Below are 922,746 nucleotides of genomic sequence, written 5' to 3'. Positions count from 1 at the left end.
CTCACCCGAATAGTAGTCAAATCCTCGCCCTGCTCCCATTGTTCATAAATATATTGAATTTGATCAGTGGGAATATGAGCCGGCACCCAAAGAGACTGACTAGTCTCATCTTCAGTAATCCGGTGCGGTATCTCTTTCTGCCACAGAAACTCAGCAAAGCCAGAGAGATCTTTAGACAAAGGCACATCAAAAACTTTAATCATTTAGCTCTTCTTGAATAAAATGCTATTTGGTCTTGGTTAACACTTCGGTGCGAACATCTACCCATACAAACTTATCGGCACTGAGTGTTTTTTCATAATCGTATCGGTAGGCAACAAGCTTGCCATATTTAACAGCACTGTAATCAATACAGGCGATATTGTTAGTGAGCGGAAGAGGGTCGCCTTCACACCAATAATGACCAATAAATAAAGGTTTCTCGGTTGATGCATAATGATATAAATCTTGGCGATTACGATCGGTAAGAGGCATTCGCGCTACATGCTCAGGTAACGGATCAGGCTGAAATACCACATCACTGTAGCGTTGAGGATTATTTGCCCAGAACTTCGTCCTAAAATAGCGCCGCTTAAATCCATCCCGACTCACCATGACCTCGCCATTGGGCAACTTAAGGTGAGTTCCGCGTAACAAGCGATCCATTAAGACCCACTCAAAAGTGTCTGGTTCCGCAGATCGGTATAGGAAAGCGTCATCGATTTGATTCCCTCCCATCATTCCTTTGAACTCATCAATCAGCTCTTGATGCCAGCAGGCATGGATAACCCTAAAGGTTTCCATCTCTAAAAAAAGCGGCATAGCCTTTATCCAGGCCATAAAATCCGCTTTGTCCGCTGGATAAGGGTCAAGTTGTTGCAGCGATTCCTGCAAAATACGTCGATGCCGAGGATTATGTTCGCGCAGAAAAGTGCCTGAACCATCAGGCTTAGGCGTACAGTAGCACAGCAAATTATATTCATGATTGCCCATAACAATTTGGGCATGACCCGCATCCACCATATCCTTCACGATATAAAGCGCTTCTCGGATATGAGGTCCACGGTCGACAATATCGCCGATAAAGATTACTTGGCGCTTAGGATGACAATACACGCCATCCTTTTTACTGTAGCCCAAACGAGCCAACAGCATGCGAAGGCTCAAACCACAGCCATGCACATCACCTATTAGATCGTATCCTTCATATCGGCGTGCTGTCATGCTAATTACCCCACTTAGTACCCCAACCTAACTTTTCACGGCAGGTTCGGTAAAAGTCGTAATCCAGCGGGTGCAACAGTTTCAGTTTATGCGGTTTTTTGTGGATAGTAATAACATCGCCCGGCGCAAGGCTTATACTAATTTGGCCATCACACGATACGGTAGGGTAAGTTTCGTTCTCTTCACTTATAACCAGCTTCAGCTCGCTGTTACCGTCAACAACAATGGGTCTACTTGATAAGGTATGTGGAAACATAGGAACAAGTACGAGCGCATCCAGCTTAGGATGCATGATTGGGCCACCACCCGATAACGCATAGGCCGTGGAGCCTGTCGGCGTTGAGACAATCAGACCATCTGATTTTTGCGTATAAACAAATTGACCTTCAATGTATAGCTCAAACTGGATCATACGCGTTGCTTTACCCGGGTGAAGCACGCAGTCATTTAACGCGGTTCCCTCGCCTATAGGCTCGCCGGCGCGCTTAACAATCATATCTAATAAAAAGCGAGTCTCTACCGTGTACTTACCTTCTAGCACCTCGGCTACTTTTTCTTCAATTTCATTAGGTGATATATCGGTTAGGAACCCTAAGTTTCCTCGGTTAACCCCTAAAACAGGGACATGGCATTGCGCTAACGAACGCGCAGCGCCCAACAAGCTGCCGTCCCCTCCCACCACAATAACAAGATCACATATTTCACCCATCATTTTTTGCTTGCATACTTGCTGACCATGGCCGGGCATTAAATCAGCGATGCGCTCATCAAGAATGACATGCAAGTCACGATCTTGAAGAAACCGTATAAGATGCCTCATGGTGTCGATGACGGGCTTACTGCCTAAGCGGCCAATCAAGCCGATATTTCGAAAGTGGTCCATTTATACGCCTATTCTCTTGATATACCTACCTACTCACATGATCCTAGTGTTCACAAAAGATTTCAAGCACTTACGTGATTGATCTGCGCCCCTGCAAACCGCCCGTATGTACAAGCGCAATACGAGAACCCTCGGGGTAGTCGTCATTTTCAACCTTTTCCATAAAGCGCCTAAACAGCTTGGCGGTATAAACCGGATCGAGGAACAACGAAAAATCGTCCTCCAGCTGTTTCATAACCGCTATATGCTCTGCATTCATTTTTCCGTAACCACCATAGTGGCCGAACAGATCCAACTCCCACTTCGATGCCGTTTGCTCATGACCTGAGGCTAATAGCAACGCGCTAACATCATCATGCAAAAAACCAGCCCCTTTTAACACAGGAATGCCCTGCACAACCGTTTTGGCCGCCGTACTAACCAAGCCAGCTAAAGTACCTCCGGTACCACACGCGCACACTACATAATCCAAAGCGGGTTCAACGGTATTAATTTGCTGCATTAACTCGCCTACCCCCTTTACCGCTAACGCACTACTCCCACCTTCAGGCAATATAAAACCATCACCTACTAATGATGGAAGCGCATTGAGCCAAGCGGGTTCTGCACGCAGCCGGTAAGTTTCTCTATTGACAAAATGCAAGCGCATCCCCCACGCCTTCGCGTCAATTAGCATGGGATTATCAACGGGCTCCCCCCTCACCACTCCAACTGAATGCAAACCTAAACAATGGCAAGCATAAGCCAGTGCATGTAAATGATTAGAATACGCACCGCCAAAACTAATAATACAGCTAGCCCCCTGCTCGATAGCAGCTTTTAAGTTGTACTTTAACTTAAACCACTTGTTACCACTGATTTGTGGATGCACCTGATCAACACGCACAACACAAACGCTAAGCCGCTTTTTTAAAAACAAAGCATGCTCCAATCTTTCCACATTCAATGGTAGATCGGTTTCTTCATATAAACGGCGGTAAGCATCGAGCGGCTCGCTCGGCAAAACATTAAAAGTAGGATTTGTCATAGCACGCAACTGAAAAACAAATAAAACACCTGAACATAGGCATTAATTGACAATAAGGGAAGCTATTTAACAATACAGAGAAAATAATAGATAAGATTTGGTAACGCATTATGGTGGGCGTGGAGAGGTTCGAACTCCCGACATTCGCCTTGTAAGGGCGACGCTCTCCCAGCTGAGCTACACGCCCGCTAACAAGTGCCTTTTGTTTAGACTGAACCAACAAGCATTTAGCTGACTCAGTTACCGCTTACCAGAACATTGCTGTTTTAGTAAGTGGCGGAATGGACGGGACTCGAACCCGCGACCCCCTGCGTGACAGGCAGGTATTCTAACCAACTGAACTACCACTCCGTTTTTCGTTTTGGGACACGTCCCTGAACGAGGTGCGCATTTTAAATACTTTCGTAACGATGTCAAACATTTGCGCTAAATATTTTGCATTTTTTAACTATCGATTAACAACTTCCTATTTAATAACCAAAGCTGCTGAAACTTTGATCAGATAGCGACTAAAAATAAAAATAGAGCTAAATCAAACAGCTGTTCTCTGCGCATTCCAAAACCCTTAACCTCGCTTACAGCCAAACCCTGCTAATCGTACAAACTTTAATATTTGTAGTATGTGCGTTGGCTCGTTAGAGTGGCCTAGCATCACGAACAACGATAATTTCAAGATTTAGGATATGGTAGGCATGACGGTTTCCAATACCCAACAGCAACTGGATCGCATAATGACGCTTTGGCTTGCACACCACAAAGACAACCTCCCAACAGTTCGTTACGACACTGCATGGCCATCACCTTGCTACGTAAACCAAAGCGCTACACAAGACAGTGAAACCCGCTGGCAGCCCGCACGACAAACAGAGCCAACCGATATGTTTGAACGTTTATCCGCTGCTTTGGAAGTGGACATACACCCAACCATCGTTGATCTATATACGCGCTACTGGTCAGATCCTCTTGCTTTGAAGGCTCCAGACGGAAGCCTTTCCCTCTTGCAAGTGTGGAACACGGACGACTTAGAACGCTTACGCGCCAATCTTATAGGTCATGCCATGGCTAAGGCTCAACAAAAACGCACGCTATCTCTATTTTTTGCGCTAACCGAACCCGATGACGGCATGTTGACTGTCAATAATGATGACGGCACGGTATGGCTTGAATATCCGGGCAAAAAACCAGTCAGACAAATCGCCGAAAGCCTTCCTGAGTTTTTAGGGACATTAACACCAGCTACCTAAAGCACTTGATCACAGCAATCAGCATAGCCGCACTGCTATCCAACAGTGAAAGAAAGCATGCGGCTAATATGGCACATAGGCCGGCCTGATTCCTGATGCCATTGATTAAACGCTTGCTGCACAATCAGTAAATCGCGTTTGGCTGTCGGTTTGCGATCCACGATACCTTGCGCTTTTAATGCTCCAACAACATCATCTGTTAGTACAAATGTGTCTTTACCTGCCATTCGCAAAAAATACGGGCCCGAATTACCACCTAATTGCTTGCCCTCTTTTTTGAGCACATCCCACAGGCCGACAATGTTTTCGACCGGCCAGTTCGCTAACCACTGAGCAAAGCTGCCGTGTTTTTCAGCCATTTCACAGATAAAAAAAGCATTAGCACGAGCGGCTTTTACTTTTCCCCAATGACGAATGATTTGATCATTCTGCATAAGCCCTTCTAATTGTTCATCACTCATCAACGCCACTTTTTCGGGATCAAAGCCCCAAAATGCTTTTTCAAAGGCCGGCCATTTCGCATCTACAACAGAGTGCTTCAAGCCCGCCCTGAAAATGCGCCTAGACATTAATGAAAAAAGTAGACTATCCGGTACTTGCGATAATTCGGCATCCGGCAGAAAATCAGGCATCAATGAGTCGAGCGCCTTTCCTTTTTGATGCAACGCATGCTCGTAAAGCCAAAGGTAAGATTTCAAAATGACTCCTTAATTAGAAAAAAGTCATTAAGGCGACTTTATTCGGATAATCTATAGACCCCTTTTGCACTTATTTAGTGCCAAGAAATCACACATAAGTCTATGATCCTAGCGTTTTTATGGTGTTCTTTTCAAATACGAAAAAGCGTATGATGTTTAACCTTTTTACAATTTCTACTTCGCCCGCCTGTATAAAGATGGAAATAGTGGGCTCAGGGAACTAACACAATGTCTGTTATCCGCAAATCAAACAAACTAATCAATGTCTGTTATGACATCCGAGGTCCAGTACTTCAGGAATCCAAGCGACTCGAAGAGGAAGGTAATCGCATCCTCAAACTTAACATTGGCAACCCTGCCCCATGGGGATTTGAAGCGCCAGAAGAGATCGTTCAGGATGTGATTCGCAACCTTCCCGCCTCACAAGGCTATTGCGACTCTAAAGGTTTGTTTGCCGCGCGCAAAGCCATAATGCAAGAGACGCAGCGTTGTAACATCCCTAATGTAACCGTTGAAGACATCTACATTGGGAACGGCGTATCTGAGCTTATTGTGATGGCTATGCAAGGCCTTTTAAACGATACCGACGAAATGCTAATCCCTGCTCCGGACTATCCGTTATGGACGGCTGCCGTCAGTTTGGCGGGCGGCACACCTGTTCACTATGTTTGTGATGAATCAGCCGATTGGGCGCCGGACATAGAAGACATGCGCCGCAAAATCACACCCCATACAAAAGGGATTGTGGTTATTAACCCTAATAACCCAACTGGTGCGGTGTACCCAAAAGCAGTATTAGAGCAGATTATTGAGTTAGCCCGCGAACACAACTTAATTATATTTGCTGATGAAATTTACGATAAAATTCTGTACGACGAAGCACAACATATCTCGCTTGCCTCTCTAGCTGACGATGTATTATTTTTAACCTTCAACGGCCTATCTAAAACTTATCGTGCTGCCGGTTTCCGAGCAGGCTGGGTGATTGTTAGCGGACCAAAGCATCGCGCCAAAGATTACATCGAGGGGCTCGACATGCTGAGCAACATGCGCCTATGCGCCAATGTACCAGCTCAACACGCTATACAAACAGCACTAGGCGGTTACCAGAGCATCAAAGAGCTGATCGTTCCTGAAGGTCGCTTATACGAGCAGCGCACCAAGGCGTGGGAAATGCTAAATGCTATACCTGGCGTATCCTGCGTAAAGCCCAAAGGCGCTCTTTATTTGTTCCCTCGTCTCGACCCGGATGTCTACCCTATTAAAAATGACGAGAAGTTTGCGCTTGACTTGCTTCTTCAGCAAAAAGTACTCGTAGTGCAAGGCAGCGGCTTTAACATGCCTGATACTCAGCACTTTCGAATTGTTTTCCTTCCACGACAAGACGACTTGGAAGACGCTGTTAATAGGATTGCCACCTTCTTAAAGACCTATGAACAATAAATAGCAACATTGCTGTGCTACACATATTAAGCGGCGTGAATAATGTCGCTTTTATATTGCCTGCTCGCAAGACTTTTCGTTATTGTTAAGGGAGATGTTAGTTAGCCACATCAACCAACATATAATAAGTCCAGAGGCGCTCCACACACTATAAGGATGGGATCAGTATGTTTATTAAAATTAAAAAAAATTGCGGTATTTATATGGAACACAACGGTCTAGATAGGCAGCACCTAGTTCCGGTGACCTCAAATTTTTTGCTCAACTTAAACCATGCTGCCGAAGTTTCTTTTTACACCATTAAAGAAACTAAAAAGCGCTACGACCTAGAAGATCACGAATTTACCCTTCCGCCTTTCACTCGCGTTATTCACCTTCAGATGTCTTACGCCTACGCCAACTTAAAAGAAAATATCAAAGGCAACAAAGGCCAGCTAAAAGAACGTTGCTACTATAAGCTCTTCTTCTTGCCTGAAGAAATGGGCCAATATGGTGAGCTACGCGAAAAAATTGAATCATATGTGCTAAACCTATAAATAACGCCGCTACACCCAAAAGATACCGTTCCTTAAATTAGGCTCTTCGGAGCCTTTTTTACATAATGCCAAGCTCATATCCTTGCTCATAGTTCTTGCCGCACGCACTCTGAACGGCTATCAAATAACGGCAACAATATTGCTAAATCTCAATCCTGCTCTACGCTTGATATAGTCATTCCTCGGCGGAGAGAGAGCATGGAAATTAAAGAGCTACTAAACCAAACCAATAAACTGCCTAACGTACCCGAAGTGGTTCGTGAACTGATTCAAGCACTGAACAACCCAAACGTTGACTACGACCAGATTGCTCAAAAAGTCAGTGAAGACCAAACCTTATCTTTAAAAATTCTCCGCTTAGTTAATTCTGCTCATTTTGGTCTATCCAGAAAAGTGTCTTCCATTGATGAAGCAACCGTTATGCTTGGTATGGGGCAACTTAAAACCCTTGTCATTGCATCCGGCTTCGCTGGCTCTGTTAAAGACGTCGATGGCATTGATATTAAATCTTTCTGGGCAGAGTCGTTCCGTGTTGCGACTTTAGCGCGATGGTTTGCAGACCACACAAAACAAGTGGAGTCTGACATCGCCTTTACGACAGGTATTATCCATAATATTGGGCGATTATTATTGCACTTGGCCCAGCCCAACCGTGCTAAAGCTATCCAAACACTGATTGATGAGCAAAAAGTCAGCCGCACAAAAGCTGAACTCGAACGTCTAGGCTTTACATCACAGGATGCCGGGCAAGCATTACTTGATATGTGGAAATTTCCACCCGATTTAGGCATTGCTGTAAAAAACTACAAAGCTCCTCTTGTGAGTGAGTCCCCTCAGCCTCTTAGCGCAGTTCTACACTTGGCAAGCTACATGAACGACTGCATCAGAGAATCCAGAAACCTAGAAGACGTCCAAGAGCATTTTCCACGCGACATAGCTGCTCTGGCTGGCATAAACTCAGACATTATTGACTCATTAGCTGACGCCATGAAACTTGAGTCAGGTTTAGATGGTTTAGCCGCTTAGCTGCGTCATACATAACGCGTAAAAAGCAATGGATACAAAAAAAGGAGCGTAAGGCTCCTTTAGGTAAAATAATGCAGATCTACATTAGCGCTCTTAAAGCAAACAGCTTTTAAGGCCTAACAGCAGATCATCAACATCGGACATTGCCCGGTGCTCACGAGATGACTCTTTAGATGCTCGCTGATACTTGTCTAATTGCTCAACCGACAACAACGACTCAATACCATCTAGCTGAAACTTCGGCTTAATCATCGCGGCGTCAAAGAGACGACGCATCCAAAAGTAATCAAACTCAAATGCATCACTATAGACTGTGCAGCCGGCTAATTGAGTATTTAAACGCGCACAAGCCACTCTCACATCAATGCCTTGGTTTAATAGATCCTGATAGGCTATGCCATGAACCTGAGCTGCTGACTCATCCCAATCATTCCAGTTATAACCCGTTTCTGGATTAATCAGAAAGCAATCAAAGGATGTTTCATCAAAACGTTTCCATGCAATTTCTATTGGATATGAACGACTTCCTAAGCCACTTGCCTCAATATCCAAGCAAATAATAGACTCCGGCGGGACTACTTTTTTGTGTCTCACTAATTCTGTACCTAACCTAATGCAGCCTCACAAAACGGTTATTATGTGGCTTACTCGTACTTCTACAAGCAGTAAACTTACTACTTCACCTTTACTGATTGATGACCGATTCAGCAGCACAAGGTACAACTGAGCAATGACTTCAACGGGGAAAATTATAGCATAATATTTGCCACCGAATTAAAAACCTAGCCTTAAGCCGCTGCGGTTAACGTAAGATTAATTAACGCAATGCATTCTTGTTTAATAACTGACCAATAACTTGAAACTATTACTCTGAGCCCACATCTAAGGCACATAACTCACAGTTAGGAAGCACAACCTATGCGCATTATCCTTTTTCTTTTAACCAACCTAGCCGTAATAGCGGTTGCTAGTGTTACCCTCAGCCTATTAGGCGTTGGTAGCTACCTTGATCAGAATGGACTCAACTTAAGCAGTCTGCTTATATTCTGTGCTGTGTTTGGCTTTGTCGGATCATTTATATCCCTGTTCTTGTCTAAAACCATGGCCAAAATGTCCACGGGCACCCAAATCATTAAAAAAGCCTCAACCCCACAAGAGCAATGGTTACTGGATACCGTGGCTGAATTGGCTGACAAAGCGGGCATCGGCATGCCCGATGTCGGTATTTTTAATGCACAACAAGCTAACGCTTTTGCTACTGGATGGAACAAAAACAGTGCCCTAGTAGCCGTCAGTACTGGGTTACTCCAACGTTTCCGCCCAGAAGAAGCCAGAGCCGTTATGGCTCATGAAATCGGTCACGTTGCTAATGGTGACATGGTTACGCTGACATTAATTCAAGGCGTGGTAAACACTTTTGTCATGTTCTTTGCACGAATTGTAGGCTACTTTGTTGACTCATTACTTCGCCGCGGTGATAACCAAGGTGGGGTAGGATTCGGTTTCTACATAGCAACCTTTGTGGCAGAAATTGTGTTTGGTCTGGTTGCATCTATGATTGTTGCTTGGTTTTCACGCCGTCGTGAGTTCAGGGCAGACGAAGCCGGCGCAGACTTCGCCAGCAAACAAGGGATGATAGGCGCTTTACAGCGCTTGAAAGCTGAATATGAGATTCCTGACCAACTTCCATCACAGCTTAACGCCTTTGGTATCAATGGTCATTTTAAAACAGGCCTAGCTGAACTGATGTCCAGCCACCCTCCCCTAGATGATCGAATCGCCGCCCTGCAAGCCAGATAGCAACCCGCGCTAGAGCAAGTAGCCCCACACAAAGGCTACTTGCTCAAACTGATCCATACATCCCCCTCTCCCCAGTAGTCACTTCACAAATCGAACAACCAACAACCAACAACCAACAACCAACAACCAACAACATGAATTAAAATCAATTTTAATTAAATTTAAAACATTTTTATTCATGTTTATTAGCCTGTATAAATAAACCCTCTGTTATAGCACTTTACTAACTTCGTAGCGGTGTGTTGCTAACCATGAGCAATGGCTAACACGAAATTGGGGCTACCAAGCCAATCAGCACATAACAGAGACTGTCTCGAAAGAGCAAGGAATGAACACAAGCTATACAGCAAATTTAGGGGGCAGATATCATGTACACAGACTTTACTTTCACAATTAAAAGCACCGCTTTCGATGAGAACTACCGTCCGTCCAACAACACACGGATCACGACCAACTTTGCAAACTTGGCGAGAGGCGAGCGTCGCCAAGAAAATTTGTGCAACACCCTAAGAATGATCAACAACCGCTTTAATGCTTTAGCCCATTGGGACAACCCCAACGCGGATCGCTATTCCGTTCGTTTAGAAATAGTTTCTGTGAACATGGATATTGAAGGTAACGGCCAAACCTTCCCCACTATAGAAGTGTTGAAAACAAACATAGTTGACCATAAAACAAATGAATATATTGAAGGCATTGTAGGAAACAATTTTTCTTCATATGTCCGAGATTATGATTTTAGCGTCTTACTTCAAGATCATAATCGAGATCAACCTAAATTTAGCATCCCAGAGAACTTTGGTGATCTGCACGGAAAAATCTTCAAATATTTCGTAAATTCAGAAACTTACCAACAAAACTTTAAAAAACCACCTGTCATTTGTCTTAGCGTATCTGATAGCAAAATCTATTACCGAAACGAGAACCAACACCCCGTATTGGGTTTTGAGTATCAACCTAACGAATCATCGTTAACCGAGCAGTATTTTAAAAAAATGGGTTTGCAGGTGCGCTACTTCATGCCTCCAAACAGCGTTGCTCCATTGGCCTTCTATTTTGTTGGCGATCTACTTAACAATTACACGAATCTAGAGCTCATTAGCACTATTAGCACGATGGAAACATTCCAGAAAATTTACCGTCCCGAAATTTACAATGCGAATGCCATAGCGGGTCAATGCTACCAACCTAAGCTGAAAAATCAGGACCATTCGGTTACACAAATAATTTATGACCGCAGTGAGCGCAGCCTACTAGCCAATGAACAAGGTAAATTTGCTGAAGAGCACTTTATTAAGCCGTATAAGGCCGTGCTTGAACAATGGTCGGCCGCTTTCACTTAATTATGAATTCACCTACAAGACTCACTCGACAACAAGTCTTGATATACCCAATAACGCATTGAAATATAAGACATTAACAACCATGAAAACATTATTACCTACATCAACAGCAGGCAGCTTACCGAAACCGTCTTGGTTAGCAGAACCGGAAACATTATGGTCACCTTGGAAATTAGAAAACGACGAACTCATTACAGGCAAACAAGATGCCTTGCGCCTCTCAGTACAAGATCAACATAAAGCCGGCATCGACATCATCAGTGACGGTGAGCAAACACGCCAGCATTTTGTCACCACTTTTATAGAACACCTCAGTGGTGTTGATTTTGAAAACCGTAAGACCGTCAAGATCCGCAACCGTTATGAGGCTAGTGTACCCACAGTTGTAGGAGCGGTAACCCGAGAACAAGCGGTTTTTGTTGAGGACGCAAAATTCCTGCGCCAACAAACTAAGCAACCCATTAAATGGGCTTTACCAGGCCCGATGACCATGATTGATACGCTGTATGACAGCCACTACAAAAGCCGAGAAAAGTTAGCCTGGGAGTTCGCTAAAATTCTTAATCAAGAAGCTAAAGAGTTAGAAGCCGCGGGTGTTGACATTATCCAGTTTGATGAACCGGCATTTAATGTGTTCTTTGACGAAGTGAATGATTGGGGCGTAGCCGCTTTAGAGAGAGCAATTGAAGGCCTAAAGTGCCAGACTGCTGTGCATATCTGCTATGGCTACGGCATCAAAGCGAACACTGATTGGAAAAAAACATTAGGATCAGAATGGCGTCAGTACGAAGAAATATTCCCTAAACTTCAAACATCAAATATCGACCTTATCTCATTAGAATGCCAAAATTCTCATGTCCCAATGGATCTAATTGAACTCATTCGAGGTAAAAAAGTAATGGTGGGGGCTATTGATGTAGCCACTCATACTATCGAGACACCCGAAGAGGTCGCAGCTACCCTTCGAAAAGCGCTTAAATTTGTTGATGCTGACAAGCTTTACCCATCCACCAATTGCGGTATGGCTCCACTGCCCCATCAAGTAGCAAGAGGCAAAATGAATGCCTTAGCCGCAGGCGCAGACATACTTCGTAAAGAGCTTTTGCGCTGAAAATAGCTATATTTAACGCCGCATCTTACTTATTAAAACGAGCTATATCACTCAGGCTTAATTAACGTACTGACTCAGCTATTTTACGGGTGACACCTATCCAAACGCAGCCAACGAAAAAGAGATGAAACTGCGCATCCTAGGTGTCATTCGTTGGTCCCGATAATACAATAGCGATACGTGGCGCTCGCCTAATTGCCAATCTGGGAACAGCTCTACCAAAGTCCCCTCTTTTATAGCAGCAGCCAGTAAAATCTTAGGCTGTACAACAACCCCTAAACCAGCCAAGGCCGATGTTAGCAAAGCATGTCCACTGTTTACTTTGATTGGGCAGTTAGGCATGACCTTTACCAGCTCTTCTCCTTTAGATAGCGTCAAAACCGAACCCGCCGCAGGAGTAAAAGAAACCATGTCATGGGCCGATAAATCGACAGGGTGAGCCGGCTGACCTTTAACCGACAAATAGCAAGGTGCCGCACAAATAGCCATTGTGTAAGGCATGAGCTTGCGCGCAATAAGGCGACTATCTGGCGGGACACCGATACGAAATGCAAAATCAAACCCTTCATCCACCAGATCAACATTACGATCTGTCAGCACAATATCCAAATCCACCAGCGGAGATTCCTCTCGGTAGCGTGCCAATGCAGGCATTAATACCGTTGCCCCAAACGTTGATGGCGCCGTGACTCTTAATTTACCTAACGCCTCACTCTGCTGCGCTTCCGCTTCTAGGTCTGTTATCGCTATGCGGTCCAAAATATCTTTACACTGCTCAAAATAATTCGCACCGAAATCAGTCAAACTTTGCCGACGGGTTGTTCTGTTCAGTAGACGCGTTTTCATGCGCACTTCCAAAGCGGCTATATGCTGACCGACCATCGCTGAAGAAATGCCTAACTGCGCGGCTGCCGCACTCATCGAGCCCTTTTCTACCGTCGCAACAAACACCTGCATTGAACGAAAAAGATCCATTATAAACTACCGCTTTATAATCAATGAAGTTATAGAGGTATTATCAACAAATAATCATCAATTTACAATCGTCATTGCTATAACGAATCGAGGAAAACATCATGATGGCGTCACGCTTTGATCACAAAACAATTCTTATAACAGGTGCAGGAACGGGCATGGGGCGAGCCACTGCCTTACGCTTAGCCAGGGAAGGAGCACAACTTGTTCTCGTCGGTCGACGATTGAAACCTCTGACAGAACTGGTTACAGATATCGAACAATTAGGGGGTACGGCCATAGCATTAACTTGTGATATAACGCAAGAAACCGAAGTACAGGAAGCAGTAAGCCAAGCAGTGAATCACTTTGGAAAGCTTGACGGCGTTTTTGCCAATGCAGGTATATTAGGCGAGTTCAAACCCTTACAAGAAACTGACGTAGCTGATATCAGCGCGCTCGTCGCTACCAACCTCAAGGGCACATTTCTTACGATAAAGCATTGTTTGAGCGCTTTAGACCAAGGCGGCTCTATTCTTATCAATGCATCATGGACCGCTAACGCCGTAATGCCAGGTACGGGGGCTTATGCAGGTACCAAAGGAGCATTACTTTCGATGATGCGAACCCTAGCCGTTGAGCAAGGCCAGCACGGTATTAGGGTGAATGCGATTAACCCCGGAATCATCCTAACGCCTATGGCGGACGAAGTACTCAATACCGACCTTTCAGCCAAACTCAAAGCTCAAACGCCATTAGGGAGAAATGGCACTCCCGATGACGTGTCAGGTACTGTTGCTTGGATTTTATCTGAAGATGCCCCATTCATAACCGGACAGGAAATCACTATTGACGGAGGCTATACCATTGGCGGCATTAGACTGTAACGCTGTTTAGATGACAAATGCTTAGCTAGTATCACAAAAAACGACCCGAATAGGGTCGTTTTTAAGAGACTTACACCGCTACGATTTAACCGGCTCACGCATGGTTACAAACTCTTCAGCGGACGTTGGGTGTATACCTATGGTTGAATCAAACACCGCTTTGGTTGCACCCGCTTTGAGTGCGACAGCCATGCCTTGAATTATCTCCCCTGCATCCGCACCCGCCATATGAATTCCCAATACTTTGTCTGTCTTTTTATCAACAATCATTTTCATTAAGGTACGTTCGGGATTATCAGCTAAAGTATTTTTCATCGCCCGGAAATCGCTGCGGTAGATATCAACATCAAAACCACGTTCTCGTGCTTGCTCTTCGGTAATACCAACAGTACCGATATTCGGCTGGCAAAATACGGCCGTCGGGATTAAGTCGTAGTCCACCGCGGGATTACCTGCTTCGTAAAGATGACGGACTAAAGCCATACCTTCAGCTAAGGCTACCGGTGTTAATTGCACTTTATCCGTTACGTCACCTAACGCGTAAATTGAAGGAACGCTCGTTTGAAAGCTGTCATTAACAATGATGGCACCGTTGTTTTGCTGCTTAACCTCTACGTTTTCTAAACCTAAATCCACAACATGAGGTACTCGGCCAGTAGCATATAATACGCAATCAGCGATTTGCTCGGAGCCATCGGAGTAGTTCAGTTTGAGCTCTCCACTATCGAGTTTAGTAATTTCCTTTACGGTAATACCATAGCGGAACTCGATACCTTTTTTAGCCATTTCTTCAGCGGCAAATCGGCGTATGTCATCGTCAAAGCCACGTAAAATCATATCACCGCGGTTAACTACCGTAGCACTCGCTCCTAACCCTTGGAAAATCCCTGCAAACTCAACAGCAATATAACCGCCACCCACTACCACCGCACGCTTAGGGAACGTTTCAAGATAAAACACTTCGTTAGAACTAATAACATGTTCTTTACCCGGAAACTCGGGAATGAAAGGCCAGCCCCCTGTGGCTAATAAAATGCGTTCAGCCGTATACTGTTTACCGCCCACCTCTACCGTATGCTCATCAACTAAACGGCCCCTACCATCAATAAGATCGCAGCCAGAATTAACCAACATGTTTCTATATATACCGTTTAAGCGCTCTATCTCACTGTTTTTCCGATCACGCAGGGTAGCCCAATCAAAATTAGGCGTACCAACTGACCAACCGTAGCCAGCGGCATCGTGAAAGTCTTCGGCATATTTGGAGGCATAGACAAACAGTTTTTTGGGAACACAACCCACGTTCACGCAGGTACCGCCGAGATAGCGGTCTTCAGTGATTGCTACTTTGACCCCTTTTGCGGCGGCCATACGAGCGGTTCTAACGCCACCAGACCCTGCGCCAATAACAAACAGGTCATAATCATATGCAGACACGCGCTACTCCTTCACTTATTGATCGATAAATACATATAAAGGTACTCTAGCTCGCTTCCAGCTACCAATCAAAGATAACTAACAACCTGATAGTTAAATCAAATCGCCCAGAGCGGCCAACTTCCCGTCGCCATGTTATGATGCACAAAATTTGACTAACAGTAAGACACTCATCCCATGAAAGTAATCTCGTTTAACGTTAATGGCATCCGCGCCAGACCCCACCAAATAGAACAACTCATCGCTACCCATCAGCCTGATATTATTGGTTTACAAGAAACCAAGGTAGACGACCCTCAATTCCCTGTAAGCAGCATTACAGATTTGGGATATCACGTTGAGTTCTTTGGCCAAAAAAGCCACTACGGCGTGTGCCTCATCACCAAAAAGCCACTAATCAGTGTACAAAAGGGCTTTTTGACAGATACCGAGGATGATCAGAAACGCATGATTATCGGCCAATATGAAAGTGATCAAGGCAACCTGGTTACTGTGCTAAACGGCTATTTTCCGCAAGGTGAAAATATAAACCACGAAATCAAATTCCCTGCAAAGAAGCGTTTCTACGAGGATTTACAAGACCACCTCACCACTCATTTATCCAATGATAAACATGTGATTGTCATGGGAGACTTCAACATATCTCCAACCGATTTAGATATCGGCATTGGCGAGGTTAATCGTAAGAGGTGGTTGAAAACCGGCAAGTCGAGCTTCCAGCCTATTGAGCGTGAGTGGTTTGCCCGCCTGTTAAGCTGGGGACTGGAAGATAGCTACCGTAAAATTCACCCAGACCGCGCTGACCGCTTTAGCTGGTTTGATTACCGATCGCGTATGTTTGAGCTAGAACCTAAACGTGGACTACGTATCGATACGCTATTGGTTACGCCTTCGTTACTAGCGGCATGTACAGATGCCGACATAGACTATGATATACGAGCAATGGAAAAACCGTCCGATCATGCACCCGTGTGGGCAGAGTTCGATATTTAATGTAAAAAGCAGAGGCCCACATTAAACAGACTTAACGGGCCTCTGTGTAGACCTACCCGTTACTTATCATTAATTAATAATAAATCGGCATCCACCGAATCCATAATTCGTTCTACAGAGCTACCAATTAACAGTCGATCCGTTATTCCCCGTGACACAGACCCCATCACAATCACATCAATTAACGCTGATTGACAAAGATCTTCAATCTCTTCATGAAACTCTCCTTGCTCCAAATGGGGAATGGCATCATGCAATGCTTGAGCTTCGAATAACTCGGCTAGAGCCTCTTTGTGCTGCTGGGTAATACCTTCTTGTAACTTTTGAAAATTCAGGGTCACGTGTTCATTAAAAATAGTGGCTTGAGGAATTGTCGTAAACGCATGCAGCACGTGTTGCTCAGCAACGAGCGCTTGGCTAATTTTTTTAAAAACCTCGATAATTTTTAACTCAAGTAACTCTGAACGGCTACCTGGATGGAACGGGTCGATCGCCGCAAGAATACGTGGATGGCTGCCCCAAGCTGACTCTTTAATCACTAACAAGGGTTGCTCTACTTCCGCCACCAATTTCCACTGACCTTGATTGAGTACGTAACTTCCTTTGTGCAAATTAAAAGGTGCCACAATCAAATCAGGCGAGAAATGATTAGCTTTAGCTGTGATCGTTGCCGCGTAATCTTTGTGCCAATCCACATCATATCCAACAGAAACACCTCGGGACAGCAGCACTTGTGATATTTCAACTAGTTGTTTCTCAAGCCCCTTTACATAGCCTTGAATCGCTTGTTTTTCTGCTTCACGATCAAAACGATAAGCATTATGAAGCGACCCACTATAGCCAACCGCGTACAACTCAACTAATGCATCTAGCTGAAGTGATAATGTGGTAACTTTATTGAGATAGTAATCGGGAAATACACCATCAATCCATTGCGTTGGATCGATCAAAACTAGTAATTTTCTCATGAGTTATCTCCCTAGCATTCGCCATTCTCTGCATGCGCTTTACCGCATTCACCGTGTTAGTCGTCTGACCGATAAATTATCTTTTTATAATAATTAGATTATCCGCGTCGTGAATGAGTTCATTGCGTATTCATGACCTAGATCTATATTTGTACAGTCTAAATTAAGCTATTTGTTATAGGCTTAAATGTTAGGAATAATTGAGTACATATTGGCGTTTTTGTACAATCAACGTCATACTTTTGGTCAAGTCTTATGAGCGCTGATTCGCTCTTACTAATAACAATATTCACTAATTATGGAGTCTACATTGGCTACAACTGAACTTGACTCAACCCCAGAAGCTCTCTCATTAATGAAAAGCAACGCGGCGCAAGCGGCCAAACTCATGAAAGCCCTTGGCAACGAAAGCCGGTTATTGATCTTATGCCATCTCGATAATAAAGAACTATCGGTTACCGAACTTAACAACCAAGTCGACTTAAGCCAATCAGCCCTATCTCAACATTTAGCCATTCTTCGCAATGATGGCCTAGTACAGACACGGCGAGAGTCGCAAACCATTTACTATTCGCTAGCAGGTGACAAGGCAAAGCGTATTATCCATACACTGCACGAAATGTTTTGCCCTAACTTGTAACCTTTATTATTCACGAGAACCGTAAACATATGAGTGTTTAGAGTGACTCACCATCCGCGAACACTCGTGCATTCTTATTAGCTATTGATGTAAACGCGTTATCTGCCACTCTTCTGTTGGTTCATTTAGCATCATCCTCATTTCTACGACTTCATCTTCGGCATTAAAAACATTGGTAAAACCAAGCTTGGCAGCTAAACCTTGCATTCCTTTATTGGCTGGCAATGTAGAGCCTTCAAGCAAAAGCGTGCCTCGCTCTTTACAGTACTTGATGACTTTAGACATTAGGATTCTCCCTAACCCCTCCCCTTGCAGGTCATCACGTATAACCACTGAAAACTCACTTCGGATATTATCGGCATCGGTCACCGCCCTAACAACTCCCAAGGTTTCGGGGCCTTTTCCATCTAAACGAGGAGCCGAAACAATAAATGCCATTTCACGGTCGTAATCTATTTGAGTCCAAGTAGCTAATTCTTGGTGTGTAGGTATACCGCGGCTATAAAAATAGCGCATGCGGATAGATTCGGGGCTGAGCTGGTTGTAAAAAAGGAGATGCTCAGGCTCATCTTCTGCCCGTATAGGTCTAACAACAGCAGGTCTTCCTGAGCGTTTAAGGGTAATTGGTTCTTCTAAATTACCGGGGTAAGGCGATATAGATAAGCGTGAAGGCTCTCCCAGCGACACGGATGCATCAACCGCCAATATTCCGAGCTTGTTGAGTAGCAGTGGGTTAATTTCTAAGCATTTTAATTCGGGAAGATCGACGACCATTTCTGACAGTTTGATAATCAATTCACATAACTGCTCTACATCACGCTCAGGTTGATAACTGCGCTCATTGATAATGCGGTAAACGCGTGAGCTTTTAACGAGCTCCAGCGCTAGAGACATATTCATTGGAGGCAACATAACATGTCGATCAGCTAGCACATCGACCGCATAGCCGCCTGCACCAAATACAATCAACGGCCCATAGGTTGGGTCTCGTGTTATGCCCACATTGATTTGTAAAGATTGAAAGCCTCGTTTCATCTGTTGCACACAAAAGCCAAACAGCTCACTTTCGCTAAAGCGCTCACTCATACGGTACGCAAGCTTAGTGGTGGCATGCCTTACCTCACTGATGGAGTAAATATCTTGCGCGAGGTCATGCCATCGCTGTCGGCTGTTTTCGTCGTAATTAAATGGATAAACATTTTCAACGTGCAGTGCTTTAACCGCGACAGAGCCTCCTAATTCACGCGCCAGCGCTATAACGCCATTGATATCATCAGCGTAGTAGCTATTCTGTACCGGTATATCGTACAGTTCTAATAAAGCACACACTTCGGAGTGGGTTAAGAAATCTCTATTTTGCGCCTTAGCATTCTCCAACAAACCAACGGCTTTTTGATGATTTTGAGAGTTTTGCTCAACATAAGTAGGTGGTGTTTGGCGCATAGTAACTTGGTTACGGTGATAATCAACCATGTGCATAAAAGCATCAATGGCTTCTTCAGGCGTAATAAATGTTGCTACATTAACCGAATTACAATGGTTACGAGCTGCAATAGCGGTAGCTCGCCCCATCCAGCAAGTTAAAATATTACGCATGGATTTACGAGCGACCTTTACCACTTCCTGCGCTGTTTCCAAACTAGGCGCTAGACGTGTGGGTGCATGAATACATAGCACCGAATCGACTGATGCATCTTTTACTAAAATAGCGATTACTGCAGCAAAGCGCTCAGGGGTTGCATCCGTGTTTATGTCGAGTGGGTTTTTGCCATTCCATTCATAAGGGAGCAATGCATTTAATTTAGTGACCGTGTCCTCAGATAATGGCGCAAGCAACCCTCCCCGCTTTAATAAACGGTCTGTGGCTAATGCATTTGGCCCCATGCCGTTGCAGACAATCGCTAACCGCTCCCCTCGTAATGGTTTCATACGCGTCAGGGTTTCAAGCGCGTGAAATAACTCATCCGAAGTTTCTACCCGTACAGCGCCCGCTCGGCGCAAGGCCGCATCATAAATTCGATCTTCATCGGGAATACCTGGGGCTAAAGGGGGTTTATTAGCCTCTTCAAAAATAATATCGGACTTCAAAACGAGCACGAGTTTATTTCTTGAAGCCGCACGCAAAGCCGACAAAAAGCGACGAGCCGAACCAGAAATACGATCTAACTGCAAAAGAATGGCATGGGTATATGGGTCTTTAGAGACATAATCAATGACAGCAGGAAGATCTACATCCACCCCATGACCCAATGTCATAAAGTGTGAAAAGCCAATTTCTTGCCCATTAGCCCAATCTATCATTGCCGTACCTAGCAACCCCGACTGACCTATGTAAGCAACCTTACCTTTTTGGATATTAACGTGAGAGTAGCTGGCGTTCATTTTTGAACCAGGAACCAAAAGCCCCATACACTCGGGCCCCAAGATACGTATTCCATAAGGTTTTGCGGCTTCTTTAACGTCCTCACCCAAATTCGATACGCGCGGATTACCCGATATTGATAACCCCCCGGTAAGTACCATAGCCGCTTTAACACGATGACTACCCAATTGGCGGACGATATCGGCCACAGATTCTGGCGGAGCACAAATAATAGCCAGATCTGGCATTTCAGGAAGATCAGTTAAGGCGCGATAGCAACGCACACCAAATACAGACTGATACTCCTCAGGGTTAATAGCGAACAACCCTCCGGGAAAACCACTGTCGAGAAGATTCTGCAAGACTATACCACCCATACTTCCTTTACGTTCTGAAGCGCCAAAAACAGCAATTGAACGGGGTTGGAAAAAGCGCTTTAGGTACTTAGTACTCACATTTAATCTCCCGAGGGTGAGCTAACAGTATAAATGATGGGTCGATTTTTTCCGTAATAGAAGCATAAGCGGATGGCAGATTTATCACCACGCTTTTTATACAAAATAACGGACAGCTTGGCATAAACAGGCTAAAGACTGCTAACCAGCACCCACATCAATAGTTACGAATCCCATTGTTTAATACAACATCAGCCTGAACATAAAACACCACTTACTTGATTTACATTCAAAAAAAATCACCTAATAAAGGATTTTTTTTCAATTTACAGCAACTGTTCACATCGCTAAAAATTGACACATATTTGCTACGTTACTACCTAACTTCCATTGACTAAACGGGGGACTATTATGGCTGGAAAACAACACAATGATGACTACCTAGACGATGCGGACATCCTAGACGGTGATGATGACATCGATCTTGGCTTTATTAGCTCTCAAAAAAACACTCGGCGCGGTGTGAGAAAAAACATAGAGGAAATGCTAGAAGCACGCGAGCTTCGAAGAAGTATGCAAGACATATTTGATGATGATTTTTAATCTATTGTTTTTAATATATAAATTTGAAATTTCAGTCACAAATCTGTCATGCGATACCTGACCAACAAACACGCTCGTTACCGATTACGAATATCGCAGAAAACGAGATTCTTAATAAAAAAATTTAATTTTTCATAAACAAAAGAAACACACTATATTCGCCAATAAGCACTACAAAGTAATGCTTACCAACGTATTTATTGAGCCGAGCCTACTAAACCGATTAGGCCGGATTAAAGCATGTATTAATATTGAGAAGTGTTTTAAATGACTACTAAGATTCGTGTTGAAAAGCTATCCAGCGACGATATTGATGACTGGAGCGACTTCTACTCCGATGATGAAGAATCAAGCAAGGGTAGAAAAAGGATAGGGTTCAACGGTAAGAAGCGCCGCCTAATTGAAGACACTCTCGAAGAGCGACGCCTGATGAGCCAAATTAGTGACGATCTTGAACAACTGGATTATTAAAAACCTAAACGCTTTCCTTATACGCTAATTAGACTATCATTAATAAGGTATCGTACTGTATGTAGTAGGCGATACACTTAAAACGGCCGCTTTGGTTACTGTTCTCTCCAACGAGGCTCCAGAGCGGCCGTTCATCCTACACCTGTCATGTTTTAGGCCTATGCTCAACGCTACGGCTGCCCAGTTAGAAAACCTCATCGACCTGTTATCCATCAAACCGCCTTATGTTATAGTGCCTCAATTACATACATGATAGGTATACACTGATGGCTATTTCCCTGCAAGATCAACTACTAAAGGCAGGACTGGCGTCTAAAAAACAAGCCAACAAAGTTAAGGCTGAGAAGCGTAAGTCCAAAAAGCAAACATCAACACCAGAAACACCTGCGCTCACTCAAGCCGAGCTACAGGCCGCACGCGAAGCTAAAAAATTACGAGATCAACAACTTAATTTAGATCGAGAAGTCGAACGAGCAAAAAGGGCTGCCGAAGCCGAAGCAACCCAAATCATTCAACAATTCGAGATTAAGCGTAACCCTGATGCGGAGATCCGCTACAACTATACGTATGGATCTAAAATCAAAAGCATTTACGTTACACAAGAACAACAAACAATGCTCTCTAAAGGTACTTTAGCGCTTGCCGTACCCGAAGAAGACAACGTTTTTATCGTCCCTCCTGACGCCGCCGAAAAAATAGCAGCGCGCAAACCTGAGTGGATTATTCAAGCTAAAAAAGAAGAAGTAGACGAAGACGACCCGTACGCGGCCTACCAAATACCTGATGACCTAATGTGGTAACGTCACGGTTAATAACATTATTTAAGACTCACATAGTGGTGAGTCTTAAATAGCCCAATCAGGCTTCTCTTTGAGAGAACGTAAGTGAGACTGCATTTGCTCACAATTTAATGGCTTAGTGAAAAAATATCCTTGGCCGATGTCACAATCGTATACCCTTAGCAATGCTAGTTGGTCTTCATCTTCTATACCCTCCGCCACCACTTTTAGGCCCAATTTGTGCGCCATCGTAATAACCGTATGGGTTAAGGTCGCATCACTTTTGTTCTCGACCATGTCCATGACAAAGCATCGATCAATTTTCAACGTAGAGACAGGGAATCGGGTTAAATAACTAAGCGAACTATACCCTGTGCCAAAATCATCGATTGATAAAGAGACACCTAACTCTAACAATCCATTAAGAACCGGCTGCACTTCGTCCAAGCGTTGTGCAAGCATTGACTCTGTAATCTCCAGTTCAAGACATTTGGGATTAACGCCCGTTTCTTCCAATACATTTTGAACAGTTTGGATTAAATCCGAATGTGTTAATTGCTTCATTGACACATTAACCGCCATTGTTAACGGGTGATCAGCGTCTTCTTGAAACTTTTTCAGGTCTTCACACGCTTGGTACAGCGCGAATTCACCTAGGCTATCAATGACACCTATTTCTTCTGCTGCTGTAATAAATTCCTCGGGAGAAACAAACCCAAGTTTTGGGCTATTCCAACGCATTAAGGCTTCAAATCCATAGACTTCTCTATTGCTTATACGATTTTTCGTTTGATAAGCCATGAAGAGCTCTTCATTAACCAACGCCTGACGAACTTCACTTTCCAGTTCAACTTTACGCTTATTACGCTCATCAAGCTCGGTATTGAAAAAGCTGTAACAGCGACGCCCTAAATTTTTAGATTCATATAGAGCGATATCCGCATATTTAAGCAACCCTCCCACATCACCGCTGTCTTCTGGATAACGCGAAATCCCAATACTCACGGACACGAACAAACGCTTACCTTCTAATTTTACCGGTTCTTTTAAGATTTCCATGATGCGTTCGGCTTGCTCTTTGACATCACTTTCATCGGTAAATCGAATGTAAATAAGAAACTCATCCCCACTCATGTGACAGGCTGTCGCGCGCGACATAACGGCTTTTTGTAAACGCATGGCAACCATTTGCAACATTTGATCACCCAGCATGTGACCAAAGGTATCATTCACCTGCTTAAAGTTATCAACGTCCATATAGAGTACGGCTACTTTTTCTTCGTTCTTCCAGGCTTCTTTTAGCTGATCTTCTAATAAATCATTAGTTCTACGCCGATTGGGCAGACCCGTTAAGGCATCGAAATTTGCCTGTTTATATAAGCGCACTTCTGTTCGTTTTCGTTCGGATATATCTTGAGCAACAATGGCATAGTTGGTCAGTGAGCCATCATTATCAGTAATTCCACTGACCGAAAACGAGAACCATTGTTTTGGCTCTTTAGCTAAACGCTCCCCATACCAACTATCGCCATGATCTAAACTGTGCTTTATGGATTCAAGATCTCGGTTTAATAACCGGTACGGATATACATCCAATAATGCCTTGCCTACCTCTAAGCGACTCCCGACGCCCTGCTTATCGGTCTGGCGTTTGTTATCATATTCAACCATCCAATTCGCATCGGTTACCACCACACTACTGGGGCTTTGCTCCATCGCCTGCGAGAGCTTAAGAACGTTTCGCTCAGCCGTGTCTTTTTCTGTTTCTGATAAAGCGGCACGCTTTAGCACTACACGAAAAATAAAAAAGCCAGCCACAATAAAGATAAGCACAGCCATGGCTACATACTGCATTCGCTCAAACCAGCGGGCTTTTATCTCCGACATATCAACACCACTCACAATATAGAGCTGATATTCAGGCAGATAGCGCGAAGCAATATCTACTTCCTCATTTTGAAACGTTACCGAGGTCGGATTAAGAATGGTTTCTTGTGATAATGAGTCTGTGGATTTTAAGGCGCTAACAAACTCGGGATCGACATAAGTATCTATATAGCCTTCCCAGAAATTGGCCGACTCGGGGTAAGCCGCATATACACGCCCATCGGGTCCAACTATCAGCGAACGCCGTTGCAGGCCATCTTCATCTGATACTTGCCACATTTCACTGTTATCTAAAAGACGATAGGCAGCAACAACATACCCAGTCACTTTCCCTTGAGAATTATAGACCGTTGACTTAATTGGCAGTACGCTTTCGCCAATAAAAGAGGGACGAAAAGGCAGCCCTATCATTTTGTCATTAACAAATAAGGGCTTCCATTCATCAGCTTTTAGGTCGCCTGTTGTTACTTTGGGTTGATAATTTTCATCCAGTACTGCCATGACTCGCATCTGAGGAGTGGCTTTCAAAATATCCTCTAAGCGTTGCTGTCCAGCATCATAGCTTAAAGAGCTGGCAACAGAATCTAATACACTTTTCTGACGGCTTAAAAACTCACTAATTGCGGATGAAAGACCAATGTTATGAGGGATTAATGAATTATTAGCCTGACTTTTAACCGTATTCCAGGTCACTATGCCAAAAATAACCAGAGCCAATAACATTAAAAAAACCAACAGCCCGTATACGAGCTTGTACCATTTCACGGTATTAGTTTGCACGTTTGGCATGTCATCCCTTAAAAAATAAAAGTCCAGAGCCGTATTCTAACACTTGTTTAAATAGCCTCACATAGGACAAGTGTTCAGTCTGCTCTAGTTTCTGCTGCAATCATTTACTGAGATAAGTATAGTGCGTTTTTTATTGAGAGGTATGAAGTGAATACGCGAAATACAAAAGCTGATTTAATACTACTATTGGTCGCGGCTATATGGGGGTTTGCCTTTGTTGCTCAACGAGTAGGCATGGATTATTTGGGGCCATTTGGCTTTAATGCTGCTCGTTTCTTATTAGGCGCGCTATCTCTAGCGCCCCTGTTGTGGCTTATAAAAAACTCAAGCGCTTCGGCAAATACTGGCTTTTTGTTAAAAGCGGGAGTGGTGACAGGTCTACTTCTATTCAGTGGTGCATCATTACAACAAGTAGGGCTGATCCACACAACTGCAGGTAATGCAGGATTCATTACAGGGCTTTACATTATATTCGTCCCTATTATCGGTTTGTTTTTTATGCAGAAAAACGGGGCCAACACTTGGTTAGGCGCTGTGCTTGCCGTTATAGGGTTATATTTTTTAAGTGTTAATGAAGGATTCTCCATTAACCAAGGGGATATCTACGAACTTGTAGGCGCTGTATTTTGGGCCTTACACGTCATTGCTATTGGCTATGTAGCACCAAAGGTCGACAACCTTCGCCTAGCAATTATCCAATTTGTTATCTGTGGTTTACTGTGTTTATTGGTCGCCATTTCTATCGAACGAGCCTCTTTGACCCTCGATAATTTAACCTTAAGCTGGCTACCCATAGCCTATGCAGGCGTTATGTCAGTTGGGGTTGCCTACACCTTACAGATTGTCGCACAAAAAAACGCGTCACCTTCTCATGCGGCTATTATCATGAGTTTAGAGGCTTTATTTGCAGCTATTGGCGGATGGCTGCTTTTAGATGAGCAACTTGATTCAAGAGCGACCTTCGGCTGCTCTTTGATGCTGGCAGGCATGATCATCGCGCAAGTTCGCTTTAAACGACGCGCCAAAACTCAGACTGGATGCCCTACACAGCGGTAATCGACCACTGTCACACTACTGACTGGCTGCTTAGCAGACGGAAAGATAACGAGCTGCATGCGTGCAGCTCCTTCCCCATGTTTTAATGGCGTACGAATATTACCAGACTCTTGTACAGGCAATGCCTCTCCGTCTTTAACGTTATATAACATTTCTGATTCGCACAAAACGGACACAGCTTCTGCATCTTGTGGCCCTGCAATTGAAATATCAATATCAAGTAGACAAGTAGCAATCACTTCCTTCTCTGCATCTTCCTGACACTCCATGTGCGCATAAGAGGCATGCGCCGTCACTGGTGTATTTTCCTGCCTAACTGCCGCATCCGGCTTAATAAAATCAGCATGCATCCAGCCTTCAATCTTTCTTCCATCAGGGTGCACAAAAAAGATATTAGCCCAATCCCCTTCCTTTTTGATCAGTAGAACCTGCTCATTTTTGTGGGCTTGAGCAATCGCTTTATTTTGGGTACCTGGTCCTGTTCTCACATTGATGGGTTCATCAATAACCGTATAGTATTCCAAAGCATGAACGCAGCTCCCTGCTAACAACAAGCTAGCGCATATAAGTCTAATTATTAAGCGCATAAAATCCCCGATAAAAAAGTAAGACAACATCATTTTTTCTTTTATAAACGAATAATAACCATACTATACAGCCAGAGCCACTATACCCCCGCATTAATGTAGAAAAACAAAGGCTATTAGTGCGACAATTAACCGCATTGTCATACCAACGGAACGGTATAAAATAAAAAAGGAGTTAAAGATGCCAAACAAATCACCAGAGATGCATAGTCGAAGGGGAAGAAGAGTCAGCCGCCGTTATAAAAAGCGCCAACGCATACGCATAATCGTTATTACTCTCCTAATTCTATTTATTGGGGGGTTAGTGTCTTTAATAAGCGTATTGAAGAAAACCGAATCATCTTCTGTATTTCACTTGGACCACGAGTGTGTTTTAGGTGAAGACACATGTGTAGCAATATCAGGCGAACAAAAAGTAACGCTTTCTACCAATGAGAAACCCGAATCGTTAAAAGTAATTACCTTTACAACAACGTTAACTAATATCCACGCTGATCATATTGTTTTGGACTTGCAAGGTAAAAAAATGTTTATGGGCATCAACCAAATTGATATGAAAAAAGTAAATGACAATACTTGGAGCGGCTCAATCGAAATGGCCGTTTGCACAACAGGATCAATGACATGGTTGGCGTCATTATTAATCCATGACGAAAGCCTCGCTTACCCAACCCGAGCAGAATTTGAATTTGTAGCCCAATAACTAATGAAAAACAATGCGCTAACCCCTTTACGGGGACTCATCATTTTTACTTTTTTGATACTCATTGGTTTAGGAGTATTTCTTTTCTTAAAGCCAACAAGCTTACCGAAAGCCATTCAACTAGGAGGGGACTTTACATTGCAATCGGCAGACGGCCCCGTTTCATTGAGTGATTACCGAGGTAAGGTCGTGGCCATGTACATTGGCTACTCAGCTTGCCCTGATGTATGCCCAACAGCATTAGCGATTATGCGCCAAGCCTTTGTTTCTTTACCACCCGAACAACAACCGTTTGTAGCTGGATTATTTGTTAGCGTTGACCCCGAACGTGATACCCCAGAAAAGCTAAAAACCTACACACAATTTTTTCATCCTGCGCTTACGGGAGTCACAGGCACCAAAAGTGAAATCGATGAGGTAGTTGCATTATATGGTGCATTTTACCGCCGCATTGAAATGGAAGACTCGGCGATGGGTTACGCGGTTGATCATTCATCACGGATTTACTTAATAGGTCCGCAAGGTAAATTACGTAATACCATTTCACATAACGCCTCACCAATTGAGCTCATAGAAGCCTTACAAGCTCTACTGCCTTCATCATAATAAAGAGATTGATCTGCATGAGAAAATTACTTATCGCTGCTTTGCTATGCCAAAGCACTTTCGCCCTAGCAGATATCGTTGTTAGTGAGCCATACGCACGAGCCGTGCCTCATGGCCAACTCAATAGCGCTGCATTCATGACTCTTAAAAACTCAGGTAACAAAGCTGTTGATCTCATCTCAGCCAGCAGTCCGGCCGCCGAGCACGTAGAGCTACATACCCACTCTAATGTAGACGGTGTTATGCAAATGCGACAGATAGATAAAGTAACGATTGAGGCCAATCACACAACAATATTAAAACCTGGCGGGCACCACGTCATGTTGATAGGCCTACAACAAGAACTGAATGAAGGGGATAGCATCCCTATGACGTTTACGTTTTCAGATGGCACCACTCAAGAAAAACAACTACCCATAAAATTCGTAATGCCCATGAACATGGATCATTCAAAGCATACTGAGCAATCAACAGAGCATAAGCACACGCATTAAGACGCTCTCACGCTCTGCCTCAAATAGCCCCTATGTGAAAAGCATCTAAAACTATAGGGGCTTTCGGATCTCCGGTACCATAAAACGCCACTAACGCTTCACGAAATGACTGTGCCCTCTTCGACAGGCCATGCTCAGCATAATCAACAACTTGATGATAAACTGCTTCCTTGAATGAGCTATTATCCGTTGCCTCACCATTAAGGTTATCTGCACTAATATAAAACCGATAACCCGCAGCCTGTGACAATATCCACTCGATTGCTTGTGGTTTAACCTCTACTTGCTCAAACGCTTTCTGTTCATCCTCGTTACGACCATCAGGGCGATACCAGTACCCAAAATCTTCCTTTAAGCGACGCTGCGGGCCAGCAATAAGCCAATGAGAAATCTCGTGTAAAGCGCTACTAAAATAGCCATGCGCAAAAATGATTTGGTGGTAACTACACAACTCTGATGCCGGTAGGTAAACCGGCTCATCAGCGCCCTTTACTAGCCGCGTGTTGTAATCAGCAAAACAATCATTAAACAACATTATCAAGTCTTGATAAGCGTGGCGTTTTTGACTCATAAATAAATAGTATTCATTGCTTGCAGTGACTGTTATTTGTTTACTTTATTGAAAATTTTGCCATGTATTCTCGCGCAACCACCAAGTCTGACCGGTTTTTTGATCAATGCGAGCTGCCACATACCCCTTAATATCTTTATCAGCCCGATGAACTTGAACCTCATATAACGAAGGCAAAATATCTGTTGATTCTTCTAACAAGTTCCAACGATTTTGATCCGCTAACCAGGTTTCACCGGAAAATCGATCATACCGAATGAGCACCCACTGCCCTTTGGCAGTATAGCCTGACACTAGCTCATAACTGGACTGTGTTTGTGCTAGTAAATTATTTAGCTGCGCTGTTAATTGTTCAACATTTTGAGGCGAAAGCGATGGCCCAACATTGGCAGAAGCAGCATTAGAAGCCCCATTAGAGGGAACTGTTTGGTTATTCAACATTTCTAAACGAGCTAACAGTATTTGCGCGTTACGCCTAAGTTCGGCCGTATCTGCTTTTATTTGAATCACTTGTTCCTGCAGTGTTAGCAATTGGCCTGATAAATAATTAATTTGATCACCGCCACTTACAGCTGGCTCTCTTTGGGGTGGGTCTGAGCGCTTATCTGCAGAAGTTGCTGGAGAATTGGTTTGGGCATCCTCTGATGCTGGCTCAACAGGCGGTTGGCCATCTTGCATAGGAACAGTTTCACATCCTGCTAGTAACATTAAGAAGAATACCGCAGAAACTGCTTTGATTTGTGCGTTCAACTTATAACACCTCAGCCAAAAAAATAGATACGCTAAAATAATGGCTAGAGTATATCAAACATAATTATCAGCAAGGCAACTGAATCAAATAGGCAATCAGCTTAGGCGCTAGACTCACCTTCAATGAGCATTTCATGGACACGCCAAGCTGAAAGCAGCATAGAACACAAACTACCGTACAAACTCACTAGCACCTTAGCTGAGGATAAGTCTCTATCTGCCGAATCGATCTTCCCGCTAATTAAATGTGTTCTATCTGCACGAAAGTTTTCAATCGCACTCAGCGTTTCTTCGCAACCGGCTACAAGCTCTTTAATAACGTGAAAATATTTCTTACCGGGAGACAACATTAAAGAGCGCTCCGTAAGACCAACCAAAGCTTTTAAATTATGCTGCATTGGATCCGGCACAACTTTTACGTTGCGGAGTAACTGATAGCAAAGCTGTTCAACCATTAAACGCATTTGTTCTACGGCCACTTCTGGCTTTTGCTCTAATGAAACAATAGCCTTATTCCAGGTGTCGTGTAACAAGGCTTCTGTTAATACTTGATGAGAACGGGCCACTTGCTCGCTGGTTTGAGTGTCTTTTTCAAGGCTTTCTAAAAAGTCACTAAACTGGTCAATAATGAAGGTCTTTCTGTCTTCGAGTGAGCCACAACTATACTTCAAGCTTTGCCACAAACTCGCAAGATCAGCATGCTCAATTACAAGCGCGGGCACTTTTTCAGACACATCGGCAAGCCCCATAAAAAAGTGACGCAATTTATGGTAATCCGATTCATTAACCTGACGGCCTGTTACATGAGCAATCAATAGATTTCTCATGTAAGTCGCCCTATGTAACAACTTGTTGTCGACTTCGCTCATATTCCCTCATGAGTCTGTGTAAACGAACTTGTAAACTAAGAAGCTACTTATCTTGTAGTACTAACAGAGACTATAACGAATAGTTGTCAGCAATACGAGTCAGTTACTATTTAGCTACACTTTTTCTGCTTACCTTATGTAATCAACTATAGGTGATTATTCCAAGTATACAAATCACGAACCTAACTAATGCAAGATTCGTATTTTTACATAGACAAGATATCTATACGATCAGACATCAACCCATCACCGATAGGATTAATTGACGCTATACCAGGTGTATTAGACTCTTTACTTAACCCTTTGAAATCAAACAAATTGGTATCTGCTAAATGAGAGGGAACCACATTTTGTAGAGACCTAAACATTGTCTCGATTCTGCCCGGATGAGTCTTATCCCATGACTGAAGCATTTCTTTAATAATTTGGCGTTGAAGATTGTCCTGAGAACCACATAAGTTACAAGGGATAATAGGAAACTCTTTTAGTTCCGCATAGACCTCAAGATCTTTTTCTCGGGCATAAGCCAAGGGACGAATAACCATATTTTTACCGTCATCCGAAACCAACTTAGGCGGCATCGTTTTAAGCTTGCCTCCATAGAACATATTCAAAAAAAGCGTTTCTAAAATGTCATCTCGATGGTGTCCCAACGCAATTTTCGTAGCACCTATCTCTTCAGCAAAGCCATAAAGCGTTCCACGCCGAAGGCGTGAGCATAAACCACACGTTGTTTTACCTTCTGGAACAACACTTTTGACTATCGAATAGGTATCGCGTTCAACTATATGGAAAGGCACGCCCAGTGATTCTAGATAGGCAGGCAAAATATGCTCAGGGAAGCCTGGCTGCTTTTGATCAAGGTTAACAGCAACAAGCTCAAAGGAAATTGGCGCACTTTTTTGAAGGTTCATTAATATGTCTAACATAGCGTAAGAATCCTTACCGCCAGATAGGCACACCATAACCTTATCGCCTTCTTCAATCATATTGAAGTCAGCTATCGCCTGTCCCATTTCGCGGCGCAGCCGCTTTTGTAGCTTATTAAGCCGCGTCTTGATCTTTTTCTCAGCCAAAACACTTTCGTCTTCTATATCTATCATCACACTACTATCAGTTATCAGTAAAAACTAAAAACGCATTATAACGAAGGCTTGAACGCTATCCTAATACTTTGCAATAAACAAAGCCCCATAAAAATGGGGCCTTGTGTAGCTCAACTTATAAGAGCATTAGTCAACAATTAACTGATTATTGCTCAACAATTGTTGAATAATATCAGCATCTGTTTGCACGCCTGCTCCTAAATCAGTTGTGCTTTGCAAAGTAATGATTTGGTCGGCATTTGACCCATCTGCGTTAATCCCGCCGTCTGATTTAATATATACAACGGTATCTGCGCCTGACTCAGCAAAGTGCAAATATTGATCCAAGGTATCTGTTGTTTCACCCTGTAACAAATCACTCAAATCAAGAACATCTCGTTCATCGCCTGGATTTTGGTATACCGCGAAATCGGTGATCGTATCGGAAGAGCCAGGAGCCCCCCAAATAAAGATATCATCACCAGCATCACCGGATAATAGATCAGATCCTGGGCCTCCAGTTATACGATCATCACCGTCTCCACCGTGAATTTCGTCGTTCCCGTTACCGCCTTTCAATCGATCATTACCACTATTACCAAAGATAATATCGTTTCCATCGCGACCAATGATTAAATCAGGTCCATCATTAGAGCCGTTTAATGTCTCAGAACCCGTTGTGCCGATAAGCACATTCATTCGTTCTACATCAACCTCAACGTATGATGAGCTTGTATCACCATCCATATCAGAAAGAACAAAGTCCATACGCTCAATGATCGACTCGGAAACACTATCCGGAGCGGTGTAGTTATAGTCACCGTCATCCATATCGACGGTAAAGATACCACCTGCAGAAGTGTTAATAGTGATTACATTCTCAGTTGCATCAAACGAGCTGTTGTTAGCTCCTCCCGATACACTAATTGTACTCGTAGCGATATCAAGGGTGTAAGTCACGCCTTCAACCGTTACAGACCTCACATAGCCTCCATCGGCACCTAGACTTTCTGAAAGCAGAGCCCCTTCAACCAACTTACCGCTAATTGGACTAATAACTGTACCAGCCAACACGTCATCGAGTTCATCAAACGAAGATACAATCGTACCACCAAGGTTTACAGAAGCTTGGCCATCGTAGGCAATAGGGTCGAGATAAGAAACATCATTGATCCCCTCACCCATACCAATTGCAAACGACTTAACTTGGTTAGTATTTAAGAAGTTTGTCCAAGTAGCCTCCTCATTAGCTGAAATACCCGTATCATTACCGTTCTGGTTGTAACCAGTACCGTTTCGGTTACCCGTCAGTGACGAGTTATTACCTGCACCAAACGTAGGTAAACCATCCGAGAAGAAATACGAAATATTCTGCGCTTCCGTTATTTTACCGTTACTGTCGAACGCATTAATTGCATCACCCAACGCCTCATCATAGTTTGTACCACCAGTAGCGCCAGCAGCACGTATAGCCTCAAGCTGAGCGATAGCCGTATCGATATCTTCCCACGAATTACCGTAAGCACTTGCGTTAGAAGAGAAAGTAACGAGTCGGACAGAAACGTCACCAAACTCATCGTAGCGTTGCAACAAAGTAATAATAGAGTCAATTGCGCTCTCAAGACGCGTTTGACCATCAATACCACTATCAAAATCCATGGACCCTGAAGTATCCAAGATAATCATCAAGTTGGTATCAATCATAGCCAGCTCATCTGTTTGGGCCACAACTTGTTCAGGACCATCATCTTCAACAGTAATACGTAACGTACCATTACCTGTTAATGAACCATCTGAGGCAGAAACACCAAAATCGATCCCAAAGCTATCTTCACCACTGGTATCAGGATGATCTAGCGCTTTAAGAAGATTGAACTGGTAGTTTCCAGAGTCATCGATAGAGATAGTCGCTACTGTCTCTCCGTTTGCGGTGGCTGTCAGGTTTTGAGTACCTGAACCTGACCAAGTAACTGTTTCACCACCGGAAGTTAAAGTAGACGTAGGTGCCGTTAACGTAACTCCAGAGATATTGTCGCCTTCTATATCAACAATATTGACAGTACCATTTACAGACGCGCTATCAGTTGTATCCACTGAGCCGGAAGCCGCATCGCTATCTGGCGAACCATCAATTAAGCCTTCTTCACTAACGTTACCTTCTGTAAAGTCTATGATTGGTGCGTCATTTATAGCGAGTACAGACACCACTACAGTCGCTGTATCACGATTACCGTCTTGATCAACGATGGTGTAGGTGAAGGTATCCGAACCGTTATAATTCGCATCTGGCGTATAGGTAATAGTTCCGTCAGGATTAACAACAATTGAGCCATTATCTGGGTTAGTTGTTGATTCAATCGTGAATGTTTGCCCCTCAGGGTCTACATCATTGCCAAGTACAGAGATAGTGACAGGCGTGTCTTCATTTGTGCTAGCCGTATCATCGGTCGCATCAACAGAACCGTCGGTAATTACTGTATTCGCTGCGGATTGAGGCCCAACTTCTGCACGTTCAAACAGACCTGCAGAGTCTACAACATCAGTAATGGTTGCGATTAGAGGCTCATCGGCTTCAACAATATCATCAAATGAAGCATCAACAGTAAACTCGGTTTGGCTACCTCCTGTAATAGAAACAGAAGCAGGCAAATTACTCGTATCAGCACCAGAAGCCGCTGCACCGGACCAATCCAGGTCAACAGAAACCGTGTCACCAGCAGGTACAATTACAGGGTTGCCTTCACTATCAACCAACGTCACAGTATAGGTAAGTTGAGCACCTTCAGACACTGAGCTTTGATCTACAGCTATGTTAGCGTAAACAGTATCCTCAGCAGTTGCTGTAGTGTCGTCCAGAATCATACCGACACCTACCCCATCAGCGGTCGTCGCATTGCTTGGGTTGCTCAACACCATGTCCAGTGTCTCGCTGCCTTCGGCTAGGTAGTCGTCCGTCACCGGTACCGTGATCGTTTGCGTCGTCTCTCCCGGCGCGAACGTTAATGTGCCTGTGACCGCGGTGTAGTCTAAGCCCGCTGTCGCGGTGCCGTCTTGGCTCGCGTAGTCCACGGTAACCGGTGCATCGCTTGGGTTACTCAAGGTAACGGTGAACGTCATCGTGCCGGCTGACTCGTCCACTGTCGGGGCATCATTGATGCTGATCTCAACCGTGTCGTTGTCTTCGATCGTCGTCGTGACGCTGTCGTTATTCGAGACGCGTACGTCTTCTAGACCGCCATCGGTGATCGTGTCGATGCTGACTGTGAAGTCTTCATCTCCTTCGGCGATATTGTCATTCACGGTGTCGATCGTGAACGTCGCTTCGGTCTCGCCCGCGAGGATCGTGACGCTACCCACGGCAACGTAGTCGTTGCCATCCGCATCGGTGGTGGTGTAGTTGAACGTGACCGTGACATCGTCTACCGGTGCTTGGGAGATGCTGACCGTGTAGTCGGTGGTGGTCTCGCCTTCGATGACGGTACCAGGGCCGAACAGGCTGATGTACGCCGTGTCCGCATCCGGATCCGTCGGGACGCTTTCTTCGGTGATCGTGGTGGTGACGCTGTTCTCGGTCTCTGAGGCACGTACGTCTTCTAGTCCACCGTTGCTGATGGTGTCGATGCTCACGGTGTAGTCTTCGTCACCTTCGGCGATGTTGTCGTCGATCGTGTCGATGCTGAACGTGGTGCTGGTTGTGCCAGCCGCGATCACAACATCCGCGACTTGTACGTAGTCGTTGCCGTCGGCATCGGTCGTCGTGTAGCTGAACGTGACCGTGACGTCGTCTACCGGTGCTTGGGAGATCTCTACGGTGTAGTTCGTTGTGGTCTCGCCTTCAACCACGGTGCCAGGTCCGGTGAGGCTGACGATTGCGGTGTCGGCATCCGGGTCCGTTGGCGCGGCTTCGTCGGTAATAATCGTGCTGACTTGGCTCACGCCAACCACGGTGTTCTCGAAGCTGCCTCCGGTGGTGTCAGTGATGCTGACGGTGTAGCTCTCGCTACCTTCGGCCAGGTTGTCGTCACTGGTCTGTACGTCGAACGTGGTGCTTTGTGTGCCGGCCGCAATGGTCACGGTCGTGAACACAGGCACGTAGTCGCCGTCATCGGTGGTGACGTGGCCCGTTTGGACGGTCACTTCGATGTCGGTTAATGGTACGCGATCCACGCTGACGGTATAGGTCGCTGCGTCGCCTTCCACTACGCTTGGGTCGCCACTGATGCTGATCGTGGCGGTGTCTTCGGCCGTTGGGCTGGCTTCGTCACTGATGGTGGTGGTGACGCTGCTTTGTGCAGGATTCACCGCCACCGCTTCGAACCCGCCAAGGCTTGGGTTGCTGATGCTGACGATGAAGTCTTCGTCTCCTTCGGCGTAGGCGTCATCCACGGTGTCAACGCTGAAGCTGACCTCGGTGGTGTTCGCCGCGATGGTGACTTGTGTGGTGCCTTCAACAATGTCGCCGGTCTCAGCACTGGTGTAGCTGTAGCTGATGTCGACGGTCATGTCTTGTGTCGGTGCTTCGTTGACGCTGACCGTGTAGGTGGCTGGCGCTTCGCCTTCGTCTACCGCGGTGTCGCCTGTGATGCTCACCAGTACCGTGTCTTCTGCACCCGGTGCCGCTTCGTCGGTAATGGTTCCGACGCCGGTGCCGTCCGCAATGACGGCATTGCTTGGGTTGCTCAGTACCATGTCGAACGTCTCGCTGCCTTCGGCTAGCGTGTCATCGGTGATTGGTACGGTGATGGTCTGGGAGGTCTCGCCCGGTGCGAACGTGAGTGTGCCGCTCACGCCGGTGTAGTCGGCGCCTTCGGTTGCTGGGTTCGCACTGGTGTTGTCGGCGCTGGCGTAATCAACGCTCACCGGATCAACACTTGGCGTGCTGAGGGTGACGGTGAACGTCATCGTGCCGGCGTCTTCATCCACGCTCATGTCATTGATGGTGAGGCTTGGGGTGCCTTCGTCGTCAATGATGGTGGTGGTGACCGGTGTGGTGTCCACGCTGAGGTCTTCGAAGTTACCTCCGGTGCTGCCGGTGATGGCTACCGTGTAGTCTTCGTTGCCTTCAGCCAGGTTGTCTTGGTTGTTGTCGACGGTGAAGGTCGCTGTGCTGGCGCCGGCAAGGATGGTTACTTGCTGGGTCGTTGGCACAAGGTCGCCGTCATCGGTGGTGGTGTGACCGGTGATGACGTCCACAACCATCTCGGTCTCAGCGGGGTTGCTGAGCGTGAGTGTGTAGGTCGCTTCGCCACCTTCGGCAACGGTGCTGTCACCGGCTAAGGTCAAGGTGGTCACGTCGCTGTCGTCTACAACGGTGGTGGTCGCTGTGTCCGTGGTGTCTAGGTTCTCGTAGTTGCCACCGCTGGTGCTGTCCACGCTGAACTCAACGGGGGTGTCGGCATCGGTGTAGACGTCGTCGCCCGCGGGGAAGGTCACTTCACCGGTGGTCTGACCCACAGGGATGATGATCTCTTCGCCGTTGTTGAGAGTGATCACTAATGGCGTGTCTTCTGGGGCGTTATCTACGGTCGCTGTGACGGTGATGTCGCCGCCTTCTTCTACGCTTGGCGTGCTGTCCAGTGTCACGGTGGTGGTGTCGTTGTCATCCACCACGGTCGTTGTCGCTGTGTCTGTGGTGTCGAGCGCTTCGTAGCCACCGCCGGTGGTGCTGTCGATGCTGAACTCAACCGGGGTATCCGGGTCGGTATAGGCATCGTCGTCCGCTGGGAAGGTCACTTCGCCTGTCGTTTGGCCCACAGGGATGGTGATGGTCTCACCGTTGTCTAGCGTGATGACCAGCGGCGTGTCGACCGGTGGGTTATCCACGGTCGCTGTGACGGTGATGTCACCGCCTTCTTCTACGCTAGGGGTGCTCTGAAGGGTGACAGTAGTTACATCATTGTCATCTACGATTATTGTAGTCGAAGTATCAGTAGTATCAATACTTTCATAACCACCACCGGTAGTGCTATCAACACTGAATTCGACTGGGGTATCAGGGTCAGCGTAAACATCGTCTGCTACAGGGAAAGTCACAGAACCTGTAGTTTCACCAACAGGAATCGTGATTTCTTCACCATTATCTAGCGTAATTACTAATGGTGTATCAATCGGTGGATTATCAACGGTGGCTGTAACCGTAATATCACCGCCTTCTTCAACACTTGGAGTACTTTCCAGGGTAACAGTAGTCGGATCATTATCATCAACAACTGTAGTTACTGCGGTATCGGAGGTATCAAGATTTTCATAACCACCTCCGACAGCACTACCGACACCAAATTCAACAGGAGTGTCTGCGTCTGCATAAACATTATCATCAGCAGGGAATGTAATTGATCCTACAGTTTCGCCAACCGGAATGATTATTTCTTCACCATTATCTAGGGTGATTACTAACGGTGTATCTATTGGTGGATTATCGACCGTTGCTGTTACTGTAATATCGCCGCCTTCTTCAACATTTGGCGTACTTTCTAAGGTAACAGTAGTCGTTGTGAGGTCTGCCGGGTCATTAGCATCAACAATTGATGTTGTAACAGTAGCCGCAGCTGAGTCTACAACAACAGCTTCAAAGCCGCCCGAAGTCGGATTACTGATGCTAACAGTAAAGTCCTCTACCCCTTCGGAATAAGCATCATTGACGGCATCTACAGAAAAAGAAACCTCAGTTGATCCAGCAGGAATTGTGACTTGGGTTACACCTTCAACAATATCACCGCTGTCTGCACTAACAAAGCTGTAGAGGATATCAACAACTAGATCTTCAACAGGAGCCTCATCTATAGTTACCGTATAGCTGGCTGTATCGCCTTCAGCAACACTGGTATCACCCGTAATACTTAACGTAACGGTATCTTCTACTCCCGGCGTTGGCTCATCGAGTATGGTACCGACGCCTTCACCATCAGCAATCTCTGCATTACCGGAAGTAATATCTGTTATGTCTAAAAGGAAGGTTTCCGGCTGCTCTGCTAAGTTATCATCCGTAATCGGTACCGAAATAACAACAGAGGTCTCGCCTGCGGGAATAACGGCTGTACCTGAGACTGGCGTATAATCGGCTCCATCTACAGCACTAGCATTATTGTTGGTGGTATATGTGAAAACAACGTCCGAATCAGCAGCAACATTTATGCTAACTGTAAATGCCAATGCACCTAGGTCTTCGTTAACGGTTACGTCATTAACGGATAGCTGTGGAATTGCAGCTGATTCACTCGAAACTTCTCCACCTGGCTCACGAATTATGTCATTCGTCTCTCGTTCAACACCAATGGTTTCGTAACCGGCTTCTGGGTCTTCTTCAAGCGCTGTCCGAGTCAATATTTCAAAACGAACGCCGTCATCGCCTTGCCCACCGGCGCCAGGAGCACCCGCGGCTGTTTCTTCAGCTACTTGAGTAGGGTCTTCACCAGCCAAGATGGCTTGTTGGATAGCATCAACTGCTGCAAGGTCTTCATCAGCTACTGCATCTTCTACAGGGTAGTCAGCAGCTTCAGTATAGGTTTCAGCTGAGATTAACCAGCTTTGCCCACCGCCTAGTACAACTTCTTGACCGTTAGCCATGTATATTTCAACAGACGCATCAGGTGAAGTTCTGATCAGCTCATCTGCAAAAACCTCATCACCAAGCGCAAGCAAACGCTCCGACCCATCAGATTTTATTGCATAAACCAAACCAGAAATAAAAGTAACCGTACCGACAGCAGAAGCCATGCTATTTCCTCATAAACTTTTTAGACCATTACAGCCCAAAATACAGGGATGCAATAGACAATAAAATTGTACCGAGGGTCAGTATAGTTAAAGTTTTAGGCTGAGCAGGATCAAAGCCTAAAAAATCATAGAGAAAGACAACAAAAGATACCTACAAATATCGATGTATTACTGGGACTACGACATACAAGATAATTTCAAAGACTTTTAGCACTTTTTAATCGTTTAAGCCGACTGTAAACCGCCAACATTGCAGAGTGTGACTTAAAGCACTGAACGTTATCATCGATAACATGAAGATCCTCAAAGACTCTAAGGCCTGCCAGCATCGCTTGGCAACGCGAAAAAACAGCTTCGCCGTATACATCAATGAATATCATTTTCACTTCAGCAAGCTGGATTTCATGCTGTTCATTCAGCGCCAGAAGCTGGCTCAAGCACCTAAATAATTTAATACTATTACGATTAGATAAACGCTTAATCGAGTGACAGGCTTTTGCTGCCATGACTAAGCGCCCGAGCTTCAAGCAAATCAAACACTTCAATTCAGCTACACTAAGCTCATTAAAATAGCTTTCTTTGTCAGGAAAAACACCTAATAACGCAGCCACATTGTCAGCTTCACCAAACGCCCCGTCTTCTATCAAATTTAAAAGGCTAGATAACTCTCCATCAGAGGCAGCGTTTAAATCAAACACAACAGAGCGCAACTCAACCATCGCACTATCATTGCTAACAACTAGCCGATCCACTGGATAAACATCAGACATACCTGGGACAATCACTCGGCATACATACAAACCCAAATATTCGTAATCAGCTATATAGATATCCATATCTACACGATGAATCAGATGACACAGATGCTCAAATTCGGCCTCACTATCACCATCCACGTTCCATTCAGTAAACGCATAATCTGAATCAGTAGATAGAAGATCCCATGAGATAACACCATTTGAGTAAAAACTATGCGCTTCTAAATTCCCCTGATCGGCAACTTTTTGTAGATCAAAAACAGGCTCCGGAAATGCTTTATCTGGGTCTAAGGTAACACGCTGCATGACTTTCGAAGCCACCCTCAACAGTGCGATCTCAAATTTAGGATGAGCACCAAAGGCAGCAAAACAGCCACCATCTTCCGGATCAAAAATTGTCATACCGACTAATGGAAACTTACCTCCCAACGACGCATCGAGCACATACACAATATAACCCAGCTCACGCAGAAGATTTATTATTGCCACGGCATCCGGATACCGTTCTACAACAACCGGCGGAATCCTAGGCAAGCTTATCCCAGAAGATAGAATCGTATTTTTAATATGGCGTTCAAAGATTTCCGATAAAGCATGTACTCGCGCTTCAAATTTATTATTGCCAGCAGCGGAGCCATTACCCACATATAACGTATCGATAATTTTGACTGGAAACCACACCTCTCGTGCTGTTTTTTGATGCACAAAAGGAAGCCCACACACTCCTCGACTTACATCATCAGAGTTAAAGTCTAATAACATATGAGCTTTGAGGTTATCGTCCATATTGTAGTGACTGAGCGTAGCCTCATCTAACAAACCTGCCGGGATGTTGTCCGAATCAACGGAAAACCAACGCTCATTGGGATAATAAATGAAGGAAGAGTCCGCACCCTGCTTGCCTAGATAGCTCTTGGCAAAAAAATAGTTACAGCCTAAATGCTCAATAAACGCACCTAGCGCACTCGCTAATGCCGCTTGTTTCGTGATACCTCTACCTTTAACTGACAAGCCCTTACAAGACACATCTCTCAGCCGCACGGACCACACGTAAGGAGCAGGGTTAAGCCAATCAAATTGCTCAACCACGAAGCCATTATCTACTAATAACTGCGACATTCTTTTAATAGATACTTCTAAAGATACATCTTTACCTAATACACGCGACATGTTGTAACTCTATAAAATTGAACGCACTCTTCATTTCATCAACACCCAATGAAGTACTTTCTGACAGACCGCACCCTGCAAACACCACTAAGCGCTGAACTGGACAATACACATTGCAACATAACTTGCTTCTAAATATAAGGACTACCATCCGCCTACTTAAGGTTATTAAAAATAAAGAGTTTTTTCTGAATCTTTTTGAAAAATAAGCTTGACGACTGACGGCCTCATCACTAATATACGCGCCCATCAGGTTGAGCAACCATTCCTCGATAGCTCAGTTGGTAGAGCAGTAGACTGTTAATCTATTGGTCGCTGGTTCGAGTCCAGCTCGAGGAGCCAAACCTGATATGTGTCGGAGCATAGCGCAGCCTGGTAGCGCATCTGCTTTGGGAGCAGAGGGTCGCAGGTTCGAATCCTGCTGCTCCGACCATTAAAAACATAGGCAACAAAATTTATAATATCCTTATTATAAATCCCAACGTGTCGGAGCATAGCGCAGCCTGGTAGCGCATCTGCTTTGGGAGCAGAGGGTCGCAGGTTCGAATCCTGCTGCTCCGACCATTCTTATTTTTCTATCCCTCCAATTTTATTTCATACAAAAGCCAAATCTATTTTTTGATTTTATACTCGCTTTGCACCTGTTAAAGTAGGTCTCCTATAAGGGTTTACATTTACTGAGGTGTCAGTTTGCCCCTCTTAAAAAAGCACTTTTGTCCAAAGGAATGGCAAGTGACTAAGCGGTTCATCATTTTATTTACCATCTTTGCATGCTGCTTTGTTGCACAGCTGTCGCATGGAGCAAACCAAGAGGTTTCATTACAACTACGATGGAGCCATCAAGCACAGTTTATCGGCTATTATGTTGCCAAAGAAAAAGGCTTTTACGAATCCCTCAACCTTGATGTCACTATAAAAGCTGGAGGCCATGGAATAATACCCTGGCAAGAGATAAAAGCAGGAAGGTCTGACTTTGCAGTCGACAACAGCAATGCATTTACAGCTTACATCGAAGGCGAACCCATCATTAGCCTTGCTGCCATATTCCAACACTCACCAAGCATCTTCCTTTCTAAAAGTAGCTCGGGTATCAGACAACCCCGAGATCTAGTAGGCAAAAAGGTCATGGCATTTCCTGGCAGCCAAGACCCCGAACTCATATTACTACTATTAAAACAAGGTATTGCACTTGAAGATGTCAACCTTATTGCCACTAGCGCCGATTTAAACGACCTTATAACTGATAAAGTAGATGCATTTAGCGCTTACATTTCAAATGAGCCCTACTATCTTCAAAAACTGAACATTAACTTTAACATCATTAGCCCCAAACAATACGGCATAGACTTCTACAGTGATGTCCTTATAACCAATCCTACCTTAGCTCAACAATCGCCAGAATTAGTCGACCGCTTTATTTCAGCCAGCCTAGAGGGCTGGCGCTATGCTCTCAACCACCCTGAAGAAGCTATCAATATTTTATATGACAAATACAACACTCAAAAAGAAATAGGACATTTAAGATACGAACTAAATTTAGCCAGAGAGCTAATCATGCCTGACCTATTTGATATTGGTCACATGAACCCTAAGCGCTGGGAAATAATGCAAGACACCCTGCTTCAGTACAAACTGGTAAAGCAAAGCAGACCTGTTGAGGACTTCATTTACAACAGCAAAGAGTCCATTACATGGAGTAACTGGCTACCAATTATATATCCGCTTGTGGCCTTGGTTTTGGCTTTAACCATTCTCAGCTTCTACCTTATTTCCTTAAATCGAAAGCTGAAGAAAGAGATCCGCAACCGAATTTATACAGAAACCCAGCTAAAACACCTTGCTAACCACGACCCTTTAACAGGATTAGCAAACCGCTCAGCATTAACCAACAAACTTGACACACTGGTTAAGCTTGCTCGTCGCAACAAAGAAACACCCGCTCTTCTGTATATAGACCTGGATGGCTTCAAGGAAATTAACGACACACACGGTCACTCATCTGGTGACCAAGTCCTTATTAGATTTGCTAAGCGCACACGTATGATACTGAGAGAAAGTGACATTTTTGCCAGACTGGGTGGTGATGAGTTTGTCATACTCTTGTCCTCTTCTGACCGCGCTGGAGCACACCACTTAGCACGCAAAATACTACTGAACTTCAAAACCCCATTTAAACTGCTTTCTGGTGATTACTACATCAGCGCTAGTATAGGCATTGCCATTTATGATCAATACGATGAAGCGGCCGATCAATTTCTTATTCGTGCTGACCACGCCATGTATCATATTAAGCGAAGCGGAAAATCAGGCATTAGCATCGCCCCTGCTCACAAACGAAAAAGGCCGTTAAAAAATGTCGTATAGTCTCTTTTAAAACAGTTTATTTCCAATAAGAAACAAATTGCAATTTCGTTTATCATCTACATTTACGCCCTTTAATTTCCCGCACCTTCGGGCGAGATGTATATTTTAGCGAAAAGGCATACGGATGACCGACGACCTAGACAACCTCACTCCCCCTGAAAACACTAACCCAGCCTTTGAAGTAACAAAAACTTACGGCCACGATAAATCAGTTGAACCACTGCAACTAGGGAAACGCGTAAGACAAATTCGCCTCAGCCAAAATTTAACACTCGAAGAAGCAAGCAAACTGACAGGACTCGCACGTTCAACCTTATCAAAGATAGAGAACGAGCAGATATCCCCTACCTTTAGCGCAGTGAGCAAACTGGTTAAAGGGCTAGGGATAGACATGCCTCAGCTTTTTACCCAACCCCAAAGCGCAAGCGGTGCTACTGGACGCCGAGACATCACCAAAGCAGGCGAAGGCAAACCGCACCCAACCACAACCTATGAACATGAGCTTTTAGCCAACAAGCTCAGTACAAAAAAAATGCTACCTTACAAAACAACGGTAAGAGCCAGAAACTTTTCGGAATTTGGTGATTGGGTGCGACACGAAGGAGAAGAGCTGTTGTATGTCATCGAGGGAGATATCATATTTTACACTGAATTTTATGAGCCTATTCAGCTAACCACTGGCGATAGTGCTTATTATGATTGTGAAATGGGCCACGCTGTTATATCAACAAGCCCAAAGGATGCTGTAATCCTATGGGTAACAGCTTAGGGCACCTCACTGCAAAGCATCTATTGCCCTGCTCTACGGAGCCTGCTACATTAAACGTTCATCAAGAGTAGGGCTGACGCCCTCACCAACCTGCCTACCCGGGCAAGGTGGTAACCCACAAAGATGCGGCCTTACAGGCAACAATACGGGGAATATAGCGTCAGCTCTTGGTTATCTAATAATCCGGAGCACACCATGTTTGAAGCACATTTTTGCACAGCAGCGGAAGAAACATTAACACACCCCAATCCGCCCAGCCTTAAATCAACCCCCGCTCTACCTAAAAACCAAGACCAACAACGGTTATTTAAACGTGCTGTACAGCACCCAAGATACAATTGCTCTGTATGGATATGGAATGCTTTTGGCAAAAAAAGTGACTACTCGAACACGAGCAAATTGCACGAGTTCATTCACCTTGAATATAAAAAACATAACAATGAAACAGGCTCAATTTTTGTAGAATCAAGCACCCCCTTACTCTCAAGCGATGCAATGATAGAACAGCTACTAAGCACTACCATCACCGACATTTCTCCCCAAAAGAGTGACGAATGGCTCCATAGTCTACAAAACGAGGGGATTTAACCTGTACTAAAAGCGCTTGGTATCTTATACTGTAGCGCTATTCATATTTATCCCATCCAGGTTGATTTATTCAACCACGATTTACAGGTTTATTAGATGTCATCAGACAACCTGCCCGCTTTTTCAGAACTGGGCCTGGCTGCTCCTTTGTTACAATCATTACAAGAGATCGGCTACGAAACACCTTCCCCAATACAGGCGGCAAGCATTCCGCATCTGTTGGAAGGTAAAGACTTACTCGGACAAGCCCAAACGGGTACCGGTAAGACAGCAGCGTTTGCACTTCCTTTACTGTCGCGCATCGACACTAAGAAAAAAGTGCCTCAATTGCTTGTTTTAGCCCCAACACGTGAGCTTGCAATTCAAGTAGCCGAAGCATTCCAGACATATGCTCGCCATATGCCTGATTTCCATGTACTACCTATTTACGGTGGTTCCGCATACGATGGACAACTACGCCAATTACGTCGTGGTGTTCAAGTAGTCGTCGGCACACCTGGCCGCGTAATGGATCATATCCGTCGCGGATCTTTAGTACTAAACGACCTACAAGCCCTTGTCTTAGATGAAGCCGATGAAATGCTTCGCATGGGCTTTATAGACGATGTCGATTGGATACTCGAGCATACGCCATCTACACGACAAATCGCACTGTTTTCAGCGACGATGCCTCAAGCGATTCGTCGCTTAGCACTTCAGCACTTAAAATCGCCTGAAGAAATTAAAATCGCAAGCAAAACAGCTACTGCTACAACAATCACGCAGAAATACTGGCGTGTAAGTGGCCTGCATAAGCTAGATGCCCTAACCCGCATCTTAGAAATGCAGCAGTTTGACGCGATGCTGATTTTTGTTCGTACAAAATCAGCAACCGTTGAATTATCAGAAAAATTGACTGCACGTGGCTATTCGTGCGAAGCACTTAATGGCGACGTTACTCAGCAGTTACGAGAGCGAACCGTTGAGCGTCTGCGCCAAGGTAAGTTAGACATTGTTGTAGCGACTGATGTTGTAGCCCGCGGCTTAGATGTAGAGCGTATCAGCCACGTACTGAACTACGATATTCCTTACGATACTGAATCATATGTCCACCGTATTGGGCGTACAGGACGTGCGGGGCGCGAAGGCGAAGCAATCCTATTTGTTTCACCACGCGAGCAACGTATGCTACGCATGATCGAGCAAGCAACTCGTCAAAAAATCGAGCCGATGGAATTACCGTCTACAGCTGATATCAACACCAAACGTGTTGACCGCTTTAAGCAGCAAATCAGTGATACCCTAGACAGCCAAGATCTATCGCAATATGTCGATTTATTGACCAAGTATCAAACAGAGCATGACACGGATCCGCTGTTTATTGCTGCTGCCTTAGCTTCTCTTTTGCAAGGCAAGACACCGCTACTTTTAAGCGAGCGTGAACTGCGTGGCCCTAAAGGCTTTGAAGACCGCCCTCCTCGTGAACGCGGTGAGCGAAAAGAGCGTCGTCCTAAACGTTCTAGCGGCTCTGATGAAAACATGCAGCGCTACTGCCTATCGGTTGGTCGTGAGCATGGCGTTAAGCCTGGCAACATTGTTGGCGCTATCGCCAATGAAGCCGATATCGAAAGCAAATTTATTGGCCATATTGATATCCGTGATAAAGCAACATTTGTTGATTTACCGTCAGGCTTACCGAAAGAGACGATTGAGGTCCTTAAACGAACAGTAGTTTGTGGCCAGCGACTCAACGCAAAATCAGTTGATGGTGCCGGTACGGAATCAGGCTCTAAGCCAAGCCGTTCCAAAGAAGGCCGAGACAGACCACGCAAACCGCGCAAGCCTCGCGCTGCTGAATAATTAAGTATTTAATCAATAAAATACTCCATTAAAAAAGGCTGCACATGCAGCCTTTTTTACTATTTCATAGCTTACACCACGCCGGATTAGTAAGTGATCCGAGTTGTGCCTCCACGTTGCAATAAGCGTATTTGGTCACCCACTCTAAAAAACTGCTGATTTTCAACTTCTTGTACAACAGAAATTTCTTGGCCATCCGCCATTCGTAGCGTCACTTCTTGACCTTGTTTACGTGTAGCACTCTCTTCTAGCTTTGAACCTAGCACACCACCAGCAACCGCACCTAACACAGCCGCAATACTGCTTCCTTTACCACCACCCACTGAACTGCCTGCTAGCGCTCCGACAATAGTTCCGGCACCGCCGCCCACGATCCCATCTTGCCGCCCTTCGATAACCACCGGCGTCACCGAGGTTACCGTGCCATAACGTACTTGCTGAACTTGGCGCGCATCTTTCTGGCTATAAGTTGTTCCTGTTAAACTTGGGCTTGCGCAGCCAGTTAACAATACCGACGCGACAACAACAGCACCTAGTACTTTATGTTTTACCATGACTATCCCTCTTTCAAAAACTTTGCCTTAGCTGACAATATGCCATGTAGTATATGACATAAACTGAACAGAAAAATTCGATTTAACTTGCGAGTGAGCCATATAGGCGAGCATAAAGGCCATTCTGCTCAAGAAGCGCGTCGTGATGCCCTTCTTCAGCTATCAGCCCATCCTCAAACACATAGACTCGATCCGCTTGCTTTACAGCACTTAGTCGATGCGCAATTATAATTGTTGTTCGCCCATCTAAGAATCGCTCTAAAGCAAGATGTACCGCATGCTCAGTCTCTGTATCTAAAGCTGAAGTTGCCTCATCTAACACAACGACTTTTGGGTTTGATAACACCATACGGGCGATAGCTAATCGTTGGCGCTGCCCTCCCGACAAACGAATTCCCTGCCTGCCTACTTTCGCATCCAACCCATTCTCTAGCTCACTAACAAAACCACTTAGCTGAGCCACCTCTAGCGCCGCCCATAATGCTGGTTCTGTAAAATCTTGCCCCATACACAGATTTGTTCTGACAGTCCCATTGAATAAAGCCGGATGCTGCAAGACAGTAGCAACATTCGCCCTAACAACTGACAAACCGATCTGACTAACAGGCACACCATTAAATTTAACCTCTCCTTCTTGCGCGCTGTACAACCCTAACAAAACTTGAACCAAAGTGGACTTACCACCACCGCTCACACCGACTAAAGCCACCTTCTGCCCAGCCTCAACATGCAAACTAATCCCCTTGAGCACTTCATTGTCTGCATTATAACGAAAATGAATATTATCAAGCGTCACACTAACACTCTTACGCCCAGCAAAAGGGTCTTCCAACATTGGATAATGCGGCTCTTGCTTCAGGTCTATTAGACGATTTAATCGCACCAATGCCGCTTTTGCTCCATAAAAAGCGTACTGCATATTCAGCACTTCTTGGACAGGCCCCATCATGAACCAAAGGTAGCCAAAGACAGCCATCATTTCGCCAATCGACAGATTAGAGAAGACGACCATGAGCATTGTAATCGCTCTAAAAATATCGAATCCGATCAAAAAAACCAAAAAGCTAAAACGTCCTGCTGCTTCACTACGCCACTCAAATGCAGAAGACTGATCCCTTACACCACGCGCCAGCCGCGTAAGCTGACCAAGATAATACTCCTCTCGATTAGCTGAACGCACTTGCTGAATAGCATCTAATGTTTCGGTAAGCGCCCCTTGAAAAACCTCATAAGCTTTATTTTCTCGTTTCTTTAATTCTTTAACTCGCTTGCCAATCACGGTTGTGAAATAAATAACAATGGGGTTAAGAAACATGATGAACAACGCCAGCTGCCAATGCATCCAAAACAGGATTACCGCTGTGCCCACAATTGATAAGCTAGCTACCAACAACCGACTAACTGAGGTCCCTACAAAACGGTCTACCGTATCCAAGTCCGTTACAAAGTGTGAACTGATAGCGCCACTGCCCAACGTTTCGTATTCCACCATCGCAACCTTGCCTAATCTGGCGAGCAATAGTGAGCGCATTTTGTAAATAACGTCTTTGGAGATTAACGTGAACTGTCGTGACTGCCATACATTTAAAACCAAAGCCATGGCACGTAGAACAATTGTACACATCAAAATAGCAACGATATAAAGCACCGGGCCGTGCCAATCTAAAGGAAATAATGAGTTTAAGAATTGAACCATCTTACCTGGTTGTTCAAGAAGAACCTCATCAACCAATAAAGGCATTAGCAATGGCAAAGGTACCGAAGCGCACGCAGCTAAAATAGCCACCACGTTTGCCACTACGAGCGACTTTTTATGAGTGAAGGCAATCTGAGTAATGTATGACCAATCAAACTGAAACAAACGTATATCCACGATTCAAAAAAACAGAACACACAGCATACTGCGAGCGGACGACAAACCAAACAAAAACACCCGCAAAAGCGGGTGTTTTTGTATAATTGACTCGATGAATAGTCATTTATGGATTAGCGGCTCTCGCTATGCCTTCTCACTTAGCATTGCGTAAAGCTTATCCTTCAAACGAAGCCTTCTTAGTTTCAATTCCTCTTCCATTTTAGAAGACCCAGGTTTTACCTCTGCCTCCATTAACTCTACTTCTTTTGTAACTTCATGGTACTCGTCAAAAAGCTTTAAAAAGTGCGCATCTGTCATTTTAAGCGCACGAATTTGATCTCGGTACTCTGGCAATTCGTGCACCAAATCATGGTGTTCAATACCCATATTTACATTCCTTATCATTGTAAAAAAAGCAGATGCTGTTAGTATCCGCCTCTAGTGAAAAAAGAACATTGACACCTATCAACAAACGCCGCTCACCCTACTAAGGGCTTCAATCAACTTACCAGTACGTAAAAACTAGCTCCCCAGAAACCCCAGGGTTAGATTAAGCGCTTATCTGCACTTTTTTTATCCGATACCCTCGACCTAAACGGCTACACAAGGTAGCTTATATCTCCCTGATAAAAACACGTATAAAGAGTACCTTCCATGGATAATTTGACCCTAGAGCCTATCAACGCAGTTGCTGGCGAAGTTCAAATCCCAGGTTCAAAGAGCCTGTCGAATCGAATCTTGCTTTTAGCCGCACTTGCACAAGGCACAACACGTATCACTAACTTATTAGACAGTGATGATGTTCGTCATATGCTTACCGCATTAAACGAAATGGGTGTGGAATATTCATTATCGGATGATAAACAGACTTGTACATTAATAGGCTTAGCAGGATCACTGGGCACAGCCAGTAAAGCTCTTTTCTTAGGCAACGCAGGCACTGCTATGCGCCCTTTATGTGCGGCCTTATGCCTTGGCAATGATGTTTACGAGCTAACAGGCGAGCCACGAATGTATGAGCGCCCCATTGGCGATCTAGTGGATGCCTTACGTCAGCTTGGCGCTGATATTACCTATCTAGGTGATGACGGATATCCACCTTTGCGTATCCGCTCGCAAGGCTTGCGCGGTGGAGAGGTCAGCATCAAAGGCAATATCTCTAGTCAATTCTTAACCGCTTTACTGATGGCTGCTCCATTGGCTAGCGATGATCTGACCATTAAAGTAGATGGTGAGCTTGTATCCAAGCCGTATATTGATATTACCCTACATACCATGAAGCTTTTTGGTGTGAATGTGCAAAATGACAACTACCAGAAATTCGTTATTAAATCAGGACAGACATACCAGTCACCCGGCGAAATCATGGTAGAAGGCGATGCGTCGTCGGCTTCATACTTCCTTGCCGCTGGCGCTATTAAAGGTGGTACTGTTCGTGTTTATGGCGTGGGATCTGATAGCGTTCAGGGCGACAAACGTTTTGCTGAAGTCTTAGAAGCAATGGGGGCTCAAGTAACCTACGGGCCCACCTATATTGAGGTAACGGGAACAGGTGACTTAAAGGCCGTTGATATGGACATGAATCATATCCCAGATGCTGCCATGACAATCGCGACTACCGCTTTATTTGCAGAGGGTACTACTGCCATTCGGAATATATATAACTGGCGAGTCAAAGAGACCGATCGCCTTTCGGCCATGGCTACTGAGCTACGTAAAGTCGGTGCTAGCGTAGTAGAAGGAGAAGACTTTATCGAAGTAACTCCACCAGCCAAGTTGACTCATGCCGCCATCGACACATATGACGACCACCGTATGGCTATGTGTTTTTCGCTAGTTGCGTTGAGCGATACTCCCGTCACTATCAATGATCCAGGATGCACTCGTAAGACTTTCCCAGAGTACTTCGAACTTTTTAAAAGCATTTGCCAATAAAACGATACCGCTCGCTGCTCACGGGCAGCGAGCTTTTACCATCACCCTCATACAATCAGCCACTGATTGAGCACAAACCCGCCTCCCAGTAAAAGCACAAACAAAGAACCGGCCAGCAACATGGATGCGGCCCCTGCTTGGCGTATAGCCGCTAAACGTGTCTGATAGCCTAAGGCAGCCATAGCGATTGTTAACATAAACTGGCTAGCTAAATGGGCTGTTTCGCGAGTCACGGCCACAAAATTTTCTATCTTTTGGGTTGATACAAACAACTGACTAACGTTATCTAAGCCACTATTGATAACAACAGCAACCACAAAACCAAGTACAAACCACGGGAAATTAATCGAGCCACGCTCTCTATCGCCTCGTAAGCGCAATAAGCAAACGCTTAAGATAACGATAAAAGGCGCCAAGAGCATCACACGGATTAACTTAACAACAACAGCATATTGCAAAGCACTACCACCAATACTCTCCCCAGCTGCAACTGCTTGCGCGACTTCATGCACCGTACTACCTATGAACACACCAAATTGTTGCTCAGTCATTCCCGTTAAAGGAAAAATAAACGGATAACTAAACATCGCTACCGTACCAAATAGGACAACAGTCGCTACCGCCATAGAAACATGCTGTTGCCTTGGCTTAAGAATAGACTCTGTCGCCAAGATCGCCGCTGCTCCACAAATAGCACTGCCTGCCGAAGTCAAAATCGCAAGATCTACTGGCAACTTAAACAGGTGAACCCCAAGCCAAATACCCACTAACAGCACACACGTCACTACTAGCATATCAAGTACTAGCGCCTGCCAGCCCACAGCAAGCAACTGCTGAAGTGTCAACGAAAAACCAAACAAAATGATCCCAGCTCTAAGCAGGCGTTGTTGGCAAAAGCGAACCCATTGCAACTCACTACCTTCTGGCAGACGACCAACACAGTGCCCCGCTATCATGCCTAGCACAATAGCCAACGGTAAAGCGCTCACTCCCATTTCAGAGATCGAATCAACATGTGCAAAACAGATCGCAGAAACAGCGATAATGGGCAACAACACAACAGCAGAAAAAACAGGTAAGCGTTTGATCACAATCCAAAGCCGGTGCAAAAGCCCATGCCCACCTGCTATAAATTGATCGAAATTATTATTCATTATTAAGGCACCCATGCACGCGCTACGTTTATGGGCGCCATACTGATGGAAGCCTTATCAGATGTAAAACAGATTAATTAAGATAGCATTATCGACTAAACCGATTAACACTATTGACTCTCTTTTGAACCCCCACGGCATTGAGGCGAAGGCATCACAAAACCGTTTTTATCAGCCCATTCCTTTTGAGTATACAAAAGCATAGATAGCGCATGGATTGGGTTTTGCATTTCATTGGCTAGCACTTTGTAGAGTAACTGGTGGCGCTGTACCAAGCGTTTATCAGCAAAATCATCCGATACCAACAACACCTTAAAATGACTGTCAGTAGCTGGGCCTGAGTGCATGTGGCTTTCATTTTCTATAATCAGCTCAGCTACAGCCAGGTTAGCCCGTAGCTTGTCTTCTATAATTTGAGCAACGCTCATATTAGCTCACCTATTGCTAGTAATATTATGATTTATTTGGACTTTCTACGTTCTTCATCAGCTAAATCTGCATCTCGTTGCTCGCGCGCCAAGGCTAAAAAATGCTTATGAATACGCCGTGTCGCTAACCATACACCACCGACAACAACGGGTACAGCGGCCCCCAAAACGAGGTGTTTATTAAAGCTCAACCCACTATCGTATAACGCATCAATTATCAGTTTGATTAACCCGATAGAGTAATAGCTAATAGCCGCGACTGATAACCCCTCAACGGTATGCTGCATCATCAACTGGATTTTAGAACGACGATCCATCGATGAAAGCAATTCTTGATTTTGCTCTTGTATCGACAGCTCAATGCGCGTTCGCATCATGTCGGAAACCCTATCAATGCGCCTCGACATATCTTCTAAGCGCTGACCTACCGAATCACAAGTTCGTATTGCTGGCGACAAACGACGCGTCATAAACTCTGTCATGGTCAAATGACCCGACACCTCATCCTCTCTTAGCTCTGCTAAACGCTTAAGAACAAGCTCATGGTAAGCTTGTGAAGCTGCAAAACGAAAGGTTGTTTTAGCTCGATAGTCTTCCACTTTACTGGCTATGCGCGTTAAGTCTTTGAGTATGTCCGACTCATCCTCACCACTTTCCGAGGATAAACGCTGTGTTAGCTCAGCAATTTGGGTATCCATAATGCGCAACTGAGGAGAGTACTCCCGTGCGGTTGGTAAGCCGATTAAAGCCATTAAGCGATAGGTCTCGATCTCCATGAGCCGCTGCGTTAAACGCCCTAATTGACTATCACTCATACGCTTATTACAGATGAGCATTCGACCAAATCCATCACTATGCAAGCGAAACGTCGTCCAGATACGCGCATCCCCTTGTTGAGGGCTACTACCAATTAAACGCATACCTTCAAAAAAACGGCGCACCTTAGGGAGCATGTAATCGCCATCTTCTGAAGAGTCCTTAACGGATACATGCACTGCCGAGATTACCTTGCCGGGTAGCTTATCTAGCCAACCATTAGGTAACGAACTAATGCCCGTTACAGCAAATGGATCATCGTTATTTTCAACCGCTAAATTAACAAAGGTAAAAGCGATAAACTCTAAATGCTTCTCTAAACGAATTCTGAAATCACCAAAGTCCCATTGAACGCACATTTCATCTCGTTCGGGCGGCTGTTGACCTAACAGCTCAAATAAACGGCGCAAATGATTAAATTGCTCCCGCTTTTCTGCTTCATCACAAATTAGCGCGATATGTGTCAAACGCGCCGGGCTGGGTATAACTTGGAAAGGACGCGAGTGCATCTCTTCATATAAATCATCTCTATGCGGATGAAACGACATACCTGTTGACACTGACTCCACAACCCTCTCCCCGACCAACAACTTTTGATAAACAATCAGTCTAATTTAGCGACTAATAACGGCTCTGAAGAAAGATCAAACGCCATCACCTGGTGGCTGATTTCAAACCACTCTTTAAATACTGCTAAGCTTCTTTGCGATGGCCAGTAATCACCAAACTCGTCCCAAGCAGCAAGTTCGTTGCGCCATAGATTATCCCACTCGTCGACCAATACTTGAGCAAAATCTGACTCGTGCTCGGCCTCAGTCATGAGATAAATATTCCCTTCGCGTCTTAGCTCTTCTAATGAAGTGGGTTGATTTAACTCATCGCCTTCCGGTAATGAAGCTATCCAACGCGCAAAGGGCTCCTTTGCCAATAAAGTAATAGCTGAACGATTAAGCAGTTTCATGATGCGTCTTTCACCTGTTCAATTTATACTGACCTTTCAGCCAATAAGTAATAATGATGCATATTCCTGTTTTAAATCAATTAGAAACACGTACTGATTGGGTCTCCTTCTTTAGGAGGGAGCGGTCGTACGCCTACGTACAACAACCTCTGTGTTTAATTGATTTACAAAGCACTTACCTACAACTCACTTTACTAGACAACGAGCAATTGGATGGCAGAAGCGCAATCAAATATAGCCTCGGCTCACGTCGCTCGGTAGAGCCTGCATGGCGATTAATAAAATCATGCAATTGGCAGCTATCCGTCTTAGTAGCTGGGCTGAATACGTTAGGCTTTGACTCCAACGTGCGTGACAACAGCTTTCTGCAACGACATACCGACTTAACGGTAAGAAAGTTTTTTGCCAAAGATAAGCAAATTATTGCACCTAGCTTAATTGGGCAAATTACTCCCACTACCCACATACCATCTGAATGGAATATATCTAGCGTTAAGAGTCTTTTAAGCCACCAACAATACAAGGACTGTATTTATCTCCCTGCTCCAAAGCAACCCGCTCCGATGAAAGCCATACTCTTGCGCTTAATTGACTCCCCGAAGTCTTGGACTGTACAAACCAGCCACGATGGGAGCCTACTGCTTTTTTACCGAAATAAAGGCATTGTTCAACTGACTCCGGATATAAAAAAGCCGGTGGCACGCTTACGCACAACCGGCTAATTTCATAAAACGATTTTAGAAACCGTAATGAGTTAAACGTCTGCTAAGAGCTCCTCAGATAAACCAGCCTCTTCCATTAGCTTACGCGGGTTATCGGAATTAAGTAGTTCCTTGCCCTTAGGAGTCGGAAATTCAACATCGATATCAACGATACGCCCATCTCGACAAACGTTGATGATGGTATCCATGCAAGACGATAACAAAGAATACTTTTCATCGGGTGCCGCAATGATAGTTTGCAGCCCTAAATCAGTCATAAAGCCGAGCGATGTTTGCGTGTTCTCTGAATCTAGCTTGTTAAAGGCCTCATCAAACACCGCCAAACTCATACCGCCTACCGGATTACCGTTAGGGCCTTCTTTTAGTCGGTAAGCCGCGCCCATTGCTGCTGCCATTGCAACATAGAAAGGGACTTGGTGCTCACCACCTGAACCGGTTTTGATACGCTGAGTGAGTGTTGTTTTCCGATTACCGTTAAGATCTTTAACCACAAGCTCAAAGTTATAAAAGTTTCGATAGTCCTGTAGCAGACTGCTCTCACCTTCATCTTTTAACACATCGTGTATTTTAGCTAAGGCATCATGATGCGGACGATCACCATCATGTTGAATGTCAAAAAGCGTTCCAACATTCGCTTGATCTAAACGTGTATAAGCCTCAACCAGCTCTAAAATATCTTTTAGCTCAGGGTTAGGAGACATCTCGAAGCTGTACATTTCCTTATGGAAAGGACGGTTCTTTAAGTGATTGTTTAACTCACGAATCAGATCTTTAATTTTATTGATTTGATCATTTAGGTGCGCAACAAAGTCCGACCGGAAAGCGGTTTCTGCCTCTAAGCGAGCACGCTCAGCTTTTTCGGTGTACTCTGCCAGCTCGGAATCTTTCAACGACTGCAGTGTTTCATCCACATACTGCTCTAGCTCTTCATGAGTTGAGTCTGGGCCTATTTTGTCTAAGCCCTGATGGCTTCTACCGCCGCCATGGAAACGAGCCTTGTAATTTGCAACCGCATCACGCACAGAATATTTCTTTTTCTCGTGCAAGCTTAATTCGGACTGTGCTTTTTTAGCGGCCTCAAAAATAATACGTTCTAGCTCACCAGCGCAGCTTTCATCTAAATAATCACGCTTTTCCTGTGCTGACTGCGGATCAAAGTCACGATTTGCCTCACACACATTACGTGCTTCTGAATGCTCTGTTAGTTCTTCGTCTAAAACTTCTAACGCCGCTGTGTCTTTTATCATACTCGTGCGGATACGCTGTAACTTATCCATGAGCACTTTGTTTTTGTCATTAGCGGCTTTTTGCTCTTCAACGAGTTCCGCTATGCGACGCTGGATACCTGAATCGTCGTGATTGCGCAGGTCAGTAATTGCCTGACGGTAACCTTCAATCTCATTACTGATTTGGTTACGGGAGTTCACCAGATCAAATACGTTTTCTGTCGCTCCAGCCAAGCTTGTGGTTAAGTTGATGAGGTTATCACGCAGTTTTTCCAACGCCTCATGGCGTTTACCCAGCTTGGTAAACTCTTCAATCATCTCATCAACTTGCTTACCTTGCGATGCCAGCTGATCGCCACGACGACGAATGCCCATAATAGGCGAAAGTTCGTTGATAGAGGTCGTGGAACCCTCGGTTTGCAGCATGCAGTCATATGTTAAAGCACGTTCCTCACGCAGTAGCTCGTTTTCCGTTTCAACGGCCATAACGCCGCCTAGCGCACGGTTCATGTAAGCCTGAGCATCATCATTATCCGTATCAATAAATTGAGCTAGCGAGCGCGGCTTACTACGGTTTAACCAATCGCGGGACTTGGTCGTATTGATTATACGACACCCTTTTAGATGACGACCTTTACGACGATAAAGCGTGATCGCTTCTTTAACATGGGCAGGATCGACAATCAGAGCTTCTCGGCGAGCCCCTAAAAATGACTCAATAGCAATACGCCACTTATCGTCATTGATATCGACCAGTTCACAAATAGGTGTCGACTCTATTCCATACTCAGACAGCAAATTCATCAATTCGCGCGTGTTGTGACGCACTGGCGCTCGGCCTTGCTTTAATTGCTCAACAGCACCTTTTTGATTCTGAATTGACGTGCGTAGCTCATTCATCCGGATAACGGATTCTTCAAACTTACGGCCAATATCTCGTCTTACCGAATCAACATTGTCCTTCAATTCGGCAAGCGCATTATCCACCTCTACCGGCTCTGCAGGCCATACATCGGCCATCATGTCTTCACCAGTTCGCCACAATTGCACGCAACGCTCAACTAATGGACGAAACGATTCAGGTAATAAATCTTGATAATGCGCAAACCCGACCGTATTACGGAACAAACTATAAACGTTCTGTATTTTATCTTTTACAACGCCTTCTTCATGTAAACGAGCGGCAATATTATTCTCAAGCGCTTTGATTTGGTGAGCATCATCAGAGTTATTTAATTGAGCACGCGCATCAGCAAGGCGCTGCATTACACCGCTGAGTTCAGCGGCATGCTCTTCCATTTCTTTTTGGACTTCTAACTCTTTTTCTTGGTTCGATTCTAAACGTTCTTGAGCATCTTCTTTTTTGAGATCTGCGTTTTCAAAGCGAGTCTCGTGTACCACCCATTCATACTCAACAGCGTTTTTTACGTTACGCTGAATACCTTTACACTGCTCAGAAACCTTTTCTAACTCCGTAATACGATTAAACACCTCAAGTGTTTTTTGCTCCATCGCACGGTATTCATCCAGTGACTTCCGGAAAGCGCCAACATGAACGATGTTTTCATCCAATACGAACTCACGAATAAATTTCGTCGGGCTATCGATCGGTACAAAACGCAATGCGTTCTTAAAGTTTTTAATAAACTTTTCATCATCATTAGGCATTTGCGGGTCATGGCTAAGCGCAGTGGTTACTTCACGAACAAACTTACTGGCACGTTTTTCCAACACCATATCAGGGCATTGTTTAAGAAGCTGATCTCGCACCTTGTTCCACGGCTTAGGCAATCGACCATCACCCTCGCGCACCGAGAAATCATCTAACGTTACTGAAAAGTTAGGCAATATAAAGCGACCTAAAATTTCTTCATCGGGTGATGCTGTGGACGCGCTAATCGCTATCCCAATACACGTTTCTTGTGCTGTCTCCGTATCAAAGAAGCTTAGCGCCATGTAGGTAATAGAATCATCACGAGCAGTTGCTTTTTTACCACCGTCATCCAAAAAACCAAGGCAGTAAGTACGTAAAGAACGCTCACTTTTTTGGCCGGCTGAGGCGTTGAAACTTAAATTACGTTTGTGGCCGCCCATCAGTATGGTTTGTATAGCATCCAATAATGATGATTTACCCGAACCATTAGGCCCGACAATAGCCACATTACCTTTAATAGGAACCTCTACCGCCCCCAAAACATACCAGTTAACTAGAACAATACGATTAAGCTGTTTCATCAGCAGCCTCCTCCGCTTCTGTTAGGGCATCGCGGCTGTTTTCTGTATCGCAAAGCGCTTCTAACTGACCGATGTAATCTTCAATTACCACTTGGCGGATTGTGGGTAAAATACTAAATGGCACGTTTTTGGGATCCGTTTCGTTAATTTTCCCGCGCTCGATAATACCGTGACGATTAAAGAGGGACATGATCTCTTTCATGCGGGTTTCGTTCGGGAGTTCTTTACCGGTCAGGTTCTCATACAGAGAAAGTAACTCATTGGTATTGGTGTAAGCCCGACCGCTTTCAACTTCAAAGCTCTCTAATTTTGCTTCATATTGCTGTCGCATACATAACATCAATAAAGACTCATCAAGACGCAGCTTTACATTGCGTTCCTCACCTTGAGGCAGAATACCCATATAAGCTTCATCGGGCTGATAGATAAATGACCACCCAATCGCCTCAAATAAGTTACGAAAATAATCAATATGTGCGGCTATTAAAAAATAACTGTCACGATGTGAAGAACGGTCCGCATGCAGAAACTGGTTAGTTAACAGCAAGTTGGCCGCTCGCGAAAAATCAGCTGCGTCATTTTGCTCACTGCGGCTGACTATTTTTTGCAGATCACCAAGCATTACGGTTTCCTTTGAATAACTTTATTAATAGTAAAATCGCGACACTCCACCACATCGGCAACATGAGTGTAGTTTTCGGCAAACTCAATTTTGAACATATCTGCTGTCTTCTTAGCCTTTTTGCCAAGCGATGCAAGGTGACGTATGTAGCTAAAGCATATGTAATCTTCGATGGTGTCAATCGAAAACTCTTCGGCTTTAATTGAGTCTTTATCCGATAAGTGACGCTCTAGATAGGCATCGATGCGCTCCACTTTAACTTCGCGGCGCTCTTTGAAAGCTTTAAATAACTCGCGCAATTCAACCACTTTAGGATCAATCTGCTGCTGCCTAATCACCGTTGGTTCTGCCACAATGCGCCTTCTGATAGGCGAGCGTATGCTTGAAGGGTTAATAAACCCGACCTCTTCAATAGTATCAATAACAGGCAACTCATCACGTTTGGCTAACTCGGCAATCACTCGTGATAAGCGTGAGGCCATGCCTGGTGTGGTTTTATCCATGTATCTAACAGTATCAGCCACACGTTTTTCCAATCGATAACGAAAATCATCAATGGAGTCTAAGCGTTTATCTACTGAGTCAAAGATACGAATGATACGGTTGATGTGCGTATGGACCATGGCCTCTGCATCATCGTAACTCGCTTCAAACTGTTCTTGATAGTGGCGAGTAAGCTTATCAACTTTAACAGTGTCGAACTGTAAATCGCGCAAGAGCGATAAAATCTGACGACGGAAACGAAACGGATTATTTTTCGTTTTCAGCGTTTTATAGTCAGACACCAAAATATGCTCAACAAAACGCTCGAAGAAGCCTCGCACTATCTCTTGCGGACTTTGCGAATTAGAAAGGCTAATTTTTAGTTCTCGCAATCCCAACATCATATCGGTCAGATGCGCACTAAAGTCTGAAGCGGTTTGCGCGGCTTCCGATAATGTAATTCCTCGGCCTGCGGGGTCGTTGACAGCCGCTTCAAGTGAGCTCAATACGTTCAGTACCGCACCGCCATAAGAGCGTTTTTCTAAATTAGCGATCGAAACTAACGAGCGCAGCAAAAAGCTGATAGACGGCGACATCAGTACATAAGTGCGATAAATACGCTGCTCTTCTTCGATCCAGCCACAATCGACTAAACGACGATAAATGCGGTTCGTGTATTCCGCGGTGGAACGCGGCGCCTCACCATCATCGTTGTCGTCATCTGTCTCTGGTTCCCAACGACGGACTCCTAAGCGCACTACCGCATCTTCGATCGAAGAACGTACAAGGTCTTTGGGAATAAAGGGATCGACTAGATCTTCGTCGAAAAACAAATCAGCCAACTCAAGCAAAACAGCTTGATATATATGGCGGTTTTGACCGGAGAGCGGTACAAAAAGATCATCAGGAAGCTTGTTAAAAAGCATTCAAAGTCCAATTAGATGTCAGCTAGCCCAGCAATTGATAAAGGCTGGGTTGTAATAAGTCCAGCGGGTGATTCTAGCTCAGCTAGCGCTGACAAAAAAGGCCTTCTCTACTCAGAGCCTAGAATGCTTCAAACTATCTCCTCACATACCTATTGCAAAGACTGACGGACACGTATTTATCATTAGGTTGTGTGCTTGCATAGTAGAAATTGATTTGGCGCATTATTTTCAACGCCTGCAGCTAGCCACACGTCTTAAACAGCCCCTTATTATTCAATTAAACCCTGTGATTTAGCTGCTAACCCTACTGAAATCGAACGCTTTTTTACTTATTCTCTGTTTTATCACGTGAGTTTTGGCGTTTATACTTAGCCAATAAACTTTACTTGGCAAATTTTGTATATGTCGTACACTGATACCGCACTCAATAACAATAAAAAGGAATGATCATGCCTTTCACTAGTGAGATAAACGACGAACTCAATATATTAGCTCGGTTTAACCTAGAGACCACTCAGGAAGGAATCAAAATCCACTCCTCGGCAGCACCTAATGTTATTGCGGCTACCAAGCGGCTTCATGAAAAATCATTAGTCACTCAGCCTGATGGTGGTTATTTGACTGAACTAGGACGCCACGCAGCTGAACATGCACAGCAATTGTTAACGATTGTTAAAGCCTAAAGACAAACTGAACGCTCCCAGATGGCTATAACCAACCTTGTAGCCACTGGGTGCTATCCTTGAGTGAATTCCAATCAATTGCATCAGCTCGCTTAGTCATTACGGCTTCTATTACGCATTCCTCAACACATCCTTCTTCGTCAAACGTAATCTTGGACACGAGAAAGTGTTTTTCTTTATTTATGGGCCGAACTGCGGTCCACTTACTTAGATAAAGTTTTTTAGGGTTTATCGTATTCACTTAACGCTTCCATTATAGTCATTAATTGATCAATCGAAGACGCTCCTACCTTGGACACACAAGTAGCCCCCGCCTGCTCGAACATATGTGCTTGAACTAACCCAACAAGATCCTCAAGGGTGTACTTTTCTTCGAGCTTTACTAACTCGATACCTTTTTCGCTTTTCTCGGGTTGATACAAACAACCATCAGTATCAATAATACGATCACCTTCGTCAAAATGAGGCGACTGTAAGTCATTATCAGACATCCACTCACTTTGGTTAGCAATAAAAACAAGCTCATTGTCACCAACATAGCTCAATAACGCGGGCCAACGCATTAGGCTCCTCCTTAAAGATTTCAATTAGCTAAAGGTAATACTCTGCGCTAAATAAATCGCCCACTTTGCTCATACGGTTTAACATCAATAAAAGATGTAAATTACTCATTAATAGGGAATTAATTTTCATCCGAGTAGACAAAACAAACGTAAAGGTGTCTAGTAATACAATATTAGTCTATTACAATTTAAATTCTCAAACCGCTACGCTCAAGGAGAAGGCTATGACCGTACAACGTCCGGAAAGTACTGCTGCTCATCAGATTCCACAGGAGGCGTTCGATTGGTACGACCAATACGCACACGGCGACATTGATAGACGCACATTTTTAACTCGATTAGCGGCTATTGGCTTAACAGCGGCAGCGGTCGCGGGTGGCCTTATTCCCAATTACGCGTTGGCTGAACAGGTGTCGTTTAACGACCCAGACATCACCGCATCTTACGCAACCTACCCGTCACCAGACGGTTTTGGTGAAGGCCGGGGGTACTTAGTTGTACCTAAAAACATGACCGAAAAAACCCCTGCTGTGCTTGTTGTCCACGAAAACCGAGGTTTAAACCCGTATATCGAAGATGTTGCACGTCGATTAGCAAAAGCTGGTTACATTGCCTTTGCTCCAGATATTTTATACTCGCTCGGCGGTTACCCCGGCAATGATGATGAAGGTCGAGAAATGCAAAAGTCTCTTGATCCTGTGAAGGTTGAAATAGACTTTATCAACGCCGCCAAATTCCTAAAAGCTCATGAATTAACGAATGATAAACTCGGCGTAGTAGGTTTTTGCTTTGGTGGTTACATCAGTAACATGTTAGCGGCTCGAGCTCCTGAGATCATAGATGCAGCAGTCCCATTTTATGGCACCCCCGCTAAAGCAGAGCTTATTAAAAATATCAAAGCTCCACTCATGCTCCAATTTGCCGCTCTTGATAAGCGCGTCAATGGCACATGGCCTGATTATGAGAAAGAACTGAAGGCTATCGGCGCCGATTACCAAGCCTTTGTATATGAAGACGTAAACCATGGTTTCCACAACGATTCTACAGCTCGCTACAATGAGCCTGCTGCCGAGTTAGCATGGGAACGCACACTTGCTTTCTTTAAGGAACACTTATCATAGTTACTAAAAGCGCTAATATTTAGCCATCACGCAGCCCCAAACAAAGGGGCTGCCACTAACTAAAAGTCTTCTCGGTGAGTTATAACTCAACGAGGAAGCGAGCACTCAAATACGTTTTAACAATTCCGCTTTTTTACTGGAAAACTCATCATCTGTGAGTACGCCTGCTTCACGCAACTTGCCTAATTTTTCGATATGACCCAGCACCTCGTCTAAAGAACCAGAGCTATGGCTTAAACTATCAGAGCCTTGCGGAGCTTGTGCAAAGTTCTGTTGAGAAGCGCTCTGATAGGATTGCTGAACATTATCCGCCTGATTATAACCATTAGATTGGCTTTGCGACTGGCCCACGGAAGCGGCACTGTTAGCGGCAGGTACGGCGAAGTTAGTTTGCTGAGCCTGGGGCAAACCCGGACCAGAAATAACGGGCAAACTAGAAACCGACAATGTTCCATACTGGCTACTAAAAGTAAGGGAGGCGTCCCCGCCTTGCTGCTGGCTTACGCCTCCGATTTGGTGATCTAACGTATCGTACACCGTCACATTTCCAAACAGCATGACCGCTAAACGCCCAGGAAATACGGCATACTTAATATCATTTTGCGCACCACTACTAAACGGAACGCCTAAATCTTGAGGCCACCACTGATTACTACCCGGAGTACCCGCTGGGATAACTGGAAAAACTTGGGTACTGGCCAATGCATTGGATAAATCGTTGCACAAATTATCAACGGTATTTTTAAGGCCATAATTAAACATATCACCCACCATTGTCATACCACCACGCATCCACTGACCGCCGCCACCGAGTTCGGGACAGTTAAATTGCGCCATACTGCCACCACCATTACTAACAGCAATTAACATATGAACAATTGCATCGTGGCTTAGGTTATAACGCTGAGACATAGTGGTGACCAGATGTTGGCCTTCGGGTGTTAAGTTTTGCATGATGCATCCTCTGCGTTAGTGGGCAAACCGTAAACGATTGTATATCAGGTGTCACTTATACAGGATTTTGATGCTAATTGTTGAGTTAACCACTCACTAAGCGCTTTCTATTTTTCGTGCCAAGAGCCTCGTCTAAAGAGAACTATTTTTACACAAAACAGCTTTCTTTATTAAAACAGCACGTTATAGAGCAACCATACTCAAAAGGACAATTATAAGGAATGGAAAGCCTGCAAAAATCAGTTCGGCGTTACGAAAATAAATAAAAAAAAGCCGACCTAGGTCAGCTTTTTACTGTATTCATTTACCGGCAAACTCTCGTCTTTCAAGGACGATGACTATTAGTCCTGAGAAGTAGACTCGATTTTATGGATACTCAAATCAGCGCCGTTATATTCCTCTTCTTCGCTGAGACGCAGACCAGAAATTGCCTTAATCATTCCATATACAACAGCAGCACCAACAACCGCAACCAAAACGCCGGCTAAGCTACCAATCAGCTGCGACATAAAACTAACACCGCCTAAACCGCCTAAAGCTTCTGAGCCAAAAATACCAGCCGCAATACCACCCCAGACGCCACACAAACCGTGTAATGGCCATACACCCAGCACATCATCAACTTTCCATTTATTCTGCTGCAGAGTAAAAACCCATACAAACAGGACACCTGCTACAGAACCTACAACGAGCGACCCCATTGGGTGCATTACGTCAGAGCCAGCACACACGGCGACTAAACCAGCGAGTGGACCGTTATGAATAAAGCCTGGGTCATTCTTGCCAACCAGTAGCGCAGCGATAATGCCGCCCACCATGGCCATCAATGAGTTAACGGCAACCAATCCTGAAATACCGTCTAAGGTTTGCGCCGACATAACGTTAAAGCCAAACCAACCTATGCAAAGAATCCACGCACCCAACGCCAAAAAAGGAATATTAGATGGAGGAAATGCAACCACTCGATTATCGCGATAACGTCCTGAACGTGCGCCCAGCATGAGAACAGCCACGAGAGCAATCCAGCCTCCAACACCATGAACGACTACGGAGCCTGCAAAATCATGAAAGCCAGCACCAAAAGTATCTTCCAACCAAGTTTGAAAACCGAAATTTCCATTCCAAATTACCCCTTCAAAAAACGGGTATACAAACGCAACAACTAGACTAGACGCGATAAGCATGGGCCAAAACTTAGCTCGTTCGGCTATTCCACCAGACACAATGGCAGGGATCGCCGCCGCAAATGTCATCAAAAAGAAAAACTTAACCAGGTCATATCCGTTATTCGCGGCTAACGCTTCTGCGTCTTGAAAAAAAGTGATTCCGTACGCAACCCAATAGCCAATGAAGAAATAAGCCACGGCAGAAAAACCAAAGTCCGTCATAATTTTAACTAACGCATTAACTTGGTTTTTATGGCGAACAGTACCCACTTCTAAAAAGGCAAAGCCAGCATGCATAGCGAACACCATAATGGCGCCCATCAGGATAAAGAGCGTATTAGCGCTCTGCATTAATGTCTCGACTGCACTATTAACAGTTTCCACAAGTGTCTCCTACAAAGGTTGCAATTTATAATATTGCACTCTATCGGTGCAATTTCAGCGTACGGACGCTATAAAAGTGCACTGAATCTCTAGATACTCATTTTTGTTGTTGTCGCCATGCTTCATCATTTCATTCAGAAAGCACGTAAACAACTGAAAAACAGGAAGTATTTATAAAATCAGGCACTCTAAAGCATGCGCCGTATCATTCGGCGCACCCAATACTGCACTAAATTAATGCACGAAACGTACCAAAAGAAAGCATTGCACCATTATTGACGCCAGCGAATTTCGAAACAGCTGTGTATTTTTGCATTGCGCTTAAAGTCAGGATCGATGGTCTGCGCTGTAATATCGTTAATATCAAACGCACCCAACATTTCGTAATCCAGTTTAAACTTCCGAAAGTTATTAGAGAAAATTAGAACACCATCCTGCCGCAACAAACGCATCGCTAACCGAATCAGCTCAACATGATCTCTTTGAACATCCAAAACATCGCTCATACGTTTTGAATTTGAAAACGTGGGGGGATCCATAAAAATCAGGTCATAAGCCGGCTTACGTTGTTTTTTAAGCCATACAATACAATCAGATTGAATAAAGTGATGAGCTTTGTCAGCAAAGCCATTAATCGCCATGTTCTTCATCGCCCACTGCAGATAAGTGGCTGACATATCAACACTTGTCGTGCTTTTTGCCCCGCCAACCCCGGCATGGACACTGGCAGTAGCGGTATAGCAAAACAGATTAAGAAAGTCTTTACCTGCTGCATTTTGTTGAATTTGGTGACGTACGGGGCGGTGATCCAAGAATAAACCAGTATCTAAATAATCATGCAGGTTAACTCTAAACTTACAGCCATGCTCAGCTATCTGAAAAAAACGACGACCAGTGCCCTGTTTCTCATATTGCTGAGTGCCCGTTTGACGCTTGCGTTGCTTTAAAACAACACGCAAAGGATCAACGCCTAATGCTTCAGGTATAGCCGCCAATACATCTTTAAGACGATCAAAAGCTTTTATTTTATCTATCGACTTAGGCGCTGCGTACTCTTGTACATGAACCCAGTCTTTGTAAACATCAACCGCCACAGCAAATTCGGGAATGTCCGCATCGTATAAACGATACCCCTGAATATCATTTTGCTTACGCCACTTATTCAAATTTTTCAGGTTTTTTCTGAGACGATTCGCAAACATTTGAGCTGTTTCGCTTAAAGCAACGTCACCTGCCTGCTCGCTAGGCTGCCCTTCTTTGGCAATCCGATTCGCATATAAAGTGTATAAAAATAAGCGACTATCGATTGGCCCATTATTTAAACGATAGGTTTTATCCGTTTTTAGGCCCACGGCCTCACAAAGCTCAGGGTTACCCGTAAAAATACCCGCTTTCCAACCACCAAATTCTTGTTTTAAGGTATCGCCCAGATCACGATACAAAAACATAAGCTCTGAACTTTCACCCAGACGCTCACCATAGGGTGGGTTAGTAATGAACAACCCATTCTCTTCACATGGGCGCACCATTCGTTGAACTTGCGCTTCGTGTACTTTGATTAAATGATCAACACCTGCACGTTCAGCATTCGACAGTGTTACATCAAGCATACGCTCATCTTCATCGGCGCCATAAACCTTTACCTTAAAGGTCGTCAAACCATTAATGCGGCGCTGCTCTGCTTCTTCTTTTAGGTTTTCCCATAAAGCGGCATCATGCTGCTTCCAATGCTCAAACCCAAAACGATCGCGTAAAATGCCAGGAGCAATATCTGCAGCCATCCAAGCACCTTCGATGAGCAAAGTGCCTGAGCCACACATAGGATCAAACAACACAGGGCTGTCATCACTAAGCGCAGGCCAACCCGCTCTTGTTAACAATGCCGCCGCAAGGTTTTCTTTTAACGGTGCTGCTCCTGCCTGTGTACGATAGCCACGTCGGTGCAAACTTTCACCAGAGAGATCAATCGATACATTGAGTTTACCGCCATAAATATGGGCATGTATGCGCAGATCGGGGTTCTCGCGATCAACGCCCGGACGCTCCCCTGTTATTTCTCGTAGCTGGTCGACAATTGCATCTTTCACTTTGAGCGCACCAAAGTGAGTATGATTAATTGACTGCGTTTTCCCCGTGAAAGAAATTGCCAACGACATGCTCGCATCTAAATGATCGCTCCAATGGACTCGCTGGATAGCGCTGTATAAGTCATCGGCGGTCTCAACGTTGGTTTCAAGAATCGGTAACAAAACCCGATTCGCAAGACGAGACCATAAACACGCTCGGTAGGCCTGCGCTAACTCCCCTTCAAATGCGACACCCGTCGGCATCAATTTTACTGACTCAGCCCCTAACGCTGCTAACTCGTCAGCCAGAAGAGATTCGATGCCTTTAGGGCAAGTCGCTATAAATTTCATATTTTTCCTAAAAAGTTATTTTTACAACTTCTTAAATATCAGCAAGTTGCAGTTTCATTCAATTGTTACGGTTTTTTGATGATTTTTTTTCAAATGTATTACAGCGTTTCAATATGAATTTTAACTCGCTGAATACGCACCTTTTTTGCAAGTGCTAACAATCAAAAACCCTAAATTCCATAGCGATTATTAATCGCACTTTGTTCGTGAATTAGATATCAATATAGGCCTGTGTTGCGAAAAATACCGTATGCATACAGACACTGTGTGAATATTTAGTCTCAGATATTCATGTTCTCAATCATAACGTAAACGTATGAGAGGTTTCTTTATATGAAGAGACAGAAAAGAGATAAGACATCAACTCTGTTTAACCGCGGTTTTCAGGCTGGTATTAACGGTAAATCACGAGACTCTTGCCCAGTGCAAGTCACAGAGCTACGAAGTCATTGGATGAGTGGCTGGCGTGAAGGTAGAGACGCCCACTGGAGCGGCATGGATGGAGTTTCGGCAATTCAAGCTCACCCAGGACTGCATTAACAACACATTCCCTTCAAAAACAGGCTCCTCTACAAAGGAGCCTTTTTTGCAAACCAAACCACAACCCTTAGTGCCGTTTTTCTCCCCAAACACTCATCACTGACGACGCTTCAACGCCTCAATCGCTCTTACAGATTCTTTAACCAACGCTGGGCCTTTATAAATAAAACCAGAATAAATCTGCACTAAGCTTGCGCCTGCTTCGATTTTCTCAGCAGCGTCGAACCCTTCCGTAATACCCCCGACACCAATAATAGGTAAAGCACCATTAAGCTCATAAGCCAATGTTCTGATCACTTTAGTCGATTTATTACGCACAGGTTCACCGCTTAAGCCCCCCGACTCACCTTGCAAGACTGAGTCTTCAACGCCTTCTCTGGACAAGGTGGTATTGGTTGCTATAACACCGTCCATCTCGTACGTTTTGAGTGAATCAGCAACCATGACGATTTCCTCTTCGGTCATGTCAGGTGCGATTTTTACCGCAATGGGGACATATCTATCATGCAAAAGCGCTTGACGAGCTTGCTCATTTTTTAACGATTCAAGCAAGGTATTTAACGAATCACCAAACTGTAATGAGCGTAGCCCCGGCGTATTGGGTGATGACACGTTTACCGTGATATAACTCGCACGTGAGTACACTTTTCGTAAACAGTACAAGTAATCATCATTAGCTTTATCATTTGGCGTGTCTTTATTCTTGCCAATATTGATCCCTAGAATGCCCTTGTAACGAGCACGATCAACATTGGCAAGTAGCGCGTCCACACCGTGGTTATTGAACCCCATGCGATTAATAATCGCGTTATGCTCAGGAATACGAAATAAACGAGGCTTAGGATTACCCACTTGTGGTCTGGGTGTTACAGTCCCTATTTCTACAAACCCAAAACCCAACGCTGCCAAACCATCAATCGCGGTGCCATTTTTATCCAAACCAGCCGCTAAACCTACAGGATTAGGAAAGCGAATCCCCATCACTTCGACAGGCATATCCAGCTTTTCAGCGCCAAGCAACGAAGGTACTCCCAACGATGCCGCTAAATTCATACCGCCCAACGCTAGATTATGAGAACGCTCCGCATCCATGCTAAACATGAGAGATTTTGCCAGTGAATAGAACATATCAAGACCGTTTCTGAATAAAGACTCGCTATTATAACGGCGCGACCTTGGTTTTACATCCTACTATGAGCTCCGTTCAATAGATTTAAACTTTCCATTTTGACTAAAATTGATACGAAAACGGCCATGTATGCCCTCATGCAACAAGAAGGGCTTTAAAATAGAGGCAGGAAACTGCACACGACGACCATCACTGGCATGTGTATGCACCATGACACCAGGGATTTGGTACTGCTTTATGTAGTCCTGAGGGGAAATATGTAATGTTACGAGTATTGAATTCATCATTTTTAACAACTTAAGCGCGTCATCTATATCGAGTTATAGCAAAACCTCATTGATATCGTATACCCCTTACTTAATAATGCAGAATGATTTTGCTTTGTTATTAAGGATCTAACCTAGGGATGCGCGCATTTTTTACGGTTGTTAGCACCACGCTAAGCTTACTTTTACTGGTAGCCCCAACGCTCAGCATTGCCGAGGTTAATGCTTATCTTAATCGATATACTATCAACCAAACAGATACAGTGCGGTTAACGATAGAAGCCACACAGCCAGGCCAAGCACAGCGCCCAGACTTATCCTTGTTAACAGCTGACTTTTCACTGCTTGGCAGCAAAAAAATGACGATTTCTAGTTTGCAAAATGGAAGCAGACAAGCAACAACGCGATGGCAGGTATTAATGCGACCGCGCCGCAGTGGTGACTTAACCGTACCAGCCATTCAAATTAATGGGGAACGTTCCTTTCCGATGACGCTGAGCGTATTAAGCGCCGCCAATAACGCCCCACGCGTATCCCCCAACTATGATCCTAACTACAGCCCAAACCGGTCGAGCAGCTCCCAAGCCAACCAAGCTCCAGGCGGACTTGACGTTACATCCGACCTCAATGCTATTCGCATTACGACCGAAATAGACCACACAGAAGCATACGAAGGTAGCCAACTACTTTACTCATCAACACTAAGGCATCGTTCGCCGTTAGATGACCAAGCGGTATTCTCGGATCCTTTTTTGAATCAAGCACTTATTTTGCCAATGGGCGACGAAGTTGTCTCCAATGTATTTATACAAGGCGTAGCCTACACTGAACGCAAACAAACCTATGTTGTTTTTCCTAACGAGCCAGGGAGTTTCATAATAGAGCCACCATTGTTTGCTGGAACACTAGCAAACGGGCAGTATGTTGAAGTACTCGGAGATGCTATTGAGCTATCAATTCTGCCACGTGCTAACGATAACTCGGCAGGCTACTGGCTCCCAGCATCCAAACTAACCATTCAAGACGCATTTGACCAACCCGAACAGCTCATCGCGGGCAACTCAATAACACGAACCATTACCCTGATAGCGCAAGGCCTGCCCGCTTCAAGGCTGCCTCCTATGATGCCTCTAACGAATGAACTCGCCGATATTGAACTGGTTAATACAGACCTGAGGGAGTCGTTCAATGAAGATGGGTTGGTCGGTCAACGCGTTGAAACTGTCAAAATAACGTTCAAAGAGCGTGGCGAAGTAACGCTGCCACCCATAGACATCCATTGGTGGGATATAGAAACCGACCGCGCTCAAGTAGCATCATTACCTCCCATTCAGATGCGTATAGAAGGCGCTAATAGCGCCCAGCAGCAACCACCTGCCGACCAAGAGAACACTAAACCAGACCTAGCGGAAAACTCAAATACGACCCAAAGCGCTGAGCAATACTCCAATGGAACACCACCCAACGTTATTGCTTTGATCTCGCTTTTAGCACTAATTAGCATCATTTCATCACTGGGGTGGCTCTACACGGGCAATAGACTACGCAAATTGCGTAATAGACAGGCGATAGATCGAGCAGCCAAAACCGAAAAACAAAGAATTAAACGCGATAAACAGCTCATCGCTGATGAAAAATTGGCCTATTCAGCGCTTCAAAAAGCCTGCACCCTTAATAAACCCGAATTAGCGCAAGCGCGCTTAATTGAATGGGCAGCGTTATTTTGGCCTGAATCCCATCTTTATAATGGGCGAGATGTGAGTGTAGCGGCTAAAAACAAGACATTGGAATTCTTGATTATTGATTTAGAGCAGCATGTCTACAATAACGCCGAAGATCCGTGGCAAGGCGACTTGTTAATACAAACTGTCGACAGCATACGCGAACGTCTAACACGCCGGTAACTTAGCTATCCTACAATCTAAGTAGCAGATGTTAAGGCAGACTGTAAATCAGGGAATTTAAATACATACCCTGCTTCTACTAAAGCCGTTGGGTATACGTGTTGTCCTGATAAGAGTAGCTCGCTTGATTCTCCCATAGCCCATTTCAACAGTGAAGCGGGAACTCGAAAGAAAGCCGGTCTGCGTAGAGTACTAGCCAGTGTTCGTGTAAATGTTGAATTAGTAACCGCCTCAGGAGATGTGGCATTAAATGCCCCTGACAACTGATCATGTTCGAGTAAAAAACGAATAATATTGACTTCGTCTTCTAAGTGCACCCAAGACATCCATTGCGCCCCATTCCCAATAGGTCCGCCAAGACCCAACTTAAAAGCAGGCAGCATTTTAGACAATGCACCACCGCCCTTACCGAAAACCACACCGGTGCGAACACAACATACCCGAGCCCCCAAATCTTTCTCAGCAACCATTGCGGCATCTTCCCATTGCTGGCAAAGGCTATGTTGGAAGCCCTCTTCTACTGGACCATTCTCTGATAAGGGAGCATTTCCCTCTTGGGGACCGTAATAGCCAATAGCGGAACCACTGACAAAAACTTCTGGCCTCTGGCCTGCTTCATAAAGACGCTGTATGAGCTCCTGAGTGAAATCTATACGGCTGTTTTTAATCTCCAATTTTCGGCTATCAGTCCAGCGTTTATCAGCTATAGGGGCGCCTGCAAGATTAATCACAGCATCTATTTTAACGCTACTCAACAAGCTCACATCCGACAGACTAATCGCATTGACGCGACTGCCAAATTGCAACATCGCACGCTCAGCATCTCGGCTTACCAACATCACCTCATGACCGTCAGCAAGTAAAGATTCAGTTAACCGACAGCCTATGAAGCCTGTACCACCAGTAATTAAATAGTGCATGTTGTCGCCTCTTAAGATGCAGGTATTTTAGTTATATATACGGTATCCTTACGGCCTCAGATCATATTAGATTTAGGATAACCGATGTTTACAGGAATCGTGCAGGGGCAAGCAGAAGTTATAGCGCTAGAACGTCGCGACCAATTCATGAAGCTACGTGTAGCCTTACCTGCAGGTCATACCAACAACCTTCAAACCGGTGCCAGCATAGCTATTAATGGTACTTGTTTAACCGTGACCAGCTTTGACGAATCATCTGTCCAGTTTGATTTAATTCAAGAAACACTCAATGTGACCAACCTTGGCGAACTCAAAGTAACGAGTGTTGTCAATTTTGAAAGAGCGGCCAAGTTTGGAGATGAAATTGGCGGCCATCTGCTATCAGGTCACATCAGTGCAACAGCACAGATTTGCGAGATCAAACAAACAGACGATAACTGCATTATATGGTTTGAAATTGACGAGGCGCTCACCCCTTACATTCTTACAAAAGGCTTTGTAGCACTCAATGGCTGCAGCTTGACGATAGGAGCAGTGGAAGGAAACCGTTTCAACGTGTATTTAATACCTGAAACCTTGAGCATTACCACTTTCGGACAAGCCAACGTAGGTGACCGCATCAACATAGAAGTGGACCCACAAACTCAAGCAATTGTAGACACCGTTAATCGGTACCTAGAAACCCATTCTCCTGTGAAGTGATTATTTTTCTTTATGCTAAGCCTAACTTACATACAACAGAGCATTTTCTTTTTTAGACAACATCTAGGCACTATCGCCAAAATCCAATTGCCTTTTTTGATTGCAATTAACGGGTTAGCACAGTGGTTTGATATATACAGCGACGATGAGCAAATTGCTCAGCAATTTGCCGTACTATCCATTTTAAATCTGACCATTCTCCCGTTGTACTGGTCAGCGACTATTGTCTACATGCAGTCAGTTTTAGAAGACCGCCCTCTATCGGCATTCCAATCTCTAGTAGTGGGCATGTCTCGCTGGAGAACGTTACTGCTTACTTTTCTGTTAACAGGATGCGCCGTATTTGGCGGGCTTATGTTTTTAATTGTGCCCGGGATTTTCATCGGAGTGCGTTTGGCGTTTGCTGACTACATTTGCGTTGTTGAAAAAAAATCTGCTTTGCAAAGTCTTAAGCAAAGCTGGCAAGACACCGATGATTATTTTTGGCCACTTCTCCAAGGACTCGCCATTTTATACATTGCAATTGAGCTGATAAATTACCCAGTGGTGAGCTTTTTCCAATCCATGGAAGACCGTCAGTTCATTGTTGAACTGCCTATATTGGCTTCCCTAGATCTACTTAGCGCTCTAATTACCGTTTTTGCTTTTCGCATGTATTGCGTTATGCGAGACGAAATACGGCCGGCCAAACCAATAGCAAGATCCACTGCGCAGGCTGACAATTATTCTGAGCACAACAATACTACCCCGAATAGTAAATCAACAGATAAACCAGACAACTCGATAGATTCAGACAGTTCAGACGGCGGCGGTGATGATTGATGAAAGCTATCTTACAAAAGCAAAGAACCGACTACATCAACCCAGTAGATAGCCAGCTCTAAGCTGGCTTGATTAGCGTTTTACGAAAACACATTTACATTCTATGTCGCGCTTGAGAGGTACACGATGCCTGCTGTTCAACCCGCTGCAAATACTTTACCGACAAAAGTTATTTTATTAGACCCCAATGGTGAGTTCTCCAATTGGTCACAGCGCCTCAAGCTCGCAGGCTGTCAGTGGGATGTTTTTTCGATAGATGACTACGAGACACTCATCAATCAACTAACAACGGCTAACTACGATGCGATTTTTTTAGCCTACGACCTGAAAACATCCCGCAAAGCCGAACTACTGCGTAGAGCTAAACAACAAAGCCCAAGAACCCTGCGCTTTCAATTAGGACTCAAAGCAGAATCCAGCGATGAGAAAAATGTTCGACAAGAGCTACTTCACCGCACTTTTGACATGCCCGTCAACTTTCCACATATACAAAAATCGGTTGAGCATCTCTTAAAAGTACGGCGATTATTATTCAGAGCGCCTCTTCAAAAAATCATCCAGCAACGAGGCCAAATACAACACCCCAACTATATTAAAGGGCTTTTTGAAGCGGTGGCTGTCATTGGTGATAGTCAAGATCATATGGCTTATGTTCTTGAAAGCGACGAGGCCTTAAGTGCCCAAATCATTAAGTGGGTAAACACACCCTATTTTGGAGAGCACGCCGCCGTCTTCGGCGTCTCGGACCTCACCAACAAAATTAACTTACGACGCTTGCGTGGCTTAATCATTTTGGCCAACCTATATCGCACCTACCCTGCTCACACCAATTGGACACTTTTTTCATTTGAACGACTGATACATCGTTCATTGCTCGTGGCACAGCTAGCTTATGACATAGCCAAGGATGCAAAGCTCGATAACACATACTGCGAACAGAGCTATTTGGCAGGCTTACTACACGATACAGGTATCATGGTGCTGGCCTCTTTATTTCCTACTAAGTATCGAGACATGCTTAGAAGCATGGAGAAACACACTCAGGCTCTGCACAACGCCGAAAAAGCGGCATTCGGTATGTTTCACGGTGAAATAGCTGCTGCAATAATCATGCATTGGTATGTACCACCGCGTGTCACAGAAGCGATCTTATTTCACTCTTTACCCATGCTTTCAGACGATAAACGCTTTACCCCTTTAACAGCTGTACATATTGCCGATACGCTTTTGCCTTCCGTTTGGAAATCTGGCGAGAGCGAAATGCGCAGCCAACTATCACAACCATACCTAACGCGCACCGAACAACATGCTCATCTTCACCGCTGGAAACTACTAGCGACCCATTATCGCTCTTATTTGCGCCAACAACCCACTAGCTAGTCAGTTGTTCGATGATATGACGCCCGATAGGAATAGCAGAGGTTGCTGCCGGAGAGGGAGCATTACACACAAATAAACAGCGCTGCGTTTTAATAAAATGAAAATCGTCCATCAAACGACCATCTTCCGACACAGCTTGCGCTCGAATTCCAGCAGGGTAAGGCGTTAAATCAGCCATGGTCAATGACGGGCAATATTTTTGCACCATCGATAAATATCCCGGTTTATAAAGGCTATTTTTCATTTCATTCAGACTGGCTTTAAAGTGCTGACGCACAACCCGACGTAATCCGGCATAACGTAACATCTCCCAGGTGTCTGATAAGCTAATGTCTGATTTTTTGTAGCCTTCACGCTTAAAGGCGAGCACAGCATTAGGACCGACAGTGACCGTTCCATCGATCATTCTCGTAAGATGCACCCCCAAAAATGGCAAATCAGGATCAGGGATGGGATAAATCAAATGATTAACAATGGTATTATGCTGAGGCGGCAGTAAAAAATACTCCCCACGGAACGGAATAACCTTAAAGTCTGGCGTTATACCTAACATACGCACTAAACGATCAGCCATCAAACCACCACAGGCAATCAGCTGATCGGCGACAAAACAGCTGCCCTCTTGTGTCGTAACAGTAATACTTGGCCCTGTTTCTTCAAGCTTAACCACTTCTTTGTTGAATTCGACCTGCCCACCGGCCTCCTCAACCTTTTCTAACATACGCTGAGTAATTTGTGTGTAGCTTACAATACCCGTTGAAGGGACAAAAATTGCTCCCTCACCTTCAATATTAGGCTCTCGCTCATTCAACGCTTGTTTATCTAAGACCTCTATTGGTAAGGCATTCTGGGCACATCGGTCAATTAAACCTTGCATACGCTCAAGCTCCAGCGCATTAGTGGCTACCAATAACTTCCCGCAGGTATCGTAAGGTATTGATTCTGCATCACAAAAATCGCGAGTGGCTTGATTACCTTCTTTACAAAATTTTGCTTTAAGACTACCAGGCTTATAATAAACTCCCGCATGGATTACACCCGAGTTATGTCCTGTTTGATGCTTTGCCGGGCCGGCTTCTTTTTCTAGAACTAAAACAGTGCAGTCAGGATCCCTCTCCTGCAACTGCATTGCAGTCGAAGCCCCTAAAATACCGCCGCCAATCACTATAAAATCATACTTGGGCTGCATATTGTTCCCCTTTTCAACTCATCTTATCAACTGTAGCCAGAGCAAAAAAATGGCCACCTGTAACGGGTGGCCAAAATAGTTTTCATCGACTCATTCTACACATAATTTATACGATGCTTTAGGCAACAGCCGCCTGCGATTCAATGTTACGTCGCGAATACATAAACAACACAACAAAGGCAACCAGCCCAGCAACATTCAGCCAAAGCGGCGCATGCGGCCACAATAAAGCTAGAGCCAAAGCGCCAGATACAATACGCAGCACTATGTTCAATGGCCCTTCTAAATAGCCTTCCATAAAGCCAACAAATGCATACATACCCACTAAAGCGAATATAAATATAGTAAACACCTCTAATGGGCTGCCGCCAATAAAGTTGGTATAGGCAAAGAGTACAGGGACTACGTATAAGCCTTTAGCTATCTTCCATGCCATAAAGCCAGTTTTCATTGGCGGAGTCTTGGCAATAGCCGCTGCCGCAAACGCCGTCAGACAAACTGGCGGCGTCACATTAGAGTCCTGAGATAACCAAAATATAATCATGTGAGCTGATAACAAGATCATAGATAGCGCCACAGGATCCAATGCTTGTTGCAAAAGCTGACCTTTAAAATCGCTAGGTACTAGCGCCAGTAACGCTTTAGCATCGACCTCGGACATAGGGGCCGCCAACAAAGGAATTTTGTCTGGATCTACCAACATGAAGATCATTTTAGCCGCTTCTGGCAAGCCACCACTCATCATTAATTCAACCAACTGATTTTCAGCAATCAAATTATACAAAGCAGGAGCAGACAAAGTAGCTAACACAATATAAGCCGCGGTAACGGGTAACCCCATACCTAAAACTAACGACGCCAGCGCTACCAAGATCAACGTGATAAGCAAACTACCACCAGCCCATTCAGTTACCATCAACGAGAACGTATTACCAATACCCGTCATGGAAACCACGTTAACAACCAAACCTACGGCAATCAACAAAATAGCAGTGGTTGCCATATTACGAGAGCCTTGAGCTAACGCATCAAAGATTTCACGCAAGCCCATTGGGTTCTTAGAAATCCAAGAAGATACGATGACCGAAATAATGGAGATGCCTGCCGCATAGGTAGGCGTAAAACCATAAATTAATAGTGCTACCAGCACTGCCAAAGGCAACAGAAAATGCCACCCTTCTTTAAATACCTCTTTGATAGGTCGGCTATCTAACTCAACAGCTTGCGCATGGCTTCGCATTGCCTCGACACGTACATAAAAGCCAACCGACATGAAATACAGTAAAGCGGGTAATGCCGCGATAGCAATGATGTCCACATAGGGGATTTGGGTATAAGAAGCCATGATAAACGCACCTGCACCCATGACTGGCGGCATGAGCTGTCCACCAGTGGAAGCAGCGGCTTCAACACCAGCGGCAAAACGTGCAGGAAATCCAGCACGCTGCATTAAAGGAATCGTGATTACACCCGTAGAAACCGTATTAGCAACCGATGAACCTGAAACCGACCCCATTAAACCGGAACCTAATACCGCTACAAAACCCGGACCACCTACAAAACGACCGGCGGCACAACGTGACAGCTCGATAATAAAATCGCCGGCGCCAGACTTCACTAAAAAGGCACCAAACAAAATGAACATGAACACGAACACGTAAGACCATGAAATACGGGCTATTTGCCCAAACATGCCTTCCGATGTGAAGTAGCTTCGATAAAGAACGGTTTCTAAACTCAACCCCGAAAAACCAAACATTCCTCCGATATACTGCCCCCACCAAAACACATAAGTTAAGGCAACTAGAATCAATGTTGGGATAAACCACCCAGTGGTTCGTCTAGCAAGTTCCAGAGCAACCGCAATGGCTAAAATTGAAAATACCCAGTCCGTAGCGGAAAACTTCACACCGCGAGCATAAAGCGCGTCCTCAAAAAAGATGAGATACACAGCACAGGCAACCGCTATTAACCCAACAACAATATCGAGCGTTAGCACCGTGCGACTCTTAACTCCATCACCTTTCATCATGGGGTACATCAGCGAGCACATAAGAGCGAAGCCTGCAAAATGGATGACCGAGACCCACAACTCAGACAAAGTGCCAAGTGTATTGAAATAAATATGCGCCAGCGCAAAAAGCACACCGACCCAATAAAGGAAACGGCCAATACCGCCTGTTTCTGGACGCTGCGTTAGCTCAAGGCTTTTAAGCTTCTCCGCTGTATCGTCATGTGTAAGCTCTGGGGACTGAGACATAAGAACTACCCGAAATCTAAAAAATCGTTAGGAAAAGAGAAATGGATACTCCACCTAGGCATAGGTAGAGTATCTATGGGTCTAGGCTTATTTAGCGATTAGACGATCAGGGATCGTAAGACCTGCTTCTTTGTAGTAACGTGCCGCTCCAGGATGAAGCGGAACAGGTAGGCCAGCAATTGCTTTTTCTAAAGACATGGCCTTAGTGGCTTTATGAATACCATTTAGGAAAGGTAGGTTTTCATAAATCGTTTTAGTCAACAAATACACATCTTCTTCAGAGACATCATCGTTAACCGCCAAAAAGTTTGGCTGCGCCATAGTATTGATGTCTTTGGTTTGACCAGGGTAGGTATTCGCTGGAATTAGATAACGCGTCCACAACTCATAATGGCCATTAGCACGAGCGATTTGCTCATCAGTAAAATCAAGCACAGTCACATCACTGCCTAAAGCAGCATAAGCTCGTGTGATTGCTGAAGTGGGTACGCCCGAAGGGATATTCATTCCATCGATCGTACCGTTTTGCAAAGCATCAGCAGAAGAGCCATATCCCATATAAGCTAGATTGAAGCTATCGGCATCAATTCCTAGGTTGCTTAAAATAGTACGCCCAGAGCCTTCTGTTCCTGAGTTTTTGCTACCGATAGAAAACTTATTACCTTTCATACCGGTAAGGTCATCGATCGTGCCTGTTTTTACGTAATCAGTTTTAACAGCAAATTGTTCTACGTTTTGCCATAGCATTGAAACAGAGCGCAAATTCTTTTGTGGGCCAGACTGTTCAAGTTTGCCTTCACCTTCCCAAGCCCAAGCACCGTACAAGCCTTGTAGAATGGAGAATTGTGCTTCATTTTCACCCATCAACTTCACGTTTTCGCCAGACCCTGCCGAGTTGATAGCCGAAATAGAAATACCATTTGTGGGTTCAAGTTTAACTTTCGCTAACGTCGCTAACGCAACACCAACTGGATAATAGGTTCCACCTGTAGAAGCGGTTGCCAGAATGTACGAGCGTTTATCAGCAGCCTGAGCAATACCAGACAAGCCACCTAGCGTGCTGACGGCTACTGCAACAGAAAGAGTTTTTAGCAACGTACGTTTGCTGATTGTCATGTTGTCACCTTTTTTGTGATTGTTGTAAGGAAAACAGGAAACAGTCTATACAATGCACTTATCAGACCAGTCTATAAAATTTATTTATAAAACAATAGCTTATTAAAAAACCTCAGTTTAAGAATTATAAAATAAGCAATAAACGGCCGATTAAAACCTTACAATAAGCAAAAAACAGCCGATTAATGCTCAACCCATCCTACGTTATACAGTAATACTCTCCCTTGATGCCTATTTTTATGAGACCTTAGTCGTAAGCGCATGGTCGATATCTTGTCTTAATTTAGCTAAAAAACTGTCGCATGAATCCTGCAAACTATCGATCGGCTATTTTTTGCCTATATCAACGATCGCCTTACCCTTTGGTAAAGTCTGTGCGGCTCAAGCCATAACGAATCATTTTCTGATTCAAGGTTCGTCTAGGGAGGTCCAGTTCCTCCATGACTAACTTTATATTGCCTTTGTGGCGTGCCAACACTTCCCGAATCACATTAGACTCGAAACTGGCAACTTGCACAGATAAAGGCAAAAGCTTTGATGCACTCGCCCGCCCTATCGCTGAGTTATTCATGGGATCAGCAGCCGATAAAATAGCGGAAACCGAGCTATCTCCATCGACGGCAAACCGGATTGCTATATTTTTTAGTTCACGAACGTTACCAGGCCATTGATAACGCGATAAGGCCTGAAGGTCATGCTCAGACAACACGCGAGGCTTTGAGCCTTCTTCTGTGTTTTCTTTTGTAGCAATGCGCAGGTAGTGATTGAACAATAAAGGTACATCTTCCATGCGCTCTCTTAAGGGAGGGATATGCAACTGCGATACATTTAATCGGTAAAATAAATCTTCTCGGAAATGCTCATCTTCTCTCAAATCGACCTTTGCCGCGGCAATGACTCTTAAATCAATTTGCAATGGCTGGTTTGAACCTAATCGTTCAATCACTCCCTCTTGAAGAGCGCGCAATAAACGTATTTGCAAAAGAGCAGGCATGCTTTCAATTTCATCTAGGAATAGCGTCCCTTTGTCGGCGTATTCGAATTTACCGATACGTCGTTTAGATGCACTGGTAAATGCACCGGCCTCATGCCCAAACAACTCACTCTCAATCAGCGATTCAGGAATGGCTCCACAATTAATAGGTACAAAATTCTGTGATTTACGACGGCTATATTGATGTAAAGACTGAGCAATAAGCTCTTTACCTGTCCCTGTTTCACCATAAACAATGACGTTGGTATCCAAATCAGCCAGTTTCAATACATCGCGGCGCAGACGTTGAATTGCCGGAGAGATGCCTATAATTGTTGCATCCAGCCCTGACTGCTTCGCCAGAACCGATTGAAGCTTAGAGTTTTCTAAAATTAAACGTCGCTTTTCGCACGCACGATGGACTGTTTCTACTAGGCGCTCGGGGACGAATGGCTTTTCAATAAAATCATACGCCCCCTCTCTCATCGCCTTAATAGCCATGTCTACATCACCGTGTGCAGTCAGCAGAATAACAGGCAAGCCAGGTACTTTGCTTAACGCCGCCGATAACAGTTCCAAGCCATCCATACCAGGCATACGAACATCAGTTATCAAAACACCTTCTGTTTGAACATCCAGATGCGCCAGTGCAGATTCAGCATCTGCAAAACTATCTACAGCAAAACCCGAGAACGATAGCCATTGCTCGGTTGACTGCCGTACCATCGGCTCATCATCAACAAGAATGACATGACCACGCTGTTCCAATATGCCTCCTTAATCTGCCAAAGGCAGAGTGACTAATACTCCAAGACCGCCTTCGGAGTTATTCCGGGCGCTGATCTTTCCACCAAGGTCGCGAAGAATATTATCGACAATTGAAAGCCCCAACCCTAAACCACTTCCCATGGATTTAGTGGTGTAGAAAGGCTCAAATAAGTGCGCCAAAGCCTCTTCGCTCACTCCGTCGCCATTGTCACTAATCAATATGTGTGCCCACTTTAACTCAGTGCTAACCGTAACTGTTAACACAGACGGGTGATCTTGAGCGACCTCTTCTAATGCATCACATGCATTACCGATAAGATTGACCAATACTTGTTCTAAGCGAACTTGATCTCCCTTTACCCGTATTGAGGTTTCAGGTATCTGGATGACAGACCTAATCTCATTGGCTTTCATTTGCGCGCTAAACATCGTTAAAACAGAAGGTATTACGCTCTGTAAATCGACTGCGCCTGTAACCTCTACTTTCTTGTAGGCGAAGGTTTTTAATTGCCCGGTAAGACTGGCCATTCTATCGACCAATTGATTTAGCCGCTGCAAGTTATCGTTAAACATGTCCGGGTGCTCTCTTATCTGACGCAACATAGCCAAATAATTACGCATCGCTGTTAACGGCTGATTTAGCTCATGAACGATGGCTGTCGACATCCTACCCATCGCGGCCATCTTTTCGGCTTGCAATAACTCAGCCTGCGCATTTTTAAGCGCTAATGTTCGCTCAGACACTTTCTGTTCAAGTGATTCGTTTGCTTCTTGTAAAGCATGTTCAAGACGCTTACGCCGAGTAATATCGATGATGGTGACTAAATACGTCGTCTCAGGAGCCGTAGACATCATCCGGATTGAAAACATCATTGGAAAACGCGAACCATCAGAACGCTGCCCCACTACCTCATAACCCGTTATGGGCGAGAACTCACGCCTTTTCAACACATCCAACATGCGCTTAAGTGGCGAAAACTGATCAATGTCGGCAAAAAGAATCGTTAGCGGTGATCTCTCGATTAGGCTCTGTGACACACCAAATTGCTGCATAACCATAGAGTTAATCGATAATATTTTCCCAGCAGAATCAACAGTAATCAGCCCTACTTGAGCCGTGTTAATGATACGCCGTTGTCGCTGCTCACTTTCACGTTGCGCATTAACGGTCTCACGCTGTGAACGACGTTTTAGCTGAGCCTCTCGCAAATATAAAAACAATAAAGCAAGCACCATACAAACGCCTGCAATGGATAACGCGACATAAGCACTGCGCAGGTTGGCACTTTGAATGGGCGACAAAACACCCACTTGCCATTGAAGATCATCTAATTTGACAGCCTGAACCAGCCAGTACTCCCCTTTGTGCTTACCCAAAGTGATTTCGCGGCCATCCAGTAATAACTCAACATGACCGGGCGCTAACGGCCAAATATGTTCTTGATCAAAAGAAGGGCTCGTTAGAAGCAAACTATCATTGGCGTCGGCCACATAAAATAGTGATTCATTCGATAACTGCTCACGTAACGTGGCGATATTAAGCCTGAGCACAGCAACGCCTATTAACTTTTGACTTTGATAAATAGGTGCCGATAAATAATAAGCTGGTCTCATAGTCGATTTATCAATGACAAAGTAAGGCCCTTGTTCGCCAGAGAGCGCCTCTCGATAAAAAGCAGCATCCCTATAACGATCACGAGGTAGCGAAGTATTTTCTCGCCAGTTGCTATAAGCGACTATATCGCCTTGTTCATCCAATATTAGCAACGCTGCCGACCCTGCTACTAGGTTCGTTTGCTCTAACAACCGACTCACACGCACTTGGTTATCGGCATCAGGAACTAGCAACAGCTGCTTAACATCTCTATTTTGAGACAATAGAAAAGGAAGGTATCGATATTGGTCGATGGCTACACGCAACGAGCGAATGGTTTCCAATAGCCGCTCTGATCCCGCTTTATGCAAGTTCGCCAATTCATAATTGCGCATTGTTGTAAAACCTTGCCACGACAAAAAAGCAACGAATAAAACAGCAATGCCACCTAAAAACAGATCATGCTTTCGCTTCACAAGCATCCCTTACTATTACAACTAAGCCCTGTGATTGCAGGATATCAACATGCAAAAACGAGCCATATAATGTGTTATCCGCAACGCAGCACTGTGCCATAATAGCGAACTATTTGAACGACCATATGGATTAAGAACAATCATGACAACTAATATCATTGCTTACCAAGGCTATCCGGGCGCATATTCCCACCTCTCTTGCCGACATGTACACCCTGAAATGGATGCGCTGGCTTGCGGGAGCTTTGCTGATGCAATGTTTATGGTCGAACGTGGTGAAGCCGATCTCGCTATGATCCCACTAGAAAACTCAACGGCAGGGCGTGTAGAAGAAATCTATCGGCTTATGCCAAAAACACAACTCCATATCATCAATGAGCATTTTGAACCGGTCAACCATTGCTTACTCGTCAAACCGGGGACTCTAGCAACGGATTTAAAAACAATAGCTTCACACCCCCAAGCATTGGCGCAATGCGATGGACACATCAAAGAGATGGGGCTAAGGCAAATTGCACACTTAGATACCGCTGGTTCTGCTGAAGAGCTGTCTCACCGAACAGACCATACCCATGCGGCCATAGCCTCCAGCTTAGCCGCCGAACTGTATGGACTTGAAGTATTAAAAGACAACTTTCAAGATAAAGAAGGGAACACTACCCGCTTTATAATCCTAGCTCGTGACAGTCACATGCCTAAATTAGAGCCCGGAATTACATTCATGACTACTGTGATGTTTACCGTACGAAATATGCCAGCTGCACTGTATAAAGCACTAGGGGGCTTTGCCACAAATGGCATCAATATGGTGAAACTGGAGAGCTATATGGCTTCTGATACAATGCAAGCCACTAGTTTCCATTTGGATATTGTAGGCCACCCTCACCAACAATCCATGAAATACGCGCTCCAAGAATTGGACTTTTTTGCTAAAGACGTAAGAGTCATAGGCACTTATCCAGCAAATCCATTTAGGTTTAAGCGCGATGCAAACTTGTTTTCTTAACAAAAGATTAATTGCACTGCAAAATATAAAAATCAAACATTTTTAACGAATAAATACATATACAACAATGACTTAATATATATAGTACTAAAGTACAATTGTGCAGCGCACAATAAAATCCAATAGTGAGTACTGATAGTATTCGTGTTGTGCCTCTTCACGAAGTTTTTTCTATCACATCCCTACTTTTCAACTCTTAGTACTTTGAGTTGTCTTTTTTCCACCCCTGCCATGCAGGGGTTTTTTTATTCCTACTATTTTTTGTCATCTCAGCCAGCTAGGATTCATCTTAGCTATGGAATGATCTCCACAGCTCAGGCGTTCGCCTGAACAACCATTTAATTAAGGGGTTATACAATGGGATTGTTTGATTTCGCATCTAATCTAGGTAAAAAGCTTTTCGGTAATGACGAAGATCCAGCAGAAAAAATCCAAGAACACATCGAGGCTGACAACCCCGGGGTTGATGCATTGAGCATTACAGTCGAAAACGGTGTTGCTAGCGTATCAGGCTCTGCCAAAGACCAAGCAGCTTACGAAAAGGCAATCTTAATGGCCGGAAACGTCGAAGGGATTACCGAAGTCAATGCTGACGCACTGGCATTTACAGGACCAGAAATCAAAGTTGAGTACTACACTATTCAATCAGGCGACTCTTTATGGAAGATAGCTCAACAGCATTTGGGGAACGGTAACCTCTACACTAAAATTTTCGAAGAAAACAAAGAAGTTATCAAAGATCCAGACCTAATCTACCCAGGCCAAAAGATCCGAATTCCGTTAGAAGGCTAGCCCAAAAAAGATGGCAGTTAGCGATAACGTTACACTGCCATCTAAAAAGTGTATTTTTTTAAAAAAAATTCCCATAAAGGCTTGATCTAAAAAAGGAAGGTGATTAATATACGCCCCACTTAAGGCAGTGCCGGTATAGCTCAGCTGGTAGAGCAACTGACTTGTAATCAGTAGGTCCCGAGTTCGACTCTTGGTGCCGGCACCACTTAAGTATCCTTCCTAGTTACGCCGCTAAAATACAGATTAAGATTTCTCTTCTAGCTTATTTAAAAACTTTTCAATTAGCTACGTCGCTTTAAGCATTCAAAGCTAATTTGTTACAACACACAACACTGACTGATGATAAAAAGCAGCCTTGTGAAGCCTTAGCACTTTCTTGAATTACTTTATCTAGCTATTTCCTCGCGTTACACTCAAAGTAACTCATTAGGGAATAACCACATGCACACGCCATCCGACATAGTTTTAGAAAAGAATCCCCCCACTCTTCCCAAAAAGAACGCTGAACATTCCGTCTTAGATGACAAAGCCGATTACAAGAAACAACTTAAAAAATGGCAAACCCGCTTGCTGCATGTTCAACAAGCTTACTACCACCAAAAGCGCCGATGCATCATTGTTATGGAGGGCTGGGATGCTGCGGGTAAAGGTGGCGCTATTAGACGTGTTACAGAAAAACTCGACCCTCGAGGCTTTGAAGTCTACCCTATTGCAGCACCAACCAAAGAAGAACAAGGTAAACATTATCTATATCGCTTTCAAACCAAGCTACCTGCCCCAGGCGAAATCGCTATATTCGATCGCTCATGGTATGGACGCGTACTTGTAGAGCGTATTGAGAAGTTTGCAACCAAGGCGCAATGGCAGCGTGCCTACCAAGAAATAAATGAGTTCGAACGATTACTCGTGGATGATAACGCCCGCATCATCAAAATCTTTTTACATATCACGCCTGATGAACAACATAGACGATTCACTGAACGACTCGAAAATCCAGTTAAACGCTGGAAGCTAACACCGGAAGATATTCGCAACCGCCAACGCTGGGGTGATTACGAAAAAGCAACATTGGATATGTTTAACCACACATCTACCAAAGCAGCGCCTTGGAATGTCGTAGCGGCCAACCATAAATGGTACACCCGAGTGGAGGTTTTAAAAACTATCGTTAAAGCCATGGAAAAGGATGTTGATCTCACTCCTCCGGCGGTTGACCCTGAAGTATTAGAACTGGCAAGAGCTCACTTAGTCTGACCAAGCCATGCTTGCAGAGTATTAGGTTGTTAGCACCTAATACTCTAACTCCTTAAACTTGCTCAAATAACAAAAAAGAGCTCATCTTTATGGGGCAATGGTATAACTGCGACGTAAGTCTCCGTATGTACGGATCCAATAACCGTTGTCCTGTATTTCCTGAGGTAAGGTCTTAGCCACTGCTTTACTAGTTCGGTTGTTGGGGTAATCACCGTAGAGCAATATATAACGCCACTGACCATCCTGTAACGCATGAATATAGTAGGCCTTATCTTGCAAACTATATTTATTAATAAACTTTAATATGCCGTCTACACTGCCCGCTTGCACCAATTGAATTGAATAGCGCATATCTGGCTGCTGATTCACCCATTCACTGCCACGCCGCTGCGCACTATCGCTCGTGACTAGATCTCTATTACCCGTTGCAGGCGATGCAAGATCTTCGACCTCTGCACTCTTAACAGACCCTACCGATGTTTGCTTCTTACTAGGCGCTTTTGGCGATGACGCCTGAGCAACCTCTACCGACTCTTTAACCGAGCTAGACTCCATTGCTTCCAATTCTTGGCTTGCAGCCTCAACCAACTGATCGGCTAGCTGACTTTCATCAACCGATTCAACACTTGTCTCATTAGGCTGTATGGCAACGACGGACTCCTCAGCTAGCGGTTCAAGCTCCTTATCGGAGCCTGATTCAGTTATTTCTACACGCTCGGCTTCTTGGGAGGTATTTCGTAGTTTTAAGGAGGGCAGGTACTCTAACAGCCCTTGCAAAACGGTGGTCTTTTGCTCTTCAGGTGGAATAATGACCACGTCTTCTTCATTAGCATGAATCACAGGGACGGCAGTTTGAGCAACAACGGCATCTGAGACTTGATTTTCTGACGAGGGTAAAGATTCTTGTTTGAGACGAATACGTGTGAGTAGCTCTTTACTCTTTTCAAACCCAGCTTCTGAACCTAACGCTGATAGCTCTTGGGCTTTTTCATAACTTTGGGGAACGCCAATACCGTAATAGTAAAGCTCTGCCAAACGATGATTTGCGTATAAATTACCGCCTTCAGCTGCCCGACTAAACAATTTAGCGCTACTGAGCGCATCGCTGTCTACTAGCAGGATACCTAAAGCCAACTCCGCATCATGATTACCTTGCGAGGCAGAGCGATTTAACCAAAGCATACCTTTTTTAAGATCTTTTTTAGTGCCCTCGCCTTCTAAAAGCATTAGACCAACTTTTAACTGCGCAGCAGAGTCATTCTGCAGGGCGGAATTACAATACCACTGATAAGCTTTCACAGGGTCCTTAGGGAAGCCATGCTGTCCGGTTTCTGCAGCCTGCCCTTTTCGAAAGCTCTCACTGGCTGAAGACTCATCAAATGGCGCCATTGCATTATTAGGTCGACAGGATAAATCTGCTTCGCCTTGGGAAACCGAGGTATAACTAAGACCCGCAAACACGAGTACAGAGCCCAACACAAAATAACGAGGCAAAAAAGTAGACCGCACGTAGCTCATTCCATGTCAAAAAAATACAGAAAAAAGTAAATCAAAGGTGAACACATAGTACCTAAGTATCTGAGTTTATAACATAAAGCCAACCTTTCAAGTAGACTTTTAAAAACAATCACTCAAAACATGCTCCCATAAAAATAGTCAATGCAAGGTATTTACACCATTACACACAAGTCCATTAGGTATTTAATGACCGAGTTCGCCCCTTCCAACTCAACAATAAATCAAAGAACCGCTTCCATGTTCGCTTACGTCGCTCTGTTAAAAAGCCCAATGCAAATACAGTGATTATTACGAGCCCTATCACTGTTAAATAAAAGCGCGATGAGTCTGGGTTCCCATTAATCACGGCGCCATAAAACTGCAAGAGCGGTTGATGCGAGAGATACAATATAAAAGTAAAGCCCGATACATAACGTATACACTGACTCACCGCTTGCGGCATATGAGGACACAGCCCAGAAAGACGGCGAAACGCAATAAAATTAATAGCAATGATGGGAACTAGCAGGTAATCACTCAAAAAATATTTGGAGAAAGTAAGCTGCTCATAGAGATAGTCCCCTCCCCATGCTTTTAATAAATCGGCCAGAGCATATTGCACTCCATACTCATGGAAACCATAAAAAGCGACAAAACTCATCAACCACAAAACACATGCTTTAAATACACTTAGGTTGTATGTTATCTGCCATTTATAAATAGCGACACCTACTAACCATAATGGAAAGAGCAATAAAATTTTTGGCCCTAGAAGAAGCGCTATACTCACGATAGCAACCCAACGTTTCCAACCTCTCATGAATATATAAGCCGCATAAATAACGTAATACCAAACCTCATAACATAATGACCAGTATGGGACGTTAGAAAAACTCATAATGGAAACGAACCAAACTTCGTTCAAAAACAAAAGGCTTGAAAAAATGCGTACATACCACAGATCATGTGTTGTTTTATCCTCATAGAACACAGGATTTATAGACTCGCCCCAGACATCCAAAAGCGGCGTCATTAACAACACTGGAATAGCTACCGAGTAAATACGAGATAACCTATTCACTGCATAACTTTTGGCATCAGCCTCTTTGACATCACTCACGTACGCAATAACAAAGCCAGAGAGCACAAAAAAGATAATAACAGCAGAATGGCCGTAACCACCCAAAGGCACTTGATCAGTAATTAATTCACGCCAGTTAGAGTGATATAACAGCACTAGCACCGCCGCCAAAAACCGAACTACATCCAAATAAAGTGAAAAGGTTTGATTTGGCATATCACCGTTCCATGATGAGTAACAAGACTAACAGAACTTAATCAGCGTTATTTGTTTTGATACAACGAAAAAGACAACTCAATTTGATCTAACATCCACTCGATTTCTGACAACCGTAACGACTGATGACAGGGAAACTGAATAACATGTTCGGACAACTCAACACTATTAGCGCAAACTTCAGAGGTAATTGCTGGGTCAAGCAATTCACCAAATCGCCAAATCGGTACACCCGCCATTTTCATGTGATGGAAAACCTCAGGTAGGTTTTCTACATAGAGAGGGTAAACTAAAGGAACAGTCCCTTCGGGCAGCACTTTATAAAAAGGCCTAGCTCCGGGCAGCTTACGTAAACGGGCATCAATAATCGCATAATGACTTTGCCTTGCTGCAATTATTTGCTCAAAGTTTGCGTATTCAATAACCTTTTTAGACGCGCTCGACATCACCTTATGAATCCATTGGCTTTCTAAACCGAAGCCCCCCTCTGATGACGAAGGGGGTGCAAACTGCTGTTTACGATTTGGACTCATTAACCGTTTAGCACTCTTCCATAATACTTCTTTGCCCAATATTGCTAAATTAGCAGCGCGCCCCAAGAGACCGAAGCGTTTATAACCAATCGCTTTTTCCGTGATATTAAAAAAGCTTTGTAACTGGAATGACTTAGCATGTGGCTTCAACGAGATATTAGACAAATCTCTGCTAGCTGACGCCAACACACCGCCATCAAAGTTTGGAAAAAACTTCATGCTGCTAGCAATCGCATAATCTCCAACGGCACCTGCAGGCGAACCATTTCGACGACCAAAAAAAGCATGCGCACAATCTTCAACCAACACCAAGCCATGAAGATCGCACATCGCACGAATAGGTGCTAAATCTTGGAGTACGCCAAAATAATGTGTCACTAACACCGCTTTGGTTTTTGCTGAAAGCTTACTTTCCAAATCGGCCAGATCCACTTGAGCGTCAGGCAATATCCGATAGAAAATAGGGCTCGCCTGACGCCAATGAACCGGGGAAATCATAGACTCACAATGGAAAGCTGGAACCAACACTTCGTCACCCGCAACAACTCCAGCATCTTCAAGCGCTATAGCAATGGCCGCCCGACCACTGGTCACCAAGCGCTTGTTAGGCACTGACAAAATAGAATCTACCTGCCGAGTAGCACTATCTCGACTAAAAGCCTTCTCACTTAAAATAGGAGATAACGGTATCTTGGGATAGGGGTATTGAGCAAAACCATTTCGAAGCTCAACAGACACTCCGCCATCAAGGACTGATGACTGATTTTGTTCGGACAAGGTACTCATACAATTACTTCCTTCCATGTCAGATCCAGTACTACGGTGGAAAAGCACTGACCAGCCTCCGCTGATTTTAATACATCTTACCACTGTCCATTTGAAGATTGGATAAAAAAAGCAACACGAAAAGCAGTAGAAACTGGAAGGAAAAAACATGAGGGAAAGAATCAGCTTTTGCCAACGACAAAAGCTGATCAGAAACTATCACATACTGGGCAGTTCACCCAATAGGATTACAAACCAGCAAACACTAGCCAATCGGAAGAAACAACACGAAAGTCCAACGCCATTGTCACGCTGAGTGCCGTAATCGTAATGATAGAGAACACAAATACTTGCCGCGCCCAACCATTAATATCGATCCCTGTACGGTAGCCTCGCAAAGCCATGGCCAACCACCACAAGCTAGTAGCCAGAGCCACCACCATAAACCCGATACCAACATACCCGGTTAACGGAAGCAAAGCGGCAACAATAGCAAAGGCAGCGATGTGAAGTACGATATGACGCTTCGCTTTAGACAAGCCCTCTGCTACGGGCAACACAGGAATATTCGCCGCTTCGTAGTCTTTATAGCGAAAAATGGCAATGGCATACGAATGCGGCATCTGCCAAATACAAAACATCACTAATAAGATAGCGGCCCCTGTATCAAATTGACCTGCCGCAGCACAGTACCCCACAACCGGAGGTACAGCTCCTGACAAGCTGCCAACAAACGTGCCATAGACTGACTTACGCTTGAAATATAAGGTATACAAGCCAACATAAACTACATAACCAAAAGCACCAAAAAACAGAGCCACAGGGTTAGTAAAGTAAGCTAACAAACCAAAACCAACAATGCCGAGCACAATACCGTGAGCAAATGCAGCCTTACCTGACATTTCCCCTGTTACTGTTACACGATTGCGAGTGCGCTGCATTTTTGCATCAATATCTCTATCAATGTAGTTGTTAATGGCACAACCAGAAGCAACCACTAATGATAAACCTATCACTGTCGCTAGCATCAACATCCAATCTATCTCGCCACGGGAGGCTAAAAAGAAGCCCCCCGCAACAGAGATAAGGTTGCCCATAATGATGCCCGGCTTTGTTACCTGAAGATAACGCTTAAACATCCTTACAGACCTCCTTAGATGCGGCTTTTAACGTTCCGCAAGTGTTCACGCTGCTATCTCAGTTGTGCATCATCATCGCGTTGGAAGCATAGATAATCCAAATGGACAACCCTACAACCATCACAATAATTAATGCAGCAAACAAAAAGGAATAAGCATCTAACTTACCCTGTTCAGAACCAAAATTCAGATGAAGGAAATACTTCAAGTGAACCACAATCTGAACAACAGCTAAAATCACAATCACAACAATTGTTGTTAGCTTGTCAAAGGTGCCAGTCATCACCATCCAGAATGGAATACCCGTCAAAATAACGGATAAGATAAATCCTGTGATATACGACTTAACACTACCGTGAGAGTGCGCGTCAGAAGAATGATCGCTCATTTATACCGCCCCCATCAGATAAACTACGGTGAAAACACAGATCCAAACTACGTCTAAGAAGTGCCAGAACAAGCTCAAGCAGCTAAGACGCGTAATAGAACGGTTTGTTAAACCAGTTTTTGCAACTTCGATCATCATGATAAACATCCAGATCAAACCAGCAGTAACGTGTAAGCCGTGAGTACCTACCAAGGTAAAGAAGGCTGACAAGAAGGCACTGCTGCCTGGACCGTGACCATTAACAATCAAATGATGGAATTCATAGATTTCCATCGCAATGAAGATAGCGCCCAATGCAAACGTAACTAGCAACCAAGACAAGGTGCCTTTACGGTTTTTCTTGAATGCACAAATCATTGCAAAGCCGTAAGTGATACTTGAAATAAGTAGCGCCGCCGTCTCAGCAAGAACAAAGTCCAACTCAAAGATGTCTTTACCGGAAACACCACCCGCTGTGTTCATAAAGAGCACAGCATAGGTAGCGAAAATAGATGCGAACAACAAGCAGTCCGTCATCAAATAGATCCAGAAACCAAATACAGTGTTTCCACCCGTATCGTGGTGTTCTTCATGCGCTCCAGCAGCGTGAGCGTCGTGCGTATTCATATGTGTAGTGCTCATGATTACCCCTTAGCCGCGTTGTCTAGAAACTCATTTTCAACACGAGCAACCTCGTCTGGCTGTACGTAGTAATCCACATCTTTGGTGTATGCACGCATAACGAAAGCTACAAAAGAGCCCACTAAGCCTGCGATAGCTAACCACCAAATATGCCAAATCATCGCAAAACCGAAAGCGGTAATAAAGCCACCAATCACAATGCCTGCCATAGTATTTTTAGGCATATGAATCGGTGCATATATCGCTTTTCGCTGATACGCCTCACCTTTTTCTTTCATATCTGTAAAGGCATCAATGTCAGAAACTTTTGGAAGCTCAGCAAAGTTATAGAACTGCGGAGGAGAAGCTGTTGACCACTCTAAAGTGTGACCATTCCAAGGGTCGCCCGTTTTATCGAGGTTTTGCTCACGATCACGGAAGCTCACGTACAACTGCACAAATTGTGCAACGATGCCCACAAGGATGATGGCAGCACCACCAGCAGCGATATACAACCAAATGTTCCAATCCGGGTTATCCGTATGGTTCAGACGACGCGTCATACCCAAGAATCCGAGTACGTACAACGGCATGAACGCCATAAAGAAACCAACCAACCAGCACCAGAAAGACACTCGACCTAACTTCTCATTCAAATGGAAGCCCATAGCTTTCGGGAACCAGAACGCGAAACCAGCCAAATAGCCAAATACAGCGCCACCGATAATGGTGTTATGAAAGTGAGCAATCAAGAACAAGCTGTTATGCAGAACGTAGTCGGCGCCTGGCACTGCTAGAAGCACCCCAGTCATACCGCCCACAGTGAAAGTCACCATGAAACCAAGCGTCCACAATACGGGTACAGTGATGCGCAAACGACCACGGTACATAGTAAACAACCAGTTAAATAACTTAACGCCCGTTGGTACAGCAATGATCATTGTCATTATGCCGAAGAAAGCATTCACGTTTGCGCTGGACCCCATCGTAAAGAAGTGGTGCAACCAAACAATGAAACCAAGAACAGCGATAGAAGCCGTTGCCCATACCATGGACTTGTAACCGAACAAGCGCTTACCTGTAAAGGTAGAGATAATTTCAGAGAAAATACCAAACGCTGGTAATACAAGAATGTATACCTCAGGGTGACCCCATGCCCAGAACAAGTTGATGTACATCATAGAGTTACCACCCGCATCATTCGTGAAGAAGTGGAAATCTAGATAACGATCAAGCGTCAGCATAGCCAACACAGCGGTTAGAATAGGGAAAGAAGCAGCGATCAAAATATTGGCCCACGTACAGGTCCACGTAAAGATCGGCATATCCATTAGCTTCATACCAGGAGCACGCATTTTAAAAACAGTTACCAAGAAGTTAACTGCCGTTAATGTTGTCCCTATACCCGATATCTGAAGCGCCCAGATGTAGTAGTCGACACCAACTCCGGGACTAAACTCCAACCCGGCCAGAGGCGGATAAGCAACCCAGCCTGTTTTAGCAAACTCACCCAAACCGAGTGAAATATTAACCAAAACCGCACCCGAAACCGCAAGCCAAAAACTTAGGTTATTCAAGAACGGGAAAGCAACATCACGAGCACCAATCTGCAATGGCAGCACGATGTTCATAAGACCAATCATGAATGGCATTGCCATAAAGATGATCATAATGACGCCGTGAGCAGTAAAGATCTGGTCATAGTGATGTGGCGGCAAGTAGCCTGGGTCGCCATTGGTTGCTAGCGCCAATTGCGTACGCATCATAATCGCATCTGCGAAGCCGCGAATCAGCATGACAAAAGCAAGCACGATATACATGATACCCAAGCGCTTATGGTCAACAGACGTTAACCAATCGCGCCATAGAACGCCGAGCAAGTTGTTACGAATAACTAGGTACGCGATCACAATACCAACAATACCCACTACAATCAGTGTAGTGATTACAATTGGATCGTGTGGAATCGCATCCATAGAGATTTTGCCTAGAAAAGACATTATTTATCAGCCTCCGTATGCGCTTCTTGAGTGTTATGCGTACCATGACTCACACCTTCAGAGTCATTGAACAGCTCAATCTGACCGTGATCTTTCATGAACTTCATAACGTTGTCGTTGAAAATACCCGGCTTAACTGTGCCGAAATACTCAACAGGGTGATATTCAGTTGGCTTAGCCAGTTCGTCATAGCTTTCTTGCGTTAACGACTTACCAGATGCCCTAACTTTCTCAACCCAAGCATCGAAGTCCGCTTCAGTTGGTGTAGCAATGGCATCAAACTTCATACCAGTAAAGCCAGCACCACTGTAGTTGGCAGAAATTCCGTCAAACGTGCCCGGCTCGTTAGCAATCAAGTGCAACTTGGTCACCATGCCAGCCATTGAGTAAATTTGACTACCCAACTGAGGAATGAAGAACGAGTTCATCGTGCCTTCAGAAGAAATCTTGAACTCAACCGGAACGTTAGCTGGGAAAGCCAACTCATTCACTGTCGCAATGCCCTGCTCTGGATAAATGAACAACCATTTCCAGTTCATAGACAGCACTTCTACTGTGATGTGATCTTTTTCATGATCTAGCGGCTTATAGGGGTCTAACGCATGCGTTGACTTCCATGTAATAACACCAAGAATGATGACAATTACAATAGGAACACCCCAACAAACAGCCTCGATCTTAGTAGAGTGAGACCATTTTGGTTCATAGATTTCATCACGCCCTTCGCGGTATTTCCAAGCGAAATACAACGTCAAAACGATCACAGGAATAACAACAAGCAACATAAGAAGCGTAGCAACAATAATTAATTGCTTCTCTTCTATGCCCACTTGTCCTTTAGGATCAAGAACACCACCCTGACACCCAGCAAGTAGACTTACTGTTATGATGGCCAAAGTAATTTTACTTAGGATACGAGTTAACAAAGATTCATCCTCTAACCCTGAGGTTTACATCACTACCAGTTCATAAAGAACAGTAGCCCGAATACCGGAAGACCGGCAGATTTTGACACACACACACTCATCACTTCACACAGCACTAGAAAGAGCCGTGATTAAGCAAATCGTCCGTGTTATGCCGAAATAGGGGGAGCGCGACATCCGTGAGCAGCCTGAACTACATCTTTAACTTCAGGCACAGTGGCTGCTGGAAGCAGCTCAACGAAAGACACGAGAAAATAAGGGTTAGGCTCGTCGTCAGGTAGTACAAACCAACGACGAAGCAAAAAGATATTGAGAATAAACGCGGATAAGCACAAGGCGTAGAACGAAACCTCATCACTTAAGAGTAAAACCAAACCTGTAGGCTCGTACAAAACACCACACAGGTATAGCATGTAATATGCAGCTAGCAATAACAGTGTAAACATACAGACATAACGCATCCTTGTTACCAATGACTTGGATAACATCCTTTCAAATAACTGTTCTTTGCAGGGCAATGTTTCTGAAAGTAGTTTCAATTGCGTGTCCGGTCGTTAGATAAATTGGTCAATATCTATCCAAAAAGTACTGATCTAAATCAAGCAGAGTACATTTTGGCTAATTTTACTACAGAATTGGCATGACGCAAGCTTACTGGGTTTAAAAGCGACAATGAAAGCCAAAACTGCACCCTTTGCATGCAATTATTTAAGATGGTTACTCGATTTTCACCCCTTGCTCGGAATTATTTTTAAAAAGGCAAAAAAAAAGCAAATCCGAAGATTTGCTTTCTATGCTTTAAGCAGCGTCTACAAAGCAGACCTGCTAATCATATCACTAATTATAGTGCTACGATGTTCTCAGCTTGCGGGCCTTTTTGACCAGTAGTAACAGTGAACTGTACTTTTTGGCCTTCAGCAAGAGTTTTGAAACCGTTGCTTACGATAGCGCTGAAGTGAGCGAAAACGTCTGGACCAGATTCTTGCTCGATAAAGCCAAAACCTTTAGATTCGTTGAACCACTTAACAGTGCCAGTAACAGTATTAGACATTTTAAAATCCTGATAAAAAATAATTTATGGGCGCCCCCTATGAGGCGGGTCAGCCAAAAAAATATAGACTAAGACTTAGAAACTACAGGACGTGGAACCAAAAGAATCGACGTAATGGAGATTTTAAACTACAGGCTTACTTTCTAGCTGCGATCATTCTATCCTACACACAGACGATGTCAACTAATAATTTTCTACATAGACATCCTTGTTAAGTGATTGTTAAAAAAAAGGCTTTCATTAAACACGGAACATCCCTTCCCCCCCTCTTGTCGTATAGATACTATATAGAGAATGTATTGAGGAACTAAAACGTCATGTTGACATGGTTAGATATCAAACGCTTTACAAAACAAGGCAACCCGACTGCTGATCGCTGCGTAACTAAAACCGATGAGCAGTGGCAAGCAGAGTTATCGCCAGAAGCCTACCGAGTCACCCGACAACAAGGCACTGAAGCCGCTTTTAGTTCCGGTATGTGCAACCTATTTGAACCGGGGCTTTACGCCTGCATTTGCTGTGACACTTTACTGTTTGACTCCAATGAGAAGTTCGACTCAGGCACCGGATGGCCTTCTTTTGTACAACCCTATACACCTAATGCCGTCGCTTATCACGGTGACAACTCATTTGGCATGCAGCGCGTTGAAACCACTTGTAATACCTGCGGTGCACATTTAGGCCACGTTTTCCCTGATGGCCCAGCTCCAAGCGGCCTGCGCTACTGTATAAATGCTGTCGCTTTGAAAAAAGTAGAAGCCACAACAGAGAAAGCCACATTCGGCGGAGGCTGCTTCTGGTGTACTGAAGCCATGTTTCAAAACTTAGCTGGCGTTATCAGCATAAAAAGCGGTTATAGCGGCGGACAAGTTAAAAACCCAACTTACCGTGAAGTCTGCAGTGGTTTAACAGGCCATGCCGAAGTTATACAAGTGGAGTTTGATAACACGATTATTTCATACTCAGACTTACTTAAGCTTCACCTGAGCAGCCATGACCCCACGACCCTCAACCAACAAGGCGCGGATAAAGGCACTCAGTACCGTAGCATCATACTTACTCACAACGACGAGCAAGAAAAATCAGCTACGCAGGTTGTCGCCCAAATGCAGCCCCTATTTGGCAACAATATTGTTACCGAAATAGCACCATTTGAAGCGTTCTACACAGCTGAAGAAGAGCACCAAAACTATTACCTCAACAATAGTGATGCAGGCTACTGTCAAGTTGTCATTGAGCCCAAGGTTGTTAAGTTCAAAGCCGCTCATCAAGATAAACTGCAAAAGAAATAATTCTAAATGCGCCCATCGGGGCGCAGCACTGCCTCTTCACCCCGCCGCTCAATAGCAACGGCTAGTGCAGCGAATCACTGATATATTCTCGCTGATATAAGTGCATGTTTAAGTGCGATTTAACAAAGTCGTTGTGAGCTGACTCGTCACATAATGTCTTAAAATACTTAGAATCACTCAGTGTGGCGGGCTTTTCTTCTAGCAATAATTCTTGTGTGTATAAAATGACTTGATCCGACTCTTCTTCACGATCCATGTGATGCAAAATGTTAGAAGCGTAAATGGCGGATAGGCTCATTAAGTTCAATATTAAGGGGGCATCAGGGTTACGTTTAATTAGCATTGTAGCCAGATCAAACGCACCTCCAACAAAAGGGAGCGCGTTTTTCCACTCCTTATTTTGATAAGGCGTTTCAGAGCCTTGCATCCAATGAAACCAATAGTTAATCAAATCCTGATCACCCAAGTTTTCATACTTCTTTCGATGTTGCTGACAGATAAAAGCCATAACATTCTCCCTGTCGGCTAACTGGCTATAACCAGCGGCCTTGCTTGCGTTGGGTGCGGAATAACATCCACCACCGTGTTATAAATCCTGCTCAATAATGCTGGTTGCAATACCTCTTGTGGCCGCCCTTTTGCCTGTACGCTAGCTTGATCCATAAAGACCAATTCATCGGCATAGCTGGCCGCCAAATTCAGGTCATGCAATACCGCTAGCACCCCCACCCCTTGATGTGTCAGCTCTTTAACTTGACGAAGAACCTGGTGCTGATGACACAGATCTAACGCGGAAGTAGGCTCATCCAACAAAAAGTAGCGAGGGCCTAGCCCCGTGTCCTCCCACACTTGCGCTAATACACGCGCCAAGTGCACACGCTGCTTCTCACCACCGGATAAAGAGGGATAGGCTTGATTAGCCAAATGCGTTAAATCAACACGCTCTAACACGTCGGATACAACCGTCATATTATGCGGCGTACTCGTCAAATGAGGTAAGCGTCCCATCAGCACGACTTCTTCAACGGAAAACGGAAAGTTAAGAGAAGATTGCTGTGGTAGCACACCCAAAACACGGGCACGCTGGGCGCTATTCCAATGATGATACCGTTCTCGGTTTAGTGACAGCTCGCCAGAAAAGCCAGTATATTCACCTGCCAGTACCTTGAGCAGAGTCGACTTCCCTGCCCCGTTAGGCCCCATTAGCGCTATCATTTTTCCGGGCTGCACATCAATCGACACATCAGACAGTAAACGTTTAGTACCTACCATGAGGTTGATACGAGTAGCCGACAGTTTCATAAAGCATTCCTTATCTGGCCGCGGCCAGATCTGTTATAGCGCGCCATGTTGGCCTCGATAAATAATCAAACCAATAAAGAAAGGCCCACCGATAATGGCAGTAACCAAACCGATAGGGATTTCAGCTGGGGCTAAAAATGTACGCGCGATCATATCCGCGACCAACAGAAATAGCGCTCCAGCTAGTGCACTGGCGGGCAGTAAATAACGATGATCAGGTCCCAATGTCATGCGAACTAAATGCGGAATCACAAGGCCTACAAATCCGATCATGCCAGATACCGCGACTGCCACTCCAACGGCCATCGCGCTGAGTGAAATCAAATGAAAGCGGACAGACTGAACATCAACCCCCAAATGGCCAGCCTCAGCCTCACCTAATAACATAGCGTTTAAACGCGAGGAGTAGCGCATCATCAACAGACAAGCAGGTACTATTAAACTAGCGGCAGCCATGACAACGCCCCACGTTGATCCACCTAAGCTTCCCATTTGCCAGAAAGTGAGCGTACGTAATTGAGTATCATCAGCAAAATAAGTAATAACCCCAACGCCCGACATTGTAATAATACCAATCGCAATCCCCGCTAGAAGCAAGGTTGATATAGACATACCCAATGACGAAGTGGCTATACGTGCTACTAACAAGGTCACAACTAAACTACCGATAAATGCAGCAAACAATAACGCATAGCTTTGTAACCAAGGGGGTAAATAAGCAATAAAAGACTGGCCAAAAACAACGACAGCGACCGCAGCTAATGCCGCGCCACCTGAAACACCAATCAATGCAGGATCGGCCAAGGGATTACGAAAGACACCTTGTATAGTGGCGCCACTGACGGCAAGAGCTGAACCCACTAACAGCCCTAACACCGCCCGCGGCAAACGAATAGATTCGATAACTTGAGCCGTGGTTAACGACGGTGTGTTATCGAACCCTAAATATGAAAGCAACAAGGACACAACATCAGCAAAAGGAATAGAAAGGGCACCCGTCGCCAAGGACATAACAAATGCAAAGACTAAACCAATGGCTAAAACTATAATCCAGCACTGACTCTTCCAAGCACGTCCCTTAGCCAACGAAACACCGGTGGAGATTGATGCCTTCTGATAGCTAGTCATCTGCCAGCCCACTCTTTGCGGACACTAAAGCCTGACCGGAATATAACGCCTTATTCAACGAATCTATAGCTAAGCCAGTTCTCGGACCTAACCCCAGCAGCATCATGCCACCCATTGTAATTAAGCGCTGATCGCTAGCCGCTGGCGTTTGATTAAAACCCGGCTTTAAAAATAAAGTATCTGACGTAACCTGAGGGTTGCGACCTTCCATCATCAACACCACATCTGGTGCCATCTCGACTAAAGCTTCAGCAGAAATAGGTTTAAACCCGTCAAAGCCGGACGCTGCATTTACCCCACCGGCTAGGTTAATCATTAAATGAGCAACCGTTTCGGAGCCTGCCACCATAGGGCTACGATCACTAAAACTCAGCACAAATAATACTTTAGCCGGCTTTTCCGGCAGAGGGCGGTTCATTGCCAACTCTATTTGCGTTAAAACTTGGGCCCACAGCGCTTTACCTTGATCTGGAATACCAAGCTGCTCAGAAACACCCAAGATTTTTTCTTTTACACTGGCCAGCTCAGGAGCAGCGCTGTAGTTTTGCAGCTTAATACCGGCTTGTTTCAACTGATCAATAACAATCGCTGGCCCGCTATCGTCAGTCGTCAAGACCATGTCCGGCATTAAAGACATAACCCCTTCCACAGACAAAGCTCGTTTATAGCCTATTTGAGGAAGCTCTTTAGCTTCGCGCGGATAAGTAGATGTGGTATCGACCCCGACCAAGTGTGATCCATAACCCAGTGCATAAACAATTTCAGTCAACGATCCATCTGTTGAAACTAAGCGCTGCGGCACTTCAGGCTCACTTGATTGAAGGCCTGAATCATCCGCCAAAGCGGACGTTCCAATCAGGTGCAAACACACAAGAAAAGTGGCTAAATATCGATTAAGCATACAAACCATTACATGCCACCGTTACTTAATGCACTTTCAGCAAGCCGACGCCATTGCGGATTTTCAGCCATACCTTCTTGGCGCACTCCAAAAAACTGAACAAGCAATATCCCCGCTTTGTCATAAAACTCCAGCGAGGTCACCACTCCATCGCGCGTCGGTTTACGCACCAACCACCCCGAAACAAGCTCGGTTGTTAACAAGTGCAAATTGAACTCGCTATCCAATACATTAAGCCACAGGCCTATTCGCTTAATATTGTTCACAACACCGCTGTGGATTTGAATATTTCCATCGTTACCCACAAAACACATAATAGGGGTTTGTTGTCTAGCCGCTTGCACAAGTACTTTTTCTAAAGACTCAGGTTTGAAAGGAACCGCATACAACTCACCCACTAGCCGCAGTGACTGCTCTCGCGCTACTTCATGCTTGCGCAACAATCGCATAAACTGATGCACATCTGTTAATGCACTCCAGTCTTCCTGCAGCTGACCAACATCAACTTGATCATCAGGTGTAGGAGGCTCAGCTGGTAACTTACACGCGAGCGCGATAGGTGTATTTTGTTGCTCTGATTTAAAGCCTTGGATGATATCGAAATAAGCTTGGGTATTACTTTCTGGTTGCAGGTAGATCTTTTGAATAGCCTCGCCATAACGATCAAAAAACTGAAGGCTATAGCGATAAACACCTTTCACTAATTCACAAACGGCATAGCCACAATGCCATTGCGATAAAATGATACGCAAATCAATTTTGCGATCATTACTGATGACCAGCCCCATCGACCCTTTAATGGAAACGTTATCGTATATACCTTTACGCTCATGCACCGCGCCGCTATTGCGGGTTAATGACATGATGTAGCCCAGCTCAGGCAACGTATAAATCAAATCGGAGAACGCTTGATTCAAGCGTATACGGCCAACGCCACATGAGTGCTCTATTAACTCAGCTTCTGACACCGATAACCGTTCAGCGATGTCACGTCTTCGCAAACCGGGCTCTGATTGCACAAGCGCTTTATAGGATTCACTGATTACTGAACTGATTTCAGCCTCAGCCTGAAAGATAGCTACTGGCATACCCATGACTCACCCTCTCCAAATACGATGCAAAAGTGGCATTCAATCTAACAACGAGATGTTCACATTAAGCAAAACCACTTATTAATGAGAACTATACTCATTTGCATTATCATTGCAATATTATTTCACCGTAAACCATGCCTCTTTTACATCGCTAACTCCTGATGCAAAGCCACTCATAAAATAAATAATCAAATAATTTATTGATAATGATATTGATTCGTATTTAGAATAGCATCGCATTCACTAGGAGCTGTATGATGATTGTTGCGAAACCTTTACCACCCTATTCACTATGGGTTGCTACGCTGACGGCAGGTATTTTCTGCCTACCCAGCTATGCAGCAGAAAACGAGACACCCAAAGCTAATGCCACATTCCTCGATCAATTAATAATTAATGCAAGTCCTGTTAGCCAAACGAACCAACAGAGCGACAGTGCTATTACCAGCTTGTCCTATGACCAATTAGCAACAGAAAACGCGACTTCTGTCAGCGATATCTTTCGATACACCCCTTCAGTCTCAGTTAGCGGAGGCGCACAAGGTGATGGCTTAATTACTATACGAGGCATAAGTGGCAACCGAGTCTTGATTGCCGTAGACGGGGTAAAACAAGCCAAGAACTTATCTTGGAGTTCGCTGAATTCCAGCCGTAACCTCATCGACATCAACGCGCTTAAACAAGTTGAGGTTATCTCTGGCCCCGCATCAGCTTCATTCGGTAGCGATGCGCTGGGCGGTTTGGTGTACTACACAACAAAAGATCCAAGCGATTTTTTAGATAATCCAAGTAATACCGCAAATCAAAGCACTGCGGGTCAGTACCGTGTTATCTATAACGGGGCAAACAAAGGTCTGAGCAACTCAATAAGTTTAGCGGGCAGAAACGACAGCCTTGAAGGCATGCTGATTTATACATACGAAGACGCCAGCGAAAAACAAACACCAGTTGACGATTCTGCTCAAGGTAGTGCACGCCGATCTACAGACCCCAAAGACACCCAAAACGAGAGTGTACTCGCTAAACTGAAGTATCAACTGGATGAGCATCAAGCTGTAAAGATATCAGCGGAGCACTTAAGCTCAGATGATGATACCCAAGTACTTAGCTCAAACAGCCAAGATGAACAATTTTTAGATATTGAGCGCCGCCAGCGTTTATCAGCCGAGTATACCAATGATAAAGCCACTCGCTTCTATGATGAGCTGACCGTGACAGTTGATTGGCAGAAAACAACAAACGACCAAACACAGAAATTTTACAATGCCGGCGCACCGTATTTTGGCGACTACGTTTACGATGCGGATTATGACGAAACAACACGAGACTTAAAGCTAAGCCTGCAAAAAGATCTCGATTTTTCAACCACTGCGCACCAAGTCAGCTACGGCCTAAGTTATGAGCAAACCTTATTTGAGCAACAGCGTACAAGCAGCTTGTCAGGCACTAACCGCTCCATGCCCCGAGCAGAAAGTAAACTCGCTGGGATATGGGCTCAGGATTTAATTGAATGGTATGACTCAGGCCTTAGAGTTACGCCGGGTATTCGTTATGATGCCTACACTGTCGACGCACAACCTGATGCAGCCTATCTGGCAAGCAACCCAGTAGAGTTAGATCCTGGTACAAATACCGACCAAAAAATCAGCCTAAAGCTCGGGGTTAACTACCCGATAACTGACGCTGTTACAGTGTTTGGACAGTTTGCCCAAGGCTTCAAAACACCAGACATGGACCAACTGTTTGCCAATTACGGACGAACAGGAGCCTATCAATTTATTGCCAACTCAAATTTAAAACCGGAAAGCAGCAACAGTCTCGAATTTGGTTTTCGTTATAACCATGCAGGCATTTCTGGCGAAGTAGTCGCCTTCTACAATGACTACAAAAACTTCATCGACGAAACAATTGACTACAGCAACCCCAGTTATCCTTACGGTATTTACCAACAAACCAACTTGAAAGGTGCGGTCATCAAAGGGGTTGAATTTAAAACTCAATGGGATCTGGGCATGACACAGCAAGCTTTGCGCGGCCTATCCCTAAATGCATCACTAGCTTATGCAACGGGCACTTACGATGAATCAGGAGAAAGCCAACCAATCGATTCCGTATCACCGTTAAGCGGCGTACTTGGCTTACATTATGATCACCCAAATCAACAATGGGGTAGCTCCGTAATTGTAACAGCGGCTAAAGGAAAATCTGCAAACGATGTCAGCGACTCTGCGACATTTAGGCCAGCGGGATATGGCGTGATTGATCTTGCAGGCTATTACCAATGGACGCCATCGTTGCGTATGGATGCGGGAGTTTACAACCTCAGCGACAAAACTTACTGGCAGTGGGACACCGCTCGCGATCATACACAAAGCACAAGCGGCCTAGAGCGATTTGCCGAGTCAGGACGGCATCTGCGACTTGGGCTTACCTATAACTTTTAAACCTAAGGAGGATTAGCACACACATTAAATTTCCCCTCGCTAGCGACCTAAGTGCGCGTAAGGGTTGATCTGTATGCTCCCCCGCTATGGATCAATCATTACAACCATCTAGGCCGCTAGCTACCTAAAGAAAGCCTCTATTTTGCGCCACCAGCCAGCTTTACTGCATCAGGGTGCGCCCTAAGCAACGACATAGCAATAATTCCCACCACCGGGCCTGGAACCAGCAATAAAAACGCCCATTGCCATCCACCTATCCATTCAACAAAAATAGGAATCCAAGAAATAGCTAACACCGTTAGTGCAAAGCCTATTCCTAATTGAAGGGCCAAAGCAGTTCCGACAAAGTGATGATCTGCTAGCTCAGTAACCGCCGCCGAAAATTGAGCACTATCACCTATAATGGTGACTCCCCACATAATGGCGATGACGGCTAAAAGCCAAGCCGGACCATCAAAGAAAAAACCAATAGCGAATGCGCACACCCCGGAAGCAAACATCATCCCGATCGTAGTTAAACAACGACCAAATTTATCCGATAGCACGCCTCCCAATACACAGCCAATGCTACCTGCCGCGACAATCACAAAACAAAACATGGAGGTAGACCCAAAAGGCACAACAGTTAGCTGAGAGGCAGCTGCATTAGTAAAGGCCAAAATCCATGCCCACATAGCATACAATTCCCACATATGACCAAAATAACCAAGGTTGACCAACAACAGGGGCTTTGACGTAAACACCTGTAAACACTGCCGCGGATTAAATACCGCACGGCCAAAAGCATTAGGCCCTTCTTTGACCACGGTTATGAACAGCAGCGCTCCTACAAGCGTTGCCACAGAAGACCCTGCCACAACCCAATGCCACTCAATATCATCAATTAGCGCCCTGAATAAATGAGGCGCAGACGAGCCAATGGTTAAAGCACCAATGAGAAACCCCAAAGCTAACCCTCGTCCTTTTGTAAACCATGTGGACATAATCTTTAATGCCGCAGGGTATACCCCTGCCAAAAAAACGCCCGTCAGAAAACGCAAACCTACCGCTAACTCTATTGAAGGCTCTAATAGCAACAAGCCGTTCGCAACCGCTGCTCCTAATGCGGAAAAAGCCATCAGCTTTGGTAAACGGATAATATCGGGCAGGTTAACCAAGGATGACGCGATCGCTCCTACAACAAACCCTATTTGCACACCGTTCGTTAACCACGCCGCTTGCCCAGCCGATAACTCCCACGCTTTGATAAGCTCCGGAACAACGGCTGTAGCCGAGAACCATGTTGTGAGTACACATACAACACCGATACAAATAACAAATAAGGCAGACCAGCGATTCATATTTTGTAATGCCATTACGTCAAGCTCTGTTTATTTTTGATAATCAACCTAACACCATTTCCCCGGGTACAACACCCTTCTAAAGCGTTAGTTTTACGCAATACATAGATGCTACTTAACAACTGAGCATCCACAAAAAAGCCCACTATTTGTGGGCTTTTTTTAAAGAGAACCTGAATAGCTTCAGGTTTATTTATTGCCAGCTTGCTGTGCTAATTGATGCGCCAAAAACTCTTCATACGTTCCTTGGAAATCATTTAGCTTTTGGTCTTTAATCTCAATAACACGCGTTGCCAATGACGATACAAATTCACGGTCATGGCTGACAAAAATGAGCGTGCCAGGGTAATTTTCCAATGCAAGGTTCAATGCTTCAATCGCCTCCATATCCAAATGGTTAGTCGGCTCATCCATCACCAGAACGTTAGGATCAGACATCATCAACTTACCAAATAATAAGCGGTTCTTTTCACCACCGGAGCAAACTTTCACCTTCTTGTTGAAGTCATCAGCAGAAAATAAAAGCCGACCTAATGTTGCACGCACAATCTGGTCATCGTGGTTTGGTTTGCGCCATAGGCTCATCCAATCAAACAAAGTCAGATCGCAGTCAAAATCTTCTGTGCTATCTTGAGGACAATACCCAATGGTCGCATTTTCAGCCCACTTTATATCCCCTTGCTGAGCTTCTAACTCACCAATCAAACAACGCAATAAGGTAGTTTTACCTGCACCGTTCTCACCAATAATGGCCAAACGAGAACCCGCCTCCAGCAGCAACTCGCCTCCCTTAAATAACAAGCCTTCCTCGTAACCGTGGCCTACATTTTCTAATGTTAACGCTTGGCGAAAAAGCTTCTTATCTTGGTTAAAACGAATGTACGGGTTTACACGGCTAGACGGCTTTACTTCATCCAGCTTAATTTTTTCTAGCTGCTTAGCTCGAGATGTCGCCTGTTTCGCCTTAGAGGCGTTTGCAGAGAAACGACTAACAAACTGTTGTAAATCAGCAATTTGTGCACTTTTTTTCGCATTTTCTGAATGTAAACGCTCACGTGCCTGTGTCGATGCCATCATAAAGTCATCATAAGTACCGGGGTAAACACGTAGCTCACCATAGTCGATATCCGCCATGTGTGTACAAACAGCATTCAAAAAGTGACGGTCATGCGAAATGATAACCATGGTACTTTTACGCTCGTTGAGAACACCTTCCAGCCAACGAATCGTATTAATGTCCAAGTTGTTGGTCGGCTCATCAAGCAACAAAATATCAGGATCAGAAAACAGAGCCTGCGCCAATAAGACACGTAACTTCCAACCCGGAGCGACCTCGCTCATCGGCCCAAAGTGCAAGTCTTGCTCGATACCCGCACCTATTAAAATCTCTTGAGCGCGGCTCTCTGCGCTGTAACCATCCATTTCAGCAAACAGCACTTCAAGTTCAGCGACTTTCATGCCGTCATCTTCTGACATATCCGGTAAGGAATAAATACGATCGCGCTCTTGCTTTACTTCCCAAAGCTCTTTATGGCCCATAATCACCGTATCAACCACGCTGTATTCTTCAAACGCGAACTGATCTTGATGCAATTTACCTAGGCGCTCGTTAGGAGTTAACGACACATTTCCAGAGGTGGGAGTTAACGAACCATCCAAAATTTTCATAAAGGTGGACTTACCGCACCCATTCGCACCAATCAAACCATAACGGTTACCGTTACCAAATTTGACGGAAATATTTTCGAACAATGGCTTAGCGCCAAATTGCATGGTGATGTTAGCGGTAGAAATCACAATTTAGGTCCTGGAGTTTCGTTGACGAGGCAATTCAATACGAGAAAAAGCGGATGCGTACTATATAGCATTTGCACCCGTATTCATAAGGCTATCTACTCAACTCATACGGCAATCCTGTTTACCCAAACAGGTTATTAGACCTAAATGACTATCTTGTTACTTAAATGCAAGCGAGGAGAATTGCTTCAAGCTCATCAGGCGATAATTTTATCGGGTTTGTTTTCATACTATTACCCCCAGAAGCCGCCACGATAGAGGCAAAATCCTGCTCAGTAATGCTGAAGGATGATAACGAAGGCAACTGTGCCTCACATTGCCATTGGTACATCAAGGCTACCAATTCATGTGTGCCACCACAGCCTAGCAACTCTGCTACCTTGTGATACCGACACAGCGCTACATTATCTAAATCTCTCGCTTGCATCGCCGCTAAATTAACCGCAGTCGTGTCAGCCAGCAAAATACCGCAAGCTTCTCCGTGAGGTATAGAAAAATAAGCACCCAAGGGCGAAGCTATACCATGAACAGCTCCTAAACCCGTTTGCGCCAAACACAACCCCGATATCATCGCCGCATATGCGATACCAGCGTAATCGTTAACGGGTTGGACCTGGCTAGGATCAAAGGCAGCAACAAAATGTGTTAAACCGCTTTCGACTAACGCCAATGTCATTGGATTAGCCTTAGGCGATGTGTAGGATTCAATCAATTGGGTTAGCGCATCCATCGCATTAGCCACCATTACGGACCGCGGGCATGAATGAAGCAGCTCAGGATCAACAATAGCAACTTTAGCCAGTAATTGATCATCACGGAAAGATTTTTTAAAGCCTCCAGCTCCATGCTGGGTGATGACCGCATTTTTTGTTAACTCACTCCCTGTTCCTGCGGTAGTTGGAACCGCAATAAAAGGTAAAGACGGCCCAGTATAAGCGCGTTCCACCCCTACACCTTCCAAAAAATCCCGAACAGCAAATGGTTCAGGTAGCCCCAGCAAACCTGCGATGGCTTTAGCGGCATCCAATGCACTCCCTCCGCCTAAACCCACGACCACATCTACTTGTCCAGAAAACTGCGTTACGGCTTGATCAACCTGATCTGGCGTTGGCTCGCCAGCAATAGCATAGGTCTTATAGGTTATACCGGCATGTGTTAACTCTTCGATCAAGGTCGACCATTGTGGAGTTTTCCGAAAAGAAGAAGCCCCTGTGACTAATAACGGCCTTTTCCCCCAACGGATGATGTGAGAAACCAACTGAGAAAACACCCCATTACCAAAGCAGATTTGTGGCAATTGGGTCATATTAAAAGGTGAAATTAATGATTGATTGTACGACTGTGCTAAGGTTTTCATACGGAGTATCTCAACCCAAAAACAAGATAAAAAAACAACAGGCCTTTAATGCAAAAAGACCCCTAACGCTTACGCGAAGGGGCCAAAAGCAACATGCTACAACGTCTTCCTTGCTGTTACTGCTGCCAGCTTTTCAGTAACTCTTCATAAGCCACGGTTTTACCTTGCGGCTTTTCATTAGCTAGCTTAGGTTTAGGCGCTCCTGGCTGATCAAACCAGTACTGCGCATCGCGCTCTGGATTTAACTTAGGACCGCACTCACCTTGAACATTAGCGCGCTCTAAACGCTGCATCACTTTATCCTGAGCACCCGCTAAACCATCCAATGCTTCTTGGGCTGTTTTTTCACCTGAAGCCGCTTCAGAAACGTATTTCCACCACAGCTGAGCTAGCTTAGGATAGTCAGGTACGTTAGTGCCTGTCGGACTCCACTGCGTACGCGCTGGACTGCGATAGAACTCAACCAAACCACCCAACATAGGAGCCGCTTTAGTCATAGCTTCTGATTGAATGTCAGATTCACGAATAGGCGTTAAACCGACAAGTGTCTTCTTCAATGAAACCGTTTTAGCGACTGTAAACTGAGCATAAAGCCATGCAGCCAAGCGTTGTTTCTCTGGCGTAGAAGTCATAAACGTCCAAGCGCCCGTATCCTGATAGCCCAGCTTCATACCTTCTTGCCAATAAGGTCCTTTAGGTGAAGGAGCCATGCGCCATTTTGGTGTGCCATCTTCATTAACAACCGGCAACCCTTTTGTGGTCATGCTAGCCGTAAAGGCGGTGTACCAGAAAATTTGCTGTGCAATAGCGCCTTGTGCTGGCACAGGGCCTGCCTCAGAGAACGTCATACCTTGCGCTTCTGGTGGCGCGTAATCACGCATCCAATCCACATATTTTTCAGTAGCATAAACCGCTGCTGGGCCGTTAGTTGCTCCGCCGCGTGTTACGCTTGAGCCTACAGGGCGACAGCCTTCAACTCGGATACCCCACTCATCGACTGGCAAGCCGTTTGGAATCCCTTTGTCACCTGCCCCTGCCATAGAGAACCATGCATCAGTAAAACGCCAGCCCAATGACGGATCTTTCTTACCATAATCCATGTGGCCGTAGACGGTTTCACCATCAATCGTTTTTACATGCTTGGAAAAGAATTCTGCGATGTCTTCATAAGCAGACCAGTTAACGGGTACACCCAAATCATAGCCGTAAATTTCTTTAAATTGCTTTTTAAGATCGTCACGTGCGAACCAGTCAGCACGGAACCAATATAGGTTAGCAAACTGCTGCGTTGGTAATTGATAGACTTTACCGTCGGGCCCGGTGGTAAAGCTCAGACCTATAAAGTCTTCAAGATCTAAAGTTGGCAAGGTGTAATCTTTGCCATCGCCTTCGATCATGTCGGAAATAGGCACAACTTTGCCGTAACGGAAATGTGTACCGATCAAGTCTGAGTCATTGATATACGCATCATAAATATTACGACCCGACTGCATTTGCGTTTGCAACTTTTCGACCACATCGCCTTCTTGAATCAAGTCATGATTGACCTTAATCCCTGTGATCTCTTCAAATGCTTTGGCGAGCACTTTGGCTTCATACTCATGTGTAGCTATGGTTTCGGATGCGACATTAATGGTCATGCCGCGGAACGGCTTGGCCGCTTCAGTAAACCACTTCATTTCCTCTAGCTGAGCTGCTTTATCCAGCGTCGATTCAGCAAACTCATCAGCGACCCATTTGTTAGCCGCATCTAGGTATTGATCAGCATACGCTTGGATGCTCATCCCTAATCCCGCTGCAGCAACGGCAACGCTCATCAGTAACACTTTTGGTAATTTATTATTTTTTTTCATCTTAACCTCTCGGAAGTGAGTGATGTTTAAAAGTAGAGCTTCTCCACAAACCCTACTTTTATTCGTTTTCAACTTTCATTCATTCAATGAGCGCATCGGTGAAAAGAAAATCGAAAGCAGTAAATCGAATAATCAGGAACGAAATTAATTCGTTTTAGAACATATTTCAACCCTGATTTGTTCGATTTCGAAATTATTTGAGTATTTCTCGCGCCAAACTGAACTAAGTTATACCAATTACCTAGATCAACCCCAGCGCATAACAATAGCCAGCCACACTACCGAGATAGTAAGCGGTATCCACAAAGTCATATCAGATACAGCTAACACCCCTAAATGAATGTAAGCAGATGTTAATAAACCAATGAATAATCGATCACCTCGCGTGGTAGCAATAGGCAAAAAGCCACGGCGTTCAACACAAGGATTGCGAACTTCATACACGGTCATACCCACTAGGATTAACGCTATGGTCGAGAAAAAGATTGCGACCACAGGGGTCCATGCCATCCAACTAAACATATGATGTCTCCTTAAACTCGGCCCAGTGCAAAGCCTTTAGCCACATGGTTACGGACAAACCAGATAACAAGCAGCCCAGGAATAATAGTTAACGTACCAGCCGCTGCTAAAACGCCCCAATCAATACCAGTAGCACCGACGGTACGTGTCATGATGGCACCAATCGGCTTAGCATCGACAGACGTCAACGTGCGCGCCAGCAATAGCTCAACCCACGAAAACATAAAAGCAAAGAAAGCCGTTACGCCAATGCCCGAACTGATCATAGGAATAAAAATACGACCAAAGAAACGAGGAAAACTGTAGCCATCGATATAAGCTGTTTCATCAATTTCACGCGGTACGCCCGACATAAAACCTTCCAAAATCCATACAGCCAAAGGTACGTTGAACAAACAGTGCGCCAACGCAACGGCGATATGTGTATCGAACAGCCCTACAGATGAGTAGAGCTGGAAGAAAGGCAGCAAAAAAACAGCAGGCGGTGCCATACGGTTAGTTAATAACCAAAAAAACAAATGCTTATCACCAACAAACTTATAACGGCTAAATGCATAAGCTGCAGGTAATGCAACCAGCAACGTCAGCACTACGTTCATAAATACATAAGCCATTGAGTTCAAATAGCCGTTGTACCAAGTTGGGTCGGTAAAGATCACGTGATAATTAGCCAACGTGAAGTTCTCGGGCCAGAAAGTCAGCCCTCCTAATATTTCTTCGTTGGTTTTAAAGGACATATTGATCAACCAATAGATTGGGACCAACACAAATAAAATATACAGCGCCATACCCATGGACTTGCGTTTTGAATTCATCATTTCATCCACCTCACTTCGCTTTATCCATGTGGCTAATCGTTGTAAAGAACAACCAAGACACCAGTAATACAATCAAGAAGTAAACCAAAGAGAACGCCGCCGCAGGCCCTAAATCAAACTGGCCAATCGCCATTTTGGTTAGAGTTTGGCTAAGAAAAGTCGTTGAGTTACCTGGTCCGCCGCCCGTTAATACAAAAGGCTCGGTGTAGATCATAAAGCTGTCCATAAAGCGCAGCAGAATCCCAATCACCAACACACTTTTTAGGCGTGGCAACTGGATATAGCGAAAAACGGCCCATTTTGATGCTCGATCGATTTCAGCCGCTTGGTAAAAAGCATCAGGTATTGCCCGCAAACCCGAGTAACACAACAAAGCAACCAACGGTGTCCAATGCCACACATCCATTAACAGCACCGTTGCCCATGCATCACCCGTGTTAGCGGAGTAATTGTAATCGATGCCCATGCCATTGAGCGCTGCACCAAATAGACCGATATCAGCACGTCCGAAAACCTGCCAAATAGTGCCAACAACATTCCACGGAATTAACAAAGGAATCGCGACCAGTATCAGGCACAACGAAGCCATTTTCCCTTTGGTTGGCATCACAAGTGCGACACAAATGCCTAGTGGAATTTCAATGGCAAGGACGGCAAATGAATAAATAAATTGCCGAATTAGCGAGTCATGCAGATCTTCATTACGCAGCACTTCTCTAAACCATTCAGCGCCAACAAAGTACGCTGTATTTTGATCAAAAATATCTTGAACCGAATAGTTCACTACCGTCATTAACGGGATAACTGCCGAAAATGCAACCAGCACAAACACCGGCAACACTAGAAACCACGCTTTATTATTTTCTGTTTTATTCATAGCGCATCCTCCTCTAAAAGGAATTCGTCGACATACACCTTCAACCACTGCTGAGGAAAGCTGACATAAGCCTTACCGTTAGGGATGGGCTGATCTTCGTCTAAACGCGCTTTAATTTCTTGGCCGCCCAAACGCATCGTTAAGATTTTGTAAGTCCCCAAGTCTTCACATGCGGTCACATCGCACTGCAAGGCTTCTTCTGATGCCTCATCCCACACGTGAACAAACTCAGGTCGAATACCTACCTTGATATTGTCGGATGGGTGATCAGATAAAAAGCGGGTCAATGTATCGCTTAAAGGAAGATGGATGCCATCGAAAGACACACCGCCATCAGCACGGTCCACTTCGATAAGGTTCATACCCGGGCTACCAATAAAGAAGCCAACAAAAGTATGGTTGGGTGATTCAAATAGCTCACGCGGTGTACCAAACTGTACAATTTGTCCACCATACATCACCGCTATTTTATCGGCAAAAGTCGAGGCTTCTAATTGATCATGCGTGACGTAAACCATGGTCAAATTAAACTGCTCATGAATTTGCTTAAGCTTACGGCGCAACTTCCATTTGAGGTGTGGATCAATAACCGTTAGCGGCTCATCAAATAAAATAGCCGAAACATCATCACGAACTAGACCGCGTCCCATTGATATTTTTTGTTTTTCATCAGCGGTGAGGTTCTTCGCCTTATTTTTTAGCAGGGGTGTTAACTCAAGGATGTCTGCCACTTCACTGACTTTGGCCTTAATTTTCGCTTCTGGCATTTTGGCGTTGCGTAACGGGAACGCCAAATTATCGTAAACGCTCATTGAGTCGTAGATAACCGGAAACTGAAAAACCTGTGCAATGTTTCGTTCTTTGGGTGATAGCTCATTAACACGAACACCATCAAACAAGATATCGCCATCTGAGGGTTGCAAAAGCCCAGAGATAATATTCAGCAAGGTGCTTTTGCCACAGCCAGAAGGCCCTAACAGCGCATAAGCCCCGCCTTGATGCCAGATATGATCCATTTCTCGAATGGCATAATCAGCAGGAGACTGCGGTGAGGCACTATAACTATGCGCCAATGACTTTAAATGTATTTCTGCCATGATTTACCCCTTAAGAACCTGAGCTTGTACCGGTGCTTGGATTAGCAAGCCGTCCAAACCAAACACAAACAATTTATGTGTAGGCAGGTACACCTTAATCGGCGTATCAGTGCGATATTCATGCACACCAGACAATTGCAGGACCAAGCTAAAATGATCATTACGCACATGCATAAAGGTTTCGGAGCCACTGATCTCAGCCAGCTCTACCTGCATCGACAATTCCAAGTCATCATCGTTATGCGGAACTAAACCGATATGGCTAGGGCGAATACCAAACTGATAATCGCCGCGCGGCAAATCGCGTAAGTCTTGGTTTAAAGGGAAATGAGCATATTGATCGAACGTCACCTCAGTATCGGTAACCGTTCCACGCATCAAATTGATAGGTGGTTCACTGAACAGTTCAGCGGCTTCTACGTTAACTGGGTTACGGTAAACCTGATTCACAGGGCCAGACTGCAAAACACGCCCTTCGTGTAGGAGTGTTGTCACCCCTCCTAAGGCCAATGCTTCGTTAGCTTCGGTTGAGGCATACACGGCTATTGAGCGGCGCTCTTTAAATAACTCGCGCAGCTCGGCTCGCAGCTCCTCTCGTAACTTATAATCAAGATTGACGAGCGGCTCATCGAAGAGAATCAAGCTGGCGTCTTTAACCAACGCTCTCGCCATGGCAGTACGCTGTTGTTGCCCGCCAGATAACTCAAGCGGACGACGCTTTAAGAATGGCTCTATTTGCAGCATCGCGGCCGTTTCCTGAACACGGCGTTTAATTTCCGAATCAGGCATGCGCGCTAAACGCAAAGGCGAAGCTATATTCTCGTAAACCGTTAAGCTAGGGTAGTTAATAAACTGCTGATACACCATTGATACATTGCGCTGTTGAATCGGCAGATGCGTTACATCTTCACCGTTCATGAGCACTCGGCCTTCGTTAGGTTTATCCAACCCAGCCATTAACCGCATCAAGGAGGTCTTACCGGCTAGCGTTCGGCCTAGTAATACATTGAATGAGCCCGGTTCCAAAGTGAGGTCGATATCCGTGAGATAAGGCACGCCATCAACCACACGGGTCACACTTTCAAGAGTCAGTGACATGTGGTGTCCTTGTTCTTTTTATTATTTGCTAAATTAACCAGTGAGTGAACTGCTCAGCACACCAGAAAATTCGTTTTCGAAAAAAAACAAAGCTAAAACCATGCCAAATGTTTCACTCAGGTTAAAACCCTACCAACTAATATTAAAAAACAACACGTTAGATACAATCCAAACACACGATAACGAACAAAAACAAACACAAAACGAAAAGCAACTGTTCAAAAAGTGTTGACATCAACAGTGTTCACATCAACAATTGAACACTTAGAGCCTAAGTTGTGATTAATATTGAACACTATGGCTCTGCTCCCCTGACTAAGAATGATAATAAAATAGATGAGCTGCTCATGCGTAACGACGATTTAGTAGACGATCATACCGCTACCATTCAAGCTTCGTGGCAGCGCTGCGAAGAATACGGATTAAGCCACCAATCCAGCCCACACCTTGAGCGCCTACCTGAAGCAGACTATCGAAACCTACAATGGATGTACGGCGATCTAGTCAAAACAACAGCAACAGAAGTACTGCCGTACTACGAGAACATTTTATCCAATAGTAAATGCATGGTGATGCTGGCAGACGCAAAAGGACAAGTCCTTCAAAGCTGGGGAGATTCTCGTTTTGTCACCCCGCAACAAAAACCTTTTTTTCGCGAGGGCGTGAGCTGGCAAGAGCGAACCAATGGCACGAATGCAATAGGTACCGTATTAGCCTCTGGTCAACCAGTACAAGTATTGCGGGATGAGCATTACCTAAAAGCCAACCGCTTCATGATAGGCTCGGCTGCTCCTATTTATGATGCCAATCATGATCTATTGGGTGTTTTAGATGTATCCAGCGATGCTTATCTCCCCCAAGCACACACCCTTGGTATGGTTCGTTTAATGTCTCAATCTGTCGAAAACAGGCTTATTTTTAAAAAATTTGCAGATGAGCACTTCTTAATCACCTTCAACACCAATATCGATACGCTTGATAGCCAATGGTCAGGCCTATTAGTCGTCAACGAGGACGGCATGATCATATCGGCCAACCGACGCGCAGAACTGCTATTAAGCTTTGAGCTGAGCATGATCAACATCAGCGATGTATTTGATACGCGCTTTTTTGATATGAAGCACCAACCCGACAATCTACCAATGCGACTGCGCACGCAACATGGCTACCAAATGCAAGCGATTATACGCAAACCCACACAAGCGATTGTTGATGCGGTCGATTTTCGCAACACGCCAACTAAAAACACAGCCCCTACGCACTCCCCTACTGTTTCGCTTAATCGGATAAGCTTTGGTGATCCGCGAGTCGACAAATGCGTGCAACAAGCCTCGCGTTTAATAGAGAAAGATATTCCTATCCTTATCCACGGCGAAACGGGGGTGGGTAAAGAGGTATTTGTAAAAGCCTTACATGAACACAGTTCGCGCCACCAACATTCATTGGTGGCCGTTAACTGCGCGGCTATCCCAAGCGAGCTGGTTGAGTCAGAACTCTTCGGATATGTTAAGGGGGCTTTCACTGGTGCTAATCAGAAAGGCGCGATTGGGCTGATTAGAAAAGCCCACAAAGGCACTCTCTTTTTAGATGAAATAGGTGAGATGCCAACTAAGGCTCAGGCCCGGTTACTACGCGTGCTTCAAGAGCGCAAAGTAACCCCCTTGGGCTCAACCGAGTCCTTCCCTATTGATATCCGGTTAATATCAGCCACTAACCGAAGTCTAAAGGATGAGGTACAACAAAATAACTTTAGGCAGGATCTATACTACCGAGTGAGCGGGCTAAACTTGGAACTACCGCCCTTGCGTGAGCGTCTCGATAAGCGGCAGCTCATCCAAGAAATATATAAGATGGAAGCATCACCAGAACAAACGCACCCGCTTTCGGAACAACTTTTACATTTATTTGAACAGCACCCATGGCCTGGCAACATTCGTCAGTTGGTCAGTGTTATCCAAATAGCATTAGCTATGGCTGATAGCGATCCAATAAATAGCAGCCACCTACCCGATGACTTTTTTAACGATCTCGAAAACTCACCATTAGTGATGGCACAAGCAGCTGATACAGTGGCCAGCTTACAACACGGCCACCCAGCAATATCTCCTGATTCCCAAACAGCCCATTCAGATATTAAAACTACGGATACGCTAAGTGATGACATACAAGCCCAAACACTGAGCATGTTTGAATATTATGAAGGCAACGTCTCAAAAACAGCTAAAGCGCTTAATATAAGCCGTAATACGCTCTATAAACGCTTAAAAGTAGCGGGTATACGTTAACCCGCTACCGTTGAGACAATTAGCCGCTAATGCGGCTGAGAAACACAGCTTTAGCTTTGCACTTTATCAATTGCTTTAACCCAGCCGGCATACAAACCATCACGCTTTTCTTTGGTCATTACCGGCTCAAAGCGATGTTCACAGCGCCATCGACTCGCCAAATCGTCTAATGAAGAAAATACGCCAGCCTTGAGGCCAGCCAGATAAGCCGCACCAAGCGCTGTTGTTTCAATAATTTCAGGGCGATCGACCGTCGCTCCGAGTACATCAGCTAGAAATTGCAGCACCCAATTATTCGCGACCATACCGCCATCAACTCGTAACGCTATTGGACGCTCTCCATCTTCTTCCATTGCTTTTTGTAAATCTTTAGTTTGATAACAAACAGCCTGAAGACCCGCAGTCACAATCTCTTTAATCCCGGTATCTCTGGTTAAACCAAAAATAGCGCCGCGCGCATTCGGGTCCCAATGCGGAGCACCCAGCCCTGTAAAGGCAGGCACGAGATAGACGCCGTGGTCTACATCCGTCTGCACCGCCAGCGGTTCAGCATCTTTTGCGTTTTCAATTAGCTGTAAACCGTCACGTAACCACTGGATGGTAGCGCCGGCAATAAAAATACTGCCTTCCAGTGCATAAGTTGGCTTGCCGTTAATCCGGTAAGCGACCGTGGTTAACAAGCGGTGTTCCGAGCGCAGCGGCTTATCACCCGTATTCAACATTAGGAAGCACCCCGTACCATAGGTGCTTTTTGCCATACCAGGCTTGAAGCAGGTTTGACCGACCATTGCTGCTTGCTGGTCCCCTGCCACCCCATAAACAGGAATGGGCTTACCTAAAATATCAGCATCCAAGGAGCCAAAATCATCCGATGAATCCAGCACTTCGGGCAACATACTGGCAGGTATATCAAACAAAGATAACAGCTCTTCATCCCATGATTGGCTATGGATATTAAACAAGAGGGTTCGTGAAGCGTTAGTAGCATCCGTCAAGTGAGAGCGCCCACCTGTTAAGTTCCACAACAGAAAAGTATCAACCGTTCCAAATACCAACTCACCCTTTTCTGCTCGCTCACGTACGCCGGGCACTTCATTAAGAATCCAGCGCAACTTGGTTGCCGAAAAATACGGATCAATTAACAACCCCGTTTTATCGGCTATCATGTCGGCGTAGCCCGCCTCGTTTAAGGATTCACAATAAGCCGCGGTGCGTCGGTCTTGCCATACTATAGCGTTGTAAACTGGCTCTCCGGTCTTACGATCCCAGACCAGTGTCGTTTCACGCTGGTTTGTTATTCCGATGGAACCAATATCAGCCACATCAACATTATTGTCCTGAATAACATGTCGGCATGTCTGAAGTACCGAGCTCCAAATATCACCGGGCTCATGCTCGATCCATGCATCCTTCGGGAAATGCTGTGTAAACTCTTGCTGACTGGTGGCGTGTATACTTCCATCATTATTAAACAGAATAGCGCGCGAGCTTGTTGTGCCCTGATCAATTGCCAGAATGTACTGATTCATGAGGTGATCCTGAGAGTAATTGTTCTTTTTTGTTCGTATTTTTACTTTTTCGAAAAAAAAAGCAACTCCTTTATAACGATTATTTTGTTTTTATCCCTACACACCACTCCATTAGCGACTTATAATTAGTTATATAATTCTATTAATTTATTCCCAATTATTAATAGTTTACTTGTGCCGTCACACGGTGAATTAACACATATCAGTATGGCGCAAACTCCATTTAAAAATAATTGCTAAACACCCGCATTAAAACAAGAGATCAACGAATGACTCAAAAAAGGCGCCAAGACCAGATCTTTGAAATGATCCAACAAAAAGGGTTTGTCACTATTGATGAGCTAGTTGAGCATTTCCAAGTTACGCCACAAACCATTCGTCGTGATCTGAATCAACTTGCCGAATCCGACAAGATTAAACGCCATCATGGTGGCGCAGGCATAGAATCCAGTACGGTCAACACCGCGTACCAAACCCGCAAAATCATGAACTTGGAAGCAAAGCAAAAGATAGCAACGGCTATTGCCAAGCAAATCCCTGACGGCTCCTCTTTGTTTATTAACATCGGCACTACAACGGAAACCGTTGCACAAGCGCTTTTGCATCACAAAAATTTGCAAATTGTGACTAACAACTTGCACGTGGCAACCATTTTGTCGGTTAAAGAAGACTTCAAAATTATTATTGCTGCAGGCGAGGTTCGCCATCGTGACGGTGGCATCATTGGTGAAGCAACGGTAGATTTTATGAACCAATTCCAAATGGACTTCGGGATTATTGGTATTAGCGGTATCGATGAAGATGGTTCCCTGCTCGATTTTGATTACCGAGAAGTTCGAGTTGCACAAATGATCATTAACAACTCTCGCCAAGTTTTGCTTGGAGCAGACAGCGATAAGTTTGGCCGCAGCGCGATGGTCCGCTTAGGGAATATTACTCAGATGGATCATGTCTTCACCGAAAAACCCCCAAGCCAAGATATGTGCCGACTCCTAAAAGAGCATAACGTAGTTTTACATACCAGCTAACCAACAAAACGCTCTTCACAGTTCACTCTGCCGCTCTGCCACGCTGCATCTTTTACAATCCCTTCGAAAGCGAACCAAAACCCCAGTAAAAATTCGTAATCGTTGTAAATATATTCCAAAATACGTCTTTTAATGTTCGTTTATGGTTGATTTATTTCACTTTCGAATCCATTATTGATTCATTCTAACTGGGTACATTGCTAAATCTCACTTTGCATAACCTAATAATAACGACGTAATAGAGGACTCCACATGGCAGAACATCAAATGACATACGATCTAGTTGTGATCGGTGGAGGCGTTAACGGCGCCGGGATTGCGATGGATGCCAGTGGTCGTGGTTTACAAGTGATGCTGTGCGAAATGAACGACCTAGCCTCTGCCACTTCCTCTAACAGCAGCAAATTGATCCATGGTGGCTTACGCTACTTGGAGCACTACGAATTTAGATTAGTTAAAGAAGCACTCGCCGAACGAGAGTCCTTGCTCAACAACGCGCCACACATCATGTGGCCCTTACGCTTTCGTCTTCCTCACCGCCCCCATCTGCGCCCTGCATGGATGATACGTATTGGCCTATTCTTATACGATAACCTTGCTAAACGTGAACGCTTAGCTGGTTCGCGCTCTATAAAATTTGATGCCAGTAGCCCTATGCAATCTTCCATTACCAAAGGGTTTGAGTACTCAGATGGTTGGGTTGATGATGCACGCTTGGTAGTGCTGTGTGCTCAAGCGGCTCACGCTAATGGAGCTGACGTAAAAACAAATACACAATGCCTACGAGCCAAACGCGTTGGCGCATTGTGGGAGTTAACACTCAAAGATAAGCGCACGGGTGTCGAACAAACGGTCATGAGCAAAGCATTAATAAATGCAACGGGGCCGTGGGCCAGCCACTTTTTTGAAGAGGCGATACAGGTTAAAGCACCCAAACAGATTCGCTTAGTCAAAGGCAGCCATATTATTGTGCCGAAGATACATGATGAGCCTGAAGCTTATATTCTTCAAAATGAAGATAACCGTATCGTTTTTGTGATTCCTTATGAAGATGAATTCTCACTCATTGGAACTACAGACGTCGATTATAAAGGCGATCCGTCGGCAGTAAAAATTTCCCAAGACGAAGTTAATTACTTATGTTCAGTGGTTAATGATCACTTTAAACATACCATTCAACCAGATGACATAGTGTGGGCCTACTCTGGGGTACGACCATTGATGGACGACGAACGCGGCGAAGCTCAGAAAGCCTCTCGCGACTATTCATTCGAGCTCGACGCCCCTGCGCAACAAGCTCCATTACTCTCCATTTTTGGAGGCAAGATCACCACATACCGGAAATTGGCCGAAGCAGCTACGAATGCTATCGAGCCATTTTTCCCAAATAGCACGGGAGCTTGGACAAAAACAGCGAAGTTACCAGGCGGAGATTTTGAATCCACCGAGAACCTAGCAAAAACCATTACTGAACAGTACCCTTGGTTGCCGGCAGCTTTAGTAAATCGTTTCGTACGTACCTATGGCACAGCTTGCTACAGCTTTTTAGAGGGGTGCCAGTCTATCAGCGATTTAGGTCAACATTTTGGTGCTTCGTTGTACCAGAAAGAAGTGGACTATTTAATGGCTCATGAATGGGCTTTTAGTGAAGAAGATGTCTTATGGCGACGTACAAAAATGGGCTTACGCTTATCTGAAGAAGAAAAAAGTACTCTCACTTCGTACATCAAGAGCACACAACCTGCGTCTCCTCCACCGACAATAGATGCTGACCCAGCCAGTATAGAAGTACCTGAAGCAATTCAGGTTTAATAGAGCTCAGATACTGAGCTAGCCGAACAGTGTACTTATTCGGTTAGCTCAACAAGTACTTTAATAGCAGAGGGGTGATGTTGCGCAGCGGCTTTACGAAGCCACTGAACCCCTGCCGCTTTATCTTTTACAACCCCTGTCCCCGTCAATGACATTACCGCAATTGCGTATTGTGCATCGGCACTGCCCCCTTCGGCTGCTTGGGCGAATAGCGTAGCCGCCTGATTGAGATCTTTCTTGACACCAATACCAGCCTCGTACAACCAAGCCAATTCAGCTTTAGCGTCAATATTACCTAATTCAGCTAAGGTGATTAATTGATTTGCCGCCTCTACATCCTTGCCTTCGGCTAATAAAACACGCACCTCAACCATATCATCATTTACATTATCCAAACGCCCTAGCATGCGCGCTGCATCTTTGTCACCACGTAAGGCCGCTATTGATAACCAATGGTTAGCCAACGCCTTATCGCTAGCTATGCGTTTATCATGGAGGTAAATTGCTCCTAACTGGTAGGCAGCAGCACGACTACCCGCCTGCGCGGCAGCTTCGTAATATTGAATAGCTTGCGTTAGGGATGCTTCTACCCCTTTGCCCTCATCGTACAAAATACCTAAGTTAAACAACGCTTCTGGGCGTGCATTTCCTTGAATGTTCTGCCACATCATTTTGGCCATTTCATAATTGGCCATCTTGAACTCAGCGTACGCTTTAAAGAGTTGAATAGAGGGCTTTTCAGACATAAACCCATCGGGCAACTCGCTGTCTGCCTGAGACCACCCCACGGATGGAAGCAGCAGTGACAGCCAGGTAACCCAAACAGCACAATAACGCAGCCAAAAACGCATAATTCCATCCTACGGTTTTTTATTTGAGTAAATCACAAAGCAACAAGTAAACAATGGCACTTTGGTACTCTTGCGGCTAACACAGCTAAATGGGCAAGCGCGAGCCTACTAGATTACGAAGTTCTAGGTAACGCATTATTGTATGCTGATAATAATAGCATCCACTGATCTTCTCTTAATGGATAAGCAAAGTGGTAGCCCTGGGCATACTGACAATCAATCGATATCAAGCTATCAACCTGATCTTGGGTCTCAACGCCTTCAGCTACAACACTTAAACCCAGCTCTTCAGCCAATGTCATGACCGATTTAACAATCGCCAAATCACGGTCCGAAGTAACTATATCCAATATAAAGCTGCGATCTAGCTTTATTGTATCTGCCGGTAAATTTTTAAGTGATGCCAGTGAAGAATATCCCGTACCAAAATCATCAATTGATACACGATAGCCCCGTTTACGTAAATCTTTGATGGTCGCCGCACTCAAATCAAAACGGCTCATCATGTCTCGTTCTGTAATTTCTAGTACTAACTGAGTGGCTGAGCAATCGTACATAGCGATCACATCATCCAATTGCTTACCCAGCCCTGGTTCAAAAAACTTCCGACCGGAGAAGTTCACCGAGAAAGATATACCGTCTAAATTAAAGCCTTGTGACTTCCATTCAGAAACTAGCGCAGCCACTTGTTTAAATACCCAATCATCAATATCTAAGATCAACCCTGTTTGCTCTGCAACATCCAAAAATGCATCCGGTGAAAGCTGACCTAGTTCCGGATGGTTCCAGCGAATAAGGGCTTCAGCCCCAATAATAGTAGGGGCAACAATGTCAAATTGAGGCTGAAACAGAAGCTCAAACTCATCGTTCTCCAACGCCCTTCTGATCCCTGCACTTTTATAAATTAGATCATGTGCTTCATGCGTCATTGCGTCCGTGTAAACACAAAACTGATCTCGGCCTTGTCTTTTTGCGTAATACATCGCGGTGTCAGCATTACGTACTAAAGTTTCAACATTATCCCCATGCTCAGGGTACTGGCACACACCTATGCTACTTGTCACATAGATAGGCTCACCTTCAAGCGTAAACGCTTTTCGTAACGCTCTATTGATTGCCTCCGCAAACACGCTAACAGCTTTAATGCTCTGGACATTCGGGAACAGCACCATGAACTCATCGCCACCTAAACGAGCCACATGCCCATTTGCACCGATAACGTCTAATAGCCTATCTGATACTTCTTTGAGTAGCTGGTCACCAGCACCATGCCCTAAAGAATCATTGATGTTCTTAAATTGGTCGACGTCTAAATACAATAAGGTAAATGGTTTACCCTGCTTTCGAGAATGAGCAATCACCGAGTCCAATTGCTGGTTTATGTATAACCGGTTCGCCATCCCAGTTAAGGGGTCATGATGAGCTAAATAATTGAAGTTTTTCTTTTCGTTATTTAATTGACGATAAATTTCTTCTAAACGACTCGCCATTTGGTTGAACGCTTTCTCGATTGTGTTCCATTCGTCTGTTCGATTCAGCGATATCCGTTGGTTAAACTCACTAGACTCCAGCTGATAAAAGCCATCAATCAGGGCATCCAAGGGACGCCGTATGTGGCGTTTTACCATTAAGCTGATAAAAACCACTCCAAATATAACGGCAACCAGAGCGGTTACCAACACCACAAACCGAAGGTCCCCAATATCTTGTTCTAAACGCTCTTTTAGGCTGAGCGCGCTTTCTTGCACTTGGTATTCGGTTGTTTCCACAAAGCTAAGAAGTTGGTTTTGCGAATCAAGCAACGACTCCATCACAATCCATCGTTGATCTAAATTCGCTCGTAATTTACGTAATACGGCGGTGTATTTTGCCAATGCTCGCGAAAGCTGCCTTTTATCTTGTGCGATAGCTTCGTTAGTGGCTTCTAAGTTTGCTAGATGTAACCGGAAAATATCTAGCTCTTTAAGCACTTCTAAAATAACAACTTTTTCTGTTTCGGGCGTAATGCGACTGCGTATAGCCCCTACCATCTTACCTACTTCGAGATAGCTTTCCCGGAGCATGTTCATTAAATCGATATGATCCGTAATGTAAGTGTATTTCTTGTCCAGTAATTGATCGATCTTATCTTCGGCCACTAATAAATCTAGTTGATCTATTTGCTCTCCTAGCCCAACATCAATGTGCCCTAACTCTTGCAGAATACGATTTAGCGTCAGTGAATTACCTAAAAATCGGTGAAAGTCTTCAATAAACAGGTCCATGTGCTTTTTAAAGTCATCATTTGTTGATAAGCCGCGCATCAGCTGCAGCTGCTCATCAATATTGAATCCCTCCTCTGTCAGAATAGACTCATTGTATAAAAACGTTTGCTCTAGTAATTGAACACGTGTCGATAGTTCAAATATTTGACGGCTCACTACCGAGTTTGTGGTCAAAGAAGAAACGTGTTCACTCGACTCTGTTTCTAAAATGGACTCTACGGAATACAAAGCACTGATAACAATACCAAAACCTACCCCTGTTATGGCCATCAGCATAAAGACTGTTATAGCTAAACGTGCACCAAGCGTTAACACAGCTTTTTTCATCGTCTACTTTTTCCACATATCTAAATAAGACTCTCGATACTCATTGGGAGGGTCATAAATGCCCGCACTATTTACTACCTGATCGATATTTGCGTCTGTCACCAAGTGAACCGCTGCCGAATACCCGCTGGGCTTTTGGAGGAGAAAAGCACGATTAAACTCATCTACAATTTGCCAACCATGCAGAAGAAGTGGCTCTGCCACGGTTGCACCTTGATACACGCCTTCACGTATACGCTGAAAAGCAGCTGAGCTACCATCACCCGCTGATAGGCTAATAGGCGCTGTACCATGGTCAAACTTTTCGGATTCAATGGAAGGAATTGCAAAATCGATATACAGATCATTAATCGTCAAAAAATGGGTAATGTCTTTGTGCTCTTTAAGTAAACGCCCAACAACTTGTGGCATTTGCTCCGCAGTTTTATCCAGCGGTACATGTTCGATACTAATCAACTCACAATGCAGACACTCTCTGATAACTTCCGCCATCCTGTCTGATTTTGATAACGCAATAGTATAATTGGGGTCTGTAAATATAACGACACGGGCATAACCATTAGCCTCTACCACCGATAACAGTGCCGCTATTTCTGCTACTTCCCTAATATCCGTTGTAATATTCGTAAACACGCCCAGCTCTTCGTCTCCCTTGGCATCAGGCAGTGCGTGCCAACCGATCACTGTTATCCCCAGTTCTTTCGCAGCCTGGAGTATCTTTGAATGGCGTTTGGCATCAATCCCGCCTAACACAATACCATCAGGCAAAAAGCCAATTGCTTTACGAATAGCAGCGCCTTGACGCGTCTCGGAGCCCGCTCCATCCAGAAAACGTAAATTCCAGTCTAAATGCCCGATGGCTTCGGACACCCCTTTTGCCACTCCATTGACACCGCCATTGCGTAAGTCGGAAGCGATAAAAATGATATTTTTTCCCAAGCCAGCAGCTGGCCCTTTGGTAGGGCCGCGCCATTGAGACTCAACCTCGATGGCTTCAGCAACACGGGCTTGCGCCTCATTTAAGAAGGCGGCTTGTACCGAAAGCGGTAAAACAGCCAAAAACAAAGCCAAATACAGACAAAGTTGGTAGATTAACGATTTGAACCATTTATTAACTGAAGTTTTGATGAGCAGCACCGACAACATAGGTATAAACGCATTAGATTTGGAGATGCGGCTTTTCATAGGCTGCACCTCAATTTTTTATACTCGCCGTCCCTGCGACTAACCTAAGTATAGGCAACTTTTACGATGATTTTTTTTAGGATGTTTATTTTATGGCTGGGAATGCTAATAACTATTCCCTTATCTTCCGCTTCCCTAGCTGATACTACTTTACCGGGAGCTGATGATAGGGATTATTGGCTACCTCAGCAAGTTAACGCACCGGGTATTTTATCGGCCTTTCAAAAAACCGTTAGTAGTAAAAGTGATCCTTACATGGGGGTCAATAAACCCGTCAATATCGCTCTTATTTACCCCAGTGCCGATGTCTCAGATTTTTGGACACGCAACTATTTGGCGCTAACTCGTCGACTATCAGAACTTAATATTCCCCATACGACTCAAGAATTCTCATCAAAGCAGATAGAGCATGCATTACAGTCCAACCACACCGATACTGTGCTCTCAAAATCAGATGAATTTGACTATGTTATATTCGGCCCATCCGAGCTAGAAGTTCAATCCGAAAATATACAACGTTTATCCTCAAGCCCTGATTTCAAAACCTTTATTTGGGCATTCCATACCCCTAAAAAAAAGTGGCAACATACACCTAAAGCTTGGTTCGACTTTTCTAGTTCAATTGGCGCTCAAGCCCTATGCGACTTTTTAATTGACCACTTAGGGGAAGACATCATGTTTGCCATGAATAGAGGTATCCCCGGAATTACGGATGATCAACGATCTCAAGAGTTTAGTGACTGTGTGGAAGAAAACGGCTACTGGTTAAATATCTATGAACATTTCGGACAGTACCAAGAAAAAGGCGGTGCCGACGGCGCGGCATTAATCCTCAAAAACTTCCCTGAGGCAGATGTGCTTCACAACGCTAATACGGCAATGGCAATGGGTGCTGTCAATACACTAGAAGAAGCAAACAGTATCGATCGGCTATTCGTTACTGGCTGGGGAGGTACAGCAAAAGAGCTACAAAAGGTTAAAGAAGGTAGCCTTAATGCTACCCCAATGCGTATGGGAGATGACGTAGGTGTTGCTACTGCCGAAGCGATAAAATATATTTTAGAAGAGCGCGATAACGAGCTACCAACAGTGTATCTTGGACGGATAACAGTGATTAGTCGTTCAATGAGTGACGAAGAGATAAACCAGTTAGCCGATGAAGCTTTTCGCTACTCGGGCATACCTGTTATTCCTTGAACACTTATCAATGATGGACACAAAAAAGCTAGGGTAAACCTAGCTTTTAACGACCAATACAGCTGATTACTACTCGTAATAATTACAGTTTTATCAAGTGCTCAATCTTTTTAAGTAGCTTTGGTCCCATACCTTTTAACGCCAATAACTCGTCAATTTTTTTATGCGGGCGAGTTTGAAAAATCAGCTTTGCTACTTTAACGGGCAAACCTTTAATACCTTCAAGTTCACTTAACGATGCTTTGTTAATGGATACTTTTTTAGCGATAGCCTTGCCTGACGGGTTTACTTTGCTAGCACGCTTACCCGATTTAGCCGCTTTTTTCGGTGGAGCACTCTCTGCATCACATTCGTGATTTAGTGGACTATCTTTAACAACCTGACTAGGTGCTAAAGAGTCTAAACGGTTTTGGTTGTTAGCAGAGTGATCAACATGACCAAAATCAACCGAAATAACATTATCGCTAGTACTACGTGAAACAACAGGCTTAGCCTCAACACAAAATAGGTTCTCGTAATTCACATAATCACGCGTGATGAACTGACTGCCGTCCCATTCCCGAACCATCAGGGTAATATACCACTGGCCTGGCGTCGGAGAAGTGAAAGGTAAATTAAAGCATAAATTAGGTAAGTAACACTGACCAGAAAGTGGCGCAAGGCTTGTATAAGCCAGCAACTCACCACCAAAACCACCACCGAGATATTGGGTAGGCAACGCCCACAATTCTAGCATCAAGCTGCCACTTATATTATCAGCGGAGCGATTGCTCAAAAGCTGTTCGATTGAGAGAGTAACTCGATCTTCCTGTATGCAATAACCGCTCCCTTGGATAGAGAAATCACTCACAGGCGATTCAGTATTGCATAAATGGGACACGTTCATAGGAAAAATCCTTTTATATTAATTAAGCGGTGGGGATTCTAACGTGATCAACCATAAAAAAATATTGCAATATATTAATAGTAAAACGCCCTAAAATAGCGCATTTTCTGCTTTCTTCTACAAACTCCGCATTAGCACTAGCATACCAGCTGAGACTAAAATGACTTAACACAGTGAATTCAGATACTTAAGATCAAGATTAGCCCCACCGCTGTCTATAAGCGTTAAACAAATATACGGCGCAATATGAAGTTTGCTAATGCCTTAACATGGTGCACTTAATGTGACCGCTTATACAGCCAAGGTTAACGACCTACTCACGATACACCAATAAGAACAGCCAACCATTTCACTTGTCTGCATAGCGAGCAATGGAAAAACGTTTAAAAACAAAAAGATTAATATACTAAAAAAGTATAAATAAAAGGCAAAAAAATACCGGGTATAAAAATACCCGGCAAGGAGCTCTATCGGAAAGGTAAAACTTACTTTCAATAACTAAGACCCAGTTACGAATAATAAGTTCACGACAAAGCGTAATTTAATGTAATTTCAGCATCTAATAATTTTGATATTGGGCAACCTGTTTTAGCTTTCTCTGCTATTTTAGAAAACTCTGTTTCAGAAATGCCTTCAATAGATGCTTTTAAGGTTAAGCTAGACTGACTGACCTTAAAACCTTCGCCCTCTTTATCTAAAGAAATAGCGCATTCTGTCTCTAGTTCGCCTTCTTTATAACCTGCCGACTCCAGAGCAAAAGACAGAGCCATGGTAAAACATGACGCATGAGCCGCTGCTATCAACTCTTCGGGATTTGTCCCGGCTTTGCCTTCAAAACGCGTGTTAAAGCCATATGGTTGATCACTTAACACACCGGATTCAGTGGATACATACCCTTTACCCTCTTTACCGAGTGACTGATAACGAGCACTACTTTTCTTGATAATAGACATAAACTCTCCTTAGCAATGTGCTAATAAAAGAAAACATAGGGATACATAACTTAGAAACACCTTATGTTTTCTTCAATACATGTGCTTCATGTAGGCCACTGTAGTTAACTTAAGTTCATTCTAATTGACAAGGCGGGATTAAAAGTCCCGCACAGGGATTTAATACTACGGTTGTATTATATAATTTGACACATGAAATTATTATCAGCCAAAAATCCTCAAAGATAATATTCACATGGTCGTCAGTATTACTACCCGTATAAACAGTTATAGCTTAGGTAATAATAATGTAGATTTTTGATCACACCCCTTAATAATTAACTCTGCTAAATATTGAGTTGCCTCTCCTGTTTTATCAATATCGGCATGATATAACTGAAAGTCCATAGAACGCTTAGCCCCAACTAACAGAGGAAGCGGCTTTAAGCTGCCATTTTCAAGGTATGTACTAATCGCTGATAAGGGTAACCAAGCATAACCTAGACCTTGCACTACCCATGCAACAGAAGTGTGTAAATTGGAAGCAGTCCATCGCTCCTGTGCTCCCAACCAGCCAACGTTAATGGAGCGCTTTGAAGATGAATCGCGCACAACTATTTGCCGGTAGGGTTCTAAATCACTTTCTGTTAATACCGTTGAGTGGTGTAACGGATGGTCAGGACGAGCAACCGCAATAAAGTCTATATTCATTAAGAACTCTCCTAAACGACCTGATAGGCTGCAAGGTGTAATCCCTAAATCAGCCTTGCCATCGCTAATAAGCTCTTCAGTGCCTGATAAAACGGTTTCATGTAACTCAACTCGGGTTACCGGATAGCGTTGCGAAAAAGCCGTGAGTACTTGGCTAAGTATCCTCTCTGGAAAAGCTTGATCAATTGCAATGACAACCTCTGTCTCCAACCCGACACTTAAATTATCTGCTAGCGCTTCTAAGTTCTGGACGCTTTCTAAAATACGCTCGGCTCGGCGCAACAACACACTTCCCGTCCCCGTTAAATGAGCCTTACGCCCCTTTACTTCCAATAAAGGAACACCCAGCAGACTTTCCATTTTATGAATAGCATGATTGATGCTGGAAGGGCTTTTGTGAATAGCCGATGCCGCTTGAGCAAAACCTCCGTGCTCAACAACTGCACGCAACATACGCCATTGTTCAAGAGTTACTTTAGCCACAGCACTTACTTCCTATTTTTTCGAAAAGTTTATCATATTTAATTCGCTTTTTTAGAAACAAAACTTGATTTATCGTTACGGCATCTCACAAACTTACTTGATAAGGAATACATGATGGACACGGCAATTATTCGTAAGGTTTTATTTTCTGACGCGGGCTTTGCACCATTAGCTCTAAGAGTTCCGTTAGGGATCATTTTTATGGTTCACGGAGCCCAAAAGTTATTTGGCTGGTTTGGGGGTTATGGTTTAGAGGGTACCGGGCAGTGGATGGCTTCTCAGGGCATAGAACCTGGAGTACTTATGGCAGGCCTTGCAGGTTCCGGTGAGTTCTTTGGTGGCTTATTTATTTTAATCGGTTTACTTACTCGACCAGCAGCTTTAGTGCTTGCCTTCACCATGCTAATCGCCATTGTTAGCGTTCATTTAAGTAATGGATTGCTATTAACTAACAATGGATATGAATACGCATTAGCGCTGCTCGCAGGTTCTATTTCATTATTGATCAGTGGAGCTGGTCGGGTATCTGTAGATTCGTTAATCACTCAAAAATCATAGGAAGGTTAATAGTATGATCTCTGTTCTTAAAAGTGACGAGCGTGGGCAGGCCGATTTCGGGTGGTTAAATTCGCGCCATACCTTTTCATTTGGCTCTTATTACAACCCGGAACAAATGGGTCTATCTCATTTGCGCGTTATTAATGATGATCATGTCAAACCCGGTTATGGCTTTGATACTCATGGCCATCAAGATATGGAGATCATCAGTTACGTTCTTGAGGGAAGAATTAAACATAAGGATACATTGGGTCATACCGAGTACTTAAGCGCCGGTGAAGTACAAGTTATGAGTGCAGGAACAGGTATAAAGCATAGCGAGTATAATGCCTCTGCTAGCGAGGCATTACACTTTTTGCAAATATGGGTCATTCCTCGCCAGTCGGGCTTAACTCCTAGCTATCAACAAAAAGATTTTTCAGCGTTTAACGGCCTGAGCTTATTAGTGTCACCGGATGGAAGAAACGGTTCACTGAGCATCTCTCAAGATGTTGAGATTTACCGTTTGCAAGCAACAGATGCCCCGATCGCAAAGGTCTTAGATACAGCGACCATTGGTTATATCCACGTTGCCACGGGTGATGTTTTAATCAATGGTGAACGCTATTCAGCAGGTGACGGCATAACTTTAACCGATGAGAATAAAGTACAGATGCAAGCATCAGACAATAGTGAAGCGCTACTTTTTATTCTGCCAACAATCGCTTAATCTCTAACCCTTTAAAAAAGTACACACCGATCTAGTCTCAACATGTGTACTTTTTTGCCCTTCTCACTCCATTAACCTTTGGTCATCCTCGTAATAAAAGTAATCAGGCCGAGTTTTCCTGCATTAAATGCACAGCTAGCTAGTCAGGAGAACAGAGATAAGGCAGACTAGTGCCTCATTAAAATCAGTATGCTATTTCGGAGTTTCTTTACCGATGACACAGGCGTTTTTAATCGCCCTGATGCCCGTTTTCATCATAACCGCACTTGGCATCGTACTTGGTCGTAAAACCTCATACCTAGACAACCCAGCGCTGAGCCAATTGGTTACTAATGTAGGCTTACCCTGCTTACTACTAAGTTCTGTTCTAAAAATGAACATGAATGCAGGGGGAATGATGACGTTAATGGCTGCAACAGCTTGCGCCCTCAGTGTTTTAGCATTAATTACGTTTGTTATTTTACGTTTAGCTAGATTACCTGTGCGTTACTACATTTCGGCACTGGTTAACCCTAATGCGGGTAATCTTGGTATCCCCGTTGTATTTGCATTGGCAGGCGAACAAGGGCTTGCTGCCGCTGTTGTTATTTCTTCCGTTGTACAAATTAGTCATTTCACTCTGGGTGTCGGGGCAATGTCAGGGAACTATCAACCCAAACAGTTGCTGCGCAACATGCCCGTCCTTTCGCTAGTCGTAGGCTTATTGATTCTACTTGTCGGCCTTCCTATACCCACGTTTGCGTTGGATACCCTATCGATGCTGGGCAACGTTACGGTCCCCATCATGTTGCTACTATTAGGCAAAACCGTATCTAGCTTATCACTGGGTGATAAAAGCCACTGGACTCGCTTAATTAGCCTAGCTGTCTACAGGCCATTAATTGGTACTCTAGTCGCCTTAGGTATTATAGAAATTTTTCCGTTAGCGCCTGCTCAAGCTTTGGCCTTATTACTCCAGAGTGCTATGCCTGTAGCAGTTATAAGCTACATATTAACCACTAAGTACAACGGCCCTAAAGAAGACATAGCATCCTTAATTGTTCTTTCCACGCCCGTTTCTCTGGTCATGGTTACACTACTGTGGTTATTGGTTAATTAACCAACGCTCATTAGCCCACGCCGCTTGCTCGGTTTCGCTAAGAAAGCTCCAACATAAAATACGAGTTTGCTTATTACCCTGTTGCATATTAATGATACGGCTTTGGGCAACACCCATCTTGTTTAATAAAGGCTTGAGTAGGCTTAAGCTCTCTTGCTTGGAGACCAAACTTGTAAACCAAAGGCATTGATGCGAAAAATCGCGGCTTTCTTGCATCATCCTTGTGATAAACGCAACTTCGCCGCCAGGACACCACAATTCTGCGCCTTGGCCACCAAAATTAAGCATCGCTGAAGAAGAATTATCAGAAGTGTTAACAGAGGAGTGCATAGGCGACTTTTTAGCTGAGTTTTTTGCTAAATTTTTTATTTTCCGTTCAGACCCTTCTGTTGCCTCCTCAATGGATCGGTGAAACGGAGGATTACAGAGTGTCACATCAAAGCGCTCATTGGGCGCAACCACCCCTTTAAAAATCGATTGGCTATCGGATTGTAAACGACAACGTATATGAGATTTAAGCGTTGCGTTCATTTGCGCTATTGTATTCGCGGTGTTGACAGCAACCGCATTGACATCAGAGCCTACAAATTTCCAGCCATATAAACGCGCCCCAAGAATAGGATAAATACAGTTTGCTCCCATCCCTATATCCAAGGCCGATACACGTTTGCCTCTTGGGATACACTCCTCTGAGGGAAGCGCCCCTTTTAACGAAAGCGATAATAGATCAGCAATGTAATGAATATAATCAGCGCGCCCTGGAATAGGAGGACATAAATAACCCTCGGGTAGGTCCCAAAAATCAACTTGATAGTGTAATTTGAGCAGTGCCTGATTTAATAACTTAACCGCACGGGGATCCGAGAAGTTAATCGATAAGTCGCCAAACTTGTTTTCTGTAACCACAGAACTAAGCTCTGGCGATGCTACAATCAGCTCGGGAAAATCATAACGTGAATTATGGATATTTCGCTGATGCAGACCTTTCCCTTGTGATGAGGGTGAACGAGAGACTGTTTTGCGGGATTTGGGTTTCATGAGGTCACTGCTAATAAGGAAATAATAATCTCATTATACAGCATGATAGAGACGTATGAGCGAGGAAGTGCCCCTCGCCCATCGTGTTTACTAGACTTGCTCGCCCCTTATAAATGCCCCGGATTTTGCAAGTGTCTATCTTCTTGAGCCGGTGGGGTATATTGGTACACCCATGTTTCGGTCAACGGTTGACCGTTAGACTCTAGATATAAACGCAAGTTAATAGGTGTTGTGTCATTGTCGACCGGAACCAGATCGAACATGGCTCGATAGCCACCAATGTACTCTTGAACACGTGCAGAGGTTAACTCGACCCTACCCGCGGATGTTGTGATAACCGGAGTAACTTCACTGTCTTTGCTTAGCATGCTTAAGCTTCCACCTTTGAAGTCAACGACAAATCGCTTACTAAAATACGTTCTCTTTTGACCAACAACACCACCAATACCTGTAAAAGTATCTACAGCTTTTGCGTATTTAGTTTCTTTAGCTGGCTTGCCGCTCCAATGTAAATTGTAGCTAAATAAAAGTTCTTGCCCAGCTTTGACCTCTGTTTCTGGGTTCCAAAAAGCCACAATATTATCAAATGTCTCGTCCAGTGTAGGTATCTCAACTAATTGGACAGAACCTTTTCCCCAGTCTCCAATAGGCTCAACCCACACACTAGGGCGCTTGTTATAAAACACACCGTCGTCTTGATAATGATCAAAATTACGATCGCGCTGAATCAAACCAAAGCCTTTTACATTGTTATCAGCATAGGCATTGAAAGCTAGGTTTTTGGGGTTAACTAAAGGCCTCCAGATCCATTCGCCTTGGCCAGTTAATATCGAGAGCCCATCAGAATCGTGGATTTCGGGGCGCCAATCCCAACCCGCCGCTCTATCATTTTCGCCTACCATATACATACTCGTTAAAGGCGCTACGCCTAAACGCTCAATAGACTTACGAGAGTATAAAGCCGAATCCACACGCATGTGTAATGAGGGCCCTGGCTGTATTTCAAAACGATATGCGCCAGTAATACTTGGGGAGTCTAACAAGGCATACACAACTGCTACATCATTATTACTACTCGGCTTTTCTAACCAAAAATGCGTAAACGTAGGAAACTCTTCAGGCCGGTTTAGTGCCGTATCAATAGCCAAACCACGTGCTGACAAACCATATTGCATTTCTTCGCCAACCGCGCGGAAATAACTCGCACCCAAAAAGGCCACAACATCACGTGTCCAGTCACTGTGAAACTGCATTCTAAAGCCGGCAAAACCAAGGTCTTTGTCGAACTCGCCGCCTTTAACACCCGACTTACCATAATCAAACAGATTTTTACTGTACTTGATCTCGTGAGCCACTTTATCAGCATCAAGCTCGTATATATGAATAGGCGTCTTAAAAAACAGCCCTAAATGAAATAGCTCCGCTCTAAACAGGCTTTTCTTATCTCTTTTCCATAACGCTTTGTCATGGTTATATCTTAATTGCTGGTAATCATCCCAGCTTAGGTTGTTAAGCGATTTCGGAATATTACCTTCATTACTTTTATACGGCATTAATGACTTTACACGCGCCATTTCTTTTAGGCGGCTTAAGTCAAAAGGAGCTTCTTCTGCCTTAGCTGCCATCACAGAAGATACTTGTAACAGGCTCAATAAAATAACAACTGCACGAATGGGGCGTATAGCTTTTAACGGTAGTATATGCATATTTAGTCCTTTAATAGTAAAGCGTAAAATTTAACAAGGCATCTAACAGTTACGGGTAAAGCCTACTTTCCCAGTAGCAGATGGTCCTTTATAGGCGTGAAACTTGTTGCAGCATTAATCAGCGAAGCGGCTGTGAACTGCGGCACACCAAAAATCTCGACCCGCTTGCGTAATACGGTACGCACTTTGTCCGCTAACAGATCAAAATCACCGTCTCCTGTCACCAAGACAAGCGTATCGGCATGCGGGGCATACTCCATTGCATCTAGCGTAATCCCCACGTCCCAATCTCCCTTGGCCGACCCGTCCGCTCGCTGTATGTAGGGTTTAAGACGTACCTCAAAGCCTATAGCCCGCAGAATATTTTGAAACTGACGCTGCTTTTCATCGCCTTTGTCCACTGCGTAAGCAATCGCTTTAACGACTGTTCGGTCAAAGGTTACGCATGCCCAAAACTCGTTATAATCGAAGTTGGCTTGGTAAGCCTGCCGAGTGGTGTAATACACATTTTGCACATCAACTAATATAACCACTTTCTCAACAGGCTTAGTCATAGCGTCTTTTCCTTTGGTTTAGGTGGAATGCAGGGGCGAGAGAGGAACCAGCGTAGAACGTGATTGAGTATCAGCGTCTGGTTGGTAGCTTTTTATGACGTCCCAAAGCTCACTTCCCTGCCATTGATGATTGATTTGCGAAGCACTAGCGGTAGAAGTTGACTGACTATAAGCCTGGCGCTGCAACTCGGCAATGGCTATTTTAAGCTCGGGGGAAACTCTACGCATTAACTGATTAAGATTGCGGCAATCGGGCCATACCTGCTGTCCCCATGCAATTAACGCATGGCGTGTGGCTCCAACATCATTAGCTAAACAAGCATCCTTAATAGCTCGCTTTGATGCGTCTGTATGTCCAGTATGGGCGCTTGATGAAGTCGTCGAACGAGTCAAACTTTCATTTGCCAGCTGCTGACGAGGAAAGAGCCGGATACACAAAACGGTCACCAAACTCCCCAACACGCCTGCAATCACGGCAAGCCACCAATAATCCACCCATGAAGACGGCGGATTAGGCGATTGTTCAACTAGCACCGCACTGGAGTCAGTGCTTTTTGGCTCAGTGGGTTGTGTGCCTTCAGTCTCAGGTAATAGCGTAGGCTGTGTACTATTGTTCTGTTGGAGCACTGACTGGGTAATTGTATTACCTTTGGCTACCGTCATTTTGCGGGCCGCCAAGCTAGCGACCTCTTCGGTATCACTATTCACATTCCACCAAGGTATTTGCAACGCGGGTAATTCCAACGTTCCTTCTTGGGATGGAATCAAAGTCACTTCCACTGACATGGTTGATGAAAGTTTGCCATCAGTAAATGTCTGCTCTAACTGAGGGGTCCCTGCATACTGCTTTAGGCCAGTAGCATCAGGTAAAACCAGCGAAGAGAGCTGATTACTCGTAAGGCCATTCGCTGTCAGCGTGATAGTTCGGGTAACAGGCTCGCCGACCCTAAACTCATCACTACTCCAACTTTCTTCTAGCACCACTGAGCTTGAGGGTAACCAAGTAGCGCCGGTGAAGTCAGCAGGAATCCCTGCTACGTCCAATTCATAGCTATCTGCCGAAAGTTGAAAACGTCGTAAGTTACTAGGATCAATGTAACGGCTGTTAAATGTGCGATTAGTGGTGCCTTGCGCGGGTATTTGCCCAATTAATGAAGCGCCTTCAATTGAAAGCACTCCACTTTGTTCGGGTGTAATTAACCATGACTGTTCAACCACCGTCACAACTTGACCGTCAACGTATTTTTGAGATTTGGTTTGATCCCCTAAAGCCTCAATAAGAGCCTTGCCTTGAGTAACCTTAGGCTGCTCAATAGAGCCATTATAAACCTGCTGGCCTAACAGTAAGCTCGCGGTATAAATAATGGGTTGCTGAACCCGAGGAGTTTGGGTGGATAAGCGGGCATCCAGCTCAATACCGCCCTCAGAAGCTGCAGGCAAATCAACTTTAGACACTCTAATCGCATGCGGTGCTGTTGTATCGCCATCGACCGTCAATGCAGGTACTGTTACATCACCCGATTGTTTAGGTAGCAGGACTAAAATGAGCTCACTAGTGCGCTGATAATCACCATTAATAATGGTAATACCGGATTGTTGGCCGCGTTGAAGAATATCAAACTTACCTTCAAGGGGAGATAGATCAACACTATCCGCATCTTTGCCTGCTAGATCAATCGTTAACCGTATTGACTCCCCTTGGTTAATAACGGTTTGACTCACCTGGCTTTTCACCGTTGCGAATGCACTAACACTTGATAAGCACAACAGCACAGCCAAGCAAATGCCTTTACGCATTACCATGTTTTACCCCCTGTCTCTTTTGGCTCGTCTTGACGGTACTGATATAAAAACTTACGACGCCATAAACCAGCAGGATCATCCACTATGCGATTGATCAACTGTTGACGAGCTTGTTCGGATTCATCAATTGGCTGAGTATCAGACAAAGCGGCTGCATGAGACTCATCCTGTGTTCCCTGCTCTGCTTTATCCACTTGTTCCTTTAGGTATTCTGAAGCTTGTTGCTGCTGCTGAGCTAACGCTTGTTCGGACTGCTCTGAAGCGGGCTGCGGTTCAGCCGGTTCTTGTTCGCCTGAGGCACCTTCAGCTTCCTCCCCCGCTTTCGAGTTTTTGGACGTTTGAGGGGGTTGCTGATCAGAATTTCCGGAAGCCTGAGTCGACGAAGATGATGCCTCCCCCGATTGCTCATCGCTTTGCTGTTCTTGAGAATCGGACGCTTGATCTGAATTTTGTTGCTCTGAGGCTGAGTTAGACGGCTCTTGGTTTTGCTGGCCTGCCTCGCCTTGCTGATTTTGTCCGCTAGAGTCTTGTTGCTGGTCTTGTTGCTGCTCCTGCTGCTGCTTTTGCTGTTCTTTTAACTTTTCGAGTTGCTCCTTGTTGTAGGCTGCATCCTCAAAATTTGGCAGTAATGCTAGTGCGTTATTGTAAGCATCAATAGCAGAATCAACATCGCCCATTTTAGCCAGTATATTACCCCGGTTATACCAGTCAGTTGCCGTTTCAGGTTGAGTTAAGCTGTTTAGAGCTGCTTCATAATTGCTGGATTCGTATTCAGCGACCTGCTTCCAGCGCGGGTCTAAGAACTGTTGAGCCGCGGCTTCTTTATCGCCTTGTTTATAGGCCGCTTGCGCCTGCTGATCGGGAGTCTGCCATAAATCCTGCCATACGCCAGCATGCACAGGCGACACATGGGTCGCCATTAAGCTGATAAATACTGCCGGTAGCAGTATATTGAGAAAACCACGACGGAATAAAGGCAATAGAAACGGTAAAGCCAACAAGGCAAACCAGGGGCCCTCTGCAATCCAAATATCGACTTTTCCGGCATCCTTTTGATTCAGTTCTGTTGCGGCTTGTCGCTCTGCCTCGAAACGACTAACCAACTGGGTAATATCCGAATCGTTGGCAACCAATTGATAGGCACTTCCCCCTCCTAACGCGGCGGCTTCTCGCATGGCAGACACGTCTGTGCGCGCAACAATAACCTGCCCGGAATTATCCCTCATTGGCCCAGCCTGAGTAGGGATTGGCGCTCCTTGCTGGGTGCCTACCGCTAAAATGGATAACGTCCTGCCTTGCTGAGCTACACTCGTGGCTTGAGCCGCTACCTGCGCCGGATCAACTTCGTCGCTCACTAACAGAATATTGCCTTGCTGTATGCCAGCCTGTGTCAGCATATCATTCGCTTTTCGAATGGCTATATCCGCGCGATTGCCCGGTGCAGGCATGATACTCGGCTCCATCACGGGTAGTTGAGCCAAAATGGTATTGGTATCCTGAGTCAAGGGCGTAACGGCAAAAGCATCACCTGCATATACCAGCAAGGCTATCTGACTATCAGGCAAGCGCTGAATTAAATCCTCAATTTTAAAACGAGCACGTTGCAAACGGGTGGGTTTTAAATCCGTGGCAAGCATCGAAGCTGATAAATCCAACGCGATAACAACGGCTCCACCCTGTTTAAAAGCAGGCACAGGCTGTTTCTTCCATACTGGCTGAGCCGCGGCGACAGCCAATAACGCACTTACAATCAGCGTGGTTACTGGTAATGCAACCTTGGTTATCCCCTGTTTGGAAGATGATATTTGATCGCCTTGCGATAGCAAAATAGGTAACAGCTCAGGATCACATACTTGCGACCAATGGTCCTTCCCTTCATGAGAGCGTTTCCACAAATAACCCATCCCAAGCAATAGTGGAAATAGCAATAACCATAGCGGCTGCTGAAAGTGAAATGATGCAAAGAGGCTATTCGAGAACATACTTAACTCCACTGACGGCCTAAGCCTTGCGTCTTTGTAATATGCTAACCAAACACAAAGCCAAAATGCCGCCTAATAACGGCCACTGGTATAAAGAAATAATGGGGCGATAATAATCTGAGCCTTGATCCACAGGCTCTAACTTATCTAGCTCGGCATATATCTCAGATAATTGCTGCAGATCCGTAGCGCGGAAGTATCGACCGCCAGTTTTTTCAGCAATATTTTTAAGCGCCGCCTCATCAATTTCAGGGGAGCCTCCCCGCCCTAAGAACCGCCTTAATAAATCTACTTGGCTGCTGTCTCGGCCAATACCAATGGTATAAACAGTCACATCTTCGGCAGCAGCCAATTCTGCCGCTTTATTAGGCGATAGCACGCCGGCTGTTGTCGTTCCGTCGGTTAACAACACCAACACTCGCTGCTGGCTCTTGCCTTCTTTAAAACGCTTCACCGCTAACCCGATCGCATCACCAATTGCAGTTCGTTGTCCTGCTAAGCCGATTTGCGCTTCATTTAACAATTGTTTAACTGTTTTTAAATCACGTGTTAACGGTGCTTGAAGATATGCTTGCTCGCCAAATAGAATCAAACCGACTCGATCCCCTTCACGTCGTTCAACAAAATCGCCTGCTACCACTTTAGTTGCAACCAACCGGTTGATTAATTGCCCGCCTAATTGAAAGTCTTGCTCTTGCATACTCTCGGATAAATCTATGGCGAGCATCATATCGCGCCCCTCTAGTTGTTGAGGTACGGGCTCTCCTAACCATTGAGGACGCGCTGCCGCCGCTAAGAGTAAAAACCAGGCAAGATACGCTAATAAAATGAGGCCCAAACGACGGCTTTGATAAGCACTGCTAGATACACCCTCTACTGCATGACCAATCGCGCGAATAAAAGGCACTTTCATGCCTCTTTGCCTATCAGAGTTAAGCGGGCTTAAAAGCTGCCTTATCACCCAAGGCAAAGGCACGAGCACAAACAACCACGGCCAAGCAAACTCAAACATCTTTATTTCCCAGCATTGTTATTGTTAACCATCGCTATTTCCAAACACCATCATTAGCTTTTACCTTGGCTTGACGTATCCACTGACGACAAAACGTTATTAAGCTTGGGATATCCGCGTTAAATGAATCAAGCGCCTGATAAGGCCCTAAGACGAGCGGTTGAACTGTTTCATCCTTTGCATTTTTACTGTGCTGCTTTAAGAACTGTATCCAATCTTCTCCCGATAGACGGGCTATATCAGCCTGTGGGTACAAAGAAAGCGCTGTTCGTTTGAGCAACACATTGCACTCGACTACGGCTTGTTGTTGATCCAAGGGGGTTTGCTTGCTGGTCTGATAGCGACGGTCTATTTGCGCTAATACACGCAACGCATAGCGCCTTGGGCTAGTTCGGTAATGACGGAACCGCCAAACTCCCAACCCCACAGTAATAATGATGAGCAACAACAATAGCCACCAGCCGTAGGCTAATGGCCACCAGCTAATTGGCTCAGGAAGATGTATGTTGCGCAACTGAAGCTGACTAGTATCCATTTATCGCCCCTCTTTTGCTGTAGGCGAGGCAAACAAAGGATGTTGATGCGTTTGCCAATGCGCAAATTCAACCCCTCGTAAATGGTGCACATAATCTAAACGCTGTACCCGCTCTTCAAACTGATTCACGTAACGGGCTTGTTGTTTTGCATTAGGATTAACTGTTATCTCTTGGCCTTCACCCAAGAAGCGGTAGGGCTTACCTTCAGGTAAACGCTGCTCTAACGGATCTGAAATGAGAACTAACTTTAACTCACACCGCTGAGCTAGACGCATTAAATGCTGTTGCGCCGCTTCATCTACATCATGAAAGTCACTAAATAAGTAAACTAAAGTTCCGCTTGGTAAGTAACTTTCTGCCTGAGCCAGTGCGCTTGAAAGGGAAGTCAATGAGTGTGAGGTGGGACGTTGACTACTCGCTTCTGCCAACGCCGACACCATTCGCATCACTTGTTGCCTATTGTTACTAGGCTTAAAGATGGTGCTTTGTTCTGTCCCTAATAGTTGGCCACCAATGCGATCACCATTGGCCAAAGTTGTCCACATGACCATGGTTGCTGCATAACAAGCTAAGACCGATTTAAAATGGCCTTGCGTAGCAAAATACATGGGCGAACGCAGATCAACGAGCACAAATACAGGCCTTTCGCGCTCTTCGCGATATAACTTGGTATGTGCTTCTCCGGTCCTCGCCATCAAGCGCCAGTCTAAATGACGTATATCGTCTCCAGGCTGGTACTCACGTACATCGTCAAATTCCATACCACGACCGCGAATATGACTCAAATGATGCCCTTCTCGAATAGCCATACGCTCACGGCTATGCCCACGAGCAGGAGGCCAGTATCGCAAATTAATCAGCTCATCCAACGAGACAACATGTCGCTTATGCGGTACTGGTCGAGGTGTTTTATCACCAACAAACATATCTCACCTTCTGCAAAAGCGCTTTTTAAGGAACGACGACTCGCTCGATGAGTTGAGCAATTAATTGATCTTTATCTAAGCCATTGGCCTCGGCAATATAACTAATACCAATACGATGACGTAGCACGCTGGGCGCCATTTCTTGAATATCATCTGGCGTTACAAAGTCTCGACCATTGAGCCACGCTTTGGCACGGACCGCCCTATCGAGTGCGATGGTCGCACGCGGACTGGCACCAAAGGTTAGGGTATCTTTTAAATCATCGCCATATAGCTCAGGGGAACGTGTCGCCATGACTAACTCTATTAGATAGTTCTCTAGCCCTTCCGACAAATATACCGACATAACTCCCTGCTTAGCCGCCATCATCGTGGCTTCATCAACAGGAGTAAAAGGCTCACTGGTGGCTTGCTCTACATGCTCATTGCGTACTAATCGCAAAATGGCTTTTTCATCATCAAACGCAGGGTAATCGACACGAATGTGTAACATAAAGCGATCGAGCTGTGCTTCGGGTAGCGGATAAGTACCCTCTTGCTCTAACGGATTTTGTGTCGCCATTACCATGAAGGATCGTGCTAACGGGTAAGTTTTACCTGCCACGGTTACTTGGTGTTCGGCCATGGCTTCGAGCAATGCCGACTGCACTTTGGCAGGAGCTCGGTTGATCTCATCTGCAAGCAGCATATTGCAAAACAACGGGCCTTGGCGAAATTCAAATTCACCACGTTGCGTATTAAAAATTTCAGTTCCGGTGATGTCACTCGGCAACAAATCGGGTGTAAATTGTGCGCGCTTAAAATCACCTTCTAATAAATCACTTAATGCATGTATTGTTCGAGTTTTTGCCAGGCCTGGTGGACCTTCTAACAGGACATGCCCATCGGTTAATAAACCAATCAACAAATGCTCAATTAAACTCTCTTGACCGATAACCTTAGTTTTTAATGCCTCAAATAGTGATACAAGCCGATCCTGAGGTGAACCAAGGGGTCCGACATCTGCTGTCATTTTATACTCCATGCAATCTTGCTGAGTGATTGAACACGTAAAAACGCTTAATGAGTGTCCAAACCAACCACTTAATTGTTAGATAAAAACACCTAAGTCGTTGTTCTGTGACGCTCTATAGATTGCTGCTTTTTTAAAAAATTCAATGCTTACTCATAATTATTAAAAGCCTCACTTCTCTACTCACTTGCCTAAAGCCTTATACATTCTTGCAAACGTTGCTAATTTCTCAGCAAATGTAGCGACAAGGAATGCTTATTGCTGTTATTTATAGTGGACCTAAAAAGAAACAAAATACTTGCCGTATCAAAAAATTTGTCAAGGATGCTATTTATGGACTTTATAATTAACACTCTCAATACGCTCTTTTGGGGCTATATTCTAATTTATGGTTTACTCGCCGTGGGTCTCTTTTTCACCGTCAGGCTTGCCTTTATTCAATTCCGCCACTTACCCGAATTTATTCGCACCATACTTCAACCCTCCAGTAGTGATAGAGGCGGCATATCTCCGTTTCAGGCACTTTGTACTAGTTTAGCCTCGCGCGTAGGCACAGGTAATTTAGCAGGCGTTGCAGTCGCCATCGCTCTGGGTGGGCCTGGTGCTATTTTTTGGATGTGGATAGTCGCCTTAGTCGGAATGGCCACCGCTTATGCCGAAAGTACCTTGGCGCAGTTATTTAAAACCCGAGATGAGGATGGTCAGCTTCGCGGCGGGCCAGCCTTCTATATTGCTAAAGGTCTTAACGCACCCTGGGCAGGGTCTTTGTTCTCTGTTGCTCTCATTATTGCCTTCGGTTTAGTGTTCAACGCCGTCCAAGCTAACTCGATTGCGGGTGCTATGGAAGGGGCTTTTGGTGCGCCTAAAATGGGTGTGGGCATTGTCGTTGCACTATTAGCGGGCGTCGTTATCTTTGGCGGAATCCAAAAAGTTGCCAAAGTATCAGCGGTTATCGTCCCCATCATGGCTGGCCTTTATCTGCTGCTCGCCATCTATGTGGTTATTATGAATATTACAGAAGTACCCGGTGTTCTTGCTTTAATCGTAAAAAGCGCCTTTGGCTTTGAAGAAGCTGTCGGCGGCGTGGCCGGGGCTATGTTAAACGGCATTAAACGTGGTTTGTTCTCCAACGAAGCCGGTATGGGTTCTGCACCGAACATTGCAGCCGTTGCCGTACCAAACCCACACCACCCATCATCACAAGGCATGGTACAAGGGCTAGGTGTATTCATTGATACCATCGTTATTTGTACAGCAACCGCTGTAATGATTTTACTATCAGGTGTCATGGAGGGCGGCACAGAGTTATCCGGTGTACCCTTAACGCAAGCGGCATTGGGTGAACATATAGGAGCGGCCGGTATTTATTTTATAGCCATTGCCATCTTCTTCTTTGCCTTTACCTCAATAATCGGTAATTACACCTATGCCGAAAATGCGATGGTGTTTTTAAAAGGGGGTCACGTAGGCATAGCCGCATTGAGGATCTGTGCATTACTTATGGTTGTCTGGGGCGCTTATGAAAGCGTTGCCACTGTATTTAATTTTGCGGATGCCGCGATGGGCTTAATGGCGACTATTAACCTAATCGCTATCTGCTTACTGTCTGGGTTAGTGGTTAAACTCACCAAGGACTACTTCGAACAGCGTAAAAGCAGTAGCTCACCTGTCTTCGATTCTAATGACTATCCTGAAATGAAAGGCAAGATAGATGAAAGCATTTGGGATGAGCATAAACCTAAATAACCGTTAATATCCCTTAAATAGTAGAGCGCAATGGGCAAACCAAAGCGCTCTTTTTTACCAACTACTATCTATGCTAAGTATTACCTATGCAAAGTATTACCTATGCAAAGTATTTAGCATGAAAACGAACATGCTCTTCAATAAAGCTCGCAATAAAATAATAGCTATGATCATAGCCTTCATGACGGCGCAATTGTAACGGATAACCGCTTTCATGTGCCGACCTGACTAGGGCTTCCGGTTTAAGCTGACTTTCTAAAAAGTCATCTGCCTCGCCTTGATCAACAAGCGCTGGTACATGCTCGGTTGCCTTGCGCATCAATTCACTAGCATCATACTCACGCCAAGCCTCTTGGTTTTTTCCAAGATAGGCAGCAAATGCTTTCTGCCCCCAAGGGCAATCAACAGGATTAGTGATCGGGCTAAATGCCGACACTGACGTATAGCGTTGCGGATTACGCAGCGCTATGGTTAAAGCGCCGTGGCCTCCCATTGAATGCCCAGCAATTGCACGCTGATCAGTCACAGGAAAGTGTGCTTCTATTAACGCAGGGAGTTCATCAACAATGTAGTCATACATCTGATAGTGTCGCTGCCAAGGTTGTTCAGTTGCATTCACATAAAAGCCCGCTCCTTTACCTAGGTCATACCCGTCATCATCGGCGACCGCCTCTCCTCGGGGGCTAGTATCTGGTGCGACGATAACCACGCCTAACTCAGCAGCGATACGCTGAGCTCCAGCCTTTTGCATGAAGTTTTCATCAGTACAAGTTAGGCCCGAAAGCCAATAAATGACCGGTACTCGATGTACTGTACTTGCTTGAGGTGGCAAATATATAGCAAAACGCATTGTACAGTTGAGTACGGCTGATTGATGCGAATATTGCTTATGCCAACCACCAAAGCTTTTATTACAGCTTAGATTTTCAATTGTCATAACCTTGTCTCCTAACCACTTACTCAGTAAGTGGTTTTATGGATTCTGATAGCGCTCGCTTAGTAATGGATAACCGTGCGGATGCTTTTACCTTCGTGCATTAAGTCAAAGGCTTCATTGATACCCTCTAGAGCCATGGTATGCGTAATAAAATCGTCTAGCTTAAATTCACCCGCCAGATAGCGTTCTACATAATCCGGTAATTCGGAACGACCTTTAACTCCACCAAAGGCGGTACCACGCCAAACACGACCTGTTACCAACTGGAATGGACGTGTCGAGATTTCTTGACCAGCACCGGCTACACCAATGATGACCGACTCGCCCCACCCTTTATGGCAGCACTCTAATGCTGAGCGCATTACATTCACGTTACCAATACATTCAAATGAGAAATCCACACCACCATCTGTCAATTCAACAATGACTTCCTGAATCGGTTTGTCATACTCTTTCGGGTTGATGCAATCAGTGGCGCCTAGCTTGCGGGCTAAATCAAACTTACTCTCATTAATATCGATCGCTATAATACGACTCGCTTTTGCCATGGCAGCACCGATAACCGCCGACAAACCAATTCCGCCTAACCCAAATACAGCAACCGTATCGCCTTCTTTAACTTTAGCGGTGTTCATAACCGCTCCCATGCCCGTTGTTACACCACAACCGAGCAAGCAAATTTCCTCTAAAGGTGCCGTTTTATTCACCTTAGCCAGCGAAATTTCAGGTAAAACCGTGTACTCAGAGAACGTAGAACATCCCATGTAGTGGTATACGGGTTTACCATCGACCGAGAAACGAGTAGTCCCGTCAGGCATCAAGCCTTTACCTTGCGTTTCGCGGATTTTTTGACACAAGTTAGTTTTACCCGAGGTACAGAATTTACACTCACCGCATTCAGGCGTGTACAGCGGAATAACATGGTCGCCAACAGCAACACTGGTTACGCCTTCACCCACTGATTCCACAATACCACCGCCTTCGTGGCCTAAAATCGCAGGGAAGATACCTTCTGGATCTTCTCCAGATAAAGTAAACGCATCAGTGTGACAAACACCCGTGGCTACGATACGAACACGTACCTCACCTTTTTGTGGTGGCATCACCTCTACATTCTCAATGGAAAGTGGCTCTTTTGGCCCCCAAGCTACAGCCGCTTTACACGTAATTACTCCGTTCGTCATGCTCACACCTCATTTACAACACTGTTATTAGATAGATGACTTCAATAGAACCATTGTAGTTGTTTCTGTGATGCTTATAATCAGCCAAATAACAATTCACCTTTACGAGATAGTAATAATGAACCCATGGGAAGGAGTATCTGAGTTCGCAGCCGTAGTTGAATCGGGTTCCTTTACCGCCGCTGCATATCAACTGGGAATATCAACAGCGCAAGTCAGCCGCCAAGTGAGCGCCCTCGAAAGCCGGTTATCCAGCAAGCTCCTTTACCGAACTACTCGTAAAGTCACGGTGACAGAAGCAGGACAAATCTATTATCAACATTGCCGTCCTGTTTTAGATGGACTTAAAGAAGCAGAGCAAGCGCTTAATAGCCTGCAAAGCTCCCCGCGAGGACGCCTCAAAATCACTGCACCGGGGACCTACGGCGAAAGTAAAATCGCACCACTGATCAATGACTTTTTAACACTTCATCCTGATTTACAAATAGAGTGTGTTTTTACTAACCAACGAATTGATTTGGTTGAAGGTGGCTATGATTTAGCTATCCGCGTAGGCCATTTAGCAGATTCAAGCATGATGGCCACTCGGATCACTTCGCGTCACTTGCATGTGTGTGCAACACCTAGTTACCTAAAACGTTATGGTGAACCACATTCGCTTTCTGAACTTAAACATCATAATTGCTTACAAGGTACGCTGGATTACTGGCGCTTTGAAGTTAACGCCAAAGAACAAACTATACGCATATCAGGCAACTTACGTTGTAATAGTGGGCAATCATTATTAGACGCGGCACTTAAAAGTATAGGTTTAGTACAACTGCCAGACTATTACCTGCAGGCCGCCATTAACAATAAACAGCTGATTCCTTTGTTGCAGAATTACGAACCCAAGGACGAGGGAGTTTGGGCGTTATATCCCCATAATAGACACTTATCACCTAAAGTAAGGATGCTAGTGGATTACTTAAAAGAAAAACTATGAAAGCGAGCCTCAGATTAGGCTTATAGAAACTGATCTAACTTAAGCGGGCGAACTTTACCCATCCAGATTGCCGCATCACGGTGCTCTTGAAGCGCATTACCGGTCAGTGGATGAATAAACAGAACGAGCGCTTTACGATTGAGTGCAAGCCACCCCATTACCTCCCCCATCATTGCAGTAGGAATCGTTAACTGGCAACTCCAATCAGGATGCGGCCCAACCGGTTTTTGGTGCATGCGTCCCATTTTAATAGCTGGAAATAACGCTACAGCCGATTCACAAAGTTGTTTGGCAAGAGGCATCGATTCAGCATCGTAATAAACATGGGCATGGTAATAATGAATACTAGTCATGCTACAACCTTCATGTAATGAATACGTTAATTTTTAGAAAGCTCAGCAGGGTCCTTAGGGTCAGATGAAGGAGTATCACTGTAGGCATAACCGTTCTTCCCTTCTCTTTTAACGCCATACATAGCCCTGTCTGCTTGGTCGAGAAGTGACTCAAAGCTACTTCCATTATCAGGGTAAAAAGACACCCCTAAGCTCGCACTGATGTTAATAACTTGGTCATCAATTGCTAGCGGGCGAGAAGCATTCGTTATTACTTTTGAAGCAACCTCCGTCACATCTTCTTTGTCTTTAAGACCTTCCACCATAATCAAGAACTCGTCTCCGCCAATTCGACAAACGGTATCGGCCGCTCTAACACTGCTTGCTATACGGCGCGCAATCTCAATTAATAGTTTGTCGCCATAACTGTGTCCATGGTTATCATTTACCGATTTAAAACCATCTAGATCAACAAACATCAACGCAATTTTAGTGTGATTTCGCTTCGCCAAAGCCAGTGCATGTTGCCAACGGTCTAAACACAAACTTTTTAGAGACAACCCCGTTAAACTATCATGCATGGCCAAATGGCGTATTTTAGCTTCCGCTTCTTTTAATTCAGTAATGTTCTCTTTAATAGCAATGTAATGTGTGGTTTCACCGTTACGTTGTTTAACAGGTGATATGGAAGCTATTTCCCAATACAACTCTCCATTTTTCTTGCGATTATAGAACTCACCGCGCCACGTTTTCCCGGCTTTTAGTTCGCGCCATAATTGCTCGTACACTTCTGGCTTTGTTTGATCTGACTGAATAATAGAAGGCGTTTGGCCAAGCACTTCATCAACCGAATAACCGGTCAATTGCTCAAAAGCTCGATTTACATATTCGATCTTACCGGCTGCGTCAGTAATAATTATTGATGAGGCGGCCTGTTTAGCCCCTTGAGATAGAATGCGATATTGGCTTTGCAATGCGTCATGCGACATTAAACTAAACCCTAGAGCACTGCCTCCTAATACAAATATCCCCATCAGTATCGTCCAGGCATGAATACCCGACGTTTCCATAAAGGGTAAATCGCTTTGACCGGACAGCGCCAAGTAAATGCGAACAGACGAGCTTAAAGCAAAACCAAAATAAACAAGAGCAACCATTCTTGCAGACCATTGCCATTGAGGTTTAGCCGGTACTAGTAGATTAAAAACAATAGACAGACTGAATGTGAAGTAGACCGTCGAAATACCTAACACCCGAGCTGAGACATTGGGATCAACGTACGTAAAATACAGAAAGTAGATCACAAAAAAGACTGGCAAAGCCCACTCAATATGAGCATACATAGGCCTGCGGGTAAACACCCTCACGCCTTTGAGTACGTACAAAGACGTGAGGGCAAATAGAAGATTACCTAGCACAATAGAAATTAAATCAGGTACAACTCCGCGCAAGGACACGAGGATGCCAGCCAAAAATGAGCACCCAATACCAAACGCAATATAACCCATACCATTTTTATAAGGTTGGGACTTCCAAAGTGCTAGTAGTGTTATTGTCGCACTGAAACCGACAATCGCCAGTATGGCATGTAACGTTCTTATATCGAGTTCAGGCATAGGCTCATATTAGAGAAAACAAACTGGGATCAAGGTTAATACTCTAATGAGCCCCAGCGTTTTTACTGTTCGAAAAAATACGCACCGATCAAAGAGCTAAATTAGTCTGAAATTGATGAGTACACTTATACGCCATCACATAATTACTGGCATCATTATGTTTTGAACATACCTGATTATGTATCATCAATCGATGGCGTTACTAATGTAAACGCCAGAAAATAACCTTAAGTATAACGATCGATCAAATTCGCTGAACAACAAAATACAGCATTCAGTACATAAAAGTACTTATCCATCAGTTAGGACTCAACAGGCATTACTTCATAACTAAAAAGTAACCACACCTCGCCCTATAGATTTAATTGGACCGGTAGGTAGCCCCGTAGGTGATCCTGTTTCCTCTTCAAGCGTGAGTTCAAACAACTGATTTTCAGTTAAAGGTGGTAGCTGGTCGATTGCAATTTTTAATGACTCACCTTTTTTAACTAATCCAAGAGAAATTGGCGCATCCCAGCCTTCCGCTTTCGTCCAAAACTGCAACGCTTTACCTTTAGGTATTTCGATCGCTCCTAATGGCACCAATTGCATCTCATCTGTTTGATTAGTTTGAATCACCCAGCCTGGTGTTTTGTCTTCTGGCGTCACCAATACGGCAATATAAGAAGGATCAGCAACGCTTGGGGCCGACGTTTGCCACTGCAGACCAATAACAAGCGCCAACAAGAGACAAGCCGCTGAACAGCTTCGCCAAATAGTCAGGCTATTCCAAAAATCTCTCATACCACCCATTGACTTGGCTGTAGTCGCTTTGGCGGCCAGCGCGTCTTGTGCATCCAAACTACGCTCTATTCTCGCGGCCAAAAACGGTGAAGCTGGTATAGGCTCTAACTGATCCGTAATCGATAAAAAATGTTCTTGCCACTGATGCACGGCACGCTGTAATTCAGGTTGACGTGCCATTTGTTCTTCAAAGTCATGGCGCTCCTGAAGACTAAGCGTGCCTAAAACATACTGCCCCGCTAAGGAATCATCTGTGTCAGGGAGGTCGCCTTTGCCAGAATGCGGATGTTGTTTCATTGTAAACACTCCTTCAAAGCATTAAGGCTACGTTTAATCCAAGACTTAACGGTACCTAGTGGTTTATTGAGCAAGGTTGCGATCTCATCTTGTGTGTAACCATCTACATAGGCATGCAAAATACAGAGCTTTGGCTCAGGTGCTAAATGATCTATGCAAGTGTACAGCGCCGCTTGGGTACGGCAGTCAGCCGCCAACTCAGAAAACTCATCAATATGCTCTGCTGCTAAAGAATTGTTATCACACAGATCTAGAAGAAAATCAGGTTCAGCTAACACCTGACGCTGACTGTACTTAAGAGCATTTAACGCTAGGTTTCGGGCTAGTGTGTAAATCCAACCACGCGCAGAACCAAGCTCCTTGCTGTAACTTGCGGCATTATTCCAAATTTTTATAAATGCATCATGCACGATGTCTTCAGCTAAAGAGCGGTTTTGTAAAATCCGCATAACAACAGCGAGCAGCCGTGGTGATTCTTGTTCATAGAGCTGCACTAAAGCGCGTCGGTTACCTGACGCGCAGCTAATTAGCGCACCTTCATAATCAAAATCCATTGGTGAGGTCACGCTGAGCGCTCCGTAATTAAAAAGCCCAGTGTACAAAACTGGGCTTTTTAAGTCATTAAAGACATAGGCTTACAGAGCGCATTCTATAAACCTAAGCCATTTATAACGATTCTAGATTATTTAGCTTTCCAGAACAGGTAGTCCCCCGAATAGTTAACGACAACCTTGTGACCAATCAAATCAGTTGTACAACCTGATTCAGGAGCAGCACCGCCGTTTAAATTGATACGCTGAACATAAGTAACACCTTCTAAAGCACCTGGGCGTTCGGACTTATTCGCTTGAACTAATTGCATAGGAATACTGCCCTTAGCAGACGGTGACACGGCTAACTGGGTGCCTGTTATCGATGAGCCATCCACGGACTCCCACGTTGCTGGTGGTCCAAAATAAGACACTAGTTGATTGCCTTTTTTATCGCTCAAGATAGCGCGAGGGCCTGCAAATGCCCATTTAGCTTTTTCGGCATTATCTGCATCAGTTTTACATTCCCATGTAATATTACCTTCAGCCTTGGTGTACATAGCTACCATGTTACCTGCGGGAACTTGCACTTCTTTAGGTAGTTTGTCCTGAGAGAAACTTCCGGCATGAGACTGCATAGCAACCGCTACAAGCACGGAGGCTACTGAAATTTGAAGGCCTTTAACACTCAATTGCTTATTCATTGTTGTTTCCCTATTTGATTAAATTTTCAATTCAAAACAGTCAATGTCTTACTGTTAATAGGTACAACAATTGAGCGATACGTTTGGATGCAAAAAAAATAAATTATTTTTTCAGCGATGATCTTCTGGTCAGGAAAACGACTTTTTGTTACCAATAATGATGCATTAAATACCGTTAAGCAGCATTGTTGTTTTTTGTCTTTTACCCTTCGATACGATTACGTCCATTTTCTTTAGCTTTATACAGCATGGCGTCTGCCCGACTGATCAACTCACTTTCACATTTGCCTGTTTCAGGCCTCATTTCAGCGATACCAATACTGGCAGTAAGGTAGTTGCCCGATGAGAGATTCGGGTCCAAATCGTTCAATGCAGTGACTTGCAGCAAAAGCCTATCTGCGATGAGTTTAATTTGCTCTAGAGTGGTGTCACCACAGACCAAGGCAAACTCTTCCCCTCCATAACGCGCACAAATATCGCCGGGGCGATTTGCGACAGCTTTAAGCACCTTAGCCACATCGATTAGACACTTATCACCGAACTGGTGGCCAAACTTATCATTAAGCACTTTAAAGTTATCTAGGTCGATTATGGCGAGGCTAATAGGCTGACTAAGCCGGTGACACCGCCGCCATTCTTCATGCAAAAACTCATCAAAAACTCGACGATTAGCAATACTGGTCAACCCATCTAAATTAGCCAGATTCTTAACCGCCTCCTCAGCCAACTTTCTTTCAGTAATGTTTTGGTGGGAAATAACAAAGAAGCTTTCTTGGTTTACTTCAAACGGTGTGACACGCATCATAAACCATCGCTTCTCTTGGGGACTATGGCATGGGTACTCGAAATAGAAAATGGCATCCTCTTTGGCTATCACACGACGTATGCCTTCCCCTGCTTTGAGTCCAAAGTCATCTCCCATCTGTGCAGCCGCGTCACAGACCTCAATATAATTGACTCCATCCCAGCTATCATTAATGTCACAATCATTATTTTTACCAAACGCTGTCCAACTACGATTAGCAAATCTGATATTCCCTGCTTTATCGATAACTACGATATGCTCTGTGACCGAGTCCAGAATCATATTTAAAAATTCGCTCGAAAGCTCCATCTCATCTTCGCTTTTAGTAGTAATAATTGTTAGTAACAGCCGTCTCTTCAAAAAAGCAGTATAAAGCACTAAACCCAAGACATCTCGCAGGTGCTGCCTACAAGAAGGTCTCAAGGGTCTTCACATAACCTATAACTAAAAACAGTGTCGCACAAAAAAATAAACACAAAAATTCTGAACTATACTTTCAAATAAGATACATACAAAGAGTAGTTAATGCTCTAAAACGCACACTGGCACTGCTGCCACAGTGAGAGATAAAACCTAAATAGATAAGGATTGACCATGAAAAACTCAAAATCGACGCTAGCCCTAGCACTTGGTACAGCCGTTGCTATTTCTTCTGCGGTATCAGTTCCTGCTCACGCTGAAGGTAAAGAAAAATGTTATGGCGTAGCATTGGCAGGTCAAAATGATTGCGCTGCGGGCCCTGGAACGTCTTGCGCTGGCACCTCTAAAACTGACTACCAAGCTAACGCATGGAAACTTGTTCCTGAAGGCACTTGCGTTGAAATGGAATCAAAAACATCACCGACAGGGTTTGGTCAACTAAAAGCATTCTAAGAAACATATATGTCTCTTATTCAAGTCCCATCAACGCTCTGGCAAAACGAGAATCCCCCTTCTTCCCGTTTTGTGGAGCGTTTTTTATCGTTAACGGGCATTAGCCTTAAGCCAGCTTACTACCAAGCCATATTGGATACTCGACCATCGGTTGGTTTTTTTGAAATACATGCCGAAAACTACCTAAGCAAAGGTGGACCAGCACTTCATTACTTAAGACAGATTCGCGAACACTACCCTATAACCGTGCATGGCGTGGGATTATCAATAGGCGGAGAATCCCCAATCAACACGGCACACTTGGAAAGAATCTCACATTTAATTAATGAAATTGAGCCACCCGTTTTCTCAGAACATCTGGCATGGTCCTCCCACGACAATACGTTTTTAAATGACCTGCTCCCTGTAGCCTACGATGAACTAACGCTAAGAAGAGTGTGCGAGCACATTGATCAGATTCAATCTTTATTAAAACGCCGTGTACTCATCGAAAATCCGTCGACTTATTTTGAATTTAATCGTAGCGAAATGAGCGAAACCGATTTTTTACGAGAAATGAGCCACCGCACAGGCTGCGGACTTTTATTAGACGTTAATAATGTTGAGGTTTCTTGCTTCAACCACCAACAAGACCCCTATGAGTACTTAAATTCATTCCCTACCGATAAAGTAGGCCAGATACATTTAGCGGGGCACTCAAGCGACGAAAACGCCATTGTACCGTTAAAAATAGACAGTCATGATCAGCCCGTCTCACCCGATGTTTGGTCTCTTTATCAGCACACCTTAACTTTAGTGGGCGATTGCCCCACGCTCATTGAAAGAGACGGTAACATCCCCCCTCTAGCGACGTTACTAGAAGAAGCAAACCAAGCAAATAGTTTACGGCAGCCAATACAATCGACGGAGACGAGCCGTGAACTCATTGTTTAAAACCTCACTGCTGACAAGTGATGCTCGGTTCCTCACAGAGATTAAAGCGCCATCAGAACCTGAAAAAGACACAAGATTTAATGTATATCGCAATAATGTGATCGTCTCGTTAATCGATGCATTGGAAGATATATTTCCTGTAACGCTATCGGTGGTAGGTGAAGATTTTTTTCGCGCTGTTGCCCGTCTTTATGTAGTAGATAACCCACCAACGTCACCCGTTATTAGTGAATATGGCGGCGGGTTTTCTGATTTTGTTCGCCGTTTCGAGCCAGCCAACCGCTTACCATACTTAGCAGACCTTTTAGCACTTGAGCACTCAATGCTTGTGCTCACTCACAACGAAGAATTTAGCACCTTGGATCAAGAAGCCGTTGCCCAAGTATTTTCCAACACCCAAGACCCTGACGCTTTGCAGCTATCTATTCCGCCCACATCGCAAATTTTAGCCTCTCCGTTTGCGATTGGCTCCTTATACCTAGCGCACGTAAACAAAGAGACGTCATTACTGCATCGGCTAGATATCAACCAAAACGAATATTTACTGCTAGTAAAATCTCACCTCTATGCACAGCTTCATGTTATTCAAGAAGAGGAGGCAGTGTTCATTAAAAATTTAATGCACCAAAAAAAATTAGAAGCCGCTATTCCACCATCAGAGACTTTCGATTTAGCGCAGACACTCGCCAAATTAATTGAGTGGAAAATCATAACCCACATCAAATAGCACGACTTCGACCGACAGTAATAACAATGAAAAACAGCCAAGGGGCACAATAGAGGAAGTAACCATGTTGACTTTTATCAATGAGAAAAGCGAAGAAATATTCCGAAAAATACCCGAGTCGCTTATTCTATTTATCTCACGCTTTGCTATTGCGGCTGTTTTTTGGAAATCCGGACAAACAAAAATTGAGGGGTTTTCTCTTGATATTATTGCGATGAAAGCGCAACTCGGTTGGCCCAAATTGGCTGAAACGACCGGCTTTCTGTTTGAGTATGAATACAACTTGCCTCTTATTCCACCTATGCTCGCTGCTATGCTCGCAACGATAGCTGAGCACCTATTACCCATTCTTATTCTCAGCGGTCTTTTTACTCGCCTTGCTGCATTTGGCATCGTTGTGATGACACTAGTCATCCAGATCTTTGTTTATCCAGACGCTTATCCAACCCATGCAACTTGGTTGGCTGTTGCAATGCTACTGATGTATAGAGGCGCTGGCGTTTTCTCGGTTGATCATTGGTTAGCTAAACGCTAACCAATGCCATAAAACATTTACTGTGGAAGTGTAAATGTAGATGTTGCTTGTTTCGTTTGCTCCGCCGCTCCAGTTAAAGCGTCCGTAAGTGATGTTAAACGCAATGAGGTTTGATTGTTATTAACGCTCACTTCAACAATTTTGGTTATTCGAAGCGCTATATCATTCGCTTCTAAAGACTGTTGCTGTGCAAGGCCTGATAGGCCATCCAAACTTTTAAGCGACTCTTGTGAGTCCTTTTCAAGGCGCGTTAACGGTTCCACTACGTTTTCTATTTGTGTCACACCATGGCGCATACGTTCTTGTCCTTGTTCCATTTCGTCGGAAACCTGAACCGATAAATTAGTCATGGATGTAATGACCGCATCAATAGATTCGGTGACTTCAGCCGTATTTCTTGCAAGGTTTCTGACCTCATCCGCAACCACGGCAAAACCCCGACCGCTTTCGCCTGCACGCGCCGCCTCAATAGATGCGTTTAGTGCTAACAAATTAGTCTGATCGGCAATATTTCGTATATTGTTAACAAACTCAAGCACGGTTGTAGCGCTTTCTTTTAACTTAGCTACCGACAAAGACGTTTCTTCAACGTAAGTCGCTATCTCTGTGATATCTGTTGCCGCTGCATTAATAATTTCTTTGCCGTGCTTAGCTAGGTCATGCGCGGCTTCTGCTTGATTACGCGAAACAGTGACATGTTCCGCCATATTAGTAACACCACTGGATAACTCTTTTACCGAGCTCTGTATCTCATTCGCCATAAACTCTTGTTTTTCAGAGCCTTGTTGAACACCACTCACACTGCTACGGATATTCCCAACAGCATCAACAACTGTCCGTGCGCTCAAATCAATTTTCTCGATAACGCCCGCCAAACTCATACGCATACTTTGTAAGCTGGCAACTAACTGCCCTATTTCACCTTTTGGCTTAATCTCAATATTCTGTGACAAATCACCTTTTGCCATACGGTCTAGGAAATCAGCAACTCGGCTCAACGGATTAACAATACTACGTGTAATTAACAACGCCATAGCGGCACCAATGAGTAGAGCCAAGATCCCCACCCCAGTAATCATCCAAATTGCTACTTCTGAATCTGATAAAACCTGCTGCTGGCGATCCTGCATCATACCTCGCTCGCTACCAGCAAGGGCTTTGGTTTGATTTAAAAAAGTTTGTAGTTCATTACGTGTCGGCCCCGCCATTTGTTTTTTTGCATCGTCTAACTCGCCAAACTCCAATGCTTCAACTGTCGATTGCAGAGCTGCCTGATAAACACCACGCTGAGCCTTTAACGCCTCAACAGCCACTTTATTTTTTTCTGAGGTAACTAAACCCGCCATTGTTTCTAACGAAACATCCATATTGCGATTACGCTCATCTATCTCTTTATAAATCGCTACTCGCGCTTCCCGCTCTTCTAGAACAAACAGCAACAACAACCGGCTAGCAAGGCTTTCTGCATTTACATTGAGTTCACCAGTTAGCTCAACCAAAGCCGCATTTTCATCGACAATGCCTCGAATATTGTCCGAGAGCGACTGAAAACGTACCGCCGAAAGCGCAATTACAACCAGCAAAAACACTAGTAAAACGAAATAACTTGCCGTCAAGCGACCTCGAATTGTTCCAAAATCCAGCATTAGCTATCCCCTAAATCACGTAGTAGATGACGCTCAAGTTAACGGCAAGAGTCGCGTTTTTTAAAACTCTGATAATGGGTTAACGGCTTAAACGTAGCAGGACTTTAGGATCTTATGGGTACAAAGAGGATAAACAGAATGAGCAAAACTGATCAAAAAATTAGATTTTGCTATGGGTATTAACTGAGAAGGAATTTTGGTAGGACTAAGCAGATTCGAACTGCTGACCTCTACCATGTCAAGGTAGCGCTCTAACCAACTGAGCTATAGTCCTAAAAGGTGTGCGTATTATAAAGATGTTAACGGCCGGTGCAAGTGTCCAAAGCGACTTTTTTCACTTTATATCATATTGTTTTCAATCGCGTATTTTGCAAGCCCTGCCGCCGTCTGAATGTTGAGCTTTTGTTTGATATTTTGGCGGTGGGTCTCCACGGTGCGGACGGAGATATCTAAACGTCTGGCTATTTCTTTATTAGAATCTCCCTCGGCTAAATGCTTAAGCACCGTCTTTTCTCGCTTGGTCAACTCTTGCCTTTGGATATCTGTATGTCGGCCATGCTCAAACTGTTTCATTAACGTTTCGGATGCTTTTGAGCTGAAATACGTTCCGCCTTGGTTAACAATTTCAATAGCCGTGACTAGCTCTTCAGAGGGTACATCTTTTAATACGTAGCCTGCAGCCCCTGACTGAATTAGTTGTAGAATGTATTCGCGATTTTCGTGCATTGACAATATCAGTACGCGATAATCAGGAAAGCGACGTTTTAATTCTCGTGTTGCCTCTAAGCCGTTCATCACGGGCATGGTCACATCCATCAGCACCACATCCGGTGTAAGTGCTTCTGCTAACTCTAACGCTTCTAATCCATTATTCGCTTGGCCGACTACTTCGATTCCTGCCACATTAGAAAGGCATGCATTGATTCCTTCTAATACAAGTGGGTGATCATCAACTAGCAATACACGAATCATCGGTTTTCCTGTTTTTATTAAGATAAGGGTAGTTTAACGCGTAATTGAGTACCGCGCCCTATTTCAGATGTAATAGCAAACTCACCACTAAGCAGTTCGATACGATCATGCATATTTCGGATACCAATTCCGGCCTGCTGACTGGCTTTAGTAATATCAAAGCCATCCCCATTGTCTGATAGTTTGAGCACAATCTGGCTTCCATGAAGTGATGTTTTTAATCTCACTTCATCCGCTCCCGAATGCTTTTCTACATTACATAAGGCTTCCTGAATAACTCGGTACAGCGTAATTTCGATATCATCCGGTAAACGCTCAACAGGGAGCCCTAGCTCAGCTTCAACGGTTATACCGGTTCTGGCCTCATATTCATCGAGCAAGCTTTTTAGTGCAGATTTGAGCCCTAAATCATCTAATAAACTAGGGCGTAGGTCATGAGAAAGGCGTCTTACTTCCTTGATGGCTTGGTTTAATACCTCCATGCCTTTTGATAGATCCTGGGAAGCGGTTAGATCTCCTTTCTTTATTTTATTGGCTGCCAGTTCAATTCTAAACTTCACTGAAACAATTAACTGATTAATTCCATCGTGGAGTTCTCGAGCAAAACGCCGGCGCTGACTCACTTGAAACTGGACGGATTTATGCGCCAATTGACGCAAACGGCCGTCTGCTAATCGCCCTTCATGTAAGTTTATGGCCACCCCAATAGCGATGATAATGACAGCCGATGCGGCAGTTAGCACAACAACCGTAAAAAAGCTGTTACGAATATTAATTGTTACTTGTTGGCGTACTCGCGATATTTCTTTAGCGATGTCATCAACATATAAACCCGTACCTAGAATCCATCCCCATTTCGGTAGCTCAACAACATAACCTAGCTTATCTTCCTCATCGCCTAACGAGGGCTTTCTCCAAGTATAGCGATGATAACCGCCACCTTGTTTTGCCACGTTAAGTAAAGACGCAATGACCAGGTCTCCGGCGCCATCTCGTAAAGTAAGAAGCGGCTGTCCAACTAGTTCCGGTTGAGCGGGATGGACTAGATTAACGCCTTCGCCATCGTAAACAAAAAAGTAGCCGTCTTCGCCAAAAGTTAAGGAGTGAAGTATACGCTTTACCTCTGACTGTGCCGCCTCTTGAGTCAACGATTCATCATTAATTACTTGGCTAATAGCTGTTAACCCCAGCTCCACATAGTTTTTTAATTCGTTTCGCTTGGATGTCAGCAAATTTTGTTCAAACGTTTGTATTTCAAGCTCAGATAAGGTTTGAGCCTGATTTACATTAATCAAAGTGATGGTAGCCGTGACTAACAGCAAAGGAAGTAGCGCAAGCGTTAGAATTTTTAGTTTTAAAGACATGTTTACTGGGCAACTTTTGTTTTAAACAAAGCCTATCCTGCACGACAAAAGCAGCGGTTTCTAGCTAAAACTTACGCCATCAGTACTACTTAGTACTTAAAAATACGTACTTTTACTGATTTTTGGCGCTTTTTACAGTCAGGTTCGGTTAAGCAAGGCTGGCCTTCAATATGTTTAAAAGTTGAGCGACATGCGTAATAATTATTGTGCAACGCAAAAAATCAATTATGATGCTTATAAGAGACAAACAGAGATTTTAGTTCTAATATGAAATCATTAGTCGGTACCACAGTAGGTAATCTTTGATGACCTTTGATGTAGACCAAGGGTATATCCGCCACCCAACTGATATACCCGCCAAAATTGCGCTCTGCTCTGATTATGGTGTAAGCCGCAATACTTGTAGCGAATCAGGCGTGGTTGGTATAAGCATCGTTACCCATGAATTCTTCTCCATCGACACAGCTCTTGATATTACTATATCCATTAGTGACCCAGCTTTCACGGCCTCAGGGCATGTCGCTTGGTGTATTCCTGACCGTAACGGCCACTATCGCACAGGCATTGTTTTTGATGACCCCGAAACAGCCTACGGTGTGAGAATGATCGAACAAATTTGTTATATTGAGCAATATCGCCAACAAATTCAAAAGCAAGAAGGCCGCACATTAAGTCAAGCCGATGCCGCTGAAGAATGGATTAGTCGTTTTGCTAAAGACTTCCCCAGCTTCAGCTTGACGACACCAGCTGTTTAACGAGAAGCGGACGCTGCATCGTAAACTTACATTGCAGCGTGCTTTAGTTTCTCAAGTTCGTCACGATAATGCCCTGCTAACTCAAACTCTAAGTTTTTAGCCGCCTCATACATCTTGTCTTCGAGCTGACTCATCGCCTTAACTAACTCTTTTGGTGAGAGCGCGGATGCATCGACACTATAGTCAGCGGCCTGATCAGCCACTTTTTTCGCTGTTCGTGCGGCTTTACGCCCCGGAATAGTAGTAGCACCTTCCATAATGTCAGCCACAGACTTAATAATGCCTTTAGGCGTAATGCCATGTTCTTCATTGTAGGCTGTTTGTTTTTTACGTCGGCGATCGGTTTCTTCAATGGCTCGCGACATAGACCCCGTAATTCGGTCTGCATAAAGTACAGCACGGCCATTAACGTTACGTGCTGCCCGTCCGATCGTTTGTATTAGAGCAGTATCAGAACGAAGAAAACCTTCTTTATCAGCATCTAATATGGCAACTAGGCCAACCTCAGGCATATCAATACCTTCCCTTAGAAGGTTAATACCCACTAAGACATCAAACACGCCAATACGTAAGTCCCTAATAATTTCTACCCGTTCAACCGTATCAATATCAGAGTGCAAATAACGTACTTTTACGCCGTGTTCTGCGAGATACTCGGATAAATCTTCAGCCATCCGCTTAGTCAACACAGTAGCAATAATTCGCTGATCTAGCTTGGTGACTAGGTTAATTTCAGATAGCAAATCATCAACTTGTGTACTTGCTGGGCGAACTTCTACTATGGGGTCAACTAACCCTGTAGGCCTAACAACCTGCTCAGCTATTTGCTGAGCATTCGCCGCTTCATATTTACTCGGTGTAGCCGAAACAAAAATCATCTGCGGTGCCAATTGCTCCCATTCTTCAAAACGCAATGGGCGGTTATCTAATGCAGACGGTAACCGAAAGCCGTATTCAACCAGCGTTTCTTTACGAGAACGGTCACCTTTATACATGGCGCCTAACTGCGGAACCGTTACATGCGACTCATCAATAACGACCAAAGCATTATCTGGTAAATAGTCAAACAAGGTTGGCGGTGCAGCGCCTGGATCACGCCCCGATAGGTAACGAGAGTAGTTCTCTATCCCTGAGCAATAGCCAAGCTCCATAATCATTTCCATGTCATACATGGTGCGCTGTTCAAGGCGCTGCAGTTCTACCAACTTATTAGCTTCACGCAATTGGACTAAGCGCTCATGCAGCTCTTCTTTTATTTTGTCTACAGCGCCTAGCAGTACATCACGCGGGGTAACATAATGAGTCTTAGGGTAAATGGTCGCGCGCGGCACTTTACGTAGAACTTCTCCGGTCAACGGATCAAAGTAACTCAGTTGTTCGACTTCATCGTCAAACAGCTCGATTCGAACCGCTTCTCGCTCTGACTCGGCCGGAAACACATCAATCACATCACCACGCACACGGTATGTTCCTCGGTGCAGCTCAATATCATTTCGTGTGTATTGCAGCTCTGCCAAACGCCTCAGGATTTGTCGCTGATCGGCCTTATCGCCGCGATCTAAATGCAACATCATTGAAAGGTAAGACTGTGGATCACCTAACCCGTAGATAGACGAAACCGTTGCCACAATAATGGCATCGTCGCGTTCTAGTAGAGCCTTTGTAGCGGAAAGACGCATTTGTTCAATATGCTCATTGACCGAGGCGTCTTTATCAATAAAGGTATCCGAAGAAGGGACATAGGCCTCAGGTTGGTAGTAATCGTAATAAGATACAAAATACTCCACTGCATTATCAGGAAAGAACTCTTTAAACTCACCATATAACTGAGCAGCCAATGTTTTGTTATGTGCTAACACTATGGTTGGACGCTGCACTTCGGCAATTACGTTCGCTATCGTGAATGTTTTCCCTGAGCCGGTAACTCCTAACAAGGTTTGTGCTGCTAAACCCGCATTGAGTCCATCGACAAGCGTTTTAATAGCAGTAGGTTGATCCCCTGAAGGGGCGAACGGAGAATTGACGCGAAAACGTGATTTCATAGTGTACTTATATCTCTCTTTCTGACCAACAACAAACGCAATCCCCTAGTATAACCTGCCATTAGCAGCGAGTCCTGCCTACTCAGACAAGGACATGTATAGAGATCCCATGAAAAATAGGAAAATTACGTGATTTTATTTCGTTTTTTACTAACTTTTAACCTAATAGCATTCAGTGTGTCATACGAATCCGATATACTTTGGTTGCTAAAAAATAGCGTCTCTCAGCTTATATAATTTCATAGAGGACTATGAATTGGACGTTCTACTTTCAGACCGCGTAAACAGTATCAAACCCTCCCCTACTCTTGCCGTGACTAATCGCGCTGCCGAACTGCGTGCCGAGGGTAAGGATATTATTGGCTTAGGTGCAGGCGAGCCTGACTTTGACACACCTGATCACATTAAAAATGCAGCTATTGAAGCCCTTAATAACGGTTTTACTAAGTACACAGCTGTTGACGGTACACCGGGTCTGAAAAAAGCCATTATTAATAAATTTCAGAACGAGAACGGCCTAAGCTACCAAGCTAACCAAATTTTGGTTTCTTGCGGGGGCAAACAAAGCTTTTTCAATTTATCACTGGCCCTGTTAAATGAAGGCGACGAAGTCATTATTCCTGCCCCTTACTGGGTGTCTTACCCCGACATGGTGCTAGTGGCTGACGGCAAACCCGTCATTATCACCACTACGCAAGAGCAGCGCTTCAAAATTACACCTGAGCAATTAGAAGAGGCTATTACACCTCGCACTCGATTAGTTGTCTTAAACAGCCCATCGAACCCAACTGGCGTTGCTTACTCGCTAAGTGAGCTAAAAGCCTTGGGTGAAGTGTTAGCTAAATACCCCGATGTCTTAATCGCTACTGATGATATGTACGAACATATCCGCTTTAACGATGAGCCGTTTGTAAATATTTTAAATGCATGCCCAAACCTTTATGACCGCACTATCGTATTAAACGGCGTATCTAAAGCTTTTTCTATGACAGGTTGGCGTATTGGATATGCGGCAGGGCCGGCCAAACTTATTGGCGCGATGAAGAAGATTCAATCGCAAAGCACATCAAACCCGACTTCAATCTCTCAAGTTGCATCTCAGGCAGCTTTAGAAGGCGGAAACGATTGTGTAAAAGACATGGTTATTGCGTTTAAAGAGCGTCACAATTACGTTGTAGCAGCCCTTAACGAGATCAAGGGGGTTGAATGTATCCCCGCTGATGGCACCTTTTATGCTTTCCCTAGTTTTCAACACGTTATTGATAACGATGACCGTTTCAATAACGACATTGAGCTGGCCGAATTCTTGTTAGGCGAAGCCGGAGTTGCTCTAGTACCGGGATCCGCATTTGGCGCTGCAGGTAATATGCGATTATCCTTTGCTACCAGCATGGATGTACTTAAAGATGCTATTGCACGCATTAAAAAAGCACTAGAAAGCTAAGCTATGTTTAGCAATATCAAAGCCGAGCAATATGTTCGGCTTTTTTATTTCTTAGATGGCTTTTTACACCGTATCTTCAATTATGCCTATCAATTAAAACATACCCTAATCGCAACAAATTGCTGCAAATATAAGGCCTTAACAGGGCCTGCAAACATGGTATGCTAACAGCCATTCGATTTTGCATAACAACGACGGATGTGACGCTAATCTATTACAAAATAGGCACTGCGCACTCGGTTAAAGGATTCCACTTATGAAACCTGTCGCTGCTCTACTTCGTTACGCCGCTGCGAGCTGTTTACTTGGCACCTCACTATCAAGCTCCGCTGCCGCGCTAGAAGAAATATATCAGAAAGCGTTATACAACGACGCTCAACTAAAAGTTGCCGAAGCCACACTACGCTCCAACCAAGAAATACTCCCTCAGGCCAAAGCAGCACTACTACCAAGCATTAACGGCACGGCAGATACAACTTATTACAATACGTCCGTTATTAACTATAACAACCATGGCTATTCGGTTAGCTTGGTTCAGCCCGTCTTTTCGGCGGCAAAATGGTTTGCCTTCAAGCGCGGCCAAATCCTCGATAAGCAAGCGGCCCTAAGTTTTGATCTTGCACAGCAAAACTTAATTTTACGAGTGGTTAATGGATACCTCACCGTACTCAACGCCAAGAGCAATTTAGAAACAGCTCAAGCACAAGAAAGAGCCATCAAACGTCGATTGGATCAGGTCAATGCACAGTTTGAAGTGGGACTTATTGCCATTACCGATGTGCAAGAAGCCAAAGCCTCTTATGATGCGGCTCGGGTCAGCCTAATTGAATCTAAAGGCGCTCTTGATAACAGTTTTGAAGCACTTGAGCGCATTATTGGCGAACAGGTTACCGATATTGACGAGCTAAGCGAAGATTACCCTATCCAGCAGCCGGAGCCAGCAACACCCGAAGAATGGGTTGATGCAGCACTTGAAAACAATATTGGTTTACAGGTAGCTAGTTTCGGCATCGACGCTAGCCGCCGAGCCGCACAAGCTGCCAAATCTGGTCACCTTCCTACTCTTGATTTCAATGCCACTTATGATCGCGACAATGGCTCCAGCACTCGAGTAGGCTGGGTAGATGGCTGGGTAACTTCAAAAGTGGTTGGCCTGTCATTAAGCGTACCTCTTTTCCAAGGTGGAGCTATCCAATCACAAACGCGCCAGGCCTATGCTGAACTGGATGTCGCACATCACAGTTTTGAAGACACTTACCGCGATGTAAAACAATCTACCCGTAGTTTGCTGCGCGATATTGAAACCAGTGTTTTGAGTGTTTCAGCACGCCGCCAAAGCATCATATCCAGCCAAGCCTCATTAGATGCAACCAGCGAAGGTTTTAATGTAGGGACTCGAAACGTTGTCGATGTTTTAACAGCCGAACAAGCGCTTTATGCCGCTAAACGTGATTATGCAGCGGCCCGTTTTGGCTATATAGCTAACTTGTTTGCATTGAAACAACAAATAGGTAGTCTGAGCCCTGCCGATATCAAAGGGCTAGACGAGTGGTTAATTACTCAACCAGAATAAGGCGACAGCTCACAATCCAGCTGATCACCACACATAATAAAAAACCGGCATATCAAGCCGGTTTTTTATTGTCTAAGAGAACACCTCAATGAATAACGGGGTTGTCCTCTTCCCCCTCAGGAACAATCATATGCCCTGTGCTGTCATGCGCTAAACACCCTCTTTCTTCTGCCAGCGTCAATAATTGCTCAAGCAGGATACTGGTTAGGTGACCACTGATAATAATCCCAGCAGGCGGATCCCCCGCAAACATTTCATCATTTTTTAGCTCATCGGGGCGCAAACCTAAAAGCAATGGGTTTTCTTCAATCAAGGGAGCTATATCGTCAGGAGCAAAAATAGCGTAGTTACCGGATACCTGTAATGCAAGCGTATATGCATCATGAGCCTCGTTGTCCAATAGCTGGATATATTCTTGCTCTGCTGCTTGAAAAATCTGGTTTAGACGACTCTTTTTACGGCTACTAACATTTTCAATTGCGGTAGACGACCGACTGTAATCCTCGGTTATCGGGAATACAACATTGAGGTCTCCCAGATCACTAACGATCCGGCCTTGATCATCGATCTCTAACCAGCCTTGCTCGAATGCAACCCCCAGCAACCCCTCAAAAGCTGCCTCTACAATGTTGCTGCAAATAATAATACCGACAGAAGGATTATCTTGCTCTTTTGGATCAGTGATAAGCTCACCCGCACGAGCGGCCAGCAGAGTTGGATCCTGAGAAATGATCTTAGCCAGCAAATCACTTCCTAAATACAGCTTCTCATGGCAAAGGGATTCAGCCGTAGCATACGCATCCTTACCCTCACTTAGGCCAAGATTGCTCATACGCTGCAGATATTCAGTTTCTAAGCCCTGCAGGATTTCTGATAAAATCTGGCTCATATTAATACATTTCCAAAGCAAGTAATTCTAATCAAGGCAATAGCGACCCGCGTGCTATTCGATTATAGATAGCATGGTCGCGTACGTAAGTTAAGCTTTTTTCTTAAGACTTATATGGATGTAACCCCTGAGAACTCAAGGGTGTAATGAAATATTTTATTGCACTGTCTAGGCACAGACCAACAATTGAGTGATGGGCCATCATTGATCTTAGTGAATCATAATGCCGATTGCAGGTACGCCCGATTTTAAACGATCAAACGAATCACGTAACTCAGCCAATGGCTTCAACCCATAATCAATTGGGTCTACCGGCAAATTGAGCCAATCCAGCGCCCAAACCCGTGTCATAAGTTCATACTCACCGATTAGCGCGTCTAAAAAAATCATCACAGCTTCGACGCGCGGATCCATATCTAACATAGACGGCGGTTCTTGCATGTAAATAGCCAAATGCAGCTTATTATCAATACTGTTCAAAGAGTACCAATAATCCCGCAATTCGCATACTTCATCAGCCACGTTAATAAAGTTTGGTATTGGGTCGTAGCGATGGTTGAATGCTTTGAAGCGAATTCCTGATAAAGCAGGCGCCGCCCCCACCAACGATAATACAGCGTGAATAGATTCTGGATAGCCATCACATCCAAAGATCATTTCAATCGGCCCTTCATCTTCATCTCGTTCAAAATGAAAAGTAAGGTTTTGATCAATTTTTTGCAGCGTGTCACGATACTCAGTTAACAGTGCATCTGCATCAAATTGGTTTTCATCTCGGCTATGCAAAAGCTGATCAATTGTCAGCTCCACCTGCGCCCAGAAATCCAGAATTTGTTGTTGGTTTGTTTGCATCATCTTAAGTACGAGGAACCACTACACCAGTTTGACCTTGGTACTTACCTTTACGGTCACGATACGATGTTTCGCAGACTTGGGCAGCACCTAAAAATAGCATTTGAGCCACGCCTTCATTAGCGTATATTTTTGCAGGTAGCGGTGTAGTGTTCGAAAACTCTAAAGTCACATGCCCTTCCCACTCTGGCTCTAATGGAGTCACGTTCACGATGATACCGCAACGCGCATAGGTGCTTTTACCTAAACAAATAGTTAACACATCACGGGGGATTTTAAAGTATTCAACTGTACGCGCCAAAGCAAAAGAGTTAGGCGGAATAATACATACATCCGATTTGATATCGACAAAGCTGCCTTCATCAAAATCTTTTGGGTCCACAATTGATGAGTTTATATTGGTAAAGATTTTAAATTCGTCAGCACAGCGAACATCATAACCATAACTTGATGTACCGTAAGAAACGATAGGTCCGTTAGCCGTATGGCGGACTTGGTTCGCCTCAAACGGAGAAATCATTTCGTGTTCTTCCGCCATTTGGCGAATCCAGCTGTCTGACTTAATACCCATAAACCTGTTCCGATACCCAAAAAAATTAAAAGCCGCTAATTGTAACTTTTTTCGTAAAAAAAAGCCGCATATATCATCGATATTAATGCGGCTTTTCTTATAACGAGGGCGCTTTACAGCACAAACGCTCAGTTTTGTTGGCTAATCATCACAAACTTCTATAAAAGGAACGGATGAAGGCTCAGCGTCGAGCTTCTCCAATTGCTTTACAACCTGCTGTGCAATCGCTTTATATCGCTGTGCTATCTCCGATTCTGGCTCAGCGAAGACAGTTGGTTTACCGTTATCAGCCTGTTCTCGTATTTGTAACGTTAACGGCAAACTGCCCAAAAGTTCCGTATCGTAGCCTTGAGCAATTTTCTCACCCCCGCCCGCACCAAAAATATGCTCTTCATGGCCGCACTGGCTACACACATGAGTACTCATATTTTCGATGACTCCTAAAACAGGAATATCAACTTTACGGAACATTTCGATCCCTTTTTTGGCATCAAGCAAAGCGATATCTTGCGGTGTCGTAACGATAACCGCCCCATCTACAGCCACTTTTTGCGCCAAGGTTAATTGTATGTCACCAGTACCAGGTGGCATATCAATAACTAGATAATCTAAATCATCCCATTGCGTCTGAGTGGCTAGCTGCTGCAAAGCACCACTGGCCATAGGGCCACGCCATACCATAGGTGTATTTTCATCAATCAATAAGCTGATGGACATCGCCTGCAAACCAAGCACCACAACTGGTTTCATACCATTCTCGCCCACAGGTTCTGGGCGAATACCGGCCGGAATACCCAGCATCATGCCTTGACTAGGACCGTAGATGTCAGCGTCTAATACTCCGACACGCGCACCACCTGCGGCTAACGCAAGCGCTAAATTAGCAGTGGTAGTTGATTTACCAACTCCCCCTTTACCCGATGCCACAGCAATAACTTTTTTAACACCAGGAAGACCATTTGATTTTGCAGCAGCCGGCATACTTATCTCCACGTTGTTTACCATCGCTGTTAAGCCATGGCATTAAAACCAAGTAATTTAGTCAGCTATTATGACAGTGAATCTAACTCATGACTAGCCAAGTGCTCAAGCACAACCGCTAAAGCATCAGTCAACTGCATGAGAGCGCCATCTTTTTAGCAGCCCCGAAGTCTGTTTTACCGCTTCCTAACACAGGAACTGACTCCACAAAATAAATACTGCTAGGAATCATTAACCCCGGCATTCCTGAATCGACCATCCGTTTGCGCGCCTCTGAGCTATCACCCTCTCCTTCGATAAGCAACACGACCTTTTCACCTTTCTTACTGTCCGGTAAGTTAACGGCAACCATCGGCGTTTCGGGCAAGGCTAGAGCCTTCTTGGCACGCGCCTCAATATCGGACAAGCCAACCATCTCACCACCTAATTTGGCAAAACGACTATAACGGTCGACGATAGTCAGGAAGCCATCTTCGTCTAACCACCCCTTGTCGCCACTTTTGTACCAACGGACACCATCACGCAGCACAATCACATCCTGAGTTTTCTCAGGGTTATTTAAATAGCCCTTCATGATTTGTGTACCACCAATCAGAATCAGCCCCGCCTCTCCGGTAGGAAGTGTCTCCAGAGTATCAGGATCAACCACCCGAAACATGGAGCCTGGCAACGCCATTCCGATAGTGCCTGCTTTATTACCTTTTTGAAGCCGCCACCATTGCGTATCTAAATAATCAGGTAAATTAACACCAGCCACCGGTGTGGTTTCCGTACAACCATAACCTTCTACAATTTCTGTCTTAAAACGCAGCTCAAATTGCTCCCTAACTTCGGGTTGCAATTTTTCAGCGCCAGATACGGTAATACGTAAACTACGGAACATCTCGGGTAGTAATTTTTTATTACGAGAGTACAAACGGAAGAAAGTTGACGTTCCAAACAAGAGCGTCGCTCGATAACGTGCTACGCCTTTACCAACGGCCACAGCATCGGTGGGGTCGGGTTGACACACCATAGGAACACCAGAAATTAATGGCATATAACAAGTAGCCGTCAATCCAAATGCATGGAAAAGAGGCAGAGATGCCATAACCACATCATCATCTGTCATATTCAGCACATCTGCAATTTGCTTCGCATTAGCCATAATATTGCGATGGCTAAGCATCACGCCTTTGGGCAACCCCTCACTCCCAGATGAGAAGAGAATCGCGGCAGTATCATCCAACGCTTTTGAACGACAATATAAAAGACTAATCAAGCTTGCTGGCAATAGCTTGACCAAGGCTAACATTCGCAAGCGGCTAGCGGCAGTGAATGTATCGCGAACATCTTCTAAATAAACAACTTCACAACCATCTAGCCATTCTCCTATGGCAAACCCTTTTGTTTTGAGGCGTGCCATAAACAATTTTGAAGTGATTACGGTGTTAATCTCAGCCTGTTCTATCGCTGCACCGACCGCTTCCTCTGAGGCGGTATAATTTAGATTAACAATCGTTTTGCCTGCCATTAATCCGGCCATATTGGCTATGGCACCGCCCGAGCTTGTCGGTACAAGAACGCCGATATTTTGTCCCTTAAGTCGCTTTATGTGCTTTCTAAACAGCAGTACTGCCGTTAGCAATCGACTATGGCTTAATGGCTGCCCTTCAACATCCGTGATTGCCCAAGCAGCGGGGGCCGCCTTCATAGTTTGAACAAAGGCTTTATCTATACAAGGCAAAGTATCTGTATATGTTTGCCATGCACTAATCGACAACTCAAATACCTTTTGCTTCACTTGAGCCGCCGTTGAATCTGCATTCATCGCTTCGCCGTATGCAACGATTACATCTCGCTTCATCCCGCCTTTAGAGGTCTCTTGAAGCTTACTACCCGATCGAGAAAAACGACTACCCCAAAGTCCGCGAAGATAAAAAGGCACAATAACCGCATTACTGTCCTTAGCAGCTATTTCAAATCCGCGCTTAAACTCCCCCAATTGCCCAGTGTGACTTATAGCACCTTCAGGAAACAGGCAGACTACGGCGCCTTCTTTTAGCAGCTGGTTAACATCTTCGAGTGCTTTACGGCTATGCCCGCCCGAAATAGGAATTACCTTATACGCATTAAGAAACCACTTTAGGTACCAACGTTCGTAAATTGATCGCTCCATCACAAAGTGAATATGACGAGGGCAAGCCATTTGAATCATTGCCCAATCCAACCAACTAATATGATTTCCCAAAAGCAGCATGCCCTGCCCTTCAGCTGCTAAATTATGGAAGCCCAACACTTTGAGGTTATATTTACGACGAATGATTGTAGACACGAGCAAGCGGATCAGCGCTTCAGGCAACTGCTTAACCGCATGAAATGCACCTAACGTAGCCACGCCCGCAAGAAGATATAAGAGCCATCCAGCTCCTAACGCCATGACCGACGCGACAACTGTCACCATGAGACCGGCTATCATGGCAATATTTTGAATAAAATTATTACCCGCCAATACTGTGCTCAACTGTTTTTCTGGAGCATGAAACTGAATTAATGCGTTTAAAGGGATAATCATTAGCGCCCCACTAACGCCAATTAAAAAGAACATCCCTGCTGAAAAAATCATTGATGTAGCCGATGGGAGCAACCACAACCCCAGCGCAACGCCCAACGCACCTAGTGGAATAAGCCCGGTATTAATATGCTGGTGAGATAACCGACCTGCGATCGCCGAGCCGATCATAATACCAATCCCAGCCAGCGCCATTGCCCCTTGAATAATAAACGTATTGGTTTCACCCAGATTCTGCTCAGCATACGTCGGAAAAACCGCCAGCATGATTTGGCTAATTGTCCAAAACACAGCCAGGCCAAATACTGACTCTATTACCCGCCGACGGCCCCACAGTGCCTTCATATTTGCACGCAACAAACGTCCACGAGTATAGCCCGACCAATCAAATGCAACATGCGGACTCTCGGGGACATGATTCGGCAAACGTTGCGCCATAACGGCCTCGAACACGGCGAATGCAATCAAAAACCATCCCAAAGGCGCAATCTGAGTCAGTATTTGGTCAGGGGGAAGCCCCAAGGAGCCACTCGCTAAACGTCCTTCAAACATCAATGAAAACACTACGATACCTGACAGGATCGCCACCATCGTTACCGACTGGATCCAACCGTTACCCTCGCTCAAGCGATCAGCACCCAATAGATCACGAATAAAGCCATACTTGGCAGGCGAATATACCGCGCTCTGTAGTGCTAGCAAAAAAGTCAGCGCAAACGACAGTTCAAACCAACCTTGGTAATAGCTCAGGGTAATCAGTGAAGTAATAACAACAGCACTGCGCGCCGCCCAACGCATGACAGTCGGTTTAGAAAAACGCGTAGATATGAAACCTGAAGGAGACAACATCAATATAAAAGGCAATAAAATCAGCGCATTAACGACAGCTGTCAAAATAATCTGCTGATCACCATCAAACGACTTAAACAATGTATTTTGTATGATGATTTTATGGCCCAAATCAACAAATGCATTTAAAAATGCAACCATCAAAAACGCCAAAAACCCAGGGATTTTTAAAAGTGTTAACACGCTGGTTTCTCCTTACACCAACCCTCTAAAAAAGAGGAAATTAAGCAATCTAGCATCGCGATTTCTGCGCCATCGATCGATAAAAATAACTTTCGGTTAACGGCTAATGTGGTAATACCATGGACTCCGCTCCATAACGTCTTAGCGGCGAGCGCAACTTCTTTGGGTGTTTTGTTTTTATTCAAATGCATCAAAGGACGTTCAATTTGCGCAAATAAATCCTCAATTTGTGCTGTCAACTTAACAGGTAACGCATCGCAGGTAGAGGATTTATGTTCAAACAACAATGACCAAGAGCTTGTATGCCGTATGGCAAACTCGTAGTAACACAGCGCATACGCGTGCAATTGCTCTTGGGCCGCACAAGGTTGTTCAGACTCAACCAATTGCTGCAAGAGTACCGACAAAGTGCGACTGTTGAGCTCCCAGCATAACTCATCAATGCTCGCAAACAGTTGATATAGAGAGCCAGCTGAATAGCCAATGGACGCAGCCACTTTTCTAGCAGACAAGCCCGACAAGCCTTCTTTTGCTACCAGCGCTTCAGCCGCATTGAGAGCCAGTTCCCTTAGCTCCTCTTTAGTGTGATCATTTCTTCTAGCCATTCACCAGCCTACCCAATTAAACAGTGTTCAAAATATAATTGAACACTGTTTAATTATCAAGCTATAGCGTATAAAGAAAAAGTGAACCTATAAATTTATTTACGAACGAGATAAACGCCGCACTCTAAATGGTGTGTATAGGGGAACTGATCGAATACCGCAAAGCGTTCAACTCGGTGGGTCTGCGTAATGGACTGCAAATTTTCATACAAGGTCTCGGGGTTACAACTGATATAGACGATATTATCGTACAGTTTCACTTGCTTGATAGTTTCAACATCGAGCCCCGACCGAGGAGGATCAACCAACACAGTGCTAAACTCACATTGATTCAAATCTAAACCGGCAACTTTACGGGTTTCTTTTTTACCTTGCAGTACCGCGGTTAGATCTTCCGAAGGCATACGAAGTACATTAAGGTTATCGATGTTATTGCGTGCTATGTTTTCTTCAGCGGCTCGCACAGAGGTTTTAGAGATTTCGCAAGCGACAACACGTCGAAAGTTTTGCGCCAACGGCAAAGTAAAATTACCACTTCCGCAATAGAACTCAACCAAGTCACCAGAGGCATGCTGAGTCACATCTAGCGCCCACTCAATCATCTTTTGGCAGACAATGCCGTTAGGCTGAGTGAAGCTGTTTTCTACTTGTTTATAATGATACTCACGGCCATTAATCACTAACGTTTCCATCACAAAATCGCGCTCGACGATCAGCTTCTTTTTACGCGACCGACCGACGATATCGATACCAAAACGTTCGCGAAGAGGCTCAATGGCAGCCTTCCACGCATCATCGATAGGACGATGATAAAGCAAGCTAACCAGCAGCTCACCCGATAGAGTACTTAAAAAATCAATTTGAAAAAGCTTAAAACGAATGGCCGGATCCGCTTTTATGACGGCTATTAGTTCGAACATCATGTCATGGATGCGCGGCGAAACCATTGTGCACTCATCTAAGCGAATCGGATTTTTATTATCACCGGGTTCAAACATAACATAATAGAGGTCATCGCCATCATGCCACACACGAAACTCAGCGCGTAAGCGATAGTGAGTCTTGGGAGATTCGAAGACCTCAACCGAAGGCACATCGAACGCTGAAAACTGCGCCTGCACACCAGCCACTTTAGTCGCTAAAAGATTGTCATATTGAGACGGCTGAATATCAGGAAGTGCCATCGAGAACCCCAAATGTAAAGATTAAAATAAAAAATGCCCAAGGGCGGGCATTCTATCAGGGCAACAAGCAAGTGCAACGACAATAGCGCTCGCTATACTCCATCCATACGATCACGGTATTCACCCGCCATCATTTCCCAATAATTAAGTTCACCTTTTAGCCCCAATCGCTCAAGATATTTAATAGATATCTGACTGGTAACACGACAGTCAATTACGGTTCCTACCGGAGGCAACAGGGAGTCAGCTATGTGCACTGCGGTCAGCGGTTGAAACTCATTAGACGGACAGCTGTTAGGAAAATGATGAAACAACACGGCTTCGACAACTTTTGGCGGCAAATTCCACAACCCAAGCAGATAAGCCCCTGCTTCTGCGTGAGACACACCTAGATCTAGTTTCTCAAGTGCATATAAAGGTTGCTTTAACTCAGCGGCCTTTTCCATCACTGATCTGTATTTTTCAGGATCATTAGATGCCAATACAATCATCCCAAAATCATGTAGCAGCCCTGCCAAAAAAGCGAGCCCTTGAATATGACGATCCGCTTTAACCGCACGGCATATATTCTGCGCAAAACGCGCCACAGTTAGCGAACGAGTTTGAATTTGTGCGAACGAAAAACTACTCCAACTACCATCTTGAGGGAAGGCTTCGAATAAATGATGAGACAACGCCAAATCGCGGATTTGCCTCACACCTAGAATCGTTACAGCTTCGTTTAATCGGTAAATATGTCGTTCTAAACCAAAAAAAGCCGAATTCACTAACTGAAGTACTTTTGCCGACATAACGGCATCACGCTGGATAATGCCCGCTATCTCTTTTGCACTGGAGTTTCCATTAATCAAAGCTTGATTAAGCTCTTGATATACATCGGGTAAGGAAGGAAGACGTTTTACACGACCAATCACTTCACGAATTTCTTTTTTATTGATCATCGCACTTGTTTTAAGTGCTTGTTCTACAGCTTGTGAGATTTCAATTTCACCACAACCTTCTTGTAGCGATGAATGCGCCACTTCGGCAACGCGAGCGGCCAAAACAGGTGAAAGATGACCAGAAACGACAATACGGATAGTCTCCGGTCGGATTCGAATGATATCAGTTAGCGCATTCAACGTACGATCCGGGCTTTCTGATAACCCAACAATTAATACATCAAAATGTTCACTCTCGATCCTTTTAGTAAGCTCATCGATCGATGAAACACGCGACACAAACCAGCTGTTTAAATCAGCGACTAAATTTATCTCATCATTATCAATCGATGCGGAGTTACACACTAAAATGCTTTTTTCTAACGTAATCCGCATGTTACCAGCCTCCATCCCGGAGCCCCCTTAGCAAAATATAAACAGGCAAACACTATTAGTTCTAGACGAGGATGTACAAAATTTCCACTAAATTCATATATTATGTTCATAAAAATCAACGAAAACCGTAAACTACAGTTCTTTGCATCCAATCACGCTAATCATTGTTGGAAACCATGTCAGATACGCAGCGAAAAATCCTTGTTACAAGCGCCCTCCCATACGCCAATGGACCTATCCATTTAGGCCACTTAGTCGAGTATATTCAAACCGACATATGGGTCCGCTTCCAAAAGCAACGCGGTCATCAATGCACTTATGTTTGTGCTGATGATGCTCACGGCACACCAATAATGCTCAAAGCTGATCAAATGGGTATCAACCCGCAAGCACTCATTGATCAAGTCAGCCAAGAGCACCAACGAGACTTTGCTGGCTTTATGGTTGGGTTTGACAACTATTACTCAACACATTCAGATGAGAACCGTGAGTTCTCCTCTCTCATTTATACCCGCCTGCGGGATAAAGGCCATATTGCGCGTAAAACAATTACCCAAGCCTATGATCCTGAAAAAGAGATGTTTCTACCTGATCGTTTTGTGAAAGGCGAGTGCCCTAAATGTGGTGCTGCTGATCAATATGGCGACTCATGTGAAAAATGTGGGGCAACGTACAGCCCAGTAGAACTCAAAAACGCTTACTCGGCTGTGTCTGGCGCAAAACCAATCGAAAAGGAATCTGAGCATTACTTTTTCAAATTAGGAGATTTTGAAGCGTTCCTTCGTGATTGGGTCGACAATCATGTGCAAGAACAAATGATCCACAAACTCAACGAATGGTTTGAGTCTGGTCTTCAAAACTGGGATATATCGCGCGATGCACCCTACTGGGGCTTTGAGATTCCAGATGCACCAGGTAAATATTTTTACGTATGGCTAGATGCCCCAATAGGTTACATGGCTAGTTTCAAAAACTGGTGCGTAAAAAATGATGTCGACTTTGACGAGTATTGGAATGCCGACTCAACCACCGAGTTGTATCACTTTATCGGTAAAGACATTGCCTACTTCCACACTTTATTCTGGCCAGCCCTGCTTGAGGGATCTGGTTTTAGAAAGCCAAACGGTGTTTTTTGCCATGGCTTCTTAACGGTAGATGGGCAAAAAATGTCTAAGTCTCGTGGTACTTTTATCATGGCCGAGACGTACCTAAACCATTTACGCCCAGAGTACCTTCGTTATTACTTTGCAGCCAAACTAGGTTCTGGTATCGATGACATCGACCTAAATCTCGAAGATTTTCGTATGCGCGTCAATGCTGACTTAGTCAACAAAGTCGTCAACATAGCATCACGCTGCGCAGGCTTTATCCGTAAGCTTTCCGGCGGACAATTATCTAGCCAATTACCCGATAATAACCTGTATGCAGAAGCTGTAGCTGCGGGTGATAAAATAGCCCAAGCTTACGAAAGCCGTGAGTATAGCCGCGCAATGCGTGAAATTATGGCAATCGCAGACAAAGCCAACCAATATATCGATGGTGCAGAGCCTTGGGTACTTGCTAAACAAGCAGGTCAAGAACAAGCCGTACAAGATTGCTGCTCATTAGGGATCAATCTTTTCCGGGTGATTTGTACTTATCTAACACCTGTACTTCCTCAAATTTCTGAAGAGGTAAAAGCATTCCTCAATGTTGAAGATATGCAATGGGACAGCATTCAAACGCCTTTATTGGATCACACAATCAATAAATTTAAACCGCTCATGCAGCGCGTTGAAGCTGACACTGTCGCAAAAATGACAGAAGAAAGTCGCGAGACGTTAGCCGCTACCGCCAGCCCTGCGGCCACTCAACAAGACTCCGAACTGTCAAAAGAACCGGTCGCAGATACGATTACGTTTGACGAGTTTGCCAAAGTGGATTTACGAATTGCTAAAATCGTAAAAGCTGAGCATGTCGAAGGGGCCAAAAAGCTTTTACAGCTTACATTAGACATTGGTGGCGAAACTCGTAATGTATTTGCTGGCATTAAATCAGCATATGCACCTGAACAACTGGAAGGCAAGCTAACAGTGATGGTAGCCAATTTGGCTCCACGCAAAATGAAGTTTGGCATGTCCGAAGGCATGGTACTCGCTGCCGGTCCTGGCGGGAGCGACTTATGGATTTTAGAGCCGCATGAGGGCGCTCAACCTGGCATGCGCATCAAATAGCCAGCAAACAAAACTACAAAAAGGTCCTTAAGGGGCCTTTTTTGTTATCTGTACCAAAGTCGCTGTTTTATTTGACTAAATCAACGCACCTGCTAATGTGTAATTATGGTGCAGGCGCACCAAAGTGAAACATTAGTACCATAAGCTAACAGTCACGACCAAAAGATAATAAGGGTTTACCCCTACGTAGTTTATCCATTGAAAACTATGTTTATTTTTGGAAACTTAGTTAGCAGAAACGCTCGGTAACTTAGTCCGCTGATTTACACGACGTTTAATAAAAAATATAACAATAACAAAAAGTAGGTATGACCCTTGCATTGTTCCATCCCGAAGGTTGCTACTAAAAGCAACAACTTAAAATCCAGAAGAAAAATATCCCTGATCCCAGGAGGATTTATCCAATGTTGAAAAAAACCATAATCACTACTGCAATTATCTCTGCCGGTTTCGCAGGCACCGCAATGGCTGATGGCACATTCGATGCTGTTAAAGAACGTGGTGTTGTGCAGTGTGGTGTAAGCACAGGTTTACCTGGTTTCTCGGTAGCCGATGATAAAGGTGTTTGGACAGGACTGGATGTAGATGTCTGTCGCGCCGTTGCTGCTGCAACTCTAGGTGACGCATCAAAAGTTAAATACATTCCATTAACCGCTAAAGAGCGTTTCACCGCCTTACAATCAGGTGAGATCGATATCCTTTCTCGTAACACTACATGGACTCAGACACGCGATACTACATTGGGTCTTAACTTTGCTGGCGTAAACTACTACGACGGCCAAGGCTTCATGGTTTCTAAAAACCTGGGTGTAAGCAGCGCTAAAGAGCTAGACGGTGCGGCCGTATGTATCCAAGCGGGTACAACAACTGAGCTTAACCTAGCTGATTATTTCCGTATGCTTGGCATGAGCTACTCACCAGTTGTATTTGACACTTCAGACCAAACAGTTAAAGGTTTTGAATCCGGCCGTTGTGATGTCCTAACATCAGACCAATCTCAACTCTACGCTTTACGCATCAAGTTAGAGAACCCTTCAGATGCAATGGTACTGCCTGAAGTTATTTCTAAAGAGCCACTAGGCCCTGTTGTTCGTCAAGGCGACGATACTTGGTTCAACATTGTGAAGTGGTCTTATAATGCGATGGTAAACGCTGAAGAGCTAGGTCTTACTTCCGCTAACATCGACAAGATGAAAACATCTGATAACCCTAACATTGGACGCTTTGTTGGTAACGACGGCCCTAAAGGTAGCGGCATGGACTTACCAGACGATTGGGCATACCAAATCGTTAAACAAGTGGGCAACTACGGTGAGTCTTTCGACCGCAACGTAGGTGAAGGTTCAGCGCTTAAAATCAGCCGTGGTCTAAACGCACTATGGTCTGAAGGTGGTCTTCAATTCGCTCCACCTATGCGTTAATCATTGTCAGACAGACATGGGCTTGAGGCTCATGTCTTTTTCTCAATGCGTTTCAGGCAGGGAGTTAACTCAACCCCCTGCTTCTTCTTGGAGAGTTAAATGTCGGCATCTGATCGATTAACCTCAGAGACTACCGCAGCATCTGGTCATTTTTGGAATGACCCAGGCAAACGAGCAATTATCTTTCAGTTGCTACTGATCGCCGGACTTGCGGGTATTCTCTACACTATTATCAACAATACTTTAACCAATTTAGACCAACGGGGTATAACGACTGGTTTTGCTTTCTTAAACAACCAAGCTGGCTTCGGTATTTTACAAACACTAATTCCATACACAGAAGCTGATACATACGGCCGCACTTTTATAGTTGGCTTACTCAATACGATATTGGTGTCGGTTTTAGGTATTATCGCCGCTACCATCCTTGGCTTTTTTATCGGCGTTGGCCGCTTGTCCAACAACTGGCTTATCAACAAAATTTGTAGCATCTACGTAGAAATTTTCCGTAATATCCCGTTATTACTGCAAATTTTCTTCTGGTATTTTGCTGTTCTTCGTACATTACCCAGCCCTCGTCAAAGCTACGAGTTTATGGGCGGTTTCCTTAACGTACGAGGCCTGTATCTACCGAAACTAGTAGGCTCAGATGGCTCAGGTATAGTATGGCTATCACTTGCATTTGGTATTATCGCTACATTAGTTATCCGCTCATGGGCTACTAAACGCCGTGAAGAAACCGGACAAGGCTTCCCCGTTTGGCAAACAGCTATCGGCTTAATCCTTGTTTTACCCACACTCACCTTCTTTGCAATGGGCCAGCCTTTTACGGTCGACTACCCTACTCTGAAAGGTTTTAACTTCCGTGGCGGCATGACGCTAATACCAGAGCTAATAGCACTTTGGTTTGCTCTCACCATTTATACTGCTTCGTTTATTGCGGAAATCGTTCGTGGTGGTATTTTGTCTGTACCCAATGGTCAATTAGAAGCCGCCAGCGCGTTGGGTTTACCCCGCGGCAGAACATTACGATTCATCATTTTGCCACAGGCCCTACGAGTCATTATCCCTCCATTAACTAGCCAGTACTTGAATTTAACTAAAAACTCATCACTGGCTACGGCTATCGGTTATCCAGATCTTGTTTCTGTTTTTGCAGGCACAACTCTCAACCAAACAGGCCAAGCTATTGAAGTCATCTTCATGACTATGGCGGTTTACTTATTACTGAGTATTCTCACCTCAATATTCATGAACTGGTACAACACGCGCAAAGCGCTGGTTGAGCGATAGGAGGCTGACGATATGAAATACGAATTACAAGAAGCTCAACCTGCTCCTAATACATCTACTGGTTTAGTTGGCTGGCTTAAAACTAACCTGTTTAACAGCCCAATAAATAGCATAGCGACCATCGTTTTAAGCTATTTTATTATTAGCTTTCTAATACCAACGATTGATTGGGCATTTATTAAAGCAGATTGGATAGGCACAAGTCGCGAAGCCTGCACGAGCGGCGGCGCATGTTGGGTATTTATTACCAACCGTTTAGACCAATTCATGTATGGTTTCTACCCAGAAGAGCACTACTGGCGCATCAACCTTACTTTTATCATTTTTGCAGCCTGCATTGCTTGGCTACTTATTGATAAAACGCCTTACAAAGGTTTAGTGGCTATATTTACTCTTTTCATTTTCCCTGTGATTGCTTTCTTTCTTCTATATGGTGGATCTTTTGGCCTAGAAGTCGTTGAAACACACAAATGGGGAGGGTTAAGCCTTACATTGATACTCGCAATAATAGGTATCGTTGCCGCACTTCCTTTCGGCGTAATACTTGCGCTGGGACGTCGCTCTGAAATGCCTATCGTTAAATCATTTTGTGTTGTGTTTATCGAATTCTGGCGAGGAGTACCGCTTATTACCGTGCTATTTATGGCGTCGGTAATGCTACCTCTGTTTGTTCCTGAAGATATCAGCTTCGACAAACTACTACGCGCTTTGATTGGTATTGTATTGTTCCAATCTGCTTACATGGCCGAAGTAGTACGTGGTGGTTTACAAGCTATCCCTAAAGGGCAATATGAAGCGGCGGATGCGCTGGGTTTAGGCTATTGGAAAAAGATGATTTTTATCATCCTCCCACAAGCTTTAAAGCTCATGATTCCGGGCATCGTAAATACTTTTATTGCCTTATTCAAAGACACCAGTCTTGTTTTGATCATCGGTTTGTTCGATCTCCTCGCCATTGTGCAAGCAGCATTGAATGATCCAGATTGGTTAGGTTACTCGACTGAAGGTTATATTTTTGTAGCGCTGGTTTTCTGGGTGTTCTGTTTCAGTATGTCTCGTTATAGCCAGAACCTAGAAAAACGCCTACAAACAGGCCACAACACACGCTGATCGTGGTGGAGAGAAATATGAGTACTCAAGCAAAAGACGCTGAAAAATTAATGATCCAACTGCGTGATGTCAACAAATGGTATGGCGACTTCCACGTACTAAAAAATATCAATTTAAATGTGAAACGCGGCGAACGTATCGTTATTTGTGGGCCATCCGGCTCAGGAAAATCTACGATGATTCGTAGTATTAACCGTCTAGAAGAACATCAAAAAGGCGATATAATCGTCAATGATGTCACCTTAACTAACGACTTAAAAAACATCGAAACCATTCGTAAAGATGTTGGCATGGTGTTTCAGCACTTCAACCTTTTCCCTCACCTAACCGTATTGGAAAATTGTTGTTTAGCGCCGATTTGGGTTAAAAAAGTGCCGCGTGCAGAAGCAGAAGCAACAGCGATGCAGTTCCTTGAGCGTGTTAAGATCCCTGAACAAGCTAAAAAATACCCTGGCCAATTATCCGGTGGGCAACAACAGCGGGTCGCTATCGCACGTTCATTATGTATGAACCCTGATGTAATGCTATTTGATGAGCCAACATCGGCACTCGACCCCGAAATGATTAAAGAAGTACTCGACGTTATGGTTGAGTTAGCTGAAGAAGGCATGACTATGCTGTGCGTTACCCATGAGATGGGGTTTGCTAAAACAGTAGCCGACCGAGTTATCTTTATGGATGCTGGTCAAATCATCGAAGAAAACGAGCCTCATGAGTTCTTCAACAACCCACAGCACGAGCGTACTCAATTGTTCTTGAGCCAAATTTTGGAACATTAATCTCGCTCAATCGCTATTCAAAAAGCGGCCATTAGGTCGCTTTTTTTATGTTAGCGCTTTGCCTTCAGATGACTCATGCTTGTAAGCATGGTAAAACACCCCACACATTTCACCTGTAAACTATTGAAGTAATGGGACATAACACAATGACTGTATCGGATTTCATAGCTAAATTAAGCACCCCTTCAAGTGTCGACTTCGAAGACACGATGACCATCATCAATGAGCATTATAATTATCAACCTACCGCTTTTAGTAATGGTACAGGTGATAGCAAAGTAACTAACGACGCCGGTCAAAATGAAGGCTCTTGTAAAATCTTTGCCTTTGCACAGTTAAATGAGCTATCCCAAGAAGCGACTCTTTTGTGTTTTGGTCGCTTTTATCAGGACGTGCTCAATACGCCGCAAGGCACAGATCACAGTAATATTCGAAATTTCATCAAGGACGGCTGGGCAGGTATAAAATTTGAAGGGACTGCATTATCGGTTAAATAACTCCGCCGGTTAAAGCAAGCGCGAGGTATAACTATACTCGCGCTTTACCCTGTTAGCGAATACAGTCCGCCATAAAAATCAGCTCAAAGCCAGAGACTAAACTACGCTAATGGCTATCAAATACGACTTCAAACTCATGTTGACCAACACGCTCGTTCATCAATTTTGCGCGTAATTCTGGCATACGCGCTTGAGCAATATCTTTTGCTAACAGCTTAAGATCAGAACTGATATGCGCTCTGTAAAACGATTGTAATGAGGCAAGATTTCTCCAAGCTGGCGGCATGTGGTCTATCCGATTAACCATGCCTCCAACTGCATCATCTACCATATATTTGATGATACCGATCCCACTCAAGATAAGACGAGACAAACACATAGGGCAGGGTTCTAGAGAAACAACTAATTTCAGTTCATCTGGCTCATATTTTGAGCGATAAGACGCTTCATATAGGTCCAGCAATTTCATTTCGGCATGGCCAGAGGAGCAAAACCCATCAGAAAAAACGGCATTTTGAGAAAAAATCAACGGGGCTCCGTCAGGGTCCAACAAAATAGCACCTACCCCATAATCACCATTTTTTAGCGCCGAAAAAGCCAACTGGCAGCATTGAAGCCCTACAGCATCATCTCTGAACTCAGGGTCAGGTTTGTAGGCAGAAAGGCGCTCTTCGATGTGTGAAAAATCCATATTACTTCCTTGTTTTGCCTATGCCAGGCTTACCAGAGCGACAGCTGTTGCTGCAAATCCGTGCTCTGCTTAGTTAACCGGTACCCAATGCCCAATAAACGCACAGGTTTTTGTGAACGATGCCAAGCCTGAACTAATAAAGGCGAAAATAAGGCCTCGTCTTCATAGGTGACTTGTTGTTCGATGGTGGTTTGCGTGAAGTCATGAAACTTTACCTTAACAAAACACCCTGCCACGGCAGCTTCAGAGCGATATTTGCTGTAGCGCTGCTGTAGTTCACCGCATAATAGGGGTATTTTGGCACAACATTCGTCCAAGGTCATCAAATCCTCAGCAAAGGTGTGCTCAACGCTAATGGATTTTCGCTCTCGTTCATTTGTTACCGGCCTATGATCAATGCCTCGGCTTAAATGATATAGACGCTCACCGAATTGCCCAAAATGCTCTCTTAGCTCATGAAGTGGTATTCCTTTTACATCATCGCAAGTAAATATGGACATAGCGTGTAAGCGCTCAGCTGTCTTCTTTCCCACGCCATGCAATTTATTGACCGGTAAAGTAGCTAAAAACGCCTCCACATCATTAGGGGCTATTACACATAAACCATTAGGCTTATTCCAATCACTGGCTATTTTTGCCAGAAACTTATTGGGGGCGACTCCGGCTGAAATTGTGATGCCTGTTTTTTCAGCGACTTGGGCCCGCAACCATTGCGCAATTCGAGTCCCGCTACCCGAGAACAAATTACAAGCTGATACATCCAAATAAGCTTCATCCAACGACAAAGGCTCTATAAGATCGGTCACTTCTTGATAAATAGACATAATTTGGGCTGATACTTCCCGGTACTTAGCCATATGCCCGGGGATCACTTTTAGATCAGGACACAATCGCAAAGCCGTCTTTGTTGGCATTGCAGAGCGCACACCAAACCCTCGAGCGATATAGTTACACGTTGCTATAACGCCACGGCGATCGGAATGCCCCCCTACCGCTAAAGGGATATCCCGGTAATCTGGATTATCGCGCATCTCAACCGCTGCAAAAAAACAGTCACAATCGCAATGAATTATCTTTCTCATCAAGCCCACCAACCACTGGATATAAAAACAGTACCATTAAGTAAATAGTTTCTCAATCGCCGACTAGGCGTCACCTAACTGTCATCTTTATGTCAGCACATCGTCATATACTTGCCATAATCTTCTCGACCATGTTGTTAAGCTACAGGGTCCTCCGATGATCAATGTTGAACAGGTGCTCACATCTAAGTTTCCTTCTTTTACGAATAAACCGGCGCCTTTACGTAACTCCACGCTTTTTTGCTTACGCAAATTGATTCATGAAGACGAAATCAATCGTTTTCTACGCGAACACGAGGAAAAAACAGGGTTTGAATTTGTTGATTGCGTTCTTGATTACTTTAACTTTGGATACACGCTCAGCAATAAGGATCGACTCAACATCCCATCAACCGGACGCGTTGTCATCGTTGCAAACCACCCTCTTGGAGCCTTAGATGGTTTAGCTTTATTAAAAATGGTGGGAGAAGTCAGGCGTGATGTACGTATTGTTGCTAACGATGTATTAAGCCATTTTGATCAGCTCAACTCATTGTTTTTACCAGTCGACAACCTCGGTAAAAGCACTATGAAGCGAGACATTGCTCGTATAGTCAACTCACTACGAAACGAAGAAGCTATCATAGTCTTCCCCGCTGGCGAAGTATCGCGAGCAGGAGTAACAGGCATTAAAGACGGCAAATGGAATAGTGGCTTTTTACGCTTTGCTAAAAAGGCCAACGCACCCATTCTGCCTGTTTACGTGGGTGGCAAAAACTCTCCCTTGTTTTATGGTATTTCCTATCTAAACAAATCAATGTCAGCACTACTGCTGGCTCATGAAATGTTTAACAAACAATCGGTAACTCTACCTATCAGAATCGGCGAGCCTATTCCCAGCAGCCAAATAGATAGCATTCCTCTTTCATTTAACGAGAAAGCCAAGTTACTGCGCAAGCATTTATACCGAATCGCAAAGCGCAAAAGTCCGCTATTCGTTACAGAAAAAACGATCGCACATCCGCAAGACAGGCAAGCGCTAAAACAAGAGCTAAAATCCGCCGAGCTCTTAGGCGAAACATCCGATGGGAAAAAGATCTTTCTTTTTGACCATCAACCCGATTCAGCTGTCATGCAAGAAATAGGGCGTTTACGTGAAGTCTCATTTCGCTGCGTTGGTGAAGGTACCGGACGTAATAAGGACCTTGATAAATATGATCACTATTATCGCCACCTTATCTTATGGGATGAAGATGACTTAGAAATAGCAGGGGCTTACCGTCTAGCCGAAGCTCACAAGCTTGTCTTTGATAAAAGCAGCCCACTCTATAGCGCTAGCCTATTTCAATACTCTGATGCCATGCTCCCCTATTACGAGCAAGGGATAGAATTAGGAAGAAGCTTTGTTCAGCCTAAGTATTGGGGGAAACGTAGCCTAGAGTACTTATGGTACGGTATCGGCGCTTATCTCAAGAAAAACCCCGATGTTCGATACATGTTCGGCCCTGTTAGCCTTAGCAATAGTTACCCTAAGTCGGCTAAAGATTTACTAGTCTGGTTTTATCAACATTATTTTGATGATACCGAGCTACTGGCTAAAGCTAATTCCCCCTACCGAATCAGCGCAGAGGTAGCCGATAATATCTTCACATTGTTTGATGGTAATGATTATAAAGCTGACTTCAAACGCTTACGTGAGCAACTTGATTATTTGGGTGCTTCCGTCCCCACATTGTTTAAGCAGTATAGCGAACTGTGTGAAACCGGCGGCGTGCGTTTTTTAGACTTTGGAGTAGACGCCAGCTTTAATTACTGTGTCGATGGGTTAGTCTTGGTAGATATGCACTATTTAAAACCAAAAAAACGAGCTAAGTACATGCAAGAGAATCGCACACCAAAAACCAGCAGTCTTGAGTTATTACAAGCATCCTCTGAGTAATCCAGCAGAGAGCACTTACAAGCCAATTACCATTTACCCAACCAGCGCCCTTGTGACAGACACACGGGCGCTTTCTTTCGACTGCTTAGCGCGTTACTCTTAATCCTTCCTATGATTTAGAAAACGACTATGACCCCATTTGTAATTGTTATTTTATGCGCTCTTCTGATTTACAGCCTGTTTTGGCTAAAGCGCCAACCGGCAGCACAACGACCAAGAGCCACGTTAAAACTACTGTTTATCATTGCGGTGGTTCTCATCGTTATATTAACGATAACGGGCCGACTTCATTGGTTTGGAGCCGCCTTATTAACGGCTCTTATTTTTGTTAAAAAATATAGCTTTCTTCTTTTACGTGTTTTTCCATTTTTACGCACTCTATTGCGAGGAAAAACAAAGAAAACAGCTCAACAGCCCAATAATGGAAGCCTTTCTCGTCAAGAAGCGCTTGATATCTTAGGCGTACCTGAAGAGGCAAGCCACGCAGAGATTATTGCTGCGCATAAGCGCTTAATGCAAAAACTTCACCCAGACCAAGGCGGAAGTAATTTTTTAGCCAGTCAGATAAACCAAGCACGAGATACACTGCTTAAGGAATAACGTTACTCAGATCGTTCCAGCGCTAATGAGGCATTACCAAAGATCTCACTATAGCCATACGGCACAAGAGCCCCTTTAGCGCTACGCTGCATAACAAGTATTGTTTGTTGAGCTAGCCCATTAACAGAGACGAAGTTCAACTCTAAACGGCCACTTTTATTCAACTGCCAATTACCTTCTAAAATACTCAAAGGTTGTCCATTGCGGTAATCAACCAATAGTTTTGCTTGATGACCCGCTAATAAGTCCAACACAACAAATGATTCATCAGGAGCTAGGTCATTACTGTAACGCCCCGGAAGCGACCTACTCATTAAGTCTCCCTCGCGCGCGCAGCCTTTGAGCACTTTACCATCGAGGTTAACTTCAGCTACCAAGGGATACCACGCCCCTACCGCATCACGACAAGTTTGGCGCCTAAACTGCATTTCGAGATCATGAGTGCGTCCTTTAATACCTGTAATACTCGACTGCCAAGTAAAAGGTAAGCTGGGAGATTCTGAAATAGGGAAGGTCATTGATCGCAATTCATGAATAATTTCGACTCGTATATGATCGCCAAAGACATCGGCAACCCACACTGGATTCACACCGCCTGCCCGGTACTCTACATTTCGTAAATCAGTATTGCAGGCTTTACTCCCACCACCAGCTAGGTTGACACCGTATAGATTCCACGCCAGATCGACCTGCTGATAGGCCCAAAGCTCCATATAAACTGGCAAACGACTTGTAGGGGATTGTTCATTGTATCGTCGCGATAATAAGCCAGATGTATCAACTAATTGTCGTTTAGTTTGGCTAAAACAGGGCGTGATTGTAAAACCATCATCATCTTTTATAACAGCGCCACGTATAAACTCGTAAGGCTTGTCACTATCCACACTTGGCTTGATAGGAGAACAAGCAGACAAAAAGAACAAAGGTAGTAATAAGTAAAACGGGCCGGATAAATTACGCTTCATTGTTGACGAAACCCAAGGTTTGTATCATAAATAAAATAAACTATAAGAATAATACAGGTAAAGCCATGTCAAGGCCCTCTGAATTTGATAGGCAAGAAGTACTCGATAAAGCCATGCATGTTTTCTGGAGCACAGGTTATTCTGCCACTTCAATTAACCGGCTTGTTGATGCGACTGAGCTTCAGCCTGGCTCGCTATACGGTGCCTTCAAAAGTAAGAAAGGACTGTTTTTAGAAGTCATTGATGTTTATGCGAATCGAAGCTTAGCACGAATCAGATCCTGCCTAACGACCTCTCCAAATGCAATCGATGGAATCGAACAGCTATTCCTTAAAATAGCGGAAGAAATGAAGCACGACAACACAGGCAAAGGCTGCCTTATGGTGAATACCTTACTAGAGCTTGCTCATCGCAATGACGAAATAGTCAAAAAAGTTATCGCCTACTTAAGCCTAATAGAAAGCCTTATCAAAGATGCGCTTTTACAAGCAAGACAAAACGGTGAAATAGACAAGCGTGCGAATTGCACCGGCCTTGCCAAGACGCTGGTCGCAAGTATCTGGGGGTTACGCGTAATGAGCGCGACTAATCCCTCATCTGAAACTTATGACGCTACCGTTCAAAACTTTATGAAGATGATTCCTAGAATCTAGCTTGTCTCTTTTTTGATACACCACAAGCCCTTGATTTGTAAGGACTAGACTCTAGCAACACCACCTATGTATCCATATAGATACACTATTAAACACGCACAACAGCTTCCCTCAAAAACAAAAAACATAAACCACTGATTTATAATACATTTTCAAATAATGGAACGCTTTTTGATACACTCTTTTGTAGTATCGGAAGGAGAATAAATAATGCGCTTTATCACAGTAGCGTTGAGCACGGTTTTGGTTAGCAATATTTGTCTGTCAAACGCAATGATGGCGAATGCTTCTACACAAAAAGACCAAGATGGTACTCATAAAGTACAGGCTCAAAAAAAGCACTTACTGAAAAAATTAGACAGAAATAATGATCAGCGCCTTAGCTTTATTGAAGCCATGGAGGATCTAAATTTCGCAGAAAACTTTCTTGAACTCGACCTAAATAAGGATGGATATATAAGCAGCCAAGAACTCAACGCACCTCAATCAATGATAACCGGCCAACTGAAACACCTACTCGGTAGCACGGCGCTAATACAGCTCTGATTGAAGGCAGACCTACCTTTTCCTTGCGAGCCTCACGGCTCGCTTAACCTATGAGGAGAAACACTGCATAATTCATTTATTTCCTGAAAGAAGTCTAACAATGTCCTTTAATGCATTTTGGCAACCTCGGTCCCTCAAACGATTAGTGATGATTGCGTTTATACTTATCATCACCCCCATTGGCTTTATGCTCTATAAAACCAGTGACGTTCTCGAAGCTCAACTGCAACTTAGCTACCTTCAAACCCAGAACGCTATTGAGATGAGCCAACAAGGTAGTCTCTTAGAACGCAGTGCAGAAGACATAGTGCGCTCGGCCAACCAATATCAAATTGTGCAATCAGATACATTAAGAGAAAGGCTTAATGAACAAATAAACGCGTTTCGGAATTTACTAGCAGTTCAAACTTTTTTAACTGAAAAAAACACGACGCTGGTTAAATTTACTCAAATTTTAAACAATATAGAAAACAACCCAGCCTCGGAGTTTATTAATGATTTACCATTAATGAGCCGCGAATTGGCTGAACTCAACGTAAAGGAGATGGGAGTTCGTTTCTCAGAACTTCAGGAAAACGCCAAACTAACTCGCAACGCACTGTGGATCCAAACTGGTCTGTTAATATTCGCCACCCTCATTTTGATGCTGCTACTATCGACAATTATTTCTAAACCAATAGCCGGACTCATCACTCGAATTAAAGCCATTGGACGTCGTGAACCGCTACCCAACACTCCTCTAAAAGGCCCAGCTGAAATCATGCAGCTTGATGAACAACTGCAATGGCTAGACACACACTTAACGGAGCTTGAAGCGGCCAAAGGTCAATTCATACAACACATATCTCACGAGCTAAAAACACCACTGACCACAATCAGAGAAGGTGCCGATTTACTTGAAGAGCAAGTCCCTGGCCCACTTAACAATAGACAAACACACGTAGTGTCTCTAATAAGAAACAGTAGCTTAAACCTTCAATCATTAATTGAACAACTGTTAGACTATAACCAGCTCCAACAGTCTTACACTCTGAAAAAAGATAAAGTAAATATACAAAAGCTGGTGATGTCTTCACTCTCTTCTTTACAATTATTAATAGCCGAAAAAGATCTCACGGTTACCGTGCCCGAAAGCGCCCCCATAATTGAAGTTGATCGATCAATGTTGCAAAGAGTAGTAAACAATTTGATTTCAAATGCGGTATATTATACTGACAAGAATGGCCAGATCAGTATTGGAACCAAAACCATTAAAGACAATCTGATTATTGATGTGAGTAATTCAGGACAACCTATCCCTGAAGATGACACTCAGCGTATTTTTGAGCCATTCTTTCAAGGCAGTAAACGTCGAACAGGGTCCATGAAAGGGACCGGTATCGGTTTAAGCATTGCAAAGGAAGCGGCAAGTGCGATGAGTGGAGATTTAACCCTCATCGAGAACTCAAAAGGATGTATTGTTTTCCGATTAAGGATTCCATTGGAACCTGTATGATGTTAATAAAATATAGTCTAGCTTTTACTAGCTTGGCACTGTTTACGGGATGCGCAACGCTTTCTGATCCCGCAAAAGAACCTGTCGAACAAGCTCAACAAGCTGGGTGCTTTGTAAAAGAAAACGATTTACATGTTTTCCTCGACGATGAACACACGTTTATCCTAGCTGATAAACAACAAAAAAAAGCACTTATTGAAGCCTTTAAACATGACACTGCGCGCCAAGCAAACTTGCTAAGTAGTGAAATAAGTAATAAAACGGCACTAAGGTCAGCATTGGGGTTATTTAAACAACTCCCCTTACTGCCAAGTAAAACATGCTATGCAGATAGGTATCTTTATCTGAGGTTCAGACAGACTCAGGCAAACTTACGACAGCTCGAATCCAAGGATGTAGTAAATGCAAGATATGCAGAGGCAAAAAAGACAATTGCCAAACTGCAGGAACAAATCGACGCACTTACTGAGATTGAGCAAGCAATAACACGTCAACGTGAGGAACATTAAGGAATGACGCAACTCACACGCATTCTATTGGTAGATGATGATGATAGTATTCTATCGCTTCTCTCCATGCGGCTCGAAGCTTCTGGTTATAAGGTAATTACTGCCAGAAGTGGTGAAGAAGCTCTACGTACACTGCCAACAAACCCTGTTGACTTGATCATAACTGATCTTTTAATGGATGAAATGGACGGTATGACGCTGTTCAAATACGTTCAGCAAAAATGGCCAGCAGTCCCTGTTATTATTATTACAGCTCACGGCTCTATTCCAGAAGCGGTATCAGCTACTCAACAAGGTATTTTTGGCTTCTTGACCAAACCAATTGATAAAGTTCAATTACTGGACACGGTTAAAGCGGCATTAGTATCAGCTGAGCGACGTCGAGACACGCGCTGGCGTGATGGTATTATCACTAAAAGCCCATCTATGATTCAGTTGCTAGACCAAGCCCACCGTGTTGCCGAGTCTGATATTAGCGTACTCATCACAGGGCCTAGCGGCACGGGCAAAGAGCTGCTCGCTCGCGCCATACATATGGCTAGCCCCCGAGCAAACCAGCGCTTTGTGGCTTTAAATTGCGCGGCAGTACCTGAGCACTTATTAGAAAGCGAATTATTTGGCCACAGTAAAGGGGCATTCACGGGTGCCGTTTCTGAGCACGCGGGTCTAATTAAAGCGGCTGAGGGTGGCACGCTATTTCTCGATGAAATAGGCGATATGCCCATTCAGTTACAGGTTAAGCTGCTTCGTGTTTTACAAGAACGTGTTATCCGCCCTGTTGGCGCAGTGAATGATATACCCGTTAATGTTCGGGTTATCTCAGCGACTCACCGTAACCTTGAACAAGCTATGCAGTCTAAAGAGTTTCGTGAGGACCTCTTCTATCGCTTAAATGTGGTTAACCTTGTTTTACCACCACTGCATGACAGACCTGAAGACATACCTGTATTAGCAAGACACTTTTTAGCGATTGCGGCTAAGAAGCATAACCGTAAAGTGCGGAATATTTCTCCTGGTGCTTTACACCTCTTGGCTCAAAAAGCATGGCCGGGGAACGTTCGCCAACTGGAAAACGTTATTGAAAAAGTGGTTGCTCTCGCTTCGAGTCCGGTTATTTCTGAAGGCTTGGTTAAAAATGCCACATCGAACCAGGAAGATGTTATTCCATCGTTTAACGATGCTAGGGCTGAATTTGAGAAGAAATATTTGATTCAAGTGTTACAAGTTACGGAAGGAAATGTAACGCACGCGGCTCGTATAGCTCAGCGTAATCGCACGGATTTTTACAAGCTACTCAACAAGCATGGCATTGAAGCGGCTGAATATAAAACGCGAAGAAAAACGGCGTTAACCAGCTCTGCAGTAAAACGAAAAGCCGGATAAATCCCGTAACGAATCAGCTTGAGCTAATCGCTTAGCGGACAAACTTTATGTCCGCTGAGCGATCTAAAATGAGCATAAATGCTTAACTTTCAACTATCGACCTATATCGGCAAACTTAGCCGATGTCAGCGCGTGCAAATCTCTAGGAGATAGTTCTATCTCTAAACCTCTGCGGCCTGCGCTAACATAAATTGTTTCAAACAAATTTGATGAGCTATCAATAATGGTTGGTAGTCTCTTTTTTTGCCCGAGAGGACTGATCCCCCCCACAAGATACCCGCTAGACCTTTGAGCGGCAGCAGGGTCAGCCATTTCTACTTTTTTACACCCTAGCGCCGAAGCCATAGACTTTAAATGCAACTGCCCTGCGACAGGGACCACAGCAACGGCTAACTTTTTCTGGTCGCCCTCCATGGCAACCAACAACGTTTTAAAAACCTGCTTTACATCCGCTCCCAACGCTGAGGCCGCTTCCTCGCCATAAGATTCGACTGCTGGGTTATGGTGGTATTCGTGTACTGTAAAGTGGATACCGGCTTTTTTGGCGATATTGATAGCGGGGGTCATGCCTTTTCCTTTTACTGCTCTCGCAACGGCGTCAATAAACTTTCTAGTCCGTTAACTTTTATTTCGTATAAAGTACGAAGAAGGATTCCTAACTCACCGGAAGGGAAACCTTTTCTCTCAAACCAACACAAGTAAGGCTCAGGAAGATCGACCAACACCCTACCGGCATATTTTCCAAAGGGCATCTTCATAGTCGCTAATTTTTTTAGAATAGCAGCATCGGGAGCAAGCCGTTCCATGTGATCAGTCACCTTTAGTAAACGTACTATTTAAATTGGCTCGTATTAAAACACAAGCTTAGCCAACCAAGCAGCCGCTTGTCGTAAGTTTTTAATAAGCATCTTTTGCCCTGTTAAGGATATGCGTTTTATAACCGCTGCTTCTGTTTCTTGTTGCAACACCCTTAGGTCAAGTAACCCTTTATACAATTTAACCGATTCGTCGTCATCAGTGCTTATCGTCAAGAAATGAGGGTTATTCTTAGAAAGCTGCTCTAGTAACCGATGCAAAACAAATGCGGTAGCTTCATAAGACCGAAAGTGCTCAGCAAAGCCTATAATCAACGCCTGCTCAAAATCTGCTTTACTGATATCCCACACGCCGTCTGCACCAGCGTCTGCCTTATCAGAGCTAATCATTTGAAAAAGCTCTGGATCCATACTGGCTAACCAATCTTGGCGTTGAAAAGCCAACTGAGCATAAAAGTAAGACCGCCACCCTTCATAGTCGCTAAACACAGTCGGCGAAAGAGGCTCGGCAACCAATAGAGAAAAACTTCCTGTCACTGGATCTGCTTGCAGCCCAACTCTTATAGGCCGCAAATTATTCCGCTCCCAAAACCTTAATAGCTGGGGCGTGGCTGAAAACGCTGCTCCCAACAGATCTATCGAGTGCAAGCGCGCATACTCTTTAATGGACTGAATTAACTGACTCGCATGTCCGGAACGACGTTTACTAACGCGTGTAGCGATGCGAATGATACGCAGCACTTTTAATGTGCCGGCCTCTTTAAAGCCCACTTGCGACACTAATAATTGAGGGATTAAATGCCCCCGAGGCCTTCGGCGACCTTGCCAAATATCGGTTACCAAGGAGGCTGGCAACGGACCTTCTTCTGCAACTAAACACGCGGCGACCACCTCGTCACCATGGTAAGTTATCCAGATGTGTAAATTCGGGCTATCAAGCAAAATCCTTAAATCGCCCGGTGTGGTGCGGTAGTGAGCTTCGGTAAGCAAGCGGAACAAGGAATCTAGTATGGGTGGATTCGCTACTAACCAATCTGCCGACACTTTGACACAAGCCTCAGTAGGATGATCATGACTCGGTCTAACAGAACCCGCTAATTCAGCGGCTCTATTAGCCTCCAAAGATAAGTCATCTTTATGATCGGACTTACTGTCCATTAATAAAAGCCGATTAAAAAAAGGCTCTAATCCGTCAAAAGGAGACCAACGTATGGGCTGGCTTAACTGATAAAAATGTAAGGCCTGCCCTTGGCTCTCTTGAATACAGGCTAACTGAGAAACAAAGCGTAAAAGGAAGCCTTGTCCATTTCCTTCATAGCCTTGGGTCGTCGTAGAAAAAATGATGTGTGTAAAATACTGAGCTAAGTGTTGCAGCAAATGCACAGGCACCGCTGCCGCCTCATCAATCACCAATAGCGCTTCGGGCTCAATGCTGCCTTGATTACAACGTTTGACCAGATCCGTTGGCAAGTGAAATTGAAAGCGCTTATTTTCCCGTGCTAACTCGGCGAACTGGTATACGCTGATCAAAGCTTTTTCATTTGGGGCGCTAATATAAACAGGAAGATTTTTTTGTTTACACCATTCATCTACAACCATGCCAATAGCGGCCGATTTACCACGACCTCGCGCGGCCGTAAGTACAACTGCACACGGTCCGTCCAGCAATGCTTGGGTAGCAGACTTAACAAATTTGTCTTGCTCCGCACATTGCCCCGCCTTTGTACCAGGTTCGCTTTCCTGGCTGGGCGTGTTTAAGAACAGCGAAGGCTTGCTAAGTCCATGTACTTGGTCATGCCGAGTAACGACTGGGTTATCCATTAACGCCAGGGCAAAGCGCTCGAGAAAATGATTAGCCACATCCTTCTCAGTGTATGGATAGACGGTTAAGCGTTGTTTTTCTGGATCCTCAAAGAACAATGAGCACGAGGGCGGCTCACTTAAAATAATTAATACACCGCCCCCCGCAATCAAACCACTTATTTGCCCCAAAGCATCAGGATTAACACCAGAGACGCAATCATATATTACACAGCTAAACTCCTGACCTAGCAAGCGCTCAGCTCGTTGCGGGCTTACGATGACAACTGACGAATTAAACGTATCAGGCTCATCCGGCCTAAGTGCCTCTACCAGACGGTCAGACACTACAGCCAAATACTTATTAGGAATTTGTCTAGCAATCAAAGCAGCCGATGCTAACGTCCACTGAGCCTCGCCAGTGAGCCATAAGCAAGCACGAACATTCCCACGAAGGGCATGCTCGCGCAGTCTTGTATAGGTTGTGAGTATGCTCGTTGTCACCTTAAGAAATCGTCAGAGATCATCATGCAAAACAGAAGGATCGATTGGCTGCTCTATTAAGGACATTATCGCTTCTTTGTTTTGACGGCGATTGCTCTCAATTAGCCGCTGGAGCTTGGCGAGGACATGCTGGTCATTTAGTTCGGCGCTTGGCTGGAAAGTGCAAACAGATACTTTGGTACTCACCGTAATATTGGCCCGAGTTAATTCACCATGACAACGTTCGCAAAACGCTAAGACGCGCTCGTTTGTAGATGGCAATAATAAAATAAATGTTGTGTCGTCCAAGCGGTATACGATATCGCCGGGCCTATGCAGCAATTGCTTAAGCACCATAGATACCAGCTTTACATCACGCTCAGGCGGCTCGCTCTCGGTCAGTGTAACCCCAATGATCGATAACGGCGAATACTCACGGATGGCACGCCTACACTCGGTTTGTAATTGGAGCGTTAATGCATCTTTCCCAGCCAAACGGGTAACAGGATCTTTAGATAAGTCTGCTTCCAGCAGGCTATACCGCTCTTTAAGATAATGTTTTACTTTATTGTGGACATGCCAAATAAGAAGAATGGAAACAAGCCCTAGCAGCACTATTAGTCCAAAGGTTACTGGCCGATCAAAAGGCTCCAAAATGCTCAACACTACGATGCTAGCAACTAAAAAACTCAGCGAAACCGTCCAACACCAGCAACAGATACTTTTTATATGAGGTGAGTACAACAGAACCTCCACAAACCATACAATCTTTTAGTCAGTATACGCAGAGAATCACGAAATTACATGGCTCTCAGTATGTATTTAACTAACCTACTGCCCCCAGCGAGCATGAGATTGGTTTAAATAGGCCAGCTCATCTTCCGTGGACTCTCGTTCTAGTGCTTGATTTCGATGCGGGAAACGTCCAAATCGCTTAATAACATCGCGATGTTGAACTGCAAAATCTAGAACGTTTTCAAACATTCCACGTCTATCAACAGGGATTTGTGCTGTCAACTCAGCCATACAAGAAACGCTCAAGTCTTGAGCGGGTAATGATTCGGCATGTTCTAGTGGCATGTAAAGAAATAAACGTTCGGTAAACTCAAGCGCTTGATCGTAGCCCAATTGAATTGACTCTTGAGTGATCGCCAAAGCCTGAGCATCACCACTAAACGCAGTACCTGAACCTCGATAAATATTACGGGTGAACTGATCCAGCAATAATATTAACGCCAGACGGCCACGCGGAGTCTCTTTCCAAGAATCCAAAGTTCCTTGCAGCGCCTGACGAACACGATTAGCAAAAAGCTCCGTTATCTGCTGATCGATTTCCTGCGAGCCGCCCCACCATAATGTATTCTTATCGGCAACGGGAAAGCCTTCTTTCAAATCACCAAACCAGAACTGCAGTACTTCATCAATTTGCTCTCGCATATTGATAACCCTATCTTAATCTTATTTATCGACGTCTTGAATGCTTTTCAAGGTTGGCCTGGCGGGCGCTTTCGCTTTTCTTAAGCAAGATATAAACGGCTCCGGTGCCCCCATGCTGAGGCATGCAGGAATGAAAACAAAGCACATAATCCAATTGCGGCAACCAATTACATAAATAGCTTTTTAACTTATTGCCTATGGTACTCGCATGCTTACCTTTACCGTGATTAATAAGCACAGTTCGTATCCCCAGCCGCATTGATTCGTTAAGAAAGGACACTAGCTCTTCTCTAGCCTGTGCGGGAGTTTTGTTCATTAGATCAAGCCTAGCGTCAAGCTGATACTTACCTAATCGTAAATTACGGTAAACCCCTTGTTGCACCCCTTCGCGACACCACTCGATAGGGTCTAAAGGATGCAGCCAATCAATTGGGTCTGTAGTTAACCCTTGATCACTCCCTTGCGTTGCCGACTTGCGGCGTAGATCAAATAAGTCCGCATCTGTTTTGGCCTTAGCCAATTGATGTCTAATTTTAGGTTTTAACGGCGTTACACCTTCATGCTGCATCGCCTCAAAAAAAGCACTCTGATCTTGCCCCATCAGTAATCACCTCTTCAACCTGACAAATAAGACAGTGCCAAAAAAAGAGCCTTTTAATAGCACTATTTACCTTCACTATTCCCCATTCTAACGCTTTATTCAACCAGCAAAGTCCATTAGAGTCTTATCAATAGATCAAAAATCCTAATAAAGGGGAGCAAGCATGTTGCGATGGTTAGCCATTTTCCTAGTGGTCATTATTATTGCTCTGGCCTACTTTCGTGTAGACGTGCTCAATGTACCTTTCATTCAACAAGCCATCCTTTCGTTGGACCACAGCCTGTTAAACCCTAATGAAGATGCACCAAATACCGTTGAACCAGTAACGCCAGACACAGATCAATTCAACAATTATCAAACCGGTGCGCAAGAGCAGTCCTCTTTAGAGCAGGCCCAAGCACAAAAAGCCCGCGAATATTTAGACACATTAGTACTCCCCGCCACACAACCAATCGACGCCCTCAATGCAAAGCATTTTGTTACCGCTGACCAGCTCATTAATTTACCTAATATTGATCAGCAAAAAGCTCTGCTAATCCCTGTCAACCCTATTACACATGATATGGCATCAAGTGTAGAAACAACTCTGACAACTGAGTCGCCAATTAATAACCTGACCATTACACATGACGCAGCCGCACAAACATTTGCTGTCAATCCCGTTCGCTTTCAGCCCAATGTTGCTGACAATGATTCAACCACACATAACCAAAACATTCGTAAACTCACCGCTCCTATCGCGGTAGGCCAAACAATCCAACTACGCGAGTTACTCGACAACACTGACAGCAACATCAAAAGAATTTTTTACATACACGCAGTAAGCCCTGAGGACGAGCAGGGCCTTTGGGGAATTATGCAAGGAGGCTTAACAGAAACGTTTGCTAAAGGGTTTAAATTACCGCAGATTAAGCAAGAAATAAGTGCCACTATCCCACAAGAAGCCGACGAGGTGCTGAGTACTAAACACAGCTCATACCTTGGAAAACTGTTGCATGAAAAAGTAAACACCACCTATATTTACAACTATGAGCAAGGCTTGGTTGGCCAGAATCCAAATCTCATTAAGCCGGGGCAGCAACTCATTATTGTTACTTTTACCGAAGACGAGCTTCTCGAAATCTACCACCAATTTAGCCACCGTTAGCTGACAATAAGGACCTCCACATGATCGACTTATACACTTGGGGCACGCCCAATGGCCGAAAGGTATCCATCATGTTAGAAGCCGTAAAAGAAAACTATCAAGTGCACTCAGTTGACATCACAGCTGACGAACAATTCGCTCCCGACTTTCTTGCCATTAGCCCCAACAATAAAATCCCCGCCATTGTGGATCAAAATCCTCTTACGGGAAGTCCTATTGCTCTGTTTGAGTCCGGTGCGATACTTATTTACTTGGCAGAAAAACACGATATGTTTTTACCCACTGATATAACCAAGCGTATGGACGTTTTGCAATGGTTAATGTGGCAGATGGGTGGTTTTGGACCTTTCTTAGGGCAGGCTCATCACTTCAATCGATTTGCAACTCAAAGCGTGCCTTATGCCAAGCAACGCTACAACAACGAAGCTAAACGCCTGTGGGGAGTGTTAAACACGCAGTTAGCTGAACATGAATTTGTCGCAGGCGAAATCAGTATCGCTGACTTCGCCATTTATCCATGGGCTATGCGTCACGAATGGCAGTTAATTGATCTTACTGAGTTTCCCCATGTCTTACGCTGGACCAAAAAGCTCCAAACAATACCGGCTGTTAATAAGGGGATGCTGGTGCCTTGCGACTAATCATTATTATCAACAGCACCTAACACAAACTCGCAACCTGCACTTTCAATAATCAATTGCTCTTGGCCATCAACCAGCCGGGTACTTGCCCGTTCTATTAACTCATAAAACACAGGACGGCTAATCAGCGCCTCCATCCCATAACGCACAAGCACTAATGGTGAGGGCTCTGAAGTGATAGGGTCAAGCCTTAAACGTATGGGATGTGCTTGATCTAATGTGACAAGATCACCCGTTAGCGTCGTGAACTGAATGGCACTATTTCCTTCAGAATCAATCACATCGGACATTTGCGTTACGTGAAACGGGGTATCCTCTACTTGTATACCCATTTTTTCTACAGGCGTTTTTAAATAATAACGCCCATCCTCGAGCCAGAGAACACGGGCAAATAAGTTAACCATAGCAGGCCGGGTAATAGGGCTTTGTTGATACAACCACTCGCCATTACGTTTAATAAGCAAATCTATATCTCCGCAAAAATCGGGGTTCCACTGGTCAACAGGTGCTCCATGAGGAGAACTGGCTGGGGCCGTAAGCTGCTCTTTAATCACGTCTAGGTTTACGCTTTTTTTGTTATTCATTACCTGCCTACTTCGTTACTATGAAGTAACATCATGCTGCTTTATTAAGGAAACTCAACTTAACTCCTAAAGATTTCATATCAAACTTCAATCACATGAATAGACTTCACTGTTAGAATAGCAACCAATTACCCCAAATTGATCAAGAAGTTAGATTATGAGCTCGTTACTAGAAACACGTTTTGCTGACCACAACCGCGGTGTCTACTTCGTAGGTACCACCCCTCCTCGGAGTAATACGTCAGTTGAGCGCGTAGATGAAATTGCTGATAAGTTACTAGAACGGCTCTCGGCGTTAGATATTGATGGCTTAATTGTATACGACATTCAAGATGAGAGTAGCCGGATTGATAAGCCGCGCCCATTTCCTTATATGGAAACACATGATCCTCGCGAATACTCAAAACTTATTCGCGAAAAATCAGGCCACCCAGTAATTACCTACAAAAGCGTTTCTCAACGAGACAAGGCCGATTTTAATCAATGGTTGAACGAAGCTTGGGATCAGTACGGTATTCGTGACATTGTTATGGTTGGCTCGCCCTCTTCCACTGGCCAGGTGAAACTTTCACTGAACGATGCATACAGCACGTTAAAAGAAAGCCCACTCGACTTTAACCTTGGAGGCGTAACAATAGCTGAACGTCATGCAAACAAAGGCGACGAACACCACCGCCTCATGACCAAGAGTGAGCAAGGTTGCGATTTTTTTGTCACTCAAGCGGTATATAACGCTCAAGCCACTATCGACCTCCTTTCACGATATGCCGTTGAATGCCGTGACAAGCAGATTGAGCCTAAGCGAATTGTATTAACGTTTACGCCTTGCGGTAGTTTAAAAACACTTGAGTTTATGGAATGGCTGGGTATTTCAGTACCAGAAGCGACCAAAATACGGATCATGAATGCTCATAGCCCTTTATCGGAATCTATCAAAATATGCCGCAACAGCTTAGAGCAAATTGTTGAAGCCTGCTTACCATTGGGTGTTCCATTAGGCCTAAATATCGAAAGCTTAACCAACCGCAAAGACGAGATTGATGCGTCTATTCGATTATTCAAACTTTTGAAAGCAACACTCGATCTTAAATTAGCTGAGCGTGAGGCCGCTGCCAGTTTTTAGATCTAGCTAGAGCTGTTTTTGATATTTGCTACTTTTTAGCAGAGGTATCGTTTAACTCTGATACCTCTGTTATTGATTTCTTAAGTTGGTGGTATTTTTTGGGGTTCCAAATAATAACTTGCCGAGCCTTGTCCAATTCGTATTCAACATTCATTAAAAAGTCCATCCCCAATAATCCATCAAACCCACCGCCTACATTCTTATTCTGCATCACATAAGCGTTTAAATTACGCGCTTTATACGGGCCTATTTTAATACTATCGAACGCTATGGTACTTAACTTAATAATGCCACCACCCGCCACACGGGCATAGCCTGCTTCCTGCTTTTTCGGTTCTAACTTCTCTAGGGCATCATGATGAAAAACCGTACCGCTAGCCCCTGTATCCATCAGCATTGTCACTTGAGCAGAGTAGCCATGATATGTCACAGTCACCGGAACCAGCACTTGGTTGTTAGCAATTTTAACTGGAGTTTCCATTTGCTCTAGCGCCCTTAACATTCGACGCTCATCTCTGTTTTTCTTTAGTAATGAGCCTGCAGAACGATTTTTATCAGAAAACTGCGACACATTACTCACTGCATCCGTAGGTACCTGCTCGACTATTTGATCACGATAAGCTTGAGGGACTTGACTCAAACTGCCTACATAAACTTTTTTACCATTTGCATCAGTATATTTATAAATACCCGCTTGGCTTTTCCCTAGCATCATCAAAATAACCACGGCTACAATGCAGAAAAACATAGCAACCCAGCGTAATTGACGACATTGTTTACAGTCCCTTTTACTCAATCTACTAGCCTCCTGCCAGTTTTACAGTAAATCCCTGTGTTTCTAACAGCCCTTTAATTTTCTCCCGATGATCACCTTGGATTTCTATAACGCCATCCTTGAGTGACCCGCCAGTACCACATTGCTGTTTTAGCTGCTTAGTTAATTTTTTTAACTGAGCCTCTGCCACGGGCACCCCAGTAATAGTGGTAACCCCTTTCCCTTTTCGGCCTGACGTTTCTCGGCGGATACGTACAATTCCATCTAAACTTGCCAGGCGCTGGTCATCCGCCAAATCTTGGCACTGGCATTCGCTCTTTGGTTGACGACAATCTGAACAGGTATCTCCGCCCTCAGTTGAGTAAACCAGACGACTTAATTGATCTTGTAACGATGGCATAAAAATTCACACTACTTTTAGTCGGTTATTAATCTTACGAAGATGAGGATAAGCCACCAATCTGACGACCAAGATAGGCGGCGTAGTTATCCGTCATACCACTTATAAAATCCAAAGCACGCATATAGGCATGATACAACGACCAATCGGGTTCGGGGGCATGAATGCCCATCAAACTTATGATTTTTTCACTTCGGTAACTTAAATTATCGGTCCCACCTTGTTGGTACTGCTCAAAAACAGCATGACAAAATGCATCCAACAAAACGCCCAATGAACTGTATGCCCCCACCTCAAGCTCCGTTTTACGCGTGTCTGGAAATACTCGTGTCTTCGCTAGATGCTTAGCCGCTTGCAGGCCATCTTTAACATGCACAGCGCCATCAGCGAGTAACTCCCCTTGATACTTACCTTCCATGATCTCATCGTAATGCTTAACAAACGCCTGCAAAGCAGAATCGAGCATGCTTTCCATCGCTTTGCCCCGCAACGCCGAGATCTTACGGCGCGCCGATGCCGCACTATTGAAAATATCATCATCAAAAGACTGGTCACCACATAGCTGCAGCAGGATTGGTTTAACCGTTTCAAAGCTCAGAATATTAAGCTCTATGGCATCTTCCAGATCGAGAACGGCATAACAAATATCATCTGCCGCCTCCATTAAATAAGCGAGTGGGTGCCTAGACCACCAATGCTCACCCAAGGGCACTAAGCCCAATGCGTCACCCAACTTATCCAACATCGGGATCTCTGTTAGATAGGCGCTAAATTTCCCTTTTTTAGTCGCTCGCTCCGCAGTCCATGGGTATTTTAACAATGTACCTAACGTGGGGTACGTCAGGCGCAGCCCTCCGTCATAAAGGTGGTTCTCGATACAGGTGACTACCCTAAAACCTTGAGCATTACCTTCAAACGTTTCTAAATCTAGGCGCTCAAAAGCTGACAGCGGCTTTAAAAAATCTGCTTGCCCAGCTCGTTTAAACCAATCACGAATCGCATATTCACCCGCATGACCAAAGGGAGGATTCCCAATATCATGAGCCAAGCATGCAGATTGGACGATCATACCGATATCATCAGGCGTAGCCCACTCAGGCAATTGATCACTTAGCCATTCGCCAACACGAATTCCTAAACTGCGACCAACACTGCCAACTTCTATCGAATGGGTAAGGCGTGTATGTATATGATCATTCAATGCTAGTGGGTGGACTTGTGTTTTACGACCAAGCCGTCTAAACGCACTGGAAAAAACAATTCGATCATGGTCTTTATGGAAATGACTGCGCCCCGCTTCTGAATACTCTTGGTGCTCATGCCCATAGCGCTGTGTGGTCAAAAGTTTAGCCCACTGCATTCTCATAAAAAATCCTTAATTCAGACGACAAGTCAGCCTGAAAGAGTCGCATAAAAAAGCCGGCGCATGCAACTACAAGCGCCGGCTTTACTTAGATTAATCCACCAACAGGCCTTACACTTTAAAGTGCCCTACCAATGATTGGAGTCGTTTCTCTAAACGGCTCATTTCATTGGTTGTCGCTTCGAGATTATCCGCATTTTTCGCTGAGTGCTCCGCAATATCCGCTATCTGTTGAACACTACTGCTGATTTCGTCGGCTACAGCTGTTTGCTCCTCAGCTGCACTGGCTATTTGCATGTTCATGTTGTTAATCGTGCTTACTGACGCGGTAATGACCCCCAGTGATTCACTTGCTTTAGCAGCACGCTCCACCGTCGTCTCTCCTTGGCTGCGGCTAGTTTCCATCACACTGACCGCTTCACGGGCGCCTGTTAGCAAACGCTCGATCATCATTTGGATTTCCTGCGTACTTTCTTGTGTGCGGTTTGCTAAAGTACGCACTTCATCCGCAACAACTGAAAAGCCTCGCCCATATTCGCCTGCTCGCGCAGCTTCAATAGCAGCGTTTAATGCTAACAGGTTTGTCTGGTCGGCTATTTCTTTAATAACGTTAACGACAGAGCCTATTTTGTCGGCATCATCATCCAAACGTGAGATAACTTCTGAAGATCGATTTACATCTTGGTACAACTGCTGCAATGCACTTATCGTCGCTTCAACTTCTTTTTGACCGTCGCTTGTCGCATGATCAGCCTGATCTGCTGCTGACGCCGCCCCTCCGGCATTAGACGCCACTTCTTGTGCGGTAGCAGCCATTTCATGCACTGCCGCCGCCGTTTGCGTCGTTTCGTGACGCTGACGCTGCACATCAGCGTTAGTTTTTTTCACTACCTGATTCATCTGTTCGGTAGATCGCGACAATTCCTGAATGCTTTTTTTCAGGTCCACGACCAAATGCTGAATTTTGTCGGCAAAGTTATTAAAGCCTGTAGCCACTAACCCTACTTCATCACCAGTGGAAACGGTTAATCGACGGGTTAAGTCTCCCTCGCCAGCACTAATATCTGCTAAAGCCTCAGCAACATCACGCAGTGGACGAGTAATTTTAGAAGACATCCACAAAGCAATTAAAACAAACACAACTAATAATAAGGCCCCTAAAGCCGCAATGATTAACATGGTGTTTTGAATATCAGCATTGACTTTTTTCTGTGTAACCGCCAATTTATCTTCGATGTCGTCTATATAAAAGCCTGTGCCAATCATCCACTTAAATTCGTCTATTGAATCTGCGTAACTGAGCTTTGCTACGTCCATTTCTTTTGAAGGCTTAGCCCATTTATAATTAACATAGCCTCCTCCTGATTTGGCGGCGCTTATCAGTTCTTTAATAATTGGTACGCCATCAGGGTCCTTCAGATCAATTAAGTTTTTACCTTCTAACGTCTGCTTTGGCCCATTAACAACATTTACACCGTCATAACTATATACAAAGATATAGCCATCGTTTGCTTCCCCGTATCTCATCGTCCTGAGTATATCTGCAGCTTGCTTTCTAGCTTCGGCATCACCGATTTCACGGGCATTATCCAAAATAGGCTGGACGGTTGAGACAGCTAATTCAATAAATCCTTTGAGCGACTCTTCTTTTAAGGCTATGAGCTCAGCGTTTATGGTGGAAATTTCTTTTTCACCTAACTCGGCAAGTTTCGCTTGCACTACCAGCATCACAGCGACAATTGAAACAACTAACGGGATAATCGTTAGTAACAGCATCTTTTGCTTGAGTTTTATCGAATGCATTCTTGGGTCCCTAGGTAATCGTCAATTACAAGTCATTGTTTTTGTTATCCATGTATTATCGGCGTAAGGTAATCAATCTAAAGAACCCTTTAATCTCAATCTTCCATATCTACCCCTTTTACTTGCTTAATATTCAAGTATAAGTCGCCGCTAAGTGCTGTTCGTCATCAAATTAATTGATTATGATCGCATCACTTATCATGGGTACGCTTTACAGTGTAGTCTAAAAAAAAAATTAAACTTGGCCCAAGTCTGGCCATAGCGAAAAGGATGATTATATGCAGCTATCGAAAGCTCCATTTTATCAATTGATCAAAAACACCGCGGTAGCAGCAGCTTTCATGGCGGCCTCAAGCTTGGCGCTTGCTGAACAGCACGTCATGATGAAAACGAGCCAAGGCGACATCACAATCGAACTTTTTGAAGAAGAAGCGCCGCTTACCGTTCATAACTTTTTGAACTACGTAAAGGATGGCTTTTACAGCGGCACACAGTTCCATCGTGTTATCAGCGGCTTTATGATCCAAGGTGGTGGTTTTACGGTTGATATGGAACGAAAACAAACGAAAGCGCCAGTAAAAAATGAGTCTACCAATGGTGTAAGTAACAAGCGTGGAACTATTGCAATGGCACGGACGCGTGACCCAGATAGTGCTACAGCGCAGTTTTTTATCAATGTCGTTGATAATTTAAATTTGGACGCGATGGGGCCACGCCCAGGCTATACAGTTTTCGGACGTGTAGTGGAAGGTATGGAGGTTGTTGACAAGATTGCAGCAACTAAAACAACGACAAAATCATCGTACAGAGATGTTCCAGTCAAGCCAATTATCATCGAGTCGCTTGAGATAACCAGTGAATAATCAGTAAGTTTGATGAAATGACTGGATGTTGATACTCAGCAATTCAGTCATTCCAACGTAGATAAGAGAATAACGTTAGGCCCCCCAAACGCTTAGTTTCTCACGGTCTAACGATAAATCTGCTTCCCTAAAGCGCTTGGTTGTACCCAAATATATAAAGCCAACAATATGCTCATGGGATTGCAATCCAAGTCCAGCCTTCACAGTGGGATCAAAAGCCATTTCACCCGTGCGCCACATTGCACCCAGCCCCATAGCATACGCGGCTTGTATTACACTTTGTGCAGCACAACCTGCCGTTATTATTTGCTCAACTTCCGGGACTTTGGGATGCTCTTGTGTCACAGCAATTGCCACTAAAATCGTCGGCGCTCTTAGAGGCATTTTTTGTAATTTAACCACTTTCTCATCATCGATCATCGCATTAGCGGCTTTTCCTGCTTTAACGTACAAATCACCGAGAGCATGGCGAGCTTCTCCCTCAACCAACATAAACCTCCATGGCTTCAATTCGCCATGATCTGGAGCACGTTGAGCAGCCAACAACATTGAGTCAAGCTGCTCTGCATTTGGGCCGGGCTCCATAAGCACAGGGGCTGATACACGCTTATGAAGTAACTCTAAAGCATCCATAATATTTCCTTTTTACTGTTACTGCCGATTTAAACGAATATTAGATGGTACATCGGCTTCGGAACTACGATAGGGGTTAATATCTAAACCACCTCTTCTAACATAACGCGCATAAACGGTTAAAGCCGAAGGCTGGCATTGCTCCCAAATATCCATAAAAATATTTTCTACACACTGCTCATGAAAATCACCATGCTCGCGGTAAGAAATAAGGTATTTGAGTAAGCCCTCATGCTCTATTTTTGTACCTGTGTACGCTATCTGAATACTTGCCCAGTCGGGCTGCCCAGTTACTGGGCAATTAGACTTCAATAAGTGACTATAAAGTGTCTCGCTTACTTGGCCCGTTCCTTTTGATAGCAACTCGGCATTTGGCTCATAGTGCTCAACAGTAATGTCGAGATCATCCAAGCACTCGCCTGTGAAGGACGTCGGCTGAACAAACGTATCTGGGTGGAACAGCTCAACTTTTACTGCACCGCCCGCGGCCGAGGATAAGTCTAATTCCATCGCGTCAATGACGGCTTTCTCATCTTTAAAACGGCTCAAATTGAATGAGTTGAGGTAAAGCTTAAACGACTTTGATTCAATAATGTGCGAGGACTTCGCAGGAATCGTAAATACAGCAATCCGTGCAATTGGCTTACCTTTTAGGTTGAGCCAAGAGATTTCATAACCGTTCCAGAAATCAACGCCTTGGAATGGAAGTTCATGCCTATCAATTCCTCGTTTTTGCCAATTAAGGTCGCGCTCAATTGGAAATAAAACGGATGGATCATATTGATTGATATAAGCTGTTTCACTGCCTAACGGCGATGCTTCAAGTACCTGCTCTTCATTCATTAGCTGCGGATTCCTCTACCACTATTTAACAAACGTAATGCGACGAAAAAAAGCACAACATTAAATAGCACTATCATACTAAAGGCAAAACCTACATGGATATCACTCGTACCTAAAATTCCGTAACGAAACGTATTTACCATGTACAAAATAGGATTAAGCTGGGACACGCCCTGCCAAAAATCCGGTAACAATTGAATCGAATAAAATACGCCCCCTAAATACGTTAGCGGCGTTAGAATAAATGTAGGGATAATGGAAATATCATCAAACGAGTTTGCAAACACGGCATTAATGAAACCTCCCAAGGAAAACAACACAGCCGTTAGTGCAACGGTTCCAATAGTAATCCATACATTATGAATCTGCAGGTGAGTAAAAAATAACGATAACAAAGTCACTATAAAGCCTACAGCAAGCCCCCTAGCAACGCCTCCCACCACATAGCCAGACAAAATAACCCAGTTCGGCATCGGCGACACTAACATTTCTTCTATGTTTCGTTGAAACTTTGTACTGAAGAATGAGGACACAACATTACCGTAACTATTGGTAATAACGGACATCATAATAAGCCCAGGCACAATAAACTCCATGTAGTTGAAGCCATCCATTTCACCTATTCGCTCACCAATGAGGTTACCAAAAATTATAAAGTACAATGTCATGGTAATAGCGGGTGGCAATAACGTCTGTGCCCATATACGTGTAAAGCGACGAATTTCTTTAGATACGATGGTATAGAACGCCACCCATAATTCAACGACACTCATGCTGGCTCCTGTCCTAAATTCTTCTCGACCATAGAAACAAATAATTCCTCTAAACGATTAGATTGATTTCGCATACTAGACACCTCTATCCCTTCAGACGCAAGCTGGGTAAATAACGATGTCAAACCTGCACCTTTGGTGACTTCGACTACCAAAGTATGCGCATCCGACAAACTCAGTTTATAACCATCAACTTGTGGGGCCTTTTCTAGGTCAGCGGTCAAATCTAAGATAAACGTCTCTTTATTTAGCTGTTGTAATAGCGACTTCATGGATGTGTTGTGAACAATAGTGCCATGATCAATGATCGCTATGTTACGACACAAACTCTCTGCTTCTTCCAGATAATGTGTCGTTAAAATAATCGTCGTTCCAGAAGCATTGAGCTCTTGTAAAAAGCCCCACATAGAACGTCTTAACTCAATATCAACGCCGGCTGTCGGCTCATCAAGAATAAGTAACTTAGGCTCATGCACCAATGCACGCGCAATCATCAGGCGTCGCTTCATACCACCAGAAAGCATACGGGCACGATCATTACGTTTATCCCACAAACCTAGCTGTCGCAGATATTTTTCAGCACGCTGAGCTGCCAGTTTAGGAGGTATACCGTAATACCCAGCTTGGGTTTGAACGATATCACCTACTTTTTCAAACATATTAAAATTAAACTCTTGGGGCACTACACCTAAGCTTCGTTTAGCAGCCGCCAAGTCTGTTTCTATATCATGGCCAAAAATAGATACTGAACCGCTCGTTTTGTTAACTAATGAGGATACAATGCTCAACGTTGTAGACTTTCCAGCCCCATTAGGTCCAAGCAATGCAAAGAAGTCTCCTTGCTTTACATCCAGAGTAATACCCTTAAGCGCTTCAAATTGATTGCCATAAGTTTTACGCAAGTCTCTGATTGAGAGTGCGGTAGTCATAAAGTGCTCACCTATATTCAATATCGTTATCTTTATGCGGTTTGTATTCTATCAGTTAAACTAAGACTTTAGAGCGAACAACAGAGTTATCCGTGATGAGTAACAGCTACGTTTCATTCCATATCGATTTATTAAAGCAAACTTACAACCACGTCATCCAATTCATGCCCTTTGCAAGCCAAGAGTTAGGCGAGGACGAGCGATCATTTCTTGAGCAGTTCACCGCTCTGATCGAAGCGATCGAGCAACAATCTGAAGACGTCTTAGAGCAAGGTCAAGCCTTGCTGACGCGATGGATTCGTAACTATCCTGAGCTAGTGCCTATCATCCCACGCGATCTGCTGTGGTACTTTGGAGGGGACTGTCTTCACTACATGCCTGATGAAGAAATTGATAAGTTCCAGCTACTGGACGAGAAACGCTACCTAGCAGAATCCGAAGGTAAAGACTTCGAATATGCTCGAGAGCGTGCTGTTATTTTAGAGTTGGCTCATTAATTAAGATTTAGGCCACTCAAGCATTTCAACATTCTCGATAAAGCCGATGAACTCTGACTCTCTCATCGGCGAAGCATAATAACGGCCAACGCCAAATGCGCAGCCGCCATTCAATAACCTGGCGGTCTGGTCGGCGGTTTGAATACCATGTGCAATACAGTCGATTTGTAGCTCTTTGCTAATGCGCACCACGCTTTTTATCAAGGCTTTATTCTCTTCATCCGAATCAAGCATGGCATGTATTGGGAGCTTAATATAATCATGGGGCAATGTATGAGCGAGGTATAAAGCAGGTCTGACTTTGTCATTCGTGTTAATAGCTACCTGCACTCCTAAGTCTTTCAAGCGTTGCATTAAATCTTCAGAACCCGCTTCAGCTCTTAAAACATCATCGCTTTGAAACTCAATGACAACGAGCCCCATTAATGTTTTATACTGGACGAGTGCTGTTTGAATTTGCTCAAACAACTCATTCACCTGACTACTACGCACTCTGACGGGCAAAAACAATTGCAACGCTCGATGATGATCAAAACGCCACTCACTAAAATGTGACAGAGACTCATTAATCAGGAACTCATTCATACGCGAATGATTGCTCGTGTCCTCATAGAATGTGCGAAGCCGCTCGTCACCAGAGGGCGTTGCTTCCTTCCAGCAAAGTCCAGCTGTTGCTCCTAACACCCGCCCATTGCGCATATCAATAACGGGCTGATAACTGACATCGAGCAACCCCCTTTGAAGCACACTGGTCAACGTTTCCAATTCGGGAGTTTGTAACCGCTCTTCCACACCCGGTGAAAAGACTAAATAATGATTTTTTGATGATTGCCGGGATAGAAACATGGCTGATTCTGCTGCGTTCACAAAACCCGCAACATCATCAGCATGGTCAGGGAAATAGCTTACCCCAATGTTAATCGCCAGATAGATAGTTTCCTCATTAACAAGGAACGGTTCTTTGAATGCCTGTATAAGTTTTTGAGCGACAAGATCAGCATTCTTATGATCCTTCATTCCTCGTAATACAATCATATAAAGATCATCACTAAATCGCGCCAACATGTCATCATCGCGCAAACAACTATGGATACGTGATGTTACTCCATTCAACAACGTTTCTTGGTCGACATGGTTATATTGTTTTTGCAGCTTTTCGAAATCATCAATATCCAGACACAGCATGGCCAAAATGCGTCCATCTTGAACCACTTTATCCATTGCCTGAGGTAACTTATCTAAAAACATATCTCGGTTTTCTAGTGCACTGACCGGATCCGTAAACGCCAGCCATGCTAAGCGCTCTTCCGCTTTTTTCTTATCCGTAACATCGATCGCTAACGACACTACTATTGAAACATCATGGCTTGTATCAATGGCGGTATTAATCCATGTCAAGTAATGCAAAGAACCATGTTCGTCATGCGATTTTGTATCAAATCGTGACATCCGCTGCAGCCCCATATATAAACGCTGCAAGCTGTCCTCTGCTTGTCGGCTTAGGGGGTCATCTGAAAATAAAGAGGAAAAAGCTAGTTCTTTATCGTTAATACGGCTGCCAAAAATAGATTCAGCGCACGCATTACCGGATAGGATCATGCCATCCATATTTTGAATAAGCAGGATACTTTTTGACGTATCAAATAACGCTGAGATAAGTTCACGTTCGAGGTTTAGCGCATGGAGCGCTTTTTCGAGACGATCGTCCAGCACTCGTTCTTCACTGGATAATTGACTCACTTGTAGTTTCAAATCAGCTAAGCTGGCCGTTGCCAAATTAAACTCATCGGCAAACATCTCATTTTGCTCACCTTGATAAACGCCTGAACCTACCTCCTGAATAGCTAACGCACGCTGACGCACCCTAACCGACAAAACATACGCAACAATGGAAAGCCCAAGAAAACTAATAAGTAAGGAAACACCTAAAATACGGCGATAGGTTTCCAGTGCATCAAAGCGCTCAGTCGCATCGGCAATTAACACCCAGATAGAATCATCCGAATCAAAGCGCCCAGGAGAGGTTAAAAAAACCTCATACTTCTGATCAAAAGCCTCTAACTGATAAAGCTCATCAAAGTGAAAGTCCGGTTCTTTCTCACTTAAGGCATTGAGCACCTGTAGGTTTCTATTACGCTGAGTTAATTGAGAAAAGTCCATCGACCAAGCCGATACATCTTGCCAATTATCCTGACTAAACTTTGCGACGCCAATATCTACGCCCGTCAGCTGTTTAAAATCCACCACCATGTCATGAATTGCTCGCCCAACAACTAGCACACCAGACACGTGGCCTTCATTAAGCAAGGGAATAGCTAACTGACGACGGCATAACTTAACACACTGTAACTGGCGCACTGGATACTCATACTGAAGAGCCGACCCGACAAGGTTATCTAATTTGTAATCCACATCCCCCCAACGGAACAGCATCTTTCCTTGAGTGGAGTATAAAGCCGCATTCTCAAGCATCCCCATGGATTCAAAATAGGGAAAGCGACGATCCATCATCTTTTGAACTAACGATAGATGGCTGCTACCAGGCTCTTGATCAACGACCAGCGCTATTGTTTGAGCAAGCTCCAATTGTTTTAAATAGGACGTCGTCAATGAGCCATCTAAAGCTTTTAGATTACGTGTATTGAGTTCATGGCGTGCTGATTCATACTGAGAGACTAAGGAGTAGTCTGCATACCAAAAGATACTAATATGTGTAATGAGCAGCGACACGAGTAAAGGAAGCAATATTTTCCATCGTACACTGACAAAGAAAGGCCTCATGCCGCTCTTAGCTCCATTCTAAATGATTAAAAACGATACGCGGCCTGCACTAACAGCATATTCCAAGAACTGTGTTTACGGAGCTTATTGGAGTTTTCTTGTTCAGGCACTCGCGCTGTACCTCTAATGTGATGCCACTCGGCTCTTAGCAGTATAGACGAAGTGGCCTGCCAACCCACCCCTAAGGTTAAATCCTTAGACCAATAGTTTGAGGCAGGCACCCCAAACTTCTTTTCATGCTTCTTACCACTTCGATCGTGCGCATCTCTATAAGCCAAATCATAACGCATCAGCAGATCAACATTATGCGTTGGCCTATAAACCCCTTGAACATAAAAAGCTTCAAATGTTTGCTTAGGCTCTACCGCAAAAAAGCCGCCGAGATCCTCATAGTCAATATAATGCTTAAAAAACTCTGATGTTACTGAAAAGCGCTCCCAGTTATATTCAGCACTGATCGCAAAAAACTTCACATCAATATCACCTCTTTCCAAGCCTAACTCTTGAGAGCTGCCCGGAAAGTACGTCAGCCCAAAAGAACCAAGCGTAACTCCAACTCTCCACGCATCTCGAGCCTCCACAAGTCGCAAGTTAGCTATGAGAAGATATCCATCATCCAATTTTCCTGAAAGGTTACGTCTAAAGAAAACAAACTCTGAAACCTGATCTTTACGTGGTTTGGAAGCTAAAAAAGAATATTCAAAGCGATCCGTCTCAAGTTGTTCACTCCCATAAAACTCCACACCCAGAGCCGATAATTGGAAATCTCTGGTTTCCTCATAGTACATCGACTGGGGCAAAAGAATGGAATTACGTGTGAAAGGAACCTCACGCGTATTATTATAAAAACCGTTGGCTAATTTCAGTTTACCAAGCCGAATTCCAAAGCTAGAAGCCGGTGTACTTAACAAACTATAGTCTGCACTCAAGTAGTCAATTTGAGGGGTGTCATCTGTCATATTACCGAGCTTACGAGCGATGACCTGGCCTCCCAAGCGCAATTGGTTTGTAGGCCGCCACAGCCCATAAACAGCAGCTTCACGAAAGTCCGTTGAAAGGCCGTTTTTACTGCCCTCAATAAAGTTATAGTTATCGGTGTAAACCAAACCCTGGGATATAAAGCCACCCCATGTTAAGTTCTCTTCTTCAGCATTGACTAGGGCTGAATATAGAAGCGAAAAGCTTAAAATTGTATTAATTAATTTCAACAATTTTTACCCCTTCCAGTAACGGAATTGATTCATCATTAACGTAACCAATACCGCCTTTCGTACTTCTAACTCGAGAGACCATATCTTCGATATTTGATACTTTTCTTGGAGGATACCCAGTTCCGCTGAATACAGCCCGATCCCATGTCATCCTCAATTGATACGGAAACATTTCTAACTTTTGTTTAACAAAACTTTTATGGACGGGAGATTGATCTGATAAAACAAATACTCGGATAGGAACACCATTTACCCATCGCAAACTTCGCATCGAGAATATGGAACGTAGTTCATTTGCAGACAAATGATCAATGGGTACATCAGGGTGAACAATAATCGTATCAGCGCGAACAGCTAGAGCACTTAATAGCAAGCTCAGTACGAGAGGAAAAGTAAGAATACGTGACACAGAGATTTAGTACCTAGCCGAAATTTCCATAAGGAAACAATATTATATAGCAATAGGGAACTAAATCCAGAAACAAGAAAAGATGGCGTCCCATAGGGGGTTCGAACCCCTGTTACCGCCGTGAAAGGGCGGTGTCCTAGACCACTAGACGAATGGGACTAATGTAGTTAAAGCTTGGTAACTTTAACTAGCTGCCCTAAGGCAGTAAATATTGGAGCGGGAAACGAGATTCGAACTCGCGACCCCGACCTTGGCAAGGTCGTGCTCTACCAACTGAGCTATTCCCGCTCATAATTATCTGCACAGTGGCTTGATAATTAATGGCGTCCCATAGGGGGTTCGAACCCCTGTTACCGCCGTGAAAGGGCGGTGTCCTAGACCACTAGACGAATGGGACGCATATGCCTCGTTGAGGAGGCGCAAATAATAGATATATCACCCATTCATGTCAACCACTTATGTTAATTTTGTCGTTGAAAAATAACTCGATCATGACTGCGATATTGGCCGAACGTAATGTCTGCTTCTGGCGCGTCCAACACGCCATCACCATCACGATCCCATAAGAGGAACGGAAAACGGGTCATATCAATTTGCATGTTTATTGTTCCGGAAAAAGATTCACCAGGTGCCGACATTTTGATGTCCGCATCTCCCGCTTCCACCCTAAAGTCACTACCAGCATATCCATAGGTGAAAGAGGTTTTATCATCAGCAATCAACGTGCCTTCAACATCGCTCAAGACAACTTCAGACTCAAACCAAGCAGAGCAACTATCCAGCTCATTGACAACAAATTGCTGACCATCAAAATACTGCACTACCCAAGGCACAGCCAAGGACTCCGTCTCAGGACCGTAAGCATTCTCCAACCACAAACGGCCATAGCGCATTGATAACGCATTAACTGCTCCTAACCTAAAGCCTTGGCAAGACTCTTCCAACCAGTCATTATCGCCGTCACTATCCTGTTTATAACAAACCAAATCCGCATCGGTTAAATCAGCTGCCGACAAAACGATGTCAAAGCTTCCCGCAAAAGGCGCCTCAGTAGCACCTTTTACATACCGCACTTGATCGCCCAACAAGGCTAAAACGGCCTCACCTGAAAAATCAGCTTGGGTTTCCTGCCAATCGCCACCGCTCCCTAAGACTGACTCAAGTGAAGCATTGACTGCTGTACTTTGGTCTTCAAAAGTTCGCTCAGATACGCTATCGCTTAAACGCCATAAATCAGCACCATAATTATAAGTTATAGCTCCCGTGTAACTGCGAGGCTGCACAGTAAATTCTGGCGCTACTTGAAAAGACAGCCAATCATCTAGGTAATTAAAGCCACCAGATGGACAGTAAGCACTCATTTCAGGTGTATTAGCCGAAACAGCTAAAAAAGCGGGAACAAAGCGACCTACGTATACACTCTGTGTCGGAATTTGATGACCAAAATAATCGTCATCCCTCGCTGCTACGGATAAAACTCCTACCTCATCATAAGTTGTGCTAAAAGCAGCGGCTCCGTTGGAAAAAGCAGAGGAGACATCTAGATCGGAAGATACATCTTCCACATCGATAGAACCTGACGCTAATGCGAGTACACCGCTAACAGCCCCCTCAGCCATAAGAGGCGATTCTAATTGAGCCGACAGCATGGCCGAACTGGGCTGATAATTTGGCGTAGGCGTACCATCTGCACACTGAGCAATAATGGAGAGATTGAAAGGGCGCGCCGCTTGCCACACAGCTCCTGAACTTAGATCTGCATTATGCAAAGCCCCTCCGTCAGTGTCGCTAGCGGCAACCTGCAGCTGCGCCGGATAGGTAACCCATTGATCTCCACCTATCAGCGTATTAACACTTGTTTGGAATGATACAGCTAATGAAAGCTGGCCAGCATCAGCATAAGCTGCTGAAAACTCCGCTTCTCCGTTAGCGTCAAAGCTTAAAGTCACGGGAGTATTCACGCCTTCAGACACAGAGTATTCAACCCCTAAGGCACTAATCATGACAGGAGCGCTACCTGAGGACGGCATACTATACTGGCTGCTAAAGCTGACTTGCTGTGTACCTGAGATCGCTGCCGCACAACTAGCGCTTGAATCAGACTTTTTAACAGCGCGCAGCCTTACGGTAGCACTCGACAAGCAGGAAGCCGTATCAGGAATATCAAAAACAAACCCAGATTCAGAAACGGTCAGGTTCAGGTCTTCAGGATCACTTTCATCCCTTAAATCAGTAGATTCACCATCGGTAACATTAAAGTTAACGATTTCGGTATCTGATGATAAGTCCGGGTAAGCAAAACTCAACACTACCTCCGATTCCCCATTATCAGGAAATGTATACGTTACCTCCCCTGCACTCGAACTGCCTAACACACCACTACCACTAGTAACGCCCAGCCACTCTCCTTTCCCTGTCGAGGTTGAGACAGTAATTGTTCGTCCACCAGCACTTACGAGAGAGTGGGAGCTATCATGCGCTTGAATACGGATATCAGTTGCCATACAGCTGACTAAATTTTCTGCATGGCTAACCCTGTAATGGTCAACTTGATTAGGCTCGACACAGTTACACGCCCTTAAGCCACCATCATAGTTTCTGCCGGCATTTTCATTATTATAGATGTCACGCAATTCAAACTCGGTCAGAGCGACATCAAAGATTTTCACCTCATCGATATCCCCATCAAAAAAACGATCACTCAACCCCTGATCTTGCCCAATTTGAAGGTCATTATTGTTATTCACTAATGGCCCAGCAAAAGTAGCCCTGCCTGCCTCTTGGCCATCAATAAAAATTCGTTGAAGCCCATCAGCATGTACAATTGACACCTGATGCCATTGGTTGAGTGACAGCTGGATCGTGGACGTCACAGTCCCATTCTGGCCGGCTTGGTTGTACCACCACCAAAATACTTGCAGGTTGGAATTAACATGGAATTCGTAATTATTATCTTTAGATAGAATCGTCTTCAAACTACTAGGTACTGATTTTATGCGCACCCAGGTTGTCACTGTTAACTCATCGGAAATATCAACCAAGCTATTATCCGGTAAAGTGACATAATCATCCTCGCTATCAAACTGAGCTAGACCACAAATTTTTCCGTCTATGGTTGACAGCACCCCATTAACAGCAAATGCATCTAAGGAATTTGGACCACTATCAATAACATCCTGACTATTTGACCAATTACAACTATCAAACCGGTAGTTCAATACGGTAGGTGGCAAATCACAACGACGACTTGAACCGTCATAATTGAGTCCACCTTGCTGATTAGCAAAAATCTGCGCCACTTGTCTTCCCGTCAACGCCGATGAAAAGAGAAGCGGCTCATCAATATACCCTTCCCAATCCTGAGTCGAGCTAAAGCCTCCTTGCAAAGAGTCCTGCTCTTGCCCAATAACAACACCGCCGGTAGATGCCGCAAGAGGCGCATTGGCCACACTGACGCAATCGAAGCGCTCCCCATCAAAGTAGAGGCACATTTCACCGCCGCTTCTCACCAGAGCAAAGTGATGCCACTGATTATCAGCAAAGTTTAAAGGGCCGCTAAAGTTATATTGGTTCTCATGAAAATAAACGCGGGTGAAGTTATCGCTATCAAAAAAAAGCAAGAACTCATTTTGGTTACCATTTCCATAAACAGAAATCAGCGCCTGATTACCAAGGTGTTGAGATTTTCCCCAAACGGAATACGTAAAATCATTCAACCCATCAAATGCCTGAGCATCCAAACTAATATAGTCAGTTACAGGCGCTGCAGTAAAATCAGCTGCACGACAGACAACACCCTCTTCAAGGGAGTCCATAGCAATATTCGATTTACCATCAAAGCCATTACCGCTGTAGTCAGTAACTTCGGAATCAACACCCAGCCATCGCTCTTTATCTAAATGCCAGTCGCCTTGCGCCAAAGGAAGATCAGGAACAGGACAGGTTCGCACACTGCCCTCCCAATTAAGCCCTGACTGATAATTCTGATAGATGCCATCTGCTTCTGCAGAGCTAACAACGCTGCGAAAGATGAGTAACTCATCAATATAGCCTTCCCAATCACTATTAGAAGACAGGCCTGCGCCCACAGATGTTTGTCGCTGGCCTAAGATCAAACCACCGTTATCAATTGATACCTGCCCCGTTTGACCTAAGCTAGCACAACCGATTAAGGCACCGTCGATATATAAACAATATTGATCCGTTCCACCGCTCTGCTGGCTCGCATTACGTGTCCATATATAGTGATGCCAAGCATCATCATTAGGAAAGTAATTATTAAGCTGAATAGTGTAACCATTGACTATAAATTGGTAACGCCAAACATCGCTAACCTGCACAAACCTTATAATGACCTCTTCATCTGAGCCACCCGCCGCACCTGATAAAACAGTCTGCGTTTGAGTCGAGGTCACAGAACTTGGCAGCTTCCCCCAATAAGCAATAGAAAAGTCGGTGGCTCCGTTAAGAGCGTTTCGGTTCAAGGAAATATAATCACTGCTGCTATTTGCGGTTAAGTCCACCGCCCCGCACAATACTCCTATAGCGGTGCTGTATAAAATACCGTTTGACTGCCCGTGATTGTCAGAACCACTAGAATCAACAACCTCATTTGCCTGCCCCGTCCAATCAAACTCATCAAGGCGCCAATCAGCCTCAATGACTGTAGCCGCATTAACCATGACGGAAAAACAACTTAAAAAGACAAACAACAGCCGTACTAACATGCTTATTCCTAAGTAAAAAGCTACAACAGAGCTCTAGATATCGACCAACAAGGCAATTACTGAATAAGATTAGTATAGGAGAGAATTAAATGAACACGTGGAGCGGGAAACGAGATTCGAACTCGCGACCCCGACCTTGGCAAGGTCGTGCTCTACCAACTGAGCTATTCCCGCAAAGATTAACCAACAGAAAGTTAGCTAAATAAGTGGCGTCCCATAGGGGGTTCGAACCCCTGTTACCGCCGTGAAAGGGCGGTGTCCTAGACCACTAGACGAATGGGACTAATTTAATTAAAGCTTGGTAACTTTAACTAACTGCCCTAAGGCAGTAAATATTGGAGCGGGAAACGAGATTCGAACTCGCGACCCCGACCTTGGCAAGGTCGTGCTCTACCAACTGAGCTATTCCCGCTCATAATTATCAGCACAGTGGCTTGATAATTAATGGCGTCCCATAGGGGGTTCGAACCCCTGTTACCGCCGTGAAAGGGCGGTGTCCTAGACCACTAGACGAATGGGACGCATCTCACATTTCGAAGCATTGCCTCAAATGCGGGGCGTATATTATTCTGCTTACTCAGTAGCGTCAACTGTTTTTATTATTTTATTTAGTATTAAAATCAAATACTTTGTTTTGGGGAGCTAGCGCCTATGTTTACAGCGACTTTTTACTCAACCATGCGCTGCGCAAACTAGAAACACGCTATCGATACGTCCAGTTGATATTTACGATTAAACCGTTCTTTACGTCAATTAGCCATTTCCGACCATCAAACCGGTAAATCATGCGCGTGACTGAACAGGTTCTCCCAGAACCACAGCGAGCCTTCGTTTTATACTTCGTTTTTGGCTTACCCAAGGACTCGTAAAGTTTAGAAAGGTCATCCCCTGAAGCCAATAGTTGACCATCCGGTAGTCGCAGTGCATAAACCGAACTGGCATAAAAACAGACACCAATAACAATCCATTGAAATAGCCGCATCCTTGCTTCCTCATTAGAAAAAGCTAAACACTACTAAAAATAACATGAATGAAAGCTTAGGATCGGGTTAACGATTTAACCGCTAGCCCCTTGATTAACAAGGTAGATTAACCGTCATTGTTACGCCATTATCCGATTCAATGGTTAAGATAGCGCCTATAAAATCACAACGTTCTTCAATTCCTAGTAAGCCAAAGCCCCGATGGCCAGTTGGATCCACATCTAAGTCAGGGACAAAGCCTTGCCCATTATCTTTGATGCATAAAACCACCTCATCTTGTGTTTGTAACAATGAGATGGAAAGCTCAGTCGCTAAAGCATGCTTAAGCACATTCGTTAACGCCTCTTGGACAATACGATAGAGATGAATATCCGCCCCCGAAGGGGTTATCACATCTTCTAGATCGAGAGATACAGTAACGCCTGATTGCTCTAAGCTTTTCAACGTGGGAATTTGCTGAATCGATTGGCACAACCCCATGTGATCAAGTTCGGTTGGCCGCAGCGCCATGATACGATCGTAAACAGTTGCATACATAGCAGCCACTAGGTCTTTAATGTTTTTAGTATTTTTGAGTGCTGGGCTGCTCATCGATATTTGATGCTCTAGCAAGGTCGTTTCGACTCGAACAGCAGTAAGTAATTGGCCGAGCTCATCATGTAACTCTTGCGCTAAGTGGTTACGCTCTTGTTCTTGATTATTAATAAGCTGGTGCAAAATTACGCGCTTATCCCCTAATGCTTTTTCCAATTTTTGATTAGCAGCCTTTAGCTCCATTCGTCGGGTCGATAATTCGGCTGCTATCTCATCAACCTGCCCCCCCATTCGGTTAAATTCATCAATGCGACCTGGACTCCACCTATCAGTAGCAGCTCCTGTCATTAAGTGTCTGATATACATCACTAGCTTTTGCAGTTGTTTATCCAAAGAGGATGATAGCAATGCGGCCACAAGCGCACTGATAACTAATCCTGCTAAGCACCCCCCCACCAGTAACACCAGCAGCCGACTGGCCAATGAATAAATTCGCGTGTCTGCAGACTGCAGGCGCAATTGCAGATGCTCACCAAAACCTTTAATGGGTAACTGTAGGCTTTCTTCTAATACATGATTTAAGCCTAGTAACCGCAAACCAAAATTAGCGCCTTCAACGGGCTTTTCAAAAACGTGATCTGTTAGTGTTACCCCATCAACCAGTAACCTAGCCCGGTCAATAACCGCCTGCGTTCTATGCACCAATTGATTTAAAAATAACTTGTTGTTTGATAGCTTGATACCACCAACCAACCTTCCAACAACCTTTTGATCGGCGTTGGTTATCAAATAATCTTTAATCAATAGCCATTCGGAACCGTTATTCAATAAATTCCATTCTTGGCGCGTAGCATCATTGTATTTGCTATATAACTGTTTGCAGTTGGTAGGCCCGATATCCAGCAACGGATTTTTCAACAAAAAGCACTGGCCTTCTTGCAAAAGATAAACGAGAGCAAAAGCATATCGATGCTGTCGTTTACCTCTATTCTCGCCTAATACAATTTCATCGAGCTCTGGGCGCGTCTTGTTTAACAGATTAGGTTCAAGTGCCAGATCTACAGACAACATGTGGAGATCTTGATCAATGAGGCGTAACTGTATATCAAACTCATGCTGGACTGCTTCTGCACTGCGCGCGAGTGATTCTCTAGCCGCTTCTTTTAGGATTTGGGATGTTGTGTAATAAGCATTAAGAGAAAACAGTAAAAGAAAGCCGGAGATAACCACCAGAAACAACAAGAACGTCAATGTTCTAAAGCGAAAAGTCATTGCATCATGGCCCTGAGTAGATAAATGCTTTTGATATAAGAGTTCTTAGTATTTCTGGAGTTGAATTGTTGTGCAATACCGAGAAATCGCCAGAGAACACCAACGGAACTTCTTTCTTCTGACGATCCAGAGAGATAGCTTCGGCTATAGCCACACCATTTTGGTCATTCATCCTCATCAATAAAACGTCTAAATCTCCTCTTTCAAACGCTTCTATTTCGGCTAACCCTCCTCCCCAACCATTGATGACAATGTCTTCACGCCCTAATTCATGTAAAGCATCCACTGCTCCTAAAGCCACATCGGTGGTACACGCATAAATATATTTAATTTCGGGGTACTCCGTTATAAGAGCGAGTGCCTGAGCTTTTGCCATTTCTCGGCTAGCGTTAGTAAAGTAACTTGCCTTTAAATCATGATAGCCACTTACAGCACGCTCAAAAGTCAAACCACGTTGGTCACTTACCACTCCTTTGTTCCATAAGAGCAAACCATAGGGCGTACCTTTAGGGAAGCGAACTTTAAAGTAATCCGCCAGCTCCAAAGCACCTTGAGCATGATCAAAACCCACATATAAAAACGGCTGAAAATCAAACCACTCCTCCACAGGCTTGGTTAAATTTTGAACTATTATTTTAGGCTTATCCTGTTCTAACAACAGCTCTACGATGCGTTGTTGTTGCAGTGAGTTAATTGTCAAAATTAGATAATCAGGCTCCTTAGATAAAACGGACTTTATCTGCCTTACCTGCAAATCTACACCTTCCGCTGGAGCCGAAAAACGAACATCCAGATGATAATCCAACTCAATGGCATCTAACCGCCCCGTCAAAGAGCGAATGCTGCGCTGCCAATAATCAGACGACTGAAAACCCGGATACACAACCGCAATTTTAACGGACGAGCTCTGTTTAAACTGGACAGGGTGCGCGTCATCAGTGACTAATTGTTTAAAGTCATCAGCATTAACAGCCAAGACATTCGGGTTAATAACAACCAGTAATATCCAGCCTAATATAAAAGAGAAGAGCCGATGATGAGCCGACTGCCACTGCTTTCTTAACATTCAAGCACCATTTTTCGAAGCTCCTTATTGATAGAGATGCCGACAGTTACTGCTGAAAAAAGCCAACACGACTATTAACGCACTTATCATTGATTGACGGATTGTTCATTTAGTCACTACTCAATAAGAATGAGTTGATCAATAAGGCTAGGATCAGAAAATTGAAGTTGCGCTAACTTTTCTGCCAGGCCTCCAGAGCGACGTGCTTCCTCAAAAATTTTAGCAAGTAATAGTAACGACGGTACTTGATGACGCTCAAGGTCAACTAATTTTAAGCTACCTTGCTGGGCAACAGCGCTCACCACTTGACTGTCAAACCCCCACAGGGCTAACCAAAAAGCACCCGGAGCGGCTGCATCCCCATATGAAAAGTCAAATGCTGAGCTTAAATCCATATCATCTTGCTCAACTTGAGCAATGACTAGATCACCAATGTTATGCAACAAACCGGCAAGGTAACATTTATCAAGCGAGCCACGAGAGGCATCAAGGTCGGTTCCCAATTTAGAGGCCCAATAAGCGACATCCATCGCTCTTGATAACGCCAAACTACGCTGAAAATGGGAGGTTTTAGGAAGATTAACAAACACACCTACAACAATGACCAAATAATACATACGGTCAAGCCCCAGCCGCACTACCGCCTCATGAGCGTCAGTCACGGTATGCCCTAAAGCCAACGTCGTTGCGTTAGCAGCATGCAAAACTTTTCCCAGAAGAACTTGATCGCGTTTAACCGCTCTAACTATCGAGCTAATATCGACATCTTTAGCACGTAAAAGACGCATTAATCGTAAATAAGGCTCTGGTAGGACGGGCAGATGACGAAGTTGGCAAAGCTGGATGCGCAACTCTTTCTCTAAGTTAAGTTGTTGCAACATTCGTACACGCGGCAGCAACGCTAGCAAGGCGATGGTTAGGTCGTCTTCCGGTAAACTAAAATGGACTAATCCCGCGTCATTTAAATGCAGCACATCCACTTCTTTACATACCAAGGCTCTAACTGCCGTAGGGTAGCGATTCGATATTTCAGTAAACAGTTGTGTTTGCTCAGCTTCTTGGTCTGTACTGTCAAACACTAAAACCAAATCAAAATCTAATTGAACAAGAGTGGAATCACGCCAACAGGCTATCTCATCAAAATTTAAATTGTGCCCTTGACCCAGCACTTCCCAATTCAACGAATAGCCACTGTTGTCTATCAGGCTTCCTTTATGATTCGACAGCACCTGAATTGATAGCTTTTGCATATCAAGGCCTATTAGTTTAATTACTAAGATTATCGGCCAGAGCTACATTTTTTATAGCACTGTGTTAAGGAGCTACAAAAGAACGAACAACACACTCAACCAACAGTATTCACTATAGACCTATAAAGACGCAGTGCCCACCAATCGAAAATTAGTCTCCCAATGACAATGCGCCTACCGCGCCTGAACGCAAGGCTGATTTTATAATCAGTGGTGGATTAGCTTATTTAATCAACTTTTACGCCTTATCTTTAAGACACCGTCAGCAAACAAAGCTTTGCTACAAAGGCACTAACCATGTAGTCGCCTAACCAACGGGGAAGTTTAGGAGGGAATATACATGATGGCTTACACCGACCTATGAGGGTCAAAGTTAGGTCCATACAAGAAGCATGAGTCTTACATAGAGCTTGGCAAAGAGCACATAATGGATTGAGGTGTTCAGTATTGCTGGCAAGGTCATCACTAAGCACATCAGTGAGTGGTAGTTACTTATATTAGCTACTTATTAGTTACTAATTCCTGGCTACTGACTGCTTGGGAAGCCAAACGTATAAACGCGTTTGCCTCTCCATAGCGATTATAGTCATCAATGCGCTGCACCACTTCAAAAAACACGCCATGGACAGTTTGCGTATAAAAATGGAAAAATTCACCATCCTCATTGCGATCGTACAACACATGATTAGCTTTCATCTGATCTAGCAACCCAATATCTAAGGCAAAACGAGCGTCTAAATCTCTATAATAGTTCTCTGGAATAGGCAGCAAGTGAGTTGCTCCTACATGCTCAGCAGCGGCAAAAATATCCTCGCAACTGAAAGCTATTTGCTGGACCCCCGACCCCTTAGAATGCTGTAAAAAACGTTGAGCAGATGCATTTCTAGCCTCTGTCATATTGATGGGGATACGCACTCGATTATCCGAGCTTACGGCAACACGACTGACAACTAACCCGTAAATATCAGGCAAATCGGTACTCGCCTCAATATCAAAATCAAATAAAGATTTATAAAAGAAAGCCGCAGAAAGGAAATCTGTATTAGAGACCGTCTGCCCCACATGATCGATGCGCTTAAGTCCAACGGCTGACGCCTCGACATCAGCTACAGGTTCAAAGTCGATATCAAAAAAACGAATACCGGCCCGGCGCTCAACAAAATAAACAAGGCTGTCATCAATTCCTCGGATAGCAGGTATATTTAGCTCGCCGGGGCCAGACTGCCCTTCAAATCGAGGGCAGCGATAAAAGTCAGCCCGCTTTAACATGCCCTTTAAATCATCTGTGGTAAACGCCAGAGCGCATACGGACACACCGTGCTTTTGATAATGCTGATGCGCTAAACTTTGCGGCTCTCGATTAAGTACAAGATTGATATCCCCCTGGCGCATCAAGCTAACATTCTTGGAACGATGCTTATGCGTTTCGGTAAAGCCCAAAGCCGAAAGCATAGCGATTAACTGTTCCCCACTATTGCCTTCCACAGAAAATTCAATAAATTCAACATCTGTAATAGCGGGCACCGCAGGCGCTACCTGCTCTACTTTAGGGGCGGTCTGCTCTTCCAACCAAAGCAATGAGCGCATACCATCTATTGCTTTCTCCAAAGGGGAAGAAGAACGAAACTCATCATTAAAAATTTCATGAGACAAATAATCATCAAAGCCTTTATCTCGTAACGTTTGCACAAGCTCGACAACCGGCAAGTCACCTTGACCGGGAAAGCAACGAAAGTGACGGCTGTAACTAAGTACATCCATTTGTAAACTGGGTGCATCAGCCACTTGTACCAGCGCTATCTTTTCTATCGGAATTTCGTCACGTAATAGATCTAGCGTATTGCCACGTGCAAACATATGGAAAGGATCAATAATGATCCCTACATTACTGTGATCAGCACGCTTAACGATATCCCACGCATCGCAGTAGTCAGCTACATATCGTCCCCAAGCCAGCGCTTCATAGCCAATGATGAAACCTTCTTTTTTGGCCAACTCGCCTAACTCTCTCAAATCAGCCGCCGCCCGCTGCTTATCGTCTATCACGTGAGGAGAAACGTTACTGCAGATCAATAATCGCTGAGTACCCAACTCGTGCATCAATTCGAACTTTTTCTGAGCACGATAAAAATTCTGTGTACGGTAAGGCTCTGGCATCGCTTCAAAATCACGAAACGGTTGCAGCGCTATGATCTCTAGGTCTAGGTCATTAGCCATCCTACGTACATCTGCCGCAGAACCGGCGAATTGGGTTAAATCATTCTCGAAGATTTCAACGCCATCAAAGCCGGCTGCGGAGGCAGCTTCAAGCTTTTGCTGCAATGTTCCAGAAAGGGTTACGGTAGCAATAGATTTTTTCATAACGTGACTTACCCAGAGAATCGAGCTGTAAACCCAGCAACGACGGATTCTTATTCAATATTACTACCCACATTAGCGACTACTTAAACGGTGTGGAAATGAAATAAAGATAGTTTATTATTCTTTTTTTGATATAAATAATATGAATTAAATGGAATCAACTACATAAATAAGCATAATATCAATATATTTAAAAGTACCCTATATTTTAAACATACTCAGAAACTGCATAACGCATTTTAAATTTACCTACCCCCAACCAGGACATAAGTGATGCTTGAGAACCGAATTAAGTACAGGCACTTACAATGCTTTTTAGAAGTTACACGCCAAGGCAGCGTTGGCAGAGCGGCTGATGTTCTTGCTCTAACGCAACCTGCTGTATCCAAAAAGCTAAAAGAGCTTGAGGAAATGCTCGGTGTTCGATTGCTTGAGCGCAATAAGAAAGGAGTAGAGCTAACACAATTTGGAGAGGTTTTTCTCAAGTATGCAGGGGCTAGCGTTGCCGCATTACGTGAAGGGACCGACAGTATTGCTCAAGCGCAGCAAAAAGGGAAAACAACACTTAGTGTGGGTGTACTTCCTACCGTTGCCACCTCTATTTTACCCAATGCTGTACAGCGTTTTCGCGAAAGCGGTATTGATGCAACGCTCAATCTTGTCTCGGGGCCCAATTCATTATTAGTAAGCCAATTGCGCGTAGGTGAACTGGATCTAGTAGTAGGACGCCTAGCTGAACCAGAACAAATGTCAGGCCTATCTTTTCAGCACCTGTACTCTGAACGCGTAACGTTTGTGGTTCGCCCAGGCCATCCTTTGCTTAGCAAACCAATGTTAGACGTAAAAGACGTTAGCCAGTACACCGTCATTTACCCACCTAAAGCCTCACTGATTGCTCCTGCCGTTGAACGCTTTTTATTAGCTCAAGGCTTTGGCGCACTACCCGACCGCATCGAAACTATCTCAGACTCATTCGGTAAAGAGTACATCCGCCAAACTGATGCTATTTGGGTTATTTCGCGCGGCGTAGTGGCACGTGAAATCAAAGACAACATATTTATTGAGTTGCCTTTAGATACAAAAGAAACCTTAGGCCCAGTCGGACTAACGACACGTGCCGACACTATCCCGACCCCTGTAATGCAAATGTTTATGAATGCAGTGCGCGATACGGCAGAGGCAAATCCAGTTAACTAACACGCAGCAAAAAGCGATAGAAAACGTTTACATATCGAAAACGATATAAAAATACAACAAAAGCTCATTTTACATAACATAAAAAGTTGTCAAAAGTATGGGGATCAACTAGCCAAAAACTAACAATAAGGCTGATACCTATGCAAACCCTGTCAAATAACGGAGACGTCCTACACTACCAATTGGACGGTCCCTCACATTTGCCACTTATCGTCTTTTCAAACTCATTGGGTACTGACATGCGCGTCTGGGACCCTTTGCTGCCTTACTTGAAAGACCAATACCGTTTTTTGCGCTATGACAAACGTGGACATGGCTTATCGTCTTGTAACAACTTGCCCGACACCATTGACGATCATATTAGCGATTTAATCGCTCTATTAGACTCTTTACATATCAGCCAAACCATTCTGTGCGGATTATCTGTAGGAGGACTTATCGCGCAGGGAGTAGCGGCTAAACGTCCGGAGCTGGTGAAACACCTTATTCTCTGTGATACCGCTCACAAAATTGGCCCGGCAGAAACCTGGGATGCCCGCATGGAAACAGTCACTCAACATGGAATAGGCCATATTGCTGATGCAGTGATGGAACGCTGGTTTGCCAGTAATTTCCGTACCGAGCAAGAAGCGGAAGTAGTTTTGTGGAAAAACATGCTGGCGCGCACTCCCGTAGAAGGCTACACCGCCACCTGTAAAGCCATTCGTAATGCAGATTTAACGCAAAGCAGTTCGCAATTAACACAACCTACACTGTGTATTGTGGGTGATGAAGATGGTGCAACACCACCCGAATTAGTGCGTTCAACAGCCGAACTCATTCCTGGTGCGCAGTTTGAAATCATTAAAAATGCAGGCCACCTGCCTTGTGTTGAGCAACCAGACGCTTTAGCTAAACTCATTCAAGGCTTTCTTCGTAATGTAAGTGAACCACTGACACGCTTCGATGCAGGTATGAAGGTACGCCGCTCGGTCCTTGGCGATGCTCATGTCGACCGTGCAGAAAGCAATAAAACAACATTCGACGAACCCTTTCAAACTTTCATAACAGAAGGCGCTTGGGGTTCCGTATGGAGCCGCCCGTTTCTCAGCAAACGGGATCGCAGTCTGATTACGATTGCACTATTAGCAGCGCTAGGTCATGACGAAGAGCTGGCAATGCACGTTAGAGCAACACAAAACACTGGCGCAACCCTCGATGAAGTACGCGAAACTTTATTACACCTTGGTGTATATGCGGGTGTTCCAGCATCAAACATCGCCATTCGTGTGGCAAAACAAGCCTACGCAGAGATAGGTATTTCCATTGATGGGGACAAGAACTCATGAGTAAAGTGACACCTAGAGACTGGGATAGCCATGCGGCTTATATTAGTCCTGAATACAAATCCTCCATTTTACGTGGTGTATCAAAAAGCTTAGTTGAAATTGATCCGGAGCTATCGGAGCTAACAGGCCCCGCCTATGGTGCAGAAGTGATTGGCGAGCTTGATCACGACTTAACAAAGAATGGGCAAGTCAACGGCGAGCCTATTGGCGAACGTATCGTCGTGACCGGCCGCGTATTGGATGAGAACGGCAATCCTGTTGCCAACACTCTGGTCGAAGTGTGGCAAGCCAATGCAGGTGGACGTTATATCCATAAGCAAGATCAGCACGATGCACCGCTGGACCCTAACTTTTTAGGCTCTGGCCGCTGTTTGACTGACGCTGAGGGTCGATACAAGTTTTATACCATCAAGCCCGGCGCTTATCCTTGGGGCAACCACGCTAATGCGTGGCGCCCTAATCATATTCACTTCTCATTATTTGGTGGCAGCATCGCTTCACGCCTAGTCACGCAAATGTACTTTCCTGGCGATCCGCTGCTAGACCTTGACCCTATTTATCAATCGGTTCCCGCGGGTGCGCGTGAACGTATGATTAGCGAATTTTCTATCGATGTTACCGAAGAAGGTTTCGCACTAGGTTATATTTTTGACATCGTTCTACGTGGTGTTTCAGCAACGCCGATGGAGGCTTAATTATGTCTATGAAACAAACGCCTTCACAAACCGTTGGCCCTTACTTCGCCTATGGCTTAACTGCGCAGCAATATCACTATAACCATACTCAAGTTGCAGATGCCGTCATGGTAACGGATACAACTGAGGGTGAGCGCATCCGTATCAAAGGGCGAGTGTTCGACGGCCAAGGCCAAGTGGTCAATGACGCAATGATTGAACTCTGGCAAGCGAACGCCGCTGGTCGATTTAATCATCCTAATGATGGACGCCAAGACCGTAAACTTGATCCAGCTTTCTCTGGGTTTGGTCGCTGCGGTACAGGTATGACAGCCGATCACCACTTTGCGTTTGAAACCATTAAACCTGGGTCATCAGAAGCAGGTAAAGCACCTTATATCAGCGTGATCGTGTTTATGCGCGGCTTGCCTAACCATGCTTATACACGCGTTTACTTTAGCGATGAAGCTGCCGCTAATGCGAGCGATTCCACGCTAAATAAAGTTGAGGAAAGTCGTCGCCCTACGCTAATCGCACAACGTCACGAGACGGCGACAGGCATTGAATATCACTTCGATATTCATATGCAGGGCGATCAAGAAACTGTGTTCTTCAACTTCTGAGGATTAAACATGTCATCTCCCTGCATCATTAGCGTAGCTATTACGGGGTCTCTGCCTCAAAAGCAGAATAACCCAGCCGTTCCTATCACGCCGGCAGAACAAATTGAGTCAACGCACGAAGCTTACGAAGCAGGCGCGACCTTAGTGCACCTGCATGTCAGAAACGACGACGGAACGACGAGCTCAGACCCAGAACGTTTTGCTTTAGTGCAAGAAGGCATACGCAAACACTGCCCAGGAATGATCACTCAATTTTCTACGGGTGGCCGAAGTGGCTCTGGTGCAGAACGTGGTGGCATGTTACATCTCAAACCTGATATGGCTTCGCTTGCGACAGGTTCTGTCAACTTTGGGTCGATTGTTTATGCAAACTCTCCGCAGCTGATCGATGATCTTGCGCAACGTATGCTTGATAACGATATTAAACCAGAGATTGAAGCCTTTGATCTGTCGATGATTTTTAATACAGCCAAACTGGTAGAACGAGGCCTGCTCAAATCGCCTGTACACCTGCAGTTTGTGACCTCTATCCCAAACGCAATCCCAGCCGATCGCGAAGTACTAGAGTTCATGATCAAACAATTTAAGCGTGTATGCCCAGACGGCACATGGACGGCAGCAGGTATTGGAAAGTACCAGCTCATTCTAAACCAGTGGGCGCTTGAACTCGGTGGACATGTACGTACAGGTTTAGAAGATAACATCCGCTTCGACAAAGACAACCTCGCTAAAAGCAACGCACAATTAGTAGAGCGCTTAGCGGGTATGGTCGTTGATTATGGACGTACAGTGGCTACCCCGGCGCAAGCTCGCCAAATTTTGGGGCTAAAGCCCGTATAACGCTCCTTTGAAAAGCAATCGGCGAGCCTAGTATCTTGATAATCTGGCCGTCGTTTTGTGTCTGCTCTTATATAATTGAGGAACCCTTGCCATGGCAAAGTTTGTCTCCCTTAAAGAAGCAATCGCAGAAAACGTCTTTGACGGTGATGTGATCGCAATGGAAGGCTTTACCCATCTAATCCCTCATGCCGCCGCGCATGAAGTCATCCGTCAGAATAAAAAAGATCTTACTTTGATCCGCATGACTCCAGACCTCATCTATGATCAATTGATCGGTATGGGCTGCGCCAAAAAAATCATCTTCTCCTGGGGTGGAAACCCAGGTGTCGGCTCACTTCGTCGTTTGCGTGATGCTTATGAAAAAAGCTGGCCGCACAAACTTGAGATCGAAGAACATAGCCATGCAGCCATGGCAAATGCTTATGAAGCCGGTGCTGCAGGTTTACCGTGTGCTATTTTCCGTGGTTACCTTGGCGCGCAATTAGAAGAAGTAAACCCTAACATCAAACGCGTAGAGTGCCCGTTCACAGGTGAAAAACTGGCAGCTATTCCCTCTATCCAGCCAGATGTCGCTATCATCCACGCCCAAAAAGCTAACAAGAATGGTGATGTGTTAATTGAAGGTATTGTAGGGGTTCAAAAAGAAGCCATTCTCGCCGCCAAACGCGCCATAGTAACCGTTGAAGAGATAGTCGATGACTTTGACGACATCCACATTAATGCCTGCGTCCTACCTAGCTGGACGGTAAAGTCTATTGCCGTCGTCCAAGGCGGCGCTCATCCTTCCTATGCGATGGGCTATTACGACCGAGATAATGCTTTCTATAAAAACTGGGACCCTATCGCCTCTGATAGAGATGCATTCCTGGCGTGGATGAAAGAGAACGTATTAGAAGTAGGTCCCGAGATTTTTGCGCAACGTGTTGCCGATAAGAAAAAGGAGAAGTGAGATGAGTTACACTCCGACAGAAATGATGACCATTGCAGCAGCCCGCGCTATCCGAAATGACGACGTCTGCTTCGTGGGTATTGGCATGCCTTCAGCTGCCTGTAACCTAGCACGCTTAACACATGCACCCGGCGTCACGTTAATCTACGAATCAGGCACCATTGGTACAAAACCTGATGTATTACCACTATCTATCGGTGATGGTGAGCTATGCGACACTTCGGTAACGACCGTGTCTGTTCCAGAAATGTTCCGCTACTGGCTACAAGGTGGACGAATCTCAGTTGGCTTCCTAGGTGCTGCTCAACTGGATAAATTTGGCAACATCAACACCACTGTTGTTGGTGGAGACTACCACAACCCTAAGGTTCGCCTGCCTGGTGGCGGTGGAGCGCCTGAGATCGCTACTTCATGCGGTGAAATATTTATTGTCATGAAACAAACCAACCGTGGTTTTGTTGAAAACATCGACTTTATTACATCGCTTGGTCACGGCAAAACAGGCAAAGAGCGAGAAGAGCTCGGCGTTAAGACAAAAGGCCCTAGCCGATTAACAACGGATCTTTGTATTTTCGAAACAGACCCGGCCACTAAAGAGTTCATAGTGACGTCTATCCACCCCGGCGTAACACGTGAGCAAATCCAAGAGAATACAGGCTGGGCTGTTCGTTTTGCTGACCAAGTAATCGAAACACCGGAGCCCACTGCGATTGAACTTGACGCTCTACGCGCACTAAATGAACGTACGGCTAAAGCACACGCCGGAAAATAACCGAGATATCATGATGACCGTAGCTTACATATGCGACTATATTCGCACGCCGTTTGGACGATTTGGCGGCACACTCTCTACAGTGCGTCCTGACGATTTAGGCGCCATTCCGCTCAAAGCTTTGTTAGAGCGTAACCCAGAACTGGACCCAGCGGCTATTGATGATGTGATCTTTGGTTGCGCTAATCAGGCAGGCGAAGACAACCGAAATGTTGCCCGTATGTCTTCATTATTAGCGGGATACCCTAATAGCGTTACCGGTACTACCGTTAACCGCTTATGTGGTTCTGGGATGGACGCTATTATCATGGCCTCCCGCGCAATCAAAGCCGGTGAAGCCGAAGTCATTATTGCAGGCGGCACCGAAAGTATGACTCGCGCACCTTTTGTTATGCCAAAAGCGACGTCAGCATTTTCGCGAAACAATGAAGTTCATGACACTACCATTGGCTGGCGCTTTATCAACCCTAAGATGAAGGCCGAATACGGCGTTGATTCAATGCCCGAAACAGGTGAAAACGTCGCTGAACAATTCAACATTAGCCGCGCCGACCAAGACGCCTTTGCGCTGGAATCGCAACAACGTGCAGCGAAAGCACAAGCCGCCGGTATTTTTGCACAAGAGATTGTCCCGGTTACGATACCTCAACGCAAAAAAGATCCCATCATTTTTGCAGAAGATGAGCACCCTCGCCCGCAAACTACCGCTGATGCCTTAGCTAAACTCGGCACTCCGTTTCGTGAAGGAGGCAGTGTTACGGCAGGCAACGCGTCGGGCGTGAATGATGGCGCCGCTGCATTAATTATTGCTTCTGAAGCAGCCGTTAAAAAGTACGGCCTCACACCTATTGCGAAAGTGCTAGGCGGTGCAACAGCAGGCGTTGAGCCTCGCATTATGGGCTTTGGCCCTGCCCCAGCGGCACAAAAGCTATGCAAACAGCTTAATATGGATATTAACCAGTTTGATGTCATCGAGCTAAACGAAGCATTTGCTTCCCAAGCGCTCGCAACATTGCGCGACCTAGGCCTGCCAGATAATGCAGCGCACGTTAACCCTAACGGCGGCGCTATCGCGATCGGTCACCCACTAGGGGCTTCGGGAGCACGCATTACAGGAACGGCAGCTCTAGAGTTGAAACGTACAGGCAAAAAATACGCCTTAGCAGCCATGTGTATTGGTGTCGGCCAAGGTATCGCTATCGCAATTGAAGCGGTTTAACACTCCGCTTTATTATTGTCTGGCTCCATAGCGCTAACGCTGCTGTCCTCATTGTTGAGGTATAGTAAGCATTAGCGCACTTTTTGTTTCTGATACGCTGTATTGCTACTGACAAGGTCTATTCATGATTCAAGTAACCCCTTTTGATTCGGCACTATTTAACCCTCTACTCTCCGATAACGAAGCCGGTTATTATTTAAACGATCAGGCTTTCATCAAGGCAATGCTATCCGTAGAGTCTGCTCTGGCCATAGCGCAAGCTAAAGCCGGCCTAATCCCAACAGAAGCCGCGATAGCCATTACAAATGTTGCTGAAAACTTAGAGATCTCTCCAGCTACATTAGCTCAGGGCACGGCTTCGGCTGGAGTTCCTGTTCCGGCTTTAGTAGCTGCTATCAAGGCCCAGCTTCCATCGGAACAGGCGAAATGGGTTCATTTTGGCGCGACTAGCCAAGACATCGTTGACACAGCGCTCATCTTAACGATCCGATCTCTACTCGATATTATCGAACAGCGCATCAAACATTCTCTTAGACATTTGCGAGATTTAGCGCAGACACATGAAAATACGCTCATTGCCGGCCGTACTCGCACACAACAAGCGGTCCCCATGAGTTTTGGCTTCAAAGTAGCTGAATGGGCTAATCCTCTGCTGCGCCAGCTCGCGCGGTTGGATGAAATGAGGCCTCGTATCCTCAAAACACAATTAGGCGGGGCCGTTGGGACCCTAGCTGCTATGGGTGAAAAAGCGGATGAGGTCGGTTTGCATTTTGCAGATACACTGACACTTGAGCGCGGTGATAATTGGCATACACAACGTGATTCACTAGTAGAATGCTCTTCGTGGTTGAGTGTAACTACGGGGCTACTTGGCAAAATGGCACAAGATTGGCTTTGGCTCTCATCCACTGAATGCGGCGAAATCCGTTTTACAAACGGTGGCGGCTCTTCAACCATGCCGCAAAAGTGCAACCCTGTTAATGCCGAAGTCATGGTTGCCATGATGCGTTTAAATGCAGGTTGGTGCGGACAAATGCATCAGGCCATGCTGCATGAACATGAACGCAGTGGCAGTCAGTGGACACAAGAGTGGTTCATCCTCCCTCAACAGCTGCTAGCAACAGTGGTAGCCGCTCGTCATAGTATCGACGCGCTGGACCACATTGTTATTAATAGAGAGCAAATGTTACACAACCTCGGCGCTTTCAATGGTGTCATTTATGCCGAAGCCGCAACATTTGAGCTCGCCAAGACGATGGGAAGGGATAAAGCATCCGAATTAGTAAAAGCAGCAAGCAAGACGGCTATAACCGGGACCGAACATTTATTTACATTGATTGCACAAGAAAGTGGTCAACAGCTCGATGTAGAAACAATGCAAGCGGCGCTGCTTAAAGCAGGCGCAACGACACCTTGGCTAGCTCGCATAATAGGCAGCATAAACCAAATATGCCCGTAGACTTCTACACGATACAGGGAGAATAACGTGTTAGAGATTTTTGCTACAACAGCACCCATTTTCTGTTTAATCATACTCGGTTATGTTGCGGTTAAAACAAGACTAATGCCCACGGATGCATTACCGGGACTGGGCCGTTTTGTCATGTACTTTACGCTGCCCGCATTGATATTTGATACCTTGGTCCATATGGATTTTGCGGATGTGATTGAACCCCGCTTTTTACTTGCTTATGGCATAGGCTCGCTGTTGTCTTTTTCGATTGGACTATTGATCGCTAAAAAACTGTTGAACAACAACCTAACAGGAAGCGGTATTAAAGCATTGGGCATGTCGATGAGTAACAGTGCATTTTTTGGTCTTCCTGTTCTTATTTTAGTGTTTGATGATCCACCTACAGTGGCATTTACTATGGCCTTAATCATTGAGAATATGCTGCTATTTCCTGTGGCTTTAATGACTATTGAGTACGCAAATGGCAAAGGGGAAAACCAATCTCTTTTACAAATTTGGAAATCAGTTATTAAACGTGTTACTCGCAACCCATTAATCATTGCTATCGTTGCAGGTTTTATCGGGTCGGCACTACAAATTCGCTTCCCCGCTCCTGTTAATGAAAGCCTACATATGTTGTCTGCCGCCTCAGCAACAACAGCCCTATTCGTTATTGGAGGCTCCCTAGTTGGCTCCACCATAAAAGGGAATATGGTAGAAATTAGTACTGTTATCGTCGGTAAATTATTAATGCACCCGTTATGCGTCGCGCTCGCGGTGCTTTGCATTCCAGGCCTCAGCCCTGAACTACGCTTAGCCGCTATTTTATTGGCAGCCATGCCTATGATGAGCATATACCCCATTATAGGTGGGAATTACGGGTACCGAAGTATATGCGCCAGTATTCTCATGGGGGCAACAATGGTGTCCTTCATATCGATAGCCGCCATATTAGGCATCTTACTTTGAATACCCCGCCAATAAACATGGGCTACACTGTGGCTTTAGGTGTTTGACTACCTCGACTAATATGGAGGGACAGCAAGGATTTGGCCCCCTCTATATCATCATCCAAGAGCCGCTGAACCAATTCTTGATGCTCAGCCATAACCTCTTTCCCGCGAAACGGGCGCTGGCTTAACGCTAATACTTGATAACGCATATACAGCTCAATAACAGAGGCATGATAACGAATTAATTGTTTTGATCCGCAATTAGAGACAATGGCTGTATGAAAATCTCTATCAGCCTTCTCCCAAGCAGTTACATGCTGCGCCTCATCTTCCATCATCAACTTTTCAGCACAACTTAAGCGAAAGTGGGCGCTAATAAGCCGAGATTTCCAATCGATCAATGTATCTCTACGTTCGAACGACTTTTCTAGCCCTAGCATTTCCAAGGTGCCGCGTAGCTCTATTAACTCCTCTAAATCCGCAATAGAGACGGGGATAACACGAAAACCCTTTTGGTCTTCAAATGACACAAAACCTTCAGCCACCAAGCGCATCAAGGTTTCTCTTAGTGTATTTACACTAACGTTATATGTTTCTTTAAGCTGATTTAGCTTGAGTTTTTGTTCTGGCTTTAAGCGTCCGGTGACAATATCATTTCGTAGTTTTTCGTAAACCGCTTGCCCAACTAACTTACGATCCAATGCATTATTCATTCATTTTCCGACATTCTACATAAACTATTCTACATTCCTTTTAGCAATTCTAACAAGTTTAGTTAAGGTATCCTTTAACAATTTAGATAGATTACCTGTACTTTTCACCCATAAAAAAAGCCTATCCAATAATGGATAGGCTCAGGGAGCATTGATAGCCCAGGAAAAGATAACTATCTAATAAATTGGCTCTTCACATTAAACTTCTCTTTAAAGCGCGCTAGGACCGAAGGGGCGTCCACGGATTGTCCGGTGAAAATAGTAAATGCGTCTAAGCCTTGATATAAAAACAAGTCAAAACCAGAGACAATCGTCATCTGCTTTTGATGAGCAACCTGTAAGAATTCGGTATCCACGGGTGTGTAGACCGCATCAAAAGCCCAAGATTGTGGTCCAAACAAGCTTTGCTCAAGAGGGTTACCTGGCGTTTTGTAGTGCCCAATTGGCGTACAATTTACCAGACCATCGGCATCCATAGCCGCATCACCAATGTCATTTTTGGTAACAAAGCGGGCCTTCAAACCAGCCGCACACATAGATTCAGATAATGACCGAGCACTCTCTTCATGCACATCGTAAATCATCACTTGTGTAGCACCAACGTCAAATAAGGCAAACGCTATTGCCCTGCCAACACCGCCAGCGCCAATCAATAACACGTTACCTGCCGGCTGCTCACCTAAGCGGCTTTTGAAGCCGCGAATAAAACCAGAGTAGTCGGTATTCGCTGCGCTAACCGTCTCGCCGATAAAGGACAGTGTATTTGTGGAACCAACACGTTTTACCGCCTCGTTGGTATTAGTCGCGTGATTAATCGCAATTTGCTTATAAGGAAAAGTTACATTGCATCCGGTGTAGCCTTCTTCACACAGCCGATTCAATGTGAAAGCAAACGCTTCGGGAGATTTATCAGCTGGCTCATGTAAATCATACATTACCGGTATGTTGTGCAACTCACCTAACAACGTATGTAACAAAGGCGCGCTTGATTTTTGAATCGATTGACCGATAAGGCCTAACTTTATCATTTCTTATTCTCCACAATACTGCTCACTGCGAATGCTAATCGAGATTTGCCATCTAATCCCACGCTAGCACAAAGCTAAGGTGCAACCACGAATGATCACATCGCAGCGATCATAATTACCTCCACCGCGGCAAGTCAACATATATGATATAAAACAAAATATAGGATACTTTTAGGTTTTATCAGGGATACATTATCTAATTTCGCGTCGAGAACATATCAAAAAATCTATTTGTTATTAATTATCAATTACTTATGTAAAAAATATCTGATTGAAAAGAGAAAAAATCTAACTAAATAAAAACATTTATCCTGTTTAAAAACACTTTTATATTACAATAACAGTATACTAAAACGACAAAATCTCATTTTTCATATCGATAGCAATCACTCAAAGTTCACCTACTACTCAATAGTCGTTTAGCTCAAAACCCAATAATTTTAGGTATTAATTGCTTAATGAGAAGATTTGATCGTAATAATGCATAAAAAATGTCAATTTAACGGGTTAATATATAGGTTATTTTTAATAACAAACTATAAAATTAGCCGTATACTTATCGGCTCTTAGCCGACTCAGGGCAATTTCAGGCGTAACACCCTCGCTTGAAATAACTATAAACATAAAAAACAGAAGACTTCTTAGAAGTCGCCTTTGGAGATGTAACATGAAATTAACCGTAAAAAACGTAACTCTCACCTTGGCTTCAGTGGCTGCTGCAGTCTCCTTTTCTGCTCAAGCTGCAGAGGTAACCCTGACACTAGGCCATGTAGATCCACAAGAGTGGACGACATCTAAAAAAGGGGCTGCTTCTAAAGTCTTTAAAGAACTTGTTGAGGCTGAATCGGGTGGACGTATTGAGGTAGATATTTACCCGGCAAGTCAATTAGGCGGCGAAACAGACTTAGTACAGTCGGCTCAAGAAGGCACATTAAGTATGACAATGGTGTCTGGCGCATTTGCTAAAGTTTGCCAAGAAGCGTCCGTTCTAGAAATCCCCTACCTGTTTCCTTCAGCGCCTGTTGCTTGGGAAGTGCTGGACGGCGAATTTGGCAAGGCACTTTCTGAAAACTGCTTAGCAAAAACCGGGTTACGTACTTTAGCGTACGGTGAAACTGGTTTTCGAAACTTTACAAACTCTAAGCGCCCAATAGCCGAACCTAAAGATTTAGAAGGCTTAAAAATCCGTGTAATGACACTGCCGTTATACGTGGAAATGGTTAAAGCAATGGGTGGTGAACCGACTCCTATCGCTTGGCCTGAAGTACCTTCTGCGTTGACAACCGGCGTGGTCGACGGCCAAGAGAACCCTATCAGTGTTATCTATGGTAACAAGTTCTACGAATTTCAAAACCATTTAACATTAGATGGACACGTCTACGGGACGGATTTCCTATTAATTAATGAAGACGTATTTGCCGGGCTTAACGACGCTGACCGCGCTATTGTAGAGCGAGCAGCAAAAGTAGCAGGGCTTGTAGGCCGTGCAATTCAACAAATCAACTCGGCAGAAGGTTTATCTCAACTGGCGTCTAACGGTATGACAATCACCACACCAACAACTGCCCAACTTGAGCTTTTTCGTGAAGCCGCCCAACCTGCTGTTTTAGAATGGCTCAAAGGTCAAATTGGTGATACTTGGGTAGATAAGGCCCAAGCAGCTGTCGCGTCTGTTACGAAGTAACCCTGGTAAAACAATGCTGGGAGTGACCTTTTGCTTCCAGCATTTTTTCAAGCCATGCCCTTGAGATATTGTCCTATGAAGCCCTTCTATAAAAAAGCCCTGTCCTGGCTGACAGGCACCTCTTTGTTAATTGTGTTTTCTGTTGTTTTAGCAAGTAGTCTGAGCCGTTACCTACTCAACTCACCAATCCAATGGAGCGAAGAAATCGCTAAATACGCCATGATATATGGCACCATGTTTGGCACTATTTTATGTTACCTAGAAGGGATGCATATAAAATTCAGCTTCCTCGAAGACGCTGTCTCACCCAAAATCCGCAACATCCTTCATGTCATATCTGACATTGTCGTCTTAGTGTCTGGCATTATTTTAGCGTGGTCTGGCTACCTTTTTATGATGAAGCGAGGTGCTATAACCGCCCCAGGCTCTGGAATTCCAATGTATTACTTTCAAGTAGCAATGGTGATTGGTGGTGTAGGTTTAACGATCGCGGCACTTATTAAGCTATCTGAGCTTGTCCTATCACCTTCGATACAGAGCGAGTAATGTCATGTTAGGTTTTGGTATTCTTATTGTCTTGATGGTTATTGGCAGCCCCATTGCTTTTGCTATTCTCCTGGCCGTGTTTGGACACGTATCACAAACTCCTTTTTCGTTCGGCCTAGTTAGCCAACGTATTTTTTCAGGCATAGATTCATTTGCGATTCTTGCTATCCCCCTTTTTGTCCTTGCTGGCGAGTTAATGAACGAAAGCGGTATTACCGACCGTATTATTAAGTTTGCCAATGCACTGGTTGGCCACACTAAAGCCGGCTTAGCACAGGTTAATATATGGGCCTCTGTTATTTTTGCAGGCTTATCTGGTTCAGCGGTCGCTGACACATCAGCACTGGGACGTATATTCATTCCAACCATGGAAAAAGAAGGTTATCCGCGCGATTTCGCAGCCGCACTAACGGCCGCTTCATCGGTAATAGGCCCGATGATTCCTCCTAGCATACCCGTTATTATTTACGCACTTATCACCAGCGGAGTATCGGTGCCTGCACTTTTTTTAGCCGGTGTCGCTCCGGGCCTATTTTTAGCTATTGGCTTATCAATTTATGTGCGTATCTATGCAGGACACTACGCTCCTTTACGCCCCAAACTTTCAGCCAAAGAACGCTTTAGTGCATTTGTTAATGCATGGATCCCCTTATTTATGCCGATATTTATTGTGGGATCTATTTTAACGGGAATTGTTACGCCAACAGAAGCCGCTGCTCTTGCCGCAGGATATGCACTGATAGCGGGCATATTTATCCTTAAAACCCTTAATTTATCTCGTCTACCCCATATCTTCGTGCGCGCTATGCGAGATTCATCAGTTATTTTAATTATTATTGCCGTAGTGGCTGCCGCTAACTGGATGCTTACATTTTCTCGGGTGCCACAAACCATTAGCAGCTATGTATTAGGTGAGGTTACTAACCCTTGGGTATTTTTGCTCATGGTGAATCTTATTCTTTTAGTCGTAGGCCTCTTTTTAGAAGGGATTGCGGCCATGCTTATTCTGCTCCCTATTATCCACCCAATCGCCATGAGTTTAGGCATCGACCCCACTCACTTTGGCATTGTTGTCATCTTTAATTTGATGATTGGACTGGTAACGCCGCCAATGGGAATTTGTCTATTTGTTTCGAATTCCATTGCAAACGTAGGTATGGGCGCAATTTCACGCAGAATCATGCCGCTATTCCTAGTAGAATTAGGCGTACTTCTTCTTATTACGTTTGTGCCGCAAACAGTTACCTTTATACCAAGACTGTTTGGTTATTAAACGAGTACCCAAAGGATTTTGTGATGAGCAATGTTATATATGTATTGAATGGGCCTAATCTCAACTTGCTAGGGAAGCGCCAGCCGGAAATTTATGGCTATGAAACACTAGCAGACGTTCAGGCAAAGCTTGAGACTAAAGCAGCTCAATCAGGCTTCACTGTTGACTTTTTTCAAAGCAATCACGAAGGAGCTATCATCGATAAAATCCATGAAGCTCGCGACAAGGCAAACGGCATCATTATCAACCCTGCCGCTTTTACACATACTTCTGTTGCTATTTTAGATGCACTCAATGCTTTTGAAAGCCCCGTAGTTGAAGTTCATATTTCAAATGTTCACAAACGCGAAAGCTTTCGACATCACTCTTATGTGTCACTCAGAGCAGATGGCGTTATCGCAGGTTTAGGCACTTTTGGTTATGTAGCCGCATTAGATTACTTTATTAACTTAAGCTAACCTCTACATTTCTTGTTTTCTAAGGCGCTCTTATGAGCGCCTTTTTATTGCTCGCACTCATCGGGAAACGCTGAAGTTTCGTATCAACCAATGCAAGGGGAGTAAAATTATGCAAATTAAAGAGTTAAAACATTTAGCACATCAACCAGGTACAGAAGTGTCGTTTATTGAACCCGCCTGCGGTGCAATGGTAATCAAAGTCAACTATATACTGGGTGAAACCCCTTCTAGTGCTTTATTGAAAACAAAACAGGGAGAAGTTATAACCCTAAAGAACCTAGCCCAAGGTTACGATTTACTCAGAGCTGTAGGCTTACATAAAGCAACATTAGAGCAAACGATTCCTCACTCCGAACTCTGCATACCCGACACCGCTAAGCAATGGACTTCAAATACAGACTCTCGCTCAGCTGCTATCCAATTGAGATTTTAGCACGCTAAATTTCAGATTGACCTTGCAATAAGACAGCAAGAACTTCCATTAATGATCCGCCTTACTATTTGAGAATACGATGACAAAACAGATTGCTATAGTAGGTGCAGGCCTATCAGGATGCATTCTCGCCAACGAACTAAACAAAGCTGGCTTTCAAGTAACCGTATATGAAAAAAGCCGGGGTACCGGAGGACGCTTATCCAGTGCTCGCGTCGGCGAAGACAGTGTAGACATCGGTCTACCCTATTTTGAAAACATTTCAGAACCCTTTGATACATGGTTACGAGACCTACCCTGTATTGTGCCATGGCCTACTTGCGTACAATCTATTGAGCAAAATATATCTACACAAAATTACTGGGTAGCATCACCTCGGTTTTCAGCCTTAACTCGCACACTTTTATCTAACGTAACCTTGATGACTCGTTGCCGAATTAGCCACGTGTGGCCGGATAACTTAGGAGTTATCCTGCGAGATGAAAATGGGGATTGCCTTGATCGGTTTGATGCAGCAGTCATCACGACTCCGGCTCCGCAAGCCGTGCCATTGCTTGAGTCCATCCCACGTTTTGCACACAAAGCAGAAGCCATCCAGCCTTCTGCAAATTGGATTTTAATCATCGGGCTATCTGTTCATTCAGAGGTAACCCCTGATATTCTATTGAGTTCTGGGCCTATCAAGCGGGCCGTTCGCGACTCAGCAAAGCCCGGCCGACACTCCAAAGAATACAAAGAAGTCTGGGTTGTAGAAGCATCAGATGAATGGAGCCGCTCCCATATCGATACAGATGCAGACTCTGTATCCGAGCATCTACTCCAAGCCTTTGAGCATATGCTAGATCAAAAACTAACCGTCGCTTACACGCGATCTCATCGCTGGCTTTACGCAAAACACCATACACTGCAAACAAGTAATCCAACCGAAACTCAACAAGTTAGTTACTTATGGAGTGAGCATGATAAAATTGCTGTTTGCGGCGACTGGATATTGGCAGGGGAAGCAAACTTGCCTCCTGCAGAAGCAGCTTGGCAAAGCGCTACCCAATTAGCACGTCTACTGATCGAGGAATTGAAGGGTTCGTAAAAGTCTCGACCCTACCCGCAACCGGTTTCGTATGGAATCAAAATATGTCCAAAGAGTCATATATCATCCAGATGACGATAACCATCGTATATATAGAAAATGAAACAAACATCGACAGCAGGACATTTACACATGCTAAGCCCTGAAGCCAGACTCGTTCAGAAACGGTTACAAGAAGCGGGACTTGAAACCCCATTGGTAGAAACCCCAATGGATAACAACCAAAAATACGAACGTATTAAAGGGCTGATGACAGAAGTACTCAGTACTCTAGGCTTAGACTTAAATGATGATAGCTTAACCGAGACCCCTCACCGCATAGCTAAAATGTACGTTAACGAAATTTTCTCGGGGCTGGATTACAGTAATTTTCCGTCAATTGCTTTAATCGAGAATAAAATGCGCGTAGAAGAGATGGTGAAAGTCAAAGACATTAGCCTAACGAGTGCGTGCGAGCATCATTTCGTCACTATTGATGGGCTAGCAAATGTTGCCTATATCCCCAAAGATACAATCATTGGACTTTCTAAAATTAACCGGATTGTTCGCTTTTTTGCTCAGCGACCGCAAGTTCAAGAGCGTCTCAATCAACAAATATTAATTGCTCTTCAAGCCTTGCTCGGCACTGATGATGTAGCCGTGAGCATACAAGCAACCCACTATTGCGTTAAGTCACGCGGTGTAATGGATACAAGTTCATCTACCGGAACACTCGCGGTAGGCGGAAAATTTAAAACGAACGAAAGAATGCGTGCCGAGTTTTTACGGGTATAACTTAATTAAACCAAGGCTTAGCTATCAGGCAGTCCTTGGTTTACTATCAGTAGTCGTTTTATATCATTAGCGCTAACAGGCTTACTAAAATAGTAGCCTTGTACCTCTTCGCATTTATTCTCGTTCAAAAACGCTAGCTGATCAGCTGACTCAACCCCTTCCGCCGTCACACTCAGTCCCAAGCTATGCGCGACGGCTATAATGGCTTGAGTGACCGAAGCATCTTCAGTGTTAGTGGTAACATGTGTAATGAACGAGCGATCTATTTTAAGGCGATCAATTGGGAAACGCTTTAGGTAACTTAAGCTTGAGTACCCTGTGCCAAAGTCATCAATGGCTAAGCAAACCCCAAGATCCTTAAGACGATGCAATGTGTCAACAGAACCCTCGACATCATCCATCAGCATATTTTCCGTGATTTCCAGCTCTAAATAACGCACGGGCAACCCCGTTTTTAGCAATGTTGACTGGACTACCGATTCGAGGTTTTGACGCGCAAATTGCCTAACGGATAAGTTCACAGCCATTCTTACCGGTGGAAGCGCTTCATCACGCCATACCTGAGCTTGCTGACAGGCTTCGAACAAAACCCACTCGCCGATTGGGGTAATTAGCCCCGTCTCTTCTGCGACAGGTATAAACTCAACAGGAGAAACCGCTCCTAATAATGGCGAGTCCCAGCGTAATAACGCCTCCACACCAATTATTTTTCCGCTGTGTAATGATATTTGAGGCTGATACACCAGATACAATTCTTTGTTATCAATTGCATGCCTAAGGTGTGCTTCTATCTGTAAGCGCCTTTTGGACACAATGTTCATTGAGTGCGCGAACATTTCGTAGCTATTTTTCCCACCATGCTTTACGTGGTACATGGCAGCATCCACGTTTTTCAGAAGGCTTTCAACTTCAGTACCATCTTGTGGGAATAGCGCTATACCAATACTGGGAGTAATTACCAGCTCGTGCCCTGCCAAGCTAACCCGCCTACCTATATTATCTAAGATACGGTCCGCGATAACTTTGGCCTCGCTGGCATCTTTTACATGCGGGATTAAAATGGTGAACTCATCGCCCCCAAAACGCGATATGAGATGTGCTTCACTATTGCTCTCGCCATTATCATTACGATCATTAGCACGGGCACTTTTAGTTAACCGCTTAGCGACAACCTTCAGTAACAAATCACCCACTCCGTGACCAAACGTGTCGTTAATGCGCTTAAAGTTATCTAAATCTAAAAACAGCACAGCACCGGTATGATTAAACTTCTGAGCTCTTTTGATTGCACGATCCACCGCTGAACTAAATACCGAGCGGTTATGCAGCCCCGTCAGCGCATCATAGCTGGCTAGCTCCAAAATTTTATCTTGAGCCTGTCGTAGCTCAGTCACATCTAGAACAGCTCCGGATAACAAAACCAACTCACCATCTTCATCAAATTCTGCCTCTATCTGATGTTTCACAATACGATGGTCATCATTAACAATAATACGATGATGGATTGAATCAGCAGCATTTGGCTTACCATTCACAATACGGTTAAACCAGTAACGTACTTTAAAATGATCGATCTCGGGGATGCTTTCAAAAAAAGCGGTTAGGCTTGGCTGGATCTTACCCCTTTTGGAATTGAGCAACTCAAATAGATGATCAGACCAATACAACTCATTTGAAGTTACATCCCATTCCCAGTTACCAAGTTTCGCAATACGTTGCGCATTTGCTAAACGTCGCTCACTTTTTTTCAACTCGTTTAGCTCTTCACCAACCACACTTGCTCGGATCATGTAGCGTAAACGCTGGCCTAACACTTTCCAGTTAAATGGCTTGGTTACAAAATCAGTTGCGCCAGCATCATAAGCCCTATTAACAGACGACATATCGTTAAAGCCTGTCGCCATCAATATCGGTACGCGTTTACCAAATGGTAATTGACGAATTTGTCGGCACACCTCATAGCCGTTCAGCTCTGGCATCTCAATATCTAGAATCACAATGTCCGGATGCACTTCTTGAAAGCGCTCTAATGCATTCAACCCATCAGTTGCTTCATATACCTTAAAGCCATCGAGAGTAAGCGCTTGTTGGGCTAGGATGCGCGCGGTTATATCGTCGTCAACAACCAGTACTTTGCTCGGTTTTATTAATACTTCTGTCATGATTTCCCACTACTTCCAACCGAACTTTCAGATAAATTAGATAAAGCTTTTCTCACTCGCTCTAGTTCAACTTCAAGCGGATTTATTAGAGCCTTTACATCATCTAGGTTAACGCTACTTAAACTCTCAACCTGCTGGCTTAATTCGGCTAAATGAGTCGCACCCAAGTTGTAACAGCTCGACTTCAACGTATGAGCCGCCATACGTAAAGTATCTTCATCCTTGTCATTAAATGCTGATTGAATTTGCGACAGGTTATCGGCTGATTTCATTAAAAACGCTGTAATAATTCGTCTTAAAAACAACCCGTCTTCGTCCATTTGTTGTAATTGCGCGATTATTTCAGGATCCAACACATAGGAATCTACAGTCTCGGCAGGCACAACACCCTCTTCAAGTGAGGACGGATGTCCCTTAGCCGGCGGCAAGTACACAACAGAACTGGTCTCTTCTTTGACGAGGTACTCATTCAGTACAGCTATCAGCGCCTGTTTTTTATAAGGTTTAGCTAGATAGTTTGTCATTCCTGCGTCGAAGCAGCGTTCTCTATCATCTTTAAACGCATTCGCCGTTAACGCAACGATAGGTGTTGGCTGAGCACCGGGAGATAATGACTTTTCCATTTGTCGAATGGCTGCCGTTGCTTTATATCCGTCCATTTTCGGCATTTGGCAATCCATCAAAATTAAGTCATAACGATGGCGTTTAAACTTATCGAGTGCCTCCATCCCGTCTGCAGCGACATCAACCGTTAATCCACTACCCGCTGCTGACAAAATTTGAAGAGCATATGCCTGATTAACTTCGTTATCTTCTACCAGCAACAGACGCCCGTGAACATCCGGCATCACTATTGGTTCGTTACTCGCAGAGATAAACTGCCCTGGTCTGCGATCTTGGTAGTGAAGACCTTTATCAAATGACAAGGTAAACCAAAATGTAGTCCCCTCACCTTCATAGCTCGAAAAGCCAATACTGCCGTCCATCATATCAATCAACTGTTTACAGATGGCTAACCCTAACCCGGTACCTCCAAAGTTACGAGTTGTTGAACTATCCGCTTGGACAAATGGTTCAAATATACGAGTCCTTTGCTCTGGTGAAATACCCACCCCCGTATCAGAAACTATTATTTTAACAGTCAGTTTATTATCCGTTTCCTCAAGCACTTCGAGATAAATAGATACTTCACCTTCAGAGGTAAACTTTAACGCGTTGCTAATTAAATTTGTTAACAACTGACGTACTCTAACCTCATCGCCTTGAACTGCTCCCCTAAAATGGTCTGGAAGGTAATAAAATAAACCAATCCCTTTTTGTTCGGCTTGGGGCGCAAACAAATTTACTTGGCTTTGAATAATATCATTCAGGTTGAAAGCAGCCTTCTCTAAAAGAAGACTACCGGCCTCAATCTTAGAGAAGTCGAGAATGTCGTTAATAATCTGCAGCAAGCTCTCACTAGAGGAACGAATCATGTGTAAGAAACGACGCTGATGAGCATTTAAATCTGTTTCTAGTACTAAATCTGTCATGCCCAACACACCATTCATCGGTGTGCGAATTTCATGACTCATCGTAGCCAAAAATTCACTCTTAGCTTTATTGGCTTGCTCAGCTACATTTTTTTCCTGATCGGCCTGCTCAATACGTTCTCGTATCTCTTCTTCTAAGAAAATAAATGACTCGGCCAATCGCCCGACTTCGTCTTGATACCGAGTCGCTAAACCTTTGATACTGTCCTCTATATCTGGAGATTTAGCGAAGTTACGAGATGGGAGAGCTTTCGCATGTGCAGTCAAAATGGATAGCGGATTAACCAACTTAGAGATTAAAAAGAAAGCAGCAAACAAACTCAGCAAGAAAACAGAGCCAATAATAAGGCTTTGCCTTCCAACTAAATCACGACCTGGCCCTGCAATTTCAGCAACGGGAACAACAACCGCTAAGTACCAATCAAATGCTTTAAAGTAAGAGATAAAGACCTGTACTTCACGACCACCCGTAAACGAGCCTTCATAACTAATAAACGAAGCGCTTTGTTTATGCCCTTCTATAATACGATCTAACAGTGGGGACTGCTGCCAATCTAACTGACCAGTATTCACATCGGGTAATAGCGGAAGATCAGGAGGAGCGATGAGTACCTCTTTAGAACCGTTGAATAGAAACGCAAAGCCAGATGCAGCAACCTTAATTTGCTGAAGACTTTGGCTAAGATCATCAATGATTTCATCCATTTTTTGTTGGCTTTGCACCTCGATATCATCGAAATTCACCAACACACCGATTGTCCATGACCACCCTTCTACAGGTAAAAAGAACGCTAAATAGTTCTTCTTTTCTTCCCCTTCGCTACTAGACCATTCGAATATGCTAGAGGCACCGTCTTTAGGTAAGTTACTAGGACGCATAACTTTTGAAAGCTCTAAACCTTTAAGATCTTTAATTTGGCCTAAAGACCCTCCCTCAATGATTGGGTTATTAGCCGCTAAAACATTACCTTGCGAATCTGCTATAAATAAATACTTCTTATCTATAGCCATAGAGCGAATCCAGTTAATCAAAGAATCAAGAATAACTTCTTGATCGCCTTCGTTACGATTATTTAAACCTGCATATGAATTAACAACTGACTGAACCAGAAATAAAGTATTTCGCATTTCTGATTTTAACTCACCAAGCAAACCAACCTTCTCATTAATAATACGATCATAGCTAGCACTGATGTGTAACTGAGCCAAGCCTAGCACATTACGAGCAGAGGACTGTTCTGCCACAAGCATGGCGTTACCAACATCCCGGTGAGTAAAATACATAATAGCACTCGACGTAACGAGCATTATTATAGCAATCAAAGCAACGAATTTAGACTTTATACTTGTAAACACTATTTATTCCTGATTCTCTATACGCCAATATAATTTATCAGCGGCAGCCAACAAATACGCATTCAAGTGAAAACCTATCAACTCAGCCGTTTTCATATTCAAATATATATCGGGGTGATCATTAAAAACCTGATTAATCTCTCCTGGCTTTTTCCCTTTCAATATTTCAATAGCAACATTTGCTAGAAAACGCCCCTCCTTTATCAATCCGTAAGATCGAGAAGCACTTAACATATAGCCGAATTTAACTTCATCCTGTCCATACTGAGAAAATGCAGGAATTTTATATTTATTCGCAATAGCAATGATTTTTTCATGAGTTTTTAGATCTAAACCTCCTTGCTCTGTAACATAAAAGCTATCTACTTTATCAGCTAAATAATTAAAACAGCTTACTATAGACTCAGAAGCAGCTTCCTCGCTAGGAATATCGCTTTTTGTATAGCAGGGTATGACTGTAAAGCCTTTATCTTTGGCAATAGAGTAAATGGTATCGACTGCAGCATAACTCCGACCTACTTTAGTATTTTCGTAAGCTATACCTAATCTCTTAAAACCAATTAAATTATGAAATATCCTAACTTGATTTAAATACCGATCAGGACTTATAAAAACATGTACATGATCAAATCCCGAATCATCTTGTTGTTTTATAATGCCAGCACTAATTGGGTCACTGGAAGACATCACCATAATAGGGGTGCTATGCTCCTCATTTGCTAAATCTAAACCTGCCCATGATCCTAATGCAAAAACAAGATCGATATCCGATTTTTTATTTAGCCTATTAAGGAAAACTTGACGCTGGTTAACACGCTGCTCTTGGCTCCATCCAGAAGAATAAAAAGCATCTGCCACAAACTCTATTTGATCACTATCGGTATTCTCTGATAGCCATTGCCATAAAAGCTTTGCATCACCACTTTGAAAATCAGGTATCTCCATACCTTTACTAATCGTGAAAACACCTAGGTCATGAAAAGATACAGCGATGGATCTTAGTGTTTTATAGTAATCGATATAGTCTCCACCTTGATAATATGCAACTCTTTTCTTTTGCTCATTATCAGCAGCCTGAGACTGAACAGAAAAACCTACAGAAACAAATGAAAATATAATAAAAAAAGCGGTTCTCACTATTGAAAGCCTCATTTTATTACCTACTACCTTCAATAGTATGAAAAATTTCATCTGCCAAGCCTAGCAGTATTAACGGGGGGTTGAACCCAATAATTTCAGCTGATTTTATATTAACAGCCATTCTAGGTGGTTCTTCGAAAAGCTGCGAAATTTCCCGTGGAGACTCTCCACTTATAACGCGTTTTATTACGTCGGCCTGAAAATCTCCAACATATTTAAAACCCGCTTGTGATAAGCTTAACAGCATTCCCTTTTTAACCTCGTCCACACCTGACTGAGAAAATGTAGGAATTTTATTTTTATTTACTATTTCAACTAAAGTAGGAAGTGTTTCTCTATTAACACCTCCTTGGACGGTCACATAAATCGCATCAGTTTTCTTAGATAGTTCATTAAAACAGTCAATCACACTCATATTAGCTTTATTTGAGTCGCTAATATCACTTAGAGTAAAGCAAGGAATAACATCGAAGTTTAATTGTTCGGCTTTTTGAAGGACAATATCTAATGCGGCATAACTTCGGCCTTCTACTGTATCTTCGTATGCTATCCCCAAACGTTTAAATCCTATAACTTCATGAAATAATGTAATTTGTCGCTGATATCTCTCTGGATCAATTGTCGCATGCACATGGTCATATCCGGAATCTTCTATAGATCTCACTATATTCGAGCTTATAGGATCACTCGCAGACATTACTATTGTTGGTATATTATGTTGATTGTTAGCGAAAGACTGCCCAGCCCAGGTACCCATTGCTATAAGCAGGTCTACCTCTTTATTAATCAATAATTCGGTAGCTTCAACCTGATACTTCTCTCGCTTTTTTTCATCCCAATCTGCACTAAAATAAAAGTCTTTAGAAAAGGTAATCATGCTATTAGATAAGTTTTCAGCGAGCCAAGTCCAAAGCTCAGCTGTTTGCTCACCAGAGAATGCAGGTATTCTCTTCTGTTCCAGCAAACCATCATTCATCATTGCTGTAACCGTTTCAGTAAGAATTTTCTTATAATCTGAATAAGGACCTCCTTCGAAATATCCTAAGACCCATGGCTTATTAATTTTTTGTTTTTTATCTATAAGCTGTTCAGCAAACACATTAACCGACAAGAAAACAGCTAAAAAAATTATTAACTTTTTAAAAGATAACATTGCACCACCATAAATTAGCAATTTCTTTCCGTGCTTGAATATAATCCTGTTATGACTAAATCATTTCTTAAATTTTTAAAAAGCTGTTCTGCTATATCATCTCTAAACTGAGGTAAGAAGCTATTAGGCAAAACATCTTCTAGTGTTTCATGTAAGGATCCCATGTGCGCATCCTTTACTGAAACGTTATTCATCCAATTAGTATCTATTCCGCCATCATTAATGAGCTCAACAGGCCCAGTCGGATATAAACCAAAATTGTTTGTTGCTAAAACAGGCTGCATCCCTGAAAGATAACCATCTACTTTCGAGGGTATGGCGACAGAGTCGTTACAATTTTGAAACACAACCTCTACAGCTCTCTTCATTTTAGGTAGATAATCAGCTTGATAATAACCACCCAGCGCCGTAACACCTCTCGCCAATGTAATAACTAAGAAAGAAGTAAAAACAGATGGAATCAACCTCTCGTTTTGAATAGCCTCAGCTATGGCACTAACTGTTAACTCAATATCCCAACGCTCCCCTGAGTCTGAGCGCCCCGAGAGAATGCACTTACCATCCTCTTCAACCGGTAATAAGGGAATTCTACGTTTCCGCTCATCGACTCCCCAAAACATAAAGGTACCAGACTGTTTAAAATGGCCTTCACTTGTCATAGTCAAACGTTTAGATAATTCAGCTATATTCCAGCAAGACTTTTCTTGGTCTAAGGCATGCTCTAAAGCAATCCTATGAGGCTCAGAAAAAAGCAGTCGTACGAGCAAGCTCTCTGTGTTCTCAAGATCTAAACAAACTAATCTAGACGCAATTTTCTCGAGTTCAAGATAAACAAGATTTGTTTTTTCTCTGGTCCTCTTTATAATTTTCGACCATAAAATAGAGTTCACTTGCGTAGCTTGCTGCGAATAGCTATCGCTACCAGTAGAAACTGAATATGCATCTATTACCAAGTCTGCTATCTCTGCTGGTTTCGAGATACTTGACTCCTTACCTATTCGTTTAGTGAACTGTAACAACATATCCCCCGAAATCGATCGGACTGCAGATACTGTCTCACGTCGGTATTTATTGGAATATATTGGAGCTTTAAAAGGGACTTTTTGATTTAAGGAGATTGAAGGAGGATAGAGAAGCACCCCTCTAGGGTACGTTAGGTTATCTAAGGGCACATTCCCACAAGCAAACACTGGGACTGTTTTGGCTTGTTTACCATTAATTTTCCGCAAACTAAAAATCAATGTACCTTGTACTGATTGGGCAAAGTAATCGACCCCGTGGTGGTTAGCCGTTAGTACAACAGGGTTAGCTAAAAGCTCAGACGCCGCTTCCCTAGCGACTTCTTCACCTAATAATGGCTTGGCATAATTGTAGACAACTTCTGCTAAATCATCACGCGGTTGAAAGCTAGTAGCAGAAAATACATTTTGAGTTTCTAGATACTGAGCAATTGTTTTATCGCCATGATCACGAAGTGTACGATCAACAGTAGGTAAAGCCTCCCGAATACGTTGAAGATAACTTTCCAACGAATGTGAGCAAGCCAACTCCCCTGAAGTAGATTTTTTTTCTGACTCTAATGTATTGCTGTCAGCCAAGGTCATGGTGGCCTCGACTCGCTGAAGCCACTCCGAGCCCTCTCACAGTTTTTTTGTACAATATGCTGGTATACATTACCAATAGCGACTTAAGCAACAAAGCTAACCTCATGCCAACAAACACTGAGTGCCGGCCTTGGCTAAAGATTTAGCGTGTCCTTGCGCTAATTTTTTCGTAACACCAAGCGTTGAAGCTTCCTTATTCGCCACATGTTGTTTATCCGCTTGCCGCATTAAAGACCGTTTCATGTGGTAAACCCCTTCAAACAATAATATAGGGTTTGACTGAATACGCCAGCCTGATTCTAACTCTTGTACTTTTATCACCGCCTCATCATCATGCCAACGGCAACGATGAGGAAGCACTGTGATCACTTTTTCCTCAGGAGAAAAGAGTTGCTGAACAGTAAAGGCAGCAGCCATAGCCCCCGTACCACACGCCAGTGTTTCCCGGTATATGCCTCGTTCAAAACAACGGTTTTCGATAATCTTTTGGGACTTGATACGAGTAAAATTAACACTAATACCGTATGGAAAAAAAGAATGATAGGCACGATTAATGGCATGACCTATTGCATGAACCAGCTGAGATCCTGGATCATTTTCGAGGTCCCCTATGCGTGTATTGTTTTTGAAAATAGCCGATGCTATCGCTGGATCTTCAAAGCACACATCCGGGAAAATCACCAAATGTGGCTCCCCGGTAAAGCTTAAATAGCAGACGAAAGACAAAGTTGCATTTTCACCGAGCAAACTACATCCATTAATGTCCAGCTCTGAAACGCGAAACGACTCAATCACTGACACTTCATTTTGAGTAAAACCTGGAGTGACTAACACAGGAGGCAATTTACGCGGGAAGCCCATTTCTGCCCAGCTGTGAGCGGTATCGGATTGGGTTCCAATTGAAATGAGCTTAGGGGTTAAAAACGGAACTTCTGTGATAATAGGGACTTGCGATAAACCATATTGCTGATAAAGATACTGAGCAATACACATTAAACCATTACCGCAACATAACGCCTCTTGGCCGTCAGGCTCGAACATTCTAAAAATGTAAGTTTCACTAGAAAGATCGGGAGGAAGACGCCAATAACGGCGGTAATCATTGATATCTGATAATGTTTGGGACGTTGCTTTTTGCAACACTAGTAGGTTATCGCAGCCTACCCCAAAGCTCATATTCGTGGCTTGATAAGCAAACTCGGACATCGCCGCTTCACTTAGCCAAGCCGTCTCTGTCATGTCAACAACGACAAAGTTATTTCCACAAGATGAGTATTTAGTAAACGGGATCTTGGTCATGACCCGATCACCTTTAGCCTTCTCTCCCCAAAGTGCGGGTTACACAATTTAAGCACAAACCTACACCCCTTTTTAACAAGCATATGAGTCAACGCCATTTTTGAGGCGAAAATCGGTGGTAATATTGCGCAAAAATTCACATCGGCATCCATCAGTTTGGTTATACAGAGGCTTAAAGCCCAGTAACGTCAACAAGCTTTCTGGCTTTTATAGTGCCGACTATCGTAGCGGCCTAAATTGCATCACCTAGATTAAAACAAGCGTTTGAAGCGCACAACAACAAAATATATACATTCAAAAAGTTTGTAAACAAAAAAACTTACATATCAATAATGTATACTTTAATTCTACCTCCTAAACTACTAAATAAACCAACCCGAAAGTACTAGAAGCACTACAAATTAGTACAGAAGAACCTTCAGCAATCCTAAGCACTAAAAGTAGTAAAGAGAAGCATTTACATATAGATCGGCAGCTTTTGCAAACTATTAAGGAGAAATTTGTTTTGCGTCCCACGCGAAAAGGTTACCACTGTCCTCTAATGTGAGACCGTCAATCACCTGAAGTAATGACTCAGCAGCGTTATGGGGCAAAAACAGTTGATCTGGTTTGACCTGTTTTTGAAAAGGTTTTGATAGCGGTGTGTCTACCGTCCCGGGATGCAGCCCAACGACAATAGCTTGCGGGTGTGTCCGCTGGCATTCAATAGCTAAAGATTTCAACATCATATTTAATGCCGTTTTGCTGGCTCGGTAGCTATACCAGCCTCCTAGGCGATTATCAGATATGCTTGAAACACGCGCGGACAAAGCACTAAACACAGATTTTTGGTTTCTTCTCAGTAGAGGAAGAAAATGTTTAGCAACCAACATCGGTCCCAATGTATTCGACATGAAAACAGCTTGAAACGACTCTGCTGTTAAGGATTTGATACTTTTCTCTGGAGCTAAGTTTTGTGCATGCAATAGCCCAGTTGCTACGATAACAATATCTACTAATTTACCATCTAACCGTTGAGCCGCAGCGGCAACAGATTGCTCATTCGTAATATCAATGCCAATGTCCGTTATCTGCGAACATTGTTTAAGATCTTCAGATATTGGGGAACGAGAGAACGTATAGACATGGCCAACTCGTGGAGTCTCAAGTAATGCCCTAACCATAGCATTACCAATCCCACCGGTTGCGCCCACAACGACGACGTTTAGGTTTTCCCTAAAGTTTTCCAACATGTGAATCCTCTGCACCGCTTTATGTAAAACAATGGTCCTACAGATTATAAGGATTAATCAGACTCACAAATTCATTTGCCGCTGAGTTTTAAGGAATATACTTCGCACATCTACTTGGGTGTCTAAACGTGCCGCCATCAAGTAAAGGCCAGCCATCTTACGATGCAGAAATAACACATCTGGCGGTGGCGTGTGCCATGCGTCAGGGTCTTTACTAATGCTCATTCCTAACTCGTGTATCCGCAAAGCAATGTTGGAGGATCCAAAGCTATACATCCCTTCACATCGCAAAGGCTCAACCGCTAGCATAAAGATAGCCAAAATAATCGGTTTGTTGGCGACAGCGGCGCTGGTATTGAAAAACCCCAGTTTTCCAAGCGCCGCAGCCAGTTGTTCCTCGTCTTCTTCAACAGCCGCTTCGATCGCACTCCAATAATCACGTACAAAGTCTGGTGTATAGGAGCGTACAGCACCAAAATCTAAAAGAACCAACTTTTGCGTGTCTGGCTGATACAAGTAATTCGCCAAATTAGGATCCGTCTGTACCAAGCCAAAATCAAATAGCTCGGTAAAAAACAAATCGAATATCAGCTCCATTATTTGATGTCGTTGGGGGGCATTGGTAAGCGACTGCTCTAATGGTTCACCAGACTCAAAAGACATCGCTAGAATGTCACGTGATGATTGATCCGGATAGTATAACGGTGTGATTAGCTCATCTCGTCTAGGGTAACTTTCTAATTTGTGCCTAACACTTTCTAAATGCTCACCCTCCACCCAATAGTCTGACTCGGCTTTTAGCTGTTCTTTTGCCTCTGTTATGAGCGGTTCTATATCTAATGATTTTGGGATAAACCCACTAATACGCAGCAACATAACTACATTAGCAATATCACTATCAATGCTTTCGCGCACGCCTGGGTACTGGATTTTTAACGCTATGTGACGCCCGTCTTGGCAAACAGCTGAATGCACCTGACCTATAGATGCCGCGGCAATCGGCTTAAACGAAAATTGAGTAAAACGAGACTGCCAATCTGCCCCCCAGTTTTTCTCTAATACAGAAATTAACTGAGTGGCTGGCATGACTTCCCCGTCTGACCGCAAACGGTCAAATACAGCTGATAGCTCGGGCGGAAGCATCGTTCCTGCGTCCATAGATATCAACTGCCCTACTTTCATAGCAGCACCACGCATAGTGGCTAATTTATCCGCTACTTTCTTCACATTATTGGGAGTTAATAGCAATTCATTAATGCGAGGGCGGTGTCCTTGAGCCACTTTTTTACTGCCTTCTACTGCTATATTTCCGGCTAAGCGGCTCGCTAACCCTCCTAGACTCACCAAACGAGAAAAACGGCTTGAGGGTACTTTTTTTCCCGAACGAGTACGAGATACGGGATGCTTGTCACTGTGTGAAGATTGCATTATTGCGCCGGTAAATGTTGTTCAATTAAAGTAACGATACGGGTATCCTCGGGTTTAATATGGCTTTTAAAGCTGGCTATCACCTCACCACTGGGCGAGATGAGGTATTTATGGAAATTCCAGCCTGGATACTCTCCCGTTTTTTGAGCAAGCCATTCATAAATAGGCGAGGCTTCATTCTGTGTAACACGAACTTTTTCAAACATAGGAAAGTTAACACCATAAGTAAGCCGACAAAAATTCTGTATTTGCTGCTCAGTCCCCGGCTCTTGTCCGGCAAAATCATTAGAAGGGAAGCCCAATACAACCAGTCCTTTCTCTTTATACGTAGAATATAAAGCCTCTAAACCATCATATTGGGGTGTAAATGCGCATTTGCTAGCGGTGTTAACAACCAATACAAGTTTACCTTGGTATGCATCACATAAATGAACCTTGCGGTCCTCACCAAGTGCTTTGTATGTAAAGTCTAACGCTTCTGAGCATTCTGCGGTTTTCGATATCGGGAGATCTTGTGACCATGAAACCGAGGGGGAAAAGGCCATAAAAGCCATGGTTACAAACATTACTTGCCTGACCTTAGTGTGGGCAGACAAGATAATAGGCTCAGAAACGCTCGACCCAAGCGAGATCTCGATGAAAGACATAGTTTTACTCCACGGTGTTCTAAATATGTTTACGCCTCAGGTTCATTTCTAGATCCAATGCCGTTTAAAAAGCGTACTGAATTAAATAAAACGAGTGGATACTTCTACCTTTGACAACACTACATGGTTTTCCAAAAAAAATGGTGCTGCTTGACTGTGAGACTACCGGCGGAAAAGCCACCGTAGATCGCATTACCGAGATAGCATTAATAGTCATTACCGACGGCGTTATTACCGAACGTTGGGAACAACTTATCAACCCCGGAATCTCGATTCCACCCTGGATAACCAAGCTAACAGGCATTTCTAACTCGATGCTGGCAGGTAAGCCCTCTTTCGAGACCATTGCTGACGAGTTAATAGATAAACTTGAAGGTAAAGTATTAGTGGCTCACAACGCGCGTTTTGATTACGGCTTCTTAAAAAACGAGTTCAAGCGAGTGGGGATCGAGTATACAACTAAGCCCTTGTGCTCTGTTAAGTTGAGCCGCCGTCTCAACCCGCAATTTAAGCGTCATGGTTTAGATGCCATTATCGAACGCTTATCAATTCCAATGTCTGCACGCCACCGAGCAATGGGAGATACAGAAGCGATTCTTCATCTATTCCAACACTTTAGCCAAACCTGTGAACCTGAAGAGATTGAGGCAATTTGCAAAAGCCTGAGAGCAAACAGTAGCCTACCAAGCCATCTACCGGCCGGTGAAATACAAAAACTGCCTTGCCGACCAGGAGTTTACCGATTTTACAGTGAGAACGGCCAATTACTATACGTCGGTAAATCGATTTCGATTAGAGACCGTGTTTTAAATCATTTTAGTAGTGATCACAGCAACGCCAAAGACCTAAAAATAAGCCAGCTGATTACTCATATTGACTATACCGAGACACCAACCGACTTTGGTGCTCAATTGCTTGAAAACACAGAAATAAAAACGCTGATGCCAGCTTATAACCGCCGCCAAACCAAAACGCGCAAGCTCTATCAACTTGAAAAAACAACAGATATCTCGGGTTACTTACAACTGCAGATAGTACTTGCAGATACCAGCAACGTAAGCGAAATAACCCAACGCTTTGGTTTATTCCGTAGCAAGAAAAAAGCGGAAAGCACTCTAAGATACCTAGCGGAAGCCAACCAGCTGTGCCATCGGCTCAGTGGGTTAGAAAAAAAAGCATCAGGAGCCTGCTTTGCACATCAAATTCGCCGATGCAAAGGGGCCTGCGTACACCAAGAGTCTGCTGAACATTACAATTTACGCGTTGATATGTCTCTTAGTTCAATCAAGAACCTGATGTGGCCTTGGGCGTCAGCCATTTTAGTGACAGAGCCTGCAGCGCCCAAACATGACAAAAACACAGCGTCAGACTCAGCCACCACTCATTACCACCTTATTGATCAATGGATTTATCTAGGCAGAGTTGAGGACGAATCAACTATGCACAATCGGCTTAATGCTACACCAACAAACACGTCCCATTTTGATCTAGATGCATACCTCATTCTGATCCGATTTTTATTGAACCCCGAGCTAATCAAGCAACATCAGTTGCAAATTACACCCTTGACACACCAGCTTGAAGAAAGAGGCTAATATGGCAGACCCGTTATCTCCCATCACCGGCAACATCCGTACTCTGCACATAGTGCTTGGTGATCAACTTAATGAGGATAGCTCCCTCTGGGATGGTTTCGACCCATCGCAAGATGCCGCCTTAATGGCCGAAGTTATTGAAGAATCCCTACCCTCAACGACGCAACAAGATAACGGGCTTGCCATATCGTCTAAGCAACGCACTCTCCTCTTTTTCAGTGCGATGCGTCATTTTGCACAACAGATGACCCAAAACAACATTCCCCTCATTTACTGGGATATACCGCATACAATCGTTTCCTTAAGCGATGCGTTACAGCAAACCTGTGAACATTGCTCCCCCACTAACATAAAAGCAGTACTACCCGGGGACTATCGCGTTTATAACGCACTCAATAGCTGGGCTAAACAAGAAAGTCGCTCAATTGAATGGTTAGAAGATACGCATTTTTTAGCCCAAAAGGGAGAATTTAAACAATGGATGAGCAAACGAAAAAAACCAATCATGGAATATTGGTATCGCCACCTTCGACAACGTAAACACCTATTAATGGACAACAAAAAACCAGAAGGAGGCCAATGGAACTTTGATGCTGACAACCGCAAAAGCTTTGGTAAAGCCGGCCCCAGCAACCTCCCTACCCCTCCTACATTCTCACCAGACCCGATCACCTTACAAGCCCAAAAAGACATTGAGAAACACCTTTCAGAGCTCCCAGGTACGCTAGAAGATTTTAATTGGCCAGTGACCCGCTCGCAGGCGCTTGAGGCATTAGACAGCTTTATCAACACACGTTTAGCAAGCTTTGGGGATCACCAAGACGCTATGTGGACGAATGAACAAACTCTTTTTCACTCTTTACTATCTAGCAGCCTTAACTTAAAGCTGATTAATCCACAAGAAGTCGTAGAAGCGGCACTTGTCCACTACCAGGCAGGACATGCGCCGATTAATGCCGTTGAAGGCTTTATTCGTCAGATTGTTGGCTGGCGGGAGTATGTCAGAGGCTTATACTGGTATCACCGTGCCGATTGGTTAACCTGGAATGCGTTAGAGGCGAACCAACCGCTCCCTGACTTTTATTGGACAGGTAAAACACACATGCATTGCATGAATCAATCCATAACACAGGTCTTGCAGACAGGGTACGGGCATCATATACAAAGGCTGATGGTAACCGGGCTTTTTTCACTGCTCTACGGGGTAAATCCTAAGGCTATCCACCAATGGTATCTTGGTTTTTTTGTAGATGCGATAGCCTGGGTAGAAGTCCCAAACACCCTAGGTATGAGTCAGTATGCTGATGGCGGCATTGTAGGCTCAAAGCCCTATATCGCCAGCGGCAACTACATTAATAAAATGTCCAATTATTGCAAACACTGCCGTTATAACCCCAAGAAATCTTCTGGGGATGACGCATGCCCTTTCACAACTTTATACTGGAATTTTGTCGACAAGCACCAAGAACGTCTCTCTAAAAACCCCAGACTCGCTATGCAAGTGAAGAACTGGAGCAATAAAGCCCCTAATGAACAACAGGCCATCAAAGAGCAGACTCTGTGGCTAGTAAACCATATTCAAGACATATAAAGGACGTCAACTATGCCAATGAAAGACACCTGTTTATCTATAGTTCGGTACCTAAGTTTAGCTAATTACAACACCGCCAAAATACAAAAGCCTAAAATGCTTGCTAGTTTACTCGCTATCGCAGGCTTGGTTACCGGCTGTACCGGAGTACCCGAAGGAGTAACACCTGTACAGCCATTTGCGGTCGAGCGCTACTTAGGCCATTGGTACGAAATTAAGCGCCTAGATCACTCTTTTGAAGAAGGTTTAACAGACGTCTCGGCCACCTACTCCCTTAGAGACGATGGCGGAATCAAAGTGGTAAACCGAGGATATGATTCGGAAAAAGCTGAATGGAAAGAGGCTATTGGCAAGGCCTATTTTTTAAAAGACCAAAACACCGGCAGCTTGAAAGTGTCGTTTTTTGGCCCTTTCTATGGTGGTTATCACATCGCTAAATTAGATGCTGACTATCAAATGGCGTTAGTGGTTGGGCCAAACACTGACTATGCATGGTTGCTTTCTAGAAGCGAGCAACCCTCACTCGTTCAATGCGACCAATTCATGCAAGTGGCACGTAACTTAGGTATTTCTGATGATCAGTGGATTACCGTAAGGGACTGCCAGTAACGTACAGGCTGACAAAGTACTAACTGGAACTCGGCCATTCGCAAAAACAGCCCATTGCTAAATTAGTTGGCTGTTTGAATGGCTTATTGGCCAAAAGATCATCTAACACCAAGCCAACAAAGTCTCCAGCCGCCGTTGAGCACACCGCTTCTGGGCTATAAGGACCTATATAATTCACCTCTCCCCCTGTAATAACAATCGCACTAGGACTCGCGGCAGGTGCCTCATTTTCGCGGGCTAAGCGCACGGTTTGGTCGCCAAATAGTCGATTAGCTTGCCTCAATGAAGGTACGTCTGCCGCTCTGATCAAAAAATTAACGCCCTGAGCGCTGTACCTTTCAATGAGATCTCTTACATGAGGGGTATTAAAGCGCGTGCACGGACAGCTGATATCAAAGTAATGGATAACAGTAGTCCCGTCAGACTTCACGCCGCGCGATAAGGCATTGTGTGAGTAAATTCGGCTATCAAACACGGCCTCTTGTGTTGAGTCTACTTGACGGTTAATTCTAAATTCAAACCACCAAAAAGTGAGACCGATAATGATCAACCAACACAAAACGCCTGCCCAGATAACCGAGTATTTATACTGCTTTAACATGTTAACCATATATAGGATGACAAATAAAATGGGGAGGATAACAAAGAATGCTTACACAAACATAGCGATCAAAAACTTAATTACAGCCGCTGATTAAGATAAGACTCAAAGTCACCGGCGGGCAAAGGTACGCTGTACAAGTAGCCTTGTAGATAGTCACACCCCATACTTTCTAATAACTCTTGGACCTGCTTATCTTCTATACCTTCGGCTACCGTTTCTAAACCCAAATCGTGTGCCATTTGAATAATCATTTTAACGAGAATGCGGCTACTACGGTCTTCAAGGAGCTTACTAATAAAACTCTGATCGATCTTTAACAGCTCAAATGGATACTGGCATAAATAATTTAATGAAGCATAACCACTGCCAAAATCATCAATAGCTATTCTCACCCCCAACGCCTTTAGCTCTTGCATTTTTTCTTCTACGTAACTGTCATCATTTAATAACAAGCGCTCAGTTACCTCTAGCTTTAACGCATTGGGGGGTAATTGAGCAATCGCTAAAGCATTTTTGACTACCTTAATAAAATCTCGGTTCTCTACTTGCAATGGCGAGATATTAACACTCATATAAAAGCCTTTAGATGCTAAAGGCAGCCATTTAGCCGCTTGGATACAAGCCCGTTGTAAAATCGACTCCCCTAACTGGCAAATTGCATGCAACCGCTCTGCTTCAAAAATAAATTCTGTAGGCGGTATCACGCCTAACACAGGGCTATCCCAACGTGCGAGCGCCTCACAAGCAATTAATTGGTTACTTCCTGCTTTAAGAATCGGTTGAAAATAGACCTCTAATTCCTCTGCACATTTCCCACTTCGGATATGAGCTGCAATGTAAAGCCGCCGCACAGACTCTTGTTTCATCGCTGGCTCGTAAAAATAAAAACGGTTATCAGAGCGTGCCTCTTTAGCCTTGTATAGGGCAGACATAGCGTGTTGGAGTAGATCTTCACTGGTTATCCCATCATTGGGGGAAATAGCAACGCCACCGTAATGATCAATGTGTACTGGCTCATCGTGAATATAAAGCGGGGCATTAAACGCTTCGTTTAGTCGGTCTAAAAATTCGAGAACCAAACGAGCATGTGCACTTCTTAGTTCAAAAGCACATAAAAAGTCACTCTCCCCTGAGCGCATTAACAACGTAGCCGGCGGTGCTTTGTGAGCTATAATTTCAGAGATTTGCAGCAACATAAGATCGGCATACTGCAACCCAAACGTCTCTTGCACCGCTTTATAAGCATTTGTACTCACGATGAATACGGCTAAATGTGCATTGTGATCGACACTCGTGTCTAACCTAGTTTGCAACATGTCTAACCCCACGGCCAAACTTGGCAAGCCAGTAAGAGCATCCTTTTCTACAAGCTCCTGTTGACGCACATAAGCATTCTTTAGCTCAGTAACATCCCGTATCGACAAGATATATTGCTGTTCATCATCGTAGGTATTCAGATAGCTAACACAGCGCAGATTAAACCAACACGGCGGGCTGTCAGGTGGTAACAAAAATAACTCTTTATGCCACGCATGATTCTCACCCATGAGGGCATTTACCAAAGAGCGAGTGCTCAGTTGAGTATCAATTGAATCTAGCACTTCATCAATAACGTACATATCCGTCAAAGACGCGGGCAAACGGATTGTTAATTTATCAAGCAGCCCCTCAAACTGATGGTTATAAAATCGGATAACACCGTATTCGTTGAAGATAATAACCGCGGTTTCGCCTTCGCTAGCCGCGTGATAGACACGCTCGCGCTCAGCTTTAGTAATACGCAGTTCTGTTACACCCTGCTCTATTCTAATACGCATGCTTTCGAGCGACTGACAAATATCGTCCAGTTCATCGACAGGGAGATCAGGGTCTCGTCCTAAAGTGAAGCGCTCACTCAAGCGCTCCATTGTAATACCCGACGCCGTATTGCGTAGTCGACGTAAATAGCGAAACAGCATTTTATCCATCAAGTATAAAATGATGAGCGAAACGCATAATGTTTTAAATGCATTGAGCAACAGCAGAATAACGGCATCACGGCCGATGTTTTCATATATAGAATGGCGATCTACCTGAATGATGAGCTCCCCCACAGTGCTAGTTTCATCACCCTGTTGGTAGGAAAGCTGATATCGCTGGAGCGTTTGAAAAGGGCCGTCTGACTTTTCACCGACTCCAATCGATTCAAAATCAGGTGAATTAATGACTAAATAATTCACAAAGGGTAATTGAGCAATAGCGTTTAAATTGAGAACAACAAGCGGTTTATCGACGCGCCATACGGCATCAACAATGGAGGGTAAAAAAGTAGACTCCGCATCTCGCAAACGTACATCCAATGTTTGCATATCTTCACGGAATTTACCGTAAAGATGAAAGCCCGTTATCACAGCTGCAAATACTGAACTGGCCAGCACTATAGAAATCAGGATTCGCAAGGTCAACGGGTTTCTATTACGGAAACCTACCAATGTGGTTAACATGGGTATTCCGACATATAGTTGTTCACTCCTTGAACTTTGTAGTCTAGATGAGTTTACTAACTAAGCAAGTTACCCTATAGGCTAACACGCGCCAAAAGTGAGGCCTAATCACCTACGAAACAGATAATGCTGTTTTCAAATCTACACTGGGTGATGTCTCGCTTAATAGCAAATGGCTTTCTATGGTATGCATGTGTACGTCATTTAACTGCAAAGCCAACGATTCATCACCCGCTAAAATAGCGTGCGCTAACGCTTGATGCTCCTCCAGCGTACATTGAACATCGGGTGTCCCTTGATACAAAGCGATGATCAATGAAGTACGTTTGATCAGGCCGTCTAACAGCTCTCCTAAAACCGTATTGCCTGCTATTTCTGCTAAGAGTATGTGAAAACGCCCTGACTCACGGATCATTTGTTGACGATCCTTCGCATCAATGGCGAGTTTTTCCTTTTCTATTTGCTTAAGTAAGCGGTTCTTATTTCTGGCACTTAAGTTTCGCGTAGCTAAACTAACAATCGCTCGCTCTAGTACCGTTCGGGTTTCAAAGATATCCCGTGCCTCTTTGATCGAAGGCTGAGCCACAATCGCCCCCCTATTGGCTAAAATCGATACCACTTTTGTTTCTGCTGCTAGGCGTTGTAGCGCTGCTCGCACATGGTTGCGATTAGCTTGTAAAGCCTCTACTAATTTGGATTCCACTAACCGTGTCCCTGGTGGCAATCGATGATCAACAATAGCTTGGCTAATACTGGTCATGATCCTTTCAATTTCCGCTTGCGCTTTGGTACTCATAATCCATCCTCAACAATTGCTAACAATATAGAAAAAATATTGACCCATAGCAAAACAATCATTGATCCCCTAAAAGGGTTAGAAATAAATAAGTTTTTGCTCTAATTCTGCCCACTTCGCTCTAAATAAGTGCGTATTGAGCTAAACCACGTTACCTGCTCCGTTTGTTTTACATTTATAAAAACACTTCACCTCAAAAATAATATCTATTCAAAACATAGGTTTAGATAAACAGCGTTCACAGTTGGCACACCCGCTGCAATATTAAACAGACAAAATTGTTAGCAATTTACAGGTATTGAGATGAAAAAAGGTACGGTCGAACTCATCAGTGTCGTCAAACGATACGGCGACAGCGAGGCAGTGAAGAAGATCAACCTCAAAATAGACGGAGGTTCTTATTGCTGCTTACTCGGCCCTAGTGGTTGTGGGAAAAGCACGACCTTACGCATGATAGCCGGTCATGAAACAGCTACCGAAGGAGATATACTGCTCAATAACCGAAATGTTACCGACTTGCCACCAAGGCAGCGCGGCACGGCATTAATGTTCCAAAATTACGCACTTTTCCCTCATTTAAATAGCCTAGATAATGTGGCGTTCAGCCTAAAAATAGCCGGCGTGAGCGCAGGAGAGCGAAAAGCTCGTGCACTGGACATGCTCAAGCTGGTTAACATGGACCAATTTGCAGAGGCGTTTCCAGACCAATTATCAGGCGGACAACAACAACGAGTTGCCTTAGCGAGAGCCTTAATTAACCAACCGGAAGTCATTCTGCTCGATGAACCGCTCTCTGCACTTGATCCTTTTTTACGCACTAAGATGCGCACTGAGCTTAAACGCATCCAACAGCAGTTAGGCATCACTTTTATTCATGTCACCCACTCCCAAGAAGAAGCCTTCGCCCTAGCTGATCAAGTGGTAGTCATGAACCAAGGGTTCATCGAGCAAGTGGACAGTCCGCAAGGGATATTCCGCACTCCTCGTACCGCTTTTGTGGCTCAATTTATTGGCGGGCATAACATCATAGAGGGTGATTTAGCCCCTGATCAAAAAGCATTGGTAGTGAAAGATCGAGCTTTCCCGATCCCTGACACTTTCTCACAAGAAAACCTTTCAGGTATTTCTTTGCGTTGTGACCAAATTTCTATCTCTACGGCACCTACAGCCACCAGCTTGCCAGACCCATTAACAATAGATTTTGTCGAATACCAAGGCAGTTACGTTCATGTTCGAGGCGCTTTTCAAGACGGATTAGCGTTATCGGTTTACCAATCGGATCATGATTGGCTCGATAAGCCTGTTAAAGAAGGTGATGCCGTATACGTCACTTGGAGTATCGATGCACTTAATCCATTAGCTTCTATCGCCCCATGATAGTGCGCTAATGCAGCCTAGAGAAAATACAACAGCGTTATTAATATCAACAATGTAGCGACACCGTCGCTTACAAGGAGCCTTCTAAATGAGCAATGATCTTAAGCAGGACAACCCATCTAATGAAATGGAAACTTCGGAGCAGAAAGGGTTAAGCCGACGTAGTTTTATTAAAGCAGCTGGAGCAATTAGCGGCGTTGCTGTTGGGTCTGGGGCCATTACTGGTTTCCCGATGATTTGGGCTCAAAATATAAAAGATATCACGCTGCGCCAGTTTGGTACGGGCGTATCAAATTTAAATGCCATTTCCGAAAAAGCGAAAGAAGACTTGGGCATCAACTTGCAATTAACAGCACTGGACTCTGATGCTGTTGCTCAACGCGCCGTTACCCAACCTAACTCTTGGGACATTGCGGATATTGAGTACTGGATCTGTAAAAAAGTCTATCCGTCGGGCGTAATGCAACCGATGGACACTTCAAGGTTAAGCAACTTCGATAAGATTTCTCCACTGTTCATTGACGGTAAGCTAACTCCTGAATCCACGATTGCACAAGGCACAGCGCCACATACAGTAGGGTTTGTCGAAGGCAAAGACTCCACCACATTTGCCTCATCAGCAACAAATTGGATGACACTCATACCCACTATCTACAATGCCGATACCCTAGGCATTCGCCCAGACCTTGTTGGCCGCCCGATAACTAACTGGCGCGACATCATGGACCCTGCGTTTAAAGGCAAAACATCGCTCTTAAATATCCCATCCATTGGAATTATGGATGCCGCCATGATCTGTGAATCCATGGGTGAGATTAAGTATGGCGATAAAGGCAACATGACCCGCGATGAAATCGATCAGACCATCGAAATCCTTAAGCAAGCCAAAGCCAACGGTCAGTTCCGCGCCTTCTGGAAGAGCTTTGATGAATCGGTCAACTTAATGTCATCCGGTGAAGTGGTCATTCAGTCCATGTGGTCACCGGCAGTCACGGCCGTAAGATCTAAAGGCATCCCTTGTAAATATCAGCCGTTGGAAGAAGGTTACCGTGCTTGGGGCGGTGGTATTGGTCTCGCTAAACACTTATCAGGCATAGAGCTAGATGCCGCTTATGAGTACATTGATTGGTACTTATCAGGCTGGGTAGGTGCGTACTTGAACCGTCAAGGCTACTACAGCGCGGCTCCTGCTACCTCACAAAAATACATGACAGAAAACGAATGGGGATTCTGGATTGAGGGTAAAGAGGCCCAAAGTGACATTTTAAGCCCCGATGGCAAAGTTCTCGAAAAAGCAGGGGCCGTGCGCGATGGTGGCTCTTACACCGAACGTATGGGGGCCGTTGCTTGCTGGAACTCTGTCATGGACGAAAACAAGTACATGGTGCGCAAATGGAATGAGTTTATTGCCTCGTAAGGGTATGAGGTAACCACTCAAGTCAGCACAGCCGTTCTTGCTGTGCTGACCTTCCTTGTAAAACCGCAATACGGTCACTGGAGCTACCTTATGGGTTCACCTACAAAGCTGTCTGGTTTTTCTTTAAACCCCAGCTATTTACAAATCACACCGCTTAGTTTGGTGATTTTATTCTTCTTACTATTCCCAGTAATTACCATCATTATTGTGAGTTTTTGGGATTACAACGCGTATCAGTTACTGCCTGATTTTATTTTCGAAAACTATGAATTTTTACTCACATCTAGCGTGACCCTAAAGGCATATTTGAATACGTTTTATTATGCATTTATGACATGGATCATCGCCTTAGTGCTGGGCTTTACGGTTGCTTATTATCTCGCTTTTTATATTAAAAACCCGTTATTGCAGAGCATATTGTTTATTGTTTGCACGGTCCCCTTTCTTACATCCAATATCATACGAATGATTTCTTGGATCCCATTACTAGGCCGCAACGGATTAGTAAACAGTGGATTGCAAGGCGCCGGCATTACCAACGAACCCTTAGAGTGGCTGCTGTATAGTGATTTTTCTGTCATCTTAGCATTTGTACATCTGTATACGCTGTTTATGGTTGTACCTATATTTAATGCCATGATGCGAATCGACCGCAACCTAGTCGAAGCCTCTATTGATGCTGGCGCTTCGATGATGCAAACCATTTTTCACGTCATCATCCCATTGTGTAAATCGGGTATCGCAATTGGATCTATATTCATCATCACACTAGTGATGGGTGACTTTATAACCGTGCGATTAATGAGCGGCGGTCTAAGCGCTTCTGTGGGAGTACTGATCTACAACGAAATATCCTTGCTGCAATACCCTGCGGCTGCAGCGGGTGCCGTCATTCTTTTAATTACGGTGCTAATTATGCTGAGCATTTTGTTCCGCTTTATTAACATTAAGCAGGAGCTATAACATGCGCATCTCTAACCGAAAGCCTGGTTTTTTTCCATTAACGATTATCTTTTGTTTGTTTATCGTATTTCTTTACGGCCCTACCCTGACCATCGCGATTCTTTCATTTCAAGGACCTGATGGCGGATTAACCTTCCCGTTAAACGGATTGTCTTTGCATTGGTTTAGGGCTCTTTTTGAAAAACAGCAAGTTGGTGATTTTGGTGGCTCCTTGATGCGCTCATTATTACTCGGCTTTGCCGTCATGATTTGCACCGTGCTCTTTTCCCTATTAGCGGGCCTTGCTTATCGCCGCGCCTTCAAAGGCTCTACCGTATTATTTTACCTGACGCTGGTTAGTTTAATTTTGCCGTCGATTTTGATCAGCTTAGGGATCGGGATTATGTTTGATCGCTTAGGTCTCTCACCACACTGGTACTCATCCGCTTTTGGCGCACACCTTACCTGGTCTTTACCTTTTGGTTTACTCATTATGTTCGCTGTATTTAATCGTTTTAATAAAGCGTATGAAGCTGCAGCTGTTGATATGGGTGCTACAGCATGGCAAACCTTTAGGCTGGTTGTCCTGCCCCTGATACTCCCAAGCTTAATTGGCGTAGGTCTGTTTGGTTTCACCCTTTCTTATGATGAATTCGCCAGAACCATCATGACGGCAGGAAGTTTTAACACCCTACCGCTGGAAATCTATGGTATGACCACTAATGTCACTACGCCGGTTCTCTATGCATTAGGCACATTCACCACCGTTTTCTCATTCATCTTAATAGTGTTGACGCTTGTGATTATCACCGCCATCAAACGCCGTCAAAAAAAACCACTCCCCTCTTCAGAGGCTCACGTATGAAAATTTTGGTAATTAACCCTAATGACAGTAACGACATGCGCCTACTGATTGAACAAAGTTGCCGAGAAGTCGCCGGCCAAAGTACAGACATTACAGTGGTATGCGCGGGTGCCGGAGTCGCCAGCGTTGAAGGCTATTATGATGGAGCAATAGCGCAAGTTGGTGTACTCGAACAAATACAGCTCGGTGAGAAAGAAGGTTTCGATGCATACCTCATTGCATGCGCCGACGATACAGGCCTTTACGCCGCGCGGGAGATAGCTAAAGGACCTGTGATAGGCATTGGCGAAGCCGCCATGCATTATGCCAGCATGCTAGGTTATGGGTTTGCTATCCTAACCGCGCAGGCAAAATCTATTGCGGTTCTCGCAAACAATGCCAGTGCTTATGGACTTAGCCAACACTGTAGGGGCATTTTTGCTGCGTGTATGCCGGTATTGGCCTTAGAAGACTTAACATCAGACGAGAGAGAACGTCTAGTGGCCCGAGCGCAAGCTATTATCGAACAGAGCAACGCCGAAGTTCTTGTGCTTGGATGTGCGGGCTTAACACAACAACAAACGTATTTTAGCCAACAATTAGGTGTCCCTGTCATTGACGGTGTTAGAGCCGGTATATCCACACTGGAAGGGATGGTTAAAAACAAGCTAGTCACCAGTAAACGCAACACTTACTTACGTTAGCCCTAAAAAAACCACGCACATTAAGCATGCGTTAGGCATACAGCTGTTACGCATGCTTTCCAAAATCGTCTACGCTTTAATCAACATTAGAACTGATACCAAAGACCAACAACAAATCTAAAGCAATCGGCATCTCGGACGATAACCCTTTCCATGATTATTGAACAACTCTCACACTACTTTTCCAACGACTACGACCCTAGTTTTATTTTACCTGGGTCCTATAATTATTGGCTCGTTGCTCTATCGGTATTGATAGCCACATTCACATCAACCATGTCACTGCATTTAGTGGCTATATCTATCAATAATAATAGCCACGTGTACCAAAAAATCGCCATATTAACGAGCGGCGTCGCAATGGGCTGTGGCATTTGGGCAATGCACTTCATCGGGATGATTGCTTATCATTTACCGACCGCAATCTATTATGACCCTTACATTACCCTGCTTTCTTTATTGCCAGGCATTATTGCATGCTGTGTGGCCCTTTACTTAACGGCGCGAAAAGAGATTTCAACGCAAACCCTAATAGCTGGCGGTATTATTTTAGGATCAGGTATTGGCATTATGCATTACACGGGAATGCAAGCGATGCAAATGGGGCCGATGATGCGTTACGATCCTGCTTGGTTCTTAGCATCCATTGTCATCGCAGTCCTTTTAGCAATCACCGCTTTGCTTACCCAATTCAAGCTTCGTAAATATCTCAGAAACAGACCCGCTCGAGTTATTACCAGCGGATGCATTTTAGGCGCTGCAATCTCCTGCATGCACTACGTTGGGATGAACTCAGCTATTTTTATTGGTGAAGACTCTTATCAAATAGACACCGATAATACAGAGACATTAACCTTCATTGGCATCGCCACCGCTCTTGTGACGATTGCCGTGATCATGTTTGTTGCGGCAACTAACTGGCTGATCCGTTATCGTCAGTTATTAGGTGAAGTCAGTGAAAACGAAAGCAGATTAAAAGCAATTCTAGAAACAGCCGTTGATGGCATTATTACCATCAATGATTCAGGTATCGTGCAAGACTTCAACCCAGCAGCTGAAAGAATTTTTGGTTGGAAGCTCTCTGCTATTCTCGGCAAGCCTGTCAAGGTGCTCCTACCTACGTCAGAGCAGAAACATAACGGCGTATCCTTACTTCAATGCAAGAATGATCGAAAAACCAGCTTAATCGGTTCCGAAACAGAACTCATGGCCCAACATATCAGTGGAGCCTTGATCCCTATCAAGTTAAGTGTTGGAGAAATCACGCTAAATGATGGCTCCCAACGCTATGTGGGTTTTGTAACTGACATATCACATCGTCACCAGATTGAAAAAGAGCTACGTCAAAACGAAGCGCAACTCAGCTCGCTGATGAACAACATGCCTGGAGTCGCTTTTCGCTGTTCGCTTGATGAAAACTGGTCGATGCTTTTTGTCAACGAGGCAGTTGAAGTATTAACAGGCTGGCCTGTTAGTGCATTCATCAATGGAGAAATACATTTTTCAGACATCATTCATCCTGATGACATGAACCTAGCTATTGCAGCCGTAGCCTCTCCGCAAATAGAGCGTACCTATACAGTCGAATACCGCATCCGCCATCGAAAGGGACACATTCTATGGCTCTTAGACCGCGGTACAATTCATATGGATGAGTCGGGCGAGCCCGAATGGATCGACGGTCTTCTATTCGATATTAGCGAACGTCGTCAAATGGAAGAAATATTACGCGAAGCCAAAATAAAAGCAGAAGCGGCAGCCGAGGCCAAGGCCTCCTTTATGGCTAACATGAGCCATGAAATTCGCACTCCTATGAACGCTATTATAGGCTTTAGCGATATATTATCTGATACCCCGCTACAAATCGAACAAAGCAAATACCTCAATAGTATCAGCAGCGCGGCCAAATCTTTATTGCACCTACTCAACGACATTCTTGATAGCGCCAAGCTTGAAAAAGGCAAACTCGATTTAGAAGAAACGGATTTTTCACTATATGAGCTGGTAGATATCGTTATTTCTACGCTGTGGATACAAGCCAGAAGTAAAAAGCTCGCACTGAATTTTCATATTGAAAAAGAAGTGAAAACTTATTACCGAGGGGCCCTGATAGAATCAGACAGGTACTCATGAACTTAATTGGGAATGCACTAAAATTTACTGATGAAGGCAGTGTAGACTTAAACATATATTTAAGCCCCAATGGTGAAGTGTGTTTTGATATAACAGATACAGGTATCGGCATATCCCAAGATCGTATCGACGCTATTTTTGATCCATTTACACAAGCAGACGCCTCCATGAGTCGTCGCTTTGGCGGAACAGGATTAGGCACAACCATTAGTAAGCAGCTAGTTGAACTAATGGGCGGCAAGATTTATGCTGAAAGCTCGGTAGGCAAAGGAAGTACCTTTAGCTTTGCATTACCGCTTGCCTCTGGAAAAGTAACCGACACCAAACAGGTACTTTCTGCATACAACTTACCCCCTCTTCACATCCTAGCGGCTGATGACATCCCTCAAAACATAGAGCTACTAACCATTATTATGACGCGCCAAGGCCATACAGTGACCTCGGTATCTGATGGTTTAGAAGCAGTAGAGGCCGTAAAAAAAGGGAAATTTGATGTTGTCCTTATGGATGTGCAAATGCCTAACATGGATGGTTTAACAGCCTCGATGAGCATCCGAGCGTATGAGAAAGCGCATGAAGCCGATCCTATTCCAATTATTGCCTTAACAGCCAGCGTGTTAAATGAAGATAAAATAGCGGCCTACGAGGCCGGCATGACTGGATTCGCAACCAAGCCCATTAATATCGATCTACTCAATGCAGAGATCGCACGTGTTACTGGTCTGTACTTAACTCCACCTTCGACACCAGCCCCCCCTCCTACCGACAAGCAAGCGGCCATACAGCATGACAAAGGCTTAAGTCTCTGGGGTGATATATCGCTGTATACTCAGGAGTTAACCAAATTTGCAAAGCAGAATGAAGACCACCTTAAAAAGACAGAACAGTTAATTGAGGAAGCTGACTTTGATGCTCTAAAACACCATACACACGCCCTCAAAGGAGTATCAGGCAACCTTGCGCTACCTTTTATATCGAGCCGCTTTGCTGAATTAGAATCAGCAGCTCAGCAAACTGATATTGAAGCCGCCCAATTGATGCTACCTACTATCAAACATGAGTTCGCACGTTTTAAAGCCGAATTAATTCAATTATGTGATTCTATCGAAACCGATATTAAAGCCTCCAAGGAAGATGCTGACATAGCCGAATTTACTCCCTCCCTTTCTAGCTTGCTGAAACATGCTGAAAGCGGAGAAATTAACGATCAACTCATAGAAAAGTTCTTACTAAAAGCGCCGTCAAAGTACATGAATAGCGCTAAAAATATAGCAAGTGCCTTCGCAGACTTTGAGTTCGATGACGCCTTAGAGATGCTTAAAGACTTATCTATTCAAATAGACAACGATGATAGTGAGCACTCTGTCGTTCAAATAAAGAGCGAGGGCCTTTGAATGACACTTATGAAAACACTACTTCCCAGAATCTTAATTGTCGACGATGAGCCAACTAACCTAAAAGTCCTCAAGAATGTATTACAAGATCTTTACCGGTTATCATTCGCCAAGAATGGTGAAGATGCATTAATGCTCGTCAAAAAAGATCGTCCCAATCTTATACTAATGGATGTGATGATGCCCGGCATGACAGGCTTTGAGGTCTGTGAGCGATTAAAAGCAGACCCTGAAACGGCTGATATACCTTTGATTTTCGTTACCGCCTTACAAAACGAAATCGATGAAGAGAAGGGTTTTACGGTAGGCGGTGTGGATTACATTTCTAAACCGATTACACCAGCCATTGTCAAAGCTCGTATCAAAACTCACTTATCGCTGGTAAAAGCCGATAAGCTGAAAAAGACCCATGTAGAATTAATTCAACGTCTAGGTCGCGCAGCCGAATATAAAGATAACGAAACTGGTATGCACGTACTACGTATGAGTCGTTATTCTCACGTGCTAGCAAAGGCCGCGGGTTTATCAGATGACGAGGCCGACGACCTTCTACAAGCAGCTCCAATGCACGATATTGGCAAAATAGGTATCCCTGACGATATATTGCTCAAGCCTTCAAAGCTATCGCCCGATGAATTTGCCCACATGCAACGCCATACGCACATTGGTGCCGAAATCCTGGGCGATTCCGAATCCGGCTTAATACAGTTAGCACATACGGTAGCCATGACTCACCACGAAAAATGGGACGGCTCTGGTTACCCAAATGGCTTAAAAGGTGAGAATATCCCCCTAGCTGGGCGCATAGTAGCGATTGCCGATGTATTTGACGCGCTAACAAGCAAACGCCCCTACAAAGAAGCTTGGACAGTCGAAAAAACTCTCAATGTGATCAAAAAAGACAGTGGTACACATTTTGATCCAAACCTTGTAGAGCTGCTCGAAGCAAATCTTGATGAAATCTTGCGTATCAAAGAAGAACTATCTGACGAAAACGTCACCGGAGCGCATTACCAAACACTATGGTAGGCCTGCGCGATACTCTTATTAATAAAAAGTTGGTATTAATAAAAAGCTGACTTCTATTCACCATTTCTGTAAACAAAAGCCAGCTTGAGCACTTCGATTTTTTAGTACCTCCCCCGCGCTAATAAACCAAACCAAGCGCCAGGACAGGGAATGCGATAAGTAAAATTAACCGAACAATATCCGATAAAACGAATGGGAAAACACCTTTAAATATTTGCGCAATAGGCACGTTGGGCGCAACGCTTTTTATCACAAAGACGTTCATCCCCACTGGCGGTGTTATAAGCCCTAACTCCACAGTAATAACCGCGACAATGCCAAACCATATAGGATCGAACCCAGCATCCAACACCACAGGCATGACTACCGGAACCGTTAGCAACAACATTGCTATACTGTCCATTACACAGCCGAGCAGAATAAACAACACCAACACAGCGAACAAAACCGCATAAGGTGTTAGCTGCCATTCCACAACCAACTCGGTTAAATAAAAGGATACTCGCGATACCGATAGAAAATAACCGAAAACCTCTGCTCCCATTATCATAAAGAAGATCATGGCAGATAATGCAAGGGTCTCACCTACCGCCGACATAAAGCCCTTCCAACGCATGCCACGAAATAGCGCAATAAGTAGCGTGGCAAATGCGCCGATAGCCGCCGCTTCAGTGGGCGTAAATAAGCCTGTGTAGATACCCCCTATGATAATTGCAAACACACCCATAAAAGGAACAAAACCTTTTAAGCCTACGATTTTTTCACGCAGCGTAGTCGGTGTACCAGGCTGTGCTAACGATGGGTAGAAATGCACCAACAACCCAATCGTCACGCAATAGAGCACTAAACCAAGAATACCCGGTATGAGTCCAGCGATGAACATATCACCTACTGATTGCTCCGTAATAAGTGCATACAATAATAGAGCAATACTGGGGGGGATCATGATGCCTAAAGTACCACCTGCAGCCAAGGTTCCCGTCGCTAAAGAATCGGCATAACCATGCTTACGCATCTCAGGCAGTGCCACTCGTGACATACTGGCAGCCGTTGCTACGGACGAACCCGAAATAGCCGAAAAAGTACCGCACGCGGATACAGCAGCCAACGCCATACCACCGCGCCAACCGCCAAATAACGAACGAGCGGCATTAAATAACTCACTCGACATATTGGCATGAGAAGCCAATACCCCCATTAATAAAAACATAGGGATGGGACTAAAGCTGTAATTGCTTAACGTTTCAAAAGGACCTGCTTCCAGAATCGCGACGGCCGGCTCAAACGCGACAATACTACCAAAACCAATCACCCCCGTTGCCGCCATGGCTAGCGCGATAGGCGCGCGCAGCGCAATCATAATCAGCATCCCGATTAAACATAACAACCCAATCAAAGGAGCACTCATCTATTAGCCTCCTTTAAAGGGCCGACCCACTGCGCCAAGCCACTAACAACGCCACGTAACGCCAACACCGCTAGAGCAAACGAGGCAACCCAATAAATAGGCGACATAGGCATTAAAAGATCCTGCGTCAGCTCTCCGCTCATCTCTGCTTCCTCACCGGCCAGTGCAAAACGCCAACACAATAATCCGCCAAAAATACCAAAGCACAACGTATAGAAACCATCGGTCCAACGCTGCGTCCGGTCTGACCACCCCTGAGTGAACAAATCCACTACAATCTGCCCTTTATCAACAGCGTATGGAAACGCACAGAGCATCGAAAACAGTAAAGAGTATTTAACTAACTCAATTCCACCCACAAACGTAATATCAACATTTCCATCTGTAGCAGCAAACAGCCCACGGCTAACAACATCAAAGACTACGCTTAACATCATCACCACCAGCAGAAAGCCACTGATCCAATAAAGAACCAGGGCTAAGCCATCTACCGCTTTTATTAGCCATTTCATCATCCGGCCTCATTCATAGCGGTTAAACGTATTTATAAACAAGTTTTAGAAAGTTCCATGGCACGGTCATACACTTTGCGTGCAGGCATACCCTTATCTTCTAAAGCTCCTAAATAGTTATTGGTGGCTGTTTCAAGAACCGGTTTCCAAGCGGGATTATTCACCCCACCATCCAATGTGATGATAGAGTGCCCAGCTTTGACTGCCTCCTCACGACCTAACGTATCGAGATCATCAAAGACAAGCGCTTGTTTTTGAGCCCAATCCATACCTGAATGCGTATCGACTACCGCCTTCAAATCATCAGGCATCGAGTTGTAGATGTCCTTGTTCATCGTTACGACAAAAGACAAGGTATATAACCCAAGTTCGGTGTGATAAGTCGCTAATTCATTTAAGCGAAAACTTTTCATTGCTTCCCACGGCATAGCAACCCCATCAATAACACCCCTTTGTAAAGACGGGTACGTATTAGGCGCTGGCATTCCAACAGGCTGAGCCCCTAAGCCCTCTAGCATTTCTGCAACAACAGTGGTGGGACGGCGAACTTTTAACCCAGCTAAGTCTGCAGGAGTTTCAATCGCCTTGTCTTTGGTATGAATATCACCCGGGCCATGCGTGAATAAAAAAAGTACATGCGTATCGTCGTATTCTTTACTGATGAGCGATTCGTCATACAGTGATTGAATTACACAACTTCCTTGTGCAGCACTACTCGCTACACCAGGTAGTTCGACCACTTGCGTTAATGGAAAGCGATTGGCACTGTATCCTTGTACGGTGGCGGTTATGTCCGCGATACGATTTTTAACAGCATCATAACTTTTTGGAGCCTTTGCTAAGGTCTGCGCAGGGTAGAATTCAACACTAATTCGACCATCCGATGCTTTTTCGAGCGACTCAGCCCACGTTTCAAAGCCTGTATGCACACCTGAGCTAGAAGGCCAAAAATGGGCAAATTTGAGATTATAGTCCGCTGCAAAAACTGATGATGTCAGTGAGCCAACCGTCAACAAGGTCGCGGTTGCGAACATTGAAAACTTATTCATTGAATGATTACCTTCTATTATTGTTTTTGTATTTCTTTAAGTTGCCGCGCACTCTTTAAGGTGAGCTAACAACTGTGCATCCTTATCATCCACTATAAAAGGCTAACTCCCTTTCACAAAAATGAAATTAGCCCTGATTTACATATCATTTTTGATATATAAATACACCTTTCCCCCCCTTTATAACTTATATAATCATCAAAATTTTAAAGGCGCTTCCTTCGCGCGCAGTTCTACCCCACTAACGCCCACTCAAAGGTCACTCAACCTGCTCATAAGGAAGCCCAACATAATTTTCAGCTATACAGGCTAAGCCTGCATCAGAGTCTGTGTAGTAAGCCAGTTCTGCTTGTTGCATTTTTTGTGCAAATTCGCCGTCGTCAAAGCGATGAAGCAAGCCTGTCATCCACCACGAAAATCGTTCAGCTTTCCAAATACGGCGTAAACAAATATCCGAATAGCGCTCTAACCACTCAGGCTGGTCATCCACATACGCCTTTTTAAGTACGCGGTATAGCGTACTGACATCACTTGCTGCCAAATTTAACCCTTTAGCGCCTGTTGGCGGAACAATATGTGCGGCATCACCCACCAAAAACAAACGCCCAAACTTCATGGGTTCAGCCACAAAGCTACGTAACGGCGCTATACTTTTTTCAATGGATGGGCCTGTGATCAACTTATCCGCCACGTCGCTTGGTAAGCGTAATTTCAGCTCATCCCAGAAACGCTCATCCGACCATTCACTTAAATCATCATCTAAGCCGCACTGAACATAATAACGACTTAATTTCTCACTTCGCTGACTGCATAAGGCGAAACCTCGCTCATGGTTTGCATAAATTAGCTCATGTGAGACTGGTGGCGTTTCAGACAGAATGCCGAGCCATCCAAATGGATAAACACGCTCGAAGATATTGATCTCCTCTGGAGATACCGATTGGCGGGATACGCCATGAAAACCATCGCAGCCTGCTATGTAGTCGCACTCCAAATGATGATCGATACCTTCATGTGTAAAAGTTACGCTAGGGGTACTTCCCTTAAAATCATGTAATACTGCATCATCAGATTCATAGTAGGTAATTAAACCAGCAGCCTCCCGCGCCGCCATCAAATCCCGTGTCACTTCGGTTTGGCCATATACCATAACCGTCTTTCCTGCTGCGTAACGCTTTAAATCCACACGTTTGCGTTGCCCATTAAATGCCAGCTCAAAGCCATCATGTACATGACCTTCAGCCATCATCCGATCAGCAGCCCCGGCCTCGTGAAGCAAATCCACTAAGCCTTGCTCCAATACCCCAGCACGAATACGCTCTAATACATAAGCTTTGGATTTACGTTCGATAATGACATTGTCGATTCCGGATCGATGTAATAGTTGCCCGAGCAATAAGCCTGACGGACCGGAACCAATAATTGCGACTTGCGTTTTCATGTTTCACCCCTTTTATTATTAGCTACACAAGCCCTGAACCTCACGCTTGCCAATTCACTAGGCAACATGCCCATTGAGGTTTTGTTTTTAATGGTTGTGCAGAAGAGGCTATCTTGATGGGATTTTTTTCTTAAAAAAATTCACATTTCTTGCAAATAATTGTACTTTTAATGAACCAGCACATTTAAAGCGCACTATAAAAACAAAAAATTACTGCCTAAATGCTGGTAAAAACCCTAAAAAACATAAAAATAACACTAAAAACCACTCTCACTACAAATCGACTTATCTGTAGAAAGATGTGATTTTTTAAAGGGGATAATAATAAAAATGGATACTAAAACTGATTTCTCAAAAATTCCGCACTTCTCACTTTACGGAGAAGAACTTGCCATTGACGATCCTTCTTTCATCCACATCGAAAACATAGCGCATCGCAGCCAAGACAACGGCTGGTACATACGGCCTCACCGTCATGGAAAAATGTTTCAGATGATAGTGATCTTAAATGGAAAAACGGACCTTCGCTTAGACGAACAAAAAATAACGATTAACAAGCCTTCCGTCATCACGATACCTACAGGATGCGTGCACGGCTTCCGCTTTGCCCCTAATACAGAGGGCATTGTTTTAACGCTTGCTGATAGCGTTTTAAATACCCCGCAATTTGAGCACCTTAACCAAACATTTGGAGTACTCTTATCGCATCCACAAGTACTAAAAATAGACACAGAGAATGGCTTTTTAGAGCAAATCATGTGGTTACTCGAGCAGATCAAATGGGAGTTACAAAACCCTAATATGGGACGCGCACTGATGTGTGAATGGCATGCAATGAGCTTGTTATTAATTGTTCGCCGAATCCATGACATTTTGGGCTCGGAAACTAGAGAAGAAAGCTTACGCAGCCAACAAATCAGTCATCTAAAACAACTGATTGAGCAAAACTTTCGCAGTCAATGGAATGTTCAAGAATATGCCGACGCTATTGGCATCACCACAACCACGCTAAATCGCATCACGTTACAGCACCTCAATAAAACGGTAAAAACTTTATTGCTAGAACGTACAATGCTCGAAGCCAAGCGCCGACTTATCTACACACGAAGTAACCTTGACCAAATAGCTTATGATTTAGGCTTTAAAGACCCCGCCTACTTCTCTCGATTTTTTAAGCGAGAGACAGGGCTAACACCGGGACAAATGCGCAAAGAAATGAGCCATGATGACAGCCCATTACTCACCACATGAAAAAGTGATATGTCTAACCAGTAACGCGGCAAAGCAAAGCGCAAAAATTGACCTGTAAAATTCACCAATTTTTCCTTTGCCTTTGCCCCATGGTGAAATAAAATGCGCCCTCAATAGTGTATGCTGACATAGACATCAGCGTTAACGTGGGAGATTTAAGACATTGGCACCAACACCCAACGGTAAAATTAAGCTTCAAGGCTTTAATAACCTAACTAAAAGCCTTAGCTTTTGTATTTATGACGTCTGTTATGCAAACACGCCAAAACAGAAAGAAGAGTACATTGAGTACATCGACGAGCGTTACAATGCTGACCGATTGACCGAAATTTTATCGGAAGTATGCGAAATTATTGGTGCAAACATTTTAAATGTAGCCCGCCAAGACTACGAACCTCAAGGGGCAAGTGTCACCATTCTAGTATCCGAAGAGCCTATTAAAGACTCTGATCGCGTCGACAAAACAGAAAAGCCAGGTCCTTTACCTGATGCGGTAGTTGCACATCTGGATAAAAGCCATATTTGCGTACATACCTACCCTGAGAGCCACCCCGATGATGGCATCTGTACTTTCCGTGCCGATATAGAGGTGTCCACTTGTGGAGTTATTTCTCCGCTTAAAGCGTTGAACTACCTGATCCACAAACTGGAATCAGATATTGTGACGATCGATTATCGAGTACGTGGATTTACGCGCGATGTAGATGGTGTGAAACACTACATAGACCACAAAATCAACTCGATTCAAAATTTCATGGGCCAAGATATTCATGACAGTTACCAAATGGTAGATGTGAACGTTTATCAAGAAAACATCTTCCACACTAAAATGATGCTGGATACTCCCGATCTTGACCAATACTTGTTCGGCACATCTAAGAAAGACCTCACAGAACAAGAAATTGATGAAATTTCAGAGCGTCTATTCAAAGAAATGAACGAGATTTTTTACGGCCGAAACATGCCTGATATGAAAAATTAAGCAGCTTAACAAAACGCTTAAATCTGCTTCACAAAAACCAGCTTCATTGCTGGTTTTTTTATGCTTTTAAATCCATCGTATTAAACAGGTACCATCAATAGATAATGTGCAAATGTTACATTAGTGGTATAGTTTGTACCAAATAAACGTTACTCACTGAGGTGATCGATGAGTGCTGTTAGCCAAACACAACCTGATCCAAGCTACGTACTGGCCAAAGCCCTGCTAAATGCAGGCGAGCAACTACAGCTATCCCAAGCAGAATTAGCCGCTGTGGTGGGCTTACACAGAACGGGCATTAGCCGCCTAAAAAAATCAATGCAATTGGACCCCAATAGCAAAACAGGCGAGCTGGCGCTATTGCTCATTCGAGTTGCAAGAGCACTCTATGCATTATCTGGTGGCGACTCTACGTGGACGCAACATTTTATGCGCAACCCCAATACCATGACAGCGGGCATTCCCGCTGAGCAAGTCCAATCCGTACAAGGACTTAGCCGGGTCTTACAATATGTAGATGCCATTCGAGGAAAGATCTAGTGATTTGGGACGCATGCGAAGGAACGCAACACATACAACCGATACAAGGCACTTTATACCGTTTGGTTGAAAGCCAAGAACAAATAGCCACCCAAAGCTTGGTCGACACACTAGACGAACAAGCGGTGCTAGAACAGCTCCTAGAAGCCACAAAACCAGCCTACCCCCATACTAACCATGAACTTCATTATCTATTAAAAACCCCTTTCCGCTACCCGCCTTTACAATGGGGATCACGATTTGGAAGAGTCTATGAACCCAGTTTATTTTATGGAGGATGCTCAATAACCAGCACGCTCAGCGAATCAGCGTACTACCGATTCGTCTTCATCCACACCATACAAGGTAAGCCACCGGAAAGCCCCCTGCGGACATCACACACACTTTTTAGCGTGGAGTACAGCACAGTACACGGGGTGAAATTACATCAAGATCCTTTTGACCAACACTCTTCATTATTGACACACCCCAGTGACTACCGAGCAACCCAACAACTAGGAAGTGACATGCGAGAGGCCCGCGTTAAAGCTTTTGAATACTTATCAGCAAGATCTTCAGACGCTGCTCATTGTGTCGCACTGTATGACCCCTCTCCTTTTGTATCTAACCAGCCAGACATGCAAGAATCCTGGTTATGCGAAACACGACCAGATTATGTACTCCTTAAAGCGGTAGGCACCATTCCTTTACGCTTTTCATTCAACGATTTCGCGATTAACGGCCAGTTGCCCTTGCCCGCTTAACGCCATGAGACCTCAAATTCTATTCAAAATCAGGGATATGCGGCTGAACCACTGGCATCTTAGCCTCTGCCCAAGCATCGTACCCTCCCGCTATTGATTGCACATGCACGTACCCCATTTGATGCAACGCCACAGCCGACAGCGCCGCACGACCACTTGTTTTGCAATACACAACAATATGTAAATTACGATCCGCTAGATGAGGCTCGCCGGTCATTTTAAACTCTAGCAGCCCTCTTGGAATATTAATCGCGCCAGCTAAATGGCCAGCGGCATACTCATCCGCTTCTCTTACATCAATTAAAACATCCGCTGTTTCAATCGCTTGGCTAGCATCTTGAATACTAATTTCTTGGATACTTGATTTGGCTTGTGCCACAAGATCATGTGCAGTTTTCATTACCATCCCCTTATTCAATCTTCCTCCAATGGCTATAAAACCAAGGGAGGCTTGCAATTAATAAAATATACATTAGCATATATTAATATGATTTAAGCATATATCAAAAAGAAATATAGGAAGGTGTACATATGCAACCGCAAGTAACCTCATTTTTCGATGAGCCGACCAATACTTACAGCTATGTCGTTAAAGATCCGCACAGCTCACATTGCGCTGTTATTGATTCTGTTCTGAATTTTGATTATGCAAGTGGCCACACAACGACAGAGTCTGCTGATGAGATCATTCGCTTTATTGATGAACACAGCCTTACAGTCGATTGGATTTTAGAAACACACGTACACGCTGACCACTTATCCGCCGCTCCTTACCTACACCTTAAGTTAGGCGCTAAAACAGGAATCGGTGCGCACATCAAAACAGTACAACAAACTTTTGGTCAGATATTTAATGCAGAGACAACCTTCTCTCGTGATGGGAGTCAATTTGATCAGTTGTTCATAGACGGCGACCTCATACAGATTGGACACCTGAAAGGCAAAGCAATTCATACACCCGGCCACACACCCGCATGTATGACATATGTCTTTGGCAATGCGGGTTTTGTTGGAGACACGCTATTTATGCCAGACTACGGCACAGCACGCTGTGATTTTCCTGGAGGCGATGCAAGCACCTTATATCACTCAATTCAGAAAGTGTTTGCTCTGCCAGATGAGACACGCTTATTTATGTGTCATGACTATAAAGCCAAAGGGCGTGACCATTTTGCTAATGAAACAACCGTAGCCGACGAGCGGTTGCACAATATCCATGTTGGTAACCAAATATCAGAGCAGGCATTTGTCAAAATGCGCACTGAACGAGATGCCACCTTAGGTATGCCCAAACTTATCATCCCTTCTGTGCAAATCAACATGCGTGCAGGTCATTTACCTCCCGCTGAAGATAACGGGCAAATTTACCTTAAAGTCCCGATCAACCTGTTATAACCGAGGCTCGCGCAGCTTATTTCATCGTAGCGACATTACCAGTGCATCAGCGCTGTACATAATAAAAACGGTCAGGAGATGTTCATGCAAATCAATCAACTAAGTCCTTTCATCAGCGTTAGCCCTCAATTAACTCCCAATGACATTGGAGTTGCGGCATCAAGGGGCTTCAAGTCAATCATATGCAATCGACCCGACCAAGAAAGCCAAGACCAACCCTCGACAACTGACTTAAAAGAAGCGGCAGAACGCTTAGGATTAAACTGGTACTACCAACCTGTTGTTTCAGGAAAAATTACAGACGCCAATATAGCCGACTTCACCGCTATTATGGATAAAGCTCAGGGGCCGGTTTTAGCTTTTTGCCGAACAGGAACACGTAGTTCTACACTTTGGGCCTTATCTCAAGCTCCTCGTTTAAGCCCGGAGGCTATTCTTACAACGACTAAAGCGGCAGGCTACGACCTTAGTGCTCAGCATGAACGTCTTAATGCTCTTAACCAATCAGCGACAAAACAATTCCACTCCCCCACAGCCACCCATAAAGCGAATCATGATGTTGTCATCATTGGCGGCGGCGCCGCAGGACAGGCCGTTGCTGCCAGCTTACTGAAACGTAAACCTAGCCTTACCATTGCTATTGTGGAACCGAATAACGAACATTATTACCAACCGGGTTGGACGCTCGTGGGAGGCGGCGTGTTTGAGCGCAGTGAAACATCACGCGCTATGAAAGACATTATGCCCGATTCGGTACATTGGTATCACGCTGCAGCCGCCTCATTCACGCCTGAACATCACAGTATTACCTTAGAAAATGGCGAGTCAATTAGCTATAGAGCACTGATAGTCGCCCCAGGTCTTATACTCGACTGGGACGCCATTCCCGGCCTAAAAGATAGCCTAGGGAAGTACGGTGTCACATCAAACTACCGAATAGATCTGGCCCCATATACATGGGAACTTGTACAAAGCACACAACAAGGCACAGCTATTTTTACTCAACCACCCATGCCCATTAAATGCGCAGGTGCACCACAAAAAGCCATGTATTTATCGTGCGATCATTGGAAGCGCACGGGCAGACTCGACAACATAAAAGTTGAGTTTTGTACCGCCGGTGCCGCTCTGTTTGGTGTAGCTGATTACGTACCAGCGCTTATGGAATATATTACGGAATATGGCGTTGAGCTGGCCTTCCAAACAACATTAGTTAGCGTAGACGGCCCTACAAAAACCGCACGTTTCTCTGTCATTGATAGCGAGGGTAATTCAACAGAAATTGAGAAACAATTTGACATGCTACATGTATGCCCTCCTCAGCGGGCCCCTCAATTTGTTGCGCAAAGCCAATTATCAGATGACGCAGGTTGGCTCAACCTAAACTCAGAAACATTACAACATAAGCACTACGGTAATATTTTTGGCCTCGGAGACTGCAGCAATACTCCAAATGCCAAAACAGCGGCTGCTGTCAGAAAACAAGCCCCCGTCGTAGCCGAAAACGTGCTGATGGTACTCCAAGGTGAAGTCCCCAGAGCCATTTACGATGGTTACGGATCCTGCCCACTAACCGTTGAGCGTGGAAAAATTGTACTCGCTGAGTTTGGTTATGGAGGCAAACTACAGCCTACTTTCCCCTCTTGGTTAGTAAAAGGCACCCAGCCAAGCCGGCTATCTTGGTTTCTTAAGGAGAAAATGCTGCCGTGGATTTATTGGAATGGCATGCTTAAGGGCCATGAATGGCTCGCTAGACCAACAATACTGCCTCATAGACCTTCGGATCATGAAGCAGCACAAGCCTGTAACTTTGACCAGAAACAGTAAACACCAGACTCGCCGTAGCTAAGGATATATCTATGCTCAAGCGTTACTTACCTATTTTTGATTGGATAGGTAACTACAATCAGCGCACACTCACTAGCGACTTAATCGCAGCGCTCATTGTCACTATTATGCTAATCCCACAATCATTAGCTTATGCTTTGTTGGCGGGGTTGCCACCGGAGGTGGGTCTTTATGCCAGCATATTACCGTTAGTTGCTTACGCTATTTTTGGTACTAGCCGCACATTGTCAGTAGGCCCAGTGGCTGTTGTCTCATTGATGACGGCTGCAGCTGTCGGCAATCTAGCGTTACAGGGCAGTGATGAGTATATAGCCGCCGCTATTATTTTAGCGTTTATGTCCGGCCTTATCCTGCTCATCATGGGCTTTTTAAAATTAGGCATGCTTGCCAACTTTTTAAGCCACCCTGTTATCTCGGGGTTTATTACGGCCTCTGGGTTAATTATTGCCGCCAGCCAACTTAAACATATCTTGGGAATTAAAGCGGACGGTAGTAACCTGTGGGACCTCATCATTTCGCTTTTTAGTCAACTACCATCCACTAATATTCCCACACTGGTTATTGGGTGCTTTGCAACAGGCTTTCTATTTTGGTCAAGGAAAAACCTAAAAAGCTATTTACTTAATAAAGGTATTGGCCATGCGCTAGCTGAAATACTGGCTAAAGCCGGTCCTGTGTTAGCCATTGCACTCACCACATTAGCTGCATGGGGGCTAGATTTACAACAACATGGTGTCCAGCTTGTTGGTGCTATACCACCAGGCCTTCCTAGCCTTACTTTACCTCAATTTGATTACAATATTTGGCAAGAGCTTTTAGTGTCAGCCGTCTTAATCAGCATTGTCGGCTTTGTAGAATCCGTGTCAGTGGCACAAACATTAGCAGCAAAACGGCGTCAACGAATCAGCCCTAATCAAGAGCTGATTGGCCTTGGAGCCTCAAACATCGCGGCTTCCATCTCTGGCGGCTTTCCTGTCACAGGCGGCTTCTCGCGTTCTGTGGTTAACTTCGATGCAGGAGCGGAAACACCTGCCGCCGGTGCGTTTACAGCAATAGGTATCGGATTGGCAGCATTAACTCTCACCCCTTTGTTGTTCTTTTTGCCTAAGGCAACACTGGCTGCAACCATTATTGTGGCTGTTTTATCGTTAGTGGATATGGGGGCATTAAAACGGACATGGAATTTTTCACGCAGTGATTTTTTTGCCATGCTCGCTACTATTTTACTGACCCTAGCTGAAGGCGTAGAACTAGGCATTATCGCTGGAGTAGGCTTATCGATTTTGTTGCATTTATACCGCACTAGTAAACCACACAGCGCAATTGTTGGTCGTGTTCCAGGAACAGAACATTTTCGCAACATCGATCGCCATCATGTAGAGACCGACAACCACATACTGACCCTAAGAGTTGATGAAAGCCTCTACTTTGCCAATGCACGTTATCTTGAAGACCGCGTATATGACTTGGTCATGTCCAATCCCAATATTGAGCACCTGATACTCATGTGCCCAGCGGTTAACTTTATTGACGCATCCGCTTTAGAAAGCCTAGAAGCCATTAATCATCGCTTAAACGATAGTGGTGTCACACTGAACTTATCAGAAGTGAAAGGCCCTATTATGGACCGCTTACGTCGCACGCATTTTGTTGACGAACTCACAGGTCACATTTTTCTAAGCCAATATGAAGCATGGAATACACTTCGCAGTGAGCGGGTTGCGCGTTCAGTGGGTGATTTGTAAACCACCTATGATTAAAGCCAAATATCGCCGATCGGTGTTTCAGGAGACAAGTGATAAGCAACCTCTGCTTGAAATAGTTCCGCAGTGGCTAAAGCATCAGTAAGCGCATGATGCGAAGGGTAATTAGGCAAACCGTATCGCATACGGCTATCCCCTAAGCGAATAGACTCTGGTTTTATACCAAGCTTTTGTTTGATTCGTGCCCACATAGAAGAGCGGCATAATGAGGCTTCTATAGCCATCGTATCAACAACAGGAAAAACAACGCCTTCATTAATACGCTGCTCCAATGCTCTATATAGAAATGGCCTTTCTATGTAGCGATAATGAACCACAAGCACACGCCCCGCCATTACCTTTAACAATGGCTCAATCACATTTTCAAAGTCTTCTGCTTCGTCCAAATCCCGATGAGTAATACCATGGAACACAACAGAATCTGCATTTAATGGCGCGATAGGCTTCACCAACCAATGTTTGCTCTGGCTATAGTGAATACGCTCTAACGTAAACGGCACAACGCCTATGCTCACAATTTCATCTCGGCTCGCGTCAAGCCCCGTGGTCTCAAAATCCATCGCTAAAAAAGGCACTCGGCTTAAAGGCGTATCAGCAGCTGGCACACTGCTTTGATAATACGCTTTTAGAAAAGCGCTGCTGGCCTGCTTTGCGCCTCGCTCAAAATTCAACAGCCAATCGACGCTGCCATCAGACAATGGGGTTTTTATCGGTGTACTATTGGACATTAAAATCGCCGATTAGGTGGGTATTTTATAACGATGAATTTTTGTGCGTTAGCAACTATCTGAAAAGCATCCTTCAGGTTTCTTCGCTCAAAAGGGCTTATTTGTTCGGGTTCGATATTGTTATCAGGCACCCGATCCGCCTCTAAATCTAGCGCCTGATGCCGTATCCGCACCATCGAAATAAACTCCAATGCATCACGTAAATCGGGCCCACGCCCCGGCGGTAAAATATTGGCCGCGATAATATCGTCCAGACGCTCAAACGAGTTTTGTGCTGTTGACCCCACCGCTAGCGCATAGACACGAATAAGATCTGACAAGGGTGCCGTGCCACGTCGTTTTAAATTTATCGTATTCCTATGCTCACCATCTTTCTCAACCACGAAATCCTTAAAAAAGCCTAATGGTGGTTTACGATTAATCGCATTGCGCGTTAGACAGGCTAAAAAGTGCGGACTGGCTTGGGCCTTTTTAGCAATCAAGGCGGTAAGCTCATCAGCCCACTCTGTTTGCCCCCAAACGCCGTCTAGATCGAAAAATATCGAGCTATTCAATAACGACTCAGGTGTCGGCTGCTCAATCCATTCAGTGAAATATCCCCTCCAAACCGACAAAGGCTGCCGCCAACGGGTATTGGTTGCCATAATATTGCCAGTGCAATAACTGTAGCCACATTCGGCCAAACCATCACAAACAAAACGCGCCAGCTTTAAAAAATATTCGCCATGCAGCTCAGCATTATAAGAATCATCCAAAATGAGCGCATTATCTTGATCTGTTAGGACTAACTGCTCATCTCGTGCCATTGAGCCTAACGCCAAAAAACAATACGGGATGGGAGGCTCACCTAGTTGCTCTTGCGCCAAGGCTAACAAGCGTTGTTTTATGCTACGTCCAATAACCGACATAGCACTACCTATCATATGTGAATTAGCATCTTCATTTACCATGCGTGTAAAACTTGCATGGATATCCGGAATCAATGCGCTAATTTCTTCTACGCTTTGCGCATCAAAAATACTACTAACCACAAACAAGCTATTATGAGATTCATAACGAATAATATCCGATATCCCAATGACTCCAACAGGCTTCCCAAGGTGTAGTACAGGCAAATGGTGCACGTTATGAGTCAGCATGGTTAACATGGCTTCAAAAACAAAATGGCTGGAATCAATCGTAATAGGGGCAGGTGTCATGATATGGCGCACTAAAGTCGTGTAATCTAACCCTTGGGCAATCACCCGAGTCCGTAAGTCCCTGTCGGTCATAATCCCAATCATTGATACCGAATCCTGCGCGTCGGCCACCAATAGACAAGAAATATCTTCTTCGCTCATTAAGCAGGCTGCTTCTTTAACCGTGGCCGATTCACTAATCAGTACCGGTTCACGAGTAATGAGCTTATTGACCGGTGATGTCATCAGCTCATTAGCATCTTGGCGTCGGGTTACAGTGTGGCTAAGTCGCTTATTATTCTCTAATTCGACAAAATCAGAGAAACGCTCATATCGATCAAATAACTCAATAAAAAGTGCATAAGGAATGAAATAGATTAACGTGTCATCCAGCGCTTTAGCCGGAAACCTAACTGGGCTTTTAGTCAGTACGCTTTGTTGCCCAAACATACCGCCTTCACCTAAACGGTTAAACAACTCACCGTTACGTAAGTAGATCTCAACTGCACCACTTCGGACTATGTGGATGTCACTATTCGTTTGGCCAACCTCTAAAATCGTTGCCCCAGCTCTAAAATAAGATACATCTATTTCAGTGGCTACCTTGGATAACTCCTCTTCCGGTAACCAACGAAAAGGAACATGATCTTTCAAAAAAGTCAGTATTTCGAGCTGTTCGACTTCCATAATCTATATTCCATGAGAAAGTTGAGTATAAAAAGACGGCAATTTTTAAAACAATAAAAAAGCCGATAGCTCATTATAAGCTATCGGCTCTAGAGGTCTGTGATCTATTAACGAAACTTAAGCGCGCGGCTCCGACGCTAACCCTTTAAGAACCGATGCACAAGCAACTAACAGAACAATCGTGAATGGCAATCCTGTTGACACAGCCATCGCCTGTAAAGCAACCAAACCACCACCGAGTATTAAAGCGATGGCAACTAAGCCCTCAAAAGTACACCAGAAGACACGTTGAGGTTTTGGCGAATCTACTTTACCACCAGCCGCAATCGCATCAATAACCAACGAGCCTGAATCAGATGAAGTGACAAAGAAGACGATAACCAAAATAATCGCAATAAACGATGTAATCTGAGACAGCGGTAATGCATCCAGCATAGTGAACAATTGAATCGGCAAGCTCGCGTTTTGTACCGCGGTATAGCCATCATTAACCACTTGGCTAATGGCTGTTCCGCCAAAGGCTGTCATCCATAAAACACATGCGGCCGATGGGATAAGCAGCACCGACACCATGAACTCACGAACAGTACGACCACGAGAAACACGCGCGATAAACATACCAACAAAAGGTGACCAAGAAATCCACCACGCCCAATAAAACGCTGTCCAACCTTGTGAGAAGTTGGCATCTTCACGCCCAAACGGCATCGCTAAACCAGGTAAGTTCTGGACGTAGGCAGCAAGGTTAGCCACGAAGCCCGTCAAGATAGCGACAGTAGGCCCTACAATAATGACAAACAACAGAAGCAACGCAGCCAGAGTCATATTAATCTCGGAAAGGCGCTTAACCCCTGCATCTAACCCAGCTAACACTGAGACTAGTGCTATTGCCGTAATGCCAATTACTAGCAAGACCTGCGTAGTTGTACCGGTTGGCACTCCAAACAAATAATTGAGCCCGGCTCCTGCTTGTGACGCCCCTAAACCTAGCGAGGTCGCCAAACCAAACAAGGTCGCAAACACAGCTAAGATATCGATGATATGACCAGGCCAGCCCCAAACACGCTCACCTAAGATAGGATAAAAAACCGAACGCATCGTTAGCGGAAGGCCTTTATTAAACGAAAAGATAGCTAATCCCAGCGCCAAAACAGCGTAAATTGCCCACGGGTGTAAACCCCAGTGGAAAATAGTTGCCGCCATACCCAGACGCTCAGCGGCGGCGGCATCACCCGCCGCACCCCCTAAAGGTGCCCAGTCAGTTCGCACACCATCAACGACGGTTGTACCGCCCAATGAACTGCCAAAATGCGACAACGGCTCTGATACCCCATAGAACATCAAGCCAATGCCCATTCCTGCTGCAAACAGCATAGAAAACCACCCGAGATAACCATAATCTGGTTTAGCCTCAGTCCCACCAATACGTACTTTGCCCATAGGCGATACGATAAGGAATAAGCAGACCAGAACAAAAATGTTACCGGATAATAAGAAGAACCAATCTAAATTCGTGGTTATCCAACTGCGCATGTCTCCAAATACTGGAGCGACACTATTTTGAAAAGCTAGGGTCAAAATAACAAATGCAACAATTGCTAACCCTGAAATCAAAAATACGCGGTTGTGAATATCAAGGCCGAACGGCCCTATGTTAAGTGCGACATTGTCCTGACCTACTTGGTAATCGGTATCAATCGGATTAACCAAGCCGTCGGGAGTCATAATATCGCTCTGACTATCGATAGGATCTAATTTCGAATCAGGCATTAAAAAGAAAATCTCCAGAGTATTTAACAACAAGTACTCACATTTGAAACTCCTAGCCACCACTCACGGCCAAGTAACAAGTTTCAAATATCAGCAAATTCCTTTGTACTCTAACAATTATCTGACCTAAAGATCAAATTCCTCACACAAGAACAGCCCCTTGCACAGATAGCTTGATCAGGTTTTAATGCTGCTTAGTTATTTGATTTGGAACGGCAAATGGACGTGATATCCGAAAAAATTCGTGATAATTATGAACAACTCACACCGCAAGAAAAAAAGCTGGCTGATTTTTTATTATCCCACCCCGATAACTTGCCGCTATTTAACAGTACCGACCTCGCAAGCACGTGTGAAATTTCGAAAGCTACCATTAGTCGCTTATTTAAGCGTTTAGGCTACAGTTCGTTTAAAGAAGCTCGCCACGTAGCTCAAAAAGAGAGACACCAGGGCACACCATTTTTTAACTCTCAATCATCGGGAGCATTGCACAACCAACACTTTGAGCAAGAAATCAAAAATTTACAGTATCTACAAAACACACTCACGAATGAAACGGTCGATAGAGCAGCAGAGCACATTGCCAATGCGAAAAATGTAGTCGTCATTGGTTTTCGCAACAGCTACCCCATCGCTGTTCATTGTCGTCAGCAACTGGTGCAAATTCGCTCAAATGTGAGCTTAGCGCCTGTCAGCGGCCAAACAATTGGGGAGGAGCTAGCTAATTTATCCCCCGATGATTTAGTCATTCTGATTGGTTTCAGGCGCCGGCCTACACTCATACAACCTCTGATAGCACAACTCAAAACGCTATCAATACCCACCCTCTTGATCTCAGACTTTTCTTTGCGACAACAAGCGAAGCAAGTTGATGTTTGGATAGAGTGCCCCCTAGAAAGCGCCTCTTCCTTTAACAGCTACAGTGCCGCTATGAGCTTAATAGCGTTACTCGCTAACAAAACTCTGGATTTTTGTGCTGACGACGCTCAATTGCACATAGATAAAGTTACCGCCTTCTATAAAGCCCTAGAAGAAGTCGATTTTTCATAACATCCTTTTTTAGGGGCCTCGCTATCAGGCCTTAGGCTGATCGCACCAAAACAGTGCAAACTCACAATACACTTCCGAAATATCCCTGAATTGATGCAGTTTTTTTCCTTCATTCACTTATTCCCACATTCTTCTCATATCCTCATACATACCAAAAAACGTAGATCCTTGTTTTATATATATAAAAAATATTTTTCTAAACTATCACTGCTTACCAAATAAAGTTGGCCCTTTAGTTGCAAAAGACAAATAAAAAGTAACAAAAGTAACAAAAGTAACAAAAGTAACAAACAGTTCATCCAACCACCGTGAATTTTTAGAATATTTGGAATTAGAGGGAATACCATATGAAACGCTTCACAAAGTCTGCATTAAAAGTTGTAGGCGTGGCCTGCCTAACGTTAGCTAGCACTCTCACTGTTGCCAGCCAATTAGAAACCGTACAAGAACGTGGAACTCTCAAAGTAGCCGTCCCACAAGATTTCCCTCCTTTTGGTTCAGTAGGTCCTGATTTACAACCCGTTGGATACGACATTGATACAGCCAAATACCTAGCCAACGAAATGGATCTGAAACTTGAGCTTGTGCCCGTAACCAGTGCAAACCGTATTCCCTACTTACAAACTCGCAAAGTAGACCTAGTGATTTCCAGCATGGGCAAAAATCCAGAACGAGAAAAAGCAATCGATTTCTCAATGGCTTATGCACCTTTCTTTCTTGGTGTGTTTGGTACTGAATCAGCTACGGTAAGTTCACCAGCCGACCTCTCCGGCAAGGTGGTTGGCGTAACGCGAGGCTCAGTTGAAGACTTAGAACTCAGTAAACTAGCACCCGAAGATGCAACTATTCGACGCTTCGAAGATAACAACACCACTATTTCTGCCTACCTTTCTGGACAAGTCGATTTAATTGCCACTGGTAACTTAGTAGTTGCCAAGATTGCAGAAAATGCTGGCGATCGTAAACCCGTTAGCAAGTTCATGATTAAAGACTCACCTTGTTACATAGGTGTCCACAAAGGCGATGATGCCCTTCTAGCAAAAGTGAACAGCCTTATATCTAAAGGTTTAAGTGACGGTTCTTTAGACAAGCTATCCATGACGTGGTTAAAAGCTGAACTACCTGCTGAATTGAAAGCACAGTAAGTCCATTGTCACCCAAAACACAGCAGGAAGACTTATGGACTACACCTTTAATTTTGCTGAATTACTTAACTATAAGAGCGAAATGCTAGAAGGCTTGGTCACCACTATACTCCTTACCGTGTTTACTACTGTTCTCGGCTGCCTGTTAGGCACGCTGGGAGCAGCAGCTCGCGCGGGCAAAACTACTTGGCTAAGCCGTGTAGTAGGCTTATATGTTGAACTAGTCAGAAACACGCCGTTTATCGTACAACTATTTTTTATTTTTTTTGGTTTACCCTCTTTGGGTATCAAGCTTTCAGCGATGGAAGCGGGTTTATTGGCAATGGTTATTAATTTAGGGGCCTACAGCACCGAAATTATCCGTGCCGGTATAGAAGCCACACCAAAAGGGTTAGTAGAAGCAGCTAAAACGCTTGGGCTTACACGTGTACAGATCTTTACACGCGTTGTGTTGCCACCTGCCATTGCTCGTATATATCCAGCACTAACCAGCCAATGCATCATCGTGATGCTCGGATCAGCTGTACTATCGCAAATATCCGTAGAAGAACTCACCTTCGCTGCCAACTTTATCCAATCCCGCAACTTTTTAAGCTTTGAAACTTATTTCGTCGTTACTTTACTGTATTTAGTTATTGCCATTGGTATGCGTCAAATATTTAAGTTGATTGGCTATGTGGCATTCCCTAACTTGAGGGCCCGCTAATGTATCAATTTACTGATTGGGACATCCTTCGTAACCTGCTACTCGCGGCACGTTGGACTGTCGTTTTATCGTTGATCGCCTTTGTTGGCGGCTCAATTGTTGGTTTAATACTAACTTTTATACAAACGAGTGGTAACAAGGTAGCGCAACGGCTTATACGTATTTATGTTGAGCTATTTCAAGGAACCCCTTTATTAATGCAGTTATTTTTGGTGTTTTTTGGACTGTCCTTGTTTGGCTTTGATGTATCTGAGTGGACCGCCGCTTCATTCGCTTTAATACTCTTTAGCAGTGCCTTCTTATTTGAGATTTGGCGTGGGTGTATCGAATCGATCCCGAAAGGCCAGTGGGAAGCTTCACGCTGCTTAGGTCTTAGTTATTATGAAATTATGCGTCATATAATATTGCCCCAAGCCTTACGCGTTTCTATCCCACCTACAGTAGGCTTTTCAGTACAAATTGTTAAAGGCACCGCACTGGCTTCGATTATTGGATTTGTAGAGCTGACCAAAGCTGGAACCATGCTCAATAACGCAACCTTCGAACCTTTCAAAGTCTTTGGCATGGTTGCACTTATTTACTTTTTACTCTGCTACCCATTATCTGTCGCAAGCCGCAAGTTGGAGAACAAATTAAATGTCGCTCGTTAATATCGAAAACATCCACAAATACTATGGCGATAACCATGTACTTAAAGGCGTCGACCTAACCATTGCTGCGGGTGAAGTTGTTTCAATTATAGGACGCAGCGGCTCAGGCAAAAGCACCTTACTGCGCTGCATAAATGGTTTGGAGTCATACTCCGAAGGCAATATCATTCTGGATCAAATGGAAGTTAGCACAGACGACTTCCAAGTCCGCAAGCTTAGCAAAAGCGTGGGGATGGTATTTCAGAACTTTAACCTCTTTCCTCATTTGACTGTGGGACAAAATATCGAATTAGCGCCTAAACTCGTCCGTAAAACATCAGCACAAGACGCAGAAGCGACATCCAAAGAGGTGTTGGAAAAGGTTGGTCTAGGCGACAAATATAACAGTTATCCTAGTGAACTATCCGGAGGGCAGCAACAGCGTGTTGCTATTGCTCGATCACTGGCCATGAAACCAAAAGTACTGCTGTGCGATGAGATCACCTCAGCGCTAGATCCGGAGCTTGTGGGAGATGTTCTTAAGGTGCTAGAACAATTGGCTAGTGAAGGTATGACACTCGTACTGGTAACGCATGAGATGAATTTTGCTCGTGATGTGGGAGACCGCGTTGTTTTCATGCATCAAGGGAAAGTGTGGGAAACGGGCGATGCCAAAGAAGTCTTTGCCAACCCCCAAACCCCCGAATTACAAAGCTTTATTAATGCAGTACTTTAACGTCAAAAATAGACTGGCTGATTAGTCATGAGCCAGTCTAGCGATGTTACTTAAAGACTAGATTGAAGGTGACCGGAACTACCGAGCTTATTGAAGGCAACCCAGCGAGTGTCTGAAGCTTTTCCACACCTTCGCCTAAATCAAAAGTTTTCGCATCAATAATAACGGGGCTTAACGAAGTCACTAACAGCTGATCATTAGCTAATTTGGTGACTTGTACTTGTGCATCAACATCGGCGACTACGCCATGTAAAGACAGGGTGAGCTTAAGTGCTTCCTGATAAGTCTCGCCCTTCTGTAATTCAACTGCTCGGCTTACATCAACGGCTCCACGCACCTTAGCATCCGCAAAGCTTTCTGTATCAAAAAACTCTGTTTGCATTCGCTCATTACGAATAGAAACGCCCGTCTCTACACTATTTAGATCGATAGTCAGAGAAACAGCGCCACTGTCTGTGATAGAACCTTCTAGGGTCTTAAAATAATTAACTTCGCCTGTACTATTGGCTTTGATGGATACGTAATCGATCCGCGATTCTTCCCCTACTAGCGTCCAATCGGCGAACGCTGCGGGGGATAGAGTCAACAATATCCATGTTACTAATGAAATTTTTTTCATGAGACTTCTCCATAAGTTACGTTTTTCATAGCGAAAAAGGCATCACGAATCAGTCATGACAAAATTAGTAAAACGATTTAAAAACACAACTGCTAAATTCGACGTCATCAGCCCTGCAACTGCTGACCGACAAAGGCTCACAAAGTTCTATTTAGTCTGATGGTCGACCGACAGAAAAAGGCATTAGGCGTCTCATGGTTAACTAATACGACGTGCCTTAAAAGTACGCCCTTTAATTTTACCGTGTTTGAGCAGATCCATTGCTTCTTTAATGACTGTTAACCTAACCGCCACATAAGTGCGCTGAGGCTTGACTTGTATTTTACCAATATCATCAGAGGTAATGGTTTTATCAGCCGTTAATGCCCCCACAATATCTCCTGGACGCACCTTATCTTTTTTGCCACCGGAAACTTCAACTGTACATAGCTCTGGGAAACGGACATCGTTTTGCGATAAACGAGCAGCACTCGCATTGATCGCTTCATCATCTAAGTTTAGATATTCCTTTAAACGATCAAAACGGAACGATTCTTTTTGGCTAAACAAGGTGCATGCCGTACCGGTTGCTCCAGCGCGACCTGTTCGCCCTACACGGTGGACATGCACCTCAGGTTCAAAAGCAATTTGCTCATTAATAACCAAATCAACCGAGTCGATATCCAAACCACGAGCCGCTACGTCAGTCGCCACTAAAACGTTTACCGAGCCATTAGCAAACATTGCTAAAGTAACATCACGATCTCGCTGCTCTAAATCACCATGTAAGGATTTAACACGATAACGTTGAGACTGTAAGGACTGATACACTGCTTCGACTTCACGCTTTGTATTACAGAAAATGACCGCAGCAGCCGGTTGGTAATGACGTAACAAACGATCAACCATTTCCAGGCGCTCATCTTCATCGGCTACTTGATAAAAATGCTGTTCGATGGAGTACTCATCATGTTGCGACTCGACCTTCACCATAACGGGGTCATGCATCACTTTTTCAGCTAACTTCGCAATTTCTTTAGGGAAAGTTGCACTAAATAGTAAGCGTTGGTTAGCCGCAGGGATGGCCTCTAAAACCGCATCAATCTGCGGCTCAAACCCCATATCCAGCATACGATCCGCTTCATCAAGTACTAATGTTTTACATTGACCTAAATCCAGCGATTCGCGCACTAAGTGATCAGCTATGCGGCCTGGTGTGCCGACAATGATATGGGCTGTATTCTCTAATGATATGAGTTGGCCTTTAATTGGAACACCGCCACACAGCGTAACGATTCGCGTGTTATTGATCAAACGTGCCATTTTTCGCAGCGCGTCAGCCACTTGATCTGCAAGCTCACGCGTTGGGCATAAGATCAACGCTTGGATCGCTCGGCTATCGCTATCTATAGCATTCAATAGGCCTAATCCAAACGCTGCCGTTTTACCCGATCCTGTTTTTGCTTGCGCAATTAAATCTTGGCCCGCTAAAATTTTTGGTAAGCTTTGTGACTGGATAGGAGTCATTGAGTCATAGCCCAAAGACGCGAGGTTATCGATCAATTCGTCACGTAAACCGACGGCCGTAAAAGTAGATTCAGTCAAAAGAGCACCTTGCAAAAAAATTAGCAGTTAAAGTGCGTCTATTGTAGACGTTTTGTTGCGTAAAGGCTGCTTATTCCCATTGTGCATGCTTATCATCGATCTCAAAATCAATTTCCCGACCGTCAGCACATAATTGCGCTATGCGAGTGGGTACACCTTCTTTATCTAGGGTAACCAATCCGATACCCGCCGCATTCAACAAACGCTCGCCTAACTTCGCATTATCGGGTTTTCGGGGAGACACGCGCATACCACGACGCTTTGTAAACCAGTTAAGTGGCGACCAAGGCGCATACAACCAACGATTTAAACGATCAAATACATCCAGCAGCTTGGGAGGAAACTCGTTCCGAAGCCCGCTACTGGTAATCTGCCAAATGGATGGGCTGTTTTTACGTCCCCGTAACTCGATGTCATAAACAAACGAATAATGTACATCACCCGACAAAATAACGAAGTGCTGAGGTGTCCGTGGGTGCCTAAATAAATTCATCAAACCATGAGCGGCACCGTTATGAGCCATCCAGTTTTCAGCATCCACCATTAACGGATAACCCGCCCATGTAAACACCCGCTGAATTGACTCTATCAATTTCACACCAAACACTGGCGCCGGCGACACCATGACAACCGCTTTCTTATCCAATAAGCTATATTGCAAATCAGTAATGGATTCCCAATCCATTAACCCTGATGGTCGATCGATATTTTTCTCGGAACGCCACCGATGTGTCCGAGTATCTAATACGAGCAATACAGGGTCAGTATCCCAATGGAAATGCCAGTGATCAAACGCTAATAATTGAGTTATAAACGCATCGTGCTGCTTTGTTCCAGGTGCTGCTAGCGTAGTGGATAAATGCGCTAATAACCCGTCATCAAACTGATCAGGTGCGTTCCCCCACCCTTGGCACAAAAGGTAGGCAATCAAGGCATTACCGATAACACGTCGGGATAACGGGTGTTCATAAGCAGACTTTTCCCAACCCGCTGTCAAATTCCAATCATCGGTAACATCGTGGTCATCAAATATCATCGCACTGGGCACATGTGCCATTACTCGCCGCACATGAATCAAATCAGCTTTAAAGCTATTGATCGCCGTTTGCTCTCGCGCGTACCGCTCAATATCCAATTGCTCATTAATAGAGCTAGGCCGCTCAAGCGTGATATCCACCCAGCACTCAGGCGACCATACCAATAAATACATAGCCAGCATTTCAGATAATGACATCAAGTGATTATTTGCATTGCTAGAGGTAAATACCGGCTTTCTTGCACCACCAAAAAACTGCTTGCGTAACTCTCCACCTTGCTCTGTTTTTGGTAAGAGGGAATCTCGTTTGTAGTAATGTGGCTGCTCATGCCACAGCGCTTTACTATCCGATAAATCTGTACCTTCTAAAGTTTCATCAGGCAACTTCAAACGATCAATCAATTGGTGAATGGCAACCAACATTGGACCTGCGACATCATCGGCATAGACTTGGTCACCCGACATCATTAACAAAGCGGGCCAACGTTCAATGAACTCGTGCTCATTCATGCTGCCCTTTTGGCCCATGATGGTGGCTAGGTGCTTATCTGCTCGGACGAGACCGTCTCCGCTGTCCTTTTTATCTTCCGATTCAGCGGGCAGCAAGTGAGGCTTACGGCAAGACCCATGGAGTAAAGTACTTAGGTGGGATTTGATAATAAAACCCGGTAATGACTGTCCGCCATAGCAAATATCACTTGCCCACTCGACCACGCTAATAGGGGTACTATCTGAAGTTGTTTTTAAAGCGAGGTCATACCCTATCCATACATCGTGAGGTAGTGGCTTTGCTTGCGAAAACACGACGCAGTGAAAATACAGCAGCTCGCCCGCTTTAAAAACTTTATGTCTGGTGAGTGCCTCAGAATGATTAACCGGCGCTTCGCCTTCAGGGAATAAACGTAGCGAGAGTGATACAGGCCGAGAAGTCGCCAACCAAAAAGTGACCGCCTTTGAGGTTAATTGCCGCAACACAGGCCCAACGAGGACAAGAGGAGTATCGGTAGAAGATTTCATTACATTCATAATGGTGTGACAGCATTTCCTGCTTTCATATCCATAAAAGCGAGCTAAAACAGCCTGCTATGCGGATGGACTCGATTCATAGATTTTAACTCCCGGTAATTCAACAAAATGAACCCACTTGAGTGGTTTTGATAAAAAATACCCTTGAGCTAAATCACATCCCTTTTCTCTGAGCAGGGCTAGCTGGTCTTGTGTTTCCACCCCTTCCGCGACTGTTTCGTATTGGTAAGAATTGGCAATGGACAAAATAGCATCAACCATGACAGCATGCTTACAACCCGCATGAAGTTCATTGATAAAGCTTCTATCAATTTTTAGTTGATCCACAGGGTAATGGTATAACTGATTAAATGCTGTATACCCCGTTCCAAAATCATCAAGGGCTAACCTAAAGCCCAATGCTCTGATGCGTTGTAGAACATCAATATTGCTTGCATCAATATCAACTAAACGTGTTTCAGTGATTTCCAACTCAATACAAGCCGGTGAAACGGCGTATTGCTGAGCTAGCTTTGCTAACACATCGGGGAAGTGAATATCATTCATTTCTTCGGCGGAGATATTAACGGAGATTCTAAAGTCAGGATTAGACTCGCAAAGACCACTCGACTGAAGAATACGAAAAACCTCTTCAATAACCCACAAATCAATCTCTTTAATCATCCCAAACTCTTCCGCAACCGAGATGAATTGATCGGGACCAATCCCCTCCATAGAGGGATCAATACAGCGCAAAAGCACCTCTGCCCCAGCCACTTCTAATGATTCAATATGGTAGATGGGCATATACATCAAAGTAAAAGCATGTGTATTAAGTGCATACCGTAACGTCGTCGAAATCTTACGCTTTAGCATGATTTTCTCTTGCACTTGCCGGTCAAAAAACTTGTACTGGTTTTTACCCGACTGCTTTGCAAAATACATTGCAGCATCACCCTGTTCTAACAAATCACTGAAAGTAATAGGTTTATTGGCTAAGGCAGACTGTGTAACCCCTAAACTAGCATTCAAATCACAGATCAAGCGATTACCTGTTTTAATAGGCTCGGCAATTTCCTCTAAAATTTTTGCCGACAAATCAGGAACTAAAGGTGCTTTACAATTAAGCAATAAAAGTACAAATTCATCGCCTGAAATACGACCGATGGCTGAATCACTGCAATCTTTATTTTTTTGACAATCATTAACAAGGTGAGTTATTCGTTTGCAAGTTTCAATTAAAACTGAATCCCCTGCGAGATGCCCATATGAGTCATTAATACGTTTAAAGTTATCTAAGTCTAAATAAATTAACGTTACAACATCGTCACTGGTTTTTTCTTTTTTAATCTGTGAAAAGTATTCCCCTAACCCTCGCCGGTTTAATAGCTGAGTGAGTGAGTCTTGATTGGAAACTTGCTTTAGTACTTCGTTTCGGCTGATATATACAAGGCGCTGACGATTTAAAAGATAAACAGAGACTATCAGCCATGAAATAAATAACCACCAAATCAAACTAAACTCATCAATACTACGGCCTTTAAACTCCATAGAGTGCAGAGTGATTCGATACTCACCTACTTTTGGTAACGGGAACTCATGAGACGTTAGCTCAATGACTGACACATTAGTTAGATCAACTTGAGAATGCTCATAATCCACATTGAGTAAATCAGTCCACCAAGTCTCTACTTGAAAGTAACGCGTGGGAATTTGGATTGTTTCCCGGCTGTGACCGGCTTCAAATCGAACAGCATTGTACTTTAACGATAGATCATCATCAGGCTTGGAGAGTTCATGATCAAAGTTTTTCAAGAAGACTCTGATTTTGGTATCTTGCGACGGTGAAAAATAACTAACGCTTAGCTCAAGTTCATCGTAACGACTTAAGTCCAAACCATCGCTTAAGTCCTCGGATAGATAAATAGATAACCCACAAAAGCGATCCCCTTCTAAACTTTTTACGTTACAGAAAACGCTAACGGAACCACCCTGCTTAAATATCACATACTCACTATTTTCGTCATCATAGGCTTCTGTTACATAATGATGCTTTGGATCTAGCACATCTAAATACGTGTTGAATAAGCCTGCGTGGAAGCCGCCAATACTGGCAAAGGTGATAACAAGTAAAGTTATAGGGATGACGTAATTAATATTCTTATAAAGTATAGCAATCATAAATGGCTTCGGTGAGTACAGACATCCATGCATGCTAACCATGAGGAAGTTTTATAAATATAGTATAAAAATAGTTATTGATAAACATTAACAGACTATAAAAGATCCTACCTCTGGTTATTCGAACTTACGATTAATGGCGCATCAATAGTGTGCCTAAAACGGAAAAGTACTGATAGAAAGCCTGATTGATACGAATACGCTGCTCGGCAGCTGGGTATAAACCGGCTTTTGCTTCAGGTGACTGTTTAGTCCCTTTAACAAGAAAATGATTGGTAACATTAGCGTCTTGAACATAGGCTTCAAATGCACGCGCGCAGAGCTCTTCCGGCTGGCTGTAATATAATTGCCCAAGTTGTTTATCCATAGACGCCGAGGCTACAAAAAGATCGCTAGGGCCATCGCCCTGCTCGTCTAACAAAATGGCCTTAAAACAAGCGATTAGATAATCATTTAATGGATGTGCAACCGGCGTAGCGTCACTTAGCCATGCGTTGGAAGCAAACATCGAGGTGGGGGCATCTGCAAATGCCTTATCGACTAAGTAGTGATCTAATGCGTGAAACCATTCATGTGCAATACTGCCCGGCCCTGCATTTTTAGCAAGCGCAAAACTTCGGTTTGCAGCATCATAATGTGCCGCAACGCCCGGCCGACCACCCGTACCATACATTAAAGATAGCGTGCCGCGCAGTGAAATAAGGGTTTCTGGCGCCTCAAGAATCAACATGAGATCGGCCAAGGCATCATAAAACAAGCCCGCAGCATTCTCTTGCTCTGCAACGCTTACCCATTTTCCAATTTTGATAGATTTAAAATCAAAACAATTTCGTATGTCTGCAAAAGAGACAGAACGCCCCTCCCGATAATCAGGGCCGTTTCGAAAAAATGTACGAGCCATGGTAGACAAAACAAATCCCCAATTGAAAAACACGGCTTTGACTATAGCCGACCCATTTATGAGATACGCGCATGCCCTGTTTTAGTCTCATTGCACGCTTAAGATTGAGGCACGTATTAGCACTCAGTAGGTAGGTGAGTTTATGCAAACGAACGATCAGAAAAACAAAAGCAGCAACTAAGATACGTTTAGTTGCTGCATTAGAGGACACACTACCTGTTGATGTTAACTGTCTTGCTCGTTATTAATACGATCAATGATGTCAGCGTATTGATCAGAAAAATCAGAGAAGGTGTCTTGTTGATGGCTGCAACAACGGATGCGTCCAGTTTTAATATCGTAAATCCATCCATGAATTTCGATTTTAGCGTTCGCTAATTTGGCCGCCACAGCTGGATGCGTACGCAAATGTTGCACTTGCTGCAATACATTCTCAGCAATCGCTTCATTAAGGTATTTATGATCCAAACTGCAATCACCTGGAATATCATTGCGCTCTCGCACGATCTCCATTGCCGAACGACAATGTCCCAACCACTCCTTAACGTGGGGCAAACCTTTCAGCGCATCCATATCCAGTGCACCTTTTATAGCACCGCAATCAGTATGGCCGCAGACGATAATATGACGCACACCTAAAACAGCCACTGCGTATTCTATAGAGGCCGTCATTCCCCCAGTCTCATTACTGTGCGGCGGAATAATATTTCCTGCATTTCGGCAGATAAATAAATCACCTGGATCCGAGCCGGTTAGCAAGTTAGGGTCGATACGCGAATCAGAACAAGTAATAAACAACACGTCTGGGCTTTGGCCATCGGCCAAAGTTCCAAACAGGTCCTTTCGCTCTGGGTAAATGTGTTCATGGAAATGCAAAACGCCACGAATAATTTGATCCATTTACTCACTCTCATCAATTTGTAGGTTAGCTGATAGATTATCAGACTGATTAATCTTTAGTATGATACCAATAGGCTATCGTGTTCCAAAGCAGCTTATTACAATTCCTTATAAAAACGGCCTTGGTCAAGTATAATCAGCACATACGCAAGCTGATTTACACTATTAAAACTACCGTTAGTTAACAATTTCGACTAAAACTTCCCCTGGAGTGACTCGATCCCCTTTCACCACATAGACAGCAGCTACCGTACCGGCTAAATTAGCATGAATCTCGGTTTCCATTTTCATCGCCTCAGTAATTAAAACCGCTTGACCGGCTTTAACGACTTGCCCTTCTTCCACCAGCACATCGACGATATTACCTGGCATTGTCGCTGTTACGTGCCCAGGTTGGGTAGCGCGTTTACGGCCACTAGATGCTTCAGCAACATACTCATTGAGCGATTCAAATGTCACTTCTTCCGGCATACCATCCAATGAGAGGTAAATTTTGCGTTTACCGGCCCCAGAATCACCTACACCCGTTATCGCTACCTCGTAGGACTCGCCGTGTACATCAATACGAAACTCAGTTGCCGTAGCCTCAGACATGCGAGATTTCGTTTTTTGATCAGCCGGTAACAGAGCTTCTGGTGTCAAGGATCCCTCCGCGCGCTGCTGTAAAAACTCACGCCCAAGATCAGGAAACATGGCAAAGGTCAGCACATCTTCTTCACTTAACGCTAGCGAACCAATCTCTTCACGTAGCTTGTTAAGTTCAGGTGATAATAAATCAGCTGGCCGACCTTCATTAACAGGCTCATTCCCGATTGCTTTTTTAAGCACTTGCGTATTCACAGCAGCAGGAGCTTGGCCGTAGCCGCCTTGCAAGTAGCGTTTAACTTCGTTGGTAATTGTTTTGTAACGCTGACCTGCCAATACGTTGTATACCGCTTGCGTACCAACAATTTGAGAGGTAGGTGTCACTAACGGTGGGAAGCCAAGGTCCTCACGCACACGAGGAATTTCATCAAAGACATCGCGAATACGATCCAGTGCATTTTGCTCTTTGAGTTGGTTCGCTAAATTCGACATCATGCCACCCGGTACTTGGTTGATCTGTACCGATACATCTTCGCGCGTAAACTCACTCTCAAACTGGTGGTACTTTTTACGCACTTCACGAAAGTAATCGGCGATCTCGGATAACAACCCCAAATCTAATCCCGTATCAAAAGGGCTATCCTTGAGTGCGGCAACTTGTGATTCTGTTGCAGGATGACTAGTCCCCGATGCAAACGATGAAATAGCCGTATCAATGCGATCTGCTCCGGCTTCAATCGCCTTCATTTGACACAAGGGCGCCAAACCAGACGTAGAATGGCTATGGATCACTAACGGTAAATCCACTGCTGCTTTAATCGCTTTCACTAAATCATAGGTGGCAAATGGTGTTAGCAAACCCGCCATATCTTTGATTGCGATCGAATCCGCACCCATCGCCTGCATCGCCTTGGCTTGCTCAACAAATAATACGGGGGTATGCACAGGGCTGGTTGTGTAACAGATAACACCTTGCGCATGCTTTCCAGCTTTTTTTACCGCCTTCATGGCTTGCTCAATATTTCGCAGATCGTTGAGTGCATCAAACACACGAAAAACATCAATCCCATTGTCAGCTGCTTTTTGCACAAACGCATCGACCACGTCATCAGCATAGTGGCGGTAACCTAATAGGTTTTGTCCTCGCAGTAACATTTGTAGGCGTGTATTAGGCAACGCTTTACGCAACTGGCGTAGACGCTCCCAAGGGTCCTCTTTTAGAAACCGAACACAGGCATCAAATGTTGCACCGCCCCACACTTCCAATGACCAATAACCAACTTGATCTAACTTTTCGCAGATAGGCAACATGTCTTCTGTGCGCATGCGCGTAGCAATTAATGATTGATGCGCATCGCGTAAAACAACATCAGTAACTTCAATACGTTTTGGCTGCTGCTCGTAAGTAACGTGTTCCATAGTAGATTCCTTCTGTGTTTTACCAGCCCGCATGTGCTGCAATAGCCGCCGCTATTGCCAAAGCAACTTCGCTTGGGTGTCTTTTTTCAGAATAATTTAATAATTCAGGGTGTGTCGGAACAAAGCTGGTATCAAATTCCGCCCCGATAAAGTCAGGGTGATTCAAGATTTGCTGATAATACGAAGCGGTCGTTTTAATACCATGCAAACGCATATCATCTAATGCGCGTTGTCCCCGAGCGATCACCTCTTCCCACGTCAGTGCCCAAACCACCAGCTTCAAGCACATGGAATCGTAATACGGTGGAATCTCGTATCCCGTGTAAATAGCGGTATCGACACGAACCCCCGGGCCTCCTGGTGCGTAATAATGGCTAATGCGGCCAAAGCTAGGTAAGAAGTCATTTTTAGGATCTTCGGCGTTGATACGAAACTGCAACGCAAACCCGCGCAACTGAATATCATCTTGTCGATAACTCAACGGCAAACCTGCAGCTATACGCAACTGTTCACGCACAATATCAACACCGGTTATTTGCTCGGTAATCGTATGTTCAACTTGCACACGGGTATTCATTTCCATGAAGTAGACTTCGTTACCGGTCAGCAAAAACTCCACGGTTCCAGCATTCTCATAACCAACGGCTTGTGCCGCCTTTACCGCGAGATTACCAATGTACTGGCGTTGCTCCGGCGTTATTTGCGGGCTGGGAGCAATTTCGATCAATTTTTGGTTACGGCGCTGTATAGAACAATCCCGCTCGAATAAATGCACCACATTACCCTGGCTATCTGCCAATATTTGTACTTCGATGTGGCGCGGGTTAACGATGCACTTCTCCATGAAGACTTCGGCTGAGCCAAACGCTTTAGTGGCTTCAGAGATAACACGCGGGTATTGGGTTTTAAGCTCCTCGGGCGTGTCACACCGACGAATACCACGACCACCGCCGCCCGATGTGGCTTTCACCATAACGGGATAACCTATTTCATTCGCCAGCGATAACGCCTCGTCAATATTTGCCAAATTCCCTTCAGAGCCCGGCGTAATAGGCACTCCTGCAGCACGCATACTATCTCTGGCTTGGGTTTTGTCTCCCATACGGTGAATAACTGACGACGCGGGCCCGACAAAGGTGATTCCTTTTTCTTCACACAGCCTTGCAAACTCTTGGTTTTCAGAAAGGAAGCCGTAACCCGGATGGATCGCATCACACCCTGTTTCGATGGCTAGATTAACAATACGCAACGGATCGAGATAACCCGCTAATGGATCTTCACCTAACGAATAAGACTCATCCGCTCGTTTAACATGCAATGCATAACGATCCGGCTCGGTATAAATAGCAACAGACCGGATACGCATTTCTGCGCATGCCCGAATAATACGGACTGCAATCTCTCCTCGATTGGCAATGAGTACTTTTTTTAACATGACCGTTCCTCTATGAAGGTTCAGCCACCACACTAATTCACAACCATACCAAAGCTAAAATTGATTTTTCTTAGCTTATCTATAAGGTATTAGTTATAGATAGAATTTTAACCATAAGAATTAATCCCATGCCTTTAACATCGCCTATCACAATCCCCAAGCTAGCCAGCCGATTAACCTTTCGCCAGCTACATATCTTCCATGCGGTGTATTTACTGAAAAGTTACAGTAAAGCCGGCAATGAATTAGGCCTCACGCAACCCGCTGTAAGCAGCCAAATACGCCAACTCGAAGAGGCCATTGGCATGCCCGTTTTTGAATACATTGGACGCCGTTTATTTTGCACCGCTGCAGGCGAAGCCTTAGCCAAAAGTACTAGTCTAATTTTTACTGAGATAGGCAAACTACAAAGTGACTTGGCCGAATTAGAAGGCGTAGTCGCAGGTGAGCTAAGATTAGTAGCCGTCAATACTGCGCAATATGTTGTACCCTATTTACTGCGCGCTTTTTTAAACCTTTACCCACAAGTCAAAGTATCCGTGCGCGTTGTAAATCGCGCCGCCGCTATCCAGCGATTAGAAGACAACAGTGACGACCTCGTCATCATGGGGATGGTACCCAGCGAGCGCCCGTATACATCCCTTCCCTTTTTAGATAATGAGTTGGTACCCGTCGTTCCTACAGACCACCCTTTCTTATCGACCCCCGCTTTTTCAACACAGGAGTTTTTAGATAGCCAATTATTAATACGCGAAAGCGGTTCAGGCAGCCGCTTGGCATTAGAAACACACTGCCGAAATCACCATCTTCACATTACTAACTACATGGAGTTAGGCTCTAACGATGCACTCAAACATGCCGTTATAGCGGGTTTAGGCGTCGCTGTTTTACCTAAAGTAAGCATATTGCCCGAGCTTAAATTAGGGCTAATGCACATCATCGACTTACCCGACTTCCCACTTAAACGCTCATGGTGCGTAGTCTACCCGCAAGCTAAACACCCAACCCCAGCAATGCGCGCTTTTATCGAGTATATCCAGCAAAATATTCGACAGTTTGAGCATACCTTTTTGCGCCAGAATCAAGGGCTTTAGCGACTTTTACCCCTTAATTTTGAGCCAATTCCGTTTTTTATTGCTATCTACTCTATGTTCATAATTGAAATAATTAGTGAATTCTACCGTGCTAGCATCAAGCTAAGGAATTAAGTAGCAAACAGTTAAAACGGACGCGAGGCATAATGATGAGCCAGAACTTTCTTAGTACCTTAACCGGATCTTTTGCCCAACCCGCCATGGAAAACCCAACCGGTGTTGTAATGGAGGCTGCCTTCAAACATCACCAACTTAACTGGCGATACATCAATTGTGAAGTAGCACCCGCCTCACTAAAAGAAGCCGCTGCAGGCGCTAAAGCTATGCAGTGGCGCGGATTTAACTGCTCGATACCGCATAAGATAAATATCATTGAGCACCTTGATGGTTTAGGGCAGTCCGCTAAGATCATTGGCGCTGTAAATACAGTGATTAACAATAATGGAAAGCTCATTGGCGAAAACACAGACGGCCGTGGTTTTGTTGAGTCTATTAAAGACACCATCGACCCCGCTGATAAACACATAGTGCTATTTGGTGCCGGCGGTGCAGCCCGTGCTGTGGCGGTAGAACTTGCATTGGCAGGCGCCAAGCAACTCACTATCGTTAACCGTAGCATCGAAAAAGCGCAAGGCCTGTGCGACTTAATCGAACAACACACATCAGCTGCGGCAAGCCCTGTTGCTTGGGAAAATACTTACTCAATACCAAGCACTACTCACTTGGTGATCAATGCAACCTCTATTGGCTTATACCCCGACGTTGACGCTACCCTTGATATCGATACCACCAGCATCACATCTAATATGGTCGTTGCCGATGGCATCTTTAACCCTCCCCAAACCCAGCTCATCCAATCTGCCAACGCTAACGGCTGCAAAACTGTTCCCGGCATTGGGATGCTCGTTCAACAAGGGGCTATTGCATTTGAATATTGGACCGGCATTAAGCCAAATATTGAGGTAATGGAAAAGGCGCTACGAGAAGCGCTGGAAATTGCTGAATAAGTACACCTAACCCACAAGCCGTTTTGTAACAAAGTTGATGAGCAAAAATTACACATCTTTTGGTAAACAAATCTCCAGCTTTTTCATGCGTCTGTAAACCGTCGGTCGTGAAACGCCTAACTGTTTCGCCACTGCTGAAATATTCCAGCGGTGGTGACGCAGCAAAGCCAATAAATCGTTCTGCTGCACGGCGGCGCTCTCAAGCTGACAATGACTATTGATAACAGCAGACTGCTCCGGATTAGTATGAATCACTTGCCCAACTGAAGATAACGGTATAATAGCAGAGCGTGATCGATGCTGAGTGCATTCATCCGGTAGATGATGAACAGTTATCTCCCCTGTTTCACATACGGCTTCAGCAAAAGTAAGCGTATTAACTAACTGTCTGATATTACCTGGCCATGAATAAGCCAGCAGCGCACTCATGGCATCAGCGCGCAGCCTAACAGCAGGGTTGATGCGCTCTAACAGCAACTTAATAAGGTACTGCTTATCAGCGCGTGCTTTTAAAGTAGGTAATTTTAATGTTGCGCCATTCAAGCGGTAGTACAAATCTTCTCTGAATTGCCCATCAGCAATGAGCTGAGTGAGATTACAGTGCGTAGCCGCCAATACGCGAATATCAATATCAACCGGCTGCGACGCCCCCAGCGGTAATACCTGCCCTTCCGCCAACACCCGCAACAAACGGCTTTGCAGGTGCAGCGGCATATCGCCTATTTCATCCAAAAAGAGTGTGCCGCCATTGGCTTCTTGGATGAGACCTTTTGCACCTTTTGCCCGTCCACCTGTAAAGGTTCCTGGGGCATACCCAAAAAGCTCACTTTCGATTAACGATTCGGGAATGGCAGCACAATTGACAGCCATAAAGGGACTATCGGCTCGATGGCTTGTGCCATGTATGGCTTTTGCCAGTACTTCTTTACCCGTACCTGTTTCACCCAAAATGAGCAAACTAACATCGCGATGTCTTAATCGTTTAGCCAAACTAATCGTCTGGCGCATCGCGGGGTCATCGGCGCACAGCCTATCTAGCGCTGATACAGACTCCTCTTGAGAGCTAATGACTTGCGACACATCTAATTGGCTGGATGATTTTTTCCTTGGTTCTATCAAAACGCCGTATAGCATTTGTTGAGTGCCGGCTACACGAAACGCCCGCACTCCGTCTTTGCTTTCGTACGTGATAGACAATATGTCTCGCCACTGGCATTCCAATAAATCCGGTAATGTAATCGCTTCTTTTGAAATGGGCTGATATTGGGTTAACAAAGCACGTCCCGCCGTGTTGGCTGCGAGAATAACCCCTTGCTCGTCGAGCGCAAACAGCAGCTGCCCATTAACTTGGACAAGCTCACGTGACTGATCACATTTAAAAACCAAGCTATGGCGATAACGCCGCAAGAAATACGCATCTTCAATTAGGCGAGCGTGCAACTGAATTAGGTGTAATGCAAAATTTTGGCTTTCGGGGGTGCGTGAGGAGTGCAATGATGAAATATCCAGCACAGCGAGCAATTGTCCCGATGGATCTTTTATCGGTGCGGCCGTGCAGGTAAGGCTAATGTGCGAGCTATCGAAGTGATCGACTCGGTGACACGTTAATGCTTGCCCTTCTTTTATACAGGTGCCAACAGCCGATGTCCCTGCGTATTGCTCGCTCCAATCAGCGCCTAGATACAAACCAGCTTTATGCAACCGGTCGTCATGCTTGTCACCCAAAAACTGCACCATAATCCCACGGTGGTCACTCAGTAACAGCACATAGCCTAGACTGGCTATTTGCGAATACAGCTGCTCAACGCCTGCACGTGCAACATTTAAAAACTCATCCACGGAGTCTTGGTGCTCACGCAATGTTTGATGCGTGACTATGCGTGCAGGACGCGGCCTGCTGGGATCTAACCCGTACTCACTTAAGCATCGCTGCCACGAGCGACCAATCAACTCATGCGTTGGAGAATAGCTTTTGTTCGCCGCCTGATACCCACCATAACTAAGTACCGTATCGATATGACGACGCTGACTTGCGTTATTCATGCGTAATCCTTTATCCGTGGCTGTTATTTTTATTTCACGGTTATTTCGAGTCTACCCCTGAAAAGGGCCGCTTTCTATACTTCTTTCTGAGGTGCTATTTAGGTTACTTTTTTGGTCGCTCATATCATCGATTATCAACCAACGTGTTGCTTTACCTCCTCTTGCGCAAGGTTTACAGCTGTAACAGGTGCCTGCTTTTCACGTTACAGGTGTAAAATGACGGTGTTACAGGTGTAATGCAGAAGTCCGTACCCACTTAAATAACATCCACTCTCGCCTTTATATTTTCTTACATAAAATCAGCCACTTATAAAATAAACAGCGTTTGCGGGCCATACTGGCATGCATGCTGCTCTATCTCCTTTATCAACGCAGTACCAGGTAGAACTCACCTGTAAGGAAGACGTTGGTGTTAACGCAGTAACAAAAAAAATAATCTGCACTGGAGATACTTATGACGCATTCAACCTTAACCGCGACTCATAAACCCACACTAGCCGCCGTTGCTTGGCTGGAGGGTTTAGCGGCCACACTCAGCTCAGATACGCCAACCGATGCCGTTAACTTATTCGAGGAAAACGGCTATTGGCGCGACTTAATCGCTTTCACATGGAATATAAAAACACTCGAAGGTAGAGAAGCCATCAGCGATATGATTGCCGCAACCATGAAAGATGCGGCGCCAAGCAACTGGCAAGTCGAAGAAGACGCGACTGAAACCGATGGTGTTATAGAGGCTTGGATTACATTTGAAACATCAGTTGCTCGTGGCCGCGCTTATTTACGATTACGTGACGGGCTAGCATGGACCTTTCTCACGACCATGACTGAGCTAAAAGACTTCCCAGAAAAACGCAACAAGCTACGTCCTAAAGGCGCAGAGCACGGCGCTAATAAAAACCGCCAAACTTGGCTAGAAAAACGTCAACACGAAGAAGCAAATTTGGGCTACACCGAACAACCCTATTGCTTAATTATAGGTGGCGGCCAAGGAGGGATCGGCTTAGGTGCACGCCTTCGTCAATTAGAAGTGCCCACTATTGTTATCGACGCGCTCCCCAAACCCGGTGATACATGGCGCAACCGTTATAAATCACTCTCGCTGCATGATCCTATCTGGTATGACCACATGCCATATATCCCATTTCCTGAAAACTGGCCGGTCTTCACACCTAAAGATAAAGTTGGCGACTGGCTAGAAATGTACACCAAGGTAATGGAGATTAATTACTGGGGTTCTACACGTTGCACGCATGCAAAATACGATGAGGACAAGCAAGAATGGACAGTAGAGGTTGATCGTGACGGTGAAAAACTCACGCTACACCCGAAGCAACTAGTACTGGCAACAGGAATGTCAGGCATCCCGAATATACCAGACATTCCTGGCATGGATACCTTTGAAGGAGAGCAACATCACTCTAGCAAACACCCAGGAGGAGAAGCCTATAAAGGCAAAAAATGTGTTGTATTGGGTGGCAATAACTCGGCACACGATATTTGCTGCGCTCTTTGGGAAAACGATGCTGATGTCACCATGATTCAGCGTTCATCCACACACATCATCAAGTCCGATTCCCTAATGGAGCTCGTGTTAGGTGGGTTATATTCCGAAGAAGCGGTCGAAAATGGCATGACCACTTACAAAGCAGACCTCACCTTTGCCTCTGTACCCTTCCAAATTATGCCGCAGTTTCATATTCCAGCTTATGAAGCTGTTGCAAAACAGGATGCTGAATTTTACCAACGCCTCGAAGACGCCGGGTTCCTACTCGACTTTGGTGAAGATGGCTCGGGGCTGTTCATGAAGTACCTACGCCGTGGCTCGGGCTATTACATTGATGTAGGGGCGTCCGACTTAGTTGCAGAAGGAGAGATCAAACTCAAATCTGGGGTTTCGATCGCCGAAATAAAGCCTAAGTCGGTTGTGCTGACCGACGGCACCGAGCTAGAAGCCGATTTAATCGTGTACGCCACAGGCTTTGGCTCGATGAATGGTTGGGCCGCTAAAATCATCTCTCAAGAAGTGGCCGACAAAGTGGGTAAATGCTGGGGCTTAGGCTCCGATACGGCTAAAGACCCTGGCCCTTGGGAAGGCGAGTTACGCAATATGTGGAAGCCAACACAACAAGAGGCGTTGTGGTTCCATGGCGGAAATTTACATCAATCTCGCCATTACTCTCAGTATCTATCCTTGCAATTAAAAGCACGTATGGAAGGTATCAAGACACCGGTATACGGGTTACAAGAAGTTCACCACCTTAGCTAGTCCCAGTGGCACCTTGGCAGCGGAAACCGCTGCCCTTTTTGTCATTTTTGTCATTTTTGTCATTTTTGGAGCACATCAGAAGTACATGTTAAGCCCAAAATCGAACACCACTGGCTTTCGTTGATGTGCGCTACTCAACGTAAACAAGGTCTCGGACCTTAGGAGCAAACAATGAAAGGTATTCAAGGTAAAATCGCATTGGTAACGGGCGCCGCTAACGGTATCGGTGCGGCCATTACCCGTCGTCTCTATGCCGAAGGTGCAAATATCGCCCTTATCGATTGGAGCGGCGAACAGCTTGAACAAACGGTTAAAGAATTTGATGCAGATCGAGTCATGTCAATGGTTATTGATGTCTCTGACCCCGTTCAGGTTGAAACGATGATTACGGAGGTCATTAATCGTTTTGGCCGCCTGGATATTCTAGCGAACAATGCTGGTATTCATATCCCTGGAACCGTATTAGAAACCACAGTAGAAGATTGGAAAAAAGTCTCGGGAGTCGATATCGACGGCGTTGTTTACTGTGCCAAATTTGCACTTCCAGAGTTAATCAAAACTAAAGGCTGCATCATTAACACCGCATCAGTTTCTGGCCTTGGAGGTGACTGGGGCGCTGCATTTTACTGTGCAGCCAAAGGTGCCGTTGTTAACTTAACCCGAGCAATGGCACTCGACCACGGTTTAGATGGTGTCCGCATCAACGCAGTGTGCCCCAGCTTAGTAAAAACTAATATGACGAACGGCTGGGACCAAAGCATCCGCGATAAATTTAACGAGCGCATTGCACTAGGGCGTGCAGCCGAACCCGATGAGGTAGCTTCTGTTGTTGCTTTCCTGGCAAGCGATGATGCGTCTTTCCTAACCGGTGTTAACTTACCGATAGACGGAGGAGCTACCGCCTCAGATGGTCAACCAAAGGTGGCCTAGTTTTTTAAGGCATTAAGCTTCAACAAGGTTAGGTGTACAAAGCGCCTAACCTTGTTTTAAGTAAACGACCTCGACACCAGCGGCTAAAAGGCGGCTATGCAAAGCGGCTTCAGGAGCTTTATCGGTAATAACACAATGATAATCACTCATTTGCCCCCATACGCAGCGTGATTCTGTATCAAATTTAGCGCTATCAATGACCAAAATACGATAAGCACAATGGCTGATCAGCGCTTCACGCGCCATGACTTCATCATCATTGTAATCATATAACCGACCTTGCCGATCAACCGAACCCACCGAAACGACACCCACCTCGGCTCGGTAGCGTTGAAAAAAGCGCATGGCATCACCACCGATCACATCCTGATCACGCTTACGAACATGTCCTCCCGCTATGGTTAATTCACAATCGCTGCTTGCACACAAATGCCGCGCGGCGTGCAAGTTAGAGGTCATTATTTGCAAGCCTTTATGCTCCATCAAGGCGCGTGAAACTTCAGCAACGGTTGAGCCACTGCCTAGAAAAACAGATTGATAATCAGTGATTTTTGCTGCGCATAACTCAGCAATGTGTCGTTTTCCCGAAACATTACGAATCTGACGTTGGTCATAACTAATGTTTTCACGATGCGGAAACGGTATGACTTCGCCATGACTACGCAACACCAGCCCCTGCTCTGCTAAAGCGCGAATATCTGCCCGTATAGTTTGCACCGAAACTTTAAATTCATCAGCCAGGCTTTGTATTGTTTGCCTTCCATGCAGATTCACCCACTGGACAATTTCATAATGGCGTTTACTCATGTTAAAGCATTCCTTTTTAGCGCCTGCCAACCCAAAAAACAGCAAACGAAAGCTAAATACCATCAAACGAAAGTTTTTCGTCATCTTACTGTCAACTTGTGAAGTTAATATTTCACAAGCTCTTAAACAGGAATGAAAACCATGACTTTTAAAAACGCTTTCGCTTTATGTGCCGCTTTATCGGTTTCTCCTTTAATCGCTAACGCACAAGAAACATTAACCCTCTACACAAGCCAGCCCAATACAGATGCTCAGCAAACGGTTGATGCGTTTGAAAAAGCTAATCCTGATATTGATGTTGAATGGGTACGTGACGGTACGACCAAGTTGATGACCAAACTGCGCGCAGAACTCGCTAGCGGTGTGGTTAAACCTGACGTGCTGTTAATCGCTGATAGCGTCACCATGGAATCACTCGCGGCTGATAACTATTTATATGCTTATCAAAGCCCCGCCCGTGAAGCTTACGCGGATAGTCTTTATCATCCCGAAGGCTATTACTATGGCACTAAGATCATCACAACAGGCATTGTTCGTCATAAGCGCGCTCCCGAAACGCCAAAAAGCTGGGCTGATCTCACCAAGCCTGAGTATAAAGGCCAACTCGTTATGCCTAGCCCACTGTATTCAGGTGCCGCATTGATACACCTTGCCACACTCACGGATGCCCCAGAGTTAGGCTGGAACTATTATGAGCAACTTCAAGCAAACGGCGCGATGGCTCAAGGCGGTAATGGCGGTGTCCTTAAAGCCGTTACTTCAGGCAGCAAACCATACGGCATGATCGTGGACTTTTTGGCTATCCGTGAGGCAGCCAAAGGCTCACCTATTGAATTCACCTTCCCTACAGAAGGCGTCAGCATGGTCACTGAGCCAGTTGCCATTATGGAAGGTTCAAAGAATAAAGCAGCAGCGCAACGTTTTGTGGACTTTTTATTATCTAAGGATGGCCAAGCTTTAGTCCTAGAACAAGGTTACTTACCCGCGCGTGAAGATGCCGGAGTGCCTGCCGGCTTTCCTCAACGGGACGCTATTAAATTATTACCTTTTGATGCCGCTGGCACACTCAAATCGACCGATGAAAACAAAAGCCGCTTCAGCGACATCTTTGGTGGATAAGTGCTAATGCTTACGGCGTCTTCGGATAACCAGCTCCGCTGGTTATCCATTACCTTATTCGGTTTGGTGGTTGCTCTTAGCTTATTACCTTGCTTACGTTTACTCAGCGAAGCGTTAAGCCATTGGGATCGAGGCTTAGACGCACCTCTTCTGAGCATATTGCAAAACCCGCGTACCTGGGTTGCCTTACAAAACAGCTTGTATACGTCCGGTCTAGGAACCCTTATTTCAGTTGTTCTGGGCAGTGGTTTTGCCTTTGTTTTGACTCTGACTAATATCCGTTATCGCGCGTTATGGATCTTCTGCTTTATGTTACCCATGATGATCCCTCCTCAAGTGACCGCTTTAAGTTGGCTCCAACTCTTCGGCCCTGCCAGCCCTATTTTAAATACATTAGGCATTGCTCCGGCTTTAGGTAGCCCGCAGCCTATGTATTCAGCTGAAGGGATCGCACTGTTATTAGGTATTCAGCATGCTCCCTTGGTTTTCTTAGCGCTGCGGTCTCAGCTCATTTGTCTACCTAAAGACCTGATCGAAGCGGCTCAATTATCCGGAGCGTCTCAATGGCGGCTGTGGATTGATATGATTGTCCCCCTTTCACGCAATGCTATCTTTGCTGGTGCTGCTATCGCTTTTGTCTCGGCTTTAGGCAATTTTGGTATACCGGCCATGCTAGGTATTCCTGCCGGATACAGTGTATTACCCACTCTGATTTATCAGCAGATGGCCGGTTTTGGCAATGATGTACTCAGTGAAGTGGCCAGCTTATCGATGCTGATCGCCTTCTTAGTATTAATAGGGATGCTACTTCAACAGTGGATACAACAGCGCAGTAGTTATTCGCTCATAGGACATAGTGCCCAGCCTGCATCGTTTCGTTTGGGCAAATGGCGCATCCCTACACAAATTTTATTATGTGCTGTGCTGTGTCTAATTTTAATTGCGCCGTTAGTGGCGCTCGTGATTAGCTCGGTGGTGCCGGCGCTAGGCGTCCCGTTGACGGCCGATACCTTCACTTTTGCGGCTTATAACGAAATGGTGAACAACCAAGGCTCCACAGCAAGGGCCTTTACAAATAGCTTGTTACTCGCATCCTTAGCCGCCCTATTATTAATGATTATCACGCTTCCACTGGGTTATCGATTAATGCGGCTTTCATTAAAAGCACGAGCGGTGCTCGCAAGTTTAATTGAAGTCCCTTACGCTATACCCGGTATCGTACTGGCCATCGCATTTATTTTACTTTTTTCTCGCCCCATCCCCATTATTAACGTAACGCTTTATGGAACGTTGACGCTCATTTTTTTAGCCTACTTGTCGTGTTTTTTAAGTGTGTGTTTAAAACCCGTAATGAGCGCGCTGTCACAATTAGATCCAGCGTTAGAAGAAGCCGCTCAGATTGCTGGCGCTACACCTATTCAGCGGCTTATCAATATTGTGCTCCCGCTCATTTCTCCTGCGGTATTTGCTGGCGGCTTGCTGGTGTTTTTAATTGCCGTGAACGAGCTGACAGTATCTGCTCTGCTATGGAGTGCTGGCAACGAAACCTTAGGTGTTCTCATTTTTAATTTGGACGAAAGTGGCGATAGTATTTTAGCGTCAGCCATTTCTGTTCTTGTCGTTGTATTGGTAGCCAGCTTAATGGCCTTACTCAGCCTACTTGCCCCGCGCTTACCCAAAGGAGTTATCCCTTGGCACTGCTAACACTTAATCAAATCAACAAATCATTTAATGGTCAAAACGCAGTTTCAGATTTAAATTTATCGATTGAGCCTGGGGCTTTTGTTGCACTTTTAGGCCCAAGCGGTTGCGGTAAATCCACCACACTGCGCATGCTAGCTGGCTTCGAGAAGGTGAGCAGCGGCAGCATATTTCATGGAGACCGCTGCTTATCCAATGCAACAACGCATGTAGCGCCAGAAAGTCGCGATTTTGGGATGGTTTTCCAATCCTACGCGCTTTGGCCACACATGAGCGTTATGGAAAACATCGCCTACCCGCTGACTATTAAACGAGTAGACCGAGCGACTAAGCAAAAACGTATTCAAGAAGCGTTAGCAATAGTGCAACTTGAACCCTATGCGGATAGATCCCCCGCCGAACTGAGTGGAGGGCAACGCCAACGAGTAGCTTTGGCACGTAGCTTAGTGACCGAGCCAGAAGTCATCTTGCTGGATGAACCTTTGGCAAACTTGGATCGTCACTTACGCGCCACCATGGAAGAAACATTTCGTACTTTTCATAAGCGTACTGGGGCTACCATGGTCTACGTAACGCATGATCAATCGGAGGCTATGTCGCTCGCTGATCAAATAGCGGTGCTAAAAAATGGGCAACTTATCCAGTGGGCATCGCCGCAATCTCTTTATCAGCAACCCAGAACAGCATGGCTGGCCGATTTTATTGGACGTGGTTCTGTCATTAGAATGCAACCTAGCGGCGAGGTACAACCAGGAAGAAAAGTTGAGCAATCACTGATCCACCAGCAGTTGGTTCTTCCGCACACCCCGTCGCAAGGCGTAGATGTGCTCATTCGCCCGCAGTCGGTTTGTCTGCATCCGAGTCTGGGGATCTCAGCTAAGGTAACTCAATGCATTTATCGCGGCGGCCATTTTGACGTAGAGCTCTCTTTACCCAGCGGCCAAACGCTCCTTGCCTACCATGATACGCCGCTAGCCGTGGGTGAAACGCTTTTCGCTACCGTTCAAGAGGGATGGTCACTGGAGCCCGATCATGCCTAATATCACCCACGCCACAGTATCAGTGTTGAGTGGGTACGGTAAAAAAGCACCGGCAGCCATCTTACTGGAGTATGGATCAAAGCGTATTTTGCTAGATGCAGGTGGCGGCCTGCAATCTGGTGACGAAATGGGCTGGACGTTCCCGCAAGGACTAGACGCAATCATAATAAGCCATGACCACGTTGATCATGCCCGCGGATTAGAGCAACTAGATTATCCCGTCCCCGTGTATGCGACTGCCCCGGTCTTAGCCTTATTGCCCAACCATTTATCCTTGCACACACTGCCTATCAAGGGGGATGTCACTATTGAGGGCATACCATTTACTGTTGGGCAAGCAGGACATTCTTTGGGGGGGATCTGGATACATGCCGATATAGGTGGTGGTATTTTCTACAGTGGTGATTATTCTCTCGAGTCTAGCTTATTCGCATTTGACCCGCCGCCACCAGCCGCACTCGCACTGATTGATGCCTCATACGGTTTATATGACGAACCATTAGCCCACACTAAAGACGCTTTACTGAGTTTGCTCGAAAGGCCTGAACCCGTTTTACTTCCCGTACCACCTACCGGGCGCGCCTTAGAAATAGCAAATTGGTTGTGGGAACAAGGACGAGATGACTGGAGTTTAGGGCCCGATTGCCTCACTCCCGAACAAGCGCTGGCTTTGCCTCATGGTTGTCTTAAAGCTGAAGTGTTAGCAAGTTTGCAGGCTATGCCGCACTCCTCATACCAACCTAACGCCCATATTATCATCAGTGGTGACCCTGACGGTTTAGGGGGTGAAGTAGCTCGCCTACTAACAGAAGAGCCAGACAGAACCGTTATCTACACCGGATACTTACCCCGCAAAGCCAAGCTTGACGTTAGCGCAGGTAAAGCTCACTCACTTCGCTGGAATGTACACCCCAGAAAGCAAGACTTGAAATGGATGGTCGATCACTTGCAATGCACACAATGCTTACCACTATTTCATCCCATTAATAACATTCAAGAGTGGGCCTCGTGCATTGGGCCAAGCTTAATCACACAAACACACCTAAGGATTTGCGCATGACCATAATACGCCGCCCTTTTGTGTTCATGCGTCACGGCGAAACACCGCTGAACGCCGCCGGGTTAATGGGAGGTATTACCGATAGTCCTCTTAGTGAACGCGGCATTGAACAAGCAAAAGCAGCGCAAGCTCGTTTAGACAAAACGTGGAGCGTAGTTGCGATTAGTGGGCTGCAACGCACACGAATAACAGCGCTTCATGCCGTGCCCCAATATGAGCCCATTGTATTGCTGGGGCTCAATGAGAGAAATTGGGGAGATTTAGAGCAGCAGCCCATTGCACAGCAAACACCTTATGAAGTCACACCGCCCAATGGAGAGCCTTGGGCAGACTTTCAAGCAAGGGTTATTGATGCCATTAATCAGTTGCTGACACACTATGATACGCCCTTAATTATCGCGCACTCTGGAGTCAATCGCGTGCTAAATAATGTCATATTGGGTAGCCCGTATGGCCCTCGTATCAATAATGCCGAACCTACACTTTTCACCCCTAGCCAAGATAATGATTGGCTAATTACGCCCTATTAAGGAGCTATTTAATGATTCATGAAGCTGTCATCGTGGATGTCGATGGTACTCTTGCCGAGTTTAACCCCAGTGAAGTACACCAGTGGGTTCTGGGAGTAGAAAAAGATTGGGATCCTTTCTTTAAGCACATGCGCAACGCACCAGCCATCACCAATGTACTTAAGCTTGTCAAACTGCTTAAAGCACAAGGCCAGCACATTGTCATCTGTAGTGGCCGACCAGACTCACATCGCGAAGCAACGGTAGAATGGCTAAAGCAACAGGATGTCCCTTTTGATGCAGTCTACTTACGTCCCAATAACACAGATCATTTAGCTGACGAAGTCGTCAAGGATCAACTGCTCAAAGCCATGCACAATGATGGTTACCAACCTTGGCTCGTATTAGATGACAGAACCGCTGTTGTTGATCACTGGCGCGCCATGGGCCTTACCTGCCTGCAATGCGCTCCCGGTGATTTTTAATAAAACCTGACCAAAGCCCCCTTATAACGACTGCCGAAAGCGTGAAATATCTGTTTTCGGCGGCGCTCCAAATAAACGACTATATTCGCGGCTAAACTGAGATGGGCTTTCGTAGCCGACTTTGTAACTTGCCGTGGATGCCTCTATTCCATCGTAGAGCATAATCCGCCGCGCCTCGTTAAGCCGCAGTTGTTTTTGAAACTGCAAAGGGGTCATGGACGTCACCGCTTTAAAGCCCTGATATAAAGCAGACTCGCTCATATGCACCAGCTCCGCTAACTCTTTAATGCGGAGCGGCTCATTGAAACGCTGACGCAATTGATCAATCACTTTGACAATGCGGTGAGTTTGGCTATCTAGCAAAGCAAAATCACGCAATTGGCTGCCCACCTCACTCATTAGCAAGCGGTATAAAATTTCTCGTTTGAGTAATGGCAACATGATTGGAATGTCTTTGGGCTCATCCATTAAACTGAGCAAACGATAAAAAGCAGACACCATCGAATAGTCCATGTCTCCTATATTGATACCGCGTGCTTGGTCAGCCCCCACGGGCAGCTTATCCCCAAGTTCAATCACTAAATCAGAGAGTGTCTTAATATCTATATTAAAAGCCATGCCTAAATAAGGCTGATCCGAGGAGGCCTTAATCACACGCCCGCTAGCCGGCAAGGTGACCGGTACCAACAAATACTGCATCGGCTGATAGCGAATCATTTGGGAGCCTACGCTAATCTGCTTTTCACCTTGCAGCAAAAAACACACTATCGGCTCATAAACACCGGGAGTTTTTGCCGTAGGCCCATCAGATCGAAAGATACGCACGCCAAGCGCGTCATTTTCTTCTGTATGAGTAGCAGGCAGTTTGATTTTGAGCTGGGCAACCATCTGCTGACGAAGTATCTCGATACGTTGGGCCTCAGAATAGAGGTGAGATGGATCTTCTGTGTACATGATGCCCCCGCGTTTAATCTCACTCCAGTATAGCCAGCGAGACGCGTCGCTGACTAATTAATCGAGGGAAACATGGAGGATTAGGCAATCATGCTGGAGTTTAAGGCAGACGCATAATTGGCTTATCAACTGATTAGCCCTATTTTTAGGTATGGTAAAGTACTCACACCCTAACTATTTGGCTCAATTAGCTGAGGGCGTGATAGGAGGCATCGCCGACATGGCGAGATCGGCAACCTCGCTTAACTCTTGAGGTGTTGCTCCATTATTAGCCTGAATCGCCATGCCCTGTATGATCGTGCCTAAATAACGCGCTAATGCGGGAACATTAGTTGTAGCAGGAATATCGCCCTCTTCCTGAGCTCGTTGCAACCGCTCACATACTCGCTGCTCGCCTTCTCTTCTGCGTTCTAAAAGGGCTTCTTTGACAGCACTGGCTGTTTCGCTACAAGACAGCGCCCCTTGAACAATGACACACCCTTGTGGATGACTACTATCAGCAAAGCTTGCGGCCGCGCCGTATAACATTTTTTTAACAAACTCGTGAGCTGTCGGCTCTTCAAGAGCTGGCTCAAAAAAAGCACAGGGGCGATTCTCGTATAATTCTATCGCCTGTAAAAATAGCTGATCTTTATTGCCAAAGGTGGAATACATACTCGGTTTATTTATGCCCATGGCTTCCGTTAGATCAGCCAACGAAGTTCCGTCATAACCTTTACGCCAAAAAACTTCTAAGGCCTTTTCAAGAGCGACTTCTTTATCAAAAGCACGCGGTCTACCGACCGAAGCTGCACAACGTGATTCCGACATAACTTTCTCCTAGTGACGATTTCTTATTGTATCGCAAGCCAAACCTACTCTACTAATATATCGGATTAAGAACGAATGCCTCGCTGGTCATATCAGCAATACAGGATTAGGCAAGGATTGGTCAGCTTTTGGCATTCAATCCCTCTGCGCTAAGACATACACTGTTTCTACAAGCTAAGCATCTACTGACATGATCTGACATTCCTAACTGTTAGTCTTCCCAATACACAGAGAGTTCAGTCAACGAGCTGTGTAGCTCTGCTTATAAACTTCAAAAATAATCTATTAATCATACAGTTACTTACTTCGTTGCAATCACGACATAGACTGTTCGAAAAATAACATACCAATCAGTACAAAATTAATTGCACCAAGTAGGATAAGCACATTATATTCTTACCAGTCGGTACAAAACTAGCCGTCGCGTCAAGAAAACTACGCTTTTCTGCTACCGCGACACTTAGTTAACCGTTTTAACGCTTTGTAAAATTGCAAGACTCAGGAGAGCAACACCATGAGCACGCCAAAATTGATTCGAAACTTTACCCTAGGCACTATCGCCGTCATGGTGCTTGCCGCATGCGGAGGAACAGAAACAACGGCACCCAGCGCGCCACCACCGCCTCCCGAAATAACCGTAGCAACTGTAATCCATGAGCGTATTACGGAGTGGGATGAATTCACAGGTCGCTTACAAGCTCCGCAAACGGTCAGCTTGGTTCCTCGTGTCTCTGGATACATCGAAAAAGTACTGTTCCAAGAAGGCGCATTAGTGAAAAAAGGCGACGTGCTATTTTTAATAGACTCCCAACCCTTTGATACCGAAGTTAAGCGATTAAAGGCCGACTTAATCAACGCAAAAGCAGCTGCCCAGTTAGCGAGCCACGATTATGACCGTGCTAAAAAATTAGGTAAACAACGTGCGATCTCTAACGAAGCTGTCGATAATAGACGCGCGCAACAACAACAAACCGCCGCACAAGTCGCCTCAGTGCAAGCAGCATTAACCCGCGCTCAATTAGACGTACAGTACACTAAAGTCACGGCGCCAATTGATGGACGAGTGTCCTATGCCATGGTGACAGAGGGCAACTTTGTTAACGCAGGACAAAGCGAGCTAACCAGCGTCGTATCCACCGATACTATGTACGCTTATTTTGATTTAGATGAGCAAACATACTTAAAGTACGACCGCTTAGCCAGTGCAGGAAAGCGAGTCGATGCTCGTGACACAAACGCTGATAACCCTGTCTATATGGGGCTGGCCAACGATACCGGCTACCCACACATTGGACACATCGACTTTGTTGATAATCGCATTAACCAACAAACGGGCACTATTCGTATCCGTGCCCGTTTTACTAATCAAGATAACAGCCTCATTCCTGGTTTATTTGCCCGCGTAAAGCTCATTGGCAGTGATACCTACGAAGGTATTCTGATCGATAACAAAGCAATCGGCACAGACTTAAACAACAAGTTTGTTCTCGTAGTAAATACCGAAAACACATTGGAATACCGCCCTGTTACGCTAGGCGAAACAATCAACGGCTTACGCATCGTGACTCAGGGATTAGCGCCTGAGGATGTCATTGTAGTAAATGGTTTGCAACGCGTGCGCCCAGCTATGCAAATCAAGCCTAACCCAGTTGCGATGGCTAGCGATGAAACCCTCGCCGCCTTACACGCCGAACAACAAACCCTGGACAAAGCGAGTGCGGCACTTAGCAGTGCAGCAAGCGTCACTGACAACCGCGGTTGAGCACTAAACGATTAGTACATCGTTTTTTTAATAGGCTTAAGGTTCAGTAAGGAGCCACTATGTTATCCCAGTTTTTTATCAAGCGCCCGATATTTGCCGCCGTGCTGTCACTGCTGTTTTTCATCGGTGGTGCTATTTCTGTGTGGCAATTGCCCATCACCGAATATCCAGAAGTTGTTCCGCCTACGGTTGTCGTTACCGCCAACTATCCAGGCGCAAATCCCAAAGTTATTGCTGAAACCGTCGCATCGCCACTGGAACAGGAGATCAATGGCGTTGAAGATATGTTGTACATGTCTTCACAAGCAACCTCTGATGGACGCATGACGCTCACCATCACGTTCGCGATCGGCACCGATGTCGACTTAGCACAAACCCAAGTGCAAAGCCGCGTCGAACGCGCTAAACCTCGTTTACCTCAAGAGGTTCAGCGCTTAGGTGTGGTGACTGAAAAGTCATCACCCGACCTAACAATGGTGGTGCATCTCACCTCACCCGATAACCGCTACGACATGCTCTACTTGTCTAACTATGCCTCGCTCAATGTAAAGGATGAACTAGCACGTATCGAAGGCGTAGGTGCAGTCCGTTTATTTGGTGCTGGTGAGTACAGCATGCGAGTGTGGCTAGATCCAAATAAGGTGGCGGCATTAGGTTTGTCTCCTTCAGAAGTGGTTGCCGCTATTCGAGAGCAAAACCAACAAGCCGCTGCCGGTAGCTTAGGCTCACAACCCAGTGGTGATGCTGACTTCCAACTTCTGATTAACGTGAAAGGACGGTTAGCTAAAATTGAAGAGTTCGAAGACATTATTGTAAATGTCGGTGCTCAAGGTCAGGTCACTCGTTTAAAAGATATTGCCCGTGTTGAGTTAGGCTCGTCCACCTATGCGCTGCGCTCATTATTGGATAACAAAGAAGCCGTTGCTATTCCAATCTTTCAAGCATCCGGCTCTAACGCTATTCAAATCTCGGATGATGTGCGCGCTAAAATGGCGGAGCTGTCCCAGACCTTCCCACAAGGCTTGAGCTACGACATTGTTTACGATCCAACCGTTTTCGTACGCGGTTCAATTGAAGCCGTAGTCAAAACCCTACTCGAAGCCATCATACTGGTTGTTATCGTTGTCGTTCTCTTCCTGCAGACATGGCGCGCATCAATCATCCCGTTAGTTGCTGTACCTGTATCTTTGGTCGGCACCTTTGCGTTTATGCACTTACTTGGGTTCTCTCTAAACGCCCTATCCTTATTCGGCTTAGTACTCGCGATTGGTATCGTGGTGGATGATGCCATCGTAGTCGTTGAGAACGTAGAGCGGAACATTGAAGAAGGTTTAACGCCTATCGCCGCCACCCAAAAAGCAATGAAAGAGGTCACAGGGCCAATCGTTGCGACAACCTTAGTATTGGCAGCCGTTTTTATTCCAACTGCTTTCATGTCAGGTTTAACGGGTCAGTTTTATAAACAATTTGCGTTGACCATTACTATCTCTACGTTCATTTCTGCTATCAATTCACTCACGCTTAGCCCTGCCTTGTCTGCCTTGTTATTGAAGGGACAACACGAGAAAAAAGATTGGCTAACACGCGCAATGGACACCTTATTTGGTGCTTGGTTGTTCAAGCCGTTTAACTTATTTTTTACTAAATTATCACACGGCTACGGCTGGATGATTAAAAAGGTTATTCGTTTTGGCGCCGTCGTTGCCTTGCTTTACATCGGGCTAGTTAGCTTGACCGGTTATCAGTTCAATACCACCCCAACAGGTTATGTGCCGGGTCAAGATAAACAGTACCTAATTGCCTTTGCTCAATTACCTGATGCAGCCTCATTGGATCGCACCGATGCAGTCATCAAAGAAATGTCGCGCATTGCTTTAGAGCACCCCGGCATTTCACATTCTGTTGCCTTCCCCGGCTTAAGCATTAACGGCTTTACAAATAGCCCTAACAGCGGTGTCGTCTTCACTGCGTTAACTGATTTTGATGAACGAACCGACCCATCAATGTCTGCACAAGCCATTGCCGGAGCACTTAATCAAAAGTTTGCGGGCATAGAAGATGCGTTTATTGCCATTTTCCCGCCACCCCCGGTCATGGGTTTGGGCACCATTGGCGGATTTCGCCTACAGATACAAGACCGGGCAAATTACGGCTATAACGAGTTGTACAAGGTCACTATGCAAGTCATGCAAAAAGCATGGGCTACCCCTGAACTGACCGGCGTATTCTCAAGCTATCAAGTTAACGTGCCACAACTTGACTTGGATATTGACCGTACTAAGGCTAAACAGCAGTCCGTCTCATTAAACGAACTATTTGAAACCCTGCAAGCTTATATGGGCTCTGTGTATGTCAATGACTTCAACCAATTTGGGCGTACCTACCAGGTTAATGTGCAAGCGGATGAGCAATTTAGGCAAACTCCTGAGCAGATTAACCAATTAAAAGTTCGTAACCAAAATGGCGAGATGATCCCACTGGGTTCATTCATCAATGTCACTAACACCGCAGGCCCGGACCGAGTGATGCACTATAACGGCTTTACCACTGCCGAGCTCAACGGTGGCCCAGCTCCCGGCTTTAGTAGCGGTGAAGCACAGGCAGCTATTGAAAAGATCCTTGCTGAAACCTTACCTAACGGTATGACATACGAATGGACAGAGCTCACGTACCAACAAATTTTGGCAGGTAATGCAGGTATGCTTATCTACCCATTAGTGATCTTGCTCGTATTTATGGTCTTGGCGGCTCAGTACGAAAGCTTGAGCTTACCTATGGCAATCATCTTAATTATCCCAATGACGTTGCTTTCAGCTCTGACAGGCGTACTTATATACGGCGGTGATAACAATATCTTTACTCAGATAGGGCTAGTGGTGCTCGTCGGCTTGGCAACCAAAAACGCCATACTCATTGTTGAATTTGCACGAGAGCTACAAGACCACGGCATGAATAGGCTAGATGCTATTTTAGAAGCCGGACGCTTACGCTTGCGTCCCATTCTGATGACCTCTATCGCTTTCATCATGGGCGTTGTTCCGATGGTTTACTCAAGCGGGGCTGGCTCAGAAATGCGCCAAGCCATGGGTGTCGCGGTGTTTTCAGGCATGATTGGTGTCACTATCTTCGGCCTTATTTTAACGCCTCTGTTCTACTACGCTCTAGCAAAACGCGACCCCAAACCTGTCGCTGCCCACAACACAGACCATAAGGCAGGAGTTTAAGCCATGAGAGCACCTTTAAAAGCAGCGGTTCTCGCCTTAGTCATCGGTACACTGACGGCTTGTGCCGTCGGACCGGACTACAAAATGCCTGAGCAAGTCAAACAGGTGCCGTTTAATAGCCCTTACCAACAGGCTGGCGCGGCACTAAACTGGTGGCAAGCATTTAATGACCCCGTACTGAATCAGCTTATCGAGAAAGCGCTGGTTGAAAACCGTACTATCACCCAAGCGCGTGCTAACGTAGACCGCGCATATGCTGTTTTTCGTGATGCAGATAACAACCGCTTACCAAACGGCACGTTAGATTCTGGCTACCAAGCTTACGAAAACAGCACCTTAGACCCAAGTGATGACGACATCATTAGCCGAGGTTACCAAAGCGGTGCAAGTTTAACGTGGGATGTCGATTTATTTGGCAAAATCCGTCGCGCAAGTGAGGCAGCACAAGCAAACGCACAGCAAGCCGATATTTTGTGGCACGACGCACAACTGCAAATCATCAGCCAAGTGGCTGCGAGTTATGGAGACTACCGTGGTGCGCAACTGCGTTTGCAAGTCGCACAAGAAAACGTCAATAACCTTGAACAAAGTCGCGCTATTGTGCTGGCAAGGTTAAACGCTGGTATGGCCTCCGAGCTGGAACTCGCCCGAATGGATGCCCAGTTATATGAAGTCAAAGCCAGTGTACCCGCCTACCAAAGCCAATTGGCCACCGCCGATGCGGCACTATCATCTCTATTGGCAGCAACGCCAGGAGAGCTAGCAGACAGTGTGCTATCACAAGGGGATGTTAGCAATTTACCGCAGCTATCAAAGCCGGTTGCTATCGTAAAGGGTGAAAATTATTTGCGTTATCGGGCCGATGTTGCCAGCAGCGAACGCGCATTGGCCGCCAGTACCGCACAAATTGGCGTGGCGACCGCCGATTTGTATCCCAACCTTTCGATAAGCGGTTTTTTAGGTTTTTTATCTAGCCCAGGCTTTGCAGTCAACAGCGACTCGCAAAGTTGGTCTGTAGCACCAACTCTTAGTTGGCAAGTTGCTGATTGGGGCTCAGTGAGGGCACGAATCAACTCGGCAAAAGCAAGCTCTCAAATGGCGTTAGCCGACTTTGAGCAAAGCGTATTCTCTGCACTCAATGACATGTCGCTATCGCTAAAAAGCTACAACCTGAGCCGCCAACAAGAACTCACAACGGAGCAACAGCGAGCGGCTAGCCAAAAAGCTGTACACATAGCACGGCAGCGCTATAACGCAGGTAGCGGCGAATTTCTTGATTTACTGGATGCCGAACGCGAACTCTTACGTAGCCGCGATCAACAAGCGCAGCTAGAAAAACAAACTTTTACACGGCTAGTAAATATCTATAAAGCCTTTGGAGGAGGTATTTCAGTTTTATAACGTTCGACGTAATCATACGAGCCGCCAAGCAATACTGCTCTATTTAGGCTCGTATGAACGCGTAGTGTGAACTTACTTCGCCAAAATAGCTCGAATGACTTAATGTAGATGCAAACACCAAACTTTTACTCTCATTCATCGGTAGGCGAAAGCTATGAATAAAATGAAAACGCTGCTAGGCAGTGCAATAGGGTCTCTCATATTAACAAGCGCGCTCTCTAGCCAAGCCGCTACGCAAACCATGATTGTGGCTGGTGGTTGCTTTTGGTGCGTTGAATCTGATTTCGAGAAAATAGATGGGGTTATTGACGTTGTATCCGGATACACTGGCGGCCATCAAGAAAATCCCACCTACAAACAAGTGTCATCAGGAAAAACAGGACATTATGAAGCAGTAGAAATTACGTTCGATGATGAAAAGGTATCACTCGAAACATTAGCCAATTACTACTGGAAAACGATCGACCCAACCGACGATAAAGGACAATTTTGTGATAAAGGTACACCTTACCTCACAGCTATGTTCTATCAAAACGACGAGCAAAAAGCGGTCTTTGAAGCATCCTTAAAAAACGTGGAACAAACCAAACCTTTTGACGCGACTATTGTCACGCCCATCATAGCCGCCAGCACTTTTTACCTAGCAGAAGATTACCACCAAAGCTACTACACCAAGAACCCAATCCGTTACAATTACTACCGCTCAAGTTGCGGCCGTGATAGCCGGATAGAAGAACTGTGGGGCGAAGTGGTTACCAAAAAGCACTAAAAGCTTAGCAGCTCTGAGATGAACTTCAGAGCTGCCATATTGATACCAGCAGCAATCTGTACGGTGATTACTGATATGCACCCGCTGAGTAGGTCAACTCATAGCTATGGCTATAAATTTCGATGATATTGCCAAATGGATCTTCCATGTACACCATGCGGTAAGGCTTTTCTCCAGGAAAGTACTCACGTACCGGCATACGCTGCTTACCACCTGCTTCAACGATCTTTGCTGCAAGGCCTTCTACATCAGGATCTTGTACACAAAAGTGGAAAACACTGCTTTTCCAATATTCAAAATTATTTTCTGGCTTTTGCGCATTTTTAAATTCAAAAATTTCGACACCTATACGATCGCCAGTCGATAAATGAGCGATACGAAAACGGTCCCAACCGGCACCAAAAACATCGGTACACATAACGCCAATAGGGCTGTCATCTTCAGATATAGTTGTCGGCTCCATAATGATGTACCAGCCCATCACTTGAGTATAAAACTCGACAGCTTTATCTAAATCGGTGACCGACAAGCCTATATGCGAAAAACTACGTGGGTAAGTCATAACTGCTCTCCTAAAAAACTTTCTACGAAAAAACCAGTGAGTGCACTGAATTAACTTCAGTATAAAGAACCCTAGGTATAAAATTTAGCGCATGTAACTAATCACTCTGATAAGATATTGTTATGACAAACCCACAATGGTTACGATCTTTTTCGGTTTTGGCTGAGCTAGGCAATTTTACTCGTACAGCTGAACACTTAGATATTACCCAAGCCGCCGTGAGCCAACATATTCGCCGCTTGGAAGATGAGCTTGGGCCTTTGTTAATTCGAAGACCAAGGAGCGTTGAGCTAACACCGGCCGGACTCTCTCTATTAGCCTACTGCAATGAAGTAAAGCAGGCTGACAAGCGCTTAAAACTCAACTTGTCAGGTGCAGATAAAACGGCCGGCGAAATTAGCCTGATAACCCCCGGTAGTGTTGGCTTAGCGCTTTACCCTGCTTTACTGGATTTGCAAACCAACCACCCTAACTTATCTATTCGTCATCGTTTTGCGCCTGACCCAGAAGTGCTTCAAAGCGTATTAGCCAATCAATATGAACTGGGATTAGTCACACTCAAGCCGGATGATGCCCGCATCACAGCAGACTATTTTGGCGAAGAGCCTTTAGAGTTAGTTATTCCGGCCGGTCATACAATTAAAGATTGGGAAGACTTGCAGTCATTGGGCTTTATCAATCACCCCGATGGTAAGGCAATGGCTGACCGCCTATTGAGCCGCCTATTTGCTGGCCAAGGCCATATTAACGACATCCCTATCCATGGATTTATTAACCAAATTAGCCTTATTTTAGAACCTGTATCCAGAGGATTAGGCTTCACCGTTATACCTCGTCATGCACGTCAAGCCTTTGCCAAACAGGATCAAATACACGTACTGGAATGGGGTGAAGCGGTTGTTGAAACACTCTGGTTAATTCATCGAGCAGAATGGCCGCTATCAAAGCGCGCTGCATTTGCCGTAGAGGTGCTCAAAGGGCATATCGGCGATTGATTGATCATGCGCACAGTGGCTGAACACTTCAGCCACGTACTAAGCATCAGTTTTTTATCGAGTTAATTTGATCCTTCCACATTTGTTCAATCCCGCATACGGATGTTGCACCGAAACAAGCAGTTTTAGAGCCAGTTCTTTCCGCCCAAAGCTGATCACCAAAATCGTAGTGCCACCACTCGCTAGCTAGGTTAGTAAAACCTGCCTCCTGCATGATGCTAAATAATACTCTCCTGTTATTTCGCGCTTGAATAAGTGAAGAATCGTCGTCCAAAGCGGCCTCTTCTAGTGCGAAGGTCCAAGAATAATCACTTGCTTCATCAAAGCTCGTCCCCATATCCAAAAACCGACCATTCGTATCGCACAAGGTAACATCAACCGCTCCCCCGGTTAGGTGTGGGCTAGGGGTTGATGGGTTGTCACTGGGCGGCGAAACTAAAGTTCTTGCTTTGGACAACAGCTTATCCAACGACATTTCTGGGTTTGCTTTCTTCAGTAAATTTACCAACGTATCAAATAAGTACTGTTGCACCGAGAACGGTCTCCACCCGTCTAGAACAACAAGCGATAAATCGCTAGGCAACAAGTCCGCTGCCATGTGTAAACGATCAAGTACCGAATCACGCACAAAGCACTCCGGTAAAGCATACGTAACACGAAGCTTATAATAAGCAGGATACATTTTTAATTTAGACGACAAACTAACCGGCTGCAGAGGCTCGTTATTATCAATAATGCTAATTTTGCTAAGCAGCTCCCAATCGGGCAAATCTTGCTTAGGTATAGGTGGATAATTTGTGTATTTCATATGCGCTTACTTAAATAAGTTAGGTAAAAACAAAGTAAATGAAGGGAAAAATATTAGTATTACCAACACAGATAACGCGAGACCAACAAATGGCCAAATAGATTTAAACATTTCACTTAATTCTATTTTACTAACCGCTGCTGCGACATATACGCATGCACCCATTGGTGGGGTTATTAAAGCAATTGTGATGTTCATCGTAATAATAATGCCCAGGTGCACAGGATCAACACCCGCATGCAGGGCTACAGGAGCAAAAACAGGCGTAAGCAACATAAGTGCTGAAACCTCTTCCATTAACATTCCTGTAATAAAAGTAATAAGGCTAATAAATAGCAATATCGCAACTGAATTATCTATGAAAGGATCCAACATACTAGCAAATTCGTTGGGCACTTGAGCATATGCTAGCTGCCAACTGACTACAGAAGAAGCTCCTATAATAACGAAAATAGCACACGTAAGAACGGCCGTTTCTTTTACCGCTTTATAGGCTCCTTTTAGCGATAAATTTCCACTCAGAAGGCCAACAAAAAGACTATAAATAACAATCAGAACACCCGACTCCGTTGGTGTAACAAATCCAAAAACAATACTGGCTACAATAATAATCGGCGCGAGTAATGCAGGTATTGCAACAACCATTGCTTTAAAGACGCTCTTAATCGTCGGCTTTCCAGCTGATACAGCAATATTTGCTTTACGAGCATAACAATAATTAATGATCAAAAAAGCGACACCCAACAACAAACCAGGGATAACACCGGCTAGAAATAAATCCCCTACCGATGTATTCGTTATTGATGAATACAAAATCATGAAAATACTAGGAGGTATAATAGGGCCTATTAGAGAGCTACCAGCGGTTAAACCCGCTGCATAAGATGCCGAATAGCCATCTTTTTTCATAGCAGGTACTAGCAAAGACCCCAGTGCAGAAGTGTCCGCCACTGCCGAGCCATTCACACCTGCAAAAAAGACACTCGATACAACGTTAACATAGCCAAGACCGCCTCTTAGATGACCCACAAGCGATTTTGCAAAGTCAATTAATTTAGGAGTTAAACCTGCGGCATTCATTAAATTACCCGATAAGATAAATAATGGAATAGCCATTAAGGAGAATGAGTTTATCCCGCCAAAAAACTGTTGAGGCAGCATACGAAACATCATACTGGGATCAATAAATAAAAAACCAGCAACAGACGTAATTAATAAACTTATAAAAAGAGGCAACCCTAATAAAACATTAACAACGAAAACAATTAGCATAGCAGTTAACATGTTTCATCCTCATAAAAAGGTCCGCGAAAAAGCGCGACCAAAAACAATGTACCAAAGCCAATTGGAAGTGCTAGAAGAGGTATCATTTTACTTACGCCCAAGCCTAATGTACTAAATCGATTAAGGGATATTGAATAGTGATAACTGCCATAAAAAAATAAAAGACTAACTAATAAAACAACAACCCATCTGTAAATTCTAATAATTAAATTAATCTTAGTTGGTAAGTATTGATCTAAAATAGTAACACGCATGTGAGAATCGACTATGTAGACATAACTCATAGTTAACATAACAGTTCCGATAATCATAAAACGGGCTAATTCATCAGACCATATAGGTGCGCCATTTAATAAGTAGCGCGATATAACACCATAAAGTAAAACTGTAATATTTAATGAAAGTGCTATACAAGATAAAAAGTGGAAATAACGGGCAACACGTGCAGTAATTTTTCTATTCATTTTTTTTACCGTCAACCAAGCGCTTGTTAAAGCGCTTGGTACCCATCTATCAATTACAATAAAGCGGGATTACTTAACATCATCCAGAGCTAAATCAATCCATTTTTGATCAATGTCTTGCTCGGACAACCACTCAAGATAAGACGGTAAGCCAATGTCCTTGAACTGAGCTAACTCCTCTGCGGTTGGCTGATAAACTTCCATACCATTTTTAGCAAGGTAATCAATGCGAGTATCAACTTGTTTCTCTACTGATTCTCGATTGATCAGAGTTGCCTCACGAACGGCCTCTTCAAGCACCGCACGCTCCTCATCTGAAAGACTTTTAATTAGCTCATCATTAGCGACCAAAAACTGATCGGAATACTGAATATTCGCCAACGTTAGGTATTTTTGAACCTCGTTTAAACTTCCCAATATGATGTACATTGGAGGGTTCATTTGACCATCAGCTACACCTGTTTTTAGAGCCATATACACTTCTGTCCATGGAATAGGCGTGCCTGATGCCCCAAAAGATTCGTACAAGGCTACTTGGCTTGGATCCATTGCTCTAAAACGAAGGCCTTCAAAATCACTTGGCGAATGAATAGGACGTTTGTTATTAGTAAAAGCTAAGAAACCTCCCTCTTCGACAACAGCCATCAAGTGTGTGCCAGTTCTTTTTAAGAACTCATCCTGTGCCGCTTTCCAGTATTCGCCTTCATCAAAAAACTTATGGGCAGCAGCAAAGTCGCTGAACAAGAATGGGGTTGCACTTGCGTAAATTTCAGGGAAAAGTGGTGACACACCAGCAAATGAAGCAACATTCAAACTAGGCGTGCTCATTACCTGCTCCATTCGCTCCTCTTCTTCACCCAGCATACTGTTAGGGTAAAGTTTGATTTCTAGTTCACCGTTAGTTTTTTCTTCCACTAATTTTTTAACATTGCTGGCAAACAGGTGTACGGCATTTTTTTCGATATCAGCGGCGCCGTTATAGCTCAAGTTAATCGTTTGAGCTAAGGCAGAACCTGCACTCATTGATATACAAACAGTCAGTAAAGTTTTACATCCTAATGTTTTGATCTTGTCTAACATATATTGCTCCACTTGTTTTAGTAATAATTAGTTCTCATACGAGAGTAATCGTTGCATTGTTGACAGTTCAATATACTAAGTGTTGTTTTATAAACAACACTGTCACTTCACATCGATTTTTAAGAAACGTGTTGAACTTAACAAATGGTTAAAAAGCTCCTGAGCCGCGGGGGTAAGCTGCCTACCTTTCTGGCTTAAAACACGAACTTTTGCCCTTGATAAGACCGGATGAGTGGTTTCAACAATTGAGATTAGACCGGCATCCACTTCTGACTTAACCGTTAACCTGGGCATAAAACTAATGCCCGAACCTGAAACAACAAAATTTTTTAAAACAGCGACGGAGTTAGTCTTTAAGCGTGGTGAGAGAACAAATCCTCCCTCCTCCTCTGCAAGGCTCACTAGCCTTCCCATGCCCGTAGAATGGTCTATTAAGGCCAAGGAATGATGGATAACTTCTCTTACATCAATAGGTCGGTTTAGCTGAGTCAACGGATGGTTAGCCGGCGCAATAATATCTAGCGGATGGAGTGTTTCAAGCAAGCACTCTAGTCCGGGATGGCTTTGTGAAGCATATGTCACGGCAAAATCGATTCTATCGTCTTCTAAGAGCTGTATAGCCTCTTTCGCACCCGCCATATCAACACCCAATTGGATGCCTGGGTACTTAACGAGAAAGCTTTGCAAGGATGAAGAAATTAAGTCCGTAATAAAACCTTCACCAATTGCAATTTTTACCTCTCCCGATCGTAATTCAGTCAAATCTTTAATGTTAGAAATCGTCTGGGACTCGAAAGCTTGGACTTTTCTGAAATAGGTTATGAGCTCACGGCCTGAAGAGGTAATGTGACTTGCGTTACCTTTGCGAACCAAAATTTTAGTTTCTAGTGAATCCTCTAAAGCCGATATAGATCTACTCACTGCCGAGGGATCAACATTCAATTTAAGAGCAGCTTTCCTTAATGAACCATATCGATCAATGGCATTAATAAACTCTAGAGCCCTCATGTTTAGATGTTTCATGATTTTCTCATACTCTATGACTCATATTGATTGACGAGAAACGTAACTTTGCAACCAGCTTTGGATGTAACTGCTTAATTGCAAGCAATTAACAAGCCATTACTATCACAAAATGGACTTGACCAGAAAGAGGAATGAAACAGGAAAAAGTAGGAGGACTGTTCAGTAAATAGATATAGCCCGCCTGTAGAGTGACAGGCTATCGCTTTTGAAAACAACCGACATTTGCAGTTTTGTTAACTTAGCAACCACTCCCGTATCATGCTCTGGCTAGGTATAGAACCTGAGTGCATCAGCTGCTCATCAATCACTACAGCAGGTGTACTCATTACACCATAACTCATAATCACTTCTGGGCTTGTCTCTTTAGCTATTTCGACCGAGACATTAGAGCTGTCTGCCACTGTTTGAATAATCTCTGCTGTTTTAATGCATTTAGCACAACCCGTTCCTAATATTTTGATCTGTTTCATACACACTCCAATGACCTGCCTACACAAGATAAAAAAGGTTTAGCATCCAGCCCATCACCGAAAAGGAAACAAGCAGCAAAAAGAAAATAATGATTAAGAGCTTCCAAGTCATGACTTGCTTTAACAAGATAAATTCTGGAAAACTCGCAGCTACCGTACTCATACAAAACGCGAGCGTTGTCCCAATAGGCAAACCTTTTGTAATTAGACTTTCCATCACAGGAATAACACCTGTAGCATTTGAATAAAGTGGAACCCCAGCTAACACGGCTATTGGAACAGACCACCATTCCCCATGCCCCAAATTAGCCTCAAACCATGCATCCGGTACAAACCCATGTAATGCAGCTCCTAGTCCAACACCGATAAATACCCATATCCAAACACGCTTTATAATGTCCAGTAACTCTTGCTTAGCAAACATATGGCGTGCTTCAAAGGTGAGACGTTTTTCATTGGCCGCATTACCACTAAAGTCTTTCGGGTTTTGGTAAGCTTTAAGCGCAAACGACTGAAGCAATCGTTCTGCATGAATTAAGTCTAGAAATAGCCCCCCAATAACTCCCACGGCTAAACCAACTAATACATACGTCAGCGTGATTTTCCATCCAACTAAACTCACTAATAACAACACAGCCACTTCGTTAATTAACGGTGATGTCAGGAGGAAAGCCATGGTTATTCCCACAGGAATCCCCGCGGATGTAAAACCAAGAAAAACAGGAATACTCGAACAGGAACAAAACGGTGTAATGGCACCAAACAAAGCCCCCATACTGTATCCGACAGTACGGTGCTTCTTAGCTAAATAGTCCCTCACCTTTTCAATGTTAAGGGAAGCACGCAGCAGTGCTATGCAGTAGATCATTATGATCAGTAGGAAAAATATCTTGGTGGTATCTTCAATGAAAAAATGAACAGACTGGCCTAACTTAGAATCCGGCAGAAGCCCTAATAATGAATACGCCACCCAATTAGCTAGCTCAGTGAAGATTGCTAACATTCACATTCCCTTAAAACCAAATTCTTAAGATAGAAAGCAGTGATGGCATGCTGCCTGCCATCTTTTACATTCTGGTCGCTAATGGCACTTGCCTCACCGCGTAGTAACGACTTTACTCTCGCAAAAACTTTTCACCAATGACGTAAATCATAGAAGCACCCATGATTTTCATTTGAAAAATAAAATCTATAAATTGTCGAGGTATGGGAAAAATGAGTAAACTAAATTGATACCATAAAAGAAAAGCCTGTAACGTGTGGCTTAACGGGCTATATAAGATTGGATTATAAATATTGGTCGGAACGGCAGGATTTGAACCTGCGACCACTTCACCCCCAGCGAAGTGCGCTACCAGACTGCGCTACGCCCCGACATATGACAAACAGATGACGCTGCTTATCGAAGAGGCGGTAATAGTAACCAAAGCGATTGAATCTGTGAAGGTTTTTTATAAAAAACAGTTAAGTAAATATCGTAAAACTAAACAAGGGGACTAACTTTGCGGGCAATAAAAAAAGCGCTATCCCGAAGGCTAACGCTTTTTAAGTGTAACTAGAATGGACTCTAGTTCAGTTATTGTCTGTCTCAACAGCTCTTTATAACAGATATTTTCGTCGCCGCTTTGCTGGCTCTTAAACCACTGCTTTGCACCGCTTGTTGTGTAACCTTGCTCATGAAGCAGGCTCTTAATTTGGCGGATTAACAGAATATCCTGCTGTTGATAATAACGTCGGTTATTACGTTTAACGGGCTTGATCTGATCAAACTCTTGCTCCCAATAACGCAGCACATGTGCTTTCACATCACATAAAGCCGCTACCTCACCGATAGTAAAGTAACGTTTGCTGGGTATTGCAGGAAGATCAGGCTGACTCGGACCTGCTGTCTGCATAGTCGTCTACACGGTCCTTTAATTTTTGTCCTGGACGAAATGTCACAACGCGCCGTGCGGTAATAGGCACTTCTTCACCAGTTTTAGGGTTTCGGCCCGGGCGCTGGCGTTTATCGCGCAGGTCAAAGTTTCCGAAACCAGAAAGTTTGACCTGTTCGTTAGACGCGAGGCTCTCACGAATTTCATCAAAGAAGGATTCAACCATATCCTTGGCTTCTCGTTTGTTAAGACCTAACTCTTCGTACAAACGTTCTGCCATGTCTGCCTTAGTCAAAGAACTCATGAACACCACCTTTGCTAATCTCTTAACGTTGCTCCTGCATGTGAGCTCAACGCATCCAGTACATCTTTAACCGCCGCATTGATCTCGTCTTCATTAAGAGTGCGCGAAGGATGTTGCCAGGTCAAGCCCAAAGCAATACTTTTTCTACCAACTTCAATACCTTGGCCCTGGTAAACATCAAAAAGGATGACTTGTTTTAAGTATTCACCCCCATTTTTCTGCGCCACATCACGAATCATCTCGTAAGGCGTTTTTTCATCTACGATCAGAGCTAGATCCCGACGTGACTCAGGAAACTTAGATAACTCCGCAAAGCGAGGTAACTTACCTTCTTTAATGACATCAAGACGTAACTCAAACAAATAAACAGGGCCCGTTAAGTCTAATTTTTTTACCAACGCGGGATGTAAAGCACCGATAAAGCCAACCGTTTCTCCTGCTCGTTCTATACGGGCTGACTGGCCAGGATGCAACGCAACATGCTGGTCAGCTACAAATGTGTACTGATCACCAGCGCCACCTAAGTTGAGGATAGTTTCTACATCGCCTTTAATATCATAAAAGTCTACTGGGTCTGATTTTCCCATCCAGCTTTCAGGATGTCGGTTGCCCGATAATAACCCTGATAAAACATTTTCTTGGACTAAATCCTCCCCAACAGGCAAGAATCGCTGACCTGATTCGAACAAACGAACACGGCTTTGCTGTCTGTTTTGGTTATATTGCAATGCTTTAACCAAACCAGGCCAAATAGAAGTACGCATAACAGCCATTTCAGCTGAAATAGGATTAGCCAATGCAAGTGCTTCGTACTGATCATCAAAAAGTTGCTGAAGGCCTGTTTCGATAAAGCTGTAAGTGATGGCTTCTTGATAACCTAATGCAACTAAACTACGACGAATACTGTGCATCGACACCTGGGTTTCATCATCAGGCACAAACGATAATGCGGCCGTTGGCATTTTAACAGGAAGGTTGTTGTAGCCGTAAACACGTGCAAGTTCTTCAATCAGGTCAACCTCAATGCTGATATCAAAACGGTATGATGGAATAGCAACTTGCCATTGTCCTTCACCATCCACGGTAATATCCATACCTAAACGCGTTAGAATCTCTTCAATTTCAGCGCTAGGCATATCAAAAGCTAGCATTTGATTAACTTTAGAGTGGCGTAGCGTTACTGTGCGTGCACTTGGCAGATGCTCTTCACTAATGGCTTGTGTAACCGGCCCAACTTCACCACCACAAATGTCAACTAACAATGCCGTAGCACGCTCAATTGCTTCATGTTGTAATTGCCAATCAACACCACGCTCATAACGGTGAGACGCATCAGTATGCAGACCATAAGCACGCGCGCGACCCGCAATAGCAATTTGATCGAAAAAAGCGCACTCAAGGAAAATATCTTTTGATTCTGTAGTGACACCCGTCGCCTCACCACCAAAGATACCCGCCATTGCAACCGGCCCCGTGTTATCAGCAATGATCAGAGTATCGTCATTCAGTGCCACTTCGTTACCGTCTAATAACGTGAGTTTTTCACCTGACTTTGGTAAACGAACCACAATACCACCGCTCAACTTAGCTAAGTCAAACGCATGCAAAGGCTGTCCCAGCTCGATAAGCACATAGTTTGTGACATCAACCACAGGATCAATTGAACGGATACCCGCACGGCGTAATTTTTCTACCATCCACAAAGGTGATTGGGCTGTGACATCAACATTACGTATAACGCGTCCTAAATAACGCGGGCACGCTTGCGGCGCTTCTAGCACGACAGGGAAGGTATCATCGATAGTCGCAGGAACCGGTTTTACTGAAACAAACTCAACTGGAGCTTTATTCAACACACCTACTTCGCGCGCCAAGCCTTTTATGCTTAAACAATCACCGCGGTTGGGCGTTAAATCAACATCGATAATTTGATCATCTAAATTCAAGTAATCACGAAGATTGGTGCCAACAGGCGCATCGGCTGCCAGCTCCATAATTCCACCGTGATCTTCTGACAAACCCAGCTCATCTTCAGCACACAACATACCGTGTGATTCAACCTGACGTAACTTGGCTTTCTTAATTTTGAACGGCCCATCCGGAGACGGTAAAACAGCCCCCACTTTCGCAAAGCCCGTTTTTAAACCAGCGCGAGCATTAGGAGCACCACAAACCACCTGAAAGGTCTCCGTGCCATCGCTCACCTGGCAAACCTGGAGTTTGTCTGCATTTGGGTGCTGTTCGGCGCTTAGAATTTCACCGACCACAACGTTACTAAAATCTTTAGCTACGGGCGCAACCTCATCGACTTCAAGGCCGGCCATTGTAATTTGATCCACCAGCGCTTGTGTGCTGATTGATGGATTAACGAGCTCGCGTAACCACTTTTCACTGAATTTCATGCTGCTTTCCTGAGAATTCTTAGCTATCTACTGTGTGTACTTTCGTGCGACTGACTTATGAAAATTGCTGCAAGAATCGCAGATCATTTTCAAAGAATAAGCGCAGATCATTCACGCCGTAGCGCAGCATTGCCAAACGCTCGACACCCATACCAAAGGCAAAACCCGTATACTCTTCCGGATCAATACCTGACATTTCAAATACTTTTGGATGCACCATTCCGCAACCCAATACTTCTAACCATTTGCCATCACCACGGTCGATATCGACTTCTATTGATGGCTCTGTAAATGGAAAATACGATGGACGGAATCGCACTTTGACGTCTTCTTCAAAAAATTCACGCAAAAACTGCTCTAGCGTACCTTTAAGGTCTGCGAATGAGATATTTTTGTCGATGAGTAAGCCTTCAACTTGGTGAAACATCGGCGAATGCGTTTGATCATAGTCACAACGATAAACACGACCAGGGCAAATGATACGAATCGGCGGCTGCTGTGTTTCCATTGTCCTTACTTGAACGCCTGACGTGTGGGTACGCAATAGCGTGTTGGCATTAAAGTAAAAAGTATCATGCATCGCACGCGCAGGGTGGTGCGATGGAATATTGAGTGCTTCGAAGTTATGGTAATCGTCTTCGATTTCGGGGCCTTCAGCTACTTGATAACCAATGTTCGCAAAAAAAGCTTCGATACGCTCTAGAGTTTGCGTGACCGGGTGCAAGCCACCCACGGGCTGGCCGCGGCCGGGCAAAGACACATCAACAGTCTCTGCACTGAGCTTCTTAGCGAGTTCGGCTGTTTCAAGGGCTTGTTTACGTGCAGTTAGTTGTTCACTAACTTGCTGGATCGCCTCGTTGATTTTGGCACCCGCTATTGGACGCTCTTCGGGTGTCAATTTACCCAAGCCTTTACGTAATGCCGTTAGCGGCCCTTTTTTACCTAGGTACTCAACACGTACTAAGTCAAGTTCTTGTAGCGTATTAGCCGATGCTACAGCGGCAGCGGCCTGCTCCAAGATGTTTTGCATATCGTCCATTTCCGGCTCCAATCAATTGGGAGGAATATGTTAGTAATCAGTTACTCTGCTCAGCTAGCTAACCTTATCTTTACGGCGTTAAACAACAGAGCTCAGCACAGTAGCCGATATAAAAACAGGGGAAGAGTTCGCACCCTTCCCCTGTGAATTCTTAAGCGTTGCAACCTCTAAAAATAGAGGTGGGTGCAATTAAGCTAAAGCAGCTTTCGCTTTTTCGACAACTGCAGTAAATGCAGCTTGTTCGTATACAGCTAGGTCAGCCAATACTTTACGGTCGATTTCGATGTTAGCTTTTTTCAAGCCAGCAATGAAACGGCTGTAAGATACACCATTGATACGTGCAGCAGCGTTGATACGTGCAATCCACAATGCGCGGAATTGACGCTTACGCTGACGACGGTCACGGTACGCATATTGACCAGCTTTGATAACTGCTTGTTTAGCTACACGGAATACACGGCTACGAGCACCGTAGTAACCTTTAGCTTGCTTTAAAATCTTCTTGTGACGGCGACGAGCCTGAACACCACGTTTTACACGAGCCATTCTTATACCTTCCTATTACTTAATTCTGTATGTAAAAATGCGACTTAGATGTAAGGCAACATGCGACGGATCAGTGCTTTATCAGCAGCATGAACCTGAAGCATAGGACGCAGTTGACGCTTACGCTTAGTGCTTTTCTTGGTCAGAATGTGGCTTTTGAAGGCTTGCTTGTGCTTAAAACCGTTAGCAGTTTTTTTAAAGCGTTTTGCCGCACCTCGGCAAGATTTAATCTTAGGCATTACAAAAATCTCCACGCATTCGTTAATTTTTTTGAATTCGATAAAACAGCAAAACCCGTAACTAGCTGACGCCGTTACGGGTTTAACAGAAGAACGAATTACTTTTTCTTCTTCGGAGCAATAACCATGATCATTTGACGGCCTTCCATTTTAGCGCGCTGCTCAACAGAGCCGTATTCCTCGAGATCAGCTTCGATCCGATTCATCAACTGCATGCCAAGCTCTTGGTGAGCCATCTCACGACCGCGGAAACGTAAAGTCACCTTGGCTTTGTCTCCTGCTTCAAGGAAACGCATCAGGTTGCGTAGTTTTACCTGATAATCCCCTTCATCCGTACCTGGACGGAATTTCATTTCCTTAACCTGGATCTGATGCTGTTTTTTCTTAGCTTCAGCGTCCTGTTTCTTTTTCTCGTACTGGAACTTACCGTAATCCATCAATTTACATACGATAGGATCCGAATCCGAGATCTGTACCAGGTCAAGTTCAGCCTCTTGAGCCATGTCAAGAGCCTGGTTAAGCGATACGACACCAACCTGCCCACCGTCTGCATCAATAAGACGTAACTCATGGGCTTTGATATTTTCATTAATGGGTACACGATTGTCGCGACGTGCACCTCTTTTATTATCGCGCTTGATTGCTATATCTCCTAATTATTAGTCGTCACGACCCTTACGTTCCACATCTTTTGATAGGAATTCAGAAAAGGCTTCAATAGTCATTGTACCTAGATCTTCACCTGAACGGGTACGAACAGCAACACAGCCATTCTCTACTTCTTTATCACCCACTACCAAGAGGAAAGGAACCTTCTGAAGAGTACGCTCGCGGATTTTAAAGCCGATCTTCTCGTTTCTCAAGTCCGAAACGGCTCTAAAGCCATTATTTTGCAATGTTTTTACCACATTCGTGCAATATTCGGCCTGATTGTCAGTAATATTCATCACAACGGCTTGTGTTGGAGCCAACCATGCTGGCAATGCACCCGCATAATGTTCGATCAAAATACCGATGAATCGTTCAAAAGATCCCAAAATTGCACGGTGTAACATAACCGGTGTTTCACGATCGCCATGTTCATTTACAAATTGAGCTTCTAAACGACCTGGCATCGAGAAATCAACTTGAATCGTGCCACACTGCCACACACGACCTAAGCAATCTTTCAGAGAGAATTCGATCTTAGGTCCGTAGAAAGCACCTTCGCCTGGCAGCTCTTCCCAGTCTAACCCGGCTGCATCTAATGCATCGGCCAATGCTTTCTCAGCTTTATCCCACACTTCATCAGAACCCACACGCTGTTCTGGACGCGTTGATAGTTTATAAATGACATCGGTAAAACCAAAGTCATGATAAACCTCATGTAGAAATTCAATAAAACTTGCCACTTCCGGCTGGATTGCATCTTCAGCACAGAAAATATGCGCATCATCCTGCACAAAGCCACGCACACGCATAATACCGTGTAAAGCACCGGAAGGTTCATTACGGTGGCATGAGCCAAACTCTGCCAAGCGCAACGGTAAATCACGGTACGAGCGCAAGCCTTGGTTAAACACCTGAATATGGCACGGGCAATTCATGGGTTTAACAGCGAAATCTTTGTTCTCTGAGTGTGTGGTAAACATCTGCTCAGCAAACTTATCCCAATGACCGGATTTTTCCCACAGAGTTCGTTCAACAACTTGCGGTGTTTTAATCTCTTGATAGCCATTTACGCGTTGCTTAACACGCATGTACTGCTCGATCTGTTGGTACAAGGTCCAGCCATTGGGGTGCCAAAACACCATGCCCGGTGCTTCTTCTTGAAGATGGAAGAGGTTCAGTTGCTTACCTAACTTACGGTGGTCACGTTTTTCAGCTTCTTCCAAACGGTGCAGGTATTCTTTGAGTTGCTTCTTATCGCTCCACGCGGTGCCGTAAATACGCTGCAACATTTCGTTTTTAGAATCGCCACGCCAGTATGCACCAGCCACTTTCATTAACTTAAACGCTTTAATGTGGCCAGTCGAAGGAACATGAGGCCCGCGACACAGATCAATGAAGTCACCTTGCGAGTAGAAAGACAAATCTTGCTCTGCAGGAATGCTGCTTAGAATCTCTACTTTGTAGCTTTCACCCATTTTCTCAAATAAAGCCACAGCTTCATCACGGTTCATTACAGAACGAGAAACAGGTAAGTTTTGTTTTGAGAGCTCAAGCATTTTCTTCTCGATCTTTTCCAGATCTTCAGAAGTAAACGGGCGCTCATATGCAAAATCGTAATAAAATCCATTTTCAATCACTGGCCCGATGGTTACTTGCGCTCCTGGAAATAAGGCTTGAACAGCCATGGCCATTAAATGGGCACAGGAATGACGAATCACATCAACCCCTTCATCATCACGTGCGGTAATGATAGCGAGGTCTGTGTCGTTTTCGATAGTAAAGCTGGTATCAACCAATTCCCCGTTAACTTTACCGGCTAAGGCAGCTTTTGCTAAGCCTGCTCCGATGTCCGCGGCGACATCAAAAACAGAAACGGGGTTGGCAAACTCACGCTTGCTTCCATCAGGGAGGGTAATGACTGGCATTGCTAATTCCTTTCTGTAATCACGAGCCCCTACGACAGGCCTGTGATCTATTAAATGATCTCACATACACACCAAGTATGTGGCAGCCGGATATTCTAACGAATGCAAAAGCGATGACCAAGGCATGATGACAAAAGATTGGCGTTTTTAATGGAATTGTCATTACACGCCATAAAAAGCACATTAAAAGACGTCACTGGGCTCTAATAAGCGCCTCGTGTATAAAATGTGATCGCGTGCTAATACGCGCGCCTTATTTGCTTGACGCTGAATGATTGCTTGGTAGATAGAGTCATGCTGTCGACTTATGCCATCTGGATAGTGACCATGCTGCTTCAGAGCCCGATCCAGCACACCGTAAATTGCATTAAAATAGCGGTTATAGAACAGCTGGCTAAAGGCCGTGACTAACAAGTGATGGCAAGATTCAGCAATCAGCATATGAAATTGCAGGTCTGCTTTGGCTTTAGCTAGCGTGGTTTGCCCCTCTTTGCGTTGTTTCATCTTTTCAAACTCGAGGGTTATTGCATCCATTTGTTCTGGCGTTGCGCGCAACGCAGCGTAATAGGCCGCTTCGCCCTCTAGTATGGCCCGCACCTCTAAAACATGAAGCTGCAATGTATGCGGATCGCCACCTAAATCCAAAGGCAAATCTAAATGAGCTGCCAGTAGGTTGTTACAGCGACTTCGCTCACCGTGCTGTGTATCGATAAAGCCTCGATGCGTTAATTGAGAAGTGACTTCACGAACACTGGATCTCGATAGCCCTGTTTGCTGAACCAGTTGCCTCTCAGATGGCATTACTTGGCCGGGTACGATGTCACCACTCACAATCGCAGCCAATAAATCGTGATACAAACTCTGTTTCGACTGGTTTTTCATGTTTGCCCAAGGCTCGTCATTTGGTCAGACCAGTTTAGCCTGTAATATTTCAATTATTCAACACGTCGCCTACTCTACCTACATCACGATTATAAATATAAAAACACCTGACAACCGAGCCGAAGGTACCTAATGAACACACTCGACAAACCCGCCCAAGTAGGTCTTTTTGTGACCTGCTTGGTTGATATGTTTCGCCCGTCTGTTGGTTTTGCCACGATAAAGTTACTTGAAGCCGCAGGCTGCCAAGTGAGTGTTCCCGACGCTCAGACATGTTGCGGCCAGCCTGCTTTCAACTCTGGCGACCGCTCAACCACACAAGATATTGCCAAGCGAACCATCGAAGCCTTCGACGGTTTTGAGTACGTTGTAGGCCCTTCAGGCTCTTGCATTGGCATGCTGCATCACTACGCAGAGCTGTTTGATGAAAAAGATCCATGGAAAGCCCGCGCTGAATCGCTCAAAGCTCGCGCCTATGAGGTCACTACATTTCTGACTGAGGTTATGCCACTAAAACTGGCTGACCTAAGCCTTCCTATACAGGCGACTTACCATGACTCTTGTGCTGGCTTACGTGAACTAGGCATAAAACAGCAGCCACGAGAATTACTAGCCCAAGTGGCTGGTTTAACACTCAACGAGATGACTGAGTCCGAAACCTGTTGTGGATTTGGTGGTACCTTCTGTGTGAAATACCCCGATATATCTAATCGCATGGTCAGTAATAAAACAGAACACATCGTGGCTAGCCAAGCTACTCTTTTACTCGGAGGCGACATGGGCTGTTTGCTCAATATGGCCGGTAAGCTAAAGCGCGAAGGCCACGCTATAGAGGTAAGGCACGTCATCGAAGTACTAGCGGGCATGACTGATGCACCCGCCATCGGTGAAGCACATTACGACCTTGGTCAACCAGCGCAAGGGGTGCAGCATGCAAATTAATAGCCCTCACTTTAAAGAAAGCGCCAAAATCGCCCTACACGATGTTGGCCTTCAAAAAGCACTAGGAAACCTTAAAGCTGGCTTTCCTACCAAACGTGCAGCAGCCGTTGCTCGACTACCAGAATTTGATCAGTTGCGTGATGAAGCTGCAGCTCTCAAAAACCACATTATTGAAAACTTGGATATATACCTAGAAGAGTTTGAAGCAAATGTTTTAAAAAATGGTGGTCATGTTCATTGGTGCAGAACAGCCGACGACGCATGTAAGACCGTATTAGATATTTGTAAAGAAGTAGACGCCAAAACGGTTACCAAGGGTAAATCCATGGTAACAGAAGAAATCAACCTGAATGATTTCTTAGAAAAAAATGGCATTGAGCCGGTCGAAACCGACTTAGGCGAGTATATTTTGCAGCTACGAGGTGACCACCCTAGCCACATTATCGCTCCCGCAATCCACCTCAATCTAGAAGATGTGTCGGATATTTTTCACGAAAAACATAAACGCCCCAAATCCGATGACCCTGCTGTGCTTATGCAGGAAGCGAGAGAAATGCTTCGCAAAAAATTCGTCGCGGCCGATGTTGGCATTACTGGCGCTAACTTTTGTGTCGCTGAAACAGGCTCCACTCTCATTGTAACCAACGAAGGCAATGGGGATTTAACACAAACGCTTCCTAAAACGCACATTGTCGTTACCTCTATTGAAAAGGTTGTCCCAACGTTAGAAGACATGACACTTTTTTTACGCCTACTTGCTCGCTCCGCAACCGGACAAGAATTTTCCGTATACAACACGCTATCAACAGGCCCTAAGCGAGCAGAAGATCAAGATGGCCCCGAGAACTTCCATGTTGTTTTGGTAGATAATGGTCGCAGCGACATGGTGGGCGGCGAGCTTCAAGATATGCTTCGCTGCATTCGTTGCTCAGCCTGTATGAATCATTGCCCTGTTTACGGCGCGGTAGGTGGTCATAGCTATGGCTGGGTCTATCCTGGTCCAATGGGATCCGTACTTACCCCGCAAATGATCGGCATTGAACAAGCAGGGTTATTACCTAATGCCTCTACTTTTTGTGGAAAGTGCGAATCAGTGTGCCCCGTCCGCATTCCACTACCTAAGCTAATGAGACACTGGCGCGAGAATGAGTTCAGTAAGCATCTAAGCCCCAAAGCTGTTCGCTGGGGATTAGGAGGTTGGGCTTTTTTTGCTAAACGTCCTCGCTTGTACCGATGGTTGTCCCGCGCGGCTAACAAGTCAATGCGATTACTAGGAAGGCAAAACGGAAAAATATCTAAACTACCCATGGCCTCAGGCTGGACACAGTTTAGGGATATGCCTGCTCCTGCTAACCGCACCTTCATGGACCTGTACAAGACACAAAAAGCCTCGGAGAAGTCATCATGAGCAAAGCTGAAATTTTGGGGAGCATACGTCGAGGGCTAAAACGTGGAGAACCAACTCACACTCAGCGAGCTGCAGTTGCGGCCAGGCTCACACCCCACGGACATAATCTAATACCTAAAAGAGCCCTCTTACCGCATCAGGAGCAGGTCTCGTTATTTACTGCGATGGCAATTGAAGCCGCTGCCGAAATTGTTGAGCTAGAAAGCGAGGCATCAATTGTAGAAGCAGTGAAGCCTTGGCTAAAAGAACAACATATTGACACGTTAACCATAGCTAGCGACGCTCAATTAGATACATTAGATTGGGAGGGCTCACAGTTACAGGTGCAGACAGGAACAGCACACGTCGGTGATGCAGCTAGTTTAACCGTTGCTTTTGCTGGCATTGCTGAAACCGGGACCCTGATGCTGCATTCGAGTAAAGAAAGCCCAACCACACTCAACTTTTTACCCGACAATCATATTGTGGTTCTCCACAAAAGGAATATTGTGGGCCCATATGAAGAGGCGTGGAAAAAACTCCGGGAGGCAACTAAAAGTATTATGCCGCGCACGGTCAACCTTATTACAGGACCATCCAGAAGTGCTGATATTGAGCAACGCTTACAGATGGGCGCGCACGGGCCCAAAAGGCTGCTCATTCTCTTAGTGAGTGATTCGAAGTAATCAACAAAAAGCAGCCCAATGGGCTGCTTTCTCTTGATAAGTGCACTAACTGGCTTTTTTAGCGGCGCCTTCGATTGCTTGACCACCTTTTTGGATATCTTTACCCATACCTTCTACCGTGCTGCATCCGTATAACGATACAACAAAAACACTGGCGACAATCGCGGTAAGTACTTTTCTCATCTGATATCTCACTTATATATAAATCAACATCTTTTATTGGTTGTTAATAATAACTACGCCTGACTGAGCAAAGCACTCAGTTCATCAACGCTTTCAGCCCATGCACCATCAAGGTCACGACTTTCTTTTAAAAACTGAGCCTGCCCCTCAGTCCAGTACTCAGCCTCTTCAATCTTTTGACCATCCGATAACGTATGGCTTTTGATAAAAGACTCCATATCTTCAGGTTTATCACTTAACCCTAATTGCAAAAATAAATTTGGTAAAGTGTGTAAGTTGGTATCCATATCGTGCCTCCATTCTGGATTGGTTCTAGCATATTAATGGCTTTACGTTGGTATAGACATGTTAGATGTTAAAAAATTCATTTACGGACCGGTTTGCCGAAAATACCAACAAGCACGCTGCCAACGTCGACAGCGCTGAGTCTACATTGCATACTATTAACTAGAATATCTTACGCACCCAAGCAATTCACCGAGAGTTTTGTGAGCCAACCTATTTATCAGCGCCCAACCACCTATGCAGAAGCGACTATAGACGTTAAAAAAAGCCGTTTCATAGCACAAGCCTATCCCATAAAAACACAAGCCGAGGCCAAATCTATTATCGCGGACCTAAAGGAAAAGACCCCTAACGCCAATCATCACTGTAGCGCTTTTATTGCGGGTTCACCTTATGTCAGTGGGGGGTACGGTTTTAGTGATGACGGAGAGCCATCCGGCACAGCAGGTAGGCCGATGTATTCTGTAATAGCAGGTGCAGGTATTGGGGAAATATGTGTCGTTGTAACGCGCTTTTTTGGCGGTACTAAACTTGGCACTGGGGGCTTAGTCCGCGCCTACTCCGCGAGCGTACGTGAGCTGCTCGATCAGTTAACTTTAGAAACAGTTAAACCTTTACTAAAGGTGCAACTCTCTTTTGCCTACTCACACTCTGCGCAAGTGGACTCTATACTTCACAGCTCGTCAGCACACATTATCGAACAAACCTTTCTGGAAATGGTTAGCCTAATTATTGAGGTTGAAGCCGCGGAAAAAGATAACCTACTCCTTAGGCTACAAGATGCCTGCAAAGGTCAACTAACAATCCATAAAGATAGCTAGTAGAAATTTACCAATCCATCTCAAAGTACTATGCGAACTGGGCCATTATGCTAAAATTTTTTTTCACTCCATCGCGCGCCGCCCTCTTATTAGTATTAATAGCATCTGCTTTTTTAGTAATTAACCCTCCGGGTATGCTTTCGGGCTTACAGCTTTACACATTAATTATTCTACTCATCACTTTGACATTGTGGGCTACCAGCGCATTACCCGAATTTCAAACCAGCTTATTATTTTTTCTATCGGCTATTCTTTTTGAGGTAGCCACTCCCACTGAAATATTTTCTGGCTTCGCATCCGGCGCACTTTGGCTTATTTTTGCGGGTATGGTTATCGGTATGGCCATTACTAACAGTGGCATGAGCGACCGAATAGCAGGATATTTAGGACACCACCTGGAACGAAGCTACCCTTGGCTCATAGGGGGGTTGATGCTTACATGCACCTTACTCGGTTTTGTAATGCCATCATCTATAGGCCGCCTAGTCATGATGATACCTATCGGTATGGCATTAGCAGATCGCTGCGGCTTCCATACTGGTTCGAAGGGTCGAACAGGTGTCGTTATGGCTGTCACGTTTGGCTGCCATTTACCTACCTTCAGCATTCTCCCCTCCAATATCCCAAACATGGTTATGATTGGCTCAGCGGAAACCATTTATGGGTTACATTTTAGTTACACGGATTATCTACTACTGCATTTTCCTATTCTTGGCGCTATTAAAGCCATCATCATTGCTTTACTCATCATTAAATTATTACCAGCCGAACCTAAGAGAGCAGCGGCGATTAACGACCTTCACCAAGATCCGAGCTTACGCGCTAAGCAGCGCAAGCTGAGTATTGTTCTCTTAACCGCATTGGCTTTTTGGTTAACCGATAGCTGGCACGGCATTAATCCCGCTTGGGTAGGCTTGGCGGCGGCTTGCTTTTTATTACTCCCCAAAGTGGGCATGGTGGACCAAACGACTTTTAATAAGCAAATCAACTTTTCAATGCTAATTTTTATTGCTGGCGTGCTAGGGCTAGGCGCTATGGTCAACAGCTCAGGGCTAGGGAAACTATTAGCCATGACTATGGAGCATGTCTTGCCGCTAAACCCTGGGGCAGACGCCGTTAACTTTATATCATTGACTGCCATGTCGTTTTTTACGGGCATGTTTTCGACGCTTCCGGGTGTGCCAGCAGTATTAACCCCCATTGCTGCTGATTTGGCCAACCAAACAGGCATGACAGTACAAGCCGTGATTATGACGCAAGTCGTTGGCTTCTCGACCATACTTTTCCCCTATCAATCAGGGCCTCTGATTGTAGGTATGCAGCTCGCACGTGAACCTATTATGAGCTTACTCAGGATTACCGTTCCCCTTACGCTAATTACATGGGCCATACTCATCCCCTTGGACTATTTATGGTGGCAAGCCTTATCTATGTTTACTCAGTGAATAAGTTCCTAGGAATAATTCCTATTTTTCATTGGGTTAACTGACAAACGTTTCCATTCTGCTACAATCGCGACCTCAACAACTTAACGACTGAATGGAGTCAGTTTTATGAGCGAATCAATCGCCACACAATCCGCCACTCGTCCTTTTGAATTTAAAGGCGCAGGTGGCGAATTCTTTAAGATATGGATCGTTAACGTTCTGCTTTCTGTAATTACTCTGGGTATCTACTCCGCGTGGGCTAAAGTCCGCACGAATCGTTATTTTTACGGTAATACCTTCTTTGATGGGTCAAGCTTTGAATACCACGCAACAGGCTGGCAAATCTTCAAAGGACGCATCATTGCAGCTATCGCCTTTGCGATTTACATTATTATTAATCAGTTCTTCCCTTTTGTGGGTATCGGGTTAACGTTAATTCTAGTGCTGGCCTCTCCGTGGATTATTTGGAGCAGCTACCGCTTCCATGCACGTATGGCAAGCTACCGCCAAGTACGTTTCTCTTTTGATGGAGGCCTAGGGACAGTCTATAAATACATCCTACTCCTCCCCTTCTTACCCGCCGTTGCATTGGGCTTAATTATCGGTGTCGCATGGTTAATTAATGGTACTGTGGGCGGTATGGTTGCGATGTTCTTAGGGCCTGTAGCAATCATTAGTATTTATGCTATGGGGCCATATATTCAAGCACTTATGTATCGCTACCATGTTAACAACCTCCATTACGGCCAAGGCAATTTCAGCGCTAACATCCGTATTGGCGTGTTTTTTAAAACGTATTTGGTAATCTTGGGCGTCTTCCTTTTATTTGCCGCAATCTTTGGAGCTATTGGTTTTGCATCAGGATTAGGCGCTTTATTCTCACTACAAAATGGATCGAGTTCTGGCTTGGACTCCAATTTGTTTAATATCGCATTTTTGGGTGGGTATTTATTGGTATTCGCATTTAGCTTTTGGGCTCGCTCTTACATGGAAGCCCGCATTAACAACCATGTGTTTAATGAACTAAAGCTTGATAACGCGTTAAACCTACATTCCAACCTAAAAGTGAAGTCTTTATTTTGGATACACTTAACCAACCTGTTTTTGGTAATTTTCACTATTGGTTTGGCGATACCTTTCATAAAAGTTCGCTTAGCCAAATATCGCGCTAATTCGACCTCTGGCACATTAACTCAAGACCTAGAACACTATGTAAGCTTGCAACAACAAAAGCAGTCAGCGCTAGGTGAAGAGCTAGGTGGAACCTTTGATATCCAAGGCGATTTAGGACTTAGTTTGTGATTTCAGGCTATCACTATGCCGCTAATCAGTCAGCCCGTTCTCGGGCTGACATTCATATCAGAGGCAGTCAATTTACCCTAGAACGCGATGATGGCCATAGCCTTCGTGGCGAAATTCGCGACTTACAAATCAGCAGTCGTGTGGGTAATACCACACGCCGTATTTCCTTCCCCGATGGCACATTACTCGAAACCAATGATAATCACGCCATCGACCAATGGATTTCTCAAACAGGTCAAAAAAATAACTTATGGCTTCATAAATTAGAAAGTAACTTATCATTAATTATTTTCTCAGCCATATTTGTGGTGGTATTGACGCTGGCTTTTTTAAAATGGGGAATCCCGAGCATTAGCCATCAAGTTGCACATGCGTTACCAGCCGAGCTTAATATAGAGATCGGCGAACACAGCATCGATGTTCTAGACTCGCTACTGTTTACTCCATCCGAGTTACCTCAAGCCCAACAGGCCACCATTCGCGAAGAGATAGAAGAAAAAATAATTAGCCGCATGTCCACCGACATCCCCATCAAACTGCATTTCAGGTCGATGGAAAACAGCCACAAGCCAATTGCCAATGCATTTGCCCTCCCCTCTGGCGATATTTTTATTACAGACGAGCTGGTGAAACGGCTAGATCAACCGAATGAATTAAACAGTGTAGTTTTGCATGAAATAGGCCATGTGGAACATCGTCATGGCCTTCAACAGATCATCCGCTCATCAACCATTACTCTACTTACCGTATTTATCGTTGGCGGTGATTTATCGTTCGGGCAAGACCTTATTGTCGCCTTCCCTACCTTTTTAACGCAGCAAAGCTACTCAAGAAAAGCGGAAACCGAAGCCGACAACTTTGCACTATCACACCTGTCTGATTTAGGTTTAAATCCAGATGTATTCGCTGATGCGCTAGAAAAGATCATTCCCGAGAGCAAAGAAGACAGCTCTACGGAGCATTCATTTCTTTCGACACACCCCGATACTCAAAAACGGATAGAAGCCGCACGAGGATATAAACAGTAAACGGCTACTCCCTATGTGGAGTGCCGCATGATAATATCCCCGAATACCTAGCTTAAGGATAGAGCGATGGCAAACGGATCAATTGCAACCAAAACAGCTGACTATACACTAGTCAGCATGGCGCCTGATGTCTGCTGGACGAAAGTCGGCAAAAGCTGGCGACCTATTCCCTATAACATCACCCACACCATGGATAATAGTGAAAATGTTAGCCCCAATGTGTTCGCGGGTGGCAAAGAAGCGTTTATGCATGGCGAAAGCTTTATTACCGGAGTAACCGGCGATGAGCCAGGCCGCAGGGGTGGCATTGTTACCGGCACCCTCACTGAAATAAGCTTTGGCTTAGAAAAAAGTGGATCCGTTTATGTCAACGGAAAGCCCTCAGTTCGCACCGGCGACCAAGTGTGGATGAACCAAACAACACCCGCAGCTAAACAAAGCAAAGTTGGTCCTGATAAACCCACAAGCTGGGTTAAAGTTGTTGCGACTTATGATGATCCTTGGAAAACGCCCATACACGAAGCGCCCTTGATCTTAAGCATTAATGGTCAATGCGTTGCACCCATGAGCACCCTATCAGGTGGGACAGGACATAATACAACCGTCTCCTCCCAAGCCATGGCGATCCAAACACAAGAAGAACCGGGAACACTGGTACAAGTAGGCGTGGATCCCGGCTCTGTGCAGGTTGTGGGTGATACAATACCCGGCCTAGAAGATGTCAACCGGGAGTTGCGGTTTTCACTTGAAAGCAGTCTAGATACCACTTATCGGCGTGTTTTAACGTCGATGCAAGAATTCCAAGCCCAATGGGATGAATACGGAATTTTTTCGACTGCGATAAGCTATAAAGATGGAGCACTCGCAGGTTCCGAGCTTTGGTTCGACCATTTAGCCGACACCAAAAAGCTGATTACAGAAACAGACTGGCAAGGGTTGTCTGAAACCGCTTACGAAAAAGTCACAGCAGGCCTCGAAACGGCAGTTGGCAGTATTGAGGACAGCCATAAGAAAGCTGCCAACTGGCTGATAGAAGGAGCGCAACAAGAAAAACCTTGGGCATGGTTTGGCAATCAAATAACCGATGCATCGGAATACGCTTGGAACGCTTACACCAATACAGTCGAAGATGTAGCTGATGACATTGCTGATCTTTTCAAGGAGACGAAGGAAGATCTAGAAAGCATTGCTGATATCTCCCTCAAACTGTTTGAGCATCGTGATGATATTTTTCTTTTTTTCCAAAACATATCGAGTGCCAACACATCCGATATTGCCAACTTTATCGACACCGTTATCGCCGATATAGATCCCGAGTTAGCCCGATCTATTAAAGAAGACACCGATAGTTACGGTGTGTTTTTAGAACTGATCAATGATGACGCCGGTCGTATATTTTTATCGTATTTAGGCCTAATTATTGGTGCTGTGCCTCCCAATTTCTACGCTTTCTTATACGGCGCTGCCGCCGCTTATATCATTTTAGAAGTCTTGTTCTGCATTCTACTGGCCTTCATCTCAGGAGGCCTAGCCGTAGCCGCCCGTTTTGCAGCCATCATAGCCCGTATAGCAGTCATGGGCATGAAAGTTACCGCCGTCAATAAACGGATAGCCAACGGAGCACGAGCGGTAAGCGCTTACATAGACAGTTTAAAGGTAATAGAATCATCACTTAAACAGCTAAAGGCTATTGGAGCGAATACACGAAGAATTAAGCTAAAAGGGCAAAAGGCAAGTGGCTCGGCCGGTGAAACGCTGGTGATTGAGAGGAAGGTTGTTGCAAACAAGGTTAGGTATGTGGATATGCCTAAAGATTTGGCAGTAGACCCTAAAGGAGTATATGGTTATCTTCCTACTAAAGACTCACAATTTCATTCTGGTAAATGGCCAGTTGATTGGACTAACGCGGATCAGGTAGCAAAAGCGAGGACTACGAGACTCGATTACCATGTTGGATTAAATAAGAAGCAGCAATTTATTGATACCTTAAGAAGAGATGGTATTGGTGATGACAATATTGCAAAGCAGATAGTTGAAATGAGGAACCAAGAGAGACTTTCTCATTACAAAACCCCAGAAGCGTTGGAAGCCGTTTATCAGCGGAATCTAACAAAGTATGGAAATAAATCCGGTCCAACGTATGAATCTCAGCTTTCTAAATATGGATCTTCTTCTGAAGTAATCAATGCAGCTTTAAGGTCAAATAATACGATGGATATACTAACTGGGATTTCGAAACCAAAAAGGTAATTTATGATTTTATCTAAACCATTTGATAGGGGTGAGTTGATAGATTTTGATAGCCCAACTTGCGCCATCAAACCTGTTGTAAATACAAGTGAAAAACCGAAAGGAAACTTTCACCAATTAGGACAGCGAAAAGTAGCAATATTTAGAGACGGTAATCAATTGATATTGCAGATTGGAGAGAAAAAGTGGAACTTATCGTCTCAAGATGTCGTTCTTAGGTACTCTCATAATTTTTCAAAGAAAGTGACAGTTTTTGAAGTTGAGTTGGATGGGGAAAATTTCTCAATTGAATATGACGCATGGTGGGCTGATATTCCGAGCTTTGAACCTGTCGAACCAGAAATGGATGAAGATGAGGATTTTATGGGGTATATTTATGCTGTGTGGATGAATAAAACGCTGCAAAACAACTTAATTTCTAGTTGGAGCTGACTTAGCTCTAACTAAGGATACTACGAATAAATAATATCCCCTTAAAATCGAAAACATTAACTTTTTGATGTGTATCAAGATAGCTTATCTACATAGCATTGATTTGGGTCTTGATCGCACCTTCCTTAGAGAAAACTCACATATATTAAAATTATAAGTTTCTTACAATGAAATACTACGTACCCTTCCGAACACCCAGAAGTGATATACCTTCTATTACTTCACATAAAAACTCTGAAAATTTTGAGATAAGCGAAGTTGGGGATAAAAATAACCCCATTTTTATAGAAGAGGCATATAAAAAATCAAACAACAACTTTTCATCCCCTCCAGATTTAATGATATTTGACAACTTTATATTTTCTAACTCGAAACTAAAAGATCATTTATGCAGTAAAAAATACAACATAAAATATCAAGAGTCTATTTTTATAGACAACTCAAAAAAATACCATGAAGACTATTGGGCTATAGTTCCAACTGATATTATTGATATTATAGACACTAAAAGTTCGATCATGGAACTTACATTCGAATTAGACTCTAACAATCCACTTTATAACGACTATTTATTCGAATCTATAATAGTATATAAAAAAAAGACCAAAGGAATAAAACCTATATTTATTGAGCCTTACACTAAAGAAATAGTTATAGAGGAAAGCATCTTAGAATTTATAAAAGAAAACAAATTAACTGGCTTAAGCTTTATCGATATTACCAAATTTCAGCCTCATAAGATTTTTAAGAAAAATAACGATATAATTAACATATAGAACTTAATTTCGATATTTTTAACAAAAAAATCTAGCTTATGGCATATTACACCCCCTTTAATGATTTATCCAGAAATTACCCATACTTATCGACCCATTCATTATCTGAACGCCTAGATGAAGGAGATATCGGCAAATCTAAAGATCCATTTTTTTCGAAGACCCATATAATAAAGGAAATAATAAATTCGATATGCCTCCTGATGTAATGACAGACAACGAAGTCATTGTTTTTTTCGGAAATATTTTTTGAGTTTTTAAAATAAAACACTAACGATATTAAATTCCAAGAAGCTGTTTTTATTGACAATAACAATAAATATCATGAAGAGTACTGGGTTATAAAGCCGACAATTTATACAAGCGTGATTGATTTAAACGGCTCTAAATATGAGCTTTTATCTGAGCTAGACCCAAACAATCCTCTAGTTAACACCTATGATTTTGAAAAAATTAAAATCAGAGGAGATTTAGACCCTACATCTCTTCCGCTAATATTTATAGACCCTTATCTAATTGAGTTAATTATAAAAGATAAATTTTTTAACTTTATTAAAGACGAGCAATTAAAAGGGTTTAGCTTTTTGGAGCTATCTAAATTTGAAATTCATAAAATGTTTGAAAAAAATGAAGACATTATCAATTTATAGAATAAGGCTTTTTAATATTGGCAATATTTTCCTGATTAAAAGTAAACATTTCTGTTCCAAGTGAGGTTACTGGTCATAAAAGTATATAGGTAATGTCCTAGAGACCACTTAAGTAATTATACGGCGCCGCCGCTTATATCATTTTAGAAGTTTTGTTCTGCATTCTACTGGCCTTCATCTCAGGAGGCCTAGCCGTAGCCGCCCGTTTTGCAGCCATCATAGCCCGCATAGCAGTCATGGGCATGAAAGTTACCGCCGTCAATAAACGGATAGCCAGCGGAGCACGAGCGGTAAGCGCTTACATAGACAGTTTAAAGGTAATAGAATCATCACTTAAGCAGCTGAAGGCTATTGGAGCGAATACACGAAGAATTAAGCTAAAAGGGCAAAAAGCAAGTAGCTCGACCGGCGAAACGCTGGTGATTGAGAGGAAGGTTGTTCCAAACAAGATCAACATGCGTAGTGCTGATGATTTGATGGGCGTTGAACCAGCGTCACCTGAACTGATATCAGCAGTTTCGAAAAAGCGTGATGTTGTTATTGCCCAGCCAGGCTCTGAAGAACTTCGAATGTTAAATTACTTCGAGGCTGAAGCATCCGTAGGCGGTGCTAATAACACCCACATTCTATTACGTGAGAATCCAAGTAAAGCAGCTTTGTTTGAAGAGTTCTTACATGGGACTCAATCGAAGCTAGGCGTCACTGATCGTTTAGGTACCAGCGGTCTGGGAAGTGCGGAGACGCATGTCAAAGACTTTATGATCAGGCATCAAAAAATGCTGGGATTAGGTGACGAAGACATTCAGATATTGCAGATACTCAGAGACAAGGGGCTGTAATAATGGAGATACAAATGAAAATACGAGAAAAGTTTGAATTGCCAGGAGGCATCACAATCTTGGCATGCGCAGGCTACGATCCGAAGTGTAACGTGATTGGTAAAACATTTAGTTTGGTCCTTGGCGAAGAGGTTAGACAAACATTGACAATCTCTGGCGAAAGGAAAATGGCTAATCAGATGTCCAATCTTGATCAAAGGGCGTTTGAGACAAGCGATGTTGTTTCGTTATCACAGGAAGAAGCTCGAAGTGGGGAGTGGCAGCTGATAGGTGCGTAAGATCAAGCCCGGTGGGCTGCCGGGCTTAAAGTTGTTCCAAACAGTAATGCAGTTGATGATGTCGCGCGAGTTACGCCTGGGTCTATAGGAGCACGTCCCATACCGGAAAACCCTGAGCTTCTAGAAATGTGGACTGACTCAATGAAGCTTCTTAGTTCCGCAACTACGAAAGGTGGCGATAAATGGCTCTTCAACGTTCCTAGGGAAGATGCGTATAAGCTCTCAGTCATGAAATACTTTTCCTTCATGGCTAACAAACGATAATATAATGTTTAGAGAAAACTCACATATATTAAAATTATAAGTTTCTTACAATGAAATACTACGTACCATTTCGTACACTCAGAAGTGACATACCTTCTATTACTTTACATAGAAACTCTGAAAATTTTGATACCGAAGATACAGGAAAAACATCTAATGATGCTTTTTTTGAGGACGCTTATAAAAAACAAAAGATAAATTCTCCACACCACCAGGAGCAATGATATTTGATAAATCGTTAATAGTCATCCAAGAAGCCAAAGATTTTTTCAAGAACAATGTATCTATACAACCTGCAACTTTTATAGATAACGATAATAAATACCACGAAAACTATTGGCTGATAAAACCATCCACTTATTATAGCGCCATAAACCTTGACAAGTCTGATCACGAGATAACTTTTATTCTAGATTCCAATGAACCTTTATTTAACACGTATGAATTTGAAAAAATAGTGACCTTCAAAGAAACAAAGAATCTCCCTTCAATATTTATAGATACTTATCTAAAACTATTGGTAATAGATGAGTCAGTTTTAGAAGAATTCAAAAAACAAAAAATATCCGGATTGAGTTTTCTAAATATTGAAGCATTTAAATTCAGCAAAATGTTCCAAGAGAACGATGACATCATAAACATATAGAACATTACATACCTTTTCAAACATTGGGCAGAGCCCCTCAACTCTAAAAAACGACAGATTATAATTGATTTATAAAAGCAGATAGCATTCCAATAGGCTACATAATTTCATATAAAAACTGAAATATTAAAAATTCAATATACGTTTATTAAGTCCCGTCCCTCCATGTCAAATACTCTTAATGAAAGTGTCACATGTCATCAGTAGTATTTTGCGCTTTGCTAAATCACCAAGGACACACCATGAAATTTCCAGGTATTGCTGGGCTTTGTTCGGTTCTTATATTAAGTGGCTGCGGAGAAGGCTCTTCCAGCGACCAAGATTCAAGCTCTAACTCTTCGCAAACGGTTTTATCATCAAGCGTATCCATTGAAAACAGCTATGAAGATATTGCCGATGCTGCGGTCTGGGAACATCCGACAGATGTAACACGCAATCGTTTAATCGTTGCACTGGAAGGAGATGGTCTTGCCGTTTTTAACTCCGAAGGCAAACAGGTTTGGCATAACGAGGGGTTTGAAGCCATAGGTGCCGACATAAGATACGGCCTTAGTGATAACCAAGGCGCTAGCATTGATTTAGTAGCTGTAGCTTTGCCAGACGAAGCAGCCCTAGCCTTTTTTAGTGTGAGTGATGATGATCAGCCTTTAGACCAAGTCGGGTATTGGACACTACCAATCGAACCTGCGGGTGTTTGTTTGTATAAAAACCTAACCACAGGAAATATCACTGCAACCGCATTTGACGAATCTGGTGAAGTTCTACAATACAAACTAGCTTATGATGGCATAAATCTGGTTAGTGCAGTTACCGATACTCAGGGCGCGCCTCTTGCTGTGCGAAGTCTATCAGTGGGTGGTGAGCTTAGCGCCTGTGCAGTAGATGATGTGGCAGGAACTCTCTTTATTGCAGAACAAAATTTAGGAATCTGGGCTTATGGTGCAGATCCAGAAAACGTCAAGGAGCGCGCATTAGTTGACGGTATTAGTCCTTTAGGTGCTCTCCAAGAAATCGAAGGCATTGACCTAACTCACGATACCAATGGAGATGGTATTTTATACGTAGGTGATGAGGGTGCAGGTTTATTAGCTTACCGCTTATCCGATTATTCACTCTTAGTACAGACAGAGGTTAATGGATTCATAGAAATTAAAAGTTTGGCAGCTTCTTCTGATTCCCTTTGGCTAGCCAACACCGAATTAGATGCACCTGTTTATGAAAGATTAAATCAAACAGATGTCATTGCCTTAATTCAACAAGGAGGGGCTTATAATAGTAACCAAGTTGACCCTCGTGATTTAGATGTAGAGGGAGTACAACTCGTCATAGCCAGAGATGAAACCACAGAAGTTGATGATGACGGCGATGCGGCTGATGACCCCGCATTCTGGCTAAACGAAGACTCACCTTCTGACAGCCTAATTATTGCCACCAATAAACAAGGCGGGTTAATGGCCTACACTCTCTCAGGTGATGAGGTTCAGTACCTGGAGGGCGGCGAACCGAATAACATAGACATTCGCCAAGGACTTATTAAACCAGATAGCTCTCTCATTTCATTAGCCGCCGCTTCTAATCGAGAGTTAAATACACTTTCATTTTATAGCATACAGTCTGCGTCGAATAACCAAACGCCTATACAGCCCCTCCCCGCCCAAGGAAGTCACGTACACGCCGAAGCAGACGAGTTACTATCGTCGGTAGATGAAGTCTATGGTTTATGTATGTATCAAGCGGAAGACGGGACGCCTTACGTATTTGTTAATGGTAAAGATGGAACCATTGAACAATGGCGACTAACCCTGACCAATGACGGTGTTGAAGGGGCTGTTGTGCGCACTCTCAGCGTTGATAGCCAACCCGAAGGCTGTGTGGCTGATGATGAGGCGGGCATCCTCTATGTTGGTGAAGAAGACGTTGCTATTTGGTCTTTCGATGCGCACGAGACAGGGCCCACAGACGCGACTCAAATTGCTGCTATTGACGGTATAAATTTGGTTGCTGACGTCGAAGGCTTAACGTTATTTAACAACGGTACTCAAAAATACCTAATCGCTTCTAGCCAAGGTAACAATACCTATGTTGTTTATGACGTTCTCAACAATCACACTTTATTAGGTACATTCGCCATTGTTGGTGATGATAACATTGGTGTAGATGGCGCATCCGATACTGATGGCATTCATGTTGTTTCTGCTAATTTAGGCAGTGATTATCCTGAGGGAATGATGATAGCTCAGGACTGGTACAACATTGACGCCGAATACCAAACAGAAAACCAAAACTTCAAGATGGTCAGCTGGAAGGATATACGCGAATCGCTAGAGCTTCCGTAAAATCCGAAAATGACTCATAAAAAAGGGGCTAATATACAGCCCCTTTTTTATACTTCAAATGTCACGTTATATAACCAACTACTACTCTCGATACCTTGAAAACGTTACAAACGTATACGCTATCAATGTGGTGTGAGGCCTCTATTCTATGCTGTATTTAATGACTTACTTGCCAGTTTACTCAGTGCGGAGCCCGCATTCATGGCGCTCATTAGCCCAGCCATACCGAATTTACCGTTATCTATCTGTTGGGCGATATGTGCAGCCGTTGAAGCCGCTTTAAGAACAGGTATTACTTTTTCAAAATGAGGAATCTTTGCCGTTTGTTCGTCCAGTTGCTGCTTTAGTACTTCTAGGGCATTTATATCATTAGCCAATATCGATTCTTGTTGGGCTGTATTAGAAATACCACCCATTGCCTCTGTCTGGTTAACCTTTTGCTGACGCACACTTATCATTGAGGTTTCAACTGCAAGTACTTGAGCCATATGAGCTATAACTGCGGGGCTGGGAGTAGCTTCTTTAGCACTTTCTTGCATAATATCTAAAGCAGCCTCCATGACGTTACTGGCGCCAGAGCTACCTGGTAGATATTGTGATAACAAGGCTGCTGCACTCAACGATGAAATGTCGCTTAGGGTAGACTCATTAAAAACCGCCCCACTCATCGCTGGAGGGATCACAGGAATAATCATACCAACCGTATTTGCTAGAGAGCCTGCACTTCCATACTTGTTAGGATGAATTTGACCCGACTTAGGTTTAGCTATGCTCATATAGAGTTTTCTCGCTTGGATAAACGCACTTTAAATTCCAGTGAGTTAATACCGGATATAACATTGACTCTGTGAACAGTAATAAGCTTCAGGTTCTGCATATCAATAGCCAGTGTATCTAAATGCATCTTTTGTTTAAGCACCGGACCTTCATCCAAATATACGTCACAAACAAACTGGTCCGTAGGTAAACTAAAACGAATATGCGGGACTTCCGGGTGCAGGTTAACCAAGTTGACAACTTCACCACCAACAGGATAGTCAATCTGCTGATCTGCAGGAGTGCAGTTCCAGAAAGCATAATCATGATCAATCGGTAATTTTGGCCAACGATGATGCTTCCAGTCGTCATTATAACTTCCCGCTAAATCAACACGTGGTTCCCATGTCTTCATCATAGGGGTTAGGCTTACGGCTGGGTATTCAGCCTGTCCTGTATAAGCCTGCTCGTACAGCTCTATTTGCGGAGCTGGATATGATGTGGGCTTGGCATAAGATAGCCAGTCTTTATCAGCAAAACCTTTACCAACTGAATTTTCAGGGGCTACTTCATGAATAGCAAATTCGCCCTCAGCGTTGGGCTTTTCGGGCCACCGGTTTTCTCCGCCCAATGCATTTGAGTAGTTAAGCTCTACCACTTTTACCGCTTGTGGTTCCGTTAACTGATAGGCACCATCTTTTAAAATAAACTTTCTCGGCCCTGTAACATTAACAATTTTTTTCCAGTCCCCAACAGCTACGGCCACTGGCCATCGCGCTAAAGCTTGATTTTCAGGGGCATAAGCAATGGCGTTCATCAGAAAAACATCACATTTAGGCTTGAATGCACAGTAATCACTTTCGTAAATTAAGGGGGTTTCGCCGGGTTCGCCTTCAAATTGATCTGATGTTGCTAACGCGGTTAACTCAGTATGTGGTTCTAATTGCCCAAATTCGTTGGTCTGTGTCATGTCATACGTTGCTTTAAGTACTACAACATGAAACACATTGTCGTCAGGGTCAACCGTTTGAAAATATTGTGTGGGATAAGGTGTCTGATTCTCTACGTCAGGCACCTTAGCTTTCGGTAATGGACTGGATATAACTGTATCAGGGCGATTCATGGAGTATTCACTTAGTTAATATCTACTCGTTTACCTTCAATTTGAACGTGTTTTTCACCCGTGATACTGAGTTTTACACCGTTAATAAAGATATTGCCTTCGCTGTCTAATTTAATAAGTGACTTGCCACAAGCAATCTCGATTGTTTCACCAACGTTGATCTTCAAGCTTTTGCCTACGTTTAACGTATCGGATTCGCCGATCGTACTCGTCCGTGCAACACCGACTGTATTCTCTTGAGCCGCCCCAATCGTATTGGTCTCATTCACACCCACCGTGTGCACACGTACCATGCCCACCGTTTTAATCTCGGCAATTCCCGTTGTGTGCATACGATTGTTACGGATGAGAATTTTCTCGTTGTTGTCGACTGTCTCGGTACGGTCGTGATGTACAAACACCGTTTCGTCGTGATCGATCTCTTTTACGCGGTCATGACCCACCCAGTGCGATTCGTCGTTCTCTACCTCAATTCGCTGGTCTTTTTCGGCGTGCAGCCAGACCTCTTCTTCGCCTTTTTTATCATCAAAGCGCAACGCATTGGCATTACTGGCCGTGCCGCCTTTGGTGGATCGCGTGAGTGTTCCGCTTTGGGTTTTGTTCGCCGGTAATTCGTACGGTGGCATTTGTTCAGCGTTGTACACGCGGCCGGTTATAATCGGACGATCTGGGTCTCCATCCATAAAGTCAACGATGACTTCTTGACCAATGCGCGGTAGGTAGATGTTACCCCAGTTTTTACCCGCCCAACTGTGGGTGACACGCACCCAGCAGGAGCTGTTTTCGTTGTAAGCGCCGTAGCGGTCCCATGGAAACTGGACTTTTACACGACCGTATTCGTCTGTGTAGATTTCTTCGCCTTCAGGACCTACAACAATCGCATTTTGTGGGCCTTGCATTCGCGGCCAACCGGTGGTTTGTGGGGGACGGTAAATAGTTTCTGATGAGATGCAGCGGAATTCGTTACTGTATTCTTTGTCTTGTTCGTCATTGCTGGTGTAGGAGTAGTCTTGAGCTTTGTGGCTAACGCTTAATAAGACATACTCGCCCAATTCTTCGGGGGCATCGTCGTGGCGTTCAAGTACAAAAGTGTGACCGGCAGAGAAGCTGCGGCAGCCACCTTCCCCTGTAATCACATCGTGAGCAGCCTCATCAGCTTCAACACGTAGGCGTGTTAGCTGGTCACCGTGAGTTTTATCTTCATAGCGGCCGGGGTAGATAAAGTGTTCATATTTTCCAACGCCCGGTACGACCATGTCAGCGGCCGCCGAGGTTTGTAGTCGATTACTCGGCTTTTTGAAGTCGTAGTCTCGTTTGGCGTAGCGCCCTGTCATGAACTGGAAGCTGTGATACCAGTTATGAATCGTGTGTTGGGTCAGTGAACCGGCAGCATAGGTAATAGATTGCTCGTCTGATTCGTCATAGCCACCAATGTGGTCACTGATAATCAGCGTGTGTTTACCTGCTTCGTGAGCGAAGTAGTAGTACAGCCCTTCTTCTTCAAAGAGGCGAGAGATAAAGTTGAAGTCGCTTTCTTTGTACTGGACGCAGTAATCGCGTGCAGGATGCTGGCCCACTAAGCGGAATTGGAAGTCGGTAAAGCCGTTTTCTTCAAAGATGGCCGTGGCAATTTCTTGAATGTTTTTAAACTGAAATATTTTGCAGTCGCTGGTTTGCGTTAAGAACCATAACCAAGGAACAACAACGGCCGAATAGCCGCGTAAGTCTTGGAGCTGACGTCCTTCTTGTCGGAAGCTTTTGATGTAGCCATTAATATAACGATAACTATCGGGTAAAAAGAGCGCAGACTCGTCGGTAGCGGCTATTTTTAGCGTAACGTTCTGCCCGACTATCTCAGCGGGGGTGATATCTTTGCGTAATGAATACGCTTCTATTTCAATGCCAAAAAGCGCTGATACAGATTCTTCACCTGCTAGACGAGTTAGCAAAAAAACATCGTCACCGAGTGGGGTATCAATTGCCAACAAACGGCTTTGCTGCTTAAAGTCAGCCATACACTTCCCTGTACATCACAATAATAGAAATAGACTACACACCCATATTTTAGACTTTACTACATCAATAAGCCCCTAACGACACCTTACATACCTGTACAACGTAAACTGCCACTCACAGTATTCCAGTGGCCGTCATTGTTCTCTACATTAAACTCAAAACCATAACTCCATGGCGACTCATCATCGACCACCTCAAAGCTAATAGCGATACGGATATGAGCCGATTCAGGATGGCTGGTTACCTTGATACGTGATTCGTCGAATTGAGCCAAAACAGATAAATAATAACCTAAGATATCTCGAACTGTTTCGCTGCTTACATCACTAACTGATTGGCAAGAGCTGATTGTGCTAAACGGCTGATCACCTTGCTGCATCAACAGAGCAAACGCCTCAGCATGGGTTGGTAACGAAACCGCCTTATGCGACGCTTCATCATTATGAGCCAGCGCCATTTGTGCGCTCAGCATCAAAATAACTGCCCCCATAAAACGACTAATTGATGAACGTTCCATAAAAGACAGCATAACCTGCTCCTTGATAATGATTAGCAAACTGAGCTGGCGTTTGCTTAACGACTTCGTCTTTAGAGTTAGAGTAATGGTAGATATAACCATCAGCGAAAATACCAATATGCTTACGAGGTACGTTCGACATAGTTTTGCGAGCAAGATCAACGTTGCTACGTTTCGTTACAAAAGCGAGACAAGCGCTAAGGCACGGACCTTTATCACTCCACAAGCCAACTTTAGGGCATCGAGAGAAAACTTCTTGCACTCGAATTGTGGCACCTTCACCTGACGATTGCGTCTGATTACCGCATTGATAACCAAACTCATACCCTAAAACATGAGACACAAAATGCGCACAATGGTTAAGGTTATCAGCGACTAAGTTTTGGTCGCAGTGGCTTGAAATATGGTCACCTAATAATGCTTCTAGCTCTTCCTTGCTAATCATTTTGACATCCTTTGGTAAAAATAGAGCGCAATAACCTGAGCCATTGCGCTTTGTAAAACGTTACAGACGAACACCTGTAGCGATGTCATAACCAGCAGGCACGCTACCTTCTGGTTGATGCTGCTCGTTCCATGTTGTGTATTTCATCTCTACTTTAGTAAAGTTAAGAGAAATGGCTTCAACAGGACGGTCACCGTTACTCATCACACTATAACCACTGATTAGCGTATTAGTCAGTGTGTACTCCATGTAAGTTTCGATACCTGAAGAGCTGGTTTGAGCCATATGAATTTTTGCTGTTTTACCTTGGCCAACGCAAGATTCAGCAAAGAATAGTGGAGAAGTCTTATCCATTTTAGTCGTTAGCGTGATCTCACCAACAACCGGCGTCGTTGATTCACGATCTTTACCCTGACCAGGTTTAGTGGTCAAGCTACGAGTCACGTTCCATTCCATTGAGTCACACTCGACCCAATTCTCGTGGCCCGCTGCCGTCACATCACCATCAATGCCATCGATTTTTAAATAAATTGCCATGAGTTTGCAGTTCCTTTTTTTGACAAATTTATGATGCAGAGAAAGCCCCTACACTTAATAATCCTTTAATTAGGCAAATTACAGCTAAGCTCAATTAAAGGGTGTTCTCCAGTTAAAACCTACTACCCTATTCGGGCTTCTCTTAGAAAAACACGCATAAAAAAGGAAGTCAGCGCTATTCACAGCAAGATACCGTGATACTCATGGAAGACATCCTTTTCTCACCTTTATTGGGTGGCAAATACCTTTATTTAACTATCTAACAACAAATAATTGGAATGACTATGTATTTACTTTTCAGTAAATAATTGAGGGATCAAAGCCCCTTCTTCACCACAGTCATTACCTGAAATACAAAAACCACTGTTGTACAAATATTTATCGAACCACTTAATTTCATTGCGAGCAAACTGGTGGTTTTTGTTAGCCGATTCATTAATGTGGCTAATAAAGTATGCGCCTGTAGCAGATAAGAACATACGACCACGCTCAAACTCGAACTGACCCGGCTGATTAGCTAACTCACAACTGGTCCACCAATTGATGCGAGTTTCACCGTTTTGTTCCCTGATTTTACCGGAGTCTACCGTAGAACTTGTACATTTGGATTGCAGTTGTGTTTCGATAACTGTGTTTAAAAATTCGCGCGGTTTGGATGTTCCTAAAGCTTGCAAAGACTCTGGATAATACTCAGACGGGTACGTTTGTAAACGCAGAATACGCTCCTTAGAAGAAGCTTCAGCAGCAGGAGCAAAAATAACGCTCCCTCCTTGCAGTGCAGGGTTAACTTGATGCTGAACTACCGCATAATCGTCAGGTAAAGCAAATCGAAAATTCTGACTGCCCGCGCTTTTTTCGGCCGCATAAGCACCACTAGCCAATGTGCTAGAAACTACTAACGCCATCACAAACGTACGACTATTTTTCATGTGCTGCATCCTGCTCATCTGTAGAAAGGTTAAAACTAAATTCGCTATTGTCATCCACATCAATATGAACCGAAGCCAACGCGTGACTATCACCCATGGACTCTAAGATTCGCATTGATATTTCAGGTAATAAACTACGATTAATAATATGGATTGCATTACGAGCCCCAGTATCGACCTCTTTACAACGAGCGACGATGGTATCTACAACAGCATCGCTGTATGTAAATTCGGCACTGTATTGATCAAGTAAGCGCTGTCCGACTCGTGCCAATTGTAAACGCACTATTCCTGTCATCACCTCGTCATGCAACGGCATGAAAGGCACTAAACGAGTACGCCCTAAGAAAGCTGGCTTGAAATAAGTTAAAAGCTCATCTTTAACAAGGGATTCTAATTGATCCGGTAACGGAGCTGTGTCGGGATCGGAGCATACGCGCGAGATGGTTTCGGTGCCAGCATTGGTCGTCATGATGATCAGAGTATTACGGAAATCAATATCTCGCCCCTCTCCATCTTTCATCGCGCCTTTGTCAAACACCTGATAAAACACATCTTGAACACCCGGGTGCGCTTTTTCCATTTCATCTAACAAAATAACGCTGTAAGGCTTACGGCGAACAGCTTCTGTTAAAACCCCACCTTCTCCATACCCAACATAGCCAGGAGGAGATCCCATCAATAAAGAAACCTTATGCTCTTCTTTAAATTCAGACATATTAATAACGGTCATATTCTGCTCACCGCCATATAACAAGTCAGCTAAAGCCAGCGCTGTCTCGGTTTTACCCACACCGCTGCTACCGCAAAACATGAACACGCCGATGGGTTGTTTAGGATCTTTTAATTTAGCACTGGATATACGAACGCTTTGGCTTACTGCATCTAGCGCATGGTCTTGACCAATAATTCGCTTTTTAAGCTCGCTTTGCACGTTAAGTACTTTTTGTACTTCTCCGGACATCATTCGTCCTGCGGGGATGCCCGTCCAAGAGGAAATCACTTCAGCAACCACTTGTGCATCCACGTGAGGGCGAATTAACGGAGCTTCGCCTTGGATATCTTTCAGACGAGCTAATGCCTCGTCTAGTTGTTCGCGCGTAGCATCATCTTGATTGCCATGACTAATCGCTGTACGCAGCTCAAGCACGAGCTCTACAGCTTGTTTTTCTTGCTCCCAACGGCTTTCTATATCGGCGCGTTCATTACTCAAAAGCACTAACTTTTCAGTGAGTGTTTCGATTTCTTGACTGTCACCACCGTATAATGCGACCTCGCGCTCAGCGCTGCTTAATTGCTTCTGATACTGATCTTCCAAGGCTTGCAAATCATCTAATGCAGCGGGCGTGTTACGTAACTCTAAATTAACCCTAGAACATGCGGTATCAAGCACAGAGACACATACATCCGGTAGCTGACGGCCTGAGATGTAGCGTTTTGACAGTAAAACAGAGTCACGAATCGCTTCATCTAATATCAGCACTTGGTGGTGCTTCTCAAAGGCAGGCTGCAGAGTGCGTAGCATGCGCATAGCTTGTTCTGGTTCTGGTTCTTCTACCTTTACCACTTGGAAACGGCGTGTGAGCGCGGCGTCTTTCTCAAAATACTTTTTATACTCAGCCCACGTGGTTGCAGCAATCGTGCGTAATTCACCGCGCGCCAATGCTGGCTTTAAGATATTAGCCGCGTCTCCCTGGCCACCCGAATTGCCAGCGCCAATCAGCGTATGCGCTTCATCAATAAATAAAATAATAGGCTTAGGAGACTGCTTTACTTCATCAATGACTGACTTCAATCGATTTTCAAACTCACCTCGAACACCAGCGCCAGCTTGCAGCAAGGTCAAATCGAGTATATGAATATCAACTTCTTTAAGAGAGTCCGGTACTTCCGCATTTACAATTCGTTGAGCTAGCCCTTCAACCACGGCCGTTTTACCAACACCCGCTTCACCCGTCAAAATAGGGTTGTTTTGACGGCGGCGGCATAGAATATCAATCAGTTGCCGAATTTCGGATTCACGACCCACAACAGGGTCAAGATCACCTGCTCGCGCACGAGCTGTTAAATCAAGAGTATAAGCCTCCAGCGCTTGCTTACTAGCCGGAGCAGGCGCCATCAACGCGTCATCATCTTCATTATCAGAAGGGGCTGCCACCTGAGTTACTTGCTCAAGCTTAATCAGGTTAGGGCCATTACGCACATAGTCGGCATCGTCAAAATGACTAAACGCCTTTAAACGAGACGTAATTTGCAAGTTCATCGCCTCATCTTTAAATAAGGCTACCATGACAGCAATACCAACTACTTCATTCTCACCGTATTCTAAACTGGATAACAGCCATGCCTTACGGATGAGTTCGACAACGTTGGGAGAAAAAGAAGGGGCGCTCGTGTGACCTTTTTCAAATGATTCAAAGCGGATAAGAATATCGCCTTCGAGCTGATCAGTATTTACGCCGTATTTTTTCAATGATGACCGAACCCCAGTACGCTCCTCTTGCAGAAGGGCTAGCACTAGATGCTCGATTTCTATAGCGTAGTGGCGCTGAGTTACCGCCAAAGAAGCGGCCTTTTCGAATGCAGCAAGACTGGTTGCTGATAACTTACCAATGAGCGCGCGAGTATTCATTTAACATCCCCTGTTTTTCTGATTACGACAGTCCTGTCTTCAGATTCTTCTATCTCTGTTTCTGGTAACGTTTCTTCCTCAAAATCAGGATCTGACTCAAGAATAAACGTCTCCATTTGTTCAGCCAATTCATTGAATTGACGTTTTGCATACCCTATCTCATCGATTCTATCGACATGGAGACGCGTATAATAGTTCCCTACATACAAGCTTTGCAACGCCTGCCCTAATTGACTAAATTGGCGCGTAAAGAATCGGCATAAATAATACACAATCGCTGTAATCATAATGCAGGCTATTAAGATAAAGAGCCCCAGTGCCCAAGCTGTTCGAGTCCAAACATCAGCGACTGAGTTAGCCGAAAGCCCCATGACTACTGCACCAATTTCTTTACCGTTGAACAAAATGGGCGAGGTTAAATGGTAAATGCGATTGCCATGTTCATCACGTTTAAGCTGGAAGATATTAACATTTTGCGCTTGCTCAACTCGAACCAAATCTAAAGGAGGACGGTAAACCTTCCCCATCATATCTGGCTGCTTGCTCGCTTTAATTAACCCTTCATGGTCTGTCACATACAAATATTCAATTTCATCATTGTTCGATAACCGCTCGACGGTAATCCCCAACGCTAGGTCGTCGCCCAATAGCAAGGCCTCATCAACTTGCTCTTTTGTTTGTTGCACTAGCATTCGACCATAGCTGCCCAATACTTCCGACAAGCTGGTCGATAAATCATTTAAAGTGAAAGCCAACAAGGCTACTAACAAGGTACTTAATGCAGTTGCCACAATGGCGGTATAACGCCAGGTCGATGTGATTTTTTCAGACCATTTTGGGTCTTTAGTCGACAATTCGACGCTAACAGCATTGAGTTGTTTGACTAACTCACCAGCACTGCTGTATCGGAACGTTGGCTTTTTATGCAATAAACGGCGAATAACCTTTTTGATCGCGTGCGGGCACTTAGAAGCGGTTAGATCCACTTCCGATTTTTGAATGAGATCGACCAAGTTACGAATGCTGGACGCCTCAAATGGCAATGTACCGAAAACCAATTGGTAAAAAACCACACCCATTGAATAAAGATCACTTCGGCTATCTGGCACACCACCAGCGAGTTGCTCTGGCGACATGTAAAAAGGTGTACCGACAATTGTCTGTGTTTGGTCAAGCTCTGTTTGCTCATGCAAATAAGCCACACCAAAATCAGTCAGACGCACGCGGCCATTCGTTTCAATAAGAATATTACTGGGCTTAATATCGCGATGGATAATGCCTTTACTGTGCGCATACTCTAAGGCTGACGCCAATTGCGTCATAATATCTGTGACTTTATCCAAAGAGATATCAGTTTGCTCTTTCATCCAATCATCAAGGCTTTGACAATCCACAAACTCCATCACTATAAAAGGAACTTCGTCGACGGACCCAACATCAAAAATTTGAACAATATTATGATGGTTAAGCTTACCTGAGACATGTACTTCGTTGAGAAAAAAGCTGAGGCGCTCTTTATCTTCCGAGAACTCGGGTTTTAGCACTTTGATGGCAAGCGTTCGTTGTAGCACAGGATCATAAGCCTTATAAACCTGTGACATGGCGCCTTCGCCAATCATTTCCTTTAATTCGTATCGTCCAAGTTGATTCATTATTCCTTCCTGTTACCGATTTACTTCGTAGATAGCATCAGCAACGTTTTGATGATTCGATGCAGCACTTAGCCACAAGCCTTCGCCCAATCGGAGTGAGTCCTGCAAGGTTGTATCATTAGCGAGAATAAAAGGTGGCTTTTCGACACCTTTAAGCACCACTTGTAAGTCAATCAAATAATCTTGACCCACATAGAGGTTAATAAGCTCTTTGAGAATGAGGAACTTTGGCTGACCCGGTTGCAAACTTTTAAAGTCAGCAAGCGAGACTGGCGCGGTTTGTATCCGTATACTACACGACCCTTCAAACACAGAGCTGCCAATAACAAAATCTTTCCCTAGCGTGGCATTCTTACATCCAATTGTATTTCTTTGTTCTGGTTCTAGATCAAACCAACGCCCATAAAACTGTTGCAGTGTCACCTGACACCCCAACACTCGACTGATAATTTTACTCAAACCAGCCGCATTACGAGGACGTTTACTATAATACCCTGAAAAATAGAGCGCCAGTGATTCTGTATCCGTTTTGATACTTTTTTCTTTATCACCTTCTGCCAGCCCTACATAGGCTTTTAGCATCGCCTTTGCCGGGTCAACTTGACGATTTACCGTTGCTCTTGTCAGGTGCTCTTGCATGATGGGCAGACGGTTTTTTTGCCAAGCCCGATACAAAAAACTGACTGAACGTGCATTAAAGCCATCTAATAATGTTTTTAGTGCGGTATCTTTTTGTCGAGCCCTACTACTTAGTAATTCAGTGTAATGAATTGGCATGACGCCCGATGGGCCCGTTAATCCAAAACACGCAATATGCAGCTTACTCTGAGTAAACTCACCATGATCAACCCGATCAATTTTTGTGCAAGCACTGCCCGGGAAAGCGGCTGACTGGATAACAGCAAAGTCAGCAAACTCTTTCTTTAGTGGTAAATCATGACCAATGGCTCCTGCGGCTACCCCTTTGCTTTTGCGTGCTGTTAATTCTAAATGCCTAAGCAACTGAAAAAACTGCATATCGGGTAACGCACTAGTTGTCATTGCGTGAGAGACCGTACTCATAGCAGTGATTGATCCCCTGCCCGCGCTGGCCAACATTTTAACTCGTGGTCTTTATCTCCCAACACCACTGACAACTGAACAAACGAATTGATATGTGTATACAACCCTAAAAACCGCTCAATAACGCTAGCAAATAAAAATGGGCTGCTGCCGGCAAATTTAGTTTTATCCAACGTTATTTCAACTTTGCTACCACGACAGAAAAATGGCATACCTCGATCATCAGCGATGCGTAATGTGGCTGGTGATACATCGGTGATTGCCACAGCATCTACTACGCTACTGCTTTCTTGATGACGCGTCACATTATAGAGAGACAATATTTTGCGCAGTGCAGCGGTCCCCTGATTACCTTGCGTCAACGAGATATAATTTAGATTCAGGTGAGATAGCAACTGCCAATAAATATCATCATCTAAACGAGGTCTAATCACATCCGTAAAAGGAATTTCTGTCCTAATACGATCCACAGCAGACGCCCCGGAACTCAGTATCAACTTCGGCTGGCTGTGCGTCTGAGACAGACGCTTAGGCAAACTACCGTTAAAACACCGTAATTGAGTTAAGACAACGGCTTCGCCTTGCTCTTTAAGAATAGGATCTATATTGATTAAGGATAGATGAGATTGGCTGCGGGTATTACCAAACTCAATTTCCTCTCGACGAGAGTGCCAACGAGCCTCAGTCGTCTCTGACGGAGGTATATCAGCTATTCCAAAAAACGGCGTCACGACTTCTATCTTGTCTTGATCCGTTGTAATCGATACGCCTTCTACACTGTAGATTTCCACTTTGTCTGGATTTCGCGCGTCAGCCACCAGAGGATATTCATAATCTTTATGCGTTAGCCTAGTAGGCTCTGAAAACTGATCATATAAATTAATAATAGGCGTAGCATTTAAGACAAAGTTTTTGGCCTCAACCGTAGCCTCTATATCCGGCACACTCTTATTAAAGTAAAAAAACAGTTCCATTTGCTGACCTTCAATGGCTAGCTTTACTGACTCACTGATTTTTAAATCGAAGAACAAAAATTTTTCAGGATAAGCAAAGTATTCTGTCAGCAATCTATAACCTATAAACGACTGTTCGGGATAAGGTAGTATCCCCTCATCCTCATTAAAGCCCACTTGAAACAGCACGTCTTCTGGGTTTAAAAAAATCGCTTTGGGATCATGATCATTCTTAGCGACTGCGATGGTCACTGTGTGGTTATGAATAAGCTCATAAAGAGCAAAACTGTAGTGGCGGTTACCTTTAATGTAAAAGCGCAACGTCTCAAAATCGATTTTTTCGAATACAGCATCGCTATTTATTGTTGATAAACGTAGTCGCAATACCGATTCAAGGTCAGTAACTTGCTGAGGGTTAGGCGCTTGAGCTGGATAGCTCTGCAATACGGCTTTATCAACCTTAGCAGGTAAAACATCTGTTGGATAAACAGTCTTAAATCGACAGGCAAAATGCTCATCCACATCAGCTTCAATAACAGAACCTTGCTTGACTCTCGCCCGAGAGGTGAGGTCCTTTTCAGGCTCAAAACTTACAATCGAATAGCTCGGTAAAGGCCGCAAATAATGCGGATACATAACATCCAGCACGCTTTGGCACAGCTGAGGAAAGTCATCTTCTATCTTTTTACGAATCCGTGCGTTTAAGAAGGCTACCCCTTGAATGATCCTTTCGACATGCGGGTCTCGCGCAAGGTCATCATTAACCTGAAGTCTGGCAGCTATTTTAGGATATTCATCGGCAAACGCTTCACCGCGACGTTTTAAGTAATTCAGCTCACGCTGATAATAATCGACTAATGACTGTTTCATCGCACTTCAGACTGAAAGTTAAACTGTTTGCGGGCAGGCTCAAATGAGGCACTGATAATTACCGGCTCCGCATCGGTATAAACGCGTAGCTTTGCTTCAATTCTAAACCCAAGACGGTTTGGGTCGTCCTGCTTATCCAACAACGCAACACGGATATCACTCAAACGAGGCTCATTTGTACGAATCGCATCGAGAATTTTTCGTCGCAGCGCTTCCCGACCACTGAGGGCAGCTATGTTGATATGCGCAAAATCAGTGACCCCATACGTTAATAAAAGCTCACCGGCTTCTAACAATTCAGCACTATTTAAGCGACTTCGGTTGTTCAGTAAGTTTTCTAGGTCGCGCATTACCGACTCTTTGTAGGCGCGATAGCGTGCCGCAGGGTTATCATACCGATCCGATTGTTTATCCGGTTCATAGTCCAATACCTGCTGCATAAAGGACGATTGAAAATGCTCAGTATCAACCATACGGCCCACCTGTTTTATGACAGTTCAAGAGCTGTGAGTGTACCGATCTGCAATAGCGGAACGAGTTGATCACCCACTAACAAACACTTTTGACCTGAACCAGAAACCAGCCCGGTCTCATCATTTGCAAGCCAATCAGTTGTCCTTCCCATGCACGCAGCAACATCATCACGTGAAGTATTAGCATAGATAGCGGGGACATAAGCCTGTAATGGAGGCGTCTCCTCTGTATCTCCTTTACGTTTTATAACGGCTCGGCGATACATCAGATCCATTGGTTTTTCGTAGGGATGGAACTCGATAGATGCGATATTTTTCCAAGCGACCCAGGCATACCCTTTGCGTGCAGAAAACACTTCTAGGCCAAATGCGGTTAAATCATCAGGCTCTGCAAGCTCGCCACGAATCTCATCATCTTGTAGCTGACACAAAACAGGTAACAGAGGACGCTGGCCAGTTATAGCTTCAGCCTTCTCTGGCGTTAACGAACCGTTTTGAGCATTAGTTACCAACGCATACGCGTCTGATAGTAAATCGATCTCATCATCAAATAATGCAGGCACTTCACTACTGGCTTTCTTATAGAAAGCATGGCGCTGAATTTCACAATCAATCATTTCACCGATGACTTTTAACGTCATATAAGAAGGCAGGTCATCCTTCTTTTGAAACTCTAAAAACTCTAGCTGCTTTTTAGCTTTATCGAGCTCCCCCGCAAAAAGATACAACTGCAGTAACAGCCCTCTCCCTTCACCATTTTCTGGATTATCTCTAACAAATGCTTTGGAATGCACAAGCGCTGCCTGTAAATCGCCTGCTTTATATAACTCACCAATACCTTTGATATCCATATCTACCCTGTCACCCTGTTTGATACGACTTCAGCGCTGAACTGAATCGATGTTTCTATAGATTCCAATTGAAAGTGCGGCTTTAAATGCGCCACACAAGTGTAAGACCCACTGCCTCCCGCTTGCTCTCTGACACTAACACGCGCCTCACGCAACGGGTATTGAGCCAACAGAACGTCACTTGCCTCATCCGTTGACATCACATAATTCATAATCCAAGTTTGTAGGAACTGACGACATTCCTCAGTGGTCGAGAATGCCCCCACTTGGTCTCTTACAATAACTTTCATATAGTGCGCAAACCGCGAAGTACAAAGCACATACTGCAACATAGAAGAGTAACGAGCATTTACGCGTGCTTGTGCCGTGTTGTAATAAAGTGGGCTTTGGATCGACGATGCACTATAGAACAAACCACTAGCGCTATTGACTGAGTAACAAACAGGAATAAACCCATGATCCGATAACGAGCGCTCTAACGCATCAGGGATCATAACCTCAGCCGCGATATGAGACTGGCCATCAATGTCAGAATCGTGGGATATAAACCCCGGCACCACGCCTCCACCAAAATAGCGTTTACCGGTAATTTCAGCTAGCCATCCTGTATTCGAAAAACAACGAGCCATCACAGCGCCCAGTGCAAAAATAGCCCCCACTTTCAGATAATCGCTGCGTTTTTTTATCCCTTCACGATAGACAAAGCCATCGTTTCTAAACCGGCTGGGTCTATAAGTTTTACGCAAATATAAATAGGGTAACGTTAATCCAATAAAGCGAGCGTCTTCTGTCTGGCGCAGGGCTTTCCATCGAATAAATGACTCTTGCTGATAGGTTCGATCCAAATCGAGCTGGGAGTGCATTGACGAGAAATCATCTAAGTCGAGTAACGATGGGTCTGCATTAAAAATAAAAGGGGCAAAACTTGCAGCAGCAACGGCGGCAAGCCCAGAAAGAACGCTCAGATCATCTCTACCAGAGCGCTTAGGTGTCAGACCAATTGCATAGTTGCAGAGCATGGCACCAAAAGGCTCACCACCCGCCATACCAAACTCTCGACTATACACTTTGTGGAATATTTCGCTGTGATCAATCTCGATCGCACGGGTAATGTCTCGCGCTAATTCATCCCAAGTAACATCCAATAGTTTAACTTTAACTTGCTGAGCAAATGATGTCTGCTCTAACAAATACTGGCACCCCATCCATGTGGATTCTAGAGCTTGAAACTGAGGGTGATGGAGTATCGCATCTACTTGCTGTTCAAGTAGCTGGTCTATGCGAGCAATTTCACGGTTAAGTAAGCTGAGGACTGTGAGGCGAGGATGCTGCGTGCGCAGTGAATCTGCACCGAAATAATCGACGAGATCATGTATCCAAACACATTCGTTCAGGTTTGCATCCGACCCTAAAGGGTGATCAAGCAGTTCCATTAATACCTAATACATCCATGTTGACCAACACCAGAAAATTACAGTAGGCAACAACATGCCTACTGTAATACTACAACCTGATCGACCTACTTACCGAGTTGTGGGATACGAGCAACCATTCGCATAGATGCACTCAACTCTTCCATTTGCAGCCATGGACGCATCCAAGCAACCACATTGTACGAACCAGGACGGCCCGGCACTTCAGTTACCTGAACTTTACCAGCACGCAGCGGATATTTTGCTTTCATATCTGGACCCGAATCCGGGTTGTCATTGACATAGTTGAGCAACCAACGGTTTAGCCACTGCTCTACATCATCAGCTTCCATAAATGAGCCAATTTTGTCGCGTCCCATCACTTTCAAGAAATGCGTAAAGCGAGAGGTAGCCATAATGTAAGGCAAACGAGCCGAGATAGCCGCATTGGCCGTAGCTTCGGGTGTGCCATATTTAGTAGGCTTTTGAGTAGATTGGCCGCCAAAGAACACAGCATAGTCAGTGTTTTTATAATGGCATAATGGCAAGAAGCCCATTTTAGATAGCTCAGCTTCTCGGCGATCGGTAATGCCGATTTCAGTTGGGCACTTAAGGTCCATGTCGCCATCATCACTCGTAAACACGTGTGTAGGTAAGCTATCAACGCGACCACCGCCTTCAGCGCCACGAATAGCCGTACACCATCCTGTGCTAGCAAAGGACTCAGTTAAACGAGCACCCATTACATACGCAGCATTCATCCAACAATAGTTATCATGATCAGCCGCACGGGATACGCCATTCTCGTCAATAGGCGCCTCTTCGTAGCCGAAATCATCGATTGGGCTAGTTTGAGAACCATATGGCAAGCGCGCTAGTGCTCGTGGCATTGTCAAGCTTACAAAACGTGAATCTTCAGAGTCACGGAAACCGCGCCATTTAGAATACTCTTTAGAGTCGAAGATCTTCTCAAGATCTTTAGGACGCGATAGTTCTGTCCAGCTCTCTAGACCAAATAACTCAGGGCCTGACGCCGCGATGAATGGGCAAAATGCAGCCGCCGATACGTTAGACATTTTTGAAAGCAGCTCGATGTCATCCGCATGATTAGAGAATTCGTAATCACCTACAATGGCACCAAAAGGCTCACCACCCGGCGTACCGAATTCTTCTTCATACAACTTCTTGAACATTTCGCTTTGATCAAACTCAACCGCTCTATCTAAATCTTTAAATAGATCTTTTTTGTTGAGGTTGAGCACTTTTAACTTTAATGAAGAGCTTGTTGCACTGTTATCAACAAGGTATTTCAAGCCGCGCCATGAACCCTCAAGCTTTAAGAACTCCGGTGCATGCATGACTTCTGCTAGCTGAGTGGATAACTTAGCGTCAAGCATCGCAATCGCTTTATTGATAGTTTTTGCAATGTTGCGGTCCCAAACAACCGTTCCGTCCATTGCTTCATCAACCAGTGTTTTAAGCAAATCTTTAGCCACGTCGCTTTCAGTTTGCTTTGTGGCAGTGATTACTTGGTCCAGCAAGCCGCCAGTTTCTTCAAGAAGCGTGGTTGCATTTTGCTGAGTAGCTGTAGTTGTATCAGTCATCCTTGTCACCTTACTCAGTTTCGCCTGCCTTCAGCTCTTTCGACAATGATTGCATGTCGTCCGTGCTCTGTAATACTTTTTCCAAAAGAGTTTCTAACTCTTCGGAGCGGTCTGCTTTCGTTAGCAAGTCACGTAGTTTATTACGTGTTTCCATTAAATTTTTTAACGGTTCGATTTGCTCAACAACACGACCTGGCTCAAAATCTTCCATCGACTTAAATTCAAGGTCGACTGACATAGAGCTATTGCCATCCTGCAGCGTATTATCAACTTTGTAACGAAGGCCCGGCGCCATTTTTGCCATGACTTCATTTAGGTTGTCACTCTCAATTTGAATGAACTTACGATCTTTCAAACTTTTAAGTGCATTGGCCGGATTATTACCGGTGAAATCACCCATAATACCCATGACAAATGGAAGCTCTTTATGTACAACAGCACCTTCGGTTTCAACATCATAAGTAATGTGAACACGTGGTTTTCTGACTCGTTCGAGCTTCTTATGAATGCTTTCGGTACCCATAAGTATTCCCCTTTATTTCCCTATTAAGTGCGTTCGATTCTAACTAATTAGAATCTTTTGATAATCCAATTAAGCGGAAGAACTGATGTCTAGTTGTGTCATCGTCGAGTAGTTCATCCATTAACTCTGCCAATCCCATTCTTCCCCAACGCTCAACACGCTCCATCTGATAAGACAAAGGCGAGTGTGGTTCGGTATCCCTGAAAAAGGCACTAAGCCTCGACACCATAATCAGCGCTTCCTCGCGAGAGGATGGGTAGTACGCTTCAGGTCGGAATTGTACTACGGTATTCTGAGCCGATTTAGATGAGCGTACTTCAGGTTTATCGCTATCGTCTTCAGGCTCAGACGCCTCTTCCTCAGCCGGCTTTGGATCCTCTAAAATAGAAGTATCAATGCGGGCAATCGCTGCCAGCGCATCCCAAGCTGTAGAAAGAACGTTTTTAATCGCCGATGTCGGCGGAGAATCATAGCCACATTGATCCTGTAAAAAGTCATCAATAGAGGCAAAATTTTGTTTGCATGCGTCGATGGCACGTGCCGTCGTTTTGATCTGGGCACTGTCGGTGCCTTGCATTAATTGCTGAAGTTGATCGATTGTTTTAATGCCATCATCGATTTTGCGCTGACGCTTACTATCATCTGTCAGCTGTGCTAAATCACATGCTTTTATGTAATCCCAGCCACTAATCATTTCTCCAGCAGGTGTAGTAATGACAGAAGCCATACGAATAGGCATGACCAAGGTGCCTTCTCCATTATCGCCATTTAGGCCAGTTAACGGAAATAAGGTAGCACTGATCCCCTCTTCATCAGGAAGCGGATAAATCCCCCCCCAATACTCTCGCAGGGTTTGATCGATAACATCGAAAACTTCAGCAAGGCCCACAAAGCCGTCAACCCGAATAGTCGCTTCGGCGAGCCATGCCAGTACTTCAACATCTTTACTTTGCGTTGCCAAAATATCGACACAGGCGGTTTGGACTTGCTTCCATTCTGACCCCAGAGCGTACAGGTCCTCAAGCGATAGCGCACGCCGCTCTTGTGCACGTATAGCGTTGCGTAAGTCGCGCAACTCATAGAAGGCATCGGCGTATTCGGGGTGATTCCGAATATCAAACCCTGCTTTCACATCTGCATTGATGGGTGTTAGTGCTGCTGAAAAATCCATTTACTGCCTTTTATATCCTTGTTGCACAAAGGGCGTGTCAACGTTAGTGAACAGAGCCCCTGTGTACATTATTCAATATTGCTTAATTTATCGAGCAATTTTTGACAACGCGCTTTATAAATTCCTGCTTGCCCATGTGTAGGATCAGCAGCCAATACTTTATTAAATTCAGCAATGGCCAAATTTAGCTTTTGCTCTTGGTAGTACTTTAAGCCCTTAGCGTAAGGCTTAGAGACTAAACTGTCCGTTAATCGATTCAGCACCGCATTCCCTTGCGCCGAACGATCTGGCACTTGTTTAAGTAAACGATAGGCACGAATCTGTTGGCCTGCAGCGTTCGCCGCTAAGGCCTGCTGCTCTAATGGGTTACCTTGAGGTACTTCTTCTACAGCTTCGGGTTCAGATGGCACATTAGTTTCACTCTCTACTGCTGGAGCACTCACTTCTGCTACCTCTTCGACAGCGCTAACGTCAGTTTCTAGTTCAGCTGCACTATCATCAACCACCCGCTCAGCCGCTTCTTGGTTCTGAGCAGAGGTCTCTTCACTTTGTTGATCACCCTCGGTTTCCACTGGCGCTGCTAATGTATCTTCCAAGCCTTGCTCAATGTCTTGGGCAACTTTGGCCTCATCCAGAGACGGCGCCTCAGCTTCCACAGTGACATCCGGCTTGCTTAGCGGCTCTATCGGTGTAGCAACAGTCGTCGGTGTGATTGCTACGGATGGCTCATTTTCTATTGGCTCCACCACCGGCTGAGCTACAGTAGGAGCTGACGGTTTAGGTGCGGCTGGTTTAACAACTTTACGTGGTTTTCTAACGACCGGTTTTGGCGCCTTATCAGGGCGAGGCAAACTGATAACCGCTCCAGCTAATAGCGTGCTATCACTTAGGTTGTTGTAACGCATGATAAATGGGTAGTAATTTGAACTACCGTAGATTTTACGAGATAAACCTTTAATGGTGTCACGCTTTTTAACAGTATAGTTGGCCACATCGCTGTTCTGATTAAAGTTTTTTGCTTGCGCAAAAACCGATGGCTCATTAACCAACTGGCTCATCAGTAGAGCCGCGGTCTTATTATCGGGATCTAAGTACAATGCTCGACTCAAATTCAAACGAGCATCAGCGTAGTCTGCAGACGAGAGTATTACTGATTCGGCGCGTCGCAAATAAGTGTTTCTACTACCTTTTGTAACAGGGTTAAGGTAATGCACGCCTACTTGATCTAGACCCATGTATTCAGGAAAGCTATCTTTGAGCAAGTCATCGTCATTGACGATACCCACTCGGCTCAGGCCGCCAACAGATCGATCGTCAACTTGCTGCTGCACAGCACATCCTTGGAGAAGAACAAACACAGAGACCATACTGGTTAGTATTACGCGTTTCATCGATTACATCCTGTCCACAATTAAAGCGGTAACGTTATCGTTCGCCTGGCGAGCTAGCGCCATGTTAATTAAGTTTGCTACAGCACGCTGTTTGTCTTCGCTGTAGTAAATAGCTTTGCCTAAGTCTAATTGCTCAATGACATTTGATAGTCCGTCACTGCACAACAAAAACCTATCTCCTGGTTCTAGTTCTAAATAAATCGTGTCTAAATTCAGCTCTCGGCTAACCCCTAAAGCCCGAGTTAACATATGGCTAGCGGGATGAGTTTTTTCTGACGATAAATCTTCAATCAGACCTCGACTGACCAGCTCCTCAAACTGTGTATGATCTCGCGTGACCATTTCAAAAGCCGTTTCACGCATACGGTATAAACGCGAATCGCCCACCCATACGACAGCACCTCGGTCTCCTCTCACTAACAACGCTACTACTGTTGTACCAATGAGATCCTCACCATAAAAGCTGTCAGACATATCACATAACGCTTGGTTCGCTTCTTGGAGGATTGATATGGTCTCAATTAACAGCTCATCAAGTGACTGAGGCTCCTTTTGTTGCAAGCTTTCTAAACTCTGCGTGACTAAATGGCTCGCTATACCACCTTCTTTGTGGCCTCCCATACCATCAGCAACACACCATACTCCAGAGTGATCCAAAACAGCTAAACTATCTTGGTTTTCCTCTCGCACAGAGCCCACGTCCGTTTGGCCGTAGCCATTCCAGTTTTTATCTGCCATTGACTTCCATTTACTCCGATACGCTACCGACTAACATAAACTGGTAGTCATTCGCGTCGGGCATCTGACTAAAGCTACATAACGGTTTGACGTGGCCATTGATATCCATCATTGACCACCACAAAGTAACATCGCCCAATTGAACGATCATTTTATCTAATTGTTCTTCTACATTTATGACCGACTTAGGGGTTTCTATTGGCAACATTAATTGCTCACCCACTTCAAAATCGACAGTAAACTCATCTAACAACACTTGTAAATCATAAACTGTGAGGCGTTTCTGCAATGCTTGAATACCGGCATTCTCTAGCACTTCCAAAAGTGTTGTTGCTTCCCGAAACAACCATTCTGTTCGCCTTTTCTCAGTATCGAGCTTAAACAGTAAGAAAATAGGAAAGTAACGCCCAACAGAATCAACACTAGGCAACATGATACCCGTAACAGCCCCCTTACGGTGCTCTGTAACCGGCAAATAAAATCGCCAAATAGGAGAGACCAAGTACGCCGTAAGCCAGTCACTATCACTCATGACCTCTTTGCTTTTGAAGATGACTGTTTGCATCCAGTCATACAGCTCTGCTGTTAACTCAGAATCAACATTCACACTCACAAAATCAGCGTGTGATGGCAATTTTCCGTATATCCCGATTGCTAGCCCAGCCATCACTGACACCTCACTTGCCGAAGTTCCGCCATTTGGAATGGGTTGTAAACACTGCCAGCACGCAACTCTAACGAGACGGTAAACTCATTCTTGAGTCTAAATGTTAGTTTGTAGCGTTCCCGGTCCATGCGCTCCACTTTGGCTTGATCAAACAGTCTAAACAGCGCCCAATCGCCTTGCTCTGTAATCGATTCTTGGCCAGCGCTGGTCACAATAACTAAGCGTGCTAAACCACGATCAGCGTTACGAGCCTGATCAGGCCAGCGGAAACGTTTTCCACTTTGCGGGCCATGGGCATATGTCATCTGCTGCCCATTTACAAACAAGCTCATCCGCAATATGGACTTATCCATATTAATAGGGCGTAACTCAAAGCTGATAGCTGGGTCAGGTGATCCTGTTCGATAGAAAGTATCCCGGATGACACGCCCTATCTCTAATTGACGCAAGACTGATTCAGAAAAACCTAAGCTAACACCATTATTCTCATTCCAACGCCATGGTCGGCGAGAGGTATCGATATAATCAACAACGACATCATCAAAATATCGCTCTAAAATACCACCAGGACCAAAGTACGCTGAGACATCATCGAGTGTCGCCTCTCGGCTACTGCGTTTATTAAACGGGTAACGATTAGCCAACATATTGGTACAATGACGCGCCACTTCGTTATCCCACTCACGCTGCATATACCCTTTAGCATCTTGTGCTGTTTGTAATTTAGCGCGATCCGAAATTTTATCGAGCAGTGTCGATAAAGGCTTAGGTTGTCGAGCAGCCTCTACATCCATTTCACGAAGGACAGCCGCCGACCCAAGCGGGTCAGAAGCGTTTTCGAAAGCCACTTTTCCGGTATTTGCTGCGCCATCAATAGCACTCATATAGACATAGAGCTCGTCCAGCATTTTAATGGTTTCTTCAATAGGCGGAGCGTGCTCATCATCGCCTTCGGTTAGCTTATTCAGCTCTGCAAAGTACTCGATTACTGGGTTCGAACGCACCTGTACTTGCTCTTCAATTTTCTCATCAAGCGCTGGTGTTTCCGTATCACCTGCTACATTCTCAAGCGCCCCCAAAAGCGAAAACGCATCAGATGAAGTGTTAGTGCTAATCGATTTAAGCAAAGGGATAATAGGAGAGTTAGGCCGTGATAGCTCTTTAAGAATGGCCAGTGTTTCACGCGGATTTGTCATAGGCGCAAAATCTAAAGACTCCAAGTAGCTTTTCCAAGTACTCAAGTAATCATCCAAATACATAGACTCAACCTGAGTTTGCAATAGCTCACCATTCAAACCAACAGACTCCAGTCCGTACTCATCACCCATGACCCATTCATCGGTCAGGTAACGTTCAATCATTTCATCACGATCAACAATGAAGTAATGCTGGTAGCCTGCTTTTGTAAAGAACCCGTCAATTTCGCTGGTGATAGGCTGTCCATTTTTAAACTGGAACAAGTACGCCGCTTCGCTGCCAATAGCATCAACCATACGATAAGGTGATAACTCTTTGTTTAACATCCCTTCTTCTTTTAAGCGGAAGTAGAAACGACGGGCTGGGGGTAAAGTGCTCAACAAAGTTCGAACACTAGCGACCAACTCATCGTTGGGCTGCAAAGGCGTTTCTTTGGGTAAGTATTCTAATAAAGCATCAAGATGTGCTTGTAAGTTTTCGTATTCATTTTTACGAATATCACGAGGAAGCACACGCTTCCAATCGTCCAGCACCCAACTTTTCACTGACGCTGGCTCCAAATGCGCAGGGTCACTGAGCATCAAATAAACGCGTAAGGTGTCGTAAAGGTACTCTGCATCATTACGCTTTTCATATAAGGCCGATTCTATTTGCACCAACAAACGCGGCAAGAAAGTTTTATACAATAAACGACCATAAGCATCGCTGGCTTCTTGACCTAACTTATCGCCTTGATATAAACCGAAATGGCGCCAGCTTTTGCCTCCTTCTTGGATGTCATCGTAGCCTGTCGGCAACGCACGCACTGTATTAAGTGCATCCACCGGTACCAAAACATCTTTCTCATAACGGCTAATATCTGCAATAACCGCTTCTGCTTCGACTGTTTTAGCCTGCACCTCATCAACTAGTGACTTATTCTCTAGGTAGCTGTATATCCATAATCCCGAAAGTGCTACCGCTGCCGAAAAAACAAGACCGTAAGCCAATGAGTGCAGCACAAACAGACGACGTTCGTGCTTAATATTGATACCTGCTAAACCGGACTCGCGAAAAATAACTTTAGTGAACAGGTTATGTAAGAAATACCCCTTCCCTTTACCTGATCGCTGTGTCGAGCCATCTGTACGCAACCCAAATCGCGAACCAAGTGCATTAACAACACGATCCAAGGTCGTACCATCTTGCGTGCCGCTGGTGAAGTAAACACCTCGTAACAACGGTTGCGTCTCGAAGCGCGTAGGTTTGAAGATTTCCTGTAAAAATGTGGCTATTGGATCTTGCAGCAAACCTAGAGTACGCGGGAAAACGTAGATCAAATCCCGACGGTTAATATCAGATTCCATTTGCAAACGATCAGCTTCACGTGACTGAACGCGTTCTTGTAGAGTGCGAAACTCCATTAAAAACTGCGGGACAACATCTTGCTCTTCACTATCGTCATCATAAGGATAAGTAAAGCCCCAGACTTGCTCTCGCTCTTCGCGGCCTAAGTCATCAAAATACTCAGTAAAGCCGGGCAACAAATCAAACTTAGTAATCGTAATATAAACCGGAAAACGTATCTGAAATGTCTCTTGGAACTCTTGTATACGCTGCTTAATAAACTTGGCATGAGTGATTAAGTCCGACTCTTGCATTTTGAGCAAGCTATCGACTGGGAACGTAATAATCAGCCCGTTAATAGGTTTACGACTACGAAACTTTTTAAGCAAGCCTAAAAAGCCTTTCCACTCAACTTCATCTAACTCATTTTGATTATTTTGCGTGGTATAACGGCCCGCCGTATCGAGCAGCACAGACTCATCTGTAAACCACCAATCGCAGTTACGTGTACCACCTACGCCTTTAACAGACGCCCCCACTGAGTCCATGAGCGGAAAATGTAAGTCGGAATTAAGTAAGGCCGTTGTTTTACCTGAACCGGATGGACCGATAATGACATACCATGGCAGCACATAAAGGTAATTCCCTTTGCCGCCTTCTTTTGTTTTTACTTTTTTAAGCAGGCTCAAAGCCTCCTCAAATTTGTGACCTAATTCAGAGACCTCTTGCTTACCTAGCTCTTCTTTTGGCGTTTTATCCGTTGCCGACATTTCGGTGGCAAGCTGTTCATTTTTCTTTTTGGCCATCAAATGTGTACGTAATTTATACACCAGTGCCATAGCAAACATGCTGCCAATCATCATGCCCCGAGTCATGGCCGAGCCAAAGGGGTCCGAACCTCCCATCGTTACTGCCGGTAATACAAACCAAATCAATACGGCAATAATTATAAGGGCTGCAAATCCCAAAACCGTTTTCAACTTCCCTGCGATAGACGTTAGCAGACGCATTATTCGTTCCCTCCATTCGTGCGCCAAACAACATTTGATAACAATACAATCTCTACACGTCTGTTCTTGGAACGTCCTTGTGCGGTTGAATTATCGGCGATAGGGCTAGTGTCCGCCTTGCCCTCTGCATCATAACGCTCAAATTCTTGTGTGTTATTCGCTAACAACTTTGTGACTTCTTCTGCACGGGCTAACGATAAATGCCAGTTAGATGGGAATTTAAGCGTGTTGATAGGCTGACTGTCAGAGTGTCCTTCAACCAAAACCTTGCCATTCACCTCATAAAGCGCCAAGGAGACACGGCGCAATAAAGGCTTATAATCGCCATTGATAGCGGCCTGTCCCGACTGGAAGAGGCGGTCACCCTGAATAATGATTCGTACCTGACCATCGCGCTCTTCTACTGCGAGCAAGTTTTGATCAATTTCTGGTTTCAGGAAGATCCGTAATTTTTGCAGTGCCGACAAATCAACCACTTTAGGGCGGTCAAAAGATGTTTCAGCCTCACTACCCAGTGTTGCTAATGCTTGGTAAGGAGGGTTTGATATTTGGTTAAGTTGATATAATAAATAGAAAAATATGATTGATAGAGCCCCTGCTAATACGGAAGCAAAAACCCATAACGGCATAAAGCGACGCAAATTGCGGTTTGCAACGGTTACGCCCTGCCAATGCGGCGATAACTGTCGTGCAGGCTCCCCACGCTGTGTACGTATCGTGCGATATAAACGTGCCCGCACCTCAGCCAAACGCCCCACCCTATCAGCTTCGACAGCATAACGACCTTCAAAACCGAGTGTTAGGCATACATACATCAACTCCAACAAATCGATATTGGTTGAAGGATCTTTTTCAAGGTTTTCGAGCATTACGAAAAAGTTTTCGCCGCCCCACGTTTCTTTATGAAAATGGCTGAGTAAACTGCGCGTTTGCCAATCACTTTGTCCACCCCAAGGGGTATTGAGCACAACTTCATCTAGCACAGAACAGAGGATATAACGTCCTATCATAACCGTCCGAGAATCAATGCCCGACTTGCGCGCAACGGCTTCGTATTGCTCGATTTCCTCGACCATTTGCTGACGCAACAACCCCGCACTTGGGTTGGAATGAGACTTTTTAATTGTGGGAATCAGTGAAAGCAGCTTGAACGCTGCATTTTCTAAGCGATTAAACCCTGAACTGATGAACTTATCAGCATCATCAAACAAGGTGCTCCAATTACCACTATCGCTAAACGTTTGGGCAGGTGCTACATCTGCTGTTGCTGGTCTTCCTCCCGGCGTCGGGATTATAACCGTGCGATCACCTTTAAAATCCATTTTTCATTACATCCATGTTTGCTAGTAAGGCGCTATTTAATAGCCCATAACTCTAATTTAACACCGGGAAATTGATTACCAATATGCAACGCCAATCCTTTAGAGGCATGTATCACATTCCACCATTGCCCTTGCGTATCCAACTCAAAATAGACAGCACCCGAATAATAGGGAACTTGCCTTGGAGCAACAGGTAGAGGCTCAATTCTTACGCCTGGCAACTGTCTGTTAACTAAGTTATTAATCTGCTCAATTGGCCCCACTTTAGCCTGCACCGGAAACAAGCGACGTAAATCTTCACGAGGCATATCCGCTCTAACCGACAGCACAAAATTAGTCGCCGCTATTTCTGTTTCAGGAATAAACCCTACTCTAATCCCAAAGCCTTTTTCGCTCAGCTCGATTCGAACCGCGCTCTGATCCAGCATTGTACTGAGTGGCTGCTGTAATAGTTGCTCTAGTGCCGTAAAGGTAGCTTCTAAATCTAGATGCTGATAAACCGGCATCTCAGCTACTTTTTTATCGGGATGTGTAAATGTAGCCAACTCACCTGCGAACTGAATTAATGTTTGATAAACAGTTTGCGGATGTAGTTGATCACTGACTAGATAATGCGCCAACACTGGCTCGTATCGATTTAACAATTGAAGTAGTAGAAAGTCGGCCATTTCGGCAGAGCCACCACCGGACGTTGACTTAATACGTTCAGCTAATGCTTCGCTTCGCATATGGGTCAAGCCATGGATTTCTTTCAAACTACGGCCAAGCCCTTCTACCGCAAGGAAATCAAGCGCTGGCGGAATAAACCCTTCGTCCAGAATCACCGAACGATTTTTAATCAGCTTAACTCGCGCGATAGGTATTGCCGAATATTGCTGATGATACTGCTGCTGCGATAGCACGGATAATTTTTTCCCTGCAACCTCCACATCAGCCAAGCTCCGACTACCCATGACGACGTCAGAAACTTCGATATTATCAATACGAAAGCGTGCATTGGCATCAGGTGCTGCTTGTCTATCCATCTCTTTTGCGCCGGCTCGCCATAACGGCAACCCTAGATAAATCAATCCCCCCTCATCCTCAACACTGAGCGATATGGGTTCGGGGACATCATCCTCTGCTGGTACATTAATAGGAGTACCGTCAGGTAAAATAGCGCGGCAACGCCTTATGACTATATTACCCAACCGTAAAGCCGACTCATCAATATCAAGCTCTGATATTCCCCAACCATAGCTGGTTAATTGAGCATTGAGCGATGAGACCATTCCTTCAACATAGCGATCCTGCTGCTGAAAATGCTGAGGGCGTATAAACATCCCCTCAAGCCATGCGACCTTTTTATGCCAACTCATTGCCTTACTCCTGATCGGTCAGCAGTATGCGGCTTGTCAACGCTAAAGCCCGCAATGTCATTACCTTTTGCGAACTAATCATTCTTTTCAAAAAGCCGCGCGAGTCACGTACCTGGATCACATCTTTCCAGACTGCATTATCAATATCCTGATAAGCCGCAATGATCGCTATATATTGCGCGTCAGGCTTAAGGTCAGTTTTAAGCTCTTCTAATTGGCTAGGGCTCATCAAGAAAATGCGCGTATCTAATAATGTCGACTGTAAAGGCTCTTCATTATAAAGCGTGAAAAAATCAGCCTGATCAAACTCCGACAATGAATTCAACTGATACAAACGGATCTCTATTGGTGAAGGCACACCGTTACTATCAGGGTTAACATCATGCGCGGCTTCTATAACCATTTCGAGCTTGATATTAGTTTCTTCGTCTTCAGAAAAAGGGTTCATGGATGAGCACCCTGATAATAAAGCGACACATAGAATCAGACTAGCAACATGCCGTAGTACCATCATTTATCCAAACTCCTTAACTGATCTTCATAAGCTTTACCAAACTCGGCGGAAAACAGGTCTTGAAATTGATCTTCCATCATGGCGCAGATATCATCATAAAAATCGACATACTCAAGCCAATAATCCACGCGCTGCCGCCCCAAAATACCCTTTTGATGACGCGGGCGACGATCAAATTTACGTTGCAAATCTTCCGGATTAAAGCGCTCTAACAAGTGAGCAAAAGCGGCTTGAATACCGGACATCATCGCCAACTGGTGTGCCTGAATATCTTTAAAGCCCTCATCTACCGCTCGTGGCGCTGACATGTAAGCAGCCGAATCAGCTAGCATCATAATTTTTAATGCTTCTGTTCCCGATGGCGAAAATTTCAGAGGGTTATTATCTACTGGGCGAATCATAGTTTGCTGCAGACGAAATTCACTTTTAACCAAACTACGCGTCGCTAAGGTCTCTACTACTCCCTGAGAATAGTTCTTAATCATAGCGCCCATTTCTTGAGCAAGCTGTGATTTATCTTTGCCTTCCAGCAAAGCAACAGGGATACCCGCCGCTTCTAAAAACTCGTCAAAGAGATCCGATTGACCTACCTCACCCGTCGAAGGTGTCTTATTTGTCTCTAGCGGCTCATGGAGTGGCGCCTGATGATGAGTCACTGTCTCAAATTGAGTTTGTGCAAGCGTCACCTCAGGCTCAGGGCGAACCGCAAATGCGGAGCCATCCTTCTCCTCGAAGGTCGATTTAACCGGCGCATTTTTTGGTTCTTTATTCAGCAGCGCAGCCAACTCGTTTTCGGCGTCTTGCTGCTCTTTATCAAGCACTGGCGCTGGATCTGGTTTAGGAGGCGCTGCAGGCTTTTCATTTAACAAAGCTAATGCAGCATCAATAATTGAATCAGCTGCAGGCTCAACCGCATCAACAACAGCCTGTTTAGTAGCGGGTGGCTCTGCGCTTTCAACAGGAGTACTTAAGGACGCTTTTTCTGTTGACGGCTTGCGTGGCGTGGAAGTAGAAGTAGAAGTAGAAGTAGAAGTAGAAGTAGAAGTAGAAGTAGAAGCAGCATTGATCAACCCTTCAAACTCCTCATCAACAGAAGGTGCAGGCACATCCACTGCCAACTTAGCAGGTGCAGGGCTTGAAGTACTTACCGCTGGTTTTTCTACCGGCTCAACAGGCGCTCTATCGCTAGCAGGCGGCTGACCTAACAAATCCAACCAGTTATCAGGAATAGATGGAGCAGGCTCTTTGTCGGTATCGGCCTGTGGCGCATCATTTAACAACGCATCACGGTTAGCAGTTTGAGGTCGCACTGAAGGCTGTTTGGCTTCTGGTGGCTTGAACTGCTCCCGCTCGGGAGAAACCGGGGCCATTAACTCACTGACACTTGGTGTTTCAGAAGACAACTGGTTACTTTTAGGAGCGAGTAGTTCATCAATTTCGCTAATAGCGATCTCTCGCTCACCTTGGACTGCCACCTGATCCATAATTTCAGAGAACTCAGGTGTCGTCTCACTAGTATCGTTAGGTGTTAGCAGCTCCTCTATGTCGGTTTGAGAAGCAGCACCATCAAAGGGCGAACGCAAGTCCACTCTGATTTTAAACTCGCCGATCGTCAACATATCGGCATTTTTTAGAATAACCGTCCGACCACGTCCTACAGGATCTTCGTCATCATTAACGAAAACACCATTCGTACTGATGTCGGTTAGATGGTACTCGTCATTTTTTTTATGAATAACACAGTGCTTGCTGGAGATATGAAGGCGAGCATCGGGTAGAACCCACGTATTGTCCGCAGACCTTCCAATAGAAAAAATGTCTGAATTAACATCAACTTGATAGACATCACCAAGTAACTGGCGCTGCCCACTGGTAACTGTGAGTCTTAAGTCCATTTAAACAACATCCTGTGTCAGTAAAACATCCATCATCTGATGGCCGACAATAGTAGAACAACCAGCTATAAATTTAAAGCAAATAGATAAGCTTTGTCTGCTATAGATAACAAAAAAAGCTACACTGGATTCCCCACTATCTGAGTGTGAGCATTCTCGCATAAGCCATTTGAAATAGTAACGAGCGTACTAATAAATTGGCTGTATCTGTGATAGCGTTCAGTTCGAAAGGTTCAGGCTAAAAAAACGATCTAATCGTCATCTCTATATCAACAAAGCCGGTTATAAGGACAGCACATGCCCGCATTGGAAACAGGGATCCCGCTATGGCAGCTAATCAAACACGCTACTCAATGGCTTACCAATCTAAATAGAGCCAATAATAAGCGCAAACTGGAGTCTATCTCTGCTTTACGAGAAGTTGTTTTAGCAGCAAGGGCTACTTCAGTCTATGTTCAGCACATTAATAACGCGGGCATAAGGAGCCATCAAACTGAGGCTCAATTAACGGAGCGATGGACCCAACTAGGGTACACTCTTGAAGACTTAGGCATTCACAAACTAGCTAAGCGCTGTCATGTTTCAGGCACATTTTGGTACAACCCAACCCAAGCCGACCAAGATTTTTTAGAAAAAGCGGATATCGGCTTACAACGTATGCAAACCTTGGCCAATAGCATGCTACAAACACTCAAGTGATGCGTGCCACCACCTGAGTGCCGCCCACCTTTACGCTACTTTTCGGCGGTCGTTTTCAACATTCCTAAAGCATGGGTCACATTACCCTGCTCTTGCTGGCCAAACCACGCAAGCTGCTCGTGAAGATCAACCACTTTACCCACGATGATCAGGGCAGGTGCCTCTAGCTTCGCATCGGCCTGTTTATCAACGATATCTTCTAGGGTTCCCGTCAATACACGCTGATCGGCCGCCGTCCCTTTAGACACAATAGCAATCGGCGTGGCAGACGGCTTACCATGATCCAGCAAACCTTGAACCAAAACAGGCAAGGTATGGAGCCCCATATAAAACACCACCGTTTGATTAGGGTGCACTAGCTCCGCATACTCTAAGGCCTGCTGGCGATTCTTAAGCTGACCGGTTACAAATTTAACTGACTGCGCGTAGCCTCGGTGCGTTAACGGAATACCAGCATACGTGGAGCAAGCACTTGCAGCGGTAATGCCCGGCACCACCTGAAAAGGGATACCATGTGCTTTCAACTCTTCCAGCTCTTCGCCACCACGACCAAAAATAAAAGGGTCTCCACCTTTCAGGCGAACAACACGTTTTCCTTTTTTAGCATGCTCAACCAACAGCTGATTAATACCTTCCTGTGGGACAGCATGGTTATCTCGACGCTTACCAACATACACCAAGTCTGCGTCACGACGACAAAGATCCAACACTTCTTTGGACACAAGGTTGTCATAAAAGACGACATCTGCTTGCTGCATCAAGCGCAACGCTTTAAACGTAAGCAACTCAGGATCACCGGGACCAGCCCCTACCAGGTAGACCTCTCCACTTCTATGCCCCGTATCGCCTTGCTCTATAGCCGTTTTCAGCTGTGCTTCCGCCTCTTCATTGCGCCCAGAAAACACCTTTTCCGCGATCTGACCTTCTAACACATTTTCCCAGAAGCGACGACGATCATTCAACGATGTAAAGCGTGCCTTCACTTGGCTTCTAAATCGGGCAGCCAAACCACCCAAGCGACTGTACCCTGAAGGGATTAGCGTTTCTAAACGCGCCCGAAGCAGCCTTGCCAATACAGGTGATTCGCCGCCAGAAGTAATACCAATAACGATAGGGGAACGGTCCACAATAGCGGGGAATATGAACGTGCATAACGCAGGCGTATCCACAACGTTAACGGGGACATTCTTATCGAGTGCATCAAAATGAATCCGCTCATGCAGCGCGTTATCATCGGTTGCAGCTATTACCAAACACTTACTATCAAGCAATGACGGGTGATACTCACCGATAATGATTTGATCATCAGGGTCACGCAGCATAAGCCTTAGCTCATCAACAACCGCATGAGAAACAACCGTTAACGACACGCCAGCCCGTTTTAGCAAACGCGCTTTGCGCAAAGCGACATCGCCACCACCAACTAATAGCGCCTGACGACCTTTAAGATTAAAGAAGAGAGGTAAAAAATCCACAATGAACCCTCAATGACTGAACGAGCCAACAAAACCTTAATGGCTCAGGCAATGATCACTTCAGGCCCATTCAGTGGAAATTAGCGAGTAAAGTTACAGCTGAGTGTGCAATCCACACTCGCGATTTTCAACCGCTTTTGTAGGGTCAAAGTAATCATGCTCGTTTGGCAGATTATGCTGTTCAAGATACGCCTCAAGATCAGCATCTGTCCAATTGAATAATGGAGCCACCTTAATTATGCCGTCTTTGCTGGCAGAAACAATTTCAAGTGACTGGCGAAACTCGGTCTGATCTTTACGAATCGCGTTTAGCCACAAATCCGGCTTCAACTCGGCCAAAGCACGCTGAAAAGGCTCAAGCTTAACTTGACGAGTAAACTCATCATGTAACTCATCACCTACATCAGGAATACCTTTCATCAACACATTACGGCGCGCCGATGTTTGCTGAGGAATGTATGTTTCTACATTCAAGTTTAAGTCTTGAATTACTTTTTCAGCAAAGCGATAGGTAGCTGATGTATTGTAACCCGAATCAACCCATAACACTTTAATATCAGGCTTTGCTTGAACAGCCATATGCAGTATGACGGATTCGTAAGGTCGAAAATTCGTAGTTACTAACGGGTTCTCAGAGTTTTCTATTGCCCAGGCAATAATTTCTTGAGGCGTTTTACCCTCAAGCGCCGCATTAGCAGCCGCTAAATCAATACTCATTACATTTCACTCCTTTCTCCTGCACGTATTTGGCAGGAGAATCTCACCTTATTAGGCTTAACGACGGAAAATAGGACGCGGATCTGCAGCTGTACCTTGATAGTTCACCGTAATTTCAGTGAACGCTTTAAGCGTGTCATCACTAAACGCCTCATCACTAATATCAAAAGCGTTAAAGCCACAGTTTTCCATGTACTCTAGGCGGTCTCGACCAACATCACCTACAGCCCGCACCTCTCCTTTAAAGCCTGCGCGCACAACCTTACGCGCAATACTGAAACCACGACCATCACGAAAAGCAGGGAAATCAATTGCCACCAATGACAGCTCAGACAAACAAGCAATAAGCGCCTGCAAATCATCATCACCATTGACGACCACAGCCACTTTTCCCTCACGCGCCAGTAACTGTGTTTTATTCTCTAGGTAATAGGCAAAAGGAACGACAATATCACCTACCGGTAAGTCCGCATTCGCCTCGATAGCATCCGCAGAGACAAACTGCCATGTATCATTTTCAGCAACCGCTCGATTAATTAACAGGGGCATAAACTCTCTCCTTAAACGGTGCAATACCTAAGCGCTGAACAGTGTCAGCAAACGACTCTTCTTCAGTGCGGTTTTCAACATAGACCGACAAAACAGTTTGCAGGGTTTTAGCAACATCATCCGCGGCAACCGCCTTACCCAGCACCTTACCTAGACGTGCATCGGCTTTAGATGAGCCACCCAGCGTAATTTGATACCAATCTTCGCCTTTCTTATCCACACCCAAAATACCAATATCAGCGACATGATGGTGACCACATGCATTGATACAGCCAGACATATTGAGTCGTATATCACCCAGATCATACAAATGATCCAAATCATCGAAACACTGGTTGATCTGCTCTGCAATATTAATGGTTTTAGCGTTTGCCAAAGCACAGAAATCAAAGCCTGGACAGCAAATCATATCGGTTAACGTACCGACGTTGGCACGCGCCAACTCATTAGCCTCTAACACCTTCCATAACGCGTATAGATCGGATTTTTTAACTTCACCCAAAACGAGGTTTTGATGATGCGTAGAGCGAATCTCACCCATGCTGTATTGGTCAGCCAAATCAGCCACCAAATCCATTTGCGCATCAGTAATATCGCCCGGTGCTTTCAACAGCGGCTTAAGAGACACAACCACTGCACGATAGCCATCCACTTTGTGTGCTACCGTATTGCGCTCATACCAAGCATTAAAGGCTTTATCATCTGCTAATTGCTGCGCCAAGCTGGTGTCATTAGCCGCAGAAAGATCATAATCCAGCGGTTTGAAGAATGATTTAGCACGCTCAATTTCAGCCTCAGTCAATGTCAACTGACCATCCTTACCAAAGGATTGCCATTCTGCTTCGACTAACTCAGAAAATGCTTCAACACCCATCGCATCTACTAAAATTTTGATACGCGCTTTGTATTTGTTATCACGACGCCCATTGAGGTTATAAACACGTAAAATAGCATCCAGATAAGATAACAAATGCTGTTTTGGCAGAAAGCTGCGTACTACCTTACCAATAAACGGCGTACGGCCTAAACCACCACCAACCAGCACTTCAAAACCAACCTCACCTTCATCATTCCGCACAATATGTAGACCTATATCGTGCACTTGAGAAGCGGCACGATCTTCAGGACCACCTGTTACTGCTATTTTAAATTTACGTGGTAAATAAGCGAATTCCGGATGCAATGTTGACCACTGGCGAATAATCTCGCAATACGGGCGCGGATCTTCAATCTCGTTCGCATTAATACCTGCATACTCATCCGTTGTAGTGTTACGGATGCAGTTACCAGAAGTCTGAATAGCGTGCATCTGCACTTCAGCCAATTCAGCCAAAATATCAGGTACATCTTCCAGCTTAGGCCAGTTATATTGAATGTTAGTTCGGGTGGTGAAGTGACCATAACCCTTATCATACTTACGGGCAATATGAGCCAATTTACGCATCTGAGTAGAAGACATCAGACCGTACGGCACTGCCACGCGCAACATTGGCGCATAACGCTGAATGTATAAACCATTCATTAATCGTAGCGCTAAAAAATCATCCTCTGGCAGCTCACCGGCCAAAAAACGTCGTGTCTGATCTCGGAACTGCTCGACTCGTTCCTGAACCAGCGTCTGATCGACTTCATTATACTGATACATGTTTCACCCATTTGGCAGTTAACTGCCCACTTTGATTCTTAATTAATGTCTAAAATTTCTAATTATGATCAGCCTGCCAAGACAAAGCGCAAGCCGATAGCAAACAACACAGATCCCATAATAGGCTGCATTACCTTAGGCGACAGCTTTGCACCTAGGTAACTGCCGACAAACACGCCCGGCAAAGAACCTATTAACAAATACCCCAGCAACGCCAAATCCACACTACCCATAGTGTAATGGCCAGCTCCCGCCACACCCGTCAAAATAACAGCGTGAAATAAGTCGGTACCAACGATAGTTGGCATGCTCATCCTTGGGTACAAGGTAATCAACAGCGCCGTTCCCAGCGCACCTGCACCGACGGAAGATAATGTGACCAAGCACCCCAGCACAAGACCCATAACAAAAGTTACATAAGGTCTTATTTTTCGTGCGCTAGATACCCATGGTTTACTCTCTTGCTGCAGCGCAAACTCACGAATGCGGTTACGCCCAAAAACAGCAATAGACGTTAGGATTAATGAAAAACCTAACGTCAGATTCATCAAATGCTCGATTTGCGATAAATCAGCAAACCCTTTTAGATAATTAAGGGTCAGCAGACTGCCGGGAATACTACCCAACAACAGTAAAATCACAACCCGCCATGCAATTAATTGTTTACGCGCATACGCAAAAACCCCACCACTTTTGGTCACAGACGCGTATATAAGGTCCGTACTCACGGCAACAACCGGAGGTATGCCAAATATCACAATCAAAATAGGGGTCATTAATGCCCCACCGCCGATACCTGTAAGTCCGACAACAAAGCCAACTAGCAGCCCAGCAAAGCTATAAGCAAATTCCATAAACGTCAGATACCAGTATCATTGTGCAGATAAATTTCTATGCGACATAATACCAGTAATTTATATAACCTAAAATAATAGTTTTTTATTTTCTTATACCAAAAGGCGATATAAGAGACATTACCTCACCAAACCTAAGCGTTTGCTCTAAGCACACCGCCTTATATTCCATTTAGAAATAACAAGATTGCTATTTATTCCTTTTATTAGATAAGCGTCTTTGCAATAATGCGCCCCATTCTAGAGGAGCTGCACCCACAACCTTCAGCTTCGACTAACCTATTTTAAAGTTAAATGAGTAGGCACATACTGATGACATCTTTACCAGAACACCGTCTGACCCACTTAAAACAGCTGGAATCAGAAAGTATCCAAATTATTCGCGAAGTAGCCGCTGAGTTTGACAACCCAGTTATGCTTTACTCTGTCGGTAAAGACTCAGCTGTTATGCTGCACCTTGCTCGCAAGGCCTTTTTCCCTGGCAAGCCTCCCTTCCCTCTACTGCATGTGGATACCACATGGAAGTTTAAGGAAATGATCAGTTTCCGTGACAAAATGGCCGAAGAAGTAGGCATGGACTTGATCGTCCACATCAATCAAGAAGGTGTAGATATGGGCGTAGGCCCATTTACTCATGGGTCATCTAAGCACACCGACATCATGAAAACGCAGGCACTCAAGCAAGCACTCAACAAATATAAATTTGATGCCGCTTTTGGTGGTGCCCGTCGTGACGAGGAAAAATCACGAGCTAAAGAGCGCGTGTTTTCTTTCCGCGATAAGAACCATCGCTGGGACCCAAAAAATCAGCGCCCTGAGCTATGGAACATCTTCAACACACGTGTTGACCAAGGCGAAAGCATTCGTGTCTTCCCACTATCCAACTGGACAGAGCTAGATATTTGGCAATACATCTACCTAGAGAGCATTCCGATTGTTCCTCTTTACTACTCAGACATCCGTCCTGTGGTTGAGCGCGATGGCATGCTCATTATGGTCGACGACGAGCGCATGCCTTTGCAAGAAGGCGAAAAACCCATGATGAAAAATGTGCGTTTCCGTACGTTAGGCTGCTACCCATTAACTGGGGCTGTTGAATCTGACGCAGCAACATTGCCTGAGATCATTCAAGAAATGCTATTAACGACCACATCGGAACGCCAAGGCCGCGCCATTGACCACGATTCATCTGGATCAATGGAGAAAAAGAAAATGGAAGGTTACTTCTAGGCACAACAATATCCCGCTTCAATAACGCAAGCCAACGCGTTAGAGGCAGGATAAATGCCTAGCGCAGTACAAAGCCTGTATTGCATCCATTTTTAGGAACGAATTTGTAGAGAGTAAAACTCATGAGCCACCAGTCTGATCTTATTTCAAGCGACATCAAAGAGTATTTAAACCAGCACGAAAACAAAGAGCTACTGCGCTTTTTGACATGCGGCAGCGTAGATGACGGCAAATCCACACTTATTGGTCGTCTTTTACATGACTCAAAAATGATTTATGAAGACCAGCTCGCGGCAATCCAAAGTGATAACGCTCGTGTAGGTAACGCTGGCGAAGAACTAGACCTCGCATTGCTAGTTGATGGCTTACAAGCCGAACGCGAGCAAGGAATCACAATTGATGTCGCGTATCGGTATTTTTCGACAGACAAACGCAAATTTATCATTGCGGACACCCCAGGGCACGAACAATACACGCGCAACATGGCTACCGGTGCTTCGACATGCGATCTAGCCATCATCCTGATTGATGCTCGCTATGGTGTACAAACGCAAACTAAACGCCACAGCTTTATCGTATCGCTATTAGGTATCAAGCACACGATTATTGCTGTCAACAAAATGGACCTCGTTGAGTTTAGCGAAGATCGATTCGAGCAAATCAAAGCAGACTACCTCGCTTTCTCTAATCAGCTGGATTTGCCGGATATTCAATTTGTTCCGATGTCAGCATTAAAAGGCGATAACGTTGTTAACGCCTCTGAAAAAATGGCTTGGTACGATGGCCAGCCATTAATGAAGTTGTTAGAGACGGTGCCGGTTATCAATGATCAGAACTTTGATGAATTACGCTTCCCCGTTCAATATGTTAACCGCCCAAACCTGGATTTCCGCGGCTATTGCGGCACGTTAACATCGGGTGTTGTTCGCCCCGGTGATGAAATTACCGTTATGCCTTCTGGCAAAACCTCACGCGTAAAATCGATTGTTACTTTTGACGGCGAAATCCCTGAAGCCTTCCCTCCTATGGCTATTACATTAACGCTAGAAGATGAGATCGACATCTCGCGCGGTGATGTCCTCGTCAATAGTGCTCAGGTCCCACGTACCACTAATCGTTTCGATGCTTCACTGGTATGGATGTCTGAAAACTCATTGGTTCAAGGCAAACAGTACGATATCAAATTGTTAACTAGTCGCGTTGCTGGCTCAATTACTGCTATACGCCATAAAATTGATGTTAACACCTTGGAAACGTCATCAACCGCCACCTTAGGTCTTAATGAGATTGGCCGTTGTGAGCTAACACTAGAGCGCTCAATCATCGCTGACAACTACAAATCGTTCCGTGGCACTGGCTCTTTTATTGTCGTAGACCGTCTAACAAACGAAACAGTAGCAGCTGGCATGATGATTGAAGCCGATCAGCAAGCCGACCTCAACTTATTTGAGAGTTCACAAGTCTCAGCAAAAGATCGCGCAGGCCGTTTTGGCCAGAAGGCCGCTATTGTCAAAGTTGAAGGTCCTTATGCGAGCAGCCTGATCTATTCGCTTGAAAAAGCTCTGTTTGATCAAGGCCGTGTTGCCTCAGCGCTGGTTAGCACCGAGATTACAGCTGAGCTAGCCGATAAAGTTGATGCCGTTGCCCAACTCCTAAAACAACAGGGCATCATTGTGTTAACCGATACCGGCACTAGCAACACTGATTTGCTGTTAACAGCCAATAATGAGCTAGATTCAGATCAACTCAAGCAAGCAGTAGCCTCGTTGCGGGAGCAAGATCTGGTATAATTGCGTTAATTCAGCGACGGGCTGCTCGAAAAAGACTTTTTTAGCATTACCTGTCGCCGTTACCACATGGTAAACGTTGGTAACGTTAACGCATACCAGCAAGGTACTCATTAACCTTTCCGACGGTCTTTAGCCGTCGGAAAACGTTTTGAAGCAGACAATATGACCGATTTCCTTCTGATTCTCGTCAGCACAGTATTAGTGAATAACTTCGTTCTAGTGCAGTTCCTAGGGCTATGTCCGTTTATGGGCGTTTCTAATAAACTAGAAACCGCCATGGGCATGTCATTAGCGACCACGTTCGTACTGACACTGTCATCTGTCTGTAGCTACCTTGCGTATACATACTTATTACAACCTTTCGATTTAGGCTACTTAAGAACCATTTCATTTATATTGGTTATAGCCGTCGTTGTGCAGTTTACCGAGATGGTGGTTAAGAAAACGAGCCCTCTTCTCTATAAGGTGCTAGGCATTTTCTTACCCCTTATCACAACTAACTGTGCCGTGCTGGGTGTAGCACTATTGAACATAAAAAAGCAAAACGGCTTTATGGAGTCTATCTTTTACGGATTTGGCGCCGCCGTTGGCTTCTCGTTAGCGCTTATCTTGTTTTCCGCTATCCGTGAGCGTATTGCTGTTGCCGATGTTCCTACACCGTTTCGTGGAGCTGCCATAGGCATGGTAACCGCAGGTTTAATGTCACTAGCATTTATGGGCTTTACCGGCCTCGTCTCGTTTTAGTAGGTGTCAATAATGAGTGCCGTATTAATTGCCATATTGGTCTTGCTGGGTTTAGCCGTCGTGTTTGGCTTAATTCTCGGTTATGCCGCCGTTCAATTTAAGGTAGAAGGTAACCCTATCGTTGATCAAATTGACGATATATTGCCACAAACACAGTGCGGGCAGTGTGGCTACCCTGGATGCCGTCCGTATGCCGAGGCCATTTCTAATGGCGACGCTATCAACAAGTGTCCTCCCGGAGGCCAAAGCACCATCGATGCATTAGCAGACCTATTAGACGTTGAAGCAGTACCTTTGGATTCCGAGCACGGCGAAGAGCAAATCAAAAAAATAGCCTACATTCGTGAAGACGAGTGCATCGGCTGTACCAAGTGTATTCAAGCCTGCCCTGTCGATGCCATCGTTGGCGCAGCAAAACAAATGCACACCGTAATAACCTCAGAATGCACAGGCTGTGATCTATGCGTAGAACCCTGCCCTGTTGATTGTATTGATATGTTACCTATCCCAACCACGTTAAACACATGGAAATGGGAGCAGCCCGTGCCGGGCGTTGCATTAATTGCAACCGACTCAGGCCGAGGAAGTGAGCAGCGAGGCGCAGCATAATGGGCAAAATATTCGCCTTTCATGGTGGTATCCATCCACCCGAAAACAAAAAGCAATCAACACGTTCGCCCATACGGCCAGCCCCCGTACCAGCGCAATTAACGGTTCCTTTGCAACAGCACATTGGTGCACCGGCAAAACCGTGCGTTCAACCAGGGCACCATGTACTCAAAGGCCAGGTCATTGCTCTTGCGCAGGGCAAAATTAGTACCTCAGTCCATGCTCCTTCGTCCGGCACCGTAATCGAAATTGCGCCTAAGCCTGTACCCCATGTATCTGGTTTAAGCGCCCCTTGTATTGTTATAGAAACCGATGGCAAAGACACATGGATTGACCATACCGGTTTACCCGATTATACCCAGCTTAAACAGAATGAGCTTATCGACTATATCCGGCACCATGGCATTTCCGGTATGGGCGGCGCTGGCTTCCCTACAGATATCAAGCTACATCTTGGCGATGACCACATAGTTAACACGTTAGTGATCAATGCCGCTGAGTGCGAACCCTACATCACAGCTGACGATATGCTGTTGCGTGAGCGTGCAGAACAAGTTATTGGCGGTATAGAGATCATTAATTATCTGCTACGCCCCAGCCATATTTTGATCGGTATTGAAGATAACAAATCACATGCCATACGTGTTTTAGAGGAAGCGGTACGGGGTAGTTCTCTTAACATCGATATTGTTGTCGTGCCAACAAAGTACCCTTCAGGCGGCGAAAAACAACTCATTAAATTATTAACAGGTGTGGAAGTCCCTAGCGGCAAAATTCCCGCCGATGTAGGCATCGTATGTCAAAACGTGGGCACCGCTGCTGCAATTCATCAAGCGGTTACACAGGGCATACCTTTAATTTCACGTATTGTGACCGTAACTGGCGATGCCGTTAGAAAACCACAAAATCTAGAGGCTTTAATTGGAACGCCTTTCAAAACGCTGCTCACAGCTGCCGACTTGCAAGAAAATAAGCTAAGTCGCTTAGTTATGGGTGGGCCAATGATGGGATTCACTATTGAAGACGATCAGATCCCAGTAATTAAAACCTCAAACTGCATCATCGCCGCCACGTTAGATGAAATGCCGCCCGCCCCACCCGCACTAGCGTGCATACGCTGCGGTTTATGCGAGCAGGTCTGCCCTGCGGAGCTATTGCCACAACAATTACATTGGTTTGCTAAAAGCCGTGAACTTGAAAAAGCAAAACATCACAACCTATTTGATTGCATTGAGTGTGGCGCGTGCTCCTATGTTTGCCCGAGCAATATTCCGTTGGTGCAATACTACCGTTATGCTAAAAACGAAATTCGAGAAGAAGAAGCAGAACAACGCAAAGCTGAGCAAGCTCGCCAGCGCTTTGAAGCTCGTCAGGCACGCTTAGAGCAAGAGAAGATCGACAAAGAAAATCGCCGCCGCGAGCGAGCAGAGCAAGCTGCGAAAGCCCAAAAAGCAAAACAAGCGCCCCCTGCCAGCGAGTCTACACCTAAAGCAACAGCGCCTGGCGATGAACTCAAGAAACTAAAAACAGCGGCCGCCATTGCTAGAACAAAGCTAAAGAAAGCACAAACTGCGCTAGAAAAAGCTAAAGCCGAAGGGATGGATGATCTTTCAGAGCTGACGGAACAGCACCAATTGGCCGAAAAAGCAGCCAATGAAGCCCAGCAAGCATTTGAGCAAGCCGAAAAGTCCGCGGCTACCGCCGCTCCATCTGGGCCTGATCTCAAGCAGCTAAAAACGCAGGCTGCAGTGGCTCGTACAAAGCTCAAAAAAGCACAGCAAGCACTCAAAAACGCAGAAGAAAAAGGGCAAGACGGTATTGAATCTCTGCGCACTACCGTTCAAGAGCTTGAGGCAAAGGCAGCCGCAGCCCAGCAGGCGTTCGACGACGCCGAACAAAGCAACGAGGCTAGCCATACTGCGCCGGGAGAAAACCCTAAACTCAACGGTTTAAAAGAAGACGCCGAAAAAGCCAAGGCGACACTCGATAAGGCCGAAAAAGCATTAGCTGCAGCGATAGAATCAGGCAGCCCTGCGGCCGAAAAAATGAAAGCAGGTGTCGAAAAATTATCAGCTAAATACCAAGCCGCCCAATCAGCTTATGAAGCGGAAGCTAAAAGTACGACACCCACAACTGCCCCCGCCAAGAAAGAAGAGGCCCAGCTTGACGCAAAGACACTGAAACAGAATGTGTCGATTATGCGTACCAAGCTCAAAAAAGCCGAAAAGGCATTAGGGGAAGCCGATGCAGGTTCTGACACCGCTGTCGAATTAAAAGCCGAAATTGACCGGCTCACCTCGCTGCATAACGAAGCAAAGCTTGCTCTAGAGACTGTCGAGGCTAAACAGCAGGCTGATGCCGCGAAACAAGGTATCGACCTCAAGCAATTGAAAGTCGATGCAGCAATGGCTAGAGCGGCTGTCACAAAAGCTGAACGAGCCATCAAAAAACAGCAAGAGACAGAACCTGAAGCAGAACTGACTAGTTTAAAAGAGTCGCTTGTAGCCGCGCAAAACCATGCCGAACAATTAAACAAAACTTTAAGCCAATTTGAGTAGGAAACATTATCGCTATGGCGCTAATTCGAGTGACATCACCGCACGTTCATAAACCAGCAGGCACCTCTGAGGTCATGCGTCTGGTTATTCTGGCAACCGTGCCCGGAATTTGTGCGATGACCTTTTTCTTCGGCTGGGGCACTCTTATCAATTTAGTCTTAGCTTGCAGTCTGGCTTTAATGTTTGAAGCTATTTGCATTAAAGCCCGCCACCGCCCGATCTCCTTCTATTTGAAAGATAACAGCGCTTTGGTTACAGCGGTGCTTTTGGCATTATCCCTCCCTCCATTTGCTCCTTGGTGGCTCACTACGGTTGCCGTATTTGTAGCCATAGTTATCGCCAAGCAGCTTTACGGTGGAATAGGACAAAACCCGTTTAACCCAGCGATGATCGCTTATGCATTAGTACTCATTTCTTTCCCTATCGAAATGACACGCTGGACTGGTCCTTTTGTCATGCAAGCGGCAGAAGGCTGGCAAGTACTCAGCTTTACAGACACGCTCAATGTTATTTTTGGAGGATGGCAAACGGCTGCGGACGCTTTCACTTCAGCAACGCCACTAGACGAGATGCGTCACCGAGCAGGCATGACAACAACCGAAATTTGGCGCAGCTCCAGCGTGCTCGCCAACATCGGTGCATGGCATGCGGTTAGCGCCGCTTATCTCATGGGTGGTATTTTCTTACTGTATAAAAAAATATTTACATGGCACACGCCCGCCTCTCTTATATTAACCCTAGCAGCGGTCTCGTTGCTCTTTTACATCATTTCACCGGATAACTATACCGATCCAATTTTTCACATTAGCGTAGGCGCGACAATCTTCGGTGCTTTCTTCATCGCTACAGATCCCGTTTCTGCGGCAACGAGCAACATTGGCAAAATTTGGTATGGCGCAGGTATTGGCTTATTAATTTATATTATCCGCACGTGGGGGAACTACCCAGATGCGGTTGCGTTTAGTGTACTTATTATGAACTTAGCCGCTCCTTTTATTGACCAATACACCCAACCACGCACATATGGTCATAAGTCAGCTAATCGCGGCATGAAGGAGTAGGTCATGGAGCTTATAGCCTCATTACGTAAAAACACCTTGGGCATCTCTATTTTTGCCATTGTTACAGCTGGGCTGATAGCCGTAACACAAGTACTGACAAAAGATACGATTACCGAAAACCGTCGCCAAGAAGAAGCGAGTGCGCTTTATCAAATTATTCCTCAAGCGAACATTGATAATGATCTTCTGAGCAGCAAAATTCACATACCAGCACCCGAGCTAGGTTATGACAATGCGGGAGTTTACCAAGCCCTGAAAGACGGGAAAGTAACCGCTGTCATTTTACCGGTGATCGCTCCTGATGGTTACTCCGGTAACATTAGTCTCATCGTAGGCGTTAATGCAGACGCGTCCGTTGCGGGTGTTCGAGTACTTGCACATCAAGAAACACCAGGATTGGGTGATAAAATTGATTTAAAAAAATCACCTTGGATCTTAAGCTTCAACGGCAAACAATTTACTGGCGCTATTGATTCTGAATGGGCTGTCAAAAAAGACGGTGGACAGTTTGATCAATTTACCGGTGCCACTATCACTCCGCGCGCTGTTGTCAGTGCCGTAGGCCGTGCCCTACAATTTTTTGAATTAAACCGTGACGAGCTTCTGGCACCAACGACAGGCTCAACAGCCACCCAAGCCCCACGTGAGGATGCATCATGAGTATCGATTATCGAAAAATCACAACGGATGGCCTATGGACAAATAACCCCGCGCTTGTTCAGTTATTGGGGTTATGCCCATTATTAGCGGTTACCGCATCCGTCGTAAATGCGCTTAGCTTGGGGTTGGCCAGCACACTGGTGTTAACAGGTTCCAACCTAACAGTTTCTATATTCCGAAAGTTTGTTCCAGATGCAGTACGTTTACCTGTGTTTGTGATGATCATTGCGGCTTTTGTAACGGTCATCGAGCTATTAATGCAAGCCGTTACCTATGAGCTTTATCTTATTCTTGGCATTTTTATCCCACTCATTGTTACCAATTGCGTCATCATGGGTCGCGCCGATGCATTTGCTTCAAAAAATCCGGTCCAAGCTTCTGCACTTGATGGGTTCATGATGGGGCTTGGTTTTACTCTGGTACTTATCGTATTAGGCGGCTTAAGAGAAGCTCTAGGATCAGGCACTCTTTTTGCTAATATGCAGCTATTGTTTGGACCTGTGGCGCAAAACTGGGAAATTACGCTAATAGAGGATTACAAAGGCTTTTTGTTTGCTATATTACCTCCTGGGGCATTTGTTGGTTTAGGACTGTTGATCGCTGTTAAAAACATTATTGACGCACGCGCTAAGCAACAGGCTGCGAAAAGTAAGCCCGAAAAAGAACCCAGCGAAAGCCGCCGAGTTAGAGTTACAGGACAAATCAGCTAGTACACATTCAAAGCAAACCTCTGTTTTCTTTGAATGTACTTTTCCTGTAATTTCAAAGAGAGTAAAACAGCATGATTAAGGAACGCTTTTGAATACGCCTATTCCTGTCGTTATTTGTGATGACTCCTCCCTCGCCAGAAAACATATGGCGAGGTCGCTACAAGGCTGGAATGTTGATATAACCTTTGCATCAAACGGTTTAGAAGCGCTTGAGGCGATACAAAACGGCTTAGGGCACCTTGTATTTTTAGACTTGAATATGCCCATCATGGATGGTTATCAGGTCCTAGAGCGCATTCAACGAGACGATCTCCCCACGCTTGTACTCGTGGTTTCAGGCGACATACAACCCGACGCAACCAAGCGCGTAAAGTCACTAGGGGCCTTAGATTTCATCAAGAAGCCAATCAACGAGCAAATCGTTAGTGACATTCTGCATCAGTATGGCCTTTTACAAGAGCTAAGCCCTAATTCAGAACAACCCAAACGCCATAACCCCATAGATACTACGATTGATTTACAAAGCTATTATCAAGAAATCGCTAACGTTGCTATGGGGCGAGCAGGCGACCGACTAGCTAGATTACTGGGAGTCTTCATCCACCTCCCAATCCCCCGGGTCCGCTTAATCAGCATTAATGAACTTGCGATGACTTTGCAAACACATATCCAACGCGAGGCCAGTGCAACCGTCAGCCAAGGCTTTGTTGGATCGGGGATAGCCGGAGAAGCGCTGCTACTTTTCACCGAAACAAGCATCAAGGATATGGCAACATTGATGCGATACGACGATGCACTCACACCCGAGGCCGAGCGAGAAATACTCATTGATCTTGCCAACGTGCTCAGCGGCGCCTTCATAAATAGTCTAGCATTACAGTTAGACGTAAATTTTAGTCAAGGCCCCCCCTCCATCATCGGGTTGCATGGTAACTTACCAGAAATGGATACCCAGCAAAAAAACTGGGAAAAGACCTTATCTATTGAAATAGGATATCGGATTGGAGAGAAAACCATCAGTTGCGATCTATTATTGCTCTTTACTGAAGACTCTTTAACCACTATGAATAACCGAGCCAAATTTTTCGAGACCTTATGAGCACAGAAGATCAAAGCGTTACCGAGTTACATCAGCAACTCAGCTTACTCCAAAACCTTGATGTCGGCGTTCTCATTTTAGATAGGGAATATCGCATTAGGCTATGGAACGAGTTTATGGAAAACCATTCAGGTCTTTTGTATAACGATGTGAACAAAAAGAACGTTTTCGAACGCTTTCCCGAGCTCCCAGTGCAATGGTTTAAGCATAAAGTCGACTCGGTATTTTTATTAAAGAACCGATCCTTTATCACATGGGAACAGCGCCCGTACTTATTCAAATTTAAAAGTTACCGCCCTATCACCGGCCTTGCGCCCACCATGTACCAAAATGCCACTCTGTTACCCTTACCCTCTCCAACGGGTCGTATCGAGCAAATAGCTATCCTTATCTATGATGTTACTGATACAGCGTTAAGCCGCCAAGAGCTTGAGTCGGCGAACCATCAACTACGAACCCTCAGCGAAACTGACCAGCTCACAGGCTTGTACAACCGAGGCTTCTGGGAAAACCGGCTCAAAGACGAGTTCTCTCGTTACGCTCGCAGCTTGTCTAGCTCAGCATTAATCATGTTAGATATTGATTACTTTAAAAAAGTAAACGACCAATACGGCCACTTAGCCGGTGATGCCGTTCTAAAAAACCTAGCCCACATTCTACGTGAAGCCACACGGACAACCGACTACGTGGGGCGCTACGGAGGAGAAGAGTTTGCACTGCTTTTAATCGGTACAACCGCTCGCAAGGCACAAAGCGTCGTTGAACGCATCCAAGAGCTCATAGCCGCGGCACGTGTATCGGTTGATGATTATACCATTACTTATACCGTGAGCATGGGGCTCACCGAAGTACACCCCATATTCCAAACTCACGAGCAGTGGATAAAAATGGCCGATCAAGCCTTGTACCTGTCCAAAGAGAATGGGCGTAACCAAATGACCCTATTAGTTCCTGACAGCTAACCAACCGACCAAAACGCTTCTTTTTTATGAATAAAACCAAACGATTTGAAATTTTTAGTCGCTGGCAAGCAGAGAATCCTCATCCCAAGACAGAACTTGAATACACGACCCCTTTCGAGCTGCTAATTGCTGTTATTTTATCTGCCCAAGCTACAGACGTCAGTGTTAACAAGGCCACCCGCAAGTTATACCCAATAGCCAATACGCCCGAAACCATTTATGCCTTGGGGGTAGATGGATTAAAAAGCTATATAAAAACCATTGGCTTGTTTAACAGCAAAGCAGACAATGTCATCAAGGCCTGCAAAATGCTTATTGAGCTTCACAACTCAACGGTACCGGATAACCGTGAGGCGCTAGAAGCGCTCCCTGGGGTCGGTCGTAAAACGGCTAACGTTGTGCTTAATACAGCCTTTGGGCAACCAACCATGGCTGTTGATACCCATATATTCCGCGTCGCTAATCGAACCAAAATAGCCCCCGGAAAAAATGTTCTTGAAGTTGAAAAGCAGCTATTAAAGTTTATCCCTAAGCCTTTCTTGATTGATGCCCATCACTGGATGATTCTACATGGCCGCTACGTATGCACAGCACGCAAACCCAAATGCGGCAGTTGCATCATTGAAGATTTATGCGAACTTAAAGAAAAAACAGAGCCATCAGGCTAAAAAAAAGCGTTTATTACAGCTTGTACACTTTTCCCCAATATCTGTGGATAACTTTGTTTATATCTTTTTAGTAGATTGCTATAAGCCCCGTATTTACTGGCTCGTCAGCAAATTGCTCGATTTTCAACCAACACAAATAAACACTTTAAAATCAACAGCTTATATTAAGCAATAGAATTTTTAATAAAAAAAATCTTGTTTTTTCTTACCTAGGTGTTCTACAAAATTAGTATGTGGATTATCTATAAAAAAGAGATAAATTTGCTAGATTAATGCTTGAATTATTCATAGATATCGCGTTGCAGTGGATATTTTGAGCGCTGATCATTCTTCTGTAGATAACTTTTACAAAGTCAGAAGGACATAAAACCACAGTGGTGACATTAAGAGCCGCCAGATACTATATAAGGCAGCTCATTAATCTTACTAGGAAGGGTTAGCAAACTAACCAGCTTGCTATAGAGACGGCTAACGCTATTGAGAGTGTTAATCCTCTGGTAGCTCTATTTCAATATGTGTTTTTGGGACACAACAGCACGTCAAAATCTCGTCGTCATTAAGATCAACCAGACTCTCTTGAACGTACTCAACTTCGCCGTCAATCAGACGCACCTTACAGCAGCCACAATATCCGCCACGACAGCTGTAAGGAGCCGGAATCTCTTGAGCCTCTAATGAATCAAGCACCGTAGGCTCATATTGATAGTAAAACGTATGAAAATGATTAACTTTAATACGTGGAATCGACATACCTGTCACCTAGAAATCGAAGTCGTCAAAATCACCATCGTCAACTTCGTTGTCAATTTGCCCCACTAAATATGAACTGATTTCAGATTCTTGAGGAGCGACCTGAACATTATCACTGACCAACCAAGCATTCATCCAAGGCAATGGATTTTGCTTAGCAGGGAACATTTCAGAAAAGCCTAATGCCTTCATGCGGACATTAGTTATGTACTCAACATAATCGCTTAAGATTTGAGCATTCAGGCCAATAATAGATCCTTCACTAAACAAGTATTGAGCCCAATCCTTCTCTTGCTGAGCCGCCTCAGCAAATATAGCCAACGCATCCTCCCGGCACTCTTGAGCAATCGACTTGAATTCAGGATCATCATTACCCGATGCCAGTAAATTCAACATGTGCTGCGTACCCGTTAAATGCAAAGCTTCGTCACGGGCAATCAATTTAATGATTTTGGCATTACCTTCCATGATAGCTCGCTCAGCAAACGCAAAAGAGCACGCAAAACTTACATAAAAGCGGATTGCTTCCAATACATTGACAGAGACCAACGTCAGGTACAGCTTCTTCTTAAGATTGCGCATCGAAACATCATAAACGCGCCCCTTAAACGTATGCACCCCTTCGCCATGGATCGAGAACACCGTATTAAGCTCAATCAACTCATCATAAAGACGGGTTACAGAATCGGCACGCTTAACGATTTCTTCGTTCGTAACGATCTTATCGAAAACCTCAGAAGGCTCCGTAATTATATTACGGATAATATGCGTGTATGAGCGGCTGTGAATGGTTTCACTAAACGCCCATGTTTCAAACCATGTTTCTAACTCAGGAAGGGAAACAATGGGTAAAAACGCAACATTGGGTGAGCGACCTTGTACCGAATCGAGCAAAGTTTGGTATTTCAAATTACTCAAAAATATATGCTTTTCGTGCTCCGGCATATTCATAAAGTCCTTACGGTCTTTACTTAAATCAACCTCTTCCGGACGCCAGAAAAATGAAAGCTGCTTTTCGATTAACTTTTCGAAAATAGGATATTTTTGCTTATCGTAACGTGCCACGTTAACACTTCTGCCAAAAAACATAGGCTCTAGGGTGGCATCATGACTGGATGGATTAAATGTAGAATAGGACATAGTTATCTATACAGCGTAAGAAAGACTTAAAAGGGGAAGCAACCAGCAAGCATAATAATCACTTACTGGCGCTCATGAATACTAGCTTACAATTTGCAGGCGCCGCCTTCACAGCCACCGTCGTCTTGCTCGTCTTTCGCACCATCTCGGGTGTTATGGTAATACAGTGTTTTAAGGCCGTATTTGTAGGCTGTCAGCAAGTCTTTTAATAGCTGCTTCATAGGCACTTTATCACCCGGGAACACAGTTGGATCATAATTCGTGTTAGCTGAAATCGACTGGTCAACAAACTTCTGCATAATCCCTACCAACTGAAGATAGCCTTCATTAGATGGGATTGACCAGAGTAATTCATAGTCATCTTTAAGCGCCGAATATTCGGGAACTACTTGCTTCATAATCCCATCTTTACTCGCCTTAACCGATACAAAACCACGAGGCGGCTCAATACCATTGGTTGAGTTTGTAATCTGAGATGACGTTTCGCATGGCATGAGTGCAGTTAGGGTACTGTTACGTAAACCAAACTCACGAATGTCTTCACGCAATGTTTCCCAGAAGTAGTGTAATGGCTCATCACAGAACTCATCGATTTCACGCTTGTAGGTATCAATAGGCAAAATGCCTTTAGCATAGGTTGTTTCATTAAAGAGCGGGCATGGCCCCTTCTCTTTAGCCAACTCATTAGAAGCTTTAAGCAAGAAGTACTGAATCGCTTCAAAAGTACGGTGCACAAGACCATTCGCCGAACTATCCGAATAGCGCACACCATTTTTAGCAAGGTAATAGGCAAAGTTAGTCACACCCACACCCAGCGTCCGGCGATTTTCCGTCGCATTGAACGCAGCAGGAATCGGATAATCTTGGTAATCCAATAAATTATCTAAAGCACGAACAATCAGATCGGATAAGTTTTCCAGCTCATCTAAGTTTTCTAACGCTCCCAAGTTGAATGCTGAAAGCGTACAGAGGGCAATCTCACCATTTGGATCATTCACATCGTCCATGGCCTTAGTAGGCAACGCAATCTCAAGGCACAAGTTGGATTGTTTAACGGGTGCCACAAGCGGATCAAATGGGCTATGCGTATTACAGTGGTCTACGTTCTGAATGTAGATACGGCCAGTCGAAGCGCGCTCTGAGGCCAATAAACCAAATAACTCGACGGCTTTTATTGTGCGTTTACGGATATTTTCGTCTTGCTCGTATTGAACATATAAACGCTCGAACTCATCCTGATCAGCAAAGAACGCATCATACAGCCCAGGCACTTCATGCGGGCTAAACAACGTAATATTTCCACCTTTAATTAGGCGCTGATACATCAGTTTGTTGAGTTGAACCCCGTAATCTAGATGGCGAACTCGGTTTTCTTCAACTCCACGGTTATTCTTTAATACAAGTAAAGACTCAACCTCTAAATGCCACAGTGGATAGAACAAGGTTGCAGCGCCACCACGCACACCGCCTTGTGAGCACGATTTAACAGCCGTTTGGAAGTGCTTATAGAAAGGTATACAACCCGTGTGGAATGCCTCACCGTTGCGTATAGGGCTACCGATGGCACGAATGCGACCAGCGTTAATACCAATACCAGCACGTTGCGATACGTATTTAACGATCGAACTCGCCGTCGCATTGATCGAATCCAGGCTATCACCACACTCAATCAGTACACATGAGCTAAATTGACGTGTTGGAGTACGCACCCCCGCCATGATAGGCGTAGGTAACGAAAGCTTGAATAGAGAGGTCGCATCATAAAAACGCTTAACATAATCCAAACGCGTTTCTTTTGGGTAAGAAGCAAATAAGCACGCAGACACCAGCATATAAAGGATCTGCGGGCTTTCATAAATTTCGCCTGTGACACGGTTCTGAACCAGATATTTACCTTCCAGTTGCTTAACCGCTGCATAGCTAAAGTTCATATCACGTGTGTGATCAAGGTAGCTATTAAGCTCGTCAAATTCTTCGCGCGTGTAGTCTTCAATCAGATGCTTATCGTAACGACCAGCTTCGACCATCGCTGCTACATGATCAAACAAATGTGGGGGCTCGTAGCTACCGAATGCTCGCTTACGAAGATGAAAAATAGCTAAGCGAGCGGCAAGGTATTGATAGTCGGGCGCGGTTTCAGAAATCAAATCAGCCGCTGACTTGATTAGGGTTTCATGGATGTCTGATGTGGTAATGCCTTCGTAGAACTGTATGTGCGATTTGAGTTCAACTTCTGATGGTGCAACCTGGTCTAATCCTTCAGCGGCCCAAATAACAACTCGATGAATCTTTTCGAGGTCTATCGGCTCTTGTCGTCCATCACGTTTAGTAACCATCAAATTCTGCTGCATACCGAAGCCATTCCCCACAAAAGATAAATACGGATGAAAGTGAAATTTTTTCTTGATTTTTAATAAAGATCTCGGCTGGTATTAATGAAATATTAAGCCGAAGTAACACTAGTGTCTTAACTACGTCATAAACACTAGATATTGTACAACCAGAAAAAACAGGCACTAAATATAGAGAAAAATGCCTTTATTTCAACTCTTGATTTTAGTGAAAATCTATGCCGATTTACGCCTGAATCCAGCCAATATCAAGCCAACCCTAGCTCTCATGGGGATAGCGACCGCATGACAAAAAGATTAAGAAATTTTTTCAACTCGCAAGAATATAAGGGTCTTAAATTTCATGTGAAAAAAAAGAGAAAAAAGCCCATAAAAGCATTTACATAACCTCCTTTTATCTCTATTATTCGCCCCCTCTTCTGGTGGGGTTCCCGAGTGGCCAAAGGGATCAGACTGTAAATCTGACGCGCAAGCTTCGATGGTTCGAATCCATCTCCCACCACCATTTTTTCTAAGCCAAGCTCGTTACTTTTGCTTATTAGCTAAAAATGGCTACCACCAACCCCTTCTTTTTATTAACCGAGCCCCAGAGCTTTTAATCACTCTTAGGTGCTGGTATGTGCCCACCAGGTCGGTAATAGCGCATAGCGGCTTGCTTACGATAATCAGATGGTGTCATTCCCTTTAGGCTAACAAAACGACGATTAAAATTGGCGATGTTGTTGAATCCCACTTGGAAACAAATATCCGTAATCGACTCAGTTGTTCCTACTAAACGCTCGCAGGCGCGGTTGATTCTTAAGTTATTAACAAACTCAATAAACCGTATCCCGGTACTGCGTTTGAAAAACTTAGAAAAATAAGTCGGCTTCATTCCTACCTCGCTCGCTACATCTTCTAAGGTAAGCCCCGCTTGGTAATGCTGCATGATGTAATTTACCGCAACGTTTACCCGATCAATTGCTGACTCGTCCAGCAAAGGGTCAAACGATGTTGACGATAATAAGCGATAGTCTTTTTCACGCGAAAGCCGCTCCAGAATATTAAAAAAGAGCACCAGTCGACTAAAACCACTGGTCTGAGAAGCCTGACGAAACAAGGGCTCAACCTCTAGGGCTACACTTTGCTCAAACATGACTCCCACACTGGCCTTTTTTAACAAGTCATCAATCATGCTCATTTCAGGCATGATTGCCTTACATTGCTGAATAAAATCTCCAGAGAACTGCAGCAACATATCCCTCAAAGGCGCGGGTTCATCTTCATCTAACCGGCTAATCCAATTATGCGGCAAGTGAGGCCCTGTCAGAACTAAATGCATCGGACTAAAATTGCCAATGTAATCGCCTATAAACATTTTACCTGACGTTGCCACAATCAAATGCAGCTCATATTCTTTATGACAGTGCCAACGAATTAAAGGCGAGTCAGCCCCATGTTGCAGGTAGCGAACCGATCCCGAATAATGCGGGTCTGAAAGCTCAAGTTCTAACTTGAAAGAGGTATCTAAAGGCGTATCGTTACGCGGTGCCATCACTTACCTCCGGCTTCAGGATAATGCGCTGCCACTGCTAATAAGTAAGCTTGATAGGCCTGTTCATAAGCCTGTACAGCATCCAGTTGTGGCTCTGCCATCAACGCGTCATTCATTACGACTAGATCAGAGCACAACTCGCCCAAAGAGACATCTTGGCCTTGCTCATGTAGATCACACCACACAGCTTGAATAGCTCCCCCTAATGCCGCCGCCTCGCTGCTGACAGGGCAAACAACACGGGTATTCATCACGTCAGCGACTAACTGCCGCCAGACTGGGCTTTTCGCTCCACCACCAATCAAGCAGATTGTTTCACTTCGCACACCCGATTCTCTTAAACGGTCTAAACCGTAACGTAAAGTGAATGTTGTACCTTCCACTACTGCCCGACATAAGTGGCCTGGTGTCATGTTTTGCATGTTTAAACCGAGCAGACTGCCCGTAGCATCAGGTAGGGCTGGTACTCGCTCCCCGTTAAGAAAAGGCAACATGGTTAACCCCTCTGCTCCGATTGGCGTATCAGCAATTAACTGATTGAACGCCTCTAAGTCCAGACCTAACGTTTCACGCATTTTATTAGCAGCACTGGTTAAGTTCATTGTGCATATGAGAGGTAACCAACCATTGCTAGATGAACAAAAAGAAGCGACATCCGGATGCAAGCGGGAGGGAGCCGTCGACGAGTACGCATAGATGGTCCCCGAGGTGCCAAGGCTCATGGTAACCATGCCATCCTCAATATTAGCGGTGCCAATTGCCCCCATCATATTATCGCCCCCACCACTGGACACGATTACGTTATCAGATAACCCCAATGCTTGAGCAAGCTCTTTACGCACCCGCCCAATGGACTGCTGCCCTGAAAGGATAGGCGGTAGTGCATCTGCCAATTGTCCATCGGGGCTTATCAGAGATAATACGTCCGTATTCCATTGACGGGTGCGTACATCAAAGTAACCCGTACCCGATGCGTCACCGCATTCGGTAGCCATCTGTCCGGTTAGCCAGTAATTAATATAATCATGCGGTAGTAAAATATGAGCTATGTTTGCAAAATTTTCTGGCTCGTTCTTTTTTAGCCAGAGCAATTTTGAAAGGGTATAACCGGTTGCTAAGACCAACCCTAATTGCTCAATGGAACCTGATTCTCCTCCCAACATAGCGAGCAGCTCAGCATTTTCAGGAGCAGTTTGGGTATCACACCACAATTTAGCCGGGCGAATAACCTGCCCTTCACGATCAAGAACGACCAAGCCATGCTGCTGTCCCGAGACTCCAATTCCACGGATGCAGCGTGTATAAATACCCGCTTGTTCAACGGCAGCGTGATACGCTAGGGCAAAGGCGTCCGTCCACCAATGTGGTGATTGCTCTCGACAGCCATTTGATTCACTGACCAAAGCATGAGGAGCGTAGCCTTCACCACGCACCTTTTGCTGCTTAGTATCTAGAATGACGACCTTAGTACCTTGCGTACCGCAATCAACACCAACATACATTAAAGCGCCCTCTTATGATTATTCTTGAGCGTCACACCCACTTCATTATCCCAAACGGTTTAAGATTAAGGCTTCTAGTTTTCCTTGGTCTTTTTCAAAACCTCGAATACCTTCAGCTAACTTTTCTGTTGCCATCGCATCTGCATTAAGCGCGTGACGGAAAGCCGGTTCAGTTAAAGCATCCACCTCGACAGGTGATGCATCAGTAGCCACTAGAGAGGCGTTTAGCGATCCTTCTGTTGACGCTAATTCTTCTAGCAGTGCTGGGCTAATGGTTAGCCGATCACAACCGGCTAAGGCAATAATTTCACCGGCATTACGGAAGCTTGCTCCCATAACAACCGTTGGGTAGCCCTGCTGACGAAAGTAGTTAAAAATACGTGTGACAGATTCCACACCTGGCTCTTCTGAGGGTGCATAGTTAGCGTCAGGATTTTCCTTACGGAACCAATCTAAGATACGGCCTACAAATGGGGAGATAAGGTAAACCCCCGCTTCTGCGCAGGCTTGAGCTTGGGCAAAACTAAAGATTAGCGTCAAGTTGCACTGAATCCCTTCTTTTTCAAGAATTTCAGCCGCACGAATACCTTCCCACGTTGCCGCTAACTTAATCAGAATACGCGACCGACTAACCCCTGCCTGCTCATAAAGAGCAACCAACTTACGGGCTTTAGCTAAACTAGCCGTTTGGTCAAAAGATAAACGAGCATCCACTTCTGTTGAAACTCGACCAGGTACATGCTCAAGAATTGCCACACCCATAGCGACAATTAGACGGTCGCTAATTTCTTCTAAAGCTGCATCTTTAGTTAAATGTAAAGCGTTCACTTCAGTAACAATGTCATTCAGTAAGCCATCGTAGCTACCAGACTCTGCCGCTTTTAAAATTAACGAAGGGTTTGTCGTTGCGTCTTCAGGCTTAAATCGTTGAATCGCCTCTAGATCTCCAGTGTCAGCAACAACAGTACTTAGTGATTTAAGCTGTTCTAGTAAATTCATGCGCACTCCAAAACTAATTAAATTCGATAAGGTTTCCCTACCTGCCTATCTTACCTGCAAACGCGCACGGGTCACCCTTAACGACGACTAAACGGCCAAATAAAACCATCAACTTTCAGTATTTCTAGTGATTCCAGCAATGAGTTACAGCAAGCATCCGCAATCGCGAACTTTTCTGGCGTGGGGTGGTTTTTTTCAGGTACGGCAACGACGGCCATACTGGCTGCTTTACCGGCAATCACACCGTTGACAGAGTCTTCCCAGACCATGCAACGCTCAACAGGCATTGATAAACGTTGAGCGCATAACTCAAATACCGCGGGATGCGGTTTAGATGCGTTCACCTCAGTCCCTGAAGTGAACATGTGCACAGGTAAATGGTGCCGAGACACTACCGCCTCGATAAAATGCAGAGGCGAAGAAGACGCAATAGCCAATGGAATATTTTGTTCATTAAACCAATGTAAAATGGCTTCAGCCCCAGGCAGCAGAGCCGCTGTCGTAATCATTTGCCCCATACGGTCTAATAAACCGGACAGCAGATCCTCTATTACAATGCCTGCATCAGTAAAACGTTTTGCCATACCCTCACAAAAAGCGAGCGTGCTGCGACCTTGAAATGGCATTAGATCGGCCTTTACGAGATCAATACCATAGAGGTCTTTCATAATTTGAGCCTCAACCGACATCCACACCGGCTCGGAATCAATTAAAAGACCGTCCATATCAAAAATTGCAGCTAACATCGAATCAGAGGTATGGCTCATTAAACGCTCCACGTTTTTTACAGGTTGAGTACCTGTTTTAGCGTTGCATGCACACCTTGACTCTGCAAGCGTTCCAGTTGGCACGTGAACGCTTCAACAAACGCTGTACTTTTAGGGATGTCAGAACCAAAGACATCTTCCAAAGCGAGTATGTTTTCAACTAAGGCGCTCTTATCCGCAACGGCCAACTTCAATACTTCTGACTGAGGATCTACGATAGGGTAATGGTTACCTTTCTCATCAACCCCATTCAAGTAATGAGCCCACGCAGCCACTATTAATGCGGTACGATCTAATGGCGCCCCAGCTTGAATCTGTCCACGTAGAGTAGTCAGTACAAATTTGGGTAATTTTGCCGCTCCATCAGAGCAAATACGTGCTAACTGGTCACAAATGGCACGGTTAGAAAAACGTTTAATTAATGTGTCTTTGTATTCGGTGAGGTCGATACCCGGCACATCCGCCAGTAAAGGCGTGACATCAAGATCCATATACTGACGAACATAAGCACAAAGCAGTTCATCTTCCATGGTTTCATGAGCAAACTCATAACCCAATAGAGCACCCAAATAGGTCATAGCCAAATGGCTGCCATTAAGAAGCCCTATTTTCATCTCTTCGTATGGCGTTACGTCAGATGTAAATTGAACACCAACTGTTTCCCACTCAGGGCGACCATTACAGAACTTATCTTCTACAACCCATTGCAAAAAAGGCTCAGCTACAACAGGCCATGCATCTTCAATACCAGTCTCATCAAGCAACTGCTGCTTATGAGCATCACTTGTCATCGGTGTAATACGATCTACCATCGCGTTCGGGAATGTTACATTCTCAGCAATCCAGTCATGTAAATCACTGTCTCGTAACGCCGAAAAGCTTAACAACGCTTTGCGCACAACATCACCATTGTGCGGCAAGTTATCACATGACATAACGGTAAACGGCGCGACACCAGCATCACGACGACGTGCCAACGCCTCTGTCATCAAACCAAATACGGTATTAGGCGTAGCGGGATGCTGGAGGTCATGCAACACATCGGGATGCGATGCTTTAAACTGGCCAGTACTATCATCAGTAAAATAGCCACCTTCCGTTACTGTTAGCGAAACAATACGTGTGCTTGGAGACGACAGTGTTGCCAATAGTTCTTCTCGATCATCTTGCACAACTAAGAAGTTGGTAATGACACCTACTGTTTGGATGTCTGTATTCTCACCGTCACCTAACTCGTACAGCGTATATAAGTAGTCCTGAGCAGCCAAAGCATCGCGCATACTACGATCAGCTTCTCGCACACCAGCACCACAAATACGCCATGTTTGCGCCTTACCCAGATTAAGTAACATTTCTGTATAAATGGCCTGGTGAGCGCGATGAAAACCGCCCACACCAAAGTGCACGATACCCGCTGAAGTGGCAGCACGGTCATACGCAGGCTTAATAATAGAGTTAGGCAATTGAGCTAATGCCGCTTGTGTTATTTTCATTTTTTACGCACCTCGTGCTCATTTGGGGGTTTGAACACCGCAAATGGCTTCGAACATAGATCACGGGTCAAACTGGATTAGCCGTACGGCTAATCCGCTGTTTCTTTAAGCCTTTGCAAGGCGCGGCAGTGCTTTACCTTGAGCATCAAATAGGTGGCTATGCTGCAAATCAAAACTAAGACCTACCATTTTTCCGTACCGGCCTTCGAAATCTCCCGGTGCTCGTACAGTCAAAGGTTCGCCACTGTCAGTTTCTACATAACAGTACGTATCTGCTCCCAGGTGCTCGGATACCGTTAAGCGGCCTTGATAAGCGCTTTCTTCGGGCTCGGTTACCGTGATGTGCTCAGGACGAACACCCAACGTAATAACCTCACCCGCTTGCAACGTGCCACCATCAACTGGGACTAAGAACTGACTACCACCGCTCACTGTGATTTCGACACCGGCTTCATTCACTGATACCACTACACCCTCTAAGAACCCCATTTTTGGGGTACCTATGAAGCCCGCCACAAACTTATTAACGGGGTGGTGATAAAGCTCAAGAGGACTACCGACTTGTTCGATATGGCCACCGTTAAGAACAACCACTTTATCTGCCAGCGTCATCGCTTCGACTTGATCGTGCGTTACATAAATCATGGTGGCATTTAAATCTTGATGCAGACGCGCAAGTTCTAAACGCATTTGCACACGTAAAGCTGCATCTAAGTTCGATAATGGCTCGTCAAAGAGGAAGATTTTAGGGTGACGCACAATAGCTCGACCAATCGCTACACGTTGACGCTGACCGCCAGACAAGGCTTTCGGCTTACGATCTAACAAGTGATCGAGTTCTAAAATTTTGGCCGCATCGGATACTTTAGCGTCCACTTCGGCCTTATCAATACCAGCCAAATCCAATGCAAACGACATGTTTTTACGGACTGTCATGTGTGGATATAGGGCATACGTCTGGAATACCATGGCTAAATCACGCTTAGCCGGTGCTGTATCAGTGATCTCTACATCATCGAGCTCAATCTTACCGCTGGTTACCTCTTCCAACCCCGCAATGAGACGCAATAATGTCGATTTACCGCAGCCAGATGGGCCTACAAAAACAACAAACTCATGGTCGTTTATTTCTAGATCAATGCCTTTAATAATATCGACATTATCAAAGCTCTTTTTTAGATTTGTTATTTTAAGATCAGACATGAGAAACCTCGTTCCTTACTGAGGCGGTCAATCAACCACCTCATCAATATTCAGCTAAAGCCGGCGTTTAATTTCGCCGCACTTACATATAACGTTTATTTAACCGCACCAAATGACAAGCCACGTACCAACTGTTTCTGGCTCAGCCATCCAAAGATCAGGATAGGCGCACAAGCGAGCGTAGAGACCGCTGATAACTTAGCCCAAAATAGACCCTCTGGACTTGAGTACGAGGCAACTAAGGCGGTTAATGGGGCGGCTGTAGACGCTGTTAGGTTAAGAGACCAAAACGCTTCATTCCAACTCAAGATAAGGGCCAGCAGGACTGTAGACGCTAATCCACCTTTTGATATAGGAAGCAAGACTCGGACAATTTCCTGTATGGGTGTTGCACCATCTAAGCGCGCTGCTTCTAAAATATCTTTTGGAATTTCTTTGAAGTAGGTATAAATCATCCACACCATGATCGGTAAGTTAATCAGTGTGTAAATAATAATGAGGCCGGTACGCGTATCTAATAAGCCAAAGTCTTTGAACAACAAATAAATTGGCACTAGCACGCCCACTGGCGGCAACATTTTTGTTGATAGCATCCACAATAACGTCGACTTTGTTCGTTTTGTCTCAAAAAAGGCCATGGAATACGCCGCTGGAACCGCGAGCAGCATTCCAATAAAAGTAGAACCAAAAGAGACAACCACTGAGTTCCACGCATAAGTTAAATAACTACTGCGGCTATTGATCTCAATATAGTTTTCTAACGTCGGCATAAAGAACAGCTGTGGTGGAGAGGAGAAGGCCTCAATCTCCGTTTTGAAGCTCGTCAAAATCATCCAAAAAATAGGGAAGAAAATGATCAGCGCAACCAACCAACCTAATGTGCCTAATAGAACCGTACGTAATTGACGGGCTTGTTTAAGTGTTAACATGTTTAGTCTCCCCGCCTTATTGCTTATCAGTTAAGTTTTTGCCAATGATGCGAATCAAAATAAACGCGGCAATATTGGCAATAATGACAGCTACTAGGCCACCGGCAGACGCCATACCCACATCAAATTGCAACAAGGCTTGGGTGTAAATTAAGAAAGCCAAGTTTGTCGTTGCATAACCAGGGCCACCGCCTGTTGTAGTGAAGATCTCGGCAAAGACTGATAGCAGGAAGATCGTTTCAATCATCACAACAACAGCAATTGGACGCATTAAATGCGGCAAGGTGATATGCCAGAAAATAGCCAGCGGTCCGGCACCATCCAAGCGTGCTGCATCCTTTTGTTCTTGATCCAGTGACTGCATAGCAGTCATCAATAACAAGACGGCAAATGGAACCCATTGCCACGACACAATCATTATGATGGCGCCCATGGGGTACTCCGCAAACCAGTCAATAGGCTGGGCTCCAAAGAACCGCCAGACGGCAGCAAACACTCCAGAAACCGGGTGTAGCAGTAGGTTCTTCCATACCAACGCACTCACGGTAGGCATAATAAAGAAAGGTGATATCAACAGGACTCGAACAATGCCGCGTCCCCAAAAATCATTATCTACTAGCACAGCAATGAGTACGCCAAATATCACACTAATCGCTAGCACTGACAAAACCAGATACAAGGTATTGAATGCCCCTGCTGCAAAGCCTTCGTCAGTCAAAAAGTAGTAGTAGTTTTCTAACCCAACGAATGGCTCATCGCCTGGGTAAAGTAAGTTATAACGGATTAGCGAGAAGTAAATCGTCATGGCCAATGGAACAATCATCCATACCAGCAAGACCAGTACCGAAGGCGATACCATCGCTAAGCTGATCCGGCTTTTTTGACGATTTTGGCTTTTTACAGACGAAGCAGACCCTTCTGCACCTGTCGCTTTATCGACTTGCAGGTTTGAAATACTCATAGCATGTGCTCTTAAGATTCTTATTGTGTCAGTGAAGTCAGGTAAGTGATCTACCCAACCTCACTGCAAAACGCTTTGTGCTTATTGACTATTACTTGTAATAGCCAGCACGCTTCATTTGACGATCAGTGGTCGATTGAGCGCTTTTCAACGCCTCATCAACTGACATTTGCCCTGCTAATGCACCAGCAAACACTTTACCAACTTGCGTACCTATCGCCTGGAATTCAGGGATTGCAGCAAATTGAACACCAATGTACGGCTTAGGCTTGAGCGTTGAATTGACCGCGTCCGCCTTGTTCATTGATTCTAAAGTCATGGCAGCAAAACTAGCGGCTTCCATGTAATCTTTATTTTCGTAGGTTGAATGACGCGTGCCCGGCGGGATACTAGCGATGCCATATTTTTCGGCAACTAAGTCGCTATACTCTTTTGATGTAGCCCATGTCATAAATGACTTTGCAGCCTCTTTTGCATCTGAGCTTACTGGCGCAGCCAAAGCCCATGACCACAACCAACCCGCACCGCGTTCTGTAACTTGCTTAGGCGCCAACGCAAAACCTACATTATCTGCAATATTACTTTGCGCTTTATCTGTTACAAATGATCCCGCTACGGTGGCATCGATCCACATAGCGCACTTGCCAGAGTTAAATAACGCTAAGTTTTCATTAAAGCCATTAGAAGATGCACCTGGAGGGCCATAATTGCCTAGCAGATCCACATAGAAGCTCAATGTGCTTTTCCAATCAGCACCGTCAAATTCTGGTTTCCATTCTTCATTAAACCAGCGAGCACCAAACGCATTAGACATTGTTGAGATAAGGGCCATGTTCTCGCCCCAACCCGCTTTACCGCGCAGACAGATGCCGTATTGTTCTTGATCTGGTTTGTGCAGCGTTTTAGCGAAGGTCATCATTTGATCCCAGCTAGGACGCTCAGGCATTTCCAAACCGGCTTTCTCAAACAAATCTGTACGATAGTACGTCATTGAACTTTCAGCATAGAAAGGTAATGCAAACAATTTTCCATCAGCGGTTAAGCCGTCTTTTACAGACGTGAAAATATCATCTACATCGTATTCAGCAGGTAGCTCTCCAACAGGCTCCAACCAACCTTTGGCTCCCCAGATTGGCGCTTCATACATACCAATTGTCATCACATCAAACTGACCACCACCTGTGGCAATATCCGTTGTGAGGCGTTGACGCAAGACGTTTTCTTCGAGTACTACCCACTCCAGCTTGATATCTGGATATTTAGCTTCAAACGCAGGCGATAACTCTTGCATACGAATCATGTCACCGTTATTTACAGTACCAATTGTTACTGTAGTGGCAGCAAAAGAAGATGCAGAAGCCATAGCGATAGCCGAGGCCATAAGGGTAGGAACCATATAGTTTTTCATTAGTAGTCTCTCCATTACTGGCAACTAAGCCAGTGGATTTTTATATTTTTTGTAACTCCTACGAAGCGCTCATATAAACACTTCAGAAGTGAGAGCAAGCCCATTACACTCCTCAAACCAAATAGAAACAAATCCAAAATTTACCTATCAAAGATACTTTTTTGCACTATAAAGCAAAGGAAATATGAGAGGAAATACATGACTACTACAAAATAACATTAAAAAACAACAAGTTATCAAAAAACCCTGTTTTTCCCGCCTCTATAGAATGTATAGATCTAAAACTTCTATTTCGCAATTATTTCGTATCTATCCACTTCCGACCACACTAGACCTTTTCAAGACAACCTTCTACTAGGCAATGAAATACGACAGCGAATCACCTATAATCTTTTAGCATTTCGGTAGCGCTAGCTCACCGTTTTTCACAAAAGCAATTAAATAAAATACGAGAGTTTACATGCGCTTAGCTGACTGGGAAGGTTTGATGCTCAATATCGGCATTTTTGTTTTTGCCGCTTTTGTTTTTTTTATTATTTACGACTTAGCTAAACGATCCAATGCAGGAAAATTCGGAACTATTATTTTGTTTTTAGCGCTAGGCTTAGGTTTGGCTGCCTTCGTTATAAAAACCATTATTGTTGAACTGATGGGTATTTAGACGTAAAAGCTCTAACAAATCATATCGCCAAGGAACCAATTAGATGACGATTAGCACTTGGGTTACGTTAGCTATTTCCATTCTAGTCTTACTTTATGCCATTTCTATTTATAATCACCTCATTCACTTACGCCATAACGTGGCTCAAGCTTGGTCAAACATCGACGTGTTAATGAAGCAGCGACATGATGAAATACCTAAATTAGTCGACATATGTCGCGAACACATGCGCTATGAACAAGAAACTTTACTCAAAATAACACGTGCTCGCGCCCGCGTGAGTGATGCAGCGAACGCAGAAAATATGGTGGCTTTGGGGGCGGCGGAAACAGCCTTACGAGGAGGTTTAGATGAGCTATTTGCTGTAGTAGAAAACTATCCTGATCTAAAAGCCAACGAGTCCTTCCAACACCTTGAAAGTCGTATCACTGGCCTAGAAAGCAGCATTGCCGACCGCCGTGAGTTCTATAATGCATGCGTCAACATTTATAACATTCGCGTAGACCAGTTTCCGGACGTTATCATTTCCAAGGCTTTTAGCTTCAAGCATAAAGAGTTGTTGGTATTTAGTGACTTGGAAACCGCGGATGTAAATATCCACCAGCTATTCAAACGCTCATAAGATGATCTGGCTAACGCTCCTATTATTATTTAGCTTAGTTGCCACAACGTGGATAGGCTTTCGTTTTTTAAACTACTATCGTTTAATTACCGGAACACCAACCTCCCTAATACGCTCAGCCCATCAAGGGTATGTCGAAGTAATCGGCCACATCCACGACGGTGAAGGAGACATTTTACGAGCCCCGCTCTCCAATATGGAATGTGTCTGGTACCGTTTTAAAGTAGAAGATCTACACGAAAAGAAAACGGGGCCGGTAAACTCTGGCGAATCGCAGCAGTGGTTCCAAGTTTCTGATTCCAGCGGGACATGCTTAGTTGATCCAAACGGGGCAAGAGTAAAACCAGACTATACCCGCACTTGGCATGGCAACACCTTAAACCCCAGAGACGAAACCTACCACCACACCAATACGACAAGCCGAAGTCTGCTGACTAAAGAATTATCTGGGCCGCGTTACCGTTACACTGAAAGCTTGTTAATGCGACACGAAAAAGTCTATTTACTCGGACAGTTTCGCAGCGTAGGTGGTGGTCGGCATGTAGAATCCGTAAAAGATCTGACAAAAGAAGTTATCACCGAGTGGAAAGCGAATTATACCGCTTTGCTCGAGCGCTTTGATGAAAACGGCGATAATAAAATCGACATGACGGAATGGGATGCTGTTCAAAAAGCAGCAGCAGTAGAAGCCAATGAGCGTCGGCGCTCTCAAATAAACAGCCCTTCAATGCACGTCATGATCGCCCCAAACACCCCAGCTCAACCTTATTTGATATCTACCCTAAACGAAGAAACCTTAGCGCGCCGTTACGGCCTTTACTCACTCGGCTGCCTCGTGGCCATTACAGCGGAGATTTACGGTTTATTGTACCTCTGGTATTAACCGGTCTTCTGGCAGCGGTTTCGTACTCCACATCTCATCTGATTCGCGTATACTTTGCGCTTTAATCAACGAGCAAGTAATCCTGCTTACTCGTTGATCATTAGCTTTCGTTAAGCGTAACCGACAGAGATTTAAATGATGGAACAGAAAACAATTCAGGTAGGCGCGTTAGAAGTCTCTAACGACAAACCCATGGTGCTGCTAGGTGGCATGAACGTTTTAGAGTCGCGTGATTTGGCTATGAAAATTGCCGAAACTTACGTAGAAGTCACCACTAAACTGAATATTCCTTACGTTTTTAAAGCCTCTTTCGACAAAGCTAATCGCTCATCTCTTACGTCTTATCGTGGACCAGGCTTAGACGAAGGCTTGCGAATACTGGAAGAAATCAAAAATACGTTTAACGTGCCTTTAATTACCGACGTCCATGAGCCCTTCCAAGCGGCACCAGCTGCTGAAATATGCGATATCATCCAACTTCCTGCTTTTTTGTCGCGCCAAACAGACCTTGTTGACGCTATGGCGAAAACAAAAGCGGTTATTAATATTAAAAAGGCTCAATTCCTAGCTCCCCACGAGATGAAGCATATCCTCCATAAGTGCGAAGAAGCCGGTAACAGCAATCTAATCCTATGCGAACGCGGTACAAGCTTTGGCTACAATAATCTGGTGGTAGATATGCTTGGCTTTAGCGTAATGAAAGAGTTTGGCTACCCTATTGTCTTTGATGCTACACACGCACTTCAATTACCCGGTGGACGTTCAGATTCAGCGGGTGGTCGCCGAGCCATGGCCGCCCAATTGGCCCGTGCAGGTATTTCACAAGGGATAGCAGGGTTATTCTTAGAGGCCCACCCAAACCCTGCCGAAGCAAAATGCGACGGTCCATGTGCACTGCCACTCGACAAACTTGAGCCATACCTAGCCCAAATGAAAGCAGTGGATGAGCTTGTAAAAAGCTTCGCACCACTACAAACAGACTAACTCGCTGTATTTATTAAAGAGTGGGTAAAGATCTCAAGTAGAGTATTGCCCGATCTTGTCTATTATTAGTGATATTGTATATGACTAGTTTCAATGGATAGGTTCGGGTAATGCCATCACAACCAAACACGCTGTATCAATCACTTAGCAAAGATCAAATTTTAGGCCCTGAGCATCGCCGTTTTAAGCTAGACACCCTGCTAGGGAAGCACTTATTAGGACAGCTTTGGTCTGCCACAGACCTTTCTCATGCTAATGCTCCCGTTGCGGTGGTGGTAATTAGCCCAGAATTAATGGCCGACAAAGGCTTTCAAGAAGCCTTAAAAAAACAAGTCATTATTGCACGTAAGTTAACCCATCCTCATTTACTAAAAACCCTTGGCTTTTTTGTACACCGTGCCGGGCTGCTACTGTTAGCCACCGAGCCTGTTGATGGGCTTACCCTTCAAGGGATGATCGAAAAGAAACACATCAAAAAACTTAAACCCAGTCAACAACGCGGATTATTGATGCAAGTCGCTGCTAGCATCGATCATTATCACGAAAAAACTCGTCTACCGTATGGGTCATTAGCGCCCGATCAAATTTTTATCAATCGCCAAGGCGGAGTTAAGGTATGGCCGCTTTCCAACAAAGTGCTGCTTGAGGCGTCTAATTCCGCGTTAACTGGCGACTACATCGCCTACCAGTCTGAAGAAAACTTCCACCCTAATCTATTACCAATCAACAGTGACACCTATGCTGTAGCGACGATTGCGTATACGGTCTTGAGCGGAAAAAGCCCATTTACCCAAGCACAAGGGCCTGATTCACGACTTTCCGCTTCTTGGAAGGCACCGCAAGGCCTTGAGCCCCCTCAATGGGACGCCCTACTAACAGGGTTAGACAACGATAGCGTACAACGCCCTGAGTCATCCGCAGAATTGATTTCCGCTATTTTTGCCGAAGCTGACAAACCGGAACAGCCGGAAGCAGCCAGTGATGATCCCGAACCAAACGAACCACCCTTGGTTAATACAAAAGCGACCTCTAAACAAACCAATGATAATACGCCCAAAAAGTCCAGAAGCGTCTTGCCTAGTTTTCGCTTTCACTGGATAAAAGGAGCCGGTTTGTTTACAGCGGGTCTTCTCCTTGGATTATCGTTAAGCCTTTGGTTTTTTCTGCAACAGCAACAACTTAATCAGCAAATCAATGCGTGGAAGGAGCAAGCGTTTGCTTTGAAAGAAAGTGCACAAGCCAATGCATTAGTTAACGAAAACTTACAACAGCAGTTAAACCAACTTCAGGAGAAGCCTACACCGCTTGATACTGCCCAGCCCCCTAAAGCCCGTGATGCTGCAGAAGCTGATGCCAACTTTGCGCACTTCCAAGACCAATTAAGCACAGGCGTTTACGGGCCAGAAATGGTTAGCTTACCGGCCGGACGGTTCTTTATGGGAGACCAACATGGTCTGGGTGATGACAATGAACGCCCCGTCATTGAAGTGGTTATAGACAAACCTTTCGCTCTAGCTAGACACGAAGTCACCTTTGCTGAGTATGACCGTTTCGCCACAGCCACCAACCGTACTATGCCGGATGATAATGGCTGGGGCCGCGACAATCAGCCGGTGGTTAATGTCTCATGGCTTGACGCAACAGCCTATGCAGCCTGGCTTTCTAAGGAAACAGGGCAAAATTATCGGCTCCCCAGCGAAGCAGAATGGGAGTACGCAGCCCGCGCGGGAACTAATACAGCCTATTGGTGGGGCGATGAACTTTACCCCAATCGCGCAGTCTGTGATGGATGTGGGACGCAATGGGATGCCCAACAACCTGCACCCGTTGGCTCTTTACCAGCAAATCCATGGGGGTTACTGGACATGAATGGCAACGTAGATGAATGGGTGCAAGATTGCTACCTAGAAAATTATCAAAACTACCCAAAAGATGGTTCAGCCTACAGTGAACCTCGCTGCGCCTACCGGAGTATGCGCGGTGGCTCATGGTTTGATATTGACCGCGTTGTTCGATCAGCTAGCCGTTACCGCCATCCAGCAGACACGTCACGCAATGCATGGGGGTTTCGTGTCGCACTAGATTTGTAGGTTTACATTAGGATTGATTAGGCCACGGCGCCTTTACACTGTTAAGAAAGGATGACTTTTATGCGTTTCACCTCATTTAGCGGAGCACTGTTTCTGTCGTGCTTACCGGTATTTACACAAGCAGCTACTCACCTGAGCGCTGACCAACAAACGCAACTCGATGTCACTTTATACACCGACAACCTAGGGCTGGTTCAAGAGACTCGCTCCCGCCCTGCTTTACCCGCTAATCAGTCGGTCTACCTCGAAGACATCAGCCAGCAAATGCAAACAGAGACACTACGTTTAAACAAGGTGGGCCGCATCAAAGAGCAAACGCTCAACCAAGCCGTACTGAATTTAACCACTTTATTAGATAACGCTATTGGTAATAATATTATTTTAGCCAGGCGCGGCGCAGACGGACAAGAGTTACAGCAAACCGTTCGTTTATTAAGCGCGCAAGGTAATACCTTAATGATAGAACATAACGGGCGCATTGAGACTATTACACGGGGAGATGAATGGCGCATTATATTCCCTGATATGCCTGATAACCTTGTGCTCAAACCCAGTCTTCAATTCACTACTGCAGGTGCACCTAAAGCTGGCGAAGCCGACATTAGCTACTTAACGGCGGGCCTGAGCTGGCAAATGGATTATGTGATGACACTTAATACCGCCAGAGACGCCATGCAATTACAAGGGATGGCATCGTTACAAAATATGACAGGTACCGATTTTAAAAACGCGCGTATCAAATTACTTGCGGGTAACGTAAATCAAGTACAAGGCAATGGGCGCATGTATGCCAAAGAGGCCATGATGCGAGCGACCATGGACGCACCGATGGCTTCAGCCATATCTGAACAGCAATCGTTAAGCGATTACCAACTCTATACATTAGAGTCGCCTGTAAACCTACTGGATCAACAACGTACGCAAGTGCCTTTTATATCCCAAGAGGATGTAAGCGTAGAGCCCGTTTTAACTTATCGCTTTAGAATTGGAGCCAACCCAGAGCAACAAACAACAACACTCAAGCCCAACTCAGTTATTCGGTTTTACAACAACCAACATCACGGAATCGGCAAACCATTGCCAGCGGGAAATGCGCGTTTTTTCATACCAGATAATGACGGACAGCTCCAATACGTAGGTGCCGCTCACTTACAACAAACGGCTATTGGCGATCGAGTCGAACTGCCGATGGGACAAGCCTTTGACCAATCAATTGTGCGCAAACAAACCGACATTCAAGAAGCCTTCGATGGAACCGTAGTCGCACATGAGCTTTTACTACGCAACAATGCGAAAGAAAGCCGCGTTTTCGAAATCAGTACCGACTTTTATCAACCTTGGTCCATAGTGAGCAGCACCATAGACCCAACTGAAAAAACCGGCGGGAATGCTGTATGGCGAGTAACCGTACCCGGCAATGCCGAAACTACGCTCAATATGCGTATTCGATTGCGTACGGAAAAGAAGCAATAGACAAGCTCACGCAAAGATTATGCTTTCTGCCCTTGCCAGTAAAGATATTGGGCAGTATCAACTGGCTGCGATAACTCTCCGTGCTGATAGATCGTAGCCAGCCTTGATATAGCTAAACCATGGCCTTGCTCTGCAGCTAGCCTATAAAAAGCCAAGGCCTTAGTGGGTGAAGGCATGAAATAATTCTCAAACCCGGATTCATAAACCCGTCCCATTTGATACTGAGCCTTACTGTCTCCTGCAGTGGCTGCGCGCTCTAAATATATCCCACCTTGTATTCGGTTTTGCTGACCATCCCCTTTATAAAACAACAGGTGTCCGTAAAGGGAGAGAGCCCGAGTATTTCCATTATCAGCCGCCACACGAAAAACCTTCATAGTAAAGTTATGAACAGCTTTAGAACGACGAGCAAAAGGAGATCTAAAGAGGAAGTAACCCAAATAAAAGATAGCCGGAGCTATAAGCTTTAGGACCAGACGCATAACTTTGCCCAACGCATAATTAAGATAAATCTAATATATCAAACATTAAACCACCAAACTACATTAGGCGCGACTAGACAGTGCAGAATGATTTGGCTTGTTAGGCCAGCTGGTTAGTAATTCGGTAAATGCCTCAGCGCTAATTGGCTTAGAAAAAAGAAAGCCTTGAAACTCATCACACGACTTTTCCAACAAAAAAGACGCTTGTTCTTGCAGTTCAATTCCCTCGGCCACTACTCTTAAATTTAGCGACTGCGCCATTGCTATAATGGCTGTCGCTAATGATTTATCTTCATCATTCGTGGTTAAATCTCGAATAAAGGCGCGATCAACTTTCAGCGTATCAAGTGGGAAGCTGCGTAAGTAACTTAACGATGAATAGCCTGTACCAAAATCATCAACAGCGATACGTAACCCCATCTCTTTTAAAACCATTAGTGTGGCTTGCGTTTGGGAGACGTCTTCCATGATGGAGGTTTCTGTTAGTTCGACTTCTAATGTGCTCGGCTGGATACCTGCATTTTGTATAACGTCCCGCACTTCTTGCGCTAGACGAACATCGCGAAACTGTACAGCACTCAAATTGACAGACATAACAAATTCGTGATGCCCCATGTCTTGCCATATTTTTAACTGTTTACACGCCTCCCTAAATACCCAAGCACCAATATTATGAATCAACCCCATTTCTTCGAGTAAAGGAATAAACTCAACCGGAGAAACGAGCCCTAGCGTCGGATGCTGCCAACGCAGTAGAGCCTCAGCCCCTACAATAATGTTTTTAGCCGCATGGATTCTCGGCTGATAGTGTAAATACAGCTGATTTTCTTCCAACGCCTTTTGAAGGCCACCTTCTAGTAAAACCCGACGCTCTGACGATTGACTCATTCCCGAATGATAGCAATGTGCCGAGTTTCGTCCTTGACGCTTAGCGTGGCGTAACGCCGTTTCAGCATTACGGACAAGAGTATCTGTATCTTCGACACGATCAGATACATGGGCATAACCAATACATCCCGTTAGCGACACTTCATGACCATTAGCCGATATTGGTTCTACGAGGGTCGCTAACAAGGCTACGGGTATTTCGCCTGACTGATCTGATGAACGCTTAGCATGAACAGCCACACCATAAATATCACTGCCCCAGCGGCAAATTTCCGTACCGACATATTTATCGCTTTTCGAGAAGGTTCCCAAGCAGTGTTTTAAACGACTAGCAACTTCAATTAAGACATGATCACCGGCGGTATGACCAAAGATATCGTTTATTCGCCCAAACCGGTTTATATCCAGCAACACCAGTGTTACCACGCCCCCTAAACCTTGATATAAGCGGATCATGCCGTCTAAAGAGCGTGCAAACGATTCTCTGTTTTGAAGATGCGTTTTCCGATCAAAGTGGGATAAAAAACTAATTCGCTCTTCTGCGTTAACGCGCTCGGTCACATCTTGCACAGTTCCATGAATAGCAATCGCCTCCCCTTGCAGGTCACACTCCAAGCTCGATTGCACGTGCATAGTGCGCTTTCCTTGCTGACAGACCAAAATGTGCATGAAAAAGTCGGTAGGAAAACTGGTGGGTAACGTCTGGGCTAAAGAGATAACTTGACGCAAGTGCTCTCGATCTTTAGAAACGACGGCATCCAAAATACGATCGACTGAATCAATCTGGGTACTCGGGGATTTAATTATTTCTTGCAGCTGTTGCGACAGCGTTAACACCTTTCGCTTTAAATCCCAGTGCCAATACCCCAACTTAGCAATGTCTTGCGCCTTGGCCAATCGAGCCTCACTATCAGACAGCTCCTTAATAGCAGTGGTTGCACGCAGCATAAACTTCAAACGCTGTTTGAGTAATGTCCAGTTCACAGGCTTGGCAATAAAATCCGTTGCCCCTACTCTATATGCCTCTTCTATAGAGCTATTGCCTTCAAGTCCCGTCATCATCAAAATAGGTAAGTTTTTACAAGACTCGAATTCACGAATACGCTTACATGCCTCAAAGCCATTCATGGTAGGCATATCAACGTCTAATACAATGAGATCAGCTTCGTACTCAACAAGAAGCTCTAATAGGCGATGGCCGTTTTCGGCTGTAACTACCTCATAACCTTCTTTGCGAAGATGAGCCGCAGCTACCATACGCAAAGTAGGGTCATCATCTGCCAATAGCACTGTTTGCGCTTTTTTATAGACTTCCAATTAAAGCTCCTTACATCCACTCTGGCAGGCTGACTAACCCCACAAGCTCTTCGTTAGCCTGCCGACACGCGTTAGCAAGCAATACGATCTCATCGTCAACTGCATCGACATTTCCTCGTTGGCACCTTAATTCGATAGATCGCGATAATTGCGTTACTTCACTTAAACCTAAATTGCCGCTACTCGATTTCAAGCTGTGAGCCAAACGGCGTATTTCTTCAAAGTCTTGCTGCTTTGCAGCCTGCTTGAGATTGGCCAAAATCTCATCCGCATTTTTAATATAAATATCTATCAAACCCCGAATCAATGGCTGCCCATCTTCATCATAAAGCTGCTTTAAGTGCTCTAAATGAGCATAGTCAATAATTTGTGTTGGCTCGCTGCTGTATTGATCACTTTCTTGCTCAAGATCACTGAATGCAGAACGTCCTTCACTCAACCAACGAGTTAGCGTCTTATGTATACCCGCTCGGCTAAATGGCTTGCTTAAGTAGTCATCCATTCCATTGCTTAAGTACAGCTCTCTATCACCGTCCATTGCGTTTGCGGTAACAGCAACAATTGGCGTGTAAGCCTGCTGCCCGGCTATTTCAGCTTCGCGAATTTCAGCTGTAGCAGAAATCCCGTCTAAAATTGGCATTTCGATATCCATCAAAATGATATCAAAGCGATCATTCCTCCACCTTTCAACAGCTTCCCTACCATTGTTCGCAATCACAAATTCACAACCGATAGAACGCAATAAGCCTGAAGCAACTTGTTGGTTGACCAAGTTATCTTCAACCAAAAGAACACGGCCATTTAAGTGTTCATGGTCAGTTTCATCAAGGTTATTAGCATCACCTGTGGGCTGAGTGCCCCCAAAAGAAAGAGAGTCAGGAGCTAACATTCCTGACAAGGTATCCAATAAAACAGAGGGGCGCACTGAGTCAGAATGTTTGAAAATTACCTTTGCATTACTGGGTAAACAGCTATAACTCTGCTCGGGAGTACTCACCAATAAATAGGCAGGTTCGTTCAGGTTCGCTCGCCGTTTCACCGATTGCATTAAAGAGATACTTTCTCGTGCTATACCTTCCCGATCGATGATCATCACATCGAATGATTTACCCCGTTCGGAAGCCATTTGTAGCTTCTGCTCTGCCATATGGACTGAAGCCGCTATATCGACATACACATCCCAACAGTGAAGTTGCTCTTTTAGCTGTTGCGCAAAGGTACTGTCCAATGACACAAGCAGCATTCGATAACCGCCGAGTAAAGTCGCGCCATCATGCCCTTGCTGAATATCCGACTGTTCTACCGGTAGCTCAAACCAAAAAGTAGCGCCATCCCCGGGAACGCTCTGCACACCAATACGCCCAGACATGCTCTCCACTAACTGTTTACAGATAGCCAAGCCTAGCCCGGTTCCTCCATATTTACGGGTAATGGATGAGTCGGCTTGCGAAAAAGACTCAAAAATACGCTCTTGAGCTTCAGGAGAAATACCCGGCCCACTGTCAATGACATCAATTCGAATAAACGGTGAATCGTCTGAGAAGAAGCTACGTACTTTGATGACTATAGAGCCGTCCTGAGTAAACTTAATCGCATTACCCACCAAATTCATGAGCACTTGGCGGATACGAGTAGAGTCTCCTTTTAAGTGCCCACTAAACTTAGGGTCGTATTCGGTGTGAAGCTTAATCTGCTTATTATGTGCAGACTCGCCAAGCAGCTCGAGAACATGGTCTATCTGCTCGTACATATCTAAACGAACCGATTCCAGCTTAAGCTGCCCGGCTTCAAATTTAGAGTAATCTAATATGTCGTTAATAATACTTAATAACGATGCGCCTGAGCTATGAATCGTTTGGGCGTAACGTAACTGCTCTTCATTCAGCGGTGTGCTCATTATCAGCTCAGCCATGCCGAGCACCCCGTTCATAGGTGTACGAATCTCATGACTCATTGTCGCTAAAAAGCGTGACTTTGCGTGGTTGGCCTGCTCTGCAACATCCCTAGCGTGTTTTAGCTCGGCGTCTCGGTTTTGAATTTGAGCCAACATGTTGTTAAAGCCTTCAACGAGCTGACCAAGCTCGTCTTTTGAACGGTAACGCACACGGCTGCTGTAATCGCTAGACTTAGCTACCTCGCTCATCGTGTTTACCATTTTATCAAGCGGCTTAATAATAAAGCGCTGCAGCCTTAACGAGATAAAATAGCCGACTAATAACACGAGGAATAAAATACCTACACCGTATAACACCCAGCGCCGAATACTCTCTTGGTAGTTCTCTAAACTCACCGCAACCCCGAGCATACCTATCAAGCGTTTCTCAACCATGACTGGCTGCTCAATGATTAAGTAATTATCAATAAAGTCGTAGCTCCAATCGGTGCTCTGAACAGACATAAAGTTTTCGAATTGAGTTTTATCTTGAGGTGAGAGTAAATCACCGTATCCCGCAAAGAAGGCGCCTTCTACATTTTGCAGCACGGCATACTCAACATTAGGGTTGGCATTGAGTGTGTTAAGGATTTCTGTTGCCGTTAAGCTATCATCAAAAATCACCGCCGCTGATACGTTCGCGCTAACGGCTTTCGTAAGCGTATGAAGCGACTCAACCAGTTGATCTCGACTGGTCAGCCAAAAATTCACAATAAATATAGAATAAGACAGCATAACAACCGCTAATGCAGTTGCCATTACGATAGCAGATAACTTGTGGCGAACAGGTAGGTCGTACAGTAACTTTTTCAAACATCACCAATTTCAATTCACAAAATTTAGCCAACAAAGCGTCTATGGTTGGGTCTTACACTGTTCCTAGGCTCTTTACCTAATTAAGGACATACGCTTTATTTATTAGATAATATAGATATAGCAAAGGAATCTGTGAAAACAAACTTATCGGCAGGTACACTACAAATTAAAGTACATTTTCGCTATAGGAGGCACCATGAAGGCTTTTTCAGACAATTCCCTTAGTATTGGCAATACCCCACTTGTTCGCTTGGCTCGTCTTGCTCCAGACGCAGAAATTTACGCCAAAATAGAATCTCGTAACCCAGCCGGTTCAATCAAATGCCGCATAGGCGCCAGCATGGTATGGGAAGCAGAGAAATCGGGAAAACTAAAACCCGGTGTTACACTTGTTGAACCAACAAGTGGGAACACGGGCATCGCCTTAGCCTTTGTCGCTGCATCACGAGGTTACAAACTCATACTCACGATGCCTTCTTCAATGAGTATCGAGCGTCGCAAACTAATGAAGGCCTTAGGGGCTGAAATTGTACTGACACCGCCTGAAAAAGGCATGAAAGGTGCTATTGAGCGAGCGCAGTCGATTGTCGATGCCGATCCAGACAATGTCATTATGCTCCAACAATTTCAGAACCCAGCCAACCCGGCCATCCACGAAAAAACAACCGGACCAGAAATCTGGGAAGATACGGAAGGTGAAATTGATATTTTGGTGGCCGGTGTCGGTACAGGCGGTACGATAACGGGTGTTTCGCGCTATATTAAAAACACTAAAGGTAAGGCTATCAAAAGTGTAGCTGTCGAGCCTACAAGTTCACCTGTCATCAGCCAAACTATCAACGGCGAAGAAGTAAAACCGTCTCCGCATAAAATCCAAGGTATTGGTGCCGGCTTTGTACCCAGCAATTTAGATTTATCTTTAGTGGATCAAGTTGAACAAGTCAGCAACGAAGACGCTATCGCCACTGCACAACGTTTAATGAAAGAAGAAGGTATCTTAGCAGGGATATCATGTGGTGCGGCCACAGCAGCAGCACTAAGGGTAGCGGCTTTACCTGAGAACGCTGGTAAGAAAATCGTTGTTATATTACCTGACTCAGGTGAACGTTATTTATCTACCGCTTTATTTGAAGGCGTCTTTACTGAAAACGAAACTCAACAGTAAAAGCGTCTAAATCACCTAAGCCCTATCAAATGATGGGGCTTAGGCTTACTAAAACGCTTACTAAAACGCTTGCTAGACCGATTAACGTTCAATCCGCACTACGCGCAGCAACTTAGAACTCACTTTAAAGCCTGCATTTTCCATCGCCGTTAAATTCATAGCTACTCGCACCTTACGGCCCCGAGTCTCAAAAGCAACCATGCCCACGCCGTTGGAAATAAAGTTGTTCTTGTCGCTCACCAATAGCGCATTACTCGACTTCAGTTGCGCAAGCTCTGCATCACTTATTGGCATGCTGGCTTGCCAAAAGACAAGATGGCATCCGCGTATATCACCCTCTAACATACGCATATTTATAGGTCGCCCCTCGATTTGCTCACCACTTACAACAGCCGCGATACGCTCATACATAGAGCGCTGAGCAACAATGCATAACTGGTAGTGATCATCTTGAGGCTCCGGCCAATCGATAAATGACAAAAAGTTAAAGATATAAACAGACTTGATATCATCCAACGGATTAGAAACTTCTTCTGCGCGTGCCGTTGAATGGTACATAAATAGCATCGCCAACAAGATTAACGTCAATTGCGGCAAAGCACGTCTTTGAGGGAGGTAGCGTCCAATTTTTAAGGTTTTGAGTGTAGACATCATTTTCATCTCCACCCCTAAAACCGCAATGTGAATTTAGCAGAAACACTGCGCTTCACATCGGTGTTTTCAGAAACACCTCCGACATTGATGGGCGATGAAAAAAACTCCTCATGTGTGCTATCAAAAAGGTTTTGTCCAATTAAGCTAATTTCTGCTTGAGGTGACAGTTGCCAACCTAACCTTATGTCCGTTCGCAAGTAGCTATCGATGGAGTGTTCGTTACCGAGTAATATTTGCGACCCTGATTCGCCAATGTCTGATACATAGTAAAGACTAACATCAAGCTCAACATCCTCGGTTACATCCCAGTAGGAGCGGAGGCTCCACTGTTGTTCGGCCGACTTCTTGGTCGAGATGATTGATTCAATATTAGAAGCCAAGCGCTTTTCGTTCTGAGAAATCCAGCTATAAGACGCCTGTAGCTTCCAACTAGGAACCACTTGCCAGTCGACTGCCAACTCTGCTCCATAGGCGTCCACCGCTGCATCATTACCAAACGATAGCTCACCAGGGGTACTCGCAATAGGATCAAACGCCCGTAAGATTACTAACGAGGTAAGGTTTCGATACCAGTACTTATAAGCCGATAGGTCGATAGATAGGTTATTGGTAAAACTGTGTCGCAGCCCTAATTCTAATGAGCTGAGCTGCTCTTCTGCATGATCATCATTTGTTTCTACACTGTAAGCAGAGTTAGCAATTGCGCCCGTTTCAATTCGCGAAGCGGTACGCGAAGAGAAAGACATAGCACTCCACAATTGTGTATCAGGAGTAACACTCCATAACCCTCTTATGGTCGGTTGCCATTGCACACCTGTTTGGCTTGAGTATTCATAACCCAAACCCGATAGAATCCGAATATCATCAGTTAATTGATACGAATTTTGTATAAACAGGTTAACTATGTTATTTCGACTATTAGATGGGTTTAACTGTAGTACTGGTGTAAACGAGCGATTCGTTTTAATTGAATCATCGGTTGAACGAAATCCGGCTCCTATCGCAAAATCCCCCAAATCCGATTTCCAACCATGCTCCAAGTCGATATCAAGTGACAAAGCCCTTTGCTTAATCTGATACTCCGACCTTTCTACATAATCTACATAGGCTTGAATGCTATACCACTCTTTCCCGGAAACTTGCCGCCATTTACCCAGTAAATGTGCACCTTCATAGGTTTGCTCATCGCGGATATCATAGGTGCAGTGGCTTGTTAAGCAATCCCAACCTAGGGACGAATCCCCATTTTCATCTAATAATAATGAGGTGAACTCGTTAGTATCTATTAAACCTTGTTGAAAGAGCCCTAGAATATTGTAAAGCTCTAGCCCTCTATATTGCTGATACAGGGCAGGATCGGTTATTTGGTTTTCTTCAGCAACGAACATCCGCTGCTCTGACTTTCCTCTAAAAACACCAGCTTCTAACATGAGAGAAGAGCCCTTACCGAAATCGGTATCGGTTCTAAAGTTTAGCCGGCCTTGCGAGGATTCGTCCTCAGCCAATTTCTCTCTAAAGCCAAGTCCAGAGGTTTGAGTCGGGCTATTTTGCTCGGTGGACTGCACCTTACCACTAACTCGATAAGTGGTATCAGTGTTTAACTCACCACCATAACGTAAACTCAATTCATTCCGTTGATTACCAAGGGTTGTACTGACTTCCCCTCCTTGAGCGTTGAAACTTGAACGGGTAATGATATTAATTACTCCGTTCATCGCGTTAGCTCCCCATACGGCAGAACCTGGACCGCGAATGACTTCAATACGTTCAATATCCTCTGTACGGATATCGTTCATATCCCAGTAAACGCCACCAAATGTTTGGTTATATAAGCTACGACCATCTAGAAGAACTAAGAATTTATTCGAAAATGTTTCTTGGAAACCGCGCGAATTAATAGCCCATGAGTTTCCTGAAACAGATCCGACATTTAAACCCGGAACCATTCGCAATGCTTCCGCTACGCTGCTGTGGCCAGAGCGTCGGATATCTTCTGACGTTAGTACATATACCGCTGCCGGGGTTTCTTCTACTTTTGTGGGTATTTTGGAGGCGATACCTACTTCAATTGAAGACAACTCTTCAATATCCATACTTTTGAGTTGTTCAAGGCTGAGGCTATCAGCAGCTAAACTGCTTTGGCTTGCAAAGAATAGAAATAAACCAGCACTCTTCCTGATATGTCGGCTAAACAGCATAGGATGAAAAACTCTCCGCTAAAATGATGAACCAACCCTAAACTTTATGGCTTACCTTCAGTATAGAAACGAATGCTGAAAACGCCTTATTTAATAAAGTTTTTTCGTATCTAAGGTTAGTTGAACAATGTTAAGCGAGCTATCGGCCAGTAGACGTAAAGCTTGTGGGTTTTTTATGGAATTGAATGATTTTCTAAACAAATAAAAAAGCACTGGTAGTTGCCAGTGCTTTATTTCTAGAAAGGCAGCTGCGCATTATAGCTAGCCGTTGGTTTTCAACCATTGAGGCGATGGCGCAAAGAAAGCCTGCCCAGTCACAGCACGTGTAAATTGCAGCATTCGATCTGTATGGCCATGCCCATCACCGTCAACCATACTCTTCAAAATTAAATTGAAATTGTCAGGTGTACGACAATAACTAGCGAACATCAAACCTGATTCTTTAACGCCTCCATAAGGTAGGCTCTGCCTCAACAGTTCCAAAGATTGCCCTTGGGCATTCTTGATAGACGCACGTTTAGTATGCGCTGTTAATGGTTTATCAGCAGATGCATATTCAATGTTATCGTCTTGAGTTCGGCCGTACGTATCTTCTTTTTCCTTTAAACTTTGAGTAGACCACTTCTTCATATTGTGGACATATCGCTGTAGGTGTAAATATGATCCGCCCACAAACTCAGCGTCCTCATCACCAACCAACGCCACGCTTAAACGGTCTTCACCTTGCGGATTTTCTGTCCCATCGACAAAGCCGGTCATATCTCGGCTTTCTAAGAAACGGAAACAGAATATTTCTTCTACCACATCTACATATTCAGACAGCGGCTTATACAAGGCTTCTTCTAATAAGTGAGTGATATCACGACGATCAGAACGAATGTGAAGCAAAAGATCAACAGGTGTGTTGGGCATTACTCCGGGAGTTTCAAGCGTCGGGAACGCTTGTAAAAGCGCAGGCTTTGTATCATATAGCCTATCCCATACCTCTGAACCAATCGCCACAACTGCATGAGGATTCACATCACTATAGCGTGCCGTAAACTCAGTGATAACCTGAGGTAACGAAGCAAGAATAGATTTTACAGCAGGCTCATTTCCCGCCTTGATAGACAAGGTCAAAAAACACGCATCAACGGATGCTTCTGCAACAATGCCTGTTTGGAATTGATTAGCCATTACTGCATCTCCTTAACGTTTCTAGAGCTAATTTTGGCGAAATTGACTACATCTAAAAATTTAGCTCACTTCTAAGCTGTCGACCAATAACATATATCAACCTTATTAATAGCAAGGACTTATCAGTGAGCGTTAGTCACATAAATCTTAAAAAAACTTGGCCAACTCCTCTTTTAAGATATCCAGTTCGTTTTGTGCTTTTTGCTTCGCTTTTTTCTTTAACTGCTCCACTTCCTCTGCTTTTTCAGCCAGCACTACCGCTGCTTCTTTCGCTTTATCAGCAGCCGAATCAATACGTTTAAATACCGGCGTTAATTGCATAAGGATCGCTCGTCGACGACCTTCCTCAGCACGCGCCGAGTCTTGGGCTGGCTTTTCTTTGGTTTCAGTTTTTACTTCTTTGGCGACAGGCACATAATTAAGCGGGCGTATTCCCGCAGCGATGCGCACTTTTTCCATAAAAGGTTCTGAAACAGCTTTGGCTTTCTCTGCACCTTTTTGCAAAATAGCCTCTACGGTGCCTAAATCGTTCATTAGCTCGTTATAACGATTACGCGGCTGCGTAAGCTGACTATCCAAAAATTCAAAAAGCTCTTTTTTGGCATCGCCCCACCCTATACCTTCTAAGAAGCGCTGGCGCATAACTGATGTTTCTTGCTCGTTAGCAAATAAGCTGTATAACTGGAACAAGGTGCTGTTATCAGGGTCTTTTGGTTCACCTGGGGCTTTGATGTCCGTTACAATTTGGTTAATGAGCTTACGCAATTGATCTGATGAGCAAAAAAGCGGAATCGTATTATCATAGCTTTTTGACATTTTACGGCCATCTAACCCCGGAATGAGCTGAGTTGCTTCATCCACTTGGGCTTCCGGCAAGGCAAACAAAGGTTCATAGGCGTGATTAAAGCGCCCAGCCACATCACGAGCCATCTCAATGTGTTGAATTTGATCTTTACCAACCGGCACTATATCCGCATTAAACATCAAAATATCGGCAGCCATTAGAACAGGGTAGCTAAACAACCCCATGGTAACACCGTCATCTAAATCTGGATTACCTGCATCACGATTCGCATCAACCGAAGCTTTATAGGCATGCGCACGGTTCATTAAACCTTTAGAGGTCAAGCACGAGAGAATCCATGACAACTCCGTTATCTGAGGAATATCCGTTTGGCGATAAAACGTCGCTTTATCCGTATCTAGGCCTAATGCTAGCCAAGTTGCTGCTATTTCACGAGAAGATTGCGCTACACGAGCCGGGTCCTGACATTTAATCAATGCATGGTAGTCCGCCAAAAAGAAGAAGCTCTGAAAAGCATCATTTTGGCTAGCATTGATTGCAGGCTTGATAGCACCCAAGTAGTTACCAATATGTGGGGTACCTGAGGTGGTAATACCGGTTAAAACCGTCTTCTTAGACATAACAGATCGATCCTGAATAACATAAACTCGATAAAAAAACTTTAAAACGAGGCCACATGATACACAAATTTAGCCACTGGTTCGCCTGACATTTAGATCCATTCACGTTATGCCACTCATTACTTTTTTCTAACACGGCAATAGCCACAACTCATAAAGAACCGGTGGTAAATCTGTCAGATGCGTGCAAAATAGTCATCATACTTACTGACCCAGATAACAGAGTTGAGCGATTGTTATGTTAATTGTGATTTCACCAGCTAAAACCCTCGATTACGACACACCACCTACCACCAAAACATCAACGATGCCTCGGTTTTTAGAGCGCTCTAGTGCTCTGATAGATGAGCTCAAACAGCTATCTGTTCAAGACGTTGCCCAGTTAATGAAGCTAAGCGATAAGTTGGCCAGTTTAAATGTGGCGCGCTACAACTCTTGGGTAAAAGATTACGACGATAGCCAAGGCAAGCAGGCTATTTTAGCCTTTAAGGGCGACGTATACACAGGCTTAGATGCCCAAACCCTCAGCGAAGAAAAACTCGCTTATGCACAAGATCATCTTCGTATGCTGTCCGGCCTCTACGGCGTTTTACGGCCGCTGGATTTAATGCTGCCCTACCGGTTAGAAATGGGAACGAAGCTAACCAACAAAGCCGGCAAAGATTTATACCAGTTCTGGGGCAATGAGCTAACGGAGTCACTCAATGATGATTTAGCAAAGCAAGACAAACCCGTGCTTGTAAACCTAGCATCGAATGAGTACTACAAAGCTGTCAAAGCTAAACAAATAAACGCACAAATTATTACACCAGTGTTTAAAGACCAAAAAAATGGCCACTATAAAATCATTAGTTTTTATGCGAAAAAAGCGCGTGGATTAATGACACGGTTCATTATTGATCAGGCTATTACAGACCCTGAGCAACTCAAACAGTTTGACTACGAAGGCTACTATTTTTGCCCTAGTGAATCGGAAGGCGATACTTTTGTGTTTAAACGCGAAGAACAAGCTTAAAACACAAAGTTAATCCACAAAAAAAGGCACCTAGATAGGTGCCTTTTAATATGACTAACTCTTTAAGAAGTCTGCTCCTGCTCCATCCCTACGATAAACCAATCTGCGTTTGGCTGAGTCATGTCACGCGTTAAATGCCACACTTCACCAAACTCTTTTGGTTGTTCTGCACGGCTCTCTTTAATCCAACCATAAAAGTGAACACTAGCAACAACATTGCTCTGATTGTCGATAAAGTTAAATAAATCAGCCATCACAGAAACCACTTCGGTTGTTTGATCTGCTGGGTGCTTCGCTCGCTCAGTTTTTAATTCAGCGAGTAGCTCAGGAGTCGTGTAGGTAGCAATTTCTTCCCAATTTTGTTCGTCCCACGCTTTTTGTAAGTTTTCAAAGTGGCTTTGGGCTCCCTTAACAAACGCCGCTTTATCGAACCATGCAGGTGTTTCGGCCTGCCCATATTGACCATGCGATGTCGTCGGGAGTGTATCGACAGACGCATTACTAAGATCTTGCCCATTGCCCGACGGCTGCTCGGATGCTGTCTCACGATACTGAGCGCCACCCGCCCCCGCATACTGGGCTTGAGACTGCGCTTGCTTCTTGCTTGCAAACAATTTGAAAAGCACAAACGCCACTAAGGCAATGAGTAAGACATCCATTAACTGGATACCATCGAAAGCACCCCCAAAGAACAAAGCAGACAATAATCCACCTGCTAACAAGCCACCCATTAAGCCCCCCATCATCCCTGGCTTTTTACCTGAAGCAGCCGTTTGAGTTGGCGTTTTCTGTTGCGTATTACTGGCCGCCGGTGAGCTTTTTTTAGGCGCTGTGAAGGTTTTACCCAGCTTAGCACCGCCACCGAATCGGGCGGCATCAGCTACTGGGGCTGTGATTCCCACAACAAAGAAAGACATTAGTAGAGCAATAAAGAAGTTACGCATAGGTACCTCAAGTAGTTTTTTGAATTCTTTTCAATGCATCCGCAACAACGGCTAAATATATCCCACCGAAAATAAGAGCCATCCCAACAAAATGGTAGCTACGAATCGCTTCACCTAAAAATATAGCGGACAGCACAATGCCAAATAGCGGCATAAGATGAATAAATAGACCTGCTTTAGGAGCACCAAGTTCCGCGACACCTCGGTTCCAAAAAATATACGCAAGAATAGATGGGCATATCGCCATATACACGATGGTCGCTATTGATTTAATTGACCAAGCTGGAGGCGCTACCGTTTGCAGCTCTAACAAAGACAGGGGCAACAAAACCAGTACGCCTACCACAACCGTTACACCAAAAAACGTAAAGCCATCCAATTCAATAGGCTTCCAGCGTAACGAAATCGAATAAAGGGCCCAACTAAAAACGCCTCCCAGCACCCATAAATCACCTTGATTGATCGATAAATGAAGTAACGTTTCCAAATGCCCTGCTGTAATTAGCGTCAGCACTCCCATTAACGAACACGCCACCCCACCCCACTGACGAAGCGAAACTGGCTCCTTAAAAAACAGACCGGTCACTAGCAAAATAACAATAGGGACCGCCGACTGCAGCAAGGTAGCATTGGTTGCAGTGGTATGGGTTAAGCCTACATAAATAAGCGTATTAAAGCTTGCAACGCTCAAAACGCCCATGAAAAACAAGCGTTTCCAATATCGACAAATAACAGGCCAATGCAGACGAAGGCGAGGTAATAAGAAGGGCAGAATCAATAATAGCGCCAAACTCCAACGCATTTCCGCCATTGTTATTGGCGGTAACACCAAGTGCATTGCGCGCCCTAAAACAAAGTTCCCAGCCCAAAAAAGAGCTGTGAAACACAATAAAACATAAGCCATGAGGGATCCCTAGCGACGTTACCGTTTTTTATTATTCAGGCTTTTCCCGAAACCAGCGCGATAGCAAGGTACGGCTCCTGTCTTCTCCGGTTAAAACGTAGTACAGCACATTATAATTATTAATAGTCCATTCAATTTGGCTAAAACTCGTCGTTAGACCACACAGCAGAATTTGATCACCGGCCATGAGCTTATCTAACTCGCCGGGTAGCATATACACCTCGCCACGACGGTACAAGAGTAACGGAAAGACATTCAACATACGTTTGCGTTCTCTTGGATCTTTCATGAAAACATTAAGCTTTAATGATTTCCCTTCATTCAACGCCATCATTAAAGCCGGCGTTTGTTCTTCATTTACCGTAAAGGCCCAGCTATCGACTTCTTGATCCCCAACTACACGGCTCATGCGGTTAAGTAACTCATGTGCCCAAATATCGTTATAAGCATTCATTGATTGAATAAACTTTGCCAATAACGGCGTTTTTATTTGGGCAAGAATCTGATTAGCAATGATTCCACCCGATTCCATAATGAAGTTTGCTTTAGAGTTAGAAAATATCAGGTGATTGGCGTCTAAATTTTGGCGAACCACTGTAATTAATTTAGGGTTTAATTCCCGTGCCGTCATGATGATCGATAAATTGTCCGCATCATTATTGGTACCTGCAATAATTCCTACGGCTTCCTCAACACCCGCTTCTTTTAACGTATGAGCTTCTGTACCCACACCCCATACTTGCTGTTGTGTTTTGTTAACATTGATAGGGTCTGAGTCGATGATGGTTACCGTAACGCCACAATCACGAAACGCCTTATATAATTGTCGTCCAAAGCGGCCAAAGCCACAAATAATCCAACGGCCAACGATTTTTTGATTAGCACTGGACAGAGGCCGGTGTGTGGGGTTGATTAGCCAATCGTATACCAAGTGCTTGTATCGGGCGTTTATTGCCATCGACAAATAACGAGCGTAAGTAACAAAAGGATCAATCACGATATCAGTGCCGAATGACAATAAATTGCCCGTTGTAACATCAGACTCCGTTCGGCTAATGACGAGACGATTAGGTTTGAGCAATTTACTAGCGATAGAAATTGAAAGGTTAGCGTTGTCATCGTCAGTTAAAGCCAACACTCCTATGCAGTTATCACGCTGTACACCAGCATCATCTAAAATGTCAGGTAACGCCGCATCAGCACACAAGCCGGGAACCCTTAAAGGTAAACCACACATATCGAGCTCATCGATGCAGTCTTGGTCCACATCAATGACGACGGTTCTGATATCCCGCAGTGCTAATTTTTCGACCACTATTTTTCCGGTCACGCCATAGCCACACACAAGATAGAAAGGCTCTGTAATAGAAAACACTTCATTAGTGAACGACCGGCGGCGCAGCATGCGACCAAAACCTGGCTCTTGCAAAAGCGCCAGCATGGAACCGATGCTATATAGCCACGAGATAACCGTGGCATAAATCATAATAAGCGCCCACATGCGTTGCGCATCAGTAAACGGATAAGGGATCTCACCAAAGCCTATTGTGGACCCCATGAAGGAAACAAAATAAACGGCATGAAAAAATCCCATGCGCCACGGGTTGCCCTCATCATCTTGGCCCGGAATAAGCACAAAGCCCAACACAGAAATTGCATAAATCACAATCAATGTGATGAGCGGCATTCGTAACCGGCGTAGTACCAAATAAATAATATTATTCATGGACTAGCGACGTACCACTACCGTCTCAACCACTAGTAATACAACCGATACCACATTGGCCAAGACGGCCCCACCCGACAATGACACAATACTGGACATCATATGAGGAGTGAGCCCTCCGCTAATTTGCTCAGCAAAGCCCCATAGGAAAGCCGCAATAATAAGCTGCAAATCGGCCACCAAACTGGTCGCCAACATCAGTGCTCCTAAGTGAGTGCGATCACCAAACTTGAGTACGGTACAAATCAAACTGACGACTAAAGCGGCAAACAACTCGAACTCATTGTGATGAATAGGGTCATCGATATCACCGATAAAAAAACCAAAGTTAATGGTTAGCGCTAATACTATAAAAAAAGCAAAGATCACTTTCTCGCGATTCATCAATTCATCCTTTGTCTGTTTGCCACTTATCCCAAGTGAACACCAATTCTTCATTCTAAGGCGTTTAACCAGAAGAACAACCGCATTTAACCAGCGCGAGTCACATATCTGTATATGTACAGGGTTACTGTATTCACGGAACCAGCTAAATAGGATACTGTCTATCCGCTCAATGACCAACTAAGTTAGTAAATTGATTTTCATTGTCTTTTTAAGACTTTTTCTTAAGGAAGTAGCGATGTTAGCCAGATGTGCACGCATAAAACAGCCATTAGGAGTAATCTACACGATTGCCGTCGTAGCCCTGTCTCTATTTATCTCCCTACCCAGTCAGGCAGCTGCTAACCTCATAAAAAGTCCCAATGATAGCCGGGCCTATCAAGTCCTTACTCTGCCTAATCAACTTGAGGTGCTGCTAATATCTGACCCGGCCACCAGCAAGGCCGCTGTATCAATGGATGTTAATATAGGCTCGGCCGCTAACCCAAAAGGCCGTGAAGGCTTAGCGCACTTTTTAGAGCACATGCTGTTTTTAGGTACCGAGAAATACCCCAAAGCCGGCGAGTATCAGGCTTTTATACAATCTCATGGGGGGGCTCACAATGCCTTTACTGCACTCGAAAACACCAATTATTTTTTTGATATCAATGCGAACGACCTAGCGCCAGCTCTGGATCGTTTTTCACAGTTTTTTATACATCCACTTTTTTCCGAAGAATATACCCAGCGCGAACGTAATGCCGTTCACTCAGAATATCGCGCAAAAATCCGTGATGATAACCGTCGAGTTTATGCAGCTACGCAACAAATAATGAATCCAGAGCACCCTGCCAGCCGCTTCTCTGTTGGAAATTTAGAGACATTAGATAATGAGAACGGCCAACTGCGTAAAGATGTTGTCGCTTTTTATAACCAATACTACAGCGCTAACCAAATGAAACTTGCGATATTGGGCAAGCAATCACTGGATCAACTAGCCGAACTTGCCCAACAATATTTCAGTGCAATACCTAACAAATTGACCCCAGAATTTACTATTAATACGCCTTTGTATGACCCAAGTGATTTACCCATCCAGATTAACATCCAAACGTTAAAGGATGATTATGGTTTAAGTCTGAGTTTCCCCATGCCCAGTGACCGCGACTATTGGGAGACAAAACCGCTTAGCCTTATCAGCAGCATGGTTGGCTATGAAGGAGACGGCAGCCTTCTTGCGTTATTAAAGTCCAAAGGGTGGGCAAATAGCCTTGGGGCTTCTCCGGGGCAATCTTTTGATAATGAATCAGCCTTTAGCGTCTATATTGGCTTAACACCCGAAGGCTTCAATCACAAAGACGAAATCGTCAGCCTATTTTTTAGCTACATTGCATCATTAAAGACACAAGGCATCAGCCAAGCTCTTTTTAATGAAGAAAAACTCCTGAGCCAGCAAGCATTTCAGTTTTTAGATGAAAGAGAACCAGTACATTATGTTACGCAACTCTCCCAACGTATGGCGGATCAGACCTACCCGATAGAAGATTTATTAGTCGCGCCCTATCGGCTCGACCGATACGACTCAGATGTAATTAAACGCTACATAACCCAAATAACGCCAGAAAACATGGTTTTGGCACTACAAGCCAATAGCTTAAACAGCGATCAAAAAGCACCATATTACAATACGCCTTATCAAGCCATCCCATTAACCAGTGAACAACTCGCCACTTGGAGCAAGGCACCGACTAACCCTGAACTTTTTGTTCGTCATACCAACCCTTTCATAGCGACTGATCTTTCGTTGAAGGGCGGCACAAACGAATCAACACAAACTCAGTTAGTCCCAACTCAGCTTGACACCGGTGTCCCTGGGTTAGCTTTGTGGCACTTACACAATACTCAATTCAACGTTCCTAAAGCTGACGTTTGGTTTACCTTGCTATCACCTGTAGCACGCGAAGGTGCTGACGCCTCCGTCGGCCTTCACCTCTATACGGACTTGATTAACGAGCAACTCAATAAGCTGCTTTACGATGCTCAGATGGCTGGGTTATCAACCCAAATATATTCCCATGCTCGCGGAATTAGTGTTCGCATCTCAGGCTATGACCAACAAATCGGCCGTTTACTCACGCCTGTCGTTAGTGCTTTACGCCATCCAGAATTATCAAGCGAACGCTTTAACCGCGTTAAACAAGACCTTCTACAAAGCTTGAGCAATGCCGACAAAGAAACACCCTATAACCAATTATTTTCTGCCGGCTATGATTTCTTATTACACGACCCGAACCTACATGAACAAACCGTCGCGGCTCAGTCGTATACACTTGAAAAGCTCTCAGCGCTCATTGATCGCTTTTATCAATCGGTTGAGGTGCGTGTCCTAGCTAACGGCAATTTGCTTGCTCCACAGGCTCTAAACCTTACCCGCACCATTGAAACGCAGCTTTCGCCTGTTTCATTAGGAGAAGTAGCGCCCGATACTTCCATTGTGAAAATCAAAAGCGAAGAACAATTTACCCAAGCAGTACCGGTTAAACACAAAGACCATGCCGTTGTGCAGTATTTACAAACCGCCAACGCGACAGAAAAAGAAGCGGCGGCCGTCACGCTAATTAACGAGATTTTCTCAGCGCCTTTTTACTCTCAGCTAAGAACCGAACAGCAGTTAGGTTATATCGTTTTTGCATCGCCTATGACAATCCGTAAACAGCCTGGTATGGCACTGGTAGTACAGTCCCCTTCGACGGATATCCAAGTCATCAAAGAGCGTATGGATGCCTTTATGCAGGCATTCACTCAGCAACTTAGTGAGTTAGATGAGACAACGCTAAATCGATTCAAAGCCAGCGTACTCGCCCGCATCAACGACCAAGACCGTCAGCTATCCGACAGTACTAATCGTTTTTGGCGTGATATTGATAATCAAGCATTAAGCTTTGATAAAAGAGAACGGTTATCGGCTTACATATCAGCCCTAACGGCTCCAGAATTAAAAAGCATTTATGAGGAAATGATTACGCGCCGTCTCGTACTGCAGACACTGTCTACTGATCCAGACTTATAACTGGAGTAAGGGGTTACACGAAATACCAACTGTATTGGAAAGGGTAAAAACCTGATTAGCGAGGAGCCGGAGCTAGATCGCCAGAAGAAATAAACTGACGATTTTGCTTCTTCTCCTGTTCTTCTTGTTCACACGCTTGTCGATTAAGCACACAACGATCAGCCTCCTGGTCGTCATAGATACGCTGAAATACCGCATCTTCGCCAGTGAGATCTGATTTGCTAGCTACCTTCCCGGCTTTAAACTCAAATACCGCTGGCGAAGACGATGGCGCTATGATTGTCGGTGGCGGTAAATCAGAAGGCTTATCTATTGGCTGAATCACAGTCATTGGCTCCCTATCGAAGTCTCCTCTGCGCTTACTGGCATAGGCTGTCGCGCCGTTGTCCGTCCCTTCAGCATAACCGTTTGGGTAAACTAGAGTGTACGGCATAGGCTCGTCAACGGCTGCCGCCAAACCACTAAATAATGAGCACACAACGAGTAACCAACGAGCGCCCTTAGCCCCGACAATTTGACAGCGCAAAGTATTCTTTTGCATTACCCTGCTCCTTAATTGGTTACTGGTTACTGAGCATTAAGCTAGCAATGCTAACTTAATACGTGTCATCCATAGGGATAATCGATTCAGCGTAAATGGCCAGTTCCTCTAGCAACTCACGCTGGTTTTGATCCAATTCGGGCGATCCATACAATGTATTTAAACGCTCATAAAATGCCTTCATGGTCATCAAATTACGCTTATCAGATTTCATAAGTTTATCGGTACGGTACTGCTCCCATTGCACCTGCTCATCACTACTGAGGGTATACGGGTAATTTCGCGCACGGTAACGAAATAGCATTTCTTCTAAACGTGGATCTTGAAATGCTAAGGATAGGTCGGCTAATTCCTCAGGGTGTGCTTCGCGAATCTGAACCATCGCTTGCTTATCGGCTTCTTTGAAAAAGTCTGACCCATACAGCATATGGTCAGGATCACCATCCGACTCCATTGCATCATCAGTCATGATATCGGCCAGTTTAGATTTTAGATCAGTAAAACCTCTCAGCATGGTTAAATGTGCTCGACACTGATCCCCATTAATCTGAAACCGAGCCGCTTCTTCTGTATTCAACATACCGGCGGGCGCTAAAATTGGGCTTTTATTAGCATGCACCTGCTTTAGCGCTATTTTAGGGTCGTTTTCACGTCGCTGATCGGCGGGTAAGTACATCAAACGTTTGATTTCATCCACAGGCAAATCAAACAAAGGGGTTGGATCCACACGTAAATCCCACACCAATGTGCTGTTTCGGTTAACCGGATGGTTCGCTAAAGGAGCAACAACGGCAAGATTGCCCAACTCTGCTGGATAACGAGATGAGACATGTAAAACCGGCTTCATGGTCGTCACATCCAAAAGGCGCTGTGCCGCCGCCTTAGTTCGATTATTTATGACGTACTCATATAATTTGGGCTGTTTTTCCTTTACTAACTTTGCCATCGCTATGGTGGCATACACATCCGATAAAGCATCATGTGCATGGCCATGATCTATATTGTTTGCTTTTGTTAAATCCTCTAAGCGCAAACTAGGCGAGCCATCTTCATAAGTAGGCCACACAATACCTTCGGGACGTAATGCTCTGGTTAGGCGCAACATATCGATAATGTCCCATCGCGAACAATTATTTTGCCATTCCCGCGCATAAGGATCATAAAAGTTACGATACAGCGTGTAGCGTGTTACTTCGTCATCAAATCGAATACTGTTGTACCCCACACCACAAGTGCCTGGGCGCGCTAACTCATCATGGATAACCTTAATAAACTCTGCCTCGCAGACACCTTCTCTCATCGCATGCTGAGGTGTAATACCAGTAATAAGACAAGCATCTGGATTAGGCAGTACGTCATCAGCCGGCTTGCAATAAAGCATGACTGGCTCTTCGATAATGTTAAAGTCAGCATCAGTACGCACACCAGCAAACTGTACGGGACGGTCACGCTTTGGATCAGCCCCAAAGGTTTCATAGTCATGCCAGAAAAAAGTTAGCGGTGGAGTCATATAAGGATATTCCATGAAAAAGCTAAGTTGAACAGGCTATAATACGGATAACAGACGCGCTCTTAAAGCCTTGACCTTTGGTGAACACCTTCTGCGCATAACGATAACAACAAGCGAGGATCTTCAGCCATGTTGACAACACCTTCATCAGATCAACACTGCCCTTGCGGTTCTGGATTACTTTTTGATAAATGCTGTAAATCCTACATAGAAGGCGCACAATTAGCTCCTACCGCTCAAGCGTTAATGCGAAGCCGTTACACGGCCTTTGCCTTAGGTGCTGTGGATTATTTAATTGATACGACAGCGCCCAGCAAACGTCATGCTGACGATCACTCTGTGATTAGCGAACAAGTTAAAAATACACAATGGTGCGGCCTAACCATTCGGCAATGCAAGCAAGGCCAAGCGAAAGACTCGACTGGCGAAGTCGAGTTTGATGCATATTTTATAGCGAACGGCGAAGCCGGTGTTTTGCACGAACGTTCGCGATTTTATAAAGAGAATAACCAATGGCTTTACATCGATGGCGACGTATCATTTGATAAAGAGTAGCCAAAAAGCAACTGTCAAGCCTTAAAATTGCACGACAAGCCCGCTAGAATAACCCACCCACTTTTGCTGGATGATTGACAGCCAGCTCGTAGAACAAGTAAACGTTGATGTTATCGAAGCTTTTTAGACCTAAATGGCAACATGCTGATCCTAGTGTTCGCGCGGCTGCAGTGCGCAAATTACGAGAAGACAATCCAGCTCACATAGAAATCCTAACGCAGCTAGCCACTCAAGACCCCGCTGCTGACGTCCGGCTATTAGCCGCCGGAAAAATAACGGATATCGATCAGCTTATTAATCTATTGAACGAGGAACAGGCTCATTTATCCGCTATCGAGCAACAACTCATTCATCAGCTAGGGCAAACGAATAACCCTACATTCGCGTTTGAGAGACTCATCAATGGGCAAAATAACGAACGCGCTTTTCAAATCGTTTGCTCAAGCGGCCATGGTGCTCTACTGCAGGACCATCTACATCAAGCCAATCATCAACAATTACTCGGCATTGTTTTATCCAACGCCCCTATTCAGCTTCGTAAAGAAGCCGCTGAAAAAATAACCTCGCCCACCGATATAGAAACGTTGCTTAAAGAGACACGTCAAAGCGATAAAACCATCCATAAAATTATGCGCGACAAGCTAAATGCGCTTAAAGAACAAGAAAGGTTAACTAAACAGCAAACCGAGTTAGCTCACGATATTTGCAGCCAGATGCAACAATTGAGTAAAGGCGAATGGTTTCCTCTTTACCCAGCTAAGCAAGAGTCACTATTGAGCGCATGGGAGCAATTGGATGACCGCTTGCCGATCGACTCACTTAAAGAGACCTTTGCACAAGCCCTGCAACAAAGCCAACTACGGATTGATGAGCATCAAGCGACATTAGAGGCACAAAAACGCGAAGTCGAGCGACAAGAACAAGCTCAGCAAAAAGCTATAGAGTTACTCGAACAACAAACACTACTCGTTGCTCAAATTAACGACAACCATGCATTGGTTAGCGAGTCCGATTGGGCTCATATCAAACAAGCTTGGCCCCACATCAGCCCTACTCATGAAGAGCAAAAAGCGACATTCTCTCGTCAATCGCTTTTATTAGATGAATACTTTACTCATCTTTCTATGCGCGACCAGAAGATTAGTGAGGCACAAGAGTATGTATCAGCTTTACTACCCTCAGAACTTTCAGCACTTGATAACCGTGCTTTAAAAGCGCTCCGCTCGGCACTAACAAAAGCCTTGAGCACGTTAAACTGGCCTGAGCAAGATGCCCAGCCAGAACCCGTAACGCAGCTAACCGAGACTCTCAACACTGTTGAAAACCTCTTGCGCCAAGAGCAACAACAGAAATCCGCCACACAACAACTTATTCAACAACAGCTGGATGAACTGAACCGGTACATAAAAGCCGGCGAGGCGAAACAAGCGGATAAGTTTGTGAAAAAGTTAAATGACTCTTTTAAGTCCAATCAACAAAAGTTGTCCACCGCTCAAGAACAGCATTTACGGCAACTCCAAGCACAGCTACAAGAACTTAAAGATTGGCAAGGCTACGCGGTAACGCCTAAAAAAGAGCAACTCTGCGAAGAAATGGAGCAATTAGCTGCGCAAGATTCGATGCCTGCTCCTGAGAAATCACAACGTATTAAGGAGTTGCAGCAACAATGGAAACTTCTCGACTCTACCGACCCTATCCATTCCTCATTATTGTGGAAACGCTTTAAAGCCGCATCTGATACGGCTTATGAGCCTTGCGAAGCGTATTTTAGCCAGCAAAGAGAGCTACGTGCCTACAACTTATCTCAACGTGAAATGATCGTAGCTGAAGTGTCACAGTACTTAAACACTGTAAACTGGGACGAAACCTATTGGCGAGATATTGAAACCGTTATTACTGCCGCTAAGCGAGAATGGCGTCGGTTTATTCCAGTAGACCGTAACCCAGGACAAAAAATACAACAGGCATTTAATGAACTGATTGTCTCTACTGAATCTCGCTTCAAAGTCATTAAAGAAGCCGCTCTTCAACAAAAAGAAGCGATTATTAATGATGCTCACCAACTCGCCCAATCTGATGACCCAAAGGCTGCTGCCGAACAAGCTAAGCTGCTACAAGAGCAATGGAAAGAAGCAGGCCCAACCTTCCACAGCCAAGAACGCAAGCTATGGAAGCGTTTTCGTGTCGAGTGTGACGCCATCTTTAACCGATTAACAGAGCACCAGCAAGAGCAACGTAGCATTATCAACCCACGCACTGAGCTACTTGCACACACTCACACCTTGCAACACTTTTCAGTTAAACCTTTGGCATTAAAAACGGCTGTAGCCGCTCACCATGCAGGCTCCGAAATTATTAACAACTTCCCTGCTATATCGGCACGCGATAGCCAACAGTTTCGCAAGGCCGCACACCAGCTAGAGGAACAACTGCAACAGTTAAAACGGCTAGAAGCACAAGAAAGCACTCATGCTTTTATCGCGTTAACCAAAGAGCTCGATCAGCTTGAAGAGCAAATTTTATCAAGCAAGCCAACGACCGCCATTACCGTTAATATAAACGATTGCAAAGGCAGCCTGCCTGATAGCCTGATTAATGCTATTAAAGCTCGCCAGAGCGCTGTAGAAGCCGTGATATCAAGCTCGGCGAGTGACATTGACGATCTATTATGGGCGCAAAGTGACAGATCGTTACGAGAGTTGTGTATTCGCCTTGAGATCGCTCTTGGAGAAAGCACTCCTGAATCTGATCATGCACTTCGCATGGAATATCAAATGCAGAGGCTGCAACAGGTACTCGATCAACCATTGCAAGCAACGACCTTACTTGATATACGCTTACTGGAACTTGAGTGGAGCACTGTTGCATTTAATCAAACATTCGACACGCTTTGTGAACGCTTTGAGGCTTTAACACATGCCGTCTTCGAAGGAATGCCTGCATAACAACACAGGTCTGCAAAACTAAAAAAGCCTGCAAATATGCAGGCTTTTTGATTAATTACACAAGCTTAGTGCATGTGTAAGCCACCGTTTATAGACATGTCTGCGCCGGTGATGTAGCCCGACTCATCTTCTGCCAAGAAGGTTACAATACGACCAATTTCTTCTGGTGTACCAAAACGCTTAACCGGAATGGTTGAACAAATTTTATCTTGGATCTCTTCTGCGATCTGCGCCACCATTGGCGTCATGATATACCCTGGAGAAACCGTGTTCACGGTCACGCCTTTTGCAGCTACTTCTTGAGCCAGAGCTTTAGTAAAACCGTGTATGCCGGCCTTTGCTGCCGAATAGTTACACTGCCCAAACTGACCTTTTTGAGCGTTAACAGATGATATATTAATGATGCGACCAAACCCTTTCTCGATCATTGGGTTGATCACTAGGCGTGTCATATGGAACATGGAATCAAGGTTAGCGCTGAGTACTTCATCCCATTGCTCCCATGTCATTTTCTTGAACTGACCATCCCGGGTAATACCTGCATTATTGATCAAAACATCAATATTTCCGCCGGTCATTTCCTCTACTGATTGAATGCAGGATTGGCAAGATTTATCGTCTGTGACATCACCGTACGCTACTAAAATATCATAACCATCGGCACGTTGAGCTTCCTGCCATGCCTTGGCTTTTTCGTGGTTTCCGCCACTGTTATAACCAGCAACTACAGTGAAGCCTTTATCGACTAATGAACGACAAATTGCAGCGCCTAAACCACCAGTACCACCCGTTACAAGAGCAATTCGTTTACTCATTTTCACATCCCCGTTTTTCCATTTCAGTTTGGTAGTGCTACTGAATTATTAATTTTTTGTATCAGATCCGTTCTAATTTGACGGATTTTATAGCCTCTTCTCACACCGCGGTGCGATGCAACAACATCAAGCATACAACTACTTTATGAAAGCTTAATGTCTATTCAATTTATGCCTATTCAGTGGAGAGAATCAAGCCCTCTTTTCAATTGCTGCCGGACTAAGTAGAAAGCAACTGACGCAGCGCAAGTATTTGCCACCACAAAAGCAATAAACATCGCTTGTAAACCTAACAGCATATTAGCCCCCCAAGCAAGGGGAATAAAAAAAACAAACAAGCGTATTAAACTAATCCGCAGCGCCCGTAATGGCTGGTGTAACGCGTTTAAAGTGGATGCACTCAAAAAGATCACAGCTTGCATACCAAAGCCTAATGGAACCACCATTAACCACATCGACAATGGTACTTTCACGGCATCTGTATCCGTGAAAATATCCACAATTGAACCGCGATTTAGCAGCAATAAAACAAAGATCAAGAGCTGCCATACCAAAGCAAACTTTACCGCCCCATAGTAAGCAATCTTTACCCGTCCAATCTGTCCGGCTCCCAAATTCTGGCTTACAAAAGGCGGCAAAGTCATTGATAAAGCCAAGCAAACTAATAAGGAAAGCGATTCCAAACGGTTTCCTACACCAAAGGCGGCAACAGCTTCTGGGCCATGCGCCGCGACCATAGCCGTTAAAAAACCGCCGGCAATAGGCGTCATAATATTAGACAGCGCCGCAGGCAGACCTATTTTCATCACCCGACGCCAATTGGAAATAATCCGCAACAAGTCCGGTTTAATCAAAACGATTAATTGGTACTTTTTGTATAACACCCACACAAGCACCAAAAAGACACATCCCCATGAAATCACGCTCGCCAAAGCCGCTCCTGCTATACCCAGTGCGGGTACAGGGCCCCAACCAAAGATCAAAACAGAGTCCAAAAAAACATTTAAAATAGAGGATGTCGCCATCACTATTCCGGGCGTTTTAGTATCCCCACGAGCACGCAAGCTACTACTAGCAACCATATTGGTTACCATAAATGCAGCACCAAACCACCAAATCCCCATATAGTCGATAATAAAAGGGAGCTGTTCAGTATCAGCACCTAACCAATGATAGAGAGGTGTTATTAGTGCATGAGCCAGTGTACTGACACACAAAACAACGATTAGCGTCATGAGGAGATTGTCAGTTGTAAGCACAGCGGCTTCTCCATGGCGCCCACTACCAATCAATCTAGCTAAAATAGCTGAAGTCCCTATACCAAAACCAATCGCCAAGCTTACAACCGAAAAAGTGACAGGGAACGTAAATGCTAAAGCCGCCATTTCCGTTGCCCCTAACTGGCCCACAAAATATATATCAGCCAAGTTAAATAGCATTAAGCTGACGATACCCATCATCATAGGAAGGGTCATTTTTATAAGTGCGGTTCGAACGGGGGTAGTTAGTAAATCAGAGCTCGACATTGAATCATCTTCTTGAAAGGGTGCCACATCCTAACGGGAGAATATGAAAAGAAAAACCGTCATAATGGAAAGAATAATTTCCAAAGACAGTAAACTATAAATGAACCTCATCATTTTTTCTGAGAAAGACGTCATAGCCAACAGCGCTAGCACAGTAAGAATCCAGTTAGGCGGGCGACAGCTAGATCATCTTTTATCAGTCCATAAAGCCGAACCTAACAGCGTATTAAGAGTTGGCCAGTTAAATGGAAAGCTAGGGCAAGGCCGAGTTGTCAGCATAAACGAGCAAGCGGCCATGCTTGATGTAACGCTCCATCAAGCTCCACCTACTCCTTTGCCCTTAACGTTAGTACTCGCTTTACCTCGCCCTAAAATGATGAGGCGCATCATAAATAGTATCAGCATGTTAGGTGTTAAAGACCTGTACCTTATCCATAGCTACCGCGTTGACAAAAGCTATTGGTCGACACCTTTCTTGCAACCCGAAGCACTGCATGAACAACTCTTACTAGGCCTTGAGCAAAGCATTGACACGCAGCTGCCTAACATTCATCTACGTAAGCGCTTTAAACCCTTTGTAGAAGATGAGCTACCTTTACTGTGCAGTAATAAAAGAGCGTTAGTAGCCCACCCCTACGACGCACAACCATGCCCCCCTAGCTCTTTAGAAGAAAGCATATTGGCCATAGGCCCAGAGGGCGGATTTATTCCTTACGAGATCGACAAACTGCAAGAAGCCGGTATGCAAACAATTGAGATTGGTCAAAGAATACTGCGTGTTGAGACAGCCGTGACCGCTTTGCTATCACGCTTATTTCCAGTGATTTAACATCATACACATGAAAACAAACGCAATTGATAATAAATCTCATGTGCATTGACATTAAGAATGCATCACTGAATAATTACCACCTACAATAAATTGACAATAGGTTAGTGTACATGTTGCGTAAAACTCTACTCACTTTAGCCACAGTAACTTCTGCTTTCTCATTTGCTCCCGCTTATGCTGAAGGTGAGGTCAATGTTTACTCTTATCGCCAACAATTCTTAGTGGAGCCTCTTCTACAAGCTTTCACGAATAAAACAGGCATAAAAGTCAATATTGTTTACTCCAACAAAGGTTTGTTAGAGCGATTAGAACAAGAAGGTCGCAACTCGCCAGCCGATGTTATGCTTACCCCAGATATCGGCCCTATGTATGATGGCGCTGAAAAAGGCCTGTTCGCCACAATCGACAGCGCTACAATTGAACGCAATGTCCCAGAGCATTTTCAAGACCCTGAAAACCGTTGGGTCGGTCTGACCTCTCGAGCGCGTGTTATTTACACTTCTAAGGAGCGTGTAAAAGAAGGTGAGATTAAAACATACGAAGACCTAGCTGACCCTAAATGGAAAGGTCGTGTTTGTACACGCAGCGGCAAGCACACATATAATATCTCCCTTATTGCAAGCATGATCGCCCACGACGGTTTAGAAGCCACTGAAACTTGGTTACGTGGTGTTAAAGATAACTTAGGGCAGAAGCCTCAAGGTAACGATCGCGCTCAAGCAAAAGCGATTAAAGAAGGCATCTGTGACGTAGCTCTTGGCAACTCTTACTACTTTGGCCATATGTTAACTAACGAAGAAGAGCCAGAACAAAAAACTTGGGCCGAAGCCATCAACCTGGTCTTTCCTAACCAAGATGGACGCGGCGCTCACATGAATATTTCTGGCGCTTCGATCACTAAATACGCTCCACACCCACAAGAAGCACTCGAACTTATTGAGTTCTTAACGGAACGTGACGCGCAGTATTTATACGCAAACGCTAACTTTGAATTCCCTGTTCGCCCTAAAACAAAGCGCTCTGATATCATCAAGAAGTATATGGGTGACTTTAAAGGCGATGAAATCAATCTGACCGAAGTAGGCGCTCTGCGTAAAGAAGCCGCGAAACTGGTTGATAAAGTCGGCTTTGATAACTGATTACAATCATTTAATCGACAAATCTGCTCACAAACGGTAGTCTCTTGGCTGCCGTTTTTTATTGTCCGACATGTAGTATTTTGTTGTAAAGAGCCCTCATGCAAAGCACACCCCTCGCTAAGAAAACCACTAACAGCTGGCTTGTTAGCAGCTGGGCAATTGCCCTCATCGTCGCTTTGCCAATTTTATCTGTTTTTTACATTGCCCTTTTTCCAGAGGAAAATATCTGGAAGCACTTATACGATACAGTTTTACCTGTTTACATCATCACGACCCTAAAGCTCTTAGCTGGTGTTGGTTTTCTTTCTGTTATTTTGGGCGTAGGCACAGCATGGTTGGTCACTATGTGCCAGTTCCCTGGAAGGCGCTTTTTTGAATGGGCCTTACTGCTTCCGTTTGCGGTACCCGCCTATGTTATCGCCTACGTGTATACGGATATTTTAGAGTATTCGGGCCCTGTTCAAGGCTTTTTACGCGACCTCTTTGGATGGCAAACGCCTCGAGATTATTGGTTTCCAGAAATCCGCTCTTTAGGCGGCGCCATCACTATGCTCACGCTAGTCCTTTACCCGTACATTTATTTAATGTCTCGTGCCGCTTTCCTAGAACAATCTGCTAGCCTAAAAGACGCTAGCCGTTTACTAGGGTGCAGCCCATTACAGAGCTTTTTCCGTATATCACTACCCATTGCACGACCAAGTATCGCCGTTGGACTCTCACTCGTATCCATGGAAACACTCAATGATTTTGGCACGGTAGATTTTTTTGCTGTAAAAAGCCTAAGTGCCGGAATTTTTGATACTTGGTTAAATATGGGGAATTTAGGAGGGGCTGCCCAAATTGCATCATTAATGATGATTTTTGTGGTCTTTCTCATCGTAGGCGAGCGTATGAGTCGCTATAAGCAGCAGCAATTTCATAACCAAGATAGATTTAAAGCGCTGGCCACTTACCCTTTAACTAAAGGCAAAGCAGCATTAGCATTCCTTGCATGTTTTGTTCCTCTGTTAGCCGGTTTTTTAATACCGGTTGGTTTACTCCTTTTTTATTCTCTCAATTATACTAAACAATTTTACACAGAAGACTTTCAAAGCCACGCCCTGCATAGCTTTACGCTGGCAATATCCGCCTCGGTGGCATGCCTTATTATTGCGGTTTTACTCGGCTATGCCCAACGACTAAATCCCAATAAACGATCACTCAAAATAGCCATCAACTTTTCTAGCCTTGGTTATGCTCTCCCTGGAGCCGTCCTTGCGTTAGGCGTGCTTGTACCCCTCGCCCACTTCGATAACAGTGTCGATGCGTTTATGCGCAGTCATTTTGATTACTCAACTGGCTTATTACTTAGCGGAACAGTGTTCGCTGTCATCTTTGCTTATTGCGTTCGCTTTTTAGCAGTATCAGCTGGGGCAGTTAGTAGCTCATTAAACAAAGTAACCCCTTCGATGGATATGGCCTCTCGCTCATTGGGCATGACTCCGATGGGAACATTACTACGTGTGCATTTGCCGCTTATCAAAGGCGGTCTTTTGACATCGCTATTAGTCGTATTTGTGGATTGCATGAAAGAGCTACCAGCCACGTTGATTTTACGGCCGTTTAACTACGATACGCTAGCCACCTTTGTCTACCAATATGCGTCAGATCAGCGCTTAGAGCAGTGCGCCCTTGCTGCACTACTCATCGTGGCCGTTGGGATTGTACCTGTTATTCTACTCAGCCGATCAATTGCCAGCAGTCGAGACATCAAGCCAGCTTAAAGAAACCGCTAACTAAGTAGAATATCAAGTAAATAGAATAGGGGTTTGAGTAGTTACCGAAATCCCCACATGATCACCTGGCTTAAAGTCTAAGCGCTCATGACACGTCGAGGTAATCACACGCCCACTAGGCAGGGCTAGACGAAAACGCACAGTATCCCCCATAAATTCCCGCGACATCACAGTAGCTTCTACGGACGTATCAACAGAAATAATCGGCTTGATTTCGGATGGCCTCACAAACAACTGAATACTCTGCGCTAAAGGACAACTTTGGTTGTTAGCAACAGGTAAGACACCCAGTTCCGTTTCAAAAGCATCCGCTGATACACAACGAGCCTCAAACAATTCCCCCTCACCCACAAAGCGAGCTACGGTTAAGTTTTCGGGGCGGTAATATAAGGACTCTGCGCTACCCCATTGCTGCAGCCTACCTTGCGATAACACGCCAACAGCATCGCTAATCACAAAGGCTTCATCTTGATCATGCGTTACCATAATTGCTGATAAACCCTGCTCTTTTATAATATCTCTCACTTCAACTGATAATGACTTGCGCATCTCAGTATCCAAGTTCGAAAAAGGCTCGTCCATAAGTAACAACGAGGGCTTAGGAGCCAGCGCACGCGCCAAAGCAACACGCTGCTGCTGCCCTCCCGAGAGCTCATGAGGATAACGTTGTGATAAGTCTGGCAAACGTACTAATTTAAGCACTGATTTAACGGCTTCACGGCGTTGACCAGAAGACAGGTTCCGCAACCCAAATCCGATGTTATCGGCAACTGTAAGATGAGGAAATAAGGCATAATCTTGAAACACCATTCCCATGTTACGCTTCTCGGGAGAAAGTGTACGGTTTAAAGCCGAGATAGTCCGACCATTCATAATTATCTGGCCGCCAGAAACATCATTGAAGCCAGCTAGCGCACGAAGGATTGTCGTTTTTCCGCAACCGCTCGGGCCTAGCAAACAAGCTATATCGCCCTCTTCAATCGCAAAGTTAACATCCTCAACAATAGATTGAGTTCCATAAGCACAGGCAAGTGATTCAACCGATAACAAAGACATGTATTACAACCGCATCAGATTTATAACCACATGATAAATAAAAACGATTCTCAGTTGTAGTTATCTATCAACATTTATGAACAAAGTGCTGTATTAGCTTAGTAAAAGGGCTGCCGCTCTTAACGACCTAAAGATGCTCGGTATCGCAGCCAATCAAAACAAGGGCCAGGATCTGTTTTACGTCCCGGTGCAATATCGCTATGGCCAGTAATACGATGCGAATTTATTGACGGATAAGCCTCCTGAATGAGCTTAGTCAGCGAGGTTAAACTCGCATATTGCTCATCAGTAAAGGGGATATAGTCAGTCCCTTCCAGTTCGATTCCAATCGAAAAATCATTGCATGACTCCACGCCATCAAAACAAGAAACACCGGCATGCCAAGCACGATCATTTAAGTTTACAAACTGCGTAACAATACCTGATCGGGCAATCAACAAATGAGCCGAAACCTGCAGGTGTGCTATTTCAGAAAAATAAGGGTGCTCTTGCGCCACCAAGCGATTTTGAAAAAAAGCCTCTACATAGCCGTTTTCAAACTCACCAGGCGGCAAACTGATATTATGTACCACCAATAAATCAATGTTAGTCGCTACCGGACGTTCATTAAAATTAGGAGAAGCGAGCCATCTAGCCCCAACGACTAAACCATTTTCAATGGATGACAACGTCAATGTCTCATCATCAGAATGTTTACTGGTATTATTTATCAATGCTAACTACTCGCGACAGAGCTAATCCGTTAAAATTCCATCATACCAGCAACATGATGCCAGCTTAACGTCTTTAGCACCTTCTCTTTGCTTAGGATCAACCGCTGTGTAAGATTGCTTTCTTCAACCAGCCAGCGATGGAACCTAAGCGGAATATTATGTTATCAATCGACACTTTACGCCCTACTATCGAACAAAACGTGAAAACCGCATTGCAAGAAGATATAGGCGACGGTGACATAACGGCCCGGCTTATCCCCGAAAGCGAACAAGCAACAGCGCGTGTGATCTCACGTGAACATGCGACGATTAGCGGCACCGCATGGGTAGACGAAGTATTCAGACAGGTTGACGCTGGGATGGATATCAGCTGGAACGTAAAAGATGGCGACCAAGTCACGCCTAATCAAGCGTTATTTACCGTTACCGGGTCGGCGCGCTCCATACTGACAGCAGAACGTGCAGCGCTTAACTTTTTACAGACCCTTTCTGGTACAGCCACCGTTAGCCAGCAGTATGCCGATAAAGTCGCGACGACCAAAGTCAAACTATTAGACACCCGTAAAACAATACCGGGTTTACGCCTCGCTCAAAAATATGCAGTTACGTGCGGATCTTGTTACAACCACCGGATTGGCCTCTACGATGCGTTTTTAATTAAAGAAAATCATATTATGGCCTGCGGCGGTATCAAAGCCGCCATAGAAACAGCACAAAAAACCGCGCCTGGTAAACCCGTTGAAATTGAAGTGGAGACGCTAGAGCAGCTCCATGAAGCGCTCGCCGCTGATGCCGATATCATCATGCTGGATAATTTCACTTTAGAGCAAATGCGCGAAGCCGTCGCCATCACCAATGGTAAAGCAAAGCTAGAAGCCTCAGGCAACATTACTGACGAAACCCTAGTTCCTATTGCAGAAACCGGTGTAGATTACATTTCTATTGGTGCACTAACCAAACATTGCCGCGCTGTGGACTTATCTTTACGGCTCATTTAGCAGCAAGGTACAGGTACAGGTACAGGTACAGGTACAGGTACAGGTACACGCGAGCTTTAGAGAACCATCAAAAAAATAAAACTCCGGCCGATAGATAAGCCTTATAACCGCTAATTAAAGCAAAAAGAGCATAAACGTTTAGGCCGGAGCAATTCATGGAGCACGACCCTTTTATAAAAGGACTCAAAGAACGCCTTCCAGATGATCTGAAAGACTCCTTCACCAAAGAGCAGCTAATGGCCTTAAAAGTTGCCTTTGGCGCAAGGCAATGGGGCCAACACCCCTTAGATTTACGCGGCACGTTCAAACTTTGGCGCTGGCGATATTATTTCGTGCTACTCGCTGGCCGAAACCGCCGAGATCTAAGCCGAACCGAACGAAACCTATCTCGTGCCGCAACAGCCGCCTCATTGGCTGTATTTCTTCTCATGTGCACCGTACTAGGTCTGCTTGCTCTGTACCTCATCAAATCGGCTTTGGGGATTAACATATTCCCCAATTTCTCGTTTGGTATCTGGGGTTGGTTTAAAGACACCATGATGTAGCCCTATCACGTTAAAAAGGCGTAATCTCAGACACAAAAAAAGCAGCCTTCGCTGCTCTATATTTATCTTATTATTTACCACTCAAGGTGTAACTAGCTTACTCACACACGGCAAAGCCCAACAAGCTCCACTCATCTTCATTTTGAATTTTAAGCACATCATAAACCTCGATACGCAGCCCTGAAACCGGGAGTTGCTCAGCAATCAATAAATCACACGCCGTTTGTGCGGCAGCGTCACCTGTAGATGAATCTGGAAGAATACCAACGGCTAAGATTTTGCCATCACTCCACCAGACTGGCCGAGCGGGGAAGAGAGAGGCTTTTTGTAATGTTCGTTCTGCAACTTGTTGCTGCTCTTCAGATAAAATTGAGCTGATTGAAGTTACGTAATAGGCAACTGCAACCGAAAGAAGCACTAATATTACAAAAAAAAATCGTTTCATTCGCAAATCTCATTTGTATGAAAAACTTTTCTCCACCTTGTACATATAAAAGGGCGCTCACGCGCCCTTTATTAAAACCTTATCTGCAAGAAGCAGGTAAGTATTTGTCTTCAACATTTGTTGCGTTTGTAGCACCTGAACCAGATGTACAGTCAACTACCAAGCCCGTAGCAGAACCTGTATACAGATATGTAATTCTGTTAGTGCCCGCTGTACCAGTAGAGCCGCCTATATCAGCCAGAGTCATTTCGATAGCCATCGCATCATCCCCTTCACGGGTTACAGCGACTGCACTTACATTAGGCATAGCAGTTAAATTAGTATCTAAGTCTACAATGATGTTATCCGCAACAGCAGGCATAACACCATTAGATGCATAAGATTCGTATAAAGTAGCCTTAGCTGCAGCGGCTGCATTAACAGGCTCTGCTACACGAGCGCGGATTGTGTAGTCCTGATACGCAGGCAATGCAATCGCAGCCAAAATACCAATGATCGCTACCACGATCATTAATTCAATCAATGTAAAACCTTGTTGTTGCTTTTTCATCTAATTTTCTCTCCAACGAGTTGGTCATTTAGAAACGAATGTGGATTTCAAAGCGTCTTCCCTGTTCAGTGGCAGCGCTCGGATTTCATTCTAGCCGAACTTCGCACAATTTCCACTACAAGGATAAGATTGTTTGAAATTTAAGTTTGCGTACATTTTCAAAAGGTTACGCTGGTGCTATTGTGTACATATATGATGAACGCTCAGTGAACATCTAACATTTATTTTTTAAGGAGTGGGCGTGCAGACTCAACAACCCCTTAGTGGTCTTGCTCGGCGCTTAGTGAAAGACGGTATTTTTTCGGCCGAAGTAGCTCGCGACGCCATCGAAAAAGCGCGTGCTGCACAAGTACCCTTTATCAGTCATATTATCGACGAAAGGCTCGTCAGCCCTCACCGTGCGGCCACGGCAGCCTCGGATGAGTTTGGTTTACCCCTCTTTGATTTAAGCTGCGTCAACGCCTCATCAGTGCCACAAGGTCTAGTCAGCGATCAGCTCATCAACAAACATCACGCCATTCCGCTGGCCAAAAAAGAAAATAGAATTTTTGTTGCGCTTTCAGACCCAACCAACATACAGGCACTAGACGAATTCAAGTTCCATACGGGTATCACCACCGAAGGCGTAATTGTAGAAGAAGATAAACTACGCGCTTTTATCGATAGCTTCATGGACAACCAAGGGTCCATGCTGGATGACTTATCCGATAGCGACCTCGATAATCTAGAAGTTGATGAGACCAATCAACAAAAAGAAGAAGAACAAACCAGCGAAGATGCCGCTAAAGATGCACCCATAGTACGTTTTGTAAACAAAATTCTATTGGACTGTATAAAGCGTGGAGCCTCAGATATTCACTTTGAGCCTTATGAAAAGGCCTATCGCATACGTAGCCGTATTGATGGTATTTTGCAAGAAATTGCTCGCCCGCCCAATAACTTATCATCACGTTTGTCCGCTCGTTTAAAAGTTATGTCCCAAATGGACATCTCCGAAAAACGTATGCCTCAGGATGGCCGTATTAAGATGAAGATATCTAAAAATAGAGCCATCGACTTTCGTGTAAACACATTGCCTACTCTTTGGGGTGAGAAGATTGTGCTGCGTATCCTTGACCCATCTAGTGCCAAGATGGGAGTTGATGCGCTCGGTTTTGATCCACAGCAAAAAGAGCTCTACATGGGCACGCTGCACAAGCCACAAGGGATGATCTTGGTTACAGGCCCTACTGGTAGCGGTAAAACAGTATCGCTCTACACTGGCTTGAACATCCTCAATACTGAAGAGCGTAATATATCCACAGCAGAAGACCCAGTTGAGATAAATTTAGAAGGCATTAACCAAGTACATGTGAATGCCAAAGTGGGCCTTACCTTTGCAGAGGCCTTGCGTTCCTTCCTGCGTCAAGACCCGGACGTGGTCATGGTAGGTGAGATTCGAGACTTAGAAACAGCCGAAATTGGTATTAAAGCCGCACAAACAGGCCATATGGTGCTATCCACATTGCACACCAACAGTGCGCCTGAGACACTCACCCGTTTACGCAATATGGGTGTACCGTCTTTTAACATCGCAACATCAGTCAGCTTAATCATTGCTCAACGCCTAGCGAGGCGTTTGTGTGAGTCTTGTAAAGTCCCTTCGAATATACCGAAAACAGCACTCATTGAAGAAGGTTTTTCCGAAGAGCAAATATCTAATCTACAATTATTCGAAGCCTCATCAGAAGGTTGCCCAAAATGCAACAAAGGCTACAAAGGTCGTGTGGGCATCTATGAAATGCTACCTATGTCCCAAGAAATTGCCGAAGTGATTATGAATAACGGAAACTCTTTAGATATTATTCGAGTCGCGAAAACCCAAGGCTTCAGAACATTGCGGCAAACCGGTTTGGATAAAGTTGCCGAAGGCATTACCAGCCTAGAAGAAATGAATCGTGTGATTAAAATTTAAGGATAACTGCCTAGATGGCTAAAAAAGAGAAAAAGCCTGTTAGCTTTAACTGGCAAGGCAAAGATAAAAGCGGCAACGCCAGTAAAGGTAAAATTGATGCCCCTGACGTAGCCACCGCTAAAGCATTGTTACGCAAGCAAGGAATATTGCCCGGTAAAGTAGCCAAACAATCGTCAATTTCTCTTTTTAGCAAGAAGAGCCAACCTATCAAGCCGTTGGATATCGCTCAATTCACAAGACAAATGGCAACCATGATGAAATCCGGTGTCCCACTATTACAGGGGATGGAGATTGTGGCTAATGGAGTAGAAAAAACTAAACTAAAAGACATGATCTATGAGATTCGTAGTTCAGTTAATGGTGGGCAAGACTTCGCCAAGTCTTTGGAAAGCCATCCTAAATATTTTGATGATCTTTTTTGTAGTTTAGTAGAAGCAGGCGAACAATCTGGCGCACTCGAAACCATGCTAGACCGCATCGCCACCTACAAAGAAAAGGTAGAATCACTCAAAGCAAAAATCAAAAAAGCGATGACTTACCCTATCGCGGTTTTAGTCGTCGGTATTATCGTTTCAGTGATTCTACTACTCAAAGTAGTTCCACAGTTTGAAAGCATCTTTTCAAGCTTTGGCGCGGATCTGCCTGTCTTTACGCAAATGGTGCTCAACCTTTCGGATCTTGTTCAAAAATACTGGTTTATAATGCTCTTAGCTGTAATTGTAGCCGGGTACACATTTACCTATTTCAAACGAAAGTCTGTCAAGTTCGCCAACGCTCTCGACCGCTTTGTGTTAAAAATCCCAGTTTTTGGTCCTATTTTGCAAAAGGCCGCTTTAGCCCGTTTCGCTCGCACCCTGTCTACAACATTTGCTGCGGGTGTTCCGCTGGTAAACGCTTTAGACTCTGCTGCTGGGGCTTCCGGTAATGTCGTATATCGCAATGCCATTATCCAAATTCGTAATGGTGTATCTACGGGTCAATCTCTAAATAATGCGGTCACCATGACCGGTGTCTTCCCAAATATGGCGATTCAAATGATTGCAATTGGCGAAGAAGCCGGATCGTTGGATATGATGCTTGATAAGGTCGCTTCTTTTTATGAAGAAGAAGTGGACAATGCGGTAGACAACATATCCAGTTTAATGGAGCCCTTTATTATGGTTGTTTTGGGCACCCTAGTTGGCGGCTTGGTTGTTGCCATGTACCTGCCTATATTCCAGCTGGGTAATGTGGTTTAACCATGACAGAGTTATACTTTTTTTTACAATCTCATATCTGGGCTGCCTTGGGCTTTACGTTTATTTTTGCCCTGTTAGTGGGCAGCTTTCTCAATGTCGTTATTTACAGATTACCGGCAATGATGGAGAGAGAATGGCAAAGCTCTATTGAAGACTATCAACAAGATGCTCAGGAAACACAGGCGCCTGCTCTGGATGAAACTCGCTTTAACCTAGCTACGCCGGCTTCTCGATGCGGACAGTGCAATCATCAAATTCGCTGGTATGAAAATATTCCGCTCATTAGTTACCTCGTGCTACGAGGGAAATGTAGTCAATGCAAAACCCGGATATCTTTACGCTACCCAACTATCGAACTACTGACTGCACTGCTGTCTGTCGCCGTCATATTTGTATTTGGTTTTAATGTAGCCGGCTTAGCAGCTGTTGCATTTACATTTTGCCTAGTCAGCCTTACTTTTATCGACATTGACCACCATCTGCTGCCTGACCGAATTACACTACCGCTGTTATGGTTAGGCTTACTGGTAAATACACAGAATATATTCACGAGCTTAGAGTCTGCTGTGTGGGGAGCGATTTTAGGGTATCTGTCCTTATGGTCTGTTTACTGGGCATTTAAAATTATTACGAAAAAAGAAGGTATGGGGTATGGCGACTTTAAGCTTTTAGCGGCACTAGGCGCTTGGTGTGGAGCTATGGCGCTCCCTCTGATTATTCTGCTTTCTTCAGTTGCTGGTGTAATTATTGCTGTTGTATTGATGGCCACCAAAAAGCACCACTCAGGAAACCCACTCCCTTTTGGCCCTTACTTAGCCATCGCCGGCTGGGTAGCGCTTCTATTTGGACAAAGTATTATAGGAGCCTATCTTGGTAGCTTCTAAGACAAACATCTGTTTAAGTCCGCTATGATAGTGGGCTTGACTGGAGGTATTGGTAGCGGAAAAACCTCAGCTAGCAACCAGTTTATGGCTCTGGGCATTCCCGTCATTGATAGCGATGTTATAGCACGGGAAGTTGTATTACCCGGGATGCCAGCGCTAAGTGCAATAAGTGAGCACTTCGGCACCGCCATAATCCAAGACGACGGCCAGCTAAATAGAGCAGCGTTACGCCAAAAAATATTCCAGGACAACCATGAAAAACAGTGGTTAGAAAGCTTATTGCACCCGTTAATACGTGAACGCACTATCAATCAACTGACAGAAGCAAGTAAAGGTAAGCCCTATATTATTCTGTCCTCCCCACTCTTACTAGAAACCGATCAGCACACCTTGTGTGATGTCATCGTCATCGTTGATCTGTTAGAACAACAACAAGTAGAACGCGCTACACGGCGTGATAAAAACAGTACAGAGCAAATTAAACGTATAATTGCTGCACAAATATCCAGAGAAGAGCGATTAACTAGAGCAGATTATATTCTTGATAATAGTGGGAGCTATGAGCAACTGATTGAGCAAGTAAACAGCTTGGATAAATTATTACGCTCTAAACATCTAAGCTAAATGCTTCTTTATTATAATAAGATTAAAATGAGCTCTTAAACTCTTGGCCGACTTAGTGAACAGTGAACGATGAAAAAAAACATTGAATGCCCGACTTGTGGCGAAGCAAGCGAATACTCCCCAGAAAACCCGAACCGCCCGTTTTGCAGTGAGCGTTGCAAACTGATTGATTTAGGTGAATGGGCAAGCGAGAGTTATCAAATTCCCACTCAACCTAGCCTTGAAGACTACGAAGATTTTAGTACAGGCATGGAATCCGCTCTCAATTCGTCTAAGTCCACAGTGCACTAATAGCTGCAATCCCCTGAGCACCAGACTTTTTCGCCTGCTCTCTATCCTGTGACGACAAGCCCCCTAACATATAGATAGGTAGCGGGTTTTGGCCTGCTAAATCAGCTGCTTTGCCCCACCCAAGAGGGCTCGCCAAAGGATGAGAATTAGTTTTCTGTATCGGTGACAATGTCACAAAATCACAACCCGTCTGCGCCGCTATACCTAGCTCCTCTTGATTATGACAAGAGGCACTTAACCAACGCCCAGTAAATACACTCCGAGACGTTAAGCTCTTTAAACGGAACGAGCTCAAATGAACAGCTGGCGCTTCTAACTGATTCGCCAGATCTAGTGAGCTATTGATTATTAATAACGGAGCTCTTTTCCCCGCCTTGCCGTCATCCATGGAAAATATTCGATCTTGACGAATGCTTTGAAACCATTGAGATAATACCGTGTCACTTAACTGCGGCTGACGAAGCATTACAGCAGACACCTTATGTGTCTGGACTGCTTTTTTAATCCCCAACAAACAACTTTCGAGACTATCGCACTCAGGTGTAATCAATAACACATCCGGTAGTAACACAGCATTTAAAATAGGCCGATTAGCCGCAGGAAACGGATAACTATCAAGATCCTTTTTATCAACCCACGCCGTTTGCTGACCTTCAGCGCCCCACGCCTCACCAGAAAACTCTGTTACATGGTACACATCTAATAAAACTGACTTGTCTGGGTAATGGTAAGGCACTGTGATCAGCGGTTTAGCAGATATAACCGTGATGCCTATCTCTTCCAGCAGCTCGCGCTTCAAAGCTTCTGCTGCTGTTTCACCTAGTTCAACCTTACCGCCCGGAAACTCCCACAAACCACCTTGGTGCTTATCATCTGGGCGTTTGGCTAAAAATACCAAACCGTTTGAATCTTCAATAACAGCGGCTGCAACGTGAACGAGTTTACGGGTCATAAGGCTAATAGGCACTTCTTAGTAAATAAAATTAACGATATTTAGCTACGATAGTCTGCATTGATAGTCACGTATTCATGCGACAAGTCCGTTGTCCACACTGTTTCATTCACGTCACCACGGTTTAACACTATACGAATTAAAATGTTTTCCTGATTCATGACAGCTTGGCCTGCATCCTCAGTGTAAGACGCTGCTCGACCACCATTTTCCACAATGCAAACATCATCAAGATAAATTTTAAGCGTTTCCAAATCAAAGTTTTCGATTCCCGCTCGCCCTACGGCTGCTAAAATGCGCCCCCAGTTGGGATCACTAGCAAACAGAGCCGTCTTAACAAGCGGCGAATGAGCTACCGTGTAAGCGGTTTTAAGCGCTTCTTCTTGTGTTGCTGCTGATTCAACACTAACCGTGACTAACTTTGTTGCCCCTTCTCCATCCTTAACAATGGCCAATGCAATCTCCAGCATGACCTCATTAATTGCCTCGACAAACAGACTCAAAGCTTCCGTATCACTTGAACTAACAATAGCGCCAGACCTGCCAGTAGCAACCAGCATGCATGAATCGTTAGTCGAAGTATCCCCATCAATAGTAATGCGATTAAAAGACTTGTTAGCAGCGTCTGTCAAAATTTCTTGCAGTAGCTGTGGCTCCACAGCCGCATCGGTTCCTATAAAACCTAGCATGGTTGCCATATTTGGCATGATCATGCCGGCACCTTTAGAAATACCGCTGATGGTTACAGTTTGACCATCGATCTCAATTTGTTTAGTAGCCCCTTTAGGACGAGTATCGGTCGTCATGATACCGCTCGCTGCCGCTTCCCATTGGTAAGCTGATAGATTTTCAACAGCCTGAGGGATAGCAGCGGCAATTTTAGCCACAGGAAGAGGCTCACCAATGACCCCCGTCGAAAAAGGCAAAACAGCACTACGCGTAAGCCCTACCTCGGCAGCCAGTAAATCACAGCACTCGTAAGCATCAGCTAGCCCTTGCTTACCGGTTCCCGCATTAGCATTACCCGTATTAATCAAAAAATAACGGACATTGCCCTGAGCAAGATGGTCCTTCGAAATAACAACGGGTGCAGCACAAAAAGCGTTTTTGGTAAACACGCCCGCAACACTCGCATCTTCGCAAACCTCAAATACAACAACATCTTTACGGCCTGGCTTTTTTATACCAGCCGAGGCAACACCAATACGAATACCATCCACTGAATACATACTAGGAAGCGTTGCAGGACCTACAGCCATTTTTTCACCCTCTAAACGAAAAGAAAGGCAGCCCTAAGCTGCCTTCTCTAATAATGTATATACAAAAAAACCGATCAGGCTGCTTTAAAGAGCAACCTGATTGCAATTATTTTATGACAATTTACCGTGACATTGCTTATATTTTTTACCAGAGCCACAAGGGCAAGGATCATTACGGCCCACCTTTGGCGTGTCTCTAACAAATGTATCAACTGATGCGCTTTGTTCATCGGTTGCCACCTGCTCTTGAGACTCATCTTCGTTTAAGCCCGAATCTGATGCGTGCTCATAGCTCATCTCTTGTTGCGAAGCTTGCTCACGACGTTGCTGTTCCATTTCCTCAACTTGCTCAGGCTGCTGCACCTGTACATGGCTAAGTACTTTAATGACATCGCGTTTAATGTTTTCAAGAAGTCCTTGGAACAACTCAAATGCTTCACGCTTATATTCTTGTTTCGGGTTTTTCTGAGCATAACCTCGCAAATGGATACCTTGTCGTAAATGATCCATCGTTTGCAAGTGCTCTTTCCACAGGGTGTCCAACACTTGAAGCATAACTTGCTTTTCAAACATGCGAATAGTTTCACTGCCGGCAAGCGCTTCTTTTTCTGCGTAAACTCCAGCCACTTGATCTTGAATTTTTTGGCGTAACGATTCTTCATGCAATGTGCTGTCTTCGTCTAACCATTGCTGAATAGGCATCGTCATTGCAAACTCAGCTTCCAGTGCTCGTTCGAGTGCTGGAATATCCCATTGCTCTTCCAAACTTTGTGGAGGAATGTGATTACTCACCGTTGTGTTGACGATATCTTCACGAATCGACTGGATCGTTTCAGAGATATCATTAGACGCCATCAACTCATTACGTTGTTCATAAATGATAGTCCGCTGGTCGTTAGCGACATCATCATAATCAAGTAAAGATTTACGAATATCAAAGTTGCGCTGCTCTACTTTACGCTGCGCTTTCTCGATCGCATTAGTTACCATTTTATGCTCAATGGCTTCACCTTGCTCCATCCCTAAAGCCTGCATAAAACCACGAACACGATCAGAAGCGAAAATACGCATCAAATCATCTTCTAGCGATAAGAAGAATCGAGAAGCACCAGGGTCACCTTGACGACCAGCACGCCCTCGCAACTGATTATCGATACGACGCGACTCATGGCGTTCTGTACCAATAATATAAAGGCCGCCCGCCTCAAGCACTTGATTATGACGTTTTTCCCAATCAGCACGCGCAGCAGCGACTTTCTCATCGGTTGCATCTTGGATTTGCTCAAGCTCTAGCTCTAACTTACCACCCAACTGAATGTCAGTACCACGACCGGCCATATTCGTAGCAATTGTTACTGCGCCGGGGCAACCAGCATTTGCAATAATGCTAGCTTCGCGTTCGTGGTTCTTCGCGTTTAACACATTATGCGGGATATTAGCTTTTGTCAGGTATTGAGATATTAATTCAGAAGACTCTACCGAAGCAGTACCGACTAAGACCGGCTGTTTACGCTCTTGGCTTTCGCGTATTTCCTTAATGATGGCCTCATACTTTTCCTGCATGGTTAAGTAAATTAGGTCATTATAATCTTTACGGGCAATATCACGGTTAGTTGGGATAACGATTACATCTAGGCCATAAATTTGACGCAATTCAACCGCTTCCGTATCGGCTGTACCCGTCATGCCCGACAAATTGTTATATAAGCGGAAATAGTTCTGGAACGTCGTAGAGGCTAATGTTTGGCTCTCTAACTGAATCTCGACATTTTCTTTCGCTTCTACAGCTTGATGAAGGCCTTCAGACCAGCGACGGCCAGGCATTATACGGCCAGTGTGCTCATCCACGATAACAACTTGGTTATCTTGCACAATGTAGTCTTTATCACGTTGGAACAAATAATGCGCTCGCAAACCCGCCAATACATGATGAAGCATATTCAGGTTATGAGGTGCATATAGACTTTCACCTTCCTCTAATAACCCTTCTTTATTTAGCATTTCCTCAATTAACTGATGGCCTGCTTCTGTTAACTCGATGGTACGGTTTTTCTCATCAACAACAAAATGCTCATTAATTTCTTGATCCGCATCTTTCGGATCGATCTCACCATCAAATCGTTTTAAATGAGGAATCAAGGTATTGATTCGCTTGTACATAGCCGAGCTATCTTCTGCCGGGCCGGAAATGATTAATGGTGTACGCGCTTCATCAATTAAAATGGAGTCAACTTCATCAACTACCGCAAAATTGAAGTCTCGTTGAACCTTCTCATCCAGGCTAAACGCCATGTTATCGCGCAAGTAATCAAAACCAAATTCGTTATTTGTGCCGTAAGTGATATCCGCGGCATAAGCGGCGCGTTTCTCTTCAGGTTGCTGACGAGACAAAACAACCCCAACGCTCATGCCCAAGAATTCATAAAGTGGGCGCATCCATTCAGCATCACGGCTAGCGAGGTAATCGTTAACAGTAACAACATGCACCCCTTTGCCAGATAGCGCATTCAAATAGACAGCCAGTGTTGCCACTAACGTTTTACCTTCACCTGTGCGCATTTCAGCAACGCCGCCATTGTGCAGCGTCATGCCACCGATTAGCTGTACATCGAAGTGTCTGAGCCCTAACGTGCGTTTAGAAGCCTCACGAGCCACAGCAAAGGCCTCATTTAAGATATCATCCAGCGTTGCACCTGCTGCGAGACGTTCTTTAAACTCATGAGTTTTAGCTTGAAGATCGGTATCTGATAGCGAGCTGATCTCATCTTCCAGAGCATTGATAAGCTTAACCTGCTTACCCATACGTTTTAGTTCACGATCGTTTTTACTTCCGAAGATTTTTTTTACTAGTGAGGTCAGCATGCTTAAGTGTCTTTCCGTCTTTCCAGAAGCTGTATGCAACTGCGCAATTGGTTGAAGGTCTATAATATCTTTATATGGGCTGTATTGAGAATCCCAAGAGCTTAACAGATTCTTTTTACAGTGCTATTTCGCCCGGATATGAAAATGCCGGGCTAGCCCGGCATTTTAAGATGATCTATCTTAGATAGCGAGCGCTGGTTGCTGATAAGCAACAGGAGCCGTGTCTAGAGATTCTTCTCCTTCAAAAGTCACAACTTCATACGCGTCTGGCGTATTCAGCAACTCTCTAAGGAGCATGTTATTCATATAATGGCCTGATTTATGGCCATAGTACTCACCGATTAAGCTTTTACCCAGCAAATACAAATCACCAACGGCATCTAATACCTTGTGTTTTACAAATTCATCATCATAACGCAGGCCGTCATCGTTTAGGATTTTATAATCATCAACAACGATCGCATTTTCTAAGCTTCCGCCTAAAGCGAGATTTTGAGAACGTAAATATTCAAAGTCATTCATAAAGCCGAATGTACGAGCCCGGCTTATCTCGCGAATAAAAGAAGTGGTAGAGAACTCTAAGGCCGTCTCTTTGTTGCGCCCTTCAAATGCAGGGTGCTCAAATTCGATTTTAAAACCAACTTTAAAACCATCATAAGGTTTGAATGTTGCGCTTTTACCTTCAGACTCGAACGTGACTTCTTTTTTAATGCGGATAAACTTTTTAGGCGCATCTTGTTCTTCAATGCCAGCAGACTGCACTAAAAAAACAAAAGGTGCTGCACTGCCGTCCATGATAGGCACTTCTTCAGCACTCAATTCAACCACAGCATTATCAATACCAAGACCTGCCAACGCAGACATCAAGTGCTCGACGGTAGCAACGCGCACATCACCCTCACCCAAGTTAGTCGATAAAGTCGTGCTCACTACATTAGTAGCAAAGCCTTCGATATCCACAGCTGGGGTTAAGTCAGTGCGTCGAAATGTAATACCCGTATCGATAGGAGCAGGTTTTAATGTCAAATAGACTTTTTGACCAGTATGCAGGCCAATACCTGTCGCCTTAATGCTGTTTTTAAGGGTACGTTGCTTAATCATTTGTCCGCCACATAAAATTCGTAAAAATATCGCCAAATTGTAACAAATACCCAGTTTTGCAACAACTAAGTACCCGCTCAATCGGCGTTATCTACATTGCTATCAATTAATCAGCTTGACGACGAAGGTACGTCGGAATATCCAAAAGATCGACATCTTTATCCGTTGCTTTCGTCACTGTCCGTTTCTCACCTGGCTCAAGTAGAGCCTCTTGTTTTTGACGACGAAGTACAGAAGGAAGTTCAATTTGTTCTTTAGGCTGCCCATCAATACGCTGACTATTTTGATGGTTATCTGGCTTTACCGGTTCAGCACGTTTATCAAAACCTGTTGCTACAACGGTCACGACAAAATCATCAACCATATCAGGATCAATCACGGTGCCAATAACGATAGTCGCGTCATCCGATGCATACTCTTCTACGATATTACCGACTTCAGTAAACTCACCTAAGCTTAGATCCATACCGGCTGTGATATTAACCAAAATACCGCTCGCCCCTTTCAAATCAACATCTTCTAGCAAAGGACTGTTGATCGCCGCTTCGGCCGCTTTAGTGGCGCGATCTTCACCGCGGGACTTACCAGTCCCCATCATCGCCATACCCATTTCAGACATCACGGTGCGCACGTCTGCAAAGTCGACGTTGATCATACCCGGGCGGATAATTAAGTCGGCGATACCTTGAACAGCGCCTCGTAACACATCATTCGCGGTATTAAACGCGTTAAGCAAGCTGCAATTACGCCCCATAACCTGCATGAGTTTTTCGTTAGGAATAATGATGAGAGAATCAACGTGCTCACGCAGTTCTTTAATACCTTCCAACGCAATTTTCATGCGCTTCTTGCCTTCAAACGGGAAAGGCTTGGTAACAACAGCAACTGTCAGTATACCCAAATCACGCGCAACAGACGCTACAATGGGAGCGGCACCAGTACCTGTACCACCGCCCATACCGGCCGTGATAAACACCATATCAGCGCCTTTTAGCATTTCTGCAATACGTTCACGATCTTCAATTGCAGCTTGACGACCTATATCTGGGTTCGCGCCTGCCCCCAAGCCTTTGGTCGTTTCACCACCTAACTGAATTACTGTATGCGCTGACATATTCACTAATGCTTGTGCATCCGTATTGGCGCACATAAAGTCCACACCATCCAGCTCACTCTTGACCATGTGCTCGACGGCGTTACCGCCACCACCACCCACACCGATCACTTTGATCACTGCACTCTGTGGAACACTATCTAATAGGTTAAACATAATACTCTCCTGTCGGGTTCCACGCCTTTAACTGCATTCCGGCGATCTTATCCGAATCCTTTCACCAAAGTCCTAAAAATTACCTTTTAACCAGTCTTTACACCGGCTCAATAAACCCGGCCCTTCCCTTTTCGGTTTAGGCGGCTTTACTTTTCGTTCTTTAATTTCTTGCTTTTGCACAGGCTGTTTTTCAGCAACAATGCGCTCCTCACTACGCATAGGAACATGCGCTGTCGTCGCACTGCGGCCTACATGGCCACCCTGCGCCGCATAATGCAACAACCCCATCCCTGTAGAGAAAATAGGGTTTTGCAAAATATCGTCCATACCTCTAACACCTTGTGGCATGGCTAAGCGAACGGGCATATGAAAAATTTCTTCTGCAAGCTCTACTACGCCTTCCATCTTTGCTGTTCCGCCGGTTAACACAACACCTGCCGGAATCAAATCTTCAAACCCACTGCGACGCAGCTCACTTTGCACCAATGTAAACAGCTCGTCATAACGCGGCTCTACCACCTCAGCTAACGCTTGGCGCGATAAATCACGTGGAGGCCGATCTCCGACACTTGGCACTTTGATAGTTTCATCTGCATTAGCTAATTGCGCCAATGCACAGGCGTACTTAATTTTTAATTGATCCGCATGCTGCGTAGGTGTGCGCAACGCCATAGCAATGTCGTTTGTGACCTGATCACCAGCAATCGGGATTACGCCTGTATGGCGAATAGACCCACCTGTAAAAACGGCAATATCCGTTGTGCCACCACCGATATCCACCATGCACACGCCCAGATCTTTTTCATCTTCTGTGAGCACGGCATAACTTGAGGCTAACTGTTCAAGTACAACGCCATCGACTTCCAAACCACAGCGACGGACACACTTTTCAATATTCTGTATGGCATTGGTTGCGCCAGTCACCAAATGCACTTTGGCTTCTAACCGAACCCCAGACATACCTAACGGTTCTTTAATTCCCTCTTGATGATCAATTAAATACTCTTGAGGAAGAATATGAAGAATTTTTTGATCGGCGGGGATAGCAACAGCACTAGCAGCGTCAATAACACGCTCTAAATCATGTTCGGTTACCTCTCGGTCTCGCACAGCCACGATTCCGTGAGAGTTCATACTACTAATATGGCTACCAGCAATACCGACTGTAACGGAATGGATTTTACACCCAGCCATTAGCTCCGCCTCTTCGACGGCACGCTGAATTGAGCTGACAGTTGACTCGATATTAACGACAACCCCACGCTTCAGACCACGAGAAGGGTGCGAGCCTATTCCTACTACTTCAACCTGCTCGTCTGGTAAAACCTTCGCAACCAAGCACACAACCTTTGATGTGCCTATGTCCAGTGCGACGATCATATTTTCTTCTGCCATTAAATTAGCCTGCCTTTGCCTTATCGTCCTGTGTGCGCCATGTAACCGCTGCACCATTGGTGTATCGAATATCAACTCGTTCTATATCAGCTGCTCTCGCGGCTAATTGCTGATCGTAAATTTGTAAAAAGCGCTTAAGACGATCACGTAGATGTTCACGCCCAACAATAACTTCAATACCGTTATTTAATTCCAGCGTCCAAGCACCTCGCGCTTCCATGGTTAACCCAACCATGCGTACATCGGCTTCCTGAAACAACACACTCAAATTGTGATATTGCTCCATCAAATACTGTGTTTCTGTTGCTGGTCCTTTTAGGACGGGTAAATCCTTATATTCGCCGCCTTTCTCGGGCCAGAAAATGTCTCCTTGATGATTCAACAATCCCTTATCTCCCCAACGGGCAACAGGAATTTGCTCATCAATAACGACCTCGATAGCAGGAGGCCATTCCCGACGAACCTGAGCCGCATGTACCCAAGGCTCTTCCAATAATTTTTCGCGAAGTTGGCTGATATCTAAATGAATCAATGGCGCATTGATCCCAGCAGCCAACTTAGTGGCGACTTCCGTTTTATTGAGATACTTAGTATCTCCCAGTACCCGAACCTCCGACACAGGCTGGTCTAGCCAGCTAATAAACCGCTGATAGCCAGAGGCCATTGCCGCACAAAAAACAAATGCCGCCGTTAAAATAATAATAGGGCGCCAATACCAATCTGGCTCAGAAGCCGCAACCATCTCTTCGTCAGACACCTGCACCTTAGGCAGGTCTTTCTGGTCGAAGACTTTGAGCTTTTGTAAGCCAGTTGACATCCCTTACGCCTCACTCACAATTTCAACAACCAATTGCTCGAAGCTAATTCCGGCTTCTTTAGCCGCCATTGGGACCAAACTATGATCCGTCATACCCGGTGCAGTATTCACCTCTAGCAGATAAAACTGGCCCTCAGCATCTTGCATGACGTCAACCCGTGCCCAATCTTTGCAGCCTAGCGCTTTAAAGGCTTTTTCTGACAACGTGTGCAGATCTTCTTGTTGTTCAGCACTTAATTCATTATCAAACATGTAACGCGTATCGTTCGCTTGGTACTTCGCATCAAAGTCGTAGAAATCATGCGGCGTTTCTAAACGAATGGCGGGTAATGCTTTATTGTTAAGAACAGCAACGGTAAATTCTGAGCCTGTTATCCACTGTTCTGCAATGACACAACTGTCATACTGACAAGCATCTTCCCATGCTGCTGTGAGCTCTGCACGATTACGCACTTTGTGCATACCTATGCTAGAACCCTCATGAGCGGGTTTGATCATCATTGGATAATCTAGTTCCACTTCACAACGGTTTAAATCGTCATCTGTTTCCAGAACAACGAACGGCGGTGTCGGTAAATTAGCGCCAACAAACAATTGCTTACTGCGTAACTTATCCATCCCTATGGCCGAAGCTGACACGCCACTACCGGTGTATGGTAAATTCATCATCTCTAGCAGGCCTTGCAAAGTACCATCTTCACCACCGCGACCATGCAAAATCAAAAACACACGATCAATCTTGTGTTCACTGAGTTGTGCGATAGGGTTAAGCGCCCCATCAGGGCCAAAAAGATCAATACCAAATGCGTCAACACCCGCACGCAGTAATGCTTGCAAAACAGCTTCACCACTTTTTAAAGACACAGGACGCTCTGCCGAATTACCTCCATATACGACGGCTACTCGACCGAGTGCTAGGGCTTGTTCCTCAGAGACTCGATAGCTCATGGCTTATCTCCTGTTAAATCTATGTCCGCTAACTGGTGGGCCAACGCAGTAATGTTACCTGCCCCTTGCGTCAGCAAGATATCACCTGGTTGTAACAAATTACTGATAACGCTAGGCACTTCCTCTGGCGTTTTAACATACACAGGATCAAGATTGCCGCGCTGACGAATACTGCGGCATAAACTCTTACTATCAGCCCCAGCAATTGGCTCCTCACCAGCCGCGTATACCTCCATTAACAACAAGGTATCTACTTCGGATAACACTTTTACAAAGTCTTCATACAGATCGCGCGTTCGGGTATAACGGTGCGGTTGGTAAATCATAACTAAACGTTTCTCAGGCCAACCTGCCTTAACCGCTTTGATAACCGCTTCTACTTCACGAGGGTGATGCCCATAGTCATCCACCAGCATCGCGGCGCCTCCGTTCACTGGGATATCACCCAACACTTGGAAACGTCGACCCACACCGGCAAATTTTTCCAGCGCCACACAAATAGCCGTATCGTCAATACCTTCATCGGTTGCAACGGCAATAGTCGCCAAGGCATTTAGCACATTGTGAACACCTGGCATATTGACCGTAATCGCCAAGTCTGGCTTACCATCGGGACGCTTAGCCGTAAAATGAGTATGCATTCCGTTTTGACGAATATCGACGGCACGATAGTCCGCCGCCTCGTTCAGCCCATAGGTTAAAATAGGACGGCTAATATCAGGCAGAATTTCACACACCACCGGATCATCAGTACACAGAACTGCCAAGCCGTAAAATGGCAAATTATGCAAAAATTCGATGAAAGTACGCTTTAAAACATTAAAATCGCCGCCATAAGTATCCATGTGATCTGCATCGATATTCGTCACAATCGATACCATTGGCTGCAAGTGCAAGAAAGAAGCATCGCTTTCATCCGCCTCTGCGATCAGATAGCGGCTAGCCCCCATGCGAGCATTTGTTCCGGCACTGTTTAAGCGACCACCAATTACAAAAGTCGGATCGCGATCACCTTCTGCAAAAACCGAAGCCAACAAACTCGTTGTCGTGGTTTTACCATGAGTGCCGGCAACAGCAACCCCATGACGATAGCGCATCAACTCGGCTAACATTTCCGCCCGACGTACAACTGGGATACGCTGCTCACGTGCTGCTTTTACCTCTGGGTTTTCATCATTAACCGCACTGGAGATAACCACCACATCAGCGCCGTCGATATTCGATTCTGCATGCCCAATATGAATAGTGGCTCCCATTTCAACAAGGCGATCCGTAGTTGCTGATGCGCGTATATCTGAGCCAAGTATTTGATAGCCTTGGTTACATAAAACTTCAGCTATCCCGCACATGCCCACACCGCCTATACCCACGAAATGGATAGTGCGGATTCGGCGCATTTCAGGAACTTCGTACACCGTAGGTGCGCGGTCTTTACTACTCATTTCATCATCTCCAGACATATATCAGCAACACGCTGACTCGCCGCAGGCTTACCCACTGCACGCGCTTTTTTAGCCATATCTAACAAGCAATCTCTGCCTGTATTCTCAGTTAACCGTTTTATAATATCGTCGACTGTTAAGTCTCGTTGTTGGATTATGGTGGCTGCGCCAACTGACTCTAAATACTGTGCATTCGCCGTTTGGTGATCATCAACAGCAAATGGAAATGGCACTAGCAACGAAGGCACCCCGGCAATCGCTAACTCGCTCACTGTCAGTGCTCCTGATCGGCAAATCACAATATCTGCCCACCCGTAAGCTTCATCCATGCGCTCGATAAACGCATCGACTCTCCCTTCTAAACCGTGTTCTTGATATAACGCACGTGTGCCATCAATATGCTGTTTACCGGTTTGGTGCCACACATCAGGTCGCGACTCCGCGGGTATGGCCGCTAGGGCCGCCGGGATGATTTCATTGATCGCTTTTGCCCCTAAACTGCCACCAACAACCAACAACCGGATCGGCCCAGTGCGCTTATCAAAACGCTCTTGTGGGGGAGCTAAACTCAGGATATCACCACGAACAGGATTACCGGTTTGCTCTACATTAGCCCGCTGCCCAAAAGCACCAGAAAAAGCCTCTAACACTCGATTTGCTATTTTGGCCGATATTTTATTTGTCATACCCGCCGTTGCATTCTGCTCATGGATCACTAAAGGAATACCCAATAGCTTCGCCGCTACAGCGCCAGGCCCAGACGCGAAGCCTCCCATACCCAACACCACATTAGGCTTCACCTTTTTTACAACATGATAAGCCTGCGCCACCGCTTTAATGAGTCTAAACGGAGCAAGTAAAATACTGAGACGGCCTTTGCCACGAACGCCCTGTACGTCGATGGTATGCAAGGGAATATCAGCATTAGGGACAACACGGGATTCAATACCTCGCTGAGTCCCCATCCAATGAACGGCAACACCCTGAGCGCGCAAACAGTCAGCCGTCGCTAGAGCAGGAAAAACATGCCCACCCGTTCCTCCGGCCATAATGAGTGCTGTTTTAGTTTGGCTCATGAGAAACTTCCTTCGGCAAAGTCTTTTTTAGCAGGCCCTGAATTACGTGGAGCCTCCTTATCCTGATCTACGGTGTTAGCAGGTTTCACCTTTTTTTGAGGGCTTTTTACTGCCAAAACAGTCGTTTTATCAAAGGCTCCTTCAGCAAAGCGCATGCGCTTTAACTCCACGTCTATGCGCAAGACTAAGGCAATCATAGCCGTACATACTAACAAGCTACTACCACCATAACTTAGCAAGGGCAGAGTCAAACCTTTAGTCGGCAATGCGCCCACATTAACACCAATATTGATCAACGCTTGACCCGCCAAAATAAAGCCAAATCCATAAGCCACATAGCCCATAAAAAACTGGCGTTGCTTTTCAGCTTGTCGCCCAATAAGGAAAATGCGTGTAATGAGAATGGCATACAGAATTACCACGGCTATGGCCCCTATAAAGCCAAGTTCCTCCGCTAATACCGAATAAACAAAGTCGGTGTGTGCTTCGGGCAAGTAAAAGAGCTTTTGCACACTATTACCTAAGCCTTCACCAAACCAATCGCCACGCCCAAAAGCAATTTGAGCTTGTGATAATTGGTAGCCAGCGCCAAATGGGTCTGCCCACGGATCTTGAAAGGACTTTAGTCGAGCCATACGGTAAGGCTGAATTACCCCCATCAGACCAACAAAGCCCACGGCACTCACTAAAATGAGAATGAATTGGCCAAACTTCATGCCACTTAAAAAAATCATTCCCATCACGCAGCCCATCAAAACAACCGCTGCGCCATAGTCGGGCTCAAGCAATAGCAATGACACAAAGAAAGCCAGTGGCAAACCCGGCTTTACAACACCTTTCCAACTGGTTCGGACCTCAGCTAAACGGCGTACAAGATAACCACCGAGATAGATAACCATGCAAAATTTAGCAATTTCAGACGCCTGCAAGTTCAGCGGTCCAGCACTAATCCATCGACGGCTACCATTAACTTCGCGGCCAATGCCAGGAATAAGCACAACCACCAGCAGTAAAAAGCCAGCCAATAGCAGATAAGGCCCCGAGCGCTGCCACAAAGATAACGGTATTTTATAGGTGATTACCGCACCAATAATGGATAGCAAAATAAAGATGCCATGACGCTGCGAAAAGAAAAATGCTCCACCAAACTTTTGCGCCGCCACATCCATCGAAGCCGAAGTAATCATGACAAAGCCCGTCAACACTAAAGCGACTGCCGTTGCTAACAACCACGGATCAAACGGCATAACAGCATCGCCCGGCAAAGAAAACCAGCGCGGTATACTTTGCATAGAAGCATTCTGTAACGGTGGCGTTTGCTTTACCTGGCTATTCACAAAGCCTCCACAGCGGCAACAAACACATTGCCACGTTCTACATAGTTCTTAAACATATCGATGCTGGCACACGCTGGGGACAACAAAACTAGATCACCCTCCTGTGCTTTGGAAACGGCCAATTCAACGGCTTGCTCTAATGTATTAGTGATATCACTAGGACAATCCGATAAGGTTGATTGGATAACAGAGGCATCTTGGCCAATTAAAACGAGATGGCGCACATAACGGGTAACGGGAGCCAACAAATCATTAAAGGCAGCCCCCTTTCCATCGCCCCCAGCAATAAGAACAATACGCTGACCTTCGGCTAAATCAGGCCCTAAGCCGTCTAGTGCAGCAACTGTAGCGCCTACATTCGTGCCTTTGGAATCGTTGTAAAAAGTCAGCCCCGCTTTTTCAGCAACCCACTGGCAACGATGCTCAAGCCCACCAAAAGTACGTAGTGTTGCTAACATGGCATCCATTGGAATATGCACAAGATGCCCTAAAGCAAGAGCCGCCAGTGCATTAGCCACATTGTGGCGACCCGGCATGCGAATATCAGATACAGGCATTAAGTTATCTTGCGCTAGGGCTAGATACTCAATGCCCGCCTCTTCGCGTAAACCAAACACACGAAAATCGGGCGCGCCTAATCTAAAGCCCCACGGCTTCATCCCCATGGGCAATAAAGGATGAGTAAGTGGATCATCTTTATTTTCAACGGCAAATTTACAGCCCCGATAAACGCGGTGCTTAGCGCGGTAATACGATTGCATATCAGGATAACGATCCATGTGATCAGGGCTAACATTGAGCACTGTGGCAACTTCTGCCCGCAAATCATGAGTCGTTTCTAATTGAAAGCTGGATAGCTCCAGTACATACAGCTGCTTTTCCCCTTCAGAAAGCATCTCTAGCACCGGAGTACCCAGGTTACCTCCTACGCCCACTGATAGACCGGCCGTTTCGGCCATAGCGCCAACCAATGTCGTCACTGTACTTTTAGCGTTAGATCCTGTGATTGCTATAATTGGCGCGTTTACTTCCCGGCAAAACAAATCGATATCGCCTATCAGCTGCACGCCATTTTCGATTGCAGCCACGATAGCCGGCGTACTTTGTGCCACGCCCGGACTTAACACGATTTCAGAAGCCGAAGATAAGAAAGCGGCATCCAATGCGCCTAAACGAATATCAACGTCAGCAAACTCTTCACGGACAAGGTCTATTGACGGCGGGTTTTCACGAGTATCAGCGATCGCAAAACGAATGCCCTTACGTTGTAAATAACGCGCACAAGACAGCCCGGTTTTACCTAAACCGATAACAATGGTGAGCTGATCAGATGCTATTAACGACATATTCGTTTCCTGTTATCGAATCTTGAGCGTGGCCAAACCGACCAAGACCAAAACCACAGTGATAATCCAAAAGCGCACAATTACACGAGGCTCTGGCCAGCCTTTTAATTCAAAATGATGATGAATAGGTGCCATTCGGAAAATGCGACGTCCCGTGAGCTTATAAGACGCTACCTGCAAAATAACGGACACGGTTTCCATAACAAACACACCACCCATAATAACAAGCACCAACTCTTGGCGAACAATCACGGCCACCGTACCCAGCGCCGCCCCAAGAGCAAGAGCACCAACGTCTCCCATGAAAACTTGTGCTGGGTAAGTGTTAAACCACAAGAAGCCTAAACCGGCTCCCACAATAGCGCCGCAAAAAATAATAAGCTCACCCGACCCTTGGATATAAGGGATCAACAGATAGTCAGCGAAGCGAATATTACCGCTCAAGTACGCGAATATAGCTAACGCCCCAGCCACCATCACAGTTGGCATGATGGCTAAACCATCCAAACCGTCCGTCAAATTCACAGCATTGGAAGTACCCACTATCACGAAGTAGGTGAACACAACAAAGAAGATACCCATATCCAAAGCCACATCTTTGAATATAGGTACGATCAATTGTGTTTCTGCAGGGCTTTGTGCCGTAAAGTACAAAAACAAGGCTGCCCCTAAACCACCAACAGATTGCCAAAAATATTTCCAACGAGCCGGTAAACCACGCGAGTTTTTCTCAACCACTTTGCGCCAATCATCTACCCAGCCAACAGCACCAAAAATAAAGGTCACGATGAGAACAACCCATACGTAGCGGTTATTCAAATCTGCCCACAACAAGGTACTCACACCGATTGACAACAGAATCAACGCACCACCCATCGTAGGCGTGCCAGCTTTACTCAGGTGAGATTGAGGCCCGTCATCACGTACCGACTGCCCAATCTGCTTCGTCTTAAGAAAATCAATTAAGCGAGGTCCGATAAACAATGACATGCCCAAGGCGGTTAACACGCCCATAATGCCGCGCAAGGTTAAGTATTGAAAAACCGAAACCGCTGAAAAATACTGCGACAGGTAATCGGCCAAAATCAGTAACATCTATTTATCTCCAACGGTCAAACCCGCAACGACTGACTCCATTCCTGCACTTCGGGAGCCTTTAACTAATATTTTAAGATCACTATGCAACAAAGGCTCCATAGCTTTCAGTAAACTGTCCTTATCCGCGAAGTGAGCTACAAGCTCACCTCCCGACGTTTGATACCCCTGTACCGCCTCTTTACACAAATCCCCTACCGCGAAAAATCGATCTATTTTCTGTTCAGCCGCGTATTGACCTAATGCGTAATGGATAGATTCGGCATCAACACCGAGCTCACCCAAATCCCCTAAAATAAGCATGCGTTCACCCGGTAGCTCTGCCAAAGTATCAATAGCCGCCATCACAGAGCCTTGATTAGCGTTATAGGTGTCATCAATCACTAACGCCCCCGCCAAACCCGCCACTGTACACAATCGTCCCTTAACCGCCTTGAAACGTGACAAGCCATCGGCAACCACATCTAGCGAAAAACCAGCAGCTAACATTAGCGCAGAGACCGCCGCTGCATTGGCAATATTATGTGCACCTAATACCTGCAAAGTAACCGTAGCGCTCGCTGCACCATGCACAATATCAAACGCGAAACAGCCATTTAGCTGACGGCTTACATGGCGCACATACAAATCAGCTTTTTCATGCTTTACACTAAAACTAATCCGAGGTTTATCGCCAATACGTGCAAGCCACTGCTTGGCCGCCGCATCATCCAGATTGACAACCGCCGTGCCCACCGAAGATAGCCCATCATAGATCTCACCTTTAGCGTCGATAACCCCTTGTAAAGAGCCAAACCCTTCCAAGTGCGCTGCCATTGCATTATTAACAATGGCAATATGCGGGTGAGCTAATGCAACTGAATAAGCTATTTCACCGGCACCACTGGCACCCATTTCGATCACAGCATACTCATGCTCAGGCGACAGCCTAAGCAAAGTTAATGGAACACCAATATCGTTATTCAGGTTTCCCAAGGTAGCGAGCGTATTACCACAACTAGCCAATACGGTTGCCAACATCTCTTTTACCGTTGTTTTTCCACTGCTACCGGTAATAGCAAAGAGCAATCCTGTAAAAAACGAGCGATTATATTCAGCTAGCTTCCCTAAAGCGATACGCGTATCGCTTACAATAAGCTGAGGCACATCAACGGGCAGTTCTCGTTCTACCAGTAAAGCAGAAGCTCCAGCATCGATAGCCTGCTCAACAAAGTCATGCGCATCGAAACGCTCACCTTTTAAGGCAATGAATAAATCTCCAGATTTCACAGCGCGTGTATCGGTTGTAACACCCGTAATACAATTTATGTCGCGCTCGCAAGGAGCTAAGCGCGCATCAAGAGGCGCTAACAGTTCATTTAGCGAAAACTCAGGCTTCATCATAATTGCGATTCCTCTACTAACTGTTTCGCTAACTCGCGGTCACTAAACACAAGCTTCTTGCCCATCACTTCTTGGTAATCTTCGTGACCTTTACCAGCGACTAGCACCCAATCGTCATCATTCGCATGGGCATATGCATACTCAATCGCCGCCCTACGGTCTTCAAAAACTACCGCTGCGCCGGGCGAACTTAGACCATCGACGATCATGCTGATAATAGTCAGTGGGTCTTCAGTTCGGGGGTTATCGCTTGTAATGACGAGTTGATCAGCATGTAACTCTGCAATAGTCGCCATTTCAGACCGCTTACCTGTATCGCGATCACCACCGCAACCAAACACAACCCATAACTTACCGGAGCAATGCTCACGACAAGCCGCTAAAGCCTTTTCCAAAGCATCCGGCGTATGAGCATAATCCACCACCACAACAGTACCGCGCGAAGCAATATAAGACTCCATTCGCCCCGGCACCGCTGTGACACAAGACATAACCGTTGCAATCGCCTCCCCCTTCCAATCAAGGCGACATAAAACAGCAACGGTTAGTAAAAGGTTGGCGACATTGAAGCCACCTACGACAGAAGAAGAAAACGAAATAGTATCCAAAGCGGGGTAAGAGACATCCACGCTTAAACGTATACCGGCTGATGAGAGTTCACTAACACCAGGCAATACATCCGCTTTGTTATTGCCTATCGCACTATAGCCGCAGCAATCTATACCCTGATCTTTCAGGCGCTGATATAACTGCTGACCAAACGCATCATCCAAATTAACAACACGCTGCTTAACCGAATAGTCAGTAAACAATCGCGCTTTAGCTTCGCCATATGCGACCATCGTTTTGTGATAATCCAAATGATCACGGCTCAAGTTTGTAAACGCGGCTACAGCAAACTCAACTCCAGCAATGCGCCCTTGATCCAACGCATGGGAGCTCACCTCCATAACAACAGCATTAGCCCCTTGAGCGACATAACCCGCCAATAGCTCATGCACTTTAACCACATCTGGTGTGGTATGTGTTGCTGGCGACAACTGGCCTACAAATCCATTGCCAACCGTACCAATCAGAGCTGTTTTCTGACCTAAATGAGTTAACGCCTGCGCCAAATAATGGGCGCATGATGTTTTACCGTTTGTTCCCGTAATACCAATAACGCGCAACTGCTGGCTAGGGTTCCCAAACCACGTACTGATTATTTCACCCGCACGTTGCTGCAAGTTTTCAACCACAACAACTGGAATTGAAAAAGCACAGACATCCAGACCAGAAGACGATGCAGTATCAAGCAAAGCTGCTACGGCACCCTGCTGGGCAGCTTGCTCTATAAAATCAGCACCACGATGGGAAACCCCGTCGCGCGCGATGAACAGGTCGCCCTCTCTGACTTGACGGCTATCAACACACACTCCCTTTACAAGGCAAGATGCCGCACCATTATCTGGGGCGGCAATACCAAGTTCTGTTAGTGAGCGAGGTGTTAATGTCGTCATTTCATCACCACCGTCGTACTCGGTTTTTCGGGCCACTGATCAGGAGCCACATTCAACATACGCAAAGCATTGCCTGCCACCCGAGAGAAAACCGGCGCGGCTACCTCACCGCCATAATATTCTTGACCTCTGGGATTATTCACCATCACAGCAATAACTAAGCGAGGATCCGAAATAGGCACTACGCCTGAAAAAACCGAAATATACTGATCACCTGAATAGCCACCGTTCATCGCTTTATGAACCGTTCCAGTTTTCCCGGCCACACGATAACCATAAACAGCCGCTCGACGCCCTGTACCTATAGGACTAATCACGGTTTCCATCATTTCGAGAACAGAATGCGCTACGTCAGCCGGCATAACACGCTTACCCGTAGCAGGCTCATCTAACTTCAATAAGCTAACCGGAAGTGCGACACCATCATTCGCTAACGGAATATAAGACTGAGCAAGCTGTAACGGCGTAACTGACAGGCCGTACCCATAAGACATGGTGGCACGTTCAACAACACGTTTTTCAGGGTAATAAGGCAAACTACCAGCTCGTTCGCCAGGGAACCCGCTACCGGTTGCCTGCCCAAGCCCTACATTTTCATATAAATTACGTACCGCATCCGCATGCATACTCAGCGCAAGCTTCGTAATACCCACGTTGCTAGATTTTGTAATAATCCCTGTTAAATCCAGCTTTCCGTAATCACGGTGATCACGAATAGTCCGCCCTTTAACGCGGATATAACCCGGCGTCGTATCAACAACGCTGTCTACCGTATACTGGCCAGACATTAACGCTGCGGCGATAGTTAACGGCTTGACTGTAGAACCGGGCTCAAACAGATCGGTTACGGCACGGTTTCGCAACCCTTTAGGGTCAAGATGCGAACGATCATTTGGGTTGTACGACGGCTGATTAACCATCGCCAATACTTCGCCCGTACGCGCATCCAACACCACGGCCGATGCAGAATCAGCATGATGCGATTGCACCACCGCTTTTAGCTCTCGATAAGCCATGTATTGCAGGTGCAAATCGATGCTTAATTGAACATCACGCCCCGGCTTAGCTTCATCCAAAGATTTAATATGCTTAATAGTGCGGCCCAAGCGATCTTGCATGACTAACTTTTTGCCAGGATGGCCTGTTAATGCTCGCTCGTATGCTAGTTCCATCCCTTCTTGGCCACTGCCATCAATGCCCGTAAAGCCCACCAAATGCGTAGTTACCTCGCCCGCTGGGTAATAGCGTTTATACTCACGATCAACATGAATACCACCAATATTGAGCTGATCGATTTGTTCCGCTAATTCAGGAGTGACTTGACGTTTAAGGTAAATGAATTGCTTGGTTTGATGGTTCTCTAGACGAGACACTAACTCTTGACGCTTCACACCCAACAAAACGGCCAAACGGTCCAACTCGGGAGCGAAGCGATCCGTACGCGATGGATTGGCCCAAATAGTAGCCACAGGAGCACTTACCGCTAGCGGCTCGCCATTGCGATCCGTGATTAGACCACGGTGCGCAGGTGTAAGCGTTGTACGTAATGAGCGCGCATCCCCTTGACGTTGTAAAAATGCCTGGTCAAGCGTGTAAAGCGAAACGAGCTTCGAAACAATGCCAGCCGCTACAACTAACAACAAAACGAAGATAAGAATAAGCCGCCAGCTGCGGCCCGCTGACTGTACGATACGATCTTGGTTACTATCGCTCATATTGCACAATCTCTATCATATTAGTTTCAGGCGACATCATAGCTAGCTGTTTAGACGCAACCCGCTCAACACGGTTATTAGCACCTAATGCACTTTCCTCTAGCAACAATTGCCCCCACTCCACTTGAAACTCATCCCACTGAGTAACCAAAACCTGCTGACGATTAAATAAATCTCGGTATTCAAAAGCCGAATAAATCACACTCAAAGCACTGGCAGTAATAGCAATAACAAGCACTACAGAAATACAAATTGGACGCGCAAGCTCTTCACCCGTCATTAAACGAGTCATTTCTGGCGCCTTTGCTTTTTTCAGCTTGGCCGCCTTTTTGGGAGCCGGCGCTGCATCAGGCTGCTTTTGTTTTCGCTTAAACCACACGACTTTTACAATTCCCTTACTTTAATTTAGTGGCCACACGCATCACGGCACTGCGTGAACGAGGGTTTTCTTCAACTTCCGCTGTTGACGCTTTAGACATTTTTCCTTCAGCTTTAAGACGCTGATCCAACATATCCTGTGTAAAAGGAATTCCCCGCGGCAGATGCTCATCACCCTTTACATATTTGCGAATAAAGCGCTTAACTATGCGATCTTCTAGTGAATGAAAACTAATAATGACCAATCGCCCGCCCACTTTTAAAGAATCTAATGCGCTGTCTAAACAGCGCTCTAAATCCTCTAATTCACGGTTGACATGAATACGAATAGCTTGAAAGGCGCGAGTAGCAGGATGCTTACCTTTTTCCCAGGAAGGGTTAGCCTCGGAAATGATTTTAGCTAAGCGAGCCGTCGTTTCGATTGGAGCTATTTCGCGTTCTTTAACGATAGCTTTCGCCATACGACGACCAAACTTATCTTCTCCGTAGGTGAAAATAACATCTGCTATTTCGGCCTCGCTGGCATGACTTAACCATTGCGCAGCACTTTCGCCTTGCGTTGTGTCCATGCGCATATCAAGAGGGCCGTCATGCTGAAAGCTAAATCCTCGCATAGGATCATCTAACTGCGGTGAGCTAACACCTAAGTCCAAAAGAACGCCGTCAACTTTCTCAAAAAAACCGCGTTCTGTAACAAATTCCCCTAATTGCGCAAACGACCCATGAGCAATATCAAAACGTGGTTCATCCGCAAACCGCTTACCGGCATGCGCTATTGCTTCTAAATCTTTATCGATCGCCATTAAGCGACCTTTACCTGATAGCTGCTCCAACACAAGAGCCGAGTGACCACCACGACCAAAGGTACCATCCACATAAAAGCCATCTGGATTTTGCACCAGAGCCTGCACCGCCTCATTTAACATGACGGTTATGTGCTGAAAGGTTTCGCCGTTCTCGTTACTCACTCGCTTGTCCTGTTTTGGCACCCCGAAACGGGCATGCATCTATCAAAGGGATAAATTTTGTAAACCGTCAAAATTGCCGCTGGCATCATCAATTTGGAGATACTCTTCACGCGTTTCATTCCACGCCGCCTCATCCCACAACTCAAATTTGCGACCTTGTCCTAGCAAAATGACTTTTTTATCCAAGCCCGCATACTCTCTCAGCAGCGATGGGATCAACAATCGACCATTACCATCCATATCCAGATCAGTCGCATGACCGATCAACAAACGCTGCAAACGTCGCGCGGCAGGGTTAAAACTTGGGAGCGCATTCACCTTTTCTTGAATCTCTTCCCAGTCATCAATGGGGTACAACAACAGGCATCGTTCCTCAGTATCAATCGTCAACACCATATGCCCAGAACACTGCACCGAGATTTGATCTCGGTAGCGCGCCGGTATGGCAAGACGCCCTTTGGCATCTAAATTGACTTGATTAACCCCGCGAAACACCGTCTGTATTTCTCCACTTGAGCAACACCTCAACTCACAAAGCGCCACTTTTACCCACATTTACCCACTACCGCACACTATAGGAACTAACCACCCCCTTTGCAAGTTTGAGACAGAGGTATTCACTCACTAACTAAAGGGTGTATTAGCAAAATTGATCTAAGCAAGAGCAGAAAAACGAAAGAAAACAATCGGCTTTATATAAAACAAAGACTTAGGGATAAAAAGAGAAATGACATCCAAGACAATGCTGGGATGCTGATTGAATAAAACGACAGATCAAAAAGCGCGCAGGCTAGCTATCCAAACGGCACAAACCAGGAATCAAGGATCGCCCATCTTGCCGTGCATAGCGCAATCGTAAATGCTGTAAATTACTAGCGATCACATCTGATGGCAGACCTTCGAAAGCCCCCTGCAGCACCTGCTCAAAGATTTCACGACCTCGCTGCGCGTTCTGCGTACTACGTTGATCATTTTTCACATCCGTTAAGAAAGTAAAATGATTCCATCGCACACCGTACTCTTCAGCAAAAATAAAGTGAAACTTAGGGTGCTGCATTACCCGGCTAGATAACAAAGAAGGATCAGGACGTAATGGCATATAACGATTAGACAAGATCACAAAGACCTGCTTTAAATGAGCACTATCAGGATTGATTCGCTTTTCGAGCAGCCCCAAAGCGAAAGGGTCAACCATAATGGCTGAATACTGCGTGTCAACACCATGCTCGCTCGACACCTGCGCCGCTGCATCAACGGCCGCTTTCAACACCTTGGGTGCGCCACCCATACTGTAGTGGATACCCACGTAATCACCGCCGCCGTCTTTAACCATCTGCTCAAGCATTGGCGCCTTCATTCGCGAGCGTACTTCTAAGATACGCTCCGCATAACCTTGCTCCACCAATGAATGCCCCACATCCAAAGCCCGCTGACCACCCCAATCAACTAAAAGCAGCAACCCAGGGTGTACCATTATAGTATTTTTAGGGGCCGAGATTTGAGGGCTTGTCGATTGAAAAGGCAAAGGAGGCGCTAAACACATAGGCAAATGCTCGTCAGCAACTGACGAACGCAACCCCGAAGAAGAGCAACCAGCCAAAAGAAAACATAAAAATACGAGCAAGGAAAGATGACGCATTACGCACCTATTGGATTCACACCTTTCCCTAGGCTAGATACAGACAATATGTCGGAAAAAGATAAAGCAGCATAGCTAGACAGTCAACAGATGACGCCAAATAGAAACAGAAAGATTAGAAAGGGAAAGATTAGAAAGGGAAAGAAGGAAAGAGTCTGAGTTCGCCTGTAAGCCGGGTTCTGTCGAGGACAGTCATTCATCTAGTATGTACATCGCTATACATCTCAAGCGACCTACCCGGATCCGATGCGGGCCACACCTAATGGATCCCTATTTGGTCTTGCTCCTGGTGGGGTTTACCATGCCGTGGAATGTTGCCACCCACGCGGTGCGCTCTTACCGCACCCTTTCACCCTTACCGGTATCCGAAGATACTTAGGCGGTTTACTCTCTGCTGCACTGGCCGTCGGCTCGCGCCGCCCAGACGTTATCTGGCACCTTGCCCTATGGAGCCCGGACTTTCCTCCCTCTAGCTACTGCTAAACGGCGACTGCCCGGCGAACTCAGGCGCGCATCATATCAAAAACTATTCCCAGACACTACTTACGATTAAGCGCAATCTGATAAAGCGCATTCTTCTTCTCACCAGTGATTTTTGCCGCCAGCGCAGACGCCTGTTTAACCGGCAGCTCCTCTAAAAGCACATCTAGCACTTTTAACGCCTCGGGCGAGGGTCCGTCACTACTTTCCAGCTCCACACCTTGAACCAACAAAACAAATTCACCTTTTTGCTGATTATGATCAGCAGTGATCCACTCAATCACATTACCCAACGTATCGCCATGAATCGTCTCAAATGTTTTAGTCAGCTCACGAGCCACCACCACATAGCGATCTTCACCCAACACATCGCGCATATCAGCCAATGAATCCAGTATGCGATGAGTAGATTCATAAAAAATAACGGTTCGCTCTTCCGCAACTAACGCTTCAAATTTTTGCTTACGCCCCACCCGTTTAGCAGGTAAAAAGCCCTCAAAAACAAACTTATCAGTAGGCACACCAGACGCACACATTGCCGTGATAACAGCACAAGCTCCCGGCACAGGAACGACTTTAAAACCGGCTTCACGTACAGCACGGACCAAAATAAAGCCCGGATCGGAAATTAATGGCGTTCCAGCGTCAGAAATCAACGCGATAGAGTCGCCAGCGGCCAATTTATCCAGTATTGTTTGCAGTCTTTGCCGTTCGTTATGATCATGCAATGAAATCATGGGCGCTTTAATGTTAAAGTGCGCCATTAAACGGCTGCTGTGGCGAGTGTCCTCTGCCGCAATAAGAGCAACGGACTGCAGAACCTCCACCGCTCGTGGCGTCATATCACCTAAGTTACCAATAGGTGTCGCCACAACAAATAAAACTGCATCAAACATAACAATCCATCCATCATCAGGGTGCTAGAGTATATGATGAATTTGAAACGCCTGTCTCTAACTGTTGCTTTATCGGCATTAATTGCCGGCTGCGCTATGCCGCCTATGCAAAGCCCAGATGTTGTGGACAGAAGTGGTAATACCAATACACAACAATCAGGCATGCAGATGCCGGTTGAGTCACTGATTGATCAAGCCAATAGCGCTCCCCCTATTCAATCAGCCCAGCTCAAACTTGAAGCAGCGAAGCAGCTCATCGCACGAGGCGAAGAAGATCGCGCGCTGAGCTTGCTGGACGGCATTGATACTGACATTTTACCGCCAGCATTGCGCTTCGATATCTTAAGCCTTCAAACTCAACGCGCCATACAAGCCAATGATGCAGAACGCGCATTAAGCTATCTTGCTTATATGCCAAGCTTGAGCACCCTTCCCGAGGAAGACGTCTTATTATCCGAGCAACTGTATGCCGACGCCTTTAACCTCAACGGTCAGGCACTAGAAGAAGCCAAGATCCTTATTGAAAGCACTCGCTATGTGCACGATGAAGCCCAATTACAGGCTTATCATGACCAAATATGGGCCGCGCTTCAGCAACTAAATAATCAAGAGCTATACCAAGAACTACAACAGCCCAACAACGATTATATCTTGCAGGGCTGGCTAGAACTGGCTCAATCAGCGCGTCAAGTGATTGATGTTCGCACATCAGAAACCAACATTGATAATTGGTTGGCTGTATGGCAAGCGCACCCGGCGGCACAAATTATGCCTCAGGACCTCATTACCGGTGGCAGCGCTAATATTGAAAATGTAGCGCGTATCGGCATACTCCTTCCGCAATCCGGCGCCCTAGAAAACGCTGGCAGTGCTATCACCGAAGGCATACTCAAAGCCCAAGCCAACGCACAAGCCAACGGCTTTACACCCGAAATCGTGTTTATCGATAGCGCACCATTGAATACAGCCGAAGAAATTCTCAGCGCTGTGACAAACCAAGGGCTAGAAATGATTATTGGCCCGCTAGATAAAGACAAGGTCAACGCGCTCGCCAATTACAACGAGCTACCTTTACCTTTTTTAGCGCTTAACTATGCAGACACCAGTGCATTCAACCTCTATCAATTTGGCCTATCCGCCGAAGACGAAGCTCGGGATGCAGCCACAACAGCTATCAATGCAGGCAAATACAGTGCTTTAATTATTGCTCCCGATTCGGATTGGGGTCGTCGCGCCCATACTGCATTCACCAACACCTTTACCGAATTAGGTGGCAGCGTTGCTGATTCGCTTCTTTTTGATAGCAGCAAACTATCACAACAGATCCCGCAACTGCTGCGGGTAGATATCGGACGCTTACGTGCTAACGAAGCACGACGCCGCAAAAAACAAAGCTACAGCTTCGCCAACGTTCGCCGTAATGATGCCGATGTTATCTTATTAGCCGCCCGGCCTCAGGATGCTCGGCTTATAAAACCCTTCCTGAAGTTCTATTTTGCGAATAACATCCCTGTGTATGCTACCTCTCAGGTCTATGGCGGCTCCCCCGACCCCAAAGCCGATATCGATTTAAATGGCGTTATGTTTGGTGATATCCCATGGATTCTATCTCCACCATCGGCTTTACAGCGATCTATTGCCAGCACCAAAAACAACACCCAAACGCGCTATGGCCGTTTATATGCACTTGGAGCAGACGCATACAACCTGTACCCTTATCTACAGGAGCTGAGCATGACTCCTGGTGCGCAACTCAACGGTGAAACAGGGCAATTATCGGTCAACTCAAACAATAAAGTAATGCGACATTTACAATGGGCTGTGTTTAAACAAGGCATCCCTGTATTAATGGAATAATTGTAAACGTATGGACAAACGCACAATCGGCAAGGATGTTGAAGACAGGGCATGGCATTGGCTTATTAAGAAAGGTCTTCGCCCTGTAAAGCGTAACTATTTTTGTAAAATGGGTGAAATAGATCTCATTTTACTCGAAAGCAACGTGCTGGTATTTGCCGAAGTTCGCTATCGCAAAAGCAAACAGTTTGGAGGGGCTGCGCTATCAGTCACCCCCAATAAACAAAACAAGCTAATAAAAACAGCTCAGCATTTTTTGATGACTCATCCCAGTTTTCAAAATTATAACTGCCGTTTTGACGTATTAGCCTATGAATCCTCACCTGAAGACAGTCAGCCAATATGGTATAAAGACGCCTTCAGACTTTGACTCCGGAAAGCGTTAATGGAACTTGAAGATCGTATTATTAATCTGTTCCACAACTCAATGGACACAAATGCCCATACCATTGAGCAATACACACCGTTAATAGCTCACGCCAGCGAACTTATTATGGCGAGCCTAGCCAGTGAGCTAAAAGTATTGTGTGTAGGCAATGGCGGATCCGCTGCATTGGCGCAGCATTTCTCATCACTCCTCCTCAACCGTTTTCGCCACGAACGTCCGGGGCTGCCCGCCTTGACGATTGGAACCGATAGCGCCGCACTGACAGGTATAGCGGAAGAAGGCAGCTTTAGTGATGTTTACGCCAAACAGATACGCGCAATAGGACAACCGGGCGATGTACTCTTGGTTATATCAAACCAAGGCAAATCAAACAGCCTAGTCCAAGCGATCCAGTCAGCCCACGATAGAGACATGTCCGTGATTGCCATTACCGGCTCACAAAGCAGCAACATCTCCGCACTTTTACGACCCGACGAGGTCGAAATATGCGTACCATCAGAAGACAATGCGATGATCTACGGTGCGCACCTTTTGGTTTTACATTGTTTATGCGACCTAATTGATTACCAGTTATTTGGAGCCTGATTACATGAACACAACATCAATCAAACTGATTTCTACCCTATGCCTGATAGGCACACTATCAGGCTGCGCCTCACTCATTAGCGCCACACGAGAAGAACCCATCCAAGAAGACTCCGGCAAGCGCACACTTGGGGCTTACGTCGAAGACGAACTGATCGAAAACAAAACGCTCGTCAACATCAACAAAGGCTCAAAGGCCGTAAATAGCGCCCATATCGGCGTTACAAGCTACAACGGCATCGTATTACTCACAGGCCAAGTACCCAGCGAAGCGGCTAAAACAGAAGCCGAGCAGATAGCCATGCAAACTCGCAAGGTCCGTAAAATCCATAACGAACTTGAAATTGCAGGCCCGACATCAGGTATTGTCCGCACTAACGATGCTTACTTAACCAGCCGCATCAAATTACAACTACTAGCCACAGAAAACATCGATGGCGGCCGCATTAAAGTCGTTACCGAAAACAGCTCTGTTTACCTCATGGGGCTAGTAACCGAACAAGAAGCAAATCTTGCGATTAGTATCATCCGCACTGTGCCAGGCGTTCAACGCATCGTAAAAGTCTTTGAATACATCCCTAAGCGCTAACAACTAGACCTTCTCTAGATGTAGCCCCAAAAAAAAGCCACCAGATCTAATTAAACCTGGTGGCTTTTTTATATTATCAGCTCTAACTACACAACCATTACCCTGCCGATATCGACTATTTCACGACCTTAAGCGATGGGCGTGCTGCCTTTTTTGGCTGCTCTGGTTCTGGCGGCTCAGGATCGTAATCATCACTCGCATACAGCTCTGCACCCGGCTCTTGACCAAACCCCATCCCCGCGCCAGTTTCCCGCGCGTAAATAGCTAAAACAGCACTCATTGGCACATACACATTCATTGGCATACCACCAAAACGCGCGCTGAAACTGACAGCATGATCATCAATAGTCAGACCAACAACCGCCGACGGACTGATATTTAAAACAATTTGTCCATCCGAGATAAATTGCTCAGGGACCATTACGCCCTTCACAAAAGCGTCTACAGCAATATGCGGCGTTAAATCATTATCAATAAGCCACTCGTGAAGGCCTCGAATAAGATAAGGACGACTCGGGTTCATATCCTAACCACTCCCAACATTCCAAAAAAAAAGGATGACAACGCATCCCTTTTTAATAATACAGGCAAATTACCAAATACTAGTCGCGCATTTCGCGCTCACCATCCGATAGGCTATCACGGAAAGATTCACGCTCGAACAAACGATCCATATAAGCCAGTAAATGCTTACATTGCGCTTCAGGCAGTTCAATACCCAAAGACGGTAAACGCCACAAAATTGGCGCAAGACAGCAATCGACTAATGTGAACTCATCGCTCATAAAGAACGGCTTTTCACCAAAGATTGGCGAAATAGCAACAAAGCTATCACGCAAGTCCTTACGTGCTGATTCTAACTCAGCTTCACTGCCTTTGCCCGAAACCAAAAGATCAACATGCTTACACCAATCGCGCTGGATTCGGTACATAAACAAACGGCTTTCAGCACGCGCTACAGGATAAACTGGTAACAATGGCGGATGAGGAAAACGCTCATCAAGGTATTCCATCATCACATTTGATTCATAAAGAACCAGTTCCCTATCCAAAAGCGTTGGCAAGCTGTTGTATGGATTCAAACCCGCCAGATCTTCTGGCAAATCTTCAACATGACAATCGATCACATCAACAGCAACACCTTTCTCGGCCAGCACGATGCGTACGCGGTGGCTGTAGTGATCACTACCATCAGAGTAAAAGGTCATGGAAGAACGCTTCGCCACAACTCCCATCAATATATCCCCATATAACTTACCGCTAAAAATAAACAAACGCGGCCTTTAACAGGCCGCGCGAAAGAAGCATTCTAACAGATTTTTTCGATTAGATCAGTGTACATCTCTCCAATATTCTTTCTTAAGCGCATAAGCGATAAAGAAGAATATGAACAAGAAGATTAACACCTTAGTACCAATGCGATGAGAATCGAGTTTTGAAGGCTCCCCAATGTATGCCATAAAGTTAACCAAGTCATAAATGGTGCGGTCAAACTCAGCTGGCGTTTGTAAACCCGCCTTGCTGATGGTTAAGCAGCCACCCATTTCTTGACCGGTTAGCGGGTCAATTTTCTTCTCCGCATGCATCAGTTCTTCAGGTGTACAGTGGTTAACTTGCTCACCTTGTAAGTATTCCAAAACGTTTGGCATACCTACATCAGCAAAAACAACGTTATTCACACCCCAAGGACGAGACTCATCTTTATAGAAGCTACGTAAATACGTATAAATCCAATCAGGTCCACGCAAACGCGCTTCAAGCGTTAAATCAGGTGGTGGATTACCAAACCACTTGCCGGCATCAGCTTTTTGCATAGCAATAGTCATTTGATCACCTATTTTTTGGTCACCTAACAACAAATGCTCTTCAACCAACTCATTCGGCATACCCAAGTCATTCGCAGCACGCTCATAACGCTGATATTGGGCAGAGTGACAACCCAAGCAGTTATTTACAAACGTTTGCATACCACGCTGAAGCGACGCCTGATTCTCTAGGTCTATTTCAATGTGATCTAATTTAACCCCTTCTGTAGCTGCCATAGCCACAACCGGGAACAACGACATAACGAAAGCGATTACAAATTTTTTCATTACCCTGTCACCCTTTCCGGAACTGGTTTAGTTTTCTCCAAACGCGTGTAAATAGGCATTAAGAAGAAGAACGCGAAGTACAGACCTGTACAGATCTGAGCAACCAGCGTACGACCCGGTGTAGAAGCAACAACACCTAAGTAACCCAAGATCACAAAGCTTACAGCAAAGATAGCCAACGCCACTTTACTCATCCAGCCTTTGTAACGGATAGACTTAACAGGGCTGCGATCTAACCAAGGCAACACAAACAAGATAGCAATCGCACCACCCATCACTACCACACCAGGGAACTGGGAAGCAGCAATTGGCGGAATAGCACGCAACATGGCATAGAAAGGCGTGAAGTACCAAACAGGCGCAATATGCGGTGGCGTTTTCAGCGGGTTAGCTGGCTCAAAGTTTGGCGCCTCAATAAAGTAACCACCCCCTTCAGGGAAGAAGAAGATTACGGTACAGAAGACAAACAAGAAGACCACAACACCCACAATATCTTTAACAGTATAATAAGGGTGGAACGGGATACCATCACGTGGCACACCATTTTCGTCTTTGTTTTCTTTAATTTCGATACCATCTGGGTTGTTAGAACCCACTTCATGCAATGCAATGATGTGCAGAACAACCAAAGCTAATAGCACGATAGGTAAAGCGATAACATGCAGCGCAAAGAAACGTGTTAGCGTAACACCAGAAATCAGGTAGTCACCACGAATCCACTCAGCTAAATCAGGGCCAATAAATGGCACCGCCGAGAATAGCGAAACAATAACCTGCGCACCCCAGTAAGACATCTGACCCCAAGGCAACAAATAACCCATGAAGGCTTCAGCCATTAGCGCCAAGTAGATTGTCATACCAAAGATCCACACCAACTCACGCGGCTTACGGTACGAACCATAAAGCATGCCACGGAACATATGCAGATACACAACACAGAAAAATGCAGACGCACCCGTAGAGTGCATATAGCGCAACAGCCAACCGTAGTCGACATCACGCATGATGTATTCAATAGACGCAAACGCCCCTTCTGCTGAAGGGTTGTAGTTCATCGTTAACCAAATACCAGTAATAATCTGGTTAACCAAAACGAGCATGGCTAAAGAGCCAAAGAAATACCAAAAGTTAAAGTTTTTTGGCGCGTAGTACTTGGAAAGATGATCTTCCCACATAGCCGTTGCTGGGAAACGGTCATCGACCCACCCCATGAAACCGCCTTTACCCTTATTGCGATAGCCAGCCATTACACAGCCTCCTGATCGATACCGACGACGAGAATATCGTCATCCTCAAACGTATAAGGAGGGATCACAAGATTTGTCGGCGCTGGGGAACCTTTAAGCACACGACCAGACAAATCAAAACGAGACCCATGACATGGACAGTAATAACCGCCCACCCAATCAGCACCTAAGTCAGCAGGCGCGACTTCTGGACGATACGTAGGAGAACAACCCAAGTGCGTACAAATACCCACCAACACCGAAATGTCATCGCGTATTGCACGGTAAGCGTTTTTAGGAATGTAATCAGGCTGCTGCGGTACGCTTGAAAGCGGATCAGCTAAACGACTAGGATCCAGCGCTTCTAAATTTTTTAATGCTTCTTGGCCACGTTTAACAACCCAGACTGGCTTTCCGCGCCATTCTACGATCATTTGCTGCCCAGGCTCTAGCTTACTGATGTCTGCTTTCGCAGGTGCACCCGCCGCTTTAGCCTTAGCGCTCGGATTCCAAGAAGCTACAAACGGTACTGCAGCCCCCACAGCACCTACTGCCCCAACGGCAGAAGTAGCACCGATCAGTAGGCGACGCCGACCCTTGTTCACGCCGTCATTGCTCATCAAGTTCTCCCCCACATTCAGCCCCGCCTTTATTTTTATAAAAAAGATCACCGGCCGAAAAGTATAAAGCTACAAAATTCGGTTCTTTAAAATCGCGAAAATAGTAAAGAATATAACCCTATGATACAAGGTGAATTAATAAATTACCCCTACATTTAGACTAAGTATTGATATAGCACAAGATTATATAGCAGACATAAAAAAACGCCCGAGCCGTGAGGCTTCGGGCGTTTTTCTGAATTGCTTGCCAGTAAACTGGCAGACAATTAACGCTTAGAGAATTGTGGTTTCTTACGTGCTTTACGCAGACCAACTTTCTTACGCTCAACTTCACGAGCGTCACGGGTAACAAAACCAGCTTTACGCAGTGAAGGACGAAGCGTTTCGTCGTATTCCATAAGTGCACGAGTAATACCGTGACGGATAGCACCAGCTTGACCGAAGCCACCGCCGCCTTTAACCGTAGCAAACACATCAAATTTTTCTAACGTTTCAGTCAGTTCTAGTGGCTGACGAACGATCATGCGAGCAGTTTCACGACCAAAGTACACATCAAGAGTACGATCATTAACAGTGATAGTGCCTGTACCTGGACGCAAGAAAACACGGGCAGTAGAAGTTTTGCGACGACCTGTACCGTAATACTGAGTAGTTGACATAATCTACTATCCCCTTAAATTTTCAATTCTTGAGGCTGCTGAGCCGCATGTGGATGTTCGTTACCTGCGTACACTTTCAATTTAGTGTACATAGCACGACCCAAAGGACCCTTTGGAAGCATGCCTTTAACCGCTAGCTCAATAACCTCAGCTGGCTTGCTGTTGATCATGATTTCAAAGTTAGCCTGCTTCAAGCCACCTGGGTAGCCTGAGTGACGGTAGTACATTTTATCTTTACGCTTGTTACCCGTCACGTTTACTTTCTCAGCATTGATTACAACAATGTAATCGCCTGTATCTACGTGAGGAGTGTATTCTGGCTTATGCTTACCGCGTAAACGGCGTGCGATTTCAGTAGCCATACGACCCAGAGTTTTACCCTCTGCATCAATTACATACCAGTCGCGTTTTACTTCGGCTGGTTTAGCAACAAAAGTAGTCATCTATTGTTCGCCTATATAAAAAATTAAGTCTTAACGAGGCTTTCAAAAAGCCGTGCCGACTTACCTTATAATTATTAGTTGTCGTCTATTCATTACTGAAGAAACCACAACAATCGAACCTCAACAATTTGAGGAGCGCGGATTATAGACAAAAAGACTCGCCAATGCGAGTCCTTTACTATAAAAAATCACTAAATTTTAGCCTATGCTTTGTGCTCGCGTGACAGGTATTCATGCGATTGCATTTCCAGCAAACGGCTCTGCGTTCTGGCTATCTCAAACGACAAACGCCCTTCTGTATAGATGTTAGCGATGCTCACTTCAGCAGAGATAATCAATTTGACGCCGCAGTCATAAAACTCATCCACCAAATTAATAAAACGACGTGCTGAATCATCATTCGAACGCCCTAACTGAGGTACATTAGATAACAAAACAGCATGGTATTCTTTTGCTAATTCGATGTAATCATTCTGAGATCGCGGCCCCTCGCAAAGTGCTTTAAAATCAAACCAAATCACATCTTCACAACTGCGGCGTGACACGATTGAACGGCCATTCACCTCAATAGGTTTAGCCACTTCAGCACTTGCGATATCCGGTGCTAATGCTTCAAAGCTTTTAGTTAAGCTCGCATCGGCTTCAGGACCCAACGGATAATGGAATAGCTCAGCCTGTTCTAACGTACGTAAACGGTAATCCACGCCACCATCAACATTTACGACTTCTGTATGCTTATTCAACATTGCAATGGCAGGTAAAAAACGAGCGCGCTGCAAACCGTCTTTGTACAAACCATCAGGCACGATGTTAGATGTTGCCACCAATGAAACGCCGTTCATAAACAGCTTTTCAAACAAGCCACCTAAGATCATGGCATCGGTAATATCAGAGACAAAAAACTCATCAAAACAAATAATGCGCCATTCTTGAGCATAACGCTTCGCCAACTCATCTAACGGGTTTTTAGTCCCATCAAGCCCACGCAAATCAGCGTGTACACGCTGCATAAACCGATGAAAGTGCGTCCTGTTTTTACGAGTAAAAGGTAAACTATCGTAAAACACATCCATTAGGTATGTCTTACCGCGTCCAACGCCACCCCAAAAGTACAACCCTTTAACCGGCTCGACTTCTTTTTTCTTAAAGCGACCACTCAAGCGGCCAATAAACGAAGAAGGCTGCTCGCGCTCAGCGGCTAACAGATCATCATACAAGCGCTGCAAGTGCGTAATCGCTAACTCTTGGGCGGGGTCATAGGCAAAATCATCACGTTGCAGATCTTGTTTATAACGCTCTAATGGAGTCATTCTCTGACATACCTTTTTAATCGAAGACAAAAACAGTGGCGCACTTTACAGCGCATATACATGAGAAGCAAACGCGCTAAAAATATAAGCTAGCGAACTAACCAATCCCAAGCACAGCAACCACAACCGGAACTAAAAATGCGGTCATCAAGCCTGTAATACCCATAGCCAAACCAGCAAAAGCACCCGCCAGCGCGCTCATTTCAAAAGCGCTAGCCGTACCAAAACCATGAGCAGCCAAACCCAACGCAAAACCTTTTACGGCATCATCTTTAATGCCCAATACACGAAACACAAACGGCGCCATCAAACACCCCATCGCGCCGGTAATTAATACAAAACCAGCGGCCATAGAGGTAATACCCCCAATTTTTTCCGCAATGCCGATCGCTATTGGAGTTGTAACGCTCTTGGGGGCCAACGTCAGCAGTAACTCGTCAGGCAGGCCAAACGTCATAGCCACCAACAACACCGACACCATGGCAACCAAAGCACCCGTAAAGCACGCAATAAATATCGACAACCACATTTCGCGAATACGCTTAAAGTGATCAAACAAAGGCACAGCCAATGCGACCGTGGCCGGGCCAATCAAAAAATGGATGAACTGAGCGCCTTCAAAATAGGTCTTGTAATCGGTCCCTGTGAACACCAAAAATACAATGATGATAAACATGGACACCAACACTGGATGCAATAAGGGGCTGCCATTCGCTCGCCGGTTAACCCAACACGCAAAGATAAACACACTAGTCGTCAATATCACCCAAAACAAAGGCTTAGCAGCGAAATAAACCCAAAAGTCCATTACGCACTCTCCTCTTTCGCTTTATGACGAGATTTATCCAGCTTAGCCGCCAACTTAAATACGGCAGCGGTCAAGAACAAGGCTAAAAACGTACTGACCATCAACGCAATCGTTAACGGCAACCAATAATCAGCCAGCAGTTTCGCGTGAACCATCAGCCCCACACCCGCAGGCACATACAAAAACGCTAGGTAACGCAACAAACCTTCAGAAACAAGGCGTATATCCGCCGGTGTCCGCTTTAAAACAGCCAATAGGACTAACAGCAACAACATGCCAATCACAGGCCCTGGCACAGGAACTCCGGAAGCCATAACGGCTAATTCGCCTAAAAATTGGCAGACTAACAACACCAAAAAACCGTTTAGCAACTCAACATCCTCATCATCGCCCTCACTCTCATCACTTACATTCGCGATAGGAGGTAAATAGTCTACCTGAGCTATTTTTTATGCCAACGCGACAAATTGCTCATACGCTTGATACAAAGCGACTAATCCCATCACCAAAAACAACACTCCGCTGCCTCGGTGGATCCATACTAAAGGCATTTTTTGCAACAACTTACGTCCAACCTCTACCCCAAGAACTGTCGTAACACCCAACGCCAAGGTCGAACCTAACCAAACCAACCAAGGGTTTTGCAAACCACCCAAAGCCGCCACTGCCAGCTGAGTTTTATCCCCTAACTCAGCAAAGAAAATCAGCATAAAAACGGAAAGGATCAACTGACGACCGACTTTTACCTGATCCGCATCATCACCCTCGTCCTCTTCAAAAAACAAAGACTGCAAACCAAAATAGATAAACAACACAGCCACAACCAAAGCGACAAGCCACATTGGCAACCAATGGCCAACCGTCGCACCAAATACAACCGCCAGGAGATTTAAGACAGCAAACGCCGAAATCGAACCGATAATAATCGGCCAATGCTTATAACGGGCTGCTAAGGTCATAGTGACTAACTGGCTCTTATCACCAAACTCAGCCAGCAATACCAACACAAACGTCTCAAACAGCGGAGACAACGATTCCATAACATGCCCTAGAAAAGTGCGTATCTACTTTCACAAAACAACACGCATAAAAAAGCCAGCATTATAAGCTGGCTTCACACTTGAAAATACCCGGGAACACGCTGTTTCCGGTATAAAATTAACGTAAGTGGCTTAATTCAGCTTACCCTATTCCAAAGCAAGCATTACGCCAACGTGATGGCCAAGAGCACTAACCGCGCTGCAACACCATCTCAACAAAATTACAAGGGCGATGCCGACGATCCAACTGTTCAGCAATAATCTTGTTCCAAGCCGTCTTGCATGCACCTGTAGAACCAGGCATACAAAATATAACTGTACGGTTAGCCACGCCTGCCACCGTACGAGATTGAATAGTAGAAGTACCAATCTCATCATAGGACAAGCTTCTAAATAGCTCACCATAGCCTTCTATCTGCTTATCAAACAACGGGATCATAGCCTCTGGGGTACTGTCTCTCGCCGTAAAACCAGTACCACCAGTAATCAGCACAGCATGGATAGCATCACTAGCAATCCACTGCGAAACTACGGAACGGATTTGATAAATATCATCCTTCGCAATAGCCCTAACCGCCGCCACATGCCCTGCTTGCTCTACGCATGCTTGCAAAGTATCACCAGATTTATCCGTTTCAGACGTTCGTGTGTCAGACACAGTAAGAATGGCGATATTAAGGGGGATAAAAACAGCTTCAGACATAGCGACTCCTAGCGGCTTAACGGCACGCTTTGACTTGCTGCTCGCCACGAGACATACGAGCACAGATGGGATATTTCATACTATAGCGATTAAGCAATTCAGCTACTGATTTAGGTCGATGTTCTGCACCACGCTCAGCCGCTGCAACCACCAAGCTGATAGTACTTTCATCCAGCCTTTGCCAGCCAATCAACCCGGCTTCCAACAAAGACAAATTAACAGACAGCTCCCAAGGCCCTAAACGACTAGCCTCTTTAAAGCCCTCAAAATAAACGGCATCAAACTCACCCAAGTAAGCCTTCACTAACGAACGGCTTGCCCAGCTGTAAGGCCAATGCGGCCTCAATTCAATTGCCTCTTGGTGCAAAGCTAACGCATTATTAACACTGGATAAGAAAACGGGAGTACCAAACCCCATGATGGCACGATACAACTGCAAACGGGCTTTTAGCTCTACATATTCCGCATTCTGAGGCCACCAACCAATAGCCGAATCGATTTTTTCTTCAGCGGCATCCACCGTTTCCAGGGTCATCGGTGCTTTGCCACTATCCATATCTTCAACCGCATACTTAACACTGTAAGCGGCGATATCAGCCATAGCAAAGCGAAACGAAAAATAAAAAACAGGTAGGCTTAGCAAACAAAGAACAGCAAATAAGGCTGTTTTTTTTGAAGATGACATTACAAACAAGCACCCGACTCAACGATAGATTTGGGCGTACTCACAAACAGCTTATCCGCCACGTCCGCACCATAAACAGACTCAACCACCTGTCGTGCTTTTGATAATACGGGCGGCCGACGATCAACATTGTGCGCATCCGAAGCAATTAGTGTCACCCAATCACGCTCTAACAATTGATGCGCCCGCTCATGAGCAATACCACCAAACTCATTGGTAACCGACATAGCCGTTACCTGAAAAAGGCATCCCATTTCCACAAATGGAGTAATCTTCTCAAGCGAATTCATAATATCTTTATTACGCTCAGGATGGGCGATCATAGGCACAATATCGCGACTCATTAGCCACTTAACCAACTTATCGCTTCCCGGAGGGATATGACTATGCGGAAGCTCAAGCAGCATCACTTTTTTGCCTTCCCACACGCCCAAGAAAGGCAGATCATCCATAGCCGCCATCTGTAAGATTTCAGCACTTAACCTAACCTCTCCCGCTAGCGACACCGTCAAAGGTAATCCTTCTTCCTTTAACCGCGCAGAAAAAGCCGCAAAGTGCGGCTCTAAAGATGTACGCGTATTATCATAACGGCCCGGATGCACATGCGGCGTTAGCACCATATGTGAGATGCCATCGTCAATAGCTACCCGAGCCAACGCTAACGCATCTTCAACTTCAGCCGCGCCATCATCAACACCAGGTAACAAGTGACAATGCAAATCAAACATTACTTCGCTCCAGAATATCCGTAAACGTCATAATAACCGCCATATTGCTCAGCGCCATACTTAGCGGTCTTTTTGACATCTACCTGATTCAACACGACGCCGACGATAGGCGCTTTTGCTTCATGCAAGCGCTTCAATCCACTGCGCGCCTGCTGATGCGGTGTTGAGTCAGATTTAACCACATAGATCATAGCCCCTACTTGGGATGCTAAAATCATGGCATCACTCACCGCCTGGCAAGGTGCGGAGTCAATAACAATCCGATCATACTTAGTTTGTAACAACTCAAGCACGCTCGCAAAACGTTTTGATGACAGCAATTCAGATGGGTTAGGCGGAATAGTACCAGCACTTAACACATCAATATTGCCTTCTTCATAACGCTGAATACACTCAGACAACTGTGCGGTACCGGCCACCAAATTAGATAAGCCCGCATGAGACTTGTCTAACCCCAATGCACGAGACACCGCAGGGCGACGCATATCCGCATCGATCAGCAAAACATTTTCCATCTGGCCTGTCGCAAACGCCAAACCAAGAGAGAGCGTTGTTTTACCTTCGCCCGGCACACTGGACGTTACCGACACAATTTTATTGTCTGCATCCAGCGCAGATAAGATCAAGCCCGTACGTATGGTTCGCAACGCTTCCGAATAAGGCGACTGTGGCATATCCAAAAAATGACGATAACTTTGGTTAGGGTTTTTACGGCGACGTGGCAGCAATGGCAAAAGCCCAAGCATCGTTTCGCCCAATCGACTCTCCACCTCTGCTGGTGTTTTCACCGTGTTGTTCAGCGCTTGCAACAAGAAGGCAAACATCACCCCAAATAACGAACTCACCACAAAAGCCAGGGCAACAATCAGCTTTTTCTTTGGCTTTGCCGCTTCAATAGGCACAACAGCAGGGTCAGAGATACGCGCATTAGCCGTATTCAGATCCCCAGTCGCAGAGGTCTCATTAAAGCGTTTCAGGAAGGTATTAAAAATCGCACGTTTAGCGTCAACATCTTGTTGCAGCTCGCGCAAACGGTATTCTTTACGGCTCAGGCTTTGAATATTACCTTTAGTACCATCCAGCGAGCCCTGCAAAGAGCGCTCATTAGCCAACGCCACTTTGTAAGTGGTTTCTATGCCGTTGACGACAGATAAAATCTGCTTATCCAACGCTTGGCGCGCATTACGCAACTCAGAGTTAACCGACTGCATATTAGGATGTTTAGGGCCATAGCGTTTCGCTAATTCAGAACGCTTCTGCTCAACTTGCGCATAGGCTTCTTTCATTCGCTGCACTAAAGGATGCTGTAACACCCCCGGCACCAACTCAAGGCGCGTAGGATCACTTTTCCCGATAGCCCTAATCTGCTTGTATAAGCTCTCAGATTCAAGACGATCACGGCGAGCTTCCACCAATTTAGTCGCTACCAACTCTAATTCTTGGCTCGCAATATCTAAACCACCACGCTCACCCACGATTTTTTCTTCTTCGCGGTATTGTTGTAAACGCTGTTCAGCCGCTGTCAGATCAGAACGTAGCCCTTCCAGACGACCACTCAACCAAGAAGAAGCCTTCAACGTCAGTTCAAGCTTTGCTTCCAAGTTGCTTTCGATATAAGCCTCACCCACGGCATTTGCCACATCGGCGGCTAGCTGTTTATCGGGCGACTCGTAACTAATTTTTACCAACTGAGATTTTCGCACAGGCTCAATGCTCAAGTCGGACATAAACGCATCAACCACTTCTCGACGTTTATCGAGTTCAGTCGTTTCTTGCTCAGCACCGGGCAACTCAACCGGAATCCAATCTCGCCAATTCAAATCGAACGGCAAAAGCGGCTCTTTAGGCTGGTTGTACAGCGGGTGCTCAACTAAATTAAGGCGTTCAACGACTTTCTCAGCCAGCATACGAGATTTTAAGATCTCAAACTGCGTCGTAAAATACTCTGATTGCGCGCCTTCTAAACCGTAAACTTCTTCGATGGACACCACATTGGCCTGCTGCGATTCAATCAGCAACGTCGCCGTAGCGCGGTAGATAGGCGTCAACGAATAGACAGCCAAGGTGGTTAACAAGGTAACAACAAAAGCAAACCCAATAATGCCCCACTTGTGACGCATAATAGTTTGCCAATACTGTCTTAGATCAATTACGTCATCTTGCAGTAGGCGATCAAGCGCTCCCTGCTCTTTTTGAATATCCATTATAACTTCCGTTCAAATAGCAGAGATCAGAAAAAACTTTCTTCAATAGTTATTACATCGCCGGGCTGTATGGGAGCCGTCAAACTGATTTTACTCGGTTTGTTGCTACCACTACCTTCTCGAACTACAAAGAACTTGCTAGAAGAAGCTCGTTCAGAAAAGCCACCAGCTAACGAAACAGCACGCTGCAATGTCAAACCAGGCTGGTACGCGTAGCCTCCGGGCTGCTTAACAGCGCCATCAATAAAGAACTCGCGGTACTCCAAAACACTCACGCTAACACTAGGGTCAACTAAATAGCCATCTTGAAGCCGCTCCGTTAGCAGGCCACTCAAGCCTCCGGTTGTCATTCCCAGAACTTGAAGCTCACCGAAAAAAGGATAAGAAATTGTACCCGCATCCGACAAACGTACTTCTGTACTTAATTCATCTTCGCCGTACACCTGTATCTTTATTAGGTCTCCAACGCTCATCCTGTAGTCAGATAACCCTTCCGCATTCACGTTTTGCGTTAACATAACAGCAAATGCTGCAATCAGATAAAACAGTTTTCTCATCATCCCTCTTCCACGTATAGGCTTAATAAAGAAGGGCCCTTATAGGGAGCCCTGCACTTTAAAGACAATCGTATTACTGTCGTAATCAGCATCCGGCTGATTCGAATCAAACGATACATGAGACACGTCAACACCGAGTGTCAACCAACGACGCATGTCGTAGCTAAGACCCACTGTAAATGTGTCAGTATCATCGTCGGTGCCGCTAGGGTCACCTACGTAATCTTCATTTAACGAATTATAGCTTACACGGCTTGCAACTACATCTGTCCACTCGTGAGACCAACCTAAAGTCCAGCTAGTCGTATCAATGTAGTCCGCTGCCCCGCTTGATTCTTCAGCTTCACGGCTGGTCGATAAATCAAACATAGAGTACGTTCGTGGCGCCCATGTTACACCGACTTCCCAACTTGAGCCGGAAAAATCATCACGTGCGTTGTTATCAAAGTCTTTGCGCGCGTAACCAATCTTTGCCAGACCGGATGTTTTTGCAGTCGCATCCCACTCAACACCCACCAACAATTTCTTTGTATCGCTATCTAACGTAACCGATGACAAATCATAGTCTACATCTTTATAGCGCCCTTCGACCAACATACGCGTTTTTGGCGCTACGCGATAAAAGAAGGTACCACTCACACTTTTTGTTTGACGGTCTTTCGAAGCCGTAAAGTCACGAAAGTTATCATACTCTCGGTCAGAGATATCACCTTTTACGATGATTTGGCCAGTGGAACGCGGCGTACCATAGGTAAAGGTAGCGCCTAAGTTTTTCATGGTATAACGGCTAGCTTTCGATGCTACATCAGTACTCAGCGCATCACCCGAACCGCTATCACTTCGTGCGTCATGCAGCTTTAGGTACTCGGCCAATAAATCCAACTTTTTACGGCTATCAAACTCTACTGTAGCATAGGCAGACACACCTTTATCAGTGTAATCATCTGCGCGGCTGCTATAGTAAACGCCATGTTCCAAAGAAGCATTAACGCCCGCCGTTAAGCCTCCCTTTGAGCCCTGCAAATTAAGGCCTGGGCGAACCGTACTGAACCAAGTGCTTTTTTCATCACTCACCGAATCAAACAAGTTGTCGGTATAGCCTGTAGTGAGATCAACAGTCGGCGTTAGCGCAAGATTCCCCACGGGAACTGAAGCAGGCTCTGTAGCCCAAGCATGAGTCGTAAGAGAAGAAGCAAAAAGCGCTACGTATAGCTTTTTCGCATATGCGTTTGAAGTATCCATGAAAACAGCCTCTGTCCTTAGGAGTTCTGTAGTAAACTCCTATAAAATTAGCGCTTACAAAATCAAAATACAGCATAATGATCTTGCACTGCAAAATAATTACACATAATTTTATCCTTGTAAGTCATAAATTAATAGCTTTGTGTTATAACAAACAGACACAAATAAATTATTAATCTTGGTTCACTTGTTTAAACTACAACTATTACCTTTTCATATGGAGCTTTGGAATAAAGGATGTCTAAACTTACTAAAATCGTAATCCCCGTCGCAGGCCTTGGCACCCGTGTTTTGCCAGCCAGTAAAGCTATCCCAAAAGAGATGCTAACGGTTGTAGACAAACCCGTTATCCAGCATGTGGTTGAAGAAGCCGTAGGGGCAGGATTCACAGAAATCATCCTCATAACCCGCAGCAGCAAGCAAGCCATCGAAGATCACTTTGATGTTCACTACGAATTGGAAACCGAGCTAGAACGCAAAGGTAAAGATAGCATTCTTAACGATGTAAAAGGCATCTTACCCGCGGGCGTTTCTATCTCTTCTGTACGTCAAGGCCGCGCCCTTGGCTTAGGCCACGCGGTGTTGTGCGCCGCACCATTGGTTGGTAACGAGCCATTTGCCGTTATGCTACCGGATATGCTGATCCACAACCCGAGTAATGGCAGCCAAGACCTAGCCGCTATGGTGAAGGACTTTAACGAAACCGGTGCCGCACAAATCATGGTAGAAGCCGTACCCGAAGAGCACGTTGAGCGCTACGGTGTAGTCGATTGCGATGGCAAACCACTCAACGCCGGTCAAGGCCAACCCATTATCGGCATGGTCGAAAAACCACCGCGCGACAAAGCACCGTCTAACCAAGCCATTGTCGGTCGTTATATCTTACCTGCTCGTGTCATGGAGCTATTAAAAGACACCAAGCCCGGCGCTGGTAATGAGATCCAACTGACCGACGCGTTAGACGCTCTCATTAAAGAAGCACCTATGCGCGCATACAGCATGGTGGGTAAAACCTACGATTGCGGTAACAAGTTAGGATTTGTACAGGCAAACATGGCTTTTGCGATGAGCCATCCGGATCTTGGTGAAGACTTTATCGCCTTCATCAAAGAAGCCATTGCCTAAACAAGCTTCGGCTTTGATCAACCTGAACAAACGTGATCAGATTGCTTCAATGGAGAGAACATTTTGAGTGTGACCGATACGTCAGCTTGGAAAGCTCTTGAAGAACATGCCGCTACCATGCGGCATGTTCATTTAAAAGAGTTATTCCAGCAAGATCCCAACCGCTTCCAAACCTACAGCATGCGTAACGAGCAGCTACTGCTCGACTTTTCTAAACAACGCATCACTCCAGAAACCCAGTCTTTACTAAAAACACTCGCAGACACCTGCCAACTGGATACTTGGAAGTCGCGCTTACTCTCAGGGGATGCAATCAACACCTCCGAGAACCGCCCTGCCCTGCACACTGCACTGCGCCAACCACAAGGCAGCGAGCTACTTTTAGACGGCCACGACATCGTGGACGATGTGCAAGCCAACCTTGCCCACATGAGCGATATTGTTAACCGCATTCACTCAGGGCAATGGCGAGGCTACTCAGGCTTACCCATCGATACCATTGTTAACATTGGTGTAGGCGGTTCTGACCTAGGGCCCTACATGTCATGCCGAGCGTTATCTGATGCACAACTGGCCTCAGGTAAAAAGCTAAACGTCCATTTTGTCTCCTCCATGGACGGCAGCCAAATTGCCGACTTGCTCGACACCTTACTGCCCACCAGCACCCTGTTTATATTGTCATCTAAATCATTTACGACCATCGACACCTTATCTAACGCTAATACGGCGCGTGAATGGTTACGCAATGCCAGCGGTGCCAGCGACGACATTCTAAACCGTCGTCACTTTATAGGCGTCTCGGCGAATGCTCCTAAAATGACAGAATGGGGCATTCCCGAAAACAGTCAACTCAATTTCTGGGATTGGACCGGTGGCCGTTACTCCATGTGGTCAGCCATAGGGCTACCCATTGCACTGCGTATTGGTATGAACCGCTTTAAAGAAATGCTCGCCGGTGCCCACGCCATGGACGAGCACTTTAGAACAGCCCCCTTCGAGAGCAATTTACCGACTCAACTGGGTATGATCGGCGTATGGAATATTAACTTCCTCGACATCCACGCTCACGCTATCCTGCCGTATGACGGGCGCCTTAGCCATTTACCCGCGTATCTAGAACAGCTAGAGATGGAAAGCGACGGCAAAAGTGTCAGCCGCCAAGGGAAAGAAGTTGATTACCGCACGTGCCCAATCATTTGGGGTGAAGTTGGCCCTAACGCTCAACATGCCTTCTACCAGCTGCTGCACCAAGGCACAGAGTCGGTCATGTGTGATTTTATAGCACCTGCGCGCCGCTACCATGACACCGACAATGCCGATCTACAGCAACAACATACGCTAACCCTAGCCAACTGCTTAGCGCAGTCACGCATTCTGGCGCTGGGCGATTCCGTACTCGAAGATAACGAGTCCGCACCGGTTCACATGCGATATCGTGGTAACCAACCCAGCACCACCGTGCTAATGGATGAGCTAACACCGTTCTCGTTTGGCCAGTTGATCTCACTGTACGAGCACAAAACCTTTGTGCAATCGGTTATCTGGGATATCAATCCATTCGACCAATGGGGTGTAGAGCTGGGCAAAAAGATGGCCACTAACCTGCTTAAGCCACTGATGAAAGAAACCGACGGAGCCGATCTAGACGGTTCATCAAAAGGCTTACTCGATACCATCCACGCCCTGCAGGAGGTCAACGCATGAAAATAGCGATATGGGGACAAGAGCTCACCGCTTGGGTGGCTGCCGGTACTCTGGCACATGCGGGTAACGATGTACGCATCGTCAATGACAGTACCGACCAAGACCCAACCCTGCGTATGGGCACCAACATTCTCAACGAGCCTGGTCTAAAAGACCTCATTTGTGATGAGTTTGCTAAGGGTCGATTGCAATTTACCACCAGCGGCGGTGCAACACAGTTCGACATCCACATGCTATGCATGAACCCCAGCGAGTTTGAAGAAGCCAAGCAAATAGTCAGCAAGCTCGGCAAGTTCGCCCAAAACAAGCTCCTTGTCATCAACCAAAGCTTATTTGGTGTTGGCTGCACCGACGAACTGCAAGGCCTGCTTAACAAGGAGAACAACCAGATAGCGGCTTTTCTGACAGAAAACATTGCAGAAGGTGAAGCGCTCAACAATATGCGCCACCCCAAAGCCATTACGCTAGGTTGTGATAACCCGTGGGCCAACATGATGATCGAATCATTACTGCGCCCATTTACACGCCAGCTTGATCAAATGCTCATCATGAGCACCCGCGAAGCGGAATTCGCCAAAATGGCAACCACCGGCATGCTAGCACTGCGCATTGGTTACATTAACGAACTAGCCAACCTGGCGGAGCAGCTAGACGTTAACATCGATGTTATTCGTCAGAGCATGGGAGCCGACCCGCGCATTGGCCATCACTACCTATCACCTGGGTGTGGCTTTGGCGGTAATAGCTTCTCGCAGAGCATAAAAGGATTAGCCGACCTGCTATCCGAAAAACGGAACTCACAGCTCCTGGACACAGTTTTACGTGAAAACGAAAAACAGAAAGAGCAATGTTTCCGTAAATTATGGCGACACTACAAAGCCGACATTAGCGGCCTGCAGATTGCGGTATGGGGGGCATCTTTCAAGCCAGGATCATCATCGCTCGACGGTGCACCCAGCTTAAAAGTCATTGAAGCCATTATCGCCCAAGGCGCTACAGTGCGCATTCATGACCCCGAAGCACTCGACAACATTGAGCGTTTGTACGGTGGGCACCCGCAAGTCATCACTTGCAAGGGCAAATACGAAGCCTTAGCCAACACCGATGCCTTGCTCATACTGACCGAGTGGGACGAGTACTGGTCGCCAGACTACGAGGCGCTGTTAGAACAAATGCGTCAACCAGTCATTGTCGACGGACGCAATGTACTTAGCCGTGATTTACTCGAAAGCCTCGGTTTTACTTACTACAGTATCGGGCGATAACCCAACACACAGCAAAACCAATAGCTACGCCACACAGGTTGGCGTAGCTATCTTCTAAACTGAATGTCCTAAGCGGCAGCCAAACACCCTGCAAGTATTCCAGCACAAATGCTGCCAGTGCCAGCACGGGCCAAATAAACCATTGCAAACGGTTGGGCAGCGCCAAACGCGCCGTTATCCCCAAAGCAGCAAACGCCAGAAAATGGCCCACTTTATCTGAGTTATCAAACAGCATCTCTGGCGGTACCGGCCTAAAAATCCCATACATCACCGCCGACACACACGCGACAAAAACCAGCCATCGCAACCAAACCGGGCACAACTCCGCATTACGCATCAGGTATTAAGATCCTCGCCTCAGGCACCAACTGTTTAAATTTTTCTGCCAAAGCAGCCTTAGCCTCATCATCACCGTGCACAATACGGATTTCAGACGGCTTACGATAAATACGCTTCACAAAATTTACTAAATTACCTTGGTCGGCATGCGCCGAATAACCACTAATAGTGTGCACACCGGCTTTAATATCAATGCGTTCATTATCCAAATACACATACCCGCCGCGCGGGCCATACTTCTGAATATCCCGGCCCGGTGTACCCTGTGCTTGATACCCCACAAACAACACATCAGTTCGAGGATCAGGCAGCAATGCTTGTAAATAGTTTTGGATACGGCCGCCCGTACACATACCACTCGCCGCAATCACAATGGCAGGGTGTCCCGACTGTGCTAACTGCTTAACCATCTTTAAGTGATCACCATGACTATCAATCGTCACCAATTGATCAAACGATAATGGGTGACGCCCAGCACGCAATTTCCGTTTCGACTCTTTATCCCACAAACTTTTTAAATCACGATAATGGCTGGTAAATTTAGCGGCCAGCGGCGAATCAACAATGACCGCTAAATGCTCCCAATCACCCTTTTGACGATGAATAATCTCTTCGATCTCGTACAGCAGCTCTTGGGTACGGCCAATACTAAACGCTGGGATCAGTACCGTGCCTCTGTCTTGTAAACAGCGCTTAATCGTATCGCGTAACAGCCTACGGCGCGCTTTACGGCCTTCGTGTAGCTTATCGCCATACGTGCTTTCGATAACCAAGGTATCGGCTTTATAGGGCGACTTGGGGGCTGGTAACAACGGCGAATAAGTAGCTCCCAAATCGCCCGAAAAAACAACGCGCTCGCCTTGTGCATTCAACTCAACATAAGCCGAACCTAAAATATGCCCTGCTACCCGAAACTTAGCTGCGGTTTGAGGTAAACCCTCAACATCAAACCACTGATCATAAGGAATTGGCACTAACAACTGATTAAGGCGCGTTAACACCAGAGTAATCAGTTTCTCATCACGAGAAACGCCCACTTTAACTGCATCCTCAATCACCAAAGGCAATAAACGCGCGGTGGCTTCGGTTGCATAGATTTTACCGCTAAAACCCGCTGCCAATAAAAATGGGATTCGCCCCACATGATCAAGGTGGCAATGCGTTACAATTAACGCCTTTACCTTATCCAATGGGAAGTCGATCTGCGTTTCACCCAGCTCGCGATCCACTGATTCAGCCCCCTGAAAAAGTCCGCAATCAATGAGTACAGCCTCGCCGGTAGGCAACGACATTTGATGGCACGAGCCAGTGACTCCTTTCACAGCTCCGTGGTGTGCAATTGTAACCATAACTTATTCCTTTAAGTTGTCATCCTTTAAGTTCGCCGTATTATTCAAACCCATCCGGATTTTCGCTTTGCCAACGCCAATGATCTTCTACCATTTGTGCTAAGCCTGATTGTGCACGCCAGCCGAGCTTTTCTTGGCTGTGAGCAGGGTCTGCAAAGCAGGTCGCAATATCGCCCGGGCGACGATCAACAATTTGATACGGGATCTCACGATTAGACGCTTGCGAAAACGCCTCAACCACCTCAAGGACGGAATAGCCTTTACCTGTGCCCAAATTATAAGCTTGGCAACCATGGTTAGCATTCAACACATTAAGCGCTTTTAAATGCCCATCAGCCAAGTCCATCACATGAATATAATCACGCACGCCAGTGCCATCTGGCGTTGGATAATCGCCACCAAACACACTTAACTGCTCACGGCGGCCAATGGCTACCTGTGCCACAAACGGCATTAAATTATTAGGGATACCATTAGGATCCTCACCAATCAGCCCACTAGGATGAGCGCCCACCGGATTAAAATAGCGCAATAAAGATATTTCCCAAGTACCGTCCGCCTTTGCTAAATCGTTGAGTATATTCTCAACCATCAACTTTGACTGGCCATACGGGTTTGTCGCCGACAACGGAAAATCCTCACGAATAGGCACCGTCTCAGGGTCGCCATACACAGTTGCCGAAGAGCTAAAGACAATCTTTTTACACCCGTTAGCCGCCATAACTTCTAGCAAATTGAGCGAGCCTTCCACATTGTTTTGGTAATAGCGTAAAGGTTCAGATACAGACTCACCCACAGCTTTTAATCCAGCAAAGTGGATAACAGCATCAATATCAAACTGATTAAACACACGCTCTAACGCTGCTTTATCGCGCATATCGCCTTCAACAAACGCAACGGGCTGTCCGGTAATTTTAGCAACGCGGTTAAACACTTCTGGATGGCTGTTACACAGGTTATCGAACACAACCACCTCATGCCCTGCTTCCTGCAACACGACAGATGTATGACTTCCAATATAGCCGGCTCCGCCGGTAACAAGCACAAGCATGAGGATATCCTTAATCTAAACACACTAAATTGACTAAACAGTTAAGTATAATAGAGTTTACAGGATCAAATAGGTCGAATCGATTGAATTTAAAAAGAGGATTGGACAAGCTTATTAAACCGAGCAGGATCTCCTCTCTCTGCTATCTGCAAAGCACTCGACAGTTGCTCAAGTACAGCGCCATCGGCAGCAGGCACCATCCTAATCAACGTCGATAGTGCTTTATCACTAAACCATCCAACATCCGACTATAGACGCTCGATAACGCTCAAGAAGCCAAAGGCTCGTTATCCTTAGGTGCTTCGCCCCACTCATAAAATCGTTCGGCGTTTTCCAAAGGTTTATCCATAAAGGCCGCTATCTCCTGCGCTTGCTGCAAGGATTTGAATCGATCGGCGGATCTTATAATGCCTAATTTATCACCGGATCGCAGGATAAAATTGACTTCAAACTCGACCACTTGATAGTGACGAACCTGGCCACTGTTGTTTTTACTAGTTTTATTGACCAAGCGATCATAAAACTCTACTTGCTTGATATCGTTAAAATTGCCGTTAATGCGGGGAGCTTTTGACGCGCCCAAAGGAAAAAACGGATGGGTAGACAAGGAGTTTTTCCCCTTATCGACAATGATGGTATGAACATGCGCATTCAATTTCCACAACCCGTATAGCAGGGCTGCAGCCATAAAAGCAGCATTTAGATAGTCCTTTTCCCAAATATAAAAAATTGGAACAAGCAGCGCCCATTTATAATAACGCTGAACAAGATCAGCTTTTTTTACGAATAAACGATCCCCCTCTACCGCTAATCGAACACCAAATGCATTAGAAAGCCGACTACTCCATATTCCTAATCGATTAGTGGCGACAGCCAATTCAGGAGATTCAGAAAACTGCCCTGCAGTTCGCTGCTCTGAAGTGTTTTGGTCAGAAGCACCCTGCCCAACAGCGGTGGTTTCAGGTACTACCTCGTGCGCATCAATGACCTGGCGCTAGGGCTTTTCTGGCTCTGGTGATTGCACAAACTTAGTGCCAACACGTAAAAACTTGGACAGCTCCATCAGTATTTTTTCAGCGTGTGCTTTATCCCGTATCTGTGCGATATTCTCACGGCGGCCATCAAAAACCAGGTTAATTTCATAGCTAGATACCGGATTTACTTCAACCCCTGCGGCATCACTGCGACGAACTAAAAAATCCCGCTCCTCTAATAATTGCAAGCCAGTGCATCCCTGCAATGAATACCGAGAACCCCCAAAGCTTATAAAGGGGATGACCGCTCGTATGACATAACTTTTTTTAGCACGATCGAACACCACACACTTTACGCTAGTCCACAAAGCATAATTGACCAAAAAGAAAACAGCTAACATAAGAGACATAGCCAGCGCTGGGGGCCAACCAAAATCTTTATAGAACTGCGGGATCATAATACCCAGCATAATCGTTGGTACAATCAGCATCACCCCGCTGACTAGGATCATCAAACCCGGCGGTTTAGCTGTTAGTTTTGCTTTATCTTTCGATATTTTAATACGGGTAAAGTTATTGCCATTACGCCCTTCTATAACAGGCGTTATTTCAGCACGGTGTAGAGACATATTTATCCTTGTTTAAAAAAATAGCATCCTAGCTATGTTGCAGTAGATCTTTTAGAAGTTAAGGCCACCTAAACTTGGCCCAGCTTAATAAAAATTCTTTAAGTTTTACTTACTTCTTAATAAGCTTTTGAAAACCAACCACTAAAAAATAAAACAGAAAAGTCAAAAAAAACAGTAAGAAAATAGTGTAAAACAAACCAAAATCAAAGTAGAGCATCATAGGAAAAACGATTAATCCTGAGACTCGACTTGTTGCATTCAGCAATATATTCCCTTCTTTTCTTTCTTTTTTAACCAATATTTTGTATAAGTCATATGACAAATACAACATTGTAAACAGAAAGATAGCCCAGATAAAAAAACTCATACTAAAAAGCCTTTATTTCATGACACCTAACTCGATATCATATGAAAATACTTTTTCGATATATCATTACAAAATTTTTGATTAAACCGACCTTCATCAACAATAGTCTTTATTCTATTACCTACTTCTATCAACCCTAACGTAAAATTCTCATCGTAATTTTCTTTTTCATACTTAGATCTGATTGCAATACTTTGATTTTCCCAAATCAGATAACTATCATTTTCTGGATATGCGTTCACACATATCATGAGAAAACCCGCATCTAAACCCTCATCAAAAGCATGAGATAAAGATGCGCTGGCCGTATTTACCAACAAAGAATAAATTAAAATCGTAATTTTAATTAAACGCATAACAGAGCACATAAAAAATTAAAATTATTACTCATGAACAGCCTTCTAATAGAAAAGGAGGGAGCCCCTCCTTCTACAAATCGTCTATAGTTAACAGGCCTCTACGCAAGAGCTCTTCTTTAGCTCTTGCAGAGTCCTTTTGGGCGCAGACATATAAAACAGCTCCCATGAGCGTTAAATAAGAAGTTATGTGCCCTCCTGCTTTAATCTTTGACGTATTACCTGTGAACCGAGACACAGCTTTCTCACCTAAATCATAATTTGTCATAGACTTTGCAAGCTTTATTGCCGACTCTTTCGATCCAGTCTTAAGTAAGTCAAAAAAAGTATTAGCTCCCTTAGCAAGCGAGAAGCTCGCCGCTGTACTAACACCTAATACTTTAAGGTGAGAAGCAACATCCGCATTAAAGTCATGAAATTCTCTGAGTTCTATATCAGTCAGCCCCCAGCTATACCAATATGGGTTGGCTACCTGCAAAGCGGCAAGGCTATATAACTTACTACCGAAAGACCTATCATCCAAACCTGATACATATGCCATGTATGCAATTTTTCTGTCATTACTAAGAGACCGGTAAGTAATAAGCCCGTTCAATAAAAACAGAGCATCAGGACGCGATCTTAATTTTGGTAAATAGGCCGTTAAGTCCGTGACGCTTGCTAAAAAACCAACAGGATCCGCTTGGAACTTTTCCGATACGTAAATAGATTGACTCATAAAACCTCCATGTATGAGAACAGAGTTAAAAACCACCCGAAGGTGGTTATGTGTTTACAACTAAACGATGCTTATGACCTAAGCACGCCCGTAGTTATCCTTAAAACGGACGATATCATCTTCTCCTAGATATGAGCCAGACTGCACTTCGATCATTTCAAGCTCAACTTTACCGGGGTTTTCCAGTGCGTGGACTTCACCCAGTGGGATGTAAGTTGATTGGTTTTCTGTCACCAAGAATGTTTTCTCGCCGCAGGTAACGCTGGCGGTGCCGCTAACAACAATCCAATGCTCAGCACGGTGATGATGCATTTGTACAGACAGCTTTTCACCCGGCTTAACCGTAATACGTTTTACCTGATAACGCTGGCCGTTGTCGATAGAATCGTATTTCCCCCAAGGGCGATACACTTCACGATGCTGAAAATGCTCATTACGGCCTTGGGCTTTAACAGCTGCTACCAGTTTTTTAACATCCTGAACCTTATCTTTGTGCGCTACCATGATCGCATCTTTGGTATCCACAATAATAAGATCATCCACACCCAGTGTAGTCACCAAGCGCTCGCCACCAACAACCATTGAGTTACGCGTGCTCTCGGCAATTACATCACCTTGCAGCACATTACCTTGCTCATCCTTTGGCTTAATTTCCCACAAAGCCGACCAGCTACCCACATCGCTCCAGCCAGCATCCAGCGGGATAACTGCGGCTTTATCGGTTTTTTCCATCACCGCATAGTCGATAGATTCATCAGGGCAAGCTTCGAAAGCGGCTTTGTCCACACGGATAAAATCAAGGTCTGGCGTAACGGTTGCCATCGCATGTTGGCACGCCGACAAAATATCAGGACGATGCTTACCCAGCTCTTCGATAAAACGATCTGCCGTAAACATGAACATACCGCTGTTCCAATAATAATCGCCCGCATCAATATACTGTTGTGCGGTGTCTGCATCTGGCTTTTCAACAAAGTCGGCCACGGCATACGCATCGCAATCGGCACCGGCTAACGGCTCACTTGCCGCTTTAATATAACCATAACCTGTTTCAGGCTTAGTCGGCACAGTACCAAAGGTCACTAGATAACCCGCTTTGGCTAAAGGCTCCGCTTGAGCAACCGCCTTAGTAAACACCTCCGCTTGATCAATCACGTGATCTGAAGAGAGCACTAATAAACACTCACCGCCGTTACCTTTGCTAATCGCATCTAGCGCTGCCAAAGCAATAGCGGGTGCCGTATTACGGCCAACAGGTTCTAAAAAAATAGAACACGCTTGCTTAATTTGACGCATTTGCTCGGCCACTAAAAAGCGATGCTCTTCATTACAAATCACACTCACATCTGACACATCGCCCAAACGTGCTACCGTCTCTTGCAACATAGTGAGGTCAGAATTAAGCGGCAAAAACTGCTTAGGATATTGAGTACGGGATAACGGCCACAAACGAGTACCGGAACCACCGGATAAAATTACGGGGATCATCATCTATTCCTTTACGTTATTTCTGATCGCTTTATTCATCAACTGATATACAGGTTACTTGCACACGGTATTTTTTATCACAGCTACATTGCTATCTGTTTTCAGATAACAAAATAGCTTGCTAGCAACTAGTAATACGCACTAGTCGCTACCAAAAAGATCACGGGTATAGACTTTATCCGCAACATCCGCCAGCTCATCGGTACGACGGTTCGCAACAATCACATCCGATAACGCTTTAAACTCAGCCAGATCGTTAATAACACGCGAATTAAAGAAGCTCTCTTCAGCAAACACCGGCTCATAAATAACCACTTCAATGCCTTTAGCTTTAAGGCGCTTCATAATGCCCTGGATGGCCGAAGCCCTAAAATTATCCGAGCCAGATTTCATCACCAATCTAAAGATCCCCACCACCGCAGGGTTACGCTTGAGGATAGCTTCGGCAATAAAGTCTTTGCGCGTGGTGTTGGCATCGACGATAGCGCGCACCATATTGCTAGGTACATCTTGGAAGTTAGCCAATAGCTGTTTTGTATCTTTAGGTAAGCAATAACCGCCATAGCCAAACGATGGATTGTTATAGTGGTTACCAATACGCGGATCTAAGCCTACGCCCTCAATAATCTGACGGCTATCTAGCCCGTGCGTTTCGGCGTAGCTATCTAGCTCATTAAAGTACGCCACACGCATTGCCAAATACGTATTGGAGAACAACTTAACCGCCTCGGCCTCAGTCGAGTCGGTAAACAGCACATCGATACCCGTTTTAATGGCGCCCTGCTCTAACAAGCCGGCAAACACTTTAGCGCGCTCAGAACGTTCACCCACAATAATACGGGAAGGATGCAAGTTATCGTACAAAGCCTTACCTTCACGCAAAAACTCAGGCGAGAAGATAATGTTATCGCAGCCCATCTCTTCCTTTATTTGGCGCGTATAGCCTACCGGCACCGTGGATTTGATAATCATAACGGCGTTAGGGTTAATCGCCATCACGTCACGGATAACCGCCTCAACAGAGCTGGTATTAAAGTAGTTAGTGATCGGGTCGTAATCTGTAGGGGTCGCAATAACTACAAATTCTGCATCGCTGTAAGCTTCGGCCTTATCCAAAGTCGCTTTAAAATTAAGCGTTTTGTTGGCCAAAAAATCTTCAATTTCAACATCCACAATCGGCGATTGCTTGTTGTTAAGCATCTCAACCTTTTCAGGGACGATATCAACGGCCACCACTTGACAGTTCTGAGCCAACAACATGGCATTCGACAAACCGACGTACCCAGTACCCGCAATAGCTATTTTCATAATACAACCCAATACATAATAAGATGATTATTCTAAAACGCCCATTCTATAGAAAGAACCACAAAAAAGGGGCTTAACCATCATTTTTTAATCAATACTTTACGCTAAGATCTGGATTCAGCTAATGTAAGCTGGCTAATGATTGATTGACCTTACATAAGCACAACACACGTAAAACCCTATCTTCTGATCTTATATATACCTGAATCTATCGCCAAACAGCCAATGTATTAAACCCTAAGCGTTTTCTTACCCAAAAAACGGCCACTAAATTCTGTGTAGCGACGGCTAACGCCGTGGCTATCGCGCTACCTGTAGCGCCCCACAAAGGCGTTAATGCAACTGCAGCAATAATCGCTAATGGTCCAGAGATAAGAACCGTGTTTCGTAAATCTTTCTCATGACCAGACATAGAGAGCAAATAACCCACCGAACCAGTCACCACATTCACAAACTGGCCTACGGCCAAAATCTGAAGTAAATGTCCCCCCTCAGCAAAGCCTTCGCCAAAAAGCTTCATTAAAGAGGTAGGGAAGAACATCATCACGGCAACAATAGGGATAGCAAACAATACCATAAGCTTGACCGACATTAACGCTAAGCGCTCTAACCCTTCCATGTTGCCTTGTTTGTAAAGGGCGGCAAAACGCGGGGCTACTACCAAGTTCACAGCCATTAATATAAAACTGGTGAGCATGGCTGTACGTTGAGCTACCGCAAGTTGAGCAACCTCTTCTGAGGGCACATACACCCCCGCAATAAACTGCCCAGACCACTGGGTAAGTTGGGACATCAACATTACAATCCATAATGGCATACTGCTCGCAAACAGCGTAGACCATTGGATTGTGGGCTGATCTTGCGCAGGTTTGGCAAAATATAACCAAAAGCCACACCCCAACAATATGGTTATACCTGTTGCAACACTGTAAGCCGTTGCAACAGATACCGGCGTCTCTAAATGAAACACCAACAACGCAATTACCACCCAAACATTGGCAGAAATGTTAATAACAAAAACCGAAGGCGCTATCTTGTGTAACCCTTGTAACGCCATCGCTAATAAGGTGAAAAGTGACAAGCCAACAACACCAGGCGCCATGGCTTGCAAAACAGGAGCTAATAACGGTTTAGAGAAGATAACATTCGCAATAAAGCCACTACCCACAAACAGAATAACCGCAAAAACCGAAGACAGTCCGCCTGCCAATAATAAAGCCCGGTTTAAGGTTGTACGGATATTAGCCCACTCGGCATCTACTAAGCCGCTACCAATAAAGCGGACTAATGTATTATCAAAACCCATTCGTGAAAGCGCGGCTAGAAAGGTAACAACGCTAAACGCCAAAAAGAAATACCCTGCACTCTCGGCTCCCAGCTCCCTACCAACAAATATACTGAGTACAAATACAGAAAAAGCACCTAGCACACGTACACAGATGCTTATTAACATTTGAAGCAGCAATTCGCTGTTTGTGAATCGTTTAAATATAGCTATCAAGCTGAACCCTTACTGCATTCAATCCCGTTGTCTTTCAAAAAATACCATTTCGAATGTACATGTACTTTCTTAGAATCTAGCAGCTGGCTCTCACCCCACCAGAGATAACCCGAGTGTTGCTGATTTGGGAGGTCGGTCAAATTAGAATCAATTGATATTTCAAACGCATTTACAACATAATGTGTTGATGGTGTATTACCAAACACACTATCCGAATAGAAATGCTCAAATAGCCCTAAATATCTAGCCGAGCTAATAGGTAAAGCAACACCAAGCTCATCCAGCGTTAAACGCATGAATGCATCTGCTATTGTCTCATTTTTTCGTATACGCCCACCCGGCACAAACCAATAACCCTGCGCCGGCCGATTCACACGTTCACCAAGTAATATTTGGCCGCTCGCGTTACGAACAACCAAATCGAGAGAAATTAGCGGCGTATTATCAACTACTAGTTTAAACACATCATTTGATAAGTAAGTGGATGACATGCATCACCCCCTAAAGTCATCTTGGTGCTCAAGAAACCAAGCATAAGTTGATGCTAAACCGTCTTTTAAACTGACAGAATATTCCCAACCTAACGCTTTTAACTTATCAACATTCATGAGCTTACGCGGTGCGCCGTCTGGTTTCGTCACATCAAATGTGACATTACCTTGGTACCCCACCACATCGGCCATCGTTAATGCCATTTCTTTAATGGTACAGTCTACACCTGTGCCCACATTAAAATGCGATAGCATTGGCTCAGTGTTTTCTTCGTATGTCGTTTTATCAACGTTCATTACAAAGATAGAGGCTGCCGCCATATCATCAACATGCAAAAATTCACGCATTGGCTTGCCTGTGCCCCATACAACAACTTCGGGTGCATTCGCCAGCTTAGCCTCATGAAAACGGCGCATTAGAGCAGGAATCACATGCGAATTTTCAGGATGAAAATTATCATTTTCACCATATAGGTTCGTCGGCATAACACTACGATAATCTACACCGTATTGGCGGTTGTAAGATTCGCACATTTTGATGCCTGCAATTTTAGCAATCGCGTAAGGCTCGTTCGTTGGCTCAAGAGTACCTGTTAGCAACGCTGTTTCTTGCATTGGTTGCGTGGCCAATTTTGGATAAATACAAGATGATCCTAAAAACAACAAATGCCTTACACCTGTTATATAGGATGAATGTATTATGTTATTTTGAATCATCAAATTTTCGTATATGAATTCAGCTGGGTAGGTATTATTTGCCATAATACCCCCGACTTTTGCGGCAGCTAAATACACTTGATCAAATTGATGCTTTTCAAAGAAGGCGGCTACTTCGGCTTGGCTCGTTAAATCAAGTTCCTGCCGCGATGCCGTTACCAGCTCAACATCAGGCAGTTTAGCTAATTGACGATAAATAGCTGAGCCAACCATACCACGATGGCCAGCAACAAAAATTTTCATTGGCGGCTCCCTTATTCGCGACGCAATGCTACATCGTAACCACTTTCTTGCAGAAGGCGGAAACGTTTAGCGCTATCTAAATCGTGCTGGACCATTTCTACTACCATTTCCTGTAGCGTAATTTTTGGAACCCAACCTAACTTTTCTTTTGCTTTTGTTGGGTCGCCAAGTAAAGTCTCAACCTCGGCTGGGCGGTAATATTTAGGATCAACAGCAACCACTAAATCGCCTACTTTCAATCCCGGAGCATCATCGCCTTCTATGGCAGCAACATAACCTTTTTCTTCTTCGCCCTGCCCTTCCCAGCGTAATGTTAAACCTAACTCTTTAGCCGTGAACTCGACAAACTGACGTACGCTGTATTGGACACCAGTAGCAATTACAAAATCATCAGCCACCTCTTGCTGAAGCATTAGCCATTGCATTTCTACATAATCTTTAGCATGACCCCAATCACGTAGTGCATCCATATTACCTAGGTAAAGGCACTTTTCTAAACCTTGCGCGATATTGCTCATAGCCCGAGTGATTTTTCGTGTCACAAAAGTCTCGCCACGGCGCGGTGATTCGTGATTAAACAAAATACCGTTACACGCGTACATTCCATAAGCTTCACGATAGTTAACCGTAATCCAATAAGCGTACATTTTAGCCACAGCATAAGGGGAGCGAGGATGGAAAGGCGTTGTCTCTTTCTGCGGAATTTCTTGCACCAGTCCGTAAAGCTCAGACGTAGATGCTTGATAGAAGCGCGTCTTTTTTTCTAGACCTAAGAAGCGGATAGCTTCAAGTAATCGGAGCGTACCCATACCGTCAACGTCGGCCGTATATTCTGGCGCTTCAAAAGACACAGCAACATGCGACTGTGCTCCTAGGTTGTATACCTCATCTGGTTGCACTTCTTTTAATATGCGGGTTAAGTTAGAGGTATCTGTTAGATCACCGTAGTGCAAAAAGAAGTTAACATTATCTTCATGCCGGTCTTTATAAATATGATCAACACGTTCTGTATTAAACAAAGAAGCACGGCGTTTAATACCATGCACTTCGTATCCTTTATCCAACAAAAACTCCGCTAGATACGACCCATCTTGACCTGTAACGCCGGTAATAAGAGCGACTTTTTTCATAATTATCTCTTTAAACTTTTAATTAATAGGGGAAAAAAACACAAAGCATTTTTAGAGTACCTTTTAAAAAGCCTCTTAGGCTCACAATACAACCTCCACAACCATTCAACACCAACCAACCGCATTAACTTGGGTGACCTTCTTGATTTCTCAGTAACGAAATCGATTGCAGCACCAACACAAAAAGCATAATCGAAACTAACTTCTTCTTTTATGCGCATAATTAATTTCTCTTGTTTTGGTGAACCTAGACAGGAAAATATAAAATTAGGTCCAAATAAACTTATTTCCTCAAAAATACCCTTAACATAAGAACCATCACTTTCGAAACCAAAAGGAGGACTGATAACTAATATATTATTTTTATTCAAATTAAATTTTTCAGATATTATATCTTTGTTAATAGACTCACAGTTCGGATCACCGCCTATAAAAACGATCTTAGAATCTGAAGATTTTTTATGACCCAGAATAGCTGGCATTAGATCAGCACCAGTTATCCGATGAGGCACACTATCGCCATAAATCATAGACCTTAATTTCAAGACTAATATTAATGGTGCACCATCACATATTCTAACATCTGACTTTTTAATCAATTCATAAAAACTACTAAGCTTACTGGCTCTCATCCAAAAATCGAGATTAGGTGTTACTAATATACTCTTAGACCCATGACTATCAACATTAAAAAAAGAATCAATCAAGTCTTCAGGTGTACCTGTATAAAAATCAAACTCTTTAATATTCATCTTATAAGTCCCATGATTTTTTTTACCACCTCCCAAGACAAATGCTTTAAATAAAGATAGAAGGCATTTTTATAAGGCATATTAAAAACTCTGATTCTGATCAAGAAATCTTCAAGGAGTGCCTCCATCCTCTTTTTCTTTGAAACACCACCATATTCAAAAGAGCAATATATTCTTTTTGAAGAATATATAGAATCTGTTGACTTTATACACCTGCAAAGAAAATCATAGTCTGCAGATAAAGAATATCTTAGATCATATCTAATTTTTTTTGCTATAGCTGATCTCACAACAAAAGCTTGGTGCTCACAGATCATTCTAGAGTTTAACTTTTTCAAAGGCCTTACATACTTAATATATTTTTTATCTGAACTAAATCTTTCAGAAGCACCTAACAAAATATCGAATGAATTATAATCTTGTAAGTCTTTAAGCAAACTCTCATGAATTAGGTCTCCTGCGTTGATAAAGATAATATAATCACCATCAACTAAATCCAGACCTTTATTCATGGCATCATATAAGCCTTTATCACTTTCAGAAAAATACAAAAAACAATTTGAGTCAAGATTTGTTGACAACATCCTCAAAAAACTTAACGTTCCATCTTCAGATGCACCATCTATTACAATCCACTTAACAGCCACTTCGTTTTGAAGGAGTTTCCGTATTGACTTATACGTAGTTTTCAAACCATTCAAATTATTATACGTGACCGTAATAATACTTAACACTTGATGAAACTCCTCAACTTATAAAACTCAATAATCTCACCAAAGATCTCATTTACAACTTCAATCTGCTTCTCAGAAAAACTATCTACCCACTGCATAGAGAGAATTACAGAATTTCGTTTCATTTGGTGTAATTTATCATTACGAACTATTGTTTTATCAAACATTGTTTCGCAAATTATTTTTTCAAAGTTATCTTTAGAGGCTCTATTATCAACAAAAACTGGGGCTTCAAATAAAGAAAAAGGGTTTTCACAAAAATCCGAATGCCAAATGATTATAGTATTGTTTAATTCAGACATAACTTCATGATGCAAAAAAAACCATAACCAAAGGAAGTCTATTTCATTACCATCAAAAAAAGGAGAAAGCTTATCAGAAAAAGAAAAATATTTTTTACTGGAAAAAATATCTTTAGAAAACTCGTTTTTAGAAATAGACCAATTTTGACTTTTCACTGAAAAAAGATTTGATAAAGGATGCTTAACAACTAAAAATTTATAATCCCACAAATTTGAGTTTAGTTGTCTAAACATAAAAGGATCTTTAATTAAAACAAAAGGTTTCTTCTCAAAGGACTTTAAACTTTTTTCGAATTCGCCACCAAGAATCGACCTACCTAGTGTTCTAATATAGGATTCATTTGGTGCTCTTTTGATAAGTCTAGGCTTAAATCTAAACTTAGAACTAACCAAAAAATCATTAACAGACTCATTGCAATACCAATAGTTTACTCTACTATCACCTAAGCAGGCATTAAATGGTTCGTGTATTACCGAACAGTCTAAAGTAGCTTCTAATATCTTACCTAAATGAGTTGTGCCACTTCTATGGACCCCTGTAATCAATACCTTCTTATCCATGTGCCCTCCCTTGCCGCATTCTTCCAACTAAAAACCCAACAAAAAACCAATAAGGCGCAGCCAGTTTAACTTGGTTCAAAATCGGGTTTACGCATAAAGTAAGAAAAACCCCAAAAACAAATACAGATAATAACATATAAAGTTGATCTATCTTATCATTTGAAATGACCTGATAACCAAACATTATCCTATATACTGGAAATAATGAATACCAAACAAAAACTATCAAAGAAAAAAGGCCACCAAAAGCCATAATATCTAGTAAATCCGAATGACTTGGTACAAACAAAGAACCGTCAATAGTTGGCAACTCAAACATAGGGGAACCTAAAAACAGCGTCCCTAAAAACGGGTGCTCCAAAAAAACCTCCCACCTTTGTAAGTAGGTATTTAGGCGCACCCCGGGGCTACCTGACGGCAAAATATCAGAGTAAAAATTCACTATCATCAAAATAAAAACAGCTATCAAAACAAAAAAGTTAAAGAAAAAAACATTAACAAAAATTTTTAGGTTTCCAGCAGAAAGCAGATATCGACTCTTTAACAAAAGAAAAACTATAAAAACCAACAGCATTATATAAGCCGTATTCTTATGCATAAATATCAGACCAGCTGCCAGATATATCAAGCATAAAATCTTTATCAAAAAATTAACTCTACTTATATAAACACAAACCATAGCAACTAATACAAAAACGCCTTCTTCATGATAAATATGCGGCATATCCACAAATTTAAAACCAACTCCCCAAACAATCAACAAAGTTGCAACAACAAACCCGCAAAACAATAACAAGTAGGGCAAAAAATACGCCATACTCTTTTCAAATTTTTTCGAAAATGAAGTTACAAATCCCAAGAAAACAAACACCATTAACAAAGCTCTGCTTAGATAACTATCCTCGAATCTAGCATTCATCTGAAAAATAGTACAAACAGCCCCACCAAAGGAAAAGAGAAAAAAAATCAGCAATGGAATAACTGTCGGTGTAGCCAAAATAATAAAAAAATTTTTTACAAAAACCAAAAATATAAAAAACACAAATATTAAAGGTAAAAATTTAAGCACCAAATTATACTCTGCCCCCCATGACCGGTCAGACGGATCTAGAGCGTAAAGAAAACAAAAAGCAAGTGAAAAAAACACACTTCTTACAAGCAAATTGGATGTCATATGAAACTCTTTATATAAATGGGATATTGCATTCAAGCTTGTAAGTCAGGTTTTCATTCCTAGATTTAACTTTTTTAGCCGGATTACCAACAACTATTGAATATGGCTCTACATCTCTCGCTACAACGGAGCCAGCGCCAACCACAGCGCCCTTTCCAACTCGCACTCCCGGTAGTATTATCGAGCGAGCCCCCAGCCAAACGTAATCTTCGATTACAACTTCTTTCCCAATTGCTTTAAACGTAGAACTTTGAGGGTCATGATGTAATGTCCAGATCTGAACCTCACTACTTATATTGACGTGATTACCAATAACAAGCCCTCGTCGGCAGTCTAGTTGAACTTTTTCACCTACTACACTTCCTCGTCCTAATTTAATCTTCCAAGGAGACCTTAAAATAACTCCTCCAAAAAAAATATTAAAGAAAACTCCAGAGCCCATAAAAGGAAGATATAAAAAATTTCTCATTATACGAGAAGGAAATAACCCAACTATTTTAAAATACAAAAGATGCAAGCCTATCGCATAACACTTAACAAGTTTCACCTTAAAGCACCTCTCCGTTTAAACAAAAAATCTTTTAATACAAACGGCTGAAGTCTCATGTAGGCAGCACCATAAACCATTCTGTATAAATCCTTCCCACACATAGAAAAACTAGCACTAGGAGCTTCTGCTAGTTCATGAAAGATATCCTCAAGCGGATACCCCATCCATGCCACTTCATTTTCAATCTTTGTCAACATTCTCTTAAATGCTTTCTTTCTTAGCATTCCAGAAAAAGAAAGTAACATTTCCTCTCTTTTCTTTGATGAAATAAATTCTTTATTCTGTCCGGTTGGATCACCCATGCTACCTTGTATTTTATTGCTAATTACAGCCTGCTTTTCAAATACTGTTAAGTCCACACCCAAGTAATCAGATATTTTAAGAGACGTCCCCTCATAATCCTGAATAATATCTTGATAACTAACACTCAATGCTCTTTGCTGATTATTCTTATAACTACGAACCAATTCTTTGGTACCGTAAATCAAATCATTTTCAAAGGAATAGAGGTTCCACTCCCCTCCTCCCCATGTATCGATCATAGAAGACGCTACCTCCAAAGGATTACGCCATAAAAAAATATATTTCGCATCATCACCGAAACATTTGAATATCTCATCAATTACAAAATAATTTCTAGGAGTTTTCTCTAAAAAAAACGCTTTACCTTTACCAGCTCGCTCCATTACATCTAAAAGATGCTTTTTCTGAATCAACGAAAATTCTTCAGCACCAATTTCTTTATTTATAAATTCTGTATTTGCTACTCTTGAATGGGCACTGCTAAAAAGACTGTAAATGTTTTTATCATTAGTAAATGATAAGTAATTCAAAAAATACCATGTTTCAGGAGAAGTAAAAACATTAGAATCAAGAGAAATCATTCTCTGCAACAAGGTAGATCCAGACCTAGGCAATGAGAATATGAATATTGGACATATTTCACTCATTAATATATATCCTTTGACATGAGAGAAAGAGGTGTTTTAAATAGAATTTTAAAATCAAAAGCTAAGGACCAATTATTTATATACACTAAATCAAACTCTACTCGTTTTTCCATCTTATCCAACGTTTCTGTCTCTCCACGGTAACCACTGATTTGAGCTAGCCCAGTAATTCCCGGCTTAATACGATGGCGCGCTAAATACGCATTAATTTTGTCGCTGTAATAATTATTATGAGATACCGCATGCGGCCTTGGCCCTACTAGAGACATGCTGCCATCCAATACGTTAAATAACTGCGGCAACTCATCGATAGATGTACGTCGTATAAACTTACCCACTTTGGTAATGCGCGGGTCTTCTTTACCGGCTTGCTGCACCACTTCTGCATCTTGATGCAATTTCATACTGCGGAATTTCCAAACTTTAAATACCGTGCCATCAAAACCTGTGCGGTCTTGCTTAAAGAAAACTGGCCCAGGGGAAGATCGCTTAACAGCCACTGCTATTGCAATAAACAATGGAGACAAACAGAGCAATGCGATAGCCGCTATACTGCGATCCATTATGGCTTTTAACGCCATGGACACGCGCGATGAGGTTAACGGGCTTTCGTTTAACGAGATAATAGGCGTGCCCGCCACCTCCCTAACGGAGTGGTTTAGCAAACGCATAGCGGATATATCGGGCGCCCAAATCACATCTACGTTCATGTCTAGCAAATCGATATGTAGGCCTTGTATTTGCTCGCTCTCTTCCATGGGCAACGCGATGTAAATGCGCTTAATTTTATGTTCGCGTATTAACGGGCGTATGCCTGCGATATGGCCTAATACTGGGACCGATAAATTTGCCGCCACAGATAAATCTGGCAAGCCACCATCACCGCGTACAACCCCAACCACCTTGTCTGGCAGCCAGCGGTTACCATTCAAACTTTGGATAAGGTGCACGGCGGTTGTGCCATCACCTATCACCAATGCTTTTAAGTGTTTGCCGTAGGTTTCTTTATAGCGTTTTATGCCCATACCAATGGCCACATGGTTGGCTATTTGTAAAAACAGCGCTAACGGCGCCCATAGCAAAATAACTTGGCGGGAGAATAGCTCGGTGGTTTTGGTCACAAAGCCCACCAGCATAACGGCGCATAAACACACAAACCAGGCCACCGTTATACGCATTACATTTTTAGCATGGGTAGAGGCTTGGCGGTAAATACCGCGGCTTACGTATATGCCGCACATCGACAGCCCCGTAATTACCATCAAAAAACGGTAATGCGGATTGAACTCTCCGGTCTTGAAGAGTGTCAGAAGGTACAGTGAGAAAAAAACTACGCCAATATCAGCGCCCAGCTGCACCCAAAAAGCGAAGGTTTCGTGGTTTTTAAGTAAACGTTTATTACGTGCCATAGAAGAGGAGACAGGCAATCGCGGTGAGGTCTTTATATTCACGTGTAAGTCCATCTTAAGTGGCCTATCCTTGAAGCAGTGTCCATTATCTGCAGCAGTATTCCATCCAATTGTTACAATTGCTGCACTGCATCGCTAATACTAGTTGCGCTGTCGTTTATGCGCAACATCTAATTTTTTCTTTAAGTTTAAACAATGGGTTGATAGCATGGTTAGTGCTTGAATAATCAAGCTAAGCAAGGAGCATGCCTTATGCAAAAATACATTGCAGGTGTAGTTCTGGGGGTAGCCTTACCCGCAGTCTCTGCACACGCTGGCTTTGTAGATACCTTAATGTCGGGCAAGTCATTGACGACTATAGCGTTTCCTGCCAGTGCCGTAAGCACAACAACGATACTACCTTCTTACATCCGTAATCAGGGTATCGCTAATAGCTTTACAGGTAGCTTACAATTTAGCCCTACGCTTTCCCTTTCGTTTAAACTCCCTCCACTTGGTAGCAGTAGTGGTGGCGGTGGCGGCGGAAGTGCTAGCCCTAGCTAAGTTACAGCCTGTATTGTGACCTAAACAAAGGCACGTTAACGGTGCCTTTTTTAGGCGCCAGATAACAACATGTCTCTATAAAAAGACGTTATTCCTTTAACGCATCAAAACTATTATTTAACTGAACATACGCAATAAACCTGCGCCGCAAACCTTATGTTATTGTGCAACGCAGCGCGCTATATAAACGCACCACCAGCCATAACGCACCAAATTAGCCCATTAATTATACATTACTTCACCAATTGGTGTATTATTTTGCCCAAAAACACACTCCAGAGTTACTGATTAGCTACAGATCTGTGTACGGGTGTTGTTTACTATTTTTTTAGCACGCACTTAACCCCCAATTTTTACGTATTAACTTTATTAATTACAGTAAGATAGGGTTGCATCGGGCATTAAAACATACACACTTCATACAAGTGTTTACTTTTTAGACTGTTGCCTAATAAATACACTGTTGCTAAACTTAGACACATTATTATATTGCTTGCAAGGAGCACTCTATGCGCCACGTGATGTTAGGTGTACTGGTAGGTTTAGCCTTACCGATTTATTCTGCACAGGCTGCCGTTTCGGATGATATTTCCGCGGGTATGCCAATGGATCAGGTTGTTGCTAATGCACTAGCAACTAATGCGCCTATGTCCGATGTGTTAGCTCAGGTGTCTGCAGCCGACCCATCACTGGTTGCCAGCGCTGTTGCCGCCGCTGTTGCTGCCAACCCTAGCGCCGCTGCTGATATTGTAAGCGCTGCTATGGATGCTAACCCCGATGCAGCAGAAAGCATTGTTGATGCCGCTATGCAAGCCGCGCCTGAACAAGCCGGTGCTATTATTTCAGCGGCCGTTGCTAAAGGTGCCAATCCGGATGCTATGACAGCCGTTGCCCTTGCCAACCCAAACGTTGACCCAACAGCGGTCACCGAAGCTACCGCAGCGGGTAACCCGCAAGGCCCAGCATCATCATCTGCACCTGGTTCTACGGGCATCCCTTCTTCCCTGCCTGCTTTTGGTTCAAGCAGTGGCGGTGGCGGTGGCGGTTCTGCTAGCGCAAGCTAATCGTATTCATGTATATTCTAAAGGCATCCTTGGGGTGCCTTTTTTATGGCTGCTAAAAGATGAATTACATGGAAAGTTCTCCGTACTTTAAAACTTCTGCACCTGCATCTGCCGATCAGCCGCTTTTTTGGGGCTTTTTAGCATTATTAGTGTGGGCTCCAATGCCACTTGGTAGCAACCGCGTATGGTCTATTTCGATACTCACAGCCAGTGCCTTAGCATTGTTATTAGGCTGGCTTTGGCTGTATGCCCGAAACCGAGTGCAACTTACCCCAACAAGCAAACGCGCTTGGCCTATTATGGCTTTATTAGTAATCGCTAATGGTTGGCTGGGAGTGCAGTTAAGTCCGGTAGGCTTTACCTTATCGGCTGCCGATACCGCACAAGAGTTTTTACAAGGCTGGGGGCTTATTGCTCTGTTTGTACTAGCTTTGGTGCTCTTATCTAGCCAGCAGCGCATACGCTGGACTATCTATGTGGTGGTCGCTAGCGGTGTTTTCCAAGCCATTTACGGCAGCTTAATGACCTTAAGCGGCACTGAGTTCACCTTTTTGATACCCAAAGATGCTTACAAAGGCGTAGCCACCGGCACCTTTATTAACCGCAACCATTTAGCCGGTTACTTGGTGATTTGCCTATCGTTAGGTATAGGCATGATGATCGCTTCTTTAAAAAGCACGCCTTCCGGCACCTGGCGCAACCGCTTGCGCCGTTGGATAACTGCCTTGCTGGGTGCTAAAGCACGCTTACGGATTGCCTTGGTTATTATGGTGATCGGCTTAGTACTAACCCATTCACGCATGGGTAACTCCTCGTTTTTTATCGCGATGATGTTCACGGGTGTGGTGGCACTAGTTTTAGGCCGTAAAGCGAGCCGGTCTACCATCATTTTATTGGCTAGCTTATTAGTCATTGATATTTTTATTGTGGGCACTTTTTTTGGCGTCGAGAAAGTTGTAGACCGTTTAGAAAACACCTCTTCACACCGCGAAACCCGCGATGAAGTTGACCAATACAGTATTAGCTTACTCAATAATCATTTATTAGATGGCTCCGGTGCTGGTACGTTTTATACCAGCTTCCCTGAATACCGCGGACATGATATCCGCATTTTTTACGACCACGCACACAACGATTATATAGAGTTTTTATCCGAGCGCGGTGTCATTGGGATGATCCCACTCTTGCTGGTGATATTAGCGACTTATATCGCGGCTTTTTGGGCGCAATGGAAACGGCGCAACCCATTAATGCGGGGGTTATCGTTTGGTTGCATTATGTCAATGACGGCTATGGCCTTACATGCCACGGTTGATTTTAACCTCCAGATTCCAGCTAATGCGGCCACTTTTATGCTGGTATTGGCGCTGGGGTGGATCTCGCTGTTTCATAAAAAAGAGAAAGGCGACACATAGCCAAATCCGGTTAAAAAGAGCAAAAAAAAGTGCCAAAAATGGCACTTTATTTGGGGCAAGCCTAAAGCTTACGCTTTACGCTGCTTAACCCGATAGCCTCCCACGGCTAACAAACCCAAAGACATTAACAACAAAGAAGAAGGCTCTGGTACATCAAATGCAGCTACATTTGATAAGTTACCTTCTGTGTAAGTTGCTACCGTCCACATACCACTTTCGAGCGGGCCGTAAGTATCAGTTACATAGGTATCTGTCCAAACGGTAAACGCTTCTTGGCCACTTGCTTGCCAACTAAGAATGTCTGTCCACGCAATCTCGATGAGGTTGTTGTCAACAATCGTTCCTAGTGGGTCATACCAAACGGCATGCCATGAGAAGGTATCTGTAGAACCGTAAGCTTCGTCCGCTACCGAGTCGATTGCTGTTAGATCAAACATTTCGGCAACACGGATAGCATCTGTGCTGTTGAATAATGTTTGAGCTGAGACAGTCGAGCCAGCTTGAAACGGAGTTGGCCACCCGTCAGCGTCACCAATATAACTAACAACTGGCGTGGTTACCGCGGGGTTTTGTGTCACGTTGATAATGTCTGCCGAGGCAGTGCTTGCCAGACCTACCAACATGGTTGATAGCAATGCGCGCGTTGCTGTGCGATTCATATAGAACCTCCATGTAGTCAGTGTAGTTTGCCAAAACTCGTACCTACTGCTCCATCTGATACGCTGAGGCAAACACCTTGAATATATCGCTTTCTGATGACAGTTTCGAGCGTAAAGCGTTTTTTTATTTCGTTTGTTGACTGATATTTAGCGAAATAACGGTATTTTTTTAACTTAATAGTGGTATTTGCTTATAGCGTTGATAGTGTGAACTTAGGGGTAAGCCTAACCACTGTTCGGTAACAGAAGCATACAAGGCACGAAAATCTTGGTGGTATTGTAAGTCTTTATCCACCAAATCTGTCACTGAAGGCACTACCGATTTAATGCCCCCGGCGACTTTACCGCCCACCATAAAGTGCGTGGCAGCCGTGCCGTGATCAGTACCCTGGCTCCCATTTTCGCCCACACGGCGGCCAAATTCTGAATAGGTCATCACAAGCGTTTGCTCCCAATGGCCAGACTCCGTTAACGAGGCACGCAATTGCGCTATACCTTGAGCCAGTGATTTTAGTAACTTTTGATGCTGCGTTTTTTGATTAAAATGCGTATCAAAACCGCTTAAGGCTAATTTAATAACAGGCGCACCATAACCGGCTTGTATAATAGCGGCGGCCTCTTGCACATCTACCAAAAAGCGATCAGCATTGGACTTTTTACCCTTGTCTTTGTTTGCTTCTTTTTTCGCATTTTCAAACCCCATACGCAACACTTCGCCACCCCGGCGGGCATCTTTATGCACATTCAGTAAATGCCGCAAAGTAGGGTTTTCGGTACTGGCTAGTATTTTATCTAGCTGTTTAGACTCTCGTATAAAACTGGCTTGATTACGCATGACCAAGGTTTTAAGCCCTTCCCCCATCAGCGGTGCTGGGTTACGACCAATCACAATCCCATGTGCGGCTAGGTGCTCGTCTAAGGTTACTTGTTTAAGCGATTCTGACAGCCAGCCATCACTCAGGTATTCATCACTGTTAGAGGCCGTATCCCATATCTCGATAGAACGAAAATGCGAACGGTTAGGCTCTGGGTAGCCAACCCCCGGAATAATCGCCAGCTCGCCAGCTGCCCATAAGCTTTCCAGCGGGGACATTACCCCATTTAACGCGAGTTCTGGTGATAAAATAATGTGCTGATCTTTTGGTATCGCTAAGCTTGGCCTGGCTGCATAATAACCTTCTTGATTATGCGGAATACACATGTTCAGGCTATCATTACCGCCGTGTAACTCGATTAAAATAAGATACCGCGGTTTCTCCGGATTAGTGGCCCATGCGGGCACAGCCAATGGCATCGACAAGCCAGCCACCGATAAACCCGCTGATAGTTTTAGCATTTGTCGGCGTGTAATCATGAGGTGCTCCCTGCATTATTTAAGTTGATAAACGGGGTCGTTTAGTAAGTTACGTAACGTACGTATCGGCCGGTTTCCCTCAATATCGGTGACGGGTTCCATAGCGAGCAGCCAGTCTTTTTGATAGTTAAACTGCTCACTTTGCGCCCACGTGTTAGCCGCCTCGTATAACATTCCCTCGTCTTGTTGCTTGTTGTTCATTTCTTTTGCGCGCATAAACCGGTTAATTGCGTTTTGTCGCTTTAGTAAACTGGCGGTGTTAATCCATTCGGTAGAGGCGATTGGCCAGCCTTTAACGTTAGGCGGTGTCAACAAATCTTGGCCTAACTGCCTAGCCTGATTCACCATAATCTTGTACGGGGCAGTGTCAGTACCCACCTGGCGATACAAGCCCACCACCATCTCAACGGGGGATTTAACCAGCACAGCTCGGTTTTCTTTAGCCCAAAACGCATCTTCCATTAGTAGCTGCTTCAGGAGCCTGCGAATATCATACTGGTGGTTTTTAAACGCTGTTGCCAGCTCGGCTACGCGATCTTGATTTGGCGTTGGCGAGATAAACTGCTGCCACAGTTTGGTGGTGATGAGCTGAGCCGTTTCTGGGCGCTGTAATAGCAAATCGAGTACTTGCGGCATAGTAAAACCGCCACTCTCCCCTAAAATAGTTTTACGACCATTATCATGCTGTTTTGCCTTAAGACGAAAAGATCGACTTGGATTGTCAGTGCTCCAGCCCGTTAATGCGCGCGCCGTTTCTTTAATGTCTTTTTCGGTATAATTCCCTTCTCCCAGCGTGTATAGCTCCAATAACTCCCTTGCTAAATTCTCGTTGGGTTTGCCTTTTTTATTTTGGCTGTTATCTAGGTAATTCAGCATGGCCGGGTCTTGCATGACCAACCGCAACATTAAATCAAAACGACCTAATGATTGATTACGCAATAGCTCATGCTGGCCGTGCAATAAAATGGGATCAGCTACTTTCTGGCCGGATGTTGTGAAATGATTATGCCAAAACAACAGCATTTGTTCTTGCAACGGGGCTTGCGTGGTAACCATGCGCTCCATCCACCACTCTTTTAATGCTTGGCGCTGCAACCTTCTTTGCTTTTGTAATGCACGGCGATCATCTACCGTCATGTCTTTGTATTTAGGCACTGGCTCAGGATTAACAACAAACTCTGGTGGGTCGACGGGGTTTGGTTCAACCCGCGTCATCACGTAATCGACGGCTTCTTCTCGTGATAGCGGCAGCAGTGCATTCATTAAATCGGGGGAGGCAGCAAAACTGGTGCGTAGAGCTAGGTGCTTGGCATCATCAACGGATAAAGCCCAGCCTACTGGTGTAAAAAAAGTACAAACACTCAGCACCAGTGCTGACAATAACCGGCTAACTGATTGATTTTGCTTTAAAGCGAGCATAACGGTATCTAATCCCTGAACATTATTTATACAAACAACTGCTAACTTAGGGGACAGGAAAACAAGATAGTTCCGAAATTTTATACATTGGCGCAGGCGGGTTTACTCAAGCCCAAAACCTAACGGTAATAACGTTTAAACCATGCGGCAAACCGCTCTACCCCCGTAGCAACGTCTACTTGTGGGGCGTAGCCAATCACATCAAACAGGTTATTGGTATTAGCCCAGGTTGCTTGGACATCACCGGGTTGCATATCCATGTAGATTTTTTCTGTGGTGCCACCCATGGATTTTTCGATGCATTCTATAAAGGCCAGTAGGTTAACAGGCTTACCGCAACCAATATTGTACACACGATAAGGTGCTGAGCTTTCGTTGCTTTTACCGGCTTCGACACTCCAGCCTTCTACTGGCGCTGGTCGCTTGGGAATAAGCCTAACCACGCCCTCTACGATGTCGTCTATGTAGGTGAAATCGCGGCTCATGTCTCCGTGGTTGAACACTTTGAGCGGTTGCTGATTTTTAATGGCGGTGGCGAATAGAATTGGTGACATATCAGGACGCCCCCACGGGCCATAAACGGTGAAAAACCTAAGGCCGGTTGTGGGCAAACCGTATAAATGGGAATAGGTATGAGAGAGCAGCTCGTTGGCTTTTTTGGTGGCTGCATACAATGAAACAGGGTGATCAACTGAGTCGGCTTCGTTAAACGGCATCTGTTTATTTAGGCCATATACGGAGCTTGATGAGGCATAGATTAGGTGCTCTACCTCGTTATGACGGCAACCTTCTAAGATGTTTACATGCCCAATCAAATTTGAATCTACATAGGCATGCGGGTTTTCGATGGAGTAACGCACGCCCGCTTGTGCCGCTAAATGGACCACATGGGTAAATTGCTCTCGCTCAAATAACGCGGCTACTCCTTCCCTGTCGGACACATCCAGCTGGATAAATTGATGAGACGCAAAAGGCTCAAGCTGTTTTAGCCTTTCGTGTTTGAGGTTAACGTCGTAATAATCGTTTATGTTGTCGATACTCACAACATTTACGCCATCTTCTAGCAACCTTTTAGCAACGTGAAACCCAATAAACCCTGCTGATCCCGTTACTAAAACTTTCATGCGTGACGCTTCCTAATAGATCTGTATGTTGGCTCACATTCTAGTTTTTTTTACAGGCTAAATCTTCCCTTTATACGATAAACAACCATTAACCCATCACTTAGCTACACCTAGTACCACGTAGCACCATGCCGCACCCACAAAAAAGGGCCTCATAAAGAGGCCCAATTGGGTATAGCCTTCTAATCCCGAGGGATTATTACAGTGTTAAGCGACGGATATCACTTAACAGGCTGTTGATGTAGGTTAAGAAGCGACCTGCATCACCACCGTTAATGGCACGGTGGTCGTACGATAAGCACAATGGCAGCATAGTGCGTGGCTCAAACTCTTTACCATTCCAACGCGGCTTGATGTCGGCTTTGGAGATACCCAAAATACCCACTTCTGGCGCGTTTACGATTGGCGTAAAGCCTGTGCCGCCAATGCCGCCTAAGCTAGAGATGGTGAAGCAGGCGCCTTGCATCTCGTTTGGCTTGAGCTTGCGGTCTTTCGCTTTACCTGCCAGCTCTACCGCTTCGAGTGATAGCTCGTAGATTGATTTTTTATCCGCATCTTTGATGACAGGAACCATCAATCCGTTTGGTGTATCAACCGCCAAACCGATGTTGATGTACTTCTTGTAAACGATGTGTTCACCATCGGCATGCAGCGAAGCATTAAATTTAGGATTAGCTGCCAGCGCTTTAGCAACGGCTTTAATCATAAACGGTAATGGTGTGAGCTTAACGCCAGATTTGAGCGCTTCCTCTTTCATTTGCTTACGGAAGATTTCCAGCTCAGTGATGTCGGCTTCGTCAAACTGAGTTACGTGCGGAATATTCAACCAGCAACGAGCCATGTTATCGCGGGTTACTTTCGCGATTTTGCTCATTTTTTCCATTTCAACTTCACCAAACTTGCTGAAGTCGACGGCTGGAATAGCTGGGATACCTGAGCCTGCCGTTACGGCCGATGCTGGCTTGTTTTTAAGCTGCTGTAGGGCCGATTTAACGTAGGCTTGTACGTCTTCTTTAACGATACGCCCTTTACGGCCTGTACCGGTTACTGAGGACAGATCTACACCAAATTCACGCGCTAGAGCACGTACTGCTGGGCCTGCATGAGCGGCACGGTTTTTCTTCTCTAGCTCTACGCCTGATAAGTTGCTCGCTGCCGCTGGCGCTGACGGAGCCGCCGCTTTAGCTGGCTCTGGCTTAGGTGCAGGTGCACTAGCCGCTGGAGCACTCGGTGCGGCAGAAGGTGCTGCCGTTGGAGCAGGAGCAGCACCGGCCACTTCCAAGACGACGATTAAATCGCCTTCGTTGACCGTTGCGCCTTCACTGATCTTAACATCGATGACTTTACCGCCTTTAGGGGCAGGTACTTCCATGGATGCTTTGTCGGTTTCGAGTGCGATAAGGCTATCGCCTTCTTCGATCACGTCGCCTACTTTTACCATCACTTCGATAACGTCTACATCAGTAGCGCCACTTAAGTCTGGAACTAGTACGTCTTCTTTACCGCCTGCTTGAGCCGGTGCCGGTGCTGGTGCAGCCGCAGGAGCCGCCGCTTCTTGTGCTGGGGCCGCTGCTTGCGCAGGAGCGGCGCTTTCAGCAGCCGAACCGCCTACTTCCAATACGATAAGTAGGTCACCTTCATTGCAGGTGCTACCTTCGGCGATCTTAACTTCAAGCACTTTACCGCCTTTAGGCGCTGGTACTTCCATCGACGCTTTGTCGGTTTCAAGTGCGATAAGGCTGTCGCCTTCTTCGATCACATCACCCGCTTTAACCATGACTTCGATAACGTCTACATCGGTAGCGCCACTCAGATCAGGTACGAGTACGTTTTCTTGAGTTGTGGCCGTTGCAGCGGCAGGTGCAGCCGCTTGTGGTGCCGGTGCGGCAGCCGGAGCAGGTGCCGCTTCTGCTGGCGCTTCTTGCGCTGGCTCTGCGGCTTCGCTAGCGCCTGTTTCCAGCGTTAAGATAACGTCGCCTTCGTTACAGGTATCGCCTTCTTTAATCATCACTTCGACGACGGTACCGGCTTGTTCAGCAGGTACTTCCATCGATGCTTTGTCGGTTTCTAGCGCCATTAGGCTGTCGCCTTCTGCTACTGTATCGCCAGCTTTGACTAGCACTTCAATAACATCAACATCTTCTGCGCCGCTTAGATCCGGAACTGTAATTGTGATTGTGCTCACGTTGTTGTCCTCTATTCGTTAATACTAAAAAGTCAGTTCATCCAAGGGACGGTTTACACCGTCCAAGGCGCCGGTTTTTCCGGGTTGATGTTGAACTTCTTCATAGCTTTAGCGACGACTGATCCTTCGATCTTACCTTCTTCTTGTAGTGCTTTAAGCGCGGCTACCGTTACGTAGTAACGATCTACTTCGAAGAATGAACGCAACTTAGTACGTGTATCAGAACGACCGAAGCCATCTGTACCCAATACTTTGTACGTTTTAGGAATGTAAGCACGTAGCTGGTCTGCAAAGATACGCATGTAATCAGTTGAGGCGATCACAGGACCGGCACGGTCTTTTAAGCACTCAGTTACATACGCCACTTGTGGCTCGGCTTCTGGGTTGAGCATGTTATTACGCTCAACTGCCATGGCATCACGACGCAGTTCGTTAAGTGATGTTGTGCTCCATACGTCGGATTCAACACCAAACTCTTCGCGCAGGATAACTGCCGCTTCACGCACTTCGCGTAAGATAGTACCGCAGCCCATCAGCTGTACTTTAAGATCGGCATCTTTGCCTTCTTCTAGTAAGTACATACCTTTGATGATGCCTTCTTCAGAACCGGCTGGCATATCTGGGTGCTGGTAGTTTTCGTTCATGGTGGTGATGTAGTAGAAGCGGTTTTCACCTTCTTGGTACATGCGACGCAGGCCATCTTGAACAATAACGCTTAGCTCGAATCCGTATGTTGGATCGTACGATACGCAGTTAGGGATCATTTGCGCCATTAAGTGGCTGTGGCCATCTTGGTGCTGCAAACCTTCACCGTTCAACGTGGTACGTCCAGACGTTGCACCAATCAAGAAGCCACGTGCTTGCATATCGCCCGCAGCCCAGATCAAGTCCATTACACGTTGGAAACCAAACATGGAGTAGAAGATGTAGAACGGCACCATAGTGCAGTTGTTGTTGGTGTACGACGTTGCACAAGCAATCCATGCAGACATAGAGCCGGCTTCGTTGATCCCTTCTTCTAGGATCTGGCCTGTTTTAGACTCTTTGTAGAACATGATCTGATCGCGGTCATGTGGCGTGTAACGCTGACCAACCGATGAGTAGATACCCAACTGACGGAACATACCTTCCATACCAAAGGTACGAGCTTCGTCAGGCACGATAGGTACAACACGGTTGCCCATGTTTTTGTCTTTAACCAAGGTGCTAAGGAAGCGGTTAAGCGACATTTGCGTTGATAGCTCACGCTCGCCACTGCCTTTTAGGTTGTTAGCAAAAGTATCCAGTGTTGGAATTTCGAGTTTTTCGAACTCTGTACGACGCGTTGGGTAGAAGCCACCTAGCTTTTTACGACGCTCGAACATGTACTTCATCTCTGGTGAATCTGGAGATGGACGGTAGTAAGGTACTTCTTTTAGCTGCTCGTCATCCAGTGGGATGTTAAAACGATCGCGGAAGTCTTTAAGGTCATCAATGGCAACCTTCTTCATGGAGTGCGTATCGTTTTTCGCCTGGCCTGATGCACCTGTGCCGTAACCTTTAACGGTTTGCGCTAGGATTACTGTCGGCTGACCTTTGTGGTTCATTGCCGACTCGTACGCCGCGTATACCTTGTATGGGTCATGGCCACCACGGTTGAGGTTCATGATGTCATCGTCTGACATATCCTTAACCATTTCGAGCAATTCTGGGTATTTACCAAAGAAGTGCTCACGCGTGTAAGCGCCGCCGTTAGCTTTGTAGTTTTGCAGTTCGCCGTCACAGACTTCGTCCATGCGCTTTTGCAGCAGACCTTTGTCGTCTTTTTCGAACAATGGATCCCAGTGGCGACCCCACAAGCATTTAATAACGTTCCAACCCGCACCACGGAACACGCCTTCGAGTTCCTGAACGATCTTGCCGTTACCACGTACAGGGCCGTCTAGTCGTTGTAGGTTACAGTTGATAACAAATACGAGGTTTTCTAACTGCTCGCGACCTGCTAATGCGATAGCGCCCAGTGATTCTGGCTCATCACACTCACCATCACCCAAGAACGCCCATACTTTACGGTCGCCACGGTTGATTAGGTCACGCGCTGATAAGTAGCGCATTACGTGTGCTTGGTAGATCGCTTGGATTGGACCTAAGCCCATAGATACCGTTGGGAACTGCCAGAAGTCTGGCATTAACCATGGGTGTGGATAAGAAGATAGGCCTTTGCCGTCAACTTCACGGCGGAAGTTATCGAGCTGATCTTCTGTTAAACGGCCTTCTAAATAGGCACGTGCATAAATACCTGGTGAGATGTGACCTTGGAAAAATACCATGTCGGCATCTTGGTCACCTTCGTTACCACGGAAGAAGTGGTTAAAACCAATATCATATAACGTCGCTGACGACGAGAAGCTGGCGATGTGGCCGCCTAAGCCTTCTTTGTTATCGTTAGCACGCATAACCATTGCCATCGCGTTCCAGCGAATAAACGAACGGATACGGCGCTCTACAAATAGATCGCCCGGCATGCGCGCTTCGTCTTTAGGTGCAATGGTGTTGCGGTATGGTGTGGTTATCGAACCCGTATTACCCATACCGATGTCGGATGCTTTGCGACCTAATTGTTGTAATAAAAACTTAGCTCGATCGTTGCCTTCATTTTTGGCGACAGATTCGAGTGCGTCGATCCACTCTTGCGTTTCTACTGGGTCGATATCATCAATAATATGATCTTGCACGTTGCCTCTCCACTAATGCCTTGTAAGCATCATCCCTAGGTTAGATTTTTATACCCTGACTTTTGGTCTTACGAGGAATTTTCACCGTTTTTGGCTGCTTGACGCAGCTCTCGGATATTCCTTCTATTCATTTTGTAGTAATACTACAAAAGTTTATAATTTTGGTCTAGATAATCGCAGCATTTTGCTGGATTTACGTTGCTTTATGTACATATTGTAGTTTTTATACATAATTTTTTGATGTGTTAGTCAAAAAAAGCCTATTGGCTTTTACCACACCCACTTTTACTGCAATCGCTTTAGATTGTTTGATTTGTCCTCCTTAATGATCGCTCTAGTCGCGTGTTTTCCCTTCCTTGTTCTAACAATGCCTCTTCAACATACGCTAAATGATCATGTGCAGCGTTGCGCGCTTGCTCTGGCTCGCCCGCTAAGACCGCATTTAGTAGTTTGGTATGTTGATGATGAATTTTGTCGCGGTAACCCGGCTTTGGATAAATATTTTGTAGGTTATCGTTTATATGCTGGCGCAATAGACTAAACATAGCGCGCATCATGTGCAGTAACACCATGTTGTGTGTGGCCGCTGCAATAGCGAGATGAAAATCAACATCAGCGGAGACCTCTTTATCAAAGGCTTTAATATCATGGAAGCTTTGAAGCTCGTCGTACTTGGCTTGGATGGCCTCTTTGTCCGCTTGCGTGCTACGCAGCGCCGCATAGTAAGCCGTGACCCCTTCGAGTGCGTGTCGGAACTCTAACAAGTCGTATTGCGCTTCGGGGTGCGTGCGAAATAAATCCAGCAACGGATCAGTGAAAGACCCGCCTAAATCTTCGGACACATAAGTACCGCCGCCTTGACGACTATTGAGCAAGCCTTTGGCCGCTAGTTTTTGCACCGCTTCACGAAGTGAGGGCCTTGAGACATCAAACTTTTTAGCCAATTCCCGTTCCGGCTGCAATTTTTGGCCCGGTTGTAAGGTCCCTTCTAAGATCATCTCTTCCATACGTTGAGCTATGACATCGGAAATCTTGGGTTGTTTCACCCGCTGGTAAGTCATCTGGTGTTCTATCTCTTACATCTACTGCTGGGGATAACATTAGGCGCTTTTTATTATGTTCGACTCAGTAACAGCCTGAATCTTCGCCTACACATTCTTTCAGTGTAACCGCATCATCTGTGCATTTGGTATGACCAATTGACAGAAAATACCTTATACAAAGGTCTAAGGCTAGTCACTTTCTTTAGCCTTTGTCCAATTTCTACGCTTAACTTAGACACTAATCAATTAAGTTTTTGAAAAAACATTGACCCCCTTGCTCAAAAAAAATACAGTACTGGCTTAGCGATCTGGTAAATTGGTCTTACCAATTAATCAGTTTCGATTAGATCGAGCCCCACTCAGGGCTAATTACAACAACAAAAACATTTGAGGATAAGAGATGAAACTCTCGAAGACCGTGATCTCATCAGCCATTCTTACGGCCACTTTTGCTGCCACTTCTTTACCGGCTGCTGCTGCAGATAAAATCTTACTGAAAACTCCTATTGCATTTGGCTCGCACTTGCCAGCGTTGGGCACCCCTATTGCGTGGGTAGCCGATCAGCTTAAGCTGGTTTCTGACGGTGCTATCAAAATGAAAATTTACGAGCCAGGTAAATTAGTTAGCCCTCCTGAAATCTTAGATGCGGTATCTTCAGGCAAAGTCAATTCTGGTTATGCCACGGCCGGTTACTGGCAAGGTAAGATGCCAGCAGCTGCTTTATTCTCGGCTGTACCTTTTGGCCCCGAAGCGGGCGAGTATATGGCGTGGTTGTACTACGGTAACGGCATGAAGCTGTATCAAAAAATGTACGACAATGCCGGTTACAATGTACATGTTATTCCTTGTGCAATCATTTCTCCTGAAACATCCGGCTGGTTCAAAAAACCAATCGATAAGCCAGAAGATCTGCAAGGCTTGAACATGCGCTTCTTCGGTTTGGGTGCATCTGTCATGGAAAAACTGGGCGTATCCACTTCCCAGATCCCTGGCGGCGAGATCTTTGGTGCGTTAGAAAAAGGGGCTATCGATGCCTCTGAGTTCTCTCAACCAGCTATCGATAAGAGCTTGGGCTTCCACAAAATTGTTAAGTACAACTACTTCCCTGGCTGGCACCAACAAGCCACTATCTTTGAGTTGTTAATCAACAAAGAAGCATGGGGCAAGATGTCTGAAGGCCAGCAAGCTACCGTTGAAAACACTTGTAAAGCGTCTATCACTAACTCTATTGCTGAAGGTGAAGCGATGCAGTTCCCAGTGATGCGTGATGCGGCTAAAAATGGCGTTGAAATCCGTTACTGGAACGACACCATGCTAAGCACCTTTGAAGATAAGTGGAACGAAGTTGTTTCTGAAAAGACAGCGGCTGATCCGTTCTTTAAAGAAGTATGGGACGATTTAAGCACCTTCCGTGAAGGTTATGATCTATGGGAAGCCAACGCTTTCTTACCACGCAGTAAGTAATCCCGGCGTGTTTGCAGGCGATACCTAAACGGTGTCGCCTGTTTTATCTTTTACCGAATTAGCGCGACTTATAACAATAAATAGAGACGCTAAGACAACGACAATTGACTTCAAGGGTGCCCTTTGTGACCAGCAACGATGCTCTTCCCTCTGTGCCGTTGGCAGACGCCATCGATCAATGTATTCAACGACTTTGTACCACCGTTGCGTGGACTTATGTACTCTTGGTACTCGTTATTATTACGCAGGTTGTACTGCGTAAAGGCTTTTCGAGTGGTTTAATTATTTTAGAAGAACTCCAATGGCATTTGTATGCCACGGGTGTGATGTTTGGCCTAGCGTATTCGCAGACCACTAACTCCCATATTCGTGTCGATTTGCTGTACGGGCAGTTTTCGCAAAAGACACGCTATGTGGTCGAGATCCTTGGCATTTTGATCTTAGTCATGCCTTTTTTAATCATTATGTTTATGCACAGCTTGGACTTTGTTTACGACTCTTATCGAATTAACGAAAGCTCCTCCTCGCCTTCTGGCTTACCTTTTCGCTGGGTTATTAAGGGTGTTATTCCCATTACCTTAGGTTTATTAGCGTTAGCGATGGTGTCGCGTTTGTACCGTGACACCATGCTGTTGTGTGGTAAAGGTGTTGTAGTAGAGGAGAACCACCATGGAAGCTAATGAAATCATGGTTATTGCGATGTTCTTATCGTTCATCGTGCTGTTGTTTACTGGCTTCCCTGTTGCCTGGGTTTTGGCGGGTGTCGGTATTATTTTTGCTTTTATTGGTCAGTTTGCTGACAGCTATTTAGACACCATGACCGGGCTTGATTACACCACATTGGGGTTAGTCGTTAACCGGTTGTGGAAAATTATGGACAACTGGATTTTGGTTGCCCTGCCCATGTTTATCTTTATGGGTAATATGCTCGATAAGTCGGGGGTTGCTGAAAAGCTAATGCATTCCATGCAGGAGCTATTTGGCCATGTCCGCGGTGGTTTAGCGGTTACGGTTACAGCGATTGGTATCATTTTGGCCGCTTCTACCGGCATTATAGGCGCATCTGTTGTGCTACTGGCGGTAATGTCTTTACCGTCCATGACTAAACAAGGCTACTCGATGCCTTTAGCCTTGGGCACGATTGCCTCGGCAGGTACGTTGGGCATTTTGATCCCACCTAGCATTATGCTGGTTATTATGGCTGATCAGCTGGGCCTCTCGGTTGGCGATCTCTTTATGGGTGCGGTGATACCCGGCTTGATGTTGGGGGCGATGTATATCCTCTATATCTTGATTTACGGCTGGTTAAAGCCGTCGGCGGCTCCTGTGCCTTCGGATGCAAAGCCAGTTAGTTTCAAAATTGTCCTTAATGCACTTAAAGCCGTATTCCCTACGCTTCTACTGATTTTTGTGGTGCTGGGATCTATTTTTGCGGGCTTTGCTACGCCTACGGAAGCCTCGGGTGTCGGCGCATTAGGGGCGACCTTGCTCGCTATTTACAACCGCAAGTTTAGCTTACGTGTGTTAAACGATGTGGTTAAAGGGACAATGAACACCACCTCATACATCTTCGCTATCTTTATTGGTGCGACCTGCTTTGCTTTAGTGCTACGAGAGCTAGGCGGCGATGAGTTGATCGAGTCCTTTTTAACCGGATTACCGTTTGGCCCTTACGGCATTATCTTCTTTATTTTGGGTGTGATTTTCTTATTGGGCTTCTTCCTCGATTGGATCGAAATCACCTTGATCATCCTGCCGTTGTTAGCCCCGGTTATTTCAGCTTTAGGCTTGGATATTGATGGATACGGTATTGTCGATAATCCTGAGTTGGTGTGGTTTGTCATGCTGGTCGCTATGGCCTTGCAAACATCCTTCTTAACGCCGCCGGTTGGGTTTGCGCTCTTTTACCTCAAAGGCGTTTGCCCACCTAACGTAAAACTAACCGATATTTATAAAGGCGTTATTCCCTTTATCATTTTGCAATTACTTGCACTTTTGTTGCTGGTCTTTATGCCGCAACTGGTACTTTGGCTGCCAGCCGTTGCTTACGGCTAAGCGTGGCCCGCAATACCTGCTAGATAAGGCGTATATGCCTTGTTTAGCAGGCTTGGTTATTTAGCTATGTGTCTATTATTCGTGTCCATAAGAGCAACCTGAACATGTCTACTTCTGCTTTGATTCAGCAACTGATTTCTCTCGTCGGCGAGCACCAGGTGCTCACTAATGAGCGCCAAACCGAGCATTACCGAACGGGCTTCCGCTCGGGCCAAGGCTCGGCTATTGCGGTGGTTTTCCCCACGACCCTGCTGGAACAATGGCAGGTGCTCAATGCCTGCATTAAAGCTAACACCATTGTTATTATGCAGGCGGCTAATACAGGCTTAACCGAAGGTTCTACGCCAAGCGGTGATGATTATGATCGTGAAATTGTCGTGATTAACACTACCCGTATGAACAAAATCTATCTGCTAGATGGCGGCAAACAAATTGTGAGTTTTCCGGGTTCAACCCTGTTCACTCTCGAAAAGATGCTCAAGCCGCTCAAGCGCGCGCCGCATTCGGTGATCGGATCGTCTTGTATTGGCGCTTCTATTATTGGAGGTGTAGCCAATAACTCTGGCGGCGCCTTGGTTAAACGCGGCCCGGCTTACACCGAGCTTTCTTTGTTTGCACAACTGAATCAAAACGGCGAATTAGAGCTGGTTAACCACTTGGGTATCAATTTAGGCTCAACCCCTGAAGAGGTCCTGACGAATCTGGAAAACCACTCTTTTACTGAAAGCGATATTGATTATGGCTCTCAGAAAGCCTCGGCTAATGACTATGCAGAAATACTGCGTGATGTGGATGCCGACTCCCCTGCCCGTTACAACGCCGACACCCATCGCTTATACGAGTCTAGTGGCTGTGCCGGTAAACTGGCGGTTTTTGCCGTGCGCTTAGATACCTTCCCCGTTGCAGAACGTGAGCAGGTATTTTACATCGGCACTAATGACCCCAATCAACTAACGGAATTACGCCGCCACATTTTGACTCACTTTACTCATCTGCCCGAAGTCGCTGAGTACATGCACCGTGATGTATATGACATTGCAGAAAAGTACGGTAAAGATGTCTTTTTAATGATCAACTACTTAGGCACTGATCCATTACCTAAGTTGTTTGCTATTAAAGGCCGCATAGCCGCTTATCTTAATAAAATTCGTTTTCTTCCGTCTGAAATTCCAGATCGAGTTATGCAACTGGCAAGCCGTTTTTGGCCATCTATCTTGCCTAAGCGCATGAAAGAATACCGCAAACAGTATGACCACTATCTGATACTCAAAATGAGCGATGGTGGTATTGAAGAAGCCGAGCAATACCTCAATAGCTTTTTTAATGACCCGCGTGTGGGTGACTTTTTTAAGTGCGATGCGGACGAGGCTAAAAAAGCCTACTTGCATCGCTTTGCCGCTGCAGGCGCCGCTATTCGTTACCAGATTATCCACCAAAGCGAAGTGGAAGATATATTGGCGTTAGATATTGCGCTTAAACGTAACGATACGGAATGGGTCGAAAAACTGCCGCAAGAGATCAGCCAACACATTGAGCACTCGCTGTATTACGGCCACTTTATGTGCCATGTTTTCCATCAGGATTACATCCTTAAAAAAGGCTCGGATGGGAAAAAGATTAAAGCAGCCATGCTCAAATTACTCAGTGAAAAAGGCGCCAAATACCCAGCTGAACACAATGTGGGGCATTTGTACGAGGCAGAGCCTGGTTTAAAAGAGTTTTACCAAGTGCTAGACCCGACCAATACCTTTAACCCCGGAATTGGTAAAACTGCAAAGCAAGCGAACCGTTCAGCAAGCGCGGCTCATTCATCCGGATGTGGTTGCGGACATTGATGAGCTTGGGTAGGCGCCTGATCACAGATCGCCTACCCAAGCTTTTTGTCCCATTGCATAGTTGCTCCATTGCATAGCTCCTCAATTTCATAGTGCTCCATTGCATTGTTGTAAATTTGCAAAACTGTACAGGGGTTATTGACGGCGACGCTTACTAAAGCAACCATACACGTCCTCTACAACAGCATTCATTAAGGGAAGCAATGGACCATTCAACACTGGCGTTATTGGAACGTATTTTCGCCACCGTTTTCCCCTTAGTCGCGATTGTCACTGTTGGCTTTTTATACGCTCGTAAAAAACATACAGATATGTCCGCAGCCAATGCGCTCAACATTGATGTGTTTGTTCCGGCCTTATTGTTTTCTGTATTGTCTGCTAAATCATTCGACCTAATGCGCTTTCAAGAGCTAGCAATTGGCGGGATTATCGTTGTCATTGGCTCAGGGCTTATTATTTGGCCCGTTTGCAAGCTACTAAAGGTCAACCCGAAAACCTTTCTCCCGCCTATCATGTTTAACAATAGCGGCAACTTAGGCTTACCGTTAGCGGTGCTGGCCTTCGGAGAAGAAGCGCTAGCAGCTGCAGTGGTGTTGTTTTTGGTGGAAAACACTCTGCATTTTACGGTGGGGCTGTACATTTTGGATAAGAAGACCAACCCCTTCCAAGTGTTGCGTATGCCGATTATTTTGGCTTCTATTTTGGGCCTCAGTTGGAGCGGCTTTCATCTTCCGTTACCCACGCCAATTGCGACCTTTATTGATATGCTGGGAAAAATATCGATCCCGCTTATGCTGTTTGCTTTAGGGGTACGTATGACGAGTGTGGATTTAACACACTGGAAACTTGGCGTATGGGGCGCTATTTTATGCCCGCTGAGTGGCCTGCTCATTGCGGTTCCACTGCAAAGCGTTTTACACCTTGAACCAATACAATTTGCTTACTTGCTGTTATTTGCAGCCCTGCCACCGGCTGTACTCAACTACATGCTTGCGGAGCGTTACCAGCAAGAGCCGCATCAAGTAGCTTCTATTGTTTTACTCGGCAATATCAGCAGCTTGCTGTTTATTCCGGCTACCTTGTATTTCATTTTATAACTTGTAGCCCGCCGCTAGCTATCAATAATCCAGACACAAAAAAGCGCCTTCAAAAGGCGCTTTTAGGTCGCGTTAAGCGAGTTACACTAAATCGGCTATCTCATCTTCAATCAATTGTAGCGCGGTAATTGGGTGCTCGTGTTGTGTAATAGGACGGCCAATCACCAAATATGTACTGCCACTTTTAAGCGCATCAGCCGGTGTCATAATCCGGCGTTGATCACCGGCAGCAGCGAATGCTGGGCGAATACCTGGCGTTACCAAGCTAAAGTTGTCTGAAATAATGCTACGCAATGGCTCTACTTCTTGCGCTGAGCATACAACCCCGTCTAAACCGCATGATTCTGTGAGCGCAGCCAAGCGCTTAACATGCGTTAACGGCTCGATATCTAAACCAACTTCTTTAAGGTCGGACTGCTCCATACTGGTGAGTACTGTAACCGCAATAAGCTGAGTCGTATTATTAGCAACTTGCGCTAGCTCTTCTCGGGCTGCTTCCATCATGCGTCGCCCGCCTGAGGCATGGACATTCACCATCCATACTCCCAGCTCACCAGCTGCACGAACGGCTTTGGCAGTCGTATTCGGGATATCATGGAATTTTAGGTCTAGGAAAATCTCAAAACCTTTGTTTTGCAGCGCTTCAACAATAGCAGGGCCACCGCGGGTGAATAACTCTTTGCCTACCTTTAAGCGGCAACGCGCTGGGTCTAGTTGGTCAGCCATAAACAGAGCTTGCTCGACGGTTGGGTAATCCAGTGCGACGATAATGCGTTTAGAATCGGTAATCACGTTGAGCCTCTCTGTACTTGTTTGTATAAAATGCGTTTGGGCTTTGTAGAATACGAACGGCTATTCGCCTTCAAGCCCTTGAATGGGACGAATACTGCTCCAGTTTTTACACGACGGGCAATGCCAAGTTAGCTGCTTAGCCGCATAACCACATTGGTAGCATTGATATTGAGGTTTAGATTCCTCAAGCGCACTGGTTAAGCTTTTTAACGTTTGTAAGCTTTCTTTAGCGCTCGCGCTGCCATACTCAAGATGCAGATCAATAAGGCGATTAAACCCCTTGATCGATGGGCGATGCTTTAGCTCTTGGGTTAAGAATAAACCAGCCGCTATTGCGCCCTGCTGCATGAACACCAGCTCTGTTAGTGCCAAGATGATGCTTGCCGACGGCGTGTGACTTAAGCAGTCCCGCAGGTATTGTTCATAATCTGACAGTTTATTCAACGATTGATAGCAGCTTTTTAAATAAGGTAGTGCTTCTGACACAAAATAACGGTCTTGTGTTTCAATTTGACGAAGCCTGCTAATTGCCATTTTCCACTGTTGCTGGCTGCTAAAGATCTCGGCCATCATCAAACTAGCACGTACGCAGTTAGCATCATAGCTAAGCGCCGTTTTTAAATGAGCCATCGCCTGTTTTGTGTTGTGTTGCTGATAAGATTGCTCTGCTAACTCACAAGCATAATGCGCTGCGCTTTTCTTGATAAGTGCATTTTGGTCTTTGCCCAAACGTTGCGTGGCTTGCAAGGCAGAATCCCACTCTTGCTCTTTTTCATACAACTTAATGAGCTTAGTTAACGCGCGTATACGGGTGGCATCAGGAAGTGGCTCTTTTAACACATCAACCAGCAAGTGCTCACTGCGGTCTAGTAAACCTATTGAATCATAATCAAGTGCTAACGCCATTTGCACGCGTAATTGATCTTCTCGACTCAGGTCAGGACGAGCCAATAAGTTTTGATGCATTTTAATGGCACGCTCTACATCGCCTTTTTTACGAAATAGCCGTGCTAGTGCTAAATGAGCGGGAAGAGTATCGCTATTAATTTCTAATGTGCGGATAAAGCTTTCGATTGCTTCGTTAGGTTGGTCACTGAGAAGGAAGTTAAGGCCTTGAAAATAATCACGATTTAGGCCGGTCTCTTGTGACGCTGGCCTATATCGTTGTTTTTGCTTGCTCCATCGCCCTAAAAACCAACCAATAGCAATGGCTAGCATTAGCAGCAATATGAAGCGGTAATCCAACATGCTAGCCTGGGTCTTTAACCGTCGCTGTTCGAAGTACGGCTAATTCTTTATCGGCTGATTCTGATTTTTTACGCGCACGTTTAAGGCGTGCTTTAAGTGCAATAAGCGCCACACTGTTGAGTAAAAAACCAATAACACCACCAATGGCCATCGCTATAACAAGCCACATACCAATTGATAATTCAAATGTCGTAAAGAACACAAAGTCTAATGCTATTTTGTCTGTGTTATTGATAGCAAAGAGCACGCCAACAAACAGTATTAACAAACATAGCAAAAGCACTAAAATTTTAATGAGGAAACGCACGTGTTTCTTTCTCCGTCCTGTGTAGCGATATAAAGTACTGGTTAGTACTTATCGATACTGTCATTCACCTGTTCACGCAATTCCTTGCCAGGTTTGAAGTGAGGTACATATTTAGCCGATAGCGGAACCGAATCACCTGTTTTTGGGTTACGCCCCATTCTAGGTGCTCGGTAGTGCAGAGAAAAGCTACCAAAACCACGAATTTCGATACGGTCGCCATCTGATAGCGACTCAGTCATATGATCAAGCATTGTTTTAACTGCTAGCTCAACATCTTTAACAGACAGTTCGGGGTGTCGATCAATCAGATGTTCTATCAGCTCTGACTTTGTCATCGTACTCTCTCCATTTTTAAACTGAATATTTAATCGAGCGCTTCCAAGCTAGATTCAGAAGCACTAGCCCCGTTATTTACTTAACGGTGTTTAGTGCTTCTGTTGTACCTAGGAATCATTTTTTGTTCATTTGCTGCTTGATCAAGTCACCAATAGTGGTCGGCCCTGCCGAATCGACACTTTGCTGCTGAACATTTTGCAATGCTTCGCGCTCTTGTTTTAACTCCATCTGTTTAACAGAAAGGTTAATTGTACGATTTTTGCTATCCATCGAGATAATAACAGCATCAACCTGATCGCCTACTTTAACTTCGTTGGTCAGATCATCAGTACGCTCACGAGACCACTCAGCTACTCGTAAGCTTGCTTCAACCCCGTCGGCTATTTCTATCGTCGCCTGACGAGCATCCACTTCGGTTACGGTTCCTTTGACGATGTCACCTTTTTTATGCGCCGCCAAGTACTCTGCTAACGGGTCACCATTGAGCTGTTTGATACTCAGAGCGATACGTTCACGCTCGACATCAATAGAGACAACAACGGCTTCAACTTCGTCGCCTTTATTAAATTGTTTGACGGCTTCTTCGCCTGGAAGATCCCAAGACAAGTCAGATAAGTGAACCAACCCATCAATATTGCCATCCAAGCCTACAAAGACACCAAAATCGGTAATAGATTTAATTTTACCGGTAATTTTTTCGCCTTTTTGATGGCTTGCTGCAAACGCATCCCATGGATTTTGCTGGCACTGCTTCATGCCGAGCGAAATACGGCGGCGATCCGTATCGATGTCTAAGACCATGACTTCGACTTCTTGACCAACCTGCACCACTTTAGATGGGTGTACGTTTTTGTTGGTCCAATCCATTTCGGATACGTGAACTAGGCCTTCGATACCTTCAGCGATTTGCGCGAAACAACCGTAATCGGTCAAGTTAGTCACTTTCGCGGTGGTTTTGTCACCCACGTTGAATTGCTTAACTTTTTCATCCCATGGGTCGGCTTTCAGTTGTTTAATGCCCAAAGACACGCGTGTTTTTTCGCGGTCATATTTGAGGACTTTAACGTCTATTTCGTCACCAACACTGAGTACTTCGCTTGGATGCTTAACACGCTTCCACGCAATATCGGTAATATGAAGCAAACCATCAATACCACCAAGGTCGATGAAAGCACCGTAGTCAGTGATATTCTTGACGATACCCTTAAGAACAATGCCCTCTTCTAGGGTTTCGAGTAGTTTTTCACGGTCAGCACTATTGAGCTCTTCCAGCACCGCTCGGCGAGAAACGACAATGTTATTGCGCTTAACGTCCAGCTTAACCAGTTTAAACTCAAGCTCTTTACCTTCGAGGTGTGAAGAGTCACGAAGCGGTCGAATATCTAACAGGGAACCCGGCAAGAATGCACTGACAGCGCCTACAGCGACAGTAAAACCACCACGCACTTTGCCCGTGATTTCACCTTTAATAATTTCGCCATTTTCGAAAGCAGTTTCAAGGACGGCCCACGCCTCAGCGCGTTTTGCTTTCTCACGAGAAAGCTGAGTTGCACCAAATCCGTCTTCTACACTTTCCAGTGCTACCTTAACCTCATCACCTACAGCAATAGTTAGCTCACCTTGCTCGTCGATGAATTGTTCCCTTGGTATAACGCCTTCTGATTTTAGACCTGCATTGACTATGACAAAATCATTTTCAATCGCGATTACAGTCCCAGTAACGATTGACCCAGGCGCCATATTCAACTCTTGCAGACTCTCTTCAAAGAGATCAGCAAAACTTTCGCTCATAATCCAACCATCCTCGCAACTCAGTTGCCCGTGTCTAGCCTGTTTTATCGCAGCCCTCGGTGGCGTGCCTCTTCTAGCACCGCGTCAAGAACTGCCTCTATTGTCATTTGAGTAGAATCCAAAATAATGGCGTCTTCTGCAGGCTTTAGCGGGGCTACTAGTCTGTTCATATCACGAGCATCCCTTGCTTGCAAATCAACCAATATACTTTCAACACTAGCACTGAGCCCCTTATTAATCAACTGGTTATAACGGCGCTGTGCGCGCTCTTCTACAGAGGCATCTAAATAAATTTTAAGACCCGCTTCTGGGAACACCACCGTACCCATATCTCGGCCATCAGCAATCAGCCCTGGCGCTTCGGCAAATGCTCGTTGGCGCTCCAATAAAGCGGCTCGTACAGAGCCTATTGAAGCGACGACCGACGCATCGTTTCCGACATTTTCTTTACGGATAACTTTGGTGACATCTTCGCCTTCTAGAATCACCTGCACGTCGCCATCTCGGCTAACAAATTGCACATCTAAATGTGCGGCCAAGGTGACTAATGCCGTTTCATCTTCTAGGGCAACCCCATGATGACTGGCCGCTAACGCGGTTAAACGGTACAAAGCGCCACTATCGAGCAAGCGCCAATTTAAGTTTTCTGCCAGTAACCGACAGATGGTGCCTTTACCCGATCCACTTGGCCCATCGACTGTAATTACAGGTACTGGTTTGTAGTGAGACATCACGTCTCCTCCTTTTGTAAACGTAATCCTATTTTTTGTGCGATCTCTACAAAGTCAGGAAAAGAGCTCGCGACATGATCACACCCGGTAATAAGTACATCACCGTGTGCTTGGGAGCCGGCTATAGACAACGCCATTGCGATACGTGGATCGCCAAAACTATCGACCTTAGCTCCTATAAATTCTCCACCTGTTATCGATATTTGACCGTTTTTATTATCGATAACTATGCCCATTTTGCGTAATCCATCCGTCATGGCTTGGACTCGATTTTGTTCTTTACCTCGCAGCTCGGCTGCCCCCTTAAGTAAGCTCTCACCTTGAGCGCACGCAGCGGCGACAAACACTAACGGTAGTTCGTCACTAGAAGCTGATAAACATTCTGCGGGGATGGCAATACCTTGTAACGGCGCATATTTTACATGGATATCAACTACTGGTTCGCCATTGAGATCCACGGCATTAGTACAGTCAATATCAGCTCCCATTAGGCGTAAAATATCAATCAAACCAGAGCGCCCAGGGTTGATGCCTACCTGCTCAATCACGACATCCGAGTTAGGGGATATGGCCGCCGCAACGATAAAAAATGCCGCACATGACATATCACCAGGCACATTAAAATCGGCTGCTTTTAACGTCTGCCCAGGATTAATCGATACGGTGAGCCCATTACGCTGAACGTCTACACCAAAGTGCTGTAGCATTCGCTCGGTATGGTCACGTGTCATGACTGGCTCTGTAATAGTTGTTTTACCTTGAGCGTATAACCCTGCCAGCAATAACCCCGATTTAACTTGAGCACTAGGGACCTGCATAGTGCAATCTATACCTTGCAGCGACTCTACCGCGTAAATATTCACCGGCGGTACTCCACCGTCTGCCGTATCAACCTGCGCTCCCATCGTCCGGAGTGCTTGCGTTATGCGCACCATGGGTTTTGTCATAAGCAGGTCATCACCTAGTAGGCACGAGTCAAACTCTTGAGCGGCTAGTATTGCGCTGAGTAAGCGCATACTAATATCCGAACTGCCCAAATATAAATCCCCCGGAGGCGGGCATAGCCCATGCAAGCCCACACCGTAAATTTTTACCTGCCCTTGGTGAGGCCCTTCGATGACCACGCCCATATCACGAAATGCCTGTAGCGTGGCGAGGCTATCTTCACTTTCTAAAAAACCACGAATCAGGGTAACGCCTTCGGCGAGCGCTCCCATAATCACCGCCCGATGTGAGATAGATTTGTCACCAGGTACGCGGATATTCCCTTGGATAGCCATCGCCTTTCGCACGCGGAAGGTTACGTGATCCTGATGACGGTTCAATGAATATGCACTTCGGGTCAGCATCCGGTTGAAATGCTCACGCGCGGCTTTTGCACGTGTAAAAACTCCCGTCATTGCTTGGCTATCCGTGTGCTCTATTGCCGTGCGCAATTCGGCTAAACCAGCCGTGAAGTTATCAATCTGGTTGAGCAGCTGCTGTTTATTAGCGATACAGATGTCATGCCACATGGTCGGATCGGAAGCGGCAATACGTGTAAAGTCGCGGAAACCTCCTGCGGCATAGCGGAAAATTTCAGTGCTATCCTGCTCACGAGCAAGTGTATCGACTAAAGAGAATGCCAATATATGCGGCAAATGACTGGTGGCTGCTAGTACTTCATCATGGCGTTCAACAGCCATTTGCAACACTTCGGCACCTGTTGCTTGCCACATACGCGCGACTTGCTGAACCGCACTTGGGTCTGATTCTGGTAGCGGTGTGAGAATGATTTTATGTTTTACAAAAAGCTGGTCGTCCGATGCGATAACACCGCTTTTTTCAGACCCTGCTATTGGATGCCCAGGAATAAAACCACTGGGAATGGCACCAAATACATCTCTTGCAGCTGCAACCACGTTCGCTTTGGTGCTACCCACATCCGTGATAATAGTATGAGATGCTAACAATGGTTTGATTTGTTCAAGTACTTGATGAGTCGCCTTGACCGGAACAGCCAACACAATCAAGTCGGCAATAGGCACACATGCAGCGAGTTCGGTAAAGCCTTCATCTATGACATCTAACTCTAGGCCTTGGCGCACCTCATCAGGGCTCATATCAAAACCAGCTATTAGCGTCGCAAACTGCTTACGCTTCAGTGCTTTAGCTAATGAGCCACCAATAAGCCCTAAGCCAATTACAAGGATCCGATTAATCTTGTGGTAACTCACAACGAAGCTCCAACTGTAAACTGAAACACGCTAACGCCGACGAAGAAGGCAATTTTTGCTTCTTTGCCTTTAACACACCGCAACATCGTCTTAAATAACCGCTTTGGGATACGAGCCTAACAGCTTTAACTCCGTTGACTGCTGCTCTAATTCTGTTATCACGAGCTTAACATTGTCATCATCACAATGACCTTCAAAATCGATATAGAACAAGTAACTCCAAGCACCTTGTCCAGCCGGACGTGTTTCAATACGGGTAAGGCTAATACCGTGACGATGAAATGGCTCTAACAAAGTATAAAGTGCGCCCGGCTTATTATGAGCGGCTAGCAGCAACGAAGTTTTATCATCACCACTAGGGCCTACATGCTGTTTCCCCAACACAAGAAAACGAGTGGTATTGTCGGGCAAGTCTTCGATATTACGTTCGATAATATCCAGGTCGTATAAATCTTGCGCCATGTCGCCTGCAATAGCCGCGGCACCTACTTCAGACATAACACGCTTAGCCCCTTGCGCATTTGAGCTAACAGCAATGTGCTCTGCATCGGGGTAATGGCTTTCTAACCAACTGCGGCATTGCGCAAAAGATTCTTGATGGGCATAAATTTTAGTGATGGGCGTTGCGGTTTCATTTTTAGCAACCAGCAAGTGCTGATGGATACGCAGTTCTAATTCACCACAAATTTGTACATTATGGCGGCGGAATAAATCTAACGTGTGTGTAGCCATCCCTTCGGTTGAGTTTTCGATCGGCACAACGCCGTAGTTAGCAGCCCCGGCTTCAACTTCACGGAAAACATCATCCAATACATTCATGGGCGCACTGACTGCCGAGTGCCCAAAGTGCTTAAAGGCCGCTTGTTGTGTAAAAGTGCCCTCAGGCCCCAAAAACGCCACACGCATTGGCTTTTCTAACGCTAAGCACACCGACATTATCTCACGAAATAGCCGAGCCACTTCTTTTGCGGGAAGCGGCCCTTGGTTGCGCTCCATGACTCGACGCAGTACTTGAGCTTCACGTTCTGGCCGATAAAAGACAGCGTCCTGCTTGCCTTCGAAAGACTCCTTCACCTCAGCGACTTCTTGCGCACATTCTGCACGTTTATTAAGAAGCACCTGAATCTCTTGGTCAATGGTATCAATCTTATCGCGCAGAACTCGCAGCGCTTTTTCTTGTTCAGTCATGGATCGACCTTTTTAATTATCCGTGTGTTCGTTCAAATTCATTCATAAATGCAATTAACGCATCAACCGCTTGCTCGTTGACCGCATTATAGATACTTGCGCGCATACCTCCGACCGAACGGTGGCCTTGCAAGTTCAATAGCCCTGCTTTTTCTGATTCAGCAATAAAGGTGCTATCCAGATTTGAATCCGCCAAGATAAATGGAACATTCATCCATGACTGATTGCGCTTAACTACTGGGTTTGAGAAGAACTTACTGTCAGCAATTGCTTGGTATAGTTTTTCTGCTTTACGACGGTTAGCTACTTCCATGGCTTCAACGCCACCTTGTGCCTTTAACCACTTAAAGACAAGCCCGGTGAGATACCATGCTAACGTCGGAGGTGTATTATTCATGGACCCAGCCGCTGCGTGTACCGCGTAGTCATACATGGTTGGCGTGCCTGCTAAAGTGTCGCCTAGTAGGTCTTCGCGCACGATAACAACTGTCAAACCGGCTGGTCCGATATTCTTTTGCGCACCCGCATAGATTAAGCCGAATTTAGAGACATCAAACGGGCGGGATAAGATATTAGAGGACATATCTGCCACTAACGGCACATCTCCTGTGTCAGGAATGTAATCAAACTCTACACCGCCAATAGTTTCGTTGGGGGTATAGTGCACATAGGCTGCGTCTGGATTTAACACCAGCTCGTCTTGCGTAGGCGCAGAGGTGAACTGAGTAGACTCTGTTGTTGCTACTACATTAACATCGCAATAGCGCTTTGCTTCAGCAATGGCTTTTTTAGACCAGACCCCTGTATTGATATAATCAGCCGTTGTTTTACCACGCAATAAGTTAAGCGGCACCATTGCAAACTGACTTGTTGCTCCGCCTTGCAAAAACAGGACTTTGTAATTGTCAGGGATGTGCATTAAATCACGTAGATCTTGCTCGGCTTGCGCGGCAACCGACATAAACTCATCGCTACGATGGCTCATTTCCATGATCGATAAACCACAACCGTGCCAATCAAGCATTTCTTGTTGGGCTGTTTTTAAAACTTCTTCAGGAAGAGCGGCTGGACCCGCACTGAAATTAAAATGACGGCTCATCTGTATCTCTCAATAATCAAATGCGAAGCATTGCATATAAGGTTGAACAACTCGGTCTTTATGTCACATTGAAGCTATGATACTGCATGAACGAGCCAAGCAAAGCACCCGTTAGCTTACCTCTAGCTTTTAGCTATTTTATAGCTATAGAGAAAGTGCGGCTATTGCCGCACTTTCTGTTTACCTCTTCGTTGTTAATGTGAGTAGTGAGTTACTCATCATCACCAGCGGTTTCGGCATCATCACCAGCTTCCGCATCAGCTACCTGAGCGCCACCTTCTTCAGGTGACTCTGCTGTGGCTGCATCGGCATCGACTTCTGCTGTTTCTTCGGGCTCTTCTGGTTCTTCGATACGCGCAAGGCTAACGAGGTTTTCATCGCTGGCGACCTTAATCAGAGTAACACCTTGAGTATTACGACCCAGCACCGAAATTTCTGAAGTGCGAGTCCGTACCATGGTGCCCTGATCACTGATCAGCATGACATCATCCCCTTCGAACACTTGAACTGCACCAGCAAGGTAGCCGTTACGTTCTGTGCACTGCATGCCGATAACACCCTGGTTACCACGGCCTTTACAAGGGAAATCTTCAACCGGTGTTTGCTTACCGTAACCACGAGCCGAAGCCGTTAATACGTTACCGCCAGCTTTCGGAATGATCAGCGAGATGACCACTGCATCATCCTTCATTTTTACACCTTTAACACCACGAGCCGTTCGACCCATCGGACGCACATCTGATTCATGGAAGCGCGCCACTTTACCGGCGTTAGTGACCAGCATAATGTCGTCTTCACCTTCGGTAATCGCTGCGCCGATTAGGGCATCATCATCCAACAGATCAACCGCAATCAAACCCGATGAACGTGGACGAGAGAAATTAACCAATGATGTTTTCTTAACGATACCGCTCGCCGTTGCCATGAACACAAAACGGTCTTCGCTGTATTCATTAACAGGCAAAATAGTCGAGATGCGCTCACCTTCTACCAACGGAAGAATGTTAACGATAGGACGACCACGAGCAGTACGGCTAGCTTGAGGGATCTCGTAGACTTTCAGCCAATACACTTTACCCATGTTGGTAAAGCACAGGATGGTGTCATGAGTACTGGCTATTAATAGATGCTCGACAAAATCTTCGTCTTTAACCGCGGTTACCGAACGGCCTTTACCGCCACGACGTTGTGATTGGTAATCCGTTAGTGGCTGAGTTTTCGCATAACCACCATGAGAGATAGTAACAACCATGTCTTCTTCGGTAATTAAGTCTGCAACAGTCAAATCTTGGCGTGAGGCAATGATTTCGGTCTTGCGCTCGTCGCCATATTCTTCTGTTACCGCTTCTAACTCTTCACGAATCACTTCCATCAATCGAGTATAAGAACCCAGTATTTCAAGCAGCTCGGCAATTTTAACTAATAACTCTTTATATTCGCCGATCAGTTTTTCATGTTCTAAACCCGTCAGGCGATGCAAACGCAAATCGAGGATGGCCTGAGCCTGAACCGGTGACAAATAGTATTTGCTATCGTGCACACCATATTGTGGTTCTAGGTCATCTGGGCGGCATGCATCATCACCAGCCTGTTCAAGCATCGTGCTCACTGTGCCTAAATCCCACGCACGCGCAACTAAGCCTTCTTTAGCTTCGGCAGGCGTTGGTGATTGGCGAATCAGCTCGATAATCTCGTCGATATTGGCCAGCGCAATCGCTAAGCCTTCGAGTACGTGTCCACGCTCACGCGCTTTGCGTAGTTCGAAAACAGTACGACGGGTAACGACTTCGCGACGGTGACGAATAAAGTTTTCGATCAACTCACGAAGGTTAAGAATTTTAGGCTGACCGTCAACTAACGCAACGATGTTGATACCAAATACGCCTTCCATTTGCGTTTGGGCAAACAAATTGTTGGCGATTACATCCGGCATTTCGCCACGACGAAGCTCAATCACAATACGCATGCCGTCTTTATCAGACTCATCACGTAGCTCAGTGATACCTTCTAGCTTCTTCTCTTTAACCAGCTCGGCAATCTTTTCGATTAAGCGCGCTTTGTTAAGTTGATATGGAATCTCGGTGACTACAATAGAAGCTTTGCCACGGCTGTCTTCTTCAACATGGTACTTGGAGCGAATGTAAATACGACCGCGCCCTGTACGATACGCCAACAAAATACCAGCACGACCATTGATGATCGCACCTGTTGGAAAATCTGGCCCTGGAATATGCTCCATCAAGCCATCAACATCGATGTCAGGGTTTTCGATCATCGCCAAACAACCTGCAACGACTTCGCGCAAGTTATGTGGCGGGATATTCGTTGCCATGCCCACAGCGATACCTGATGAACCGTTAACCAACAGGTTAGGTACACGCGTGGGAAGGACATCAGGGATCAACTCGGTGCCATCATAGTTAGGCACAAAATCGACGGTTTCTTTCTCTAGATCCGCTAATAAGTCATGCGAGATCTTTTTCATGCGAATTTCGGTGTAACGCATAGCGGCGGCGGAATCACCATCAACGGAACCGAAGTTCCCTTGACCATCCACAAGCGTATAACGCATTGAGAAATCCTGCGCCATACGAACGATTGTATCGTAAACCGCACTATCACCATGCGGGTGGTATTTACCGATTACATCACCAACAACACGTGCCGATTTTTTGTACGGTTTGTTCCAATCGTTGCTCAGCTCGTTCATTGCAAATAGCACACGACGGTGAACAGGCTTTAACCCGTCACGTACGTCTGGCAATGCACGGCCGACGATAACACTCATAGCATAATCGAGATAAGATTGTTTCATCTCATCTTCGATATTTACTGGCAAAATTTCTTTGGCTAAATCACCCATGGGTTTCAGCTTTCCTTGATCCGGTCTGCTACAAAGCTCGCGACTGCACCTCGATACATGCCGTCTGCAGACGCCAGACTTTTTATAATTTAATCGAGATACTCGAGCCAGTTTTTAACCGGACGATTATACCAGACAAATATAAAAGTTTCCCGCAAAATGAATATGTTGGACTTGGTTTAAGCCGTTAAGCTGCAGTGATAGAATAAAGCTTGATGATTTTTTCTAGGAAAGACGCTTTTATGAGCCATTCAGCCTCGCAAGCCAACATAGATCCCGAAGAAATAGCTAAATTTGAAGCACTGGCCAGCCGCTGGTGGGACAGGGATAGCGAGTTTAAACCTCTGCACGATATCAATCCATTGCGCGTAGGCTACATTGATCGCATAGCGGATTTGGCTGGTAAGCAAGTATTAGATGTTGGCTGTGGCGGCGGAATCCTTTCGGAGTCGATGGCTCACCGTGGTGCAACCGTTACAGGCATTGATATGGGTGAGGCTCCTTTAAAAGTCGCCAAGCTGCACGGCCTTGAAAGCGGGGTTAAAGTGTCATACCAGCAAATCACAGCCGAAGAGATGGCGGCGCAGAACCCGCAAGCGTTTGACGTGGTAACCTGCATGGAAATGCTAGAGCACGTCCCCGATCCATCATCTATCGTTCGCGCTTGTGCCGCTATGGTTAAACCGGGTGGTTACGTGTTCTTTTCTACGATTAACAGAAACCCTAAAAGCTATCTATTTGCCATTCTTGGGGCCGAACGTATTTTAAAATTAGTACCTGCGGGCACACATGATCATAAAAAGTTTATCCGCCCGTCTGAGCTTGCTAATTGGACGCGCTCCGCTTCGCTGAACACGCTAGATATTACCGGCATGACTTATAACGTACTGACTCAGCAGTATCGCCTTGATAATAACGATGTAGATGTAAACTATATGATCGCCACGCAAAAGCTCGGCTAAGCCAGATGACCACGCCTACTCGCGCAGCCGTGTTGTTTGATTTAGATGGCACACTGCTTGATTCAGCTTTGGACTTTCATGCTATCGTCAATACGCTGTTGATTGAACACAACCGCTCACCTGTCACGTATGAGTTCTTAAAAAGTGAAGTTTCTGAAGGTGCGCGGGCTATGCTATGCCATGCTTTTGCACTGCCAGCAGATAATAAGCTGATTGAAGCACTTTTAGTTGAGCTGCTTGCCCGCTATGAAACACAGGTCTGTGATCATGCAATGATGTTTCCTGGCATGGACGAGCTACTACTGCACTTAGAAGCTGCGGGTATCCCTTGGGGCATAGTCACCAACAAACCTCGACGTTTTTCTGAAACCATTCTTCATAAACTCGCACTGCATTCTCGCTGCTCAGTGCTTGTTTGCCCTGAAGATGTAACACACACAAAACCCGACCCTGAGTCTCTGTATTTAGCATGCAAGCTCACAAATACCTGCGCGACAAGTAGCATTTATATTGGCGACCATTTACGGGATATCGATGCAGGAAATCGCGCCAACATGTTCACTATTGGTGCTTTATACGGCTATATTAGAGCTAACGAAAACACAGCGACATGGAATGCTGATCATTACGTCACGGATGTAGAGCAAATTTGGCCGGTTATACGAGAGCAAACGGGTCTCAATCTCTGCACATAAAACACGACATTTATGTAAGCTAATAGTCAACCAGCAAAGGATTAATTTATGTTTGATTACCAAGCACCTGAGTCACTTCTTGCAGATCGCTATATTGTCGTTACAGGCGCTGGCGATGGAATAGGAAAAGCGGCCGCGATAGCTTATGCAAAACATGGCGCGACGGTTATTTTGCTGGGCAGAACTACTGAAAAACTCGAACAAGTTTATGATGAAATTGAGAACGCAGGCGGCCCCCAACCAGCCATTGTCCCGCTCAATCTAGAGACTGCAACCGAACACGATTACATTGAAATCACCAACATTATCGACCAAGAGTTTGGTCGCTTAGATGGCATTTTACATAACGCCAGCTTACTAGGCTTGCGCACCCCTCTTGAATCTTACGATCCCGTTACTTGGCAACAAGTGATGCAGGTAAATGTAAACGCGCCATTTTTACTTACCCAAACATTAATGCCGTTACTGCACCGTTCAGAAGACGCGTCTATCATTTTTACCTCGTCCAGTGTTGGACGCAAAGGACGTGCGTACTGGGGGGCTTACAGCGTCTCTAAATTTGCGACAGAAGGCATGATGCAAGTCATGGCCGATGAAGTCAGCTCAACCAGCAGTATCCGAGTTAACTGCATTAACCCCGGCGCAACCCGCACCGCAATGCGTGCTTATGCTTACCCGGCAGAAGACCCAACGAATAACCCAACACCAGACGCCATTATGCCGTTATACCTTTACCTGATGGGGGCTGACAGCAAAAGCGTAAACGGCGAATCCATGGATGCACAAGCATAAGAACATCATTACCCATAACAGCAAAGCCATACGCTAGAAACTAAAAAGCAGCTTTAAAAGCTGCTTTTTTTAATGCTATCTATTACTTTGCATGCTTTGGCCCAACAGCATGACGAACTTGCTGACGCTTATAGCGTCGCTTATATGATTCACGCTCTAACGGCTTCATTTTTAGTTTCTGGCGTGGCGTAAGTTCCATTTGCGCACCTAATGCTTTTACTTCTTTAAGCGTTAGCTCTTTCCACGTACCCGCCTTTACATCACTTGGCAAAAAGATAGACCCGTAACGAACTCGTTTTAAGCGGCTAACCTGAAAACCTTGCGACTCCCACAAACGACGCACTTCACGGTTGCGACCTTCCATCACCACACAGTGATACCACTTATTGGCGCCTTCTCCATCAAAGAACTGCACATCAGAGAACTTTGCCATGCCATCATCTAGGAGCACGCCCTCTTTCATTTGGTTCATTTGTGCTTCGCTTACATCGCCCAAAACACGGACCGCATATTCGCGATCGATATTAGCAGACGGATGCATCATAGTATTAGCCAGCTCACCATCTGTCGTGAAAATAAGCAAACCCGTGGTGTTAATATCCAAACGACCAATCGCAATCCAGCGGCCCTGCTTAAGCGGTGGCAAGTGATCAAACACGGTAGGACGCCCTTCTGGGTCATGCCTTGTAGACACCTCACCCAGCGGCTTGTTGTAAATGAGTACACGGCGAGGGTTTTCAGCCTCAGACATTAAATTTGCCTCTTTGCCATCTACTACTACTTTATCTCGAGAGGTAACACGATCACCCAGCTTAGCTCGGGCGCCATTGACGGAGATTCTGCCCTCATCAATCCAGCGCTCCATCTCACGACGTGAGCCATAACCTGATCGCGCCAACACTTTTTGTAACTTTTCATCTGACATGTGACGCTTCCTGTAAAAAATAAAAAAGCCCCTCAGTAAACTGAGGAGCTTTTATTATAGATAAAAAACAGCGTTTACTTAATAGCAACCGCTTCTTTGTCTACACCATGCTTATCGAAGTAGGCTTGGAAAACAACCGGCGTACGGCCACGACCAGACCACTCGTGCGTATTACCTTCTTCATCAGTAATGCGGTATTTAGCTTCTACTTTCTTTTTAGGTGCTACTGAAATTAAATCTTGTAGATCGTTAAAATCTATACCTGCATCCTGCATGGTTTTACGGATCATTTCGATTTTTTCGTTCTTAGCTTGATTTTCTGCAGCAAGCTTTTGCTCTTCTTCCTGCTTTTCAGCCAAGATGTCCGTAAGATCTGCTATAACTTTTTCAACATCCGCTATTGATAGTTCTTGGCACTGCTTACGCAGCGAGTTTTTGCGTGTTAATACTTTTAAGATGTCAGACATTATATAACCCGATGGATTTTGGATTTAGATATACTTAAAGCCATTATCGTCAAAAAAAGATTAAATTCAAGAAAAGTAAATATAAAATTTATTTTTCATTTAAAAAAAGCGACATCACCAGCACCTTCTCGAACAATTTCCGGTTCATCTTCTATTAAATTAATAACGGTTGTTGCTTCCATACCGCAATATCCACCATCAATAATGGCATCAATATTGTGCTGCAGTAGATCACGAATATCATAAGGGTCGGTCAAAGGCTCTGTTTCACCCGGCATAATTAAAGACGTACTCATAATAGGCTCACCTAAAACATCTAAAAGAGCATCAACAATTTTACTGTCGGGTATACGAATACCTATCGTTCTGCGCTTAGGGTGTAGCAAGCGGCGAGGCACTTCTGTGGTCGCTTTTAAAATAAAAGTATATGCCCCTGGAGTATGTGCCTTAAGCAACCGGTAGATTTGATTATTAACTTTAGCATAAGTACCTATTGTACTTAGATCACGGCACACTAACGTAAAGTTATGTTTATCATCTAACTGACGCAAGCGTTTAATTTTCTCTAATGCCGACTTATCACCTAGATGACACCCTAATGCGTAACCGCAATCAGTTGGATAAACAATAACCCCACCTTGTTTAATGATATCAACAGCCTGCTGTATTAAGCGCTTTTGAGGATTATCAGGATGGATTTGAAATAACTGACTCATAAACAGCCCTCATCTAATTTAAAAATCGCTCAGTAACACGTGACAGACCTAAAGGAATTGGCGGGTAAGCCCCTAGACGCGTCCATGTTTGTTCAGGATCATGGAAATCACTCCCCATTGAAACAGCCAACTCGTGTTTAGCTACTAATATTGACAATGACTTTTGTTGATCTTTAGAAACTCCGGGATAACTAATTTCTACCGCATCCCCACCCTGCTCGGCAAACGCGGCTAATAAATAACGTATTTTATTTAACGTTAAATTATATTTAGTCGGGTGCGCCAAAACACTTACCCCACCGGCGTTATGTATTAAAGTAATAACCTCACTTAATTCAGGCCATTCTACTTTAACATCCCCGGGCTTACCTGCGCCTAGGTACTTTTTAAATGCTTTTGCCATTGAATCAACTAAACCTAAGCTTACCATTGCTTGCGCAAAGTGCGGACGCCCAATTTGGCCTCCTTGGGCTTTTTCATAAGCGGCCGTTAATAAATCAGGAAGCCCCAGTTTGACTAAACGCAACGCAATAGTTTGCGCCCGCTCATTACGCAAGGTTTCGAGCTTATTCATGTGTGTTTGAATCGCCTCTGAGGCAATATCAATATTCAACCCCACTACATGCAAGACCTGTTTACCATACTTGCAGGTGAGCTCAACACCATTGATAAGCCTGAAGTCCTGCGGCAAAAGGTCATTGTTATCCCTTAGCCACTCACACCCTTTAATCGTATCGTGATCTGTTAGTGCTAATGCCTTTACTCCTGCTTGGTAAGCTTGCGCCACCAACTCTTCTGGTGTGTAGACACCATCCGATGCACTGGAGTGCGTGTGTAAATCAAACTCATTAGTAACCATTAGCTTCCCGGGGTTTATATAGAGGTTAGGCGTCTATATACTAGCGACACCTCAACAGATTATACGACTATGAAACTACTTCTCGACTTTTTCCCTATTATAATTTTCTTTGCCGTTTATAAATACACAGACGACATGATTATTGCGACTGCCGTACTTATACCCGCTACCATTCTCCAAATGGCCTACACTTGGCTTAAAGAGCGCCGCATTGAAAAAATGCAGCTTGTTACTCTTATTTTAGTGATCGTTTTTGGTGGCGCGACCGTACTACTACAGGACAAGACTTTCATCCAGTGGAAACCAACTGTGGTGAACTGGCTGTTTGGTCTAGCTTTCTTAGGCAGCCACTTTATAGGCAAGAAGCCTATAATTGAGCGCATTATGGCCGCTAACATAGACTTACCCCAACCTGTTTGGAAAAGTCTAAGCTTTGCTTGGATCGGTTTCTTCTTTTTTGTAGGAGCACTCAACCTTGTTGTGGCCTACAATTTCTCAGAAGATATCTGGGTCGATTTTAAGCTTTTTGGCATGTTAGGCCTAACAGTTGTATTCATTATTTTGCAAAGTTTGTTTTTGTCAAAGCACATTAAAAACAGCGATCAGGAATCGTAAATTATGTACTACGCTATAATGGCAGAAGATCATAGCAACAGCTTAGAAGCTCGTTTATCGGCGAGACCCGCACATTTAGAACGCTTAGCAGCGTTAAAAGAAGCAGGTAGACTACTGGTAGCCGGCCCTCATCCAGCGATTGATTCTGAAGATCCAGGCCCAGCAGGATTTACGGGAAGCTTAGTAATTGCTGAATTTGACTCGCTTGAGGACGCAAAAAGCTGGGCAAATGACGATCCTTACGTGTCTGCAGGCGTGTATAAAAATATAATTATCAAGCCATACAAGAAAGTATTGCCTTAGACGCTGTTTTACCTCATTATTTTTCTTGGCGGATGGTTCCAAACTTGCGACAGTCCAAGTAAAATGATAGTTACTTATGTATATGTTTTGTTAATTAGGTTATAAAGGCACCCAACTAACAATCATGTTATATTTTAAGAATGCAACAACCCACAATTCACAAGGATATTTGATATGAAAAAGCTCGCTATGACCGCAGGTTTCGCTCTGGCGATGGGCATGTCAGCAGCTGCTATGGCTCATCCGACTAACAGCGGTTACGTTACTGACTCTGAAGACACTGTATGGCGCAATAGCTTCGGCGAATGCTGGCACACAGGTTTCTGGAGCAAAGACGACGCTACAGTTGAAGGCTGCGATGGTTATGTTGCATCAACGACTGCTGCTCCAGCACCAGCACCAGCTCCAGCACCAGCTCCGATGCCAGCAGCAATGACTGACAAAAAATTCGCTGTATTCTTCGATTTCGATAGCGCTGTTGTAGATAGCGTTTCTGATATCGCTACATACATCAAAGGCATGTCTTCTGTAAGCTCTGTTCGTATGGTTGGTAACGCTGACCCGATCGGTTCTTCTGCTTACAACGATGCATTGTCTAAGCGTCGTGCTGAAAACGTTGCTGCTGCACTTCGTGCACAAGGCGTTTCTGGTAACGTAATGACTGTTGACTACTTGGGTGAAACTGCTCCTGTAGCTCAGTGTTCAGGCCGCGGTGCTGCTTTGATCGCTTGCCTACGTGCTGACCGTCGTGTAGACGTTCAAATCACTGGTAAATAATATATTTACCTTTTGATTCAAAAAGCCGACCTAGTGTCGGCTTTTTTGTGCCTGAAATTTACGTAAACGCACTCAGGTACCGCAACCTATAACTTCCTAGACCAGCCCCCCCTTCCTATTAAACATAAAAAAAGCAGCCGAAGCTGCTTTTACAAAGAGGTTATTGAGTTAGCCAACCCATACACGTGCATTACGGAACATCCGCATCCAAGCCCCATCTTCAGACCAATCGTCTGGCGCCCACGAGTTTTGAACAGCGCGGAAGACACGCTCAGGGTGAGGCATCATAATAGTCACGCGACCATCAGGTGTTGTTAAACCAGTGATCCCTTGTGGCGATCCATTCGGGTTAAGCGGGTAAGTCTCCGTAATATCGCCATAGTTATCTACATAACGTAAAGCGACATTCCCTGAAGTATTTACACCGTTAAGATGATCGTCTGATTCAAACTCAGCACGCCCCTCACCATGAGCAATAGCGACCGGTATACGAGAGCCTTCCATGCCTTTTAAGAAGATAGAAGCGCTGTCTTGTATTTCAACCGTTGCTACACGCGCTTCAAACTGTTCTGACATATTACGAACAAAATGAGGCCACTGTTCAGCACCTGGGATAAGCTCATGCAAGTTAGATAGCATCTGACAGCCGTTACATACACCCAGCGTAAACGTATCTTCTCGTTTAAAGAATGCGCTAAATTCTTCACGCGCCCGAGTGTTGAACAATATAGACTTAGCCCAACCTTCACCAGCACCCAAGACATCACCGTATGAGAAACCACCGCAAGCTACCAAGCCTTTAAAGTCAGCCAAGCTGATACGGCCTTCTAAAATATCACTCATATGGACATCTACGGCAGTAAATCCTGCCCGATCAAACGCCGCAGCCATTTCCACTTGGCCATTTACGCCTTGCTCACGCAAAATCGCTACGCGAGGACGATTCTCCGAAGCAATCAAGCTAGCGGCTATATCCTCATTGATATCAAAAGTCAGTGTCGGCTGCAGACCCGGATCTTCTTTATCTAATAAGCGATCAAATTCTTGCAACGCACATTCAGAGTTATCCCGCATCGCTTGTACACGGTATGAGGTTTCTGACCACCACCGCTGCAACTGAACACGCGAAGCACTGTAGATTTCTTCTTCATCAAAATGCAGACAAATAGAGTCATCGAGGTTTGGCGCTCCAATCACCGATGCTATCTCGCCTAAGCCTGCAGCATTGAGTTCAACTAAGATCTCTTCGGTTTGTGAGCGTTTTACTTGGATAACAGCCCCAAGCTCTTCATTAAACAAACCAGCCAACCACTCTGATTTATCCTCAGCAAGCATATCAAGATTAACATCAATACCAACGTGGCCAGCAAACGCCATTTCAACTAACGTGGTGAACAAGCCACCATCAGAGCGGTCATGATACGCCAGCAGCATACCTTGATTATTAAGCTCCTGAATTGCAGCAAAGAAAGCAGCCAACTGATCGGCATTATCGACATTAGGAACGTCTTGACCCACTTCATTATAAACCTGAGCTAAAGCCGATAACCCCAAACGGTTCTGACCATTACCAAGGTCTAGCAAAATCAGGTCTGTTTCGCCCATATCTGTGCGTAACTGTGGCGTTAATGCTTTGCGTGTATCCGTAACCGGAGCAAAACCAGAGATAATGAGCGACATAGGCGCAGTCACGCTCTTCTCTTCATCTCCATCTTGCCAAACCGTACGCATGGACATGGAATCTTTGCCCACAGGAATGGTAATACCTAACTCTGGGCACAGCTCCATACCAACTGCTTTAACGGTATCGTATAGCTTTTCGTCTTCGCCCGGATGACCGGCCGCACACATCCAGTTAGCGGATAACTTAATATCCGTTATATCGGCGATAGGCGCACATGCCATATTGGTAATCACTTCACCGACCGCCATACGACCAGAGGCTGGGCCATCAACTAAAGCAAGCGGCGTGCGCTCACCCATCGCCATCGCTTCACCCGCGTAGGTATCATAAGCGGCTGTTGTAACAGCACAGTCTGCAACAGGAACCTGCCAAGGCCCTACCATTTGATCACGCGCAACCTGCCCTGTTATAGAGCGGTCACCAATGGTGATTAAGAAAGATTTAGACGCGACTGACGGTAATTTAAGTACACGCTCTACGGCATCTTCTAAATCGATAGAGTCGGTATTGAACTCGGCCACTTGATATTCGGCTCGCTTAATAGAACGGTGCATTTTGGGTGGCTTGCCAAAAAGAACGCTCATCGGTAGATCGACCGGCTTGTTCTCGAAGTGCGTATCACCCAATGTCAAATGATGTTCTTCAGTTGCTTCACCCACTACCGCATAAGGGCAGCGCTCACGCTTACATAACTCTTCGAAACGCGCTAAATCGACAGGATTAACGGCCAGCACATAACGCTCTTGCGCTTCATTACACCAAATCTCCAGAGGAGACATTCCAGGTTCATCGTTATTGATGTTGCGTAGGCCAAAATCACCACCACGACCACCATCTTTAACCAACTCAGGGAAAGCGTTTGATAAACCACCCGCCCCCACGTCATGAATAAACGCAATCGGGTTCTCGTCACCTAGCTGCCAGCAGCGATCGATCACTTCTTGGCATCGACGCTCAAGCTCTGGATTACCACGCTGAACCGATGCAAAATCTAGATTTTCTGATGAGCTGCCCGACGACATAGAAGAAGCAGCACCACCACCTAAACCGATCAACATAGCAGGGCCGCCTAAGCAGATTAGCTTAGCGCCTACCGTTATCTCGTCTTTTTCGACATGATCTTCACGAATATTACCCATACCACCAGCGATCATGATCGGCTTATGATAGCCACGTACTTCTTCCCCAGCAGCTCCGTTTACACGCTGCTCGAAGGTACGGAAATAACCCGTTAAGTTAGGGCGGCCAAACTCGTTATTGAACGCGGCTCCCCCAATTGGGCCTTCGATCATAATGTCGAGCGCCGTTACAATACGTTCAGGCTTACCATATTTCGATTCCCACGGCTGTTCAAAACCGGGAATATTCAAGTCGGAGACAGTAAAACCAGATAAACCGGCTTTTGGCTTACCACCACGCCCAGTTGCACCTTCATCACGAATCTCACCACCCGAGCCTGTAGCCGCACCTGGGTGCGGTGCAATAGCCGTAGGATGGTTATGCGTCTCCACTTTACACAGAATATGGATATTTTCTTGTTGCGCTTGATATTCAGCACTGCCCGGCTGCGGATAAAAGCGGCCTGCTTTGCTACCTGCTATAACAGCGGCGTTATCTTTATAAGCTGATAACACATTCTCGCCACCCAATTCATTGGTGTTACGAATCATAGCAAACAATGATTTTTCTTGTGCTTCGCCATCAATATCCCACGAAGCATTAAAAATCTTATGACGGCAGTGCTCTGAGTTAGCTTGCGCAAACATCATCAGCTCAACGTCTACCGGGTCACGACCTAGCTCTTTAAAGCTTTCAACAAGATAATCAATTTCATCATCTGCCAACGCTAGGCCTAACTCGCTGTTAGCGGCCACAAGCGCATCACGACCGCCAGATAGAATAGCTACCGTACTGAGTGGCTTGGGATCTGTATGAACAAATAATTGCTGCGCCGAATCTATATCCGGAAAAACAGCCTCTACCATGCGGTCAAACAGTAAAGCGCAAGCTAGTTTAATGTGCTCCGCCGTTAACTCTTTTTCGCTTTCAATCGAATAAGCGATACCACGCTCGAGACGATTAACTTTGCCAAGACCGCAATTTCTGGCAATATCTGTAGCCTTGCTTGACCAAGGTGAGATAGTACCGGGACGGGGAACCACCAGCTGGAGTAAACCAGCAGGCTCTTTTACCTCCGACTTCGGACCGTACTTGAGGATGCGTGTTAATACTGATTGCTCCTCTTCGGTCAGGGGTTCTGAGATATCAGCGAAGTGATAGAATTCACCATAAACATCTGTAACTGTTGGTATTACAGCCTGCAATGCAGACAAAAGTTTATCGTGACGGAAGGCGGATAGAGCTGGCGCTCCACGCATTACTAGCATGTGATCTCAAGCCTCTTGAATGAGCCAAAAACGACAGGAAAATTAAGCCGCTATTTTAGCCGAATTTAGCCCTTGAGTACCAGAAACGACCGTATGTTATTTTCTCTGAAAAAAAGAACACTAAAAAAACGAATAGATGTTCTCCACCTGCTGACGCTGATTGTCATTCTCAGCTTACCGGCATTGGTGAGCTATAACGCGAAGTCACAACTTCAGGTCATTCAAGACAAAGGGGTACTGCGTGTTGCCACACGAAACACCCCAAACTCCTACTTTATTGATACCGATGGACCCGCAGGTTTTGAATACGAATTGGCGCAAGCTTATGCCAACTATCTCGATGTCACCTTGGATATTATTGTCCCTAATGATATTAAAGGGCTATTCGAAGCCGTCGAAAACCGTGATGCACACATAGCGGCCGCTGGCATTACCGTTTCAGATATACGTGAATCTAAGTATGATTTTTCCCGACCGTATTCTGAAAGTGCCTCCACAGTTATTTATCGCGTCCGCCAGGGTGTCCCTGCGCCTGTCAGCGTTGAAGACTTAATTGGTAAAAAGGTACTGATCTTAGCCAACTCAATTCAAGCCGAACAACTGAGCCGCCTAAAAGAAAGCTTCCCCGAATTAGCCTGGGAAGCGACAGATGAACTAACTAATACCGATATTCTCGATAAAGTATTTAATGAAGAAGTCGACTACGCCATCGTTGACTCTACGGTTTATGAATCACAAAGCTCTTTTTATCCGGGGCTTTCTGATGCGTTTGTCATTGGCCGCACCCGCCCCATTGCTTGGGTATTAACGCATAACCAAGACGGGTCAATTAAAAAGTCTGTTGATAAGTTTCTAGGCTTGGAGAGCACAAAAGTCCTCATTACCGAACTCAAAGCCAAATACTTTAGCAAAGAAAACCCGCTCAACTTTTTTGATACAGTTACCTTTAAATCCGATTTAGAAACACGTCTACCGGCACTCGAACCCTATTTCAAAGAGGCCGCCATTCGTTATGATTTTGACTGGAAGTTCTTAGCAGCTATTGCTTACCAAGAATCACACTGGCGAGCCGACGCCGTATCCCCCACGGGCGTCAAAGGCATTATGATGCTTACGCAAGCCGCGGCCAAAGAGGTAGGCGTTGAAGATAGAACAGATCCTGTCGAGAGTATTTTTGGTGGTGCCCAGTATCTTATTAACGTGAAAGCTAAAATTCCTGAGCGCATCAAAGATCCCGACCATACTTGGTTCGCACTCGCCGGCTACAATATAGGTTTTGGCCATCTAGAAGATGCTCGCATCCTAACCCAACGTGCAGATAAAGATCCTGACAAATGGGAAGATGTTAAAGAGTTCTTACCTTTGTTATCGAAACAACGTTACTACCAAACGGTAAAATACGGTTATGCACGGGGCCAAGAGCCGGTGCAGTATGTAGAGAATATTCAGAAGTATATGGATTTATTAGAGTGGGAAAAACAAATCCAAGAAATCAGAGAAGCCCGCGAAGAGGCCATGCGTGCCATACAAGATGCCGAAAACCAATCAGCGCCTAACGGCATTATTTTACTGGACAATATGCCAGATACGCTTTAGAGCACTCCATAAATCAACTCGGCTCTAAAAATGGCTTTAGTTATCCGTTTTTTGTTTAGCGCGTTTCTTTTCTTCACGCCGACGTTGAAAAAACGCACTAATAGTTTGCCCACACGCTTGCGCTAACACACCTCCTGTCCACGCAACGCGATAGTTTAACCAGCTATTATCTAAAAATTGCTGCTGGCTTTGGATTACGCCGGCTTTAGGCTCAGCCGCGCCATAAACCACACGCCTAACACGGCTATGCACAATAGCCCCCGCACACATGGTACATGGCTCTAAAGTAACGTATAAATCAGCGCCCACTAAACGATAGTTATTGATACGTTGAGCGGCATCACGAAGCGCTATTATTTCGGCATGAGCCGTTGGATCATGACCACTGATTGGCTGATTCCACCCTTCACCCAATACTTTGCCATCTTTAACTACAACTGCTCCAACGGGCACCTCCCCTAATAACGCGGCCTTATCAGCTAAAGTTAGCGCATAACGCATCCAGCGCTCATCATCTTCGAGCGTTGTGGGAGCAGCCTCATTAGGATTAAGTGGCATATAAAATCCCCAGATAAAACAAGAATTTTAGCATGGAACAACCTCTAAGCTAACCACGCCAACAAATTGAACGCCACCTGCGCTTTTTGCCCAATAAAAAATGCCAGTCAGCAAAACTGACTGGCATTTAAACGTTTACACATAGCTTACATAAGCGCTATCTGTGTTTTTTTATTCCCACTCAATAGTCGCCGGTGGCTTACTTGACACATCGTAAGTCACGCGGGAAACCTGGGCAATTTCATTAATTATTCGGCCTGAGACCGTTTCTAACAACTCGTAAGGCAGGTGAGCCCAGCGTGCTGTCATGAAGTCGATCGTTTCTACGGCACGCAGAGCAATCACGTATTCGTAGCGACGCCCGTCACCAACAACACCTACTGATTTTACCGGTAAGAAAACAGCAAACGCTTGGCTGGTTTTATGATACCAGTCCGCTTTGTGCAGTTCTTCAATGAAGATAGCATCCGCTTCACGCAAGATGTCAGCGTATTCTTTTTTCACTTCACCTAAGATACGCACCCCAAGACCAGGCCCGGGGAATGGGTGACGGTAAACCATATCGTATGGCAAGCCTAGCTCTAAACCGATCTTACGGACTTCGTCTTTAAACAATTCGCGTAGCGGCTCAACAAGGTCCATTTTCATATCGTCAGGCAATCCACCGACGTTATGATGTGATTTGATCACATGCGCTTTACCTGTTTTAGCGGCGGCTGACTCAATAACGTCTGGGTAAATTGTTCCTTGTGCTAGGAAGTTAACGTCTTTGAGCTTGGTCGCTTCTTCATCGAATACTTCGATAAACGTGTTACCAATAATTTTACGTTTTGTTTCAGGGTCACTTTCACCTAACAAACGCGATAAGAACATGTCTTCAGCGTCTGCACGGATCACTTTAACACCCATGTTCTTAGCGAACATGTCCATGACCTGATCGCCTTCTTTTTTACGCAGCAGGCCATTATCTACAAAAACACAGGTTAACTGATCACCAATAGCCTTGTGCAGTAACGCAGCAACAACCGAAGAGTCAACGCCGCCGGATAAACCTAATAAAACTTTCTGATTACCGACTTGCTCACGAACTTTTTCGATTTGGTCACTAATGATATTAGCCGCTGTCCACAACGCATCCGTACCACAGATTTCACGGATGAATCGCTCTAAAATTCGACCGCCTTGCTTAGTGTGCGTCACTTCAGGATGGAACTGAACACCAAACAGTTGCTTAGCCGGGTGGCACATTGCAGCGATGGGTGCGGATTCGGTTGATGCGATAACAGAGAAACCTTCCGGCAGCTCTGTGACCTTATCGCCGTGACTCATCCACACATCCAAAGACAGTGAACCGTTGTTAGCAATATGATCATCGATCCCTTCAAGCAAACGGCTTGGGCTATCCGCTAAGCGTACACGCGCATAACCAAATTCACGGTGCTCGGAGCCTGATACCTTACCACCTAGTTGTTCAGCCATGGTCTGCATGCCATAGCAGATACCCAACACAGGTACGCCTAGATCAAAAACGATTTGCGGGGCACGCGGTGAGTCTAGCTCGGTAACAGACTCAGGGCCGCCGGCTAAGATAATCCCTTTGGGATTAAATTCGCGAATCTCTTCTTCAGTCATGTCCCATGCGCGAATTTCGCTAAAAACACCGATCTCGCGCACGCGACGTGCGATCAATTGCGTATATTGAGAACCGAAGTCCAAAATAAGAATACGTTGTGCATGAATATCTGTTGTCATGTTCAGTGGCTCCACCGAATGGCTGTTGACAGCCTATAAACGAAAATGGGGCACTATGGCAGCACCCCATTTATTAAGTAAAACGTTAGCTAAAATTTATATTAGCCAACGCGGTAGTTAGGCGCTTCCTTAGTAATGCTAACGTCGTGGACATGGCTTTCGTTCATGCCGGCATTAGTAATACGAACGAACTGAGGCTTAGTACGCATTTCATCAATAGTCGCACTACCTGTATAACCCATTGACGCGCGTACACCACCCATTTGCTGATGGATAACACCGGCCATTGGTCCTTTACAAGCAACACGACCTTCAATGCCTTCTGGCACCAGTTTCTCTGCACCTTCATTGGCATCTTGGAAGTAACGGTCAGATGAACCGCTGCTTTGAGCCATCGCGCCGATAGATCCCATACCTCGGTATGATTTGTAAGCACGACCTTGGAATAACTCCACCTCACCCGGCGCTTCGTCCGTACCCGCTAGCATAGAACCAACCATGATAGCATGAGCACCCGCTGCAAGCGCTTTAGCGATATCACCTGAGAAGCGGATACCGCCATCTGCAATCAGAGGCACTCCACGATCTTTAAGTGCTTCTGCTACGTTCGCAACGGCGGAAATTTGTGGCACACCAATACCAGACACAATCCGTGTAGTACAAATTGAACCAGGACCGATGCCGACTTTAACTCCATCAGCGCCAGCATCAGCTAACGCGATAGCCGCTTCAGCCGTGGCTATATTACCGCCAATGACTTGAACGTCTGGGTAGGTTTCTTTGACCCAGCGTACGCGGTCGATAACACCTTTAGAGTGTCCATGTGCCGTATCAACAATAATGACATCGACCCCTGCTTTAACCAAAGCATCAACACGTTCTGGCGTTTCTGGACCCGTACCTACAGCGGCGCCAACAATCAAACGGCCTTTAGAGTCTTTTGCCGCATTGGGAAAAGCCTCTGCTTTGTACATATCTTTAACCGTCATCATGCCTTTAAGGCTGAAGTTATCATCGACGACCAAGATTTTTTCGATGCGATGCTTACGTAACAAATTACGTACTTTATCTTTATCAACGCCTTCTTCAACCGTCACTAGGCGGTCTTTGGGCGTCATAATCGATTCTACTTTAGCGTCCAGGTAGTTTTCGAAGCGCATGTCGCGACTCGTCACTATACCGACTAGCTCGTTATTGCTATCGATAACAGGAAAACCAGAAAAGCCCAAACGCGATGCCATCTGACGAAGCTCGCCAACCGTCATTTCTGGGCTGCAAGTAATTGGATCACTGACAACGCCAGCTTCGTATTTTTTAACTTTACGAACTTCAGTCGCTTGCTCATCCACTTTTAAGTTTTTGTGGATAATGCCAATACCGCCTTCTTGTGCCATTGCAATCGCCAAGCGGGACTCTGTCACGGTATCCATCGCTGCTGACACTAGCGGGATATTTAGGGAAATCTTTTTAGTAAGACGCGTCGCCAAAGAAACATCTTTAGGCAGCACTTCCGAGTAACCCGGCATCAGCAATACATCATCAAACGTGAGTGCTTCTTCAACGATTCGTAACATGATTTAACAGCCTGTAACTTGGAAAATTTAAACCCCGAATTATACAGATTTCACGCCCTCCAAACAATCTGAAACTAAAATGATCGTTAAAATTATTATGTTCGAGGGAGAGTATAGATCAGTCACTATGCTAAGCCGATAAATTCATACTAAACACACGGCTTAAGTCTGGTATTGCAAGCAGGAAAATGGCTAATAAATCATTAGATTGGAAGGGTAGCAGACGTCAAAAAAACACCTAGCAGCAGGCTAAAGCCGCTAGGCGTTTTAACAATACCGTTAACGCCATTGGGCAATACGCGCCAAATCCAAATGGCGCTTTTGCTCGGCCTGGTCAATAGACACGCTCTGAAATCTCAATGAATCGCCCGGCTTCTTTTGAGCCAACAAACCACCTCCAAAGCCGGTCACACAGCCCATTTTTGGATAGCCTCCAATAGTTTGACGGTCTCGCAACAATACGATGGGCTGCCCATCATTAGGGATTTGAACAGCACCGTATGCTATACCTTCCGAAACAATTCCTTGTTGATTACTCAAAATCGGCCGACCATTGAGGCGATATCCCATACGGTCACTTTGCGGTGTAATTGTAAATTCGCTGCCGAAGAAGTTGGCCCTATCCAACCCTGAAAAGTAGTTAGATTGATAGCCCATCACTAATGGGATATCTAAGCTCGTGTAATCGGGTATTGCCAAACGAGGCACACTGCGTGAACGGTGGGTATGTGTAGCCTGATACGGAATGATGTCACCCTGTTGAAGCTTCTCTCCGTTTCCGCGAACGCCCCCTAACTTCTCCCTCAATACGGTTGCACAGCTCCCTAACACGGGCGCTACTTGTAAACCGCCTTTCACAGCAAGATACGCTCGCAAGCCATAATTAGCCTGTTTAAAAGAGAGTACATCTCCCTTTTTTACTGCGTACGTTTGCCACGGGTATATAGTGCAGCCATTTAAGGTTGCCCCAAGATCAGCGCCAGTGAGCGCTATACTGGTTGCCGCCTGCGCTTCAAGCGTTAACATGCCAAATGTGATCTCAATTTGAGCCGCGTTTTCGTTATTATCAAGCAGCGCATTCGCCCACCGAAATGCCAACTCATCCATTGGCCCTCCCGTGGTTACACCAAGATGTTGATAACCATGACGGCCTAGATCTTGAACCAACGCTAATATCCCAGGCTTAATCACATTAAAAGCCATCTAACGTCCCCCCCTGAGCAATGAATTCAGCGCGAGATATAGGGGTAAACCGAACAGTATCACCCCCTTGTATTAACGCTAAGCTTTCGCTGTTCCAATCAACCAAGGTAACGGGCGTTCTGCCAATTATTTGCCAACCGCCCGGTGTAACACTGGGATAGACGGCAGTTTGTCGCTCTGCAATCGCTACACTGCCTAACGGCACTTTTAAACGCGGAGTATTCTTGCGCGGCACATGCAGTGCTTCGGGGGTGTTGCCCAAAAAAGCAAAGCCGGGGGTAAACCCGATAGCGTAAGCTCGATAAGACGTGTCACTGTGCAAAGATATAATCTCATTTACAGATAACCGACAGTGCTGAGCTACTTCGTCTAAATCAGGCCCCACTTCAGGCCCATAGTAAACAGGAATCACGACTTCGCGCGCAGCGGACAGCTGTTGTTCATCAAAATCAAGCTGCTCAATCAGTTGTCTGATCCGCGCTACGATAGCAAAACGATCATAATGATCGGCATCAAAAACAGTTAACAATGTGGTGTATGACGGTATCAGATCAACGATACCCGGCAGTTCTCGTAAGGCTTTTGCCACAATGCTAATTCGGTCAGCTGTTTCATTATTGACGGCATCAGAAAACCTTAACAAGCAAGCACTCTCACTCACTAAGTCTACCTGAGGACGGTTATAGAAGAGCTCGCTCATTAGTTACGCAACCTACCAGCTACATCATTCACTACGGTACGGATACGCTTAACAGCTTCTAAAGCATGAGCGCCATCACCATGCACACAAATAGTATCGGCATGCACCGCCAGGTGTTTGCCCGTTTCTGTTGTTAGGGTTCCTTGCTCACTTAACTCGATCACTTGTTGCTCGATGCGATCAAAGCTTTGATGCACAGCATTGGGCTGCTTTCGTGGTGTTAATCGTCCTTCATCCGTATACAAACGGTCTGAAAAGGCCTCGAACCATAAGGTCAGTTGATACTTTTGAGCCAACATTTTAACTTCATCAGCTTCGGGAACTGCCATCACCATGAGCACTAAAGAGCTATCTAATTCACTCACCGATTGCATAACCGTCTCTAAAACACCGAAGTCTTTCATCATGGTGTTATATAGAGCCCCATGAGGCTTAACATAGGTTACTTTTACTCCTTGAGCGGCGCAAATACCCTGCAGAGCAGCTACTTGGTACTGAATAATCGCCTTGAGCTCCTCTGGTGCGATATCCATGTTACGACGCCCAAACCCAACTAAGTCTGGGTAGGCCGGGTGTGCACCTATGGTTACATTGTGTTGCTTAGCCAAGGCGACTGTTTTGCTCATGGTTAAAGGGTCCGAAGCATGAAATCCGCACGCTATGTTGGCTTGATCAACAAAGGGCATAATTTGTTCATCCAACCCCATTGTCCAATTACCAAAAGCCTCACCCATGTCACAATTTAACTTCATCTTAAACTCCTCTGATTATTGAGACATTGTGGTTGGGAGATACGTTACGATCCCAGGAAACAAAGTAACCAACACGATGGCTAACGCGATTAGCAAAAAGAAAGGCAAGGCAGCACGCGCTACGTAGAGAATATTTTTGCCGGTCAGTCCTTGAATCACAAATAAATTAAAGCCAACTGGCGGCGTAATTTGTGACATTTCTACGACCAAGACAATAAATATCCCAAACCATAGCAGATCGATCCCAGCCGCTTGGACGATGGGCAGCACAACGGCAACTGTCAGAACAACGACGGAAATACCATCCAGAAAACACCCTAAAACAACAAATAAAACCGTCAAATAAAGAATTAGCTCGGTTGCCGTTAAATCATAGCTACCAATCCAAGCGGCCAGCTCTTTTGGTATGCCTAAGAACCCCATAGCCAGTGTCAGAAAATGCGCGCCAATAAGAATAAAGGTAATCATGCATGAGCTTTTAACGGCTCCTAGCAGACTATCCATGAAGCTGGCCATATTCAAAGAACCCGTCAAAGCGGCGATCACCAACGCTCCCGTAACACCTATCGCAGCCGCTTCAGTGGGTGTGGTTAAACCGCCATAAATTGAGCCTAGAACAAAGCCAATCAACCCCGTTACCGGAAGCAGTTGCTTTAGCGCTTTAATACACACACGCAAACTGGCCGATTCGCGAGTCGTTTGCGGCAATTCATCTTTATGCATCATGCCCCAAATCATGGTAAAGCCCATAAAAAGAGAGACAAGTAATAACCCTGGCAACGCTCCTGCAATAAACAAACGAGCAATTGAAACATCAGCAGCGACACCATAAACAATCAATATAATTGAAGGTGGTATCAACAAGCCCAACGTACCTGAGCCAGCAAGCGTCCCGATAGCCATCCGCTCGCTGTAGCCTTGTTTTTTTAATTCAGGCAGGGTCATTCGCCCGATCGTCGCGGCGGTTGCCGCTGAAGAGCCTGAAACGGCGGCAAAAATACCGCAGCTCAAAATATTGACATGTAACAATCTGCCCGGCACTGAGGATAACCACGGAGATAAGCCCTTGAATAAGTCTTCCGAAAGCCGAGTCCGAAAGAGTACTTCGCCCATCCATATAAAGAGTGGCAAGGCCGTTAAAGACCATGCCGTGCTTGCTCCCCAAGCCGACGTCGAAAACAACAACCCTACTTGATAGTTTTCGGATAAAACTAAACCAATACCACCCACAATGATTAAGGTAAACGAAACCCAGACGCCAAAAGCAAGCATCACCAGCATGGTCACTGCCAAAATAATTGAAATAACGGTTAAATCCATGATGTCACTCCTCTAACGAAAGTTCGTTTTCGTGGGTTATATATTCTGGAGTGCGACCACGAATGGCGCTTAACCAAGCATCAAAAACAGCGAGTGCCAGAGCGATAGCACCAATAGCAACTGACAGCTGAGGAATCCATAAAGCAACGGGAACATATCCGTATGAGACTTCATCGTAAATATATGACTCGTAGACCATATAGCAGCAGGCGTACGCTACAAAAATGGATAACACTAAACTGAGAGTCAAAATAATAGCTTCTTGAACTTTACGAGGGCCAACGGCAAATCGTTGTATAACCAAGGTAACGCGAATGTGCCCTCCTTCTCGAAAAGTATATGCAAGCCCTAAAAAAGTAGATGATGCGAGAGCAAAACCGGCAAAATCTTCAGCAGACGGCACGATAAAACCAAACAAGCGTCCTACTATTTGAGCCAGTAGTAATAAAGTAATGATGACAATACACAGCCCTGACAGCCAGCCACACAATTGATAACCAATGTTTTTAAAATTTTTCATAGCGTGTACTCTTGGCGGGAAGCCGCCTCCTCGAAGAGGAGGCAGACTGTTTACGGGTTATAGCGATCTAGAATAGCACCCACCTCTTTAGGGTCTTCGGCTTTCCACTCAGAGATCATCGTTTCGCCAATGGTTTGCAGTTCACTGATTAATTTTTCAGAAGGCTCACTAACGTTCATGCCATTTTCAACTAATAAGGCTGTATCTTTATCTGCACGCTCAGCGACTTTGCTCCAGCTCTGCTCTTGGGCATGCTCAGCCGCTTCTAAAACAATACGTTTAGTTTCTTTATCCAACCGACCAAAAGCCCGCTTATTCACGACCACAATATTTTTTGGAATCCATGCTTTCACGTCGGTGTAGTAATTAACGTAATCCCATGCTTGGCTATCTACACCTGTCGATGGGGAGGTAATCATTGCTTGGATAATTCCGGTACTAAATGCTTGTGGGATATCAGGCACCTGAATTGTGGTGGGAGTTGTTCCCATTAAATCCGCTAACCGAGACGTAGATGGGCTGTACGCACGCATTTTAGCGCCAGATAAATCACTCAGTTGCTCTACTGGCATTTCGGTGTACAAGCTTTGAGCTGGCCAAGCCACTGTATAAAGCAACTTCATACCACTCTTATCTAATTGCTTTTCTACCGCCGGTTTTGCCGCCTCCCACAGCTGCTTCGCTTCATCGTATGATGTTGCTAAAAAAGGGATATTGTCATGTTTAAAAATAGGGTCTTCATTACCTAAAATCCCCATAAACACTTCCCCCACCTGTACTTGGCCAGACTTCACAGCTTTGGGAATTTCAGTATGTTTAACTAACGAACCTCCAGAGTGAACAGTAATGTCCAGATCTCCACCGGTTTTTTCTTTTATCTCTGCAGCAAAACTATACGCTATTTGAGTGGGTAAATTCCCATCCCCATAAGGCGTTGGCATGTGCCATTTATCAGCGAAAGCGGAGGTGGAAAGCAAGCTACTAAACACAAGAGCCGAAGTGAGTTTTTTCATTGTTCCTGTCCTATTCCTGTGGAGTGGTTGTCTTATTGTTGGTTATTGAGAAATACCACACCCTCACCAAGGCTTGGGCATGGTAAAGCAGAAACTTAAAACACCGCCAAATCAGTATCGAGAATATCCGTCACCAGCATTTTTCCGGGAGCATGCGTAATACACAGTGGGGGTTTGGCGTTTCGGATAGCCAGCTGAGGCGTTACACCGCAAGCCCAAAAAACTGGCGTCTCTCCCTCGCGTAGCGCTACAGGGTCACCAAAGTCTGGGGCGGCTAAATTGTTGATACCGATAAGGGTTGGATCCCCGAAATGTAAGGGCGCACCATGTGCCTTGGGAAATCGGGTGGTAATTTGGATAGCACGAATGGCATCTTTAGGCACATAAGGTCGCATTGTGACCACTGTATTGCCAAAAAAGCGGCCTGCTGGGACCGTAGGGATACTAGTTTCATACATTGAAACGTTCACACCTTGCTCAATGTTGCGCGGTGTCAAACCCGCTTGAGTCAACGCATGTTCAAATGAAAAAGAGCACCCTAAAACAAAAACTATAAAGTTGTCTTGCCAGAGGTCTTCAATGCTTTCACGACTCTCAACTTTTTCACCATCTCGATAGATACAATACTCGGGAAGGTCAAAGCGCATATCGATATCAGCCCCCAACGAAGGGAGTGCATAGTTACCCATTTCGGAGACGCCAATCAGAGGGCAAGAAACAGGATTAGACTGGCAGTAAAGTAAAAATTCATTGGCGTAATCAGCAGGAAGGATAACTATATTGCCTTGCATAGCGCCGGTTGCTAAACCGCTGGTTGGCCCTCGGTGCTCCCCTTGACGTATGGACAATCGCAAATTAGCAGTTTGTTGCAATAATGGTGTGACCGACTGAGACATATAGGCTTCCTAAATAATGTGTTCGCTTCCTTGCTTATAGAGATTAAGAGTTGACGCTATAAAAAGTCTAATCGTGTTTTTTTGGGTTATTTGATCAATTTTTTTTATCGAATATCAGGATTCTTTATAAAGCTCCGCTATCTCGACCGCTATTTCTGCTGCTTTTTCAGCCACTGGGTTAAACACATCATCCGAGTAAGACGCGGTAAATTTCAAGGCGCTAGGCAGCCAAATAGAACGAATTTTATGGAGTTCTCCGGCGGCCAGCTCTTTGGTAATTAAAATATCAGGGAGGGTAGCAACACCTACGGCATCAATGGTTAAGCTTCGACATGCCGCGAGTGATGCCGAAGCAAAAAAGCGGGCTGATGGCCCCTCTAAACTACGAAACCTTTGATTAATTTCTGCGTAGGGCTTGGTGTTTCGAGCATACGTAATAATGGGCCACTGAGCTAACTCTTCCAAATAAAGCAGACGACGAGGTAGTTTTAATTGCGGGCTTGCCACCCAAGACAAGGTATACGTACACAAGTCTAAATTAACAATATTGGGTTCAGATATAGGTCCCATTAATAAGCCTAAATCAATCGAATGATCCTTAATTCCCGCAGCAATCGAACTGGTTACATCAACGGTTAGCTCTACATCAAGCTTGGGCATATCAGTATGTATTTTTGCCAAAAAAGCGGGAAGCCAGGTATTGACGATTGTTTCTGATACTCCCAAACGCAATAGCCCTGAATAGGCTGTTGAAACCTCTGCCCGACGGCGCAGCTGCTCAGATTGATACAGAATCTTTTCGATATAAGGCAGCAACTCTTTTCCTTTTGGCGTGAGCGCTATCGGACTAGAACCTCCTTCCCGTGTAAAAAGCTTAACGCCAAGCTCTGATTCAAGTGCTGAGATGCGAGCGGAAATTGCTGGTTGCGTTGTATGCATCAACTCCGCCGCTTTGCGAAAGTTACCTAACTTAGCTACCCGAATAAAAGTTTCTAGACGTTTGTAATTCACATTGAGGTCTCCTATTTACTCAGCCAGATTAACACCCTTCACATGATCGACAAGTACTGAATAGACAAGGTTTCTCTACTTAACGTCTACCATTTGGCTACTAATCTCATAGCTCCGTTTGTATGCTTGGTTTAAGATAGCTTCATGCAAAGTACAATTAATCGTCAAAAAACTGCACTGACTGTCTCGCAGCTCAACCGTGAAGCTAAGTCATTGTTAGAATCATCCTTTTTCCAGATCCGAGTGCTTGGCGAGCTATCCAGCTTTTCCCGCCCTGCATCTGGCCATTGGTATTTCACACTCAAAGATGACCGCGCACAGGTTCGCTGCGCCATGTTTCGTAATCGCAATATGAGTGTGCGTTTTTCGCCTAAGGAAGGCGATCAAGTCATCATCACGGGTAAAGTTAGCCTGTACGAAGGCCGTGGCGACTTCCAGCTCATTGTTGATTCAATGGAATCCGACGGCGAAGGTAAACTACAGCAAGCCTTTGAGGCCTTAAAAGCCAAGTTATCTTCGGAGGGGCTTTTTAGCTCGGCTCACAAAAAAAGTATCCCCTCGCACCCAAACCATTTGGCGGTGATCACCTCTCCAACCGGTGCAGCCGTACACGATATATTAAGCGTGTTAAAACGACGCTTCCCTAGTTTACCCGTCACTATTTATCCATCTGTAGTGCAAGGTAGTGAAGCCCCTCAACAATTAATCCAAGCACTTCAGGCTGCTATTCATCACCAAACGGCTGACTTAATTATTATTGGCCGCGGTGGAGGCTCTCTTGAAGACTTATGGCCTTTCAATGACGAAGCGCTCGCCCGTGCCATCTTCGATTGCCCTATTCCTATCATTAGTGCTGTTGGGCATGAAGTGGACTTTTCGATTTCTGATTTAGTAGCGGATCTACGCGCTCCTACCCCTTCAGCGGCTGCCGAGCTGATCAGCCCGGATCAAGATGCGTTGCGCATCCAAATAGACAGACTCAGTGCGCGCCTCGAAAGGCAACTACGTATATCGCTCAATCAACGCCAAGATCAACTTAACGCTCTGAAAAAACGCTTGCGTCACCCTGGTGAACGTTTAAGGGAGCAGCGCAGTCGACTCGATTTTGCCGAAAAGCGTCTCCATGCGCTGATACAAAAGCAGCTCACCAAAGCACGATACCAAACAGACATAGCGGCCCGTCAACTCGAGCGTCATCATCCAGCGCGTCAAATAGAACACATGCGTGAACGTTTAAACCGAGCTGACGAAAAACTCCGTCGAGCTATGGTTAACCAAACGGATCGTCAGCGCTATCAGCTGGGAAATTTACTCACCCGGCTAAATGCGGTAAATCCTTTAGCTACTTTGGAGCGTGGCTATGCCATTGTGCAAGCGGTAGACGTCGACAAGCGTTCACCCTCCGGTGTAGCGAACGGGCCAGTCATCACCCATGCTAATGACGTTAAAATTGGCGATCAAGTGATTAACCGTTTACGCCATGGCAACCTTATTTGCCGTGTTGAAACAATTAACTCTCAAGAATCGATAAATAGTGATGAAGCAATAACAACTTCACACAATCTGAATTCACCTGCAAACACAGTACGCAACGATAAGGAACCATCATGATCACCCTGCTTTCAGGATTACGTTTTTCAGTCAAAGTTTGGATGCTAAGTGCTGCCGCTCTTATTGCTACGGCTTCAGCAGCCAGTTTGCCTGAAGAGTCACGCACCCCAGGTGGAATTGCGATTATTCCACTAGAAGGCACCGACATGAATAAACGACCGAATGCCTGGTACCGAAGCCACCGGGTGATGGTTACACCAACCCAAGGCACGTATTTGCAGAACAAAGCGCCTTGGGCGGCCGTCATAGGGCTACCACTCAACATAAAACCAGCTGACTCCCAACACATGGTAGCAAACGGCAAAGACTATTATTTTTCAGTGGAGCCTAAAGAATACAAAGCACAATATCTGACGATTAAGAACAAAAAGCACGTTAATCCAGACCCAGCTCAAGTGGAACGCTGGAAGGTAGAAAAAGCGGAAATGACAGCCGCATTTACAGCATGGCGTGACGCTAACCCCATTACCGAATTTATTTTGCCTGCTAAAGGCCGGTTTAGTAGCCCCTTTGGTTTGAAGCGTTTTTACAACAATCAAGCCCGCAACCCACATAGCGGTTTAGATATTGCTGCGCCTCAGGGCGACCCAATTTGGGCACCGGCGCCTGGAGTAGTTACGGCGGTCGGGAACTATTTCTTTAATGGCAATACCGTTATTTTAGATCACGGAAACGGCCTCACGACTATGTATTGCCACATGAGCAAAATCAACGTCAAGGTCGGCGATAAGGTTAATACGCTCGACAACCTTGGCTTGATCGGTAAAACAGGGCGGGTTACGGGTCCGCACTTGCATTGGAGTGTTAGCTTAAACAATACACGTGTCGATCCTTTACTCTTCGTCAAGGAGCATTAAGCCATATCCTGTGGTACGATTTCCCGCTCATTTACTAGTGTTAAGAGTTAATTAATGTCTGAATTAAAGTTTGAAACAATGGAGCAGCACGCCAGCTATGGCATTGGTCGCCAAATGGGCGATCAGCTCGCTCAAAACGGTTTTGAAGGTATCGATCTTAATGCCGTTGCTGCTGGTATTAAAGATGCTTACAACGGCGAAGCATTGGCAGTTGAAGTGGCTGATATCCAAGCCGCGTTTGATGAGCTAAATAAACGCATTCAAGCGGAACGTGAAGCACAAGCCAAAGAAGCGAGCGCAGCCGGCGCCGCATTCCTAGCTGACAACGCTAAGCGTGAAGGCGTTACTGTTACCGAGTCAGGTTTACAATACGAAGTGGTAGAAGCTGGCGATGCGACATCAGCAAAACCAACAGCCGATTCTAAAGTACGTGTGCATTACCACGGCACCTTTACCGATGGCAAAATTTTCGATAGCTCTGTTGATCGCGGCCAACCTGCTGAGTTCCCAGTAGGCGGTGTTATTGCAGGTTGGACAGAAGCACTTCAATTGATGAATGTAGGTGCTAAGTGGCGCTTAACCATTCCTTTTGATTTAGCTTATGGCGCTCAAGGCTCACCAGGTGGCATTCCTCCATACGCTACTTTGGTTTTTGATGTTGAGTTACTCGACATTCTGTAAGCCGTGCCACGACCTAACCTAGGCGTTAAAAATCTGGGTTAGGTTCTTCCAATCAGTTCTGCAATCTATCTCGCGCTTATCTTAGCCTCCCAACCTTGCTCGCCATGAAGGATTTTATCGATGAAACTACACTATCAAACTCTCGGTAACGGCCAACCACTCATTATCTTGCATGGCTTATTTGGGACGTTAGAAAATTGGGGAAGCCAGATCAAGACGCTTAGTGAATCATTCAACGTTATTGCTGTGGATCTTCGTAACCATGGTCGTAGCCCTCACAGTGATGAGATGAACTACTCCGTCATGGCAGACGATGTTATTGAGCTAATGGATGATCTTGGCTTAAAGACTGCTAAATTGATGGGCCACTCAATGGGCGGTAAAGTTGCTATGCAAATGGCATTAAACCACGCTGAACGCATTCAGCAGCTAATCATTGTTGATATCGCACCTGTACATTACGAACGCCATCATGATGATGTGCTTAAAGGTTTAAACACCCTAAACTTGCCTAACATAAAATCTCGTTCAGATGCCGACGCCTCATTAGCTCACTTTATTAGTGATATAGGTGTTCGCGCTTTCTTGCTAAAGAATCTATACCGAAATAGTGAGAAACAGTTTGCCTGGCGTATGAACCTACCCGTGTTAACTCAACAGTATGATGAAATAAGCAAAGCCCCTACAGCATTAGCCGGCGCCCAGTTTACAAAGGACACGTTATTCATCAAAGGGGCTAATTCAGACTACCTCATTGCCGAGTACCAAGCGGCTATTATGGGCTTTTTTCCAAAGGCGAGTTTCAAAATCATCCAAGGAGCAGGCCACTGGCCTCATGCAGAAAAAGCCGTGGCATTTTCGCGGATGGTAATGAGCTTTTTAAGTAAGGAATAAATCAAGCATGGTACTCAGACCGATTTATCGATTACGGAGCCTTCGGGGAACAATTTAGAAAAAGCGCCCGTTTCTACTAACACTGAGTTCATTCGTCGCATCGCCATATTAATGTCGTTGAGGCGCTCGTTAAAAGCTTGAAACTGCTCAGCAACACTGGTTTGCACTTCGTTTTGTTGTTGCTGAGCTTCGTTTAGTGCATCAGCCATGTCTTCATCTTGTTGTGCTTTTTCTTGCTCCACTTCTGAAACAGCTTCATCGTCTGGCTCTTTTACAGTTTCAGTCCCTTGTTCGTTAGATTCTATTCGGAGTATCTCAGCACGCGCTTCTGCCGCCATGGCCCTTGCGTCGGCTGCCACTTGTCGATCAGCCGTAGATGGCTCCGCTACCGACAGTGCCGCACGCATAATAACCTCGGCTTTTTCTAATGTTGCTTGCGGATCATCAGCCACGGGGGAAGTATCGATCCGCACTTCACCTTCAACCGCATATTGTTGCCCATCTGGACCTCGTTCATAGCTATACGAAGGGGATGATGCATGCTTCCCCCCAATCGATGCATGTATTTGCTCATGCGTTCGGACTTCGCGATCACGCTCTGCAAGTGCTTTTATCTCGGCTTCGATTTGCAGGTCCGCCTCGGTACTTTCATTAGTGACCGCAGCGCTACCTTGAACTTGGTTAACGGATTCCGCTCCAGAAGCGGCAGTTGAAGACTCACTCGCTCCCGATTCAGGAACACATGAAATGGAATGAGGAGTTACAGGTTTGCCCAACGCCTCGTTTTTCTGGCTGCTGAGCGAACTCGATACCGAATCAACGTCTGGGCGCTTTGTCGCCGAAGAGGATAAGGTGATGGAAGACGACACCTGTGTGATCATCATAATGCCACCCGCTGAACCGTTTTTATGACACTTAGGCGGTTACGCGCGCACATCGATATTGGTACCCAAAACTTCAGAAGCATCAGTTACCACCTTGGTGGTTGCCGCTTCTGTAGTTGGGGTCACTGTGGTTTGTTGAACAGCATTATCAACATCACGCCCGGATGCCATTTCTGCAACGGCCACTTGACCTGTACCTTGTTGATCACCCGAGGCTTTAAGGTTGTTATCGAGATTACGGTTTAAGCCGATCAGACCCGTTTGTAGAGCATTTGAGATATTCATCTGCCGCTCCTTGCTACTATTTAGAAGTTATCAATGTTAGAAATCATCAATGCGCGTTAGAGACTAACTCTAAACACGCCTACCAAAATAAGTGTAGGCAACATACGCCAGTTTACTAGCCGCTGAACATGCAATCTTTTCAAGTTCTGATCAATAAACATACAACTTATAGTATTAACTCATCAGTCTAGCAGCGCTTTGATATCTAAATGCTCAGCCACGCCTTCTGGAGTTACATCACTCAAATGAGGAACCACACCTAATAAAGGAGCATTAAATTTAGTCGTTAATGTTGCTAGGTTTTCATCAAAGCAGCTCATATGTGGGTCAATCGTATTAGCAACCCACCCCACCAGTTGGCAACCATCCCGCACAATGGCCTCTGCGGTTAAGAGTGCATGATTAATACACCCCAGCTTCACGCCTACGACTAAAATGACTGGCATATTTAATAACCGAGGTATATCAGCAAACGTTTCGCGCGCATTCAGTGGGACTCGCCAACCACCAGCACCTTCTACGAGTAAAAAATCACACGGATGCATCATAGAACCACGGCACATGGCCGCTATCCGATCTGCACTGAGCTTTCGCCCTGCTTGTTCGGCTGCTATATGCGGGGCGATAGGCGGCTCGAAAGCAAACGGATTTATTTCTGGATAACTTAATACCTGAGTCGCCGCCGCTTGTAATTTGAGTGCGTCATCATTAGCTAAGCCTTGTTCTGTATCTTCACATCCCGCCGATACGGGCTTGAGACCTATCGTGCGTAAGCCTTGTTGATTCGCTTTAACTAATAGCCCCGTAGACACACAGGTTTTACCGGCATCTGTATCGGTTCCTGTCACAAAAAAATGTCGTTTTGCCATCACGGCTTCCTTAAGGTTAGATAATAAACTTCATAGGTTGCCGGTAAAAAACCGTGCTCATTACGCTGTTGTTCGTACGCATGCTTAAACGCTTTTAGCCGCTGAGGAGCCGTTAAGCCCTTAGATTGCCCGGCATTCATATTGTGCGCTCCCAATGCCTTGAGCTCATGCGTTAACTGCTTTAGCTCCGCATACTGAAGCACTGTGTTCGCTACCTTTACTTCACAGGTAAGCGAGGATGCTGCAGCCATTGCGTTAATCAATTCCGGAAGATCCGTAAACTGGTTGACGTGGGTAAATGAATCAACACAGGCCCACGCTTCACGCAACTCATACAGTGTATGGGGGCCAAGCGTTGCGATGTGCGCTTCCCCACCCGACACTAAAACGCGTTCTATTTCCTGAAACAGCGCTGGGTAATTTTGACACCACTGAATGGCTAAGCTGGAAAACAAATAATGAACTGCATCACTGGCAAGTGGCAATTGTTCCGCATCACCACATACCCAATTAACCGGCGCGAGCGCACGCATATTGCGGGCGTGGGTTAGCATTCCATGAGCTAAATCAACGGCAGTAACAGCGCCCAATTTAACCGGAGCAACGCATCTATTGACTAAGTATTCGGTAAAATACCCTGTACCACAGCCTAAATCGCACACGTTCGCGTCCGCCGGAAAGACAGCTGGCAATTGCGTTAACAATTGATGACCTATATCACGCTGCAAAGCCGCTACGCTGTCATAGGTGCTAGCGGCCTTACTAAATGATTCAGCAATACGCTGCTTGTTGATAGCTTGCGACTGATTATCCATTACAACACGCTCTTACACTGGCATTGAGCCGCAAACTGCCAAACATATTGCACAAACTGATCAGGATTACTCAAAAACGGCAGGTGCGCTGACTGATCAACCGTCCGTATTTGATGATGAGGATAGCTTTCTGCCAAAGCTTCCCTTAACGCGATAGGAACCAACGTATCTTCTGTACCTAACACATGCAAAATAGGCTGCTGAAGTTGATGTAAAACTGGGCGGTTGTCGCAGGCCAGTAACCTTAAGGTTTCACTCAGTTGCGCTGGTGCCGCTTCCGATAACAACTTTTTGATCCTCGTTAGCAGGACGCGTGCATTGGGGTCACCTTTAACTTGCAATAACGCAAAGCGCTGCAACACTTTATCTGGATTTTCTTGGAGTGCCTCGGAAAATGACTGATAAGTCGATTCTGGCATAGCCGTCGGCCAGTCTGGTCGTTCTACAAAACAAGGATTCGAGGCCACTAATATCGCCCCCGTAATATTCTCTGGGTAATCAGCAGCTAGCTGTACTGCCACATTACCTCCTAACGACCAGCCCACAATCATGGCTTTATCAGTCAAAACGGGGGTTAAAGCTTCAAAAAGTTGGCGCGACAAACCAGCCAACGTCAAACCATTTGATGCGAGGGCGGGTTCAGATTGTCCAAGCCCGGGCAAATCAGGTATGACCACCCGAAAGTGCTCACTCAGCTGACTCACTATAGGGTCGAAGATTTCCCCCGTCATTCCCCAACCGTGAAGTAAAACTAACAGTGGATGCTGCACATCACCTGCCACTCTGATATGAACACCGCCCTCTACAACCACCTTCATACAGCAACCTCTGATAACGCCTCAAGTAATTGCGTAACCTGTGCCTCAGTGTGCGCCGCCGTTAACGTCACCCGTAACCGTGCACCCCCTTGTGGAACCGTCGGGGGCCGAATTGCCGTTAACCAAATCCCTTTTGCTTTCAACGCGGCGCTAACCTGTAGCGCTTTTTCTGAATCACCTATCAAGATCGGCTGGATTGGCGTTGGGGAATCCATTAGCTCTAAGCCAAGTTGCTGGCAACCTTTACGAAACTGATCAATTAGTAACGCAAGATGCTCTCGCCGCCATTGTTCTTTGATAACTAACTGCAAACTGACCCGCGTTGCAGCCGCTACTGCAGGTGGCATACTGGTGGTGTAGATATAACTACGAGCGTGTTGAATTAATGTTTCTATAAGCGCCTCATCGCCTGCAACAAAAGCGCCATAAGTACCAAAAGCTTTGCCGAGTGTTCCCATTAATACTGGGAGATGATCAGTATCCAATCCAAAGTGCTCAGCACACCCTCCTCCGGTTGGGCCTAATGTTCCAAATCCATGCGCATCATCAACCATCACCCACGCTTTAGCTGCTTTAGCCGTTTCACATATCGCGGGTAAATCCGCCACATCGCCATCCATGCTAAATACGCCATCGGTGACAACTAGGGTACGACGGGCCGTTTCGCAGCGGCTTAAGCGCTGCTTTAAGCTGCCAATATCATTATGTAAATACCGCTGAAAGCGGGCGCCACATAACAAACCGGCGTCCAGTAGCGAAGCATGATTAAGCCGATCATGAAGAACAGCATCTTGCTTATCTAATAACGCATTGATCACACCAATATTGGCCATATAGCCGTTCGAAAAGAGTAGGGCTCGTTTTCGCCCAGTAAAAGCAGCCAGCTCTTCTTCCAGCGCATGATGATGCACGCTATGTCCACTCACTAAATGCGATGATCCGCCACCCACTCCATATTCATTGGCTGCTTGCTGGAACGCTCGGATTAACTCAGGATGATTAGCTAAGCCAAGATAATCATTAGAGCTAAAGGCTAAATAGGATTGGCCATCAATAACCGCTTCTGGTTGCTGAGGACTTTGTAGCAATGCGCGTTGGCGATACAGAGCATCGCTACGACGCTGATCAAGTGAGGCTTGTAACTGATCGAATGACATCGAACATAACCTAAAAAGAAACCGACAGGGGTATTAGCTATCCAACGGCACAGCAAACACCCCCGTGGCTGTAGATGATGGCATTAAGCTTCGTAAAAATGCGAGCTGTCTTGCTGTTTTTGTAACGTATTGATAATCGCTGCTTCTTGCGCTTGATCATCTTCTTCTATCCGCTGCTCAGGATTAATACCCAAGCGTTTGAACAGTTGCAAATCACGGTGTGTTTCTGGATTTGGTGTCGTTAATAAGCACTCGCCGTAGAAAATAGAATTAGCACCGGCAAAAAAGGCCATCGACTGCATTTCATCAGACATTTTCTCCCGACCTGCGGACAAACGCACATGGGAAGCTGGCATCATAATTCGTGCTACAGCGATTGTGCGGATAAAATCCAGCGGGTCCAAGTCATCCACATTCTCTAGCGGAGTACCTTTCACTTTCACTAACATATTGATAGGAACAGACTCTGGCTGAACATCCATATTCGCTAGCTGGCGCAATAAACCTATACGGTCGGTCGCGGTCTCACCCATTCCCAAAATACCACCGCTACAGATTTTCATACCCGAATTACGTACATTACTTAAGGTATCAAGGCGGTCTTGAAATGAACGAGTAGTGATGATTTTGTCGTAAAATTCAGGAGAGGTATCAAGGTTGTGGTTGTAATAATCAAGACCAGCATCAGCTAATTGCTCAGCCTTATCTTCGGTCAGCATTCCCAACGTCATGCAGGTTTCTAAACCTAATGCCTTGACTTGCTTAACCATCTCAACCACATAGGGCATATCTTTGTCTGCGGGGTGCTTCCAAGCGGCCCCCATACAAAAACGGGTGGAGCCTGACGCTTTCGCTTGCTTGGCTTTCTCGATGACTTTTTCAACTTGAAGCAAACGCTCTTTTTCTAAGCCCGTATTGTAATGTCCACTTTGTGGGCAATATTTACAATCTTCTGGGCAAGCACCAGTCTTGATAGAGAGCAATGTGCTCACTTGCACTTCATTGGGGTTAAAGTGCTGACGATGAACAGTCTGTGCTTGAAATAATAGATCATTAAACGGCTGATCAAACAGGGCTTGAACCTCTGCGACTGTCCAGTCATTACGAATTGGTGCGGCGTTGTTCATTGTCTTGCTCCGTTGGTGTTCAGCTTGGCTTGAGCACTATAGAAAACCTTAGTCTGATTAAAATGCTGCTAAGCCAAGCACACTCTATTTTAAGTCGTGCGTATATAGACCCATCATAATTCGACAGAAGGAACTGTCAACCAATGTTATCTATATTTAAAAACATCTGTATAAAAAACAAACAGAAATGTCTGCTATGCTCCTTGCCGCACGCTCAAGATAGCGAGCTGTGTAGACCATGCCTAGAGGACCTACCTTGGGCAAACCTTACTTGCTTCCAATGTGGTTTGCCATTGAATGCACAGCGCTCAGGGTATTTATGTGGGCAATGTTTGCAGCACCCTCCTCCCTATACAAATACGACAGCAGCCTTTTTATATTTATTTCCTATCAATGCGTTACTACCTCGCTTAAAAAGCAGTCGAGGCTTGCATCATCACCACTGGATGACCGACTGCCTCATCCGACAAATTAACAATCGACATCAAGCATTACCGGAGATTTTGATCCCGGTACCTATTCATATTACGAGACGCATTACCCGAGGTTTTAATCAATCAGAATGGATATGCCGACACTTGAGTCAATCTCTACACATCCCGACAGACTATGTATCACTTACCAAAGTAAAAGCCTCACAAGCACAGGCACAGCTAGACAGCTTTAACCGACGCCGTAACCTGAAAGCGCATTTCCGTTATCAAGGCCCTGCTTATTCCCATGTGGCCGTGATAGATGATGTAATGACGACAGGTACTACAGCGGCCGCCATTGCCAAGACTCTCCTTTTAGCAGGAGTACAGCAAGTCGATATTTGGGTTTTAGCTCGCACACCTGAGCCTGACTTTCTCGATTAAAGAATATGATAGGCGGACCTATTAGAAGATCCAGGAAGCCTTTAAAAACAGACGGATATAACAACACTCCTTTGCGTATAATGGCTGCCAGCAAAGCAGCCGCACTGCTACAATGCCCCGACATAAGAACCTACAAAGGATGAGTCATGATTACGGATCCGTTTTTTTATGCGGTTGCTATTCCAGCGGTACTAATTACGGCAATATCAAAAGGCGGATTTGGCGGAGGCCTTGGGCTAATAGCGGTCCCCATGATGGCCTTAGTTATCGCACCTCAACAAGCAGCAGCCATACAACTTCCCATACTGTGTTTAATGGATATCGTAGGTATTTGGAAATTTAAAGGCTCGGTTAATAGAAGTCTTTTATTACAACTACTACCCGCCGCCGGTATCGGTATTGTGTTGGGAGCACTTACCTTCAAGTATCTAACAGCAGATCATATACGCATTATTGTAGGCGGCATCTCTCTACTATTTGCATTAAATTTTTGGTTTAAGCCCCAAAACCGCCCAGCTAAAAAACCAAACAAAGTTGCCGGTTCGTTATGGGGGGCGTTAGCAGGCTTTACCAGTTTTGGTATCCATGCCGGTGGTGCGCCGCTGAATGCCTATTTACTACCTTTACGCTTACCTCGCGCTGAGTATGCTGGCACAACTATTATCTTTTTTACGGCCATCAATTTTACTAAGCTTGTGCCGTATACCATGCTCGGGCAATTTACTGCTGAAACGTTAACGACATCTTTAGCGTTAGCCGTGCTTGCTCCCATTGGTGTGTTAATGGGCGTGGCTATCCACAAACGAATTGACGACGTGTGGTTCTATAAGGTTTGCTATAGTTTTCTGCTCTTAATGGGTATCAAACTTCTTTATGACGCGTTTACTTAAGGCCAGTGATGAATATTCAACCGATTGCCTTCGTACAGTCTGGATTTAAAGAAAAGTTCGGCATCCCTCGCCAGCCCGGACTGGTTAACACCATGCAGTCACGTATTGTGCTGGAAGCCGCCTATTCGTCACCTGACGCTGTACGCGGACTCGAAGGCTGCAGTCATGTATGGTTGGTTTTTATATTCAGTGAATGCGTAGATAAAGGCTGGAAACCAACCGTACGCCCGCCTCGATTAGGCGGCAATGAACGCCGAGGAGTTTTTGCAACGCGTTCACCTTTTCGCCCAAACCCTATTGGTTTATCAGCAGTCACGCTCGATAGCATTGAAATAATCGGTCAGCAGGTTAGCCTCCTTGTCAGTGGCGCTGACTTAATGGACGGCACTCCCATTGTTGATATAAAGCCTTATGTCCCTTATTCCGATTGTTTACCTGAGGCGCACTTTGCACTGGCTGAAAATTATCAGCCACTCACTCTAGCAGTCAGTTTTGCGCCCGAAGCACAACAACAGCTGAATGAGATAGAGCGTACTCGAGCACTCCCTCTAAAAGCACAAATCACTGAAATTTTACGATGCGATCCTCGCCCAGCCTATCAGCGAGACCCAAACCGTTGTTACGGTATACGATTACATGATTACAATATCCGCTGGTCTATCGATGACATCACGGGAATCTATGTACACACCATCGACCACTGCGCGTAAACTAATACGCACTATTTACGTTACGCCACACGAAATACCTGAGGACATCGAATGAGCAGTTTTGTAAAAGATACGATCACCGACGAGCAAATCCGTTACGATCAAGAACATATCTGGCACCCCTACTCGTCGATGATTAACCCGCCACCAGCCTACCCCGTTGTATCAGCTAAAGGCGTTCGCTTAACGCTATCGGACGGCCGCGAACTGATAGACGGCATGGCTTCGTGGTGGTCAGTTATTCACGGTTACCAGCATCCCGAACTTAATGCCGCGGCTCATGAACAAATCGATACTATGGCGCACGTCATGTTTGGTGGCTTAACACACGAACCTGCCATTGAACTATGCCGCACCTTAGTTGAAATGACTGCCGAGCCTCTACAGAAGGTATTTTTAGCGGACTCGGGATCTGTTGCTGTGGAAGTTGCTATCAAGATGGCAATCCAATACTGGCACGCTGCAGGAAAGCCTCAGAAAAGCAAATTAATCACAATACGTAACGGTTATCATGGAGACACCTTTGGCGCGATGGCCGTTTGTGATCCTGTGAACGGTATGCACGAAATTTTTACCCAAACCCTACCACAGCATTATTTTGCCGACCGTCCAGAAATTGGCTTTTCGAAGCCATGGAATAATCAGGACATCCTATCTTTACAGGCGCTCATCGAAACACACCATGACCACATAGCAGCACTTATACTAGAACCCATCGTGCAAGGCGCAGGCGGAATGCGCTTCTACTCCCCTGAATACCTCAAGCGAGCACGCGCACTATGTGATCAATACGGACTCTTATTAATCGCCGATGAGATTGCTACCGGTTTTGGTCGCACAGGTGAGCTCTTTGCCTGCGACCATGCGGGAATCACACCGGATATTCTTTGTTTAGGTAAAGCTATTACAGGCGGCTACATGACACTAGCGGCCACCCTTACCACATCAGCCATTGCAGAAATGATTTCTTCTGGCGGAGCTGGCTGCTTTATGCATGGCCCCACATTTATGGGTAACCCTCTAGCCTGCTCCATTGCCAATAAAAGTCTTGAATTACTGCTAAACAGTGACTGGAAGTCCAATATTAAGCGCATAGAGACGCAATTAACTCAAAATTTAGCACCGGCAAAATCGATAAAAGGTGTGGCTGATGTTCGTTGTTTAGGCGCAATAGGTGTCATCGAGCTAACTGAACCCGTTAATGCCCAGCGGATTCAAAAAATGCTGGTAGATGAAGGGATCTGGGTACGCCCGTTTGGTAAGCTCGTGTACATAATGCCGCCTTATGTGATAGATAATGATTCACTCGACGCACTGACGCTTGGGCTTGTTCGAGTGGTTAAGCAGTACTTAGATCAATACGAGACTGATTAGAATAGGCTAGTCTTTAAGACACCGCATCCGAACCAAAACTGGATGTCGTGATCAACTGACTACTGTAATTGATTGTCGATTTTGCTTAAAAGGAGTTCACTATGGCGCGTATAAAACTTGAAATGCCAGAACACTTTATTTTTTCAACGGTGCTTCCCATTCGCATCAGTGACATTAACTATGGCGGCCATTTAGGTAACGACGCTGTCTTATCGATGATTCATGAAGCGCGCGTTCGCTTTCTGAACAACTATCACTATACCGAGCAAAACATCGACGGACGCGGGCTAATAATGACAGACTCAGCCATCGTTTATCGCTCTGAAGGCTTTTATGGTGATCTTATACAGATAGATGTAGCAGTAGGTGACTTTAATAAATACGGCTGCGATATTTTTTATTTGTTGTCCAATAAGAAAACCGCTGAAGAGCTGGCTATTGCCAAAACCGGCGTCGTATTTTTTGATTACGAAGCCAGAAAAGTAGTCCCCATGCCTGATGGCTTTAGAGCCTCCATGCAAAAAGATACCTAATAAGCGTTCATACAATGTAGTTTTTCGAAGGAAGGCAGCCAGTGCTCAAACAGCCAAAAACTGTAACTATCGACTGTTAATCACTGGCTCCGCAGCTACTCATCGTAGTCGGTATAGGTACCCGGCGCTAAATTTTCAAAACGGGAATACTTACCAATGAAGGCTAGCTTTGACGTACCAATGGGGCCGTTACGCTGCTTACCAATAATAATTTCTGCTATACCTTTATCCTCTGAGTCTTCGTTATAAACTTCATCTCGATAGATAAACATAATAACGTCGGCATCCTGCTCTATCGCACCGGACTCCCGCAAGTCTGAGTTAACCGGGCGCTTATTAGGCCGGTTCTCCAAACTACGGTTAAGCTGCGAAAGCGCAACTACAGGGCATTCCATCTCTTTAGCTAGTGCTTTTAATGATCGTGAAATTTCAGAAATCTCTTCTGCTCGACTCGCATTTGCCTTACCCGTTTTAATTTGCATCAATTGCAGGTAATCGATCATGATCATGGAAACGGCCCCATGTTCACGCACTATACGCCTTACTCGAGTCCGCATTTCATTCGGGCTGATACCCGAAGTATCATCAATGAACAACGGCTTATCACGCAGCATGTTGACGGCCGTGGTTAACTTTGGCCAATCATCTTCATCTAGCTGACCTGTTCGGATCTTTGTTTGGTCAATACGACCCATAGATGACAGCATACGTGTAATCAATTGATCGGCCGGCATTTCCAAACTGAATACCACAACCGGTTTATTAGTGCCCATCAGGGCATTTTCAACCAAGTTCATGGCAAAAGTCGTCTTACCCATGGATGGACGAGCGGCCACTATAATAAGATCCGAAGGCTGAAGCCCAGCCGTTCTGTCGTTTAGATTATCAAAACCGGTTGTTACACCGGTAAGCTCATCACTGTTGTTAAATAAGAAGTCGATGCGATCCACCGCTTTTTTAAGCAATGGATTGATGGGCTCAGGGCCACCTTGATTGGGCCGGCTTTCTGCTATCTGAAAGATCTTTTGTTCCGCATCGTTTAAGATTTCTTCCGAGGCTCGCCCTTCTGTAAAAAAAGCACTGTCGGAAATTTCTTGCGAAACACTAATCATTTGGCGAAGCAATGCGCGGTCACGCACAATTTCAGAGTACGCACGGATGTTAGAAGCACTAGGCGTATTTTTAGCCAAATCAACGAGGTAATCTAAGCCGCCCGCTTTATCTAGCTCGCCGGTTCGATCCAGCTCTTCAGATAGCGTAACCACATCGATCGGCTGTTGATTGTTAACCAGCTTTTGCATGACCCGAAAGATCATTCGATGATCATGGCGATAGAAATGATCTTCCATCAAAATTTCGGATGCTGTATCCCACGTATTGTTATCCAGCATCAAACCACCCAGGACTGATTGCTCTGCCTCTATTGAGTGAGGCGCTATCTTTATCTGCGCTACCTCATCATCTTGCATATCAGCGTAATCCATGGTGATACCAACCTCTTCAACTCAATTTATGACCGATACTACTCACACAGCTATCACACGTTGTACGAGCAACACGCAACGGCTCGATACCATCCGTTAACTATGCGATTAACACTGTACAAACTGTACACCAGATAACCAAATACCCAGAATAAAATCATGGGCTGTAAACGCAAAAAAGCACGGCGTAGTTTTCTACGGCGTGCTTTTTAGTACTGAAACGTTACTCAGAAATTAGCTTTCTGAAACAACTGTCACAGTGATAGTCGTTGTAACTTCAGCGTGTAACTGAAGAGCAACTTCGAATTCGCCAGTATGACGCAAAGCGCCTTCTGGTAAACGAACTTCGCTTTTAGCAACGTCTTGACCCGCAGCAACGATAGCGTCAGCAATATCGCGAGTACCGATAGAACCGAACAACTTACCTTCGTCACCCGCTTTAGAAGCGATAGTAACGTTGAAGCCATTCAGTGCTTCAGCACGTGCTTGAGCAGCTGTTAGTGCTTCAGCAGCCGCTTTTTCTAATTCAGCACGACGTGCTTCGAATTTAGTGACGTTATCAGCTGTTGCAGGAACAGCTTTACCTGTTGGGATCAGGTAGTTACGACCAAAACCAGCTTTCACAGACACTTGATCGCCTAATGAACCCAGTTTACCAATTTTCTCGAGCAGGATAACTTCCATCTCGTAAACCTCTTTGGGTCTGCAGCTCAACTGCAGTAATAAATCTTGGCTAATAAACAGAGTTATAAAGTCTGCTTACTAACCCCGTATTCACTCATCAGCCTGTCGAAACAGGCACTTTACACTTACAGGTGGCTGTCAGTGTAAGGCAGCAATGCAATAAAACGTGCACGCTTGATAGCTGTTGCCAATTGACGCTGGTAACGAGCTTTTGTACCAGTGATACGGCTTGGTACGATCTTACCAGTTTCGCTTACATAGCCTTTTAGTACTTCAAGATCTTTGTAATCAATCTCTACTACGTTTTCAGCTGTGAAACGACAAAACTTGCGACGACGGAAAAAACGAGCCATCTTTATATCTCCTATTTAAATTATTCAGCAGCTTCAGTAGCAGCAGCTTCTGGCTTCTCTTCTTCAGTTTTTTCTTCCTGACGAGGAGAATCTTCACGACGAGGCTTACGCTCTTCACGGGCTTCAGACGCTTTGATTGGAGATACTTCAGTGATCGCTTCTTTACGACGGATCATCATGTTACGCAATACAGCATCGTTGTAGCGGAACATGTTTTCTAGCTCATCCAACGTTTCTTGTGAACATTCGATGTTCATAAGAATGTAGTGTGCTTTGTGGGCGTTGTTAATAGGGTAAGCAAGTTGACGACGACCCCAGTCTTCTAGACGATGGATTGTACCGTTAGCACCTTCGATAACGCTGGTGTAACGCTCAACCATTGCTGGTACCTGTTCACTTTGGTTCGGATGAACCATGAATACGATTTCGTAATGACGCATTTTAGCTCCTTACGGGTTGTAGCCTTCGAACCGCTAAATAATAAGGGAGCGAAAGCAAGGAGGTTAATAGTATTTCTCAAAAGAGTGCGGCATTTTACAGATTACTATAATTGTTTGCAATCAACTCTTTCACCAATCGACACCTTGTTCTACTCTTAGAGGAATCTTTGATGAAGGAGCCACACTGAATGCAATACCCTCTATTATGTGCACTTGTCGTATTCGCATTTGGCACGACCAACACGAGCGTTGCGGATACAGTCAAACACGACATAGTCTATACCTGCACTAATGCCGACGGGAGCAAATCCTTCAGCGGCCTTCCCTGCGGCCCCAACGCTAAGCGCTCAGAATATAAAGTAGCAACGCCACCGAAACCTGCTGCCGTGGAAACCCCACCGCCTCGCAGTGGTGAAATTATTAATGAGACTGGGCAACAACAGGCATCTGCCATGAACAAGGGAACGAAGCTCAACCCACAACCCCCAACTGCTCGCAAGAAGCCAAACGACGATCCATCAAAAAAGCCCTGAAAACAGGGCTTTTTAACGTAAAATTGTCGACCATTTAATCAATAGCGATAATTTCAAAGCTGTGGGTAATATTAACTCCACCCTTTTCTAACATAATAGAGGCAGAGCAATACTCTTCAGCTGATAGCTTTACCGCTCGCTCAACCATTTTTTCTTTTAAGTTACGGCCTGTTACGACAAACTTAACATGAATATCCGTAAATACAGCGGGTACGGCGTCGGAACGTTCAGCCGATATTTCAGCTACGCAGCTTTCAACATCCTGACGTGACTTTTTAAGGATACTTACCACGTCATAGCTGGTGCAGCCACCAAGACCCGCCAACAGCAATTCCATAGGGCGCGGCCCTGCTTTTTGATCACCGTCAACTGTAATATTAAAACCTGTACCCGTAGTGGCATTAAAGCGCACATCGCCATCCCACTCTACTTTTGTTGTCATTGTCACAATAACTACCTCAATCAAATAGCGCTTTTAATTTTTCACCTGGGTCATCAGCTCGCATAAACGTCTCGCCGACCAGGAAGGTGTGGACATTATGCTCATGCATTAACTGCACATCTTCACGGGTAATAATGCCGCTTTCCGTCACGACTATCCGACTTTCAGGGATATCCTTTAACAGCTCAATAGTCGTGTTCAAACTCACATCAAATGTGTGCAAATCACGGTTATTGATACCAATTAGACGGTTATCAAGATGCAAAGCACGCTCTAACTCTTCGCCATTATGCACCTCTACTAACACATCCATACCCAGCTTTTTAGCAACCTGATTCAGCTCCGCCATTTGAGCATCTTCAAGAGAGGCTGCTATGAGCAAAATACAATCTGCCCCTATCGCACGTGCTTCAAAAACTTGATAGGGATCGACTATAAAATCTTTACGAATGATAGGCATTGAACAGGCAGCTCGTGCTTGCATCAAATAATCTTCATGCCCTTGAAAGAAGTCAGCATCCGTTAATACTGACAGGCAACTAGCACCACCACGCTGATATGACTTAGCGATGGCTGCAGGCTCAAAATGCTCGCGTAAAATACCTTTTGAGGGGCTGGCTTTTTTTACCTCTGCTATCACGGCGCAATGGCGACCAACAATCGAAAAGGCGATACTTTCGGTAAAGCCTCGGGGATCAAAATCTGTTCCCATTTGTTGTTTTATACGTTGTTCTAACGCACCTAAAGTAACGTTGGCACTGCGTTCTTCAACTTCTTCATACTTGCGTTTAATAATCGTTTTTAAAATCGTTGGAACTTCAGACATAGTTTACTCGTTTAAACCTTGGCTAAACTCAGCTAGCTCTGCCATTTTTTTCGCAGCACTGCCTTGCTTCATTGTATCAAGTGCCAGAGCGACACCGGCTTTAATTGAATCGACTTTATCAGCTACATACAAGGCAGCGCCTGCATTCAACGCTATCATTGACATGGCTTTTTCATGTTGCCCAGAAAAAGCGGCATTAATTAACGAAAGGCTTTCTTCTGTACTACCCACCTGTAGACCGTCCAAACTTTGCGCCGATAACCCGGCCATTTCAGGCGTTAAAGTATACTCAGTAACTTCATTATCTTTTAATTCAGCTACATAGGTATTTCCGGCTAACGAAATTTCATCAAGACCTTCAGCCGCATGCACCACCATTGCATGAACAGCTCCCAGGTTTTTGAGCGCCTCAGCCAATGGTTTGCATAAAGATCTATCAAAAACACCCAGTAGATAATGTCGAACACCGGCGGGATTGGTAAGCGGCCCTAACACATTAAAGAGAGTGCGCATGGCCATTTCTTTACGTGGACCTATCGCGTATTTCATGGCACTGTGGTGCTGCGGCGCAAACATAAAACCAACACTTACCTGATTAATACACTGCGCTATTTGCGAGGCTTGCAGTGACAGGTTAACACCACTGGCTTCTAATAAATCAGCCGACCCAGAGCTCGATGAGACTGAACGGTTCCCATGTTTAGCTACAGTGCCTCCCGCTGCCGCCACTACAAATGAGCAAGCCGACGAGACGTTGAACAAGTTTGCGCCGTCACCGCCAGTGCCCACTATATCGACCGCATCTTTAGCCGTAATCTCCACCGGTAAAGCAAGTTCTCGCATCACGCTGGCAGCGGCTGTAATTTCATCAACCGTCTCACCCTTCATACGAAGGCCCATTAATAGTGCGCCTATCTGCGCATCCGTCGCTTGCCCAGACATAATCTGACGCATAACAGAAGCCATTTGTTCTGTTGTTAAATGTTCACGCTCAGCTACGTGAGCTAAAGCCTGTTTTATATCCATTGTTGCTCCGTCTAACATCAGCGCGTTAAAAAATTTTTAAAAACAGCATGGCCTTCTTGCGTTAAGACGGCCTCGGGGTGAAACTGCACGCCTTCTACATCAAGCGTGCGATGACGAAACCCCATGATTTCATCCAGCTCGCCATTATCCTTTTGAGTCCAAGCCGTTATTTCTAGACAGTCAGGCAAACAGGTTTTATCAACCACCAGCGAATGATAACGCGTAACATCCACTGGGTTTGGCAACCCCGCAAACACTCCCGAATTTCGATGAAAGATGGGTGAGTTTTTCCCATGCATAACTTGGCGTGCGCGAATTATCTTACCACCAAATACTTGTCCAATGCTCTGATGACCTAAACAGACACCTAAAATCGGAATTTTGCCGGCAAAATATTCGATAGCTGCAAGAGAAATACCTGCGTCGTCAGGGGTACAAGGGCCAGGGGAAATAACTAGATGAGAGGGAGCTAGCCGCTCAACATCGTCTAAAGTTAGCTCGTTGTTGCGTTGTACCCTGACATCGGCACCCAGTTCTGATAAATAATGCGCGATATTAAAAGTAAAAGAGTCAAAATTATCGATCATCAGCAGCATACGTCAACACTCTAAACAGGTTTTCATTTTCTCTAATAATGCTGTTTCCCAATAATGTATAAAGCCTTTTACTTACATTATGATACAGAACTATCAGGCTAAGTTTGGCGCACCCTCAGCTATCATACAAGCCCCCACAAAAAAGCCCCTAGAACAGGGGCTTTTTGAATAAGTCTACCAAGACTACTTACTCGGCAAAAATATGCACACGCTCTGGATCGAAGCTTAAACTCGCTTCCTCACCTATATCAAAAACTTCGTCTTGGCTGACACAAGCGATAACACTTTGCCCGTTGAGCAGCTTAATTTCCAAAACGGTTTCAGTACCTAGGCGCTCGGTCAATACAATATGCCCGCTGAACGAATTAGCATGACGCTCGTGGTGCGGCTCAATATATTGAGGGCGAATACCAAGCTCTACGTTTTGTCCTTTTGTGTACGATTTTCCTCTGGACGGAATCCAAACCGGGCTTAATTCATCCGACTCTACAAGAACAGCATCGTCTTTAACATCTGCCACCTGCACTGGAATAAAGTTCATTGAAGGTGAACCCAAAAAGCTAGCTACAAAGCGATTAGCTGGGTTGTGAAATAGCTCCATCGGTGCTCCGACTTGCTGGACTAATCCATCTTTGAGCACAACGATTTTATCGGCCAATGTCATTGCCTCAACCTGATCATGCGTCACATAGATCATAGTGGCACCCAACTGCTTATGGAGTTTTGCTATTTCCATTCGCATATCCATTCGCAGTGACGCATCTAAATTTGATAAAGGCTCATCAAAAAGAAACACTTTTGGATGGCGAACAATAGCTCGCCCAATGGCAACACGCTGGCGCTGCCCACCCGACAGCTGACTAGGCCGACGGTGAAGCAAATGCTTCATTTTTAAAATTTCAGCTGCTTCATTAACCCGCTGCTCTGTTTCTTTCGCATCGACTCCAGAAATCTTTAAACCAAAGCCTACGTTTTCTCCCACTGTCATATGCGGAAAAATCGCATATGACTGGAAAACCATAGCTATGCCACGGTCCTTAGGCTCTAAATTGTTAACCACATTGCCGTCGATCGACAATTCACCGCCGGATATGGTTTCCAGACCCGCTATCATGCGTAAGAGTGTCGATTTTCCACATCCAGATGGCCCAACAAACACAACGAATTCACCGTCATTAATTTCAATATCAACGCCTTTAATGACGTTAGCCGACCCATAACTTTTTTGTATTGAGGATAAATTTACATGTGCCATTTCTACTAAACCTTTATAAATAACGTCTAAGAGGAGCGAGGTGATCTATGTCTACAATTGCCGCTACCCCTTCACTCCTGTGGATGCTATAGATGCGATAAAGGACCTCTGTAGCACTAAATAAAAAGCCAATACTGGCAAAGTTATTAACGTCAAGTACGCCATCACCTCTCCCCAAGCGGTGTTCAGCTGGAAGAAATACTGCAACCCCACCAAAACAGGACGATATTGTTCCTCTTGTGTCACCATGATTGGCCATAGATATTGGTTATACATGGCCAAGAACTTCAAAATAGCGGCGGTAGCAATCACAGGGCCTGATAACGGGATAATGATTGAGCGGTAAATTTGCCACCAACTTGCCCCTTCTACACGCGCCGCTTCAATGAGTTCTTTGGGCAGATCTTTGAAATATTGAACGAACAAAAAGATAGTCAGACCGTCCGCGATAAATGGAATAATCTGAACGTGATAACTGTTTAACCACCCCCACTCAACACCATCCATCGATAACCAAGGAAGCTTAGACACCAGCAAGAGCATAGGAATAGCAATCGTTTCAAAAGGAATAATCAACGTCGCGATGATGATGGACAACTGAACCTCTCGCCCTCTCCAGCTCAAAAACGTAAACGAAAAAGCCGCTAATGAGCAAAAGAACAGGCTTAATAAAACAGTTATCCCCGTAACAAGCACTGAATTAAACATGAACAAGCCAATGGGCGCCCGTTCAGAAGCATTTTTATAGTTATCAAAACTGATATCACCAACAGGTAAAAAAGCCCGTAACGATGATGTATCTTGCAAGAGCTGCACGTCAGGTTTTAATGACGACACAATCATAAAGATTAATGGAAAAATGAAGATGATAGCGATTAGGATAAGCACCGCATATCGTAGCGCTAACCTTAGGCGATAGTTATCCCCAGCAAGTGTAGCCATTAGTTTTTCTCCCGAGTCAGAAAGCGTTGCAGAAGTGAGATGGACAAAACGATAACGAACAACACGACAGACAAGGTTGAACCTCCTGAGATATCTTGTTTACCGTAACCACGCTCTACTGCTTGGAACACAATCGTTTGTGTACTATCTAATGGACCGCCGTTTGTCATTACATCAATTTGTGCAAATAGAGCAAACGCTTGCATCGTGATAACAATGCCAACCAATATGGCCGTATTACGAAGCCCTGGCCAAGTCACATAACGGAAGGTTTGCCAGGACGAAGCTCCTTCTATTTTTGCGGCTTCGTATAAAGTTGGGGAGATTGTTTGCAGGCCAGACAGCCAAATCACCATATGAAAGCCCACGGCTTGCCAAATAGACATCACCATAATTGAGCCCAGTGCCGTATCGGGATTCCCCAGCCAATCTACCGGTTCGAAATGATTAAAGGTCAAACTCGCTAATACCGAGTTCAAGAGGCCATTTTGACCGTCGTATATAAACCGCCATAGAAGGGAAACGACAACAATAGAAACTACCACGGGCATGAAATAAATAGTTCGGAAAATATTAATTCCGCGCAGGCGTTGATTGATCAATAGCGCTAGACACAAAGCTATGAGACTCTGGATTGGTGCAACTACAGCAACAAAGGTTAATGTATTAACCAACGCTTTCATAAAGACCGGGTCACTGGCCAGAACAACTACTTTTTTATGATCCCACTGCCAAGAAAACCACTCTTTCATCCCTTGGATATCCGGATGATCAGGATTGTTACGCGTGAACTTTCTGGTACGGGGATATTTGTACTCACCTTTTGAATCAAGCACCCAGCGGCCTTCATCGTCCTTTATAGGCTCAATGACTAATCCGCCTAATCCTAAAAGGTTTGAATAATTTTCTACACCTATGAATTCAGTAGGGTTAGGAGAAATTAAACGCTGATTTGTTAGCGAGAAAACGATCGCAAAAATAAAAGGGATGACAACAAACATCACCATCAAACCAAAACCTGGGAGGGCAAACAGCCACCCATGTAGGTTTTGACGAGTTAAGCGGGAGCCTTGATTAGCCATGTGCTTTTCCATTCATAGCGGCTTTATGTAGCCAAATATCAGACGAGAGAAGCCTGCTTTCGCAGGCTTTATTACTTAGTGGCCGTAGCCTGCGTTTTTTTGAACATCATCACTGATTTCATCAGCGGCACTATCAAGCGTATCAGCAACATCCGCACCGTCAGCGATGTCGGCCAATGCTTTTTCAAATACTTTAGCTGCCACAACATAGCCAGGGGTTACAGGACGCACGACGGCTTGCTTTTCAGATAGTTCATAAAACACCGCCATAGCGCCGCCGTCTGCATAATGCTCACTGGCCGCTGCGGCTTCTTTCGTAGGCGGAATTAGACCCATGCCGTTAGAAAACGCTGTTAAGTATTTATCTTGCAGCGCGAATTCAATAAATTGCGAAGCCGCCTCGGGGTATTTACTGGAGGAAGAAACGCCAAACTGCCAGCTAGCTGCACCGATTTTAGGACCGTTACCAAAATCAGGGGCTGGTAAGAAAAGAGTATCATCGTGTGCTTTAAGCGCATTTAAAGCCGCCCAGTTGCCATTCCACGAAATTGCATATTTGCCATCGGCCAAGCCCGTATCACGGTCTGCCGCATCTTGAGACGTTCCCGGCGCCAGGCCCTCTGCAAATAAGTTCTGCCACCACTCGCCAAATGCAATTGCCTCATCTCCATTGAGTACGCCTTCCGACGAAGCATAGGTCGTGCGATCAATAATATCACCGCCAAAACTTTGCAATAACGGGCTGAATGCATACGGGTACCATTCCCCTTTCCATGCCATCCCTAGATCTAACGGAAAGTCGTATTCACCAGTTGCTTTAAGTTTAGCCAGAATCTGATCAAACTCTTCTTTAGTCCATGGCTGCTCTAACGTGGGTATCCGGATGTCATGCTTTTCTAATGTAGAACGGCGAGTAACCATCGCAACAGCTGCATCCCACAAACCAATCGAATATAGCTTGCCATCCCAATATCCTTTTGTGCCCGGCAAGAAGCCCTCTATTCGCTTTTCATCAATAGAAAGCGGCTGCATGTACCCCGCCCAAGCCCAATTAGGCATCACTGGGCCATCGACATCTAGAATATCTGGCAGGTTACCAGCCAAAGCTGACGCTATTACCGAATCATTATAAGATTCCTGTGGAAAGCTCTGCATCACAACACGCCAATCAGTCTGACTTTCGTTGAAATCAGCAACAATTTGGTTAATGACTTTGGCCTCCGCTGGATTACCCGCGCCGTGGTACCACAAAGACAAATCGGTAGCAGCTAAAGCAGCACCGCTTAAAAATGGGCTAGCAATTAATGTATAAGAGATTGCTTGTAATGTTTTTTTCATTTTTATTCTCATTTTTTACATTCCTATAGTCCATGATCATGCGATCATCTAAATGACATCGATGTCATTTAAGTTACAAAAATCAATTTCCGCTTATCCGAGCTATTTTGTTAACGGATTAATTTGGTTGACCTTCGCCAAACATAACGACTACCTACACGTTTTTTCAGCTCAGAGCCTAAAGATTCACCTTTAATTAGTTTGAGGATTTGCTCAGCCGCCAACTGACCCATTTCAAAATATGGAAGGTTCATGGTGGACAATTCGGGCGATACGCTCTCAGCAATTTCGCGATAGTTATCGTAACCGACCACTGATACATCTTGAGGAACCTCTATACCTCGACTGCGCAACACTCCATATAAAACCAACGCCATCTTATCGTTACCGCAACAAATTGCCGTTGGCGGTGAAGGAAGCGCAAACAGCTTATCCAAGACCTGTTCTAAGTAGCTTTCGGTAATATGGCTTTGTACTTGTTCTCCTGGGCTAACCAAGTTTTCATCAAACTCAATATTCGCTGCAGCCAAGGCTTTCTTATAACCTTCTTTTCGTAACTGAGTTGCGACCATATGATCACTTAATGTGATGTACGCTATTCGAGTATGCCCTTCACTGATCAGTTTACTGACCACGCTACATTGCCCTTCGCAGTCATCCGGTACCACACAAGGCGTGTTATATTGATCAAAGCAATTGACGAGTACCAAGTTCATTTGTTCTTTGGGTATGTCTAGCTCAACATTTTGATGGTGGTCTGCTACGTAGAGCACTCCTTCGACACGATGCTCTAAAAACGTCTGAATTAAGCCTGGAATACGACTACGATCTCCCCCAGTGTCTGCGATGAGCAAGGTTTTTCCGCTGCCCTGGATGACTTTCTGAATCCCCTGAATAATGAAAATATCTGGCAGACCCGCAGCGGTAGATGAGTGCATAGTATTTAGAGAGATCGCGCCCGTAATCAAGCCTATCAACCCTGATTGCTTTGAACGCATTGAACTTGCCGCGCTATTACGTACATAACCCAGAGCAGAAGCGGACGCTTCAACTTTTATACGAGTTGATTCCGCTACTGATTCACTATGGTTTAGCACCCGTGAGACAGTTTTGGGAGAGACTCCTGCATGTTTTGCTACGTCGTATATGGTTGCCATATTTTTTTCTATTTATACTTTGACATCGATGTCATTTTAGATAGGATGACATCGATGTCAAGGCTTTTTCAATGCAGCAACCCATTTTGAGCCACTAGACATCCGTTTTTTTCTAATAATAAAGGCCTCAAAGGAACCTTGATAATGACACTACCGGCTCCGTACCGACCAAGCATCCACTTTACTCCTGAAACCAGTTGGATTAACGACCCAAATGGCTGCATCTATCATCAAGGCCTCTACCATCTTTTTTTCCAATATTACCCGGATGATATCAAGTGGGGGCCTATGCATTGGGGTCATGCGACTAGCCCAGACTTAATCAAGTGGTCTCAACACGATATAGCTTTGTACCCAGATAGCTCACTGGGCGCTATTTTTTCAGGCTCAGCTGTGAACGATAAGCATAATGTGAGTGGCTTATTCAATGACGACAAAGGCCTTATAGCTTTTTACACCTCACATTTAGAGCGAGAGGCTCCTTTAGGGCCATTGCAGCAACAATGCATCGCTTTTAGTAAGGATAATGGCTTCACTTGGGAGAAGTATGAAAAAAATCCTGTTATTACAAACCCAGGCATCCCTGATTTCCGTGACCCGAAGGTCATTTACCACGAGGAATCAGGCCACTGGATTCTCATCGCAGTAGCAGGACAGCAAGTTAATTTTTATAAATCTCTTGACCTGCTCACATGGGAAGGTGCCGGAGTTTTTGGAAAGGATCAACACAATGACAGCCTTGTTTGGGAATGTCCTGATTTAATGCAGCTACAAGATCAATACGGAACCTCCTACTGGGTACTGTTTATCAGCTGCGTATCTAGTCAAGAGAAGCCATTTCCCCCTATGCAATACTTTATTGGTGAGTTCGATGGACACACCTTTAAAGAAACGCACCAAGACGACCGAGTCAATGTAGTAGACGATGGCTATGATTTTTATGCAGCGCAAAGCTTCTTTGAAGCAAAATCTGAATCGGACAAGCCTATATGGCTAGCATGGGCAAACCATTGGCCATATGCCAACCTCATTCCAAATGACGGCTGGCGCGGTACTATGTCACTGCCTCGAGAATTAAGCTTACTTAAAAAAGCTAACGAAATTGCACTAGCACAACAACCCATCAGTGCCGTCAGCGACCACTTTACTCACACAAGCACAGCCTCAGAGAATACTCTAACATTATCTACGGCTGTGGGTACGGTTCATAAGCTATCTGTGCACTTGCCAAATGCAAACCAGTCTTCAGCCAACTTTGAAGTAAAAGCAGGAGCAAGCCAATCGGCCATCTTTAATTGGGACAGCTCGTCTAAAACCTTCAGCCTAGATCGCAGCGCTTTAAAGCCAGAGCACTTCCATGACCTTTATGACCAACTGGTAGTAGCGAATCTAAGCAAAGAAATGGCTGAAACTGACACATTAAGTGCAGACATTTATATCGACCAGTCGATTATCGAAGTGTTCTTCTTCGACGGGGAAAGGGTAATGACTTCCCTTGTTTTCCCTAATACAACGTTCAGCTCATTTGTCTCACATACAGAGCAATTGAACACAACGTACTCAATGGTAACTATTTAATAGCGCTTGAAGGCTATTATTGACTTATACCGAGAGAAAGCCATATGGCACGCAAGTGCATATGGCTTTATTTATTAATTAACGACCACTCCTTGCATAAACATAACCACCGCTTGCTGCAAAGATCGTTCAGGCTCCCCCGACTCAATTGGAAACCCAAACTCCGCTTTGTGGTACCAAGGCGACTTGACCATTTCAATAAACTGAGCCGAAGCAATATCCACATCCACGACATTTACCTTACCCAACAACTTTTGACGAGTTAAATAAGCGGCAAGCAGCCGCTGAACACGTCGAGGTCCTTGTTCATAAAATACTTTACGTATAGCTTCACTATCGGCACTACTCACCGATAAAGCAATACGACGAATAGAGCGAGCTTCTGTCTGGCCTAGCACCTCAAGCAACACCTGCCCAAACTGCAGCAAGGATTCCTCAACATTATCGGTCCAAATATCCGATTCATCTGTGATAGGAAATAAGTCACTGGTCGATTGCATTATCATTGCTTCAAACAAGCCCAGCTTGTTACCATATAACCGATACAAAGTGCTAATCGACCCACCAGCACGCTGCATGATCTGGTGAATACTCGCGCGCTCGAATCCCTGTTCCAAAAACACATCTCTAGCCGCTTCTAGTATTTTACGTTGACGCTCTTGCCCTTTAGGCGTTAGACCTATTGCAACGGTACTGTCATCTCTCATTCGAGTATTATTCATCATTGATTATTGTTGTTAGCTCATCGAAAAATGCATTCGACAATAATTGTACACCCTCTTTAACAACAATCTGTTGATTGTTTACGATAGATATCAACCAAAATGTAATGTACATTACACTATAATTTTAAAACCTTTAACTCCAATACCAAATAACGCCTAGCCTTACTGTTTATATTCAGTTTCACGCTTTTATTATTTACACCCAAACCGAGGTTTTATGCACACCACTCCTTCTCATATTCCCGGGCTTATTTTTATTTTGGCTAGCTTAACAGGCATGGCCCCGCTGGCGATTGATGCTTATTTACCAGCCATTCCAACTATTGCCGACTCAATCGGCTCGAACATCCATGCCGTTGAGTTATCAATTAGTATATTTCTCGGTGGCTTTGGTTTAGGCCAACTAATTGGTGGGCCTTTTTCAGATCATTTTGGACGACGAAAGGCCACGTTTACCGGCCTAAGTATTTTTTTCATAGGCTCTCTGGGTATTTGCTTTATTCAATCAGTAGAAATGCTTTGGCTTGCTCGATTTGTTCAAGCTATTGGCGGAGGTATTGCGGTCGTTAACTCCAACGCAATTATCAGAGACATGAGCAGCGGGAGGGAAAGCGCTCGCAACCTATCAAATATGGCGCTCATTTTAATGCTAGCCCCTTTGCTTGCTCCCGTTATCGGAACCTTAATTCTAAAATTCAGTGGCTGGCGAGCTATTTTTGTTTTTCTGTTGGCTTATGCTCTGCTTTTAATCACTTTATTCTATTTTAAAATGCCTGAGACACGCGTTAGACACAGCCAAAAAATTAGCATTATCAAACGCTATTGGATGGTTATTAGCCACCGTCAAGCACTCGCCTATGTCTTCAGCTTAGCGTCGGCACAAGGCGCTTTATTTGCCTTTATCACCGGCTCCCCGTCAGTGTATATGGAGTTTTTTAAGCTACCTGAGACAATTTACCCCATATATTTTGGCGTTAACATACTGGCTCTTATTGCCGCTAATCGTATCAATAATAGGCTTTTGCGTAAGACCTCACCGCATTCCTTATTAACATTCGGACAACTCGCCCAGTGCGTAGCGACTGCTATATTGTTCTTATATGTCATCCTATTTAATGACTTATCGTCATATATTTTCGCAGCGCTTATGATGCTTATATTAAGCTGCCACGGCTTTATAATGAGCAACGGCATGTCGAGTATGATTGAGTTTTTCCCTACCAATAGCGCAACTGCCACGGCCTTATCAGGAGCCTGTGGATTTACCACCGGTGCTGTTACCGGTTCATTAGTAGGTATTTTTGGCGATGGAACCCCATTGCCTATGGCGGTCGTACTTTTAGGTTGCGCTCTCACGGGCATTACGCTTCGCACACTACTACAACGCGGTACTAAAGAGCCATTAACCGCCTCTTAACTGAATTTTGGCTATGCTTACAGCAGAAGTTTATATCTAAATGCGGAGCCATAATGCTAAACACATTACTAATAGAAGATGATTTAGATTTAGCAGAAACGGTTGTTCAGTATTTAGCCCTTGAACAAATACAATGCGACCACGCCAGCAATGGCGTGGCCGGCTTACACTTACTGAACAACCATCATTTTGATGTCGTGCTTTTAGATCTTAATCTGCCGCGTATGGATGGGCTTAGTGTGTGTAGCGCCCTACGCAAAGACGGCAATGACACTCCCATATTAATGCTAACCGCACGAGACCAGCTGAGCGATAAACTAGCGGGGTTTGACGCAGGTACAGACGATTACTTGGTAAAACCGTTCGAAATGGAAGAGCTGGTTGTCCGAATAGAAGCGCTTTCACGCCGTCGAAGCGGACAAGTCCAGAAATTAAGTTGCGCAGACCTAATCCTTAATTTAAATGAAAAAACAGCTACTCGTTCCGGACAAGCGCTTAGACTATCGCCGATAGGCTGGAAAATTCTAGAACTCCTCATGAGAGCATCACCCAATACGATCAGCCGTGATATGCTGGAAAGCAGCATTTGGGGTGATGAAACGCCTGATAGCAACAGCTTAAAAGTTCACCTTTTCAACCTTAGAAAAGCAGTTGATACGCCCTTTAACCAGCCATTAATACATACCATTCAAGGGCAAGGGTTCGCCATAAAAGTACCGACCAATGAAAAAAAAGCTTAGCCTAAAACTACTCCTCACTCTTTCGGTTATGTTATTGGTTGCTACCTTGGCACTAGCCTATTCGATTCTCAGTGCTCATTTCTTTATACGCGGCCTTGATACATTAACCAGTGCCTATATGGAGAAGGAGCTTATTAAACTGCATGAAAATCAATTAGTGATTCCTGAATATGGGTACATCACGTCAAACGATTTTTTAATTGCTCGAAACTGGGAAGATTTCCCACTAAATATTACCCAACACCCTCCACCACAAACGTGGAATACACTAGAGAAATTTGATGGCGGGAACTGGTTTGGAGCACCAAAGAATATTGTTTTTGCTATGCATTACAACCAACAACAAGACCCCATTTGGATAGTCCATACTCTGGCAAAATCAGAAGCATCGTCATTAGTAAAACATAATGCGGGCCAAGCAAAACAGATATTATTCATCTTTGGCATCACTGCTTTAGCCCTAATTGGCTTAATTATTTGGCTACTCAACCGCCAAGTAACCCGCCCAATCAATTCTTTGTGGGTGTGGGCTCAATCCATGAAAGAAACAAAAAACCTAAATTCAGCCATTCCAGAATTTAAATATCCGGAACTTAATGAGATGGCTTATTTAATTCGAGAGAGCATACAAACCGTTCATAATGCCGTAGAGCGAGAACATCAGTTCTTACGACATACCAGCCACGAACTCAGAACCCCAATTAGTGTTATTCGCAGCAATATCGAGCTGTTCAGAAAATTAGAATCGAAGTCTTCCGACAATACTCGTCCCTATTTGCCAATGGTCGACCGTATCGATCGCGCAAGCCTAACCATGAAACATTTAACGGAAACCTTACTCTGGTTGAACAAGGACGACTTGAGCGAACTTCCTGCTAACTCCTTTCGCTTAGGCGACACCGTCAATTCGTTGGCGCAAGATATGGAATACTTACTTAAAAACAAACCCGTCAGCATTTCACTCTATACAGACGGCACCACCGCTCATCTACCAGAAATTGCTACTCGCATTGTGATTGGCAATTTAATTCGTAACGCTTTTCAGCATACATGGGACGGGGATATTCACATTAAACAATCAGGACACACACTGATTATTTCAAATAATTTAACAACCGAAGATCAAGGTGATGACTTAGGTTTTGGCTTAGGGTTACAACTCACACAACGCTTAACACACAAGTTTGGTTGGCCCTACGATGCCCAAAAACAAAAGGGACAATATACGGTGGAAGTCACCTTCTCTTCACCTTAAAATTGCGCGCAGCCTGGTCGCTCAATGACATACTCAGGTTCGGCTGACAATGGTACGCTTCTTCTAAAAGCCACTAACATAAGCCCAGGAGCATCGGGTGTTAGCTCAAACCCTTCATTCAATAATTGCGTAGTTAGCTGTAAACGCTTTTGGGGGGTTTCAGCACCCAGCACCACTGAAATTAAACGGACATCCCCTTGTTTTGCTGATGCAACAAGATTATACCCCGAACCGCAGGTATACCCTGTTTTAAATCCTTCAGCGCCTTGGTATTGGTATAGAAAAGCATTATGCGAGAGCAACTCTTCACCGTTATGAGTTAACGCGCGATTAGCAAATACATGATAATACTGAGGATAATTCTTAATAATAGCTTGCGCTAATATAGCCATATCTCGTGCGGTCGTTTGTTGTTTAGCGTCTGGCAGGCCACTTGCGTTACGAAACACCGTATCCTGCATTCCGACAGCTTTAGCGGTCTTATTCATAAGACGTGCAAACTTTTTTTCTGAGCCTGCTATATGCTCGGCCAATACAACAGCGGCATCATTAGCCGAAATAGTAGACAGCGCATAGATTGCTTTTTCAACTGATATGACCTCTCCCTTTTCAAGCCCTAACTTTTTATTAGGTTGCTGGGAGGCTTTAAGCGATGTAGTCATTTCTGACGCAAGGGAAAGTTTTTTTTTACTTAATTGCTCAAAAGTCACATACAGCGTCATTAATTTAGTGAGCGAAGCAGGATACCACGGCACATCCGCCTTCGACTCCTGCATCACAGCCCCGCTATCAGCATCGATTATTATATAGGGGGTAATAGCATGCGCATTCGTGGTGAGCCACAAAGACGCCATCCCAGCTAAAAAAGAAAAAACCCCAATCCATCGAGACATCATTAGATCCTTTTAACGTCTTACACTCATTCTACTCGGGCTTTTGTAGGCTAAATACAACAAGATAATCTAAGCCAGTAGCGCATCAATCAGCCCCTTGAGCCGATACACCTGCTCCACAAAACCTTCAGGACTAATCAAAAATAAAACCATAGTAACAATGAGCAGAACGGCGACAACGGATAACAAAATTAAACCAAGACTATAATCTTTGTCTTTATACTCTTCAGAATAATGCAGACTATCTGTCAATAGGTGCTCTGAAGCCTCACGGCTACGAAAAGCATCAGAGTGTTTCGCCGTTCTTATCTCTGGACTAGCTGCCCCTACTTCCTGGTTCTGCGAAGGAGCCTCTTTAAGCTCATTATTTAGCGCGCTGATAGGCAACGGCTTAGATAATGTAGGCACCTCGCTTTCCGGTAACGACGGGTTACTTGCTACTTCAAACGACTCGTCCGGTGCTGGCTCGCTAACTGGTGTCTGAGCAGCGTTTTTTTCTGGAAAAGATTCTTCGATGAGTTCGAAGTCTTCGCTACCCGACATCTCTACAGGCGGTTGATACGCATCAACTTCCGCCAAGTCGTCTTCTGTTTCTGATACATCATTAGGCTCGGGCTCATATGCATCAACAGCGTTAAACTCATCGCCAATAACCAGTCCATCAGCTAAGAGCTGCTCACTCAACAACTCCCCGATGACTACCTCAGAATCCGCCAAACGAATAGTTTCTAACTCTTCTATGCTGCCGTATAAAAACAAACGACTGCAAATCAGATTAATTCGTCGCGGAATACCTTGGCTAAATTTATGGATAACAGGGTAAACAGCCTCGCTAATAACTGGACGGTTTGACCAACCAGCTACTCTAAGACGATGTTGCACAAATGCTTTGGTTTCGTCGAGTTCCAAAGGCTTTAAAAAGCATGTAGCAACCAAGCGTTGATGCACTTGCTCCATTTCAGGACGATGTATCAGCTTTTTTAAGGCCTCTTGGCCTAACAAGAAAATTTGAATAAGCGGCGTGTTGTCCACCTGCAGATTGGTCAGTAAACGCAGCTCTTCCAATGAGTTGATGGTTAACCCTTGCGCCTCATCAATAATGAGCAGTGCTCGGCCTCCAGAACGGTGGTTTTGAGTGAGCATGTTAGTTAACTGCTGAAGGACCTCTGATTTACTCTGACCTAAATCCGTTAAACCAAAATGGTAAGCCACCATTCTGAGCAAATCACTAGAATCCATTTGTGTGGTCACTAGCATTGCAATTTTGACTGGTTCTTCAGAATCCAGCGTGTGGGTGAGTTCATTTACAAGAGTCGTTTTACCGGTCCCTGGTTGTCCGGTAATCATGACAAAGCCTTCTGCCCGTTCAAAGGCGTATTGCATATAAGCCTTTGCACGGGAATAGCTTTTATGTCCGTAACAAAAACGATAATCTGAACTTAATCTAAACGGCTCTTCGTTGAGCCCATAAAAAGCTTCGTACATCCGTCATTCCATCAACGACTAATTCGCCTAAACTATCGGGAAAAGGTCCATTATGTGCCTTGCCCGTATTAGCAAAACACCTGATCTCTTATCAAATCAACTTTACCACATTCAACCACTGACTCGACATGAAGATTGTCGAATACCCAAGAAACTTGTATCAACACAAGGGATACAGTAATCTCGAAATACTAGACATATTGTACGTTATCAGTTCAATCTTACGCTGACTAGTATAAATATGTTTTAGTTTAGCAACACTTATACCATGGATAGGTTAGGGTTTCATCGCAGTTATGACAGCGCCAGCATTAACTTCAATTGAAGAATTTTATCAGTTCTCATCCCCACCCTTCAGGTTAACTCCTGATCCTCACTATATCTATCAGACTCAAAGCTTTATTCATGCCAAACGTACGCTGCAGCAGTTTATCACCACCGATGATGGCATCTTATTAATTGATGCTCAGCCTGGCTTAGGTAAAACAATCTTACTGCAGCACTTTTCTGAGCTGCCACTTACTAAGATAAAAGCCTTTTTTATTCAGTGCTTTAATTTATCTTCTGATGAGTTATTTGAGACGATAGTTTTCGCCTTACATTTAAAACCCGAAAAAACAAAATCAAAAAATTTAATGCTAATTAGCCTATATTGTAAAAGGCTTAGAAAACAAGGGTTTCATCCTATTCTTATCCTAGATGAAGTTAACTCTCTTCCTAGCGAAACACTAAGAGAGCTTGGCTTATTAATGAGTATAAATTTATCAAAGTCACCTTTGTTTCAGCTTATTTTGTCAGGCACTCCCCAAATCAACGACAGCCTATCTGAGGAATCTTTACAAATTGTTAAAGATAAAATCCTACACCGAATATCGCTCGGTCCTCTTAAGCGTCAAGAGGTACAGGCTTATATTGACCATCGCTTAGCCTTAGCCGGAGGAAACCCACCCACACTTCCATCTCAAAAAGCCGGTGACTACCTATTCCGATTTAGCGGTGGCGTTCCAAGAATTATCAATCTCATCATTTATCGACTATTGTTATTAGGCACTCAAGAAAAAAAACATGAACTGGCTTTTATTGATTTTCACAAAGTGATTCATGAACTAAAAAACGAAGGGCTGCTTCCCCACATCAAAAGCTAGGAACAAGCCCTCCCTATCACAAAGAGGGGCTTGTATGACCACCCATTTGACTAACTTCGAAGAACATATCGACAGCTTAACCCGCTTTATTGACCACAACCAAAGCATCGATAACTCCTTACATGAACTCGCGTTATTAGTTGCTTCAACGCTTCACGTATCTAACTGTTCTTTGATGTTCTTAAAAGACAATGCAGACCCATCGACAGGCAAACTGCCTCTTAGACTTCACGCCCACTCTGGTGATATACCAGAAAGTGCATTTACCAGCCCCAAATCAGCAACGGGGATAGCTGAACATGTCATTAGAACAGGTAAAGCCCTGCTGGTAGCCGATATTCTTAAAAGCAGTTTTGCCGAAGGCGCAACACATAAAGGCGGTTTTATTACACTGCCTATTCGTTTTGATGACAAAGTTATGGGGGTCATCAACATTAGCAAACCGATTGACCAACGAACCTTTTCCGATAACGACCTACAGACCGCAACGATTCTTAGTTTGTATCTAGCAAAGTCTATTCAGCTCCTTCATTTAGAAGCCATTTTTCATTCGCGCTTTGCTATGGCCGCCTTAGAGAGAGAACAAGCGAACAGCACTTCTCCTGTGAAAGACTTTACAGGCAACCCTGAAAAGGTCGTGAAAATATTAGCAAAAGGCTTTTATCATGAATTAAAACAAATGGGGATTGGCTCTGATCACATCATTACTGCTGCAACAGAGATGATTGGACTACTCAACGGAGAAATTGGCAACGATCCATCCGAGCACAAGTCAGCTTGATGGCTTTTTCTCTTTAATAAACGGAGCAACAAATGCTTTAAATGACAAATGTCTGATTAATAAATGCGCCGGCATGCGCAAGGCATGACCACGTATGAATAATAGTTTGTTAGCACAATAAGCTCGCAGGCTTGATTGGTACATTGTATGGGGCGGCAATAATACTGGAATAAACAACCAATCCATTATCGTGGTACCTAACTTCGGTGTCCAAGCCTCACTAACCCTAAGCATTGCTGAATCAGGTATCGGGGTTTCAAACAGTAGTCGGCTGTAACGCATTGCATAATACAAAGGGGGCAACAAATCCAAGCTGACCGCACGCCCAATGATCTGATCTAGAAGGTCATCATCAGGCTTTAGCTCCCGCATCAAACCATCAAAATCTAATAGATCGCGAAAAGCATGATCAAACTCAGAATCCATAAACAGATGAGTAGCTGTATGTAACACTTGATCAATAGACGAAAGTGTACTGACATGCTCGGAAAAAGCTTGCGCTTCTTTCAATAGCTTATCCGCATCAGGTTTCAAACTGGCCGTTAGCGGCAAAATAGTATGGTGTAAATCTAAAACCGTGCCCCGCTTAGCATGTACCAATGGCGGGAGTTCATGCATCCACTCTCGGTAATAACGCTGATCATAGTCAGAATGATGGCTGCTCCCCCACCCAAGCCACTGCAACTGTGATTCTACATAGCTCAAATTAGCTTTAGGGACGAGTATATCGATATCAGAGAAAGTGCGTCCTTTAGCAAACGCTCGCTCACCTAACACATAGGCAGCCCCTTTTAGTAAAATCAAGGGTTGGTCGCAAGCATGAAGAATAGGCCATAGACGTTCAACTTCTTGGACGGCATCTCGCCTGTATTTTTCAGCGATAACGGCTGCCGATGACAAATGCCATTGAACAACGCTAGGGATCTTCGATAGCTCATCCCTAGCGTCTAAGCGATGAAACAAAATACCAAGTACATTAGCACTGCGCGCTAACTGAATTACCGTATTCCACTCAGCCAGTGACAGTTGATGTCCGGCAGCTCGGCCGTTAAGCAGCTGACACAAGTTAACGCAATCATGAGGGATCAAAGAGGCACCTCTCAATCTCAACAATAACTGCATCGAGCGAGCTATATTGGACATCGTAAACATCTGAGTTTTTAAGCAAGCGATGTAAAGTGTGGAATCCTTGCTCACCTAATACATGATAGTTAAACGCGTTGTTAACCAAATCAATAAAAGCTGCCCCTTTATCCACAGGCTCGATCAAGACATGAGACCCCGCATCGTACCGTGGAAATATAACCATAGCCGGTTGTGCGCACGTGCGTGACTCACTCATGCTTTCAACCGGAGGTCTAAAATGGGTTACACACCCTTTAAGCGTATCTGTACAAAGTTTGCCCCGCACCGCATCAGGCCAAAAGGACTCAATGACCTCTATAGATTCATTTTTCAAGCTGATAGGTTTAGTAAAAGGCCTCACCAGGCCTGTACTGACATCAAGCAAGGTTAGCTCATCTGACAAAAGTCGCCATCCGCGAGCAACGAGTGCAGTGCACAACGTGCTCTTTCCCGATCCAGAAGGCGCAGGTAAGATCAGTGCCTTCCCTCCTTTCTCGACAACCGCAGAATGTAATACTAAATGCGTTTGCACATGTGCAGAAATACACCAATTTATACCCCATTCTAGTAAAGCAGGGGACTGACCAATAGGTAAAGGGGTAAACGGCACACTGGCGTTAAATACAAACTCGGCAAGCGGCTTAAACCAACGCCTCAAACCTGATACTGGACGCACCTCAATGGGAAAATCGATAAATGTGCGGCGTAATTGACATGGAGCTTCAGAATAAAGATCGATAATATGATCACTGACATCATCAATGGAAGATGTTATCTGAAACCAATAACCACCGATTTCTATTCCGACACCTGTCGTTTTAAGATAACGAGTTAGATCATCACGACTACAATCTGAGACAAGCATAATCTATTTAAGCAAACCCTCACTAATCATTGTTTTTATCACAGCGTCAACTTGACCGTCTGAGCTGTCATTAAGCAAGGAAGTTAATTGATCTACACTATACAGAACGTTCTGCTCAAGTTTTTGTAACGCATTAAGCACACTTGAGGAAACCAAAAGGACTTTATCACTGAAGACGTGATGGAGGATAACAGAGTAATCAAACTCGGCAACTAAAAAGTCATCGAGTTTGATTGCTGTTTGATAATGCTTCATTACTACGTAGCGTATTAAACGTATGAACCGTCAAAGTAATCGTACAAGGTAAAGCCCACACCGTTTGGATCGTTAGCCCAATAGACAACCTGACCAGTGCTCATTGTGTAGCCATTACCGTTTAGCAATGCCGTAAATATGGCCAACACTTTATCCACAGCATAGCTCGTAGTTGGCTCACCTAATGTGATTTGACCATCAGCAGCATTTAAAAGAGCAGCAACAGCACTGGCTTCAATATCATTACCAAGCGGGCTGTTTACACCCGTTTTATTACGTAAAACTTCTAATAAGGTAACTTTATCGTCAAAAATTGAAACGTTAAAAATCTGATTAAAGCTGGCTGGGCTGCGACAGAATACAAGGTCTGTGTCTGCATCAACGTAATAACCGTTATCTTCACCCCATGTTGATACCGAAGCCGAGCATTCTAAAATAATATCATCTTCTTCAGCAGAACTTGCCAAGCTTGTTTCATAATCGGCTAGGTACTCGGCAGGCCACAACATAGCGTTATCGCGCCAGTAGGTTGCACTTCGCCCTGCCGCTTCCTGACAAGCAACGGATTCACTTGGGTGATGAGATGCAAAAGTAGCCGAATTAAATGCAGACGGCGCACATAACGCACCACCCCATGCAGTTCGGCTAGACATGGTGAAGATAACGGGCGCAGCTAAACCAGCTCCGAACAATTTACGGCGGCCACGGTTAACATTTTTTGAATGAGTCAAAGGGGTAGAATCTACCTCATTATTACTCGTCTCTTTATGATCCATCATTTGTTAATCCTGTTATCCCACTTAAGATAATATGTATATCTGAAATTTACGGCTCTGGACTCAGATATATACTTAACTTTTAAAGCAAAAAACGCACCAAATAACACAAAAACTCATATTAAACAGTGTGTTATATGTTTAAAAATCAAACCGGCAACATTTCAAACACTAAACATGTAAAAAAGGCTGACAAAACCAGCCTCATATTACACTAAACCTAAGGCAATACCTTTGCTCTATGTAACCAACTTCGACTAGAGACGCCATAGCTCAAGTGTTTTATCAGCAAAATCTTCCCTGCTCATTAGACACTTAACATCAACGACAACGGCATTTTCTTCAGCCAATGAGGCTAAATCATTGGCCGTTAGACGCTTATAATCAGAATGTGCGACGGCTAAAATGATGGCATCAGCTTTAGGTAAATCATCCCACTCAGAAAGCGAAACCCCATATTCATGAACCGCCTCTTCTTTATCCGCTATCGGATCGTGTACAGAAACCTGACAACAATAATCAGACAGTTCATTAATGATATCCTCTACCCGCGAGTTGCGTAAATCGGGGCAATCTTCTTTAAAGGTTAAGCCCAATATGGTGATTTTTGCACCATTCACTGGTTTACCGAGTTTAATCAGGCGCTTAACCGTTTGCTCCGCGATATACTTACCCATGCCGTCATTTGTTTGACGACCTGCCAAGATCACCTGTGGATGATGCCCTGCCTCTTCGGCCTTGAAAGTCAGATAATAAGGATCCACTCCAATGCAATGGCCGCCAACTAATCCTGGACGAAACGGCAGAAAATTCCATTTAGTCCCAGCCGCTTCAAGTACATCAAGCGTATCAATATCTAATTTATGGAAGATTAATGAGAGCTCGTTCATCAAAGCTATATTCAAATCACGCTGAGTATTCTCAATTACTTTAGCCGCTTCAGCCACTTTAACACTGGCCGCACGATGAACACCCGCATCTACAACTAATTCATATAATGTAGCGACCTTATCAAGCGTTTCAGCCGTGTCACCTGATACTATTTTAACAATCGTTTCTAGACGGTTAACTTTATCACCTGGGTTAATTCGCTCTGGCGAATACCCAATGAAAAACTGATCTGTATCTTTTAAAGGCTCTGCAGAGCCCCCCCATGTAAAACCAGACTCTTGTTCCAGTATGGGAATACAAACCTCTTCAGAGCAGCCTGGATAGACAGTTGACTCAAATACAACAATTGCGCCAGGCTTTAAGTGAGAGCCTACAGTTCGGCAGGCACCTTCCAGAGGCGAGAGATCAGGCCTACGCGCTTTATCTATGGGGGTTGGTACAGCCACAACGATAATATCTGCTTCAGACAGTCGCGAAGGATCACTGGTGTACTCTAGCTTTGTAGCTAACGCTAAGCCGCCGTCTTCGACTTCGCCACTTGGATCAAGCCCTTGACGATAATAGTTAAGCTTTTTCTCATCGAGGTCGAAACCGATTGTCGATATCTTTTTACCGAAAGCCACCGCCAGTGGCAAACCAACATAACCTAAACCAACTACAGCAATTTTTTCCATGGTTTATTCCGCTTCCATTCCAAATATCCAAGAGCCTTAATTAGAGCTCTGTAAAAAATACACTACCACACACTAACACTAGTTACTTGAAAACCATTTCACCGTTTCTGATAAACCATCATTTATTCGATGGGTTGGTTTGTAACCAAGAAGCGTTATAGCCTTAGTTATATCCGCTTGCGAATGCCTAACATCACCCGAACGAAAATCAGCATAATTAGCAGAAGCATGGCTGATTTTAGGATCAATCTCTGAAAGCAAGCGCTTTAGTTGAGCGAACAACTCATTTAAGGTTGTGCGATCACCGACAGCAACATTATACACTTGATTTATCGCGGCTGGATCATCCGAAAGTGCTGCAAGCAAATTCATTTGCACGGCATTTTTCACAAAACAGAAATCACGAGACGTTTCACCATCTCCGTTAATCCGACAGGCTTCATGATCTTTTAACGTCTGACACCAACGCGGAATAACGGCGGCATACGCGCCATTGGGGTCTTGCCGCGGTCCAAATACATTAAAATACCGAAGCCCCATAGTGGGTAGCTGATAAACACGGCTATAGACGTCGGCATAGAGTTCATTAACAAACTTTGTAACTGCATAAGGAGACAACGGGCGACCAATGGTATCTTCTTGTTTAGGCAGTCCTGGATGGTCACCATAGGTCGATGAGGAAGCCGCATACACAAAGCGTTTAATACCGGACAGCCGAGAAGCTTCTAGCATATTCAAGAAGCCGTTGACGTTTGATTCGTGGGTAAGGATCGGGGTTTCAATGGAGCGAGGTACACTACCTAACGCCGCTTGATGCAACACAAAATCAACCCCATCAACGGAATCCTGACAATCGCTTAAACTGCGGATATCACGTTGGTAAAAACTGAAGTTTGACCATAGGGATGGACCTACAGTCTCTTCGACTTCATCTAAATTTGACTGACGACCCGTAGAAAAATTATCAATGCCTACCACCTTCTGGTTCAGCGTTAGTAATTCTTCTAGTAAATGGGAACCGATAAAACCAGCAACACCGGTAACTAACCAAGTGTATTGGCAAGAACTTAATTGATCACGAACCCTGTCAATTGCAGACATGAGACAACCTTTTATCTGATCCTTGATAAGTGCAGACTGCACTTTACTCCTCGAACTCGTTACAATATTAATGCCTATTCATTACAATTTCACATGAAATTTAAAGCAAAGGTGCTTTATTAGACATTTTCAGGGAATAAATCGCGCTAAATGGATATTACAAGCAGTATCGGCCTTGCTGGCTACGCCCTTTCTTTTTTGCTGTTTTCGCTGTTAGCGCTCACCTGCTTCATTTCTGCCAAAAACGTCAATAGCCAAACTCGACTAAAAGCGCTGCTTGTCACCTGCTCTATTTGGGCTGCTTCAATTACGAGTGCGTATTTATTCAACTACGCCTCTTTACTCATTATTCACACGACTGAATTACTAAGAAGCGTAACATGGGTAGTATTTCTCTTTGCTCTAGCCGCTCCAGAAAATACGCTTCCGCCCCAACTGTTTAGCGCTATCACTCAGTCCAAAAAAAATATAACCCTGATTATAGCGACCTTAACTCTGCTCTCATTGGGTCCTCTTTTTATCCCCGAAACAACATTAGCATCCTATCCACAGCTATTAGAACTACCTGTTATCTTACGCATAATTATGTCTGTCGTTTCGCTACTTCTTATCGAGCAGATATACCGAAACTCGGACCGTGTCCGACGCTGGGCCGTCAAACACTTATGCTTAGGAGCTGGTTTAATCCACGCATATGACTTCTATTTGTTCGCCGACGCGGCTTTATTTAAGCAACTGGATAATAATTTATGGGATGCAAGAGGAGCTATTAACGCTATCGCCATTCCTCTAATCGCACTTTCAATCGCCAGAATGCCCAGTTGGACACTCAAATTACAAATTTCACGACGCCTAGTATTTCATACTGCCACGTTGTCTGGGGCAGGCATCTACCTTATCACTATGGCTGCAGCAGGGTATTTCATCAAATTTTACGGTGGAAATTGGGGCAGTGTCATACAGACCGTTTTTATCATAGGTGCTGCCCTCCTCCTTTTTACTCTACTATTTTCAGATAAGATTCGCTCAAATATTAGAGTACAACTCAATAAACACTTTTTTTCGTATAAATACGACTACAGGGATGAGTGGCTAAAATTCACTGCCCTACTGTCCGATAATACCAACGACACTCCTGAACGAATTTGTATCGCTTTCGCCACCATAACTAAAAGCCCAGGATGCATCCTGTGGAGCCGAAACACCCAGGGTGTCTACGAACGGGTTGCCGACTTCCACATGCCAGAAAGCATCAATTTCCAAGCCAATGAAAGTCTTACTCACTTTTTAGAAACTTCTCAATGGGTTATAGACTTAGACGAGTACAAATCCACGCCACAGCGTTACCCAAACTTGGTCATTCCTGACAACATTCTATCTGTACCGCAAGCATGGCTACTTCTACCATTAGTATTTAATGAAGTCTTGTGTGGCGTGATTCTCATAAAACGCTCATCGTTTATTACCGTTATCAACTGGGAAGACAGAGACCTTCTAAAAATCTCAGGAAAACAAGCCGCCATTCTTTTATCACAACACCAAGCCAGTAAAGCGCTGATAGAGGCTCAACAATTCGAGGCATTCAATCGCCTTTCCGCCTACATCGTTCATGATTTAAAAAATATATTGGCACAGCAATCTCTCATTGTTACCAACGCTGAAAAGCACAAACACAACCCGGTCTTTGTTGACGATGTCATAAAAACAGTTAAAAACTCAGTGCAACGAATGACAAAGCTGATGGACCAAATGAGAAATGGGATGCGTGGAAAACACCCTAAGCGCCTTGAGCTCAATCTTCTTTGCGAACAAACCTGCCAACGCTTTTTACAAAGCCAGCCAACGCCTCAGTTACTATTAACCGACCCAATTTACATTTTTGCCGACATGGAGCAGCTATCCAACGTGATCGGCCATCTAGTACAAAATGCTATTGACGCGACTTCTAGAGCTGGCGAAGTGGTCATCAAAATTAGCCAATCCCAAACCGAAGCGCTCATCGAAATTATTGATTCTGGTTCAGGCATGGATGCACAATTCATTAAAACACGTTTGTTTAAACCGTTTGATTCTACAAAAGGACTTACGGGTATGGGCATTGGCGCTTACGAGAGTCGCGAGGTGATACGCGCACTTGGTGGTGATATCGACGTTAGCAGCCAGATAGGCTTAGGATCGCACTTTACTGTCCGTCTGCCTTTAATCATGGAATAATAGGCGTATCGCTCACATTGAGCAAAAGGAAGAATTACGTGAATGGAATATCAAAAAATCTACTCATCGTAGAAGACGACGAAGGTCTACAAAGCCAGCTACGCTGGTGCTTTGATGACTTTGAAGTATCCATAGCAGGTACACGTGAAGAGGCGATTACGCACTTACGCCGTAATGAACCTGGAGTTGTGTTACTAGACCTTGGACTACCCCCAGACCCTGGTGGCACCACGGAAGGCTTTGCTACATTACAAGAGATTCTGCGACTCACACCGGAAACTAAAGTTATTGTCATCACTGGTGATAATGACAGAGCGAATGCGGTTAAGGCTATAGCGCTGGGTGCTTACGATTTTTATCAGAAACCTGCTGATCCTGAAATCTTAAAGCTTATAGTTAATCGAGCGTATCAAGTTTTCGAACTTGAGCTTGAAAATAAGCGCCTGCAGTTAAACAGCCATCAATCTATGCCACTAGATGGCATTATCGCAAACAGTGCCAGCATGCTTAAAGCATGCCGTACAATAGAGAAAATAGCGCCATCCGACATCAGCACTTTACTGCTTGGCGCAAGCGGAACGGGCAAAGAACTGTTTGCTCAGGCAATACATAATCTGAGCAACCGTTCAAACAAAAAGCTAGTCGCGATAAATTGCGCAGCAATCCCTGAAAACTTACTGGAAAGCGAGCTTTTTGGTTATGAGAAAGGCGCATTCACGGGCGCCGTCAAACAAACGATCGGCAAATTCGAAATGGCAGATGGTGGCACTATATTCTTAGATGAAATAGGCGACTTGCCCTACGAGCTTCAAGCCAAGTTATTACGCTTCCTACAGGAACGAGTCATTGAAAGGGTTGGCGGACGCAAAGAAATCCCAATCGATGCGCGAATAATTTGCGCCACCCATCAAAACTTAGCTGAACATATTAAAGAAGGACGCTTCAGAGAAGACTTGTTTTACCGCATCAGCGAAATAACGATAAATATCCCCGCTGTTCGGGAGAGAGAAGGAGACGCTCTGCTTATAGCCAAAGCTTTTCTAACCCGCTTCAACCAAGAGTACGGTAAAAGCTTACGAGGCTTTAGTCCTGAAGCGATTCAGGCAATTGAGTCCTATGACTGGCCAGGTAACGTCAGAGAATTAGAAAGTAAAATAAAGCGCGCCGTTATAATGACTGATGGTTTACTGGTAGAGTCTGACGACCTAGATATAGACGATACAGACTCACCAGACACCCCACCCCTCAATTTAAAACAAATAAGAGAAGAAGCCGAGCGCAAAGCTATCTTACGCGCGCTTCAACATGCCAACCAAAGTATTTCAGACACTGCAAAGCTATTAGGAATTACCAGACCGACCTTATATAGCATGTTCGAGAAATACGACATCCACCCTAAAAACCAATAAAAAAGCCGCTGTAATAACTGCAGCGGCTTAAAGTTCTTTCGGCTAATCCAAGTTACAGGAAGGCTACCGCGATCCTTTTTGGAATAACACGACTTCGACTGTTTGAATTAAAATATACATATCTAAAAAGAAACTATGATTCTTTACGTAATACAAGTCGTATTGAAGCTTCTGCAAAGAGTCCTCATCAGAGGCTCCATAGGGGTAGCACAATTGCGCCCAGCCAGTGACGCCAGGGCTCACTCGATGACGTTCGCCATACAGTGCATTCAAATCATTCAGATGATCAACAAACTGTGGGCGTTCAGGCCTTGGGCCGACCAAACTCATATCTCCGATTAAAACATTCCATAGCTGCGGCAATTCATCAATGCGAAATTTACGAATAATATTGCCTACACGTGTAACACGTGGGTCGTTTTTCTGTGCCCATTGAACTTTGCCCGAGGATTCAGCATCAGTTCGCATACTTCGAAATTTATATACATCAAAAGGAAGGCCGTTTTTTCCGACCCGTTGTTGCTTGTAAAAGATAGGCCCCTTACCCTTACTTTCAATCCAAATCGCCAAGGCGGTAACTAAGATAAAAGGTGAAAAAAGAGTAATTAAAAACACACTAGCCAAAAGATCAATAAAGCGCTTTTTAATGGCTCTCCACGCATCAGGGTTAAAACCGCGTGAGTAAATCATCCAGCCGGGATTAAACAAATCTAGCTCAATCACCCCTCTCTCACGTTCAAAGAAATCCAACATATCATTGATAGCGATCCCGCTCATCCGACAACGAAGCAATTGATCGACGTGCAACGACTGCCGACGGTCATCCATCGCAATTATAATTTCATCAATATTATGCTCAACCGCCCATTCAGAAAGACAAGCCTGATGAGTTACAACCTTAGCACCATCGACTAAAGCCTCGCCGGTTTCGTGACTTGAGGCCTCAACAAAACCAACTAATTCGAAACCTCTTCGATCAGCCTTTCGGCGCAAACGGTTAATATGGGATGCTCGATGGCCAGTACCGTATACTAATATCCGCCTTTTAAGCAGTATGCCATCGACCCAACGATAGAAGGCAGCCCTGATAAGCAATATAACAATTGCTGAAGCCGCTGCCGCTGTAATGCCAAGCGTGAATAAAGGATACCCTCTAATCCACACGGTAACGACATTGATTAGATATAAGCTAATTGTGGATAAAATTAAAGCAGCGAAAATTCGCTTTAGGACATAAGCAGAATCAGCGCGCTGCCGTGTATCGTAGAGACCTACTGACGACAAGAAAAAGGCTAACATCAATGGGGGGAATAGCATGCGGATTGCATCGCCTAGCCCCTCAACTTGCCAACCAGATAGAAAACTCATCAACGCCGATAGCGCAACAAACTCAGTGGCTGCCAGCAAAAGAAATTGGCCATGGACGTAATGGTTGAAAAGGCGAAATTTACCAACAAAAAGAGAGCCATTACGCTTTGATCCCTTTTTGTCATTTAAGTTAGCCGCATCTAACGCGATTGAATCTGAACGCGTGTATGCAGAGGCGCTGACTTTTTCCATTACAAACATCCCTGGCTATAAGCCCTTAATCTTTGAAAAGATTAGTGTTTCAACGTGCTCAGAAGCTGAGCTTCTGTACTACTTGAACGAATGAAACATCTTTAATCCTTAAAGATGCTACAACAAAAAGACTCGTTTAAGTGGTGTAATATACACCATCACATATGATTTCCAAAGCAACCAATACCAATTTAGCTCAAGCTACTTTGTTATATTTTTCCAAGCTCGGTAATAGTTGTTGGTATACAACATCATAGAGCTCTTTTAACTCAGGTTTTATTCCTTCATAGGCCGCATTAGTTTCAATGACATAAGGGGCTCTCACTCCATGATAGTCCATATTTTCACCCGCTTTTACAAAATTGAAACCAGATCGTTTAAGCAAACGAGGCAAAAAAGGCTCCATCATTGCAAACACCTTCTCGCGCTGAAAATGCTTTGCCAAAACTGTCGTCGCTAAGAATGCTGAGACGGCTATTATAGGAAATAAACGTTTTTCTGCCTCATCAAACTGTAAAGCATACAGGTTACCGAAACGCGCACTTTTTTCACTCTCACGCCGCCTAAAGGTAGCATCTACAGCTAAACGTGAAATTTCTCCCAACCCCACTCGCTCCCCCCCTAAAAGGGCAAGAGATTCATCATTTAGTGCTTTTGAGCAATACTTCTCCAATGGCAAAACTGCCTTTTGGTTATCTCTTAATGTTGCAGGAACAAGCCTTACGCAAGCAGCCGTATAGCCTGAGGAACGATGAGTAATAAGGCAGTGATACGAAATATCATCAAAGTCATCTTTCTCCATTTCACTGGTGAAATTCTCTTTTTCCTCATACTCAAACTCTTCGCAATACACACGGTAACGCGTCTTATATGCTTCTAGCTTTTCTTCTTCCGTAATAGCTAAGCTGACACAAAAGTATTCATTAAAATTCTCTGCTAGAGATAATGTCATAGTACACCCAGTGTCTCGATATTGAGACAGATAAAAAAACTTAACTCACTTAATATCTCAAGACTAGTTCAAGAACAGAGGATTATCATGAAAAATAATCAAGTCGCATATAATGATTAACACTTACATGGTAAATTGAGCAGGTAAAGTTGACATGGAAATAGAGTCAGTTATGAAGCCCTCTTTTTTAGAAAAAAGCATCATCAATAAAATACTTTCTGTTGCATTAGCTACAGCAATAATGACAGGCTGTAATTCAAGCGATAAAACTTACGCTGAATATATAGAAGAATCTGAAAAGTATATACAAAACAAAGAATTTAAAAGCGCTGAGATTAGCTTAAAGAATGCTATTCAGAAATCACCCGATGCCCCCGAGTCCCGCTTCCTGTTAGGCAAACTTTACTTTGATACAGGCAATACTCCTATTGCCGCCGTGGAACTTCGCAGAGCCGTGCAGTTAGGCGCCAATTCACCCCAGGCTTTTACTACATTGGGAAAAGCCCTACTGCAGATTGGCGACACTGATACTGTAATCGAGAAGTTCGTCGTTTTCCCTGATGACTCAGAACAACTTAAAGCCATAAAAAAAAGCTTTAGTGGCGATGCACTACTGAGCAATAGGCAAGTAGATAATGCCAAAATAATGTACGACCAAGCTCTCCAATTTGACCCTAATAATGTTCGAGCTCAACTTGGATTAGCCAAAGTCTCTGTTATCAACAATCAGCTTGATCTCGCATTTGAAAAGGTCGATGCGACCATTGAAAGCAACGAATCAGATGCTAGCGCCTGGATTACTAAAGCGGATCTGTTCCGTATCCAAAAAAATTCGAGTAACACAATTGCCTCTTTTCAAAAAGCACTCGAGCTTTCACAAGGCAAAGCTCCCGATACCACGTACATTGCAATTCGTAACTTGAGCTATGAATACCTGCATGCTATGGATTTGGAAAAAGCCTCAGCGGTCTTAGAGAAGCTTCCCGCCGCCTATAAAAAACAATCACTCTCAGACCCTATGATTAATTACGTCAGAGCGTTTGTTGCATTTGATAACAAGGACATTCCTAAAGCCAAGGAGTATGCTGAAAAAGTACTACCTAGCTCCAAATTTCCTTTCATACTCCTCCTCTTGGGCAATCTAAACCTCCAAGAGAACAACTTAGAACAAGCAGAACAACAGCTAGAAGCCTTTACCAAACTATACCCCAATCATCCAACGGGTAATAAACTGCTGGCGATGGCGCAAATAAAGCAGAACAACTTACAATCGGCTTCTGAAACACTATCGGGAATTATTGATCGCTCGGGCAGTAACGTTGACACATCCACTATCGCCTTACTGGCTAATGTCAACCTCCGATCGGGAGATGCCAAAAATAGTGAAAAGTACTTCAAGATGGCCTTGGAACAACAACCAGAAAACGAAAATTTTAAGTTTGGCCTCGCCCAAAGCTATTTCCTACAAAGCAACACGGAAGAAGCCATTGCTGAACTCGCCAACATCCCAGAAAACAGTAAAAATCGTATTTTAGCCTCTCTAGCGATTGCTGAAGCCTTAACGCGAGAAAAAAGGTTTGATGAAGCCATTAAAGAAGTAGAAAAGCTTCCCTCAAACTTAGCTAACAATGCCATTATCCCGAGCTTTAAGGGTACCGTTTACCTATTTGACCAGCAATTAGATAAAGCTGAAGAGCATTTTAATAACGCCCTAAAAATTAAACCTAATTATGCACCTGCTATTCGACAGCTAGCCTATATAGACTCAATAAAAGGCGACAGCCAGTCAATGATAAAACGTCTAGGCCAAGCAAACACAGATATCCCTGACAACTACCCACTTACAATTGATTACGCAAAAGCACTATTCCAAACAGGCGCAAAAGACCAAGCTATAGAAGAGCTTCAAAAGGCAATTAAACTTCGCCCTCAAAGCGACGAAGCGCGTATCCTGTTAAGCAAAATAGAGCTCACTAACGAGAAACCTGTTGCCGCTATCGCACAGCTCAATGCTTTAAATAATGCCAACACAGCGGAAGCTCAGATTTTACTTGGAAGATCTCGCTTCATGATAGGAGAATACATTACTGCTTTAGATGCATTTAAAAAAGCATACGAAACTTCCCCGTCCGCCAATACAGCTCTCTTAGTATACGAAACATACAAAAAATCCGGGCAAACATTGCAAGCATCTGATTATTTGAATAGGCAAAAGAAAAACCACAGCGACTCAGAGCCTTTCTTAATCATCGCCATCAACGAGGCGATCAGAAGCAACGATATCAACGAAGCCAACACGCTTACTGACACACTAAGCACTCTAACCCCCGAGAGCAAAGCCTTACACCCATTACGCGCCACAATCTTGAGCGAGCAAAAATACGATACAGCTGAACAAGCCCTGAAAAAAGCCTTCTCTGAAACTGAAAATATTGCATACGCAAACGCACTGATTAGCGTATACAGCAAAAATAATGAGCTACAAAAAGCTGTTGAGTTCACAAAATCACAAATTAAAGCGCAAAAAGAGAGTGATTTCTTTTACACAGCCCTTGGAAGCCTGTATCTAACCTCTCAAGATAACAAAAATGCACTTGTAACTTATGAACAAGCACTCACAGCCAACCCCAATAATGTAATAGCGCTTAATAACTCGGCTTGGCTACTGAAAGACAGTGATAAAGAAAAAGCAAAATCACTTATCAATCGAGCTCTTGAGCTCGCACCTAACAATAAAGACGTTTTAGACACAGCCAAGGAAGTTGGTCTTTAGAGGGCTGGCTGACTAGGAGGTAAGCTTAAGCTGTGGCAATAGCATGTTAGTTATTGCCACAGCTCCTTGCTTAGACAGGTGATAAACATCATCAAAACCCGAAGCGTTTCCGTAATAAGGGTCCGGTATCTCTAGCCCCTCCTCTCCCAAACAATCTAAAAACAAAGGCACTTGATACCGGTATTCTTTCGCCACCCTATCCTGTACTTGCTTATCAACAGCCAACACTAAATCGTATTCAGAAAACTCTTCAGGCAAAACTTGTTTTGATCGGTGTGAACATAATACAAAATCGTGCTCATGCGCGAGCCGATAGACACGCGGATCTGGCCTAGAGCCCACCATAGACACAGACACACCGGCCGACTTGACTGATACCACATGATCCGCGCCTTGGCGCTTTAACTCATCAATAATCAACGCGGCTGCCAAAGGTGATCGACACATATTCTCCATACATAAAACTAAGAGTCGCACCTGAGGCTTCACTAAGCCTAATTTATAAGCCAACTTACTTCGACTTAACAACATCAATAGGCTTTCCTTCCGCTCGCTACCAAAATGCTAGCGCAAATTATGAACATGCCGAACAGGAATGGCATAACTAATACCGCTGGGGTTTTCCAATACACTTTCTTTAGTGCCTTTAACATAAACACTGTTTAACACCCCGATAACCGCCCCAGTCTCTGGGTCATAGAGAGGGCTGCCGCTGTTTCCTGGGTAAGCGGATGTATCCAATTGATAGACATTGAGAGGCGATCTAAGTCTTTTTATTTGTGCCGCAGTCAACGATTTAGACGAAAATGCAGGCATTACCACTGGTGTTACCGCCGAAATTATGCCTTTATTGGTAACAGGGTATAAACCCAACACCATGCCCAATGGGTAGCCAGTAAAGGCCACTTCTTTGCCTTCGTCTATTAATGAAGCGTTCGCAAGCGTCAAAGGCTTTACCTTACCTTCAATTCGTAAAATAGCTAAGTCGTGCTCTAGATCGACTTTATGCACAACGGCTGGATAGGCTTTGGCACGCTCACCTTGGCCGACAAAAACAACCATTTTCTCATTTTTAGCTATATCAACCTCATGGCTAGAGATTACATGATAGTTAGTCACGATTTCATTACCCGCCCCTATAGCAAACCCTGTTCCCCAATAGGTCGACGGTTTCTTACCACGCGGTACAGCTTTGGGCGGATATGCAGCTCCCACAGCAACCACACTTGGTTTAACTTGCTTGATGGTTTGACTGAGATCAGCATGCGCAGTGTAGGAGCACGCCAGCAATAAGATACAAAGAAAATGGCTTATCGATAATGTTTTCATATTGCGCATCCTTGAAACGAGCTTGATTCCATAACGTATACACATACTACCCAAAAGCTATAGAATGAACCAAGGATTCATGCAGCTAAAGGAATTATTTCATGCTCGCCACGTTGGACGACTTGATTACACAACAAGCACAGCGCACACCAGAGTCACCCGCCCTTCGCCTTAAAGACACTACGCTTAGTTACCGTGAACTCAACGAAGCCATTGATAGAGCCGCTTCTGCATTTATAGCAGCGGGCATTAAGTCCAATGACCGGGTTGCTGTCTATTTACCTAAGACACTAGAGGCTGTGATTACCTTATTCGCCGCTTCCCGCGCATCGGCTGTTTTTGTACCAATCAACCCGTTGCTTAAGCCCGCTCAGGTTAGCTACATCCTAAATGACTGCCATGTCCGACTAGTCGTCACCTCATCCGATCGCACTCACTTATTAAAGGATGTTATCAATACCTGTCCATACTTAAGCGACATCGTCCTGACCGATTCAAAACCAGGTCCGGAGGTTGCATCTGTTTGCTTTACCACATGGTCTACTTTTTCGGAAACGCCTAAGGCTCAATTCCCTAAGCGCATCGACAGTGACCTCGCTGCTATTTTGTACACCTCAGGCAGCACGGGTAACCCCAAAGGGGTCGTTTTAACCCATCGCAACATGCTTACCGGCGCGCAAAGCGTTGCAAGCTACTTAAAAAACACATCAGATGATGTGCTTTTAGCCGTTTTACCTCTTAGTTTTGACTATGGTTTAAGCCAACTTACCACAGCCTTTCACGTAGGTGCGAGCGTGGTTCTAATGGATTATTTACTCCCTCGCGACGTAATTAAAGCAGTTAGCCGTTACTCCATAACAGGGTTAGCAGGCGTGCCGCCTCTATGGAACCAACTCGCCCAACTGGATTGGCCTGAAGAAACAAGGCGAACATTGCGCTATATCACAAACAGTGGCGGCGCCATGCCTGTCTCTACGACAAAACTATTTAGAGAAAAACTACCTACTACTGAAATTTATTTAATGTATGGCCTAACAGAAGCATTCAGGTCTACGTTTTTGCCGCCTGAAGAAGTCGATTTACGTCCCGAATCGATGGGCAAAGCAATACCGAACGCAGAGGTATTAGTTTTAAGAGAAGACGGCTCAGAGTGCGACATAGACGAACCCGGAGAGCTGGTTCACCGCGGCCCGCTTGTATCACTCGGCTATTGGAATGACCCTGCTAAAACTGCGGTTCGTTTCAAGCCCATACCCACAGGCGGCTGTACTGAAGTGCCGCTTACAGAAATAGCGGTTTGGTCAGGAGACCGTGTAAAGAAAGATAAAGATGGCTATCTGTACTTTATAAGTAGAGCTGATGAAATGATTAAGACCTCAGGCTACCGCGTAAGCCCAACAGAGGTTGAAGAGGTCGTATATGCTTCGGGACTAGCAAAAGAACTTGTCGCCATAGGTGCCAAGCACCCACAATTAGGTGAAGCGATTATTCTGATACTGGTGACGGACACTGAGATCGAAACAAGCGAATTTGTGCGTTATTTTCAGCGCAACCTTCCCGCTTATATGCACCCCAAACATTATGTACATGTAACGGAATTACCTCGAAACCAAAACGGCAAAATCGACCGTAAAATGCTAGCCGAGCAATACAGCAATCACTTTATGGAGCTAGAATCGTGAATAAGCCCAAGCATGCACCAATGACACAATTTTCATCACATGAAGGCGAACTAGTTTCAGGTGGGCAGCCCATATCCCGTATAGCTGCGCGCGTAGGGTCCACACCTTTTTATCTCTATGACCGCAGCATAATGACCCGTAAAGTGGCCGAATTACGTCGTTATTTCCCGGACTCCCTACATCTGCATTATGCGATCAAGGCCAATTCGATGCCGGCTGTTGTAAATCACATGGCTGCAATTACCGATGGCCTTGATGTAGCATCAGTGGCTGAAATGCATGTCGCTCTTGATACAGGAATACCAGCCGAATTAATTAGTTTCGCTGGTCCTGGAAAAACACGTGAAGAACTTCGCTCAGCAATAGCGGCTGGGGTAATTATCAACGTCGAGTCTCCTCTCGAACTAGATCGCATTATTCATATCAGCGAAGCTTTATCAATTAAGGCGCTTGTTGCTTTACGCGTAAATCCAGATTTTGAACTAAAGTCATCAGGCATGCGCATGGGAGGCGGAGCTAAACCTTTTGGTATTGATGCCGAGCAAATCCCAGCTCTTATAAAATCCATTCCCTCCAACCTTGTCACCTTCAAGGGGTTCCATATTTTTAGTGGCTCACAAAACTTAAAACCAGAGTCCATTATTGAAGCTCAAACCAAAACACTTGAACTGGCCTACCGGTTAGCTGAAGGTGTCGAAAATGACATTACGTGGCTGAATATTGGCGGCGGCCTTGGTATTCCATATTTTCCGGGCGAACAGCCGCTCGAACTTGAAACAATCGCCACCAATCTTGAGCAACAACTCGCGATTTGCAAAAACAAACTGCCCAATGCTCAAGTGGTCATGGAATTAGGTCGCTACTTAGTAGGTGAGGCCGGCCTATACATCGCCGAGGTTACTGACATTAAAGAATCGCGCGGCGAAACCTTCGTCATTACCAATGGTGGTTTACATCACCATTTATCGGCGTCAGGCAATTTTGGCCAAGTCATTCGTAAGAATTATCCGGTTTGTGTTGCCAACAAGATGGAGGCTGACACGCTTCACAAGGTTAGTGTTGTAGGACCATTATGCACACCGTTAGATATTATCGCGGATAAGCTTGAGCTTGCCCCTCTGGAAGTGGGTGATTTAATCGCCGTTTACCAATCTGGAGCATACGGCTTTACTGCAAGCCCTCGGGATTTTTTAAGCCAACCACAACCCAAACAAATACTTATTTAGCCGCCTTTTGATCAAGTTGCTGTACCCACCGAGCTGTGGCATCAGCGACTTGATCACGCCACCGCTGCGTAGAAAAGGTATGATCTGCATCCGCGACCTCAAGCGATTCCACCATACTACTTTCAAACCACGCCGATAACCCGTCCTGTCCTTTCATAGCTAAGCGAAACTCAGCTGCTGTCAGATCATTCTCGCTCAAGATAACAAGCGACCTTCCTGCAAAAACTTGCAAATGCGCATTCAAGCGTGCAGGTAAGTCGAGTCCTGATTCTAAACGAGGTAACGATGCCTGCGGACATGATTTATCGGTAGCGCTAGACACTGAAAACCGTGTTTTAATCAAAGCGGCAAAGGAGCTAATAGACTGCTTGATATTCACGCCGCCACTGAACAATTTTTTCCAAAAGCTTTTTGATAAAACGCGCTCTAAATAATAATGTTTTAACATCGCTTCAGCCTCACCCTGCTCACTTCTTACCCATGGATTAAGCAGCACTAAACCAGCAACACGCTTATCACTGGGAGCATAGAAAACCGAAGCGGTAGCTGCATCACACAACCCCCACAGCACAACACGCTTAATTGAAGGCTTGTGAATCAACAGTGCATCAACAACCGATCGAATGTCGTCATCAACCGACTCAAAACCAAGCAGCTCGCCAGACGAATCTCCCATACCCCGGTAATCAAATCGAACGCTCGTGATACCTTGAGCTGCTAGGTGTCTAGATAGCAATAAAAACTGTCGATGACTACCTACCCGATACTGCGGGCCACCCACTACTATAATAACAGCGGTATCTGATAGATTCGCACCTACTCCTTCATGCAGCAAGCAGCTAAGGGCAGCCCCATTACAGATTACCTTGAGCGGTTTACTTTCGCCTTCAGTAGTGTTCACAGACGTCAGTGCTAGCGGCCCACATAATGCGGGGCCCAACAAACTAGCTGTTTGCGTGATCAGCTCAGGATTACTGACTAACTCTTGCGTACCCCAAAAAGCGTCACCTAGGACATTTTTCACATCCACCACGAGCACATCCGATAGCTGCTCAACCAGGCGGCGCGCAGGCAAATTTAGCTCTACTTCACGGCTGTTAATATCAACCCAAAATACCTGCTCAGCTTTAGCAAAATCATTTACGCGCAGAGAAAGCCCTTCCAGTTGCTCAGGCATATCAGGATGTATACCGTACCCTGCTATCTCTACCAAAGACTCCCCATCAGATATTAGTGACTTAAGCTCATTAGCTGTTTCTCGCTGGCCCGACATCATAGAAGCCGCTATGCGTAGTCGTAAAAACTGAGTAAACATCAACTTTCCGTCAAGCACGGGTGCCCAAAACAAAAAGCGATCAAAAACAGGGCTCTGTTGAGCAACTGCACCTGCCAATAAACACCCCGCTCTTAACCCCCAAGCAACAAAGTGCTGAACACCTTGCTCAACAAGCAATGATATTAAGAAATTATAATCGGCAACCCAGCGATGTGGTGTCGCTTCACTAAAGTCACCTTCGCTATCGCCGGTTCCATATGGATCCAGCACTAAGACTCGATAGCCTTGATGAGCTAAAGCCGCTGCTTGCAGGTGCACGAGATGGCGAGATTTATTCATTTCCTCAGCAAACGCAGGGAAATGAATAACACATGACGAAGATTCCTTCCCGTAGTCACATAAAAAAAGGGCTCCATTAGGGCCCTTTATGAAATAACTATCCATAGACATTAAGCCAATTTCGCGTTAACGAACTGCTGCAATGCACCAACGGTTTCAAAGATATCAGCACTCATCTCGTCATCATCAACGACAAAGCCATAATTATCTTCTAACGCGCCAATCACCATAACAACAGCCATAGAATCAAATTCAGGAATGCTGCCTAACAGTGCTGTGGACTCATCAAATTGTTCTGTCCTGTCACCCAATTGCAAAACGCTATCAAGTACAGTGACGATTTCCTGAACAGCAACCAAAACAACCTCCTGTCATATACAGTTCAGTAAAAAACGCTATGATACTCGTTATCCTGTATCAGGATAAGTAATGACACACAAAAACCAATAAAAAAGTATTCTTAACAGGACAAATATCAACGAGATAGCTAGAATAGCTTTTCATCAGAGGATGATGATGCCAGTAATAGTCAGCAAGGAATGGAAGTAGGCATGGCAACGGACGCGCAAAACACGCTCAAAAGCAATCCCCAACCTTCTCTCACGAGCCATCTACACTTATCTCTGGTTTTAGAGAAGGGTGAATCACTCTTTGGTCATGGCAATCTCACAATTCATGCGGCCGACAGAATTATTCGTGGCGAAGAAGAAACTATTGTTATTGCCGGCCATCCTTATTTTGTAGGTCTGAATACACCAACAGACCAGCAATTATATAAGCAAATAACCTCAGAAAACTTTTCGCCAGAAGCATTACAAGGCTCATTTGTCGTAGCTAGGCTCAACAATACCCTAGGCACGTTGACTCTTTACACCGACAAGTTTGCAACCGTACCTGCATTTTGGCATCAAAAGCCGCATAGTCGTGAATGTCATATTAGCAGCTTGCTTTCAGATATAAACCAAGACGGTGAGCTCTCAAACCAATCGCTGTACGATTATGTGTACTTTCACATGATCCCTGCACCCAACACGGCCTATAGCCAATATCAGAAATTATCGGCTGCAACACAGTTAACCATCACTTCTCAATTAGAAGGGACAACTGATACTTACTGGGTACCGCATTTCAACCTAAAACAAAGCACAAGCGCTGCGGCATTAAGCAAAGAACTGCGTCTTGCTATGAAAAACGCGGTTGAACGATGTATAGCACCTAACTGTGCTGCATTTCTCAGTGGTGGCTTAGACAGCTCTACCGTAGCCGGTATGCTGTCAGAAATAGATCCATCTCAAAGCGAAGCTTATTCTATTGGCTTCTCTGCAGAAGGCTATGATGAAATGGCTTACGCACGCATCACAGCCAAAAAGTTTGGTATTAATCTTCATGAATATTATGTGACACCTGAAGACATTGTTAGCGCCTTGCATAAGGTAATCCCGAGCTTTGATGAGCCCTTTGGCAACTCGTCTGCCTTACCAGCCTATTTTTGCTCTAAAGTAGCCAAAGAAAACAATGTCGCCACAATGTTAGCCGGCGATGGTGGTGATGAGTTATTTGCAGGCAATGAACGCTATGCCAAACAGACTGTCTTCGAATTTTATCATTCTGTCCCTAAAATTCTCCGCTCTGGCATTATCGAGCCCTTATTAGAACAAAGAGAATTTTCAAACAGGTTTCTAGCCAAAGCGCAAAGTTATATTAAACAAGCAAAGCTCGGCTTACCTGCAAGATTGCAAACTTACAACTTCTTAGAACGAGACGATGTAACTGGGATTTTCACAGCAGACTTTTTAGAAAAAGTCGACTTAGAACAACCCATGTCGTTACAGCAGTCTCTTTACAATCGGCCTATTAATGCCAGCATGCTTAATAGAATGATGTATTTAGACTGGCAAATCACGCTAGCCGATAATGACCTAGTTAAAGTCAACAATGCTTGTCGCATCAATGAAGTCAATGTGCGCTACCCGATGCTCGATGACGAGCTAGTTTATTTATCATTAAAAATTGAAGATCAATTAAAACTGAAAGGCTCACAATTACGCCATTTTTACAAAGAGACTTTCAAAAACTGGCTACCCGATGAAACAATCCACAAGTCAAAACACGGCTTTGGGTTACCATTTGGTGTGTGGATGGAAACTTATTCTCCGTTGAGCGAGTTGGCTTATGATTCTTTAAGCGAACTTAAAAAACGCAATATTATTCAACCGGCCTATATCAATAAGCTAATTAAAGATCATAAAGAGGGTCATGCAGCCTATTATGGTGAGATGATTTGGGTATTAATGTCCTTAGAAATTTGGTTAAAGGCCCGACATGGCTAGCACAATCAATTTCAGCGTAGTCATACCCGCGTATAACTGTGAAGCGACGATTTCTGCCACATTGGACAGTGTGCGCTCACAATCTTACCCCGTAAGTGAAATCATTGTAGTTAATGATGGATCTTCAGATAAAACAGCTGAAATCCTATCTAACGAATCCAATATTCGAGTCATTGACCAAAAAAACGCGGGGGTCTCTCATGCGAGGAATGCAGGCATTAAAGCCTGCCAGTATGATTACATCGCCTTTGTTGATGCCGATGATATATGGCTGCCGGATAAAATAGAAAATATCGTTAGGTTAATAGAATTACACCCCAATGCGATTGGCTACTACACTTACTTTCACCCATGGTTTGAAAAGGATGAAAGCAAAGAGGCAGCCATATCAGGTATCCAAAGCAAACAACAAAACTACAACATAGAATGCGATTGGATCTACCACAAACAGCTCATCACCAACCACGTCCTAACAAGTACGGCAGTGATTCGCCGAACGGCCTTAGAAGATACGGGACTGTTTGATACAGAACTTCCGGTTGCGGAAGACTGGGATTTAATGCTCCGCCTCAGTCGAAAAGGCCTCTTTTGCAAAATAGAAAAGCCATTGACGTTATACAAACTCGACCATGACTCTTTAACCTCGACGATTAAAACCAGAGATTTTGCAAGCGCAGTAGTGAACTCTGCCATAGTAAAATATGGCTACCAGAGCCCAGATGGGCAGAGCGTCAATATTAAAGATTACAAACAGCGAGCTTATCGTCGCCATCTAGAATATGGAGCCCTCGCATACAAATCTGGGGAATTTGATAAGGCATACAAAGCATTTACAAGCGCGCTTACTAAAAAAATAACTGTAAAATGTTTTATCTATCTAGTACTCAGTGGATTGCGTAAATGAAGCCGTATTACTTTAAATCTGCACAAGGCAATGTAGGTGATGATATCAATGAGTGGATTTGGAAAGAGCTCCTTGATAACAAAATCGACGACAATAGTGACCACTTACTTATTGGCATAGGAACACTACTAAATCACCGGATTCCACAAGCCTCTCAGTATACAGTTATTAGTTCAGGAATCGGCTATGGAAACCTGCCTCCACTCTCCCAAGGCCAGTGGAATTTTGTAGGCGTTAGAGGTCCTATTACTAAAAAAACACTGGGTATTCATTCAGATCTCAGTTTGTTAGATGGTGCCTACCTGCTCCCTCAATTGCGCAGACTACCAGTTAATAATGGTTCTCGCATAGGCTACATTCCACATGTCGAAAGTATAATTCTTGGAAATTGGGAGGCAGTATGCTCCCATGCAGATATATTATTAATAGATCCAAGACAATCAATTGAAGACTTTTTGACCGCATTGTCCCACTGTGATTTTGTAATTACAGAAGCAATGCACGGAGCAATCATAGCGGATGCCTACGGTATACCTTGGGTACCAGCCAAAGCACATGATCATATCAACGAACGAAAATGGCAGGATTGGTCGCAATCAGTAGAAGTAGACATTCAATTTAACTACTTAAACCCTGTCTGGAAGGATGAAGACTATACGCTGGGCCGCTATCTAAAACATACCATCAAACGTAATGCTTTAATAAAAAGCTGCTTCGGTAAACACTATACCCCAGCCCCTAACGCAACGAGCAGTAAGCAAGTCATAGCCACAACCGCCGCTAAACTAAAAAAAATAGCACAAACAGCTCACCCACAGCTGTCCTCCCGTCCGCTAATTACATCCAAAGTACAGCGCCTTAACGACGAGCTCAATAAAATCAAAGACGCTTAAAAGGTAACAAGCCACATATGATATCAAACAATTTTGACCTTACTGTGTAGATAGAAGCCAACCAAACAAGAGTGTAGACAGCGGAGCAAGCCAACAAATACACCAGACCGGTCAAAGCAACAGCCATAGCCGCACTCAGCATTTCTATGCACAAGAAACAAACACCTGTAACTATTACGGGCTTGGTAAGAACAACAAGCAGTTCTGAAACTTTAATACCCAACGCTTTAAGACAGTAATGAAAAGACAGACTTAACGTAAAGAATCTTGATAGTATCAACGCCATCAATATAAACTTGAAACCCCAAAAAGCCCCCAATAACAAGAAGGAGGCCGAAAAAACCTGTGAAATAGTCTGCGTCTTCACATCTAAATTAATTAGCCCTTTCGATATCAGCACCTGAGAATTAAATGAGTAAACGGCTGCCGCTGCCGCTGCCACACATAAGAAGTTCAATATAGGGGATGCCCCTACCCATTGTTCTCCAAATAAGAACTGTATAATCTCAGTTGAGAAAAATGATAGGAAGAGAAAGAAAGGCCACGCAAGTGTTGTAATAAACTCTATAGTTTGTAAAAAGTCTTCTTTGATATCGCTGCCCGATTTAAGCTTATTAACCAGGTGCGGTAATAAAACTGGAAATATCCCCTGAAGCACCCCCATATTGAAAATTTTAATTAACCCATTTGCTCGACTATATAAGCCAACGTTGATCATACCGTGAAACTTTGCAATAAGAATTTCAGGCAACTGATTAACGAACATAGAGATGACTGATATGTAGGAAGATTTAGTACCGAATGAAAATACACTAGTGATTACAGACCAGCGCGGGATAGCAATTTTAACACGCTGCCTAAAAAAGCTACTTAAGACAACGATCGTCACTATTCCACTCAAACTACCCCATGCCAAGCTCATATAACTAAAGCCTAAATAGGCTAACGTGATAGATAATATACTCGATATAACAACCGAAGAAACATTAATAAAAAACAATTTCTTAAACTGCATATCTTTACGTAATAGATTAAGAGAAACAGAGCCAAACGGTATAAAAGCAAAACCCAAACTAGATACTAATACAACTGACTGCAGCTCAGACCGTTCAAAGAAGTTTGCGATTGGCATTGAAAAACAAAATAAAGAAAGACCAATTGTATATGACCAGAAGAAAGTAACAAGGAAAGCCGAAACGACCTTTTCATCAGTTAATTCACGTTCTTGAACAATATAGTTAGACACGCCGAAATCCCTAACCATATGAGCGACAACTGTTATGGTGGCTATGACGGAATATATTCCTACTTCTTCTGGTGTTAATAAACGCGCTAGGATGAGTGTAGAAACGAAACCAACCAGAATTTCACTGTACTTTTGAGAAAATGAAAAAAGCAACGATTTTTTAACTGAATCCATCAGAGAAATTCCAAAAACAAAAAAGTAAGTATATGGCTTTATACTGGAACTATAAATTAATATAACTTAAAATTTAAACAAATATCGCCAAGGATCAGGGCATGAAAGATTTAGGATGGAACATCGAGCCAGTTAGCAATCTGGCAAAATTTTCTGAAGACTGGAATCGCCTCAATAGTGTACATGGAGGCTTCATCTTACTTGATCATCTTTTCTTCAGTGAAGCCGTATCGCATCTTGCAGAAAACCCATTACAACTGGCCATATGCTACCAAGGCGAACATGTCGTGTGCATCACGATTGTGGAAAAAGTCCGTTTTGGAATCAGCCGAACATTTCAGCCTTCGCAGTCGCCGTTAGGGGCATGGATACAAGACCCGACAATTCCTACGCAACTCTTAATAAAGTCGCTTGCAAAAAAACTACATTGGTGGCCATTGGGGTTTAGTATCACACAACAAGACCCTAAACTAGAATGTTTAAATCTAACTCAATCACAAGAATGCAACACACTCCCCTACATAGAAACAGGCTCGCTACAATCCACAGAAAATTTCGATACTTTTTGGGAATCACGCGGGAAAAATCTACGTCAAAATACCAATAAAGCGGTCAACCGGTTAAATAAAGAAAGTGGTACACTACTCTTAAAAGTCATCACAGACCCTGATGATATTGATGAAGCGATAGAAGAGTACGGAAAATTAGAAAGTTCAGGCTGGAAATCTGGCACTAATACAGCAATAACGCCGGATAACGATCAAGGAAGATTCTATAAAAGCTTATTTAGAAAATTGGCTCATAATAAGCAGACCATCATATTTCAGCTATTTCTAGGCGACACCATAATTGCTTCAGACCTAACAGTATTAAGCAACCAATCAATCATTATTCTTAAAACTACTTACGATGAAAACTATAAACGTTTCTCGCCAGCTACTGTCTTAAGAAAGTTCCAGTTTGAAAAAATATTTAACGACCCTCAGATAGGCCAAATAGAATTTTATGGAAAAATGATGGACTGGCATTATCGATGGACAAACGATACCCGAGAAATGTTCCATCTGAACTGGTTATCTAAAACCGGAAAAGCAATAAAGAGTATAAGAGAAAAAATCAAATGAGTACTTACATTTTATGCTCTCAAACTGAAAGGAAAAATCTAAATAAATATATAGATCATTACAGCAGCTCAGGTGGCTATCTGACTCACGATATATTAATAGGAGATAACTCTTTATTAGTATTTAGTGATCTGCAAGGAGCCCCACCTGTTTTTCACAAAAAAAATAATGACTTCGTAATGGCTCTAGGATGTGAGTTAAAGTCATCTAATAAAGATTTTTGGTTAAAATTCATTGATACACACACACCAGGAATTTACCCAGAAAGTATAACTGAGCTAACAGCAACGCTTATTGTTTACAAAGAAAATACGCTTTTCTTATACAATGACAATTTATCATGCAATAAATTCTACACAAACAAAAAATGCAACTCTCTATCAAATTCGTTTTTAGCCCTTTGCCATTTAGAGGGCAAAAACTTAAACATAAATTCCGAATCAGTCTATGAATATTTAATTAACGGTTCTTTATTTGGAACCAACACCTTCTTTAATGAAGTAAATAGTATAGAACATAATCATTACGTAGTAGTTAACAATGACTATACGATAAAAGACAGAACCTTAGAGCTAGCAAACACAACGAGCACTAAAACAAAAAATAACCCAAACATTACTGAACTTGCCACTCATGAAAACTCAAAACTATTAACACTATTATCTAACGTTAATATAGATGAAAGAGCAATTGTATCTTTTTCCGGTGGGTATGATTCAAGATTACTATTATCACTAATGAGATCTCTTGGTTACTCGCCGGATCTTTTTGTGTACGGAAATGATACAAGTGATGATGTAGCTGTAGCCAAAAACATAGCCTTTGAAGAAAAGCTAAATTTGACCATCATCGATAAATCCACACAAAACGCATGTTATAGCCTAGAAGAATCAATGAAAGATTTTTATGCGTTCGATGGCTGGAAAGTTGAACACGGTATATTTGATGGCGGCATAGACCGAAAAGACAGGTTGATGCGTAATAAAGATGGCCGTGTTTCAATTAATGGATCTTTAGGCGAGATTTATAGAAATTTTTATTACATGCCAAAATCATCCAGTTCATTAAACCAATTGGTACATACTTTTTATTCCCAATACGATCCTAAAGCATTTACAGAACGATTTAATGAGCTTAATTACGAAAATTCTATAGAAAAAAAGATGCAGAATGCTATCGGAATTCAAGCCGACACATCAACGTCACGCAATGATATAGAAAAACTTTACCCCTATTTTAGAGGGCGATTCTGGGCTGGTAGAGACGCAAGGCTTAATAATAACTTTGGAGCCGCATTGTTTCCATTTATGCATGAATCTATTGTTAAGGACAGTAGTTCAATCCCTCTTAGCATAAAAGAAATGGGAAGAATGCAATCCGAAATGATTAAGCTTTTAGATATCAACTTAGCAAGTTACCAAAGCGACTATGGTTTCAATTTTGTAGAAAAAAAACCACTGCCTTATAAAGCCTCTTATTTTATCAGCGTCCACAAACCTGCTTGGTTAAGAAAATACTCACAACGACTTAAAAACATTAAAAAACAATCAATAGATATTGAAAATCATATGAAAAATTTCAATGAAATCATTGATAGCTTTTCTTATATGAATAAATATGTAGTGATAGAAAACATTAAAGATGAGAGAGTCTTAGGTCTTGTTATAACGTTAGAGTTTCTCTTTCAGCACTTCTGCGCAACGGACAAACCTTGACTTTTCAGCTCTTCCAAGACCAAGTTTACGGATGAATCTTTTCTTACAGGCAAAGAGATATTCGTTCGTTCTCTATTACATAGTAGAAAGCTTTGAATATCTTCTGGTGTATTACACAACTCAATTAAGTTTTGATCATAACAAAACTTAAAAATTTCATGTGTTGAGAACTGATGAGACCAACCATCAGAAGTAGCTACGGGTTTTCCCATTGATAACGGTTCTATAAGGTTGTGGTTTTTACCAATATATACTTTATCAGAATGATAGAGCAAAGCGGGAAGGTCACCGAAAGTATCAACTATAAGCACCTGTTGATTGTTTATATTTCGATCAGATAGCTTAGTATAAGAAATGTTTTCTTTTTCCAGCGCTGAGACAATATATACAATATTGCTATCAATCTCCGGATGCCTTGGAGCAATTATCAATAGCCCACCATTATCAATAAAACTTTTGGAGCCTTGAATTACTAGATCAAACTCCACATTACCAGACAAGGAACCTGCCAAAAATATGTTTCGACTGCTATAAGCTTCCAAATTTTTAGCGTCCACCGTATCGGTAAACTTTGCCTCTTTGTACAGAGAGTCAAATTTAAAACTCAGAATAACCGATATTTTATTTGCATCACACCCCTTGGCTAACAATTCATTTTTAACAAAATCATTTTGAACAAAAAAATAATCTACAAACCTTAAGTAGTATGGTTCGAATAATTTTTTCTCTATGTAATCCTGCCTGCAGCTCACCTTATCTTTATACAACCACCCATTGATAACAATAATACTCGCTTTGTGATAATGCATATCCCGGATAATTTGATAATCAAAACGACAAGGGGACTCGTGTAGTAAACAAGGAATCTCACAAATTATGAACTGCACAGGTCTAAGCACAGTAGTTAATCGTTTCGATGCCTGTTTATATTCGCTTAACGTGATTACATATGCATCAGGAAATTTTCTTAGAAATGATTCTTTATAGATTTCTTTATCAGTGACAATGACAAGGCCCAACCCTTTTGTATAATTGTCTAGAAATTCATGACACGAATTTAATTCACCTATTGTTGTACAGAAAACCCATACACAATCTTTTGCCGTACTCAAATCGGGTAATTTAATTTCTTTATTGCTGATCTGTTTCCCTTTCAATCTTAACGCCATATGTAAAACACATTGGTAAACCTTCCATACAAGTGACTCAAAAATCATTATAACATTCCATTTATAACGTCTATCTGTTATGTTTTAGCTAGACAAGGAGCTTAATATGAAATTCCATATTTTAAAATCGATCACGCTTATTTCTACTCTAGCTTTTTTATCTCAACATGCCTATGCCAATAAAGCACCTTGGGTGGGTTATGACTTAAGTGGCAGCCCTTGTCGAGGTGTCACTCCTAATCTAGGACCTTTCGATTATACAAAAGCCTACCTTCACGAGACTGAACTATCGCTCGTTCAAGCAGCCCACTTTAACTCTAACGTAGAGCTATTAATTAAAGGCGCTAAACAAAAAGGCAACATGCTTGGTGACATACACTATACGTTAAAAGCTTTCCCCAACCATCACCGCGCCCTAAATACGGTAATAAACTATCGTATGAAAAATGGTCCATATAGTAATAACAAAGGCATTAAGCAACCTGAGTGCTATTTTCTACGCGCAATCAACTTCGCACCCAAAGATGACATGAGTATGATGTTGTACGGGTTATACTTGCATAAAGTCAATAAACTTGTTGATGCAGAAGAAATGTACAAAAAAGCCCTTAAAATCAATCCAAATAACCTACAAGCTATGTATAACTACGGCTTGCTAGCTTTAGAGCTAGGAAATTTGGAACAGGCTAAAGGCTTCGCTAAAAAGGTTTACGCAAAAGGTTTTGTACTAAAAGGATTACAACGAAGGATTGATAACTACTAACTTACTCAAAAGCCGTGTAATACTTATCAGTCATTAGCAAGCGCATCAAAAACCGTAAAGGCTTTCTATCCCATGGCGTAAAGCGCATTAATTCATATGGGTTTGTTCTTTCTCTGTTACAACCCCAGTGTGTAGTGACTGCATATTTAAAACCCAAGTCTGTCACTAAAGCTACATCTCGATCCGTATAATCGGATGCTTTTCTTCCATTTGGGTAAGCAAACCCGACAACCTCACGACCAATAATAGACTCTAAAGCTAACTTACCCTGTAAAATCTCTTCTCTGGCTGCCTGATCGTCCAACACACTTAAAATAGGGTGTGTCACAGTATGACCAGCTACTTCGTAACCCGCATCATGCAGTGCCTTAATTTCACGGGGCGACATCATCAATGATGATTGGGGTCGGCTACATTGCTCTTCTATTGAACGCACAATCGCTTCCCTATCATGATAATCTTTATGCTTGATTCTTTGTATCACCTTCTCCGCTTCCGATCTTTTCTGATCAGCTCTTTCTGTATGGACAACACCCAGTCCAATACTGGATAAATCGATAGAATCCAGTGCTCTAAAGGTTTCAATGACGCGATCATTCCACATCATAGCGCCATTAGAAAAAGCAGTGCTTACATAAAAAGTAGCGGGGATGCCTAGCCCATCTAAAACAGGCTTAGCAACGGTGAAATTGTTCATATAGCCATCGTCAAAAGTTACAGCTATCGAGTTAGCAGGTAATTCCCCGTTTGCTAACATATCTATCGCTTTGGGTAGTGATACAGGATTAAAGTACTTTTTAATCAACTGCATTTGATCTCTAAATTCATCACGGGTTGGCTCATTAGGCCGCATAAAATCGCGTTGTTCAAATACACTGTGATAAATCAAAATATACAATGACGCTTGCCTACTTGAGGGCTGGGCGAGCCGAATTGAACTCACTAAACACTTTTCTATTAGCTCTCTCATAGCCCCTGCCTAGTTATTTGTTGCTGATTAACAGCTACAGCTTGCGGAGTGTTAAGCTCTTTTTTAAGCAACAAAGTAATAGCAATCAAATGCCACGGTAAATCAAAGTAGGATAAACTCAAGAAAGCGCCACCCGTCAAGTAGGCAACGAAGCTGACTTGAAGCATACGTGACAATAAATTTAATCGACTGTCAGGCTCACTTAAGCGAATGACGGTGGATAAGTTTCTCCATGACGCGTACAAAATACCTAAAAAGAGAAATAAGCCAATCCACCCATGATCTGCTAGCACATTAAAATAAATGCTGTGAGCAACAGCAACAAAGTCAGCCTGTGGTGAATAGATACTAAATGTGTCCTTCCCCCAGGAGTCAAACCCGCCTCCAAGCAACTTATCATTGGCAATATTAATACTGTATGTCCACGCATTAATTCGCCCCATCGCAGATCTATCTTCTTGATAATTACTGATAGTACTCATACGATCATGCCAAGCTTGCGGCATCACTTGCCAACCAACACCGGCTACCAAAAGAATGGCGATACCAGAAATTAATTTCCCTTTCGTTTTGAGCCAAAAAAAGCCTAATACAGCTACTGCAGCTAACAATGCGCCACGGGATTGCGACCCTAAAGCAGACACTAGGCTCAAAAACACCGCACTACCTAGCCCATACTTCAACCATTTTTTGGTCTCGACCGAGTACAGATAGTACATGAGCGGAATAACCATCAAAGTAGCCAGGGCTAAGCTGTTATTTTCGTAAATAAAGGTGCCCGGCGGACCCCAGACCCGAAAACCACCACCAGTAACTAAGGTAAAAATCCCTCCCTTGATACTGTAATAGCCTATCGACAGCACGATAACCCAAATTAGATATTCTACTTTCTTAAAACTCGTTAAGAAGATAATAGTAAAGAAGGTAAGCAACTGAATTTTCATCACTTTTATATATGAAACCAGTGCATAATCAGGATAGATAGCGAACACTGTGGTAATGCTCATCCAAACCAAAAAAAGCGCCCAAACCACCACAGTCCCATCAACAGGGATTTTCTGTTTGTCCTTATTAAACAAAAATGCGAGCACAATAAAGATAGCAATCACTTGTGCAAACGGCATAGTGTATGCAAAGCCATAAGTTAGCCGATGGGGGTTCATATAACTGATCCAAGCCCACATCAGAATTCCGACATAAGGTCTTTTCAATATAAATGGCAAACTACCGAATACAATTAATGTAACAAATATGTCTCTCATAATTGTTTTGCCACTTCTTGGTATAGTCTATTTTGTTTTTCGACAACGTGATCCCAAGCGAATTCTGAAACATAACTACGCATCGACTCAGTGTGATTAGCCTCTACCTTTTTAAGGCTTTCGACAATAGCGTCTGTTGAGCGGCTTTTAATTAAATAGCCATGACCATCGTTATCTATAATCTCTTTGACTCCGCCCACATTGGTTGCGAGCACCTGGGTATTGCAAGCAAGCGCCTCTAAAATCACATTGGGCCACCCCTCTCGCGATGACGCCAGAACGAGTACATCCGAAGAGGCATATAAGGCCGCTAAAGACGTTTGGTTAACAGGCGGTATTATTCTTACCCGTCCACTTACACCTAGCTCACCAATCAAACTCTCAAGGTTGCTTCTCTCTTCGCCATCACCAACAATTGTCAGCGCATGACTGGGCAGTTGAGCAACAGCTCTCACTACTAAATCATGTCCTTTCAATTCAGTGAGGTTACCCACGCTTAATACATGCTTGTACGGCATCTTAAACCATGGATCTGAAGTGTCTTGATCTGGATTAAAAATCGATGTGTCTACTCCATTCCTGATCACAACCATTTTATCTGACGCTATCCCAATAGCTTCTCCTCTTGTCTTCAATGCGGAGGAAACCGTAATCACTTTTTTGCAACGTTTAGCCGCCCACAAAATCATTTTTCGAGCAATCGTGTAATTAGGTATTAGGTTAAGATCTGTTCCTCTCGCTGACATAACGAAGGGCAATTTTAAAAAAGCACTTACCAGTGCCGCTGATACACCATCGGGATATAAATAATGAGCATCAATAAGATTATACTTTTTGTCGAGCTTGCGAGCAGTCTTACAAAAAGCGAATGCTAGGAAAAAAGGCGTTATATACATGCCGATTTTGGGTATAACGAGGTAACGCGGATGATACACATTGACGCCATTATGCACTTCAAAAGATGGGATCTTTTGAAAATCTGAATAACGAGTAAAGCCTTTTAATTTAAACGGAAACCATGGAACGGGAGCTATAACGTCCGCTTGGCAAAGCCCTGAACCGATAAGTTTCTTCAACCGTGTTTCAATGAATATTCCATGTCGAGGCTTTACTGAATTAGGATATAGCGTCGTTAATACAAGTAAAGAGTTCATCGCAATAGGCGCTCATACACATCTTTGTAATTCGCGACGCTTGCCTCCCAGTTACGCACCGTTTCAACATACTTACGACCATTAGCACGGTAGTTAGCCCATTGGTCGCTTTCTTCTAGCATTTTCTCGAGCACGGCAATAAGTGACGCCTGGCTACCCGATTGATAAAGCAGACCATTATAGCCGTCCGTAATCAGTTCTTTGTGGCCGCCAACATCAGACGCTACAACTAGCTTGCCCTGCGCCATCGCTTCAAGTGGCTTCAACGGGGTAACCAAGTCGGTTAAGCGCATCTTTTCTCGTGGATAAACGAACAAGTCGACCAAGCTGTAGTAATCGTTAACCTGCGTGTGAGGAACTCGACCTGTTAATATTACAACTTCATCTAAAGCAAGCTCTTTAACGCGCGCTTTTATAGCCTCATCTTCTGGCCCACCACCCACTAATAACAAACGTGCTTGGGGGTCTTTTTTTACAACTTCAGCAAATGCATCCACTAAGAAAAGTAAGCCTTCATAGGCATAGAAAGAACCGATAAACCCGAGGACTCGCTTCCCTTGCAAACCCAGCTCATTTAATAACTGCTCATTTTTATGCTCAATAACGGGAAAACGGTCAATATCCACAGCGTTAGGGATAATAGTGATCTTTCCCTTAGGCAAACCACGGGCTTGTATATCAGCACGCAAACCTTCACAAATAGTTGTAACGGCATCTGCTTTTTTAAAGACATGCGTCTCTAAAGCACGCGTCAATTTGTAACGAAGATCGTTCTCTTTACACGTCCCATGATCAACAGCCGCATCCTCCCAGAACCCACGACATTCATACACGAGCGGTAGATTAAATTTTTTCTTTACTTTTAAGGCTGCTGCACCCGTTAATGCAGGGGAGTGTGCATGTAATATATCGGGTCGTGTTTCTTCGATCACCTCAGACAAGCGGTCAGCCATTTCGTTAATAATTGCCAATTGATTGAGCAAGGGTAAGGACGAATACCACTTACTGCCAACCGGAGTGCGGTAAAAGGTGAACTCTTCCACTTCCTCTTTTAATGTAGCGACGTCGCCTTGCTTGCCCGACGTGATATGGGCAGTCTCCCACCCATTGGCACGCTGCTGCTTCAAAATTGAACGTGTTCGAAACGTGTACCCACTGTGTAATGGGATTGAATGATCCAGAATATGTAATACTTTCACCAGATTCCTTCCTGATTCTCTTAACTTAGTGGGCAGTTGCCATTTCATTCATCAAGAATGCATTGAACATTAACAACGTCCAGATAACAACGCTATGATCTCGCATACCAGATTGATGTTGCGATAAAACACGCTCGATATAAGCCATATTAAATAACCCGCTATGGCGAATCGTATCGCCCAACAAGCTTGCTTCAACTTTCTCTTTCAATGGTCCTCTAAACCACTTGGCAAGCGGTACTCCAAAGCCCATTTTATCGCGATAAAGCACATCATGCGGCAACACAGGCTCTAAAGATTTTTTAAGTATATATTTACCTTCTTGACGCTTAAGCTTCATATCTGCTGGTAGTGAAGAAGCCCACTCAATGAATTTGTGATCCAACAAAGGAACACGTACCTCAAGAGCATGAGCCATACTTGCCCTATCCACCTTGGTGAGAATATCGCCCACCAAATATGTCTTCATATCCAAATACTGGATAAGCGATAAAGGGTCTTGTGTTGGTGATTTTTTGACGTATTCATCAAACACCTGAATAGATTTATAATCACCTAACCAGTCTTTGAGCTTGTCACTGAACAATTCATCTCGCTGCTCATCATTCAACAACGAAACTGTATGCAAATACGCTTCAACCGATGAACGAGCCAAACTTTGGAAGGTTGTTTTAGCCCGAAAAACACGTGGCGCCCAATCGGCCTTTGGATAAAGACGACCTAATAGACCAAATACAGGCTTACGGATACTGAGTGGTATTTTCTGACGTAACGCCTCTTCATTCATATGCCATTTATAACGGCGGTAACCTGCAAAGTTCTCATCTCCACCATCACCGGATAAAGCAACGGTTACACGCTTACGAGCCAATTCGCAGACTTTATAGGTTGGGATGGCTGAACTGTCAGCATATGGCTCGTCATACAAGGTTGCTAATGTATCAACCAGTGTAAAAGTATCGCTGTCTACAACATCTTTATAATGATTGGTTTTGAAAAGCTCAGCGACTTTATCCGCATAATGGGTTTCATCAAATTGCTTAACATCAAACCCAATAGCACAAGTATTAACCGGCTTATCTTGCAGCTTCGACATCATCGCCACTACCGCACTGGAATCGACGCCACCGGATAAAAATGCGCCCAAAGGTACCTCTGCTATCATGCGTAAATCTACCGCTTCGCTCAACAAAGCTAGTAATCGCTGCTGAGCCTCATCTTCGCTAATGTCTTGTAAGGGAGCAAATGGTATATCCCAATATTCTTTTTGCTCAGGTAGCGGCTGCCCTACTTTAAAAGTTAACGTATGACCCGGACGAAGTTTATAAACGCCTTGATAGATAGTCTTAGGTTCAGGGATATAACCAAAGGTAAAGTAATCTTCGATGGCAGTTGGCTCGATTTCACGGGGCAAGTTAGCCAGTGTCTTTAGCGCTTTAAGCTCTGAACTAAAGGCCACATTACCGTCATGCAGTACACCATAAAACAGAGGCTTTATCCCGAGACGATCCCTAGCAATAAATAATGTTTGTTGGTTTCGATCCCAGATTGCAAACACAAACATGCCACGAAAACGGTTAACACATGACTCGCCCCATTCTTCCCAAGCATGGACAATCACTTCTGTGTCAGAGTGTGTTCGGAAAATATGCCCTTTATCTTTTAACTCTTGCGATAGGGCTTCAAAATTGTATATTTCGCCGTTATAGGTCACTACGACCGAATGGTCTTCGTTAAATAGTGGTTGCGCACCACCCGATAGATCAATAATAGCTAACCGACGATGCCCAAACGCCACTCCCTGCTCAAGGTGCACTCCACCCGCATCAGGACCTCGATGAAACTGGGATTCATTCATGGCTTGAACAACGGACTCATCAAAATGAGTTTGCCCATTAAGGTCAAACAGACCAACTACACCACACATCGACTAACTTCCCTTTACTGCATTTTCCGTTTTAGTTGCAACCAAACTATCATAAACAGCAACATAGTTTGCGACTGTTTTATACCAATCAAACTCGTGTCTTACTCTATTTAGGCTAGCCTCAGCCATATTATGTCGCTTGTCAGGGTCACGCCATAACTCCATCAATATATCTGCCAGCTGCTGATGATCACCCACCCTAAATAGAAAACCATTTTCTTGGTCAGAGACAAGTTCAGGGTTGCCACCTGTTTCAGTAGCAACAATGGGTAACTGGCTCGCCATAGCCTCTAATACGGTATTCGAAATACCTTCTGCTAACGAGCTCAAAACAAATACATCCATTAGCGGTAACAAGCGAGCCACATCACTTCTATCCCCTAACATAAGCACATGCTCACTAAGACCTAAACGCGTTATCTCATCGTTTAATTCTTGGTATAAAGGCCCGTCCCCTACCATTAATAGGTTCGTTTTCGCTTGCTGTTCTTGTGGCAGCGCTTTTAAAAACAGCCCGAAGCTTTTAATTAAAGTCTTCTGATCTTTAACAGCGGCTAATCGTCCAACAGTTCCGATAATAAAACGCGGGGTAAAAGGTTGCTTAGCTTCATCATCAGAAAAGAAAGAAGATAACGCCAACTGCTTTTCATGCGCTGTTAGTGGTATGAACTGCTGATGATTTACGCCATTATATATTTGAGAAACCTTACGGGGTGGGACATTAATGGTGCTAACGAGCCATTGCTCTAAGTCCTTACTCACGGCAATATATTGACTAATAAAATGCTTCATCACTGAACGCAATGCGTTGTACTTTTTGTTTTTCCCTTCCAAATCATAGATATCTCGGCCGTGCTCACCGTGAACTGATCTAAAAGAAGGGGCTAGTACTTTTAACACGTGAATATCTAGCGCCGCTAAATTACGTGAATGGACAATGGCAGGCCGATACGCCCAAAACAAGCGGAGCAACTTCCAGTAAATGGACAAATCATTACCTTCTTTTTTATGAAGCTCCACAATGGCTATATCATCTGACTCTATTCGTTGAGAGAAGTCAGTTGCATGGCTAAGACATACAATCATATGTCGATACCGGTCCGAGGGCATTCTGTTTAAAATATTGACTAAACCGTTTTCCATTCCACCTGTACCTAATGTATGCAGCACATGCATAACCAAAGGCTTGTCAATATATTTAGAGGTCTTCATAAACTCTCTGCGCAACGTTATCCATTGAGGCCTGAACCTGAGGAAAGGTTTCTTGAATGAGAGTTTGCAGCTGGGATTTCTGTAACTCAGGCGCCTGAGAAGCGGGATCAACACTCATAGCATAGGTGATCCGGGCACTATCTTGACGGTCACCCAACAAACGATGCCCGCCTTCTAATAGCTTGACTATATATTTATTAGCGCTGTTATGAGCTCCAGCCACCTGATACCAACTCCATACCAGCAATTCTTGTTTTGATGATTTAATTCGATAAGAAGTAACGGAAATATCCAAAGCCGCTAAGTGCTCCGTACCCACTGATACGATATGCCATTCGTCGGAATCAGGGTCAATCATTGTATTTAACGAATTAATCATCTCCGCATAACCTGGGACGGGATAAAAATCGATATAAATCGCTGACTGTTGAGGGCCATCCTCAATAAAACCAACCACCTGATCTGCCTCACGAGCAACCGGTTGCCAGCTCCATAATGGAGCAACAGAGGCTTTTCCTTCAAAGTCAGGCAGTTCTAATGCATCAACCATTTCTGGATAAGCTTGGTTGTTCATTTGTTGTCGGGCTAGTGGCCAAATACTCAAACCAACAATCAGGCAACCAATGAACATAACATGCGTAAGCGGTGTCCGGTTAACAGCTAATGTATCACTTTCGCCATTAGCTATTGGGGCTGCACGTAACGCTAAATTATCGACTTCAGGGTCTTTGAAAATGGCCCCCAAGCGAATCAAAATAAAGATGACCACACCAAAAAACAGCCAACCATACACTAGGTGATCAACGCCTGTGGCGACTGTCATATCACTCAAGTGGCCTAGCATAACGATCATATAAGCACGCAGACCGTTCGCAATAATAGGAACGATGATAGACAACGCTATAAAAATGGCGCGCTTCCATAGCTTTGTATACGTGACATAAGCATAGAGGCAACCCAAAGTAATGGATGCTATGAGGTAACGAATCCCACTACAGGCCTCCACCACGGACCAATTGCCCGTTGGTAACATAAAAAATAGGCCTTCCCTATAAACTGGAATCCCGCTTAAACGAACCATGTCCACCGTGAAATTAGCGGTAAAATCCATCATTGGAGGAACAAGGTCTTCCCCCATAGGCACCATAAACAGCAAAAAACATAACGGAAACGCTAAAAACCAAGCGAGCTGATTACCTAGAATGCTCCAGATAACACTAATCAGCATTAAGACAGCCGCAAACTGCTGCACAACAGCCGCATCCACAGCCATTCCTAGCAGCCATAAGAAGCCACTACCAAATAGGGCAATAAGCCCTAAAACACTATAGGAGGGCACATAGGTCAACATGGCTTCACGTTTTTCCCACACCAACCATAGAGAAATAGGCGCTATTAAAAAGGCATGCGTAAACGTTTCAGAACGCATCCAAATATTAACCATTGATAAAAAAGTTGGATACAACGCAAGGACTAATGCAATGCTAAACGCTAATACCAGCGCGCCATGTAACTTCCAGGTCTTCATGATGGGATTGGCTCCGCAGTTTGATCGAGATACTGACGTATAACAGGCAGAGTATTTGCCCAATTAAAATCTTCCGTTACACGCTGCCGAGCTTGGATTCCCATATCCTGTAATGCTTTGGCCATCACAAGATCAATACAACGACTAAAATCTTGAGCGGTATCAGCGACTAATACTTCATAACCGTTTTCTGCATTGATACCCTCAAGCCCCTTTTCCGTCACTATAACGTGCTTTTCCATAGCCATTGCCTCAAGCACTTTATTTTGAACCCCCCTAGCAACCCGCATAGGAGCGACAGCCGCTGTTGCAAACTTGATATAGGGGCGTACATCAGCTACTCGCCCCGTTACTTTCACGCCGTCCACTTTCTGCAAGCACACAACCGCATCCGTCGGTTTACCACCAACGATATAAAACTCAATACGGGGATGCTTTTTTCTGATTAATGGAAAAACATCGGTTACAAACCATTCCACCGCATCGACATTAGGCCAGTAGTCCATAGCACCAGTAAAAACAAGCACTGGCACACTTTCAGGGTAAGGGTTGTTCTCTACTTGATGCGGTGAAAAGTAGTGGCTATCAACGCCGTTATTGTAATAACTCACTGCAGTTTCAGTGATAGGTGCTTTTTCGATAAACAGTTGGGCTTCCGCACTGGATACAAAGAAACTAACATCAAATGTTTGAGCTATACGCTGTTCGTAAGCAAAAAGCTTAACTGCCTCTCGCTGATACACCCAACTCAAGGGCCAAGGCTTCATCTGCGCATATTGCGCCCATTTATCAGAGTCGATATCAACAAGATCGATTACTTTAGTTGTTAGATGAAGCGATGATGATGACAAAAACTGAGCCATAGGCGACGACACAGCCATAGCTTTATCGATCGAATATTGCGCGAGTGTACTTTTAACCCAGGACGTTAACGAGCGGCTACGATAATAAGGTAAGCTCAAAGCCTCTCCGGTTAACAGACCTATAGCGGAAAAAAGTGTGGAGCGCTTAGGTTCCAAGCTCACGAAATGAGCCGTAGCACATAACGATTCAACCTCAGTTACATACTGCCAGTCATCAGGATCATCTATGAACGCCCCCAAGTGGACTTCATAGTGAGAAACCAGATACTTCAACAAATGATATGTGCGTATTTTATCCCCTTTATTCGGAGGAAATGGAATACGATGGCACAACAAAAGTAATGGCGGCTTCATTAACCTAAACTCTTAGACAACATAGGCCCCAATGTATTGGCAACAGGCAAAGGCAGCCGTTTCCACATTTCGATGAACATTTTATATTTTGGATTCGTAGGGTTTAGCTCTGGGACCTTATCGGCCTTAACTAAATGATATTCGTAATGAAGTTGCTCAGGTTCAAAGCCCCAACCTTTCTTGAAGAGAAAAGGCCCAGTGTTTTCTTTACTACGACCGAAATCAAATAACTCTATGCCCTCATCTGCACTAATACGCATTAATTCCCAATACATAAAATCATGCGCTTTTAGGTGCTTAGCGGTATCAAAACTGCCCGCATAATAGGGCAGTACTTGGTTTTTAAAGTAGAAGCTCATAAGAGACGCAACATCTTTACCCTCATGCGTAATCATAAGCACTCGACAATCATCGCCAAACACTTCACGCAAAACCTTAAAATACTTTAAGGAAAAAACAGGCGTCCCTAGGTTTCGAACACTCTCTGAGTACGCTCGGTAAAAACGCTCACACCCTTGATCATGCTCCCCGACTAAGCCGGCAGCTATGCCACCACGAATCATAGCGCGGCGCTTACGAGGAATGGCTTTCATGTTGGCATCGTGGTCCGCCACAATGGTTTTACGGAACGTATAATAAAGAGATTTAGAGGGCCAACCCGCACCTGTCGGCTCAATACTTCTAAGCTCCAATGCATCAACCTTAAACTGCTCAGCAAGGTCGCATGCATATTGCAGCAACGCTTGCTGTGCCTCATCGTTATTCGCTACAACACCACCATAAACGCACAGAGGTACTGAAATTAAGCTATTACCGAACAGTAAACTCTTAACATGCACCAGCGGCAGAATGCCCACTATATCCCCATCGCTTTCTGCGTAGATAAAATAGCAAGGATGTCCAAAAGCTTTCTCCATTACTTTTTTCCAACCCGCTCGGTGGAAGAAGGTACTGGAGTCATGTTGATCAACAAAAAGATCCCATTGCTCGGTTGTAGCGTCATCTAATGTTTTGATTTGTAATGACATGTCTAATCCCTTAGCATGGTCTGAAATTAATAGATTACTTCTGTTTTAGGCGCTAATGAGGGGTCCATTGTGGGCTCTAGTACACTCGCACCTAAGAAAACCTCATCCATACGTCCCCATTCAAAATCATTTAACAGTGAATCCAAACGCCCATACATACGATTTAAGTTTAAATAATGGCGAAAACGTGTTCGTGCCGACACATTATCAATAACAGGTTGAGCCGGATCTATTTCCCAAGGGTGAAAATAAAAAATACAGGGCTGCTCTTCCTGAGTATTGACTTTAGATAACGCCCATTTCGAGAACGCATAAGGAAATAATCGGAACCACCCTCCGCCTCCGCAATTAATATTGCGATTCATTAGAGAAGTCGTAGTAATAGGAATTTCCAGCAATCGCCCGCCGGCTACTCTATGCGAAAAACGCGAAGCCCCAGGCATGCCATAATGATCGTGCTTAATAGGTACAATACTTGAGCTGTATTGATAACCTTCATCGGCCAGTACATCTAAAGCCCAAAGATTAGATTCGCCAATTGAGTAACTGGGTGCACGATAACCTTTTACTGCCGTTGCACTAATGTCTTCTAAAAGAGACTTACTGCGTGCGATATCCTGACGAAACTCATCGGGCGTTAAACTGGTGACTCGACGATGATCCCACCCGTGACTGGCTAATTCATGCCCCTGATTCACAATATCCAACACCATTTCTGGATACTGTTCAGCCAAGCAACCCAGGGTAAAGAAAGTGGCTTTCACACAATGCTGATCAAATAAATCCAATATCCTTTCGACATTAGCCCTAACCCTTGACTCATGTTGATGCCAATCACTTCGGCTAATACGGTTTTCGAATGCTGAAACCTGGAAGTAATCTTCAACATCGACAGACATTGCATTAACAATTGGCGAAGCCATCAGTTATGCCCTACTGCTCGTTCTTCTAAAAAAGCTTCTATGATCTGCGTGATACGTACCGCCGCATTGCCATCCCAAAGCTCAGGAACATTGCCTTTACGACCACCGTGTTCAAGCACATCATTAAACGCGGACTCAATCGCCGCTACGTCAGTACCAGCTAATACATTAGTGCCCTGCGTTAATGTAATCGGACGCTCAGTATTTTCACGCAAAGTAATACAAGGAACCCCCAGAGCGGTGGTTTCTTCTTGGATACCACCTGAATCAGTTAGTACTACGGTAGCATCACCCATCAGACCTAGCATTTGCAAATAACCTAATGGAGGAAGCAAACTAATCGCTGAGTTCTCGAGTAGACTATCAAATCCCATATTCGTGATTCGTTGACGAGTGCGCGGATGGACAGGAAATACCAAAGGTAGCCGCTTACTCAATTTAACCAACACCTCCAAAAGCCTTTTAAGCACAGCGGGATCATCGACATTAGAGGGGCGGTGCAACGTTAACAACCCGTACCCGCTAGAGACTTCATCGCCAATGGACTTCAATACTTGCTGTGCAGGCGTCGCACGCTCACGGTTGTATAAGAGCGTATCTATCATGACATTGCCGACAAAATGGACGCGCTCAGGCGGGATCCCCTCCGCTGTTAAATTCTCTATAGCATCGGCCTCTGTGGTAAAAAGCAGATCCGATATTTGATCAGTTAACACACGGTTAATTTCTTCCGGCATGGCTCTATCACCACTACGCAAGCCTGCTTCAACATGCACAACTGCAATTGACTTTTTAACTGCCACTAAGGCACAAGCAATAGTCGAATTTACATCGCCAACGACTAAAATAGCAGCAGGCCTAAGCTCATCTAAAACGGGCTCGAATCGTTTCATAATCTCAGCCGTCTGCTCGGCATGACTGCCCGAACCAACCTCAAGATCAATATCAGGCTCGGGGATATGTAACTGATCAAAAAAAGAATGCTTCATCTCTGCATCGTAGTGCTGACCTGTGTGTAATAGCACTGGCGATATAACAGATGATGAAGCCATCGCTCTCATGATAGGCGCTATTTTCATAAAATTAGGTCGTGCACCAACGATGCAAAGTACCGTGTACTGCTTTTGCACAGATTCCATTCTGGACGGCCTCTTTAAAATTGAAATGTATAGGCAAATTGCAATCTATTTTCTGTGTAATCATCAGAAGGTAGATCGCTATCGCGAAGCGAATACATATAAGAGAAAGCCAAAGTTCCGCCATCAACAACTTGTCGCATCAAGCTAAAACTGAGGGATTGAGTATCAGTATCAAGACCATTATTACTTGTCTGACCACGTAGATAGTAGCTCGTTGAAAAGTCTAAAACAGGAGATAAACTCCGACTAAAACTTACCGAGTAATTTGTGGTAATTTCATCAGGACGAGTCGTTTCATATATCTGTCTAGAGCGCGAACCAGAAAAGGTTAAAGAACTTCGCACACCAATTAATGACCAGGCTACTGTGAGCTTCTCATCAATAAACAAACCTTCTTGTATATTTATCAATTCGCTCACCACTGGCAACGGTGCCCCCGTTATAGGGTTAACAGGGTTCCCATCAGCATTGACTGTTTGATATGTGCGAATCTCGCTCAACTGGGTAGCGCTGTCAGTTAGCTCTTTAGAATAGCTAGCCGAAAAAATGCTATGTCGGCTTCGGTGCGAAAAGGCCAAGGTCGGCCAACTTCCAAAATAGCGCTCACCATAACCAAGATCCAAACTCGTTCTGGGCGTTGGTGTCCAATGCAAACTTCCCTGCCACAAATCACCGTCATTAGATGAGCGAGAAGAGCTATAATCATTCCACTCTTCACCTGCTGTCACACTGACGCGCAACTTTGGGCTTATCTGGTAGCCCAACGTTACATCTAAAGAGCCTAAATCTGATGAAGAATCATCACTAGACGAGCTTGTATCTTTATAGCTGGCCGCTACATTCCAATCAAACCGGTGAAAATCAGTTCCACTGGATAAGTTAGCATTGAGACCATGACTCTTAGAACTATTCACATCATCACTGCTATTAGACTGATGATTGAATGTGTAACGAGTCCTGAGGTCGGCAACATTGGCGAAATGGCTTCGCGTATGAGGGCTAATCTGGAAGTTATAAGTGGTATTGGAATTGTTTGTATCGTTTAGCGAGTCTATGCCACTTGAACGAAATGCATCAACAGTATTTTGGGTTACATTGGCACTGGTATCTAAAAATACTGTTTGCTCGACTAACTCGGCATTTGCCGAGGCCCCCAAACGAGGGTTAAAGTGCCCTTCATCTGAAGTTGTAAACTCAAGCTGTGTATTAAGGTTGACTTTTAAACGAGCACCTTCCCCCTTTAGCGTCAAATAGGGAGTTACCGAAGTAATCAACGCCGCATCTGTATTATCTTCTTCTAGATTTTCGTTATCAGTTAACACCTCACTGACTGAGACACCTTTATCAAGCGTCCAGTTAGCAGCATTAACCATAGCCGGCATTATTGCCGCTAAAACACACACCTGTGAAACCTGCTTTTTGAATCCCTTCATAACAACACCTATCTAGCTTGCAGGTTCCGGGGAGGTTGACTCAACACGGCTACCATAGCCATATCCGTAGCCATATCCGTAGCCGTATTTACTAATCGACTTATGTTTAGCTTTGTTCAACAGCATACCAACGACCGCATCGGAGTTAATTTTGCTAATACCCTCCAAAACAGCTTCTTGAGATGTTTGCTCTGCAGCAACAACAAATAGAATCTGCCCCATCAAATTGGCCAAAACAGATGCTTCAGTAGTTAACAATAAAGGCGGTGAATCAAAAACAACTACCCGGTCCGAATAGCGTTCTGCGAGCTCCTGCATCAGCGACTTCATATTTTCACTTGCGAGCAACTCAGTCGCTCGTTCATGAACATTACCTGCTGGCAAAATTCTCAGGTTAGATATATTGGTTTGCACAAGTACATCTTTAACTTGAACACTATTATCGAGCAAAAGATCAGTTAAGCCTGGGGTGTGTCCATCAATGCCCAACATACGACCGGCCGAGGCTTTGGATACATCAGCGTCAATAAACAAAACAGACTTATCTTGCTCCATCGCGATACTCATCGCTAGGTTAATCGCCGAAAAGGTCTTACCCTCGCCTGATAGCGAACTAGCCACCATGATCAAGTTAGGGTGTTTAACATTCGCGGCCGTTTGCCCGTTGATGTTCATCAGCAAAGGACGCTTAATGCTCCGGTATTCCTCTGCAATAGTTGAACGCGGCGAATCAGGGCTAACCATCCCTGAAGCAGACAAACGTGCCACAGGAATTTCCACGAAATTTTTAAACGCAGACGGAGCGCTCTCAGCCGAAGTAGATTGAACCTTTACGGCTCCCTGTTTAGGAGTAGGGGTTTCAACGGGTGCCGTACGAGCAACTGACGGCTTAGGTGTTTGCACCGATCCATTCGCATCTGGTTTTGAGACTGCTCGCTCAAGCTTATTAACTGCTTTTTCGATGATACTCATACCAGAACTTCCATTTTAGTTACCAAGTTAGCCAGTTGCATATCCATGCCTTGGAAAACTGAAATACCAACAAATAATACGACCAAACTTAACGCGACACAGGCAAAAACCATCGTGTTAACGAGCTGTTGCCTACGTTCCAAAGGTGACCGAATCAGTTGAACAGAACCAAGCACTGGGAAGCCTGTTATTTTATTCAAAGTTGCTCGCGTGCTTACTACAGGCTTAAGTAATGACATTAATAAGCCAATACCCAGCCCTGTACCGATAGCCCCAACCAACACAATAACATTCATTAGTAATTTATTTGGTTCGTTAGGTTTAAGCGGTGCAAATGGCGGATCAATGATCCTAAATGTCACGTCGTCAGCCGCTTGTTCAACATTGCCCGAAATTCTTGCTGACTCACGGCGGCTTAATAAAGTTTGGTGCTGACGAGAAATCACATCATAATCTCGTGTCAGCTGTTGATGCTCGCTTTCAAGCAAAGGAATCTGGTTTATCTTATCTTCCAACGATTGAACTCTGAGCTTGTATTCTTGCGCCCGAGTGGACAGCTCAGCTTCTGAAGCTTCGGTTTCAGACAACATTGAACGCATCTGCTGATAAACAGGATTATCGTTTAAGCTGGCATATTGATCAGGAGCAGACCGTTTAATAGCAGCTATAGCGGCTGATTTTTCTTTTTCCAAGTCACCCAGCATATCTTTAATCTGTATAACCGAAGGATGCAGGTCTGTATAACGCAACAGCAAGCTATCCAAATTATTCTGCATCGCTGTTATTCGTTTATCGATAGCTACAACCTGAGGAGAAAACTCTATTTGGCTAGAAAGGAATACGGGTTCTTCACCTTCTATTTGACGTTGCAGTTCATCACGGCGATTCTTAACGGCTTTCAACTGCAACTCAGCAGATGCTAACTGCTCGCGCTCAAACTCTAAGCGCTTGTAGTAGTCATCCATTTCGGAAGGAAGCAAACCAGAATTACGCTGCTTAAAATCAGAAAGGCGAGCTTCAGCCTCGGTCAAACGCTGCTCGTAATCTGCTATTTGTTTATTCAAGAAGTCTTGGGCACCGGAGCTGTCTTTACGCTTATCGCCTAACGCGCTTTCCACAAAAACCGTCAACATAGATTCAACGACTTTTTTTGCCACTTCACGATCTTCGTTTTTAAACGTCACTGTATATAGAGAAGCGTTACGCCTATCACCCGAAAGAGAAATGGATTTTTTTAAATCGTCCATTACTTTCTCTTTTTGTTCTTCATTACGAACAGCTAAATCCAAATCAGCCATTCGCATCAGCTTTTCAAGGTTTGGACGACTTAACATCGTCTTGCTCATCAATGCGATTCGCTCATCTACATCAGGCTGAACCGCCAATCCCCTAAGCAAAGGTCTCAAGACGGTGTTCGTATCAACATGAACCCTTGCAGAAGCGAGATACTGTTCAGGCGTTAACGCAACGACAACCCACCCAACAATGGCTACCATCCAAACAGCAGCCAAGGAGATCCAACGAAAACGCCATACACCCCAAACATACTCAGAGATTTGGGAAATTATTTCACGCATAAACTAATGCCTCGGTGTTATTCTGACTAGAACCAAGCTTCTGGAATGATCACAATATCACCAGGCATCAGCGCTAAGTTTGCGCCAATATCGCCGTCACGCAACAAGCTATCAAGTTTCAAACCATAGGACGTTTGCTCTCCATCAAAGGAGCGTACAAGCACTGCTTTGTCTCCATCTGCAAACTCATTTAATCCACCCACTGCGACCATTAAGTCCAGTAAGGTCATGTGTTTACGATAAGGAATACTCAGCGGCGTAACACCTGCACCCACAATCCTAACTTGCTGTTCTGGTGTGGCCACAAAGCCATTAACCATCACAGTAACAACGGGGTTTTTGATATATCGCGAATAGACACTCTCAATCTCTCTAGCAAGCTCTGTGGATGTTTTTCCACTGGCTTCCAAGTCTTCAACCAAGCGTGTTGTGATTTTTCCATCTGGGCGAACAGGCACAGAACCTGACAACTCTTCGTTGCCCCAAACAAATATTTGAAGTGAGTCTCCAGCCCCGATCACATATTCGTAATCGGGTTGAGCAAGCCTTTGCTCATCAGAAACTGATGGTAAAGAGGATGACGTTGAACACCCTGAAACTAATGCTACCGCCATGGAAAGCCCAACTGCTTTCAACCACGCGGCCTGTTTCCTTTTAGATACAAGCACTTACGATCCCTCCGTAACATCCATATTCAAACCAGCCCATAATTAGCTGATTCTCCTGCGCTCTAATCAGTAAAATCTACCACATAACGCACCTTTGTCGATAGACTGCGTCAGTTTTTTATATTTCGATACTAATTACAGACAAGTTTACATTAACAAGATTACGGAGAAATGAACGCGAATCGAAAGCGTATAACTTTTACCTCATGCTACTTGGCCTGATGACACATTCTCATAAGCCATTGGCTGATCTACTCGTGATACCGCTATCACATGAGGAAGCCCTTCAAACCCAGGCTCAACGGGCAGCTGGATATCATCTAACACATCATAACTGTAGCCCACTTTGTTATGATATCGTTTATAAAACCTAGCTTGCGTTTTGCCAGAAACAAAAAAAGCGTAGCTGTAACCCAAAGATCCAGCAATCCCAATCATCTTGTCTACCAACATCACCAAGTCGACTTTATTTCTATATTCAGGCGCAATAACCAATCTAGACCACTGACAATAATTAACATCACCAGCGAGTAACTCATGGCATGATGCCTTCAAAGAGAAGCCGTCTTGCTCTACAGGGAGAAATCCAGGTCCATGCTCTTTATTTCCTGTTAACCGCAAACCTCCAACACAATGATGACCATCCTTGATCACCAGTGTTAATCCGTTACGATCAAAAATATCTTCACCGCCATTAAATTCGACCAAGCCGAGGTCTTTTCTAAAACAAGACTCTCTAATGCGGTAATAATTTTTTAACAATAGTGGATGGCTAGTTAATTCAAAAGAAAGCTGCATTAATTTTATCTCTAGGCAATTAATCATGTTTATACCGCTCGAGACCTGACATGAAAATTCTATGCCAAAAAACATCAACTTCAGCAAAGACAGGTTATATAGCGACGATTAAACTGTCACACGAATATCAGGCAAAGAAATCCATTTCCAACTTGTCTCTCATTTGCGACATTTAAAGACCGATAATCAAATAAACATAATTATCAATCACTTACAGACTCACAATAAGCGACACTTTTCTTACACAAAAAAATGCTTAAACATTTTATATATTGCATAACGGCTTTAATTTAAAAGCGTTTAAAAACATATCAAAATTAAAGATAACATCAAGAACTTTTTAAAGGATAAATAAATAATTTTAAGACTCTAAAAAACAATATCATTTAGAGAGTCAACCACAATAGGATAATCATCAGCCAAAGATACCCCATGATTATAGCCGTAAGACACACCAAGAAATGGCACCGCCGCGGCCTTCGCAGCTTGAGCATCTGTAACAGAGTCCCCAATCATCAGGGCTTCATCTGGCCTAATTTTCAATAAGTCTAATTGATATTCAAGCGGCATAGGATGAGGCTTTTTTTCCTCAAGACTATCTCCTGATAACACATTCCAAAAATATTTTTCTAAATCTAGCGCTCTTAACAGCGGCAATGTGTATCGACCGGGCTTGTTCGTGATAAGAGACAAGAAAATATTTTCCGAGCGGCACTTTTCTAAGAAACTAATAACCCCGGAATAAACATAACTGCGTTTTGAGTAAGATTGGCTGTAAGCTAACTGGAACTGACTCAGCACCTCTTCAAACTGGTCACTAGCCATTTGATCTGCCACTGCCCGCTCAATCAGAGCATTAACCCCATTACCTACCCATCGCCTAACATTGTGTTCACCAGCCTTATGCAAGCCGACACTTGTTAGCGCCTCATCAACTGACGCAGCAATATCAGGAACACTATCAACAAGCGTACCATCCAGATCAAATATGATCAGAGAGGGCAAGCCCCCTCCGAATAAGGGTCGTATTAGCAAGTTACCGAACCCACTTTAGCTAATTCAGCTCGCATTGCCGCTATAGTTGTTTGATAATCATCCGCATTAAAGATAGCGGAGCCAGCCACAAATGTATCTGCCCCTGCTTCTGCTATTTCACGGATATTTTGAATACCCACACCACCATCGACTTCTAGACGAATATTCCGACCACTCTTTTCTATTCTTTCTCGTACAAGCTTCAACTTTTCGAGCGTGCTCGGAATAAATTTTTGCCCACCAAAACCCGGGTTAACCGACATCAGCAGAATCATATCAACCTTATCCATTACATAATCTAAATAATGCAATGGTGTGGCCGGATTAAACACCAGGCCAGAAAGGCAACCTCCTTCACGTATTAATTGGAGCGACCTATCAATATGCTCAGATGCTTCTGGGTGAAAAGTAATATAGCTGGCTCCCGCCTCAACGAAGTCTCCTATAATCCGGTCAACAGGTTTCACCATCAGATGTGCATCAATGGGAGCGGTAATACCGTATTGGCGCAGCGCCTTACACACCATAGGACCGATCGTTAAGTTCGGTACATAATGATTATCCATCACATCGAAATGCACAATATCAGCTCCCGCTTCTAACACGGCATCAACTTCCTCGCCCAAACGCGCAAAATCCGCTGATAAAATGGAGGGGGCTATTTTAAAATCTGTCATCGTTACTTTTCCAACAAGTTAGCATTTTCTGCTATTGTAACTGACTAGACGCCTGAATAAAGATAATCCATTACCGACTACTCGAGCCCACTATGACTTCGCCATTGTCTAGCTTGTTTTTTTCATTTTTATTGATATTCGCCACCACACTTCCTTCTCAAAATTCTCAGGCAGCAGAGACTGAAGAAACCAATACAACACAAGACTCAGCGAGCACCAATCAGCCCGATGATCTTTCTAGCGAAAAAGCTCCTCAAGAAAGGACGGAGCCACTACCACAAGCCGAATTAATCAACGCGCTTTACCAAGACTCTCGCATAGCAGGCGATGAGATTTTAGACTTAACTATAGACTCACCTAACTTCCCTGCACTTTTCAAAGAAAGAAATATCGCTTTAAAACGCGGCATCGTCATCATTTTTCCTGACAGCCGAACACATTCTAGCTGGCCCGTTTTCATCCAGACATTACGCAACGAACTACCGCAAGATGGCTGGGCCACACTCTCCCTTGTACTGCCTATTCCACAAACTCCAGATTTACCTTTACGCACGTTACCTAGCCTCAAACGGTTATCTAACGCATCAGAAAGCGGAACCGAAGACGCACAACAAGCATCAGAAGAAACGCCAGTAGACACCCCTAATAATGAAACGCAAACACCAGCAGACGAGCCAGTCGCAACAGCAGAAGAGCCAAACACATCAGCAGAAGCGGCCAGCTCGGCTGAGCAGTTAAATAACGCTACTTACATTTCGCAACTGGGCTTAGCTGCCATTCAGGCAGCACAAGCGCGAGGCTACGAAACCATTATTCTGCTGGGAGTTGGGGATGGAGCTGTTTGGGCAGCCGCTTTGGGCGCTAACATTAAAGACCAAGTTGATGGTGTTGGGTTGTTGATGCTCGACGCTGAGCAATCCATCGATATAAATGCTCAAAGTTTACGCTCATTAGTCCCACTTCTTGAACTACCGGTAATGGATATTTATGTAGACACGCCCTTTACTAGTAGCCCACAAAACACATCAGCCTCTCACAAGTTACGTCAACGCGCTGCCAATAGAAGCGAACTCTCTTTTTACAAACAAAGTAGGCTTCCAGCAACGAGCCGTACTCTCAGCGACCAAGATTGGATGTCTGCCTATATAAAAGGGCGCTTACGCACCCTTAAAAAAGTAGCTGATAAGCCTCAGGAAACCGAGCGCCCAGAGGAACCTTCTTTAACTGACCAGCGTCCCGGCTGATACAAACTAGCGTCAAAGAACACGCCTAAGCTTTGCGGGCAGACTTCACTCGGTCATATGCAGCTTGGATTTCCTGCGTTTTCTCTTTTGCAAGCTTCATCATCTCTGGCGGCAGGCCTTTTGCCACCAGCTTATCGGGATGATGTTGACTCATCAGGCGTCGATAGGCTTTTTTGATTTCCGCATCAGACATATCAGGTGTAACACCTAACACCCCGTAAGCATCTTTAAGCATGTCTGCATCTGATGTAAAAGGTGATTGATAACCTGCTCCTCCACCATGCGCCCCTTGATTAAATGTCTGTTGAGCTTGCATGCGCGCCATTAATGCTGACATCTCTTGTGCCGACATGCGCATTAATGCACATACCGACTGAATAACTTGCAACTCATTTTGAGAGACTTGCCCATCGGCTAAGGCCGCTTGCAACTGAATCTCAATAAACATAATTTTCACAGCCGCTTGACGTTGCAACAAGCGAGATAACGGTGTCACAACCGCCGCTAAATCAAAATCTTCAGATTTACCTTCGTTAAAAAATTGAATGGCTTCACGTTGACGTTCTTCATTCAGATTCATTCTCGCCATCACATCACGAGCAAAGCGAATCTCATCCTCAGTCACACGGCCGTCAGCTTTTGCAACATGTCCCATCACGGAAAAGGTAGCTTTAAAAAAGATCATTTGCGGTGAATATTTACCGGATACCAATTTACTGACCGCTCGATTGATCAAGCCACCAATAACACCACCAAATACCAATCCCCAGATGCCACCCGAATACAAACCAATGACAGCACCAATAATAATACCCGTTCGGTATTTCATCAGGGCATTACCTACAGCAAACCCCGTCACCTCTGATTTATTTTGCATCAGCCTTCCTTAATAAGTGTTCTGAATCTTTTAGCCGTTGCTCTGTCCCAATATCCATCCAAAAGCCGGTGTGCAAATGGCCTGTTAGCAACAGCTCTTGCGCCGCTGCCCTAAATAAAGGCGCTAATGGAAACTTAGATTCAACCACCCTATTAAAAAGCGCTGGATTAATGACACTGACACCAGAAAAGGTATAGCGTTTTCTATCAACCTCTAACGCACTTCCTTCTTCTGTTGCAGGGTTCAAGACCTGCCCGCTGGGTATTAAATCAAAGTCTCCATCTTTATTGTGCTCAGGGTTATCAACCAACACCAAGTGAGCAGTGCGAGGCCTCACCGATAGCAACTGAGTGTAATCACAATCAATAAGCACATCCCCGTTAATCAATAAAAAGGGCTCCCCGTCATCCGACAACCAAGGTAGCGCTTTAATAACCCCACCACCTGTTTCGAGCGGCTCATCTTCACGGGAATAAGTTATTGTTACTCCCCAACGCTTACCATCGCCCAAGGCTTGTTCAATTTTCTCCCCTAACCAAGCGTGATTGATGACAACATCAACAACCCCTGCTTTAGCTAGCGCCTCTAGGTGGTATTCGATCAACGGTTTTCCATTAACGGGAATCAGAGGCTTAGGCGTTGTTAATGTCAACGGCCGCATCCTTGTTCCCAATCCTGCAGCCAAAATCATTGCTTTCACAACTGAACATCCTTAAAACAATCTAGCTTTTTCATACTCGGAACTATCTGCTCTCGCAACCATCGCTCAACCGCCGCACATTCAGCGTACTGTTCTGAATACCTATGCAGCCCCTCCAACACGTATGACAGCACACGTGGTATGTCCTCTAAGTAGGCCGCCTTTCCATCACGGATATCTAATCGCGAAAAAATACCCAACACTTTGATATGACGCTGGAGCCCCATAAAATCAAACCATCTCAAAAAAGCAGCGTCAGTCACAGACTTATCGAGAACCCCTCGCTGCTGTGCTTTGATTCGATAAGCACTTACCCAACCAAAGACCTGCTCAGAAGGCCAAGCAACATAACAATCTTTTAACAAAGACACCAAGTCATACGTTATAGGACCAGCAACAGCGTCTTGAAAGTCAATAATTCCTAAGCGCCCTTCCTCTAGGCACATTAAGTTTCGGCTATGAAAATCACGATGCACAGTCACAACCGGCTGTTCAAGAGCACTGGCAACCAACACAGCAAACAGATCATCCAGCATCTTCTGCTCTTTTTCGCACAGCTGTCGCTTTAATAACTGACCTATAAACCATTCATTAAACAGAGACATTTCTCTTCTCAATAACGGCTCATCATACTGTGGCAAGCCATCATTCCCAACGTGTTGAATAGCCAACAGCGCGTCCATAGCGGCTGTATAAAGGCCATCGACCGACTGAGCACTAAGCTCTCCAAAGAGCAAGCTATCCCCAAAGTCTTCCAGCAACATAAAGCCTTGGGTAAAATCAACATGAATCACTTCCGGCACAGGTATGCCACTGTCTAACCATGTACGTGCAACTTCGACAAATGAAGTGCTATCTTCTTTTTCTGGCGGAGCATCCACAAGGATCCAAGAACGATCCTCATTTGTTAGTCTAAAGTAACGACGAAAGCTAGCATCGCCAGACACTGGCGTAATCACCCACCCTTTACCAAATGGCACCTTTTTTGAAGCAACTAAACTCGTTACCCACTGCTCCAATTGCAAAAGCCGTTGTCCCATCGTGCGGTTTCCTCTGGCACATCCTAGTTTGAATGTTTATTATTCCAGACTTTGCACCTAAACAACATCGCACCACAAAGTGCTCAGGCGTGGTAACACCCTGCTTTTTAACTGGGAAACGTCGGATGCCCTTACAAAAATCACCTTTTTTCCTTTTCATCAGCCTCATACTGGCGCCTGGCGCCTATGCTGACACAGAGACACTGCGACCTTGTTTAACTAACTTACCAAAACAAGAAGCCTGTGGTGCTAGCAGTGGAGCTGACAACCGTCCTGCATCCCAGTATTCACAGCTAGATTGGTTCCCCTATGCCCCCGGCACAGCACCAGGAATATGCAGTGGACGCTACATAGAACCAGCAAGCATATCCTCAGACGAAGATACAGATATTCTTGACCAGCCTATTATTATCAACGCCGAGCAAGGAAGCTCGTCACTTGGGCAGGGCACTAAACTCGAAGGTAGTGTAGATATAGCACAAGGCAATAGACGCTTGCAGAGTGAGTCAGCCACTTACGACCAAGTAACAGGCCAACTCGAACTAAACGGAGGTGCCTCATACCGAGAACCGGGCCTACTACTGCGAGGCGAAACAGCCGTTGCTAATACCAATACATTGGAGACCACTTTAACAGGGGCCCAATATGTTATACACGAACGTCAAATACGTGGTGATGTTGAGCGCATTACTCGCCGCCAAGACGAATCAATACTGATTGAAAACGGCAGCTACACCGTATGCCCACCGGGCGACGAAGCGTGGAAGTTACAAGCAAGCGAAATTATCTTAGATAAAAGCAGCGGTTTTGGACTTGCAAAACATGCAGCGTTGCGTGTTGCCGATGTCCCTATTTTATATTTACCCTACTTTTACTTTCCGATTGATGACCAGCGACATACAGGCTTTTTATACCCAAGCATCAGTATGAGTAATGATGACGGCGCTAGCATTAGCACGCCCTATTACTTAAATTTATCCCCCCAAATGGACGACACCATCGTCCCTCATTACATAGAGAAGCGCGGCTTTTTGTTAGAAAACGAATTCCGTTACATGAACCAATACACCCATAACACTCTAACAACCGCATTTCTTCCAAATGATAATCTTGAGGACAGAGATAGATGGCTGTTTTCATTTGTGCAACCAGGGCGCTGGACCGACAAGCTAACCAGCGAAATCAACTACATTCACGTCAGCGACAACGACTACCTAGATGATTTATCAACGCTCGCTGACATCGACGGAGATAGCCACCTAAGTAGAATAGGCCGAGTCACCTATACAGAAGAGCTATGGCAAGCTGACTTTTTATTACAAGGCTACCAGACTGTTGACGAAGACACCGACCGCCCCTACCAACGGTTACCAGAACTAACCTTCAACGGTGATACAGACAATAACGAACGCATCATGAACGCGGCACTTATTGCCCAAGCGACCAACTTTTACCGTAACAACAGCGGTTTTACCGGTATAGAGCGCGCTAATGGCGGACGCCTTCACTTAGAACCCGAAATCTATGCTAATTTCGTCAAACCGTGGGGCTACATCAAACCCAGCGCAAAACTATGGTATTCCAATTACAACCTAACTGATGCTGATGATTTCGACTCCAACCCGAGCACCTCGGTACCGATTCTTAGCATAGATTCTGGCTTAGTCTTTGAACGAAATACTGAGTTTGTGGGTACAAGTTATAAGCAAACGCTAGAACCGAGGCTTTATGCACTGTATGTTCCTTACGAAGAGCAAAGCGGCATACCTGATTTCGACACGACAGAATACAATTTTAACTATCAGTCCCTCTTTCGAGAAAACCGATATAGCGGATACGATCACATAGGCGATACACAACAAGTCTCTCTTGGACTCACTACACGTTTGTTTAGTGATTTAGGACGAGAAACGCTAAGCGCTAGTATTGGCCAAGCTTATTTCTATTCGGATCGCAAAGTAACACTCGATGATGATGAAAGTAATTATAGCAATGGTGATTCATCCGATATTGCAACCGCCATCAACTGGCGGGCTAATAAGCGGCTAGATCTGTCGATAGATGCAAATTTTGACCACAGCGCCTTTCGCAATACCGAAAACAACTTATCCCTTCGCTATCGAGCGGATGAAAACCGAATATTTAATATGAACTATCGTTACGCCGAAGGTATACGAGAGCAAAGCACGTTTGGCTTCATGTGGCCTGTTGATAAAAACTGGTCAACCTTAGGGGTTTGGCAGTACGATTGGTTCAATAAAAACGACGTAGATCTGGCCTTTGGTGTCGAATATGAAAGCTGTTGTTGGCAAACACGTGTTATTGTCCGCAACTGGCTAAAAGACGATGATGATAAAGATACGGCACTCTACGTCCAATTTGTACTCAAAGGACTCGGGAACCTCGGCAGCAACGGTGGATCCAGCCTTTTAGAAAAGATTACAGGTTTTAAACAGCGTGATGATAACAATGAAACTTTTTAATGCAGGGTCAGCAAAATACTGGCGCACACTATCGATTGGCTTACTGGCCTGCTCACCTTTATTACAAGCAGCTCCCGAAAAACTAGATGGCATTGCGGCCATCGTTAACGACGGTGTGGTACTAGAATCCCAACTCAAGGATCGTGTAGCCATAGTAACCGAACAACTTCAATCTCGTAATCAACGTGTGCCGCCTAAGAGTATCTTAGACTCACAAGTTATCGACCGTCTCATATTAGATAATTTACTTTTACAGATTGCTGAACAACAAGGCATAAAAGTATCAGATAGACAGCTTAACGAATCTATCGCTTCTATTGCCGCACGAAACGGTATGGATTTAGCGCAATTCCGCAACGCACTTATTGCCGAAGGACGCGACTACGTTTCTGCTCGCGAGCAAATTCGCAAAGAGCTGCTTATTTCTCAGGTTCAGCAAAGCAATGTTAGCCGACGCATCAAAATATCAGATCAGGAAGTGCAACATTTTCTTAAAACTGACAGCGCTGGTTTAAATCAGCCAGAATTGCTACTCAGCTTTATCCTGATCAGCATTCCTGAGCAAGCATCTCCAGAGCAAATCCAAGCTGCCGAGTCTAATGCATCGCAACTCCATCAAGAGCTGCTCAAAGGCGCCGACTTTGCTGAGGCTGCAATTGCCGCCTCCAGCGCACCTAATGCGCTTAATGGTGGAGACCTCGGCTGGCGTAAACAATCCGAACTACCAGAAGATATTGCTCAAGCACTAACCAACATGCAGCCAGGCGACATCAGCCAACCCATTCGTTCACCTAGCGGATTTTATATCGTACAGCTACGTGATAAACGCGGTGGTGAAATCCAAATGGTCGAACAAACTAAAGTGCGACATATCCTGCTTAAACCAAGCGAAATACGCTCGGCAGAACAAACGCAACGCATGATCAACAGCGTTGCAAGTCGCTTACAGGCTGGCGAGTCATTTGCTACCTTAGCTAAAGAGCTCAGTGATGATCCTGGCAGTGGCTCAGAAGGCGGCGAACTAGGCTGGGCACAACCTGGCCAGATGGTGCCCGAATTTGAGCAAGTTATGAATGCAACCGCCATTAATGAAATTAGCCAGCCTTTCGAAAGCCGCTTTGGCTGGCATATTCTGCAAGTAGAGGCTCGTCGCCAACAGGATTTGGGCGATCAAATTCGCGAAAATCAGGCTCGCTCCATATTAAACAAGCGCAAATATTCAGAAGAGCTTGCTAATTGGCTCCGAGAAATTCGCGCTGAAGCCTATGTCGACATCAAAATATGAGTGAATGTAAGCGGCTCGCCATCACAGCGGGCGAACCAGCCGGTATTGGGCCTGATCTGATCATACAGATGGCCCAGCAACCGCAGCAAGACCAACTGATAGTCGTTGCCGATCCCTCATTACTGACGGATCGCGCTGCGCATTTAGGCTTGCCGCTTACACTCATCCCTTTTGACCCAGAGCAACCAGCAACGCCCAATGCATTAAGTCATTTAACAGTGGCTCCAGTAACACTGGGAGCTCCTGCTCGCGTTGGTCAGTTAGACCCTCGCAACGCGCACTATGTATTAGATACGCTCTCGGTAGCGGCAAAGGGCTGTTTAAACTCTCTCTTCGACGCCATGGTAACAGCACCAGTGCACAAAGGAGTAATCAATGATGCTGGTATACCTTTCAGTGGCCATACAGAGTTCTTAGAAGCGCTAACCCACACTAATAAAGTAGTGATGATGCTCGCTACTGAAGGGCTGCGTGTCGCCCTAGTCACCACTCATTTACCGTTACGAGAAGTGGCCGACTCGATTTCGTCAGACCTATTAAACGAAGTTATCGATGTACTGCATTACGATCTTGTACACACTTTTGGCATCAGCAACCCACATATTATCGTCGCCGGCCTTAATCCCCATGCAGGGGAAGACGGACACATGGGGCGCGAAGAAATAGACACCATCTCACCCGTATTAAACAATTGGCGAGAAAAAGGCCTAAATTTAACAGGGCCTTTACCGGCCGATACCCTTTTTACGCCCAAATATCTAGAAACGTGCGATGCTGTACTCGCCATGTATCACGACCAAGGCCTTCCCGTGTTAAAATACAAAGGCTTTGGCAACGCCGTAAATATCACCCTAGGTATGCCAATTATTCGCACCTCGGTTGATCACGGCACTGCTATCGACTTAGCAGGCACAGGTAAAGCCAACCCCGGCAGCTTAGAAGTAGCTATACGCTATGCGGGTGATATGGCTCGCAATCGGATTAAAACGACATAAGCCTCCGATAGCCTGCAAACCAACGAGCTTAATTTAGCCTAAAAACAAACTACCCAAGAGCACACATGAGCCAACAGAAACCTGCTATGCACAAAGCCAGAAAGCGTTTTGGTCAAAACTTCCTTCAAGACCAAGGCATTATTCGGCAAATCATCCGTTCTATTGCTCCGCATACCACCGATCATATGGTCGAGATCGGTCCCGGGCTTGGCGCGTTGACTGAAGAGATATTAGACGAAGCAGGCGCACTGGATGCAATCGAGTTAGATAGGGATTTACCACCTATTCTGCGTACCAAATTTTTCCGCTTTGGTGATAAATTTCGCATTTTTGAAGCAGACGCCATGAAGTTTGATTTCAAATCGCTACGTGAAGAAGATGATCGTTTACTGCGTATTGTTGGCAACTTACCGTACAACATTTCCACACAACTAATTTTCCATTTGCTCAGCCATCACGGCGACATCCTAGACATGCACTTCATGCTGCAAAAGGAAGTTGTAGACCGACTAGCCGCTCAGCCAGGAGACAACCACTACGGGCGCCTGGGCATAATGGCGCAATACTATTGCAAGGTAGAACCCTTATTCATCGTGCCACCTGAAGCGTTTGACCCAGTCCCTAAAGTTGACTCAGCGATTGTGCGTCTCATACCTCACCAAACTTTGCCACTAGTTGCAAAAGACCTTAAGCAATTGGAGCGCGTCGTTAAAACCTCATTTACAATGCGTCGTAAAACCTTACGCAACAACTTAAAAGAAATAATTAGCGCAGACACACTCACTACACTTAACGTTGACCCATCTCTGCGCCCTGAACGTTTAACTTTAAAAGAATTCATAACAATCGCCGACTGGCTGACAGAGCAACAGGGGTAACATATGTTAGAGCTTATTGATCCTGACAAAGATATTCAGATTGCTGTCGACACACGTTTTTTGCCCGACCAGTCTGATCCAGAAGCCCATCGTTATGTATTTTCTTACCAGATAACCATCACCAACAGCTCCTTGATGCCTGTTCAACTGCTAAGCCGTCGCTGGGTAGTAACGGATGGCAACGAACATGTACAAGAAATTGAAGGTGAAGGCGTTGTCGGTGAACAGCCGATTATCGAGCCACAAAATAGCTACCAATACACCAGCGGCACCGTACTAGCCACGCATGTTGGCAGCATGTATGGGCACTACATAATGGAAACATCTGATGGTGAGCGTTTTAAGGCACCTATTGCTGCGTTTACATTAGCACAGCCTCTAGCGCTTCATTAATTGCATCCGACCCTATTGAGAGAACATGTCTACTTACGCAATCGGCGATATACAAGGTTGCTTCGACGAACTTAAAGCACTACTCGAGCTTATCCAATTTGGAGACCAAGATAAGCTCTGGTTTTGTGGTGACCTAGTTAATCGCGGCCCCAAATCACTAGAAACATTGCGTTTTATTCGCGGATTAGGCTCACAAGCTGTTACTGTGCTGGGGAATCACGACCTTCACTTGCTCGCCGTTCATCAGGGCTTCGCTAAAGCCAAGCGTAGCGATACACTCGATGCCATATTAACAGCTCCCGATCGTAACGAGCTGTTAGCATGGTTACAGCAACAGCCCTTAATTTATACCGACACTCAGCTCGGCTTTACAATGACTCACGCCGGCATTCCCCCTGCATGGTCCATCAAAAAGGCACATCGCTTGGCTAAAGAGTGCCAAAATGCCTTGCGTGAGAACCCTACAAACTACTTTGCTCATATGTACGGCAACCAACCTAATACATGGTCTGATTCACTTCAGGGCCCAGAACGCTTGCGAGTCATCACTAATTACTTTACCCGTATGCGCTTTTGTACACCCCAAAGCGAATTAGAGTTTGCCTCCAAAGGCGGTCTAGAGAGCCAACCTGACGGTTTTTACCCTTGGTTCAGCCTCCGAGAACAGCGCTTTCCCAATGACAAGTTAGTTTTTGGCCATTGGGCAGCACTCGAAGGGCACACTGGCACACAACAAATACATGCGTTAGATACCGGCTGCGTTTGGGGCGGCGCGCTACGTGCGCTTCGCCTTGAGGACTTATCCCAAACTGATATACCCAGCCAACAACTCAACCGCTAACTAATTAAAGAGATACCACTCATGGCAGAATTTAGATGCATCAATGCAGATGAAGCAATCACACTCATGAATGAAGGGGCGGCTATCACCGATATACGTGACTCCCAAAGTTTTGCAGCCGGACACATCACCGGAGCTTTACATCTCAACAACGACAACCTAGAGCAAGTGTTGCACGGGCTTGAATTTGATACTCCTGTCATCGTCTGCTGCTATCACGGCATCAGCAGCCAAAGCGCTGCTGCGTTTTTAGTAGAGCGTGGGTTTGAGAATGTCGCTAGTTTAAACGGCGGCTTCGAAGAGTGGCGTGTTAATCATGCTGATAAAATAGAGTCGTAACAATGCAGATATATCTGGTAGGCGGCGCTGTACGTGACGAGCTTCTTAATTACCCCGTTTATGATAAAGACTGGGTTGTCGTAGGCGCAACTCCAGAAGAGATGATAAAAAATGGTTACCGCCCTGTCGGCAGTGATTTTCCAGTTTTTATACACCCAAAAACTGGCGAGGAATATGCGTTAGCACGCACCGAGCGCAAAAGCGGTAAAGGCTACTCAGGCTTTCAATACCATGCATCGCCCGATGTTACATTAGAAGAGGACTTGTCTCGACGAGACCTCACAATTAACGCCATGGCCAAAAGCAGTAGCGGAGAATTAATTGACCCTTACGGCGGACAAAACGATCTTGCAACAAAGCAACTCCGCCATGTATCACCCGCTTTCTCTGAAGATCCTTTGCGTGTGTTACGGGTTGCACGCTTTGCGGCACGCTACGCCCATCTTGGCTTTACCGTCGCAGCCCCCACCCTCAAACTCATGCAAGCCATTGCCAGCACCGATGAATTATCGCATCTCACCAAAGAACGCATTTGGCAAGAGATGGAGCGCGCTTTATCTGAACGTTCCCCGCTTACATTTTTTAACGTCCTTGAGCAGGCCAACGCATTAGAACAATTGTTCCCTCCTTTCACTACACTTGTTAATAACGATAAAGCACAACGGATTGCAGTCCAATTCACCGACACCACCGAGACAAAGTTGCGCTTTGCAGCCTTGTGTTATGTGTGCTTTCACACACTCAGTGAAGCACAAACTAAACTGGATCAATTTTGTCGCGACTTACGCACCCAAAATCAAACCCGCGAGCTCGCCATCCACACGTTAATAGCGCATCCGCAACTTCAATGCTGGAGTTCACTGAGCGCAGAAAACAAACTCGCATTGATCAAACAATTAGATTTATTAAGACGCCCCGAGCGCCTGCCGCCACTGCAAGCTAGTACCCGCTTATTAAGTGATGAAAATACTAATGCTGGCGAATTACTAGCCAACCTGTGCGAGGAGCTCAAGGGAATTAACCCTAAAGCACTGATGAATGATGGATATAAAGGTGCTGCATTAGGAGAAGAAATAGCAAAACGACAAATAGCGATTTGCGAGCTTTTTTAAAGCACAACAGCTTTAAAATGCAACAGTGCCCACTTAGTTATTGAGAGGTTGGGCACGAGAAATAAGCTGGCCTTTCCACGAAAAATCAACAGGCCACAAGCGCTGAGTAGAACGATCATAATCAGCCCACAAGTTCGCATATGTTTGCTGACTAATAGGGTGGACATCATCTGGAGCTATTTCAGACAGCGGCCACAAAACAAACGCATTATAAAGGACCTCTCCCCTTGGCAACTCAACCCCATCGACCACACCCACAACTTGGTTATATGTGAGAATATCTACATCCAAAGTACGCGGAGCAAACTTAGCACCACCGCGGACGCGCCCATTAGCGTCTTCCAAGGCTTTTAACCACTGGGATAACTCACCTACACTCAATTCAGTATCCATTGCCACTACTAGATTAAGAAATGGGCTGCCGTTAAAACCTACCGCCTCACTCTCAAACACAGAAGACACCACTAACGGCGCAAAGCGCGCCTCTAGTGCATCCAACGCAGAAGCCACATGACGAAAACGCTCAATGTTACTACCAATGCTCAAATAGACTAACGCCATTAGCTGCGCTCTCCGCGCTCAATTTTGACCCCAACGGCCGCTGCCGCTGGAATTGCATCCGGCTTCGCCAACTTCAATGTCAGCCAGCTAACAGAAAACTCTCTCATGAGTAAGCTAGCTATTTCCTCAGCCATGGTTTCAACGAGTAGAAATTCGCTCTCTTGCACAAACTCAATCAGTCGATCACACACCGCTTTGTAATTCAGCGTGTTATCAATTTCTTCTGTTTGAGCAGCGTGCTTAATATCCGTCCCTAACTCCAGATCCAACACGACGCGTTGACGAATCTCGCGCTCCCAATCATAGATTCCAATGACAGTTTCTATCTGCAAACCTTCAACAAAAACGATATCCATTATGCTTTTTCACCTACAGACTCGACTGTATCATTGATGGATCCTAACAACTCCATTGACCAGCGAGGCTTAGCCTCTATCACCAACCCACTGCTTTGCCCTGCTAACAAGCGTTGGCACCCTGCATAAGCAATCATGGCGCCATTGTCCGTACAAAATTCAGGACGAGCATAAAACAATGAAGCCTTCTCCTTAGTCACAACAGCGTCAAGCCGCTCACGCAAACGCCGGTTCGCGCTCACTCCACCGGCTATAATTAATTGCTTTAGCCCTGTTTCTTGTAACGCTCTGCGGCACTTAATTGCCAAGGTTTCAACCACCGCCTCTTCAAAAGCCGCTGCTATATCCGCTTGAGTTTGCTGATCTAAAACCCCATCCTGAGTATGTTTAGCGATGGTATTGAGCGTAAAAGTTTTGAGACCAGAAAAGCTAAAATCCAACCCAGGACGATCAGTCATCGGTCGCGGGAAACGAAAACGCGTACGATCCCCCTGCTCAGCTAAACGGGCAACCAAAGGACCACCGGGATAATCAAGGCCGAGCATCTTAGCGGCTTTATCAAACGCCTCCCCCGCCGCATCATCAAGCGACTCACCTAATAAGTGATACTCACCAATTGCCGTTACCTTAACCAGCTGAGTATGACCGCCGCTCACCAACAAAGCGACAAAGGGAAATTCAGGAGGGTTCTCTTCCAGCATTGGTGCTAAAAGATGACCTTCCATGTGATGAACACCAATCGCAGGAACACCCCACGCCATGGCCAATGACCGCCCCGTCGATGCGCCTACCATCAGCGCACCAATTAGACCTGGCCCTGCTGTATAAGCAATCGCATCAACCTGATTAGCGGTTAGATCAGCACGTTGCATGACCTCTTTAATAAGAGGAAGCAGCTTTCTTACATGATCACGCGAAGCCAATTCAGGCACTACACCGCCGTATTCAGCATGCATTTTGACCTGACTATATAAGACATCAGCCAGCAAACCTTTCTCGCTATCGTAAAGCGCTACACCCGTCTCATCACACGACGTTTCAATACCCAGCACAATCATTAGTAACCGTACATCCGCTAATTCAAAAATAATCTCGCTATTATCCCTTATCGCAAGCGCAATTACACGAATATCACTTTGACAATTTTCATACGAGGGCATAGAATTTCGCACCTTATTCGGAATGGGTCCGGATTTAGCCAACTAAACAACTAAAAGGAGGCATCATGCCTGCAGTTAAAGTTAAAGATAACGAGCCATTTGACGTTGCTCTTCGTCGTTTCAAGCGTTCTTGCGAAAAAGCGGGTGTTCTAGCTGAAGTACGTAAGCGCGAATTCTACGAAAAGCCAACTTCTGTTCGTAAGCGTAAAGCAGCAGCTGCCGTTAAGCGTCACGCTAAAAAAGTATCTCGCGATATCTCTCGCCGCGTACGTATGTACTAATACGTTTTTCCGCTTTTTAAGCACGAAGAAACGTAATTTAGAATAGATTTTTTACAACCGGGTTAAGCATCCCTCAACACAGGTCATACAGAATGTCAGTACTCAAAAAACGGATTACTGAAGAAATGAAAGACGCCATGCGCGCAAAAGATAAACAGCGCTTAGGTACCATTCGTTTAATTCTGGCTGAATTAAAGCGCATCGAAGTTGATGAGCGTATAGAGTTGGATGATGCACGTGTGCTCGCGGTTTTGGATAAAATGTCCAAACAACGCCGTGACTCAATTGCCCAATATGATGCAGCGGACCGCAAAGACCTGGCGGACACTGAGCGACAAGAGCTGGAGGTGATTCAAACTTACTTGCCGCAACCGCTAACGACAGAAGAACTAACACAATTGATCGAAGATGCTGTTACAGCATCAGGCGCATCAGGAATGCAAGACATGGGCAAAGTAATGGCGATCATCAAGCCACAAGCCCAAGGCCGCGCAGACATGGGTGCCATTTCAGGACTGGTTAAAGCTAGCCTAACCAAGTAAGCTCAACTCCGCTAACCACTTTCTGTTAAATAGATTTCAGCGGAGCAGTTATGGCAGGCCGTATTCCACAAGGCTTTATTGACGATCTGCTAGCACGCGTTAACATCGTAGACATTATCGATGGCCGCGTTAAGCTAAAAAAGGCCGGCAAAAACTACTCAGGGCTTTGCCCTTTCCACCAAGAAAAATCGCCCTCTTTCTCTGTTAGTCCTGACAAGCAGTTCTATTATTGTTTTGGCTGCGGCGCAGGCGGCAATGCCATTGGCTTCTTGATGGAGTATGAACGGCTCGAATTCCCGCAAGCTATCGAAGAAGTCGCCAAAATAGTCGGAGTCGATGTTCCTCGCGATGAGGCTCAAGAGCAACGCCGCAGCGAACACAAAGCGCAATATCATATATTAGATGAAGCTTCCGCTTATTATCAGCGCCAACTAAAAGAACACCCCTCACGTGATCTAGCCGTCAACTACCTTAAGTCGCGCGGGCTCACCGGCAAAGTTGCCAGTTTTTTTGGCATTGGCTTTGCGCCCAGCGGCTGGGACAACCTTATTAATGCCGTGGGCGGCACCAGCGAAAAAGCAAACCTGCTAGAACTGAGCGGCATGCTGATTCGCCACGAAGAAAAAGACTCCCTTTACGATCGCTTTCGCAACCGTATTATGTTTCCCATACGTGACGCGCGAGGCCGAACAATAGCTTTTGGCGGACGTGTTTTAGGAGACGACAAACCCAAATACCTCAACTCTCCCGAGACTGACACTTTCCACAAAGGCCGGGAGCTTTATGGCCTTTACGAAGCCCGCAAGCTCACCCAAAAGCTAGAACGTATTGTTATTGTCGAAGGCTATATGGACGTTATTAGCTTGGCACAGTTTGGCGTCACCTATGCCGTAGCGACTCTCGGCACCGCCACGAGCCAACAACACCTAGAGCGGCTATTCAAAACCGTTTCAGAAGTTGTTTTCTGCTTTGATGGTGACAAAGCAGGCAGAAAAGCCGCCGAGCGAGCACTAGAAACCACACTCACCAGCATCAAAGATGGCCAAGAAGCTCGCTTTTTATTCCTACCCGAAGGGGAAGACCCAGACACGCTCATCAGAGCCGAAGGCAAAGACGGGTTTGAGAAACGCTTAAATGAAGCCTTGCCACTGTCTGAGTTTTTCTTTAAGTCCCACTCGCAAGGCAGCGACATGACAAGCATCGATGGTCGCGCTCGCTTTAGCAGCGAAGCACTCCCCATGCTTCAGCAAATGCAACCTGGCCTACTTAAGCAAATGATGATCGACAAAATTTGCGAGATAACCGGACTTACATTAGAGCAAATCAATAGCACCATTCAGCTTGTACCGACTAGCGCATCTAACAGCGCACACAACGACAGCTCATACGACAACAGCTATTATGAAGATGCAACACCGAACAACTTCACGCCCCGCGATAACAACTACCCTGAGCGTCGCAGCACCAAGCCATCACCCAAAGAACCATCCCGCCCAACCAACTCACTTTGCGGACATTTGGTGTCTTTATTACTGCATCACCCAGAACTAGCGCCATTAGCCACCGAATACGACTCATTAAGTGATTTACACGAGCCACACAGCGAGCTTTTACAAGCGTTTTTGCAATACCTACACACACACCCAAACACCAGCTTGCACACCCTGCTTATCGACTGGCGCGATGACGAAGAGCTCAGCAAACACCTACTTCAACTCAGTGGTATTTCGCATTTAGACCCCATACTCAACGGCAACCCTAAGCAACTTTTCAGCGATGCATGGAAGCGCTTAACACGCCGATTACAAGTAAACGAACTCCAAAAGCTACAAAAGAAGCCACTGGCAACACTAAGCCAGCCAGAAAAGCAGCGACTTTCAGAGCTATTAACACTTTCACGGCAATAACTTCACCCGCACCGGTTGCAATCAAAAACTTAATCCCAATATAAAACTGCATATGAATAAAAGTTAGACTAGACTTAGGCCATAAAACAGCCAATCAAACAGCCTTCTGCTAGCAAAACCTAGCCGCTGGCGTTATAATGTCGCGCTAACTTTTTTGTAGTCTCTAATTCGCACCATTGTAGGACATCTATGTCAGATACCTCGCAGCAGCAATCTCGTCTAAAAGAACTGATCGCACGCGGTAAAGAGCAGGGTTACCTGACTTACGCCGAAGTTAACGATCATCTTCCTGAAGATATCGCCGATCCCGATCAGGTCGAAGACATTATTCGCATGATTAATGACATGGGTATCTCTGTATCAGAAGAAGCACCTGATGCTGAGACACTCCTCATGACCGAAGGCGACTCGGCCGAAGAAGCAGATGAAGATGCGGTTGCAGCCTTAGCTGCCGTAGAGTCTGACGCTGGCCGAACAACCGACCCCGTTCGCATGTACATGCGTGAAATGGGTACTGTGGAGCTCCTAACCCGCGAAGGCGAAATCGAAATCGCTAAACGCATAGAGGAAGGGATCCGCGAAGTCATGACCGCTCTAGCCAGCTTCCCTGGCTCTGTAGAGATCATTCTTGACTCGTACAATACGACGCTTCAAGAAGAAGGTCGCTTAAGCGATATTTTCAGCGGCTACATCGACCCAGACAATAGCGACTTCATCCCCGCAGGCTCAGTGCCACCTGTTGAAGAAACAGATGACGATGATGACACTGACACCAGCGATGACGATGATGACGACACAGACAGCACCGACGATGAAGAAGAAGGCGATCGCGGCCCCGATCCAGAAGAGGCTCGTCAGCGTTTCGCGCAGATTCATGAGCGCCTGTTAGCTCTATATGACGTACTTGAAAAAGAAGGCCGCGACACTCCGGCTTACAAGGCCGCATTTGATGAGCTTTCAGAAGCCTTTTCTCCGGTCAAACTGTCACCACGTTATTACGACCTACTCGTAACGCGTGTACGTGATTATATTGATCGTGTTCGCCAGCAAGAACGCACTATCATGCGTATCTGCATTCAGCGCTGTAAAATGCCGCGTAAATTCTTCATCAAAGAATTTCCAAGCAACGAAACAAGCCCTGAATGGCTAGACAAAATCATTGCCGAAAACCATGACTTTTCAGCAGCGATTAAACAAAATTTACCCGATTTACATCGTGCTCAACGCAAGCTCGTTCAAATTGAACAGGATGCCATCATCCCGCTGGCTAGCATTAAAGATGTAAACCGCAGCATGTCGATTGGTGAAGCAAGAGCTCGCCGCGCCAAGAAAGAAATGGTAGAAGCCAACTTACGCTTGGTTATCTCGATTGCAAAAAAATACACAAACCGTGGCCTTCAATTCTTGGATTTAATTCAAGAAGGCAACATCGGCTTGATGAAAGCAGTTGATAAGTTTGAGTACCGTCGTGGTTACAAGTTCTCGACGTATGCGACTTGGTGGATTCGCCAAGCCATCACACGATCAATTGCCGACCAAGCACGAACCATTCGTATTCCAGTACACATGATTGAAACGATCAATAAATTGAATCGTATTTCACGTCAGATGCTACAAGAAATGGGACGCGAAGCGCTACCAGAAGAGCTGGCCGAGCGCATGGAAATGCCTGAAGATAAAATACGTAAAGTATTGAAAATCGCCAAAGAGCCTATCTCAATGGAAACACCCATTGGTGATGACGAAGACTCTAGCCTAGGTGATTTTATCGAAGACGGAAATCATACTTCTCCGGTTGATTCCGCTACGGGCGAAGGTTTGCGCGAAGCAACGCGCGAAGTTTTGGCTGGCCTAACAGGCCGTGAAGCCAAAGTACTGCGCATGCGTTTCGGCATCGATATGAACACCGATCACACGCTTGAAGAAGTAGGTAAACAGTTTGACGTTACTCGTGAGCGTATTCGTCAAATCGAAGCCAAAGCGCTACGTAAACTGCGTCACCCAAGCCGTTCAGATCACTTGCGCAGCTTCCTCGACGAATAATTTTTTAGTAACAATATCAAGGTATTGCGCCAATGATACTAAGTATGTATTATTGGCGCCTCTTTTAGGGCCTATAGCTCAGTTGGTTAGAGCGCCGGACTCATAATCCGTCGGTCCCAGGTTCAAGTCCTGGTGGGCCCACCAATTTACAATTGTATTTTTTTGACAAGAATACTTCTAACATCCCCTCTTTTGGTCGCTACTAACTCCTTCATTAGTCGGATTTTTTTACAAAAAAAACCTCCTTTTCGCATTGATATTACGTACAATGACGTGAGATTAAGACCACCCGGAGCCAGAGTTTTTAAGTTATGGATAAACGTGTTGTTATCATAGGCACTTCCTTTCGTTTTCCAGGTACTACGCCGCAGTCATTTTGGCATGATTTACTGGCTAATAAAGATTTGGTAAGCCACGTCGAAGAAGGCCGCTGGTCATTTGACGCTTATACGCACCCCGACAAAAAACACCCAGGTACTAGCTATACATTTTCAGCGGGTTCAGTGGGTGATGTGTCTGGCTTTGACGCGAGTTTTTTTGGTATTTCTCCTCGCGAAGCCTCCCTGATGGATCCACAACAGCGCATGCTGTTAGAGATGACGTGGGAATCTGTCGAACATGCAGGTAAAGCCCCTTCTTCACTAAAGGGAAGCCAATGTGGTGTTTACATTGGTATCGCCAGTGCCGATTACGCCTATCGTTTTACCGAAGATATTTCTATCGTTGACTCTTCGGTAGCCACAGGTAACACAGCCAGTATTGCAGCTAACCGTATTTCCTACTTATTCGACCTGCACGGGCCTAGCATCGCTATGGACACGGCCTGCTCTTCTTCTATGGTCGCATTTCACCAAGCATGCCAAGCTATACGCTCCGGTGAAATCGAAGAAGCCTTGGCAGGCGGCGTCAGCTTACACCTACACCCTTACGGTTTTATTGCGTTTTCTAAAGCCACTATGCTGTCTCGAAAAGGCCGCTGCCAAGTTTTTGATGCCGCCGGTGATGGTTACGTCCGCTCAGAAGGCGGTGGTATTTTTTATCTTAAAGACTACGACGCCGCTATACGTGATGGTGATCGTATTCTTGCGGTTGTCGCTGGCTCAGGTGTCAATACCGACGGCTATAAATCAGGCCTAACCGTACCAAATCCTGCCGCTCAAATTGAGTTAATGGAAAGCACATACAAAAAAGCCGGCCTTACAGCTGATGACCTAGACTACCTAGAAGCTCACGGTACAGGCACCGCTGTTGGCGATCCAATAGAAACACGAGCGATCGGCCTTGCACTCGGCCAACAGCGTTCCAAACCACTTCCAATTGGCTCCGTAAAAAGCAATATGGGCCACTTAGAGGCGGCTTCGGGTGTTGCCGGTTTAGCAAAAGCTTTGTACTCGGTTTACTATCGAGAAGTGCCTGCAACTATCAGCATGAAAAACCCGAACCCCAATATCCATTTTAACGAATGGAATATTGAGGTTGTCAGCAAAAACCTCGCGCTGGATGCGAATAAACCACTGACTATTGGGATTAACTCATTCGGTTTCGGCGGTGCTAATGCACACGTTATTCTGCAATCACCACCAGACAATAACGCATCAAAATCAAAAACTTACACACAAGCCACTGATAAACCCTTACCCTTAGTAATTAGCGCTCGTGATGCTCAAGCATTACAGACTTGCCTAGAAGACGCCGCAGAATTATTGCGTGAAGAGTCTGCATCATTTTATGATGTTGCTTACAATTATTTATACCGCCGAGAGCTCCACGGATTGGCACATGTTATTTGGAGCCAGGACTCAGCAGACGCTATTGAGCAAATCAACGCCCTGTTAGCGGATGAATCGACACCTATTTACCTAGACAAACCTCAGTCGCCTATTGCCTTTGTTTACTCGGGCAATGGATGCCAATGGGAAACCATGGGTAAAGCCCTGCTACAAAACTCCCGTATCTTTAGAGAGGCCGTGGGTCAGGTCGACACGCTATTTGAACCCCTAGCAGGCTTTTCTCTGGTCGCTGAACTGTCGGGAGACAATGGTACAGACCGTTTTGACCAAACGGAGATTGCTCAGCCTGCCTTGTTTGCCTTGCAAATAGGTATTACAGAACTGTTACGCGCACATCATATCGAGCCATCCGCTGTCACAGGTCACAGTGTGGGCGAGGTAGCAGCAGCGTACTATAGCGGTGCGTTGTCTCTGGAAGACGCCGTTCATGTCATTTATTACCGCAGCCGCTACCAAGGCCAAACCGCAGGTTTTGGCGAGATGAGCGCCGTAGGCATGAACGAACAAGATATTCGTGCATTGCTAGAGCAAGAGAAATGTTCCGGCGTTGAAGTCGCCGGCATTAACAGCGCCAAAGGCATCACTTTAGCCGGCAACCCAGAACAACTTTCTCAACTTGAGGCTATTTTCGCTGAAAACGGCACTTTCTATCGTCGCCTAAACCTAAACTATGCGTTCCATAGCTCAGCAATGGACTCAGTTGAAGCGCCAGTTAAAGAAAGTCTTTCTCATTTAACGCCGCACGAAACCCGCTTACCGTTCTACTCAACGGTAACAGGCAAAGCAAGTAACGGCCTAAGCCTTGGCGCCGCCTACTGGTGGGATAACATCCGCAAGCCGGTGCAATTCAAGAACGCAATTGATCAAATTATCGCCGATGGCATTACCCAATTTATCGAAATTGGTGCGCACCCCGTTCTCAAAAGCTACCTCAATGACGAGCTTAAAGAAGCGGATCAAGCTGGCACTGTACTGAGCACGCTCACACGCCGAAATGCCACACAAGATGCTATTACTAAGACCGCATCTCAAGCGCTGCTCACGTTACCAGCATTACCAGCTGACATCTTTCCGGTCACTGGTAACTTTATTGAGTTAGATGCCTATCCATGGCAACGCGAGTCACTGTGGCACCCCGAAACGCATGAGTCATTAGGCCTGCTTAACCGCCAAAAAGCTCATGACCTTTTAGGGTATCCAGTTAAGCAACTCGATAACATGTGGGAAAACACCCTCGATACACAGGCCTATCCTTGGCTTGGAGATCATAAAGCCGGGGAAAATGTTGTCTTCCCAGGTACGGCCTATGTTGAGCTACTATTGGCAGCCGTCCAAACAAAAACAGACCATGACCTGCTCGAAATTGAAGAGCTAGAAATTAAGCAGCCTTTATTACTCGACGACAGCGTCAGCAAAAAAACGCGCTTAAGCTATGCTATCGAATCAGGCCAACTCAGCATTGCCAGCCGAGAATTAGTAACCGGTGATAAATGGACACAGCATGCCAGCGCTCGATCGCTCAAGATTGCAACTGACCTGCACTTATCAGCCTCATCTCCGTCGCTACCCGAACGCGAACCCGACTTCACACAAGACGATCATCTTGCGTTAACTGAAATAGCAGGGCTAGATTATGGCACGGCTTTCCAAGCGCTGATTCATGGTTGGGTAGAAAAACGCTCTACCAGCACACCCAGCGTAACAGCGACCTTTAAGCCTGACGGGAACTCGCAAGGGTTTACATTGCATCCGGCACAGCTGGATTGTACTTTCCAGCTCATCATTCACTTCATGAAGGATCAGCTCGCCGAAAACGAAGGGATAGCTTATGTACCTGTTCGCGTGGGTCGGATATTTACACGCTCTGGCGCGCATCAAATTGCTATAGCCCAAGCACGCCTACTCAAGCGTTCGCCACACTCTATTACAGCTGAGTTTGATCTATTTGATGAAAATGGCTTACACGTGGCAGCTATTAAAGAGGCTCGCTTTAAAGCGGTACGAGTGCGTAAGGCGAACAACTCGCACATTAATTATCTAGACTATTATCTGACTGCCATTCCAGCATCTTCTTCTGCTTTAGATCACACGGAGTGGCTCAGCGTACTCAATAGCGAGTTACCGCCAGCGGTTTATCAGCGCTCCAACACTCTGGTTCAAGAAGTAGAGCCTTTATTTGATGCGTTAATGACAGCATACGTTAGAGAAGCACTTGCCACGCTGGAAACTCAAGGCGAGCTCAACGCCGCTTTTGTAGATACGCTCACTAAAGACTCGCCGTGCGCAGCGCGCTTACTCAACAGCATTATACGTTTTGCCACAGAGCGTGGAACCATCGTAGCTGCAGCCGACCATTGGGTACTTGCCGAAGCTGACGAGGACAGCATCCCTGCTAATTTAATTTGGCAGATGATGGCGCGTGACTATCCCGATTACTTTGCAATCACTCATTTAATTGGGCGGTTTGGGTTACATTTACATGAACTAATAAAAGGGGCGCTTGTTGCCAGTGACCTCGGCCTAGAAGCCAACGAACTGTACGCCACCATTATTAGTTTACGTAATAACAGTACTCTCTTGGGTAGCTTAGCCCAGTCGATTAAACCTGTACTCAATAAAACACCAGCCACTGGCCAACGCCGACGCGTTCTGGAAGTAGGTATCTATGAACCCACACTAATCACCAGCCTGTGTAATGATTTTAATTACACTCAAGGTGATCTGGCGTTTACCAGCCTACAGTCAGAGGCGCTAGACAAGGTTCAACTACTACAAGAAAGCCACCCAATGGTGAGTGCTTTCTCATTAACCGACGCAACACCACAAGAACACGGCATATTTGATACTGTCATCATTAACATTAATGGTGTCAGCGTATCAGAGCTTGGGATTTTGTTCCGCCATCTGGCTCCACTTCAAGCACCCAATGCCAACGTGCTCTTTATAGCGCCATCTCAAGCTGATTGGATTGATCTATTATTCGCCTGCGACACAAATTGGTGGAATGATAATAACCAAGAAACAGGCCAACAGCTTAACGCATCGCAATGGACTAGCGCCCTAACAGAGTCTGGCTTTACTTCAGTAACAGCCGTACAAACGCAAGAAGAGCACTCCTCGTACTTGTTAAGCGCCATTGCCCCTGCAACCAACAAAGCAGCCTCAAACACAGTAGGCAATAGTGATTCTGCTACTGAGAAGCTGCTAGTTATACACGATACACAACCTGTATCCACGCGCCTTGCCGATGCTGTAATTCAACACTGCCACGAACAAGCATGTGAAGCACACACACTTGTTCTTTCCACACAGGATATTATCAATAGCACCGCGGATGATCTGCACACGCTATTGACAGCACAAAGCTCTCGTATCGTTTTTATTGCCGGAATTGATGATCAAGCCGACTTTACTGAAGAGCGGTTTACGGACCTTAGCAATCGTTGTAAGGCACTCAATCATCTCTTCAAAACCATAGAGCTACACAACGATCCGCTTCAATTAACCCTTGTTACGCAAGGTGTTGGCCAAACGTACCTTTGTGACGACGGCCTTGCTAATTTTGGCCAAGCTCACGTAGCAGACGATTCCGCGGTATGGGGATTCGCTCGCACCTTAATGAACGAGTCTGCTAAGATTGAGCTACGCTTAGTTGATGTTCCTTATGCAACCTTTACAACAGACGTAACTCGGGCGTTGGTATCTCAACTTCTCAATAGCGACAACCTAGCCCACGAGGCAGAGATCATTCTTGATCAAGCTGGCCATTCTTATGCGCCGCGTCTACGTGAGAACGAACAGCTTTCGAACCCTGCTGACGCTCAGTTAGAAAGCACATCTCACAACGATGCGTTTTACCTTGGCTTTGACATGCCAGGCCAGCTCAAAAACCTTACGTGGCTAAGCAAGTCAGATGCACCTATAAGCCAGGATGAAATCCGGGTAGCCGTCAAAGCCACAGGGCTTAACTTCCGCGATGTCATGTACACATTAGGACTGCTCTCCGATGAAGCCATAGAAAACGGCTTTGCTGGACCAACGTTAGGGCTTGAATTTGCCGGTGTTGTGACCGAAGTAGGCCAGGACATTGAAGGCTATACCATTGGTGATAGCGTTGTGGGCTTTGGCCCTGCAAGCTTCAGCAATAGCGTAATCACTAAACCGAATGCTATATCGCACATACCAGAAGGGATCAGCTTTGAAGCGGCGTCTACGATCCCAAGCACCTTCTTCACGGTATATTACGCGCTTAACCATTTAGCGCGCCTAGAAGAAGGTGAAAAAATATTAATACACGGCGCAGCCGGTGGTGTTGGCATTGCAGCAATTCAAGTTGCTCAATGGCTTGGTGCAGAAATCTACGCCACAGCCGGGTCTGAAAGTAAGCGCGACTTTTTACGCATGATGGGTGTAGAACATATTTATGACTCGCGCTCACTGACCTATGCGGAAGAAATCCTGTTTGAAACAAACGGCCGCGGCGTGGACATTGTGCTCAACTCCCTAGCAGGAGAAGCCATCAACCAAAACTTCCGTGTATTAAAGCCTTTTGGACGTTTCTTAGAGCTAGGCAAGCGCGACTTTTATGAAAACACAAAAGTAGGCCTTCGTCCGTTCCGCAACAATATTAGCTATTTTGGTATTGATGCTGACCAGCTGATGCAAGAAAAGCCGGCTCTCACGCATCGTCTCTTTACCGAAATGATGCAATTATTTGCAGACGGCACTTTATATCCGCTACCTTACACACGCTTTGATGCCACGCACATTGTGGATGCGTTCCGTTACATGCAACAAGCAAAACAGATCGGTAAAATCGTTGTTGCTTATGACCAACCCATCAAAGCAAGCCACATCAAGGCGACTAGCACTGAGCAATCGCTTGAGTTATCTCACGAGGCTACCTACTTAGTAACAGGTGGTCTGGGTGGATTTGGCCTCAAAACAGCGCAATGGCTTGTATCAAAAGGTGCCAAACATCTGGCACTTCTCAGCCGCAGCGGTCCTGTTTCGGAAGAGGCTCAAGCGGCCTTGGCTATTTTTAAAGCACAAGGTGTCACTGTTTTACCTGCCGCCTGCGATGTCAGTGACCGCAAGGCACTTGCACAAGTATTGCAGCAAATTGATAGTGAGCTACCGCCACTCAAAGGTGTTGTTCATGCAGCCGCTGTCATAGAAGACAGCCTCGCTCTCAATTTAAGCGACGAGCAACTAGAACGTGTACTGCGCCCCAAAATTACAGGCGCACGCTGGTTAGATGAATTAACAGATCATTTAGACCTAGACCTATTCGTCCTCTACTCATCTGCTACCACACTTCTTGGAAACCCAGGGCAGGCTTGCTATGTAGCCGCCAACCACTGGTTAGAAGCATTAGCGGCAAACAGACGTGCACGCGGCAAAGTGGCTAGCTGCCCTCGCTGGGGTGCCATAGACGATGTAGGCTTCCTTGCACGTAACGAAAAAATCAAAGACGCACTACAGAGCCGAATTGGCGGACAAGCATTAGCGTCCGACGCAGCTTTAGATGCGCTTGAGCAAATGATATTGAACAAGATCACTAACCAAGGGGTCTTAGAGTTCGACTGGGGGCCACTCAGCCGTTTCTTGCCAAGTGCAGATCAAGCCAAGTTCAGAGAAGTAGCGTTAACCGCTCAGGAAAGTGACCAAGGTGATGACAATAGACTCGATATGGACGCTCTCATGGCCATGTCAGATGAAGAACTCACCCAAACCGTACTAGCGTTACTTAAGTCGGAACTGGCCAGCATACTAATGACGTCAGAAGAGAAACTGGATATTAACCGCTCTATGTATGATATGGGCTTGGACTCCTTGATGGGTGTCGAATTAATGTCAGCAATTGAATCACGCCTTGGCGTTACAGTCTCTGTTATGGCCCTCAGTGAAACACCGACCTTAGCTAAATTAAGCGAACGCTTAGCGACGCAAATAAAAGGTGAGGACCAAAGTTCTGAAGACGATATGGCAGCCCAAGTGGCCCGCCAGCATGCCGGAAAAGGAGAATCGGCTTAATGAGCTCACAAAAGCTTTCGCAAAATATTAAAGATAAGCTGATTCAAAAAACGTTACAGCACAAACTTAAAAAGGCCGAAAACTCCGGTAACGGAATTGCTTCTTTGTTGAAGTCCACAACAAGCAAGCAAGCCAAAGCAAACCGATTTGATCAGCATCCGGGTTATCAACAGATGCAAATCATCAAAAACGGTGCTGCAAGCCTCGGCATCGAAAGCCCTTTTTTTCGTACGCACGAAGGAGTGGCTGGTGCAACATCAGTGATTAATGGCAAAGAAGTCATTAATTACGCCAGCTACAATTACCTTGGACTGTCGGGCCACCCAAAGGTGAACCAAGCGGCCGTTGATGCTATTGAACAATATGGCACTTCGGTCTCAGCTAGTCGTATTGTGTCTGGTGAGCGCCCTATTCACCAAGCATTAGAAGCGAAGCTTGCTCACATGTACGAGGTGGATGATGCTCTCGCCTTTGTGAGCGGCCATGCAACTAACGTCACAACTATCGGCTACTTGTTCGGCGCTAAGGACCTCATCATTCATGATGAATACATCCATAACAGCTCTATCGTAGGTGCTCAATTATCTGGCGCGAAACGCTTATCGTTCCCCCATAATGATTTAGATGCACTAGAAGCCCTTTTAGCCGAAAAGCGCCACCAATTTGAACGCGTGTTAATCGTCGTCGAAGGCCTTTACAGTATGGACGGAGACCACCCTGATCTGGCGCGCCTCGTAGAGATCAAACAGCAGCACTATGCATTTTTGATGGTTGACGAAGCACATTCATTTGGCATTTTAGGCGATAGTGGTAAAGGCCTAAGAGAGCTTTACCAAGTGGCCGGCAAAGATGTCGATATCTGGATGGGCACACTGAGCAAAACAATGTCCGGTTGTGGAGGCTATATCGCCGGCGAATCAGCCTTAATTGAACACCTACGTTATATGGCCCCCGGCTTTTTATACAGCGTAGGGATGCCTGCTCCCATTGCCGCAGCCGCTTTGGCTTCGCTAGAAGTTATGGAACAAGAGCCGGAAAGAATCCACCAGCTCATGCATATTTCCAAGTACTTTCTCGACACAGCCAAATCACTTGGTTTTAATACCGGTGAAAGCACAGGCATCGCCGTAATACCTATTATTTTAGGGAGCTCAGTAACCGCTGCTAAGGCCTCTGCTGCTTTATTCGAGAAAGGCATTAACGTACAACCCATTCTGTACCCCGCTGTTCCAGAACAGAGCGCACGTTTACGCTTCTTCCTCTCCTGCGAGCATACCGAAGCCCAGGTTCGTGAAACACTGGTCCTTTTGAAAACGCTGATCTAACTGGCTGCCCTGAGAATACTGTGCAAAAACGGAACTTTCTTTTTCTTCAGGGCCCAACAAGCCCTTTTTTTTCCAAACTTGGCGACCGACTTTTAGCTGCAGGCGCGGGTGTTTTTCGCATTAACTTTTGTGTGGGCGATGCCGTTTATTGGCGCAATAAGCAGGCATGGAAATACCGCGCTAGCGCAGATAACCTGCCCGAGTTCATTGAACAAAAGGTAATCAACTATGAGATTACCGATATTATAATGTTGGGGGATACCCGACCAGTCAATGCGCCTGCGATTAACATTGGAGAACGCCACAATGTTCGAGTGCATGTTTTTGAAGAAGGCTATTTTCGGCCTCGATGGTTAACACTAGAGGAAGGAGGAATAAACGGCCACTCAAGGCTACCTAAATGTCCTCAGTGGTATCGACGCATAGCACCTGAACTCAACCCAATAGATAATGGCGAGACCATCAGCAACCCTGTGTTGTTACTGGGCATGCACGAGATAGGCTATCACGCACCTAATCTGCTTAATCCTCTACTCTATCCGGGCTACAAAACACATCGCCCTTATATTTCCGGAGTCGAGCTAGCGGGCTGGGGAGCGCGTTTTGCTAAAATGCCATTACTTGAGCGCTTTGATGCAAAAACGATTGAACAACTATTATCCAACCAAACGCCCTATTTTATTCTGCCTCTTCAGTTGGATAGCGATAGTCAGATACAAACACATTCACCCTTCGATTCTATGGCCGATGTGATTCGCACAACCCTCACCTCTTTTGCCAAGCACGCACCAGTGGACAGCCTACTCGTGATAAAGAATCATCCGCTAGACACCGGCTTTGTTAATTTTAAAAAGCTTATTCTGCAGCTCGAGGACTCATTAGGTATTAAAGGCCGAGCGCTGTATTTAGAAAGCGGACACTTACCAACGCTGCTCGATCATTGCCAAGGCGTCATAACCATCAACAGCACGGTGGGCACCTCCGCTTTATTCCACAAATGCCGGACTCTCGCCCTTGCCGACCCTATCTACAACATTCCGGGATTAACCGCGCAATGCAGCTTAGATGAGTTTTGGACTGACACAGAATACCCTGACCAAAAGCTATTTCAGTACTTTCAGCGTGCAGTTATCCAGTTGACTCAAATAAATGGTGGCTTATACAGCCAAAAAGGCATTAGTACCGGTGTAGAATCTGCCTACCAGCGACTACTGCTAAGCGAGTCACCTTTGCAAGCAATGCTCAGACGCTTTCCTGTTCAGCCGCCAAGCGAGTCTTGTAACGCGCACTAAGCGCCTGAAATAATAACGTTGGCAGCTCTGAAATATCTTTGGAGCTCGCTGACGTGCTGGACGCCTCTTTTAGCCCATCCGTGGAGTGGTCATTCCATATAAAATAGCGAGTCTCGCCCTTTGGCGCACCTAACGTCTGATATACCTTTGCCATGATCGGCACATGATCGCCGTACCACCCCAACACACCACCATTAGGTTGGTCATTTAAGCATTCAGTTAACATCGCAGCCATTGTATCGGCATTGCGTAAGTGGCGGGCATAAACAGTTAAATCATCACAGCCAAAAGGCTGTTCACCCTCATAGAATGCAACCTGATCAGCCTGACTGGCCTTCTCCAAGTGCAGAGGACCATGATTTTCCATCGTAATTACAAACACAAATACAGGTGTCGACGTGCCAGAGGCGTGTGATCGTTTAGACAAAATCGATTTAACCTTATCGGTTAAGGCAACATCTCCGACATACTGGCCGACCTTATCTGCTTCGGTAAATGATTGAATATCGATAAACTCATCAAACCCCATTCTGGGATACAATTTATCACGCAAATAAAAAGACGCAGGATAAGGATGAATGCACACCGTTCGGTACCCTAACGCCTTTAAAGCGTGCGCTACCGTATACTGCGGCTGCTTCATAAAGTGCCGATAGGGACTGAACTGATGAACCCCCAAAACATGAGCAGGCTTACCTGTTAAGAACGCACTTTCTGTACGGATAGTATTTGCGCCCCAAGCCGGCACGGTGAGAGCCCCCCAGCTAAAAGAGTGCGCACATATCTGATCAAACTCTGCCAGAATAGAAGGCTTCAATACTGGATACTCTGTACGAGCATCAAAGAAGGACTCGCTTTGAACAACAACAACGTCAGGCAACTTCTCAGCCGCAGCATCTTGTGGCAATAACTCACGCCATTGATTCTCTTCCACAGGATTAGGCTGCGTATAATGTAGGATGCCGTAATGCCATAAAAAACCAATTTGCCCTAGTGCACAATAATCATGCTCAGGCTGCAACAATACACGGCGCACTCGTACCTTATAACCCCATACCGTTACAGCAACTCCCACCGCAAACAAAATCCCCCACGACACGATATAGGAGCCAACTGAAGCCTGTGCGGAAGAAAAAACCGATGGTTCCAACATTACACCAGCCACGAGCACACCAATAAACGCACACAGGGCTAGCAAAGCATTAGCAATACCAAAAAACGGTAAATACAAACGAGGGTGGCGTATAGCATCAGTAAAGTATTCAAAATCGTGCACTAAAAAGGGCTCACGCATCGCGTGATACTTTGCGTTATTAACAAGCACAATGAGCAATTGAATAGCCAGAACATTGCCCATAGCAAACCAAGGCCGCCTAAACAAAACAAGCTCAGCTGCGAATACTATGAGCCAAGTCCCTAAATGCAGCAAATTAGACGCCAAGGGGCGTTGCCAAATCATTCGGCTTTTAGGGGTTAGCAGCAACTCCATCGCAGCAGACAGCAACAAGCCTACACACAATGGCATAGATAAAGTAAGCAAAGAATGCCCTAACGAAAAGCCGATCTCAGTCACCCATTACCCTCCGTAATCAAGCCACTTAATCAGCTTCTGAGATACACCCGGCGGTAAGGCTGCCAAGCCCCAACAACCAATATTGAGAGGAAACGGGAAACTAATCCGCGGATGGTTTTTAGCAACTCGGCGCTTAATAACACGGGCCGCTCGCTGCGGTGTCCATAAAAATGGTTTGGGCCCTGGCATAGCGTGACACATTGCAGACGCTACATACCCGGGCATAACAACAGTAACCCCTACATTCGATGGTGCCAGCCAACCGCGAATACCTTCAGCATATGCTTTAACGGCCGCTTTACTAGCGCTGTAGCTAGGCGTAACAGGCAAACCAAAAAAGGCCGCAAGGGAGCTAATTAAAACGAGCTGCCCCTCACCCTTATCACGCATTGCCAATGCAAAACTATGCGTCAGAGCGAGCGTCGATTTCACATTTAAATCCAACAGCAGCGACATTTCATCCCACGTTTCTCCGGATTGGTCAGGGCCGGTATTAATGTTCATCCCTGCATTGGCATACACGATCTCCGGAACCCCCTGAGAGAGAATCTCTTCACACCAGGTTCGAGTGCGTTCAACGTCCGACAAATCCAGAACGTGCGCTTCTGCGCTGCCTCCCGCGGCGTTACACTCCTCTACCAGAGCATCTAGTTCGGCTAATTGACGACCCTGTAATATCAAGTGATAGCCATCTTGCGCATAAGCTCTAGCTAGCGCACCACCGATAGCACCCGTTGCACCTGTAATGAGAATCCGTGCCATATTAATCCTTACTGTAAAACGAAACCGCCCGTGCAACAGGCGCTACAACTAACCAGTCCACTAAAGGCCTAACTGAGTGCCTAACCAAGAAACAGCGGTTAACACACGCGTTTTCACAGCGACCCATATTGATTTTTTTTGCTGCGACAAATAATCAATCAGCGCTTCCGGTGTGCATACCTGCTGCGTATGAGGATGGTAGTAGTGGCTATATTCCACTAATGCCAAGTACACCAGCTCAGCTAAAGAGCGCTCACGCCCGCGCCTAGGCAGATCAGCATGATCCTGCGTCAGCCCCCAACCTGCGTAAAAAGGGGAACCATAGGTAGTCACTTGCTTACCACGCAACAGGGCTTCAAAACCACTTAGTGATGAGACTGTCTCCAAGCGATCGCACCAATCGATTGCCGCCATAATATCCACTTGAGGCAAGCAAGCATCGGCATAGTTCAACACTTCGGATTCAGACAACATGCCAGCACGCAGCCCACTCACTACATCCGGGTGAGGTTTATAGACAATGCAAGCATCAGGATAAACAGAACGAGTATGAGCTAGTAGGTCCTTGTTAATATTCTCACTGCTTTCACAGTCTAAAACCTGAGATAAACTAGAGCGTACCGAGGCATCATCAGCCACTTGCCCCACCACTAAAATAGCCTCTTTACCCGCGCTATCGGGCAAACCTTTATCAGAACCTTTTAGGTTATATTTGCTTATATTTTGGCTAACTAGTGCTGTGATTAATTGCTCACCCCGGGCTACTTCCATTGGAGTAAGGTTCTGCTCTTGCAGCAAAACTTCCAAATCCGATGGCTGACTGGCATCGTAATAAATACCTGTTCCGTCTACCACAAAAGAGGCTCCGCCATTTAAGCCTGCGCCCAAACCTACTGAACGCACAAAACCATCTTCGATCCGGTAAAACTCAACATGCGACTGTATACGCTTCGCCTGCTCAGCGGTTACCCGAGAAGACCAGCCAATTAACGGGGCATGGTTTAACTGCGCCAGTGATAATGCTCGTGAAAAATCGTTTACAAATAAAGGAGGATAACCATAAGCGGCGGTAATAATAGCCCCCACAGCCTTACGATTCCAAAAACGAACACTGTAAACAATCGGTGGTGAGGAAAGTGACGCAAAGCGTGCTGTCATGATGGCCCGATAAAAGCAAAAAGGCGAACATAACATTCGCCTTTGTAATCAACAAGGTAAACCACTAGATTACTATAGCTAACGTAATCTAGTCATTCGATAACTTCTAGATTAGCCCTTTTTAGCCCAAAAATCACTCGGCTCTTTACAGACGATGAAATAAGGGTTCAATAACGTATCAGGACGCTGGTTATAGGTTAAAGGTTTGAGCGTTTCAACCTCTAACACCTGACCACCCGCCGCCAAAACCACCGCATGCGCCGCCGCTGTATCCCATTCGCTTGTAGGCCCTAAACGTGGGTACAAATCAGCCGCACCTTCAGCGACCAGACATAACTTAAGAGAACTCCCCATCGCCACAATATCGGCTTCAGGTAACATCTCCATAAAGGCCTTAAAATCATCTGATTGATGTGAGCGACTACCAACGACTTTCCAGCCTGTTGCAACTGTTGGGTTATCACCCACTTTAATTTCAACCGCACCTTCGCCGTCATTTTGCTTAAAGGCTCCTTTACCCTGCTCACCCCAATACAAGGTATTAAGTGCAGGTGCATACACCACACCAAAAACCGGCACACCGTCTTTGATCAACGCCACATTGATTGTGAACTCGCCGTTCTTTTTGATGAACTCTTTTGTGCCATCTAGCGGATCAATTAACCAATACTCACTCCACTTCAAGCGTTCGGTTTTAACCTCTTCACCTGACTCTTCCGACAGAACAGGGATAGAAGGCGCAATAGCTTTCAAGCCATCAACTAACAAATGATGCGCAGCCATATCCGCTTCCGTTAGCGGACTGTTATCTGACTTATCGTATACAGCAAAATCTTTTTTGTAGATTTCCATAACGGCATAGCCAGCCTGTTTTGATAACTCCAGTACTTTTTCGATATCAAACTGCATCATTAATCCCTTGTCGTTGTTTCAAATAAGCTATGTGTAAAAATATAAAAGAGCAGAGGCTAATCTGCATTAAAACGCCCAAATAAACGGTATCAATACGATAGAAGTCACCGATACGATAATACTCATCGGAATCCCTATCTTTAAAAAGTCAGAGGTTTGATACCCTCCTGGCCCCATGACCATCAAATTAGTCTGGTAACCCAATGGCATGATAAAACTAGCAGACGCTGCAAACATCACAGCAATCACAAACGGCATATGATCCACACCCAATTGCTGCGCAATAGACACCGCAATAGGGAACATTAAAATCGCCGCCGCATTGTTAGTAATCACCTCGGTAAACAAGGTGGTTAATACATAAACAATGGCTAACATTACCCAAGGCGACATCCCGCCAAACATGAGCCACTGAGCTATTTGCTCTGCCATCCCTGTTTTAGTCATGGCTTCGCCAAGCGAAAAAGACGCCGCTATAACAGTAATCACCGTGAGGTCGATATTTCGACGGGCTTTAGTCACGCTAATGCACCGCGTGACTAACATAGCACCCGCTGCCAGAAAAGCCGCTTCTAAAATACTCAACAAGCCAGAAGCACTCAGCAATACCATGCCTAATAAGACGTACAAAGCAAACGGCGCCTTACTGAACGCAGGTGGCGTAGAGTCGTTCATGGCACTCACTAACAAAAAGTCACGCCGCGAGCGGTATTGACCTACAAAGTCTTGTCCTGTTTCCAGTAACAAGGTGTCGCCTACCTGTAAGCGTATATCACCAATTTTACCGGTAATACGTTGACCGTTTCGGGATACCGACAAAATAGCCGCCTGAAATCGTGTTCTAAAACGCGAGTCTTTAATCGATTGCTCTAGACCGACAAATTCTGGCCCGATCACCGCTTCAACAAGGCAACGCTCATGGCTAGCGATTTTCAACTTATCCACATCACCATTAGCCGGATTAAGGCCGTGAATTTGACGAAGTTCCCGTGCACATTCGGGCGCACCAATAAAGACTAACTCATCACCCGCCTGTAATTGAGTATCAGGCGCAACCGCCGATAAAATCCGCGAGCCGCGGTGGATTTCTACCAAATAACCAAAACTTAAATTACGTAAGCCTGCTTCTTCTATCGTTTTTCCCACTAATGGACCATTTTCGTCAACAATCACATCAACGCTGTATTCGCGCGCATTACCTAATTGCTCAATAGTACCTTGGCGGTCTGGCAGCAAACGATCAGCAAAAAAGTAAAGAAACGTCCCCCCTACCAGCAGCAAAGGCAACCCTAACCAAGTCAGTGAAAACATGCCCATTTTATAATCGAAGGTGGATTGCATTAACCCGTCTACTACCAAGTTAGTGCTCGTACCGATGAGGGTGCAAGTGCCACCAAGGATCGCCGCATAGCTCAAAGGAATCAGCAATTTAGACGCCGGGATGTTGACGCGTTTTGACCACTCCTGAATAGAAGGAATAAACATGGCAACCACAGCCGTGTTATTCATAAAAGCACTCATGACCGATGTAGGCATAATCACTTTGGCCAGCCCTTGGCGAACACCATTTGGCTGGCCTAGCAAACGGCCTGCAATCCATTGAATGGCACCCGTTTCTTTCAGACCGGCTGCAACGATATACAAGGTAGCAATCGTCATAACGCCAGGGTTAGAAAAACCGGCCAAACCTTCCAAAGGGGTTAACACGCCTGTAATGACTAACGCTGCCAACGCTGACATCAAAATAACATCAGTCGCAATATTACTCACGATCAACGCAATCAATACTGCCATCACAATTGCTAGCGTGAGGTAAGCCTCATATCCCATGGTCAAAATCCAATAAAAGCATTCCGTTGTAACGGGCTAAACAAACAAAACTAATCGCCCTAAAACATCGAGACAAAAAATGTTTAATAAAGTGTATTGAGATACTAACCACAATTCCGTAATATCACAACTAGTCGACTTAGACCGAAACAGAACAACGCGCGCACTTATTTTTATAACGCATGCTCATTGAGCCGTAATATGTGGATACTTCATGGATGGCCAGCACTTAAGCCCGGCACAACTTGATAAGCTCCGTAAAACAGCCGTCACCTTGCGGTTGCAAAAAAAGAGCTTAAACGAGATTCAACTCCAAACGGGGTTGAGCCATCCTACTATTATTTCGGCCTACAAAAAGTTTCTCAAAGGCGGCTGGCAAGCGCTGCAATCCCAACCGCGCGGGCGACCAAGCGGCAGCCAGCACATCAAGCAGCCCGCTTTGGCACCGCTAGTATCCGAACTACTTACACAGACATATGCCACACAAAACGGTTCGGATAAAAAACTATGGGATATTGGCTCAATACACCAATGGATTGCAGATCGCAGCGCTCATAGCACGTCAGAAAAAACAACATCACGCTACCTCAAGAGCATAGGGTTGCTGCCTGCGCCAGAGTCATTAAACACGACCCGACAAGCTGTATTGCGCGCGGCAAAGCACCTGCAAGCCAACAGCCCTAATCTAGACGCCTCCTGCCCTCACAATAAGCAGGATAAGCGCCGCATTTTTGTCATTGGGTTACGTAGTTTCGTCCTAGACCACGAAGCCGGACACAACGGCTATCAGCTGTATGCGCGCGACACTAAAAATCGCATCCAGTGGGCTCATAGCCACCACTCGTTAACAAGTACAGATCTCGTCGAATTCTTGAGCCACTTACATGCTCAAGAAGCTGAAGGGATGATCTTAGTGATCAAGGTGCCGTTTTATCATCGTCACACTGAGTTACTTCAGTGGCAGAGCGAGCACCCAGAATCACTCATCATTCCCTCTCAAGACCTGGCCAACATAACGGCCAACGATTTAAAAAAAGAGCCAGAGGCTCCCTCTGCTCGACCACATCACACAGTAAACCAATCTCAACATTCAACCCCGGGGAAGGATATGCCATTAACACACTTACAACGCCTGGAAGCGGAGAGCATCCAGATCATGCGGGAAGTTGTCGCTGAGACAGAAAACCCTGTCATGCTTTACTCGATCGGTAAAGACAGCGCCGTCATGCTACACATTGCCATGAAAGCGTTTTACCCATCGCTGCCGCCATTTCCACTTTTGCATGTTGATACGCGCTGGAAATTCCAAGAGATGTATCGCTTCCGTGACAAAATGGTAGAAGACCTCGGCCTCAAGTTGATTACCCACATCAACCCAGAAGCTATCGAAAAAGACATCAACCCATTTACCCACGGCTCAGCAATTCACACAGACATCACTAAGACCGAAGGTCTAAAACAAGCCCTAAACGAATACGGCTTTGATGCGGCATTCGGTGGTGCACGCCGTGATGAAGAAAAATCACGTGCTAAAGAACGTATCTTCTCTTTCCGTACAGCCGATCACCGCTGGGACCCTAAAAACCAGCGCCCTGAGCTGTGGAAACAATACAACGCGCGTAAGCACAAAGGCGAATCGATTCGTGTATTCCCAATCTCAAACTGGACTGAGCTAGACATCTGGCAATACATTCATTTAGAGAACATTCCGATTGTGCCTTTGTACTACTCAGCCGAGCGTCCGGTGGTTGAACGCGATGGCACATTAATCATGGTCGACGATGAGCGCATGCCTCTTCGCGATGGCGAAGTCCCTATGATGAAAAAAGTCCGCTTCCGCACCTTAGGCTGCTACCCACTAACCGGTGCTGTTGAATCCGAAGCAGACACCCTACCTGCGATCATCCAAGAAATGCTGCTCACCAATACCTCTGAGCGCCAAGGCCGAATGATCGATCACGACTCCGCCGCATCCATGGAGAAGAAAAAGCAGGAGGGCTACTTCTAATGGCACACGTATCCGATTTAATCTCAACTGATATCGATCAGTACCTAAAAAATCACGAAAACAAAAGCCTACTGCGTTTTATCACCTGCGGTAGCGTTGATGATGGCAAAAGCACCCTAATTGGTCGCTTGCTATACGAATCAAAAATGTTGTTTGAAGATCAGCTTGCCGCTGTCGAATCAGACTCTAAAAAGTTTGGTACTCAAGGCGACGACATCGACTTCGCACTGCTTGTTGACGGCCTAGCCGCAGAACGCGAGCAAGGGATCACAATCGATGTTGCATACCGCTTCTTCTCGACTGATCGCCGCAAATTTATCGTAGCCGATACTCCAGGGCACGAGCAGTACACGCGCAACATGGTTACTGGTGCATCGACAGCTGATGTCGCTATTTTGATGGTTGATGCTCGCAAAGGCATCCTTACACAAACCAAGCGCCACAGCTATTTAGCGTCATTGATCGGCATTCGCCACGTGATTGTTGCCATCAACAAAATGGACTTGGTTGATTATTCTGAAAAGACCTATAACCAGATCGTAGAAGATTACACCACCTTCTCCAAACAGCTAGGAATTGAGAACATCACCTTTATTCCTATGTCTGCGTTTAAAGGCGATAACATCACTGATCCAAGCCCTAAAATGCCGTGGTATCGCGGTACAACGCTGATGGGTTACCTAGAAACGGTCGAGATTGATGACGAGCGAATGAAAAGCACGCCATTCCGTCTGCCGGTACAGTGGGTTAACCGCCCTAACCTCGACTTCCGAGGCTTCTCCGGCCAAATCTCAGGTGGCGCCGTGAAACCGGGCGATCGCATTCGTGTATTACCTTCGGGTAAAGAGAGCACCGTAGCACGCATAGTTACACTGGATGGCGACCTAGAAGAAGGGGTTGCAGGCCAGTCCGTTACCATCACACTGGAAGACGAGATTGATATCTCCCGCGGTGACCTGCTTGTAGAAGCGTCAGAACCTGCTGAAGTTGCCAAACAATTTGAAACCACCATCATCTGGATGCACGAAGAACCGTTATTGCCCGGTCGAACTTACCTTATGAAGGTCGGCACTAAAACGGTTTCAGCAACGCTAACGGATATTAAGTATCAAGTTAACGTCAACACGATGGAACACATGGCGGCTAAAAAGCTCGAACTCAACGGCATTGGTGTGTGCACCATTAGCTTAGACCAAGCAATCGCGTTCGACGCTTACAGCAACAACCAAGATACGGGCGGTTATATCCTCATCGACCGCCTAAGCAACAACACCGTTGGTGCTGGCTTGCTCAACTTCGCCTTACGTCGCAGCCAAAACATCGTTATGCAACACGTGGATGTGAACAAAGAAGCACGCTCAACCATTAAGCAGCAAAAACCCTGTATCCTTTGGCTAACAGGCTTATCTGGTGCGGGCAAATCAACCATTGCCAACTTAGTTGAGAAAAAGCTCTACAGCATGGGTCACCACACCTATTTGTTAGATGGCGATAACATCCGCCACGGCCTCAATAAAGATCTTGGCTTTACCGATGGCGACCGCGTCGAAAACATCCGTCGTATCTCCGAAATCGCACGCCTTATGGTTGATGCAGGCTTGATCGTAATCAGCGCCTTTATCTCGCCTTTCCGTTCAGAGCGCGACATGGCTCGCAGTATGGTTGAAGACGGTGAGTTCATCGAAGTGCATGTAAATACACCACTAAACGTAGCAGAAGACCGCGACGTAAAGGGCTTGTATAAAAAAGCACGCAAAGGTGAGCTGAAAAACTTTACCGGTATCGATTCACCGTATGAAGCACCAGAGAACCCTGAATGCCGTTTGGACACCACCAACGTCACGCCGGAAGAATGTGCCGATAAGGTGATTGAGTACATGCAAGAACGTGGATATATCTGAGCAGTTTTAAAAGCTGATTAGCTATAAAAAAGCCGCTCAAATGAGCGGCTTTATTTAGTAATATAAAATTTTTAACTAACAAAATCACTTTAAAGAAGTTGCGCCACGCCCTTTAGCGCCTTAACCACGATAGCCTCAGCGGCTGCCTGATCACCTGACTCGGCATAACAACGCAGTTCAGGTGCATTACCTGACGGGCGAAGGTGCACAATATCACCTGAAGCTAACGTCAACCGCAAGCCATCCGTTGTATCAACAGCTTCGATTGTTTCAGTAAAGCCTATTTTATTCAGCAACACTTCGGGCTGCTCGGCACCAGCATTTAATAGCTCACGGCTCCACTGTGTAGGCACATCTTTTATACGATCACTCGCGGTGTAGCGAGCGGGTAAGCTAGCCACTAACTCGGACAATAATTTGCCAGCAGAAGCAGCACCGGCAATTAAGACGATACCAGGCAACAACGCATCTCGTGTGGGTAACGCCTTGAGTACTTGGCCGTTTAGCTCAACATCCGAACCTAGAATAAAACCACCGTTGGCCTCGAAACCCGCTAGCCGCTTGAACTCGGCCGCAAGAGCTTCAAACGCAGCGATAACATAAGGCGAACCTATACGCGTGCGTACCACTTTCTCGAAACTATTAGACTTTTCAATCGCCGTATTACAACTAACCGGCACCGCCAATGCTTGAATGTTAAGTAATTGCGCACAGAGTAACCCCACAATATCACCGCGTAGCCACTCTCCTGTTTCATCCGCAATCAGAGGACGATCACCATCGCCATCGGTAGAGAAAATCGCATCTAATTGATGCTCAGCAGACCATTGACGTGCCTTAACACGATCCTCTTCGGCAACAGCTTCGGTATCGATAGGTACAAAGGTATCGGTGCGCTCAAGAGAGATAACTTCAGCACCCAATGATGCAAAAATGGCTGCGTAAAGATCGCGTCCGGCACTGGAGTGTTCATAAATCCCAATGCGTTTACCTGCAAGAACATGATCAGCATATAGCCCAGCATTCCGCTGTGTATATTGTTCCGCGGCTAATGTAGATATCGCCGGTAACGCATGCTCAACAGCGCCAATGTAGCTGACATTAAACCCTAAAATAGCCGACTCATCTGCTTTAGTGATTTCACCATCAGGGCGGTAAAATTTAAGGCCATTTCTATCAAAAGGAATATGACTGCCAGTCACCATAATGGCCGGCATTTTGTCTTGCATGGCTTGGTATGCCAATGCAGGCGTAGGCACTACACCGTAGTAATACACCGCTAAACCTAGCTGTTTAATTACCCCTGCACATGCCTCAGCGATGGCTGGGCTACTGGGGCGGTTATCAATAGCTAAAACAACCCCCGAAAACTCATACTCCGATTGCATTTGTTCAACAAACGCTTGAGTAAACGCACCACACACCTCGGGCGTAAAATCATCCACTAAGCCACGCGCACCGCTCGTACCAAATTGAATATTTGAGTTAGCAATAATGTCCGAACACTGAGTCATCATATCGTCACAGATCCATGTTGAAGTTGGCGTTTAGGCTTATAGAAACATCATACCTAAGTGAATATTAAAATAGCAGGTCGCGTTGCTGTGTTAACAATGCAATTGTGTCTTCTATTTCACAACGTTGGCCTGATTGTGGATTTATAAAGCGGCAATAGCGGATATACGCCGCATCAAAAACAGCCTCTAACGACCGCTCAACACTACGCCGCGCACACGACTGGGAATCTTCTGTTAGCCCCCATCCTGCATAAAACGGCATTCCAAAACAATGCACACGCTTGCCAGCTAACAAGGCCTCAAAGCCTAGCTGACTCGTTACTACATACACATCACTCACCACATCAAGAACCGACCAAGGGTTACAAGCATCAGATAACAATGTGCAGCCTAAATGTTGAGCCAACTCCACCAAATGGCCTTGTTTTTTACCCGCAAGCACATCCGGGTGGATTTTAACCCAAATTTCGGCATCAGGATGGTTTGCTTTCGCCTGCTCTAGCATCAGCTTAAAACTATGCTCGCTCGCCAAGCCATAACGAATGGAGGCATCACCCGCCGTTTGATCGACCACCAAAATACGCTGTTTATCCGAAGGCGCAAACATGACTTCTGGCGCTTGATTATATTTGGATAGACGATGTTCACGAATTAGCGCCATACAACGACGGGCACGAATGGCCTGCTCATCAGATAAGGCTGACTCGAAGATGAAGCGCTCAAGATCGCTAGGCCGGGTAGCGTCATAGTAGATACCGCTATAATCCACCACCAAGCTGTGAGGCTCATCTCCATCGACACCCAATCCAACCGATCGCAAAAAGCCATCTTCCAAAGCGATATAAGGTAAGCTTTTTTTTGCAGCAAAACGACGGGCTTTTTCCGCAGTGGGTTTTAAGCCCCAGCCAACGACACCCTCTAAATTAGCTTGCGTAAAGCACCATATTTTTTGTAAATCAGCATTCAAAAGCTGATCTATGTGTGGAATAGACTGAATACCTGAAGAAAAAACACCGAACCTTGATTTGCTGCACACGAGCTATACCGAGCCTCTTTTACAATCAATCAACGCTTGATTATAAATGGATTTTCTAAGGGGCTGATCATCTATAAGACTCAACAAAGTCTTTTCCCAGACAGCCTCATCCATTGCGAGTAAAAAACCGTTTTCTTCGTGATTGATGACATCGGAATACGCAGGATGATTAGCGTACAGACCAACGGCACCAGCAGAAGTAATATCAAAAAATTTCGTATGCGAGCGTGCCGAATTAAAAGAATTATCCAATAGAGGAGCCAGCCCTATATCGTAGTTCCCAGTGCAGAGCAGCGATTTATAACTGACCCAATTCATTGGCATTAATACATGAACGCGATCAACCGCTCTAAATTTTTTATAAACGGCAGGGTTTCCAATAAGTTCAAAGCGAACATTCGGCCTCTGAACCAACACTTTTTTAATGATGGGTAACAACCAATTCATTTCGGCAATATGCGATGCAGAGCCATGATAAAAAATAGTTGTTACGCCGATAGGGACTTCTACAGGCTGAGCAGAAATCAACGACGGTTGTAACGATGCATATTTAGTAACAAGGTAAGGAGTACTCATCCAAAAAGACGCTTTCATTTGAGCAAGCCAACCTTTATGCATTAAAGCATTACGGAAAATTTTCCACTGATACCGAAGAGGCATACCTTTAAAAGCCGTAAAGGAAAACAGGTCATCATCCATAAAAAAAATGAGTTCACTTATGGATGTACGGCTATTTGTTATAAGCGGCTTCCATCGCTTAGGTATATACCGAACAAAAACCACAGCATGCCCGTTCAAGTCCTCTGGACAAGGCAGTTGATCATGACGACAGCGCGTCACTTCATAGCCCATCGAAATCAACTTGGGAATAACAAAAAAATCAGATGAGGGGTTTTCCCCCTGCTCGACTACGTAAGCGAGTTTCATCGTAAGGAAAAGTCTTCGTGCATGAGTGTTAAATTAGGATTATAAGCTGGGTCAGACTCTAATAACGCCCCCCAATGATCTTTCATATACTGAGCCTCTTTTAGTGCACGTTTACGTTTTCTTGGGGTGTTATCAGAACCTCTGGATATGGACTCATGATGATAGAGTTCTGCAAAAGGAGTCCACAAATTACGTAAACCTAAAGACCTAACTTTCAAACAAAAATCTACATCATTAAAGGCAACAGCTAACTCTTCAGTTAGACCGCCCACTTGATCATATACCGATTTTCGAACAAGCAAACAAGCACCTGTAACGGCAGAATAGTTTTGAACAACATTGAGTCTGTTGCAATAACCTGCACTTGATCTAGGTAAAAATCGATGGGAATGCCCAGCAACACCGCCAATGCCCAAGACAACTCCAGCATGTTGAATAGTATCATTAGGATAGTAAAGCTTTGCGCCAACGCATCCTATTTCTTCTCGACATGCTTGCCTTACCATTTCTGTTAACCAATCAGCATTAATGGGCTCGATGTCATTGTTGACTAGCCCGATGATCTCTCCATTAGCGTGCCTAGCACCAAAATTGTTTATTGCCGAGTAGTTGAATGAGAAGTCCCAATCTAGGACGCGTACACGAGAATCTTTTGAAATATGCAGAAAATAATCAAGTGTCTCTTTACAAGATGATTGATTATTAAGTATTAGAACTTCAAAACAAGGGTAACTTGTTAAAGATAAAATTTTATCAATGCATGGTTTTAAAATTTCTATGCCATCACGTGTAGGCACCAACAAACTAACTAGAGGTTGGGTATGTGGTAATGGCCATATAATATGATGTAATCCAGCAACATCATTTCTCACAAGCTCCACACCGTGATTAGATATTAAATAATTTAATACATCTTTATTTGATTTATCTACTGGCACAGTGGGACTATCAATAACTTCACTTTGAATTTTTCGATGATATAAAATCTGCGGTATATGATGTATTTGAGACACCTCTAAATCATCAGTCTGTTCTAGTAGTAGTTGGTGGTGTTCATCAGCACTGTAGAATTCCCGTAGCTTAGACGATCTTGAAAGACTATCAAGTTCAAATAGAACCCCACTCCCCAAATAATTACATGAAAATAATAAATCAGGGTTCCATCCAGACTTGAAAACTGGATTTAATCTATTTCCCAAAGAATCAAAACGATCTTCATCAAAATAAAGAACCTTAAGATCTTTTTCATCAATAGCCCCATAAAAAGCAGAAACAAAATCATTACTAAATAGATCTCCTGCTTTAAAGAAACCTACCCAAGAATCGTTTAGCCTTTCGGAGATTAAGCTAAGATCATCATTTGCATAAAAACAATAATATTTTTTAAGAGCGATATAATCATTTACAATAAGACTACTATTAGAATCTATAAAGTAGACATCAAAAGATAAACATCCTTGATCACTTAAACTTTGCAAAGTATTTTTGACATCGTCAACCAAGGTTTGCTGATCTATCAATAAAAAAAATCTTAATTTATTCTTAATATTAGATATAGGATTAACAGGCAAGGGGACTTTATAACTTCGATCATTTAAAAGCCAATTCTGGAAATCAACGTTAGGATCATAATGTTCAAAAGTTTCACTATAATATTCAAAAGCAGACTTTACCCAACGAAAATTAAATAGTTTATCTTTGCACAGTTCTTTTTTAATTTCTTGTTTAGATAAAAAACGAAATTCAGGATGAAAATTGCTTAATCTATGCAGAATCCTATCGCGTGCAAAAAAAGGAGTTAGCCAAACGAACTTAACACTTTCTAAGAAAAAGCATTCACCTGAATCAACTGGTACAATCTTTACCCTAACAGTCTTAAGTGGAAAATAGCAAATTCGTTTTGTTACCTTTCCATTTCTTAAACTCATGTAAAAAACTTTTGAATTATCGAAACCATGACCAATGTCAAAATAGATCGCAACTGACATTTTTTCGACAGTAAAACTAGCTTCAAGATCAATAAAATTCCATCCCTTAATAAGAGAAAATTCTACAGATCTATCATATCTATCTAGAACAAAGCCGCTCGTCATAGCTATCATTTGACGGTTATATTCCCGTTATCATCAATCACTTGAATAGCACTCTCCTGCATAGCTTTATTTATCTTTATTAACTCAAGCTCATCTTTTAAATACTGGCTTCCAAAGCCACAATTTAGATTTCGTTTACTTAATCTAGCTTTGGACTTCATAGCACTTCGAACAAAGTTATCTCCTAAATATTTATAATGTAGTAATGCAATTTCCTTTGAATCACTAGTTTTATAGTTAGGAGATTCTTCCATACGCTTAAAAGCATCGCCTTTAGGATGACAACCTGGGCTGTATTGAATATCAAAATCGGGTACAAAAACAGCTCTCTTGTCAAAATTTGGCTGCCTAACTCCAGTTCTAATTGATTCGGTAATGTTAAAACCTGCTGATGGCCAATGATTACAAACCATATTAAATCCACGAATATTTGGAACTGTAACACCATCGCGCTTATATTTTTTAAGCAGGTCTATTAAGGCTGGATGATATATAACCTCATCCATGTCTGCACATATTACCCAATCAGCAACTTCAGTAGTATACTTGCCACCTACTCTACTGTAGTCCTTATAAGTATTTACTTTCATCTCCAAATTTGAAATATCATCAAATGAATTATTAGAGCCCCACTCAATGACTGTAACACTATTATAATTCTTACAAATCTCTACACTTGCGTCAGTAGACTCATTATCCAGTACAAATACTCTAGAACAAAAACCAGTATAATAATCTAATATAAATGGAAGAATTTTCTCTTCATTAAAACATAACAAATAAACATGAATTTTCATAAATCTCACCTAACACGACTAAAAAATCTACTAAAAATAGAATAAACATAAATACGTCGGACATTCAGAGCTTCAGAAATCTCTTGATATTTAAACTCATACTCATCTAATTTTAAATTATCAAAATATGATAAATGACCATAAAAAACATCTTGAAACGACAACTCAGAAAAGAAATGATTATGTAAAAAACGATTAGACTCTGATCTTGAATTTAGAATTTTTAAACGCTCTTCTTTATTAAAATAACCATCTACCCTTTCAAAAAAAACTGACTTATCATTAAGGTATCTTAAAATATAATCTTCAGCATAATTTTCATGATGATCTTTAAAAAGGAAATTGTAGTTAGACAAGAAATCACATAGTACGGGACTGAGGCTGACGTTCGCCAAATCATTTGAATAAGTAAAATCAAGTTTTGGAAATGATACTCTTTTCAAAAAATCAGAAATTAAACCATCCCCTAATAAAGCATTCTTGTTGAGAGGAACGACATCGATTCTAGGTTTACTGTAGATACTTTTTAATGATCTAACCACCCCGCTGTAATCTGGAATATTATTTTTAACACAAAATTCATTTAAAGACACTCCACTTTTATAGCCCCATTGCTGCCAAGAAGACAGCATATAAGTATCTTGAGGTCTAATATAATAAACAATATGGACATCTTCAAAAAAATCTGACAATAAACTATGTATTCCTTTACCTATACCAGCTAAAGCAACTGTCAAATTCTCAGCTGAAATTAGTAAAGTCTTATCAGGATGGCTTCTTTTTAAAAAATTTAGTCGCTCTACTAATTTAGAAAGATCAACTGATTCCATAATCTCTCTAAAAAACTTCCTCGGTGATTCAGAGTTCACTACAAATCCGCGCTCACCAGGAAAGCGAAAATTCAAGTCAGGAACCAAAACATCATTTTTAAATAGCAAATCCCTATTAACTCTAAGAAAACGTTGGATAGTTGTAGATCCACACTTAGCATGCCCTGGGTGTAAAATCAGTTTCATTTAGGTAAGTCTTCAAATTTAAACCCAGGGGGCAAAGACTTAACATCTTTAATTTCTCTAGTTTCATTAGAGAAACCACCTAAAGAAAAGAAATTATTCCACAAATGATTATTACTCATTTCAAAATAATCATTAAATGCCGATTGCTCAGCTACAGTGAATAGCGTAAACCAATTTTCTGATTCAGGTATATCTAAACTCTTATGAACAATTGCATCTCTAATTCTAATATAACTAGCATCATCCGTTGCATTTTTTGTGAAGTTTTGAATTACAGGCAAACAACGTGTAGGCAGTGAAGGATTAATAGATTTCTCTATTCCAAACAATTCAAGATCAAAAAGAGATATGAAATCGCCAACTACATTTTTACTATAAGGTATTATTATAATATTTTCATTACCAACGACATCAGCCCACCTTTTTACATTCATAAAATAATTAAGCCAAGATATATTCCTCATACCTAAAGAGAATAAACTTCCTTTAAACCTAACTTTAGGATCTTTAATAAGCTGATTATATAAAGACAATAAAACTTCTGACTGTCTTCGCACCGTAAAAATTACTTTAACAATATCAAAGTTACTATCAGCAAAATTTTTGAAGTCAGTATTATTAAAGTAGAAAGGTGATAACTCACTTGAAATCAACACATCAGTAGCGTTTGAAGCATTTAACTCATCTTGTAATTTTTGTATCGCTTGCGTTGGTGACATGTCACTTGCATAGCTACCATTTGCCTTAAAAGAAAGCGCGAAAGGGTGATGTGAATGATCAGGCCACTGCAAAGATTGCGGATACAATATTTTTTTATCTAATAATTGATCTTTTTGAGCTTGCAACTGCATTTGGATAGCTGAAGTTCCAGTTTTTGACCAACCTACGTGTAAATATAAAGTACGCATTAAAATTATTCACCTAAAAACGGATTGCGACCCACATTATTAATCAAAGGGCCCCATTTGAGTATTTCTGCTACATTTGACGTGCTGAGCTCCTTAACAGGAAACCCCAGAGCCTTCCACTTATCCATCGGATGTAATATGTGGAAATTAGCTAAACCATGGTCCCCAGGAATTTGAGCATCTGAAACTACGTTATCTCCGATATGTATGTAACGGCTTAGCTTCTCTTTTTTAAGCTCAGCTTTAACAAACTGCCACATAGTGCCATTATCTTTGCGTAATTTTTCTTCACTCGAGACAAGTAGTGTGTGTTGGGCAACCACACCGGCTTTTTTTAGCATCAGAGCAACTTGGTCCTTTGTATAATAAGTATCAGATATCACCCACAATACTTTACCGGCTGCTCCTAGATCATTGAATAACTGAACCATTTCATCTTTAGAAGAAATCATGTTCAAGTCAATCTCAAACTCGCGATTCATCCACTGTGATGTGAGTTGTTCGTCCACCTGTAGGTTTTTAGCCATCTCTTTGTATACATCAACAATGCTTACATCACCTTTAAACTTAGCTGCTTTACGCAAGTCTAGTTCTGTATTGTTACGCAGCTCTACGAACGCCTCTGCATTGTCTACGGCGTTTACCGCCTGCAGCTCTTGTCCTAATTTTAGCTTGGCATAGTCTGGCACCGTATAATAACGGCGAATTAACGTATCAAACACGTCAAAGCTGATGCATTTATATGGCTGGAGCAGCCCTTCAAGATTCTTTATATTTGAGCGATATCTTTGATAAATAAAACCTTGATCAAAAGTAAAACGCGCTGTAGCAGGATCATAAAATAATTGGGAGAACCCGTTATGCTCAGCCACAACCCCAATTAGTCGTTCAAGTGCATGCAACTTTGTCCCATCATTAGGTAGTGGCTCCTTAGGGAAATCATCATAGCTGTAAGAACGATCCAAAATACCAGAAAGCGCTTTGGGTCTGCACCAAAACATGCCACCAACAGGGTAGGCTAAAAAATCAGAAGGGAGCTTTATACCTAAATCAGAACACCATTGTGCCATTGGCCCTTTGTTCATCGTCATATGGTTAACCCAATCAGGCATCATCCAAAACGTAGTTGGATAATAAACACCTAGCGATGGATCTTGTGCGAACGCATTGAGCACTCTTTTAACGACAGTCTCTTCATTTAAGAGGTACTCAGTTAAATAGTCAGACCATTGCGTCTGTTCGCGTCCAGAATATAACGACTTTTTAGAGTGTAAATGCAATAAAAGATCATAATCATTAACAGTGCTTGCAAACTCCACTAAGAGAGGCCCAAAATTACGGCCACGATTTTCGCCAACGCGCACTTCAATTTTATTCACATTTTTCAGCTTTAAAAAAGCCGACTTTGCCTTTTCAAGAAAACTTTTTTTTGCAACTGAAATATACACGTCTACACTGATCGGAAATTTCTCAATTTGACGAGCAAACCTTTCAATATAGTCTTCATAAAAAATATGCAGATTAAATGCAACATTTAAATTTTTGGCTTCAGCTGTTAACTTCTGAGAGAACTTAACATTATCCGTAGGCTGCCATTGAAGGGACATAGCAGAGCTGATACGCCCTTCATTTTTACCATGGCTTAAATAATGCTCTAAGGGCGATATATCAGCATGATATATGTCGTTGTTTAGTCGATTATAGATGACGGTATCAAAATTTTCACTAGGGTTAACCGGTGCAAAAGATGACTTGCGAATATAATCTAAAAAAGCTTCTTTTTCAGAAGAAAAACGTTTTGAGTAAAAACCTTCATACCATTTACGGTCAAAAAAATCATTCTCGACGGCACGTTTATAAATAATATCGATATCTGTTTTAGTAACTTTTTTTAACTTAAGCAGTTTTCTAATTTTACGAAGAGGCTTAATCATCCTACTATAATCCAAAATGGGCTAGCGGGTTCAATACACCGTTGCCTGAAAAATCATCGTCTATACCAAACAAATGCCTAACAGAACTTGGAATAGCACTTACTGGTGTGACAAATGCGTGGTAAATAGCTTCTATTTCTTCTGGAGTAAATGATACACCATCACGCAACTGCTGCTCTACAGCCTCTATGGCACCATCAGCCACAGCCATTAAATCTTGAGCATATAATTGTGTTGGCGCTTTTCGTCCATAGTAAAAGTGAAACTCGCCTTGCGAGTCTTGGCGTATATCAACAACCTGTCCATGCGGGGCTGTCATCATTGTTTCTAAAAATAATGATTTTTCTAACACTTCATAACCCTGCCCCCAAGCGATATTCTCTTTAAGCAAGCCACGCATGTTGGCAGTATTGTTACCCACTTTGTGTTCGCCAGCTGAAGTGGCAATCAAATACAGGCCGTCAGTATCCTTACCTATAATGTAAGTGATTAGCTTTTGGATGGTTCCAGCATAACCTAAATCCAACATAAGCCACTTAGCATCACCTGTTTTTTCTACAATTGAGTGCAGATAAGCCGTTACTCCCTGCCTAGTCTCTTGCGTAAGCTCGCCTAATGCAGAAAGGTACGGTGTGATAGACTTGATAACAAGCTCAGCATCGTTAGGTAAATGTATCTTATTATTTAACACGGCTTGTGGAACTACATCACTAAGCGGTTCTTGGCGCAGCCCAAACCTTTTGACTAACAACTGCTCAATCGTACCCTTAAATTCGCTAGAAGTAGCTAGATCCCATGCATATTGATCATTGACTAAAGCCCTAAACAAAAGGGTTCTAGATACTTTCAAATAAGTTGTTTTTTTATCATGCCCACCGTTAGGGATAGCTATGGAATTAAAAAGTTTATTTAATATCCAACCTTCTCTCGCCAAGCATATTAAATTACAATCATATTTATCAAAAACACCTTGACAATAAAAATTCAATATCGGCGACAGAAAAACATAACCAAAACCATCTTTCATAGTTAGTATTCCTATTACAACCTTGCAGGATGCAGAAATAATAAGTTAATCACTTAGCAAACCCCGAAGAACTGACATATCAACTTCTAAATCGGAAAAAACAGTATTATTAGGGTTAATGCTTTTACAAAACAATATCCTATAAGATTCCATATTCTTAAGGCCTGCTATCATTCTATATCCAGGATCATCATAATCATTTGGCATTAACTCTAAGATACTTGTATCTTGATTCGACCAAATAATATTTGTCATTGCTGCCCCATGAACCGAAACTATGTCAGAAGCATTTCTAAAATATTGTATTTGCTCATTAACTGACAGTTTAGCGGGATCGATCTCAACATAACCTTTACTTTCTAAAAACTCATTGACATCATCAAAGTTAACAATTTTTCTGGAGGTATCGTTTCTTCTTGAAACAAAGATTTTTTTTGGCAATGATGATTCTGTATCATCTGTAATCAATTGGCTATCTACTTTACTTTTTATAGAAGCGAGAAATTCTTTACACCAGCCCTTATAGTGTTCTTTACCATGATAGTTAGCTCGAATACCTACATCTTCTGTAACTTTGTAATATGGAGTATCAAGTTCTTCACAGCGATATACCTCATAGCCGTTTACCCAAACAATTTTATCAATATCTACACCGTATATCTCCAAATAACTTTTCACAAAGGGATGATTATCTCCTGTACCGACTAAAATATTATCATAAACTGATATATCGTCGATCAATTCGAGCTTTGATACAACATCTATCACATAGTGAAAATAATTAGTATACGCTCTATTATGCAACAATAGAGTTTTCCCCTTTAAAGGTATAGATGCATAATTTTTATCTATTCTCCACTTCCACTTTGTAGACTTATCGTTCCTAAACATCGAGTTGAAAAACAATCTAGACTGCCATAGGGACGGCGTCAAAATTTTATTATTCTGCGAATTATAAACAGCACCATTAGGCAGAAAAACATCAACTTCTTTTAGCCGAAAAACTGTTTTATAAACATGACCTTTTATTTCAGAGCAAAACTTAGACTTTTCATTTGGAACATCACCAAAATAAGGTACTGAAGAAAGCCTATAATCATAACCAGAAGAATAAGGATCAATTTCATATGTTTCACATTCAACACCAAAATTAGAATTATCAACTTTGACATCTTGGCGATCGTAAAAATTTTCCTCTGGCTGAATTAGACATTTATCGGACAAATCATCAAATTTTGTTTCTTGCACTGTTAAGGTCGCCGCAGCATCAGCGTTTTTATTTTTTATGTCTTCTGCAACCTGTGAAGAAATAGAATTTTTGAACGCTTTGAAGAAAGAAGAGCTTCTACCTGAAAAAAGGGATTCAAAAGCTCTAATTACTTCAGCGCTTGGCTTTTTCTTCATTCCATGCGTTATGTAGTTCATAAAGTAAGGGCGTGGCTTAGACACATCAGGTTGGTTAACTAGGTATCTTTCAGCATTACCTGTCAGCACAATATCAGGCTGCAACGTTAAAACAAGGTCTTCAATAATATAAGGGTTTCTTATATATACAACCTCATTGAACAACGCGGTGAAAATATGAATCCTTGTTTTAAAGAAACTATCACCAAAAAGGACTATCCTTTTATGAAAAGGAGCAACTTCATTGACGCTATACTGTAAATGTCCTGTATTAGACTCAAGATAATCGTCTAAAGAAAAGTTTTTAGTATAAACATTGAAATCAGGGCATATATTAATTCCCGTTATTTTCAAGTGACTGCTATTTTTCTTTCCAATCATATAAGCCAAGTCACATAGTTTCTCACCTACACCATAGGTTGCAATCATTTCTTCAACAGTACCAAAACTCTTTAATACAGTCTTTATTACTTCGAAAACACCTTTATCGTTTGTATGTGTATCCTCAGCATCATAATCGCTCATATCTAGATCAGGGTATAACAAATAATCCGAGCCAACATCAAAACTTTCTGAGTACAAACTTTCAACTTTCAAATTTATCTTTTCAAAAATACTTGAAAACACGACAGGTTTGGCAGGAAACACTATATGTTTGTATAGAAAATCATGCTTTTTAGAAAGATCTATATTAACTTTAACATTATTTATAAATATTTCTTTTGATTTTTTTGACAGCTTTCTATTACCTAAGAAGTAGTCCATTTGACGTTGCCCGGTATTTTTTTGATATAAGAATAACTGATCACCAATTCTGACAACATTATCAATTACCTCAACACCCTCAACCTCTTCTAAACAGACACCGGGAGTTAACATTTCATAAATTTCATAAAATGATTTAACTAGCTCTGCAGTACTGTACTCTTTGTTTTTATCTATAATAACTTCATTATCTATTAGGGAGTAAGAGAAACCACAAAACTTACTGTCTTTAGTATACCTAACTTCCTCAGGTATCGAGACTCGCCCTAATGCCTCAAAACCGCTTCCAAGCTCTAAAAAATTACGTCCAACATTAAAACCTATAAATTCAAGTATTCTGCGACAATACTCAATAAGAACATAGTTTTTAGGGCGGTCATATGTATGAAAAAGATGCTTTTCGCTACCATCAAGAAAATCAGCTATTTTTACGTCTACTTGTTTTTCTTTAACTATTAGTTCACTTATAGATTTTTCATCTACATTGCTTGAAATTTTAAAATTCTCAATGGCCTCATCAATAGGAAAGCCATTTTTCCATGAATTGTAAATATTTAAGTTATGGTATATATCTAGAGGACCTAAGAGATTAGCTTTCCCTTTCTTTACAGGATACCAGTCCTTAAACATTGTCCTATTAAATATATTTACAATTTTAACTAGCTTGTTCGAAAATTTCCGTTCTAACACCGACGTTCTTAAAAAACTACAAGGATAATTATCACTAATCAGCTGAGCAACTATAAAATCCGCATCTTCTAAATAAGGTTGATATACACCCTCATCCTCTGAACTCAATAGATGAACTACTGCAATTTTTATAACATCAATGTTATCACATAAATCAGTCAAAAAAGTTGCTATAGGCCTTGCCTGACAGTTACCCACAACAACTATTTTTTTCTTAATCATTATTAATCTCACACCATAACTTCAGATCAACTTCATTGTTTTCCAACAGGCAAGTATATGTATCAAATCCTATTTGCTCTTGGATTTCGTTTAATTTTTCATCAAGTGTTTTTTTAACAGCGCGTGAGACGTTCTTTTCTACAGGCTTGAGTTTAATTGACTCAAAACCTTCTGACTTCAGTAGAGATTCTAATGTTTCTAGTGAGTTGGTATATCTCTCTACTAAGCCGACAAAGGGCAATTCTTTAATAGCAGCCAAAGCCCGATCTGCTTCAGTATCAGGTTGACCGGGATACATAGCAGCCAGACGATGAGCATGAAAATTACGACATTGTCTGTCATGATCAAGAGAAAGGCGTGTTTCAATGTATCCGCCTAAGGTAGTATTTCTAGCCAATGTGGAACCGAAACCTCTACCTCCCTGCTTTTTCTCAAATGAATAAGCTGAAGCTATCCGATCGATTGGATGCCTAATAAAAATAACCGGTATAATCTTTATACCCTCTATTTCAGGCACCGGTAATACTGCTGTATGTGATGAAAAACACTTAGCTTGTGGATTATTAATAATCCATTGTCTTACCTGCTCTCTATTTTTATTTGGCTGTGCAGGAAATTCTTTGGTTACCCACTCATCACCTTTAAAGTTTTCTTTAAAGGCTGCATCTAAAGATGTGCCCGCATTTTTAAAAAGGTGAAAATGTAATATTACTGTGCGCATAAATATACCTTATCCTGTAGTTATTTATAGCTGGTATACAAGCCTACATCAGAGAATATATCTCCAAGCACGGACCTACCATTTTCAAACGAGTACTTCTCTTTAACTAATATAAGCTCGTTTTCACTAAACCTATCCCATACTTTCTGATCATCATAAAGTGAGATAATTGACTTAACCCATTCCGCTGGTTTTTTAGCAATATATGTACTTACCCCCTGCGTTAACCCTGTCCCTTCAGCAGCGACTTCGGTTAACACACAGGGCGTTCCATAAGCCATCGCTTCTAAAACTTTCCCCTTAATACCTGCTCCCGATAATAAAGGCGCAACAAATACACGATGCGAGTTATATACATCATCCAAGCTTTCAGCAAAGCCAATTATCTTTATGTTTTTTGCTTCATAGTCTTTAAACCTTTCCGGCATATTACTACCGTAAACATGCAAACATATATCAGGTCTCTTCTTGTACAGCAGAGGCATTATTTCGCTGCAAAGATAATCAACTGCTTCAACATTTGGCGTATGGTTATAACCGCCCAAAAAACTAATACCTTGTCTTAATTCGCGTGCTGGCCCAGGATTTTTTTCTTCTAAAACCCAAGGTGTAATGTGCATTTTATTATCTTGAAGTATATGAGAAGCAATAACAGCATGTTCAGTAGTGTTATAACATAAAATAGCATCAACTTTGTTGCAAACAAGTAGCTCTTTTTCACGCGTTGTTAGAGCTTGCGTCATTAAGTTTTTATCATTGCTATTCTTTAATGCGTACCTTAGTTCTCTTAAGAAGTGGAGATCTGCGTTGTTAAATAGAACTTTCGCCTTTGACATCGTACGTATTTGGTCTATGTATTTTTCGGCAACTGCATAACGGGTTATATAAACAGCATCCATTTCAGCCAAACGCTTTTGCAGCACATCATTCACCGATATATAAAAAGGAGCATACAACACTTCTATACCCATACGCTGCAACTCTGTCGTGTACTTACCAAAATGCGCTAAATTATCTGGCACGAAAGTTACTTTAAAACCTAAAGACTGCATTAGTTTCATTTCTTGAACTGCGGCATAACTACCAGCGTCTTTATTTGGCATTGGTGTTGCGTAATCAATAACTAATATTCGCTTATCAATATTCCGGTCCTTTTCGACCATCATATTAGCCATACTTGGAACACCATTATTCTTAAAGCTTTTAAACCATTTTTTACCAAAAGTTTTTTCGTTGATAACTTGATACTTTTTTAGACCCTTTGTTACATCTGTTCCATGGCTTTTGCCTTCAAAGTGCACAACTACAGAATGAGGGATGTATATTGTTTTATAACCAGCCTCTCTTACTTTAAAAGCTAGGTCGGTATCTTCGTAATAACACGGCACTAGCTCTTCACTAAACTTTTCTACTGTTTTCCAGAGCGTAGTGCGAATACACATAGCGGCACCGGTCAAATAATCAACCTGCCTTGCATAGTTATATTCAGGTGTTACTGGGTTTGCGTTCCTACCGACATTCCAAGGCTTCCCATCCCCCCATACGATACCGCCTGCTTCTTGTAATGATCCATTAGTGTTCAATAGCTTAGAGCCTGTCATGCCAACAGTAGAATCTTCATCCATTTTTGCTACGAGTTCATCTAACCAAAAGGATGTTACTTCAGTGTCATTATTTAAAAAGACAATATACTCGCCGTTAGCTAGATCCGAAGCCTTATTGCAACTACGTAAGAAGCGTAAATTTTCTGGATTTCTTGAAATTACAAGGTTTTCAATTATATGTTCTGCTTTTTTAGTTTCGTCATCAGAACAATCATCAGCCAGAATAACCTCGAAAGAGGTTTTGTTATAAGCAAGAGCAATAGATGCTATACAGTGATAAGTTAGTTCAAATTTATTGTATGCAGGCACAATAATGCTAACTCGCGGCTTTTCATACTTTGGTAATGAAAAGCTAGGATATCTTTTTCGCCCTTCGTGTCCCTGTATTAGTAACTTATGGATGTTTGTTATATTCTCTAAAGTATGTTGTGACTCTCCTGATACTATAGCCTCTAATTGGTATTCAAGCGCTTCATATCGATAGTTAGCTTGTTTTGGCAACGACATAAAGCCTGGCTGATCATAGCTTTCACTTAAATATTGCCAAGGCGTTTGAATAGGATCAATCGTCACTAGCTGGGTATTTAATGGCTCTGTTTTACCTTCTAAGGTAAGTGTTATCAGTTTTTGGTTGCCATCCATTAACTCATAAGGCAGCGCTATTCTAAACTCTTCTAGTTCACCAGAAAAATCAACCTCTTTAACAGCAATCTTTTCTCCCGCGCACATCAGATTTAATTTTTGCTGAGTTAAATGCTGATTACTTTTTATATGAGTAATTATATGTCCATCTTGAACATCAGTAATTACACCTGATATTTGTATATCACTTTTTTTGATTAAGACTTTGTTGTGCGAAATAGCATGAGTGGTTATTGCATCTATCAAGGATATACTTAAATCTTTAGTACTGTCATGATTAATAGCTATTTTAAACCCATGCATGCCTTGGTGGATACCTGCCGACACCAGATCGGCGCGATAAATACTTGCTTCACCTTGGCCTATCACTCTTTCGTTGGCTACTACATTTATTTTAACTGACTCATCAGAGTTATCGTAAGCAGCCCAGCCGTAGATAAAGCCGCCTTCAACTGCATCGATAAATGCATTAACATTTCCTTTTTCTTTTATTGAGCCTGTCAAAACAATTCTCCGACGAATAATTACTTATATTTTTTAAATTAGCGAATACCAGCGCTCTAAAACGATGGAGCTTTATCAAACGTTAAGCCAAGCATATCTTTCTCTGACAGCTGTGGGCTTTTACTAATCAGTGGCCATTTTATATTTAACGTTTCATCTTTCCATAATAATGAGTATTCATCACCAGGATTATAATAATCTGTACATTTATATTGGAATTCAGCCTCTTCGCTGGTTACATAAAAGCCATGAGCGAAGCCCGGCGGTACCCATAACATCCGTTTATTTTCTTCACTTAAATACTCCCCTACCCATTGCCCAAATGTTGGAGAGTTTGAACGCATATCGACAGCCACATCAAACACTTCACCTCGGGTGACTCGAACCAGCTTACCTTGCGGCTTTTCCAGTTGATAATGCAAACCGCGCAAAATCCCCTGTGACGACTTACTGTGGTTATCTTGCACAAAGGAGTATTGCCCACAATGCTTTTCAAATTCGCTCTGACGAAATGTTTCTAAAAAGAAGCCACGCTCATCACCAAATACTTTTGGTGTCATCAACACAACATCGGGAATTGCTAATTTCTTGTAATCCATTCAACAAGCCTCAGTTTTCTTCAACTAATTTGAGCAAGTATTGGCCATAACTGGTTTTTTTCAGTGCATTACCGCTTGCTATCAGTTGCTCATCAGTGATCCAGTCTTGGCGCCAAGCAATCTCCTCTAAGCAGGCAACTTTAAGGCCCTGACGGTGTTCTATCGTTTGCACGTATTGCGATGCTTCTAGCAAGCTATCATGCGTGCCCGTGTCTAACCAAGCAAACCCACGCCCTAAACGCTCTACCCTTAAATCACCACGTTCTAAGTAAGCGTTATTAACCGCGGTAATCTCTACCTCTCCGCGTTCAGATGGCTTTACTGATTTAGCAATTTCTACAACATCGTTATCATAAAAATACAAACCAGTAACAGCATAAGCAGATTTTGGTTTTTCAGGCTTTTCTTCGATTGAAATGGCAGTACCAGTTTCATCAAACTCCACTACGCCAAAACGCTCGGGGTCTTTCACTAAATATCCAAATACTGTTGCACCGTTGTCGTGAGATGCGGCGCGTTTGAGCTGGTCAGAAAAATGTTGCCCATGAAAAATATTGTCGCCTAGAACAAGGCACACAGGATCTTTGCCTATAAACTCCTCGCCTATAATAAAGGCTTGCGCCAAGCCGTCTGGTGATGGCTGCACTGCATAGCTAAAGCTAACACCGTATTCTTCCCCTGTGCCCATCAGTTTTTTGTACTGAGGCAGATCTTCTGGTGTTGAAATAATGAGTATTTCTTTTATACCTGCCAGCATCAGTACTGAAACAGGATAGAAAATCATGGGTTTATCATAAATAGGTAACAATTGTTTGGAAACACCACGCGTTATAGGGTGCAGCCTCGTACCTGATCCACCGGCTAAAATAATGCCTTTACGTGCCATAATTTTTTCTCCTTAGTTCAGGTATTCTTTTAAAGTTAATTCCAGCTGGCTTTCCCAGTCCGGCATATTTATCGCTAATAACTGTTCTATTGCTGCTACATCCATACGAGAATTAAGAGGACGCGCGGCTGGCGTTGGGTAATCTACCGTTTCAATCGCATTAACTTTTTCTACATCTACAGCTAAAGCATGGCCATGCTCTTTGGCCAATGTGAATATTGCACAAGCAAATGCGTGCCAGTTTGTCTGGCCTTTCGGTGCCAAATGAAAAACACCTGATGTAACTGTTTCTTTGCTATGAATTTTACAAACAGCCATAAAAGTTAGTTGAGCAATTAGCCTTGCCGGGGTTGGTGCGCCCACTTGGTCACCCACAATATTTAACGATTCTCTCTCAGCCCCCAAACGCAGCATGGTTTTCATGAAGTTGTTGCCACGCGCACTGTAAACCCAACTGGTCCTAAAAATAAGATAGCGGCTTGTCTCTTCTTGTATAGCAGAATCACCCGCTAGCTTACTTTTTCCGTAAACTGATAAAGGCCCAGTTGAGTCTGTTTCTATCCATGGCGTTGTTCCCGTACCTGGATAGACATAATCAGATGAGTAATGAATAAGCCAAGTATCATGCTTGTTCGTATAACGAGCCAATACCCTTGGTAAATCAGCGTTTAAGCAAAAAGCCATGTCTTGCTGATCTTCGGCGGCATCCACCGCGGTCCATGCCGCTGCATTGATGATCATATCCGGCGATTGTTCTTTTAAGTACGTACCAACAGCTGCTAAATCACCTAAATCCAATTCCTGCCGTGTTGGCGCAATTATTTGGCCCAACGGACTCAGCGCACGTAACAATTCAAAGCCAACTTGGCCCGTTGAACCCGTTACTAGTATCTTCATGAAGCTGTTCCTAATCGCTCACCTTGGTAGCTGCCATCTAAAACGCGTTTCCACCAAGACTCATTATCCAAATACCATTCAACCGTTTTTCTCAGACCTGTTTCAAAGGTCTCTTCTGGTACCCAACCTAGCTCTTTTTCTATTTTGCTGGCATCAATTGCGTAGCGCACATCATGCCCAGGTCGGTCCGTTACATACGTGATTAAGTCTTTATAGGTATTGACACTAACGGCGGTGTTGGCAGGCGCTGGACGCAACTCATCAAGTAACTCACATAGCGTGTGTACAACTTCAATATTTTGTTTTTCGTTATGCCCGCCAATGTTATAGGTATCACCCACTTCACCTTGTTGCGCTACTAAAATAAGTGCGCGTGCGTGGTCTTCTACATACAACCAATCTCTGATTTGTTTACCATCGCCATATACTGGTAATGCTTTACCGGCTAGCGCATTCAAAATCATTAACGGGATTAGTTTTTCAGGGAAGTGGTAAGGGCCATAATTATTAGAGCAATTGGTGACTAACGTAGGCAGACCAAATGTTCGCTGCCACGCTCTAACAAGATGATCGGAGCTTGCTTTACTTGCTGAATACGGAGAGCTTGGTTCGTAAGATGTTGTTTCTGTGAATAAATCATCTACCCCATGCAAATCACCGTATACCTCATCTGTTGAAATGTGATGAAAACGAAAAGCTTTCGCCTTTTCTGCATCAGCCACTTTCAACGCTGCCCAATACTTACGCGCGCTTTCCAAAAGCGTATAGGTTCCAACGACATTTGTTTGAATAAACTCACCCGGGCCATCAATAGAACGATCGACATGGCTTTCCGCTGCGAGGTGCATAATAATATCCGGTTGATATTGCTGCATTACCTCGTCCATAGCTGATTTATCACAAATATCTGCCTGCACAAAAGTATAACGCGCATCGCCTTCGACTATGGAAAGTGACTCCAAATTACCGGCATAAGTTAATTTATCTACATTAATGACACGATGATCCGAATTTTCTATTAGCTCGCGCACCACTGCCGAACCAATAAATCCCGCTCCACCTGTTACTAAAAATGTCTTACTCATAATATTACCTTCTTAATCTCGGTGATCGCGAACAATCATAATTAACATATTGATAATTAATGTAATAAATAAGGTTACCACAGCAAACACAGCAATATTATATAAGCGCTGGGGACGCTGAGGGTATTCAGGCAGGGTAGGGCTTTGCAATATAGAGACTTGCTTTAGCTTTCTCGCCGCTTCTATTCGGGTCGCTTGTAGAGCAGACAATGCGGAAGAATAACTCTCTTGAGCAAATTGCGCCTTTAACTCTAGAGTTTGGTACTCGGAGGATAACTGGTTAAGTGCGGCCCCCGACTGGGTCGCCATACGCGCTTGTTCTTGATCAATTTGAGAAGATAGGGCTTTAATTTCGCTTTCAATACGAATAATTTCTGGAGAGCGGACGCTCTGAAAGCTTAACAGTAGTTTGCGCCGCGCTTGCAAGCTAGATAATTGTCCCTCTAAACCCGATACTACGGCATTGATACTTTCTACAGTGCCGGTTGGGGAAACCAATCCGTTTTTATTTTGGTAGTCCAATAACTCTTGACGCGCTGCGTCAAATTTTCCAACGAGGTCTTCTACTTGGACTTCTAAAAATTTGACTTGCTCTTCCGCTAAACGCTGGCCCATTAAATTCATATGGGCCTCACCTTTTGCTAAGAGAACGGTGGCTATTTCATGTGCTTTTTCAGGGGAAAATGCTTCCACTTGCACACGCAAAATATTTGCATATGAATCTAACTCGACTGACACCCTTTTCAAAAAGTATTCATGCAGCTCTTCCATTGGCGCATCAGCATTAGATAAGCGCGTTAATAAATCAGCATCGCTATTCGAATAATGCTCTCGAAAATCTACTGCCGCATCAAGCTCTTTAAGCATATCAACTGACAGTAAATAATCCCTCAAAAGCAACATATCTCCGTTGCTTCCTCCCCCATTGAGTATAGAAGAGATATCCAATGAAGGCATGGCTAGTTGAGGGCTTTCTAATACGATATTCGCTTCAGACACATATCTATTGCTTGCTAATACAGACCAATAAGCTGCAACAATGATTATGACTCCAAAAGCAAAAAGCCATATTCGGTTACTCTTTTTAAATAGCACACTAAACATTTCAATTCCCTACATAAAAAACACTGCCAATAAACTCACTTCATTTCTTGATGATATTCAGCAAGTGCCTCGTGTATATCGTCATACCAAAAAGCGGATCCATTTTTTAATAAAATGCCTGCTTGGCAAAGCTGTTTAAGAATACCCTCGCCGTGAGATACGATTATCAAGCTTGATTCACCGACCCGCTGTTTAAATGCTTTTACCGCTTTCTTTCTAAATATTTGATCACCAACAGCAGTTGCTTCATCAGAAAGGTACACATCAAAATCAAAGGCAAGGGATAAGCCAAAAGCTAGCCTAGCTCTCATACCTGAGGAGTACGTTTTTACTGGCTCATCAAATGACTCCCCTATCTCGGCAAACTTTTCCACTTTTTCTATTATTTCGTGTACCCGCTCTCCATCACCGTGAATACGAGCCACAACTTTCACATTCTGACGCCCCGTCATGGAGCCTTGAAAACCTCCAGTCAAACCAATGGGCCAAGAAACTCTGCTATGCCGAATTACTTCACCTTTGTCAGGCTCATCCATTCCACCAATGAGCTTAAGCAGTGTTGATTTACCTGCCCCATTCCTGCCGATTAATCCGACACTAACTCCTGTGGGAATTGTTATATTGACGTCTTTTAATACCCACTTAGAGCCTTGGTGATTTCGATAACGTTTTGATAAATTGCGTATTTCAATCATAAGGCTTTCAACTTTGCTTCATTATGAATATGCATTGCCAGCCCCAGCACGATAAGAGCAAGCGCCCAAAACCATAAGTAAAACTCGCTTGCACCTTGAAGAGGGTGATAACCCGAAAAAAACGCTGATCGTAAGTTTTCAAGGCCATGCACTATAGGCAAATAAAGCACGATTTCTAAAACAGGATGAGGTAAAAAATTAAGCGGCAGTATTACTCCTGATACTATCATCAACGGCAACAAACTGATTCGAACTAAAATAGCAACCTCTGGCACTAAACATGAAACAACAGAGAAAACCAAACCCGCACCAAAGCCTAAAGACCATAAAGAAAGCCAATCGACTATTGCTGTTAACGGATCATCTGGAAATAAATCAACGCCGAACAAGACACCCCCAACAATAAAAATTATCAGTATGAAGGTTTTAATCATTCCCTCCACTAAACATCTTGCAATAACAGGATCTACGGGAAGGACTTGTCGATAGGAGAATAAGCCCCTATTTGCCTCAATAGCACCTAACGAGCGCATCATTCCTTCACGAAAAACAAAAAAACCTAGCAGACCTACAATGAGCCAAGGAACAAAATCCGCTCCTGGTATAAACCGATCTCCACCCATCAATAACGATCTTATGGCAACCATTAATCCAACCATTGCCATAGGCTCGGCTATCATCCAAAACCAACCAAACCTATCGGCCGTTGTTCTGGAAATAGTTTCTCGCATAAACAAGGCATACCACACACTTCTCGTCACTTGCCAAGAGGTGCGTGGTTTATGTGAAGTCACACTCATCTTACAAATCCAGCGCTACTTTTGTGGCTATGGCTAATTGATAAACAATTTGTGTGAGGCTGGTTGCTAGCTGTAGGTTTTTAGTAGGTACATGCGGCAATACTAATATCTCATCACCCGGCTGTAGGCGCGCATCGCTTGCTTTTAATACTTCTCCATTGAGGCGCACTACTAGGATATTTTCATCATCCGCGTGTTGCGTAAAACCACCCGAGCGCTCTACGTAATCGTTTACGTTGTCGCCTGGTGTATAGACAACCGCTTGTGGTATGAGTACTTCACCACTCACTAGCAAAGAGTCTGTGGCTTCGGGGATAGTGATGATGTCTCCGTCTTGCAGGCGAATGTCAGCTATCTTGCCGTTGTTGGCAACCACCATGCGGCCAGTAGGCTCAGCTTTTGAGGCTTTCTCGATAAACTGGCTGATAAGTTCGGCTTCTTTTACACGAATTTCGGCTTCTTCAGGAGTAGAAGACGAAGCACCTAGGTAGGTGGTTTCTAAGCGGCGCAAGCTTTCCATCAATGATTGGCGCTGACGCTCAGCTACACTTTCGCGGCGTATTGAGATGCTGCGCGTTTCTGTGAGGTGTTGCGGCACGCTAATGTTATCCAGCAAGCTGGTGAGTGTGGCATCGTTAGGAATCGCATAACGTGAAGGGCCATAGTAGCTACCTTCAACTTGTACCACGATGGTGTCTTCACGGCGGTCCGCGCTGAATAAGACTTCGTCACCGTCATTTAACTGGGCTGTTTTAAATTCATTTAGCGTGTAGTACTTAGAAAATAAGCCTTCACCACGGATACCACGTACTAGGACATGCGTAATACCCGGTTTGGTGGGTGCATAACGCAATAGGTGGCCGCCATCGGTTTCCGAAAGGTTTAGCTCGTATAAATAGTCACGCTCTACCTCACCGCTGACTAATACGGCGGATTGGCGCTGATCAACAACAACGGTGTCGCCATCACGAAATTGTACACGCGGCATAACGCCATTTTTTAAGAAGCTATAGAGATCAACCGTTGCGATAGTTTTACCGTTTCGCAATACACGCACTTGTCTAAAGCTACCTAATTGATCATCAATACCGCCTGCTTGATCCAAAAAGTAGAGCACCGAATCATTCGGCGTACCAGCGTAACGGCCTGGGTTTTCGACTTGGCCTGTCACGAATACAGCAACCGGTTGAGTGCCTTGCAAGTTGGTGTACACATTCACGTTTTCAGGGTACACGGTTAATACCGCTGCTTTTACGCGGCTGTTGAGTGCTTGCAACGATGTGCCTTGTACAGAAACAGGGCCAACGGTAGGGATAAAAATATAACCCTTAGCATCGACCGGTAATGCTCGTTCAATTTCTACGGCGCCCCATAAACGCAGCGTGATTAAATCACCCGGGGCTACTTTATAATCTGGATTAAAGCCATCCGAACGGGTGCCTCTAAAGCCCCCAGTAAAGAGCTGAGTACCATAAGGCAGTACCGTTGTATCAAAGCCTTGTGGCATTGTATTGTGTTGTGGCCCGTAAGTGCCTGTACGCCAATTGGTATTTGGCATGTCATTGACGGGTTCATCAATAGATTGTGCTTGCTGGGAAGCATCCAACCCGCCAGTGCCTGTATTAATCGTTAAAGCGTTTGCCGATGCCGAGATGAGAGATAAAAAACCAGCTAAAACGAGTGTTGTTCTGTTTAACATCTAGATAACCTGTACAGCCTAACCCGCGTGTGTTGATTAGGCTTATCGATTTAAAGTGTTGAACCCGCCACTAGCGAGCGAGCCGAATACCATTGAGTTCCATTATGCGTGCAGGCCAATTTAACGCTGCTCGCTTGATTGCTCACAACTAACTGGCGACACGTAGCGCCGCTAGCGGCAAAATAAGGTGATTGAAACTCGATAGTGACCTGATCCCCGTATGGGCTGGCCGCAAAGAACTGGCTTGAACCGCTAAGTGCAGTCGAAAGCGTTTGGGAAAATTCGGCCGGTAGATACTGTATCGGCTGAGAGAGAGATGCAGCTGTGTAGCCACTGTTAGCTTGCTGCGACGCGCAGCCAACTGTTAATAAACCTGTCATTGCAATGCCAACGAGCTGTGCACTGCGCTTAACTATTAATCGCACAACGCGACTCCCTTTAATATCCTAATTAGCGCCTGTATCTTATTACATTGGGTATAATAGCGACAGACCCTATCTTGCTTTACTTTCAATGTATTATTGAATCGTAGAGTAAGTCATCATTTTACCTAAGTTTCGGAACCGACCACCCATGCAACCGCGTAACGCCCAGTTAATTTGGCCCAATGGTAAGCCCCGCTCAGAAACCTTTGATGACATCTATTTTAACGAGCATGATAACACGGCAGAAACCGAACACGTGTTTATCAAAGGCAACAACCTGCCAGCACGGCTTGATACAGGTCTATTCAAGCACCATTTTTTATCGGTTGGCGAAACAGGCTTTGGTACGGGTACTAATCTATTTTGCTTATTGGCATTGATTGATCGCTGCCACAAGCAAGCCACGCAGCGGCTTTACTTTTTGTCTACCGAGCTGTTTCCTCTAACGCATGCCGACCTAGAGCACGCATTAACGAGTTTTCCGGCGTTTGCAGCCTACACACAGCAATTACTTGACCAATACCCACCAGCGATTAAAGGCATGCACCGTTTTATTTTAAATAACGGCCGCTGCTACCTGACTCTGTGTTTAGGTGATGCCACCCAAAGCTTTGAGCAACTCAGCCCACAGCACAACCGAGTAGATGCGTGGTTCTTAGATGGGTTTGCCCCTGCTAAAAACCCAGCGATGTGGAGCCCTGATTTGTTCGCGGCCATCAGCCGATTAAGCCACACCAACGAAGAGCTAGCACTAGCCACTCATTTCTCGACGTTTACCATTGCCGGTACGGTTAGGCGAGGCCTCCAACAAGAAGGCTTTTTAGTAGAACGGGCCACAGGGCATGGCACCAAACGTGATATGCAAAAAGGCTACTTTGTAGGGCATTCAACCTTGCCTTTTAATACCGAACACCCGTGGGTTAACGATGTTCCGCAACCCACGCCAAAACCACCACGCTTGCCAACCCCTTGGTTTACATTACCCAGCCCTGCTAAAGCCCCCGAGCACGTCGTTATTATTGGCGCTGGGTTAGCAGGCTGCACCACAGCCGAAGCCCTCGCCCGCCGTGGGGTACGTGTCACCTTATTAGAACAAGGTGATGAGATTTGCCAACAAGCGTCCGGAAACCGACAAGGAGCCTTGTACGCCAAACTGCCTGTTGACCCCACACTCAGCGGCGAACTGCACCTAACGGGCTTGGAGTACACATTAAGGCTGCTAAAGATTCATCATCTACTGGACGGTAAGCGAGCAGACCAGTGCGGGTTACTGCAATTAGCAACCTCAGAAAAAGAAGCCCAACGTCAACAACAGCTATTAGCTAACAATGCGTTGAGCCAAGCGGTTGTAAAAGCGGTGACAGCCGAAGAAGCATCGCGCATTGCCAACACAGCTATCCCGCATTCGGGGCTGTTTTTTCCTCGCGCTGGCTGGGTTTACCCTAAAGCCTTGTGTGAAGCGCTCATTGATCACCCATTAATTACCTTAACCACCCATGCTAAGGTGACAGAGCTCAATTTACGGCCCTGCCCGACAGGTGCAACAACAGACGCTCAGCGCTGGCAAATCATCAGCCATCAGGGCGAGTTAACAGCAGACGCCGTTGTGGTTGCCAATGCGCATGATGCCAAAACCTTAACGCCGCTAAGCCAATTACCCCTCAAACCTATTCGCGGTCAGGTCTCTTCTGCACCCGTCGCTCCGCAGGCCTCAGACAATGATCAAGAGACAACGAGTGATACTAAACACTCGCTAAACACGATTATATGTGGCGACGGGTACTGCTGCCCTACTGTCGAAAATAATCTTTATTTTGGTGCAACCTTTGACCTACACAAGGTTACCGATGAAGTGCGCCCAGAAGATCACGATTACAACCTCAATACACTGAGCAAAATGGCACCTAAGCTAGCAGAGAGCTTACCGCCGACTACTCAGTGGCACGCTAAAGTCGGGTTTCGTTGTGCAACACCGGACTATATGCCTATTGCAGGGCCTGCACCTGATTTTGATGCCTATGTAAGCCGTTACAACAAGTTACGCAATGATCGGAAATGGCCCTTTGAAGAATCACCCGCCCCCTTACAACCTAATCTTTACCTTTCTATGGGGCATGGATCAAAAGGATTAATCACCGCACCCTTGTGCGCCGAATACCTGGCTTGTTTGATAACAGGCGAACCATTACCTATACACAAGCCCATGACTGATGCGCTGCATCCAGCTCGATTCATTATTAAAGACTTGATACGGAACAAGATTGGCCGATAACGACTCTATATATGTAGATTGAATAAAGCACTCCCCGTAAAACAGAACAGGAGTCACCATGTCGTTAATTATTATTGATGCTGGATACCGGATACAAACGCCGGTGGAGTCTCAATTCCCGGCGCAAGGTATTGATGGGTTAACCCAAGCAAAAGCGGCGCACGATGCCGCTGGCCGAGAACGCCGAGTTGATGCTGACGGCGAAAATTTCACTCACCTTTTAGAAGCCGAAAATCATGCACGCTCTCGCCCACCGCCAAAGGATATCGTGTATGAAAAACCCGCCGGTATTCAAGAACGGCCACGCGGCATTACTGCCGAGCAAATAATGTCTCAACCCGTCCACACCATTCCAAGAGAAACCACCTTCCAAGCAACCTGGGACAGGATGGAGGTTTTGGGAGTTGGCCATTTAATCACAGTCGATGCCGACAATAAGCCCGTTGGCATTATCTCACGTAGCGATGTACGTGAGCACGGGAAAAACTCACCCGTTAGTATTGCAAATTTTTACAGCCAGCAAATGATCGCCGCATCACCCGATACTGAAGCCAGCTTAATTGCCCATGCATTGGTTGAGCACCATATCAATGCGGTGCCTATTTTTAATAACGATGAGCAATTAGTAGGGATAGTGACACGCAGTGACTTACTCCGGCTGATTATTACCGGAGCACACTTAGAACGCTGGGCTTAAAGCTGGTTAATTTGATCTTTATGGACAATACCCGCTTGCTCAGTCGCTTCGTTAAAAATAATCACGACCTCTTTACGCGCCAGCAAGGCCTTAACTTGCGACACTTTGGTGGCCAAGTCAGTTTCATGATCACCATAGTCGGTGCCATCGCGCGTGACAAACTCTTCGATTAACGCATTCAGCGTATCAGGTGATAGCGCTTCTGCCGGAATAATCACAAGGTTACCCCATGCTCAGCTAGTAAATCGATTAAGCCTTGCTCATCTAAGACAGGAATCGATAGCGATTCTGCTTTGGCTAATTTACTGCCAGCACCTGGACCTGCTACTACGCAATCCGTTTTTTTAGAGACAGAGCCCGACACTTTAGCGCCTAGTGCTTGAAGCGCCTCTTTGGCTTGGTCACGCGTTAGTTGCTCTAATGTTCCGGTTAGCACGTAGGTTTTACCATTCAACGGTAGTGACTCCTCACTCACGGGCGCCTCTTCGGGCCAGTGAACACCAGCATCACGCAGTGCTCGAATAACTTCGCAGTTATGCGGCTGCTGGAAAAACGTTTCAATGTGATGCGCAACGATTTCCCCTACATCCGGGACAGCAATAAGCTGCTCTTGGCTGGCGTTCATGACCTCATCAAGCAAACCGAATGCTTTTGCCAGATTACGCGCGGTAGCTTCACCCACTTCCCGAATACCTAATGCGTAAATAAAGCGTGCTAATGTGGTCGCTTTACTTTGCTCGATGGCGGCTAACACATTAGTAGCCGACTTATCGCCCATGCGGTCTTGCGTGGCTATTTCGTTATGGGTAAGGCGATAAATATCCGCAATCGAGTTCAGCAGTTTTTTATCAACCAGAACATCAATCAACTTTTCACCAAAGCCTTCGATATCTAATGCTTTACGTGAGGCATAATGGCGTAATGCTTCTTTGCGCTGTGCCGAACAACTAACTCCGCCACTACACCGTGATACCGCCTCGCCCTCAACACGCTCAACATCCGCGCCACACACTGGGCAATGCGCAGGAATCACAATAGGCTGCGCATCCGCTGGACGCTTTTCGGTCACAACACTAACGATCTGTGGAATCACATCACCGGCGCGACGAATAATAACCCAATCTTTAACTTGCACACCCAAGCGTTCAATTTCATCCATGTTATGCAAGGTCGCGTTACTCACCGTAACCCCCCCAACAAACACAGGCGTTAAACGCGCCACGGGAGTAACGGCCCCCGTGCGACCCACTTGGAACTCTATATTTTCTATTTGGGTTATTTCTTCTTGCGCTGGGAATTTATGGGCAATCGCCCAACGCGGGAAGCGCGAAACAAACCCGAGTTTTTGCTGCAGCCCATAGTTATTCACTTTAAAAACCAAGCCATCAATTTCGTAAGGCAGCGAGTTGCGCAACTCAGCCATACGTTGGTAGTAATCATGGCAACCAACGGCCCCTTCCGCTTTCTCCAAGTGCTTGTTGATTTTGAACCCCCACGCTTGTAACTGATGCATCACGTCGAAGTGATTATCTGGCATAAGCACAGCGTGGTTGTCCTTATCATCTGGCGTGTTTTCAACAACACCAATGCCATAACAACACATTTCTAGTGGTCGGGTTGCTGTGATACGCGCATCCAATTGGCGCAAACTGCCTGCGGCCGCATTACGCGGGTTAACAAATAGCTTTTCACCTTTGGCTTTCGCTCGTTCATTAATGGTCGCAAAGCCGGCTTTGGGTAAGTAGATTTCACCACGGACTTCTAACCGATCGGGAACCTTCCCCATCAGCTTAAGAGGTATAGACTGTACGGTGCGAACATTGTGTGTGATATCTTCTCCGGTTGCGCCATCGCCCCGCGTCAAACCGCGAACTAACACGCCTTTTTCGTACATCAAACTGATAGCAATACCATCTAACTTTGGCTCACAGGCATAGGTGACTAGAGCGGTATCACCCAAGCGATCACGCACACGACGGTCAAACTCACTTAAGTCTTCTTCAGAAAACGCATTATCCAGCGAGAGCATAGGGATTTCATGCCGCACTGATTCAAAACCAGCAACGGGAGCACTCCCCACACGCTGTGTAGGAGAATCACTAGTGATCAACTCGGGATAATCAGCCTCGATCGCTTTCAAACGATTAAACAGGCGGTCATATTCCGCATCAGGAATACTTGGCTCATCCAACACATAATATTTATAGCTGTGCTGTTCAAGCGTTTCGCGTAATTGGTGAAGCTCATTAAGTAAAGCGGTATCGACTGGTGTTTCGGTAGGCATGGGCTTAGGCATTTCAGTTATTCAAAGACAGCATAAACTATCGTAAAACGGACAAATAAGGCAGAGAAAGACGCAATAAAAAAGGGCTTACGCCCTTATTTATCGACCGCGACGGATGCGCTTATGCATTTCATGCTCGCGTATACGTTCTCGGTAATGCATTTTGGTTTGAGAGCCCATCACTGAGTGGTTCTCATCCAACAGGTCGCCATCTAAGTGGGCGGCCACCGTTTCGGCTGTCGCCAGCATACATTCAAAGGCATTCTTCGGGTCTTCGGGTTCGCTCATGGACATAAAAAAGCTCACGCCACGCGTTTCCATATCCGCCATAGTTTCGAGCTGGAAGGTACCCGGGTTAACCGCATTAGCCATACTGAACTGCACAGCCCCTTTATCGATGCCATCTTCAAAGCGGTGGAATAAGTCCATATCTCCATGACGCATCTCACAAGCTAGGACCAATTTAAGCAGCTGCTTGCCGTTAAGCGGTTGTTCTTTGCCTACTACGGTAATCACCAGCACCTCATCCGGCTCCGGTGGATGCTCGCGCGCTTTACGGTCAACATGCGCTCCTTCTATGAGCGGATCATCAAACAACGAGTCTTGCTCTGGTACTTCGGCTGGCAGGGCTGGCTCTTGCGCAACCACCTTTTTAGGCTCTGGCTGAGGTGTGAGCGGTGCTGTTTCAACAGGTTCTTCTTGCTCCCACTCAGGCTCTGACTGTGGTTGAGGCTGTGGTGGAGGCTGTAGTTGAGACTGTTGTTCCGGCGCTGCTTGCTTACGTTTGGCCGAACTCAGCGCCGACGCAACCGCTTGCGCTTTTGCGGCCAACTGGCTCACGGCACTTTCTTTTGCATTGCCTTGCCCACTATCTTTTACACTGGTGTGTGCAGGCTCTGGCTCTGGCATATCAAACATTTCTTGTTGGATACGCGCCTCTTCACGCTCAGCGGTAAACTGACGCATGAGCACAGTGACGGGCTGTTCTAGATCAATATCCGCTTCGCTCTTCTCATCGCTGCGCTCGTTAGCCACTTCTGCTTCTGATGTTGGGGGGTCTTCCAAAGCTTCAGTTTCAGCTTCATCATGCATTTGTTCAGGCGTGTGAACCTTATAAGAGCCATAAGCATTGGCATCATGCTGTTCCAAGGTTAACGGATCAATATCTGTCGTTTCTTCAGCGTTTATTGCCGCCGCAACCACTGGATCTTTCAAGTCTTGATGAATGATGTCCGATGTCGGTACTTGATGCGGTTCACTCACGTCGTCTATCGCGGTAAATTCTGGCTCAACATCCGGCGCAGAGCTGGCCGCAGGACGCGGTCGCGAGACAATCTCAGGAATATCATCAAACAGTGGGTCTAGTTCATGAATGTCTTCATCATTATCTGATGCGATATCTGAATAATCGTCCGATGAGCTAGTCACCGCTTCGATGGACTCTTGCGCATTATCAGCTAGGCCTGCTGACTCAACGGCTGGCTGGTAGTCCACTGCCGCTTGTTGGCTTTTTTCTGACGCATTGGATGCGACTAACGGCTCTGGTTTAGGTTCTTTAACTGGCTCAGGTTCTGATGCGGGCACGTCATAAGCTTCAGCAACGTAGGGGTCATCTGCCGGTTGTGAAAAGTCAGGAGCTGAAAGCGGCGAATCTTGATGCGCACTAATCCCAAGATCCAAGGCGTGCGAATCAACATTATCCGACGCTGTAGTCTTGTTATACGCCGTTGGGTTATCAGCCACCTTAGCGTGCTGTGCCGGCCGAGCCGGCGCAGGTGCGTAATCTTGGCGGCTGTTATAAGCAGGCTGCTCAGAAGACGGCGGCGAATGCTCATGAGGTTTAAGACGTGCACCACCGTTAGGTAGCTCAGGATTATGATGCCCGTCTTCACCAAAGTCAGCACCTTCGGTGAATTTACCGTCTATATCGATCTTCAAGGTGTCGCGTTGACCGCGTACGCGACGCCAACCATCAAAGATAATCAGTCCGATCACCAACACCCCGCCGATGATAAGCCATTCTCTTAAGCCGATATCCATGATGTAAAAACAATCCCCAGCAATGTTAAGCGTTTATTATCGTTACTATAAACCGATCCTTCTCACTGAACAACGTGATCAATAAGTAAGTTAAGCGGTTCTTCCTGTTCCGCTACGGTAACGGTTAGTAAGGGTGACGCTAAATCGCCGGGTGAAGCCTGTGGTTGGCCGCTCATCGAGATACGGGCTCCCACTTCAACTTCACTCTGAGATGACAATCGCATTTGCGGTGTCATGGCCATAGAATCATCTAAGCTAATCGTTATTGGCAAATCTTTGACTGTAAAACGCGCAGCAGCAACAGGTATTTTACCACCGACAGCCCGTGCAAAGATAAAGACCGGCTGATCTGGCGATAACTGTGCTAACAACTCAGACGAGATTGATACCGTTAGCGGTAGTGCGACATCGACCAGTTCTGGAACATCTGGCAAGGGTTCTCCGGCCTCTTCCAAACTGGTTAATGCACTACGTATTCCGTTTTTGATTGATTCTGCCGCTTCTGGTTCCGCAAATTCTAATGCTTTTCTCCAAACACTGATGGCTTGGTTAAAATTACCTTGGGAGTACTGGTCAATTCCACTCAAGCCCAACGCAGTTACTTCATTTGGCTCGCGCTCTAAGGTGAGTTCAATTTGCTGACGAACTTCATCTGTTACATCGCCATTCACAAAGTACAATGCTTGTGCATACTGCCCCATAACTAACGGATACTGCGGCGATTCGCTTGGCAGTATCAACAATACTTTTTGGAAGGCCTCAGTCGCCTTAGTAAACTCACCCATATTCATATAGGTGGTCGCCAGCACGTACCAGCCCTCTGCATTGTCGGGCTTTTTAGCCAGTTCAGCTTCTAACAGACCAACAACCTCTTCCACTGTTGGTTGACGACCCTCTTTAGCAAACGGCTGATCTTGACGATTCAGCGTTAGCTCCACTAAATCAGCATTGCCGTATTGATGATACAAACCTAAACCCATGACTGGGATTAAGATGGCAATTAGCATCACTGCCATTAATTGCGGTTTACCAACAACCGTGGTGGATTCGGCATTGACTGAACTAGGTTGGCCTTCAGCGTCTTCTAGTAAGTTTTTTTCGAGTTCTAACTTTAATTCATCGAATGCCGCTGGCTGAAGCGTGCCGGCATCACGCTCAGCTTCTAATTCAGCCAAGCGCTCTTTAAAAATGTGGATATTTTCTTCTGTACGATCAATGGCCGCTTCATGCTGTTTTCGTGTTTTTGCAAACGGAAGAAAAATAAAAGCCAAAGCTAACAATGTCAGTAACGCTATACCAGCCCATAGCTGAATCATGGTGTTTCCTTATTAACTGGCTGATCAGATTGTTTGCCAGCGCGATCGCTGTTATCAGTACTTTTAAGTAACGCGCCTAACCGCGCATTGTGGTCAGTAGCTGCCTTTGTGTTTGGCGCTGAATTATCTGCATCGAACGCTTGAGCGCCCGCTTTACTTAGTTTTTTACGACGACCAAGGATGAGCACCACAATGACACCGAGGCCCAACAATACAAAGGGGCCATACCATAAAATCCAGGTATAGCCTGTGAGGCGCGGCCGATACAAAACAAATTCGCCATAACGAGCAACCATAAAATCGACAATGGTTTGGTCGCTATCGCCAGCTTCGACCATACGATAAACCTCTCGGCGTAGGTCTTGCGCTATTGGCGAGTTTGAATCAGCTAAATTTTGGTTTTGACACTTTGGGCAACGCAGCTCAGCCGTTAACTCTTGAAAGCGCTCGCGTGCGGCATCATCGGTAAATTCATAGGTATCAATGGCGGCTAATGCAGGTAAAGCAAAAGCACTTAACAGGATGAGTATTAAAGCACGCATTAGCCTGCGCCCTCCTGCTGAGACGGCTCGCTAACCTGTTTCATAATGCTACGTAGCTGCTCCCACACCGCCTGATCTACCGCACCCACATGCCGATAACGAATAATGCCATTCGCATCCAGCACATATGTTTCTGGGGCGCCGTACACACCTAAATCAAGCCCTAGGCTACCTGCCTCATCATAGATATTGAGCACATACGGATTTGAGTAGCGAGCTAACCAGTCATTCGCGGCAGCTCTTTCGTCTTTGTAGTTAATCCCATAAATAGTGACGCCCTCTTCACGTGCTATTTTGTTCAGTTGAGCATGCTCTTCTTTACAGGTTGGGCACCATGTCGCCCACACGTTAAGCAGTGCCGGCTTCCCTTTGAGGCTCTCTTGGGTGAGTAAGCCATCTTCAGCGGCAAGCGCCGGTAGTGAAAAGGCGGGGACCGGTTTATTCAGCAAAGCCGTTGGTAGCTCAGTGGGGTCTAACGTGAGACCTTTCCAGAACAGAGCGCCGAGTGCGATAAAAACAACCAAAGGAATAAATAAAAATAAACGTTTCATAAGAGCCTCAGGCAGGTACTAGCTTACGCATCAATTGTTTACGATAACGAGGGTCGGTTGCGGACAACAAGCCACCGGCTGTCATCATTAGTGCACCTAACCAAATCCAACGCACAAAAGGTTTGTGCTGAATCCGCACGGCCCAAGCACCGTCGGTTAATGGCTCGCCAAGCGCTACATACAAATCCCGGAATAAGCCCGCATCAATATCGGCTTCGGTCATCATATTTCCACGTGCTTGATACACTCGTTTTTCAGGGTGCATGGTAATGTACGGTTCACCCGACTTAAGCACTCGTAACACACCCTGATCCGCAATAAAATTAGGGCCTTGGACTTTGCGTGATCCTTCAAATATAAAGGTGTAGTCCGCAAACTCTAAAGTATCGCCAGGCGCCATACGTAAATCGCGCTCTTCACTGTACACAGAAACTAAACACACCCCCACAATAGAAACCGCTAGCCCTAAATGCGCTAAAGTCATAGCGTAATAGCTTCGCGAAAGGCGAGTTAAGCCACTAAAAGGAGCGGAGCCTGCACGGATTTTAGTCATCACTTTATTCAGCACATCGCGTAATACCGAAAGCAAAACCCAAACAGCTAAGGTAATACCCACAATGGTTGTGACATCCAAGCCTGCATACACCCAGTACGTGATAGCAAACCCACTGATGACAGCGATAACCGCTGGTAACCACAACTGCTGCACCAAATAACGTGATTCAGTTTTTTTCCAGCGCGCCAAAGAACCTATGCCCAGCAAGACGGCCAATATAGATGTTAACGGAACAAACATGGCATTAAAGTAAGGAGGCCCTACCGAGATTTTACCCAGCCCCAAGGCATCCATCACCAATGGGTACAAGGTTCCCAGTAATACCATTAAACAGATCACCACCAGCACAACGTTATTGAGCAGCAAAAAGGTTTCACGGGATAACCACTCAAAGCTGGACTCACTTTTAACGTGAGCCGCTTTAATGGCATACAATAAGAATGATCCACCAATCGTGATAGCCAAGAGCGCCAATACAAAGTAGCCACGCTCTGGATCAGTGGCAAACGCATGCACAGAGGTGAGCACACCCGAGCGCACCAAAAAAGTACCCAGCAGACTTAATGAAAAGGCAAAAATAGCAAGTAATACCGTCCAGCTTTTAAAGACCCCACGCTTTTCGGTAACTGCCAAGCTGTGGACTAACGCCGTTCCCACAAGCCACGGCATAAATGACGCATTTTCTACTGGGTCCCAAAACCACCAGCCTCCCCAGCCGAGTTCGTAATACGCCCACCAACTCCCTAGCGCAATCCCTAAGGTTAAGAAGGCCCATGCCACATTGGTCCACGGACGAGACCACCGTGCCCAAGCCGCATCTAAACGGCCGCTCATCAACGCAGCGATAGCAAAAGCAAAGGCCACAGAAAAACCAACATAACCCATGTATAACATAGGCGGATGGATGATCAGGCCTATATCTTGAAGCAGAGGGTTTAAGTCACCGCCTTCCAGAGGCGTGTTGGGTAATAAGCGCTCAAACGGGCTAGAAGTGACTAAGGTAAACAGCGTAAAACCGACACTAATCATGCCCATCACCGATAACACACGGGCCACGATATCCAGCGGCAAGCCCTTACTTTTTACAGCAACAGCGTATGTCCACCCGGCCAATATCAGAATCCACAACAGCAACGAGCCTTCGTGACCGCCCCAAACAGCACTAAACTTGTAATAGATAGGCAGTTTGCTATTAGAGTTGTTGGCTACATAGGCAACCGAAAAGTCATCCGTCAAAAAGCTATACACCAAGCAAGCCATGCTGATCAGTAAGAAGAGAAACAACCCCTTGGCTAGCGGTCGCGCATAATTCATCCACAAGCTATTGCCGACAAAAACACCGTATAACGGCACTACCGCTAGGAAAACAGATAAAGTGAGCGCTAAAACGAGCGCATATTGGCCAATTTCAGGGATCATTTGTTGTACGTCTCTTTTTCTGGCATTGGCATATTGCCCGATGCTTTTAGGGCTTCTGCCACTTCGGGCGGCATGTAGTTTTCATCGTGCTTGGCAAGTACTTCATCAGCCTGAAAAACGCCGTTAGCGTCCATAGAACCTTGAGCCACTATCCCCTGCCCCTCGCGAAATAAATCAGGCAAGATCCCAGTAAACTCCACAGGGACCGTTTTGTCGTAATCTGTTATTTCAAAGGCAACGTGCAAACTATTTTGATCCCGTATTACAGACCCATCTACCACCATGCCTCCTGCGCGTATACGAGCACCTTCGGGCGCTTCGCCAGCGTTAATCTGAGTTGGCGAATAAAATAAATTAATGTTTTGATTCAACGCATACAGCGCCAAACTGACAGCAGCAGCCACACCAAATACTAAAAACAGCACAAGGATTAAGCGTTTTTTACGTTTCGCATTCATAGTTTTTGACTCTCTTGGCGACTCGCTTGGTGCTTTTCTCGACGAGCACGACGTACCAGATTATTGATCAGAGCTTTACGAGCAAGAATGGGCATTAGTATATTCGCCGCAATAATCGCCAATGCGATACCATACGCCAACCAAACATAGAGGCCGTGGCCGCCCATATTGATAAACTCAGAAAAGGTAGAAAACTGCACAATCACCCCTTATCACTAGTGCCAGCTACGATGAGTTCACGCACCCAGCCAGCACGCCGCTCGCGGCGAAGAATTTCGGTACGAAGCCGCATCATTAGCGACACAGCAAAAAAACAATAAAAGCCAATCACCATCACCAACAAAGGCATCCACATTTCAGCCGGCATAGCAGGCTTTTCTGTCAGAGTGAAAGTGGCAGGTTGATGCAAGGTGTTCCACCAATCAACCGAATATTTGATGATAGGAATATTCACCAAGCCAACCAGTGATAGCACCGACGCTGCTTTAGCGGCCATGGACTCGCTTTCCATAGCGGCATGCATTGCCATAACACCCATATAAAGAAACAGCAGAATAAGCATAGAGGTAAGTCGAGCATCCCAAACCCACCAAGACCCCCACGTCGGTTTACCCCAAATGGCTCCTGTGACTAGAGCAATAACAGCCATGCTGGCACCAATAGGCGCACAGCTATACGCCACCATATCGGCAACCTTCATTTTCCAAATCAAACCAATGGCACCCGCTATCGCCATTAACATATAACACGACTGTGCGAGGATAGCGGATGGGACATGGATGTACATTATACGAAAGCTGTTACCCTGCTGATAATCGGCAGGAGCAAACATAAGCGACCATACAACGCCACCCACCAGGCATAGCCCCGCTATGGCAGCAAACCAAGGCAACAACTTACCGGTAAACTCGTAACACCAACGTGGCGATGCCAATTGATAAAACCATCGAGGCATCCATTTTTTACCCGCCATATAAAGACCCTAACCGCTCACCGAAATTTTGACCGCTGCGCTAATCGCCACAGGCGCTAACACACAACCTAACGCTAACATGGCCCCCATAATGGCTAAAAATCCATCATAAGGCACACCCATCGCTGCTGCCTCCACAACGCCTGTACCAAAAATAAGTACTGGTATATAAAGAGGCAACACGACTAAAGAGATTAAGACCCCACCGCGCTTTAAACCAACCGTAAGCCCTGCGCCAATCGCACCAATTAAGCTCAATGTAAATGTCCCTACTAACAAACTACTCATCAGCCCTAGCATGCCTTGCGCTGGCAAAAACAACATCATGCCAATTAATGGAGACATCAGCGTGAGCGGCAATCCCGTGGTCATCCAATGCCCAACGACTTTTGAGAAACAGACAACCATAAGGGGTTGAGGGCTCAAAATCACCTGTTCTAAAGTCCCATCTTCATAGTCCGAACGAAATAGGCTATCTAAAGATAAGAGAGTTGCTAACAAGGCCGCGACCCATACAATACCCGGCGCTATCTCTGATAACACAGCAGGTTGAGGGCTCACGCCTAAAGGAAATAAAGTAGCCACCATCAAAAAAAAGATCAGCGGGTTAACTAGATCGCTCTTTTTACGAAAGCTAAGTAACAAATCGCGCTTCAAAACAGCGCTAAATAACCGCCACAGCGACTCATCAGAGGTATTAGTGTGCATACTGGTCATCAAGTTCCCATATACTCTTCAAGGTTAAGGCGTGTTACTGGACCTGAGTGACTTAGATCATGATGCGTCGTCAAGATAACGCTCCCCCCTTGCTCCACATGCTGGGCAAGCAGCGCTTCTTTTTCAGCGACCCCACGTTTATCAATTGCGGTAAACGGCTCATCTAAAATCCACAAGGGCGCATGAGTCATATACAAACGGGCTAAGCTCACACGTCGATTTTGACCTGCCGATAATGAGTGGCATGGAACATCTTCGTAACCTGCCAACCCTACTTTGTTCAGTGCTTGATGCAAATCCCGCTCATCAATACTGGGGTGAATAGCGGCGTACCAACGTAGATTCTCTTCCGGCGTTAAAGCACCTTTAACCCCCGGCTGATGACCAAAATACAGCATAGAGGCGGCAAACTCTTCCCGCACATCAGCCATGGGGTCTCCTTTCCAGAACAACTCCCCCTCATAAGAAGACGACAAGCCGCTTAAAATACGAAGCAAGGTGGTTTTGCCACTTCCGTTAGGGCCAACAACTTGAACTAGCTGCCCAGCTTGGACGTCAAAAGATAGTTGCTCGAATAAGATGCGCTCATCACGTTCGCAAAAAAGGTCGACAATTTTTAGCAGGGGTTCTAGCACACCTCTTCCTCAAACACTGCGCTTTAAACGGGTTAGCGCTACACTAAATCGGACGTTGGCCGATTAATACGGTGTGCATTATATACAAAATAAGACAGGCATGTGGATTGCTCTGCATCACATAACGCGCGTATTGCACGCGCATTGAGAGTGGTGGCGCTATTTAATAGCTAATCTCCGTCACTGTGATTTACGATACACACACAATCAATTGATACTGAGCCTGTAACATAAGAACGGAAACCTGACGCATGGCAATGGTTAACCCACAATCTTTAACTCGATTGGATAGTAGCAGCCCAACAACTAAGGGCGCAGTAACGCTCAATCCGGGGGAATCTTTGCAAGGGACCGTTAAACAAGTCTCGCAAGACCAACTAAACCCGCAGGTTTTTAAAATAAAAGTTGAATCACAAAGCCGTTTGATGGAGCTACAAACTCGACAACCGATTGCGCAGGGTAGCCAAGTCACCGTAGCGCGCGATAATAACGGCAATTTAACCGTTAACATTCAAAATCAAGCAAGCGCCCCCAACACTTCATCAACGCAAACATCAACTACGACAGTTCAAACACCTCCTAACCCTGCGTCAAGCACAACACGTGTGCCAGCCACTCCTGTACCCACAACAGGCCAAACACCAACAGCGTTAAGCCAGCAACTAAACCAGCTATTACCGGCAGGCTCATCCACCACCGTAACAGTCTTACAGCAAACACCGCTTGCAACCAACACCTCAGCAAGCACGAGTGCCACAGCGACTCTAGTTAATACCGCTCCCCAAAATGGCGCTGCGAGTACAGCGGCCAACGCACAAACTGGTGGTACACAACCAACACCGGCTGCCAATAGCCAGCAAACCACAGCAACAGCTGTAAACAGTTCGATATCGGCTAATTCAGGCAATAGCGCTGTACAAGCTCCATCTGGAGCACAGCCTCAGGCTGCTCCGACTCAACCGACTGGGCAACCCGCTACATCTCAAACGATCAACTCCTCACAAACAGGAGCGGGCTCAGCACCCTCGCCAAGCGGTGCGGCGCAATCAACAAACAGCACAACCACAACTGGGCCAACGCAGTCACCTGCCGCCCCTCCTTCCGCAGGAACGCCCGCCCAGCCGCTAGCAGCTCAGGTTGCTCGCGCGAGCACTCCGACGGCTCATTCGCCAGTGCCACCCACCATTACACACTCAACAGCAGCGGCCTCCGCTTCAAGCACTGCCCCGGCAAGCACTCCAACAAATAGCAGCGCGACGACTGTTCCAACTCATACGCCGACAGGACAGCCAGCGCCCGGAAATACCGCCACTTCACCAGCATCCCAAAACACAGCGAATTCAAGCTATACAACACCTGCGGGCCAACAGCTAACCGTTAACATCAAAGGGCAAACGCTGCAGTTGCACACAACCACTAACCTACCGCCTCTAAAAGAAGTCACATTAGAACGGCCAAACCAGCAACAATTAACGATCAGTTGGCCTAACCCACCAGCGCCGTCCGCTAAAACAACAGCACTGGATAACATGCCACTCACGCCAAGCCAGCAACAGGCGGTGAGTCAAACAATGAGAGAAAGCTTGCCGGTACAACGCCCGCTTGCAGAGAGCCTACAGCAGCTCGCTAACACGCAGACTCAACCTAATACATCCGTGCAAAGCCAAACAAACGCCCCAGGAATCGACAAAGCGATACAGTCTATTTTGCAACTCTTTAGCGTGACACCCGGTAGCCAAGATGCTGAGCAATCTATCCGTCAAAACCTGCAGCTAGGTGGATTATTTACCGAGAATCGGCTTGCCAATCAACAACCAGTCAATCAAGACATGAAGCAATTTTTAGGTAAGTTAGATGCCATGGCAGACCAGCTTCCGGCCGCGCAGCGCGATTCAATTAAAAGCGCGGTTGAGAGCATGATGTCACGCATTACACAGCAACAAATTACTCAGGTACAACATAGACAAGACAGAACAGATACGACAGAACGTTTTTACCAGCTCGACCTTCCTGTTCACTTCCAAGAAGCATTAGACAATGTAGAAATGCGCCTACAGCAACGCGATAGCCAAAATGAATATGGGCAATGGGAAACCTTATGGCGTATTCGTTTACATTTTGAACTGGGCGAGGATGGGATGATAGATGCCGATGTAAGCTTAAACGAGAGTACACAAGCTGTTAGCGCTCTCTTTGCTTGTAGTGAAACTAGTACAGCGAACCGCGTACGCGGCCAACTCGACGAATTCAGCCAGCGCTTGGCACAACTTGGGTTTGAGTCCAGCAGTTTAACGTGTCGACAAGGCAACATTGCGGCGCAATCTAACCCTATCCAAAAACAACTGATTGATATCAAAACATGAGTAAAACGCCGGATAAACAGCCATCAGCGATCGCCCTAAAGTACGACCCGCTATCAGGAAAAGCGCCGACTCTGGTTGCAAAAGGTCATGGCGACATAGCCGAGAAAATTATTGAGTTAGCTCAAGAGCATGATGTACACATTCACCAAAACCCTGAACTGTTAGATGTATTAATTCGATTAGAACTTGGGGATGAGATACCAGAAAGCCTGTATAGAGCGATCGCTGAAGTCATCGCCTTTGCATATAACATCAAAAAGATGAGCGCCGACCCCAACAGTAAGGGTTAACTGTTTTTGTAATCGATACCTGCATTGCTTTGTAGCTCTTTGTGCAACAGCGCCATTAACTCGGCTTCGGGGCGGCCAATACCACAATTTTTGACCAAATCATCAACATCAGCGCCCATTTCCATCAACTTCGCTGCTTGGTTGTAAGCCAGCTCACCCGGGTCTCTGTTTTCGAGTTCTATTTGTTTTTCGGCAGTAATATTAAGTCGATGCTCAATATCAACTAAACGCTTACCCATACCAATTGACCCACCCGTGATCGAGCGGATCTCATTTCGCAACACATGAATAAGCGCTTTGTATTGACGCTCATGACGTCTTACTCTTATCCACAAGACAATGCTCAGCCCTGCGAACAAGATCACAATCGTCGTCAATACTAATGCTAGCCAGATACCCGAATCCGTCAAAAATGCATCCTATCATTTAACCTTGTACTTCAAGATGTTAAGAGTATCAGGTTTAGCTAGTTTTGAAACGCTTGTTCAAACTGTTCTAAGAGCACCCGCACATCCACTACAGCACACCGCTCAGGCATATAGGTCCCTAACAACCACGGACGGGACTCTTTATTTGCGTTCCAGTTAACTTCACTCACAGGGATACGCAAAGACTTTAGCAACTCATCACACGCAATGGCCCACTGGCGACCTTCTAAGATAACGCACTCGGCATAATCCGAGGCGTGGGATTCATACCGGCCCGGCATAAGCCAGGAACCTGCATCAACGATACGGGTATAAGATAAAGAGCTTCCAAAACTACCAATAATCCACTCTTCTGTATTTTCTAATTTGAGAGTTAAGGTATCTAAGCTGAGTGTCCCTTCGATATATTCGAAAGGGATAGCCAACTTCAAACCAGCCAAATTAACTAATACGCAATTGAGCTCTGGCCCAACGGACAGGCCCGGCGCCGGTGCTGCTAATGGCTCTGGCTCTGGCTCTGGCTCTGGCTCTGGCTCTGGCTCTGGCTCTGGCTCTGGCTCTGGCTCTGGCTCTGGCTCTGGCTCTGGCTCTGGCTCTGGCTCTGGCTCTGGCTCTGTAATTAGTGTGTTCGCCTCTTGAGGTATGTCTACCTCCTCTAAGGAAATTTCTTCTTCTGCAGCAGCCAGAATTTCCTCAGGTACTGAATCATTCGTTTCGTCTGAGTCTGGCTCCATCAACAAGGCTTCTAAATACTCAAAAACAACCTTTTGCTGCTTTCCGTCATTTGTTTTATCAGACATATATTACCTCTGCTGCTCAACGAGAGTGCGCAGCAAGCGCGCATACGCCAGTACACCACGGCTACTAGAATCTAGTTGCGATGGTACAACACCTTTCATACTGGCATTACGAAATTTTGTATCAATAGGAACGACTGCACTGGCCAGCTCATCTGGATAGCGCTTATGTAGCTCACGTAAACAGCCTACCGATGCCTGTGTACGGCGATCATAAAAAGTTGGAATGATCGTGTAAGCTAACTTTTTCTTACGCGCGCGATTAATCATACTAATGGTTCTGATCATACGCTCCAGACCTTTTAAGGCCAGAAATTCTGTTTGTGCCGGAATGATAAGGTGATTACACGCCGCCAGTGCATTCACCATCAATACACCCAAAACGGGTGGGCTATCAATCAAAACATAGTCATAAACGGTTTTTTGGTGGCGCAAAGCACGCGCAACTTGCAGCCCCATGCCTTCGTGTTCTACCGCACGACGCTCTAAAGTCGCTAACGCCGTAGAAGCCGGTAAGATTTGGATTTTATCCACATTGGTGTCGCGGATTAATGAAGCCACTTGTTTTTCGGTAACTTCGCCACTGTGCGCAAATAAATCATAAACACTGTGCTCTAAGTCATCAGGCTCGTATCCGAAATAACTGGTTAGTGATCCATGCGGGTCTAGATCGACCAATAAAACGCGATATCCAACCTCGGCCAACAATCCTGCTAAGGAAACGACCGTGGTCGTTTTACCGACACCACCTTTCTGGTTTGCAATTGCCCATACTTGCATACGGTTATCCCAAAAAAAACGATAGACTTTTTTATTAACTCACTGATTTATATCAGCAGTATAGATGAATAGTATCGGCCGCGATGTCTTTTTTATGATGATCTATTCTTAAAAAGTAGCTAACAGTCAATAAGTTCGTTAGAAAGCTGCTTATCGTCGACCTGCGCGGCTCAACAATCCACCAATTGCATTTAGATCTAACACTTCATCAGCCAAACCGGATTTGACAATGGCTTGGGGCATACCATAGATGGTGCAGCTTTCTTTATTTTGCGCCCAAATAGTCGCCCCCGCCTTTTTAAGCAGGCGAGCGCCATCAGCCCCGTCGGCTCCCATACCCGTTAGAATAATAGCATGTACTCGATTACCCAGCGCTTTAGCTGCTGACGCATAGGTTATGTCAACACTAGGGCGATACGTCACTCGCTCATCACTCTCTAATACACGTACTCGATCTGGACGACGTGGATCAACCACTAACTGATGGCCACCCGGTGCAAGATAAGCGGTACCTGGCCGCAAATTATCGCCGTCTTCCGCTTCTTTCACCGTAATTGAACACTGCTGGTTAAGACGAGCGGCAAAAACATTAGTAAATGCTTTAGGCATGTGCTGAACGAGAATGATTGGGTAGGGAAATTGAGCCGGTAATTCGCTTAGTATCTTTTGCAATGCCGCTGGGCCGCCAGTTGAGGCTCCAATGACGACCAACCGACATTGGCTAGGGAATGCGGCTGTATTTCCTGCGGCCTGACGAACCGCCAGTGCTGCACGCGTCTGCTGACCAGAACCTGCGGTTCCACTGTGGTTTGCGCTCTGTAATACACTACGATCGTCTTTGCGATTATCCGCATTCATCATTGCACCTTTGGCAGTGATCGCTCGCTGAGCAGATATACCGTCATTAACAGAAGGGCCACCTATCCGCCCATGCGTAGGTGAAGATGTAGGTGTAGGCCTACGCGACAGGGAAGGTCGCGACATAGATTGATCCGAACTGGTTTGCTCAAATCGCCGACGACGACCTAACTTAACCAACCGCTCAGTAAACTCATTGTGAACCAAGTTAGAAGTGGAGGTCCAGTTACGGATATCCTTTGTTAAAAAATCAGAGGCACCTGCCTCTAGTGCCTTCAGTGTAATGTTAGCGCCCTGACGAGTAAGAGAAGACAACATCAAGATAGATGTGGGACTATCGCGCATTATAATCTGGACGGCATCAATACCATTCATGTCTGGCATTTCAACATCCATTGTCACTACATCAGGCTTAAGCTGCTTGCACTTAGCAACGGCTTCTCGACCGTTTGAAGCAGCTCCCACCACAATCAAACGATCGTCCTTAGCGACTAGGTCATGAATCCGCTTTCGAAAAAAGCCTGAATCATCAACAATTAAAACCCTGATTGGCTGCATTTAGATTCCCGCCAATACTGAGTTAGGTAGACGCGTAATTTTTAAGCAGATTAGGTATATCAATAATTAATGCGATACGCCCATCGCCCGTTATAGTCGCACCAGACAATCCAGGGGTACCATGCAGTATCGAACCTAGCGGCTTAATTACCACTTCTTCCTGCCCCACTAACTGGTCCACTACAAATCCAACACGCATTGTACCTACCGTTACGATAACCACATGGCCTTGCTCAGGTAGATCAGTAGACTCTTGCCCCTCAACTAGCCAACGCTTCATATGGAATAGCGGTAATGCCTGGTCGCGCACGATAATAACTTGCTGCCCATCAACAACGTTTGTTTTACGCAAATCGAGATTGAAGATTTCATTCACATTGACCAACGGTAAAGCGAATGCTTGATCTTCCAAAATAACCATTAGGGTCGGCATAATCGCCAAGGTTAATGGCACTTGAATAGCTATGCGCGTCCCTTGATTAATGACAGAGTCTATATTTAACGTACCATTAAGCTGGGTAATTTTGGTTTTCACCACGTCCATACCCACGCCTCGGCCTGACACGTCAGAGACTTCTGTTTTGGTTGAAAACCCTGCTTGGAAAATCAAGTTGAAGCATTCTTGATCAGACAGTCTGTTAGCAGCTTCTTGATCCAGCACACCACGACTAACAGCAATTTTACGCAGTTTTTCGGGGTCCATGCCGGCACCATCATCTTGAATAACTAACAAGATGTGATCGCCTTCCTGCTCCGCAGAGAGCAATACGTGACCTTCACGCGGTTTCCCTACACCTTCACGCACTTCTGGCGCTTCGATACCGTGATCGACGGAGTTACGCACTAAGTGAATCAGCGGATCAGCTAACGCTTCCACCAAGTTTTTATCTAAATCGGTTTCTTCACCTCGCAGCTCAAGACGAATTTCCTTCTTCAAACTACGGGATAGGTCTCGAATCAAGCGCGGGAAGCGACCAAAGACCTTTTTCACCGGCTGCATACGTGTTTTCATCACTGACATTTGTAAGTCAGCTGTAACCATATCCAGTGTGCCTAAGGCTTTTGCCATTTCTTCATCTTCGCGTGATGCGCCTAAACGCACCAAACGGTTACGCACTAATACTAGCTCACCGACCATGTTCATAATTTTATCAAGCAAGCGCGTATCGACTCGCACATTACTCTCGGGAGGGGGAGCTTTTTGATTGTTTTTCTGCGGTGCAGGAGCCGAAGCCGTGCTCACCGGCAAACTTGGTTCGCTTGATTCTGTAGGTTGCGCTGGCGCTTCCTCACTAGGCGCTTCACTTTGAGCAAAAGCGCCTTGACCTTGAGCTTGGAGATCATCTAACAAGCTTTCGAATTCATCATCGGTAATCAAATCAGAACTGGCTGATTCGCTAACTTGAGGGACGGATGTATCGTTTTCCATACCGGGAGCTCCGTTTTCGCCATGCAGCTCGTTCAACAGAGACTCGAACTCATCTTCAGTGATCAAATCATCACTAACAGGCTGCTCTTGTAGGGGTGCTACATCATTGAGCAGCATATCGAATTCATCATCAGCCGAGCCGGCAGCCGGTTTCGCTACAGGTGCTGGCGTAGCTTTCGGTGCAGCAACCGGAGCGGGTTCAGATACAGATTCTATAGGCTGGGAAGGCGCCGCTGGGGCCGCTTTACCGGCCGCATCAGGTACACGCCCCTCACAGTAAGCTTGCAAAGCACTCAATAGCGAGGGTGACGCTGGCGATGGGGACTGGCCACCCCTTACATCATCAAACATGCTGTTGAGCGTATCCAATGACTGCAAAACGACATCCATTAAATCAGATGTGATTTTTACTTCACCATTGCGCAGCAAATCAAACAGGTTTTCTGCTTTGTGGCAACACTCAACCATGGCCTCTAACTGCAAGAAGCCTGCGCCGCCTTTTACGGTATGAAATCCTCGAAATATGGCATTTAGTAAATCTTTGTCGTCTGGGCTTTTCTCAAGATCTACCAATTGCTCTGATAGCAACTCGAGAATTTCTCCCGCCTCAACAAGAAAGTCTTCAAGAATTTCGTTATCTACATCCAAACCCATAGGAAGCTCCTAATCAAAAACCTAAGCTCGATAGCAGATCGTCAACATCGTCTTGACAGGTAGCAACGTCAGGATTTCTTCCTGCTAGTTGTGGACCTTCTGCTGCAATCGGGTCTTTTTTATTGTGAACTTGCTCTTTAGCTAAGGATTCAACACCGCTAATGCTTTCGACTTTAGAGGCCATCTCTACTAAATGAACAAGGCTGGCTTCCAATTGGGTTACCAGCGTTATTACTTTTCTGATCAACTGTCCAGATAGATCCTGCGAGCTCTGGGCAACCAGTATTTCGGTTAATTGTTCTCGCATTTCTGAAACAGTATCGGCTGATTCTTGCTCTAACTGACAGGTTCTATCGTACACACCTCGAAGACCTTCATACTCACCTTCTAGCTGACCTACGAGAGACAAAAGGTTTTTAAATCTGTCAGTCTGATCATCCATCCTGGAAACCAACAATAGAGACTTATCGACTCTATCCATGGTTTCATGAGCCGTTTTTTCTGTCAGCTCAATGACATAATTAAGGCGCTCAGTCGCATCTTCCATGATGGGAATAGAACCACCAGGGTCAATGTTACTGAATTGTTCGACATCCACTGAGGCCGAAAAAGACTTGATCGCCTCATGCAAACCTCGCGTTAAGTGGCCTACTTCATTGTAAAAGGCATGATGGCGGAACTCTTGAAGCTCTTGGATAATGTTCATAGCCGAGCTTAAGTCACCCTGCTGAGTGGCCAGCATAAGCTCCTCAGCCTTGGCGCGAAGCCCATCTTCAAAGTTACCCAGACCTATTGAAATATCTGATTCGGACATAGTGCTAACTACCTTTGGTCTGCTTAACCATCAATACGCTGGAAGATTTTTTCGAGTTTTTCTTTCAGCACAGCGGCCGTAAATGGTTTAACAACATAACCATTAACGCCAGCCTGAGCAGCTGCAATTATTTGCTCGCGCTTGGCTTCCGCAGTTACCATCAAGATGGGTATTGATTTTAGGTTAGGATCAGCACGGACTACTTTAACGAGATCGATTCCCGTCATGCCTGGCATGTTCCAATCGGTCACTAGAAATTGAATGCCGCCTTGCTGAAGAATAGGCAGGGCCGTTTTACCGTCGTCTGCTTCAACAACATTGTTGAAACCAAGATCGCGCAGTAAGTTTTTAATAATACGTCTCATTGTAGAGAAATCATCTACTACAAGAATCTTAATGTCTTTTTTCAAGACAACATCCCCCAAATTCAGAAATACACACTAGCAAAAAACTAAATGTGACATTAGCCTGACTAAAATCTAGACCAGTTTTCTGGAAAATGGCTACTCAGAGATAAGATTTATTGCCAATCTCTGAGTCGACCACGTAATCGGTGGGCTGCTTGACTGTGAATTTGACTCACGCGGGACTCGCTTACGCCTAAAACTTCACCTATTTCTTTTAAGTTAAGTTCTTCGTCGTAGTAGAGCGCTAAGACCAGTTTTTCTCGCTCCGGCAATGTCGTGATCGCATTAGCCAGGGCGCTTTTGAAAGCATTTTTCTCACCATGGATGCTAGGCCCAAGGTCATCCCCTGTTACTTGCTGTCCTGGTGTATCTTCACCGTCTGAACTAGTGAGCTCTTCAAAACTGAATAACCGGCTTTCCACAGAGTCTTTCAACAGATCATGATACTCAGCCACACTAATATCCATTTCGGCCGCTATTTCAGAATCTGAAGCATCTCTTCCGGTTTCTCCTTCAATTTTTTTGATAGCTTCGTTTATTCGGCGACCATTACGGTGAACAGAACGAGGAGTCCAGTCGCCACGACGTACCTCATCGATAATAGAACCACGTATGCGGATACCCGCATAGGTCTCAAAACTTGCACCTTTGGTGGCATCATATTTTTTGGCTGCCTCCAGCAAACCAATCATACCTGCCTGTATTAGGTCATCTAACAGTACGCTCGCAGGCATACGCCCCATTAAATGGTGAGCAATACGCTTAACTAACGGCGCATACTGTTGAATTAAATCATTGCTAGACGCTGTATCTTGCGGGTTGTACATGGAGCCCCTTCCAGACCCGAAAATTAAACACCCTGAACCAATTGTTCAACAAAGAATTCCAAATGGCCTCTCGGCATACTTTGCACTGGCCAACTGTCAACTCGGGTAGCTAACTGTTTATAGGCCAATGCGGCTTTACTCTTTGGAAACGCTTTAAGTACAGGTACTTGTCGCTGTACTGATTTGCGAACGTTCTCATCATAAGGTATTGAGCCGACGTATTGAAGTGTTACATCAAGGAACCGGTCAGTTACTGTAAGTAACTTGTTAAACATGCTCCTACCTTCGGTATCGGTGTATACCATGTTCGCTAAAACTCTAAAGCGCGTCATACGATAATCGCGATTGAGTAGTTTAATCAAGGCATATGCATCAGTAATTGACGTTGGTTCATCGCAAACAACAACAAGTACCTCTTGTGCCGCCCTAACAAAGCTTACCACTGAATCAGATATACCGGCCGCTGTATCAATGATCAACACATCCATTTCATCGGCAACATCATTAAATGCATAGATCAATTCAGCATGCTCGTGAGCACTTAATGAAGTCATGGCTTGTGTACCAGAACTGGCAGGCACGATCCGAACATTGTCGTTTACGTCTAACATCACATCCGTCAAACGGCACTCACCTGCCAACACATCACTAATGTTACGCTTAGGCCTTAGCCCTAACATTATATCGACATTGGCTAGACCTAAATCAGCATCCATCAGCACAGCTTTGCGACCCATCTCGCCCAAGGCTAATGACAAGTTCACTGATACGTTGGTTTTACCAACGCCGCCTTTACCGCCAGTGACGGCTATGACTTTTACAGGGTGGTGACTATTCATGTGCACATCTACTTCAACTTGCGGAAGGAAGGGCGGAACTGCCCGGCGCACTGCGCTGGCGTTCTCGTTCCAGCGCTTTTTGAGCGGTAACAACAGCACGACTAACGAGATCATTGCGCTGTGCAACTTCTATGTCATCGGGTACTTTTTGTCCATCGGTTACATAGGCTATGGGAAGGTTGCGCTCAACAGCCAATGTCAGCGCCTCTCCTAGGCTACCTGATTCATCCAGCTTACTTAACACGCACCCATTTAAACCAATGCTATGATAGTTATCGTACGCATCGTCTAAAACTTGACGCTGACTTGAGCATGACAAGACCAACAACTTTTTCATCCGTACCGACACGCCCTCAAGCATCGCTTTTTGCGCCAAGCTAGGGCCTTCATGCTGGCTCATCCCTGCGGTATCGATTAACACTAAACGCTTCCCGCGCAACGAAGCGAGTACATCCTCTAGCGTGTTCTGTTCATCAACTACCCGTACTGGCACATCCAAAATACGACCAAAGGTCTTTAATTGCTCATGTGCGGCGATACGGTAGCTATCTGTCGTGACCATCGCCAAACCTGAACTACCATGCTGCAATACGTAACGTGCCGCCAGCTTGCCAATAGTGGTTGTTTTGCCCACGCCTGTCGGCCCAACAAAAGCAATCATCCCGCCACGTGATATATAGTCTTCACTCATAACAGGCACAGACTCTGTCAGCCGAGACAATGCTGAGCGCCATGCTTTTGATAACTCTAGATTAGGGTCTACTGAGTGGATTAAATGCTCGGTTAATTTTGCACCTAACCCGACACGTTCAAATCGCTTGGCTAGCTTCCCTTCAATGCTATTAGGATTGGAATGATTCGCCACATCACTGCGGCTCTTACGCTCTTCAACCCATACTTTGCGGGAAGAAATTTGCATTTGCTGCTCTAAAAGGGCTTTAAGTTGTTTGATCTCATCTTGCATGGACTCAATAGCAACATGATCTCGGGTAGCTGATAAAGCATCAGGCTTAGTCGTTTCTAAACGCTCATCAGCTAGATCGTCATCTGCCATCCAGTCCAGCGTATCGTTAGGTACCCGCCTATTTATTGCCGGCGTTGCATCTGTGCCTTGCTTAGGTTTTAGCGACTCTAGAATCATTTTAAGATCCTCTTCGTCGTCTGGGTCGATCTGTCGGTTACGGCTACCATGATCGGCCAACGGCTTAGAACCACCAGCACCCTCCTGAGCTTCAGCAATGCGCATACGTGCTCTGCGCAGCTCCTCATCTAGATCAGCGCGAGTTTTAACCGCTTGAACCGCGGCCTGCTCTTCCCGTTCTTTTTTATGGGCTTGCTCACGAGCAAACTCAGCTTGAGCTGCTTCAAACTCATGTTCATGAGCGGCAACTACTTCAACACCACCCGCAACACGGTGATTGGAAACAATGACAGCATCAGGACCGATCTCTTCCCGGGCCCGGCGCATCGCTTGTCTCATATCAGGTGCAAATATTCGTTTAACCTTCATCTCAGTCATCCGTGCTCAGGGTGTCTAATATCATGCTATCGCGCCTGCCCACCAACGGTGGACACAATAGTAATCTTTTTATTCTCTGGTATTTCTTGATAAGAAAGCACATGTATTGTCTGTTCACTATACCTGACAAATTTAGCCATGAGCGGCCTCACCGGTGCAGCAACTAATAAAATCGAAGGCTGCCCCATCATTTCTTGTTTTTGTGCGGCTTCAACCAAAGAGTTTTGTAAACGCTCGGCCATACCCGGCTCCAACGCTAGCCCTTGGTCACTGCCTTGGCTTTGCTGTACCGATCCTAATAACAGCTGTTCTAATTTAGGATCTAACGTTACAACAGGTATTTCTGGTTCTGGACCGTTAATCGTTTGAATAATCAAGCGCGAGACAGCCACACGAACTGATGCCGTCAACGCAACGGGGTCTTGAGTGCGAGTGGCCGCATCAGATAAGGCCTCCGCCACACTGCGAAAGTCTTTCAACGGTACATGCTCCATGAGCAAGTTTTGCAACACTTTCAACAGCACACTAATAGACAGTTTGGTAGGCACAAGGTCTTCAACCAACTTGGGAGACGTTTTTGCCAGCATATCCAACAATTGCTGTACTTCTTCATGCCCTAGCAGCTCATGAGCGTGATTCTGTAAAATTTGGTTTAAGTGTGTTGCTACCACCGTACTGGCATCGACAACGGTATAACCTAATGTTTGAGCATGCTCCCGCTGCCCAGGCTCAATCCACGTTGCTGCTAAACCAAATGCGGGATCCTTTACTTCAACACCTTTCAACGAACCAAACACTTGTCCCGGATTAATCGCTAAATCACGGTCTGGAAAAATATCAGCTTCGCCTGCCACAACGCCCATCAAAGTGATGCGATAAGCTCCAGGCATCAGATCCAAGTTATCGCGAATGTGAACAGAAGGTACTAAAAAACCTAAATCTTGCGACAGCTTTTTGCGCACGCCTTTTATGCGATTAAGTAGTTGTCCACCCTGTAGCTTATCCACCATTGGGATCAAGCGATAACCTACTTCAAGCCCCACCATATCCACGGGCATTACATCTGACCAGTCCAGATCCTTGGCATCATCAGGCGATTCGGAGGCTTTCGGTTCTGATTTCATCTGCTGTTCGACTTCGGCTTTTACGCGCGCCCGCTCTTTTTGGCGAATCAGGAACCAAGCAGCTCCGCCACAAGCCGCCGCTAATGATAGAAAAGCGACATGCGGCATACCCGGAACCAAACCCATAATCATCATAATAGCGGCCGTTACTATCAAAGCACGAGGTGAACCAAACATCTGACTAATGATTTGCGTACCCATATCATTAGACGAGTTTTGACGCGTCACCATGATGGCGGCAGCCGTGGAGAGTAAAAGCGAAGGAATTTGAGCGACCAAGCCATCACCAATCGTCAACAGCGAGTAATATTCAACAGCGACATCAAAACTTAAGTCATGCTGGATTAAGCCTATTAGCAAGCCGCCTAAAATGTTAATAACCAGAATTAAAATACCTGCGACAGCATCGCCCCGCACAAACTTAGAAGCACCATCCATAGCCCCATAAAAGTCGGCCTCTTGCGTTACATCCTGACGCCGCTGTTTGGCATCTTCTTGATTAATGAGCCCAGCATTCAAATCAGCATCAATCGCCATCTGTTTACCCGGCATAGCATCCAACGTAAAACGCGCACTCACCTCTGAGATACGCCCTGCACCTTTGGTAACAACGACAAAGTTAATAATGACCAGGATAAGAAAGACAACAATACCTACGACATAGTTACCACCGATAACCACAGAGCCAAAGGCTTCGATTACTTTACCGGCAGCGTCGCCCCCTTCATGGCCGTACATGAGTACTACACGTGTCGATGCCACGTTCAGGGCTAGTCGCATTAAAGTAGATAAAAGCAAGATCGTCGGAAAAACTGCAAAATCGAGCGGTCTAAGTGAGTAGACACTGACTAAAAGCACAACGATGGATAATGCAATATTGAATGTGAACAAAACATCCAATAAAAAGGCAGGCATAGGCAGCATGACCATCGCCAAGATGACCAACAAAAACAGCGGTATGCCTAAGTTTCCTTGGCTCAGCCCCCGCATATTTTGCATAACTGCTGTTCTATCCAACCCAACCTCTCGTCAAAAAAATGACACAACAAACACAATAACGTCAAAAAAACATCACAAATACTAAGATTTGCTACTTATCAACAAATAGCTGACATCAACCCAGAATAATTGCAATTTTTGTGCCGTTAATACAACACTATAGCGTCAATATTAGAACAGTTTGCGGATTACGCGAATGTAAAACAGATAGCGATAGGTCGGCGTTACGTAGAGGGAGTTTCTGTACGCAACTCAGGAGGGATAATGAGCTCACGATCAGCGGGACGTACAGGTTTTTCTCCCTCACGCTTCTGGTAGCGCTTGAGCTGGAAGACATAAGCCAATACTTGCGCGACAGCTTTATACAAGCCAGCTGGTATTTCCTGATCCAGTTCTGTATTGAAATAAATAGCTCGCGCCAACGCTGGGGACTCAAGAATAGGTACTTGATATTCATTACCGATTTCTCGGATTTTTAACGCGACAAAATCAGCGCCTTTTGCAACAACAACCGGAGCATTTCGATGATCCGCCATGTATTTAAGCGCTACAGAAAAATGTGTCGGGTTGGTAATAATCACATCCGCTTCGGGAACTTCCTTCATCATCTGACGCTGAGCAATCTCTCGCTGCATCTGACGAATCCGCCCCTTAACCTCTGGCTTACCTTCCGTATTTTTCATTTCATCTTTGACCTCTTGTAAGGTCATTTTTAGCTTTTTGCTGTAATCATGTAACTGAAAAGGAACATCAATAGCTGAGATAATAATCAGGCTAGCGCTCATAATTAAAAAAGCCCAAGCCACCATATCAGTCGCGTGCAATATGGCGGTTCGTATATCTTGCGCACCTAAGCCGTACAATTCCGGTTGCAGCGTCATTAGCACAAATACAGCAAAGGCCATGACGACCAAGAACTTACCAATCGCCTTAATCAGCTCAACTAATGCTTTAACTGAAAACATCCGCTTAATCCCCGCGCCCGGATTAAGCCGACTCAACTTAGGCTGAATAGATTGCCCACTAAAGTTCCAACCACCCAATGCAATGGGAGCGAGCAATGCCGCGGCCAGCACAAAGGCCATAAACCCAGCAACCGATATAGCACCCTCATAAACCGAGGCCGCCAGTTGAATAATCATCATTTGGGGATCAAAAGCCTGCTCGCGGCTAAGCTCAAAGCCTGACATCATCATGCCCGCAATGTGACTAGCGGTGTAGCTACCAAACATCAACATAGCGGCCGCCGCTGCCATAAGCAAAGCGGTAGAGTTCAGTTCCCGCGATCGCGGAATGTCGCCTTTTTCGCGCGCATCCCGCAATCGCTTGGGGGTGGGCTCTTCGGTTTTTTCCTGACCTGTCTCTTCTGCCACGTTATTGCTCCAAGAGGCTCTGAATAACCGCTAACGCATGGTCAGCAATCACTTCAAACTGCCCCAAAAACCCTGACAAGCTCATCCATGTAATGACCAGCCCAAGCGTCATGGTTAATGGAAAACCAATTGCAAAAATATTTAGCTGCGGTGCTGCTTTTGTCATTATGCCAAACGCTAAATTAATAACCAGCAACGAGGTCACCGCAGGTAAAGACATCAACAAAGCAGCAGAGAATAGCCAAGTGCCTGCGGTGGCGATATCCATTAAGCGCAGAGAACTAAAATTTAACACCGCCGCAGGCAGTATTTCAAAGCTCGTCGCGATCACATTAAATATAATGAGATGCCCATCCATTGCCAAAAAAAGCAACGTTACCAGCATAAGGTAAAACTGCCCAAGCACCACCACGGACACACCATTCGCGGGATCTGTCATAGACGCGAAGCCCAAGCCCATTTGGTTAGCAATCAGCTGCCCACCTACAGCGAATACTTGGAAAAAGATATGCAAGGAAAAACCTAACGCCGACCCAACCAGTACCTGCTGTGCAATCAATAAATAGGTATCGATAGAGAGGCCATTTAATACGGGCGGCTGCGGCAGTACTGGGACTAAAACGGCCGTCATTACAATGGCCAACCCTAAACGGACTCGCATAGGCACTAGTTGGGTACCTATCATAGGCATAGCCATTAAGAATGAAGCAATACGAAAAAAAGGGATAAAGAAGGCTGATACCCAGTTTTCAATGTTCAGCTGGGCCAAGTCGATCATGGTGAACCAATAAGAACCGGTATCATGGCAAATATTTGATTAAACTGATCACTCAAACGCGTCACAATCCAAGGCCCCATAGCCATAACGATCATTAAAATCACTAACAAACGCGGTAAGAAGCTCAGCGTTTGTTCGTTGATTTGTGTCGCTGCCTGAAAAACAGCAATAGCCAAACCCACCAACAAACTGGGCAGCACAATCACACACACCAACTCAACGACAAGCCAGAGCGCTTCGCCAAAAAGGTCTAATGTCAGTTGTGGTGTCATTTATCCTCACTCACAAGCCAAAACTTGCTACCAGCGACCCAACAATCATTACCCAACCGTCTACCATAACAAATAACATAATTTTAAACGGTAATGAAATAATCACAGGTGACAACATCATCATACCCATAGCCATTAATACACTGGCCACAACCAAGTCGATCACCAAAAAGGGAATGAAGATCATAAAGCCAATTTGAAACGCCGTTTTCAACTCACTGGTTACAAATGCAGGGACTAAAACCGTGAATGGTATATCTTCAGGCGTATTAACATCTGGCGTACCCGAGATACGCAAAAACAAGTTGAGGTCATTCTCTCGGGTTTGGTGCATCATAAATTCCCTAAATGGCTGACTAGCCGCTTGCACCGCCCCAAATGGGTCTAATTCTTCATTTAAATAAGGTTGAACAGCAACTTGATTAACCTCATTGAGCACTGGCGTCATAATAAATAAGGTTAAAAACAGCGCCAGACCAATCATTACCTGGTTGGAAGGCGTTTGCTGAAGGCCCAGAGCTTGCCGCAAAATGGAGAAAACAATAACAATCCGTGTAAAAGACGTCATCATTAACAAGATAGCCGGCAGGAATGTCAGCATCGTCATTAATGCGAGGATTTGAATGGTTACGCTATAATTCTGATTTCCATCAGCATCAGTCGTTAACGTAACCGCCGGAATCCCAACATCAGCAGACCACGCCATTGCAGGCAATAATGACAAAAGCACAAGCAGCCAGCGCATTAGCGATCTATCTCTGTTGTTGTGGGTACGGGTTCAGGTGATGCGGAGCTTTTAGGTTGATCCGAGGAACTTCCCTTTTTTTGCTGCATAGCAAGCGAAGCTTTAAGCTGAGAAGCAAACTCACCGCCTTGAGGCGCCGTGATGATAGGTTCATCGTAACTTTCTAACAATGATACTCGACCAGGCGAAACGCCTAACAACACTTGCCGCCCACCTACTTCGATTAGCACCGCGCGCTCTCGCGTTCCCAGCGCCAAACTAGAAACAACTTTCATCTGCTGATGAGTATTATGTAACCGTGTGACCCGCTTAAGCACCCACGCAAGCGCCAAGATGAGTACTATAACTAAGCCCAGCCCAACAACTACCTGTAGTACGGCAGAAGTAAGATCAATTTCAGCAGGTGTATTCGAGGAAGGAGGAGGTGCAGCGTTGGCTAACCCAGACATCCATGCTACTACCGCCATTACAGAGAACAAAACTCTCATTATTTTAAACGCTTAATCCGTTCTTGCGGGCTAATGACATCGGTTAGCCTAATCCCGTACCTCTCATTAACCACCACCACTTCACCATGAGCGATTAGCGTTCCATTCACCATGACATCTAATGGCTCACCAGCGACTCGGTCTAATTCAACCACCGAGCCTTGGCTCAGTTGCAGTAAATTTCTAATGGATATTTCTGTGCTACCCACTTCCATTGATAAGCTGACTGGGATGTCCATTATGACATCTAGCTTAGGATCATGGCCGGGGCTGCTATCATCACTTAACTCATCAAACGCAACCGCACTCACCGCATCATCGGCACCACTGGCATCAGCGGTTTGCTCTTCCATTGCGGCGGCCCACTCATCAGCCATCGCTTGCTGATCAACGTCCATTTCTGTGTTTTCGTTTTCGTCACTCATACAGCGTCTGCTCTACAGCTAAAATCAATCCGTCAGTTTGATTTTATCGATTATTTTTACAGCCAGATTGCCACGGGATGTACCCATCTTACAATGAAAGATAGGCACTGCATTGGCTTTAAGCTCAAGATTTTCAGGGATTTCAATCGGTATTATATCCCCGGCTTGTAGCTCCATCACATCGCGCAGGGTAATTTCACGCTCCGCTACCGTAACACTGACCTTCATATCGGCCAACGCAATGTCACGGCGGAAAGCATCAATCCAACGGTCATCTTTTTCATCTTCTGCCGGCTGGAAGCCAGATACAAGCAGATCTCGAATCGGTTCGAGCATCGAGTAAGGCAAAGTTACATGAAACTCACCGGTTCCCCCTTCCAGATCCACGTGGAAGGTGCTTACCACAACGACCTCAGAAGGACTGACTGCATTGGCCATTGCGGGGTTCATCTCATGACCAACCCGGGTGAAGTGCAGCGGGTAAACAGAACGCCACGCCTCATCTAAGTCTTTAAAGAGCAACTCAATAGCTTTGTAAACCAGCCTGGTTTCAGTGTGAGTAAACTCGCGCCCCTCGATCTTAGCGTGACGCCCATCACCACCAAAAAAGTTATCTACCATTTTATAGACCAGCTTGGCGTCCATAATCACCAAGCCTGTGCCTCGCAACGGCGGCGCCTTAACAATGTTTACACTGGTGGGTACATACAATGTGTTGATGTAGTCACTGTACTTCATGACTTGCACGCCGCCCACCGCCACATCGGCACCGCGTCGCAATAAAGTAAATAAACTAGCACGAGCCAAACGCGCAAAACGCTCATTAATCATTTCAAGCGTCGGCATACGGCCACGAACAATACGCTCATGGCTGGCCAGATCATAGGGGCGAACTTCACCGTCGCCATAATCTACTTCTTCTTCCGCTTCCCCTGCATCGGAGTCATCTGTACCGTGAAGAAGTGCATCTATTTCATCTTGTGATAAGAGGTCTTTTACCGACATGGAGAGGTTTGATCCCGTTAACGACCGACTCGACTAATACTTAGCCCGTTACTAAATTACTACTGCATCACAAAGTTAGTAAACAGGATTTTTTCAACACCTGGCTTACCAATCTTTTCTTGTAGAATGCCTTGTACTAACTCTGTTGAGGCCTGTTGCAACTTTTCTTTACCTTCAATAGACATCAGTTCATCAAAGTCTTGCGTTGCAAATAAATTATTTAAACGCGCAACAATCAATGGCATGTGAAGGGTTAGCGCATCAGCCACATCTTGGTCTCGACTCTTAGCTTCAACAAACGCTTGTAAATAATGGCGTTTTCCATCGGCTGATTGCAAAGTTGCCACAAATGAAGGCTTACCTTCAAGTGTACGGATTTTACTGTAGATTGCTTCTTTTTTTATCGATTCTACTTCAACAACAACTTCTTCTTTCCCTCCCAGCAAAAAGAATGCTGCGCCACCAGCGGCGGCTGCACCTAAGAGAACACCGATAATAATGAAGATTATGAGTTTCTTTTTAGATTTACCGCCTTCTTCAGCTGCTGCTTGTTCTTCAGCCATACCGTATCACCCTTTACTCTAAATTATTACTATTCATAGCCGCCAAACACGGCTACAAAAAGCCACCAAAATTCAGCTCGTTATAAATATAACACACCGCTAGAATTTCGTAGGCTCAGGCATAATAATCGACCAAAGAAAGTGAACTTTTGTTTTCATTTTCAGACACTTCCGCACCTTCTTCACGAGAAGCATCATAACGACCATCTCTGCTCGCTACTCCTGTTTGCTCATCCCTATCTCGATCGGAAGAGGAAGCACCTTGGTCATTGACCGATGATTCACCTAAGCTCAACCCCTGCTCTTCGAGCATTTCTTTTAAACGCGGCATACTTTGCTCTACAGAATCCCTTACCGAGGCATGTGGCGACGAAAAGCTTACGCTGACTTGGTCATGCGTAATATGCAACTTAACCTGCAAACTCCCTAACTCTGGCGGGTCTAGCTGTAAGGTCGCGGTTTGCACACCTTGTTTACTTGCCCAAACTACCCGCTCAGACATCGCCTCAGACCAACCGGGTTGTCCTGGATTCATCCCCGCTGGCATATTCATTTGCACTGGGGTTGAGGTCCGGTTCAACGCTGACGCTGCCTGAGCTAAACCACTCAAGCTCGTTTCAGCTCGATCTCTTATGGACGCATTAGATGCCGATTCGTCATTCAACGCCGCATTTCTGCGGCTCACATCAGCAACATCCTGATCACGCATACTCTGATCTAACTTAGAAGCTACCGCGACATCAGCTGGAGCCGCTTGGGTATTTGAATTAATGGGGGTCTGCACAGCACCGGATGCATTAGACGCGAGCGCCGCTCCACCTCCTAAATTGTTGGTACTGTTCTGGGATCCGGAATCTTGATAAGAGCCTCCCTGCGTAACCGTCGCGTTCATTGATACACCGCTTTGATCAGCTTTAGTCGCTTGGTTAGCTCGATTTGCTGCGACGAGTGCCGCTGCAATTTCTGGCTCAGGTAGCTCAGATACAAGACCATCTGTCGCTGACGTTGCCGACAAAGGTTCCAAAGTCGCATCAACCAAGTCTGCGGATGCAGAGAGGTTACTTTCATTTTCAGACATCGACGACGCATTAACCGACAGAACATCGTCGCTCGGTATCGCTTCACCATTTTGTTGCCCAGCCGATGGATCTGAAACCTTCCCCAAAGTCAGGTCATACCATTCCTGTTGCCCGGCCTCTTCTTGCAAAGCAGAGAATTGACTCAAGGACGCTTGAGATACTGTTTGCTGTGCGGCTAGCGGTTGGGAATTTAGCGTCTCACTAGTTGTTTCGATCCCCTGCAAGCGGTTCACCACCTGCTCGATCAAACCAACCACATCGCGAGGAGTTTCAAGCGACGTATTATTAAACGCCAGTGCCAAAGCGGTTGTTGAATCGGCTTCTCCATCTTGGGCGTCAGCTTTTTCACCCGTGATCTTTTCTATATCATCTAACAGGTTTTTCAACTTGGTGATTAACTGCTCACTCATTCTTGTATCAAACACATGAGTGGATACAGAGCCCTCCGTCTCTCCCCCTTCAGCGGCTGATTGATTAAACTCATCAGTTGCCTGCTCTGCAGACACATTCACAGTTTGCACTGGCTCCGATGAGTTATCTGCCGAAACCGCATCCAGCAACACATCTTGCGACACAGGAGTGCTTTCGTATTCATTAACTATTGTTGTTTCGGGATATGCACCCGAAGCACCAGCCTCAAGCGTTGCCGGGAGTGCCTGCTCGTCTAAGGAGGCTAACATCGAGCGTAAGGTATCTAACGTATCACTCAGTTTTTGACTCAACTCATCAAAAACGCCTGAGAGACTGCCAGCCCCCGAAGAAGCTCCGTTCTCAACATTCGCCATTAATGCAAGTAACGAGGCGACGCCCGACGGCATCATGTCTGCCATACCTAGATCACCAGTACTCATCTGATTACTATTAGCGCCCAACATCGTTTGCCAACCGGTCAAAGACTGAGTAAGAGCGGCAAGCTGGTCCGACAAACTTCCCCCATCGAGCGGCAAGGCATTACCGCCTACATCTAGGCGTGATACCAAAGCGGCAAGGCTACTGGCATTATCGAGACCAGACGAATCACCCGACGAGAATGTCCCAGAGGCAACCAGCTTAGCATTGACAGAATATTCAGACATAAGCGATGAAAAACCAGAAAATCCTGATATATCAGCACCTTGAGAAGAACCACCCATTGATAACAACCCGCTAAAGGTTGAGGATGTTTTTGTATTAGAGGTCCCCGCCAACTGCATCAAGAGCGAAGTTTGTGAGAGTTGAGTCGCCATAAACATAATACCTTTTTCATAGATATTAAGCTTATTAGCAAAGAACAGGCCAGCCTCACAACAATGAAGCATTACCCACTAAGAGAGCGCTAAAAAACAGAAGTGGTCTGCTGGGAGCGCTCATCTAACTGCTTTTGAAGTGCTTTATCAGCTTTTTGTTGTTCGGCATCCAGTGCCTTATCGGCTAACGACTCCAACGCACTGTGGCGACCATGCATTTGTGCCCAATAGCGCTTCACTTGGGCTAACTGGTCTTTATTCACCTTCATGGTTTTTTTATGCTGCTCAATTGTGTCGGCTATTTTGGTCATGAACGCCTGATAGTTTACTATCTGAGGCCCCAACATCCCCTGTTGCATTGCCTGCTGATATAAGCTTTGGTATTCAGACAAATATTGCTCTAATTGCAGCAACTGCGTTGCGTCAGAGTCCACCCGCTTAATCTGATCAGCCAAGAACTTTTCCGCTTCTTTCTTGCGCCGCTCAGCCAAATCAGCAACGAGCGATAGACGCTCAGAGCGCTTTTTCATAATTCAACCTATCTAACTGTAGCGATATCAGGGGCTTTTAATGACGTGAATTAAACAGCCTTATTTTTTAACAGCAGGCCGAGCCGGCGGCTCATTAGGCTGCAAAGACATCGCCAACATTTGCAAACTTTGCTCTACATTAACGGATTCATGCAAACCTTGCTGCAGAAACTGACGGATAGTCGGCATTTTTTCGATTGCAAAGTCAGTATCAGGATCACTACCACGCACATAAGCCCCCACCGCAATGAGGTCAGTGTTTTGCTGATATTTTGAGTATAGCTGCTTAAATCGCATGGCAGCCTTTAAATGCGCCGCCTCAACAATTGCCGGCATAGCCCGACTAATAGAAGCCTCTATATCGATTGCCGGATAATGCCCTTGCTCAGCGAGCTGACGCGAAAGCACAACGTGACCATCTAAAATAGCCCGTGCTGAATCAGCAATCGGGTCTTGCTGATCATCCCCTTCGGTTAATACCGTGTAAAAAGCCGTAATAGACCCCTTACCTGTCGCATCGTTACCCGCTCGCTCTACCAGCTTGGGCAGTTTAGCGAACACAGAGGGCGGATACCCTTTAGTTGCTGGAGGCTCACCGATAGCTAAGGCAATTTCACGCTGCGCCTGCGCATAACGCGTGAGCGAATCGACCAACAGCAGCACACTTTTACCTTGGGACCGAAAATACTCAGCAATGCGCGTAGTGAGCTGAGAAGCTCGCAATCGCATTAAGGGCGAATCATCAGCGGGAGATGCCACAACGACAGAGCGCGCTAAGCCTTGTTCGCCTAAATTATGCTCAATAAACTCTTTGACCTCTCGCCCCCGCTCCCCGATCAAGCCTACGACCGTTATATCTGCTGACGTTGCTCGCGTCATCATACCGAGTAGCACCGATTTACCCACACCACTACCGGCAAACAAGCCTAACCGCTGCCCTTTACCTACGGTTAGCAGTGCATTTATGGCTTTAATTCCTACATCGAGAGTTTCATCAATGGGGTGTCTATCCAACGGGTTAATGGTCTCGCCAGCCATGGAAACAGATAACGCACACCCCAAAGGTCCTTTGCTATCTATAGGCTCGCCTACACCATTTAAAACGCGCCCTAACAACTCAAAACCCACAGGGACGTTCCGAGAGGCCGTCATAGGAATAACCTTTGCCCCTGCTGACAAGCCTTCAACCGGCTGCAAAGGCATTAGATAAATCTTTTCATCATTAAAGCCAACGACTTCAGCTTCAATTTTTTGCGAATTAGATACGAGAATTAAGCAATTATCACCGATAGCAACACGCAGCCCAACCGCCTCAATAGTTAGGCCTATCAAACGGGTGATTCGCCCTTCTAAACGCGGAGCAGGTTGTGCAAGCGGGGTTGATAAAACCCCCTCTAAACCAGCCGTAAAGTTACTCGGATCCATTGTCGTCTGCTTGATGAGTTTGATCCGCGGGCTGATGGCTCAATGCTAACGCAACACGCTCACGCAGCTCACCAGCTACCGCGTCAAAGCGGGTTTGGATGAGATGATCTATATCTGTGTGCTCTGATTTAATCACACAGCCGCCTTGCTGAATATCAGGCTTAGCCACCACACTCACTTGCACATCGTCATCAACCATTGCCGCAACGCATTCATTCACCGCATTCACTTCATCTGGATGAGCTAAGACACGAATACGACCTACGTTATTAGGGAGCTGCGCCAACGACTCCTCCACAGCTTGAGCGATGGCCTTAAAGTCGCTAGCCAATACAGCTGACGGTATAACCGCTTCTGCCACAGCTAATGACAGCTCAGTAGCCAATAACGCTAATTGCTGTTGGTGTTGCGCTAAGGGAGCATTTAATGCCGTTATCAAGCTAACCAATTGCGCTTGTTGCTGAGCTAGCACAGCATCCGCTTGCGCACGGCCTTCTGCTAACCCCTGAGCCAACCCTTCTGCATGTCCAGCTTTACGGCCTTCCTCGCGCCCTTCTTCGTAGCCTTCAAGGTGAGCTTGCTCATGAATTTTTTCTAACTCTGCCAACGTTACCTTTTCTGCAACGACTTCTTCATCAACCACCGTCACTTGCGCACTGGCGGTGTCTTTCGACGCTGTTTGAGCCGAATGAGCTATTCCCGCTTGACCAATGGTATTAGTGCGCTTAGATGTCGAGGGCTCAGTTGTGCCTGATGCAATGCCTACTGAAGAGCCAGCCTTAGAAGGTTGTGAAGAAGAAACATCCGGAAGCACCCAATTCTCGTAGGGTACTTGGGATGATTTTGGGCGGAATTTAGCTGACATTTGGCATCACTGTGACTTATAAATCGCATTATGAGAAAGACACTGAATGGTTAAAGCATGGCCTCGCCACCGCCACCCAGCATGATCTCTCCATCATCCGCCAAACGACGTGCAACAGACAAGATCTCTTTTTGAGCATCTTCAACTTCACTAACACGAACAGGGCCTTTCGCTTCAAGGTCGTCACGTAGAAGTTCGGCAGCTCGTTTAGACATATTCCTAAAGATTTTTTCCTGCAAGGCAGTATCCGCGCCTTTGAGCGCCAAAATCAAGACATCACTAGCCACTTCACGCAAGATCACTTGGATCGCTCTATCATCGACATCAATCAAGTTATCAAAGACAAACATGAGCTCTTGAATTTGATTTGCCAAGCCTTCATCAACCTCTTTAATACCTTCCATCAATTCGGCTTCGATGGTGCTCTCGATGAGGTTCATGATATCTGAGGTATGTTTCACACCACCCATGGTGCGGAACTGACCAGCCGAGCTAGTTGATTGCCCTTCGAGCATTTCGTTAAGCTCTTGCAAGGCTTGCGGCTGCACACGGTCCATAGATGACACACGCATAATGATGTCTAGACGCACTTTATCGTCAAAGTAAGATAACACATTGGCGGCTTGATCAGGCTCTAGATACGCGATGATGACGGATTGAATCTGCGGGTGCTCGTAACGAATGGTCTCTGCAATTTGACGCGGTTCCATCCAACGCATCGTATCCAAACCTGACGTGTTGGTCGTCATGAGTATACGATCAATCAGCGTTTTTGCTTTTTCTTCACCCAATGCCTGATTCAGCATAGCGCGGATATAACGATCATTATTGATACCAATACCGGTTTGGTCTTGAACCAATTCCATAAAGTCACTAACAACACCTTCCACGCGCGATTGAGCGATGTTGTCCAATTCTTTCATGGCTTCGCCGATCATCTGAACCTGTTTAGGGCCAAGATACTTGAGCACTTCAGCCGCATCATCCTCACCCAAGCTAATCATGAGTATGGCGGCTTTTTCGATATCCGTTAGCTCTTCATCACTCATCTCGGTTCAACCACTGCTTCACGGCTTGTGCTACACGCGCAGGATCTTCGGCGATCATGCTACGCACTGCATTTAATTGAAATTCAAAACTCTCACTTGGCGTAGGTAACAAACCATCACCTCGCCCACCGAACGTTACCTTGTCATCTGACAGATCTTGACCGCCCAAACCTTCTAACTCAGCTGCCACTTCATCGGTTTCATCTGTTTTTTTAGTTGGGATAATTGCGCCAGTTGTCGCTAGGTTTTTCAGTATAGGACGCAACACACCAAACACCATTAAGAGCACAAACAACACAGCGCCAACCTGACGGGCTATATCCCATACCCATTGCTGCTTCCAGATAGGAATTTCAATATCCTCAAACGGCTGCTCAGGTACAAACGGTGAGTTAATCACGTTAACACTGTCCCCTCTCACCGCCGAAAAACCGACAGCATCTTGTACCAAAATACGTAAGCGCGCTAATTCACTTTCACTCCACGGTGTTCGTGTGAGCTCTCCTGTTTCTGGATCCGATGCTGTCAAATCATCGACGACAACAGCAACCGTTAAACGCCCTATTCGCCCTGTATGGTGCCGTGTATAAGAAATAGAACGGTCTAATTCAAAATTACGTGTCGCTTGATTTTTAGCCGTACCAGGCACTGTGGCTGCACCACCGTCTCCTGCCGCGCCATTCGCCACTTCAGGGACAGCTGTAGGCCCTGGCGGCTGGTTAGATAACGCCCCAGGAACACCCTGCGCCGGGGCCGTACCTACACGTGTTTCCTCCAGCGTTTGCTCACTTCTGAGTGCAGGGAGATCCGGGTTATAAATTTCGTCGGTTTGTTCAACTGCCGTAAAATCGACATCTGCCGATACTTCAGCTCGATAACGCCCTTGGCCGACAACCGGCATTAGAATACTGTTAACTCGGTTTAAGAGCGTCTCTTCTACTTTTCTTGAGTACTCAAACTGCTTGCCAGCCAAAACGACATCAACATCTTCGTCTCGCGAATTTAATAACTGCCCGCGCTGATCGACCACCGTCACATTTTTGACGTCTAGAGAAGGCACAGACGACGCGACTAAGTTCGCAATCGCCGCTACTTGAGCCCTATCTAGTTTTCGCCCCGTATAAAGCTCCACAAAAATTGAAGCACTGGGTTGCTTTTGATCGCGTACAAACACACTTTCTTTAGGAATCGCTAAATGGACACGGGCATTACGCACCGCGGTTACGCTAGTGATAGTGCGTGCCAACTCACCTTCTAGCCCTCGCCGAAAGCGAGCACTTTCCATAAACTGGCTCACCCCTAAGCTTTGCTCTTGATCGAGCAGCTCAAAGCCTACTGTCTTATCATTAGTAAAGCCTTCGGAAGCAAGCCGCAGTCGGGCTTGATAGACATATTCTTCGGGGACAAGGATTGTTCGAGCATCGCCTTCAAACTTATAAGGAATACTCAATAAGTTAAGCTGATCAATAACTTCATTGGCATCAGCATATTGTAGGTTTGAGAAAAGAACGCGGTAATCAGGTGCTTTAGACCACAAGACCACAGCCAAGCCAATAGCGATACTGGCAGCCAGCCCTACCATTAGGCCAAACTGACGCAAAAACGACAGTTTATTAAACCCCGCTAGTAGCCCTCCTCCGGAGGTTTCGATTGTGACTGTGCTGTTATCAGTAGCCATGACCAGTATTACTTTCCGAAATCGTCATTAAATTGACATGTTCATTACATCTTCATACGCAGACACGAGACGATTACGCACTTCAGTCATCGCCTGAAAAGACACGGAAGCTTTTTGTAACTGTACCATTACTTGCGTTAGCTCTACGCTGGTATCCCCCTGCTCATAAGCCGTTGCAAGGCGTGATGCTTCCATTTGCGTATTATTTACACCGTCGATTGCACTTTTTAATAAAGAGCCAAAGCCATCATTACTTTCAGCAACAGGGCGTACAGAAGGCATAGCCACTTCTGCCGGATTATTGACATGACTAACACCCATTTGGGCCTGTTCTTTCATGGCTCGCATTTGGGTTAGTACACTTTGGATATCCGTTCGCTCAATCATCTTGCACCCTGAATGACAACTTATTGACATTATAAGCAATTAACCTGTGTTCACAAGCTAACCACCAGCATAAGCGCCATATAAATGACGCTTAGCGGCAATTTTGCAATATATGAATAGTTAAATGCAAAAAACGAGCCAATAAAATCATATCTATCAAGCTACTGGCAAAGAAAAAGAGCGACGTACCAACCGGTTAGCACGCCACCTCAGGTGGGGAGCCATGAGTCAACCGAACATACATGAGCGCTACGGTAATTGCATCACCTAAAGCGGTGTGCCGCTCAAGCATCGGAATATCAAGCTGTTTAGAAATAGTATCAAATCGCAGGTCTATATTACCGCCGACTGAACGCCACTTAATAATGTCATGGTACACATGAGATAACTCTATGGCCTTATTCGGCAAACCAAACCCATAGATAGGCCGAATAAATTTATCCAGCATGCGAATATCATAATTAACGTAATAACCTAAAATTGGCCGGTTACCTACAAATGCGAGCACTTGCTGCAACGCATCTTCTAGCTCAATACCTCCCTCTAAGTCCGTTGCACGCAGTTTATGTACAACAATGGAATCACCTGTGAGTGTTTTGGGCGGTTTCAGCTTAATATCTAAGCGTTCGCTGGTTAGCAGTTTTTTTCCTCGGATCTTAACAGCACCTATCGACAAAATTTCAGCGCCGCTCACATCGAGACTTGTCGTCTCACAATCTAATGACACAACCTCGTCGCCTTTATAAGGCTCAAAAAGATGAGCATAAGGCCCTTGTTTGTGATCCATCTTGTCTTTCAGTTTTCGAATCGTACGCGGGATGATCATGAATCATCGACTCCCTAGGTGATAACGAGATTCCAGGTGCTTTTTAAACCCTTTAACCACATGAAAGGCATCACGTAAAAGCTCCCGATCCATTTTATGCAAAGATTGTAAGTCCAGCGTATTAGGCGTTGGATCAATACCCTTCTCTTCCTCTTCGGCCCGCTTAATTTGCTGCCTGAGGCGTAATTGGATAAACAACCCTAGCGCTTCACTTAACTCGCGTCCGTGTTTATCTTCCATAATGCCAGCTTCTACCAACGCCTCGATACGCTTAAAAGTGTTCGTTGCCAAAATCCGATATTCAAGCGCTAAGGTACGCACCCCGTGGACGATAGGGAAAATCCCTCCCTTTTTAATGTCCAACTGCCCCTTATCTTTCAAATTACCAAATAAAGTTAACGGTGTGTGAAATTCCAGCGCCACTTTTGCAAAGTGTGAGAAGAACAAATCATTATTTTTAAGCGATTTAAAAAACCAATTACGACCCGCTTTAAACAAAGCCGGATTCCCCGCAACCGGTTTTGCATCAACGGCGATGGCTAAATTCATCTGGTCTTGCTCTTCCCAGCTACTCGACCAGTCAGCTAACTTTTGAGTCCAATCACCCAGTGAGTTCACCCAATACGGGTTAGATACCATAATATTGCCTGGGCATGGCGGGTAGCCGAACTCCATTAATTTATTGGAGAATTCTTGCAATGTTTGTGACATTTGCGGCCAAACAAGCCCATCACGGTGGATAATGGCGTTATCCTGATCTGTTTTCATAATTTGCTCGCCCCGACCTTCTGACCCCATGACGATCAAACACACATGTGGCTGCATATCCTCGGGGATGAGCATTTCAAACAGTTTAGCCATAACCCGGCCGTTCATTGCGGATAACAGGTCCATCGCAAAGCGCGTTTTTACACCATACGAGACCAGCGATTTAATCAACTCGTTCAAACCGCTAGCGGCTATGAACAAGTCCTCGACGGTATTCGCTCGTTCGATGCGCAACCCAATGACATGGGAGTGACTCGAAAAGAAACTCAATACATCGGTCAAATCAACAATACCGATCAGCTCTTGCTCTTTCATCACCACAACACGCTCAATTCGTTGCCGAGTCATGGTCACTAATGCATTAAATAAGTAATCATCGGGGTGAATACTAATCAGGCGGTATGTCGCTATTTCTGAAACCGGCGTTGTGAGTGGCATTTCACTAACAACGGCGGCATTCAGTAGATCTGTGCCCGTTACCATACCGTAACGTGTGCCGCGTTTTACCAAGAAGCAATCGACCTGGTTTTCACGCATAAATAAGGTGGCTTCTTTTATTGTGGTTTCTTCCAGAACAATTAATGGATCCCGAATCACACCTTCACCCACGCGGGCTAGCATGAACTCTGCCATGTCCTGAGTTTCGCCGCTGTGTTGCTCTACAATTTCTGTTTTCGCGGCTAAGTTTTGTTGGAAATAATCGGCAAACAACGCATTGGTTGACACCAAATCAAGAACAGTTTTGGTGGGTATAATATGGCAAATCGTTTCTTCTTCAGCGATAAAGTTATGTATCGCCTTACCTTTAATGGCAGACCAAGCACCGAAGTAATCTTCATTTTCGTAATGAACATAAACTTGATGAGATTGTCCGCTTTCATCATCGCGGGACTCACTCTCCGATACCCGGCCTTTTAAAATAACATGCACGCCTTCCGGTACCGACCCTGCCGCCATAACCACTTCGCCCTTTTGGAAATAAGCTATATCCAAATGATTACGCAATGTGGCTTGCTCGCTTTCCGTTAGCAAACTAAACGGTAAGTTATCCATCTTAAACGAAGTAGGCATAACGACACTCCTTTATCCAAGCGGCCTCATTCCTATAAACAGCAGGCTGGCCACTGATAAAAAAGGCGCATCAACTTTCGCCGATACGCCTTATGTTTTTGAGCGTAACGATATAACAAGTTTATATGCTATATCGTTCACAGGTTTTAGTGATCGTGAGCTTCACCCGCACCACGTGGGATACGTAGATCTTCTACAATACGCTGCATCTCTTCAGAAGGAGGAGGCGTCATTGATGCAACAATCATAGCAACGACGAAGTGAAGCACCATGCCTACCGCACCGAATCCACCAGGACCTATTCCCATGAAGTAGTCAGCTTTATCACCGCCACCGAAGACGAAGTACCACATGTAGCCAACGGTAGAGATCAAACCAACCAACATACCGGCAATGGCACCTTGTGTATTCATGCGCTTGTAGAAGATACCCAGCATAATAGTTGGGAAGACCGACGCACATGCAATACCGAAGGCGAGTGCCACCACCTGCGCCACAAAGCCAGGAGGGTTAATACCGAAGTAACCAGCAATACAGATTGCCACAACGGCGGCCATCCGTGCATACATAAGCTCTTGCTTCTCAGTAATATTCGGATTAATGGTTTTCTTCATCAAGTCATGCGCTACCGCTGTCGAAATTACCAACAATAAGCCTGCCGCAGTCGATAGAGCGGCCGCTACAGCACCCGCTGCCACCAAGGCGATTACCCAGGCAGGAAGTTGCGCAATATCAGGGTTAGCCAATACCATGATGTCACGGTCTACATATAGCTCGTTTGCAAACGGTTGCTTAGAGGCATCAAAATCAGCACCTTGGATCGCATTGGTAGCGATACGCTGACCTTGGTCACCACGCTCGTCGCCAAAGGCTGGCTTACCGTTGCCATCAAATGCATTACCTGCTGCATATTGGATTTTGCCGTCACCATTACGGTCATTCCAACCTAACAGGCCAGCATTTTCCCAGTTTTTGAACCAGCTAGGAATTTCTGAATAGGTTGTACCCGTGTTATCAACACCGTTAACCGTTTGAATCAAGTTCACACGACCAAAGCCACCAACACCTGGAACAGCGGTGTAAAGTAGTGCGATGAAGATAAGCGCCCAACCAGCAGACGTACGTGCATCTTTAACACGAGGAACCGTGAAGAAACGTACAATTACGTGAGGAAGACCCGCCGTACCACACATCAGCGCCACAGTCAGACAGAAAATATCAATTGTAGACATTTTACCCGCCGTGTACTGAGCAAAACCGAGATCTACAGAGAGCTGATCAAGCGTCGCTAATACAGACTGTCCAGAATCAAGCGTCGCACCTAAACCAATTTGCGGCAGGATATGACCTGTTACTTGAGCTGATAGGAAGAAAGCCGGAACGGTGAAGGCAAGAATCAATACGCAGTATTGAGCTACCTGAGTGTAGGTAATCCCTTTCATGCCACCTAAAACAGCATAAAAGAATACAATCGCCATACCAATGATAACGCCCGTATTAATATCTACGTGTAAGTAACGTGAGAATACGATACCCACACCACGCATTTGACCTGCTACATAGGTAAACGAGATTACAATAGTACATACCACCGCAATGGTACGCGCCACGTTAGACTCATAACGGTCGCCCACAAAGTCTGGCACAGTAAATTTACCAAACTTACGCAAGTAAGGCGCTAAAAGCATGGCTAGGAGTACGTAACCACCGGTCCAACCCATGAGATACGCAGAACCATCACGTCCGATAAACGAAACTAGACCCGCTAAAGAAATAAAGGAAGCTGCTGACATCCAGTCAGCGGCAGTAGCCATACCGTTAGCAACCGGATGTACACCACCACCTGCCACGTAGAACTCTTTTGTTGACCCAGCACGGGCCCACACTGCGATACCGATGTATAGGAGGAAGGATCCGCCTATAAAGAGGTAAGATAAAACATCAACACTCATAATCACGCCGTCCTGTTCTAAATTTTATTATTATTCGTGAACGTCATACTTCTCATCGAGTTTGTTCATGCTGAACACGTATGCCCAGATCAACCCGACGAAGACGAAAATTGAGCCTTGCTGACCAAACCAAAAACCTAATGGGAATCCAAAGAATTGGATCTCATTGAGCTGATCAACAAAAAGAATGCCACAGCCGTAGGAGACTACGAACCAGATGACAAGGTAAGTTAAGATAATCCGGAGATTTTCACTCCAGTACGCTTTTGCGGTTTCACTACTGATTGACATGGCACTTTCCTTTATTTTTTGTTATCGGATCAAGTGAAATAGTAGACAGATTGAATTTAGCAAAGAGCATTGACAAAAAAATCCCCGACTTTAGTCGGTAACCTTTGTCAACCCATTGTCAACAATTGGCTGCAAGCGGCGCCGTTGCTTGCTTCTTGTATTTGGTCGAAAACGCCTTACCCTTCAATAAGGTAGACGATGGTATAAGGGAAAGCGTTAGGTTATGCGCAAGATTCGGTTACACTAGATTTATTCAGGTGTAACTATAAGGTTTGTCGACATGCTGTCGGGCTGGTTTATCATTTTAGTCTCATTATTATATGTGGGACTGCTCTTCGGTATCGCTTATTACGGCGATAGCACCCAAAAAGGAAAGTCTTACGCAAGTAACCCTGTGGTTTACTCGCTGTCCTTGGCTGTCTACTGCTCTTCTTGGACCTTTTACGGCGCCGTCGGGCGAGCCACCTATTCAGGCTGGGAGTTCATGGCCACTTACATAGGGCCTATTCTGGTCTATGCCCTTGGGTGGCGGGTCGTCGAGAAAATGATCCTTATCAGTAAGCAACAAAACACGACAACCATATCGGATTTCATTTCGTCGCGTTACGGCAAAAGCCAATCACTTGCAGTCTTAGTTACCTTAATCGCCGTCTGCGGAACACTCCCTTACATCGCTATGCAGCTTAAGGCAGTGGCGATTAGTTTTAATGCCCTAACACCCGGTGCCACAGAAGCACTCAGCAAAGGGAGTGATACGGCACTGTTTGTAGCTATTTTGATGGCTATTTTTGCCATCTTGTTTGGCACCCGCCACATTGATGCGACCGAACATCACGAAGGCATGGTGCTAGCAGTTGCTTTCGAATCTATCGTTAAGCTCACCGTGTTCATCGCTGTCGGATTATTTGTCTCAATTAATGTGTTTGACGGTTTTGGCGACACCCTCTATCAAATCACCCAAGCGCTCCATAGCGAACGAAAGTATCAAAGCTTTTTGGGAGGGAGCTTTCTCACGGAGATTCTTCTCGCTTGTATCGCTATCCTGTGTTTGCCGCGCCAATTCCATGTGGCCGTGGTTGAAAATACAGACATCCGCAATTTACGTGTCGCGCGCTGGATATTCCCGCTATACATGCTTGTGATAGGCATTTTTGTTTTACCGATATCCACAGCCGGTAATTTTTACTTTAGTGGTGAGCCCATCGACGCGGACACCTTTGTGCTTATGCTGCCACTGGAGTCAGGCAGCAAAACGTTAGCCATGTTAGCCTTTATCGGCGGGCTATCTGCATCTACTGGGATGGTCATTGTTGCCAGCATTACGCTGTCTACTATGGTGTGCAACGATATCATCATGCCTCTGCTATTTAGGCTCTCTGGACGTAAATTATCAGATAAAAAGGATTTAGGCGCCCTACTGTTAACTGTTCGACGTATGACCATCCTCAGCCTGATGCTAATGGCTTATTTCTACTACCGAATTTTGGGTGAGCAAGGCCCGTTATCATCATTTGGTTTACTCGCATTTGCAGCCGCAGCCCAGTTTTTACCTGCCATTGTGGGCGGTCTGTTTTGGAAAAAGGGATCTCGTCGCGGAGCCTTAACAGGCATGGTGATGGGGTTTATTCTCTGGGCCTACACATTAGTGCTTCCCACCTTTATGAATGCGGGAATTTTATCACCCGATTTTTTAACAGGTACATTGTTTAACTACCACTGGCTTGCGCCTACCTCCTTGATGGGGCTGAGCTTTAATGAGCCGCTATCACACGGTGTATTTTGGAGCTTAATGGTTAATACGAGCCTGTACGTGCTTATATCTCAATATTCACCGCAACGTTTAGTTGAACGCATCCAAGCCAGTGCTTTTGTTGATGTTTACAACAAGGACTTAACCGAGCCTTCTCGCCACCATGGTGTTGTTACTGTTGGCGACCTTCAAATGCTGACCGAGCGCTTCCTTGGATTAACGCGCACACAAGATGCGTTCGCAGGTTATGTCGCACAACGAAACGAAGAGCCTTTATTGTCTGGCGACAAAGCCACCCCTGAACTCATTCTATTTACCGAACGCTTACTCGCCGGTGTTATTGGGGCTTCTTCTTCTCGTATCGTTCTGGCTTCAATCCTTCGGGGCCGGGAAATGCAAATCGGTGATGTTGTTTCAATCGTAGATGAGGCTTCACAAGCCTTACGCTTTAACCGATCACTACTGCAATCTACCATCGAAAATATCGGCTTAGGTATCAGCGTTGTCGACCAACAACTGCGTTTAGTGGCATGGAACCGCCCTTACATCGAGATGTTTAGTTATCCAGAAGGGCTTATCTGTATTGGTCGTGAGATAGAGGAAATATTTCGCTATAACGCTCAAAAAGGTGAATATGGTCCAGGGGATGTAGACGAGCAAGTACATCGCCGCTTACAAAGCATAAAGGCAGGCCGTCCCCATGGCTACGAGCGCTATCGACCTGATGGTACGGTGCTGGCTGTTCGTGGTAACCCGATGCCCAACGGCGGCTACGTAAACACCTACATGGATGTAACCCAACAAAAACAAATTGAAGAAGCCTTGCGCGAAAGCGAGCAAAATATTCGCATCTATACGGATAACGTCCCTGTTCTTATCGCTTATCTTGATACAGAGCGCCGCTACCTGTTTGTCAATAAAGCCTACGCTGACGCTTTTGGATTAGACCGGCACACAATAGTTGGCATGCCTGCCTATAAGGTCCTTTCAAGTGAGGAATACGAAAAGCGTCGCGGCTTTATTCAAAACGTTCTCGAAGGCAAACGCCAGCGTTTCGAAACCATTTTACCTAGCCAACAAGACATAGAACGGTTCGCTGAAGTCACTTATATTCCTCACATTGGCGAATACGGCGATATTTTAGGCTACTTTACGCTATACCAAGATATAACCGAACGGCGCGAAGCCGAACTTGCACTACAAATAACCAATGAAACTCTAGAGCAACGAGTTAAAGAGCGGACACATGCTCTGTCGGTAGTGAATAAAGAACTGCGAAAAGAAAACACCATTCGCGCCTTGATGGAAGATGAGCTTCGCCAAGCAAAAAGTGATGCTGATGCGGCTAACTTGGGTAAAACTCGCTTCCTTGCCGCCGCCAGTCATGACCTACTGCAGCCGTTAAACGCCTCTCGCTTATTCGCTTCCGCTTTAGCTCAACAAAGCCATAGCTCACCCGCAACCAAAGAGCTAGTTTCAAACCTCGATGGATCATTAAAAGCAGCGGAAGAACTCATTACCGCCATCTTAGACATTTCTAAGCTGGATGCAGGAGCACTTGAACCGTCCATTAGTCACTTTTCTTTGGACACCCTGTTTAGCAATTTGAGCACCGAGTTTACGGCTGTTGCCAATGACAAAGACTTAGCGTTCCATTATGTAAACTGCCATAAAGTCGTGATTTCCGATCAGAAGTTATTGCGCCGCATTCTGCAAAACTTTTTGTCCAACGCTGTTCGATACACCCAATCAGGTAAAATACTATTAGGCTGTCGACGCCATAAAGATATGCTGCGTATTGAGGTTTGGGATACGGGTGTAGGCATTCCGAAAAGCCGCCTCAATGAGGTGTTTGAAGAATTTAAGCGCATAGATAACCCCAAACACTCCCAAGTTCAGGGTTTAGGCTTAGGTTTAGCAATCACAGAACGAATCGCGCGCATGCTCGGCCATCGCATTAATGTTCGCTCGTGGGTCAATGCCGGTACAGTATTTAGCGTTGATGTACCACTGGGAGATCCTCAAAAAGCCATACAAGCCAAGCCTGAGCAGCGGGGCTGGATACGTTCTAAAGCTCTCAACGGCACAGTGACACTGGTGATCGATAATGAGCCTAAAATTTTAGAGGGTATGACAGCACTGCTACAAGGTTGGGGGTGTGAAACTTACACAGCGTTATCAATAAACGAAGCCACCGCCCTATACACTACTGGTGATACGCCGCTGCCAGACATCGTATTAGCTGATTATCATTTAGGCGAGACAGAAACAGGCATCATGGCGCTTGAGGCACTGTATCAATTGTGGGGGACTAACGTGCCTTCCATGGTGATAACGGCCGACCGTACGGAAGCAGTGCATGCCGAAATAGAAGCTTTTGGCTCACAATTATTGACCAAACCTATTAGACCCGCAGGGCTAAGGGCCATGATCAATAAACTACGAGCTTAAGGAATTGCAAAGCTGACAACGTTGGCAAACAAGATAGGCTGTAAGTGGGAGTCTAAAAAGCGAAAGAGAAGCGATAAAACTAGGACTAACTCAACATATCGAATTAGTCCTACATGGCTAGCGCTCAGAAAGGCCTACAGGCCTTAAGATATAGCGCGTTACTCCATCTCAGTGCGCGCCGGATCAACACTCAAATGCTGAGCAGCAATAACCGCTTGCGTGCGGCTATGAACGCCGAGTTTTCGCAAGATAGCGGTTACATGCGCTTTAATCGTCGCTTCTGACACATTCAGCTCATACGCAATCTGCTTGTTAAGCAGGCCTTCGGTCAGCATCGTTAATACACGGAACTGCTGAGGCGTTAGCGAAGCCAGCGCTACCGCAAACTTACGTTCATCTTCTGTAACATCCTGCTCAGGTTGTTCATTGATTTCACGGGGTAACCACTCTTCACCTTCTAGAACAGCAACAATGGCTTCTGAAATCGTTTCTAGCGGAGCTGATTTAGGAATGAAACCTGACGCTCCAAAATCCATAGAACGTTTCATCACACTGACTTCTTCACTACCTGAAACCACCACCACAGGAATGCCCGGGTTTTGCCCGCGTAAAAAGACTAAACCTGTAAACCCGTTAGTCCCCGGCATATGTAGATCCAGCAATACCAAGTCAGCATCGCCATGTACAACAACGGCTTCTTGCACAGCCTCAAGCGAGTCGGCCTCTACAATTTCAACGCCTTCGATTGCTTGAGACACCGCTTGTCGTAGCGCGGCACGAAACAGTGGGTGATCATCAGCAATAATGATTTTACTGGCTAACTGCATGCTTATCCTCCGGACGTTGTGCGTCCTTTTAACCTTCAGTTGTGGTTTGATATTACCATTTCATGAAACGCAAAACTCCCCCTCTAGGTCAACTAAAGGAGGAGTTTGTGGAAGTTTTAGGCTAATTGATAATAAGTTTTAGCCTTTGCGGTTCATTCGATGCTCAATTAGATCATCAACTACCGTTGGATCCGCCAATGTAGACGTATCACCCAAGGCTCCAAAATCATCCTCAGCAATCTTACGCAAGATACGGCGCATGATTTTACCTGAGCGTGTTTTTGGCATGCCCGGAGCAAACTGAATTAAATCAGGCGACGCGATTGGACCAATTTCAGAACGCACGTGTAAGCGCAATTCCTTCATCAGCTCATCAGACTGCTCATAACCCGACTGTAAGGTCACATACACATAAATACCTTGGCCTTTCAGGTCGTGCGGGTAACCCACAACTGCCGCTTCAGCAACCGCAGGGTGAGCCACTAGCGCTGACTCTACTTCAGCTGTACCCATACGGTGGCCGGATACGTTGATAACATCATCAACACGGCCTGTAATCCAATAGTAACCATCTTCATCACGACGAGCACCGTCTCCCGTTGTGTAAACACCTTTATAGGTAGAGAAGTAAGTTTGAACGAAACGTTCATGATCACCCCAAATCGAGCGAGCCTGTGCTGGCCACGAATCAGTGATGACTAAGTTGCCATCGACCGCGCCTTCCAGTGTATTGCCCTCAGCATCAAACAAAGCAGGCTGAACACCGAAGAAAGGACGTGAAGCCGAACCCGGCTTAGCCGCTGTAGCACCAGGCAAAGGTACAATCATGATACCGCCCGTTTCAGTCTGCCACCATGTGTCAACGATTGGGCATTTTTCATCACCTACAATCCGGTTATACCATTCCCACGCCTCAGGGTTAATTGGTTCACCGACCGAACCAAGAATACGAAGGGTAGATAAATCCGAATCGCCGAGTACATCTTCACCTTGCTGCATTAATGCACGAATCGCCGTAGGCGCGGTATAGAACTGATTGACCTTATGCTTCTCGATAACTCGACCAAAACGGCTATTGTCTGGGTAGCTCGGCACACCTTCAAACATCAACGTTGTGGCGCCGTTAGCCAAAGGACCGTATACAATGTAGCTATGGCCTGTTACCCAACCCACGTCAGCAGTACACCAGTAGATATCGCCATCTTTATAATCAAATACATACTCATGCGTCATTGACGCATACACCATGTAGCCACCCGTGGTGTGCTTTAAGCCTTTTGGCGCACCGGTAGAACCTGAAGTGTACAAAATGAACAGTGGATCTTCTGCGTTCATTTCTTCAGCAGGACAATCAGCCGACGCTTTAGCAACAAGGTCTTCATACCACTTATCGCGACCTTCAACCCATGGCAGTTCTTGCTCTACACGGTTAACAACAATCACGGTTTTACACGAGGCTGCTGCATTCTCGTTTTGCAGCGCTTTGTCCACATTCGCTTTTAATGGAACAACTTTACCGCCACGTAATGAAAAGTTTGAGGTAACCACTACTTTCGAGTTAGCACCTTCAATACGTGCCGCGAGCGCTTCAGGTGAGAATCCACCGAATACGATAGAGTGCACAGCACCAATGCGTGCACACGCAAGCATCGCTACGGCTGCTTCTGGGATCATTGGCATATATAGCGTGACAACATCACCTTTCTCTACACCTTCTGCTTTTAGGGCATTAGAGAAACGGCTTACACGCTCATGTAAATCACGGTAAGTAATCGACTCGGAGTCACTTGGGTCGTCTCCTTCCCAAATGATAGCAACTTGGTCACCACGCGTTTCTAGATGACGATCTAGACAGTTATAAGCTGCGTTCAAGGTGCCATCTTCAAACCAGCGAATATCAACATTGTGTGGATCGAAAGAGGTATTTTTTACTGTAGAGTACGGCTTAAACCAATCAATGCGTTTACCTTGCTCGCCCCAAAAAGCGTCGGGGTCATTCACGGACTGCTCATACATGGCTTCATACTTAGCATTATCAATATGCGCAGCAGCCGCCACTTCGGGTCTGACTGGATATACTTTTTCACTCATGGTGATGCCCTTAACTTGATTATTTTATTTATTTGTCCACAAGGCCATTCTTAGTTTTTATTTTTCACGATGGCAAACGGAATCGTTAATCAATTTATACAGAACCGCACACAACACCCTGAATTAGACATTGGTCTATCCAACCACCTCCAATAGTATAAGCAAGCCCTTTTTAGGCATTTTTTATTCAACTTAAGTTTCAGGCTTAGGGCTTAAGCAAGGCTTCTAAGTCAATTCCTGCCTCACGAATTTTGGCAAGCTTATAACGTAATGTGCGTGGGCTAATTTCCAGTTTTTCGGCCGCTTCTTTTCGGCTTCCGCCTGTGGCGCGCAAAGCATCGATAATCAACTGGTACTCATGCTGACGTAAGTCATTGCCTAAAGCCCCGTTCGCTATAGCAGAATCAACCGCGGCGGCCGGCTGCGGGTTATCTATAGCAACCTCCTCTGCCACCTGAGTCACCGACGATTGGTTGATCGCCTTCTCTGGAGTTGATGCATTAATCACAATAGCCCCTGTCATCATGTGCAGATCACAAGCCATGATTTGATTACCTGTTTGAAGTATCAATGCGCGCTGAATGACATTATCTAATTCACGCACATTTCCGGGCCATTGATGATTAATCAATGCAGCTTCTGCATCAGGCATAAAAGTGGCCTGTGGGCGCTTCATCTTTTGGCAGTATTTTTCGAGTAGCCGTTTTGCCAGAGGGACGATATCCGCTTTGCGCTCACGCAAAGGGAGCCACTGTAGAGGGAATACGTTTAAACGGTAATAGAGGTCTTCTCGAAACTGTCCGTCGGCAACATAGCTGGATAGTTCACGGTTTGTGGTGGCGAGCACACGTACATCTAACTTGATAACACTGCGGCCACCAACCCGCTCTACTTCTTGCTCCTGAAGCACGCGTAACAGCTTGGCCTGCAAACCTATATCCATTTCAGTGACCTCATCTAACAACAAGGTACCTCCATTGGCTTGCTCAAACTTACCGGGCTGGCTATTCACGGCACCAGTAAAGGCTCCTTTTTCATGACCAAAGAGCATCGCTTCCAGCATATTTTCGGGAATGGCTGCACAGTTAATGGCAATAAAAGGCTCGCCTGCTCGCGTAGACTGGTCATGAATGTATCGAGCTAGCACTTCTTTACCAGTGCCTGATTCCCCAGTGATCAGTACGGTAGAATCGGTTACAGCGACCCGACGTGCTAATTGCAGTAACTGCTTACTTACCCCATCTTCGGCAACAGGTTCATTTCCAGAAAGCACTGCGCCGCTGGCAAATTGACGAATCGTATCGACTAATGCATCGGCCTCAAAAGGCTTAACCAAATAATCGACTGCCCCTTTACGAATAGCCTCTACCGCCTTACCGACTTGGGCAAACGCGGTAATTAATAAAAAAGGCAGGGCTGGAAACTGCTCACGAACATACTCAAGCAAAGCATGCCCATCGATTCCGGGCATATTAACGTCAGACACGACCATATCTACGACACTGTCTTTTAAACGTAAGATAGCTGTTTCGCCATCTTCCGCCTCTATTGCGCGTATCTCTGCCAGTTCGAGGGTATCCACCAGAGCCTCCCTCAAATCACGATCATCCTCTACCACTAATACCGTAATCGTCATGTTAATTTCCCTATTCTAGGCGAAGATATGGAAGATTAAATTGTGCACAGGTCCCTTGCCCCAGCGACGAACGCAGGACAAACTCCCCATGGTGCGCTTTTGCGACAACCTGAGCAACGGCCAGTCCCAATCCAGTACCGTGCGACTTAGTGGTATGGAATGGTTCTAACGCCTTTTTAACACCAGCACTGTCCATACCCGGGCCCTGATCGATCACTTGCAATACGAGATTATCCGCTTCAATTGACGCTTTAATGCATAAAGGATGCGCATTGCCAGCGGCCTGTAATGCATTATTGACTAAATTCAAAATCGCACCGAGTAACGTTTCTTTATTACATTGTAGCCAATAACCTTTTGCTTGATTGTCTAATTCACAATCCGCATCAAACTGGCTTAAAGGCACATCTAAAATATCATCTATCGCATTAAATAATTGCTCAGTTGATAAGCGGTCATCCAGTAAGGTTTCCCCTCGCGCAAAAAGCAGCATGTCCTTCACTTGTTGCTCTAAATGAATTAATCGCGATTTAACTTTGTGCGCAAATTTAATGCGTTGCTCATCCGTAATATGATCTTTAGTAAGATGGCTGGTGTACAACATAGCCGCAGTTAATGGTGTACGAATTTGATGAGCCAAGGACGCCATCATCCGACCCATCTCTGATAAACGCTGGTAATGCGACAAACGAGACTGCAAAAGCCTCGTATCCGTTTGATCAGTTAATAACACTAACTGCCCTGGCTCATGCTTCATTGGACGCGTTAGTAAACGTACACGTCGACCATCACGCAACGAGATTTCATGCCCATCATCGTTACGTGGGGCAAAGCTACGCTGAATAACCGATACCCAACTTTGATCTTTAAGTGGCGTTCCTAACAGCGATTCGGCGGCCGGGTTACAATTTGAGACCAAACCGTGGTTATCAATAAGCAACACGCCTGCGGGTAACAGGTCGAGTAACTGCTTCATTCGTATAGCAATTAAGTCACCGTGAGCCTCTTCCCGATCCCTCTCACGCTGGATCTGATCCAATTCCGAATGCGTTTTTGCCAGCGCCCGCTCTAGCTCGGCAATTTTCGCCGCTTGCTCTTTTTCAAGATCTGTCATTAATTGACTCGCTGTATACCGTATTTACGCATTTTTTCGACCAGCGTTGTTCGACGTATAGACAACAGCGTTGCCGCACGCGCCACAACATGCCCCGTATGTTCTAACGCTTGATTAATTAAGTGCTGCTCGATGTGCTCCAAGTGCCGCTTTAGGTCAATGCCTTGCTCCGTTAGCGTGAGCATCGTTTCTCCCGCTTTATGGTCGGTGCTATCAGTTGAGGCGGCCGTTAAAAATGACTCATCAGTATCAGCTAACAGCGTTTCAGCCAAGGAATGATCCGGTAGATGCAATGCATTCTGCGATTGATAACGACCCGGTTTAGGTTCTGCTATGTGACGACACTTTTTAGGTAACTCAGAAACCCCAACCACACCATCAGGATGCATAATCGCTAAGCGCTCAATTAAATTAGCTAATTCCCTGACATTTCCCGGCCATGTATGACGTTGTAATGAATCCAATGCCGATGGCTGAAAACGTAAGCGCCCCAAACCCTCCGCTTCTGCTCGTTTTGCTAACGCCTGAATCAATAAAATCACATCGTCTTTGCGATCGCGCAGGGCTGGCGTTTCTATTGGGTAAACATTTAATCGATAATACAGGTCTTCACGAAAATCGCCTTCAGCGATCATGCTTTCTAAATTTTTGTGTGTAGCCGCGATAATCCGGACATTCACTTCAACGGTTTTAGTCCCGCCTACGCGTTCAAAGCAACGCTCTTGTAAAACGCGTAATAACTTAACTTGCATTGCTAACGGCATATCGCCAATTTCATCTAGAAACAACGTACCGCCATCAGCCATTTCAAAACGCCCCACGCGGGCATTAACCGCACCGGTGAACGCTCCCTTCTCATGACCAAATAACTCGCTTTCTAATAACTCAGGAGGAATTGCACCGCAATTAACAGGAACAAACGGCTGATCAGCTCGCTTCGAGTAGTCATGTAAACTACGTGCAACCAACTCTTTACCTGTACCGGATTCGCCCGTTATGAGTACATTCACATCGCGATCAACCACGCGTGACATCACCTGCTTAAGCTGCCCCATAGCTTGGCTTTGCCCAATTAACAACGGAAACAACCGCTCGTCAGGATGCGCTTTAAGTGATTGCCCTTGAATCACATGCGCTTCGTGTAACAGATCCGTCAACGAGTGTTCATTTAATGGCTCATCTAACACCCGCAACAACTGAACGCGTGACTGATCGGTTAATTGGCTAAGATCATCCCACGCTTCAAGCAGGCACACTGATGCGGCAACATCTTGCCGCCGCAACGAAGCCATTAACTTTTCAAGAGACACAGGCAATTGACTACGCCCTATGAATGCAAGGCTTGCACTGGGACGTTCAGAGAGCTGAAACCATTCTACGAAGGTCATTACTTGATGCGGCACACCTAAAAAACCAAACACAGCACTGAGTGTCTGTCGGCGCGACTCTTCATCATCAACCAGCAAAACTAATGCATGAGATGCAAAATTAAGAGTGCTCATAAGCGGGTCAACCTTAATGCCATTTTTTTGACGAATTAAGCAACATAGTAGCAGAGTTCTACTAGTGCTCAAGTAAATATGTCAATTTATCGACACTTTACTTCCACAGCCCTTTTGTAACTGATATGAACCCACAGCACGGCCCGAATGACAGGCATTAAAAAGCGCCAATTAAGGCGCTGTTTAAAAGCTTAGCGTGTAATAAGCGGATTATGCCGGTACTTCCATACCAACCCAACCCGACTTAATTTCCAACATCAATCCAATAACTTCTTGTACCTTGTCGGCATCGTTATTACGGTTTGCTTGCAACAACGTACGAATCATATAGTCGTAGAGCGCATCAAGGTTAGCCGCGATCTCTCCGCCTTTTTCTTGATCTAAAAAATCACGCAAACCCAGAATAATATTGTTGGCTTTGTTGAGCTGAGTCGTCCGCTCTTGGATATCCTTTCGCTCAATAGCACCTTTTGCTGTAGCCATTGCCCTTAAGGCCCCATCGTATAGCATGGTTATTAACTCTTTTGGGGACGCTGTGGCGGTAGCAGCTCGCAAATCCACACTTTGATACTGTTTTAAAGCGCTTTTATTAATCATAAATATTTCCTAAAACTGGCTAATAAGTGCCTGAAAAACGTTGTTAATTAATTACTACTAGCCGTATTGGGGAGCGTATCGAATAAACTAGATAGCGAATCGCCGGTTGTTTGAAGGCTTGTAATAATAGCCTCCATTGCCGTGAACTGGGCAGTAAGCCGATCTTCAAACATCGTCATTCTTCGATCAAGATCATCTTGATCATCTGCAATATCATCTATTTGCGAGTTTATATTGTCTTCTCGCATAGCGATGGCACCCGTGGTGTCATCTAAAAAGGTATCCACTAACAACGACAGCTCGCTAGCTAAACCACGAGAAAAATTAAACGTGTGATCGCCCAGCGCACCCTCTTTGATGGTTAGGTTAATACCGTAAGCATCTGACCCCACAGCTGGCAGCAAAATGTTGCCAGAACCAAACGCAGGTTCACCATTAATAGTCCCCTCTACGTTAGTCCCTGCTGTACTAACCGAATTTGTTGATAAGCCCGTAGCACTGGCGAAGTCATCACCTTGCGCGGTGATAGAAACACCGGAGGCACTACCAAACTCTCGTGAAACAATGCTGATAACTCCAGCATCGTCTACTTGAACGTCAACCCCGATATTGGCCGCTTTAATATTCTCATCGTTATTAATTAGGCTTTGTAGCGCACTACGCAATTCATCGGCGCTGGTAAAGTCACCTTCCAACGTCAAACTTTGCGACGCTACACCATCTACTTCAACACTAAAGCTATAATCAGGTGTCGCTAACGGGTTCAGCCCTGGATCGGCTGTATTAAAAGCACTAAATGCACTGTCGCTAGTTACAGAGCCTTTAGATGGCGATGTGGTAATAGATACATCATAACTACCTGGAACAGCTTGGCCGGAATAACTCCCCATTCCCACATCAATAGCGCTAGTACTTGAGGAGGTTTTAGGCGCAAAAATTGCGGCAACATCATCAAAGTTATTATCAATAGCGGCCGAGAACTCATCTTCGACTATTTCTAACGTGCCATCCAACTGAGTACGAATACCGAGATTGGTCAGCGCATTAAAGTCTTCAACACCTGGCACACTAGCCGTCATCATAGAGCGAATACGTGATATAACGGCTTTTGCTGTCCCGTCCGAGGCTAATGTACCCGCCGTAGTCTCGTCGGTATCGGTATCCGTTGAAATGCCAGTGAGTGATTTGGCCGTTTCGTAAAACGTGTTGTACGCGTCTACAAAATTACGTATTTCGTCTTCGGCTGTAGCGCTGTCTTCACTGATAGTGAATGATATCTTCTCTCCAGCGCTCGCTTTATTCAGCGTAAAATCAAGACCTGTAATTACATCGTCAATCTCGTTACTTTGACGAAAAACAGACAAGCCATTCACTTTAATTTCGGCGTCTTGTCCTTGTAGGGTTTCAGTCATACTGCTGTAATCAGCGGTATTAAAATTAAAACCCGATAAGCTTGCATCATCGCTCGTTATCTCAAGTGCATTATCTTCACCTGAGGGTGCATTGATCATTAACTGATAAGCCCCGTCGACCAATAATACAGATGCTTGGACTTGCGAATCTGTCTCATTAATTTTGTCTGCGATATCTTGGAGAGTATCGTCCGCAGCCACTTCGATATTGAGAGCTTGAGCTGATTCATTTTCAGCAAAACTAGCAGGGTTATTGCTCGCGTCATAACTCCAAGCACCTAACCGGATAGTTAAGTTGCCGGTCGCATTAAGACTGCTGTCTTTATCATCGAACGTCTGGTTAGCGACTAACGTTTGTGCCTGTGCTATCGCCATGACTTCAAGCTGATAGGACCCGGTTTGTGCGTTAGCTGATAGTTCGTTAGGGGTAATAACATCAGTATCAGGGAAGGACACTGCCCGTGAATTAAAAATATCTTCACTGGTTAATGATGCTATTGAGTCTTGTAACGTGGACAAGCTACTAGACAGTGCACCGTAAGCAGAAATCTGAGACTCCAGGGTCTCTTTTTTAGTATCAAGACGTGCTTGAGGAGCTGAGCGCTGAACGTCGACTAGCTGCTCAACTAGGCTGGTTGTGTCTATCCCCGAACCTGCGCCTAGCGCTGAGACGATGCTTACCATGGGACTCTCCTACGAACCTATCCTGAAAACCGGTACCGCGCTTTCGTCTCTTACGAATCCGGTGCTCATTTGCTAGGTTACGCTTTATCGTTAAAAATAAGCCCTAACATCCCTTCAAGGTGTTTAGAAAGCTTAAGTGTTTCCTCTGATGGGAACTGGCGAATCACTTCTTCCGTCTCACCATCCATCACTTTAACCACCACATTATCCGTTTCTTCATCAACGCTAAAGTTTAGGTTATGTTGGCCATTCTGCATTAAGCCATTTAGCTTATCGACCACATCTTGAACTTCTTCAGTGGTTAATTGGGATTCTTGTCCAGAAACAGAATTAACCTGAAGATCTTGTATGCTGGATTGAATGGCATCAGGCTTTTGTAAGCTTGTTGCAGCTTGAGTTTGTGCCGCGGTGGCAACATTGGCATTCATTGATTCAACTGACATATTACACCCCCGGAACCAAAAATCCCCCACCTAAGGTGGTGAGGGATGGCTCTTGGTAAGTTTAGTAAACTTTCAGCTATCTGCTGTCATTGTCAAAATAACGATTACTGCAGTAGTGATAGTACGTTCTGAGAAGACGCATTTGCCTGAGCTAGCATCGCTGTACCCGCCTGTTGCAGTACTTGCGCACGGCTTAGATTGGCAGATTCAGCCGCAAAGTCAGCATCTTGGATCTGTGAACGTGCTGCTGATACGTTTTCGGCAACGTTAGACAAGTTGTTTACTGTAAAGTCTAGACGGTTGCTGACCGCACCCAAATCACCTCGAGTTGAGTTGATTTGCTCTAGCGCCGCATCGATTGTATCGATTGCTTGTTGAGCGCCAGCTGCTGTTGAAATATCGATCTGAGAAACTGAGTTACCGTACGATTCAGCATTGTTAGTTTCGTTCATACCAAACGCTGTTTTCATTGCGGCAGCCTGAGAATCACGATAGTCCAGAGAAATCTCAGTACCGTCTACTGAGTTAAGCTGCAACTCACCACCCGTTGCTAGAGATGCAACAACGCCAGTCTCGCCTGATTGACGGTTGATGTGAGCAACCATATCAGCGACTTGGCCGGCCGTACCGTTACCATCAGCATCATCGGTAGCTGTCAGCTCATTTAAAGCAACGCCATTGATGGTCACATCACCTTTCGAAAACGCTCCGAATGCTGCCGCTGCGCTACCTTGGATATCACCTGAATCAGTACGTGCATCGATGCCTAATACATCAGCATCAGCTGCTGTAGCGTAAGAGATTGTGATAGATTTTTCGCCATCAGTATCAGTCAAGCTCAAGCTAGCGTTTTGTGTGGCGTCCGTTGTACCAGATGCACCACTTCCTGAACCATCAGAATCATCGACTGTTGCTATGCTTGCTGCATTTTCAGCCGTAAGTACTAACTTGCCATCAGCGTCTGTAGAGGCCGTTACCAAACCATTTGCTTTATCGTTAATAGCATCAACAAATTCATCCATGCTACCAGTATTTATAACGCTAAAGTCCTGAGTTGTACCATCGTTCAATGTTACTGTTACATCAAATGATTCGCCATCTGCCAAGACACCGTCGCCAGCACTATCAGCTTTTAACTCGACAAACGATGTTGCTTCAACACCAGAAACATTGTCATTGATGAAATTTAATGTGTCATCCAAAGTTCCTGTTGGAAAATCAGCTGTTGCCAGTGTCTGACCATTAATAGTAACGTTACCTGCAGGAGCTGGGGGTATAGCACCCATTGCAGTACCGCTGATATCTCCAGTATTACCATTACCTAGTGACTTGGTATCCATCGCACCAATTTCCATGGTGATGGTTTGGTTAGATTCAGAACCAACCTGCAGATCAACTTTACCGAGTGTACCGTCAAGGATGTTCAAGCCATTGAAAGAAGTAGTCTCAGAGATACGATCCAATTCTTCTTTAAGCTGGCTAACTTCTGCGTTCAATGTAGAACGGTTACCTGAGTCATACGTGCCGTTGGCAGACTGAACCGACAGTTCACGCATACGTTGTAAAATGTTTGTAGACTCATCCAGCGCGCCTTCAGCTGTTTGGATAAGAGATGAACCATCATTCGCGTTACGAACCGCTTGGTTTAAACCGTTGATTTGTGATGTCATACGGTTAGAGATAGATAAACCAGCGGCGTCATCGGCTGCAGAGTTGATACGTTTACCAGAAGTTAAACGCTCCATCGCTGTGTTTTGCTCGTTCTGAGACATAGTCAGGTTACGTTGAGCATTTAGCGACATGATGTTGGAATTGATTACCATTGCCATGAGATTTTCTCCTCATCAACTCGCTCTGCGAGTTGTTTAGTGTTCATTTCCGGCTCTGCAGTATCGCTTTTGTCGCCGGTTATGATCATTTATCGACCAATTTTTTAGATGCTTTAGTGTTTCTTTTTTTCTTTCTAATATGACAGCATGCTGTCTTGTACTTTTACTTATCGGCACTTTGAAAAACCCCTTTAGAAAAAAAATGGCTTTTTTATGATCAACCTACTTGAACAACTGTTTGAATTAACTAGGAATTTAAAGGATGCGTCGCTTAGCGGAGACTGGGATTCTGTTTTAAACATTCAGCGCCAGCGCGAAGCCCTTTGCCAAACCCTTGAAAACATGGAGAAACCCGACAGCGAGACTCAGGGGGATGAAATACGTCGTTTAATACAAGCGATACAACGTCTCGAAAATGAAGTGATGCCACTGATAAAATCACAGAAAAAAAATATTGTTGAGCAACGCAGTACGCAAAATAAAGGAAAGAAAATGACTAAAGCCTACAAAGGAATTTAACCCACAGACACATTTCCCTTCCCCGATCACATTGCCATTTTTACAACCCAAGACGAAAAAAAAGGCTCTTTAAGAGCCTTTTTCTATGCACCGAATAAAACGGCTAATTAATGTAATCGAATAAAGACAAGGACGTTATCCGCCCAAATAGCGCTTGCGACGCCTGCAGTGCTGTTTCTTCAAGCGCATATTGACTCAGTACTTCGGTTAAATCAGCATCAACTAAGCTCGATAAAGCCGTTTGGGTAAATAGCTTAAAGTCAGCGTTACTATCGGTAATCTTTTCAATACTGCTTAAGCGAGTACCCAGGGCAGAGGTCGCTTCTAAGTTGCGGTCAGCCGCTTGCTCAAACTGATTGAGTGTCGTTGCTAAAATTTCGTTAAGCTCTTCACCTTCTACATTGCGTAACGCAGTAGAAAAGTTTTGTGCCACGTCTAAGATATTCATCTGCTCTGGAGCTATATCTAGTGTGATCGACGTATCAGGATCGCCAGGAGATAAGGCTGCCAAATCAAACGCTAACCCTTCGTATTCAATCGTGTCGCCATCATTGAATACCCCACCGGCTAGAGAAGTCCCGCTACTATCGGTAATACTATAGTTACTATTGGTCCCATCATGGGAGATGGTAACTGTGAGATCACCCAACCCTTTAGTTGCCTCTAAGAAGGCTGCTTCTTTGTCTGTATCTTCAAACGCAGTACTAAACGTAGCCCCCGCTGGAGGTACGGTTAGAAATGGACTGCCTGCAGAAACGGATGCGCCGGTCATCCCCACTTCTAATCGCCCTTCCACCGCCTCAAACAAGTAGCTTCCTGAATCATTAGAAGGAATATATAGATTGGTGCCAACTTGAATGTGGCGTTGACCGTCATCGCCATTGTATTGGTAGCTACCATCACCTAATTGCTCGTAAGGCTGAGTTCCACCTTTACTGCCTGCAAAAATATATTCGCCCAGAGAGTCCTGAGTGTTCATTAAGCTTGCCATGTACTCGGTAAGCTCTTCAACCTCAGTAGCAATCGTTGCGCGATCGGCCGAGGTGAGAGTTGAGTTACCTGCATAAATGCCTAACTCTTTAAATCGAGTGGTTGCTGTATACATACTATCAAGTATGGTTTCTTCTAGCTGCAAACGGCGCTCGGTCACATCGATGTTATCTTCGAATTTGGAATATTGAGCAAGTTCTCTTTCTAACTTTACGACTTGTGCAGCTGCTACCGGATCATCCGAAGGCGTCTGTAAACGCTTTCCACTAGAGGCTTGCTCTTGTAACTCAGCCATGTTGGTCTGAGTACGCTGCATGTTATCTACCGTTTTTAGAAACTGTTGCTGGGTAGAGATTCGCATAATATTACCTCAGATTATGAGTTACAGACTGCTAAGCAGCGTATCAAACAGTGTTTGTGAAGTAGAAATCAGCTGTGCTGACGCTTGATAAGCTTGCTGAAACTGAACAAGCTTGGCTGCCTCTTCATCTAAATTAACCCCAGACACACTGGCTTTTGCATCAGATGTCGATGTTAAAACCGCTTTATTAGCATCCAGGTTGATTTGAGCGGTGGAAGTACGAGTACCTACTCGCTCTAGCAAACTTCCGTATAAATCTTGGTAGGCGCCTTTGCTACTGACATCCGCTTCTTGTAGATCTGACATGATTAAGGCATTGCGGTTATCCGAAATACCATCCTCGTTAAAACTTATGCTGAAGCGATCACCCGCTTTAGGCTGACCTGTAATTGTGGCTTCAAACCCTTTCAACTGGATAGAGTCACCCGCTGTGTAAGGAATGTTTTCCAATACTTCAGCCGTACCATCGCCATCGCTATCAAAACTATAGGGCTGCGGATTGAGGCTATCAGTCATGTCGTAAACGGTATACTGAACAGGGTCCGCGTTATTAAATACAATAGATAAGGGCGGTGCTAACTCACCAGATGCATCAAAACTGAGTGCTCTAAAATCAGTGACGGCTACTTCAGTTACGCCGGAGCCCGTATTCTCGGTGTCGGACACGACCCTAATCGGTGAGGCTAAGGCTAAATGATCCCCATCCTGAATTTCTAAGTTCATGTCCTCGGCACCTGTGCGCACCGGCTGCAATACAAACTCATCACCTGTCGACATACGTCTATCAGTGCTCAGGGTGACTTTCATGCCATCAACAGCAAAAACCAGCTCTTTTGAATTATTCAAATAATAGCTGCCTTGCTCTACATCGTAGGGATCACTGACTTGCTGTAAATCATTGATACGGATAACTTTTCCGTCACTTTCGCGGGTAAGGGTGATACGATTATCACCCTCGTATAGTACGGTATATTCGCTGGCTTGGATTTGGCTAAGGTCGTCTATTTCAACAAGCCCATCTTCTAACTGTGCGCGGTTATCACTGTCTGCCAAAACACGACTGCGTTGCAGTTGCGCTGAGTTAACATCAGAGAAAATCAAACCGCCCAAGTCATTGTTAAGATCAATACCTGATTGATGCGCTTCGTTCATGCTTTCCGATAGCAGTATCGCCACACGCCCTAATTCATCACGCGCATCATTTAATGCTTCTTCGCGATACTTAAGCGCTCCCCCTATCTGGCCACCACTTAGCTGATCGGTGACATCCACTTCATTATTGGAGATAGTTAGCGCCAAGTTTGTTTGGCTTGCATCAGGATCACCCGGAATAGCCGACAGCCGGTTAGCCGAGCCACCTACCACCAGTGGCTGTCCGTTCCCAACGAACAAACTAATTTGATTCCCATCTTGTTCAACGGCATCAACACCCACCAGCTCCGATAGTTGGTTGATTAGCTCTTCGCGCTGATCTTCTAACTCGTTAATAGGACGATTAGCCGCCGTACCTACTTTAATTTTATAGTTAAGCTCAGCAATATTCGTGGTTAGCGAGTTAACCTGATCGGCGAGATCTTCCACGCTATCATTGATCGCCACGTTCTGAGTCTGCAAGCTGGCGTCTAAATTGTTAAAACGCTGAACTAACGCGTCGGCTTCAGCAATAAACAGCTCTCGGTTAGGAGTCGATGTGGGATCATCAACTACATTCTGTAAAGCACTAAAATAGCTATCTAAGGCCGATGAGATACTGGTAGAGTCTGTTGCTAGTAAATCATCCAAACGGCTAGAAAACGCAGAGTACGTCAGGGATTGGTTGTAGGTGGATACATCTGACCACATTTGCTCCGTCAAAAAACGATCGGTAATTCGGTCGATACTTTCAACTTGAACACCCGAGCTGTATTGGACAGTAGTGAGGCTCACCACTTGTCGGCTATAACCTTCAGTATTCACGTTAGAAATATTTTGCCCAACCGTACCTAACGCACTCGAATTCGCTTGTAGCGCCTGGGTGCCTAGGTTTAAAAGGTTATAACTGGACATGTATCTTCTCCTGAGTGCCCTGCACTCGCGCTCGTTCTATCTAGAGGTTAGCGGCCGTTCGTTAACCTTCTTTAGTGGCCGCTTGTGCCATACTAAGAATGCGATTTTCAAAGATTGAATTAATTTTATCGGCGTAAGCTGGGTCTGTTGCATACCCAGCTTGCTGCAGCTCTTGTAAATACTGCAACGGGCTATCCGCGACATTTAAGGCTTGTTGATAGCGAGTGCTGTTTTTTAAGAAATCGACATAATCGCGGAAGCTTTCCTGATACGAACCATAACTTCTAAAGTCCGCTCGCTCTTTTTGTGCAATGCCATCACGATATTCCAAAGTACTGACTTGCGCGCGATCTCCGTCCCAACTGCGGCCGGCTTTAATATTAAAAAGGTTGTAACTGCTACTTCCGTCACTTTCTTTTATGACGTATTTACCCCAGCCAGTCTCTAACGCGGCTTGAGCCACGAGCACTTTAGGGTCGACACCCAACTCGCCCGCCATTTTTTCGGCAAGAGGCAAAAGCGCCTCCACAAACTCCTCAGGAGAATTAAAACGATCAGGCAGGTTCTCTGCGGGTTCGTCAGAACTAGCGACTGATTGCGCTAATGCTTCAACCGTTTTATCCACAGGCGTTACGCCGGGCTCTTGATCCGTTAACTTACTTTGAATTTGTCCTAACACTTGGGAGCTAGCGTTCATGGCTCCGACACTGAATGCGCGATTTAATAGGCGTTCTGACTCTGAAACATCGCCAGTCTGATCCTCTTTATCGCTATCCATACGTATATCAAATTGCTGGCTTAACTGGCGCACCAGTACATCGGTCAAGCCTACGCCGCTGCCACCTTGAGAAAGCTCTAATGTGACTTGGCTATCCATCATGTCTTGGTAAAAACGCACTTGCGAGCTGTTAAACACATCATCGCTGCCAAACGCCTCATTTGCATCGCGCATACTGGTCATCAGCATCTTCAAGAACATCTGTTCAAATTGCTGAGCCACTTGGCGTAGTGCCTCTGGGCTATCTGTTTTCGATTGGTTTTTTATTTTTTGTAGACTGTTTAAGTCCGTATAAAAACCTGGATCTGTATTGCTCGTGCTATTAATGGCCATGATTGAGCCTTTTAGTTATTACGTGGTAAACCTGCTTTCAAATACAGCTTAGCCTACTTTTGGGAGGCTTTAGATAACAATCAATTCAGCTTTCAGTGCGCCGGCTTGTTTAAGCGCCTCTAGAATCGCCATTAAATCCCCTGGTGCCGCTCCTACTTGGTTGACCGCTTCAACAATATCGCGCAAAGACGTACCCGGAGAGAATTCGAACATATGGCCTGAGCCTTCATCCACTTCGATACCTGTGCGCGGTGTAATAACCGTTTCGCCACCCGCAAAAGGGTCAGGCTGGTTCACGTCTAAGTTTTCGGTGATAGCAACGGTCAGCCCACCATGCGTAACCGCCACTGGTGATACTCGCACATCTTGACCGATAACAATTGTGCCCGTACGAGAGTTAATAATAACTTTAGCGACCTCTTTAGCCGGAGTGATCTCTAAGTTTTCTAAAACAGAGATAAAAGATACGCGCTGCGCTGCATCCCGCGGAGCCCTTACACGGATAGATGTCGCATCCATTGATGAAGCCGTGTGCGCACCTAATAGCCCATTGATTTCTTCTGCTACACGACGCGACGTTGTAAAGTCAGGATGGTTCAGGTTGAGTGTCAAACTATCACCCAACGCAAAAGCATTAGGTACTGTGCGTTCAACCGATGCACCATTGGGAATACGACCAACGCTGGGTACATCAACCGACAAACGCGAGCCGTCACGCCCTTCAGCACCAAACCCCGAAACCACAAGATTGCCCTGTGCCATGGCATACACTTGCCCATCAGCCCCCTTTAACGGTGACATGAGCAAACTTCCGCCACGCAAGCTTTTCGCATCGCCAATTGCGGAAACGGTAATGTCGATGGTTTGTCCCGGTTTAGAAAATGGCGGGAGCTCAGCGTGAATAGCAACAGCCGCAATATTTTTTGAGCTAGGGTTCGTTGTTGGTGGTATGGCCACGCCAAAATTATTCAGCATGTTTCGGAAAGTTTGCGAGGTAAAGCTGGTTTTATCACCCGTACCATCCAACCCCACCACTAGGCCATAGCCTACTAGCTGGTTATTCCGCACACCGGCTACGGATGTTATATCCTTAATTCGCTCAGCCATCGCCAGCGGCGCCAGTATGATAATCATCAAGCCTAGTAGTAAATTACGCATCTTATTCTCCGTCGATAGGCTAATTAAGGGGTGGCTAGATTAAAATGGCCACAACGGGCTAATAAAGAACTTAGAAAGCCACCCTTGTACATTTGAATTTTGTACGCTGCCAGTACCGCTATAAGCGATACGCGCATCGGCCAACTTAGTGGACTCAACGGTATTGTCCGATTCAATATCCTGCGGGCGAACCATGCCGCTCACCGTAATGTATTCATCTCCCTGATTAAGCGTTAGCCACTTTTCACCGCGCACAACTAAAATCCCATTGGGTAATACTTCGTGCACTGTCACTGTGATATCGCCACTCAGGCTATTGCTCATATCAGAACTGCCTTCGCCATCAAAGGTGTTACCCGTCGAATCTAAGTTAGCGGAAATAGGTAAACCAAAGGCAGACAACCCAGACCCCAACACCGTGGCTTGCGGTAATGACATAGATGAACTTTTGTCTGTTGAGGTTGAAGCGGTTTTAGATGATTGGGTTTGCTCACTCAATACGACAGTAATGATATCGCCCACACGATGAGCTCGTCCGTCACTGTAAATATTGATATTGGTGTACGCATTAAAGATGGCGCCATCAACGGGTTTAGGCTGCTGCAGTTGCTGCGGTGACACCGGTGCATAATAAGCGCGATCCGGCTTTACCGGTGTTTGCACACAACCGACACCCGCTACACACATTAAAAGAACAAGAGCAAAACGAATCATTTTAATCACCTGTGTAAGACTGAACTTACAATTGCTGCGTTACAAACGACAACATCTCATCGGCCGTTGATATCACTTTAGAATTTATTTCGTAGGCGCGCTGAGTTGTAATCATGTTAACTAGCTCTTCAACCGCATTCACGTTGGAAGCCTCTAACATTCCTTGGCGCAAAATACCTAAGCCTTCTTCACCGGGCTGGGCTACTTGTGGTGCACCACTGGCAGCTGTTTCCAGGAACAGGTTCTGACCAATCGCTTGCAAGCCTTGGGGGTTAACGAAATCGGCAATTTCTAAGGTACCAATTTGAGTGGGCGTAGCGTCACCGGCAACAACGACCTCGACTGTTCCATCCACGCCTACGGTAAAGCTTTGCACATCATCAGGAAGGGTAATGGCAGGTTCTATTAAATAGCCTTCGGCCGTTACCAACTCATTGTCTGAATTAAGATGAAACTGCCCGTTGCGGGTATAGCCTATATCCCCGTTAGGCATGGTGACTTGAAAAAAGCCACGCCCATTAATTGCCACATCAAATGTTTCGTCGGTAACTTGAATCTCACCGGTACTAAACATTTTCTGAGTACCCACTACACGCACACCATTACCCAGCTGCAGACCGGACGGTAATTGATTACCTTCTGCCGTCTCTGCTCCTGGCTGGCGAACTGTCTGATAGAGCAAATCTTCAAATACGGCACGGTCTTTCTTGAATCCAACCGTACTGACGTTAGCTAGGTTATTGGAGATAACTTTTAATGACGTATCTTGAGCCGACAACCCTGTTTTAGCGACAAATAATGCACCGTGCATAAAAGCTCCTCCCTTAATTCAACGACAAGATAGATGTAGCCGCTGAAGACACTTCTTCAGCCGTTTTCATCATGCGTATATTCATTTCAAACTGGCGAGATTCGGTAATAATGCTGGTCATCTCATGCACAGCATTCACATTACTCGTTTCTACATATCCAGAGCGTATCTTTAAATTTAAATCAGGCGGCTGCACCGCATTAGCATCCACATGCATTAGTCCATCAAGACCTTTAAAGCTGGTTGCTGGATCAAGCGTTACTAATTTAATGCGGTCAATAACGAGCAACTCAACGGCATCTTCACCCTGAGGCTGGATAGATATTGTGCCATCGGTGCCTATGTCTATTTGGTCGAAGGGCGGAATAACGATTGGTACGCCTCCGTTACCCATTACCGGCAATCCACTGCCTGTCACTAATTCATTAGCGGCATTAATCTGCAGCTCACCACTGCGTGTATAGCCTTCGTTGCCGTCAGCCCCTATAACGGCAAACCAACCATCACCATCAACGGCAATATCTAGCTCTCGCTCCGTGCTGATAAAAGTACCTGCTGTACGATCGGTAGCCGGACGCTCAGTTTGTGCATAAACACGTGAGGCAAACCCTTCGCCAAAAACTTGCATTGCGCGGGCTTGAGACAAGTCTGCTTTAAAACCTGAGGTATTGGCATTTGCTAGATTGTTAGCATGGGCTTGTTGCGAAAGCATATTTTCGCGAGCGCCGCTCATTGCTATATAAACTAATTTATCCATGGTTAGACCGGAAAACCTTTGCCGTTTTTTATCGTTACTTATGACAAAAGCAAAGGGCGTGCCAACCGTTCAAACAGTTGTTTGTAGGCATGAAACAAGGCAAGAAAAAAGAAAGGCCGCAGAAGCGGCCTTGTCATTCGTTAAATTACTATTAAATCTGCAAAATAGACTGGGTGACGGTATTCAGGGTTTCTAATGTTTTAGAGTTCGCCTGGAAGTTACGCTGTGCTTCAATCAATTTAACCAATTCAGATGACAAATCTACGTTCGATTGCTCAAGCGCTGCCGATGTCAACGTACCATTTAAACCTGTTCCTGGTGGGTTAAGCACAGCTGCCCCCGAATCAAACGTAGCAATCCATTCGGTATCCCCACTTGATTGCAAACCAGACTGGTTAGCGAACGTTGCGATAGACACCAACCCTAGCTTTTGAGTTTGACCGTTACTAAAGCTAGCCACCATCTCGCCGTTTTCAGAGAAAGCCACGCCAATCAGGTCTCCTTTGGGATAACCATCTTGCGAAGAGCTTTTAACGATTGAGTCGGATGCAAACTGACTAGAGCCTGTAATATCAAGCTGCACACCCACTAACGAGTCTACATCACTATCAAGCAGCGTATCATTAGGGTTAGCTGGGTCTGCACCTAGAATGGTAATGTTAGGTGCTGTGCCGCCATCAGGAACTTCTTCACCGTTCACTTCGGCTAACTTACCAGTCGTAGAGTTAAACTTGATAACAATAGGGCCTACTTCTGTTTTATCCGTCAAGAAACCACTCTCACCTGGATCTACAACCTTACCCAAGTTCAATTGTTGCTCATCATTTAGATAAGCATACATACGATAAGCGCCTTGGAATGAGTTATCCCCCTGAACAACAGCTATATCTACGTTACCGGGTGTTGTTTCAACAAAAGGACTGTTAGTACCACCTGAAATGGCGAGTAAATCGACGTTACCAGCAACGGCTTCCCAAGTAATATCGATCTCACCTGTGGCTTCATTAAACTCAACAGATTCAATATCAGGGTTATTGTCGATAATCTCTTGCTGAGCATCTTCAATAGCTAGCCCCACGTCCTCTAACGTCATACCTGTATCAAATTCAAGAGACACACCACCAATGGCAACCGTAGTGGCATTGTCTAACGTGTCATCACCAACCGACGCATTATAAGAGAACAACGAAGAATCAATCGTAAAAGTTTGAACCTCGTTCGCCGCGCGTGTACTTGGCACACCGTCATCTAAATTAGCTACCGGGTATTCAGAACCACTAGTATCACTGATCACCACATCGCCAGCACTGGTAGAGTCAGCTTTTAATTCAAAAGTAAGCGTGCCAGCTGAAAGGGATAAGGTATCTAAATCAATCCGTGGATCAGCCGCTTCCAACGCATCTTCTTCGGCGGTCGTTAACGGAGTGCTAGTCGATGTAATAGTCACACCTGAGATTGTTAAATCTTCACCAGCAGGTAGGCCTGACACATCAAACTGGAACTGCTCACGAACAGCCGCTTGCTCAACAAAGTAATAACGGATTGAGTTTGCATTACCTAAGCTATCGAATGTCTCTACCGTGGTAGAATATGAGTAAGAGCTAGCGTTTGTTTTATCAAATGAGCGCGCTAACAACTCAGCATCTTTTGCCGAATCGATGTTAAATGCCAAGTCAATAGACTCTGTGGCATGTGGTGAGCTCTCTTTTTGGGTTACCGCTAAGTTTTGCAACGGTAGCTGATTACCCAACTCGTCTAAGCCATAACCCTGTAGGTATTTGCCTGTTTTAGAAACAATATAGCCTTCGCTGTCTAGTTCAAATGCACCAGCACGTGTATAGGTCGTACCGCCCTGCCCATCATCCAACTGAAAAAAGCCTGAACCGTTAATGGCTAAATCTAGGTTGTTGTTGGTAAATTCGATGGTGCCCGCACTGTAGTCGGTAGCGATATCCATCACTGTTACACCAGAGCCTGCGGTATTCACCGTGCCTGCCCCAACGACAGCGGTAGCGTAAATATCACCAAACTCTACACGCGATGCTTTAAAGCCTGTTGTACTTGAGTTTGCAATGTTGTTACCGGCGACATCCAGGTCGGTGGTTGCTGCTTTGATACCCGTAACTGCTGTATTAAAACCTGCCATAATAGTGCCCTCTTACCTTTATGTCTTAACCGATCTGTAAAATATCGCTAGTGCTGTATGCACCGGCATCGGTATTTACTTTCATACCAATACCGTTTTGTCCCAGCGTAACGCTGTTCACAGTATGGCCTATATAACTGTCTATATTTTCTGTAGTGCCATCAGATGATGATTTTTGAATCACAACCGAGTAGTTACCTGCTGCGTTTTCACCACCTTGCCACTCAAATGAATGATCTCCTGTTGCTAAAGCACCTTCAGACCAGCTATCGACTAGGCTTCCTGCCGAGTCATAAATAGAGACCTGCACATTAGAGGCACTCGTATCGAGCGTGAACGCCCCTTCAATACTTCCACCAGCGGATAAGCTCGCTTTGTCGGTTGCAACAAACGCTTGCTGACCTACCATCGATGATGCCTGCAACGCCGCCTGGCTCGTCATCATTTCTGAGCTAAGTTCGGTCATGGTTGACGTTAGCTCAGTAATGCTTTCAACCATCGTCATATTAGATATCTGCTGCATGAAATCAGCGGTATCTGCCGGGCTGGTTGGATCCTGATTTTGCAATTGCGCAATCATCAGCTCCATAAACATCTGACTATCAGATTCACTCTGCGTGGTAGATGTAGAGCTAGACGAATTTGCCGCATTAATCTGCTCAAATATCGATGTAGCTGTAGTACCAGTAATATCAGCCATAATCGTTGCCCGCCTCTAATTATTGACCAATCGTGAGAACACGTTGGACCATCTGTTTTGCTGTATTCATAATTTCGGTATTCACTTGGAATGCGCGCGAAGCAGAAATCATGTCCGCCATTTCTTCAACCACATTCACATTAGGGTAATGCACATAGCCATCTGCATCCGCCATTGGGTGAGACGGGTTATATTCTGTACGTAAAGGGGCTTCACTTTCGACGATACCAACAACTTGAACACCCTGACCTGGAAGCAAACCCGCATCGGAATCCGTCATTTGCTCCAACGTGGGTTCTTGCAATTTAAAAACAGGCTTGCGTGCTCGATATGTCTCTTCAACGCTTGAACTAACGCTGTCTGCATTTGCCATATTGCTAGCGGTTGTATTTAAGCGAACTGTTTGTGCGCTCATGGCTGAACCAGCGATATTAAAAATATTAGTAAGTGACATAATTATTCGCCTTTAATCGCTGTTACCAGCCCTTTAAATTTTCTGTTTAGCAAATCAAACGATGTTTGAAAGCCTAAAGAATTTTCTGTGTAACGTGCCATTTCTTCTTGTATATCCACCGTATTTCCATCAACGGCTGGCTGCATCGGTGTTCGATACATTAACTCGGCTGCAAAATCAGGATTGATTAATCCCGTTTGATGCCCCGCATCAGTCTTAGATAAAGTTAACGGCGTATTCACACTCATCTCGCCTGCAAGTGTCGCGTGAAAATCGACATCCCTGGCTTGAAAATTAGGGGTTTCTGCATTGGCAATATTGTTAGCCAAGATTTCCGCACGCTTAGAGCGCAGCTGTAGCGCCTCTTCATGCAAACCTAATGCTTTATCAAAATTAATTGCCATATTGCCCCCTAATAAACTCTATCTTGATAAAAGCAAACACCATGCCAAAAAATCAATACATTGTTTTTAAAGGGATTTATAGAAAAAGGGATGATTTACAGGGGAAGAGTGAGCGGTAAGCGGCAAAGGTATGCCGCTTGTTGCCGCCTAGGACCAGCGGAGGAATATAGTAACAGTAAAAATCAAATTGCTTGGTAAATAATACCCGGACGACAATGAATCATCGTGTAACAGTCACTTAACCCAGAAAGCGATTCGGATGCTCCCAAAACAAGATAGCCACCAGGTGCAAGCTGCTTATGCATTTTACGCAAAATTTGCGTTTTAAGTTCAGATGAAAAATAAATCAGAACGTTACGGCAAAAGATAATATCAAACTGACCTAGAGTGCCGTATTGATCTAATAAATTGAAACTTTGAAAGCGTACACGCGACTTGATGCTCGGATTGATGACCCAGCTACCGCGTTCGGTGGCTTTGAAGTGGCGTTGAAGTCTTTCTTTATCCAACCCTCGACCCAAAGCCAGCATCTCATACTCACCAGAACGAGCTTGCTGCAACACATTGGTAGAAATATCAGTGGCTAAAATTTCTTCACCCGCCGAGAAGCTACCAGGGTTTGCCTGTTTAAACTCATCAATAATCATGCTCATAGAATACGGCTCTTGCCCAGTTGAGCACGCCGCAGACCAAATGCGTAAACGCTGAGCACGTTTTTTATCACGCATTTCGGGCAATAACTGCCTTTTCAATATGTCATAAGGGTGGGTATCACGAAACCATAAAGTTTCGTTGGTGGTCATGGCATCAATGACCTGTTCTTTAAGGCGGCTTTGACCCGGCCGTTTAAGCTGCCCAATAAGCTCTTTCAAGTTTGTGTATGCACACTCTTGCATTATCTTATTTAGGCGGCTTTGAACCAGATATTGCTTGTGATCAGCCAATAATATTCCGCAATTATCCTCTAAATATTTACTGAATAAAACAAACTCATCCTGCAATATCTTGAAGCTACTTGACTGATCGAACATATCCATATCCTGTTATCGACGACTCTCGATTTTTCGGATTCTATCAACGACTACTCCAGCAAGATCATCCGGATTAAATTTAGCTAGGAAACCATCGGCGCCTACCTTTTTAACCATCGACACGTTAAAACCGCCGCTCAATGAGGAGTGTAGAACGATATGCATTTTATCCATTCGCGTATCTTCTCTGATCATAGCAGCCAGTGTATAACCATCCATTTCTGGCATTTCGATATCTGAAATCATCATCAAAAAGTGCTGCGTTACATCGACGCCCTTATCGGTGAGATCATTCAACATATTCCATGCAGCACGTCCATTGTTGCACGTAGTTACCTTAATCCCAAGGTCTTCTAAACTGCGTTGCATTTGATTACGAGCCACACTCGAATCATCCACACACAGAATGTGATATTCACTTGCCTTCGTTTTAACTTCTTTTGTGGCTATTTCTTCACTTACGTTTGTACGCATTGGGTACAGGTCAGCTAGAATTTGCTCCACATCTAAGATTTCAATCAGCTTTCCATCGTGCTCAAATACGGCAGTTAAATAGTTTTCAACACCTATTTCAGCTGGCGGCGCCATTATCTGATCCCAGTGAGTGTTCAAAATTCTATCTACCTTTCTAACCAAGAAAGCCAACGTCCGCTTGTTGTATTCAGCAACAATTAGAAAGCAACGTTGTAGCTCTTCTTTCGGCACTGAAGGTCGACCTATCGCTTCTGATAAGTCCAGAACAGGAATGGTTTCTCCACGAATGTGAGCCATACCTTTAATAGCCGTGGTTAATCGTGGCACTTCCGTCAAGGCTGGGCATTGAAGCACTTCACGTACTTTAAATACGTTGATGCCATAAATTTGCTCCGTCTCTAAGCCAAATAATAATAACTCAAGCCGGTTTTGCCCCACCATCTGGGTACGTAGGTTTACAGTATCTAGAATACCTGACATGATCTACACCAAATTCTATGTCACTAATCAGTGGCACCACGACAATAACCTGTAAGTCAGGCCATCCCGTGAGTTTTAAACGTCTATTCCTTGTTGTCGGCACCTTAGAGATTCTATTTAGCTCTTTTCTGCTTCCCGCAAAAGCCTTGGCCGCTGAGTCACTGCAAACAATCATCACCCAGCGTTTAGAAGCCCATTTTGCTAAACAGCTACCGCACACTAGTATCACTATAGACATAAACTCGATTAATGAAGGGATTAATCAAAGAAAATGTTCAAACTTATCTTTCCCTATCCCCAAAGCGCTCCCCCCGGGTGGGCGATTAACCTTACGCGTATCCTGCTCTGATCCACAAACTTGGCATACTTATGTCGCGGCCAAAGTCATTGCTATCGCCCCCGTTGCCTACACAGCCAGAGCCATCGCAAAAGGCAGCAGTATCACTGCAAAAGATATACGTTTTGTGAAAGATAATTTGGCCACACTCAACCGCGGCTATTTTAGAGATCCCGCTCAGGTAATTGGTCTAAAGGCTCGACGCTCTCTATCACCCAATACAGCGCTAACCCCTCAATTACTGGAAGCAGCCTTACTCGTTAACAAAGGCGATAGCGTTATTATTCAAGCACAAATATCGGGCCTCAGTATTCGAACACAAGGCGTCGCATTGGAGGACGGCTCACTCGGAGAGCAAATTGATGTGATGAATAGTCGCTCGCAAAAAGTTATTCGCGCCTATGTCATCAGCCGTGGCGTTGTGTCAGCAACACCAGCCTATTAGTAGCATTTTAGAAGCGCTCTGTTTATACTTTATACAGTTTTTAAGCGGCAAAAAAATAAGTGACTTTTTTCCTAAAGTATTCCCTATCGCAGCCGTTATAGTCAGTAAGAACCAATAGAGGGTAGAAAAAATGGTCATTGATCTTAACAGCTCTTCAGCGCAACAAGCGTTGACGGCACGTGAAAAGGTCAGCACCCAGCGAAGTAATGGGGCTGCACCTGCAACAAGCACTCCTATCGCACCTGTTCAAAAAGATACGGTAGAATTAAGTGATACAGCTCGCGCTTTAAAGGCGGCTGATGCACAAATAGCTAACACCCCAGACGTAGACTCTGAAAAAGTTGCTCGCATTAAAGCAGCAATCGACAATGGCTCTTACACCATTGACGCTGAACGTGTTGCGGGGAAAATGATCGATTTTGAGAGCCAAATGGGCTAACGCTATGGCACTCGATCCTTCTACGCTCGCTAAGATAGATACCCTCACTCAAGAGGGTATTCTGCTTTTAGAGCAGCTGGACAATATTCTAACGACAGAGCTAGGCGCGTTTCAGAGCAGAGACATCGACGCTATAAAGTCTACGTTTGAACAAAAAGCGTCACTGCTTAGCCAATTCGACAGCAATAACAAGCAACGCGCAGAATGTATGAGCACGGCTGGCGTTCCGCTAAATAAAGCAGGCATCGACCAGCTCGCTCAGCAAATCCCCAACCTCAACATTAAGCAAAAGTTTCTGTCTAACTGGTCGACTCTGGAAGACAGACTCAAAACAGTGATGGCAGCTAATCAGCGCAATGAACTGGTACTCATGCGCAACAAGCAAAGCCTGGATAAGCTTTTATCACTGCTACGCGGAAAACCTCAGGCTAATACGCTTTACACCGCATCTGGCTCTAAAGGCGATTACAGCTCCCAATCACATCTAGGCAAAGCATAGACCTGTACATCAAGGCTTTCAAAGTGAGCCAAAAATCAGTAGAATCGGCGCCATTATCTCCTTGTAGTTCAACCGGATAGAACGAGGCCCTCCTAAGGCTTAGATCGGGGTTCGAGTCCCTGCGGGGAGACCATTTACTTTAGCAATACTCCAAGACTACCCTCTGGTAGTTTTTCGATGGGCTCTTGCAGGCAACGCTCAAGTAAACGCCGCTTTTGCATTTCAATATCAGACAATTCCATACGCACCGTCAAACGCAGGTACCGCTGTACCATTTTAAGACGTTCTTCACGTTTTTCTTTTTGCTGACGCGCTGATTCTAAGAATAACTGCGCTAAGTTTAGTAATGCGCGGCTATTTTTAGCATCGTATTCTATTGCCAAACCAAAATAACGAATCGCTTGGGCTATTTTAGCCGCATTATAATGCGTAACGCCTAAACGGTTTACTTTATGACTCATTTCAGGGTCGTGCTTATGCGCCACTTTTTTACTGGCAGCCGGTAAAGGTTTAGGTGAGGTAGGTGTGTCCAATATAGGTAAAGGATCGCCAACAACTTCCAACATTTCCCTTTTAATATCAAAAGGTTCATCCAAATTTTTAGCTAAGGTGCTAGCTTGCTGAAGGTGCTGTTCTGCACGCTCCGTATCTCCCAAGTCAGTGCACGTTTGGCTTTTCAATAACGCACTTTTCACCTTAAAAATTTCGTCATGCGGGTACTGAAAGCCCGCTGTATTAAGCAGCTCTTCAACTTGGTTATAAAGGGCTATTTGCTGGCGATCATCTACTCCTTTCATTTCTAAACGACGGACATTTGCCAGCTTCAAATAAGGTTCAGCAGACCGATAGCAACTGGTTTTATTCAAATTAATAGATCGCTTAAAAGCGTGATCAGCTATGGATAAGTTGCGGTTGTATACCGCTATTCGCCCCAACTCCATATTGCGCAACAAACTTAAAGGGGACTGCTGTGTCGCTGCTTGAAGTGCTTCTTGAGCACCTTCTAACTCCCCTGTCTTTTCCAACACATGTGCTAATAAGTCATAGGACGTCATTAACAATGGGAATTTGGCAATGCTTTCGACCAAGATACTTTTAGCATCAGAATAACGCTGCTGCCCGATATACGCTTGCGCCAAACAAGGGCCGCTTTCTTTTTCATTCAGGCGCGCAAAACGGTACTTGAAAAAATGCTCTGCCTCTTCAAAGCGATTAAGCTGAAGCAATAACCGGCCTTTGATGAGCTGTACAAAATCATAATTAGCGCCAGATAGCTCAACTTGATCACATAATTTAACGGCCTGACTCAACTGGCCTTTTTGGATGGCCTCTTCGACCGCTGACAGCGCATGTTTCCGATACAGCAACATATCAAGCCTAAGCTTAAGTTCAGCAGCTGAAAACGGCTTAGTAATCACGGCATCAGGCTGACTTTCCACGACATGCAAGACAACATCTTGAGAGGCATCACTGGTCATAAACACCCAGCAAGTATTTGGCTTTATGATCTTTTTATAACGGCACTCTTCTAAAATCTGCATGCCAGTCAAGGGATCACTAGGGTTGTGGCCTAACAAGACTATGTCGTAGTTCTCTTCTTTTAGAAGATCATACACCTGATCATTAATACCAACGGCTTGAATATGACTCACACCCAACTGTCGCAGCATAAACACGACCGTAGATCGCATATTTCCGCTGCTCTCTATTAAGAGCACCTGCTTGTCAGAATAGTCTACGGGTGATAGTTGCACATTAGCCGTCCGGAGCTGATAAAAACATCAAGATATCAACAGTATAAGAGGCATCTATGAAGGGTGGAAGTAATCATATACATAAAAAAGACACTGGTGAGGGTGCACACCAGTGTTAAACATTCAATGCAGGCCCAAATAATAGTGCCTCACTCACTATAACGCCTATGATTCAGATCAATTGATCACCACCACTCGTCCAATTCATACCATTGCATAGGGGATATTAACCCTAGTTATGCAGTACACTGACTTAAAACACCCTATCGACAATAAAAAAAGATAATCATGACTACTACTTTAATCAGCCACGATGATTGCGGGCTACACAATATGGGGCCAGAGCACCCCGAAAGCCCTATTCGTTTAATGGCCATACATAAAGTCTTAGAAAAAACGGGGCTGATTTCACACCTTGACCGGATGCAGTCTGTTCACGTGACCTCCGACCAAATCGCCTTAGCGCATGCCTGTCTGCACGAAAAGCGATTGTTAATGAAGCAACCCAAAGAAGGCGTCATCTACGCCGATGAAGATACTGCACTTTGCCCACAATCATTGCATGCGGCCAGCTTAGCAGCCGGCTCAGCTATATTAGCTACGAATAGGGTACTAGCAGGCAAAAGCACCAACGCCTTTTGCGCAGTGCGACCTCCTGGGCATCATGCAGAACACAACACTCCTATGGGTTTTTGTTTTTATAACAATGTGGCTATAGGGGCTATGCAAGCGCTACAAAATGACAATATTCATCGTGTCGCCATTCTGGACTTCGATGTCCACCACTGTAATGGCACCGTAGACATCTTTAAAGACAAGCCAGAGGTACTGGTATGCTCAACATTCCAGCATCCGTTTTACCCCGAACGCTACGCAGACATACAACGAGAAAACATACTCAACTGCCCAATGCCTGCGCACAGTGACAGCTTGTTTTTTAGAAATTTAGTCGAAAAGAACTGGCTCCCTGCACTACAAGCACACAAGCCCGATATGATTTTTATCTCTGCCGGTTTTGATGCCCACCATGAAGATCCGATGGCTGATATCAACCTCGATGAAGAAGATTATCGCTGGGTAACCAAACTCATTTTAGATGTAGCACGTACTTATTCGCAAGGAAGGGTAGTTTCTGTACTGGAAGGTGGCTATAACCCAGTGGCTCTAGCCTTTAGCGTAGAAGCACATCTAGAAACGCTACTCGGCTATTAACTCTAGCTTCCTTATCACCAACACCATCGTTAGTGATCGTAAGAGACAAAAAAGGCTGCAATAAATGCAGCCTTTTTTACGTCCAAGACACGAGCTTTAGCTAACGAACTTAATCATTACACCTGCTGCTACGGCTGAACCAATAACACCTGCTACGTTAGGCCCCATCGCATGCATCAACAAGAAGTTCTGAGAGTTAGCCTCTAAGCCTAATTTGTTGGATACACGAGCCGCCATCGGAACAGCAGAGACACCAGCCGATCCGATCAGTGGGTTAATAGCATTACCACCTGCCATCTTATTCATGATTTTAGCCATGATAACACCGCATGCAGTACCAATACCGAAAGCGACAATACCTAACACCAAAATACCCAGCGTTTGAAGGTCTAAGAATTTATCAGCAGATAACTTAGAACCTACAGACAGACCAAGGAATATTGTTACGATATTGATCAATGCGTTTTGAGCTGTATCACTTAAACGATCAACAACACCACACTCTCGCATTAGGTTACCAAAACAGAACATACCCAGTAGCGGTGCTGCATCAGGAAGCAATAAAGCAACCAGAACAAGCAAACAGATAGGGAAAAGGATTTTCTCTGTTTTAGAAATATGGCGTAACTGAACCATCTTAATTTGACGCTCAGATTCTGTAGTCAACGCACGCATGATTGGTGGTTGAATCAAAGGAACCAATGCCATATAAGAGTAAGCAGCAACCGCTATAGCGCCTAACAACTGAGGCGATAACAAGCTAGCCACATAAATAGCCGTAGGGCCATCTGCGCCACCAATTATGCCGATAGCGGCAGCGTCTTGGATGCTAAAGTCCATTATTCCCAGCTGCGTCAAGCCAACAGCACCTAGTACTGTCGCAAAGATACCGAACTGAGCGGCGGCGCCTAAGAATAGAGTTTTAGGGTTGGCTAATAACGGCCCAAAGTCCGTCATAGCACCAACACCCATGAAAATCACCAAAGGTGCAACACCCGAAGCAATAGCAACACTATAGAAGTTATACAACATACCATTGTTATAACCACTATCATTAGCTAGTAAGGAGGCAGCTGCATGAGTACTTGGGTTAGATACATGATAAGCATGCAATACATCATGCGGATCAGTACTCGTTATACCAAATATATTTGCAAACTGGGCCATCAGCTCAGGCGAGGCAAAATGAATAGCATTCTCCACAGCCGAGAAGGCCAGACCAGCCTCTGGTATGTTTGCCAATATGCCACCAAACCCAATTGGGACGAGTAGCAAAGGCTCAAAGTTTTTACGAATCGCTAAAAATAGTAATAACAAACCAATTACTATCATAACGAACTGGCCAAAGGAGATATTGTATATCCCCGATGCTTGCCAGAGTTCTAACACTTTATCCATTCAGGTGATCCCTCACGCTAGCGTCAGTAGCGAATCGCCAACTTGAACCGCATCACCTTCTTTAACGTCGATGGCTACAACGGTACCCGCACGAGCAGCGCGTACTTCTGTTTCCATCTTCATCGCTTCTAGAATGACTAACACATCACCCTCTTGGATTGCTTGCCCAGCCGACACTTGGACTTTCCAAATATTACCCGCTAAAGGCGCTGGCACTTCTTCACCCGCGCCTGCAGCTACTGGCGCTGCCGCAGCCGCCGCGGCTGGTGCAGGTGCAATTGAAGAGACATCTCCACCTTCAGCTACTTGAACAACGTAGTTCTGACCATTCACTGTGATTGTATAAACTTGAGGTCCAGTATTTTTAGGGGCAGCCATAGCTTGTGCATCCTCTAAGGTCGGCGCGGGTTCAAACGCATCCGGATTATTTCGGTTTTCTAAGAATTTAAGGCCGACTTGCGGGAAGAGAGCGTACGTCAGCACATCATCAATCACCTTGTCGCCGTCAGCCAGAGTGATACCTTTATCAGCAGCAAGCTGTTTAAGCTCCGCTGTTAAACGCTCCACTTCAGGCTCCAGCATATCCGCAGGGCGACAAGTAATAGCTTCAGCGCCATCCAAAACACGCGCCTGCAAATCGCTATTAAAAGGAGCTGGCGCGGCGCCATATTCACCTTTAAGGATCCCTTGCACCTCTTTAGAGATTGTTTTGTAACGCTCGCCCATCAAAATATTGATAACAGCTTGAGTCCCTACAATTTGCGATGTAGGTGTTACCAGCGGGATATGGCCCAAGTCTTTACGGACACGTGGAATTTCCGCTAAGACTTCATCAAACTTATCTGAAGCACCCTGCTCTCTGAGCTGGTTCTCCATGTTCGTCAACATACCGCCAGGTACTTGAGCAATCAAAATACGTGAGTCAGTACCACGCAATGAACCTTCAAATTTGGCGTATTTCTTACGAACTTCTCGGAAGTAAGCAGCGATTTCTTCCAAAGCCTCTAGGTCAAGGCCGGTGTCACGATCAGTCCCCTGTAGGGCGGCAACTACGGATTCTGTTGCTGTATGACCGTACGTCATAGACATAGAAGAGATAGCAGTATCGACTCGATCAATACCCGCCTCCACAGCTTTCAGAATCGACATATCTGATAAGCCAGAGGTAGCATGTGCGTGTAATTGAACTTCTAAGTCTGTTTGCGCTTTAAGGCGAGAGACGAGATCAAATGCATCATAAGGTGTCAGAATACCCGACATATCCTTGATAGCAATGGAGTCAGCACCCATATCTTCTAAGGTTTTAGCATACTCAACCCAAGTCTCAGTGGTATGCACTGGGCTAGTTGTGTATGAAATAGTCCCTTGCGCATGCTTACCAGATTCTTTAACAGCTTTGATTGCTGTTTCCAGATTGCGCGGGTCATTCATAGCATCAAAGATACGGAAAACATCAACACCGTTTTTTGCTGCTCGTTCAACAAACTTGAAAACTACGTCATCAGCATAATGGCGATAACCTAGTAAGTTTTGTCCACGTAACAACATTTGTTGTTGAGTGTTTGGCATAACTGCCTTCAATTCACGGATACGATCCCAAGGATCTTCTCCAATGAAGCGTATACAGCTATCAAATGTGGCTCCGCCCCAGCTTTCTAGGGACCAGAAACCTACTTTATCCAGTTTTTCGGCGATGGGAAGCATATCGTCAATACGCATACGCGTAGCGAACAGCGACTGATGCGCATCGCGAAGAACAACGTCAGTTATACCTAGCGGTTTCTTTGCATCGGACATGTGTAAAAGGCCTTCTGTCGAAAATAGTGCATTTATATTGTTGTTATATAGTTCGTTTCTTATGAACGATAGTTATGATCTGTACTTATGAACGGCAGCGGTAATCACCGCAACCAGTTCATCATTCCCACCCTGCGCTACGGCCTTACCTGCACTGTTAGGTAGCGGCTTTGCTGCTTTTGGTTTAGGCGCTGGCTCGTACTTCATGACTAATTTAGACATGAAACCAGTAACGAAAACTAAAAGCGTCAGGAATAGGAAGACAAAGCCCATACCGAAAACCATCAATCCGAGGCCTTCTGATAACAGATTATTCATCTGTGGCTGCTCCTAAATTGTTTTATTGTGTGCGCGCAACATATCCAACAGAGGCCAAAGCACTCGTTTTGAGAGTTTTTGAAACGTATCAGACATGAATCGCTCCACGCATTAAACCCGAAAAGCATGCATGTAGCAACTGAGGAAGGGGGGTGTAGGTCAACTTTTAGTCAGCTTTCTAACGTGCTAAAAAAAGCAAGACCTACAACAAAATCAATAAGATAGGATGAAATACTACTTTAGTAAAAGCCTTTTTAGACCTTAGGACGATATACTTTAACGTTCCCCAAACCCTTTTCCTGTAAGTTTTGGGCATGCAGATGACTCATAACACCTTTATCACAATACAGTAGGTATTCTTTTTCAGGTACCCACGAATCTGAAGCCGTTTCTAACTCATAGAAAGGGACTGAAATGACATCACATCCAGGCATATTAAGTGGAGTTTTTTCTTGCTCATGCGGCGCTCTAACATCAACAACTATTTGATTTTCCGATACTTTAGTCAGTGCCTCAATATCGCTTTGAATATCAAGATTCTTAATAATTTCATCGATGGCTACTACATGACAACGCTCAACAGCATCGGCCAATACAGCTTCATCTAATAAAGCCTCTTCTTTCACGACTCGATCCAGCTTTGCTTTCGTGGTTGGCCTATCAGAAATAACACCGCAGTACTCAGGAATCATTTTGACAATATCAAAACAACCTAGCTCTTTAGTCTTATTAACGATCTCTTGTTTATCCATAGTGATCAACGGCCGCACAATCAGCTTAGTGGTTGATTGGTCGATAACGGTCAAGTTAGGGATTGTTTGGCTAGAGACTTGAGCAATACTCTCACCAGTAACCAGCGCATCAATGCCCATAAAGTCAGCTACTTGCTCCGCTGCGCGCATCATCTGGCGCTTAAGAACCACTCCCATATGTGAATGGTTAACATTTTGGAGAATTTCTCCTACCACTTCATCAAAAGGAACTGAAATAAACTTAACCCGCGCACTAGCGCCATATTGCTCCCACAAGTGCAACGCTACTTGCTTCACACCTATTTCGTGAGCTTTACCGCCCAAGTTGAAAAACAAAAAATGTGTTTTAGAGCCTCGACGCATAGTCATGTAAGACGCTACCACTGAATCAAAGCCGCCTGATATCAAAGAGAGCACGGCTTCTTGGGAGCCTAATGGGTAGCCCCCCAGTCCTTGGTGCTGCTGATCAATAATAAACATTTGATCTTTAACAATTTCTAAATCTACATAAAGCTCGGGCTTTCTAACATCAACGCCAGCCGATTCAGAATGTTGTAATAAACCACCACCGATATAACGCTCAAGCTCAACCGAGGTAAAGTCGTGGGAGCCAGAACGTTTTACACGCACTTTAAATGTCAGGTCTTTCAAACGATCACGATAAAGCGCTAACGTTTTTTCAAAAGCATCATGAAAATCAACAAAAGGATATTCAGTAACCTCTAAAAAATGCGCTATTCCCGGCACACGCTTCATGGTTGCAACAACATCATCACGATACTCTGAATGCTCTTCAGGTAGCACCACTTCTAATTTATCCCAAAAGGCACTCACAGTTGCACTTGGACAGGCTCGTTTAACAACCACCTGCAAATTACTCTGCAGACGCTGAATAAAGCGACGGCGAACTGGACGGCTTTTAATAGTAATTTCAGGAAATAGCTTAATGATGAATTTCATAATCAATACACGAGTAGTTGTCAGGATGTTTATTAATTAGAGTCTAGCAATTGAAGAGCAAACTGATTATTTATATGGTGCGCCCGGCACGATTCGAACGTGCGACCGCCTGGTTCGTAGCCAGGTACTCTATCCAGCTGAGCTACGGGCGCATAAACATATAAATGTGTGAAGAGTAGATTATTAGATGGTGCGCCCGGCACGATTCGAACGTGCGACCGCCTGGTTCGTAGCCAGGTACTCTATCCAGCTGAGCTACGGGCGCTTATCTAATGACTTACTTTACAGGGATGATTATTTTAAGAGTGGTGCGCCCGGCACGATTCGAACGTGCGACCGCCTGGTTCGTAGCCAGGTACTCTATCCAGCTGAGCTACGGGCGCTTACTCTTAAAACAATGCGTTGATGGTGCGCCCGGCACGATTCGAACGTGCGACCGCCTGGTTCGTAGCCAGGTACTCTATCCAGCTGAGCTACGGGCGCAAATGGCGGTGAGAGAGGGATTCGAACCCTCGATAGAGTTTCCCCTATACGCCCTTAGCAGGGGCGCGCCTTCAGCCACTCGGCCATCTCACCAATCAACGGCGCGTACTATACAAAACTGATTTTCAAAAGAAAAGGAAAACTTTCAAAAATTTCAGTTTTGTTCGTCAGAGTCTCCTTTCTCACGCTGAATACGCTCATAAATCTCTTCACGATGTACAGAAACGTCTTTTGGTGCATTAACACCAATACGCACTTGATTACCCTTAACACCGAGTACGGTTACCGTGACATCGTCACCTACCATTAGCGTCTCGCCCACACGACGCGTCAAAATCAACATAGTTGGATCTCCTGTTCTTCCTGAATACATAAAACACTATCAGCTGAGAGCGGCCTGTAAGCCCCTCTCAGCGCTTTAAATTGGCCGCTATCATAGACCAATTATTAAGCGTCGTCATTCACTGACAGTGTCTACCTTGCCCAAATCAAACGCTGAATGTAATGAACGGACAGCTAACTCCAAATATTTTTCGGCAATCACAACAGAAACCTTAATTTCGGATGTTGAAATCATCTGAATATTTATGTTCTCAAGCGCTAAGGCGTCAAACATTTTGCTTGCAACACCGGCATGAGAGCGCATTCCTACACCAACAATCGATACTTTAGCGATCTTATTGTTACCCACCACTTCACGTGCACCTAAGTCTTTAGCGATACCGCGAAGAATGGTCTCAGCTTTAGTATAGTCGTTTCTGTGAACTGTAAAGGTAAAATCTGTTGTTTGATCAGCCGCGATGTTTTGCACGATCATATCAACTTCAATATTAGCGTCACTAATTGGCCCTAGGATGCGAGAAGCAACGCCAGGAATATCAGGCACGCCCTGAACAGTCAGCTTGGCTTCATCACGGTTAAAAGCAATACCTGAAATAACTGGCTTTTCCACTGTTTCTTCTTCCTCTGTCGTAATCAACGTGCCTGGGCCGTCTTTAAAGCTCGATAGGACACGCAATGGAACCTTGTATTTGCCGGCAAATTCAACTGATCGAATTTGCAATACTTTTGAACCTAAACTCGCCATTTCCAGCATTTCTTCAAAAGTAATTTTTTCTAAACGCTGGGCATCTTCAACAACTCTTGGGTCTGTTGTATATACGCCATCAACGTCCGTATAGATCTGACACTCATCCGCTTTCAGTGCAGCAGCCAGCGCTACACCAGTAGTATCGGAGCCTCCCCTGCCCAAAGTAGTGATATTTCCTTCAGCATCGACACCTTGGAAACCTGCCACTACCACAACACGACCAGCCTCTAGATCACCGCGCATACGCTCGACATCAATGTCTTGAATACGCGCTTTCATATGAGCGCTATCTGTTAAAATGCGCACCTGGCTACCTGTATAGGATCGCGCTTGAATACCACGTTTCTGTAATGCCATGCACAACAGCGCAATAGTCACCTGCTCACCAGTCGATACTAATACGTCCATTTCTCGCGGGGACGGATCATCTTGGATTGCATTAGCCAAACCAATTAAACGGTTAGTTTCACCGCTCATTGCAGACACAGCAACCACCAAGTCGTGCCCTTCTTCTTTAAAACGTTGCAGTTTGTCTGCAACTGCCTCAATACGCTCAACCGTGCCTACTGAGGTTCCACCGTATTTTTGTACGTAGAGTGCCATTGTAATACTTGTCTCCAGCGGCCTGCACAGCCGCTCCGCGCTTATACGTTTGCTACCGTCGCTTTCACAGATGCCAGAGCTTCTGGCAATGCGGCCACATCAGTACCTCCACCCTGAGCGAAATCAGGACGTCCACCACCTTTACCGCCCAATTTAGCGGTAAGTTCTTTTACGAGATCCCCTGCTTTAATACGCGAAATGAGATCTTTAGTTACGCCAGCTGCCACACTAATTTTGCCATTTTCTTCAGCAGCTAAAACAACAACGGCGGAACCTAGCTTGTTTTTCAACTGATCAATAGTGTCTCGTAGTGCCTTTGCTTCAACACCTTCAAGTTTTGCAACCAAAACTTTGATACCATTAATCGTTTCAGCATTAGCTGCCATATCGCCGCTTTTCGCCGCTGTTAGCTTCGCTTTAAGCTGATCGAGTTCTTTTTCTAACTGGCGATTACGCTCAGACAAACCTTTCACTTTATCAACGACGGAATCACGTGAGCCTTTCAAAACCCCGGCAATATCAGATAAGGCCTGCTCACCTTGATTTAAATAAGCCAGCGCACCTTCACCGGTTACCGCTTCAATACGGCGAACTCCAGAGGCAATACCGCTTTCTGATACTATTTTCAGCAAACCAATATCGCCTGTACGTTGTGCATGCGTACCTCCGCACAACTCAACAGAGAATCCGTCACCCATCGTGAGAACGCGCACTTCATCGTCATATTTCTCGCCGAACAACGCCATTGCGCCTTTACCTTTGGCCTCATCAATCGCCATCAGTTCGGTCGTCACCGGAGAGTTTTGGCGAATATATTGATTTACCATCTGCTCAACCGCTGCCAGCTCTTGGGCTGATACAGCTTCGAAGTGTGCAAAGTCAAAACGCAATCGCTCAGCGTTAACGAGCGAGCCTTTTTGCTGTACATGATCGCCCAATACGTCACGTAAAGCAGCGTGCAACAAGTGCGTTGCTGAGTGATTTAACGCTGTCGCTTTACGATTAGCCATATCAACAGTCGTTGATACCGTTGCACCAACGCGTAACACGCCCTCTGTTAATTGACCTATGTGTAAATGGTTCTTTTGCTCTTTTGTGCAATCAGTGACGGTAAATTGTCCACTGTCCCATGACAAGGTTCCATGATCACCCGCCTGACCACCGGATTCGGCGTAAAACGGTGTATTATCCAACACAACAACCCCAGACTCACCGGCCGTTAGTTCAGAGACAGACTCTCCACCTTTAAACAAAGCGACCACGCTAGATGAGCCTTCCAAGTCTTCATACCCGGTAAAACCTGTTTCGCCTTCAATATCTAACTTTTCGTTATAGTCGACATTAAACGCGCCTGATGCACGAGCTCGCTGGCGCTGTTGCTCCATTGCCGCATCAAAGCCTTCCATATCGAGTGTTAGATCTTGTTCACGTGCCACGTCAGCCGTTAAATCTACAGGGAAGCCATAGGTATCGTACAAGCGGAAAACAGTTTCGCCAGATAGAACCGTCCCTTCCATCGATGCGATAGCATCCGTTAATAAACGCATGCCGTTATCAAGCGTCTTAGCAAACTGCTCTTCTTCTTTAGCTATTACACGCTCAACCAGAGCCTGTTGCTCGGTAAGTTCTGGGTAGGCTTCACCCATTTCATTAACGAGTGCCGCGGTCAGTGTATGAAAGAAAGCCCCTTGAGCACCGAGCTTATTACCGTGCCGGATAGCGCGTCGCATAATGCGGCGCAACACATATCCACGCCCTTCATTAGACGGTGTTACACCATCAACAATTAAGAACGCTGTTGAACGGATATGGTCAGCAATAACACGCAATGATTTACTATCCATATCCTGAGTACCCACAGCTTTAGCCGTGGCTTCAAGTAAGCGCTGGAATAAATCAATCTCGTAGTTGCTATGCACGTTTTGCATAACGGCTGCTATACGCTCAAGTCCCATACCGGTGTCAACGGACTGACGTGGTAGTGGCGTCATTTCACCATCAGCGGCACGGTTGTATTGCATAAATACAACGTTCCAAATTTCGATATAGCGATCGCCGTCTTCTTCCGGACTTCCCGGTGGGCCGCCCCATACTGACTCGCCGTGATCATAAAAAATTTCAGTGCAAGGACCACAAGGGCCGGTATCACCCATAGACCAGAAATTGTCATCCCCTAACTTTGAGAAACGTTCAGGATCAACTCCTACCTCTTCTTTCCAGATTTTTTCTGCTTCATCGTCACTATGATGAACAGTGACCCACAGTTTCTCTTTAGGAATCCCCAGCGTTTCTGTTAGGAATGTCCATGCAAAGCGTATTGCTTCTGGCTTGAAGTAGTCACCAAAGCTAAAGTTACCTAGCATTTCAAAGAAAGTATGATGGCGTGCAGTGTAACCGACGTTTTCTAAATCGTTATGCTTACCGCCTGCTCGCACACAACGTTGTGAGCTGGTTGCGCGGTTATAAGGGCGCTTATCGTCCCCCAAAAAAACGTCTTTAAACTGAACCATACCCGCATTAGTAAATAACAACGTCGGGTCATTGGCAGGAATAAGAGAGCTTGAAGGAACTACCTCATGCCCTTGCTGATTGAAATAATCCAGGAAAGCCTGGCGAATCTCGGCACTTGTCATGTATTTCATATAGATGGATCGTTCCGCTGGCTGGTTTTACAGTGAGCTGATATCAAAAAAAGAAAAGCCCATGCGCGTATGAAACGCAAAATGGCGTAAAGTATATATCGCGGTTAATAATTGTTCGAATTTTTTTGCAAGTTAACCGATACAGCTTGCTAATTTCATATCTGCACAGTAAGGAAGGGCATTAGAAAAACATCAGAGCAAACTACTTATAAAGCAGAGTTATTTTCATTAGCTTCGTGGATGGCGTACTTGGCCTCATCAAATGAAAAGCCCCGCTGAACTAAAAAGCGCATTCGTTTATCGGCACTTTTTCTATCCTGCCGATCGAGCGGCTCTTTAAATTTTTTTTGATATGCCGTAACTGCTAACTCAAACCAATCGATAGCCTCTTCCTGAATTGCAGCTTGAATCAACATATCTGATATTCCTTTACGTCGAGCATCTTGCAATACTCGCATCTTTCCGTAGCCTTGACTTGCTCTATTTCTTACCAAGGCCCCAGCAAAGCGTTCATCACTTTGATAACCAGCCTCAATAAAAGCATCTAGCACCTTGTATAACAGCGCTCCATCACAGCGCGGCGAGAGCTTCTCAGTCAACTCTTTAACACTGTAGTCTCGACGGGACAACAAATTCAGCAATGCATTACGCACATCCGATTCATTCTCTAGAGGTTTAGGCTGATAAGGCTTTTTATCTACTTTTTTATTAAATGTCATGAAGAGTCGTTCTATTTGCCACAAACAATAAAGGCCAGCAAAAGCTGACCTTTAAATGTAATTCCTCAGAATACTATCAATATCGATAAGTATTCAAAGATACCCAACGTCCAGAATCATTACAGATCCAACTGCTCTGCAGATTCTTCAGCTGTCTTCTTCTCTGCTACCTGAACATTTAGCAGCTTATCACGCAGTGCCGTTTCAATAGCCTTGGCAGATTCAGGATGCTCTTCTAAATACTTAGCCGCATTCGCTTTGCCCTGACCAATTTTATCACCATTGTAAGCGTACCAAGCGCCCGCTTTATCAACTAAGCCATTTTGGACACCTAGGTCAATAATTTCACCCATGCGGTAAATGCCTTGACCATATAAAATTTGAAATTCAGCCTGTTTGAACGGCGGAGAAACTTTGTTCTTAACGACTTTAACTCGTGTTTCATTACCGACCACTTCATCACCCTGCTTCACGGCGCCAATGCGACGGATATCTAAACGAACAGAGGCATAGAACTTCAGTGCGTTACCGCCAGTTGTCGTTTCGGGCGAACCAAACATCACACCAATTTTCATACGAATCTGGTTAATAAAGATAAGTAACGTATTTGAACTTTTAACGTTACCTGTCAATTTACGCAACGCTTGAGACATCAAACGAGCCTGCAAACCAACATGGGAGTCGCCCATATCCCCTTCGATTTCTGCTTTTGGAGTCAGCGCCGCAACAGAGTCGACAACGATCACATCAATCGCATTTGAACGAACTAGCATATCGGTGATTTCTAGGGCTTGCTCGCCAGTATCCGGCTGAGAAACCAACAGATCATCAACATTGACACCCAACTTCTCTGCGTAGTTCGGGTCGAGGGCATGCTCTGCATCGACGAATGCACAGGTTTTCCCCATGCGTTGCGCTTCAGCAATCGCTTGTAGGGTCAGTGTTGTTTTACCAGACGACTCAGGGCCATAGATTTCAACGATACGACCAAATGGCAATCCGCCTATACCCAATGCGATATCTAAGCCCAATGAGCCGGTAGATACAGAAGGAATTGCTTCACGCGGCTGATCACCCATGCGCATGACAGCGCCTTTACCAAACTGACGTTCAATTTGAGATAAAGCAGCATCTAGCGCTTTTTTTCTGTTATCGTCCATTTTCGACCCTTTACGTTGCTTAACAACAAATACTGTATGAATGGACAGTATTATTGTCACTTCAATCTCGAAATGCAACCCCTATCACACAGAGTATTTTATTACCCCGTTAAGAGCCTCGTTAACTGCTTGATTCCGCACTGATTCGCGATCCCCATTAAAGGAAAAACACGCGGCCACCGTGCTTTTATTTTTACTACTCCATGCCAGCCAAACCGTACCGACAGGCTTTTCTTTACTTCCCCCACCCGGTCCAGCAATACCGCTAACAGACACCGCTAATGTTGCTTGGCTAGAATGCAGCGCACCTTCGGCCATCTCACGTACAACAGCCTCGCTTACCGCTCCATGCTCTATTAGCGTGCTTTCTTTAACACCCAGCATGGCTGTTTTGGCTTCATTTGAATACGTCACAAAGCCACAGTCAAACCAGGCAGAGCTCCCAGCAATTGCTGTGACAGCCTGCGCTATCCCACCCCCTGTGCATGACTCCGCCGTAGCTAATACATGCCCGGCTAGCGCCAATCGCTCCCCCACGGCTGTTGCCAGTTCGGTTGTAGATGTAGAGTTGCCCATATCTATGATCACTATAATTCCATGCAGATACGAGAAATCATAACAAGCTCACGAAAAGAAAGCATAAAAAAAAGGCGCCGAGGCGCCCATAAAAGGATGACCTACAAGAGGTCTAGAGCTACGGTGAGTAGCACTATTTACACATGCATTAAACTGAACTAAGCGGCCATTAAACCTTCAGCAGTAACCCAAGCCATTGTGTCAGCCAGCGCTTTATCAAACGCCTCTAACATTTCATCAATTTGCGCTTGGGTTATAATCAACGGCGGACAGAAAGCTACCGCCGATCCAGCAACCACACGAATAATAAGCCCGTGGTTCTGACAAGCTTGCAACATATAGCTACCGACACGTCCATCAGCGAAAGGCTTTTTCGCGGCTTTATCAGCCATCAACTCAACAGCCGCAATTAAGCCCTTACCACGCACCTCACCCACTAAAGGATGATCGGCATAAGCCTGTAAACGCTTCTGTAGATACTCACCTTTGACCGCCGCTTGTTCAAACAGACGTTCGCGTTCATAGATTTCAAGAGTTTTTAATGCAACAGCTGCCGCAACAGGATGGCCTGAATAGGTAAAGCCATGGCCAAACACGCCCGCTTTGGCACTTTGATCGATCATGGCTTCATACATATCACCACGAATAGCAGCGGCACTGATTGGCATATAAGCAGAAGATAATTGCTTAGCTAAGGACATCATATCGGGCTTAATATCCATAGTCGTTGAACCAAAGTCATTACCCGTACGGCCGAAGCCTGTAATCACTTCATCAGCCCAGAAGAAAATATCGTACTTGTTTAAGATAGCCTGTACTTTCTCGTAATAACCTTCTGGTGGAACGATAACACCAGAAGCACCAGTAATCGGTTCAGCAATAAATGCTGCGATAGTTTCTGGACCTTCACGCAAAATTAATTGCTCTAGGTTATTGGTAATACGATCAACAAACTGCGTCTCAGACTCACCAGCTAACGCACCGTGCAAGTAATGCGGTGCATCTGTACGCAAAATTCCTAGCGCATCAATAGGCAAGTCAAAATGTTTGTGGTTAACATCAAGGCCTGTTAAACAAGCAGCAGCAACGGTGATACCGTGATACGAGCGCTCACGCGCAATAATTTTACGTTTTTCAGGCTTACCAATCGCATCAAAATAGTAACGCAGCATTTTAATATGCGTGTCGTTAGCATCACTACCGGAGTTACCAAAGAAAATTTGCGCGTTATCCATAGGCAGCATCGCTGAAAGCTTGTCCGATAACTGCATAGCTGATTCGTGCGTTTTTCCACCAAACATATGTGAAAACGACAATTTAGCCATTTGGTCGGAAGCCGCTTGGATTAGCTCTTGATTGCCATACCCCAATGAGGTGCACCATAAACCCGCTAAACCTTCAATGTAGCGCTTACCATGGTTGTCATAGAGATACACTCCCTCTCCGCGCTCCATTGTCATGGTTTCAGTCGCTTTAAGGTTAGTCGTTGGGTAAATAATATGACTCATAAAATGCTCCTTACGCTGAGCGTATTAACGCTGCAAGCCACCCATGCAGATATATTTAGTTTCTAGATAATCATCCAGACCATATTTAGAGCCTTCTCGGCCTTGGCCTGACTCTTTAACACCACCAAACGGAATTACTTCTGAGCTAATCGCCGTTTCATTAACGCCTACCATGCCGTACTCAATACCTTCAGATACGCGCCAAATACGGCTCATATTTTCAGTGTATACATACGCCGCTAAACCAAACTCTGTGTCGTTAGCCATGGCAATAGCTTCTTCTTCGGTTTCAAACGAGAAGACAGGCGCTACTGGACCAAAAATCTCTTCACGGAACACGGCCATATCCGGTGTTACATTTGTCAGAATAGTGGCGGGGTAGAAACAGGCACCTTGTGGGTCACGAGCTCCACCGATAACAGCTTTCGCACCGGCAGCGATTGCACTCTCGACCTTAGCGTGTACGTCATCCACCGCTTTTTCGTTAATCAAGGGCCCATGAGTACTGGCTTCATCAAAGCCATTACCCACTGAAAATTCGCTAACCGCTTTAGCAAACTTTTCGACAAACGCATCATAAATTCCGGCTTGTACTAAAATCCGGTTCGTACAGATACATGTTTGCCCGGAGTTACGGTATTTAGAAATCAGCGCTCCTTTGATAGCCAAATCAATGTCTGCATCATCAAAAATGATGACAGGAGCGTTGCCGCCTAACTCCATTGAGGTGCGTTTCATCGTATCTGCGCATTGTTTAACCAATACTTTGCCGACTGGCGTAGAACCAGTGAACGTCAATTTCTTAACGATAGGGTTGCTCGTCAGCTCGCCACCGACTTCGCGTGAGCTACTTGTCGTTACTACGTTAAACAGCCCTGCTGGCACTCCAGCGCGGTTTGCTAACTCGGCTAAAGCCAATGCTGACAAAGGGGTTTCTGCAGCAGGTTTGAGCACAATAGCGCACCCAACAGCGAGTGCTGGAGCTGCTTTACGTGTGATCATCGCGTTAGGGAAGTTCCAAGGCGTAATGGCCGCTACAACACCCACAGGCTGTTTGATCACAATGCCACGGCGATCTGTTTGTGGTGTTGGAATAACATCACCGTATACACGCTTACCTTCTTCTGCAAACCACTTTATATAAGCTGCGCCGTAAAGGACTTCGCCGCGAGATTCAAACAACGGCTTGCCTTGCTCTGCCGTCATGATAATGGCGAGGTCTTCTTGATGTGCCAAGATCAGTTGATGCCAGCGCTCCAAAATCTCAGAGCGCGTATTTGGCGATTGAGCTTTCCACGACTTCATAGCCGCGTCAGCCGCTTCAATAGCCGCGCGAGTCTCTTGAGCACCTAGACTGGCAACATTAGCAATTAAATCGCCTGTAGCGGGATCATTTACTGAAAATGTCTGCTTATCTGCACCATCAACCCATTCACCGTTAATGTATGCTTGCGTTTTTAGCAAACCGGCATCTTGTAAATTTAATTTCACGTTATTTCTCCGCATGTCTTGTACGGTCTAGATCACCGTTTTGACATTTATATAAGGAAACACTTAGCTGTTCAGTAACAGTGCTTTTTCGCTTACGTTGAGACACATCAAACTAATCACTAGTATGACCCTCGCAAAACCATCACAGTACACTTAGCATGGCGAACAACCCGCTCAGCATTGGAGCCAACGAAATAGCTCGCCAGACCAGGGCGGCGGGCCATCATCAAAATCACGTCCGACTTTAACTGACGAGACTCCTCTAAAATTTGCTCATGCACCGTACCTTCGCGAATGTGGCACTTAATCTCTGCCTCATTCGGTAAAAGCTGGATGGCTTGGTCTTTCAACTTACGTTTAATGTCTTTACGTGCCAGCTTTTGCTCAGTTTTGTCATAGTGTGTATATAGCCCGTGATGCACAAAAGTCTCGTCTACATACAACAAATGAAAGACAACTGGGGATGTCTCATCCGCTACACGAATAGCCGCTCTGATCAGCTCTGGCATCTGTTCAGGATGCGCCATATCAACGGTTATTAATATCGTTCTATACATACGACGCCTTCCTTAATTCATCACAAGATTAGGCAACCAAAGCACTAGCTCCGGAAACACCATGCAGATAATCAAAACAGTAAGGTTCAATAGGATAAACGGCGTTACTGACTTGTAGATCTCGCCCATACCCACTTCAGGAGGAGCAATACCCTTAAGGTAGAACAATGCGAAACCATAAGGAGGAGTCTGTACGGCAATCAAAATATTGATGATCATCAGTACACCAAACCAGATAGGGTCGTAACCTAACGACACCGCAATCGGCGTAAATAAAGGTGCACACATCAAGACGATAATAAACTCGTCAATGATAAAGCCCAACAACAGCATAATGACTTGGAACATGATAATAATCATGATCGGTGGCAGATCTAACGTATCCGTAAAATCAGCCACCATCGCCTGAACGCCCATCAGAAGGTGGAAGTTACTAAATACCGAAGCACCTAAAATAATCCACATGGCAACGCTAACTAGCACTCCCGTCTGAAGCCCTGCAGCGCGGAACATATCCAGTTTGAAGCGCTTAAAAACAATCGCTAGCAAGATTGCTCCAACCACACCAATAGCCCCTGATTCGGTTGGGGTGGCAATACCAGAAATAATACTCCCCAGCACAACAACAATTAGCAAAATTGATAAGAAGCCATCGCGGGCTACTCGCATTTTAGCCATAGGAGAAAGCTGCTGGTTATCAAAGTCGGCTTGCGTAATAGGAGCACGATCTGGATTTAAACGGCAGCTCACAACAACATAGGCAATGAGCAACACTACCGTAATTAGCGCGGGTACCATTGCCGCCAAAAACATACGTCCAACCGAGTTTTGCGTAGAGGCTGCAAACATAATCATAGGGATGCTCGGCGGGATGAGTATACCCAAGCCCCCGCCGGCCATAATGACGCCAAGCGCTAAGCGTTTATTGTAGCCACGCTCCAACATGGGACGTAAAGCAATACTGCCGGAAGTCATAATACCGGCACCGATAATACCTACCATGGCCCCAATCATGGAGCATACACAGATAACACTGATTGCAAGAGAGCCACGAACTTTACCAAGCACCATCTGACTGGCATTAAACATAGCATCGCCAATGCCAGACTTGGTCAGTAGTTGCCCCATGTATATGTAGAGAGGAATCGCGAGAAGAATAAAGCTAAAAAAAGTGGCCTCAACGGTCGTTGGGATAACATTAAAAATGCCATCTCCCCACGTCATGTAACCTATACCCATGGCAATACCCGCTAATGCCAGGCCAACAGGTGCGCCCAAAGCAAACGCCACCAATATGCATAGCAGCAAAATGCCGGTTAATAATTCAATACTCATCATTATCGTCATTCTCCGGAGCGATTAGTGGGTTACCTGTAACCAAGTGGTAGATTTCTGCCACCATGTCACGGCTAAACTGGGCTATAAACAAAACAGAAGCCACACACATCATGATCCAAAAATGGAACATAGGGGGTGCCCATTCGCTCTGAGTCCGATAATCAAACTCAATGGCTTCTTCATATTTTTCGAAACCTAGCTTCACAACTAAGACGAGGAAAAAAATCGCTAACGAATAAGAAAACAAATTAAAAACACGACGCGTATGGGGAGACACTTTTAAATATAAAATATCAACATTGATGTGTGCTTTTTTTTGCTGCGCGTAAGCACCACCTAAAGCCGCTATGTAACCAAAAAGAAACAGCGATAAATCAAACGCCCAGATCGTGGGGTGATTTAAGAAATAACGGGAAAAGACCTCATACGCTACAATCGCCGCCAAGAATGGCATGAGGAAACTAGCAAAATAACCGGCTAGCATCACCACAAAATCGATGCTGCGGCACAACCGTTGCAAAACCTGAGTGAACATAAGCTTACCTGTATAACGAAATCAGGCCGGACATTCAGTGAGTGCCCGGCCTGCTGGTCGGTTAGGAACCGATTATTGCTGCTTTAAGATGTCGATCAGCTGCTTGCTGTATTTGTCTTGTGCAGAGTACTCATCCCACAGACCTGCGCCAGCTTCAGCCCAGGCAGCTTTATCAGCTTCGCTTGGCTCTGGGCTCCACTGCAAACCTTTTGCTTCCATTTCAGCGACCGCTTCAGATTCCCATTGACGAGACTTTTCTAACTGCTCTTTCGCATGGATTACTGTAGCTTCGCGCACAACCTTTTGAAGGTCTTCAGGTAGTTTTTTCCACGCAGAACGGTTAACGACAATCGGTAATACTTGTGCACCAGCCAATGGCAGTTTGTACATGTATTTAGCAACCTCTACATGGTTACCATCACGGTGGTCAATCATGTTACTACCGATAGAGCCATCAATAACGCCGGTAGCCAAAGAAGTATAGATTTCACTCCATGCTAGCGACACTGGAGACGCACCTAAGTTACGTAGGAACTTACCGTATGCACCAGGAGCACGGATTTTAAGACCTTCAAAATCAGCGACTGAGTTAATCGGCTCTTTAGTCAATACGTAAACGGGTGGTTGGATGTACGGTTCTAACCATACTAAGCCTTGAGATCCATAGGCTTTTTCAAGCACCTTATCCCAACCTTTTTCATGGAACAGCGAGTAAAGCTCATCTGGATCATCAGTACCGCCGGGCAAACCGATTTCGACGATACCGGCCGGTAACTCACCAGCGTGCATTGATTGGAAAGGAGCGCCCATCGTGATCAAACCTGATTTAGTTGCACCAAGCAGACCTGATGTACCTACGCCTTCACCTGAGTAAAGAACCTGCACAGCAATACGCCCATCAGACATTGTTTCGATGTTTTTAGCTAAATCTTCATAGATTTCACCGAAAGCAGTACCGCGACCGTAAAGGTTACCAAAACGCCAGTTGTGTTCTGCCGCTGAAACATCAGCTGCCAACGTAGTAACACCTAGGGTTACAGCGATCGCTGTCGTAGATAATTTACTCTTTAATTTAGTGATGGTCTTCAGCATGTTTTTACCTTTCATGTCTATTTTTAAAATGTTTTTTCCTGAGCGGTGATTTGATCCTTCCAAAATTGACCGGCCTATTAAATTAGATCAATTCTACCTAAAGGTTTATGAAACTTTACGTAAGGATTAGATTCGTTTAAAAACCCACTATAACTAAGGCTTTAGTTTTTTTTGGTATCGAATTTGCTTGATTGTAAGGTTCTGCACCACAATATCCTTTAGTCTATGATTCAATTTTTTTTCATTCCTTACTACTTGCTGATGTATATTTCTCTTAGCGTAGCGCTTTCGAATAATCGATTGTTAACATGTAACAGGGGTCGGTATGACTAATAAAACATTCTCTATAGGTCAGCTCGGCGACTATGAAATCAAGCAACTAAAAATCTTTAAAACAGTTGTAGAATGTGGGGGATTTGCGGCCGCAGAGACTCGACTTAATATCAGCCGCCCTACGATTAGCATTCATATTGCCAACCTTGAATCACGGCTTCACTTGACGCTCTGTAAACGTGGCCGAGGAGGCTTTGCTCTCACAGAAGAGGGCGCTATTGTCTTCGAGCAAACCGAGAAACTACTCGACATGCTGGAAGGATTTCGTAATACGGTCAATAACTTAAGCCACCAGCCTTCGGGCAACCTCAAAGTAGGTCTAAGTGACACATTCAGTATTGACCCTCGCTGCCAACTTCCACTCATCATAAATGCGTTTAGCCAAGTCGCTGAAGATGTAGAGCTATGCATGAGCGTCGAACAAATGGCAAGTATGGAGTGCCAAGTGCTCAATGACGAACTTGATATCGCTTTTATCCCCTATCATAGAAAACTTGAAGGCTTAAATTACATCCACCTTTTTAGAGACGATTGTTATCTATATGCCAGCACAGTGAAAGGCTTAGAAAACCCATTATGCAGCCTGCCAGACATACAGTTAACCGACGAACTGATCAACCAAGCCCCCTTGGTTCATGCGGGCTTAAAACCACACGAGGAAGTCTATCATCAGCTATCCGAAATGCATTTAGCAGGTATTTCTTACCACTATGAATCACGCATCGCGATGCTTCTTTCTGGACGCTATATTGGCTTTTTGCCCCAAAACGTCGCACAGCCCTATGTTGATAAAGGAGACTTAAAGGCTATCGCGCCCGACCGTAAGCACTTTTCGCTCGGTGCAGCCGTTATCAGCAAAAAAACAGCACAAGCCAACCGCGCGCGTGATCTGTTTTTAAGTACAGTTAAACAACAGTTTGGGGTAACTGAAAACCCTGCTCCCTATTAATGCCGATTTTTTGGCGACATAGCCAATAAATATCTCTTCAGGGGTATAGGCAAAAGTAGCTTTCTCACCGTATTGTAGACACCTACCCCGGCAGTGGATCCACAGAGGATGCGTATGCCTTCGCATGCCTACTACTCATCCAAACCGGCCTATTTATGTCTGACCTTTAAGTTGAGATGATAATGTCTACATCGGTATATCCGCATTCCTATTATGCAGCTTCTATAAACGACACCCGGATACGCCACTCCCTACAAGGAGATCATACGGCTGATATTTGCGTAGTTGGCGCTGGTTTTACAGGCTTATCCACCGCCCTGCATTTAGCAGAGCGCGGCTTTAAAGTGATTGTATTAGAAGCCAGCCGGGTTGGTTTTGGCGCCTCAGGCCGCAACGGCGGACAAATCGTACACAGCTATAGTCGAGACATGGACTTTATAGAGCGCATGTACGGTAAAGAGGTAGGTCACAAAATGGGAGCCATGGCCTTTGAAGGCGCACAGGTCATTCGCCGTATCGTGAGTGATTACGACATCCAGTGCGACTTAAAACCTGGTGGAATTTTTGCCGCGTGTAACAACAAGCAGTTTGATGAACTACAAAGCAAAAAAGCGCTATGGGAATCCTACGGGCATACTGAACTTTCCTTGCTGGATAAGCATCAAGTGCCTGATTACATTGGATCACAGCGCTACACAGGCGCTTTACTGGATCACTCTAGCGGACACTTACACCCGCTCAACCTAGTATTGGGCGAAGCTAATGCTGTTGAATCATTAGGGGGTATGATTTTTGAAAACTCAGCGGTTACTCGCATCGAGGAAGGGTCACAGCCAACCGTACATACCGCTAACGGCTCTGTACGTTGCAATTTTGTCATGGTAGCCGGCAACGCCTATCTAACGGGATTGCTTCCTGAACAAGAACAAAAATCAATGCCTTGTGGTACACAAGTTATCTGCACAGAACCGTTAAGCGAATCTCAGCAAAAAGAGCTTCTGCCACATGATAACTGCGTAGAAGACTGCAATTATTTGCTCGATTATTACCGTCTCACAGGTGACGGCCGGTTAATCTACGGTGGCGGTGTAACTTACGGCGCGCGCGAACCCGATAAAATTGAGTCGCTCATCGTGCCAAACATGCTAAAGACTTTCCCTCAATTAAAAGGAACAAAGGTCGATTACGCGTGGACAGGTAACTTCTTACTAACATTAATGCGCTTACCGCAGTTTGGTCGTGTCAATGGCAATATTTTCTATGCTCAAGGCTACAGTGGCCACGGCGTGACCAGCACCCACTTAGCGGGAAAAATCATCGGCGAGGCTATTAGCGGTCAAGCCGAACGCTTTGATGTATTTGCCGGCCTTCCGCAATACCCATTCCCCGGAGGACGCACCATGCGCATCCCTTATACTGCGATGGGAGCTTGGTATTACACTCTGCGCGATAAACTTGGTATTTAGTCTTATCCGTAACGCAAAAAGCACCCGTAAGGGTGCTTTTAAAAAGACCAAAGCGATCATCTAAGCGCAGCAGCCAACATACCAACACATCCTGTTACACTTGACGATTTAATACATTAACCATCCATCGAACCACTAATTCAGAATTTGTGGGCACTGAATCCAAGCTAGCCAAGCCCTGCTGTGCAGCCTCAGCAGGAATACCCGCCCCCCCTTTCAACTCCAACAAGTCACGTTCAAAGGCCGTTGAAAACTCAGGATGCGCCTGCACCGTTAGTACGTTTTTACCATAGAGCAACCCCGCATACGGGCAAAACGGGGAGCGTGCAAAAACGTTGGCAAGTGCAGGCTTTTCAACCACTTGATCTTGATGAACAGCATGAAGCGTTAGCGTGCTAGGTGTATCTGGCGTATCCGACAAGCCGGAAACAGGAAGAATGCTGTACTGATTCACACCTAACCCCCAACCACCTTGATACGCCTCAACCTTTCCACCGAAGGCCTCAGCGATAATTTGATGACCGAAACAAATGCCCAATAAAGGAATGTGCGCATCATTAATCTTTATAATTAGAGCTTTAAGCCGCTGCATCCAAGGCAAGTTCTCATAGACATTCGCCTTAGATCCCGTAATCAACCACCCGTCGAAACCTTCAATAGACGCAGGAAAATGCTCCTCGCGCACATCAAACACTTCAAATTGATAATCATATCCATGCTGAGTAAACAGAGCTGCTGACATATCGGCATAGGTGCCGTGCCGTTCGCGCAGCTCTTGAGGACTAATACCTGCTGCTAAAATTCCTATTTTCATACCCACTCCACAAAAAAGCGGCTCTATCTATCACGACAAAGCAGCCCGGGCACACTGCCCTTTCTTCATATTATTTAACGACTAGCGCGTACGTGATTGTCGGCGCATTTGCCACATGGCAACCCCGACTCCAACCGCCACAATCAAAATCATCAAGGTCGCTAACGCGTTTACCTCAGGTGTAACCCCCAAGCGTACTTTAGAAAAGATAACCATTGGCAAGGTACTGCTACCCGGCCCCGAAACAAAGCTCGCTATTACCAAGTCATCCAGCGACAAAGTAAACGATAACAACCAACCCGATAAAATCGCAGGAAAAATAAGTGGCAAGGTCACCAGAAAAAATAGCACCGGCGGTTTAGCCCCTAAATCCATAGCCGCCTCTTCTAAGGTAGTATCTAATGATGCCAACCGAGACTGTACAACCACAGCTACATAAGCCATACAAAAAGTAGTATGAGCGATAATAATGGTTCCAACGCCGCGGCCTGCGGGCCAACCAAACAAACTTTCCAGTGCAACAAATAGTAATAGCAATGATAATCCAGTGATTACTTCCGGCATTACCAGCGGCGCAGTAATCCAGCCAGACACAATCATGCGGCCTTTAAAGCGCCCAAAGCGACTAATAGCAAAAGCTATCATGGTGCCCAAGATCACCGATAATGTGGCACTAATGAATGCCACTTTAAGGCTAATCAAAGCTGCCGCCATAATTTGCTCGTTGTTAAATAAGGCCACATACCAGTCTAATGACCAGCCGCCCCACACAGTGACGAGTTTAGACTTATTGAAGCTATAGATGATTAGAGAAATGATTGGGATATACAAAAAAGCATACCCCAAGAAGGCACTACATTTGACAACCCAAGTACCTGATAGATATCGCGATGCCTGCATCATTACCCCTCCGCTCGCTGGCCGTTTCGAAACAGCATTATGGGAAGCACCAATAACACCAACATAACAATGGCGACCGCCGATGCCATCGGCCAATCTCGATTCAAAAAGAACTCATCCCATAACACACGCCCAATCATGAGTGTCTCCGAGCTTCCCAGAAGTGCAGGAATGACAAACTCGCCCACTGCAGGAATAAATACCAATAAACAACCAGCTATTACCCCAGGTAGCGCTTGAGGAACGGTGACAAGAAAAAAGCCTTGGTAGGGTTTTGCGCCTAAATCTTGCGAGGCCTCAAGCAAAGTTAAGTCCATTTTTTCCAAGGCGGTATACAGCGGCAAAACCATAAAAGGTAGGTAGGTGTAAACAATACCAATATACACTGCAAAATCAGTTTCAAGCATCATTAACGGCTGGTCGACTATCCCTAGACTCAACAGCACTTCGTTGATCAAACCATTCTGCTTTAATAACCCCATCCACGCATAGACGCGTAATAAAAAAGAGGTCCAAAAAGGCAAGATAACCAACGCTAGCAAGAGCACCCGCTTTGCACCAGTACTTCGAGCGATAACGTAGGCCATCGGAAAGCCAATAATCAAAGTCAACAATGTTGATATAGCAGCAATTTTAGCCGAGCTTAAGTAGGCATCAATATAAAATTGATCTTCAAATATATATAGATAGTTGCCCAAATTTATATGTATATCAAAGAAAGCCTCTTCCCAATCCCATGTCAGTATTGACGTATACGGAGGAATAGCGATGGCCGACTCAGACAAGGATATTTTAAAGACAACTAGAAAGGGAATAAAAAAGAACAAGCCCAACCAGAATGTTGGCACACCTAAAACAAAGAATCGTCCCAACTGCATGTTGGGTAAACGAACTATTTTAGAAGCGTGCAAACGACAAGCAACCCATTCAACAAGACGACTAAAGACGATATAGCGCTCACTCAGCTTCATGATGTTAGCACCACTGCACTGTTTTCACCCCAGCGCAGACTAACAGGCTCGCCTGTGCGCCAGCGCCCGCCCATTTCGCGTGAGGAGTTTGGCTGAGTCACGCGCACTTCTTGACCATTGGGTAAGCGCACCCGGAAAATACTCAAACTTCCCATATACGCAATATCTTCAATAGTGCCTGACACCGTATTAATTTTTTCAGTAACAGCCTCTCGGCTAAGCAATATTTTTTCCGGCCGTAAAGCCAAGGTCATTTTCTGATTAGGCGCACAACTAATCCCGTGATTTACAAAGAAGGTCATGTCTAATGCTTTATTGTAGAGACTAACGCTATCAACCTGATCATCACAAATACGCCCTTCAAACAGATTTACCGAGCCGACAAATTCAGCAACAAAACGGCTATTGGGGTACTCGTATACTTCATGTGGTTCCGCAGTTTGCACTATTTTTCCCTGGTTCATCACGCCAATGCGCGAAGCCAGTGTCATAGCCTCTTCTTGATCATGTGTTACTACAACAAAGGTAACACCTAGCTCCTCTTGTATGCGGACTAGCTCAAACTGTGTTTCTTCACGTAACTTCTTGTCTAAAGCACCCAGCGGTTCATCGAGCAACAGCAACTTTGGTCGCTTAATTAAAGATCGAGCTAGGGCAACACGCTGACGTTGTCCTCCCGACAATTGATGGGGCTTACGTTTACCTAAATGCCCCAACTGCACAAGATCAAGCATAGCGGCCACACGACGTTTGATATCATTATAACTGGCCCCTTCCCGCTTGAGACCAAATGCAATGTTGCTTTCGACCGATAAATGAGGGAATAAAGCATACGACTGAAACATCATATTCACAGGCCGAGCCCACGGAGGCACATCTGTCATATCAACACCGTCAATGACAACACGTCCATGAGTCGGCTGTTCAAATCCCGCCAGCATACGCAGCAACGTGCTTTTCCCTGACCCTGACCCACCCAACAAGCAAAACAGCTCATTCTTGTAGATATCGAGAGACACTTGATCTACAGCCGTAAAGCCATCAAATTGTTTAGTAATTTGCTCTATACGTACAAAAGGTTCGGCATCCGGCTGCTGCCAAATAGGTACCTCATGAAGAGGGAGGCTCCCTCCGGGGGCAGAACCAGCGCTCTCATTGTGATTAGCAACTAAAGTACTCATAACATAAACTCCATAACAGGTTTATAAGCGAGGCTTAGCCCCGCACGCATCAATTCAAGACTGCTTAGCGGCCTGTTTTAATACCTGTCCATGCACGAGTTAACTGCCGATCAAATTTAGCGGTGTGGGCTTTTTGTGTGAATAGTTTTGCTTTAGTGGCTTCATCTGGGTAAATCCCAGGATTTGAAATAATGTCCTCATTCAGCAAAGGTTCTGCCGCTTTATTGGCAACAGCATAGTAAACAAAGTTAGAAATCCCAGCAGCTACCTCCGGACGCAGAACATAATCAATAAACTGATACGCTGCCTCTATATGAGGTGCATCCTTAGGAATAGCCATCAAATCAAACCACACCATGGTGCCCTCTTTTGGAATCTCATATCCAACTTCTACTCCCTGCCCTGCCTCATCGGCTCGACTCTCAGATTGCAAAATATCACCGTTATAACCTAAGGCCACGCATACATCGCCGTTGGCCAAGTCGGATATATATTTGCTGGAGTGGAAATAACGAATATTTGAACGTACAGACGCCATTAGTTCAGAGGCTTTTTTCAAATCCGCCTTGCTTTCAGAGTTCGGATCAAGACCTAAATAGTTCAGAACAATTGACACCACTTCGGCAGGCGAGTCCAACACGGCAATACCGCAATCTGCTAGCTTAGCTGATATATCAGGATTAAAAATAAGATCTAGGCTATTAATAGGTTGATCGCCTAAGCGCTCTTTCACCTGTGCTTTGTTATACCCCAGACCAATTGTCCCCCATGCATAGGGGACGTTGTGCACATTGCCCGCGTCGTGCTGGGCCACCTTTTCAATAAACTCTTGATCTAAGTTTTTGTAGTTACTGAGCTTTGTCTTATCAATTTCGCTGTAAATACCCGCTTGGACTTGTCGTTCTAAAAAAGCCCCAGTAGGCACGACTAGATCATAGCCAGAGCCACCAGACATGAGCTTTGCTTCCAAAACTTCGTTTGAATCATAAACATCGTAATTAACCTTGATGCCCGTTTCTTTCTCAAAAGCGGCAATCGCATCCGGCTCTATATAATCCGACCAGTTATAAACGTTCAGTACTTGCTCCTGCGCCATCACGTTTGTCGAAAGAACCGCCGCTAAAGCAGCGGCTAATTGTAAATTTTTATGACGTAACATATCGATCTCCAGTTTATTTTTCGAACCATCACAACCGCATGTAATGGATAAATTTCGCTAACTTCAGGCAATGGCAAGCCCATAACTCCACAAATATATTTGTGGAGTTTTTATTTATCGTTTTTATTATTAAACGTTGATGCCTGCTCTATTTGGCTGGTCTAACAACGCGTTGTAGCGATACATAAAGCAGACTCCCGTTTAGACGGGTATTGTGTAAACCTGCTTTATTTAAGGAGCAATATGACTAATTTAAGGTAACCAAGGCGGGGGTTCCTATACCCCCGAGGTAATAGCATTAACGCTTTACCTAACGTAACAACCGTTACAATAAGCCCAGATAGGCTTCGTATTCGATATCCGAGATCTGCTCATGCAGTTTACGCTGCTCTTGACGCTTGGCAGCGGTATAAACACGCACAAATGTCTCACCTAAGTATTCTTTTAAAACATCGCTTTGAGAAAATCGATCCGTTGCATCATCCCATTTATTAGGAAGCGTTTGGGTACGGTCTGCGCTGTCATCAGTGTATGCATCACCCGTAATAGGAGCTGGCGGCTCTATTTTGTTCTCTATACCGTATAAGGCCCCAGCTAGAATACTGGCTAACACTAAATATGGGTTAGCATCAGCTCCAGACACCCGATGCTCGATGCGTCTAGCGACAGGAGGGCTTTCAGGAATACGCAAGGCAACCGTGCGGTTTTCATATCCCCAGCTGGCAAAGGTTGGCGCATGAGCCCCGGACATAAAGCGGCGGTACGAATTCATATGAGGTGCAAACGTCAACATACTGTTGCTCATCGTTTGCATTAACCCCCCAACGGCATGACGCATCACATCAGTGCCTTCATCGCCCCCATTATCAAATACGTTATTCCCGTTTTCGTCCAGCAAGCTAAAGTGAACATGCATGCCGTTACCGCTTTTCTTGGCATATGGCTTGGCCATAAACGTAGCGGAATACCCCTGTTTGCGCGCAATACCTTTAATCAGTCGCTTAAACATAACGGCTTGATCACCCGCTAGCATCGGATTGGCAACATGGTTAAGGTTAATTTCGAACTGCCCGGGGCCTAGCTCAGAAATAATCGTATCAGCGGGTACACCCTGAATATCACAAGCTTCACGCACTTCGGTGAAAAATGCGGATAAGCAATCCATTTCATCAATCGAATAACAATCAGTTGCTTTGAGACGACGACCATGCCCTTCCACCAACACTGGTGGCCGTGGGCGTTGCGTTTCTTCTGACTGACCGTCCATCAAATAAAATTCTAATTCAGTCGCTACCACCGGGGTCAATCCCAACGCTTTAAAACGAGCCACAACACCGCTCAATACTTGGCGTGGATCGGCACTAAAAGGGGTACCGTCAGGATTAAACATCATCGCCATAACCTGACCACGAGGTACTTCTGCCCATGGCACCTCTACCACCTCATCATGGACAGGCATACACACACCATCGCTATCGCCGGTTTCAAAAACGAGGCCATTATCGAGTACGTCATCCCCCCAAAAATCGAACCCCAACACTGAACGCGGTAACTTCACACCCTCATCCATTACCTTATCCAAGCTATTAACAGGGATACGTTTACCTCTGAGATTACCATTTAGATCCGTGATAAACAGATCAAACTCTCTTTCGTTCTCAGCACTTAAAGACATTACTTTCTCTCTTGCTTGCCAGCCAAATTAGGGTCGATTAAAAAATTAGTATAGAGGTGATTCCGGCAATACTTGTGATCACAAATATACTGCTGATATGATCATAAGTATTACACACGGTCAACTAGATACCCTGCTGCTTTACTACAAAGAGCACATAATTTACATATCCAGAAGTCCGTCAAGCCACACCCTCTTACTAACGGATATAAACGATTGACGTATGGATAAAAAATCACCAATTGAGATAACAATAACCGAGCGCCCACCCAGTGTAACTATTACCCAATGGGTATATGCCACCTTACGATCGGCAGTTATGGATGGGCATATACTACCGGGCCGAGCGCTGACTATCCGCGAACTAGCATCGTTGCTTAATGTCAGCCCTATGCCGATAAGAGAAGCGCTAAGACAATTAGCTGCTGAAAATGCACTCGATATCCGAGAAAACCGACGCATCATGGTACCGCACATGACTCCTGCAAAGTTTACCGAGCTTTACGAAGCTCGCATCGCTATCGAATCTCATGCAGCAGCCCGTGCGCTGCCTTACATAGACACGGAACGTTTGCAGGCACTCAAGCAGTTAGACCAACGGATAGACAAGGCTCAAGCGAACGGCGACCTCATCCAAATAAACCAGCTAAACCAAGCCTTTCACCGCTTAATTTATACCGCTAACCCACACCAAATTACCCTCCCGTTAATAGAAAGTTTATGGCTGCAATTAGGGCCTTTTATGCGTCTAGCCAATAGCAAGCTTGATGATCACTACCAAGTTGATCGGCATGTGGAAGCCATGAATGCAATTGCCAACCACGATGCGTTTGCATTACAGGTTGCTATTGCCGCTGATATTCGCGAAGGCATAGCATTTGCAGCCACCCCCGAGCGTATGCAGCATTTTATCGACGAAGCCAACGATCCATGTTGAGCTAAAAGCCTTTTATCATCCGACACACCAGAATACGACGTGTCTAATAACGACATGGCTGTTGACTTATTATTTTTGTGATCACATTATTGATTATCTTTTGTGATCACAAAAATAAGTGAATCATTCCATTTAATGCTCGTTTCAGGATGCACTCTATGACTACCGTGGCCTCACTTCACACTGACGATTCATTAAAGGCAATAGATGCCAGCCACCACTTACATCCTTTTACAAACACCCACGCCCTCAATGCCAAAGGCGCTCGCGTCATCACTCGCGCGCAAGGTGTTTATCTCTGGGACAGTGAAGGTCACAAGATTTTGGATGGTATGGCCGGGTTATGGTGCGTCAATATGGGTTATGGACGAAAGGAGCTCATTAATGCTGCCCACCAGCAGCTCGAAGTATTGCCCTTCTACAACACTTTTTTTCAAACCAGCCATGAGCCAGTCATAAAACTCGCCCAAGCAATTGCTGAAATAACACCGGCGGACCTAAATCATGTATTTTTTGCCAATTCAGGATCAGAAGCGGTAGACACCTTGATCCGTCTTGTTCGCCATTACTGGTCATTAGAGGGCAAGCCTAGCAAAAATATTATCATTGCTCGCGAAAATGCTTACCACGGCAGCACCATTGCCGGTAGTAGCCTGGGTGGAATGTCAGGCATGCATAAGCAGGGCGGTCCATGGGTGCCAAATATTGAACGTATTCGCCAACCTTACTATTACGGAGAAGCCGACAATCAAGAGCAATCCCCAGAAGCCTTTGGGCTAGCATGTGCCCGTGCTCTAGAAGATAAAATACTTGAGGTAGGGGCCGAAAATGTAGCGGCGTTTATTGGCGAACCAGTACAAGGTGCCGGCGGAGTTATCGTACCGCCTAATACCTACTGGCCAGAAATTCAGCGTATTTGTAAAAAATACGATATCTTACTGGCTAGCGATGAAGTCATCTGCGGCTTTGGACGAACAGGTGACTGGTTCGGCTGTGAAAACTTTGGCTTTACACCCGATATCATGACCATGGCTAAAGGACTATCATCGGGCTATATGCCAATCTCAGCCGTAGCTATCAATGATCGAATTACATCCACATTATTAGCTCATGATGATGACTTTAATCATGGCTTTACCTATTCAGGGCACCCGGTAGCGGCGGCTGTTGCCTTAGCCAATATCAGGCTTATGCAACAAGAGAACATCGTCAATCATGTTCACTCTGATACGGCCCCTTATTTTCAACAACGAATTCGCGAAGCACTTAAAGATCATCCATTAGTCGGGCACATAGAGGGCGTTGGACTACTTGCCGGTATTGCCTTAGTGCAAGATAAATCGACGCGTACTCTATACCCAGATAATATTGATATTGGCTTGGTGTGTCGCGACCACTGTTTTGAAAACGGCTTAATTATGCGAGCAGTTGGCAGTCGCATGGTGCTATCGCCACCATTAGTTATCACGCACGATCAAATAGACGAGTTATGCGAAAAAGCACGTCTGTGTTTTGATCTCACATTAGCTAGCGCCCAACGATGCTTAGCGTAAGTGCCTTCACATAACTAACAAGGTAAATTTGAAAGGATATGGTCATGACTCTCAACCCAACAACCTCTGTGCACAACACTGAAGCCTATGGCCTTAAAGCACTCGCAGGATTAATTGACCATATTCACAGTGCCAGCTTTCCTAAAATGCTAGAAGAGTTCATTGGCCGTATTTGCCAATTCGACTCTTTTTTGATGCTAACTTATAAAACGCACTTTAAACCGTTGGTTCTGCACCCTAAAAGCCCTGCTGAACATAGCCCAACTCTGCGCTTTTATATCGACCAAGCGTACATTTTCGACCCAATATACCATTTGGTAAAAGAATCTCCGGCTGCCGATGTGCACCGTATATGTGATATTGCACCGGATAGCTTCCATAGCACCGAATATTATGAGAAGTGTTACAAGTATTTTGATCTGGTGGATGAGATCAACCTAATCATCCCAATTGATAATGAGGTCACCTGCGCGATTGCGCTAGGCCGAAAGTCACAACTGGGATCAATTAACCGTCAAGAGCATAATGCGTTAAAGCAATGGCTACCTGTTTTGGCCTCACTTGTGCAGCAATTTTGGTTAACTCAACAGTCTTTATATATCGATAATGCCAAACCGGAAGGCGCTATACAGCAAGCATTAACGAGCTTTGGAAGTGGCGTACTTACACGACGCGAGCAGCAAATTACGGCACTTATCCTACAAGGGCACTCATCCAAAGCTATTTCCGCACTATTGGATATCAGCCCCGGAACCGTAAAAGTTCACCGCAAAAATATTCACACGCGTTTAAACACATCAACACAATCGGAAATTTTCCAACAGTTCCTTACCCATCTAAAATCCTTAGATGATTCAATTGAGTAACTACTTTCCCCCTTAACCAAACGGAGGCCAATCACCTCCGTTTACTAAGCACATGGATGTGCCAGCACTAGCGCTAGAGACGAATCCAGACATTCTTCATCGAGGTATATTTCTCCAATGAATGGATTGATTTATCGCGCCCATTGCCGGATGCTTTTACCCCACCAAAAGGCACAGTAGAATCACCTTCTCCCCACGTGTTAACCCAAACCATACCGCTTTTTAACTGACGACTAACTCGATGCGCTCGTGATAAATTAGCTGTCCAGATCGCGGCCCCTAGCCCATAGCGCGAGTCGTTCGCCAGCGCTATTGCTTCGCCTTCCGTTTCGAATTCGCATACAGCTAATACAGGGCCAAAGATTTCTTCCTGAACAAAGGTCATGCTGTTATCGGCATCAGTGATAATAGTCGGTTTCGCATAAAAGCCCTTACCTTCTGTGTAATCAGGTAAGCCGCCCGTCGCCAGCGTTGCGCCTTGATCCAAGGCCGACTGAATATAATGAGCCACTGTATTTAATTGTGCGGCATCGACCATTGGCCCCATCCGCGTTTCAGGATCGAGCGGATCGCCAGTGCGGTAAGCTTGTGCGGCTTCTTTCAATGCCGACAAAAACGCTTCTTTAATCCCTTTTTGCACATAAATACGCGAACAAGCTATACACACCTCACCTTGATTCGAGAAGATTGCCGCCGCCGACGTTCTGGCCGCTTTAACGATATCGTCGCAGTCATCAAAAATGATATTCGGTGACTTACCACCCGCTTCCAGCCAGACTTTTTTCAAGTTGGACTGGCCTGCATACTCCATCAACATACCCGCCACACGTGTAGAGCCAGTAAATGCCAATACATCAACATTCATATGCAAGGCTAGCGCTTTGCCTGCCGTGTGCCCAAAACCTGGCAACACATTAAGCACCCCATCAGGTAATCCTGCTTCCGAGGCCAACTCAGCCAAACGTAAAGCGCTTAATGGCGCTTTTTCAGACGGCTTTAAAATAACGCTATTCCCCATCGCTATTGCCGGCGCCAACTTCCAAGAAACCATCATTAGCGGATAATTCCAGGGCGTTATCGCAGCAACTACACCAACCGGCTCGTGCGTTATCAGTGCTAAAACATCTTTATTCGTTGGTGCAATATCACCATAGACTTTATCAATAGATTCTGCGGTCCAACGAAAGCAGTCAATCGTATCGGGGACATCAACGGCGACCATTTCACTGATGGATTTACCCATATCTAGCGTATCAAGGATGGCAAACTCATCATGATGCGCTTCAATTAAGTCAGCCCAACGCAGCATGATTTCTTTTCGTTTGGCAGGCGCCATTTGTGACCACACGCCGGATTCAAATACCGCTTTGGCGTTAGCAACGGCTATATCCACATCAGCATCGTCACAACTTGCAACATTCGCCAATAGCGCTTCGTTCGTTGGGTTGATAGATGGGAATGTTTGCCCACGTTGCGAAGGCTGAAAGCGACCATTGATATAAGCTTTATCTCTGAAAGAGATATCGTGGCTCAGTTGTTTCCATTCAGCGTAGCTTTTCATAAGAATACCTTCATAATATTGATTGCCTTGCCTCGCAAGCCATCAATACAAATAAAACAGTACTCGCAGTCTACGCTGCTATGCTGGCGCGAGGAATATCCCCTAAGAGATAGAAGACTATTTATGCACGCCTAATGAATGGGTAGTAGCAGCCAGCACGTACAAAAACTCTAGCGCTAAAGTAGCACCTGCTAATGCGGTGATTTCTGCATTATCATAAGCGGGCGCGACTTCTACAACATCCATCCCAATCAAATCCAACCCTTGCAATCCTCTAATCAATTTTAAAGCGCAATCCACCGTTAAGCCCGCCACCACCGGTGTGCCCGTACCAGGCGCAAACGCAGGGTCTAAGCCATCAATATCAAAGCTGACATAAATTGGCTTATCACCGACGCGTGCACGAATTCTCTCAAGAGTTGCCGTCGGGCCATGGTCATTAATCCACGCGGCATCTAATACCTCAAACGGATGACCTTCTACTGTGTAACTTGTCCGAATACCTAACTGAATTGAGTGCTCGTGATCAACTAGCCCTTCCTGCACGGCATGATGAAAAATGGTACCGTGATCATAACGGCTCCCCCCCGAATACGTGTCCGTATGCGCATCCACATGCACCAAGGCGACTGGACCATATTTTTTAGCATAAGCGCGTAAAACAGGTAGTGTAATAAAATGGTCACCGCCAAACGTTAGCGCTTTTTTACCTGACGAGACTATGGAGCCAATGTGCGCTTCTAAATTATCCACAAGTGTTTGCGGCTCTCCATGTTTAAACAATAAATTACCTGAGTCCTCTACCGCTAAATAATCATCTAAGGCAAACGACCAAGGCCAACGGGCACCCTCCCATATCAAATTAGCTGATGCCTGCCTGATAGCTGCCGGACCTAAACGCGCCCCCGGACGCCCGCTGGTCGCTAAATCAAAAGGCACACCCGTCACGACAACCTCAGCGTCACTTCGCTCTAAATTCGTCACTTGCGGCCACTGCATAAAGGTCATGCCTAACTCGCCATAGAGGGGTAAATCTGCATTTGCTACGGACATTATGATTCTCATCCATTGTAATTAATTCGTTCTGTTTAGAATAAGCACTAGCTAATAATTATTGAAACGCATATTTTTAATAAAACTATTAATACTATACATACTGGATTTACACCAATGAGCCTCTTACGTCAGTTTGACCTTAACTTGTTAGTAATTTTGGAAGCACTGATCACCGAATGCCATGTTAGCCGTGCAGCTGACAAAGTATTCTTAAGCCAATCGGCTATGAGCCATGCCCTTAACCGACTGCGCGAACAATTAGATGACCCATTATTGATACGTTATGGTCAAGGGCTAAAGCCCAGCCCCAAAGCTTTAGAAATGCTACCCGAAATACAAACCGCTTTACGACTCATTGAACACCAACTATCACCGCCAGCCCCATTTGATCCAGCCAAGACAGAACGTACATTTACGTTAGCAGTAACGGACTTTGTAGAAACCGTTATTCTGCCTGAACTATTACCTATCCTTATTGAGCAAGCCCCTCGGATACGCTTCTCAATAGAAATGATTGGTATGAATTATTCACAAGATGCCTTAGCCGCCCTCAACACCGATCTCGTTATCGGCTTACATACCGAGTCAACACTGCCAGAAGGTTTAATTGCTACGCCGTGGCTTACCGAGCACTATGCCATTATTGCTAATCAAACGCGCCTCAACACACACATCACAACCAAAGAATACATCCAAGCAACTCACATCAACGTGGTAGATACTGCCGGTGAGAAAAACTACACCGGCGACCCCATCGACCTCTGGTTAGCCAACAATTCACTCAAACGAGATTCGTTAATAAGCACGGTAAACTACTTTGCAGCAGCTAAAATGGTAACCCAAACCCATTCATTAATGACACTACCCAAGCGCATGGCCAAACTGTTTAGTCAACATATGCCGTTAACGATTGTTACACCCCCAGCTGACTTCCCTGTGCTTAATATGAGCATCATCCGACACACTCTCCACCGTAAAAACCCAGCTATTAACTGGCTACAGGATCAATTTATCTCATACGAAAGCGGCCTATAATCATGTGGAGCTGCCACTTCAGTTAATAGAAGCCTCTATTTCCCAGACAGGGCTTTTGATAGACTGTTGCGCTCGCGTTAACCGACTAAAGAAACGAATTCATGGCTCAAGACAGCACAACTCAACACACCCCAATGATGCAGCAGTACCTCAAGATCAAAGCGGAATACCCGCACCAATTGGTCTTTTATCGTATGGGAGATTTTTATGAGTTGTTCTACGACGATGCCAAACGCGCATCGGAGCTGCTCAACATATCACTAACTGCGCGCGGCAAATCCGGCGGCAACGCTATTCCAATGGCAGGGCTTCCGTTTCATGCCGCCGAGGGCTATATCGCAAAGATCGTTCGGGCTGGTGAGTCTGTCGTTATCTGCGAACAATTTGGAGACCCAGCCACAAGCAAGGGACCTGTCGAGCGCAAAGTGGCTCGCATTGTTACTCCAGGCACATTAAGTGACGAAGCTTTTTTAGATGAATCTCGCGATAACATTTTATTAGCGATCAACACACATCAAGATAAGTACGGTGTCTCTTTAGTCGATATCAGTACAGGTCGTTTTAGCTTAATGGAACTGGACGATCAAGAATCGCTCATGGCCGAACTCGAACGGTTAAAGCCTGCCGAGATACTCTTCAACGATGATACAATTTTAGAGTCTATTTTACGTGGCCGTCCCGGCCTACGTGGCCAGGCTCCGTGGAACTTTGAGACTGAATCAGCTGAACGCTTGCTGTGCCAGCAGTTTAACACCCAAGACCTCGAAGGTTTTGGTATTGCGCACATGACCTTAGCGATAGGCGCTGCAGGCTGCTTGTTACAATATGCAAAAGACACCCAGCGATCAGCGCTACCTCACATTCGGCGTTTATTAATCGAGCAACGGTCAGAAACCGTTATTTTAGATGCCGCTACGCGCCGTAACTTAGAGATTGATCAAAATCTAGCCGGCGGGCGAGAAAACACCCTGATTAGCGTGATGGATAAAACCGCCACGGCTATGGGTAGCCGCTTACTACGTCGCTGGCTCAACCAGCCGCTTCGCGATATAGACACATTGTTACATCGGCAGACAGCAATACAGTGGTTCCGCACTCATTATCGATACGAAGCCGCTGCAGAGCACCTTAAAGGGATCGGTGATATCGAACGCATCTTGTCGCGAGTCGGCTTAGGCTCTGCTCGCCCGCGTGACTTAGAGCGGCTGCGCGACGCCTTAGCAAGCCTGCCTAGTTTACAGAACGCCTTGCTGGATGAGTCCAGACCGCAACACATAAACCGCCTTGCTCATTTGGTCAGTGAATTCCCTGAACAAGCCAGTCTGTTAAAAAAAGCCATCATTGATAACCCTCCAGTAGTGATTCGCGATGGTGGCGTCATCGCTGATGGCTACGACGAAGAACTAGACGAACTGCGTAATATCAGTGAAAACGCTGGTGATTATCTGATCAAACTAGAGCAACAAGAAAAGGCACGCACCGGAATAGCTACGCTAAAAGTAGGTTACAACCGTGTCCATGGCTACTTTATTGAAATCAGTAAAGCACAAGCTACCGAAGTACCCGCCGAATACATTCGACGCCAAACACTGAAAAATGCCGAACGATTTATTACACCAGAACTGAAATCATTTGAGGATAAGGCTCTCAGTGCTAAAAGCCGCGCATTAGCGCGTGAAAAAGCCCTGTATGAGTCGCTCATCAGCCTGCTTGCCGAACAACTGCCAGCACTTCAAGATTGTGCACAGGCGCTGGCAGAGTTAGATACCTTATGCAATTTAGCAGAACGCGCAGACACACTAAACCTCACGGCTCCTCACTTACACCAATCGCCTCAACTATCCATTCGCCAAGGTCGTCACCCCGTCGTTGAGTCTGTATTGGAAACGCCGTTCGTGGCTAACGATTTAAGCTTATCTCCAGAGCGACGCATGCTGGTTATTACCGGCCCTAACATGGGCGGTAAATCGACTTATATGCGCCAAGCAGCCTTAATAGCCCTACTCGCGCACATAGGAAGCTACGTACCAGCCGAGTCGGTTGATATTGGCATTATGGATCGAATATTTACCCGTATGGGTTCATCCGATGACCTAGCTGGCGGTCGTTCTACATTTATGGTCGAGATGACCGAAACCGCCAACATTTTACATAACGCTTCTGAGAGCAGCCTCGTATTAATGGATGAAGTAGGTCGCGGCACCAGTACCTTTGATGGTCTATCACTCGCATGGTCAGCCGCCGATTATTTAGCAAGCGAAATTAAAGCGCTCACCCTGTTTGCGACGCATTATTTTGAGTTAACCGCTCTCCCTGAACAGCAAGAAGGCGTGTTCAATGTTCACCTTAATGCTTTAGAGCACAACGACACCATTGTCTTTATGCACGAAGTTCAAGAAGGCCCGGCCAGCCAAAGCTATGGGTTGCAAGTTGCTCAACTAGCAGGCGTACCTCACCACGTCATTACACAGGCGAGGCAAAAGCTAATCCAGCTTGAAGCCGACAGCGTAAAAACACAAACCGGCGCCACACCTCCACCGCCAGTCCAAAACGATATGTTCAGTGCGCCTAGCAGCCCAGCATTGGATGCATTAAAAGACACGAATCCAGATAATTTATCCCCACGTGAAGCGCTAGAGTTGCTATATTCACTCAAGAGCTTGCTGTGATGACTCATCAGAGCGTGTTTTTTAAACCCAGTTAAGGAGAGCAGCACATGGCTTTTGTAGTAACAGATAACTGCATACGCTGTAAGTATACGGATTGTGTAGAAGTATGCCCGGTTGACTGCTTCTATGAAGGGGAAAACTTTCTGGTCATCCATCCAGATGAATGTATCGATTGTGGATTATGCGAGCCAGAATGCCCAGCTGGCGCAATTTTTTTAGACGATGATGTACCTGAAAGCCAGCAAATCTTTATCGATATCAATGCCGAACTATCAGAGGTTTGGAGCAATATTAGTGAACGCAAAGAGCCATTACCCGATGCTCAGGAATGGGACGGAAAACCCAACAAGCTAAAGTATCTCATCAAAGGCTAAGGCACCCGCTTGACCGGCTAGGCAAGCCTGCTGATTTATCTCAGCAGGTCTTCCCCAGATAAACCGTTCTTTTCAACAATTTCACGCAGTTTACGTAACGCTTCTACTTGAATTTGACGAACACGCTCACGCGTCAAACCTATCTCAGTACCCACTTCTTCAAGCGTACTCATCTCATAGCCACGTAAGCCAAACCGACGGGATATAACCTCTGAATGCTTTTCAGGCAACATATCCAACCATTTTTCTAGGTTGCCGCTGATATTGTTGTTCTGCAATAGCACTTCGGGATCCGACGTTTCACGATCAGCAATGGTTTCGATAACCGGCTTATCCGAATCACCCATTGGAATATCAATAGAGGAAACCCGTTCATTAAAGCCTAGCATTTTCTGTACAGCTTCAACCGGCTTGCAAACCGCTTCGGCTATTTCTTCTGCTGTTGGCTCATGATCCAGTTTTTGGGATAGCTCTCGTGCCGCTCGCAAATATACATTGAGCTCTTTAACCACATGTATAGGTAAACGAATGGTTCGTGTTTGGTTCATGATGGCACGCTCAATGGTCTGACGAATCCACCATGTCGCGTAAGTAGAGAATCGGAAGCCACGCTCAGGATCAAATTTCTCAACCGCACGAATCAATCCCAAATTACCCTCTTCGATAAGATCCAACAGGGTTAAACCGCGATTAATATAACGGCGAGATATTTTAACCACCAAGCGTAAGTTACTTTCTATCATACGCTTGCGGGAAGGCTCGTCGCCTTTAAGCGCCAAACGCGAAAAGTAAACTTCCTCTTCTGCTGATAATAAAGGCGAGAAGCCTATCTCATTGAGATAAAGCTGGGTGGCGTCGAGCGACTTGGCACTTAGCAAATCTTTATGCGCTAAACTGCCACGGCCACGGCCACTATTCAGTAACTCCGGCTCATCGTCATGGCTGTCATCGTCCATGCTTTCGCTATCAGTAGTATCTAAATCATCTTCCATGCTATCAACCAATATATCCTTATGCGGTGAATCGCTTCTATCACTACTCGTCATCACTGTTGTCACCTTTATACTTAGATAACTTTATTATTATTTACCGTTTAGGCAAATACCGTAGCGGGTTGACCGGCTTTCCATCCTTGCGAATTTCAAAGTGAAGCATCGTACTAACTGACCCGCTATTACCTATTTCGGCAATTTTTGCCCCAACCTTAACATTTTCGTTCTCTTTTACGAGAATTTTACTGTTGTGCGCATAAGCGCTTAAATATTCTTGGTTGTGATTGATGATGACGAGGTTACCGTAACCATGCAGGCCACTACCTGCATAGACGACATTTCCAGCCGCAGCGGCATACACTGGGTCGCCTTTCTTACCTGCTAAATTAATCCCTTTGTTGGCCTCACCACTAAACCCGGCTATGACTTTTCCTGTTGCAGGCCAGCGCCAATTAACACGGGTATTGGTGGCCACTTTGGGTTTAGAGGGAGAACTGACCGCCGGTGTTTTTTTCGGTGTCGATGGTGCTTTGGATGCATTCTGCTGATTACTAGAACTAGGCTGACTATTAGCCTTAGGGGCCTTAGCTATTGTTGTTGAAGTGTTTTTGCTTTGGCTTACAGGACTAGCCGCCACAGCTAACACTTGTCCTGGGTAAATAGTATATCGGCTATTAATGTTATTTTTTTTCGCTAATTGACGGTAATCGATCCCATAACGAAACGCTATTGAGTACAAGGTATCCCCGCGCTGCACGCGATAGTAACCTGGTGGCGTAGCAGAAGCCGATTGGCCATCACGAATAATTTCGACGTTGCGCCGCTGATTAATCGATAAATCAGTAACCGGAGCATAACCAGACGAGCAAGCGGTCAGAATAAGGCAAAAACCTACACACAGGCACCATTTTCTGTGCCTAAAGAATCCACTTATGTAGTCTTTACCCGCTTGTATAGTCATTAATCAGTGCTAGTTACATCTCTATCTATCAATAATACTAACGCAACGCCTACCACCAACATAATAACGGACATCCATAAATAGGCATGCTGGCCTGTTAACACCTCATAATTGAAAGGCGATACGTTCTCCTGAACCAACGGAACCTGATCACCGTGGCGGTTTAATGTATACGCTGTGGTATATTTCCAAGGCCATACCTTATTTAAAGAACCTAACAAAAAACCAGACATCACAGACAAGGTCGCTAGGCGATAACGTGAGAATAACCAATGCAACACGTGCGAAAATGATAACAACCCTGCTACTGCACCCGCCGCAAATAATAGTATTGTATTGATCTCAAAGCCTTTTATTGACTGAAGAATAAAGCTGTACATACCCAGCAACAATAAAATAAAAGACCCCGAAATACCCGGCAAAATCATCGCACATATGGCGATGGCTCCGGACAAAAAGATGGCTAAAGGCGTTGCTTCTATCTCGGTAGGTGTTAACGAAGTCACTATGTAAGCCAACAAAGCTCCCATAATAAACAACACGCTATTTTGAGTATTCCAAGATGAGATATGGCGGGCGATGGACCATGTAGAAGCCAAAATTAGCCCAAAAAAGAAAGCCCACAATATTTCAGGATAATTTTCCAACATAAATAAAACGGCATGAGCCAGCGTTAAAATACTAACCGCTATACCGCCTAATAAACTGATCAAAAAGTTACCATTAATGGCTTGCCAAAAAGAGGCAGGCCCTTTGGTAAACAACAAGCACAGTGTTTTAGGATTGCACTGCCTAATACTAAAGATCAGTTCTTCATAGATTCCCGTTATGAATGCGATCGTCCCACCTGAAACGCCAGGGACAGCATCCGCCGCGCCCATCATGAGACCTTTGAGCATCACAAACACATAACCCATTAAATTCCGCTGCTGCTTCACCCACTTATCCCCTTAACGAACTGTTCCTGATAACAGCGGTACAAATTTCACATTTTCGAGGATACGTGTTTCGTAACGTTCCTCTGTTTCTCGAGTAATAAGCTGCAATTGCTGCTGTGAATCACCAACAGGGATAACCAAGCGACCACCAATAGCAAGCTGGTTCAGCAGCTCTTCGGGTACTTGGTCAGGTGCGGCTGTCACAATGATGCCATCGAAAGGCGCCATCGTTGACCACCCCATTCCACCATCAGTATGTTGCAAATGGATATTTCTTAGACCCATTTGACGAAAGCGCTCGCGTGCTCGTACTTGCAGAGGCCTGATCCGCTCTACGGAGTAAACCGACTCAACAAGCTGAGCTAATACCGCCGTTTGATAACCAGAGCCAGTGCCTATTTCTAATACTTGCTTCAATGGACCAGCAGCTAACAATACCTCAGTCATTTTTGCCACTATGTATGGCTGAGATATCGTTTGATTAAAACCAATGGGCAATGCGGTATCTTCATACGCACGATGGGATAACGCCTCGTCAATAAAGATGTGCCGTGGCGTATCACGCATGACATCTAAAATAGCCTGACTACTAATATTCTGTTCGCGTAAACGCTGAACAAGACGCTCTCGAGTACGGCGAGACGTCATACCGATCCCCTGAAGCTGAATATCAATCAACCTAAGCTCTCCAACCAATCCCCCATTTGCTCCATAACAGCATACGAGGTCATATCAATATGCAATGGCGTGATAGATACATAGCCTTGGTCCACAGCATAAAAGTCTGTGCCCGCCTCTTTATCAACCGCATCACCCGCTCCTGCTACCCAATACCGTATTTTTCCACGTGGGTCTGTCGTAGCTACTGGAACGCCCGCAGCCGCTCTATGACCGAGTCGGGTTAAGTGAATGCCTTTAATTTCAGCCAAAGGAACATCCGGCACATTAACGTTAAGTACGGTGCGCGGAGGCAGATTTAATGTATCTAAGTTTTCGACTATCGTTTTAACGACTTCAGCAGCCGTATAAAAATATTTTGGTGTAAAACTGGCTAACGAGACGGCGATAGCCGACAAGTTAAGCGAACGACCTTCCATCGCAGCAGCGACTGTACCGGAGTAGAGTACATCGTCGCCTAAATTAGCGCCGTTGTTAATCCCCGAAACAACAATATCAGGCCTTTCACAAAACAGCCCTGACACCCCCATGTGTACACAGTCTGTGGGAGTACCATTTAATCCAATAAAGCCATTTTTATGGGTATGAGCTTCAATAGGCCGGTCTAACGTCAAGGCATTACTAGCCCCGCTGCGATTCCTATCTGGGGCAATCACAGTGACCTCGCCAATTGTCTCCATTGCCTTTGCCAACGCGGCTATACCCGGAGCAAATACACCATCATCATTTGAGACCAGAATTTTTTTCATTTAAACCGATCCTGTTTGTGTAACATGACATAATTCCCTTAAGACGGTGGTTGCAAAACTACCCGCGGGTAATGAAAAGTGTACTACCCATTGCCCTGGTGCTTCTTTTTCGGCCTTAAAGCCTTCTGCATACAATACTAAAGAGCGGCGCTCCTGATTCAAGCCCAAATGCTCAAGGCGTTCGGTAATTTCATGCCAAGGCTCAATGACTCGCGCTTCCCACTCTCCCGCTTGTGCTTCAGACAATGGCCGACCTCGCCCCCATAAAGGGCCGCTGAGCAATATATCACGACTTTCAAAACGTGTTTGTAAAGATTGGTCAAGTTCCTCTGCAACAAAAAAGCTACGGCTGCCATTTAACATCATGACATCCCCTTGCATAGGGCGCTGCCATAACTCGTCCCCTAAACGCTCCGATAAAAGGTGATTAAATAACCAAGATCGGACGGCCGAAATATAAAGGCCTTTTTTATGACGCTGACGTTCCTGGTATTCGCCCTTTATTAAGGCAACACCCTTTTCTAAATTGCCACCTTCTCGACCAAAACGTTGTTCACCAAAATAATTGGGAACCCCATGCTCAAGGTACGCAAGACGCTCAACGAAGTCGGCTTCATTAGTAAGGTTACGTAGGCGAATAGAGAAGCGGTTACCTAATAAATTTCCCAGACGTAACTTACGAGGGTGGCGAGCAGTTTTTAACACAGTGATCGATTCACCACCAAACAAACTCCAGTTCAGTGCACGATTGCCAGGGAAACGCACACAAAACCATTGTTCAGTAACGGCATGACGGTCTTTTTTACCGGCATAGCTCACATCTTTAGCAGGCACTTGCGCAAAATTAGCGAGCTGACGCGCGACCCAATCCGTATTTTCGCCCACTTTACGGATCAATAAAAATACATGCTCACCTTCTCCCTCCGGCTCAAAGGAAGGAATTTCAGTGACCTGAAAATCTTCGGGTAATAAACGAATAGAAGCCGAACTACGGGGTTCGCCGTGTAAATAGCGGTATTGCGTTGGGAGGGACATGATTAGTTCTCGTTATTCTGAAGATGAGGTTCAACTAATTGGAAAAAAGTTTCGCCTTCTTTTACCATCCCTTGGCCGCTGCGAGCTCGTTCCTCGATGGCCGAGTAGCCTTTTTTAAGGTCCATCACTTCTGCTTCTAGTTGACGATTACGCATCTGCAAACGCTCATTTTCAGCCACTTGGCTTTCAATTTGCTGTTTGAGTTGGCCTATTTGCGTGATGTTCGCCTCACCAAACCATAAGCGATATTGGAGGCCCATCAACATAATAATTAAAAACGCTATAAACCAGCGGAACACACCTTACCTCGACATCTAAAAAAGGGGGCATTATAGCCCCCTTTTTAAACAGTCGGCGCTTTAAGCCTGACCTTTAATTTCTGAACGACCTTTATAGATCGCGTTTTCGCCCAACTCTTCTTCAATACGAAGCAAGCGGTTGTACTTAGCAACACGATCAGAACGGCATAAAGAACCTGTCTTAATTTGACCCGCTGCAGTACCCACAGCCAAATCAGCAATAGTCGTATCTTCAGTTTCTCCAGAACGGTGAGAGATCACAACAGTAAACCCTGCATCTTTCGCCATTTGAATCGCGTCGAGTGTTTCAGACAATGATCCGATTTGGTTAAACTTGATCAAGATAGAGTTACCAATACCTTGCTCAATACCACGCTTAAGGATCTTGGTATTAGTGACAAACAAATCATCACCTACCAACTGAACTTTATCACCAATTTTATTAGTCAAAGCAGCCCAACCATCCCAGTCCGACTCGTCCATACCATCTTCGATAGAAACGATTGGGTAGTTTTCGCTAAGTTGCGCTAAATAGTCAGCGAAACCTTCGGCATCAAACACTTTACCTTCGCCAGCTAGGTCATATTTGCCATCTTTGTAGAACTCAGATGACGCACAATCTAGTGCCAGTGTTACGTCCGTACCTAGCTGATAAGATGTTTTAGCTATTGCTTCCTGAATAACGACTAGGGCTTCTTCATTAGACGCTAAGTTAGGTGCAAACCCACCTTCATCACCAACGGCCGTGTTTAAGCCTTTAGCCTGAAGGACGCCTTTCAATGCGTGAAAGATCTCTGCGCCACAACGCAACGCATCGGAAAACTTCGTAAAATTAACAGGCTGAACCATGAACTCTTGGATATCTACGTTGTTATCCGCATGCTCACCGCCGTTCAAGATATTCATCATAGGCACTGGAAGAGAATACTGGCCAGACGTACCATTGATATCAGCAATGTGTGCGTACAACGGCACACCTTTTACTGTGGCAGCTGCTTTCGCTGCTGCTAAAGACACCGCCAAAATAGCATTAGCACCCAGATTCGTTTTATTCTCGGTCCCGTCTAGCTCAAGCATTTTGTTATCAAGGGCACGTTGATCCGTAACATCCATACCGATCAGAGCTTCGCGAATAACACCGTTGATAGCTGCAACAGCTTTAAGTACACCTTTACCAAGGTAGCGAGACTTATCACCATCACGCAATTCCAACGCTTCGCGTGAACCAGTAGATGCGCCTGAAGGTGCGCAAGCCGTTCCTAAAACGCCAGAGGCTAAAATAACATCAGCTTCAACCGTTGGGTTACCGCGAGAATCTAACACTTCACGTGCTTTGATATCGGCAATCTGTGCCATGCTTATCTCTCCAATTTATCCTAATAAGTATTTTTATTTCACGCTGTTTGGCGACGAGCTTGCTCTGCCAAAGCGGCTTCGATAAAGCCGGTAAACAATCCATGTCCATCACGTGGGGACGACGTAAATTCGGGGTGGAACTGACAAGCAACAAACCAAGGATGGTCTGGAACCTCCACCACTTCAACCAATTCACCATCGGCGGAACGACCAGAGATAATTAAACCGGCCTCTTCTAATAAAGGAACGTAGTTGTTGTTCACTTCAAAACGATGGCGATGGCGCTCAACTATATCAGTACTGCCATAACTTTTTGCGACAGTAGACCCTGCTTTTAAATGGCACACCTGTGCACCTAAACGCATAGTGCCACCAAGGTCTGTGTCTTCGCTACGTTGCTCAACATCACCCTCAGCCGTTGTCCATTCCGTAATCAAACCGATTACCGGATGCTCACTATTTTGATCGAACTCAGTAGAGGTCGCTCCTGCCAAGTTAGCTACATGACGAGCAAATTCAATCACGGCCACCTGCATGCCTAAACAGATACCTAAATAAGGAACCTTGTTTTCGCGCGCGTATTTAACAGCCGCAATTTTACCTTCAACGCCACGCTCACCAAATCCGCCTGGGACTAAGATTGCAGACATATCTTGAAGAATTTCTACGCCTTCACGCTCAACACGCTCGGAATCAATGTATTCGATGGACACTTTGCGACGTAGCTTAATACCCGCATGAGAAATTGCTTCGATTAACGACTTGTAGGCATCCAACAATTCCATGTACTTACCGACCATGGCAATCTTAACTTCGCCATCTGGGTTGAGGTGTGCATCAGCAACCGCCTCCCATTCATTTAGGTCAGCTGCAGGCGCGTCTAAATTAAAACGCTCAACCACGATGTTATCTAACCCTTGGTCAGACAACATTTTAGGAATGTTGTAGATAGTATCGGCATCTGGCATGGAGATAACCGCACGCTCTTCTACGTTAGTAAATAAAGATAACTTACGACGCGAAGAGTCCGGGATGGCCTGCTCTGAGCGGCACACCAAAATATCAGGCTGGATACCGATAGAACGCAGCTCTTTTACCGAGTGCTGAGAAGGCTTTGTTTTGATCTCACCAGCCGTAGCTATATAAGGCACGAGAGTAAGATGCATAAACATAGCTCGAGCAAAGCCCAGCTCTGCTTTCATCTGGCGGACTGCCTCTAAGAATGGCTGTGATTCGATATCACCAACGGTGCCACCAATTTCAACTAAGGCAACGTCTGCATCCCCTGCACCTTCAATGACGCGTCGCTTAATTTCATCAGTAATATGCGGAATAACCTGAACGGTGCCGCCTAAATAATCACCACGGCGTTCTTTATTCAGCACGTGCTGATAAACACGACCTGTCGTAAAGTTATTACGCTTAGTCATCGTAGTGCGAATAAAACGTTCATAATGACCGAGGTCTAAGTCGGTCTCCGCGCCATCTTCTGTGACGAATACTTCACCGTGCTGGAATGGGCTCATAGTCCCCGGGTCGACATTGATGTACGGGTCGAGTTTCAGCATTGTGACTTTCAAACCGCGCGCTTCCAGAATAGCTGCAAGCGATGCGGATGCGATGCCTTTGCCCAAAGAGGACACGACACCACCTGTGACGAATATGTAGCGCGTCATGTGGAACCTGTATTGGCTTGTAAGTGAGGGAAAAAACTTGATCGAGATGGGGCTACAGGATAGCAAAGTAAGCACGCTTCGACAATTAGAAAGCGCGCCAAGTGAGTGTAAATGCGGTCTTTTCTTCGCTTTTTATCCAGCATGACTCCGCAACACATATTCCAGGTACAGCAACCACTTCATTCTGGCGTACACAAATAGGCCAGTTTGAGCGCAACCAAGGCGGAACACCAGCCTCCTGAAACAACTTTTTAAGAGTTTTAGTAGGGCGGTTTTTGGGCTTGATAGACATTCCATCCGCGCGTGCAACCACTTCAACACCGGGCTGCAAATCAAAACCTTCGGAGCTGGCCGTTACACAAATACGGCCTCCACGCCAATCAGTAAAAGGCACCATCAACGCTTGAGAACGCACATCTTCAACGTCATTAACTTTGTGAGGAACACAATACACGCCTTGCCGATATCGTCGCAGAACAATCCCACCCACGTTTATTTGTGGCTGAGCATCAGCACGCGCAGCGATACAACGCTCAAACACTTCTTGAACGGCTAGCGCTGATAACGGTTGGCCCGTTTGACACTCAAACCAACGCCTAAGCAATGCAATACTTTTTGGGTGCGCTATCCCCCCCAACAACTCTATATTCAAGCCACCCCCTGCCAGTGCCATCGATTGAAGATCTGCATCCAAATAAGACTCTAGCACCTGCTGTTGATCAGCAAGGTATTGCGTGGTTTGCTGCAAACGAGTCACAGCCTTTGGCCAGCGCTCTACCATAGGAGGCATAACATGATGACGGATATAATTACGGTCATAGTCATCAGCAGCATTACTTGGATCATCTATCCATGAGAATGTCTGCTCAGCTGCATAAGTTTCCAGCTCGGTACGGGTTATTGTTAGCAACGGCCTTAGAAGAGTAGCCACGCCAAAACGCCTCGACACAGGAATACCGGCTAACCCTTTAGCGCCAGTACCTCGCATTAAACGAAACAAAACGGTCTCTAGCTGATCATTTGCATGATGAGCCATCAATACACAATCAGAAGCACCTACACATGACTGAATAGCCTCCAAACGCGCATCTCGCGCAGCCAATTCACTGTTCGAGGCAGGGTAAACATCGCAGACCGTACAAGTAATCGACAATAGTGCACACTGATCTAGACAGAACTGCGCCCATTGATCAGATTTTTCTTGGAGATGATGGTTTACATGGATTGCACGAACTGAGCCGGCCGGTAGATACTTGACGGCTAAATGCAGTAAAACGATTGAATCTAACCCGCCACTGAGTGCGACAACCCAGCCTTTCGAAGCAAGCCCTTGCGGGGAATGGTTAACGCAGCACTGGTAAAAGTGCTGCGTTAATTTAGATGCCGTCATGGGAGACTACACCTTTCATACTGTGTCAGGGCACATCAACGTGAAGTGTTGTGCTTACTGAGAGTTAATACCGTATGACATTAAGCGTTCGTAACGACGATCAACCAATTCATCCATCGTATGGACGTCTAAGCGATCTAATGTTTCGAGCAACTGAGCTTTTAAAGTCTCAGCTAACGCTTCAGGGTCTCGGTGTGCGCCGCCTAAAGGTTCTTTAACGACTTTATCCACCAACCCAAGCTCTTGTAGACGCCCAGAGGTAATACCCATTGCTTTAGCTGCATCCGGCGCTTTCTCTGCGCTTTTCCAAAGAATAGATGCGCAACCTTCAGGAGAAATAACCGAGTACGTTGAGTACTGAAGCATCACCAACTCATCACATACACCAATCGCTAATGCACCACCTGAGCCACCCTCACCTACAACGGTTGAGATAATAGGTGTTTTTAGCTGGGACATTTTAGCCAAGTTAAATGCGATCGCTTCACTTTGGCCACGCTCTTCGGCATCAATACCTGGATAAGCACCTGGCGTATCAATAAAGGTGAGGATTGGCATTGAGAAGCGCTCAGCCATTTCCATCAAACGCAACGCTTTACGGTAACCTTCAGGACGGGGCATACCAAAATTACGACGTACTTTTTCTTTAACGTCACGACCTTTTTGATGACCAATAATCATCACAGGGCGACCATCCAAACGCGCAATACCGCCAACAATAGCAGCATCATCAGCAAAGTGGCGATCGCCATGGATTTCTTCAAAGCTATCGAACATCAGATCGATGTAGTCCAGTGTATACGGACGCTTTGGGTGACGAGATAACTGAGAAACCTGCCAAGCCGTCAGATTCTCAAAAATGGATACGGTAAGACTACGGCTTTTTTCAAGCAGCTTTGTCAGCTCATCGCTGATGTTAATCTCGGTACCGCTACCCACCAGTCGGAGTTCTTCAATCTTGGCTTCAAGATCAGCGATTGGCTGTTCGAAATCCAGGTAATTCGGATTCATTTGATTCGTTTCCGCTTAAACAGTGAATAATAACGCTAAATTAGTGGACGATTTTACCGTCACGGCAGCAGGATAACCACCCTGATCAGTAGTCAATCTTCACTTGATCAAACCCAAAGTGCTCTTTAAAGGCAATTAATAGCTCATCACTGCCTTCAACTCGGTATTGATCACCCAGGCGCACAGGGCCTGCAGCGTCATCGCGTTGATAATGGATAGTGACAGGTAAGCCTTCCTGAGATTGATATGTTTTTAGCAATGTTTTGAATTCGTTAAGCCGTCTACCGGTTAACGAGGTGGCATTAGCCTGCACTGCAACCGAAGAGGCGTACTGTGCACGAGCCATTGGTATACTGATCAACTTATTACAACGAACCTTGAGGCCTCCTGAATAATCATCCTGAGTCACCTCACCTTCCATGATCACAATTGTATCTTTAACCGCCCACTCTCGTGTTTGATCATAGAGTTCACCGTACACAGTGACATCAATACGGGCTGTGCGGTCATCCAGCGTCAAGAAACACAACGAATCACCACGTTTAGTTTTCTTAACGCGCTGATCAACTATGAGGCCAACGATTTTTTGCTGTTTACCACGTGCAGGCTGCAAACTTACAATTTTTTGCGAGACAAACTTTTTTAGCTCACGCTCGTACTCATCGATTGGGTGCCCCGTTAAGTACAAACCTAATGTTTCTTTCTCTCCACGCAGCCGCTCTTTATCTGTCCAAGGGCGTACATGTTTATAATCTTCATAAGGGTCACGCGGTGCTTCCGCTTCTACCTCCCCAAAAAGATCAAACATCCCGGCATCTTCATTACGAGCACTTTGACCTGCAGCCTGAAAAGCATCACCGATCGCCGCCCATAGTACAGCACGCTCGGCACCTAACTTATCAAGGGCACCAGCACGAACCAAGGCTTCCAACACTCGTTTATTGAGATTTTTAGGCCCGACCCGCTTACAAAAATCAAAGATGTCCTTAAAGTCGCCTTCGCCATCTTGGCGCGCCTTTACAATCGCATCAATTGGCCCCTCACCAACACCCTTGATTGCCCCTAAACCATAAACAATCTCACCGGCTTCGTTGACGGTAAACATGTAGTCGCCACTACACACATCCGGTGGCGATGGAGCAATCCCCATATTGCGGCACTCTTCAATGAAGATCACCACTTTATCGGTGTTTTGCATATCCGCAGAGATAACCGCCGCCATAAATGGGGCTGGATAATGACATTTCAGCCAAGCCGTTTGGTAAGAAACTAACGCATAGGCCGCCGAGTGCGACTTGTTAAAACCATAACCGGCGAACTTCTCAACCAGATCAAATATATTCCCAGAGAGATCCCTATCAATACCTTGTTTTTCGCACCCCTCTAAGAAGATGGCACGCTGCTTCGCCATTTCTTCAGGCTTTTTCTTACCCATGGCTCGACGCAGCATGTCGGCACCGCCTAGCGTATACCCCGCCATGACCTGAGCAATCTGCATTACCTGCTCTTGGTACAAGATAACACCGTAAGTTGGCTCCAATACCGGCTGCAAGCTATCCAACTGATAGTCGGGATGCGGCCAAGACATTTCTGCGCGGCCATGCTTACGGTTGATAAAGTCATCAACCATGCCCGACTGCAATGGCCCCGGTCTAAACAAGGCCACGAGAGCGACAATATCTTCAAAACGAGAAGGCAACAAACGTCTTACCAGATCCTTCATACCGCTGGACTCTAACTGGAAAACAGCTGTCGTTTCAGCAGATTGAAGCAAATCAAAGGTCGGTTTATCGTCTAAAGGGATCAGGGAAATATCGAGCGCCTCTTCACCTTCTTGAGCGCGCTTGGTGTTAATAGTCTTTAAAGCCCAATCAATAATGGTCAGGGTTCTTAACCCCAAGAAGTCAAACTTAACCAGACCGGCTTCTTCAACATCGCCTTTATCGAACTGCGTTACAAGCCCATGGCCTTCTTCATCACAATAAGTGGCGGAGAAGTCTGTTAGCTTCGTTGGAGCGATAACCACACCACCGGCATGCTTACCAACGTTACGGGTCACACCTTCCAGTTTGAAAGCCATGTCCATAATTTCTTGAGCTTCTTCGCTACTGTTTACAAACTCGCTGAGCGCTGGCTCCTGCTCCATCGCTTTACTGAGTGTAATACCTACTTCGAAAGGGATGAGTTTGGACAACTTATCAGCCAAACCGAACGCTTTACCCTGTACGCGCGCCACATCTCGAACAACCGCTTTTGCGGCCATTGTACCGAAAGTAATAATCTGGGAGACGGCATCTCGCCCATAAGTACGTGCTACGTAATCGATAACTTGATCTCGATTATCCATGCAGAAATCGATATCAAAGTCGGGCATGGATACCCGTTCTGGGTTTAGGAATCGCTCAAACAGCAAATCATATTCCAGCGGATCAAGATCTGTAATTTTCTGTGCATAGGCCACCAAAGAACCCGCACCCGAGCCTCGACCCGGCCCTACAGGAATATCGTTATCCTTAGCCCATTGAATAAAGTCCATTACGATAAGGAAATACCCAGGGAAACCCATTTGGATAATGATATCTAACTCAAATTTAAGCCGGTCATCATAAACTTTCCGTTTAGCTGCATAGTCTGGGTCGTTTTTATCTAACAGAATTTCTAAACGCTCATTAAGGCCATCTTCGGATACCTTAATGAAGAACTCGTCAATCGACATCCCTTCAGGGATCGGGTACTTAGGTAAATAATAGGTCCCCAAATCCATTTCGATATTGCAGCGTTTGGCTATTTCTACCGTGTTTTCAATGGCACTTGGAATGTCGCTGAACAGCTCCACCATTTCTTCAGTACTACGAAAATACTGCTGATCTGAATAATCCCTAGGTCGACGTGGATCTTCGAGCGTCCTTCCTTGGTTAATACAAACACGCGCCTCATGAGCCTCAAAGTCTGTTTCATGTATAAACATCACATCGTTGGTTGCTACCAATGGACAGCCTTTTAGCAAACCCAGACGAACGCTTTCATCAATGACAATGTCTTCACCCGGGCGGGCTGTACGTTGTATTTCCAAATAAAATCGATTAGGAAAAAGAGACATCCACTCGTCTAAAAGGCTTTCTGCCGAGCCATTACCGGAAATCATCGCGCGGCCAATTTCACCATCTTTAGCACCGCTGAGCGCAATAAGCCCCTCTGACTTTTCAACTAGCCACGACTTATAAACAATCGCTTTATCAGCCAACTGCACCTGACCCTCTGCATAGGCGCGCGAAATCAGCTCCATCAAATTGCGGTAGCCTTTCGCGTTTTGTACCAACAGAGTGACACGGTAAGGTTCATCTATATCGTTATCATTGAGCACCAGTAAATCAGCGCCGCAAATGGGTTTAATGCCAGCACCGGTGGCTGCTTTAAAGAACTTTACTAGGGCAAACAGGTTAACTTGATCCGTGATTGCCACGGCTGGCATGCCTGCATCCTTAGCTGCATTGACCAGCCCTTTGACTCGCACGAGCCCGTCCACCAAAGAGAACTCTGTATGAACGCGAAGATGGACAAAAGCATTAGCTGACATATAAACCTACCTAGTAAAAAAAAGATGACCAGCCTGTGGCTAGTCCAACAAACGAGCTACCGGCTTAAACGAGCGACGGTGCATATCAAGTGGACCAAACTTTTCTAATGCCGCCATATGCGCAGCCGTTGGGTAACCTTTGTGTTTAGCAAAGCCGTAGTCAGGATACGCTAAGTCGAGCGCTTCCATTTCACGATCACGGACTACCTTAGCCACAATCGAAGCCGCACTAATCTCAGCGACGCGGCTATCACCTTTCACAACAGCCTCGCAAGGAAAAGGAATATCCGGGCAACGATTACCATCAATCATGACATATTCAGGCAACACGGCGAGCTGGAGCACAGCTCGCTGCATCGCTAACATGGTTGCGTGTAATATATTAATTTCGTCTATTTCTTGGGGTGTAGCAAAAGCCACTGAATAAGCCAACGCATTCTGGATGATCTCTTCATAAAGAGCATCTCGTCGTTTAGCCGTTAGCTTTTTAGAGTCCGCCAATCCACTTATTGGCTTGAGCGGATCGAGGATCACCGCTGCGGTAACAACGTTACCAATTAAAGGCCCTCGCCCCACCTCATCCACACCTGCGATTAGGGAGTACTGTGAGCGAAGTTGCGCCCATTCATCCGCGGCATTATGCATGAGGGAGTATTCCTTTTTCTTTCATTAACAGCTCAATTGCATCCGCCGCTTGTTGATCAGCATTCTTATGCAGCTGCTCAAAAATAGCGCTAAAACGCTCAACCACATAATGCTTATCCGTTGACGAGTCCAACCAGTGTTCCACTTCAGCGCATAGCCTCTCTGGGGTCAGCTCTTTTTGCAACACCTCAGGCACAAGCGCTTCTCCGGCTAAAATATTAGGCAGTGAAACATAAGGCGTCTTCAACATGCGCGAAAAAATAGCATACGTTAGCCCAGCCATTTTATAACCAACAACCATTGGTTTTTTTAGTAATGTCGCTTCTAAAGTGGCCGTTCCGGATGCAATCAATATCACATCACTAGCGGCCATGACTTCTCTAGAACGCCCCATTATTAATTGCACTGGCAAATCGCTAAAACTTTCATCAATCAAGCGCTGGAGCTGCTCGTACCGCTTGTCGTTTGCAGCCGGCAATAAAAATACCAAGTCATTATTGTGTTGCCATAATAAACGCGCCGCCTCTAAAAAAGGACGCGCTAAATAGCGAATTTCACTCGAACGGCTTCCCGGCAAAACGCCAATCACACGCTGTGTCGATGCCAATTGAAACGTATCACGAGCAATAGGAATTTTTGGATCATTAGCGATTGCGTCAGCCAACGGATGACCTACAAAACTAATCCGCTGCTGAGTTTTCTCATAATGTTGAGCTTCAAAAGGGAACAAAGCTAACAATAAATCAACCGCTTCTTTAATTTTATAGATTCGCTTAGCCTTCCAAGCCCAAACAGAAGGACTTACATAATGAACAGTGGTAATGCCGGCTTCTTTTAATCGACGCTCTAGCTCTAATGTAAAATCAGGCGCATCGATACCTATAAACACATCAGGTGGGTTTTTAAGCCAATGCTGGACTAAGGATTTACGCAATGACAACAGTTCTGGTAAGCGGCTTAGCACTTCTACCAGACCCATAACAGATAAGCGCTCCATTGGCGCACGCGATACTAGGCCAGCAGCAATCATCAGATCACCGCCTATGCCTTCAAATGTGGAATTTGGGAATCGTTTCGAAAGTTCGCTGATTAGCCCTGAGCCCAGAATATCACCTGATGCTTCACCGGCCACCAAGGCAATTCTTAGCGCAGTCACATCTTTCCCCTAACGAATAATACCCCGAGTGGAGTCTTTGAGAGATGCGATAAGCAAATCAATCTCTGGGGAGTCCACGACTTCGGCTTCAAGTACGGCCAGTGCTTCAACCGTCGTGAGCTTTTTACGATAGATCGTTTTATAAGCTTGACGAATCCCTCTGATCATTTCTGGCGTAAAGCCGCGACGCTTAAGCCCCTCAGCATTGATTCCATGAGGTTGAGCAGGGTTGCCAGTTGCCATTACGTAAGCGGGTATGTCCTTAAGAACCACAGTCCCCGCCCCACACATCACATGACTTCCAATGTGGCAAAACTGATGTACGGCCGTGAAGCCACCCAAAATAGTATGATCACCTACATGGACGTGCCCTGCTAAAGCAACGTTATTCGCCAAAATAATGTGATCACCAACCATACAGTCATGCGCGATGTGCGCGTTGACCATAAATAAATTATGGCTGCCAATTTTGGTCAAAGATTGATCTTGAATCGTTCCTCGATGAACCGTAGTCCCTTCTCGAAAAACATTGTTATCGCCGATTTCTAAACGAGTAGGCTCACCCGCGTATTTTTTATCTTGGCACTCTTCACCTATTGTTGAAAATTGGAACACTCGGTTACCAGACCCCATAACAGTAGGGCCTTTAATCACAACATGAGAAGCTATTTCTGTACCAGCACCGATGACAACATCAGCACCAATATATGACCAAGGCCCAACCGTTACATCGTCAGCTAGTTGAGCGCCAGGCTCGATAATTGCTCGCGGGTCAATCACACTTACACCTTTCGATCTGCACATAAAATGGTAGCAGAACTAACAGTATCACCTTCAACGGTTGCTTTCACATCAAATTTCCAGATGCCGCGACGCTCAGAAACGATAGAGGCTTCAAGCTTTAATTGATCGCCAGGCACAACCGGGCGCTTAAAACGTAATTTATCCGAACCAACAAAATAATAAATAGAACCATCTTCTGGCGTTTTGTTCATGGTTTTAAAACCAAGAATACCTGCCGCCTGAGCCATTGCTTCAACGATTAACACGCCAGGCATAACTGGGTGCTCAGGGAAGTGGCCGTTAAAGAAAGGCTCGTTGACACTCACGTTTTTGATCGCAACGATGGACTCACCCGGTGTTAATTCAAGCACTCGATCAACCAATAGAAACGGGTAACGATGAGGGAGATACTCCCTAATTTCATTTACATCCATCATTTATTAAGACCTTCAATAGAGAGATTATCGATTTTTTGTTCTAACTGTTTTAACCGGCGAGCCATATCATCTAACTGCCGAAAGCGAACAACGTTACGCTTCCAATCACTATGCTTTTCTTGACCTGTGCCCGAAGAAAAAGCCTGACCGGATGCTGTGATTGATTTGCTAATCAGCGACATCGCTGTGATATGCGTATGATCAGCAATAGTTAAATGCCCCGTTATGCCGCAATGACCGGCAATCGTGCAATGGCGGCCAATTTTAGTGCTTCCGGCGACGGCCGTACAGCCTGCAATGGCAGTTTGTTCTCCAATGACAACGTTATGGGCTATTTGTATGTGATTATCGAGCTTAACACCATCATCAATATAGGTGTGATCAAGCGCGCCCCGATCGATCGTGGTATTAGCCCCAATTTCCACCGAATGACCAATACGAACACCACCCAATTGACAGATTTTAACCCAGCCCTGCTTAGAAGAAGCAAAACCAAAACCATCAGCGCCAATAACAGCGCCCGAGTGCACTAAACAGTTTTGCCCTAACACGACATCAGGATACAGGGTCACATTAGCTTCTAATCGACTAGACTGCCCCACGATACTACCCGCTTGGATAACACAGTTAGGGCCAATAATGCAGTTATCCTCCAGAGTGACATTCGCATCAACAACCACACCCGCCCCTATTGTCACATTAGAGCCTATGGTCGCTGAAGCATGAACAAACGCCGACGGATGCACGCCTTCGGATTCATTATCCAAACGCCAATCAAAAAGCTGCGACACTTTAGCGAACGCCATGTAAGGGCTATCAACAATCAATGCCGTTCCTGCAACTTGGTCAGCCATCTCTGGCGTTACCAAAACAGCGCCCGCACTAGTGCTGGTCAATTGCGATACATAGCGAGGATTGGCTAAAAAGCTAAGCTGTGCTTGTGTCGCTTTTTCAAGCGTGTTCAAACCAAAAATGGTGCAATCCGAACCTTGGATAACACCATCTAGTTTTTCCGCTAATTCAGATAAGCGGTAGCTACAGTTTCTCTGAGCCATTACTGCTTATTCAATAGCTCTACCACTCGTGGCGTAATATCAACACCTTTGGCGGTATAAACCGTAGCTTGCTTAGCGAGTACGACATCGTAGCCATTTTCTTCGATGATTTTACGAATAACCACATCCAATTTAGGACGCATATCTTCGATGAAAGACTGCTCGCGCTCAATACGTTTTTGCTGAAGAGCCTGTCCGCTTCGCTGATACTCTTCAAACGCTTTTTGGAACTGCAAGCGGCTCTGATTCAACTGCTCTTGGCTCATGCTTGAACCATTTTTTTGGATTTTTTCGCGCAAACCTTTTGCCTGCTTTTCAAGATCTACTACGCGCTTTTCTTCGCCGCTCAGCTCTTTCTTTAATGAGTCACGAAAGCTACCTGCTGCTTTAGAAGCCAACAAAGCCTCTTGAACCCCTAATACCGCAATTTTTTCAGCCATTGCCATTGGCATAAAACACACAGCAACCAGAGCAACAATATACTTAACAGATTTCATTGAATATTTTCCTTATATTAAAAACTTTGGCCAAGTGAGAACTGGAATACTTGGGTTTCATCACTTTCTTTAGCATTCAGCGGCTTACTAATAGCAATTGATAATGGGCCAACAGGAGACAACCAGCTAATACCTAAGCCTGCAGAGTAGCGCAGCTCATCAAAACTCACACCTTCTTCACACTTAGAACTGGAAGAGGAAGAGCTAAAGCACTCCGTTGCAAACACGTTACCACCATCAACAAAGAACAATGACCGCCAACCATTTTGGCTTTCTATAAATGGCATAGGGAATATAAGCTCTGCACCACCGACAACCATAATGTTACCGCCAAAGGCATCATCATTAGAGTCGCGTGGACCGAGCGAGTTACTTTCGAAGCCCTTGATTGTTGTTAAACCACCGGCATAGAAGTTTTTAAAGAATGGGTAACTCTTATCACCATAACTATCGGCATACCCTAAACGCCCTTTAAGACCAAACACCCAATCCGATTCATCCTGCAATGGCTGGTACCACTTAGTTTGGTAAATCGCGCGATAGTAGCTTAATTCACTCCCCGGAATCGCAATCTCTAACGTCGCATTGTGCGAATAACCAGCAGTTGGGAACACACCACGGTTCAAGTGGTTATTGCTCCACCCTAGCGTTGTTTTAAAGTTTAAATACTCATCACCGTTTTCATCGATGAACGAATCAATTTCCTCAACAGGCGCATTGTCATTGGTGTTAACCGAAATCTGTTCAATACCCAAAGACAAGGTCAGACGCTGATAATCATCAATAGGGTAGCCGAAGGTAACACCACCCCCAAATTCATCTAGTGAATAGCTGCTTTCATCATCGTCATCAAACTCACTCTTACGATAAAAGACATCAAAACCTCGGCTCACACCATTAACAGTATAGAAGGGGTCAAGATAATTTAAGCTGATCTCTTTCTCGGTTCCGCTTCGGGTGATATTGAAACCAACGCTTTTACCTGAACCGAAAAAATTATCCTGAGATACACCAAAATCTAGAATGATACCGTCACTTTGTGAGTAACCAACACTGGCCGTAAACTGCCCAGATTGCTGCTCTTCTACGGATAAATTTAAATCAACTTGGTCGTCAGTTCCCGGCACAGGAACCGTTTCCAAGTTAACTGAACTAAAATAACCCGTACGCTCTAACCGCTCTTTACTCTGTTTGATGCTATCGGTTGAAACAACCGCGGCTTCCATCTGATAAAGTTCACGACGCACTACTTCATCTGCCGTACGGCTATTACCTTTAACATTTATACGGCGCACATAAGTTTGCTTGCCTGGGTCCACATAAAATTTTAAAGATACAGAGTGATCTTCTTCATGCAATTCTGGAACAGGGCTTATGTTCGCAAACATATAACCGGCTTCACCCAATCGATCGCTCAACGCTTTTTGAGCGTCAGTCATCACCTGGCGAGAGAACACCTCACCGGGTTCCATAGAAATAATAGAGGCTAACTCTTCTTCAGGAACCACCATGTTTCCGGCCAAATTCACATCCCGAAGCGTGTATTGATCACCTTCATCTATGTTGACGGTAATAAACACATTTTGCTTATCAGGTGTTATTGAAACTTGGGTGGAGTCTATAGAAAAATTAATATAGCCTCGGTCCATGTAATATGACCGTAAACGCTCTAAGTCTCCAGAGAGCTTCTCGCGCGCGTATCGGTCATCTTTCGTGTAGAAAGACCAAAAACTAGGCAGTTTTAAAGCAAATAGGTCTTTTAATTCTTCATCATCAAAAACAGTATTGCCCACCACGTTGATGTGCTGAATCGAAGCTACGCTGCCTTCTTTGATATTAATATCAAGCGCCACGCGGTTGCCTGAAAGCTCTTCAACTTCCGTGTCAATTGCTGCGCCGTAACGGCCTTGGCTTACGTACATGCGAATCAAGTCTAAGCGAATCTGATCCAAAGCTGAGCGTTTAAACACATCACCTTCTTGCAAACCTGACTGCTTAAGCCCTTTGATCAAGTCTTCGTCTTTTATGACCTTGTTGCCATTCAAACGAATTAAGCTGACGGCCGGACGTTCTTTCACTCGCAAGATCAAGAAATCGCCATCTTTAAGAACATCAACATCCTCAAAATAGCCTGATTTAAACAGCTGGCTCACAGCATCAGATATGGCCGACTCAGTAACACGATCCCCGGTTGAAACAGGAAAGTTACGAAAAACAATACCCGGCTCAACGCGTTGTACGCCCTCTAATTTAATATCTTGCACTTTAAACGGCGTAAACGCCGCTTGTGAAAGAGAGGACCACAAGGCTAGCCCAAGCATCCAACCAAACTGTTTATTCATCAAACATCATCCAACTTAAAGCGTTCGCTTAAAGACGTAAAAAATCATTAACAATGGCGACCGTCATTAGTGATAACAGAACAGCCATACCCATTTTCAAACCTGCATCTTGAATTCGTTCACTCACTGGCTTACCGCGTATTAATTCGATGGTGTAGTACAACAAGTGCCCACCATCTAATACGGGGATAGGTAATAAGTTAAGCACACCTAAACTAATGCTCAAATACGCCAAAAAGCTGATAAAAGGCTCAAAACCTGATGCGGCTGAAGCACCGGCCACTTTAGCAATGGTAATCGGGCCACTCAAGTTTTTTACAGATATGATCCCTTCAATCATCTTCCAGATTGAATCTAAGGTTAGCGCGATCATATTCCATGTTTTCGTAATAGCAACCGGAACCGCCTCTAAAGGACCATAGCTAATGCTTCGCTGCATAGCTTCAGGCCATTCAGGCGCTGTCGCGCCAGCACCAATATAGCCCTGCAACTCACCGGTTGGTTGCAAACGCTCGCGCGGTGTAACAGACAAACTTACTTCTTTTCCGTCACGCAGGACTGTCAGGCTAAGAGGTTGATTGGCAGAAGCTTGAATAATCGAAACAAGGGCAGGCCATGCGCTAATGGCTTGACCATTCACTGCGACAACCTCGTCACCCTCTTTTAATCCACCGGCCTTAGCGGCTTGGCCATCAACAACCTGACCTATAACCGGGGCTATTTCAGGTCGGTAAGGTGTTATACCTATCGCCGATAAAGGAGATTCTGATTCTAACTCTACTTTCCATTGTTCTAATGGCAGCTGAAAGCGCTCTGGCGTGCTAGCTGATGAGCGCTTAGCGGTTAACTCGACAACACCTGTCTCGCCAACGCGTGACGCCAGCGCCAAATTAGCTTCTTCCCATGAACGCACTATCCGACCATCAATGCTCACGATCTCTTCACCAGAGGTTAAACCCGCCAGCGCAGCAGGAGAGCCTTGAGAAACACTGCCCACAATAGGAACCACTGTGCTTGTGCCAACAATGAACATAAGCCAATAGGCAAATACAGCAAAAATTAAATTAACGGCAGGCCCGGCTGCAACAATCGCCATCCGCTGCAACACAGGTTTATTATTAAATGCTTGTTCGTGAAGACTCGCGGGGACGTCACCTTCGCGCTCGTCTAGCATTTTGACATAGCCGCCAAAGGGTATCGCCGCTACCGCATAGACAGTCCCGTCTTTACCGGTTCTTGACCAAAGTGCTTTACCAAAACCGACAGAAAAGCGAAGTACTTTAACGCCGCAACGACGAGCAACCCAGAAGTGGCCCCACTCATGAATGGTAACCAAAATTCCTAACGTGACTAATGTTGCAAGAATTGTTTGAAGTAAAGCCATAATAGTAACAGTCGCTACTCGTTAATTAGATCACTGAAAAAATAGCAACCCAAGATAAAAGAATGGTGCAGCCGCTAATAAGCTGTCTATACGATCTAAAATACCGCCATGACCCGGCAACAAGGTACCACTATCTTTAAGACCTGCATTGCGCTTCAAGAGACTTTCAAACAGATCCCCCATAACCGACATAGCGGCGGTAACGACACCTAAAATCATGAGATAGACCATCGCCGAGAAAGACAGTTCATTCCACTGCGCAAAAACCACACACACCAAAGCGACTGTAGCTAAACCACCCAACATACCTTCTCGGGTTTTACCCGGACTCACATTAGGCGCTAGCTTAGTTTTCCCCCAGCGTTTGCCAGCAAAATAAGCACCCGTGTCAGCTCCCCACACAATGAGAAACAACAGCAAAATCCAAGCATCACCTCGTTCACTGCTTTTCAGCCCAACCAGAGCGATCCAAGTAGCGACCAAAAACACTAAACCAATGATGGCCCGCATTATCGGTAACGACCATGCACCGGGCTGCGGAAAACGCATTATCCAATAAATAGCAACAAACCAAAGCGCCAAACTCGATGCCAAAATTGCTTGGTACAGATCGCCAATAGGGAAAACCATCAAGCAGGCCACAGCAACCAAGACTATTGCACAGAAGCTGTAGCGGCTTAAAGTGGTAAGGAGACCAGATAACGGCCCCCACTCATAGGCTGCCAACAAAAGGATAACCGCTAGAAAAATAGCAAACCCCTGAAGGGGCAGTAAAAAAACACCTGCTAAAGCAAGAGGTGCTAGAACGACCGCCGTAGCGATTCTTTTTTTAAGCACGCGTTTGCGCCTCTACCTGCTCACTGGTTTTGCCAAAGCGCCTTTCTCTTGTACAAAAATCACGAATAGCATCACCCAATGAGTGCTTGTCAAAGTCTGGCCAAAAACCGTCAACAAAATAAAACTCGGTATATGCCATTTGCCAAATTAGAAAGTTACTAATCCGGCTCTCGCCCGCTGTGCGGATGCAAAGATCTGGGGCAGGTTGATCACACAAGGTCAAATACTGATTAAACGACGATTCGTTTAAATCACTAGGAGTTGCCTTACCATCGATACAATCTTGAGCAAAGGCTTTTGCGGCTGAAACGATATCCCAACGACCACCATAATTAGCCGCTACATTTAACGTCAATCGGGTGTTATTCGCCGTCAATGCTTCAACTTTTGCTATTTTGGCTTGTAAAGATTCACTAAAGCGTGTGGTATCACCGATTACTTTTAACCGAATGTTATTCTTATTGAGCTTCTTAGCCTCTCGATCCAAAGCCAACATGAAAAGTTCCATCAAGCCAGTTACTTCTAGCTCAGGCCTTTTCCAATTTTCACTACTAAATGCAAATAGAGTTAACGACTCAACGCCATATTCGACGCAGCCCTCTATTACACTGCGCACACTATCAACCCCAGCCTTATGGCCAGCCAAACTAGGCAATCGTCGCTGTTTGGCCCAGCGATTATTACCATCCATGATAATTGCGATATGTTTTGGAAGTACTTTTTCCAAAGGGATATTGAGTTTTGCGTGTACTGACATAGTGTTCTTCAGACAGGCTGGGAAACCCAGCCCTCCTTTCTGAATTTAGATTTCCATCAAGTCTGCTTCTTTCTTAGCAAGCAAGCTATCAACTTCGGCAACATACTTATCAGTAAGCTTTTGAATCAGATCCTGACCACGACGATCGTCATCTTCAGAGATCTCTTTTTCTTTGAGTAAATCTTTTAACTGATTATTGGCGTCGCGTCGCACGTTACGTACTGAAACACGAGCAGACTCGGCATCAGAACGCGCTTGTTTTGTATAACCCTTACGCGTCTCTTCAGTTAAAGGAGGCATAGGCACGCGAATAACCCCACCATTAGTAGCCGGGTTCAAACCAAGATCAGACTTATAAATAGCCTTTTCAACGTCAGGGACAATATTCTTTTCCCATGGCGTGATCATTAGTGTGCGCGAGTCTTCTACAGAAATATTCGCCACCTGAGACAGAGGAGTATCAGAGCCATAGTAAGACACCTGAATAGAATCCAGAATACTCGGATGTGCACGCCCAGTACGAATTTTTTTAAAGTGCTCAACCAAAGAATCGCAGCTTTTCTTCATGCGAGCTTCAGCTTCTTTTGTAATTTCATTCAGCATATTGATCTCCAGTCACTTCGGCGCTGATTAATGTACCTTCATCGCCACCAACCAACAGGTTAACTAAGGCACCTGGGCGGTTCATATTAAATACGCGAACAGGCATATTATGATCACGCGTCAAACAAATTGCTGTCAGATCCATAACGCCCAGTTGCTTTTCGAGTACTTCATCATACGACAAATGTAAGTATCGTTTAGCCGCTGGATCTTTCACTGGATCTGCTGTGTAAACTCCATCGACCTTAGTCGCTTTCAAAACGACATCCGCTTCTATCTCAATGCCACGCAAACACGCCGCTGAGTCGGTTGTAAAAAACGGATTACCCGTCCCAGCCGAAAAAATAACCACGTCGCCTTGGTTCAAGAAGCGTATTGCATTACGTCTATCATAGTGATCTACCACCCCACTCATCGGGATAGCTGACATAACACGGGTATCTATATTAGAACGCTCAAGCGCATCACGTAACGCGAGCGAGTTCATCACGGTCGCTAACATACCCATATGGTCACCCGTCACTCGGTCCATACCGGCTGCACTTAACGCTGCACCGCGGAACAAATTACCACCACCAATAACAATACCTACTTGTACACCAATCCCAACCAACTGACCCACTTCCAGCGCCATTCGGTTTAACACTTTTGGATCAATACCAAAATTCTCATCGCCTTGTAAGGCTTCACCACTGAGTTTAAGAAGAATGCGTTTATAGCGAGCATGTTTCTTTTTTTCGGCAGGCATACAGATCTCTCCGTAGAAGGAAGTTATATGATGGATAAACGTGCGTACTGTAACACAGCACACACGTCTTTTAGCGAGTTTTACTTGTTGTTCAGCTGTGCAGCAACTTCTGCAGCGAAATCAACTTGCTCAACTTCAATACCTTCACCCACTTCTACGCGAGTAAATGTAACAACTTCACCGCCTGCCGCTTTAACCATTTCAGCTACTTTCTGATCTGGGTTTTTAACGAAAGGCTGTTCTAACAAGCTGTTCTCAGACAAGAACTTGTTGATACGACCAACAACCATCTTCTCAGCGATTTCAGCAGGCTTGCTAGCCATATCTGGCTGCGCCATGATGATTTCTTTTTCTTTCTGAATAACTTCTTCAGACATTTGCTCTTTAGAAACAACTTGCGGGTTAACCGCAGCAACGTGCATTGCAACGTCTTTAGCTGTTTCGGCATTAGCGCCTTTCAAAGAAACTAATACAGCAATACGGTTGTTGCTATGAACGTAAGCACCAACACACTCACCTTCCAGAACAACGATACGACGAACACCAATGTTTTCACCGATCTTTTGAACTAGCGCTTCACGAGCTGATTCCAAGTCGCCAGCCATGATTGCAGCAACGTCGTCAGATTTAGCAACAAATGCAGCGTCTGCAACAGAACCTGCGAATGCTAAGAAACCTTCATCACGGGCAACGAAGTCAGTTTCAGAGTTAACTTCAACAATAACACCGTAAGAGTTATCGTCAGCTGTACGAACAACAACAACACCATCTGCAGCTGTACGACCTGCTTTTTTAGCTGCCTTCATACCAGATGATTTACGTAGCTCTTCGATCGCCAGTTCAATATCACCATTCGCTTCAGCGAGTGCTTTTTTACACTCCATCATGCCTAATGCTGTACGGTCGCGTAGCTCTTTAACCAGCTTAGCTGATACACCTGCCATCTCAATTACCTCAATTTTACACGTTCAATCAAAATTCAAAAAAGGGGAGCACAGCTCCCCTTCTCATAGAATCTGTAGACAATAGCCTAAAGAGTTGACAGAGAAATTACTCTGCAGCTGCTTCTTCTACTTCAACAAATTCACTTTTACCGCCAGCAACTTCACTACCTTCGCCACATGCATCAGCAACAGACTGAACGTAGATTTGAATTGCGCGTAGCGCATCATCGTTACCTGGGATAACGTAATCGATGCCATCTGGGTTGCTGTTAGTATCAACAACACCAATAACTGGGATACCCAGCTTGTTAGCTTCGTTTACAGCGATACGCTCGTGATCAACATCGATAACGAAAAGTGCGTCTGGCAAGCCGCCCATTTCTTTAATACCACCAATAGAACGCTCTAGCTTTTCCATTTCACGCTGACGCATCAACGCTTCTTTTTTGGTTAGCTGTGCGAACGTACCATCCTGAGCAGCCGATTCTAACTCGCGCAAGCGACGGATAGACTGACGAATAGTTTTGTAGTTAGTCAGCATGCCGCCTAACCAACGGTGGTTAACGTAAGGCATACCAACACGAGCAGCTTCTTCTTGGATGATCTTGCTAGCAGCACGCTTAGTACCAACGAACAATACTTTGTTCTTGTTCTGAGCCATGCCTTTAACAACATCCAATGCACCGTTTAGTGCAGGTAGAGTGTGCTCAAGGTTGATGATATGAATTTTGTTGCGAGCGCCGAAGATGTACTGAGACATTTTCGGATTCCAGTAACGAGTCTGGTGACCAAAGTGTACGCCTGCTTTTAGCAGGTCGCGCATTGTAACTTGTGCCATGATTAGCATTCCTATGTATTGGGTTTGACCTCCACATACCCCAACTACCAACCGCTAAGCGGCACCCGGTAACTGTGACGATATGTGTGTGGAATATTCTCCGATATACCTTATGTATTTCGGGAGCGCGTTTTATACCACAACACCCAATCAATTTGAAGGTCAACCTTCGCTAGAACCCTATTATTAGGTACAATTAGTCAACTACTGATCGTAAACTCCTAAAAATGATCGGTTCGCCTCTTTAACGAAAGCAAGGACACTCATGTCAGTTATCATCAAAACCCCAGAAGAGATCGAAAAAATGCGCGTAGCTGGCCGTTTAGCCGCCGACGTATTAGAGATGATCGAACCCCACGTAAAACCGGGTGTCACTACCAATGAACTGAACGATATTTGCCACAACTATATCGTCAACGAACAAAAAGCCATTCCAGCACCACTTAATTACCATGGCTTCCCCAAATCTATCTGCACTTCTTTAAACCACGTAGTGTGTCATGGCATACCCGATGATAAGCCAATGAAAAACGGTGATATCATCAATATCGACATCACTGTCATTAAAGATGGCTACCATGGTGATACCAGCAAAATGTTTGCTGTCGGCAAAGTTGCACCTCACGCTGAGCGACTAATGAATATCACTCGTGAATGCATGATCAAAGGCATCGAATTAGTTAAACCGGGTGCTTTCTTAGGCGATATTGGCCATGTTATTCAGCAGTATGCAGAAAGCAACCACTACTCTGTTGTAAGGGAGTATTGTGGGCATGGTATCGGAGCTGGCTTCCATGAAGAACCTCAAGTACTTCATTACGGACGCGCAGGTACCGGCATAGAGTTACAAGCAGGGATGATTTTTACTATCGAACCTATGATTAACGCAGGCAAACGCCAAGTAAAACTCAACAACAAAGATGGCTGGACAGTTACCACCAGCGATCGTCGCTTATCGGCACAATGGGAACACACCATTTTAGTAACAGACACTGGCTATGAAGTCCTGACATTACGATCAGATGAATCCTTTTAAGCAGTAGGAATCACATGAGCACACCTTTACAGCATTTGGTAGATACGACAGAGTTTCTTGATACAGCAGCTTTTGAAAGACAATTAGCTGAGGGCGAATCGCCCGTTAAGCTGTTCAAAAAAACCTTACGTCACTCTCAAGAAGAGATAGACAAACGCTTTAAAGCAGGCGAAGACATCCGCCAACTGGTGTATGGGCGTGCCAGCGTAATTGATCAGATCATTACTTCAGCTTGGAACCTCTTCGACTGGCCGAGTGATAATCAAGCCTCTCTAATTGCGGTAGGAGGTTATGGCCGCGGCGAACTCCACCCGCATTCAGACGTGGATATATTATTACTGTTCAAGGACTTTGTTCCTGCGGATTGCGAAGAGAGTATTAGTGGCTTTTTAACGCTTCTATGGGATATCCAGCTTGAAATTGGTTCCAGTGTCCGAACCATTGACGAGTGCTATAACGAAGCTCAAGACGATATCACCATCGCCACCAACCTTATCGAATCTCGACCACTCACCGGCAACCCAGATTTACACCAAGAAATGTATGACAGGGTGACGTCGGAGGGCGCATGGACAGATAAAGAGTTCTTTGTGGCAAAATACAAAGAACAAAAAGCGCGCCACGAAAAAACCAACAACACGGAATACAACCTAGAACCTAATCTCAAAAACTCCCCTGGTGGTTTACGCGACTTACAGACCATTGGCTGGGTTGCCAAGCGCCATTTTGGTGCTACCTATATCCGAGACCTCGTTGACCACGGTTTTTTAACGGAATCAGAATTAGACACGCTCAACCAAGGCGAGCTGTATTTGTGGTCGGTTCGTTATGCATTGCATATGATCAGTGGACGCAAAGAGGATCGACTACTCTTTGACCACCAGCGCGCACTAGCTGAGTTTTTCGGATACAAAGACCAACAAGGTGCACTGGCCGTAGAGCAGTTCATGAGCAAGTATTATCGTGTTGCGATGGCTATGGCTGAATTCAACGACATGCTACTGCAGTACTTTGATGAAGCAATCTTAAAAATAGAAGACCAACAAACATTCATCACGGTCAATAAGCGCTTTAGAGTTCACAATGGCTACCTTGAAGCCACCTACGACCGCGTGTTCGAAAAACACCCCTTCGCCCTTTTAGAGGTGTTTGTACTACTAGCCAACCACGACGATATCAAAGGCGTTCGCGCATCTACAATTCGGCTTATTCGCGACAACAGACACTTAATCGATGATGACTTTCGTAACGACCTTCGAAATACATCGCTTTTCATGGAACTCATGAAGTCGCCTAACGGCGTTTCTACCGAGCTCAAACGCATGAACCGTTATGGCATACTGGGGCGCTACCTACCCGAGTTTGGCGAAATTGTCGGGCAGATGCAGCACGACTTATTCCATATTTACACAGTCGATGCCCACACCTTAAAAGTGATCCAGAAAATGCGCCAATTCCGCCACCGGGATCACATGGAACAATTTCCGATTGCCTATCGCCTAGTCAACCAACTGCCCAAGATAGAGCTACTCTACATAGCCGGTTTATATCACGATATTGGGAAAGGTCGAGGGGGAGATCACTCCGAACTAGGTGCCGTTGACGCCATGGCATTCTGTGAGCGCCACCACTTAGGCCGATGGGACTCTCATTTAGTATCGTGGTTAGTACGAAATCACTTATTAATGTCCATGACCGCGCAACGAAGAGACTTATCCGACCCCGAAGTTATCAACACCTTTGCGCAGCAAGTACAAGACAACGTCCACCTTGATTACTTGTATGTCCTCACCGTGGCAGACATTAATGCAACCAATCACACTTTGTGGAATAGCTGGCGCGCAACGTTGCTACGCCAACTTTACATGGAAACCAAGCGCGCATTACGCCGTGGTTTAGAAAACCCGGGCAACAAAGAAGATCGTATCGAACAAGTGCAACACGAAGCACTGATGATCTTAAAGCGCTCTGGCATACCAGAAACGGATGTACAGGAATTTTGGCAAACCATGGGAGATGACTATTTCCTGCGCGAGGACGCTAAAAATATTGCCTGGCACACGCAATCAATATTAGAGCATGAGCCTAGCGACCTGCCCTTGGTGCTTATCCAGAAGACATCATATCGAGTTTACGAAGGCGCCACAGAAATTTTCATTTACAGTAAAGACATCAACAATCTCTTTGCAGCTACTGTTGCGACGTTAGACCAGCTTTCTCTTAGCATCCAAGATGCTCGAATCATTGTGACCGATGACAGCAAGACACTTAACACCTACACCGTGTTAACCGAAGATAACGAGCCGCTCTCCGAGAATCCCGACTATATAAATAGTATTCGTGATCGTTTAATAGAAGAACTAGACGATCCAGAAGACTATCCAGACATTATACATCGTCGTATTCCGCGCCAAATGAAGTTGTTTGCCGCCCCTACGACCGTCAACCTCAGTAATGACCCTAATACCCAACAGACAGTAATGGAAGTACGCTCCCCAGACCGACCGGGGCTGCTGGCACGGATTGGTAAAATTTTCTCCGAACTCGACATTTCCGTGCGCAAGGCAAAAATTACAAGCATAGGTGAGCGCGTAGAAGACGTATTTTTTCTTACCGATATTGATGGTGAACCGATTAGCGACCCAGCCGTCTGCATTGAGCTGCAAACTCGCGTTTGTCGCGAACTCGACCAACACATCAATGCACAATAAAAACGAAAAGGTATAAAACAATGGACAAAGCAACACAAACCGAACTTGAAGCCGCCGCATTTCGTCGTTTGGTCGCACATTTAGACAGCCGCAAAGATGTGCAAAACATCGATCTCATGAACTTAGCAGGCTTTTGTCGCAACTGCCTTTCAAAGTGGTATAAAGCCGAAGCCCAAGAGCGCGGTATCGACATGGATTACGAAGCCGCTCGCGAAATAATTTATGGTGAGCCCTACGCCGACTGGAAAGACAAGTACCAACAAGAAGCAACCGCTGAACAGCTTGCTGCTTTCAATAACAAGTAACACTGTTTATTGGGAAGACACCCACGCTTGCTGCAGCTGGTTCATATCCACTTCAAGCGTGGTTGCATAAGTATCGTCTTGGATCGGATAACTTTTAATGACACGCGCTCCACGAACAATACCCGCCACTGCCGTCTTGAATGAATCATTCTGAATCACCATATCCTGCACTGTTGTTGTCCCAAAGACATACTGCCCATGCACAACACCAACCAATTCTTGGTACGCTCGTAATTTAGAAGCTCGCATAGCAACAACCACTTTCTGCTGACGCGTAGCGCCTGGCTGAAGACTGATGGGCGCGTAGCCTGTTGCTTGCACATAATGAGGCTTCAGAGGAGGCCCTGCATCAACAAAATGAGCTTGAGGCAGCTCATCAACCACCTGTTTTGCCGTCACTTTAATCGTGTCACAGCCGCTCAAACCAAAGGCTAAAAACACGACACATAACAGTCCATACTTGCTCATTCGTTCAACCTCATTGGACCTGATCCGTTCTCTATAATATAACCATTCGCTATTGCACGCACAGGATCAAAGCCCGGCAACGCCCCTTCTAGGCGGCCGTTAGGGATATGCGTTTGCGCCGAAGCCAAAACCTGACGAGTGGTTGTATCTAGAATCCGTGCATTGATCACCACACCATCCGCATATTTGGCATAAGTACCAGTCAACACAAAATAAATTTTATAGCGATCGCGCAACGCCGACATGTTCTGCTTGGACACAGGAGACTTAGCGGTAGTAGCCAAGCTCACAGCGCGGTAGTCAACTAGATTATAACCACGCTGCTGCATAGGAAAGATAAAGTTTTCAGATAAACGCTCACCCATTAGATCATCGGCAACACTGCGGCGTAACGATGAAAAAGGTAACACCGCAATAGGAAAACGTTTTACCCGGTTTAAGGTTAAACCATGCACCAATTGCTGAGCCATCTGTCCCACAGCTTCGCTGACTGGATCGCTGCCTTGGTACGCCTCATCGACCACCGCATAATCCGAGGGCGTCGTTAGCGACTGGTTACGTGAAACTTGATCTACAATAGCCTGACTCGCTTGTGGGCTTATATGAGTAACAGACACGTCCACTGGCTGTCGGGAGCTACAGCCGGATAGTAGTAACGCACAAATAATATAAAGGTATTTACTCATACCAGCACCTACAGGTTTAATTTCAATAAGGTAGCGCACTTCGTTATATGCTATTAATGTAACTTCATTTACAAGCCGAAACATAAATACATACAGTTTCACACTATATATCGGTCAGGACAGCCTCATGTTGAGATCTTTTACCGCTTTTTTTACGTTTGCAATGTCGCTCTTTGCTTTTTCATGCACGTTATTCTCCACCCACAGCGTCGCCCAAGACACAATGGCACACCCAAGCTCGCCCCAGAAAACAATGGTTGAGGCGGTAGGCCAAGGGCTAGTAATTGACGGCAACATAAGCCAAGCACGCGAGATAGCCATGAGCGATGCAAAACAACAAGCCTCCCTCCAAGCTTCTGCCTATATTAGTACCACACAGCAGTTAGAGAATGGGATTTTAGAAATCGACAACATGCGTATTTCTACGCTAAGTACTCTAAGAAACATAGAGATCATCGATGAAAAGTTACGCGGCAATACCTTATTCGTTCGTATCAAAGCCGAAGTAGATACCGATACTGCTTGCCTAAATGGCAGTAGCGGTAATAGCTTTAGAAAAAGTGTCGCGTTTGCGGCCTTCCCTCTGGCGCACCCCAATCAAGCAAACTTAGGGCAACTATCCGGCATTTCATCCGGCCTTAGCACAGCATTGGCTAACCGGTTACGACTAGAAAGCAGTGTTTATCCACTAAACGCGAGCCAGTTACAGCTATTTAGCAATCTAAACACCGCCTCGACACAGCAACTGGATAACGGCGTTCTCACAACGCTAATGAGCAATGCACAACAGCTCGACACTCAATACATTGTTTCTGGCGTGATCCGAGACCTGTCAATGAATGACCCTTCCGTCATGACAGAAAGCAACTGGCTGAAGGATACCTACAACAAGCTCGACTACAAAAGCGATAAGCACCTACGACACTTTAGTATCGACCTGTTCATCCACGACGGCTTTAGTGGCTCATTACTCGAACAACAACATTATGCAACAGCCGGGAAATGGCCTTTAGACTCAAGCAAGCGCACTGGCTTTGCAACGCCAGCGTTTAACGACACCGACTACGGCCAGAAAATAAACGCTCTACTAGATGAGATAAGCCGAGATCTTGTGCAATCCTTACGCTGTTTGCCCTTTTCTTCCCGTATCACTCAGGTTGACAACAACCAAGTCTGGATTAACTCAGGTTTGAACAGCGGTTTAAGCCGAGGAGACAAGCTTACTGTTTACCGTAAGAATATGTTTTTTAACCAAACTGGGCAGTCAACCACTGAACTTATCAACACAAATTTGACTCTCACGCTTGATGATATTCAGCCAACATCAGCCCGAGGTCGCATAGACGGCTCTGTTTCAGAGCATAATATCCAGCCTCAAGACATCGTGATGTTCTGGTAGCGGTTTACTTCGGCTTCTGTGGCTCTATAATCATCGCCTACATTTTTTATTGTCATCGCTATTGCCTGCGGGCCAAGGAATTACCATGCAACACGAGCTGTTTAATCAGTTAGAAAATAAAATCGAAAATCTAATCGAAGAAGTGGAATTGCTGCGCATGGAAGTCACAGAACTGCGCGAAGCTAAAGAGTCGTTAGAAACAGAAAAACAAGGCACACAGGAAAACCTGCAACGCCTGCTTAAGAAGTTTGACGTTCTAGACGCCGCCGAGTAAAAATCTGACGCCTGAACGGTTTTCAAAATAGCGGTTATTAACTCTCACGTTAATAACCGCTTGTACATTCTACCCCTGAGCACCACGGATATTAATTTCTACGCGACGGTTCATCGCTCTACCCGCTTCCGTTGCATTATCCGCCACCGGATATCGCTCGCCATAACCATGTGTGCTAATTCTCGTTGCTTTAATACCACCACCGGCTAAATAATTAGCTACGCTCGCTGCACGCTTTTCAGACAATGTTTGGTTATATTCGAAAGATCCAGAGCTATCGGTAAAGCCATCTACGCTCAACGCGGTTTCATTAAACTTCTGCAACACTTTAATTACAGAATTTAAAACAGGTTGAAAATCACTCGCTAATGCAAAGGAGTTAGTCGCAAACGTGATATGACCCGGCATGATTAGTCGAATCTCATCACCTACACGCTCAACACCCACGCCGGTGCCGTCTAGCTCTTGGCGTAACTGCATTTCCTGCTGATCCATGTAGTAGCCAATACCGCCACCCGTACTGCCGCCTACCAGTGCGCCAATCACGGCACCTTTACCACGGTCTTTTTTACTTGATACCGCCGCACCCAGCACAGCCCCGGCAACAGCGCCTATTCCTGCGCCTTTGGTAGCATTACTCGTTTTCTCTTCACGCGTATATGGATCTAGCGTCGTACAGCCCGTGACCAATGTGGCAGCAGCTAAAGCAAATGCAATTTTTTTCATGAAACCTCCGATCAGTATTTTTATCAACGTGTATTCATGACAAACAGCGGTTAAGGCTCGCTGACTCAATTGAGTTCAGCATATTCCAAAAAAGGGGCAACCTTAAATACCTAGAATAAGTCTATCAGGAGTATTTTTATTCATCACGTATTAAATAAGTGACGCTTTTGACACTAAAATATCAATTAAGGTTCAGGGAAACACTGCTATTCTCTGGTCAGCTTTACTATGTGCCGATACAATATGCGGTCTATTGTTAACTATTAGTTATGTATAAGACTCAGCCGAGGACTTTTCTTTGTCACATTTACCCCTCATCGTCGGTTTCGGTGGTGTAAACCCCGCTGGTCGTAGCTCATTTCATCATGCCTACCGCCGTCTGATTCTTGATCACCTAGACGCGAAGAGCAAACAAGAAACGCTACTCAGCCTTGCCACACTTATGGGTTTGGCCCACTACGAATCCGGAAGCTACACCAACGCTGACGGTGACGTTCAGCCGCTTGAGACTTTATTAGATACTTTATTACAACAAATATTGGACCACACGCTGATTCGCCGAATAGAGCCGGCAAGCTTCAATGTAGATCAAGTGATGTTTAATAAAGCCGCGACACTCAAAAACGATGGCGAAATTCACTTTGTACTCAAAAAACGCCAATTGCCTCAACATATTCCTCCTAACTGGACATTGAGCCAGTTGAACGCTACTGAGGTCAGCGTCGCTGTTGTCGGGGACATTGAAGCTATTTTACCTGACGTCAAAACGGCACAGGTTCAATCAGCTGGCCAACTTCCCAGTGGTTTTAAGCCCGATGCTCTGTATCAATCGCGCAACCACCCTCGCAACTTGCAAATGACAGTCTTCTCCGCCTCTGACGCTTTAATGTCGACCGGCATTCCTTTTGACGAGGTAATGCGACATGTCGCTCCGGATCAAGTGGCGGTTTATGCAAGCAACTCGATTGGTCAGTTAGATGATCTAGGTTTTGGAGGCTTAACCAAGTATCCCGCCTTAGGTAAGCGTACATCGTCCAAGCAGATGCCATTAGGTTATGCCCAAATGCCAGCGGACTTTGTTAATGCGTACATGCTAGGCAACGTAGGCTCAACCGGTGGCGCTCTCGGTGCCTGTGCGACTTTCCTGTACAATCTACGCAACGCTGTAGAAGATATTCGTAGCGGTAAGCGTAAAGTGGTTCTAGTGGGCGGAAGCGATGCGCCAGTGATTCCAGAAGTCATTGAAGGCTTCAGAGCAATGGGCGCACTGGCAGAAGATAAAGACCTACTAGCGCTTGACCACCTAAACCAACTTAGCGATGCCGATTACCGAAAAGCTTGTCGTCCTTTTGCTAACAACTGCGGCTTTACCATTGGCGAGTCCAGCCAATTTATTATGCTAATGAGCGATGACCTTGCAATCGAACTCGGCGCTGACATCTATGGCGTTGTACCCGATGTTTTTGTGAACGCCGATGGCCACAAAAAATCGATTTCAGCGCCAGGTATAGGCAACTATGTCACCTTAGGAAAGGCGGCCTCTCTCATTAAAACATTGCTAGGCGAAGAGTCTCTCCAACAGCGTTCTTATGTGCAAGCACATGGAACTAGCACCCCTCAGAACCGGGTGACAGAATCACATGTTATAAACGAAACCGCTAAAGCGTTTGGTATTAATAAGTGGCCGGTCACTGCTATTAAGTGCTTCTTAGGACACTCGCAAGGTACAGCTGGCGGTGACCAGCTTACGTTATCACTGGGCACCTGGTCTTATGGGTACATTCCCGGCATAACAACCACTACAGCAATTGCCGATGATGTCTATCAAAGTAACTTAGCCTTGTTAACCGAGCACACTTACGTTGGCAAAGAAGGCATGGATAGTGTCATTTTAAACTCCAAAGGCTTTGGCGGTAATAATGCCAGCGCTCCGGTTATTGCCCCACACATTGCAGAACAATGGTTAGCTAACAAGTATGACAGCGAGACCATAGCTCAGTGGAAAACAAAACGTGAGAAAACGCGCGAACGAGCAAGCGAGTACGACCTAGCGGCCATGCGCGGTGAATCACGCCCCATCTACCTTTACGATAATAATGTACTGACGGGCTATGATCTCGACATCAGCGCCACTCAAATTAAGCTACCGGGCTATGCGCATGCCATAGACTTAACTCTGGATAACCCGTTTGGGGACTTCACCGACAAAAAATAGATCCTGGTTTAGACCCCAGGTGCATTTTAGACGGTACGCGTGTTAGTTAAAGCTCCTTAGGGAGCTTTTTTATTGCGTTGATACCCAAGGTACGCTTCACATTAGCCGTGGTAAAACGCGCTATATCATCGACTGACTGTCCCCTGAGCTGTGCTAGTTGCTGCGCCACCTTAACTAGCTGAGCCGGTGTATTACGTTGACCTTGATAGCCCGACAAAGGCATATCAGGAGAGTCTGTTTCCAGCACGATACAGATATCAGGAAGCGCCGCTGCCATTTTGCGTACTTTATTGGCACGCGGGTAAGTTATGCTGCCTCCTAACCCCAAACAAAAGCCTAGTTCAATATAGCGTTCGGCCTGCTGCACACTGCCGGTAAAGGCATGAACAATACCGCCACCACTAAACCGATAATCATGTAGCAGCTTAGTCATTTCGTCATGCGCCTTACGCACATGAAGAATAACCGGCAATTGATACTGACAAGCAAGCGATAATTGAGCCAAAAAAAGATCAACTTGCGCGGCTTTATTCGTCTCAGGAAGGTAAAAGTCCAGCCCAATCTCTCCCACAGCACACACGTTTTGCTTCACAAGCAAGGCTTCTAATTGATCAAGATGCGCCGGTTCATGCTCATCCATAAAATACGGATGCAGCCCTAAAGCGAACGAGAAGGTGGTTGTTTGGCGAGCGAGGGAAACAAGAGATTCAAACCGTGCGGCTGTTGTGCCAGGTATGATGAAATGATGGATACCTAAAGCCGCACACTCGTTGACGATTAAGTCTCGATCAGCATCAAAATCGGAAAAGTCTAAATGACAGTGGCTATCGATTAACATGCCTACTGCCATTTAGACCTCCTTGAGCGTATATAAGCTTAGAAATTAGTGCTCACGCGTAGCGCGGAATTGAATATCAGGCCAACGCTCTTGCGTCAGACTTAAATTTACACGGGTTGGCGCTAGATATGTCAGCAAACCGCCCCCATCAACCGATAAGTTCTCGTAACCTTTTTTACGGAAGTCTTCAATCATACGGTTATCGTCACACTCAACCCAGCGGGCCGTTTGAACAGATACAGGCTCGTACATACAGTCAACCTTATACTCATCCTGCAAACGGAACATAACTACTTCAAACTGCAACTGACCAACCGCCCCTAAGACCAAATCATTGTTCTTGAGCGGCTGAAATAACTGTACAGCGCCCTCTTCCGACAATTGCTGTAAACCTTTTTGCAATTGCTTCATCTTCAGGGGATCTTTAGGGCGCACACGACGGAACATTTCCGGCGCAAAGTGCGGAATCCCCGTAAATTTAAGATCTTCGCCCTCAGTGAACGTATCACCAATCTGGATGGTACCGTGGTTATGCAAACCGATAATATCGCCAGACCAAGCCTCTTCGACGTTTTCACGATCGCCTGCAAGGAAGGTAACCGCGTCAGCGATCTTCACCTCTTTCCCCACACGGGTATGCTTCATTTTCATACCGCGGCTGTATTTGCCTGAGCACACACGCATGAATGCAATACGGTCACGGTGTTTTGGGTCCATGTTGGCTTGGATTTTAAAAATAAAGCCCGAGAACTTCTCTTCATCAGCCTCTACTTCACGTGTTACCGTGGCACGGGCGATAGGCGCCGGTGCCCACTTAACAAAGTCGTCCAGCATTTCACGTACACCAAAGTTGCCTAAGGCCGTACCAAAGAACACGGGCGTTTGTTTTCCTGCCAAAAATGCATCGACATCAAACTCGTGAGTAGCGCCTTTAACTAGCTCTATTTCTTCAACAAAATCTTCATAGCTATCGCCGAGCAAAGCACGCGCCTCATCCGAATCTAACCCCTGAATACGTACATCTTCAGGAACGACAGCGTTCTGACCCGCCTTATACACATGGATAGTATCCGTGTAGAGGTTATAAACCCCTTTGAAGAAGGTACTCATCCCGATAGGCCAGTTAATAGGCGCGGCCTCGATTTTCAACACTTCTTCAATCTCATCGAACAGGTCAATTGGATCGCGGATATCACGGTCCATTTTGTTCACAAATGAGAAAATAGGTGTATCGCGCAAACGACATACGTCCATCAGCTTAATTGTGCGTTCCTCGACACCTTTCGCACCATCCACCACCATCAACGCTGAGTCTACAGCGGTTAACGTACGGTAAGTATCTTCCGAGAAATCTTCGTGTCCCGGTGTGTCCAACAGGTTTACTACACGCTCATTCCAATGAAACTGCATAACCGAAGATGTTATGGATATCCCCCGGTCTTGCTCCATCGTCATCCAGTCTGACGTTGCATGACGATCACTTTTTTTACCTTTAACTGTGCCGGCTTTTTGAATCAAGTTGCCCAGCAACAAGAGCTTTTCAGTAATCGTCGTTTTACCCGCATCGGGGTGAGAAATAATCGCAAACGTGCGGCGCTTCGCCACTTCGCGCTGGACTTGGGAGTTTGACATGGATTTAGTATCTTCTCGTTAAACGCGGATTTGTAACACTATCGAGGATAAGCTGTTTGGCCACTCACAGCACAAATCTGCCTGTTAATCATAATTGGCGGCTATTTTCGCTGATCTAGCGTTTATACACAATCAATGGTTAATAATCAGCTACCATTTACTCTCAACAATTGCTCTGCCTTCGGCCCGTTCGAAACGGATTCTCCAATCACTGTTGATAAACTGACTTACGGCCCTATCTCGAATTTATCCACGCCACAGAAGTAAGTTGCCTAAACCCACTTTAGGGTTGTAACCCAAATGGCTTACGCGTGGCTCTCCTTAAATGACCCCACCATTGGCCCGCAACACTTGTCCATTGACCCAGCCACTATCTGGATTCGCCAAAAAAGAGACGACTGACGCAATATCATCTGGCGTTCCAATCCGTTCAAGCGGGCTCATTTTCGCCATACGTTCAACGAGTTCTTCAGGTTTACCTTTTAAGAAGAGCTCCGTAGCCGTAGGCCCGGGCGCAACAGCATTGACTGTAATGTTTTTACCACGCATCTCCTTCGCCATAATGGCCGTTAGTGTTTCAACCGCTGCTTTCGTTGCCGCATAAACACCGTAGTTTTCAAGTTTGAGGCCGACAACACTGCTCGAAAAGTTAATCACTCTTCCACCCTTGTTAAGCCTTGTTGAGGCCTCACGCATGGTGTTGATTGTCCCCTTGAGATTAATATCTATTTGTTTGTCTACGTGTTGAATATCAGCTTTGGCAAGTGGCTTAAGCCCCATTACCCCGGCATTATTCACCAACACATCGACTTTACCTAATGTGGACTCGACATGATCAAACATCGCTTGCACCAACACTGCATCTGACACATCGGCTTGATAAGGTAAGGCTATACCGCCTGATTGAGTAATGTGGTTAACGACTTCCTTTGCGGCATCTTCTCTGCCCGCATAATTCACTACTACCGCAAAACCATCTTTCGCTAGGCGTTTAGCGATGCTTGCGCCGATTCCGCGCGATGCACCAGTGACTAACGCTACTTTATTAGACATTGACATATTTCCTCCTCAATTATCACTCTTGAAAAACATCGCATTAAAAGTAACACTTTTTTAATATCGAATAATCAGCCAATATTCGACAACACCATCCGAATTTTGAGAACAATCATGGACAGAATCGACGCTATGCGCGTATTCACTAGAGTACTGGAAAGGCAAAGTTTTACGCAGGCAGCCGAGGACTTGAATCTAGCCCGCTCAACGGTGACAGATGCGGTAAAGAGGCTCGAACACAGAATCGGAGTTATGCTGCTTGAGCGAACAACAAGACAAGTCACTCCAACAGTAGATGGCGAAGCATTCTACCAACGGTGTTTATCAATAATTCAAGAAGTAGAAGATGCCGAAACTGCTTTTTCGGCCGTCAAACCCAAAGGCACCTTACGAGTCGATGTTCATGGAACGCTAGCTCGCCATTTTCTCATATCTAAGCTACCCCAATTTTTATCTGAATACCCCGACATCGAACTGTATATGAGCGAAGGAGACAGAATTTCTGATGTGATTCGTGAAGGAATAGATTGCGCCATTCGAGTTGGGAACGTAAAAGCAGAAGACCTCGTGTCAAAAAAAATCACCCTTTTAGATGAAGTAACCGTCGCTTCGCCTGAATATTTAGCAAAATTTGGTACCCCAACAAACGTGGAGGACTTGAGAAAACATCGAATGATAGGCTTTAGAGCCACAGGAAGCAGTATGCCTTTACCTCTAGAATTTGTCATAGATGGCAAAGTTCACAACGTTTCCCCTAAAGTTTCGATGGTAGTCAATGCAGCCGAAACACTTGTAGCTGCCGCAAAAGAAGGACTAGGGATAATCCAAGTTCCGCGTTATCACATTAAACAGGATCTAGCATCAGGCGCTTTAGCCAGCATATTAGATTCAACCCCTCCAACCCCCTCTCCAGTATCCATTCTTTATCCGCGAAACAGAAAATATTCACCTAGAGTTAAAGTTTTTATAGAGTGGTTAGACGTCGCTTTCGGTATAAGTCATCCATCAACGCTTGGCTAAAACCGACTACCAGCAAAACCGCAGGTACCCTAACACAATATGGGGCACCTGCAGCTTCTAGTGGCTGCTCATTACCCTTTAGGTGACCAAGCAAACTTTTCGAATACCTTATCAACGGGTGTTTCAGCTAAGTGGTTGGTGTAGTTACTCATTACTTTTTGAGATAACCCCAAAATGATCTCTAAAATTTGGCGGTTGCCGTAACCTGCATCGTAGAAGTTCTGAATTTCTTCTTCACTTAAATGACCACGGTTGCGCGTCAAAGCTAACGTGGTGTCATGAAGCGCCTGCAGTTTTGGTGTTGGCATCGGTTCACGGTTACGCAATGCTTCGGTTAGCGCAGGATCTACCTTCATCATGTTGGCTATACCGGTGTGCGCAGGAACACAATACGTGCACTCATGCTCAACATTAATAGTCTGCCACACGACCGTGAGCTCCTCTGCATCAAACGACGAATCCATAAACAACTTATGAACTACTTGATAAGCTTCTAGCAAGCTAGGTGATTCGGCCATAACACCGTGCAAACCGGGCACTCGACCGTTAGCTTTAAACGATTTTTCTACAAACTCTTTACTGTCTTCTGGCGCTGATTCGAGCGTATGGATAGTGAACTTACTCATTACAAATCTCCTGTTCGTGTACGTATTACATTGAGAAATCAGGTTATCCCAACGAAGTGAAGAGACTATAAATCACAATGAACGATCGTTCAACACATATTTGAACGATCGATCAAATATGTGTTGACGCGATCTTTTTTCAACCACGGCCACATTGAAAACAGGGGATTTTTTGAGACTTACTCGACAAACAGCCAGAGTGATTGCTCGCCGAGGACCAAATAGGCTATTTGATTAATGGAATGGGTAGTGTGAAAAGATATCTTCGATCATGTGCTCAAGAGGCGCTTCACTCTGATGAATTTTGGCATAGGTCCTAAGCCCTGCTATCTGTACTTGAATACAGCGCGCTAGTTCTTGTGGGTCTTTATCCGGTGCCAATTCACCTGCTGCTTTAGCGCGAGTCAGTACGGCCGCAAATGCCGCTTCCATACGCTTAAGAGACTCTTTAGCCGCATCTAATAACTCTTGATGCTCAGACGTTAATTCCGCCACGGTTTTAGCCAGCATGCACATGCCGTTTGGGGCACTGCATTGGGATTCAATGACTATGTTTTTCATAAAGAGCTTTAGACCGCTTAAAGGTGAAGCAGCCTGCTGTTCACAGTCTTGCAAGTTAGCCAAACCAATCTCGGTATAACGCGCCAACGCTTCCTTAAAGAGTGCTTCTTTACTACCAAAAGCGGCATAAATACTGCCGGGGCGCATATCGACCACGTCTTGTAAATTACGCATAGAGGTCGCATGGAAGCCTTTTTCCCAATACAGATCTTTCGCTTTATCGATAACCTGCTGGCGATCAAATTTTGCCGTCTTACTCATCAGACACTCGTATACTTGTATTAACTTTCTAGCAATTTTATATTGAGCGGTCGTTCAAATCTAGTTATATTGAATAAGCTACCTGTACAAATATAAGAACTGACATCGAGATGCATCGAGAGGCCAGCATGAAAACAACGCTAGCTTTTGACGTTTACGGTACTTTAATCGATACACAAGGTGTTTTAACACAACTACAGGCTTGGGTCTGTCGCTCCGAAGCCTCTATTTTTGATCCATGGGGTCAAGCCCCCACAGAAACGATAGCCGATTTATTGGGCCTCACCGCCCTGTTTGATCGACAACAATAAATACCCATTCACCTAAACCCTTTTTAGCAAGCTATTAAGGGTAAAAACTACTTCGCTGTTAAAGACAGTTGTGGACGGTTAACGACGCACTCCCAATCGCTAGTCACTACCATCAGTACAATGCACTTACTGCCTGCTATGCTCATTTCAAGCGTCGATGTGTCCAGCTGACTAAAAATAAACAAAGTTTTTTAAACAAATACCGCCTCTGCTAGATCTACTGATTTGTTTAAAACAGAAAGTCTCCCTTCCTCTTTTTCCTTTTATTTCAAAGGCTCAGGTTTTAAGACCTTTAATTTACGGCCGGGCACTGCCCAATACCTACAAAATGCATTGCATTTGATCATCGGGATTATCACAAATCTGTCATGTTTGAATCATAAGCTACGCACATCACTGGCACATACCCAGTAACTAAGACAGTTTTATGAGGAGAAGATCGTGAGTTTCAGTAAATTTTTGAAGAAATCTGCCACTGTTATTTGTGCAGCAGGTGTTGTGCTTTCTTTCCAAGCCAGTGCCGATGTCAAATTGATTGGGTCGGGCGCGAGCTTCCCATTCCCACTGTATTCAAAGTGGTTTAAAGACTTTAGTAAAGAAACCGATGGCGTGCGTATCGATTACCAAGCCAAAGGTAGTGGTGCGGGTATTCAAGACTTCATTAACGGAACTGTCGACTTTGCCGCTAGTGACGCAGCCATGAAAGATAAAGAAATAGAGCAGGTAAAGGACGGTGCTGTTCTACTGCCAATGACGGCGGGTGAAGTTGTTCTGGCTTATAACTTAGAAGGCGTTGCCGAGCTTAAACTACCACGTAATGTTTACCCTGAAATTTTTGCAGGCAACATCACTATGTGGAACGACCCTGCTATCGCAGCAGC

Annotated in this window: 808 protein-coding genes, 23 tRNA genes, 1 other RNA gene and 1 riboswitch (2 of these 833 running past the window's edge); of the genes, 272 read left to right on the top strand and 560 right to left on the bottom strand. The window is 45.0% G+C overall.

Annotated features, from left to right (window positions below; genetic code table 11):
• The 6 genes from BS617_RS05745 to BS617_RS05720 form a co-directional block, all read right to left on the bottom strand.
• A protein-coding gene (locus tag BS617_RS05745) for a rhomboid family intramembrane serine protease (RefSeq protein WP_075171914.1) crosses the window boundary here: on the bottom strand, positions 1–203 show its start. 640 nt of this gene lie to the left of the window's left edge; the window shows 203 of its 843 coding nt (coding positions 1–203); it begins with the start codon at positions 201–203; its stop codon lies off the left edge, out of view.
• Between the two features lie 22 nt (positions 204–225).
• Positions 226–1,203 carry a metallophosphoesterase gene (locus tag BS617_RS05740; RefSeq protein WP_075171913.1) on the bottom strand — a complete coding sequence of 326 codons (978 nt, stop codon included), beginning with the start codon at positions 1,201–1,203 and terminating at the stop codon, positions 226–228.
• A gap of 1 nt (position 1,204) precedes the next feature.
• Positions 1,205–2,086: an NAD(+) kinase gene (locus BS617_RS05735; RefSeq protein WP_075171912.1), complete on the bottom strand. Its 882-nt coding sequence runs from the start codon at positions 2,084–2,086 to the stop codon at positions 1,205–1,207.
• Between the two features lie 70 nt (positions 2,087–2,156).
• Positions 2,157–3,113, bottom strand: a complete 957-nt coding sequence (locus BS617_RS05730) for a 1-aminocyclopropane-1-carboxylate deaminase/D-cysteine desulfhydrase (protein WP_083609944.1) — start codon at positions 3,111–3,113, stop codon at positions 2,157–2,159.
• Between the two features lie 111 nt (positions 3,114–3,224).
• Positions 3,225–3,300 (bottom strand) — tRNA-Val (locus tag BS617_RS05725).
• A gap of 87 nt (positions 3,301–3,387) precedes the next feature.
• Positions 3,388–3,464 (bottom strand) — tRNA-Asp (locus BS617_RS05720).
• A gap of 341 nt (positions 3,465–3,805) precedes the next feature.
• Here BS617_RS05720 and syd point away from each other — a divergent pair.
• Positions 3,806–4,357: a SecY-interacting protein gene (gene syd / locus BS617_RS05715; protein ID WP_170870322.1), complete on the top strand. Its 552-nt coding sequence runs from the start codon at positions 3,806–3,808 to the stop codon at positions 4,355–4,357.
• A 35-nt stretch (positions 4,358–4,392) separates the two neighbouring features.
• On the opposite strand, the gene BS617_RS05710 is transcribed toward syd, so the two are convergent.
• Positions 4,393–5,055 (bottom strand): DNA-3-methyladenine glycosylase I, encoded by a 663-nt coding sequence (locus BS617_RS05710; protein ID WP_075171910.1) that lies wholly within the window; start codon positions 5,053–5,055, stop codon positions 4,393–4,395.
• Between the two features lie 228 nt (positions 5,056–5,283).
• Here BS617_RS05710 and BS617_RS05705 point away from each other — a divergent pair, with 228 nt between their 5' ends.
• The 3 genes from BS617_RS05705 (at position 5,284) to BS617_RS05695 (ending at position 8,060) form a co-directional block, all read left to right on the top strand.
• Positions 5,284–6,498 carry a pyridoxal phosphate-dependent aminotransferase gene (locus tag BS617_RS05705; protein WP_075171909.1) on the top strand — a complete coding sequence of 405 codons (1,215 nt, stop codon included), beginning with the start codon at positions 5,284–5,286 and terminating at the stop codon, positions 6,496–6,498.
• A gap of 167 nt (positions 6,499–6,665) precedes the next feature.
• Positions 6,666–7,034 carry a hypothetical protein gene (locus BS617_RS05700; protein ID WP_075171908.1) on the top strand — a complete coding sequence of 123 codons (369 nt, stop codon included), beginning with the start codon at positions 6,666–6,668 and terminating at the stop codon, positions 7,032–7,034.
• Positions 7,035–7,232: 198 nt separating this feature from the next.
• Positions 7,233–8,060 (top strand): HDOD domain-containing protein, encoded by an 828-nt coding sequence (locus BS617_RS05695; protein WP_075171907.1) that lies wholly within the window; start codon positions 7,233–7,235, stop codon positions 8,058–8,060.
• A 93-nt stretch (positions 8,061–8,153) separates the two neighbouring features.
• On the opposite strand, the gene BS617_RS05690 is transcribed toward BS617_RS05695, so the two are convergent.
• The gene (locus BS617_RS05690; RefSeq protein ID WP_083609943.1) at positions 8,154–8,654 is read right to left on the bottom strand and encodes a 3'-5' exonuclease family protein; all 501 of its coding nucleotides are present in this window, start codon (positions 8,652–8,654) and stop codon (positions 8,154–8,156) included.
• Between the two features lie 324 nt (positions 8,655–8,978).
• Here BS617_RS05690 and htpX point away from each other — a divergent pair, with 324 nt between their 5' ends.
• The 3 genes from htpX to BS617_RS05675 all read left to right on the top strand — a co-directional run bounded on the left by htpX (position 8,979) and on the right by BS617_RS05675 (position 12,314).
• Positions 8,979–9,860 (top strand): protease HtpX, encoded by an 882-nt coding sequence (gene htpX / locus BS617_RS05685; protein ID WP_075171906.1) that lies wholly within the window; start codon positions 8,979–8,981, stop codon positions 9,858–9,860.
• A gap of 368 nt (positions 9,861–10,228) precedes the next feature.
• Complete coding sequence (locus BS617_RS05680; RefSeq protein ID WP_075171905.1) at positions 10,229–11,203, top strand: DUF1852 domain-containing protein; 975 nt, start codon at positions 10,229–10,231, stop codon at positions 11,201–11,203.
• 82 nt (positions 11,204–11,285) lie between these two features.
• Complete coding sequence (locus BS617_RS05675; RefSeq protein ID WP_075171904.1) at positions 11,286–12,314, top strand: methionine synthase; 1,029 nt, start codon at positions 11,286–11,288, stop codon at positions 12,312–12,314.
• Between the two features lie 96 nt (positions 12,315–12,410).
• Here the strand turns inward: BS617_RS05675 and BS617_RS05670 are convergent, their stop codons facing one another.
• Entirely contained in the window at positions 12,411–13,289 is an 879-nt protein-coding gene (locus tag BS617_RS05670) for a LysR family transcriptional regulator (protein WP_075171903.1), read from the bottom strand.
• Positions 13,290–13,390: 101 nt separating this feature from the next.
• Here BS617_RS05670 and BS617_RS05665 point away from each other — a divergent pair, with 101 nt between their 5' ends.
• Entirely contained in the window at positions 13,391–14,155 is a 765-nt protein-coding gene (locus BS617_RS05665) for an SDR family NAD(P)-dependent oxidoreductase (RefSeq protein ID WP_075171902.1), read from the top strand.
• Between the two features lie 78 nt (positions 14,156–14,233).
• On the opposite strand, the gene gorA is transcribed toward BS617_RS05665, so the two are convergent.
• A complete protein-coding gene (gene gorA, locus BS617_RS05660; protein WP_075171901.1) occupies positions 14,234–15,592 on the bottom strand; it encodes a glutathione-disulfide reductase in 1,359 nt (452 codons plus the stop codon).
• 177 nt (positions 15,593–15,769) lie between these two features.
• Here gorA and xthA point away from each other — a divergent pair, with 177 nt between their 5' ends.
• Entirely contained in the window at positions 15,770–16,585 is an 816-nt protein-coding gene (gene xthA / locus BS617_RS05655) for an exodeoxyribonuclease III (RefSeq protein ID WP_075171900.1), read from the top strand.
• A gap of 59 nt (positions 16,586–16,644) precedes the next feature.
• On the opposite strand, the gene BS617_RS05650 is transcribed toward xthA, so the two are convergent.
• Positions 16,645–17,553, bottom strand: coding sequence for a universal stress protein (locus BS617_RS05650; RefSeq protein ID WP_075171899.1), 909 nt, complete (start codon positions 17,551–17,553; stop codon positions 16,645–16,647).
• Positions 17,554–17,908: 355 nt separating this feature from the next.
• On the opposite strand from BS617_RS05650, the gene BS617_RS05645 reads away from it, so the two are divergent.
• The gene (locus BS617_RS05645) at positions 17,909–18,193 is read left to right on the top strand and encodes an ArsR/SmtB family transcription factor (RefSeq protein ID WP_075173445.1); all 285 of its coding nucleotides are present in this window, start codon (positions 17,909–17,911) and stop codon (positions 18,191–18,193) included.
• Between the two features lie 81 nt (positions 18,194–18,274).
• Here BS617_RS05645 and BS617_RS05640 read toward each other — a convergent pair whose 3' ends face one another.
• A complete protein-coding gene (locus BS617_RS05640) occupies positions 18,275–21,010 on the bottom strand; it encodes a bifunctional acetate--CoA ligase family protein/GNAT family N-acetyltransferase (RefSeq protein ID WP_075171898.1) in 2,736 nt (911 codons plus the stop codon).
• A gap of 351 nt (positions 21,011–21,361) precedes the next feature.
• Between BS617_RS05640 and BS617_RS05635 the strand changes: the two genes are divergently transcribed.
• The 3 genes from BS617_RS05635 (at position 21,362) to BS617_RS05625 (ending at position 22,824) form a co-directional block, all read left to right on the top strand.
• Positions 21,362–21,553 (top strand): PA3496 family putative envelope integrity protein, encoded by a 192-nt coding sequence (locus BS617_RS05635; protein WP_075171897.1) that lies wholly within the window; start codon positions 21,362–21,364, stop codon positions 21,551–21,553.
• A 267-nt stretch (positions 21,554–21,820) separates the two neighbouring features.
• Positions 21,821–22,024: a PA3496 family putative envelope integrity protein gene (locus tag BS617_RS05630; RefSeq protein ID WP_075171896.1), complete on the top strand. Its 204-nt coding sequence runs from the start codon at positions 21,821–21,823 to the stop codon at positions 22,022–22,024.
• 266 nt (positions 22,025–22,290) lie between these two features.
• Positions 22,291–22,824, top strand: a complete 534-nt coding sequence (locus BS617_RS05625; protein ID WP_075171895.1) for a DUF2058 domain-containing protein — start codon at positions 22,291–22,293, stop codon at positions 22,822–22,824.
• A 45-nt stretch (positions 22,825–22,869) separates the two neighbouring features.
• Here the strand turns inward: BS617_RS05625 and BS617_RS05620 are convergent, their stop codons facing one another.
• Positions 22,870–25,479 carry a bifunctional diguanylate cyclase/phosphodiesterase gene (locus BS617_RS05620; RefSeq protein WP_075171894.1) on the bottom strand — a complete coding sequence of 870 codons (2,610 nt, stop codon included), beginning with the start codon at positions 25,477–25,479 and terminating at the stop codon, positions 22,870–22,872.
• Positions 25,480–25,626: 147 nt separating this feature from the next.
• On the opposite strand from BS617_RS05620, the gene BS617_RS05615 reads away from it, so the two are divergent.
• A complete protein-coding gene (locus BS617_RS05615; RefSeq protein ID WP_075171893.1) occupies positions 25,627–26,535 on the top strand; it encodes a DMT family transporter in 909 nt (302 codons plus the stop codon).
• Here BS617_RS05615 and BS617_RS05610 read toward each other — a convergent pair.
• Complete coding sequence (locus BS617_RS05610) at positions 26,508–27,122, bottom strand: SH3 domain-containing protein (protein WP_170870321.1); 615 nt, start codon at positions 27,120–27,122, stop codon at positions 26,508–26,510. The two genes, BS617_RS05615 and BS617_RS05610, sit on opposite strands and share 28 nt — an antisense overlap.
• A 181-nt stretch (positions 27,123–27,303) precedes the next feature.
• On the opposite strand from BS617_RS05610, the gene BS617_RS05605 reads away from it, so the two are divergent.
• Genes BS617_RS05605 through BS617_RS05595 form a run of 3 tightly spaced genes read left to right on the top strand, consistent with a single transcriptional unit; the run spans position 27,304 to position 28,925 of the window.
• Positions 27,304–27,825 carry a hypothetical protein gene (locus BS617_RS05605; protein ID WP_075171891.1) on the top strand — a complete coding sequence of 174 codons (522 nt, stop codon included), beginning with the start codon at positions 27,304–27,306 and terminating at the stop codon, positions 27,823–27,825.
• 3 nt (positions 27,826–27,828) lie between these two features.
• Positions 27,829–28,431: an SCO family protein gene (locus BS617_RS05600; protein ID WP_075171890.1), complete on the top strand. Its 603-nt coding sequence runs from the start codon at positions 27,829–27,831 to the stop codon at positions 28,429–28,431.
• A gap of 17 nt (positions 28,432–28,448) precedes the next feature.
• Positions 28,449–28,925 carry a copper chaperone PCu(A)C gene (locus BS617_RS05595; protein ID WP_075171889.1) on the top strand — a complete coding sequence of 159 codons (477 nt, stop codon included), beginning with the start codon at positions 28,449–28,451 and terminating at the stop codon, positions 28,923–28,925.
• A 19-nt stretch (positions 28,926–28,944) separates the two neighbouring features.
• Here the strand turns inward: BS617_RS05595 and BS617_RS05590 are convergent, their stop codons facing one another.
• The 6 genes from BS617_RS05590 to BS617_RS05565 form a co-directional block, all read right to left on the bottom strand.
• A complete protein-coding gene (locus BS617_RS05590; RefSeq protein ID WP_249263576.1) occupies positions 28,945–29,460 on the bottom strand; it encodes an elongation factor P hydroxylase in 516 nt (171 codons plus the stop codon).
• A gap of 81 nt (positions 29,461–29,541) precedes the next feature.
• Positions 29,542–30,246, bottom strand: coding sequence for a hypothetical protein (locus tag BS617_RS05585; RefSeq protein ID WP_075171887.1), 705 nt, complete (start codon positions 30,244–30,246; stop codon positions 29,542–29,544).
• A gap of 101 nt (positions 30,247–30,347) precedes the next feature.
• Positions 30,348–31,073 (bottom strand): hypothetical protein, encoded by a 726-nt coding sequence (locus BS617_RS05580; RefSeq protein ID WP_075171886.1) that lies wholly within the window; start codon positions 31,071–31,073, stop codon positions 30,348–30,350.
• Positions 31,074–31,321: 248 nt separating this feature from the next.
• The gene (gene ttcA, locus BS617_RS05575; RefSeq protein WP_075171885.1) at positions 31,322–32,218 is read right to left on the bottom strand and encodes a tRNA 2-thiocytidine(32) synthetase TtcA; all 897 of its coding nucleotides are present in this window, start codon (positions 32,216–32,218) and stop codon (positions 31,322–31,324) included.
• 129 nt (positions 32,219–32,347) lie between these two features.
• Positions 32,348–39,916: a retention module-containing protein gene (locus BS617_RS05570; RefSeq protein WP_075171884.1), complete on the bottom strand. Its 7,569-nt coding sequence runs from the start codon at positions 39,914–39,916 to the stop codon at positions 32,348–32,350.
• A gap of 197 nt (positions 39,917–40,113) precedes the next feature.
• A complete protein-coding gene (locus tag BS617_RS05565; protein ID WP_075171883.1) occupies positions 40,114–41,844 on the bottom strand; it encodes a YcaO-like family protein in 1,731 nt (576 codons plus the stop codon).
• Between the two features lie 266 nt (positions 41,845–42,110).
• On the opposite strand from BS617_RS05565, the gene BS617_RS05560 reads away from it, so the two are divergent.
• The 7 genes from BS617_RS05560 to BS617_RS05530 all read left to right on the top strand — a co-directional run bounded on the left by BS617_RS05560 (position 42,111) and on the right by BS617_RS05530 (position 47,404).
• A tRNA-Asn gene (locus BS617_RS05560) sits at positions 42,111–42,186 on the top strand.
• Between the two features lie 14 nt (positions 42,187–42,200).
• A tRNA-Pro gene (locus tag BS617_RS05555) sits at positions 42,201–42,277 on the top strand.
• Between the two features lie 54 nt (positions 42,278–42,331).
• A tRNA-Pro gene (locus BS617_RS05550) sits at positions 42,332–42,408 on the top strand.
• A gap of 168 nt (positions 42,409–42,576) precedes the next feature.
• Positions 42,577–44,208 carry a GGDEF domain-containing protein gene (locus BS617_RS05545; protein ID WP_170870320.1) on the top strand — a complete coding sequence of 544 codons (1,632 nt, stop codon included), beginning with the start codon at positions 42,577–42,579 and terminating at the stop codon, positions 44,206–44,208.
• A 124-nt stretch (positions 44,209–44,332) separates the two neighbouring features.
• Complete coding sequence (locus tag BS617_RS05540) at positions 44,333–44,977, top strand: helix-turn-helix domain-containing protein (RefSeq protein WP_075171882.1); 645 nt, start codon at positions 44,333–44,335, stop codon at positions 44,975–44,977.
• 53 nt (positions 44,978–45,030) lie between these two features.
• A riboswitch (SAM-I-IV-variant riboswitch) is annotated at positions 45,031–45,132 on the top strand.
• A 40-nt stretch (positions 45,133–45,172) separates the two neighbouring features.
• Positions 45,173–45,565, top strand: a complete 393-nt coding sequence (locus BS617_RS05535; protein WP_075171881.1) for a hypothetical protein — start codon at positions 45,173–45,175, stop codon at positions 45,563–45,565.
• A gap of 96 nt (positions 45,566–45,661) precedes the next feature.
• Positions 45,662–47,404, top strand: coding sequence for a DEAD/DEAH box helicase (locus BS617_RS05530; RefSeq protein ID WP_075171880.1), 1,743 nt, complete (start codon positions 45,662–45,664; stop codon positions 47,402–47,404).
• An 86-nt stretch (positions 47,405–47,490) separates the two neighbouring features.
• Here the strand turns inward: BS617_RS05530 and BS617_RS05525 are convergent, their stop codons facing one another.
• The 3 genes from BS617_RS05525 to BS617_RS05515 all read right to left on the bottom strand — a co-directional run bounded on the left by BS617_RS05525 (position 47,491) and on the right by BS617_RS05515 (position 50,200).
• A complete protein-coding gene (locus tag BS617_RS05525; RefSeq protein WP_075171879.1) occupies positions 47,491–47,958 on the bottom strand; it encodes an outer membrane lipoprotein in 468 nt (155 codons plus the stop codon).
• Between the two features lie 82 nt (positions 47,959–48,040).
• Positions 48,041–49,819 carry an ABC transporter ATP-binding protein gene (locus BS617_RS05520; RefSeq protein WP_246283329.1) on the bottom strand — a complete coding sequence of 593 codons (1,779 nt, stop codon included), beginning with the start codon at positions 49,817–49,819 and terminating at the stop codon, positions 48,041–48,043.
• A 138-nt stretch (positions 49,820–49,957) separates the two neighbouring features.
• On the bottom strand, positions 49,958–50,200 hold the full coding sequence (locus BS617_RS05515) for an HP1242/YdcH family protein (protein WP_075171877.1): 243 nt from the start codon (positions 50,198–50,200) through the stop codon (positions 49,958–49,960).
• 267 nt (positions 50,201–50,467) lie between these two features.
• Between BS617_RS05515 and aroA the strand changes: the two genes are divergently transcribed.
• On the top strand, positions 50,468–51,748 hold the full coding sequence (aroA, locus tag BS617_RS05510) for a 3-phosphoshikimate 1-carboxyvinyltransferase (RefSeq protein ID WP_075171876.1): 1,281 nt from the start codon (positions 50,468–50,470) through the stop codon (positions 51,746–51,748).
• 47 nt (positions 51,749–51,795) lie between these two features.
• Here the strand turns inward: aroA and BS617_RS05505 are convergent, their stop codons facing one another.
• From BS617_RS05505 to BS617_RS05490, 4 genes are all read right to left on the bottom strand, one after another.
• Positions 51,796–52,902 (bottom strand): YeiH family protein, encoded by a 1,107-nt coding sequence (locus BS617_RS05505; RefSeq protein ID WP_083610061.1) that lies wholly within the window; start codon positions 52,900–52,902, stop codon positions 51,796–51,798.
• A gap of 110 nt (positions 52,903–53,012) precedes the next feature.
• Positions 53,013–53,330 (bottom strand): BolA family protein, encoded by a 318-nt coding sequence (locus BS617_RS05500; protein ID WP_075171875.1) that lies wholly within the window; start codon positions 53,328–53,330, stop codon positions 53,013–53,015.
• Positions 53,331–53,362: 32 nt separating this feature from the next.
• Positions 53,363–54,715, bottom strand: a complete 1,353-nt coding sequence (locus tag BS617_RS05495; RefSeq protein ID WP_306460962.1) for a DUF3422 family protein — start codon at positions 54,713–54,715, stop codon at positions 53,363–53,365.
• A 35-nt stretch (positions 54,716–54,750) separates the two neighbouring features.
• On the bottom strand, positions 54,751–55,107 hold the full coding sequence (locus BS617_RS05490) for a hypothetical protein (protein ID WP_075171874.1): 357 nt from the start codon (positions 55,105–55,107) through the stop codon (positions 54,751–54,753).
• 53 nt (positions 55,108–55,160) lie between these two features.
• Between BS617_RS05490 and BS617_RS05485 the strand changes: the two genes are divergently transcribed.
• On the top strand, positions 55,161–55,829 hold the full coding sequence (locus BS617_RS05485) for a hypothetical protein (protein WP_139303133.1): 669 nt from the start codon (positions 55,161–55,163) through the stop codon (positions 55,827–55,829).
• Positions 55,830–55,861: 32 nt separating this feature from the next.
• Here BS617_RS05485 and BS617_RS05480 read toward each other — a convergent pair whose 3' ends face one another.
• The 3 genes from BS617_RS05480 to BS617_RS05470 are packed head-to-tail and all read right to left on the bottom strand — an operon-like array spanning position 55,862 to position 61,321.
• Positions 55,862–59,290, bottom strand: coding sequence for an SbcC/MukB-like Walker B domain-containing protein (locus BS617_RS05480; RefSeq protein ID WP_075171872.1), 3,429 nt, complete (start codon positions 59,288–59,290; stop codon positions 55,862–55,864).
• The gene (locus tag BS617_RS05475; RefSeq protein WP_075171871.1) at positions 59,277–59,912 is read right to left on the bottom strand and encodes a DUF4194 domain-containing protein; all 636 of its coding nucleotides are present in this window, start codon (positions 59,910–59,912) and stop codon (positions 59,277–59,279) included. The genes BS617_RS05480 and BS617_RS05475 overlap by 14 nt, the downstream gene beginning before the upstream one ends.
• A complete protein-coding gene (locus BS617_RS05470; RefSeq protein ID WP_075171870.1) occupies positions 59,912–61,321 on the bottom strand; it encodes a Wadjet anti-phage system protein JetA family protein in 1,410 nt (469 codons plus the stop codon). Before BS617_RS05470 ends, BS617_RS05475 begins: the two co-directional genes overlap by 1 nt.
• 449 nt (positions 61,322–61,770) lie before the next feature.
• Between BS617_RS05470 and BS617_RS05465 the strand changes: the two genes are divergently transcribed.
• A complete protein-coding gene (locus tag BS617_RS05465) occupies positions 61,771–62,004 on the top strand; it encodes a TIGR02647 family protein (protein ID WP_075171869.1) in 234 nt (77 codons plus the stop codon).
• A 25-nt stretch (positions 62,005–62,029) separates the two neighbouring features.
• On the opposite strand, the gene BS617_RS05460 is transcribed toward BS617_RS05465, so the two are convergent.
• Together BS617_RS05460 and BS617_RS05455 are read right to left on the bottom strand one after the other, a co-directional pair.
• A complete protein-coding gene (locus tag BS617_RS05460; RefSeq protein WP_075171868.1) occupies positions 62,030–62,245 on the bottom strand; it encodes a TIGR02450 family Trp-rich protein in 216 nt (71 codons plus the stop codon).
• On the bottom strand, positions 62,226–62,567 hold the full coding sequence (locus BS617_RS05455) for a DUF4144 family protein (protein WP_075171867.1): 342 nt from the start codon (positions 62,565–62,567) through the stop codon (positions 62,226–62,228). Before BS617_RS05455 ends, BS617_RS05460 begins: the two co-directional genes overlap by 20 nt.
• A gap of 224 nt (positions 62,568–62,791) precedes the next feature.
• On the opposite strand from BS617_RS05455, the gene BS617_RS05450 reads away from it, so the two are divergent.
• Complete coding sequence (locus tag BS617_RS05450; RefSeq protein ID WP_075171866.1) at positions 62,792–63,688, top strand: dienelactone hydrolase family protein; 897 nt, start codon at positions 62,792–62,794, stop codon at positions 63,686–63,688.
• A gap of 105 nt (positions 63,689–63,793) precedes the next feature.
• On the opposite strand, the gene BS617_RS05445 is transcribed toward BS617_RS05450, so the two are convergent.
• From BS617_RS05445 to rlmKL, 3 genes are all read right to left on the bottom strand, one after another.
• Positions 63,794–64,642 carry an SHOCT domain-containing protein gene (locus BS617_RS05445; protein WP_075171865.1) on the bottom strand — a complete coding sequence of 283 codons (849 nt, stop codon included), beginning with the start codon at positions 64,640–64,642 and terminating at the stop codon, positions 63,794–63,796.
• A gap of 341 nt (positions 64,643–64,983) precedes the next feature.
• Positions 64,984–66,192: an ammonium transporter gene (locus BS617_RS05440; RefSeq protein WP_075171864.1), complete on the bottom strand. Its 1,209-nt coding sequence runs from the start codon at positions 66,190–66,192 to the stop codon at positions 64,984–64,986.
• Positions 66,193–66,464: 272 nt separating this feature from the next.
• Positions 66,465–68,609, bottom strand: coding sequence for a bifunctional 23S rRNA (guanine(2069)-N(7))-methyltransferase RlmK/23S rRNA (guanine(2445)-N(2))-methyltransferase RlmL (rlmKL, locus tag BS617_RS05435; RefSeq protein WP_075171863.1), 2,145 nt, complete (start codon positions 68,607–68,609; stop codon positions 66,465–66,467).
• A gap of 333 nt (positions 68,610–68,942) precedes the next feature.
• On the opposite strand from rlmKL, the gene rmf reads away from it, so the two are divergent.
• The gene (gene rmf / locus BS617_RS05430; RefSeq protein ID WP_075171862.1) at positions 68,943–69,149 is read left to right on the top strand and encodes a ribosome modulation factor; all 207 of its coding nucleotides are present in this window, start codon (positions 68,943–68,945) and stop codon (positions 69,147–69,149) included.
• Positions 69,150–69,245: 96 nt separating this feature from the next.
• Here the strand turns inward: rmf and BS617_RS05425 are convergent, their stop codons facing one another.
• Both BS617_RS05425 and BS617_RS05420 read right to left on the bottom strand, forming a co-directional pair.
• Positions 69,246–70,277 carry a quinone-dependent dihydroorotate dehydrogenase gene (locus BS617_RS05425; RefSeq protein ID WP_075171861.1) on the bottom strand — a complete coding sequence of 344 codons (1,032 nt, stop codon included), beginning with the start codon at positions 70,275–70,277 and terminating at the stop codon, positions 69,246–69,248.
• A gap of 63 nt (positions 70,278–70,340) precedes the next feature.
• The gene (locus tag BS617_RS05420; RefSeq protein ID WP_249263575.1) at positions 70,341–70,565 is read right to left on the bottom strand and encodes a DUF2835 domain-containing protein; all 225 of its coding nucleotides are present in this window, start codon (positions 70,563–70,565) and stop codon (positions 70,341–70,343) included.
• Between the two features lie 119 nt (positions 70,566–70,684).
• Between BS617_RS05420 and BS617_RS05415 the strand changes: the two genes are divergently transcribed.
• Entirely contained in the window at positions 70,685–72,448 is a 1,764-nt protein-coding gene (locus BS617_RS05415; protein ID WP_075171860.1) for a BatD family protein, read from the top strand.
• A gap of 17 nt (positions 72,449–72,465) precedes the next feature.
• Here the strand turns inward: BS617_RS05415 and BS617_RS05410 are convergent, their stop codons facing one another.
• A complete protein-coding gene (locus BS617_RS05410; RefSeq protein ID WP_075171859.1) occupies positions 72,466–73,368 on the bottom strand; it encodes a TIGR01777 family oxidoreductase in 903 nt (300 codons plus the stop codon).
• Positions 73,369–73,452: 84 nt separating this feature from the next.
• Between BS617_RS05410 and BS617_RS05405 the strand changes: the two genes are divergently transcribed.
• The 3 genes from BS617_RS05405 (at position 73,453) to BS617_RS05395 (ending at position 76,272) form a co-directional block, all read left to right on the top strand.
• Positions 73,453–74,070: a riboflavin synthase subunit alpha gene (locus BS617_RS05405; protein WP_075171858.1), complete on the top strand. Its 618-nt coding sequence runs from the start codon at positions 73,453–73,455 to the stop codon at positions 74,068–74,070.
• 12 nt (positions 74,071–74,082) lie between these two features.
• Positions 74,083–74,892, top strand: coding sequence for a YciC family protein (locus BS617_RS05400; RefSeq protein ID WP_075171857.1), 810 nt, complete (start codon positions 74,083–74,085; stop codon positions 74,890–74,892).
• Between the two features lie 126 nt (positions 74,893–75,018).
• Positions 75,019–76,272, top strand: coding sequence for an HDOD domain-containing protein (locus BS617_RS05395; RefSeq protein WP_075171856.1), 1,254 nt, complete (start codon positions 75,019–75,021; stop codon positions 76,270–76,272).
• Here BS617_RS05395 and lhgO read toward each other — a convergent pair.
• From lhgO to BS617_RS05370, 5 genes are all read right to left on the bottom strand, one after another.
• Positions 76,265–77,461: an L-2-hydroxyglutarate oxidase gene (lhgO, locus tag BS617_RS05390; RefSeq protein WP_075171855.1), complete on the bottom strand. Its 1,197-nt coding sequence runs from the start codon at positions 77,459–77,461 to the stop codon at positions 76,265–76,267. The genes BS617_RS05395 and lhgO overlap by 8 nt on opposite strands.
• 118 nt (positions 77,462–77,579) lie before the next feature.
• Positions 77,580–79,721 carry a TRAP transporter permease gene (locus tag BS617_RS05385; protein ID WP_075171854.1) on the bottom strand — a complete coding sequence of 714 codons (2,142 nt, stop codon included), beginning with the start codon at positions 79,719–79,721 and terminating at the stop codon, positions 77,580–77,582.
• 87 nt (positions 79,722–79,808) lie between these two features.
• Positions 79,809–80,837: a TAXI family TRAP transporter solute-binding subunit gene (locus BS617_RS05380; RefSeq protein WP_075171853.1), complete on the bottom strand. Its 1,029-nt coding sequence runs from the start codon at positions 80,835–80,837 to the stop codon at positions 79,809–79,811.
• Between the two features lie 355 nt (positions 80,838–81,192).
• Positions 81,193–82,578, bottom strand: a complete 1,386-nt coding sequence (locus BS617_RS05375) for a sigma-54-dependent transcriptional regulator (RefSeq protein WP_075171852.1) — start codon at positions 82,576–82,578, stop codon at positions 81,193–81,195.
• Positions 82,579–82,587: 9 nt separating this feature from the next.
• Complete coding sequence (locus BS617_RS05370) at positions 82,588–84,648, bottom strand: sensor histidine kinase (RefSeq protein WP_075171851.1); 2,061 nt, start codon at positions 84,646–84,648, stop codon at positions 82,588–82,590.
• A 142-nt stretch (positions 84,649–84,790) separates the two neighbouring features.
• On the opposite strand from BS617_RS05370, the gene BS617_RS05365 reads away from it, so the two are divergent.
• The 4 genes from BS617_RS05365 to BS617_RS05350 all read left to right on the top strand — a co-directional run bounded on the left by BS617_RS05365 (position 84,791) and on the right by BS617_RS05350 (position 87,700).
• Positions 84,791–85,654: a prephenate dehydratase gene (locus BS617_RS05365; RefSeq protein WP_075171850.1), complete on the top strand. Its 864-nt coding sequence runs from the start codon at positions 84,791–84,793 to the stop codon at positions 85,652–85,654.
• Positions 85,655–86,011: 357 nt separating this feature from the next.
• Complete coding sequence (gene lysM / locus BS617_RS05360) at positions 86,012–86,446, top strand: peptidoglycan-binding protein LysM (RefSeq protein ID WP_075171849.1); 435 nt, start codon at positions 86,012–86,014, stop codon at positions 86,444–86,446.
• A gap of 129 nt (positions 86,447–86,575) precedes the next feature.
• Positions 86,576–86,651: transfer RNA gene (locus BS617_RS05355), tRNA-Thr, on the top strand.
• Between the two features lie 236 nt (positions 86,652–86,887).
• The gene (locus BS617_RS05350; RefSeq protein WP_075171848.1) at positions 86,888–87,700 is read left to right on the top strand and encodes a polyphosphate kinase 2 family protein; all 813 of its coding nucleotides are present in this window, start codon (positions 86,888–86,890) and stop codon (positions 87,698–87,700) included.
• Between the two features lie 87 nt (positions 87,701–87,787).
• On the opposite strand, the gene BS617_RS05345 is transcribed toward BS617_RS05350, so the two are convergent.
• From BS617_RS05345 to BS617_RS05300, 10 genes are all read right to left on the bottom strand, one after another.
• Complete coding sequence (locus tag BS617_RS05345) at positions 87,788–89,209, bottom strand: SEL1-like repeat protein (protein ID WP_075171847.1); 1,422 nt, start codon at positions 89,207–89,209, stop codon at positions 87,788–87,790.
• A 184-nt stretch (positions 89,210–89,393) separates the two neighbouring features.
• Positions 89,394–90,494 (bottom strand): acyltransferase family protein, encoded by a 1,101-nt coding sequence (locus BS617_RS05340; RefSeq protein ID WP_075171846.1) that lies wholly within the window; start codon positions 90,492–90,494, stop codon positions 89,394–89,396.
• A 47-nt stretch (positions 90,495–90,541) separates the two neighbouring features.
• Complete coding sequence (locus tag BS617_RS05335) at positions 90,542–91,813, bottom strand: aminotransferase class I/II-fold pyridoxal phosphate-dependent enzyme (protein WP_170870319.1); 1,272 nt, start codon at positions 91,811–91,813, stop codon at positions 90,542–90,544.
• Positions 91,814–92,040: 227 nt separating this feature from the next.
• Complete coding sequence (gene cyoE, locus BS617_RS05330; RefSeq protein WP_075171845.1) at positions 92,041–92,931, bottom strand: heme o synthase; 891 nt, start codon at positions 92,929–92,931, stop codon at positions 92,041–92,043.
• 58 nt (positions 92,932–92,989) lie between these two features.
• Positions 92,990–93,319 carry a cytochrome o ubiquinol oxidase subunit IV gene (cyoD, locus tag BS617_RS05325; protein ID WP_075171844.1) on the bottom strand — a complete coding sequence of 110 codons (330 nt, stop codon included), beginning with the start codon at positions 93,317–93,319 and terminating at the stop codon, positions 92,990–92,992.
• On the bottom strand, positions 93,320–93,940 hold the full coding sequence (cyoC, locus tag BS617_RS05320) for a cytochrome o ubiquinol oxidase subunit III (protein ID WP_075171843.1): 621 nt from the start codon (positions 93,938–93,940) through the stop codon (positions 93,320–93,322).
• A gap of 2 nt (positions 93,941–93,942) precedes the next feature.
• Positions 93,943–95,919 carry a cytochrome o ubiquinol oxidase subunit I gene (gene cyoB / locus BS617_RS05315; protein ID WP_075171842.1) on the bottom strand — a complete coding sequence of 659 codons (1,977 nt, stop codon included), beginning with the start codon at positions 95,917–95,919 and terminating at the stop codon, positions 93,943–93,945.
• Positions 95,919–96,845: a ubiquinol oxidase subunit II gene (gene cyoA, locus BS617_RS05310; RefSeq protein ID WP_083609937.1), complete on the bottom strand. Its 927-nt coding sequence runs from the start codon at positions 96,843–96,845 to the stop codon at positions 95,919–95,921. Before cyoA ends, cyoB begins: the two co-directional genes overlap by 1 nt.
• A 149-nt stretch (positions 96,846–96,994) precedes the next feature.
• Complete coding sequence (locus BS617_RS05305) at positions 96,995–97,291, bottom strand: hypothetical protein (RefSeq protein WP_075171841.1); 297 nt, start codon at positions 97,289–97,291, stop codon at positions 96,995–96,997.
• Between the two features lie 395 nt (positions 97,292–97,686).
• Positions 97,687–97,896, bottom strand: coding sequence for a cold-shock protein (locus BS617_RS05300; protein WP_075171840.1), 210 nt, complete (start codon positions 97,894–97,896; stop codon positions 97,687–97,689).
• Between the two features lie 317 nt (positions 97,897–98,213).
• Here BS617_RS05300 and msrA (BS617_RS18550) point away from each other — a divergent pair, with 317 nt between their 5' ends.
• Positions 98,214–99,188, top strand: a complete 975-nt coding sequence (msrA, locus tag BS617_RS18550; protein WP_075171839.1) for a peptide-methionine (S)-S-oxide reductase MsrA — start codon at positions 98,214–98,216, stop codon at positions 99,186–99,188.
• A 61-nt stretch (positions 99,189–99,249) separates the two neighbouring features.
• Here the strand turns inward: msrA (BS617_RS18550) and BS617_RS05290 are convergent, their stop codons facing one another.
• From BS617_RS05290 to BS617_RS05270, 5 genes are read right to left on the bottom strand one after another with little or no spacing between them, the layout of a single operon-like run.
• The gene (locus BS617_RS05290; RefSeq protein WP_075171838.1) at positions 99,250–99,696 is read right to left on the bottom strand and encodes a hypothetical protein; all 447 of its coding nucleotides are present in this window, start codon (positions 99,694–99,696) and stop codon (positions 99,250–99,252) included.
• A 17-nt stretch (positions 99,697–99,713) separates the two neighbouring features.
• Complete coding sequence (locus BS617_RS05285) at positions 99,714–100,490, bottom strand: heme ABC transporter ATP-binding protein (RefSeq protein WP_075171837.1); 777 nt, start codon at positions 100,488–100,490, stop codon at positions 99,714–99,716.
• A gap of 33 nt (positions 100,491–100,523) precedes the next feature.
• On the bottom strand, positions 100,524–101,618 hold the full coding sequence (locus BS617_RS05280; protein WP_075171836.1) for a FecCD family ABC transporter permease: 1,095 nt from the start codon (positions 101,616–101,618) through the stop codon (positions 100,524–100,526).
• Positions 101,611–102,519: a heme/hemin ABC transporter substrate-binding protein gene (locus BS617_RS05275; RefSeq protein WP_075173439.1), complete on the bottom strand. Its 909-nt coding sequence runs from the start codon at positions 102,517–102,519 to the stop codon at positions 101,611–101,613. The genes BS617_RS05280 and BS617_RS05275 overlap by 8 nt, the downstream gene beginning before the upstream one ends.
• Before the next feature lie 8 nt (positions 102,520–102,527).
• The gene (locus tag BS617_RS05270) at positions 102,528–103,613 is read right to left on the bottom strand and encodes a hemin-degrading factor (RefSeq protein ID WP_083609935.1); all 1,086 of its coding nucleotides are present in this window, start codon (positions 103,611–103,613) and stop codon (positions 102,528–102,530) included.
• A 254-nt stretch (positions 103,614–103,867) separates the two neighbouring features.
• Between BS617_RS05270 and BS617_RS05265 the strand changes: the two genes are divergently transcribed.
• Complete coding sequence (locus BS617_RS05265; protein WP_083609934.1) at positions 103,868–106,057, top strand: TonB-dependent hemoglobin/transferrin/lactoferrin family receptor; 2,190 nt, start codon at positions 103,868–103,870, stop codon at positions 106,055–106,057.
• A gap of 137 nt (positions 106,058–106,194) precedes the next feature.
• Here the strand turns inward: BS617_RS05265 and BS617_RS05260 are convergent, their stop codons facing one another.
• The 9 genes from BS617_RS05260 to BS617_RS05220 all read right to left on the bottom strand — a co-directional run bounded on the left by BS617_RS05260 (position 106,195) and on the right by BS617_RS05220 (position 116,816).
• Positions 106,195–107,412: an MFS transporter gene (locus tag BS617_RS05260; protein WP_075171834.1), complete on the bottom strand. Its 1,218-nt coding sequence runs from the start codon at positions 107,410–107,412 to the stop codon at positions 106,195–106,197.
• 174 nt (positions 107,413–107,586) lie between these two features.
• On the bottom strand, positions 107,587–109,194 hold the full coding sequence (locus BS617_RS05255) for an ABC-F family ATPase (RefSeq protein WP_075171833.1): 1,608 nt from the start codon (positions 109,192–109,194) through the stop codon (positions 107,587–107,589).
• A gap of 163 nt (positions 109,195–109,357) precedes the next feature.
• A complete protein-coding gene (locus BS617_RS05250; RefSeq protein WP_075171832.1) occupies positions 109,358–110,551 on the bottom strand; it encodes an iron-containing alcohol dehydrogenase in 1,194 nt (397 codons plus the stop codon).
• Between the two features lie 116 nt (positions 110,552–110,667).
• Positions 110,668–112,404: an ABC transporter substrate-binding protein gene (locus tag BS617_RS05245; protein WP_075171831.1), complete on the bottom strand. Its 1,737-nt coding sequence runs from the start codon at positions 112,402–112,404 to the stop codon at positions 110,668–110,670.
• Positions 112,405–112,650: 246 nt separating this feature from the next.
• A complete protein-coding gene (locus BS617_RS05240) occupies positions 112,651–112,926 on the bottom strand; it encodes a DUF2160 domain-containing protein (RefSeq protein WP_075171830.1) in 276 nt (91 codons plus the stop codon).
• A gap of 11 nt (positions 112,927–112,937) precedes the next feature.
• Positions 112,938–113,744: a carbohydrate ABC transporter permease gene (locus BS617_RS05235; protein WP_075173437.1), complete on the bottom strand. Its 807-nt coding sequence runs from the start codon at positions 113,742–113,744 to the stop codon at positions 112,938–112,940.
• 10 nt (positions 113,745–113,754) lie between these two features.
• Positions 113,755–114,621 carry a carbohydrate ABC transporter permease gene (locus BS617_RS05230; RefSeq protein WP_075171829.1) on the bottom strand — a complete coding sequence of 289 codons (867 nt, stop codon included), beginning with the start codon at positions 114,619–114,621 and terminating at the stop codon, positions 113,755–113,757.
• Complete coding sequence (locus BS617_RS05225; protein WP_075171828.1) at positions 114,618–115,718, bottom strand: ABC transporter ATP-binding protein; 1,101 nt, start codon at positions 115,716–115,718, stop codon at positions 114,618–114,620. The genes BS617_RS05230 and BS617_RS05225 overlap by 4 nt, the downstream gene beginning before the upstream one ends.
• A 3-nt stretch (positions 115,719–115,721) precedes the next feature.
• Positions 115,722–116,816 carry an ABC transporter ATP-binding protein gene (locus BS617_RS05220; protein WP_075171827.1) on the bottom strand — a complete coding sequence of 365 codons (1,095 nt, stop codon included), beginning with the start codon at positions 116,814–116,816 and terminating at the stop codon, positions 115,722–115,724.
• Positions 116,817–117,094: 278 nt separating this feature from the next.
• Here BS617_RS05220 and BS617_RS05215 point away from each other — a divergent pair, with 278 nt between their 5' ends.
• Positions 117,095–119,101, top strand: coding sequence for a sigma-54-dependent Fis family transcriptional regulator (locus tag BS617_RS05215; protein WP_249263574.1), 2,007 nt, complete (start codon positions 117,095–117,097; stop codon positions 119,099–119,101).
• A 50-nt stretch (positions 119,102–119,151) separates the two neighbouring features.
• On the opposite strand, the gene glpK is transcribed toward BS617_RS05215, so the two are convergent.
• A complete protein-coding gene (gene glpK / locus BS617_RS05210; RefSeq protein ID WP_075171826.1) occupies positions 119,152–120,630 on the bottom strand; it encodes a glycerol kinase GlpK in 1,479 nt (492 codons plus the stop codon).
• Positions 120,631–120,899: 269 nt separating this feature from the next.
• Here glpK and BS617_RS05205 point away from each other — a divergent pair, with 269 nt between their 5' ends.
• Complete coding sequence (locus BS617_RS05205; protein WP_075171825.1) at positions 120,900–121,658, top strand: DeoR/GlpR family transcriptional regulator; 759 nt, start codon at positions 120,900–120,902, stop codon at positions 121,656–121,658.
• 252 nt (positions 121,659–121,910) lie between these two features.
• Positions 121,911–123,470 carry a glycerol-3-phosphate dehydrogenase gene (glpD, locus tag BS617_RS05200; protein WP_075171824.1) on the top strand — a complete coding sequence of 520 codons (1,560 nt, stop codon included), beginning with the start codon at positions 121,911–121,913 and terminating at the stop codon, positions 123,468–123,470.
• A gap of 35 nt (positions 123,471–123,505) precedes the next feature.
• Here the strand turns inward: glpD and BS617_RS05195 are convergent, their stop codons facing one another.
• From BS617_RS05195 to BS617_RS05185, 3 genes are all read right to left on the bottom strand, one after another.
• The gene (locus BS617_RS05195) at positions 123,506–124,321 is read right to left on the bottom strand and encodes a tetratricopeptide repeat protein (protein ID WP_075171823.1); all 816 of its coding nucleotides are present in this window, start codon (positions 124,319–124,321) and stop codon (positions 123,506–123,508) included.
• Between the two features lie 113 nt (positions 124,322–124,434).
• Positions 124,435–126,912, bottom strand: coding sequence for a putative bifunctional diguanylate cyclase/phosphodiesterase (locus BS617_RS05190; protein ID WP_075171822.1), 2,478 nt, complete (start codon positions 126,910–126,912; stop codon positions 124,435–124,437).
• Between the two features lie 3 nt (positions 126,913–126,915).
• Positions 126,916–128,097, bottom strand: a complete 1,182-nt coding sequence (locus BS617_RS05185; protein ID WP_212667407.1) for a substrate-binding domain-containing protein — start codon at positions 128,095–128,097, stop codon at positions 126,916–126,918.
• Positions 128,098–128,199: 102 nt separating this feature from the next.
• Between BS617_RS05185 and BS617_RS05180 the strand changes: the two genes are divergently transcribed.
• The gene (locus tag BS617_RS05180; protein ID WP_083610060.1) at positions 128,200–129,294 is read left to right on the top strand and encodes a substrate-binding domain-containing protein; all 1,095 of its coding nucleotides are present in this window, start codon (positions 128,200–128,202) and stop codon (positions 129,292–129,294) included.
• A gap of 82 nt (positions 129,295–129,376) precedes the next feature.
• On the opposite strand, the gene BS617_RS05175 is transcribed toward BS617_RS05180, so the two are convergent.
• From BS617_RS05175 to BS617_RS05165, 3 genes are all read right to left on the bottom strand, one after another.
• Positions 129,377–130,180: a ComEA family DNA-binding protein gene (locus BS617_RS05175; protein WP_075171821.1), complete on the bottom strand. Its 804-nt coding sequence runs from the start codon at positions 130,178–130,180 to the stop codon at positions 129,377–129,379.
• Positions 130,181–130,704: 524 nt separating this feature from the next.
• On the bottom strand, positions 130,705–131,133 hold the full coding sequence (locus BS617_RS05170; RefSeq protein WP_075171820.1) for an OsmC family protein: 429 nt from the start codon (positions 131,131–131,133) through the stop codon (positions 130,705–130,707).
• A gap of 267 nt (positions 131,134–131,400) precedes the next feature.
• Positions 131,401–132,306: a LysR family transcriptional regulator gene (locus BS617_RS05165; RefSeq protein WP_075171819.1), complete on the bottom strand. Its 906-nt coding sequence runs from the start codon at positions 132,304–132,306 to the stop codon at positions 131,401–131,403.
• Positions 132,307–132,420: 114 nt separating this feature from the next.
• On the opposite strand from BS617_RS05165, the gene BS617_RS05160 reads away from it, so the two are divergent.
• From BS617_RS05160 to BS617_RS05150, 3 genes are all read left to right on the top strand, one after another.
• A complete protein-coding gene (locus BS617_RS05160; protein ID WP_212667443.1) occupies positions 132,421–132,864 on the top strand; it encodes a DoxX family protein in 444 nt (147 codons plus the stop codon).
• A gap of 13 nt (positions 132,865–132,877) precedes the next feature.
• Positions 132,878–133,573: a pirin family protein gene (locus BS617_RS05155; protein WP_075171817.1), complete on the top strand. Its 696-nt coding sequence runs from the start codon at positions 132,878–132,880 to the stop codon at positions 133,571–133,573.
• A gap of 214 nt (positions 133,574–133,787) precedes the next feature.
• A complete protein-coding gene (locus tag BS617_RS05150) occupies positions 133,788–134,672 on the top strand; it encodes an AEC family transporter (protein ID WP_075171816.1) in 885 nt (294 codons plus the stop codon).
• Here BS617_RS05150 and rlmF read toward each other — a convergent pair.
• From rlmF to BS617_RS05105, 9 genes are all read right to left on the bottom strand, one after another.
• Entirely contained in the window at positions 134,658–135,710 is a 1,053-nt protein-coding gene (gene rlmF / locus BS617_RS05145) for a 23S rRNA (adenine(1618)-N(6))-methyltransferase RlmF (RefSeq protein ID WP_075171815.1), read from the bottom strand. The genes BS617_RS05150 and rlmF overlap by 15 nt on opposite strands.
• Positions 135,711–135,817: 107 nt before the next feature.
• Positions 135,818–137,416: an OpgD/OpgG family glucan biosynthesis protein gene (locus BS617_RS05140; protein WP_075171814.1), complete on the bottom strand. Its 1,599-nt coding sequence runs from the start codon at positions 137,414–137,416 to the stop codon at positions 135,818–135,820.
• A 62-nt stretch (positions 137,417–137,478) separates the two neighbouring features.
• On the bottom strand, positions 137,479–137,970 hold the full coding sequence (locus BS617_RS05135; protein WP_075171813.1) for a LabA-like NYN domain-containing protein: 492 nt from the start codon (positions 137,968–137,970) through the stop codon (positions 137,479–137,481).
• Between the two features lie 18 nt (positions 137,971–137,988).
• The gene (locus BS617_RS05130) at positions 137,989–139,773 is read right to left on the bottom strand and encodes a BatD family protein (RefSeq protein ID WP_075171812.1); all 1,785 of its coding nucleotides are present in this window, start codon (positions 139,771–139,773) and stop codon (positions 137,989–137,991) included.
• A complete protein-coding gene (locus BS617_RS05125) occupies positions 139,767–141,755 on the bottom strand; it encodes a VWA domain-containing protein (protein ID WP_075171811.1) in 1,989 nt (662 codons plus the stop codon). Before BS617_RS05125 ends, BS617_RS05130 begins: the two co-directional genes overlap by 7 nt.
• A gap of 19 nt (positions 141,756–141,774) precedes the next feature.
• Positions 141,775–142,767 carry a vWA domain-containing protein gene (locus tag BS617_RS05120; RefSeq protein WP_075171810.1) on the bottom strand — a complete coding sequence of 331 codons (993 nt, stop codon included), beginning with the start codon at positions 142,765–142,767 and terminating at the stop codon, positions 141,775–141,777.
• A 34-nt stretch (positions 142,768–142,801) separates the two neighbouring features.
• On the bottom strand, positions 142,802–143,302 hold the full coding sequence (locus BS617_RS05115) for a DUF4381 domain-containing protein (RefSeq protein WP_075171809.1): 501 nt from the start codon (positions 143,300–143,302) through the stop codon (positions 142,802–142,804).
• Complete coding sequence (locus BS617_RS05110) at positions 143,303–144,229, bottom strand: DUF58 domain-containing protein (protein ID WP_075171808.1); 927 nt, start codon at positions 144,227–144,229, stop codon at positions 143,303–143,305.
• A 25-nt stretch (positions 144,230–144,254) separates the two neighbouring features.
• Complete coding sequence (locus tag BS617_RS05105; protein ID WP_075171807.1) at positions 144,255–145,241, bottom strand: AAA family ATPase; 987 nt, start codon at positions 145,239–145,241, stop codon at positions 144,255–144,257.
• A 333-nt stretch (positions 145,242–145,574) separates the two neighbouring features.
• Between BS617_RS05105 and BS617_RS05100 the strand changes: the two genes are divergently transcribed.
• The gene (locus tag BS617_RS05100) at positions 145,575–146,987 is read left to right on the top strand and encodes an alanine/glycine:cation symporter family protein (RefSeq protein ID WP_075171806.1); all 1,413 of its coding nucleotides are present in this window, start codon (positions 145,575–145,577) and stop codon (positions 146,985–146,987) included.
• Between the two features lie 100 nt (positions 146,988–147,087).
• Here BS617_RS05100 and fghA read toward each other — a convergent pair whose 3' ends face one another.
• Together fghA and BS617_RS05090 are read right to left on the bottom strand one after the other, a co-directional pair.
• Positions 147,088–147,924 carry an S-formylglutathione hydrolase gene (gene fghA, locus BS617_RS05095; protein WP_075171805.1) on the bottom strand — a complete coding sequence of 279 codons (837 nt, stop codon included), beginning with the start codon at positions 147,922–147,924 and terminating at the stop codon, positions 147,088–147,090.
• A gap of 59 nt (positions 147,925–147,983) precedes the next feature.
• Complete coding sequence (locus BS617_RS05090; protein WP_075171804.1) at positions 147,984–149,108, bottom strand: S-(hydroxymethyl)glutathione dehydrogenase/class III alcohol dehydrogenase; 1,125 nt, start codon at positions 149,106–149,108, stop codon at positions 147,984–147,986.
• 118 nt (positions 149,109–149,226) lie between these two features.
• Here BS617_RS05090 and BS617_RS05085 point away from each other — a divergent pair, with 118 nt between their 5' ends.
• On the top strand, positions 149,227–150,093 hold the full coding sequence (locus BS617_RS05085) for a LysR substrate-binding domain-containing protein (RefSeq protein WP_075171803.1): 867 nt from the start codon (positions 149,227–149,229) through the stop codon (positions 150,091–150,093).
• Positions 150,094–150,113: 20 nt separating this feature from the next.
• Here the strand turns inward: BS617_RS05085 and BS617_RS05080 are convergent, their stop codons facing one another.
• From BS617_RS05080 to BS617_RS05055, 6 genes are all read right to left on the bottom strand, one after another.
• The gene (locus tag BS617_RS05080) at positions 150,114–150,446 is read right to left on the bottom strand and encodes a DOPA 4,5-dioxygenase family protein (RefSeq protein ID WP_075171802.1); all 333 of its coding nucleotides are present in this window, start codon (positions 150,444–150,446) and stop codon (positions 150,114–150,116) included.
• Positions 150,447–150,472: 26 nt separating this feature from the next.
• Positions 150,473–152,041, bottom strand: a complete 1,569-nt coding sequence (locus BS617_RS05075; protein ID WP_075171801.1) for a GGDEF domain-containing protein — start codon at positions 152,039–152,041, stop codon at positions 150,473–150,475.
• A gap of 330 nt (positions 152,042–152,371) precedes the next feature.
• The gene (locus BS617_RS05070) at positions 152,372–153,121 is read right to left on the bottom strand and encodes an anti-sigma factor (RefSeq protein WP_075171800.1); all 750 of its coding nucleotides are present in this window, start codon (positions 153,119–153,121) and stop codon (positions 152,372–152,374) included.
• Positions 153,118–153,687: a sigma-70 family RNA polymerase sigma factor gene (locus BS617_RS05065; RefSeq protein WP_212667406.1), complete on the bottom strand. Its 570-nt coding sequence runs from the start codon at positions 153,685–153,687 to the stop codon at positions 153,118–153,120. The genes BS617_RS05070 and BS617_RS05065 overlap by 4 nt, the downstream gene beginning before the upstream one ends.
• Before the next feature lie 116 nt (positions 153,688–153,803).
• Positions 153,804–154,355: a DUF3455 domain-containing protein gene (locus BS617_RS05060; RefSeq protein WP_075171798.1), complete on the bottom strand. Its 552-nt coding sequence runs from the start codon at positions 154,353–154,355 to the stop codon at positions 153,804–153,806.
• 202 nt (positions 154,356–154,557) lie between these two features.
• Complete coding sequence (locus tag BS617_RS05055) at positions 154,558–155,469, bottom strand: sensor domain-containing diguanylate cyclase (RefSeq protein WP_075171797.1); 912 nt, start codon at positions 155,467–155,469, stop codon at positions 154,558–154,560.
• 285 nt (positions 155,470–155,754) lie between these two features.
• On the opposite strand from BS617_RS05055, the gene BS617_RS05050 reads away from it, so the two are divergent.
• From BS617_RS05050 to BS617_RS05035, 4 genes are all read left to right on the top strand, one after another.
• A complete protein-coding gene (locus BS617_RS05050; RefSeq protein ID WP_075171796.1) occupies positions 155,755–156,033 on the top strand; it encodes a BufA1 family periplasmic bufferin-type metallophore in 279 nt (92 codons plus the stop codon).
• Between the two features lie 9 nt (positions 156,034–156,042).
• The gene (gene bufB / locus BS617_RS05045; RefSeq protein ID WP_083609933.1) at positions 156,043–156,966 is read left to right on the top strand and encodes an MNIO family bufferin maturase; all 924 of its coding nucleotides are present in this window, start codon (positions 156,043–156,045) and stop codon (positions 156,964–156,966) included.
• Positions 156,950–157,693, top strand: a complete 744-nt coding sequence (locus BS617_RS05040; RefSeq protein ID WP_075171795.1) for an HvfC/BufC N-terminal domain-containing protein — start codon at positions 156,950–156,952, stop codon at positions 157,691–157,693. Before bufB ends, BS617_RS05040 begins: the two co-directional genes overlap by 17 nt.
• A gap of 64 nt (positions 157,694–157,757) precedes the next feature.
• Positions 157,758–158,228, top strand: coding sequence for a DoxX family protein (locus tag BS617_RS05035; RefSeq protein ID WP_075171794.1), 471 nt, complete (start codon positions 157,758–157,760; stop codon positions 158,226–158,228).
• A 17-nt stretch (positions 158,229–158,245) separates the two neighbouring features.
• Here BS617_RS05035 and BS617_RS05030 read toward each other — a convergent pair whose 3' ends face one another.
• From BS617_RS05030 to BS617_RS05015, 4 genes are all read right to left on the bottom strand, one after another.
• Positions 158,246–159,874, bottom strand: coding sequence for a methyl-accepting chemotaxis protein (locus tag BS617_RS05030; RefSeq protein ID WP_075171793.1), 1,629 nt, complete (start codon positions 159,872–159,874; stop codon positions 158,246–158,248).
• A 197-nt stretch (positions 159,875–160,071) separates the two neighbouring features.
• A tRNA-Val gene (locus BS617_RS05025) sits at positions 160,072–160,148 on the bottom strand.
• Positions 160,149–160,213: 65 nt separating this feature from the next.
• The gene (locus BS617_RS05020) at positions 160,214–160,846 is read right to left on the bottom strand and encodes a response regulator (protein ID WP_075171792.1); all 633 of its coding nucleotides are present in this window, start codon (positions 160,844–160,846) and stop codon (positions 160,214–160,216) included.
• A gap of 17 nt (positions 160,847–160,863) precedes the next feature.
• The gene (locus tag BS617_RS05015) at positions 160,864–162,210 is read right to left on the bottom strand and encodes a cache domain-containing protein (protein WP_075171791.1); all 1,347 of its coding nucleotides are present in this window, start codon (positions 162,208–162,210) and stop codon (positions 160,864–160,866) included.
• Between the two features lie 305 nt (positions 162,211–162,515).
• Between BS617_RS05015 and BS617_RS05010 the strand changes: the two genes are divergently transcribed.
• Positions 162,516–162,965, top strand: coding sequence for a hypothetical protein (locus BS617_RS05010; RefSeq protein ID WP_075171790.1), 450 nt, complete (start codon positions 162,516–162,518; stop codon positions 162,963–162,965).
• Positions 162,966–162,991: 26 nt separating this feature from the next.
• On the opposite strand, the gene uvrB is transcribed toward BS617_RS05010, so the two are convergent.
• Complete coding sequence (gene uvrB, locus BS617_RS05005; protein ID WP_075171789.1) at positions 162,992–165,007, bottom strand: excinuclease ABC subunit UvrB; 2,016 nt, start codon at positions 165,005–165,007, stop codon at positions 162,992–162,994.
• Between the two features lie 256 nt (positions 165,008–165,263).
• Here uvrB and BS617_RS05000 point away from each other — a divergent pair, with 256 nt between their 5' ends.
• Positions 165,264–166,451, top strand: coding sequence for a pyridoxal phosphate-dependent aminotransferase (locus BS617_RS05000; protein ID WP_075171788.1), 1,188 nt, complete (start codon positions 165,264–165,266; stop codon positions 166,449–166,451).
• Between the two features lie 256 nt (positions 166,452–166,707).
• Positions 166,708–168,024 carry a TolC family outer membrane protein gene (locus BS617_RS04995; protein ID WP_075171787.1) on the top strand — a complete coding sequence of 439 codons (1,317 nt, stop codon included), beginning with the start codon at positions 166,708–166,710 and terminating at the stop codon, positions 168,022–168,024.
• An 85-nt stretch (positions 168,025–168,109) separates the two neighbouring features.
• Here BS617_RS04995 and BS617_RS04990 read toward each other — a convergent pair whose 3' ends face one another.
• From BS617_RS04990 to BS617_RS04955, 8 genes are all read right to left on the bottom strand, one after another.
• Positions 168,110–168,913, bottom strand: coding sequence for a hypothetical protein (locus BS617_RS04990; RefSeq protein ID WP_075171786.1), 804 nt, complete (start codon positions 168,911–168,913; stop codon positions 168,110–168,112).
• A gap of 210 nt (positions 168,914–169,123) precedes the next feature.
• Positions 169,124–169,768, bottom strand: a complete 645-nt coding sequence (locus BS617_RS04985) for a hypothetical protein (RefSeq protein WP_306460961.1) — start codon at positions 169,766–169,768, stop codon at positions 169,124–169,126.
• A 1-nt stretch (position 169,769) separates the two neighbouring features.
• Entirely contained in the window at positions 169,770–170,336 is a 567-nt protein-coding gene (gene dcd / locus BS617_RS04980) for a dCTP deaminase (RefSeq protein WP_075171785.1), read from the bottom strand.
• Between the two features lie 141 nt (positions 170,337–170,477).
• Positions 170,478–171,317 carry an iron-sulfur cluster carrier protein ApbC gene (gene apbC / locus BS617_RS04975; RefSeq protein WP_075171784.1) on the bottom strand — a complete coding sequence of 280 codons (840 nt, stop codon included), beginning with the start codon at positions 171,315–171,317 and terminating at the stop codon, positions 170,478–170,480.
• Positions 171,318–171,447: 130 nt separating this feature from the next.
• A complete protein-coding gene (locus BS617_RS04970) occupies positions 171,448–174,900 on the bottom strand; it encodes an acyl-[ACP]--phospholipid O-acyltransferase (protein ID WP_075171783.1) in 3,453 nt (1,150 codons plus the stop codon).
• Positions 174,894–175,505, bottom strand: a complete 612-nt coding sequence (locus BS617_RS04965) for a TetR/AcrR family transcriptional regulator (RefSeq protein WP_075171782.1) — start codon at positions 175,503–175,505, stop codon at positions 174,894–174,896. Before BS617_RS04965 ends, BS617_RS04970 begins: the two co-directional genes overlap by 7 nt.
• Positions 175,506–175,600: 95 nt before the next feature.
• Positions 175,601–176,689, bottom strand: a complete 1,089-nt coding sequence (trmA, locus tag BS617_RS04960; RefSeq protein WP_075171781.1) for a tRNA (uridine(54)-C5)-methyltransferase TrmA — start codon at positions 176,687–176,689, stop codon at positions 175,601–175,603.
• Between the two features lie 92 nt (positions 176,690–176,781).
• Complete coding sequence (locus BS617_RS04955) at positions 176,782–178,020, bottom strand: HDOD domain-containing protein (protein ID WP_075171780.1); 1,239 nt, start codon at positions 178,018–178,020, stop codon at positions 176,782–176,784.
• Between the two features lie 161 nt (positions 178,021–178,181).
• On the opposite strand from BS617_RS04955, the gene metG reads away from it, so the two are divergent.
• From metG to BS617_RS04925, 6 genes are all read left to right on the top strand, one after another.
• Positions 178,182–180,218, top strand: a complete 2,037-nt coding sequence (gene metG, locus BS617_RS04950) for a methionine--tRNA ligase (protein WP_075171779.1) — start codon at positions 178,182–178,184, stop codon at positions 180,216–180,218.
• 404 nt (positions 180,219–180,622) lie between these two features.
• Positions 180,623–181,639 carry an amino acid ABC transporter substrate-binding protein gene (locus BS617_RS04945; protein WP_075171778.1) on the top strand — a complete coding sequence of 339 codons (1,017 nt, stop codon included), beginning with the start codon at positions 180,623–180,625 and terminating at the stop codon, positions 181,637–181,639.
• Between the two features lie 99 nt (positions 181,640–181,738).
• Positions 181,739–182,932, top strand: coding sequence for an amino acid ABC transporter permease (locus BS617_RS04940; RefSeq protein ID WP_075171777.1), 1,194 nt, complete (start codon positions 181,739–181,741; stop codon positions 182,930–182,932).
• Between the two features lie 12 nt (positions 182,933–182,944).
• Positions 182,945–184,042 carry an amino acid ABC transporter permease gene (locus tag BS617_RS04935; protein ID WP_075171776.1) on the top strand — a complete coding sequence of 366 codons (1,098 nt, stop codon included), beginning with the start codon at positions 182,945–182,947 and terminating at the stop codon, positions 184,040–184,042.
• Positions 184,043–184,059: 17 nt separating this feature from the next.
• The gene (locus BS617_RS04930; RefSeq protein ID WP_075171775.1) at positions 184,060–184,821 is read left to right on the top strand and encodes an amino acid ABC transporter ATP-binding protein; all 762 of its coding nucleotides are present in this window, start codon (positions 184,060–184,062) and stop codon (positions 184,819–184,821) included.
• Between the two features lie 146 nt (positions 184,822–184,967).
• Entirely contained in the window at positions 184,968–185,318 is a 351-nt protein-coding gene (locus tag BS617_RS04925; RefSeq protein ID WP_075171774.1) for a HopJ type III effector protein, read from the top strand.
• A gap of 106 nt (positions 185,319–185,424) precedes the next feature.
• Here the strand turns inward: BS617_RS04925 and BS617_RS04920 are convergent, their stop codons facing one another.
• Together BS617_RS04920 and dinB are read right to left on the bottom strand one after the other, a co-directional pair.
• A complete protein-coding gene (locus BS617_RS04920) occupies positions 185,425–186,009 on the bottom strand; it encodes a cytidine/deoxycytidylate deaminase family protein (protein WP_075171773.1) in 585 nt (194 codons plus the stop codon).
• A gap of 29 nt (positions 186,010–186,038) precedes the next feature.
• Entirely contained in the window at positions 186,039–187,091 is a 1,053-nt protein-coding gene (dinB, locus tag BS617_RS04915) for a DNA polymerase IV (protein ID WP_075171772.1), read from the bottom strand.
• A 157-nt stretch (positions 187,092–187,248) separates the two neighbouring features.
• On the opposite strand from dinB, the gene olsF reads away from it, so the two are divergent.
• Positions 187,249–189,009: a bifunctional ornithine lipid synthase OlsF gene (gene olsF / locus BS617_RS04910; RefSeq protein ID WP_075171771.1), complete on the top strand. Its 1,761-nt coding sequence runs from the start codon at positions 187,249–187,251 to the stop codon at positions 189,007–189,009.
• Positions 189,010–189,138: 129 nt separating this feature from the next.
• The gene (locus BS617_RS04905; RefSeq protein WP_075171770.1) at positions 189,139–189,609 is read left to right on the top strand and encodes a DnaJ domain-containing protein; all 471 of its coding nucleotides are present in this window, start codon (positions 189,139–189,141) and stop codon (positions 189,607–189,609) included.
• A gap of 2 nt (positions 189,610–189,611) precedes the next feature.
• Here BS617_RS04905 and BS617_RS04900 read toward each other — a convergent pair whose 3' ends face one another.
• Complete coding sequence (locus BS617_RS04900; RefSeq protein ID WP_075171769.1) at positions 189,612–190,574, bottom strand: hypothetical protein; 963 nt, start codon at positions 190,572–190,574, stop codon at positions 189,612–189,614.
• A gap of 65 nt (positions 190,575–190,639) precedes the next feature.
• Here BS617_RS04900 and BS617_RS04895 point away from each other — a divergent pair, with 65 nt between their 5' ends.
• The 5 genes from BS617_RS04895 to BS617_RS04875 all read left to right on the top strand — a co-directional run bounded on the left by BS617_RS04895 (position 190,640) and on the right by BS617_RS04875 (position 195,160).
• On the top strand, positions 190,640–191,227 hold the full coding sequence (locus BS617_RS04895) for a TetR/AcrR family transcriptional regulator (protein WP_075171768.1): 588 nt from the start codon (positions 190,640–190,642) through the stop codon (positions 191,225–191,227).
• Positions 191,228–191,437: 210 nt separating this feature from the next.
• Positions 191,438–191,773 carry an EF-hand domain-containing protein gene (locus BS617_RS17990; RefSeq protein WP_075171767.1) on the top strand — a complete coding sequence of 112 codons (336 nt, stop codon included), beginning with the start codon at positions 191,438–191,440 and terminating at the stop codon, positions 191,771–191,773.
• 100 nt (positions 191,774–191,873) lie between these two features.
• On the top strand, positions 191,874–193,268 hold the full coding sequence (locus tag BS617_RS04885) for a sensor histidine kinase (RefSeq protein WP_075171766.1): 1,395 nt from the start codon (positions 191,874–191,876) through the stop codon (positions 193,266–193,268).
• Positions 193,265–193,777, top strand: coding sequence for a hypothetical protein (locus BS617_RS04880; protein ID WP_075171765.1), 513 nt, complete (start codon positions 193,265–193,267; stop codon positions 193,775–193,777). The genes BS617_RS04885 and BS617_RS04880 overlap by 4 nt, the downstream gene beginning before the upstream one ends.
• Before the next feature lie 3 nt (positions 193,778–193,780).
• Positions 193,781–195,160 (top strand): sigma 54-interacting transcriptional regulator, encoded by a 1,380-nt coding sequence (locus BS617_RS04875; RefSeq protein WP_075171764.1) that lies wholly within the window; start codon positions 193,781–193,783, stop codon positions 195,158–195,160.
• A gap of 93 nt (positions 195,161–195,253) precedes the next feature.
• On the opposite strand, the gene ybaK is transcribed toward BS617_RS04875, so the two are convergent.
• From ybaK to smrA, 6 genes are all read right to left on the bottom strand, one after another.
• A complete protein-coding gene (gene ybaK / locus BS617_RS04870; RefSeq protein WP_075171763.1) occupies positions 195,254–195,727 on the bottom strand; it encodes a Cys-tRNA(Pro) deacylase in 474 nt (157 codons plus the stop codon).
• Between the two features lie 11 nt (positions 195,728–195,738).
• Positions 195,739–195,966 carry a DUF3820 family protein gene (locus BS617_RS04865; RefSeq protein WP_075171762.1) on the bottom strand — a complete coding sequence of 76 codons (228 nt, stop codon included), beginning with the start codon at positions 195,964–195,966 and terminating at the stop codon, positions 195,739–195,741.
• A 45-nt stretch (positions 195,967–196,011) separates the two neighbouring features.
• Positions 196,012–198,279, bottom strand: coding sequence for a tRNA(Met) cytidine acetyltransferase TmcA domain-containing protein (locus BS617_RS04860; RefSeq protein WP_075171761.1), 2,268 nt, complete (start codon positions 198,277–198,279; stop codon positions 196,012–196,014).
• A 12-nt stretch (positions 198,280–198,291) separates the two neighbouring features.
• Positions 198,292–198,924 carry a nucleotidyl cyclase domain-containing protein gene (locus tag BS617_RS04855; RefSeq protein WP_139303132.1) on the bottom strand — a complete coding sequence of 211 codons (633 nt, stop codon included), beginning with the start codon at positions 198,922–198,924 and terminating at the stop codon, positions 198,292–198,294.
• Between the two features lie 165 nt (positions 198,925–199,089).
• Positions 199,090–199,695 carry a DUF924 family protein gene (locus tag BS617_RS04850; protein ID WP_075171759.1) on the bottom strand — a complete coding sequence of 202 codons (606 nt, stop codon included), beginning with the start codon at positions 199,693–199,695 and terminating at the stop codon, positions 199,090–199,092.
• A gap of 25 nt (positions 199,696–199,720) precedes the next feature.
• On the bottom strand, positions 199,721–200,296 hold the full coding sequence (gene smrA / locus BS617_RS04845) for a DNA endonuclease SmrA (RefSeq protein WP_075171758.1): 576 nt from the start codon (positions 200,294–200,296) through the stop codon (positions 199,721–199,723).
• A 163-nt stretch (positions 200,297–200,459) separates the two neighbouring features.
• Between smrA and BS617_RS04840 the strand changes: the two genes are divergently transcribed.
• Both BS617_RS04840 and BS617_RS04835 read left to right on the top strand, forming a co-directional pair.
• On the top strand, positions 200,460–201,443 hold the full coding sequence (locus tag BS617_RS04840; protein ID WP_075171757.1) for a hypothetical protein: 984 nt from the start codon (positions 200,460–200,462) through the stop codon (positions 201,441–201,443).
• Between the two features lie 20 nt (positions 201,444–201,463).
• The gene (locus BS617_RS04835; RefSeq protein ID WP_075171756.1) at positions 201,464–202,084 is read left to right on the top strand and encodes a glutathione S-transferase N-terminal domain-containing protein; all 621 of its coding nucleotides are present in this window, start codon (positions 201,464–201,466) and stop codon (positions 202,082–202,084) included.
• On the opposite strand, the gene BS617_RS04830 is transcribed toward BS617_RS04835, so the two are convergent.
• Positions 202,081–202,668 carry a DUF1285 domain-containing protein gene (locus BS617_RS04830; protein WP_075171755.1) on the bottom strand — a complete coding sequence of 196 codons (588 nt, stop codon included), beginning with the start codon at positions 202,666–202,668 and terminating at the stop codon, positions 202,081–202,083. The two genes, BS617_RS04835 and BS617_RS04830, sit on opposite strands and share 4 nt — an antisense overlap.
• 157 nt (positions 202,669–202,825) lie before the next feature.
• Here BS617_RS04830 and BS617_RS04825 point away from each other — a divergent pair, with 157 nt between their 5' ends.
• A complete protein-coding gene (locus BS617_RS04825; RefSeq protein WP_075171754.1) occupies positions 202,826–203,791 on the top strand; it encodes a methylenetetrahydrofolate reductase in 966 nt (321 codons plus the stop codon).
• A gap of 28 nt (positions 203,792–203,819) precedes the next feature.
• Here the strand turns inward: BS617_RS04825 and BS617_RS04820 are convergent, their stop codons facing one another.
• The 4 genes from BS617_RS04820 to BS617_RS04805 form a co-directional block, all read right to left on the bottom strand.
• Entirely contained in the window at positions 203,820–204,587 is a 768-nt protein-coding gene (locus BS617_RS04820; protein ID WP_139303131.1) for an aspartyl protease family protein, read from the bottom strand.
• Between the two features lie 4 nt (positions 204,588–204,591).
• The gene (locus BS617_RS04815) at positions 204,592–204,966 is read right to left on the bottom strand and encodes a translation initiation factor Sui1 (RefSeq protein WP_075171752.1); all 375 of its coding nucleotides are present in this window, start codon (positions 204,964–204,966) and stop codon (positions 204,592–204,594) included.
• A 34-nt stretch (positions 204,967–205,000) separates the two neighbouring features.
• Positions 205,001–206,332 carry a deoxyguanosinetriphosphate triphosphohydrolase gene (locus tag BS617_RS04810; RefSeq protein ID WP_075171751.1) on the bottom strand — a complete coding sequence of 444 codons (1,332 nt, stop codon included), beginning with the start codon at positions 206,330–206,332 and terminating at the stop codon, positions 205,001–205,003.
• Positions 206,333–206,440: 108 nt separating this feature from the next.
• Positions 206,441–208,132, bottom strand: coding sequence for a methyl-accepting chemotaxis protein (locus BS617_RS04805; protein ID WP_075171750.1), 1,692 nt, complete (start codon positions 208,130–208,132; stop codon positions 206,441–206,443).
• A 278-nt stretch (positions 208,133–208,410) separates the two neighbouring features.
• On the opposite strand from BS617_RS04805, the gene BS617_RS04800 reads away from it, so the two are divergent.
• Positions 208,411–208,995 (top strand): peptidylprolyl isomerase, encoded by a 585-nt coding sequence (locus tag BS617_RS04800; RefSeq protein WP_075171749.1) that lies wholly within the window; start codon positions 208,411–208,413, stop codon positions 208,993–208,995.
• Between the two features lie 75 nt (positions 208,996–209,070).
• On the opposite strand, the gene BS617_RS04795 is transcribed toward BS617_RS04800, so the two are convergent.
• The 4 genes from BS617_RS04795 to BS617_RS04780 are packed head-to-tail and all read right to left on the bottom strand — an operon-like array spanning position 209,071 to position 212,173.
• Positions 209,071–209,628 carry a nitroreductase family protein gene (locus BS617_RS04795; protein WP_075171748.1) on the bottom strand — a complete coding sequence of 186 codons (558 nt, stop codon included), beginning with the start codon at positions 209,626–209,628 and terminating at the stop codon, positions 209,071–209,073.
• A gap of 18 nt (positions 209,629–209,646) precedes the next feature.
• Complete coding sequence (gene queF / locus BS617_RS04790; protein WP_075171747.1) at positions 209,647–210,471, bottom strand: NADPH-dependent 7-cyano-7-deazaguanine reductase QueF; 825 nt, start codon at positions 210,469–210,471, stop codon at positions 209,647–209,649.
• The gene (locus BS617_RS04785) at positions 210,471–211,244 is read right to left on the bottom strand and encodes an ABC transporter permease (protein ID WP_075171746.1); all 774 of its coding nucleotides are present in this window, start codon (positions 211,242–211,244) and stop codon (positions 210,471–210,473) included. Before BS617_RS04785 ends, queF begins: the two co-directional genes overlap by 1 nt.
• The gene (locus tag BS617_RS04780; protein ID WP_075171745.1) at positions 211,241–212,173 is read right to left on the bottom strand and encodes an ABC transporter ATP-binding protein; all 933 of its coding nucleotides are present in this window, start codon (positions 212,171–212,173) and stop codon (positions 211,241–211,243) included. The genes BS617_RS04785 and BS617_RS04780 overlap by 4 nt, the downstream gene beginning before the upstream one ends.
• A 95-nt stretch (positions 212,174–212,268) precedes the next feature.
• Between BS617_RS04780 and BS617_RS04775 the strand changes: the two genes are divergently transcribed.
• Positions 212,269–212,670: a PA2817 family protein gene (locus BS617_RS04775; RefSeq protein WP_075171744.1), complete on the top strand. Its 402-nt coding sequence runs from the start codon at positions 212,269–212,271 to the stop codon at positions 212,668–212,670.
• Here the strand turns inward: BS617_RS04775 and BS617_RS04770 are convergent, their stop codons facing one another.
• From BS617_RS04770 to BS617_RS04695, 16 genes are all read right to left on the bottom strand, one after another.
• Positions 212,671–215,451, bottom strand: a complete 2,781-nt coding sequence (locus BS617_RS04770) for an EAL domain-containing protein (protein ID WP_075171743.1) — start codon at positions 215,449–215,451, stop codon at positions 212,671–212,673. It abuts the gene before it with no gap.
• A 26-nt stretch (positions 215,452–215,477) separates the two neighbouring features.
• The gene (locus BS617_RS04765; protein WP_075171742.1) at positions 215,478–216,662 is read right to left on the bottom strand and encodes a hypothetical protein; all 1,185 of its coding nucleotides are present in this window, start codon (positions 216,660–216,662) and stop codon (positions 215,478–215,480) included.
• On the bottom strand, positions 216,646–217,071 hold the full coding sequence (locus BS617_RS04760) for a type 2 periplasmic-binding domain-containing protein (RefSeq protein ID WP_075171741.1): 426 nt from the start codon (positions 217,069–217,071) through the stop codon (positions 216,646–216,648). Before BS617_RS04760 ends, BS617_RS04765 begins: the two co-directional genes overlap by 17 nt.
• Positions 217,072–217,154: 83 nt before the next feature.
• A tRNA-Glu gene (locus BS617_RS04755) sits at positions 217,155–217,230 on the bottom strand.
• A gap of 53 nt (positions 217,231–217,283) precedes the next feature.
• Positions 217,284–217,359: transfer RNA gene (locus tag BS617_RS04750), tRNA-Gly, on the bottom strand.
• A gap of 33 nt (positions 217,360–217,392) precedes the next feature.
• Positions 217,393–217,468 (bottom strand) — tRNA-Glu (locus BS617_RS04745).
• Between the two features lie 64 nt (positions 217,469–217,532).
• The gene (locus BS617_RS04740) at positions 217,533–221,798 is read right to left on the bottom strand and encodes a LamG-like jellyroll fold domain-containing protein (RefSeq protein ID WP_075171740.1); all 4,266 of its coding nucleotides are present in this window, start codon (positions 221,796–221,798) and stop codon (positions 217,533–217,535) included.
• 98 nt (positions 221,799–221,896) lie between these two features.
• Positions 221,897–221,972: transfer RNA gene (locus BS617_RS04735), tRNA-Gly, on the bottom strand.
• 33 nt (positions 221,973–222,005) lie between these two features.
• Positions 222,006–222,081: transfer RNA gene (locus BS617_RS04730), tRNA-Glu, on the bottom strand.
• Between the two features lie 53 nt (positions 222,082–222,134).
• A tRNA-Gly gene (locus BS617_RS04725) sits at positions 222,135–222,210 on the bottom strand.
• A 33-nt stretch (positions 222,211–222,243) separates the two neighbouring features.
• Positions 222,244–222,319, bottom strand: a tRNA-Glu gene (locus BS617_RS04720).
• Positions 222,320–222,501: 182 nt separating this feature from the next.
• Complete coding sequence (locus BS617_RS04715; RefSeq protein WP_075171739.1) at positions 222,502–222,780, bottom strand: hypothetical protein; 279 nt, start codon at positions 222,778–222,780, stop codon at positions 222,502–222,504.
• 94 nt (positions 222,781–222,874) lie between these two features.
• Positions 222,875–224,587, bottom strand: coding sequence for a sensor histidine kinase (locus BS617_RS04710; protein ID WP_075171738.1), 1,713 nt, complete (start codon positions 224,585–224,587; stop codon positions 222,875–222,877).
• Between the two features lie 4 nt (positions 224,588–224,591).
• The gene (locus tag BS617_RS04705; protein WP_075171737.1) at positions 224,592–225,653 is read right to left on the bottom strand and encodes a substrate-binding domain-containing protein; all 1,062 of its coding nucleotides are present in this window, start codon (positions 225,651–225,653) and stop codon (positions 224,592–224,594) included.
• Positions 225,654–225,769: 116 nt separating this feature from the next.
• The gene (locus BS617_RS04700; protein WP_075171736.1) at positions 225,770–226,903 is read right to left on the bottom strand and encodes an HDOD domain-containing protein; all 1,134 of its coding nucleotides are present in this window, start codon (positions 226,901–226,903) and stop codon (positions 225,770–225,772) included.
• Positions 226,904–227,404: 501 nt separating this feature from the next.
• Complete coding sequence (locus tag BS617_RS04695) at positions 227,405–229,264, bottom strand: bifunctional sugar phosphate isomerase/epimerase/4-hydroxyphenylpyruvate dioxygenase family protein (protein WP_075171735.1); 1,860 nt, start codon at positions 229,262–229,264, stop codon at positions 227,405–227,407.
• 273 nt (positions 229,265–229,537) lie between these two features.
• Between BS617_RS04695 and pcaQ the strand changes: the two genes are divergently transcribed.
• From pcaQ to BS617_RS04645, 10 genes are all read left to right on the top strand, one after another.
• A complete protein-coding gene (gene pcaQ, locus BS617_RS04690) occupies positions 229,538–230,461 on the top strand; it encodes a pca operon transcription factor PcaQ (protein ID WP_075171734.1) in 924 nt (307 codons plus the stop codon).
• Positions 230,462–230,601: 140 nt separating this feature from the next.
• On the top strand, positions 230,602–231,789 hold the full coding sequence (gene pcaDC, locus BS617_RS04685; protein WP_075171733.1) for a bifunctional 3-oxoadipate enol-lactonase/4-carboxymuconolactone decarboxylase PcaDC: 1,188 nt from the start codon (positions 230,602–230,604) through the stop codon (positions 231,787–231,789).
• Positions 231,786–232,484 (top strand): protocatechuate 3,4-dioxygenase subunit beta, encoded by a 699-nt coding sequence (pcaH, locus tag BS617_RS04680; protein WP_075171732.1) that lies wholly within the window; start codon positions 231,786–231,788, stop codon positions 232,482–232,484. The genes pcaDC and pcaH overlap by 4 nt, the downstream gene beginning before the upstream one ends.
• Before the next feature lie 2 nt (positions 232,485–232,486).
• Positions 232,487–233,086: a protocatechuate 3,4-dioxygenase subunit alpha gene (gene pcaG, locus BS617_RS04675; RefSeq protein WP_075171731.1), complete on the top strand. Its 600-nt coding sequence runs from the start codon at positions 232,487–232,489 to the stop codon at positions 233,084–233,086.
• Between the two features lie 9 nt (positions 233,087–233,095).
• Entirely contained in the window at positions 233,096–233,926 is an 831-nt protein-coding gene (locus BS617_RS04670; protein WP_075171730.1) for a 3-oxoadipate:acetyl-CoA acetyltransferase, read from the top strand.
• A 91-nt stretch (positions 233,927–234,017) separates the two neighbouring features.
• On the top strand, positions 234,018–234,875 hold the full coding sequence (locus tag BS617_RS04665) for a CoA transferase subunit A (RefSeq protein WP_075171729.1): 858 nt from the start codon (positions 234,018–234,020) through the stop codon (positions 234,873–234,875).
• 1 nt (position 234,876) lies between these two features.
• Entirely contained in the window at positions 234,877–235,647 is a 771-nt protein-coding gene (locus tag BS617_RS04660) for a CoA-transferase subunit beta (protein ID WP_075171728.1), read from the top strand.
• Positions 235,648–235,660: 13 nt separating this feature from the next.
• A complete protein-coding gene (pcaF, locus tag BS617_RS04655) occupies positions 235,661–236,866 on the top strand; it encodes a 3-oxoadipyl-CoA thiolase (protein ID WP_075173431.1) in 1,206 nt (401 codons plus the stop codon).
• 124 nt (positions 236,867–236,990) lie between these two features.
• Positions 236,991–238,325: a lyase family protein gene (locus BS617_RS04650; protein WP_075171727.1), complete on the top strand. Its 1,335-nt coding sequence runs from the start codon at positions 236,991–236,993 to the stop codon at positions 238,323–238,325.
• Between the two features lie 27 nt (positions 238,326–238,352).
• Positions 238,353–239,288: an AEC family transporter gene (locus BS617_RS04645; RefSeq protein WP_075171726.1), complete on the top strand. Its 936-nt coding sequence runs from the start codon at positions 238,353–238,355 to the stop codon at positions 239,286–239,288.
• Between the two features lie 22 nt (positions 239,289–239,310).
• Here the strand turns inward: BS617_RS04645 and BS617_RS04640 are convergent, their stop codons facing one another.
• Together BS617_RS04640 and BS617_RS04635 are read right to left on the bottom strand one after the other, a co-directional pair.
• On the bottom strand, positions 239,311–239,985 hold the full coding sequence (locus BS617_RS04640; protein WP_075171725.1) for a GntR family transcriptional regulator: 675 nt from the start codon (positions 239,983–239,985) through the stop codon (positions 239,311–239,313).
• Between the two features lie 173 nt (positions 239,986–240,158).
• Positions 240,159–241,013, bottom strand: a complete 855-nt coding sequence (locus BS617_RS04635; protein ID WP_083609930.1) for a shikimate dehydrogenase family protein — start codon at positions 241,011–241,013, stop codon at positions 240,159–240,161.
• A 667-nt stretch (positions 241,014–241,680) separates the two neighbouring features.
• On the opposite strand from BS617_RS04635, the gene BS617_RS04630 reads away from it, so the two are divergent.
• The 7 genes from BS617_RS04630 (at position 241,681) to folE (ending at position 247,268) form a co-directional block, all read left to right on the top strand.
• Positions 241,681–242,697 (top strand): DctP family TRAP transporter solute-binding subunit, encoded by a 1,017-nt coding sequence (locus BS617_RS04630; protein ID WP_075171724.1) that lies wholly within the window; start codon positions 241,681–241,683, stop codon positions 242,695–242,697.
• A gap of 75 nt (positions 242,698–242,772) precedes the next feature.
• A complete protein-coding gene (locus BS617_RS04625; protein WP_075171723.1) occupies positions 242,773–243,243 on the top strand; it encodes a TRAP transporter small permease in 471 nt (156 codons plus the stop codon).
• 4 nt (positions 243,244–243,247) lie between these two features.
• On the top strand, positions 243,248–244,516 hold the full coding sequence (locus BS617_RS04620; protein ID WP_075171722.1) for a TRAP transporter large permease: 1,269 nt from the start codon (positions 243,248–243,250) through the stop codon (positions 244,514–244,516).
• 23 nt (positions 244,517–244,539) lie between these two features.
• Positions 244,540–244,974: a type II 3-dehydroquinate dehydratase gene (gene aroQ / locus BS617_RS04615; protein ID WP_075171721.1), complete on the top strand. Its 435-nt coding sequence runs from the start codon at positions 244,540–244,542 to the stop codon at positions 244,972–244,974.
• 109 nt (positions 244,975–245,083) lie between these two features.
• On the top strand, positions 245,084–245,407 hold the full coding sequence (locus tag BS617_RS04610) for a hypothetical protein (protein WP_075171720.1): 324 nt from the start codon (positions 245,084–245,086) through the stop codon (positions 245,405–245,407).
• A 79-nt stretch (positions 245,408–245,486) separates the two neighbouring features.
• Complete coding sequence (locus tag BS617_RS04605; protein ID WP_075171719.1) at positions 245,487–246,494, top strand: NAD(P)/FAD-dependent oxidoreductase; 1,008 nt, start codon at positions 245,487–245,489, stop codon at positions 246,492–246,494.
• 132 nt (positions 246,495–246,626) lie between these two features.
• Positions 246,627–247,268: a GTP cyclohydrolase I FolE gene (gene folE / locus BS617_RS04600; RefSeq protein ID WP_075171718.1), complete on the top strand. Its 642-nt coding sequence runs from the start codon at positions 246,627–246,629 to the stop codon at positions 247,266–247,268.
• A 17-nt stretch (positions 247,269–247,285) separates the two neighbouring features.
• Here the strand turns inward: folE and BS617_RS04595 are convergent, their stop codons facing one another.
• The 9 genes from BS617_RS04595 to BS617_RS04555 form a co-directional block, all read right to left on the bottom strand.
• Complete coding sequence (locus BS617_RS04595) at positions 247,286–249,430, bottom strand: putative bifunctional diguanylate cyclase/phosphodiesterase (RefSeq protein ID WP_075171717.1); 2,145 nt, start codon at positions 249,428–249,430, stop codon at positions 247,286–247,288.
• Positions 249,427–252,318 carry an ATP-binding protein gene (locus BS617_RS04590; protein ID WP_075171716.1) on the bottom strand — a complete coding sequence of 964 codons (2,892 nt, stop codon included), beginning with the start codon at positions 252,316–252,318 and terminating at the stop codon, positions 249,427–249,429. Before BS617_RS04590 ends, BS617_RS04595 begins: the two co-directional genes overlap by 4 nt.
• 3 nt (positions 252,319–252,321) lie before the next feature.
• Complete coding sequence (locus BS617_RS04585; protein WP_075171715.1) at positions 252,322–253,509, bottom strand: ABC transporter substrate-binding protein; 1,188 nt, start codon at positions 253,507–253,509, stop codon at positions 252,322–252,324.
• Positions 253,475–254,611: an ABC transporter substrate-binding protein gene (locus BS617_RS04580; protein ID WP_075173429.1), complete on the bottom strand. Its 1,137-nt coding sequence runs from the start codon at positions 254,609–254,611 to the stop codon at positions 253,475–253,477. The genes BS617_RS04585 and BS617_RS04580 overlap by 35 nt, the downstream gene beginning before the upstream one ends.
• A gap of 14 nt (positions 254,612–254,625) precedes the next feature.
• Positions 254,626–256,215 carry a hypothetical protein gene (locus BS617_RS04575; RefSeq protein ID WP_075171714.1) on the bottom strand — a complete coding sequence of 530 codons (1,590 nt, stop codon included), beginning with the start codon at positions 256,213–256,215 and terminating at the stop codon, positions 254,626–254,628.
• Positions 256,216–256,317: 102 nt separating this feature from the next.
• Positions 256,318–257,514, bottom strand: coding sequence for a diaminopimelate epimerase (locus tag BS617_RS04570; RefSeq protein WP_075171713.1), 1,197 nt, complete (start codon positions 257,512–257,514; stop codon positions 256,318–256,320).
• Positions 257,515–258,002: 488 nt separating this feature from the next.
• On the bottom strand, positions 258,003–258,746 hold the full coding sequence (locus BS617_RS04565; RefSeq protein WP_075171712.1) for an SDR family NAD(P)-dependent oxidoreductase: 744 nt from the start codon (positions 258,744–258,746) through the stop codon (positions 258,003–258,005).
• Between the two features lie 63 nt (positions 258,747–258,809).
• The gene (locus BS617_RS04560) at positions 258,810–260,174 is read right to left on the bottom strand and encodes an ABC1 kinase family protein (RefSeq protein ID WP_075171711.1); all 1,365 of its coding nucleotides are present in this window, start codon (positions 260,172–260,174) and stop codon (positions 258,810–258,812) included.
• Entirely contained in the window at positions 260,174–260,821 is a 648-nt protein-coding gene (locus BS617_RS04555) for a glutathione peroxidase (protein ID WP_249263573.1), read from the bottom strand. Before BS617_RS04555 ends, BS617_RS04560 begins: the two co-directional genes overlap by 1 nt.
• 110 nt (positions 260,822–260,931) lie before the next feature.
• Between BS617_RS04555 and BS617_RS04550 the strand changes: the two genes are divergently transcribed.
• From BS617_RS04550 to BS617_RS04540, 3 genes are read left to right on the top strand one after another with little or no spacing between them, the layout of a single operon-like run.
• Positions 260,932–262,416 carry an exonuclease domain-containing protein gene (locus BS617_RS04550; protein ID WP_139303130.1) on the top strand — a complete coding sequence of 495 codons (1,485 nt, stop codon included), beginning with the start codon at positions 260,932–260,934 and terminating at the stop codon, positions 262,414–262,416.
• 1 nt (position 262,417) lies between these two features.
• A complete protein-coding gene (locus BS617_RS04545; RefSeq protein ID WP_075171709.1) occupies positions 262,418–264,007 on the top strand; it encodes a cryptochrome/photolyase family protein in 1,590 nt (529 codons plus the stop codon).
• Positions 264,008–264,019: 12 nt separating this feature from the next.
• Positions 264,020–264,616 (top strand): lipocalin family protein, encoded by a 597-nt coding sequence (locus BS617_RS04540; protein ID WP_346424301.1) that lies wholly within the window; start codon positions 264,020–264,022, stop codon positions 264,614–264,616.
• Positions 264,617–264,635: 19 nt separating this feature from the next.
• On the opposite strand, the gene BS617_RS04535 is transcribed toward BS617_RS04540, so the two are convergent.
• The 3 genes from BS617_RS04535 to BS617_RS04525 form a co-directional block, all read right to left on the bottom strand.
• Positions 264,636–265,217, bottom strand: coding sequence for a DUF6436 domain-containing protein (locus tag BS617_RS04535; RefSeq protein ID WP_075171708.1), 582 nt, complete (start codon positions 265,215–265,217; stop codon positions 264,636–264,638).
• 80 nt (positions 265,218–265,297) lie between these two features.
• Complete coding sequence (locus BS617_RS04530) at positions 265,298–267,703, bottom strand: bifunctional diguanylate cyclase/phosphodiesterase (RefSeq protein WP_075171707.1); 2,406 nt, start codon at positions 267,701–267,703, stop codon at positions 265,298–265,300.
• A 112-nt stretch (positions 267,704–267,815) separates the two neighbouring features.
• A complete protein-coding gene (locus BS617_RS04525) occupies positions 267,816–268,499 on the bottom strand; it encodes a GntR family transcriptional regulator (RefSeq protein WP_075171706.1) in 684 nt (227 codons plus the stop codon).
• A 303-nt stretch (positions 268,500–268,802) separates the two neighbouring features.
• On the opposite strand from BS617_RS04525, the gene BS617_RS04520 reads away from it, so the two are divergent.
• The 8 genes from BS617_RS04520 to BS617_RS04490 all read left to right on the top strand — a co-directional run bounded on the left by BS617_RS04520 (position 268,803) and on the right by BS617_RS04490 (position 278,339).
• Entirely contained in the window at positions 268,803–269,876 is a 1,074-nt protein-coding gene (locus tag BS617_RS04520; protein WP_075171705.1) for an ABC transporter ATP-binding protein, read from the top strand.
• Between the two features lie 88 nt (positions 269,877–269,964).
• Positions 269,965–271,293 (top strand): ABC transporter substrate-binding protein, encoded by a 1,329-nt coding sequence (locus BS617_RS04515; protein WP_075171704.1) that lies wholly within the window; start codon positions 269,965–269,967, stop codon positions 271,291–271,293.
• A gap of 90 nt (positions 271,294–271,383) precedes the next feature.
• Positions 271,384–272,256, top strand: coding sequence for an ABC transporter permease (locus tag BS617_RS04510; protein WP_075171703.1), 873 nt, complete (start codon positions 271,384–271,386; stop codon positions 272,254–272,256).
• A 1-nt stretch (position 272,257) separates the two neighbouring features.
• A complete protein-coding gene (locus BS617_RS04505; protein WP_075171702.1) occupies positions 272,258–273,100 on the top strand; it encodes an ABC transporter permease in 843 nt (280 codons plus the stop codon).
• Entirely contained in the window at positions 273,097–273,783 is a 687-nt protein-coding gene (locus BS617_RS04500; protein WP_075171701.1) for an aspartate/glutamate racemase family protein, read from the top strand. The genes BS617_RS04505 and BS617_RS04500 overlap by 4 nt, the downstream gene beginning before the upstream one ends.
• Positions 273,784–273,936: 153 nt before the next feature.
• On the top strand, positions 273,937–275,916 hold the full coding sequence (locus BS617_RS17985) for an MHYT domain-containing protein (RefSeq protein WP_083609928.1): 1,980 nt from the start codon (positions 273,937–273,939) through the stop codon (positions 275,914–275,916).
• Entirely contained in the window at positions 275,913–277,310 is a 1,398-nt protein-coding gene (locus BS617_RS17980) for an ATP-binding protein (protein WP_083609927.1), read from the top strand. The genes BS617_RS17985 and BS617_RS17980 overlap by 4 nt, the downstream gene beginning before the upstream one ends.
• Positions 277,311–278,339: a response regulator gene (locus BS617_RS04490; RefSeq protein ID WP_075171700.1), complete on the top strand. Its 1,029-nt coding sequence runs from the start codon at positions 277,311–277,313 to the stop codon at positions 278,337–278,339. It abuts the gene before it with no gap.
• 118 nt (positions 278,340–278,457) lie between these two features.
• Here BS617_RS04490 and BS617_RS04485 read toward each other — a convergent pair whose 3' ends face one another.
• The 4 genes from BS617_RS04485 to pobA form a co-directional block, all read right to left on the bottom strand.
• Complete coding sequence (locus BS617_RS04485) at positions 278,458–279,747, bottom strand: TRAP transporter large permease (protein WP_075171699.1); 1,290 nt, start codon at positions 279,745–279,747, stop codon at positions 278,458–278,460.
• Positions 279,744–280,262, bottom strand: coding sequence for a TRAP transporter small permease (locus tag BS617_RS04480; RefSeq protein ID WP_083609926.1), 519 nt, complete (start codon positions 280,260–280,262; stop codon positions 279,744–279,746). Before BS617_RS04480 ends, BS617_RS04485 begins: the two co-directional genes overlap by 4 nt.
• 29 nt (positions 280,263–280,291) lie before the next feature.
• The gene (locus BS617_RS04475) at positions 280,292–281,308 is read right to left on the bottom strand and encodes a TRAP transporter substrate-binding protein (protein WP_075171697.1); all 1,017 of its coding nucleotides are present in this window, start codon (positions 281,306–281,308) and stop codon (positions 280,292–280,294) included.
• Between the two features lie 259 nt (positions 281,309–281,567).
• Positions 281,568–282,749, bottom strand: coding sequence for a 4-hydroxybenzoate 3-monooxygenase (gene pobA, locus BS617_RS04470; protein WP_075171696.1), 1,182 nt, complete (start codon positions 282,747–282,749; stop codon positions 281,568–281,570).
• 330 nt (positions 282,750–283,079) lie between these two features.
• Here pobA and BS617_RS04465 point away from each other — a divergent pair, with 330 nt between their 5' ends.
• The 4 genes from BS617_RS04465 (at position 283,080) to BS617_RS04450 (ending at position 286,265) form a co-directional block, all read left to right on the top strand.
• A complete protein-coding gene (locus BS617_RS04465) occupies positions 283,080–284,000 on the top strand; it encodes a helix-turn-helix domain-containing protein (RefSeq protein ID WP_075171695.1) in 921 nt (306 codons plus the stop codon).
• A gap of 163 nt (positions 284,001–284,163) precedes the next feature.
• Entirely contained in the window at positions 284,164–284,982 is an 819-nt protein-coding gene (speD, locus tag BS617_RS04460; protein ID WP_075171694.1) for an adenosylmethionine decarboxylase, read from the top strand.
• Between the two features lie 168 nt (positions 284,983–285,150).
• Positions 285,151–285,522 carry an MbcA/ParS/Xre antitoxin family protein gene (locus BS617_RS04455; RefSeq protein ID WP_075171693.1) on the top strand — a complete coding sequence of 124 codons (372 nt, stop codon included), beginning with the start codon at positions 285,151–285,153 and terminating at the stop codon, positions 285,520–285,522.
• The gene (locus BS617_RS04450) at positions 285,522–286,265 is read left to right on the top strand and encodes an RES family NAD+ phosphorylase (RefSeq protein WP_075171692.1); all 744 of its coding nucleotides are present in this window, start codon (positions 285,522–285,524) and stop codon (positions 286,263–286,265) included. Before BS617_RS04455 ends, BS617_RS04450 begins: the two co-directional genes overlap by 1 nt.
• A gap of 19 nt (positions 286,266–286,284) precedes the next feature.
• Here BS617_RS04450 and BS617_RS04445 read toward each other — a convergent pair whose 3' ends face one another.
• Positions 286,285–286,665, bottom strand: coding sequence for a rhodanese-like domain-containing protein (locus BS617_RS04445; RefSeq protein WP_075171691.1), 381 nt, complete (start codon positions 286,663–286,665; stop codon positions 286,285–286,287).
• 131 nt (positions 286,666–286,796) lie between these two features.
• Between BS617_RS04445 and BS617_RS04440 the strand changes: the two genes are divergently transcribed.
• The 3 genes from BS617_RS04440 to BS617_RS04430 all read left to right on the top strand — a co-directional run bounded on the left by BS617_RS04440 (position 286,797) and on the right by BS617_RS04430 (position 291,253).
• Positions 286,797–287,660 (top strand): MBL fold metallo-hydrolase, encoded by an 864-nt coding sequence (locus BS617_RS04440; protein WP_075171690.1) that lies wholly within the window; start codon positions 286,797–286,799, stop codon positions 287,658–287,660.
• Between the two features lie 84 nt (positions 287,661–287,744).
• Positions 287,745–289,487 (top strand): bifunctional protein tyrosine phosphatase family protein/NAD(P)/FAD-dependent oxidoreductase, encoded by a 1,743-nt coding sequence (locus tag BS617_RS04435; protein WP_075171689.1) that lies wholly within the window; start codon positions 287,745–287,747, stop codon positions 289,485–289,487.
• Between the two features lie 32 nt (positions 289,488–289,519).
• Positions 289,520–291,253 carry a SulP family inorganic anion transporter gene (locus BS617_RS04430; RefSeq protein ID WP_075171688.1) on the top strand — a complete coding sequence of 578 codons (1,734 nt, stop codon included), beginning with the start codon at positions 289,520–289,522 and terminating at the stop codon, positions 291,251–291,253.
• An 11-nt stretch (positions 291,254–291,264) separates the two neighbouring features.
• Here BS617_RS04430 and BS617_RS04425 read toward each other — a convergent pair whose 3' ends face one another.
• The 3 genes from BS617_RS04425 to BS617_RS04415 form a co-directional block, all read right to left on the bottom strand.
• Positions 291,265–291,999, bottom strand: a complete 735-nt coding sequence (locus BS617_RS04425) for a 3'-5' exonuclease (protein ID WP_075171687.1) — start codon at positions 291,997–291,999, stop codon at positions 291,265–291,267.
• A complete protein-coding gene (locus BS617_RS04420; protein ID WP_075171686.1) occupies positions 291,999–293,864 on the bottom strand; it encodes a DUF294 nucleotidyltransferase-like domain-containing protein in 1,866 nt (621 codons plus the stop codon). Before BS617_RS04420 ends, BS617_RS04425 begins: the two co-directional genes overlap by 1 nt.
• Before the next feature lie 117 nt (positions 293,865–293,981).
• Positions 293,982–295,634 (bottom strand): BCCT family transporter, encoded by a 1,653-nt coding sequence (locus tag BS617_RS04415; protein ID WP_075171685.1) that lies wholly within the window; start codon positions 295,632–295,634, stop codon positions 293,982–293,984.
• Between the two features lie 219 nt (positions 295,635–295,853).
• Between BS617_RS04415 and BS617_RS04410 the strand changes: the two genes are divergently transcribed.
• The 5 genes from BS617_RS04410 (at position 295,854) to BS617_RS04390 (ending at position 299,900) form a co-directional block, all read left to right on the top strand.
• Positions 295,854–296,684 carry a MurR/RpiR family transcriptional regulator gene (locus BS617_RS04410; RefSeq protein WP_075171684.1) on the top strand — a complete coding sequence of 277 codons (831 nt, stop codon included), beginning with the start codon at positions 295,854–295,856 and terminating at the stop codon, positions 296,682–296,684.
• A 347-nt stretch (positions 296,685–297,031) separates the two neighbouring features.
• Positions 297,032–297,829: a transporter substrate-binding domain-containing protein gene (locus BS617_RS04405; protein WP_075171683.1), complete on the top strand. Its 798-nt coding sequence runs from the start codon at positions 297,032–297,034 to the stop codon at positions 297,827–297,829.
• A 34-nt stretch (positions 297,830–297,863) separates the two neighbouring features.
• Positions 297,864–298,535 carry an amino acid ABC transporter permease gene (locus tag BS617_RS04400; protein ID WP_075171682.1) on the top strand — a complete coding sequence of 224 codons (672 nt, stop codon included), beginning with the start codon at positions 297,864–297,866 and terminating at the stop codon, positions 298,533–298,535.
• Complete coding sequence (locus BS617_RS04395; protein WP_075171681.1) at positions 298,535–299,185, top strand: amino acid ABC transporter permease; 651 nt, start codon at positions 298,535–298,537, stop codon at positions 299,183–299,185. Before BS617_RS04400 ends, BS617_RS04395 begins: the two co-directional genes overlap by 1 nt.
• Complete coding sequence (locus BS617_RS04390; protein ID WP_075171680.1) at positions 299,172–299,900, top strand: amino acid ABC transporter ATP-binding protein; 729 nt, start codon at positions 299,172–299,174, stop codon at positions 299,898–299,900. Before BS617_RS04395 ends, BS617_RS04390 begins: the two co-directional genes overlap by 14 nt.
• A 46-nt stretch (positions 299,901–299,946) precedes the next feature.
• On the opposite strand, the gene BS617_RS04385 is transcribed toward BS617_RS04390, so the two are convergent.
• From BS617_RS04385 to BS617_RS04350, 8 genes are all read right to left on the bottom strand, one after another.
• Positions 299,947–300,519, bottom strand: coding sequence for a YceI family protein (locus tag BS617_RS04385; protein WP_075171679.1), 573 nt, complete (start codon positions 300,517–300,519; stop codon positions 299,947–299,949).
• 198 nt (positions 300,520–300,717) lie between these two features.
• Positions 300,718–302,103: an ATP-dependent RNA helicase DbpA gene (dbpA, locus tag BS617_RS04380; protein ID WP_075171678.1), complete on the bottom strand. Its 1,386-nt coding sequence runs from the start codon at positions 302,101–302,103 to the stop codon at positions 300,718–300,720.
• A gap of 70 nt (positions 302,104–302,173) precedes the next feature.
• Positions 302,174–304,156 (bottom strand): alkaline phosphatase D family protein, encoded by a 1,983-nt coding sequence (locus BS617_RS04375; protein ID WP_075173426.1) that lies wholly within the window; start codon positions 304,154–304,156, stop codon positions 302,174–302,176.
• A 66-nt stretch (positions 304,157–304,222) separates the two neighbouring features.
• Positions 304,223–306,325 carry a putative bifunctional diguanylate cyclase/phosphodiesterase gene (locus BS617_RS04370; RefSeq protein WP_075171677.1) on the bottom strand — a complete coding sequence of 701 codons (2,103 nt, stop codon included), beginning with the start codon at positions 306,323–306,325 and terminating at the stop codon, positions 304,223–304,225.
• Between the two features lie 133 nt (positions 306,326–306,458).
• A complete protein-coding gene (locus BS617_RS04365) occupies positions 306,459–307,226 on the bottom strand; it encodes a CLCA_X family protein (protein ID WP_170870318.1) in 768 nt (255 codons plus the stop codon).
• Positions 307,227–307,451: 225 nt separating this feature from the next.
• Complete coding sequence (locus BS617_RS04360; RefSeq protein WP_075171675.1) at positions 307,452–308,126, bottom strand: carbonic anhydrase; 675 nt, start codon at positions 308,124–308,126, stop codon at positions 307,452–307,454.
• A gap of 177 nt (positions 308,127–308,303) precedes the next feature.
• Positions 308,304–310,130 (bottom strand): sodium-extruding oxaloacetate decarboxylase subunit alpha, encoded by a 1,827-nt coding sequence (gene oadA, locus BS617_RS04355; protein WP_075171674.1) that lies wholly within the window; start codon positions 310,128–310,130, stop codon positions 308,304–308,306.
• A gap of 19 nt (positions 310,131–310,149) precedes the next feature.
• A complete protein-coding gene (locus BS617_RS04350; RefSeq protein ID WP_075171673.1) occupies positions 310,150–311,565 on the bottom strand; it encodes an acetyl-CoA carboxylase biotin carboxylase subunit in 1,416 nt (471 codons plus the stop codon).
• A gap of 128 nt (positions 311,566–311,693) precedes the next feature.
• Between BS617_RS04350 and BS617_RS04345 the strand changes: the two genes are divergently transcribed.
• Together BS617_RS04345 and aroE are read left to right on the top strand one after the other, a co-directional pair.
• Positions 311,694–312,659, top strand: coding sequence for a LysR family transcriptional regulator (locus tag BS617_RS04345; RefSeq protein ID WP_075171672.1), 966 nt, complete (start codon positions 311,694–311,696; stop codon positions 312,657–312,659).
• Between the two features lie 146 nt (positions 312,660–312,805).
• Positions 312,806–313,666 (top strand): shikimate dehydrogenase, encoded by an 861-nt coding sequence (gene aroE, locus BS617_RS04340; RefSeq protein ID WP_249263572.1) that lies wholly within the window; start codon positions 312,806–312,808, stop codon positions 313,664–313,666.
• 48 nt (positions 313,667–313,714) lie between these two features.
• Here aroE and BS617_RS04335 read toward each other — a convergent pair whose 3' ends face one another.
• Complete coding sequence (locus tag BS617_RS04335; protein ID WP_075171670.1) at positions 313,715–315,709, bottom strand: sigma-54-dependent Fis family transcriptional regulator; 1,995 nt, start codon at positions 315,707–315,709, stop codon at positions 313,715–313,717.
• A gap of 454 nt (positions 315,710–316,163) precedes the next feature.
• On the opposite strand from BS617_RS04335, the gene BS617_RS04330 reads away from it, so the two are divergent.
• Positions 316,164–317,978 (top strand): NAD(P)-binding domain-containing protein, encoded by a 1,815-nt coding sequence (locus tag BS617_RS04330; protein WP_083609924.1) that lies wholly within the window; start codon positions 316,164–316,166, stop codon positions 317,976–317,978.
• A 171-nt stretch (positions 317,979–318,149) separates the two neighbouring features.
• Positions 318,150–318,908: a meso-2,3-butanediol dehydrogenase gene (gene budC / locus BS617_RS04325; RefSeq protein WP_075171669.1), complete on the top strand. Its 759-nt coding sequence runs from the start codon at positions 318,150–318,152 to the stop codon at positions 318,906–318,908.
• A 45-nt stretch (positions 318,909–318,953) separates the two neighbouring features.
• Here the strand turns inward: budC and BS617_RS04320 are convergent, their stop codons facing one another.
• On the bottom strand, positions 318,954–319,715 hold the full coding sequence (locus BS617_RS04320; protein ID WP_075173424.1) for a DeoR/GlpR family DNA-binding transcription regulator: 762 nt from the start codon (positions 319,713–319,715) through the stop codon (positions 318,954–318,956).
• Between the two features lie 141 nt (positions 319,716–319,856).
• Between BS617_RS04320 and BS617_RS04315 the strand changes: the two genes are divergently transcribed.
• From BS617_RS04315 to BS617_RS04290, 6 genes are read left to right on the top strand one after another with little or no spacing between them, the layout of a single operon-like run.
• On the top strand, positions 319,857–320,834 hold the full coding sequence (locus tag BS617_RS04315) for an ABC transporter substrate-binding protein (RefSeq protein ID WP_075171668.1): 978 nt from the start codon (positions 319,857–319,859) through the stop codon (positions 320,832–320,834).
• A gap of 6 nt (positions 320,835–320,840) precedes the next feature.
• Positions 320,841–322,538 (top strand): ABC transporter permease, encoded by a 1,698-nt coding sequence (locus BS617_RS04310; protein ID WP_075171667.1) that lies wholly within the window; start codon positions 320,841–320,843, stop codon positions 322,536–322,538.
• Positions 322,526–323,575, top strand: a complete 1,050-nt coding sequence (locus tag BS617_RS04305; protein ID WP_075171666.1) for an ABC transporter ATP-binding protein — start codon at positions 322,526–322,528, stop codon at positions 323,573–323,575. The genes BS617_RS04310 and BS617_RS04305 overlap by 13 nt, the downstream gene beginning before the upstream one ends.
• Entirely contained in the window at positions 323,568–324,635 is a 1,068-nt protein-coding gene (locus BS617_RS04300) for an MBL fold metallo-hydrolase (protein WP_075171665.1), read from the top strand. Before BS617_RS04305 ends, BS617_RS04300 begins: the two co-directional genes overlap by 8 nt.
• Positions 324,632–325,165: a histidine phosphatase family protein gene (locus BS617_RS04295; protein WP_075171664.1), complete on the top strand. Its 534-nt coding sequence runs from the start codon at positions 324,632–324,634 to the stop codon at positions 325,163–325,165. The genes BS617_RS04300 and BS617_RS04295 overlap by 4 nt, the downstream gene beginning before the upstream one ends.
• An 11-nt stretch (positions 325,166–325,176) precedes the next feature.
• Positions 325,177–325,629 (top strand): phosphatase domain-containing protein, encoded by a 453-nt coding sequence (locus BS617_RS04290; RefSeq protein ID WP_075171663.1) that lies wholly within the window; start codon positions 325,177–325,179, stop codon positions 325,627–325,629.
• Between the two features lie 21 nt (positions 325,630–325,650).
• On the opposite strand, the gene BS617_RS04285 is transcribed toward BS617_RS04290, so the two are convergent.
• On the bottom strand, positions 325,651–326,583 hold the full coding sequence (locus BS617_RS04285) for an AraC family transcriptional regulator (RefSeq protein ID WP_075171662.1): 933 nt from the start codon (positions 326,581–326,583) through the stop codon (positions 325,651–325,653).
• A gap of 183 nt (positions 326,584–326,766) precedes the next feature.
• On the bottom strand, positions 326,767–327,393 hold the full coding sequence (locus BS617_RS04280; RefSeq protein WP_075171661.1) for a TetR/AcrR family transcriptional regulator: 627 nt from the start codon (positions 327,391–327,393) through the stop codon (positions 326,767–326,769).
• Between the two features lie 514 nt (positions 327,394–327,907).
• Between BS617_RS04280 and BS617_RS04275 the strand changes: the two genes are divergently transcribed.
• From BS617_RS04275 to msrA (BS617_RS04260), 4 genes are all read left to right on the top strand, one after another.
• A complete protein-coding gene (locus BS617_RS04275; RefSeq protein WP_075171660.1) occupies positions 327,908–329,155 on the top strand; it encodes an efflux RND transporter periplasmic adaptor subunit in 1,248 nt (415 codons plus the stop codon).
• A 59-nt stretch (positions 329,156–329,214) separates the two neighbouring features.
• A complete protein-coding gene (locus BS617_RS04270; RefSeq protein WP_075171659.1) occupies positions 329,215–332,379 on the top strand; it encodes an efflux RND transporter permease subunit in 3,165 nt (1,054 codons plus the stop codon).
• A gap of 3 nt (positions 332,380–332,382) precedes the next feature.
• Positions 332,383–333,780, top strand: coding sequence for an efflux transporter outer membrane subunit (locus BS617_RS04265; protein WP_075171658.1), 1,398 nt, complete (start codon positions 332,383–332,385; stop codon positions 333,778–333,780).
• 154 nt (positions 333,781–333,934) lie between these two features.
• Positions 333,935–334,549: a peptide-methionine (S)-S-oxide reductase MsrA gene (gene msrA / locus BS617_RS04260; RefSeq protein ID WP_075171657.1), complete on the top strand. Its 615-nt coding sequence runs from the start codon at positions 333,935–333,937 to the stop codon at positions 334,547–334,549.
• Between the two features lie 67 nt (positions 334,550–334,616).
• Here msrA (BS617_RS04260) and BS617_RS04255 read toward each other — a convergent pair whose 3' ends face one another.
• Positions 334,617–335,111 carry a lactoylglutathione lyase family protein gene (locus tag BS617_RS04255; protein WP_075171656.1) on the bottom strand — a complete coding sequence of 165 codons (495 nt, stop codon included), beginning with the start codon at positions 335,109–335,111 and terminating at the stop codon, positions 334,617–334,619.
• A 122-nt stretch (positions 335,112–335,233) separates the two neighbouring features.
• Between BS617_RS04255 and BS617_RS04250 the strand changes: the two genes are divergently transcribed.
• The gene (locus tag BS617_RS04250; protein WP_075171655.1) at positions 335,234–336,106 is read left to right on the top strand and encodes a LysR family transcriptional regulator; all 873 of its coding nucleotides are present in this window, start codon (positions 335,234–335,236) and stop codon (positions 336,104–336,106) included.
• A gap of 46 nt (positions 336,107–336,152) precedes the next feature.
• On the opposite strand, the gene BS617_RS04245 is transcribed toward BS617_RS04250, so the two are convergent.
• The 17 genes from BS617_RS04245 to BS617_RS04160 all read right to left on the bottom strand — a co-directional run bounded on the left by BS617_RS04245 (position 336,153) and on the right by BS617_RS04160 (position 351,100).
• Positions 336,153–336,914, bottom strand: a complete 762-nt coding sequence (locus BS617_RS04245) for a M15 family metallopeptidase (RefSeq protein WP_075171654.1) — start codon at positions 336,912–336,914, stop codon at positions 336,153–336,155.
• Positions 336,915–336,920: 6 nt separating this feature from the next.
• A complete protein-coding gene (locus BS617_RS04240) occupies positions 336,921–338,198 on the bottom strand; it encodes a TRAP transporter large permease (protein ID WP_075171653.1) in 1,278 nt (425 codons plus the stop codon).
• Positions 338,192–338,662, bottom strand: a complete 471-nt coding sequence (locus tag BS617_RS04235) for a TRAP transporter small permease (protein ID WP_075171652.1) — start codon at positions 338,660–338,662, stop codon at positions 338,192–338,194. Before BS617_RS04235 ends, BS617_RS04240 begins: the two co-directional genes overlap by 7 nt.
• A 69-nt stretch (positions 338,663–338,731) precedes the next feature.
• Positions 338,732–339,742, bottom strand: a complete 1,011-nt coding sequence (locus tag BS617_RS04230) for a TRAP transporter substrate-binding protein (protein WP_075171651.1) — start codon at positions 339,740–339,742, stop codon at positions 338,732–338,734.
• A gap of 102 nt (positions 339,743–339,844) precedes the next feature.
• Complete coding sequence (locus tag BS617_RS04225) at positions 339,845–340,765, bottom strand: LysR family transcriptional regulator (protein ID WP_075171650.1); 921 nt, start codon at positions 340,763–340,765, stop codon at positions 339,845–339,847.
• Positions 340,766–341,001: 236 nt separating this feature from the next.
• The gene (locus BS617_RS04220; protein ID WP_075171649.1) at positions 341,002–341,238 is read right to left on the bottom strand and encodes a thioredoxin family protein; all 237 of its coding nucleotides are present in this window, start codon (positions 341,236–341,238) and stop codon (positions 341,002–341,004) included.
• Between the two features lie 19 nt (positions 341,239–341,257).
• Positions 341,258–342,241 carry a permease gene (locus tag BS617_RS04215; RefSeq protein ID WP_075171648.1) on the bottom strand — a complete coding sequence of 328 codons (984 nt, stop codon included), beginning with the start codon at positions 342,239–342,241 and terminating at the stop codon, positions 341,258–341,260.
• 294 nt (positions 342,242–342,535) lie between these two features.
• A tRNA-Pro gene (locus BS617_RS04205) sits at positions 342,536–342,612 on the bottom strand.
• 161 nt (positions 342,613–342,773) lie between these two features.
• Positions 342,774–343,133, bottom strand: a complete 360-nt coding sequence (locus tag BS617_RS04200; RefSeq protein ID WP_075171646.1) for a MerR family transcriptional regulator — start codon at positions 343,131–343,133, stop codon at positions 342,774–342,776.
• Positions 343,105–343,416 carry an integration host factor subunit alpha gene (ihfA, locus tag BS617_RS04195; RefSeq protein WP_075171645.1) on the bottom strand — a complete coding sequence of 104 codons (312 nt, stop codon included), beginning with the start codon at positions 343,414–343,416 and terminating at the stop codon, positions 343,105–343,107. The genes BS617_RS04200 and ihfA overlap by 29 nt, the downstream gene beginning before the upstream one ends.
• Positions 343,417–343,430: 14 nt before the next feature.
• Positions 343,431–345,818 carry a phenylalanine--tRNA ligase subunit beta gene (pheT, locus tag BS617_RS04190; RefSeq protein ID WP_075171644.1) on the bottom strand — a complete coding sequence of 796 codons (2,388 nt, stop codon included), beginning with the start codon at positions 345,816–345,818 and terminating at the stop codon, positions 343,431–343,433.
• A gap of 55 nt (positions 345,819–345,873) precedes the next feature.
• The gene (gene pheS / locus BS617_RS04185; protein WP_075171643.1) at positions 345,874–346,857 is read right to left on the bottom strand and encodes a phenylalanine--tRNA ligase subunit alpha; all 984 of its coding nucleotides are present in this window, start codon (positions 346,855–346,857) and stop codon (positions 345,874–345,876) included.
• Between the two features lie 189 nt (positions 346,858–347,046).
• Positions 347,047–347,403 carry a 50S ribosomal protein L20 gene (gene rplT, locus BS617_RS04180; RefSeq protein ID WP_075171642.1) on the bottom strand — a complete coding sequence of 119 codons (357 nt, stop codon included), beginning with the start codon at positions 347,401–347,403 and terminating at the stop codon, positions 347,047–347,049.
• A 44-nt stretch (positions 347,404–347,447) separates the two neighbouring features.
• Positions 347,448–347,642: a 50S ribosomal protein L35 gene (gene rpmI, locus BS617_RS04175; protein WP_075171641.1), complete on the bottom strand. Its 195-nt coding sequence runs from the start codon at positions 347,640–347,642 to the stop codon at positions 347,448–347,450.
• 98 nt (positions 347,643–347,740) lie between these two features.
• A complete protein-coding gene (infC, locus tag BS617_RS04170; protein ID WP_425488327.1) occupies positions 347,741–348,235 on the bottom strand; it encodes a translation initiation factor IF-3 in 495 nt (164 codons plus the stop codon).
• 66 nt (positions 348,236–348,301) lie between these two features.
• The gene (thrS, locus tag BS617_RS04165; protein WP_075171639.1) at positions 348,302–350,218 is read right to left on the bottom strand and encodes a threonine--tRNA ligase; all 1,917 of its coding nucleotides are present in this window, start codon (positions 350,216–350,218) and stop codon (positions 348,302–348,304) included.
• Between the two features lie 183 nt (positions 350,219–350,401).
• The gene (locus BS617_RS04160; protein ID WP_075171638.1) at positions 350,402–351,100 is read right to left on the bottom strand and encodes a FadR/GntR family transcriptional regulator; all 699 of its coding nucleotides are present in this window, start codon (positions 351,098–351,100) and stop codon (positions 350,402–350,404) included.
• 132 nt (positions 351,101–351,232) lie between these two features.
• On the opposite strand from BS617_RS04160, the gene BS617_RS04155 reads away from it, so the two are divergent.
• Genes BS617_RS04155 through BS617_RS04145 form a run of 3 tightly spaced genes read left to right on the top strand, consistent with a single transcriptional unit; the run spans position 351,233 to position 354,115 of the window.
• On the top strand, positions 351,233–352,042 hold the full coding sequence (locus BS617_RS04155) for a (Fe-S)-binding protein (protein WP_075171637.1): 810 nt from the start codon (positions 351,233–351,235) through the stop codon (positions 352,040–352,042).
• Positions 352,032–353,450, top strand: a complete 1,419-nt coding sequence (locus BS617_RS04150) for a LutB/LldF family L-lactate oxidation iron-sulfur protein (protein WP_075171636.1) — start codon at positions 352,032–352,034, stop codon at positions 353,448–353,450. The genes BS617_RS04155 and BS617_RS04150 overlap by 11 nt, the downstream gene beginning before the upstream one ends.
• Positions 353,447–354,115: a LutC/YkgG family protein gene (locus BS617_RS04145; protein WP_075171635.1), complete on the top strand. Its 669-nt coding sequence runs from the start codon at positions 353,447–353,449 to the stop codon at positions 354,113–354,115. The genes BS617_RS04150 and BS617_RS04145 overlap by 4 nt, the downstream gene beginning before the upstream one ends.
• Positions 354,116–354,160: 45 nt before the next feature.
• On the opposite strand, the gene BS617_RS04140 is transcribed toward BS617_RS04145, so the two are convergent.
• Both BS617_RS04140 and BS617_RS04135 read right to left on the bottom strand, forming a co-directional pair.
• On the bottom strand, positions 354,161–354,298 hold the full coding sequence (locus BS617_RS04140) for an entericidin A/B family lipoprotein (RefSeq protein ID WP_075171634.1): 138 nt from the start codon (positions 354,296–354,298) through the stop codon (positions 354,161–354,163).
• A gap of 53 nt (positions 354,299–354,351) precedes the next feature.
• Entirely contained in the window at positions 354,352–354,585 is a 234-nt protein-coding gene (locus BS617_RS04135; protein WP_075171633.1) for a DUF2789 family protein, read from the bottom strand.
• 201 nt (positions 354,586–354,786) lie between these two features.
• Here BS617_RS04135 and BS617_RS04130 point away from each other — a divergent pair, with 201 nt between their 5' ends.
• The 11 genes from BS617_RS04130 to BS617_RS04075 all read left to right on the top strand — a co-directional run bounded on the left by BS617_RS04130 (position 354,787) and on the right by BS617_RS04075 (position 367,632).
• Positions 354,787–355,404, top strand: coding sequence for a YigZ family protein (locus BS617_RS04130; RefSeq protein WP_170870317.1), 618 nt, complete (start codon positions 354,787–354,789; stop codon positions 355,402–355,404).
• A gap of 47 nt (positions 355,405–355,451) precedes the next feature.
• Complete coding sequence (locus tag BS617_RS04125; RefSeq protein ID WP_075171632.1) at positions 355,452–356,849, top strand: SLC13 family permease; 1,398 nt, start codon at positions 355,452–355,454, stop codon at positions 356,847–356,849.
• 108 nt (positions 356,850–356,957) lie between these two features.
• Complete coding sequence (locus BS617_RS04120; protein ID WP_075171631.1) at positions 356,958–358,133, top strand: YjgN family protein; 1,176 nt, start codon at positions 356,958–356,960, stop codon at positions 358,131–358,133.
• Positions 358,130–359,161 carry a M48 family metallopeptidase gene (locus tag BS617_RS04115; RefSeq protein ID WP_075171630.1) on the top strand — a complete coding sequence of 344 codons (1,032 nt, stop codon included), beginning with the start codon at positions 358,130–358,132 and terminating at the stop codon, positions 359,159–359,161. Before BS617_RS04120 ends, BS617_RS04115 begins: the two co-directional genes overlap by 4 nt.
• Before the next feature lie 66 nt (positions 359,162–359,227).
• Complete coding sequence (locus tag BS617_RS04110) at positions 359,228–361,411, top strand: DUF4150 domain-containing protein (RefSeq protein ID WP_075171629.1); 2,184 nt, start codon at positions 359,228–359,230, stop codon at positions 361,409–361,411.
• Positions 361,412–361,414: 3 nt separating this feature from the next.
• Entirely contained in the window at positions 361,415–361,843 is a 429-nt protein-coding gene (locus BS617_RS04105) for a hypothetical protein (RefSeq protein ID WP_075171628.1), read from the top strand.
• Positions 361,844–362,010: 167 nt separating this feature from the next.
• Positions 362,011–362,619, top strand: a complete 609-nt coding sequence (locus tag BS617_RS04100; protein ID WP_075171627.1) for an imm11 family protein — start codon at positions 362,011–362,013, stop codon at positions 362,617–362,619.
• A 365-nt stretch (positions 362,620–362,984) separates the two neighbouring features.
• The gene (locus BS617_RS04095; RefSeq protein WP_075171626.1) at positions 362,985–363,269 is read left to right on the top strand and encodes a hypothetical protein; all 285 of its coding nucleotides are present in this window, start codon (positions 362,985–362,987) and stop codon (positions 363,267–363,269) included.
• A gap of 242 nt (positions 363,270–363,511) precedes the next feature.
• Complete coding sequence (locus BS617_RS18325) at positions 363,512–364,108, top strand: hypothetical protein (protein WP_212667405.1); 597 nt, start codon at positions 363,512–363,514, stop codon at positions 364,106–364,108.
• A 14-nt stretch (positions 364,109–364,122) separates the two neighbouring features.
• Positions 364,123–364,386: a hypothetical protein gene (locus BS617_RS04085; protein WP_170870316.1), complete on the top strand. Its 264-nt coding sequence runs from the start codon at positions 364,123–364,125 to the stop codon at positions 364,384–364,386.
• A gap of 1,152 nt (positions 364,387–365,538) precedes the next feature.
• Entirely contained in the window at positions 365,539–367,632 is a 2,094-nt protein-coding gene (locus BS617_RS04075; protein WP_249263571.1) for a phytase, read from the top strand.
• A gap of 146 nt (positions 367,633–367,778) precedes the next feature.
• On the opposite strand, the gene BS617_RS04070 is transcribed toward BS617_RS04075, so the two are convergent.
• The 25 genes from BS617_RS04070 to tagH all read right to left on the bottom strand — a co-directional run bounded on the left by BS617_RS04070 (position 367,779) and on the right by tagH (position 398,576).
• Positions 367,779–368,408 carry a hypothetical protein gene (locus BS617_RS04070; protein ID WP_075171623.1) on the bottom strand — a complete coding sequence of 210 codons (630 nt, stop codon included), beginning with the start codon at positions 368,406–368,408 and terminating at the stop codon, positions 367,779–367,781.
• Positions 368,405–369,511 (bottom strand): DUF2169 family type VI secretion system accessory protein, encoded by a 1,107-nt coding sequence (locus BS617_RS04065; RefSeq protein WP_075171622.1) that lies wholly within the window; start codon positions 369,509–369,511, stop codon positions 368,405–368,407. The genes BS617_RS04070 and BS617_RS04065 overlap by 4 nt, the downstream gene beginning before the upstream one ends.
• Positions 369,512–369,522: 11 nt before the next feature.
• Entirely contained in the window at positions 369,523–371,526 is a 2,004-nt protein-coding gene (locus BS617_RS04060) for a type VI secretion system Vgr family protein (RefSeq protein WP_075171621.1), read from the bottom strand.
• An 86-nt stretch (positions 371,527–371,612) separates the two neighbouring features.
• On the bottom strand, positions 371,613–372,056 hold the full coding sequence (locus BS617_RS04055) for a hypothetical protein (protein WP_075171620.1): 444 nt from the start codon (positions 372,054–372,056) through the stop codon (positions 371,613–371,615).
• A complete protein-coding gene (locus BS617_RS04050; protein WP_075171619.1) occupies positions 372,025–372,489 on the bottom strand; it encodes a hypothetical protein in 465 nt (154 codons plus the stop codon). The genes BS617_RS04055 and BS617_RS04050 overlap by 32 nt, the downstream gene beginning before the upstream one ends.
• Positions 372,490–372,549: 60 nt before the next feature.
• Complete coding sequence (locus BS617_RS04045) at positions 372,550–373,026, bottom strand: Hcp family type VI secretion system effector (protein WP_075171618.1); 477 nt, start codon at positions 373,024–373,026, stop codon at positions 372,550–372,552.
• A 290-nt stretch (positions 373,027–373,316) separates the two neighbouring features.
• A complete protein-coding gene (locus tag BS617_RS04040; RefSeq protein WP_075171617.1) occupies positions 373,317–373,955 on the bottom strand; it encodes a hypothetical protein in 639 nt (212 codons plus the stop codon).
• On the bottom strand, positions 373,945–376,587 hold the full coding sequence (tssH, locus tag BS617_RS04035) for a type VI secretion system ATPase TssH (protein WP_075171616.1): 2,643 nt from the start codon (positions 376,585–376,587) through the stop codon (positions 373,945–373,947). Before tssH ends, BS617_RS04040 begins: the two co-directional genes overlap by 11 nt.
• A complete protein-coding gene (locus BS617_RS04030; protein WP_075171615.1) occupies positions 376,584–378,239 on the bottom strand; it encodes a serine/threonine protein kinase in 1,656 nt (551 codons plus the stop codon). The genes tssH and BS617_RS04030 overlap by 4 nt, the downstream gene beginning before the upstream one ends.
• A 12-nt stretch (positions 378,240–378,251) precedes the next feature.
• Positions 378,252–379,301: a type VI secretion system baseplate subunit TssG gene (gene tssG / locus BS617_RS04025; RefSeq protein ID WP_075171614.1), complete on the bottom strand. Its 1,050-nt coding sequence runs from the start codon at positions 379,299–379,301 to the stop codon at positions 378,252–378,254.
• On the bottom strand, positions 379,298–381,124 hold the full coding sequence (gene tssF / locus BS617_RS04020) for a type VI secretion system baseplate subunit TssF (RefSeq protein WP_075171613.1): 1,827 nt from the start codon (positions 381,122–381,124) through the stop codon (positions 379,298–379,300). The genes tssG and tssF overlap by 4 nt, the downstream gene beginning before the upstream one ends.
• Positions 381,121–381,597, bottom strand: coding sequence for a type VI secretion system baseplate subunit TssE (tssE, locus tag BS617_RS04015; protein ID WP_075171612.1), 477 nt, complete (start codon positions 381,595–381,597; stop codon positions 381,121–381,123). The genes tssF and tssE overlap by 4 nt, the downstream gene beginning before the upstream one ends.
• A 14-nt stretch (positions 381,598–381,611) precedes the next feature.
• The gene (locus BS617_RS04010) at positions 381,612–382,448 is read right to left on the bottom strand and encodes a type VI secretion system accessory protein TagJ (protein WP_075171611.1); all 837 of its coding nucleotides are present in this window, start codon (positions 382,446–382,448) and stop codon (positions 381,612–381,614) included.
• Between the two features lie 2 nt (positions 382,449–382,450).
• Positions 382,451–383,881: a type VI secretion system contractile sheath large subunit gene (gene tssC, locus BS617_RS04005; protein WP_075171610.1), complete on the bottom strand. Its 1,431-nt coding sequence runs from the start codon at positions 383,879–383,881 to the stop codon at positions 382,451–382,453.
• Positions 383,882–383,967: 86 nt separating this feature from the next.
• Positions 383,968–385,464, bottom strand: a complete 1,497-nt coding sequence (gene tssC, locus BS617_RS04000; protein WP_075171609.1) for a type VI secretion system contractile sheath large subunit — start codon at positions 385,462–385,464, stop codon at positions 383,968–383,970.
• A 10-nt stretch (positions 385,465–385,474) separates the two neighbouring features.
• Positions 385,475–385,987 carry a type VI secretion system contractile sheath small subunit gene (gene tssB, locus BS617_RS03995; RefSeq protein WP_075171608.1) on the bottom strand — a complete coding sequence of 171 codons (513 nt, stop codon included), beginning with the start codon at positions 385,985–385,987 and terminating at the stop codon, positions 385,475–385,477.
• A 43-nt stretch (positions 385,988–386,030) separates the two neighbouring features.
• Positions 386,031–387,158 (bottom strand): type VI secretion system protein TssA, encoded by a 1,128-nt coding sequence (gene tssA, locus BS617_RS03990; protein WP_075171607.1) that lies wholly within the window; start codon positions 387,156–387,158, stop codon positions 386,031–386,033.
• Between the two features lie 68 nt (positions 387,159–387,226).
• Positions 387,227–388,549 carry a LysM peptidoglycan-binding domain-containing protein gene (locus BS617_RS03985; RefSeq protein ID WP_075171606.1) on the bottom strand — a complete coding sequence of 441 codons (1,323 nt, stop codon included), beginning with the start codon at positions 388,547–388,549 and terminating at the stop codon, positions 387,227–387,229.
• Between the two features lie 3 nt (positions 388,550–388,552).
• The gene (locus tag BS617_RS03980) at positions 388,553–389,287 is read right to left on the bottom strand and encodes a PP2C family protein-serine/threonine phosphatase (RefSeq protein ID WP_075171605.1); all 735 of its coding nucleotides are present in this window, start codon (positions 389,285–389,287) and stop codon (positions 388,553–388,555) included.
• A gap of 10 nt (positions 389,288–389,297) precedes the next feature.
• Positions 389,298–389,954, bottom strand: a complete 657-nt coding sequence (gene tagF, locus BS617_RS03975) for a type VI secretion system-associated protein TagF (protein ID WP_075171604.1) — start codon at positions 389,952–389,954, stop codon at positions 389,298–389,300.
• On the bottom strand, positions 389,954–393,487 hold the full coding sequence (gene tssM, locus BS617_RS03970; protein ID WP_075171603.1) for a type VI secretion system membrane subunit TssM: 3,534 nt from the start codon (positions 393,485–393,487) through the stop codon (positions 389,954–389,956). Before tssM ends, tagF begins: the two co-directional genes overlap by 1 nt.
• Positions 393,487–394,809, bottom strand: a complete 1,323-nt coding sequence (icmH, locus tag BS617_RS03965; protein ID WP_075171602.1) for a type IVB secretion system protein IcmH/DotU — start codon at positions 394,807–394,809, stop codon at positions 393,487–393,489. Before icmH ends, tssM begins: the two co-directional genes overlap by 1 nt.
• 32 nt (positions 394,810–394,841) lie before the next feature.
• A complete protein-coding gene (gene tssK / locus BS617_RS03960; protein WP_075171601.1) occupies positions 394,842–396,167 on the bottom strand; it encodes a type VI secretion system baseplate subunit TssK in 1,326 nt (441 codons plus the stop codon).
• 4 nt (positions 396,168–396,171) lie between these two features.
• On the bottom strand, positions 396,172–396,681 hold the full coding sequence (gene tssJ / locus BS617_RS03955) for a type VI secretion system lipoprotein TssJ (protein WP_075171600.1): 510 nt from the start codon (positions 396,679–396,681) through the stop codon (positions 396,172–396,174).
• A complete protein-coding gene (gene tagH / locus BS617_RS03950) occupies positions 396,678–398,576 on the bottom strand; it encodes a type VI secretion system-associated FHA domain protein TagH (RefSeq protein WP_075171599.1) in 1,899 nt (632 codons plus the stop codon). Before tagH ends, tssJ begins: the two co-directional genes overlap by 4 nt.
• A gap of 297 nt (positions 398,577–398,873) precedes the next feature.
• Here tagH and BS617_RS03945 point away from each other — a divergent pair, with 297 nt between their 5' ends.
• The gene (locus tag BS617_RS03945) at positions 398,874–399,275 is read left to right on the top strand and encodes a hypothetical protein (RefSeq protein WP_075171598.1); all 402 of its coding nucleotides are present in this window, start codon (positions 398,874–398,876) and stop codon (positions 399,273–399,275) included.
• Positions 399,276–399,310: 35 nt separating this feature from the next.
• Here BS617_RS03945 and cysG read toward each other — a convergent pair whose 3' ends face one another.
• The 5 genes from cysG to BS617_RS03920 all read right to left on the bottom strand — a co-directional run bounded on the left by cysG (position 399,311) and on the right by BS617_RS03920 (position 404,515).
• Positions 399,311–400,750, bottom strand: coding sequence for a siroheme synthase CysG (cysG, locus tag BS617_RS03940; protein WP_075171597.1), 1,440 nt, complete (start codon positions 400,748–400,750; stop codon positions 399,311–399,313).
• Between the two features lie 93 nt (positions 400,751–400,843).
• Entirely contained in the window at positions 400,844–401,467 is a 624-nt protein-coding gene (locus BS617_RS03935) for a phosphoadenosine phosphosulfate reductase domain-containing protein (protein ID WP_075171596.1), read from the bottom strand.
• Positions 401,468–401,524: 57 nt separating this feature from the next.
• Positions 401,525–402,016, bottom strand: coding sequence for a DUF934 domain-containing protein (locus tag BS617_RS03930; RefSeq protein WP_075171595.1), 492 nt, complete (start codon positions 402,014–402,016; stop codon positions 401,525–401,527).
• On the bottom strand, positions 402,000–403,661 hold the full coding sequence (locus BS617_RS03925) for a nitrite/sulfite reductase (RefSeq protein WP_075171594.1): 1,662 nt from the start codon (positions 403,659–403,661) through the stop codon (positions 402,000–402,002). Before BS617_RS03925 ends, BS617_RS03930 begins: the two co-directional genes overlap by 17 nt.
• 68 nt (positions 403,662–403,729) lie before the next feature.
• Positions 403,730–404,515, bottom strand: coding sequence for a sulfite exporter TauE/SafE family protein (locus tag BS617_RS03920; protein ID WP_075171593.1), 786 nt, complete (start codon positions 404,513–404,515; stop codon positions 403,730–403,732).
• A 312-nt stretch (positions 404,516–404,827) separates the two neighbouring features.
• Between BS617_RS03920 and cysD (BS617_RS03915) the strand changes: the two genes are divergently transcribed.
• From cysD (BS617_RS03915) to nth, 11 genes are all read left to right on the top strand, one after another.
• Entirely contained in the window at positions 404,828–405,745 is a 918-nt protein-coding gene (gene cysD / locus BS617_RS03915; protein WP_075171592.1) for a sulfate adenylyltransferase subunit CysD, read from the top strand.
• A 122-nt stretch (positions 405,746–405,867) separates the two neighbouring features.
• On the top strand, positions 405,868–407,535 hold the full coding sequence (gene cysN, locus BS617_RS03910) for a sulfate adenylyltransferase subunit CysN (RefSeq protein ID WP_075171591.1): 1,668 nt from the start codon (positions 405,868–405,870) through the stop codon (positions 407,533–407,535).
• A 162-nt stretch (positions 407,536–407,697) separates the two neighbouring features.
• The gene (gene rsxA, locus BS617_RS03905; RefSeq protein ID WP_075171590.1) at positions 407,698–408,279 is read left to right on the top strand and encodes an electron transport complex subunit RsxA; all 582 of its coding nucleotides are present in this window, start codon (positions 407,698–407,700) and stop codon (positions 408,277–408,279) included.
• A 12-nt stretch (positions 408,280–408,291) separates the two neighbouring features.
• A complete protein-coding gene (rsxB, locus tag BS617_RS03900; protein WP_075171589.1) occupies positions 408,292–408,888 on the top strand; it encodes an electron transport complex subunit RsxB in 597 nt (198 codons plus the stop codon).
• Complete coding sequence (rsxC, locus tag BS617_RS03895) at positions 408,888–411,446, top strand: electron transport complex subunit RsxC (protein ID WP_075171588.1); 2,559 nt, start codon at positions 408,888–408,890, stop codon at positions 411,444–411,446. The genes rsxB and rsxC overlap by 1 nt, the downstream gene beginning before the upstream one ends.
• A gap of 14 nt (positions 411,447–411,460) precedes the next feature.
• Positions 411,461–412,507 (top strand): electron transport complex subunit RsxD, encoded by a 1,047-nt coding sequence (rsxD, locus tag BS617_RS03890; RefSeq protein ID WP_075171587.1) that lies wholly within the window; start codon positions 411,461–411,463, stop codon positions 412,505–412,507.
• Positions 412,508–412,510: 3 nt separating this feature from the next.
• The gene (gene rsxG / locus BS617_RS03885) at positions 412,511–413,167 is read left to right on the top strand and encodes an electron transport complex subunit RsxG (protein ID WP_075171586.1); all 657 of its coding nucleotides are present in this window, start codon (positions 412,511–412,513) and stop codon (positions 413,165–413,167) included.
• Positions 413,164–413,877, top strand: coding sequence for an electron transport complex subunit E (locus BS617_RS03880; RefSeq protein ID WP_075171585.1), 714 nt, complete (start codon positions 413,164–413,166; stop codon positions 413,875–413,877). The genes rsxG and BS617_RS03880 overlap by 4 nt, the downstream gene beginning before the upstream one ends.
• Positions 413,878–413,965: 88 nt before the next feature.
• A complete protein-coding gene (locus tag BS617_RS03875) occupies positions 413,966–414,976 on the top strand; it encodes a response regulator (protein ID WP_246283321.1) in 1,011 nt (336 codons plus the stop codon).
• Positions 414,973–415,938, top strand: a complete 966-nt coding sequence (locus BS617_RS03870) for a GGDEF domain-containing protein (RefSeq protein ID WP_075171583.1) — start codon at positions 414,973–414,975, stop codon at positions 415,936–415,938. Before BS617_RS03875 ends, BS617_RS03870 begins: the two co-directional genes overlap by 4 nt.
• Before the next feature lie 26 nt (positions 415,939–415,964).
• The gene (gene nth / locus BS617_RS03865) at positions 415,965–416,606 is read left to right on the top strand and encodes an endonuclease III (RefSeq protein WP_075171582.1); all 642 of its coding nucleotides are present in this window, start codon (positions 415,965–415,967) and stop codon (positions 416,604–416,606) included.
• A 486-nt stretch (positions 416,607–417,092) separates the two neighbouring features.
• On the opposite strand, the gene yfaE is transcribed toward nth, so the two are convergent.
• The 3 genes from yfaE to nrdA form a co-directional block, all read right to left on the bottom strand.
• A complete protein-coding gene (gene yfaE / locus BS617_RS03860) occupies positions 417,093–417,356 on the bottom strand; it encodes a class I ribonucleotide reductase maintenance protein YfaE (protein ID WP_075171581.1) in 264 nt (87 codons plus the stop codon).
• 9 nt (positions 417,357–417,365) lie between these two features.
• Positions 417,366–418,496 carry a class Ia ribonucleoside-diphosphate reductase subunit beta gene (gene nrdB, locus BS617_RS03855; protein ID WP_075171580.1) on the bottom strand — a complete coding sequence of 377 codons (1,131 nt, stop codon included), beginning with the start codon at positions 418,494–418,496 and terminating at the stop codon, positions 417,366–417,368.
• 86 nt (positions 418,497–418,582) lie between these two features.
• Positions 418,583–420,847: a class 1a ribonucleoside-diphosphate reductase subunit alpha gene (gene nrdA, locus BS617_RS03850; RefSeq protein WP_075171579.1), complete on the bottom strand. Its 2,265-nt coding sequence runs from the start codon at positions 420,845–420,847 to the stop codon at positions 418,583–418,585.
• A 421-nt stretch (positions 420,848–421,268) separates the two neighbouring features.
• Here nrdA and BS617_RS03845 point away from each other — a divergent pair.
• A tRNA-Tyr gene (locus BS617_RS03845) sits at positions 421,269–421,352 on the top strand.
• A 90-nt stretch (positions 421,353–421,442) separates the two neighbouring features.
• Here BS617_RS03845 and BS617_RS03840 read toward each other — a convergent pair.
• From BS617_RS03840 to BS617_RS03800, 9 genes are all read right to left on the bottom strand, one after another.
• The gene (locus BS617_RS03840) at positions 421,443–422,381 is read right to left on the bottom strand and encodes an AraC family transcriptional regulator (protein ID WP_075171578.1); all 939 of its coding nucleotides are present in this window, start codon (positions 422,379–422,381) and stop codon (positions 421,443–421,445) included.
• On the bottom strand, positions 422,381–423,883 hold the full coding sequence (xylB, locus tag BS617_RS03835; RefSeq protein WP_075171577.1) for a xylulokinase: 1,503 nt from the start codon (positions 423,881–423,883) through the stop codon (positions 422,381–422,383). The genes BS617_RS03840 and xylB overlap by 1 nt, the downstream gene beginning before the upstream one ends.
• 45 nt (positions 423,884–423,928) lie before the next feature.
• Positions 423,929–424,882, bottom strand: coding sequence for a transaldolase (tal, locus tag BS617_RS03830; RefSeq protein WP_075171576.1), 954 nt, complete (start codon positions 424,880–424,882; stop codon positions 423,929–423,931).
• 77 nt (positions 424,883–424,959) lie between these two features.
• Complete coding sequence (locus tag BS617_RS03825) at positions 424,960–425,649, bottom strand: HAD family hydrolase (protein WP_249263570.1); 690 nt, start codon at positions 425,647–425,649, stop codon at positions 424,960–424,962.
• A gap of 17 nt (positions 425,650–425,666) precedes the next feature.
• A complete protein-coding gene (locus BS617_RS03820; RefSeq protein WP_075171575.1) occupies positions 425,667–427,142 on the bottom strand; it encodes a mannitol dehydrogenase family protein in 1,476 nt (491 codons plus the stop codon).
• Between the two features lie 105 nt (positions 427,143–427,247).
• Entirely contained in the window at positions 427,248–428,345 is a 1,098-nt protein-coding gene (locus BS617_RS03815) for an ABC transporter ATP-binding protein (RefSeq protein WP_075171574.1), read from the bottom strand.
• A 95-nt stretch (positions 428,346–428,440) separates the two neighbouring features.
• A complete protein-coding gene (locus BS617_RS03810) occupies positions 428,441–429,274 on the bottom strand; it encodes a carbohydrate ABC transporter permease (RefSeq protein ID WP_075171573.1) in 834 nt (277 codons plus the stop codon).
• Positions 429,275–429,290: 16 nt separating this feature from the next.
• Positions 429,291–430,133: a carbohydrate ABC transporter permease gene (locus tag BS617_RS03805; protein ID WP_249263613.1), complete on the bottom strand. Its 843-nt coding sequence runs from the start codon at positions 430,131–430,133 to the stop codon at positions 429,291–429,293.
• Between the two features lie 193 nt (positions 430,134–430,326).
• Positions 430,327–431,643: an ABC transporter substrate-binding protein gene (locus BS617_RS03800; protein ID WP_075171571.1), complete on the bottom strand. Its 1,317-nt coding sequence runs from the start codon at positions 431,641–431,643 to the stop codon at positions 430,327–430,329.
• Between the two features lie 460 nt (positions 431,644–432,103).
• Here BS617_RS03800 and BS617_RS03795 point away from each other — a divergent pair, with 460 nt between their 5' ends.
• From BS617_RS03795 to BS617_RS03770, 6 genes are all read left to right on the top strand, one after another.
• Positions 432,104–432,304 carry a DUF2788 domain-containing protein gene (locus tag BS617_RS03795; RefSeq protein WP_075171570.1) on the top strand — a complete coding sequence of 67 codons (201 nt, stop codon included), beginning with the start codon at positions 432,104–432,106 and terminating at the stop codon, positions 432,302–432,304.
• 43 nt (positions 432,305–432,347) lie between these two features.
• Positions 432,348–432,926 (top strand): LemA family protein, encoded by a 579-nt coding sequence (locus BS617_RS03790; RefSeq protein ID WP_075171569.1) that lies wholly within the window; start codon positions 432,348–432,350, stop codon positions 432,924–432,926.
• 1 nt (position 432,927) lies between these two features.
• Positions 432,928–433,809: a GIDE domain-containing protein gene (locus BS617_RS03785; RefSeq protein ID WP_075171568.1), complete on the top strand. Its 882-nt coding sequence runs from the start codon at positions 432,928–432,930 to the stop codon at positions 433,807–433,809.
• 138 nt (positions 433,810–433,947) lie between these two features.
• Positions 433,948–434,793, top strand: a complete 846-nt coding sequence (kdsA, locus tag BS617_RS03780; RefSeq protein WP_075173419.1) for a 3-deoxy-8-phosphooctulonate synthase — start codon at positions 433,948–433,950, stop codon at positions 434,791–434,793.
• A 110-nt stretch (positions 434,794–434,903) separates the two neighbouring features.
• Positions 434,904–436,883: an SUMF1/EgtB/PvdO family nonheme iron enzyme gene (locus tag BS617_RS03775; RefSeq protein ID WP_075171567.1), complete on the top strand. Its 1,980-nt coding sequence runs from the start codon at positions 434,904–434,906 to the stop codon at positions 436,881–436,883.
• Positions 436,884–436,943: 60 nt separating this feature from the next.
• Positions 436,944–438,356, top strand: a complete 1,413-nt coding sequence (locus BS617_RS03770) for a DUF4139 domain-containing protein (RefSeq protein ID WP_075171566.1) — start codon at positions 436,944–436,946, stop codon at positions 438,354–438,356.
• Between the two features lie 17 nt (positions 438,357–438,373).
• Here the strand turns inward: BS617_RS03770 and BS617_RS03765 are convergent, their stop codons facing one another.
• The 3 genes from BS617_RS03765 to BS617_RS03755 form a co-directional block, all read right to left on the bottom strand.
• Complete coding sequence (locus BS617_RS03765; protein ID WP_075171565.1) at positions 438,374–438,838, bottom strand: tetratricopeptide repeat protein; 465 nt, start codon at positions 438,836–438,838, stop codon at positions 438,374–438,376.
• A gap of 63 nt (positions 438,839–438,901) precedes the next feature.
• Positions 438,902–441,043: an EAL domain-containing protein gene (locus BS617_RS03760; protein ID WP_083609920.1), complete on the bottom strand. Its 2,142-nt coding sequence runs from the start codon at positions 441,041–441,043 to the stop codon at positions 438,902–438,904.
• Positions 441,044–441,053: 10 nt separating this feature from the next.
• Positions 441,054–443,789 (bottom strand): ATP-binding protein, encoded by a 2,736-nt coding sequence (locus BS617_RS03755; protein WP_075171564.1) that lies wholly within the window; start codon positions 443,787–443,789, stop codon positions 441,054–441,056.
• Between the two features lie 199 nt (positions 443,790–443,988).
• On the opposite strand from BS617_RS03755, the gene cysK reads away from it, so the two are divergent.
• On the top strand, positions 443,989–444,957 hold the full coding sequence (gene cysK / locus BS617_RS03750; RefSeq protein WP_075171563.1) for a cysteine synthase A: 969 nt from the start codon (positions 443,989–443,991) through the stop codon (positions 444,955–444,957).
• An 81-nt stretch (positions 444,958–445,038) separates the two neighbouring features.
• Here the strand turns inward: cysK and BS617_RS03745 are convergent, their stop codons facing one another.
• From BS617_RS03745 to BS617_RS03730, 4 genes are all read right to left on the bottom strand, one after another.
• Entirely contained in the window at positions 445,039–445,611 is a 573-nt protein-coding gene (locus BS617_RS03745; protein ID WP_170870315.1) for a YfiR family protein, read from the bottom strand.
• A 14-nt stretch (positions 445,612–445,625) separates the two neighbouring features.
• The gene (locus tag BS617_RS18235) at positions 445,626–447,809 is read right to left on the bottom strand and encodes a TonB-dependent receptor plug domain-containing protein (protein WP_075171561.1); all 2,184 of its coding nucleotides are present in this window, start codon (positions 447,807–447,809) and stop codon (positions 445,626–445,628) included.
• A gap of 261 nt (positions 447,810–448,070) precedes the next feature.
• Complete coding sequence (locus BS617_RS03735) at positions 448,071–448,985, bottom strand: Dyp-type peroxidase (RefSeq protein WP_075171560.1); 915 nt, start codon at positions 448,983–448,985, stop codon at positions 448,071–448,073.
• Positions 448,986–449,132: 147 nt separating this feature from the next.
• Positions 449,133–450,410: a tryptophan--tRNA ligase gene (locus BS617_RS03730; protein WP_075171559.1), complete on the bottom strand. Its 1,278-nt coding sequence runs from the start codon at positions 450,408–450,410 to the stop codon at positions 449,133–449,135.
• A gap of 238 nt (positions 450,411–450,648) precedes the next feature.
• Here BS617_RS03730 and yaaA point away from each other — a divergent pair, with 238 nt between their 5' ends.
• On the top strand, positions 450,649–451,425 hold the full coding sequence (gene yaaA, locus BS617_RS03725; protein ID WP_075171558.1) for a peroxide stress protein YaaA: 777 nt from the start codon (positions 450,649–450,651) through the stop codon (positions 451,423–451,425).
• 62 nt (positions 451,426–451,487) lie between these two features.
• Here the strand turns inward: yaaA and BS617_RS03720 are convergent, their stop codons facing one another.
• The 4 genes from BS617_RS03720 to BS617_RS03705 are packed head-to-tail and all read right to left on the bottom strand — an operon-like array spanning position 451,488 to position 455,383.
• Positions 451,488–452,369 (bottom strand): Tim44 domain-containing protein, encoded by an 882-nt coding sequence (locus BS617_RS03720; RefSeq protein ID WP_075171557.1) that lies wholly within the window; start codon positions 452,367–452,369, stop codon positions 451,488–451,490.
• Positions 452,370–452,376: 7 nt separating this feature from the next.
• Positions 452,377–453,273 carry a DMT family transporter gene (locus BS617_RS03715; protein WP_075171556.1) on the bottom strand — a complete coding sequence of 299 codons (897 nt, stop codon included), beginning with the start codon at positions 453,271–453,273 and terminating at the stop codon, positions 452,377–452,379.
• Positions 453,274–453,304: 31 nt separating this feature from the next.
• A complete protein-coding gene (locus BS617_RS03710) occupies positions 453,305–454,999 on the bottom strand; it encodes a potassium channel family protein (RefSeq protein WP_075171555.1) in 1,695 nt (564 codons plus the stop codon).
• Positions 455,000–455,002: 3 nt separating this feature from the next.
• A complete protein-coding gene (locus BS617_RS03705) occupies positions 455,003–455,383 on the bottom strand; it encodes a DUF6394 family protein (RefSeq protein WP_075171554.1) in 381 nt (126 codons plus the stop codon).
• Positions 455,384–455,621: 238 nt separating this feature from the next.
• Here BS617_RS03705 and BS617_RS03700 point away from each other — a divergent pair, with 238 nt between their 5' ends.
• Positions 455,622–458,432, top strand: coding sequence for an insulinase family protein (locus BS617_RS03700; protein WP_075171553.1), 2,811 nt, complete (start codon positions 455,622–455,624; stop codon positions 458,430–458,432).
• A gap of 55 nt (positions 458,433–458,487) precedes the next feature.
• Here BS617_RS03700 and BS617_RS03695 read toward each other — a convergent pair whose 3' ends face one another.
• Together BS617_RS03695 and sbcB are read right to left on the bottom strand one after the other, a co-directional pair.
• Positions 458,488–458,973 carry a hypothetical protein gene (locus BS617_RS03695; protein WP_075171552.1) on the bottom strand — a complete coding sequence of 162 codons (486 nt, stop codon included), beginning with the start codon at positions 458,971–458,973 and terminating at the stop codon, positions 458,488–458,490.
• A gap of 55 nt (positions 458,974–459,028) precedes the next feature.
• Entirely contained in the window at positions 459,029–460,483 is a 1,455-nt protein-coding gene (gene sbcB / locus BS617_RS03690; RefSeq protein ID WP_075171551.1) for an exodeoxyribonuclease I, read from the bottom strand.
• A gap of 129 nt (positions 460,484–460,612) precedes the next feature.
• Between sbcB and BS617_RS03685 the strand changes: the two genes are divergently transcribed.
• Both BS617_RS03685 and BS617_RS03680 read left to right on the top strand, forming a co-directional pair.
• Positions 460,613–461,038, top strand: a complete 426-nt coding sequence (locus BS617_RS03685) for a YchJ family protein (protein WP_075171550.1) — start codon at positions 460,613–460,615, stop codon at positions 461,036–461,038.
• Positions 461,039–461,145: 107 nt separating this feature from the next.
• Positions 461,146–463,983: a DUF349 domain-containing protein gene (locus tag BS617_RS03680; RefSeq protein WP_075171549.1), complete on the top strand. Its 2,838-nt coding sequence runs from the start codon at positions 461,146–461,148 to the stop codon at positions 463,981–463,983.
• 65 nt (positions 463,984–464,048) lie between these two features.
• Here the strand turns inward: BS617_RS03680 and phbB are convergent, their stop codons facing one another.
• Complete coding sequence (gene phbB, locus BS617_RS03675) at positions 464,049–464,798, bottom strand: acetoacetyl-CoA reductase (RefSeq protein WP_075171548.1); 750 nt, start codon at positions 464,796–464,798, stop codon at positions 464,049–464,051.
• Positions 464,799–464,977: 179 nt separating this feature from the next.
• Entirely contained in the window at positions 464,978–466,324 is a 1,347-nt protein-coding gene (locus BS617_RS03670; RefSeq protein ID WP_075171547.1) for an MATE family efflux transporter, read from the bottom strand.
• A gap of 100 nt (positions 466,325–466,424) precedes the next feature.
• Between BS617_RS03670 and BS617_RS03665 the strand changes: the two genes are divergently transcribed.
• The 3 genes from BS617_RS03665 to BS617_RS03655 all read left to right on the top strand — a co-directional run bounded on the left by BS617_RS03665 (position 466,425) and on the right by BS617_RS03655 (position 470,058).
• Complete coding sequence (locus BS617_RS03665; RefSeq protein WP_075171546.1) at positions 466,425–467,153, top strand: 16S rRNA (uracil(1498)-N(3))-methyltransferase; 729 nt, start codon at positions 466,425–466,427, stop codon at positions 467,151–467,153.
• A 113-nt stretch (positions 467,154–467,266) separates the two neighbouring features.
• Positions 467,267–468,295 carry a Fe(3+) ABC transporter substrate-binding protein gene (locus BS617_RS03660; RefSeq protein ID WP_075171545.1) on the top strand — a complete coding sequence of 343 codons (1,029 nt, stop codon included), beginning with the start codon at positions 467,267–467,269 and terminating at the stop codon, positions 468,293–468,295.
• A gap of 98 nt (positions 468,296–468,393) precedes the next feature.
• A complete protein-coding gene (locus BS617_RS03655) occupies positions 468,394–470,058 on the top strand; it encodes an ABC transporter permease (RefSeq protein WP_075171544.1) in 1,665 nt (554 codons plus the stop codon).
• A gap of 24 nt (positions 470,059–470,082) precedes the next feature.
• On the opposite strand, the gene BS617_RS03650 is transcribed toward BS617_RS03655, so the two are convergent.
• Complete coding sequence (locus BS617_RS03650; RefSeq protein WP_075171543.1) at positions 470,083–471,126, bottom strand: ABC transporter ATP-binding protein; 1,044 nt, start codon at positions 471,124–471,126, stop codon at positions 470,083–470,085.
• 119 nt (positions 471,127–471,245) lie between these two features.
• Positions 471,246–471,839, bottom strand: coding sequence for a 1,6-anhydro-N-acetylmuramyl-L-alanine amidase AmpD (gene ampD / locus BS617_RS03645; protein WP_428977872.1), 594 nt, complete (start codon positions 471,837–471,839; stop codon positions 471,246–471,248).
• A gap of 158 nt (positions 471,840–471,997) precedes the next feature.
• On the opposite strand from ampD, the gene nadC reads away from it, so the two are divergent.
• On the top strand, positions 471,998–472,837 hold the full coding sequence (gene nadC, locus BS617_RS03640) for a carboxylating nicotinate-nucleotide diphosphorylase (RefSeq protein WP_075171542.1): 840 nt from the start codon (positions 471,998–472,000) through the stop codon (positions 472,835–472,837).
• 155 nt (positions 472,838–472,992) lie between these two features.
• Entirely contained in the window at positions 472,993–473,382 is a 390-nt protein-coding gene (locus BS617_RS03635; RefSeq protein WP_075171541.1) for a 3-phosphoshikimate 1-carboxyvinyltransferase, read from the top strand.
• A 97-nt stretch (positions 473,383–473,479) separates the two neighbouring features.
• On the opposite strand, the gene BS617_RS03630 is transcribed toward BS617_RS03635, so the two are convergent.
• Positions 473,480–473,827: a hypothetical protein gene (locus tag BS617_RS03630; RefSeq protein WP_075171540.1), complete on the bottom strand. Its 348-nt coding sequence runs from the start codon at positions 473,825–473,827 to the stop codon at positions 473,480–473,482.
• A 79-nt stretch (positions 473,828–473,906) separates the two neighbouring features.
• Positions 473,907–474,377 carry a pilin gene (locus BS617_RS18465; RefSeq protein ID WP_075171539.1) on the bottom strand — a complete coding sequence of 157 codons (471 nt, stop codon included), beginning with the start codon at positions 474,375–474,377 and terminating at the stop codon, positions 473,907–473,909.
• Positions 474,378–474,612: 235 nt separating this feature from the next.
• Between BS617_RS18465 and pilB the strand changes: the two genes are divergently transcribed.
• The 5 genes from pilB to BS617_RS03600 all read left to right on the top strand — a co-directional run bounded on the left by pilB (position 474,613) and on the right by BS617_RS03600 (position 479,368).
• Positions 474,613–476,331, top strand: coding sequence for a type IV-A pilus assembly ATPase PilB (gene pilB, locus BS617_RS03620; protein WP_428977871.1), 1,719 nt, complete (start codon positions 474,613–474,615; stop codon positions 476,329–476,331).
• Between the two features lie 14 nt (positions 476,332–476,345).
• The gene (locus tag BS617_RS03615; protein WP_075171537.1) at positions 476,346–477,569 is read left to right on the top strand and encodes a type II secretion system F family protein; all 1,224 of its coding nucleotides are present in this window, start codon (positions 476,346–476,348) and stop codon (positions 477,567–477,569) included.
• 2 nt (positions 477,570–477,571) lie between these two features.
• Entirely contained in the window at positions 477,572–478,453 is an 882-nt protein-coding gene (locus tag BS617_RS03610; RefSeq protein ID WP_075171536.1) for a prepilin peptidase, read from the top strand.
• Between the two features lie 24 nt (positions 478,454–478,477).
• Positions 478,478–479,077 (top strand): dephospho-CoA kinase, encoded by a 600-nt coding sequence (gene coaE / locus BS617_RS03605; protein WP_075171535.1) that lies wholly within the window; start codon positions 478,478–478,480, stop codon positions 479,075–479,077.
• Between the two features lie 69 nt (positions 479,078–479,146).
• A complete protein-coding gene (locus tag BS617_RS03600) occupies positions 479,147–479,368 on the top strand; it encodes a DNA gyrase inhibitor YacG (protein ID WP_075171534.1) in 222 nt (73 codons plus the stop codon).
• Here the strand turns inward: BS617_RS03600 and BS617_RS03595 are convergent.
• From BS617_RS03595 to rsmI, 22 genes are all read right to left on the bottom strand, one after another.
• Positions 479,349–480,320, bottom strand: a complete 972-nt coding sequence (locus BS617_RS03595; protein ID WP_075171533.1) for a Nudix family hydrolase — start codon at positions 480,318–480,320, stop codon at positions 479,349–479,351. The genes BS617_RS03600 and BS617_RS03595 overlap by 20 nt on opposite strands.
• A 41-nt stretch (positions 480,321–480,361) precedes the next feature.
• On the bottom strand, positions 480,362–481,579 hold the full coding sequence (argJ, locus tag BS617_RS03590) for a bifunctional glutamate N-acetyltransferase/amino-acid acetyltransferase ArgJ (RefSeq protein ID WP_075171532.1): 1,218 nt from the start codon (positions 481,577–481,579) through the stop codon (positions 480,362–480,364).
• A 111-nt stretch (positions 481,580–481,690) separates the two neighbouring features.
• Positions 481,691–484,441, bottom strand: a complete 2,751-nt coding sequence (secA, locus tag BS617_RS03585) for a preprotein translocase subunit SecA (RefSeq protein ID WP_075171531.1) — start codon at positions 484,439–484,441, stop codon at positions 481,691–481,693.
• Positions 484,442–484,621: 180 nt separating this feature from the next.
• The gene (lpxC, locus tag BS617_RS03580) at positions 484,622–485,542 is read right to left on the bottom strand and encodes a UDP-3-O-acyl-N-acetylglucosamine deacetylase (RefSeq protein ID WP_075171530.1); all 921 of its coding nucleotides are present in this window, start codon (positions 485,540–485,542) and stop codon (positions 484,622–484,624) included.
• Between the two features lie 106 nt (positions 485,543–485,648).
• On the bottom strand, positions 485,649–486,812 hold the full coding sequence (ftsZ, locus tag BS617_RS03575) for a cell division protein FtsZ (RefSeq protein WP_075171529.1): 1,164 nt from the start codon (positions 486,810–486,812) through the stop codon (positions 485,649–485,651).
• A 72-nt stretch (positions 486,813–486,884) separates the two neighbouring features.
• Positions 486,885–488,207 carry a cell division protein FtsA gene (ftsA, locus tag BS617_RS03570; protein ID WP_075171528.1) on the bottom strand — a complete coding sequence of 441 codons (1,323 nt, stop codon included), beginning with the start codon at positions 488,205–488,207 and terminating at the stop codon, positions 486,885–486,887.
• A gap of 4 nt (positions 488,208–488,211) precedes the next feature.
• Entirely contained in the window at positions 488,212–489,024 is an 813-nt protein-coding gene (locus BS617_RS03565; RefSeq protein ID WP_249263568.1) for a cell division protein FtsQ/DivIB, read from the bottom strand.
• A 3-nt stretch (positions 489,025–489,027) separates the two neighbouring features.
• On the bottom strand, positions 489,028–489,972 hold the full coding sequence (locus BS617_RS03560; RefSeq protein ID WP_075171527.1) for a D-alanine--D-alanine ligase: 945 nt from the start codon (positions 489,970–489,972) through the stop codon (positions 489,028–489,030).
• Entirely contained in the window at positions 489,969–491,414 is a 1,446-nt protein-coding gene (gene murC, locus BS617_RS03555) for a UDP-N-acetylmuramate--L-alanine ligase (RefSeq protein ID WP_075171526.1), read from the bottom strand. The genes BS617_RS03560 and murC overlap by 4 nt, the downstream gene beginning before the upstream one ends.
• A complete protein-coding gene (murG, locus tag BS617_RS03550) occupies positions 491,411–492,490 on the bottom strand; it encodes an undecaprenyldiphospho-muramoylpentapeptide beta-N-acetylglucosaminyltransferase (protein WP_075171525.1) in 1,080 nt (359 codons plus the stop codon). The genes murC and murG overlap by 4 nt, the downstream gene beginning before the upstream one ends.
• On the bottom strand, positions 492,487–493,827 hold the full coding sequence (gene ftsW / locus BS617_RS03545; protein ID WP_428977870.1) for a putative lipid II flippase FtsW: 1,341 nt from the start codon (positions 493,825–493,827) through the stop codon (positions 492,487–492,489). Before ftsW ends, murG begins: the two co-directional genes overlap by 4 nt.
• Positions 493,824–495,173: a UDP-N-acetylmuramoyl-L-alanine--D-glutamate ligase gene (gene murD, locus BS617_RS03540; protein ID WP_075171524.1), complete on the bottom strand. Its 1,350-nt coding sequence runs from the start codon at positions 495,171–495,173 to the stop codon at positions 493,824–493,826. The genes ftsW and murD overlap by 4 nt, the downstream gene beginning before the upstream one ends.
• 12 nt (positions 495,174–495,185) lie before the next feature.
• Positions 495,186–496,268, bottom strand: coding sequence for a phospho-N-acetylmuramoyl-pentapeptide-transferase (gene mraY / locus BS617_RS03535; protein WP_075171523.1), 1,083 nt, complete (start codon positions 496,266–496,268; stop codon positions 495,186–495,188).
• Positions 496,269–497,651: a UDP-N-acetylmuramoyl-tripeptide--D-alanyl-D-alanine ligase gene (locus BS617_RS03530; protein WP_249263567.1), complete on the bottom strand. Its 1,383-nt coding sequence runs from the start codon at positions 497,649–497,651 to the stop codon at positions 496,269–496,271.
• Complete coding sequence (locus BS617_RS03525; RefSeq protein WP_249263566.1) at positions 497,648–499,186, bottom strand: UDP-N-acetylmuramoyl-L-alanyl-D-glutamate--2,6-diaminopimelate ligase; 1,539 nt, start codon at positions 499,184–499,186, stop codon at positions 497,648–497,650. Before BS617_RS03525 ends, BS617_RS03530 begins: the two co-directional genes overlap by 4 nt.
• Positions 499,147–500,865 carry a peptidoglycan D,D-transpeptidase FtsI family protein gene (locus BS617_RS03520; protein WP_075171521.1) on the bottom strand — a complete coding sequence of 573 codons (1,719 nt, stop codon included), beginning with the start codon at positions 500,863–500,865 and terminating at the stop codon, positions 499,147–499,149. The genes BS617_RS03525 and BS617_RS03520 overlap by 40 nt, the downstream gene beginning before the upstream one ends.
• Positions 500,855–501,244: a cell division protein FtsL gene (gene ftsL, locus BS617_RS03515; RefSeq protein ID WP_249263565.1), complete on the bottom strand. Its 390-nt coding sequence runs from the start codon at positions 501,242–501,244 to the stop codon at positions 500,855–500,857. Before ftsL ends, BS617_RS03520 begins: the two co-directional genes overlap by 11 nt.
• Positions 501,245–501,260: 16 nt before the next feature.
• Positions 501,261–502,250, bottom strand: a complete 990-nt coding sequence (gene rsmH / locus BS617_RS03510; RefSeq protein WP_075171520.1) for a 16S rRNA (cytosine(1402)-N(4))-methyltransferase RsmH — start codon at positions 502,248–502,250, stop codon at positions 501,261–501,263.
• A gap of 3 nt (positions 502,251–502,253) precedes the next feature.
• The gene (gene mraZ / locus BS617_RS03505; RefSeq protein WP_075171519.1) at positions 502,254–502,706 is read right to left on the bottom strand and encodes a division/cell wall cluster transcriptional repressor MraZ; all 453 of its coding nucleotides are present in this window, start codon (positions 502,704–502,706) and stop codon (positions 502,254–502,256) included.
• Between the two features lie 295 nt (positions 502,707–503,001).
• Positions 503,002–503,850, bottom strand: coding sequence for a hypothetical protein (locus BS617_RS03500; RefSeq protein WP_075171518.1), 849 nt, complete (start codon positions 503,848–503,850; stop codon positions 503,002–503,004).
• Between the two features lie 152 nt (positions 503,851–504,002).
• Positions 504,003–504,356: RNase P RNA component class A (gene rnpB / locus BS617_RS03495), an RNA gene on the bottom strand.
• Positions 504,357–504,389: 33 nt separating this feature from the next.
• Complete coding sequence (gene rsmI / locus BS617_RS03490; RefSeq protein WP_075171517.1) at positions 504,390–505,226, bottom strand: 16S rRNA (cytidine(1402)-2'-O)-methyltransferase; 837 nt, start codon at positions 505,224–505,226, stop codon at positions 504,390–504,392.
• Between the two features lie 33 nt (positions 505,227–505,259).
• Between rsmI and BS617_RS03485 the strand changes: the two genes are divergently transcribed.
• The 4 genes from BS617_RS03485 to BS617_RS03470 are packed head-to-tail and all read left to right on the top strand — an operon-like array spanning position 505,260 to position 508,645.
• Positions 505,260–507,083 carry a penicillin-binding protein activator gene (locus BS617_RS03485; protein WP_083609919.1) on the top strand — a complete coding sequence of 608 codons (1,824 nt, stop codon included), beginning with the start codon at positions 505,260–505,262 and terminating at the stop codon, positions 507,081–507,083.
• Positions 507,084–507,093: 10 nt separating this feature from the next.
• The gene (locus BS617_RS03480) at positions 507,094–507,453 is read left to right on the top strand and encodes a YraN family protein (protein WP_075171515.1); all 360 of its coding nucleotides are present in this window, start codon (positions 507,094–507,096) and stop codon (positions 507,451–507,453) included.
• A gap of 15 nt (positions 507,454–507,468) precedes the next feature.
• Positions 507,469–508,056 carry an SIS domain-containing protein gene (locus BS617_RS03475; protein ID WP_075171514.1) on the top strand — a complete coding sequence of 196 codons (588 nt, stop codon included), beginning with the start codon at positions 507,469–507,471 and terminating at the stop codon, positions 508,054–508,056.
• 4 nt (positions 508,057–508,060) lie between these two features.
• Complete coding sequence (locus tag BS617_RS03470) at positions 508,061–508,645, top strand: BON domain-containing protein (protein WP_075171513.1); 585 nt, start codon at positions 508,061–508,063, stop codon at positions 508,643–508,645.
• A 115-nt stretch (positions 508,646–508,760) separates the two neighbouring features.
• Here BS617_RS03470 and BS617_RS03465 read toward each other — a convergent pair whose 3' ends face one another.
• The 17 genes from BS617_RS03465 to BS617_RS03385 form a co-directional block, all read right to left on the bottom strand.
• Positions 508,761–509,168 (bottom strand): ClpXP protease specificity-enhancing factor, encoded by a 408-nt coding sequence (locus BS617_RS03465; protein ID WP_075171512.1) that lies wholly within the window; start codon positions 509,166–509,168, stop codon positions 508,761–508,763.
• 79 nt (positions 509,169–509,247) lie between these two features.
• Positions 509,248–509,880, bottom strand: coding sequence for a glutathione S-transferase N-terminal domain-containing protein (locus tag BS617_RS03460; RefSeq protein ID WP_075171511.1), 633 nt, complete (start codon positions 509,878–509,880; stop codon positions 509,248–509,250).
• Positions 509,881–509,976: 96 nt separating this feature from the next.
• Positions 509,977–510,738, bottom strand: coding sequence for a cytochrome c1 (locus BS617_RS03455; RefSeq protein ID WP_075171510.1), 762 nt, complete (start codon positions 510,736–510,738; stop codon positions 509,977–509,979).
• Positions 510,738–511,985 (bottom strand): cytochrome b, encoded by a 1,248-nt coding sequence (locus BS617_RS03450; protein WP_075171509.1) that lies wholly within the window; start codon positions 511,983–511,985, stop codon positions 510,738–510,740. Before BS617_RS03450 ends, BS617_RS03455 begins: the two co-directional genes overlap by 1 nt.
• Positions 511,985–512,584 carry a ubiquinol-cytochrome c reductase iron-sulfur subunit gene (petA, locus tag BS617_RS03445; protein ID WP_075171508.1) on the bottom strand — a complete coding sequence of 200 codons (600 nt, stop codon included), beginning with the start codon at positions 512,582–512,584 and terminating at the stop codon, positions 511,985–511,987. The genes BS617_RS03450 and petA overlap by 1 nt, the downstream gene beginning before the upstream one ends.
• A 266-nt stretch (positions 512,585–512,850) precedes the next feature.
• Positions 512,851–513,243 carry a 30S ribosomal protein S9 gene (gene rpsI / locus BS617_RS03440; protein ID WP_075171507.1) on the bottom strand — a complete coding sequence of 131 codons (393 nt, stop codon included), beginning with the start codon at positions 513,241–513,243 and terminating at the stop codon, positions 512,851–512,853.
• Between the two features lie 14 nt (positions 513,244–513,257).
• Positions 513,258–513,686, bottom strand: coding sequence for a 50S ribosomal protein L13 (gene rplM, locus BS617_RS03435; RefSeq protein ID WP_075171506.1), 429 nt, complete (start codon positions 513,684–513,686; stop codon positions 513,258–513,260).
• Between the two features lie 203 nt (positions 513,687–513,889).
• Complete coding sequence (zapE, locus tag BS617_RS03430; RefSeq protein WP_075171505.1) at positions 513,890–514,996, bottom strand: cell division protein ZapE; 1,107 nt, start codon at positions 514,994–514,996, stop codon at positions 513,890–513,892.
• A gap of 97 nt (positions 514,997–515,093) precedes the next feature.
• On the bottom strand, positions 515,094–515,804 hold the full coding sequence (locus BS617_RS03425; protein WP_075171504.1) for an LrgB family protein: 711 nt from the start codon (positions 515,802–515,804) through the stop codon (positions 515,094–515,096).
• Complete coding sequence (locus tag BS617_RS03420) at positions 515,804–516,175, bottom strand: CidA/LrgA family protein (RefSeq protein ID WP_075171503.1); 372 nt, start codon at positions 516,173–516,175, stop codon at positions 515,804–515,806. Before BS617_RS03420 ends, BS617_RS03425 begins: the two co-directional genes overlap by 1 nt.
• Positions 516,176–516,253: 78 nt before the next feature.
• A complete protein-coding gene (locus BS617_RS03415; protein WP_075171502.1) occupies positions 516,254–516,844 on the bottom strand; it encodes a TMEM165/GDT1 family protein in 591 nt (196 codons plus the stop codon).
• Positions 516,845–517,034: 190 nt separating this feature from the next.
• On the bottom strand, positions 517,035–517,547 hold the full coding sequence (gene moaB, locus BS617_RS03410; RefSeq protein ID WP_075171501.1) for a molybdenum cofactor biosynthesis protein B: 513 nt from the start codon (positions 517,545–517,547) through the stop codon (positions 517,035–517,037).
• A 16-nt stretch (positions 517,548–517,563) separates the two neighbouring features.
• On the bottom strand, positions 517,564–518,232 hold the full coding sequence (locus BS617_RS03405) for a hypothetical protein (RefSeq protein ID WP_075171500.1): 669 nt from the start codon (positions 518,230–518,232) through the stop codon (positions 517,564–517,566).
• A complete protein-coding gene (locus BS617_RS03400; RefSeq protein ID WP_075171499.1) occupies positions 518,232–518,960 on the bottom strand; it encodes a tyrosine-protein phosphatase in 729 nt (242 codons plus the stop codon). Before BS617_RS03400 ends, BS617_RS03405 begins: the two co-directional genes overlap by 1 nt.
• A complete protein-coding gene (locus BS617_RS03395) occupies positions 518,960–521,164 on the bottom strand; it encodes a GumC family protein (RefSeq protein WP_075171498.1) in 2,205 nt (734 codons plus the stop codon). The genes BS617_RS03400 and BS617_RS03395 overlap by 1 nt, the downstream gene beginning before the upstream one ends.
• A 26-nt stretch (positions 521,165–521,190) precedes the next feature.
• A complete protein-coding gene (locus BS617_RS03390; protein ID WP_075171497.1) occupies positions 521,191–521,724 on the bottom strand; it encodes a polysaccharide biosynthesis/export family protein in 534 nt (177 codons plus the stop codon).
• Positions 521,725–521,760: 36 nt separating this feature from the next.
• On the bottom strand, positions 521,761–522,963 hold the full coding sequence (locus BS617_RS03385) for an outer membrane beta-barrel protein (RefSeq protein ID WP_075171496.1): 1,203 nt from the start codon (positions 522,961–522,963) through the stop codon (positions 521,761–521,763).
• A 237-nt stretch (positions 522,964–523,200) separates the two neighbouring features.
• Between BS617_RS03385 and galU the strand changes: the two genes are divergently transcribed.
• The 3 genes from galU (at position 523,201) to BS617_RS03370 (ending at position 527,057) form a co-directional block, all read left to right on the top strand.
• Positions 523,201–524,088, top strand: coding sequence for a UTP--glucose-1-phosphate uridylyltransferase GalU (gene galU, locus BS617_RS03380; RefSeq protein ID WP_075171495.1), 888 nt, complete (start codon positions 523,201–523,203; stop codon positions 524,086–524,088).
• 117 nt (positions 524,089–524,205) lie between these two features.
• Positions 524,206–525,792 carry a glucose-6-phosphate isomerase gene (pgi, locus tag BS617_RS03375; RefSeq protein WP_249263612.1) on the top strand — a complete coding sequence of 529 codons (1,587 nt, stop codon included), beginning with the start codon at positions 524,206–524,208 and terminating at the stop codon, positions 525,790–525,792.
• Complete coding sequence (locus BS617_RS03370) at positions 525,789–527,057, top strand: nucleotide sugar dehydrogenase (protein WP_075171493.1); 1,269 nt, start codon at positions 525,789–525,791, stop codon at positions 527,055–527,057. Before pgi ends, BS617_RS03370 begins: the two co-directional genes overlap by 4 nt.
• Here BS617_RS03370 and BS617_RS03365 read toward each other — a convergent pair.
• The 20 genes from BS617_RS03365 to BS617_RS03265 all read right to left on the bottom strand — a co-directional run bounded on the left by BS617_RS03365 (position 527,032) and on the right by BS617_RS03265 (position 546,192).
• A complete protein-coding gene (locus tag BS617_RS03365) occupies positions 527,032–527,394 on the bottom strand; it encodes a VanZ family protein (protein ID WP_075171492.1) in 363 nt (120 codons plus the stop codon). The genes BS617_RS03370 and BS617_RS03365 overlap by 26 nt on opposite strands.
• On the bottom strand, positions 527,387–528,745 hold the full coding sequence (locus BS617_RS03360) for an MBL fold metallo-hydrolase (RefSeq protein WP_075171491.1): 1,359 nt from the start codon (positions 528,743–528,745) through the stop codon (positions 527,387–527,389). Before BS617_RS03360 ends, BS617_RS03365 begins: the two co-directional genes overlap by 8 nt.
• Before the next feature lie 40 nt (positions 528,746–528,785).
• Positions 528,786–529,796, bottom strand: coding sequence for a UDP-glucose 4-epimerase GalE (gene galE / locus BS617_RS03355; protein WP_075171490.1), 1,011 nt, complete (start codon positions 529,794–529,796; stop codon positions 528,786–528,788).
• 268 nt (positions 529,797–530,064) lie between these two features.
• Positions 530,065–530,673: a hypothetical protein gene (locus tag BS617_RS03350; protein ID WP_075171489.1), complete on the bottom strand. Its 609-nt coding sequence runs from the start codon at positions 530,671–530,673 to the stop codon at positions 530,065–530,067.
• A 117-nt stretch (positions 530,674–530,790) separates the two neighbouring features.
• Positions 530,791–531,399: a hypothetical protein gene (locus tag BS617_RS03345; RefSeq protein WP_075171488.1), complete on the bottom strand. Its 609-nt coding sequence runs from the start codon at positions 531,397–531,399 to the stop codon at positions 530,791–530,793.
• Positions 531,400–531,792: 393 nt separating this feature from the next.
• Positions 531,793–532,122 (bottom strand): hypothetical protein, encoded by a 330-nt coding sequence (locus tag BS617_RS03335; protein ID WP_139303129.1) that lies wholly within the window; start codon positions 532,120–532,122, stop codon positions 531,793–531,795.
• Between the two features lie 73 nt (positions 532,123–532,195).
• Positions 532,196–532,840, bottom strand: coding sequence for a hypothetical protein (locus BS617_RS03330; RefSeq protein ID WP_075171485.1), 645 nt, complete (start codon positions 532,838–532,840; stop codon positions 532,196–532,198).
• 78 nt (positions 532,841–532,918) lie between these two features.
• Positions 532,919–534,328, bottom strand: coding sequence for a mannose-1-phosphate guanylyltransferase/mannose-6-phosphate isomerase (locus BS617_RS03325; protein ID WP_212667437.1), 1,410 nt, complete (start codon positions 534,326–534,328; stop codon positions 532,919–532,921).
• A 141-nt stretch (positions 534,329–534,469) separates the two neighbouring features.
• The gene (locus BS617_RS03320; protein ID WP_075171483.1) at positions 534,470–535,636 is read right to left on the bottom strand and encodes a nucleotide sugar dehydrogenase; all 1,167 of its coding nucleotides are present in this window, start codon (positions 535,634–535,636) and stop codon (positions 534,470–534,472) included.
• 208 nt (positions 535,637–535,844) lie between these two features.
• Positions 535,845–537,089, bottom strand: coding sequence for a flippase (locus BS617_RS03315; protein WP_170870314.1), 1,245 nt, complete (start codon positions 537,087–537,089; stop codon positions 535,845–535,847).
• A gap of 44 nt (positions 537,090–537,133) precedes the next feature.
• A complete protein-coding gene (locus BS617_RS03310) occupies positions 537,134–537,628 on the bottom strand; it encodes a GDP-mannose mannosyl hydrolase (protein ID WP_075171481.1) in 495 nt (164 codons plus the stop codon).
• Between the two features lie 3 nt (positions 537,629–537,631).
• The gene (gene fcl, locus BS617_RS03305; protein ID WP_075171480.1) at positions 537,632–538,588 is read right to left on the bottom strand and encodes a GDP-L-fucose synthase; all 957 of its coding nucleotides are present in this window, start codon (positions 538,586–538,588) and stop codon (positions 537,632–537,634) included.
• An 11-nt stretch (positions 538,589–538,599) separates the two neighbouring features.
• Positions 538,600–539,718 (bottom strand): GDP-mannose 4,6-dehydratase, encoded by a 1,119-nt coding sequence (gene gmd / locus BS617_RS03300; protein WP_075171479.1) that lies wholly within the window; start codon positions 539,716–539,718, stop codon positions 538,600–538,602.
• Between the two features lie 2 nt (positions 539,719–539,720).
• Positions 539,721–540,470 carry a WecB/TagA/CpsF family glycosyltransferase gene (locus tag BS617_RS03295; RefSeq protein ID WP_075171478.1) on the bottom strand — a complete coding sequence of 250 codons (750 nt, stop codon included), beginning with the start codon at positions 540,468–540,470 and terminating at the stop codon, positions 539,721–539,723.
• A complete protein-coding gene (locus BS617_RS03290; RefSeq protein WP_075171477.1) occupies positions 540,467–541,204 on the bottom strand; it encodes a glycosyltransferase in 738 nt (245 codons plus the stop codon). The genes BS617_RS03295 and BS617_RS03290 overlap by 4 nt, the downstream gene beginning before the upstream one ends.
• Complete coding sequence (locus BS617_RS03285; protein WP_075171476.1) at positions 541,198–542,067, bottom strand: hypothetical protein; 870 nt, start codon at positions 542,065–542,067, stop codon at positions 541,198–541,200. The genes BS617_RS03290 and BS617_RS03285 overlap by 7 nt, the downstream gene beginning before the upstream one ends.
• Positions 542,060–543,241 carry a hypothetical protein gene (locus BS617_RS03280; RefSeq protein WP_075171475.1) on the bottom strand — a complete coding sequence of 394 codons (1,182 nt, stop codon included), beginning with the start codon at positions 543,239–543,241 and terminating at the stop codon, positions 542,060–542,062. Before BS617_RS03280 ends, BS617_RS03285 begins: the two co-directional genes overlap by 8 nt.
• A 10-nt stretch (positions 543,242–543,251) precedes the next feature.
• Complete coding sequence (locus BS617_RS03275) at positions 543,252–543,788, bottom strand: acyltransferase (RefSeq protein ID WP_075171474.1); 537 nt, start codon at positions 543,786–543,788, stop codon at positions 543,252–543,254.
• On the bottom strand, positions 543,785–544,741 hold the full coding sequence (locus tag BS617_RS03270; RefSeq protein WP_075171473.1) for a sulfotransferase family protein: 957 nt from the start codon (positions 544,739–544,741) through the stop codon (positions 543,785–543,787). The genes BS617_RS03275 and BS617_RS03270 overlap by 4 nt, the downstream gene beginning before the upstream one ends.
• Complete coding sequence (locus tag BS617_RS03265; RefSeq protein WP_249263563.1) at positions 544,741–546,192, bottom strand: undecaprenyl-phosphate glucose phosphotransferase; 1,452 nt, start codon at positions 546,190–546,192, stop codon at positions 544,741–544,743. Before BS617_RS03265 ends, BS617_RS03270 begins: the two co-directional genes overlap by 1 nt.
• 210 nt (positions 546,193–546,402) lie before the next feature.
• On the opposite strand from BS617_RS03265, the gene BS617_RS03260 reads away from it, so the two are divergent.
• The 3 genes from BS617_RS03260 to BS617_RS03250 all read left to right on the top strand — a co-directional run bounded on the left by BS617_RS03260 (position 546,403) and on the right by BS617_RS03250 (position 549,172).
• Positions 546,403–546,693 carry a hypothetical protein gene (locus tag BS617_RS03260; RefSeq protein WP_075171472.1) on the top strand — a complete coding sequence of 97 codons (291 nt, stop codon included), beginning with the start codon at positions 546,403–546,405 and terminating at the stop codon, positions 546,691–546,693.
• 509 nt (positions 546,694–547,202) lie between these two features.
• Positions 547,203–547,757, top strand: a complete 555-nt coding sequence (locus tag BS617_RS03255; protein WP_075171471.1) for a hypothetical protein — start codon at positions 547,203–547,205, stop codon at positions 547,755–547,757.
• Positions 547,758–547,825: 68 nt separating this feature from the next.
• Positions 547,826–549,172 carry an O-antigen ligase family protein gene (locus BS617_RS03250; RefSeq protein WP_075171470.1) on the top strand — a complete coding sequence of 449 codons (1,347 nt, stop codon included), beginning with the start codon at positions 547,826–547,828 and terminating at the stop codon, positions 549,170–549,172.
• Between the two features lie 68 nt (positions 549,173–549,240).
• Here the strand turns inward: BS617_RS03250 and BS617_RS03245 are convergent, their stop codons facing one another.
• The 7 genes from BS617_RS03245 to pdhR form a co-directional block, all read right to left on the bottom strand.
• Positions 549,241–549,831, bottom strand: coding sequence for a PEP-CTERM sorting domain-containing protein (locus BS617_RS03245; RefSeq protein WP_075171469.1), 591 nt, complete (start codon positions 549,829–549,831; stop codon positions 549,241–549,243).
• 169 nt (positions 549,832–550,000) lie between these two features.
• Entirely contained in the window at positions 550,001–551,185 is a 1,185-nt protein-coding gene (locus BS617_RS03240; RefSeq protein WP_083609917.1) for a DUF1501 domain-containing protein, read from the bottom strand.
• 15 nt (positions 551,186–551,200) lie between these two features.
• Entirely contained in the window at positions 551,201–552,604 is a 1,404-nt protein-coding gene (locus tag BS617_RS03235; RefSeq protein ID WP_075171468.1) for a DUF1800 domain-containing protein, read from the bottom strand.
• Between the two features lie 119 nt (positions 552,605–552,723).
• The gene (locus tag BS617_RS03230) at positions 552,724–553,728 is read right to left on the bottom strand and encodes an NAD-dependent epimerase (RefSeq protein ID WP_075171467.1); all 1,005 of its coding nucleotides are present in this window, start codon (positions 553,726–553,728) and stop codon (positions 552,724–552,726) included.
• Between the two features lie 199 nt (positions 553,729–553,927).
• Positions 553,928–555,913 (bottom strand): pyruvate dehydrogenase complex dihydrolipoyllysine-residue acetyltransferase, encoded by a 1,986-nt coding sequence (aceF, locus tag BS617_RS03225; RefSeq protein ID WP_075171466.1) that lies wholly within the window; start codon positions 555,911–555,913, stop codon positions 553,928–553,930.
• Between the two features lie 53 nt (positions 555,914–555,966).
• The gene (gene aceE, locus BS617_RS03220) at positions 555,967–558,627 is read right to left on the bottom strand and encodes a pyruvate dehydrogenase (acetyl-transferring), homodimeric type (protein WP_249263562.1); all 2,661 of its coding nucleotides are present in this window, start codon (positions 558,625–558,627) and stop codon (positions 555,967–555,969) included.
• A gap of 299 nt (positions 558,628–558,926) precedes the next feature.
• The gene (gene pdhR, locus BS617_RS03215) at positions 558,927–559,688 is read right to left on the bottom strand and encodes a pyruvate dehydrogenase complex transcriptional repressor PdhR (RefSeq protein ID WP_075171465.1); all 762 of its coding nucleotides are present in this window, start codon (positions 559,686–559,688) and stop codon (positions 558,927–558,929) included.
• Between the two features lie 382 nt (positions 559,689–560,070).
• Here pdhR and BS617_RS03210 point away from each other — a divergent pair, with 382 nt between their 5' ends.
• The 5 genes from BS617_RS03210 to BS617_RS03190 all read left to right on the top strand — a co-directional run bounded on the left by BS617_RS03210 (position 560,071) and on the right by BS617_RS03190 (position 566,122).
• Positions 560,071–561,135, top strand: a complete 1,065-nt coding sequence (locus tag BS617_RS03210; RefSeq protein ID WP_075171464.1) for a TRAP transporter substrate-binding protein — start codon at positions 560,071–560,073, stop codon at positions 561,133–561,135.
• A 125-nt stretch (positions 561,136–561,260) separates the two neighbouring features.
• Positions 561,261–561,815, top strand: coding sequence for a TRAP transporter small permease subunit (locus tag BS617_RS03205; RefSeq protein ID WP_075171463.1), 555 nt, complete (start codon positions 561,261–561,263; stop codon positions 561,813–561,815).
• The gene (locus tag BS617_RS03200) at positions 561,805–563,190 is read left to right on the top strand and encodes a TRAP transporter large permease (protein WP_075171462.1); all 1,386 of its coding nucleotides are present in this window, start codon (positions 561,805–561,807) and stop codon (positions 563,188–563,190) included. The genes BS617_RS03205 and BS617_RS03200 overlap by 11 nt, the downstream gene beginning before the upstream one ends.
• Before the next feature lie 104 nt (positions 563,191–563,294).
• Positions 563,295–565,025, top strand: a complete 1,731-nt coding sequence (dld, locus tag BS617_RS03195; RefSeq protein ID WP_075171461.1) for a D-lactate dehydrogenase — start codon at positions 563,295–563,297, stop codon at positions 565,023–565,025.
• Positions 565,026–565,228: 203 nt separating this feature from the next.
• Positions 565,229–566,122 carry an AEC family transporter gene (locus BS617_RS03190; protein WP_075171460.1) on the top strand — a complete coding sequence of 298 codons (894 nt, stop codon included), beginning with the start codon at positions 565,229–565,231 and terminating at the stop codon, positions 566,120–566,122.
• 81 nt (positions 566,123–566,203) lie between these two features.
• Here the strand turns inward: BS617_RS03190 and pyrF are convergent, their stop codons facing one another.
• From pyrF to gyrA, 10 genes are all read right to left on the bottom strand, one after another.
• A complete protein-coding gene (gene pyrF / locus BS617_RS03185; protein WP_075171459.1) occupies positions 566,204–566,914 on the bottom strand; it encodes an orotidine-5'-phosphate decarboxylase in 711 nt (236 codons plus the stop codon).
• 60 nt (positions 566,915–566,974) lie between these two features.
• Complete coding sequence (gene lapB, locus BS617_RS03180) at positions 566,975–568,162, bottom strand: lipopolysaccharide assembly protein LapB (RefSeq protein ID WP_075171458.1); 1,188 nt, start codon at positions 568,160–568,162, stop codon at positions 566,975–566,977.
• Between the two features lies 1 nt (position 568,163).
• Positions 568,164–568,469 (bottom strand): LapA family protein, encoded by a 306-nt coding sequence (locus tag BS617_RS03175; RefSeq protein ID WP_075171457.1) that lies wholly within the window; start codon positions 568,467–568,469, stop codon positions 568,164–568,166.
• A gap of 41 nt (positions 568,470–568,510) precedes the next feature.
• Complete coding sequence (locus BS617_RS03170; protein ID WP_075171456.1) at positions 568,511–568,804, bottom strand: integration host factor subunit beta; 294 nt, start codon at positions 568,802–568,804, stop codon at positions 568,511–568,513.
• Positions 568,805–568,919: 115 nt separating this feature from the next.
• Positions 568,920–570,596 (bottom strand): 30S ribosomal protein S1, encoded by a 1,677-nt coding sequence (gene rpsA, locus BS617_RS03165; RefSeq protein ID WP_075171455.1) that lies wholly within the window; start codon positions 570,594–570,596, stop codon positions 568,920–568,922.
• A 44-nt stretch (positions 570,597–570,640) separates the two neighbouring features.
• Positions 570,641–571,327, bottom strand: coding sequence for a (d)CMP kinase (gene cmk, locus BS617_RS03160; RefSeq protein WP_075171454.1), 687 nt, complete (start codon positions 571,325–571,327; stop codon positions 570,641–570,643).
• The gene (locus BS617_RS03155; protein ID WP_075171453.1) at positions 571,327–573,543 is read right to left on the bottom strand and encodes a bifunctional prephenate dehydrogenase/3-phosphoshikimate 1-carboxyvinyltransferase; all 2,217 of its coding nucleotides are present in this window, start codon (positions 573,541–573,543) and stop codon (positions 571,327–571,329) included. The genes cmk and BS617_RS03155 overlap by 1 nt, the downstream gene beginning before the upstream one ends.
• Positions 573,544–573,633: 90 nt before the next feature.
• The gene (pheA, locus tag BS617_RS03150; protein WP_075171452.1) at positions 573,634–574,731 is read right to left on the bottom strand and encodes a prephenate dehydratase; all 1,098 of its coding nucleotides are present in this window, start codon (positions 574,729–574,731) and stop codon (positions 573,634–573,636) included.
• A gap of 16 nt (positions 574,732–574,747) precedes the next feature.
• Complete coding sequence (gene serC / locus BS617_RS03145) at positions 574,748–575,830, bottom strand: 3-phosphoserine/phosphohydroxythreonine transaminase (protein ID WP_075171451.1); 1,083 nt, start codon at positions 575,828–575,830, stop codon at positions 574,748–574,750.
• 211 nt (positions 575,831–576,041) lie between these two features.
• The gene (gene gyrA, locus BS617_RS03140; protein WP_075171450.1) at positions 576,042–578,693 is read right to left on the bottom strand and encodes a DNA gyrase subunit A; all 2,652 of its coding nucleotides are present in this window, start codon (positions 578,691–578,693) and stop codon (positions 576,042–576,044) included.
• 242 nt (positions 578,694–578,935) lie between these two features.
• On the opposite strand from gyrA, the gene ubiG reads away from it, so the two are divergent.
• From ubiG to BS617_RS03125, 3 genes are read left to right on the top strand one after another with little or no spacing between them, the layout of a single operon-like run.
• Positions 578,936–579,655, top strand: coding sequence for a bifunctional 2-polyprenyl-6-hydroxyphenol methylase/3-demethylubiquinol 3-O-methyltransferase UbiG (ubiG, locus tag BS617_RS03135; protein ID WP_075171449.1), 720 nt, complete (start codon positions 578,936–578,938; stop codon positions 579,653–579,655).
• 5 nt (positions 579,656–579,660) lie between these two features.
• Positions 579,661–580,350: an HAD family hydrolase gene (locus tag BS617_RS03130; protein WP_075171448.1), complete on the top strand. Its 690-nt coding sequence runs from the start codon at positions 579,661–579,663 to the stop codon at positions 580,348–580,350.
• A 48-nt stretch (positions 580,351–580,398) separates the two neighbouring features.
• Complete coding sequence (locus BS617_RS03125; RefSeq protein WP_075171447.1) at positions 580,399–581,142, top strand: YciK family oxidoreductase; 744 nt, start codon at positions 580,399–580,401, stop codon at positions 581,140–581,142.
• Between the two features lie 82 nt (positions 581,143–581,224).
• Here the strand turns inward: BS617_RS03125 and rluB are convergent, their stop codons facing one another.
• From rluB to BS617_RS03105, 4 genes are all read right to left on the bottom strand, one after another.
• The gene (gene rluB / locus BS617_RS03120; RefSeq protein WP_075171446.1) at positions 581,225–582,067 is read right to left on the bottom strand and encodes a 23S rRNA pseudouridine(2605) synthase RluB; all 843 of its coding nucleotides are present in this window, start codon (positions 582,065–582,067) and stop codon (positions 581,225–581,227) included.
• A gap of 74 nt (positions 582,068–582,141) precedes the next feature.
• Positions 582,142–582,534 (bottom strand): H-NS histone family protein, encoded by a 393-nt coding sequence (locus BS617_RS03115; RefSeq protein ID WP_075171445.1) that lies wholly within the window; start codon positions 582,532–582,534, stop codon positions 582,142–582,144.
• Positions 582,535–582,629: 95 nt separating this feature from the next.
• Entirely contained in the window at positions 582,630–583,250 is a 621-nt protein-coding gene (locus BS617_RS03110) for an L-threonylcarbamoyladenylate synthase (protein WP_075171444.1), read from the bottom strand.
• Positions 583,251–583,263: 13 nt separating this feature from the next.
• Complete coding sequence (locus BS617_RS03105; RefSeq protein ID WP_075171443.1) at positions 583,264–584,109, bottom strand: PHP domain-containing protein; 846 nt, start codon at positions 584,107–584,109, stop codon at positions 583,264–583,266.
• 69 nt (positions 584,110–584,178) lie between these two features.
• Between BS617_RS03105 and BS617_RS03100 the strand changes: the two genes are divergently transcribed.
• From BS617_RS03100 to BS617_RS03090, 3 genes are all read left to right on the top strand, one after another.
• Positions 584,179–584,724, top strand: coding sequence for a septation protein A (locus BS617_RS03100; protein ID WP_075171442.1), 546 nt, complete (start codon positions 584,179–584,181; stop codon positions 584,722–584,724).
• Between the two features lie 3 nt (positions 584,725–584,727).
• Complete coding sequence (locus BS617_RS03095) at positions 584,728–585,027, top strand: YciI family protein (protein ID WP_075171441.1); 300 nt, start codon at positions 584,728–584,730, stop codon at positions 585,025–585,027.
• A 174-nt stretch (positions 585,028–585,201) separates the two neighbouring features.
• Entirely contained in the window at positions 585,202–585,804 is a 603-nt protein-coding gene (locus tag BS617_RS03090; RefSeq protein ID WP_075171440.1) for an OmpA family protein, read from the top strand.
• 168 nt (positions 585,805–585,972) lie between these two features.
• Here the strand turns inward: BS617_RS03090 and purL are convergent, their stop codons facing one another.
• On the bottom strand, positions 585,973–589,875 hold the full coding sequence (gene purL / locus BS617_RS03085) for a phosphoribosylformylglycinamidine synthase (protein WP_075171439.1): 3,903 nt from the start codon (positions 589,873–589,875) through the stop codon (positions 585,973–585,975).
• A 93-nt stretch (positions 589,876–589,968) separates the two neighbouring features.
• Between purL and mltF the strand changes: the two genes are divergently transcribed.
• A complete protein-coding gene (gene mltF, locus BS617_RS03080; protein ID WP_075171438.1) occupies positions 589,969–591,471 on the top strand; it encodes a membrane-bound lytic murein transglycosylase MltF in 1,503 nt (500 codons plus the stop codon).
• Positions 591,472–591,507: 36 nt separating this feature from the next.
• Here the strand turns inward: mltF and tadA are convergent, their stop codons facing one another.
• The 11 genes from tadA to BS617_RS03025 all read right to left on the bottom strand — a co-directional run bounded on the left by tadA (position 591,508) and on the right by BS617_RS03025 (position 602,770).
• Positions 591,508–592,029 (bottom strand): tRNA adenosine(34) deaminase TadA, encoded by a 522-nt coding sequence (gene tadA / locus BS617_RS03075; RefSeq protein ID WP_075171437.1) that lies wholly within the window; start codon positions 592,027–592,029, stop codon positions 591,508–591,510.
• A 171-nt stretch (positions 592,030–592,200) separates the two neighbouring features.
• Entirely contained in the window at positions 592,201–593,781 is a 1,581-nt protein-coding gene (gene guaA / locus BS617_RS03070; RefSeq protein WP_075171436.1) for a glutamine-hydrolyzing GMP synthase, read from the bottom strand.
• A gap of 101 nt (positions 593,782–593,882) precedes the next feature.
• Positions 593,883–595,355 carry an IMP dehydrogenase gene (gene guaB, locus BS617_RS03065; protein ID WP_075171435.1) on the bottom strand — a complete coding sequence of 491 codons (1,473 nt, stop codon included), beginning with the start codon at positions 595,353–595,355 and terminating at the stop codon, positions 593,883–593,885.
• A gap of 279 nt (positions 595,356–595,634) precedes the next feature.
• Positions 595,635–596,558 carry a 5-oxoprolinase subunit C family protein gene (locus BS617_RS03060; RefSeq protein ID WP_075171434.1) on the bottom strand — a complete coding sequence of 308 codons (924 nt, stop codon included), beginning with the start codon at positions 596,556–596,558 and terminating at the stop codon, positions 595,635–595,637.
• Complete coding sequence (gene pxpB / locus BS617_RS03055) at positions 596,548–597,258, bottom strand: 5-oxoprolinase subunit PxpB (RefSeq protein ID WP_075171433.1); 711 nt, start codon at positions 597,256–597,258, stop codon at positions 596,548–596,550. Before pxpB ends, BS617_RS03060 begins: the two co-directional genes overlap by 11 nt.
• Positions 597,258–598,010 (bottom strand): 5-oxoprolinase subunit PxpA, encoded by a 753-nt coding sequence (locus BS617_RS03050; RefSeq protein ID WP_075171432.1) that lies wholly within the window; start codon positions 598,008–598,010, stop codon positions 597,258–597,260. The genes pxpB and BS617_RS03050 overlap by 1 nt, the downstream gene beginning before the upstream one ends.
• 15 nt (positions 598,011–598,025) lie before the next feature.
• A complete protein-coding gene (locus BS617_RS03045; protein WP_170870313.1) occupies positions 598,026–599,330 on the bottom strand; it encodes a TRAP transporter large permease in 1,305 nt (434 codons plus the stop codon).
• A gap of 4 nt (positions 599,331–599,334) precedes the next feature.
• Complete coding sequence (locus tag BS617_RS03040) at positions 599,335–599,850, bottom strand: TRAP transporter small permease (RefSeq protein ID WP_075171430.1); 516 nt, start codon at positions 599,848–599,850, stop codon at positions 599,335–599,337.
• A gap of 50 nt (positions 599,851–599,900) precedes the next feature.
• A complete protein-coding gene (locus BS617_RS03035) occupies positions 599,901–600,863 on the bottom strand; it encodes a TRAP transporter substrate-binding protein (RefSeq protein WP_075171429.1) in 963 nt (320 codons plus the stop codon).
• Positions 600,864–600,958: 95 nt separating this feature from the next.
• Positions 600,959–601,759 (bottom strand): putative hydro-lyase, encoded by an 801-nt coding sequence (locus tag BS617_RS03030; RefSeq protein ID WP_075171428.1) that lies wholly within the window; start codon positions 601,757–601,759, stop codon positions 600,959–600,961.
• A 114-nt stretch (positions 601,760–601,873) separates the two neighbouring features.
• The gene (locus BS617_RS03025; RefSeq protein WP_075171427.1) at positions 601,874–602,770 is read right to left on the bottom strand and encodes a LysR family transcriptional regulator; all 897 of its coding nucleotides are present in this window, start codon (positions 602,768–602,770) and stop codon (positions 601,874–601,876) included.
• Between the two features lie 144 nt (positions 602,771–602,914).
• On the opposite strand from BS617_RS03025, the gene xseA reads away from it, so the two are divergent.
• The 4 genes from xseA to BS617_RS03005 all read left to right on the top strand — a co-directional run bounded on the left by xseA (position 602,915) and on the right by BS617_RS03005 (position 606,813).
• A complete protein-coding gene (gene xseA, locus BS617_RS03020) occupies positions 602,915–604,381 on the top strand; it encodes an exodeoxyribonuclease VII large subunit (protein ID WP_075171426.1) in 1,467 nt (488 codons plus the stop codon).
• Positions 604,378–605,238, top strand: coding sequence for a peptidoglycan DD-metalloendopeptidase family protein (locus BS617_RS03015; RefSeq protein ID WP_075171425.1), 861 nt, complete (start codon positions 604,378–604,380; stop codon positions 605,236–605,238). Before xseA ends, BS617_RS03015 begins: the two co-directional genes overlap by 4 nt.
• Positions 605,239–605,292: 54 nt before the next feature.
• Positions 605,293–605,919 carry a BamJ family beta-barrel-assembly machinery protein gene (gene bamJ / locus BS617_RS03010; RefSeq protein WP_075171424.1) on the top strand — a complete coding sequence of 209 codons (627 nt, stop codon included), beginning with the start codon at positions 605,293–605,295 and terminating at the stop codon, positions 605,917–605,919.
• Between the two features lie 120 nt (positions 605,920–606,039).
• Positions 606,040–606,813: an alpha/beta fold hydrolase gene (locus tag BS617_RS03005; RefSeq protein WP_075171423.1), complete on the top strand. Its 774-nt coding sequence runs from the start codon at positions 606,040–606,042 to the stop codon at positions 606,811–606,813.
• Positions 606,814–606,827: 14 nt separating this feature from the next.
• Here the strand turns inward: BS617_RS03005 and BS617_RS03000 are convergent, their stop codons facing one another.
• From BS617_RS03000 to bioB, 7 genes are all read right to left on the bottom strand, one after another.
• A complete protein-coding gene (locus BS617_RS03000; RefSeq protein WP_083609916.1) occupies positions 606,828–607,697 on the bottom strand; it encodes a putative metalloprotease CJM1_0395 family protein in 870 nt (289 codons plus the stop codon).
• Positions 607,698–607,736: 39 nt separating this feature from the next.
• Positions 607,737–607,982, bottom strand: coding sequence for a hypothetical protein (locus tag BS617_RS02995; RefSeq protein ID WP_075171421.1), 246 nt, complete (start codon positions 607,980–607,982; stop codon positions 607,737–607,739).
• A 182-nt stretch (positions 607,983–608,164) separates the two neighbouring features.
• Positions 608,165–608,851, bottom strand: coding sequence for a dethiobiotin synthase (gene bioD, locus BS617_RS02990; RefSeq protein WP_075171420.1), 687 nt, complete (start codon positions 608,849–608,851; stop codon positions 608,165–608,167).
• Positions 608,851–609,666, bottom strand: a complete 816-nt coding sequence (gene bioC / locus BS617_RS02985) for a malonyl-ACP O-methyltransferase BioC (RefSeq protein ID WP_075171419.1) — start codon at positions 609,664–609,666, stop codon at positions 608,851–608,853. Before bioC ends, bioD begins: the two co-directional genes overlap by 1 nt.
• On the bottom strand, positions 609,666–610,484 hold the full coding sequence (locus BS617_RS02980; RefSeq protein ID WP_083609915.1) for an alpha/beta fold hydrolase: 819 nt from the start codon (positions 610,482–610,484) through the stop codon (positions 609,666–609,668). Before BS617_RS02980 ends, bioC begins: the two co-directional genes overlap by 1 nt.
• The gene (bioF, locus tag BS617_RS02975) at positions 610,481–611,641 is read right to left on the bottom strand and encodes an 8-amino-7-oxononanoate synthase (protein ID WP_075171418.1); all 1,161 of its coding nucleotides are present in this window, start codon (positions 611,639–611,641) and stop codon (positions 610,481–610,483) included. The genes BS617_RS02980 and bioF overlap by 4 nt, the downstream gene beginning before the upstream one ends.
• An 83-nt stretch (positions 611,642–611,724) precedes the next feature.
• Positions 611,725–612,768, bottom strand: coding sequence for a biotin synthase BioB (bioB, locus tag BS617_RS02970; protein ID WP_075171417.1), 1,044 nt, complete (start codon positions 612,766–612,768; stop codon positions 611,725–611,727).
• A gap of 143 nt (positions 612,769–612,911) precedes the next feature.
• Between bioB and BS617_RS02965 the strand changes: the two genes are divergently transcribed.
• From BS617_RS02965 to BS617_RS02945, 5 genes are all read left to right on the top strand, one after another.
• Positions 612,912–613,625: a ComFC family protein gene (locus BS617_RS02965; RefSeq protein WP_075171416.1), complete on the top strand. Its 714-nt coding sequence runs from the start codon at positions 612,912–612,914 to the stop codon at positions 613,623–613,625.
• 146 nt (positions 613,626–613,771) lie between these two features.
• On the top strand, positions 613,772–614,515 hold the full coding sequence (locus BS617_RS02960) for a sulfite exporter TauE/SafE family protein (RefSeq protein WP_075171415.1): 744 nt from the start codon (positions 613,772–613,774) through the stop codon (positions 614,513–614,515).
• Positions 614,516–614,523: 8 nt separating this feature from the next.
• Entirely contained in the window at positions 614,524–615,225 is a 702-nt protein-coding gene (gene tsaA / locus BS617_RS02955; RefSeq protein ID WP_075171414.1) for a tRNA (N6-threonylcarbamoyladenosine(37)-N6)-methyltransferase TrmO, read from the top strand.
• A 51-nt stretch (positions 615,226–615,276) separates the two neighbouring features.
• Positions 615,277–616,599 carry an adenosylmethionine--8-amino-7-oxononanoate transaminase gene (gene bioA, locus BS617_RS02950; protein ID WP_075171413.1) on the top strand — a complete coding sequence of 441 codons (1,323 nt, stop codon included), beginning with the start codon at positions 615,277–615,279 and terminating at the stop codon, positions 616,597–616,599.
• Between the two features lie 101 nt (positions 616,600–616,700).
• Positions 616,701–617,132 (top strand): acyl-CoA thioesterase, encoded by a 432-nt coding sequence (locus tag BS617_RS02945; protein WP_075171412.1) that lies wholly within the window; start codon positions 616,701–616,703, stop codon positions 617,130–617,132.
• Positions 617,133–617,227: 95 nt separating this feature from the next.
• Here BS617_RS02945 and dnaB read toward each other — a convergent pair whose 3' ends face one another.
• The 4 genes from dnaB to rpsF all read right to left on the bottom strand — a co-directional run bounded on the left by dnaB (position 617,228) and on the right by rpsF (position 620,093).
• Positions 617,228–618,616, bottom strand: a complete 1,389-nt coding sequence (dnaB, locus tag BS617_RS02940) for a replicative DNA helicase (RefSeq protein ID WP_075171411.1) — start codon at positions 618,614–618,616, stop codon at positions 617,228–617,230.
• 234 nt (positions 618,617–618,850) lie between these two features.
• The gene (rplI, locus tag BS617_RS02935; RefSeq protein ID WP_075171410.1) at positions 618,851–619,300 is read right to left on the bottom strand and encodes a 50S ribosomal protein L9; all 450 of its coding nucleotides are present in this window, start codon (positions 619,298–619,300) and stop codon (positions 618,851–618,853) included.
• 125 nt (positions 619,301–619,425) lie between these two features.
• Entirely contained in the window at positions 619,426–619,653 is a 228-nt protein-coding gene (gene rpsR, locus BS617_RS02930) for a 30S ribosomal protein S18 (RefSeq protein WP_075171409.1), read from the bottom strand.
• A 20-nt stretch (positions 619,654–619,673) separates the two neighbouring features.
• Positions 619,674–620,093 carry a 30S ribosomal protein S6 gene (gene rpsF, locus BS617_RS02925; protein ID WP_075171408.1) on the bottom strand — a complete coding sequence of 140 codons (420 nt, stop codon included), beginning with the start codon at positions 620,091–620,093 and terminating at the stop codon, positions 619,674–619,676.
• A 188-nt stretch (positions 620,094–620,281) separates the two neighbouring features.
• Between rpsF and BS617_RS02920 the strand changes: the two genes are divergently transcribed.
• Positions 620,282–620,626 (top strand): DUF4124 domain-containing protein, encoded by a 345-nt coding sequence (locus tag BS617_RS02920; protein WP_075171407.1) that lies wholly within the window; start codon positions 620,282–620,284, stop codon positions 620,624–620,626.
• A gap of 34 nt (positions 620,627–620,660) precedes the next feature.
• Here BS617_RS02920 and BS617_RS02915 read toward each other — a convergent pair whose 3' ends face one another.
• From BS617_RS02915 to BS617_RS02875, 9 genes are all read right to left on the bottom strand, one after another.
• Positions 620,661–621,068 (bottom strand): OsmC family protein, encoded by a 408-nt coding sequence (locus tag BS617_RS02915; protein ID WP_075173409.1) that lies wholly within the window; start codon positions 621,066–621,068, stop codon positions 620,661–620,663.
• 16 nt (positions 621,069–621,084) lie between these two features.
• Positions 621,085–621,894, bottom strand: coding sequence for an indole-3-glycerol phosphate synthase TrpC (trpC, locus tag BS617_RS02910; RefSeq protein ID WP_075171406.1), 810 nt, complete (start codon positions 621,892–621,894; stop codon positions 621,085–621,087).
• A 3-nt stretch (positions 621,895–621,897) separates the two neighbouring features.
• Positions 621,898–622,920: an anthranilate phosphoribosyltransferase gene (trpD, locus tag BS617_RS02905; protein ID WP_075171405.1), complete on the bottom strand. Its 1,023-nt coding sequence runs from the start codon at positions 622,918–622,920 to the stop codon at positions 621,898–621,900.
• A 17-nt stretch (positions 622,921–622,937) separates the two neighbouring features.
• Positions 622,938–623,516 (bottom strand): anthranilate synthase component II, encoded by a 579-nt coding sequence (locus BS617_RS02900; RefSeq protein ID WP_075171404.1) that lies wholly within the window; start codon positions 623,514–623,516, stop codon positions 622,938–622,940.
• A 187-nt stretch (positions 623,517–623,703) separates the two neighbouring features.
• Entirely contained in the window at positions 623,704–624,771 is a 1,068-nt protein-coding gene (locus tag BS617_RS02895; protein ID WP_075171403.1) for an ABC transporter ATP-binding protein, read from the bottom strand.
• Between the two features lie 63 nt (positions 624,772–624,834).
• Entirely contained in the window at positions 624,835–625,713 is an 879-nt protein-coding gene (locus BS617_RS02890) for a carbohydrate ABC transporter permease (RefSeq protein WP_075171402.1), read from the bottom strand.
• On the bottom strand, positions 625,713–626,795 hold the full coding sequence (locus BS617_RS02885) for a carbohydrate ABC transporter permease (protein ID WP_075171401.1): 1,083 nt from the start codon (positions 626,793–626,795) through the stop codon (positions 625,713–625,715). The genes BS617_RS02890 and BS617_RS02885 overlap by 1 nt, the downstream gene beginning before the upstream one ends.
• 75 nt (positions 626,796–626,870) lie before the next feature.
• Positions 626,871–628,133 carry a sugar ABC transporter substrate-binding protein gene (locus BS617_RS02880; RefSeq protein WP_075171400.1) on the bottom strand — a complete coding sequence of 421 codons (1,263 nt, stop codon included), beginning with the start codon at positions 628,131–628,133 and terminating at the stop codon, positions 626,871–626,873.
• Positions 628,134–628,243: 110 nt separating this feature from the next.
• A complete protein-coding gene (locus BS617_RS02875; protein WP_075171399.1) occupies positions 628,244–629,290 on the bottom strand; it encodes a LacI family DNA-binding transcriptional regulator in 1,047 nt (348 codons plus the stop codon).
• Between the two features lie 144 nt (positions 629,291–629,434).
• Between BS617_RS02875 and BS617_RS02870 the strand changes: the two genes are divergently transcribed.
• On the top strand, positions 629,435–630,868 hold the full coding sequence (locus tag BS617_RS02870) for a glycoside hydrolase family 32 protein (protein ID WP_075171398.1): 1,434 nt from the start codon (positions 629,435–629,437) through the stop codon (positions 630,866–630,868).
• A 74-nt stretch (positions 630,869–630,942) separates the two neighbouring features.
• On the opposite strand, the gene BS617_RS02865 is transcribed toward BS617_RS02870, so the two are convergent.
• Entirely contained in the window at positions 630,943–631,593 is a 651-nt protein-coding gene (locus BS617_RS02865) for a TetR/AcrR family transcriptional regulator (protein WP_083609913.1), read from the bottom strand.
• Between the two features lie 217 nt (positions 631,594–631,810).
• On the opposite strand from BS617_RS02865, the gene BS617_RS02860 reads away from it, so the two are divergent.
• From BS617_RS02860 to BS617_RS02850, 3 genes are read left to right on the top strand one after another with little or no spacing between them, the layout of a single operon-like run.
• Entirely contained in the window at positions 631,811–633,010 is a 1,200-nt protein-coding gene (locus tag BS617_RS02860) for a multidrug effflux MFS transporter (protein ID WP_075171396.1), read from the top strand.
• Positions 633,011–633,063: 53 nt separating this feature from the next.
• Positions 633,064–633,750, top strand: a complete 687-nt coding sequence (locus BS617_RS02855) for a response regulator transcription factor (RefSeq protein WP_075171395.1) — start codon at positions 633,064–633,066, stop codon at positions 633,748–633,750.
• Entirely contained in the window at positions 633,734–635,005 is a 1,272-nt protein-coding gene (locus BS617_RS02850; protein ID WP_075171394.1) for a sensor histidine kinase, read from the top strand. The genes BS617_RS02855 and BS617_RS02850 overlap by 17 nt, the downstream gene beginning before the upstream one ends.
• On the opposite strand, the gene BS617_RS02845 is transcribed toward BS617_RS02850, so the two are convergent.
• Both BS617_RS02845 and BS617_RS02840 read right to left on the bottom strand, forming a co-directional pair.
• Positions 635,002–635,901, bottom strand: a complete 900-nt coding sequence (locus tag BS617_RS02845) for a D-alanyl-D-alanine carboxypeptidase family protein (protein WP_083609912.1) — start codon at positions 635,899–635,901, stop codon at positions 635,002–635,004. The two genes, BS617_RS02850 and BS617_RS02845, sit on opposite strands and share 4 nt — an antisense overlap.
• 66 nt (positions 635,902–635,967) lie before the next feature.
• On the bottom strand, positions 635,968–637,383 hold the full coding sequence (locus BS617_RS02840) for an ExeA family protein (protein ID WP_075171392.1): 1,416 nt from the start codon (positions 637,381–637,383) through the stop codon (positions 635,968–635,970).
• A 296-nt stretch (positions 637,384–637,679) separates the two neighbouring features.
• Here BS617_RS02840 and BS617_RS02835 point away from each other — a divergent pair, with 296 nt between their 5' ends.
• Positions 637,680–638,528: an ExeA family protein gene (locus BS617_RS02835; RefSeq protein WP_075171391.1), complete on the top strand. Its 849-nt coding sequence runs from the start codon at positions 637,680–637,682 to the stop codon at positions 638,526–638,528.
• A gap of 34 nt (positions 638,529–638,562) precedes the next feature.
• Positions 638,563–639,309: a GAF domain-containing protein gene (locus BS617_RS02830; protein ID WP_075171390.1), complete on the top strand. Its 747-nt coding sequence runs from the start codon at positions 638,563–638,565 to the stop codon at positions 639,307–639,309.
• Here the strand turns inward: BS617_RS02830 and BS617_RS02825 are convergent.
• From BS617_RS02825 to BS617_RS02800, 6 genes are all read right to left on the bottom strand, one after another.
• Positions 639,301–640,398, bottom strand: coding sequence for a nucleotidyltransferase domain-containing protein (locus tag BS617_RS02825; RefSeq protein WP_075171389.1), 1,098 nt, complete (start codon positions 640,396–640,398; stop codon positions 639,301–639,303). The genes BS617_RS02830 and BS617_RS02825 overlap by 9 nt on opposite strands.
• The gene (locus BS617_RS02820; protein WP_075171388.1) at positions 640,385–641,299 is read right to left on the bottom strand and encodes an HprK-related kinase A; all 915 of its coding nucleotides are present in this window, start codon (positions 641,297–641,299) and stop codon (positions 640,385–640,387) included. The genes BS617_RS02825 and BS617_RS02820 overlap by 14 nt, the downstream gene beginning before the upstream one ends.
• A gap of 3 nt (positions 641,300–641,302) precedes the next feature.
• On the bottom strand, positions 641,303–641,554 hold the full coding sequence (locus BS617_RS02815) for a hypothetical protein (RefSeq protein WP_075171387.1): 252 nt from the start codon (positions 641,552–641,554) through the stop codon (positions 641,303–641,305).
• Between the two features lie 14 nt (positions 641,555–641,568).
• The gene (locus BS617_RS02810; protein ID WP_075171386.1) at positions 641,569–642,333 is read right to left on the bottom strand and encodes a hypothetical protein; all 765 of its coding nucleotides are present in this window, start codon (positions 642,331–642,333) and stop codon (positions 641,569–641,571) included.
• A 254-nt stretch (positions 642,334–642,587) separates the two neighbouring features.
• Positions 642,588–643,895: a nucleotide sugar dehydrogenase gene (locus BS617_RS02805; protein ID WP_075171385.1), complete on the bottom strand. Its 1,308-nt coding sequence runs from the start codon at positions 643,893–643,895 to the stop codon at positions 642,588–642,590.
• A gap of 78 nt (positions 643,896–643,973) precedes the next feature.
• Complete coding sequence (locus BS617_RS02800) at positions 643,974–644,996, bottom strand: SDR family oxidoreductase (RefSeq protein WP_075171384.1); 1,023 nt, start codon at positions 644,994–644,996, stop codon at positions 643,974–643,976.
• A gap of 150 nt (positions 644,997–645,146) precedes the next feature.
• Between BS617_RS02800 and prsK the strand changes: the two genes are divergently transcribed.
• Together prsK and prsR are read left to right on the top strand one after the other, a co-directional pair.
• A complete protein-coding gene (gene prsK / locus BS617_RS02795) occupies positions 645,147–647,210 on the top strand; it encodes an XrtA/PEP-CTERM system histidine kinase PrsK (RefSeq protein WP_075171383.1) in 2,064 nt (687 codons plus the stop codon).
• 38 nt (positions 647,211–647,248) lie between these two features.
• Positions 647,249–648,619 (top strand): PEP-CTERM-box response regulator transcription factor, encoded by a 1,371-nt coding sequence (prsR, locus tag BS617_RS02790; protein WP_075171382.1) that lies wholly within the window; start codon positions 647,249–647,251, stop codon positions 648,617–648,619.
• A gap of 63 nt (positions 648,620–648,682) precedes the next feature.
• On the opposite strand, the gene BS617_RS02785 is transcribed toward prsR, so the two are convergent.
• Together BS617_RS02785 and BS617_RS02780 are read right to left on the bottom strand one after the other, a co-directional pair.
• Positions 648,683–650,179 carry a TIGR03013 family XrtA/PEP-CTERM system glycosyltransferase gene (locus tag BS617_RS02785; RefSeq protein ID WP_170870311.1) on the bottom strand — a complete coding sequence of 499 codons (1,497 nt, stop codon included), beginning with the start codon at positions 650,177–650,179 and terminating at the stop codon, positions 648,683–648,685.
• Positions 650,180–650,375: 196 nt separating this feature from the next.
• The gene (locus tag BS617_RS02780) at positions 650,376–651,131 is read right to left on the bottom strand and encodes a PEP-CTERM/exosortase system-associated acyltransferase (RefSeq protein WP_075171381.1); all 756 of its coding nucleotides are present in this window, start codon (positions 651,129–651,131) and stop codon (positions 650,376–650,378) included.
• A 154-nt stretch (positions 651,132–651,285) separates the two neighbouring features.
• On the opposite strand from BS617_RS02780, the gene prsT reads away from it, so the two are divergent.
• The gene (prsT, locus tag BS617_RS02775; RefSeq protein ID WP_083609909.1) at positions 651,286–653,904 is read left to right on the top strand and encodes an XrtA/PEP-CTERM system TPR-repeat protein PrsT; all 2,619 of its coding nucleotides are present in this window, start codon (positions 651,286–651,288) and stop codon (positions 653,902–653,904) included.
• 12 nt (positions 653,905–653,916) lie between these two features.
• On the opposite strand, the gene BS617_RS02770 is transcribed toward prsT, so the two are convergent.
• Positions 653,917–654,435, bottom strand: a complete 519-nt coding sequence (locus BS617_RS02770; RefSeq protein WP_075171379.1) for an arsenate reductase/protein-tyrosine-phosphatase family protein — start codon at positions 654,433–654,435, stop codon at positions 653,917–653,919.
• Positions 654,436–654,468: 33 nt separating this feature from the next.
• Positions 654,469–655,233 (bottom strand): S1 family peptidase, encoded by a 765-nt coding sequence (locus BS617_RS02765; protein WP_075171378.1) that lies wholly within the window; start codon positions 655,231–655,233, stop codon positions 654,469–654,471.
• Positions 655,234–655,334: 101 nt separating this feature from the next.
• Between BS617_RS02765 and BS617_RS02760 the strand changes: the two genes are divergently transcribed.
• Together BS617_RS02760 and BS617_RS02755 are read left to right on the top strand one after the other, a co-directional pair.
• The gene (locus BS617_RS02760) at positions 655,335–656,915 is read left to right on the top strand and encodes an acyl-CoA ligase (AMP-forming), exosortase A system-associated (RefSeq protein ID WP_075171377.1); all 1,581 of its coding nucleotides are present in this window, start codon (positions 655,335–655,337) and stop codon (positions 656,913–656,915) included.
• Positions 656,912–658,141, top strand: coding sequence for a pyridoxal-dependent decarboxylase, exosortase A system-associated (locus BS617_RS02755; RefSeq protein ID WP_212667403.1), 1,230 nt, complete (start codon positions 656,912–656,914; stop codon positions 658,139–658,141). The genes BS617_RS02760 and BS617_RS02755 overlap by 4 nt, the downstream gene beginning before the upstream one ends.
• Here the strand turns inward: BS617_RS02755 and BS617_RS17975 are convergent.
• Both BS617_RS17975 and BS617_RS02740 read right to left on the bottom strand, forming a co-directional pair.
• Complete coding sequence (locus BS617_RS17975) at positions 658,134–659,861, bottom strand: hydrolase 1, exosortase A system-associated (protein ID WP_170870310.1); 1,728 nt, start codon at positions 659,859–659,861, stop codon at positions 658,134–658,136. The two genes, BS617_RS02755 and BS617_RS17975, sit on opposite strands and share 8 nt — an antisense overlap.
• A gap of 5 nt (positions 659,862–659,866) precedes the next feature.
• Entirely contained in the window at positions 659,867–660,115 is a 249-nt protein-coding gene (locus BS617_RS02740) for an acyl carrier protein (protein WP_075171376.1), read from the bottom strand.
• Positions 660,116–660,307: 192 nt separating this feature from the next.
• On the opposite strand from BS617_RS02740, the gene BS617_RS02735 reads away from it, so the two are divergent.
• The 3 genes from BS617_RS02735 to BS617_RS02725 are packed head-to-tail and all read left to right on the top strand — an operon-like array spanning position 660,308 to position 663,883.
• Positions 660,308–662,086, top strand: coding sequence for an asparagine synthetase B family protein (locus BS617_RS02735; protein WP_075171375.1), 1,779 nt, complete (start codon positions 660,308–660,310; stop codon positions 662,084–662,086).
• Positions 662,079–662,990, top strand: a complete 912-nt coding sequence (locus BS617_RS02730) for a glycosyltransferase family 2 protein (protein ID WP_075171374.1) — start codon at positions 662,079–662,081, stop codon at positions 662,988–662,990. The genes BS617_RS02735 and BS617_RS02730 overlap by 8 nt, the downstream gene beginning before the upstream one ends.
• Positions 662,987–663,883 (top strand): polysaccharide pyruvyl transferase family protein, encoded by an 897-nt coding sequence (locus BS617_RS02725; protein ID WP_075171373.1) that lies wholly within the window; start codon positions 662,987–662,989, stop codon positions 663,881–663,883. Before BS617_RS02730 ends, BS617_RS02725 begins: the two co-directional genes overlap by 4 nt.
• Here the strand turns inward: BS617_RS02725 and BS617_RS02720 are convergent.
• Positions 663,870–665,303, bottom strand: a complete 1,434-nt coding sequence (locus BS617_RS02720; protein WP_075171372.1) for an oligosaccharide flippase family protein — start codon at positions 665,301–665,303, stop codon at positions 663,870–663,872. The two genes, BS617_RS02725 and BS617_RS02720, sit on opposite strands and share 14 nt — an antisense overlap.
• Positions 665,304–665,404: 101 nt before the next feature.
• On the opposite strand from BS617_RS02720, the gene BS617_RS02715 reads away from it, so the two are divergent.
• Both BS617_RS02715 and BS617_RS02710 read left to right on the top strand, forming a co-directional pair.
• Positions 665,405–666,427 (top strand): GNAT family N-acetyltransferase, encoded by a 1,023-nt coding sequence (locus BS617_RS02715; protein WP_075171371.1) that lies wholly within the window; start codon positions 665,405–665,407, stop codon positions 666,425–666,427.
• On the top strand, positions 666,424–668,142 hold the full coding sequence (locus BS617_RS02710) for a hypothetical protein (RefSeq protein WP_075171370.1): 1,719 nt from the start codon (positions 666,424–666,426) through the stop codon (positions 668,140–668,142). Before BS617_RS02715 ends, BS617_RS02710 begins: the two co-directional genes overlap by 4 nt.
• On the opposite strand, the gene BS617_RS02705 is transcribed toward BS617_RS02710, so the two are convergent.
• A complete protein-coding gene (locus BS617_RS02705) occupies positions 668,112–669,359 on the bottom strand; it encodes a hypothetical protein (RefSeq protein WP_075171369.1) in 1,248 nt (415 codons plus the stop codon). The genes BS617_RS02710 and BS617_RS02705 overlap by 31 nt on opposite strands.
• Positions 669,360–669,417: 58 nt before the next feature.
• Here BS617_RS02705 and BS617_RS02700 point away from each other — a divergent pair, with 58 nt between their 5' ends.
• Positions 669,418–670,074: a tetratricopeptide repeat protein gene (locus BS617_RS02700; protein ID WP_075171368.1), complete on the top strand. Its 657-nt coding sequence runs from the start codon at positions 669,418–669,420 to the stop codon at positions 670,072–670,074.
• Position 670,075: 1 nt separating this feature from the next.
• On the opposite strand, the gene BS617_RS02695 is transcribed toward BS617_RS02700, so the two are convergent.
• From BS617_RS02695 to rpe, 18 genes are all read right to left on the bottom strand, one after another.
• Positions 670,076–671,044: a polysaccharide deacetylase family protein gene (locus BS617_RS02695; RefSeq protein WP_075171367.1), complete on the bottom strand. Its 969-nt coding sequence runs from the start codon at positions 671,042–671,044 to the stop codon at positions 670,076–670,078.
• Positions 671,041–672,306: a putative O-glycosylation ligase, exosortase A system-associated gene (locus tag BS617_RS02690; protein WP_075171366.1), complete on the bottom strand. Its 1,266-nt coding sequence runs from the start codon at positions 672,304–672,306 to the stop codon at positions 671,041–671,043. The genes BS617_RS02695 and BS617_RS02690 overlap by 4 nt, the downstream gene beginning before the upstream one ends.
• The gene (locus tag BS617_RS02685; protein ID WP_075171365.1) at positions 672,303–673,460 is read right to left on the bottom strand and encodes a glycosyltransferase family 4 protein; all 1,158 of its coding nucleotides are present in this window, start codon (positions 673,458–673,460) and stop codon (positions 672,303–672,305) included. Before BS617_RS02685 ends, BS617_RS02690 begins: the two co-directional genes overlap by 4 nt.
• Positions 673,457–674,659 (bottom strand): TIGR04063 family PEP-CTERM/XrtA system glycosyltransferase, encoded by a 1,203-nt coding sequence (locus tag BS617_RS02680; protein WP_075171364.1) that lies wholly within the window; start codon positions 674,657–674,659, stop codon positions 673,457–673,459. Before BS617_RS02680 ends, BS617_RS02685 begins: the two co-directional genes overlap by 4 nt.
• 25 nt (positions 674,660–674,684) lie before the next feature.
• Positions 674,685–676,586, bottom strand: a complete 1,902-nt coding sequence (locus BS617_RS02675) for an XrtA/PEP-CTERM system amidotransferase (protein WP_075171363.1) — start codon at positions 676,584–676,586, stop codon at positions 674,685–674,687.
• A 3-nt stretch (positions 676,587–676,589) separates the two neighbouring features.
• Entirely contained in the window at positions 676,590–677,798 is a 1,209-nt protein-coding gene (locus BS617_RS02670; protein WP_075171362.1) for a TIGR03088 family PEP-CTERM/XrtA system glycosyltransferase, read from the bottom strand.
• On the bottom strand, positions 677,785–679,326 hold the full coding sequence (xrtA, locus tag BS617_RS02665; protein WP_075171361.1) for an exosortase A: 1,542 nt from the start codon (positions 679,324–679,326) through the stop codon (positions 677,785–677,787). Before xrtA ends, BS617_RS02670 begins: the two co-directional genes overlap by 14 nt.
• Positions 679,323–680,543: a TIGR03087 family PEP-CTERM/XrtA system glycosyltransferase gene (locus tag BS617_RS02660; protein WP_075171360.1), complete on the bottom strand. Its 1,221-nt coding sequence runs from the start codon at positions 680,541–680,543 to the stop codon at positions 679,323–679,325. Before BS617_RS02660 ends, xrtA begins: the two co-directional genes overlap by 4 nt.
• A complete protein-coding gene (locus BS617_RS02655) occupies positions 680,543–681,571 on the bottom strand; it encodes a FemAB family XrtA/PEP-CTERM system-associated protein (RefSeq protein ID WP_075171359.1) in 1,029 nt (342 codons plus the stop codon). The genes BS617_RS02660 and BS617_RS02655 overlap by 1 nt, the downstream gene beginning before the upstream one ends.
• A gap of 26 nt (positions 681,572–681,597) precedes the next feature.
• Positions 681,598–682,494, bottom strand: coding sequence for an XrtA system polysaccharide deacetylase (locus tag BS617_RS02650; RefSeq protein ID WP_075171358.1), 897 nt, complete (start codon positions 682,492–682,494; stop codon positions 681,598–681,600).
• Positions 682,494–683,633 carry a non-hydrolyzing UDP-N-acetylglucosamine 2-epimerase gene (gene wecB, locus BS617_RS02645; RefSeq protein WP_075171357.1) on the bottom strand — a complete coding sequence of 380 codons (1,140 nt, stop codon included), beginning with the start codon at positions 683,631–683,633 and terminating at the stop codon, positions 682,494–682,496. Before wecB ends, BS617_RS02650 begins: the two co-directional genes overlap by 1 nt.
• A gap of 14 nt (positions 683,634–683,647) precedes the next feature.
• Positions 683,648–685,066 carry a TIGR03016 family PEP-CTERM system-associated outer membrane protein gene (locus BS617_RS02640; protein WP_075171356.1) on the bottom strand — a complete coding sequence of 473 codons (1,419 nt, stop codon included), beginning with the start codon at positions 685,064–685,066 and terminating at the stop codon, positions 683,648–683,650.
• Positions 685,067–685,078: 12 nt separating this feature from the next.
• On the bottom strand, positions 685,079–686,038 hold the full coding sequence (locus BS617_RS02635; RefSeq protein WP_075171355.1) for an XrtA-associated tyrosine autokinase: 960 nt from the start codon (positions 686,036–686,038) through the stop codon (positions 685,079–685,081).
• Complete coding sequence (locus BS617_RS02630) at positions 686,035–687,615, bottom strand: XrtA system polysaccharide chain length determinant (RefSeq protein WP_075171354.1); 1,581 nt, start codon at positions 687,613–687,615, stop codon at positions 686,035–686,037. Before BS617_RS02630 ends, BS617_RS02635 begins: the two co-directional genes overlap by 4 nt.
• Positions 687,616–687,641: 26 nt before the next feature.
• On the bottom strand, positions 687,642–688,283 hold the full coding sequence (locus BS617_RS02625) for an XrtA/PEP-CTERM system exopolysaccharide export protein (protein ID WP_249263561.1): 642 nt from the start codon (positions 688,281–688,283) through the stop codon (positions 687,642–687,644).
• 204 nt (positions 688,284–688,487) lie between these two features.
• On the bottom strand, positions 688,488–689,081 hold the full coding sequence (locus tag BS617_RS02620) for an N-acyl amino acid synthase FeeM domain-containing protein (protein WP_075171352.1): 594 nt from the start codon (positions 689,079–689,081) through the stop codon (positions 688,488–688,490).
• A 369-nt stretch (positions 689,082–689,450) separates the two neighbouring features.
• Positions 689,451–690,086: a phosphoglycolate phosphatase gene (locus BS617_RS02615; RefSeq protein ID WP_075171351.1), complete on the bottom strand. Its 636-nt coding sequence runs from the start codon at positions 690,084–690,086 to the stop codon at positions 689,451–689,453.
• 23 nt (positions 690,087–690,109) lie between these two features.
• A complete protein-coding gene (rpe, locus tag BS617_RS02610) occupies positions 690,110–690,793 on the bottom strand; it encodes a ribulose-phosphate 3-epimerase (protein WP_075171350.1) in 684 nt (227 codons plus the stop codon).
• A 92-nt stretch (positions 690,794–690,885) separates the two neighbouring features.
• Between rpe and BS617_RS02605 the strand changes: the two genes are divergently transcribed.
• A complete protein-coding gene (locus tag BS617_RS02605) occupies positions 690,886–692,037 on the top strand; it encodes a DUF3530 family protein (protein WP_075171349.1) in 1,152 nt (383 codons plus the stop codon).
• 25 nt (positions 692,038–692,062) lie between these two features.
• Here the strand turns inward: BS617_RS02605 and djlA are convergent, their stop codons facing one another.
• From djlA to BS617_RS02590, 3 genes are read right to left on the bottom strand one after another with little or no spacing between them, the layout of a single operon-like run.
• Complete coding sequence (gene djlA / locus BS617_RS02600; RefSeq protein ID WP_075171348.1) at positions 692,063–692,914, bottom strand: co-chaperone DjlA; 852 nt, start codon at positions 692,912–692,914, stop codon at positions 692,063–692,065.
• A complete protein-coding gene (murU, locus tag BS617_RS02595; protein WP_428977881.1) occupies positions 692,904–693,605 on the bottom strand; it encodes an N-acetylmuramate alpha-1-phosphate uridylyltransferase MurU in 702 nt (233 codons plus the stop codon). Before murU ends, djlA begins: the two co-directional genes overlap by 11 nt.
• Before the next feature lie 5 nt (positions 693,606–693,610).
• A complete protein-coding gene (locus tag BS617_RS02590) occupies positions 693,611–694,654 on the bottom strand; it encodes an aminoglycoside phosphotransferase family protein (RefSeq protein ID WP_075171346.1) in 1,044 nt (347 codons plus the stop codon).
• Positions 694,655–694,779: 125 nt separating this feature from the next.
• On the opposite strand from BS617_RS02590, the gene BS617_RS02585 reads away from it, so the two are divergent.
• The 8 genes from BS617_RS02585 to BS617_RS02550 all read left to right on the top strand — a co-directional run bounded on the left by BS617_RS02585 (position 694,780) and on the right by BS617_RS02550 (position 702,980).
• Entirely contained in the window at positions 694,780–697,137 is a 2,358-nt protein-coding gene (locus BS617_RS02585) for an LPS-assembly protein LptD (RefSeq protein ID WP_170870309.1), read from the top strand.
• Entirely contained in the window at positions 697,124–698,422 is a 1,299-nt protein-coding gene (locus tag BS617_RS02580) for a peptidylprolyl isomerase (protein ID WP_075171345.1), read from the top strand. Before BS617_RS02585 ends, BS617_RS02580 begins: the two co-directional genes overlap by 14 nt.
• The gene (gene pdxA / locus BS617_RS02575; RefSeq protein WP_075171344.1) at positions 698,419–699,417 is read left to right on the top strand and encodes a 4-hydroxythreonine-4-phosphate dehydrogenase PdxA; all 999 of its coding nucleotides are present in this window, start codon (positions 698,419–698,421) and stop codon (positions 699,415–699,417) included. Before BS617_RS02580 ends, pdxA begins: the two co-directional genes overlap by 4 nt.
• Before the next feature lie 65 nt (positions 699,418–699,482).
• Positions 699,483–700,295 carry a 16S rRNA (adenine(1518)-N(6)/adenine(1519)-N(6))-dimethyltransferase RsmA gene (gene rsmA / locus BS617_RS02570; RefSeq protein ID WP_075171343.1) on the top strand — a complete coding sequence of 271 codons (813 nt, stop codon included), beginning with the start codon at positions 699,483–699,485 and terminating at the stop codon, positions 700,293–700,295.
• A 3-nt stretch (positions 700,296–700,298) separates the two neighbouring features.
• Positions 700,299–700,688, top strand: coding sequence for a Co2+/Mg2+ efflux protein ApaG (apaG, locus tag BS617_RS02565; RefSeq protein ID WP_075171342.1), 390 nt, complete (start codon positions 700,299–700,301; stop codon positions 700,686–700,688).
• A gap of 25 nt (positions 700,689–700,713) precedes the next feature.
• Positions 700,714–701,529: a symmetrical bis(5'-nucleosyl)-tetraphosphatase gene (locus BS617_RS02560; protein ID WP_075171341.1), complete on the top strand. Its 816-nt coding sequence runs from the start codon at positions 700,714–700,716 to the stop codon at positions 701,527–701,529.
• Between the two features lie 21 nt (positions 701,530–701,550).
• Complete coding sequence (gene glpE, locus BS617_RS02555; protein ID WP_075171340.1) at positions 701,551–701,868, top strand: thiosulfate sulfurtransferase GlpE; 318 nt, start codon at positions 701,551–701,553, stop codon at positions 701,866–701,868.
• Positions 701,869–701,870: 2 nt separating this feature from the next.
• Complete coding sequence (locus BS617_RS02550) at positions 701,871–702,980, top strand: tRNA nucleotidyltransferase/poly(A) polymerase-related protein (RefSeq protein WP_075171339.1); 1,110 nt, start codon at positions 701,871–701,873, stop codon at positions 702,978–702,980.
• 33 nt (positions 702,981–703,013) lie between these two features.
• Here BS617_RS02550 and folK read toward each other — a convergent pair whose 3' ends face one another.
• Genes folK through tsaD form a run of 3 tightly spaced genes read right to left on the bottom strand, consistent with a single transcriptional unit; the run spans position 703,014 to position 704,955 of the window.
• Complete coding sequence (gene folK / locus BS617_RS02545; RefSeq protein ID WP_075171338.1) at positions 703,014–703,541, bottom strand: 2-amino-4-hydroxy-6-hydroxymethyldihydropteridine diphosphokinase; 528 nt, start codon at positions 703,539–703,541, stop codon at positions 703,014–703,016.
• Entirely contained in the window at positions 703,541–703,897 is a 357-nt protein-coding gene (folB, locus tag BS617_RS02540) for a dihydroneopterin aldolase (protein ID WP_075171337.1), read from the bottom strand. Before folB ends, folK begins: the two co-directional genes overlap by 1 nt.
• Positions 703,897–704,955, bottom strand: coding sequence for a tRNA (adenosine(37)-N6)-threonylcarbamoyltransferase complex transferase subunit TsaD (gene tsaD / locus BS617_RS02535; protein ID WP_075173404.1), 1,059 nt, complete (start codon positions 704,953–704,955; stop codon positions 703,897–703,899). Before tsaD ends, folB begins: the two co-directional genes overlap by 1 nt.
• 167 nt (positions 704,956–705,122) lie before the next feature.
• Here tsaD and rpsU point away from each other — a divergent pair, with 167 nt between their 5' ends.
• The 8 genes from rpsU to BS617_RS02495 all read left to right on the top strand — a co-directional run bounded on the left by rpsU (position 705,123) and on the right by BS617_RS02495 (position 720,273).
• The gene (rpsU, locus tag BS617_RS02530) at positions 705,123–705,338 is read left to right on the top strand and encodes a 30S ribosomal protein S21 (protein ID WP_028471240.1); all 216 of its coding nucleotides are present in this window, start codon (positions 705,123–705,125) and stop codon (positions 705,336–705,338) included.
• A 92-nt stretch (positions 705,339–705,430) separates the two neighbouring features.
• Positions 705,431–705,880 carry a GatB/YqeY domain-containing protein gene (locus BS617_RS02525; protein WP_075171336.1) on the top strand — a complete coding sequence of 150 codons (450 nt, stop codon included), beginning with the start codon at positions 705,431–705,433 and terminating at the stop codon, positions 705,878–705,880.
• Positions 705,881–705,930: 50 nt separating this feature from the next.
• A complete protein-coding gene (gene dnaG / locus BS617_RS02520) occupies positions 705,931–707,787 on the top strand; it encodes a DNA primase (protein ID WP_075171335.1) in 1,857 nt (618 codons plus the stop codon).
• A gap of 189 nt (positions 707,788–707,976) precedes the next feature.
• On the top strand, positions 707,977–709,830 hold the full coding sequence (gene rpoD, locus BS617_RS02515; RefSeq protein ID WP_075171334.1) for an RNA polymerase sigma factor RpoD: 1,854 nt from the start codon (positions 707,977–707,979) through the stop codon (positions 709,828–709,830).
• A gap of 67 nt (positions 709,831–709,897) precedes the next feature.
• Positions 709,898–709,974: transfer RNA gene (locus BS617_RS02510), tRNA-Ile, on the top strand.
• 167 nt (positions 709,975–710,141) lie between these two features.
• A complete protein-coding gene (locus BS617_RS02505) occupies positions 710,142–717,656 on the top strand; it encodes a type I polyketide synthase (RefSeq protein ID WP_075171333.1) in 7,515 nt (2,504 codons plus the stop codon).
• Positions 717,656–718,981, top strand: a complete 1,326-nt coding sequence (locus BS617_RS02500) for an aminotransferase class I/II-fold pyridoxal phosphate-dependent enzyme (protein ID WP_075171332.1) — start codon at positions 717,656–717,658, stop codon at positions 718,979–718,981. Before BS617_RS02505 ends, BS617_RS02500 begins: the two co-directional genes overlap by 1 nt.
• A 20-nt stretch (positions 718,982–719,001) precedes the next feature.
• Positions 719,002–720,273: a capsule polysaccharide biogenesis protein gene (locus BS617_RS02495; RefSeq protein ID WP_075171331.1), complete on the top strand. Its 1,272-nt coding sequence runs from the start codon at positions 719,002–719,004 to the stop codon at positions 720,271–720,273.
• On the opposite strand, the gene BS617_RS02490 is transcribed toward BS617_RS02495, so the two are convergent.
• From BS617_RS02490 to BS617_RS02470, 5 genes are all read right to left on the bottom strand, one after another.
• Positions 720,224–721,846: an LTA synthase family protein gene (locus BS617_RS02490; protein WP_083609903.1), complete on the bottom strand. Its 1,623-nt coding sequence runs from the start codon at positions 721,844–721,846 to the stop codon at positions 720,224–720,226. The two genes, BS617_RS02495 and BS617_RS02490, sit on opposite strands and share 50 nt — an antisense overlap.
• Before the next feature lie 3 nt (positions 721,847–721,849).
• Positions 721,850–722,608: an SDR family NAD(P)-dependent oxidoreductase gene (locus BS617_RS02485; RefSeq protein WP_075171330.1), complete on the bottom strand. Its 759-nt coding sequence runs from the start codon at positions 722,606–722,608 to the stop codon at positions 721,850–721,852.
• Between the two features lie 60 nt (positions 722,609–722,668).
• The gene (locus BS617_RS02480; protein WP_170870308.1) at positions 722,669–723,766 is read right to left on the bottom strand and encodes a capsular polysaccharide export protein, LipB/KpsS family; all 1,098 of its coding nucleotides are present in this window, start codon (positions 723,764–723,766) and stop codon (positions 722,669–722,671) included.
• Positions 723,767–723,877: 111 nt separating this feature from the next.
• On the bottom strand, positions 723,878–724,678 hold the full coding sequence (cysQ, locus tag BS617_RS02475) for a 3'(2'),5'-bisphosphate nucleotidase CysQ (protein WP_075171328.1): 801 nt from the start codon (positions 724,676–724,678) through the stop codon (positions 723,878–723,880).
• Between the two features lie 66 nt (positions 724,679–724,744).
• Complete coding sequence (locus tag BS617_RS02470; protein ID WP_075171327.1) at positions 724,745–726,508, bottom strand: SLC13 family permease; 1,764 nt, start codon at positions 726,506–726,508, stop codon at positions 724,745–724,747.
• 214 nt (positions 726,509–726,722) lie between these two features.
• Between BS617_RS02470 and cysD (BS617_RS18530) the strand changes: the two genes are divergently transcribed.
• Together cysD (BS617_RS18530) and cysN (BS617_RS02460) are read left to right on the top strand one after the other, a co-directional pair.
• Positions 726,723–728,516: a sulfate adenylyltransferase subunit CysD gene (cysD, locus tag BS617_RS18530; protein ID WP_306460952.1), complete on the top strand. Its 1,794-nt coding sequence runs from the start codon at positions 726,723–726,725 to the stop codon at positions 728,514–728,516.
• Complete coding sequence (gene cysN / locus BS617_RS02460; RefSeq protein ID WP_075171326.1) at positions 728,516–730,417, top strand: sulfate adenylyltransferase subunit CysN; 1,902 nt, start codon at positions 728,516–728,518, stop codon at positions 730,415–730,417. Before cysD (BS617_RS18530) ends, cysN (BS617_RS02460) begins: the two co-directional genes overlap by 1 nt.
• An 89-nt stretch (positions 730,418–730,506) precedes the next feature.
• On the opposite strand, the gene BS617_RS02455 is transcribed toward cysN (BS617_RS02460), so the two are convergent.
• The 21 genes from BS617_RS02455 to BS617_RS02355 all read right to left on the bottom strand — a co-directional run bounded on the left by BS617_RS02455 (position 730,507) and on the right by BS617_RS02355 (position 756,414).
• On the bottom strand, positions 730,507–731,934 hold the full coding sequence (locus BS617_RS02455; RefSeq protein ID WP_249263560.1) for a phosphomannomutase: 1,428 nt from the start codon (positions 731,932–731,934) through the stop codon (positions 730,507–730,509).
• A gap of 64 nt (positions 731,935–731,998) precedes the next feature.
• Positions 731,999–732,970, bottom strand: coding sequence for a capsular polysaccharide export protein, LipB/KpsS family (locus BS617_RS02450; protein WP_075171325.1), 972 nt, complete (start codon positions 732,968–732,970; stop codon positions 731,999–732,001).
• Positions 732,971–732,973: 3 nt separating this feature from the next.
• Positions 732,974–733,897, bottom strand: a complete 924-nt coding sequence (locus BS617_RS02445; protein ID WP_075171324.1) for a glycosyltransferase family protein — start codon at positions 733,895–733,897, stop codon at positions 732,974–732,976.
• The gene (locus tag BS617_RS02440) at positions 733,894–735,999 is read right to left on the bottom strand and encodes a glycosyltransferase family 2 protein (protein WP_075171323.1); all 2,106 of its coding nucleotides are present in this window, start codon (positions 735,997–735,999) and stop codon (positions 733,894–733,896) included. Before BS617_RS02440 ends, BS617_RS02445 begins: the two co-directional genes overlap by 4 nt.
• Positions 735,996–736,787 (bottom strand): glycosyltransferase, encoded by a 792-nt coding sequence (locus tag BS617_RS02435; protein WP_075171322.1) that lies wholly within the window; start codon positions 736,785–736,787, stop codon positions 735,996–735,998. The genes BS617_RS02440 and BS617_RS02435 overlap by 4 nt, the downstream gene beginning before the upstream one ends.
• Positions 736,788–736,792: 5 nt before the next feature.
• Positions 736,793–737,803 carry a hypothetical protein gene (locus tag BS617_RS02430; protein ID WP_075171321.1) on the bottom strand — a complete coding sequence of 337 codons (1,011 nt, stop codon included), beginning with the start codon at positions 737,801–737,803 and terminating at the stop codon, positions 736,793–736,795.
• The gene (locus BS617_RS02425; protein ID WP_075171320.1) at positions 737,800–738,711 is read right to left on the bottom strand and encodes a hypothetical protein; all 912 of its coding nucleotides are present in this window, start codon (positions 738,709–738,711) and stop codon (positions 737,800–737,802) included. Before BS617_RS02425 ends, BS617_RS02430 begins: the two co-directional genes overlap by 4 nt.
• A gap of 5 nt (positions 738,712–738,716) precedes the next feature.
• A complete protein-coding gene (locus BS617_RS02420) occupies positions 738,717–740,645 on the bottom strand; it encodes a rhamnan synthesis F family protein (RefSeq protein WP_075171319.1) in 1,929 nt (642 codons plus the stop codon).
• Between the two features lie 4 nt (positions 740,646–740,649).
• The gene (locus tag BS617_RS02415; RefSeq protein WP_075171318.1) at positions 740,650–741,672 is read right to left on the bottom strand and encodes a hypothetical protein; all 1,023 of its coding nucleotides are present in this window, start codon (positions 741,670–741,672) and stop codon (positions 740,650–740,652) included.
• Between the two features lie 45 nt (positions 741,673–741,717).
• Positions 741,718–744,753 carry a WcbI family polysaccharide biosynthesis putative acetyltransferase gene (locus BS617_RS02410; protein WP_075171317.1) on the bottom strand — a complete coding sequence of 1,012 codons (3,036 nt, stop codon included), beginning with the start codon at positions 744,751–744,753 and terminating at the stop codon, positions 741,718–741,720.
• Entirely contained in the window at positions 744,746–745,474 is a 729-nt protein-coding gene (locus tag BS617_RS02405) for a sulfotransferase family 2 domain-containing protein (protein WP_075171316.1), read from the bottom strand. The genes BS617_RS02410 and BS617_RS02405 overlap by 8 nt, the downstream gene beginning before the upstream one ends.
• A 20-nt stretch (positions 745,475–745,494) precedes the next feature.
• Positions 745,495–748,224, bottom strand: a complete 2,730-nt coding sequence (locus tag BS617_RS02400; protein ID WP_075171315.1) for a glycosyltransferase — start codon at positions 748,222–748,224, stop codon at positions 745,495–745,497.
• Between the two features lie 56 nt (positions 748,225–748,280).
• Positions 748,281–748,823 (bottom strand): dTDP-4-dehydrorhamnose 3,5-epimerase, encoded by a 543-nt coding sequence (rfbC, locus tag BS617_RS02395; RefSeq protein ID WP_075171314.1) that lies wholly within the window; start codon positions 748,821–748,823, stop codon positions 748,281–748,283.
• Positions 748,824–748,833: 10 nt separating this feature from the next.
• Positions 748,834–749,709, bottom strand: a complete 876-nt coding sequence (gene rfbA / locus BS617_RS02390; RefSeq protein ID WP_075171313.1) for a glucose-1-phosphate thymidylyltransferase RfbA — start codon at positions 749,707–749,709, stop codon at positions 748,834–748,836.
• Positions 749,710–749,721: 12 nt separating this feature from the next.
• Positions 749,722–750,606, bottom strand: a complete 885-nt coding sequence (gene rfbD, locus BS617_RS02385; RefSeq protein WP_075171312.1) for a dTDP-4-dehydrorhamnose reductase — start codon at positions 750,604–750,606, stop codon at positions 749,722–749,724.
• Positions 750,603–751,691: a dTDP-glucose 4,6-dehydratase gene (rfbB, locus tag BS617_RS02380; protein ID WP_075171311.1), complete on the bottom strand. Its 1,089-nt coding sequence runs from the start codon at positions 751,689–751,691 to the stop codon at positions 750,603–750,605. The genes rfbD and rfbB overlap by 4 nt, the downstream gene beginning before the upstream one ends.
• Before the next feature lie 12 nt (positions 751,692–751,703).
• Entirely contained in the window at positions 751,704–752,795 is a 1,092-nt protein-coding gene (locus tag BS617_RS02375; RefSeq protein ID WP_075171310.1) for a KpsE/RkpR family capsule polysaccharide export protein, read from the bottom strand.
• A gap of 35 nt (positions 752,796–752,830) precedes the next feature.
• Positions 752,831–753,490, bottom strand: a complete 660-nt coding sequence (locus tag BS617_RS02370; protein ID WP_075171309.1) for an ABC transporter ATP-binding protein — start codon at positions 753,488–753,490, stop codon at positions 752,831–752,833.
• On the bottom strand, positions 753,487–754,290 hold the full coding sequence (locus BS617_RS02365; protein ID WP_075171308.1) for an ABC transporter permease: 804 nt from the start codon (positions 754,288–754,290) through the stop codon (positions 753,487–753,489). The genes BS617_RS02370 and BS617_RS02365 overlap by 4 nt, the downstream gene beginning before the upstream one ends.
• Position 754,291: 1 nt before the next feature.
• A complete protein-coding gene (locus BS617_RS02360) occupies positions 754,292–755,989 on the bottom strand; it encodes a polysaccharide biosynthesis/export family protein (protein WP_075171307.1) in 1,698 nt (565 codons plus the stop codon).
• A gap of 50 nt (positions 755,990–756,039) precedes the next feature.
• Positions 756,040–756,414 carry an RT0821/Lpp0805 family surface protein gene (locus BS617_RS02355; protein WP_075171306.1) on the bottom strand — a complete coding sequence of 125 codons (375 nt, stop codon included), beginning with the start codon at positions 756,412–756,414 and terminating at the stop codon, positions 756,040–756,042.
• A gap of 148 nt (positions 756,415–756,562) precedes the next feature.
• On the opposite strand from BS617_RS02355, the gene mnmC reads away from it, so the two are divergent.
• Both mnmC and BS617_RS02345 read left to right on the top strand, forming a co-directional pair.
• Positions 756,563–758,686: a bifunctional tRNA (5-methylaminomethyl-2-thiouridine)(34)-methyltransferase MnmC2/FAD-dependent 5-carboxymethylaminomethyl-2-thiouridine(34) oxidoreductase MnmC1 gene (gene mnmC, locus BS617_RS02350; protein ID WP_075171305.1), complete on the top strand. Its 2,124-nt coding sequence runs from the start codon at positions 756,563–756,565 to the stop codon at positions 758,684–758,686.
• A 58-nt stretch (positions 758,687–758,744) separates the two neighbouring features.
• Positions 758,745–759,383 (top strand): CBS domain-containing protein, encoded by a 639-nt coding sequence (locus BS617_RS02345; protein WP_075171304.1) that lies wholly within the window; start codon positions 758,745–758,747, stop codon positions 759,381–759,383.
• On the opposite strand, the gene BS617_RS02340 is transcribed toward BS617_RS02345, so the two are convergent.
• The 12 genes from BS617_RS02340 to ccmA all read right to left on the bottom strand — a co-directional run bounded on the left by BS617_RS02340 (position 759,380) and on the right by ccmA (position 770,874).
• Positions 759,380–759,601 carry a YheU family protein gene (locus tag BS617_RS02340; RefSeq protein WP_075171303.1) on the bottom strand — a complete coding sequence of 74 codons (222 nt, stop codon included), beginning with the start codon at positions 759,599–759,601 and terminating at the stop codon, positions 759,380–759,382. The two genes, BS617_RS02345 and BS617_RS02340, sit on opposite strands and share 4 nt — an antisense overlap.
• Positions 759,598–761,667, bottom strand: coding sequence for an NAD-dependent DNA ligase LigA (gene ligA / locus BS617_RS02335; protein WP_075173400.1), 2,070 nt, complete (start codon positions 761,665–761,667; stop codon positions 759,598–759,600). Before ligA ends, BS617_RS02340 begins: the two co-directional genes overlap by 4 nt.
• A gap of 99 nt (positions 761,668–761,766) precedes the next feature.
• On the bottom strand, positions 761,767–763,707 hold the full coding sequence (gene zipA / locus BS617_RS02330; RefSeq protein ID WP_075171302.1) for a cell division protein ZipA: 1,941 nt from the start codon (positions 763,705–763,707) through the stop codon (positions 761,767–761,769).
• A gap of 62 nt (positions 763,708–763,769) precedes the next feature.
• Positions 763,770–765,023: a c-type cytochrome biogenesis protein CcmI gene (gene ccmI / locus BS617_RS02325; protein ID WP_075171301.1), complete on the bottom strand. Its 1,254-nt coding sequence runs from the start codon at positions 765,021–765,023 to the stop codon at positions 763,770–763,772.
• The gene (locus BS617_RS02320; RefSeq protein ID WP_075171300.1) at positions 765,020–765,565 is read right to left on the bottom strand and encodes a cytochrome c-type biogenesis protein; all 546 of its coding nucleotides are present in this window, start codon (positions 765,563–765,565) and stop codon (positions 765,020–765,022) included. Before BS617_RS02320 ends, ccmI begins: the two co-directional genes overlap by 4 nt.
• A complete protein-coding gene (locus tag BS617_RS02315) occupies positions 765,565–766,116 on the bottom strand; it encodes a DsbE family thiol:disulfide interchange protein (RefSeq protein ID WP_075171299.1) in 552 nt (183 codons plus the stop codon). The genes BS617_RS02320 and BS617_RS02315 overlap by 1 nt, the downstream gene beginning before the upstream one ends.
• 7 nt (positions 766,117–766,123) lie before the next feature.
• Complete coding sequence (locus tag BS617_RS02310; RefSeq protein WP_075171298.1) at positions 766,124–768,091, bottom strand: heme lyase CcmF/NrfE family subunit; 1,968 nt, start codon at positions 768,089–768,091, stop codon at positions 766,124–766,126.
• Positions 768,088–768,549 (bottom strand): cytochrome c maturation protein CcmE, encoded by a 462-nt coding sequence (ccmE, locus tag BS617_RS02305; RefSeq protein WP_075171297.1) that lies wholly within the window; start codon positions 768,547–768,549, stop codon positions 768,088–768,090. The genes BS617_RS02310 and ccmE overlap by 4 nt, the downstream gene beginning before the upstream one ends.
• The gene (gene ccmD / locus BS617_RS02300; protein ID WP_075171296.1) at positions 768,546–768,749 is read right to left on the bottom strand and encodes a heme exporter protein CcmD; all 204 of its coding nucleotides are present in this window, start codon (positions 768,747–768,749) and stop codon (positions 768,546–768,548) included. Before ccmD ends, ccmE begins: the two co-directional genes overlap by 4 nt.
• Before the next feature lie 2 nt (positions 768,750–768,751).
• Positions 768,752–769,522, bottom strand: coding sequence for a heme ABC transporter permease (locus tag BS617_RS02295; protein WP_083609902.1), 771 nt, complete (start codon positions 769,520–769,522; stop codon positions 768,752–768,754).
• 9 nt (positions 769,523–769,531) lie between these two features.
• A complete protein-coding gene (gene ccmB, locus BS617_RS02290) occupies positions 769,532–770,230 on the bottom strand; it encodes a heme exporter protein CcmB (RefSeq protein WP_139303177.1) in 699 nt (232 codons plus the stop codon).
• Between the two features lie 8 nt (positions 770,231–770,238).
• Positions 770,239–770,874: a cytochrome c biogenesis heme-transporting ATPase CcmA gene (gene ccmA / locus BS617_RS02285; RefSeq protein ID WP_075171294.1), complete on the bottom strand. Its 636-nt coding sequence runs from the start codon at positions 770,872–770,874 to the stop codon at positions 770,239–770,241.
• 251 nt (positions 770,875–771,125) lie between these two features.
• Between ccmA and fliK the strand changes: the two genes are divergently transcribed.
• Together fliK and BS617_RS02275 are read left to right on the top strand one after the other, a co-directional pair.
• On the top strand, positions 771,126–773,237 hold the full coding sequence (gene fliK / locus BS617_RS02280; RefSeq protein WP_075171293.1) for a flagellar hook-length control protein FliK: 2,112 nt from the start codon (positions 771,126–771,128) through the stop codon (positions 773,235–773,237).
• Positions 773,234–773,527, top strand: a complete 294-nt coding sequence (locus BS617_RS02275) for an EscU/YscU/HrcU family type III secretion system export apparatus switch protein (protein ID WP_075171292.1) — start codon at positions 773,234–773,236, stop codon at positions 773,525–773,527. Before fliK ends, BS617_RS02275 begins: the two co-directional genes overlap by 4 nt.
• On the opposite strand, the gene BS617_RS02270 is transcribed toward BS617_RS02275, so the two are convergent.
• From BS617_RS02270 to BS617_RS02125, 30 genes are all read right to left on the bottom strand, one after another.
• Entirely contained in the window at positions 773,524–773,937 is a 414-nt protein-coding gene (locus BS617_RS02270) for a DUF2802 domain-containing protein (RefSeq protein ID WP_075171291.1), read from the bottom strand. The genes BS617_RS02275 and BS617_RS02270 overlap by 4 nt on opposite strands.
• 56 nt (positions 773,938–773,993) lie before the next feature.
• On the bottom strand, positions 773,994–774,755 hold the full coding sequence (locus BS617_RS17970; RefSeq protein WP_083609901.1) for a chemotaxis protein CheW: 762 nt from the start codon (positions 774,753–774,755) through the stop codon (positions 773,994–773,996).
• A 3-nt stretch (positions 774,756–774,758) separates the two neighbouring features.
• A complete protein-coding gene (locus BS617_RS02260; RefSeq protein WP_075171289.1) occupies positions 774,759–775,532 on the bottom strand; it encodes a ParA family protein in 774 nt (257 codons plus the stop codon).
• A 150-nt stretch (positions 775,533–775,682) separates the two neighbouring features.
• Positions 775,683–776,948: a protein-glutamate methylesterase/protein-glutamine glutaminase gene (locus BS617_RS02255; protein WP_075171288.1), complete on the bottom strand. Its 1,266-nt coding sequence runs from the start codon at positions 776,946–776,948 to the stop codon at positions 775,683–775,685.
• Between the two features lie 22 nt (positions 776,949–776,970).
• Positions 776,971–779,031, bottom strand: a complete 2,061-nt coding sequence (locus BS617_RS02250) for a chemotaxis protein CheA (RefSeq protein WP_075171287.1) — start codon at positions 779,029–779,031, stop codon at positions 776,971–776,973.
• A 13-nt stretch (positions 779,032–779,044) separates the two neighbouring features.
• Positions 779,045–779,845: a protein phosphatase CheZ gene (locus tag BS617_RS02245; protein WP_075171286.1), complete on the bottom strand. Its 801-nt coding sequence runs from the start codon at positions 779,843–779,845 to the stop codon at positions 779,045–779,047.
• A 23-nt stretch (positions 779,846–779,868) separates the two neighbouring features.
• Positions 779,869–780,255, bottom strand: a complete 387-nt coding sequence (gene cheY / locus BS617_RS02240; protein WP_075171285.1) for a chemotaxis response regulator CheY — start codon at positions 780,253–780,255, stop codon at positions 779,869–779,871.
• Between the two features lie 110 nt (positions 780,256–780,365).
• A complete protein-coding gene (locus tag BS617_RS02235; RefSeq protein ID WP_075171284.1) occupies positions 780,366–781,079 on the bottom strand; it encodes an RNA polymerase sigma factor FliA in 714 nt (237 codons plus the stop codon).
• 23 nt (positions 781,080–781,102) lie between these two features.
• The gene (locus BS617_RS02230) at positions 781,103–781,918 is read right to left on the bottom strand and encodes a MinD/ParA family protein (protein ID WP_075171283.1); all 816 of its coding nucleotides are present in this window, start codon (positions 781,916–781,918) and stop codon (positions 781,103–781,105) included.
• Between the two features lie 13 nt (positions 781,919–781,931).
• On the bottom strand, positions 781,932–783,428 hold the full coding sequence (gene flhF, locus BS617_RS02225) for a flagellar biosynthesis GTPase FlhF (protein ID WP_075171282.1): 1,497 nt from the start codon (positions 783,426–783,428) through the stop codon (positions 781,932–781,934).
• Positions 783,429–783,463: 35 nt separating this feature from the next.
• Complete coding sequence (flhA, locus tag BS617_RS02220) at positions 783,464–785,560, bottom strand: flagellar biosynthesis protein FlhA (RefSeq protein WP_283159782.1); 2,097 nt, start codon at positions 785,558–785,560, stop codon at positions 783,464–783,466.
• 224 nt (positions 785,561–785,784) lie between these two features.
• Positions 785,785–786,933 carry a flagellar biosynthesis protein FlhB gene (gene flhB, locus BS617_RS02215; RefSeq protein ID WP_075171280.1) on the bottom strand — a complete coding sequence of 383 codons (1,149 nt, stop codon included), beginning with the start codon at positions 786,931–786,933 and terminating at the stop codon, positions 785,785–785,787.
• Position 786,934: 1 nt separating this feature from the next.
• On the bottom strand, positions 786,935–787,711 hold the full coding sequence (gene fliR, locus BS617_RS02210) for a flagellar biosynthetic protein FliR (RefSeq protein ID WP_075171279.1): 777 nt from the start codon (positions 787,709–787,711) through the stop codon (positions 786,935–786,937).
• Positions 787,708–787,983 (bottom strand): flagellar biosynthesis protein FliQ, encoded by a 276-nt coding sequence (gene fliQ / locus BS617_RS02205; RefSeq protein ID WP_075171278.1) that lies wholly within the window; start codon positions 787,981–787,983, stop codon positions 787,708–787,710. The genes fliR and fliQ overlap by 4 nt, the downstream gene beginning before the upstream one ends.
• Before the next feature lie 10 nt (positions 787,984–787,993).
• Positions 787,994–788,728, bottom strand: coding sequence for a flagellar type III secretion system pore protein FliP (gene fliP, locus BS617_RS02200; protein ID WP_075171277.1), 735 nt, complete (start codon positions 788,726–788,728; stop codon positions 787,994–787,996).
• A complete protein-coding gene (gene fliO / locus BS617_RS02195; protein WP_075171276.1) occupies positions 788,728–789,216 on the bottom strand; it encodes a flagellar biosynthetic protein FliO in 489 nt (162 codons plus the stop codon). The genes fliP and fliO overlap by 1 nt, the downstream gene beginning before the upstream one ends.
• Positions 789,216–789,641: a flagellar motor switch protein FliN gene (gene fliN, locus BS617_RS02190; protein WP_075171275.1), complete on the bottom strand. Its 426-nt coding sequence runs from the start codon at positions 789,639–789,641 to the stop codon at positions 789,216–789,218. Before fliN ends, fliO begins: the two co-directional genes overlap by 1 nt.
• 24 nt (positions 789,642–789,665) lie before the next feature.
• Positions 789,666–790,646, bottom strand: coding sequence for a flagellar motor switch protein FliM (gene fliM / locus BS617_RS02185; RefSeq protein ID WP_075171274.1), 981 nt, complete (start codon positions 790,644–790,646; stop codon positions 789,666–789,668).
• A 59-nt stretch (positions 790,647–790,705) separates the two neighbouring features.
• Positions 790,706–791,209: a flagellar basal body-associated FliL family protein gene (locus tag BS617_RS02180; protein ID WP_075171273.1), complete on the bottom strand. Its 504-nt coding sequence runs from the start codon at positions 791,207–791,209 to the stop codon at positions 790,706–790,708.
• 115 nt (positions 791,210–791,324) lie between these two features.
• Complete coding sequence (locus BS617_RS02175) at positions 791,325–793,514, bottom strand: flagellar hook-length control protein FliK (protein WP_170870307.1); 2,190 nt, start codon at positions 793,512–793,514, stop codon at positions 791,325–791,327.
• A gap of 89 nt (positions 793,515–793,603) precedes the next feature.
• Positions 793,604–794,044, bottom strand: a complete 441-nt coding sequence (fliJ, locus tag BS617_RS02170) for a flagellar export protein FliJ (RefSeq protein WP_075171271.1) — start codon at positions 794,042–794,044, stop codon at positions 793,604–793,606.
• 60 nt (positions 794,045–794,104) lie between these two features.
• The gene (gene fliI / locus BS617_RS02165) at positions 794,105–795,469 is read right to left on the bottom strand and encodes a flagellar protein export ATPase FliI (RefSeq protein WP_075171270.1); all 1,365 of its coding nucleotides are present in this window, start codon (positions 795,467–795,469) and stop codon (positions 794,105–794,107) included.
• The gene (locus BS617_RS02160; RefSeq protein ID WP_075171269.1) at positions 795,456–796,334 is read right to left on the bottom strand and encodes a FliH/SctL family protein; all 879 of its coding nucleotides are present in this window, start codon (positions 796,332–796,334) and stop codon (positions 795,456–795,458) included. Before BS617_RS02160 ends, fliI begins: the two co-directional genes overlap by 14 nt.
• A gap of 50 nt (positions 796,335–796,384) precedes the next feature.
• A complete protein-coding gene (gene fliG, locus BS617_RS02155; protein ID WP_075171268.1) occupies positions 796,385–797,383 on the bottom strand; it encodes a flagellar motor switch protein FliG in 999 nt (332 codons plus the stop codon).
• Positions 797,376–799,061 carry a flagellar basal-body MS-ring/collar protein FliF gene (gene fliF / locus BS617_RS02150; RefSeq protein ID WP_075171267.1) on the bottom strand — a complete coding sequence of 562 codons (1,686 nt, stop codon included), beginning with the start codon at positions 799,059–799,061 and terminating at the stop codon, positions 797,376–797,378. The genes fliG and fliF overlap by 8 nt, the downstream gene beginning before the upstream one ends.
• 27 nt (positions 799,062–799,088) lie before the next feature.
• The gene (gene fliE / locus BS617_RS02145; protein ID WP_075171266.1) at positions 799,089–799,448 is read right to left on the bottom strand and encodes a flagellar hook-basal body complex protein FliE; all 360 of its coding nucleotides are present in this window, start codon (positions 799,446–799,448) and stop codon (positions 799,089–799,091) included.
• Positions 799,449–799,644: 196 nt separating this feature from the next.
• Positions 799,645–800,274, bottom strand: coding sequence for a 3'-5' exonuclease (locus tag BS617_RS02140; protein ID WP_075171265.1), 630 nt, complete (start codon positions 800,272–800,274; stop codon positions 799,645–799,647).
• Between the two features lie 3 nt (positions 800,275–800,277).
• The gene (locus BS617_RS02135; RefSeq protein WP_075171264.1) at positions 800,278–802,113 is read right to left on the bottom strand and encodes a putative nucleotidyltransferase substrate binding domain-containing protein; all 1,836 of its coding nucleotides are present in this window, start codon (positions 802,111–802,113) and stop codon (positions 800,278–800,280) included.
• A 146-nt stretch (positions 802,114–802,259) separates the two neighbouring features.
• A complete protein-coding gene (locus BS617_RS02130; RefSeq protein WP_075171263.1) occupies positions 802,260–804,065 on the bottom strand; it encodes a sodium:solute symporter family protein in 1,806 nt (601 codons plus the stop codon).
• A gap of 30 nt (positions 804,066–804,095) precedes the next feature.
• The gene (locus tag BS617_RS02125) at positions 804,096–804,356 is read right to left on the bottom strand and encodes a DUF4212 domain-containing protein (RefSeq protein WP_075171262.1); all 261 of its coding nucleotides are present in this window, start codon (positions 804,354–804,356) and stop codon (positions 804,096–804,098) included.
• 280 nt (positions 804,357–804,636) lie between these two features.
• On the opposite strand from BS617_RS02125, the gene BS617_RS02120 reads away from it, so the two are divergent.
• Complete coding sequence (locus BS617_RS02120) at positions 804,637–808,557, top strand: hybrid sensor histidine kinase/response regulator (protein ID WP_075171261.1); 3,921 nt, start codon at positions 804,637–804,639, stop codon at positions 808,555–808,557.
• A 158-nt stretch (positions 808,558–808,715) separates the two neighbouring features.
• On the opposite strand, the gene BS617_RS02115 is transcribed toward BS617_RS02120, so the two are convergent.
• The 9 genes from BS617_RS02115 to BS617_RS02075 form a co-directional block, all read right to left on the bottom strand.
• Positions 808,716–809,384, bottom strand: coding sequence for a response regulator (locus BS617_RS02115; protein WP_075171260.1), 669 nt, complete (start codon positions 809,382–809,384; stop codon positions 808,716–808,718).
• Between the two features lie 138 nt (positions 809,385–809,522).
• Positions 809,523–811,475: an acetate--CoA ligase gene (gene acs / locus BS617_RS02110; protein ID WP_075171259.1), complete on the bottom strand. Its 1,953-nt coding sequence runs from the start codon at positions 811,473–811,475 to the stop codon at positions 809,523–809,525.
• Between the two features lie 205 nt (positions 811,476–811,680).
• Positions 811,681–813,111, bottom strand: a complete 1,431-nt coding sequence (locus BS617_RS02105) for a sigma-54-dependent transcriptional regulator (protein WP_075171258.1) — start codon at positions 813,109–813,111, stop codon at positions 811,681–811,683.
• A gap of 10 nt (positions 813,112–813,121) precedes the next feature.
• Positions 813,122–814,225, bottom strand: coding sequence for a sensor histidine kinase (locus BS617_RS02100; RefSeq protein WP_075171257.1), 1,104 nt, complete (start codon positions 814,223–814,225; stop codon positions 813,122–813,124).
• A complete protein-coding gene (locus BS617_RS02095) occupies positions 814,225–815,727 on the bottom strand; it encodes a sigma-54 dependent transcriptional regulator (RefSeq protein WP_075171256.1) in 1,503 nt (500 codons plus the stop codon). Before BS617_RS02095 ends, BS617_RS02100 begins: the two co-directional genes overlap by 1 nt.
• 210 nt (positions 815,728–815,937) lie before the next feature.
• Positions 815,938–816,324 carry a flagellar export chaperone FliS gene (gene fliS / locus BS617_RS02090; protein WP_075171255.1) on the bottom strand — a complete coding sequence of 129 codons (387 nt, stop codon included), beginning with the start codon at positions 816,322–816,324 and terminating at the stop codon, positions 815,938–815,940.
• A gap of 47 nt (positions 816,325–816,371) precedes the next feature.
• A complete protein-coding gene (gene fliD, locus BS617_RS02085) occupies positions 816,372–818,420 on the bottom strand; it encodes a flagellar filament capping protein FliD (protein WP_075171254.1) in 2,049 nt (682 codons plus the stop codon).
• Between the two features lie 77 nt (positions 818,421–818,497).
• The gene (locus BS617_RS02080) at positions 818,498–818,863 is read right to left on the bottom strand and encodes a flagellar protein FlaG (RefSeq protein WP_075171253.1); all 366 of its coding nucleotides are present in this window, start codon (positions 818,861–818,863) and stop codon (positions 818,498–818,500) included.
• A gap of 104 nt (positions 818,864–818,967) precedes the next feature.
• Positions 818,968–820,692 carry a flagellin N-terminal helical domain-containing protein gene (locus BS617_RS02075; protein WP_075171252.1) on the bottom strand — a complete coding sequence of 575 codons (1,725 nt, stop codon included), beginning with the start codon at positions 820,690–820,692 and terminating at the stop codon, positions 818,968–818,970.
• 213 nt (positions 820,693–820,905) lie between these two features.
• Between BS617_RS02075 and BS617_RS02070 the strand changes: the two genes are divergently transcribed.
• Positions 820,906–821,211 (top strand): flagellar protein FliT, encoded by a 306-nt coding sequence (locus tag BS617_RS02070; RefSeq protein WP_075171251.1) that lies wholly within the window; start codon positions 820,906–820,908, stop codon positions 821,209–821,211.
• Positions 821,212–821,314: 103 nt separating this feature from the next.
• On the opposite strand, the gene flgL is transcribed toward BS617_RS02070, so the two are convergent.
• From flgL to BS617_RS02005, 13 genes are all read right to left on the bottom strand, one after another.
• Entirely contained in the window at positions 821,315–822,562 is a 1,248-nt protein-coding gene (gene flgL / locus BS617_RS02065; protein ID WP_249263559.1) for a flagellar hook-associated protein FlgL, read from the bottom strand.
• Between the two features lie 21 nt (positions 822,563–822,583).
• A complete protein-coding gene (flgK, locus tag BS617_RS02060) occupies positions 822,584–824,608 on the bottom strand; it encodes a flagellar hook-associated protein FlgK (RefSeq protein ID WP_075171249.1) in 2,025 nt (674 codons plus the stop codon).
• A 61-nt stretch (positions 824,609–824,669) separates the two neighbouring features.
• A complete protein-coding gene (gene flgJ / locus BS617_RS02055; protein ID WP_075171248.1) occupies positions 824,670–825,719 on the bottom strand; it encodes a flagellar assembly peptidoglycan hydrolase FlgJ in 1,050 nt (349 codons plus the stop codon).
• A 69-nt stretch (positions 825,720–825,788) separates the two neighbouring features.
• A complete protein-coding gene (locus tag BS617_RS02050) occupies positions 825,789–826,877 on the bottom strand; it encodes a flagellar basal body P-ring protein FlgI (RefSeq protein WP_075171247.1) in 1,089 nt (362 codons plus the stop codon).
• A gap of 39 nt (positions 826,878–826,916) precedes the next feature.
• Entirely contained in the window at positions 826,917–827,591 is a 675-nt protein-coding gene (gene flgH, locus BS617_RS02045) for a flagellar basal body L-ring protein FlgH (RefSeq protein ID WP_075171246.1), read from the bottom strand.
• Between the two features lie 25 nt (positions 827,592–827,616).
• A complete protein-coding gene (gene flgG / locus BS617_RS02040) occupies positions 827,617–828,402 on the bottom strand; it encodes a flagellar basal-body rod protein FlgG (RefSeq protein WP_075171245.1) in 786 nt (261 codons plus the stop codon).
• A 13-nt stretch (positions 828,403–828,415) separates the two neighbouring features.
• Positions 828,416–829,159 carry a flagellar basal body rod protein FlgF gene (locus tag BS617_RS02035; protein ID WP_075171244.1) on the bottom strand — a complete coding sequence of 248 codons (744 nt, stop codon included), beginning with the start codon at positions 829,157–829,159 and terminating at the stop codon, positions 828,416–828,418.
• A 151-nt stretch (positions 829,160–829,310) separates the two neighbouring features.
• Positions 829,311–831,305: a flagellar hook protein FlgE gene (locus tag BS617_RS02030; RefSeq protein ID WP_075171243.1), complete on the bottom strand. Its 1,995-nt coding sequence runs from the start codon at positions 831,303–831,305 to the stop codon at positions 829,311–829,313.
• A gap of 25 nt (positions 831,306–831,330) precedes the next feature.
• Positions 831,331–832,005: a flagellar hook assembly protein FlgD gene (locus BS617_RS02025; RefSeq protein ID WP_075171242.1), complete on the bottom strand. Its 675-nt coding sequence runs from the start codon at positions 832,003–832,005 to the stop codon at positions 831,331–831,333.
• A gap of 19 nt (positions 832,006–832,024) precedes the next feature.
• Positions 832,025–832,459: a flagellar basal body rod protein FlgC gene (flgC, locus tag BS617_RS02020; protein WP_075171241.1), complete on the bottom strand. Its 435-nt coding sequence runs from the start codon at positions 832,457–832,459 to the stop codon at positions 832,025–832,027.
• A 2-nt stretch (positions 832,460–832,461) separates the two neighbouring features.
• Positions 832,462–832,863 carry a flagellar basal body rod protein FlgB gene (flgB, locus tag BS617_RS02015; RefSeq protein ID WP_075171240.1) on the bottom strand — a complete coding sequence of 134 codons (402 nt, stop codon included), beginning with the start codon at positions 832,861–832,863 and terminating at the stop codon, positions 832,462–832,464.
• 182 nt (positions 832,864–833,045) lie between these two features.
• Positions 833,046–833,894: a CheR family methyltransferase gene (locus BS617_RS02010; protein ID WP_075171239.1), complete on the bottom strand. Its 849-nt coding sequence runs from the start codon at positions 833,892–833,894 to the stop codon at positions 833,046–833,048.
• Between the two features lie 12 nt (positions 833,895–833,906).
• The gene (locus tag BS617_RS02005) at positions 833,907–834,848 is read right to left on the bottom strand and encodes a chemotaxis protein CheV (protein ID WP_075171238.1); all 942 of its coding nucleotides are present in this window, start codon (positions 834,846–834,848) and stop codon (positions 833,907–833,909) included.
• 68 nt (positions 834,849–834,916) lie between these two features.
• On the opposite strand from BS617_RS02005, the gene flgA reads away from it, so the two are divergent.
• The 4 genes from flgA (at position 834,917) to BS617_RS01985 (ending at position 836,701) form a co-directional block, all read left to right on the top strand.
• The gene (gene flgA, locus BS617_RS02000; RefSeq protein WP_075171237.1) at positions 834,917–835,630 is read left to right on the top strand and encodes a flagellar basal body P-ring formation chaperone FlgA; all 714 of its coding nucleotides are present in this window, start codon (positions 834,917–834,919) and stop codon (positions 835,628–835,630) included.
• 130 nt (positions 835,631–835,760) lie between these two features.
• Positions 835,761–836,069 carry a flagellar biosynthesis anti-sigma factor FlgM gene (gene flgM, locus BS617_RS01995; protein ID WP_075171236.1) on the top strand — a complete coding sequence of 103 codons (309 nt, stop codon included), beginning with the start codon at positions 835,761–835,763 and terminating at the stop codon, positions 836,067–836,069.
• Between the two features lie 4 nt (positions 836,070–836,073).
• Positions 836,074–836,568 (top strand): flagella synthesis protein FlgN, encoded by a 495-nt coding sequence (locus BS617_RS01990; RefSeq protein WP_075171235.1) that lies wholly within the window; start codon positions 836,074–836,076, stop codon positions 836,566–836,568.
• 57 nt (positions 836,569–836,625) lie between these two features.
• A tRNA-Arg gene (locus BS617_RS01985) sits at positions 836,626–836,701 on the top strand.
• 1 nt (position 836,702) lies between these two features.
• Here BS617_RS01985 and BS617_RS01980 read toward each other — a convergent pair.
• Complete coding sequence (locus BS617_RS01980) at positions 836,703–838,286, bottom strand: response regulator (RefSeq protein ID WP_283159785.1); 1,584 nt, start codon at positions 838,284–838,286, stop codon at positions 836,703–836,705.
• A gap of 324 nt (positions 838,287–838,610) precedes the next feature.
• Here BS617_RS01980 and BS617_RS01975 point away from each other — a divergent pair, with 324 nt between their 5' ends.
• Complete coding sequence (locus BS617_RS01975; protein WP_075171233.1) at positions 838,611–839,534, top strand: histone deacetylase family protein; 924 nt, start codon at positions 838,611–838,613, stop codon at positions 839,532–839,534.
• A 96-nt stretch (positions 839,535–839,630) separates the two neighbouring features.
• Here the strand turns inward: BS617_RS01975 and BS617_RS01970 are convergent, their stop codons facing one another.
• The 21 genes from BS617_RS01970 to BS617_RS01870 form a co-directional block, all read right to left on the bottom strand.
• Positions 839,631–840,932 (bottom strand): sodium ion-translocating decarboxylase subunit beta, encoded by a 1,302-nt coding sequence (locus tag BS617_RS01970; protein ID WP_075171232.1) that lies wholly within the window; start codon positions 840,930–840,932, stop codon positions 839,631–839,633.
• A 12-nt stretch (positions 840,933–840,944) separates the two neighbouring features.
• On the bottom strand, positions 840,945–842,729 hold the full coding sequence (gene oadA / locus BS617_RS01965) for a sodium-extruding oxaloacetate decarboxylase subunit alpha (protein WP_075171231.1): 1,785 nt from the start codon (positions 842,727–842,729) through the stop codon (positions 840,945–840,947).
• Positions 842,730–842,801: 72 nt separating this feature from the next.
• Positions 842,802–843,047 carry an OadG family protein gene (locus tag BS617_RS01960; RefSeq protein ID WP_075171230.1) on the bottom strand — a complete coding sequence of 82 codons (246 nt, stop codon included), beginning with the start codon at positions 843,045–843,047 and terminating at the stop codon, positions 842,802–842,804.
• A gap of 254 nt (positions 843,048–843,301) precedes the next feature.
• Positions 843,302–844,759, bottom strand: coding sequence for a tRNA uracil 4-sulfurtransferase ThiI (gene thiI, locus BS617_RS01955; protein WP_075171229.1), 1,458 nt, complete (start codon positions 844,757–844,759; stop codon positions 843,302–843,304).
• A gap of 75 nt (positions 844,760–844,834) precedes the next feature.
• A tRNA-Arg gene (locus BS617_RS01950) sits at positions 844,835–844,911 on the bottom strand.
• Positions 844,912–844,947: 36 nt separating this feature from the next.
• Positions 844,948–845,024 (bottom strand) — tRNA-Arg (locus tag BS617_RS01945).
• A 41-nt stretch (positions 845,025–845,065) separates the two neighbouring features.
• Positions 845,066–845,142 (bottom strand) — tRNA-Arg (locus tag BS617_RS01940).
• Positions 845,143–845,165: 23 nt separating this feature from the next.
• Positions 845,166–845,242, bottom strand: a tRNA-Arg gene (locus BS617_RS01935).
• Between the two features lie 3 nt (positions 845,243–845,245).
• A tRNA-Ser gene (locus BS617_RS01930) sits at positions 845,246–845,335 on the bottom strand.
• 61 nt (positions 845,336–845,396) lie between these two features.
• The gene (gene csrA, locus BS617_RS01925) at positions 845,397–845,585 is read right to left on the bottom strand and encodes a carbon storage regulator CsrA (protein ID WP_075171228.1); all 189 of its coding nucleotides are present in this window, start codon (positions 845,583–845,585) and stop codon (positions 845,397–845,399) included.
• A gap of 114 nt (positions 845,586–845,699) precedes the next feature.
• On the bottom strand, positions 845,700–846,935 hold the full coding sequence (locus BS617_RS01920; protein WP_075171227.1) for an aspartate kinase: 1,236 nt from the start codon (positions 846,933–846,935) through the stop codon (positions 845,700–845,702).
• 41 nt (positions 846,936–846,976) lie between these two features.
• Complete coding sequence (gene alaS, locus BS617_RS01915; RefSeq protein ID WP_075173398.1) at positions 846,977–849,568, bottom strand: alanine--tRNA ligase; 2,592 nt, start codon at positions 849,566–849,568, stop codon at positions 846,977–846,979.
• A gap of 215 nt (positions 849,569–849,783) precedes the next feature.
• Entirely contained in the window at positions 849,784–850,296 is a 513-nt protein-coding gene (locus BS617_RS01910) for a regulatory protein RecX (protein ID WP_075171226.1), read from the bottom strand.
• 119 nt (positions 850,297–850,415) lie between these two features.
• A complete protein-coding gene (recA, locus tag BS617_RS01905; protein WP_075171225.1) occupies positions 850,416–851,456 on the bottom strand; it encodes a recombinase RecA in 1,041 nt (346 codons plus the stop codon).
• An 84-nt stretch (positions 851,457–851,540) separates the two neighbouring features.
• Complete coding sequence (locus BS617_RS01900) at positions 851,541–852,044, bottom strand: CinA family protein (RefSeq protein WP_249263558.1); 504 nt, start codon at positions 852,042–852,044, stop codon at positions 851,541–851,543.
• 146 nt (positions 852,045–852,190) lie between these two features.
• Positions 852,191–853,540: an aminotransferase gene (locus BS617_RS01895; RefSeq protein WP_075171224.1), complete on the bottom strand. Its 1,350-nt coding sequence runs from the start codon at positions 853,538–853,540 to the stop codon at positions 852,191–852,193.
• 24 nt (positions 853,541–853,564) lie between these two features.
• Complete coding sequence (locus BS617_RS01890; RefSeq protein WP_075171223.1) at positions 853,565–855,031, bottom strand: NAD-dependent succinate-semialdehyde dehydrogenase; 1,467 nt, start codon at positions 855,029–855,031, stop codon at positions 853,565–853,567.
• A gap of 119 nt (positions 855,032–855,150) precedes the next feature.
• A complete protein-coding gene (locus BS617_RS01885; protein ID WP_075171222.1) occupies positions 855,151–855,588 on the bottom strand; it encodes a universal stress protein in 438 nt (145 codons plus the stop codon).
• Between the two features lie 12 nt (positions 855,589–855,600).
• A complete protein-coding gene (locus tag BS617_RS01880; protein WP_075173396.1) occupies positions 855,601–856,923 on the bottom strand; it encodes a TRAP transporter large permease in 1,323 nt (440 codons plus the stop codon).
• Positions 856,913–857,461: a TRAP transporter small permease subunit gene (locus BS617_RS01875; RefSeq protein WP_075171221.1), complete on the bottom strand. Its 549-nt coding sequence runs from the start codon at positions 857,459–857,461 to the stop codon at positions 856,913–856,915. Before BS617_RS01875 ends, BS617_RS01880 begins: the two co-directional genes overlap by 11 nt.
• Before the next feature lie 72 nt (positions 857,462–857,533).
• Complete coding sequence (locus tag BS617_RS01870) at positions 857,534–858,553, bottom strand: TRAP transporter substrate-binding protein (protein ID WP_075173395.1); 1,020 nt, start codon at positions 858,551–858,553, stop codon at positions 857,534–857,536.
• Positions 858,554–858,878: 325 nt separating this feature from the next.
• Between BS617_RS01870 and BS617_RS01865 the strand changes: the two genes are divergently transcribed.
• Both BS617_RS01865 and BS617_RS01860 read left to right on the top strand, forming a co-directional pair.
• Entirely contained in the window at positions 858,879–859,835 is a 957-nt protein-coding gene (locus tag BS617_RS01865) for a LysR family transcriptional regulator (RefSeq protein ID WP_075171220.1), read from the top strand.
• A gap of 182 nt (positions 859,836–860,017) precedes the next feature.
• Positions 860,018–861,301, top strand: coding sequence for an NAD(P)/FAD-dependent oxidoreductase (locus BS617_RS01860; RefSeq protein ID WP_075171219.1), 1,284 nt, complete (start codon positions 860,018–860,020; stop codon positions 861,299–861,301).
• 94 nt (positions 861,302–861,395) lie between these two features.
• Here the strand turns inward: BS617_RS01860 and BS617_RS01855 are convergent, their stop codons facing one another.
• From BS617_RS01855 to BS617_RS01830, 6 genes are all read right to left on the bottom strand, one after another.
• Entirely contained in the window at positions 861,396–862,115 is a 720-nt protein-coding gene (locus BS617_RS01855) for a glutamine amidotransferase-related protein (RefSeq protein ID WP_075171218.1), read from the bottom strand.
• A gap of 81 nt (positions 862,116–862,196) precedes the next feature.
• Positions 862,197–863,018, bottom strand: coding sequence for an ABC transporter permease subunit (locus BS617_RS01850; protein ID WP_075171217.1), 822 nt, complete (start codon positions 863,016–863,018; stop codon positions 862,197–862,199).
• Entirely contained in the window at positions 863,018–863,893 is an 876-nt protein-coding gene (locus BS617_RS01845) for an ABC transporter permease subunit (protein WP_075173394.1), read from the bottom strand. The genes BS617_RS01850 and BS617_RS01845 overlap by 1 nt, the downstream gene beginning before the upstream one ends.
• 89 nt (positions 863,894–863,982) lie before the next feature.
• The gene (locus BS617_RS01840) at positions 863,983–865,167 is read right to left on the bottom strand and encodes an ABC transporter ATP-binding protein (protein ID WP_083609896.1); all 1,185 of its coding nucleotides are present in this window, start codon (positions 865,165–865,167) and stop codon (positions 863,983–863,985) included.
• 64 nt (positions 865,168–865,231) lie between these two features.
• Entirely contained in the window at positions 865,232–866,326 is a 1,095-nt protein-coding gene (locus BS617_RS01835) for a polyamine ABC transporter substrate-binding protein (protein WP_075171216.1), read from the bottom strand.
• Positions 866,327–866,651: 325 nt separating this feature from the next.
• Positions 866,652–868,001: a glutamine synthetase family protein gene (locus BS617_RS01830; protein WP_075171215.1), complete on the bottom strand. Its 1,350-nt coding sequence runs from the start codon at positions 867,999–868,001 to the stop codon at positions 866,652–866,654.
• A 223-nt stretch (positions 868,002–868,224) separates the two neighbouring features.
• Here BS617_RS01830 and BS617_RS01825 point away from each other — a divergent pair, with 223 nt between their 5' ends.
• From BS617_RS01825 to BS617_RS01815, 3 genes are all read left to right on the top strand, one after another.
• Positions 868,225–868,938 (top strand): GntR family transcriptional regulator, encoded by a 714-nt coding sequence (locus tag BS617_RS01825; protein ID WP_075171214.1) that lies wholly within the window; start codon positions 868,225–868,227, stop codon positions 868,936–868,938.
• Between the two features lie 158 nt (positions 868,939–869,096).
• Positions 869,097–870,491, top strand: coding sequence for an aspartate aminotransferase family protein (locus BS617_RS01820; RefSeq protein ID WP_139303128.1), 1,395 nt, complete (start codon positions 869,097–869,099; stop codon positions 870,489–870,491).
• A gap of 44 nt (positions 870,492–870,535) precedes the next feature.
• Positions 870,536–871,357 carry a helix-turn-helix domain-containing protein gene (locus BS617_RS01815; RefSeq protein ID WP_139303127.1) on the top strand — a complete coding sequence of 274 codons (822 nt, stop codon included), beginning with the start codon at positions 870,536–870,538 and terminating at the stop codon, positions 871,355–871,357.
• A gap of 73 nt (positions 871,358–871,430) precedes the next feature.
• On the opposite strand, the gene BS617_RS01810 is transcribed toward BS617_RS01815, so the two are convergent.
• A complete protein-coding gene (locus BS617_RS01810) occupies positions 871,431–872,918 on the bottom strand; it encodes an aldehyde dehydrogenase (RefSeq protein WP_075171211.1) in 1,488 nt (495 codons plus the stop codon).
• A gap of 117 nt (positions 872,919–873,035) precedes the next feature.
• Positions 873,036–873,971 (bottom strand): agmatinase, encoded by a 936-nt coding sequence (gene speB, locus BS617_RS01805; protein ID WP_075171210.1) that lies wholly within the window; start codon positions 873,969–873,971, stop codon positions 873,036–873,038.
• A 117-nt stretch (positions 873,972–874,088) separates the two neighbouring features.
• Between speB and BS617_RS01800 the strand changes: the two genes are divergently transcribed.
• The 3 genes from BS617_RS01800 (at position 874,089) to fdxA (ending at position 878,052) form a co-directional block, all read left to right on the top strand.
• On the top strand, positions 874,089–875,009 hold the full coding sequence (locus BS617_RS01800; protein WP_075171209.1) for a LysR family transcriptional regulator: 921 nt from the start codon (positions 874,089–874,091) through the stop codon (positions 875,007–875,009).
• A gap of 101 nt (positions 875,010–875,110) precedes the next feature.
• Entirely contained in the window at positions 875,111–877,678 is a 2,568-nt protein-coding gene (gene mutS, locus BS617_RS01795; protein WP_075171208.1) for a DNA mismatch repair protein MutS, read from the top strand.
• A gap of 47 nt (positions 877,679–877,725) precedes the next feature.
• Entirely contained in the window at positions 877,726–878,052 is a 327-nt protein-coding gene (gene fdxA / locus BS617_RS01790; protein WP_075171207.1) for a ferredoxin FdxA, read from the top strand.
• 35 nt (positions 878,053–878,087) lie between these two features.
• Here fdxA and rpoS read toward each other — a convergent pair whose 3' ends face one another.
• From rpoS to rpsB, 26 genes are all read right to left on the bottom strand, one after another.
• Positions 878,088–879,098, bottom strand: coding sequence for an RNA polymerase sigma factor RpoS (gene rpoS, locus BS617_RS01785; protein ID WP_075171206.1), 1,011 nt, complete (start codon positions 879,096–879,098; stop codon positions 878,088–878,090).
• Positions 879,099–879,138: 40 nt separating this feature from the next.
• Entirely contained in the window at positions 879,139–880,005 is an 867-nt protein-coding gene (locus BS617_RS01780; RefSeq protein WP_083609895.1) for a peptidoglycan DD-metalloendopeptidase family protein, read from the bottom strand.
• Positions 880,005–880,943: a polyprenyl-phosphate transporter gene (locus BS617_RS01775; RefSeq protein ID WP_212667401.1), complete on the bottom strand. Its 939-nt coding sequence runs from the start codon at positions 880,941–880,943 to the stop codon at positions 880,005–880,007. Before BS617_RS01775 ends, BS617_RS01780 begins: the two co-directional genes overlap by 1 nt.
• Positions 880,944–880,955: 12 nt before the next feature.
• Positions 880,956–881,618: a protein-L-isoaspartate(D-aspartate) O-methyltransferase gene (locus BS617_RS01770; RefSeq protein ID WP_425488326.1), complete on the bottom strand. Its 663-nt coding sequence runs from the start codon at positions 881,616–881,618 to the stop codon at positions 880,956–880,958.
• The gene (gene surE, locus BS617_RS01765; RefSeq protein WP_075171205.1) at positions 881,618–882,370 is read right to left on the bottom strand and encodes a 5'/3'-nucleotidase SurE; all 753 of its coding nucleotides are present in this window, start codon (positions 882,368–882,370) and stop codon (positions 881,618–881,620) included. Before surE ends, BS617_RS01770 begins: the two co-directional genes overlap by 1 nt.
• Complete coding sequence (gene truD / locus BS617_RS01760; RefSeq protein WP_075171204.1) at positions 882,371–883,405, bottom strand: tRNA pseudouridine(13) synthase TruD; 1,035 nt, start codon at positions 883,403–883,405, stop codon at positions 882,371–882,373.
• A 2-nt stretch (positions 883,406–883,407) separates the two neighbouring features.
• A complete protein-coding gene (gene ftsB, locus BS617_RS01755) occupies positions 883,408–883,704 on the bottom strand; it encodes a cell division protein FtsB (protein ID WP_075171203.1) in 297 nt (98 codons plus the stop codon).
• 60 nt (positions 883,705–883,764) lie between these two features.
• Positions 883,765–885,060 carry a phosphopyruvate hydratase gene (eno, locus tag BS617_RS01750; RefSeq protein ID WP_075171202.1) on the bottom strand — a complete coding sequence of 432 codons (1,296 nt, stop codon included), beginning with the start codon at positions 885,058–885,060 and terminating at the stop codon, positions 883,765–883,767.
• Positions 885,061–885,098: 38 nt separating this feature from the next.
• Entirely contained in the window at positions 885,099–886,736 is a 1,638-nt protein-coding gene (gene pyrG, locus BS617_RS01745) for a CTP synthase (protein ID WP_075171201.1), read from the bottom strand.
• Between the two features lie 85 nt (positions 886,737–886,821).
• On the bottom strand, positions 886,822–888,126 hold the full coding sequence (gene tilS / locus BS617_RS01740; protein ID WP_083609894.1) for a tRNA lysidine(34) synthetase TilS: 1,305 nt from the start codon (positions 888,124–888,126) through the stop codon (positions 886,822–886,824).
• A gap of 54 nt (positions 888,127–888,180) precedes the next feature.
• Positions 888,181–889,137, bottom strand: coding sequence for an acetyl-CoA carboxylase carboxyl transferase subunit alpha (gene accA, locus BS617_RS01735; protein WP_075171200.1), 957 nt, complete (start codon positions 889,135–889,137; stop codon positions 888,181–888,183).
• Between the two features lie 85 nt (positions 889,138–889,222).
• Positions 889,223–892,714, bottom strand: a complete 3,492-nt coding sequence (gene dnaE / locus BS617_RS01730; protein ID WP_075171199.1) for a DNA polymerase III subunit alpha — start codon at positions 892,712–892,714, stop codon at positions 889,223–889,225.
• 39 nt (positions 892,715–892,753) lie between these two features.
• Positions 892,754–893,359, bottom strand: a complete 606-nt coding sequence (gene rnhB / locus BS617_RS01725; RefSeq protein ID WP_075171198.1) for a ribonuclease HII — start codon at positions 893,357–893,359, stop codon at positions 892,754–892,756.
• A complete protein-coding gene (lpxB, locus tag BS617_RS01720; RefSeq protein WP_075171197.1) occupies positions 893,352–894,515 on the bottom strand; it encodes a lipid-A-disaccharide synthase in 1,164 nt (387 codons plus the stop codon). The genes rnhB and lpxB overlap by 8 nt, the downstream gene beginning before the upstream one ends.
• A 9-nt stretch (positions 894,516–894,524) precedes the next feature.
• The gene (lpxA, locus tag BS617_RS01715) at positions 894,525–895,295 is read right to left on the bottom strand and encodes an acyl-ACP--UDP-N-acetylglucosamine O-acyltransferase (protein ID WP_212667400.1); all 771 of its coding nucleotides are present in this window, start codon (positions 895,293–895,295) and stop codon (positions 894,525–894,527) included.
• A 2-nt stretch (positions 895,296–895,297) separates the two neighbouring features.
• The gene (fabZ, locus tag BS617_RS01710) at positions 895,298–895,735 is read right to left on the bottom strand and encodes a 3-hydroxyacyl-ACP dehydratase FabZ (protein ID WP_075171195.1); all 438 of its coding nucleotides are present in this window, start codon (positions 895,733–895,735) and stop codon (positions 895,298–895,300) included.
• Positions 895,732–896,790 carry a UDP-3-O-(3-hydroxymyristoyl)glucosamine N-acyltransferase gene (gene lpxD / locus BS617_RS01705; RefSeq protein WP_075171194.1) on the bottom strand — a complete coding sequence of 353 codons (1,059 nt, stop codon included), beginning with the start codon at positions 896,788–896,790 and terminating at the stop codon, positions 895,732–895,734. Before lpxD ends, fabZ begins: the two co-directional genes overlap by 4 nt.
• A complete protein-coding gene (locus BS617_RS01700) occupies positions 896,790–897,287 on the bottom strand; it encodes an OmpH/Skp family outer membrane protein (protein WP_075171193.1) in 498 nt (165 codons plus the stop codon). Before BS617_RS01700 ends, lpxD begins: the two co-directional genes overlap by 1 nt.
• 17 nt (positions 897,288–897,304) lie before the next feature.
• Positions 897,305–899,629 (bottom strand): outer membrane protein assembly factor BamA, encoded by a 2,325-nt coding sequence (bamA, locus tag BS617_RS01695; RefSeq protein ID WP_075171192.1) that lies wholly within the window; start codon positions 899,627–899,629, stop codon positions 897,305–897,307.
• Between the two features lie 28 nt (positions 899,630–899,657).
• Complete coding sequence (rseP, locus tag BS617_RS01690) at positions 899,658–901,013, bottom strand: RIP metalloprotease RseP (protein ID WP_075171191.1); 1,356 nt, start codon at positions 901,011–901,013, stop codon at positions 899,658–899,660.
• A 30-nt stretch (positions 901,014–901,043) separates the two neighbouring features.
• Complete coding sequence (locus BS617_RS01685) at positions 901,044–901,850, bottom strand: phosphatidate cytidylyltransferase (protein ID WP_075171190.1); 807 nt, start codon at positions 901,848–901,850, stop codon at positions 901,044–901,046.
• Positions 901,843–902,607 (bottom strand): polyprenyl diphosphate synthase, encoded by a 765-nt coding sequence (gene uppS, locus BS617_RS01680; protein ID WP_075171189.1) that lies wholly within the window; start codon positions 902,605–902,607, stop codon positions 901,843–901,845. The genes BS617_RS01685 and uppS overlap by 8 nt, the downstream gene beginning before the upstream one ends.
• A 45-nt stretch (positions 902,608–902,652) precedes the next feature.
• On the bottom strand, positions 902,653–903,210 hold the full coding sequence (frr, locus tag BS617_RS01675; RefSeq protein WP_075171188.1) for a ribosome recycling factor: 558 nt from the start codon (positions 903,208–903,210) through the stop codon (positions 902,653–902,655).
• Positions 903,200–903,958, bottom strand: coding sequence for a UMP kinase (gene pyrH / locus BS617_RS01670; protein WP_075171187.1), 759 nt, complete (start codon positions 903,956–903,958; stop codon positions 903,200–903,202). The genes frr and pyrH overlap by 11 nt, the downstream gene beginning before the upstream one ends.
• An 80-nt stretch (positions 903,959–904,038) precedes the next feature.
• Entirely contained in the window at positions 904,039–904,902 is an 864-nt protein-coding gene (gene tsf / locus BS617_RS01665) for a translation elongation factor Ts (protein WP_075171186.1), read from the bottom strand.
• 106 nt (positions 904,903–905,008) lie between these two features.
• On the bottom strand, positions 905,009–905,740 hold the full coding sequence (gene rpsB / locus BS617_RS01660) for a 30S ribosomal protein S2 (protein WP_075171185.1): 732 nt from the start codon (positions 905,738–905,740) through the stop codon (positions 905,009–905,011).
• Positions 905,741–906,005: 265 nt separating this feature from the next.
• Between rpsB and map the strand changes: the two genes are divergently transcribed.
• From map to BS617_RS01645, 3 genes are read left to right on the top strand one after another with little or no spacing between them, the layout of a single operon-like run.
• Positions 906,006–906,776, top strand: coding sequence for a type I methionyl aminopeptidase (gene map / locus BS617_RS01655; RefSeq protein ID WP_075171184.1), 771 nt, complete (start codon positions 906,006–906,008; stop codon positions 906,774–906,776).
• Positions 906,777–906,790: 14 nt separating this feature from the next.
• Positions 906,791–909,487 (top strand): [protein-PII] uridylyltransferase, encoded by a 2,697-nt coding sequence (locus BS617_RS01650; protein ID WP_075171183.1) that lies wholly within the window; start codon positions 906,791–906,793, stop codon positions 909,485–909,487.
• Between the two features lie 20 nt (positions 909,488–909,507).
• Entirely contained in the window at positions 909,508–909,792 is a 285-nt protein-coding gene (locus BS617_RS01645) for a DUF1244 domain-containing protein (protein ID WP_075171182.1), read from the top strand.
• A gap of 6 nt (positions 909,793–909,798) precedes the next feature.
• Here the strand turns inward: BS617_RS01645 and BS617_RS01640 are convergent, their stop codons facing one another.
• Together BS617_RS01640 and BS617_RS01635 are read right to left on the bottom strand one after the other, a co-directional pair.
• Entirely contained in the window at positions 909,799–910,260 is a 462-nt protein-coding gene (locus BS617_RS01640) for an LPP20 family lipoprotein (RefSeq protein WP_075171181.1), read from the bottom strand.
• Complete coding sequence (locus tag BS617_RS01635) at positions 910,257–910,946, bottom strand: FlgO family outer membrane protein (RefSeq protein WP_075173389.1); 690 nt, start codon at positions 910,944–910,946, stop codon at positions 910,257–910,259. The genes BS617_RS01640 and BS617_RS01635 overlap by 4 nt, the downstream gene beginning before the upstream one ends.
• Positions 910,947–911,073: 127 nt before the next feature.
• Here BS617_RS01635 and BS617_RS01630 point away from each other — a divergent pair, with 127 nt between their 5' ends.
• Positions 911,074–912,345 (top strand): flagellar assembly protein T N-terminal domain-containing protein, encoded by a 1,272-nt coding sequence (locus BS617_RS01630; RefSeq protein ID WP_083609893.1) that lies wholly within the window; start codon positions 911,074–911,076, stop codon positions 912,343–912,345.
• An 85-nt stretch (positions 912,346–912,430) separates the two neighbouring features.
• Entirely contained in the window at positions 912,431–912,619 is a 189-nt protein-coding gene (gene zapB, locus BS617_RS01625) for a cell division protein ZapB (protein ID WP_075171180.1), read from the top strand.
• 69 nt (positions 912,620–912,688) lie between these two features.
• On the opposite strand, the gene BS617_RS01620 is transcribed toward zapB, so the two are convergent.
• Positions 912,689–913,345 carry a YiaD family glycine zipper/OmpA-like lipoprotein gene (locus BS617_RS01620; protein WP_075171179.1) on the bottom strand — a complete coding sequence of 219 codons (657 nt, stop codon included), beginning with the start codon at positions 913,343–913,345 and terminating at the stop codon, positions 912,689–912,691.
• Between the two features lie 298 nt (positions 913,346–913,643).
• On the opposite strand from BS617_RS01620, the gene BS617_RS01615 reads away from it, so the two are divergent.
• Entirely contained in the window at positions 913,644–915,560 is a 1,917-nt protein-coding gene (locus BS617_RS01615; RefSeq protein ID WP_075171178.1) for a beta-ketoacyl synthase, read from the top strand.
• A gap of 46 nt (positions 915,561–915,606) precedes the next feature.
• On the opposite strand, the gene BS617_RS01610 is transcribed toward BS617_RS01615, so the two are convergent.
• The 3 genes from BS617_RS01610 to BS617_RS01600 all read right to left on the bottom strand — a co-directional run bounded on the left by BS617_RS01610 (position 915,607) and on the right by BS617_RS01600 (position 919,083).
• The gene (locus BS617_RS01610; RefSeq protein ID WP_075171177.1) at positions 915,607–916,410 is read right to left on the bottom strand and encodes a TatD family hydrolase; all 804 of its coding nucleotides are present in this window, start codon (positions 916,408–916,410) and stop codon (positions 915,607–915,609) included.
• 33 nt (positions 916,411–916,443) lie between these two features.
• A complete protein-coding gene (locus BS617_RS01605) occupies positions 916,444–918,030 on the bottom strand; it encodes a peptide chain release factor 3 (RefSeq protein WP_075171176.1) in 1,587 nt (528 codons plus the stop codon).
• A 321-nt stretch (positions 918,031–918,351) separates the two neighbouring features.
• A complete protein-coding gene (locus BS617_RS01600) occupies positions 918,352–919,083 on the bottom strand; it encodes an SDR family oxidoreductase (RefSeq protein ID WP_249263557.1) in 732 nt (243 codons plus the stop codon).
• Between the two features lie 117 nt (positions 919,084–919,200).
• Here BS617_RS01600 and BS617_RS01595 point away from each other — a divergent pair, with 117 nt between their 5' ends.
• Positions 919,201–920,106: a LysR family transcriptional regulator gene (locus BS617_RS01595; protein ID WP_075171174.1), complete on the top strand. Its 906-nt coding sequence runs from the start codon at positions 919,201–919,203 to the stop codon at positions 920,104–920,106.
• Positions 920,107–920,177: 71 nt separating this feature from the next.
• Here BS617_RS01595 and BS617_RS01590 read toward each other — a convergent pair whose 3' ends face one another.
• Complete coding sequence (locus tag BS617_RS01590) at positions 920,178–920,732, bottom strand: carboxymuconolactone decarboxylase family protein (protein ID WP_075171173.1); 555 nt, start codon at positions 920,730–920,732, stop codon at positions 920,178–920,180.
• A 234-nt stretch (positions 920,733–920,966) separates the two neighbouring features.
• Positions 920,967–921,554 (bottom strand): TetR/AcrR family transcriptional regulator, encoded by a 588-nt coding sequence (locus tag BS617_RS01585; RefSeq protein WP_075171172.1) that lies wholly within the window; start codon positions 921,552–921,554, stop codon positions 920,967–920,969.
• 128 nt (positions 921,555–921,682) lie between these two features.
• Here BS617_RS01585 and BS617_RS18320 point away from each other — a divergent pair, with 128 nt between their 5' ends.
• A complete protein-coding gene (locus tag BS617_RS18320) occupies positions 921,683–921,865 on the top strand; it encodes a hypothetical protein (protein ID WP_212667399.1) in 183 nt (60 codons plus the stop codon).
• Positions 921,866–922,306: 441 nt separating this feature from the next.
• Positions 922,307–922,746, top strand: partial view of a phosphate ABC transporter substrate-binding protein PstS gene (gene pstS / locus BS617_RS01575; RefSeq protein ID WP_083609892.1) — the 5' end (the start) only. Its footprint extends 616 nt past the window's final position; only the first 440 of its 1,056 coding nucleotides appear in the window; the start codon lies at positions 922,307–922,309; the stop codon falls past the right edge of the window.

Origin of the sequence: Neptunomonas phycophila (genome assembly GCF_001922575.1) — a bacterium.
GTDB classification, from domain to species: Bacteria; Pseudomonadota; Gammaproteobacteria; order Pseudomonadales; family Balneatricaceae; genus Neptunomonas; species Neptunomonas phycophila.
This window is presented reverse-complemented; position numbering and strand designations above follow the sequence as displayed.

What these genes read in the sequence shown, in the direction of transcription:
- BS617_RS05740 (WP_075171913.1), bottom strand. Translation starts at nt 1,203, where the DNA reads ATGACAGCACGCCGATATGAAGGATACGATCTAATAGGTGATGTGCAT.
- BS617_RS05735 (WP_075171912.1), bottom strand. Translation starts at nt 2,086, where the DNA reads ATGGACCACTTTCGAAATATCGGCTTGATTGGCCGCTTAGGCAGTAAG.
- BS617_RS05730 (WP_083609944.1), bottom strand. Translation starts at nt 3,113, where the DNA reads ATGACAAATCCTACTTTTAATGTTTTGCCGAGCGAGCCGCTCGATGCT.
- syd (WP_170870322.1), top strand. Translation starts at nt 3,806, where the DNA reads ATGACGGTTTCCAATACCCAACAGCAACTGGATCGCATAATGACGCTT.
- BS617_RS05705 (WP_075171909.1), top strand. Translation starts at nt 5,284, where the DNA reads ATGTCTGTTATCCGCAAATCAAACAAACTAATCAATGTCTGTTATGAC.
- BS617_RS05700 (WP_075171908.1), top strand. Translation starts at nt 6,666, where the DNA reads ATGTTTATTAAAATTAAAAAAAATTGCGGTATTTATATGGAACACAAC.
- BS617_RS05695 (WP_075171907.1), top strand. Translation starts at nt 7,233, where the DNA reads ATGGAAATTAAAGAGCTACTAAACCAAACCAATAAACTGCCTAACGTA.
- htpX (WP_075171906.1), top strand. Translation starts at nt 8,979, where the DNA reads ATGCGCATTATCCTTTTTCTTTTAACCAACCTAGCCGTAATAGCGGTT.
- BS617_RS05680 (WP_075171905.1), top strand. Translation starts at nt 10,229, where the DNA reads ATGTACACAGACTTTACTTTCACAATTAAAAGCACCGCTTTCGATGAG.
- BS617_RS05675 (WP_075171904.1), top strand. Translation starts at nt 11,286, where the DNA reads ATGAAAACATTATTACCTACATCAACAGCAGGCAGCTTACCGAAACCG.
- BS617_RS05670 (WP_075171903.1), bottom strand. Translation starts at nt 13,289, where the DNA reads ATGGATCTTTTTCGTTCAATGCAGGTGTTTGTTGCGACGGTAGAAAAG.
- BS617_RS05665 (WP_075171902.1), top strand. Translation starts at nt 13,391, where the DNA reads ATGATGGCGTCACGCTTTGATCACAAAACAATTCTTATAACAGGTGCA.
- xthA (WP_075171900.1), top strand. Translation starts at nt 15,770, where the DNA reads ATGAAAGTAATCTCGTTTAACGTTAATGGCATCCGCGCCAGACCCCAC.
- BS617_RS05650 (WP_075171899.1), bottom strand. Translation starts at nt 17,553, where the DNA reads ATGAGAAAATTACTAGTTTTGATCGATCCAACGCAATGGATTGATGGT.
- BS617_RS05645 (WP_075173445.1), top strand. Translation starts at nt 17,909, where the DNA reads ATGAAAAGCAACGCGGCGCAAGCGGCCAAACTCATGAAAGCCCTTGGC.
- BS617_RS05635 (WP_075171897.1), top strand. Translation starts at nt 21,362, where the DNA reads ATGGCTGGAAAACAACACAATGATGACTACCTAGACGATGCGGACATC.
- BS617_RS05630 (WP_075171896.1), top strand. Translation starts at nt 21,821, where the DNA reads ATGACTACTAAGATTCGTGTTGAAAAGCTATCCAGCGACGATATTGAT.
- BS617_RS05625 (WP_075171895.1), top strand. Translation starts at nt 22,291, where the DNA reads ATGGCTATTTCCCTGCAAGATCAACTACTAAAGGCAGGACTGGCGTCT.
- BS617_RS05620 (WP_075171894.1), bottom strand. Translation starts at nt 25,479, where the DNA reads ATGCCAAACGTGCAAACTAATACCGTGAAATGGTACAAGCTCGTATAC.
- BS617_RS05610 (WP_170870321.1), bottom strand. Translation starts at nt 27,122, where the DNA reads ATGCGCTTAATAATTAGACTTATATGCGCTAGCTTGTTGTTAGCAGGG.
- BS617_RS05605 (WP_075171891.1), top strand. Translation starts at nt 27,304, where the DNA reads ATGCCAAACAAATCACCAGAGATGCATAGTCGAAGGGGAAGAAGAGTC.
- BS617_RS05600 (WP_075171890.1), top strand. Translation starts at nt 27,829, where the DNA reads ATGAAAAACAATGCGCTAACCCCTTTACGGGGACTCATCATTTTTACT.
- BS617_RS05595 (WP_075171889.1), top strand. Translation starts at nt 28,449, where the DNA reads ATGAGAAAATTACTTATCGCTGCTTTGCTATGCCAAAGCACTTTCGCC.
- BS617_RS05590 (WP_249263576.1), bottom strand. Translation starts at nt 29,460, where the DNA reads ATGTTGTTTAATGATTGTTTTGCTGATTACAACACGCGGCTAGTAAAG.
- BS617_RS05580 (WP_075171886.1), bottom strand. Translation starts at nt 31,073, where the DNA reads ATGAGAAATCTATTGATTGCTCATGTAACAGGCCGTCAGGTTAATGAA.
- ttcA (WP_075171885.1), bottom strand. Translation starts at nt 32,218, where the DNA reads ATGATAGATATAGAAGACGAAAGTGTTTTGGCTGAGAAAAAGATCAAG.
- BS617_RS05570 (WP_075171884.1), bottom strand. Translation starts at nt 39,916, where the DNA reads ATGGCTTCTGCTGTCGGTACGGTTACTTTTATTTCTGGTTTGGTTTAT.
- BS617_RS05565 (WP_075171883.1), bottom strand. Translation starts at nt 41,844, where the DNA reads ATGTCGCGTGTATTAGGTAAAGATGTATCTTTAGAAGTATCTATTAAA.
- BS617_RS05540 (WP_075171882.1), top strand. Translation starts at nt 44,333, where the DNA reads ATGACCGACGACCTAGACAACCTCACTCCCCCTGAAAACACTAACCCA.
- BS617_RS05535 (WP_075171881.1), top strand. Translation starts at nt 45,173, where the DNA reads ATGTTTGAAGCACATTTTTGCACAGCAGCGGAAGAAACATTAACACAC.
- BS617_RS05530 (WP_075171880.1), top strand. Translation starts at nt 45,662, where the DNA reads ATGTCATCAGACAACCTGCCCGCTTTTTCAGAACTGGGCCTGGCTGCT.
- BS617_RS05525 (WP_075171879.1), bottom strand. Translation starts at nt 47,958, where the DNA reads ATGGTAAAACATAAAGTACTAGGTGCTGTTGTTGTCGCGTCGGTATTG.
- BS617_RS05515 (WP_075171877.1), bottom strand. Translation starts at nt 50,200, where the DNA reads ATGGGTATTGAACACCATGATTTGGTGCACGAATTGCCAGAGTACCGA.
- aroA (WP_075171876.1), top strand. Translation starts at nt 50,468, where the DNA reads ATGGATAATTTGACCCTAGAGCCTATCAACGCAGTTGCTGGCGAAGTT.
- BS617_RS05505 (WP_083610061.1), bottom strand. Translation starts at nt 52,902, where the DNA reads ATGAATAATAATTTCGATCAATTTATAGCAGGTGGGCATGGGCTTTTG.
- BS617_RS05500 (WP_075171875.1), bottom strand. Translation starts at nt 53,330, where the DNA reads ATGAGCGTTGCTCAAATTATAGAAGACAAGCTACGGGCTAACCTGGCT.
- BS617_RS05490 (WP_075171874.1), bottom strand. Translation starts at nt 55,107, where the DNA reads ATGAAACTGCTTAATCGTTCAGCTATTACTTTATTGGCAAAGGAGCCC.
- BS617_RS05485 (WP_139303133.1), top strand. Translation starts at nt 55,161, where the DNA reads ATGATGCATATTCCTGTTTTAAATCAATTAGAAACACGTACTGATTGG.
- BS617_RS05480 (WP_075171872.1), bottom strand. Translation starts at nt 59,290, where the DNA reads ATGAAACAGCTTAATCGTATTGTTCTAGTTAACTGGTATGTTTTGGGG.
- BS617_RS05475 (WP_075171871.1), bottom strand. Translation starts at nt 59,912, where the DNA reads ATGCTTGGTGATCTGCAAAAAATAGTCAGCCGCAGTGAGCAAAATGAC.
- BS617_RS05470 (WP_075171870.1), bottom strand. Translation starts at nt 61,321, where the DNA reads ATGCTTTTTAACAAGCTTCCTGATGATCTTTTTGTACCGCTCTCCGGT.
- BS617_RS05465 (WP_075171869.1), top strand. Translation starts at nt 61,771, where the DNA reads ATGCCTTTCACTAGTGAGATAAACGACGAACTCAATATATTAGCTCGG.
- BS617_RS05455 (WP_075171867.1), bottom strand. Translation starts at nt 62,567, where the DNA reads ATGCGTTGGCCCGCGTTATTGAGCTATGTTGGTGACAATGAGCTTGTT.
- BS617_RS05450 (WP_075171866.1), top strand. Translation starts at nt 62,792, where the DNA reads ATGACCGTACAACGTCCGGAAAGTACTGCTGCTCATCAGATTCCACAG.
- BS617_RS05445 (WP_075171865.1), bottom strand. Translation starts at nt 64,642, where the DNA reads ATGCAAAACTTAACACCCGAAGGCCAACATCTGGTCACCACTATGTCT.
- rlmKL (WP_075171863.1), bottom strand. Translation starts at nt 68,609, where the DNA reads ATGAAATTTATAGCGACTTGCCCTAAAGGCATCGAATCTCTTCTGGCT.
- rmf (WP_075171862.1), top strand. Translation starts at nt 68,943, where the DNA reads ATGAAGAGACAGAAAAGAGATAAGACATCAACTCTGTTTAACCGCGGT.
- BS617_RS05425 (WP_075171861.1), bottom strand. Translation starts at nt 70,277, where the DNA reads ATGTTCTATTCACTGGCAAAATCTCTCATGTTTAGCATGGATGCGGAG.
- BS617_RS05420 (WP_249263575.1), bottom strand. Translation starts at nt 70,565, where the DNA reads ATGATGAATTCAATACTCGTAACATTACATATTTCCCCTCAGGACTAC.
- BS617_RS05415 (WP_075171860.1), top strand. Translation starts at nt 70,685, where the DNA reads ATGCGCGCATTTTTTACGGTTGTTAGCACCACGCTAAGCTTACTTTTA.
- BS617_RS05410 (WP_075171859.1), bottom strand. Translation starts at nt 73,368, where the DNA reads ATGCACTATTTAATTACTGGTGGTACAGGCTTCATAGGCTGTCGGTTA.
- BS617_RS05405 (WP_075171858.1), top strand. Translation starts at nt 73,453, where the DNA reads ATGTTTACAGGAATCGTGCAGGGGCAAGCAGAAGTTATAGCGCTAGAA.
- BS617_RS05400 (WP_075171857.1), top strand. Translation starts at nt 74,083, where the DNA reads ATGCTAAGCCTAACTTACATACAACAGAGCATTTTCTTTTTTAGACAA.
- BS617_RS05395 (WP_075171856.1), top strand. Translation starts at nt 75,019, where the DNA reads ATGCCTGCTGTTCAACCCGCTGCAAATACTTTACCGACAAAAGTTATT.
- lhgO (WP_075171855.1), bottom strand. Translation starts at nt 77,461, where the DNA reads ATGCAGCCCAAGTATGATTTTATAGTGATTGGCGGCGGTATTTTAGGG.
- BS617_RS05385 (WP_075171854.1), bottom strand. Translation starts at nt 79,721, where the DNA reads ATGTCTCAGTCCCCAGAGCTTACACATGACGATACAGCGGAGAAGCTT.
- BS617_RS05380 (WP_075171853.1), bottom strand. Translation starts at nt 80,837, where the DNA reads ATGACAATCAGCAAACGTACGTTGCTAAAAACTCTTTCTGTTGCAGTA.
- BS617_RS05365 (WP_075171850.1), top strand. Translation starts at nt 84,791, where the DNA reads ATGACAACTAATATCATTGCTTACCAAGGCTATCCGGGCGCATATTCC.
- lysM (WP_075171849.1), top strand. Translation starts at nt 86,012, where the DNA reads ATGGGATTGTTTGATTTCGCATCTAATCTAGGTAAAAAGCTTTTCGGT.
- BS617_RS05350 (WP_075171848.1), top strand. Translation starts at nt 86,888, where the DNA reads ATGCACACGCCATCCGACATAGTTTTAGAAAAGAATCCCCCCACTCTT.
- BS617_RS05340 (WP_075171846.1), bottom strand. Translation starts at nt 90,494, where the DNA reads ATGCCAAATCAAACCTTTTCACTTTATTTGGATGTAGTTCGGTTTTTG.
- BS617_RS05335 (WP_170870319.1), bottom strand. Translation starts at nt 91,813, where the DNA reads ATGAGTACCTTGTCCGAACAAAATCAGTCATCAGTCCTTGATGGCGGA.
- cyoE (WP_075171845.1), bottom strand. Translation starts at nt 92,931, where the DNA reads ATGTTTAAGCGTTATCTTCAGGTAACAAAGCCGGGCATCATTATGGGC.
- cyoD (WP_075171844.1), bottom strand. Translation starts at nt 93,319, where the DNA reads ATGAGCGATCATTCTTCTGACGCGCACTCTCACGGTAGTGTTAAGTCG.
- cyoC (WP_075171843.1), bottom strand. Translation starts at nt 93,940, where the DNA reads ATGAGCACTACACATATGAATACGCACGACGCTCACGCTGCTGGAGCG.
- cyoB (WP_075171842.1), bottom strand. Translation starts at nt 95,919, where the DNA reads ATGTCTTTTCTAGGCAAAATCTCTATGGATGCGATTCCACACGATCCA.
- BS617_RS05305 (WP_075171841.1), bottom strand. Translation starts at nt 97,291, where the DNA reads ATGTTTACACTGTTATTGCTAGCTGCATATTACATGCTATACCTGTGT.
- BS617_RS05300 (WP_075171840.1), bottom strand. Translation starts at nt 97,896, where the DNA reads ATGTCTAATACTGTTACTGGCACTGTTAAGTGGTTCAACGAATCTAAA.
- msrA (WP_075171839.1), top strand. Translation starts at nt 98,214, where the DNA reads ATGTTGACATGGTTAGATATCAAACGCTTTACAAAACAAGGCAACCCG.
- BS617_RS05290 (WP_075171838.1), bottom strand. Translation starts at nt 99,696, where the DNA reads ATGGCTTTTATCTGTCAGCAACATCGAAAGAAGTATGAAAACTTGGGT.
- BS617_RS05285 (WP_075171837.1), bottom strand. Translation starts at nt 100,490, where the DNA reads ATGAAACTGTCGGCTACTCGTATCAACCTCATGGTAGGTACTAAACGT.
- BS617_RS05280 (WP_075171836.1), bottom strand. Translation starts at nt 101,618, where the DNA reads ATGACTAGCTATCAGAAGGCATCAATCTCCACCGGTGTTTCGTTGGCT.
- BS617_RS05275 (WP_075173439.1), bottom strand. Translation starts at nt 102,519, where the DNA reads ATGCTTAATCGATATTTAGCCACTTTTCTTGTGTGTTTGCACCTGATT.
- BS617_RS05270 (WP_083609935.1), bottom strand. Translation starts at nt 103,613, where the DNA reads ATGGGTATGCCAGTAGCTATCTTTCAGGCTGAGGCTGAAATCAGTTCA.
- BS617_RS05265 (WP_083609934.1), top strand. Translation starts at nt 103,868, where the DNA reads ATGATGATTGTTGCGAAACCTTTACCACCCTATTCACTATGGGTTGCT.
- BS617_RS05260 (WP_075171834.1), bottom strand. Translation starts at nt 107,412, where the DNA reads ATGGCATTACAAAATATGAATCGCTGGTCTGCCTTATTTGTTATTTGT.
- BS617_RS05250 (WP_075171832.1), bottom strand. Translation starts at nt 110,551, where the DNA reads ATGAAAACCTTAGCACAGTCGTACAATCAATCATTAATTTCACCTTTT.
- BS617_RS05245 (WP_075171831.1), bottom strand. Translation starts at nt 112,404, where the DNA reads ATGAAAAAAAATAATAAATTACCAAAAGTGTTACTGATGAGCGTTGCC.
- BS617_RS05240 (WP_075171830.1), bottom strand. Translation starts at nt 112,926, where the DNA reads ATGTTTAGTTGGATGGCATGGACCCCTGTGGTCGCAATCTTTTTCTCG.
- BS617_RS05235 (WP_075173437.1), bottom strand. Translation starts at nt 113,744, where the DNA reads ATGATGAATTCAAAACGCAAGTCCATGGGTATGGCGCTGTATATTTTA.
- BS617_RS05230 (WP_075171829.1), bottom strand. Translation starts at nt 114,621, where the DNA reads ATGAATAAAACAGAAAATAATAAAGCGTGGTTTCTAGTGTTGCCGGTG.
- BS617_RS05225 (WP_075171828.1), bottom strand. Translation starts at nt 115,718, where the DNA reads ATGGCAGAAATACATTTAAAGTCATTGGCGCATAGTTATAGTGCCTCA.
- BS617_RS05220 (WP_075171827.1), bottom strand. Translation starts at nt 116,816, where the DNA reads ATGTCACTGACTCTTGAAAGTGTGACCCGTGTGGTTGATGGCGTGCCT.
- glpK (WP_075171826.1), bottom strand. Translation starts at nt 120,630, where the DNA reads ATGAATCAGTACATTCTGGCAATTGATCAGGGCACAACAAGCTCGCGC.
- BS617_RS05205 (WP_075171825.1), top strand. Translation starts at nt 120,900, where the DNA reads ATGACTCAAAAAAGGCGCCAAGACCAGATCTTTGAAATGATCCAACAA.
- glpD (WP_075171824.1), top strand. Translation starts at nt 121,911, where the DNA reads ATGGCAGAACATCAAATGACATACGATCTAGTTGTGATCGGTGGAGGC.
- BS617_RS05195 (WP_075171823.1), bottom strand. Translation starts at nt 124,321, where the DNA reads ATGCGTTTTTGGCTGCGTTATTGTGCTGTTTGGGTTACCTGGCTGTCA.
- BS617_RS05190 (WP_075171822.1), bottom strand. Translation starts at nt 126,912, where the DNA reads ATGAAAAAAGCTGTGTTAACGCTTGGTGCACGTTTAGCTATAACAGTC.
- BS617_RS05185 (WP_212667407.1), bottom strand. Translation starts at nt 128,097, where the DNA reads ATGAAAAGCCGCATCTCCAAATCTAATGCGTTTATACCTATGTTGTCG.
- BS617_RS05180 (WP_083610060.1), top strand. Translation starts at nt 128,200, where the DNA reads ATGCTAATAACTATTCCCTTATCTTCCGCTTCCCTAGCTGATACTACT.
- BS617_RS05175 (WP_075171821.1), bottom strand. Translation starts at nt 130,180, where the DNA reads ATGAACGTGTCCCATTTATGCAATACTGAATCGCCTGTGAGTGATTTC.
- BS617_RS05170 (WP_075171820.1), bottom strand. Translation starts at nt 131,133, where the DNA reads ATGTCTATTATCAAGAAAAGTAGTGCTCGTTATCAGTCACTCGGTAAA.
- BS617_RS05160 (WP_212667443.1), top strand. Translation starts at nt 132,421, where the DNA reads ATGGACACGGCAATTATTCGTAAGGTTTTATTTTCTGACGCGGGCTTT.
- BS617_RS05155 (WP_075171817.1), top strand. Translation starts at nt 132,878, where the DNA reads ATGATCTCTGTTCTTAAAAGTGACGAGCGTGGGCAGGCCGATTTCGGG.
- BS617_RS05150 (WP_075171816.1), top strand. Translation starts at nt 133,788, where the DNA reads ATGACACAGGCGTTTTTAATCGCCCTGATGCCCGTTTTCATCATAACC.
- rlmF (WP_075171815.1), bottom strand. Translation starts at nt 135,710, where the DNA reads ATGAAACCCAAATCCCGCAAAACAGTCTCTCGTTCACCCTCATCACAA.
- BS617_RS05140 (WP_075171814.1), bottom strand. Translation starts at nt 137,416, where the DNA reads ATGCATATACTACCGTTAAAAGCTATACGCCCCATTCGTGCAGTTGTT.
- BS617_RS05135 (WP_075171813.1), bottom strand. Translation starts at nt 137,970, where the DNA reads ATGACTAAGCCTGTTGAGAAAGTGGTTATATTAGTTGATGTGCAAAAT.
- BS617_RS05130 (WP_075171812.1), bottom strand. Translation starts at nt 139,773, where the DNA reads ATGGTAATGCGTAAAGGCATTTGCTTGGCTGTGCTGTTGTGCTTATCA.
- BS617_RS05125 (WP_075171811.1), bottom strand. Translation starts at nt 141,755, where the DNA reads ATGTTCTCGAATAGCCTCTTTGCATCATTTCACTTTCAGCAGCCGCTA.
- BS617_RS05120 (WP_075171810.1), bottom strand. Translation starts at nt 142,767, where the DNA reads ATGTTTGAGTTTGCTTGGCCGTGGTTGTTTGTGCTCGTGCCTTTGCCT.
- BS617_RS05115 (WP_075171809.1), bottom strand. Translation starts at nt 143,302, where the DNA reads ATGGATACTAGTCAGCTTCAGTTGCGCAACATACATCTTCCTGAGCCA.
- BS617_RS05110 (WP_075171808.1), bottom strand. Translation starts at nt 144,229, where the DNA reads ATGTTTGTTGGTGATAAAACACCTCGACCAGTACCGCATAAGCGACAT.
- BS617_RS05105 (WP_075171807.1), bottom strand. Translation starts at nt 145,241, where the DNA reads ATGACAGCAGATGTCGGACCCCTTGGTTCACCTCAGGATCGGCTTGTA.
- BS617_RS05100 (WP_075171806.1), top strand. Translation starts at nt 145,575, where the DNA reads ATGGACTTTATAATTAACACTCTCAATACGCTCTTTTGGGGCTATATT.
- fghA (WP_075171805.1), bottom strand. Translation starts at nt 147,924, where the DNA reads ATGACAATTGAAAATCTAAGCTGTAATAAAAGCTTTGGTGGTTGGCAT.
- BS617_RS05090 (WP_075171804.1), bottom strand. Translation starts at nt 149,108, where the DNA reads ATGACGAACGGAGTAATTACGTGTAAAGCGGCTGTAGCTTGGGGGCCA.
- BS617_RS05085 (WP_075171803.1), top strand. Translation starts at nt 149,227, where the DNA reads ATGAACCCATGGGAAGGAGTATCTGAGTTCGCAGCCGTAGTTGAATCG.
- BS617_RS05080 (WP_075171802.1), bottom strand. Translation starts at nt 150,446, where the DNA reads ATGACTAGTATTCATTATTACCATGCCCATGTTTATTACGATGCTGAA.
- BS617_RS05075 (WP_075171801.1), bottom strand. Translation starts at nt 152,041, where the DNA reads ATGCCTGAACTCGATATAAGAACGTTACATGCCATACTGGCGATTGTC.
- BS617_RS05070 (WP_075171800.1), bottom strand. Translation starts at nt 153,121, where the DNA reads ATGAAACAACATCCGCATTCTGGCAAAGGCGACCTCCCTGACACAGAT.
- BS617_RS05060 (WP_075171798.1), bottom strand. Translation starts at nt 154,355, where the DNA reads ATGAATAAGCAATTGAGTGTTAAAGGCCTTCAAATTTCAGTAGCCTCC.
- BS617_RS05055 (WP_075171797.1), bottom strand. Translation starts at nt 155,469, where the DNA reads ATGGAGCTTTCGAGCGAATTTTTAAATATGATTCTGGACTCGGTCACA.
- BS617_RS05050 (WP_075171796.1), top strand. Translation starts at nt 155,755, where the DNA reads ATGAAAAACTCAAAATCGACGCTAGCCCTAGCACTTGGTACAGCCGTT.
- bufB (WP_083609933.1), top strand. Translation starts at nt 156,043, where the DNA reads ATGTCTCTTATTCAAGTCCCATCAACGCTCTGGCAAAACGAGAATCCC.
- BS617_RS05035 (WP_075171794.1), top strand. Translation starts at nt 157,758, where the DNA reads ATGTTGACTTTTATCAATGAGAAAAGCGAAGAAATATTCCGAAAAATA.
- BS617_RS05030 (WP_075171793.1), bottom strand. Translation starts at nt 159,874, where the DNA reads ATGCTGGATTTTGGAACAATTCGAGGTCGCTTGACGGCAAGTTATTTC.
- BS617_RS05020 (WP_075171792.1), bottom strand. Translation starts at nt 160,846, where the DNA reads ATGATTCGTGTATTGCTAGTTGATGATCACCCACTTGTATTAGAAGGA.
- BS617_RS05015 (WP_075171791.1), bottom strand. Translation starts at nt 162,210, where the DNA reads ATGTCTTTAAAACTAAAAATTCTAACGCTTGCGCTACTTCCTTTGCTG.
- BS617_RS05010 (WP_075171790.1), top strand. Translation starts at nt 162,516, where the DNA reads ATGACCTTTGATGTAGACCAAGGGTATATCCGCCACCCAACTGATATA.
- uvrB (WP_075171789.1), bottom strand. Translation starts at nt 165,007, where the DNA reads ATGAAATCACGTTTTCGCGTCAATTCTCCGTTCGCCCCTTCAGGGGAT.
- BS617_RS04995 (WP_075171787.1), top strand. Translation starts at nt 166,708, where the DNA reads ATGAAACCTGTCGCTGCTCTACTTCGTTACGCCGCTGCGAGCTGTTTA.
- BS617_RS04990 (WP_075171786.1), bottom strand. Translation starts at nt 168,913, where the DNA reads ATGAGCCAGATTTTATCAGAAATCCTGCAGGGCTTAGAAACTGAATAT.
- BS617_RS04985 (WP_306460961.1), bottom strand. Translation starts at nt 169,768, where the DNA reads ATGATGCAAACAAACCAACAACAAATTCTGGATTTCTGGGCGCAGGTG.
- dcd (WP_075171785.1), bottom strand. Translation starts at nt 170,336, where the DNA reads ATGGGTATTAAGTCAGACAGCTGGATTCGCCAAATGGCGGAAGAACAC.
- apbC (WP_075171784.1), bottom strand. Translation starts at nt 171,317, where the DNA reads ATGCCGGCTGCTGCAAAATCAAATGGTCTTCCTGGTGTTAAAAAAGTT.
- BS617_RS04965 (WP_075171782.1), bottom strand. Translation starts at nt 175,505, where the DNA reads ATGGCTAGAAGAAATGATCACACTAAAGAGGAGCTAAGGGAACTGGCT.
- trmA (WP_075171781.1), bottom strand. Translation starts at nt 176,689, where the DNA reads ATGGCACTTCCTGATATTCAGCCGTCTCAATATGACAATCTTTTAGCG.
- BS617_RS04955 (WP_075171780.1), bottom strand. Translation starts at nt 178,020, where the DNA reads ATGGAGGCTGGTAACATGCGGATTACGTTAGAAAAAAGCATTTTAGTG.
- metG (WP_075171779.1), top strand. Translation starts at nt 178,182, where the DNA reads ATGTCAGATACGCAGCGAAAAATCCTTGTTACAAGCGCCCTCCCATAC.
- BS617_RS04945 (WP_075171778.1), top strand. Translation starts at nt 180,623, where the DNA reads ATGTTGAAAAAAACCATAATCACTACTGCAATTATCTCTGCCGGTTTC.
- BS617_RS04940 (WP_075171777.1), top strand. Translation starts at nt 181,739, where the DNA reads ATGTCGGCATCTGATCGATTAACCTCAGAGACTACCGCAGCATCTGGT.
- BS617_RS04935 (WP_075171776.1), top strand. Translation starts at nt 182,945, where the DNA reads ATGAAATACGAATTACAAGAAGCTCAACCTGCTCCTAATACATCTACT.
- BS617_RS04930 (WP_075171775.1), top strand. Translation starts at nt 184,060, where the DNA reads ATGAGTACTCAAGCAAAAGACGCTGAAAAATTAATGATCCAACTGCGT.
- BS617_RS04925 (WP_075171774.1), top strand. Translation starts at nt 184,968, where the DNA reads ATGACTGTATCGGATTTCATAGCTAAATTAAGCACCCCTTCAAGTGTC.
- BS617_RS04920 (WP_075171773.1), bottom strand. Translation starts at nt 186,009, where the DNA reads ATGGATTTTTCACACATCGAAGAGCGCCTTTCTGCCTACAAACCTGAC.
- dinB (WP_075171772.1), bottom strand. Translation starts at nt 187,091, where the DNA reads ATGAGAAAGATAATTCATTGCGATTGTGACTGTTTTTTTGCAGCGGTT.
- olsF (WP_075171771.1), top strand. Translation starts at nt 187,249, where the DNA reads ATGATCAATGTTGAACAGGTGCTCACATCTAAGTTTCCTTCTTTTACG.
- BS617_RS04905 (WP_075171770.1), top strand. Translation starts at nt 189,139, where the DNA reads ATGACCCCATTTGTAATTGTTATTTTATGCGCTCTTCTGATTTACAGC.
- BS617_RS04900 (WP_075171769.1), bottom strand. Translation starts at nt 190,574, where the DNA reads ATGAAGCGTAATTTATCCGGCCCGTTTTACTTATTACTACCTTTGTTC.
- BS617_RS04895 (WP_075171768.1), top strand. Translation starts at nt 190,640, where the DNA reads ATGTCAAGGCCCTCTGAATTTGATAGGCAAGAAGTACTCGATAAAGCC.
- BS617_RS17990 (WP_075171767.1), top strand. Translation starts at nt 191,438, where the DNA reads ATGCGCTTTATCACAGTAGCGTTGAGCACGGTTTTGGTTAGCAATATT.
- BS617_RS04885 (WP_075171766.1), top strand. Translation starts at nt 191,874, where the DNA reads ATGTCCTTTAATGCATTTTGGCAACCTCGGTCCCTCAAACGATTAGTG.
- BS617_RS04880 (WP_075171765.1), top strand. Translation starts at nt 193,265, where the DNA reads ATGATGTTAATAAAATATAGTCTAGCTTTTACTAGCTTGGCACTGTTT.
- BS617_RS04875 (WP_075171764.1), top strand. Translation starts at nt 193,781, where the DNA reads ATGACGCAACTCACACGCATTCTATTGGTAGATGATGATGATAGTATT.
- ybaK (WP_075171763.1), bottom strand. Translation starts at nt 195,727, where the DNA reads ATGACCCCCGCTATCAATATCGCCAAAAAAGCCGGTATCCACTTTACA.
- BS617_RS04865 (WP_075171762.1), bottom strand. Translation starts at nt 195,966, where the DNA reads ATGGAACGGCTTGCTCCCGATGCTGCTATTCTAAAAAAATTAGCGACT.
- BS617_RS04850 (WP_075171759.1), bottom strand. Translation starts at nt 199,695, where the DNA reads ATGCGAGAGCAAATTGATGAAGTACTGCAGTTCTGGTTTGGTGATTTG.
- smrA (WP_075171758.1), bottom strand. Translation starts at nt 200,296, where the DNA reads ATGGGGCAAGATCAGAGTGCTTTTTTTGAGGCGATGCAGCATGAAGGT.
- BS617_RS04840 (WP_075171757.1), top strand. Translation starts at nt 200,460, where the DNA reads ATGTTGCGATGGTTAGCCATTTTCCTAGTGGTCATTATTATTGCTCTG.
- BS617_RS04835 (WP_075171756.1), top strand. Translation starts at nt 201,464, where the DNA reads ATGATCGACTTATACACTTGGGGCACGCCCAATGGCCGAAAGGTATCC.
- BS617_RS04830 (WP_075171755.1), bottom strand. Translation starts at nt 202,668, where the DNA reads ATGAATAACAAAAAAAGCGTAAACCTAGACGTGATTAAAGAGCAGCTT.
- BS617_RS04825 (WP_075171754.1), top strand. Translation starts at nt 202,826, where the DNA reads ATGAGCTCGTTACTAGAAACACGTTTTGCTGACCACAACCGCGGTGTC.
- BS617_RS04815 (WP_075171752.1), bottom strand. Translation starts at nt 204,966, where the DNA reads ATGCCATCGTTACAAGATCAATTAAGTCGTCTGGTTTACTCAACTGAG.
- BS617_RS04810 (WP_075171751.1), bottom strand. Translation starts at nt 206,332, where the DNA reads ATGAGAATGCAGTGGGCTAAACTTTTGACCACACAGCGCTATGGGCAT.
- BS617_RS04805 (WP_075171750.1), bottom strand. Translation starts at nt 208,132, where the DNA reads ATGCATTCGATAAAACTCAAGCAAAAGATGCTGTTACTAACGATTATC.
- BS617_RS04800 (WP_075171749.1), top strand. Translation starts at nt 208,411, where the DNA reads ATGCAGCTATCGAAAGCTCCATTTTATCAATTGATCAAAAACACCGCG.
- BS617_RS04795 (WP_075171748.1), bottom strand. Translation starts at nt 209,628, where the DNA reads ATGGATGCTTTAGAGTTACTTCATAAGCGTGTATCAGCCCCTGTGCTT.
- queF (WP_075171747.1), bottom strand. Translation starts at nt 210,471, where the DNA reads ATGAATGAAGAGCAGGTACTTGAAGCATCGCCGTTAGGCAGTGAAACA.
- BS617_RS04785 (WP_075171746.1), bottom strand. Translation starts at nt 211,244, where the DNA reads ATGAGTGTCGTTGAATTATGGGTGGCGTTCTATACCATCGTATCTAAA.
- BS617_RS04780 (WP_075171745.1), bottom strand. Translation starts at nt 212,173, where the DNA reads ATGACTACCGCACTCTCAATCAGAGACTTGCGTAAAACTTATGGCAAT.
- BS617_RS04775 (WP_075171744.1), top strand. Translation starts at nt 212,269, where the DNA reads ATGAGTAACAGCTACGTTTCATTCCATATCGATTTATTAAAGCAAACT.
- BS617_RS04770 (WP_075171743.1), bottom strand. Translation starts at nt 215,451, where the DNA reads ATGAGGCCTTTCTTTGTCAGTGTACGATGGAAAATATTGCTTCCTTTA.
- BS617_RS04740 (WP_075171740.1), bottom strand. Translation starts at nt 221,798, where the DNA reads ATGTTAGTACGGCTGTTGTTTGTCTTTTTAAGTTGTTTTTCCGTCATG.
- BS617_RS04715 (WP_075171739.1), bottom strand. Translation starts at nt 222,780, where the DNA reads ATGCGGCTATTTCAATGGATTGTTATTGGTGTCTGTTTTTATGCCAGT.
- BS617_RS04710 (WP_075171738.1), bottom strand. Translation starts at nt 224,587, where the DNA reads ATGACTTTTCGCTTTAGAACATTGACGTTCTTGTTGTTTCTGGTGGTT.
- BS617_RS04705 (WP_075171737.1), bottom strand. Translation starts at nt 225,653, where the DNA reads ATGTTAAGAAAGCAGTGGCAGTCGGCTCATCATCGGCTCTTCTCTTTT.
- BS617_RS04700 (WP_075171736.1), bottom strand. Translation starts at nt 226,903, where the DNA reads ATGCAAAAGCTATCAATTCAGGTGCTGTCGAATCATAAAGGAAGCCTG.
- BS617_RS04695 (WP_075171735.1), bottom strand. Translation starts at nt 229,264, where the DNA reads ATGAAAAAATCTATTGCTACCGTAACCCTTTCTGGAACATTGCAGCAA.
- pcaQ (WP_075171734.1), top strand. Translation starts at nt 229,538, where the DNA reads ATGCTTGAGAACCGAATTAAGTACAGGCACTTACAATGCTTTTTAGAA.
- pcaDC (WP_075171733.1), top strand. Translation starts at nt 230,602, where the DNA reads ATGCAAACCCTGTCAAATAACGGAGACGTCCTACACTACCAATTGGAC.
- pcaH (WP_075171732.1), top strand. Translation starts at nt 231,786, where the DNA reads ATGAGTAAAGTGACACCTAGAGACTGGGATAGCCATGCGGCTTATATT.
- pcaG (WP_075171731.1), top strand. Translation starts at nt 232,487, where the DNA reads ATGTCTATGAAACAAACGCCTTCACAAACCGTTGGCCCTTACTTCGCC.
- BS617_RS04670 (WP_075171730.1), top strand. Translation starts at nt 233,096, where the DNA reads ATGTCATCTCCCTGCATCATTAGCGTAGCTATTACGGGGTCTCTGCCT.
- BS617_RS04665 (WP_075171729.1), top strand. Translation starts at nt 234,018, where the DNA reads ATGGCAAAGTTTGTCTCCCTTAAAGAAGCAATCGCAGAAAACGTCTTT.
- BS617_RS04660 (WP_075171728.1), top strand. Translation starts at nt 234,877, where the DNA reads ATGAGTTACACTCCGACAGAAATGATGACCATTGCAGCAGCCCGCGCT.
- pcaF (WP_075173431.1), top strand. Translation starts at nt 235,661, where the DNA reads ATGACCGTAGCTTACATATGCGACTATATTCGCACGCCGTTTGGACGA.
- BS617_RS04650 (WP_075171727.1), top strand. Translation starts at nt 236,991, where the DNA reads ATGATTCAAGTAACCCCTTTTGATTCGGCACTATTTAACCCTCTACTC.
- BS617_RS04640 (WP_075171725.1), bottom strand. Translation starts at nt 239,985, where the DNA reads ATGAATAATGCATTGGATCGTAAGTTAGTTGGGCAAGCGGTTTACGAA.
- BS617_RS04635 (WP_083609930.1), bottom strand. Translation starts at nt 241,013, where the DNA reads ATGATAAAGTTAGGCCTTATCGGTCAATCGATTCAAAAATCAAGCGCG.
- BS617_RS04630 (WP_075171724.1), top strand. Translation starts at nt 241,681, where the DNA reads ATGAAATTAACCGTAAAAAACGTAACTCTCACCTTGGCTTCAGTGGCT.
- BS617_RS04625 (WP_075171723.1), top strand. Translation starts at nt 242,773, where the DNA reads ATGAAGCCCTTCTATAAAAAAGCCCTGTCCTGGCTGACAGGCACCTCT.
- BS617_RS04620 (WP_075171722.1), top strand. Translation starts at nt 243,248, where the DNA reads ATGTTAGGTTTTGGTATTCTTATTGTCTTGATGGTTATTGGCAGCCCC.
- aroQ (WP_075171721.1), top strand. Translation starts at nt 244,540, where the DNA reads ATGAGCAATGTTATATATGTATTGAATGGGCCTAATCTCAACTTGCTA.
- BS617_RS04610 (WP_075171720.1), top strand. Translation starts at nt 245,084, where the DNA reads ATGCAAATTAAAGAGTTAAAACATTTAGCACATCAACCAGGTACAGAA.
- BS617_RS04605 (WP_075171719.1), top strand. Translation starts at nt 245,487, where the DNA reads ATGACAAAACAGATTGCTATAGTAGGTGCAGGCCTATCAGGATGCATT.
- folE (WP_075171718.1), top strand. Translation starts at nt 246,627, where the DNA reads ATGCTAAGCCCTGAAGCCAGACTCGTTCAGAAACGGTTACAAGAAGCG.
- BS617_RS04595 (WP_075171717.1), bottom strand. Translation starts at nt 249,430, where the DNA reads ATGACAGAAGTATTAATAAAACCGAGCAAAGTACTGGTTGTTGACGAC.
- BS617_RS04585 (WP_075171715.1), bottom strand. Translation starts at nt 253,509, where the DNA reads ATGAAATTTTTCATACTATTGAAGGTAGTAGGTAATAAAATGAGGCTT.
- BS617_RS04580 (WP_075173429.1), bottom strand. Translation starts at nt 254,611, where the DNA reads ATGTTATCTTTTAAAAAGTTAATAATTTTTTTAGCTGTTTTCTTGTCG.
- BS617_RS04575 (WP_075171714.1), bottom strand. Translation starts at nt 256,215, where the DNA reads ATGACCTTGGCTGACAGCAATACATTAGAGTCAGAAAAAAAATCTACT.
- BS617_RS04570 (WP_075171713.1), bottom strand. Translation starts at nt 257,514, where the DNA reads ATGACCAAGATCCCGTTTACTAAATACTCATCTTGTGGAAATAACTTT.
- BS617_RS04565 (WP_075171712.1), bottom strand. Translation starts at nt 258,746, where the DNA reads ATGTTGGAAAACTTTAGGGAAAACCTAAACGTCGTCGTTGTGGGCGCA.
- BS617_RS04560 (WP_075171711.1), bottom strand. Translation starts at nt 260,174, where the DNA reads ATGCAATCTTCACACAGTGACAAGCATCCCGTATCTCGTACTCGTTCG.
- BS617_RS04555 (WP_249263573.1), bottom strand. Translation starts at nt 260,821, where the DNA reads ATGTCTTTCATCGAGATCTCGCTTGGGTCGAGCGTTTCTGAGCCTATT.
- BS617_RS04545 (WP_075171709.1), top strand. Translation starts at nt 262,418, where the DNA reads ATGGCAGACCCGTTATCTCCCATCACCGGCAACATCCGTACTCTGCAC.
- BS617_RS04540 (WP_346424301.1), top strand. Translation starts at nt 264,020, where the DNA reads ATGCCAATGAAAGACACCTGTTTATCTATAGTTCGGTACCTAAGTTTA.
- BS617_RS04535 (WP_075171708.1), bottom strand. Translation starts at nt 265,217, where the DNA reads ATGTTAAAGCAGTATAAATACTCGGTTATCTGGGCAGGCGTTTTGTGT.
- BS617_RS04530 (WP_075171707.1), bottom strand. Translation starts at nt 267,703, where the DNA reads ATGTTAACCACATTGGTAGGTTTCCGTAATAGAAACCCGTTGACCTTG.
- BS617_RS04525 (WP_075171706.1), bottom strand. Translation starts at nt 268,499, where the DNA reads ATGAGTACCAAAGCGCAAGCGGAAATTGAAAGGATCATGACCAGTATT.
- BS617_RS04520 (WP_075171705.1), top strand. Translation starts at nt 268,803, where the DNA reads ATGAAAAAAGGTACGGTCGAACTCATCAGTGTCGTCAAACGATACGGC.
- BS617_RS04515 (WP_075171704.1), top strand. Translation starts at nt 269,965, where the DNA reads ATGAGCAATGATCTTAAGCAGGACAACCCATCTAATGAAATGGAAACT.
- BS617_RS04510 (WP_075171703.1), top strand. Translation starts at nt 271,384, where the DNA reads ATGGGTTCACCTACAAAGCTGTCTGGTTTTTCTTTAAACCCCAGCTAT.
- BS617_RS04505 (WP_075171702.1), top strand. Translation starts at nt 272,258, where the DNA reads ATGCGCATCTCTAACCGAAAGCCTGGTTTTTTTCCATTAACGATTATC.
- BS617_RS04500 (WP_075171701.1), top strand. Translation starts at nt 273,097, where the DNA reads ATGAAAATTTTGGTAATTAACCCTAATGACAGTAACGACATGCGCCTA.
- BS617_RS17985 (WP_083609928.1), top strand. Translation starts at nt 273,937, where the DNA reads ATGATTATTGAACAACTCTCACACTACTTTTCCAACGACTACGACCCT.
- BS617_RS17980 (WP_083609927.1), top strand. Translation starts at nt 275,913, where the DNA reads ATGAACTTAATTGGGAATGCACTAAAATTTACTGATGAAGGCAGTGTA.
- BS617_RS04490 (WP_075171700.1), top strand. Translation starts at nt 277,311, where the DNA reads ATGACACTTATGAAAACACTACTTCCCAGAATCTTAATTGTCGACGAT.
- BS617_RS04485 (WP_075171699.1), bottom strand. Translation starts at nt 279,747, where the DNA reads ATGAGTGCTCCTTTGATTGGGTTGTTATGTTTAATCGGGATGCTGATT.
- BS617_RS04480 (WP_083609926.1), bottom strand. Translation starts at nt 280,262, where the DNA reads ATGATGAAATGGCTAATAAAAGCGGTAGATGGCTTAGCCCTGGTTCTT.
- BS617_RS04475 (WP_075171697.1), bottom strand. Translation starts at nt 281,308, where the DNA reads ATGAATAAGTTTTCAATGTTCGCAACCGCGACCTTGTTGACGGTTGGC.
- pobA (WP_075171696.1), bottom strand. Translation starts at nt 282,749, where the DNA reads ATGAAAACGCAAGTCGCAATTATTGGTTCCGGTCCGTCAGGCTTATTG.
- BS617_RS04465 (WP_075171695.1), top strand. Translation starts at nt 283,080, where the DNA reads ATGGATACTAAAACTGATTTCTCAAAAATTCCGCACTTCTCACTTTAC.
- BS617_RS04455 (WP_075171693.1), top strand. Translation starts at nt 285,151, where the DNA reads ATGAGTGCTGTTAGCCAAACACAACCTGATCCAAGCTACGTACTGGCC.
- BS617_RS04445 (WP_075171691.1), bottom strand. Translation starts at nt 286,665, where the DNA reads ATGAAAACTGCACATGATCTTGTGGCACAAGCCAAATCAAGTATCCAA.
- BS617_RS04440 (WP_075171690.1), top strand. Translation starts at nt 286,797, where the DNA reads ATGCAACCGCAAGTAACCTCATTTTTCGATGAGCCGACCAATACTTAC.
- BS617_RS04435 (WP_075171689.1), top strand. Translation starts at nt 287,745, where the DNA reads ATGCAAATCAATCAACTAAGTCCTTTCATCAGCGTTAGCCCTCAATTA.
- BS617_RS04430 (WP_075171688.1), top strand. Translation starts at nt 289,520, where the DNA reads ATGCTCAAGCGTTACTTACCTATTTTTGATTGGATAGGTAACTACAAT.
- BS617_RS04425 (WP_075171687.1), bottom strand. Translation starts at nt 291,999, where the DNA reads ATGTCCAATAGTACACCGATAAAAACCCCATTGTCTGATGGCAGCGTC.
- BS617_RS04420 (WP_075171686.1), bottom strand. Translation starts at nt 293,864, where the DNA reads ATGGAAGTCGAACAGCTCGAAATACTGACTTTTTTGAAAGATCATGTT.
- BS617_RS04415 (WP_075171685.1), bottom strand. Translation starts at nt 295,634, where the DNA reads ATGCCTGATTCGAAATTAGATCCTATCGATAGTCAGAGCGATATTATG.
- BS617_RS04410 (WP_075171684.1), top strand. Translation starts at nt 295,854, where the DNA reads ATGGACGTGATATCCGAAAAAATTCGTGATAATTATGAACAACTCACA.
- BS617_RS04405 (WP_075171683.1), top strand. Translation starts at nt 297,032, where the DNA reads ATGAAACGCTTCACAAAGTCTGCATTAAAAGTTGTAGGCGTGGCCTGC.
- BS617_RS04400 (WP_075171682.1), top strand. Translation starts at nt 297,864, where the DNA reads ATGGACTACACCTTTAATTTTGCTGAATTACTTAACTATAAGAGCGAA.
- BS617_RS04395 (WP_075171681.1), top strand. Translation starts at nt 298,535, where the DNA reads ATGTATCAATTTACTGATTGGGACATCCTTCGTAACCTGCTACTCGCG.
- BS617_RS04390 (WP_075171680.1), top strand. Translation starts at nt 299,172, where the DNA reads ATGTCGCTCGTTAATATCGAAAACATCCACAAATACTATGGCGATAAC.
- BS617_RS04385 (WP_075171679.1), bottom strand. Translation starts at nt 300,519, where the DNA reads ATGAAAAAAATTTCATTAGTAACATGGATATTGTTGACTCTATCCCCC.
- BS617_RS04375 (WP_075173426.1), bottom strand. Translation starts at nt 304,156, where the DNA reads ATGAAATCTTCTACCGATACTCCTCTTGTCCTCGTTGGGCCTGTGTTG.
- BS617_RS04370 (WP_075171677.1), bottom strand. Translation starts at nt 306,325, where the DNA reads ATGATTGCTATACTTTATAAGAATATTAATTACGTCATCCCTATAACT.
- BS617_RS04365 (WP_170870318.1), bottom strand. Translation starts at nt 307,226, where the DNA reads ATGGCTCGTACATTTTTTCGAAACGGCCCTGATTATCGGGAGGGGCGT.
- BS617_RS04360 (WP_075171675.1), bottom strand. Translation starts at nt 308,126, where the DNA reads ATGGATCAAATTATTCGTGGCGTTTTGCATTTCCATGAACACATTTAC.
- oadA (WP_075171674.1), bottom strand. Translation starts at nt 310,130, where the DNA reads ATGGAACACGTTACTTACGAGCAGCAGCCAAAACGTATTGAAGTTACT.
- BS617_RS04350 (WP_075171673.1), bottom strand. Translation starts at nt 311,565, where the DNA reads ATGTTAAAAAAAGTACTCATTGCCAATCGAGGAGAGATTGCAGTCCGT.
- BS617_RS04345 (WP_075171672.1), top strand. Translation starts at nt 311,694, where the DNA reads ATGCCTTTAACATCGCCTATCACAATCCCCAAGCTAGCCAGCCGATTA.
- aroE (WP_249263572.1), top strand. Translation starts at nt 312,806, where the DNA reads ATGATGAGCCAGAACTTTCTTAGTACCTTAACCGGATCTTTTGCCCAA.
- BS617_RS04335 (WP_075171670.1), bottom strand. Translation starts at nt 315,709, where the DNA reads ATGAATAACGCAAGTCAGCGTCGTCATATCGATACGGTACTTAGTTAT.
- BS617_RS04330 (WP_083609924.1), top strand. Translation starts at nt 316,164, where the DNA reads ATGACGCATTCAACCTTAACCGCGACTCATAAACCCACACTAGCCGCC.
- budC (WP_075171669.1), top strand. Translation starts at nt 318,150, where the DNA reads ATGAAAGGTATTCAAGGTAAAATCGCATTGGTAACGGGCGCCGCTAAC.
- BS617_RS04320 (WP_075173424.1), bottom strand. Translation starts at nt 319,715, where the DNA reads ATGAGTAAACGCCATTATGAAATTGTCCAGTGGGTGAATCTGCATGGA.
- BS617_RS04315 (WP_075171668.1), top strand. Translation starts at nt 319,857, where the DNA reads ATGACTTTTAAAAACGCTTTCGCTTTATGTGCCGCTTTATCGGTTTCT.
- BS617_RS04310 (WP_075171667.1), top strand. Translation starts at nt 320,841, where the DNA reads ATGCTTACGGCGTCTTCGGATAACCAGCTCCGCTGGTTATCCATTACC.
- BS617_RS04300 (WP_075171665.1), top strand. Translation starts at nt 323,568, where the DNA reads ATGCCTAATATCACCCACGCCACAGTATCAGTGTTGAGTGGGTACGGT.
- BS617_RS04295 (WP_075171664.1), top strand. Translation starts at nt 324,632, where the DNA reads ATGACCATAATACGCCGCCCTTTTGTGTTCATGCGTCACGGCGAAACA.
- BS617_RS04290 (WP_075171663.1), top strand. Translation starts at nt 325,177, where the DNA reads ATGATTCATGAAGCTGTCATCGTGGATGTCGATGGTACTCTTGCCGAG.
- BS617_RS04285 (WP_075171662.1), bottom strand. Translation starts at nt 326,583, where the DNA reads ATGTACACAGAAGATCCATCTCACCTCTATTCTGAGGCCCAACGTATC.
- BS617_RS04280 (WP_075171661.1), bottom strand. Translation starts at nt 327,393, where the DNA reads ATGTCGGAATCACGTTGTGCAGCTTCGGTCGGTAGACCGCGTGCTTTT.
- BS617_RS04275 (WP_075171660.1), top strand. Translation starts at nt 327,908, where the DNA reads ATGAGCACGCCAAAATTGATTCGAAACTTTACCCTAGGCACTATCGCC.
- BS617_RS04270 (WP_075171659.1), top strand. Translation starts at nt 329,215, where the DNA reads ATGTTATCCCAGTTTTTTATCAAGCGCCCGATATTTGCCGCCGTGCTG.
- BS617_RS04265 (WP_075171658.1), top strand. Translation starts at nt 332,383, where the DNA reads ATGAGAGCACCTTTAAAAGCAGCGGTTCTCGCCTTAGTCATCGGTACA.
- msrA (WP_075171657.1), top strand. Translation starts at nt 333,935, where the DNA reads ATGAATAAAATGAAAACGCTGCTAGGCAGTGCAATAGGGTCTCTCATA.
- BS617_RS04255 (WP_075171656.1), bottom strand. Translation starts at nt 335,111, where the DNA reads ATGACTTACCCACGTAGTTTTTCGCATATAGGCTTGTCGGTCACCGAT.
- BS617_RS04250 (WP_075171655.1), top strand. Translation starts at nt 335,234, where the DNA reads ATGACAAACCCACAATGGTTACGATCTTTTTCGGTTTTGGCTGAGCTA.
- BS617_RS04245 (WP_075171654.1), bottom strand. Translation starts at nt 336,914, where the DNA reads ATGAAATACACAAATTATCCACCTATACCTAAGCAAGATTTGCCCGAT.
- BS617_RS04240 (WP_075171653.1), bottom strand. Translation starts at nt 338,198, where the DNA reads ATGTTAACTGCTATGCTAATTGTTTTCGTTGTTAATGTTTTATTAGGG.
- BS617_RS04235 (WP_075171652.1), bottom strand. Translation starts at nt 338,662, where the DNA reads ATGAATAGAAAAATTACTGCACGTGTTGCCCGTTATTTCCACTTTTTA.
- BS617_RS04230 (WP_075171651.1), bottom strand. Translation starts at nt 339,742, where the DNA reads ATGTTAGACAAGATCAAAACATTAGGATGTAAAACTTTACTGACTGTT.
- BS617_RS04225 (WP_075171650.1), bottom strand. Translation starts at nt 340,765, where the DNA reads ATGAAACATCTAAACATGAGGGCTCTAGAGTTTATTAATGCCATTGAT.
- BS617_RS04220 (WP_075171649.1), bottom strand. Translation starts at nt 341,238, where the DNA reads ATGAAACAGATCAAAATATTAGGAACGGGTTGTGCTAAATGCATTAAA.
- BS617_RS04215 (WP_075171648.1), bottom strand. Translation starts at nt 342,241, where the DNA reads ATGTTAGCAATCTTCACTGAGCTAGCTAATTGGGTGGCGTATTCATTA.
- BS617_RS04200 (WP_075171646.1), bottom strand. Translation starts at nt 343,133, where the DNA reads ATGCAGACAGCAGGTCCGAGTCAGCCTGATCTTCCTGCAATACCCAGC.
- ihfA (WP_075171645.1), bottom strand. Translation starts at nt 343,416, where the DNA reads ATGAGTTCTTTGACTAAGGCAGACATGGCAGAACGTTTGTACGAAGAG.
- pheT (WP_075171644.1), bottom strand. Translation starts at nt 345,818, where the DNA reads ATGAAATTCAGTGAAAAGTGGTTACGCGAGCTCGTTAATCCATCAATC.
- pheS (WP_075171643.1), bottom strand. Translation starts at nt 346,857, where the DNA reads ATGGACGATATGCAAAACATCTTGGAGCAGGCCGCTGCCGCTGTAGCA.
- rplT (WP_075171642.1), bottom strand. Translation starts at nt 347,403, where the DNA reads ATGGCTCGTGTAAAACGTGGTGTTCAGGCTCGTCGCCGTCACAAGAAG.
- rpmI (WP_075171641.1), bottom strand. Translation starts at nt 347,642, where the DNA reads ATGCCTAAGATTAAATCTTGCCGAGGTGCGGCAAAACGCTTTAAAAAA.
- thrS (WP_075171639.1), bottom strand. Translation starts at nt 350,218, where the DNA reads ATGCCAGTCATTACCCTCCCTGATGGAAGCAAGCGTGAGTTTGCCAAC.
- BS617_RS04160 (WP_075171638.1), bottom strand. Translation starts at nt 351,100, where the DNA reads ATGAAAAACCAGTCGAAACAGAGTTTGTATCACGATTTATTGGCTGCG.
- BS617_RS04155 (WP_075171637.1), top strand. Translation starts at nt 351,233, where the DNA reads ATGAACACACTCGACAAACCCGCCCAAGTAGGTCTTTTTGTGACCTGC.
- BS617_RS04150 (WP_075171636.1), top strand. Translation starts at nt 352,032, where the DNA reads ATGCAAATTAATAGCCCTCACTTTAAAGAAAGCGCCAAAATCGCCCTA.
- BS617_RS04145 (WP_075171635.1), top strand. Translation starts at nt 353,447, where the DNA reads ATGAGCAAAGCTGAAATTTTGGGGAGCATACGTCGAGGGCTAAAACGT.
- BS617_RS04140 (WP_075171634.1), bottom strand. Translation starts at nt 354,298, where the DNA reads ATGAGAAAAGTACTTACCGCGATTGTCGCCAGTGTTTTTGTTGTATCG.
- BS617_RS04135 (WP_075171633.1), bottom strand. Translation starts at nt 354,585, where the DNA reads ATGGATACCAACTTACACACTTTACCAAATTTATTTTTGCAATTAGGG.
- BS617_RS04125 (WP_075171632.1), top strand. Translation starts at nt 355,452, where the DNA reads ATGCTAAAATTTTTTTTCACTCCATCGCGCGCCGCCCTCTTATTAGTA.
- BS617_RS04120 (WP_075171631.1), top strand. Translation starts at nt 356,958, where the DNA reads ATGAGCGAATCAATCGCCACACAATCCGCCACTCGTCCTTTTGAATTT.
- BS617_RS04110 (WP_075171629.1), top strand. Translation starts at nt 359,228, where the DNA reads ATGGCAAACGGATCAATTGCAACCAAAACAGCTGACTATACACTAGTC.
- BS617_RS04105 (WP_075171628.1), top strand. Translation starts at nt 361,415, where the DNA reads ATGATTTTATCTAAACCATTTGATAGGGGTGAGTTGATAGATTTTGAT.
- BS617_RS04100 (WP_075171627.1), top strand. Translation starts at nt 362,011, where the DNA reads ATGAAATACTACGTACCCTTCCGAACACCCAGAAGTGATATACCTTCT.
- BS617_RS18325 (WP_212667405.1), top strand. Translation starts at nt 363,512, where the DNA reads ATGAAAGTTACCGCCGTCAATAAACGGATAGCCAGCGGAGCACGAGCG.
- BS617_RS04085 (WP_170870316.1), top strand. Translation starts at nt 364,123, where the DNA reads ATGAAAATACGAGAAAAGTTTGAATTGCCAGGAGGCATCACAATCTTG.
- BS617_RS04075 (WP_249263571.1), top strand. Translation starts at nt 365,539, where the DNA reads ATGAAATTTCCAGGTATTGCTGGGCTTTGTTCGGTTCTTATATTAAGT.
- BS617_RS04070 (WP_075171623.1), bottom strand. Translation starts at nt 368,408, where the DNA reads ATGAGCATAGCTAAACCTAAGTCGGGTCAAATTCATCCTAACAAGTAT.
- BS617_RS04065 (WP_075171622.1), bottom strand. Translation starts at nt 369,511, where the DNA reads ATGAATCGCCCTGATACAGTTATATCCAGTCCATTACCGAAAGCTAAG.
- BS617_RS04060 (WP_075171621.1), bottom strand. Translation starts at nt 371,526, where the DNA reads ATGGCTGACTTTAAGCAGCAAAGCCGTTTGTTGGCAATTGATACCCCA.
- BS617_RS04055 (WP_075171620.1), bottom strand. Translation starts at nt 372,056, where the DNA reads ATGCTGTCTTTTATGGAACGTTCATCAATTAGTCGTTTTATGGGGGCA.
- BS617_RS04050 (WP_075171619.1), bottom strand. Translation starts at nt 372,489, where the DNA reads ATGATTAGCAAGGAAGAGCTAGAAGCATTATTAGGTGACCATATTTCA.
- BS617_RS04045 (WP_075171618.1), bottom strand. Translation starts at nt 373,026, where the DNA reads ATGGCAATTTATTTAAAAATCGATGGCATTGATGGTGATGTGACGGCA.
- BS617_RS04040 (WP_075171617.1), bottom strand. Translation starts at nt 373,955, where the DNA reads ATGAAAAATAGTCGTACGTTTGTGATGGCGTTAGTAGTTTCTAGCACA.
- tssH (WP_075171616.1), bottom strand. Translation starts at nt 376,587, where the DNA reads ATGAATACTCGCGCGCTCATTGGTAAGTTATCAGCAACCAGTCTTGCT.
- BS617_RS04030 (WP_075171615.1), bottom strand. Translation starts at nt 378,239, where the DNA reads ATGAATCAACTTGGACGATACGAATTAAAGGAAATGATTGGCGAAGGC.
- tssG (WP_075171614.1), bottom strand. Translation starts at nt 379,301, where the DNA reads ATGAGTACGGTCTCTCACGCAATGACAACTAGTGCGTTACCCGATATG.
- tssF (WP_075171613.1), bottom strand. Translation starts at nt 381,124, where the DNA reads ATGAAACAGTCATTAGTCGATTATTATCAGCGTGAGCTGAATTACTTA.
- tssE (WP_075171612.1), bottom strand. Translation starts at nt 381,597, where the DNA reads ATGGTTGATACTGAGCATTTTCAATCGTCCTTTATGCAGCAGGTATTG.
- BS617_RS04010 (WP_075171611.1), bottom strand. Translation starts at nt 382,448, where the DNA reads ATGGATATCAAAGGTATTGGTGAGTTATATAAAGCAGGCGATTTACAG.
- tssC (WP_075171610.1), bottom strand. Translation starts at nt 383,881, where the DNA reads ATGGAACTGCTTGATCACCCTTTAGGGTCGGATGCAAACCTGAACGAA.
- tssC (WP_075171609.1), bottom strand. Translation starts at nt 385,464, where the DNA reads ATGACTGATACAACTACAGCTACTCAGCAAAATGCAACCACGCTTCTT.
- tssB (WP_075171608.1), bottom strand. Translation starts at nt 385,987, where the DNA reads ATGGGTACCGAAAGCATTCATAAGAAGCTCGAACGAGTCAGAAAACCA.
- tssA (WP_075171607.1), bottom strand. Translation starts at nt 387,158, where the DNA reads ATGGATTTTTCAGCAGCACTAACACCCATCAATGCAGATGTGAAAGCA.
- BS617_RS03985 (WP_075171606.1), bottom strand. Translation starts at nt 388,549, where the DNA reads ATGAAACGCGTAATACTAACCAGTATGGTCTCTGTGTTTGTTCTTCTC.
- BS617_RS03980 (WP_075171605.1), bottom strand. Translation starts at nt 389,287, where the DNA reads ATGGCAGATAAAAACTGGAATGGCTACGGCCAAACGGACGTGGGCTCT.
- tagF (WP_075171604.1), bottom strand. Translation starts at nt 389,954, where the DNA reads ATGGCTGGGCTAGCAATCGGGATATACGGAAAATTGCCATCACACGCT.
- tssM (WP_075171603.1), bottom strand. Translation starts at nt 393,487, where the DNA reads ATGCGTCTGCTAACGTCTATCGCAGGGAAGTTGAAAACGGTTTTGGGA.
- icmH (WP_075171602.1), bottom strand. Translation starts at nt 394,809, where the DNA reads ATGGATTTTAAAGGTGATCGCACGGTTATAATCCCGACGCCGGGAGGA.
- tssK (WP_075171601.1), bottom strand. Translation starts at nt 396,167, where the DNA reads ATGAGTTGGCATAAAAAGGTCGCATGGCTTGAGGGGATGTTTATACGC.
- tssJ (WP_075171600.1), bottom strand. Translation starts at nt 396,681, where the DNA reads ATGATGGTACTACGGCATGTTGCTAGTCTGATTCTATGTGTCGCTTTA.
- tagH (WP_075171599.1), bottom strand. Translation starts at nt 398,576, where the DNA reads ATGGACTTAAGACTCACAGTTACCAGTGGGCAGCGCCAGTTACTTGGT.
- BS617_RS03945 (WP_075171598.1), top strand. Translation starts at nt 398,874, where the DNA reads ATGCCCGCATTGGAAACAGGGATCCCGCTATGGCAGCTAATCAAACAC.
- BS617_RS03935 (WP_075171596.1), bottom strand. Translation starts at nt 401,467, where the DNA reads ATGAGTATTGATTTAGCGGCTGCTAATGCGGCGCTTGAGGGTAAAACG.
- BS617_RS03930 (WP_075171595.1), bottom strand. Translation starts at nt 402,016, where the DNA reads ATGCCCCTGTTAATTAATCGAGCGGTTGCTGAAAATGATACATGGCAG.
- BS617_RS03925 (WP_075171594.1), bottom strand. Translation starts at nt 403,661, where the DNA reads ATGTATCAGTATAATGAAGTCGATCAGACGCTGGTTCAGGAACGAGTC.
- BS617_RS03920 (WP_075171593.1), bottom strand. Translation starts at nt 404,515, where the DNA reads ATGGAATTTGCTTATAGCTTTGCTGGGCTGCTAGTTGGCTTTGTTGTC.
- cysD (WP_075171592.1), top strand. Translation starts at nt 404,828, where the DNA reads ATGACATCTTTACCAGAACACCGTCTGACCCACTTAAAACAGCTGGAA.
- cysN (WP_075171591.1), top strand. Translation starts at nt 405,868, where the DNA reads ATGAGCCACCAGTCTGATCTTATTTCAAGCGACATCAAAGAGTATTTA.
- rsxA (WP_075171590.1), top strand. Translation starts at nt 407,698, where the DNA reads ATGACCGATTTCCTTCTGATTCTCGTCAGCACAGTATTAGTGAATAAC.
- rsxB (WP_075171589.1), top strand. Translation starts at nt 408,292, where the DNA reads ATGAGTGCCGTATTAATTGCCATATTGGTCTTGCTGGGTTTAGCCGTC.
- rsxC (WP_075171588.1), top strand. Translation starts at nt 408,888, where the DNA reads ATGGGCAAAATATTCGCCTTTCATGGTGGTATCCATCCACCCGAAAAC.
- rsxD (WP_075171587.1), top strand. Translation starts at nt 411,461, where the DNA reads ATGGCGCTAATTCGAGTGACATCACCGCACGTTCATAAACCAGCAGGC.
- rsxG (WP_075171586.1), top strand. Translation starts at nt 412,511, where the DNA reads ATGGAGCTTATAGCCTCATTACGTAAAAACACCTTGGGCATCTCTATT.
- BS617_RS03880 (WP_075171585.1), top strand. Translation starts at nt 413,164, where the DNA reads ATGAGTATCGATTATCGAAAAATCACAACGGATGGCCTATGGACAAAT.
- BS617_RS03870 (WP_075171583.1), top strand. Translation starts at nt 414,973, where the DNA reads ATGAGCACAGAAGATCAAAGCGTTACCGAGTTACATCAGCAACTCAGC.
- nth (WP_075171582.1), top strand. Translation starts at nt 415,965, where the DNA reads ATGAATAAAACCAAACGATTTGAAATTTTTAGTCGCTGGCAAGCAGAG.
- yfaE (WP_075171581.1), bottom strand. Translation starts at nt 417,356, where the DNA reads ATGTCGATTCCACGTATTAAAGTTAATCATTTTCATACGTTTTACTAT.
- nrdB (WP_075171580.1), bottom strand. Translation starts at nt 418,496, where the DNA reads ATGTCCTATTCTACATTTAATCCATCCAGTCATGATGCCACCCTAGAG.
- nrdA (WP_075171579.1), bottom strand. Translation starts at nt 420,847, where the DNA reads ATGCAGCAGAATTTGATGGTTACTAAACGTGATGGACGACAAGAGCCG.
- BS617_RS03840 (WP_075171578.1), bottom strand. Translation starts at nt 422,381, where the DNA reads ATGGCACCGCGTAACGATACGCCTTTAGATACCTCTTTCAAGTTAGAA.
- xylB (WP_075171577.1), bottom strand. Translation starts at nt 423,883, where the DNA reads ATGTATGTTGGTGTTGATTGCGGTACGCAAGGTACTAAGGTCGTCATT.
- tal (WP_075171576.1), bottom strand. Translation starts at nt 424,882, where the DNA reads ATGAATTTACTAGAACAGCTTAAATCACTAAGTACTGTTGTTGCTGAC.
- BS617_RS03825 (WP_249263570.1), bottom strand. Translation starts at nt 425,649, where the DNA reads ATGAGCCATACCTCTGATTCGATGTTAGCTGCAATTTTTGATATGGAC.
- BS617_RS03820 (WP_075171575.1), bottom strand. Translation starts at nt 427,142, where the DNA reads ATGAAAATAACACAAGCGGCATTAGCTCAATTGCCTAACTCTATTATT.
- BS617_RS03815 (WP_075171574.1), bottom strand. Translation starts at nt 428,345, where the DNA reads ATGTCTGATCTTAAAATAACAAATCTAAAAAAGAGCTTTGATAATGTC.
- BS617_RS03810 (WP_075171573.1), bottom strand. Translation starts at nt 429,274, where the DNA reads ATGTTAACACTTAAACAAGCCCGTCAATTACGTACGGTTCTATTAGGC.
- BS617_RS03805 (WP_249263613.1), bottom strand. Translation starts at nt 430,133, where the DNA reads ATGGTATCGCCTTCGGTACTGGTCTTGCTGGTATGGATGATTGTTCCA.
- BS617_RS03800 (WP_075171571.1), bottom strand. Translation starts at nt 431,643, where the DNA reads ATGAAAAACTATATGGTTCCTACCCTTATGGCCTCGGCTATCGCTATG.
- BS617_RS03795 (WP_075171570.1), top strand. Translation starts at nt 432,104, where the DNA reads ATGCGCTTAGCTGACTGGGAAGGTTTGATGCTCAATATCGGCATTTTT.
- BS617_RS03790 (WP_075171569.1), top strand. Translation starts at nt 432,348, where the DNA reads ATGACGATTAGCACTTGGGTTACGTTAGCTATTTCCATTCTAGTCTTA.
- BS617_RS03785 (WP_075171568.1), top strand. Translation starts at nt 432,928, where the DNA reads ATGATCTGGCTAACGCTCCTATTATTATTTAGCTTAGTTGCCACAACG.
- kdsA (WP_075173419.1), top strand. Translation starts at nt 433,948, where the DNA reads ATGGAACAGAAAACAATTCAGGTAGGCGCGTTAGAAGTCTCTAACGAC.
- BS617_RS03775 (WP_075171567.1), top strand. Translation starts at nt 434,904, where the DNA reads ATGCCATCACAACCAAACACGCTGTATCAATCACTTAGCAAAGATCAA.
- BS617_RS03770 (WP_075171566.1), top strand. Translation starts at nt 436,944, where the DNA reads ATGCGTTTCACCTCATTTAGCGGAGCACTGTTTCTGTCGTGCTTACCG.
- BS617_RS03765 (WP_075171565.1), bottom strand. Translation starts at nt 438,838, where the DNA reads ATGCGTCTGGTCCTAAAGCTTATAGCTCCGGCTATCTTTTATTTGGGT.
- cysK (WP_075171563.1), top strand. Translation starts at nt 443,989, where the DNA reads ATGAAGGCTTTTTCAGACAATTCCCTTAGTATTGGCAATACCCCACTT.
- BS617_RS03745 (WP_170870315.1), bottom strand. Translation starts at nt 445,611, where the DNA reads ATGATGTCTACACTCAAAACCTTAAAAATTGGACGCTACCTCCCTCAA.
- BS617_RS18235 (WP_075171561.1), bottom strand. Translation starts at nt 447,809, where the DNA reads ATGCTGTTTAGCCGACATATCAGGAAGAGTGCTGGTTTATTTCTATTC.
- BS617_RS03735 (WP_075171560.1), bottom strand. Translation starts at nt 448,985, where the DNA reads ATGGCTAATCAATTCCAAACAGGCATTGTTGCAGAAGCATCCGTTGAT.
- BS617_RS03730 (WP_075171559.1), bottom strand. Translation starts at nt 450,410, where the DNA reads ATGTCTAAGAAGACGGTTTTAACCGGTATTACCACCTCAGGTACCCCA.
- yaaA (WP_075171558.1), top strand. Translation starts at nt 450,649, where the DNA reads ATGTTAATTGTGATTTCACCAGCTAAAACCCTCGATTACGACACACCA.
- BS617_RS03720 (WP_075171557.1), bottom strand. Translation starts at nt 452,369, where the DNA reads ATGCGTAACTTCTTTATTGCTCTACTAATGTCTTTCTTTGTTGTGGGA.
- BS617_RS03715 (WP_075171556.1), bottom strand. Translation starts at nt 453,273, where the DNA reads ATGGCTTATGTTTTATTGTGTTTCACAGCTCTTTTTTGGGCTGGGAAC.
- BS617_RS03710 (WP_075171555.1), bottom strand. Translation starts at nt 454,999, where the DNA reads ATGAATAATATTATTTATTTGGTACTACGCCGGTTACGAATGCCGCTC.
- BS617_RS03705 (WP_075171554.1), bottom strand. Translation starts at nt 455,383, where the DNA reads ATGAATCGCGAGAAAGTGATCTTTGCTTTTTTTATAGTATTAGCGCTA.
- BS617_RS03700 (WP_075171553.1), top strand. Translation starts at nt 455,622, where the DNA reads ATGTTAGCCAGATGTGCACGCATAAAACAGCCATTAGGAGTAATCTAC.
- BS617_RS03695 (WP_075171552.1), bottom strand. Translation starts at nt 458,973, where the DNA reads ATGCAAAAGAATACTTTGCGCTGTCAAATTGTCGGGGCTAAGGGCGCT.
- sbcB (WP_075171551.1), bottom strand. Translation starts at nt 460,483, where the DNA reads ATGACTCCACCGCTAACTTTTTTCTGGCATGACTATGAAACCTTTGGG.
- BS617_RS03685 (WP_075171550.1), top strand. Translation starts at nt 460,613, where the DNA reads ATGTTGACAACACCTTCATCAGATCAACACTGCCCTTGCGGTTCTGGA.
- BS617_RS03680 (WP_075171549.1), top strand. Translation starts at nt 461,146, where the DNA reads ATGTTATCGAAGCTTTTTAGACCTAAATGGCAACATGCTGATCCTAGT.
- phbB (WP_075171548.1), bottom strand. Translation starts at nt 464,798, where the DNA reads ATGAGTAAACGAATTGCTCTTGTAACGGGTGGTACTGGTGGTTTAGGC.
- BS617_RS03670 (WP_075171547.1), bottom strand. Translation starts at nt 466,324, where the DNA reads ATGTCGAGCTCTGATTTACTAACTACCCCCGTTCGAACCGCACTTATA.
- BS617_RS03665 (WP_075171546.1), top strand. Translation starts at nt 466,425, where the DNA reads ATGAACCTCATCATTTTTTCTGAGAAAGACGTCATAGCCAACAGCGCT.
- BS617_RS03660 (WP_075171545.1), top strand. Translation starts at nt 467,267, where the DNA reads ATGTTGCGTAAAACTCTACTCACTTTAGCCACAGTAACTTCTGCTTTC.
- BS617_RS03655 (WP_075171544.1), top strand. Translation starts at nt 468,394, where the DNA reads ATGCAAAGCACACCCCTCGCTAAGAAAACCACTAACAGCTGGCTTGTT.
- BS617_RS03650 (WP_075171543.1), bottom strand. Translation starts at nt 471,126, where the DNA reads ATGTCTTTGTTATCGGTTGAATCACTTGCCTGTGCTTATGGAACTCAA.
- nadC (WP_075171542.1), top strand. Translation starts at nt 471,998, where the DNA reads ATGTTATCAATCGACACTTTACGCCCTACTATCGAACAAAACGTGAAA.
- BS617_RS03635 (WP_075171541.1), top strand. Translation starts at nt 472,993, where the DNA reads ATGGAGCACGACCCTTTTATAAAAGGACTCAAAGAACGCCTTCCAGAT.
- BS617_RS03630 (WP_075171540.1), bottom strand. Translation starts at nt 473,827, where the DNA reads ATGAAACGATTTTTTTTTGTAATATTAGTGCTTCTTTCGGTTGCAGTT.
- BS617_RS18465 (WP_075171539.1), bottom strand. Translation starts at nt 474,377, where the DNA reads ATGAAAAAGCAACAACAAGGTTTTACATTGATTGAATTAATGATCGTG.
- BS617_RS03615 (WP_075171537.1), top strand. Translation starts at nt 476,346, where the DNA reads ATGGCTAAAAAAGAGAAAAAGCCTGTTAGCTTTAACTGGCAAGGCAAA.
- BS617_RS03610 (WP_075171536.1), top strand. Translation starts at nt 477,572, where the DNA reads ATGACAGAGTTATACTTTTTTTTACAATCTCATATCTGGGCTGCCTTG.
- coaE (WP_075171535.1), top strand. Translation starts at nt 478,478, where the DNA reads ATGATAGTGGGCTTGACTGGAGGTATTGGTAGCGGAAAAACCTCAGCT.
- BS617_RS03600 (WP_075171534.1), top strand. Translation starts at nt 479,147, where the DNA reads ATGAAAAAAAACATTGAATGCCCGACTTGTGGCGAAGCAAGCGAATAC.
- BS617_RS03595 (WP_075171533.1), bottom strand. Translation starts at nt 480,320, where the DNA reads ATGACCCGTAAACTCGTTCACGTTGCAGCCGCTGTTATTGAAGATTCA.
- argJ (WP_075171532.1), bottom strand. Translation starts at nt 481,579, where the DNA reads ATGGCTGTAGGTCCTGCAACGCTTCCTAGTATGTATTCAGTGGATGGT.
- secA (WP_075171531.1), bottom strand. Translation starts at nt 484,441, where the DNA reads ATGCTGACCTCACTAGTAAAAAAAATCTTCGGAAGTAAAAACGATCGT.
- lpxC (WP_075171530.1), bottom strand. Translation starts at nt 485,542, where the DNA reads ATGATTAAGCAACGTACCCTTAAAAACAGCATTAAGGCGACAGGTATT.
- ftsZ (WP_075171529.1), bottom strand. Translation starts at nt 486,812, where the DNA reads ATGTTTAACCTATTAGATAGTGTTCCACAGAGTGCAGTGATCAAAGTG.
- ftsA (WP_075171528.1), bottom strand. Translation starts at nt 488,207, where the DNA reads ATGGCAGAAGAAAATATGATCGTCGCACTGGACATAGGCACATCAAAG.
- BS617_RS03565 (WP_249263568.1), bottom strand. Translation starts at nt 489,024, where the DNA reads ATGTCAACTGGCTTACAAAAGCTCAAAGTCTTCGACCAGAAAGACCTG.
- BS617_RS03560 (WP_075171527.1), bottom strand. Translation starts at nt 489,972, where the DNA reads ATGAGCTATCGAGTCTCTGAGGAACAAGCCCTAGCACTCGGTCGAGTA.
- murC (WP_075171526.1), bottom strand. Translation starts at nt 491,414, where the DNA reads ATGAGTAGTAAAGACCGCGCACCTACGGTGTACGAAGTTCCTGAAATG.
- murG (WP_075171525.1), bottom strand. Translation starts at nt 492,490, where the DNA reads ATGAGCCAAACTAAAACAGCACTCATTATGGCCGGAGGAACGGGTGGG.
- murD (WP_075171524.1), bottom strand. Translation starts at nt 495,173, where the DNA reads ATGTCGTTAATAGCATCTGATCAGCTCACCATTGTTATCGGTTTAGGT.
- mraY (WP_075171523.1), bottom strand. Translation starts at nt 496,268, where the DNA reads ATGTTACTGATTTTGGCCGATTACCTGTCGCAGTATTTTTCAGCGGTT.
- BS617_RS03530 (WP_249263567.1), bottom strand. Translation starts at nt 497,651, where the DNA reads ATGATGAAGCCTGAGTTTTCGCTAAATGAACTGTTAGCGCCTCTTGAT.
- BS617_RS03520 (WP_075171521.1), bottom strand. Translation starts at nt 500,865, where the DNA reads ATGAGCGATAGTAACCAAGATCGTATCGTACAGTCAGCGGGCCGCAGC.
- rsmH (WP_075171520.1), bottom strand. Translation starts at nt 502,250, where the DNA reads ATGCATGCCCGTTTCGGGGTGCCAAAACAGGACAAGCGAGTGAGTAAC.
- BS617_RS03500 (WP_075171518.1), bottom strand. Translation starts at nt 503,850, where the DNA reads ATGCGTCATCTTTCCTTGCTCGTATTTTTATGTTTTCTTTTGGCTGGT.
- rsmI (WP_075171517.1), bottom strand. Translation starts at nt 505,226, where the DNA reads ATGTTTGATGCAGTTTTATTTGTTGTGGCGACACCTATTGGTAACTTA.
- BS617_RS03485 (WP_083609919.1), top strand. Translation starts at nt 505,260, where the DNA reads ATGATGAATTTGAAACGCCTGTCTCTAACTGTTGCTTTATCGGCATTA.
- BS617_RS03480 (WP_075171515.1), top strand. Translation starts at nt 507,094, where the DNA reads ATGGACAAACGCACAATCGGCAAGGATGTTGAAGACAGGGCATGGCAT.
- BS617_RS03475 (WP_075171514.1), top strand. Translation starts at nt 507,469, where the DNA reads ATGGAACTTGAAGATCGTATTATTAATCTGTTCCACAACTCAATGGAC.
- BS617_RS03470 (WP_075171513.1), top strand. Translation starts at nt 508,061, where the DNA reads ATGAACACAACATCAATCAAACTGATTTCTACCCTATGCCTGATAGGC.
- BS617_RS03465 (WP_075171512.1), bottom strand. Translation starts at nt 509,168, where the DNA reads ATGAACCCGAGTCGTCCTTATCTTATTCGAGGCCTTCACGAGTGGCTT.
- BS617_RS03460 (WP_075171511.1), bottom strand. Translation starts at nt 509,880, where the DNA reads ATGGGAGTTGTGGCGAAGCGTTCTTCCATGACCTTTTACTCTGATGGT.
- BS617_RS03455 (WP_075171510.1), bottom strand. Translation starts at nt 510,738, where the DNA reads ATGAAAAAATTTGTAATCGCTTTCGTTATGTCGTTGTTCCCGGTTGTG.
- BS617_RS03450 (WP_075171509.1), bottom strand. Translation starts at nt 511,985, where the DNA reads ATGGCTGGCTATCGCAATAAGGGTAAAGGCGGTTTCATGGGGTGGGTC.
- petA (WP_075171508.1), bottom strand. Translation starts at nt 512,584, where the DNA reads ATGAGCAATGACGGCGTGAACAAGGGTCGGCGTCGCCTACTGATCGGT.
- rpsI (WP_075171507.1), bottom strand. Translation starts at nt 513,243, where the DNA reads ATGTCAACTACTCAGTATTACGGTACAGGTCGTCGCAAAACTTCTACT.
- rplM (WP_075171506.1), bottom strand. Translation starts at nt 513,686, where the DNA reads ATGACTACTTTTGTTGCTAAACCAGCCGAAGTAAAACGCGACTGGTAT.
- zapE (WP_075171505.1), bottom strand. Translation starts at nt 514,996, where the DNA reads ATGACTCCATTAGAGCGTTATAAACAAGATCTGCAACGTGATGATTTT.
- BS617_RS03425 (WP_075171504.1), bottom strand. Translation starts at nt 515,804, where the DNA reads ATGGACTTTTGGGTTTATTTCGCTGCTAAGCCTTTGTTTTGGGTGATA.
- BS617_RS03415 (WP_075171502.1), bottom strand. Translation starts at nt 516,844, where the DNA reads ATGGAATCGTTGTCTCCGCTGTTTGAGACGTTTGTGTTGGTATTGCTG.
- moaB (WP_075171501.1), bottom strand. Translation starts at nt 517,547, where the DNA reads ATGTCTGAAGCTGTTTTTATCCCCCTTAATATCGCCATTCTTACTGTG.
- BS617_RS03405 (WP_075171500.1), bottom strand. Translation starts at nt 518,232, where the DNA reads ATGTCATCTTCAAAAAAAACAGCCTTATTTGCTGTTCTTTGTTTGCTA.
- BS617_RS03400 (WP_075171499.1), bottom strand. Translation starts at nt 518,960, where the DNA reads ATGTTTGATTTGCATTGTCACTTGTTACCTGGTGTTGATGATGGCGCG.
- BS617_RS03395 (WP_075171498.1), bottom strand. Translation starts at nt 521,164, where the DNA reads ATGGATATTCAAAAAGAGCAGGGAGCGCTTGATCGCCTACTGCAAGAT.
- BS617_RS03390 (WP_075171497.1), bottom strand. Translation starts at nt 521,724, where the DNA reads ATGATGAGAAAACTGTTTTATCTGATTGCAGCATTTGCTGTTATGTTA.
- BS617_RS03385 (WP_075171496.1), bottom strand. Translation starts at nt 522,963, where the DNA reads ATGGATACTTCAAACGCATATGCGAAAAAGCTATACGTAGCGCTTTTT.
- galU (WP_075171495.1), top strand. Translation starts at nt 523,201, where the DNA reads ATGTCTAAACTTACTAAAATCGTAATCCCCGTCGCAGGCCTTGGCACC.
- pgi (WP_249263612.1), top strand. Translation starts at nt 524,206, where the DNA reads ATGCGGCATGTTCATTTAAAAGAGTTATTCCAGCAAGATCCCAACCGC.
- BS617_RS03370 (WP_075171493.1), top strand. Translation starts at nt 525,789, where the DNA reads ATGAAAATAGCGATATGGGGACAAGAGCTCACCGCTTGGGTGGCTGCC.
- BS617_RS03365 (WP_075171492.1), bottom strand. Translation starts at nt 527,394, where the DNA reads ATGCGTAATGCGGAGTTGTGCCCGGTTTGGTTGCGATGGCTGGTTTTT.
- BS617_RS03360 (WP_075171491.1), bottom strand. Translation starts at nt 528,745, where the DNA reads ATGGTTACAATTGCACACCACGGAGCTGTGAAAGGAGTCACTGGCTCG.
- galE (WP_075171490.1), bottom strand. Translation starts at nt 529,796, where the DNA reads ATGCTTGTGCTTGTTACCGGCGGAGCCGGCTATATTGGAAGTCATACA.
- BS617_RS03345 (WP_075171488.1), bottom strand. Translation starts at nt 531,399, where the DNA reads ATGTCTCTACACCGTGCTGAAATAACGCCTGTTATAGAAGGGCGTAAT.
- BS617_RS03335 (WP_139303129.1), bottom strand. Translation starts at nt 532,122, where the DNA reads ATGCGTTTAATTAAAATTACGATTTTAATTTATTCTTTGTTGGTAAAT.
- BS617_RS03330 (WP_075171485.1), bottom strand. Translation starts at nt 532,840, where the DNA reads ATGAGTCAATCTATTTACGTATCGGAAAAGTTCCAAGCGGATCCTGTT.
- BS617_RS03325 (WP_212667437.1), bottom strand. Translation starts at nt 534,328, where the DNA reads ATGATCCCCGTAATTTTATCCGGTGGTTCCGGTACTCGTTTGTGGCCG.
- BS617_RS03320 (WP_075171483.1), bottom strand. Translation starts at nt 535,636, where the DNA reads ATGAAAATAGCTATTGCGGGTACTGGGTACGTCGGTTTGTCGAATGCC.
- BS617_RS03315 (WP_170870314.1), bottom strand. Translation starts at nt 537,089, where the DNA reads ATGTTAATAAGCATCTGTGTACGTGTGCTAGGTGCTTTTTCTGTATTT.
- BS617_RS03310 (WP_075171481.1), bottom strand. Translation starts at nt 537,628, where the DNA reads ATGTCATCCACTTACTTATCAAATGATGTGTTTAAACTAGTAGTTGAT.
- fcl (WP_075171480.1), bottom strand. Translation starts at nt 538,588, where the DNA reads ATGAAAATTTTTGTTGCTGGCCATCGTGGTATGGTTGGCTCAGCTATT.
- gmd (WP_075171479.1), bottom strand. Translation starts at nt 539,718, where the DNA reads ATGAAAAAAGTCGCTCTTATTACCGGCGTTACAGGTCAAGATGGGTCG.
- BS617_RS03295 (WP_075171478.1), bottom strand. Translation starts at nt 540,470, where the DNA reads ATGAATATTAAAGAGTTTGATTTTTATACAGGTACACCTGAAGACTTG.
- BS617_RS03285 (WP_075171476.1), bottom strand. Translation starts at nt 542,067, where the DNA reads ATGGATAAGAAGGTATTGATTACAGGGGTCCATAGAAGTGGCACAACT.
- BS617_RS03280 (WP_075171475.1), bottom strand. Translation starts at nt 543,241, where the DNA reads ATGACATCCAATTTGCTTGTAAGAAGTGTGTTTTTTTCACTTGCTTTT.
- BS617_RS03270 (WP_075171473.1), bottom strand. Translation starts at nt 544,741, where the DNA reads ATGAGTGAAATATGTCCAATATTCATATTCTCATTGCCTAGGTCTGGA.
- BS617_RS03260 (WP_075171472.1), top strand. Translation starts at nt 546,403, where the DNA reads ATGCAAAAATACATTGCAGGTGTAGTTCTGGGGGTAGCCTTACCCGCA.
- BS617_RS03255 (WP_075171471.1), top strand. Translation starts at nt 547,203, where the DNA reads ATGCGCCACGTGATGTTAGGTGTACTGGTAGGTTTAGCCTTACCGATT.
- BS617_RS03250 (WP_075171470.1), top strand. Translation starts at nt 547,826, where the DNA reads ATGGAAAGTTCTCCGTACTTTAAAACTTCTGCACCTGCATCTGCCGAT.
- BS617_RS03245 (WP_075171469.1), bottom strand. Translation starts at nt 549,831, where the DNA reads ATGAATCGCACAGCAACGCGCGCATTGCTATCAACCATGTTGGTAGGT.
- BS617_RS03240 (WP_083609917.1), bottom strand. Translation starts at nt 551,185, where the DNA reads ATGATTACACGCCGACAAATGCTAAAACTATCAGCGGGTTTATCGGTG.
- BS617_RS03235 (WP_075171468.1), bottom strand. Translation starts at nt 552,604, where the DNA reads ATGCTCGCTTTAAAGCAAAATCAATCAGTTAGCCGGTTATTGTCAGCA.
- BS617_RS03230 (WP_075171467.1), bottom strand. Translation starts at nt 553,728, where the DNA reads ATGAAAGTTTTAGTAACGGGATCAGCAGGGTTTATTGGGTTTCACGTT.
- pdhR (WP_075171465.1), bottom strand. Translation starts at nt 559,688, where the DNA reads ATGACTTACCAGCGGGTGAAACAACCCAAGATTTCCGATGTCATAGCT.
- BS617_RS03210 (WP_075171464.1), top strand. Translation starts at nt 560,071, where the DNA reads ATGAAACTCTCGAAGACCGTGATCTCATCAGCCATTCTTACGGCCACT.
- BS617_RS03200 (WP_075171462.1), top strand. Translation starts at nt 561,805, where the DNA reads ATGGAAGCTAATGAAATCATGGTTATTGCGATGTTCTTATCGTTCATC.
- dld (WP_075171461.1), top strand. Translation starts at nt 563,295, where the DNA reads ATGTCTACTTCTGCTTTGATTCAGCAACTGATTTCTCTCGTCGGCGAG.
- BS617_RS03190 (WP_075171460.1), top strand. Translation starts at nt 565,229, where the DNA reads ATGGACCATTCAACACTGGCGTTATTGGAACGTATTTTCGCCACCGTT.
- lapB (WP_075171458.1), bottom strand. Translation starts at nt 568,162, where the DNA reads ATGTTGGATTACCGCTTCATATTGCTGCTAATGCTAGCCATTGCTATT.
- BS617_RS03170 (WP_075171456.1), bottom strand. Translation starts at nt 568,804, where the DNA reads ATGACAAAGTCAGAGCTGATAGAACATCTGATTGATCGACACCCCGAA.
- rpsA (WP_075171455.1), bottom strand. Translation starts at nt 570,596, where the DNA reads ATGAGCGAAAGTTTTGCTGATCTCTTTGAAGAGAGTCTGCAAGAGTTG.
- cmk (WP_075171454.1), bottom strand. Translation starts at nt 571,327, where the DNA reads ATGTCTCACTACAAACCAGTACCTGTAATTACAGTCGATGGGCCAAGT.
- pheA (WP_075171452.1), bottom strand. Translation starts at nt 574,731, where the DNA reads ATGACTGAACAAGAAAAAGCGCTGCGAGTTCTGCGCGATAAGATTGAT.
- serC (WP_075171451.1), bottom strand. Translation starts at nt 575,830, where the DNA reads ATGAGCCGTCATTTTAATTTCAGTGCGGGTCCAGCCGCTCTTCCTGAA.
- gyrA (WP_075171450.1), bottom strand. Translation starts at nt 578,693, where the DNA reads ATGGGTGATTTAGCCAAAGAAATTTTGCCAGTAAATATCGAAGATGAG.
- ubiG (WP_075171449.1), top strand. Translation starts at nt 578,936, where the DNA reads ATGAGCCATTCAGCCTCGCAAGCCAACATAGATCCCGAAGAAATAGCT.
- BS617_RS03130 (WP_075171448.1), top strand. Translation starts at nt 579,661, where the DNA reads ATGACCACGCCTACTCGCGCAGCCGTGTTGTTTGATTTAGATGGCACA.
- BS617_RS03125 (WP_075171447.1), top strand. Translation starts at nt 580,399, where the DNA reads ATGTTTGATTACCAAGCACCTGAGTCACTTCTTGCAGATCGCTATATT.
- rluB (WP_075171446.1), bottom strand. Translation starts at nt 582,067, where the DNA reads ATGTCAGATGAAAAGTTACAAAAAGTGTTGGCGCGATCAGGTTATGGC.
- BS617_RS03115 (WP_075171445.1), bottom strand. Translation starts at nt 582,534, where the DNA reads ATGTCTGACATCTTAAAAGTATTAACACGCAAAAACTCGCTGCGTAAG.
- BS617_RS03110 (WP_075171444.1), bottom strand. Translation starts at nt 583,250, where the DNA reads ATGAGTCAGTTATTTCAAATCCATCCTGATAATCCTCAAAAGCGCTTA.
- BS617_RS03105 (WP_075171443.1), bottom strand. Translation starts at nt 584,109, where the DNA reads ATGGTTACTAATGAGTTTGATTTACACACGCACTCCAGTGCATCGGAT.
- BS617_RS03100 (WP_075171442.1), top strand. Translation starts at nt 584,179, where the DNA reads ATGAAACTACTTCTCGACTTTTTCCCTATTATAATTTTCTTTGCCGTT.
- BS617_RS03095 (WP_075171441.1), top strand. Translation starts at nt 584,728, where the DNA reads ATGTACTACGCTATAATGGCAGAAGATCATAGCAACAGCTTAGAAGCT.
- BS617_RS03090 (WP_075171440.1), top strand. Translation starts at nt 585,202, where the DNA reads ATGAAAAAGCTCGCTATGACCGCAGGTTTCGCTCTGGCGATGGGCATG.
- purL (WP_075171439.1), bottom strand. Translation starts at nt 589,875, where the DNA reads ATGCTAGTAATGCGTGGAGCGCCAGCTCTATCCGCCTTCCGTCACGAT.
- mltF (WP_075171438.1), top strand. Translation starts at nt 589,969, where the DNA reads ATGTTATTTTCTCTGAAAAAAAGAACACTAAAAAAACGAATAGATGTT.
- tadA (WP_075171437.1), bottom strand. Translation starts at nt 592,029, where the DNA reads ATGCCACTTAATCCTAATGAGGCTGCTCCCACAACGCTCGAAGATGAT.
- guaA (WP_075171436.1), bottom strand. Translation starts at nt 593,781, where the DNA reads ATGACAACAGATATTCATGCACAACGTATTCTTATTTTGGACTTCGGT.
- guaB (WP_075171435.1), bottom strand. Translation starts at nt 595,355, where the DNA reads ATGTTACGAATCGTTGAAGAAGCACTCACGTTTGATGATGTATTGCTG.
- BS617_RS03060 (WP_075171434.1), bottom strand. Translation starts at nt 596,558, where the DNA reads ATGGCTTTTAATGTGATTAAGCCTGGGATATTAGCGTTGGTTCAAGAT.
- pxpB (WP_075171433.1), bottom strand. Translation starts at nt 597,258, where the DNA reads ATGAGCGAGCTCTTCTATAACCGTCCTCAGGTAGACTTAGTGAGTGAG.
- BS617_RS03050 (WP_075171432.1), bottom strand. Translation starts at nt 598,010, where the DNA reads ATGAAGTTAAATTGTGACATGGGTGAGGCTTTTGGTAATTGGACAATG.
- BS617_RS03045 (WP_170870313.1), bottom strand. Translation starts at nt 599,330, where the DNA reads ATGGATTTAACCGTTATTTCAATTATTTTGGCAGTGACCATGCTGGTG.
- BS617_RS03040 (WP_075171430.1), bottom strand. Translation starts at nt 599,850, where the DNA reads ATGAAAAATTTTAAAAACATTGGTTATCAATTGTGTGGCTGGCTGTCA.
- BS617_RS03035 (WP_075171429.1), bottom strand. Translation starts at nt 600,863, where the DNA reads ATGAAAAAACTCACTTCGGCTCTTGTGTTTAGTAGCTTGCTTTCCACC.
- BS617_RS03030 (WP_075171428.1), bottom strand. Translation starts at nt 601,759, where the DNA reads ATGTCTCAGTCGGTCACACCATTATTGCAACAAACTGCTAATTTGCGA.
- xseA (WP_075171426.1), top strand. Translation starts at nt 602,915, where the DNA reads ATGCAAAGTACAATTAATCGTCAAAAAACTGCACTGACTGTCTCGCAG.
- BS617_RS03015 (WP_075171425.1), top strand. Translation starts at nt 604,378, where the DNA reads ATGATCACCCTGCTTTCAGGATTACGTTTTTCAGTCAAAGTTTGGATG.
- bamJ (WP_075171424.1), top strand. Translation starts at nt 605,293, where the DNA reads ATGTCTGAATTAAAGTTTGAAACAATGGAGCAGCACGCCAGCTATGGC.
- BS617_RS03005 (WP_075171423.1), top strand. Translation starts at nt 606,040, where the DNA reads ATGAAACTACACTATCAAACTCTCGGTAACGGCCAACCACTCATTATC.
- BS617_RS03000 (WP_083609916.1), bottom strand. Translation starts at nt 607,697, where the DNA reads ATGATGATCACACAGGTGTCGTCTTCCATCACCTTATCCTCTTCGGCG.
- BS617_RS02995 (WP_075171421.1), bottom strand. Translation starts at nt 607,982, where the DNA reads ATGAATATCTCAAATGCTCTACAAACGGGTCTGATCGGCTTAAACCGT.
- bioD (WP_075171420.1), bottom strand. Translation starts at nt 608,851, where the DNA reads ATGGCAAAACGACATTTTTTTGTGACAGGAACCGATACAGATGCCGGT.
- bioC (WP_075171419.1), bottom strand. Translation starts at nt 609,666, where the DNA reads ATGGATAATCAGTCGCAAGCTATCAACAAGCAGCGTATTGCTGAATCA.
- BS617_RS02980 (WP_083609915.1), bottom strand. Translation starts at nt 610,484, where the DNA reads ATGAAGGTGGTTGTAGAGGGCGGTGTTCATATCAGAGTGGCAGGTGAT.
- bioF (WP_075171418.1), bottom strand. Translation starts at nt 611,641, where the DNA reads ATGTCATTCGATCAGTTACAAGCCTCACTTGATCAGCGTCGTAGCGAT.
- bioB (WP_075171417.1), bottom strand. Translation starts at nt 612,768, where the DNA reads ATGAACAACGCCGCACCAATTCGTAATGACTGGACAGTCGCAGAGGTT.
- BS617_RS02965 (WP_075171416.1), top strand. Translation starts at nt 612,912, where the DNA reads ATGTTATCTATATTTAAAAACATCTGTATAAAAAACAAACAGAAATGT.
- BS617_RS02960 (WP_075171415.1), top strand. Translation starts at nt 613,772, where the DNA reads ATGATTACGGATCCGTTTTTTTATGCGGTTGCTATTCCAGCGGTACTA.
- tsaA (WP_075171414.1), top strand. Translation starts at nt 614,524, where the DNA reads ATGAATATTCAACCGATTGCCTTCGTACAGTCTGGATTTAAAGAAAAG.
- bioA (WP_075171413.1), top strand. Translation starts at nt 615,277, where the DNA reads ATGAGCAGTTTTGTAAAAGATACGATCACCGACGAGCAAATCCGTTAC.
- BS617_RS02945 (WP_075171412.1), top strand. Translation starts at nt 616,701, where the DNA reads ATGGCGCGTATAAAACTTGAAATGCCAGAACACTTTATTTTTTCAACG.
- dnaB (WP_075171411.1), bottom strand. Translation starts at nt 618,616, where the DNA reads ATGGATTACGCTGATATGCAAGATGATGAGGTAGCGCAGATAAAGATA.
- rplI (WP_075171410.1), bottom strand. Translation starts at nt 619,300, where the DNA reads ATGGAAGTTATCCTGCTCGAGAAAATTGGTAAACTGGGTTCATTAGGC.
- rpsR (WP_075171409.1), bottom strand. Translation starts at nt 619,653, where the DNA reads ATGGCTCGTTTTTTCCGTCGTCGCAAGTTTTGTCGTTTCACAGCTGAA.
- rpsF (WP_075171408.1), bottom strand. Translation starts at nt 620,093, where the DNA reads ATGCGTCATTACGAAATCGTATTCATGGTTCATCCGAACCAAAGTGAA.
- BS617_RS02920 (WP_075171407.1), top strand. Translation starts at nt 620,282, where the DNA reads ATGCAATACCCTCTATTATGTGCACTTGTCGTATTCGCATTTGGCACG.
- BS617_RS02915 (WP_075173409.1), bottom strand. Translation starts at nt 621,068, where the DNA reads ATGACAACAAAAGTAGAGTGGGATGGCGATGTGCGCTTTAATGCCACT.
- trpC (WP_075171406.1), bottom strand. Translation starts at nt 621,894, where the DNA reads ATGTCTGAAGTTCCAACGATTTTAAAAACGATTATTAAACGCAAGTAT.
- trpD (WP_075171405.1), bottom strand. Translation starts at nt 622,920, where the DNA reads ATGGATATAAAACAGGCTTTAGCTCACGTAGCTGAGCGTGAACATTTA.
- BS617_RS02900 (WP_075171404.1), bottom strand. Translation starts at nt 623,516, where the DNA reads ATGCTGCTGATGATCGATAATTTTGACTCTTTTACTTTTAATATCGCG.
- BS617_RS02895 (WP_075171403.1), bottom strand. Translation starts at nt 624,771, where the DNA reads ATGGCACATGTAAATTTATCCTCAATACAAAAAAGTTATGGGTCGGCT.
- BS617_RS02890 (WP_075171402.1), bottom strand. Translation starts at nt 625,713, where the DNA reads ATGGCTACACTTGCTGGGGATAACTATCGCCTAAGGTTAGCGCTACGA.
- BS617_RS02885 (WP_075171401.1), bottom strand. Translation starts at nt 626,795, where the DNA reads ATGGCTAATCAAGGCTCCCGCTTAACTCGTCAAAACCTACATGGGTGG.
- BS617_RS02880 (WP_075171400.1), bottom strand. Translation starts at nt 628,133, where the DNA reads ATGAAAAAAACATTACAAGCAATCTCTTATACATTAATTGCTAGCCCA.
- BS617_RS02875 (WP_075171399.1), bottom strand. Translation starts at nt 629,290, where the DNA reads ATGGCAACCATATACGACGTAGCAAAACATGCAGGAGTCTCTCCCAAA.
- BS617_RS02870 (WP_075171398.1), top strand. Translation starts at nt 629,435, where the DNA reads ATGACACTACCGGCTCCGTACCGACCAAGCATCCACTTTACTCCTGAA.
- BS617_RS02865 (WP_083609913.1), bottom strand. Translation starts at nt 631,593, where the DNA reads ATGATGAATAATACTCGAATGAGAGATGACAGTACCGTTGCAATAGGT.
- BS617_RS02860 (WP_075171396.1), top strand. Translation starts at nt 631,811, where the DNA reads ATGCACACCACTCCTTCTCATATTCCCGGGCTTATTTTTATTTTGGCT.
- BS617_RS02855 (WP_075171395.1), top strand. Translation starts at nt 633,064, where the DNA reads ATGCTAAACACATTACTAATAGAAGATGATTTAGATTTAGCAGAAACG.
- BS617_RS02850 (WP_075171394.1), top strand. Translation starts at nt 633,734, where the DNA reads ATGAAAAAAAAGCTTAGCCTAAAACTACTCCTCACTCTTTCGGTTATG.
- BS617_RS02845 (WP_083609912.1), bottom strand. Translation starts at nt 635,901, where the DNA reads ATGATGTCTCGATGGATTGGGGTTTTTTCTTTTTTAGCTGGGATGGCG.
- BS617_RS02840 (WP_075171392.1), bottom strand. Translation starts at nt 637,383, where the DNA reads ATGTACGAAGCTTTTTATGGGCTCAACGAAGAGCCGTTTAGATTAAGT.
- BS617_RS02835 (WP_075171391.1), top strand. Translation starts at nt 637,680, where the DNA reads ATGACAGCGCCAGCATTAACTTCAATTGAAGAATTTTATCAGTTCTCA.
- BS617_RS02830 (WP_075171390.1), top strand. Translation starts at nt 638,563, where the DNA reads ATGACCACCCATTTGACTAACTTCGAAGAACATATCGACAGCTTAACC.
- BS617_RS02820 (WP_075171388.1), bottom strand. Translation starts at nt 641,299, where the DNA reads ATGCTTGTCTCAGATTGTAGTCGTGATGATCTAACTCGTTATCTTAAA.
- BS617_RS02815 (WP_075171387.1), bottom strand. Translation starts at nt 641,554, where the DNA reads ATGAAGCATTATCAAACAGCAATCAAACTCGATGACTTTTTAGTTGCC.
- BS617_RS02810 (WP_075171386.1), bottom strand. Translation starts at nt 642,333, where the DNA reads ATGATGGATCATAAAGAGACGAGTAATAATGAGGTAGATTCTACCCCT.
- BS617_RS02805 (WP_075171385.1), bottom strand. Translation starts at nt 643,895, where the DNA reads ATGGAAAAAATTGCTGTAGTTGGTTTAGGTTATGTTGGTTTGCCACTG.
- BS617_RS02800 (WP_075171384.1), bottom strand. Translation starts at nt 644,996, where the DNA reads ATGTCTGCAATTGACAGGGTTCGTGATCAATTAAGTTCTTGCCAATAC.
- prsK (WP_075171383.1), top strand. Translation starts at nt 645,147, where the DNA reads ATGGATATTACAAGCAGTATCGGCCTTGCTGGCTACGCCCTTTCTTTT.
- BS617_RS02785 (WP_170870311.1), bottom strand. Translation starts at nt 650,179, where the DNA reads ATGGAAAAAGTCAGCGCCTCTGCATACACGCGTTCAGATTCAATCGCG.
- BS617_RS02780 (WP_075171381.1), bottom strand. Translation starts at nt 651,131, where the DNA reads ATGACATTATCTCTAGCAGAGAATTTTAATGAATACTTTTGTGTCAGC.
- prsT (WP_083609909.1), top strand. Translation starts at nt 651,286, where the DNA reads ATGGAAATAGAGTCAGTTATGAAGCCCTCTTTTTTAGAAAAAAGCATC.
- BS617_RS02770 (WP_075171379.1), bottom strand. Translation starts at nt 654,435, where the DNA reads ATGTTGTTAAGTCGAAGTAAGTTGGCTTATAAATTAGGCTTAGTGAAG.
- BS617_RS02765 (WP_075171378.1), bottom strand. Translation starts at nt 655,233, where the DNA reads ATGAAAACATTATCGATAAGCCATTTTCTTTGTATCTTATTGCTGGCG.
- BS617_RS02760 (WP_075171377.1), top strand. Translation starts at nt 655,335, where the DNA reads ATGCTCGCCACGTTGGACGACTTGATTACACAACAAGCACAGCGCACA.
- BS617_RS17975 (WP_170870310.1), bottom strand. Translation starts at nt 659,861, where the DNA reads ATGGATAGTTATTTCATAAAGGGCCCTAATGGAGCCCTTTTTTTATGT.
- BS617_RS02735 (WP_075171375.1), top strand. Translation starts at nt 660,308, where the DNA reads ATGGCAACGGACGCGCAAAACACGCTCAAAAGCAATCCCCAACCTTCT.
- BS617_RS02730 (WP_075171374.1), top strand. Translation starts at nt 662,079, where the DNA reads ATGGCTAGCACAATCAATTTCAGCGTAGTCATACCCGCGTATAACTGT.
- BS617_RS02725 (WP_075171373.1), top strand. Translation starts at nt 662,987, where the DNA reads ATGAAGCCGTATTACTTTAAATCTGCACAAGGCAATGTAGGTGATGAT.
- BS617_RS02720 (WP_075171372.1), bottom strand. Translation starts at nt 665,303, where the DNA reads ATGGATTCAGTTAAAAAATCGTTGCTTTTTTCATTTTCTCAAAAGTAC.
- BS617_RS02715 (WP_075171371.1), top strand. Translation starts at nt 665,405, where the DNA reads ATGAAAGATTTAGGATGGAACATCGAGCCAGTTAGCAATCTGGCAAAA.
- BS617_RS02710 (WP_075171370.1), top strand. Translation starts at nt 666,424, where the DNA reads ATGAGTACTTACATTTTATGCTCTCAAACTGAAAGGAAAAATCTAAAT.
- BS617_RS02705 (WP_075171369.1), bottom strand. Translation starts at nt 669,359, where the DNA reads ATGATTTTTGAGTCACTTGTATGGAAGGTTTACCAATGTGTTTTACAT.
- BS617_RS02700 (WP_075171368.1), top strand. Translation starts at nt 669,418, where the DNA reads ATGAAATTCCATATTTTAAAATCGATCACGCTTATTTCTACTCTAGCT.
- BS617_RS02695 (WP_075171367.1), bottom strand. Translation starts at nt 671,044, where the DNA reads ATGAGAGAGCTAATAGAAAAGTGTTTAGTGAGTTCAATTCGGCTCGCC.
- BS617_RS02690 (WP_075171366.1), bottom strand. Translation starts at nt 672,306, where the DNA reads ATGAGAGACATATTTGTTACATTAATTGTATTCGGTAGTTTGCCATTT.
- BS617_RS02685 (WP_075171365.1), bottom strand. Translation starts at nt 673,460, where the DNA reads ATGAACTCTTTACTTGTATTAACGACGCTATATCCTAATTCAGTAAAG.
- BS617_RS02675 (WP_075171363.1), bottom strand. Translation starts at nt 676,586, where the DNA reads ATGTGTGGTGTAGTTGGTCTGTTTGACCTTAATGGGCAAACTCATTTT.
- BS617_RS02670 (WP_075171362.1), bottom strand. Translation starts at nt 677,798, where the DNA reads ATGAAGACCTCTAAATATATTGACAAGCCTTTGGTTATGCATGTGCTG.
- xrtA (WP_075171361.1), bottom strand. Translation starts at nt 679,326, where the DNA reads ATGAAGACCTGGAAGTTACATGGCGCGCTGGTATTAGCGTTTAGCATT.
- BS617_RS02660 (WP_075171360.1), bottom strand. Translation starts at nt 680,543, where the DNA reads ATGAAGCCGCCATTACTTTTGTTGTGCCATCGTATTCCATTTCCTCCG.
- BS617_RS02655 (WP_075171359.1), bottom strand. Translation starts at nt 681,571, where the DNA reads ATGTCATTACAAATCAAAACATTAGATGACGCTACAACCGAGCAATGG.
- BS617_RS02650 (WP_075171358.1), bottom strand. Translation starts at nt 682,494, where the DNA reads ATGGCTTCGCCAATTGTTAATGCAATGTCTGTCGATGTTGAAGATTAC.
- wecB (WP_075171357.1), bottom strand. Translation starts at nt 683,633, where the DNA reads ATGGAATCTGTGCAAAAGCAGTACACGGTACTTTGCATCGTTGGTGCA.
- BS617_RS02640 (WP_075171356.1), bottom strand. Translation starts at nt 685,066, where the DNA reads ATGAAGGGATTCAAAAAGCAGGTTTCACAGGTGTGTGTTTTAGCGGCA.
- BS617_RS02635 (WP_075171355.1), bottom strand. Translation starts at nt 686,038, where the DNA reads ATGAGTATCATCGAAAAAGCAGTTAATAAGCTTGAGCGAGCAGTCTCA.
- BS617_RS02630 (WP_075171354.1), bottom strand. Translation starts at nt 687,615, where the DNA reads ATGCGTGAAATAATTTCCCAAATCTCTGAGTATGTTTGGGGTGTATGG.
- BS617_RS02620 (WP_075171352.1), bottom strand. Translation starts at nt 689,081, where the DNA reads ATGCAGCTTTCTTTTGAATTAACTAGCCATCCACTATTGTTAAAAAAT.
- rpe (WP_075171350.1), bottom strand. Translation starts at nt 690,793, where the DNA reads ATGACAGATTTTAAAATAGCCCCCTCCATTTTATCAGCGGATTTTGCG.
- BS617_RS02605 (WP_075171349.1), top strand. Translation starts at nt 690,886, where the DNA reads ATGACTTCGCCATTGTCTAGCTTGTTTTTTTCATTTTTATTGATATTC.
- djlA (WP_075171348.1), bottom strand. Translation starts at nt 692,914, where the DNA reads ATGCAAAATAAATCAGAGGTGACGGGGTTTGCTGTAGGTAATGCCCTG.
- murU (WP_428977881.1), bottom strand. Translation starts at nt 693,605, where the DNA reads ATGATTTTGGCTGCAGGATTGGGAACAAGGATGCGGCCGTTGACATTA.
- BS617_RS02590 (WP_075171346.1), bottom strand. Translation starts at nt 694,654, where the DNA reads ATGGGACAACGGCTTTTGCAATTGGAGCAGTGGGTAACGAGTTTAGTT.
- BS617_RS02585 (WP_170870309.1), top strand. Translation starts at nt 694,780, where the DNA reads ATGCCCTTACAAAAATCACCTTTTTTCCTTTTCATCAGCCTCATACTG.
- BS617_RS02580 (WP_075171345.1), top strand. Translation starts at nt 697,124, where the DNA reads ATGAAACTTTTTAATGCAGGGTCAGCAAAATACTGGCGCACACTATCG.
- pdxA (WP_075171344.1), top strand. Translation starts at nt 698,419, where the DNA reads ATGAGTGAATGTAAGCGGCTCGCCATCACAGCGGGCGAACCAGCCGGT.
- rsmA (WP_075171343.1), top strand. Translation starts at nt 699,483, where the DNA reads ATGAGCCAACAGAAACCTGCTATGCACAAAGCCAGAAAGCGTTTTGGT.
- apaG (WP_075171342.1), top strand. Translation starts at nt 700,299, where the DNA reads ATGTTAGAGCTTATTGATCCTGACAAAGATATTCAGATTGCTGTCGAC.
- BS617_RS02560 (WP_075171341.1), top strand. Translation starts at nt 700,714, where the DNA reads ATGTCTACTTACGCAATCGGCGATATACAAGGTTGCTTCGACGAACTT.
- glpE (WP_075171340.1), top strand. Translation starts at nt 701,551, where the DNA reads ATGGCAGAATTTAGATGCATCAATGCAGATGAAGCAATCACACTCATG.
- BS617_RS02550 (WP_075171339.1), top strand. Translation starts at nt 701,871, where the DNA reads ATGCAGATATATCTGGTAGGCGGCGCTGTACGTGACGAGCTTCTTAAT.
- folK (WP_075171338.1), bottom strand. Translation starts at nt 703,541, where the DNA reads ATGGCGTTAGTCTATTTGAGCATTGGTAGTAACATTGAGCGTTTTCGT.
- folB (WP_075171337.1), bottom strand. Translation starts at nt 703,897, where the DNA reads ATGGATATCGTTTTTGTTGAAGGTTTGCAGATAGAAACTGTCATTGGA.
- tsaD (WP_075173404.1), bottom strand. Translation starts at nt 704,955, where the DNA reads ATGATTGTGCTGGGTATTGAAACGTCGTGTGATGAGACGGGTGTAGCG.
- rpsU (WP_028471240.1), top strand. Translation starts at nt 705,123, where the DNA reads ATGCCTGCAGTTAAAGTTAAAGATAACGAGCCATTTGACGTTGCTCTT.
- BS617_RS02525 (WP_075171336.1), top strand. Translation starts at nt 705,431, where the DNA reads ATGTCAGTACTCAAAAAACGGATTACTGAAGAAATGAAAGACGCCATG.
- dnaG (WP_075171335.1), top strand. Translation starts at nt 705,931, where the DNA reads ATGGCAGGCCGTATTCCACAAGGCTTTATTGACGATCTGCTAGCACGC.
- rpoD (WP_075171334.1), top strand. Translation starts at nt 707,977, where the DNA reads ATGTCAGATACCTCGCAGCAGCAATCTCGTCTAAAAGAACTGATCGCA.
- BS617_RS02505 (WP_075171333.1), top strand. Translation starts at nt 710,142, where the DNA reads ATGGATAAACGTGTTGTTATCATAGGCACTTCCTTTCGTTTTCCAGGT.
- BS617_RS02500 (WP_075171332.1), top strand. Translation starts at nt 717,656, where the DNA reads ATGAGCTCACAAAAGCTTTCGCAAAATATTAAAGATAAGCTGATTCAA.
- BS617_RS02485 (WP_075171330.1), bottom strand. Translation starts at nt 722,608, where the DNA reads ATGGCACGGATTCTCATTACAGGTGCAACGGGTGCTATCGGTGGTGCG.
- BS617_RS02480 (WP_170870308.1), bottom strand. Translation starts at nt 723,766, where the DNA reads ATGACAGCACGCTTTGCGTCACTTTCCTCACCACCGATTGTTTACAGT.
- cysQ (WP_075171328.1), bottom strand. Translation starts at nt 724,678, where the DNA reads ATGATGCAGTTTGATATCGAAAAAGTACTGGAGTTATCAAAACAGGCT.
- BS617_RS02470 (WP_075171327.1), bottom strand. Translation starts at nt 726,508, where the DNA reads ATGGGATATGAGGCTTACCTCACGCTAGCAATTGTGATGGCAGTATTG.
- cysD (WP_306460952.1), top strand. Translation starts at nt 726,723, where the DNA reads ATGGATGGCCAGCACTTAAGCCCGGCACAACTTGATAAGCTCCGTAAA.
- cysN (WP_075171326.1), top strand. Translation starts at nt 728,516, where the DNA reads ATGGCACACGTATCCGATTTAATCTCAACTGATATCGATCAGTACCTA.
- BS617_RS02455 (WP_249263560.1), bottom strand. Translation starts at nt 731,934, where the DNA reads ATGATGACTCAGTGTTCGGACATTATTGCTAACTCAAATATTCAATTT.
- BS617_RS02445 (WP_075171324.1), bottom strand. Translation starts at nt 733,897, where the DNA reads ATGAAACTCGCTTACGTAGTCGAGCAGGGGGAAAACCCCTCATCTGAT.
- BS617_RS02440 (WP_075171323.1), bottom strand. Translation starts at nt 735,999, where the DNA reads ATGATAGCTATGACGAGCGGCTTTGTTCTAGATAGATATGATAGATCT.
- BS617_RS02435 (WP_075171322.1), bottom strand. Translation starts at nt 736,787, where the DNA reads ATGAAAATTCATGTTTATTTGTTATGTTTTAATGAAGAGAAAATTCTT.
- BS617_RS02430 (WP_075171321.1), bottom strand. Translation starts at nt 737,803, where the DNA reads ATGAAACTGATTTTACACCCAGGGCATGCTAAGTGTGGATCTACAACT.
- BS617_RS02425 (WP_075171320.1), bottom strand. Translation starts at nt 738,711, where the DNA reads ATGCGTACTTTATATTTACACGTAGGTTGGTCAAAAACTGGAACTTCA.
- BS617_RS02420 (WP_075171319.1), bottom strand. Translation starts at nt 740,645, where the DNA reads ATGATTAAGCCTCTTCGTAAAATTAGAAAACTGCTTAAGTTAAAAAAA.
- BS617_RS02415 (WP_075171318.1), bottom strand. Translation starts at nt 741,672, where the DNA reads ATGAAAGATGGTTTTGGTTATGTTTTTCTGTCGCCGATATTGAATTTT.
- BS617_RS02410 (WP_075171317.1), bottom strand. Translation starts at nt 744,753, where the DNA reads ATGATTAAGAAAAAAATAGTTGTTGTGGGTAACTGTCAGGCAAGGCCT.
- BS617_RS02405 (WP_075171316.1), bottom strand. Translation starts at nt 745,474, where the DNA reads ATGCGCACAGTAATATTACATTTTCACCTTTTTAAAAATGCGGGCACA.
- rfbC (WP_075171314.1), bottom strand. Translation starts at nt 748,823, where the DNA reads ATGGATTACAAGAAATTAGCAATTCCCGATGTTGTGTTGATGACACCA.
- rfbA (WP_075171313.1), bottom strand. Translation starts at nt 749,709, where the DNA reads ATGGCACGTAAAGGCATTATTTTAGCCGGTGGATCAGGTACGAGGCTG.
- rfbD (WP_075171312.1), bottom strand. Translation starts at nt 750,606, where the DNA reads ATGAAGATACTAGTAACGGGTTCAACGGGCCAAGTTGGCTTTGAATTG.
- rfbB (WP_075171311.1), bottom strand. Translation starts at nt 751,691, where the DNA reads ATGAGTAAGACATTTTTAGTAACAGGTGGAGCGGGATTTATTGGTTCG.
- BS617_RS02375 (WP_075171310.1), bottom strand. Translation starts at nt 752,795, where the DNA reads ATGTTTAGTGTGCTATTTAAAAAGAGTAACCGAATATGGCTTTTTGCT.
- BS617_RS02370 (WP_075171309.1), bottom strand. Translation starts at nt 753,490, where the DNA reads ATGATTGAAATACGCAATTTATCAAAACGTTATCGAAATCACCAAGGC.
- BS617_RS02365 (WP_075171308.1), bottom strand. Translation starts at nt 754,290, where the DNA reads ATGAGTGTGACTTCACATAAACCACGCACCTCTTGGCAAGTGACGAGA.
- BS617_RS02360 (WP_075171307.1), bottom strand. Translation starts at nt 755,989, where the DNA reads ATGTTAAACAGAACAACACTCGTTTTAGCTGGTTTTTTATCTCTCATC.
- mnmC (WP_075171305.1), top strand. Translation starts at nt 756,563, where the DNA reads ATGCAACCGCGTAACGCCCAGTTAATTTGGCCCAATGGTAAGCCCCGC.
- BS617_RS02345 (WP_075171304.1), top strand. Translation starts at nt 758,745, where the DNA reads ATGTCGTTAATTATTATTGATGCTGGATACCGGATACAAACGCCGGTG.
- ligA (WP_075173400.1), bottom strand. Translation starts at nt 761,667, where the DNA reads ATGCCTACCGAAACACCAGTCGATACCGCTTTACTTAATGAGCTTCAC.
- zipA (WP_075171302.1), bottom strand. Translation starts at nt 763,707, where the DNA reads ATGGATATCGGCTTAAGAGAATGGCTTATCATCGGCGGGGTGTTGGTG.
- ccmI (WP_075171301.1), bottom strand. Translation starts at nt 765,023, where the DNA reads ATGATTCAGCTATGGGCTGGTATAGCGTTACTGACATTGTTAGCTTTG.
- BS617_RS02320 (WP_075171300.1), bottom strand. Translation starts at nt 765,565, where the DNA reads ATGCGTGCTTTAATACTCATCCTGTTAAGTGCTTTTGCTTTACCTGCA.
- BS617_RS02315 (WP_075171299.1), bottom strand. Translation starts at nt 766,116, where the DNA reads ATGAAACGTTTATTTTTATTTATTCCTTTGGTTGTTTTTATCGCACTC.
- BS617_RS02310 (WP_075171298.1), bottom strand. Translation starts at nt 768,091, where the DNA reads ATGATCCCTGAAATTGGCCAATATGCGCTCGTTTTAGCGCTCACTTTA.
- ccmE (WP_075171297.1), bottom strand. Translation starts at nt 768,549, where the DNA reads ATGAATGCGAAACGTAAAAAACGCTTAATCCTTGTGCTGTTTTTAGTA.
- BS617_RS02295 (WP_083609902.1), bottom strand. Translation starts at nt 769,522, where the DNA reads ATGGCGGGTAAAAAATGGATGCCTCGATGGTTTTATCAATTGGCATCG.
- ccmB (WP_139303177.1), bottom strand. Translation starts at nt 770,230, where the DNA reads ATGCACACTAATACCTCTGATGAGTCGCTGTGGCGGTTATTTAGCGCT.
- fliK (WP_075171293.1), top strand. Translation starts at nt 771,126, where the DNA reads ATGGCAATGGTTAACCCACAATCTTTAACTCGATTGGATAGTAGCAGC.
- BS617_RS02275 (WP_075171292.1), top strand. Translation starts at nt 773,234, where the DNA reads ATGAGTAAAACGCCGGATAAACAGCCATCAGCGATCGCCCTAAAGTAC.
- BS617_RS17970 (WP_083609901.1), bottom strand. Translation starts at nt 774,755, where the DNA reads ATGTCTGATAAAACAAATGACGGAAAGCAGCAAAAGGTTGTTTTTGAG.
- BS617_RS02260 (WP_075171289.1), bottom strand. Translation starts at nt 775,532, where the DNA reads ATGCAAGTATGGGCAATTGCAAACCAGAAAGGTGGTGTCGGTAAAACG.
- BS617_RS02255 (WP_075171288.1), bottom strand. Translation starts at nt 776,948, where the DNA reads ATGCAGCCAATCAGGGTTTTAATTGTTGATGATTCAGGCTTTTTTCGA.
- BS617_RS02250 (WP_075171287.1), bottom strand. Translation starts at nt 779,031, where the DNA reads ATGGGTTTGGATGTAGATAACGAAATTCTTGAAGACTTTCTTGTTGAG.
- BS617_RS02245 (WP_075171286.1), bottom strand. Translation starts at nt 779,845, where the DNA reads ATGTCCGAATCAGATATTTCAATAGGTCTGGGTAACTTTGAAGATGGG.
- BS617_RS02235 (WP_075171284.1), bottom strand. Translation starts at nt 781,079, where the DNA reads ATGTACAACCCGCAAGATACAGCGTCTAGCAATGATTTAATTCAACAG.
- BS617_RS02230 (WP_075171283.1), bottom strand. Translation starts at nt 781,918, where the DNA reads ATGAATAGTCACCACCCTGTAAAAGTCATAGCCGTCACTGGCGGTAAA.
- flhF (WP_075171282.1), bottom strand. Translation starts at nt 783,428, where the DNA reads ATGAAGGTTAAACGAATATTTGCACCTGATATGAGACAAGCGATGCGC.
- flhA (WP_283159782.1), bottom strand. Translation starts at nt 785,560, where the DNA reads ATGCAAAATATGCGGGGGCTGAGCCAAGGAAACTTAGGCATACCGCTG.
- fliR (WP_075171279.1), bottom strand. Translation starts at nt 787,711, where the DNA reads ATGATCGACTTGGCCCAGCTGAACATTGAAAACTGGGTATCAGCCTTC.
- fliQ (WP_075171278.1), bottom strand. Translation starts at nt 787,983, where the DNA reads ATGACACCACAACTGACATTAGACCTTTTTGGCGAAGCGCTCTGGCTT.
- fliP (WP_075171277.1), bottom strand. Translation starts at nt 788,728, where the DNA reads ATGCGCTGGCTGCTTGTGCTTTTGTCATTATTGCCTGCAATGGCGTGG.
- fliO (WP_075171276.1), bottom strand. Translation starts at nt 789,216, where the DNA reads ATGAGAGTTTTGTTCTCTGTAATGGCGGTAGTAGCATGGATGTCTGGG.
- fliN (WP_075171275.1), bottom strand. Translation starts at nt 789,641, where the DNA reads ATGAGTGACGAAAACGAAAACACAGAAATGGACGTTGATCAGCAAGCG.
- fliM (WP_075171274.1), bottom strand. Translation starts at nt 790,646, where the DNA reads ATGTCGGTAAAAGACCTCTTATCACAAGATGAAATAGATGCACTTCTT.
- BS617_RS02180 (WP_075171273.1), bottom strand. Translation starts at nt 791,209, where the DNA reads ATGGCTGAAGAACAAGCAGCAGCTGAAGAAGGCGGTAAATCTAAAAAG.
- BS617_RS02175 (WP_170870307.1), bottom strand. Translation starts at nt 793,514, where the DNA reads ATGGCGACTCAACTCTCACAAACTTCGCTCTTGATGCAGTTGGCGGGG.
- fliJ (WP_075171271.1), bottom strand. Translation starts at nt 794,044, where the DNA reads ATGAAAAAGCGCTCTGAGCGTCTATCGCTCGTTGCTGATTTGGCTGAG.
- fliI (WP_075171270.1), bottom strand. Translation starts at nt 795,469, where the DNA reads ATGGATCCGAGTAACTTTACGGCTGGTTTAGAGGGGGTTTTATCAACC.
- BS617_RS02160 (WP_075171269.1), bottom strand. Translation starts at nt 796,334, where the DNA reads ATGTCAGCTAAATTCCGCCCAAAATCATCCCAAGTACCCTACGAGAAT.
- fliG (WP_075171268.1), bottom strand. Translation starts at nt 797,383, where the DNA reads ATGAGTGATGAAGAGCTAACGGATATCGAAAAAGCCGCCATACTCATG.
- fliF (WP_075171267.1), bottom strand. Translation starts at nt 799,061, where the DNA reads ATGGCTACTGATAACAGCACAGTCACAATCGAAACCTCCGGAGGAGGG.
- fliE (WP_075171266.1), bottom strand. Translation starts at nt 799,448, where the DNA reads ATGATTGAGCGAACGGATATCCAAAGTGTACTAACCCAAATGCGAGCC.
- BS617_RS02140 (WP_075171265.1), bottom strand. Translation starts at nt 800,274, where the DNA reads ATGATCATCCCGCGTACGATTCGAAAACTGAAAGACAAGATGGATCAC.
- BS617_RS02135 (WP_075171264.1), bottom strand. Translation starts at nt 802,113, where the DNA reads ATGCCTACTTCGTTTAAGATGGATAACTTACCGTTTAGTTTGCTAACG.
- BS617_RS02130 (WP_075171263.1), bottom strand. Translation starts at nt 804,065, where the DNA reads ATGAGTGTTGATGTTTTATCTTACCTCTTTATAGGCGGATCCTTCCTC.
- BS617_RS02125 (WP_075171262.1), bottom strand. Translation starts at nt 804,356, where the DNA reads ATGTCAATCAGTAGTGAAACCGCAAAAGCGTACTGGAGTGAAAATCTC.
- BS617_RS02120 (WP_075171261.1), top strand. Translation starts at nt 804,637, where the DNA reads ATGCTGTCGGGCTGGTTTATCATTTTAGTCTCATTATTATATGTGGGA.
- BS617_RS02115 (WP_075171260.1), bottom strand. Translation starts at nt 809,384, where the DNA reads ATGCAGTTAGCCAGTAAAATCATTATTGCTGATGATCACCCACTGTTT.
- acs (WP_075171259.1), bottom strand. Translation starts at nt 811,475, where the DNA reads ATGAGTGAAAAAGTATATCCAGTCAGACCCGAAGTGGCGGCTGCTGCG.
- BS617_RS02105 (WP_075171258.1), bottom strand. Translation starts at nt 813,111, where the DNA reads ATGACGATTACGGTATTAGTGGTAGAGGATGATCGTGATTTGAGGGAG.
- BS617_RS02100 (WP_075171257.1), bottom strand. Translation starts at nt 814,225, where the DNA reads ATGACAGATCTTGAAAAAGAGCAAGCGGCGAAAATTGCCGAGCTAGAG.
- BS617_RS02095 (WP_075171256.1), bottom strand. Translation starts at nt 815,727, where the DNA reads ATGAGCACTCTTAATTTTGCATCTCATGCATTAGTTTTGCTGGTTGAT.
- fliS (WP_075171255.1), bottom strand. Translation starts at nt 816,324, where the DNA reads ATGATTAATAAAAGCGCTTTAAAACAGTATCAAAGTGTGGATTTGCGA.
- fliD (WP_075171254.1), bottom strand. Translation starts at nt 818,420, where the DNA reads ATGGTAAGCATCGTCTCAGCGCTAGGCGCAGGTTCGGGGATAGACACA.
- BS617_RS02080 (WP_075171253.1), bottom strand. Translation starts at nt 818,863, where the DNA reads ATGTCAGTTGAATCAATGAATGCCAATGTTGCCACCGCGGCACAAACT.
- BS617_RS02075 (WP_075171252.1), bottom strand. Translation starts at nt 820,692, where the DNA reads ATGGCAATGGTAATCAATTCCAACATCATGTCGCTAAATGCTCAACGT.
- BS617_RS02070 (WP_075171251.1), top strand. Translation starts at nt 820,906, where the DNA reads ATGATCAACCTACTTGAACAACTGTTTGAATTAACTAGGAATTTAAAG.
- flgL (WP_249263559.1), bottom strand. Translation starts at nt 822,562, where the DNA reads ATGCGAATCTCTACCCAGCAACAGTTTCTAAAAACGGTAGATAACATG.
- flgK (WP_075171249.1), bottom strand. Translation starts at nt 824,608, where the DNA reads ATGTCCAGTTATAACCTTTTAAACCTAGGCACCCAGGCGCTACAAGCG.
- flgJ (WP_075171248.1), bottom strand. Translation starts at nt 825,719, where the DNA reads ATGGCCATTAATAGCACGAGCAATACAGATCCAGGTTTTTATACGGAC.
- BS617_RS02050 (WP_075171247.1), bottom strand. Translation starts at nt 826,877, where the DNA reads ATGCGTAATTTACTACTAGGCTTGATGATTATCATACTGGCGCCGCTG.
- flgH (WP_075171246.1), bottom strand. Translation starts at nt 827,591, where the DNA reads ATGATTCGTTTTGCTCTTGTTCTTTTAATGTGTGTAGCGGGTGTCGGT.
- flgG (WP_075171245.1), bottom strand. Translation starts at nt 828,402, where the DNA reads ATGCACGGTGCATTATTTGTCGCTAAAACAGGGTTGTCGGCTCAAGAT.
- BS617_RS02035 (WP_075171244.1), bottom strand. Translation starts at nt 829,159, where the DNA reads ATGGATAAATTAGTTTATATAGCAATGAGCGGCGCTCGCGAAAATATG.
- BS617_RS02030 (WP_075171243.1), bottom strand. Translation starts at nt 831,305, where the DNA reads ATGGCAGGTTTTAATACAGCAGTTACGGGTATCAAAGCAGCAACCACC.
- BS617_RS02025 (WP_075171242.1), bottom strand. Translation starts at nt 832,005, where the DNA reads ATGGCTGATATTACTGGTACTACAGCTACATCGATATTTGAGCAGATT.
- flgC (WP_075171241.1), bottom strand. Translation starts at nt 832,459, where the DNA reads ATGTCACTTACTAATATTTTTAATATCGCTGGTTCAGCCATGAGCGCA.
- flgB (WP_075171240.1), bottom strand. Translation starts at nt 832,863, where the DNA reads ATGGCAATTAATTTTGATAAAGCATTAGGTTTGCATGAAGAGGCGCTA.
- BS617_RS02010 (WP_075171239.1), bottom strand. Translation starts at nt 833,894, where the DNA reads ATGTTCGATCAGTCAAGTAGCTTCAAGATATTGCAGGATGAGTTTGTT.
- BS617_RS02005 (WP_075171238.1), bottom strand. Translation starts at nt 834,848, where the DNA reads ATGTCAGGTATTCTAGATACTGTAAACCTACGTACCCAGATGGTGGGG.
- flgM (WP_075171236.1), top strand. Translation starts at nt 835,761, where the DNA reads ATGGTCATTGATCTTAACAGCTCTTCAGCGCAACAAGCGTTGACGGCA.
- BS617_RS01990 (WP_075171235.1), top strand. Translation starts at nt 836,074, where the DNA reads ATGGCACTCGATCCTTCTACGCTCGCTAAGATAGATACCCTCACTCAA.
- BS617_RS01975 (WP_075171233.1), top strand. Translation starts at nt 838,611, where the DNA reads ATGACTACTACTTTAATCAGCCACGATGATTGCGGGCTACACAATATG.
- BS617_RS01970 (WP_075171232.1), bottom strand. Translation starts at nt 840,932, where the DNA reads ATGGATAAAGTGTTAGAACTCTGGCAAGCATCGGGGATATACAATATC.
- oadA (WP_075171231.1), bottom strand. Translation starts at nt 842,729, where the DNA reads ATGTCCGATGCAAAGAAACCGCTAGGTATAACTGACGTTGTTCTTCGC.
- BS617_RS01960 (WP_075171230.1), bottom strand. Translation starts at nt 843,047, where the DNA reads ATGAATAATCTGTTATCAGAAGGCCTCGGATTGATGGTTTTCGGTATG.
- thiI (WP_075171229.1), bottom strand. Translation starts at nt 844,759, where the DNA reads ATGAAATTCATCATTAAGCTATTTCCTGAAATTACTATTAAAAGCCGT.
- csrA (WP_075171228.1), bottom strand. Translation starts at nt 845,585, where the DNA reads ATGTTGATTTTGACGCGTCGTGTGGGCGAGACGCTAATGGTAGGTGAC.
- BS617_RS01920 (WP_075171227.1), bottom strand. Translation starts at nt 846,935, where the DNA reads ATGGCACTCTACGTACAAAAATACGGTGGAACCTCAGTAGGCACGGTT.
- alaS (WP_075173398.1), bottom strand. Translation starts at nt 849,568, where the DNA reads ATGACAAGTGCCGAGATTCGCCAGGCTTTCCTGGATTATTTCAATCAG.
- BS617_RS01910 (WP_075171226.1), bottom strand. Translation starts at nt 850,296, where the DNA reads ATGACATTTAATAAAAAAGTAGATAAAAAGCCTTATCAGCCTAAACCT.
- recA (WP_075171225.1), bottom strand. Translation starts at nt 851,456, where the DNA reads ATGGACGATAACAGAAAAAAAGCGCTAGATGCTGCTTTATCTCAAATT.
- BS617_RS01895 (WP_075171224.1), bottom strand. Translation starts at nt 853,540, where the DNA reads ATGAGTCATATTATTTACCCAACGACTAACCTTAAAGCGACTGAAACC.
- BS617_RS01885 (WP_075171222.1), bottom strand. Translation starts at nt 855,588, where the DNA reads ATGTATAGAACGATATTAATAACCGTTGATATGGCGCATCCTGAACAG.
- BS617_RS01880 (WP_075173396.1), bottom strand. Translation starts at nt 856,923, where the DNA reads ATGAGTATTGAATTATTAACCGGCATTTTGCTGCTATGCATATTGGTG.
- BS617_RS01875 (WP_075171221.1), bottom strand. Translation starts at nt 857,461, where the DNA reads ATGTTCACTCAGGTTTTGCAACGGTTGTGCCGCAGCATCGATTTTGTG.
- BS617_RS01870 (WP_075173395.1), bottom strand. Translation starts at nt 858,553, where the DNA reads ATGCTGAAGACCATCACTAAATTAAAGAGTAAATTATCTACGACAGCG.
- BS617_RS01865 (WP_075171220.1), top strand. Translation starts at nt 858,879, where the DNA reads ATGACTAATAAAACATTCTCTATAGGTCAGCTCGGCGACTATGAAATC.
- BS617_RS01860 (WP_075171219.1), top strand. Translation starts at nt 860,018, where the DNA reads ATGTCTACATCGGTATATCCGCATTCCTATTATGCAGCTTCTATAAAC.
- BS617_RS01855 (WP_075171218.1), bottom strand. Translation starts at nt 862,115, where the DNA reads ATGAAAATAGGAATTTTAGCAGCAGGTATTAGTCCTCAAGAGCTGCGC.
- BS617_RS01850 (WP_075171217.1), bottom strand. Translation starts at nt 863,018, where the DNA reads ATGATGCAGGCATCGCGATATCTATCAGGTACTTGGGTTGTCAAATGT.
- BS617_RS01845 (WP_075173394.1), bottom strand. Translation starts at nt 863,893, where the DNA reads ATGCAGTTGGGACGATTCTTTGTTTTAGGTGTGCCAACATTCTGGTTG.
- BS617_RS01840 (WP_083609896.1), bottom strand. Translation starts at nt 865,167, where the DNA reads ATGAGTACTTTAGTTGCTAATCACAATGAGAGCGCTGGTTCTGCCCCC.
- BS617_RS01835 (WP_075171216.1), bottom strand. Translation starts at nt 866,326, where the DNA reads ATGTTACGTCATAAAAATTTACAATTAGCCGCTGCTTTAGCGGCGGTT.
- BS617_RS01830 (WP_075171215.1), bottom strand. Translation starts at nt 868,001, where the DNA reads ATGTCTTTAAGTGCTGAGAACGAAAGAGAGTTTGATCTGTTTATCACG.
- BS617_RS01825 (WP_075171214.1), top strand. Translation starts at nt 868,225, where the DNA reads ATGGATAAAAAATCACCAATTGAGATAACAATAACCGAGCGCCCACCC.
- BS617_RS01820 (WP_139303128.1), top strand. Translation starts at nt 869,097, where the DNA reads ATGACTACCGTGGCCTCACTTCACACTGACGATTCATTAAAGGCAATA.
- BS617_RS01815 (WP_139303127.1), top strand. Translation starts at nt 870,536, where the DNA reads ATGACTCTCAACCCAACAACCTCTGTGCACAACACTGAAGCCTATGGC.
- BS617_RS01810 (WP_075171211.1), bottom strand. Translation starts at nt 872,918, where the DNA reads ATGAAAAGCTACGCTGAATGGAAACAACTGAGCCACGATATCTCTTTC.
- speB (WP_075171210.1), bottom strand. Translation starts at nt 873,971, where the DNA reads ATGTCCGTAGCAAATGCAGATTTACCCCTCTATGGCGAGTTAGGCATG.
- BS617_RS01800 (WP_075171209.1), top strand. Translation starts at nt 874,089, where the DNA reads ATGAGCCTCTTACGTCAGTTTGACCTTAACTTGTTAGTAATTTTGGAA.
- mutS (WP_075171208.1), top strand. Translation starts at nt 875,111, where the DNA reads ATGGCTCAAGACAGCACAACTCAACACACCCCAATGATGCAGCAGTAC.
- fdxA (WP_075171207.1), top strand. Translation starts at nt 877,726, where the DNA reads ATGGCTTTTGTAGTAACAGATAACTGCATACGCTGTAAGTATACGGAT.
- rpoS (WP_075171206.1), bottom strand. Translation starts at nt 879,098, where the DNA reads ATGACGAGTAGTGATAGAAGCGATTCACCGCATAAGGATATATTGGTT.
- BS617_RS01780 (WP_083609895.1), bottom strand. Translation starts at nt 880,005, where the DNA reads ATGACTATACAAGCGGGTAAAGACTACATAAGTGGATTCTTTAGGCAC.
- surE (WP_075171205.1), bottom strand. Translation starts at nt 882,370, where the DNA reads ATGAAAAAAATTCTGGTCTCAAATGATGATGGTGTATTTGCTCCGGGT.
- truD (WP_075171204.1), bottom strand. Translation starts at nt 883,405, where the DNA reads ATGTCCCTCCCAACGCAATACCGCTATTTACACGGCGAACCCCGTAGT.
- eno (WP_075171202.1), bottom strand. Translation starts at nt 885,060, where the DNA reads ATGGCACAGATTGCCGATATCAAAGCACGTGAAGTGTTAGATTCTCGC.
- pyrG (WP_075171201.1), bottom strand. Translation starts at nt 886,736, where the DNA reads ATGACGCGCTACATATTCGTCACAGGTGGTGTCGTGTCCTCTTTGGGC.
- tilS (WP_083609894.1), bottom strand. Translation starts at nt 888,126, where the DNA reads ATGACGGCATCTAAATTAACGCAGCACTTTTACCAGTGCTGCGTTAAC.
- accA (WP_075171200.1), bottom strand. Translation starts at nt 889,137, where the DNA reads ATGAATCCGAATTACCTGGATTTCGAACAGCCAATCGCTGATCTTGAA.
- dnaE (WP_075171199.1), bottom strand. Translation starts at nt 892,714, where the DNA reads ATGTCAGCTAATGCTTTTGTCCATCTTCGCGTTCATACAGAGTTCTCT.
- rnhB (WP_075171198.1), bottom strand. Translation starts at nt 893,359, where the DNA reads ATGCATAATGCCGCGGATGAATGGGCGCAACTTCGCTCACAGTACTCC.
- fabZ (WP_075171195.1), bottom strand. Translation starts at nt 895,735, where the DNA reads ATGATGGATGTAAATGAAATTAGGGAGTATCTCCCTCATCGTTACCCG.
- lpxD (WP_075171194.1), bottom strand. Translation starts at nt 896,790, where the DNA reads ATGGCTCAGAGAAACTGTAGCTACCGCTTATCTGAATTAGCGGAAAAA.
- BS617_RS01700 (WP_075171193.1), bottom strand. Translation starts at nt 897,287, where the DNA reads ATGAAATCTGTTAAGTATATTGTTGCTCTGGTTGCTGTGTGTTTTATG.
- bamA (WP_075171192.1), bottom strand. Translation starts at nt 899,629, where the DNA reads ATGAATAAACAGTTTGGTTGGATGCTTGGGCTAGCCTTGTGGTCCTCT.
- rseP (WP_075171191.1), bottom strand. Translation starts at nt 901,013, where the DNA reads ATGGCTTTACTTCAAACAATTCTTGCAACATTAGTCACGTTAGGAATT.
- uppS (WP_075171189.1), bottom strand. Translation starts at nt 902,607, where the DNA reads ATGTCAGTACACGCAAAACTCAATATCCCTTTGGAAAAAGTACTTCCA.
- frr (WP_075171188.1), bottom strand. Translation starts at nt 903,210, where the DNA reads ATGCTGAATGAAATTACAAAAGAAGCTGAAGCTCGCATGAAGAAAAGC.
- pyrH (WP_075171187.1), bottom strand. Translation starts at nt 903,958, where the DNA reads ATGCCTGCCGAAAAAAAGAAACATGCTCGCTATAAACGCATTCTTCTT.
- tsf (WP_075171186.1), bottom strand. Translation starts at nt 904,902, where the DNA reads ATGGCAGGTGTATCAGCTAAGCTGGTTAAAGAGCTACGCGACCGTACA.
- rpsB (WP_075171185.1), bottom strand. Translation starts at nt 905,740, where the DNA reads ATGGCACAAGTTACAATGCGCGACCTGCTAAAAGCAGGCGTACACTTT.
- map (WP_075171184.1), top strand. Translation starts at nt 906,006, where the DNA reads ATGTCAGTTATCATCAAAACCCCAGAAGAGATCGAAAAAATGCGCGTA.
- BS617_RS01650 (WP_075171183.1), top strand. Translation starts at nt 906,791, where the DNA reads ATGAGCACACCTTTACAGCATTTGGTAGATACGACAGAGTTTCTTGAT.
- BS617_RS01645 (WP_075171182.1), top strand. Translation starts at nt 909,508, where the DNA reads ATGGACAAAGCAACACAAACCGAACTTGAAGCCGCCGCATTTCGTCGT.
- BS617_RS01640 (WP_075171181.1), bottom strand. Translation starts at nt 910,260, where the DNA reads ATGAGCAAGTATGGACTGTTATGTGTCGTGTTTTTAGCCTTTGGTTTG.
- BS617_RS01635 (WP_075173389.1), bottom strand. Translation starts at nt 910,946, where the DNA reads ATGAGTAAATACCTTTATATTATTTGTGCGTTACTACTATCCGGCTGT.
- BS617_RS01630 (WP_083609893.1), top strand. Translation starts at nt 911,074, where the DNA reads ATGTTGAGATCTTTTACCGCTTTTTTTACGTTTGCAATGTCGCTCTTT.
- zapB (WP_075171180.1), top strand. Translation starts at nt 912,431, where the DNA reads ATGCAACACGAGCTGTTTAATCAGTTAGAAAATAAAATCGAAAATCTA.
- BS617_RS01620 (WP_075171179.1), bottom strand. Translation starts at nt 913,345, where the DNA reads ATGAAAAAAATTGCATTTGCTTTAGCTGCTGCCACATTGGTCACGGGC.
- BS617_RS01610 (WP_075171177.1), bottom strand. Translation starts at nt 916,410, where the DNA reads ATGGCAGTAGGCATGTTAATCGATAGCCACTGTCATTTAGACTTTTCC.
- BS617_RS01605 (WP_075171176.1), bottom strand. Translation starts at nt 918,030, where the DNA reads ATGTCAAACTCCCAAGTCCAGCGCGAAGTGGCGAAGCGCCGCACGTTT.
- BS617_RS01600 (WP_249263557.1), bottom strand. Translation starts at nt 919,083, where the DNA reads ATGTCTAATAAAGTAGCGTTAGTCACTGGTGCATCGCGCGGAATCGGC.
- BS617_RS01595 (WP_075171174.1), top strand. Translation starts at nt 919,201, where the DNA reads ATGGACAGAATCGACGCTATGCGCGTATTCACTAGAGTACTGGAAAGG.
- BS617_RS01590 (WP_075171173.1), bottom strand. Translation starts at nt 920,732, where the DNA reads ATGAGTAAGTTCACTATCCATACGCTCGAATCAGCGCCAGAAGACAGT.
- BS617_RS01585 (WP_075171172.1), bottom strand. Translation starts at nt 921,554, where the DNA reads ATGAGTAAGACGGCAAAATTTGATCGCCAGCAGGTTATCGATAAAGCG.
- BS617_RS18320 (WP_212667399.1), top strand. Translation starts at nt 921,683, where the DNA reads ATGAAAACAACGCTAGCTTTTGACGTTTACGGTACTTTAATCGATACA.